Below are 912,272 nucleotides of genomic sequence, written 5' to 3'. Positions count from 1 at the left end.
CGCAGCCAGCGCGCGGCCAGATCGAGGTGGCGGCTGCCCAGTTGTGCGTCGAACACGTCGAGGCACTGCTGGGCCGGGAGGCCACGCAGACGTTCCGTACTCGGCGCGGACGGCTCGTCGAGCGCACCGACGGTCGTGGTGAAGTGGTCGTCGATCGACTCGGCCACGCTGGTGAACCCCTATCGCCTGGTCAGCGGAATGCCTGGGTGCCGGTGAGGGCCTGCCCGATCATCAGCGTGTGCATCTCGACGGTGCCCTCGTAGGTGAGCACCGACTCGAGGTTGTTGGCGTGCCGCATCACCGGGTATTCGCCGGTGATGCCGCTGGCGCCCAGGATGGTGCGCGACGTCCGGGCGATCTCGATGGCCTCGCGCACGTTGTTGAGCTTGCCCAGACTGACCTGTTCGGGCAGCAGACCGTCGGCGTCCTTGGCCCGACCGAGGTGCAGCGCCAGCAGGAAGGCCTTGCCGTATTCGAGCGTCATGTCGGCGAGCTTCTGCTGGGTGAGCTGGAAGCCGCCGATGGGCCGGTCGAACTGGGTGCGCGACTGGCTGTAGGCGAGGGCCGTCTCCAGGCAGTCCCGCGCGGCACCGACGGCGCCGAACACGATGCCGAAGCGCGCCTCGTTGAGGCAGCTGAGCGGTGCCCGCAGGCTCGTCGCCCCCGGCAGCCGGGCACTCTCGGGCAGACGGACGTCCTCGAGGACCAGCTCGCTGGTGACCGACGCGCGCAGCGACATCTTGTTCTTGATGGTGTTGGCGGTGAACCCCGGTGTGTCGGTCGGGACCGCGAAGCCCCGCACGCCGTCGTCGCTGCGCGCCCACACGATGGCGACGTCGGCCACCGAGCCGTTGGTGATCCACATCTTCGAGCCGTTGAGGATCCAGTCGTCGCCGGAGCGGGTGGCACGGGTGCGCATGCCGGCGGGATCGGATCCGAAGTCGGGTTCGGTCAGGCCGAAGCAGCCGATCGTGCGACCCTCGGCCATTCCCGGCAGCCACTGCTGCTTCTGCTCCTCGCTACCGAACGCGTGCAGGGCGAACATCGCGAGCGACCCCTGCACGCTCACCAGCGAGCGGATCCCGGAATCCCCGGCCTCCAGTTCGAGGCAGGCCAGCCCGTAGGCGGTGGCCGACGTCCCCGCGCAGCCGTAGCCCTCGAGGTGCATGCCCAGCAGACCGAGCTGACCGAGTTCGACGGCGAGGTCGCGGACGGGCAGCTCCCCGGCCTCGTACCAGCCGGCGATGTCGGGGGCGATCCGGCTCTTCACCAGCGCACGCACGGTGTCGCGGATCTGCCGTTCCTCGTCGTCGAGCAGGCTGTCCACCCGGAAGAGGACGTCGGGAGTGGTGGGACCGGACTGCGATGGTGCTTGTCGGGACACGGTGGCTCCTAGATCGATGGGACGGGTTTCAGCAGCAGCCGGACGCGTGGGCTCCGACCGGGGCCGGGTGCGGTGTGGCGCGGCGCATGATGGCACCCTGCCACGTGACCGACCGGCTGGGCGGCGGGGTCTGCTCGCTGCGGGTGCTCACCAGCGGCTCACCGTCGACCAGGACGGTGGCGATGCCGGGCAGATCGCCGAGGGCGAACGATTCCAGCGCATCTCTCGCCGTGGACCCGGTGATCGGACCGAGCACCACGAGGTCGGCCGGCCTACCCTCCGCGATGACGCCCGTGTCGAGTCCGTGCGCACGGGCGGTCTGGCCGGTCGCCGCCGCGACGGCGGACACCGGGTCCATGCCACACACGGACGCCAGGTAGCACACGTTGCGCAGCATGCCCCGCGGAATGACACCGGTCCCTCCCGGGGTGTCGGTTCCGAGGGTGAGGCGGTCCAGCCTGCCGCGGCGGGTCAACTCGTCGACGACGACACCGGTTGCGCGGTAGTTGTTCGAGCTGCACACCTCGACGAAGGTGTCGGGCAGGCCCTCGATGATCGCGACGATGTCGGCGTCGGGTGGTGGGATGGGTCCGCCCGAGATGTGCCCCACGACGTCCGGTCCCACCGCGACCACGACGTCTGCACCGGCGACCCTGCTCGAACCCGAACGCGACACCCCGCCGGAATGCAGCTTCACGGTCATGCCCCGCTCGTGGGCCCAGCGCACGTACCGCTGGGCTTCTCCGTCGCCGAGACGGTTCCAGTCGTAGAAGATGAACTTCAGCTGATCGATGCCCTCGCGTGCGGCGCGATCGAAGTGGTCCTCGGTCATGCCGGGAACCAGGAGCACGGTTCCCGCGTCGACCTTGACGCCGGACGGGCGCATCCGCCCGGTCGTGTGCTTCGACGTGATGGCGATGCTCAGCACGAGTTCCGGTGTCAGCGCGTCGAATGCGAGGCCCGGGATGTGCAGTTCGCCGGCGGACACCATCGAGGTGGTGCCGCCGTGCAGGTAGTTGTGGATCCACCCGACCGCGTTCTGCGCAGGCGTCCACTCGCCGAAGGTGGGATGCACGTGGCCGTCGACGAGACCGGGGATGACGGTCAGCCCGCCGGCGGACAGGACCCGGTCCGGGGCGGACGCGGAGCCCCCGATCTCGGCGATGACACCGTCCTCGATGACGAGCGTGGTGTCTCGGACCGGAGCGACGTCGCGGTCGCCGTGAACCAGGAGGCCGATGTCCTCCACGAGCAGTGTCGCCACCTAAAGCCTCCTCGTTTGGATTCTGTATACGATATCCGACGGCGCCTGCGGGTGGTAGCCGCCCCGGCGCCGCGCGGCACCGAGACGCAGCACGAGCGGTGTCCCGAACACCACCGCCACCACGATCGCCGCCCCGACCAGGTTCATCGCGAGCCTGACGCCACCCTCGTACCAGGGGAAGAGCAGCGGATACTCGCTGACGACCAGCAGCACGGGCGGGCCGGTCACCGCCCACCAGGTGTAGTTGACCGGCCGTAGGGCCATGGCCACCGTGAACAACCCGACGGTGACGGCCGCGACCACGGGGACCGACGGGTGCGTCCCCAGCAGTCCGGCGGCGATCACCGCGCCCACGCCGTTGCCCGCCAGGCGCTGAGCCAATCGCAGTCCCGTATCGGCGGCGGTGGGTTGCACGGTGAGCAGCACGCCGGTCACCAACCAGTGCCCTCCCACGAACCCGTCGGGGAGAAGTCCCGCAATCGCCACTGCCGCTGCCACGGCGACTCCGACCCGGACGGCATGCGCCCCGGACTGCCGCCGCGTCCCACGGTCGAACTCCGGGTCCGCACGGCGGGCCGTCGCCCGTCTGCACCAGAACCATGCAGTCCACGCCACCATCACCACGAATGCGCCCACCACGTACGGGACGAGGACCACCGCCGACGGGACCGCGCCGCGGACGTCGACGGCGACGAGGACCACCGCGAGACCGGCGGTCGGCCCCACCCGCTCGAGCAGTGCGCCGCACACCGCCGCGACGACCGTCACTGCGGCGAGCGCCAACGGGTGCCCGACGGCCAGCATGGCGCACGAGGCGCCGACGACCACCGCGACGCCGCGAGCGCCGATCGTGGCGACCGCCGCACGCCAGGTCCGCGGCAACGTGGGTACCGCGGTCAACACGAAGGCGAGCGCCGTCGCCGATGCGAGCCCCGCGTGCCCGACGGCGATCGGCACCACGAGGATCACGGCCAGCCCAGACGCGAGCCAGGCCGCCATCCCCCACCGGCTGCTACCGACCGGACGCAGGAGCGCCGAGTGCCAGCGCGACGGCATCACCGGTGTCGCCGACGCGACGTCACGGGTCCTCTCCATCCTGCGACGCCGCGGCGTCCAGCACGGCGTTCACGATCCCCTGATAACCCGTACAGCGGCAGATGTTGCCCGACAACGTCTCCCGCACGACGTCGGCGGTCAACGGCTTCTCGGCGTCGGTGTCGCGAAGCAGTTCTACCGCGCTCACCAGGAAGCCCGGCGTGCAGAAGCCGCACTGCAGGCCTCCGCGGTCGGAGAAGGCCCGTCGCAGTCGAGCCGTCTCCTCGAACTGGTCAAGACCCTCGACCGTGTCGACCCGCATCTCGTCGACCTGGGCGGCGAGCATCAGACACGCCCGGGCGGACCGCCCGTCCACGAACACGGTGCAGGCACCGCACACCCCGTGCTCGCAGCCCAGATGCGTTCCGGTCAGGCCGAGTTCGTCGCGGAGGAAGTCCGCCAGCGAGAGCCGCGGCGACACCGACCGTCTGACCAGCGTGCCGTTCACCGTGACGGAGACGTACACCGGCTGGGGGTTCTCACTCATCGTCGTCTCCTCCCGTCGCGCGCCGCGACGCATCCATCAACGCTTCGACCAGCGCGACCGCGCACAGTCGGCGCACGTAGTCGGCATCGTCGGCCGCCGGTTCGGTCGCGCGGGACCACGTCTCGGCGAGGTCGCGCCAGAGCGCCTCGGTGGGTCGGGCGCCGGCGACGTCGTCGGCGACGAACAGCAGCGGCCGGTCGGCGACGCTGAGCACGGCGGCCCGAGCCGACTCGACGCACCCGTCGGGTCGCAGGGTGACCATGGCGCCGGCACCCGCGAGCCCGTAGTCGCCGTGCTGACGGGCGTATTCGACGAATCCCCAGCCCTGCTCGGGCCGGATCGCCGGTACCGAGATCCACGTGATCATCTCGTCCGGGGCGAGGGCACTGGTGTAGAACGACACGAACATCTCGTCGGCGGGCACCTGCCGCCGACCCGTCGTCGCGGATTCGACGTGGAAGACGGCGTCCAGAACCAATGTGGCGAGCGGCATCTCGGCCGCCGGGTCGGCGTGCGCGACCGATCCGCCGATGGTGCCGCGGTTGCGGATGCCGACGTGACCGATGTACCGCGCGGCGTCGGCGAGCAGCGGTGCACGCGCTGCGATCAACGGGTCGACCTCGACGGCGCGGTGGGTGACCAGAGCGCCGAGCACCAGGTCGTCGGTGTCGTCGAAGACGCGGTTCAGCTCGGTGAGGCGGCCGATGTCGATCACCGCCGACGGTCGAGCCAGCCGGAGGTTCATCAGAGTCAGCAGCGACTGCCCACCCGCGAGCAGCTTGGCGTCGGGATCCGCCGCCAGCAGGTGCAGTGCCTCAGCCACCGAATCCGGTCGGTGATAGGCGAACTCGGCAGGCTTCATCACGCCACCTCGGCGAGTGCGCGGCACAGGTCCCCGGTGCCGATCGGCGTCGTCGTCACGTGGTATCGACCGCCCAGTGCCGAATCGACGGCGCCTGCCACGGCGGCGTACACCGCAATCGTGCCGCTCTCCCCCGCTCCCCGGACACCGAGCGGATTGCTCGGGGTGTCGACGTGCAGGTGGTCGACGATGACGTCGGGGACGTCGGTGGTCAGCGGGAGGTGATAGGCGGCGAAGGTGGTGGACGTGGGGTCACCGGTGGGCGAGTATCCCCACGCCTCGAACAGCGCGCCGCCGATGCCCTGGGCCACACCACCGACGATCTGCCCCTCGACGATCCGTGGATTGATCTCGCGGCCCCCCTCGTGGGACACCGCATACCGCAGGACCTTGACGATGCCGGTCCGACGGTGCACGCCGAGGATCACCGCGTGGACGCCCATCGTCCACGTGACCGTCGGAACCCGATAGACCGTCGTGACGTCCAGTGCCGCTGCACCCTCGTCACGGCCACCGACGCGCGAGGCCGCCGCCAGTTCCTCCCAGCCGATGGAGCGCTCGGCCGAAGCGAACCGACCGGACGCGTAGTCGACGTGGTCCACCTCGAACAGGCGGGCCGCCCGCACCGATGCCGCGTCGACGAGTTCGTTGGCTGCCTGGTGGACCGCTGACCCCGCGAGGACGGCCGACCGACTGGCGAACGTGCCGACGCCGTCGGGCAGCCGCTCGGTGTCGGACGCGACGTAGCGCACCCGGTCGAGCGGTACCGAAAGGGCTTCGGCGGCAACCTGGGCGAACACCGTCTCGTGCCCCTGCCCCGCCGATGCGGCGCCGGCGGTCACCTCGAACCGGCCGTCGCCCAGCAGCCGGATCCTGGCCGTCTCGTGCGGTCCGCGGCCAGTGGCCTCCAGGTAGGACGCCACTCCGTATCCGATGAGGTGGTCGGGGTTCTCGACCGCGCACACGTCCACCTCGGTGGCGGGGAGGGCGCGGGTCACCGAGTCCAGGCAGGCCAGGTAGTCGCCACCGTCATACGCGACGGGCACACCGTCGCGGTACGGGATCGGGCGTGCGTAGGGCATGTCCGCGGCGGTCAGCAGATTGCGGCGCCGGATCTCGCTGGTCGTGAGCCCGACGTGCGCCGCGGCTGCGTCGAGGCTGCGCTCCAGCGCGAAGGTCGCTTCGGGCCGCCCCGCGCCGCGGTACTGCGCGACGAGCGTCTTGTTGGTGAGCGCCGCGCGACCCCGCACGTGGACGGCGGGCACGCGGTACGGCCCCATGAGGTGAATCGCCGTGTTGGCCACGATGCCGGCGACCCACAGGCTGCCCGCACCGATGTCGACGACGAAGTCGACCTCCCACGCGAGGATCCGCCCCTCGGCATCGACCGCGAGTCGTGCCCGGTGTTCCTGATCGCGTCCCTGTGCGCTCGACACCAGGTGCTCCTGACGATCCTCGACCCAGATCACCCGTCGCCCGGTGTGCCTGGCCAGGACGGCGAGCACCACTTCCTCGCCGTAGACGTTGGCCTTGGTCCCGAAGCCGCCTCCGACGTCGGGAACCGACACCTTCACGTCCTCGCGACCCCAGCCCGTCACGGTGCAGATGGCGTTGCGCACCATGTGCGGCACCTGGGTCGAGGTGGTGACCTCGACGCGCTGCCTGACCCCGTCGACCTCGGCCAGCACACCTCGACACTCGAGCGGCACGGCGCCGTGGCGCTCCATGCGGTACGTGCCCTCGACCACGTGGTCCGCGGCGGCGAAGACCGACCCGGGATCGCCGAACGAATACTCCAGCCGCGCCGCCTCGTTGGTCGCGAGGTGGTCGAACAGCACCGGACCCTCCGGAGCCAGCGCGGCGTGGGCGTCGAGCACCGGCGGCAGCGTCTGGTAGGTCACCTCGACCTGCTCGGCGGCATCCTCGGCGAGGTAGCGGTCATCCGCGACGACGACGGCGATCGGCTGACCGACGTAGTGCACGGTATCCGAGGCGAGAATGGGCAGCCGCTGCTCCGCCAGCACCAGCGACGTCGCGGCCGTGAAGTCCGGATCGGGAATGGTCAGCGACGGGATGTGCACCCCGGCCAAGCCCAGTCGTTCTGCATCGAAGATACCGTGTACGCCGGGCATCCGCTCGGCAGCCGCCGTGTCGATGCCGACGATCCTGGCGTGCGCGCACGACGACCTGACGAAGACGACATGGTGAGCGCCGGCGGCTCGGTCGGCCAGGAAGCTCCCGTTCCCGTCCAGCAGGCGGTCGTCCTCCCGTCGCCGCACCGAACTACCGATGTAGCCCGTGTCAGTCGTGTCGGACATCAATGAATCCGCTTCTCCCACTGCCACAGCGCAATCGAGATGCCGAAGGAGATGGTGATGAGCAGCATGATGGTGGCGACCATCGACGGATAGTCGCCGTGGCTGTACGCCTGGAGGACGACGCGCCCCAGCCCGCGGCGCGTCGCGAAGAACTCGGACAGCACCACGCCGACCACCGCGAGGCTGACGGCCAGCCGGATGCCGGTGAGCAACGGCCGCCGGATGGCCGGAAAGATGATGTGCGTCAACGTCTGCCAAGCGTTCGCCTGAACCGACCGGGCGAGCTTCCAGTAGACCTTGGGGATCTCCTGCACGCCGGTCGAGACGTTGATCAGCACCGGGAACAGCGCGAACAACACGCCCATGACCACCTTCGAACCCGACAGGCTGAAGATCGGAAGGAGTACCGGGTACAGCACGATCTTCGGGATGCCGTTGAGAATGATGAGGAGCGGTTCGAAGACGAGGCGCATCCGGCTGGACAGGCCCAGCACCAGACCGAGACCGCCGCCGATCGCCGTCCCGATCACGAAGGCGAGCAGTACCGCTTGCGCCGTGACCCTCAGGTCGAACAGGTAGGCGGGGTCGGACAGGTTCGCGATGAGCACCGTCACGGTCTGCACCGGTGAGGGGATCACGAACGTGAGACCCGACAGCACCTCCCAGGCGATGACGATGACGACGGCCAACAGGGTGGCGCCCACGAGTTGGCTGTTGAGGATCCCCCGCACGGAGAACCGTCCCCGTGCCGGGGTCGCGCCGTCGACGGGCTTCGGCAGGACGGCGGTCACGTGTTCCTCCCCCGCAGCAGGACTCGCTCGACCGCCGCCAGGGCCACCGTCAACACGCACGACAGCAGCAGCACGACCACGATGTAGGCGAACATCGTCGTGTTGTCGAAGATCTCGTAGAGGTAGCGGATCCGATAGCCGAGACCCGCCTGGGCAGTGGTGAACTCCATGGCGATGGTCCCGATCAGTGCGTATACCACGGCCAGTCGCAGACCGGCGACGATGTACGGGCCGGCGGCGGGGATGGCGATCGCGAAGAGCGTCTGGCGGGGCGAGGCGCGCAGCGAGCGGGCGAGTTTCAGGTAGACGGGCGGCATCTGGTTCAGTCCGACGGCCGTGTTGAGCGCCATGGGTATGGTCGCCATGATCGTGGCCAGGATGATCACGGACATCGCGTTGATCCCGACCAGGACGATCATCACCGGATAGAACAACACCAGCGGAACCGCGTAGAACGACACCAGATACGGCTCGAACACCCGGCCGATCAACGGGATCTTCCAGAACACCAGTCCCGCGCAGAACCCCAGGAGACAGCCGAACAGGATCGACAGGGACACCTCGACTCCGGTGCGTTGCGCGTCGAGCCAGAACTGCGGTTCGGTGAGCAGCGGGCCGAGGGCGCCGAGGACCACGGACGGCGCAGGCAGGACGTTGTCGCTCCACCAACCTGCGCGCGAACCGATCTCGGCGAACACCGTGAACATGACGACGAGGCCGAGCGTCGAGCCCACGCTGATGGCCAGTGAGCCCAGCCGTCGGTTCCTCCTCGCCGGTGTCGGTGAGTCACGAGGGGACGGCACGGTGTCGTGGGGCAGGTCGTCGGTGGCCGCGAAGGAGGTCGTCACGTGTTCACGGCCTCCTTACCGGGCTGCGACGCCGTTTTGCCTGCGGTTTCCTGCTGCTTGAAACCCCGCATCGACTCGGCCTGCAGCGAGCCCCAGATGCGGTTGTGCAATTCGTTGAAGCGTGGCGTGGACACCACGCCCGCGTCTCGCTCGTCCGGCAGATCGATGTCGACGACGTCGATGATCGTCCCCGGCCGGTAGGACATGACCCAGACCTGTTGGGACAGCAGGATCGCCTCGGAGATGTCGTGGGTGACGAACATGATCGTCTGTTTCGTCCTGGCCCAGATCTGGCGCACCTCGGCGCCGAGGAAGAGCCGGGTCTGCTGGTCGAGTGCGGCGAACGGCTCGTCCATCAACACCACCTCTGGCTGCACCGCGAGGGTCCGCGCCAAGGCGACGCGCTGCCGCATGCCGCCGGACAGCTGCGACGGGTAGGACTTCTCGAATCCACCGAGCCCGACGAGTTCGATGGCCTCCCGGGCGCGTTGGCGGCGCGCGTCCTTGGGGGTACCGATCATCTCCATCGCGAAGCTCGTGTTCTCTTCGACGGTGCGCCACGGCAGCGTCGAGTCCTCTTGAAACACGACCCCGATCTTGGGGTCGGGTCCCGTCACCGGCTTGCCGGCGACGCTCACCGTGCCGGTGGTCGACTTCTGCAGGCCGGCCACGACCGCCAGGAGCGTGGACTTACCGCAGCCACTGGGTCCGACGATCGAGACGAAGCTCGATTGCGGCACGGCCTGGTCGATCCCGGTGACCGCCGTGACCTTGCGCGCCGGGGTGTCGAATACGACTGACACCCCTGCCAATTCGATGCCCTGGGATTCCATGACGTCGCCTTTCCGGTAGGTCGGAGGTGCAGACGGTCAGAACGTGGTCCTGGCGTCCTCGGGGAGGTACTGCTGATCCAGGACGGTGGCCCAATCGACGGGCTCGGTGATCTGGCCTGCGGCGACCATCAACTCGGAGAGGTTCGTCAGCCCGGCGGAATCGACCTTCAGCGAGTAGCCCTTGGCGAGGTCGGGGCTGGCGGCGAATGCGGCCTTCATGACCTCCGGCGAGACGCCGACGAGTGGTGCCAGTTCTGCGGCTGCCTCGTCGGGCTTCGACACCACCCACTCGTTCAGCCGGTCGGCCACCTTGAAGAAGGTCTTGAGGTTCTCCGGGTTGGCGTCGGCGTACTCGGTGTTGACGGCCACCAGGTCCGCGGGCAGATCCCCGAGTACCTCTCGGGAGTTGACCACGACTTCGGCATTCTCCGAGGCCTGCTTGTCGGCGATGAACGGTTGCATCGCCCAGCCGGCGGTGATCTGGTTGGCCTTCGCAGCGGTCCAGTTGTCGCCCATCTGTCCGACGGCCTGCGCCTTGACGCCATCACCGAGTTCGCGCTCGAGACCCTTGACCAGGAGTTCGGTGGACGACCCTGCCGAACTGAAGCCGAGGGTGGCGCCCTGGATGGTGCGTCCCGGCGGGCTGATCCAGGAGAAGTCGTTGACCTGGAACCACGGGGCGACGACCTTGAGGTTGGAATTCGGTTGCCGCGCGGCCAGGAGTACCGACGTATTGCCCGCGATGGCCATGTCGGCGTCCCCACTGGTGACGACCCGCAACGTGTTGCCGCCACCGCCACCGGAGAACAGGTCGACCTTGAGTCCCTCGTCCTCGAACCACTTCTTGTCGATGCCGGCCTGCAGGATCGCCATGAACGGGAGGCTGTCGACCCCCGTCGCGGAGATGCTCAGCGTGTCGGCGGCGGCGCCACCGGCCCCGGCGGGTCCGGCCGACTCGTCGGCACACGCCGTGGTGCCGATGAGCAGCGACGTCGTGGCGGCAATTGCACCAAACAGCTTGCGGAACCGTGCCATCGGGAGGCCTCCGAGTAGGTCGATGGATATTGGATACACTATACGAACGGTCGTGACGTGCCGCAACACTTAGCGGCGACGAGATGGCCGGCGTAACAGACCGGCGACCTCGAGACCCACCGCGACGCCCGTCACCACTGCCGCCGCCGTGAAGCGCGCACCCGTGGTCCTCGTCGGTGGGGTCGATTCATTCTGCGCCGCAGCGCGTTCCGGCGCATTCGGAGTGGAGTGCGGCACCGGATCGAGATCGCCGTCCGCTGAGGTCAATCGTCGACGCAACGGCGGCGGAGCCCCTGGCACGGCGCTCCCGGGGGCGGGAAGGAACCTCCGCTCGGACGCGTCGAAGGCGTTCATGCCGGATCGGCCCCGGGCGCCTGCACGGCGCTCGACGGTCCGTCGACGATCTCGGCGAACGCCCGGATCGTGCCCTCGCGACTCTGGCCGGGCCGCACGAACGGGACGATCGACACCTGATCGACGCCGAGTGACTCGATCTCCTTCAGCCGCTGGGCACACTCGTCCCGCGTCCCGGCGAGCGCGAACAGGTCCACCAACTCGTCCGGGACGAGGTCGGCGTGGGCGGCCTCGGTGTTCATGTGCTCGTAGTAGTCGTACTTCTCCCGGATCCGGTCGATCGCCTTCTCCAGCGACGGGTCGACCTTGGCCGGCAGCGGCCGGATGGCGACCCGGGACACGTGCGCGCGCACCAGATCGCGCGCCTCGGTGCTGTCGTCGGCGATCGCCGTCGGCGTCCACAGCACGATGTGCAGGTCGTCGAGCGTGCGCCCACTCTGCGCCGCCCCCTTCTCGATGGTCTGGAGCGCAGCCTCGATGAAGTGCGGTGCCGTGCCGACCAGCACGATGACACCGTCGGCGATGCGACCCGACATCTCGAGGATCCTGGGCGCCGAGGCGGCCACGTAGATCGGGATGTCCATCGGCCCGTCGAGGTAGTTCAAGTGGAACTCGGCGCCACTGGTCGCCTCGGTGACCGCGTCACCACGGAACAACGACCTGAGTTGTCCGATCGACGTCTCGAGTTCGGCGAGCTTCTGCGGCTTGAGGCCCATCGTCCGCAACGAGGAGTCACCCGTTCCGATACCCAGTGCCACTCGCCCGCCGGTGAATTCGGCGAGCGTCGCCCACGTCGACGCCAGCACGGACGGATGTCGCGTGACGGCATTCGTCACCCCGGTACCGAAGACGATGCGCTCGGTCCCCACCGCAGCCGCGCCCATCACGGTCGACGACTCGCGCCAGATGTTCTGGGAGTCACCGAACCACACGTTGTCGTACCCGAGGTCCTCGCACAGACGCACGTACGAACACATGGCCCCCGTCGGCTCGGTCGGGAACAGTCCGACGCCCTTGCTCAGCATGCCGGGAACCTCCTTGCCCATGGCGGGCTCGCGTTGGATAGTGTATCCAATCGTAGTTCTCGTGATTGCGATTCCACAACCGCTAGCACCGAATGGGAGCCCGACAGTGCAACTCGTCAACGAATTCGCCGTCGACGCACCGCTGGACGTCGCATGGTCCGTACTCACCGACATCCCTGCGGTGATCGCCTGCGTACCCGGTGCCGAACTCGACCACCGCGACGGCGACGACTATCACGCGCACGTCGCCATCAAGGTCGGCCCGGTCGGAATGACGTTGTCCGGAAAGGCCTCCGTGGTCAGCCGTGACGATGCGGCCAAGCAGATGGTGGTTCGGGGCAATGCCCGCGACCGCGCGGGCAACGGATCGACCGAGGCGACGGTGCACATGGTGGCGCGCGGCGACGGTGGCCGCTCCGTGATCACGGTGACCACCGACCTCGAATTGAGCGGGCGGATCGCGCAATTCGGTCGGGGCGTGATCGTGCAGGTGAGCAACCGCATCATCGGCCAGTTCACCAAGCGACTGAATGCCGCGATCTCGGGCGACGACGCCACGCCGGCCCCGCACGAGGACACGGGATCTGCGCCCGGGGCCGGGCCGTACGACGCCGGATGGTTCCCGTTGCTGCTCAACGGATTGGCCGGCGTCGCGCTCGGCGTCGCGGTGGGAAGGTGGCTGAACCGTCTCAGTCCCCCGTCGCCACGCTGACCACGAGTTCCAGTTCGACGCACGCGCCGCCGGGCAGCGAAGCCACCCCGACCGCGGTGCGCGCATGCGAGCCGATGGTGTCGCCGAAGACGTCCAGGAGCAGCCGGGAGGCCCCGTCGATGACCGCGGGATGCGCGGCGAAGTCCGGGACCGCCCGCACGTAACCGCGCAGGTGGTTCACGGCGATCACCGCGTCGAGACCGACTGCGCCCTGCACAGCTCCGAGCAGGTTGAGCGCGGCGAGCCGCGCCTGCTCACGCGCCGCGTCCACCGACACGTCGGCACCGACGATCCCACTCAGCGCGGGTATCTCGTCACGGCGCGCCGTCGCTCCGGACACCCAGAGCTGGTCGCCCCAGAGCCGACTCGGGGCGTAGGCGCCCTTCGGCGGCGCCGGCGGCGGCACGTCGAGCGCCAGGCTCGCGAGCCGGTCGGCGACGGTCACTCCGACGCGGCCGCGGTTTCGGCGGCGAACATCTCGTGGATGGGAGCGAGGGCGTGGGCCCGATGCTCGTGGTTGAGCGCCACCATGCGCTCCACGTCGCGATCGGCCATGGCGTCGATCATCAGGACGTGCTCCTTGCACACCTTCGTCATGTCGAGCAGCGACGAGTACAGCGGCCGATAGGCATCCGCGGTGTTCCACAGCTGGGTGACGATGCGCTTCGTGCGGGCCATCCGGCTCTGCTGGAACGTCAGGAAGTGAAAGTGCCTGTTGGACACGCCCACTGCGATGAGGTCACCCGCCTTCAGCGATTCATCCATCTCCGCGTTGCACGCGCGCATCTGGTCGACGACGTCGTCGGTGACGCCGGGCATCGCATCCCGGATGAGCGCCTCCTCCAGGATGGCGCGCAGCGTGAAGACCTCGACGAGATCGTCGAGGCCGAGCTTGGCCACCCGGTATCCGCTGTGCGGAACATAGGTGATGTACTCCTCCGCCTCGAGCGTCTTGAGCGCCTCGCGAACGGGGATGCGCGACATGCCGAACTGCTCGGCAAGGGTTTCCTGCACGATCCAGCTGCCCGGCGCCAGCTTGCCCGTGGTGATGTCGTGACGCAGCGCCTCGGCGACGGCCTGCTGTGCGGTCTTGGGTCGCACGAAGTCGGATCGGGGACCCCGGTCGTCGTTGGGACGAGCGGTGGTGGCGCCCTTTGCAGCACTCTTGGTGCCGGAGCGCGGGCTCGCGGTGCGCGGTGGCATCGTATCTCGCTTTCAGCTGATATTGGATACTCTATGCGATCCGCGACGTCGGACGTCAACACCTCGACCCGGCCATCGGCGGTCGGAGTTCCATGCCCCCAACGGCCCGCCGGCACCGTCGAGAACCGTTCGAAGACACCGTCACCAGCGAGAACAGATTACTAGGGTTTCCCCCGATTCCTGGCCCGCCGCCACTCCGTAACTTCGAATCGAGGCCTCGATGCCTTTCGACGGGGGAACGACGATTTCGAGTTGGACGCGAGCGAACTCGGCGGTTCGCAGGACACCACCTACGCCGACGCACCACGGGGGGCACGCCCGGTACGTCGGGCGGATCGGCGCGCTCGCAGTCGCACTCGGCATCGGCCTCGCATCGGGCGACCCGACCGGGCTCGCGTGGGCCACCCCCGACGAGGACGCGACGACGGCCGAGGTCGGCACGGAGACCCCCGCAGACGACACCGGCTCGACGCCCGGCACGCCATCGGGCGGCACCACGAGCCCCGAGTCGCCGTCGAACGAGGGGTCCTCGCAGGTGACCTCGCAGGTGGGGCCCGACTCGTCGCCGCCGGTGACGGTCAGCAGCACCGGCGGCGCCAACACCTCGATCAACGGCGAGACCAACGCCACCGCAACGCAAACCGCTCCCGCCGCCGCCGACCCGCCCGAACCCGAGCCGGCGGCGGAGCCGCCCGCCCCGGTCCCGACCGAGACACTCGAGACCGTTCCCCCGGCGCCCGTTCCCCCGACGCCCGTTCCGCAGACACTCGTCGCGCCGACGCCGGTGACGCTCGAGACCACGCCGGAGGTCTCGTCCCCCGACGGCGGAGGGTCGACCTCGGTCACCGGCGGGGACCCCCGGACGCCCCGTCCGTCGACGCGCCCTCGGCTCCGTCTCGCCACCAACGATCCGGCCGCCCGGGGACTCGACGCCACCACCGCCGCAGCGCCGGCAGGACCGACGCAGGACGCCTGGACGGCGCTGCTCGACACGCCCGCACCGGCGATCGGCGCCAGCCCGTACCTCGCGGCGGGCACGGTGCTCGGCCTGGTCGCCAAGGCAGGCATCGCCCTGCTTGCCCCGTTCCTGGTGCCCGGCACGGGCAGCCCGGTGGCCCCGCCGCTGGTGTGGACCGTCCTGGCCTGGGTGCGCCGCGAGTTCGACGCCGCGGTGTCGGGCGTCGCCGACGCCAACGCCGACCCACGCCCGAACGCCCAGCTCTCGAATGGCCAGGCACATCGGCGCGGGGTCCTCGGCGACGTCACGGTCGCCGGACACGGCGGCGCCGCGACCGCCTTCGCCGACGGCGGAACGCGCGCCGCGCACACGACCTTCACCGTCGGGGACTCGTCCACGGTGTGGGCCACCACGATCACGGTGGTCGACACCACCACCGGTCGCCAGGTCGGCGACCCGGTCGACGTCGGCGGGCGATGGCACCCCGGCAGCACGCTGGTCACGCCCGACGGCGCCCGGACGCTGCAGATCACCACCATCGGGGACGCCCCGGTACGACTGTCCCGCCTGACGGTGGTCGACAACGTCCTCGGCCGGAAGGCCGGTCAGACGACCGTCGTCGGCGAACGCATCGTCGACCTCGGTGTGGCGTCGTGCCGGGCGGCACTCACCACGGACGTGTTCGACGCGGTCACCGGCGAGACCACCACGCGCCTGCGGATCGTGGACACGGCGACGGGGGCGCGGGTCGGCGACACCATCGACGTCCCCGGCCGTCCGCGGCCGCCGCTCGCGGTCAGCGCCGACGGCACCCGCCTGCTGCTCGGCACCGGCGTGGGCGACGCCGGCGTGGGCGACACCGCCACCACGCACGTCGCACTCGTCGACCTCACCTCGGGCCGGCGCATCGGCGCGGCACTCGACCTGGCCGGTGACGCGGGCAGGGCCGCGGTGAGCGCCGACGGTGCGTGGGCGGTGCGGACGACGTCGGTGTCCGACGGGGGAACCGCCGACGCCCACGTCACGGTGATCGACGCCGCCACGGGCGCCCCGGTCGGCGAGCCGCTGATCCTGGTCGGGCAGACCGTGGACGATGTCGCGTTCACGCCCGACGGATCGCGCATCACGCTGCAGACGCATTCCGCCGACGCGGACGTCACGCGCCTGGCGATCGCCGACTCCGCGACCGGCGATCTGATGGGCGACCCCGTCGAGGTGGACGGCCGGGCGACGGGCGTGGCCCACGCCCTCGACGGCAGCCGGGTGGCGGTCACCACTTACACCCGGGACGTCGCCACGGGTGGCTACGCCAACCGGATGTCGGTGGCCGACACCGCGACCGGCTCGCCGATCGGCGAGGCCGGCACCGTCGACCAGTCGATCGGCCGCGTGTCGTTCGTCGCGGGCGTCGACCGAGCGGTCGTCGTCAGCGATGCCTTCGACGCGGCCACCGGCGCCTTCGGCACCAACGTGACGGTGTTCGACGTGGCGAACGGCTCACGCGTCGCCGACACCCTCGTCATCGCCGGCCTCGAGGAGCGCACCACGGTGGGCCACGGGGGCACGGCCGTGGCGGTCACCACCTACGCAGCGGACCCCGAGACGGGGGCGCCGATCACCACGCTGGTACTGATCGACGCGGTGACGGGCACGCGGATCGGCGACCCGGTGGAGATCGCGGGCCTGCCCGGCGAGGCGACGTTCAGCCCGGGTGGCACCCGCGTCACCCAGACCGCGACGACGGCCGACGGGCACACCACGCGAGCGGTCGTCGTCGACACGTCGGACGGTACCCGGGTGGGTGGGACGCTGGTGCTGGACGGCGAGCCGATCGGCACCCGGTTCAGCGACGACGACGCGCGGCTCACCTACGCCGCCCAGTCGCGGCACGCCGACGACTCGACGACGACCCGCTACGTGATCGTCGGAACCGCCTAGGAGTCAGTCGATCTCGAGGATCGTCGGCACGATCATCGGCTGCCTGCGGTACACCTCGCCGACCCACTTGCCGACGGCGCGACGGACCGACTGTGCGATGCGTGCCGGATCGGTGACGCGTTCGGAGGCCAGCGACTCGAGGGCCTCCTCTACCTTTCGCGTCGCCGGCTCGAGCGCCTTCGGGTCCTCCGAGAAGCCCCGCGAGTGCAGGTGCGGTTGGCCGACGAGCTTGCCGGTCCCCCGCCGCACCGCGACGGTGATGGCGATGAAACCCGATGCGAGCGTAAGGCGTTCACCCAGCGTGGTGTCGCCGACGTCACCGGTGACGAGACCGTCGACGAACATCTTGCCCACCGGAACCGCGCCCGCGATGGAGACGGCGCCGTGGACCAGGTCGACGCTGACGCCGTTCTCGGCCAGCATGACGTTCTTCTCGGGCACGCCGCTGAGGACGGCGAGTTTCGCGTTGGCCCGCAGGTGCCGCCACGTGCCGTGCACCGGCATGACGTTGCTCGGACGGACCCCGTTGTAGAGGAACATCAGTTCGCCGGCGTAGGCGTGGCCCGTGACGTGGACGCGCGCCTGGGCGTTGGTGACCACGCGGGCGCCGATCTTGGACAGCGCGTCGATGACGCCGTACACCGCCTCCTCGTTGCCGGGAATCAGCGAGGACGAGAGGATGATCAGGTCGCCGTCGGTCAGCGTGATGCTGCGGTGCTCACCGCGCGACATGCGCGACAGCGCGGCCATCGGCTCGCCCTGGGTTCCGGTGGTGATCAGCACGATCCGGTCGGCGGGCATCATCTCCGCCGCCGCGATGTCGATGACGTCGTCGGTCGCGACGGTCAGGTAGCCCAGCTCCCGCGCGATGCCCATGTTGCGCACCATGGAGCGGCCGACGAACGACACCTTGCGGCCCAATGCCACTGCGGCGTCGACGATCTGCTGGACCCGGTCGACGTTCGAGGCGAAGCACGCCACGATCACCCGACCGTCGGCACCGCGGATCAACCTGTGCAGCGTGGGGCCGATCTCGCTCTCCGACGGGCTGACGCCGGGGTGCTCGGCGTTGGTGGAGTCGCAGAGGAACAGGTCGACGCCCTCTAGACCGAGGCGGGACATGCCCGGCAGATCGGTGGGTCTGCCGTCGAGCGGCATCTGGTCGAGTTTGATGTCGCCGGTGGCCAGGACCGTGCCTGCGCCGGTGCGCACGGCGATCGCCAGGCAGCCCGGGATGGAGTGGTTGACCGCGAAGTACTCGCACTCGAATACGCCGTGCGTGGTCCGCTGCCCCTCGGCGACCTCGATCATGACCGGCTTGATCCGGTGCTCGCGGCACTTCTCGGCGACCAAGGCCAGCGTGAACTTCGAGCCGACGATCGGCACGTCGCGCCGCAGCTTGAGCAGGTGCGGGATCGCGCCGATGTGGTCTTCGTGCGCGTGGGTGATCACCACGGCCTCGACCTCGTCGAGGCGGTCCTCGACCAGGCGCAGGTCCGGCAGGATCAGGTCGACGCCGGGCTCGTCGTGGTTGGGGAACAGCACGCCGCAGTCCACGATCAGCAGGCGGCCGAGATGCTCGAACACCGTCATGTTGCGGCCGATCTCGCCGATGCCGCCGAGGGCCGTGATCCGCAGACCGCCCGGGGCGAGCGGTCCCGGCGGCGTCAGCGGAGCGGTGGGGGCGGTCACGTCAGCACCGCGGCTGCGCGCATGTCGGCGGCCAGTTCCTCGAGTTGTTCCCCGGTGGCGGGAACCTGCGGTAGCCGGGGTGCGCCGGTGTCGATGCCCAAGAGATGTAGTCCCGCCTTCGCCATGGTCACGCCGCCCAATCGGGTCTGCGCGTCGTTCAATCTGCCCAGTGCGACGTGATATTTCCGCGCGGTGCCCACGTCGCCGGACGCGAACGCCGACCACATGCCCCGCAGCTGGCTCGCCGCGACGTGCCCCCACACACTGATGAACCCCGTCGCCCCCATGGCGAGCCACGGGAGGTTGAGCGCGTCGTCGCCGGAGTAGTAGGCGATGCCGGTCTCGGCCATGATCATCGCACCACCGTGCAGGTCGCCCTTGGCGTCCTTGATCGCGGCGATGTTCGGGTGCGCCGCCAGGACGCGGATGGTGTCCCATTCGATGGGTACCACCGACCGGGGCGGGATGTCGTAGAGCACGTTCGGCAGCGCCGTCGCGTCCGCAACCGCCGTGAAGTGCCCGATCAGGCCCGCCTGCGGCGGCCGCGAGTAATAGGGCGTCACCACCAGCAGCCCGTGCGCACCCTGGCTCTCGCAGGCCTTCGCGAGGTGCACGCTGTGGGCGGTGTCGTAGCTGCCCGCGCCGGCGATGATGCGGGCGCGGTCGCCCACGGCCTCCAGCACGGCCGCGAGCAGTGCGATCTTCTCGTCGTCGCTGGTGGTCGGCGACTCGCCCGTGGTCCCGGAGACCACCAGCCCGTCGCACCCCGCGTCGACCAGGTGCGTTGCGACCTTCTTGGCGGCGGCCAGATCGACGGAGCCGTCCGGGCCGAACGGCGTCACCATGGCAGTAAGCACGGTGCCCAGCCGTGCATGCGCATCGAATCCGCTGGTGGTCACGGGGTCGAGATTACCCGGCGACCGTCGGCGATCAGGTGCGGCGTACCCCGAATCCGGTCAACCCTCGAGCACACCGGCGCGACGCATCGCGGTGGAGATGTTCTCGAAGTCGATCGCGACGTGGGCGCGGGCCAGTGCGTCGGCGTCGTCGCCCCGGCCCGCGGCGATCGCGTCGACGAGTTCGACGTGCTCGTGCAGCGAGCGCAACTCCATCTCGCGCATGGTCGACGGTTCACCCCAGACGTGCGCGGGCGCCCCGATGCTGACCGAGGCCTCGAGGTCCAGCAGCACCCGGGTCAGCACCGGGTTGTGGGCCGCCGCCATGATCGCCAGGTGCAGGCGGCTGTCCGCCTGCTGCGCGTCCAATCCGCTGGCCGCCGCCCGGTATCCCTCGAGCATCGAGCGCAACGCCGACACGTCGTCGTCCGAGCGGGACTCGGCCGCGGCGCGGCACACGGCGCCGTGCATCCGGCAGATCGCGTCGCAGCGGTCGCGCAACTCGTCCAGTCGCATGGTGAGGATCCGACCGACCGCCGCGGTCGACGACTCGGGCCACTGGTCGACGACGTAGGAGCCGCCGCCGCGGCCACGGCGCGTCTCGAGCAGCCCGCGCTCGACCAGTCGTGCCAGCGCGGTGCGCACCGTCATCCGGCCGACCCCGAGCGCAGCGGCGAGGTCGCGTTCGACGGGCAGCCGTGCGCCGGGCAGGTATTCCCCGATCGCGATCGCGGTGACCAGGCGATCGGTGATCTCGTCGGCGCGTGAGGGCATCGCGAGCTGGCGGGTGAGGAGGCCATGCCGAGGGGACGTCGGCGCAGAGCTGGCGTCGGCCATGGTTGATCATCACCCCTTCTCGTCACCAGAATGTTAATTGTCATTTTTGGTCTTGCAAGGAGACCTTTACGGGTCCATGCTGATCGCCATGCAGGTCACCGAGCGCACCGTGCCGTTTCACGATCACGAAACGTGGGTCCGCACCAGCACTCCCGACGTCGTCACCGACGGCGCGCTCCCGCTGATCGTGCTGCACGGCGGACCGGGCATGGCGCACGACTACGTGCGCAACCTCGCCGACCTCGCGGACCAGACCGGTCGGCTGGTCGTGCACTACGACCAGATCGGCTGCGGCAGGAGCACGCACCTGCCGCAGGCGCCGGCCGACTTCTGGACGCCGGAGCTGTTCGTCGAGGAGTTCCACGCCGTCCGTGCCGCCCTCGGCATCGACGAGTACCACGTCCTCGGCCAGTCCTGGGGCGGCATGCTCGGCGCCGAGATCGCGGTCCGCCGGCCGGAGGGGCTCGCCTCGCTGTCCATCTGCAACTCCCCCGCCTCCATGGCGCTGTGGATGGCGGCCGCAGCGGAACTGCGCGCCCAGCTCCCCGAGGACACCCAGCGTGCGCTGGACCGCCACGAGCAGGCCGGCACCATCACCGACCCCGAGTACGTCGCCGCAACGCAGGAGTTCTACGTGCGCCACGTGTGCCGCGTGACGCCCATGCCCCAGGACTTCGTCGACAGTGAACGGCAGATGGAGGCCGAGCCCACCGTCTACCACACGATGAACGGCCCCAACGAGTTCTACGTCCTCGGCACTCTCGGCTCCTGGACCATCGTCGACCGTCTCGATCGGGTGGAGGCGCCGACGCTGGTGGTGGCCGGCGAGTTCGACGAGGCCACCCCCGCGACCTGGGCGCCGTTCGCCGAGCGCATCCCCGGCGCCCGCAGCCACGTCTTCCCGGGCGCCAGCCACTGCACGCACCTCGAACAGCCCGACGAATTCAGGGCGGTCATCGCCGACTTCCTGTCCCAGCACGACACCCCGGCCTCAGCCCACGCCTGATCAGCACCCCACATCGGCACCACCCACGCACGAGACAGGACCCCCGCATGTCTGACTCCGACATCAAGGCCACCGAGGCGATCAAGGCCAACGAGCGCGAACTCGAATCGTTCGGCTACACACAGGAACTCAAACGTTCCGTCTCCACGTTCGACCTCCTGGTCTACGGGCTGGTGTTCATGGTGCCCATCGCGCCGTGGGCGATCTTCGGCACCGTCTACAACAGCGCGTCGGGGATGGTGCCGCTGGTCTACGTGATCGGCCTGGTGGCCATGGTGTTCACCGCGCTGGCCTACGCGCAGATGGCCAAGTCGTTCCCGCTGGCCGGGTCGGTGTTCTCCTACGTCGGCCGCGGCATCCACCCCGGCGTCGGGTTCTTCGCCGGCTGGGCCATCCTGCTCGACTACCTGCTGGTGCCGACGCTGCTCTACGTGTTCGCGGCCGAGTCGATGATCGGGCTCTTCCCCGACACGCCGCGTTGGCTGTGGGCCGACGTGTTCGTGGTGGTGAACACCATCATCAACCTGGCGGGCATCGGCTCCCTGAAGATCGCCAACCGCGTCTTCCTCGCCATCGAGCTGGTGTTCGTCGCCGTGTTCATCGTCATCGCGGTCCGCGCCATCAACGGTCAGTCCCTGCCCAACGTGGGGTGGAGCACCGCCCCGGTCTGGAATCCGGAGACGGTCAGCGCTCCCCTGCTCGCCGCGGCGCTGTCCATCGCGGTGCTGAGCTTCCTCGGCTTCGACGGCATCTCGACGCTCGCCGAGGAGTCGACGGGACGCAAGAATCCGGCCGGCCGGGCCATGATCATCGCGCTGTTCGTGGTCGCGACGCTGTTCGTCACGCAGACCTGGCTGGCCAGCCTGCTCGCCGGTGGCCGGGAGTCGTTCAGCGACGACGAGATGGGCAACGCCTTCTTCACGCTGGTGCAGGCCGCGTCCAGCACCGGTTGGATGAACGCGTTCTTCGCCGTCAACGTGATGGCGGTCGGCTTCGCCAACGCGATGGCCGCGCAGGCCGCCACCAGCCGGCTGCTCTACTCGATGAGCCGCGACCGGCAGCTGCCGAGCTTCCTGTCGAAGATCAGCAGCCGTCAGGTGCCCATGGCCGCGCTGCTGTTCGTCAGTGCGATCAGCCTGGTGCTGGTGCTCTTCTTCGTCGGCCAGATCGGCCTGATCTCGTCGCTCGTGAACTTCGGCGCGCTGTTCGGGTTCTGCCTGCTGCACGTCTCGGTCATCTGGTACTACGTGGTGCGCCAGAAGTCGAAGAACTACCTGCTGCACCTCGTCGTGCCGGTCCTGGGCTTCGTGATCATCGCCTACGTGCTGTTCAACGCCGACGTGCTCGCCAAGATCGGCGGCCTGGTGTGGCTGGTGCTCGGTGCGATCGTCTTCGGGGTGAACGTGGTCCGCGGTCACGGGGTGCCGAAGTTCTCCGACGAGACGACCAAGGCCTAGCCGCCTAGGGTTCGGGCATGAGCCCGTCCCCGACGTCCCGCCTGCTCGACGTCATCGAACACGACGTCCTGCCACTCACCACGCGCGGTGTGGCCGACGGGAACAAGGTGTTCGGCGCGGCGATCCTCCGCAAGTCCGACCTGTCGCTGGTGGTCGCGGGCACCAATGCCGAGACCGAGAACCCGCTGTGGCACGGCGAGATCAGCACGCTCAATGCGTTCTACCGGCTCGCGGAGCGACCGCCTGCGTCGGAGCTGATCTTCCTGACCACGCACGAGCCGTGCACGCTGTGCATGTCGGCCATCACGTGGGCCGGGTTCGACAACTTCTACTACTTCTACAGCCACGAGGACTCCCGGGACAGCTTCGCGATCCCGCACGACCTGGTGATCCTCGAGGAACTCTTCGGCCTCAAACCCGGTGGGTACCGCCGCAGCAACGCGTTCTGGACCGCGTACTCGATCGACGCGCTGATCGACGACGAGGACGAACCGCTGCGCGGCCGGCTGACCGAGCAGGCCGCCCGGCTGCGGTCGCGCTACGACGAGTTGTCGCGGGACTATCAGGACACTAAGGGCGACAACGACATTCCGCTGGCGTGATGACAACAGGCCCTGGCACGACCGCAGAATTCGATGCAGAATCAATGCGGTTCTCCATTGGATGCAGCAGATCAATTATTGAGCAGTGAACCACTTCCAACTCACGTACACGACGATGCGGAGAAGATGACCGACCCATTGAGCCAATCGCGTTCTGAGTGGCGCGAGGACACCACCTCGAGCCCCCATCGGACACCTTTGGTCTTCAGCGAGATCGAGGAGCTGCGCAGGAGAGGCTTCAACCAGAGCGAGATCGCAAAGATGTACGGCGTTTCGCGTCAGGCGGTGTCGTGGCACAAGAAGGTTTATGGCGGGAGCCTGACTCCGCGGCAGATTGTGAATCTAGAGTGGCCCTGGCGCACCACCAATCAACACGGGAAGTCCAAGGTGTACCAACGCCTTCGCGACCACGGCGAGTTCCGAGTCACCGCCGGCCGCGGATGTCGGCAGGCAAGCTGAAGCTCCTTAAATCGTGGTGGCGGGAACTGCACGGCGGAAATGTGGTGATCGAGTTCGACCCTGAGATCGCACCACGCCCTGGAATGGGCGGTGGAGGTTTCGCGTATCGGCGGCGAGCAGCGTCGGACGACAACCTGCTAATCCGTATCAATGAGCACACCACCCTCACCGAGAGCGGACGCGCGATCTGGTGCTGGCCGTCCGATATTGGCGTCCTCTTGCGAGGCTGAGCAACATGGAGCAGCGAGTCAAAGAGTCGCCGTCGCATAGCTCCAACGGTTCTGGCAGGAACGATCGAGCGTCTTGGTGCGAAGGACCGAAAGCGCAGGTAATGCAGATAGCCTCCGGCGATCTTGCGAACGGACCGCTGGCGGCGATCGCGCTACAACGACTCGCCGCTGGCGTTCCAGGTCATACGGGCAAACAGGACATTCCGCAGGCCTGAGACGGAACCGGCGCACACCAGGTATGCAGGGACCATGACTCTTCGACCCGCTCGGCGCCCGTTCGACGGAGATGACGACCCCGCCTTCGGACCGCAGTACGAGACTGCCGACGGGACCGTCATCATCCCGGTGTCGAAACCGGTCGGCATCTTCGTGATCAAGGACGGCAGGTCCACGTGGCGACCCGCCACCGACGACACCCGCGTCGCTCTGGCGGGCATCCTGGTCGGCCTCGTCGCGACTGCGTTCGCCGGCCTCACGCTGGTCCGCCGTCCGCCGTGGCCGGACCTCTACGGCGAGGTGTCCAAGCGGGTGTGAGGTGGACTACCCGTTCGAGTGCCTCGACGCGGACCAGAGCCGCCTCCTGGACGCTGTCGTCCGCCGCAGAAATCCAACACTCGCCGAGCGCCTCGACCGGGACCGGACGCTGTCGCGCACGGACGCCGAGATGATCGTGACGGTCCTCAACGACGAACTCCTGAACTCACTTGGCGAGGACTGGGAGCCCACGACGTACGGACTAGCCGTCAGCCGCGTCCTGACCCGTGTGAACAACGCGCGAATCGACCTGTGGGAGTGACGTTTACAGCGCCGCGCGCAGCGCGTCCACCAGGTCGCCGCGCTCCCCGACCACCACGTCGGACAGTCCGAGCCACGACGCCATCGACCGAAGCTCGACCGCCAGCGCGGCCGCGACGCGCACCGCGCCCTGCCCCGGCTCGGTGAAGGCGCCCACCACGTGCAGTTCGTCCCGCAGGCGCTCGGCCTTGAGATCGACGCGGCCGACGAGCCGTCCGTCGAGGAGGAACGGCCACACGTAGTAGCCGAACTGCCGCTTGGGCGCGGGCGTGTAGATCTCGATGCGGTAGTGGAAGCCGAACAGCCGCTCGACGCGCGGCCGGAAGAAGACCAGCGGGTCGAACGGGCACAGCAGCGCCGTGCCGCGGTCGCGGCGCGCCACCGTCTGGCCCACCCGCAGGTACGCCGGCGCACCCCACCCGTCGACCTCGACGGGCTCGAGTTCGCCCTCGGCGACCAGCGCGGCGATGGCCGGCTTCGCCTGCTTGGCGCCGAGCCGGAAGTAGTCGCGGATGTCGGTCTCGGTGGCGACGCCGAGCGCGGTCGCGGCGCGCAGCGTCAACTCGCGCAGCGCCTCCTCGTCGTCGACCTCGCGCGCGACCACCTCGGCGGGCAGCACCCGCTCCGTCAGGTCGTAGTGCCGGGCGAACCCGACCCGGGTGGCGGTCGTCAGCACGCCCGACGACCACAGCGCCTCGGCGACCCACTTGGTGTCGCTGCGGTCCCACCACGGACCCTTGCGTCCCCGCGGCTCCGACTCCAGGTGCGCCTCGATCTGCCCGGCCGTGGACGGTCCGAGTTCGGTGACGGCGGCGACGACGTCCTCGGCGAGCTTCGCGTTCTTCCGGACGATCTCGGTGCCCCACCGGCCGTGCTCGTACTCCCGCATCCGCCACCGCAGCAGCGGCCAGTCGTCGACCGACATCAGCGCGGCCTCGTGCGCCCAGTACTCGACGAGCAGTCGCGGCGAGCGCGCGCTGTGGCTCCACGCCGCCCGGTCCAGCACGTCGCGGTCGTACGGGCCGAGACGGCTGAACACGGGTGCGTAGTGGGCGCGCACCGACACCGACACGGAGTCCAGCTGCAGCACCTGCAGGCGCGAGACCAGCCGTCGCAGGTGGGCGCGGGTCACCGGTCCGGCGGGCTTCGGCTCGGCGAAGCCCTGGGCGGCGATGGCCGTGCGCCGCGCGGCGTCGGCGGTGAGTCGGGTCATGCCCTGACGTACGTGGAGAACCGGTAGCGCAGGCCGGACTCGCTGATCAGCCAGTCGCCGTCGGTTCGGGCCCACTCCTCGTCCAGGACGGGTGCCACGGCATCGTCGTCCTCGCGGGGCAGGTCGACGTCCACCTCGGTGACCTCGCACCGCGTCGCGACCGGTAGGGCCAGCGCATAGATCTGCGCCCCGCCGATGACCCAGGTCTCGGCGTCCAGCGCGGCGTCGAGGTCCCCCACCACGGTCGCGCCGTCCGCTCGATAGTCCGCATCCCGCGTCACCACGACGTTGCGGCGGCCCGGCAGCGGCCGCACCTTGGCGGGCAGCGACTCCCACGTCAGCCGGCCCATCATCACCGAGTGGCCCACGGTCAGCTCCTTGAAGCGGGCCTGATCCTCGGGCAGTCGCCACGGGATGCCGCCGTCGCGGCCGATGACACCCGAGGTGGATTGCGCCCAGATCAGCCCGACGCTCATACGGCGACGGGTGCCTTGATGCCCGGATGCGGGTCGTAGTTCACGACGGCGATGTCGTCGTAGGCGTAGTCGAAGATCGAATCCCGCTGCGCAAGAACGAGTTCCGGGTAGGGCCGCGGATCGCGACCGAGCTGCAACGTCACCTGGTCGACGTGGTTGTCGTAGACGTGGCAGTCGCCGCCGGTCCACACGAACTCGCCGACCTCCAGGCCCGCCTGCGCGGCCATCATGTGCGTCAGCAGCGCGTAGCTGGCGATGTTGAACGGCACGCCGAGGAACAGGTCGGCGCTGCGCTGGTACAGCTGACACGACAGCTTGCCGTCGGCGACGTAGAACTGGAAGAACGCGTGACACGGCGGCAGCGCCATCTGGGGGATCTCACCGACGTTCCACGCCGAGACGATGTTGCGCCGCGAGTCCGGGTCGCGCTTCAGCAGTTCGAGGGCGGCACTGATCTGGTCGATGTGCTCGCCCGACGGCGTCGGCCAGGAGCGCCACTGGACGCCGTAGACGGGGCCCAGATCGCCGGTCTCGCTGGCCCATTCGTCCCAGATGGTGACGCCGTGCTCGTGCAGCCAGGCGACGTTGGAGTCACCGCGTAGGAACCACAGCAGTTCGTAGATCACCGACTTCAGATGCACCTTCTTGGTGGTGATCAGCGGGAAGCCGGCGGCGAGGTCGTAGCGCAGCTGGTGGCCGAACAGGCTGCGCGTGCCGGTGCCCGTGCGATCGGCCTTCGGTGTTCCGGTCTCCAGGACGAGCCGCAGGAGATCCTCGTACGGGGTCGGAATCGGCACGCGTCCAGTTTAGTGCAGGGCCGAGGAGTAGAACGTAAGGGCGAGCGAAGCGACGGGAGAGTCGCCGGGGCGAGCGAAGCGACGGGAGAAAACCAAGACCATGCCGACGATCAACGACGTCATCACCACAGCCGACGGGGCCTGCCCCGTGACACTCAGTACACCGGACGGCGAGGGTCCCTGGCCCGGCGTCGTCCTGTACCCGGACGCCGGCGGCACCCGACGGACCTTCGTCGACATGGCCGAGAAGCTGGCGGCCCTCGGCTACGCCGTGCTGGTCCCCGACGTCTACTACCGCGACGGCGACTGGGCCCCGTTCGACATGGGGACGGTGTTCAGCGATGCCGACGAGCGCAAGCGCCTGTTCGGGATGATCTCGCAGATCACCCCGCCGATCATGGCGAGCGACGCCGCGGCGTTCTTCGACTACCTCGAGGCTCGACCCGAGGTCGGCGGCACGAGCTTCGGCACCACGGGTTACTGCATGGGCGGCCGGACCTCGCTCGTGGTCGCGGGCCGGCTGCCGGAACGGGTGGCCGCGGCCATGTCGTTCCACGGCGGCGGCCTCGTCACCGATGACTCGGACAGCCCGCACCTGTTCGCCGACGTCATCTCCGCGACGGTCTACGTCGGCGGCGCCACGGACGACGCGTCGTTCACCCCCCAGCAGGCCGAGACGCTGGACAAGGCGCTCACTACGGCCGGTGTCGAGCACACCATCGAGTTCTACGACGCCGCACACGGATTCGCGGTCCCCGACAACGGTCCGTACGACGAGGCGGCCGCCGAACGGCACTGGCAGGCGATGGCGAGCGTGTTCGGCGCCGCGCTGCGCTGAGCGGGTTTCACCGACCTGTTTTGCCACGTCGTGGGCCGGTAGGCGACGATTGGCCGGTGTACGACCAGACGTTCTCCGAATCAGACGACAGCGACGCGGGATTCCGCATCGATCCGGTGCTCGCACGCAGCTGGCTGCTGGTGAACGGCGCGCAGTACGAGCGGTTCGCCCCGGCGGCGCACTCCCGCGCGGACATCGTCGTCCTCGACATCGAGGACGCGGTGGCGCCCAAGGACAAGGCCGCCGCACGGGACAACGTCACCCGGTGGCTGGGCGAGGGTCGGTCCGACTGGGTCCGTATCAACGGCTTCGGCACCCCGTGGTGGGCCGACGACCTCGAGACGCTGGCCGACACGTCCATCGGGGGCATCATGCTGGCGATGGTCGAGTCGGTCGACCACGTGACCGAGACCGCGAAGCGCATCCCCGGCGTGCCGATCGTCGCGCTCGTCGAGACCGCCCGCGGGCTCGAACGCATCACCGAGATCGCCGCGACCAAGGGCACGTTCCGGCTGGCCTTCGGCATCGGCGACTTTCGCCGCGACACGGGATTCGGGGAGAACCCGGCGACGCTGGCCTACGCCCGCTCGCGGTTCACCATCGCCGCCAAGGCCGCACACCTGCCCAGCGCCATCGACGGGCCGACCGTCGGGTCCAGCGCACTGAAGCTCAGCGAGGCCACGGCCGTGTCCGCGGAGTTCGGCATGACCGGCAAGATCTGCCTGACGCCGGATCAGTGCTCGACGGTGAACGAGGGACTCTCCCCGTCTCAGGAGGAGATCAGCTGGGCCAAGGAGTTCTTCGCCGAGTTCCAGCGCGACGGCGGCGAGATCCGCAACGGATCGGACCTGCCCCGCATCGCGCGGGCGACGAAGATCCTGGACCTCGCGAAGTCCTACGGCATCCACGAGTCGCAGTACGGCGACGACGACGGCCACGTGGCCGCGCCGTCGGACACCTACCACTACTGATCGCCGGAGCGCCTCAGAGACCTGACGGCCCGCACGATGCCGCGGGCGGCGTAGATGCCCGCCAGCACCGACGCGATGACCATCACGATGAACATCAGCAGCCAGTTGGTGCGGCCGTGCGGGACGTTCCACCACACGATGGTGAAGAGGATGCCGCAGAGGAACAGCACGATGTCGCGCCAGTTGCCCTGGTAGGACGTCGCGATCTCACGCATCGACCGGCTCTTGTCGATGCCGGCGATGATGTCGTCGATGCGCATGTCGATGACCCGCTGCAGTTCGGCCCGGCGTTCGGTCTGCTCGGGCGGCAGGCTCTCGAGCAGCTCGATGTCCTTCTTGATGGTGCCGCGCAGATCCGGCGGGCGCAGGTTCCCGGCGGCCGCGCCGAGCAGTGCTCCTCCTGCGATCGGTGCACCGGCTAGGGCGAGTTCGGCGAATCCAGGCATGCTTCTCCTCCGTCAGTCCAGCGGGTCTCGACCGTATCGGAGACGGACGCGCGGCACGTACTACTGCGCCAGGAATCCCCCGTCGACGGGCAGCACGGCGCCGGTGACGAACGAGGCGTCGTCCGAGGCGAGGAAGGCGATGGCGCGGGCGACCTCGACCGGCTCGCCGAGACGTCCCATCGGGTGCATGCGCTGGACGTCGTCGAGGTACTCCGCCCCGCCGGGTTCGCCACGCAGCGCGATCACGCGTTCGGTGCGGATCGTCCCGGGCGCAACGGCATTCACCCGGATGCCGCGGTCTGCCCACTCGACCGCGAGGTGCTTGGTCAGACCGGTCGCGACGAACTTCGCGGGACCGTAGGACGCCTGCCGCTTCTGGCCGGCCAGACCGGAGATCGACGAGAGGCACACGATCGCCCCACCACCGGTGGGCACCATCGCCTCGATCGCGAACTTGCAGGTGAGGAACATGCCCCGCCCGTCGACGGCCATCACCTCGTCCCAGTCCGCGGTCGTCGTCTCCGTCGCGTCGCCGAGGGTGATGATGCCCGCATTGGCCACCAGCACGTCGAGCCGTCCGTATCGATCGGTGGCCGCCGCGATCATCCGCCGGGCGTCGGCCTCGACCGAGACGTCGCCGATCACGGTCTCCACGTCGGTGCCCTGCTCCCGGAGCCGGTCGGCGAGCGCGAGCAGCAGTTCGCCTTCGACGTCGGTGACGACAAGCCGGGCGCCCTCGCGGGCGAACAGTTCAGCGGTCGCCCGGCCGATGCCCATCGCCGCCCCGGTGACCAACGCCGATTTGCCGGCCAGCCGCCCGGATCCTTCAGTCCCACCGCTCACGCTCATCCACGTCCTCGTCGGCTCAGTCCATCAGCTGGGCGGCGACCGTCGCGCCCAGGTTCCAACACGCATCGACGTCGGCCTTGCTCGGCTTGCCGGAGACGACGACGTCGTCAGCGGCGCGGGCCCACCCCAGGCCGGCGGTGATGCCGGTGAGGGCGCGCTCGGCGCCTTCGGTGCCCTCGTTGCCGTGCAGGTAGACCCCGAAGGGCCGTCCCCGGCCGGTGTCCAGCAGCTGGTAATACGACTGGTCGAACGCATGCTTGAGCGCGCCGCTGAGGTAGCCGAGGTTGACCGGCGTCCCCAGCACGTACCCGTCGGCGGCGAGCATCTCGACCGGCGACACGGTCAGGGCGGGTCGGCGCATCACCTCGACGCCCTCGATCTCGGGCGCCGTGGCACCTGCGACGACCGCCTCCAACATCTCCTGGCAGTGCGGTGACGGGGTGTGGTGGACGATCAGTAGGAGCGGCACTAGGTGGCCGTGTCGGCGTCGGCTGGCACGAGTGACGGCACGGTCCACGTTCCGTCGAGGTATTCGGCACGCGGTCGGTACAACCGGATCAGGTAGTTCCAACCCGTCGGGGTCACGATGCAGTTGGGCGGTACGTCGCCGTCGGCGTCGGCGCGGAACCGTACGGTCGTCGAGCCGTCGCCGTTGCGCACTCCCGTGACGCTGTTGACGGAGTACAGGTTCCGCGCGTTGGGCTCGAAGAACCCATCTGCGTTGTAGACGGACACCGACCAGAATGCATCGACGGGGACGTTTCCGAGCGTCAGGTCATGGGAGCCTGGCGGCAGACCGGGGTCGACGCCGACGTAGGACGCCTCCGAGGTCGGGAGCCCTCCCCAGCCGGCAGCAGTGGCGATGAGGTGACGTACCGGGTCCACCTCGTCCCGGGCGCCGAACGACCGCTCGAAGCCGGTGAGCCCGCGGGCGAGGTCGAGGAGGGACTGGCGCGTTCGGTCCAGACTCGACTCGTCGTAGGCGGGCGACGCGAACGGTTCCGACGACCCGGTCTCGAGGACGATCCTGTCCTGCAGGGCCCGCACGGCGGCGACGTCGACGGGATCGAGCGGGTCGACGAGTGTCCGCACCCCGACCATGGCGTACCGCGATCCGCAGCGTTCGCGCGTCAACTGATGACGGCCCCGATCGTGCAGGATCTCGTTGATGAAGTGATCCTCGTTCACGACCATGACCGACATGTACCGGTCACCCGCATCGGGCAACGTCAGCCACGCTGGCTCCGCGAGGTCGACGACGGCGAAGCTGTACAGGGTGTCGCGGTTCAGGCGGATGACGGTTTGTTCGTCGATCGCTGCGGGCTCACGGTTGTGCCGGAACACGCCGACCCCGCCGGCATCGGCCTGGATGTCGGCGAACATCCGGTGTGTCTCCGCGCGGGTGAAGTTGTCGGCGTTGACGAGGGCGTCCATGCTCGGGCCTCCGATCCAATGATCCACCGGCTCGACGCGACCGCTGGTCGTGTCAACCTAGCCCGGTATCCGCGATGGCGGGCCCTGCTTGGCAGGTCACGTCACTCGACCGTGCTGCCACCGGTTCGCTCCATCTCGACCGCGGTCTTCATCGTCTCCCTGGCCCGGCCGCGGTCCCCCGCGTAGTCGTAGGCGCGGGCCAGTCGGTACCAGCCGCGCCAGTCGTCGGGATCCGCCTCGACCTCGGCCTTGACGTCCTGGAACAGCGCATCGGCCGCATCCCGTTCGATCCGGCCGGAGGGTCTGCGCGGCAGCGCGCTGACGTCGAGTTCGCGGCCCTGCTCCCGCATCTGGCGTGCCAACCGCTGATGGGTGAACCCGGCACGCAACGTGGCCACCATCGCCCAGAGTCCGATGAACGGCATGATGAAGATCGCGGCGCCCAGACCGATCGCGGCGGGCTTGCCGGACGTGACGAGCAGGACCCCGGCCCGCCCGAGCAGCACGAAGTACACGACCAGCGCCAGACACATGAAGCCGATCAGGATCTGGATGCGCAGTGCGCGGGAGTCATCGGACGTCGCCATGGTCCCAGTCCTCAGAGGTCGAGCAGTGGCTCGATGCCCACCGTCAGGCCGGGCCGCTCCGCGACGTGCCGTACCGCCAGCAGCACCCCGGGTACGAACGAGGTGCGATCCAGGCTGTCGTGCCGGATGACGAGCGTCTCGCCCTGCGTCCCGAACAGCACCTCCTGATGCGCCACCAGACCGGCAAGCCGCACCGAGTGCACCGGCACGCCGTCGACGTCGGCGCCGCGGGCCCCCTCGATCCCGGTGCTGGTGGCATCGGGGTTGGGCGGCAATCCCCTTCGGGCCTCGGCGATCAGCCGGGCCGTCCGCGCCGCCGTTCCCGACGGCGCGTCGGCCTTGTGCGGATGGTGCAGTTCGATGATCTCGACCGACTCGAAGAATCGCGCCGCCTGCTTCGCGAACTGCATGGACAGCACCGCGCCGATCGCGAAGTTCGGCGCGATGAGCACTGCGGTCCCCGGCGAGTCCGAGAGCCACTGCTCGACCTGGGCGATCCGCTCGTCGGTGAACCCGGTGGTTCCGACCACTGCGTGAATGCCGTTGTCGATCAGGAACTTCAGGTTGTCCATCACCACGCTCGGATGGGTGAAGTCCACGACCACGGCCGTCTCGGTGTCGACGAACGTCGAGAGCGCGTCCCCCGCGTCGACGCCCGCGGAGAACACGAGGTCGTCGGCGGCGTCGACGCCCTCGACGATGGTGGCTCCGACCTTGCCCTTGGCGCCCAGCACTCCAACTCGCATGCGCTCACCCTATCGACTGGGCTCAGCGGCGGACCGACGAGCGAATCCTGCACTGTCGAGCAACGTTGTGCCGCCGGTGCCACTACCTAGCCATGGTCCTGTCCGCATCGCGTGGAGACGGTCGATCCGGTGATTGCCGGGTGGTCCGGTGACGCCCCGTCGTGCGATCTCGGTCGACGCCGACGGCCATGGTGGAAATCTTCGCTGAGGTCAATCACAGGCCCCTAACGGCACCCGTGACAACGTATCCGGCTTTGTAGCAGCATGATTGATGCAACGCACCGTCGTGGTGCGTGATCCCGACGGGTCTGCTCGACACGCGTATCGACTTCACCGAAGATTTGCTGGACCCGAACTGAAACACGTGGCAACATACTGCGTGCACGGGCGTCGTTGATTAGCTGCAGACAAACTTGGTCACTGCATTGGCAAATGAGGGGGAGTTCGTTTCATGGCGAAGCACAGCAAGAAGAAGGCCGGCAAGAAGAGGACCATCGCCACCGCCACCCTGGCCGCGGGCGTGCTGGCCGGGGGTGGCGCGGCGGGACTGACCGCCGCGATGACGTCGGGGACCGTGGCGGCGCCGCAGACCCGGTCATACGAGATCCAGCCGGTCTTCCTCGGAAGTTTCCTCAACAGCATCCTCGGGGCCCTGATCAGCAACGGCTCCTCGTCGGCGACGGGCAACGGCGGCAACGCCGGCCTCCTCATCGGCACCGGCGGATCGTCAAGCGCCGCAGGCGGACAGGGCGGAGCCGGCGGTCTGCTGCTCGGCAACGGCGGTTCGTCGCTCACCGGCAACGGCGGCAACGCCGGCCTGATCGGCACCGGCGGCGCGTCCGGCTCCGGCACCGGCGGCAACGGCGGCCTCCTCATCGGTGACGGCGGGCTGACCGCCACCGGTACCGGTGGCACCGGCGGCCTGGTGGCGGGCAACGGCGGCACCGCGTTGACGACCGGCAACGGTGGCAGCGGCGCGCTCGTCCTCGGCAGCGGCGGCTCGTCGCTCGCGGGCAACGGCGGTCAGGGCGGCATCATCGGAAACGGCGGCACGTCGCTCATCGGCGGCGACGGCGGGAACGCCGGCCTGATCGGCACCGGCGGCGCCGGCGGCAGCGGCCTGCCCGGGGTCGGCGGCCAGGCAGGTGGCGACGGCGGCAACGGCGGCGGCCTGCTCGGCAGCGGCGGCAACGGCGGCAACGGCGGGGCCGGGATCGTCGGCGGCGCGGGTGGCGACGGCGGCGCGGGCGGCATCGTGCTCGGCAACGCGGGCAGCGGCGGCAACGGCGGGGCGGGCAACGGCGCCGGCGTTCTCGCGTCCCAGGGCGGCGCCGGCGGCGACGGCGGGCAGGCCGGAGCGCTCGGGGCCGGCGGCAGCGGCGGCACGGGCGGCAACGCGCAGACCGGGATCAACGCCGCCAACGGCGGTGCCGGCGGCAACGGTGGAAACGGTGGCGTCGTCCTCGGCGACGCCGGCAACGGCGGAGCGGGTGGCACCGGCCAGACGTCCAACATCAGCATCTTCCCGGGCGGTCCCGCGACCGGCGGGTCCGGCGGCGACGGCGGCGCGACGGGCGTCCTCGGCAACGGCGGGACCGGCGGCGGCGGAGGCTCCGCGACGACCACCAACGGCTCCACCACCGGTGGCAACGCCGGCGACGGCGGCAGCACGGCGGTGCTGGGCACCGGCGGCAACGGCGGCTCGGGCGGCAATGCCACCAACACCAGCGGCGGCAGCTCGACGGCGGGCTCGGGCGGCGACGCGGGCAGCGGCGGCTCCATCGTGGGCGGCGGCGGCACCGGCGGCACCGGCGGCACCAGCTCGACGAAGGGCGGCAGCGCCAGCACGGGCGGCTCCGGCGGGACCGGCGGCACGGGCGGCGGTCTGGTGAGCAACGGCGGCTCGGGTGGCGGCGGTGGCACCGCGACCACCGGTTCGGGCAAGGCCACCGGTGGCAGCGGCGGTGACGGCGGCCAGGGTGACGTCGGCGGCGCGGGTGGTTCCGGCGGAACGGGCGGCTCCGGTTCGGGTGGCGCCGGCAGCAGCAGCGGCGACAGCGGCTCCGACGGCTAGCAGTATCGATCGACCCAAGGGCGGCGCCTCCACTTCGGTGGGGGCGCCGTCGTCGTCGGCATCCGTGATTCGAGCCATCGCCCGCCACGCGAGCCCTAGCATCGGGCCCATGTTCGGATCCAAGATCTTGATCACGGGGCCCACCGGTCAGGTGGCCACTCCCCTGGCCCTCGCGCTCGCCCGCGACAACGAGGTGTGGGGCATCGCCCGCTTCACCGATCAAGATGCGCGAGAGAGGCTGGAGCGGGCCAACATTCGCTGCGAGACGGTCAACCTCGCGGCGGGCGACTTCAGCGCGCTACCGACGGACTTCGACTACGTGATCAACCTCGCCGTCGCGAAGAGCGGCCGCTGGGACAAGGACCTGGCTGCCAACGCCGAGTCCGTCGGACTCCTGATGGCGCACTGCCGCGAGGCGACGGCGTTCCTGCACTGCTCGTCGGCGGCGGTCTACGACCCACCCGACGACGAACCCCGAACCGAGCGCTCGGCCCTCGGCGACAATCACAAGCCCATGCTCCCCACCTACTCGATCTCGAAAATCGCCGGCGAGGTCGTCGCCCGGACGATGGCGCGGGCACTGGACCTGCCGACCGTCATCGCGCGACTCAACGTGCCCTACGGCGACAACGGCGGCTGGCCGTTCTTCCACATGGAGATGATGCTGGCGGGCACGCCGATTCCAGTGCCGCCCGGTGGCCCCGCCCGCTACAACCCCATCCACGAGGACGACGTGATCGCCACCGTCCCCAAGCTGCTCGCGGCGGCCTCGGTGCCGGCGACCACCGTCAACTGGTGCGGCGAGCAGACCGTCAGCCTGCAGGAGTGGTGCACGTTCATCGGCGAACTCATCGGCAGGGAGCCGAAATTCGTCGAGTCCGACGAGGCGCTACGCGGCGGGCCGACCGACGTGACGCTGATGCGCGACCTCGTCGGCGGCACCACCGTCGACTGGCGCGACGGCATCCGCCGCATGGTCGCCGCCTTCCACCCGGACCTGATCCGCGCCTGACCCCCTCCCCCGGCGAGCGTGCTCCCTTCTCCGGCGAGCGTGCGTGTTTGCGGGCGACACGCCGGGTGAAAACCTGACTGTGCGCACGCTCGCGAATGGCCAGTTGGTGCGCATGCATGCCCGGAAACGGCACGTAACTGGCCACTCAAGAATTCTCCAAAACTCATGCGCCACAACGGTTTCATCCGTCTCACCGACGGCCCAACCTGTCGGACCCTCGTACTAGTGTTCGAACCATGGCAATCGATCTGGTGGACGCGGCGCAGGCCTTGCGCGCCGCGGTGGCCGATCTGTTGGCCGCCGACGTCGACGCCGCCAGCCACTCCGAACTCCTCACCGTCCTCGACGCCATCGAGCACACCCGACGCTCCCTGCCCGCGGTCGATCACCGCGTCCTCAACCGGATCGTCACCGAGATCAACCCGATCGACTACGGCGCCACCTCGCCGACCAAGCTGCTGGCCCACCGACTCCGCATCAGCGCCGGCGAAGCCGCCCGCCGCATCGGCGAAGCAAAGGACCTCGGCCCCCGGCGCACCCTCACCGGGCAACCCCTGCCCCCGGTCCTCGAGCAGACCGCCGCCGCTCAGAGCGCGGGATCGATCACCTCCGAGCACGTCGCCCTCATCCGCAAGTTCTTCGCCAAGCTGCCCGACCGCGTCGACCCGACCACCCGCATCGCCGCCGAGGCCGACCTCGTCCGCATCGCCTGCCACCACGGCCCCGAAGGATTGCGCAAGGCCGTGAACCTACTCAACGCGCTCCTGCATCCCGACGGCGACTTCACCGACGCCGACCGCGAACGCCAGCGCGGTGTCACCCTCTCCCAACAGCGCCCCGACGGGATGAGCACCATCCGCGGCGACCTCACCCCGGAGATGCGGGCGGTCCTCGAAGCGGTCCTGGCCAAGCTCGCCGCCCCCGGCACGAGCAACCCCGACGACGACCAACCCACGATCGACGGGGAACCCGCTGCCGACACCGCCACCCGCGACCATCGCAGCCCCGCACAGCGAAACCACGACGCGCTGCTCGCCATGGGCCGCATGATCCTCGGCTCGAACACCCTGGGTCAGCTCAACGGCCTACCGGTCACCGTCATCGTCTCGACCACCCTGCAGGACCTGGAGTCAGCAGCCGGGCACGCCGTCACCGCCGGCGGAACGCTGCTCCCGATGCGCGACCTCATCCGGATGGCCGCACACGCCCACCACTACCTCTACGTCTACGACGCCCACACCGGGCAGAGCCTCTACCTGGGCCGAACCAAGCGGTGCGCCAACGCCGCTCAACGCATCGTGCTGCATGCCCGCGATCGCGGCTGCACCCGACCCGGCTGTCTCGTCGACGGCTACCACTCCCAGGTCCACCACGCCGCTGCGGACTGGAAGCACGGCGGCCGCACCGACGTCGACGACCTCACCTTCGCGTGCGGGCCCGACAACCGACTCGTCGAACGCACCGACTGGACCACCCGGCGCCGCAACGACGGCCGCACCGAATGGATCCCCCCGCCGGACGCCGACAACGGCCAGGCCCGTGTCAACGACCTGCACCACCCGGAGCGGCTCCTGCAGCCACCCGAGGCGGACGACGCCGCCTGAGTCGCGACTCACCCGTCGAGTGCGGCCTGCGCGGACTCGGCCTCGGCCAGCGCCGAGGTGGCCGCCTCGAGTCGGTCGTTGGCCGCGGACGCCTCGGCCTCGGCGTCCGTCAATCGCGAACTCGCCGTGTCGACTTCGCGCTCGGCCTCGCTCAGCTGCTCGAGCAACCGCTCGTAGCGCCGTCGCGCGGTCGACACGGTGCTGCGCCGCTCGGCGGCCTCCTTGTCCGCGCGCTCCTGGTCCGACCGAGCGGCCTTGGCCTTCTGCGTCGCCCGCTTGACGCGAGCGGCGGCCGCCCGTCGCTCCGCAGCGGTGGGACCCTTGGGCGCGGCAGGTGCGGGCGCGGCAGGCGCGGGCTCGGCGGCCGCGGAGCGCTCCGGACGGGCGGGACGCGAGGACCGCTTTGGCGTGGAGGGCGTGGCCCGCGAGACCGGCTCCACCGCAGACGGGCCGAATCCCCCGAAGCCCGAATACCGTTCGGCCTTCGCCAGCCTGCCCAGCCGCGCGGCGACGTCGGGGTCGGCGATCGCGGCCTGCAGCGTGTCGGTCACCTCGTCGCGCAGCGCGGCCGACGGGTCGTCGAGGTCGGCCGCGGAGAACGCGGTACGAACCAGCTCGTGCACCAGCTTCCGCTGCCCCGCGGTGAGGTCGCGGATGCGGGCGCCGTCCATCTCGGCGTGGGCGGATCGCAGTCCCTCGCTGAGGTCGGCCAGACGCGGCACGGCCGTCGCGTCGGCGCGCACGAGTCGGTTCACCACCCACGCGGCGGTGGTCGGCCGCCGTGCCGCCGCGATCTCCTTGGCCGCATCGGCCTCACCGCGCTTCTTCGCCGCCGCCGACAGCTCCTTGCGGCGGGCCGTGAACTCCTCGGGCCGCACGCCGTACAGCGCGTCGAGGTCGTCGTCGACGCTCACAGCGGCGACGCCCCACGCAGGTGTTCGAAGATCAGCGACGTCTGGGTGCCCGCCACGTCGGCGTCGGCGTTGAGGTTCTGCACCACGAACGACCGCAGGTCGTCGGTGTCGCGCGCCGCGACGTGCAGGATGAAGTCGTCGGCGCCGGCCAGGAAGTAGACGTCCATGACCTGGGGTCGTCGCCGGATGTGTTCGATGAAGCCCTCGATCTTGCCGCGGGCGTTGGACTGCAGACTCACCGAGATCATCGCCTGCAGCGGCAGTCCGATCGCCGACGGGTCGATGTCGGCGTGGAACCCGCGGATCACGCCCACCTCCTGCAGGCGTCGCACCCGCCCGTGACAGGTCGAGGCCGCGACGCCGACGAGGTCGGCGAGCGCGCTGTTGGAGATCCTTGCATCGGCGTGCACGGCGGTCACGATCCGGCGGTCGACGTCGTCGAGGTCGACGGGTCGAACATTCTTCGGCGAGGCCGTCGCGCCTGCCGACGAGATCGATGATCCTTGCGTCATGACATGACTTTATCGAATGATCCGCACATCTATTGCGGCATTACCGCTGTTTCTTCACAATTTAGGGGTCGCATCGCCAACCTAGGAGCCATCGTGCGCGTCGGAGTCCCCGCCGAGATCAAGAACAACGAGTACCGCGTCGCCATCACCCCCGCGGGCGTGGCCGAACTGACCCGCCGCGGCCACGAGGTGCTGATCGAGGCCGGAGCCGGCACCGGTTCCGCGATCTCGGACAACGACTTCAAGGCCGCCGGCGCGACGGTGGTCGACACCGCCGACGAGGTGTGGGCCGAGGCCGAGCTGCTGCTCAAGGTCAAGGAGCCCATCGAGGCCGAGTACGGCCGCATGCGGAAGGGCCAGACGCTCTTCACCTACCTCCACCTCGCGGCGTCCAAGCCGTGCACCGACGCCCTGATGACGTCGGGCACCACCTCGATCGCCTACGAGACCGTGCAGACCGCCGACGGCGCACTGCCGCTGCTGGCCCCCATGAGCGAGGTCGCGGGCCGCCTCGCCGCACAGGTCGGCGCCTACCACCTGATGCGCACGCACGGCGGTCGCGGCGTGCTGATGGGTGGCGTCCCCGGCGTCGCACCGGCGAAGGTGGTCGTCATCGGTGGCGGCATGGCCGGCGACAACGCCGCCGCCGTCGCCAAGGGCATGGGCGCACACGTCACCGTCTTCGACCTGAACGTCAACACGCTGCGCAAGATCGACGCCGAGTACGGCGGCAGCATCGAGACCCGCTACTCGTCGACGCTGGAACTCGAGGAGGCCGTCAAGGCGGCCGACCTGGTGATCGGCGCCGTCCTCGTCCCGGGTGCCAAGGCGCCCAAGCTGGTCACCAATTCCACCGTCTCGCACATGAAGTCGGGTGCGGTGCTGGTCGACATCGCGATCGACCAGGGCGGCTGCTTCGAGGATTCCCGGCCCACCACCCACGACGATCCGACGTTCGCCGTGCACGACACCGTCTTCTACTGCGTCGCCAACATGCCGGGCGCGGTCCCGCGGACCTCGACGTTCGCGCTGACCAACGCCACCATGCCGTACGTGCTCAAGTTGGCCGACAAGGGATGGCAGTCGGCATGCGCGGCCGATCCGGCGCTGGCGAAGGGACTCTCGACGCACGAGGGCGCTCTGCTGTCCGAGCAGGTGGCCGCCGACCTCGAACTCCCCTTCACGGATCCGGCGACCGTCCTCGCCTGATCCGCTGCACGCTTCTCCCCCTCTCGCCCGGTCGGTGCCTCAGTGCGCCGGCCGGGCGATGATTTTCTTGACGGGTGTCAAGTACGGTGGTCGCATGACTCTCGCCGACGTGCTCCCCACCGCGCCGACCACCACCGCGGACGCCCTGGCCCTGTTCGACGCGTCGCCCGCCGCGACGCCCGAGTTCATGATCGGCACCTGGCACGGTGACGAGCTGCCCACCGGCCACCCGCTCGACGGCATGCTCGAGTCCAGCGGATGGTGGGGCAAGCAGTTCGTGGACGCCGAAACCGTGCACCCGCTGCTGTTCCCGACGAGGGACCGCGCCGCGCTGTGGGCGCTCAATCCGCTCCTCGCATTCGGCGGGATGGGCGTGGCCACCAAGATCCCCGCGCTCAAGAAGCAGAACCTGCGCGGCGTGATCAACGTGCTGGATCCCGTCCTGAAGACCCGCGCCCCGAAGGCCCGGCTGCGCACCACGCGCTACCGCGGCGTCGACACCGCGACCATGCTGTACGACCAGCTGCCCATCAACGACGTCTTCCGTCAGCTCGACGAGCAGACCGTGATCGGCGCGATGGACCTACGCGGCCTGCGCAACCCGTACTTCTTCGTGCTGCGCCGCGACGACTCGTTGCGCCTGCGCTAGCCGCCGGTCACGTACGGGACGACGACGGTGGCGAGCTCGCCCACCAGCGGACGCAGCGTCGCGGCGTCCGGATCGTCGGACTGCGTGCGCGTCATGAACGCCAGCAGCAGGCGCTGGCCGTCCGGCCCGTAGGCGATGCCCACGTCGTTGGCGGTGGCGTAGTCGCCGCTGCCGGTCTTGTCGGCGGTGGTCCACCCCGGCGGCAGCCCGGCACGCATGCTGGATGTCTCGTTGCCCCGCAGCCACTCGTCGAGGGTGCGGCGCTGGGGCGCGCCCAACGCCTCCCCGGTCAGCATCGCGCGGAAGCTCGAGCCGATCGCGCGCGGCGTGCTGGTGTCGCGCAGGTCGCCGGGGATCGCCGAGTTCAACTCCGGCTCCCAGCGGTCGAGCCGGGTCCGGTCGTCACCGAGCGTGCGCGCGAAGTCGGTGATCCGCGACGGACCCCCGATGATCCGCAGCAGCCAATTGGCCGCGGCGTTGTCGCTAAGTTGGACCGCGGCCACGCACAGTTCCTCGATCGTCATGGTCTGATCGACCCGCGTCTCGGTGACCGGCGAGTACGGCAGGATGTCGGAGCGGTCGATGGTGACGGCGTCGGTGAGGTTCAGTTCGCCGGCCGCCGCCTTCTGCAGGACGCGGCCCCCGGCGTACGCCTTGAACGTCGAGCACATCGCGAACGGATCGTCCGCGCGGTGCGCCACCGACCGGCCCGTGTCGAGGTTCTCGGCGTACACGCCGACGAACGCCCCGAACCGGTGCTCCAGCGCGGCGAGGCGGTCCTCCACCGGCGGCATCGGCATCACCGGGTCGGCGAGCGTCGGCTTTTCCGCACACGCCGCCAGCGCGGCGAGTACGCCACCGCCGATCAGCAGGCTGCGGCGGCGCATCACACCGCCAGGGACTTCAGCGGCTTCGGCAGCGAGCGCCGCGACCGGTGAGGTCCGAGTACTGCCGCACCGAACGGCTGCGAGAGCAGTTGGCGTGCAATCCCGTTCACCTCCTCGAGCGTGACCGCGTCGATCAGCTGCAGGGTCTCGGCGATGCTGCGGTGGCTGCCGTAGTTCATCTCACTGCGGCCCAGTCGGTGCATCCGCGACGCGGAGTCCTCCAGGCCGAGCACCAGACCGCCCCGCAGCGAGCCCTTCGCGATCCGGCACTCGCCCTCGGTGATCCCGTCGCGCCCGATGTCGGCGAGCACGTCGGTGGTCACGCGGACCACTTCGTCGAACCGCTCCGGCAGGCAGCCCGCGTACACGGACAGCGCGCCCGCGTCGGAGAACGTGTCGATGGTCGAGTACACCGAGTACGCCAGCCCGCGGGTCTCCCGGATCTGTTGGAACAGGCGGGAACTCAATCCGCCACCGAGCGCGCCGTTGAGCACCGCCAGCGCCCAGCGGTGATCCCAGTGCCTGCCCGGCGTGCGCACCCCGAGGAACATGTGGGTCTGCTCGGTGTCCCGGTTGACCAGCTGCAGCGTCGGCTCGGTCGAGATCTTGCCGGTGCCCTTGCGCGGCGGGGTGGGCGTCGCCTCCACGGCCAATTTCGGCCCGAAGTGCTTGCGCGCCAGACGCACCACCTTCGCGTGGTCGACGTTGCCCGCCACCGCCAGGACCATGCGCTCGGGCGTGTACCGCCGCACGTGGAACGAGTGCAGCTGCGTACGCGTCATGTCGGTGACCGACTCGACGCTGCCGATCACCGGACGTCCGACCGGATGGTCGCCGAACATCGCCGACAGGAAGACGTCCCCGAGGGTGTCCTCGGGATCGTCGTCGCGCATGGCGATCTCCTCGAGCACGACGTCGCGTTCGACCTCGACGTCGTCGGCGGCACACCGTCCGCGCAGCACCACGTCGGCCACCAGATCGACCGCGAGTTCCAGGTCGTCGTCGAGCACGTGGGCGTAGTAGCAGGTGTGCTCACGCGCGGTGAACGCGTTCAGCTCACCGCCGACGGCGTCGACCGCCTGGGCGATCTGCACCGCCGACCGCGTCGGGGTCGACTTGAACAGCAGGTGTTCGAGGAAGTGCGCGGCACCTGCCACGCTGCGTCCCTCGTCGCGGGACCCGACGCCGACCCACAGGCCGACCGACGCCGAGTGCACCGACGGGATGAACTCCGTGACGACGCGCAACCCTCCGGGGAGGGTTGTGCGCCGTACCGAGTCAGCTGTCCGCGGTCGCGGCATCGGCAGGTGCAGCAGCCGCGTCCGGGGCGGTGCCGTTGGCCGGGGCCTCGGCTGCCTCGTCCTCGGCGACCAGCACCAACGAGATCTTGCCGCGGTTGTCGATGTCGGCGATCTCCACGCGGAGCTTGTCACCGACCTTCACGACGTCCTCGACCTTGTTGATCCGCTTGCCACGGCCCAGCTTGCTGATGTGCACCAGGCCGTCGCGGCCGGGCAGCAGCGAGACGAACGCACCGAAGTCCGTCGTCTTGACCACGGTTCCGAGGAACCGCTCACCGGTCTTGGGCAGCTGCGGGTTGGCGATGGCGTTGATCTTGTCGATCGCCGCCTGCGCCGCCTCGCCGTTGGACGCACCGACGAACACCGTGCCGTCGTCCTCGATGGAGATCGACGCGCCGGTCTCCTCGGTGATCGAGTTGATCATCTTGCCCTTGGGGCCGATGACCTCGCCGATCTTGTCGATCGGCACCTTGATGGTCGTGATGCGCGGCGCGTAGGGGCTCATCTCGTCGGGCTCGTCGATGGCCTCGGCCATGACCTCGAGAATCGTGATGCGGGCGTCCTTGGCCTGCGACAGCGCACCGGCCAGCACGCTCGACGGGATGCCGTCGAGCTTGGTGTCGAGCTGCAGCGCGGTGACGAAGTCCTTCGTGCCGGCGCACTTGAAGTCCATGTCGCCGAACGCATCCTCGGCGCCGAGGATGTCGGTGAGGGTGACGAAGCGACGCTCGGTCTTGCCGTCCACCTCGACGTCGTCGGACACCAGGCCCATCGCGATGCCCGCGACCGGCGCCTTGAGCGGCACGCCGGCGTTCAGCAGCGACAGCGTCGACGCACACACCGAACCCATGGAGGTCGAACCGTTGGAGCTGAGCGCCTCCGAGACCTGACGGATGGCGTACGGGAACTCCGCGACGCTCGGCAGCACCGGCATCAACGCACGCTCGGCGAGCGCGCCGTGGCCGATCTCGCGACGCTTGGGCGAACCGACGCGACCGGTCTCACCGGTCGAGTACGGCGGGAAGTTGTAGTGGTGCATGTAGCGCTTGGACGTCTCCGGCCCCAGCGAGTCGATCTGCTGGGCCATCTTGACCATGTCGAGGGTGGTGACGCCCATGATCTGGGTCTCGCCGCGCTCGAAGATCGCACTGCCGTGGGCGCGCGGGATGACCGCGACCTCGGCGGACAGCGCGCGGATGTCGGTGATGCCGCGGCCGTCGATGCGGAAGTGATCGGTCAGGATGCGCTGGCGGACCAGCTTCTTGGTCAGCGCGCGGTAGGCGGCGCCGATCTCCTTCTCGCGTCCGGCGTAGGTGTCGGCGAGGCGCTCGAGCACCTCGACCTTGATCTCGTCGGTGCGGTCGTTGCGCTCTTCCTTGCCCGAGATGGTCAGCGCCTTCGACAGCTCGTCGGTGGCGACCGAGGAGACGGCGTAGAACACGTCGTCCTGGTACTCGGGGAACAGCGGGTAGTCGGCGGTCTCCTTGCCTGCGGCCTCGAACAGCTCCTGCTGCGCGGTGCACAGTGCGGCGATGAACGGCTTGGCGGCCTCCAGGCCCTCGGCCACGACGGCCTCGGTGGGAGCACCCGCGCCACCGGCGACGAGTTCGATGACCCGGTCGGTGGCCTCGGCCTCGACCATCATGATGGCGACGTCGTCACCGGCCTTGCGACCCGCGACCACCATGTCGAACACGGCGTCCTCGAGCTGCTCGACGGTGGGGAACGCGACCCACTGGCCGTCGATGAGGGCGACGCGCACGCCGCCGACGGGGCCGGCGAACGGCAGACCCGAGATCTGGGTGGACGCCGACGCGGCGTTGATCGCCAGCACGTCGTACAGATCCTTGGGATCCAGGCTCAGGATCGTGACGACGACCTGGATCTCGTTGCGCAGCCCCGACACGAACGTCGGACGCAGCGGCCGGTCGATCAGGCGGCAGGTCAGGATGGCGTCCGTCGAGGGACGGCCCTCGCGGCGGAAGAACGAGCCGGGGATGCGGCCCGCGGCGTACATGCGCTCTTCGACGTCGATGGTCAGCGGGAAGAAGTCGAAGTGGTCCTTCGGCGACTTGCTGGCCGTGGTGGCCGACAGGAGCATGGTCTCGTCGTCGAGGTAGGCGACGACGGCGCCGGCGGCCTGCTTGGCCAGCCGGCCGGTCTCGAATCGGATGGTGCGGGAACCGAAGCTCCCGTTGTCGATGACTGCGGTGGCTTCGTAGACGCCGTCTTCGATTTCAACTGCTGACATACGTATGTCGTCCTCTTTGATTCTCGTGTTCGTCTGTTTCGCGACATCACGCACGCGGGCCCGCCGAACTTCCTGACGGCCGTCGATCGAAGCGGCCGGATCGCTTGATCCGGCAGCCACTACCGAAGACCGCCCATGCGAGATCGGGCGCTTGCGGTGACGCACTGGAACTCTTCGCGCGGTCGTGCGCGAATCGCACCTCGTGTCCCGAGCCGATCGGATGCCGTACGGCTCAAAACAGGTCCATGTTACATGGCGGCATTTGCTCGAACCGCCAGATGCCTCAGGTCAGCGCACGTCCTCCACGCAGACCGTGAACAGCCGTTGGTCGTACGGATACCCGACCCCGCTCGCGCACTGGTCGGCGCTGGCCACGTCCGAGAGGATCTCGGTGGCCCGCTGCCGGTGCGGCGCGGAGGAGTCGGCACAGTCGACCCGGTAGGGGTCGACGTCGTTCTCGGGGTCGACGTTCATGCAGCCGCCGACCACCCAGTCGACGTCCATGCAGATGGTGTTGCCCTCGCCGCTGAACGAACTCTTCGTCGAGTAGTACGTGTCGGCGTCCGAGGGGCAACCGTCGGTGTTCTCGGCGGTGGCGACCACCCTGAAGTTCGATGCGGTGCTGCCGCAGTCGACCCGGGTGGCCTCCGGGCGGTCGGGTGGACCGCCCACCTTGAGGCAGTCGCCCACCTGCATGTCCGCGGCAGCGGCCGACGAGCACCCGGTGAGGGCGGCGCCGGCCAGTGCCGCGGCGACCAGGGCCGCGCGTAGGCGGCGGGGTACCACCAGCGTCAGCGACGCAGGCCGAGACGCTCGATGAGCGAGCGGTAGCGGGCGACGTCGACTGCGGCGATGTACTTGAGCAGACGACGGCGACGGCCGACGAGCAGCAGCAGACCGCGACGCGAGTGGTGGTCGTGCTTGTGCATCTTCAGGTGCTCGGTGAGGTCGGAGATGCGCTTGGTCAGCATCGCGACCTGCGCCTCCGGGGAGCCCGTGTCGGTGTCGTGCAGGCCGTACTGGCCGAGGATCTCTTTTTTCTGTTCGACGGTGAGCGCCACGAATTACTCCATCTATTGGTCCGCGAGGATGAATGTTTCGGCGCGGCCGCCGCGAACTGCAGCGCGCGCTGGGTCGCCGGGAAGTTTAACAGGACGAGGCCCGGTCACGAATTCGTCGCCTCGCGGCGGCGGCGGAACCGTCGCTACAGCATCTTGGCCAGGATCGCCCTGGCCCGTCCCACGTCACCCTCCATGGCGGTGATCAGCTGGTCGACCGAGTCGAACTTCTCCTGGCCGCGGACGCGGGCGACGAAGTCGACCGCCACGTGCTGGCCGTAGAGGTCGGCCTCGTTGTCGAGGACGAACGCCTCGACGGTGCGGGTCCGCCCGGAGAACGTCGGGTTGGTGCCCACCGAGACGGCGGACTGGTAGCGCTCCCCCGGGGTCACCGTGCCGACCACCGGGCCGTGACCGAGGACCGTGAACCACGCCGCGTAGACGCCGTCGGCGGGGATCGCCGAGTACATCGGCGGCGCGACGTTGGCCGTCGGGAAGCCGAGCACCCTGCCGCGCCCGTCACCGCGGACGACGACGCCCTCGACGCGGTGCGGCCGGCCCAGTGCCTCGCTGGCCGCGCCCATGTCGCCGGCGTCGACGCACGACCGGATGTAGGTCGACGAGAAGGTGACCGACTCGTCGCGATGGTGTTCGGCGACCAGCGAGATGCCCTCGACGGCGAAGCCGAAGCGCTCACCGGCCCTGCGCAGCATGTCGACGTTGCCCGCGGCCTTCTTGCCGAACGTGAAATTCTCGCCGACCACCACCTCGACCACGTGCAACCGCTCCACCAGCAGCTCGTGGATGTAGCGCTCCGGCGTGAGCTTCATGAAGTCGGTGGTGAACGGCATCACCAGGAACACGTCGATGCCGAGTTCCTCGGCCAGTTCGGCGCGCCGGGTGAGCGTCGTGAGCTGCGCGGGGTGGCTGCCCGGGAAGACGACCTCCATCGGGTGGGGGTCGAACGTCATGAGGACGGCGGGGATGTCGCGCGCACGTGCCGCCTTGACGGCATGGCTGATCAGTTCGGCGTGCCCACGGTGTACCCCGTCGAACACTCCGATGGTGACGACACATCGGCCCCAGTCCGTGGGGATCTCGTCTTGACCCCGCCAGCGCTGCACTCCCCCAGCGTACGGCGCGGCGCGTCCCGTGGGCGCGCTGGATCCCCCGGTTGAGGTGTCGATTGCCTAAACTCTGTGATCGTGAGTCCTGACGCGAACCCCCGCGACCTGTCGTCGGTGGCCCAGGACTACCTCAAGGTGATCTGGACCGCCCAGGAGTGGTCGCACGAGAAGGTCAGTACGAAGATGCTGGCCGAGCGCATCGGCGTCTCCGCCAGCACCGCGTCGGAGTCCATCCGCAAGCTCGCCGACCAGGGCCTCGTCGACCACGAGAAGTACGGTGCGGTCACCCTGACCGACGATGGCCGGCGCGCCGCGCTGGGCATGGTCCGCAGACACCGGCTGATGGAGACCTTCCTCGTCAACGAGCTGGGGTACGGCTGGGACGAGGTGCACGACGAGGCCGAGGTGCTTGAGCACGCGGTGTCCGACCGCATGCTGGACCGCATCGACGCCAAGCTCGGCTACCCCACCCGCGATCCGCACGGCGATCCGATCCCCGCCGCCGACGGCAACGTCCCGACGCCGCCGGCGCGCCAGCTGTCGGTGTGCCAGGACGGCGACTCGGGCGTGGTCGCCCGGATCTCCGACGCCGACCCCGAGATGCTGCGGTACTTCGACAGCGTCGGCATCAGCCTCGACTCGCGCCTGCGGGTCCTGGCCCGGCGGGACTTCGCGGGGATGATCTCGGTCGCGGTGGAGAAGCCCGGACCGTCCGACGACGTCACCACGGTCGACCTGGGCAGTCCTGCTGCCGAGGCGATCTGGGTCGTCGGCTGACCTGGCGGTCACGCACCCCCCTACTATCCGGGGATGGCCAAAGTCGAGCTGTCCCGTACGTTGACGCTGTCCCCCGAGGAGGCGTGGTCGCACGTGTCGGACCTGTCGACCCTCGACGAGTGGCTGTCGATGCACGAGGGCTGGCGTTCCGACCTGCCGGAGACCCTTGAGGTCGGCACCACGATCATCGGCGTGGCCGGCGCCAAGGGCATGCGCAACCGCGTCACGTGGACGATCAAGAAGGTCGATCCCCCAAGGCTTCTCGAGATCACCGGCGAGGGCGTGGGCGGCACCAGGTACGCCCTGACCATGAAGGTGTCGCCGACGAAGGAGGGCTGCTCGTTCACCGTCAAGGTCGACCTCGGCGGCGCTCCCCTGTTCGGACCCATCGGGATGGCCGCGGCGCGCGCGGTCAAGGGCGACATCGAGCGGTCGGTCAAGAAGTTCGAGCAGCTGTACGCCTGAGGGCTACAGCGTGGCCGGCCGGATCACCACGACCGACGTGGTGCGGGTCCGGTCGTCGGCGAGCAGCGCGATGACGTCGCCACCGGGGGCGGTCGCGGCGTAGGTCCCGTCGATTCCGGCCGGCGCGAGCGCCCGGCCGTGCCGCGCGGACTCGGCTTCCTCGGCGGTCAGTTCGCGACGCGGGAACGCGAGCAGGCATGCCTCGTCGAGCGACAGGCTGAGCCGCGGCTCGTCGGCCAGCTCGTCGAGGGTTCGGGCCACGTCGAGGCCGAACCCGCCGACCGTGGTCCGTCGCAGCGCGGTCAGGTGGCCCCCGACGCCGAGCGCGACGCCGACGTCGCGCGCCAACGCCCGCACGTACGTTCCCGACGAGCAGTCCACCTCGACGTCGACGTCGACCAGGTCGCCGGTGCGACGGACGGCCCCGACGTCGAAGCGCGAGATCCGGACCCGGCGGGCGGCGAGTTCCACCGACCGGCCCTCCCGTGCCAGCTTGTAGGCGCGCTCGCCGTCCACCTTGATCGCACTGACCGACGACGGCACCTGGTCGAGGTCGCCGCGCAGCGCTGCGACCGCGTCGTCGATCGCGCCGTCCGTGACGTGTCCGGCCGGAACCGACTGCAGCAGTTCGCCTTCCGCGTCCTCGGTCGACGTCGCCTGCCCGAGCCGGATGGTGGCGGCGTAGGACTTGTCGGTGGCGGTCAGCAGGCCCAGGATCTTGGTGGCGCGTTCGATGCCGACGACCAGCACGCCGGTCGCCATCGGATCCAGCGTGCCTGCGTGCCCCACCTTGCGCGTCCCGAAGAGCCGCCGGCAGCGGCCCACGACGTCGTGGCTCGTCATCCCCCCGGGCTTGTCGACGACGACGATGCCGGGCGGTGGCGGTGACCCGCTCACAGCACGATCGCCGTGAGCGCCAACCCGTCGCGTACCGACCAGCGGCCGCGCAGCACCTCCAGCGGCGGGCCCTGCTCGGCGGCGGGGTCGATCAGGATGCGCGAGGTGAACGTGCCCGCCGCGCCCGAGCCGTCGACCTCGAAGGCGATGTGCGCGTCCTCGAAGCCGAGCCAGCGGTGCGTCAGCGGGAACCACGCCTTGTACGTGGCCTCCTTGGCGCAGAACAGGATCCGATCCCAGTGCAGGTCGCCCGGCAGTGCGCCGATCGCCAGCCGTTCGGCGGGCAGGCTGACCGCGTCCAGCACGCCCTTCGGCAGCACGCCGTGCGGTTCGGCGTCGATGCCGACCGACCGGACGTCGCCGGCCCGCCCCACGACCGCACCGCGAAAGCCCTCGCAGTGCGTCAGGCTCCCCACGACGCCGTCGGGCCAGCACGGTTCGCCCTTGTCGCCCTTGAGGATCGGCACCGGGCCCACGCCGATCTCGCCGAGTGCCTGGCGCGCGCAGTACCGCACGGTGACGAACTCGTTGCGCCGCTTGGCCACCGACCTCGCGATCAGCGGCTCCTCCTCGGGCAGCGGCGCGAGGTCATCCGGATCGGAGTACAGCTCGGCCGACGCCACCGTGGTGGGCAGGACCGCCGACAGCAACGAACTCACCTCGACCGCCGATCCTTGATCTTCTGCTCCATCTTCTGCGCGCTCGCCCGCATCTCGGGCGTGATCTCGAAGTGCCCGCCGAAGTCGTTCAGGTAGCCGGGCGGGTACTGCGGGTCGGGCAGGATCTGCCGCAGCCAGCGATACGGCTTGCGGCGCCGCCACTCCCGCGGGTAACCGACCGACACCTCCTCGAACCGGACACCGTCGTACCAGGTGGTCCGCGGGATGTGCAGGTGCCCGTACACCGAGCAGACCGCGTTGTACCGGGTGTGCCAGTCGGCGGTCGCGGTCGTGCCGCACCACATCGCGAACTCCGGATAGAACATCGCATCGCAGGGTTCGCGCACCAGCGGGAAGTGGTTGACCAGGATGGTCGGCGTCATCCAGTCGAGGTCCTCGAGCTTCTTGCGCGTCGTGGCCACCCGGTCCCGGCACCACGCGTCGCGGGTGGCGTACGGCTCGGCGGACAGCAGGAACTCGTCGGTGCCCACGATGTTGCGCTCGCGGGCGACGGCCAGCCCCTCGGCCTTGGTCGCCGTGCCCTCGGGCAGGAAGCTGTAGTCGTAGAGCAGGAACATCGGCACGATCGTGGCCGGCCCGCCCTCCTCGTTCCAAACCGGGAACGGGTGCTCGGGGGTGACGATGCCCATCTCGTCGCACATGTTGACCAGGTAGTCGTACCGGCTGCGCCCGAAGATCTGCATCGGGTCCTTGTTGGTGGTCCACAGCTCGTGGTTGCCGGGCACCCAGATGACCTTCGCGAACCGCTTGCGCAGCAGATCCAGCGACCAGCGGATCTCGTCGGTGCGTTCGGCGACGTCACCGGCGACGATCAGCCAGTCGTCCGGCGTGGCCGGATACAGCGACTCGGTGACCGGCTTGTTGCCCATGTGCCCGATGTGCAGATCGCTGACCGCCCACAGGGTTGGTCGTCGCCGGGCCGACTCCGACGCGGGCTGTCGCTGTTCTCCTGATGGCTCGGACACAACGGTCCAGCGTACTTGCGCGCACGCGTGGTGCAGACCCGGCAACTAGAACCTGTTCTGGTTTACCGCCGTGATCGTGGTCACGGACTTGTACACTCCCCGCAATGGGCCACGACCGCGAGGAGCGCACCGGAATGCGACTGACCGCCAGATTCCGCCTTCTGTCGGCGGCGTGCGCACTGGTCGTCGCCGTCGTCGTGGTCGCCCAGACGAATCCGCTGACCGGTCCCGCCGGCGAACGCGTCGACCTGCGGTCCACGTCCGTGCCGCTCAGCGGGGTGTCGTCGACGATCAAGTGGCCCGTGATCGAGACCGTCGACCCCAAGCCGTTCGATCCGTGCGCCGAGATCCCCCTCGACGTCGTCCAGCGGCTCGGCCTCGGGTTCACGCCGCCCATCCCCGAGGACGGGCTGCGCTGCCACTACGACGCCGGCAACTACCAGATGGCGGTCGAGGCGTTCGTCTGGCGGACCTACGAGCAGACCCTGCCCGCCGACGCCGTCGAACTCGACGTCCAGGGCCACCGCGCCGCCCAGTTCTGGATCATGAAGCCCACCGAGCGCAACAGCCGCTTCTGGATCACCTGCATGATCGCCTTCAAGACCAGCTACGGGGTGCTGCAGCAGTCGCTGTTCTACGCCCCGGTGTACTCGGCCAACGACGTCGACTGCCTGCAGACAAACCTGCAGCGCGCCAACGAACTGGCCCCTTACTACAAGTTCTGACCGTCACCCACCGCCCCCGCGGCGATGCGTAGCCTGCAGACGTGCCCTCCGATTCGAGCGTCGCGCCCAGCCGTCCGCCCCTGACGTCCAGAGTCCTCGCCCGGGCGCTGTCGATCCCGGCCCCGACGACGGGGTTCGAGGTGCACCGCGAGGTCCGCGTCCCGATGCGCGACGGCGTCGACCTGATCGCCGACCACTACGAGCCGCTGACGCCGTCGCCGGCGGGCACCATCCTGGTCCGGGCGCCGTACGGTCGCGGCTTCCCGTTCGCGGCCGTGTTCGGGTCGGTGTACGCCACCCGCGGCTACCACGTGGTGTTCCAGAGCGTGCGCGGCACGTACGGGTCCGGCGGCGTCTTCGCCCCCATGGTCGACGAGGTGGCCGACGGCGCCGACACCGTCGAGTGGTTGCGCCACCAACCCTGGTTCACCGGCACGTTCGCCACGATGGGACTGTCCTACCTCGGGTACACCCAGTGGGCGCTGCTGATGGACCCGCCGCCCGAGTTGACGGCCGCGATCATCAGCGTGGGACCACACGACTTCAGCCGCGCCACCTGGGGCACCGGCGCCTTCACGGTCAACGACTTCCTCGGCTGGAGCGAGATGGTGTCGCACCAGGAGGATTCGGGCCGCCTCCGGCAGGTCGTGCGCCAGGCCCGATCGAACGCGGCCGTGGGACGCACCGCCGGGCAGGTCCCGATGGGCGAGTCGGGCCGCACCCTGCTCGGCACCGGCGCGGCGTGGTGGGAATCCTGGGTCACCGACCCCGAGAGCGACCCCGAGTTCTGGGCGCGGGTGAGCCTCGGCGACGCACTCGACCGGGTGAACGTACCAGTGCTGCTGTTCGGCGGCTGGCAGGACCTGTTCCTCGAGCAGACCCTGTCGCAGTACGCACACCTGCGCGACCGCGGCGTGGCGACCGCGCTCACGGTCGGGTCGTGGACGCACGCCCAGGTGATGACGAAGGGCGCCCCGACCGTGCTGCGCGAATCGCTGAGCTGGCTCGACGAGCACCTCGCCGGCCGTCCCGCGACGCCACGGGCGCGGGTGCGTGCGCACGTGCACCGCGGCGACTGGCTGGACCTGCCCGACTGGCCGCCCGTCACGACCTCGCGCACCCTGTATCTCGCACCCGCACATCGTCTCTCGGACACCCCGCCCGCCGACGATGCGAGCCCGTCGACGTTCACGTTCGACCCGTCCGACCCCACGCCGACCATCGGCGGCCGCCTCCTCTCCCCGCAGGGCGGGTACCGCGACGACAGCGCGCTCGCGCTGCGCAGCGACGTCGCCGAGTTCACCGGAGCCGTGCTCGCCGAGAACCTCGACGTATTGGGCACGCCCTACGTCGAACTCGCGCACTCCTGCGACAACCCGTACAACGACGTCTTCGTCCGCGTCAGCGAGGTCGACGCCCAGGGACGGTCGCACAACGTGACCGACGGCTTCCGGCGTCTGACCGGCGACTCGGCGACGGCGGGCACGGTGCGCCTCGACCTCGACGACGTCGCCCACCGCTTCACGGCCGGGTCGCGGATCCGGTTGCTGGTCGCCGGCGGATCGCACCCGCGCTTCATCCGCAACCTCGGCACCGACGAGCCGGTCGCCACCGGGACGCGGATGGCGACGGCGACGCACACCCTTCACCACGGGACGGGCGGGCAGTCGACGCTCGTCCTGCCGGTGGGTAGTCCGTCAGCCGACTGACGACCGGACCCGCGCGGCGACGTCCGCCAGCAGGGCCGCGTCGTGGACGGGTGCGCCCCACTCGGGCTCGAGCGGCAGGTCCACCCAGCTGGTGCACCCGGCGTAGTCGGGCGTCCGCGTCAACGCCACCGGCGTGATGAGCGGCCGCACCGCGACCACAAGGACGGTGAGCCGGTGCCGTGGCCGGAAGTCGAGCCGGTCGGCGCGCACCGACTCGGCGGTCCAGATGTGGTGATCGGCGATCGCGTCCAGCCCGTCCGGGCGCTCGACGGCAACGGCCGCAACCACTCTCGCGCCCGCGCGGACGACGACGGCGTCCTCGGTGCTGTCCGGCGCGGACGGATCGAGCAGGTCGCGGTGTTCGGAGCGCACGCGTTCGGCGTGACCGTGGGCGATGGTCGGGAAGAAGACGAACTCCGACGCCGTCAGGTCGAAGCGCTTCTCGCCGATGCCGCCCTTGCGCAGCAGCACCGTCTGGCGGCCGTCGAGCATGGCGTGGACCGCGGCGCTCCACTCCTTGAGCGCGGGCGTGCTCACTCCATCCTGGCCGCGCGCGCCTCGATGCGGGCCCGCACCTCGGGGCGACGCAACGGCGGCACGGTCTTGGGCGGCTGACGGCGCGGCGGCAGCGCCGACAGCAGACGCAGGGTGGTCGCAGTGACTTCGGCGACGGCGACCTCGAACGCGTCGGCGTTGGCCGCGGTCGGACGGGTGACGCCGCTGACCTTGCGGACGTACTGCCGTGCGGCCGCCTCGATCTCTTCGTCGGTGGCTGCGGGCTCGAGGCCGCGCAACTCGGTGATGTTCCGGCACATGCCCCAACGATAGGTCGATACGGTGACCCCATGCCCGACATCACCGACGTCCTGCTGATCGACACCACCGACCGCGTGCGCACGCTGACGCTGAACCGCCCGCAGGCGCGCAACGCGCTGTCGTCGGCGCTGCGCACCGAGTTCTACGCCGCGTTGCACGAGGCGGAGGCCGACGACGACGTCGACGTGGTGATCCTGACCGGCGCCGACCCGGTGTTCTGCGCGGGCCTGGACCTCAAGGAACTCGGCGGCAGCACGCAGCTGCCCGACATCTCGCCGCGGTGGCCGTCGATGCACACGCCCGTCATCGGCGCGATCAACGGCGCGGCCGTGACCGGCGGCCTCGAGCTGGCGCTGTACTGCGACATCCTGATCGCCTCGGAGCACGCCCGGTTCGCCGACACGCACGCCCGCGTGGGCCTGCTGCCGACGTGGGGGCTCTCGGTGCGGTTGCCGCAGAAGGTGGGCGTCGGCATGGCCCGCCGGATGAGCCTGACCGGCGACTACCTGTCCGCCGAGGACGCGCTGCGGGCCGGCCTGGTCACCGAGGTGGTCGCGCACGACGACCTGCTGCCGGCCGCGCGCCGGGTCGCCGCGTCGATCGTCGGCAACAACCCGCGCGCGGTGCGGGCGCTGCTCGACTCCTATCACCGCATCGACGACCAGCAGACCAGCGCCGGTCTGTGGATCGAGGCGCAGTCGGCGAATCAGTGGATGCGCGCGACCAGCGGTGACGACGTCGCCGAGAGCCGCGCCGCCGTCTTCGAGCGCGGCCGCGCCCAGGTGCGCTGAGCCCGTCCCGTCCTTCGGCGAGCGTGCTCCCCGCAAGCGGGGTGCCCCAGTCTGCGGGCGACACGCCGCTCGCGAACCCAACTATGCGCACGCTCACCCGCAGGGTCAGGGCCGCAGCGCGGGCAGCACCAGGTCTCGGTAGCGCCGTTTCATGGTCTCGACCACGGCGCGCGCGTCGGTCGCCCAGACGTCCTCGTTGAAGATCTCCACCTCGACGTCGCCGCGGTAGCCGGCCGCGGACACCATCGCGGTGATCGACGCGAAGTCGATGACGCCGTCGCCCATCATCCCCCGCGACATCAGGGGGTCGGCCGCCATCGGCACCAGCCAGTCGCACACCTGGTAGCTGCTGATCCGCTGCTGGGCACCGGCTTCGGCGATCCGGTCGCGCAGGTCGGGGTCCCACCAGACGTGGAAGGTGTCGACGACCACGCCGACGGCCTGCGCGGGATGCGGGGCTGCCAGCGCGAGCGCCTGACCGAGCGTCGAGATGACGGCGCGGTCCGCGCAGTACATCGGGTGCAGGGGCTCCAACGCCATCCGCACACCGCTCGCGAGGGCGTGCGGCACCAGGACCGCCAGCCGCTCGGCCAGCCGCTCGCGCGCCCCGGCCAGGTCGCGGTCCGGGATCCCCCCGGCGACCATCACCAGCTCCGGAGCGCCGAGAGCGGCGGCCTCGTCGATCGCCCGCCGATTGTCGTCGAGGCCCGACGCGTCATGGCCGGTGAGGAACCCGCCGCGACACAGACTGGAGGCGCGAATGCCACTGTCTCGCAAAATTTTCGCGGCCTCGTTCACTCCGCTCTCCGCCACCCGGTCCCGCCACAGCCCCACCGCGGGGATGCCCGCGGCCACGGCGCCGGCCACGGCGTCGGGCAGTGTCCACCCGTTGGTGGTCTTGGTGTTGAGGGACAGCCGGGCGAAGGCCGACTCGACGTCGGGGACCTCGCCGGTCGGCGCGGTGACGGTCACTGCGCGACTCCGTTCACCTCGAGGTAGGTGCGCATGCGGTGCGCGGCCAGTTCGGGGTCGGCGAGCAGACCTGCCCGGTCGGCGAGCACGAACACCTGCGCAAGGTGTGTCACCGACCGGCCGCTGGCCAGGCCTCCTACGAGCGAGAATCCGGGCTGGCGGCCGTTGAGCCAGGACAGGAAGGCGATGCCGGTCTTGTAGTAGTACGTCGGCGCCTCGAACACGAGGCGGCCGAGATCGCGTGTCGAGTCGAGGATCTCGCGGGCGCGGACCGGGTCGCCCGCGTCGATTTCCTGCAGTGCCGTGGACGCCGCGGGGTAGATCGCCGCGAAGATGCCGAGCAACGCATCCGAGTGCTCCCGGCCGTCGCCGACGACCAGCTCGGGATAGTTGAAGTCGTCGCCGGTGTAGAGCCGCACACCCGCGGGCAGGGCCCTGCGCAGCGCGACCTCGTGATTCGCGTCGAGGAGCGACACCTTGACGCCATCCACCGCGTCGGCATTCTCCTCGACGAGACGCAGGAACGTCTCGGTCGCCGCGGCGACGTCGGCGCTCCCCCAGTAACCCCGCAGTGCGGGATCGAACATCTCCCCCAGCCAGTGCAGGATCACCGGTCGGTCCGTCTCGGCCAGCAGCGCGCGGTACACCGTCAGGTAGTTCGCCGGCGACTGCGCAACGGCTGCCAGCGCGCGCGACGCCATGACCACCACGTTCGCGCCGGCGTCGCGCACGACCCCGATCTGCTCGCGGTAGGCGTCGGCGATCATCCGCAGACCCGCCGTGCCGGAGGGGACGTCGAGCAGCTCCAGCTGGTCGGTGCCCGCGCCGCACGCCAGCCGCCCGCCGACGCGGGCGGCCTCCTCGCCGCTGCGCCTGATCAGCTCGGCGGTGGCCGGCCAGCTCATCCCCATGCCGCGTTGGGCGGTGTCCATGGCGTCGGCGACGCCGAGCCCGTAGGACCACAGCTCGTGGCGGTATGCCAGCGTGGCGTCCCAGTCGAGGTCGGCCGGGGCGCCCGGCACGTTCTCCGCCGTGACGCGCGGCACGACGTGTGCTGCCGCGTAGGCGATCCGCGATTCGATCGGACGCTCGGGCCGCCGCCACGGACCCGGAGCCCCGAGCCGATGGGCGCGCAGCTCGCCGTCGACGGGAAGCGTGACGAGAGTCGACGTCGACTCCTGTACGACGCTCACAGCACGATCTCCGGCACCTCGACGCGGGCGCCGCGCGCCGAGCTGGCCAACCCGAGTTCGGCCAGTTGCACCCCCCGCGCGGCGGACAGGAGACCGAAGCGGTGCGGCCGGCCCGCCACGACGTCGCGCAGGTACTCCTCCCACTGCAGCTTGAAGCCGTTGTCGAGGTCGCCGTTGGCGGGCACGTCGAGCCACTGCTCGCGGAACCTCTCGGTGGCGGGAAGGTCCGGGTTCCACACGGGTTTCGGCGTGTGCGCCCGCTGCTGGGCGACGCAGTTGCGCAGCCCGGCGACCGCGGAGCCGTGGGTGCCGTCGATCTGGAACTCGACGAGTTCGTCGCGGTACACGCGGACCGCCCACGACGAGTTGATCTGGGCGATGATGCCGCCCTCGATCTCGAAGATGCCGTACGCGGCGTCGTCGGCCGTCGCGGTGTAGGGCTCGTGCGCCTCGTCCCACCGAGTCGGGACGTGGGTGACGGCCTTCGCGGTGACGGCCTCGACGGTGCCCAGCAGCGCCTCCATCACGTAGTTCCAGTGGCAGAACATGTCGACCGTGATTCCGCCGCCGTCCTCGGCGCGGTAGTTCCAGCTCGGGCGTTGCGCAGCCTGGCCGTCGCCCTCGAACACCCAGTAGCCGAACTCCCCCCGCATGGAGAGGATCCGGCCGAAGAAGCCCTCGTCGACCAGCCGGCGCAGCTTCACCAGTCCGGGCAGGTAGAGCTTGTCGTGCACGACGCCGGCCACCACGCCCGCGTTCTCGGCCATTCTGGCGAGTTCGATTGCCTCGGTGAGGGTCTCGGCGGTGGGCTTCTCCGTGTAGACGTGCTTGCCCCCCTTGATCGCCGCGGTGAGCGCCTCGACGCGGCGGGAGGTGACCTGCGCATCGAAGTAGACGTCGACGCTCGGGTCGGCGATCACGGCGGCGGCGTCGGTGGTCCAGTGCTCGACGTCGTGCTCCTCGGCCATGGCTGCGAGCCGGTCGGCGTTGCGGCCGATCAGGATCGGGTCGACGTCGACGCGGGTGCCGTCGTCGAGCAGCAGACCGGTCTCGCGCAGCGGCAGGATGGACCGCATCAGATGCTGTCGGTGACCCATCCGGCCCGTGACGCCGTTCATGGCGATGCGCAGCGTGCGCCGTGGTCTGCGGGCGCCGGTGGGCGACGCGGAGTTCTGGGATTCGGTCATGGTGTGTGCCCCGTCTGTGGGCGCGGCCGTCGACGACGACCCGCGCAGTGCGGTCGATTGCACTTCGGAATGCGCTTTCCACGGTAAGCTGCCAGAGCGCGAGGGTCAAGCCTCGACTGCGACGGAGGGCAGTGACATGGCGGTGACCTTGCAGGACGTGGCACACCGGGCCGGCGTGTCGCAGGCCACCGCATCCCGCGTCCTCAACGGATCGGCCCGCGTTCCCGGCGAGGGGGTGGCGGACCGCGTCCGCGCCGCCGCCGACGAACTCGGCTACGTGCCCAACGCGCAGGCCCAGGCCCTGGCCCGGTCGTCGACCGGACTGCTGGGCCTCATCGTCCACGACATCGCCGACCCGTACTTCTCATCGATCGCACGCGGCGTGCAGAGTGCCGCGCGAACCGCGAACAAGCTGGTCCTGCTGGCCAGCACCGACCGCGACTTCGACGTCGAACGGGACGCGGTGAGCACCTTCATCTCCCACCGCGCCGACGCCATCGTGCTCGCCGGTTCGCGGCAGAGCGGCCACCTCGACCGCGACCTCGAGACCCGGTTCGGCCGATACGAGACCAATGGTGGACGGGTGGTCGCGATCGGTCAGCCGCTGGCATTCGGCGGCGCCGTCGAGCCGGAGAACCACTTCGCCTCAGGACAATTGGCCGAGGCGCTGATCGACGCGGGGCATCGGCACTTCGCCGTCATCGGCGGCCCCGGCAACATCCGGACCTCGGTCGACCGCCGCAACGGCTTCGTCGACGCGCTCGGCAGACGGGGACTGACCCCGCTGGTCGAGGTGTCCGGCGACTTCACCCGAGACGGAGGACATTCGGCCGCCCGGCGCCTCGCCGCGGCACTGCAGCTCGGTCCCGACTCCGGGGTCGCACCGGTGTGCGTCTTCGCCGTCACCGACGTCATGGCCATCGGGGCGATCGCGGCGTGGCGAGAACTGGGCCTGAGCGTGCCGCGGGACGTGTGCGTCGCCGGGTTCGACGACATCCCGACGCTGCGCGATCACACCCCCAGCCTGTCCACGGTCGCCCTCCCGCTGGAGGAGATCGGTGCGCGCGCAGTCGAACTGGCGCTGCTCGCCGATCCGGAGTCCGTCGACCTCCGCGAGCGGATCGCCGGACGCGTGGTGCTGCGCGACAGCACGAGACTGTGACCAGGGACGACCCGCCGATCGCGGGCTGACCGTTGACAGTGTGCGCTGCATCACGTTAGTGTCGGAATCGCTTCGGAAAGCGCATTCCCACCGGGTGACGTCGATCGCTCGAACCTTCGAACCGAGGACTGTCCATGGCCGTAACCGCTCCGACCGGACTGCGTGACGGCGCGCATTCGGTCTCGCAGCCGGCACCACGACGACCGCGCCGGTCGTTCTCCCCCCGAGCCGCCATCGCCGGACTCTGGCGCCCAGCGGCTCTGATGCTCGCACTGCTCGTCGGGTGGTGGGCCGTCACCGAGGCCGAACTGGTGGCGCCATACATCCTCCCGTCACCCGCCGACACCTGGCGCACCGCCCAGGAGAACGCCGCCTACCTGGCCGAGAACACCTGGGTCACCACGTGGGAGACCGTCATCGGCTTCGCGATCGCCGCGGCCGTCGGAATCCTGGTCGCCGTGGTGATGGTCTACTCCTCCACCGTGGAGAAGACGGTCTACCCGTTGATCCTGTTCGCGCAGGTGGTCCCGAAGATCGCCATTGCACCGCTGTTCATCGTGTGGCTGGGCTTCGGCCCATCGCCCAAGATCCTCGTCGCCGTGCTGATGGCGTTCTTCCCGATCGTCATCTCCTGCCTGGCGGGACTGCGGACCGTCGACCCGGAGATCCTCGAACTGACCTCGACCATGGGCGCGAGCCGCGTCAAGACGTTCGTGAAGATCAGGTTCCCCGCGTCGCTGCCGCAGCTCATGTCGGGCCTCAAGGTCGCGGCGACGCTCGCCGTCACCGGCGCCGTGGTCGGCGAGTTCGTCGGCTCGAACGAGGGACTGGGATACGTCATCCTGCAGGCGAACGGAAACGTCGACACCGCAATGCTGTTCGCGGCGCTCATCATCATGTCGTTCCTGGGCATCGTCCTGTTCGCGATCATCGAGATCGCCGAGAAGCTCCTCATCCCGTGGCACTCCTCGCGGCGTGCCGGCTCGTCCACCACCAGCAACGCCTGACCGCACCCGCACACAGACCAGGAGAGACCGATGACGTTCATCCGACGCCGCGCCGCAGCAGTCGCCGCGGCAGCCACCGCCACATTGCTGACACTGTCCGCCTGCGGTGGTGATGCCACCGAGAACAGCACCGCCGCAGACGGTTCCACGGCACCCGCGACGCTGATGCTGAACTGGTACCCCTACGGTGAGCACGCGCCCTTCTACTACGGGGTCGAGCAGGGCATCTTCGCCAAGCACGGCATCGACCTGTCGATCGACGCCGGACAGGGCTCCACCAAGACCGTCCAGGCCGTCGGCTCTCAGCAGACCGACTTCGGCTGGGCCGATACGCCTGCAGTACTGAGCAACATCGACAAGGGCGTCGAGGTGAAGAGCGCGGGCGTGTTCCTGCAGACGACGCCATCGGCGGTGCAGGTGTTCGCGGACTCGGGCATCGCCACTCCGCAGGACCTCGTCGGCCGCACGATCGCCGTCTCCGCAGGCGACGCACCCACCACTACGTTCCCGATCTACCTCGACAAGACGGGCGTCGCCGACGACCAGGTGAAGCAGCAGAGCCTCGACGCCGCGGGCAAGATGTCCGCGATGCTGTCCGGCCGGGTCGACGGGCTGATCGGCTTCGCGCACGATCAGGGTCCCACCATCGCCTCCAAGAGCGGCCGCGAGGTGCGCTACCTGCGCTACTCCGACGCGGGCCTCAACTTCTACAGCAACGGGCTGATCGCCAACACCGAGACCATCGCCGATTCGCCGGAGATGGTGCAGGCCATGGCCGATGCGACGAGCGAGGCCTACGCCGCGGCCGCGGAGAACCCGGAGGCCGCGGTCGACGCCATGGCCGGTAAGGACCCGCAGATGCCCGCGCGCGACGTCCTGCTCGAGCAGTGGCGTCAGACCATCCCGCTGCTGAGCACCCCGGCGACGGCGGGCAAGGCACCGGGCGTGAACGCCGAGCAGGACTGGCAGGCCACCATCGACACGCTGAACGAGGCGGGCCTGCTGACGACCGCGAAGAGCCCCGCGGACTACTGGGATTCGTCGTTCAGCCCGCGCGGCGAACAGTAGGAGTCGATCGGACATGAGCACAGCCATGATCGACGCGCACTCCGGGGTACGGCCGGCCGCCATCGCGATCGACGACGTGACGGTCACGTTCTCGTCGAAGCGGGGCACCACCACCGCGGTCGAGAACATCGATCTCCGCGTCGCCGACGGCGAATTCGTCACCATCGCGGGCCCGTCGGGATGCGGGAAGTCCACCCTGCTCAAGGTGATCGCCGGTCTGACCGAGTCCACCCACGGGCAGGTCAGGTTGCGCGGCAACGCCGTTCGCGGTCCGCAGCGCGAGATCGGCTACGTGTTCCAGCGGGCCGCGCTACTGGAGTGGCGCAACGTCCGCAAGAACATCCTGCTGCAGGCCGAGATGCGCGGGATGTCACGGCAGGCCGCGACCCGTCGGTGCGATCACCTCATCGAGATGACCGGTCTGAGTGGCTTCGAGAACGCGATGCCCTACGAACTGTCCGGCGGCATGCAGCAGCGCGTCTCGCTCTGCCGTGCCCTCCTGCACGAACCGGACGTCCTCCTGATGGACGAGCCGTTCGGCGCTCTGGACGCGCTGACCCGCGAGAAGATGAACGTCGAACTCCACCGGATCTGGCGCGAGACCGGCACGACCGTGGTGCTGGTGACGCACTCCGTCGCCGAGGCCGTCTACCTCGCCAACCGGGTGGTCGTGATGAGCGCGCGGCCCGGCCGGATCATCGAGACACTCGACGTCGACCTACCGTCCGAACGGGACTACGGCGAGACGATGGAGCGCCCGCAGTTCATCCGCGTGGCCAACCGCGTCCGGGATCTGCTCGGCAGTTCGACCGCCGCGGACTGATCCGAGGGTCGCGCGTCACCGCGAGCGTGCGCAGAGTCCGGTTCGCCCTCGGCGTGTCGCCCGCAGACACGCACGCTCGCCGAAGGACGCATCACCGCCGAAAGCCGCCGCAAGGTCAGCCGGTGCCGGCGACCAACCACCTACCGGAGAGCGCGCGCCAGCCGACGAACACCAGGCGCAGCAGCATGAACGTGGTCAGACCGGACCAGATGCCGAGCAAGCCCCACCCGAACACCAGCGACAGCCAGATCAGCGGCAGGAACCCGACGAGCGCACTGGCCAGCGTCGCGTTGCGCATGAACTTTGCGTCCCCCGCACCGAGCAGCACGCCGTCGAGGGCGAACACGATGCCGGCGATCGGCAACTGCGCCACCAGAAACCACCACGGCACCCCGATCTCGTCGAGGACGGCGCGGTCGCTGGTGAACAACGTCGGTACCGCCGACGAGCCGACCGCGAACGCCGCGGCGAGCAGCACGCCGGCGAGCGCGGAGAACACCGTCACCCGCCACGCCACCGACTTCGCGTGCGCCAGGTGGCCCGCGCCGAGCGCCGCGCCGACCAGCGACTGCGCGGCGATCGCCAGCGAATCGAGCACCAGCGCAAGGAAACTCCACAGCTGCAGCACCACCTGGTGGGCGGCGACGGCGGCCGCACCGAAGCGTGCCGCCACCGCGGCGGCCGAGACGAAGCAGGCCTGGAACGCCAACGTGCGCACCATCAGGTCCCGCCCCATGACCACCTGGGCGCGCAGGATGCCGACGTCGACGCGGCGCGGCACCCGCTCGACGAGCAGCGCGCGGCAGAACAGCAGCGCCGCCCACCACTGGCCGACGAGGTTCGCGACCGCCGACCCCGCCAGTTCCAGGCGGGGCATGCCGAGCCAGCCGTACACCAGCAGCGGGCACAGCACCGCCGACACCGCGAACCCGGTCACCACGTAGCGCAGCGGACGCACCGTGTCCTGGACGCCGCGCATCCAGCCGTTGCCCGCCAACGAGATCAGGATGGCGGGGGCGCCGAAGATCGCGATCCGCAGCCACGGCAGCGCCTCGGCGGCGATGTCACCGCCGTCGGCGATCACCGCGACGATCGGGGCGGCGGCGGCCTGCACGACCGCGACGACGAACACGCCGATCCCGATCGCCAGCCAGGTGGCCTGCACGCCCTCCCGGACGGCGGACGGGCGGTCACCGGCGCCGAAGTGACGCGCCGAGCGGGCGGTCGTCCCGTAGGACAGGAAGTTCAGCTGCGACGACACCAGCGACAGCACCAGTCCGCCGATGGCCAGCCCGGCGATCGCGAGCGCGCCGAGGCGTCCGACCACCGCCAGATCGAACAGCAGGTAGAGGGGTTCGGCGGCCAGCACCCCGAGCGCGGGGAACGCGAGACCGGCGATGCGCCGGCCCGTGGCGGGCGGCAGTGCGGCGGGCTCAGCCAAGTCGGGTGCCGGCGGGGTCAGCCGAGGGCATGGGTGAGGGCCTTCACGACGTCATCGGCCGGTCCGGTGGCCGAGAAGCCGGCGGCCAGCTTGTGCCCGCCCCCGCCGAACCCGCTGGCGACGGCCGCGAGGTCGATCTCGGACTTGGCGCGCATCGACACCGACCACTGCTCGGGCTCGATCTCCTTGAGCACCGCCGCCACCTCGGCCTGCGACGTGGTGCGCACGATGTCGACGATGCTCTCCACTTCCTCGGGCCGCGCATTCGCCAGTTCCCGGTGCGGCACCACGGCGTAGACGAAGCCCAACCCGCCGACGGCGGCCGGTACGAGGCACGCCGTCGCCAGCACCCGCGACAGCAGCGGCAGCCAGGAGAACGGGTGGGTGTCGAGCAGCGTGCGGCTGATCGACGCGTTGTCGACGCCGAGTTCGACCAGGCGTGCGGCGAGGCGGTGCGCCCGCGCCGACGCCCACCGGAAGGAGCCGGTGTCGGTGGTCAGGCCGGCGTACAGGCAGTGCGCGACGGGCCGGTCGATCGGCTCGTCCCACGCGTCGAGCAGCTCGGCGACCATCATCGTCGTCGAATCCGCGGACGGGTCGACGTAGTTGGCGGTGCCGAACAGCCGGTTGGAGGCGTGGTGGTCGATGACCAGCACCTGGCGGTCCTCGTCGGCCAGACCCGCCAGCGCGCCCAGCCGGTTGACGCTGGGGATGTCGACGGTGACGACGAGGTCGGGGTCGCGCCGCATCTCCTCGGGCGACACCAGCAGGTGACCACCCGGCAGGGACTGCAGCGACTCGGGCAGCTCGGCAGGCGCCGCGAACGCCACCTGAACCGACTTGCCGGACCGTTCGAGTACGAGGGCCAACGCCAACCCCGCGCCGATGGTGTCGGCATCGGGGAAGACGTGACAGACCACGGCCACGTCGGTGGCCGCACTCAGGAGGGCAGCAGCTTCGCGCGCGTCGACGCGGTGAGCCGCAGCGGGCGACTCAGTCGTCGGTTCGATCGCGGTCACGGGCGTCCTCGGGGTCGAACTCATCGGACAACTCTCGGTCAAGCACGTCTGGCTCCCCGCCCGATTCCTCTCCCCCGCTCACACGGTACGGGTCGGCCTCACCCGCAGGTGTGGCCCCCTCGCGAATCCGTGCCAGGTCCGCATCCGCGGCCCGCGCCCGGGCCAACAGCTCCTCCATGTGTGCCGAGGTCTCCGGCACCTTGTCGAGCACGAACGCCAGCGTCGGGGTGAACCGGACACCGGTGGCCGCACCGACCTTGCTCCGGAGGATTCCCCTGGCCCGCTCCAACGCCGCCGCCGCACCCGCGTAGTCCGGTTCGTCCTGCAGGGTCTCGCCCCGGACGGTGTAGTACACGGTCGCGTCGTGCAGGTCACCCGTGACCTTCGTGTCCGTGACGGTCACGAAGGCCAACGGGGGATCCTTGATCTCGAACTCGATGGCCGAGGCCACGACCGTGCCGATGCGCTTGGAGAGCCTGCGGGCCCGTCCGACATCGACCATCAGGTCCTGGCTTTCTCGACGAGTTCGTAGGCCTCGATGACGTCGCCTTCCTTGATGTCGTTGTAGGTGAGCGTCAGACCACATTCGTAGCCGTCGCGCACCTCCGTGGCATCGTCCTTCTCGCGCTTGAGCGAGGAGATGGTGACGGTCTCGGCGACCACGATGTTGTCACGCAGCAACCGCGCCTTGGCGTTGCGCCGCATGATGCCCGACGTGACCAGGCAACCCGCGATGTTGCCGACCTTCGAACTGCGGAAGATGGCGCGGATCTCGGCGCGACCGAGTTCCTTCTCCTCGTAGACCGGCTTGAGCATGCCCTTGAGCGCACTCTGGATCTCGTCGATGGCCTGGTAGATGACCGAGTAGTACCGGATGTCGACGCCCTCGCGGTTGGCCAGCTCGGTGGCCTTGCCCTCCGCGCGCACGTTGAACCCGATGATGATCGCGTCCGAGGCCGACGCCAGGTTGACGTTGGTCTCGGTGACGCCACCGACACCGCGGTCGATGACGCGCAGTTCCACCTCGTCGTCGATCTCGATCCCCAGCAGGGCCTCCTCCAGCGCCTCCACGGTGCCGGAGTTGTCGCCCTTGAGGATCAGGTTCAGCTGGCTGGTCTCCTTCAGCGCGGCGTCCAGATCGTCCAGGCTGATGCGCTTGCGCGTCCGTGCGGCGAGCGCGTTGCGCTTGCGTGCACTTCGGCGGTCTGCGATCTGGCGGGCGATCCGGTCCTCGTCGACGACCAGCAGGTTGTCACCCGCGCCGGGCACCGACGTGAAGCCGATGACCTGCACCGGGCGCGACGGGGTCGCCTCGACGACGTCCTCGCCGTGCTCGTCGACCATGCGGCGGACGCGACCGTAGGCGTCGCCCGCGACGATCGAGTCGCCGACCCGCAGGGTGCCGCGCTGGATGAGCACGGTCGCCACGGGACCACGGCCACGGTCGAGGTGAGCCTCGATCGCGACGCCCTGGGCCTCCATGTCCGGGTTGGCCCGGAGGTCCAGTGCGGCGTCGGCGGTCAGCAGGACCGCTTCGAGCAGGGCGTCGATGTTGGTGCCCTGCTTGGCCGAGATGTCGACGAACATGGTGTCGCCACCGAAGTCCTCCGCCACCAGGTTGTACTCGGTGAGCTGCGCCCGGATCTTCGCCGGGTCGGCGCCCTCCTTGTCGATCTTGTTGACCGCGACCACGATCGGCACGTCTGCGGCCTGCGCGTGGTTGATGGCCTCCACCGTCTGGGGCATGACACCGTCGTCGGCCGCGACCACGAGGATCGCGATGTCGGTGGCCTTCGCGCCACGGGCACGCATGGCGGTGAACGCCTCGTGGCCCGGGGTGTCGATGAAGGTGACGAGCCGCTCGTTGCCGTCCAGTTCGGTGAGGACCTGGTAGGCGCCGATGTGCTGGGTGATGCCGCCGGCCTCGCCCTCGCGGACGGTGGCGTTCCGGATCGTGTCCAGCAGGCGGGTCTTGCCGTGGTCGACGTGACCCATGACGGTGACCACCGGCGGACGGAACTCGAGGTCCTCTTCGCCGCCCTCGTCCTCGCCGTAGGTGAGGTCGAACGACTGCAGCAGCTCGCGGTCCTCGTCCTCCGGGGACACGACCTGCACGACGTAGTTCATCTCGCCGCCGAGCAGCTCCAGCGTGGAGTCGTCGACCGACTGCGTGGCGGTGACCATCTCACCGAGGTTGAACAGCGCCTGCACCAGCGAGGCCGGGTTGGCGTTGATCTTGTCGGCGAAGTCCACCAGGGACGCGCCGCGGGCCAGCCGGATGGTCTCGCCGTTGCCGTGCGGCAACCGCACGCCACCGACGACCGGTGCCTGCATGTTCTCGTATTCGGCGCGTTTTGCCCGCTTCGACTTGCGGCCGCGACGGACTGCGCCGCCGGGCCGACCGAACGCACCGGCAGCTCCGCCGCGCTGGCCGGGACGACCACCGCCGCCACCGCCACCGGGCCTGCCGCGGAAACCGCCGCCGGCACCAGCCGGCGCGCCACCGCCACCGCCGGCGCCACCGCCGCGGTAGTTACCGCCACCACCGGCACCGGGAGGACCGCCGGGGCGACCGCCGCCACCGGGTCCACGACCGCCGGGAGCGGGACGCGGGCCACCGGGACGACCCATGGCACCGGGCCGGGCGCCCGGCGGGCGCGGGGGCATGTTGCCGGGCGTCGCGCCGGGACGAGGACCGGGACGCGGGCCGCCGGGGCCCGCTGCGGGCCGCGGCCCACCGGGGCCGGCCGCGCCTGGGCGCGGAGCGGGCCGTTCGACCGGCTGCTGCGACGAGAAGGGGTTGTTGCCGACGCGCGGCGTGCGCGCGGCGGGCTTGGGTGCGCCGGGCCGGGGTCCGGGGGTCGGACCTGCGGGGCGCGCGGCCTCGCCTGCTGCGGGCGGGGTGGTCGCCGCCGCCGCTGCGGGCGCCGCCGGCGGGGCGGCGGGTGCGGCGGGGGCCGCCGGAGCAGCGGGAGCCGCCGGAGGGGCGGGCGGTGCCGGGGGTGCGGCCGCCGCGGGCGGGGCCGGTGCGGCGGGCTTGGGGCCGCCGGGCTTGGGGGCCGTCGACGCGGGAGCCTCAGCCGCGGGGCGCGGGGCTCCGGGCTTGGGTGCGGAGGACGGTGCGGGGGCCGCGGAGCCGTTGCCTGCCGGGGCCTTGGCGGGCTTGCCGCCGCCCAGTGCTTCGCGCAACCGGCGCGCTACGGGGGCCTCCACGGTGGAGGATGCTGATTTGACGAATTCGCCTTGCTCGCTCAGCCGTGCGAGTACTTCCTTGCTGGTGACACCGAGTTCTTTTGCCAACTCATGCACGCGGGCCTTGCCTGCCACTACATCTCCTGTCTGGAGACACGGCGGTGGGTGGCCGCGCCTCGGGTTTAGCTATGACGCATGGTCATCGAGACTTCACGGTGTGCTCATGTTCTTCGCTACCTGTTCTGTTGCCGGGTGGACCCGTTCCGCGTCGACCAGCTGGTCGACGTAGTACTGGACCACCGCGGATGTGTCCGGCGGACCGGTGATGCGCAACGCTCGGGTGAAGGCCCGCCGTCGGATCGCCGCATCGAGGCACTGCCGGTCGGGATGCAACCACGCACCCCGCCCCGGAAGATTACCCGCTGAGTCAACGGTCAGGATGCGTTCTCCGTTCCCGTCCGACTCAACGACGATGCGGAGCAAGTCGACGGCCAACTCTCGTCCTCGGCAGCCGATGCACGTCCGTACCGGGCCCTGGGGCGTATCGGTGCGTTCGCGCGTCGAGGCAGAGGTCTCGCGCTGGATCACGTCTCAGTCTAGCCTCACCGTCGTCCCAGACAGAATCGACGCTCGGGCTATCCCTCGCGGGCGGCGCTGCGAGCCGCTCCCGGGGCCGACCGTCCCTCGTCGGCGGCCGGTGCGTCGCTGCGGATGTCGATGCGCCACCCGGTGAGGCGGGCGGCCAGGCGCGCGTTCTGCCCTTCCTTGCCGATGGCGAGCGACAGCTGGAAGTCGGGCACGATGACCCGGGCCGCGCGCAGCGCCTCGTCGATGACGGTGACCGACACCACCTTGGCCGGTGACAGCGCGTTGGCGACGAAGCGGGACGGATCCTCGTCGTAGTCGATGATGTCGATCTTCTCGCCGGACAGCTCGCTCATCACGTTGCGCACGCGCTGGCCCATGGGTCCGATGCAGGCGCCCTTGGCATTCAGCCCGGACATCCGGGACGCGACGGCGATCTTCGACCGGTGCCCGGCCTCGCGGGCCACGGCGACGATCTCGACCGACGCGTCGGCGATCTCGGGGACCTCCAGCGAGAACAGCTTGCGCACCAGGTTGGGATGGGTGCGCGACAGCTCGATGCGAGGTTCGCGGACGCCGCGCGTCACGCCGATCACGTAGCAGCGCAGCCGTTCCCCGTGCTCGTACCGTTCCCCGGGCACCTGTTCGGCGGGTCGGATCATGCCCTCGGAGCCCTTGGCCTCGGTGCCCAGTCGGACCACGATGTTGCCGCGCGCGTTCTCGCGGGCGTCGCGCTGCACCACGCCGGCGACGATGTCGCCCTCGCGGGCGGCGAACTCGCCGTAGATGCGTTCGTTCTCCGCGTCGCGGAACCGCTGCAGCATCACCTGCCGCGCGGTGGTCGCGGCGACGCGGCCGAAACCCTCGGGTGTGTCGTCCCATTCCTGGATCAACGCGCCCTGGTCGTCGGTCTCGCGCGCCATGACCCGCACGACGCCGGTCTTGCGGTCGATGTCGATGTGGGCGTCGGCCTGGTGACCGTCGGTGTGCCGGTAGGCGGTGAGCAGCGCCGTCTTGATGGTCTCGAGCAACTCGTCGACCGCGATCCCGCGGTCGACCTCGATGGCGTGCAGTGCGGCCATGTCGATGTTCATGGGCCCGGCTCCTCTCCGTACTGGCCGGCCAGTTCGATCTCGCGCCGGTTCGGCGGTGAGAATTCCACTTGGACAACGGCTTTGGATACTTCATCCAGGGACAACCTGCGAATTCCGAGCTGGCCCCGGCCGCCCTCGGGCACCACGACGTCGACGGCGTCGCCGTTCAGCGCGCCGAGCCTCCCGTCGAGGTGCGATCCGTCGGTGAGCGTGAATTCGATCTTGCGGCCCTGGGCCCGCCGGTAGTGGCGGCGAGCGGTCAGCGGGCGGTCGACCCCACGCGAGGTGACCTCGAGGTCGTAGGGCGTCTCGTCCGCCGACGCGGCGTCGTGCTCGTCGAGCAGGGCCGAGGCCGCCCGGGCCAGTTCGGCCACCGAGTCGAGGTCGAGCCCGTCGTGCTCGTCATCCGGGTCGGCGACCACGACGACGCGTGGGGGCCGGGCCGACGCCACCACGGTGACGTCCTCGATGACGTAGCCCGCACGCGCGAACTCCGACTCGAGCAGCTGCGTCACCTCTGCCGGCGACGGCAGACCGGCGGACCGTAGCGGGGCATCCGATGCCACGGCGAGCTCCTCGTGTTGAGTTGTACGGACACGACCCCAGCCAGTGACGGGGTCGGCTGTCCACGATACGCCAGCCGACGAGGCCCGATTGCTGAACGAGTCAGGCGGCGGCCGCCGCCGGGCACCGGTCCTGCGGTGCCGGGATGGCAGGATGGCCGGTGTGCCGAGCGCCCTACCGACCGTCAGCAGGCGGCGCGTCCTGATCGGAGCGGCAGCCCTGGCAGCCCTGGCAGGGACGTCGGCGGCCTGCGGGGCGAAGACACCACCGCCGGACGTCAGCACGCTCTCGGCCGCGCTCGACCGCGCCCGCGCGGACAGTCGACTCGCGGCGGGCGCCGCCGGTGCGGCCGCCCCCGACCTGGCAGCCGCCCTGACCGCGATTGCCGCGGAGCGGACCGCGCACGCCGAGGCGCTGACCGACGAGATCACCCGCATCAGCGGCACCGCACCGGCCACCTCGACGTCCACCTCCCCCACGACGACCGCGCCGCCGCCCCCGCCGCCCACCGCCGCGGCCCTGGTCGCCGCGCTCGAGGAGTCGGCCAGCACCGCCGCCACCGGTGCCGCCGCGCAGACCGGCTACGCCGCGGGTCTGCTCGGGTCGATCGCCGCGTCGTGCACCGCCGCTCGGACCGTCTCGCTGGCCGCGGTGTCGTCATGACCTCGCCGACGCCCACCACCCCGACGACGCCCGCGCCGTCCACCCCGGCCCGCACCACCTCGACCGCGAGCACCACGACGTCGACGACGTCGGTCAGTCGCACGCCCGATCCCGCACGCCCCGAGGACGGGCCGGACGGGGCGCTGTACGACGCCGTCGCCACCGAGCACGGCGTGATCTACGGCTACGGACTGGTGTCGGCGCACTCGACTCCGGACGTCAACGACGTCGTCGCCGGGGCGATGCGCAGGCACCGCGAACTCCGCGAGGAGGGCATCGCCAGACTCAAGGCGCGCTCGGTGACGCCGCCGCTGCCCGCGGCCGGCTACCAGATCCCGACGGTGGTCGACAGCCCCAGTGCCGCAGCGACTCTCGCCGTGCGCATGGAGGAGGACAGCGCGGTGGCGTGGCGGGCGGTGCTCGAACAGTCGGCCACTGCCGAGGACCGCGCGTTCGCCGTCACCGCACTCACCGACGCCGCCGTCACCGCAGCGACCTGGCGACGGGTGCTCGGGATCGAGCCCATCACCGTCGCCTTCCCCGGCGGCAACGAGAAGGTCTAGCGCGCCGCGAGTGCCGCCGCGATCTCGGTCGCGGCGTCGTCCACCGCGATCTCGCGACTCTCGCCGGTGAACCGGTTGCGCAGCTCGACCACGCCGTCACCCCACCCGCGGCCGACGACGACGATCCACGGCACGCCCAGCAGTTCGGCGTCCTTGAACTTCACGCCCGGCGACGACTTGCGGTCGTCGAGGAGAATCTCGCACCCGAGGCGATCCAGGTCGCGGGCCAGACCCGTCGCTCCGGTCCGGGCGTCCTCGTCCTTGTTGGCGATCACCACGTGCGCGTCGAACGGCGACACCTCGGCGGGCCACCGCAGCCCGATGTCGTCGTGCTGCTGCTCGGCGATCACGGCCACCATGCGCGACACGCCCACGCCGTAAGAGCCCATGGTCAGCCGCACGGGCTTGCCGTTCTCGCCCAGGACGTCGGCGCTGAACGCGTCGGTGTACTTGCGGCCCAGCTGGAAGATGTGGCCGATCTCGATGCCGCGCGCCGACACCAGCGGGCCCATGCCGTCCGGCGACGGGTCGCCGTCGCGCACCTCGGCGGCCTCGATGGTGCCGTCGGGCGTGAAGTCGCGGCCGGCGACCAGACCCACGACGTGCTTGCCCTTCTCGTCGGCGCCGGTGATCCACGCCGTGCCGTCGACGATCCGCGGGTCGACCAGGTAGCGGACGCCGTTGGCCAGCAAGCCCTTCGGGCCGATGTAGCCCTTCTGAAGGAACGGGTTCGCGGCGAAGTCCGCATCGTCGAGCAGCACGTACTCGGCCGGCTCCAGCGCGGCGCCGAGGCGCTTGTCGTCGACCTCGCGGTCGCCGGGCACGCCGACGGCCAGCAGCTCCCACTCGCCGCCGGGCTCGCGGACCTTCATCAGCACGTTCTTCAGGGTGTCCGCGGCGGTGACCTCGCGCCCCTCGAATTCGGGCAGACCGGCGCCGTTGGCCCACTCGACCAGCGTGGCGATGGTCGGGGTGTTGCCCGTCTTGTGCACCACGGCGTCCGGCAGACCGTCGACGGGCCGCGCGGCGGGGGCGGGCGTGGTCACGGCCTCGACGTTGGCGGCGTAGCCGGACTCGACGCAGCGCACGAACGTGTCCTCGCCGACCTCGCTCTCGGCGAGGAACTCCTCGGACGCGCTGCCGCCCATGGCTCCCGACACCGCGGACACGATGACGTACCGCACCCCGAGGCGGCCGAAGATCTTCTGGTAGGCCTCGCGGTGCGCGTGATAGGCGTCCTTGAGGCCGCCCTCGTCGACGTCGAACGAGTAGGAGTCCTTCATCACGAACTCACGGCCGCGCAGGATGCCGGCACGCGGCCGCGCCTCGTCGCGGTACTTGGTCTGGATCTGGTAGAGCCGCAGCGGGAAGTCCTTGTAGGAGCTGTACTCCCCCTTCACCGTGAGCGTGAAGATCTCCTCGTGGGTGGGGCCGAGGAGGTAGTCGTTGCCGCGCCGGTCCTGCAGGCGGAAGAGGTTGTCGCCGTACTCTGTCCACCGGTTGGACGTCTCGTAGGGGGCGCGCGGCAGCAGCGCGGGCAGCAGGATCTCCTGACCGCCGATGGCGGCCATCTCCTCGCGGATGACCCGCTCGACGTTGCGCATCACCCGCAGGCCCAGCGGCAACCAGGAGTACAGGCCGGGGCCGATCGGACGGACGTACCCGGCGCGGATCAGCAGCTTGTGGCTGGGGACCTCGGCATCGGCCGGGTCGTCACGGAGGGTGCGGAGGAACAACTCGGACATGCGGGTGATCACAGGCGACCACCTTAGCCATGTACGCGGTCAGTCCCGCCCCTGCCACGTGCAGACGCACGCCTCGTTGCCCTCGGGATCGGCCAGCACCCAGAAGGACGGCGCCGCCCCGTCGTCGAGCAGCGTGCCGCCGGCCGCGAGCGCGGCGTCGATCCGGGTCCGGGCATGCTCGGGCGGCACGTCGACGTCGAGGTGGATCCGGTTGCGTTCGACACGCGGCTCGTCCATCTGCTGAAACCAGATCGTCGGCCCGCGGCGGAGCGGGTCCTGTAGCGCATCGGGCGGCAGGTCCGGCGGGTGCGGTTCGTCGACGTAGCCGGTGACGGCCTGCCAGAAGGGCCGCACGCGCGCGATGTCGAGCGCGTCGATGGCGATCTCGATGGTCTGTGGCGCGACGGCGTCACCGGGGGCGGTGTGCAGGCCTGCGGTGGCCAGCGCGTCGGTGATCCTGGCCGCCAGCGCGAGGTCGAGCGCCGTGACGTTGCCGGCGGCGGCCGTCTGCAGGCGCAGCACCAACCGGTCGGCGAGCAGTTCGGCGGTGAGGTGTCCGGGCCCGTCGGCGCCGGCGGCCTCGATCGCCGCGGTGGCGGCGCGGCCCGCGCCTTTTAGAGAGCCGACCGGAACGTGGGTCGTGACCACGCCCAGGATCAGCCGCCAGCCGAGCGGGTCGACGGCCTCGGCGACCTGCCCGCGGGTGAGCGCCGCGCCGTCGGACGCCGTCACAGCTCGCCTGCCTCCACGGCCTCCTTGGTGTGCTGCGCGCGAGCGATGTCCTTGGCGGAGAACCCGATCCAGAACGCGGCGACGCCCACCAGGATCGAGACGCCCGCCACCCACAGCAGCGAGTACGTGTAACCCTCGCCGAGGGCGTCGAGCTGGGTCGGCGACATGTTCTTCACCGGCCCGGTGGTGCCGCCGAGGTACAGCGTGCGCGACTGCTGGACGGCCATGATGGCGACCAGCACGAGCGGCCCGCCGAGGTTCTGCACCATCAGGGTGATCGCCGAGACCGGCCCGATCTCGCTGGGGCCCACCTTCGCCACCGCGCACAGTGGCAGGACCACCGAGATGATGCCGATGCCGAACCCGCCGATCACGATCGGCAGGAAGAGGTTCGGGAAGTACGGGATGGTGCGGTCCAGCGTCGAGCCGTAGAGCATCGCGGCGAGGACGAACAGGCCGCCACCGATGATCAGCCAGCGCGGTGCGTACATCGGCGCCAGCTTGGTCGCGAGCACGTTGCCGACGCCCACGGCGACCGCGAACGGCAGGAAGCAGATGCCGGCTCGCAGCGCCGAATAGCCGAGCACGTCCTGGGCCAGCAGGCCGACCATGACGGTCACGGTGAGCAGGACGCCGCCGCCGAGGAACCAGGCGGTGAACGTGGCGACCCGGTTGCGGTCGCTGAACACCGAGAACGGCACCAGCGGGTTGTCGGCGGTGCGCTCCACCACGAAGAAGGCGACGAAGAACGCGATCGCCGCGATGGCCGCGCCGATCACCCAGGGGTCGACCCACCCGCGTGGCGGTCCCTGGGTGAACACCAGCACCGCCGACGTGCAGCCGAGTGTCGCGAGCAGCGCGCCGGTGATGTCGAGCTTGAGCCGTTCGTGGTTGGTCTCGGCGATCTTGAGCACGGCGATGGCGATGATCACGATGCCCACCGGGACGTTGATGAGGAACGCGAGCCGCCACGAGACGACGGTGAACAGCCCGCCCAGGACCAGGCCCATCACCGAGCCGATCGCCTGCATGCCCGCCGACACGGCCATCGCCTGGTTGCGGGCGGCGCCGACGGCGTAGGTGGTCGCGATCAGGGCCAACCCGGTCGGGGCCGAGACCGCGGCACCGACGCCCTGCAGCGCCCGCGCCGCGACGAGGGTGTATTCGTCCTGCGCCAGGCCGCAGACCAGTGAGGCGAGCGTGAACACGCCGACGCCGGACAGGAAGGCCCGCTTGTGGCCGATCGCGTCGCCGATCCGCCCGCCCAGCAGCAGCAGGCCGCCGAACGCCAGCACGTAGGCGGTGATGACCCAACTCTTGCCCGCGTCGCTGAGGTCGAGGTCGGCCTGCATCCGGGGCAGCGCGACGATCACGATCGTGCCGTCCAGCGTCGACATCAACTGCATGCCGGTGATGGCGATGATCGCGACGCCGAGCACCGACGAGGACAGCGGCGCGGTACTGCGCTCGGCGGACATGACTCGCACCCTACCGATGGGTAAGGACGCCGGGAACCGCAGTGTGTGCGCGCCTAGCCGATGTCGGCGGTCGCCGCGTTCTCGCGCTGCGGCGTGAGTTCGTCGAGTCGCCCGCGCAGCGCGTCGGTCACCAGCCGCCAGGCATCCGACCCGAGGACGAGCCGCCGGGGCGGGTCCGCGGAGTGGCCGGCGCGGATGATGGCGGCCACGGTCTTCTCCTGGCTGTCGACCATCTCCTCGACCGACGTCGGCGGCCGATCGGCGGGTCCGCCCCGGTAGGGCTCGCTGAGCGGGACGCGGGGTGCCGCGTCGAAGAAGCCGGTGCGGACCACACCGGGCTCGACGAGGGTCGTGCGGATGCCGAACGGCGCGACCTCCTGCGCGAGCGACTCGTAGAAGCCCTCGATCCCCCACTTCGTCACGTGGTACATCGAGAACGCCGGGAACGCGAGGTGCGCGCCCATGCTGGACATTTGCATCAGGTGGCCTCCGCCGAGGGCCCGCAGGTGGGGGACGACGGCGCGCGCCAGCTGGATGGAGCCGGTCAGGTTGGTGGCGATCATCCTGTCGACGTCGTCGTCGGAGAGGTCCTCGGCGGTGCCGAACACCCCGTACCCGGCATTCGCGACGACGACGTCGATGCGCGGGTGCGCCTCGAAGGCCGCGTCGACGGTGGCGCGCAGGCCCGCCGTATCGGTGACGTCGAGCGACCGTCGCCACAGGCGGTCACCGTGCCGTTCGGCGAGATCGTCGAGCGACGCCGCGTCGCGCGCGGTGGCGGCCACGTGGTGTCCCTGGTCGAGCAGTTGCTCCGCGAGTTCGCGTCCCATGCCGCGGGACGCGCCGGCGATGAACCAGGTGAGTGGTGTGTCGTGCCGGGCCGTGTCGGTGGTCATGGGGACTCCTTCGGGTTCGGGTCGGTCATGCCGTTCAACGGCGCGCCCACCCCTGATTGATCCATAAGTGACATGACGGTTGTGGCGCCGAGGCATACGCTTCGCGCATGCCGAATCAGCCGCGCCTGGACGAGGTGACGCTCACCGGACTCCGGGTGTGTCGCGAGATCGCCCTGCTCGGTTCGTTCACGGCGGCCGCACGGTCGCTGGGCTACTCGCAGCCGGCGATCTCGCGGCAGGTGGCCGCGATGGAGGCGGCGACGGGCACGCCGCTGTTCGTCCGGGAGACCCGCGGCGTCCGGCTCAGCGCGGCGGGCGGCGCCGTGATCGCCCATGCGGCCCGCATCATGGCCGACGTGGAATCGCTCGGCCGCGATCTGGACGGCCTGGCCGATCGGCTGGCCGGCACGCTGCGGCTGGGCGTCTTCCCCAGCGCGGCATCGGTGTTGGCGCCGCGGGCGATCGCTCGCCTGGGGGTGGAGCACCCGGGCCTGACGGTCACGCTCGCCGAGGGATCCACGCCGGCACTGCTGCGCGACCTACGACGGGAGCGGCTCGCGGTGGCCGTCATCGGGACCGGCGAGGGCCTGCCGCACTACGACCTCGACGGGCTGGCGACCCGCCGGGTGTCCACCGGCGACCTGTGCGTGGCCGTCCGGGCGGACCATCGGCTCGCCCGGGACCCGGGTGCGGCCCCCGTCGCGGTCGCCGAGCTGGCGGGCGAGCGGTGGGTGGTCGGCGACGGCGCCGCCGGCGGCCCGCAGTTCGAGGCGTGGCCGACGCTGCGCAATCCGATCATCGCGCACCGCGTGAAGGGGTGGCCGTCGCGGCTGGGGATGGTGGCGGCCGGACTCGGCGTCTGCGTCATGCCGGAACTCGCCGCGGCATCGGTGCCGACGGGGGTGACGACGGTCCTGGTCGACGATCCCCGGTGGTTGGGCCGCGTCACGCTGGCGGTCACCCGGCCGGAACCGAGCGCCGAGACGCGTGCCGTGATCGACGCGCTGGAGTCCGTCGCCGACGGCCTCCACGCTCGGGGAGCTACAGCTCCCCGGCGTCGATCGCGTCCTTGACCTCTTGGGCGTGGGCCACCTGCGCGGCGGTGTAGCCGATGAACAGCGCCACGACGCCGACGACGATCGCGACCGCGGCCACCCACAGCAGGCCGTAGGTGTAGCCCTGGTCGAGTGCGTGCAGCTGCGCGGCGTCCATGTTCTTGACCGGTCCCGTCGTGCCGCCGAGATACAGCGTGCGCGAGGTGATGACGGCCTGGATGATCGCCAGCACCACGGGGCCGCCAAGGCTCTGCAGCATCAGCGCGATCGCCGACACCGGTCCGATGTCGTCGAATCCGACGCCCGCGATGGCAGAGATCATCAGCGGCACCACGATCATGCCGATGCCGAAGCCACCGATCGTGATGGGCAGCACCAGGTTCGGGAAGTACGGGATGTCGCCGTTGAGCGTGGAGCCGTAGAGCATCGCGGCGAGCACCAGGACGCCACCGGCGATCACGAGAATGCGCGGCGGGAACCGGGACGCCAGGAACGACGACAGGCCGAGGCCGATGCCCAGGGCGATGACGAACGGGATGAACCCGATGCCGGCCCGAAGTGCGCTGTAGCCCATGATGTCCTGCACGTACAGGCCGATCAGGACCGTCAGCGTGAACATGACGCCGCCCGCGAGGAACACCGCGGCGAACGTGGCGACGCGGTTGCGGTCGCGGAACAGGCTGAACGGCACGACGGGGTTCACCGCGGTGCGTTCGACGTAGACGAACGCGGCGAAGCACACGACCGCGGCGAGCCCGGAGCCGAGCGTCAGCGGTGTCAGCCAGCCCTTCTCGGGTCCCATCGAGAAGCCGAAGACGGCGGCGGTACAGGCCAGCGTGGCGAGGATCGCACCCGTCGCGTCGAGCTTCATCCGCTCGCGGTTGGTCTCGCGCAGCGTCTTGCGGGCCAGGTAGATCATCAGGATGCCGATGGGCACGTTCACCAGGAACGCCCAGCGCCACGACACCTCGGTCAGCGCGCCACCGACCACGAGGCCCATCACGGATCCGACGCCGGTCATCGCCGCGAAGACGGCGGTGGCGGCGTTGCGCGCGGGGCCCTTCGGGAAGGTGGTGGCGATCAGCGCGAGGCCGGTGGGCGACGCGATGGCCGCGCCGACGCCCTGCAGCAAACGGGCGACGACGAGCGAACTCTCGTTCCAGGCAACACCGCACAGGATCGAGGCGAGCGTGAACACCGCGACGCCGACGATGAAGGTGCGCTTGCGGCCGATGGTGTCGCCGAGGCGCCCACCGAGCAGCATGAGACCGCCGAACGTCAGCACGTAGGCCGTGATGACCCAGCTGCGTCCCGCGTCGGAGAGGTTGAGTTCGTCCTGGATCTTGGGCAGCGCCACGATGGCGACGGTGCTGTCCATGGTCGCGAGCAGCTGCATGCCGCCGATCGCGATGACCGCGGCGAGGAAGCGGCGTGACGGCAACCACGTTGGGTACCAACTGCTTCGCGTGATCTGCGTGGGGGTGATCGGCGTGGGTATGGGGGCTGGGAGCACCTCGTCGCCGGCGTCCTGCGACTTACGGCCGGCAACGGCGCGCTCCGCGTCGTTGAGAGCGGGCATGCTCGATTACCTTACAGTAATCTTAGAATTCGTTTAGGCGCCGAAGCCCGCCACGGACCCGATCACGATGATCGCGGGCGGTCTGATGCCCTCCGCGCGGACGTGTTCGGCGGCGTCGACGAGGGTGGTGCGCAGCGTGCGCTGCGCGGGCGTCGAGCCGTGCTGGACCACGATCACCGGCGTTTCCGCTGGTCGGCCGCCCGCCAGCAACACCTTGGCGAACAGTTCGATGCGCTCGACCGCCATCAGCAGCACGATCGTGCCGCTCAGCGCGGCCAGCGCATCCCAATTCACTAACGATTCGGGATGGTCGGGTGCGAGATGGCCGCTGACCACCACGAACTCGTGGTTGACCGCCCGATGCGTGACCGGGACGCCGGCCAGCGCCGGAACCGCTATGGCACTGGTCACACCGGGCACCACGGTCACCGGAATGCCCGCATCGGCGCACGCGATCACCTCTTCGTAGCCGCGCGCGAACACGAACGGATCGCCGCCCTTGAGGCGGACGACGAACTTGCCCTCGCGGGCCCGCTCGACGAGGACGGCGTTGATCGCGTCCTGCGCCATCGCGCGGCCGTACGGGATCTTCGCGGCGTCGATCACCTCGACGTCCGGAGCCAGCTCGGCGAGCAGCTCCGGTGGCGCGAGGCGGTCGGCCACGACGACGTCGGCCTGGGCAAGCAGTCTGCGGCCGCGCACGGTGATCAGTTCTGGGTCACCGGGACCGCCGCCGACCAGTGCCACTCCCCCGCGCAGCGACTCGGTGTTGGTGTCGGCGATCACACCGCTCTGCAGCGCCTCGTTGATGGCGGTGCGGATGGCCGCGGAGCGGCGGTGCTCGCCGCCCGCCAGCACGCCGACCGAGAGCCCGTCGTACTCGAAGGACGCGGGCGTCACGGCCGTGCCCTCCTGTGCGACGTCGGCACGCACGCAGAAGATCCGTCGGCTCTCGGCCTCGGCGACGATGGCGGCGTTGACGTCCGGATCGTCGGTGGCGGCCATCGCGTACCAGGCGCCGTCGAGGTCGCCGTCGCGGTAGTCGCGCAGTTCCAACGTGATTCCGGTGGTGGCCTCGACCGCGGGGGTGGCGGCGCGCGCGATCACGTGGACGTCGGCGCCGTTGGCGAGCAGCAGCGGCAGGCGCCGCTGGGCGACGGTGCCGCCACCGACCACGACGACCTTCCGGCCGGCCAGGCGCAGCCCGACGAGGTAGGCGTTCTCGGTCACCCGGTGAGCTTAGAGGTTGGTGCGATGCCCGGCCCCACGAGGACGACCGGCCCGGCGTTCACCACTCGATGCCGCGCTGACCCTTGCGGCCCGCGTCCATCGGGTGCTTGACCTTCGTCATCTCGGTCACCAGGTCGGCCGCGTCGAGCAGGGCCGCCGGTGCGTCGCGGCCGGTGATGACGACGTGCTGGGTGCCGGGCCGCGTGGCCAGCACCTCGACCACCTCGTCGACGTCCACCCAGCCCCACTTCAACGGGTAGGTGAACTCGTCGAGCACGTAGAAGTCGTGCCGCTCGTCGTGCAGGCGCCGGGCGATCTCGGCCCAGCCGTCGGCGGCCGCCGCGGCGTGGTCCACCTCGTCACCCTGCTTGCGCGACCAGGACCAGCCCGACCCCATCTTGTGCCACTCGACGTGTCCGCCGACGCCGTGCTCGTCGTGCAGGCGGCCAAGCTCCCGGAAGGCGGACTCCTCGCCGACCTTCCACTTGGCGCTCTTCACGAACTGGAACACCCCGACGTCGAAGCGCTGGTTCCAGGCGCGCAGCGCCATCCCGAACGCCGCGGTCGACTTGCCCTTGCCGGGGCCGGTGTGGACGGCCAGCAGCGGAGCGTTGCGGCGCGCCTTCGTGGTCAGTCCGTCGGCCGGTACCGCGACGGGTCGTCCCTGGGGCATGCGTGTCCTCCCGTGCCGTCTCGATCTAGGCGGCCGAGTGCTTGACCAGCTGGGCCAGGCCGTCGGCGCGCAGTTCCGCCAGCCGCACGGCGGGCGCGCCGAGGTGGCGGGCCAGCTCCTCGGCCAGGTCCAGGCGGATGTACGAGGTCTCGCAGTCCACGACCACCGACGCCACCTTCTCGGCGAGCAGCAGTCTGGCGGCGGTCCTGGTGCGGCCCAACGGATCCGGGCCGCCGGTGGCGCGACCGTCGGTCAGGATCACGACGAGGCTGCGGCGGGCCCGGTCGCGCGCCCGTTCGCGCACCACCACGTCGCGCGCCTTGAGCAGACCCATGGCGAGTGGCGTCTTGCCGCCCGTCTCGAACTGGGCCAGCCGGCGGCTCGCGATGTGCACCGACGTCGTCGGGGGCAGCACGACGTCGGCCCGACCGCCGCGGAAGGTGATCACGGCCACCTTGTCGCGCCGCTGGTAGGCATCGCGCAGCAGGGAGAGCGTCGCACCGCCCACGGCGGCCATCCGGTCGCGTGCGGCCATCGAGCCCGAGGCGTCGACGAGGAACACCACGAGGTTGCCCTCGCGGCCCTCGCGTACCGATCGGCGTACGTCGTCGGCCACCACCGAGAGCCGACCGCGCCCGTCCTGATGACCGGCGGCGGCCAGTAGCGTGCCGAACAGGTGCACGCCGTGTCCGGTGTCGGGGTCCTCGGTCGCCGCGACCGTGGTGCCGGTCCGGTTCCGTGCGCGGGACCGACGGCCGGGTGCACCCTCGCCGACGCCGGGCACCACCAGGGCCTTGGCCCGGAACGTCGCCGACGGCGGCGCGTTCTGCCGGGCCTTCGGGGGTGCGGCCGACTTCTGTTGCGCACCATCCCCGTTGGCCGGGTCCGCGGCGCCGCCGCCACCACCGGGCGGATCGGGTTCGGGTTCCGGTTCGGGTCCGTCGTCGGGATCGGCGCCGGCGTCGGGCTCGGGATCGGAGTCGCCGGCGGCGTCCGCCGCGTCCGACAGCGCCTCGTCGAGCCGGTCGGGGTCCAGACCCGGATCGTCGAACGGGTCGCGCCGGCGACGGTGCGGCAGCGCGAGTTCCGCGGCCACGCGGATGTCCTCCTCGGCCACGGTGATCGTCCCCGTCGCTCCGCTCGCCCAGGCCTCCGCGCTGCGCCACGCGGCATGCGCGACGGCCGTGCGTGCGACCACCAGGTCGGCGCGCATGCCGTCGACGTCGAAGGCCGCACACAGCGCGGCGATCCGGCGGAGTTCGCCGTCGGGCAGGGCCACGCCGGCGACCGCGTCGCGCGCCGCGGCGATCCGCCGGGCGAGGTCTTCGTCGTCGGCGACGTAGCGGCCGGCGAAGCCCTCGGGGTCGGCCTCGAAGGCCATCCGGCGCCGGATCACCTCGACGCGCACGTCGACGTCACGCGAGGCACGGACGTCGACGGTCAGCCCGAACCGGTCGAGCAGCTGCGGGCGCAGCTCGCCCTCCTCGGGATTCATCGTGCCGATCAGGATGAAGCGGGCGTCGTGGCTGTGCGAGACGCCGTCGCGCTCGACGTGCACCCGGCCCATCGCGGCGGCGTCCAGCAGGACGTCCACCAGGTGGTCGTGCAGCAGGTTGACCTCGTCGACGTAGAGCACGCCGCCGTGCGCGCGGGCCAGCAACCCCGGCGAGAAGGCGTGCTCGCCGTCGCGCAGAACGCGTTGTAGGTCAAGGGATCCGACCACGCGGTCCTCGGTGGCGCCGATCGGCAACTCCACCAGCCGGGCGTCCTCGTCGATCGCGGAGAGCACGGCGGTGAGTGCGCGGACCGTCGTCGACTTGGCCGTGCCCTTCTCGCCGCGGATCAGCACCCCGCCGATCTCGGGCCGCACCGCGCACAGCACGAGGGCCAGCTTGAGCCGGTCCTGTCCGACGACCGCGCTGAACGGGAAGCCGGCGTCAGCCACCGGTCGATCCGCTCCGCAGCATCGGGACGTGCGGTATGCCGTCGTCGAGGAACTCGTCGCCGCTGCGGACGAAGCCGTGCTTGACGTACATGTCCTCGAGGTAGGTCTGGGCGTCGATCCGGCAGGGGTAGTCGCCGACCTCGGCCAGAGCGGCCTGCATCAACCGGCTGGTGTGGCCGTGCCCGCGTTCGGTGCGCTTGGTGCACACCCGGCCGATGCGGAACACCTTCTCACCGCCGGGATGTTCCTCCATGAGGCGCAGCGTCGAGACCACCACGCCGTCGGAGTCCTCGAGCCAGAAGTGCCGCGTCTCGGCGAGCAGGTCGCGGCCGTCGAGTTCCGGGTACGGCGTCGCCTGTTCGACGACGAACACCTCGACCCGGAGCTTGAGCAGTTCGTAGAGCGTCGTCGCGTCGAGGTCCTTGGCCCAGCTACGTCGTGAAGCAATCGTCACGGTCAGGTGACGGCTTCGGCCGCGGCGACCTGCGCCTCGGGCTTGTCGAGCTTGAGCACCTCGGTGCCGTGGGCCCACACCTCCTCGAACAGCTTGGGCTCCTTGGACAGTTCGACGCCCAGCGAGGGCACCATGTCCTTCAGCTTCGGCTGCCAGGAGGCGTAGCGGTCGGGGAAGCAGCGCTCCATGACGTCGAACATGGCGGGCACGGCGGTCGAGGCGCCGGGCGACGCGCCCAGCAGACCAGCGATCGAGCCGTCCTCGGCGGCGAGCACCGTGGTGCCGAACTCCAGCACGCCACCGGCGCCCTTCTTACGGATCACCTGCACGCGCTGACCCGCGATGTCGAGCTCCCAATCGGAATCCCGTGCGCTGGGCGCGAATTCGCGCAGGGCCTCCACGCGGTCGGCCTCGCTGAGACGCAACTGGCCGACGAGGTACTTCACCAGGCTCATCTCGGTGAGACCGACGCCGAGCATCGATGCGAGGTTGTTCGGCTTGACCGAGAACGGGAGGTCGGTGACCTTGCCCTGCTTGAGGAACTTCGGCGACCAGCCCGCGAACGGCCCGAACAGCAGGTATGAACGGCCGTTGATGACGCGGGTGTCCAAGTGCGGCACCGACATCGGCGGCGCACCCAGCGGCGGCGCGCCATAGACCTTCGCCTGGTGGTCGGCGGCGAGCAGCGGGTTGCCGGTGCGCAGCCACTGCCCGCCGACGGGGAAGCCGCCGAATCCCTTGGCCTCCTTGATGCCCGACTTCTGCAGCAGCGGCAGCGCGCCACCGCCCGCGCCGACGAACACGAACTTCGTGTTGATCTTGCGCTTGAGGCCGGTGCGACGGTTGACGACCTTGAGGGTCCAGGAACCGTCGGATTCCTTCGCGAGATCGCGGACCTCGTGGCCGAACAGGGTGTCCATGCCGCGCTGCGCGGTGAACCCGATGAGCTGGCGCGACAGCGACCCGAAGTCGACGTCGGTTCCGTCCTGCGTCCAGTTCAGCGCGACGGGCTCGGCGAAGTTGCGCCCGGCCGCCATCAGCGGCAGACGACGGGCGAACTCGTCCTCGTCGTCGATGTACTCCATCGTGGCGAACAGCGGGTTCGTGACGAGCGCGTCGTACCGCGCCTTCAGGTAGCCGGTGCTGCCCGCGCCGTGCACGAAGCTGACGTGCGGAATGGGGTTGAGGAAGCTGCGGACGTCGGGCAGCACGCCATTGGACACGGCGTAGGACCAGAACTGCCGCGAGACCTGGAACTGCTCGTTGACGTGGACGGCCTTGCTGATCTCGACCGTGCCGTCACTGCGCTGCGGGGTGTAGTTCAGCTCGCACAGCGCGGAGTGCCCGGTGCCCGCGTTGTTCCACGGGTCGCTGCTCTCGGCGGCGGCACCGTCGAGGCGCTCGATGAGCGTGATGTTCCAGTCGGGCTCCATCAGGCGCAGCAGGGCGCCCAACGTCGCACTCATGATCCCCGCGCCCACCAGGACGACGTCCGTCTTCACTGTCTTCGACTCAGTCACCTGATCTTTGGCCCTTCGTCATCGCGCACCCGATTCACACGGCTTACCGGTCTATCAGGTTATCGGGTACCCACTGCCGCGGTGACGGCGCACATCCCGTGGGCGGTGCCCGCCGGTGGCGGAGGCCACGGGGCGCCCGACCCCGGCTGCTCCGGCGCCCGTTCGCGTCCGTGGCGGCGCGGGCGCGAGCGCCGTGATTCTCGCCGTACGGGCAGGTCAGAGTGCCTGCCGGACCGATGCGTCGGCGGCCGGGTGCGGGGCACCCACCCGGTCGCCTACGGCCCCGCCCGAGCACGGGTGGCATACCGGCCGCGCCGCACGGTGACGAATCACACCCGGTCCGGCGGTCCACGGACCTCGCGGAAGGCCCCCGGCCTAGAGTTGACGACGTGAATGGGTCACCGTCCGCATGGGAGCCCGACGTACTACCCGACTACTGGCAGCACACGCTCCCCCTGGGCCCGGACCCCGACGGCGAGGGCGACCTGGTCGCCACCCTGGTGCGCCGCGGCGGGGGCGGCCGCTCCGATCTCGCGATCCTCGCGCTGCACGGGTACACCGACTACTTCTTCCACACCGAACTCGCCGACCGGTTCGCCGCACGCGGCTTCGCCTTCTACGCCGTCGATCTGCACAAGTGCGGACGCTCGCGGCGCGGGGACCAGACCCCGCACTTCACGACCGACCTCGCGAGCTACGACGCCGAACTGGAGCGCGCGCTCGAGGTGGTGGCCGCCGACACCGGCGGTGCCGAGGTGATCGTCTACGGCCACTCCGCCGGCGGCCTGATCGCCACGCTGTTCCTGGACCGGCTGCGCAGCCGCGGCGCGACGGCCGCGGCCGACGTCTGCGGCCTGGTGCTCAACAGTCCGTTCCTCGACCTGCACGGGCCGGCGATCCTGCGGTCGGCACCGACGTCGGCCGCACTGAAGGCGCTCGGCAGGTGGCGCAAGACGACGGTGGTCCGCAAGCCGACCCCCGGTGGCTACGGCACCTCCCTGCACCGCGACTACGCGGGCGAGTTCGACTACAACCTGGACTGGAAGCCCGTGGGCGGCTTCCCCATCACGTTCGGGTGGATCAACGCGATCCGTCGCGGGCAGGCCGCGCTGCACCGTGGCCTCGACGTCGGCGTGCCCAACCTGGTGCTGCGGTCCGACCACAGCGTGCGCGAGGCGCCCGATTCCGAGGCCATCCAGCGGGGCGACGCCGTCCTGAACGTCGCACAGATCGCGAGATGGGCGGGCTGCGTGGGCAACCACACGACGGTGGCGCCCATCGCCGACGCCAAGCACGACGTCTTCCTCTCCCTCGCCGAGCCCCGTCAGGCCGCGTACCGGGAACTCGACCGCTGGCTGGACCGCTTCGTCCCCGAGGCGGTGGCCGACCCGATGGCCGACCTGCCGTCCACCCCCATCCGACCCGAACGAGGCTGACACACGTGGAGCACTACGACCTGACCATCATCGGCACCGGATCGGGCAACAGCATCCCCGACACGGCGTTCGACCCGCGCTACGGCGACATGCGCATCGCCATCGCCGAGGAGGGGACCTTCGGCGGGACGTGCCTCAACGTGGGCTGCATTCCCACCAAGATGTTCGTCTACGCCGCCGAGGTCGCCCAAACCGTCAGGCACGCTTCGCGATTCGGCGTCGACGCGCACATCGACGGTGTCCGGTGGCGCGACGTCGTCGATCGGGTGTTCGGCCGCATCGACCCGATCGGTCCGAGCGGCGAGGCGTACAAGAGCAGCCAGCCCAACATCGACGTGTACCGCAGCCACACCCGGTTCGGGCCGACCCGGTCCGACGGTCGGTACCTGCTGATCACCGCCGCCGGCGAGGAGTTCACCTCCGATCAGGTCGTCATCGCCGCGGGCTCGCGGATCAACGTGCCGCCGGCCATCCTCGAATGCGGCGTGCACTACGAGACCAGCGACACCGTGATGCGGATGCCCGAACTGCCCGAGCACATGGTGATCGTCGGCGGCGGGTTCGTCGCCGCGGAGTTCGCGCACGTGTTCTCCGCACTCGGCGTGCGCATCACGATCGTCGTCCGCGGGGACGGCCTGCTCACGCACTGCGACGAGACGATCTGCCACACCTACACCAGCCTTGCCACCGAGAAGTGGGACGTGCGGACCCACGAGAACGTCGTCGGCTCGCACCACGACGGCGATCGGATCGTCCTCGAACTCGACGACGGCAAGGAGCTGAGCGCCGACGTCCTCCTCGTCGCCACCGGACGAATCCCCAACGGAGACATGCTCGATGCCCACCTTGCGGGGGTCGAGGTCACCGCTGGCGGCATGGTGGTCGTCGACGATCACCAGCGCACCACGGCACGCGGCATCTACGCGCTGGGCGACGTGTCGTCGGCCTGGCAGCTCAAGCACGTCGCCAACCACGAGATGCGGGTCGTGCGACACAACCTGCTGCGCGACTGGGACGACACCGCCGGCATGGTCCGCAGCGACCACCGGTACGTCCCGTCGGCGGTGTTCACCGACCCGCAGATCGCGATGGTCGGACTCACCGAGGCCGAGGCCCGCGCCCAGGGCTACGACGTGGTCGTCAAGGTGCAGAGGTACGGCGACACCGCCTACGGCTGGGCCATGGAGGATCAGACCGGCATCGCGAAGGTGATCGGCGACCGGGCGACCGGCACGCTGCTCGGCGCGCATCTGCTCGGGTACCAGGCGTCGACGCTCATCCAGCCGCTGATCCAGGGCATGAGCCTCGGGCAGACGGCAGCCGAGATCGCCACGGGGCAGTACTGGATCCATCCCGCGCTGTCGGAGATCGTCGAGAACGCACTGCTCGGCATCGTGTAGCGCCGGTCAGGACGTGGGTGCCGGGCGTTCGTCGAGGTGGCCGAGTCGCCAGATGGCCACGGCGATCAGCCAGGCGAGCAGGAACATGGCGACGATCAGGAAGCCGACGGCGTCGAGGTCGGCGTTGCCGATGGCGGCCAGCGGCCCGGTGTGCAGGTCGAGGCGTTCGGCGATCAGGCCCGCGAGGACCACGACGCCGATGACCAGGGCGACCAGCACCGACAGCACCGTCACGGTCAGGTTGTAGTAGACCTTGCGGATCGGTTGCAGGAACGCCCAGCCGTAGGCGCGGGACATGAGGATGCCGTCGAGGGCGTCGAACAGGCTCATCCCGGCCGCGAACAGCACCGGCAGCACCATGATCGCGTACCAGGGCAGGGTGAACGCGGCGGTCCCGGCGGCCAGTACCAGTAGCGCCACCTGCGTGGCGGTGTCGAAGCCCAGACCCATCAGCAGCCCGACGGGATAGAGATGCCACGGCTCGGCGACCCGGCTGGTGACCCGTCCCAGCAGGCGGGCCAGGAGGCCGCGGTTGTGCAGGTGGTGTTCGAGTTGGGCTTCGTCGAGGTCCCCGGCGCGCATGCGGCGGGCCACCTTGGCGATGCCGACGACCGCGACGAGGTTGGTCAGGCCGATCAGGATGAGGAAGGTGCCGGCGACGACCGAGCCGATCAGGCCCAGGGTCTGCAGCATCGGTGAGCCGTCGTCGGTGACGGGCCCGGCCAGCGCGCGCACGCCCAGGGCGAGGAGCAGCGCCAGGGCGAACACCACGCTGGAATGTCCCAGGGAGAACCAGAATCCGGCCGACACCGATCGTCGGCCCTCGCCGACGAGTTTGCGGGTGGTGTTGTCGATGACGGCGATGTGGTCGGCGTCGAAGGCGTGACGGACGCCCAGCAGATAGGCCGTCACCCCGAGTCCGACGCCGAACACCCCCTCCGACCCCAGCGTGATGTGCTGCGGTGCGACCCCGAAGACCAGCACCCCCCACCCGAAGACGTGCAGCACCAGCACCACCGCCGACATCCCGGCGATCGACCTACCGTCGACACGGTCGAAGGCGGCGGAGCGGATCGTCGGTGACGCCCCCGCGGTGGACTCGACGCTCATCGGTGGAGCGTAGGCGCAGTCCTCGACATCTGTCCAGGTGAACAGATATCGAGCGGGCAGGCCCTACCGGGCGGTCGCGGTCACCACCAGATACTCGGCGTCCCAGGCACCGTCGTCCTGCTGCCAGTCGGTGAGGAACGCCAGGAACTCGCGATCGAGGGCGGCCACCCGGCCTGCGTCGTCGGCGGTGAACCGGTAGGCGGCGATCGTCGGGCCGTAGTTGCGCTTCCAGTACTCCCGGAACTCCAGCGGGTCGGTGCAGTGGTCGAGCCGCACCGTCTGCCGGTGCGTCGTCAGCGCCGTCACCCGATCGCCGAACAACTCCGCCACGTGGTCCTCGTCGCCCCACAGCGGCGGCGGGCTCGCGCCCGGCGGGGGCGGCGGCGCGTACGGCTTGAGCGTGGCGAACAGCCGACCGATGAAGCCCGCGGGCGTCCAGTTGATCATCCCGATGGTGCCGTCCGGCCGGCACACCCGGACCAGCTCGTCGGCGGTCGCCTGGTGGTGCGGGGCGAACATCGCTCCGACACAGGACATCACGACGTCGAACGAGTCGTCGTCGAACGGCAGCGCCTCGGCGTCGGCCTCGGTCCACTCGAGGTCGACGCCGTGCGCGGCCGCGGCGTCACGGCCCGCGGCGAAGAGTTCGGGCGTCAGGTCGCTGGCGGTGACGACGGCGCCCGCGGCCGCGGCCGGGATGGCGGCGTTGCCGGCCCCCGCGGCGACGTCGAGCACCCGGTCACCGGCACTGATTCGGCACGCGCGCACCAGTTCCCGACCGAGTTCGGGGATCAGCTCCGACGCCACGGCCGGATAGTCGCCGGACGCCCACAGCGCGCGGTGCCTGGCCTTCAGCGCCCGGTCGGCGGTCGGATCCTCGGCGGTGCTCATCTCAGCGACTGTTGCGCACACTCGGCGCTCGCGGACGACTTTCGACAAAGGACTTTCGACTGACGACGCGGACTCACCCGTGGCGGGCGCCGATCCAGTGCAGCAGGTCGTGCACGGTCTCGTCGTCCAGCCGGTAGCTCACCGATCTCCCCTGCCGGGTGCTGGTCACCCACCCCTGCTCGCGCAGCACCCGCAGCGCCTGCGACACCGCGTTCTCCGAGCGATTCAGCGCCGCCGCCAGGTCGCCGACGCGGATGCCCGGGGCGCGGTGCAGGCCGAGCAGGATCTCCAGGCGGTGCGGATCGGACAGCAGGTCGAAGCGCTGCGCCCACCCGGCGGTGTCGACGTCGGCGAGCGCCGACGCCGCCCGCTCCACCGCCGACTCGTCCTCCACCAGGTGCAATCTAGTCGGTGACGCCCCCGGCGAGCGTGCGCAAAGTCAGGTCCGCGCTCGGCATGTCGCCCGCAGACACGCACGCTCGCCGGAGGGGTCGTCAGTCCAGGAAGCCGTGCAGCAGCGCCGCCGAACCCCAGACGTGGGCGGCCATCACCTCGGCGGACCCGTCGGCGTCGCCGGCGAGGATCGCCATCACGATGGCCTCGTGCTGTTCGTCGGAGTGCGCGATGTTGAGCGAGAGCAGCGGGATCTGGTCGAGCAGTTCGTTGATGCGCATCCGGTTGTCGGCGACCAGGGGCACCAGCGACGGCGCACCCGCGGCCTCGGCGATCGCCAGGTGCAGCCGCGAGTCGAGGCGTCGGTAGTCCTCCGGGTCCGCGCCGCGCACGTCGCACAGCCTGCTCCACAGCGTCTCGCGCTCGGTGGCGGTCAGCGTGCGACTCGCCGCCATCCGCGCCGCACCGACCTCGAGGATCTCCCGCAGCCGCAGCGCGTCGTCGATGTCGGCACGGTCGAACCGGATCGCGTCGGCGCGCGGCGTCGGCAGGTCGTCGGCGAGGAAGGTGCCGCCGTAGCGACCCCGCCGCGACACCAGGTAGCCCGCGTCGGCGAGTGACTTGATGGCCTCGCGCACCGTGTCGCGGCTGACCCCGAGCCGCGTCGCCAGTTCCCGCTCGGGCGGCAGCGACTCCCCGGGCGCGAGCACTCCGAGGCGGATCGTCTCGAGCAGTCGCGCCACGGTGTCCTCGAACGCGTTGCCCAGCCGCACCGGACGCAGCAGGTCCGATGCCGGCGCCTTGGCGTCGGGGCGCTCGGCCGTCGGCTGCTGCTCTGGTACGGACGTCACGACGGTCGCCCTACAGCGGTGTCACGTAGTGGCCGCTGATGCCGCCGTCGACGAGGAAGCTCGACGCGGTGATGAACGAGGCGTCGTCGCTGGCGAGGAACGCCACCGCGGCGGCCAGTTCCTCGGGCTCGGCGAACCGCCCCACCGGGACGTGCACCAGCCGGCGGGCCGCCCGCTCCGGATCCTTCGCGAACAGCTCCTGCAGCAGGGGCGTGTTCACCGGTCCCGGGCACAGCGCGTTGACGCGGATGCCCTGCCGGGCGTACTGCACGCCGAGTTCCCGCGACATCGCCAGCACGCCGCCCTTGGACGCGGTGTAGGAGATCTGCGAGGTGGCCGACCCCATGACCGCGACGAACGACGCGGTGTTGACGATCGAGCCGCGCTGCTGCGGCACCATGTGGCGCAGTGCGGCCTTGCAGCAGAAGAACACCGACTTGAGGTTGATGTCCTGCACCCGGTCCCACGCGTCGATGCCGGTGTTCTCGATCAGGTCGTCCTCGGGCGGGCTGATGCCCGCGTTGTTGAAGGCGATGTCCACCGAGCCGTGCGTCTCGGCCGCGGTGTCGAACAGCGCGTCGACTGCCGCCTGGTCCGACACGTCGACGGCCACGAAGGTGCCGTTCAGGTCGTCGGCGACCGACTTGCCCGCGGTGGGGTCGATGTCGCCGATGACGATGGTGGCGCCCTCGGCACGCATCCGCTTGGCCGTGGCCAGGCCGATGCCGCTGGCGCCGCCGGTGATGACGGCCACCTTGCCGGCAAGGCGCTGTGTCAGATCCATCATGTCCTTTCTAGGTGTTCTCTGAGATGGCGAAGAAGACGTTCTTGGTCTCCGTGAAGTGCAGTGGCGCATCGGGACCCAGCTCACGACCCAGTCCGGACTGCTTGAACCCGCCGAACGGCGTGGTGTAGCGGACCGAGCTGTGCGAGTTCACGCTGAGGTTGCCCGACTCGATCGCGCGGGACACCCGCATGGCACGCGAGAGGTTCTCGCTCCAGATCGACCCGGACAGCCCGTACGGGGTGTCGTTGGCCATCTCGATGGCGTCGGCCTCGTCGGTGAAGGGCAGCACCGTGACCACCGGGCCGAAGATCTCGTCGGTGACGGTGCGGTCGGTGCGCTGCGGGGTGAGCACCGTCGGCGCGAACCAGTAGCCGGGGCCCGTCGGCGCCGAGCCGCGGAACGCGACCGGCGCGTCGTCGGGCACGTAGGAGGAGACCGACTCCCAGTGCCGCTTGGCCACCAGCGGGCCCATCTCGGTGCCGCGCTCGGTCGGATCGCCGACGACGACGCCCTTGACGGCCGGTTCGAGGAGTTCCATGAACCGGTCGTAGACGTTGCGCTGCACCAGGATCCGGCTGCGGGCGCAGCAGTCCTGGCCGGCGTTGTCGAACACGCCGTAGGGTGCGGTCGCGGCGGCCTTCTCGAGGTCGCAGTCGTCGAAGACGATGTTGGCGCTCTTGCCGCCGAGTTCCAGGGTGACGCGCTTGACCTGCGCCGCCGCCCCGGCCATCACGCGGGTGCCCACTTCGGTGGACCCGGTGAAGACGACCTTGCGGACGTCCGGGTGCGTGACGAACCGGTCGCCGACCACCGACCCGCGGCCCACCAGCACCTGGAACAGGTCCGGGTCCAGGCCCGCCTCGACGGCGAGTTCGCCGAGCCGGACGGTGGTCAGCGGCGTCCACTCGGCCGGCTTGACCACGACGGCGTTGCCCGCCGCGAGCGCCGGGGCGAACCCCCACGCGGCAATGGTCATCGGAAAGTTCCACGGCGTGATGACGCCGACGACGCCGAGCGGCTCGTGGAAGGTCACGTCGAGTCCGCCCGCGACGGGAATCTGCTGACCGGACAGCCGTTCCGGGCTGCCCGAGTAGAACCGAAGGACGTCGCGGACGTGGCCCGCCTCCCACTCCGCGTTGCCGATCGGGTGCCCGGAGTTGGCCACCTCGAGTGCGGCGAGTTCGTCGACGTGGGCGTCGACGGTCTCGGCGAACGCACGCAGCCCCTCGGCGCGTGCGGCGGGAGCCAGCTTGGCCCAGCGCTTCTGGGCGGCCACGGCCCGCGCGACCGCGTCGTCCACGGCCCCGGTGTCGAGGTGCTCGACGGTGCGCAGCACCTCCTCGGTCGCCGGGTTGATCAGCGTGCCGGTGCTGTCCGTCATCGAACCCCTTCTCCTGCGTATGCGGCCGCGGCGTGCACCACGCCGGCGAACAGCCGCAGATCGTCCAATCGTTCCTCGGGGTGCCACTGCACCGCGAGTGCCCAGGTGTCCGGGTGCGCGACGCGGTCGAGTTCGACCGCCTCGATCACGCCGTCGACGCCGTCCTGCGCGGAGATCACCAGCCCGTCGCCGAGCCGGTCGATCGCCTGGTGGTGGTAGCACTGCGCGTCGGACGACTCGCCGATCAGCTCGGCCAGCCTGGTGCCGGGCACCGTGCGCACCGACGACGTCGTGAAGATGGCATTGCCCGCCTGGTGGCGCGAATGGCCCAGTACGTCGGGCAGGTGCTGGTGCAGCGTCCCGCCGAGCGCGACGTTGAGCACCTGTGCGCCACGGCAGATCCCGAGCACCGGCATCCGTCGCGCCAGGGCGCCGCGCAGCAGCGCGAACTCCCACGCGTCGCGGTCGCGCGCCGGGTCGTCGGTGGTGGGGTGCGGGTCGTGCCCGTAGGCGGCGGGGTCGACGTCCTTGCCGCCGGTGATGACCAGGCCGTCCAGGCCGTCGAGGACGCGTTCGGCGATCGACTCGTCGACCGGCTGCGGGGGCAGCAGCGTGGCGATGCCGCCGGCGAGGGTGACGCCCTCGATGTAGATGGCGGGCAGGAAGCTCGCCTTCACGTCCCACACGCCGGTCGTCGCCTGCTGCAGGTAGGTGGTCAGCCCGACGACCGGGCGGACGTGCCGCTCAGAGGCGTTCGAAGCCACGTCGCCTCTCCCAGTCGGTGACGGCCGCGTTGTAGGCCTTGAGTTCGACGCGCGCGTAGTTGAGGTAGTGGTCCACCACCTCGTCGCCGAAGGCCGACCGCGCGACGGTGGACCCGTCGAGCAGCTCGGCCGCCTCGGCGAGCGTGGTCGGAAGACGTTCCGCGCCAGAGGTGTACGCGTTGCCCTCGGTCATGTCCGGCAGCGCGAGGCCCTGGTCGATGCCGTGCAGCCCGCCGGCGATCAGCGCGGCGACGGCAAGGTACTGGTTGACGTCGCCGCCGGGTGCCCGGCACTCCATGCGCATGCCCGGTCCGTGGCCGACGACGCGCAGCGAGCAGGTGCGGTTGTCCATGCCCCACGCGACGGCCGTGGGCGCGAAGCTGCCGTCGGCGAATCGCTTGTAGGAGTTGACGTTCGGCGCGTAGAACAGGCTGAACTCGCGCAGCGTGGCGAGTTGGCCCGCGATGAAGCTGCGGAACATCGCCGACATCCCGAGTTCGTCGTCCTCGTCGGCGAACACCGCACCACCGTCCTCGCCGCGGAACGAGATGTGGATGTGGCAGCTGTTGCCCTCGCGCTCGTCGAACTTGGCCATGAACGTCAGGCTCTTGCCGTGCTTGTCGGCGATCTCCTTGGCACCGTTCTTGTAGATGGTGTGGTTGTCGCAGGTGACCAGCGCCTCGTCGTAGCGGAAGCCGATCTCCTGCTGCCCGAGGTTGCACTCCCCCTTGACGCCCTCGCAGTACATGCCCGCGCCCTCCATGCCGCGGCGGATGTCGCGCAGCAGCGGCTCCATCCGCGTGGACGCCAGCATCGCGTAGTCGATGTTGTAGTCGGTCGCGGGCGTCAGGTGGCGGTAATCGGCCTTCCAGGCGTCGCGGTAGGAGTCGTCGAACACCATGAACTCGAGTTCGGTCGCGGCGATGGCGCCCATGCCGCGCTCGGCGAGCCGGTCGAGCTGCTTGCGCAGGATGGTGCGCGGCGCCTGGTGCACGGGCGTGCCGTCGGTCCACGACAGGTCGGCCATGACCAGCGCCGTCGCGGGCTGCCAGGGCAGTAGCCGCAGCGTGGAGAAGTCCGGCGTCATCACCATGTCCCCGTAGCCGGTCTCCCAGCTCGAGATCGCGTAGCCGTCGACGGTGTTGTTGTCGACGTCGACCGCGAGCAGGTAGTTGCAGCACTCCGCGCCGTGGGCGGCGACGTCGTCCACGAAGAGCCGCGCCGAGATGCGCTTGCCGATCAACCGGCCCTGCATGTCGGTGAAGCCCACGATCACGGTGTCCACGTCGCCGTCGGCGATCAGCCGTTCCAGTTCCGCCTGCGGAAGCATGCCGGGCCGGGGGTTGGTGCTGGGCGTCATGGGCTCTCCCTCATCGGACGTGCCGGAAATTCAACCATTGGCCCGCCGACGTTCCGGCGAATCCCCCTCAGATTTACACGACTGTCACCGCCAAAGGTAGGACAGCCGACCAATGCAGTCCTATTCTGCCTAGGCAGTGAGCCGCGTCAAGGACCGGCCCCGACGAGCTAGCGCTCCGGAGAAGGAGTATCACCGTGCCAGAGGGTCACGAACTACTGGACGACGACGAGAAGCACCTCGCGTCATTGGGCTACACCCAGGAGCTGAACCGCTCCTGGTCGAGCTTCAGCAACTTCGCCATCTCGTTCTCGATCATCTCGATCCTGGCGGGCTGCTTCACCTCGTTCGGCCTCGGCTGGAACAACGGCGGCCCCGCCGCGATCGCCTGGGGCTGGCCGGTCGTCTCGGTCTTCATCCTCATCATCGGGCTGTGCATGTCCGAACTGGTGTCGGCCTTCCCCACCTCGGGCGGCATCTACTGGTGGGCGGCCAGACTCGGCGGGCCCAAGGCCGGCTTCTACACCGGCTGGCTCAACCTGATCGGGCTGATCGCCATCCTGGCGTCGGTCGCCTACGGCGCCGCGACGTTCCTCGACCTGACCCTCGGCACGTTCAGCGAGACGTGGCTCGCGGGCTACAGCCTCACGCGGACGTTCGTCATCTTCGTCGTGATCCTGGCGCTGTCGGCGACGGTCAACATCTTCTCCTCGCACCTGTTGGCCGTCATCAACAACGTGTCGGTGTGGTGGCACGTCGCGGGCGCGTCGGCGGTCATCGTCATCCTGTGGGTCGTCCCCGCGCAGCACGCGAGCTTCGGCGACGTGTTCGCCAAGACCATCAACAACAGCGGCATGTTCGGCGGCACCACGTCGGGCATCGGCTTCCTGTTCCTGGTGCTGCCGATCTCGGCGATCCTGACGCAGTACACGATCACCGGCTACGACGCCTCGGCGCACCTGTCAGAGGAGACCAAGAGCGCGGCCGATGGTGCGGCCAAGGGCATCTGGCGGTCGATCTTCTACTCGGCGATCGGCGGCTGGATCCTGCTGCTGACGTTCCTGTTCGCGGTCAACGACTCCGACGCGGTGTCCGCGGGCGGTGGCGCCGTCGTCGGCATCTTCGCCCAGGCGATGGACCCGCCCTGGGTCGGCGTCGTGCTGCTGATCTCGACGGCCGGCCAGTTGTTCTGCGCGACGGCGTGCCAGACCAGCGCATCGCGCATGCTGTTCGCCTTCAGCCGCGACCGCGCCGTGCCCGGCCACCAGCTCTGGTCGAAGGTCAGCAAGAACAAGATCCCGGCCAACGGCGTGATCGTGACGGCGGTACTGGCGATGATCATCACGCTGCCCGCGCTCGTCGAGGTCGACATCAACGGGGCGCCCGTGCCGGTGGCGTTCTTCGCGGTGGTGTCGATCGGCGTGGTGGGCCTGTACCTGTGCTTCGCCGTGCCCATCTACCTGCGGTGGCGCGCCGGTGACGACTTCCCGGTGGGCAAGTGGAACCTGCGCGGACATCACCGCTGGATGGCGCCGGTCGCCGTGATCGAGATCGTCGTGACGTCGATCATCGCCATGTTCCCGACGTCGTCGGGTGGCGTGCCGTGGGGCGACGCCTTCGAGTGGAAGTTCGTGAACTACACCCCGCTGCTCGTCGGCGGCGTGCTGATCCTGCTGTACGTCTACTGGCACGCATCGGTGAAGAAGTGGTTCACCGGCCCGATCAAGCAGGTCGAGTTAACCGCGACCGGCGACGAGGTGGTGCTCGACAAGCCCTGAGGAGAAGGCGTGGCGGACAACCGATCCCAGATCGAGGGGATCGGTTCCGCCCCGCCCGGCGGTGACTACCAGGTGCTGGTGCGCATCACGATCTCGGCGGCCAGCTGCGCGGTCGACTCGTGGGCGTTGCGGCGGCCCAGCAGTTCCACGAGGCGGTAGTCGCCGTAGACGAAGCGCTGGCTGGCCCGGGCCACGGCCTTCGCGGCAGGCGAGCTGACGAGTGCGGTGACGTTGACCTCGACGGGCGGGCAGTCGGCGTCGCGGATGATGCCGGCCTGGTCGGTGACACACGGGTGTCCCCGGTCGACGACCACCAGGCCGATGAACCGGTCCAGCCGCGTCGCGGCGAGTTCCCACGCCAGCTCCCCGCCGACGCGGTCGCCGACGAGCAGCGCCCAGCGGACGCCCAGGGTGTCGAGGATGCTCACCACCACCTTGGCCGACAGCCGCGGATCGGGTGCGATCACGATGGTCTTGAGCGACGCCGTGTGCAGTCGTTGACAGACGCCCTCGTACGCCGACGGACCCTGGTTGGCCGCACCGAGCAGCACCACCACCGACCCCTGTTCGGGACCGGAGACGTCGACGGTCGCGGAGAACCCGTCGACGGTGAGCACGGACGAAGGCATCAGCCAACGCTACAGGGATTGATCATGTGGGGGGACGATTTCCTCTGCCCGGCATGGCTCTCGCACCCGCCGTTCAGGAGGCTCCCAACCGGTCGGCCTGCTTGACGGCGACGTCCATAAACGTCTGCGGCAATTCGGCTTTGACGCCGATCGCCGGATTCGGGGTCGGGAACGCCACGGCGAACACCGCCGACGATCCGACGTTGCCGAACCAGAAGTAGACGCTGCTCTCGGCGCCACCGAGCCGCATCGTCTGGCGGTAGGTGAGCGTGTCGGGCCGCGGCGCGGGCAGCTCGGTCGTCGTCATCGGTATCCCCGGCGACGACGAGTCGAAGAACGCCTGGAAGGCGCCGCACCGGTCCGCCTCTTCGGCGAGTCCGTCGAGGTCCAACGGCCACGACAGCACCGTGACGAGGATGCGGGCGCCGTCGTAGGCCACGACGTAGCGGATCGCGCTGCCCGGCCCGCGCTCGGCGGACGCGGCGATGACCTCGGTCAGTCCGTTGGCACACCCGCGGGGTTCGGACAGCATCGCCGGCGGCCCGCCGGGACCGTCGGATGCGGCGGGCGCGTTCTCCACGACGTCGTACTCGACGCCGGGCGGGAAGTCGGCCGCGGTGAGGACGGCCCGTTCGAGTCGCGCGCCGGGCCACGTCGCCGTCCCCTCGACGGCGGTACCGCAGCCGGCGCACAGGGCGGCCGCGGCGGCCAGTGCCAGCACGCGGATGCGCAGTCCGCCCACCGGGATCAGTCCGCCAGCGTCAGGACGTCTGCGCCGTCGTCGGTGACCACCAGGGTGTGCTCGAACTGCGCGGTCCACTTCTTGTCCCGCGTGGCGACGGTCCAGCCGTCGTCCCACACCTCGTAGTCGAGCGCGCCGAGGTTGATCATCGGCTCGATGGTGAACGTCATCCCCGGTTGCAGGATGGTGTCCACCTCCGGCTGGTCGTAGTGCAGGACGACGAGTCCGTTGTGGAAGGTGGTGCCGATGCCGTGGCCGGTGAAGTCGCGAACCACGTTGTAGCCGAATCGGTTCGCGTACGACTCGATGACCCGGCCCACCACCGACAGCGCGCGTCCGGGCTTGACGGCCTTGATGGCGCGCATGGTGGCCTCGTGGGTGCGCTCCACGAGTAGACGGTGTTCCTCGGCGACGTCCCCCGCGAGGAACGTCGCGTTGGTGTCGCCGTGGACGCCGTCGATGAACGCTGTGACGTCGATGTTGACGATGTCGCCGTCCTCGATGACCGTCGAGTCGGGGATGCCGTGGCAGATCACCTCGTTGAGCGACGTGCAGCAGGACTTCGGAAAGCCCTTGTAGCCCAACGTCGACGGGTAGGCGCCGTGGTCGACCATGTACTCGTGCGCGATGCGGTCGAGGGCGTCGGTGGTGACGCCGGGTGCGACCGCGCGGCCCGCCTCGGCCAGCGCGTCGGCGGCGATCCGCCCTGCGACGCGCATCCGTTCGATCACGTCGGGTGACTGCACCCAGGGTTCCGAGCCCTCGCGGACGGTCGGCTTCCAGGCGTACTCCGGACGCTCGATGGCGTTGGGGACGGGCAGCGTCGGTGACAACTCACCGGATCGGAGGGCGGTGCGAACGGCCATCGGACCAGCCTAATCAGTCGGGATCGGGCTCCGCCGCCACCATGCCCCAACCAGCGGTAATGGTGTTACCGTCGGGCGGTGAGCGATCAGGAACACCTGCTGAGACGGCTGGGCATGCGCGACGTGGAGCAGTCGCTGGAGAAGGACCGCGAGCGGCTGGTCATCGAGATGGACAACCGGCCCGACCTCGTCAACGTGCGCGGCGCGATCCAGGGTGGGTTGGTGGCGACGCTCATCGACATCGCCGCGGGTCGTCTCGCCGGCGACGTCGCGGGCTGCGACGTGACGACCGCCGACATGAACGTGCACTTCCTCGCCCCGATCGTCGAGGGGCCGGCGCGGGCCGAGGCCACGGTGGTGCGGGCGGGCCGGCGGCTGATCGTCACCGCGGTCGACGTCGTCGACGCCGGCCGTGACCGGCTCGCGGCACGGGCGACGCTGACGTTCGCGGTGCTGGCGCCGCGCTAGCCGCGCCGTAGGCGGCCGAGCCCGGCCCGGCGGGGTCCGCGGATGTCGACCGAGCCGCAGACGCTGCGCCCGGTCAGGATCACGTGCGGCCTGCCCTCGGCGGGCGCGTCCTTGCGGTGGTCGCGGGCGCTGCCGACGATCACCTCGAGGTCGTCGATCGAGGCGCTGGCGCCGTCGGGCAGCCGGAGGTCCAGCGAGCCGAACTTCATGTCGAGTTCGATGACCACGATCGACCCGGCGAACCGTGCCCGGGTCAGGTCGAGGTCGATGGAGCCCATGCGGCGCACCAGCGCGAGCCGGGTCGGCACCACCCACTCCCCCTGCCGCTTCAGCGATCCCAGGACACCGCGGAGTTCGACCCGGTCGGTGGCCGTGGTGACGATCGCGCCGGGACCCGGCAGGTCGCCGACGAGCGCGGCCAGTTCGGACTGCAGCCGGGCACGCGACACCGCCGCCGAGCGCTCCTCGAATTCGTCGATGTCGATGAGGCCCAGCGCGACCGCGTTGTGGAGGCGGCGCAGCGTCCCGTTGCGGTCGGCGTCCGATATGCGCAGCGCGTCGGCGCCGACGGCCACCTGCATGCGCGCGGGGTCGCCGTCCATGCCATTCATGCCGTTCATGCCGTTCGCGTCCATCCCGTTCATGAGGACACCAACGTTACCGCCGGGGTGATCACCGCGGTCGGGTCAGGCGAGGTAGTCCGGCGGCAGGCCGTTGAGCATGTCGCGGGTCATCCGCACGGCGTACTCCGAGCTGCCGCCGCCGACGATGAGCGCCGCGAAGGCGAGGTCGCCCCGGTATCCGGCGAACCAGGCGTGCGAGCCGCCCTCGAACTCCGCCTCGCCGGTCTTGCCGCGCACGTCGCCGACGCCGTTGAGGTCCTTGGCCGTGCCGTTGGTGACCACCAGTCGCATCATCGGCCGGAGTCCGTCGATCATCTTCGGCGAGATGGGTGCGCCGCCGTCGGTGATCGCGGTGTTGCGACCCTCGATCAGCTGCGGCACCGGCGTTCTGCCCGCGGCCACGGTCGCCGCGACCAGCGCCATGCCGAAGGGGCTGACGAGGACCTTGCCCTGGCCGAAGCCGTCCTCGGTGCGCTCGGCGAGGTTGACGGTCGGGGGCACCGAGCCGGTGACCGTCGTGATGCCGTCGACGACGTAGTCGGGGCCGATGCCGTACTGGGCGGCGGCGGCGGTGAGGCCGCGCGGCGGCATCTTGCTCGCCAGTTCGGCGAACGTGGTGTTGCACGAGCTGGCGAAGGCCCGCGACAGCGGCACGGTCCCGAGGTCGAAGCCGCCGTAGTTGGGCACCGTGCGGTGGCCGATGTCGAGCTGGCCGGGGCAGCCGAGAAGCGTGTTGGGCGTGGCCATGTCGCGGTCGATGGCGGCGCCCGCGGTGACGATCTTGAACGTCGATCCCGGCGGGTAGAGGCCCATCGTGGCCGTCGGGCCGTCGGCGTCGGCCGCCGCGTTCTGCGCGACGCCGAGGATCTCCCCCGTCGACGGCTTGATCGCGACGATCATCGCCTTCCTGCCGACCATGTCGACGGCGTCCTGCGCGGCGTTCTGGACGGCCCGATCCAAGCTGATCGTGATCGACGGGGCGGGCGCACCCGGCACCTCGTTGAGCACGTCGACCTCGGCGCCGTTCTGGTTGACGGTGACGATGCGCCAGCCGGCCTCGCCGTCCACCTGATCGGTGACCGACTTCTTGACCTGGTCGATGATGGCCGGCGCGAAGCTGTCGTCGGTGGCGATGAGATCGGGCTGGGGGGTGACCGCCACGCCGGGCCGGTTGCCGATCAGCGCCTGCACGCGGTCGTGGTCGGCCTGGTTGAGGGTGACGAGCGTCAGCGGGCGGGTGGACGAGCTGGCGGTCTCGGCGAGCCGCTGCGCGTCCATGGCCGGGTCGAACGGGCGCAGCGCGTCGGCGACGGCCGTGGCGGTGGCCATCAGGTCGCCGGCCGCGGCGCGCGCGTCCAGGGCGTAGCCGTACCGGTAGCCCGGGACCAGGACGTCGCTGCCGCCGTGCTCGTTGACCGACGCGCGGCGCGGCGGGTCGGAGCGCAGCACGAACTTCTGGTGCTCGCCGAGGCTGGGGTGCAGACCCGCGGCACTCCAGCGGACCTCCCATCGCCCCTCGTCGCGGACCATGTTGAGCTGTCCGTCGTAGCTCCAGGTGCGGTTCTTGGGCAGGTGCCAGGTGTACCGGTAGGTGATGCTGCCGGTGTCCTCGGCCCAGCGCGAGCCCAGCACCTGGGCGTCGAGTTCGGAGGCCTGCAACCCCTTCCACGCTTCGTTCAGCGCGGCGCGGGCGTCGGCGGGCTTGTCGGCGAGGTCGGCGGCACGGGCGGTGTCGCCGGTGGCGAGGGCGGCGAAGAACGCCTCCGCCGTCGGCTCGGGACCCTGCGGCTTGGGCGTGCACGCGCCGAGGGCGCTCGCGGCGAGGACGGTGACCGTCAGCAACGCGGCTGCCCGTGATACGGATGAGGTTAGCGATGCCATTGAGGCTGATGTTAAGAGTATGACTCGCCGATCCGGCGGAGGCGCACCGACGTCGTCGAGATCCGACCGTGATCGTGCGTTGATCCCCGCGAGATCGTGCGTTCCGGGCGTCAGTCGAGCAGGACGGTGGCGAACGTGCCGACCTGGGTGAAGCCGATCCGGTCGTAGGTGGCGCGCGCCACCGCGTTGAACGCGTTGACGTACAGGCTGGCGATGCGTCCGCTGTGGACCACCGCGCCGGCCAGCGTGGCGGTGCCCGCGGACCCGAGGCCGCGACCGCGCCAGTCCGGATGCACCCACACGCCCTGGATCTGGCCGACCGCGGGCGACTGCGAGCCCACCTCGGCCTTGAAGACCACCTCGCCGCGCTCGAACCGGGCCCACGCCCGACCCGCCGCGATCAGTCCGGCGACGCGCCTGCGGTAGCCGCGGCCACCGTCGCCCAGCCGGGGGTCGATGCCGACCTCACCGATGAACATGTCGATGGCGGCGACGAGGTAGGCGTCGAGTTCGTCCATCCGGACCGGTCGCACGTTCCGGTCGATCGCGCACTCCGGATCGTGGTCGAGGGCCATCAGCGGCTGGTCCTCGCGCACGTCGCGTGCGGTCCCCCAGGCACCCTCGAGCCGCTCCCACATCGGCAGCACCAGTTCGGCGTGGCCCACCAGCGACGAGCACCGCCGCGGCGAACTCATCGCCTTGTCCGCGAACGCGGTGACGTCCGACGGCGTGCCGCGCAGCGGGATGAGGTTCGCGCCGGCGAAGCACAGCGACTGCCCCGGCTCGCGTCGCGTCCACAGCTCGCCGCCGATGGCCGTCGGATCCACCCCGTGGTCGGCCACCCGCGACGCCACCATGCAGGAGCCAACCGGGTCGTCGGCGAGCACCCGGCGCACCGCCGCGGCGTCGCGAACCACCGTGACGCGACGCTCGTCGGCGAGGCGGAAGAGCGGAGGAGCCGACATGGGGCTTCTTTCTGGACGTGCGACGTTCAGCGGGGTGCGGTGACCCGGCTCACAGGGTCATCGTCAGCTTACGGTCACGACCGGCGAACCGCTCGCACTTGCGTCCGGGCCCGCGGCCGCGTTGGTCTCCTCGGCGATCCGCATCGCCTCCTCGATCAGCGTCTCGACGATCATCGACTCGGGCACGGTCTTGATCACCTCGCCGCGCACGAAGATCTGACCCTTGCCGTTGCCGGACGCCACGCCGAGGTCGGCCTCGCGCGCCTCGCCCGGTCCGTTGACGACACAGCCCATCACGGCGACGCGCAGCGGGATGTCCATGCCCTCGAGGCCGGCGCTGACCTCGTTGGCGAGGGTGTAGACGTCGACCTGCGCGCGCCCGCAGGACGGGCACGACACGATCTCCAGACCACGCGGCCGCAGGTTCAGCGACTCCAGGATCTGGTTGCCGACCTTGATCTCCTCGACCGGCGGCGCGGACAGCGACACGCGGATGGTGTCGCCGATGCCGCGCGACAGCAGGGCACCGAAGGCGACCGCGGACTTGATCGTGCCCTGGAAGGCGGGGCCGGCCTCGGTGACGCCGAGGTGCAGCGGGTAGTCGCACTTCTCGGCGAGCATCTCGTACGCCGCGACCATGATCACCGGATCGTTGTGCTTGACGCTGATCTTGATGTCGCCGAAACCGTGCTCCTCGAACAGCGACGCCTCCCACAGCGCGGACTCGACGAGCGCCTCCGGGGTGGCCTTGCCGTACTTCTGCATGAGCCGCGGATCCAGCGAGCCGGCGTTGACGCCGATCCGGATCGGGATGCCCGCCGCGCCGGCCGCCTTGGCGACCTCCTTGACCCGGCCGTCGAACTCCTTGATGTTGCCCGGGTTGACGCGGACCGCAGCGCAGCCGGCATCGATCGCGGCGAAGATGTACTTCGGCTGGAAGTGGATGTCGGCGATCACCGGGATGTTCGCCTTCTTGGCGATCGCGGGCAAAGCGTCGGCGTCCTCCTGCCGCGGACACGCGACGCGGACGATGTCGCAGCCCGACGCGGTCAGTTCGGCGATCTGCTGCAGCGTCGAGTTGATGTCGTGGGTCTTGGTGGTGCACATCGACTGCACCGCGATGGGGTGGTCGCTGCCGACGCCGACGTCGCCCACCATGAGCTGGCGGGTCTTGCGTCGCGGGGCGAGGGTGGGGGCCGGCGGTGCCGGCATGCCCAGTCCGATGGAGGTGGTCACGGGGGCTCCTACTGGAAGATCCTGATGGGGTTGACCAGGTCGGCGGTGACCGTCAACAGCATGTACGCGCCCACCACGACCAGGACGACGTAGGTGGCGGGCATCAACTTGAGGTAGTTCACGGGCGCGGCGGCCACCATCCCGCGGGCGCTGCGGAACATGTTCCGCAGCTTCTCGAAGGTGGCGATCGCGATGTGGCCGCCGTCGAACGGCAGCAGCGGCAGCAGGTTGATGGCCCCGAGCACGAAGTTCAGCTGCGCCAGGAAGAACCAGAACATCACCCACAGCCCGTGGTCGACGGTGTCGCCGCCGATGATGCTGGCCCCGACGACGCTGATCGGCGTCTCCTTGTCGCGCTCGCCGCCGCCGATGGCGTCGAACAGCGCCCCGACCTTGGTCGGGATCTTGGCGAGCGACTTGCCGAGTTCCACGGCGAGGTCGCCGGTGAACGCGAAGGTGGCGGGCACCGCCGACAGCGGGTTGTACTGCGTGGGCCCGAACGTCGCGGGCGCGATGCCGACGGCTCCGACCGGGGTGGGCGCCGTCGCGTCGGCGGAGGTGAACCGGTCGGCACGGGTCACGTCGACGGTGGTGGTGAACTCGCGCGTGGCGCCGTCGCGTGCGGGGTCCGGCCGCTCGACGGTGAACGCGGTCGGGCCGTCGAGCTTGCGCACCGTGGCCACCAGCTCGTCGAAGTTGGCCACGTCCGTGTCGCCGACCTTGGTCACGACGTCGCCGGCCTGGATGCCCGCCAGCGCGGCGGGACCCGGGCCGGTGCACTCGCCCACTTCTTCCTTGCTGATCTGCGATGCGACACAGGCGGTTTCGCCGACCATGGCATTGGTGGGCTGATTCAGGTTGGGCAGGCCCCAGACGATGGCGATGCCGTAGACCAGGACGAGGCCGATGACGAAGTTCATGGCGGGTCCGGCGAACAGCACGGCGACGCGCTTCCACACCTTCTGGCGGTACATCGCGTACCGGCTCTCGTCGGGCGTCAGCTCCTCGACGGCGGTCATGCCGGCGATGTCGCAGAACCCGCCGAGCGGAACGGCCTTGACGCCGTACTCCGTCTGGCCCAGGCGGTTGGGCCGCATCGTCGACCACAGCGTCGGGCCGAAGCCGACGAAGTAGCGGCGCACCTTCATGCCGGTGGCGCGCGCCGCCCACATGTGACCGCATTCGTGCAGGGCCACCGAGACGAGAATGGCCAGTGCGAACAGCACGATGCCCGTTGCGAACATCATCGGGTTCCTGCAACCTCCTGTGTGGGCTGACCCAGGGCTCGGCGAGCCCTGTCGCGGGCCCAGTCCTGCGCGTCGAGTACGTCGTCCACGGTAGCCGGTTCCGCGGCCCACTGACCTGCGGCGTGCAACACGTCACCGACGGTCCGCACGATCGCCGGGAAGCCGATCCGCCCCGCGAGGAACGCTGCGGCGGCCTCCTCGTTGGCCGCGTTGTAGACCGCGGTCAGGCAACCGCCGCCGGTGCCCGCCTCCCGGGCCAGGTCGATCGCGGGAAACACGGCCTCGTCGACGGGTTCGAACTCCCAGGTCGAGGCGGTGGTCCAGTCGCAGGCCGCAGCCGCGCCGGGGACGCGCGCCGGCCAGCCGAGCGCCAGCGCGATCGGCAGCCGCATGTCGGGCGGGCTGGCCTGCGCGATGGTCGACCCGTCGCAGAACGTGACCATCGAGTGCACGATCGACTGCGGGTGCACGACGACGTCGATCCGGTCGTACGGGATGCCGAACAGCAGGTTGGTCTCGATCAGTTCGAGACCCTTGTTCACCAGCGACGCCGAGTTGAGCGTGTTCATCGGGCCCATCGCCCAGGTGGGGTGGGCGCCGGCCTGCTCGGGCGTGACGTGCTCGAGGTCGGCGGCCGACCAGCCGCGGAACGGTCCGCCGGACGCCGTCAGCACCAGCCGCGCGACCTCGTCGGGCGTTCCGCTGCGCAGGCACTGCGCGAGCGCGGAGTGTTCGGAGTCGACGGGCACGATCTGGCCGGGCGCCGCGGCCTTGAGCACCAGCGGACCGCCGGCGACGAGCGATTCCTTGTTGGCCAGCGCGAGCCGGGCGCCGGACTCCAGCGCTGCCAGCGTCGGCCGCAGGCCCAGCGCGCCGACGAGCGCGTTCAACACGACGTCGGCCTCGCAGTCCTCGACGAGCCGCGTGGCGGCGTCGGGCCCGGCGAACGTGACGTCGCCGATCCGGGCGGCGGCCTCGGGGTCGGCGACGGCGACCTTGGTGACGCCGGTGGCGGCCCGCTGGCGGGCCAGCAGGTCGGCGTTGCCGCCGCCCGCGGCGAGCCCCACGACCTCGAAGCGGTCGGGATTGGCGGCGATGACGTCGAGCGCCTGGGTGCCGATGGACCCGGTGCTACCAAGCACCAGTACGCGCAGACGATCGGTGCTCACGTGCCCATTGTGCTCCGCTGCGAGCCCAGGCCGGAAATGTGACGCGAATGTGACGCGCGGCGTCGTGACCCATCCGTGTCCTGCATCACCCCGAATCACCCGCGTCACCGACCTTGGGCGACGACCCCGTCGTCCCAGACACATTGGAGTGAAACCGACATGAACAGAGCTCACCGCAGGGCGGCCGCTGCCGCAGGCCTGAGCGCAGTGGCGGTCTTGACCGTCGCCGCGTGTTCGAGCGAGACCGCCAACGAGGTCTCCAGCAGCGCGAGCAGCGCCTCCTCGAGCGTCGTCAGCAGTTCTTCCTCGGCGGCCCCGTCGAGTTCGGCCATGGCGGACCCCGCCGCCGACCTGGTCGGCACCGGCTGCGCCGGCTACGCCGAGCAGGTCCCCAACGGCCCGGGCTCCGTCTCGGGCATGGCGATGGACCCCGTCGCGACCGCCGCCTCGAACAACCCGGTGCTGACCACCCTCACCTCGGCGGTCTCCGGCAAGCTCAACCCGGGCGTCAACCTGGTCGACACCCTCAACGGTGGCGAGTTCACCGTGATCGCGCCGACCGACGACGCCTTCGCCAAGATCGATGCGGCCACGCTCGAGAAGCTGAAGACCGACGCCCCGCTGCTGACCAGCATCCTGACCTACCACGTCATCCCCGGTCAGCTGAGCCCGTCGCAGATCGCCGGCACGCACAAGACCGTCGAGGGTGGCGAAGTGACCGTCACCGGTTCCGGTGAGGGCCTGAAGTTCGACGACGACACCGCCGGACTCGTGTGCGGTGGCGTCAAGACCGCCAACGCCACGGTCTACATGGTCGACACCGTCATGATGCCGCCTGCCTGATAGCGCCCCACCTGCGAGGCCGTTCATGGCCCCGTGATCTCACGGATGGCGCTCCGTCGCCTCATCCCCGTGCTCGCGCCGGGGCGTCATCCGTGACCCCGCACCACACGCTCCACCCGTTCAACGAAAGGCTCCACCCATGAAGATCGGCACCAAGACCAAGAAGGCCGTCACCGGCGCATCGATCGCCGCGCTGGCCACGGCTGGACTCCTGACCGCGACGGGTGTCGCAGGCGCCGAGCCGCCCCCCGGCCCGTTTGGCACGGGCTGCGCCGGCTACGTCGAGACGGTGCCCAACGGACCGGGATCGGTGGCCGGCATGGCCAAGGATCCGGTGGCCACGGCCGCCTCGAACAACCCGGTTCTCACCATGCTGACGAAGGCCGTCTCCGGCAAGCTGAACCCCGACGTCAACCTCGTCGACACCCTCAACGGTGGCGAGTTCACCGTGTTCGCCCCGACCGACGCGGCGTTCGCCAAGCTCCCGGCCGCGACGGTCGAGAAGCTCAAGACCGACGCCCCGCTGCTGACCAAGGTCCTCACCTACCACGTCATCCCGGGCCGCGTGACGCCCGCCGACCTCGACGGCATGAACAAGTCCGTCGAGGGTCAGAACGTCGACGTCACCGGCGTCTACGACGCGCTGAAGGTCAACGACGCGAACCTCGTCTGCGGCAACGTGCAGACCGCGAACGCGAACGTCTACCTCATCGACACGGTTCTCATGCCGCCGATGATGTAAGTACTTCCCGCTCGACGCGAGGCGGTCCGGCCCATTGGCCGGGCCGCCTCGTGTCGTCTCCGGGGTCGGGTGGTGACGGTCCCGCGTCCGTCCGCTGCGGGAGGGTCGAGGCCTGGGTTTCCGCGCGGCCGATACGGGGCAAGATCACTCCCATGCCCACGTTGCTGTGGTTCCGCAGGGACCTGCGTCTGCACGACCTGCCCGCGGCGCTCGACGCCGCCAAGGCCGACGGCGCCGACGGCGACGTCCTCGCCTGCTTCGTCCTCGACCCCCGACTGCACCAGTCCTCCGGTGCGCGCCGCCTGCGCTACCTGTACGACGCGCTGAGCGACCTGCGGGCCGGCCTCGACGGCCGCCTGCTGATCACCACCGGCCGCCCCGAGGAGCGCATCCCCGACCTGGCGAAGCGGGTCGGGGCGACGTCGGTGCACGTGTCGGAGGACTTCACCCCGTTCGGCGTCCGCCGCGACACGGCGGTGCGCGAGGCACTCGCCGGGATCGGCGACGGCGTGCCACTCGAGGCGTCCGGCTCGCCCTACCTGGTGTCACCCGGGCGCGTCACCAAGGACGACGGGACCCCCTACAAGGTGTTCAGCCCGTTCTTCACCGCGTGGCAGCAGCACGGCTGGCGGGGCCCGGCGAAGACCGGCCCGAAGACGGCATCGTGGATCGATCCGTCGTCGGTGACGGGCGTGACCAACGAGGACGTGCCGCAGATCGACGCCGAGATCGACATCGCGGCCGGCGAGACCGCGGCACGCAAGGCGTGGAAGAAGTTCATCGCCGAACGCGTCGCCGACTACGCCGACGACCGCAACCGTCCCGACATCGACGGCATCAGCCGCATGTCGGCGCACCTCAAGTTCGGCGCCATCCACCCGCGCACCATGGCCGCCGACCTCGGCACCGGGCAGGGCGCCCAGGCCTATCTGCGCGAGTTGGCGTTCCGCGACTTCTACGCCACCGTGCTGCACGAGTGGCCGCACAGCGTGTGGTGGAACTGGAACCGGTCCTTCGACGCGATCGAGGTCGACGAGGGCCCGGAGGCGGAGAAGCGCTTCGAGGCGTGGAAGGCGGGCAAGACCGGCTTCCCGATCGTCGACGCCGGGATGCGGCAGCTGTCCGAGAGCGGCTTCATGCACAACCGGGTCCGGATGATCACGGCGTCGTTCCTGGTGAAGGACCTGCACCTGCCGTGGCAGTGGGGCGCCCGCTGGTTCCTCGACCAGCTCGTCGACGGGGACATGGCCAACAATCAGCACGGCTGGCAGTGGACGGCGGGATGCGGCACCGACGCATCGCCGTTCTTCCGGGTGTTCAACCCGACCACCCAGGGCGACAAGTTCGACCCCGAGGGCGCCTACGTGCGGCAGTGGGTGCCCGAGCACGGCACCGACGACTACCCCGAGCCGATCGTCGACCACAAGGCCGAACGCGTGGAGGCGCTGCGCCGCTACGAACAGATCCGCTGACCCCCGAACCCATCTGCTACGACGGACCGTCGTATGTCAGAATTGGCGACAACACCCACCATGAGGAGCAACCGTGGCGAACACCGAGGTCGAGCGACACAACGGCGTCGACATCGAGGACGTGCCCTCGGCCGACTGGGGCTGGTCCAAGGAGAACCCGCGGATCCAGCAGATCGCCGGCATCGTCGTCGGCCTGTTCCTGCTCGCGATGCTGCACGGCAACCACACCGGCAAGGTGGAGGACATCTTCCTGGTCTTCTTCGCCGTCGTCGTGTTCGGCGTCGTGGCCCGCTACCAGTGGCTGCGCAAGCGCGGCATCTCCCGCTAGCCCACCCGGTCGTCAGACCGCGGGCAGCACCGCGTCGAGCGGTGTCAGGCCGCCCGTCATGCCCGCCACCTCCCGCAGTTCGGCGAACGCCCGGAGCATCGCGTCGGTGACCTCGTGCGGGTCGTCGGTCGTCAGGTCGTCGGTGAGCACCGAGACGTTCAACTGGTCGACGTAACTCCACACCGTGACGTTCATGCCGCTGCCCAGGACCAGCGGGCCGACGGAGTAGATCTCGGTGATCGTGGCTCCCTCGATAGAGCCCCGTTCCCGCGGTCCGGGCACGTTGGACACGGTGAGGTTCATGATCGTGCTCGACTCCATCCGCCTGGACTGCCAGCGGAAGGCGCCCGGCGCCACCGACGGCGGCAGGAAGTTCATCCACGACGGCAGCAGGCTGGGGCCGAGCAGTTGGTGGTTCTCCTTGGCGATCCGGGTGGCGGTGGACGTCAGCCGGACCCGCTGCATCGGATCGGCGACGTGGACGGCCAGTGACGGCGTCATGTAGCTGAACTCGTTGCCCACCAGGCGGTCCGGGTTGCCGTAGCTGACCGGGACGCCGGCGATCAACGGCGCGTCGGCGCTCCCGTCGTAGCGCAGCAGCAGTTCCCGCAGCGCACCGGCGACGGCGGCGAGCACCACGTCGTTGATGGTGACGCCGAGCGCCTTCGCGATGCCCTTGACGTCGCTCAGCGCCACGGGGACCGTCGCGAATCGACGCACCGGCGACACCACGTGGTTCAGGAACGACGGTGGCGGCGCGAAGTTCGACGCGAGTTCGGGGTGCCTGCCGCGCTCCCGGGCCCGCCGCCGTACCCGCGCGACGCCCAGGCCGGTCTCGGCGAGCAGCCCCGGCAGGCGGGTGAGCTGGCGGGCGTGGTCGCGGCCCGCGGCCCTCATCAGGCCCGCCCAGGTGCGGTCGGCGTCGGTGGTGTGGATCGGCGGGGTGTTCAGCTCGGGCGGATGCGGCTGGATGGCCCACGCCATCTGGTTGGACGACGCGACGCCGTCGGCGAGGACGTGGTGCACCTTGTGGATGATCGCGATCCGGTCGTCGGCCAGGCCCTCGGCGACGTACATCTCCCAGAGCGGCCTGGTGCGGTCCAGCGGGGTGCTCGCGATCTCGCCGATCAGTTCGTCGAGTTCGCGCCTGCCGCCCGGTGCCGCCACCCTCGCGCTGCGCAGGTGGTAGTCGAAGTCGATGTCGGCGTTCTCGACCCACATCGGGTGGTGCAGCCGGAAGGGGATGTCGACGAGTTGGTAGCGCAGCGGTGTGAGCGCGTGCAGGCGTTCCTCGGCGATGCGGCGGAACGCCTCGAGGCTGAACCCGCCGGCCATCCCGGACACGTCGATGATGCCGATCTTGAGCGTGTGCATGTGGATCTCGGGCGCCTCGCTGTACAGCAGCAGGGCATCCACACCGTTGAGCCGCCGCACCCGATCTCCCGCCGTCGCCGTCGCCGCCGGTGTCTGTGTACCTCATTTCCCCCGCCTTTTCCGGCGAGCGTGCGGGTCTGCGGGCGACACGCCGGTCGGAAGCACGACTTTGCGCACCGTCACCGGCGACGTCGCGCACGCTCAGCCCGCTGCGATGACCTCGCGGCCGAACTGGTCGATCGCCTCGAGGGCGTGGGCGAGGCCGTCGCCGGGCACCGGCACCTGCAGCCACGTGACGCCGAGCGCCGCCAGCTCCTCGACACCGGCCAGGTAGGCGGCGGCGTCGAAGCCGTCGGTACCGGGCGTCCCGCCGAGCGCGTTGGCGAACGTGACGTCAAGGCCGCCGGGGTCGCGGCCGAGCGCCTCGCACCGGCGGCGCAGGTCGTCGACGGCCGCGCCGAGGTCCGCGAGCGTCTCCATCGGCGCGGTGCGGGCGGTCCGCGCCAGGACCGCAGGCGCCGGGAAGGGACACCACCCCGCGCCGAACCGGGCGGCGCGGCGGCGTGCGGCCGCGGTGTTGCCGCCGATCCAGATGGGCGGATGCGGATCGGACACCGGTCGCGGGTGGGCGGTGATGCCGCGGGCGGTGACGTGGCGGCCCTCGACGGTCACGTCGTCGCCGGTCCAGACGGCGCGGATCACCTCCAGCGCCTCCTCGAAGACGGCACCCCGATCGTCGAAGTCGACACCGAGCGCGGCGAATTCGCCCCTGAGGTATCCGACTCCGACGGCGAGGGTGAACCGGCCACCCGACAGCACGTCGAGTGTGGCGCCGGCCTTCGCGACGAGGAAGGGGTTGCGGTACGGCAGCACGACGACGTTCGGGATGAGACGCAGCGTCGTGGTGTGCGCCGCCGCGAAACCCATGGCCACGAACGGATCCAGCGCGTCGTGTCCGCCCGACTCGAGCCAGCGCCGGGTCGGCGCGGGATGGTCGGTGAACCCGAATCCGCCGAAGCCGGCGCGCTCGGCCGCGGTCGCCACCGCGGCGACGCCCGCTCCGGTGACGAGTCCCGGATCGTAGGGGTGCCCGTGCAGGGGGTGGGTGACGGTGTACCGCATCGGCCGGTGCGCTGCCTTCCCGAGACGTCCCCGTCGCGCGTCGCGCGGATGGCACCGCCGTTTGACAGTGACATCGGCGAGCGTGACACTTGGGGCGTGTTTTGTAAAGTAATGCACCCGATCGGCACCCCGTGAACCCCATTCGGCTCGGCGGCGGATTCCGCTTCGGCGAGGGCCCACGCTGGTTCGAGGGCATGCTCTGGTTCTCCGACGTCCTGGGCGAGGCCGTCCACACCGTGGACCTCACCGGCGCCATGACGACGCTGCCGCTGCCCGGGCGGGCACCGTCCGGCCTCGGCTTCCGACCCGACGGCACCCTCCTCATCGTCTCGACGCGGGACCGTCAGGTGCTGCGCTACGACGGCGACGACGTCACGCTCGTCGCCGACCTCTCCGGACTGGTGCCCGCCGACCTCGGCGACATGGTGATCGACGAGCGGGGGCGGGCCTACGTGGGCTCGCAGGCCCGCGCGGGCGGCGTGCTCGTCCGCATCGACCCCGACGACACCGCCACCGTGGTCGCCGACCGGCTCGACCTGCCGAACGGGATGGCCATCACCCCGGACGGCGCCACGCTCGTCGTGGCGGAGTCCACCGGCAGGCGCCTGACCGCGTTCAGCATCGACGACGACGGCGCGCTCTCGGACCGGCGGGTGTTCGCCGACGGCCTCGACGGTCCGCCGGACGGTCTCACCGTCGACAGCGAGGGCGGCCTGTGGGTGGCCATGACGGTGGCCCAGCGGTTCGACCGCATCGTCGACGCAGGCGGCGGCCGGCACGAGGTCACCGACCGCATCGACGTCGCGGGTCGCACGGCGATCGCCTGCACGCTCGGCGGACCGGAGGGCCGGACGCTGTTCCTGCTGTCGTGCGTCGACGCCCGCCCCGAGCGGCTGGCCGCCTCGAGGGACTCCCGCGTCGACGCGCTGCTGGTCGACGTGCCCGCGGCCGGCGTCCTCCACCATCACCACCACTGAGCGTGCCGGTGCGCCCGACCGGCGACGAGGTCGACGCCTCGACCCGTGACCGCATCCTCGCGGCCACCGCCGTGGTCGTGGGCCGCAGCGGCACCAGCAGGTTGAGCCTGTCGGAGGTGGCGTCGCAGGCGGGCGTGTCGCGGCCGACGCTGTACCGCTGGTTCCGTTCCAAGCCCGACCTGCTCGACGCGTTCATCGTGTGGGAGCAGCAGTTCTACGCGCGGGCGATCAGCAGCGCCTGCGCCGGACTACCGCCCGAGGAGCACCTCGACGCGGCGCTGCGCACCATCGTGTCCCATCAGCAGTCCTATCCGGGGCTGCGGATGGTCGACGTCGAACCCGCGCACGTGATGGCCCGCGTCGCGGGCGTCGTCCCGCTGATGCGCCAGTGGCTCGAACGGCTGATCCCCGGCCCCGACGCCGCCGCCGCGGCCGCGACCGTCACCCGCGTGGCGATGGCGCACTACCTGGTGCCCAGCGACGACGGCGACCAGTTCCTGGCGCAGCTGCGCCACGCCGCGGGGGTCAGGCCGCCGCGGCGCTGACTCAGCTCCGTTCGCGGCGGCGTGCGAGTTCGGCGTGGATCTCGTCGGTGTGCTGGCCGAGAGTCGGTGCCCCCGAACGTGGTTCCCACGGGGTGCCGTGGAAGTCCACGGGCGTCGCGACCATCGGCTGGCTGCCGCCGTCCTCGTCGGGGACGTAGACGATGCCGCCCGCGGCGTGGAACTGCTCGTCGGCCAGCACGTCGTCGAGCGAGTTCACCGGGGACCAGAAGAAGTCGGGCTCACCGGCGAACACCTCGGCCCACTCGTCGAGCGGCCGGGTGGCGAAGACGGCGTCGAGTTCGGCGATGAGGTCGACCGCGTTGGCGGCGCGCGCCCTGGCCGTGGCGTACCGCTCGTCGTCGAGCCAGTCGGTCCGCCCCACCGCGCGGCACAGCGCGGGCCAGTGCCGGTCGCCCTGCAGCCCCACGATCCAGAACCGCCGCCCGTCGGCGGTGGCGTAGTTGTTCATGCACGGGTTGCCCATCGTCTCGCGCCGGCCGATCGCGATCTGCTGACCGGTCAGCAGCAGCGTGTTGAGGTCGAAGCTCACCGTGTACGCGCCCTGGCGGTACAGCGACGTGGTGACGAGCTGTCCCTCCCCCGTCCGCTGCCGGGCGACGAGTGCGGCGCAGATGGCCGCCGCGAGCGTCATGCCCGCCGAGTGGTCGCCCATGCCGCCGCGCTGGAACGGCGGCACGTCGCCGGGCCGGGTCAGCAGGTCGGCGATCCCGGAGCGAGCCCAGAAGGCGGCGACGTCGTAGGCCGCGCGGTCGGCGTCGGGCCCCTCGGCGCCGTATCCGGTGATCAGCCCGTAGACCAGTCGCGGATTGCGCTCGGCGAGCGTGCCGAAGTCGAGGCCGAGGCGCGCCAGTGCGCCGGGACGCACGTTGGTGACGAAGACGTCGGCGTCGGCCAGCAACTCCATCGCGACCTGGCGGCCGTCGTCGCTGCCGAGGTCGGCGACGATGCTCCGCTTGGACCGGTTGTCCATCTCGAACGGCGGGTTGACGCCGGACTCGATCTGCAGCATCCGGCCGAACGTGCGGGCGGGATCGCCCTGCGGCGGTTCGATCTTGACGACGTCGGCACCCCAGTCGGCGAGGATGCCGCCTGCCGCGGGCGCTGCCACCCACACGCCGAGTTCGACGACCGTGATGCCGTCGAGCGGTCCGGTCACGTCTGCTCCCCTCCGGTTCGGGATCACACCGTTCGGCCACCGTCGTGACCTCGGGATACCTTACGATCAGCAGTGCGTCCGTAAACGTCCCGACGCTGAAAGCGAGTGCGCAGATGACCGCCGAGCGGGCCACCCCTGACTTCGGTGACGACACGTCGACGCGCCGGCGCATCCTGTCTGCCACCACCGAGGTGCTCGCCCGCAGCGGGCAGACCAAGCTGAGCCTGTCCGACGTCGCCATGCAGGCCGGGGTGTCCCGGCCGACGCTGTACCGCTGGTTCGCGTCGAAGGAGGAACTGCTCGACGCGTTCGGCGCCTACGAGCAGCACGTGTTCGACTCCGGCCTCAGCACGGTCACGGCCGGACTGCGCGGTAACGAGAAGCTCGACGCCGCGCTGCGCTTCATCGTGGAGTTCCAGCACTCGTACTCCGGCGTGCGGGTCATCGACATCGAACCCGAGGTCGTGATCGCCCAGTTGACGCGCGTGATCCCGGTGATGCGAACCCGCCTCGAGAAGCTGCTGCAGGGCCCCAATCGCAGCGTGAAGGCGGCGACGGCCACCCGGGTCGCCGTGTCGCACTACATCGTTCGCGCCGACGACGACGACGAGTTCCTGGCCCAGCTCAGGCATGCGGTCGGGATCAAGGCCCCCGCCCGAGACTGACGGGCTCGCCGAAAGCCCTGACACTTCGTCGTCGATTTGTAAAGCTACCGGCATGACGACAGTGCAGAGTGAATCCGGGATCCTGGCCGGCGAGCAGCGCATGCTCATCGACGGGGAGCTGCAGCACACCGGCAGCGGCGCGACGTTCGACGTCATCCACCCCGCCAGCGAACAGGTCGCGGGCCAGGCCACCGACGGCACCGTCGAGGACATGTCGCGGGCCGTCGCAGCTGCGCGGCGGGCGTTCGACGAGACCGACTGGTCGCGCGACCTCGACTTCCGCCATCACTGCCTCACCCAGTTGCACGACGCGTTCGAGCGCAACAGGGAACGACTGCGCCGCATCCTGATCACCGAGGTCGGGTGTCCGGTGACCGTGAGCGGCTCGCAGATCGAGAGTCCCATCGAGGAGGTCACGCACTGGGCCGAGCACGGCCGGGCGTTCGAGTACCTCGTCGACACCGGCGTGCACCCCACCCAGATGGGCCCCGCGCGGCGCAAGATCCACTACGAGGCGATCGGCGTCGTCGGCGCGATCACGCCGTGGAACGTGCCGTTCTACCTCAACGTCGCCGAGACGGTGCCCGCGCTGATGGCGGGCAACACGGTGGTGCTCAAGCCCGCTCAGCTCACGCCGTGGTCGGGCAGCGAGTACGGCCGGATCGTCGCCGAGGAGACCGACATTCCCGCCGGCGTCTTCAACGTCGTGGTGTCCAACGCCAACGAGGTGGGCGCGGCCCTGGCGGGCGATCCGCGGGTCGACATGATCACGTTCACCGGTTCCACGGCGACCGGCCGGGCCATCCTGGCCGCGGGTGCGCCCACGGTGAAGAAGACGCTGCTGGAGCTGGGCGGCAAGTCGGCGCACATCGTGCTCGACGACGCCGACTTCGGCTCCGCGCTGCCGATGGCCGCGATGATGGCGTGCGTGATGTCGGGCCAATCCTGCATCCTGCCCAGCCGAATCCTGTTGCCGCGCAGCAGGTACGACGAGGGCATCGAGATGCTGAAGAACGGCATGGAGAACTTCCCGTACGGGGACCCGTGGGATCCGGGCAACATGCAGGGCCCGCAGATCAGCGACGGGCAGCGGCGGAAGGTGTTGGGACTCATCGCCTCGGGCATCGAGTCCGGCGCGCGACTCGTCACCGGCGGCGGCATCCCCGAGCACCTGCCGGTCGGGTACTACGTGCAGCCCACCCTGCTCGCCGACGTCGATCCGGATTCGCGGGTGGCGCAGGAGGAGATCTTCGGTCCCGTGCTCACCGTCACGCCGTACGACACCGACGACGAGGCCGTCGCCATCGCGAACAACTCGATCTACGGCCTGTCCGGCGAGGTGTCCGGCGGCGACGTCGACCGCGCGTTCGCCGTGGCCACCCGCATGCGCACCGGCAACGTCACCATCAACGGCAAGAGCCACTTCGGCATCACCAGCCCGTTCGGCGGCACCAAGCAGAGCGGCCTGGGCCGGCGCAACGGCGACGAGGGCTACCGGGAGTACCTGGAGGGCAAGACCATCGGCATGCCGGAGTGAACGGCGTAGCGGATGCGGACCGGGCCCAGATCGCCGCGCTGCTCTACCGCTATGCGCGCGCCGTCGACACCAAGGACTGGGACCTCTACCGGTCGGTGTTCACGGCCGACGCCCACATCGACTACTCCTCGGCGGGCGCCGCGGTGGGAACCCTCGACGAGGTGGTCGACTGGATGGCGGGCAACGTGGGGCTGCTGCCATGGAGCATGCACTACGTCACCAACGTCGAGATAGTGGACGCCGACGGTGACACGGCGACTGTCAGGGCGATGTTCTTCAACCCCATGCAGCTGCCCGGCATGGCCGAGACGTCGTCGTGCGGCGGGTATTACCACCACGAGATGGTGCGGACGTCGGACGGCTGGCGCAGCCGGCGGCTTCGCGAGGAGAACGTCTGGTTCGTCAACCGGCCGGGCCGCTGAGTGCGCGAGATTGAAGCAGCCGTCACGAAGTGCGAGTGGCGAGCACGGTGGCGTCAATCTCGCGGACGCGAGCCCTAGCCCTCCGCGGCGAGTTGCCCACAGGCGGCGGCGATCTCGCGGCCGCGGGTGTCGCGCACCGTGCACGACACGCCTCGCTCGCGGACCCGCCTGACGAACTCGCGCTCCTGGGGCTTGGGGCTGGCGTCCCACTCGCTGCCCGGGGTGGGGTTCAGCGGGATCAGGTTGACGTGCGCGAGCGGTCCGAGCGCGGCGCGCAGCTTCTTGCCCAGCATGTCGGCCCGCCACGACTGGTCGTTGACGTCGCGGATCAGCGCGTACTCGATGGACACGCGGCGTCCGGTGACGTCGGCGTAGTACTTCGCGGCGTCGAGCGCCTCGCCGACCTTCCACCGGTTGTTCACCGGCACCAGCGTGTCGCGCAGTTCGTCGTCGGGCGCGTGCAGCGACAGCGCCAGCGTGACGCCCAGCTGCTCGTCGGCCAGCTTGCGGATGGCGGGCGCGAGTCCCACGGTCGACACGGTCACCGAGCGGGCGGAGATGCCGAACCCGTACGGCGCGGGTGCGATGATGCGCTTGACGGCCGCCAGCACGCGGTTGTAGTTGGCCAGCGGCTCGCCCATCCCCATGAACACGATGTTCGACAGGCGGCCGTCGTGTTCGTCGCGCATGGTGGCCGCGGCGGCGCGCACCTGCTCGAGGATTTCGGCCGTCGACAGGTTGCGCGTCAGCCCGGCCTGCCCCGTCGCGCAGAACGGACAGGCCATGCCGCAGCCCGCCTGCGAGGAGATGCACAGCGTGCTGCGCTGCGGGTAGCGCATCAGCACCGACTCCAGCGTGGTGCCGTCACCCGCCCGCCACAACGTCTTTCGCGTCTCGCCCGCGTCGCACTGGATGGCGCGTACCACGGACAGCAGTTCCGGGAACAGCGCGTCGGCGACCTGCGTGCGCACGGCGGCGGGTAGGTCGGTCATCTGCTGGGGGTCGGCGATGAGCCGGCCGAAGTACTGGTTCGACAGCTGCTTGGCGCGGAACGCCGGCAGCCCGAGGTCGGTGACGGCGGCGGTGTGGCCGTCGGCGTCGAGGTCGGCGAAGTGCCGCGGGGGCATCCCCCGGCGCGGTGCTTCGAAGACGAGGTCCTGTGTCATGTCACTTCCAGTATCAGCGTTGCTCGGTCATGACGTCACGCACCGCGCGCTCCACGGTGGCGAGTACGTCGGGGTCGACGCCGGCGCGCCCGCGGACGAACACCGAGGCGCGGTTGGTCGGGGGCAGGCCCTCGGCGAGGCAGAGGCCGTCGGGCAGCCTGCCGATCATCGGCAGGAGTGCGACGCCCAGCCCGGAACGCACGGCGGCGAACAGTCCGGACAGGTCCGAACTCTCCGCGGCGATGCGATAGGGCACGGTGAGGCGGTCGAGCGCGGCGAAGGTCGGCTCCCGCAACGTGCACGGCTCCGAGAACATCACCACGGGCAGCGGTTCGGCGGCGGGCGCCGAGAACGTGCGCCCGGAGATCCACTTCAGCGCCACCATCCCCGAGGCGTTCGCGGGATCGAGGCCGGAGCCGTCGAGCATGACCGCGAGATCGATGACGCCGTGTTCGATCGCGTCGGCGAGCATGACGTTGCGGTCGAGCCGGAACCGCAGTCGCCAGTCGCCGAGCCGTTCGCCGAGCGTTGCGGTGAGTCCGGGCAGCAGGACGTCGGCACCGTGTTCGGTGGCGCCGATCAGGAGCACCCGCTCTTCGGCCGCGCCGAGGTCGGCGAGCGCCGCGTCGTGCGCGGCGAGGATGGTCCGGGCGTGGGTCAGCACGCGGTGGCCGAGTTCGGTGAACGCGACGCCGCGCCCGGAGCGCTCGACGACGGGGCCGCCGACGACGGCCTCGACCCGGCGGACGTGCTGACTGACGGCTGACTGCGTGACGTGCAGGACCGCCGCGGCGCGGTGAAATCCGCCACAGTCGGCGACCGCGACGACACTGCGCAGCGGCGCGATGTCCAGCACCTGACTCATGCCGCCAAACTACTCCGATCAGTAGAAACGATCAAAGATCCGGCACGTCACGGGTGATCCAGCGCACCTTCCCACGAATCGATCAGAAATCCCGATCGTTCACGATCACCGTTATTCGTTGGACTGCCCACCGCACCGGCGCGGACGATGGCTCGGTGACCCCCACCCGAATGCCGCTGCGGACCGCCGCGGTCGTGACCGTGTTCTACGCGCTGGGCTATCCCATCGGGAACATCGCCGTGCACGCGATGTCGCCGATGGCGGTGCTGGTGTTCCGCTTCGGCCTGGCGGGCCTGATCCTCGGCGCGTGGGCCGTGATCGCCAAGGTCGGGCTGCCGCGGGGCCGGAAGCTCGGGCACGTGGCCGTCACGGGACTCCTGATGCAGGCGGTGCAGTTCTGTGCGCTGTACTTCGCGATCGAACACGGCGCGCCGGCGGTGCTGTGCGCCGTGCTGATCGCCATGAATCCGGTCGCGACCGCACTGCTCGCCGCGGCGTTCCTGCGAGACCGACTGACCCGTGGCCGCATCGTCGCCCTGCTGCTCGGGGTGGCGGCGGTGCTCGCGGCGTCGGCGAGCCGACTGATCGAGGAGGGCGGTCTCGACCCGGCGGTGCTGCTCCTGCTCGTCGCGCTGCTGGGTCTCGCGGCCGGCGGGGTGTACCAGCAGCGGTTCTGCGCCGACGTCGACTTCCGCGCCTCGACCGCGATCCAGAACCTCGTCGCGTTCGTGCCGGCATCGATCCTGGCGCTGACCACCCCGTTCGAGGTGCACGACGTGCACCGGGCGGCATTCGCGGTGGCCGGTGTGGTGCTGCTGAACGCGGTGCTGGGCGTGTCGCTCTACGTGCGGGCCATCAACCTGCACGGGGCGTCGGCGGTGGCCATGCTGTTCTGCGTGATCCCGGCGGTGGCGGGCGTCATGTCGTACGTCATGCTCGGCGAGCGCGTCGACGTGGGCGTCGGGGTGGGACTGGTGCTGGGCGCGCTGGCGTGCTGGCTGAACGCGCGCTCGGGGTCAGGCGAGAAGCGTGAGGACGATCCACGTCGCGACGGCCGAGGGAAGCACGGAGTCGAGCCGGTCCATCAGCCCGCCGTGACCGGGTAGCAGCGTCCCCATGTCCTTGATGCCCAGGTCGCGCTTCACCTGGGATTCGATGAGGTCGCCGAGCGTGCCGGTGATGACGAGCATGATGCCGAGCGGGATGCCGACCCACGCCGGCTTGTCGAGCAGGTAGGTCACGGCGAGCACCGACGCGGCGGTGCCGAAGATCAGCGATCCCGCGAAGCCCTCCCACGACTTCTTGGGGCTGATCGCAGGCACCATCGGGTGCTTGCCGAACAGGACGCCCGCGGCGTAGCCGCCGATGTCGGAGAAGACGACGCCCAGCATCAGGCAGAGCACGCGCCAGCGGCCGTCCTCGGGGTAGACGAGCAGCACCCCGAACGCGCCGAACAGCGGTATCCAGGCGGCCAGGAAGATCGTGGCGGTGAGGTCGCGCAGGTAGTTTTCCGGAGCCGGGGGGCCGGCGACATCAGATTCAGCCGCGGTCTTCAGCCCGCCGGACAGCAGCCGCCAGATCATGCACACCACCACGGTGCCGCCGAAGGCGCCGAGCGCACCCTCCTCGCCGAACGGCCAGGTCAGCCAGACGATGGCCTGTCCCCCGACGATCAGCGGGACGAGCGGGATCGAGTAGCCGGCCTCGCGGAGGCGGCGCACCACCTCGAAGGTGCCGACGGCCATCGCGATCGCGACGACGGGCACCCAGCCCAGCGGCGCCCACACCAGGATCGCGATGACGCCGAAGCCGAGGAACGACCCCACCGCCACGGCGGCGGGGAGGTCGCGGCCGGCGCGCCCGGACTTCTTCGGGGGCGCCGGGGGCGGCACGTCGTCGGACGCGCCGTCGGCGGGAACGGTGTCGGTGGCCACGGTCGGTCGCTGCAGGTCGGCGGCGCGCCTAGACCTCCAGCAGCTCGCCTTCTTTGTGCTTGACCAGGTCGTCGACCTGGGCGGTGTAGGTGGCCGTGCTCTTGTCGAGTTCCTTCTCGGCGCGGCTGACCTCGTCCTCGCCGGCCTCGCCGTCCTTCTTGATGCGGGCCAGCTCCTCCATCGCCTTGCGACGGATGTTGCGCACCGTCACCTTGGCGTCCTCACCCTTGCCCTTGGCCTGCTTGACGAGGTCGCGGCGACGCTCCTCGGTGAGCTGCGGGATGGAGATGCGGATGACGTTGCCGTCGTTGCCGGGGTTCACGCCGAGGTCGGAGTTGCGGATCGCGTCCTCGATGGCGCGCAGCTGGTTGGCCTCGTACGGCTTGATGACGACGAGGCGGGCCTCCGGCACGTTGATGCTGGACAGCTGGGTGATCGGGGTGAGCGAGCCGTAGTACTCGATCTTGATGCGGTTGAACATGCCGGGGTTGGCACGGCCGGTGCGGATGGCGGACAGATCGTCGCGCGCCACCGACACGGCCTTCTCCATCTTCTCCTCGGCCTCGAAGAGGGTCTCGTCGATCACAGTGTGTTCTCCCGCCGTCGCTCGCGCACTTCAGCTCCCGTCGCTCGTGTCACCCCGTCGTCCGAGACGACGTCAGGTGGTGACCAGTGTTCCGATCTTCTCACCCGCGACCGCACGCGCGATGTTTCCGTCCACGAGCAGGTTGAACACCAGGATCGGCATCCGGTTGTCCATGCAGAGGCTGAACGCCGTGGAATCGGCGACCTGCAGCCCACGATCGATGACCTCGCGGTGCGTGATCGCGGTCAGGAGCTGGGCGTCCGGATCGGTGCGGGGATCGGCGGTGAAGACGCCGTCGACGGCCTTGGCCATCAGGACCACGTCGGCGCCGATCTCCAGTGCCCGCTGCGCGGCGGTCGTGTCGGTCGAGAAGTACGGCAGGCCCATGCCCGCGCCGAAGATGACGACGCGGCCCTTCTCGAGGTGCCTGCGGGCTCGACCGGGGATGTAGGGCTCGGCGACCTGGCCCATGGTGATGGCGGTCTGCACGCGGGTGTCGATGCCCTCCTTCTGCAGGAAGTCCTGCAGGGCGAGGCTGTTCATCACGGTGCCGAGCATGCCCATGTAGTCGGAGCGGCTGCGTTCCATGCCGCGCTGCTGCAACTGCGCGCCGCGGAAGAAGTTGCCGCCGCCGATGACCACCGCCACCTGCACGCCGGTGCGCACCACCTCGGCGATCTGCCGGGCGACGAGGGCGACGACGTCGGGGTCGAGCCCCACCTGGCCGCCGCCGAACATCTCCCCGCCGAGCTTGAGCAGCACGCGGGAGTAACCGGATTCGTCGGCCCGGTCGGTTGTCGGGACCGTCTCCGTCATCTGACTCCTTCGGGTCCGCGCCACGTTGCCCACCAGGGCTGCCATCCGCGGCATTCCCCGCGCGACGGCGACCTCAATCCTGCCAAACGGCTGGGCCCCGGGCGCGCAGGGGTCGCGGCGCGTCACTTCTCCGGCGAGCGTGCGGGTCTGCGGGCGACACGCCGGGCGCAGACCCGACCATCCGCACCGTCACTCGTGGTGTGCGGAGAGCAGCGAGACCGCGACCGTCACCGAACGCCTCACGAACCGGCCGGCTACGTCGTCTGATGGAGGTGCCGCGTCCGCGGTGCACAGTCGACGCACGGGAGTGATGACCATGGCGAGAACCTCGTTGAACACGGCGGTGCCCACCGCGTACGAGACGCTGCTGACGATGAACCAGCAGACCGAGGACGCCGCACTGGCCGCCGGCGTGGAACCGCTGACCGTCGAACTGGTCCGCATCCGGACATCGCAGATCAACGGCTGCGGGTTCTGCCTGCGCATGCACGTCCGCGACGCGGTCGCCAAGGGTGAGACCACCGACCGCATCGCCGTCCTCACCGCATGGCGGGACACGCAGTACTTCTCCCCCGCCGAGCGCGCCGCGCTCGGCATCGCCGAGGAGATCGCCCACATCGGTTCCCGCGCCGCGGCGCACGACGACGACGAGTCACTGACCGCCGCGCAGGCCGCGGCGGTGCGGTGGGTCGCGATCGTCATCAACGCGTTCAACCGCGTCGCGATCTCAAGCCACTACACCGTCAAGCCCTGACCCTCAGGACTCCCGGGCCCGCTCGGCCACCGGATGGCCGCCGCCGCGTCCGTGGCACGCCTTGGGCGGTGACGGCGGCAGGTCCAGCGCCGGGTTGCCGTCGAAGAAGCCCACCGGCTTCAGGTGGAAACCCGTGTAGGCACAGGGCATCACGGGCCAGTCCTCGGGCCGGACGACGTGGTGCGCGCCCAGGGTGTACCAGAGCACGACGTCGGTGTCCTCGAGCGGCGCGTCGTCGGCGACGAACTCGGGCAGGCCCTGCGCATCGGCCGACTGGTACATGTAGTCGCCGGAGGCGAACTTCTCCGCCTCGTCGTACTTGGTCACCCACAGGTTGTGCTGCACGAACCGGGCCCGGTCGTAGATGTAGGAGCCCTCCTGCACCATCACCGGGACGATCTCCTTGGGCACCAGCTTGTACGCCACCGGGCTGCCCAGCTCGTTCTTCTTCGTCGGGTTGGCGACCTTCCAGTAGCGTCCGGTCTTCCACTCCCAGTCCCGTGCGCCCTCGGCCTCCGACGCCACCAGCGTGTCGCGCGTGATCCACGCGTTGTGGTGCGGGTTGAGTTCCGGGTCCGGCTCGGGGATCGAATCCACCTCGTAGACACTGTTTCCCGGGCCGTCGACGTTCATGTCGAGCCGGAAGTTGAAGAAGTGCTGATGGTTCGGTCCGTAGATGCCGGGGGCCACCATCTTGCCCCACCGCGGCTCCTCGCCCTCGGCGATCGCACCGGTGGTGAGCACTCCGGACAGCTTCACCTCGACCTCGATCGAGGCGTCGTTGTAGAAGTACCAGAAGAACCCGTACTCGTAGTTGCCCACCGTGCAGATCATCGACACCACCAGCCGGCGCGACCGGCGCACCTCGACCTCCTCGGTGCGGAAGTCGGTGTGCTTCCAGGAGATCCCGAAGTCCTCCTCGTGCATGCAGATGGCGTTGGGGATGGTGACGGCGTTCCCGCTGGAGTCGTTGACCGTGCCGTCGAAGTAGTGGATCTCCCCCAGGCAGTCGCAGCCCAGGGTGAGCGGGTTCGCGGAGAACCCCATCCCCACCTCGCCCATGTCGAACACGTTCTTGTTCCAGTGCGTGGGTGAGGTGTCGCCGTAGGGGACCACCATCTCCGACAGCGATCCGCGGTACAGGATCGGCCGAGTCTCGCCGCGATCGGTGTAGGTGACCTCGTGCAGGGTGATGCCCTCGCGCGGATTGAAGCCGATCCGCAGGGACCACTTCTGCCACTGGACGTTCCAGCCGTCGACGGTGAAGCTCGGGCCGTCGGGCTGGGTGATCTCGATCGGCTTCACGTCAGAGCGGAACTCGGTGAACGCGGGCCGGTTGTCGGGGTGGAACATGAACTGCTCGGAGTAGTTGCCCGCCGTCGGGGGCAGCGGCACCACACCGTGGTCCTCGATGTCGATGACCGCCATCTGGTCGAGGTCGAAGGTGACGATCAATCCCTCCACCGGACGGGCATAGCCGTGCTCGGACGGTGCGGCACGCATGAACGTCAGGGGCCGGCACACCAGTGGCGAGTTGTCGTGGTGGTCCTGCGCGCCGTAGTACCCGGCGGGCCAGGGATCGATCATCGCGAGGTCGAAGTCGGTGACACCGCGCTTGCGCATCGCCTCCTGCCAGCGCGGATCCTCCCGCACCTTCTCCTCCACGCCCGTCATGTGCTCGACGAGGTAGGACGGGAACCGGCCGGGAATCGTCTTCCACGAGTCGATCACGCGGGCGCCGAGGTCCACCACCGCCTCGTAGATCGACTTGGCGTCGGCGTCGTACATCGAGGCGAACGCACACCGCGGCACGTCGACTCCGGCGTAGGTGAGATCCGCGTTCTTCGCCGGCTCGGCGAGGTGGATCATCACGAACTTCAGCGTCGGCGTGGCGTACTCGGACGCCATGATCACCGCTGCGGCCGCCTCGATCTCGGCGCCGTCCAGGGGGTCCAGTGGGTACCGCGACGAGTTCGCGCCGGTGGTACCGAGAACCGTGTCTTCCATCGTCATCGTGCTACACCGCTTCCGTGTCGGACTTCGCGTCCTTGCTGAGATCGAAGACCGCCAGATGTGCCAGCGAGTCCTCTTGGCTTACCTTGTGCGCGGACCGGCGACCGAAGACGTAGACCACCAGGCCGAGCGCGAACATGCCCAGGCTGATGCTGCCCACCCACGTCATCCAGGTGGCCTGCGGGACGTCGATCCACGGGGTGACGAACGAGTAGTAGATGCCGCCGACCGTGCCGATGGACCCGACGACGACGACCAGCCACACGCCGACCATGCCGCCGGGGATCCGCCAGAACGTCTCCGCGGCATAGCGATCGGCGTACTTCTTGCGGGCCACCACCACGGGGATCAGGAAGAAGAAGCCGGACAGCAGCCAGACCGTGCTCAGCCCGCCCTGCAGGTAGATGGTGACGTTCGCCATGCTGCTCTGCGAGTACAGCCCCACCAGGATCAGCGACGAGATGACGCCCTGGATCAGGATGGCCGACACCGGGTTGCGGGTCCGCGGGTTGAGGTGGGTGAAGATGCGCGGCAGGTGGCGCTCCAGCCCGGACACGAAGATGAGCCGCGAGTACGCCACCTGGTAGGTCATCAGCGCGACGATGATGATGCCGGCCAGAACGACGGCGGCGACCTCCATCAGGCCGGGGAAGCCCGCCACGTCCAGCATGCCGATGATGCCGGTCACCGGATCGATCTCGTCGGTGGGCAGGGCCATCATCGTGCCGAGCGTGGTCAGCAGGTAGATCGCCACCAGCGCCACCGAACCCCACAGGATCATCCGCGGGCCGCTGCGGCGCACCGAGAGGAATTCCGCCCCCATGTTGTAGGGCGTCTCCACGCCCAGCAGGTACAGCAGCACGGTGCCGTAGAGGAAGCCGGCGACCGCGAAGTTGGGGATGGTCGCCTCGGCCCAGCTGAACGGCGTGGCCGAGCCGTTCTCGACGGCGAACAGCAGACCGCAGACGAAGATCGTCAGCGTCAGCACGCCGTAGACGACGAACACGACGTTCATGATCTTCTGGTTGGCAGCGAGTTTCGCCAGCGCCAGGCCGATCACCGTCCACAGGATGACCAGCTGCAGGATGATGCTGGTGGTCAGTCCCAGTTCGGTGTGGAAGGCCAGCAGCAGGAACTGCAGGACGACGGCCGGTGAGGATGCGGCGTTGAGGATCACCGGCACCCACGACAGGTAGCCGCCGATGAAGCCCCAGGTCTCGCCCATCGTGCGGTACGCCCAGATGTACACCCCGCCCTGGCCGGGCCACAGGTTACCGAGTTCGACGACGGCCATGCCGGCCGGCACCAGGAACGTGAGGATGCCGAGCACCCACATGGGGATCGCGGTCCAGCCGCCGGCGGCCATGATCGACGATCCGGTGACCCAGCAGATGATGAACACGTAGGCGGCCGTGAGCCCGAAGGTGCTCATGACCTTGGGCAGGATCTGTTCGGGGACCAGCTCGGTGGTCATCAGCTTGTCGCGGTCCGGTGGTGGCGTGGCGGGCGGTGTCGCCTCGATGTTCTGTGTCATGCGTTCTCTTTCAAGAGGGATCGACGAAGGGGGGACGTGCTGGTCAGGTGACGATCTGTCCGTCCTTCATGCGGACGACACGGGTCGCTTCGTCGGCCACCGTGGGATCGTGGGTGCTGGCGACGACCGTGACGCCGAGCGTGGAACACAGGTCGCGAAGCATGCGCACCACCGTCTCGCCGGTGCGGTGGTCGAGGTTGGCGGTCGGTTCGTCGGCCAGCACGAGGGTCGGGTTGCTGATCAGCGACCGCGCGATCGCGGTGCGCTGCTGCTCGCCGCCCGACATCTTCGTCGGTTGATGGTTGATCCGGTGGCCGAGGCCCACCAGCTCGAGCAGTTCGGTGGCGCGCGTGCGCAACGCCTTGCGGTCGTACGGCTCGAACATCAGTGGCAGCTCGACGTTCTCGACCGCGGACAGGAACGGGATCAGGTTGTAGCTCTGGAAGATGAATCCGATGGTGTCGTGCCGAAGCGCCGCGAACTGGCTCTCCGACAGTTGCGCGGTGTCGCGGCCGCCGACCTTCACCACGCCCTTGGTGGGACGGTCGAGTCCGCCGATGATGTTGAGCAGCGTCGACTTCCCGCTGCCGCTGGGCCCCATCAGACAGACGAATTCGCCAGGCATGACGGTCAATTCGGCGGCCACCAGAGCCTTGACGACCTCGTCGCCCAGCTTGTGCAGTTTCCAGACGTCGGAGACCTCGATGACGGGGGCCGCGCCGGGATCCGCCTCGAAGGCCGGTGCCGGAGCGGCGACGTCGGTGATCTCGCCTGCGTCGTCGATGGTGGTCATGTCAGCCTCCCGTGGAGAGTGATCGGATGGGTGGCCGCGACGCTGCGTTCCAGGTGGGCAGGATGCTGGTGGCGAGCGCGGCGGCGATGCTCACCACGACGGCGATGCCGGCGCCCGCGAGCAGGCCCGTCATCGAGACGCCGGTGGCCACCAGACCGAGGGTGCCCAGCGCGACCCCGGTCATCGCAGCGAGTGCCGCGCCCGCGACGGCGCCGAGGACGGCGGCCACCATGGGCTCGACGAGCAGCGCGGCGATCACCGGCTTGCGGGGAATTCCATTGGCGCTCAACACACCGAGTTCCCGGGTGCGGTGCGCGACGGTACGGGTGGTCGCCACCGCGACCTCGACGACGCCGACGAGCAGCACCGTCACGGCGATCAGCATGACCGCGCGACCGATCTCGTCGGCGTGGCCGAGCGACGCCGACTGCGCCCTGATGCCGTCCGCCATGCCGAAGACGATCACGACCAGGAACGCACCCGTCGCGGTCGTGATGACCGGCAGCACCATCTCCCCGAGGCGGCGGCGGGCCGACAGCCAGCCGTAGGCAAGTCCCTTGCTCAGCATCGTGCACGTCCCATCCTCTTCGCGCGAGCGCTCATCGGTGCCTCATTCTCTTCGCGCGAGCGCTCATCGGTGCCTGATCCTCTTCGCGCGAGCGCTCATCGGTCCCCCAGGAGATCGACCGGCTTCTGCTGCAGCAACTTGTGCACCGGCACCAACGCTCCGACGATCGCCATCGCCGGCAGGAACGCAGCCACCATGCCTGCCGCCTGCAACCAGGCGAGCGGCGTCGCGATGCTCGGAATCACCAGCGCCACAGCTGCTCCCGCGCCGAGCACGCCCACCAGATAGGCCACGACGAACGTGATCGCCGATTCCACCAGGAAGAAGTAGAGGACCTCGTCGGCGAGGCCGATGCTCGACATGATGCCGAACTCGCGCTTGCGTTCGGCGACGGCCGCGAGGAACGACGACAGCGCGATGACGAAGCCGAGGGCCAGCCCGATGAGCGAGATCAGCCCCAGCGTCGAACTCGTCACCTTGCCGGAGAACAGCGCCGAGAACTTCTGCTCGAACGTGAGCGGACCCGATCCGCCCACGGTGTCGTAGACCAGGCCGGTCCCGGACGGGTCCGGGAGGACCGCCGGGTCGGCCGTGTGCGGCAGGTCCACCGCGGCGCCGAAGCGCTGCGCGAGGTCACGCCGGTTCTCCTCCCCCGGCGGGGCGAACACCGTCCACCACCCGTTCGCGCCGACGACGTTCTGCGCCAGGCTCGAGGCGACGGTGACGCTGTGCCCGGCCCCGGCGACCTCCGCGGTCAGGGACTGGCCGCCGATCGTGATCGGATCCCCCGCTGCGACGCCGAGCTGCTCGGCGAGCGCGGTGCCGACAACCGCTCGGCCCGAGGGTGTGTCGTCGTCGCCGCGCAGTGACACCTGGGTGCCGTCGACCTCGGAGACGCCGGAGAGGGTCCGTACCGTGCGCCACCCGTCGGGCAGCGTGAACGTGGGTGCGGGACCGTCGGCGACGAGCGCCCCGACCTCCGCGTCGTAGTGGACCCCCGCCGCGGGCACCGCCCACAGTTGCGCGCCGTCGAGGACGTCGGTGACCGAATCCGCCCCCGTGATCGCGAAACTGGCGGAGATGGTGCGGACGATCGTCACGCACGCGATTGCCAGTGCGATGCCCACGACGGACAGCGCGAACCGTTCCGGCCGTCGACGGATGTTCGCCAGCGCGAATCGGACGAGGCACATGACGGTGCTTCCCGATGCCGAGGCGGCGATGTCCGGTGACCGGCCGGTGGTGAGCGTAGGTGTCTCCACACGGGCAATGGTGAAATTGACGTGTTTCGCAGAAAGCCGTTGCCGGTATCCGGGAGGTTAACGACACCCGGCTCCGGTTACCGGATCGTGTCAGCAGGACAACGGATTTCGTCGTCCGGCTGCCGCGCCGACCCCCACCCCGACCGGCTTCGCGGTCCGCCGGGCGGCGTGATCACCACTCCCCCATGTCGACGGAACACCAACGGCCATACCTGATTCGGAGGCGAACGAACCCTAGGTGGCGGCCTGCGGCAGGCGGAACGCGCCGGCCGCCTCGAGTTCGTAGGCCAGTTCGAGCAGCGTGGCCTCCTCCCCCCACCGGGCGGTGAACATCATGCCGATGGGCAGGCCCGCGCCGGACACGCCCAGCGGCAGCGAGATCGCTGGGTCACCGGTGACGTTCTGCAGCGGCGTGAACGCCACCCAGTCCACCAGGCGGTCGATGATCTGGGCGTAGTCCGCGGTGGGGTCGAGGTGGCCGATGCGTGGCGGCGGCTCGGCGAGCGTCGGGGTGAGCAGGACGTCGTAGTCGGCCACCCGCTTGCGCATGCGGCGTCCGAGCGTGGCCAGCCGGGCGATGGTCAGCGGCAACCGGTGCAGGTTGCGGCCCGCGTGACGCTCGAGTCCCAGCGTGAGGTTGTCGAGCCTGCTGCGGTCGAAGGAGGGACCGAACCGCTTGGCGCCTCCACGGACGAGCGCGAACGACAGCAGCGACCAGTAGAGCAGGAAGTCGTCGATGAAGGACTCGGGCACCGGAGGCCGGCCGAGGTGGTCGACGTGATGTCCCATCCGCTCCAGCAGCTCGGCGGTCGCCAGCGTCTGGTCCCGCACCTCGGGGCCGGCCTCGCGGATCACCGACGTCGTGTACACCGCGACGCGCAGTCGGGCGGGTGCCGGCCCGGTGACGTCGCCGATCGGGGCGAGTCGCGGGTTGCGCCAGCCCTTCTCCATCTCGCGGTACAGCGCGGCGGTGTCGCGCACGCTGCGGGTCACCACGCCGTCGGCGACGATGCGGATCGGCATCTCGCGCATCGACGCGTCCTGCGGCAGTCGGCCGCGGGTGGGCTTGAGCCCCACCAGTCCGTTGCACGACGCCGGGATGCGGATCGAGCCGCCGCCGTCGTTGGCGTGGGCGATGGGCACGGCGCCCGCCGCCACGAACGCACCCGACCCGGACGACGACGCGCCCGCGGTGTACTCGGGGTTCCACGGGTTGCGCACCGGGCCCAGCCGGGGATGCTCGGCGGACGCGCTGAACCCGAACTCGGAGAGCTGGGTCTTGCCGAGCGGGACGAGGCCGGTGGCGAGGTAGGCGCGGGCGAAGTCGCCGTCGGCCACTGCGGGACGCGGTGCCCAGGCGTCGGTGCCCTCCATGGTCGGCATGCCGGCGACCGCGACGTTGTCCTTCACGAACGTCGGGACGCCGTCGAAGGCACCGCCGAACGGGTGCGGCGCCGCGGCGCGCACCCGGGCGCGGTCGAACGCCTCGAAGGCCAGGCCGTTCAGGACGGGGTTCACCTTCTCGACACGGGCGATCGCCGCATCGATCACCTCGGTGCGGGACACCGAACCCGCGGCGAGCGCGGCGGCCACTCCCACCGCGTCGAGGTCACCGAGGGCATCGTCGTCGAAGGCGGAGATTCGGGTCACCCGCCGACGGTACCAAGTCGTACCGGGGCGGCAGGCCCCTAGACGCGAGAAGACCCCGCGCCCAAGGTGCGGGCGCGGGGTCCTTCGATGCGCGGCTGGTACGCCGCGCAGACGACGACTAGGCCTGTCCGACCTCGAAGCGGACGAACCGCGTCACGGTCACGCCTGCATCGTCGAGCAGTGCCTTGACCGACTTCTTGTTGTCGGACACCGACGGCTGATCCAGCAGCACGACGTCCTTGTAGAAGCCGGTGAGGCGGCCTTCGATGATCTTCTGCAGCGCCTGCTCGGGCTTGCCCTCGTTGCGGGCAGTCTCCTCGGCGATGCGACGCTCGTTGGCGACCAGATCCTCGGGCACGTCGTCACGCGTCAGGTACTTGGCCTTCAGCGCGGCAATCTGCAGGGCCACCGCGTGTGCGGCGCCCTTGTCGGAACCGGTGTACTCGACGAGCACGCCCACTGCGGGCGGCAGGTCGGCCGAACGCTTGTGCAGGTAGGTCTCGACCTGTCCGTCGAAGTAGACCGCACGGCGCAGTTCGAGCTTCTCGCCGATCTTGGCGCTCAGGTCGGCGATGACCTGCTCGACCGTGGTGTCGCCTGCCTGCGCAGCCTTCAGCGCGTCGACGTCGACCGCCTTGGCAGCCGCGGCCGCCGTGACGATCTGATCGGCGACGGCCTGGAACTCCGCGTTCTTGGCGACGAAGTCGGTCTCCGAGTTCAGCTCGATGAGCGCACCGTCCTTGGCGGCCACCAGACCCTCGGCGGTCGCACGCTCGGCACGCTTGCCGACGTCCTTCGCGCCCTTGATCCGGAGCACCTCGACGGCCTTGTCGTAGTCACCGTCGGACTCGGCCAGCGCGTTCTTGCAGTCCATCATTCCTGCGCCGGTCAGCTCCCGAAGTCGCTTGACGTCGGCAGCGGTGTAGTTCGCCATTCTCGACTCTCCTAGGAGGATTCAGTGGTCGTTTCGGTGGGTGCCGACGCCTCGGCAGCGGCCGGCGCGGCGGGCGCAGATGCGGTGGCACCGGCCAGCAGCTCCTGCTCCCACTCGGCCAGCGGCTCCACGGCCTCGGCGTCGGGCTTGTCGCTCGAGCCGGCGCCGGAACGGGCCTTGAGTCCCTCGGCCACCGCGGACGCGATCACCTTGGTCAGCAGCGCTGCCGACCGGATGGCGTCATCGTTGCCCGGGATCGGGTAGTCGACCTGGTCCGGATCGCAGTTCGTGTCCAGGATGGCGATGACCGGGATGCCCAGCTTGATCGCCTCGCTGACCGCGAGGTGCTCCTTGTTGGTGTCGACGACCCAGATGGCCGACGGGACCTTGGCCATGTCGCGGATACCGCCGAGGCTGCGCTCGAGCTTGGTCTTCTCGCGCGTCAGCATCAGGATTTCCTTCTTGGTGCGACCCTCGAAGCCACCGGTCTGCTCCATGGCCTCGAGCTCCTTCATCCGCTGAAGGCGCTTGTGCACGGTCTGGAAGTTGGTGAGCATGCCGCCCAGCCAGCGCTGGTTCACGTAGGGCATGCCGACGCGGGTCGCCTCGTCGGCGATGGATTCCTGCGCCTGCTTCTTGGTGCCGACGAACATGATGCTTCCGCCGTGGGCGACGGTTTCCTTCACGAACTCGTAGGCCGAGTCGATGTAGGTCAGCGTCTGCTGCAGGTCGATGATGTAGATGCCGTTGCGGTCGGTGAAGATGAACCGCTTCATCTTGGGGTTCCAGCGTCGGGTCTGATGCCCGAAGTGAGCGCCGCTGTCCAGCAGCTGCTTCATGGTTACGACAGCCATGGTGGCTTGGTCCTCTTGTTGATCGGTTGACGTCCGGAATCGGGTGATGCCGGACCCTGGCGCCTGTTGCGTGCCGGACCCGACCTGGGTCGGGACCGTCCGGCATGCTGGGTGCAACCTCGTCGGGTACCGGGGTACTACGGGGCTGCGCACAGGCGCGCGAAGTCAGCCCGCCGAAGCGAACTGCGGCTATGACTTTACACCGTTGACATGCGTGCTTCTGCCACGCGAGGACCGCCCGCCCCCGTCCGGCGGCCCGGCGGATCCATCCCCAGTGCCGATTCGATCCCCAGATGGCGTGCGCACCCCTGGTGCGCCTGCGCCCGGCGCGCTGAACTGGGGTGATGCGTTGGCTGGCGGTGACGGTGCTCATCGGAGTCGTCGTCGCGGCGCCGGCGCGGGCCGACGACGGGCGACTGGAGTGGCCGCTGCGGCCCCGGCCGGCGGTGCTGCGCGCCTTCGACGCGCCGTCCCCGAACTGGCTGCCCGGCCACCGGGGCGTCGACCTGGCGGGTCGGGTCGGCCAGCCCGTCTACTCCCCTGCCGAGGGCACGGTGGTGTTCGCCAGCCGGGTGGCCGGCAAGCCGGTGGTCTCGATCGCCCATTCCGGCGGGCTGCGCACCAGCTACGAACCGGTTCGGGCGGCGGTCCGCGCCGGTGCGACCGTCGGACCCGGCACGCCGCTCGGCCACCTCGAGGCGGGCCATCCCGGCTGCGGGTCGACGGCGTGCCTGCACTGGGGAGCGATGTGGGGACCGTCGTCCCGCGCGGCCTACGTCGACCCGCTCGGCCTGCTCGCGTCGACCCCGATCCGGCTCAAGCCGCTGCAAAGGTGACGGAGGCGGTGATTGACACGCCCGTCATCAGGGGAACACACGGGAGATGGAGAGCCTGGCAGCGCGATCCCACCGCACCCGACCGATGCGCTTCGGGTTGACCACTGCTCTGCCGCGCGGCGGGGAGTTCGCCGACTACGCGCGGGCGGTCGAGGATCTCGGCATCGACGTCATGACGTTCGCCGACCACATCGTCCCGACCCTGTCGCCGATCGCCGGCGCGGCGTCGGCCGCCGTCGCGACCACCCGCATGCACGTCGGCACGCTGGTGCTCAACAACGACTTCCGCCATCCCGTCGAGGTGGCCCGGGAGGCGACCACGCTGGCGGCGGTGTCCGGTGGCCGGTTCGAACTCGGCCTGGGCGCGGGTCACATGAAGTCGGAGTACGACGCCGCGGGCCTGGCGTTCGACTGGAGTGCGACGCGCGTGGACAGGCTCGTCGAGTCGGTGCGGATCATCCGCGCGCTGCTCGCGGGAGAGGCCATCGACGTGGACGGCGAGCACTACCGGGTGCACGCCGACGCCGGCCAGCTGGTCGCGGCACCCAAGACCCCGGTGCCACTCCTGTTGGGCGGCAACGGCGATCGGGTACTGGAGCTGGCGGGTCGGGTGGCCGACATCGCCGGTTTCGCGGGCATCGCGCACAGCCGTGACGCGACCGAGGTGCGGATGAGCCACTTCGACGACCGCGGCCTCATCGATCGGATCGACGTGGTGCGCCAGGCCGCGGGTGACCGGTTCGAGGACGTCGAACTGCAGGCCCTCATCCAGTTCGTGGTGCCGACCATCGACCGCGCCGCCGCGGCCACCGAGCTGGCCTCCACGGTCAGCGGCCTCAGCCCGGCGCAGATCCTGGACTCGCCGTTCGTCCTGCTCGGCACGCACGACGAGATGGCGGAGACGCTGGTCGACCGGCAACGCCGGTTCGGCATCAGCTACTGGACGGTGTTCGACGAGTTGCCGGGCCGTCCGTCGGCGCTGCCCGACATCGCAAAGGTCGTGGCCCTGCTGCGCTCGTGAGCGTCAGGCGCGGGGGTGTGCTTGATCGTGGACGGCGCGCAGTCGCGCCACGGTGACGTGGGTGTAGAGCTGCGTGGTGGCCAGCGTGGAGTGTCCGAGCAGTTCCTGGACGACGCGCAGGTCTGCGCCGCCCTCGAGGAGGTGCGTGGCGGCGCTGTGCCGCAGTCCGTGGGGCCCGATGTCGGGTGCGCCGCCGACGGCCGACATCGTCTGGTGCACCACGGTGCGGGCCTGCCGGGGGTCGATGCGGCCACCGCGCGCGCCGAGCAGCAGCGCCGCTCCGGAGGTCGGCGTCGCGAGCGTCGGCCTGCCGTCGGACAGCCAGGCGGCGAGGGCGCGTTCGGCCGGCTCCCCGAAGGGGACGGTGCGCTGCTTGTCGCCCTTGCCCAGCACCCGCACGAGCCGACGCGAGGTGTCCACGTCGTCGACGTCGAGTCCGCACAGCTCACTGACGCGGATGCCGGTGGCGTAGAGCATCTCGACGATCAGCCGGTCGCGCAGCGCCATCGGATCGCCCTGCTCGGCGCCGAGGGCCGCGGCGTCCATGGCGTCGCGCGCCTGGTCCTGCCGGAGGACCGCGGGCAGCGTGCGGTGCGCCTTGGGCATCTGCAGCCGGGTCGCCGGGTCGACGTCCATCAGCCCCTGCCGCGACGCCCACGCGGTGAAGGTCTTGACCGTCGACGTGCGCCGGGCGAGGGTCGTCCGCGCCGCGCCGGACGTGGCCTGCGTCGACAGCCACGACCGCAGCAGCGGCAGCGTGAGGTCCCGCGGCATCGGGCCCGGGTGGCGCTGCCCGACGAACGCGAACAGCGCCCTCAGGTCGCCGAGGTAAGCGCGCCGGGTGTGCTCCGACCGGCCCCGTTGCAGCGCGAGGTACTCGTCGAACTCCTCGAGGACCGCCTCCATGCCCACCACCTTCTTCGGCGAGCGTGCGTGTCTGCAGGCGACACGCCGGTTCCGATACCGAGTCGATGCACGCTCGCTCGGGGTCAGCGCACCGGCCGCAGCGCCGCCGGCGTCAGGTCCTTGAGCGACGGGTAGCCGTCGATGCCCATCGTCAGGTCCGCCTCGGCGAGCAGCGATCGCAGGACGTGCACCACGCCGTCGGTGCCGCCGAGCGCCATGCCGTAGGCGTAGGGCCGGCCGATCCCGACCGCGGTGGCGCCGAGCGCGAGGGCCTTGACGATGTCCGCGCCGCTGCGGATGCCGGAGTCGAACAGCACGGGCACGCCGTCGGCCGCCTCGACGACGCCGGGCAGGCAGTCGATCGCGGGGATGCCGCCGTTGGCCTGCCTGCCCCCGTGGTTGGAGCAGTAGATGCCGTCGACGCCGCCGTCGATGGCGCGCCGCGCGTCCTCGGGATGGCAGATGCCCTTGACGAGCAGGGGCAGTGTGGTCAGCGACCGCAGCCAAGGCAGGTCGTCCCAGGACAGGGAGTTGCCGAACGTCGACACCCATTGCAGGACAGCGCCTTGCGGGTTCTCCTCCGATGACTGCGCCAGCCGCGAACGGAACACCGGGTCACTGGTGTAGTTCGACAGGGAGTGTCCGCGCAGCTGCGGGAAGTTCGACGTGGACAGGTCGCGCGGCCGCCATCCCGGCACCCAGGTGTCGAGCGTGACGACGATGCCCTTGTAGCCGGCGGCCTCGGCCCGCGACACCAGGCTCGCGGCGAGGTCGCGGTCCTTCGGCGTGTAGAGCTGGAAGAACCCCGGCGTATCGCCGAGTTCAGCGGCGACGTCCTCGAGCGGATCGGACGTCAGCGTCGACACCATCAGCGGCACGCCGGTGCGGGCCGCGGCGCGCGCCGCCGCGAGGTCGCCGTGTCCGTCCTGCGCGCAGATGCCGATGACGCCGATCGGCGCCATGAACACCGGCGACGGCAGCGACAGCCCGAACAGGTCGAGCGTCAGGTCGCGCTCGGTGGCGGCGGCGAACATCCGGGGCATCAGTCCCCAGCGCTCGAAGGCGGTGACGTTGACCCGCTGGGTCCGCTCGTCACCGGCTCCGCCCGCGACGTAGGACCACACCGACGGCGACATCGCCGCCGCCGCCTTGGCTTCGAGGTCCGCGAACGCCATCGGCAGGGACGGCACGACCCCGGACAGGCCCTGCAGGTAGATCTCTAGCTGGTAGTCACCGAACGCCATGGCTCCAGCCTGCCAGCCCGCGCGCCTGCGGTGCCGACGGGTCGGGTCAGTAGCCGGCCTTCTCGTCGACCTTGGCCAGTTCGGCCTTCCACTCCCGGAAGGTCTCCTCGGTGCGGCCGCGCCGCCAGTAGCCCGAGATGGACGCCCACTTCGCGTCGACGCCGCGCTCCTTGCGGATGTAGGGCCGCAGGTTGTGCATGACGGCCTGCGCCTCGCCGTGGATGAACACGTGCGGTTGGCCCTGCAGCCAGACCGCCTCCTTGACCGCTGCGACCAGCGGCGCGTTGTCGCCCGCCTGGTCCTCCGGCACGAGGTCGGCGCGGCCGCCGCGGTAGAGCCAGCGGACCTTGACGCCCTCCGGCGCGCTCAGTTCGACCTCGTCGTCCGGGCCGCTCACCTCGATGAACACCTGACCGCACGCGGTGGGTGCCAGGGATTCCAGCGCGGCGCTGATGGCGGGCAGCGCCGCCTCGTCGCCGGCCATCAGGTGCCAGTCGGCGGCGGCGTCAGGTGCGTACGCTCCGCTCGGTCCCATCAGGAAGGCGCGTTGACCGGGCTTCGCCGACGCCGCCCACGGGCCCGCGACGCCCAGCTCGCCGTGCACGACGAAGTCGATGCTGATCTCGCGTCGCTCGGCGTCGACCTTGCGCACGGTGTAGGTGCGGACCACGGGCCGCCGCTCGGGCGGCAACGCCTCGAAGCTGGCGTTGGTCAACGGCTGCTCGAGCGCCTCGACGTCGACGTCGTCGCGGACGATGACGAGCTTGACGTAGGCATCGGTGTAGGCGTTCGGGGTGAACGTGTCGAACCCGCTACCGCCCAGCACCAACCGGATCATGTGCGGCGTCAGCTGCTCGCTGCGCACCACCTCGAACGTATGGATCGGGCGCCCTGCCACGGTGTCCTCCAGTCTCGTGTCGTCGTTTGCCGACGTCATCGACTATACGAGCGGCCGTGGTTCGGTGGCGGTCTACCGTGCCAGCACCGAGGCCGCGAACTTCGGTCGGAAGTCGGTAGTGAGGAGTGCCCCGAAATTGTCGAGCCACTCCTCGGGGTTGCCCGTGTCCTCGTCGCGGATCGAGTAGATGAAGGCCGGACCGCTGAAACCGGTGGCGGCCACACCCTCCAAGACGTCGACGATCTGCTGGGCCTGCTCCTCCTGGCTGACGCCGCGCGCCGACGGCGAGCTGGTGGGGGCGCCGAGTTCGGTCATCCAGATCAGCTTGTCGCCGTCGCCGTAGATCGTCATCACGTCGTGCATGCCCGCGATGTCGGCCCAGCCGCGCTGCGGGTCGGCGGCGATGCCGTCGGGGAACACGTACGGGTGCATCGCCGTCGCGTCGAAGAAGCCCTTCGCGCCGGCGATGTACATGTCGTTGAGAAAGTTCGGCGGGGCGTCGACGCCGTCGGCCGGGCTGAGGCCCGCGGCTACGACGGTGCTGTTCGGCTGCAGCGCCTTGACCGCCGGGTAGGCGGCCCTCAGCAGCGCGACGTACTGCTCGGGGCGGCGCTCGGCGTAGCCGAAGAACAGCGGGAGGTTCGGCTCGTTCCAGATCTCCCAGTCCGATACGCGGTCCCGGTAGCGCTTCACCACCGCACTGACGAAGTCGGCGTAGTCCGACGCGTTGATCGCGGGGGCGCTGAAGTACGTGCCGGGCTGCCGCGCCCACTCCGGGGTGTTGGTGATCAGCCCGAGGACCTTCAGGCCGCGGATGCGCGCGCCGTCGATCCAGTGATCGACGTACGCCCAGTCGAACTGACCCTTCACCGGTTCGATGAAGTGCCAGTCGATGTGGACGCGTAGCCACCGCGCGTTGGTCAGGGCGGCCGCGTCGAGTTCGCGGTCCGCGTCCTCGGGGCTCATCCACGCCTGCGGGGCGCCGACGGCGAATCCGTAGCCATCGGCCGGGACGACGGGGTCGGCTCCGGCCCTGCGACAGCCCCCGACCGACAGGATCAGGATCAGCAGGAGGGCGGTGAGAATTCGGCCGCCCCTCCCGATGACGAGCCTGTTCACGGCACCAACTTACCGGAGTGCGATTTGCCATCGCCCCTGCCTGCGGGTCAGCAGACCGGCCATCTCGAGGCTGGCGAGCGGTCCGAACAGGCGCTCCACGGGAATGCCGGCGGTGACGGCGATCTGCTCGGCGGTTCGCGCGGCGCGGGCCGGCAGCGCCTCGTAGACCCGGCGTTCCACGTCGGTCAGGTCGTCGAGCGGACTGGTAGGACCCGTCAGTTCGGTGCCCAGTTCGCCGATGTGTCCGACGAACTCGACGATGTCGGAGGCCCGCGTGACGAGGTGGGCCTCGCCGCGGAGCAGCACGTGGCACCCGGCGGACGAGGTCGACGTGATCGGGCCGGGGACCGCGCACACCGGCCGGTTCAGCGACTTCGCCCACGCGGCGGTGCTCGCGGCGCCGCTGCGCAGTCCCGCCTCGACGACGACCGTCGCGCCCGACAGTGCCGCCACCAGACGGTTGCGGGTGAGGAAGCGGAACCGCGCGGGTCGCACGCCCGGCGGGTACTCGGTGACGATGAGCCCCTCCCGGCCGATGCGCTGCAGCATCGAGCGGTGGCCCGCCGGGTACAGCTCGTCGATGCCGCCCGCCAGCACCGCGGCGGTGAGGCCGCCGGCGGCCAGGGTCGCGCGGTGCGCGACGCCGTCGATGCCGTACGCACCGCCCGAGACCACCGCGACGTCGCGCTCGACCAGCCCGGCCGCGAAGTCCGACGCGACGTATTCGCCGTAGGCCGTCGCGGCGCGGGTCCCGACGATCGCGCACGCCCGATCGGTGACGTCCACCAGTCGCTCCGGCCCCAGCATCCACAGCACCAGCGGCGGATGGTTCTGCGGCGTGTCCCGACCCTCGCCGGCCCCGAACGTCGACAGCGCGTAGTGCGGCCACTCGTCGGACTCGGGTGTGAGCAGACGTCCACCCAGTCGCGCGAGCGTCTCCAGATCGTCTGCGGCGCAATCGACGTCGCGGCGCGCGAGGGTCAGGGCCTGCACCTCGTCGGACACCTTGCCGCGGCGTACCCGGTCGGCGGCTTCGACCGGGCCGAACTCCGCGACCAGTGCGGCGAGCGGTGCGCACGGCGGTTCGGCGACCCGCGACAGGTAGGCCCAGGCGCGTGCCTCCTCGTCGGCGCTCACAGCGCACACCCGGCGTCGCGGAAGCTCAGCGCGGTGTTGACCTCGTCGAGGCCCGGCATCTCCAGGCCTGCCAGGTCGGCAAGCGTCCAGGCCACCCGCAGTGTCCTGTCCATTCCCCGGACGCTGAGCCGGCCGCGGTCGAGCGCGCTCACGAGTGGCTTCATCGCCGCGACGGTGGGCTTGTACCGCCGTCGCAGCAGCGATCCGCCCACCTCGGCATTGGTGCGGAAGCCGTGCTCGCGCCACCGGTCGGCCGCCGCCTCCCGAGCGGCCGCGACGCGGGCCCGCACCGCCGTCGTCGGCTCCCCCGCCACCTGCATCGCGATGGCGCCGGACTTGATCGGGTGCATCTGTACCTGCAGGTCCACCCGATCGAGCAGGGGGCCGGACAGCTTGCCGAGGTAGCGCCGCTTGGTCGCCGCCGGACATACGCAGTCCTGCGGATCCGCCGGAGCGCACGGGCACAGGTTCGCTGCCATCGCGAGCTGGAAGCGGGCCGGATACCGAGCGACCCCGTCGCGCCGCGCCAGACGAATCTCGCCGTCCTCCAACGGTGTTCGCAGCGCCTCGAGGACGCTGACGCCGATCTCCGCGCACTCGTCGAGGAAGAGGACGCCCCGGTGCGCCCGGCTCACCGCGCCGGGTCGGGCCATGCCGGAGCCGCCGCCGACCATCGCCGCGACCGACGACGTGTGGTGCGGCGCGATGAACGGCGGACGCGTGATGAGCGGCGACCTGCCCGACAGCAAGCCCGCAACCGAGTGGATCGCCGTCACCTCGAGCGACTCGTCGGACGTCAGATCGGGCAGCAGACCCGGCAGCCGCTGGGCAAGCATCGTCTTCCCGATGCCTGGCGGGCCGGTCATCATCAGGTGGTGGGCACCGGCCGCGGCCACCTCGACGGCGTAGCGGGCATGCGCCTGCCCCACGACGTCGGACAGGTCGGAGGGCACGTCGTCGGTCGCGGGCGACGAAGTGACCCGTCCCTCGAGTTGGGTCTTGCCCTCGACCCAGTCCTGCAGTTGACGGAGGTCGCGGGCGCCGTACACGTCGACACCGTCCACCAGGGACGCCTCGGCGAGGTTGTCCCGCGGCACGACGACCGACTGGATCCCCTCGTTCTTGGCGGCGAGGACCGCCGGCAGCACCCCGGTGATCGGACGGACCCGACCGTCGAGCGCCAATTCGCCCATCAGGACGGTCTTCTCGAGGCGCGCCCACTGCGTCTTGCGTTCGGCGGACAGGACGGCCATGGCGAGTGCGATGTCGTAGACCGACCCCATCTTCGGCAGCGTCGCCGGCGACAGCGCCAGTGTCAGCCGCGCCTGCGGCCACGTGTTGCCGCAGTTGGTCACCGCCGCGCGCACCCGGTCTCGCGACTCCTGCAGCGCCGCATCGGCCAGACCCACCAGGTGCACGCCGGGCAACCCCGAGGTGATGTCGGCCTCGATCTCGACGAGCAGGCCCTCCAGACCGCGGACCGCCACCGAGAAGGCCCTCCCCAGCGCCATCAGCCGACCCCGCGCAGGTGCGTGAGCTGTGGCGTCGTCCCGGGTGCGGCGAGGACGCCGACGACGTCCAGGCGGATCTGCGGCCAGCTGCGCGTCTGACTTGCCAGCCACAGCCCGGCGAGACGCCGCAGCCGCCGTACCTTGGTCGGGGTCACGGCCTGCGCCAGCCCGCCGAACCCGTCGCCGCTGCGGGTCTTCACCTCGACGAACACCACCGCCGACGCCGCGGGCTCGTAGGCGATGACGTCGAGTTCACCCCAGCGGCAGCGCCAGTTGCGGGCCAGCACGCTCCAGCCCAGCGACGTCAGGTGATCGACGGCGAGTTGTTCACCGAGCGCTCCGAGTTGGGCGCGGGTCAGAGGTTGGGTCATGCCACCGACGATGAGCGGTCACCCGGACAGAACCGGGCGGTGCAGGGCCGTTCATCCCCAGACGCGACTTCATCCACAGGGGCGCTTGGCCGCGGCCAATGCGTCCAACCCCCGAGCCCGCCGCGCCGAACGTGCGGCCATGGCGGCGAAACGGCCGAAATCGCGCCGTAATCGCACGTACGGCGGCCAGAAACGACGCGGAGGACCGCAAACGACGAGACCGGACATCCGCCCGACCCCAGCCACCCCGCGAGCGTGCGCAAACTCGGGTTCGCACCCGGCGTGTCGCCCGCAGACACGCACGCTCGCCGAAGGACCACCACCCCCACGCAGAACGCACCCCACACAGAAGCCCGCACGGACGACACCGCCGCCGCAGCCCGAAGGACTGCGGCGGCGGCGTGGCCGATCAGCTAGCTCACAGCGCGTCGAGCAGCCTCGACAGCTGCGCGGGCGACACGGTCACACCGCACTGGCCGCGCAGGTCCTTCAGCGGCTGCACGATCCGCTGCAGGTCGAAGTACTCGTTGGTGTTGTTGGTGAAGTAGGCCCGCACGGACGCCTCCGCCTCGGCGTCCGACTGCGACGCCGCCCGGGTGAGGACGTCGTTCGCGCCGGGGTGCGAGGCGAGGTAGCCGCCGGCGGCGCTCAGCACGCCGCTGGTGGTGTTGGCGTAGCCGGCCGCGTCGCACGGGGCCGCGCTGGCCGCCGGCATGGCGACGGCGCCGACGCCCACGCCCAGCGCGCAGGTGGCCAGGACGCCCGCGAGTCCGCGTCGCACGGTGGTGTTCATCGATGTCATCAGTTGATTCCTTGGTTCGATTGGTTGGGCAGTCCCCCCGCCCGGACGCCAAGGTACCCACGCGACGACCTCCCAATCGGCGGCCTCAAACTGCACATCCACGCATCGGAAATCGTTACGCCGAAGAGCGTGACGTTGGCCGCAATTCGGCCGATGTTCCTAAGCGAGCGATAAGACGATGGCAGGACGATTAAGAATTCGCGCACACTCGCTCAAGGAATCGTGACGAGTCCGTTACCGGCGAATGCGCCGTTGCACGTGAATTCGACCGAGCAACGGACACAGCACGTTTCGCGCTCAGCGTAGACGCGGACGTGTCGGACCCCGGCGCTACGTTCGCCTGACCCACCACCACTCGAGGAGACGTCGATGCACAACCCCATCCGCCACGGCGAGGTCATGCTGCTCCCGGTCCGGTCCGCCCCCGCCGGCATCCGCGAACGGGTGACCACCTGCATCGTCGGCCACAGCGAGTCCGGCCATCATCACGTCCTCGACAGCGACCGCGAGTTCGCCCGGATCGTGGCCGCCAACGGGGACGTCTACGTCGACCTCGACCAGCCCACGCAGCTCTCGCACCGCAAGGACCACGACCAGCACCGCGAACTCGAGGTCCCAGCCGGGGTCTGGCGGGTGCTGCGCAAGACCGAGTTCGACGTCGGCTCCACCGTCGATCCGCACCCCCGCGTCCGGTACGTCCAGGACTGACCCGGCGCCATGGCGTTCGACGGCGCCGCCGCCCTCGAGGCAGTGGCGCGGTTCTGCGACCTCCGCGACCTGACCCCGGCGAAGGTCGGCGTCGTCGCCCGCCTGGACCGGGCGCTGACGACCGCCCGTCACCGCGGCCCGGATCCGCGCTGGCGGACCGCGCCCTTCTGGGTGGCCGACGACGATCCCGGCGACACCCTGTTCGGCTACGAGTTCCGCGCGACCGTCGACGACCGGGCACGCACCGTCCAAGACCGGGTGCTCGCCGCCGAGACCCGGCGCCGCGGCGTGTCCACGGCCCGCCGGCTCGACGGCAACGCGATCCTGTCGACCAGCCGGTGGGCGCGGTTCTCCCGCGCGATGACCGATCTCCACGCGGCGGGCGTCGGGTGGGTGCTGCCCACCGGCGGCGAGCTGCTCCTGGTGCCGATGCCGGCGGTCCGCACCGCCGAGGGCCGGCCCGACGTCCTGCACGACGACACCGGCCGGCCCGCCGTCGAGTGGTGGGACGGCACGGGGTCCTACTACCTGCAGGGCGCCGAGTTCACCCGCGTCGCCTATCTGAAGGTGATCCGCAGCGAATTGCTGATCCAGGAGATCGCGCAACTCGAGAATGCCGATCAGCGGTCGGTCGCCGTCACCTACATGTCGTTCGAGCGGCTCGTCGTCGATTCGGACGCCGAATTGCTCGACGTCGGTGTGCGCGGCACCCGGCTGTACCGATTGCCACTGCCCTTTCGCATCCGTGCCGACCGCGTCCAGGGATACGGCGCATTCGACTACTTCATCCACATGCGCGACGCGAGCCATCCGGAGCGCGAATTCGTGGAATGGGTGAGCCCCGACGTCGGGAGGCGGCGGAACGCGGAACTGTGCCAGGCGCACGCGTTCGGCATCACCCTCGAGCAGTGGTTGTCGGTCGACCTCGAGGGCTGATGACGGAGCCGGGACGCTTCCCGCCGGGCACGCCGAACCTCCCAGGTCGACGGGGTAATGTTCGTTAGGCAATCCTCACCTGGCATAAGAAGGGCTGGTCGTTGTCACCTCGTCGGAATCGCTGGAGTCGCATCACCGCCGTCCTCGCCACGGTCGCACTCGCGGCGGGCCTCACCGCCTGCTCGTCGTCCGAGGAGGAGGACGGCCTGCTGATCTACAACGCGCAGCACGAGTCGCTGACCAAGGAGTGGATCGACTCCTTCACCAAGGAAACCGGCATCAAGGTGACCTACCGCCAGGGCGGTGACACCGAGCTGGGCAACCAGCTGATCGCCGAGGGGGCCTCCTCGCCCGCCGACGTCTTCCTCACCGAGAACTCCCCCGCGATGGCCGCGGTCGAGAAGGCCGGTCTGTTCGCCGACGTCGACCAGGCCACCATCGCGCAGGTCCCGGCTCAGTTCCGTCCCGCGACCAGCAAGTGGACCGGCGTCGCCGCGCGCACCACGGTGTTCGCCTACGACAAGACCAAGCTCACCGAGGCGCAACTGCCGCGGTCGATCATGGATCTGGAGCGGCCGGAGTGGAAGGGCCGCTGGGGCGCCCCGCCGGTCAAGCCCGACTTCCAGGCCATCGTCGCGGCCATGCTCGAACTCACCGGCGAACCCGCCACCGCGCAGTGGCTCGCCGGCATGAAGACGAACGCGGAGATCTACTCCGACAACATCGCCACGCTGCGCGCCGTCAACGACGGCCAGGTGGAGGGTGGCGTGATCTACCACTACTACTGGTTCCGCGATCAGGCGGAGACCAAGGAGATCAGCGGCAACACCGCGCTGCACTACTTCCGCAACCAGGATCCGGGCGCCTTCGTCTCGATCTCGGGCGGCGGCATCCTCGAGTCGAGCAAGAAGAAGGACGACGCGCAGAAGTTCCTGACGTTCATCACCGGCAAGGCCGGCCAGGAGGTGCTCGAGAAGGGCACGTCCTTCGAGTACCCGGTCGCCAGCGGGGTGCCCGCCAACCCGGCACTCGTTCCGCTCGATCAGCTGCAGGCCCCCACCGTGAACCCGTCGAACCTGGACTCGCAGAAGGTCACCGACCTGATGACGAAGGCGGGCCTGCTCTAGATGGCCGACTGAGGTGGTCACCACCGAGGCACTGCCGACCGTAGCGCTGCCGACCGACCCCGCATCGCCGACGGGCCGCGGCGCCCGGAGGCGGCCGGGTCCGTTGGTCGTCGCCGTCGTCGTCCTCCTCGTCGCGGCCACCTTCGTCCCGATCGGCTACGTCGCGTTCTCGGTGGCGTCGCTGGGTCCGGCGCGCGCCTACGAGCTGATCGCCCGGCCCCGGGTCCTCGAACTGCTCGTCAACACCGTCGGGCTGCTCGTCGTGACGGTGCCGATCTGCGTCGCGCTCGGCATCGCCGCGGCGTGGCTCGTCGAACGCTCCGACGTACCCGGGCGGTCCGTCTGGCGGCCGCTGTTCGTCGCCCCGCTCGCCGTGCCCGCCTTCATCAACAGCTATGCGTGGGTCAGCGTGGTCCCCACCCTGCACGGCTTCGGCGCCGGCGTCCTGATCGCCACGCTGTCCTACTTCCCGTTCGTCTACGTGCCCGCGGCGGCGACGCTGCGGCGGCTCGATCCGGCGATCGAGGAGTCCGCCCGCGCGCTGGGGTCCAGCCCCGCCGCGGTGTTCTGGCGCGTGGTGCTCCCCCAGCTGCGGCTCGCGGTCCTCGGCGGCGGCCTGCTGATCGGGGTACACCTGCTGGCCGAGTACGGCGCGTTCGCCATGCTGCGCTTCTCGACGTTCACCACCGCGATCTTCGAGCAGTTCCAGGCCACCTTCAACGGCGCCGCGGGCAGCACGCTCGCCGGCATCCTCATCCTGCTGTGCCTGGTCCTGCTCGTGGGCGAGGCCCGCGTCCGAGGCACCGCGCGCTACGCCCGGCTGGGGTCCGGCGCGCAACGCGCGATGGTGTCGCACCGGTTGGGTGCCATGACGATCCCCGCCCTGGGCGCGCTCGCCGCGCTGACCGTGCTGTCGCTCGGCGTACCGGTGTGGACCGTGCTGCGGTGGCTGTGGATCGGTGGCGCGAAGGTCTGGGCCGTCGACGAGATCGTCCCGTCGGTGCTGCAGACGGTGGCGCTCGCGGCCGCGGCCGCGGCGCTGACGACGGTGCTCGCGTTCCCGTTCGCCTGGGTCGCGGTGCGCTACAGCGGTTTCTTCGCCCGCTTCGTGGAGGGCTCGAACTTCGTCACCAGCTCGATGCCCGGCATCGTCACCGCACTGGCCCTCGTCACCGTCGCGATCCGCTACCTGCCGCCGCTGTACCAGACCGTGTCGCTGGTGCTGGCCGCGTACGTGCTGATGTTCATGCCGCGCGCGATGGTCAACATCCGGTCGGGTCTGGCGCAGGTACCTCCGGGTCTGGAGGAGGCGTCGCGCTCGCTGGGGGTGTCGCCCACGCTCAGCTTCCTGCGGGTCACGTTGCGCCTCACCGCGCCCGCCGCCGCCGCGGGCGCATCGCTGGTCTTCGTGGGCGTCGCCACCGAACTGACCGCCACCCTGCTACTCGCACCCACGGGGACCAACACCCTGGCGATGCGGTTCTGGTCGCTGTCCAGTGAACTGGCCTACGCCGGCGCCGCGCCGTACGCGCTATTGCTCATCGTCCTGGCCATCCCCGTGACGGTGGTCCTGTTTCGCGAGTCGACGCGGGCGGCGGCACTGTGACCGCTCCCCACGCGCTCGAGGTCACCGGCCTGGTCAAGTCGTTCGACGCGCACACCGTGCTGCACGGCGTGGACCTCACCGTGGCGCCGGGCACCATCACCGCCGTCGTCGGCGCCTCGGGCTGCGGCAAGACCACGCTGCTCCGCCTGGTCGCCGGGTTCGAGACACCGGACACCGGCACCATCTCCATCGGCGGCACCCAGGTCGTCGGACCCCACACCAGTACGCCGGCTCACCGCCGCGACGTCGGGTACGTGGCACAGGACGGCGCCCTCTTCCCGCATCTGACGGTCGGCCAGAACATCGCGTACGGCCTCCCCCGGCGCACCCGCGACGTCAAGACCCGCGTCGCGGACCTGCTGGCGACGGTGTCGCTGGACGGGTCCTACGCGGGGCGGCGGCCCCACGAGCTGTCCGGCGGCCAGCAGCAGCGCGTCGCGCTGGCCCGCGCGCTGGCCCGCAGTCCCGTCGTGATGCTGCTCGACGAACCGTTCAGCGCTCTGGACACCGGGCTGCGCGCCTCGACCCGCAAGGCCGTCGCGGCGCTGCTCTCCGACGCGGGCGTGACGACGCTGATCGTCACCCACGACCAGGAGGAGGCGCTGTCGATCGCCGACCAGGTCGCGGTCATGCGCGACGGTCGGTTCACGAAGGTCGGCACCCCGCAGGGCGTCTACCGCGAGCCCAACGACCGCTTCACCGCGGAGTTCCTCGGCGACTGCGTGCTGATGGCCTGCCGCGTCGACGGGGGCGTCGCCGACAGCGCCCTGGGCCGGATCCCCTTGCGCGGCAACCCCTCCGACGGTCCGGGCACGCTGATGCTGCGGCCCGAGCAGCTCGACGCCACGGCGGTGGCCGACGACGATCGCGGGGACGGCATCGCCACGGTCCTGGCGTCGGAGTTCCGCGGTCACGACGTGCTGCTCACCGTCGACCTCGGGGCCGACGCCGAACCCATCACCGTCCGCCAGCACAGCGTCGCACCCCCCGCCGTCGACGCCAAGGTCCGCATCCACGTCATCGGGTCCGCCGTCGTGTTCGACGAGCGACCCCCGCACCGGCCGGGGACGGCCCCGGCGTCGTGATGTTCGAGCGTCTCGTCGACCACCTGTCGTGCCACGGTGACGACCCCGCGGTCCTGACCGAGGACCGGACCGTCACCTACCGGGAGCTGGCCGCCGAGGTCGCCTCGCGCACGGCCGAATTCGGCACGCGCCGGAAACTGGTGCTGCTCGAGACGCGCAACGACCTGCCGACGCTGGTGACCTACCTCGCCGCGCTGGCGGGACACCACGTCGTGCTGCCGGTGCCCGGCGGCGGCGACCACACCGCGGTCGTCGACGCCTACCAGCCGGACGTGACCGTCTGCGACGGGCTGCTCGTCCACCGGCACCGCGGCAGCCACGACCTGCATCCCGATCTGGCGCTATTGCTGTCCACGTCGGGCAGCACGGGGTCGCCGAAGCTGGTGCGGCTGTCGCGGTTCAACCTGGCCGCCAACGCCGAGTCGATCGCCACCTACCTCGACATTCACCGAAGCGACCGCGCCGCAACGACTCTGCCGATGTCGTACTGCTACGGCCTGTCGGTGATCCACAGTCATCTGCTGCGCGGCGCCGCCATCATCCTGACCGAGCGGTCCGTGGTCGACGACGCGTTCTGGGACCTGTTCCGCGAACACCGCGGGACGACGTTCGCCGGGGTGCCGCACACGTTCGACCTGCTCGACCGGATCGGCTTCGACGAGACCTGCCGGTCCGGCGCGCTGCCGGACCTGCGCTACGTGACCCAGGCCGGTGGCCGACTGCCGCCCGACCGCGTTCGCCGCTTCGCCGACCTGGGCCGCGCCACGGGCTTCGACTTCGTCGTCATGTACGGCGCGACCGAGGCCACCGCGCGGATGGCCTACCTGCCACCCGACCTCGCGAGCGACCATCCCGGCTCGATCGGCGTGCCGATTCCCGGCGGGTCGTTCCGCATCGCGCCGGTCGACGGCATGCCCGACGGCACGGGCGAACTCTGCTACCGCGGCCCCAACGTCATGATGAGCTACGCGCACGCCGTCGAGGACCTGGCGCTGCCCGGCGACGTCGACGAGCTGCGCACCGGCGACGTCGCGCGCCTCGGCGCCGACGGGCTCTACGAGGTCGTCGGCCGCAGCGACCGGTTCGTGAAGCTGTACGGACTGCGGATCGACCTGCAGCGGGTCGAGTCGTCCCTGCGCGCCGACGACGTCACGGCGATCTGCACCGACGGCGACGGGCTGCTGCTCGTCGCCGCGGCAGAGCGGCCCGACGGGTGCGACGTGGCGAGTGCGGCGGCCGAGGCGTCCGGGCTCCCGCGCGCGGCGATCCGGGTGGTCGAGGTCGACGAGATCCCCCGGCTGCCCACCGGCAAGCCCGACTACCGCAGCGTCCGCGAGCTGGCCGCCGAGCGCACCCCCGCCGGGGACGCGACGCTCGACCTGCGCGGCCTGTTCGCCGACGTGCTGCAGATCGACCCGGACGACATCGCCCCGGAACAGAGCTTCGTCGACCTCGGCGGCAACTCGCTGTCCTACGTCGCCATGTCGGTCCGGCTGGAGCGGGCACTCGGGCACCTGCCGTCCGACTGGCAGCGGCTGCCGCTGCGTCAGCTGGAGTCCGCGCAGAAGACGCGACGGTGGTGGGGTACGACGGTGGAGACGAGCGTGGCCCTGCGCGCCGCGGCGATCGTCCTGGTGGTGGGATCGCACGCCGAACTGTGGGTGCTGTGGGGTGGCGCGCACATCCTGCTCGGCGTGGCCGGCTACAACTTCGGCCGCTTCTGCCTGACACCGCTGCCGAGGGCCACGCGCATGCGTCATCTACGCAGCACCATCGCGTGGATCGCCGTGCCGTCGATCGTCTGGATCGCCTTCGCGCTCCTGGTCACCGACGACTACACCGCGTCGAACCTGCTGCTGGCCAACAAGTTTCTCGGTCCCGACGACAGCATGACCGCCGGCCGCCTGTGGTTCGTCGAGGTGATCGTCTGGGTGCTCGCGGCACTGGCGCTGATCTGCTGGTCGCCGCTCGGCGACCGCGTGGAACGCCGCTGGCCGTTCGGCTTCGCGGTGGGCTTCCTGGCGGTGGGCATGGCGTTGCGCTGGGACGTGTTCGGTCTGGGCCTCGGCCGCGCCGCGTGGTTCACGGTGCTGGCGTTCTGGTTCTTCGCGATCGGCTGGGCCGCGTCGAAGGCCACCACCGCATGGCAGCGGCTGGCCGTCACCGCGGTCCTGGCGGTGGGCGTCGTCGGATACTTCGGCAATCCCGACCGCGAGGCGCTGGTGTTCGTCGGTCTGGCGCTGCTGATCTGGCTGCCCGCCATCCGGTGCCCGTCCGCCCTGACCGTCGTCGTGGGCCTGGTCGCCGAGGCGTCGCTGTTCACCTATCTCACCCACTACCAGGTGTATCCGCTGTTCGGCGAGCACACGCTGGCGGGCGTCGTCGTCGCCGTCGTGGTCGGCGTCCTGCTGACCCGCCTGGTCACGTGGGCGCGTCGATGGATCCGGCTGCGCCGGACCGCACCGGTCAGGACGGCCGCGGCTCCCGCTCGGCGATGAGTCCCTCCTGAGCGAGGGTCGCCGCGATCGATCCGTCGGCGCCGATCAGGCTTCCGGTGATCACGCCGCGGCCGCGCGCCGCGGCGGGCGACCGGGTCTCCAACAGATTCCACCGATCCGCCAGCACCGGCCGGTGGAACCAGATCGACGAGTCCGTGGTGCCGCTGCGGTGGGTGCGCGCGGCCATCGAGTGGCCGTGCACGGCGAGGGCCGGATCAATCATGTAGACGTCGCAGACATACGCCGCGATGACGGTGTGCAGGGTCTCGTCCGGGGGCACCGGCGCGGTGACGCGCCACCACAGCCGCCGGACGAACTCGCCCGACGACCGGTCGTCGCTCATCCGGATGTCGATCTCGTCGAGCGGCATCGACGGCGCCGGGCCCGCCGGACCGGTGCGCGGCAACGACTCCGGGTCACCCGGCAGGGGCACCGTCCCGTGCTCGGGGCCGGCCATCGGCGCGGCGAACGTGACGCTGGCGGTGGTCAGGAGCCGGCCGGCCTGCGTGGCGTCCACCCGGCGCGCGGCGACGGTCCGCCCCTCGTAGACGTCGGTCACCGCGTAGTCGATGGCGTCGCCCGCCTCGCCGCCGCGCAGGAATTGCAGGTGCATGTTCGTGACCGGCTTCGCGGGGTCGACGGTGCGCGCGGCCACCGCGAGGCTCTGCGCCATGAACTGCCCGCCGAACGCGCGCTTGCCCTCCGGGCCGCTGGCCGGCCCCACCCAGGTGCCGTCGTCGGGCCCGGGCCGCACGTCGAGCAGCGCCAGGAGTCCGGTCACGCGACGGTCCCCGCGTCGATCAGCGCGCGGACGTCGGCGTCGGACATCTCGAGGCGGGTGCGGAGCACGTTCGCGGTGTGGTCGCCCAGTTCGGGAGCGGCCACGGCCGCCGGGTAGTCACCGTCGATCGCCATCGGCAATCCGGGTGCGAGGTAGGTGCCCACCCGGGGCTGATCGAGCGGGGTGAACAGCGGGTTGTCGGTGACCTTGGGGTCGGTGACGACCTCGGCGAACGTCCGGTAGCGCTCCCACAGGATCGACGTCGTCGCCAGCGCGGCCCCGACCTCGTCGGCGGTGCGGTCGACGAACCACGTGGTGAACAGGCCCGTCAGCGCGTCGCGGTGCCGGAACCGGTCACCTTCGGTGCCGAAGTCCGCACCCAGCGAATCGCCCAGCGCCGCAACGGCCTTCGTGGTGCCGGTCAGCTCGGTCAGATCGCGGAAGTGCCGACCGGTGAGCGCGACCACCATGAACGACTGGCCGTCAGCGCTGCTGAACTGCTGCCCGTACTGCCCGTAGATGGAGTTGCCGAGGCGCTGCCGGGACTCACCGGTGACCATGGCCTCGGTCAGGAAGCTCAGGTTGCCCGCGGTCGCCAGCGCGACGTTCTCCAGCGGGATGGCCACGTGCTGGCCCGCCCCGCTGACGTCGCGGTGCCGGACCGCGGTGGCGACCGCGAGCGCGGCGTAGATCCCGCACGCGACGTCCCACGCGGGCAGCACGTGGTTGACCGGGGTGTCGATCGTCGTGGGTCCGGTGACGAGCGGGAAGCCGACGCCGGCGTTGACGGTGTAGTCCACGCCCGTGCCGCCGTCGGCCCGGCCGGACACCTCGACCTGGATCAGGTCGGGCCGCAGCCGTTGCAGCGTCTCGTACGAATGCCACTCGCGCCCGGCCACGTTCGTGATGAAGACGCCCGCGTCGGCGATCAGACGCTGGATCAGGTCCTGCCCGTCGTCGGACCGCACGTCGACGGCGACGGACTGCTTGCCCTTGTTCAGACCCGCCCAGTAGATGCTGACCCCCTCGTCGGTGACGGGCCAGCGGTGGTAGTCGGCCGCACCGCCCACGGGATCGATCCGGACCACCTCGGCGCCCAGCTGGGCGAGCGTCATGCCCGCCAGCGGGACGGCGACGAAGCTGGAGATCTCGACGATCCGCACCCCGGCCAGCGGCCGGGCGGGATCGGGACGGTCGGTCATGCGATCACGATATGGGGCGCGGTGCCACCGGCTCAGACGAGGTCGACGACGTCGGCGATCGACTCGAACACGCGACTGGGCCGGAACGGATAGCGCTCGATGTCGCCGCGGGTCGTGGAGCCGGTGAGCACCAGGATGGTCTCGAGGCCGGCCTCGATGCCGGCGACCACGTCGGTGTCCATGCGGTCGCCGATCATCACGGTGTCCTCGGAATGGGCCTCGATGCGGTTCAGCGCGCTGCGGAACATCATGGGGTTGGGCTTGCCGACGAAGTAGGGTTCGCGGCCCGTGGCCTTGGTGATGAGCGCGGCGACCGACCCGGTGGCGGGCAGCGGCCCCTCGGCCGACGGGCCGCTGACGTCGGGGTTCGTGGCGATGAAGCGGGCGCCGCCGAGTATCAGGCGGATGGCCTTGGTGATGGCCTCGAACGAGTACGTGCGGGTCTCGCCGAGCACCACGAAGTCCGGGCCGACGTCGGTCAGCGTGTAGCCGACGTGATGCAGCGCCGTGGTCAGACCGGCCTCGCCGATCACGTAGGCCGAGCCGCCGGGCAGCTGGTCGTGCAGGAAGGCCGCGGTCGCCAGCGCGGACGTCCAGATCGCCTCCTCGGGGACGATCAGCCCCGAGCGCGCCAGCCGGGCCGCAAGGTCGCGCGGCGTGAAGATCGAGTTGTTGGTGAGCACCAGGAACGGCCGCTGCTTGTCGGTGAGGGTCTGCAGGAACTCGGCGGCCCCGGGCAGGGCGTGGTCCTCGCGGACCAGGACGCCGTCCATGTCGGTCAGCCAGCACTGCGGTGTGGTGCGCATGCGGTCCAGTGTGTCAGGTGGCGCGCCGGGTCAGCGGACGACGACCGTCGACGGTTCGCGCGGCGAGCCGAGTGCGTCGCGGTGCGACGGCGGCGTGCGGCCGCCCTCGTCGGTGATCCCGTACCGGGCGGCGAGCTCGGCGCCGATCAGCGCGCGTCCACTGAGATCGTGCAGGTCGGGATCCCGGTACAGCGCGTCGATGACGTAGCCGGTGAACTCGGGGGTCTCGGCGTGCTCGGCGGTGCGCGCCAGCGCGTCGGGATGGCCGTCGAAGGCGCGGCGGAACTTCTCGGTGAGCAGGATGCCCATCCAGATCGACGCCGTCGCCACCGAGGTCCCCCTGAAGTCGACGGCCATGTCGGCGGCCATCTTGTCGACGCCCGCCTTCTGGGCTCCGTACGCGGGGCCGTGCATGTAGCAGACCGCGCCCGGGGACGACGTGAACGCGACGAGCCCGCGTGCGCTGCCCAGCAGCAGGGGCGCCGCGTGCCAGGACGCCACGTAGGCGGACCGCAGCCCCACGTCCAGTACGTCGCCGAGGTGGCGCGGTTTCTCCCAGAACGGCGCTGCGCCGGTCAGTTCGTCGTCGATCGACGCGACGTTGTTGACCAGTAGATTCAGCGACCCGCACTCGTCGGCGACCCGGGCGAACAGCGCCGCGACCTGGTCGTCGTCGCGGTGGTCCACCGCCACTGGGATGCCACCGGCGCCGTCGTCCGCCGCGGAGCGGCCGGTGCGGTAGACCCGCCACCCCGATCGGAGCAAAGCGGTGGCGATGCCGAGTCCGGCGCCGCGGCTCGCACCGGTCACGACGGCCGTGCGTGGGGGATCGGCGGGCACGTCTACTCCGGCAGGCGGAGTTCGGGCTTCTCGACCTCTTCGATGTTGACGTCCTTGAACGTGATCACCCGGACCTGCTTGACGAAGCGGGCGGGCCGGTACATGTCCCACACCCAGGCGTCGGCGAGTCGCAGTTCGAAGTACACCTCGCCGTCGGCGTTGCGCGGCACCATCTCGACGCTGTTGGCGAGGTAAAACCGTCGCTCCGTCTCGACGACGTAGCTGAACTGCCCCACGATGTCCTTGTATTCGCGGTACAGCGAGAGTTCCATCTCGGTTTCGTACTTCTCGAGATCTTCGGCACTCATCGGTTCAGCGGTCCTCCGGTCGGTGTGCGATCCATCTTCCCTCAGCTCGTCTCGGCGTGCTGCGTCGGCTCCTCGAGGAGCGACGTGTCGTCCCATTCGAGATCACGATCACCCAGCGTGATCTCCGTGAACCCCGTCTTCTCCCCGTCGCTTCGCTCGCCCCAGGCACCCGCCCGGCGCACGTTGATGAACGACCGGCGGTGCTCGCTGCAGGGCCCCAGCTCCGCCATCGCGGCGGTGTGCGTCGGCGTGCTGTACCCCTTGTGCAGGGCGAACCCGTAGCCCGGGTGGGTCTCGTCCATCGCGACCATCAGCCGGTCGCGGCTCACCTTGGCCAGCACGCTCGCCGCGGCGATGCACGCGGCCGCGGCATCGCCGCCGATCACCGGCAGCGATGGCATCGGCAGGCCCGGCACCCGGAACCCGTCGCTCAGCACGTACCCGGGCCGCACCGGCAGGCCGGCCACCGCGCGGCGCATGCCCTCGATGTTGGCGACGTGGACCCCGCGCCGATCCACCTCGGTCGAGGGGATGAACACGACGTGGTAGGCCAGCGCGTAGCGACGGATCAGCGGGAAGAGCCGCTCCCGCTCGCGTTCCGTCAGCTTCTTGGAGTCGTCGAGCGCAGCAAGGCTCTCCAACCGGTTCGGCCCGAGTACGCACGCGGCGACCACCAGCGGTCCGGCGCAGGCGCCGCGGCCGACCTCGTCGACACCCGCGACGGGGCCGAGATTGCCTCGGTACAGCGCGGATTCGAGCGTGCGCAGGCCCGATGACTTGCGGATCACCGTGCGCGGGGGCCAGGTCAGAGCCACGGGACTCTCAGTGCGACGTCTGCGGGTTCACGCTGGAGACCCCGCCCCACCGTCCGGGCGGCCAGGCGATGAATCGCGCCTTGCCGATGACGTTGTCGACGGGGACCGTGCCCGACTCCGGATCGCCGGTGCACAGCAGTCCGCGCTGCGCGTCGGCGGGCAGGTTGGTGCAGTGCGCCCGCGAGTCGGCCGAGTGCGTGCGGTTGTCGCCCATGACCCACAGTCTGCCGTCGGGGACCGTCACCGGACCGAACTCGTTGCCGAGGCAGGGGTAGACGGCGGGGTCGGCCATCATCGTCGTCGGGTCGAGGTAGGGCTCGTCGAGCTTCTTGCCGTCGACCGTGAGACCGGTGTTGGCGCGGCACTCGACGGTCTGACCGCCGGTCGCGATGATCCGCTTCACCAGGTCGTTCTCGTCCGGTGGCACGAATCCGACGAACGACAGCGCGTCCTGGACCACCTTGAGAGCGGGATTGTCGGAGCGGATCGACTTGTAGCCGATGTTCCAGGCCGGCGGCCCCTTGAAGACCACCACGTCGCCGGGCTCCGGCGACGTGAAGCGGTAGGTCATCTTGTCGACCATGATGCGGTCGCCCACGCAGCCCGGGCATCCGTGCAGCGTCGGTTCCATCGACTCCGACGGGATGAGGTACGGCCGCGCGATGAACGTCAGCATCACGTAGTACAGGACGATCGCGATCGTCAGCAGGATCGCCGCTTCGCGGATCGCGCCGCGCTTCTTCTTCGGCGGCTCCGCCTCGGTCGCGTCGTCGGTCTCTGGCGCGTCGGCGGCGTCAGCGGGTCCGGTCACGCCAACAGAGTAATCACGGCGGCGATCACGGCACGGGACGCGAGGCGCTCGTGGGTCAGCGCTTTTCCTTGATCTTGGCCTTCTTGCCGCGCAGCTCGCGCAGGTAGTACAGCTTGGCGCGACGGACGTCACCGCGGGTCACGACGTCGAGGTGATCGATGTTGGGCGAGTGCACCGGGAAGGTGCGCTCGACGCCGACGCCGTAGCTCTCCTTGCGGACGGTGAAGGTCTCGCGGACCCCGCCACCCTGGCGACGCAGCACGACGCCCTTGAAGACCTGGATGCGCTCCTTGGAGCCCTCGATGACCTTGACGTGCACGTTGACGGTGTCACCGGGGCCGAAAGTCGGGATGTCGTCGCGTAGCGACGTCTGGTCGACGAAGTCCAGCGTGTTCATCGGAGACACTTCCTTAGCATGTGGGCGTCGGTGCGGGTCGCTGGTCGCGACTCGGACACCGGGCCGATCTCGTGTGTACGTGTGAGGTGTATCCCGCGGCAGACCATGGCCCGTGAGCGAACCGAGCCCCGCAACCTGCGCGGACAACTGCTCAATTGTGCCAGACCGCCCCCCGCCGAGCGAAATCGCGTCGTCGGGTCCGCCGGACGGCCCTCGGCCGGGACGCGTGCACCGCACCCAAAGGTTAGGCTGGCTGAGCAGAGGTGTCGGGTCGAGGCGCGTCGTTCGCCGACGCCGCACCCCGCTCACCCGATGGTACGAGGAGGGACTGTGTCTCGGCGGCGGTCGACGTCATCACTGATCACCGCGGCGGTGCTGTCCGCCGCGCTGACGGTCGTGTCGGGCTGCGGCGCACGGGACTACGGAGATCCCGGACCCGCCCCCGGCGCACCGCCGCAGCTGACCGTCGTCGCTCCGCTCGGCAGCAAGGCGCCGCTGCCGGAGGCTCCCCCGGATCAACCCGCAGCCACCTTCACCGGACTCGCGGATCGCGAGCGGCAGGCCACCGCCGACGCCTCGGCCGAGGGTGCCGACATCAGCGTCGCCGTGCTGGACCGCAACACCGGACAGCTGGTGACCAACGGGAACGGCTCCGCGATCGCGATCGCGTCGGTGGTGAAGCTCTTCATCGCCGACGACCTGCTGCTGCAGGTGTCCAAGGGCCAGACCCAGCTGTCCCCCGCCGACCGGCAGCTGCTCGACGTCATGCTGCGCTCGTCCGACGACAGTGCGGCCGAGACGTTCTGGAACCGCAGCGGCGGCAGCGCGATCATCAATCGGGTGGTCGCCCGCTACGGCCTCGAGTCCACCCGGCCACCGAACAATGGGCGGTGGTTCAACACGATCAGCACCACCACCGACCTCGTGCGCTACTACGACATGATGCTGGCAGGCACCGGCGGACTGCCGCCCGAGCAGTCCAGCATCATCCTGTCCAACCTCGCGAACTCCACCCCGACGGCCCCGGACGGCATGGTGCCCGGCGGCGTCTATCCGCAGCGCTTCGGCATCCCCGAGGGGCTGCCCGGCGACCGCGTCGCGGTGAAGCAGGGCTGGATGTGCTGCGTCGGCTCGGACTGGATGCACCTGTCCACCGGCGTCATCGGTCCCGACCGGCGGTACGTGATGGCGATCAGTTCGATGGAGCCCGCGGACGCCGACGAGGCGCGCGAGACCATCACCAAGGCCGTCCGGACGATCTTCCCCGAGGGGCGCGTCTAGTCGAGCAGGTCGGGCCTGCGGTGGCGGGTCCGCTCGAGGGACTGTTCGTGTCGCCAGGCCCGCACCTTCGCGTGGTCCCCGGACAGCAGCACGGCGGGCACCTCGAGGTCACGCCAGCGGACCGGCCGCGTGTAGCTCGGCCCCTCGAGCAGACCGTCGTTGTCCACCGAGTGCGAGTCCTCGCGGTGAGACGCCGGGTTGCCGATGACGTCGGGCAGCAGCCGGACGACGGCCTCGATCATCACGAGCGCCGCGGACTCCCCGCCGTTGAGCACGTAGTCGCCGATCGACACCTCCTCGACCCGCATCCGGCGGGCCGCGTCGTCGACGACCCGCTGGTCGATGCCCTCGTAGCGGCCGCACGCGAACACCAGGTGCGGCTCGGTGGTCCACCGCTGCGCGTCGGCCTGCCGGAACGGCCGCCCCGCCGGCGTGGGAACCACCAGAAGCGTCTCGGCAGAACAGATCTCGTCGAGCGCGTCACCCCAGACCGGCGCCTTCATCACCATGCCGGGCCCGCCGCCGTACGGGGAGTCGTCGACGGAGCGGTGCACGTCGTGCGTCCAGCGACGCAGATCGTGGACGCCGAGTTCGATGAGACCCGACTCGATGGCCCGGCCCGGCAGCGCCTGCCGTAGCGGTGCGAGGTAGTCGGGGAAGATGGTGACGACGTCGATCCGCACGTCGCTCCTAGAGGTCTTCGATGTTCAGCAGACCGTCCGGCGGGTCGATGACGACGGTCTGATCCGACAGCGACACCGACGTGACGATGGCGCCGACGAACGGCACCAGGATCTCGGCGCCGGCCTCCGTGGTCACCGACAGCAGCTCCCCCGCGGCCGTGTGCAGCACCTCGGCCACCGTCCCGACGGCGTCACCGGCGACGGTCCGGACCCGCAGCCCCTCGAGCTGGTGGTCGTAGAACTCGTCGGGGTCGTCGATCGGAGGCAGGGTGCCGGAGTCGACGAGGAACAGCGTGCCGCGCAGGGCGTCGGCGGCGTTGCGGTCGGCGACGCCCTCGAGCCGGACGAGGAGACGGCCCGCGTGATCGCGCACCGACTCGATCACGAACTCGCGCTCGGGCCCGGTGCGACCGACTTTGCCGCGCAACGTACTTCCGGCGGTGAAGCGGGAGTCCGGGTCGTCGGTGCGGACGTCGACGACGACCTCACCGGTGACGCCGTGCGCCTTCGCGACCCGCCCGACGACGAGGTCCACAGACGTGCCGAACCTACTGGTCGGTGTCGACCACGTCGACGCGGATGCCGCGGCCACCGATGCCGGCGACCAGCGTGCGCAGCGCCGTGGCGGTCCGGCCGCCGCGACCGATCACCTTGCCCAGATCGTCGGGGTGCACGTGCACCTCGACGGTCCGGCCGCGGCGGTTGGTCACCAGGTCGACGCGGACGTCGTCCGGGTTGTCGACGATTCCGCGCACCAGGTGCTCGACGGCGTCGACGACGACCGTGCTCATTCGGCGGCGGGCGCGTCGGTCTCGGCGGGCGCGATCTCCGCGGCGTCGGCGGCGGCCTCGGGCGTCTCGCCCGCGGTGACCGGGGCGTCGCCCTCGGCGGCGTCGGCCTTCTTGGCGGGCGCCTTCTTCTTCTTCAGCGTGGTGGCGTCACCGGTCGGCGCGTCGTCGGCGGCGGCCAGGGCCGCGTTGAACAGGTCCAGCTTCGACGGCTTGGGCTCCTTGACCCGCAGCGTGCCCTCGGCACCGGGCAGGCCCTTGAACTTCTGCCAGTCGCCGGTGATCTTCAGCAGGGCGAGGACGGGCTCGGTGGGCTGCGCGCCGACGCTCAGCCAGTACTGCGCGCGCTCGGAGTCGATCTCGATGAGGCTCGGCTCTTCCTTCGGCTGGTACTTGCCGATGACCTCGATGGCGCGACCGTCGCGACGGTTGCGCGCATCGGCGACCGAGATGCGGTACTGGGGGTTGCGGATCTTGCCGAAGCGGGCGAGCTTGATCTTGACAGCCATGTCGAACTACTTCTCCTGTGCTTGCCGCGCTTGCAATTCAGCGACTCGAGCAGGTTGCCCGGTCCGGTTTTGCACTGCGCGTGTGACCGCCGCGCGGCTCATCGAGCGATTGGCTCGAACCGTGTCGCGGGGCAGACAGCCGCCCATTGTGCCAGAACGTCGTGGTCGGACGGAAATCGCCGGTCGGTCGGCTAGACGACCTTGTCGAAGCACTTGGTCTCGACGCGACGGGTCATCCGCCAGCCGTCCGCGGTCCGCGCGAACTCGTCGTCGTACCAGAGTCCGCAGAACATGATCTGCCCACCCGCATCCGGTGAGCCACCCAACACCATGGGGTTGAAGCACAGGATCCGCGACGTCGCGGTGTCCCCCGTGATCTTCACGTCGAAGTTGCCGATCAGGTGCGAGTACGCCGGGAAGTTGGGCAGCACGTCGGCCAGCCACTTCTTGACGTCGGGAAACGGGCCGTCGATGCCGCCCATCGCCCGGTAGTCGATGTAGGCGTCCGGGGTGAAGACGCGGTCGAGGTCGTCGAACCGGCGGGTGTCGATCGCCGTCGAGTAGTCGACCAGCAACTGCTGGATTTCGAGGCGGTCGGAGATCTCTTCGAGGCTCAGCACGCCACCAGTTGTACCGCCGGGCCCGCACCCCCGGCAGGTGAATGCGCGAGCGGCTCCGGCGGCCTAGGCCTGCGGCCCCTCGGCAGGCGGCCAGTGCTCGCCGAGCGACGCGTGCCCGGGCTCGGTGTGGTCGCCGCGGGACAGCGGCACCCACTGCTCGCTCGGCGCCGGCTGCCGCGACGACGGGAAGTCGCGCAGCTTGCCGGTGGGCTGGGCGTCCCACTTGGCGAACGTCAGCGGCGTCTGCATCCAGCAGTTCAGCAGGTTGTAGGTGGCCTCGAGCGAGTCCAGGTGCGTCCGCTCCCAGCCGTGGCTGCCGTCGAGCCCGAAGCCGACGAGTGCGGCACGGGTACCGGCACCGGCCTCGATCGCGGCGGCGGCATCGGAGCGGTAGTAGCGGAAGACGTCCCGCGCATACGGGATCTCGTGCTCGTCGGCGATCCGGCAGAGCTTGCGGGTGAGGTGGTAGTCGAACGGGCCGTGCAGGTCGGCCATCGGGATGGTCACGCCGTCCTCGATGGAGTGCTGCCCGGGCGCGCACACCGCGTTGTCGACCGAGATGAGCTCGGCGACGTCGGGCGGCAGGCCGTGGCTCGCACCGTGACCGACCTCCTCGGTGATGGTCACCATGATCGTGGTGCGGTGCGGCAGCACCAACTTCTTCTCGGTGACGCACTTCGCGAGCGCCAACGCGACGGCCACGCCCGCCTTGCCGTCGAGGTGCCGCGAGACGACGAAGCCGTCCTCGGTGAGTTCGGGGCTGGTGATGAACGCGACGAAGTCGCCGACGTGGAGGCCGAGCCTCTCGAGGTCGGCGCGCGAGGACACCTTGCGGTCGACCCGCACCTCGACGTGCTCCCAGTCGGTCGGCTGCGTGTCGATCTCGTCGCCGAACGCATGCCCACTGGCCTTGAGCGGCATGATCGTTCCGGTGATGAACGACTCGGGGTCGTCGGAGAAGATGCGCACGCGTGCGCCTGCGGCGAAGCGGGCGGAGAACGTGCCCACCGGGATCAGCTCGAGGCGGCCGTTGTCCTTCAGCTCGCGCACCATGCAGCCGATCGTGTCGGCGTGCACCACGATCGCCCGGTCGATGGTGTCCGACTCACCGGGCAACTCGGCGTTCAGCGCGCCGCGCCGGGTGAGCGTGAACGGCACGCCCATCTCGTCGAGGATGTCACCGATCAGCTGCATGACGGCGTCGGTGCGTCCCGACGGGCTGGGCGTCTGCAGCAGCGCGAGCAACGTGTCGACCATCCACGCGCGGTCATCCGCGGGCATGGCGGCGATTTCGGGCACAGTGCCTCCCTCTTCTTCTCAGAGAACCGTGACGTTACCCGTGCCCGGTCAGTTCTGATCCACCGGTCCGGGTTGCCACGCCCACGGGGTCGCAGCGGTGCGGGGGAACAGCAGGTCGACGAAAGCCTGTGCGGTGGGCCGAGGTTCGTGGTTGGCCAGGCCGGGTCGCTCGTTGGCCTCGATGAAGACGTACTCCTCCCCCTGCACCGACGGGACCATGAGGTCGATGCCGGTGACGGGGATGCCGATCGCGTCGGCAGCCTCCACCGCCACCTTGGCGAGCACGGGGTGGAGGTCGTCGGTGACGTCCCGGATGGTGCCACCGGTGTGCAGGTTGGCGGTGTGGCGAACCACCAGACGCTCGTTGGTCGGCAGGACGTCGTCGAGTTCCCACCCCCCGTCCCGGACGGTGTCCTCGGTGAGCGCGTCGACCGGGATGACGGACTCGCCGTGGGTGGCCGCGGCCCGTCGTCGACTCTGGGCCTCGACGAGCTGGCGGATGGTGTGCTTGCCGCTGCCCACCACCTCGGGGGGCCGCCGGATGGCGGCGGCGATGACCTTGCCGTTGATGACGACCAAGCGCAGATCCTCACCCTCGCAACGCTCTTCGACGATGACGTCGGGACAGTGCTTGGCGGCCCACGCCAGCGCGCGGTCCAGATCGTCGCGTGCGCTCACGCCGACGGTGATGCCGGCGCCCTGCTCGCCCCTGGCGGGCTTGACCACCACCGAGCCGACCTCGGCCATGAAGGCGTAGTCCTCGTCGTCGAACGTCGCCGTGCGTCCGAGCGGCACCCGGATGCCGGCGTCCGAGACCACCTTGCGGGCGACCCGCTTGTCGTCGCAGCGGCTCATGGCGACCGCATTGGTCAACTCGGACAAGGACTCCCGCGTGACGATGCTGGTACCGCCGTGCGTGAGACGCAGGTAGCCGCCCTTGCCGTCGAGCACCTCGACGGCGATCCCGCGCATGATGGCCTCGTCGGCGATGATGCGGGCGTAGGGGTTGAGTTCGGCGAGCCCCTCCCCCTCCTGGACGGGCGCGAACAGCTTCTCGTTGATCGCGTTCTTGCGCTTGATGCCGAGTGCGGGCACCCGCTCGAATCCCATCCGCTCGTACAGCGCGATGGCGCCCTCGTTGTCATGCAGCACCGACAGGTCCATCTGTGCGCGGCCGCGCTTCACGAACTCCTCGACCAGCGACCGGACGAGCAGGCCGCCGACACCGGGCCGGGAGATCGTCGGGTCGACGGCCAGGCACCACAGGCTCGACCCGTTCTCCTCGTCGGCGAACAGGTCGGCGTGGTCGATCCCGGTGACCGTGCCGACCACGGCACCGGTCTCGTCGTCGGTGGCCACCAGGTAGATCATGTGCGGCTCGGAGTGGCTGTTGTTCCACATCAGGTCCACGTCGGCGGGCACCATCCGGCACTGCACGTAGATGTGGTTGATCGCCGCGCAGTCCTCCTTGCTCTGGACCGTCCGCACGGACAGGCCCGGGACGTCCGGCGGACGGAACTCGCCGGGCCGCTCGAAGGTCAACCGGTAGGTGAAGCTCGGGTCGATGAAGAACTCGTGGGGGTGCAGGGCGACGAAGACGTGCGGGGCATCGAGGTACATCCCTATGTCACGGCGCCCGCTGGCCTCCGCGCGCAAGGCGTTGCCGAACTGGTCGGGGTCGGAGAAGGTCTGCCCGAAGACCAGCCGCCCCCAGCCGAGGTCCTGGACGACGCCCTGTTCGGCGTCGTCGTCGGACCCGCCCCGCGACGCCACGGTCAGGACACCCCGTCGACGTGGCGCGCCAACCACAGCTCCAGGAGGCCCAGCTGCCACAGCGGGTTCCCTCGCAGCGGGGTGAGGTTCCCGTTGGGATCGGCGAGCATGTCGTCGACGGCGCCGGTGGTGAACAGGTCGCGCGACCGCGCCGCGTCGCTGTGCAGGGCGTCGCGGACCAGGTCCAGGTAGGGCCCGGCCAGGTGCTTGAGGGCCGGCACCGGGAAGTAGCCCTTGGGCCGGTCGATCACCTCCGACGGGATCACCTTGCGGGCGGCCTCCTTCAGCACGCCCTTGCCGTCGAAGGCGGTCTTCAGCTCGGGCGGGCAGGTGGCCGCCAACTCGACGAGTTCGTGGTCGAGGAACGGCACGCGGCCCTCCAGGCCCCACGCCATCGTCATGTTGTCGACGCGCTTCACCGGATCGTCGACCAGCATGACGGTGGTGTCCAGGCGCAGCGCCCGGTCGGTCGCGGTTCCCGCGCCGGGGTGCGAGAAGTGCTGCAGCGCATAGTCACCCGATACGTCGTCGTCGAGACGCCACTGCGGCTGCAGCAGCCGGTTGACCGCCGCGTGGTCGCGGTCGAAGAACGCGGTGCGGTAGCGGGACAGGGCGTCCGCGGGATCGTCGTCGCGGGCGTGGGCCATCGGCGGGTACCAGTGGTAGCCGGCGAAGATCTCGTCGGCGCCCTGGCCGGACTGCACCACCTTGACGTGCTTGCTGACCTCTTCGGACAGCAGGTAGAACGCCACGCAGTCGTGGCTGACCATGGGCTCTGCCATCGCGCCGATCGCCCCGGTCAGCGACGGCAGCATGCGCGCGGTGTCGATCCTGATCTGGTGGTGGTCGGTGTCGAAGTGCCGGGCGATCACGTCGGAGTACTTGAACTCGTCGCCCTCCTCGCCGCCGGCGGCCTCGAAGCCGATCGAGAACGTCTGCAGGCCGTGCTGGCCGGCTTCGGCGAGCAGACCGACGATCAGGCTGGAGTCGAGCCCGCCCGACAGCAGACAGCCCACCGGCACGTCGGCGACGAGGCGACGCTCGACGGCCGTGCGCAGCGATGCGAGGATCGCGTCCTGCCAGTCACGCTCGGACCAGCCGGCCCGCTCCTCGGAGCGCTCGAACATCGGCTCCCAGTAGGTCTTCTCGCTGCGCGAGCCGTCGGGCTCGATGCGCATGAGCGTGCCGGGCGGCAGCTTGCGCACGCCCTTGAGGATGGTGTGTGGCGGGGGCACCACCGAGTGGAAGCTCAGATAGTGATGCAGCGCAACGGGATCGAGGTCGGTGTCGACGCCGCCGGCGGCGACCAGCGCGGGCAGTGACGAGGCGAAGCGCAGTGCGCCGGTGCCGTTGCCCTCCGACACCTCCGACCAGTAGAGCGGCTTGATGCCCAGCCGGTCGCGCGCGAGAAGCACCCGGCCGCTGTCGGTCTCGGTGACCGCGAACGCGAACATGCCGAACAGGTGGTCGACGACGCGCTCACCCCACTCCTTATAGCCCTTGAGGACCACCTCGGTGTCGCTGTGGGAGAAGAAGCGGTATCCCTTGCCGAGGAGTTCGCGGCGCAGCTCGGGATAGTTGTAGATGCAGCCGTTGAACGCGACGGTGAGGCCGAGTTCCGGATCGTGCATGGGCTGGTGGCCGTGGCTGGACAGGTCGATGATCGCGAGTCGGCGGTGACCCATCGCGATGCCGTCGTTCGACCACATGCCCGAGCTGTCCGGACCGCGCGGGACCATGGCGTCGGTCATGGCGGCGACGGCCGCGAGATTGGCCGCGCGCCCCCTGGCGATCTCGCCGGCGATGCCGCACATGAACTGGTCCACCTCTCGTCATGGGGCGACGGAGTGCAATGACGTCCTCGATCAAGATCGTCACCCGCGCCGCACGAATAGCCCCTGATTCATGCCACCAAACACGACGGTCGTCACACCCGGGCGGCCGGGATAGGCTCCTGTGCCCATGGGCAAGTATGCGACCGCGCTCCTCGGCTGTCTTGTCGGCGTCGGCCTCGTGCTGGCACCGGTGACGTCCGCCGACGTCGACGTGGCACCCGTCGGAGCCGTCCCGATCGCGGACGGACCGGCACCCGCGTGGATCCTCGCCGACATGGACACCGGACAGATCCTCGCTGGTCGCGACCAGTACGTGACGCATGCACCGGCCAGCACGATCAAGACGCTGCTCGCGCTGGTAGCCCTCGACGAACTGCCGCTCGACGCCACCGTGGTCGCCGATGCCCACGACACCGACGTGGAGTGCAATTGCGCGGGCGTCGAGGCCGGCCGCACCTACACCACCCGGGAACTGCTCGACGGGCTGCTGCTGGTCTCGGGCAACGACGCCGCCAACACCCTGGCGCACATGCTGGGGGGAACCGACGCCGCGGTGGCGAAGATGAACGCGAAGGCCGCGGCGCTGGGGGCAGCGGCGACGCGGGCGGGATCGCCGTCCGGACTCAACGGTCCCGGCATCGACGGCTACACGACACCGCACGACCTGGCGCTGATCTTCCGGTCCGCACTCGCCAACCCCGCGTTCGCCGCGATCACCGGTTCGCCGAACGCGCCGTTCCCCGGCAAGGCCGGCCCCGTCACGCTGGTCAACCAGAACGAGATGCTGTTCCGCTATCCCGGCATGATCGGCGGCAAGACCGGTTTCACCGACGTGGCACGCAAGACCTTCGTCGGCGCGGCTCAGCGGGACGGCCGCCGCCTGGTGGTCGCGATGATGTTCGGCCTGGTGAAGGAGGGCGGACCCACGTACTGGGATCAGGCCACCAGCCTGTTGGACTGGGGCTTCGCGCAGAACCGATCGGCGAGCATCGGCGTCCTCTAGCGACCCGAGACCTGACGGAGACCCGAACGAGTCCTGGGATCCGTAGCGTCGGCGACCGTGCCGGCCCGCGATCGACGAGAGCATCGCGGGCGACTCCTGACGGCGGCGGCGCTCGCGCTGACCCTCACCGTGCTCTGCGCCACCGCCGCCGCATCGGCGCAGCCCGCCGTCGAGCCCGCCGCGGCCATCGCCGACGGTCCCGCCAAGGCCTGGCTGGTCGCCGACCTGGACACCGGCGCCGTGCTGGCGGCCAAGGACCCAAACGGCTCGTACGCACCGGCGAGCACCATCAAGGTGCTGCTCGCGATGGTCGTGGTCGACAATCTCAAGCCCGGCGACTTCGCCCGCGCGAACGCCTCCCACGGCCGGGTCGAGTGCTCGTGCGTCGGCCTCACCCCCGGGCAGCCGTACACCACCCGCCAACTGCTCGAGGCGCTGCTGATGGTCTCGGGCAACGACGCGGCCACGATGCTGGCCGACATGCTCGGCGGCCAGCGGGTCGCGGTCGCGGCGATGAACCGCAAGGCCGCCGCCCTGGGCGCCCGCAGCACGCGCGCGTCGTCGCCCTCGGGCCTCGATGGGCCCGGCTGGGAGTCGGTCACGACACCTCGCGACCTCGCGGCGATGTTTCGCGCGGCGCTGGGCTATCCGTTGATCGCGCAGATCCTGCGTCAGCCGTCGGCCGCGTTTCCCGGCAAGACCATCAGCGCCCAGAACGAACTGCTCAGCCGGTACCCCGGGGACCTCGGCGGCAAGACCGGGTTCACCAACCTGGCCCGCAAGACCTACGTCGGCGCCGCACAGCGCGGGAACCGCCGCCTCGTCGTGGTGCAGATGTACGGGACGGGTGATCTGTACGGCCAGGCGACCGACCTGCTCGACTGGGGATTCGCCCAGGCCTGAGGAGCCCCGGCGGCGGACGCGTCAGCCGCGATCGGTACCGAGTTCGGCGAACGCCCGCACCGGGAAGGTGCCGAACCCCTCGATGGCGGGCGGCGCGGCGGTGAACCGGGCGCCCCGCGGTGGCACGGCGCCGAGATTGGCGAGGTGCTCGACCACGTGGACCCCCGCGCCGAGCAGCAGGGTGTGGGCGGGCCGTTCGCCGCCGGATTCGGTGTCGTCGATGTTCACCGAGTCGATGCCCACCAGGACCGCGCCGGCGTCGATCAGGTACTGGGCGCCCTCTCCCGTCAGGAACGGCGCTCCCCTGCCGTAGTCCTCGGTGCCGAACAGCCGGTCCCATCCGGTGTGCAGGAGCACCGCCGCACCGCGGACGTCGCGGTCCGCGAACGTCTCGGCCGCGATGCCGCGCCGGTCGGCGGTCCAGGCGTCGGTGAGGTGGAAGACCTCGGCGGGCAGGCCGACCAGCGTCGCCAGGTCGAGGCCCGCGAGATCCGGGCCGTCGGCGTACCGGTGGAACGGCGAATCGAGGTACGTGCCGGTGTTGCCGATCATCGTGATGACGTCCATCGCGAACTCGGTGCCGGGCGCGTACCTACTCCTCGAGTCCGCACGGGTCAGATGCGGGGTGATCACCGGCGCGGGCAGACCGGGGTAGGTGATCAGGCCGGCCCGGATCGGGTGGCTGAGGTCGACGACCCGTCGCCCGGTCGCGGCGTCCTCGGGCGGGGTGTGGGCACGTTCGTTCGACATGTCGACGAGCGTAGGGAACCGGTGGCGGCGGAGGGAGGCCACCACGGCAGCCGCGACGCAACTAAGGTCACCCTAAGTTCGAGCACCCAGGAGGCGACCGTGACCGACCAGCGCGACTTCTCACTGATCGTCGCCTACGGCACCGACATGGGGAACTCGGAGGACGCCGCGATGACGCTCGCCGAGGGCGCCACGGCGGCGGGCATCCCGGCCGAGGCCGTCGAACTCAACCAGGTCGACGTCGCCGACCTCGCGACCGCCACCCACTTCGTGGTCGTGTGTTCGACGTTCGGCGAGGGCGAGTTCCCCGACAACGCCCTGCTGTTCTGGGAGGCGCTCGCCGCGGACGACGCCGAACGCCTCGAGCACCTCGGCTTCGCCGTACTGGCCCTGGGTGACACCTCCTACGAGTTGTTCTGCAATGCAGGCAAATTGCTCGACGAGCGGCTCGAGGCGCTGGGCGCCACGCGCCTCGTCGACCGCGTGGACGTCGACGGCTTCTACGAACAACCCGCCGCGGCGTTCACGACCGACGTGGTCAAGCAGCTGCAGGCTGCGCAGTCCGGGCCCTCCCCCGCGGCTGCCGTCGTCGACGCCGGACCGTCGACCCGCGACCGGCACCTCCCCGTCGACGCCCGCCTGTCGGTGAACCGGCTGCTGAACTCCCCGGACTCCGACAAGGAGGTCCGCCACTACGAGGTGGACGTGGCGGGACTCGGAATCGCCTATGAGGCCGGTGATTCGCTCGCCGTCCACGCGACCAACGACCCCGCCCTGGTGGAGCTGCTGCTCGCGGCGCTGGGGGTCGGACGCGACGACACCGTTCCCGGGCACGACGAACCTCTGGGGGTGCTGCTCACCGAGCGGCTGGAGATCCGCACGCCGTCGCGGGCGCTGCAGGACGTGGCGGGCATCGCCGGCTACGGCGAGGACGTCCTCGACCTGGTGCTGCGCGGCGGACTGACGGCGGAGCAGGTCGTCGATTGCCTGCGGCCCCTACAGTTTCGGGACTACTCCATCGCGTCGAGCCCGCTCGCGCACCCCGATCACGTCCACCTGACCGTGGCCACCGTGCGGTACGCGGCCGCCGACCGCAGACACGGTGGCGTGGCGTCCACGTTCCTCGCCGAGCGGGGCGAGACGCTGCGCGTGCACCTGCGGCCCAACCACCAGTTCCGGCTGCCCGCCGACGACGTCCCGATCATCATGATCGGCCCGGGCACCGGCATCGCCCCGTTCCGCGCCTTCCTGCAGCATCGACGGGCCACCGGGGCGCGCGGGCGCTCCTGGTTGTTCTTCGGCGACCGGCGGCGCAGCACCGACTTCCTCTACGGCGAGGAGCTGAAGGCGTTCTCGGCCGCCGGCACGCTCACCCGGCTGGACCTCGCGTTCTCCCGCGACGGCGCCGACGGTGACCCGAAGACGTACGTGCAGCACCGGATGTCCGAGCACGCGGACGAGTTGTTCGGGTGGCTGAGCGACGGCGCACACGTGTACGTGTGCGGGGACGAGAAGCGGATGGCGAAGGACGTCGACGCCACGTTGCGCGACGTCGTCGGCAGGCACGTCGGTGCCGGCGCCGCCCATGCCTACGTCAACGACCTCATCCGGTCGCACCGCTACGTGCGTGACGTGTACTAGCCGAACACCTTGCCGCGCAGCATGATCAGCGCCGGATGGTCGAGGACGCCACCGCGGCGCGGGTCGTCGGCGTAGCACACCAGGTCGGCGGACGCGCCGTGCTCCAGGGCCGGCCTGCCGAGCCACCGCCGGGCGTCCCAGCACGCGGCGCCCAGCGCCTCGGTGGGGGTCAGACCGACGCCGCGCAGCGCCTGGACCTCGTCGGCGATGCGGCCGTGCGCGATCATGCCGCCGGCGTCGGTCCCCGCGAAGACCGGCACGCCGGCGTCGTGCGCGGCGGCCACCCGCTGGTGGCAGGTCGCGTACAGGTCGCGCATGTGCTTCGCGTAGGTCGGGTACTTCGCTGCGCCGTCGGCGATCCCGGGAAAGTTGTCGATGTTGATCAGCGTCGGGACCAGTGCCGTGCCGTGCTCGAGCATCAGCGGGATCACGTCGTCGGTGATGCCGGTACCGTGCTCGATGCAGTCGATGCCCGCCCCGATCAGGCCGGGCAGAGCGTCCTCACCGAACACGTGCGCCGTCACACGCGCGCCCTCCGCGTGGGCCGCGTCGATGGCGGCCTTCAGGACGCCGTCGGACCACAGCGGCGCGAGATCGCCTGCGCTGCGGTCGATCCAGTCACCGACCAGCTTGACCCAGCCGTCCCCGAGCCGGGCCTGCCGGGCGACGGCCTCGGGCAGCAGCGACTCGTCCTCGAGGTCGATCGGCACACCGGGCAGGTAGCGCTTGGGCCGCGCGATGTGTCGGCCGGCGCGGATGATGCGCGGCAGGTCGTCGCGGTCGTCGAGGCTGCGGGTGTCCACGGGTGAGCCGGCGTCGCGCAGCAGGAGTGCGCCGCGGTCGCGTTCGGTCCTGGCCTGGTCGACGGCCTCGTCGAACTCGACGGCGCCGCCGGGACCGAGCCCCACGTGGCAGTGGGCGTCGACCAACCCCGGGATGATCCAGCCGTCGTCCCCGTCGGCGCCGAACACCGTCTCCGCGTGGGCGATCGGGTCGGCGCTCAGGACGCCGTCGTGGATCCACCACTGCACGGGCTCACCGTCGGGGAGACCCCGACCGCGGACGTGCAGCGCAGTCATCGCCTACTTCTGGCCGGGGAACTTCAGCTTCGACAGGTCGAAGTCCGCCAGGCCCGGCGGCAACTCGTCGAGACCCTTGGGCATGTTGGACAGGTCCGGGAATCCGGCGGGCATGCCACCGACGCCCAACGGGTTCTGGACCTTCGGCGGCGTCGGCCCCCGGTTGCCCTTCTTCTTGCCCGCCTGCTTGTTCTTGCCCTTCGCGGCCTTGCGCGTCGATCCCTTGCGGCCGAACGGCATTCCCATCTGGCCGGCCATCTGGGACATCATCTTGCGGGCCTCGAAGAACCGGTCGACCAGCTGGTTGACCTCGGAGACCGCGACACCGGACCCGTTGGCGATGCGCAGCCGGCGCGACGCGTTGATGATCTTCGGATCGGCGCGCTCCTGCGGCGTCATGCCGCGGATGATGGCCTGCACGCGGTCGAGCTGGCTGTCGTCGACGGCGGCCAGCGCGTCCTTCATCTGACCGGCGCCGGGCAGCATGCCCAGCAGGTTGCCGATCGGGCCCATCTTGCGGATGGCCAGCATCTGCTCGAGGAAGTCCTCGAGGGTGAGTTCGCCCGACCCGATCTTCGCGGCGGCGGCCTCGGCCTGATCGGCGTCGAAGACCTGCTCGGCCTGCTCGATGAGCGACAGCACGTCGCCCATGCCGAGGATGCGGCTGGCCATGCGGTCCGGGTGGAAGACGTCGAAGTCCTCGAGCTTCTCACCGCTGGAGGCGAACAGGATCGGTACGCCAGTGACCTCGCGGACCGACAGCGCGGCACCGCCGCGGGCGTCGCCGTCGAGCTTGGTCAGCACGACGCCGGTGAACCCGACGCCCTCGCGGAACGCGTCGGCGGTCGTGACGGCGTCCTGGCCGATCATGGCGTCGAGGACGAACAGCGTCTCGTCGGGGTTGACCGCGTCCCGGATGGCTCCGGCCTGCTTCATCAGCTCTTCGTCGATGCCCAGGCGGCCCGCGGTGTCGACGATGACCACGTCGAAGTGCCGCGCCTTGGCCTCGGCCAGACCGGCGGCGGCGACCTCGACGGGGTTGCCCACCGTCATGTGCTCGATGGTCTCGCCGCCCGGCGACACCCCCGGGTGCGGCGCGAACACCGACACCCCGGCGCGCTCGCCGACGATCTTCAGCTGGGTGACCGCACCCGGGCGCTGCAGGTCACATGCGACCAGCAGCGGGGTGTGACCGTGCGCCTTCAGCCACTTGGCGAGCTTGCCCGCCAGCGTCGTCTTGCCGGAGCCCTGCAGGCCCGCGAGCATGATGACCGTGGGCGGCGTCTTCGCGAATCGCAGCGTTCGGGTCTCGCCACCGAGGATGCCGACGAGTTCCTCGTTGACGATCTTGACGACCTGCTGAGCCGGGTTGAGCGCGCCGGAGACCTCCGCGCCCTTGGCTCGCTCCTTGATGCGGGCGATGAAGTTGCGGACGACGGGCAGCGAGACGTCGGCTTCGAGCAGCGCAAGGCGGATCTCGCGGCCGGTGGCGTCGATGTCGGCGTCGGTGAGACGCCCCTTGCCACGCAGGCCGGAGAGCGCCCCGGTCAACCGGTCGGAGAGGGATTCGAACACCCGACCAGACTAACCTCGTCTCGGCCCTCAGCTGGCCTCGGACACCTTCTTGACGGGCGGCGGCGCAGGCAGCACGGCATACAGGTCTCCCTCGAGCGCCACCCTCGCGTCGGCGTCCCATTCCGAGTCGGCCGGGACGACGAGGCCGAACACGTCGACGACCGACGATCCCAGCGTGGTGACCTTGGCCCACGCGATGTCCAGGCCGTCGCGCTCGATCGCCGCGGTGAGCCGTGCCAGCAGGCCGGCCCGGTCGGTGCTGCGGATCTGCACCACCGGTCGGCTCTCGGCAGAACCCGCCGCCGGATCGTCGACCCAGAGGATCCGCGGCGGCGCGAGCGCCGGATTGCCGGGCACCGCCGCGGGCACGTCGCCGGCCCGCGTGGTGGTGGTCAGGGCGGCGTCCGCATCGCGCTGCTCGAGCGCGCCGATGACGTCGAGGTCGCCCGCCAGCGCCATGATGAACTGCTGGCGCAGCAGGTCCGCCCCGGGCGGCGTGCCGAACCGCGGCGACACCACGAACGTGTTGATGGCGGTCCCGTCGTGGCTGTTGACCGACGCCGAGTGCACGCGCAGCGAGTTGAGCGCCAATATGCCCGCGGCCTTCGATAGCAGCCCGCGCTGGTCGGCGGCGATCATCGTCACCTGGTAGACGTGGGCGTCGGCGGTCACCAGGTCGACGTGCACGCCGCCCTGCGCCGCCAGCTCCAGGTAGCGCGGTTCGATCGGATCCGGGTGCGGCAGCGGCTCCCCCGCCATGACCAGGCGGCACCGCCGCACCAGGTCGCCGATCAGCGAGGCCTTCCACTCACCCCATACCCCCGGGCCGGTGGCCAGGGAGTCGGCTTCGGCGAGCGCGTGCAGCAGTTCCAGGAGCACGGAGTCGCCGCCGAGGGCGTCGACGACGGCCGAGATGGTGACGGGGTCCTGCAGGTCGCGGCGCGTCGCCGTCTCGGGCAGCAGCAGGTGGTAGCGCACCATCTTGGACAGCAGGTCGACGTCGTGGTCCCACAGCCCCAACCGGGTGCCGATCTGGGTGGCGAGGTCGGCGCCGATCACGCTGTGGTCGCCGCCGCGCCCCTTGCCGATGTCGTGACAGAGCGCGCCGAGCACCAGCAGGTCGGGCCGTGACACGCGGGTTGTGAACGCGCTTGCGCGCGAGACGGTTTCGACGAGGTGACGGTCGACGGTCCAGATGTGCACGACGTCGCGGGGCGGCAGGTCGCGAACCGCGCCCCATTCCGGGAACAGCCGGCCCCACAGTCCGGTGCGGTCCAGCGCCTCGACGGTCGACACGGTGGCCGGGCCCGCGGCCAGCAGCACCAGGAGGTCCTTGAGCGCCTGGCGCGGCCACGGGGTGCGCAGTTCGGGGGCGTCCTCCGACAGCCGGCTCAGCGTCGACGACGCCATCGGCAGCCCGGTGATCGCCGACGCGGCGGCCACGCGCAGGATCAGGCCCGGGTCGCGGGCGGGCCGGGCGCCCTTGGCGAGGATCACCTCGCCGTTGAACTCGACGACGCCCTCGTCGAGGGGTCGGCGGATGGGACGGCGCAACGCGGCGAAACCCCGGCGCGGCAACGCGTTCGACGCCGTCCGCAGTCCTGCGTCGACGTAGTAGCTGATGGTGCGTGCGGCGTCGGACAGCGTGCGAGCCAGGTCGAACCGGTCGCCGATGCGCAGCGCGGCGCCGATCTCGTCGGCGTACTGGGCCAGCAGCATCTCGCGTCCGCGGCCAGACGTCCGGTGCAGTTCGGTGCGCACGTTGAGTAGTGCGAGGTGCGCGTCGCCGAGCGTTCCGGTGGGCGACGCGAGCAACGTGCTGGGATACACGTCGGCCAGCTGGGCGATCGCCAGCGCATTCAGCAGCTGGACGTCGCGCAGGCCGCCGCGGCCGTTCTTCAGGTCGGGCTCGGCACGGTGGGCGATCTGACCGCTGCGCTGCCACCGCGCCTCGGCGTGCGAGACCAGTTCCTCGAAGCGCGGGCCGATGCCGGTGCGCCACTGCCTGCGGGCGCCGCCGACGAGCAGCGCGGACAGATCGGCGTCGCCGGCGATGTGCCTGGCGTCGAGCATCGCCAGGCCGGCGGAGATGTCCTCGCCGGCCACCTGCAGCGCCTCGGGAACCGTGCGGACACTGTGGTCGATGTGAATGTTGGCGTCCCACAACGGATACCACAGCAGTTCGGCCACCTGGGTGACGACGTCGCGCGGCATGTCGTCGTGGATCAGGGTGAGATCGAGGTCGGAGTACGGCAGCAGTTCGCCGCGGCCGAGACCACCCGTGGCGACGATCGCGAAGCCACTGGTGGGGGTGATGCCGATCTCGGTGGCCTTGGTGGTGAGCCAGAATTCGTGCAGGTCGAGCAGCGCGTCGCGCAGCGCCGCCGAGTCGAGTCGATGGGCACTGCCGTTCAGCAGTTGCCCGGCCGCCTTGGCGAGATCGTGTGCCGGACGCGACGATCCCGCCGGCGGAGCCTCCCAACGAGAGGCCCCGGCGGCGGGATCTGGTGTCTGCTTGTTCATCTCGGCCCTTCCCCGGACGTGCGGTCAGTTGTCGCTCGGTGCGCGTCCGGGAGACGGCGCGGGAGAATCAGATGGCGTCGGTTCCCCGCTCGCCGGTGCGCACGCGCACCACCGTGTCCACGGAACTGACCCAGACCTTGCCGTCACCGATCTTTCCGGTGCGCGCGGCCTGGACGATGACGTCCACCACCTTGTCGACGGCCGAGTCGTCCACCAGCACCTCGACCCGAACCTTCGGGACGAAGTCGACGGAGTACTCCGCACCGCGGTAGACCTCGGTGTGGCCCTTCTGCCGTCCGTAACCCTGAACTTCGCTGACGGTCATTCCGAGGATGCCGGTCTGCTCCAGACCGGTCTTCACGTCCTCGAGTGTGAACGGCTTGACGATCGCAGTGATCAGCTTCATTTAGTCGATCCCTTCCAAAGACACAGTCGATTGTTCCCGATCAAGCGAGTTCATAAGCAGTTTCCGCGTGCTCGGTCTCATCGATGCCGGTGTCCTCGGACTCCCTGTCGATCCGCCAGCCCAGCGGCTTGACGACGAACGCGATGATCACGGTCATGATGCCGGTGAAGATGACCGCCGACAGCGCGATCACGATCTGCACCACGAGTTGCTTCGCGTCGCCGCCGTAGAGCAGGCCCGGTGACCCGTCGGCGGAGTAGGCCAGGAAGCCGATGCCGATGGTGCCCCACAGTCCGGCGACCAGGTGGACGCCGACGACGTCGAGCGAATCGTCGTAGCCGAACTTGTATTTCAGGCCGATGGCGAGTGCGGAGAGCACACCGGCCACCGCACCGAGGCCCAGCGACCCGATGGGGGTCAGGGCACCGCACGCCGGGGTGATGGCGACCAGGCCGGCGACCACACCGGATGCCGCGCCCACGCTGGTGGCGTGTCCGTCCCGGAGGCGCTCGACGACCAGCCAGGACAGCATGGCCGCCGCGGTGGCCGCGGTGGTGTTCACCCACACCTGACCGGCGATCATGTCGGCCGCACCCTCCGAGCCGACGTTGAAGCCGAACCAGCCGAACCACAGGATGGCGGCGCCCAGCATCACGAAGGGGATGTTGTGCGGACGGAATGCGGTCTTGCCGAAGCCCGCTCGCTTGCCGAGCAGCAGCGCCAGGACCAGACCCGCCATGCCGGCGTTGATGTGCACCACGGTGCCACCGGCGAAGTCGATGGGCGCCACGTTGGCCGCGCCCTCCTCGTCGACGCCGAACAGCTTGGCGGCGATGCCCTTCTCGCTACCCGACAGCAGGCCGCCGCCCCACACCATGTGCGACAGCGGGAAGTACACCAGGGTCACCCAGATGCCGCCGAACAGCATCCACGTCCCGAACTTCATGCGCTCGGCGACCGAACCGCTGATGAGCGCCACCGTGATGACGGCGAAGGTCAACTGGAACGCCACCCACACGATCGCGGGCACGGTGCCGAAGCCGCCGAGCACGTAACCGGTCTGGCCGTCGGCGAGTTCCTTGGTCTCGAGCAGTTGGCTCACGCCGAACAGCGAGAACGGATTGTCGAAGATCCCCGCGATGTCACTCTCGCCGGTGTGCGCCGAGGAGAACGACATCGAGTAGCCCCACAGCACGTAGATGACGCTGACCAGCCCCATCGAGCCGAACGACATCATCATCATGTTCAGGACGGACTTCTGGCGGGACAGGCCGCCGTAGAAGAACGCCAGGCCCGGCGTCATGAACAGCACCAACGCGGCCGAGGTGAGCACCCAGGCCGTATCGCCGGCACTCAGCATGCCGTCGCCCGCACCGAATGGCGCGAACATCTCGTCTGGTAAGGCTAAGAGCACTTTGTGTGAACCTCCTTGGGAAGTGCGCCGACGTGAATCGGCCTCCCGAAGAGACTCCGACGCCGTCGTTTCATCGGTGAATCGCAGGTGTTTCGCCGACGTGAACGGATCGGCCCCACCTGTTACACCTGTGTTTCCCCACGGCGAACGGTGGTAGAAGCGACCGCGCCGGCCCCTAGCCGAGCAACGCGTCGACGAACGCCGCGGGCTCGAACGGGGCAAGGTCGTCGGGGCCCTCGCCGAGCCCGACGAGCTTCACCGGGACGCCGAGTTCCTGCTGCACGCGAAAGACGATTCCGCCCTTGGCCGTACCGTCCAGCTTCGTCAGCACCACGCCCGTGATGTCCACGACCTCGGCGAACACCCGTGCCTGGGGCAGGCCGTTCTGGCCGATCGTCGCGTCGAGCACCAGCAGAACCTCGTCGACCTCGGCCCGCTTGCCGACCACGCGCTTGACCTTGCCGAGTTCGTCCATCAGGCCGGTCTTGGTGTGCAGGCGGCCCGCGGTGTCGATGACGACCACGTCGGCGCCCGAGGCGATGCCGCGGTCGACGGCGTCGAACGCGACCGACGCCGGATCGGCGCCCTCGGGGCCGCGGACGACGTCGGCGCCCACGCGCGACGCCCAACTCTGCAACTGGTCGGCGGCCGCGGCACGGAACGTGTCCGCCGCCCCCAGCACGACGCGCCTGCCGTCGGCGACCAGTACGCGCGCCAGCTTCCCGACGGTGGTCGTCTTACCGGTGCCGTTCACACCGACGACGAGCAGCACCGACGGCTTGTCCTCGTGCGGCAGCGCCCGGATCGACCGGTCCATCTCGGGATACAGCTCGGAGATCAGCACGTCGCGCAGGACGGCACGGGCGTCGGCCTCGGTGCGCACGGTGCTGCTGGCCATCCGCACGCGCAGCGCCGCCACCACGGACTGCGTGACGACGGGGCCGAGGTCGGCGATCAGCAGGACGTCCTCGATGGCCTCCCAGGAGTCCTCGTCGAGATCGCCGCCACCGAGCAGGCCGAGCATGCTGCGGCCGAGGGCTCCCTGGGACTTGGACAGCCGGCCGCGCAGCCGCTCGAGCCGGCCCTCGGCGGGCTCGATGCCCGACAGGTCGACGGTGGGCTCGGCAGGCGGTTCGGGCTCGACGGTCTCGGGCTCTACGGTTTCGGGCTCGAGGACGGGCTCGTCGGTCTCCGGCTCGAGGACGGGTTCGACGGTCTCGGTGGGCTCCGCGGGGGTCGCGGGCGGTTCGGGCTCGACCTCGACGGGGTCGGGCAGCCGCACGTCGGCGATGGGCCGCTTGGGTGCGTCGCGCGGGACGGTGGCGTCGTCGCCCACCGCGGGCAGACCGCTGGTGTCGAGCCGGGGACGCCGCGGCGGTGTGGGGCGCTCCGCGGGGGCCGTCGGCGCCGACTGGCTGAACGTGATCCCCGTCGACGCCGTGTAGCCGCCCGACTTGTCGAGCTGGGTGGTCGTGTCGGGGGCCGACAGGCTGATCCGTCGCCGGCGATAGCGGAGCAGTCCGACGACGAGGGCGACGATGAGCAGGATCGCGACGACCGCGATCGCGATCCACACGCCTAGAGGCAGTATCTCGGTCACGGCGTCATTGTCTCAGGGGGCGGTGATCGTGACGACCACCGGTGACCCCGGCCCGCGTCACCCGGTGGCCGCGGGCAGTTCGTGACCCCGCATCCGCTGCGAGATCACCTGCGTGATGCCGTCGCCCTGCATCGTCACGCCGTAGAGCGCGTCGGCGATCTCCATCGTCGGCTTCTGGTGGGTGATGACGATCAGCTGTGACCGCTCCCGCAGCTGCTCGAAGAGCCCCAGCAGCCGGCGCAGGTTGACGTCGTCGAGCGCGGCCTCGACCTCGTCCATGATGTAGAACGGCGACGGGCGGGCCCGGAAGATCGCCACCAGCATCGCCACCGCGGTCAGCGACTTCTCGCCGCCGGACAGCAGCGAGAGCCGCTTCACCTTCTTGCCGGGCGGGCGGGCCTCGACCTCGATGCCCGTCGTCAGCATGTCGTCGGGGTTGGTCAGCAGCAGCCTGCCCTCGCCGCCCGGGAACAGTGACGCGAACACGCCGGTGAACTCCCGCTCGACGTCGGCGTAGGCCTCGGCGAACACCTGCAGGATGCGGTCGTCGACGTCGGCGATCACGTCGAGCAGGTCCTTGCGGGCGGCCTTCACGTCCTCCAGCTGGGTCGACAGGAAGTTGTAGCGCTCCTCGAGGGCCGCGAACTCCTCGAGCGCCAGCGGGTTCACCCGGCCCAGTTCGGCCAGTTCGCGTTCGGCCTTCTTGGCGCGCCGCTCCTGGGTGGGGCGGTCGAACGGCATGGGCGCCGGTTCGGTCACCTGCTCGCCGCGCTCGCGGGCCTGCTCGTACTCGGCCATCTCGAGTTCCGACGGCGGCAGCGAGGTCTGCGGCCCGTACTCGGCGACCAGGTCGGCGACGGCCATGCCGAACTGCTCGAGCGCCTGGGCCTCGAGCTGTTCGATGCGCAGCGCGGCCTGGGCCTTGGCGACCTCGTCGCGGTGCAGCGCGTCGGTGAGGGCGTTGAGCCGGGTGGTGAGTTCGGTGGTCTCGGCGCGCGACCGGGTCAGCCCCTCGGCGCGGACCTTGCGCTCCTCGGCGAGGTGGTCGCGGGTGCGGGAGGCGACCGCGACGGCCTCGGCGAGCCGCGCCGCGACCAGCCGACCCGACTCCTCGACGGCGGCGGCCACCTTCGACGCCTGCTCGCGGGCCTGCTGGGCGCGTTGGGCCCGCAGCCGCGCCTCCCGCTCGGCGGCCGCGGCGCGCCGTAGCGAATCAGCCCGTCCGCGAACGGCATTCGCGCGTTCCTCGGCGGTGCGCACCGCCAGCCGGGCCTCGACCTCCGCGGCGCGGGCGGCCTCGGCAGCCGCCGTCGACACCTGCCGGTCCGCCGGCGCGGAGTCCATTGTCGGCACCTGCTGGGCGTTGGTGAGCCGCGACTCCAGCTCGGCCAGTTCCTCGACCGTCTGCGACCGGCTGGTCTCGAGTTCGTCGCGCTGGCGGATCAGTCGCTGCCACTCCTCGTCGGCGAGGCGGGCCTCTTGGCCGAGCCTGCCGAGCTGTTCGTAGATCGAGGAGATCGCGGCGTCGGACTCGTTGAGTGCGGCGAGCGCCTGTTCGGCGGCGTCCTGACGTGCCCGCTGCTCGGTCAGCGCGCCGTCCAGGGCGGCGGCCAGCTCGCCCACCTGCCGCTCGTAGCTCTCGAGTTCGCGCGTCGACTTCTCGATGTCGGACGCGATCTCCAGGGTGCTGACCTTGCGGTCGGAGCCGCCGCTGATCCACCCGGCGCCCACCAGGTCGCCGTCGACGGTGACCGCGCGCAGCCGGGGCCGCTCCGCCACGAGCCGTCGGGCGGCATCCAGATCGGTGACCACCGCGACCTGACCGAGCAGCGCCACCAGCGCGCCGCGCAGCCGCGCCGGGGCGTCCACCAGGTCGAGCGCCCACGTCACCCCCTGCGGCAGGTCGCCCGCTGCGCCGCGGTGGGCGTCGAGGTCCGCCGGCCAGTCGCCGAGCACGAGCGCCGCGCGTCCCCCGTCGGCCTCCTTGAGCGCCGCAACGGCGGAGCTGGCCGCCCCGAAGTCCTCGGCGGCCAGCGCGTCGGCGGCCGGGCCGAGCACGGCGGCGACCGCGGCCTCGTAGCCCTCGCGGACCCGGACCAGCTTGGCCACCGAGCCGAACAGCCACGGGCCGCCGCGGTTGTCCTGCAGCCAGGCGGCGCCGTCCCGGCGTTCCAAGCCGACGGACAGGGCGTCGATGCGGGCGCGCAGCGATGCCACCTGGCGTTCCGCGCTCCGCTCGGCGGCCTGCAGCTCGGAGACCCGCTCGTCGGCGAGGCGGAGCGCGGCGACGGTGCGGTCGTGGTGGTCGTCGAGACCGGCCTCGCCGGCATCCAGCTCGCCGACGCGGCTCTGCACGGTCTCGAACTCGGTGCGCGCCAACTCGGTGCGCGCGGCGGCGTCCTCGATGCCCGACGTCAGGCGGGCGACGGTCTCGTCGGTGGACTCGACCCGCGTGCGCATGGTGTCGACCTGGCCGGCGAGGCGGGCCAGGCCCTCGCGCCGGTCGGCCTCGGCGCGGGCCGCCGCCATGTGGGCGCGCTCGGCGTCCGCCGCGGTCTGCTCCCGGTCGGCGAGTTCCTCGCGGGCCGTCTCGAGGCGCAGCCGGCACTCCTCGAGGTCCTCGAGGAGTTGGCGCTCCTCGTCGGCGACCTCCTCGGCCTCCGCGTCGAGTTCGTCGGGATCCCGCCCCTGCGACGTCTGCACGTCCGCGTCGAGGAGTTGTGTGCGGTCGCGGGCGATGCGGACGGTGGCGCTGACCCGTTCGGCGAGCGCGGAGAGCCGGAACCACGTCTGCTGCGCGGCCTCTGCACGCTCGGAGAGCCCGCTGACCGCCGCCTCGTGCGCCGACAGTTCGAGGCTCGCCGTCTCGAGCCGGGTGGTGACCTCGTCGTGCTCGCGACGCAGGGTGGTCTCGGCCTGGTTGGTGTCGTCGAACTCGGTCTGCCGGGTCACGATGTCGTCGGCGGCCAACCGCAGGCGGGCGTCTCGCAGATCGGCCTGGATGGTCTGGGCGCGGCGGGCCATCTCGGCCTGGCGGCCCAGCGGCTTGAGTTGGCGGCGCAGTTCGGTGGTCAGGTCGGTCAGGCGGGCCAGGTTCGCCGACATGGAGTCGAGCTTGCGGACCGCCTTCTCCTTGCGCTTGCGGTGCTTGAGCACGCCCGCGGCCTCCTCGATGAAGGCCCGCCGGTCCTCGGGACGCGACTCGAGGATCTCCGAGAGCTTGCCCTGACCGACGATGACGTGCATCTCGCGGCCGATGCCGGAGTCGCTCAGCAGTTCCTGGACGTCCATCAAACGGCAACTGCTGCCGTTGATCTCGTACTCGCCGGCGCCGTCGCGGAACATTCGGCGGGTGATGGACACCTCGGAGTACTCGATCGGCAGCGCGTTGTCGGAGTTGTCGATCGTCAGCGTCACCTCGGCGCGGCCCAGCGGCGCGCGCGACGACGTGCCGGCGAAGATGACGTCCTCCATCTTGCCGCCGCGCAGGGTCTTGGCGCCCTGCTCGCCCATGACCCACGTCAGCGCGTCGACCACGTTGGACTTACCCGATCCGTTCGGCCCGACGACGCACGTGATTCCCGGCTCGAAGCGCAGAGTCGTCGGCGAGGCGAAGGACTTGAAGCCCTTCAGCGTCAGACTCTTCAGATGCATGACGGGCACCTTACCGTTCGGCACCGTCGCGATCCGGCGCGCGCGAGCTACCGCTCGACGAAGCCGACCATGGGGTCGCCGGCGGGTGCCCAGTCCTCGACGACGCGGTCGACGTGACCGGGTGTCGAATCGCTCCGCAGCAGGTCGAGCAGACTTTCACACGCCGGTCGCGGGCCTTGTGCGACGACGTGCACCCGTCCGTCGGGCTTGTTGGCGGCGAAGCCGGTGAGCCCGAGTTCGAGTGCCCGCGCCCGGGTCCACCAGCGGAAGCCGACGCCCTGCACCCGGCCGTGGACCCAGGCGGTCAGCCGGACCGCGTCGTCGGGGTCAGTCGCGTCCGACATCGGTGATCCCGAACCGCACCTCGGTGCCGCTCTTCAGGGTGCGGCCGACGGTGCAGACCTTGTCGATCGAGCGCTCGACGATGGTCGCGAGCTTCGCGACGTCCTCGGGGCTGAGCGCGGACAGGTCGACTTCGAGGTTCTCCTCGAGCAGCGGGTAGCGCTCCTGATCGCGGTCGGCGTCGCCGGACACGCGGATGGTGGTTTGGTAGTCGTCGCCGAGCCGGGCCCGCAGCGGGTGGTCGCTGGACAGTCCGCTGCACGCGGCGAGAGCGATCTTCAGCAGCTCGCCGGGGGTGAAGACGCCCTCGACGTCCTCGGACCCGACGAGCACCTCGGCGCCCCGCGAGCTGCGCCCGGTGTAGCGCCGCACCCCGGTGCGTTCGACCCACAGTTCGGTCATGACGGTTCCTCTTCTCTGGTCATCCGGCGAACCTCATCCGGCGAGCGGGCGTGTTTGCAGGCGACACGCCGGGCACGAGACGAACAACGCGCACGCTCGGCGGTCTATTCGTCACCGGCTCGGCTTCGGCTGACGCGGCCGCGGCTGGCACCGCGGGCAGTAGAACGACGAGCGGTTCATGAACTTCTCCCGCCGCATCTCCGTCCCGCACCGCCGGCACGGCCGCCCCTCCTGGCCGTAGGCGTCCAGCGACCGGTCGAAGTAGCCCGACTCGCCGTTGACGTTGACGTACAGCGAGTCGAACGACGTGCCGCCCTGGCTGAGCGCGTCGCGCATCACGTCGGCCGCATGGTCCAGGATCTCGGCGAGCTTGGGCTTGGTCAGCGACTCGGCCAGCCGGGCGCCGTTCACCTTGGCGCGCCACAGCGACTCGTCGGCGTAGATGTTGCCGATGCCGGACACCACGGTCTGGTCGAGGAGCTGACGCTTGATCTCGGAGTGCTTGCGCTTCAACACCTTTACCACCGCGTCGCGGTCGAACTCGGGGTCCAGGGGGTCGCGCGCGATGTGCGCCACCGGCGCCGGCAGGTCGGTGCCGTCGACGGTGACGAGGTCGGCGAGCATCCAGCCGCCGAACGTGCGCTGGTCGATGAAGCTGAGCGCGGTCCCGTCGTCGAGGAGCGCCGCGATGCGCAGGTGGTCGGTCTTCGCGATGGGGCCGAGCAGCATCTGGCCGCTCATCCCGAGGTGCACCACCAGTGCCTCCGCGGGACGGTCGGGACCGCCGAGCGCCAGCCACAGGAACTTGCCCCGCCTGCCGGTGCCGAGCACCTCGGCGCCGAGCAGACGTGCGGTGAGGTCGGCGGGGCCGGGTTCGTGGCGCCGGACCGCGCGCAGGTGGTGCACGCGGACCGCGGTGATGGTCCTGCCGGTGACGTGGGCGTCCAGCCCGCGCCGGACCACCTCGACCTCGGGCAGCTCAGGCATCGTCGGTGGGCGGCGGGATCTGCGCGACCTCCGAATCGAGGGTCGTCCACGCCTGCGCGGCCGCCTTGATCTCGGCGTCCTTCTTGGTGCTGCCGATGCCGGTGCCGTACTCCTCGCCGTCGACGAGGACGATCGCGGTGAACACCCGGTCGTGATCGGGGCCGTCGGAGGTGACGACGTACTTGGGGACGCCGAGACCGCGGGCGACGGTGAGTTCCTGCAGGCTCGACTTCCATTCGAGAGCCGCCCCGAGTCCTGGTGCGGCGTCCAGCAGTTCGCCGAAGAGTCGCAGCACCACGCCGCGGGCGGCGTCGAAGCCGTGCTCGGAGTACACCGCCCCGAGGAGCGCCTCGACGCCGTCGGCCAGGATGCTGGCCTTGTCGGCGCCGCCGGTGACGATCTCGCCGCGGCCCAGCAGCAGGAACGCACCGAGACCGACGTCGGCCAGGGTGCGTCCGACGGTGGCCAGCGCCTGGGTGTTGACGATGCTGTTGCGCAGCTTGGCCAGCTCGCCCTCGGGGCTGTCGGGGTGGCGCTGGATGAGGATGTCGGCGATCAGCAGTCCCAGGACGGCGTCGCCGAGGAACTCGAGCCGCTCGTTGGTGGGCAGCCCGCCGTTCTCGAAGGCGTAGCTGCGGTGGGTCAGCGCGATGGTGAGCTTGTCGTCCGGGAGGTCCACCCCGAGGGCGGCGAGCAACTGCGCCCGCTCCACCGTCACGCGCGGTTCCCGTCGACGCCGGGGGCGTCCGAGTCGGTGGGCAGCAGGGCGGTGAGTTTCGCCCAGCGGGGATCGATCACGTCGTGGTGGTGATCGGGCTCGGCGTCGGCGAGGCGGGTGCCGCACTCCGAGCACAGCCCCGCGCAGTCGTCGGTGCACAGCGGCGCGAACGGCAGCGCGAGCCCGACGGCGTCGACGATCGGCTGTTCGAGGTCGACGGTGTCGTCCAGGACGTGGCCGACCTCGTCGGTCTCGGTGGTCGCCTCGGTGGCGCTGTCCGGGTAGGCGTACAGCTCGGTCAGGTCGATCTCGACGTGACCGGTCACCGGCGCCAGGCACCGGGCGCAGTCCCCCGCGGTGTCCGCGGACACCGTCCCCGTCACCAGCACGCCCTCGGACACCGCTTCGAGCCGCAGGTCGAGTTCGACCGGTGCGTCCTTCTGGATCGCGATCAGGTCGAGACCGATGCGGCCCGGCGCGGGCACCGTGTCGTGGAGTTCCTGCATGGATCCGGGTCGCCGGCCGAGTCGCGAGACGTCGATGACGAATGGGGATCGGTGGTTGGGCCGTGCGTGCTGCCCCTTCGTCCCTGCCATGGACGCCATTCTACGACCGTTAGGCGAGGGTCAGTGCCGCGCGTGACGCCGAGGTCAGCGTTGGGCGTAGTCGTGGGTGCCGGCCGCTGTGCGCAGCTGATGACGTCCACGTCCCACCGAGCGCAGCGTCCCGTTGAGGTAGTCCTCGAACTCTGCGAGCTTGCTGTCGACGTAGATGTCGCATTCGCCGCGGAGCCGGTCCGCCTCGGCGTGGGCGGAGTCGATCATCCTGGTCGCCTCCATGGTGGCGGTCTGGACGATCTCGGTCTGGGCGACCAGGCGCTGCTGCTCCTTGATGCCTTCCTGAACGGCCTTCTCGTAGGCCAGGTTTCCGCTTTCGATGAGGCGGTCGGCCTCGGCCTTGGCCCGGCCGGTGCTCGCCTCGTACTCCCGCTTCGCGGTCGCCGCAATGCGTTCGGCCTCGGAGCGGGCGTCGCCGACCATGCGCTCGCTGTGCTGGCGGGCGTCGGCGACCATGCGGTCGGCCTGGGCCTTGGCGTCGGCGAGCAGCCGATCGGCCTCGGCGCGGGAGTGGTTGAGCAGCGAATCCGCTTCTGCGGTCGCATTGCCGACCATCGTGTCGGCGTGCTCCTTGGCGTCGCGCAGCATCGCGTCACGCGCGTCGAGGACGTCCTGCGCGTCGTCCAGCTCGCCCGGGATCGCATCCTTGATGTCGTCGAGGAGTTCGAGCACGTCGCCTCGCGGCACCATGCAGCCTGCCGTCATCGGCACGCCACGGGCCTCTTCCACGATCGCCCCCAGCTCATCGAGCGCTTCGAAAACTCGGTACACGGCGACACCCTCCCAGGCTCAGTTGTTGAGACCAGTGTGCCTGGTGTTACTCCTGTGACTGCGCAACGACGGCGGTGTGTCGCCTCCGCGTGTTCGCCAGGCGGGTGGGCCGGCTACTTCAGCACGTTGTCGATGGCGTCGCGAGCACGGTCGAGGACCGACGCGACGGGCCCGACGAGGAAGTTGCGTTTGGCCGACTCGACGCCGGGATGCGGCCGGGTAGGCGCGATCGCCTGCGCCGCGATCACGGCGGCGGCCATGCGCTGCAGATCGGCCGCGTCGACCTCCCGCACCAGCTTGTCGAACTCCTCGATCTCCTCGCGCTCGGCGTGGTCGATCACCGCGCCGCGGAACAGCACCAGTTCGGCGAGGAACTCGTCGGATCCGACGTCCATCGCGTCGAGGGCCGACAGGTGCTCCTTGGCGTCGTGCTCCTCCTTGACGCGGGCGTCGACGATGAGGTCGCCGCCGTCGACCTCGCGCCGGACCACGGGGTGCACCACCATCTCCTCGGACGTCTCGTGCACGGCCAGCAACTGGCGCAGTTCGGTGAAGGCGGTCTGGCGCGCCTCGGTCGTCGACGCGGAGAACACCTCTTCGAACATGTCTCGGATCAGGTTGTGCTGATCCTTGAGGAACCTGACGACGTCGTCGGTGGACTGGACGAATGTCTCGACCATGGGGAGATCTCCGGTGTGGGTGTGGTGGGGCGCCGGGGGCTGTCGACGCCTGCTCCCGTGATTCCCCGCCGCGCCGATCTCAACCCTTGAGCTTGGCCCGCAGCCTGTCGTTGACGGGCTGCGGGAGCAGGTCGGAGACGTCACCGCCGAGACCGGCGACCTCCTTCGCCAGCGACGACGACACGTACGAGTAGCGGGGGTCGGCGGCGATGAAGAACGTGTCGACGCCAGCGACGTGGGAGTTCATCTGCGCCATCGGCAGTTCGTATTCGAAGTCGGTGCCGCTGCGCAGACCCTTGACGATCGCCGTCATCCCCCGGGCCTTCGCGAAGTCCACGACCAGGCCCTGCCCGGCCTCCACGCGCAGGTTCGGCAGGTGCGTGGTCGATTCCCGGATGAGGTCGATGCGCTCGTCGGCGGTGAACAACCCCTTCTTGTTGGGGTTCACCAGGACCGCGACGACGATCTCGTCGAATTGGGCGCACGCCCGCTCGAACACGTCGACGTGGCCGAGGGTGACCGGATCGAACGAACCTGGGCATACCGCGCCGCTCATGGCAGAAGAGGCTACGGGACGCCGTATTCGCCGAACTCCAACCGGGTGTCGCCGTAGCGCCTCTCCGGCCACGCCGCCCAGCCGCTGGGCCAGGCCAGCGGCGTCGCCGACGTCGGCCGCTCGACGACCGCGACGGCGCCCGCGTCCACCCATCCCCCGGTCGCCAGCGTGGCCAGGACGGTCTCCACCTCGCCCGTGGTGACGGCGTACGGCGGATCGGCGAACACCAGCCCGAACGGGCGCGTGGCGGTGCCGGCGAGGGCGGCGGTGACGGCCATGCGGCGCACCGCTGCGTCGCGGACGCCCAACTCCGCGACGTTGGCCGAGATCGCGTCGGCGGCGCGGCGGTCGGACTCCACGAACGTCACGGTCGCGGCGCCCCGCGACAGTGCCTCGAGGCCCAGTGCGCCCGACCCCGCGTACAGGTCGAGTGCGTGGACGCCGTCGAAGTCGATCCGTGCGGCCAGGACGTTGAACAGCGCTTCCCGGACGCGGTCGGTGGTCGGCCGCGTCCCGGTCCCGGATCGGCTCTGCGGCACGGTGATTCGCCTGCCACCGAACCGGCCGCCGATGATGCGGGTCAGTCCGATCCCCCGCTCGCGTCGCCGGCGCCGCGCTCACGCGGGGATTCCGCCGAACGGACGACCACCAGCAGGTCACCGCCCTCGACCTGTTCGGTCGCCGAGACGGCCACCCGATCGACCGTGCCCGCCCTGGGCGCGGTGATCGCGGCCTCCATCTTCATCGCCTCGATGGTGGCGATGGTCTGCCCCGCCTCGATCCGATCCCCCTCGGCCACACCGACGCTGACGACGCCGGCGAACGGGGCGGCGACGTGGTCGGGGTTGGTCCGGTCGGCCTTCTCGGCGGTGGGGACGGTGTCGGCGACGCTGCGGTCACGCACGACGACGGGCCGGAGCTGTCCGTTGAGGATGCACAGCACAGTGCGCATGCCCCGCTCGTCGGGGTCGGAGATCGCCTCGAGACCGATCAGCAGCTCGACGCCGCGCTCGAGGTGCACGCGGTGCTCGTCGCCGTGGCGCAGGCCGTAGAAGAACTGGTTGGCGCTCAGCGTCGACGTGTCGCCGTACTGCTCGCGGTGCGCCTCGAACTCCTTGGTCGGACCCGGAAACAGCAGGCGGTTGAGCGTCGCCCGGCGGGTGACGCCCGGCTCGCGCAGCAGTGCGTCGTCCTCGACGGAGAACTCCACGACGGGCTTGGCCTCGGCCCGGCCCCGGAGTGCCTTGGTGCGCAACGGTTCCGGCCAGCCGCCGGGCGGGTCGCCCAGCTCGCCGCGCAGGAAGCCGATCACGGAGTCCGGGATGTCGAACCGCGCGGGATCGGCCGCGAACTCGTCGGCGGTGGCACTCGCACCCACCAGCGCCAGCGCGAGGTCGCCGACGACCTTGGAGGACGGGGTCACCTTCACCAGCCGGCCCAGGATGCGATCGGCGCCCGCATAGGCGTTCTCGACGTCCTCGAACCGGTCGCCGAGGCCGAGCGCGACGGCCTGGGTGCGCAGGTTGCTGAGCTGCCCGCCGGGGATCTCGTGGGTGTACACCCGGCCGGTGGGCGCGGGCAGTCCCGACTCGAACGGCGCGTACACCCGCCGCAGCGCCTCCCAGTAGGGCTCGAGGTCGCACACCGCCGCGAGGTCGAGGCCGGTGTCGTACTCGGTGTGCGCGGCGGCCGCGACGATCGACGACAGCGCGGGCTGGCTGGTGGTGCCCGCCAGCGGTGCCGCCGCGCCGTCGACCGCGCTGGCGCCGGCCTGCCAGGCCGCGAGGTAGGTGGCCAGCTGTCCGCCGGGGGTGTCGTGGGTGTGTACGCGCACGGGCAGGTCGAACCTGCTGCGCAGGGCCGACACCAGCGTCGCCGCCGCCGGCGGCCGCAGCAGCCCGGCCATGTCCTTGATGGCGAGCACGTGCGCACCCGCGGCGACGATCTGATCGGCCAGCCGTAGCCAGTAGTCGAGCGTGTAGAGCGTCTCGGCCGGGTTCGACAGGTCGCCGGTGTAGGACATCGCGACTTCGGCCACGGCAGAACCGGTTTCGCGGACGGCGTCGATCGCCGGTCGCATCGAGTCCACGTTGTTCAGCGCGTCGAAGATGCGGAAGACGTCCACCCCGGTGCGTGCCGCCTCCTCGACGAAGGCACTCGTCACCGACTCCGGGTACGGGGTGTAGCCGACGGTGTTGCGGCCGCGCAGCAGCATCTGCAGACAGATGTTGGGGATCGCCTCCCGCAGCGCCGCCAGCCGCTCCCACGGGTCCTCCTTGAGGAACCGCAGCGCCACGTCGTAGGTGGCCCCGCCCCAGCATTCGATCGACAGCAGTTCGGGGGTGAGCCTCGCGACGTACGGCGCCACCATCAGTAGCCCGTTGGACCGCACCCGGGTGGCGAGCAGCGACTGGTGTGCGTCGCGGAAGGTCGTGTCCGTCACGCCCACCGCGGGCGAGTCGCGCAGCCATTCGGCGAAACCCTCGGGACCCAGCGTCGTCAGACGCTGCTTGCTGCCCGGCGGCGGGGTGGCCGTCAGGTCGCAGGCCGGGAGCTTGTCGAAGGGGTACACCGTCGACGGCCGCTCCCCGTGCGGCTTGTTGACGGTGACGTCGGCCAGGTAGTTGATGATCTTCGTGCCGCGGTCGGCCGAGGCGTGTGCGGTGAGCAGCTGGGGCCGGTCGTCGATGAACGACGTGGTGACCCGGCCGGCGCGGAAGTCCGGATCGTCGATCACGGCCTGCAGGAACGGGATGTTGGTCGACACCCCGCGGATGCGGAACTCCGCCAGTGCGCGCTTGGCACGCGCGGCGGCGATCGAGAAGTCGCGGCCGCGGCACGTCAGCTTCACCATCATCGAGTCGAAGTGGGCGCCGATCTCGGCGCCGAGGGTGGTGCCGCCGTCGAGGCGGATGCCCGCACCGCCCGGCGAGCGGTAGCCGGTGATGCGGCCGGTGTCGGGCCGGAAGCCGTTGGCGGGGTCCTCGGTGGTGATCCGGCACTGCAGGGCCGCACCGCGGATCCGGATGGCGTCCTGACTGAGGCCCAGATCGGCCAGCGACTCACCGGCGGCGATCCGCAGCTGTGAGCCGACCAGGTCGACGTCGGTGATCTCCTCGGTCACCGTGTGCTCCACCTGGATTCGCGGGTTGCACTCGATGAAGACGTGGTGCCCGCGCTCGTCGAGCAGGAACTCGACGGTGCCCGCACAGAAGTAGTCGATCTCGCGGGCGAACGCGACGGCGTCGGCGCAGATCCGATCCCGCAGCGCCGCATCGAGATTGGGGGCCGGCGCCAGTTCGATCACCTTCTGGTGGCGGCGCTGCACGCTGCAATCCCGCTCGTAGAGGTGGATCACCTCGCCGCGGCCGTCGGCGAGGATCTGCACCTCGATGTGCCGCGGGTTGATCACCGCCTGCTCGAGGTAGACGTTGCCGTCGCCGAATGCCGACTCGGCCTCCCGCGACGCGGCCTCGATCGCCTCGGCCAGCCCGTCGCGCTCGGCGACGCGCCGCATGCCGCGACCGCCACCGCCGGACACCGCCTTGACGAACAGCGGGAACTCCATCGACTCCGCCGCGGCCACCAGCTCGTCGACCGACGACGACGGTGCCGACGATGCCAGCACGGGCAGACCGGCGTCCCGCGCCGCGGCGATCGCGCGGGACTTGTTGCCGGTCAGTTCCAGGACGTGCGCGCCCGGGCCGACGAACTTGATGCCCGCCTGCTCGCACGCCGAGGCGAGTTCCGGGTTCTCGGAGAGGAACCCGTATCCCGGGTACACGGCGTCCGCACCGGAATGGCGTGCGACGCGGATGATCTCGTCGACGGAGAGGTAGGCCCGCACGGGGTGGCCGAGTTCGCCGATCTGGTAGGACTCGTCGGCCTTCAGCCGGTGCGGCGAGTTGCGGTCCTCGTGGGCGTAGACCGCGACCGTCGCGATGTCCATCTCGTAGGCCGCCCGGAACGCACGGATGGCGATCTCTCCGCGGTTGGCGACGAGCAGCTTGGAAATCACGGGCTACCCTAACCCGCCGCCGCTCGGGCCCGGAACTAGATCAGCGTGGACCAGTAGTTCCAGAACCGCACGAAGATCATCAGGAGCAGCGCGGTGAACCACAGCGCGACCAGCGACCATCGCCACTGGTGGACGATGCGCGCCACCGGGTTGCCCGACAGCGGTCGCAGGGCGATCGACGACACCACCACCAGCAGCGGGATGGTCACCGCCCACACCACCATGCAGTAGGGGCACAGAGCCCCGATGTCGTAGAGGCTCTGCCAGATCAGCCAGTGCACGAACACGGTGCCCAACAGCGTCCCGACGGCGAGCCCGCTCCAATACCACTGCGGCAGCCGCACGTTGGTGACGGCGAGGATGCCGGTCACCACGACGACGGCGAACGACGCGATGCCGATCAGCGGGTTGGGGAATCCGAACAGGGCGGCTTGCGGGGTCACCATCACCGACCCGCAGGACAGCACCGGGTTGATGCTGCACGACGGGACGTAGGCCGGGTTGATCAGCAGTTCGATCTTCTCGACCGTCAGCGTGAACGCCGCGGTGAAGCCGATCGCGCCGGCGATGAGGATCCAGATCGCGCTGGCGCGGGACACGCGCACCGGGCCACCGGTCGCCGAGTCGTCGGCTACCGGGGTGGCGTCGGGCGCGGTGACGGTCACGGTGCGGCCGGTGCCTGGCCGGGCAGGGGGGCGGCGGGGGCCGTGGTGGCACCCGGGATGTCGCCGACGATCTCCTTGACCTTCGCCACCAGGGCGTCGGGCGTCGAGTACTGGAAGTCCTCGCCGTTGATCCGGACCGTCGGGGTGGCGTTGACGCTGGTGGCGGCGGCCAGACCCTCGACCATGCTGGTGTACGTGCCGTTGGTGATGCAGTCCGGCACCGAACCGGCCGCCCCGGCCTGACGGGCCGTCTCGATCAACTGCTTGTTGGTGGGGAAGCTGGTCCCGACCTCGCTGGGCTGCTGGGCGTACAGGGCGGCGTGGAAGCGCGAGAAGATCTCCTTGTTGGGAGTCTTGTCCTCGTCGGCGACGCAGTACGCGGCGGCACCGGCGCGCGACGAGTAGTTGTCGTTGGCGGCCCGGTCGAGGATGGCCACCATGTTGTAGTCGACCGCGATGGCACCGCTCTGCACGAGTGCCGCGATCGTGGGGCCGAACTGTTGCTCGAACCGTCCGCAGACGGGGCAGAGGAAGTCCTCGTAGACGCCCAGCACCACCTTGGGGTCGGTGCTGCCCTCTTTGGTGACGACCTCGCTCGTCGCGACGCGGATCGCCTTCGCCTGGCCGGCATCGGGCTTGTCCTTGGCGTTGGTGACGATCACCAGGACCAGGGCAACCGCGAAGATCACCACGATCGCGGTCAGCCCGACCTGAATCAGCAGGTTGCGCTTCCGGTCCGCTGCCTTCAGGTCGTAGCTGGGTGTCTTCTTGGATTTCTTGGCCACGCCTGACAGGGTACCGGCGGCTTCCCGCCGGTCGGCACGCCTGGTACGGGTTCTCAGCCGCGGCTCAGGTGCGCCCTCAGCGCGGACACCATGTCCGCGGTCGCGGTGGCACTCGCGCCGCCGAGCGGGAAGAAGTTCGCGAAGGCGTGCACCACGGAGCCGTACACCCGGTGGTCGACGGGCACGCCCGCCGCCGCGAGTGCGTCCACGAACTGCTTGCCCTCGTCGCGCAGCGGGTCGAACCCGGCGGTCAGGACCAGCGCGGGGGGCAGGCCGGAGAGGTCGTCGGCCAGCAGCGGCGAGACGCGCCAGTCGTCGCGGTCGATGGTCGCGCCCACCACGTAGTTGTCGCGGAACCAGTCCATGTGCGGCTTGGTGAGGAAGAACCCCTCCGAGAACAGCGTCTTGGACCGGGTCTCGCCGGCGAAGTTCGTGGCGGGGTAGATGAGGAACTGCAGGGCCGGCAGCGGGACGTCGGCGTCGGCGCGCGCCATCAGCGACACGACCGCCGCGAGGTTGCCACCGGCGCTGTCACCGCCGACGGCGATGCGTGCGGGGTCGACGCCCAACTCGGCGGCGTGCTCGACGGCCCACCGGTAGGAGGCGTAGCAGTCCTCCCCCGCCGCGGGCGCCTTGTGCTCCGGGGCCAGCCGGTAGTCGATCGCCAGCACGTGGGTGTCCGCGTCGCGGCAGATCAGCCGGCACAGGCCGTCGTGGGTCTCGAGGTCGCCGACCACGAAGCCGCCGCCGTGGAAGAACACCAGCAGCGGCTTCGGTGCGGAGGTGTCGGCCGGCGCGTAGTGCCGTGCCCGGAGCGGGCCCGTCGGGCCGGGGATCGAGAGGTCGCGCGAGTCGACGGCGACGTGCGCGTCGATCGTGGCCGACAGCCTGCTGAGGTGCTCGCGGGCGACGCCGACGTCGTCGCTGGCGACCAGCCCGCCGGTGCCGGACGCCTTCTGCACGGCCAACACGAACTGCAGCGTGGTGTCGAGGGTGTTGCCGTCCAGCGTCACGCGGCGCCCGCGCAGCAGCGCGCGCTTGACCCGGTCGGGCAGGCGGGCGACGAGCGGCATCGTGACCGCGCTGGCCCGGATGACGGCGGCCAGTTTGCGCCGACTGGGTCGGCCGGCGCCGGGATCGGCGATCAGCCCGGCCTCGACGGCGATCGGGCCGTCGGCTGGCAGACTCTTGGTCATGGCTGATCCCTCCACTCCTACGAGTCACTCGGTACGACTCAACGACGGTAATTCCATCCCCGCGGTGGGGCTGGGGGTGTGGCAGACGCCGCCCGACGAGACCGAGCGCGCCGTGGGCGCCGCACTCGCCGCAGGGTACCGCCACGTCGACACTGCGGCGGCATACGGCAACGAGGAGGGGGTGGGCCGGGCGCTGGCCGCCTCGGACCTCCCCCGCGACGACGTCTACGTGGTGACCAAGCTGTGGAACGCCGACCAGGGCTACGACAAGACGCTGAAGGCCTTCGACGCGAGCATGGCCAAGCTGGGCATCGACCGCCTCGACCTGTACCTGATCCACTGGCCGCTGCCCGAGCTGAACACGTTCGTCGACACGTTCTCGGCGTTCGCCGAGTTGCGGGCCCAAGGTCGCATCACATCGATCGGGGTCAGCAACTTCGAGCCCGAGCACCTGCGAATCCTGGTGGACGCCACCGGGATCGTGCCCGCGGTCAACCAGATCGAGCTGCACCCGCTGCTGCCGCAGCGAGAGTTGCGGGACGTGCACGCGACGCTCGGCGTGGCCACCGAGGCGTGGAGCCCGCTGGGGCAGGGATCGCTGCTGGAACACCCGACCCTGGTGGGCTTGGGCGAGGCGCACGGCAAGACTCCCGCGCAGGTGCTGATCAGGTGGCACATCCAGATCGGTAACATCGTCATTCCGAAATCGGTGAACCCCGAACGGATCGTGAGTAACTTCGACGTGTTCGACTTCGAGTTGAGCCAGCAGGACCTCGAGTCCATCGCGTCGTTGGAAGACGGCACACGACTGGGTCCCGATCCACGTACGTTCAACTTCACAGGGTAGGTGACATGACCTCGGCGGCGGCGATCCCCAACGCGAGCCTCAACGACGACAACACGATGCCGGTACTGGGCATCGGTGTCGGCGAACTATCCGAGAAGGAGGCCGAGCACGCGGTGTCCACCGCGCTCGAGATCGGCATCCGTCTCATCGACACGGCGACCGCGTACGGCAACGACGCGGCCGTCGGACGCGCGATCAACGCGTCCGGCATCCCCCGCGCCGAGATCTTCCTGACCACCAAGCTGGCGACCGAGGACCAGGGCTTCCGGGCCTCGCAGGACGCCATCCAGGCCAGCCTGGAGCGGATCGGCACCGAGTACGTCGACCTGTACCTCATCCACTGGCCCGCCGGTAACCCGGACAAGTACGTGGACAGCTGGGGCGGGTTGATGAAGCAGCGCGACGTCGGCAGCACCAAGTCGATCGGCGTCGCGAACTTCACGGCCGAGGACCTGTCCAACGTCATCGACCTGTCCTACTTCGTGCCCGCGGTCAACCAGGTCGAGCTGCACCCGCTGCTCAACCAGTCGGCGCTGCGCGCGGTGCACGCCGAGCACGGCATCGTCACCGAGGCCTACGGGCCGCTCGGCGTCGGCAGGCTCGTCGAGAACCCGACGGTGGTGTCGGTCGCGCAGGCGTACGGCAAGACGCCCGCCCAGGTGCTGATCCGCTGGAGCGTGCAGCAGGGCAACGTCGTGATCTCCCGGTCGTCGAAGGCCGAGCGGATCGCCGAGAACTTCGACGTCTTCGACTTCGAGCTGACCGACGAGCACGTGGCCGCGCTCGACGCACTCGACGACGGCACCCGGTTCCGTCCCGACCCGGAGACCTACACCGGGACGTAGCCGCCTAGGGCGTGGGCGACTCGTCGTCGAGGTTCTCGCCGCGGCGCTTCCGCGACTGCCAGAACACGATGCCGCCCGCGAGCAGCAGGCCCGCCGCGCCCGCGGTGAGGATCGACGTCCGCGAGTCCGCGCCGAGCGGTCCGCTCGAGTCCTCCGGCTCGGACGCCGGTGGCGCGGCTGCGGCGGTCGTGGTCGCGCCCGGCGCGGCGGCGACCGTGAACCGGACCTCTCCCGTCACGGGGTGGCCGTCGGCGGACACCACCCGGTAGCCGACGGTGTAGTCGCCGCCCGGTAGGTCGGAGTCCACCGGAGCGCTGAGTCGGGGGCCGTCGACCTTGGCGGGCCCGGACACGCGATTGCGGCCGTCGGCGGCGCTGACTGCGATGTTCGCGAACGCGGGGTTGATGGCCTCGCTGAACGTCAGGGTCACCGTGGTCGGCGCGGTCGCCAGGGCTGCGCCGTCGGAGGGGTCGGAACCGGTCAGCGCGGTGTGCGCCGCGGCGCCGGCGGCTCCACCGACTCCCAGCGCGAGCGCCAGCATCGTGGCCGCGATCGTGCGCGCGATGACGTTCACGTGGTCGTTTCCCATCGGTCGAAGGTGTGTTCTCGGTTCCCACGCTAGGTGGTGGCGAACGCCTACCCCACCGGGCAGGTCGCGGCGCCCTCGCGCAGCACCGTCGCCGACCGCTGGTCGATCGGCAGCCCGTAGCCACGCAGCACGTCGGCGAACTGCACCGAGTACTGGCACCAGAACACCCGGTTCGGCGGCATCCAGTCGGCGGGCTCGGAGTCGCCCTTGTCCTGGTTCGCCCTGCCCTGCACCGCGATCAGGTTCGCCGGGTCATTGGCGAACCGGACGCGCAGGTCGTCGGGCCAGTCCCGGGCGCCGAGGTCCCAGGCGAGCGCCAGGGGCACCAGGTGGTCGATCTGCACCGACGCGCCGACCTGGTTGCCGCGGGTGAAGTCGACGATCGCGGAGGTGTACGGGTCGTGCAGGATGCCCGTCGCGACGGCCGTCGGACATCTCGTGATCGACACGTAGGTCTTGTCGACGAGGTCGCGCTCGAGGATGTCGTTGCGGGTGTCGCAGCCGTTGTGGCCGCCGGGCGCGGTGGTGTCGTCGGTCCACGACTCGCCGAACGCGGCGCGGCGGTAGTCGTGCGCGCGCACCCGGAACGGGATCTCGGCGACACCGGCGAGGACGTCGACGCCGGGGGCCACGGTCGGCACGTCCGCGCTGGCGGTGAACGGTGCATCGTCGCGGCCCGACGACGTGACCTGCAACGCCACCAGCACGGCCACCAGCACCGCGGCGGCGAGCCCCCAGGTGCGCGTCACGCCTTGTCCAGGTACGTCACGCGCTCCCCCACGACGAACGGCGCCGCGAGGATCTCCATGCCGGCCCGATCGGAGCGGTCGCCGGCCTCGAAGATGGCCTGGGCGTAGTCGCGGGCCGTCTCGATCACGTCGCGATGGTCCTTGAGCGACAGCAACTTCAGCGTGATGGGCCGACCGCTCTGGGACAGGCCGAGCACGTCGCCCTCGCGCCGCTCCTCGAGGTCGAGGTCGGCGAGCCGGAAGCCGTCGAGCGTGGCGGCCACGGCCTTGAGCCGCACCCCCGCCTTGGATCCCTCCGGGAGGTTGGTGGCCAGCAGGCACAGGCTGGGGTGCTCACCGCGCCCGATCCGCCCGCGCAACTGGTGCAGCTGGCTGATGCCGAACCGGTCGGCGTCCATCACCAGCATTACCGTCGCGTTGGGCACGTCGACGCCGACCTCGATCACGGTGGTGCACACCAGGACGTCGATCTCGCCGGCGCGGAACGCCGTCATGATGGCGTCCTTCTCGTCGCCGGACAACCGGCCGTGCATCAGACCCATGCGCAGCCCGCTCAGTTCTCCGGTGCGCAGCCCCTCGTACATCTCGATGACCGTCACCGGCGGCGGTCCCGCGTCGTCGCCCTTGGCGTCCTTGTCGGACTCGTCGATCCGCGAGGCGACGACGTAGGCCTGTCGACCCGCGGCCACCTCCTCGCGGATGCGCTGCCACGCCCGCGGCAACCACGACTTCTGCTCCTGGATGAAGATGGCGCTGGTCGCGATGGGCTGCCTGCCGCGGGGCAGTTCACGCAACTCGGAGGTCGCGAGGTCGCCGTACACGGTGAGTGCCACGGTCCGCGGGATGGGCGTGGCCGTCATCACCAGCAGGTGTGGCACGTAACCGGTTGCCTTGGCGCGCAACTTGTCCCGCTGGTCGACGCCGAACCGGTGCTGCTCGTCGACGACGACGAGGCCCAGGTTGCGGAACTCGACGGTCTTCTGGATCAGCGCGTGCGTGCCGACGACGATGCCCGCTGCGCCGTTGGCGATCTCGTCGCGCACCAGCCGCTTCTCGCTCGCAGTCATGGACCCGGTGAGCAGCGCCACCCGCGTGGCGTGCTCGACGCCGTCGAACTCGCCCGCGCGGGCCAGCGGACCGAGCACGTCACGGATCGACCGGGCATGCTGTGCGGCAAGCACTTCCGTCGGGGCGAGCAGTGCGCACTGGTAGCCGGCGTCGACCATCTGCGCCATCGCGAGCAGCGACACGATGGTCTTGCCCGAGCCGACCTCGCCCTGCAGCATGCGGTGCATCGGAGTGGTCGCGGCGACCTCGGTCCGCAGCACGTCGAGCAGGGTGCGCTGCCCCTCGGTGAGGTCGAACGGAAGTTGTTCGCGCAGTGCGTCGGCGATGCCGCCCGCGATCGGCGGTGCCGGCGGCGCGGCGACGCTGAGCTCACTGTTGCGGCGCGCCACCAACGCCCACTGCAGGCCCATCGCCTCGTCGAACCGCAGCCGCTCGCGGGCCCGGTCGCGCTCGTCGGCGTTCTCCGCCATGTGGATCGCCCGCAGTGCCTCGTCCTCCGACATCAGGTGGTGCCGTCGAATGATCTCCTCCGGCAGCGTCTCGGCCACTGGGTCGAGGACGGCGAGCACCTGGCGGATGCAGGCGTAGACGTCCCAGCTCTGCACCTTGCTGGTCGCCGGGTAGATGGGGAAGAAGTCGCGGTTGAACACGCCGAGATCGATGCCGCCGTCGGCACTGGTGGCGGCGACCATCGACGACAGCGACGCCGTCCCGCCGACCGGCCGGTTGCCGTCGAGGATGAGGAACGCCGGATGCGTCAGCTGCATCTTGTCCCGGAAATAGCCCACCTCGCCGGACACCATCAGCTCCGTGCCCTCGATCAGCGTGCGCTTGAGGTAGTTGACGTTGAAGAACGTCGCGGTGACCGGCCGGTTGCGGAGCGTGATGACGAGGAACTGCTTGCCCTGCTTGGTGCGCCGCAGGTCCGACTTCTTGATCACGTCGATGAACGTGACGTGCTCGCCCAGCTTGGGTGGATCGACGTCGCGGTCCTCGAGCGCGGTGGCGGCCCGGTTGTAGGTCCGTGGGTAGTGCCGCAGGAGGTCGTCGACCGTGACGATGCCGAGGTGCTCCTCGAGCGGCGTGGCCGACTTCGCACCGATCACGTGGATCAGCGAATCCGTGAGCGCGACCACCTCTACTCCACCCCTATCAGCAGCACGTCACCCCGGTGCCCCGTGTGATAGGTGACGAGTTCGGCGCCGAGGTGCTCGCGGCGCACGTGTTCGCGAAGCGCTTCTCCCACAGCGGGTTCCACCCCTTCGCCGGTCAGCACGGTCACGAGTTCGCCGCCCGACAGCAGCAGCAGGTCGATCAGTCCGGCGCCCGCGGCCGTCACGTCGGCGCCGACGATCAGCACCTCGTCTCCGGCGATGCCCAGACCGTTGCCCGGCCGGCACGGGCCGGCCCACGTCAGCGCCTGATCGGTGGCCACCCGTACCGAGCCGTGCCGCGCCCCACCGGCCGCGCGCGCCATCGTGTAGCCGTCGTCGACGGCGGGCCGGGCGGGGTCGTGCACGGCGAGCGCCGCCAGCCCCTGCACCATCGACGCGGCGGGCACGGGCACGACGTCGATGCCGCGGGCCATGGCCGCGGTGCACCCCGCCACCAGTTCCTCGGCCGCCACGTAGCCGTTGGGCAGCACCATGACGTGGCCCGCGCCGGTCGCGACGACGGCGCCGAGGAGGTGCTGGGCCCGCACCGGTTGGTCGCCGTCGAGACACACCACCGCGGCGCCCTCGCCGGCGAAGAGATCGCGGGCGCCGTCGCCGTCGACGATGGCCACCACCGCGCGGTCCCGGCCGGCGTCGTCGGTACCGCCCACCCGTCCGACGGTCAGGGCCGTGATCTGGATGCGGCGCAGCGTCCCGAGTTCGAGGGCCGCCTCGACGGCCGCACCCGCGTCGTCGGCGTGCACGTGCACCGAGTAGTCGGCCGAGCCGTCGGGCGCGCCGACGCCACCCGCGGCGATCACCACCGAGTCGCCGAGCCGTTCGAGCCGGGCCCGCAGGGTGTCGACCTCGGCGGGGTCGCAGCCCTCGAGCAGGTACATCACCTCGAACTGCGGCGGGGTCGCGGTGTGCACCGGACGGTCCAGCGTCGCGGGGTCGTGGCGGCGGCGCTGCGGCGCGGCACCGGTCAAGACGAGGGTCAGCGCGTCGAGCAGCACGAGCAGCCCGCGGCCGCCCGCGTCGACGACGCCGGCCCGGGTCAGCACGTCGAGCTGCTCGCGGGTGTGGTCCAGCGCGGTCTCCGCCGCGTCCGACGCGGCCGCCACGGTGGCGACCAGGTCGGCGTCGGCGGCCTCGGCGGCGCTCGCCGCGGCCTCGAGCACCGACACGATGGTGCCGGGCACGACGTCGCCGACCGACGCGGCGATCAGGCCCACCGCGTGCCGGAGGGCGGCGCCGAACGACGCGGCGTCGATGACACCCGCCCGCTCCTCGGACGCCCGGGCGGTGACCTCGGCGAGCGCGCGCAGGATCTGGGAGAGGATGACGCCCGAGTTGCCGCGGGCGCCGTTCAGCGCACCCTCGAACAGGGCCGCCGACACCGCTGCGACATCGCCGACGTCCGCGGCGTCGGCGCCCGCCACCGCGGAACGCATCGTGAACAGCATGTTCGTGCCGGTATCGGCGTCGGCGACGGGAAAGACGTTGAGACGGTTGATCTCGTCGGCGTGGGCGGCCAAGCCGTCGACGGCCGCGTGCGCCCAGGTCCGAAGGGTGGTCGCGTCGAGCACAGCAGCCATCCCACCTCCAACCGTTCGCGGTGGCCGCTAGCCTAGCCATCCGCGGTGACAGCGAGCTGCGTCGATCACACCTGGGGACGCCATTTTGGCGATAACCGTGGATGTCGGTATTCTGGTCGGGTTGTCGGGTCACCCGCGCCGCGGTCGCTGGCCCCCAGTACTGATTGAGGAGTTTCACACATGGCTGCCGTCTGCGACGTCTGCGGAAAGGGCCCCGGCTTCGGCAAGTCGGTGTCGCACTCCCATCGCCGGACCAGCCGCCGCTGGAATCCGAACATCCAGATGGTGCGCTCTGCCGACCGCCCGGGTGGCAACAAGAAGCGCGTCAACGCCTGCACGTCCTGCATCAAGGCCGGCAAGGTCGTCCGGGGCTAAGCCCCACACACCTCTCACCGAGACTGCGGTGGGATCGCGTCGGTTCGCCGATCCGCGATCTCCCCGCAGTTTCGGCGTCTCTGGGGCCAGGCGTATCTAGGGCCCGCTAGGGCAGCCGCCAGTCGACGGGCTCGGCGCCCAACTCGGCGAGCAGCTCGTTGGCCCGGCTGAACGGCCGCGAGCCGAAGAATCCCCGCGACGCCGACAGTGGCGACGGGTGCACCGACTCAATGGTCCGGCAGTGGTCGCCGGTGAGCATCGGCTTGAGCGTCGCCGCGTCGCGGCCCCACAGCACCGCCACCAGCGGCTGGGGTCGCTCCACCAGCGCGCGGATGGCGCGTTCGGTCACCGCCTCCCAGCCCTTGCCGCGGTGTGACGCCGGGGTGCCGGGCCGCACCGTCAGCACCCTGTTGAGCAGCATGACGCCGCGTTGCGACCACGGCGTCAGGTCACCGCTGCTGGGCTGCGGGTGACCCAGGTCGGTGGCGTACTCCTTGAAGATGTTGTCCAGGCTGCGGGGTACCGGCCGCACGTCGGGCGCCACCGAGAAGCTGAGGCCGACGGCGTGCCCCGGCGTCGGGTACGGATCCTGCCCGACGATGAGGACGCGCACCTCGTCGAACGGAAACGTGAACGCCCGCAACACGTTCTCCCCGGCGGGCAGGTACCGCTCACCGCCCGCGATCTCGGCGCGCAGGAACTCCCCCATCGCGCCGACCTGCTCGGTGACGGGTTCCAGTGCGCGGGCCCAGCCCGCCTCGACGATCTCGGTCAGTGGGCGCGCGGTCATGGTGGGTCAACCTATCGGCGGACGCCCACGCCCGGCCCCGGAGGGGTCAGTACGACTGCCAGCCCGCACTGCCGCGCCAGGGTTCACCGTCGACGAGCACCCCTGCGGGCCCGTCGACGACCGACCCGATGCGGCGCCATCCCGGCGGTGGCGGTCCGGGGAACGTGGCCACCAGCGCGTGGTCCTCGCCGCCGCCCAGCACCCAGTCCCACGGGTTGCCTCCGGTGGCCTCGGCGGCCGCGGCGACGACGTCGCGATCGGCCAGGAGTGCCGACGTCGACAGTTCGACGGTCACCCCGGATGCGGCGGCCACGTGCCCCAGGTCGGCGACCAGACCGTCGGAGACGTCGGTCATCGCGGTGGCTCCCGCATCGGCGGCGCGGCGCCCGGAGCCGTAGGGCACCTCGGGCACCAGGTGTCTGCGGCGCAGGTCGCCGAACCGCCGAACGTCGTTGAGCCACAACGCGTATCCGGCGGCCGAGGTGCCGAGGTCGCCGATCACGGCGACGACGTCACCGGGCCGGGCACCCGACAGCAGCACCGGCGCGCGGCCGCCGAGATCGCCGAGCACGGTCACCGACACCACCCACTGCGGCGCGGCCACCAGGTCGCCGCCGACGATGCCCGCGCCGGTCCGCGCGGCCTCGGACCACATGCCGTCCGACAGCGCCGTCGCCGCGTCGGCAGCGGTGTCGCCGGGTGCGCCGAAGCCGACCACGTAGGCGGTGGGCGTCGCACCCATGGCCTCGACGTCGGCGGCGTTCTGGGCGATCGCCTTGCGGCCCACGTCGTGCGGGGTCGACCAGTCCAGCCGGAAGTGCCTGCCCTCGACGAGCATGTCCGTGGACACGACCGTCCGGCCATCGGGGGCGATCACCACGGCGGCGTCGTCGCCCGGGCCCACCTCCACGATCCCGGGTTGCGTCCGGCCGGCGACGAGTTCGTCGATGACGGCGAACTCGCCGAGCCCGGCCAGCGTCGGTTGCTCGCGGTCCGCCATCGCCACCGTGCTCCTCGTCCGGGCGCCTGCTCGTCCCCTGAACACCGGCGCGACCTGCGGTACCTTTGTCCCCTGCGGCGCAGGGTCTGTGCAGCGCAGAGTCTATGCAGCGCTCAGTCCGCGCAGCGAGAGGGAGGACACACCGGGTGGTCGAGGCGTTCATGCTGATTCAGACCGAGGTGGGCCGCGCCGAGGTCGTCGCCGAGCACCTCGCGACGCTGCCCGGAGTGCTGTCCGCGGAATACGTCACGGGCCCGTACGACGTCGTCGTCCGCGTCGGGGCCACCAGCCTCGAGGACCTGACGTCCGGCGTGGTCCCCAGCGTGCAGCAAGCGAGCGGGATCACCCGCACGCTGACCTGTCCCGTCGCCGAGGCGGGCCGGCCCTAAAGTCACTCCCGTGACCGATGCCGAACCCGACGGGCCACCCCGCAGTCTCCTGATCGCCGCGCTCGCGGTGGCGGCCCTCGCCGTCGTGGGGCTCCTCGCCGTCGCGGCCGTACGCCACACCCCCGAGCAACCACGTCCCGTCGCCGTCGCCTCGATACCGGCGCCGCAGGCCGAGGGCGACGGGTGCCGGGCGCTGGCCGACGTCCTGCCCGCCGAGCTGGGTGACTTCCGCCGCGCCGAACTCGCCGATCCCGCGCCCGCGGGGGCGGCGGCGTGGCAGGCCGAGGGCCAGCCCGACGCCGTGATCCTGCGCTGCGGTCTCGAGCGGCCGGTGGACTTCGTGGCCGGCGCACCCGTCCAGGTGGTCGATCAGGTCAGCTGGTTCCGGATCGCCGACGTGGGCCGCAGCACGTGGATCACCGTGGACCGGCCGAGCTACGTCGCGCTGACGCTGCCCGACGGGACGGGGCCCACCCCCATTCAATCGATCTCGACGGCCGTCGCGCAGGCGATGCCAGCGGTGCCGCCGAGCCCCGGTCCGCCGCGCTAGCGCAGGCCGGTACCGCGGGCGACCGCCGTCTCGACCATGGTGGCCAGCAGTGCCGGGTACTCGACGCCGCTCGCGGCCCACATCCGGGGATACATCGAGATGGTGGTGAAGCCCGGCATCGTGTTGATCTCGTTGATCACCGGGCCGTCGTCGGTGAGGAAGAAGTCGACGCGGGCGAGGCCCTGACCGTCGATCGCCCGGAACGCGCGGATCGCGAGTCGGCGGATCTCGTCGGCGATCTCGTCGTCCACCTTGGCGGGGACGTCGAGTTCCGCGGCGTCGTCGAGGTACTTGGTCTCGAAGTCGTAGAAGCCGTCCTCGCGGCCCCGGACCCCGGCCACGCGGATCTCGCCGAGCGTGCTGGCCTCGATGGACCCGTCCGGGAACTCCAGGACGCCGCATTCGACCTCGCGTCCGGGGACGGCGGCCTCGACGATCACCTTGGGATCGTGCCTGCGGGCGTTGTCGATCGCCTGCGGCAGCTGGTCCCAGGCCGTGACGCGGCTGACGCCGATCGACGATCCGCCGCGGGCGGGCTTCACGAACACCGGCAGCCCGAGCCGCTCGCGATCGTCGAGCGTCAGGGTGGGCTCGCCGGGACGCAGCACCACCTGGTCGCCGATCGGCAACCCCTCGGCCGCAAGCAGTTTCTTGGTGTACTCCTTGTCCATGCCCGCCGCGCTCGCGAGCACGCCGGCCCCGACGTAGGGCACGCCGGCCAGTTCGAGCAGGCCCTGGATGGTGCCGTCCTCGCCGTACGGGCCGTGCAGCACCGGGAACACGACGTCCACCGAGGCCAACGTCTCCCCCGCGCCGCGGCCCAGGGAGAGCAGCTGGCCGCGCCGCGCGGGATCGGCGGCGAGCGCCAGCGCGGTGCCGGAGTCGGCGCTCACGGTAGGCAGCCGCCCGTCGGTGATGGCGAGGGTCTCGGGCCGTCCGTCGGTGAGCACCCAGGAGCCCTCGGGCGTGATGCCGACGGCCACCACGTCGAAGCGTTCGGGGTCGAGGTTGCGCAGGATGCTGCCTGCGGACACGCAGGAGATCGCGTGCTCTGAGCTGCGTCCGCCGTAGACGACGGCGACGCGGATGCGGGCAGTCACAACCTGCAGAGGCTACCGTCCCCGGTCCGCCCGGGCGTCACCCGGCGAGTGCGCGCTCGATGTCGGTCAGCACGTCGTCGGTGTCCTCGATGCCCATCGACAGGCGCGCGAAGCCCGGCGAGACGGGGTCGCCCCAGCGGGCGCGGCGGTCCACCGAGGTGTGGATGCCACCGAAGCTGGTGGCCGCGACCAGCAGCGCGCTGCGCTCCACGAGGGCGTGCACGGCGGCGGCGTCGGCCAGTTCGATGCTGAGCAGTCCGCCGAACCGGCGCATCTGCGCGGCGGCGAGGTCGTGGGCGGGATCGTCGGGCAGGCCGGGATAGCGCACGGAGAGAACGGCGGGATGGGCGCGCAGCATCAGTGCCGCCGCCATCGCGTTCTGGCACTGCCGTTCGAAGCGCAGTCCGGCACTGCCGATGCTGCGCAGCGCCAGCCACGCCTCGAGGGGGCCGAGGACGGCACCGGACAGCAGGCGCTCGCGCTCGACCGCGGCCATCAGGTCACCGCGGCTGCCCGCGACGTATCCGGCGAGCAGGTCGCTGTGACCGGACAGCGCCTTGGTCGCACTCGCGACCACGAGGTCGGCCCCGAGGGACAGCGGCCGCTGCCCGAACGGCGTCGGGGTCGTGTTGTCGACCACCAGCACGGCGCCACGACGGCGGCACACCGTCCCCAGCCGGTGCAGGTCCACGACGTCGAGCGTGGGGTTGACCGGCGATTCGGCCATTACGACGTCGGCGGTCTCGGCTGCCGCGCACATGTCGCGCGCGTCGGCCTCGATGACCGTGATGCCCAGTGGGGCAAGTCTTTCGGCGGCGTACCGGCGCACCTGGTAGTAGCCGTCGGCGGGCACCAGCAGCGTCGTGCCGGGGCCGACCAGCACCCGCAGCGTCGACGTGATGGCGGCCATGCCGGAGCCGAAGGCGAGCGCCGCGGTGGCGCCCTCGAGGTCGGCCAGCGCCGACTCCAGGTGACGCCACGTCGGATTCGAGGCGCGACCGTAGGTGTCGAGACCGGCGTCCTCGTCGCTCGACAGGTGGTAGGCCGCGGCGGGCACCGGCGGCGGGGTGACCGGTGCACCCGGTTCTGCGGCGGCGCCGGCGGCGGTCACGCTGCGGGTCGAGTCACCGTACTGACCGTCCACGATTCCTCTACTCCGACTTGGTGCTGCGCCCGAGCAGCAGGGCCACGGCGGATTCGACCGACAGTCCCCGGTGGCAGACCCGGTTCACGGCGTCGGTCAGCGGCATCTCGACGTCGTAACTCGATGCGAGCGCGAGCACCGACTGCGACGACGTGACGCCCTCGGCGACGTGGCCGCCCGTCGCGGCGAGCGCGGTGGCCATGTTGCTGCCCTTGCCGAGTCGCTCACCGAAGGCCCGGTTGCGCGAGTGCGGCGAGGTGCAGGTCGCCACCAGGTCCCCCACTCCGGCCAGCCCGGCGAGCGTCGCGCCCTTGGCGCCCAACGCGATCCCCAGCCGCATGATCTCGGCGAGCCCACGCGTGATGATCGCCGCGGCGGTGTTCTCGCCGAGCCCCACACCCGCGGCCATCCCGCAGGCCAGCGCGATGACGTTCTTGCACGCGCCACCGATCTCGGCGCCGACGACGTCGGAGTTGGTGTACGGCCGGAAGTATCCGGTGGAGAACGCGCGCTGCAGTGCGACGGCGCGGCCGGAGTCCGAACACGCCACGACGGTGGCCGCGGGCTGCTCGTCGACGATCTCGCTCGCCAGGTTGGGTCCGGTCAGCACGGCGATGCGCGACGGGTTGACGCCGGTGACCTGTTCGACGACCTGGGTCATCCGCAGCAGCGTGTTCAGCTCGATGCCCTTGGCGACGTTGACCAGGGTCGCGTCGCCGCCGAGGTGCGGTACCCACGTCTCGAGGTTGGTGCGCAATGTCTGCGACGGCACCGCCATCAGCACGGTGCACGCGCCGGACAACGCCTCGGCCGGATCGCTGGTGGCGCGGATCGACGACGGCAGCGCGGCGTCACCCACGTAGCCCACGTTGCGGTGCGTCTCGTTGATCTCGTCTGCCAGGTCCGGTCGACGGGTCCACAGCGTCACGTCGTTGCCCGCGTCGGCGAGCACCTTCGCCAACGCCGTGCCCCAGGCACCGGCACCCATCACGGCCGCATCCACCACGGGAATGAATCTAGCCTGTCGGGGCATTGCTCTACGGGTGACACCGATCGCCGCCGTACTGGCAGGATGGCAGGCATGAGCGGCTCCTCGGCCCGCACGTCGACCGACGTCGGGCTGATCATTGCCGTGAAGCGGCTGTCCGCGGCCAAGACGCGGCTCGCGCCCGCGTTCACGGTTCGGGGCCGGGCGGCACTGGTCCTGGCCATGCTGACCGACACCATCATCGCCGCATCGGCGGTGCCCGCGATCTCGACGATCACGGTGGTGACCCCGGACGAGGTGGCTGCCGAGGCCGCGCGCCGCTTCGGTGCACGCGTGCTCGTCGATCCGACGCCCGCCGGGCACCTCGACCCCCTCAACGCGGCGCTGACGGCCGCCGAGGCTGCGGTAGGTGAACATTCGCTGAACGTCGCGGTGCTCCAGGGGGATCTGCCCGCCCTGCAGTCCCGTGAGCTGGCACAGGCGGTCTCCGCGGCACGGGCGCACCCGCGCAGCTTCGTCGGCGACCGGCACGGCAGCGGCACCGTCGCGCTGTTCGCCTTCGGAGTGCCGCTCGAACCCCGATTCGGCCCGAATTCCGCACGCCGACACAAGGATTCGGGTGCGGTAGCGCTCACGCGCGAGTGGCCGGGGCTGCGGTGCGACATCGACACCCCCGACGACCTGTCGGCCGCCCTGCAGCTCGGCGTCGGCACCACGACCAAGCGGACGGTGGCCGATCTGGAGGTACCCGGCGTCGATCGATGACGTCCACCACCTAGCCCCCGGGTCCGGCGATGAGGGATGATCGTCGGGTGACCGAAGCCGAGACTCGAACGACCGATGCCGAGTGGACGACGTCGAACGCGGCGCCCGAGGCGCCACCGGCCACCACCAGCGACACCGCAGACGAGGGCGCGGACAAGCCCGAACCGCTGCCCGACGACCGGTACCTCAACCGCGAACTGAGCTGGCTGGACTTCAACGCCCGCGTGCTGGCACTGGCCGCCGACCCGTCGCTCCCGCTGCTCGAGCGGGCCAAGTTCCTCGCGATCTTCGCGTCGAACCTCGACGAGTTCTACATGGTCCGCGTCGCCGGTCTGAAGCGCCGCGACGAGATGGGCCTGTCGGTGCGCTCCGCCGACGGACTGTCTCCCCGCGAGCAGCTGCGCCGCATCGGCGAGCGCACCCAGCAGATCGCGACCCGGCACGCCACCGTGTTCGGCGAACTGATCCGCCCGGCGCTCGCCGAGCAGGGCGTCGTCATCGTCACGTGGAGCGAACTCGAGGAGCAGGAGCGCGACCGACTCTCCACCTACTTCCACGAGCAGGTCTTCCCGGTCCTCACTCCGCTGGCCGTGGATCCGGCGCACCCGTTCCCGTTCGTGAGCGGGTTGAGCCTCAACCTCGCGATCACCATCCGGCTGCCCGACGACGGCACGCAGCACTTCGCCCGAATCAAGGTGCCCGACAACGTCGGACGGTTCGTCGAACTGCCGCCCCGCGACGGCGACGGCTCGACCCGCTTCCTCCCCATGGAGGAGTTGATCTCCGCCTTCCTCACCGTGCTCTTCCCCGGCCTCGAGATCGTGGAGCACCACGCCTTCCGGATCACCCGCAACGCCGACTTCGAGGTCGAGGAAGACCGCGACGAGGATCTGCTGCAGGCGCTCGAGCGGGAGTTGGCCCGCCGACGCTTCGGATCACCGGTGCGCCTCGAGATCGCCGGCGACATGACCGAGAACATGCTCGAGCTGCTGCTGCGCGAACTCGACGTGCATCCCGGCGACGTCATCGACGTGCCGGGCCTGCTCGACCTCTCGTCGCTGTGGCAGATCTACGGCGTCGACCGCCCGGAACTCAAGGACCCGCCGTTCGTGCCCGCCACGCCACCGGCTTTCGGCGAGCGCGAGACGCCCAAGAGCATCTTCTCCACCCTGCGCGACGGCGACGTCCTGGTGCACCACCCCTACGACTCGTTCTCGACGACGGTGCAGCGCTTCATCGAACAGGCGGCCGCCGACCCGAACGTGCTGGCCATCAAGCAGACGCTGTACCGCACGTCGGGTGACTCGCCGATCGTCAACGCGCTCATCGACGCCGCCGAGGCGGGCAAGCAGGTCGTGGCCCTCGTCGAGATCAAGGCCCGCTTCGACGAGCAGGCCAACATCAAGTGGGCGCGTGCACTCGAGCAGGCGGGCGTGCACGTGGTGTACGGCCTCATCGGGCTCAAGACGCACTGCAAGACGTGTCTGGTGGTGCGCCGCGAGGGTTCGGCGATCCGCCGCTACTGCCACATCGGCACGGGCAACTACAACCCCAAGACCGCGCGTCTCTACGAGGACGTGGGCCTGCTCACCGCCTCCCCCGACATCGGTGCCGACCTCACCGACCTGTTCAACTCGCTGACGGGTTACTCCCGCAAGGTGTCCTACCGCAACCTGCTGGTGGCGCCGCACGGCGTGCGCCGCGGCATCGTCGAGCGGATCGACCGGGAGATCGCCGCCCACCGCGAGGGCGCGGAGTCCGGCATCCGCGTGAAGGCCAACGCGCTGGTCGACGAGCAGGTCATCGACGCGCTGTACCGGGCGTCGCAGGCGGGCGTGCGGGTCGAGGTCGTGGTCCGCGGGATCTGCGCGCTGCGCCCGGGTGCCCCGGGGTTCAGCGAGAACATCGTGGTGCGTTCGATTCTCGGCCGATTCCTTGAGCACTCGCGAATCATTCACTTCCGCGCCATCGACGAGTTCTGGATCGGCAGTGCCGACATGATGCATCGTAATCTCGACCGCCGTGTCGAGGTGATGGCACAGGTCAAGGATCGACGGCTGGCCGGTCAGCTCAACGACGTGTTCGACTCGGCCCTGGACCCGTCCACGAGGTGTTGGGAGTTGAGCGCCGACGGTCACTGGACGGCGCTGCCACACGCGGGTGAGACGGTTCGCGACCACCAGGTGTCCCTGATGGAGAAGCACCGACACCCCTAGGACACCGTCCTTCCGCCGCGCCCTCGCGGGCCCGACAATGACGTGCAGGAGTAGAGGTGTCGAAGAAGGGTCCGGGTGCGCCCAAGACGGTGCTCGCCGCGGGAGCGGTGCTGTGGCGTGCCGGTGACGGCGGGGCGGTGGAGGTCGCGCTCGTCCATCGACCGCGGTACGACGATTGGTCACTGCCCAAGGGCAAGCTCGATCCCGGTGAGACCGAACCCGTTGCCGCGGTGCGGGAGGTCCAGGAGGAGACCGGCTTCGCCGCCGAACTCGGCAGGCGGCTGACGGCGGTGAGCTACCCGATCGAGCACGGCACCAAGAAGGTGACGTACTGGGCCGCCCGGGCGATCGGCGGGGAGTTCGCGCCGAACTCGGAGGTCGACGAACTGCAGTGGCTGCCGATTCCGGTGGCGATGAAGCGGCTGCAGTACGCGGCAGACCGGAAGGTGCTGCGCCGCTTCGCCAAGTACGAGGCCAAGAACGCGGTCGACACCACGACGGTGCTGGTGGTGCGCCACGCCGTCGCCGGCAGCAAGTCGCGCTACAAGGGCGACGACCGGGCCCGGCCGCTGGACAAGAAGGGCCGTGCGCAGGCCGAGTCACTGGTGGGGCTGCTGCTCGCGTTCGGCGCCACCGATCTCTACGCGGCGCCGCGCGCCCGCTGCCATCAGACCCTCGAACCGTTGGCCGAGGAACTGGGCGTGGCGATCGGCGACGAGCCCACGCTCACCGAGGAGGCCTACGCCGACGATCGCGCCGCGGGTCGCGAGCGCTTCGACGACATCACCCGGTCGGACGGTACGCCCGTGATCTGTACGCAGGGCAAGGTGATTCCCGACCTCATCGCCTGGTGGTGCGACCGTGACGGGGTGAAGCCGGACAAGTCGAGGAACCGCAAGGGCAGCACCTGGGTGCTGTCCGTGGTCGACGGAGTCCTGGTGTCCGCCGATCACATCGGCAGCCCGCTCGCCCTCGACTGACGGGCCGGACCCCTCACACGCAGACGCGCCGCGGATCGAGTGATCCACGGCGCGTCCCCTGCTCGCAGCGAGTGCGGGCAGTACCTCTGATCTAGCGGCGGCCCTTCTTGGCCGGTGCCTTCTTGGCAGCCGGTGCCTTCTTGGCCGGAGCCTTGGTCGCGGCCTTCTTGGCAGCAGGTGCAGCAGCCTTCTTGGCGGCGGGCGCCTTCTTGGCCGGGGTGGCGGCCTTCTTCGCAGGCGTAGCAGCCTTCTTGGCGGGGGTCGCAGCCTTCTTCGCAGGCGTAGCAGCCTTCTTGGCCGGGGTCGCAGCCTTCTTCGCAGGCGTAGCAGCCTTCTTGGCCGGGGTCGCAGCCTTCTTGGCAGGTGCGGCCGCCTTCTTGGCGGGAGCCGCGGCCTTCTTCGCAGGCGCGGCAGCCTTCTTGGCCGGTGCGGCCTTCTTGACGGCGGCCTTCTTGACCGCGGTCTTGCGAGCCGGCGCGGCGGTGGCGCCACGCTTCACGGCGGGGCCGTCGGACGGGAGCTTCTGCGCGCCAGACACAACCGCCTTGAACTGTGCGCCGGGCCGGAACGCCGGAACCGACGTCGGCTTGACCTTGACGGTCTCACCGGTACGCGGGTTGCGGGCGACACGTGCCGCGCGGCGACGCTGTTCGAAGACGCCGAACCCGGTGATCGTGACGCTGTCGCCCTTGTGGACGGCACGCACGATCGTGTCGACGACGTTTTCTACCGCGGCAGTTGCCTGCCGGCGGTCGGTGCCCAACTTGTCCGTGAGGACATCGATGAGCTCTGCCTTGTTCATGCAAAACCTCCGGAGCCAGTGGTCCATCTTGGACCGACTAGTGCCCACGGTAAACCCTCGTGCAGCAGATATCCAAGAGCCACGCCGAATTTCAGACGTAGCTGGCACCCCATTCGGCAATCCGATTGCCCCACATGGGCTGTGGTACGCCAGTCCTAGAACTGGTTGCGGAGAGCCCTTTTCGGCCCCCCGACGACGCCGGCTCAGACCTCTAGCGTGCGTGGTTTCCAGCTCGGACGAGACGCCTCGAAGGTCGAGATCTCCTCCTGTTTGCGCAGCGTAAGGCCTATATCGTCCAGGCCCTCGAGCAGTCGCCACGCGGTGTAGTCGTCAATCGTGAACGGCACCATGACCGTTCCTGCGGTGATCGTCTTATCCCGAAGGTTCACAGTCAGTTCCAGCCCGGGACTCTGCTCGATCAACTTCCACAGCAGTTCCACATCATCGTGATTCACTTCGGCGGCCAACAGGCCCGCCTTGCCCGCGTTGCCGCGGAAGATGTCGGCGAAGCGCGACGAGATGACGACCCGGAAGCCGAAGTCCATCAGCGCCCAGACGGCGTGCTCGCGCGACGATCCGGTACCGAAGTCGGGGCCGGCCACCAACACCGAGCCGGCGTCGAACGGCGGGAGGTTGAGGACGAACGACGGGTCGTTGCGCCACGCGGCGAACAGACCGTCCTCGAAACCCGTTCGGGTGACCCGCTTGAGGTAGACGGCCGGGATGATCTGGTCGGTGTCGACGTTGGACCGTCGCAGCGGCACGCCGATTCCGGTGTGGGTGTGGAACGCATCCATGGGGTACTCCTAGCTGTTCGCGGCGGCGGGAAGATCGGCGGGTGAGGAGAGGGTGCCGCGCACGGCGGTCGCCGCGGCGACCGCGGGCGAGACCAGGTGCGTGCGACCGCCCTTGCCCTGCCTGCCCTCGAAGTTCCGGTTGGAGGTCGAGGCGCACCGCTCCCCGGGGGCCAGTTGGTCGGGGTTCATCCCGAGGCACATCGAGCAGCCGGCCTGCCGCCACTCGGCGCCGGCAGCGGCGAAGATCTCGCCCAGGCCCTCGGATTCGGCCTGCGCGCGCACCCGCATGGATCCGGGGACCACCAGCATGCGGACGCCATCGGCGACCTTGCGGCCGCGGAGGACGTCGGCGACCACCCGCAGGTCCTCGATGCGGCCGTTGGTGCACGACCCGACGAACACCGTGTCGACCGAGACCTCGCGCATCGGCGTCCCGGCGCGAAGATCCATGTAGGTCAACGCCTTCTCGGCCGACTGCTTCTGGTCGTCGTCGAGCAGCGATTCGGGATCGGGCACCGCGCCGGCCAGTGGCACGCCCTGACCGGGGTTCGTCCCCCACGTCACGAAGGGGCTCAGGCTCGCGGCGTCGATGTGGACCTCGGTGTCGAATCGGGCGCCCTCGTCGGTGTTCAGCGCACGCCACGCCTCGACCGCCGCGTCCCAGTCCGCGCCCGTCGGTGCGTGGGGGCGGCCGCGCAGGTACTCGAACGTCGTCTCGTCCGGGCCGACCATGCCCGCGCGCGCACCCGCCTCGATGCTCATGTTGCAGATCGTCATGCGACCTTCCATCGACAGCGATTCGATGGCGCTGCCGCGGTATTCGATGACGTGCCCCTGGCCGCCGCCCGTGCCGATCTTCGCGATGACCGCCAGGATGACGTCCTTGGCGCTGACGCCCTCGGGCAGGACGCCGTCGACGTTGACCGCCATGGTCTTGAACGGGCGCAACGGAAGGGTCTGCGTCGCAAGGACGTGCTCCACCTCGGAGGTGCCGATCCCCATCGCCAGCGCGCCGAACGCACCGTGCGTCGAGGTGTGGCTGTCGCCGCACACCACCGTGGTGCCGGGCTGCGTCAGGCCGAGCTGCGGGCCGATGATGTGCACGATGCCCTGCTCGACGTCGCCCATGGGGTGCAGCCGGATGCCGAATTCCGCGCAGTTGCGCCGCAACGTGTCGACCTGGGTCCGCGACACCAGATCGGCGATCGGCTTGTCGATGTCGATCGTCGGCACGTTGTGGTCCTCGGTGGCGATCGTGAGATCGGGCCTGCGCACGGGACGGCCGGCGAGGCGCAGCCCGTCGAACGCCTGCGGACTGGTCACCTCGTGGACGAGGTGCAGGTCGATGTAGATGAGGTCGGGTTCGCGCGATCCGCCCTCACCGCCGCCTTCGACGACGACGTGGTCGGCCCACACCTTCTCCGCCATCGTGCGTGGCCGGGCATCCGCGTGGGTGGTGCTGGTGACTGTCATGGAATTCGATTCCTCCGAACCGTCCGCAGAGGGCGCTGCGGATATCGAGCTGGTATCTCAGTATGCGGGAAGCTAGTATCTCCCTGTGAGACAGGATAGCGGCATCGGAGTCCTCGACAAAGCCGTGGGGGTCCTGCACTCGGTGGCCGAGTCACCGTGCGGCCTGGCCGAACTGTGCGAGCGCACGGGCCTCCCCCGCGCCACCGCCCACCGCCTCGCCGCGGGTCTCGAGACGCACCGCCTGCTGGCCCGCGACGCCGAGGGACGCTGGCGGTTGGGCCCGGGACTCACCGAGCTGGCCGGGCACGTCAACGACCCGCTGCTGGCCGCGGGGACCGTGGTGCTGCCCAGGCTTCGGGAGATCACCGGCGAGAGCGTCCAGCTCTACCGCCGGGAGGGGACGTCCCGCGTGTGCGTCGCCGCCCTCGAACCGCCTGCGGGCCTTCGCGACACCGTGCCCGTGGGCACCAGGCTGCCGATGACGGCGGGCTCCGGCGCGAAGGTCCTCCTGGCGTTCAGCGACGTCGCCACGCAGCAGGCGGTGCTCCCCCATGCCTCGTTCACCGACCGCACGCTCGCCGAGGTCCGCAAGCGTGGGTGGGCGCAGAGCGCCGCCGAACGCGAAGCGGGTGTGGCGAGTGTCTCGGCGCCGGTGCGCGACGGGCGTGGCGCCGTGATCGCCGCGGTGTCGGTGTCGGGGCCCATCGACCGGATGGGCCGCAGGCCCGGGGCCAGGTGGGCGTCGGATCTGCTGGCGGCCTCCGACGCCCTCACCCGCAGGCTCTGAACCGGGCGGCAGTCGCGCCGACGAGAAAGGCGCCCGCTCCGTCGTCAGGACGGATCAGGCGCCTTCTGTGTTGTACCCCCGATGGGATTCGAACCCACGCTACCGCCGTGAGAGGGCGGCGTCCTAGGCCGCTAGACGACGGGGGCTAGAACATTCTGCGACGGTCAGCATAGCTCAGGCGCGATGGCCGACCTAATCACCACGGTGCCCGGAATTCGTTCACCGCAATGGCTGGGGTACCAGGACTCGAACCTAGAATGGCGGTACCAGAAACCGCTGTGTTGCCAATTACACCATACCCCACTGGCTGCCCATCACCGCTGGTCACGGGCCTGTTCCGCGTCGGGAGCGCTCCGACTTCCGTCGATTCGCGCCGTTCACGGGCCGACGAGCAGACTACCAAACATTCAGCGCACGTTTTTCACACCCCGGGCACGCCACCCGTCACCCGGCCGCCTGGGCGTGGTCACGGCCGGCACGCAGCCTGGTCAGGCTGCGATCGCGGCCCAGCAGTTCGAGCGACTCGAACAGTGGCGGGCTGATGGACGACCCGGTGGCGGCGACCCGGATCGGACCGAACGCCTTCCGCGGCTTCAACTCCAGACCGTCGATCAGCGCGACCTTCAGCGCGTCCTCGATCGCCGGCGTCGCCCACTCCCCCACGGCCTCGAGGGCCGCCACGGCGGCGTCGAGCACCGGCACCGCGTCCGGCTTCAGCTCCTTGCCTGCGGCCTTGTCGTCGAGGGCGAAGGACCGCTCGTCGAAGAACTTGACCAGATCCCACGCGTCACCGAGCACGACGATGCGGGTCTGGACGAGTGCGGCCATCTCGGCGAAGCCGTCGTCGTCGAGTCCGGTGTCGTGTCCGTGCGCGACGAAGTAGTCGCGCAGGCGCGCGGTGAACTCGGGCACCGACAGTCGACGGATGTGCTCGGCGTTGATGGCGTCGGCCTTCTTCTGATCGAAGCGCGCCGGATTGGAATTCACGTCGCGGACGTCGAAGGCGGCCACCATCTCGTCGAGGCTGAACAGGTCGTGATCGTCGGCGATGCCCCAGCCGAGCAGGGCGAGGTAGTTCAGCAGCCCCTCGGGCAGGAAGCCACGATCGCGGTGCAGGAACAGGTTCGACTGCGGATCGCGCTTGGACAGCTTCTTGTTGCCGTCGCCGAGCACGCTGGGCAGGTGCGCGAACTCGGGCACCCGCTCGGCCACCCCGATCCGGATGAGCGCCTGGTACAGCGCGATCTGCCGCGGCGTCGAGGGCATGATGTCCTCGCCGCGCAGCACGTGGGTGATCCGCATCAGCGCGTCGTCGACCGGGTTGACCAGTGTGTAGAGGGGATCACCGGTGGCGCGGGTGATCGCGAAGTCGGGCACCGAGCCCGCGGGGAAGCTGACCGGTCCGCGGACCAGGTCGGTCCAGCCGAGATCCTCGTCGGGCATCCGCAGGCGCAGCACGGGCTTGCGGCCCTCGGCGGCGAACGCGGCCCGCTGCTCGTCGGTGAGGGTGCGGTCGTGATTGTCGTAGCCCAGCTTCGGATTCCGGCCCGCGGCGACGTGGCGCGCCTCCACCTCCTCGGCGGTGGAGTACGCCTCGTAGACCTCGCCGGCCTCGAGCAGGCGGGCGATCACGTCGCGGTAGATCTCGCCGCGCTGCGACTGCCGGTACGGCTCGTAGGGGCCGCCCACCTCGGGCCCCTCGTCCCAGTCGAGACCCAGCCAGCGGAGCGCGTCGAGGATCGCCGCGTAGCTCTCGGCGCTGTCCCGGGCGGCGTCGGTGTCCTCGATGCGGAAGACGAAGCGGCCGCCGGTGTGGCGGGCGTAGGCCCAGTTGAACAGCGCGGTGCGCACCAACCCGACGTGCGGGGTGCCGGTGGGCGACGGGCAGAACCGTACGCGGACGTCCGTGTCGGCCATCACTTGGCCTTGCGCACAACGGGATTGGAGAGGGTGCCAATGCCCTCGACGGTGATGCTCACGGTGTCGCCGTCCTCGATCGGGCCGACGCCCTCGGGGGTTCCGGTCAGGATGAGGTCACCGGGCAGCAGGGTCATCACCGCGGAGGCCCACTCGATGATCGCGCCGACGTCGTGGATCATCAGCGACGTCCGGCTGTGCTGGCGCACCTCGCCGTTGACCTCGGTCCGCAGGTCCAGGTCGAAGGGGTCGACGTCGGTGTCGATCCACGGTCCGACCGGACAGAACGTGTCGTGGCCCTTGGCCCGCATCCACTGGCCGTCCTTCTTCTGCTGATCGCGGGCCGAGACGTCGTTGGCGATCGTGTAGCCCAGGATGTTCTCGGCCGCGCGGGCAGCGGGAACGTCCTTGCAGGGCCGCCCGATCACGATGGCCAGTTCGCCCTCGTGGTGCACGGGATGGGCGTCGGCAGGCAGCTGGATCGGCACGTTGGGGCCGACGATCGCGGTGTTCGGCTTGAGGAAGATCACGGGATCCTCGGGGGCGACGCCGCCCATCTCCGCGGCGTGGGCCGCGTAGTTCTTGCCCATGCAGATCACCTTGCTCGCGAGGATCGGTGCGAGCAGCCGGACGTCGGCGAGCGGCCACGTCCGGCCGGTGAACTCGGGCGTCCCGAAGGGGTGTTCGGCTATCTCGCGGACCGTGGCGCGCGCGGCGCTCTCGGGCGTGGAGACGTCTCCTTCGATGGTGACGAAGGCGACACCGTCGGGGCTGGCGATTCGACCTAGGCGCATTCGACCAGCCTAGTGGCCTCGGCCGCGCCGGGACCGAGGGGCCCGACATGACCGCCATCTCACATGTCGGGACGACTGTTCAGCATCCTGAGACGGGCGTGGAACGATGGCGGAATGGTCACGGTCTCGATCGGCACCGCGCGGCGGTGGTCGATGTTGGCGATCGCGCTGATCGCCACCCTCTTCGCCAACGTGTTCATCAACGGCGTCGCGTTCCTCATCCCGACCCTGCACACAGACCTGGGACTCGACCTGGCCCAGGCGGGTCTGATGTCGTCGCTGCCGAGCTTCGGCATGGTGGTCACGCTCATCGCCTGGGGCTGGATCGTCGACCGCGTCGGCGAGCGGTTCGTGCTGACCGTCGGTTCCGCGCTCACCGCGGCCGCGGGGTTCGCGGCCGCTGCGGCGGACTCGCTGCCCACCATCGGCGTGTTCCTGTTCCTGGGCGGAATGGCCGCCGCCAGTAGCAACGTCGCCAGCGGACGCCTCGTCGTCGGCTGGTTCCCGCCGCATCGGCGCGGTCTGGTGATGGGTATCCGCCAGACCGCACAACCGCTGGGCGTCGGACTCGGCGCCCTCGTCATCCCCCGCCTGGCCGAGCAGCACGGCATCGGTGGCGCACTGCTGTTCCCGGCGGCCGTGTGCGCGGCGGCCGCCGTGGTCAGCCTGGTCGGCGTGCTCGATCCGCCGCGCCCGACCCGCGCCGAGGCACCCGCCGCGGACCTCGCCAATCCGTACCGGGGTTCGTCGGCGCTGTGGCGGATCCATGCCGTCTCCGTGCTCCTCGTCGTCCCGCAGTCGGTGGTGTGGACGTTCGCCCTGGTGTGGCTGATCACCGACGGCGGGTGGTCGGCCGGCTCGGCCGGCGTGATCGTCACGTGCGCACAGGTTCTCGGCGCGGCCGGCCGGATCGCGGCCGGACGGTGGTCGGACGCGGTGGGCTCCCGGCTGCGCCCGGTGCGCATCATCGCCGTCGGCGCCGCCATCGCGATGGCGGCGCTGGCGCTCACCGACGTGGTCGACTCACCGCTGAGCATCGTCGCGCTGGCCGTGGCGTCGATGGTCACGGTGTCCGACAACGGATTGGCCTTCACCGCGATCGCCGAGATCTCGGGCCCGTTCTGGAGTGGGCGCGCACTGGGGATGCAGAACACCAGCCAGCTCTTCACCACCGGTGTCGTGCCACCGGTGTTCGGGGCGCTGATCGCCGCGACGGGTTACCCGGTCGCCTGGGCGGTGTGCGCCGTGCTGCCACTGCTGGCCGCGCCGCTGGTCCCGGTCGACGCCGATCCGTTGCGCGCCGCCGGCGACTAGGAGCGCGCCCCGGGAAGCGGTAGCAGCGCTGCGACGAGGAAGCAGAGTGCGCCGACGAACGTCCCGGCGCCCGCGACGGCGGGGTCGACCGTCGCACCGGCCGCGGTGACGAAGGCGGCGAGCGCGCTCACCCCGAACGCGACGCAGCCCCCCAGGTTGATCCACGCCGCCTGCCAGTCCACCGATCTCGGCGCCCAGCGCCCGGAGGCCACGGTGGTCGCCAGGACCGCCAGGACGCCACTCGCCAGGAACGCGACCGATCCGGTGGCATCCGGAGCCCACACCAGATCGCGCTCGGAGAGGGCGGCACGCGCCCAGACCGACGCCCCGGTGCTGACGTTGAACAGCACGGTCCCACCGAACTGCGTTGCCGCCGAATACCATTCGAGACTGCCCTCGGGACCCGACCGGACCAGCTGGATCCACGCGGCGCAGGTGAACCACCACGATCCGACGAAGCACAGCGCGTTGGCCGCCATCGCCGACGCCGGCAACCCCGGCACCGTCGCCACCGCGAAGAACGTCGAACCCACGACGAACGCCCAGCACTGGTGGCTGAGCGTCACGGCGTCGCGCAGGCGGCTCACTCGCGGTCTGCCTCGAGGTTCTCCGCGCAGCGGGTCAGCAGCTCGGCCAACTGTTCGCGGGCGTCGTCGGTGAGCCCCTCGACCATCGACTCCTCGACGCGCAGCACCGCATCGTGACCGGCAGCGAGACGCGTCCGTCCGGCGGCGGTCAGTGCCAGCGCCGTGGCCCGGCCGCGGGTCGGGGCGGCGTTGCGCACCAGACCCTCCGCGCGGAGTCCCGCGAGGACGTCCTGCAGCGACTGGCGCGTCACGAAGCACAGTCGGGCGAGTTCGGACGCCGACGCGTCGGGGTGGTCGGCGAGCGCCCGAAGCGCGGTGTACTGCGCCATGGAGAGGCCGGTGGGCCGCAGACCGGCGTCGCACCGCCGCCGCAGCGACTGCTGCACGCGCTTGATCAGATAACCGGCACCGGCTTCGACGTCCCCGTTCCGCATGACAGGAACCTTACATTGCGCTACCGTGGCATGTAAGGAACCTGACAAAGGAGATTCATGTCGACCATCACGCCGCACGCCGGGTACGCCACCCTCATCAACGTCTTCACCGTCCGACCGGACCGCGCCCACGAGTTGGCCGCTCTGCTCGTCGAGGCCACCGAGGAGGTGATGCAGCACGTCCCGGGCTTCATCTCGGCCAACATCCACGTCAGCACGGACGGCACGCGGGTGGTCAACTACGCGCAGTGGCAGACCGCGGACGCGTTCGTCGCCATGCAGTCGGACCCTGCCGCACAGGTGCACATGCGTGCCGCCGCGGAGGTGGCCGAGGGATTCGATCCGCACCTCTACACCGTCGAATCGGTGCACGAACGGGCCTGATCAGCTCCCGAGCAGGCCGACGATCCGGTCGCCCACCGCCGACGTCGACAGCGCGTCGTCGCCGCGGGTGGCGAGGTGCTCGGCGACGGCACGGTCCACCCGGGCAGCCGCCTCGTCCTCGCCGACGTGCGCCAGCAGCAGCGCCACCGACATGATCGCGGCGGTCGGATCCGCGATGCCCTGCCCGGCGATGTCGGGCGCACTGCCGTGCACCGGTTCGAACATCGACGGATTGGTACGCGTGGCGTCGATGTTGCCGCTGGCCGCCAGGCCGATGCCACCGGACACCGCCGCGGCGAGGTCGGTGATGATGTCGCCGAACAGGTTGTCGGTGACGATCACGTCGAACCGGCCCGGGTCGGTGACCATGTGGATGGTCGCGGCGTCGATGTGCTGGTAGGCCACCTCGACGTCGGGGTACTCGCGGCCGACCTCGGCCACGATGCGCGACCACAGCGTGCCCGCGAACGTCAGGACGTTGGTCTTGTGCACCAGGGTGAGGTGCTTGCGGCGCTTGTCGGCCCGCGCGAACGCGTCCCGCACCACCCGCTCCACCCCGAAGGCAGTGTTCAGGCTGACCTCGGTGGCCACCTCGTGCGGAGTGTCCTTGCGGATGGCGCCACCGGTGCCGGTGTAGGGCCCCTCGGTGCCCTCGCGCACCACCACGAAGTCGATCGACGGGTTGCCCGACAGCGGGCTCTCGACGCCGGGCTGCAGCCGCGACGGGCGCAGGTTGACGTGGTGGTCGAGCTGGAAGCGCAGCGTCAGCAGCAGTCCGCGCTCGAGCACGCCGCTGGGCACCGACGGGTCGCCGATGGCGCCGAGCAGGATCGCGTCGTGGGTCCTGAGTTCGTCGACCATGCCGTCGGGCAGCGTCTCCCCCGTCGCGTGGTAGCGGCGGGCACCCAGGTCGTACTCGGTGCGCTCGACGCCGGGCAGCACCACGTCGAGCACCTTGAGTGCCTCGGCGATGACCTCCGGACCGATGCCGTCGCCGGCGATGACGGCGAGCTTGCTCAGCGACGCGCTCACGACAGGTCCACCAGTTCCAGCGTCACGGCGTCGACGTCGCGGCCGATCGACTCCTGGACCTCGGGGGGCACCCGGCGGTCCAGCCGCAGCATGATCGTCGCGCCGTCGCCGTCGTGGTCCTGGCTCAGCTGCGCGGCGAGGATGTTCACTCCGGCGGCGCCCAGCAGGGTGCCGATCTTGCCCAGCGCGCCGGGCTGGTCGTTGTAGTTGACGATGAGGTTGTCGCCCTCGGCACGCAGATCGAGGTTGCGGCCGTTGATCTGGACGATCTTCTCGACCTGCTGCGGCCCGGACAGGGTGCCGGCCACGTTCACGGTCGAACCGTCGGCGGCGACCGCGCGCACGTCGACGACGCTGCGGTGGTTGGGGCTCTCCGACTCGGTGTCGATGGTGGCCTCGACGCCACGCTCGGCGGCGAGCGCGGGCGCGTTGACGAACGTGACCTGGTCCTCGATGACGGCCGAGAACAGCCCGCGCAGCGCCGAGAGCCGCAGCACCTCGACCTGCTCGGAGGCCAGCTCGCCGCGCACCTGCACGCAGAGGTTGGTGGGCAGCTCCGCCGACAGCGCGCCGACCAGCAGACCGAGCTTGCGCACCAGGTCGAGCCAGGGCGCGACCTCCTCGCCAACCACGCCGCCGCCCACGTTCACCGCGTCGGGGACGAACTCCCCGGCGAGCGCCAGCCGGACGCTGGCCGCGACGTCGGTGCCCGCGCGGTCCTGCGCCTCGGCCGTCGACGCGCCGAGGTGCGGGGTGACGACGACCTCGGGCAGTTCGAACAGCGGGCTGTCCGTGCAGGGTTCGGTGGAGAAGACGTCGAGACCGGCGCCGCGCACGTGTCCGCTCGTGATCGCGTCCGCGAGGGCCTGCTCGTCGATCAGTCCGCCACGGGCGGCGTTGACGATGATGACGCCCGGCTTGGTCTTCGCGAGCGCCTCGGTGTTGATGAGGCCCGCGGTCTCCTTGGTCTTGGGCAGGTGCACGGAGATGAAGTCGGCGCGGCCCAGCAGTTCGTCGAGCGTCAGCAGCTCGATGCCGAGCTGCGCGGCGCGCGCCTGCGACACGTAGGGGTCGTAGGCGGTGATGTGCGCGCCGAACGCGGCCAGGCGCTGCGCGACGAGCTGTCCGATCCGGCCCAGCCCCACCACGCCGACGGTCTTGCCGAAGATCTCGGTGCCCGAGAAGGACGAGCGCTTCCACGTGTGGGCGCGCAGCGTCGCGTCGGCCGCGGGGATCTGGCGGGCCGTCGACAGCAGCAGCGCCAGCGCATGCTCCGCGGCACTGTGGATGTTCGACGTCGGTGCGTTGACCACCAGCACGCCGCGGGCGGTGGCGGCGTCCACGTCGACGTTGTCCAGGCCGACACCGGCGCGGGCGACGATCTTCAGCTTGGGCGCGGCCGCGAGGACCTCGGCGTCGACGGTCGTCGCCGAACGCACCAGCAGTGCGTCGGCCTCGGGGACGGCGGCCAGCAGCTTGGGCCGGTCCGGGCCGTCCACCCAGCGGACTTCTACCTGGTCACCGAGTGCGGCGACGGTGGATTCGGCCAGTTTGTCGGCGATCAACACCACGGGGAGACTCACGCGGTCAGCCTAGTGGGCTGTAATGGAGGCCCCAAGCCGCCCTACGGACGGAGTGCATGTGGACGTCGACGTCACCGTGGTCGGTAGCGGGCCGAACGGATTGAGTGCCGCGGTGATCCTCGCCCGCGCCGGGCTCTCGGTGCGGGTGCTGGAGGCGCAACCCACCGCGGGCGGTGGCGCCCGCACGCTGCCCGACCCCGAGTTCGGTGGCGTCAGCCACGACATCTGCTCGGCCGTACACCCGCTCGCGCTGGCGTCACCGTTCTTCGCCGAGTTCGACCTGCGTGCCCGGGGCGTCCGGCTGGAGGTCCCCGACATCTCCTACGGCAATCCCCTGCCCGGCCGGTCGGCGGCCATCGGCTACCGCGACATCGAGCGCACGTGCGCCGAACTCGACGACGGCGCTTCTTGGCGCAGGCTGCTCGGCCCGCTGGCGGCGGACTGCGACGGCGTCGTCGGACTGCTGCTCGGTGACAAGCGGTCGATCCCGCCGTCGATCCCGGCGGCCCTGCGCGTCGCTCCCCGACTGCTGGCGCAGGGCACGCCGCTGTGGCGCACCCTGGTCGGCGAGGATGCCCGCGCGCTGTTCAGTGGCGTTGCAGCGCATACGATCTCGCAGATGCCGTCGCTGGTGTCGTCGGGTGCGGGCCTGATGCTGTCGACGCTCGCGCATGCGGTCGGCTGGCCGATCCCCGTCGGCGGTTCGCAGGCCATCCCGGACGCGTTGATCGCCGACCTCCGCGCTCACGGCGGCGAACTGGTCACCGGTGAGGAGGTGACGAGCCCGCCCGGTGGCGTCGTCCTCTACGACACGGCCCCCACCGCGCTGCTGGGGATCTACGGTGACGCGCTGCCCGCGGGTTACGCGAAGGCGTTGCGCCGCTACCGCTTCGGCCCCGGGGTGGCGAAGGTCGACTTCGTGTTGTCCGGTGAGATCCCGTGGCAGGACGAGAGATTGGCGACGGCGCCCACCCTGCACCTCGGCGGCACGCGAACCCAGATGGCGCACGCCGAATCCGAGATCGCACGCGGCAGGCACGCCGAGTGGCCGATGGTGCTCGCCGCCCTGCCGCACCTATCCGATCCGGCTCGCGTCGATGCCGCGGGCCGCCGGCCGCTGTGGACCTACGCCCACGTGCCGGCCGGCTCGACCGTCGACGCCGCCGAGACCGTGATCGGCATCGTGGAGCGGTTCGCACCGGGCTTCCGCGACCTGGTGGTGGGTGTCCGCAGCATCCCCGCCGCCCGGCTGGCCGACCACGACGCGAACCTCGTCGGCGGCGACATCGGCGTCGGCGGCAACAACATGTTCAGCGCGCTCACCGGTCCCACGTTGCGGTTGGATCCGTGGACGACGCCGGTGCGCGGGGCCTATCTGTGTTCGTCGGCGACGCCTCCCGGCGGGGGCGTGCACGGCATGGCCGGGTACTACGCCGCGCGCACGGTGCTGCGCCGCGAATTCGGCATCCGTTCGATGCCGCCGCTCTCGCCCCGGCCGTCGTGAACCGGTGCAGGCGTCGCGGTGCACGGCGACGCCGAGAGCAGGTTCGCGGCGGCACGTCACCGTGCGGTTCGTCACACCCATCCCGGGGGCGTGCCGTTCCGAATGGTGGGTATGTTCCGCGACGTGGCCATCGTGCAACGGCAGTCTCTTGAGTAGGGGAAGCCGGTCCGCGCGGGCGCGCACCTTGACCTCGGCGCCGACCGAGGCGCTCGGCTTGATTCCGGAGTCCGACTTCGAGGCCTGGCGCCTCGGTGTCCGCGACGCCGTCACGCGAGACGTCGGCGACTTCTTCGCCACGCGGTGCGCCCGCGAGCTGGCCGGCACCGACGTGGACGTCACTGGCGACGTGCTCGCCGGCTTCCTGGACAGCGGCAAGTGCGTGCGCTCGACCTTCATGTACATCGGCTGGCTGTGCCGGGCCGACGACGACAGGGCCGCGCTCCATGCCGCGGGCAGCCTCGAATTGCTGCACGTCTTCGCCCTGCTCCAGGACGACGTGATGGACGGGTCGCCCCTGCGGCGGGGCCGGCCGTCGGCGCACGTCCAGTTCGCCGACTGGCACCGCAGTCGCGGACTGTCGGGGTCCCCGGAACGCTTCGGCGACTCGGCGGCCGTGCTGCTCGGCGATCTCTGCCTGGTCTGGGCCGAGCAGATGCTGCGCGACAGCGGCCTCGACCACGCCACGCTCGGCCGCGCCTGGCCCCGATACGACCACATGCGCGCCGAACTCGCGATCGGTCAGTTCGCAGATCTGGTCAACGACGCGGCCGGACTGCCTACGCTCGAACACGTGCTCGAGGTCGCGCGGCGCAAGTCCGGCAACTACACGGTGCGCCGTCCGCTGGAACTCGGCGCCGCGATGTCCGACTGCACTCCACGTGTCCTGAACCGGCTGGGCGCCTACGGCGACGCGATCGGCGAGGCCTTCCAGATGCGTGACGACCTACTCGGTGTCTTCGGCAGCCCCGAGGTCACCGGAAAACCGGCGGGTTCGGACCTGTCGGAGCGGAAGGCGACCAGCGTGGTCGTCGCCGCACACCAGCTCGCCGACACCACCACCCGCGCCGAGATGTCGGCGCTGATGGATGCCGACGAACTCCACGATGGTGACGTCCAGCAGTGGCGCACCCTGATCGCCGCCACCGGCGCGGCCGAATGGATCGAGCAGTTGATCGACGAGAGATTGACCCGCGCACTGGATCGCATCGACACCGATCAGATCCCCGACGCCGCCCGCACCGCCCTGGTGGGCATGGCGGCCATCTGCACCGACCGGGTCGCCTGATGCGCACCCTCCCCGGCGCCACCGACCGCGTCGTCGTCGTCGGCGCGGGCCTGTCCGGCCTGTCGGCGGCCATGCAGCTGGCCGGCCGCGGACGTCAGGTCACGGTCCTCGAACGCGGGTCGCACCCCGGTGGCCGCGTCGGCCGCGCCGACGTCAACGGGTACCGCATCGACACCGGCCCCACGGTGATCACGATGCCCGACATCATCGACGACGCCTTCGCCGCCGTCGGCGAGACGATGGCGCAGCGCCTCGAACTCGAGCAGGTGGATCCGGGCTATCACGCGCGCTTCGCCGACGGCAGCCACCTCGTCGTCCGCAGCGACGCCGACGCCATGGCCGCCGAGATCGAGCGGTTCTCCGACCGGCGCCAGGCCGACGGATACCTCGAGATGCGCGAGTGGCTCACCAAGTTGTACGAGGTCGAGTTCGACGGCTTCATCGGCTCCAACTTCGACTCGCCGCTGTCCCTGCTGACACCCCAGCTCGCGCGGCTCACCGCGATGGGCGGGTTCCGGCGCTGGGAGACCATGGTCGGCAAGTTCGTCTCCGACGAACGCCTCAAGCGCGTCTTCACGTTCCAGGCGCTCTACGCCGGCGTGCCGCCGCAGCGGGCGCTCGCGGTGTACGCCGTGATCGCCTACATGGACACGGTGGCCGGCGTGTACTTCCCGCGCGGTGGCGTCCGCGCCCTCCCCGACGCGATGGCGGCCGCGGCCGCCGCCGCCGGCGTCGAGTTCCGCTACGACACCCCCGTGTCGTCGCTCGACGTGTCGGGCGGCAGGGTCACCGCGGCGGTCACCGACACCGGCGAGCGCGTCACCGGCGACGCCTTCGTGCTGACGACCGAACTGCCCCAGACCTATCAGATGCTGGGCCGCACCCCGCGCCGCGCCGTGAAGCTGCGCCCCGCACCGTCGGCGGTCATCGCACACGTGGGCTGCAAGGCCGTGGACGACCAGACGGCCGGACACCACAACATCCTCTTCGGCAAGGCATGGGACCAGACGTTCCGCGACATCATCGACGAGGGACGCGTCATGGGCGATCCGTCGCTGCTGGTGACCCGGCCGACGGCGAGCGACCCGAGCCTGGCACCCGAGGGCCGCGACCTGCTCTACGTGCTGGCGCCCGCACCGAACACCGCCGTCGGCAAGATCGACTGGGCTGCAACGGGTTCCGAGTACGTCGAGGGGATGCTCGACACGATGCGGGAGCGCCTACCCGGCGTCGGCGAGGACGCCGAGATCCTGCACGTCGTCGATCCGTCGGACTGGGCCGCCCAGGGCATGATCGACGGCACGCCCTTCGCGCTCGCGCACAACTTCGGCCAGACCGGACCGTTCCGGCCCGCGAACACCGTGCGCGGCGTCGACAACGTCGTCCTGGCGGGGTCGTCGACGGTTCCCGGCGTGGGCGTGCCCACCGCGATCATGTCGGGACGCCTTGCGGCCGACCGCATCACCGGGCAACCGGTCCGGCGCCCGACCATCGAGGCGGTCCGGGGATGATCTCGTCCGAGCTGGACGCCGCGGGGGTGCGGGATCCCGAGCTGCGGGACGCGTACCGACGGTGCCGGGAGATCAACGCGCAGCACGGGCGGACGTTCTTCCTCGCCACCCGTCTGCTCGCACCCGAGCAGCGGCCTGCGGTGCACGCGCTCTACGGGTTCGCCCGGCAGGCCGACGACATCCTCGACGACGTCGACTCGCCCCTCACGCTCGCCGAGCGGGGCGACCACCTGCAGTCGCTGGCCACCAAGCTCTTCAACCACCTCGGTCAGGGCGACGGGCAGAGCGACGATCCAGTGCTGACCGCGGTCGTGCACACCGCCCGGCGCCACGACATCCCGTGGGAGTACTTCGACGACTTCCTCGGATCGATGCGCATGGACCTGACGGTGTTCGACTATCCGGACCGCGCGCAGCTCGATCGCTACATGTACGGCTCGGCCGAGGTGATCGGACTGCAGCTGCTCCCCGTGCTGGGCACCGTCGTGCCCCGCGAGGAGGCCGGGAAGTACGCCGCCGCGCTGGGGACGGCGTTCCAGCTCACCAACTTCTTGCGCGACGTCAACGAGGACCTGGGCCGGGGGCGGGTCTACCTGCCCGCCGACGAACTCGCCGCGCACGGCGTGGATCGCGACCTGCTCACCTGGTGCCGGGAGAACCGTCGCACCGACGTCCGGGTGCGCAACGCGCTGGCCGAGCAGCACGCCGCCACCCGCCGCATCTACGCGTTCGCCGGTCGTGGCATCGACACGCTGGCCCCGAGGTCGCGGCCGTGCGTCGCCGCCGCACTCGACCTCTACTCCAAGATCCTGGACCGCATCGAGGAGATCGACTTCGAGGTCTTCACCCAGCGGGCCACCGTGTCCAACCCGCGGCGCCTCGGCGTCGCGGCCACCGGGCTGTCGAAGGCGTGGTGGGCGCGGGCGCGAGGCGGGCGGGCCTGAGCATGGATCGCGGGGGATACTGGATCCGATGGTGACCGAACGGAGTGATGCCACGTGAGTAGAGCGACGAATGACGTCCCGGCCTCCTTCGACGCGGGCGCACGCGCCTACGACGGGCTGGTCGGTGCGAATCCCGGCTACAACGAACACCTTCGGCTGTCCGCCGAGCGGATGAACATCCCCGACCGCGGCCGCGGGCTCCGGCTGCTCGACGCCGGCTGCGGCACCGGGCTGTCGACCGCCGCGCTGCTCGCCGCCGCGCCGGAGGCCGAGATCATCGGCGTCGACGGCTCGGCGGGCATGCTCACCGAGGCGCGCGCCAAGTCGTGGCCGTCGTCGGTGCGCTTCGTGCACAGCTACATCGAGAACCTCGCCGAGGCGGGCGTCGACGGTCGCTTCGACGGCATCTTCGCGGCCTACCTGATCCGCAACGTCGCCGACAAGGACGCGCAACTCGCGGCGTTCCTGCGGCTGCTTCGACCGGGCGCGACGCTCGCGATCCACGAGTACTCGGTGCGCGACGACAAGATCGCCGCCGTGACGTGGAACATCGTCAGCACCGGCATCATCATCCCGTTCGGGCGCATCCGCACCGGCGACGCGGAGCTGTACCGCTACCTCCGCCGCAGCGTCAACCAGTTCGACGGAGCCACGGCGTTCCGGAAGCGGTTGCAGGACACCGGGTTCGTCAACGTCCGGAGCGAGACGATGCCCGGCTGGCAGAAGAACGTGGTGCACACCTTCCTCGCCGAGGCGCCATCGGCATGAGCGCATTCGGTGAGTTCAAGGCCCGCGCCGCGAAGGCCTCGCCGTTCGAGGTGCTCCCCCGACTCCGGTGGGCAGGTCAGCGGCCCACCTACCGCGAGGCGTCCCCGGCACTCATCCGCTCGGCCCTGCGCCGATCGCAGGCCCGCCCCAGCGGCAACTGGTACGTCGTCGGCGCCAGCGAGCAGGTGACCCGGAAACCGTTGAGCGCCGACGTCGCCGGCATCGAACTCGTGGCGTGGCGCGGCGAGGACGGAACGCCGAACATCGGCCCGGCCGCGTGTCCGCACCTGGGCGCGGACCTCTCGACGGGCACCGTCGACTGCGGTGCACTCGTCTGCCCCTGGCATGGACTGCGACTGTCCGGCGGCAGGGAGCACGGCTGGCGCCCGTATCCCGCCCACGACGACGGCGTGCTGGTGTGGGTCCGTCTGGACCGCCTCGGTGGCGAGGAGCCGACCGACGCGCCGATCCTGCCGGAACGCCCAGAGCTGCCACACATGTCGGCCGTCGCGGACCTGGTCGGCGTCTGCGAACCGTCCGACGTGATCGCCAACCGGATGGACCCGTGGCACGGATCCTGGTTCCACCCTTACTCGTTCACCCGGCTCGACGTCCTCAGCAGCCCGCCGGTCGACGACGACGTCCCCGACGCGCTCGATCGCTTCCTCGTCGCCGTGACATTCCGGCTCGGGCGCCTCGGCATCCCCGTGATCGCCGAGTTCACCAGCCCCGAACCCCGCACCATCACCATGCGGATCGTCGAGGGCGAGGGCGTCGGCAGCGTGGTGGAGACCCACGCGACTCCTCTGTCGGCAGGCCCCGACGGACGGCCGCGCACCGCCGTGATCGAGGCGGTCATAGCGCACTCCGACAGGCCGGGCTTCGCCTACGCACTGCGGGCCACCCCGCTGATCAAGCCGCTGATGCGCCATACCGCGGCGCGGCTGTGGAAGGACGACCTGGTCTACGCCGAGCGCGTCTACGCGTTGCGCAGCCAGACGTCCGACCGCTAGCGGACGGCGGCGGGCAGACCGGCGGCGACGAGCAGCGGAATCTGTTCCACCGCCCAGGGACTGATCGCCCACGGCAACGCCGCAGCGGCCGTCAACTCGTCCCAGTCGACCCAGCGATAGTCCATGGTCTCGTCGGCGACCGGCGCTATCGGGCCCTCGACACGGGCCCAGAACACCGGGCAGATCTCGTTCTCTACCGTGCCGTCCGCGGCGACGGCACGGTAGCGGAAGTCGGGCAGCACGCATGCCGGCTCCCCGACGGCGGCTCCCAGTTCCTCGACCGCGCGACGGCGAACGGCATCGGCGGGATCCTCACCGGGCGCGGGGTGACCGCAGAACGAGTTGGTCCACACCCCCGGCCAGGTGCGCTTGCCCAGCGCGCGACGGGTCAGCAGGACGCGGCCGTGATCGTCGAAGAGGTAGCAGGAGAATCCGAGGTGCAACGGGGTGTCCACGTCGTGCACCGTCGACTTGTCCGCACTGCCGATGGACCGCCCCGACTCATCGAGCAGAACCACCAATTCGTCGCGGGTAGCTGTCATCGACACGTCCTCCGCATACCCCATGATCACTACCCCCATGCATCTCGACGACGAGTTCGGCGCGTCCGGCAGCGGTGACCGCTCCCGAACGCGCCGACGTCGAACGTGTGACTACGCCGTCTCGGTGATCGGCCGGTCGACCCAGCTCATCAGGTCGCGCAGCTTCTTGCCCGTGACCTCGATCGGGTGCTCGGCGTTCTGCTTGCGCAGATCCTCGAGTTCCTTGTTGCCGCCCTCGACGTTGGCGACGAGGCGCTTGACGAAGGTGCCGTCCTGAATGTCCTTGAGGATGGCGCGCATCCGGTCCTTGGTGTCGGCGTCGATGACGCGGGGACCGGAGATGTAGCCGCCGAACTCCGCGGTGTCGGACACCGAGTAGTTCATCCGGGCGATGCCGCCCTCGTACATCAGGTCGACGATCAGCTTCAGTTCGTGCAGCACCTCGAAGTAGGCCATCTCGGGGGCGTAACCCGCCTCGACCATGATCTCGAAGCCGGCCTTCACCAGTTCCTCGGTGCCACCGCACAACACGGCCTGCTCACCGAACAGGTCGGTCTCGGTCTCTTCCTTGAACGTCGTCTTGATGACGCCCGCACGGGTGCCGCCGATGCCCTTGGCGTAGGACAGCGCGAGCGCCTCGCCCTCACCCTTGGGGTCCTGGTCGACGGCGATCAGGGCGGGAACGCCCTTGCCGTCGACGAACTGCCGGCGCACCAGGTGCCCGGGCCCCTTCGGCGCGACCATGCCGACGGTCACGTTGGCGGCCGGCTTGATCAGGTCGAAGTGGATGTTCAGGCCGTGGCCGAAGAACAACGCGTTGCCGTCCTCCAGGTGCGGCTCGATCTCCTTGGTGAAGATCTCCGCCTGCGCCGTGTCGGGGGCGAGCAGCATGATGACGTCGGCCCACTTGGCGACCTCTTCGGGGGTGTCGACGGCGAGGCCCTGCTCGGTCACCTTCTCGCGGCTCTTGCTGCCCTCGCGCAGGCCCACCTTCACGTCGACACCGGAGTCGCGCAGGCTCAACGAGTGCGCGTGTCCCTGGCTGCCATAGCCGATCACGCCGACCTTGCGTCCCTGGATGATCGACAGGTCCGCATCGTCGTCGTAGTACATCTCAACTGCCACTTGTTCTTTCCTTCTCTCTTCTCTGGGTCTGGGGTTACTTCGAGGTGACCATGCCGCGCGGGCCGCGGGCCAGCGTCACCATGCCGGACTGGGCGATCTCGCGGATGCCGTACGGCTCCAGCAGGTTCAGCAGCGCCTGCAGCTTCCCCGGCGTCCCGGTGGCCTCGACCACCAGTGACTCCGCGGAGACGTCGACGACCTTGGCGCGGAACAGGTTCACCGTCTCGATGATCTGTCCGCGCGTCGCGGCGTCGGCACGCACCTTGATCAGCGCCAGTTCCCGCGACACCGAGTTGTCCTCGTCCTGCTCGACGATCTTGATCACGTTGACGAGCTTGTTGAGCTGCTTGGTGATCTGCTCGAGCGGAAAGTCCTCGACCGCGACGACGATCGTCATGCGCGACAGGTGCTTCTGCTCGGTGGCCCCGACGGCGAGCGACTGGATGTTGAACCCGCGCCGCGAGAACAGCGACGAGACGCGGGCCAGCACACCGGGCTTGTCCTCGACGAGGACCGAGAGCGTGTGAATGGTCGTCATCACTACACCTGATCCACGTTGTCGAACAGCGGGCGGATGTCCCGCGCCGCCATGATCTCGTCGTTGCCCGTGCCCGCCGCGACCATCGGCCACACCTGCGCGTCGGCACCGACGATGAAGTCGATCACCACCGGGCGGTCGTTGATCGCCCGCGCCTGGTTGATCACGTCCTCCACGTCTTCGGCACGCTCGCACCGCAATCCGACGCAGCCCAGCGCCTCGGCGAGCTTCACGAAGTCCGGGATGCGGTGGCTGTGCGTCGAGAGGTTGGTCTGGCTGTAGCGCTCCTTGTAGAACAGCGTCTGCCACTGGCGGACCATGCCCAGGTTGCCGTTGTTGATCAGCGCGACCTTGATCGGCGCACCCTCGACGGCACACGTGGCGAGTTCCTGATTCGTCATCTGGAAGCAGCCGTCGCCGTCGATCGCCCACACCTCGGCCTCGGGGCGGGCGAACTTCGCGCCCATCGCCGCGGGCACCGCGTAGCCCATGGTGCCCAGACCGCCGGAGTTGAGCCACGTGCGCGGCTTCTCGTACTTGACGAACTGCGCCGCCCACATCTGGTGCTGGCCGACGCCCGCGACGTACACGGCCTCCGGGCCGGCGATGCGGCTCAGCGTCTCGATGACGTACTCGGGGCTGAGGCTGCCGTCGCTCTGCGGGTCGTAGCTCAACGGGTAGGTGTCCCGGACGCCGTTCAGGTACGTCCACCACTCGGCCATGTCGAGCGTCTGACTGTCGACGCCGTCCTTGCGCAACGCCCCCAGCAGATCGTTGATGACGTTCTTCACGTCACCCACGATCGGCACGTCGGCGTTGCGGTTCTTGCCGATCTCCGCGGGGTCGATGTCGGCGTGGATGACCTTGGCCTCGGGCGCGAAGGACGACAGCTGACCGGTGACCCGGTCGTCGAAACGGGTGCCGAGCGCGATGAGCAGATCGCTCTTCTGCAGGGCGCCCACAGCGGCGACGGTGCCGTGCATGCCGGGCATGCCGAGGTTCTGGGCGTGGCTGTCGGGGAACGCGCCGCGGGCCATCAGCGTGGTGACGACCGGGATGCCGGTCAGCTCGGCCAGTTCCAGCAGCTGCTCGCTGGCCTCGCCGCGGATGACACCGCCTCCCACGTACAGCACCGGCTTGCGGGCGGCCGCGATGAGCTTGGCGGCCTCGCGGATCTGACGGCTGTGCGGCTTGGTGTTCGGCTTGTAGCCGGGCAGGTCCATCACCGGCGGCCAGTCGAACGTGCACTCTCCCTGCAGGATGTCCTTGGGGATGTCGACGAGCACGGCGCCGGGGCGGCCCGACCTCGCGATGTGGAACGCCTCGGCGAGCACGCGGGCGATGTCGTCGCCCTCGCGGACGAGGAAGTTGTGCTTGGTGATCGGCATCGTGATGCCCGAGATGTCGGCTTCCTGGAACGCGTCGGTGCCGATCAGCCCACGGCCGACCTGCCCGGTGATCGCGACCACGGGGATCGAGTCCATCTGCGCGTCGGCCAGCGGGGTGACCAGGTTGGTCGCGCCCGGACCGGACGTGGCCATCATCACGCCGACCTTGCCGTTGGCGTGGGCGTAGCCGCTCGCCGCGTGGCCGGCGCCCTGCTCGTGGCGGACCAGCACGTGCCGGAGCTTGACCGAGTCGAACAGCGGGTCGTAGACCGGCAGCACGGCACCGCCAGGGATGCCGAAGATCACGTCGACGTCGAGTTCCTCGAGCGAGCGGATGACGGCTTGCGCGCCGGTCATCCGTTCCGGCCCAAGCGTTGTCGGCAGCGGCGCCGACGACGTGGAGTCGGCCCTCTTCTCGGTCTCGACGACGGCCGCTGTGGGGTTGCTCGCGGGTTGCGATGCCGGCGGCCGCGTGGTTGGTGCGCTCACGGTGTCCTCTTCACTCCGTTGACTACTCATGTTCTGGGGCAACAAAAAACCCCCGTCAGCTTCCGCTGTACGAGGGTGCGCGTCGGTATTTCGTAGAGCCCGACTGTCACTCAGCCTGGTTACGCACCAACGCGCGAACCAATTACTACGAGAAAGCCGATGTCTTGCATGCACGCGACGGTAGTCCTCGCACAGGTGGCAGGTCAAATTCGCCATCGTGCGAGCGCGCGACGGTGCCGGCGCGGCCCAGTGGGAGGATGGACGCATGAAATCGCGGTCGACCGAGCCCACCGACACGCCGACCGTCATCCGCATCTCGCCGATGGCGATGGTGGGCGTCGGGTTCCTCACCCTCGCCCAGATGTCGCTGGTCCTCGCCGAACCCCGGTGGTTCACCCCGACGCTGATCATCCCGCTGATCGCGTCGATCGCGATCTTCCGCTACCGGACCACTGCCGACGCCGAGACGGTGACGGCCCGCGGGTACTTCTCCTCGCGCACGGTGGCGTGGACGGAGATCGACGGCCTGCGGTTCGACCGCAAGTCCTGGGCGCTGGCCCGGCTGCACGACGGCACCGAGTTCCGGCTTCCCGCCGTCACGTTCGCGACGTTGCCCGAACTGACCGAGGTCAGCGGCGGCCGCGTCCCCAACCCCTACGCGTAGGGACCGGTCAGGCCAGCGGGTTGATGCCGTTGAGCAGCGCCCAGATCGCGACGCCGGCGCCGATGCCCAGCAGCAGCGCTGCCAGCGAACCGATGAACGGCCTGCGCGCCCAGCCGCGGCCGGCGTCGAAGCCGTAGCGCCCCGGGCCGGTGAGGCACAGCGCCGCAGCGAGCACGAGCAGCGTGACCTGGTACTCGTGCCCGTCGGGGAGGAAGAAGGGAAACCACCCGGACTCCGGCTGCGCGACGACGGCCGCGAGCAGCGCGTTCACCAGGTAGGCCACCGCGGCGGCGGCCGCCAGCGGCGTGAACAGCCCCAGCACCAGCAGCACGCCCGCGGCGATCTGGCCGCCCGCGGCGACGTAGGTCAGGATGCCGGCGTGCTGGTAGCCGAGGTCGGCGAGCGACTGCTGGAACCCGTCGAGGCCGGTCCCGCCCCACAGCCCGAACGCCTTCTGCAGGCCGTGGGCGATGAGCAGCGCGCCCAGCCCGACCCGCAGCAGCATCAGCCCGAGGTCCTGGGTGCCGCGCTTGCCGGCCGCCCGCACCCGGTCGTCGGTCAGCGGGTCGGTGCCCACCTCGGCGGGCTCGGCCGGATGCGCGGAGTTCCGCCCGTTGGGCTGCACGTACGGCAGGGGCTCGGGATCGCCCAGCAGGCCGTAGGCGGGCTGCGGCGCGGGCTGCGCGTCGTAGCGCGGGATCGCCGTCGTGGCGGCCTCGCCGGTGTAGGTATGGGAGGGAACGTCGTCCTCGGGGTCGACCAGGCGCGCCGACGCCGGCCGCGCGGCGGTGGAGCCATCGCGGTCTTCGGGCCGTTGCCAGGCGCGCGGGTCCTGTGAGGTACTGGTCACGAATCACAGGGTAAGTGCAAGTCACCCGCCAGCCGTGGATTGGCGCGTGTTCACCGGGGCCTCGTTGCAGACCCGTGACATGCCGGATCGTCCCTCCCCGTCGCTCCGCTCGCCCCTGCAAACCCACTCCCCGTCGCTCCGCTCGCCCCTGCAAACCCCCTTCCCGTCGCTCCGCTCGCCCCCGACGTGGCGCGGACCGCGCCGCGATCCGTAACCTGGCTCGCATGAGACTGCGCCGGCCGATGCGGGGTGTGCTGGTGCTGCTGTGCGGCGCGTTGCTGATCGTTCCGGGGTGCGCGCGCTTCGACTCCGCGCAGTCCGAACCCTTCACCACCGAGCCGCAGTTCGAGCCGGGCGCGAGCACGCCGCCGCCCCCGCCACCGCCGCTGCCGGCCCAGCCCTTCCCGAAGGAGTGCCCGGCGCCCGGCGTCATGCAGGGCTGCCTGGAGAGCACCAGCGGTCTGATCATGGGCTCGGACAGCAAGTCCGCGCTGGTGGCCGAACGCCTCACGGGCGCCGTCAAGGAAGTGGCCGTCAACGCCGAGCCGAAGGTCAAGGTCGTGCTCCCCGTCGACCCGACGGGCGACGGCGGGCTGCTCGACATCGTGCTGTCCCCCACCTACCCGCAGGACCGGCTGATGTACGCCTACGTCAGCACCCCGACCGACAACCGGGTGATCCGCATCGCCGACGGCGACGTCCCCAAGCCCATCCTCACCGGCATCCCGAAGGGGCCGACGAACAACGCCGGCGCGCTGAAGTTCGCGAGCCCCACCACGCTGATGGTGCTGACCGGCGATGCGGGCAATCCCGCGGCGTCGTCCGATCCGGCGTCACTGGCCGGGAAGCTGCTGCGCCTCGAGCAGCCCACCACCGTCAACCCCGCGCCGCCGACCACCGCGCTCAGCGGCATCGGTGGTGCCGGCGGACTGTGCACCGACCCCGCCGACGGCTCGATGTACGTCACCGACCGGGCGGCCGACGCCGACCGGCTGCAGCGGATCACCAAGGACTCCACGGTGTCGACGGTCTGGTCCTGGCCGGCCCGGCCGGGCGTCGCGGGCTGCGCCGCCCAGGACGGCACCGTGCTGGTGAACCTCGTGAACACCAAGCAGACCGTCGCCGTGCGGATGGCGCCCGACACCGGTGCGGTGACCGGTGAGCCCGAGGTGTTGCGCCAGGACACCCGCGGCCACGTGTGGGCGCTGCAGATGTCCCCCGACGGCAACGTGTGGGGCGCCACGGTCAACAAGACCTCCGGCGACGCCGAGAAGCTCGACGACGTCGTCTTCCCGCTGTTCCCGCAGGGCGGCTTCCCGCGCAGCAGCGACGAGAAGACCTAGGCCGCAGGCCCCGAACCCGGCAGTCGCAACATCAGCCGGGTGCCACCCATCGGGCTGACCTCCAATACCGCGGTGCCGCCGTGCAATTCGGCCTGCTGCGCCACCAGCGCCAGTCCCAGACCCGATCCCGACCGAGACGCCGTCGTGCCGCGGTGGAACCGGCCGAACACCTCGGTCCGCTCCTCCTCGGGCACGCCGGAACCGTCGTCGTCGACGGTGATCTCGACGCCGGAGGCGGAACTCAGCACGCTGAGCCGGACCTGCGTCGCGTCGCCGTGCTTGACCGCGTTGGCGATCGCGTTGTCGATGACCAGGCGCAGTCCCGCGGGCAGGCCCAGCATCAGCACCGTCGTCGACGACGCCAGCGACACGTCCAGACCCGGGTAGTTGCGCATCGCGTCGTGCGCGGCCCGGTCCAGCAGCTCGGTGACGTCGACGGGGACGAAGTCGTCGGCGGTGGTCAGCTCGCCCTGCGCCAGCCGCTCCAATGCGGTGAGCATCGCCTCGATGCGGCCCTGGGTGCGCATGACGTCGTCGATCACCTCGGTGCGCTGCTCGGGCCCGAGGTCGAGGGTGGACAACACCTCGAGGTTGGTGCGCATCGCCGTCAGCGGGGTGCGCAGTTCGTGGGACGCGACGGCCGCGAAGTCGCGGGCCGACTCCAGCGCCTCCCGGGTGCGCTGCTGCTCCTCACCGATGCGCGCCAGCATCCCCTCGACGGCCTCGGAGATCTCGACCGCCTCCCAGACGCCGCGCACCTGCACCTCGTCCGGGTTGGACTGCGCGTTGATGGCGCGGGCCTGCTGGGCGAGCATGCGGAACGGGTTGACCATGATCAGCGAGATCACCCAGCCGACGAGCAGGGTGCCGAGGATCACGCTCGAACAGATCCAGAACACCCGCCAGTGCAGGGCGTCGATTCTCGCCTGCGTGGCGGCGGTCGACGCCCCGATCGCAATCGAGGCGATTCCGGTGGAGATGGTCCGCACCCGGTACTCGACGCCGTCGATCGTCGTGGTGGCGTAGCCCGGCGCGAGTTCGGGCAGGACGACGTCCGGCGGGATCGACACCGTGGTGGGTCCGATCCGGGCGGTGCGGAAGAAGCCGTCCTCGGCCGACTCGTCGCCGGGGCTGTCCTGCTGGGCGCTGCGGATCAGCGTGTTGACGTCACCGAGGCTGCTCAGCGAGTCCAGCCGCCGGTCCAGCTGGCTGTTCTGGTCGTTGGTGACGCCGGTCCAGACCCAGACGCCGAGCACCAGCACCAGGATGATGACGCCCACCTGGCCGACGATGACGATCGACCGCAGCGACAGCAGCCGCAGGGGTTGCTGAAGCAGGCGGTAGACGAGGTCCTGCGGTCGCAGGGACACGCGCATCCGTCCTAGCTGCAGGCCGCGATGACCATGTCGCGCACCTGCGCGGCATCGGCCTGGCCCCGGGTGGCCTTCATCACCGCGCCGACGATGGCGCCCGCGGCCTGCACCTTGCCGCCGCGGATCTTGTCGGCGACGTCCGGGTTGGCCGCCAGTGCCTCGTCGACGGCGGCCTTGATCACCGAGTCGTCGCGCTCGACGGCGAGGCCGCGGTCCGCCACGACCTGGTCGGGCTCACCCTCGCCTGCGAGCACGCCCTCGATCACCTGGCGGGCCAGCTTCTTGGACAGCGTGCCGCCCTCCACGAGCGCGATCACCGCCGCCACCTGAGCCGGCGTGATGGGCAGCGCGTCGAGTTCGACGCCGGCCTCGTTCGCCTTCTGCACCAGGAAGTTGCCCCACCAGGCGCGGGCGTTCTCGCTCGAGGCGCCGTGGGCGACGGTCGCGGTCACCAGTTCGACGGCACCGGCGTTGACCAGGTCGCGCATCACCTCGTCGGAGATGCCCCAATCCTGCTGGATCCGGTTGCGGATCAACCACGGCAGCTCGGGGATCGTGCCCCGCAGACGTTCGACGAGGTCGGCCTCCGGCGCGACCGGTTCGAGGTCGGGTTCGGGGAAGTACCGGTAGTCCTGCGCGGTCTCCTTGCTGCGGCCGGCGGTGGTGTAGCCGGCCTCGTTGAAGTGCCGCGTCTCCTGGGTGATCCGGCCGCCGGCGTCGAGGATCGCCGCCTGACGGCGCATCTCGTAGCGGACGGCGACCTCGACGCTGCGCAGCGAGTTGACGTTCTTGGTCTCGGTGCGCGTGCCGAACTCGGTCTCGCCCTTGAGCCGCAGCGACAGGTTCGAGTCGCAGCGCATCGAACCCTGATCCATGCGGACGTCGGATACGCCCAAGCCGCGCAACAGGTCTCGCAGCGCCGTGACGTAGGCGCGGGCGATCTCGGGGGCCCGCTCGCCGGTGCCCTCGATGGGGCGGGTGACGATCTCGACCAGCGGCACGCCGGCCCGGTTGAAGTCCAGCAGCGACGTCGTCGCGCCCTCGATGCGACCGGTGTCGCTGCCGAGGTGCGTCAGCTTGCCGGTGTCCTCCTCCATGTGCGCGCGCTCGATCTCCACGCGCCAGGTGGTGCCGTCCTCCAGCGGTACGTCGAGGTAGCCGTCGATGGCGATCGGCTCGTCGTACTGGCTGATCTGGTAGTTCTTCGGCTGGTCGGGGTAGAAGTAGTTCTTCCGCGCGAACCGGCCCCACGGGGCGATGTCGCAGTTCAGCGCCAGCCCGATGCGGATGGCCGACTCGACCGCGGCCTGGTTGAGCACCGGCAGCGAGCCGGGCAGGCCGAGGCAGGTGGGGCACACCTGGGTGTTGGGTTCGGCGCCGAACCGGTTGGCGCAGCCGCAGAACATCTTGGTCGCCGTCGACAGTTCGACGTGAACCTCCATGCCCATCACGGGGTCGTACCGGGCGACGACGTCGTCGTAGTCGAGGAGCTCGGCGGAGGCGACAGTCATGCCCTCGATCCTAGTGATCGGGTCACGATCCCCCGCGACCAGACGTGAACTCCCCTCAATCGACCGCGTTGAGGGGACTTCGCGTCTGCTCGCGCAGAAAACCTAGCCGAAGAACTCCGCGGCGTCGTCGTAGCGGCTCTGCGGCACCAGCTTCAGCTGACGGACCGCGTCGGCGAGTGCCACCCGGCCGATGTCCTGGCCGCGCAGCGCCACCATGGTCCCGTACTCACCGGCGTGCGCGGCGTCGGCGGCGTTGACGCCGAAGCGGGTCGCGAGCACCCGGTCGTAGGCGGTGGGCGTGCCGCCGCGCTGGACGTGTCCGAGCACGGTGGTGCGCACTTCCTTCTTGATCCGCTTCTCGATCTCGACGCCGAGCTGGTGGGCTACACCGGTGAACCGGACGTGCCCGAACTCGTCGATTCCGCCGTCGCGCAGCATCATCGAGCCCTCGGCGGGCCGGGCGCCCTCGGCGACCACGCAGATGAAGTGCGAGTCGCCGCGGACGAACCGCTGCTTGACCAGGCGACAGACCTCTTCGACGTCGAAGGGCTGCTCTGGGATCAGCGTCATGTGGGCACCGGAGGCCAAGCCCGCGTTGAGTGCGATCCAGCCGGCGTGGCGGCCCATCACCTCGACGAGCATCACCCGCTGATGCGATTCCGCGGTGCTGTGCAGGCGGTCGATCGCCTCGCTGGCCACCTGCAGTGCGGTGTCGTGGCCGAACGTGACGTCGGTGCAGTCGATGTCGTTGTCGATGGTCTTCGGGACGCCGACCACCGGCACGTTCTCCTCCGACAGCCAGTGCGCCGCGGTCAGCGTGCCCTCGCCACCGATGGGGATCAGCACGTCGATCCCGTTGTCCTCGAGCGTCTGCTTGATCTGGTCGAGCCCGGCCCGCAGCTTGTCGGGGTTCACCCGGGCGGTGCCCAGGATGGTGCCGCCCTTGCCGAGCAACCGGTCGTTGCGGTCGTCGTTGGCCAGCTGGATGCGGCGGTCCTCGAGCAGACCCCGCCAGCCGTCGAGGAAGCCGACGACGGTCGACCCGTACCTGACGTTGCTGGTCCGGACCACCGCCCGGATCACCGCATTCAGTCCGGGACAGTCGCCGCCACCGGTGAGCACTCCAATCCGCATGCGTCCATCCTCCCCCGTCAGATCGCCGTCGGCAGCGTTCCGCGAGCCGCCTCGTAGGCGGCACCCACGCGGTAGAGCCGATCGTCGGCCAGCGCCGGGGCCATGATCTGCAGGCCGACGGGTAGACCGTCGTCCTCCGAGAGCCCCGACGGGACCGACATCCCGCAGTGGCCGGCGAGGTTCAGCGGCAGCGTGCAGAGGTCGAACAGGTACATCGCGAGCGGGTCGTCGACCTTCTCGCCGATCGGGAACGCCGTGGTCGGCGTCGCCGGCGACACCAGCACGTCGGCCTGCTGGTAGGCCGCCTCGAGGTCCCGGGCGATCAGCGTCCGGACCTTCTGCGCCTGGTTGTAGTACGCGTCGTAGTAGCCGGCCGACAGCGCATACGTGCCGATCATGATGCGCCGCTTGACCTCTGGACCGAATCCGGCCGCGCGGGTCAGCGCCATCACCTCCTCGGCGCTGTGCGTGCCGTCGTCACCCACCCGCAGGCCGAATCGCATCGCGTCGAAGCGCGCCAGGTTGCTCGACACCTCCGACGGCAGGATCAGGTAATAGGCCGCCATCGAGTAGTCGAAGTGCGGGCAGTCGACCTCGACGACCTCGGCGCCGAGCGCGGTCAGCTGGTCGACCGCGGCGGTGAACGACGCCAGGACGCCCGGCTGGTAGCCCTCGCCACTGCGCAACTGCTTGACCACACCCACCCGGATGCCGGTCAGGTCGCCGGAGGCGCCCGCCCGCGCAGCGCCGACGACGTCGGGCACCGCGACGTCCAGCGACGTCGAGTCGCGGGCGTCGTGACCGGCGATCACCTGGTGCAGCAGCGCGGTATCGAGCACCGTGCGGGCGCACGGCCCGCCCTGGTCGAGCGATGACGCGCACGCGATGAGGCCGTAGCGCGACACCGTGCCGTAGGTGGGCTTCACCCCGACCGTCGCGGTGAGCGCCGCGGGCTGGCGGATCGAGCCGCCGGTGTCCGAGCCGATCGCCAGGGGGGCCTGGAACGCGGCGAGTGCTGCGGCGCTGCCACCGCCCGACCCGCCCGGCACCCGGTCGACGTCCCACGGGTTGCGCGTCGGTCCGTACGCCGAGTTCTCCGTCGAGCTGCCCATGGCGAACTCGTCCATGTTGGTCTTGCCGAGGATCGGAATGCCTGCGGCACGCAGCCGGGTGGTCACCGTCGAGTCGTACGGCGAGCGCCAGCCCTCGAGGATCTTCGATCCGCAGGTCGTCGGCATGTCGGTGGTGGTGAACACGTCCTTGAGCGCCAGCGGCACCCCGGCCAGCGGCGACGGAAGCGTCTCGCCCGCGGCCACCGCGGCGTCGACGCGCTCGGCGGCGGCCAGCGCCTCGTCGGACCCGACGTGCAGGAACGCGTGGTAGCGGTCGTCGGTCCCGGCGATCTGGTCGAGATGGGCCTGGGTGACCTCCACCGAGGACAGCTCGCCCGCGGCGATCCGGCCGGCGAGCGTCGCCGCGTCGAGGCGCGTCAGGTCGCTCATTCCGCCTCCCCCAGGATGCGCGGCACCGCGAACCGGCCGTCGACCGCGTTCGGGGCCGCGGCCAGGGCCTCGTCCTGCGCCAGCGAGGGCAGCACCGTGTCCGGCCGGGTGACGTTCAGGTCCTTCAGCGGGTTGTCCGTCGCCTCCACCCCGGTCACGTCGACCGCCTGGATCTGGCCGACGTGGGCCAGGATGGCGTCGAGTTGGCCGGCGAAGCTGTCCAGTTCGCCGTCGGTCAGGGAGAGCCGGGCGAGACGCGCCAGGTGGGCGACGTCGTCCCGGGATATCTGCGACACGTTGAAAAAGACTAGTGGTCGGCCCCGAGCGCCACTCTCCCGAGTCGCTCCGCTCCCATCCTCCGTGAAACAGTGTGCGCGTGCCGTCATACCTGCTCCGCGTGGAACTCGAGGACCGACCCGGTCGTCTCGGTTCGCTCGCGGTGGCGCTGGGATCGGTCGGCGCGGACATCCTGTCGCTCGACGTCGTCGAGCGGGCCGCCGGTTATGCGGTCGACGACCTGGTGGTCGAACTGCCCGCCGGGGCCATGCCGGACACGCTCATCACCGCCGCCGAGCGCATCAGCGGCGTCTACGTCGACAGCGTGCGCCCGCACACCGGGCTGCTCGAGGCGCACCGCGAACTCGAGCTGATCGACCACATCGCCGGAGCCGGGCCCACCGCGGCCAAGTTCCGGGTACTGGCCGACGAGGCGCCGCGGGTGCTGCGGGTGGGCTGGTGCACGGTGCTGCGGCTCGAGGGGTCGGTGCTGCACCACGTCACGAGCAGCGGCGGCGCACCGGAGACCCAGGCGTTGTCGGCGCCCTGGCTGCCGCTGGAACGCGCCGAGGCGCTCGACGGCACCGCCGAGTGGCTGCCCCAGGTGTGGCGTGACATGGACACGACGCTCGCCGCGGCGCCGCTGGGCGATCCGCACACCGCGGTGGTGCTGGGCCGCCCGGGCGGACCGGCGTTCCGTCCGTCCGAGGTCGCGCGCCTGGGCTACCTCGCGGGCATCGTCGCGACGATCCTGCGGTAGCGCTCTACTCCTCCGGGTCGGCGTCCAGGTCGGTCTCGGCCGGCTCCTCGGGGACGGGCGCGGGCCCCTCCGCGAGCAGCGTGCGGAAGCCGTCCTCGTCGAGGACCGGCACGCCGAGTTCGATCGCCTTGTCGTACTTCGATCCCGGCGCGTCGCCGGCGACCACGTACGCCGTCTTCTTCGACACCGATCCCGCCGCCTTGCCGCCGCGGAGCAGGATGGCCTCCTTGGCCTCGTCGCGCGAGAAGCCGGTCAGCGACCCGGTCACGACGATCGAGAGCCCTTCCAGCGTGCGTTCGATGGACGTGTCCCGCTCGTCGGCCATCCGGACCCCCGCCGCACGCCACTTCGCCACGATCGCGCAGTGCCAGTCGACGGTGAACCACTCGACGACGGCGGCGGCGATGGTGGGACCGACGCCCTCGACCCCGGCCAGCCGCGCCTCGGACGCCTCCTCGATGGCCTCGAGACTGCCGAATTCGCCTGCGAGCGCGCGGGCCGCGGTGGGCCCGACGTGCCGGATCGACAGCGCGACGAGCACCCGCCACAGCGCCTGCTGCTTGGCCTTGCCGAGGTTGGCCAGCAGCCGCTTGCCGTTGGCCGACAGCTCGCCCTTCTGGGTGGTGAACAGTTGCGTGCGCAGCAGGTCGTCCTCGGTGAGGGTGAACAGGTCACCCTCGTCGGTGATGACGCCCGCCTGCAGCAGCGCGATGCCCGCCTCGTACCCGAGCCCCTCGATGTCGAACGCCCCACGGCCCGCGACGTGGAAGACGCGCTCCCGCAACTGCGCCGGGCACGACCGGGCGTTGGGGCACCGGATGTCGGCGTCGCCCTCCTTCGCTGGTTTCAGCGTGGTGCCGCACTCGGGGCACTCGGTGGGCATGACGAACTCGCGCTCTGAGCCGTCGCGGGCGTCGACCACGGGACCGAGGACCTCGGGGATGACGTCGCCGGCCTTGCGGATCACCACGGTGTCGCCGATCAGTACGCCCTTGCGCTTGACCTCCGAGGCGTTGTGCAGGGTGGCCAGGCCGACGGTGGAGCCCGCGACCTTGATCGGCTCCATGTAGGCGAACGGGGTGACCCGGCCGGTGCGACCGACGTTGACCCTGATGTCGAGGAGCTTGGTGGTGGCCTCCTCGGGCGGGTACTTGTAGGCGATCGCCCACCGCGGGGCGCGCGAGGTGGCGCCGAGGCGGCGCTGGAGGGTGACGTCGTCGACCTTCACCACCAGCCCGTCGATCTCGTGTTCGACGTCGTGGCGGTGCTCGCCCCAGTAGGTCACCCGCTCGGCGGCCTTGGCGATGCCGGTGACGCGCGTGGTGTGGTCGGACACCGGCAGGCCCCATGCCTTCAGCGCGAGGTAGGCGTCGTGCAGCGTGGTGGGCGTGAACCCCTCGGTGCGCCCGAGACCGTGGCAGATCATGTGGAGTCTGCGGCGCGCCGTGATGGCCGGGTTCTTCTGTCGCAGTGAGCCCGCGGCGCTGTTGCGCGGGTTGGCGAACGGCGCCTTGCCCTCGGCCACCAGGCCGGCGTTGAGTTCCTCGAAGTCGGCGACCCTGAAGAAGACCTCGCCGCGGACCTCGAGGACGCGGGGTACCGGGTACTCCTCGCTGGGCGTGAGCCGCTCGGGGACGTCGGAGATGGTGCGGGCGTTGAGCGTGACGTCCTCGCCCGTGCGGCCGTCGCCGCGGGTGGCAGCCCGCTCGAGCTTGCCGTCGCGGTACACCAGCGCCAGGGCGACGCCGTCGATCTTCAGCTCGCAGAGGAACTCCGGGTCGTCGCCGATCTCACCGGTCAGACGGGCCGCCCAGGCGGTCAGCTCGTCGGAGTCGAACACGTTGTCCAGGCTCAACATTCGCTCGAGATGGTCGGCCGCGCCGAACTCGGTGGCGAAACCCGCGCCGCCCACCAGTTGGGTCGGCGAATCCGGCACGCGCAGTTCGGGGTGGGCCTCCTCGAGCGCGGTCAGTTCACCGAGCAGCGCGTCGAACTCCCCGTCGGAGATGAGCGGCGCGTCCTTGACGTAGTAGCGGAACTGGTGGCCACGCACCTCGTCGGCCAGTTCCTGCCAGGCGCGGCGGACGTCCGGCGGGACGGGGTCACCCTCGGTTGCGCTCACCACGGCAGGCTAACCGAGGCCACCGACGTCAAACCCCTGCCGTGGGCGATCAGCATGGCAGGAGTGGCGGCGGCAAGGGCATCCTGACTCGGGGTGCCGAGTTCTAGACTCTCCCCGTGCCGCATCCGACGATGTTCCGCGACGACGACCCCGATCTCGCGCGGGTGCGGGCCATCGCGCTGGACTTCCCCGACGCGTTCGAGAAGGTGTCCCACGGCCGGCCGGTGTTCTGCGCGCCGAAGATGTTCGCGATCTACGGCGGCAGCACCAGGGAGACCGGCGAGATGGTGTCCGTGCCGTCCTGCCTGCTGGTCAAGACCGACGACGCCGAGCGGCCGGCCCTGCTCGCCGACGAGCGCACGTTCCACCCCGCCTACCTCGGCCCCTACGGCTGGATCGGGCTGGACTTCAGCGTGGCCGACATCGACTGGGACGAAGTGGCCGAGCTGATCGACGCGTCGTTCCGCTTGGTCGCGTCCAGGAAACTCGTCGCCCGACTCGACGAACGGCGACCCGACGACGGCGGCGACGTGGTTCGATCACAGGCGAGATGAGTTTCGCCAGCCCCTTCCCCCAGGTCCAGATCCCGACGAGCAACCTGTACGACTACCTGTTCGGCGACCTCGCCGAGGCCGACGCCGATCGCGTCGCACTCGTCGACGCCAAGACCGGTACCGAGACCACCTATCGCGACATGGTCGCCAAGATCGACGCCTTCGCGGGCGCCCTGGCCGACCGCGGCGTCGGGGTGGGCGACGTGGTCGCGCTGCTGTCACCCAACAGTTCCGCGTTCGCGATCGCCTTCCACGGCATCCTGCGATCGGGTGCCACCGCGACGACCGTCAACGCGCTGTTCACGGCGAAGGACATCGCCAAGCAGCTGGCCGACTCGAAGGCCACGATCCTCGTCACGGTGTCCGCGCTGCTCCCCCAGGCCGCCGAGGCCGCCGCGGCAGAGGGCCTCGACGCGGCCCACCTGTTCGTGCTCGACGGTCCCGGCGCCGCCGCGGACGGCCATCCCAACGCCGAGGACCTCCTCGCCCCTGGCCTCCCCGCACCGGACGTCGACTTCGACCCCCGCACCCACCTCGCGGTCCTGCCGTACAGCTCGGGCACGACGGGAAATCCCAAGGGCGTCATGCTCACCCACGCCAACCTGACCGCGAACGTCGCCCAGATCCGGCCCCTGCAGGGGATGCGGGCCGACGACCTCATCCTCGCGGTGTTGCCGTTCTTCCACATCTACGGCATGACGGTGCTCCTCAACGCCGCCGTGCACGCGCGGGCCCAGCTGGTCATCATGCCCAGCTTCGACCTCGAGGGGTTCCTCCAGCTCATCGCCGACCGCCGGTGCACCCTCGCGTTCATCGCTCCGCCCGTCGCGGTGGCGCTGGCGAAGCATCCGCTGGTCGAGCGCTACGACCTGTCCAGCCTGCGCGGCATCATGTCCGGTGCGGCACCGCTGGACGAGGACCTCGGCCGCAACGTCGCCGACCGGCTGGGGTGCGCGGTCATCCAGGGCTACGGCATGAGCGAGCTGAGCCCCGTCAGCCACGTCCCGCCCTTCGACGGCGGCCGCGAACTGGTGGGCTCGGTGGCACCGCTGAGTTCCTGCGGGTGGACGGTCCCCAACTCGGTCAGCAAGATCGTCGACGGCGAGACCGGAGCCGAGATCGACCCTCCCGCATCGGGACTCAGCGAGACCGGCGAACTGTGGTTCAAGGGCCCGAACGTGATGGCCGGGTATCTGAACAACGAGTCGGCCACCCGGGAGACCATCGACGACGACGGGTTCCTGCACACCGGCGACCTCGCGCGGGTCGACTCGACGGGCTGCGTCTACATCGTCGACCGGCTCAAGGAGCTGATCAAGTACAAGGGCTACCAGGTGCCGCCCGCCGAACTCGAGGCCGTGCTGCTCTCGCATCCGCAGATCGCCGACGCTGCGGTGGTCGGCGTGCGCGACGCCGACTCCGGCGAAGAAGTCCCCAAGGCCTTCGTCGTCGTCCAATCCTCGGAGGGCGCAGACGATCTCACCGCAGAGGCGATCATGGCGTTCGTCGCCGAGAACGTCGCGCCGTACAAGAAGGTGCGCCAGGTGGCCTTCATCGACGCGATCCCGAAGTCGGCCGCGGGCAAGATCCTGCGCAAGGATCTGCGCCAGGCGTGACGGCCCCTAGCCGTCCGCCGGTGCGGGCTCTCCCGCACCGATGAGTTCCTCGCCGCGGTCGTAGTCGTCGTCGGCGTTGTACGTGAGCACGCCGACGGCCTTGCCGCCCGAGGAATACCAGACGGTGAAGCCACCGTCGCGCTCGACCAGTCGGCTGTCGTCGAAGCCGTCGCCCCACGCGTGGTACTTCAGTGCCGCGTCACCGATGTCGGACCAGAAGCCGGGCACGGTGGACCAGCGCGCCCGTTGGCCGGCGGCGGAGGCGCCGGCGACCTCGCCCTGGTCGGCGGCGTCCTGCCAGTGCTCGATGACCAGCGCCCGGCCGGCACCGTCGTTGAAGGTCTTCGCGACGTCACCTGCCGCGTACACGCCGTCGACGTTGGTGCTCGCGTCGGCGTCGGCCACGATCCGCGCGTCCTCCACGGCGATGCCCGCCTTCTCGGCGACCGCACTGTTGGGCGACACCCCCGTCGCGGCGAGAATGAGATCCGCGGTGATGGCGGTGCCGTCCTCCAGGCGCACCGTGTGGCCGTCGATCGACGCGACCCCCGTGCCGCCGCGGTAGGTGGCCCCGGTCGCCTCGACGAGGCCCCGGATCCGTCGGCCGGCCTCGGCGCCCAGTCGCTTCTCCTGCGGCACCTCACTGGGTGCCACCAGCGTGACCGTCACGCCCCGCATCGCGAGCGAGGCCGCCGCCTCGCAGCCGATGAAGCCTGCGCCGATCACCACGGCCGACGTCGCATCTCCGGCCGAGTCGCGCAGCCGGGTGGCGTCCGACAGCGACCGCAGCTGCAGGGCGGCGTCCCCGCCCGGCACGTCGAGCGGGGTGGGACTCGCGCCGGAGGTGATGACGAGCGCGTCGTAGCCGTACTCCTCGCCGCCGGCGGTGACCACGCGTCGGGTGGTGTCGATGTCCGACACCGGGGATGCCAGGGTCAGCTCGATCGACTGCTCGTCGAACCACTTGCGCGGATGCAGCTCGACGTCGTCGGTCTCGCCACGGAGGAACTCCTTGCTCAGCGGCGGGCGCTCGTAGGGTGCGCGGTCGTCGGCGGTGAGGACGCGGATGTGGGCGTCCGGCTGGTGCTTGCGGTAGGTCTCGGCGGCGCCGATGCCTGCGGGGCCACTGCCGATCACGATCAAGCGGGGGGTCGTCATGAGCGGGGCATACCCCGGTCGCGACGAGTCGGAACCCGGCGGTGAGTCAGTGCACGGCGAGCGAGGACGTGAGTTGGGCGGCGGCGTCACTCGCGCGGGCCTGCCGGTGCCCGAGATAGACGCCGAGCAGCGGTGCCAGCACCAGGCCGGCGAGACCCCACAGTGGGCCGATGCCGCCGCCGCTGCCCGCGGGGGCGACCAGGAGTCCCGCGGCGCCCGGGCGGGCGGCGGGGCGGTCGGCCGGACCGGTTTTGGTGGCGGTCAGCGGGGTCACCGGGACCGCGAGGGCCGTGGGTGCGACGACGGGCGGCGCGGGCAGCACGACGATGGGCGGGGGCGGTGGCGCCGTGGCGCGGATCCGGGCGGGGCGCGCTCCGGGCGTCCGGCCATTGCCGACCACCACGCGCGGGCTGACCAGGGGCGTCGCGGTGGTCGCGGCCGCTGCACCACCACCACCGCCGCCACCGCCACCGCCACCGGACGACGTCGTGGCGATGGGTGCCGGTGCGACGGCCGAGGGTTCGGCGGGCGGCGCCGCGACGGCAGCCGGGGCGAGCGCGCTGGGGCGGGCCACCGGGGCCTGCACCGACGGTTCGGGCAGCAGGAGTTCGGGGTCCGAGTCGGGAGCGGAGCCGGGGGCGGGAGCCGGGGCGTCGCCTCGAGGTCCACCACCGCCGGGTCGGTCCCGGTCGGCGGGTCGCGGTCCCCGGCCGTCGCGGTCGCGGTCGCGCTGCTCTTCCCGAGAGTGGGAGTGGCGGGGCCCAGGGTCGCCCGTGGCGACTGCGATGCCCGGTCCGGCCATCGCGACGCCGACCGCCATCAGGACGGCGGCCACCCCGGCGACGGCGTCGATGCCGGGTGTCGTCGGAGCCACGGTCCTCCCCCAGGTCTGCGGCGTACACGGATGGGGCGAACTGATCTTCGCACGCGTCAACCGTCGCGTCGACCCGTGCCGCATCCCCGTGGACGTCACGCCGAGTCGGGATCGACGGCGATGCCGTCGGCGACCTTCTGCGTCAGACCGACGGCCATTCGCGCCCACTCCGACGTGGCCTCCGCGAGGCCGCACGCGGGGGTGATCCCGATCCGGTCGCGCAGCACCGCGCGCGGGAAGCCGAGCCGGTCGGTGATCGACGCGGCGGACGCGGCGATCTCCTCGGGGGCCGGCACGCGGTCGGGTGCGGTGGTCGGCACGACCCCGAGCATCGCGACGCGGCCCGACTCGACCCACTCGCCGATGCCGTCCAGGTCAGCGGCGACCAGTCGCGACGCGTCGAAGGAGACGGCGTGAAAGCGACTCTGCAGCAGCAGCTTCCACGGCACGTCCGACGCGCAGCAGTGCAGCGCGACGTCGCCACCGACGGTCTCGATGCACTCGTCGAACAGGCCCCCGGCGAACGGCACGTCGATGGCGCGCACCGACGACAGACTGGTGACGCCGGTCAGCCGGCCCGCCAGCGCGGCGGGCAGCGTCGGCTCGTCGAACTGCACCACGACGTCGGTCTCGAGCCGCCGGGCGATCTCCGCGCGATGGACCTTGACCCCCTCGGCGAGGGACGCCGCGATGTCGCGCACCGCACCGAGATCGGTGAGCGCGCGGTGGCCGCCGCCGAGTTCGAGCTGCGCGGCGAGCGTGATGGGGCCGGTGGCCTGCACCTTGACCGGACGTCCGCTGCCCCGCAGGCCGGCCCGCTCCCAGGCCTCCTCCAGCGCGTCGACGTCCTCGTCGAGGAGGCTGATCGCGCGCCGCGAGGCGGCACTGCGGCCCGACGCGATGCGGTAGCCGCGCGGCACCGTGTCGACGTGCAGGTCGACCAGCAGTGCGGCCGCCCGGCCGATCATGTCGGCGCCCACCCCGCGGGCGGGCAACTCGACCAGGTGCGTGAGCCCGGTCAGCTCCCCCACCACCACGCCTGCGGCGTCGCGTGCGGACACCCCGGGCCAGGAGCCGATGCCGGTCGCCGTGCTGAACACGCTCATGCGAAAACGTCCACGCTGGCAACACTATTCGATGGGCGGCCGGACGCGTTACTCTCAACCATGCCCGCTGCGCTGCGACGTCGTGCGCTCGGAGCGGCCGCGGCACTGATTCTGGTGTCCACCGCCGCGTGCGCACAGACCGTCTCGGGCAGCGCCGTACGGTCCGTGCCGGGCATCGACGACGACTCCCGCTCGCCGGTCGACGTGGACGCGGTCCTGCTGGAACAGACGCAGATGCGCGCCATCACCGGGGGCGGCGACGATCTGACGGTGATCCCGACGATGGACGGCAAGCAACCGGTCGACATCGTCGTGCTGGCCGACACCGCGCCACCGCCGTGCCGTTGGTACTACGTCGAGACCGACACGTTCGGCCCGGACGTCGAGGAGTTCCACAAGACCACCTACCAGCAGCCACCGAAGGGCGCGCTGATCTCGCAGGGTGCGGCCGCCTACGCCGACCCGGAGACGGCGAGACGGGCGTTCGAGGGCCTCGCCGGCCAGGTGGACCAATGCGGGGCGACGCCGTCGGGGTCGGTGTACGTGGGCGACTGGGACACCTCGGCGGACTCGTTGCAGACCCGCACCGGCGGCTGTGGCCGGGACTACCGCCTGAAGTCGGTCGTGCTGATGGAGGTCACGTTCTGCGGCTATCCGGCGACGGTGCCCGACATCGTGCTGTCCAACCTGGTGGCCAACGTCCCCGGGTGACGCCTGACGGCTACCGCCCGACGCCCGCGATCGTCGCGCTGGCGAGCACCTCGTCACCGGCCGGGTCGGGCCGGTACAGCACCATCGTCTGTCCCGCGGCGACGCCGCGCAGCGGGGTGCGCAGGTCGGCCACCAGCCGTCCGTCGCGGACCTCGACCACGGCCGGTGCCAGGCCGCCGTGGGCGCGCACCTGCACCTCGCACTCGACGGGACCGTCGAGGGGCCGGCCCGAGGTGAAGACCGGCCGCTCCCCGTCGAGACGGCGGACCTCCAGGTCGGCGGCAGCGCCGACGTGCACGGTCTGGGTCTCGGCGTCGATCGCGGTGACGTAGCGCGGCTGCCCGTCGGGGCCCGGTCCGGCGATGCCGAGGCCCCTGCGCTGACCGATGGTGAAGCCGTGCACCCCGTCGTGCTCGGCGAGCACCGTGCCGCCGGCGTCGACGACGGCTCCGCGTCGCACCCCGATCCGGGCGCCGAGGAAGGCCCGGGTGTCCCCCGAGGGAATGAAGCAGATGTCGTGGCTGTCCGGCTTGTCCGCGACCGCCAGCCCGCGGCGGGCCGCCTCGGCGCGGATCTCGGGCTTGCCGGTGTCGCCGATCGGGAACGCCGCCCGCGCGAGCTGAGCGGCCGTCAGCACGCCCAGCACGTAGGACTGGTCCTTGTCGGCGTCGACGGCGCGGCGCAGCCGGCCCTCCGACAGACGCGCGTAGTGGCCGGTGGCCAGCACGTCGAAGCCGAGCGCGACCGCGCGTGCGGCCAGCGCGGAGAACTTGATCTTCTCGTTGCATCGCACGCACGGGTTGGGCGTCTCGCCCCTGGCGTAGGAGTCCACGAAGTCGTCGATGACGTCCTCGGTGAAGCGTTCGGCGAAGTCCCACACGTAGAACGGGATGTCGAGGATGTCGGCGACGCGACGGGCGTCGCCGGCGTCCTCCTTCGAGCAGCAGCCGCGGGAGCCAGTGCGCAGGGTGCCGGGGGCGGTCGACAGCGCGAGGTGCACGCCCACCACCTCGTGGCCGGCGTCGACCATCCGCGCGGCGGCCACCGAGGAGTCCACGCCGCCGCTCATCGCGACCAGGACGCGCATCAGGAGCCGTACCCGGCACTGGCGAGTGCGGCCTGGCGGGCGCGCTCTACGGCCGCGGGCAGCACCGCCAGGGCGGCGGCCACGTCGGACTCGACACTGGTGTGTCCCAGCGACAGTCGCAGCGAGCCCCGCGCGCTGGCCGGGTCGGCGCCCATCGCGGTGAGGACGTGCGACGGTTGCGCGACGCCCGCGGTGCACGCCGAGCCCGTCGAACACTCGATTCCCTTCGCGTCCAACAGCATCAGCAGCGAGTCGCCCTCGCAACCGCGGAAGGTGAAGTGCGTGTTGCCGGGCAGCCGGTCGTCCCCGACCGCACCGTTGACGACCACGTCGTCGATGGCGGCGAGCACTCCGTCGATCAACGCGTCGCGCAGCGCCGACACGCGGGCACGGTAGGCGTCGAGTCCTTCCACGGCGACCTTGGCGGCCGCGGCCATGGAGATGGCGCCGGCGACGTCGGGGGTGCCCGACCGCACGTCGCGTTCCTGACCGCCTCCGTGCAGCAGCGGCACGCACGCGGTGTCGCGGCGCAGCAGGAGCGCGCCGACGGCCATCGGACCGCCGAACTTGTGTGCGGCGATGCTCATGGCCGACAGGCCGCTCGCGGCGAAGTCGACGGGGATCTGACCCACGGCCTGTACGGCGTCGCTGTGCATCGGCACGTCGAACTCGGCCGCGACGGCGGCGAGTTCTGCGATCGGCATCACGGTGCCGACCTCGTTGTTGGCCCACATGACCGACACCAGCGCCACGTCGTCGCGATCGCGCAGGGCGTCCCGCAGCGCGCCGGGCGCCACCGAACCGTCGGCGCCGACGGGCAGCCACGTGACGTCGGCGTCCTCGTGGTCGGCGAGCCACTGCACGGCGTCGAGGACGGCGTGGTGCTCGACGGGGGTGGTGATGATGCGGCGGCGGCGCGGGTCGGCGTCGCGGCGGGCCCAGAAGATGCCCTTGACCGCGAGGTTGTCGCTCTCCGTGCCGCCCGCGGTGAAGACGATCTCCGATGGCCGCGCACCGAGCAGGCCGGCCAGCGCCTCGCGTGCCTCTTCCATCCGGCGTCGCGCCGCGCGACCGGACGTGTGCAGCGACGATGCGTTGCCCACCGTCGCCAGGGCGCCCGCCATGGCCTCGATGGCAGCGGGGTGCATCGGGGTGGTGGCGGCGTGATCGAGGTAGACGGCGGTCATGGCCCACCCAGGATACCGGCAGGCCAGGTGATGCCTAGGCGACCAGTGCGTGGCCCCCCGCGGAGTGCCTGCGCACCGTGCCCCGGCCGTCGGATCCGCGCACCGCCGCCTCGCAGCGGGCGGCGAGGTCGCGGCGGTGCCCGGTGGGCAGCTGCAGGGACTGCACCTGGACGTGGGCGACGGTCCGCTGCGCGGTGATGACCCGGCGGATCGACGTCAGCAGCCCGTCGTCGCCGACGAACGCGGGCACGGTGGACGCCGCGCCGTCGCGATGGCGATAGGTCAGCCGCAGTGGCTGCACCGGGCGTCCCGCGTCGATCGCGCCCTGGAACATCGCGGGCCTGAACGAGCCGTAGCCGACGCCGCACCAGGTGGTGCCCTCCGGGAAGGCGACGACGGTGTGGCCCGCGCGCAGACGGTCGGCAATGGTGCGCACGACGTCCGGCAGCCGGCGCAGGTTCGCCCGGTCGATCGGGATGATCCGCATGAGCCGCGTGACGACCCCCAGTACCGGCCAGTCGATCAGGTCGGCGCGCGCGACGAACGAGCCGGGCAGCACCGACCCGATCACGAACACGTCCACCCAGGACACGTGGCCGCTGACCACGAGGACGCCGCGCAGGTTGCGAATCGGGCCGCCGGACAGGGTGATCCGCACGCCGAGGCACCGCAGCATCAGTCGGCAGTACACCCGCTGCACCCGCGACTTGCCCGGCATCGGCACCGCGAGCAGCGGGACCGCGGTGAAGAGCAGCACGGCGCACAGCACGCGGATGGTCGTGCGCACCGCCACGACGGTGCGGCGCGACGTCCGTGACCCGTCGGCGGCGAGGCAGTGGGTGCCGCAGGACGCGCGCGGCAGCCAGGGCGTGTCGATGGCGCCGTGACTGCTCATCGGGCGACCCCGTCGGCCATGTCGCCCGCGGCCGACACCGATCGCAGCCGCGTGAGGTAGCGGACATCGGCCTCGCGCTTGTCGAGCAGCGCGGGGAAGTCACCGACCCCGAAGTCCGGGTCGTGGGCGGGGTCACCGCACACCTTGGCGCCCAGGCGCAGATAGCCGCGCATCAACGGCGGCACCGTGATCCGTGCGGGGGGATCGATCTCGTCGAGGCCGCGGCCGTCGAGGACGACGGGCCGGTACGGCCGCACGAGGTACGGCGAGGCGTGGCGTCTGCGGACGAAGTCGCGGACGCCGCGGATCTGGGTGCCGGGCCGCTCGTCGGGACTGCCCTGCACCGGAACCGACACGCACCCGGTCACGTAGTCGTAGCCCCGGCGGTCGAGGTAGGCGAGGATGCCCGCCCACATCAGCAGCACGACGCCGCCGTTGCGGTGGTCGCGGCGTACGACCGCGCGGCCCATCTCGACCATGGCCGGCCGGATGGCGTCCAGCGCGCGGACGTCGAATTCCGTTGCGGTGTAGAGCCCGCCGGCGGCGATGGCGCCGGGCGGCGGCAGCATCCGGTAGCACCCGACGATGTCGCCGGAGCCGTCCTCGCGGACCAGCAGGTGGTCGCAGAACTCGTCGAAGCGGTCGGCGTCGCGGCCCTCGGAGTGGCCGTCGTCGGTCAGTGCGAAGCCCGGCTCCGAGGTGAACACCTGGTGGCGCAGCCGTTGGGCCGCGTCGATCAGGGTCTCGTCGGTGGACAGCAGGAGCGTGTAGCGCGGTCCGGACGGGCCGGAGGCGGCGCCCAGAGTCTCGTCGGCGGCGATGAGTACGGATGATGCAGTGCTCATGGCTGCACGGTCGCCGAGCAGTCGGGCGGGATGCCTACGGCCGCGTGACGCGTCGGTGCACGCTGGATGACGAGTGCGTGCGGCGGGTCTCAGGCGTCGAGGAACGTCACGTGATCGTCGAGCGGGTCCCGGGGGACGTCGAGGTGGTTGGCGGCGAACGACGGGTCGGCGTGACCGATCGAGAGGCCGCACAGGACGGCCAGTTCCTCGGGGATGCCGAGTTCCTCGCGCACCACATCGGGATACAGCGCGATCGACACCTGGACACAACTGTCGATGCCCCGCTCGGTGAGCGCGAGCAGCAGAGTCTGCAGGAACATGCCCACTCCCATGGCGTCGACGTGGGCGAAGTCGCGGTGCATGCAGACGACGCCGGCGACGGGCGCCCCGAAGAACTCCCAGTTGCGCCGCTGGGCCACCCATCGGCCGGCCGCGTCGTCGCGGGCAATGCCCATGGCACCGTAGATCTGGGCACCTGCCTCCCGCCGCCGCTCGGCGAACCTCTCCGGTAGACCGGCGGACGGGATCGTCGGCGGCGTCTCGTCGACAGCCGCGAGCAGCGCGGTGGCCAGCCGGTCCCGTCGTGCCCCCGTGGCGAGGTAGACGTGCCACGGCTGGGTGTTGGAGTTCGACGGCGCGTGCATCGCCAGGGCGAGGGCCCCGGCGAGCAGTACACGGTCGACCGGCTCGTCGGCGACGAACTTCCGCGCCGATCGGCGCGCGCGCACGGCGTCATCGAGGTCACTCATCGGGGACGTGGCGCGCGACGCGCCGGTCCTTGCGCGCGTCGAGTTCGTCGTCGTCGACGATCACCAGCATCTGCTGCCCGGGCACGCACAGCATGGTGACCACGAACCGCAACCACGAGTCGGTTCTGTTGTTGGCGTCGGAGTAGTGGATGACGTCGCCGCCGGGTTCCCAGAACGCCTCGCCCGCCGTGATGACGCGGGGCGCCTCGCCTTCGAGTTCGAACAGCATCTCGCCCTCGAGCACGTACCCGAAGGCCGGTCCCGCCGGGTGGCGGTGCGGCGGTGCACCGGGGTCGCCGGGCGGCCATTCGATGATCGCGGTCATCACCTCCGCGTCGGTCGGGATGAAGGGCGGTGTGACGCTCTGGATCACCGACATCGCGTTCATCAGTGCGTCGGTGCGTTCCTGGGACACGGGCATGGTCGCTTCTCCTGCTGTGAATGGTGGGTGGGGGGGTCAGGCCGCTGCGCCGCCGCCGTCGGCGAACAGCGTGGAACCGGTCACGAAGCTGGACCGGGGTGAGGCGAGGAAGAGGATGGCCTCTGCGATCTCGCTTGGCTGCGCGGTGCGACCGAGCGGCAGTGCTCTCCCGAGTTCCTCGTTCTGGTCGCCCCACTCGGCGGCGACGCCCTCGGTGTCCGTCGGACCGGGCGCCACGCTGTTGACGCGTACACCGCTGGGGCCGAACTCCGTTGCCCAGGTTCGCGTGAGCGATTCGAGGGCACCGGGGAAGCTGCCCGCTCACCGCGGGCACCGTCACGACCGGTGACGATCACCGTGGCACCGGCGGCGGCCAGCAGCCGAGCCGCCTCGAAGCCGATGCCCGCCGTCCCGCCGGTGACCAGTGCGGTCTGGCCGGCGAGTTCGGCGCTCATGGCCGTGCGCTCAGCCAGTCGGCGAACGTCGTGGACGCCAGCGCCGCTCCGTCGCCGGTGACCAGGCTGTCCTGCCCCACGGCCGTGCCGAAGTACGTGGCGGACGGGTCGACGACGACGGGAGTGTCGGCGCCCTGGCTGGTGAGCACCGTCCGGGCCATGTCTGCGAACGACATCTTCTCCGGGCCGCCGAAGTCGACGATGCCGTCGACCGACTCGGCGACGGCGACGCGGGCCACCTCTGCGGACACGTCGGCGGCCGCGACCGGCTGGATCCTGGCGTCCGGTGCGTGCACCTCGCCGTCCACCACCAGCGACCCCGTGATCGCCTCGGTGAACTCGTGGAACTGGGTGGCACGCACGATCGTGTGGTGCAACCCGGAGTCGGCGATCGTCCTCTCCTGCACGACCTTCGCCCGCATGTAACCGCTGTCGGGCAGTCCGTCGGCGCCGACGATCGAGAGCGCCACGTAGTGGCCCACTCCGGCCTCCGTCGCGGCGGCGACCAGGTTGGCCGACGAGGCCGTGAAGAACTTCAGCACCGGGTCATCCTCGAACGACGGTGAATTGACGACGTCGATCAGAACCTGGGCGCCGGCCAGCGCCTCGGCGAGCCCGTCACCGGTGACGACGTCGGCCCCCGTGTTGCGGGACGCCGCGACCACGTCGTGCCCTGCGGCGGTGAGCAGTTCGACCACCGCGGAGCCGACGAGGCCCGTGGCCCCGACGACGGTGATCTTCTTCACATCGGTCATGTCAGTGTCTCCTTCATCGTGGTGCTAGCCAGGGTCAACCCCGCCCGCGCAGCGGCGACGGCGCGCGCGGCGGGTTCGAGGTTCACTCCTTCACGGTCGCATTGCGACCCCCGGGTTCGAACCCCGGAGAGTCCGTAGTCCGGTGCGACGGCTACGGCAGCGTCAGACTCCGCAGCTCGCGTCGTGACCGGATCGCCAGCTTGGCGAACACCTTCCGCAGGTGCCACTCCACCGTGTGCGCGCTGATGAACAGCTGCGCGCCGACCTCGGGGTTGGTCAGTCCGGCGGCGACGAGTTCGGCGATCTGACGCTCCTGCGGGGTCAGCGCGTCGCCCGCCCCGGCAACGCGCTTCGCGGCCTTCTCCCCGGTGGCGAGCAGTTCGCGCCGCGCGCGATCGGCGAAGGCGCCGGCGCCCATGCCCGCGAGCATCCGGTGTGCGTCACGCAGGTGACCGCGGGCGTCGCTACGGCGGTTCTGCCGGCGCAGCCATTCGCCGTAGAGCAGCCGCGCCCGGGCCAGGTGCACCGCGATGCGGGTGCGGCCCAACCGGTCGATGGCCTCGAGGTAGTGATCCTCCGCGGCGGTGCCGGCGCTGACCAGCGCCCGCGACCGGGCCAATACGCCGAGCGCCCAGTCGGTGCCGGCGGGGACGGTGCGCGCCTCGAGGAGTCGCAGGCCGTCGACGGCGGCGTCGTCGCGACCGGCCCGCGCGGCGGCTTCGATCAACTCGACGAGCGTCCAGCCGTACAGGCCGAGATCATCGAACTCGACGGCACGGGCGGCCGCGTCGAGCGCGACCTGGTAGCGGCCGAGTCCGTTGTGCAGCACCGCGGAGGTGTACCCGGCAAGACCGACGATGCGGCCCTCGCCGCGGGCCCGGGCGTCGCGTGTCGCCGCCTCGACGAGCGCGGTGGTCGTGGCCTCGTCACCGGTCCAGGCCGACAGCGCCAGCCCGTGGTAGCGGATGGGCGGATTGCCCGTGGCGCGGGCGATCTCGGCGGCGTCGGCCACCAGGGCCGCGGCCGTCGCCAGCTCGCCGGCCTGCAGGTGCAGGCCGGCGCGGCCGACCAGGGCGGCGGGCAGCACGGCCAGGGCGCCGGTCTCGGTGGCGATGCGCACCGCGTCGGTGGCGATGCGGTGCCACGCCTCGTCGTCCCACGTCTCGTGCACGAGCGCCTCGTGCGCGATCGGGAACGCCTGCCACGACCAGCCGGGAGCGCGCAGGACGTCGACCGCTCTCGTCATTGCGCGCTGCGCGACGGGACCCGGTCCGGCGACACGGGTGACGAGCGCGTGGGCGACGAGGTCGACGGGCCGGTCCCCCGGTGTCGAGCGTGCTGCCGCTCCGGCCGTGTCCGAGAGCAGCGTGCCGCCCTCCCGGCCCACGTACATCGCGGCGCTCAGGGCGTCGAGGTGGGTCTCCGTCGCGAGGTCGGCGTCGACCACGCGGACCCTGGCCGCCGTGTCGGCGAACTGGGTCACCGACTCGAGAAGCATTGCCGCACTCCCCATCCCGCGGCTGCGTGCGAACGTCAGCCGGGCCCGCAGGCGCGCCACCCGCGCCCGGTCGATCGCACCGAGCGGCGCGAGCGCGGCCACCGCGAGCAGATCCTCGGCGGCCTCCGGAGCGGCCGCCGCACCCTTGGCCTCGGCGGCCGCGAGTGCCCGCCTGCCGCGTGCGACCGGATCCGGTGTCAGCTCGGTGGCTCGGGCCAGAAACGCTGCGACGGCGGCGATCCCGCCGCGCTCCCGGGCCCGGTCCGCGGAGCGTTCCAGTTCGGCGGCGATCGCCTCGTCGGGTCCGGCTGCCCCGTGGGCGCGGTGCCACGCGCGTCGGTCGGGATCGCGGTCGGCGTCGGTCACCTCTGCCAGCGCCCGGTGCGCCGAGCGTCGCTCATCGGTGGTCGCGGACCGGTAGGCCGCGGCCCGCACCAGCGGGTGCCGGAACCGTACCCAGGTGCCCACGTTCACCAGGCCCGCCGACTGGGCGGGCGCGAGTCCCGCGGCGTCGAGACCGAGTGCGCCCGCTGCACCGAACAGCAGCGTGGGGTCGCCGATCGGTTCGACCGCCGCGACGCCGAGCAACCTGCGGGTGACGTCGGGCAGGGCGCTGATCCTGCGCGCGAAGCGCTCCTCGACCTGGCCCACGACGGCACCGGTGCCCGGTTGGTGATAGCCACCCGCCAGTTCGGCGGCGGTCATGTCGCGGGGAAGTTCCCGCAGCGCCAGCGGATTTCCCCCCGTCTCGGCGACGATCCTGTCGCGCACGCCCTCGTCCGGTCGCACCCGCATGGCGGCGCCGAGCAGGGCGCGGGCGTCGACGTCGGCGAGGCCGCCGATCGTCAGATCGGGCAGGCCCACCAGGTCGGTGACCGGGTCGCGCTGCGCGAACACGACGACGACCCGCTCGGCGAGCAGGCGGCGGGCCACGAAGCTCAGGGTCTGCGCCGAGGCGCGGTCGAGCCACTGCGCGTCGTCGACGACGCACACCACCGGGCGGTCCTCGGACGCCGCGGCCAGCAGACCCAGCACGGCCAGTCCGACGAGGAAGCGGTCGGGCGCGGCACCGGACCGGAGGCCGAAGGCGATCTCGAGGGCGTGGCGCTGCGGCTCGGGCAGCCCGGTCGCCCGGTCGAGCACCGGCGCGCACAGCTGTTGCAGTCCGGCGTAGGCCAGTTCCATGTCGGACTCGACGCCGACGCCACGCAGGACCAGACAGCCGCTCGCAGCACCGATCAGGTACTCGAGCAGCGCGGTCTTTCCGATGCCCGCCTCGCCATGCAGGACGAGGATTCCGCTCGAGCCGGCGCGCGCCGTCGCCAGCAGCCGGTCGATCGCCGCGGTCTCGACGGCCCGGCCGTACAGCCGGGTGGCCATCTGACTCATGCCCACCCGCTCGCATGTCCCCACGACGCACGAAACCCCGGCGTCACGGGGACGCCGGGGCTTCGCACTGTGTCGTGTCGACCGTCAGGTCAGCCCTTGCGGGCCTTCACGGCGTCGGTCAGCTGCGGGGTGACCTTGAACAGGTCGCCCACGATGCCGAGGTCGGCGATCTCGAAGATCGGCGACTCCTCGTCCTTGTTGACCGCGACGATCGTCTTGGACGTCTGCATGCCGGCGCGGTGCTGGATGGCGCCGGAGATGCCCAGGGCGATGTAGAGCTGCGGTGCCACGGTCTTGCCGGTTTGGCCGACCTGGAACTGGCCCTCGTAGAAGCCGGAGTCCACCGCGGCACGCGAGGCGCCCACGGCGCCACCGAGTGCGTCGGCGAGATCTTCGACCACCGAGAAGTTGTCCTTGCTGCCGACGCCACGACCGCCGGCGACGACGACCTTGGCCTCGGTGAGTTCCGGCCGCGCGCTCTTCTGCGCGGGCTGGCGGGACACGATCTTGGTCGCGTTCTCCGGGATCTCGGGGACCTCGACGGTGACCAGTTCGCCGGCACCTGCCTCCGGGGCGGCCTCGACCGCACCGGGGCGCAGGGCGATGATCGGGGTCTCACCCGCGGTCGCCTCGACGGTGTAGGCACCACCGAAGACGGAGTGCACACCGACGCCGCCGTCCTTGACGCCGACGACGTCCCACAGGACGCCGAAGCCGGTCTCGGCGGCGAGCCGTCCGGCAACTTCCTTGCCCTCGGCGGTGGAGGCCACCAAAATGCCTGCCGGACCGGCCGACTCGGCCAGCGCGGCGAGCACGGCGACCTTCGGCACGACCAGGAACTGGTCGGCGGTGTCGGACTCGGCGACGTAGATCTTCGCCGCGCCCGATGCCTTCAGTCCCTCGGCGAGCTTGTCGGCGGTGCCGGGGGCACCGACGACCACTGCCGACGGCTCACCCAGCGAGCGTGCCGCGGTGATCAGCTCATTGGTGATGGTCTTGAGATTTCCTTCGGCGTGCTCGACGAGCACGAGTACTTCAGCCATTGCCTATCTGCCTCTTGTCGAATCGGTGACGTGGATTGGGGGGTGGGGAGCTGCTAGACCAGCTTCTGCGCGACCAGGTACTCGGCGATCTTCTGACCACCCTCGCCCTCGTCGGTGATCTTCTCGCCCGCGGTCTTCGGCGGCTTCGGTGCGACGGTCTGCACCTTGGACTCCGAGACGTCGCCGCCCACGATGCCGTCCTCGACGCCGATGGCCTCGAGGGTCAGCGGGGTCACCGTCTTCTTCTTGGCGGCCATGATGCCCTTGAAGGACGGGAACCTGGCGTCCTCGACGATCTTCTCGCTGACGCTGACCACGGCGGGCAGGGTCGCCTCGAGTTCGAAGACGCCGTCGTCGGTCTCGCGCTCACCGGTGATCTTGCCGTCGGCGATCTCGATGCTGCGCATGTGCGTCAGCTGCGGTACGCCGAGGTAGTAGCTCAGGATCGAGGGCAGCGAACCGCCCACGCCGTCACTGGACTCGTTGCCCGCGACGACGAGCTGGACGTCCTCGATCTGGCCCAGCGCGCTGGCGAGTGCGTACGAGGTCTGCACGATGTCGGAGCCGTGCAGCTTGTCGTCGGCGAGGTGGTACGCCTCGTCGGCACCCATGGAGAGGGCCTTGCGGATCGCCGTCTCGGCGCCCGTGGGGCCGGCGGTCAGCACGACCACGTTGTACCCGGCGTCGGCGTGCTTCTCCTTGAGCTGGAGAGCGACCTCGACGGCCTTCTCGTTGATCTCGTCGAGCACCGCGTCGCTACCCGCACGATCCAACGTGTGGTCGTCGGCGAGCTTGCGATCCTCGTAATCTGGGACCTGCTTGATCAGGACCACGATGTTTCCCATGAGTCTGGTTCGTCCTCCTCGATGAGGCCGGCCTCCGGCCTGCTACCACGTATTTCGCGACTACTAACATATTACTCAGAAGTAAGTTGGGTAGTCGCGTAGCTTCACCATAGCTTGTCGAACTTTGCCGTTGGACCTGCCCCGAGCTGGGCGGACCCTCGTGAACCCGTGACGAACGCCACCACTGGGTTAGCCTGCCTTCCAATGAGCGCGATTTCCCCCCACCAGCCCCCGGCCACGTCGTCCCCCGAGGCGGCGCTGCCGCTGACCGGCGAGCGGACCGTGCCCGGCCTGGCCGAGGAGAACTACTGGTTCCGCCGGCACGAGGTCGTCTACGAGCGGCTCGCCGAACGCTGCGCGGGACTCGACGTCCTCGAGGCGGGCAGCGGCGAGGGCTACGGCGCCGACCTGCTCGCCGGCGTCGCCCGCCGCGTGGTCGGGCTCGACTACGACGACTCGGCCGTCGCGCACGTACGCGCGCGCTACCCGCGGGTGGAGATGGTTCAGGGCAACCTCGCGGACCTTCCGCTGCGCGACGGCGAGGTGGACGTCGTCGTCAACTTCCAGGTGATCGAGCACCTCTGGGATCAGGGGCAGTTCGTCGCGGAGTGCGCGCGGGTGCTGCGGCCCTCGGGAGTCCTGCTGATGTCGACGCCCAACCGCATCACGTTCTCGCCGGGCCGCGACACCCCCATCAACCCGTTCCACACCCGCGAACTCAACGCCGCCGAACTCACCGAGCTGCTGGTGGACAACGGCTTCGACGTCGCGGCGATGCTCGGCGTCTTCCACGGCCCCCGCTTGCGCGACCTCGACGCGCGCCACGGCGGATCGATCATCGACGCGCAGATCGAGCGCGCGCTCGCCGACGCCGCCTGGTCCGACGATCTGCTCGCCGACGTGGCGTCGATCGGCACCGGCGACTTCGACCTCGTCGACGCCGCCGAGCGCGACATCGACGACAGCCTGGACCTGGTGGCGATCGCGGTGCGCCGTGACTAGTCCGACTGCTTCGAACCCCGGGTCGCTGCGCTCCGGCCCGCCGGTACCCGGGATGTTCACCCTGGTCCTGCACACCCATCTGCCGTGGCTCGCCCATCACGGCCGCTGGCCCGTGGGCGAGGAGTGGCTCTACCAGTCGTGGGCGGCGGCGTACCTGCCGCTGCTGCGGGTGTTCCAGACGCTCGCGGCCGAGGACCGCAGCCACCTCGTCACGCTCGGCATGACGCCCGTGGTGACGGCCCAGCTCGATGACCCCTACTGCCTCACCGGCATGCACCACTGGCTGGCCAACTGGGAGCTGCGCGCCCGCGAGGCCACCACCCGCCGGTCCGGCGCCGACAGCGGCTACACCGAACCGGAGGCGTTGCGGGCGTTCGGCATTCGCGAGCAGGCCGAGGCGCGGCGCGCACTCGACGACTTCGAGGTCACGTGGCGGCACGGTGCGAGCCCGCTGCTGCGCGGCCTGATCGACGCCCAGACCATCGAGCTGCTCGGCGGGCCGCTCTCGCACCCCTTCCAGCCGCTGCTCAACCCGCGGCTGCGGGAGTTCGCGCTGCGCGAGGGACTCGCCGACGCCGGCGCCCGGTTCGCGCACGTGCCGCGCGGCATCTGGGCGCCCGAGTGCGCGTACGCCCCCGGCATGGAACGCGACTACGCCGCCGCGGGCGTGACGCACTTCATGGTGGACGGGCCGTCGCTGCACGGCGACACCTCGCTCGGCCGGCCCGTCGGCGACTCCGGTGTCATCGCGTTCGGTCGCGATCTCAAGGTGAGCTACCGCGTCTGGTCGCCGAAGTCGGGCTACCCCGGCCACGCCGCCTACCGCGACTTCCACACCTACGACCACGTCACGGGTCTCAAGCCCGCCCGAGTCACCGGCCGCAACGTCCCGTCCCAGGACAAGGCGCCGTACGACGCCGAGCGCGCCGACCAGGCGATCGACGCGCACGTCGCCGACTTCGTCGAGGTGGTGCGGCGCCGCCTCGTCTCCGAATCCGACCGGATCGGCAGGCCCGCGCACGTCGTCGCCGCGTTCGACACCGAACTGTTCGGGCACTGGTGGTACGAGGGCCCGGTGTGGCTGGAGCGGGTGCTGCGCGCACTGCCCGAGGCGGGCGTGCGGATCGGCACGCTCGCCGACGCCATCGACGACGGCTTCGTCGGCTCCCCCGTCGACCTGCCGCCCAGCTCGTGGGGATCGGGCAAGGACTGGCAGGTGTGGTCGGGTGAGCAGGTCGCCGACCTCGTTGCACTGAACACCGAGGTGGTCGACACCGCGCTCACGACCGTCGACAAGGCCCTGGCGCAGGCCGCCGCGGGATCGGCGTGGGCCCCCCGCGACGCCGTCGCCGACCAGATCCTGCGCGAGACGCTGCTGACGGTGTCGAGCGACTGGCCGTTCATGGTCAGCAAGGACACCGCCGCCGAATACGCCCGCTACCGCGCGCACCTGCACGCCCACGCCACCCGCGAGATCGCCGACGCGCTGGCCTCGGGCCGCCGCGAGCACGCCGAGCGGCTCGCCGACGGCTGGAATCGCGCCGACGGCCTGTTCGGCGCGCTCGACGCTCGGCGGCTCCCCCGATGAGCGTCCCCTTCGGCGAGCGTGCGTGTCTGCGGGCGACACGCCGGTCCCGGACCGAACTCTGCGCACGCTCGCGCCGCCGGATCGAGCGCCGATGAAGATCCTGCTGGTGTCGTGGGAGTACCCGCCCGTCGTCGTCGGCGGCCTGGGCAGGCACGTCCACCACCTCGCCACCGCGCTGGCGGAGGCGGGCCACGACGTCGTCGTCGTGGCGCGGCGTCCCACTGGCACCGATCCGAGCACCCACCCGTCGACCGACGAGGTCGTCGACGGCGTCCGCGTGATCGCCGCGGCGCAGGATCCGCACGAGTTCGACTTCGCCACCGAGATGATGCCGTGGGTGCTCTCCATGGGGCACGCGATGGTGCGCGCTGGCCTCGGCATCAAGGTCGACGGTCGGCGCTGGCATCCCGACGTCGTCCACGCCCACGACTGGCTGGTCGCGCACCCGGCGATCGCGCTGGCCGAGTTCTACGACGTGCCACTGGTGTCGACCATCCACGCCACGGAGGCGGGCCGGCACTCCGGCTGGGTCTCCGGTGCGATCAGCCGGCAGGTGCACGCCGCCGAGTCCTGGCTGGTGCACGAATCCGACTTCCTCATCACGTGTTCGGCGTCGATGAGCGACGAGATCGACGAGTTGTTCGGGCCGGGTCTGGCCGAGACGCGGGTGATCCGCAACGGCATCGACGCCGGCTCGTGGCCGTACGCGCCGCGTCGCCAAGGCAACGGTCCGCCCCGTCTGCTGTATCTCGGCCGGCTCGAATACGAGAAGGGCGTGCACGAGGCGATCGCCGCGCTGCCCCGCATCCGTCGCACCCACCCGGGCACCACGCTGACCATCGCCGGCGACGGCACGCAGCAGGACTGGCTGGTCGAGCTGGCACGAAAGCACAAGGTACTCAAGGCCGTATCGTTCGTCGGCCGGGTCGATCACCGACGGCTGGTGACCCTGCTGCACGACACCGACGCCGCGGTCCTACCCAGCCACTACGAGCCGTTCGGCATCGTTGCGCTCGAGGCCGCCGCGACCGGTGCGCCGCTCGTCGTGGCCAACGTCGGCGGCCTGGGCGAGGCGGTCATCGACGGCCAGACCGGGTTGTCGTTCCCGCCGCGCGACGTCGCGGCGCTGGCGACCGCGGTGCGCAACGTGCTCGACGATCCGGCCGCGGCCCAGCGGCGCGCCGTCGCCGCCCGGGACCGGCTCACCTCCGACTTCGAGTGGCACACGGTGGCCGCCGAGACCGCCCAGGTGTACGAGGCCGCGAAACGTCGTGAGCGCGAACCGCATCGGCGGCGACTGATCGTCGAGCACGCCCTGCCCGACCGCTGAGCCGGGCCCCGCGAGCGTGCGCATTGTCGGGTTTGAGATCGGCGTGTCGCCCGCAGACACGCACGCTCGCCGAAGAAGGTGACCCCGCAGAGAAGGTGCCCCGAAGAAGGTGACCCCGCAGAGAAGGTGCGCCGAAGATGGTGACCCCCCGAAGAAGGCCGGAGAAAAGCTAGCGGGCGGCCTTCTTGCGCTCGATGTCGGCGAGCGCGGCGGCCAGTTCGGCGCGTTCGGCGGCCGAGGTCTCCCACGCCAGCTTGCGGTTCTTGACCACCTTCGCGGGGGCGCCGACGGCGATCGAGAAGTCGGGGATCTCGCCCTTGACCACCGCGTGGGCGCCGAGGACGCAGCCGCGTCCCACCGACGTCCCGCGCAGCACGGTCACCTTCGCCGCGACCCAGGTGTCGGGGCCGATCCGCACCGGGCCCTTGATGATGCCCTGGTCCTTGATCGGCAGCTCGACGCTGTCCATCCGATGGTCGAAGTCGCAGACGTAGCACCAGTCGGCCATCAGCACGGAGTCGCCGAGTTCGATGTCGAGGTAGGTGTTGATCACGTTGTCGCGGCCGAGCACCACCTTGTCGCCGAAGCGCAGCGAGCCCTCGTGGCACCGGATCGTGTTCTTGTCGCCGATGTGCACCCAGCGGCCGATCTCCATGGTCGCCAGTTCGGGCGTGGCCTCGATCTCCACGCCCTTGCCGAGGAACACCATGCCGCGGGTGATGATGTGCGGATTGGCCAGCTTGAACTTCAGCAGCCGCCAGTACCGCACCAGGTACCAGGGCGTGTAGGCCTTGTTCGCGAGCACCCACTTCAGCGACGCCGCGGTGAGGAATCGTGCCTGACGGGGGTCGCGCAACCGCGATCCTCGCCATCGGACGTGAATCGGTGCACCCCACATCGACGTCATGGCCGGACAGCCTACGCGAGCGACGGGGACCGTCCGACTAGTCTCGGATCTCGATGTCCGAACGACGAACGGCCCTGCGCCGGATGGTTGCCGCCTCGGCCGTGGTGATGCTGGCGTGGCTGTCCACCGCGTGCGGGACGGACGACTCCTGGGTCCAGCCCCAGGCCTCCGACGGCTGGCCTGCGCAGTACGGCGACGCCTCCAACAGCAGCTTCAGCAGCGTGGCGGGTGCCGACGCGCTGCGGCTCGAGTGGATCCGCTCGGTGCGCGGCGAGCTGGGCGCACAGGTGGCGCTCGGGTCGTCGGGCTGGCTGGCCGCCAACGGTCAGACCGCGGGCGGTTGCTCGCTGATGGTGTGGGAGTCCGACAACAAGGCGCGGCAGCGCTGGTGCACCCGGCTGTGGCAGGGCGGCGGCGTGTCCAGCGCCCTTTTCGACGGCTTCGACAACCTGTACGCCGGCCAGCCCGGCGCGATGCTGTCGTTCCCGGTGACGCAGTGGATCCGCTGGCGCAAGCCCGTGATCGGTCTGCCGTTGACGCCGCGGTTCGTCGCCCCCGACCAGCTGCTGGTCGTGACGCACCTGGGCCAGGTGCAGGTGTTCGACGCCCACCAGGGCACCATCGCGGGGGCGCCGATCGACCTGGTCGAGGGCGTCGACCCCACCGACGCCGACCGCGGTCTCGCCGACTGCCAGCCGGCGCGGTCGCGCTGCCCGATCTCCGCGGCACCCGGCTACTCGCCCGAGACGGGCATCATCGTCCTCGGGCTGTGGGAGCCCGGCGCGGAGGCCCCCGTCCTGGTGGGCCTGCGCTACCGGGAGGGCCAGACCCCGCTACTGACGCGCGAGTGGACCAGCACCGCCGTCCGCGGCGGCCCGATCGCCAGCCCCGTGGTGTCGGCCGACGGCGGGACCGTCTACGTCAACGGCCGCGACGGCAAGCTGTGGGCGCTCGACACCGCGAACGGCACCGCGAAGTGGTCCACCGACCTCGGCTACCAACCGCAGACGCCCCCGTCGGTCTCCCCCGACGGGCTGCTGGTGGCAGGTGGCGGGCCCGACGCCAAACTGACCGGCATCCGCGACGACGGCGACCGTGGCGAGGTGGTGTGGACCCGCGACGACGTCGAGCCGCTGTCGGCGTCGAGCCGCGCGGGTGACGACGTCGCCTACACCGTCGCGCGTGCGGGCGAGGGGATGTCGCTGCTGGCCTTCGATCCCGCCGACGGCCGCACGCTCAACTCCTATCCGCTACCGAACGCGAGCGGATTCCCGGTCGGGGTCTCGGTGGGTCACGACCGTCGGGTGGTCACGGCGACCAGCGACGGTCGGGTGTACGGGTTCGCTCCCGCATGACGACTCAGGCGAGCATCGCGTCGAGCGGCGCCCGCGGAACGGTGACCTCGACGGCGCCCGCGGACTCGGGCAGCAACTCGCCCTGGCCGAAGTAGAAGGTCAGCGAGTCGTCCTGGATCGCGAAGTTCCGGTACTTCTGCGGGTCGAGTCCGACCCCCGGCGCGATCGACACCGGCTGGCCGGACTGTCGCTGCAACTCGGCCTGCACGAGCGGCAGGAGGACGGGGAACGGCGCGGTGCCCGGCCGGAACAGGCTGTCGATGGTGATGGGCCTGCGGGCGGCCTCGTCCCAGCTGAACGACTGGAAGAAGGTCTGCGGGTGCGCACCGCCGACGTCCTGGAACGTCGTGAGTACCAGGCTCCGCGTCGCGCGGGGCGGCGCGGAACTCGACTCCTTGGCCGTGGTGTCCAGCTCGTAGGGCATCGCGTGGGCCCCCGGCGCCTGGGCGACGTTGACGAACCCGTCGTGGGTCTGTTTGACGTAGTCGACGACCGCCTGCTGGTCGGGGTACTCGACCGGGTAGCTGATCGACAGCGAGTAGGCGGGATCGGTTGCCTGGATGCGGCAGGTCCGTGCGGCGTCGAGGACGCCGGCGAGGTCGGCGCACGTCGGCGCCGCCGCCGATGCGACGGCCGGGGTCGCGACCGAGGCGACGACGAGCGCTGCCAGAGCGAGAGCGGGAACGCGCACGGAGCAACCCTTCGACGGCGTGGGGGGACGGAACCGCCGCCACGATACCCGCGCGGTCAGTGTGTCGGCCTGCACAGGTACGCGACCGCGCGGCTGTCGCGGCCCGCGCCGAGGCGGGTGATGACGACGCTGATGCGGTGGGGCCCGTGCACCTTCAGCCGGCGGCGCAGCGCGTCGGGATCGACGTCGACGCCACGGACGAGGATCTCGACGGCGCCGACCTCGCGCGCCGAGAGTGCCTGGCGCAGACGGCGTTCGTTGAAGTCGATCTGATCGAGCACCTCGAAGCCGCGTACCCCTGCGGGCAGGTGGTCCCCGGAGAGGTAGGCGATCTCGGGGTCGAGCTGCCACAGCCCGTGGCGGGCGGCGTAGTGCCGCACCAGTCCCGCTCGTACGACGGCACCGTCGGGGTCGACGATCCACCGGCCGGCGGGGGCGGTCACGCAGTCGTCGGGTTCGGCGTCGGTGACCGTCTCGGACCGGTCGAGCACGGTGGCGCGGCGGGTGACGCCGGGTTCGGACAGTCCGGCCGCCCACAGGCACGCCTCGCGGACGCCACCCGCCAGCGACGTCACCTCGACCTCGCCGCGGAAGCCGAGACCCGGCAGTGCGGTGAAATCGATTCCGGGCGCGCACTTCACGACGACGTCGCGACCGGCGTACACGTCGAGCAGCGCGTCGAGTGCAGGTGTGTAGTCCCGCGGGTCGAAGCGGCGCCGCCCACCGGCGCGGCGGGCGGGATCGGCGATCACGACGGTGTCGCGGGTGACCGGTCGCAGCGCGTCGGCGATCAGGACGTCGACGCCCTCGACGTTGTGGCGGGCCATCGCGGCGCGCACCGGGTCGAGGTCGCTGCCCACCACCCGCGCCGCCACCGAGCGCAGGGCGGCGAGTTCGGCACCCACCGAACACGTCACGTCGTGCACCACAGCCCCGGCCAGTCGCCGGGCACGATGTGCCGCAACGGGTTCCGGGGTGGCCTGCTGCATGGCCTCGTCGGTGAACAACCACGCGTGCGGATCGGCGAACTTGGCCGCGGCCCGCCGGCGGAGCAGTACGGTCTCGATCAGGACCGGTGCGCGGTCGCCGAACCGCCGGCGCGCGGTGTCCACGTCGGCGATGCGGCTGGCGTCGGACAGCGGCAGTGCCGCCACGACGCTGAGGGCGTCACGCCCGTCGTCGCCGCCGAGATAGGCGACGTCGTCGACGGTGAAGCGCAGTCCCGCGCTCAAGACAGCGGCTTGACCCCGGTCACCATCACGTTGTAGAACCAGCCCTTCGGCACCACGTGGCGCCACACGGTGGAGTCCACCCAGCTCAGCGTCGTCCAGCTCCTGAACGCGAACCTCGCCCAGCCCCAACCCAATCGGCCCGGCGGGACGGACGCCTCGAAGGTCCGCACCGGCCAGCCCAGCATCGCGGCGGTGAATTCCTCACTGGCGGTGCGCACGTCGACGGCCCCGGCATTGGCGGCCATGCGCTCGAGGTCGCTGGGCTCGAAGGTGTGCAGGTCGACGATCGCCTCCAACGCGGCGGCACGCGAGGACTCGTCGAGTTCCTCCTGCGGGCGGCGCCAGCCGTCCAGACCGGGCAGCTTGGTGACGGTGGTCGCCAGCCGCCACGTCAGCGTCGACAGGTTGCGCGCGTAGACGTTGCCGGTGGTGGTGGGCTCCCCCGCGAACACGAACCGGCCGCCGGGCTTCAGTACGCGCATCACCTCGCGCAGCGACAGTTCGACGTCGGGGATGTGGTGCAGCACCGCGTGGCCGACGACCAGGTCGAAGGTGTCGTCGTCGTACGGGATGCCCTCGGCGTCGGCGACCTTGCCGTCGATGTCGAGTCCCAGCGACTGCCCGTTGCGGGTCGCCACCTTCACCATGCCCGGGGACAGGTCGGTCACCGAGCCGCGCCGGGCCACGCCGGACTGAACGAGGTTGAGCAGGAAGAAGCCGGTGCCGCAGCCCAGCTCCAGCGCCCGGTCGTAGGGCAGCTCACGCTGGATCTCGTCGGGGACGATCGCGTCGAACCGGCCGCGGGCGTAGTCGATGCAGCGCTGGTCGTAGCTGATCGACCACTTGTCGTCGTAGCTCTCGGCCTCCCAGTCGTGATAGAGCACCTGGGCGAGCTTGGTGTCGTGGCGCGCGGCCTCGACCTCTTCGGCGGTGGCGTGCGGGTTGGGCACCGGTGCCGTGTGATCAACACTCATGAAGGGCAGCCTAACGGGCCGGGTCAGCCCAGGGCGAACGCCGCCTTTGCGGCGGCCAGCGCCGCCGGTGACGCGTCGGCGAACCGGCCCGCCCACCGCAGCGCGGCGTCGTACACGTGGTCGGGGGCCACCGACTCGTCGACCAGACCTATCGCGCGGGCCTCCTCGGCGTCGACGAAGCGACCGCTGAACACCAGGTCCCTGGCCGTGCTCTGCCCCACCGTGCGAGTCAGCCGCGACGCCGCGTCCGCGGTGGCGGCCAGACCGTCGTGGATCTCGGTGGCGCCGAACCGCGCGTTGTCGCCGCTGATGCGCCAGTCGGCGGCCAGCGCCAGGGTCAGCCCGCCACCCAGCGCGTAGCCGGTGATCGCGGCGACGGTCGGCCGGGCGATCGCGGCGACGGCGTCGACGGCGCGGCGTGCGGCGTCGTCGGCCGCGGCCGCCTCCGCGGCGGTCAGCGTCCGGCGTTCGGGCAGGTCGGCGCCGGCGGAGAAGATCTCGTGGCCGCCGAACACGATGACCGCGGTGACGTCGCCGCGGTCGCCGATCGCGCGGGCACCTGCCTCGATCTCGCGGTTGAGTTGCCTGGTGAGCGCGTTGGTGGGTGGTCGCGACAGCGCCAGCGTGCCGATCCCGTCGCGGACGTGGACGGCGACGAACTCTCCGACGACGTCGGTCATGTCGGGGCGGTGTCGTAGCCCTGCGGGCCGCGGCGGTTGCGCGCCGCGTTGTAGCGCTCGCCGTCGAAGAACTCGATCTCCCAGTTGCCCGTCACCTTGTCGGCGGCGAGGCTGGGTTCGATGGCGACGATCGTGCGCTCGACGGCGAGCACTTCGTCGACGGTCCGGCCGTTGAGCGAGTCGAGCTGCGTCCACGTCGGCGGCAGCAGGAACGAGCGCCCCTCGGCGAACTCGTCGAGTGCGGCCTGCGGGGTCGACCAGAAGGCGCGGTCGGTCTCGGTGTTGTCGCCGTCGGCGCGCTGCCCCTTCGGCATGGCACCGACGAAGAAGTAGGTGTCGTACCGGCGGGTGCGCTCCTCCTTCGGCGTGACCCAGTTGGCCCACGGGCGGAGCAGGTCGGCGCGCAGCACCAGCTTCTCGGCGCGCAGGAAGTCGGCGAACGACAGCGAGTTGTTGGCCAGTGCCGCGCGCTGCTCGCGGTACACCGACGCGTCGTCGACCAGGACGTCGGAGTCGTCGGCCGGGCCGGCGAACAGCACGCCGGACTCCTCGAAGGTCTCGCGTGCGGCCGCGCACACCAGGGCCTGCGCGAGGTCGACGTCGACGCCCAGGCGCTCGGCCCACCAGGCGGGCTCGGGGCCGTACCAGGCGGTCCCGGTGCCGCGGTCGCGTTCGTCGACGCCGCCGCCGGGGAACACCATGACCCCCGCCACGAAGTCCATCGCGGAGTGCCGCCGCATGAGGAAGATCTCGATGGGGCCGTCCGCGGTGCCCGAGGCGGCGTCCCGCAGCAGCATCACCGTCGAGGCGGGCCGCGGTACCAGCGGATCGGGGTCCTGGGTCATGCACGCCTCCTGTGTGCCGCGCGGGTGCGGGTGCGCCGCGCGAAGTAGCGACCGTCGATGACGTCGAGTGCGATGGACTGGCCGAACGCCGCCGACAGGTTCTCCGACGTCAGCACGTCGCTCAGCAGACCGGCCGCGACGATGGCGCCCTCGGACAGCAGCAGGCAGTGGCTGAAGCCCTGCGGGATCTCCTCGACGTGGTGGGTGACCAGCACCATCGCGGGCGCGTCGGGGTCGGCGGCCAGGTCGGCCAGCCGCGCCACCAGTTCCTCGCGGCCGCCGAGGTCCAGTCCGGCCGCGGGCTCGTCGAGCAGCAGCAGTTCGGGGTCGGTCATCATCGACCGGGCGATGAGCACGCGTTTGCGCTCACCCTCGGACAGGGTGCCGTAGGTCCGTTCGGCGAGGTGCTCGGCGCCGATGCTCTCCAGCATGTCGACGGCCTGCTCGTAGTCGACGTCGTCGTACTTCTCCCGCCACCGGCCGAGCACCGCGTACCCGGCCGAGACCACCAGGTCGCGGACCACCTCGTCGTCGGGAACCCGTTGCGACAGTGCGGAACTGCTGAGTCCCACGCGGGACCGGAGTTCGGCCATGTCGGTGCGGCCGAGCCGCTCGCCGAGCACGTAGGCGGTGCCCGACGAGGGATGCTCCATGGCCGCGGCAATCCGCAGCAGCGACGTCTTGCCCGCGCCGTTGGGCCCGACCACGACCCAGCGCTCGTCGAGTTCGACCGCCCAGGTGATCGGGCCGACGAGGGTCTTGCCGCCGCGGCGCAGGCTGACCTTGGCGAAGTCGATCAGCAGGTCTGGGTCGACCGACTCTTCTGGCTCGTCTCCGGCTCTGGGCACTCGCCCATCGTAGTCAGGCGGGACGGCACGAACGCCCAACCGCTGACGGCGAGCCAACGCCGTGGCGTCACCTTCAGCACCACCTGCACGAGTGGGCCGATGCCCAGTGCGTAGATCACGGTGCCCACACCGACGGTGCCGCCGAGCAGCCAGCCCGCCGCCAGCACGGTCGCCTCGATCGACGTCCGGACCAGCCGTACCGACAGCCCGGTCCGTGCGACCAGGCCCGTCATCAACCCGTCGCGGGGGCCCGGCCCGAGGCCCGCGCCGATGTAGAGCACCGTGCTGACCGCGTTGAGGACGACGGCACCGAGCATCATCGACACCCGGATCCACATGGCGTCGGGCGCCGGCAGCAGGGCGATCCCCAGGTCGACGACGACGGCGATCACGACGACGTTGGCCACCGTGCCGATGCCGGGCCGGGTGCGCAGCGGGATCCACGCGAGCAGCACGACGACGCCGACCAGGGCGGTCGCGGTGCCGAGGGTCATTCCGGTGCGCTCGGCCAGTCCCTGGTGGAACACGTCCCACGGGTCGAGACCGAGGTTGGCCTGGACCATGACCGCCATGGAGAAGCCGTAGCCGATGAGCCCCAGGAGCAGGGCGGCCCCGCGTGCGCCGGCGCGCGTCATGCGTGGTCGGGGAAACGGGCGCGCACGGCGTCGAGGTCGGCGCGCGAACGCCGCAGGTCGGCGTCGTCGGCGTAACCCGCCGAGCCGGCCGGACGCGGGACGGTGCGGAACACCCTGCCCATCCTGCGAGCCGATGTCGTCATCCGAGAGGTCCACTGATGTGCCATGCGTCGATAGTGGACCCTGATCGCAGACTTGATCAATATCCAGTTTGGCCGGACTGGCTCCAATTGCGCTCATTTTGGGTCCAGTGGTGGCCTCTCTGGCCCACTGACCCGTCCAGCCCTTGCCGATTCAGGCCAGTTGAGGGAAAGTGGCCTGATGATCGACGATCTGAGTGGCCGCCGGCTCGACGTGGACCTGCTCGTCCGCGAACTCGGCAACTGGCGGACGTCGACCGCCAGTGGTCCCGCGTATCAGGGTCTGTCCGACGGGCTCCGGCTGCTGATCATCGACGGCCGTCTCCCGGTCGGCGCGCAGCTGCCCAGCGAGCGGGCGCTCGCCGACGCGCTGCGGGTGTCGCGCACCACGGTGACCGCCGCGTACGCCCAGATGCGCGACGACGGCTACCTGAACGGCCGGCGGGGTGCGCGCAGCACGACCGCGATACCCGTGAGCCGCGCCGGCACCGTCGTCCCGACGCCGACGACGGTCAACCTCGCGGCCGCGACGATCGCCGCACCCGTGGCGGCCGCCACCCGGGCGTTCGCGCGCGCGGCCGATCAGGTGACGCCCTACCTGCACGACCTGGGCATCGAACTGACGGGGGTCACACCGCTGCGTGAGGCGCTCGCCGAGAGGTATTGCGCGCGTGGCCTTCCCACATCGCCCGACGAGATCCTGGTGACCACGGGCGCGCTGCACGCGATCGGCCTCATCCTGGCGACCTACACCCAGCCCGGTGACCGCGTCCTGGTCGAGCAGCCCACCTATCACGGTGCACTCTCGGCGATGGCGACCCGCGGACTGCGTCCGGTACCGGTGGCGGTCACCAGCGACGGCTGGGACGTCGACGCGATCGAGGCCGCGATGCGCCAGCTGGCGCCCACGCTGGCGTATCTGATCCCGGACAACCACAACCCCACCGGGCTCGCCATGCCCGAGCGCGAGCGGCGCGACGTGGCGCGCGTGATCGCCGAGACCCGCACCCGGACGATCGTCGACGAGACGATCACCGACATGTGGCTCGATCAGCCCGTGCCCGCTCCCCTGGCCGCGTCGATGACGGCGCGCCGCGATCTGGTGCTGACCGTCGGCTCGATGTCGAAGTCGTTCTGGGGCGGCCTGCGGATCGGCTGGATCCGCGCCGAACGCAGCACGCTGGCCACGATCGCGGCACTGCGCCCGTCGATCGACATGGGCACGCCGATCGTCGAGCAGCTCGCCGCCGCCGAACTGCTGGCCGCCGAGCACGAGGTGCTGCCCGAGCGCCGCGACATCCTGCGTCGACGGCGTGCCCTGCTGCTCGCGCTCCTCGACGAGCTGCTGCCGGACTGGCAGCCGCTGCCGGGGACCGGTGGCCTGTCGCTGTGGATCCGGCTCCCCGCGCCGATGAGTTCGGCGCTGTCGGCCGCCGCGTCGCGGATGGGCCTGGAGATCCCGCCCGGGCCGCGGTTCGGCGTCGACGGGACACTCGAGCGGTTCATCCGGGTGCCGTACACGCTGCCCGAGGAGCGGCTCACCGAGGCGGTCGAATTGCTCTCGCGGGCCTGGTATTCCGTGACGGGATCCGGCAGCGCGGACTACGGCGCCGTCGTGGTGTAGCAGCTATTCGGGGATGTCGACGCGGCGGTAGGTGCCGTCGCTGGCGTCGGCGGCCTCGATCTCGCCACGCGTCACGCCGAGCAGGAACAGCACGGTGTCGAGGTAGGGATGGCTGAGCGAGGCGTCGGCCACCTCGCGCAGCGCGGGCTTGGCGTTGAACGCCACACCCAGACCGGCCGCCGCCAGCATGTCGATGTCGTTGGCGCCGTCCCCCACCGCGACGGTCTGCTCCATGGGCACGCCGACCTGCTGGGCGAAGTTGCGCAGTGCCTTGGCCTTGCCGGGCCGGTCGATGACCTCGCCGACCACGCGGCCGGTGAGCTTGCCGTCGACGATCTCGAGTTCGTTGGCGGCCACGAAGTCCATCATCAGTTCGTGGGCCAGCGGTTCGATCACCTGGCGGAAGCCGCCCGACACGATGCCGCAGTGGTAGCCGAGGCGGCGCAGCGTCCGGATGGTGGTGCGCGCGCCCGCGGTCAGTTCGATCTGGTCGGCGACGTCGTCGAGCACCTCGGCGGGCAGGCCGGCCAGGGTGGCGACGCGGCGGTGCAGTGACTCTGCGAAGTCGAGTTCACCGCGCATCGCGGCCTCGGTCACCTCGGCGACGGCGGCCTCGGCCCCGACCCGCGCGGCGAGCATCTCGATGACCTCGCCCTGGATCAGCGTGGAGTCGACGTCGAACACGATGAGCCGCTTGGCCCGCCGCGACAGGCTGTAGTCCTCGAGTGCGATGTCGACGCTCTCGGCGACCGCGACCCGGGCCAGCGCCTGCTGGAGCTGGCCGTAGGCGGCGCCCGGTGGCACCGACACCCTGAGTTCCAGCCCGGTCACCGGGTAGTCGGACACGCCGCGGATGGTGTCGATGTTCACGCCCAGCGCCGCGACCTCACGGGCGACGACACCGAAGCCCTCCGCGGTGATGGGCCTGCCCAGCACCACGATGCTGTGGGTGGACGGCTCGCGCAGCACGGCGAGGTCGTCGCTGCGCTCGATCGTCACGTCCAGTCCGACGCTGCGGATGGCCGTGTTGACCTCGTCGCGCAGCGCCGGCCCGCCGGCGATCTCGTCGGCACCCGCCACGAGGACGGCCAGCGTCAGACGGCCGCGGACGACCACCTGTTCGACGTTGAGCAGCTCGACGTCGTGCCGTGACAGCACCTCGAACAGGGCCGAGGTGACACCCGGCTGATCGACGCCGGTGACGGTGATCAGCACCGACACCTTCGACGAGTTCACCGTCAGCTGCGGACCCTGACGTCGTCGTTCTCGGTGACGTCACCGCCGGACGGGTGCGGTCCGCCGCCGATGTGGGCCTCGGCCCGCATCCGCTCCACCATGTGCGGGTAGTGCAGCTCGAACGCCGGGCGCTCCGAACGGATCCGGGGCAGCTCGGAGAAGTTGTGCCGCGGCGGCGGGCAGCTGGTGGCCCACTCGAGCGAGTTGCCGTAGCCCCAGGGGTCGTCGACCACGACGGGCTCGCCGTAGCGCCAGCTCTTGAAGACGTTCCACACGAACGGCAGCGTCGACAGGCCGAGGATGAACGATCCCGCGGTCGACACGACGTTGAGGGTCGTGAAGCCGTCCGAGGCCAGGTAGTCGGCGTAGCGGCGGGGCATGCCCTCGTCACCGACCCAGTGCTGCACCAGGAAGGTGGTGTGGAAGCCGATGAACGTCAGCCAGAAGTGCAGCTTGCCCAGGCGCTCGTCGAGCAGGCGGCCGGTCATCTTCGGGAACCAGAAGTAGATGCCCGCGTAGGTGGCGAACACGATGGTGCCGAAGAGCACGTAGTGGAAGTGCGCGATGACGAAGTAGCTGTCCGTCACGTGGAAGTCCAGCGGGGGGCTGGCCAGCAGGACGCCGGACAGGCCACCGAGCAGGAACGTGACGAGGAAGCCGACCGAGAACAGCATCGGTGTCTCGAAGGTCAACTGCCCCTTCCACATCGTGCCTATCCAGTTGAAGAACTTGATGCCCGTGGGCACCGCGATCAGGAACGTCATGAAGCTGAAGAACGGCAGCAGCACGGCGCCGGTGGCGTACATGTGGTGCGCCCACACCGCCACGGAGAGTGCGGCGATGGCCAGCGTCGCGTAGATCAGCGTGGTGTAGCCGAAGATCGGCTTGCGGCTGAACACCGGGAAGATCTCGCTGACGATGCCGAAGAACGGCAGCGCGATGATGTACACCTCGGGGTGACCGAAGAACCAGAACAGGTGCTGCCACAGCAGCACACCGCCGTTGGCCGGGTCGTAGACGTGGGCACCGAGGTGGCGGTCGGCGGCGAGGCCGAACAGCGCGGCGGTCAGCAGCGGGAAGGCCAGCAGCACCAGGATCGACGTCACCAGGATGTTCCAGGTGAAGATCGGCATCCGGAACATGGTCATGCCCGGGGCACGCATGCAGACGACGGTGGTGATCATGTTCACGCCACCGAGGATGGTGCCGAGACCACCGACGGCCAGACCCATGATCCAAAGGTCACCGCCCGCGCCGGGCGAGTGGACCGCGTCGGTCAGCGGCGAGTAGGCGGTCCAGCCGAAGTCGGCGGCACCGCCGGGGGTGATGAACCCGCCGATGGCGATCAGCGCACCGAACAGGAACAGCCAGAACGAGAACGCGTTGAGTCGCGGGAAGGCGACGTCGGGGGCGCCGATCTGCAGCGGCAGCACCAGGTTGGCGAAGCCGAACACGATGGGCGTCGCGTAGAAGAGCAGCATCACCGTGCCGTGCATGGTGAACAGCTGGTTGTACTGCTCGTTGCTCAGGAACTGCAGCCCGGGCAGGGCGAGTTCCGTGCGCATGAACAGCGCCATCAAGCCGCCGATGAAGAAGAAGATGAAGCAGGCGACGCAGTACATGATGCCGATCAGCTTGTGATCGGTCGTGGTCACCAGCTTGTAGATCAGGCTGCCCTTGGGGCCCAGTCGCGCCGGGAACGGACGCCGTGCCTCGAGTTCCCCGATCGGGGGCGCTTCGGCTACCAACAGATCCTCCAAGAAAGTCGATCGGGTCACCCCGGGTGCTCCGTTGAATCGTAACCCTCCTCGGGGGGTCTGGCGCCAGGGGTCCTACAAAGTGTCGTATTTCCCACCCACGCGTCGCCGCTGAGGCCCTGACCGCTGGGAAACCGCTGAAAGATCAACTCGGCTGTTACTTTTTACGAGTGCCGTTCCCACGCCCGCGACCGGGTCCCGTCGTCGCCGGCATGGCCGTCCTGGCGGCCACGGTGACCACCGCCCTGGGCGGCTGTGGCGCCGACGCCGAGCAAGGCTCCGCGTCCGCCGCCGACGCCCCCGTGACGAGCACCACCAGGGTGGCGGGTGCCACCGTCCTGGGAAATCAGCGCCGCCCCGACGAGTCGTGCGCACCCGAGCCCGCACCCGTCGACGAGGGCCCCGAGCGCCGGGAGGTCCGGCACGCGGCGGGCACGTCCGAGGTGCCCGCCGATCCGCAGCGCATCGTGGTGCTGTCCGGTGATCAGCTCGACGCGCTGTGCGCGCTCGGTCTGCAGTCCCGCATCGTGGCGGCGGCGACGGCGGACGACACCCGGACCCAGCCGTCCTATCTGGGCCAGGTGGTCCACGACGTGCCGGCGGCCGGCGTACGGACGGATCCGGACCTCGACGCCGTGCGCGCGGCGAAGCCCGACCTGATCCTCGGTTCCGAGGCGTTGTCGGGCCAGGACTACGACCCGCTGTCGGCCATCGCACCGACGGTGTTCACCGGACCGCCGGGCGTCGCCTGGCAGGACACCCTGCGCACCGTGGCCGAGGCGACCGGCCGCGGCGGTGCGGGCACCCGTCTACTGGAGGGGTTCGACGCCGACGCCAAGGCCACCGGGGTCCAGAACGATGCCACCCACTACCAGGCGTCGGTGGTGCGGCTCGGCGAGGACACCATGCGGATCTCCGGCGTCGACGACTTCGCGGGCAGCGTGCTGCGCGCGGTGGGCGTCGAACGTCCCCCGGCGCAGCGCTTCAGCGACGAGCCCTACCTGGAGGTCGGCACGTCCGACCTGGGCGACGCCGACTTCTCGGCCGCCGAGGGCGACATCGTCTACGTGTCGTTCGACTCCTCCGCGGCCAAGGATCGAGCGCCCGACGTCATGGACAGCGACGCCTGGCGCCGGTTGTCCGCCACGCGCGACAACCGGGTGTTCGTGGTCAACGACGAGGTGTGGCAGTCGGGCGAGGGCATCGTCGCGGCGCGCGGCATCCTCGCGGACCTGCGGATGCTGAACTCGCCGATCAACTAGCGGACGCCCCGTGCAGCGCCTGCTGGCCGAACTGGCCCAGGCCCAGCGAGCCCTCGGGCAGGACGAGGTCGCCGCTGTCGAGTCGGCGGCGCAGGTAGGCGAACGACTGCGCGGTCTGGGCGAACAGGTGCTCGCCGGCACGCAGCGGCGCCCGTTGCGGACCGTCGCCGGCGAACTGCGGCAGTGGTCGCACCTCGGTGTAGTAGTCGACGTTGAAGAACAGCGGGAACGAGTACCGCTCCTCGACCACCTTGCGCACCCGGTGACTGGTGGCGACGAAGGCGCCGTTGGTCCACAGCTCGAGCAGGTCGCCGATGTTGACCACGAACGTGCCGGGCACGGGCGGGACGTCGATCCACTCCCCCGCCCCGTTCATCACCTCGAGGCCGGGCGCGGTGGGCTTGAGCAGGGTGAAGCACTCGTAGTCGGTGTGGGCGCCGATGCCGATGGCGTCCTGCGCCTCCGGGTTGAACGGGTAGTGGACGAGCCGCAACTGGCTGGGCGTCTTGGTGGCGTGCCGGGAGAACACGTCGGGGTCCTCGCCGAGCGCGACCGCGAACGCCCACAGCAGCCGCTGACCCACGTCGAGGACGGCGTCGTAGTAGGCGGTGACGGCCTCGGCGAAGCCGGGAAGGTCCGGCCACGCGTTGGGACCGAGCATCGGGTTGCCGGCGAGGTGGTCCGGGTCGTCGGCGGGCAGGTCGAGCGCCGTGTCGAATGCCTCCTTGAGGTCGGGCGTCCCGTTCTCGACGCCCTCCTCGCCCACCGGCACGTAGCCCCGGTGACACGTCGAGTGTCCGATGTAGCTGCGCATCTTCTCCTCCAGCGGGAGGGCGAAGAACGCCGCGGTGGCGTCGAGCATGCGGTCGAACAGCGCCTCGTCGACACCCGAGCCACTGACGTAGAGGAAGCCCACCTCGCGGGCCGCGCGGCCGATCTCCGCGGCGACGCGTTCGCGTTCGGCGCGGTCGGTCGATCGGAGACCGCTGATGTCCACGACCGGTACGGTGGTGAAAGACGTTGCCCCATTCATTGATTCACTGTCCCTTCGTATTCGTCGATGATCCAGCGCACGCCGTTGGCACGGATCTGGTTGCTGCCGAAGCGAAGATCGGCCCAGCGCGGGCCGCCGACCTCGTCGATGACGACCACTCCGCCGCCCGCCCAGCCGAACAGCGGCCCGGACCGCACGACCAGACCGCGACTGCCGTCGGGGCCGCGCACGAACACCGCTCCGCACGGCGAGGTGGGTCCCGGATCCCGGGCCCAGTGCTCGACGTAGTCCTCGTGGACGCCGGTCTCGACGAGGGTGTCGCCGTCCCAGTGCATGGCGCCGGCGTCGGGGAACGGTCCGGGCGGTTCGACCTCGACGTCGCGATGCCACTCGAACACGTCGCCGCGCTGGCGCAGCGTGCCGGCGAACCCGCGCGAGTCGACGTACGCCGTCGGCCCCTGCAGCCAGAGCACGCCCGTGCTGGCGTCCCGCGAGCCGTCCGCGCCGACGAGCAACGTGCGTCGCCAGAGGCCCGTGCAGTCCGCTGCCACGACCGTCGTCACGACGACTCCTCCCATCGTTCGCGCATCCGGATCCATCCGTCGGGGGTCGGGGTGCCGAGCGCGCGCACCCGCGCGATGCCGCCGTCGGGGTAGGCCTGCACGCGCAGGGCGGTGATGCCGCGCGCGTCGACGGTGAACACCTGCCGCGCGTCGGCGGCGAGGCGCGTTCGTGGAAGCACCTCGACGTCGAACGGCACCAGCGCCCAGCCGTGTTCACCGTCGGGGCCGCCCTGGCTGCCGAGGATCGAGACCTCGGGTGAGGCGTTGAACACGAAGTACGACGTGTCGACCTCGACGCGGCGGAGGTCGGCGGCGGCCGCGAAGGAGATCAGCACCGCGTCGTGCGTGTCGGGACCCACGTCACGGCGCCTGCGGGTCTCCCAGCCGTCGCCCATGTTCCTCGGCCGGCCGGGGGCGATGAGGGCACCGGCGTCCGAATAGAAGCCGTCGCTGCACCATTGGACGCGGCCACCCTGCTCCAGACCCGACATCTCCACGGTGACGTCGGACCACGCGTCGGGGTCGGGGATCACCTCGCCGTGGACGCGCAGCCGCGCCACCCCGCCGTCGGAGGACAGGCGCAGTCGCACGTGGGTCCACCGTCTCCGGTCCGTCACGACGATGGCGTTGTGCGCGTCGGCCTTCAGTACGGTCTCGTCGGCCAGCGCGGTCCACGCGACGTCCGGGTCCGTGGCGTCCGCCGTCTGGGTCAGCACGCACGCGTCGATGCGGCAGGCCGTCGGGTGGTTGCCGGAGAAGGATCGGGTGTCCACGTCGACCGAGCGGATGCGGCCCGGCGCACCCAGCCGGACGATCGCCCAGTCGCCGTCGGCACCGGCGTGCCTGCGGGTCTCCCAGCCGTCGACGACCTCGCCGCGCAGGTCGTAGGTCCCGGGCACGAACGCGGGCTCCGCCGGGTCGACGAGACGTTCCTTGACGCCGAAGGATTCGTCGCTCGCGGCGATGACGCTGCCGCCCACGGCACGCGACGCCAGATCCACCTCGGTCACGAGACGCCACGTCCCAGCGCGGCGGAGATGGGCCAGTGGCTGCGCGGGTTGTCCGGTCCGGGCGCGTAGACGCCGACGTTGCTGGTCGACAGGCCCAGGTGCACGACGGCCTGTGCGAGCGCCACGGCCGCGGCGACGCCGTCGACGGCAGGCACTCCGAGTTCGGCCGCGATCGCCGCCGTCACCCCAGCCATCCCCGCGCAGCCGAGGCAGATCACGTCCGCTCCGTCCTCGGTCACCGCGCGGGCCGCCTCCGCGACGATCGCCCGCACGGCACCGTCGGGATCGGCGTCGACCTCGGCAGTGCCCAGCCCGCACGCCCGCACCGACGCGCAATGCGCGGCGAGACCGGCCAATTGGAGCCGGTCCTGGATCGGGGCGATCGAGCGGCCCAGCGTGGTCACCACCGAGAACCGGCGCCCGATCAGGTGGGCGACGTGCGCGGCGCACTCGGCGATGTCGAACACCGGCACCACGAGCATCTCGGCCAGCGCATCCCGGCCGTGCTCGCCGAAGCCGGCCAGCACGACGGCGTCGAAGTCGAACCGGCCGCCGTCGAGCAGGGTCGCGACGACGTCCATGACGGCGACGGCCGACAGGTAGCTCTCCGCGGCCGAGTCGATCGCGGACGCACCGAACGGTGCGGGCAGCGCGACGATCTTGGTGTCCGGTGCCGCGGCAGCCCGCGCCGCGGCGAGGATCTCGGCGGTCATTGACGGCGACGTGTTGGGGTTGAGCACCAGGATCCTCATGCCGGCTCCGGCACCCGGGCGTAGACCGAGGTCCCCGCCACCCAGGTCTGGTGGACCGCACCGCGCAGCGCGATGCCGTCGTAGGGGCTCACCGGGTGCCGGTGGCGCAGGGTCGAGGCGTGCACCACCTCCTCGGCATCCGGGGCGAAGGCGCACAGGTCGGCCCGCAGTCCCACGGCGATCCGGCCGCGGTCGGCGAACCCGGCGAGGGCGGCGGGCCGCTCCGAGGTCCACCGGCTCAGCTCCGGCAGCCCGATTCCGCGCGCCGACGCCTGCGTCCACGCCGCCCGAGGGCTCACCTGCAGTGAGCTGATCCCACCGAACACGCGGCCGAAGTCGCCGTTGCCCTTGAGGTCCGGCGTGCAGGGCGAGTGATCGGACACGATCATGTCGAGGGTGCCGTCGCGCAGGCCTGCCCACAGCAGGTCGCGGTTGGCCGCACCGCGGATGGGTGGGCACGCCGCGTACTCGACGCCGCCGTCGGGCACCGTCTCGGCGTCGAACGTCAGGTAGTGCGGGCAGGTCTCGGCGGTGATCGCGACCCCGGTGCGCTTGGCCGCCGCGATCGCGGGCAGCACGTCCGCGCTCGAGACGTGCACGACGTGTACCCGCGCTCCGGTCGCGCGGGCCGCGTCGATCACCAGGGCGACGGCGTCCTCCTCGGCCGCGTCGGGTCGCGACCGGAGGAACGACGCGTAGTCGGTGCCGCAAGCCGGCGGGCTCGCCTCGATGAGACGGTGGCTCTCGGCGTGGACGAGGAGAACCGCGCCGAGCGCGGCCATCTCGGCCATCGCCGCGCGGAACGCGGCCGGTTCCAGATGGGGGAAGTCGGGGTTGCCGGAGTCGGCGAGGAAGCACTTGAACCCGCGCACCCCCGCGGCGGCCAGCGGCGCGAGCGCACCGACGTTGTCGGGGACGACGCCACCCCAGAACGCGACGTCGACGCGGCAGTTGCCCCGTGCCGACCGGCGTTTCGCCTCGAGCGCGGCGACGGTGGTGGTGACCGGCACGGAGTCCAGCGGCATGTCCACCAGCGTGGTGATGCCCCCGGCCGCCGCGGCGGCAGTCGCCGTCGCGAACCCCTCCCAGTCCGTGCCGGGATCGTCGACGTGCACGTGGGTGTCGACGAACCCCGGCAGCAGCACGGTCTCCGGCGGCAAAGTCACCTCGTGCGTCGCCGTGAACCCGGCGTCGAGGGGACCGACGTCGACCACCATGCCGCCGACGATCCCGACCGAGGCGGGCCTGATCGCACCGTCGAGCAGGACGCGTTCGGCGCGCAGCACCAGGTCCACTCAGGCTCCGAACCGGTCGTGGAAGTGCGTCGTCATCTCCGGCCACACGTGCGGATCGTGGCCCGGGATCAGCGGATAGCCGTTGTCGGCGGCCAACTTCTTGAGCCTGCGGATCGGCTCGACCGTCTCCTCGGGCGCGACGTCGATGAAACCGCCGATCGCCGACTCGTTCTCGATGTTCTCGGTCAGGTCGGCCGCGTCGAACGCGAACACGTAGCCGTCCGGACCGTCACCGCCCGTCACCGATTCGTCGAGCCGGACCACGAAGCTCTGATGGCCCGGCGTGTGCCCGTAGGTGGGCACCGCCGTGATCCCGGGCGCGACCTCCGACTCACCGTCGGCGAGCTGCCAGTCGATGTTCGGATCGTCGAAGTCCACCCGGAAGATGGCGTGCTTCTCCGGTTCCGGGTGGTTCGACAGGCCGTACTCGAGTTCGCGGCGCTGCGCGTGCACCGGCACCTTGCCGGCGAACAGCTTGAGGCCGCCGGCGTGGTCGGTGTGCAGGTGGGACACCGCGACCAGGTGGATGTCGTCGACGTCCACGCCGATCTTCTCGAGCGACTCCTCGATCGGCTCCCCCGGACCCGGCAGCACCGGCTGATACTCCACGCTCGGGTAGTACCGGCGACGCAGGTACGGGTCGCGGATGAGCGCGGTGTTGAAACCGGTGTCGAGCAGCACCCACCCGCCGTCGGTCTCCAGCAGCACACCGGGCACGGGCTCGCGCATGGTCTGGTCCGCGGGCGCGCCGTGCACCGACACCGACTTCGGCAGGTCCTCCCAGCCGAGGGTCAGGAGGACGATCCGGCGCACGCCGCTGCGATGGACCAGCGTCGCCATCAGCCCGCCGACAGTTCGAACAGCCGCAGCGAGTTCGGGTTGGTGACGACGTGCGCCTGCTCGACGCCCTTCAGCCACGGCTGCGCGACCACGAAGTCGTCGACGTCGGCCATGTTGAGCCAGCAGCCGGTCTTGGTCGCCTCCAGGGCGGCGGTCGAGAACGGTTGCGGCTGGCCCGTGTTCAGGCCCTCGGCCAGCGCCGCGGTCACGGGCGGGGCCGAGCAGCCGAGGTAGTTCAGGCCGCCGTCCGGGTCGAACGAGATGTGTCCCCAGGTGTAGGGCGAGGGCGCGTCCGGCCAGGCCGTCGCCGAGAAGATCTCGGGCGCCGTCTGCCCGTCCGTGCCGATCCAGCCGTAGATCTCCGACGTCGGGTAGCTCTGCACCTTGGCGGTGAGACCCGCTGCGGCGAGCTGAGTCTGGATCAGGTTGCTGATCAGCTGGTTGTCGGGGTTGGACGAGTCGTAGCCGATGGTGATCGACTTCTGGTCCGCGGGCAGATTCGCGGCGAGCCCCGAGAGCACCGACGGATCGTGGGTGACGTCCTGCTTGGCGAACTCGGCCGCCATCATGTTCGGCGGGTACACCTGTTCGGCCTTCTTGCCGCGGCCGAAGTAGGTCTGCTTCACCAGTGCGTCGACGTCGATGGCCTGCATCACCGCGTTGCGCGTGGCGACGTCGGTCATCATTCCCTTCCGCGGGTTGAGGTACAGGTAGTTCGACATCATCGTCGGCAGTGAGTAGTGCGCGAACTTGTCGTCGTTCAGGTACTGCTCCACGGCCGAGGACGGCAGGTCGTGCATGATCGCCGCGATCTGCCCGTTGTTGAACTGCAGCTGCTGGGCGGACACGTCGGTGATCACGGGGATCTCGACCGTCTCGAAGTACGGCTTGTCACCCCAGTACTGCGGGTAGGAGGCGAGTGCGTAGCGCGACCCCACCTCGGCCGCGGTCAGCGTGTACGGACCGGTGCCGAGGTCGTGGTTGGTGAGGTATCCCTGCGCGTTGTCGCCGCCGGCGTTCTTCTTCAGTCCCTCCGGACTGACCATCCGCGGGCCGTAGGGCGAGGCCATGTAGTCGAGGAACGCGGAGTTGGGCGCCTTGAGCGTGATCGTCGCGTCATAATCGCCCTGCGTCGTGACCGATTCGACGTCCTTGACCATGTAGGCCGGGCCCTGGTCGACCGCGAGGCGCCGGTCGAAGGAGGCCTTGATCGCCGCGGAGGTGAACGGCGTGCCGTCGTGGAAGGTGACGCCCTGGCGCAACTTGAACGTGAACACCCGGTGGTCGGGAGACTCGGTCCACTCGGTGGCCAGCAGCGGCTCGATCTCGGGCGAGGCGGTTCCGCCCTTGTACTGCAGCAGACCCTCGTACAGGTTGGTCGTGAGGAGCAGGCCCTGGCCGGCGTAGAAGATGTCGGGATCCGGTGGCTGCCCCGGATCCTGCAGGAACGACACGTGCAGCACCTTGTCCGTGGGTGCGGCGTTCGGCGTGCCGCCGCCGGAATCGGAGCCACCGCACGCGGTGAGCGCCAGCACCGTCGTGGCACCCAGCGCGGCGAGGACCTTGAGGCGACGGATCATCGTGCGGCTCCTTGGAGTACGGGGGCGGTGAGCGCGGCGAACGCCTCGAGGATCTCGTCGGTGGTGCGCATGGCACCGCTCTGCAGGTACTCCATCGCGTCGAGCGCCGCGTCGTGCCGGTACTGGGTCGACCCGCCCACGCAGTCGGTCACGACCCGGACGTAGAAGTCACGCTGGTGCGCGTCGGCGAAGGTGTAGTGCACGCACACGTCGGTGAGACCGCCGACGAGGATCAGCGTCGAGGCCTTCAGCCCCGACAGCACGATCTCGAATTCCGTTCCGATGAAACCGGAGTAGCGGCGCTTGACGATGTGGAACTCGTGGTTCGGACCGTCGAACTTCGGCAGCAGCGCCGGGTGCAGCGGCGTGCCGGGCCGCCCGTCCACGCAGTGCTCGCCCTCGACGCCGTCGAGTTCGCGGCCGAAGTCGATGCCGCTGGGCCGGTGTACCTCCTGGAAGAACACGATCGGCAGTTCCGCTGCCCGTGCCGCCTCGATCAGGCTCTGCGCCCGCTCGATCCGTCCGTCGTAGCCCGGCATGTGCTCGATGCCCACCTCCTCGGCGGGCATGTCACCGGCTTCCTGCATGTCGACGACCACCAGAACGGGGTTGCCCACGATGAGCGGTTGTTTCGGCACTTATCCTCCTGTGACTGCGATGCGTGGATCAGCGGCCGCCTGGAGCAGGTCGACCGCCGTGTTGATGAACACGTAGAGGGCGCCGAGCATCAGCGTGACACCGGCGATGGCCGGGAAGTCGGCGACGGGGATGCTCTGCGCGATGTACTGCCCGATGCCCGGCCAGCCGAACACCTGCTCGACGACGAGGACGCCCGAGAACATCAGGCCCACCTGCAGTCCCGTCATCGACAGTGCGGCGCCGACGGAGTTGCGCAGGATGTGGCCGGCCATGATGCGGCCCTCCGACAGGCCCTTGGCCCGTGCGGTGCGGGCGTAGTCGCTGTCCATGTCGCCGATCAGGCTGCTGCGCAGCACCCGGCCGATCGCGACGGCAGGCCCGATCGCGATGACGAATCCCGGCAGCAGCAGGTGGTGGATCGCGTCGGCCATGACGTCGAACCGAAAGTGCAGCAGGCCGTCGACGGTCAGCAGGCCCGTCGGACCATCCGGCAGATCCGTGATCGACGTGCGGCCGTTGGCCGGGACCCAGCCGAGCTGCTGGTAGAAGACGATCAGGCCGAGGATGCCGAGCAGGAACATCGGCGCCGACGACCCGGTGAACAGCACCGCCCGTAGGAGGCCCGCGCCACGCCACCGCAGGGTGGTGCTGAACGCGAGCAGCACGGCCAGCAGGATCGCGATCGCGAGCCCGAACAGCGCGAGTTCCAGGGTGGCGGGTAGGAAGTCGCCGAGATCGCTCAGGACCGAGTGCCGCGTGCGGTAGGACGTGCCCAGGTCTCCGCTGACCGCGCCGGTCAGGTAATTCCAGAACTGCGCGAGCAGCGGTTCGTTGAGCCCGAGGGCTTCTCGGCGTGCCGCGACGGCCTCGGCGGAGGCCTGCGCGCCGAGCTGCGCCTTGACCGGGTCGAGCGGCGAGATGTGCTGGAGCACGAACAGGACGCCGGTCAGTGCGATGAGGATCGCCACCATCGCGCCCACCCGGGTCGCCACGAAGGTCTTCACCGGCCATTCCCCTTCATGAGATTCCGCAGACAGTCCCCCGCCACGTTCCCGATCAGCGCGAGCACCAGCACGCCGAGACCAGGCATCACCGGAATCCACCACTGCTGCAGGAAGTAACTCAGGTTGCGCGCGGAGTCCGCGCCCAGTTCCGGTGCGGGCGCGGCGGCCCCGAGGCCGAGGAACGACAGGGCGGCCAGGGTGAGGATCAGGGTGCCGATGTCGAGGCTGGCCGCCACCACCGCGTTGGGCACCGCGCCGGGCAGCAGGTGCCGTCGCGCGAGCCGGATCGGGCCGACGCCGGCGAGCCGTGCGGCCTCCACGTGGGGACGCGCCGCGAGCCGCACGATCTCGCCGCGCACCAGCCGGGCGTAGAACGGCCACCACACGATCGACACGGCGATGAGGGTGTGCAGGAAGCTCGGTCCGAGTGCGGCCACCACGGCGATCGCGAGAACCGGTGCGGGCAGCGACAGGAACGCGTCGGTGATGCGCATCAGCACCGTGTCGACCCAGCCGCCGAGGGTGCCCGCGACGAGGCCGACGAGACCGCCGAACAGGAGACCGATCGCGACCACCGCGAGTGCGGCGAACCAGCTGGACCGGGCGCCGTAGAGCACCCGGGACAGGATGTCGCGGCCGATGGAGTCCGACCCGAGCAGGAAGCCGTCCTTGCCGGGCGCCTGCAGCGGCATGCCGACGGGCAGCAGCGGGTCGTGCGGGGCGATCAGGGGGACGGCGACGGCGACGAGCGTCACCAGGATCACCAGCGAGAAGCCGACCCAGTTCACGATCGACGACGTCGACTCGGGCAGTGCCAGCAGGCGGCGTCCCTCGCGGCGGCGTGGCAGGGGTGCGGCCGGTAGCGCGATTGCCATCTAGACGGCCCTCCGTTCGATGCAGGCCACCTGGTGCGGATTGCCGGGCACGCCCTCGAGGCGCACGTCGAGGTCCGCGCCGCCGCAGGCGTCGACGGCGATCGGACAGCGCGGGTGGAAGGCACAGCCGTCCGGCGGGGACAGCGGGCTTGCGGGTTCGCCTGCGAGGATCCGGGATTCGCGGCCGATGTCGGGGATGGAGTCGACGAGGGCCTGCGTGTACGGATGGGTGGGGTCGCCGATGACGCGCTCGGCGGGCCCGACCTCCACGATTCGGCCCAGGTACATCACCGCAATCCGATCGGCGACCACGCGGGCCACCGACAGGTCGTGGGTGACGAACACGACCGACATGTCGAGGCTGCGCCGGAGGTCCCCGATCAGGTTGAGCACCGACGCGGCGAGCGAGACGTCGAGTGCGCTGGTGGGCTCGTCGCACAGCAGCACCGAGGGCGGCACCACCGTGGCACGCGCGAGCGAGACCCGTTGCCGCTGACCGCCAGACAGTTGACCGGCGCGTGACTTGGCGACCTCCGCGGGCAGCCCCACCCGCTCGAGCACCTCGATCACGGCGGCCTTGCGCTCGGCTCGCGACATCGACGTGCGGCGCAGGCGTTCGGCGATCAGTTCGCCGACCGACAGCCACGGGGTGAGCGAGGCGCCGGCGTCCTGGAAGACCATCTGTGGGCGCTCACCGCCGGCGAGGTCGACGGTCCCCGACGTCGGCTTCTCGAGTCCGGCCACGACGCGCAGCAGCGTCGACTTGCCCGATCCGCTCTCGCCGACCAGCGCCACCGACTCGCCGTGACCGACGCGCAGCGTCACGCCGCGCAACGCCTGCAGCTTGCCGTGATTGGTTCCCGAGCGGTCCAGCCAGCGCCGGGCCACGGTGAAGGACTTGGTGACGTCCTGCAGTACCACCGAGGGCGGCTGTTCGGTGCGGGTGGTCTCGGCGAAGGGCTCGGCGGTGGTGGTCGACGCCGCGCCGAGTTCCTCGGCGACCGTGTCGAGCGGCCGGATGCAGGCGCTGACGCGGGCGGGTCCGACCGGGACGGGAGCCGGTGGCGCCGTGGCGCAGTCGTCGGTGGCCAGTGCGCAGCGCGGCACGAAGGCACATCCCGGGAGCGGGGTCACCGCACTGGGCACCGACCCCGCGAGGGCGGCGAGCTTGCGGTCCCTGGCTGTGTGCAGCGTCAGCCGCGACCGCAGCAGTCCGTGAGTGTACGGGTGGGCGGGCCGGCCGAGGACGTCCTCGGTGGGGCCGATCTCCGCGATGCGGCCCGCGTAGAGCACGGCGATGCGGTCGGAGATCTGCGCGGCGACTCCGAGGTCGTGGGTGATCAGCACGATGCTGCAGCCGATCTCGTCGCGCAGCCGCTGCAGCAGTCGCAGCACCTGCGCCTGCACCGTGACGTCGAGGGCGGTGGTCGGCTCGTCGGCGATGATCAGCTCCGGGTCGCCGGCGATGGCGATGGCGATCATCACGCGCTGGCGCAGACCGCCGGAGAGTTCGTGCGGGAAGGCCCGCATCCTGCGTTTCGGATCGGGGATGCCGACGGCGGTGAGCAGCCGCAGCGCCTCCACGTCGCTGCCCGCCGCCTCGGCGACCTGCCTGCCGATCCGCATGGTCGGGTTCAGCGACGTCATCGGATCCTGGAACACCGCGCCCAGGTCGAGGCGGCGGACCTTGCGCTGCGCCTTGGCGTCGCCGTCGACCATGTCGGAGCCGACCACCGACACGGTGCCGTCGACCCGGGCGCTCGCGGGCAGCAGGCCCAGCAGCGTGAAGCCCAACACGCTCTTGCCGGATCCGGATTCGCCGACCAGGCCGAGGATCTCCCCCGGCGCCACGGCGAGCGACACTCCCCGCAGCGCGTGGACGTCACGACCGTTGCGGCGGAACGTGACCCGCAGGTCGGCGACGGTCGCGACGGGATCGGGTGTCGACGGTACCGCAGCGGCCGCCACGGCGGGCGGGTCGACTGCGGAAACGGCGATGCCCATCGAGCACTCCCGGGGTGAGTTGGGGTGGCCTGCCTGTGACGACACCGTCGGCTGGCCTGTCACTTGACAGTTTTCCCGGGCCGGCGGCGCGGTGGGTGTCGCTGGCGTAACCAATTGACGACCCAGGTAACCGATGCGTATCGCGCGTTTCTGTCGTGTGACAGAAACCAGGGAGCTTCCGTTACGGGCCGTCGATGGTCCACGATGGGTGCATGCCGATGACCCGCGCCGGGCGTCCCCGACTGCACACCCAGCGGCGCCCGGGCACGACCGCACGCGACGAGATCCTCGACGCCGCAGGGGAATTGTTCACCACGCTGGGCTATACGCGCACCTCGACGAGGTCGATCGCGGAGTCGGTCGGCGTCCGGCAGGCGTCGCTCTACCACTACTTCAAGACCAAGGACGACATCCTCTGCGCGCTGCTGAGCCAGACCGTCGCTCCCACACTGTCGTTCATCCCGACGCTGCTCGGCGCGGAACCCGCCCTGACCGCCGCCGAACACCTGCATGCGCTCGCCATGTTCGACGGCGACCAGCTGATGTCCGGCCAGTGGAACCTCGGTGCGCTGTACTTGCTCCCGGAGCTGCGCGACGCCGGCCTGGAACCGTTCTGGTCGGATCGTGAACGTCTGCGACTGCACTACCTCTCGGTGAGCAGCGCGGTGGTCGATCGGACCGGCGTGCACCTGGCCGCCGCGGACCTGCCCTTCCGGCTGGTCGAGTCGCTGGTCAACATGTGGACGGTGCCCAGCGGTCCGGAGCGTTCGGAGTTGCCCGTCCACGTCGCCGACGCCTGCCTGCGGGTGCTCGGCATCCCCGACGAGGCCACCCCGGCTCTGCGCGAACGCAGCCTTCGCGAGGTCGAGCGCTACACGCGCGAGGCGTCCGACGCCTGATCCGCCAGGTACGCCGGCCAGTTCCCGAAGTGCGAGATGTCGACACCCGCGCGCCACGCGTCGAGCGCGCACCCGAAGCCGACGACCTCCGAGCCGTCGTCGAGCGTCACCCGGCCCAGCGCCATCGGCGCGGGCAGTGCGGCCAGGAACTCACCGAGCATCGCGGTTCCCACCAGCCACAGTTCACCGCCGATCGACGTGCCCTCCTCGGGTCCGACCCGCACCAGCCCCGGCTTGGGTGGCGTCGTGTCGAGTCGGGCGAACCGGTACAGCGGCGCGGTGCGTGCCGGGCCGGCCCATCGGGCGCCGCGGTCGGTGAGCTGCCAGGCGAGCGGCTGACCACGCAGGTGCGCACCGACCACCATGAGCAGCGTCGCGGAATGGCCTGCGCGCGTGGGCCATGGCGCGGACGAGCCCGAGGTGCCCGCCGCCCCCGGCGCCGCCACCGACGGAACGGGTTCGGTGACCAGCCGTGCGACGTCCATCGCCACGGCGTCGGCCCCGGCTCTGGCGACCACCGTCACGCCGAACTGGTCGTCGCCCGCGGTACCTGACGGCACGGCGACCGCACACAGGTCCATCAGGTTGCAGAAGTTGGTGTAGACGCCGAGTCGCGAGTTCACGGCGATCGGATCGGAGTCGACCTCCGCGATCGTCGGGTGCCCGGTGGTGGTCGGTATCAGCAGCGCGTCGCAGCCGTCGAGTCCGGCGAGGGCGATGGCCGCGAGATCGTCGAGCCTGCGGCGGTCGCGCAGCAGGGTCGTCGCCGACACCGCACCGGCGGCGGCGATGATCGACCCCACCGTCGGGTCGACCTCGTCGCGGTGCGCGTCGACGAATTCGCCTACCGCGTCGTGCCTCTCGGCCACCAGGCCGCCGTCGTAGAGCAGTCGCGCGGCCTCGAGGAACGGGGCGAGGTCGACGTCGCGTGGCGTCGCCCCGCGCGCTGCGAGCCGGTCGCGGGCGGCGCCGAACGCGGCGCGCCAGGACTCCGGCAGCGCGGGCAGATCGCGCGGCACGGCGACCACCGGCACGTCGGGCGCGGCCAGCGGCGCGGTCGCCGGGAACGCACGGGTGCCCGGACCGCCGGCCATCGCGCCCATCGCGGCGTCCGCGGTGTCGAGGTCGCGGGCGAACACCGTCACGCAGTCGTAGGACAGGCAGGCAGGGACGACGCCGTCGGTCGACACCACGCCGTAGGTCGGCTTGATCCCGACGATGCCCTGCAGTGCCGCGGGCACGCGGCCGGATCCCGCGGTGTCGGTGCCGAGTGCCACGTCGACGAGGCCGAGTGCGACGGCCACGGCGGACCCCGCACTCGACCCGCCGGAGATGCGATCGGGGCGGCGGGCATCCCGCACGGCGCCGTGCGGGCTGCGCGTCCCCACCAGACCGGTCGCGAACTGGTCGAGGTTCGTGGCGCCGACCACGACGGCGCCGGCCTCCTTCAGCCGGGCAACGGCCGTGGCGTCGGCGGTGGCGGGTGCCGTGGCGTACGACGGACAGCCCGCGGTGGTGGGCACACCTGCCACGTCGACGTTGTTCTTCACCGCCGCGGTCAGCCCGGCCAGCGGCAGCTCCGCGCCGGCGGCCACCGCGGCGTCCACGGCCTCGGCGTCGGCGAGCGCATCGGCCAACGGACGCAGGGTGATCCAGATCTCGGGCCGGTCGGCGGCGACGATCGCAGCGTAGGTGGCGCGCACGCGGTCGACCGCGCTCACGCGGGAATCCCGGTGACCTCGGCGCTCGACGGCCCGACGACCACCAGCGGCGCGCCCGGGTCGACCTGGTTGCCTGCCCGGACGAGCACGCGGGCCACCGTCCCGTCGGCCGGGGCGGTCACGACGGTCTCCATCTTCATGGCCTCCAATGCCAGTAACGCCTGTCCGGCCACCACGTCGTCACCCACTTCGACGTCGACGCGCCACACGCTCGACGCGAACGGGGCGTCCACCCGCTGCTCGCCGTCACCGAGTTCCAGGTCGGACGTCACCGGGATCGCCTGCGCCTGAGCGCGTTCCGCGCGATCGAATTCGCCTGCGGCGGCCCAGGCCGCGCGTTCGGCACCGAAGGCCGCCGACTGCCGGGCGCGGAACTCCGCGATCGACGCCGCGTTCTCGGCAAGGAACCGTTCGTGGTCGGCGAGGGAGAACGTGCCGTCCGTGACGTCCACCGACCCGCGCCCCGCCGCGAGGTCGGCACGCAGGTCGAGCAACTCCTCGGCCGACACGGGATACCAGGAGATGCGGTCGAAGAAGCGCAGCAGCCATGGGGTTCCGGCCTCGAACGGCGCGCTGTGCCGGTACCTGCTCCAGACCTGGGTGGTGCGGCCGACGAACTGGTAGCCGCCCGGTCCCTCCATACCGTAGATGCAGAGGTAGGCGCCGCCGATGCCGACCGAGTTCTCCGCGGTCCACGTGCGCGCCGGGTTGTACTTGGTGGTGACGAGCCGGTGCCGCGGATCGAGCGGCGTGGCCACTGGGGCGCCGAGGTAGACGTCGCCGAGCCCCAGGGTCAGGTACTCGGCGGCGAATACGACGTCCATCACGTCGGCCTGGGACTCCAGACCGTTGACGCGGCGGATGAACTCGATGTTCGACGGACACCACGGGGCGTCGTCCCGCACGCCCGAGACGTAGCGGGCGATGGCCTCGCGCGTGGCCGGATCGTCCCAGGACAGCGGGAGCCGGACCGAACGGCTCGGCACCACCAGCTCGGAGGTGGCGGGCAGCTCGTCCTCCAGGTCGGACAGCAGGCCGAGGAGGCGGTGCATGGGCAGCCGGTCCGGGTCGACGTGCACCTGCAGCGAGCGGATGCCGGGCGTGAGATCCAGGATGCCCGTTACCGTCCCGTCGGCGAGCGCCGACCGCAGTCGCTGGTGCAGGGCGTGCACGCGGGCGCGCAGAGCGAGGTCGAGCACCATGTCTCCGTACTCGACGAGCACGTTGTCGTCGCCGTTGCGCCGGTAGGTGACGGCGGGCGCACCCTCGCTCGAGCGGCGGCCGAGAACGCCGTCATCCCCGTCCCCACCGGTGCGCGGGACGAACGGCCATGCGGCACAGACGTTCTCGACGTGCCCGCGCGACGGCGCGTCGGCCGCCCGGATGGGCACGAACCGGACCGTGTCGCCGGGACGCAGCTGCCCGAGCTTCCACCGGTCGGCCCCGACGACGGTGACCGGGCAGGTGAAGCCGCCGAGGCTCGGTCCGTCGGGTCCGAGCAGGATCGGGGTGTCACCGGTGAAGTCGAGGGCACCCACCGAGTAGGCCGTGTCGTGGATGTTCGACGGGTGCAGCCCCGCCTCTCCGCCGTCGGGTCGGGCCCACTCGGGTCGCGGGCCCTCCAGGCGGACACCGGTGCGCGCCGAGTTGAAGTGCACGCGGTAACGGGCGTCGTAGAGCGTGTCCACGTCGGCGCGGGTGAAGAACTCCGGAGCCCCGTGCGGCCCCTCGGTGACGGCGAGTTCCCAGTCCGACGGCATCGCGGGCCGCGTCTCGACCGGGACGGTGGCGCGCTCCCCCGTCGCCGTCGTCGCCGCGCGGAGGACGTCGCCGACCACAAGCTGGCGGCCGCCGTGCCCGCCGAACCTGCCGAGCGTGAACGTCGACGCGCTGCCGAGATAGGCGGGGACGTCGACGCCGCCGGCGACCAGCACGTAGGTCCGCAGGCCCGCGGTCTCGGCGGCCCCGACGTCGAGCAGCCCACCGGCGGGAACGTCGACGGGCTCCCACATGGGGACGGAGACGCCGTCGACGGTCACGACGCAGTCGGCGCCGGTGATGCAGAACGTGGTCGGATGCGTCACGCGCAGCTGCGGTCCCGACGCCGTGCACTCCAGACCGGGCGCGCCGTCGGGGTTGCCGAGCGCGCGGTTGCCGAGCCGGAACGACAGGTCGTCCATCGGTCCGCTGGGCGGCACGCCGACGTCCCACATGCCGATCCGGCCGGGCAGGTCCTGAACGGTGGTGAGCAACCCGGGACGCTCGACGGTGATCCGCGGGCGAGGGTCGGTCACGTCGGCGAGGGTGGCGGTGCTGTGCGTCGCGGCGCGCACGGCGGGCACGTCGACGGCGGCGCGCAACATGCCGACGTTGACCTCGATGCCGTGCAGCACCGTGTGATCCAGCGCGTCGCCCAGCGCGTCGAGCGCGCCGTCGCGGTCGGCGGCGACGGTGATCACCTTGGCGAGCAGCGGATCGTAGGACGCCGACACCTCGGTGCCCTGCTCCACCCAGGTGTCGACGCGCACCGCGGCACCGGACGGGAACGTGACCGCGGTCAGCGTGCCGGTGCTCGGCCGGTAGTCGCGCGAGGGGTCCTCGGCGTAGATCCGCGCCTCGACGGCGTGGCCGACGACGGGTACCGCGCCATCGGGATGGGCTGCCAGCAGGTCCTTCTCGCCGCGGGCCAGCCGGAGCATCCAGCCCGCCAGGTCGACGCCGGTCACGGCCTCGGTCACCGGGTGCTCGACCTGCAGCCGCGCGTTGACCTCGAGGAACGACGCCTCGCCGCGACGGGCGTCGTAGACGAATTCCACGGTGCCCGCGGAGCGGTAGGAGACCGACTCCGCCAGCGCGCGTGACGACGAATGCAGGTGCGCCCGAACGTCGTCGGGCAGTGCCGGCGCCGGGGCCTCTTCGATCACCTTCTGGTTGCGGCGCTGCAGGGAGCAGTCGCGGTCGCCGAGCGACACGATGCGGCCCGCGCCGTCGCCGAAGATCTGCACCTCGACGTGCCGGGCGTACTCGACGAACCGCTCGACGAACACCCCGGCCGAACCGAAACTGCGCTCCGCGAGGCGTGTCACGCGATCGAACGCGGCGCGCAGCTCGTCGGCGGAGCGACAGACCTGCATGCCGATGCCACCGCCGCCGCCGGTGGCCTTGAGCATCACGGGGTAGCCGATGGTCTGCGCTGCCGCGACGGCGTCGTCGGCGCCGTCGAGCAGGTCCGACCCGGCGAACACCGGGACGCCTGCCGCGATGGCCGCCGCGCGGGCGGTGTGCTTGGTGCCGAACACCCGGAGCTGGTGCGGGGTGGGGCCGACGAAGGTCAGACCGGCGCGCTCGACGGCCTCGGCGAAATCGGCGTCCTCGGAAAGGAATCCGTAGCCGGGATGGATCATGTCGGCGCCGGTCGCGATGGCGGCCTCGACGATGGCGTCGGCGCGCAGGTAGCTTTCGCTGGGTGCGGCAGGGCCCAGCCGCACGGCGTCGTCGGCGAGGCGGACGTGGGGTGCGCCGCGGTCGGCGTCGGAGAACACCGCCACCGTCCGAATTCCGAGCACCCGGGCCGCCCGCACCAGCCGGACGGCGATCTCGCCGCGGTTGGCGACGAGCACCGTCTCGCTCACGAGGCCACGCCCGGCCGGGTCACGATCATGCGCACGGGCGTCGGGTCGAAGGCGTTGCACGGGTTGTTGATCTGCGGGCAGTTGGACACCAGCACCAGCGTGTCGACGTCGGCGCGCAGGGCCACGCGCTTGCCCGGTCCGGACAGTCCGTCCACGATGCCGAGCGCGCCGTCGGGGTCGACCGGCACGTTCATGAACCAGTTGACGTTGCTCGCGAGGTCGCGCGCACCGAGACCCCAGCGCGCGCCCTCGATGAGGAAGTTCTCCATGCAGCCGTGCTGCGCGCGGGTGTGCTGGCCGTAGCGCAACGTGTTCGACTCCTTGGAGCAGGCGCCGCCGAGGGTGTCGTGGATGCCCACCTCGTCGTCGACGACGGTCATCAGTGCGGCACCCGTGTCCGCGCGGAGCACCGATCCCGTGGTGAGGGCGATCCGGCCCTGCCGCGCGATGGTCTCCTGCGCGGAGTAGCGCACCGAGGTGTCGTCGGCCGCGTACAGGAGGCAGTCCACCGCCTGGTTGCCGTGCAGGTCGACGATCGTCAGTACGTCCCCGGCGGTGACGACGGCCGACCACGGTGCGCGGGCGGCGACCGGTTCGTCGAGGACGACGCGGCCGGCGACGAGCGCGCTCACAGGGCACCTCGGGCGGCCAGATCGGCGTCGGTGTTGGCGACGGCCTGAGCGTGTTCGGGCCCGAGCGGTCCGACGAGGGTGCCCGCCGTCAGCCGGTCGAGGTCGGTGGGGGCGGGCCAGGCGTGCACGCGCAGCGGCGAACACGTGAAGTCGGGCCGCGGATCCAAGGGGTGGGCGGTGTTCGCGAGCAGGACGATGGCGTCGACGTGGAGCAGGAGGTCGACCGTGCCGCCCGGGCCGGCCGAACCGGTCCACCGCAGCGACCCGTCGGCGTCGACGCGGACGCCCTTGAAGAACGAGACCGTCCCGGGTAGGTCCCGCGGTCCCAGGCCGTGTTTGAGCGCGCCGAGCAGGAGCAGCTCGCGTCCCGCCGGGGATGGCGATTCGGGCGCCGCGGCGCCGTACCTGGCCTCGTTGCCCGCTCGCGTGGTGGTGCCGGCGAGGGCGTCGTGTGCGGCGGAGGTGTCGGCGACCACGGTCGCCAATACCCGGCCGAAGCCGCTCAGCAGCGGATGTCCCGCGCCGAGGTAGGCCTGCCACGGGACCTTGACGGTGTCGGCGACGTTCAGCCGCTCGTGCGCTCCGTCCGCGCGGTGCAGCATCAGGTGGGCGCAGGCATCGCCGACGGCGTCGGTCAGCCGGATCCGGGTGCCCCGCGCCAGCACTGCGGTCGAGTATCCGCCCGCCGCAACGGTTTCCGACCACGTCAGGGAGCCGGCCGGGACGTCCTGCGGCGCGGTCGGACTGACCGTCGCGGGGACGTGCCGCATCTCGTCGGCCACCAGTCCGTGCTGGGCTCGAGCGTGGGCCTTGGCGCCCGCCGTGGTGGCGGTGGCCGATTGGCTGGTGAGATCGCTGGTCACGACACCTCCGGTTCCCGTGCGATCGATTTCTGTCATCCGACAGTTTTCGGGGTTCTCGGGCTCCGGTGGTTGCCCCCGTGTAACCGATCTCGGCGGACTCGTTAACAACGCGCGACGGGTGTGTCTGTCATGTGACAGGTATTCCGGGCCGTCCACGTCGCGCCCCCGGCCCGCGGCCCTCCCGGCCGTAGCCGTCACCGTGCGCCACCAGCGTGAACGGGCGAGAATGGGATTGCGGGACTAAAACCCCCGCGATCTGCCGTTGAAGCACGTACGGGGCTCGATGCTGCGCCCTTTTTCATTACCTTCGCTAACAGTGTGGCGAAGATCCCGTTTGAAGATGGAAGCGAAGAGGCACGTAGAAGACATGACCACGACCGTTAACGCATATGCCGCCACCGCCCCCTGGGGCTCCGACGCCCCCTTGACGCGCACCACAGTCGAGCGCCGCGACGTCGGACCGGCCGAGGTGGCCATCGACATCAAGTTCGCCGGCATCTGCCACTCCGACCTGCACACCGTCAGCGGCGAGTGGGGCGACGTCACCTACCCGATCGTCCCGGGCCACGAGATCGCCGGTGTCGTCACCGAGGTCGGCTCCGACGTCACCAAGTACGCCGTGGGTGACCACGTCGGCGTCGGCTGCTTCGTCGACTCCTGTCGCGAGTGCGACAACTGCAAGTCCGGCGAGGAGCAGTACTGCACCAACCCCGGCATGATCGGCACCTACAACGGCATCGGCCGCGACGGCAAGCCCACCCAGGGTGGCTACAGCGACGCGATCGTCGTCGACGAGAACTACGTGTTGCGCATCCCGGAGTCGATTCCGCTGGACAAGGCCGCACCGCTGCTGTGCGCCGGCATCACCACCTACTCGCCGCTGCGCCACTGGGGTGCAGGCCCGGGCAAGCGCGTGGCCGTCATCGGACTGGGTGGCCTCGGCCACCTCGCGGTGAAGATCGCCAAGGCGCTCGGCGCCGACGTCGCGGTCCTGAGCCAGTCGCTGAAGAAGATGGAAGACGGGCTCCGCCTGGGTGCCTCCGAGTACTACGCCACCAGCGACACCGACACGTTCAAGAAGCTGCGCGGCTCGTTCGACCTCATCATCAACACCGTGTCGGCCAACCTCGACATGTCCGACTACCTCGGCCTGCTCAAGCTCGACGGCACGCTGGTGGAACTCGGCATGCCCGAGAAGCCGATGCCGGTGCCCGCGGGCGCATTGATCTTCGGGCGCCGGAGCCTCTCGGGTTCGTTGATCGGCGGCATCGCGCAGACCCAGGAGATGCTGGACTTCTGCGCCGAGCACGACGTCGCGCCCGAGATCGAGGTCATCGACGCGTCGTACGTGAACGAGGCCTACGAGCGGATGCTCGCGAGCGACGTGCGCTACCGCTTCGTGATCGACAACTCGACCATTTAGTCCTTCCGACTGCTGCGCGGGCGGGGTTCCTCCGGGGACCCCCCCCGCGTCGTCGTTGGCGGGGGGACGTGTCGGTGGGCGGCGGTAGTATCGAACACATGTTCGACGTGCTGGACTTCGACCCCACCTCGGTGGACGAGGCCGGCCTCATCGAGCACATCGAACGGCTGGAACGCCTCAAGTGCACCGCCGCCGCCGCACAAGCCCGGGCCACCGCCGCCCTCGACGGGATACGTCGCGCCGCCGAGGCCGAGCGCGGCGTCCCGGCGTCCAAGCGCGGCAAGGGCCTGGCCTCAGAAGTCGCGTTGGCCCGCCACGACTCCCCCACCATGGGTGGCCGGCACCTCGGGTTCGCCCGCGCCCTCGTCCACGAGATGCCGTACACGTTGGCCGCGCTGGAGCAGGGTGTCCTCTCCGAATGGCGGGCCACCCTGATCGTGCGCGAGTCGGCCTGCCTGGACGTGGAGGACCGCAGGGCGCTGGACGCCGAACTGTGCAGTGATCTGGCAGCGTTGGCGGGCAAGGGCGACAAGCGCATCGCCGCGGACGCCAAGAAGATCGCCTACCGCCTCGACCCGCACGCCGTCGTCGACCGCGCCACCAAGGCACCCGGCGAACGCGGATTCTGGCTCCGGCCCGCCGCCGACGGCATGGTCTGGGCCACCGCCCTCCTGCCCCTCACCCCGGGCGTCTCGGGCTACGCCGCACTCAAGCGCGAAGCCGACACCTGCGGCGACGGCCGCGGACGCGGACACGTCATGGCCGACACCCTCGTCGAACGCGTCACCGGCCGCCCCGCCGACGTCCCCGTCCCCATCACCGTGGACCTCGTCATCACCGACGAAACCCTGCTCGGTGGCGACACCGAACCCGCCCGGATCCCCGGCCACGGACCCATCCCCGCCGCCGTCGCACGCCACCTCGTCACCGACGCCGTCGCCGACGCCCGCTCCCAGGCGACCCTGCGGCGGCTCTACCGCCACCCCCGCAGCGGGGCACTGGTCGCCATGGAATCCCGAGCGCGGCTGTTTCCCGCCGGGCTCGCGCGGTTCATCGAGCTTCGCGACGACACCTGCCGCACCCCGTACTGCAACGCCCCCATCCGCCACCACGACCACATCACCCCGGCCGCCCGCGGCGGACCCACCACCGCCGACAACGGCCAAGGACTCTGCGAGGCCTGCAACTACGCCAAGGAAGCACCCGGCTGGAACACCACGACCACCGTCGAGAACGGCTGCCATACAACCGAACTCACCACACCCACCGGCGCCACCCACTGCTCCCAAGCACCACCACCACCCGGCCGCCCCACCATCACCGTCCGCTACATGGACATCGCCAGATTCCGCATCGCCACCCGACGCGCCGCCTGAGCGCGCCCGTCAGAGCGCGGTCATGTCCAGACTGAAGCGGAACTCCACGTCGTTGCGCGCCAGCCGGTCGAAGGCTTCGCCTACCGCCGATGCGGGCAGCACCTCGACGTCGGCGGTGATGCCGTGCTTGCCGCAGAACTCCAACATCCGCCGGGTGGCCGGCCTGCCGCCACCGCCCGCGACGGTGAGGTTGCGCCCGAGCATCGCCAGCGGGTTCACCGACGTGGGGTCCAGGGCGCCCACCAGACACAGCGTGCCGCCGAACCTCAGTGCCATCGTGTAGCCGGAGACGTCGTGTGCCACGGCCACCGTGTCGATGATGAAGTCGTAGCGGCCCCGCGCCTCGGCCATCTGCTCCTCGTCGGTGGACACGACCACCCGACGCGCGCCGAGCCGCCGTGCCGCGTCGGCCTTGCCCGGTGACGTCGTGAACAGGTCGACGTCGGCACCGAGGGCCACGGCGAACTTGACGGCGAGATGGCCGAGGCCACCCAGCCCGACGACACCGACGGTCATGCCGGGCCCGATCCCCCACTGCTCCAGCGGTTCCCACACTGTGACGCCTGCACACATGAGCGGCGCGACGCCGGCCGGATCGAGCCCCTCGGGCAGGTGGTAGACGAACCCCTCGGTCACGACGTACTCCGTGGAGTACGCGCCGTGGGTGGGACGACCGTCGCGCCTGTCGACACCGCCGTAGGTGAGGGTGGGGAACTCGACGCAGAACTGCTCGTGCCCGCCGACGCACATGTGGCACACCCCGCAGGAGTCGACGATGTTGCCGACCGCGACCTCGTCACCGACGGCGAAGTCCCGCACCGCGTCGCCGACCGCGGCCACCTGGCCGACGAACTCGTGACCGGCCACCAACGGAAAGGCGTTGCCGTAGGCGGGTTCCCCGTGCCAGGCATGCAGGTCCGTATGACACACGCCGCAGTAGGTGACCCGGACCGCGACGTCGTCGGGGCGCAGATCGCGCCGCTCGAACTCCCATTCCGCCAGCGGCTGGTCGGCCGCGGGGGCGGCCAGTCCTCGTACTCGTCGCGCCATCGTGACTCCTCAAGTAAACCAACTAGTCTGTTTATCGTACGCCAGTTCCGGAGCGCTAGACCAACCAGTCGGTTTACACTCGGCCGATGCAGACGGCACCGACCCCTCGCGGCGAGGCGACCCGTCAGCGGCTGATGGACGCCGCCACCTCCGAGTTCGCCGAACGAGGGATCGCGGGCGCGCGCGTGGACAGGATCGTCGCGGCGGCACAGTCCAACAAGGCGCAGCTCTACCAGTACTTCGGCAGCAAGGATCAGCTCTTCGACGCCGTCTTCGAGAGCCACGTCGAGTGGCTGGTCGACGGGGTCCCGCTGGACGCGCAGGACCTGCCGGGATACGCCGTGGCCCTCTACGACATCTGCCTCGCCCGCCCCGCAATGGTCCGGCTCGCCGCGTGGATGCGACTGGAACGCAACCCCACCGGCACGCTGCTGCCCGACGGCCGGGACACGGAGAAGGTCCTGCTCATCGAGGCGGCTCAGGCGAGCGGCCACGTCGACCCGTCATCCGACCCGGTGGACGTGCTGTCCATGGTCACCGCGCTCGCACTGAGCTGGTCTCCGTCCTCCCTGCAGGTGACGGCATCGCCGCGCGAGCCGCGCAAGGTGCACGATCGCCGCCGGACGGCGCTGGCCGAGGCGGTACACCGCGCCTTCGCCGCGCCGCCTCGCAGCTAGCGGCCCCCTGTCACGTTGACAGGGACTCTCGTGGTCAGAAGACTCATCGGCGTGCCCACCACCCCGGGTGATGCCGGCCCCGCCCCGCTGCCACTGCGCGAGCGGCAACGCATCGCGCTGCGCGCCGAGATCCAGCAGGCTGCGCTACGACTGTTCGCCGCACAGGGTTTCGACAACGTCACCACCGAGGCCATCGCCGAGGAGGTCGGCATCTCGCCGAGTACGTTCTTCCGGCACGTGCCGAGCAAGGAGCACCTGCTCCTGGGAGTGACGCAGCGGGGGCGAGCAAGGATCGTCGCCAACTTTCACGCCCGCCCCCTCGACGAGGACGTCGCCGATTCACTGGCCGCGGCCATCCTCGCCCGCACCTCGCAGTTCGTGGACGACGACGCGACACTCGAATCGTGGCGCCGGGCAATGGCATCCGCGCCGTCCGAAATGCGTCGCGCGTCCCTGCTGAGCCGCGAGGAGTGCGACGAACTGATCGGCGCCGTCGCGGCGCGCATGCCGCACGCGGACGTCGCATCCGACATGCGGGCCGGCGTCCTGGTCCGCAGCGCCGTCGCCGCCGTCGAATACGCCTACGAGTGGTGGCTGAGCTACGGGCAGCGCGAATCCCTGCACGAACTCACCGAGCAGGCCCTCGATCAGGTCGCGCACCGGCGCTGACTCCCGCGACGGCCGGCGTCAGGAACTGGGGCGCAACCGCGGGACGGGCACGTCCATCGCGGGGCGCTCGCAACCACCGTCGACGTGGAGCAGCTTGCCGGTGACCCACGCCGACGCGGGCGAGGCCAGATACAGCGCCGCACAGGCGATGTCACGCGGCGTCCCCGGTCTGCCCATCGGGGTGTTGGCCTCGAACTGGGCCCGCAGTTCGTCGTTGGTCAGCACGACCTCGAGTCCCTGCGTGGCGACGCCGCCGACGATGATCCCGTTCACCCGCACCAGGGGCGCGAACTCCGCCGCCAGGTTCCGGGTCATCTGGTTGAGCGCAGCCTTGCCGGCACCGTAGGCGGTGAACGCGCCGAGGACCATGTCCGACGCACGCGAGGAGATGTTGACGATGGCCCCGCTGCCCGCGGTGTCCACCATCGCCTGCGCGGCCAGCTGGCTCATCAGGAACGGCGAGGTGACGTTGAACTTCATCGCCATGTCGAAGAACCGCTCCGACGTCGCCATCGCCGGCCGCGGGCCCGTGCCGCCGGCGTTGTTGATCAGGACATCGAGGCGGCCGTACTGCTGCACCGCCGAATCCACGAGGCGTCGCCGGTCCTCGTCCACGAGGACGTCCGTCACGACGGCGGTCGCGGTGCCACCCGCCTCCTCGACGCGGGCGACCACCTCGTCGAGATCGGCAGCGGTACGCGCGCCGATCACGACGCTCGCGCCGGCCTCGGCGAGCCCGATCGCGATGCCGCGACCGATGCCCTGCCCGGCACCGGTGACGACCGCGACGCGACCGTCGAGCCGGAAGTCGTCGAGGATCACGACGCCCGACCCCGTCCGAACCGAGGCGCCGCACGGCCGGCCAGCAGCGGCAGGTCGAGGTAGGTCTTGATGCCCGGTTCCGCCGCCACCACGTAGGGGATGGCACTGACGCAGTGATTGGCGGTGACGACGATGCCGGGGTTGCGGATCAGCCCCTCCTCGATGGTGTCGGGTTGCAGGCCCTTGAACGTCACCAATACGTCCGGCTCGCCGCTGATCTCGATCTCGAATCGCTCGCCCTGCGGCCCGAAGTCCCACGCCGGGTCGAAGTGCTCCTCCCCCATGAACCAGTTGACGCTGGCGGTGACCACCGGCGTGCCGTCCACGAGGGCCCGCCAGTGGAACTTTCGCGCGGCCACCTGACCGGGCTCGATGACGCCCACCGGCGTATCGATCGGCTGGGTGGCGACCGCCACCTCCTGCACGGTCTCGAGGTCGGGATCGACGTCGAATCCCATCTCCGTCACGATCATCCGCACCGACGCCTTGAACCCGGCGCCCAGCAGGCCGACGATCGGGCCCGCCATCGCCTCCTCGGGCGGCACGCCGAAGCCCATGATGTGTCGCACGACGTCGGGTGCGTTGTAGGTGCGGATGTCGCTGAACTCCTCCGAGCGCACGTGGGTGACGCCGGCGGTCAGCGCCGACACCATCAGCGGGAACCGCTCGGTGATGCCGCCGGGGTGAATCCCCGTGCCGTGCAGCGTGCTACGCCCCTCGGCGCAGGCCTCGAGGATGGCTCCGCAGTTCTCCAGATCCGGGTACACCCAGCCCACCGGTGTGACCACGTTCTTGCCGGACCGCAGGAGCGCCACCACCTCGTCCTCGTTGGGGAGCAGCGGGCTGTAGACCACGCAGTCGGCGTCGAGGGCGAGTATCTCGTCGGCGCTGGTGGTGGCGGCGATGCCGATCGGCTCCACGCCGACCAGTTCGCCGACGTCCCTGCCGTGCTTCGCGTCGGAGTGCACCCACGCACCCGCCAGTTCGAGGTCGGGATGGGCCAGCACCGCCTCGATGGCCGCCTTGCCGACCCCACCCGTTGCCCACTGCACCACTCGAATCGCCATGGCCCATTCAAAGCTCGTATGAGAGTGACTGTCAAGATCGCTGTTGCTGTCATATCCGGGTGTCGCCTTGGTCACCTGCCCCGGGAATGGTCGCTGGGCCGCACTACCTTGCAGGGTGACCCGCCCGGTCATACCGCCCGACGACGAGGAACGGAGCAATTCGTGTCTCCCACGCCGGCCCGATCGTCGCCGTCGGAGCCGAGGGGACGCGTCCGCTTCGCCGCCCTCGGCTACGGCATCCGCGTGATCAAGGCGCTGCCCGCGCCGGTCCGTGAGCGGGTGCTCGATCGAGTGGTGGATGCGGTGGGCGAGAACCCGCCCCCGCTTCCCGACGTCCTCCGGCTCCTACGGGCCGCCGACGGCGCGCCCGACGGAACGCGATGGCAGGGCCGGCTACTGCGCGAGCGGCCCACGCTGGCGGCGGTGCGCACACGGGACTTCTCGCTCGGGCCGCAGGGGGCCGTGCGGGCCCGGCTGTATTCGCCGGCGACCGGGACCGCCGCCGTCCCCGCGGCCCTCGTCTGGGTCCATGGCGGCGCGTTCGTCGTGGGCAGCCTGGACCAGAGGGAAGCGCACTGGCCCGCCATCGAACTCGCCGCCGCGGGCATCGCCGTGCTGTCGGTCGACTACCGCAAGTGCTACGGCGGCATCCACTACCCGACTCCGCTGGACGACGTGCTCGACGCGTGGCACTGGGCCGTCGAGCACGCCGACGCACTCGGGGTGTCCCCCGCCGATCTGCATCTCGGCGGTGCCAGCGCCGGTGGCTGCCTCACCGTGGGCGCGATCCTCCGCCTCCGCGACGCCGGCGAACCACTGCCCGCCTCGCTCTACCTCGCCTACCCGCAACTGGAGGGCCGACTCCCGCCGGCCCAGCCGCACATGGTCGACGCCCTGGCTCGGACGCAGGAGGTGCCCGAGCAGTGGCTGACCGACGAGTTCGCGAACTGGGCAGGCGAGGCGTCCTGGGACGACCCCCACGTGTCGCCGGCCCTCGCCGACCCGGTCGGGATGCCCGCGACCTACGTGCTCACCTGCGGACGCGACTCGCTGCGCCGGAGCAGCGAACCGTACGTCGCACGGTTGCGCGACGCCGGAATCCCCCTGTGGCACGACGTCTTCGCCGAATCCGAGCACGCGGTGCTGAACCGTCCGGGGACGCCCGACGGTGTTCGGGCGATTCGGCGTCTGCGCGCCTGGTTGACCGGCGGGGTCGCCGCGATGGCCGAGTAGGCCGGGCTGTGCACGCGCACAGACGGCGCTACTCCCACCTGGACGCGTGCCCCTTTCCCCCCGCCGAGCCGCGCGCCACGCTGGAGTGACACCGCAGACTCCACGAGGCGAAGGCAAGGATCCATGACGTCTATTGCAGGCAAGGTCGTTCTCATCACGGGCGGGGCCTCGGGAATCGGCCTCGAGACCGGCCGCAGACTCGCCTCACTGGGCGCGCACGTCGTCCTCGTCGACCGCTCCGAGCTACCCGAGGCGGTCCTGAACGGGCTCGACACCTCCCGGCACGGGCGGCATCTGTCGCTGCGCGCGGACGTCACCGATACGGCGTCGCTCGAACGCGCGGTCGCCGCGGTGCTCGCCGAGTACGGATGCCTCGACGTGGTGGTCGCCAACGCCGGCATCGCGGAGGCCGGAACCGTGGCCATCAGCGACGTCGAGTCGTTGGCGAGGATCGTCGAGATCAACCTCATCGGGGTCATCCGGACGGTCCACGCGACGCTTCCCGCGGTGACGGCTCAGCGCGGCTTCTTCCTGCTGGTGTCCTCGGCGGCCGCGCTGAAGAACGTGCCCGGTCAATCCGCCTATGCCGCAGCCAAGACCGGCGTCGAGGCGTTCGGCGGCGGGTTGCGCCTGGAGGTGGCGCATCGCGGCGTCGGCGTGGGCGTCGCGCATCCCGCGTTCGTCCGCACGCCGATGTTCGACTCGCAGCACTCCATCGAGGCCGTCCGGGCGGGGATCGAACAACTGCCCTGGCCGTTCAACGTCGTCACCGAACTCGAGGACTGCGCCGACGCGTTCGTCGACGCCATCGTGCGCCGTCGTCGCAAGGTCTACGTGCCCGGCGCGCTGCGCGGCGTCGACACCGTGCGGGGCGTCTTCACCGGCCGACTCTGGGATGCGATCCTGCGCCCGAGGGTGAAGAAGACGGTGCCGTCACTCGAGAGCGGGATCCTCGCGAGTCGTGCGCTCGCGCACCAGCAACCACCACGCCAGCACCAGGTCTGACGTCCGGTCGGTGTCGAGTCCGGTCAGTTCGGCGAACCGGGTCACCCGATTGCGAACGGTGTTGCGGTGCAAAAACAGTCCAGCAGCCGTGTCGTCGACGCGGCGATCGTTGTCGAGATAGGTGGCGACGGTGTCCATGATCTCGCGACCGGACGCGCCCCGTTCGAGCAGTGGCGAAAGGTGCGCGGCCACGAGCTGACCGGCGGCATCGTCGCCGAGGGCGAGCAGAGGCAGCGGTCCGAGCGCAGCCAGGTCAAGGACACCGGTCTTCCCGAATGAGGTGGCGAGATCCAGTGCATAACGCGCCCGCCGGTAGGAGGCCATTGCCTCGGCCGGCCGCTCCGCATTCCCCACCCCGACGGCCACCCGTGCGTCCAGACCCATGGGAGACACCGGAAGCAGCGCCACCAGGTGACGGTCGATCACCGCGTCGATCACCGGCAGAGTGGCCGTGCCGCAACGGATCCGCAGCATCGATCGCACGTCGGACGCCGCGGGTGAGTCGTTCCACGCGACGCAGGCCACATGGTAGTCGTGGTCGAGGACGATGCGGTGTTCGCGGGCATCGTCCTCGAGCGCCGCAGGAACGTAGGACCCCTCGATGAGTTGCCGGATCAGATCGGCACGGCGGACCGCGCCGGAGACCGCGCGCTCCTGCATGACCGAACTGACGGCGGCCGAGTACGACGTCGCCCAGTCCCACATCATGTCTTGCATGTCGTCGATCGACTCCGACGACAGATTCCGGTGCGCGGCCTCGTGCCGGACGAGCTTGAACAGTTCACGCGCACCCAGCTGAATGCTGTGCGCGACGAGTTCCAGCGGAATCCGCTGATCGGCCCATGCCCGGACGAGTTCGACGACGTCCTGGGTGTTCACCGACGGTGAGTCGCTTCGCACCCGGGCCACGACGATGTCCAGGACGGCACGGGTGTTGCGTTCGATCTCGTCCCTGGACACCTGATCGTAGACCGGGATGCTGGTGCGGTACAGCGCCGTGAGGTCGGCGGCCACGGCGTCCAGTTCGACGTCGGCGGCGGACATCAGCGACGCGATCCGGCCGGCGATCTCCTTCTCGCGTACGGCATCGCGGTCAGTCATGGTCACCGCCCTCCCGCCGTCGTCTCGCCGTCGATGTCACGAGGGTCGCACATCCAGCGCCGACAGTCGGCGAATCTCCGGTGCGACGGCGCGACTGCGCGCGGTGAACGGCGCCGTGTTGAGGACGGCACGGAAGGCCAGGAGGAGTCGGCCCGCCCGCGGGTACACCATGCGCGACGGCCGGCGTTCCAGTGCGCGGACGAAGTGCGGCGTGATGTCGTCCGCCGGCGTGATCCTCCCGAAGGGGCCCGGTAACGCGGCGAGCAGTGCCGCGAACGCAGGCTGGGCGATCTTGCCCTGGACCATGGCGGTGTCGATCCATCCGGGGTGAAACGTTCCGACCCGAACGCCCGTACCGGACAGTTCCAGACGCAGAGAATTGGCGAACGCCTCGAGCCCAGCCTTGGACGCCGCGTAGGCCGCGTGCCCCGGCTGGTGCGCGAACGACGCCCAGGAGCAGGTAAAGGCGACGTACCCTCGCGACGCGACGACGGCCGGCAGCGCGGCCCGGACGATGTTCTGCGCCCCGATCAAGTTGACGTCGATCGTCCGTTTCCAGGCACCGTCGGGAAGCACGTCGATGGGGCCGAATCGGGAGATGCCGGCATTCGCCCACACGACGTCGATCCTCCCGCGCTCAGCGGTGATTCGATCGACGACGTGCTGGCAGGCGTCCGCGTCGGTGACGTCCAGCACGTGGCTGTCGCACGGACCCGGGACCGAGCGGGCGGCGCTCGCGAGCGCATCGGCGTCGACGTCGAGGAGGACGACTACGGCACCGCGCGCGGAGCACTGGACCGCGGTCGCAAGACCCAGACCGCCTGCGCCCCCGGTGATGACGATGACGCTATCGGTCAAGGACGACGTGTGCATTGCTCAACTCTCCGTGCCGGTTCGTGCGGGAAGGGGAACGACGGCCAGGGCCGACTCGGTGATGCTGCCGAAGACGAGATCCGAACCGCGTCGCACGACGCTGGTGACCATCGAGTATTCGGACGTGTCGGTCTGCAGGTCGCGGACGATCAGACCGTGCGGGTCGACGGCGATGACCCAGCTCGTCGGCACCCCGGCGCGGACGGTCTCGGGCAGCCGGTAGGCCAGTCGCCGGATCACCCCCGGCAACGCGGCCACCCGATCGAACAGCCCACTGCGCGGATTGGCGATCGCCACCCACGTCGTGTCGCCGTCCACCGACACGTTGTCGGGAAAACCGGGCAGGTTGTCGATCACCGTCGTCGGTGCTCCCACGGCGCCGTCGACGAGCGGCCACGTCCGCACCCGGAAGGCACCCGTTTCGGCGACCGTCACGCGATCCTCGTCGTCGGACACCGTCAGCCCGTTCGCGAACTGAAGGCCGTCGACGAGGGTTCGTGCGGTGCCGTCGCACTCGAGCACGGCGAGCCGGCCGGTCCCCGAGTGTTCGATGAGGTCTGCGAGGAAGTCGTGGAACCCGAAGCGACGGGTGGACACCGTGAAGTAGATCCGGCCCGACGCGGCGCGAACGACGTTCGATGCGAATGTGATCGGTTCGCCGTCGAGTCGGTCGAGCAGCACCTCGACGGCGCCGCCGTCGACGTCGACCCGCAGGAGCCCGCGTTCGCCGTCGCAGACCAGCAGGGTGGCGTCGTCGACGACCGTGGTCCCCAGCGGACGCCCACCCGTGTCGGCGAGGGTCTCGACTGAGGCGTCGTCCTCGGTGATGGTGATGCGCAGGATCCGCCCGTCCTCCAGACCCGTCAGCACGCGCCCGCGCGAATCGACGCGCACGTCCTCGGGGCCGCGGCCGGGAAGCTCGATGCGCCTGAGGGCGCCCATCGGTTCCGCGCTGACGGTCTCTCGGGCGCGCGGAGTCGCGCGCGGTGGCGTCCACCGAACCGGTTCGAGACGGGGCACCATCCGCGCTGTCGGGTGCACGGGCGCGGACGGACGCGCGGTGCCGATGATGACGTCGGCGACGGCACCGGCGGAACTCCATGGCGCTCCGTGCCCTTCGCGGTGCAGCGGGAAGGCCGCGACGCCGGGAGCGGACGCCGACCGGGCCATCGCCGCGGGGTCGACGCGGCGGTCGTCCAGTCCGTAGACGACGCTCACCGGGCAGGTCAAAGCCGCCAACCGCTCGTCGAGGGGTCGATCGTCGAGGTAGTCGTCGATCGCCGAGGTCGAGGTCACGAAGCGGCGCAGGCCGGTGTCCCGCAGGTCCCGCACGGCGAAGTCCGGCACGGCGCCGCCAGGCGCGAAGGCCGATCGCAGACCGCGTCGCAAACGGGTGAGCGGCAACGCCTTCCACACCGCTCCGCCCAGCAGGGGCGCCCGCAAGATTCGCTCGGACAGCGAGCGGGCCGTGAGCCGGCTGGCCGCGGTGGGTGGTGTCGACACCAGGACCAACCGCGAGACCAGTGACGGGTACTGCTCGGCGAGCGCCGTTGCGACCAGCCCTCCCCGCGAGTGACCCACCACCGTAGCGGGGACGGTTCCGGCCGCGCGGATGGCGCGTGCCACTTCCAGCGCATCCCGTTCGATCGACGCGCTGCCGGCCACCGCGGGCGCCAGGACCGTCGCGTGCAGGAGTGGGCGCACCCGGTCCCAGGTCGCCGGGGATCCGCCCAGGCCGTGCAGCAGGACCACCGCGTTCGTCATCGCGACACCACGGCGGGCTGGGTCTGGTGTCGTGCACCATCGAATCTGATGGCACGGCTGCGGTATCCGAGGATGCTGCCCGGCCACAGGTTGCTGTTGCGGCCGGCCGGATCGAGGTACCAGCTCGAGCATCCGCCACTGGTCCACACCGTCCCGTCGGTGAGGGCGTCGATGTCGTTCGCGTAGTCGGCCTGCGCCTCGACGGTCGGTTCGACGGTCCCGCCGGATCGGATCGCATGGGCCATGGCGCGTTCGACGTAGTGCAACTGCGATTCGAACATCATGATGACCGAGGTATGACCGAGCGCGATGTTGGGTCCGTGCATCAGGTACAGGTTGGGGAAGCCCGCGACCGTCGTGCCCAGGTAGGCGCGGGGGCTGTCGCCCCAGGTCTCCGCCATCGACCGCCCGCGGGCGTCGAAGACCCGGTCGGTCAGGGGCAGCCGGCTGGTGTCGAAGCCGGTGCCGAAGATGATCGCGTCGACGTCGTGGGCGACGCCGTTCCCGTCGACGACGCCGTCAGCGGTCACCCGCGCGACGCCGACGGTCTCGACGTTCACGTTCGGTTGCGCGAGCGCCGGGTAGTACTCGTCGGAGAGCAGTATTCGCTTGCATCCCATGCGGTAGTCGGGCGTGAGCTTCTCCCGCAACGCGGGGTCGCTCACCGCGTGCGCCAGGTGGGCACGGCCCTCCTTCTCCCCGATCGCCATCAGGACCGGATGACGGAACGCGAGGAGCTTGATCTCCCGCTGGGCGTAGATGAGCGCTCGGAGCGCCCGCTGGTATCCGGGAAGCGCCCGCAGCAGAGCGCGTTTCGTCGACGAGATCGGTTGATCGTTGCGCGGCATGACCCACGGAGCGGTGCGCTGGAACAGCGTCAGCGATCCGACGACCGGCTGAATCCTCGGGACGAACTGGATGGCCGAGGCCCCGGTGCCCACGACGGCCACCCGCTTGCCCGTCAGATCGGTGTCGTGATTCCACTGCGAGGAGTGGAACATCGGTCCGGTGAACGACTCGATCCCGTCGATGGCCGGTAGCGCGGGATTGGCCAGTGATCCGGTGGCGAGAACGACGTGGTCGGCGGTGGAGGTGCCGCGCTCGGTCTCGAGTATCCAGCGCGCCGCCTCGGGGTCCCAAGAAAGCGACGTCACCGCGCAGCCGGTCCGCAGCCGCGGGAGCAACCCGTTCTCACGCGCCACCCGTTCCAGGTACGCGCGGATCTCGGGCTGGCGGGCGAACGTGTGGCGCCACCGGTGGCTGGGGGCGAACGAGAACGAATAGAGCAGGCTCTGCACGTCACAGGCCGCGCCCGGATAGTCGTTGTCTCGCCATACGCCACCGAGCGTCTCGGCGCGCTCATAGATCACCACGCTGCCGCCGTGCAGTTTCTCGAGCCGGATCGCCGCACCGATTCCCGCGAAGCCCGACCCGATGATCGCGAGGGCATGGTGCGCGGGGGTGGTGCCGGCGTCGAGGGCCGTCATGTTCGTCTCGCAATCCGTGTGTCGTGGTGTCGGGAGAATTCAGACCACGCCGCGACGGCGGCCGGGAGGTGATCGGGCAGGGCGAACGTGGCGTCGAGCGCGAGGACGTCCCGGGGCCGCACCGACGCGCCGGACCGCTCCATCAGGCGAACCGACACGAGAGCGGTGGCGTACTCGACGCCGGCGCCATGGAAGGTCTGCTCGAAGTACAGGTTCTTCTCGTCGGTGCCCACCAGGACCGTACGCACCCGGTAACGGCACCCCAATCGAAGGGAACGCCGGTAGGTGATCGTCTGCGCGGTCACCACGGGACTCCAACCTAGCGTGCGGAATTGCCGCCACAGGCCGGTGCGGGCGTAGTAGGAGATGCGGGCGGCGTCGAGGATCGACAGGTACCGCCCGTTGGTCATGTGCAGGAGGACATCCAGATCGACCACCTGAACCCGGAAACCGGTGTCGAGCGGATGGCCCACCACGGCCGGGGCCCCGAACCTGACCATGCGCAACAGCCAGCGGATCATCATGACCATCGCCGAGCCCCGCTTCCCACCGCCGTCGCCAGGCGGTCACCCCATCGTGGGCGACGGCCCGCGACGGCGGCAGGGCTGCGGTGACACGCCAAGCGCGGACGCGATGTGCACGCGCACAGGCAGCCCCATTCGGTCAGGACGTCACCGGGGCCGGCTCCTCGTAGGGCGATGGCTTGTTGTCGCGTGCCCACTGCTTCTCGGCCTCCGACCATGGCGGCGGCGGCTTCATCCCATCGATCACCCAGGTCTCGAAGAGACCCTCCACCACTGCCGACTCCCAGCGAAGATTGCGGTCATCGACGAAGGGCTTGATCACTGCTGCAAAGCCCTCGCGCATGGCACCGTAGATCTGCGCCTCACTCACCTCTCCGTACTTCTCGAACAGATCGTTCATGTTGCGGGCGACGTGAAGGATTTCGATCAACACGAAGTCGACGGCAGGTTCGCCACCGACGATAAAGTTCTCGCCATCGAATTCCGCGAACACGACGCTCGTGTAAAACCTCGGGAAGCCGACCGCCTCGCAGTAGAAGTTCGTGACGCTCTCTGCAAAGGCCTTCTTGTCCTCGGGTGTGTACACGTCTTTCGCCGTGTGAATGCGCCAGAGAGGCATGCCAACTCCTATGTTCGGTTCAGCCGGTCGAAGGCTCGGACGGATGCTCGTGATGAGCAAGATTGCAGCCGAACGCCATACGCGCTGCCGCACTCTCCGATGAGTCTTGAGCACCACCTGGCACCTCGTCGCGAGGCGTGGGCACCGAAGCCCGCCGCCTCCACTGTGCATGTGCCCCTTGCCTGATGGTCGCCGCGTCCCGATTCGCGGGCCTTGGACGTCACTGCGCCATGCGGGCCAGGTCCGCGGCGGGTCAGGGCGACGCGAGGCGTGGCGGGGTGATGTCGCGGTCGGGATGGGCCCCCGGAAACGACATGCCGGAACCCGGCAGCCACGCGGATTCGACGATCAACTCACCGATCTCGGCGATGTTGAGCACGTCCAGCTCGTAGTCGAAGAGCCCGTCGCCCGCATGGTGCAGCAGCGAGAAGGCCGGCGCCTGATAGGGCGAACCGTCGGCGCGGCTCCCGGGCAGGCGGTTCCACCAGTACGTCACCAGACGGTCGCCGTCGACCATCGTCCACTCCTCCGGGAAGGTCCACCCCTCGAAGCCGGCCATCGAGTGGTCGAGATAGCGGGTGATCTCGTCGCGACCCTGGACTCGTCCCCAGGCCGGATCGATGAAGACGGCGTCCTCGGTGAACCAGGCGCCGATGGTCGACCACGGCGCCTCCCCCGTCACGCATCGTTCCCGCTGCAGGACGTATCTGCGGTACGACTCGAGGGCTTGCCGTTCCCGCTCGTTCAACTCGGCCATCAATCGTCTCCCACGCTCCACGCCAATGTGACAGTGACTATCAAGATACAAGTTCAACTCACCATGTCACTCGACGTCGGGATGAAGATTCGGGTACGCAGACTGGCCGAGGACGACCCGAATTGTTCGCTGCGAACAACATGCTGGTGCGACCTTGACCGCCACGAGGGAGATTCGGCGGCCTCCGGTCAGCCATTGTGGAGAAAAGCATGCCGCGGCTACCGGCGGCCGCCTCGGCGGTTTCTCGGAGTCGACGAAACCCGACATCGAAAGAGGCCCCCGCGTGAGCCATTTCCGCAGCAATGTCCGCGACATCGAGTTCGCACTGTTCGAGCACCTCCGGGTCGACCGGGTGTTCGGGTCCGGCCGGTTCGCCGACCTCGACCTGGAGACGGCTCGCGACATGCTCGGTGAGGTGGCACGGCTGGCCGAGGGGCCGATCGCCGCATCGTTCGCCGACGGCGACCGCAACCCGCCGGTCTTCGATCCCGAGACCCATTCGGTGACGCTGCCCGCAGCGTTCAAGAAGTCGGCACGCGTGTTGCTCGACGCGGATTGGCACAAGGCCGGCGTCTCGGCGGAACTCGGCGGAATCCCGTTGCCGCGCACGCTGGTGTGGGCCCTGCAGGAGCAGATCCTGGGCGCCAACCCGGGTGTCACCATGTACTGCATCGGCGCCGGCTTCGCGCAGATCTTCGCCGACGTCGCCACCGACGAGCAGAAGGAATGGGCGAAGATCGCCGTCGAGCGCGGCTGGGGCTCGTCGATGGTGCTCACCGAGCCCGACGCGGGCTCCGACGTCGGGGCGGCACGAACCAAGGCCACCCCCCAGGACGACGGCTCGTGGCACATCGACGGCGTGAAGCGCTTCATCACCTCGGCCGACTCCGACGATCTGTTCGAGAACATCTTCCACCTCGTGCTGGCCCGCCCCGAGGGCGCCGGTCCGGGCACGCGCGGCCTGTCGCTGTTCTTCGTGCCGAAGTTCCACTTCGACTTCCAGACCGGCGATCTGGGCGAGCGCAACGGCGTCTTCGTCACCGGCGTCGAGCACAAGATGGGCCTCAAGGTCTCCGCGACGTGTGAGCTGTCGTTCGGCCAGCACGACGTCCCCGCCAAGGGCTGGCTCGTCGGCGACGTGCACAACGGGATCGCGCAGATGTTCGACGTGATCGAGCAGGCCCGAATGATGGTCGGCACCAAGGCCATTGCGACGCTGTCGACCGGTTACCTCAACGCGCTGGACTACGCCAAGACCCGCGTGCAGGGCGCCGACATGACGCAGATGACCGACAAGGCCGCACCGCGCGTCACCATCACCCACCATCCCGACGTGCGCCGCTCGCTGATGACCCAGAAGTCCTATGCCGAGGGCCTGCGGGCGCTGTACCTGTACACCGCGTCCTTCCAGGACGTGGAGGTCGCGGACACGGTGCACGGCGTGGACGCCGACCTCGCACTCAAGGTCAACGACCTGCTGCTCCCGATCGTCAAGGGCGTCGGCTCCGAGCAGGCCTACGCCAAGCTGACCGAGAGCCTGCAGACCTTCGGCGGGTCCGGCTTCCTGCAGGACTACCCGATCGAGCAGTACATCCGCGACGCCAAGATCGACTCGCTCTACGAGGGCACCACCGCCATCCAGGCGCAGGACTTCTTCTTCCGCAAGATCGTGCGGGACAAGGGCGTTGCACTTGGCTACGTGGCCACCCAGATCGAAACGTTCATCAAGAACGAGTCCGGCAACGGACGCCTCAAGACCGAACGCGAACTGCTCGCCACCGCCTTGGCCGACGTGCAGGGCATGGCCGCCACGCTCACCGGCTACCTGGTGGCGGCCCAGGACGACCGGACCAACCTGTACAAGGTCGGCCTGGGTTCGGTGCGGTTCCTCATGTGCGTCGGCGACCTGATGATCGGATGGCTGCTGGCCGAGCAGGCGACGGTCGCCATCGGACGCCTCGATTCCGGTGTCGCGCAGGACGACCGGTCGTTCTACGAGGGCAAGATCGGTGCCGCGTCGTTCTTCGCGAAGAACTTCCTGCCGCTGCTCACCAGCACCAGGGACGTCATCGAGAACATCGACAACGACGTGATGGAACTCGACGAGGCCGCGTTCTAGGACCCGTCACCGCGGCGGCTTCGGGAGGCCCAACGCCACGATCAACTCGAGGATCGCTCGAGGGTCGTTGAGCCGCTCGCCGAACAACTCCCGCAGCCGACCGACGCGGTAACGCACCGTCTGCGGGTGGACGAACAGTTCCTCGGCGATGCTCTCGCGCCGGCCCTGGTGCAGGAGCCAGGCACGGAGGGTCGCGACCAGGTCGTCGCGGGTGTTCGGCCGTAACTCGTCGAGGGGCTGCAGCACCCGCTCGCGCAGATCGGCGAGCGCATCCATGTCGGCTCCGAGGACCAGCTCGGGCAGCAGTCGTTCGGTGTCGGTCACCGCGTCCCCGTCGAGGTTCATCGCGAGGGTCCGCTCGACGCGGCGCACCGATGCGGCGGCCGACATCCACGGCCGCGGCGGTCCGATCACGCTGCCGGGGAACGAGAACGAGGTGACGAACCGCCCGCGGCCGGCGCCGCCGACGTCGGGAACCAGCAGCAGCGCCACCGGCCGGGCGGACACCGCGATGGCGTCCTCGGGTATCTCCAGGATCCGCGGGTCGATGGTGCGCATCGCACCGACGGCCCGGCCGACCGGCACCGCCACCGCGGTCAACGTCTGCGGCGCCACCCAATCCGCGCGTTCGGCCTCGTGCAGCAACTCGTCCGCACCCGCCGAGGCGAGCAGACGCCGCACCAACGACTCGCGCGCGCGCTGACGGGCCATGCCGGTCCGCGCCGATTCGTCGGCATGCCCGGAGACACTCGTCGCCGACAGTCGGTCCATGTAGGCGAAGATCTCTCCGGCGAACGTCGCCAGCTGGTCGCGCTCCAACCAGTGCTCGACGGCGAGGTCGCTCCAATGCCGCCACACCGTGCGGGCACCGACCCGGTACGCGGCAAGGAGCACCTCCGAGCTGCGTCCGGCACGTGCCTCGCCCTGGCCGAGCGCGTAGGCGGCATCCATCCCGGGATCCTGCGCCGCCGAGACGTCCGAGTCCACCCCGTCGCCTACGAGCCGCACGAACACCGTGACCGTCTGCCGGACAGCGTCCTCGATCAGCCGACGCTGCGGGCCCACCGCCGTCCGGTAGGTGGGCACCTCCGCGATGACCGCCGCGACCGTGCGCTCCGCGAGGGCGGGCAGCCCGGCTTCCAGCGCAGCGATCAGCGGGCTCGGCAGGCGGAGCCTGGGTGGCGGGTCGGTGACTAGAAGTCCCAGTCCTCGTCCTGGGTGACGACGGCCTTGCCGATCACGTAGGACGAACCCGAACCGGAGAAGAAGTCGTGGTTCTCGTCGGCGTTGGGCGACAGCGCCGACAGGATCGCCGGGTTGACGTCGGTCTCGTCCTTCGGGAACAGCGCCTCGTAGCCGAGGTTCATCAGCGCCTTATTGGCGTTGTATCGCAGGAACTTCTTGACGTCCTCGGTGAGACCGACGCCGTCGTAGAGGTCCTGGGTGTACTCGACCTCGTTGTCGTACAGCTCGAACAGCAGCTCGTAGGTGTAGTCCTTGAGTTCCGCCTTGCGGGCGTCGCTCTCGAGGGCGAGGCCCTTCTGGAACTTGTAGCCGATGTAGTAACCGTGCACGGCCTCGTCGCGGATGATCAACCGGATCATGTCGGCGGTGTTGGTGAGCTTGGCGCGGCTGCTCCAGTACATGGGGAGGTAGAAGCCGGAGTAGAACAGGAAGCTCTCGAGCAGCGTCGAGGCGACCTTGCGCTTCAGCGGGTCGTCACCCTTGTAGTAGTTCATGACGATCTCGGCCTTGCGCTGCAGGTTGGGGTTCTCCTCCGACCAGCGGAACGCCTCGTCGATGTCGACGGTGGAGCACAGGGTGGAGAAGATGTTGCTGTAGCTCTTGGCGTGCACCGACTCCATGAAGGCGATGTTGGTGTAGACGGCCTCTTCGTGGGGCGTCAACGCGTCCGGGATCAGGCTGACCGCGCCGACCGTGCCCTGGAGCGTGTCGAGCAGCGTCAGGCCCGTGAACACGCGCATCGTGAGCTGCTTCTCGTGCTCGTTCAGCGTGCCCCAGGACGGGATGTCGTTGGACACGGGGACCTTCTCGGGCAACCAGAAGTTGCCGGTCAACCGCTCCCAGACCTCGGCGTCCTTGTCGTCCTGCAGGCGGTTCCAGTTGATGGCCGAAACGCGGTCGATCAGTTTGATTCCCTCGGACACCACGAACCCCATTTCACCTGCGGATGAGTTGCTTCCGGCCATCTCGGTCGGTCGTTCCCGACACTACCCCTGGTGTCGGACATCGCGGGGCAACACAACAGATTGTGGTGGCGTGTCGCGTCACCGGCCGCTGAAGGTGAACTCCGAACGCCGCAATCTGCGCGTCGCGAGCCAGTACTGCCACGTCATCCCGCCCCACAGCGTGCGGTTCTTGCCGCGCTCGTCCATGTAGTAACTGCTGCAGCCGCCGATGCTCCACACCGACCGGTCGAGGTCGGCGTGCAACCTCCGGTTGAAGTCGTCCTGGGCGCTGCGCGTCGGGGCGAGCGCCGTCGCGCCGGCCGCGTCGACGGCGGCGATGGCCTGGGCGACGTAGCGGATCTGCGACTCGATCATGAACACCACCGAGTTGTGCCCGAGCCCGGTGTTGGGGCCGAGCAGGAAGAACAGGTTCGGCATGCCGGCGACGGCGATCCCACGGTGCGCCTCGACGCCCTCGCGCCGCCAACGGTCGACGAGGTCTTCGCCACCGGGACCGGTGACCTGGACGTAGGTGTAGGAGTCGGTGACGTGGAAGCCGGTGGCGAACACCACCACGTCGACGGGACGCTCGCGGCCGTCCGCGGTGACGATGCCGTCGGCGGTGAACCCCGCGATGCGGTCGGTGATCACCTCGGTCCGCGGGTTGGCGATGGCGGGATAGTAGATGTCGGAGTTGAGGATTCGCTTGCAGCCGGCGCGATAGCTCGGGGTCAGGGCACGACGCAGGGCGCGGTCCTTCACGCTGCGCCGGATGTTCCACTGGCCCAGCAGCCGCCCGATCCGCAGCAGCCCGGGCTGCTTGGTCATGCCGAAGCCAACCACCTCGTGGGCCCAGTAGATGGCGAGCCGCGTCAGCGCCCGGGCACCGGGGACGTCGGTGAACACCTGCCGAAGCCAGTGCGGCAGAGCGTTGTTGGGCCGCGGCATCACCCACGGCGGGGTCCGCTGGTACACCTGCAGCTCCGCGACGTCGTCCACGATGGCCGGTACCAGCTGGATGGCGCTGGCACCCGTGCCGATCACGGCGACGCGCTTGCCGGTGACGTCGACGTCGTGGTCCCACCGGGCGGAGTGGAACGTGACCCCGCCGAAGTCCTCGATCCCCTCGAAATCGGGGGTCAGCGGGACGTGCAGGGCACCGGCTCCCGAGATCAGGAACTGGGCCACGTACTCGTCGCCGTCGGCGGTGACCACGTGCCACGCCGACTCGCCCTCGTCCCACCGGGCCCGCTCGACGTGGGCGCCGAACCGCACGTACCGCCGCAGGCCGTACTTGTCGGCGACGCCCCGGAGGTAGTCGAAGATCTCCGGTTGCAGCGACCACATGTGCTGCCAGTCGGCCTTCGGCTCGAAGGAGAACGAGTACATGTGCGACGGGATGTCGCAGGCGCAGCCCGGGTAGGTGTTGTCGCGCCAGGTGCCGCCGATGTCGTCGGCCTTCTCGAGGATGAGGAAGTCGACGTTCTGCCGCTGCAGGGCGATGGCCATGCCGAGTCCGGAGAAGCCGGTGCCGATGATCAGTGCGCGCGTCCGCACGGGTTCGCTGCGGACGGCTGCGCCGTCAGCCCGTTCGACGGTGTCGGTCATGCGCCGAGAATACCGGGACCCTGGGTACCGGATATCAGGCGACGGATTCGCTCCGCTGCACGCCCTCGTGCAGGGGCAGCTCGGGGTCGATCTTGATGCCGATCAGCTCGCAGGTGCCGTTGATGGACCCGAGCATGATCGTGGTCATGTAGCCGATGAACGACTCGGCGGGCATCCGGCGGGGGCTGTCGACCTGCGGCCCGAGCCACCAGTCCGTGGCCGCCGCCGCGGACCCGAACGTGGTGTAGGCCGCGAGTTCGATGGCGTTTCCGTCGAGTTCCATCTCGCGCAGTTCGTTGTTGAACATGCTGGCCATCGCCAGGGTGACCTCGCGGCCCTCGTTGAGCGCGCGCATGGTCGATTCGGTCTGCTCGGCGAAGCGGCCCTGGATCAGGAAGCGGCACACGTTCGGATGCTCGTCGACGAGCAGCACGTACTGCTCGACACTGCGCCGGATCACCTCGCGCGCAGGGTCGGTCGCGATGTCGATGTGCGGGAAGATCGCCGCCCACAACATGTCCCGCAGCCGTTCGCCGATCGCCTGGAAGAGATCCGACTTGTCGGTGAAGTGGCGGTAGATCTTCGGTTTGGCGGTGCCCGCCTCCTCGGCGATCTCGCGCAGGCTGACCTCCGGACCGAGCCGGTCGATGGCCCGGAATGCGGCGTCGACGATCTCCGCCCGGACCTTCTTGCGGTGCTCACGCCAGCGCTCGCTGCGCGCGTCGACCTTCACCCCCGGCTGGGGCGCCGGACGAGGTATCGACGGTCTGCGCACGGATTTACTGTACCCGCTGGTACCACCTCGACCGGCGGACCGCTGACCTGCGGGTTCCGCCGTGTCGGCGCGGCCACCGGGACCAGGTCGAGGCACACGTGCTCGGCCACCGGCTCGAACCCGATCCTGCGGTACACCCCGGTCGACACCGGATTGGCGGCGTCGGCGAACAGCACCACGTCCCGGGCGCCGCGGTGGAGGGCGTCGTCGACGGCCGCCGCCGTCACCGCGGCGGCGTACCCGTGGCCACGGTGCTCGGGTGGCGTGTAGACCGGACCGATCCGCGACACCCCGACGGCGGGGGCGTGCACGCGCGCCATCGACACCGCGACGCCGTCGACCGTCCACAGCACGACGCGGCCGTTCGCGGCCAGGACGTCACGCAGGTAGTCCGCGCGCGCCGGCGGGTCGGCCGGCTCGCCGAACACGTCGGCGAAGAAGCCGTCGAGCCAGGTGGTGACGAGGCCGTGATCGACCCCGACCAGCGGCCGCGCCTCTCCCGCCACCCCGGTCGGTCGGCGCAGCACGTCCAGTCGGTGCAGCACGTCGACCCGCGTCTCGACGACACGTCGACCCGTCGCTCCCCGCCAGGCGTCGGCGAAGGCCGCGGCCGATGAACGATGCCCACGCACCGAGGCGATCTCGTCGGCGGCCAGCTCGACCGCGACGTCCTCGGCGAGACGGACGCTGAGTCCGCCGACGAACAGACAACCGTCACCGCCCTGCACCGCAGCGCCGACGACGCCGACACGGTGCGCCGACGCGAGGATCCGGCTGCGGGGCCACGGCGACTGACGGAGAGCCGTCAACTCACTGGTGAAGTGGACGGGGTTGCGGCGGTACACCCATCGCACCACCGAGGCGAACTCGGCGGGCGACTCGTACCGGCGGACGTCCATGACGTCGAGCGTGATCCATCCGGCGGTCGATCTCCACCGATTTTCCGCCCGCCCAGCGTGACGTCAGTCCGGGATGGCGGCGCGGGTCCCCGTGGCGACCGTCAACAGCATCACCGAGTCCTCCAGGGCGTCCACGTTGTGTCGCTCGAGCGGCAGGATCAGGAAGTCGTCCTCCTCGCACTCGATGGCCTCGGCGTCGTCCGCCGTGGTCGCGACGCGCACGCGCCCACGGAGCAGCAGCAGGGTCGCCTCGCCCGGGCTCTCGTGATCGTCGAGGCGCTTGCCCTCGACCACCGCGATCAGGGTCTGGCGCAGTTCGTGCTCGTGTCCGCCGTAGACGGTGCGCGCCGAACGCCCGGCGTGGGCGGTTCGGGCGGTCTCCAGTTGATCGTCGGCCAGCACCGTCAGCGACAACGTATCCATGGCCGGTCGCCTACCCGCGCTCGCGGACGCGAAACGGGCCGGTCAGCGTCGGCCGCGCTTGGTCGGACCCGGCGTCCGCGCGACCTTTCCCGCGGCGGCGCGCGCGGCCTGCTTCGCCAGCGTCTTCTCCCGTGCGGTGCGCTTCGGCGCCGGCTCGGCGCGGCCGCGCGACGAACTGGGCTTGCGTCCGCGCACGATGCCGATGAACTCCTCCACCAGTTCCGGTTGCTCGCCGTCGGGAATCGCCAGCGCGACGGGGCAGTTGGGTGCGTCGGCGATCGGGCGGTACACCAGGTCCCTGCGGTGGTGCAGCCGCGCCAGCGACTGCGGGACGATGAGCGCCCCGGTCCCGGCGGCGGCGAGTTCCATTGCCTCCCCCGTGGTCGCGGGCCGGTACTCGACCATCACGCCGGGTGCGGCAGTCCAGGACACGACGTCGTCGAGCGGGAGCAGGACGGGCTGGTCGCGGAGGTCCGCGGCGGCGACCTCGTCGGCGGCGCCGAACAGGTGGTCGGTGGGCACCACGACGACCGTCGTCTCCTCGTACAGTCCGATCACTGCGATCCCCGACACGGCGGCCGGCGGCCGGAGTAGGGCGACGTCGACGGTGCCGTCCCGCACCGCGTCGACCGCGTCCGCGGCGGCCATCGGATGCAGCCGTAGCGGGACCTCGGGATGGCGTTCCGCCCAGGTCCGCGCCCACTTGGCGGGCGTCACGCCGGGGACGTATCCGACGGTGAGGCAGGACGGGGTCACCGCCTCAGGCTACCGATAGGCTCATGCCATGAGCAGGCCGAACGCACAGTCCATGAAACCCGCCACGGCGGCGAAGAAGCTGGACGTGTACCTGCCGGCGACACCGGCGGAGTTCCAGGAGAACGCGATCACCCGCTCCGATCTGGCTGCGCTGCAGGCCGATCCGCCGCAGTGGCTCAAGGACCTCCGCAAGGACGGGCCACACCCCAAGAACCTCGTCGCGGCCAAGCTCAGCATCTCGATCGCCGGCCTCGCGCGCGGCGGCGTCACCGAGGCGCTCACCACCGAGCAGATCGCCCAGCTGCTCGAGGAGATGCCGGAGTGGCTGGTCGCCGAACGCGAGAACTACCAGGCCGTGCTGCGCGAGGAGCGGCGCCTCAAGGCGTTGCACGAGGACCGGGCCCGCGAGGGCTGACCGACCGTGCCCCTCAGCGGAAGAAGATGTCGCTGAGACGGTCGAAGAAACGATCGACGCCGCGCTCCAGCCGACTACCCCGGGCCCACTTCTCCCAGGCGTAGATCGAGCCGAACAGCGCGGCGACGATCCCGAGCACCAGCGCGGTGACGAGGACGACCTCGACGGTTGTAGTCAACTGACTACAACATGCAGCTGACGCAACCCTCCACCTCAGTCCCCTCCAACGCCATCTGGCGCAGGCGGATGTAGTACAGCGTCTTGATGCCCTTGCGCCACGCGTAGATCTGCGCCTTGTTCACGTCGCGCGTGCTGGCGGTGTCCTTGAAGAACAGCGTCAGCGACAGGCCCTGATCCACGTGCTGGGTGGCCGCGGCGTAGGTGTCGATGATCTTCTCGTAGCCGATCTCGTACGCGTCCTGGTAGTACTCCAGGTTGTCGTTGGTGAGGTACGGCGCCGGGTAGTAGACGCGGCCGATCTTGCCTTCCTTGCGGATCTCGATCTTCGACGCGACGGGGTGGATCGACGACGTCGAGTGGTTGATGTAGGAGATCGAGCCGGTGGGCGGGACGGCCTGCAGGTTCTGGTTGTAGATGCCGTGCGTCTGCACCGACTCCTTCAACCGCTTCCAGTCCTCCTGCGTGGGGATGCGAATGTCGGCGTCGGCGAACAGTTCCCGCACGCGCTCGGTCGCCGGCTCCCACACCTGGTCGGTGTACTTGTCGAAGAACTCGCCGGACTTGTACTTGGAGCGCTCGAAGCCGCCGAACGCCGTACCCCGCTCGATCGCGATCCGGTTGCTGGCACGCAGCGCGTGGTACAGCACCGTGTAGAAGTACATGTTGGTGAAGTCGATGCCCTCGTCGGAGCCGTACATGATCCGCTCGCGGGCGAGGTAGCCGTGCAGGTTCATCTGACCCAGGCCGATGGCGTGGGAGTCGTTGTTGCCCTGCTCGATCGACGGCACCGACCAGATGTGCGTCTGATCGCTGACCGCGGTCAACCCGCGGATCGACGTCTCGATGGTCTGCGCGAAGTCCGGTGAGTCCATGGCCTTCGCGATGTTCAGCGAGCCGAGGTTGCAGGAAATGTCCTTGCCCACCTTGGCGTAGCTCAGGTCCTCGTTGAACAGCGACGGCGTGGACACCTGCAGGATCTCCGAGCACAGGTTGCTGTGGGTGATCTTGCCCTCGATCGGGTTCGACCGGTTCACGGTGTCCTCGTACATGATGTACGGGTAGCCCGACTCGAACTGCAGCTCGGCGAGGGTCTGGAAGAACTCGCGCGCCTTGATCTTCGTCTTGCGGATCCGCGCGTCGTCGACCATCTCGTAGTACTTCTCGGTGATGGAGACGTCGGCGAACGGCACGCCGTAGACGCGTTCGACGTCGTACGGCGAGAACAGGTACATGTCCTCGTTGCGCTTGGCCAGCTCGAAGGTGATGTCCGGGATCACGACGCCCAGCGACAGCGTCTTGATGCGGATCTTCTCGTCGGCGTTCTCGCGCTTGGTGTCGAGGAACCGGTAGATGTCGGGGTGGTGCGCCTGCAGGTACACCGCACCGGCACCCTGGCGGGCGCCGAGCTGGTTGGCGTAGGAGAACGAGTCCTCGAGCAGCTTCATGATCGGGATGACGCCCGAACTCTGGTTCTCGATGTTCTTGATCGGCGCGCCGTGCTCACGGATGTTGCTCAGCAGCAACGCAACTCCGCCGCCGCGCTTGGACAGCTGCAGCGCCGAGTTGATGGAGCGTCCGATCGACTCCATGTTGTCCTCGATGCGGAGCAGGAAGCACGACACGGGCTCGCCGCGCTGCTTCTTGCCCGAGTTGAGGAATGTCGGGGTGGCCGGCTGGAACCGGCCGTCGATGATCTCGTCGACGAGTCGCTCGGCGAGCACGGTGTCGCCGGCGGCCAGCGTCAGCGCGACCATGACCACGCGGTCCTCGAAGCGCTCGAGGTAGCGCTTCCCGTCGAACGTCTTCAGCGTGTACGAGGTGTAGTACTTGAACGCGCCGAGGAACGTTGGGAAGCGGAACTTCTTGGCGAAGGCGCGGTCGATCAGCGTCTTGACGAAGTTGCGGCTGTACTGGTCGAGCACCTCGCGCTCGTAGTAGTTCTCCTTGACCAGGTAGTCGAGCTTCTCGTCCTGGTTGTGGAAGAACACCGTGTTCTGGTTGACGTGCTGCAGGAAGTACTGGTTGGCGGCTTCCCGATCCTTGTCGAACTGGATCTTGCCGTCCTTGTCGTACAAGTTCAGCATCGCGTTGAGCGCGTGATAGTCCGTCTCGCCCGGAAGAGCGTGGACTCCGGTGGTTACAGGTTCTGCAGTGACGGTTGGTGACACGTCTGGTCCTTCCAGAAGTCGGCAAGCCCCGCTCGGACGGCGAAGACGTCGTCCGTGGTGCCCATGAGTTCGAAGCGATAGAGGTAGGGGACGCCGCACTTGCGTGAGACGACGTCGCCGGCGTAGCCGAATTCGGCGCCGAAGTTGCTGTTGCCCGCGGCGATGACGCCGCGGATCAGCGATCGGTTGTGTTCGTTGTTGAGGAAGGCGATCACCTGCTTGGGGACGTATCCCCCAGCCTCGGGATCGGGACCGTTCGCGTGCCCGCCGCCGTAGGTGGGCAACACCAGCACGTAGGGCTCGTGGACCTCGATGCGCTCGCGCAACGGGATGCGGATCGCGGGCAGTTCCAGCTTCTCGACGAAGCGGAGCGTGTTCTCCGAGACGCTGGAGAAGTAGACCAGACCGGCCATGGCTTCCCGTTCCCCCTCCGCGCGTCTACCCCGGTCGCTAGGCCGTGACCGCGGCGGCGCCGACGAGGCTCTTGATGCGGTCCGGACGGAAGCCCGACCAGTGCTCGTTGCCCGCCACGACGACCGGTGCCTGCAGGTAGCCCAGGGCCATGACGTAGTCACGGGCATCGGCGTCGACGCTGATGTCGATGACGTCGTACTCGACGCCCGCCTTGTCGAGCGCCTTGTAAGTGGCGTTGCACTGGACGCATGCCGGCTTCGTGTACACGGTGACGCTCATCTTGGTGCAACTCCTTCACGTACGGGATCGACTGGCTACTGCTTCCCACTGTGTTTCAGCGAGCCGATGGCCTCTGAAATTCCTTCGATCCACGGGCGAGCGGAGCGTCTGATCCATCCGGGTCGATGACCCGAGATCGTGCGGATTGGGCGCTCCGGCCGACCTCTGAAGCGGTGGGAACCGTTGGGGCCTGTCGGTTCGCAGAACACTACACCTAGTGGCCGACGATCGATACGGATACAAGATGTTCTGAACGACATTCATGGAATTCCCTGGTGACGAGTGGAACCGACGGCGTTTCCCCGGCGTGTCGCACGTCACACGACGAGCGTGTCGGGCCAACGCGTCGTGTCTACCACCGGCCACCGACACGCTCCGGCACCCGACGGGACAGACAGCAAAGCCGCCGACAGGCCCTGACGTGGGCCCATCGGCGGCTTGGCTCAGACGTGGGTCAGCCGACCTCGGCGACCAGCTTCTCGACCGCCTCGCGCACGTTGGCCGCGACCTCGGCGTTCTCCCGCGGGTGCTTGCCGTCGAACGTCGCCGACGGGATGGAGAGCTTCACGTCCTCGATGACGTTGGGCCCGGCGATGCCGAACGACTTGCGGGTCTCGTCGTGCGCCCAGACCCCGCCGTACTGGCCGAGTGCCGAGCCGATCACGACAGCCGGCTTGCCGTTGAGCGCGCCGTTTCCGTAGGGACGCGAGAGCCAGTCGATGGCGTTCTTGAGCACGCCGGGGATGCTGCCGTTGTACTCGGGCGTGACGACGAGCGCCGCGTCGGCGTCGGCGGCCGCGGAACGCAGCGCACGCACCGGCTCGGCGACGTCACCGTTGTCGTCGTCCTCGTTGTAGAAGGGCAGCTCACCGAGGCGGTCGAACAGCTCGACCGAGACGCCCTCGGGCGCCACCTCCGCGGCCAGCTCGGCCAGCTGCCGGTTCACCGATTCCTTGCGGAGGCTGCCCAGCAGGACCACTACCTTGACGTTCGACATTCTCAAATCCCTTTCCTCGAGTCCCCGTGATGCTTGCACAGTTTAACCGGACCGTGGTCCGAATCATTCCCGCTGAGTTAAAGTACAGGTGTGGCCGGCATCGATGACACAGGCGGGTTCGTCGGGCTTTCGGTCACCGATGCCGGACCGTCGGAACGTGGCGACGCCGCCCGCAACCGCGCGCTGCTGCTCGATGCGGCCCGGCGCCTCATCTCCGAACGCGGGACCACCGCGGTCACCATGGACGACGTCGCCACCGCCGCGGGCGTCGGCAAGGGCACGCTGTTCCGCCGCTTCGGCAGCCGGTCCGGGCTGATGATCGTCCTGCTCGACGAGGACGAGAAGGAACAGCAGCAGGCGTTCATGTTCGGTCCGCCGCCGCTCGGACCGGGCGCCCCGCCGCTCGACCGTCTCATCGCCTACGGCCACGAGCGGCTGAGCTTCGTCTGGAACCACCGGGCGCTGCTCAGCGACGCGGGCCGCGACCCGCAGACGCGCTTCAACGCGCCCTCCACGCTGCACCACGTCCACGTCCGGATGCTGCTCGCCGCGGCGGGCACCACCGGTGACCTCGACGCGCAGACCCATGCGCTGCTCGCACTGCTCGACGCCGAGTACGTCACCCACCAGATCGTCGATCTCGACCGCAGCCTCGAGGACCAGGGCCGAGGGTGGGACGACGTCGTCGGCAAGCTGTGCGGTAGGTGACCTGATGTGGGTCCTGCACGTCGACCTCGACCAGTTCCTGGCGTCGGTCGAACTGCGCAGGCACCCGGAACTGGTGGGGCTCCCGGTCATCGTCGGGGGCAGCGGCGATCCCACCGAACCGCGCAAGGTGGTGACGTGCGCGTCCTACGAGGCCCGTGAGTTCGGCGTGCACGCGGGCATGCCGCTGCGCGCCGCCGCCCGCAAGTGCCCCGACGCCACGTTCCTGCCGTCGGACACCGCTGCCTACGACGAGGCCTCCGACCAGGTGATGACCCTGCTTCGCGACCTCGGCCACCCGGTCGAGGTGTGGGGCTGGGACGAGGCGTACGTCGGTGCCGACGACCCGGACGGCACGGTGGACCCCGTCGCGCTCGCCGAACGGATCCGCGAGGTGATCGCCGCCGAGACCGGGCTGTCGTGTTCGGTGGGGATCAGCGACAACAAGCAGCGCGCCAAGGTGGCGACGGGCTTCGGCAAGCCGGGTGGCGTGTTCACGCTCACCGACGAGAACTGGATGCCGGTGATGGGCGACCGCCCGGTGGACGCGCTGTGGGGCGTCGGCCCGAAGACCACCAAACGTCTTGCCGGACTGGGCATCACCACCGTCGCCGACCTCGCGGCCACCGACGCCACGCTGCTCACCGAGACGTTCGGTCCGTCGACCGGTCTCGGCATCCTGCTGCTGGCCAAGGGTGGCGGCGACGAGACCGTCAGCGCGCAGGAGTGGGTGCCGCGGTCGCGCAGCCACGTCGTCACGTTCCCCACCGACCTGACCGACCGCACGGAGATGGACGAGGCGGTCCGGTTGCTCGCGGTGCGCACGCTCACCGAGGTCGTCGCCCAGGGCCGCGTGGTGACCCGGGTGGCGGTGACGGTGCGCACCACGACGTTCTTCACCCGGACCAAGATCCGCACGCTGCCCGCACCGGGCGTCGCCGAGGACGTGATCGTCGAGACGGCGCTCGCCGTGCTCGACCGCTTCGACCTGGACCGCCCGGTGCGACTGCTGGGCGTCCGGCTCGAACTCGCGATGCCCGACGACGGCGTCGGTACCGGACGTTAGCGTCGGGTCGTGCTGCAGACCATCGCCGTCCGGGGCTACCGCTCGCTGCGCGACCTCGTCATGCCGCTGTCCCGACTGACCGTCGTCACGGGCGCCAACGGCACCGGCAAGTCGTCGGTGTACCGGGCGCTCGGGCTGCTCGCCGACTGCGCGCGCAACGAGGTGATCGGGTCGCTCGCCCGCGAGGGTGGCCTCCAGTCGGTGCTGTGGGCGGGGCCGGAGACCCTGGGCGGCGCACGGCGCACCGGACGGGCCGAGGGCACCACGCGGACGCGGCCCGTGTCACTCGAGATGGGCTTCGCCTCCGACGACTTCGGCTACCTGATCGATCTCGGCCTGCCGAAGGACGCGGGTCCGCGCTCGCTGTTCGCCCGCGATCCGGAGATCAAGCGGGAGGCCGTCTTCGCGGGTCCGCGGCTGCGACCCAGCGCCACGCTGGTGTCGCGCGGCGCCGCGTACGCCGAGGTGGCCGCCGAGTCCGGCCGCGGCTTCGACGAACTCACCCGCTCGCTGCCCGCCTACCGCAGCGTGCTGGCCGAGTACGCGCACGCGAGCGCGCTACCCGAACTCGCCGCGGTGCGAGACCGGTTGCGCGGGTGGCGTTTCTACGACGGCTTCCGGGTCGACGCCCGGGCGCCTGCGCGCCAGCCGCGGGTGGGCACGCGCACGCCCGTCCTCGCCGACGACGGGGCGGACCTGGCCGCGGCAGTCCAGACGATCGTCGAGGTCGGGTTCGAGGACCTGTCCCGCGCCGTGTCCGACGCCTTCGACGGTGCGACGCTGTCGGTGGCGGTCAACGACGGACTCTTCGAGCTGCTGCTGCACCAGAGGGGCATGCTCCGTCCGCTGCGCACCGCCGAGCTGTCGGACGGCACCCTGCGGTTCCTGCTCTGGGGCGCAGCGCTTCTCGGCCCGTCGCCGCCGCCGCTGATGGTGCTCAACGAGCCCGAGACGTCGCTGCATCCCGACCTGATCGCCCCGCTGGCGGCGATGATCCGGTCGGCCGCCGCCACCACCCAGGTGGTGGTGGTCACGCACTCGGCGTCCATGCGCGCTCACCTCGCCGAGGCGGGTGCGGCGGAGATCGAGTTGCACAAGGACTGGGGTGAGACCCGGATCAGCGGCCAGACGACCCTGACGGCGCCGCCGTGGGACTGGGGCAGCCGCTGACCGTCAGGCCGACTTCTTCGACGGTCGCAGCGCACGGGTGAAGATGACGTTGACCTGCCGCATCGCCACGCTGTAGGGCCACCAGGCCACGCGCTTGAACATGTAGAGCGCGCGGATGTCCGGCGAGGTGTAGATCAGGTACCGGTTGCGCGTCACACCGCGCAGGATCCGGTCGGCCACGTGCTCGGGCGACACGGCGTGCCCGCCGAACCGGTCCACCCACTTGCTCACCTGCGGGTGGTCGCGGTCCACGCCGGCGATCTCGACGGTCTGCACCAGCGGCGTCTTGACCGCACCCGGGACCACCAGCGAGACGCCGATGCGGTGGCGGGCCAGGTCGAAGCGCAGGACCTCGCTCACACCGCGGAGGCCGTACTTGCTCGCGCTGTAGGCGGCGTGCCAGGGCAGCGCGACCAGACCGGCCGCCGACGACACGTTGACGAGGTGCCCGCCGCGCTTGGCCGCGACCATCGGCGGGACGAAGCACTCGATGACGTGGATCGGGCCCATCAGGTTGACCGACACCATGGTTTCCCAGTGCCGGTGCTCGAGCGTGCTGACGGTGCCCCAGGCGGAGACGCCGGCGATGTTCATCACGACGTCCATCGCCGGGTGGGCGGCGTGGATGTCGGCAGCGAACGCGGCGACCTGCTCGTAGTCCGAGACGTCGAGCGCGCGGTGGGCGCTGACCTTGGCGCCGAGCGCCTGGGCGTCGGCCACGGTCTCGGCCAGACCTTCGGCGTTCCGGTCGGTGAGGAACAGTTCGGCGCCCTCGGACGCCAACCGCAGCGCCGTCGCGCGTCCGATGCCGCTGGCTGCTCCGGTCAGGAAGCACCGTGTGCCCGCATATCCGTTGCGCTGTGCCATGGAGTGGACCCTACCGGCGGACCTCAGCGGTCCTGGCCGCCCCACAGCGCCCCGCCCCAGAGTGCGTTGAGCCACAGCCGCTCGACCACGTCGACCGCGCGTACCGGGTCGGCGTCGCGGCCGACGAAGCCGGTGTCGTGCGACAGCGTCATCGCGGTCGTCGCGGTGAGCATGCGGACCAGCGCGGGCAGGTCGTCGGTGATGGGCCGGGCTCCGGAGTCCTGTCGGACGAGCCCGACGATCTTCTCGATCACGGTGTCCTCGAAGTCGTTCATGATCTCGCGGATCTGCCCGTCGGTGTTCTGCGCCAGCGTGAAGGCACGCATCACCGGGTCCCGGCTGCCGAACACCGCGGCGGCACTGCCGACCATGCGCTTGGCGAACTCGGCGGGCGTCTCGCCGGCGTCTCGCGGCGCGTAGTCGTGGGTCAGCGTCTCGAGTTCGTCCATGGCCTCGGCAACGATCACCGCGAGCACCGCGTACTTGGAGTCGAAGTAGAAGTAGAAGCCCGACCGCGCGACGCCGGCGCGCTCGCTGATCATGCTCACCGACAGGTCGGCGAAGGACTTGACCTCGAGGAGTTCGCGGACGGCGGTGATGATGGCCTCGCGCTGCCGGTCGCCGCGACTGCGGCGGCTGGCACCGCCGGCGGGGATCGGATCGGCGCTCATGGACGACAACCTTTGCACCGCGGCTCGCCCGGGACAAACTTGACAGGCGTCAAGTCGCATCGGCAGGATGGCCAGCAAGTGAGATCGACCACACGAACTCAGCCCAGGAGAATCATGGCGACCATCAACACCCCGGAGTATCTGCTCGGCGAGGCAAAGCGACGCCTCACCCCCTCGATCAACAACTTCCCGGGGATGGGTGCCATCGAGAAGCGCCTGCGGGCCAAGGAGTGGGACCAGTACGTCCTGGCCGAGCCGCCTCCGGGCAGTGGCCTCAAGCCCGTCCTCGGCGACGCCGGCCTGCCGGTGCTCGGCCACATGATCGAGACGTTCCGCGGTGGCCCCGAGTACGCGCTCGACATCTACCGCAAGCACGGACCGGTGCACTACACGCACTCGGCGGCGCTGCCCGCGGTCACGGCGCTGGGCCCGGACGCCACGCAGACGGTGTTCTCCAACCGCAACAAGGACTACTCGCAGCAGGGCTGGCACCCGGTCATCGGCCCGTTCTTCAACCGCGGCCTCATGATGCTCGACTTCGAGGAACACATGTTCCACCGGCGCATCATGCAGGAGGCGTTCATCCGCAGCCGGCTCACCGGGTACGTCGAGCACATCGACCGGGTGGCATCGGACGTCGTGAGCAACGACTGGGTGGCCAACGACTCGCGCTTCCTCTTCTATCCCGCCGTGAAGGAACTCACCCTCGACATCGCGTCGGTGGTGTTCATGGGCCACGAGCACGGCGGCGACAGGGAGTTGGTCACGAAGGTCAACGACGCCTTCACGATGACCACCCGCGCGGGCGGGGCGATCATCCGCACACCCGTGCCGCCGTTCAAGTGGTGGCGCGGTCTGCAGGCCCGCAAGGTGCTCGACGACTACTTCGTCGCCCGGGTGAAGGAGAAGCGCGGCGCCGACGGCACCGACATGCTCAGCGTGCTGTGCCACACCGAGGACGAGGACGGGAACGCGTTCTCCGACGAGGACATCGTCAACCACATGATCTTCCTGATGATGGCCGCACACGACACCTCCACGTCGACGCTGACGACCATGGCCTACAACCTGGCCGCCAACCCCGAGTGGCAGGACCGGGTACGCGACGAGTCCGACCGCCTCGGCGACGGTCCGCTCGACATCGACGCGCTCGAGAAGCTCGAGACCCTCGACCTCGTCATGAACGAGTCGCTGCGCCTGGTGACGCCGCTGCCGTTCAACGTGCGAATGACGGTGCGCGACACCGATCTCTGCGGCTTCCACATCCCCGCCAACACATCGGTGATCACGTGGCCGTCGATGAACCACCACCTGCCGGAACTGTGGACCGATCCGGAGAAGTTCGACCCGGCGCGCTTCGCCGAGCCGCGCAACGAGCACAAGCAGCACCGGTACGCGTTCGCGCCGTTCGGCGGCGGCGCCCACAAGTGCATCGGCATGGTGTTCGGCCAGCTCGAGATCAAGACCGTCATGCACCGCCTGCTGCGCAAGTACCGCCTCGAACTGGCCCGGCCGGGATACAAGGCGCACTGGGACTACGGCGGCATGCCCATCCCCATGGACGGCATGCCCATCGTCCTGCGCCCGCTGCGCTGACCGTGACACGGGCGGAGAAGCTGGCCGACGCGGGCATCGTCGCCCTGGCGGGCATGCGGATCGGGATCGGCGCACTGGCCTGGGCCAGGCCGGATCTCGCGTCCACGCTGTTCGGCTTCCCGGCGCCCGACGATCAGGGCCGCTACCTGTGGCGGCTGTTCGGCGTCCGCGACGTCGCGGTCGGCCTCGGCACGGTCGCCAGTTCCGGTGAGCGCCGCCGCATCTGGGCGCGGGTCGGGCTGGCGTGCGACGTCGCCGACGGCGCGGCCGGCGCGCTCGGGCGGGCCGGCGTCTCCCGGTCCAGCGCGGCCGCGATGACCGGTGTGCCCGCGGCCGCGGTGGGCTTCGGGGCGTGGGCGCTGCGGCCACGCCGCTGAGTCAGGTCCCGCGCACCACGATGCGGTGGCGCGGCCAGGAGTAGTTGGCGTACCCCTTCGGGTTCCACAGCGCGGCGGCCGATTCCGACTGCAGGGCGCCGGTGTCGTCCCAGGCCCTGGCGACGACGTCGAGGTTCCCGGCCACCGCGTCGACGGTCGACGTCCACAACCGCCAGGCCCAGGGACCGCGACTCGGCGACAGGTCCGCGGCTCGCCAGGTGATCCCGCCGTCGGCGGAGACGTCGACCCGCGCGATCTCGCGATCGTCGCCGGCGAGCGCGTACCCCGTGACCGCGATGGGCCCGGCGGGCAGCACAGCGCCGTCGGCCGGGGACAGGATCGCCGAGTTCAGGCCGATCGACGACAGCGCGATCCCCTCGGCGGCGTCGGCGGGATCGGCGTCGGCAGGCAGCAGCCGATAGGCATGGGCCTGGAAGTAGTTGTCGGACGGCCCGTTTCGCACGGTCACCCGGTTCACCCACTTGACGCTGCGCGCGCCGATGAACCCGGGCACGACGACCCGTACCGGCCCACCGTGCAGACGGGGCAGCGGCTCGCCGTTCATCTCCCACGCCAGCAGGACCTCCCCGGAGAGCGCCTTGCGCAGCGGTATCGAACCGCCGTAGGCCTGCGCGGGAGTCGCATCGGCGGCGACGTCGGGCGCGGTGAACTCCACGTGCAGTCCCGCGCCGTCACCGACACCGGCCGCAGCGAGGACGTCGGCGAGGCGGACGCCGCCCCACCGGGCCGTGGACGTCGCACCCGGGCCCCACGGATCCTCCCCGGGAATCGGCCGGATCGCGACGAACTCCTCGCGCCGGTTGCCCGCGCACTGCAGCGTCGCGGTCACCTCGTACCGGGCGAAGTCGGACACCAGCCGGTCGAACGCGAGGTCGAGGACGTCGGTGACGAGTCCGTCGACGGTGAGCCGCCAGTCGTCCGTCGCGACGTCCGGGACGGGACCGTGGTTGCGGCTGTAGAACGCCTCGATCGGCGTGATCTCGTGCCCGGCGAGCGCGGCCGGTTCCGGTTCGGCGTTGAACGGGGCCGTCTCCCGGACCACCGTGTCGGGCCGCTTGCCCCATTCCTGCGCCGATGCCATAGCCGCCCATTGTGCTGCCCGCCCCCTCCCGGCGACGCATTGCACTCGTGCAGATCGCAATCGGCCACGCCCCGGGTTTGCGATCAGCGCGCGCACAACCCTTGCCCGCGGCGCGGCGGTAGGGCTATGTGGACTGACGTGACCACCACCGACACCTCCGCGGACGCCGGAACGGCGGCCGAGCCGCCGACCAACCTGCGCACCCCCCTGCTCGCGAGCCTCGTCGGCACCACCATCGAGTGGTACGACTTCTTCCTGTACGCGACGGCCGCGAGCCTGGTGTTCAACCGCGCCTTCTTCCCCGACCAGAGTTCACTGGTCGGCACGCTCCTGTCGTTCGCGACGTTCGCGGTGGGCTTCGTCGTCCGCCCGATCGGCGGCTTCGTGTTCGGGCACATCGGCGACCGCATCGGCCGCAAGCGCACGCTGGCCGCCACGATGCTGCTGATGGGCGGCGCCACCGCGCTGATGGGCGTGCTGCCCACCGCCGCGCAGATCGGCGTCCTCGCGCCGATCCTGCTGCTGCTGTTGCGCATCGTGCAGGGCTTCGCGCTCGGCGGCGAATGGGCGGGCGCGGTGCTGCTCGCCGTCGAGCACGCCCCGCCCACACGACGCGGCCTGTTCGGCAGCATCCCGCAGGTCGGCCTGGCGCTGGGGCTGGCGCTGGGCACCGGCGTGTTCGCGCTGCTGCAAGTCGTGATGACCGACGAGGCGTTCCTCGCCTACGGCTGGCGGATCGCGTTCCTGGGCAGCATCGCCCTGGTGATCGTCGGGGTCGTGGTGCGCCTCAAGGCCACCGAGACGCCCGAGTTCGAGAAGGTGCGCCGATCCGGCGAGACGTCGACCGTGCCGGTGCGGGAGGTGTTCCGTCCGCCGGCGCTGCGGTCGACGGTGCTCGGCATGCTGTCGCGCTGGGGCGAGGGCGCGGCGTTCAACACGTGGGGCGTGTTCGCGATCTCGTACGCCACCGGCACCCTGCACCTGGCCAAGGTGCCGACGCTGGTGGTGGTGACGGTGGCGGCGCTGCTGATGGCGGCGCTGCTGCCGGTGTCGGGTCTGCTGGCCGACCGCTTCGGACCGAGACGGGTGTACGCCAGCGGCATCGCGGCCTACGGCCTGCTGGTGTTCCCGGTGTTCGCGCTGTTCTCCGTCGGCAACCTCACCGCGTACGCGATCGGCATGATCCTGGTGTTCGGCGTCGTCCACGCCTGGTTCTACGGTGCGCAGGGCACGCTCTACGCGTCGCTGTTCCCCACCCGCATCCGCTACACCGGGCTGTCGACGGTGTATCAGCTGTCGGGCGTATACGCGTCGGGGCTGACGCCGCTGATCCTGACGGCGCTGATCGCCGCGACGGGCGGTTCACCGTGGCTGGCGTGCGGCTACCTGGTGCTCACCGCCGCGATCAGCGTGGCGGCGACGCTCGCCTTGAAGCCGCTCGACGAGCGTCAGCCGGCGTAGAGCCGGTTGGCGCACGCGATGATCGCGCGCAGTGCGGAGTCGGTCGCGTCGTCGGCGAGTCCCATCGCCCAGCTCTCGTGGAAGCCGTCGGTGCCGCGCACGTAGGTCGCGGTGGCCCCGTCGGCGGGGAGCTGGTGGAACTCGCACAGTTCGACGGCGATCCCGCGCTCGTGCAGCATCGCGGTCAGCGCGCCGATCGGTCCGCCGGCCGATGCCCTCGAGGTGCCGATGCGGTCTCCGACGGCGATCGTGGCCTGGTAGTGGCGGGCCTGCGGGCCGATCCGGCCGCCGGGGCGCTCGGCGTCGGTGCACTCCCAGTTGCCGAGCCGCAGCGGGCCGGACGTGGGTGCGTAGGTCTCGCGGAACGCGTCGAACGTCATCGAGCCGGCCTCCTCGCGAAGGCCTCGCGGCAGCGACCCGGGAATCCGAGCCGCAGTCGTCGGGGCCTCGGTGGATGGTGAGTGGGCGCTGAACGCCGCAGATGTGGAGAGCACGTGCCGGTCTTCTCTGTGAACGAGGAAGCGACCGACGGTGAAGCGACCCACAGCGAGGGGTCGGTCTGGATCAGACCCCGCTGCGGGTGACTACTACGAGTCGCTTCGGCACGTTCGCGACTGTAGGCGCACTCGTGCCGCGGGTGCAACCGATTTCGGCGGGGTCTAGGGTTCATCGCCGATGACGCTGCAGTGGTGGGAGGTGGCGCTGCTCGTCGCGGCGGGCGTCGTCGGCGGCCTCGCCGGCAGCATCGCCGGGCTCGCGTCGGTGGCCACCTATCCCGCGCTGCTCCTGGTGGGTCTCCCGCCCGTCGCGGCGAACGTGACCAACACCGTCGCGCTGGTGTTCAACGGCGTCGGTTCGGTGTGGGGGTCGCGGCCCGAGCTGGTGGGACAGCGGGCCGTCCTGCTGCGGATGCTGCCGATGGCGGCGGTCGGCGGCCTCGCCGGGGCGGTGCTGCTGCTGTCCATCCCCTCGGAGGGCTTCGAGAAGGTCGTCCCGGTGCTGCTGGTGGCGTCGTCGGTGATCATCGCGCTGCCGCGCCGCGCCCGCGCCGCCGGTGCGAGGTCCCCGCACGCCGTGCTGATCGGCGTCGTGGTGTTCGTCGTCTGCGTGTACGGCGGGTTCTTCGGCGCGGCGGCGGGCGTGCTGCTGCTGGCACTGTTCCTACGCACCGGCAGCGCGTCGCTCGCCCACGCCAACGCGGTGAAGAACGTCGTCCTCGGGGTGGCCAACGGCGTTGCGGCACTGGTGTTCGTCGTCTTCGCGCCGGTGCACTGGGCGGCGATGCTCCCCATGGCCGTCGGCTGCCTCGTCGGTGCCCGACTCGGGCCGATCATCGTGCGGCGGGCGCCGGCGACCCCGCTGCGCATGGTCATCGCGGTGGCGGGCATCGCCCTGGCGGTCCGACTCGGTCTCGACGCCTACCGCTGACGGGTCAGCCGAACGGCTCGTCGCCGGCCGCGACCCGCGCACCGAGGTCGATCAGGTGAGCTGCCGACTCGTGCAGCCGCTCCCCCGCGTCCCGGCTCGCGCGGCCGGCGAGGAACCGCGACCACGTGCCCTCGATGACGATGCCGAGCTTGAAGCACGCCAGCGCGACGTACCAGTCGAGGCGGTCCGGACGGCGTCCGCCGGCGGCGACGTAGGCGTCCACCAACTCCGAACGGGTGGCCAGCCCGCCCAGCTTGGCGAGTGCGGAGCCGGCGTCGATGGTGTTGGGCTCGGTCGGCCAGCAGACCAGCATCCAGCCGAGGTCGAGCAGGGGGTCGCCGACCGTGCACATCTCCCAGTCGACGAAGGCCGCGAGTTCGGCCCGGTCGTGCCGCAGCAGGACGTTGTTGAGGTGGGCGTCGCCGTGCATGATGCCGGGCGGGCGATCGTCGGGCTGGTGGTCGCGCAGCCACCCGGCCAGGGCGTCGACGGCGGGCAGGGACGTGGGGTCGTAGTCGTCGTGCCGGTAGCTCTCGAGTAGGCCGAGGAACTGCGGGACCTGGCGGGCCAGAAACGATCCCGGCCGGCGCAGCTCCGCCAGCGGACTCCCCTCCCACGCCACGTTGCCCAGCTCGGCGAGGCCGGCCGCGTAGGACAGGCACACGTCGTGTCGCATCGTCGGGTGGTCGACGTAGGCCCGGGCCACCTCGTTGCCGGGGTTGAAGCCGTCGACCTCCTCCATCACGTAGAAGACGACGCCGAGCACGTCGAGGTCGTCGCAGCCGGCGATGAACTCGGGGTGCGGCACCGACGAACCGGCGAGCGTGCGCAGCACGGCGATCTCGCGCAGCATCGTCTTGTCACTGGTCGGCCGCGGGTGCAGCGGCGGCCTGCGCAGCACCATCGGCCTGTCGTCGATCCGCAGGTGCACCACGATGTTCTGGGTGCCTCCGGTCAGCGGTGCGACGTCGGACACGCTGGTGCCGAGCCCCGTCCGGCGCGCCCAGCGCTCGACCGCGCGGCGGGCGTCCTCGTCGAGCCCGGCCGGTTCGTCGGCCATCACAGACCGAACTGGTCGTCGATCACACCGAGCCAGATCTGCGCCGCGTCGATCGCGATCTTCTCGCTGATGAAGGCGTGCTGCGTGCCGGTGTAGACGTCGCGGAACGCCCGCTCCAGCCGGCTGCCCTCGCGGATCGCACTGGTGCCGGCCACCAGGTGCGCCCACTCCGCGCACTCGCGCGACACGTCGGTGGCGTACACCGCGGCGACGCGCATGTCGGCCCGCAGCGTCGGGGTGAGGTCGTCGCCCGCGGCCACCGCGGCCTCGGCGGTGGTGAACGCGTCGAGCACCAGCAGCCGCGCGGCGCGCCAGGCCGCGACGTGGTGGGCCAGACCCTTCTGGAACGTGGGACGGCTGGCCAGCGAGGCCATGTCGCTCATCCGGAACTTGGTGGCGGCCAGCTCGGTGACGTCGTCGAGCATGCCCTTGGCGACGCCCAGCGCCCAGGATGCGTGGCCCGCCGCGGTCACGGGCATCATCCCCATCCGGGTGGCCGGCGACGTGCCGCGTCGCGGTGCGCGCTCGAAGAGCGCGAACGTCCGGTGCTCGGGCACGAACACGTCGTCGACCGCGTAGTCGTAGGACCCGGTGGCCTTGAGCCCCTGCACGTGCCAGCCGTCCTTGAACTCGATCTCGTCGCGCGGGAGCACGGCGATCCGCATGTCGGGGATGCCGTCTCCGGCGAGGCGGATCTCGCCGTCGTCCATCGGCATGAAACCCGCCGCGACGTACTCGGCGTGACCGGTGCCGGAGCCGAAGCTCCAGGACCCCGTGAGGCGGTAGCCGCCGTCGACCGCAACGCCCTGCCCGTTCGGGAAGAACTGCCCGCCCATGGTGACGCGGTTGTCGTGCGCGGTGAACACCTCGTCGAAGCCGGCGTCGGGCAGGTAGGTCGCCGCCGCGAACGACGACGGCAGGTTGGCGATCCCGACCCAGCCGAACGAGCCGTCCTGCCATGCCATTTCGATCCAGGTCTCGATCATCTCGGCGAAGCCCGGCTCGCGGCCGCCCGCGGGCACCGGATTGAACGCCGACATCAGCCCCGACGACCACATCCCGTCGACGACGGCCGGGGTCAGCGTGCGGAGTCGTTCGCAGTCGGCGGCTTCGGCGCGCACGAGGTCCCGCATCCCGCGGGCCAGGTCGACGACGGGGGTGGGCTCGGCGAGGGTCTGGGCTTCGGTGACCATGCCTGACATGGTCGCCGGGACGGGGGTCGTCGCGCGGGAAAACGCGTCATCCCGCCGCCGCGCGTCAGTCCAGCAACCGCCGCGCCACGTTGGTGGTGACCAGGTCGAGCAGCTCGTCGCCGCGTCCCGCGAGGATCGTCCGAATGGCGTAGAGCGAGAAACCCTTCGCCTGCTCGACGGTGATCGCCGGCGGGATCGACAGCTCCTGACGAGCGGTCACGACGTCGACCACCGCGGGGCCGTCGTGGGCGAACGCGTCGGCGATCGCCTGTTCGAGGTCCTTCGGCTCCTCGACCCGGCGCCCGAACAGCCCCATCGCGCGGGCGACGGCGGCGAAGTCGGGGTTCACCAGGTCGGTGCCGAAGTTCACGATGCCCGCGGCCTTCATCTCCAGCTCGACGAAGTTGAGCGACGAGTTGTTGAACACGATGAGCTTCACGGGAAGTCGGTTCTGCATCAGCGTGATGAGTTCGCCGAAGCTCATCGCCAGACCGCCGTCACCGGCCAGCGCGACGACCTGCCGCTGCGGGTAGGCCGTCTGGGCGCCGATCGCATGGGGCAGCGCACAAGCCATCGTGCCGTGGTTGAACGACCCGACCAGCCGCCGGCGGCCGTTCATCCGCAGGTAGCGCGCCGCCCACACCACGGGCGATCCGACGTCGACGGTGAACACCGCGTCGTCGGTGGCCAACTGATTGACCAGTCCCGCAACGTATTCGGGCCGGATCGGGCTCTTGTCACGGTCGTTGACAGCGAGCGAGTCGAGGCTCGCCCTGGTCTTCGCGTAGTGGCGCAGCGAACGGTCGAGGTGCTCGCGACCGGTCTTCTGGGCCAGCAGCGGCCGCAGTGCGGCGATCGTGTCCGCGACGGTGCCCACCAGGCCGAGGTCGATCGGCGTCCGCCTGCCGAGGTGACTGCCGCGGACGTCGACCTGGATGACGCGGGCGTGGTCGGGGAAGAACTGCTGGTACGGGAAGTCGGTGCCGAGCATCAGCAGGGCGTCGGACTCCTTGATGGCCTTGTACCCCGACGAGAACCCGAGCAGCCCGGTCATGCCGACGTCGTGCGGGTTGTCGTATTCGATGAACTCCTTGCCGCGCAACGCATGAACGACGGGCGCGTTGAGCGTGCCGGCCAGTTCGACCAGGGCGTCATGCGCACCGGCCACCCCGGCGCCACCGAGGATCGTGACGCGCTGCGCGGAGTTGAGGATGTCGGCGGCCCGGCGCAGCGACTCGTCGTCGGGACGGATCACCGAGCGGGTGGCCTCGATCGCGTTCTGCAGCCAGCCGGACTCGCCCGCCTGGGCCAGGAACACCTCGCCGGGGATCACCACGACGGCCACGCCGTTCTCCTCGACGGCGGCACGCATCGCCATCTCGAGGATGCGCGGCGCCATCTCCGGCGTGCTGACCAGCTCGCAGTAGACGCTGCACTCACGGAACAGGTCCTGGGGGTGGGTCTCCTGGAAGTAGCCCGAGCCGATTTCCGAGCGCGGGATGTGCGCGGCGATCGCGAGGACCGGCACGCGGCTGCGCTGGGCGTCGAAGAGTCCGTTGATCAGGTGCAGGTTGCCCGGCCCGCAACTACCCGCGCACACCGCCAGCTTGCCCGTCAGTGCGGCGTCCGACGCCGCGGCGAACGCTGCGGTCTCCTCGTGCCGGACGTGCTCCCAGGACACGTCGTCGGACCGGCGGATCGCGTCGGTGAAGCCGTTCAGACTGTCGCCGGGCAGGCCGTAGACGTGGCGCACGCCGCTGCGCGCCAACGCCTCGATGACTCTGGTGGCGACGGTTGCCATGGACGGCCTCTTCCCCTGCGACGTCGGCGCATTCGTGCGCGCCGCGCGCCGGTCAGCGCGCCGGAGTCACCTTACTGATTTCGGCGCGATCCGCTCGTCGAACTACTTCGGGGCGAAGCGCTGGCCGGCATCGAGGCGGATGCACTGGCCGTTGAGCATGGGGTTGTCCACGATGGCGAGCGCGAGCTTGGCGTACTCCTCCGGCTTGCCGAGACGCTTGGGGAAGGCGGCGTCCTTGGTGAGTGCCTTGGCGAACTCGTCGGGGATGCCCTGCGTGAGTCCGGTGGCGAACAGGCTCGGCGCGATGGCGGTGACGCGGATGCCCAGGCTGCCCAGGTCGCGGGCCATGGTCAGGCACATGCCGGCGATCGCGGCCTTCGACGCCGTGTAGGCGACCTGCCCGATCTGACCCTCGAACGCCGCGATCGAGGCGGTGTTGATGATGACGCCGCGCTCCTCGCCCTCGTCGTCGACGGGTTCCTGCGTGCTCATCTGCCAGGCGGCGAGCCGGCTGATGTTGAAGGTGCCGATCAGGTTGAGGTCGATGCAGGACCGGAAGCTCTCCAGGCTGTGCGGGCCCTCCTTGGTGATCGTGCGTTCGCCGATGCCGCCGCCGGCCGTGGTCACGATCACGTGCAGGGCGCCGAGATCCTCGACGGCGGCCGCGAGGACCTTCTCGGTTCCGTCGAAGTCGGTGACGTCGACCTCGTGGAAGCTCGCCCCGATGGCCGCGGCGACGTCCTTGCCGTTCGACTGGCCACGGTCGAGGATCGCCACGTCGGCGCCGCGTGCGGCCAGCGACTCGGCGGTCGCCTTTCCGAACCCGGATGCGCCCCCGACGACGATCGCCTTCTTCCCCGAGATTTCCATGCGACTCTCCAACGTGTCAGATTGAGGCCAGACTGTAACGCCCCTGGCGAGCGTCACCTTACGGTAAGGCTTTCCGCGCGCCCAGTGGGTACGTTGGCGTGCATGGCCGATGTGGCTTCCCGCCCCCGTGCGATGACGGGCGTGGCCGCTGCGGCGGTCGCGCTCGGCGTCACCCAACTCGTCGCCGTGCCGATCGGCCCAGGTGCCGACGCGCGGACCGCCGTCGGCTCCGCAGTCATCGACCTGACGCCGGGCCCGGTCAAGGAATCGGCGATCCAGCTGTTCGGCACCGCCGACAAATTGGTGCTCACCGTCGCCGTACTGCTGGTCATCGGGGTGATCGCCGGCATCACCGCACGCTTCGAGACCAGTCGCATCCCGCTCTGCAGCATCGCGATCGGGCTGGCGGGCATCGCCGGGGCCGTCGCGGTCATGTCGCGCGCGGGGTCGTCGCCGGTGGACGTGGTGCCCGCGCTGGTGGGCGCCGTGTGCGGCATCGCCGTGCTGCGGCTCCTGGTGTCGGGGCGGTTCACCGATCCCGCACCCGCCAAGCCACCCTCGCCGCGGTCGGCGGGCACCGTCATCCCCGCCGCGGGCCCTGCGCCCGATCCGGGGCGGCGGCTGTCGCTGATCACCTTCGGGTTCCTCACCGCGGGCGCGCTGACGGGCGTCGCCGGTGCGGTGCTCGCGCGCATGCGCTCGTCGGTGGCGGCCGATCGCAATGCGTTCGCCGCACCTCCCCCGCTGTCGATGGCACCGCCGGTGCCCCCGGGCGTGCAGCCCGCGGGCGTCGCGCTGCCCTCCTTCATCACCCCGGCCGCCGACTTCTACCGGATCGACACCGCCCTGACCGTGCCGCAGCTCAGCCGCGAGGAATGGAAGCTGCGCATCCACGGCATGGTCGACGACGTGGTCACGTTCGGCTTCGACGACCTCGCGCAGTTCGAGGTGATCGAGAAGGTCGTCACCCTCACCTGCGTCTCGAACCCGGTCGGCGGCGACTTGATCTCGAACGCCACCTGGACCGGCTACCGGGTGCGGGACCTGCTGGCCAAGGCCGGGGTGCGATCGGACGCCGACATGGTGATGTCGCGGTCGATCGACGGCTTCACCGCCGGGTCGCCCGTCGAGGCCATGACCGACGACCGCGACTCGCTGCTCGCGATCACCATGAACGGCCAGCCGCTGCCCACCGAGCACGGCTACCCCGCGCGGCTGGTCGTGCCCGGGCTGTACGGCTACGTGTCCGCCACCAAGTGGGTGGTCGACCTCGAGCTGACCCGGTTCGACCGCGCCGAGGCGTACTGGACCCGGCTCGGCTGGGGTGCGCGCGGCCCGATCAAGACGCAGTCGCGCATCGACGTGCCCCGCAGCGGGCAGGACGTCCCCCGCGGCGCGGTCACCTTCGGAGGCGTGGCGTGGGCGCAGGGCCGCGGCGTCAAGGCCGTCGAGGTGCGCATCGACGGCCCGGACGGCAGCGAGGGACCGTGGCAGCCGGCCGAACTCGGTGCGGCGTACTCCAAGGACACCTGGCGGCTGTGGAGCTTCGCGTGGCAGGCCGATCAGCCGGGCCGCCACCTGATCTCGGTGCGCGCCACCGACGACACCGGCGCCGTCCAGACGTCCCAGCTCGCCGACGTCCTGCCCGACGGTGCCACCGGCTGGCACAACGTGTCGTTCACGGTCACCTGACCCTGCTCCCGGGCGATGTCGCAGGCGCGTGACAGGCTGGAGCGGTGCTGCTCGTCGACGTCGCCACCGCATCCGCCGACGTGGGCGCCACGTCGAGCAGGCTGGCCAAGACCGCCCGCATCGCAGACCTGCTCGCCGCGACCGACGGCGACCCACGGCGGGCCGCGGTGGTCGTGTCGTGGCTCTCGGGTGACCTGCCGCAACGCCAGATCGGCGTCGGCTGGGCGGCGTTGCGCTCGCTCCCGGCGCCGGCCACCGACCCGACGCTGACCGTCACCGGGGTCGACGCGACCTTCACCGAGATCGGCGGCGTCTCCGGCAAGGGATCGCAGACCCGGCGCGCCGAGTTGGTTCGGGGCGTGTTCGGGGCGGCGACGGCCGTCGAGCAGACCTTCCTGCGCCGCCTGCTCGGTGGTGAGCTGCGCCAAGGCGCCCTCGTCGGCGTGATGGCGGATGCGGTCGCGAAGGCGGCGGGCGCACCGGCCGTCGACGTGCGGCGCGCGGCGATGCTCAGCGGCGACCTCGCGGCCGTCGCCGCGGCCCTGCTCGCCGAGGGTCCGGACGCGCTGTCGCGGTTCACCCTGCACGTCGGCACGCCCGTCGGCCCGATGCTGGCGCAGACCGCCACGGGTGTCGCGGCCGCGCTCGAGAAGCTCGGCGGCACCGCGGTGTTCGAGGCCAAGCTCGACGGCGCCCGCGTGCAGATCCACCGCGACGGCGATCGGGTCTCGATCTACACGCGCACCCTCGACGACGTCACCGACCGGCTGCCCGAGGTCGTCGCCGCGACCCTCGCGCTACCGGTACGCACCCTGATCGCCGACGGCGAGGCCATCGCCCTGCGGCCCGACGGCAGACCCGACCGGTTCCAGGTGACGGCGTCGCGGTTCGGGTCACGCGGCACCCGGGACGCCGCGGCGCAACCGCTGTCGGTGTTCTTCTTCGACGTCCTGCACGTCGACGGCACCGACCTGCTCGACGCGCCCGTCACCGAGCGGCTGGCCGTACTGGACTCAATCGTCCCGGCGACCCAGCGCGTCGACCGGCTGGCCACCACCGATGCCGACGCCGCCGCCGACTTCCTCGCGGCCACCCTCGACGCCGGCCACGAGGGCGTGATGGCGAAGGCGCCGACGTCGCCGTACGAGGCGGGCCGACGTGGCGCGGGATGGCTCAAGGTGAAGCCCGTGCACACGCTCGACCTGGTGGTGCTGGCCGTCGAGTGGGGCTCGGGCCGCCGCACGGGCAAGCTCTCCAACATCCACCTCGGCGCGCGCGACGAGCAGACCGGTCAATTCGTGATGCTGGGCAAGACGTTCAAGGGTATGACCGACGAGATGCTGGCCTGGCAGACCGAGCGGTTCCTCGGCCTGGCCGACGGACCCACCGACGGGTACGTCGTCGCGGTCCGGCCCGAGCAGGTGGTCGAGATCGCCCTCGACGGGGTGCAGGGGTCCACCCGCTACCCCGCCGGAATGGCACTGCGATTCGCCCGCGTGGTCCGCTACCGCGACGACAAGCGCCCGGACGAGGCCGACACCGTCGCGACGGTGCGCGCCCTCTACGAGCGCTGACCTCAGCCGCCGCACCAAAGGGGGGCGTTCTCACCAATCGCCCCCGCCACGATGACAGGATCGGACCATGGCTTCATCTCCATCCGCACCTCCCCCGACACCACCGGCGCCGGCATCCGAGCGCACCGAGGAGACCGTCGGCGACATCACCTACGTCCGCACCGACCCGGTCCTGCCGCCGGTCGCGGTCGTCGACCGGTCCCCCATCACCACCAAGCACAAGGTGATCTTCGGCGTCATCGCCGTCCTGGGCGCCGTCGCCTGGGCCATGATCGCGTTCTTCCGCGGTGAGACGGTCAACGCGGTCTGGTTCGTGATCGCGGCCATCTGCACCTACGTGATCGGCTACCGCTTCTACGCCCGGTTGATCGAGACCAAGATCGTCCAGCCGAAGGACGAGAACGCCACGCCCGCAGAGGTGTTCGAGAACGGCACCGACTACATGCCCACCGACCGGCGGGTGCTGTTCGGTCACCACTTCGCCGCCATCGCCGGCGCGGGACCGCTGGTGGGACCCGTGCTTGCGATGCAGATGGGCTACCTGCCCGGCACGATCTGGATCATCGTCGGCGCCCTCGTCGCCGGCTGCGTGCAGGACTACCTGGTGCTGTCCATCTCGGTGCGCCGCCGCGGCCGCTCACTCGGCCAGATGGCGCGCGACGAACTGGGCACCGTCGGCGGCGTCGCCGCGATCGTCGGCGTGCTCGTCATCATGGTCATCCTGCTCGCCGTGCTCGCGCTGGTCGTGGTCAACGCGCTCGCCGAGAGCCCGTGGGGCGTCTTCTCCATCTCGATGACCATCCCGATCGCACTCTTCATGGGCCTCTACCTCAGATTTTTGCGGCCCGGCCGGGTGTCCGAGGTGTCCCTGATCGGCGTCGTGCTGCTGCTGCTCGCCGTGGTGTCCGGCGGCTGGGTCGCCGAGACCGCCTGGGGCGTCGACTGGTTCACGCTCTCCAAGGTCACGCTGTCGTGGTGCATCATCGCCTACGGCCTGGCCGCGTCGGTGCTGCCGGTGTGGCTGCTGCTGGCCCCGCGCGACTACCTGTCGACGTTCATGAAGGTCGGCACCATCGCGCTGCTCGCCGTCGGCATCCTGCTGGCCCGCCCCATCATGGAGGCACCGGCGGTCTCGTCGTTCGCGTCGAGCGGCACCGGCCCGGTGTTCGCCGGCTCGCTGTTCCCGTTCCTGTTCATCACGATCGCCTGCGGCGCCCTGTCGGGCTTCCACTCCCTCATCTCCTCGGGCACCACGCCCAAGCTGCTGGAGAAGGAGAGCCAGATGCGCCTGATCGGCTACGGCGGCATGCTCACCGAGTCGTTCGTGGCGATCATGGCGCTCATCACCGCGGCGATCCTCAACCAGCACCTGTACTTCACGATGAACGCGCCCGCTGCCTCCACGGGGACGACGGGTGAGACCGCGGCCGCGTACGTCAACGGCCTCGGCCTGTCCGGTCCGCCGATCACCGGCGCGGAGATCGACGCCGCCGCTGCGAGCGTCGGTGAGGAGTCGATCGTCTCGCGCACCGGCGGCGCCCCCACGCTGGCATTCGGCATGTCCGAGGTGCTGCACCAGGTGTTCGGCGGCGAGGGCCTCAAGGCGTTCTGGTACCACTTCGCGATCATGTTCGAGGCGCTGTTCATCCTGACGACCGTCGACGCGGGCACCCGGGTCGCGCGATTCATGCTGTCCGACGGCCTGGCCAACCTCGGCGGCCCCTTCAAGAAGCTGCAGAACCCGAGTTGGCGTGTGGGCGCCTGGATCTGCAGCATCATCGTGGTCGCCGCGTGGGGCAGCATCCTGCTGATGGGCGTCACCGATCCCCTCGGCGGCATCAACACGCTCTTCCCGCTGTTCGGCATCGCCAACCAGTTGCTCGCCGCGATCGCCCTGACCGTGGTGACCGTCGTGATCATCAAACGCGGCCTGCTCAAGTGGGCGTGGATCCCAGGCATTCCGCTCGCCTGGGATCTGATCGTCACGATGACGGCGTCGTGGCAGAAGATCTTCTCCGGCGACCCCAAGGTCGGGTACTGGACGCAGCACTTCCAGTACCGCGACGCCAAGGACGCGGGCAAGACGGCGTTCGGCGCGGCCAAGGACGCCGGTCAGCTCGACGCCGTCATCCGCAACACGTTCATCCAGGGCACCCTGTCGATCCTGTTCGCGGTCCTGGTCGCCATCGTGTTCACCGCCGGCGTCATCGTCGCGCTGCGCGCGATCCGCGGCACCGCCCGGCCGCTCTCCGAGGACGAACCCGTGCCGTCGCGGATCTACGCGCCGTCGGGTCTCCTGACCACCGCAGCCGAGAAGGAGGTGCAGAAGCAATGGGACGCATTACCGGACTCGCAGGCCAGATCGGTTCGTACGTCAGCGCATTGAGTCGGTACTCCGCATCACTGATGGGCGACGACCACTACCGTCGCTACGTCGAGTTCCGCGGTCGCGCGCACCCGGGCGAGCCGGTGCTCACCGAGCGTGAGTACTGGCGGATGCGCCATGCGACCACGGAGGCCAACCCGCAGACCCGCTGCTGCTGACCTCTCAGAGAATCGCCGCGGCGGTGATGAGGCCCATGCCGACGTGCGCGCCCATGACCACGAGTACCTCCGGGGTGTAGCGCTCGGCGGCCAGCACCGCACCGATGTCGATCCCGGTGACCAGCTCGATGATGCGCACCGAGATCGCCTGCGCCACGATGCCCAGCACGCCGAACAACAGCGTCTTGATCAGCCCGTCGAGCAGGTCGCCCGACGAGGTGAAGATCGCCATCACCACGACGAACGACAGCGACACCAACCCCGACGCGGCGATCGCGGCGGCGTTGGGACGCCGCGCCTGGACGAGCGTTCGCAGCGGACCCGGTGTCGTCCAGTCGAGCACGAAGAAGCCGAGCACGATGAGCGCGAGACCGACGATGGCGTACAGCGCGATCGCGGCCACGCCGTGACCGAGGACGGACCAGTAGTCTTCTCCGAGCGCGACGATGGTCATGGGGTGAGTGGGTTCCTCTCGGTCAGGACAGCGGGATGCGGTGCGGAACGAAGGCGGCGCCGTCGTCGGTGACGAGCCCGGAGGTCTCCCGGATGCCCAGGCCCGCGGACTCGTCGCCCACGATCCAGGCCCCGAGTGCGGGGCGCATGTCGTCGAACTGCGGGAGCGGATCGAAGAGTTGGTAGACGAACCCCTCCTCGCCGTACACGCCGCCGGTCTGGGTCTCGTGCCCGTCGGCCACGATGGTGACGTTCGCACCCTCCCGGCCGAGCTTCGGCTTGCGCACGTAGTCCACCAGCTCGTGCGGGTCGTCTACGTAGGCGGGCAGCAGGTTCGGGTGTCCGGGGTGCATCTCCCAGAGCACGGCCAGGATGGCCTTGTTGCTGAGCAGCGTCTTCCACATCGGCTCCACCCACATGGTCTGCGGCAGCGATTCGACTGCGCGACGGCCGAAGTCGTCGTCGATGAGCCACTCCCAGGGGTACAGCTTGAAGATGGAGGCGATGGGCGCCTCCTCGAGGTCGACGAACCGGTTCAGGTCGCGGTCGAAGCCGATGTCCTCGATCGCGAGGCCGACGGTGCTGAGTCCGGCCTCGGCCGCGCACTCCTGGATGTAGGCGAGCGTGACGTTGTCCTCGCCGGTGGGGTCGGCCGACGACCACGTGAAGTGCGTCTCGGCACCGGGCAGCAGGTCGCGGATCTCCGCCCAGCGCTCGACGAGCTTCTCGTGCAGCGAGTTCCACTGGTCGTCCTCGGGGAACACCGCGGTCTTCCAGTGCCACTGCAGGATCGCGGCCTCGAGCAGCGAGGTCGGGGTGTCGGCGTTGTACTCCAGCAGGACCGGCGGGCGGCGCCCGTCGTAGCGGAGGTCGAAGCGGCCGTAGAGGTGCGGATCCCGTCGGCGCCAGGACTTCTCGATGTGCTCCCACGACCACTCGGGGAGCCCGAAGTCGCGGTACCGCTCGGTCAGGACGACGTGCTCGACCGCGTCGAGGCACATCGAGTGCAGCACCTCGACCGACGCCTCGATGGCGAGCACCTCGTCCATGTCGAAGACGTAGTGCACCGACTCGTCCCAGTAGGGCCGCTCGGCGCCGGTGGAGTCGCGGGCGGGCGTGCCGTAGCACATGCCCTGCTCCCCGACGATGCGCTGCCAGTCGGCGCGCGGGGCGTGGCGTTCGCGCCTCACGTCAGCTGCCCGACCCGCCCGCGCTGCTCGACCCGAAGCCGCCGCGCGTGACGGACCCGGAGTCGGCGCCACCGCCGCGGGTGATCGACTGTCCGGCCGACGTCCGTCCGCTGGTCCCCTTGGGCAGTTCCAGGGTGCCGCCCCGCGCGGTGGAGCCGATGCCGCCGTTGTTGCCGCCGTAGTAGTACCGGTAGGGCGAGCCGGCGAAGATGAACAGCCCGCCGCCGCCCCCGCTGGTCCCGGACGAGCAGTACTGCTCGGGGACGACCTCGTTGGTGCCGTCCCGCACGCACGTCGCGGAGACCTCGTCGTCGTCGTTCAGCACGTGGTAACCCAGGGCGACGACGCCGACCAGGCCGATCGCGGCGACCGACCCCATCATCACCTTGCGCCGCGACGCCGAACGCGCCTGCTGCCTGCGCTCCTGATACTCCGCGAACGCCGCGGCGTCCTCCCGGGCCTTCTGCGCCTTGTCGCGCTGACGTGCCTCGGCGAGCGTCGGAGGCCTCGGGCGGGTGGTGGCGGCGTCCTGCCAGCGGATCGATCCGGCGCTGTGCTTCTCCGGAGCCGGCTCCGTACCCTCCGGTCCTTCGCCGGAATCGCTCGTCCCGTCGTCGCGCACGATGCCCTCCCCAATCAGACTCATCCGCCAGCATAGAGAAGGCCGTTCGGCGGGCGGGGCTCACACGTCGGTCGCGCGGTACTCCGCCACGATGGGCTCCAGTTCGTCGGGCGTCGCGCCGTGCATGATCACTGCGTCGGCGCCGTGGTCGAACTCCTGGCGCATCCGCTCGACGCACTGCCGTGCCGACCCGGTCGCGGACGGCTCGAGCCACTCGTCGGGGATCAACGTCGCGATGTGCTCGATCTGCTCGGGCCCGGCCTTGTGGTCGATGCCGCCGGGGATCGAGGTGACGACGGGATCCTCGCGGAACCTCTGGAGCACCGCCGGATCCCAGCCGTTGGTCTTGACCAGCAGGTCGCCGTACCCCTGCAGATAGGTCGCGAGCCGGGCGACGGTCTTCTTCAATCGCAGTTCCTCGGGCAGGTGGTCGCCGACGGTCGCGAAGCACGACCACACGCGCACGCTCGCCGGGTCGCGGCCGGCCTGCTCGGCGGCGTCCTTGACGGTCCTGACGGCGCGCCGCAGCGTCTCGGGGGTGAAGTAGGTGTGCAGGATGACGTCGTCGAACTCCCTGCCGCCGAGGGCGAGGGTCTGCGGCCCGAACGCGACGATGGCGAGCCGGATGTCCTCGTCGAAGTCGCGATCGAGGAACAGCACCGGGTACGTGCCCAGGGGGCCGTCGTGACCGATGATCACCTCGCCGTGCCACAGCCTGCGCATGACGCGCGCGAAGTCCTCCATCTGCGCGGTGGTCACGGCGGGCACCCCGAACGCGTCGTACATCGCCGCGATCCCCCGCCCGATGCCGAGGGTGAAGCGGCCGCCGGAGAGCCGGTGCATCGTGGTGGCGTAGGACCCCGTGATCAGCGGGTGCCGCGTGTTGTGATTCGTTGCGGCCGTGGCGATCCGCATGGTGGAGGTGACGGCGAGCGCCGCGCCCGTCAGCGACGACGCCTCCTTGACGTTCCACCGCTCGGAGATGAACCCGGTGCCGAAGCCGAGTTCCTCGCCGCGGCGGGCCTCGTCCATCAACGCGGCCGGGCCCTCACCGCCTGCGCCCGCCAGCAGGTAGTAGCCCAGCTCGTCCAACACCCTCACGCCCACACTCCCTGCTGGTAGCCACAGTTCCAGACCTCGGTGATCCGGCCGTCGACGACGCGGAACACCTCCATGCTGCCGATGGTGGTCTCCGTCCCGTCCGTCAACGTCATCGGCGATTGATAGACGATCGCCACGTGCTCGCCGTCGTCACCGGCCACCACCAGCCGGAGGTCGAACCGGATCGACGCGAACATCGCCCAGTGGTCGACGATCCGCGCCACCGCCTCGTCGTGCGTCAACGTGTGCGACTCGCCGACGCCGTGGCGGATCACGTGCTCGCCCAGCAGCTCCTCGGCGAGTGCGAACTCGCGCCGGTTCCACACCACCAGGTTGTAGGCCTCCACCACCTCGCGCGCCGACCGCGTCACGGGGACACCGGTGGCGCGTGGCCGGTCGGAGCATGGTCGACGTCGATGCCCGTCAAGTTAATTGTCGAGCGTCTAATATGCAAGGGTGCCCTCCCCCGCCCGCGGGCTGACCCAACCCCAGCGCGTCGAGCTGTCGGCACGCAGACTGGTCGAGGCCGCCGCGGCGTTGATCGTCGAGAAGGGCTGGGAGGCAACGACCGCCGCGGAGATCGGGCGTAGGGCGGGCTACAGCCGCACGATGGTGCACGCGCGGTACGGCGGCAAGGACGCCATCCTCGACACCCTGTTCCGCGACGCCTACGACGCGCGATCGGACGTCACCCCAGGCCCCGATGCCGACGGTTTGACCGTCGCACTCGGCCACCTGGACCGGATCGTGGCGCTGTACGACGCGGACCCGGTGTTCACCCGCGCGGTGTTCGTCCTGGCCTTCGAGTCGGTGCCCGTCGGGTCGCCGCTCCGGCGCCGGATGCAGGCGTGGTTGTCGGGCGGCACGGAGACCGTCGAGGCGGGACTGCGGGCCGGAATCGTCGACGGCTCGGTGCGCGCCGACGTCGACGTGGCGGCGGCCGCGGTCGACGTCGGCACCGCGGGCCTCGGCATCGTCTACCGGTGGATCCTGTCCGACGGCGAGCATCGCCTCGACGCGGACCTGAAAGACCTGCGTGACCGCGTCATTCGCGACTACGGCGCGCGCCGCTGAGCCGGCCAGGGCCCGGCGTTTGCGCCCCGGGGCGCCGGGTACCGGTCCCCTGCCGACGCGTCGCGCACGTCGATCCGTCGGAGGAGGGAGAGTCGTGACCCGAAACGTCGTCGCGCTGGTCGGACGGCCTGCGCTCGCGCAGCCAGGACCCGCACTACCCGAGGCCCGGGACCTCGCCCTCGCGGGCGTCGACGGAGCCTTGCGACTCGTCGCCGAACGCGCCGTCCGGCGGGCCGGGGACGGCTGCGGGGTCATCCTGCTCACCCGGGGCGGTCGACGCATCACCTCGGTGGGCACGGACCCGGTGGCCGAGCGCCTCAACGCGCTCTACGACCACTTCGCCGAGAATCCCTGCCGGTCGGCGTGGGACGGCCGCACGACCATCCGCGCCCAGCACGCGGACGGCGGGCCGGCGGTCCCCGACTGGATGGCGGCGGCGAGCGACCTCGGCGCGCGTTCCATCCTCAGCGGCGCGATGTGCACCGACGATCGGCTGCTGGGCGTCATCACACTGCACTCCGGACGGCCCGGTGCGTTCTCGGTCGCCGACGAGGAGGCGTTGCGTGCGTACGCCCTTCGCGCCGCAGCGCTCGTCGACGAGATCCAGGACATCCGCAGCGCGGCGTTCGCCGCGTCACGCGCCGCTGGGTGAGCGGGCGCCGCAGTCTCGCGTCGTCTCGACCAGACCGGCTGGATACCCGCGGCTGGGGTCCTATGCGAAGGTGCGCATCAGGAGCCCGTCCAGTTGGGCTTGCGCTTCTCGGCGAACGCCGTCGCACCCTCCATCGCGTCCTTCGACGAGAACACGGGCATCACCAGTTCGTTCTGCTTCGCCCACATCTCGTCCTCGCTCCAGCCCGCCGACTTCGCGATGATCTCCTTGGTGACCGCGACCGCGAGCGGACCGTTGGCGGTGATGCGTTCGGCCAGTGCCAACGCCCCGTCGAGCGCGCCACCGGACTCGGTGAGCACGTTGACGAAGCCCCACTGCGAGGCCTCCTCGGCGGTGAAGCTGTCGCCGGTCAGCGCGAGTTCGAGCGCCTTCTGGTACGGGATCCGGTGCGGCAGCCGCAGCAGTCCGCCGCCCGCGGCGACCAGCCCGCGCTTGACCTCGGGGATGCCGAACTTCGCGTCCCGCGCGGCGACCACCAGGTCGGTGGCCAGCACGATCTCGGTTCCGCCGGCCAGTGCGTAGCCCTCGACGGCGGCGATCAGCGGCTTGCGCGGCGGACGCTCGGTGAACCCGATGCCGCGGCCCGGGATGGCGGGCACCTCGCCGGCCATGAACGCCTTGAGGTCCATGCCCGCGCAGAAGTTGCCGCCCGCTCCGGTGACGATCGCGACGGACAGTTCGGGGGTGTCGTCGAGTTCGTCGACCGCATCGGCGAGGCCCTGCGCCACCGCCAGATTGAAGGCGTTGCGGGCCTGCGGCCGGTTGATGGTGATGACGAGGGTGCGACCCTGACGCTCGCGGAGGACTACTTCTGACACGCTGGCCCCTTTGCCCGACTAAATGGTGCCGGACGGCACCCGACTACAGGTTCTCCCGCGAACGTGGGTTACCGCTACACCTCAATGACGACGGCGCCGCCCTGGCCGCCGCCCGCGCACATCGCGGCGACGCCGATGCCACCGCCGCGCCGGCGCAGCTCGTGGACCAGCGTGGTCACCATGCGCGCACCGGAGGCCGCGATCGGGTGTCCGAGGCTGCAGCCGCTACCCGAGTAATTGACCCGCTCCTCGTCGAGGCCGTACTCCTTGCACGCGGCGATCGGCACCGAGGCGAAGGCCTCGTTGATCTCCCACAGCGTCACGTCGGACGCCGACAGGCCGGCGCGCTCGAGCACCTTGCCGATGACCCGGACGCCGCCCAGACCGGTGTCGCGGGGCGCCACGCCGACCGACGCCCACGCCCTGACCGTCGCGAGCACGTCGAGGTTCGCACCCGTGGCGTAGTCCCGCTCGGTCAGCGCGACCGCGGCGCAGGCGTCGTTGGTGCCGCTGGCGTTGCCGGCGGTGATGGAGAAGCCCTCGATCTCGGGGTGCAGCACCTTCAGGCCGGCGAGCTTCTCCACGGTGGTGTCACGGCGCGGGTGCTCGTCGACCGCGAACTCGGTGATCGACCCGTCGAACTGGGTGATCTTCAGCGGCAGGATCTCCTCGTCGAACTTCCCGGCGTCCTGGGCGGCGACGGCGCGCTGGTGCGACCGCGCGGCCCACGCGTCCATGTCCTCGCGGGAGATGCCCGCGGCCTGCGCGGTGTTCCAGCCGACGGTGATCGACATGTCCTTGGCCGGCGCATCCGGGGTCTCGACGTGCGTCGGGGGCATCCAGCGCTCCTCGAACTTCAACTCCGGGCCGGGGATCCGCCAGTTCACCAGCGGAGTCATCGACAGCGACTGGACGCCGCCGGCGATCAGGGCCCGCTCCATGCCGGAGCCGATCTGCGCGGCGGCATTGCCGATCGCGGTGAGGCTGCCGGCGCAGTGCCGGTTCACCGACTGGCCGGGCACGTGCTCCAGGCCGGTGGCGGTGGCGGCGTAGCGGGCGAGATCCCCGCCGCCGTAGTGCGATTCGGCGAAGATCAGGTCGTCGATGTCGGCGGGGTCGATGCCCGAGCGGCGGACGATCTCGGGCAGGATCGCGGTGATCAGGGTCTCCGGAGGAGTGTTGACCAGCGTGCCCTTGAAGGACCGGCCGATGGCGGTCCGGACGGCACCGACGATGACGGGTGTGGACATGTCTTCGGACCTCGCTTCGACAGGGTGAGACGCTGCGGCGTCTAGACGTTACAAAACTAGCAGAAACTGTTGCGCCGTCGTCAAGTGGGCGCGGCCGCGTCCACCGCTGCGTTCGTGTACGAAGGCAGGTGGCCGTCTCGTCCCGGCGGCCGGGAGGAAGTCATGAGCCGTCGTCTCGAGGACAGGGTCGCATTCATTACGGGTGCGGCACGCGGTCAGGGCCGCGCGCACGCGGTGCGCATGGCCGAGGAGGGCGCCGACGTGATCGCCGTCGACCTCGCCGGCCCGCTGCCCCCGAGCGTGCGGTACGACCCCGCGACCCGCGACGACCTCGACGAGACCGTGCGCCTGGTCGAGAAGACCGGCAGGCGCATCCTCGCCTCGGTGGTCGACACGCGTGACCACGACCTGCTGTCGGCGACGGTCGCGGACGGGGTCGCCGAACTCGGGCGACTCGACGTGATCGTCGCGAACGCGGGCATCGCCGTCCCGCAGACGTGGGACGAGATCACCCCCGAGTCGTTCAAGGACGTCCTCGACGTCAACGTCACCGGAACGTGGAACGCCGTGATGGCGGGCGCCCGGCACATCGTCGACGGCGGACGTGGTGGATCGGTGATCCTGATCAGCTCCGCGGCCGGACTCAAGATGCAGCCGTTCATGATTCACTACACCACCAGCAAGCACGCCGTCACGGGCATGGCACGTGGTTTCGCCGCCGAACTCGGCAGGCACGGCATCCGGGTCAACAGCGTGCATCCCGGCCCCGTCGCGACCGACATGGGCTCGGGCGACATGGTGGTCGAGATCGGCCGGACCATGGAGTCGCATCCGCAACTCGGGGGCATGCTGTCCGGGTTCCTCCCGGAGGGCATCTGCGGGCCCCGGGAGATCGCCGACGCGGTGCTGTGGCTCGCGAGCGACGAGTCGACGTTCGTCACCGCCGCGGCGATCGCGGTCGACGGCGGCTCGACGCAGTACTGACCGCTATGACCCGCCGGCCGCCTCGGCCCGCGCGTCGTCGACGATGACGCCCCGTCCGATCAGGTGGTCGGTGAGTGGTTCGACGCCGACGGAGAAGTGTTCTGCCATCGCGGTTCTCGCGCGCGTGGCGTCGCGGCGCTCGAATGCGGCGATCACGGCGCGGTGGTCCTTGATCGACTGCCGCGGCCAGCCCTCCAGCGTCGGGAACACCGACTCCGGCGCGTACCGCGTGATGGCGGACATGACGTGCGTCAGCTTCGGCGAGCCGGCGGCCACGTTGATCGCGCGGTGGAACTCGTGGTTGAGCCGGACGGTCCGCTCGAGGTCGTCGGTGTCGTAGGCCGATTCGAGGTCGTCCTGGATCGCGATCAGCCCGGCCAGCTGCTCGTCGGTGATGGCGACGGCGGCTCGGGCGGCCAGCTCGCCGCCGATGAACGCCTGCACCGACGCCACGTCGGCGATGTCGCGGGCGGTCACCTCGAGCACCATGAAGCCGCGACGGGGATGCTGCACCAGCAGGCCTTCGGCGCGCAGGTTGAGCAGCGCCTCGCGCACCGGCGTGACGCTGATGCCCACGTCCGCCGCCAGCTGCTCCAGTCGCAGGTAGGCACCGGCGGCGAACGTGCCGTCGAGGATCCGCCGCCGGACGTAGCGGGCTACGTCCTCGGAGAGCTGCGGACGCGGCGCGAAGCCGGGCTCAGAGTCGGTACTCATCGATCAGATTCCGGCTGATGATCGTCTTCTGGATCTCGCTGGTGCCCTCGCCGATCAGCAGGAACGGCGCGTCGCGCATCAGCCGTTCGATCTCGTACTCCTTGGAGTAGCCGTACCCGCCGTGGATGCGGAAGCTCTGTTGCGTGACCTCGGCGCAGAACTCGCTGGCCAGATACTTCGCCATGCCCGCCGCCACGTCGTTGCGCTCGCCGGAGTCCTTGAGCCGGGCGGCATTCACCATCATCAGGTGCGCGGCCTCCACCTTGGTCGCCATCTCGGCGAGCTGGAATGCGATCGCCTGGTGGTCGGCGATCGGCTTGCCGAACGTGCTGCGCTGCTGGGCGTACCGCACCGCGAGTTCGAATGCGCGCACCGCGACCCCGCACGCGCGGGCCGCCACGTTCACCCGGCCCACCTCGACGCCGTCCATCATCTGCGCGAAGCCGCGACCCGGGGCGTTGCCCAGGACGTCGTCGTCCGACGCCCGGTACCCATCGAAGATCAGTTCGGTGGTGTCGATGCCCTTGTAGCCGAGCTTGTCGAGCTTGCCCGGAATGGTCAGCCCGGGCGACACCTCGCCGAAGCCGGCCGGCTTCTCGATCAGGAACGCCGTCAGGTTGCGGTGCGGCTTCTCGGCGCCCTCGTCGGTCTTCACCAGCGCCGCAACCAGAGTGGAGCTGCCGCCGTTGGTGAGCCACATCTTCTGGCCCGTGATCGCGTAGCCGCCCTCGGGGACGCGCACGCCGCGCGTGCGGATCGCCGCGACGTCCGAGCCGAGTTCGGGCTCCGACATCGAGAACGCCCCGCGCACGTCGCCGGTGGCCATCCTCGGCAGGAACCGCTGCTTCTGCTCGTCGGTGCCGTGCTGGCGGATCATGTACGCGACGATGAAGTGGGTGTTGATGACGCCGGACACGCTCATCCAGCCGCGGGCCAGTTCCTCGACGCACAACGCGTAGGTGAGCAGCGACTCCCCCAGCCCGCCGTACTCCTCGGGAATCATCAGGCCGAACAGGCCCATGTCCCGCATCGCGTCCACGATCGCCTGGGGGTAGGCGTCGGCGTGCTCCAACTCCTGCGCGGTCGGGATCACCTCGCGGTCGACGAAGTCGCGCACGGTGGCGACGATCTCGGTCTGCACGTCGGTCAGGCCGACCGTCTGCGCGAGTCTGGTCATGCCTGGCCCACCCTCTCGAAGACCGCAGCCAGACCCTGGCCGCCGCCGATGCACATGGTCTCGAGCCCGTATCGCACACCGCGGCGGTGCATCTCGCGGGCGAGCGTGGCCAGCATCCGGCCGCCCGTCGCCCCCACCGGGTGCCCGAGCGAGATGCCGGAGCCCGCCACGTTGGTGCGGTCGAAGTCCGCCGCGCCGAAGCCCCACTCCCGCGTCACCGCCAGCGCCTGCGCGGCGAAGGCCTCGTTCAGCTCGATCAGGTCCATGTCGGCGAGCGTCAGACCCGCCTTGTCCAGCGCGGCCGCGGTGGCGGGCACCGGCCCGATGCCCATGACCTCCGGCGGCACCCCCGCCACTCCCCAGGAGACGAGGCGCACCAGCGGCGTCAACCCCAGGCCGGCGGCCTTCTCCTCGGTGGTCACGATGCACATCGACGCCGCATCGTTCTGACCGCTGGAGTTGCCCGCCGTCACGGTGGCCTCCGGATCCTGCTTCAGCAGCACCGGTTTCAGCGTGGCGAGCGCCTCGACCGACGTGTCGGCGCGCGGATGTTCGTCGGTGTCGATCACGGTGTCACCCGATCGCGAGGACACCGTGACCGGGATGATCTGCTCGGCCATCGACCCGTCCCGCTGCGCGGCGACGGCGCGCCGGTGCGACCGGACCGCGAGTTCGTCCTGCTCGTCGCGGGGAATCCCGTACTGGCGGCGCAGGTTCTCCGCGGTCTCCAGCATGCCGCCGGGGATGGGGTGGTCGCGCCCACCGGCGGTGCTGCGGCCGCGGGACAGGGCGTCGTGTATCGCGACCCCGCCGCGCGCGCCGCCCCACCGCATGTCGGTCGAGTGGAAGACCACGTTGCTCATCGAGTCGGCGCCACCCGCCACCACGAGGTCGTTCTGCCCCGTCGAGACCTGCATCGCCGCCTGGATGACGGCCTGCAGCCCGGATCCGCAGCGCCGGTCGAGTTGCATGCCCGGCACGGTCACCGGCAGCCCCGCGTCGAGTGCGACGACGCGACCGATCGCCGGCGCCTCCATGCTGGGATAGCAGTGCCCGAGGATCACGTCCTCGACGTCGTCGGGCGCGATCCGGGTGCGGCTCAGTAGGCCCCGCAGCGCGGCGACGCCGAGGTCGACGGCGGTCAGGCTGCGGAACATGCCTCCGTAGCGGCCGATGGGGGTGCGGACGGGCTCGCAGATGACGGCCGGACGACTCATCAGATGTGACGCCCCCCGGTCACCTCGAGCACCGTGCCGGTCATGTAGGACGACAGGTCGGAGGCGAGGAACAGTGCCACCGACGCCACCTCGCTGGGTTCACCGGCGCGCGCCATCGGGATCTCGGCCAGCTTGGCGTCCCAGATGCGTTGCGGCATGGCCTCGGTCATCGCGGAACGGATGAGGCCGGGCTGGATCGCGTTGATCCGCACGCCGAGGTGCGCCACCTCCTTGGCGGCGGCCTTGGTGAGTCCGACGATGCCCGCCTTGGCGGCCGAGTAGTTGGTCTGGCCGATCAGCCCCACCTTGCCGGAGATCGAGGAGATGTTGACGATCGCGCCGCTCTTCTGTTCGCGCATGACGTCGGCGGCCTTGCGGGTGCCGTTCCAGGATCCCTTCAGGTGGACCGAGATCACCTGGTCGAACTGGTCTTCGGTCATCTTGCGCATCGTGGCGTCGCGGGTGATGCCCGCGTTGTTGACCATCACGTCGAGGCTGCCGAAGGCGTCGACCGCAGCGGCCACCAGCGCCTCCACCTCGTCGGCGTTCGTGACGTCGCACCGGACCGCGCGCGCGACGTCCGGTCCGCCGAGCCGGGCCACCGCCGCGTCGGTGGCCTCGGGGTCGAGGTCGCCGAGCACGACGCGCGCACCCTCGGCGACGTAGCGCTCGGCGATCGCGAAGCCGATCCCCTGTGCGCCGCCGGTCACCACGGCCGTCCGTCCGTCAAGCAGTCCCATGGGTCGTCCACCCTCTCAGTCGCGTCGTCCGATCAAACATAAAATATGATCCTCGTCGTCCGCGCATCACCCCGAGCAGGAGCCTGGAGACGACATGGCCGACATCGCCACCGACACCGTCAGCGACGAGGACTTCGGCGACATCCTGTCGGCGACGCGCGACTTCGTGCGGACCGTCGTCGTGCCGCGCGAGTCGGAGATCGCAGCCGACGACCGCGTCCCCGACGACGTCCGGGACCAGGCCGCGAAGCTCGGACTCTTCGGCTACGCCATCCCGCAGGACTGGGGTGGGCTCGGCCTGAACATCGCCCAGGACGTCGAGATGGCGATGGAGTTCGGCTACACCACGCTCGCCCTGCGGTCGATGTTCGGCACCAACAACGGCATCGCGGGTCAGGTCCTCGTCGGCTTCGGCACCGACGAGCAGAAGACGCGGTGGCTGGACGGCATCGCCTCGGGCGACGTGGTCGCGTCCTTCGCGCTCACCGAGCCGGGCGCGGGGTCCAACCCGGCGGGACTGCGCACCAAGGCCGTCCGCGACGGGGACGACTGGCTGATCAGCGGGCAGAAGCAGTACATCACCAACGCGCCCACCGCCGACCTGTTCATCGTGTTCGCCCGTACCCGTCCCGCCGACGCCGACGGTCCCGGCATCGCCGTCTTCCTCGTCCCCGCCGACGCGCCCGGGGTCACCGTCGGTCCCAAGGACGCGAAGATGGGCCAGGAGGGCGCCTGGACGGCCGACGTCGGATTCGACGAGGTGCGGGTCGGCGACGACGCGGTGATCGGCGGGGCCGTCGACATCGGTTACCGGGCGGCGATGACGTCGCTCGCGCGCGGGCGCATCCACATCGCAGCCCTGTCGGTCGGCACCGCGCAGCGCGCGCTGGACGAATCCGTGCGCTACGCCGCCACCGCCACCCAGGGCGGCACGCCGATCGGCGAGTTCCAGCTCGTGCAGGCCATGCTCGCCGACCAGCAGGCCGGTGTCATGGCGGGCCGCGCCCTGGTGCGCGAGACCGCCCGGCTGTGGCTCTCCGGCGAGGACCGGCGGATCGCCCCGTCGACGGCGAAGCTGTTCTGCACCGAGATGGTGGGCCGGGTCGCCGACCTCGCCGTGCAGGTCCACGGCGGCGCGGGATACATGCGGGGCGTCCCCGTCGAGCGCATCTACCGCGAGGTCCGGCTGCTGCGCCTCTACGAGGGCACCAGCGAGATCCAGCGGCTCATCATCGGCGGCGGGCTCGTCAAGGCCGCGCAGCGCGACCGCTGACGCCGGAACTCAGGCGATGTAACGGACGATCGACTCCGCGACCGCAGCCGGCTTCTGCGAGTCCTCGATCTCGACGGTGATCGTCGTCGTCGCCTGCACGGCGCCGTCGAGCTGCTTGATCTCGCTCACCTCGCCACGCGCCCGGATCCTCGCGCCCACCTTCACCGGCGTGATGAAGCGGACCTTGTTGTAGCCGTAGTTGACGGCGAGGGTGATGCCCTCCACCCGGTACAGGTCGTGCGAGAAGTGCGGCAGCAGCGACAGCGTGAGCAGCCCGTGCGCGATGGTCCCGCCGAACGGACCGTCGGCAGCCCTGGCCGGATCGACGTGGATCCACTGGTGGTCGTCCGTGGCGTCGGCGAACAGGTTGACGCGATCTTGGCTGATCTCCATCCACTCGGTGGGTCCGAGTTGGCTGCCCTGCGCCGCTGCAAACTCGTTCAGATCCTTGAACACCTTCACGCCTGCTCCTCTCGATGGCCCTGCGGCGCCGAACGCCGCCGCTAATACATGTAGTCGCTACGACTCGTGAACACAATCACCCATTTGCTGATAAATCAGGGAATTGGTTTGTTTCGTCGCCGAATTTTGCCGGGAACGTTCGTACGCTGGGACAACACCCGAAATGGACATTGCAGGGTTTTGACGGTCATGCAAGATTCAGTGACTTAGGCCGTGTGACCTGCGAAGAACCCGTCAGTAACCATGCTCCGTGGGTTGGAAATGGGCCCTCTGCGGCCCAATACTGACTGTGCGATTCGCATTAATTCCGATGCGAATGACGGCAGCCAGAGGCGCCGTAGTTCGGCGCCGGCTGCTCTAAGAATGGGGCAAAGAATGAGCGTTCCGAGCGTGCAATTCGACGACGTCGCCGACTTCCGGATGGCCGAGACCATCAGTTGGTGGGACCCTGACTCGTCGGCCACGATGGTGTTGTCCTCACCCGAACTCGACCCGGGCCTGTGGTCGGACTACCTGCGCGGCGCCGAGCAGAGCTATCAGCGGTACGGCGTGCAGGCCGCTCTCGACGTCGACGCGATCGTCGACGGCGCCGACACGGCGATGTTCTGGGCGATGGTCGACGACGACGGTCACGTGATCGGCGGGGTCAGGGCCAAGGGGCCGCTGACGGGCGCCGACGACTCGCACGCCGTGGTCGAGTGGGCCGGCCACCCCGGTCTGCCCATGGTGCGCAAGATGATCGACGACCGCGTCCCGTTCGGCATCCTGGAGATGAAGTCGGCGTGGACCACGGATGCACGCGATCGAGCCCGCCCGGTGTCGACCGCACTCGCCCGAAGTGGGTTTCACGCGATGGAGTTGATGGGCATCCAGTTCTGCATGGCAACCTCGGCGCCGCACGTCCTGGAGCGCTGGGGCTCGTCGGGCGGCGTCGTCGCCCCGATACCCGCTGCCCCGTATCCGGACGAGCGCTACCGTACCAAGATGATGTGGTGGGACAGGCGCACGTTCGCCAATCACGCGGACCCCGAACAGGTGTCGAAGATCCTCCGGGAGACCTCCATGGTGTCCACGCTGGCGGCGATCGCCCTGTGACCTCACCCCCCGGCGAACTGGGGTTCGGCGCGGTGCTGCTGGACACCTCGAGCGACGCCGACGGCGCCGCCCTGGACCGCCTGCGGTCGGACCCGTCCATCGCGGCACTCGACGCCTTCGAGGCGCAGCGCGCCGCGCTCGCCGAGACGTCGTACGGCGCAGACCTCGCGTCCGAACCGCCCCGCTGGGCCTACTATCCGTGGCGCCGCACGATCGTGAAAGTGCTTGGTCCGCGGTCCTTTCGGCGGCTACGACTGGACCGCAACCGCAACCTCATCACGATCGACGAACAGGACCTGCTGGGCACCCTGGTGGTCGGCGTGGTCGGCCTGAGTTCGGGTCACGTGATCGCCCACACGCTGGCCGCGCAGGGGCTCTGCGGCGAGTTGCGCCTCGCCGACTTCGACGAACTCGAGTTGTCGAACCTGAACCGCGTGCCCGCCAGCATCTTCGATCTGGGCGTCAACAAGGCCGTCGCGACCGCCCGCCGGATCGCCGAACTGGACCCGTATCTGACGGTGCACCCGTGGCCGTCTGGCGTCACCACCGACGGCGTCGACGCGTTCCTCGACGGCGTGGACGTCGTCATCGAGGAATGTGACTCACTCGACATCAAGGCCCTCGTCCGGCAGGAGGCGAGGCGTCGCCGGCTACCGGTGGTCATGGCCACCAGCGACCGCGGACTCATCGACGTCGAGCGCTTCGACCTCGAGCCGGAGCGCCCGCTGTTCCACGGTCTGCTCGGCGACGTCGACGTTGCCGAATTGGCGACCCTGAGCAGCCAGCAAAAGGTGCCTCGGGTCATGCGACTGGTCGACGCGGCGGGTCTCGACGCCCGCGCCGCGGCGTCGCTGCTCGAGGTGGGGCACGCGCTGGCGACGTGGCCGCAGTTGGCCGGGGACGTCACGCTCGGCGCCGGCGGCGTTGCCGAGGCCGTCCGTCGGATCGGACTGGGAGCACCGCTGTCCTCCGGTCGCACCCGCCTCGACGCGGGCGCCGCACTCGACCGGCTCGAGGAGCCCCGCTCCCCCGCCGAAACCGACGTTCGCGATCCCGCCGACCCGCCGGCACCCGGGTCGACGCTCGGCGCCATCGTCGCCGCCGCGCATCGGGCGCCGTCGGGGGGCAACTCCCAGCCGTGGACGATCGAGGCGGCTGGCGACACCGTCGAGATCCTGCTCGCGCCCGACCTATCGTCGACCATGGACGTCGGCTTCCGCGGCAGCGCCGTCGCGATCGGCGCCGCGGTCTTCAACGCCGAGGTCGCCGCAGCCGCGTCCGGTGAGGTGGTGGCACGCGTCCGCTACGCCGAGCCCACCGAGCGCTCGCCGCTGTCGGCGACCGTCACGTTGGCGCCGGGCACCGATCCCGAGCGCGCCCGGCTGTATCCCGCCGTGCTGCGCCGCGAGACCAACCGCCATCGCGGGGAACCGACGACGCTGAGTGGCGCGGTCCTCGCCGCCCTCACCGACGCCGCCGTCCGGGAGGGCGGCGGGCTGCGGGTGCTGTCCGCGGGCGATCAGGTCGCGGCGGCCGCCGAGATCCTCGCGGCCGCGGACCGCATCCGGTATCTGACCCCGCCACTGCACCGGGAGATGACCGCCGAGCTGCGCTGGCCCGGCGCCGACCCGCTGGATTCGGGCATCGACGTCCGCAGCCTCGAGCTGGACGCGGGCACCCTGTTGGCACTCGACATCCTCAAGCGGCCCGAGGTGATGACGGCGCTGGCCTCCTGGGACGGCGGGCGGATACTCGGCGCCGACACCTGGTCGCGGGTGACCGCGAGCAGCGCGCTGGCCGTCGTCACGATCGAGGGCGACACGCTGTCGGACTACGCCCGGGGTGGCGCGGCGGTCGAGGCGGTGTGGGTCACCGCGCAGGAACTGGACCTGTCCGTGCAGCCGATCTCGCCTGCCTTCATCTATGCCCGCTCCGACGCCGACCTGCGCGAGGTCTCGCCGGATCACGCCGACGCGCTCGGCGACCTCCGGAGGCGCTTCGCCGACCTCGCCGGGCTGGCGGACGAGGTGCCCGCGCTGATCCTGCGGCTCGCCGTCACACCTCCGACATCGGTCAAGAGCCGGAGACGCCGCATCAACATCCACGACCAGCGATATTCTTAACCGGATGTCCACGCAGACGCCTCGCGTAAGCCTCGATCGACTGGTGACCAACGTCGCCGTCGACCTGATGGCGTCGAGTGCTGCCACGTCCAAGTCGGTGGCGCAGGGCGTGCTCGGGATGCTCGTCGAGTACTTCGACGTCGACGTGAGCTTCCTGCGGTACAACGACCACGCGATCCGCGCCTCGGTCCTGATCGCCGAGTGGCCGCAGCGTCCCGGTGTCCCCGACCCCGACCCCCTCGGCACGGTGTACTTCGCCGACGCCGACCCGGTCTTCGCGGCGTCCGAGCACGGCAAGAAGCCCCTGGTGTTCCGGCCCGAGAACCAGGACTACCAGCGCCGCATCGAAGAGGGCCGGAACATTCCGCAGACGTCGATGGCGGCGGCTCCGCTGGTCTCGGGTGACGTGACCACCGGCATCATCGGCTTCGTCAAGTTCGGCGACCGCGAGTGGCGGCCGGAGGAGCTGAACGCCCTCGAGGCGATCGGTTCCCTCTTCGCCCAGGTGCAGGCCCGCGTGACGGCCGAGGAGCGGCTGCGCCACCTCGCCGAGCACGACGACCTGACCGGGCTGTACAACCGCCGGGCGCTCCTGGACCACCTCGAGACGCGGCTCGCACCCGGCGCCGCCGGCCCGGTGGCCACCTTGTTCTTCGACCTCGACCGGCTCAAGACGATCAACGACTACCTGGGGCACACCGCGGGCGACTGGTTCCTGCGGGTGCTGGCCGACCGGTTGCAGCAGGGCACCAAGCGGTCGAGCCACATCGCCCGCCTCGGCGGTGACGAGTTCGTGGTGGTGCCCGCCGACCCCACCTCGGCGGACGAGGCCGAGGAACTGGCCAACCGGCTGTTGGGCGTGCTGCGCGAGCGCGTGGCGATCGACGGCGAGATGCTGAACCGGACCGTGAGCATCGGCGTCGCGCTCGGTGAACCCGGGCACGACACCACCAACGAACTCCTGCGCCGTGCGGATCAGGCGGTGATGACCGCGAAGGCCGAGGGCGGCAACCAGGTCGCGATGGCGAACGAGGCGATGGCGCTGGAGTCGGAGTTCCGCAACGACATCGAGTTGCACCTGCAGAACGTCATCGAGAACGGCGCGCTGTTCCTGAGGTACCTGCCCGAGGTGGACATGCGCACCGGCCGGGTGCTCGCCACCGAGGCGCTGGTCCGCTGGGAGCACCCCACCCGCGGGTTGCTCTCCCCCGCCTCGTTCATCGCGGTGGCCGAATCCATCAATCTCGCAGGCGAACTCGGCCGGTGGGTGATGCGGACGGCCTGCGCGGAGTTCGCCCGCTGGCGGGCCACCGGGGCGGGTCGGGACGTCGAGCTGCGGGTCAACGTGTCACCGGTCCAGCTCGTCGCGTCCGGGTTCGTGGAGACGGTGGCCGGGATCCTCAGGGAGTTCGACCTGCCCCCGGGCTCGGTGTGCGTGGAGATCACCGAGAGCGTCGTCGTGCACGACCTGGAGACCACGACGATCACGCTCAACGGCCTGCGCGATGCGGGGGTGCGCGTCGCGATCGACGACTTCGGCACCGGCTACAGCGTCTTCTCGCATCTGAAGTCGCTGCCGGTCGACGTGCTCAAGGTCGACCGGGGGTTCGTCACCGACCTCGGCGAGAACCCCGACGACCTCGCGATCGTCCGCGCGATCATCGCGCTGGCCGACGCGTTCGGACTCCAGTTGGTGGCCGAGGGCGTCGAGACCGAGGCGGCCGCGTTGACGCTGCTGCACCACGGCTGTCACCGGGCACAGGGTTTCCTGCTGTCGGAGCCGCTGTCGGGCGACGACATGCTGGCGCTGCTGGAGCAGGGCCGGGTGTCAGTCCACTTTCCCGCAGCGACCGAGGGCTGACCGCGCCTGACGCGCGTCGTGCAGTCCGACGAGCAGCGACCGCCGGGTGGCGGGGCACGTCGTACGGATGCCCTCCGCGCGGGACGGACGCTCCGCGGCGAGCAGTTCGACCCGACCGAAGCGGCCCGCGGTGCGTCCGACCAGGCAGACGCGGCGTGACTCGCCGTCCGCCGGGCCCTCGGCGCCCGCGGGGGTGATCCAGTCCTGGTCGTCGGGCGCCATGGTGACGCCGCGCCGGGCCCGCACCGCGAACTCGCCATCGGGTGTGGTGAAGACGGCTCCGGTCACCCGGCCGGCCTCGAAGACGAGACGACTCAGCGGCGTGTCGTCGAGCACGTCGATGCCACGGTCGCGCGCCTCGTCGGCCATCCACTCGCGGAGTGCGGCTGCGCCGACGCCCTGGCGGCACGTCATGGTGCCCAGCGGGGCGACCTCGATGGTGCCGCCGTCGGCCGCGCGCATCGTGGTGCGACCCCAGCCGAAGACGTTGGAGTAGAGCATTCCGTACGGCGAGGTGAGGCACGTGGCCGCCCAGTCGGCGAGTCGCGAGCCGAGGAAGGGTTCGGGCTGACCGCCCGCGATCGGGGTGGCGACCCGTACCGGCACCGGCACGTCCCGGGCGACGAACGCCGATTCCGGTACCCATTCGGCGAATCCAGCGAAGAAATCCCGGGTGTCGGGATCGGCGATCGCGGTCGGCAGCCACCCGCCCAGTGAGTGCACCCGGTGACGGGTCGCGACGGCCGTTTCGCCGTGCGGACGCACCGTCGGGGCGCCGGCGACGAGCACGTCACCACCTGCGTCGACGGTGGCGATGGCTCCCGCGAGGCCGCCGATTCCGGCACCGATGGAGATGAGGTCGACTTCGTGATCCCACATGCGCGTCATGTACCTCTGAGTTGCTCTAGATCGACACGGGAGCATCGGCGGGCGGACGACACCGGCCGCTCGACGACGGTGCCGGGCCGCGACCCCGCACGCTGGACTGTGGAGATGTGACGGTCCCCACGGTGCGGCCCACCATCCGGGCCACTGCCGACAACGAATCGAAGATTGTTTGCCGGATGCGACGGACGCCCACCGGGGGTCGGTGCCCCCGCGCATCCGACGGACGGTGACGACGGCGCGAGCCGGACGCGCCCGGCAGGGCTGCCGGAAACCCGGCGACCCGTGCCGCGAGGCATCAGACCAAGAGTCATCACCCCTTCGACTTTACATACTATTGGAATGTTCTGCTGGTCTAGCCATGACTAGAAGTTCGGAGCAAAATTGGCTACGACTGATCCCACAATCGGGGCCGGACGGCGCCGGCCGTAGACGACACGGATCGAGGATCGAGGGCGGCGATGACGGCAGCACGCGATCGACGATCCAGCACGCCGAGCCGGGACCCCGGGCCGCTGACGACGACGGGGGCGCCCGGATGACGGGCCCCGCCGACGAGCGCGAGCAGCCCGACCGACGCCAGGACGGCACCCGGCTGGCGATCCTGCACGCCGCGGCGCGCCAACTCGCCGACAAGGCGTACAGCCAGGTCAACCTCGACGACATCTTGGACGACGCCGACGTCACCAAGGGCGCGCTCTACTTCCACTTCCGGTCCAAGCACGAACTGGCGACCGCGATCGTCGAGTACCGGGCGGAGGTGGCGGGCGAGCTGTTCGATCAGCCGCACTTCCGCTCGCTGCCCGGCCTCGAGTCGATGATCGAGACCTGTTACGCCATCGCGGTCGACGACATCGGGACGCAGATGGCCCGCGCGGGGTTCAACCTGCTCGAGGCGCTGGGCAGGTTCGACGGCCTGCAGTCGAAGCTGCTGGCCGTCTGGGTGGCGTCGTTCGCCGACCTGGTGCGCCGGGCGGCGCAGGAGGGTGACGTGCGCGACGACGTCGACCACGGCGACGTGGCGCGGATGGTCGTGTCGCTCTACATGGGCCTGCGCCAGACGAGCAACCTCGACGATCCGGCAACGTTCCTGCGCGAGCTGGAGGGCACCTGGCTGCTGGCGATACCGGGGTTCGTCGTGCCGGGCAGACTCGACTACCTCACCGCCTTCATCCGACGCCGCACCGCGCTCGCGATCAGGAATGCGGCACCGTTCCGCGCCGACAATCTATGATTGCCGGACCTAATCGAATGACACGTCAATTGCGACAGCTGACCCGACGGAGGTAGCCGAAGGTGGTGCGCCAGGCAAGATCCGAGGCGACCCGACGGAGGATTATCGACTCCGCAATAGATCTGATCAACGAGATCGGTTATCCCGCAGCTGGTTTGGCAGACATCATCGAGCGCGCCGAGTTGACGAAGGGCGCGTTGTACTACCACTTCGAGTCCAAGGAAGCGCTCGCCACCACCATCATCGAAGAGGGGGCCACCACGGTCCTCGAGGCGTTCCGGGCAGCGGGCCGGTCCAGCTCTCCGGCGATGGAGAACATCGTGCACGGCCTGTTCGTGGTGACCGACGTCCTCGGCAACGACCGCGTGGCACAGGCCGCGGGGCGGCTGCTGCGGACGTTCGGCGGCTTCAACCCGGCGGCCAAGCAGACCTACGCCACCCTGCTCGACGAGATGACGCTGCTGACCACCAGCGCGATCGCCGAGGGAGACCTGCTCGCCGATCTCGATCCCGCGGAGGCCAGCAACACCATCATCGGTGCGATGCTCGGCGCGGAGCTGCTCAGCAGCGCTCTCGCGGACAGCAAGGACCTCCGGGCACGGTTCAGCCGGGTCTGGGCCATCATGCTGCCTGCGTTGGTCTCAGCGGACTCCCTGGCCTACTACCGCGAGTTCCTGGCCCGCCAGTCGCTGCGGTATCCCAAGCCGGCGGAGCCCGCGCCTTCCCCACCTGACTAACCAGGTTTACTGTCTCGAGGACATGTTCCGACGGACGGGATGACGCATGGATCTGACCTGGTCGCCGGCCGACCTCGCGTTTCGCGACGAGGTGCGGGAGTTCCTCGACGCGAAGCTGACGCCCGAACTGCGCCGCTCCGGGCGTCTGATGACGAGTGTCTACAGCGACCACGAGGCGAGCCTCGAATGGCAGGCCATCCTGCACGAGCGCGGCTGGGCGGCGCCCGCGTGGCCCGTCGAGCACGGCGGCTGCGACTGGAGCCTCACCCGGCACTACGTGTTCAGCCGCGAGTCGACGCTCGCCGGGGCACCGTCACTGTCGCCCATGGGCATCCGCATGGTCGCCCACGCGATCATCGCCTTCGGCACCCCCGAGCAGAAGGACTTCTTCCTCCCGCGCATCCTGACCGGCGAGGTGTTCTTCTGCCAGGGGTACTCCGAGCCGGAGTCCGGGTCCGATCTGGCCTCGCTGTCCATGGCGGCCGTGCCCGACGGTGACGACCTGGTGTGCACGGGCAGCAAGATCTGGACCACCCATGCCCGCGAGGCGAACTGGATGTTCGCGCTCGTCCGGACGTCCCGCGGCGCCAAGAAGCAGCAGGGCATCACGTTCGTCCTGATCGACATGGCCACCCCGGGCATCGAGATCCGCCCCCTGGTGATGACGTCGGGCGAGGAGATCCAGAACCAGGTCTTCTTCGACGACGTACGCGTCCCGACGTCGAACGTGATCGGCCGGATCAACGACGGCTGGACGGTCGCCAAGTACCTGCTGGAGTTCGAGCGCGGCGGCGGCGCCACCGCACCGGCGCTGCAGGTGATGGCCGAGGAGGTGGCCGCCGCCGCAGCCACCCAGCCGGGCCCCGCGGGCGGCCGGCTCGTCGACGACCCCGGCTTCGCGCGCAAGCTCGCCGACGCCAGGATCCGCACCGACGTCCTGGAGATCCTGGAGTACCGCGTGCTGGCAGCGCTCGAGGGCGGTGGGCACCCGGGCTCCGACTCGTCGATGCTGAAGATCCTCAGCACCGAACTGAGCCAGACGCTCACCGAGCTGTCCATGGAGGCGGCCGGTCCGCGGGGACGCGCCTACCAGCCGCACGCCACCTGCCCGGGTGGCCCGATCGCCGAGTTCACGCCTCCCGCAGACGGCTACGTCAGCGGCGAGCCGTGGCAGGCCGTCGCACCGCTGCGGTACCTCAACGACCGGGCCGGCTCGATCTACGCCGGTAGCAACGAGATTCAGCGCAACATCCTGGCCAAGGCAGCTCTCGGCCTCTAGAGAGGACATCGTGGACTTCACCGTTTCCGACGAACAGGCCATGCTGCGCGATGGGCTGACGCGGTTCCTTGCGACGCGCTACGACCTGGCGGCGAGCCGGACCGCCGCGCGGACCGGGTGGCAGCCGGAGATCTGGCGGGCCTTCGCCGAGGACCTCGGCCTCCTGGGTGCGGCGCTGCCGGAGGCGGTCGGCGGAACGGGCGGCGGACCGGTCGAGGTGATGGTGATCGCCGAGGCGCTGGGCCACGCACTCGTCGTCGAGCCGTACGTCGACACGGCCGTGGTCGCCGCCGGGCTGCTCAGCCGTGCGGGCGGAGCCACGGCCGAGGCACTGCTGGGCCGCATCGCGGCGGGTGACGGCGTGGTCGCGCTGGCCGCCGCCGAGGCCGATACCGGTGACGACTGGCACGCGCCCGCGACGGCCGCCGTGCGCGACGGCGACGAGTGGGTGCTCGACGGCGCCAAGATCATGGTCGTCAGCGCTCCCCTGGCCACCCACCTGATCGTCACCGCGCGGACGGCCGCGGGACCGACGGCGTTCCTGGTCGACGTCGCCGCGGCGGCGGACGCGCTGACCGTGCACGGCTACCGCACCATCGACGACCGCTGGGCCGCCGACGTGGAGTTCGCCGGCGTGCGCGTGCCCGGCGACGCACTGCTCGGCGAGGACGGCGGCGCGTGGCCCTCGATCGAGCGGGCGCGTGACGAGGGCGCCACGGCGGTGTGCGCCGAGGCGGTCGGGGCGATGCGAAAGGTGTTGGCCGACACGGTCGACTACTGCAAGCAGCGTCAGCAGTTCGGGCAGCCGATCGCCGGGTTCCAGGCGCTGCAGCACCGCATGGTCGACATGTACATGGAGGTTCAGCAGGCGGGCGCGGCCGTGCACCTCGCAGTGCTGAATCTCGACGCCGAGGCGAGCGAGCGCGCCCGGGCCGTGTCGGCGGCCAAGGCCACGATCGGGCGCGCGGCGCGCTTCGTCGGTCAGAACGCGGTGCAGTTGCACGGCGGCATGGGCATGACCGAGGAACTCGCGATCGGCCACTACTTCAAACGGCTCACCGCGGTGCAGTACGAGTTCGGCAGCACCGACTACCACGTCGCCCGGTACGCCCGCCTGACCACCGCCTAGGCGTCCCACCCGGCTGGACAGCTGTCCGACGGTGCTGCGCCGCCGACACCCGGCATCGGTGCGTGACGGCCGCGGTCTCGTCCCGGGGCCGCCTATTCACCGAGCGATCAATCGCTTTGACGAGGTCATTGCCACGGCATGCCACCTCGGCTAGCTTGGACACATGTCCAGTTCCCGGGTGGCCCACGTCACCCGGATCCGTGACCCGCACGAGCGGCACGCCTCGACGCACCGGCGCGTGCTCGGGGCCGCGGCGCAGATGCTCGACGAGTCCGTGCGGCCCGAGGTCTCCGTCCCGGAACTGGCGGCCAGGGCGCGGGTCGCACAGACCGCGCTGCGCGCGCACTTCCCCTCGATCGACGCCGTCTTCGCGGAGCTGTACCTGCAGCACGTGACGGCACTGCCGCTGAGCGTCGACACGTCGGCGCCCGTCGCGGAACGGGTCGGCGCCCAACTGACCGCCGTCGCCGTGATCCTCGCGGACCGGCCGGGTCTGGTCCACGCGTGCACCACGGCGCTGCTCTCGACCGGCGATCGGGCCGTCGCCGCGGTCCGGGCCCGGATCGCCGCCGAAGTGCGGCGCCGGCTGTCGGCCTCGCTGGGCACCGGCGCCTGGCCGGAGGTGCTGGACACCTTGGAGACCCTGTTTTGGGGCGCGCTGCTGCAGGCCCAGTCCCGCGAGACCGACTACCGCGACATGACCGATCGGCTGGCCACGATGGTGTCGCTCGTGGTCCCGGAGGCCGATGGCTGACCGCGCCGGGCACGTGATGACCTGCCCCCTGTGCGAGGCGATGTGCGGCCTGACCGTCCACACCGCGGGTGCCGACGTGACGTCGGTGCGGGCCAATCCGGACGACGTGTGGTCGCGGGGGCACTTCTGCCCCAAGGGCGCCTCGATCGGCGCCGTCCATCACGATCCCGACCGACTGCGGGAACCGCTGGTGCGCAACGCCGCCGGCGAGCACGTGCCGGTGTCGTGGGACGACGCGTTCGCCGAATGCGAGCGCGTGCTCCGTCCCGTACTCGACCGGTACGGCGCCGCGGCGCTGACCACCTACGTCGGCAATCCCGTGGCCCACAACATCGGTCTGAGCCTGCACGTGGGGGCGCTGATCGGATTCGGCCAGGCCGCGGGCATGCAGGCGTACTACTCTCCCGGCACCGTGGACCAGTGGCCGCTCAACGTGGTGAGCGCACTGCTCTTCGGCGACATGTGGAACGGACCCATCCCCGACCTCGCCCACACCGACCACCTGATGATCCTGGGCGCCAATCCGGCTGCGTCGCAGGGTTCGATGCTGTCGGCGCCGGACGTCATGGGATCGGTCCGGGCGATCGCGCGGCGCGGCGCGGTGGTGGTCGTCGATCCGCGACGGACGGGGACCGCCGACCGCGCCTCGGAGTGGGTGCCGATCAGGCCCGGCACCGACGCGCTGCTCCTGTTCGCGATCCTGCGGACCCTGGCGGCGAACGGTTGGGTGCGCCGTCCCGACCACCTGCACGACCGGGTCACCGGGCTCGACGAGGTCATCGCACTGTCCCGGCAGTTCACTCCTGAGCGCGTCGCCGACGCGACGGGCATCCCGGCCGACGTGATCCACCGCCTCACCCGCGATCTCGTGCATGCCCGGAACCCGGTGCTGTACAGCCGGATCGGCGCCTGCACGCAGGAGTTCGGCACGCTGTCGACGTGGCTCGTCTTCGTAATCAACACCGCCCTCGGCGCCCTGGACCGCCGCGGCGGCGCGGTGTTCCCACGCCCGGCGGCGTGGTCGCAGATGTTCGGCAAACCTCCTGACCAGACCGGGCCGGGCTGGACGTTCGGCCGCTTCCGCAGCCGGGTGCGCGGCGTCCCCGAGGTGCTGGGCCAGTTCCCGGTGAGCTGCCTCGCCGAGGAGATCGACACCCCCGGCGACGGACGCATCCGCGGGTTGATCACGGTGGCGGGCAACCCGGTGATCTCCGCCCCCGCATCGCGGCGGCTCGAGAACGCCCTGCCCCGCCTCGACGCGATGATCTCGATCGACAACTGGCTCAACGAGACCACCCGCCACGCCCATGTGGTGCTACCCGGGCTGTCGCCGCTGGAACGGCCACACTCCGACGACCTCTACTGGGCGTACTCGACGGCGTCGTGCCTGAAGTGGTCGGACCCGGTGTTCCCGCCGCCGCCCGATCGCCCGGCGGAGTGGGAGATCCTGGTGCGCCTGGCCGGATCGGTGTTCGGCACGCCCGTCCCCGAGGTGGACGTCGGCGCCGTCGACGACCTCTACGTGGGCGGCATGATCGCGATGCTCGCCGCCCGGCCCGACTCGCCCCTGCACGGACGCGATCCTCAGCAGGTGCTCGCCGCGCTGCCCGACCGCGGACCCGAGCGCCTGGTCGACCTCGGCATCCGCCTCGGCCCCTGGGGCGACGGGGTCGGCCTGCGTCCGGACGGCCTGACGCTCGCGGAGGTACGTCGACACCCCAACGGGCTGCGCCTCGCCGAACTCGACGGCGGCCGGCTCGCCGACGTCGTGACCACCCCGTCGGGCCGGGTCGAGCTGTTCCACCCCCACCTCGCCGACGACGTGCCCCGGCTCGCCGCCCGGTTGGACCGGGCCACGCCCGATCTCGTCCTCACCAGCCGACGGCACCTGCGCTCCAACAACTCCTGGTTGCACAACGTGCCCGGCCTGGTGCGCGGCCGGGAGCGCTGCACCCTGCTGATCCACCCGGTCGATGCGGACCGCATCGCACTGCGGACCGGTGACGACGCCGAGATCGCCACCAGCGAGGGCGATCTCACCGTCACCGTCGAGGTGACCGACGAGATGATGCCCGGCGTGGTGAGCCTGCCGCACGGCTGGGGACACGGCCGGACCGGCACGCGGATGGACGTCGCCAACGACCACCCGGGTGTCAACGCGAACCTGCTCAACCCACCCGACCTCGTCGACGTGCCGAGCAACACACAGGTGGTCAACGGCGTGCCCTGCCGGGTCACGCCCGCGGTCGCCGCGATCCGATGACCTGATCCGACGATGAAGGGGACTTCGGCCATGGGCCTACGCGGTGAGGCGGCGATCGTCGGATACACCGAGCTGCCAGCGACCAAGCGTCCCACCGGGCCGCTCGAGTTCAACCTCGAACAGTGGGCCCGGCTCGCGGCCGCGACGCTCGCCGACGCCGGACTCGACGCCGCCGACGTGGACGGCATCTGCACCGGCCATCTGCAGGAGTCGCAGATCTTCGTGCCGTCGACCATCGTCGAATACCTGGGCATCCGGGCCAACTTCGCGGAACTCGTCGACCTCGGCGGCGCCAGTTCGGCGGCCATGGTGTGGCGCGCGGCGGCGGCGATCGAACTGGGCATCTGCAACGCCGTGCTCTGCGTGGTGCCCGCGACCCCGCTGACGCCGGTGAGCGAGGCCAAGCCGGTCGACTTCGGGGACATGTTGTACTTCGGCGCGTCGAGCAACCGGTACGGGTCGCCGCAGGCCGAGTTCGAGATCCCCTACGGCAATCTCGGGCAGAACGGACCCTACGGTCAGGTGGCCACGCTGTACGCCGCCACCTACGGGTACGACGCACGCGCGATGGCCAAGATCAGCGTCGACCAGCGGGTCAACGCCAATCACACACCGAGCGCGATCTTCTCGGACACCCCGCTCACCGTCGAGGACGTCCTCGCCAGCCCCGTCATCGCCTCCCCGCTGCACATGCTCGAGATCGTCATGCCCGTGTTCGGTGGCGCCGCGGTCCTCGTCACCAACGCCGACCTGGCCCGCCGGTCACGCAACCGGCCGGTGTGGGTCAAGGGCTTCGGCGAACGCGTGCCGTACAAGACACCGACGTATGCCGAGAAGCTGCTGGAGACTCCGATGATCGAGGCCGCGGCGTCGGCCTTCGGCATGGCCGGTCTCGCGCCGACGGACATGGACATGGTGTCGATCTACGACTGCTACACCATCACCGCGCTGCTGAGCCTCGAGGACGCCGGCTTCTGCGGCAAGGGCGAGGGCCTGCGGTTCGTCGCCGACCACGACCTCACCTTCCGCGGCGACTTCCCGATGAACACCGCGGGCGGGCAACTCGGATACGGGCAGCCGGGCACCGCGGGCGGCATGCACCACGTGTGCGACGCCACCCGCCAGATCATGGGTCGCGCCGACGAGGCACAGGTGCCGGACTGTCATCGCGCGTTCGTGTCCGGCAACGGCGGCATCCTGTCCGAACAGACGACACTCGTCCTGGAGGGTGACTGAGAAGTGAGCGCCATGCCCCGACCGATGCCGGTCCCGACGCCGACCACCCGCCCCTTCTGGGATGCGCTCGCAGAACACCGGATTCGCATCCAGTACTCACCTTCGTCGGACCGCTACGTCTTCTATCCCCGGGTGCTCGCGCCCGGGACGCTGGCCGACGACCTCGAGTGGCGCGAGATCAGCGGTGCCGGAACGCTCTACACGTTCACGGTCAGCTTCCGTCCGGTGTCACCGCACTTCGTCGACGACGTGCCGCAGATCCTCGCGGTCGTCGAGTGGGACGAGGGTCCGCGCTTCTCGACCGAGATCGTCACCGCCGCACCGGACCGCCTGCGGGTCGGCATGCCGGTACGGCCGGTGTTCACCGATCACCCCGAGGCCGGGGTGACGATGCTGCGGTACGAACCGGCCGAGTGACCCGACGCGGTCAGCGTCCGTGGGCGTCGAAGAACTGCCAGGACGCCTCGGAGGCGTCGAACGCGTTGGTGGTCGCCCCCGCCGCGTCGGGGCCGGCCGGTGCGCCGGGCCAGGTGTGGCCGCCACCGTCGACGCGGTTGAACACGACTGCCGTGCCCGCCGCGCACGGCGCCGACGTCGACCGCTGCACCTGCGTGCCGTACGCGGCGCTGAACAGGGTGTCCTCGACCGGCGGCGGGCACCCGTCGACCTGGCGCCAGCGGTCCACCATGGCCGGGGCGCCGATCACCGTGCTGGTACCGCCGCGGCCGGTCATCCCGCCACCGCCGTAGGGCACGATCGGATCGGCGGAGCCGTGGGTCTCGAACACCGACACCGGTCGCGAGGGGTTGCACGGGACGCCCGCGCCGAGCGTGCCTGCGACGGGAGCCACGGCGGCGAAGAGGTCGGCGCGGTCGCACGCCAGACGGTTGGCCATGAACGCTCCCGCCGACAGCCCGGTGACGAAGACCCGGCCGGGGGCGATGCCGTAGTCGGCGACCAGCTTGCCGACGAGCGCCGAGACGAAGCCGACGTCGTCGACCCGCTGCCGGTCGGGCACCGAGGCGCCGCGGCCGTCGGCCCAACTCGCGTCGATGCCATCGGGATAGACCACTGCGAAGCCGTGCGCGTCGGCGACGGCGTCGTAGTGCGTGAGTGCGGCCTGCGCGCCCCCGTTGGCACCCGCGGCGTGCAGGTTGACGACGAGGGCCGAGGGCCGTTCCACGCCGGCGGGCACGTGCAGCACGTAGGTCCGCGGAGCACCGGCGAAGTCGAATCGGGCGGCCGACGCGACCGAAGGCGCGGCCGCGAGCAACGCCAGTCCGCAGGCCAGGAGGATCGCGGTCCTGGCGCGCAGGCGCGAGATGGGGGTGAGCACCCGCGGATGGTAAGTGCGACAGGGAAACCTACGGCGAACGCGACGTGGCCGGCCGACGTCGCCCGTGATCCCCCGCATTCCGATCGCCCGCGTTGTACTGTGTGTTCGCCCGATCGGGCCCGTGGACCCAGAGCGAAGGCAGTTCACCGTGCGACTGATCCGTGAACTCATCCGCCCCTACGCCTGGCCCGTGGCGGGCATCTTCGCCGTGCTGGTGGTCCAGATCGCGATGAGTCTGGCCGCTCCGTGGCCGTTGAAGATCGTGCTCGACAGCGTCGTGGGCGACCGCCCCCTCCCGCCGTGGCTGCACGGACTGCTGCAGCCGATGCTGGGCGGCGAGGGCCGGATGCACGTCGCGGGATTGGCGGCCATCATGCTGGTGGTCATCGCGGTGATCGCGGCCGTCGCGACCTACATCGCCAACTACCTCACCGAGACCGTCGGTCAGCGCATCGGCAACGATCTGCGCACCCGCGCCTACCACCACATCCAGCAGCTGTCGCTGAACTTCTTCGACACCCACCGGGTCGGGCCGATCCTCAGCACCCTGACCGACGACGTCGACACCATCCAGGACTTCGCGTCGGCCTCGACGCTGGGCATCGCCACCGACCTGCTGACCATCGTCGGCATGCTGTCGCTGATGCTGTGGCTGCAGTGGGACTTCACGCTCGTCGCACTGGCCATCGCCCCGTTGCTGCTGCTGTTCGTCTCGCGCATCCGCAAGGCCGTCAAGGCGGCGACGCACGAGGTGCGAAGGCGCGAGTCGGACATCGTGGCGGTGGCCGAGGAAGGGCTGCAGTCCATCCGCGTCGTCAAGGCGTTCGACCGCGAGGAGCTGCAGGAGCGCCAACTGGCGATCGCCGGCCAGGCCGCCGTGGACGCCGCGCTCAACGCCCGGCGGGTGAAGTCCGTGGTGTCACCCGTGGTGGCCGTCGTGGTGGCCGCGTGTACCGCGCTGGTGCTGTGGCGCGGGTCGGCGCTGATCCTCGCGGGCGTGATGACGGCGGGGACGCTGACGGTGTTCATCAGCTATCTGGCGTCGTTCTTCAAACCCGTGCAGGACCTCGCCAAGCTGACCAACACCATCGCGATGGCGTCGGTGGGCGTCGAGCGGGTGAGCGCGCTGCTCGACGCCGAGACAGGCATCGAGGAGCGGGCCGACGCGGTCGACCCGGCGCAGGTGTCGGGCGCGGTGAGCTTCGAAAAGGTCGCGTTCAGCTACGACGGCGAGAAGCCGGTCCTGCGCGACGTGAGCTTCGACGTCGAACCCGGTCAGCTCGTCGGCATCGTGGGCCACACCGGCAGCGGCAAGTCGAGCCTGGTCAGCCTGATCCCGCGGTTCTACGACCCCAGCATGGGCGCCGTGCGCATCGACGGCGTCGACATCCGCGACTACAAGCTGCACGAGCTGCGCAGGCAGATCGCCTACGTGCTGCAGGACACCGTGCTGTTCCGCGGCACCGTGCGTGACAACATCGCCTTCGGCAGGCCCGACGCCAGCCACGACGAGATCGTGGAGGCGGCGAAGCTCGCCAACGCGCACGAGTTCGTCTCCGACATGCCGAAGGGCTACGACAGCGCCGTCGGCGAGCGCGGGATGACGCTGTCCGGAGGACAGCGACAGCGCATCGGCATCGCCCGCGCCATCCTCCGTGACAGTCCGATCCTGATCCTCGACGAACCCACCGCGGCACTCGACGCCGAATCCGAGCACCTGGTGATGTCGGCGATGCGGCGATTGATGAAGGGGCGCACCGTCATCACCATCGCCCACCGGCTGAGCACCATCCGCGACTCACACAAGATCATCGTGCTCGAGGATGGTCGCGTGGTCGAGGAGGGAACGCACGGCGCGCTGCTGGCACTCGACGGCAGATATGCTGAGCTGCACCGCATCCAATACGAAGGCGAGACCCCGTGAGTCGCTCGCTGATCATCCTGCCGGATGATTCGGCCCGTCCCGTGCTCGACGCCATCCACGCGTCGACCAGGTCGGTGCGCATCAAGATGTTCGCCTTCTCCCACCGCCCCCTGCTCGATGCCGTGGTGGCCGCGCACCGCCGCGGCGTCAGCGTGCAGGTGATGCTCAACCCCGAACGCCGCGACGGCGAGACCGACAACGATGCCGCCCGAGAGGCACTGCAGGACAACGGAATCGACGTCCGGGAGAGCAACCCCGAGTTCGATCTCACCCACGAGAAGTCGATGGTGATCGACGATTCGCACGCCTTCGTCGAGTCGCTGAACTGGACCGACGAGAACTTCAGTGCGACGCGCGACTACGCGGTGGTCACGCCGAGCGCGTCGGAGGTCGCCGAGATCACCGACTGCTTCGAGGCCGACTGGCACCGCGAGACCTTCGATCCCGGCCACGACGCACACCTCATCTGGTGCCCCACCAACGGCCGCACCAGGATCTGCGACTTCATCGACCGCGCCGAGAAGACGCTGTTCGTGCAGAACGAGCGCTATCAGGATCCGGTGGTGATCGAGCGCCTGGTGCGCGCCGCACGCCGCGGCGTGAAGGTGCACGTCATGGCGAGGACAGCACACCACCTCAAGCCCAACAAGTTGCTGGAGGGCGTGAGCGGCCTACGCATCCTCGACGACGTCGGCATCAAGATCCACGAACTCAAGCACCTCAAGTTGCACGCGAAGATGATCCTGGCCGACCAGGAGCGCGCCATCGTGGGATCCATCAACCTCTCGCCGGGCAGCTTCGACCACCGCCGCGAACTGGCGATCGAGGTCAGTGACCGCCACGTCCTCAGGCCGCTGACCGAGGTGGCGCACCACGACTGGAAGCACTCGGCTCCCATGGACCTCACCGACGCCGGCCTGCTCGCCGACCTGGCGAAGACCCCGTCCGACCGGGTGGCCGAACTCGGCCTGCACCCCGACGAGAATTGACGTCGAGCAAACTCAATTTGCCAGACTCGCACGGCGTGGTGCGCATCACGCCAAGACGCTCGAGACCCGCCCGGTCACTGTCCGAGTCTGCCAAAACGGCCGCGGACGTGCGAAGACCGCGAACAATATGAACACTAGTTGACTTCCAGGTGACGCGGACGGACGATGATCGCGTGATCGATTTGAAAGAACAGGCGATCATCGAGCAACTCGCTCAGCGCCTGGCATCCAAGTTCGCCGAGGTGCCACCCAGGACGGTCGAGGACGTCGTGCGGGCGCAGTACGCGCGCTTCGACGGCCGACCGGTGCGGGACTTCGTGCCGCTCTTCGTCGAGCGCCGCGCGACCAATGAACTCACCGGGCGGGGTGCGTAGCGCGCCCCGATCGCGTTCGCACGACGTGTCGGACCCCTCTGAAATAATGGGGTCATGTCCAGCACGGCAACGGCTTTGGCGCCACCGGCCACACCGGCCGAGCGTCTCGACGCGTTGTTCGAGAAGCTGGCCGAGCTGACCGGACAGCGCAACGCCATCGACGGCCAGATCGTCGACATCATCGCCGAGATCGACGGCGACCAACTGTGGGGAGCCACCGGCGTCCGCTCCATCGCCGCGTTGGTCGCGTGGAAGACCGGCGCCGCACCCCGCACCGCCGAAACCTTCGTCGCCGTCGCCCACCGCGCCGAGCAGTTTCCCCGCTGCGTCGCCGGACTCCGCGAGGGCCGACTGTCCCTCGACCAGGTCGGGGTCATCGCCGAACGCGCCGCCGACGGGTCCGACGACCACTACGTCGACCTCGCCGCCGTCGCCACCGTCACCCAACTGCGCAGCGCCGTCAAACTCGAACCCCGCCCCGACCCCACACCCAAACCCGAATCGCAACGCTCGATCACCAAGACAGTGGGACCCAACGAGGACTACGTCACCTGGAAGATCCGCCTGCCCCGCCTCGACGCCGCTAGATTCGAGGCCGCCCACCAGTCCCACCGCGACGCCCTGATCGCCGACTGGAAGGCCGACCACGACACCAGGGCCGACTCCGATGCGGCTCCCCCGTTCCCCGACGGCGTGGACGCGTTCATGTCCCTCATCGAGGCGGGCTGGGACACCGACGTGGCCCGCCGCCCCCACGGACAACGCACCACCGTCGTCGTGCACGTCGACGTCGAGAAACCCGCCGCCGCACTGCACCTCGGTCCGCTGCTCACTGACGACGAACGCCGCTACCTGCTCTGCGACGCCACCTGCGAAGTCTGGTTCGAACGCCAGGGCCGGCCCATCGGCGCCGGACGGACCACCCGCACCATCAACCGACGGCTACGCCGCGCCCTCGAGCACCGCGACCAGTGCTGCGCGGTCCCTGGCTGCGGCGCGACCCGCGGCCTGCACGCCCACCACATCGTGCACTGGGAGGACGGCGGGGCCACCGAACTCGACGACCTCATACTGCTGTGCCCCTACCACCACCGGCTGCACCACAGCGGCGGGCTCGGCATCACCGGCACAGCCCACCAACTCGTCATCACCGACGCCGACGGCCGTCACCTCACCGACGCATCACTGGCCCGACCACCCACGACACCAGCACCGGACGTCCCGCCCTGCCCGGGCCCACTCGGGGAACGCGCTCAATGGTGGTGGTACACACCGTTCGAACCACCACCGACGACCGAGAACTAGACGTCATCCCTACGTCGCGGTGAGCTGCTTCTCCTCGTAGAGCCGCGCCCACTCCTTGCGCGGCCTGATCGAGACGTCGACGTCGGTCGCGGTGGCGCGCAGGGCACCCACCGTCGCCTGATCCTTGGGCGTGAGCTTGAACGGATCCCAGTCGAAGAACCGGCAGGAGTTCTCCCACGTGATCTTGTTGATGTCGGTGTCGTCGGCACCCGCACCGTTGAGTTCGGCCAGCACCTGCTCGGGCGCGTCCGGCCAGAAGCAGTCGGAGTGCGGGTAGTCGCACTCCCACGCGATGATGTCGATGCCGATCTCGTGGCGCAGCCGCAGCGACGTCTTGTCGGTGACGTAGCAGGCCAGCGAGTGCTCACGGAACACGTCGCTGGGGAGCTTGTCGCCGAAGTCGCGACGTAGCCACTTCTGGTTGGTGTAGTGCCGGTCGCTGCGGTCGAGATAGAACGGGATCCAGCCGATGCCACCCTCGGAGAACGCGAACTTGAGGTCCGGGTAGTTGCGCATCGCGGGTCCCCACAGCAGGTCCTGTGCGCACATCGCCGACACCTGCGTGGCGAGGATGATCAGGTTGTCGATCGGGGCGTTGGGGGCCATGCTGATCGCCCCGAATCCGGTGCCGATGTGCAGACACATCACCACGTTGTGCTCCGACAGCGTGCGGAAGACCGGACCCCAGTAGTCCTCGTCGTGATAGCTCGGAAGCCCTTCCAGGTGCGGCAGTTCCGGCATGGTCACCGCGCGGCAGCCCTTGGCGGCGACGCGCCGGATCTCAGCGCACATGGCCTCGGGGTTCCAGGTCGGCAGCACGGCGATCGGGATGAACCGGTCGGGGTAGCTGCCCGCCCACTCGTCGATGTGCCAGTCGTTGTAGGCCGACACCATCACGAGGGTGACGTCCTCACGGTGCATGTTGAGGTGCCGCGCCGAGAAGCCGGTGAAGGTCGGGAAGCACATCGAGGCGAGGATGCCGTTGCGGCTCATGTCCCGCACCCGGGCGTGCACGTCGTAGACGCCGGGCCGCATCTCGGCGAACCCCGCGGGGTCGCGACCCCACTCCTCGGCCGGCCAGGACACCACGGCGTTGAGGCCGCTGACGCCCTGCGGCCTGCCCTGATACATCCATTGATCGACGCCCTTCTCGTCGGTCACGACGATCGGCGCCTCGGACTTGTACTTGGCCGGCACGTGGTTGAGGAACATGTCCGGGGGCTCGACCACGTGGTCGTCGATGCTCACCAGGATCAGGTCGTCGGTCTGCATGATTCAACTAGTACCCTCGGATTCCGTGACCGTCTCTGCACCTTCGGACAAAGGTTTGTCACTTTCGGCCAGCCGCCCGATCATCGAGCTGCGCCGCGGCGGCCGGGCCACGGCGGGCAGCTACCTCTACGAGGGCGACGGGCTGATCACCGGCTGGCACTCGCACGAGGTGCATCAGATCGAGTACGCGCTGCACGGCGTCGTTGAGGTCGAGACCGACTCGGCCCACTATCTGCTGCCGCCGCAGCAGGCGGCGTGGATCCCGGCCGGCCTCGAACACCAGGCGGTGATGAACCCGGACGTCAAGACCGTCGCGGTGATGTTCGCCCCCGACCTCATTCCGGCGCCCGAGGCCCGCGCACGCATCATCGCCGTCTCGCCGCTGATCCGGGAGATGATGGTCTACGCGCTGCGCTGGCCCATCGACCGGTCCGACACCTCCGATGAAGCGACCTCCGACGACTTCTTCCGCACCCTCGCCGCGCTCGTCGTAGAGGCGCTCGATCACGAAGCGCCGCTGAGCCTTCCGACGTCCGACCACCCGATCGTCTCGGCGGCGCTGGCCTACACCAAGCAGCACCTCGACTCCGTCACCGCCGACGACGTCGCACGTGCCGTCGCCGTCTCCGAGCGCACCCTGCGCCGGCTGTTCTCCGACGAGATCGGCCTGTCCTGGCGCACCTATCTGCTGCACGCCCGCATGCTCCGGGCGATGGCGCTGCTCGCGGGGCCGGGTCAGTCCGTGCAAGCGACGTCGTCGGCGGTCGGCTTCGAGAGCATCAGCTCGTTCACGCGGTGCTTCGCGCAGTTCAGCGGTGAGACGCCGTCGTCGTATCGCCGCCGGGTCACGGCGCGCTGACCCGTGCAGGCTCCTCCGACGACGTTCCTGCACGACCTGGTGTCCGCGGCCGCCGCCGACGTGCCCGACCGGCCCGCCGTCATCGCACCCGATGGCGTCGTCAGCACGTTCGCCGAGTTCGACCGGCAGATCGGCGCGGTGGCGCGCTGGGTGGGTGAGCGCACCCGGCCCGGCGACCGGGTCGCGGTGATCGCCGACAACGGCGCGCAGTACGCCCGGCTGTACTACGCCGTGCCGCGCAGCGGACGCCTGCTCGTCCTGATCAACCAGCGGTTGAGCGTCACCGAACAGGTCGGGCAACTGGAGGCCACCGACCCCGCACTGATCGTCGGCGATGCCCGCCATCTCCGGGCACTGCCGGCCGTCGCTCCGCTGGTCGAGTTCGAATCCGCCGAATGGGTTGCGGCCGAACGTGGTTCGCCGGTCGCGCCGGTCGCGTCCTCCCCCGACGACCCGGCCTGGTTGTTGTTCACCAGCGGCTCCACCGGAGCCCCGAAGGGCGTCCTGCACAGCCACCGCTCGATCACCGCGGCGGTGTGGGGCACCGTCGCGGGCCGGTCGGTCCGCGGCGGCGGTGTCTATCTGCTGCCGTTCCCCATGTGCCACGTCGCGGGATACAACATGCTCGTGCAGCACGCCGCGCGGTCGACGGTGCTGCCCGTCCCGGCCTTCCGGCCCGACGCGTTCGTCGAGACGGTCCTCCGGTACGGGGTGACGTCGTGCTCACTGGCCCCGACGATGCTGCACGCGCTGCTGGCCCACCTCGACGAGACCAGTGCCCGGTTGCCGACGCTGCGCGACGTCGCCTACGGCTCGGCCGCGATACCGGCCGACCTGCTGCGCCGTGCGCTCGACCGGCTCGCCGTCGGCTTCCACCAGGGTTACGGGATGACCGAGACCGGTGGCAACGTCACGTTCCTCGGGCCCGACGAGCACCGCGCGGGCGCCGCCGGCGACACCGCCGCACTCGCGAGCGCGGGCCGCCCGCACGACGGGGTCGAGGTCCGCATCGACGGCAGCGACGCCGGGGAGATCCTGGTCCGGGGCGCGCAGGTCGCCGTCGGCTACTGGCCCGATCGTCGACCGATGAGCACCGACGGCTGGTTGCGCACCGGCGACGTCGGCCGCATCGACCCGGCCGGGCGCCTCGTCGTGCTGGACCGCACCAGGGACGTCATCATCACCGGTGGGGAGAACGTGTCCTCCCGCGAGGTCGAGGACGCGCTGTCCACGCATGCCGACGTCGAACAGGTTGCGGTCGTAGGTGTTCCGGACGAGTACTGGGGCGAGGCCATCTGCGCCGTGGTGGTCCCCCGCGCCGGATCCGATCCGGACGTCGACGACCTCGTCGCCCACGTCCGCGCCGCCATCACCGCGTTCAAGCGGCCACGCCACGTGATGTTCGTCGACGCGCTGCCGGTGACCACCAACGGCAAGGTCGCGAAGCAGGCCGTCCGTGATCACGCACGGCAGATCCTGCGACTCGAGGGCTAGCGACTCAGGCGGCGATCGCCTTCTCGATCTTCGCCGAGATCGCCGACGCCTGGGTGATCACCGGGATCGGCGGCCGGCAGGCCTCGACGTCGATGACGACGTTGGAGCGCACGCTCAGGACGTGCTGGCACACCCGGCTCTGAGCGCCCGACCCCCGGGCGATCGGCATCGCCAGTTGATTCTCCGTGCGACTGAGATCCCCACTGAGCCAGCGGGGTAGCGCCCTGTCGTTGAGTGTGATGTTGACGTGGTGGTTGGTGCACTTCGTCCAGCGCTCGGCCGACTCGTCGAAGAAGCGGCGCGCCGCATCCGCCGACGGATACGAGACGACCGACTGGGCGACGGAGGTCGACCAGTCGTCGGAGTCCGGCGCCCGCAGGACCTGCTGGCGGATCGCCCGCCACCCGTCCGCCGTGCCCTGCTCGCCGTAGATGGCGGCCTGGTCCGGCTGCCACACGCCGAGGCAGTTCATGTTGCTCAGAAGATTCCGGTCGTCGTTCATCACCTGGGTCACCGGGTGCGGCGTCAGGGTGGGCACGCCCATCACCGTGCTGATGTCGGCCACGCCGACGAGCAGACTCTCCAGCTCCGTGTCGGGAACCACCGTCGCCGCCGTTGCGGCGCTGGACTTCTCACTCGAGCAGCCCGACAGCACCATCGCCAGACAGAGCAGTCCCGTCACCGCGAGTCGAACGTCAGGCATGCGTTCCCGCTGCGGCGCAGGCCGTCTGTACGGCCTCGGCGTCGGTGTTCATCTCGGTGGCCGTGGTGTTCATGGTGTCGCCGCTGGTCCGCACGGCCATCTTCACCAGCAGCTTCGTCGCGCCCCACGACCAGGACCGCATCGGCGAGGCGATGTCCGGCGACAGGCCGGGGGTGTTCGCGGTCGACAGCGTGACGCTCGCGCCCTGCCGAAGTGCGGTGCGGCCCACCTCGTTGCTGCTGGCGATCGCCGGGTCGTTGTAGTCGGGATTCGAGTACGACTCGATCTCCTCGGCGAAGTCGCCGTAGTAGTACGAGGTGGCGTCGAGGACCTCGGCGAACTGTCCGCACGCCGCGGACGCGACGGGATCGGCGTCGGCCGACGACTGCGACTCGACGGCGACCGGACCCGGCCCGGCGGCATCCGCCGGCTCGGCGGCGGACAGCGGCGCGAAGGCCAGCGCGACCCCGAGGGTGAGCAGCGCTGCGGTCGACACTCGTCCTGCTGCGGTGGGCGTTGCCACTGTTACTCCTCGGGTAGCGACTGCAATCCGACTCTCGGCTCGTCGACGCCCCTACCGTCAGAGGACGAGAAGAACGGAAGGTGAACTGGGACCCACGGTTCGATGGCCCGTCACCGTCCATTGGGATTCGCTGCGCTGTGAACATGCTGTGCACGACTTTTACTCGGACAGAACGTAATTGCCACACGCTCACCTCGCGCACCTTCGATGACAAAGTGGTCACGGGTGTTCGCGCCCCGTTCACCGTCCGGCAACCCGTGCCGTGGAAGCTCCCTCGCGACACATCCGGTGGATTCACCGGTTCGAACCACGAGAGGTGCTCACAGCCCTATGTCCAATCGCTTCGCTACCGTCGCTGCAGTATGCGTGCTGGCTTCGGTCGGCTCTGCACCCCTCGCGCTCGCGGAACCCGCACCGCCGCCGGCGGATCCGGCGATCGTCCCCGTGTCAGCCCCGCTTCCCCCCGAGGGTGCCGTCCCGTCCGCGGCTCCCGGCATCCTCGACACCCCCGACGGCTGGCACCTCGAGGTCGTCGGCAGCAACGAGACGCAGCTGCCCGTCGCACCGCTGACCACCGCCATCTCGTCGCGTGAGTACCTGGTGGCCGGCACCTTCACCGGCAAGGTCACCGGCGGCGGCAAGACCAAGCTGACCGGCGGGACGCTCGAGGCCGGTGAGCAGATCGGCTGCGGCATCATCTCCGACGAGACCGAGATCAACCCGGGCGCCAGCATCACGCCCGGCCTCGGCGCGCTCGGCATCCCCACCCTCAGCGCCGGTGTCAGCCTGCAGGGCAAGGTCTACCTCAAGCCCGGCACCGTCACCAGCGTTGCGCTGGACAAGAAGTCGTTCAAGGGCACCTCGACACGCGTCTCCATCACCGGTGTGCGGGTGAAGACGGATCAGTGCGCCGGCCAGTCGTTCATCCGGTCGTACGCGACCCTGACCGCATCGACCGACAACACCGATGACGTGGTCACGTACATCGGCGTCACCAAAGCCGTTTAGCCACCAGCCGACTTCGAACGAGAGAACATCATGAACCGCTACGCCCTCGCCGCGGCCACCGCATGCATGGCCATCCCCTTCGCCGCCACGTCTCCGCTCGCCCTGGCGGAACCGCCCATCGATCCCGTCGGTGGCGTCGCTCCCCCGCCGGACACCGGCGTCGTCGCCTCGGCGCCTCCCGGCGTCGTCACCAGCCCCGACGGCTGGACGCTGACCGTGGTCGCCAGCAACGAGACCCAGCTGCCCATCGCGCCCCTCACCACGGCGGTGTCGTCGCGGGAGTACCTGGTGGGCGGCACGTTCAGCGGCACCGTCACCGGTGGCGGCAAGACGACGCTGTCCGGCGGCGTCCTCGAGGCCGGCTACCAGATCGGCTGCGGCATCGAACTCGGACAGGTCCGCCTCATCGGCCAGGCCGGCGTCAACGTCGGCGTCGGCATCTCGACTCCCGGCGGATCGCTCGGTGGTCTCGGCCTGGGCAGCGTCCAGTTCCCGATCTCGGGCACCATCGAGATCCACGCCAAGCCGGGCACCGTCACCCAGGTTCCGGTGGACAAGAAGACCTTCAAGGCCGCGCCGGTGCGCGTCACCCTGAAGGACACCCACGTCAAGGTCGACGGCTGCGTCGGACAGTCGTTCCTGCGGTCCTACGCGACGCTGACCAGTTCCACCACCGACACCGACGACATCGTGGCCTACTACGGCGTGACGAAGTCGGTCTGATCCGGGAAGCGACGTCCTGCCCATGAACGCCCCACTGTCACACGGCAGGACCGCGCGAGCGATCGCGTTCGGCGCGTTGGCATTCGGAGCGGCGGTCGCCTTCTCGGCGACCGCCGCTGCGGAGCCACCGCCCGCACCCCTGCCCGTCGTCCCACCCGGCGCCCCCGTGCCGCCGCCTCCGCCGGAGGCGGGTCCCTACATCCCGGGGATGGGCAACGCGTCGGCCAACATGTTCGGCATCCTGGCCCAGAACGGCCAGCCGTCCGTTCCCGGTGCCGTCGGGGCGCCGTCGACCAACGGTCTCGACGCCGCCAGCGTGCTCGGGCTGAACCCGGTCCCCCTCGCTCCCAACGGGCAACCGGGAACCCCGCCGAACCTCAACGTGTTCAACAACGCCTACGGCCTGCCACAGAACGAGGTGCCCGCCGCGCCGGGGCAGGGTCAGCAGTTCGACGTGGCCCCGGGCCAGGAGAACGCGGACGTCGGCAAGCGGGAATGGCTCGGACGGTACGTCGACCTGTACCGCGACGGCCGGCTCAAGGGTGGGCTGCTCGGTCAGATGCCCCAGCAGCAGCTCGGCGAGCCGCTGCCCGGGACGGCGCCGCCTCCCGGCACCGTGATCTCGCCGGGGCTGGTGCAGAACCTGCCACCCGCCCCCGACGACGGCAGCGCACCGGCTCCGCCGGGGCTGATCCTGCCGCCACCGCCGCCGTGATCGTCACGTGTCGGTGACCACGAAGTCATACGGCAAGTCGTGACCCGACGATCACCGTACGGTCGAGCGGCAAGTTGAAGTACCCCACGGCGTCGGCGGTGACGTTCGACGTGGTGACGAACAGCTTCGTCCGCCACCGATACATGGTCGACGTCGTCCCGACGACGAGGTCGAGATTGGACAGGAAGTACGATGCGTCCTCGAACTCGATGAATCCCTCGGTCTTCGTCTCGTCGAGCGACGCGAGGGCTCGAGGCACGTCGGGACGTTCCATGTAGCCATATCGGACCGTGACGTGAATGATCCCGTCGGCATAGCCGAGGTCGTCGACGGACGTGCGGTCGGCCTCCGACACGCTCGGTTGCGGCTCGGTTTCGAGTGCGACGATGACCACGTGTTCATGCAGCACCTTGTTGTGAGCGATGTTGGCACACAGCGATAGTGGAGCCGTATCGCCACCTCGATTGAGGAATACGGCGGTCCCGGGGATCCGCACCAGCGGCGGATCATGGATGGCGAGTTCGTATACCAGCGCCCGCAGCGGGCCCTCGACCCGGGCGCGTTCCGTCATGACGACTCCGAGCGCCCCTACGACCACGGCCAGCCGGACGGTATCCCGCGGGCCGCGAGGTCTGCTCGCGGGAGGAGCTTCGGCCGCGTCGAGGGTCACTGGCGGGCAGCCCGAAGATGCGTCGCCTAGGCGCCCGCGGTCGGCCGACGCTCCTCGCGACGGTTCAAGTAGCGGCATGCGAGCAAGGCAACGGTCGTTGGGCCGAACAACACCAGGACGGGCAACAGATCCGGGAGCGAACCCGCCACTGAACTCGAAGGAAGCCGACGATTCCATCGCACTCGACGTCGACCGTCGACGGCCTTGACGGAATCCTTGCGGGCCTGTGTCGATCGTCACGCGTGTCATGCCGATTTTCGTCAAGAACACGGCCTCTCGCGTAAACAACCCGTCAGCGCACGCATTCCGGCGACGAGCTGCAGGTACGAAGGCACCATGAGGGTCGAGGAACGCCCCTTTCCGGCACGCCCGTCGTGGACCCGGCTGCTGCACGGCGAGGAGTCCTGGGGCACGCTGATCGTGCAGCCTCAGCGCTTGGGCGCCACCCGCTACCAGCTGGTCGTCTACCCGCCCGGCATAGGCGACTCGCAGCGCCGGTGGGTTCGCGCATGGCGAGGCTGGCCTCTGTGGGGCGCCCTCTCGTGGCTGCTCACGATGGTCTGGCTGTCGAACGTCGTCGACTCGTGGACTGCGCTGACGGTTGCGACGACGGCTTACCTGTGATCGGGTGCCGCCACCCGTTGGATGGCGGGACCTGCCCGTGACGACGTCCGCACCGTCTACGCAGAGGTCTCTGCAGGACAACACGATCCGTCCATTCGGACACGCGTACGCGCCATCGAAGTCAGCGCGGCGACCATGAGCCACGCATACGACGGATACCGACGGGGGACCATGTCGGCGGTGGACTACGAGGCGATCTGGTGGCATGTCTACACCCGGGCCGAGTTGGGGCAGAGTGCGGGCAACATACGTCTCTGATCGAGCGGCCGTCAGCGCCAGAGATCCGAATCCCGCTCCATTGTCCGGCAATCCGAGTGAGTGCAGAGTGGCGTGGCGTTGCCCCTCCGCCGACGCACGGCGGCTTGCAGGTGTCCAGGTGCTGACGTGAACATCTCCAACCGGTTGGCGGACTCGGCTGGCAGCACGGGTGCGACGTCAGCTGACGGTGGTCACGCCCCGCACAGCGAGGCCACCTCCAATGGGTTGGTGGACTGCGGTGTATACGTCGATGGTCATCGACTGACCCATGCGTACGGACCGCGAGACGCCGTGGTGAAGGTGCAAGAACTCGGGGAAGGCTTCGGGTGGATTGGGTTGCATGAACCGGACGCACACCAGATGCGCTTGGTCGCGGAAGTCTTCGACCTGCATCCGCTGGCCGTCGAAGACGCGGTTCATGCTCACCAACGCCCAAAGGTAGAGCGCTACGACGACACGTTGTTAATCGTCTTGAAGACCGTGAAGTACATTCCGCACGAATCGATCTCGAGTGCGAGACATCGTCGACACGGGCGAGATCATGGTCTTCGTAGGGCCAAGCTTTGTGGTCACGGTGCGTCACGGAGACTTCAGTGGGCTGGCCGGGGTCAGGAAGGCCGTGGACGGAGATGCCCACCAGTTGCGGCTGGGACCGTTTGCATTCATGCACGCCATCGCAGATCACGTCGTCGATGACTATCGCGACGTCTTCATGCGAGTGGAGACCGACATCGACGCGATCGAAGAGCAGCTCTTCTCACCGCGCAGCACCGAGATCGATCAGATCTACCTGCTCAAGCGGGAGATCACGGAGCTGAAGCGCGCGGTGAACCCCCCTGGCCGAAGCACTTCGGGAGATCGGGACCGAGCACGCAGACCTCGTCTGCAAGGAAGTGCGCCGGTATCTACGCGACGTCATCGACCACCAGACCCTGGCTGCAGAGCGGATAAACAGCTACGACGAACTGCTCACCTCTCTCGTCACGGCCGCGCTCGCTCAGGCCGGTATGCAACAGAACCTCGACCTGCGCAAGAATTCGGCGTGGATCGCCATTGCTGCGGTGCCCACCATGCTGGCCGCCATCTACTGCATGAACTTCGACCACATGCCAGAGCTGCGTTGGACGTGGGGCTACCCCACGCTGCTCACCGTGATGGGCACCATCTGCATCGCTCTGCACCACACCTTTCGCCGTAACCGTTGGCTGTGAGATCGTGGCTACTCGCTGACGTGTCCGCGAACGCTCATCACCGAGCAGCTCGTGTGGTTGAGCACGGACCCGGCAGTCGTGAGCTGGAGAGTGAGGCCGGGGTCGTCGGCGCTGACCACCGCCAGCTGGGCGAGGCTGGCGTTCTTCACGAGGTAGTCCAACACGCCGTGACCGAGCGGCAGGGAACAGATTGCTACCTCAGACGCGTGAGCACGAGCGGGATCTCGGGACATATGGTGCTCAAGACGCATGTGGACCGTTTGCGCGGTATCCGTACGCGCGTCGTCGTGATCTCGTCCCGTGGTGAGTGCGAGCAGCGGGGCATTGCGCAACCGCGCCTCCATCTTCGCCACGTGCAGTACGGCGTCGGAATCCAGCGTGTCGTCGATTCTGGCAATGATCCAACGACCATCGACGGCCGCGTCAGCGTGCGTCTGGATGACGGCTACCGGGCAGTGAGCGGATTGCGATAGGACAGATGCCGTGGACCCGAGGTTTCGCCGGGAGGAGCTGTTGTGGCTCGTCCACCCGACACACACCATTGCTGCCGATCGAGATGCTTCGGCCAGCATCGGGGCCGGCGCCCCGCGGAGGATCTCCATTTCGAGCTTCACCGGCTTGCCGGTGGCTTCGACGGCGTGCCAGGCGCGATGCGCGATGCGTTCGGCTTCCGCGTAGTCCCCGTCGAGGCGGTGGGAGTCCATTTTGGCATCGAGGTCGTGCCCGATGACGTGGACCAAACGCAACGGGATGTCGCGACTGACGGCCTCGTCGATCGCCCAAACCGCGGCACGTACTCCGGCCTTGGAACCATCGATGCCGACGATGATCGATGCGGGAGGGAAGGCGTCGTTCATGGTCCTCCTGAATAGTCGAGTGCTCGCGCTGCGCCAATGTCACGCGTCACTTGCGACGCTATCCGTGCGACGGCGACTTGCCTGGGGTCATTGGTCCTCGAACCGCGGGCTTTGGTCCTGACTGCTAGATGGCGCCCCCGTGGCTGAAGCGTGCAGCGCGGCGCTGGATGCGGTGTTCGCGTCCGCGGGCACGGTGCGGTCGCCCGACGAGGTGCACCGGGTCGGCGTAGAACACCTTCTTGGTGATTTCGACCAGGACGAGGTATGCAGCCGTGAGCAGCACCAGCGCACCAAAGAACTGCAGCGGCAAGGTGGTGAACCCGAGACCGGGGCCGAACGGAGACACGGTCAACAGGGCACCGACCGCTATCACCGCGCACGTGGTCAGCGCCATCGGGCCGCTGGGTCTGCTGCGGAAGAACGGTACCCGCCTGGTGCGGATGGCGAAGATGATCAGCGTTTGGGTGGCAAGGGATTCCACGAACCAACCGGTGCGGAACTCGGCGGGCCCGGCGTGAAGTGCCCCCAGCATCAGGCCGAAGGTCAAGAAATCGAAGAGTGAGCTGATGGGCCCGAAGGTCAGCATGAATCTGCGAATGAACGCGATGTCCCAGTGCGAAGGGGCGTGCAGCTGTTCGGCGTCGACCCGATCGGAGGGAATGGCGAGTTGTGAACTGTCGTAGAGCAGGTTGTTCAGCAGGATCTGGCTCGGCAGCATCGGCAGGAACGGCAGGACGGCCGACGCCGCGGCCGCGCTGAACATATTGCCGAAGTTACTCGACGTGCCCATCAGCACGTACTTGATGGTGTTGGCGAAGATGCGCCGTCCCTCGGCGACGCCGTCTGCGAGCACGCCGAGGTCCTTCTCCAGGAGCATGACGTCGGCGGCGTCCTTCGCTACGTCGGCGGCGGTGTCGACGGAGATCCCGACGTCGGCCGCATGCAGCGCCAAGGCGTCGTTGACGCCGTCGCCCAGGAATCCGACGGACCTTCCCGTGCGTCTGGCCGCCACGATGAGTCGGGCCTTCTGCTCGGGTGAAATTCGCGCGAAGATCGTGTTGTTCTGTGTGGCCGCGTCGAATTCGACGTCGTCGAGCGACTCCAGTTGGGGACCGGTGACGGTGCCCTTGGTGACCAATCCCAAATCAGTACACACTTTTTCGGCCACCTTGGGGTTGTCACCCGTAGCGACCTTGACCTCGATGCCCATCGCCGTCAACCGGGCCAAAGACTTCCGGGCAGCGGACTTCGGTTCGTCCGCGAAGACCAGGAACCCGAGCAACGTGAGCCCGGCTTCATCGGCAGCGGTTATCGCCGTCAAAGGTGTTGCCGACCTGTTCGCGACCGCCACCACCCGGCGACCTTGGTCGAACAGCGCATCCAGGACCGCGTGCGCGCCGATCGGCACCGACACGCAACGCGCCATCACCTGCTCGGGTGCGCCCTTCACCACCAGAACTCGCTCGCCGCCGTCGTCGACCAGTGTCGACGTCGCACGACGGTCGTGATCGAAGGGGAGGGTAGCGACCCGGTGGAACTCGCCGGCGGTCAGGCGTTGCCCGTCGGGGGACTCCCAGAGTGCGTCGTCCATCGCATTGACGCTGACGCCGCCCTTACCTGGATCCGCGTCGGTGGCGAGCATGCCCGCACGAATCGCGGCGTCGGAGTGCGTTCCCTCAACGTCTACCCCGTCCACCAGATGAATTCGACCCTCGGTCAGCGTTCCGGTCTTGTCGGTGAACAGGACGTCGACGTCGCCTAGGTCCTCGATGCATACCAGTCGCTTGACGAGGACCTTCAGCTTCGCCAGGCGGCGCGAGCCGGTCGCGAGGCTGGTGCTGACCACCGCGGGCAGCAGCTGTGGCGTGATGCCGACGGCGATCGCCAGGGCGAACAGCATCGACTGGATCAGCGGCCTGCCCAGCAGGAGGTTGATGACGAGGATGAAGGTCGTCAAGGTGAGCGCCACCCACAGCAGCAGGTAGGAGAACCGCCGCAGCCCTACCTGGAAGCTCGTCTCGGGGTGGCGCTCTCCCAGGCCGGCCGCAATGCGGCCGAACTCGGTGCGGGCTCCTGTCGCGTACACCACACCAACGCCGGTTCCCGCACTGACGATCGTTCCCATGAAGGCCAGATCAGTGGAATCAGCCAGTGCGCCGGCAACTTTGACTTCTCGTGGCCACTTCTCGGCAGCGGCCGACTCGCCTGAGAGAATGCTCTCGTTGCATTCCAGGCCCGTGGCCTCGATTACCCTCACATCCGCGGGTATGGCCTCACCGAGCGAGAGCCGCACCACGTCGCCGACGACCAGATCGGCGACGCTGATCTCCTCGTATCGTCCGTTCCGACGCGCTAGAGCCGTGTGATGAACACTTGAATGCAGTGCAGCGGTCGCACGTTCGGCTCGGTACTCGTTCGTGAAACCGAGCGCGGTGCTTGCCAGCAAGATGGCGCCGATGATGCCGGCCTGGGTGCTGTCGCCGAGGAAGAACGACAACGCTGCAGTGGCCGCGAGCAGGACCAGCAGGGCGCTGCGCAACTGACGGCCGAGGACGGCGATCGCGCTCACCCGATGGGTGCGCAGGGCATTCGGTCCGTCCCGGACCAGACGGGATGCAGCCTCCGCGCTGTTCAGTCCGTCCGTCGAGGTGACGACCCACGTCAGCACTTCCGCAACCGACGCGGTCGAGACTCGGACGGCGCTGAGTTCAGCCACGAGGGGCGGTGAGCAGCACCTTCAAGGCTCCGGTTTCGGACGGATTGCCGAAGACGTCGTAGGCCGTCTCGAACTCGTCCAGCGTGAAGCGGTGGGTGATCATCGGGGAGGTGTCGAGCTGGTGGCTAGCGACCAGCCCGATCAGTGTCGGTGTCGAGTAGGTGTCGACCAGACCGGTGGTGATGGTCACATTCTTGGCCCAGATGTCTTCGAGGTGCAATGTTGCGGACGCTCCGTGAACTCCGATGTTGGCGACGTGCCCGCCTGCGCGTACCAATCTCACGGCCAGCTCGAAGGTGTGTGCAGTTCCGACGGCCTCCATCACGACATCCGCACCGAGACCGCCGGTGAGTTCGGCGATCGCCACCTCGGGATCCTCCGTGCTTCCGTTGATGACGGTGGTCGCGCCGAACTTTCGGGCCGCCTCGACCCGAGCTCCGGCGAGGTCGATCGCGACGATGTGGCTAGGGCTGAATAGTCGGGCGGTCAGAATCGCAGCGAGCCCGATGGGGCCGGCGCCCACGATGACCACGACGTCCGCGGGCCGCACCGTCCCGTTCAGCACGCCCACCTCATAGGAGGTGGGCAGGATGTCGGCCAGCATGAGCATCTGTTCGTCGGTGACCCCTTCGGGTAACGCGTGAGTGGAGTTGTCCGCGAACGGCACCCGGACGTATTCGGCTTGAGTCCCGTCGATCAGGTGACCGAGGATCCAACCACCGCCACCCAGGCACTGCCCGTAAGCACTCTCCCGGCAGTAGCGGCACGTTCCGCAGGACGTGATGCAGGAAACCAGGACTCGGTCACCCACAGAGAGTCGTTGCACCCCCGGTCCGATCGCCGTTACCGTGCCGACGGCTTCGTGGCCGAGGATACGGCCGGGGGTTACTTCCGGTACGTCGCCGCCGAGAATGTGCAGATCGGTCCCGCAGATAGTGACCGCGTCGACCCGCACCACGGCGTCGCCAACGTCCTGGATGATCGGGGCGGGCACTTCCTCCCAGGTCCGCTTGTCTGGGCCGTGATAGACGAGAGCCTTCATGACGTCGATCCCCTTCCTAGTGGCGCACGCGATAGCTGGTCTGTGCAGTCCGGCAAGAGGACCCGGGGCCTGGCGGGGCCGCGGCATCCTTAGGGCTGGCGAGCAACGATTACCGGAGTGATCGCCGACTGCAAAACCGCCGAACTCACTGAACCCAGAAGCATTCCCGCGAACCCGCCGCGGCCATGACTGCCGAGCACGACGAGTTGAGCGTCCCTAGACGCTTCGACGAGCTGACGCGCCGGCTGACCGTGCGCGACGACGTGACGTACCGACACGTCGGGATAGCGCTCCTGCCACCCCGCCAACCGTTCGGCAAGAACTTCTGATTCCTCCTGTTCGAGGACTGGTCGGTTCAGCCCGGGGACTTCGTAACTCCCCCAATCACCCCATGCGTGCAGTGCGACCAGTTCCACACCGCGCCGTGAGGCCTCATCGAACGCGATCGCGGTCGCGAGTTCAGATGTCGGAGAGCCATCGACGCCGACGAGCACGGGTAACGTGCCGAAGTCCGACGTCGTCGCGTCATGTTCGTGGATGACCGCAACCGGGCAATGCGCATGGCGCACCAATGCGGAGCTGACCGAACCCATCAGCGAGCGTCCAAAGGCACCGATTCCGCGGGTCCCCACGACGATCATGTCCGCGTCTTTGGTCAGATCGACCAACGTGGGAATCGTCACCGCAATGAACAACTCCGCGTTGATCGTCAACGTGCCCTCGCTCCCCGCCGCCACCTCGGCAATCTCGATCGCATTGGCGAGGATCTGCCGTCCCTCGGTGGCTTGCCAGACATTCACGTCACTAGGTACGGGGGTCGCCGACCAGTTCACCGAGAAGGCGGGAGCGACGTGCACGACGGTCAACGCGACGTTCCGCATGATGGCCGCGCGGGCCGCCCACCCGATCGCTGAGTCGGAGGTGGGGGAACCGTCGACACCGACGACGATCCCGGGATGGTCGATGTTGCTGCGCACGTGGTGCCCCTTCGCCGAACTGATCGAGTGAACTCCGACGGTACGAGTCCAGTGAGGCAACATCTGGAGGCGATCGTCATCAACGTGAAGGTCCTATGGCCTTCGGTGCTGCGTGGGCAGCGATCCAGCCCACTGGCCAATGGAGGGCTGAGGTCGGCAGACGCGGATTGCGCCGGTGCGTAAGGCGCTGCGGAGTGAGCGATCGACGAGGTTGCCAGCCACTGTTTGCCGCTGCGTCTGGTCCAAGTCATCGAGCCAACCTCCGAAGCCTGAATCTCGAAACCGGTTATTGCGACGCTTTTCTGACGACTATGCGCGCCTCGTTAGCGGCCGGATTCCGGAGAGTGAAGCGATTGTTCTACGCGGAGGCATCATTGTCGTATCGACCGAGGGCAACCGCCATGTGGCAATGATGGAAGAGTTCATTACGAAGGAGAATGCACGTGATCGAAATATTGCCCGACATGCCGGACGGAGTGACGGGGATCCGGGTCTCGGGCCGGCTGGTCGCTAGCGACCTGGTTGATTTCCGGCCGGCAATGGACAGGCTGCTCGCTGCGGGTGAGATCCGGATCGTCGAGGTCATCGCATCCGACTATGAGGGCTTTGGTCCCGGCGGATTACACAAGGACATGAAGCTGGGGTTCGGTGCTGTCCTGATGCGTCATTCTGCCTTCAGGCGGATCTCGGTCGTGTCCGACAAGGAATGGGTCTCACATGCGCTGCACGCCCTGGCCTGGATGATCCCTGGGGAGTTCGCCGTATTCGGTCTTGATGAGATCGAGCGTGCGAAACGGTGGGCCGCCGGCTCGTCTTGACTCGTTGAATCATTCGGCGCGGGGCGCTGGCCCGTCAGCACACGCCACCCACCGCAGTCCGCCAGACGTGGGACCAACGACCGACACCCAGGGACTTTCTGCCCTGCTGCGGTGTACGCCAGCCCGCCTAAAGTCGTAGCGATACCAATCGAACGGGGGACTGTCATGCGTGAGACACACCCGCCGTCGCCATCCGTAGTCGTCGGGATAGATGGTTCGCGGTCCGGCTTGGCCGCCGCGCTATGGGCTGTCGACGAAGCCGTCGCACGACACATCCCGCTGCGGTTGGTCTGCGCGGTCGAGCCCCGCGACGGTGCACGCACCTCCGAGGACGCGACGCGCGCACTGGTGTCCGCCGAGAACGCGGTCGCGGCAAGCGACCAGATAGTCAAGGTCGAAGCTGAGATCGTGCATGGCAGACCGGCCGACAAGCTGCTGGAGGCCAGCCGCGCCGCGGCCATGTTGTGTGTCGGCGCCCAGGGCATCACGCACGCGACCGCCGGGCGGGTCGGATCGACTGCGGCGGCCTTGGCCGCCCGCGCACACTGTCCCGTCGCCATCGTTCGCGGGTTCGATCGGTCGTCGGCCGAGCCGGGTTCGGTCCTGGTCGAAGTCGACCAGTCGTCGGATGGCGACGGCGTGTTGCAACGCGGAATAGACGAAGCGTTGCTCCGCGGCGCGCCGCTGGTCGCCGTATCCGCTTGGCACTCCCAGGTCACCGACTCGCATGACTGCCGAGGCGTCGCCGAGCAGGATCGACGCATTACGGCCGCCCTCAACCGACGCCTCGCTTTCACGACACTCCACCATCCCGGGCTCGACGTTCGAGCCGTTGCCGTGCACGGCAGCTTGCTCGACTACGTCTCACCGCGCGAGCGATCGGTTCAGCTGATCGTCGTCGGTCATCGGCGTGCCCATGGCGTCGCCGAGATGGTTGGGCCACCCAGCTACGTCGCGCTGCACGGCACCGACTGCTCGGTGCTCGTGTGCGAACCGCACGGTTCTCTCTGATGGTTCCACTTCTGCGTCATGGGCCTATCGTTTACTCAGAGCGGGCATCGGCCGGTTCGTACACCGCCAACCCCGAGGGCACGTCATGGTGACCGTCTTTCTCGTCGACGACCACGAGGTCGTCCGTCGTGGTCTCATCGATCTCCTCAGCGCGGATCCCGAACTCGACGTCATCGGCGAAGCCGGAACGGTCAGCCATGCGCTGGCCCAGATTCCGGCGCTGCGTCCCGACGTGGCAGTTCTCGACGTGCGGCTACCCGACGGCAACGGCATCGAGCTGTGCCGTGACCTGCTCTCCCGATTGCCCGACCTGCGCTGTCTGATGTTGACGTCCTTCACCTCCGACGAGGCAATGCTCGATGCAATTCTCGCCGGCGCCAGCGGCTATGTGGTCAAGGACATCAAGGGCATGGAACTCGCCAAGGCCATCAAGGACGTCGGCGCAGGTCGCTCTCTGCTCGACAATCGCGCGGCGGCAGCATTGATGGCAAAATTGCGCGGCGCAGCAGAACGCTCCGACCCCCTCTCGGGCCTCACGGATCAGGAGCGAGTCCTGCTCGATCTCCTCGGGGAGGGTTTGACCAACAAGCAGATCGCCGACCGGATGTTCCTGGCGGAGAAGACCGTGAAGAACTATGTCTCGCGGCTCCTGGCCAAGCTTGGCATGCAACGGCGCACCCAGGCAGCGGTCTTCGCGACGAAGCTCGACCGACCACGCCGCCGCGACTCCTGGGAGTGACCTTCATCGGATCTCCGGGTCACCGTGATATCTCTGAGGGATCAGGTGGGTTCGGATTGGAGCCCCCAGACGAGCTTTGGTATGCATGCGCAACGCGCCACTTCACGTCTACCCGTCCGTGCTCAGGGAATCTGGTGCGCAGCATCGACGCCACGGCTCATGGTTCGTCTCGCTTCAACGTCCCAGTTGTCGCCTGCTCCACGTTCGCCGGTCGCCCCCGGCTGTAAGTCGATCGTCGACGAACTTCAGAGCGCGATGCAGCAGATTTCCTGCGCCTCGACAACCGAGTCGCCAAGGGGCCGAGCGGTGTCGATGCGGTGGGCTCCCACCCAGGTGTGCTGGTCGTGGGCAATGGCCAGGGCGATCTGTGGATCGGCGTCCGACGTCGTTGAGACCCGGCTCTCGATCCGCGCCACGGCCTCGCCAATCCCCACGGTACATGCCAATTCTACTGTGGGACAGTGCTCTTTGTGGGCAATCTCACGGGCGTCCGCGCGATGCTGTGCGTCGCGCCACGTGCCGTCGAGAATCACCGATCGCCCGCGCCCGAGCAACGAGCGCGCGCGGCGCAGCATCGCTTCATAGACTGCGTCCACCTTGTCAGGACTGTAGAGACCGGCGTCGTAGATGCCCGCGACACCGTCGAGTTCTCCGCCGGCCTGCATCTCGCGGCGGACGTCGTCGCTCGAGATCACCGTTGCGCCCATCCGTTCGCCTACCGCGCGGGCCAGCGTGGTCTTGCCGGTCCCTGGGCCGCCGCCGATCAACACCAGTCGTACCGTCCCGGCCTGCAGGTGCTGCAGTGCGAGGTCGAGATGACGCCGGGCATCTCCGGCGGCGCCGAGATCGCCCTGACCGACCCGGATGCAGTCGACCTTCGCACGGACGACGGCTCGATAGGCAATGAAGAAATGCGTCAACGCCTCCGGGGCGGGATCATTCGCAAGATGGCGATATTCGTCGAGGAAGAAGTCGGCGAGGTCGCGTCTGCCGAGGAATTCCAGATCCATGGCCAGGAAGGCAGCATCGTCGAGACCGTCGACATATCGCAGCCGGTCGTCGAATTCAAGACAATCCAACAGGATTGGTCCGTCCGGACGGCAGAAGATGTCATCGGCGATGAGATCGCCGTGACCGTCGACGATGCGCCGCTCGGTGATACGGTCCTCCAGCAGCACGCCCCTGCCGTCGATGAATTGCGTGGCAAGGCGCTCGACCTCGATGACTGAGTTGCGTCCCAGCACGGCACCAACGTGGCCGTGTAGCTCGGTGAGATTCTCGTGCCAGCGCGCGGCGATTGCCGGGACCTTGGCGCAGGCGTCCACGCTTCGCGAACGAGTGGCCTGGGCGTGAAAGTCCGCGATTCTTCGCGCTATCGCCGACAGGTGTCCTTCAACCTGTTCGCCTCGCCGCACCATCGACGCGAGTCGAAGCGCGTCGGGGTAGCGCCGCATGACCACGACGGGTTCCGGCGCACCCGCCACCGGGTCGGACAGGTGGGCCACCCCGAGGTAGCTGTCGGGGGCCAGCCGTCTATTGAGGCGAACCTCGCGCTCACAGGCTTCCTCGCGTCGCGTGACCGTACCGAAGTCGAGGAAGTCGGTGACCACGGGTTTCTTGGCCTTGTACGCGCGGTCTCCCATCAAGACGACCAAGCCAGTGTGCGTTTCGTGAATCTCGGGGGTCGCGAACGCGTCGTCGCCCGCGGCGTCGAGCGATGTGGTCGACACCGAAGCTGAGGTCATGTAGCGATCGTCGCGTAGGGACCCACCCTGCGACAGCGGTCCTGAGGCCCGCAACGCGCGCCGCAGGTCCTCAGAGGTCGGGGTCCAAAGACCCTGGCCAACGGGTGACGGTCGAATCACCATGGTGGCAGGTGGCCGACAGGAAGAGCCAGAATGCTCAAGACCGCGGTGCCCCGAGAGGCCATTGCCGTGGTGACCCATCTGCGGGACGTGTGCCCGAGGATGTTCGGTCCACAGTTCTCCGTGTCACCCCAGTCCAGCGAAGCCCTTCGGCTGTCCAGTTCACTTCGGGCATCCCGCCTCGACCGCAGGCGCGCACTCCCGGTCCGCCGCACCGTCTCTCTGACTCGCGCTGTCGTTCAGATCGGCTCGCAATGAAGCGATTCGGACGCGACACCCGACCCCCTCAAGAAAAGGAAGTACGCCATGACCAACCACTCATCGGAACGACTCGTCGTCGCGATTGACGGATCCGACCATTCGGACGCTGCAATTCGTTGGGCTGTGAAGGAAGCCGAGATGCGCAAGGTCACGCTGACGCTCCTACACGTCGTTCTTCCCGGATTGCCCGCGTGGGCGATGGGTTACTCCATGGCGCCGGTGCCGTTGGAGTACAGCGAGGTGCAGACCAGAGAAGGGCAGAGCGTCCTCGACTCCGGGCGGAGTGTCGCCGAAGAAGCCCTCGCGCCCGGACAGCACGTGGACGTCCATGGCGAAATGGTCAACGCCAGTCCGGTGCCGACCCTGATCGACGTGACCAAGGACGCGCAGATGATCGTGGTTGGTTGTCGCGGTCAAAACGCATGGCACCGCGGCCTGCTCGGATCGGTCAGCACCGCACTGGTGCATCACGCGCACTGCCCGGTAGCCGTCATCCATGACGCGGGTGACGCTCATATCAGCAGCCACGGTCCGGTAGTGGTTGGCGTTGACGGCTCGCCGGCATCGGAGTCGGCGACGGCGATCGCATTCGACGAAGCCAGTTGGCGTGGAGTCGACTTGGTGGCGATACACGCGTGGATCGACGCCGACCCGTCCGGGTATCCCCGCTTGGCATGGCCTGATTTTCGATCGACGGCCGAGGAGACCCTGGCCGAGCGGCTCGCCGGATGGTGCGACCGCTATCCCGACGTCGTCGTTCGACGCCGGGCGGTGTTCGACCAGCCGGCCCGCCACCTTCTCGAGGCTGCCGAGTCGGCGCAGCTCGTAGTCGTCGGCAGCCACGGCCGCGGTGGCTTCGCAGGGATGTTGCTTGGCTCGGTCGGCAACGCCATCGTGCACGCGGTCCATACCCCGGTGATAGTCGCCCGTCAGAGCTGATCTTGGACCTGACAGAGCGCTGGGCTGACCCTCGTTCCGAACCTCCGGTCCGCGAATTGTCCGCGGACCTCTACCGGGTAGTCGCCGTAGTGGTCGTGGTCCTCGGACATTGGCTGCTGGCGGCCGCCACCTTTCGCGACGGTCGCCTCGGCTACGACGAGGTCCTTGCCGACGTGCCGTGGACGCAATGGTTGACCTGGATCTTCCAGGTCGTTCCAGTGTTCTTCGTGGTGGCCGGGTACGCGAACGCGGCGTCCTGGACGCATTGGCAGGACGGTGGCGGCACGCGGCGCGAATGGTTGCGCCGTCGCATCGCGGCGACACTCGGCCCCACCACGGCGTACGTGGCGTTCCTGATCGCCATCGTCGTGATCTCGACTCTGGCCGGGGTGCATGGTTCGACCCTGGCGGTGGCGATGTGGGTGGTCGCCCTGCACCTGTGGTTCCTGCCGGTGTATCTCGTGGTGGTCTCGGCGACTCCCCTTGCGGTCGCGGTCCAGCGGCGGTGGGGGTTGAAGGTGCCAGCCGGGATGGCCGTGGCGGTCGCAATCGTGGACGCGGTCACCCTCGGTGGTCACGTCGTGGTTCTCGGCTTGGTCAACTACGTGCTGTGTTGGGGGGCGATCTATCATCTGGGCGTCGCGTGGTTCGGCGGGGCACTGCGTTCCCGACGGCCCGTTCTGCTGGCCATGGGTGCGGCGGGCGCGCTGGCGACGGCGATCGGGTCCGGGGTCTACCCCGTCAGCATGATCGGGGTGCCCGGCCAGAAGATCGAGAACACCTCTCCCCCCACGGTCGCGTTGCTCGCGTTGGCCTTCCTTCAAGCCGGGGTTTTGCTGACCGCCGCACCGGCAGTGACGACGTGGATACGACGCGCACGCTGGGGACACCTGCTCGCCACCGCGAACCAGAACGCCATGGCGCTTTATCTGTGGCACATGGTGCCCGTCGTCGTGGTCGCGCTTGCGTGCTATCCGACCGGGCTGGCACCTCAGCCCGTGCTGGGTTCGGGAGCGTGGTGGCTGTGGCGTTTGGCGTGGGTCGCGGCGCTGTCGGCGGTAACCGCGGTGGAGTTGGCGCTGCTGTGGCGGGGCCGACCCTTGTTCGCGCGGCCCACCCCGACCGTCGACATCGGCCTTGCACCCCGGTGGGCTGAGCCGCTGCTCCTCGCCGGCGGCGCCGCGGCGGCCTTCGCGTTGTGGCGGTTCGGCGCCGGAGGCTTCGCCCCCGGCGGGAAACTCCCCGTGTCGTACGCGCTGATCTACGCCGCCGGCATCACAATGGTGAGTCTGAGTTCAATCGGCACCCGCGGCACTCCGAGTGGCCCCGGACCGAAGTGCGGTATCACGTCACCGACGGATGGGCCCAACGTCATTCTTGGAAGACGAATAGCGTGGGGGCCGCGCCGCTGGAGAGGATCGCAATGGACACCATGACTGCCTGGACAGTGACCCAGCCCGGCCCGATCGAGACCAACCCACTGAATTACGAACGCAAACCGATCCCGCGACCGGGAGCTGGAGAATTACTCGTTCGGGTGAATGCGTGCGGTGTGTGTCGCACCGACCTGCACGTCAGCGAAGGCGACCTCCCGACTCAGCGCACGCGCGTCACACCCGGTCACGAAATCGTCGGAACCGTAGTCGAACTCGGACCCGAGGTCGGCGGCCGCACGGTCGGTGACAAGGTCGGCGTCGCCTGGCTACGTCAGACGTGCGGTCGGTGCCGCTTCTGCCTACGCGGCGCAGAGAACCTCTGCCCTGACTAGCTGTACACCGGCTAGGACGATGACGGCGGCTATGCCGAATATTGCACGGTTCCTGCTCGTTTCGCATATCGACTGCCGCAAGGCTACAGCGACGTCGAACTTGCGCCGCTGTTGTGTGCGGGCATCATCGGCTACCGCGCCCTGCAACGCGCCGGCCTCCCCAAGGGGGGGCGGCTCGGCATCTACGGCTTCGGTGGCAGCGCTCACCTCACCGCGCAGGTCGCGCTCGCCCAGGGCGCCACAGTCCACGTCATGACACGTGGCGAGCAGGCCCGACGTTTGGCCCTCGACCTTGGTGCTGCGTCGGCGTCGGGAGCCTACGACGCCCCTCCGGAACCGTTGGACAGCGCGATCCTGTTCGCGCCTGTCGGTGACCTCGTACCCGTCGGACTCCGCGCGCTCGACCGTGGCGGTGTCCTGTCGATCGCGGGTATCCACCTCAGCGATGTGCCCGCGCTGAACTATCAGCGGGAACTGTTCTACGAACGTGACGTTCGCAGCGTCACCTCCAATACTCGCGCTGACGGTGAGGCGTTTCTCCGGTTCGCCGCGGATCACCATCTCCAGGTGACCACGCACGAATACCCCCTAGCGGACGCGCAGCGTGCGCTCCGCGATCTCAAGGCCGGCCGCTTCGACGGAGCTGCGGTTCTGACCGTGCGAAGGAGAGGCGGCGATACTCAGACGAAGGCCGCGCCGTCCAGCATCGTCGCCACGTCGGCCACGTCGCGGCGCGGGGTGGCCGGCAGCGGGTCCGCGTTGGCCGGCGCCCAGCCGACTCGGATCAGCATCTGTGGGAAGGCAACCACGCCGAACACCTCGGTTTGGATCGCGTCCCGGGTCGCTGAGATCTCCAAGGGTTCGGTGATCGGGCAGGTGGCCATTCCCAACGCCGTTGCGGTCAACAGCAGCAGGCTAGTCGCTTCACCGGCCCGCAACCGCGCCGCCACGTCGTCTTTGGCGGTCCCAAGCGCTAATAGGACGCCGTTGTCGGCTCCGGCCGTCGCTTCGGGGGGCTGGGCCAATGCCGGCCCGGCGAATATCCGGCCGGGCACTCCCGCACCGGGTACCGAGTTCGGCGAGTTCCGGGCAGGCACTCCTGCAGTGGCGGCGTACCGCCCACTCCACCTGGCCAACTCAACGAGGTAGTCGGCGTCATTGACGTGTTCGTGCACAGCGAGGGCGAGGGTCGCGTTCAGACCGGGCGTCGGCACCACGCGTCGCATGATGACCCCCATGCGGGCCGCCCGGGCACCCATCAGTGCGATGTCGCTGTACGAGACCCGCCACGGGCCGTACAGCCGCCGATCCGTGCGGCGACGCGGAATCGCAGCTGCAAGTGCGACGTCCACGTTGGTGGGGTTCCACGGCTGAAGTTCGACCGACGCAAGGTGGTAGGGGTCGGCAGGGTTGGGGAGTCGGTGAACCTTGCACTGCCATCCGAGGGCGGCCAGGGCGATCGTGCAGTGATTGAGAGCCGCCCCACAGCTGATGATCAAATCGCGGCTGTCCGGGTCGGCGTGCGTCAATCGAAGAGACGGTTCCGCGTACAGCTGCAGGCTGCCTTCCCCCACACGCCAGTGCCAGGGCTGCGTATTGTGCAACGACGGAGCTCGTATCGCCAGGGACAGAACGGTTCGAATGGTCGCCATGTCCGGAAACGTCGAACCCATGCCACACAACCCTTCACCGAAAATCACTCGTCTCAATCCAGCATGCCGTGACCGCCCCGTAGGGACGAGGGCACGAAGGCCCTTGCTCGGGTGACCAAGAGCGCAACGACGGGAACCCCACGGACCGAGAGCCCATGGAATTCCCGCCCCCGAGTGTCGACACGGGACATGGCTGCAGCCAGTAGCATTGGACTTGCCCTCTCCGCAATCCCGCGCAAGCAATACGCCAATGCCCGTCATCGTCTAGGGCGGCGTTCGGAGTGAGGTGTTCGACCCGCGTGACTGCCTTGTCGGGGTTCATCGCTAGCTTGTCGGGGCCATCGCCAGCGAGAATCTTGCAGCCAAGGCCCACGACGGGTCTGCAGCGGACGGCCGCACTCATCCCGAACCAGCCGAGGCTCTCCGCAAACTGGTACGCCATACCTCCCTGCGCCACACCCGTTCCTTCGCTGTCCGGGGGCGACACCGGAGGGCACCAGCTGGACAACCCGTTCGACGTGCCGGTGTGGCGTTGCGGTAGTCATCCTGCGGCCAGGTCGAGCGCCGGGCCGAAGACGAACCGTCGGCCCGTCACGCTCAGCGGGCGAATGCGAATCCAGTGTTGTTTCGCGGTCCCGGTCCACGAAATCACTTGAGCTGACTCTGCTTCATCGAGTTCGTCGGGCGTGCGCAGCGTCCGTGCGGTTCCTTGACGATGACGCTCCAGCCCTCGACTGCATCGTGCTGATCGACCTCGAATAGCACCTGTTCGTTGATTACCGCGCTGACCAATTTGGTGCCCTCAGCCGTGCGGAACAGTAGTCCGCGTCGTTGGACGGCAAAGTTGACGGGGAAGATCTCCGGGTGACCGTCCACGCTGGTGACCAGCCGTCCCAGGGGCACGCCTGACATCAGTTCCCAGCATTCGCGCTCAGACAGGATGGAAACGGGTTGCGGCGCTTTGGTCATCGCCGCAACGATAGCCATCAAGTCCCGCTACCAATGGAGCCTTAAGTCCTCAGAGCGTGATGACGATGGCCTCAACCACACTGACCGACTCGGCAGCGTCACAGACGAATTCAAAGATGACGCTCCGGCGCGTTCACGAACTCCATGGCTGGCCTCGACGCGACGCAACACCACCGGCGGCTCGAGTCAGAGGGTCGAGGCGACGAGATCCGTCAGGTCCACGAGGCGGTGGGAGTAGCCCCACTCGTTGTCGTACCACCCGACGACCTTCACCAGGTCGCCCGTCACCTTGGTCAGCCCGGAGTCGAAGATGCATGACGAGGGATCGGTGACGATGTCGGAGGACACGATGGGGTCGTCGGTATAGGTCAGGAAGCCCTTGAGCTCACCATCCGCAGCGGCTGCGAAAGCAGCGTTGACCGCGTCTGCCGTAGCCGGTTCGCGAACGACCACGGTCAGATCGGTGGCCGAACCAGTGGGAACCGGCACGCGCAGGGCGTACCCATCCAATCGGCCCTCCAGTTGTGGCAGTACGAGGCTGATGGCGCGGGCCGCCCCGGTGGAGGTGGGCACCACGTTGATCGCTGCTGCGCGCGCCCGACGAAGGTCGCGGTGCGGACCGTCCTGCAGGTTTTGATCCGGTGTGTAGGCGTGGATGGTGGTCATCAAGCCGCGCTCGATGCCGAACACCTCGTCGAGCACCTTCGCCATCGGCGCCAGGCAGTTAGTGGTGCACGAGGCGTTCGAGACGATGGTCTGACTGCCGTCGTAGTCGGAGTGGTTGACGCCCATCACGACGGTCAGGTCGGCACCCTTCGACGTCGCAGACACCACCGCCTTCTTTGCGCCGCCGTGCAGGTGGCCACGGGCCTGCTCCGCAGCGGTGAACCTGCCGGTGGACTCTATGACGACGTCCACGCCCTGATCGGCCCACGGCAGCGCTGCGGGCCCGTCGGCGTTGGACCACACGATGATTCGTTGCTCGCCGACGACTATGTCATCGCCCGCGACCGACACCTCCTGCGGTAGTCGTCCGAGCACGGAGTCGTACTTCAGCAGGTGTGCCAGAGTTCGGTTGTCGGTGAGGTCGTTGACCGCCACGATCTCTATATCGGTAGTTCCCAGCGCGCGTTGCGCGGCCACCGCGCGGAAGAAATTGCGGCCCACCCGTCCAAAGCCATTCACGCCCACCCGGATCGCCATGTCACTCTCCCAATCAGTTCGGTCTGTCCGATACGTTCTCGACCGTTCGAATCATGGCTGCATCCGAGGCTGAGCAGCAGAGAACAAAGGCCTCGTTTGAAGTCCACCGCCGCGTCGGTCGGCGGAACCGGTCATGGCGCTTCCCGTTTCGCATCACGTGGCATCTGGCAGGCGGGGCTAAAGAACCGTGGTTGCGACGTCGATTTGGTCCGGTGAATTCGCGAATCGACGCTTCGCAGATGACGCTGGGCACAAGACAACGGGCGCCGGCGAGTGGTGCAGCAGAGCAAGGCCGGTCGAGCCAAGCAGGGCGCCGACCATCTCACTGCGGCCACGTGAACCCACCACGATGAGCTGGGCGTCGACGGCGTGGTCGAGGATTACGCGGCTGGCCCTCTCCCGGCCAACGGCGTATCGGATGTCGACGTGCGGCCACCGTCGCGCGAACGGTGCAACGATGCCCGGAAGTCGTTTCAGCGCATCGTCTTCGAGAGCCTCCCAGTCGACCATAGCGGCGATGCTGACGTCACCGGGTGCTCGCCGGGGAGACAGCGCGGTGACCACCGCGAGTGCTGCCCCCAGACCATCCGCCAGTCCGAAAGCCGCGGCCAATGCAGAGCGAGATGTACGACTCTCGTCGACGCCGATGACGATGGGTTGCTTCGTGGGGGCGAGGACCTCGCCACGCCACGCGACTACCGGGCATGCCGAATGCGCAGCCAACCCGAGTGTGGTTGAGCCCACCAGCAACGCGCCGGCGCGCGATACGTCCGCACAGGAGAGTACGACCAGCCGGGCGCCCCGGCTCGATTCGGCCAGCGCCTCGACCCGGTTGAGGTGGCTGAGGGTGCGCTGGATGTGGAGGTCAGGAAAGTCATTGCGAACGGCGTCGCAACCACGTCGGAGTACTGCCAGACCTAGTTGGCGCGGGTACGCACCGGCATCTTCGCGTCGTGGTGATGTCAGCTCCAGCAGCGCATCGTCCACGCTGCGCATGACGTGCACGAGGTGCAGCGACTCTCCCAACCGTGCCGCAACCGCCGCAGCCCAGCGGGCAGCGTTCAGCGCATCGTCCGTGCCGTCGATTCCGACGACCACCGGATTCCCCGTTCCTTCCACTGGCTTCACGCTCCTTTCGGGTGGGGTCCGCTGGTTCACCGGCCCAAATGGACTCGGTGCGGAACGCTGTCCTCGGCACCGATGCAGTGATGATGGCCCGCGGAGCCGCCCCACGACTAGTGCCAAAGGGCCCCGACGGCGCGCCAATCGGACCACGCCGCGTCCACGTGGCCAATTGCCCTGGCAAGCGGTGACTTCCGCCCCTAGAGGCATTAGGGGACATGCCAAGAGCCTGAACCTGCGCACCCGCACCACCTTGGAGGGCACGATGAAGCACGCAGAGTCGCCGGTATCGGTCGTCGTGGGCATCGACGGATCCGCCTCAGCCCGACAGGCAGCTGAGTGGGCCGTCGACGAGGCCGTCAGCCGCGGCGTCCCACTGCGCCTGATCCACGTCATCCAGTCCACCTCCAGCGACATCGGCCTGGAGACGGCCGCAGCAACGGCGGCATTGGGCACGGCAAGAGACGCAGTCAGCAGGAGTTGCCAACCCGTGAGGGTCGAGACCGTCATTGCCCATGGACCCGTCGCCGCGACACTGGTGGCCGAATCCATCAACGCGGTTGTGTTGTGCATCGGATCGGCGGGCAGTGGACCGCGCGCCACCAAGTTCGTCGGCGCCACCGGCACCGCCGTCGCACAGTCGTCCCGCTGTCCGGTGGCGATAGTCCGCCACTACGACGATGACCGGTGGTCAGAGTCAGACGACATCGCTGTCTTGGTAGATGAATGCGATTCGGAGGCCGTCCTTCAGGTCGGGCTGGAGGAGGCACGTCTGCGCAATGCGACGCTCCTCGTCCTCACCTCGGCGCAGACTCGCGGCAGCGACATCCTGGCCGACCGCCTGCGCCGCTACCCGGATGTCCAGACTCACACTCTGGTCGTGCGCGAGGACATTCTGGACTTCCTCTCTCAGCGCGAGCCTCCCGTTCAATTGATAGTCATGGGCAACGACGGGGGCACCGCGGTCTCGCGGTCGATAGGCCCATACGGCCGATTCGTCCTCCGCGACACTGACTGCTCAGTCCTACTTACGACTAGGTGACGACGTTCCCGAACCTACGTAGGGCGACCCCGCGCCTCGGCTGTTGCCTGAGCCCATCGCGGACATCCACTCACCATCCACGACACTACGTCTGAACGGTCCGCCATCCTGCTGGCACCTCTACCTGGCAGACATCCCGAGAGCGTGCGGCCGTCGCCTATTCTCACCACGTGGATCATGGAGCAAGATCAAACCCATCCCACCAAAGCCGATGGCCCGAATTGCAGCGGCACCGACTTGAACGCCCTCCGGGGCCGTTTGTGTCAGCGCGACGGCCACCACTCCGAGCGTCAAAAGGACCCCTGCCCACGCCGGCAGTACGCCAGCCCTGACCACCGCGGCTCCGAAGCCAAGTCCGGCGGCAACCATGATGCCCCCGTGCACCGTCATGACAGCGCCTAGCTTGGCCGTCAGCACGGCATAGTTTTCCGTCGAGTAGACGATGGCGTACACGACCGTGGCGGTGAAGAACACGTAGCTGTACGCGTAGGCGAGAGCGCTGACGAGTCCCAGCCGGCCGATCTTGGGACGCTGCACCAGGTACAGGCCGACGACGAAGAAGGGGACGGCTGCTTCTCCGACCAGCGTCAACGCGAGCTGCGGTTTCGAAAAGCCTCCCTGCAGTGACTCGATGACGTCCGACAACAGGTACAGAGCCGAGAACAGCAGCGCGGCAAAGCCAACCCCCTTCGCCCCGCCAGGGCCGTTCTCACCTAGATGTGCAACGGCCCTACTCCGCAGACTCACAGAGATCTGCTCTTCTGCTTCCCGGTCACGAGCGGCGGGCGACGATCACGGGCACGAAGGCAGACTGAGCCACCGCCGAACTGACCGAGCCCAGCAACATCCCGCTGAATCCACCCCGTCCACGGCTGCCGACGACGACGAGCTGGGCTCGCTGCGACTCCTCGACCAGCCAACGCGCTGGCTGGTCGCAGTGCAGGTGGCGCTCCACCTTCACGTCGGGGTACTTCTCCTGCCACGCGGCGACACTCTTCGCTAGGACTTGATCGCCCTCAGCTCGGTTCACCTTCCAGTCCATCCCGAGTATCGGAAACACTCCGACATCGCTCCACGCGTGCAGTGCGATAACCCCAACGCCGCGACGCGCGGCCATGTCGAATGCCATGGACGTCGCCAACTCGGAGGCAGAAGAGCCGTCCACGCCGAGAAGGATCGGGGCCCCAGGATCGCCGGCCGGCTGTGCTGCTCCATCATCGTGAATCACCACGACTGGGCAATGAGCGTGATGTACGAGACCTGCACTGACCGAGCCCAGCAGCCGCCGACCGAACAGACTCGTCCCACGGTTCCCGACGACGACCATCGCAGCGTCCTTCGTCGCGTCGACGAGGGCGGGCACGATGCCGTGCGTGTACAGCTTCGTCTCCACGTCGAGGACGTCGACGCCGTTGACACTTTCTGCAAGGATGGCTCGCGCCGCGTCTAAGATCTTCGATGCTTGCAACTTCTGCCACCGATCGATGCGCAACTTCAGACGATGGTCGTTCACGCCCTGAAAAACTGGTGCGACGGCATGCGCCATCGTGATTGGGCAGCCGCCCATCACGTATTCGCGCGCCACCCAGCGAACGGCGGCATCCGATGCCGGCGACCCGTCCACACCGACCCAGACCCTATCTGCATCGAGCTTCTTCGACATCGTTCGTCCCGTCTTCGACAACCACGAGTATTCGTGCATCTCGTTTCAGTGCCACGCTATTCGAGAGGACAATGACTCGACGGAGGCTTTGGACCCTGCCGGTCTGCCATTGGTCCTCGTGTCGAGCGGGCTCAGGGCTTCTCGTCACAGAGGGTCTTCCGGCCCGTGGCGCCCGTCGCCCATGAAGCAGACCGCCGGGTGCGAGGCAGGTGAAGGAGCGGGCGGCTGCCGCAACTTCGCTGCAGAAACGCCAGCGAATCGTCCCCGACTCCTACAACGCCGGGATTGCCTATCAGAGTGAGCATTTCGTCCTCTTCGGTGACATCAATCGAGTTGCGGCACGACGTGGGGCACCGCTCCCCCGTGCGGACACGAGTGTGGCGGATGAATTGACCGTAGGATTCCCAAGCCAGTTCATCGAGAGCCGTTGGCCTTTGACCGCGCGGCCAAAGGGCCTCGTTCGCCCGTGTTCCTCGGGCGGAATTTCGCATGGGCGTTCCCGTCGCTGGTCGTTCCTCATCCCGCGAGCACCACGAGGTGGGTAGCTGGTGGTGCGAACGCCGGACCAGCAAGACGCTGGTTGGCGCTTACGGCTCTTTGTTGACACGGGTATGGAGTGAGTTCTTTTGACGGGGGAGCGTAAACATGGATGCTCGCGTCCAGCGGCAGCACTATGGCTGGCGCGCGATGACGACTGGGGCGCGGGCTAATTGGAGCACCGCCGAACTGACGGAGCCCAACAGCATTCCGGCGAAGCCCCCGTGGCCGTGGCTACCCACAACCACCAGTTGAGCCTCGCCCGATGCGTCGACGAGATGGCGCGCTGGCTTGCCACACACGACGACGCGACGCACCGACACGTCGGGGTAGCGCTCCTGCCACCCGGCCAATCGCTCAGCCAAGACTTCTGATGCCTCTTGCTCCAGACCCGGCAAGTCAAGACCGGGGATGTCCAAGCGTCCCCAATCGCTCCACGCGTGCAGTGCCATGAGCTCGACGCCGCGGCGCGACGCTTCCTCGAAAGCGATAGCCGTCGCGTGTTCAGACGTTGGTGAGCCATCGATACCCACCAGCACGGGTCTTGTTTGGGCTGCCCACGGTCTGATCGGATCGCGGACCACCGTTACCGGGCAGTGCGCGTGGCGAACCAGCCCCGAACTGACCGAGCCCATCAGTGTGCGGCCGAAGGCGCCGATTCCGCGGCTACCCACGACGATCATCGCGGCCTCCTTGGTCAGGTCGACGAGGGTCGGAACCGTCACTGCGATGAACAACTGCGTGTCGATCTGTAGCCTGCCGTCATCCTCGGCCGCGGCCTCGGCGATCGTGACCGCATCGCCGAGGATCTGTTTCCCCTGGGTTGCCTGCCAGGTGGTGAGCTCAGCAGGGGCCGGGTCCAGTGACCAGTTCGTGGACAGCGCGGGAGCGACGTGCACGACGGTCAACGAGACGTTGCGCATCGAGGCGTCACGGGCTGCCCAATCGACTGCCGCATCGGAGGCGGGAGAACCGTCAACGCCGACGACTATTGTGGGATATGTTCTGGCACTATGCACTTCGGGCTCCTCCACTGAAATCACTGAATGACACTTTGACGATGAGCGGTTCAACCGCAATCATCAGGAGGCGATGGTCGTCAGCTCGACGGTCTCAAGGCCTTCGTCGGCCGCATGCGGGTGCATCTGCAGAATCCTCTGGCATCGATTAACCGTCAGGGGTATCAAGTGAGCAGTCACCCTGGCCTCGGACAACAGCCTGCTGTAGACGCCGTCGACGAGCGACGCGATGTCGCTCTCGATGTGGTCGGGGTATTTCGCACACAACATCCGCGATATGGAGTCGAGTTCATCGGTGGTGGTCTTCGTGCTCACGCGGGCCACCTCTGCAGCCACTCGACGACCTCGGCAAGTTCACGTCGTGGGGTCCAATGAAAGCCCCTTCGCATCGTGGGCTCGTCTGGGAATTCTGCACTCATCTCGACCGTCCCCTTCCGTGGGAGCGGAGTCATCACACTTCCCTCCAACGTCACAACGTTAGGGCGCGGTCGATAGAGTCCAAAGCCCTCAGCCCCAACGGACTTGCTGCCCGGAGGCATTGATGAGTGCCAAAAGGCACTGTGTCTGAACGCAGTCGACTCAAGTGGCACATCCGGCTCCTAGGAATGATGAGTCCATGCCACGACGTCCTGTTCAATCGATGAGCACCATCTTCGGCGCTGTGAGCGCTACAGCTCTGCTCGCAGCTCTCGGCGGTGTCATGCGCAATTGGGACGCGTCAGAGAACTCCAGGGACGTGACGCCGAACGCGACTTCATTCACGCAGTCGCTGGACACGGCCCCCTTCCGTGAATCCGCCAGCCCGGACACGCGGGGTGGATATACGACGGATGTCGAGCAAGTCGGAGAGGTCGTTTCCATATCCGACTCGAGCCTCACCGTCGCTAGCATTGACGGGACGATCAAGGCATACGTGGTAACGCCGGAGACCGCGGCAGTGACGCTGATCCCACGGCAACAGCCGCCGTTCAGCGTGGGTGAGGTCGTGGCCGTCGTCGGCACCGTTGCGGACGGGACCGCGATCGCCACCGTAGTGGCCGAACAGTCCATGGCGAACGGCAACGGACCCCCGATGGACGGCATTCGAGCAATCAGTCGAAGCGGCTGAGTGTCGCTATTGATCACGCATGCGACGTTGCTCCGTCGCACTGTTGAAGCGAACGCGATTCATCCTGACCCAGGAGCAGGGCCGAGGTATACGACCAACGCACCATCGAGCCCTACTCCTCGTCCCTCCGCTCCCAGCTACGATCGCCAACCATGCACCTCACGCGGGGTGTAGCGTCGACAGTGTTGAGACTTTCAACATGTTCGGAACGAGTGCGGCCGTCCGCCGCCGCTTCTCGCAGGGCATCTCGCCCGTGACCGAACGCTTCGGTGACCACGACGTACCGGGATCACCATGCTCACCTCCGCTGAGGCGCCGCACCACGCCGACGCTTTCACGCTCGACTCGGCCAACGACGACGGCGCTTCCGACATCGCCACCATGTCCGTGCCTGGCCACCCAACGGTGGCGGGGAACTGAGCCCACGACATGCCCAGCAGGATCACAGACGGCCTGGACGCCATTCGCGGGTTGGCCGACGACCTTGGGTCGCAACGTGACGGGGATGGTCCGCCGGCGCACCCCGAGTTCTCCCAATCGCGCCTGACCGAGCTGCTGCTCGACGTCCAGAACCGGGTCGATCAGATCGTGCAGGGCCGTGACCGCCTCGACGGTCTGATCGAGGCGATGCTGGTGGTCACCTCGGGCTTGGACCTCGCTACCACGCTGCGCGCGATCGTGCACACTGCGATCGAACTGGTGCACGCGCGGTACGGGGCACTGGGAGTGCGCGGGGACGACCACGAACTCACCGAATTCATCTCCGAGGGCATCGACGAGGACGCCCGTGACCTCATCGGCCCCCTGCCGGAAGGACACGGGGTACTCGGGGTGCTCATCGACGACCCCATCCCGATCCGTTTGGACGACATCGCCCACCACCCGGCATCGGTGGGATTTCCGGCCAACCACCCGCCCATGGGGAGCTTTCTTGGCGTGCCCGTCCGGATCCGCGAGGAGGTATACGGGAATCTGTACCTCACCGAGAAGGTCGACGGGCAACCGTTCAGCGAGGACGACGAGGTGCTGGTGCGGGCGCTCGCCGCAGCGGCAGGCATCGCCATCGACAACGCAAGGCTCTACGAGCAGTCCCAGGCTCGACGGGCCTGGATCGAGGCGACGCGCGACATCGGCACCGAATTACTGTCGGGGACCGATCCTGCCCGTGTCCACAGGCTGATCGCCGAGGAGGCGCTGAAACTCACCGGAGCAGCGGCCATTCTGGTCGCGATACCGTTCGACGGTGACACGCCGACCGCGGAGGTGGTCGAACTCCTGATCGTCGAAAACATAGGTACAGCAGCAGATTCGGGGACACCTCAAACCATCCTGGTCGTTGATACCACAATCGGGCACGTCTTTTGCCAACGCAGCCCGAGACGCCTGAAAACCATGGCCACGGCCGTCGACGGCGTGGACAGCGCCGGCCCGGCGCTCGTCCTGCCGCTGCGCACCACCGACACCGTCGCCGGTGTCGTCATTGCACTGCGACCCCGAGGGGCTCTCGCATTCAGCGAGGCCGAACTCGACGCAATGGCAGCCTTCACAGACCAGGCCGCATTGGCATGGCAACTGGCCACCACGCAACGGCGGATGCATGAACTCGACGTTCTCAGCGACCGGGACAGGATCGCCAGAGACCTCCACGACCATGTCATTCAGCGACTCTTCGCCGTCGGGCTGACGCTTCAGGGAACCATCCCGCGGGCGCGGACACACGAGATTCGACAACGCCTCTCGGACAGCGTCGACGATCTCCAGGGCGTCATTCAGGACATCCGCACCGCCATCTTCGACTTGCACGGGGGCGCTCCCGGCACGACCCGGCTCCGGCAACGCCTCGACGAAGCCATTGCTCAGTTCGCCAGCGCGGACATCCGCACGACGGTTCAAGTCGTGGGCCCGCTATCGGTCGTCGAAGCCCCGCTCGCCGATCACGCCGAAGCCGTGATGCGCGAAGCGATGAGCAACGCCACCCGCCACGCCCACGCGAGCACGCTGGCGATCACCGTCACCGTGGACGACGACTTCTGCATCGAAGTCGTCGACGACGGCGATGGCATCACCGGCGACGTCACGGGCAGCGGGCTACGCAACCTCCGTGACCGCGCCCGGCAAGCAGATGGCGAATTGACCCTCGCTGACGCCCCAGGTGGTGGCACCGTACTGCGCTGGTCGGCCCCGCTATTCTGAGTCCTTCGAATGTGCCCGCTCGAGTGGCCGAGGATCTGCCAATGGCTGCGCCGACGAGATGCCCTACGATTTGGGTGAAGGGACGACAGGCCGCGGCTCACCGGACCGTTGCCCTTAGTAGTGCCACGGCCTTACCGCCGTCATGACACGACGTGCGTTCGGGCATGTGCCACGGCGTCGTCGAGCGAATCCATCAGGTGGTTTTCGTGCCGGAGGGCCTCGATCACGCCAACGTTGGTCAACAAGGCCAAGTGCTGGGGCTGAACGCCCTTGATGATGACCGTGATGCCGCGCGCCTCGAGCTCGTCTGCGATCTCAGCCAAAGTGTGAGCGCCCGTGGCATCGAGCATGCCCAGCTGTGACATCCGGATGACGACCACCTTCACGTCCGGATGCTCGGAATCGGTGATGGCGTTCGAGATGCGTTCGGCGGCACCGAAGAACATCGCACCATCGAGTCGGAGCAACGCAATTCGGTCGTCACCCAGTTGGCGCGGTCCTGGCAACTCCTCCCGAGTGACGCTGCTGCGTCGGGCCACGCTGCGCAGCGCGAAGAACGCGGCGGCGAGCACCCCGATCTCGACGGCCTCGATAAGGTCGAAGCAGATGGTCACGATGGCGGTGAGGACGAAGATCAGAGCGTCGGATCTCGTGGATCGCAGCATGTTTCGCACCGTGCTGGTCGATATCATCCGGAACGAGGTGACGACGAGAACCCCAGCCAGGGCGGCGAGCGGTATCGCCGACACCGGGCCGGTGGCGAGGTAGACCACTCCGAGCAACAGAATCGAATGGACGATCGCCGAAAGCCGGGTCCGGGCGCCGGAACGCACGTTGACCGCGGTGCGCGCGATCGCGCCGGTCGCGGGTATACCGCCGAACACGCCGGATGCCACCGAAGCCAGCCCCTGCCCGACGAGTTCGCGGTCTGGATCATAGGGACCGGTGGGTGCCATCGTCGCGGCTACACGTGCCGACAAGAGTGACTCGATGGCCGCCAGCGCTGCGATCGCCAGGGCCGCCCCCAGCAGTGGCCGAGCCGCGTCGAGGTCCGCGTGCGGGAGCAGTGGTGCAGCCAGGCGGGAGGGCAATTCCCCGATGCGAGCCACGGGAACGTCCAGCACGTGAACGACGACGGTCGCCGCGATCACTGCCAACAACGACCCTGGGACGCTGCGATGGAGCCGGGGCAAGCCCAACATGAGAATCGCGACGAACGCCACGATGCCAAGGCTTTTGAACGCTGCCGACGCGTCAGCCTGAGCGATGACGTGCCAGGCGGTCACCAGGGTCCGCTCACCGGCGGGGGCTGCTGCGCCGACCGCGGACGGCACCTGCTGCAAGAAGATGATGGCAGCGATGCCCAGGGTGAACCCCTCGATGACCGGCCAGGGAATGAACGTGACGGCGCGCCCGAGCCCACATACGCCACCGACGACCACGATGACGCCGGCGAGCACCGTGACGAGCGCGATGCTGCCCAGTCCGTGCGCTGCGACGACCGGCGCCAAGACGACGGCCATGGCACCCGTGGGGCCGGACACCTGCACGGACGAACCGCCGAAGACCGCCGCGACGATGCCTGCCACCACAGCGGTGACAAGACCGGCAGCGGCACCCACGCCGGAACTGACCCCGAAGGCCAACGCAAGGGGCAAGGCCACGACGCCGACGGTGAGGCCCGCCAGCACGTCGCGTCGCCACGATCGTGGCACTTCGGCGTAGTCAGCGCGGCCGGGCAGTAGTCGTGCCAATCGGCTCGAGGTCGTCACGTGATGCCGCTGTATGAGTTCGCTAGCGCCTCGTTGAACGTCCGACTGGGGCGCATCACCGCGGCGGTCTTCTCTACGTCGGGGTAGTAGTAACCGCCGAGGTCCACCGCACTGCCCTGCGCCTCCCCTAGCTCGGCAACGATGGTGTCCTCGTCGCCGGCCAATGACGTGGCAAGCGGCGCGAAGTGCCCCGCCAACTCCTGATCCTCGACTTGGTCGGCAAGCTCCCGGGCCCAGTACAACGCCAAGTAGAACTGACTGCCCCGGTTGTCGAGCTCACCCGTCTTGCGCGAGGGGATCTTGTCGTCGTCCAACAGCTTTCCGGTCGCGGCGTCCAGCGTCTTGGCCAGGAGGGTGGCCTTCTTGTTGTCTCCCTTAATACCGAGATCGTCCAAGCTGGCCGCCAGAGCGAGAAATTCGCCGAGGGAATCCCACTGCAGGTGGTTCTCCTCGACGAGCTGGCTGACGAGGTTGGGAGCCGTGCCGCCCGCACCGGTCTCGTACAGGCCGCCGCCCGCCATCAACGGCACGATCGAGAGCACCTTCGCGCTGGTACCCAACTCCAAGATTGGAAACAGATCGGTCAAGTAGTCGCGCAGGATGTTGCCGGTCGCGGCGATGGTGTCCTGACCACGCATCACGCGTTCGATCGTGTGCCGCATCGCGCGCACCTGCGACATGATCGAGATGTCGAGACCGTCGGTGTCGTGATCCTTCAGGTAGGCCTCGACCTTCGTGCGCAGCTCGTTCTCGTGGGGACGTTCCTGGTCGAGCCAAAACACCACCGGCATGCCGGACCCACGGGCCCGGGTGACCGCCAGCTTCACCCAGTCGCGGATCGGGCCGTCCTTCACCACCGGCATGCGCCAGATGTCCCCCACTTTCACGTCCTGGGTCAGCAGCACCTCTCCGGTATCGACGTCGACGATGGCGGCGACGCCGCCCATCGGGATCTCGAAGGTCTTGTCATTGCTGCCGTACTCCTCGGCCTGTTGGGCCATCAGCCCGACGTTGGGGACGGTGCCCATCGTCGCCGGGTCGAACTGGCCGTTGGTCTTACAGAAGTTGATGATCTCCTGGTACATCCGAGAGAACGTGGAGTCGGGGTTGACGGCCTTCGTGTCCTTGAGCTTTCCGTCGGCGCCGTACATCTTGCCGCCAAGCCGGATCATGGCGGGCATCGAGGCGTCCACGATCACGTCACTGGGCGAGTGGAAGTTGGTGATGCCCTTGGCCGAGTCCACCATGGCCAGTTCTGGGCGGTGCTCGTAACAGGCGTGTAGGTCGCGGATGATCTCCTCGTGCCGCGACGCAGGCAGCGACTCGATCTTCGTGTAGAGGTCGATCAGGCCGTTGTCGACGTTCACGCCGAGTTCGTCGAACAGCGCCTGGTGCTTCGCGAACGCGTCCTTGTAGAACACCTTCACCGCATGCCCGAAGACGATGGGATGGCTGACCTTCAACATCGTCGCCTTGACGTGCAGCGAGAACATCACGCCCGTCTCGTAGGCGTCCTGCATCTCCTGCTCGTAGAAGTCGCAGAGGGCCTTCTTGCTCATGAACGCGCTGTCGATGACGTCGCCGGCATCGAGCTTCACCTCGGGCTTGAGCACGATCGTCTCGCCGCCCGTGACGGCAAGCTCCATCCGCACCGTGTGTACCTTGCGCAGCGTCACCGACTTCTCACCGTGATAGAAGTCGCCGTGCCGCATCGTCGCCACGTGGGTGCGCGAGGCCTGCGACCACGAGCCCATGCTGTGCGGGTGCCTGCGCGCGTACTCCTTCACCGCCTTGGTAGCGCGCCGATCGGAGTTACCTTCGCGCAGAATGGGATTCACCGCACTTCCCAGACACGTACCGTAGCGCCGCTTGGTCTCCCTTTCGGCGTCGGTGTTCGCCTGCGCCGGATAGTCCGGCAAGTGGTAACCGTTGCCCTGAAGCTCCTTGACGGCCGCCAGCAGCTGCGGCACCGAGGCACTCACGTTGGGCAGCTTGATGATGTTGGTGTCCGGTAACTGCGTCAGCTCACCCAGCTCGGACAGGACATCTGGCACCCGCTGATCCTCGGTCAGATGATCCCCGAACTCCGCCAGGATGCGGGCCGTCACGGATATGTCCACGGTCTCGACCGTGATGCCCTCTCGCTCGACGAAAGCACGAACGATCGGGAGGAACGCGTACGTCGCCAGCAACGGCGCCTCATCGGTCAGGGTATAGATGATGGTCGGCTGCTTGGCGCTCACTTCTGTGTCTTCCTTTATCGGTTTCGAGATCATTGGCGGTCTACCACGGTCAGGAGTGCGCCGACATCATTGCGTGCGTGCGTATCCGCGTACCTGCAGTGCCACCGACTATTCGAGCGATGTCATCGAGCGATCCGATCACGGCGTCATGGCCGGTCAGGCGCACGAAATGCTGTGCAGCCTCGACTTTGGGGCCCATGGAGCCGGCGGGCAGGATCAATCCGGCGAGATCGTTCGGCGTGACGACCCCCAGCCTGGCCTGTCGCGTCGTCCCCCAGTCGGTGTAGACACCGTCGACATCGGTGGCGATGATGAGCAGGTCGGCTTCCAGCAGTAAGGCAAGCAGCGCCGAAGCGTGATCCTTGTCGATGACGGCTTCGACGCCGTGCAACGTGCCTAATTCGTCGTACATCGTGGGAATACCGCCGCCACCGGCGCAGATGACGATCGTGCCCTGCTCGACCAAAGCACGGATGGGTCCGATCTCGACGATGCGCTTGGGTTTTGGGCTGGCGACAACGCGCCGAAGTTCGTCTCCCTCGACAGCGAACGTCCACCCGTTCGCGGAGGTGAGGCATTCGGCCGTCTCGCGGTCGTAGAACGGCCCTATCGGTTTGGTGGGGTTGCTGAATGCCGGGTCGTCAGGATCGACTTCGACCATCGTCAACACGGTGGCGATCGACTGCTCAGCCGGTAGCAGGTTGCCCAGTTCCTGTTCGATGACGTATCCGATCATCGCCTCGGTCTGGGCGCCGAGCACGTCCAGCGGATAGGGCGCCACCTCGTGGTACGCCGCGGCCTGGAGTGCGAGCAATCCCACCTGAGGGCCGTTGCCGTGGGCGACGACGATTTCGTTCCCGGGGACCACGGCTGCGATCGCCTCGGCAGCCACCCGGATGTTGGCCCGCTGATTGTCAGCGGTCATGGGTTGCCCACGCCGCAGAAGCGCGTTGCCGCCCAACGCGATCACGATCCGCACGCGGGTCAGCCGAGCGCGGCCACGAGGACCGCCTTGATGGTGTGCATACGGTTCTCGGCCTGTTCGAAGGCGATGTTCGCCGGACTCTCGAACACGTCCTCGGTGACTTCGACTCCGTTGGCCAAGAAGGGGTACTGCGCGGCGATCTGTGCGCCAACCTCGGTCTCGGAATTGTGGTAGGCGGGCAGGCAGTGCATGAACTTCACTCGTGGGCTTCCTGCGGCAGCCATCAGCTCACGGTTGACCTGGAAGGGCAGCATTACTTCAATCCGGTCACCCCAGGTCTCCATCGGCTCGCCCATCGACACCCACACGTCGGTGTAGACGAAGTCGACACCGCTGACCGCTTTGTGTGGGTCGTCAGTGACAGTGATTCTTGCCCCTGAGTCCTTTGCGAAGCCACGACACATCGTCAGGTGGTCTTCGCTCGGCCACAGCTCTTGAGGTGCACCGATCCGCACGTCCATGCCCAGCTTGGCCGCCACCAACAGTAGTGAGTTCCCGACGTTGTTGCGGCCATCGCCGACGAACGCAAACGAGATGTCGATCAAGGGTTTTGAACAATGCTCGGTCATGGTCAGCACGTCGGCGAGCATCTGCGTCGGGTGGAATTCGTCGGTAAGCCCGTTGAACACCGGCACCCCCGCGTACTCGGCCAACTCGTCGACCGTCTGCTGGGCGCTGCCACGGTACTCGATCGCGTCATACATCCGGCCGAGCACCCGGGCGGTGTCCTTCATCGACTCCTTGTGACCGATCTGCGAGGAAGTGGGATCGATGAACGTGACGTGGGCGCCTTCGTCGTACGCCGCCACCTCGAACGCGCAGCGGGTGCGAGTGGACGTCTTCTCGAAGATCAGGGCGATGTTCTTTCCCGTCAGGCGGGGACGACCGACGCCGGAGTATTTCGCGTGCTTGAGTTCTCGGGACAGTTGAAGCAGATCGAGCAGGTCTTGCTCGCTGTGGTGGACCAGGCTGAGCAGACTGCGGTTTCGGTTGTTGGATGCCATGTCTGGCCTTCCTTCGGGTGGGGTCAGGTGTAGAGCGGGTCGCGCAGGATGGGGCAGGTCATGCATCGGCCGCCGCCACGGCCGCGGCCCAATTCGCTGGCGTCGATGGTCACGACCTCCACGCCCGCCTTGCGCAGCGCGGTGTTGGTCAGGGTGTTGCGGTCGTAGCCGATGACGACACCGGGTTCGAGCGCGACGACGTTGTTGCCGTCGTCCCACTGCTCGCGCTGAACTCCGTACACGTCGCCGGCCGTCGTGACGACCCGGAACGCCACTCCGACCGCCTCCCCGATCGTGTCGATCAGGCCCTTGGGTTCGCGGCGGACGTCCAGACCGGACGCCGACCTGTCGTCTGGGCGCAGGCTGATCGGCACGATGCCGTCGACCACCGGGGCGAACGCCGTCACCAGGTCGCGGTCGCAGAAGGTGAACACGGTGTCGAGGTGCATCGCGGCGCGGGTCTTCGGCAGGCGGGCGACGATGACCCGTTCGGCCGCGCCGGCGGCGAACAGGTTGCGCGCCACCTGGGTGATCGCCTGATGCGACGACCGCTCCCCCATCCCGATGACGACGAGTCCCTTGCCGATCGGCATCACGTCGCCGCCTTCGAGGGTGGCCATGCCGTGGTCGGCGGGCGACCCGTCGGTGTTGCCCAGCCACACGTCGTACTTCTCGTCGGCGAAGGCGGGATGAAACTTGTAGACGGCAGTGGCGAGCAAGGTTTCTTGACGCCGGGCCGGCCAGTACATGGGGTTGAGGGTGACGCCGCCGAAGATCCACGCGGAGTTGTCGCGCATGAACTGCGTGTTGGGCAACGGTCGGATGACGAACCCCGCGGGGTCCAATGAGTTGAGCAGTGTCAAGAAGCTGCTGTCGACTTCGTCGACCACGTCTTGGTAGGCAACGCCACCGATGAGCAACTCCGCCAACCGATCCGGAGACCGCTCGGTCAGCCATTCCCGGATCTCGTGCGTGAGTCCCGGGCCGACCAGATCGTCGGTCACCGTGCGGTCCAGTAGCCACTCGCGAGAGTCGGGTTTCGCCACGACGTCGGCGAGCAGATCTTGAAGCTCGAGGACCTCGACCCCGCGGTCGACCATCTTGGCGACGAAGTCGAAGTGGTCGCGGCGCGCCTGCTGCAGCCAGATGACGTCGTCGAACAGTAGGTCGTGGCAGTTGTCGGGGGTGAGCCGTTGGTGGGCCAGGCCGGGAGCGCACACCATGACCCGTCGCAACTTGCCATCCTCGGACCAGACGCCGAGCCGGGCATTGGTGGCGTTCACAGGACGGCCAGGTTCCCGGTCGTCATCAGCACGACGGCCAGCACCGACGTCAACACCACGCCGGAGAACACGGCCAACTCTGGCCTGGTGAATGCGGTCAGGTGACTCTCCCGGCGGGCCCAGACGTAGAGCCCGGTACCGACGAGGTAGAACACCGCGGCGACGAGGAGGTACTGCCAGCCACCGGCGTACACCAGCCACACCGCATAGCCCAGGGCGACGACGCCGATGGCGAGGTCTCGGGTGCGTCCGTGGCCCGACTCGTAGGTCTCACCGCGCACCGCCAGCAGCACCTGGTAGGCCGCTGACCATAGGTAGGGCAGCAGGATCAACGAGGTCGCCAGGTAGACCAGGTTGGTGTAGGTGCTCGAGTTGGCGAGCGTCCACAGCAGTAGGGCCTGGACGCAGATATTGGTCAGCCACAACGCATTCGCGGGAGCGCCGTGGGAGTTCTCCTGGGCGAGCGCCTTGGGCATGACGTGTTCGAGGGCGGGCAGACGCAGGATCTCCACGCACAGCATCACCCACGCGATCAGGGCGCCGAGCAGGGAGACGACCAGTCCGATCGAGATGAATGCGGCACCCCAGCTGCCGACCTCGCTCTCCAGCACGCCGGCCATCGAGGGATCGGGCACCCCGGCGAGCGTCGCCTGCGTCATCAGGCCATACGACACCAGGTTGACCATGAGCAGCAGCGCCAGCACCCCGACGAAGCCGAGTACGGTGGCCCGGCCGACGTCCTTGCGTCTGGCGGCGCGCTGCGAGTACACCGACGCACCCTCGATGCCGATGAACACCCAGACGGTGACCAGCATCATGGCCTTGACCTGAGTCATCGTGTCGCCGAGCGATGCTCCGTCGATCTGCACGGCCTTGCCCCAGAAGTCGGCGGTGAACAGTCCTGCCTTGAAGCCAACCGCGGCGACGGCGATGAATACCAGGATGGGCACCACCTTGGCGATGGTCACCACGACGTTGACGACGGCGGCGGTCTGAACGCCACGAAGGGCCATCGCGTGCACCACCCATAGTACGACTGAGGCGCCGATGATCGCGGGAACCGTTGCGCCGCCGGAGAATGCGGGAAAGAAGTAGCCCAGCGTCGAGAACAACAGGACGAGGTAGGCCACATTGCCGACCCAGGCCGACACCCAGTAGCCGAAGGCAGACGTGAACCCGATGTAGTTGCCGAAACCCGCTCGGGCATAACCGTAGACGCCACCATCGACGTCGGGCTTGCGTGTCGCCAGGGTTTGGAAGACGAACGCCAACGTCAGCATGCCGATACCGGTGATCACCCAGCCGATGAAAAGGGGGCCGGGAGCCGCGCTGCCAGCCATCTGTGAGGGCAAGGCGAAGATCCCGCTGCCGATCATCGACCCGACGACGATCGCGGTCAGCGACGCCAACCCGAGTCGGGCTTTGCGGCCTGTCGGGCGGGTCGCCGGTGGCGGAGAAATCAGGGTATTGGACATCGCAGTCCCATCTCTTGTCGTGAAGCGCGTTTGGACCGCGCACGTTCACGCTATGGGCGCGGTCCGCAGGGGTGAGGAGGCTTTAGTCCTCGATCCGGGTGCGTACGTCCCCGACATTCCTCGCATTCCATGCCAGGTCCAGTGCCCCTCGGCCGAGGTGCTACTCACTGGCCCTGATCGCCTCGAACTCACTGGGGTCCAGCAGGGTCGACGTATCGCCCAGTTCACGGCCTTCGGCGACGTCACGCAACAGTCGCCGCATGATCTTGCCGCTGCGGGTCTTGGGCAACTCCGGCACCACGTGGATTTCCCGCGGCCGCGCGATCGGTGAGATCTCGCGTGCCACCTCGGCCCGTAGCTCGTCGATCATCTGCTCGCGCGGGGTGTCGCCGTGGTGGCTCATCAGGATGACGAACGCCACGATCGCCTGCCCCGTGGTGTCGTCGGTGGCGCCGACGACGGCAGCCTCTGCCACGCCTGAGTGCCCGACCAGGGCGGACTCCACCTCGGCGGTGGAGATTCGATGCCCGGACACGTTCATCACGTCGTCGACGCGGCCCAGTAACCAGATGTTGCCGTCCAGGTCGTAGCGTGCGCCGTCGCCGGCGAAGTACCAGCCCTGTTCGGCGAACCGGGACCAGTAGGTCTGCCTGTACCGTTCCGGATCCCCCCAGATGCCACGCAGCATCGATGGCCACGGCTTGTCGAGCACCAGGTAACCGGACGCGTGCTCACCTAGTTCGGGGCTTGGCTCGACCAGATTGCCGTGGTCGTCGACGACGCGCGCCGAGATACCGGGTAGCGGTGTCATCGCCGAACCCGGTTTCGTCGCGGTAACCCCGGGCAGGGGCGAGATCATCGCCGCTCCGGTCTCGGTCTGCCACCAGGTGTCGACGATCGGGGTTCGATTGGCGCCGATCGCGTCCCTGTACCACCGCCACGCCTCGGGGTTGATGTTCTCGCCGACGGTGCCCAACAACCGCAGGCTGGACAGGTCATGGGCGTCGGGAATCTCGCGCCCCCACTTCATGAATGTGCGAATCAACGTGGGCGCCGTGTAATAGACCGAGACGCCGTGCTTTTCGATGATGTCGAAATGCCGGTGCTCGTCCGGAGACATGGGGGTGCCCTCGTAGACCACCTGGGTCACGCCATTGGATAGCGGCCCATAGACGGTGTAGGTGTGCCCGGTGATCCAGCCGATGTCAGCGGTGCACCAGTACACGTCGCTTTCCGGCTTGACGTCGAACACGTTGAAATGGGTGTACGACGACTGGGTGAGGTAGCCGCCCGAGGTGTGCACGATGCCCTTCGGGGCGCCGGTGGTTCCCGAGGTGTACAGCAGGAACAACGGCTGCTCGGCGTCGAAGGCCTCTGGGGCGTGCGTGGGTGACGCGTTCCCGACGGTGTCGTGCCACCACAGATCGTGGCTGTCGGTCCACGAGACGTCGATGCCGGTGCGACGAACCACTAGAACGTGCTCGACGCTGGCGGACCCCTTGACCGCCTCGTCGACGGACTCCTTCAGCGACACCGCCTTGCCGCGGCGGTACTGCCCGTCGGTGGTGATGACGAGTTTGGCCTTCGCATCGTCGATCCGTACTCGCAGCGCGGGGGCCGAGTAACCGGCGAACACCACCGAGTGCATGGCCCCGAGCCGCGCGCATGCCAGCATCGCCACTATGGCCTCGGGGATCATCGGCATGTAGATGGCGACCCGGTCACCCGCGACCACCCCGAGGTCGGTGAGCGCGTTGGCGGCCCGTGACACCTCGGCCAACAGATCGGAGTACGTCAGGTCGCGGCTCTCGCCCACCGGTTCGCCCACCCACCGGATGGCCACCCGATCACCGTTGCCGGCCTCGACGTGACGGTCCACGCAGTTGTACGCAACGTTCAATCTTCCGCCCACGAACCACTTCGCGAACGGCGCCTGCGACCAGTCGAGCACCTCGTCGAACGGCGTCTCCCACGACAGCCTGTTTGCTTGCTTAGCCCAGAACGCCAGCCGGTCTTCCTCTGCCTCGCGGTACAGCTCGGCGGTCGCGTTGGCGTTCTCGGCGAACTCCGGTGAGGGCGGATACGTCGACGGGACTTCGGTGGGCGTCAGGGTCATGAGAATCTCTCCTAATCATGGAGGTATGGGACGTACCGGGCTGTTATCACGGTCGGAACAGGGGCGGGTTGGGTAGGAGCGGCCGTCCGAACGTCGAGGCAGCCACTGCGGCGACGCAGAGGTACCAGGCCAGTGCGGCGGTGACGAGGCCGAGCACTCCACCAGCCACCGTCAGGCCGGCGCTGCCGAAGAGCGCGCCCAGCCCGAGCAGCACGAACGTCACGTCCAGTACGGCGAAGAGCACCGCAAGCACGACGGTCGTTCGCATGGCGGCGATCAGCATGAGGCTGGTGAAGATGGCCCAGCCGATCAGGTACCAACCGGCCGCGATCCCATGGTGCTCAACCGGAACGTCCTGGGCATAGAAGGCGATGTACGCCCAGAACGACAGCCAGAAGGCGCCATACGACGAGAACACCGTGGCCCCGAAGACGTTGCCCTTGCGGAATTCCCACATCCCGGCGAGTAGTTGGGCGATCCCGCCGAAGGCCAGGGCGACACCAAGCACGACCGGTTCGGTGTCCTTGGGCATGACGCCCGCGTTGACCAGGCTGAGTAAGAAGGTGGTCAGGGCGAAGGCAGCGAGACCCAACGGTGCCGGATCCGCGATCATCCGGACCTGCTCGGATGCCAGCTCCCGGGACATTGCGACCGAGCCAGCCGTTGGGTCGCCGATGTCGGGGAGCAACTCGTGTGTCGCGCTCGTTGGGCCGGGTTGATCTTCGATGACAGTCATGTCTACTTCCTTCGTGCGCTTGCGGATGAATGGTTTCCTGATTGATCAGGCTGGTATCTGCGGACGAAGAATCGGGCGCAGGGCGTGCAGTGAGGCCGGATCCTCGATGGTCGAGGGAACTGGATCGTCCTTACCATGTGCGATGCCGCGCATGGCCTTTCGCAGGATCTTGCCCGATCGCGTCTTGGGCAGGGCGGCGACCACGTCGACCATTTTGAAGCACGCGACGGCGCCGATCTCGTTGCGCACGGCAGCGACGAGCTCCGCCGCGACCCCGTCTGCCGACGCGCCGGCCTTCAGTACGACCAGACCCCGTGGCACTTGTCCCTTGATCTCGTCGGCGACACCGATCACGGCACACTCTGCGACCGCGGGATGCGCCCCCAGCACGGCCTCCAGTTCTCCCGTCGACATACGATGCCCCGCAACGTTTATGACGTCGTCGATCCTGCCCATCACGAACAGGTATCCCTCGTCGTCGAGGTATCCGCCATCGCCGGTGAGGTAATACCCGGGATGCTCGGTGAGATAGGAGGCGGTGAACTGCAGATCGTCGTTCCACAGGGTCGCGAGCGTGCCGGGTGGCATGGGGAGTTTGAGGCAGATGACGCCCTCCTCGCCGGAATCGCAGACCGACCCGTCTTCACGGAGGACCCGGACGTCGTAGCCCGGCATGGGCACGGTCGGGGATCCCGCCTTGAACGCCAGGGGTTCCAGACCCATCGGGTTGGCGGCGATCGCCCAGCCCGTCTCGGTCTGCCACCAGTGATCGACCACGGGAATGCCGAGCTTCTCCGACGCCCACCGGTACGTATCGGGATCCAGCCGTTCCCCGGCAAGGAACAGGTACTTCAAAGTGGACATGTCGTGTTCGGCGAGACAGGCACCGGTCGGGTCCTCCTTGCGGATCGCCCGAATTGCCGTCGGCGCGGTGAACAGAACCTTGACATCGTGTTCGGAGACCACCCGCCAGAACGCACCCGGATCCGGCGTCCCGACCGGCTTGCCCTCGTAGAGCACCGTCGTCGCCCCCGCCAAGAGCGGCGCATAGACAATGTAGGAGTGGCCGACGACCCAGCCGACGTCTGACGCGGCCCAGAACACGTCGCTAGGACCGACGTCGTAGATGTACCGCATGCTCCACAGCAACGCCACCGCGTGACCGCCGTTGTCGCGCACGACGCCCTTGGGCTTACCCGTCGTGCCGGAGGTGTAGAGGACGTACAGGGGGTCGGTTGCCGCAACGGGTACGGGTCCGACGGGAACCGCATCGACCATCAGCAGGTGCCAGTCGAGGTCACGTCCCGCGGTCAGCTCGCACCGCAGCCGGTCCCGCTGCACGATGACGCAGTGGTGCGGTGGATGCTCCGCGGCGTCCATCGCCGCGTCGAGCATCGGCTTGTACTCCACGACGCGGGACGGCTCGATCCCGCAGGATGCCGACACCACGACCTTGGGGCGGGCATCGTCGATCCTGATGGCCAGTTCGTGCGGGGCGAAGCCACCGAACACCACCGAGTGCACGGCACCCAGCCGGGCACACGCCAGCATCGCGATCACGGCCTCCGGAATCATCGGCATGTACACGACGACCCGGTCACCCTTGCCGACGCCCAGTCCGCGGAGCACTCCGGCGAACCGAGCTGTCTCGTCGAGGAGTTCGCCATAGCTGTAGGTGCGCTGGCTACCCGTGACCGGGGAGTCGTACATGAGGGCCGGCTGCGTAGCGCGGCCGGAGGCAACATGACGATCGAGCGCGTTCGCGCAGGTGTTCAGCTCCCCGCCCGCGAACCAGCGGTAGAACGGTGGACTGGAGTCGTCGAGCACACGTGTCGGCTCGACCAACCAGGACACCTCCTCGGCGGCGCGCTCCCAGAACGTCACGGGGTCGTCGATGCTCGACGCCATGGCGCTTCGGTACGCACCTCCGGCATCGCTGCTGCACGTCGACGACTGTCCGGGGTGAGCTGTACTGGCGTCCACTTCGTCGTCCTCGCCTTGATGGGCAACCTTGCCGTCGCTGGGATCCATTGAAATGTAGACAAATAACCGCAGAAGCACCGGAGGCTTTAGACCCTCCCTTGGCACTAAAAGGTCACCGGGTCTGCCTCACGCCACGCGCGCGAACAGGAGCGCGGGTGGGAAGAAGGGCCTCTCGACTCCATCGGCGTCCCTCGTGGTCGATGAAGCTTCAAGAAAAGAGGTTCTCCAATCGGTCTGCCGTACGACTGCCATGCCGTGCACCGTCGTTGCACGACAGCCGGCCGCCGATCGGCGGTTGGGGCAGTCGGCCGAACGTCACGACGACCTCAGCGAAATGGCGGCCGCTTGGATCCCGCCGCGTGTGAGTGTCCCCCGGCGTCCAAGAAGGGCCTTAGTGCCCCTACGTAGTGAGCTCGCAGTCAATAACGTGAGAACGACTAGGGCGCTCAACCATGGAATCTCGACGTTGGAGCACAGAATGCACCAGGAATCACCGGCCACGGTCGTCGTCGGCATCGACGGTTCGGATTCGGCGCTTCACGCCGCCGAGTGGGCGGTCGACGAGGCAGTCAGCCGGTGTTTGCCGTTGCGTCTCATCCATGTCATCGAGCCAGGATCGGAAGCCAAGCGTCTCGAGAGTGAGTATGCCGAATTGTCCTTGAGCGCAGCGCGTGCAGTCGTCGACGTCGGACGACGGCGCATCCAGTGTGACACGGTCGTCCTACGTGGAGACATCATCGCCGTTCTGCTGGAACAATCTCGCCATTCGGCGATGATGTGCGTCGGATCGTCCGGCGTCGACTACCCGCACGGGAAGTCACTCGGCTCGGTGGCCGACGCGATCGCATCGTCGGCGCACTGCTCGGCCGCCGTAATCCGCACCCCGGACGTTCGGAGTGGGACGTCCCGTTGCATCGCAGCAGTCGTGGGCGACCCGAACACTGCAGACGCCGTCCTGCGAGTGGCAATGAACGAAGCCCGGTTACGGTCAGCTTCGTTACAGGTTGTACGGGTATGGCCAGCTACTCGGGGAAATGCCTGCGACGACCACTTGGAGCGGCGAATTACCCTGTTAACAGGTCGCTTTTCTGACGTGCAGGTCCACCCCGTCATCGGTCACACGCGTCTCGCGGAGTTCCTCACCCGGACCGGTCGAAGCGTCATTCTGGCGATCGTCGACACGGTAAGCGGCGATGCGGCCATCCGGTTCGTTGGTCCCTCTGCGTTCTCCCGGGCCCCTTACTCGGTGATCGTCGTGGATCCTGGCCGCAGGAGCCGGTCGTCACAGCAGCTTTGGCCCGTGAACGCCTCTGCGTTGAGGCCCCTGACAACGGCATCGACCATTCCGGACGATCTCATTGCACTCTCGACTTAACGGGAGACGATTCATGTGAATCCGCAGAGTTCGTTACATCAAGAAGCCGGCGGGACACTGCCCCCGTTGCCGCGCGACCAGCAGAAGGCCGGCGCTCTAGGACTGACCTCATCCACCGGACTCGTGGTCGGAAGCGTCGTGGGTACGGGCGTCTTCACGATGCCTGCGGTCCTCGCCGGCGCGGGTACGATGGGCATTCTCGTACTGATCGTAGTCGCCGTGGGCGCAACGCTTCTCGCAGTGCTGTTCGGCCAGTTGACCGCGCGGGTGCCGAACGGTGACGGCGGCCTCTACGCGTACGCCCGACACGAGTTCGGAGATCCGGCCGGCTACCTCGTGGGCTGGAGTTACTGGGTCTCGTCCTGGGCTGGCAACGCCGCCATCGTGGCATCCTGGGTCTTCTACGTCGACGCCCTCCTTGGCCTCGACGATCCGAGTGGGATGACGCACTGGGCTTTAGCCGTGGTAGGTCTGTGGGTTCCGGCGATCGTGAACTTAATCGGGGTTCGCCAGATGGCATGGTTCCAGAACGTCACCGTGGTCCTGAAATTCCTTCCGCTCCTCTTCGTCGGTGTCATCGGGTGGTTGTTCGTCGACACCGGGAACTTCGGCCCGTTCAATGCCTCCGGTGGCAGCGTCTACACCGGCATCGGGATCGCGGCCGGCGTTGCGTTGTTCTCGTTCATCGGGGTCGAGGCGGCGTCGATCACGGCCAAGAGGGTGGTGAACCCGCGTGTCAACGTCGGCCGTGCGTCAATGATCGGAACCGGCGCGAGCGCATTGTTGTACGTGTTGGTCACGGCAGCCGTAATGGGTCTGGTGCCCCACGACACGCTCGCCGACACTGGCGCACCGTTCGTCGACGCCTTCAAGGCGATCTTCCCCGGAAGTGCCTGGGCAGGAACGTTCATCGCGGCGATCGCAGTCATCTCGGGAATCGGTGCGTTGAACGGGTGGACCCTCATCGTGACGGAGACATCACGGGCCATTGCAGAGGATGGCCTGTTCCCCCGACCATTCAGCTGGACCGATCGCAACGGCACGGCGTGGTTCGGCATAGTGGTCGGAACCGCCCTGCCCTCGTTGCTCATGCTGTGGCGGTATATGTCCGGATCAGGCCTTACCGTCTTCACGTATCTGGTCAACCTCACGGTCATGACCGTCGCCATCGCGTACTTCTTCTCGGCCCTTGCCCAACTCACCTACCTGGTCTCTCGGCGCCGTCGGGTTCAAGGCTGGTCCCTGACACGCGACCTCGCGGTCGCCGGAACGGGTGTCGTCTTCTCGATGTGGGTGACATTCGCCGCCGGATACCAAGTGGTGTATCAGGGTCTCGCCGTCATCCTGACCGGCCTCGTTCTATACGCCTTCTTGAACGCCCGGCGGCAACGTCTCGGCGAGGTCGGCGAGCCAGTGGAGTTGTCATCTGCGGGCGTCGCGTCGCCGCCGCCGCTGAAAACGATCCACATATGATCGTCCCGCCAGTCTCTGCGACCGACGTCGCCCTTGCCGCAGTCGTACGATCCGCTACAACGAGCCTGTGACCCCACGGAAGAACTTCGCAAGAGCGCCAGTACACGTGCATCCGCTACAGCAGTGAAGGTTCCAACGTCTTGCTACTCGACTTCGCCGCGACGATGGGCATGGCACGTCCTCGCGCTCCACCCGGTAACGCCGTTGTCGGTCGCGTCCGCCGCCGTCTGTGTCGCGTCCACCAGCAATCTGGTGAGCTGGAGATCGTCCATCGCCGTCCAGGTGCTTCGGCCGACCCGCCACTGATCGGGGGCTTCTTCGATTCCCGGAGACGTCGTTTCCTGGGTGGTGCTGCGCTCGGGCGTTGCCACGATCTCCGTACCTTGAGACAACCGCACGCTGCGGCACAGCACCCGGTAGCTCCTTCACACGAGCACCAGAATCACCAGTGCGGCAATCATCATGGCCGACTCCCCTCGGCGGGAGATCCGTTCGACGCCGCTGCGGGTACTGCGATGGGCGGCTGCGGCTCCGGTTGAACGGCGGCGCCGGATGCCCGAGCCAGGAAGGCTCCAAGTTCGGCGATGGTCGACATCAACGGAGCCGGGAACACGACGGTCGTGTTCTTGTCGACACCGAGTTCGACCAGTGTCTGAAGGTTTCGTAGCTGCAGCGCCAACGGGTGAGCCATCATGGTGTCCGAGGCATCACCCAACGCCGCAGCGGCCAGAGATTCGCCCTCGGCGGCAATGATCTTCGCGCGCTTCTCCCGCTCCGCCTCGGCCTGGCGGGCCATCGCCCGCTTCATGGTCTCAGGCAGTTGGATGTCCTTGAGTTCCACCAGGGTGACCTGCACCCCCCATTCGACGGTGGTGACGTCGAGGATCGCCCGGATGTCACGGTTGATCGTGTCGGTCTCCGAGAGCGTTTCGTCGAGCGTGTGCTGACCGACCACCTTTCGCAACGTGGTTTGGGTAATCTGGTCGATCGCGGCACCGACGTTCTCGATCGCCACGACGGACTTCACGGCGTCGACGACCTTGAAGTAGGCCACCGCAGAGACGTCGACACTGACGTTGTCACGTGTGATGATCCCCTGGGACTGAATGGGCACCGTCACGATCCGTAACGAGATCCGTTGCAGCACATCAGCGAAGGGGATGATCAAGCGCAAACCGGGTTTGCGTTCACCGATCACCCGGCCAAGCCGGAAGAGCACACCGTCTTCGTACTGTCTGACGATCCGAACCGACATAGCAACCAGCAAGAGACCCAGGATGAGGAGAACGAGGCCAGCGACTGGGAGGGAACTCATATTCGGGAAGCTGTCATGGCGATCCTGGAGGCAGGCGATCACCGACATGTGGGGGGCCTCGGAGCAGATGCTCCCGGAGCTCGGCGGCGGACAGCCGAACTCATCCCGAACCAGCTGAGATTCTCAGCGCCTCCGACGTTACACCTGATCGCGTCCGGCCCCGTTCCCAAGCCGACCGACGCCCCTGCACCAGACGATTCACGTTTGCGAAAGCCAACACCCGGTCAGCTCGGCTTCACCGATCGACGACTGCAGTCGCCGCATCGAGTTTCGTGGTCGGGCCGGCGGTACGCTTGGCGTGACGATCCACCTCGTGGCCGCTGGGCTGCATGGATCTGTCGTCGCTCTTTCTCCAACCACGGCTGGACCCTGAGCGGGAGTTCATCGAGTGCAGGCGGCAACGGATGACGGATTCCACCGAGGGCGCCAAAGGCGTCCCCTTCGTACCGCCGACCTCCGACCGGGATGACGCCGCTGACCTTCGTGCTGGGCTCGAGAATTTGGCGGGCTTGGTAGCCGGCACTCTCGGACTACCCGAGTTGCTCGGAGAGGTGGCGACCTTCGCAGTGCGGGCTATCCCGGGCGCCGATGGCGCAGGCGTGACCCTGCTGCAGTTGGACCGAATCGACAACATCGTCGCGGCGCTGGCAGCCAGCGCACCATTCGTCAAAGAAATCGACCACATCCAGTACGTCACCCTGCAGGAGGGGCCTTGCATCACTGCGGCCCGAGAGCGTCGGACGGTGCGTTCTGGCTCCCTGGGCGGGGAAAGCATGTGGCCGCGGTTCGGTCCCCGTGTCGGCAGGATGGGGGTGCACAGCGCACTGTCACTCCCATTGATGCTTTCTGACCAGGTGGTAGGCGCAATCAACGTGTACGCGCATGGCAAGGACGTCTTCGACGGGCACGCCGCCGAGCTTGGTGAACTGTTCGCCAGGCCCGCGGCGGTAGCGGTGCACAACGCGCACGTTCTTTCCCAGGCGATGACGCTGGCCTCCCAACTTCAGACGGCGTTGTCCACGCGCCCGGTGATCGACCAGGCAATCGGACTGCTTCGTGGACGCAGTGGCCGCAGCGCCGAGGAGGCGTTCGCTCAGCTACGGGCCATGAGCCAAGCCGAGCATCGCAAGCTGTCGGACGTGGCGCAGCGGATCGTCGACGAAGCCGTCCGCCGAGCCCGCGCCCGCCACAACCCGACCTGAACCCCATCCGCTCGGCTGGGGTTGTGAGCGAGCCGTGCATTCCGCGTACCGTCGGAAGCGGAGACATCAGTTTCGGATACGGGTCCTGACCCATGTCCTCGGTCTCCACCGTGCAAGGCGACTCGCCCTGCCCGGCCTCGGAAGGCTCGATCGGCGCTCGGGAGCGCTCAGCGGAGCGCTTACCTCATGACCGTGCCCGCGGCGATGGCCGTCGCTCTGACCGTCCTGAGCGACGCGCTAGATGACCCAGAAGTCGATATCGCAGAAAGCCTCGACCTGTTGACCATCCACGCGGCAGCAGCTGTATCGAGCTATCGTGGATTGACTGTTGTTGTGCCGCATAGTGACCCGGCTTTCACCATTACCACCTTGACCGACGACACCAGTAGCAGCCCTATTGGCACCTCTCTGCACATGGCCCTGCCGGGACTCGCGGAACCGCGGGCCACGTCGACGGTGGCGATCATTCTGTACGCAGGGTCACCGGGGGCGTTCGTCGACCTCGCAGCGGACCTGGCGTGGCTTACCACGCGCCCCCTGGGCGACTTCGTGCTCGACCAGCACATCACATCCTTCTCGGGGCCACGCTCGGGAGAAGAGCTGCACCAGGCATCAGCGATCAATCAGGCCATCGGTGTTCTCATGGGCCGCGGCTACACCCCGCAACAAGCCGACGGGGAACTCGACGCCCGCGCCGCCTACATCCAATCCGACCGATATGCGGCCGCCCTACGAACTCTCGCCGAGATCCCACCGAGCGACGACGACGGCTACATCGAAGTGCACTGACACCGGATATCGCTCGATTCGCGTCGCTGCAGCCTCATCTGACGAGGTGTAGCGTTCGGGCTGTTGAGCCTTCAACGAGTTCGGCAGAGGGCAGCCGTCCGCCGCCACCCTCACAGAGCAAACGCTCACGGCCGAACGCTTCGGTGACCGCAACACCGGGAACCGCCATGAACGTTTCCTCGACCCTCAACTCAGGCGTCGAACAGCACGTCGCGTTTGTCTCCTCATCGAAACCGGTCGTCGTCTGCGTGGACGATTCGTCCGCCGCGCGAGGAGCAACGGCGTGGGCCGTCGCCGAGGCCCAAGACCGTGGCGTACCCCTACGCCTGATCTCGGTGATCGACGGCGAACACCACAGGTGCCGAGCTGAGGTCGCCATGCGACGCGCCCGTGGCGCGGTCGACAGCCAGGCCGTGACCGTCGAGGTGAACGAGGTGATTCGGTCCGGCCCGAAGTTACAAGTGCTGCTGCAGGAAAGTTCGACGGCGTCCATGCTCTGCTTGGGCAGTTCCCACCGCATCGGCACCGCACTCGGCGGCACCGCCACCAGACTGGCTCAGGAGGCACAGTGCAGCGTCGCCATCATTCGTGCCGGCGGCAACGGTGTGCCCTCGTTCGGGGGAATCATCAGCGTCGTTCTCGATGACGAGCCGGGCAACGACGCCATCGTGCACCAAGCAATGAGAGAAGGGCGGCTCCGCCGCGCTACCGTCCGCCAGGTCGACCGCCGGCTCAGCAGCTGGGTTCGCCGATTTCCCGACGTCCACGTCGAAGTCGTCGCCGCCGGGACCGGCCGGGACGAGAATCAGTCGGGTCATCGGGATCGAGCCCAGTTGGCCGTCGTCGGCCACGCCGAGGCTGCCTGCCTCGCCGGCTCGGCGACCCCAAACTGCCATCCCATTCTCGGATATCCGGATATTTCGATGCTATTCGTTTGCGACGATGGCGCCGATATCTGAACAGTGTCCGAAGTCGTGATAGAAGACGGCACCACGGGAATCTCCCCGTCTTCCAGCGCGTGGACCCACCCATGACCTTGCACCTCAGTAGTCATCGGGGACCGCCACCCGAGAGCACGAGCATCCAACCGGCAGCAACGTCGAGCGGCGCGCGCACCCTGTCCTTGCTCGAGAATCGTGCAGTCTGTCCCGAAGAACGCGAGGGCACGGTGCTGACTGGACCGAGGGTGCCGACGTCCCCGTCCTTCTCGATCCAACGTGCTGAGCAGCTCGCGGAAATGCAAGCGTGCCTAGGGGCGTCAGGGCTGGGCGTTCTCCAGGCTGCGCCGGACCTCGAGCCGGCGCAGCTTCCCCGACGACGTGCGGGGTAGCGATCCGGGTCGGACGAACGTCACGTGCGCGGGCACCACGCCGCACTCGGAGGCCACCCGCGAGGTGAGGGCGACGCGCGCGCCGTCCTCGTCGGGCCCGCGGAATTCCGCCACCACGGCGAGCCCGGGGCGGATGGAGCGTTCACCGATCCCGACGGCGACCACGGCACCCTCCCGGACGCCGGGGACGGTCGCGGCGACGCGCTCGACCTCGGCGGGGAAGACGTTGCGTCCGGCGATGGTGATGATCTCCTTCGCGCGTCCGCACACCACCAGCCCACCGTCGACGAGATATCCGAGATCGCCGGTGGCGAACCACGAGTCGGGATCGCGCGCAGTATCGCCGACGTAGCCGGACATCATCGAGGTGCCGCGAATCCACACCTCGCCGATCTCTCGCTCGCGGTCGCCCGAGGTGACGGCGTCGGTGGGTTCGATGCGCACACTGGTGCCGGCGATGGCCTCGCCGAGCACCGCCTGCCGACGCGTGGTGATGCCGTCCTCGGTGTGCACCACGGCCTCGTCGACCAGCAGACCGGTTCCGGGTCGGGGCACGGTGACCGCGCACGTCGACTCGGCCAGACCGTAGGACGGTGCCAGAGCGCCCGCGGAGAAGCCGAAGCGCGCCATCTCGCTGGCGAATCGTTCGGTCAGCTCGCAGTCCACGGGTTCGCCGCCGTTGAGCGCGAAAACCAGCGCGCCGAGGTCGACGTCGGTGACGCGACGGGAGTACTTGCCGATCAGCCCGTAGGCCATGTTCGGCGCCGCGGTGATGGTGGCGCGACTCTCGGTCAGCCAGTTCAGCCAGCGGAACGGCGACGCCTGGAACGCCGCGGTCGGCGCCTGCCAGACGTCGGTGCCGCCGACGGCCCCCGACAGCAGGAAGCTCAGACCCATGTCGTGATACAGCGGCAACCAGGAGCATCCGACGGTGGACGTACCGACGCCGATGCGGGAGTTCAACCCCGTGAGGTTGGCGAGCACCGCCGCCGGCGAGAGCCGCACGGTGCGCGGGCTCCCGGTCGATCCGGCGGTGCCCTGCAGGATGGCGACGGCCGCGTCGACCGGCGGGGCGGTGAACGTCGTGGCGCGCTGCGCGGAGGCGACGCCGGTCAACGCGGCCACCGGCGGCCGTGCGTCGACGACCGACAGCTTCTCCAGGTATGCCCCGTTGCTGAACACGCGCTGGATGCCGATGCCGTCGAAGCGCGCCAGCGTGGCGTGCGCCCACTGCTGCGCGTCGGCGCCCCGGATCGGGCCCGGCAGGATCGACAGCGCGGAGCCCGCGAGGAACGTGCCCACGATGGCGGCGACGAACTCGACGGTCGGCTCTCCGACCAGTCCCACGCCGGTGACACCGTCGTCGAGCAGTCGCTCCGCGACGTTCTGGGCGCGGGCGAGCACCTCCGGCCACGGATGGTGCTGCCACGCACCGTCGGTCAGGACGACGAGGTGGTTGGCACTACCACCGAGGGCGTCGGTGAGCGCCGCCGCGAGAGGGTTCACCGTCGTTAGGGTAGCCTAAGATCAATGTCCTTCTCGATGGCCACCGTGATCGACACGGCGATGATCGGTCCGCGGATCCGTCGCATCACGCTCCACGTCGACGAGCCCGACCTCCTCGACGTCCGGGTCGCCGGGGACTCCGCCGTCGGCGTCTACTTCCCCACCACCGGGCCGGACGGATCGCTCGTCGTCGACCCCTCGGGCGAGGGGCGCAACTACTCGGTACGTCGCCACCGGGACGATCACGTCGACCTCGACGTCGTCCTGCACGCCCGAGGCCCCGGGACGTCGTGGGCCGCCGCCGCGCGCTCCGGCGACCGGGTGGGCCTCGACCACGCCCGGTCGTGGCACCGGCCGACGCCCGGCAGCGCGTGGCAACTCCTGGTGACGGACCTGTCCGGACTGCCCGCCACGGCCCGGATCGTCGAGGAGTTGCCGACCGATGCGACGGCCGTTGCCGTCGTCGAGGTGGCCGACGCCGCCGATCTCGACTACCTGCCCCGGCACCCCGGCGTCACCGTCGTGCCCAGCGTCGGCACCGGCAACGGGCACGCCCCGAGCCGGCTGGCCGAACTCGTCACCGGGCTGGCGCTCCCCGACGGACGCGGCTACTGCTGGTTCGCCGGCGAGGCCGCGGAGTCGCGCGCGGTGCGCAAGCACTTCCGCGGGCTCGGCTGGACGGTCGACCAGCTCGACGTCACCGGCTACTGGCGCTTCGACAGCGAGAGTTGGGACGCCCGGTTCGCCGCCGTGGAGGACGAGGTGGTCGCCGTGTACACCCGCGCGCTCGCCGACGGCAAGGGCGACAAGGTGGCCTCCGAGGAGTTCGACGAGGCTCTCGAGCGAGCCGGCCTCTAGGCCGTGGCGATCCGCGCCCCCGCCCCACCGCACGCCACCCCCCGCCACCCGACCGGGCGGGGGCGGATCACCGGCCTGCTCGTCGGCGCAGTCCTGCTGGCGCTGGCATGCGTGGCCAGCCTCGCGCTCGGCACCGAGACGGTGCCGCTCACCACCGTCTGGCAGGCGGTCACGGACTACCGCGACGTGGGCGACCAGTGGATCGTGCACGACCTGCGCATCCCGCGGACCGTGCTCGCACTGCTCGTCGGAGTCGCGCTGGGACTGTCGGGCACCCTCATCCAGGCGGTGGGACGCAACCCGCTCGCCGACTCCGAGATCCTCGGGATCAACTCCGGCGCAGCGCTGTTCGTGGTGTGCGCGATCGCATTCCTGGGACTCACCGGGATCTGGACCTACATCTGGTTTGCCTTCGCAGGCGCACTGTTCGCGATGGTGCTCGTCTACCTCGTCGGCATGACCGGCCGGGCCATGGTGACGCCGGTCCGGGTGCTGCTGGCTGGCGTCGCCGTCGGCGCGGTGATGGACGGCATCGGCTTCGCGGTGCGACTGCGCAACCCGCGGGCGTTCGACGACATGCGGTTCTGGGACGCGGGTGCGCTCGACGAGCGGTCCCTCGAGGTGGCCGGGGCGATCGCGCCGTTCATCCTGATGGGCGCGATCCTGTGCCTCGTGGTGGGCCGCTCCCTCAACGTGACGGCCCTGGGCGACGACCTGGCGAAGAGCATGGGCGGGAACGTCGCCCGCACGCAGGCGATCAGCCTGGTCGCGGTCACCCTGCTGGCGGGCGCGGCGACCGCCGGCGCGGGCCCGATCGGCTTCGTCGGGTTGATGGTGCCGCACGCGGTGCGCCGCTTCACCGGTCCGGACTGGCGCTGGATCCTGGCCTACGCCACCGTCTTCGCCCCCGCCCTGCTGCTGGCCGCCGACATCGCCGGACGGCTGGTGATCCGGCCGTCCGAGCTGCCCGCGGGCATCGTCACGGCGTTCATCGGCGCACCCGTCCTCATCTGGCTGATCCGCAAGCGCGGGGCGGACCGGTCATGAGCGCGCCCACTCCCGTCGACTTCAGCAGGCGGCAGTGCGTGGTCCGGGTCGGTGGGCTGTCGGCCCGGGCGTCGTGGCGCGCCATCCTCGTCGTCGCGGGGCTGCTCGTCGTCGCCGTCGTGGTCGCCGTACTCGCCATCGGCGGTGGCACCTACACCGTCGCACCCGGCGACGTCCTCGGGGTGCTCCTCGGCACCAACACCTCGTTCGATCGGGTGGTCGTCATGGAGTGGCGCATGCCGCGGATGCTGATGGCGCTGCTCATCGGCGCCGCCCTCGGCGTATCCGGGGCGATCTTCCAGGCCCTCACGCGAAATGCTTTGGGCAGCCCCGACATCATCGGCATCAACTCGGGTGCCTACACCGGTGCGCTCGTCGTGATCGCGGGCGTGGGAGGCGGGTACTACGCGGTGGCGGCGGGCGCACTCGCCGGTGGTCTGATCGCCTCGGTCGTCGTCTACGCGCTGTCCTACCGCAACGGCATCGCCGGCTTCCGTCTCATCGTCGTCGGCATCGCCGTCGGCGCCGTCCTCAACTCGGTCAATCAGTGGGTGGTCATCAAGCTCGACGTCCACACCGCGGTCACCGCGGCCATCTGGCAGCAGGGCACGCTCAACGGTCTGAGTTGGGCGCAGGTCCTCCCGATGACGGTGTGCCTGGGGGTGGCGACGGTGCTGCTGCTCGCGCTGGGCCCGCTGCTGCCGGTGCTGCAGCTGGGTGACGACGCCGCCGGGGCGCTGGGCGTGCACCCCGACCGGGCGCGGCTGGGGTACCTGGTGATCGGCGTCGGGTTGGTCGCGCTGGCCTGCGCCGCGGCCGGCCCGATCACCTTCGTCGCGCTGGCCGCACCCCAGATCGCACGGCGGCTGACGGCGAGCCCCGGCGTCGGCCTCGTCCCGTCGGCCGCGATGGGCGCGGTGCTGCTGCTCGTGAGTGACCTGCTGGCGCAGCGACTCTTCGGGGGCAGTGAACTGCCGGTCGGCGCGGTCACCGTGTCGCTGGGCGGGATGTACCTCGTCTACCTGCTCATCTCGCAATCGAGGAAACGATGACCGACTCCCGGCTGCGCGCCGACCACCTCGCCATCGGCTACGACGATCAGGCGGTCATCGCGGATCTCTCCGTCGACGTCCCCGACGGCAGGATCACCGCCATCGTCGGACCCAACGCATGCGGCAAGTCGACGCTGCTGCGCGGCCTGGCCCGATTGCTCAAACCATCTGCGGGACAGGTGATCCTGGACGGCCGCGACATCGGTACGCTGCACACCAAGGAGGTCGCCCGCCGCCTCGGCCTACTCCCCCAGACCTCGATCGCACCCGAGGGCATCAGCGTCGCCGACCTGGTGTCCCGTGGGCGGTTCCCGCACCAGAAGGTGCTGCGACAGTGGTCGAGGGACGATTCCGACGCCGTCGCCGAGGCGATGCGCTTCGTCGGGGTGACCGACCTCGCGGGCCGCCTCGTCGACGAATTGTCGGGCGGTCAGCGACAACGCGTCTGGGTCGCCGTCGTCCTCGCGCAGCAGACCCCGCTCGTCCTGCTCGACGAACCGACGACCTACCTCGACATCGCCCACCAGGTCGAGCTGCTCGACCTGTTCGCGATGCTCAACCGCGAGCGGGACCGTACGGTGGTGGCCGTACTGCACGACCTGAACCACGCCTGCCGCTACGCCGACCACGTGATCGTGATGAAGTCGGGTGACGTTGTCGCCCAGGGTGATCCGACGACGGTGGTCACCGAAGACCTGGTCGAATCCGTCTACGGCCTGAGGTGCCAGATCATCGACGATCCCCAGACCGGTACCCCGCTGATCGTGCCGCGCGCCTCACCGCATCTGACCGCGCGGAGGTAGGTCAGGAGTTCGAGAGGTCGGCCACCGGCCGGCCGTTCAGTGCGTTGCCGAGCTGCGGCACGAGCACGTCGAGTGCGTACCGGAGCGAGTCCGGGCCGCCGTAGGTCAGCGCGTCGCTGAGCGTGGAGTCGAACGACGTGTACAGCGTGCGATCGTCGCGCACGACGCCGAGGCGGGAGAAGGCGGGAGACCCGCACATCTGGTCCTTGGTGGCGCCGTTGACGAACAACACGTCGCGGTCGAGCAGGCCGAGCTTCTCCTCGCTGACGTCGCCCACCACGTCCTGGGTGGCGAACCCCAGTGACGTGAAGAGCGCACGGCGCGGGTCCTTCTCACCGAGCAGGTAGTGGCCGCCGCTCTCCGGCCCGAAGTCGACGACGAGGGTCTTGCCCGCGAAGTCGGGGTTGTTCCGCTTGGCCTCGTCGATGCGACCCTGGACCTCGCCGACGATGTCCTTGGCCTCCGACTCCTTGCCGAGAGCGGTGCCCGTCGTCAGCAGTTGCACGTCCCACGGCGTCTCCTCGTCCGCGTAGTCGGCCGACTGGATCACCGTCGGGGCGATCTGGGACAACCTGTCGTAGGTCTCCTGGTCGATCGTCTCGTAGATCGCGAAGATGACGTCGGGCTGCTGCGCGGCGATCGCCTCGAAGTCGATCTCGTCCGACCCCCAGGTCGGCAGCCCCTTGCCGTCGGTCGCCGCCGTCACCCAGGGCAGGTCGTCGTAGTTCTCCGAGAACTCCCGGGTGCTCACGGGCACGACGCCGAAGGGCAGGACGAAGTCCTGATCGGTCCATCCCACCGTGACGACGCGCTTCGGATCGACCGGCACCTTCGTCTCGCCGAACTTGTGGGCGATCGTGACGGTCTGCGCCTGCGACGACCCGGCGTCCGGCTGCGACGACGAACCACACGCCACCAGCGCGCCCGCCGTGATCACCACGGCCGCACACGACGTGACGATGCGGCGCCACCCCTTCGATGTCGACGTCACGCGCACGTTCCCCTCCCCATCGTCCGGCCGGACCCGACCAAGCTCAGCCCAGGTTAACTTAGCCTCACTTAACCCACGCCGGGTCCTCACGTCATCCCGTGAAAGGCCCTCTCGGACGGATCCTCGTGCGCTAGCGTCGGCGCGAGAGGTCGGCGACCGGGGGGTCCCGACCCGGTACCAGGGGGTTTGCACCATGATCAAGGTCGTCTTCGGCGTGGCCGCACTCGCGGCGTTCCTGGCATTCGGCCCGGAGACCCGCGCCGACTCCACGCTCACCGTCGAGCACGTCGACGTGGAGATCGCCGACCCGACGGACTGAACACCCGCCGCCGCCCGGCGTACCGTCGACCCGGTGAGCAGCGGCCTGAGGATCGTCGTGATCGGCAGCGGTGTCAGTGGACTCGCGACTGCCGTCACCCTCCTCGAGGCGGGACACTCGGTTCGCGTGGTGGCCGCGGAGCCCAGCGCGTCGACCACGTCCGCGCTCGCCGCAGCGGTGTGGTTCCCCACCCACGTGGGCCCCGCCGACAGGGTCCGGCGGTGGGGCTCGGACACGTTCGACGTGCTCGCCGACCAGGCCGCCCGGCGCGTCCCCGGCGTGGTGATGCGGGAGTCGTTGACGCTCTACCGGCGCCCGCCCGGCGAACCCGACTGGGTGGCCGCCGTCGGTGACGTACGCCCCGCCCGCGCCGACGAGCTACCGCCGGGCTACACGCACGGCCTGCGCTTCGCGGTTCCCCTCGCCGAGATGCCCGTGTACCTCCCCTGGTTGGAGGCGCGGGTGCGCGACCTCGGCGGTGTGTTCACCAGGCGACGGTTGCGTGCGGTCGACGACGTCGCCGACGAGTGCGACGTCGTCGTGAACTGCTCGGGTCTCGGCGCCCGCGACCTGGCGCCCGATCCCGCGATGCACCCGGTGCGCGGCCAGGTGGTGCGCGTCGCCAATCCCGGTCTCTCGCTGTCGGTCCGGGACGAGGACCACCCCGGCGGTCGCGCCTACGTACATCCTCGGACCGAGGACTGCATCCTCGGCGGCACCCTCGACGAGGACGAGTGGGACACGGACGTCGACGAGGCCGTTGGCGCGGCGATCCTCGAACGCTGCTGCGACATCGTGCCCGAACTGCGCGGCGCGACGGTGCTCGGCCAGGTGGTCGGCCTCCGGCCCGGACGCGCCGCCGTCCGCCTCGAGGAGGACGCCCGACTGCCGTCCGGGGCACGGCTGATCCACGACTACGGCCACGGTGGATCCGGCATCACGCTCAGCTGGGGCTGCGCCCGCGAGGTGGCGGAACTCGTCGGCGCCTGACACGACCGGTTTACGGTGAGGCCATGATCGCCGATCCCGCGCTGCAGGAGATGCTCGACGAGTTCCACCTGCGGCGGCTCGTCCACCGGTACTGCCGGCTCGTCGATCGCGGCGACTTCGTGGGGCTGGCGGACCTCTACCACCACGACGCCACGGACGCCCACGGCGGCTTCTCCACCGGATCCGCCGCCGAGTTCGTCGACCACCTCGCCGCCGCGCTGCCGTTCATCCGGCAGATGCACCACAACGTCACGACCACGAACTTCGCCGTCGCCGGCGACCGTGCCGAGGGCGAGGTGTACACGATCGCCGTGCACACGTTCGCGGCCCGCGATCGCGACGTCGACGTCGTGGTCGGCGGCCGCTACCTGGACCGCTACGAGAAGCGCTCCGGCACATGGGGTTTCGTGGAGCGATCCATCGTCACCGACTGGGCGCGCGTCACCGACCCGTCCACCATGGACCACGGCCACCCGATCACCCGGGACACCGCCCGCGGAACGCCCGACGACGGCGACCCCGCGCACCGGTTCTTCACGCTGTTCGCCTGACCGGGCGGTCTACTCCTCGGCCACCTCGGGCTCGGCGACCTCGACCAGCAGCGACATCCCGTGGTGCGCGGGCATCTCGACGGCGAAGCTGTTCAGGTCGTCGACGGTGGCGACCGGGTGACCGGTGAACATGTCGGTGACCTGCGCCCCCGCTGGGATCGCCTCCGAGCGCACCGTTCCCGCGATGTCCTCGTTGGCGAAGTTCAGCACCGTCAGCTGGTAGCGACCCTCGTCGGCGAGTTGGTGCACGAGCACCAGCATGCCGCGGTGCGACACCTCGGGGATGTCGAGCTGGCGGCTCGTCGCGATCCCGAAGTGCGATCGGACCTTGAGGATCGCCTGCAGCTGCCGCGCGAAGCTGGTGTCGTCGGCGAGCTGCTCGGGCAGTGAGCCGTACAGGCTTCGGCCGCGCGGCATTCCGGCCGCCGAGCGGGTGGCGTCCGGGTTGGTGCCCATCAGGTCGTGTGCGGCACGGTGGATCCAGCGAGTGTCGCCGCCGCTGAGCAGTTGTGACACGTCGGCGGGATCGAGCGTGAGCATGCCGCACAGGTCCCACCCCGACAGCGCGAACACACCGGGCTGCAAGGCGTTGAACATCACCAGCAGCAGGTGCGCGCGACGGATCCGGTCGAGATCGTCTTCGGTGATGGAGTCGAGGTCGCTGAACCCCAGCGTCGCGGCGATCACCGTCGCGGTCGTGCACGCGATGCCGTTGGTGGTGAACACCAGGTTGTACGGGGCGTTCTCACCGGTCAGCTTCTCGGTGAGGTCGCTGCGGACGGTCTCGCCGAGCACCTCCCCGGTGATCTCCTGGCCGTGATAGGTGTACACGTCGTCGCGGTGCCCGTTGGACCAGTGCACCAGTTCGTAGGTCAACTCGTCGTGGTTCTGCATGGCGTGCACCAGCGAGGCCGGATCCACACCGCACTCCAGCGTCGTGCGCAGCGTCAGGCGGAGGAACTCGGTGTCGGCGGTGGCCAGCGCGTGCTGGTAGGCGGGCCGGTTGATGAAGTCGTAGGACAGGTCCGCCCCGGCCTCGCCGATCTCGCGAATGTCGTCGATCGTCAGGTTGAGTTCCTGAAAGGTGAACCCGCCGACCTTGCGCACCATGCTGGCGATCAGGTGGTTCGCGGCCTCCGAGAGCGGGTGCCCCTCCGACCAGCCGACGCTGTCCTCCGCCGCGGTCTTCTCGGCACCCAGGAAACCGTTGGCGTCCAGGCGAAGTCCGCCGGTGCCGAGGTCGGCCAGCGAGTGCAGGGCGTCGCCGATCACCAGGCGCATGCCCGCGAAGGAGGGGTCGAGCCAGTTGATCGAGGGCTGGCCGTCCTTGAAGTAGTGCAGGTACACCCAGCGGCGCTCGACGCCGTCGACGCCGACCACGGCGCGGGTCACGCTCCAGTTGGTCTCCTTGATGCCCTCGGCGTAGAAGATCACGCGCTGCAGGCGGCCGATGATGTAGCCGGCCTTGTCCAGCCACTCCTCGGTGGCGGGGTCAATGTTGACCGAGTCGCTGCCCGGTGGCACGTCGGGCAGGTGATCCCAGTCGAGCGGGTCGATCTCCACCATGTGGTAGATGCCCGGGTAGTCGGCGTACTTCATCTCCGCCAGGCGGAAGTCGGCGCCCTTGCCGGTGTGGCCGGGCACGATGTCGTCGATGATCGTGCCGCCGTACCAGTTGGCCGTCCCGCACATCTGGCGGAACTCCTCCTCGGTGCCGAACGCGGGGTCGATCTGGGTGCTGATCCGGTCGAAGTGCCCGTCGACGCTCGGGGTCATGTCCCAGCCGGAGATGCCGCCGGCCCGCTTGACCGGGCCGGTGTGCACGCCGTCGATCCCGATGTCCGAGAACGCCTTCCACATCGCCTCGTCGGCCATCGCCTTGAGGAACGAGTCGTTGGACGGCGTGATCAGCGACAGCGGGTAGGCGGTGAACCACACCGACGCCGTCTCCACCGCGCCGCGGGGACTTGGCGTCGCGTACGGGTTCTGCCACATCGAGCCCTGCCCGGAGAACTGGGAACTGATCTCGTTGGCGTCGGCAAGCATCGACTGCGACAGCAGCCAGGACACGTAGGCCGCGTTCTCCGCGGTCGCCGGGCCGTTCTGCTCGAGGGACCGGCGACTGAACGGCGCCTTGACGCGCGGCCGGTACCGCAACGACCTCGGGCGGGCCGGGTGCAGGTGTTCGTCGTAGGTGATGTCCGTCGGCTCGTTCGACTGATCACCCGAGACGGAATCCTCCGCCGCCTGAGACATGAATCTCCTTCATCGTTCGATGCGCGAGTGGTGCTTCGGACGCGTGCCAGACCACGGTATTGCCAGATCAGTCCGAGAGTAACCACCGGAACCGGGTGCCCGCGTCCCGAGCGGCCCGCCCTGCGCGGTGGCCCCCTTGTACCGGCGGCGACGCTCCGTAAGCTGACCGTGTGGAACAACGCTCCTCACTCGACCTGGCCCGGGTCCTCGGCGACCTCGCCGTTCAGATGCAGGCGGACGGTGCCGACACGGCGACGCTGCTGCGGACCGTCGTCACCGCCAGCGTGGACATCCTCAACGGGATCAGCTGGGCCGGCGTCGCGTTGATCCGCGGGGCGAACGTGACCTCGGCGGCGCCCACCGACGACGTCGCGAGGTCGCTCGACGAACTGCAGAGCCGCCTCGGCGAGGGGCCCGCGATCAGCGCGGTCGGGGACGACGCGTCGCTGATCATCCCCGACCTCGGCCAGGAACTGCGGTGGCCCGGCTTCGTCGAGGAGGCCGTCCGGCTCGGCGTGCAGTGCCTGATGTCGTTCCGGTTGTTCGTCGAGGCCGGCGACGTGGGGGTCCTGACGCTCTACGGGCCCCACCCCAACTACTTCACCGACGACGACCTGGCCGTCGGCGAGATCCTGGCCCGGCACGCCGCCGTCGCGATGGCCGGTGCCGCCGCGCAGGAGCAACTCCAGCGGGCCGTCGCCAGCCGTGACCTCATCGGTCAGGCCAAGGGCATCCTCATGCACCGCGACCGGCTCACCGGGCTGCAGGCCTTCGGTGCACTCGTCCGGGCGTCACAGGAAACCAACATCAAGCTCACCGAGGTGGCGAACGTGCTCGTCACCGACTTCGAGGCCTCCCTCACCACGTAAGCACGACCGCATGACCGACATCCGGATCACTCTGTTCGGACCCGTGACCGTGCGCGTCGGCGGACGCGGCGTCGACCTCCGCGGCCCGCAGTCCCGCGCCGTCCTGTCGCGGCTGGCGCTCGCCGGCGGCCAGGTCGTGTCGACCGACCGGCTCATCGACGACATCTGGGCCGGTGAACCGCCGCCCAAGGCGCTCGGCGGTCTCCAGGCCCACGTCTCGCACCTGCGCCGCGCGCTGGAGCCCGGCCGAGCCCGCCGCACCCCGGCCGAGGTGCTGATCAGCTCCCCACCCGGATACGCGCTGCGGCTGCCCACCGACGCGGTCGACGCGTGGCGGTTCGAGTCCCTGCTGCGCGAGGCCGACGACGTCTCGGACCCGGTGGCGCGCACCGAGGTGCTGCGGCGGGCCCTCGACTGCTTCACCGGTCCCGCCCTGCCCGAGTTCGCCGACGATGCCTGGGCGCGAACCGAATCCGACCGTCTGGACGCGCTGCGGTCCACCGCCCTCGAGCAGTGGGCGGACGTCGCGCTTCGTCTGGGCACGCACGCCGCCCTCATCCCCGAACTGGAACGCCACCTCGCGGCCGACCCGCTGCGCGAGGAGGCGGTGCGCCTGCTCGCGATCGCGCTGTACCGGGTGGGCAGGCAGGGCGACGCGTTGGCCCGGCTGCGCGAGATCCGCCGCCGCCTCGCCGACGAGCTGGGCATCGAACCCGGTCCGGCGTTGCGCGCGGTGGAGTCCGACATCCTGGCGCACTCCGAGGACCTGCTGCACCGCGACCCGCCTCCCACGGTGCGGCACGCGACGCCGGCCGCGCCACGAACGCCGCTGTCGGATCCGGACATCCGCCACCACGCCACGCTGATCGGCCGCGCCGACGAACTCCGGCTCGTCGACCGGGTGGCGGAGTCGGTCGCCGCGCACGGCCTTCGGACGGTGTGGATCGGCGCCGAGGCCGGCGGGGGCAAGACGACGCTGGCCGACGTGGTGGCGCACCGGCTGGCCGGTCGGAACTGGACGGTCGCGCGCGGCCGGTGTCCTGAGGTGGACGGCGCTCCCCCGGCCTGGGCGTGGACCGAGGTGCTGCGGTCGCTCGGCGCCGACGCCCCGGCGCGCGCAACGGCGTTCGACCTCGCGGCGGAGGTGCGGGACCGGATGCGTGCGGCCACCGCCGACGGGCCACTGGTGGTGGTGCTCGACGACCTGCACCGCGGCGACGGCGCGACGTTGCAAGTGCTGCGCAGCCTCGCCCACGACCTCGCCGACCGGCCCGTCCTCCTCGTCGCGGCGTACCGCAGCACCGAGGCCGGTCCCGACCTCGCCGCGACGTGGGCCGCGCTGGCGTCCGTCACCGCGGGACGCCTCGACCTGGGCGGGTTGAACCGCGACGGCGTGGTTCGACTGATCGCCGAACACGCCCCGGGCGCCGGATTCGACCGCGACCCGGGTGTCGTCGACCGGCTCGTCGAGCGGACGGACGGCAACCCGCTGTTCGTCACCGAGTTCGCCCGGCTGATCGCCTCGGAGGGGCGCGCGGCCGCAGCTGCCGAGGTACCGGCCGGGGTGCGGGACGTGTTGCGCCGCAGACTGTCCCGACTTCCCGCACCGGCCCGCACCGTGCTCCAGCAGGCCGCCGTGCTGGGACGTGAACTCGACGTCGACCTGCTGCTGCGCATGGTCCGGCGCGACGAGGACGAGGTGCTCGACGGCCTGGAGGCGGCGGTCCTGGCCGGTCTGCTGAACGAGCCGGGGCCGGGCCGCGTGCGGTTCACCCACGCCCTCGTCCGCGACACCCTGTACGACGACACGCCGGTGCTGCGGCGGGCGCGGTGGCATGCGGCCGCGCTCGGCGAGCTGCGGGCGGCCCCGTCGCCCGACGTCGCCGCCCTGGCCCACCACGCCCTGTCCGCGGCGACTCCCGCGACCGCGGCGGAGGCCGCCGGGCTGGCGTCGGCCGCGGCGCGTCGGGCGCTCGAGTCGAACGCACCCGCGGAGGCCATGTACCTGGCCGGGTCCGCCGTGCGGATGGCCGACCTCGCCACCGAGGGGGTGCCGGCCGCCGACCTGGTGGGGATGCTGGTCCAGCTGACGCGGGCGGCGGCCCAGTCGGGCGCGGCGGCCCACGCGCGGCCGGCGCGCGCCAGAGCCGTCGACGTGGCCCGCGCATCGGGGGACGACGAGCTGCTGCTGGCGGCACTGACCGCCTACCGGGCGCCGATCTCGTGGACCGTGTCCGGGATCGGACGCGACGGCACCGGCGTCGAGCAGGCGCTGCGGGCCGCGCTCGTCGAGCATCCCGACGTCGATGCCGTCACCCGGGTGTGGCTGCTGGTCGCGCTGATCTTCGAGACCGAGAACGACGCCGCCGCCTACGGGATGTCGGAGGTGCTGGCCTGGTCGGAGGAGGCGGTCGCCACGGCCCGCCGATCCGGCGATCCCACTGCCGTCTGCGCAGCGCTCAACGCCCGGGTCTACCTGTCCCTCGGGCCGGATCTGGTCGACGAGCGGGAACCGCTGAGCGCCGAGCTGCTGTCGGTCGCCCGGGAGCACGGCCTGGTGGGCTACGAGGCGCTCGCCCACTGGCTGCTGTTCCTGTGCGCATCGGCCCGCACCGACCTGACGGAGGCGATCCGCCAGGCCGACCTCGCCGTCGAGCGGTCCACCAGCGGCCAGTTGGCGGCGCTGGTCCAGGTGGTCGAGCTCTATCGCGCGGTGCTGTGCGTCCTCGCCGGCCGGCTCGACGAGGCCGCCGCGGAGTACCGCCGTGTGGCCCGACGGATGGCCGAGACCGGGATGGCGAGCGCCGCGGAGGCGGCGCTGGTGTTCGAGTTGGTGCTGGCCTTCGCCCGCGGCGACACGTCGCCCCTGGCCGACGTCATGGTCGGCCTCCACGAGGTGCATCCCGACGCGATGAACGAGGCCCTGGTCCTGTGCCTGCTCGACGCGGGCCGCGTCGAGGAGGCCCGGACGCGGTGGGCGACGCGAACGCCCGTGCGCCGCAACTACTACTGGCTCGCGCGCACGGCGCTGCACGCGCGCGCCGCCGCGCGCCTCCGCGATCTCGACGAGTGTGCGACCACCTATGCGGAGCTGCTGCCGTGGGCGGGACGGGTCGCCGGGATCGACTCCGGCTCGGTGGCGTTCGGCGTCGTCGACGATGCGCTGGCGTCCCTCGCCGACGTACTCGGCCGCGGCGACGCCGCCGCCCGGCACCGGCGTGACGCCGACGCCGTGCGGGCGGCCGTGCACGGGCACCTGGAGGCGGCCGGGTTCACCCCCAGATCGCCCGCTCCATCCGGCGGTACCTCGGCGTGACGAGGAACAGCAGGACGTCGATGACGGGCCCCGCGCCGTCCTTGAGGCGGGCGAGTTCGGCGGGTGTGACCGCGGCGGCGATGCGGGGCAACTCGAAGGTCATCCGGGCGGCCTTGCGGATCCGGTCCTCGACGTCCCGCCAATCGTCGACCGACAGGTAGCGCTCGATCACCGGGAACGTGTCGCGTTCCTCCTCCGCGATGTGCTCGACCAGCATGGTGCGCACCTCGACCAGGCGGGCAGCCACGAGCGCGGCGGTGCGCTGTGACGGGTCGGCGCCGAACCGGCCGACGGCGGCCGCGAGACCGTCGAGCTTCGGGTCCAGCGCGGCGTGGTCCTCGGTCAGGGCGGTGAGGTCGATCGCCGCCCCGGCCCGCTGCTCGATCACCGGCCACAGGATGTCGTCCTCCGCGCGGTGGTGGTGGTGGATCGACTCGGCCATCAGCGACAGGTACCGCACCAGGGCGCGGGTACGGCGACGGGTCACGGGCACTCCGCCGTCGGCCATCGCCATGGCGATCCCGGTGGTGCGGTCCAGGTCGCGCAGCATCACCCGGTGCGCGATCCGCATCCCGAGCACGTCCGGAACGGCGGCGGGGGTCGTGGGGCTGGTGGTCACGGTCGAACTCCTCGATCGGTGTGGTGGCTGTCGATCGGCAGCCTGCTCGGGCCCACTTGCGACGGACTCGTGCGCGACTTGGCGAGCCGGCCGAACACACGAAGTGACGGAGGCGTAAGTCGGCCGTCACGCGGGTAGGCAGCGGAGGAAATCGTTCACCGCACCGACGCGAGGAATCACCGAACATGCCCGAATGCACAGGCAGCCACCACGAACTCGCCACCGACCCACCGCCGAACACCGCCGCCACCTGCCCCGAGTGCGGGCGTGCGGTCGGCGTCGAGGCCCGCCACTCGTCACACGGCCTGACGTTCGCCGTCGCGCGCCACCAGACCGTCGGCGCTCCCCGCTAGGGGCTACCGCACCCGGATCGCGCGTCGGCACGCACAATCGTGCGGTGCGCAGACGTAGACGAGTGCCGGTGACGGGGTTCGACCCCGTCGCCGCCCGCTGGATCCCGACGCCGCGGGCCGACCCCGCCGCCGTCGTCGATCACCTGACGCTCACCACCTACAACGTCTGGTTCGACGACTCGCACGCGGAACGCCGCTTCGAGGCGATCGCCGACGTCCTCCGTCGGCACCGGCCGGACGTCATGGTCTTCCAAGAGGTGACGCCGCTGGCGCTGGCGACGTTCCTGGCCCAGGACTGGATCCGGCACGACTACCGGAGCGCCTCCGTCGTCGGCGGGGACGCCGGAAACTACGGGATGCTGCTGCTCACCCGGATCCCGGTCGCCGAGGTCACCTACGTCCCGCTGCCCACCGAGTTGTCGCGCGCACTCCTGGTGGCCGACCTCGTGATCGGCGAGTCGACGCTGCGGGTCTGCTCGGCCCACCTCGACAGCGGCAAGGCGCGCAGCCGTCTGCGCGCCCGCCAGTTGCGCCGCATCCTCGGCGTCGTGCGCCCCGCCGCGGATGCCGTCGTCCTGGGTGACTTCAACATGCGCGACGCCGAGAACGGGCGCATCACCGCACCCTTCCGCGACGTGTGGCCGGCGCTGCGGCCGGACGAGCCGGGCTACACCGAGGACACGACGATCAACCACATGCGCTACGACATGAAGGACAAGCACCGGCACGTCCGGTTCGACCGCGTGCTCCTCGTGGGCGACGGGTGGTCGGCGTCGGCCATCGACCTGCTCGGCACCGAACCGGTGTCACCCGAGCTGCCGCGCGTGTTCCCGTCGGATCACTTCGGCCTGCGGTGCGACCTGCGCCGCACCCCCGCCGAGGACCGCTGTCGGCGGCGCCGCTGGTACGACCGCCGGCGGTGACCGTCAGTCGTCGTGGTCGGGTTCGGTGAGTTCGGGCGCGTTCTCCCGGGTCGCCATCCCGCCCTCGCGGCCGTGGTCGACCGGTCCTGGTCGCCCGCCCTTGGGCTCGTCGTCGCGTGACTCGTCGGGTGTGCTCATGGTGGCCGTGTACCCGCGTTCGGCTACGTCGTCACCCGGGCGGCGGCTCGGGTGATCAGCCGGTTCAGCCGATCGGACACGTAGACGCTCACCAGGCCGTTGAAGAAGTCCATCCGTAGGCGCGTCAGGGTGGAGGTGGCGATCCGCCAGGAGCCGTCCACCACCTCGTAGGTCTCGGTGTAGTGGCCGTAGCCGCGCAGGTTGAGGCCGGGCCCGAGTCGGACGACGTCCTCCATCGCCCACACCCCGCGCGCGGTGGTCGGCGAGGTCACCTCGATCTCGGGCGCGTGCACCTGGTGGACGGTCGGTCGGGACCCGAGACTCCCGCGGGTGAATGCCACGAACTCGTCCGCGCCCCTGACCACCTTGCCGCCGGACCCCGAGGTGTCGCTGACGAAGTCGTCGGTGAAGAGGTCGCGCCAGCCGGCCCAGTCCTTGGTGTCCAACAGCCGGCAGTAGCGGGCCTTCAGGTGCGCGATCGCCTCGATGGCGAGCAGTCGGGCATGGTCGTCCATGCCGATCACCGTGACACTCTTCGTGGGAAACGTAAAGATGCGCCGGCGGCCGACCGCGTGTAACCCGGCTCACAGCAGCGCCCGACAGTGGCCAGGATCATGGACGGAGGGATTGCGCTCGCACTGTTTAGTCGTACTATTTAAAAAGCCGAGCAGCGCCAGACGGTCGCACGCCACCTCCGCGCGATGCCGACGCCGTTCTGAGCCGGCTCACGCCGGCATCGCCGGTGCCAACGCGACGAACGGTGACACAGTGACACGCGGCTTCATGCCACGCGGCCTCGACCGGGGACGTTCCATCCCCACCCTCCGACCGATCCCGGCCGTCCGCGCCGTGACCGCCTCGTGAGCGCACACGCCAAGGACGTCGACACCGACCGCTTCGCGGCGACGCGCGACACCCCGCGGCCCTTCATCCCCCGGACCATCCGATCTTTCGCGATCGTGGTCATCCTCGCGTGGATCGCGATCATCGCCGTCCTGAACACCGCGGTGCCGCAGCTCGAAGAGGTCGGCAAGATGCGGTCGGTCTCGATGACCCCTGAGTCGGCCCCGTCGATGATCGCCATGAAGCACGTCGGCGAGGTCTTCGGAGAGTTCGACTCGAACAGCTCGGCGATGGTCGTGCTGGAGGGCGAGGATGCGCTCGGCGACTCCGCGCACCAGTACTACGACCAGATCGTCGCGAAGCTGCAGGCCGACGACGCGCACGTCGAGCACGTGCAGGACATGTGGAGCGACCCGCTGACCGCGTCGGGCTCGCAGAGTTCGGACGGCAAGGCCGCCTACGTCCAGATCTACCTGCGCGGCAACCAGGGTGAGACGCTCGCCAACGAGTCCGTGGAGGCCGTTGGAAAGATCGTCGACAGTGTGCCCGCGCCGGACGGCGTCACCGCGTACGTCACCGGCGCCGGTGCGCTCGCGGCCGACCAGATCGCCGCGGGCGACCAGAGCATGCGGACCATCGAGGCCGTCACGTTCACGGTCATCATCGTGATGCTCCTGCTCGTCTACCGGTCGATCGTGACCACGGTGATCGTGCTCGTCATGGTCGTGCTCGAACTGCTCGCGACGCGCGGCGTCGTCGCGTTCCTCGGCTTCCACGAGATCATCGGACTCTCGACGTTCGCCACCAACCTGCTGGTGACCCTCGCGATCGCGGCAGCCACCGACTACGCGATCTTCCTGATCGGGCGATATCAGGAGGCCCGCAGCGCCGGCGAGGACCGGGAGTCCGCGTACTACACGATGTTCCACGGCACCGCGCACGTCGTGCTCGGGTCCGGCCTGACGATCGCGGGCGCCACCTTCTGTCTGCACTTCACGAACCTGCCCTACTTCAACACCATGGGCATCCCGCTCGCGATCGGCATGGTGACGTGCGTGCTGGCCGCCCTGTCGCTGGGCCCGGCCGTCGTGACAGTGGCGAGCCGGTTCGGCAAGATCCTGGAACCGAAGCGTGCGCTGAAGGTCCGCGGCTGGCGCAAGGTCGGCGCGGCCGTCACCCGCTGGCCCGGACCGATCCTGGTCGCCACCATCGGGCTCGCGCTGATCGGCCTGATCGTGCTGCCCGGGTACCGGACCAACTACAACGACCGCAACTACCTGCCCGCGGAGATGCCCGCCAACGCCGGCTACGCGGCGGCCGAGCGGCACTTCTCCCCCGCCCGGATGAACCCCGAACTGCTGCTCATCGAGAGCGACCACGACCTGCGGAATTCGGCGGACTTCCTGGTGATCGACAAGATCGCCAAGGCCGTGGTGAAGACGCCCGGCATCAGTCAGGTCCAGGCGATCACGCGGCCCGAGGGCAAGCCGCTCGAGCACTCGACGATCCCGTTCCAGATCTCGATGCAGGGCACCACGCAGAAGCTCAACGAGAAGTACAACTCCGATCGCGCGGCCGACATGCTCAAGCAGGCCGCCGACATGGACACCACCATCGGCACGCTGACCAAGATGTCGGCGCTCACCGAGCAGATGGCCGCGGTCACCCACGAGATGGTCGCCAAGACCAAGGGCATGGCCGTCGACATCGGCGAGTTGCGCGACAGCATCGCCAACTTCGACGACTTCTTCCGCCCCATCCGCAGCTACTTCTATTGGGAACCGCACTGCTACGACATCCCGGTGTGCTGGTCGATCCGGTCGGTGTTCGACACCCTGGACGGCATCAACACCACCTCGGACGACGTGCAGGAGCTGGTGCCCGAGCTGGAGAAGCTCGACGCGCTGATGCCGCAGCTGACGGCGCTCATGCCCCAGCAGATCGCCACGATGAAGTCGATGAAGCAGATGATGCTGACGCAGTACGCCACCCAGAAGGGTCAGCAGGATCAGCAGCAGGCCGCGTCGGAGAACTCGACGGCCATGGGCGAGGCGTTCGACGACGCCCGCAACGACGACTCGTTCTACCTGCCGCCGGAGATCTTCGACAACGAGGACTTCAAGCGCGGCATGAAGAACTTCATCTCCCCCGACGGGAAGTCGGTGCGCTTCATCGTCTCCCATGAGGGGGATCCGCTCACACCCGAGGGCATCGAGCGCATCGACGCGATCAAGACCGCGGCCAAGGAGGCCGTGAAGGGCACCCCGCTGGAGGGTTCCCGCATCTACCTCGCCGGTAGTGCGGCCACGTTCAAGGACATGTCGGACGGCGCGAATTACGACCTGATCATCGCGGGCATCGCGGCGATGGCGTTGATCTTCATCATCATGCTGATCATCACCCGCGCCGTCGTCGCGGCGGCGGTGATCGTCGCGACCGTGGCGATCTCGCTGGGCGCGTCGCTGGGGTTGTCCGTGCTGATCTGGCAGCACCTCATCGGGATCGAACTGCACTGGATGGTGCTGCCGATGTCGCTGATCATCCTGCTGGCGGTGGGCGCCGACTACAACCTGTTGCTGGTCGCCCGGTTCAAGGAGGAGATCCACGCCGGCCTGCACACGGGGATCATCCGATCGATGGGTGGCACGGGTTCGGTCGTCACGTCGGCCGGTCTGGTGTTCGCCTTCACGATGATGTCGATGGCCGTGAGCGACCTGACGGTGATCGGTCAGGTGGGCACCACCATCGGCCTCGGTCTGCTGTTCGACACACTGGTGGTCCGGTCGCTGATGATGCCGTCCATCGCTGCGCTGCTGGGCAAGTGGTTCTGGTGGCCGCAGATCGTGCGTCCCCGGCCGCTGCCCTCGAAGTGGCCGACCCCGCCGCCGAGGGAACCCGAGCCCGCACCGGCCGGGTGAGCCGTTTCGATCGGGTGGCACGGGGCAATACCTGCCTCGTGGAATCAAGTGGACGAGCGTCGACGACCCGGACCGTTGCCATCGTCGCGCTCGCGGGCGGCGCACTGGCGGCCCTGGCGTTCGTCTTCGCGTGGCGCAGTGACGTGCGTCAGTTGGTCAGGGAGACCGAGGATTATCTGGCGGAGCAGCAGCTCCCGAGCAGGTAGGGATCCCACTCAGGTCCAGTACAGCGTGCGCGCTGCGGGCAGCGTCGACGCGAGTTCTGCGTCGAACCACGACCGCAACTCGGCCATGGTGTCCTTCGGATAGACGTACTTGGTCCCGCCGTACTTGCCGAACTTCCGGGTCCGCGCGTCCTCGTCCATCTCGAGCTTCGTCCGCGGGTACCAGCCCAGGAGCACGTCCTTGCTGCCCGGCGTGAAGCGATGGGTGATGCACTCGACGGTCAGGTCCAGGTCGGGGACGTCTGCCAGCGCGTCGGCGACGTCGCGCAACAGCTGGCCGTAGCCCTCCTGCCACAGCGGAATCGGCATGATCGGGGCGATCGTCAGCCCGACCCGGTAGCCGGCGAGCGCCAGCCTCCGCAGGGCGTCGATCCGCCGCCCCAGGCGAGCGGTACCGCCCTCGAACCGGGACGCCACCTCGTCGGCGTTGACGGACACGCGAACCCGGGTGCGACCGCCGTGCGGGAGGTCGAGCAGGGGGGCGACGCCGTCGTACTTGGTGGTGAAGCGCAGCCCGACCGGCAAACTCCAGTCGTGGGTGCCGACGTGGCTGATCGTGGTCGACAGCGAGCCGGTGAGGTGCTCGAGCGCCAGCGGGTCGGTGTAGCAGGACGCCTCGAACGTCGTTCCCTCGTCCGACCTCTCGGCCGAACCGGAGGTGATGGTGCCCTTGCCCACGTGCTGGTCCATCTCGGCCAGGATCTCCGGCAGGTTGGCGTAGACCCGCGTGATGGGCGGGCCGCTCAGCGAGCCGGCCAGGTAGCAGTACTGACAGTGCCCGGGACAGCCCTGGGCCAAGTCGATCCGCCAGTCGGCGCTGGGCGGGATGGGCTGCAGACGACGCTTGCTGGGCGGCGCCACGACCACCGCCAGCGTGCGCTTGGCGAGCGCGTAGGCGGCGCGGTCGTTCTCGGCGCGCAGCGGCGGCAGTCGGTCGCCGGAGAGGATCTCGATGTCGGTCACGCCGGCTGCCTCGCAGCGGGCGACGATGCCGGCGCCGTGCGGGAGTTCGGCGGCCGATCGGGTCACCAGGACCCGGGCGGGGGTCCACAGGGTGGCGGAGTCGGCGTCGGGAGGAGTGGGTGTCGTCGCTGAAGTCATCCTGCCGTCTTCAACGCCCACCGCGGGGTCGCCATTCCACGAGTTCCGACTCGGACGGGCGTCCACCGTCTTCACCTTGAGTGCTACTATCTAGTGCGCTATGCAATCACGCGCTGGAGATCCACCCACGGATCCGCGCACCCACACAGAAGGTGCCACGATGACGAACAAGCCTGGTGACGTTCACTTCCCGTCGAGGGTCGGCGTGTTCTGGAACAGCGAGCCCTGGCCGATCCGCGATGCGCAGAACATGGCCCGCGAGATCGAGGCGCTGGGGTACGGGTCGCTGTTCATGCCCGAGGGCAACGGCAAGGACGTGCTCGTCGAATCATCGGCACTCCTCGGTGCCACCGACCGATTGGTGGTCGGCACCGGCATCGCCAACATCCATGTCCGGTTGCCCACGGCGGCAGAAAGTGGCGCCCGGATGCTCACGGCCCTGCACCCGGGACGTTTCGTCCTCGGCCTCGGCGTCAGCCACGCTCCGTTCGTCGAGGGCTCGCTCGGCGGTGCCTACCGCAAACCGCTGGCCATGATGCGCACGTATCTGGACGGGATGAACTCCGTGCCTGCCGAACTCGAGCCCGGCTCGAGGCCGACGCGCCTACTGGCCGCCCTCGGCCCGAAGATGATCGAACTCTCCGGCGAGCGCGCCGACGGCGCCCATCCGTACCTGGTGCTACCCGAGCAGACGCGTAACACGCGCGCCATTCTCGGCGACGACCGGTGGATCGTCACCGAGCAAGCGGTCGCCATCGGCGGCAGCGTCGACGATCAACTGCGGCGCGCGCACAGCCACCTGGATCTCTACTCGCGGCTCGACAACTACCGGAACTCCTGGCTGCGGCAGGGATTCGACGAGACCGACCTCGTGATCGGCGGATCCGACCGACTGGCACGCGCACTGGTCGGCATGGGATCGGCCGAGCAGGCGGCCGCCTCGGTCACCGCACAACTCGACGCCGGCGCAGACCACGTGGTGGTGCAGGTCGCCGTCGACAACCCGACCGACGACCCGCTGCCCGATCTGCGGGCGCTCGCAGCGGCTTTGGGCCTCTGATGTCGGACAGCACGACGTCATTCGTCGACGTCATCCGATCGCGGCGGTCCGCCCGTAGGTTCCTGCCGGCTCCGCTGGCGGCCTCGGACATCCGCGCCGTGCTCGAGGATGCCCAGACCTCGCCCTCGAACAGCAACACCCAGCCCTGGGAGGTGCACGTCGCCTCGGGTGCCGTCCGGGATGCCATCAGCGACGAGTTGCTGCGGGCCCTCGACGACGGGCGCGGGTCCCCCGACTTCACGTTCGACTACGGTGACGGAACGCACCTGGAACGGTCACGCGCCCACGGGGCAACCCTGTACGGGGCGTTGGGCATCGGCCGCTCGGACGCAGACGGTCGACGCGAGGTGATCCGGGACAATCTGCGTTTCTACGGCGCTCCCCATGTCGCGTTCCTGTTCATGCCCCAGCTCGGTGACGGTGTGCGCACCGCCGGCGACATCGGCATGTACGCACAGACGTTCCTGCTCTCGCTGACGGCTCGCGGATTCCACGGCATCCCGCAGACCATCCTCGGCATGTACGCCGACGTCGTACGGGAGGCCCTCGGCCTGTCCGACGACCTCAAGTTGTTGTTCGGGATCTCCTTCGGCATGGCCGATCCGGAGGCGTCGGTGAACGAACTCCGAATGCATCGCCTGCCCCTCGGCGACAGCGTCGTGTTGCACGGAACGCCGCTCACCTAGGGCGATACCCGCAGGTCAGGACCCTGAGCAAGATCTCAACCTCAAAACCTACTATTTCCCCGGTTTCCGGTGGACATGCATACCCAAGGTCCGCTAACGTCCTTGCCATGGCGCGCCCCACGCAGCAGGCTCACGACTTCACGCTCGACGACGACCTCCTCGACGTCGAGCTGGAATCGGTGTGCGAGTGCGGGCACCGCAACCCCGAGCACAGCCTCTCGGGGCAGTGCCACGGCTGCCACGACTGCGACGTCGACGACGCCCACGACGACGCGCACGCCTACGAGCGGTGCCGTTGCACCGCCTTCCGGCTGGCCGAGGATCCCTGCCCGGAGCGCATCATCTCGCTGGCCTGCTAGCCCGACGCGGCGGTCCGGAACCTGTCCCGGTAGGCCTTGGGCGACACTCCGAGGTTCGCGACGAACACCCGGCGGAACGTCTCGGCGCTGCCGAACCCCGCCAGCCGGGCGCTCTCCCCCACGCCGTGACCGGCATCCAACGCGGCGCGACCGAGATCCACACGGACGCTCTCGACGTAGCGCGCCGGCGTGGTCCCCATCTCGGCGTGGAACAGCCGGGTCAACTGCCGGGTGCTGAGCGCGGCGTGGGCCGCCAGCGCCTTCACTCCGTGGTCGCCCGCCGGATCCGCGGTGATCGCGTCGGTCACCCTGGTCAGCACCGACTGCGGCGGCGGACTGGTCTCGACGAGCACCGAGAACTGCGACTGCCCGCCCGCCCGCTTCAGGTAGACCACCAGTGACCGTGCGACGTCGCGGACCAGCGGGCTGCCGTGGTCGATCTCCACCAGTGCCAGCGCGAGGTCGATGCCCGCCGACACCCCGGCCGAGGTGAACACGTCACCGTCCCGCACGAAGATCGCATCCGGATCGACCGTGACGTCCGGAAACGCCTTGGCCAGCAGGCGGGTATGCCGCCAGTGGGTGGTGGCCCGGCGACCGGACAGCAGCCCCGCCTGGGCCAGCACGAACGCGCCCGTGCAGATGGAGGCGAGCCGCCGCGTCGCCGGCGCAACGGACCGGACCGCGTCGACGAGGTCGGAGTCGATGGGCCGCCCCACCAGCCCGTCGCCACCGGCGACGAGCACCGTGTCTACGTCCTCGATGTCCGAGATCCGTTCGGTCACCGCGAATTTCGCGCCGATCGACGTGGTCACGTCCGCACCGTCCACCGACGCGAAGCGGAGCCGGTAATGGGCGCCGAACCTGTTGGCTTCCGCGAACACCTCGGCGGGGCCGACCGCGTCCAGGAGTTTGACGCCGTCGAACACCACGACGACGACCTCGCGCCACGCCTGATCCGGTGCCATCCGTCCATTGTGTCCGAATCCGAGGGAAAGGTGGCAGATCCGCCACCGCACCGCGCGGGCGCGAGGGCGCAGGCTCGACGTATCACCCCGTCAGACCGAAGGAGCCCCACGTGACCGCCACGCTTCCGACCCGCATCGCCGGCATCGAGATCCCCGACACACCACTGGTGCGCGCGACCACCGAGTTCATCCGCGACGCCGAGGACGACCTGCTGTTCCACCACTCCCGCCGGGTGTTCCTGTTCGGCGCGCTGCAGGGCCGACGCCGCGGAATGGACCCCGACCTCGAACTGCTCTACGTCGGCGCGATGTTCCACGACCTGGGGCTGACCGAGCGGTTCCGCACCTCGTCGACACTCCGCTTCGAGGTCGACGGCGCCGATGCCGCCCGGGACTTCCTGCTGGCGCACGACGTGCCCGAGGCCGACGCCCGCAAGGTGTGGCTGGGCATCGCGCTGCACACCACCCCGGGCGTTCCCGAGTTCCTCGACCCGGAGACGGCCCTGGTCACCGCCGGCGTCGAGACCGACGTCCTGGGCATCGGACGCGACGACCTGCCGGCGGACGCACTGGCCGCGGTCACCGCGGCACACCCACGACCCGACTTCAAGAGCCGGATCCTGCACGCCTTCACCGAGGGGGTGCGACACCGCCCGGAGAGCACGTTCGGCACCGTGAACGCCGACGTCCTCGCCCGGTACGACGACTCGTTCGCCCGAACGGACTTCGTCGACGTCATCCTCTCGAACGACTGGCCGGAGTAACCCCGAGGGCCGCAGATCTCGGTTCCCGAGACGAAGCCCCGCCGGTGTTCACGCCGCGCACGTGGCTGAACGCACGTGACGACGGGGCTTCGTTGCGTCCGCCGGCCGACGTATCGTCGTCGGCGGCCGCCTCCGTCGTGATGCCCGTTCCGCGGATCGGCAAACTCCACCGCGTCAGGCCAGGCCCTTGAGGATGAGGTTCCAGTACGTCACCGGCAACGCGAATCGGTCGAGCGCCCAAGCGAATCGGTGCGGAGCCACCGGGTCGATGAACGACGGCAGGGACGACGAGAGCGCACCCGTTCGGTCGTACTCGCCGAAGATCAGATGGCGGGTGTCGGTCGTGACGGGCGCCACCGTGTAGCCGTCGTACTCGGTGAGCGTCGTGGCACCCCGCCGCGCCGCGAGCAGGTTGTCGACGAGGATCGAGGTCTGCCGTCGCAGCGCGCCGCCGGAGGGGTCGGTGTCGACCGTCGCGCAATCTCCCACCGCCCACACGTCCGGATGCGTCCGGTGGCGGAACGTGCGCGAGTCGACGTCCACCAGGCCGTGGCTGCCCGCGGCGGCCAGACCCGACTCGGCCACCCACGTCGGCCCACGGAACGGCGGCACCAGGTGCAGCATGTCGTAGCGGATCCGGCGCTCGTCGCCGTCCGCACCGTTCGCGGTGATCTCCTGGTGACCGGGATCGATCGCCGTGACCGCCGTGTCGTGGGACACCTGGACGTCCAGTTCGGCGAGATGGTGGAGCAGCGCGTCGTCGAGAGCGGGGACGCCGAGCAGGGCGGGCCGGTCGATCAGCAACGTCATCGTGACGCCGGGCAGGAGGCCCGCGCGCTTCCAGTGCGCGGCCGCGAGGAACACCGGTTTGACCGTGGTGCCCGTGCAACTCACCGGCGGCCGCGGCACCGTGAACACGGCGTGGCCACCGCGCGGCATCGCCCGGACCAGATCCCAGGTCTTCTCCGCGCGGTCGACGTAGTTGCTCGCAACCGCGGGACTGTCCAGGGCGTCGCCGAGACCCGGCAGGGCGTCCTCGTCGGTGACCAGCCCGACGCCGAGCACGAGATCGCGGTAGCCGTAGGTGGCGCCGCCCGCGCACCGGACGATCTTCGCGTCGGCATCGACCTCCACCGCCGGGTCACGCAGCCAGGTGCACCCGCGCGGCGTCACGGACCGCTGGGTCCGTTCGGCGCTGCCCATCGACGCCTCGCCACCGCCGACGTACGACAGCAGCGGCCGGTACACGTGGACGGTCTGCGACTCGATGACGGCGACGTCGGTGACGCCGCGACGGAGGAGTCGTGCCGCCGCGGCGATCCCGGCGTTGCCCCCACCGATGACGAGGACGTCGAAGGTTCGGACGGCGGGACGGGTCGAGGAGTTCACCTCGCAGTGCTACCCCCTCTGCCGAAGCGGAATCGGCCCCCGGCGAACCACGGGCGCCGCCGCCGCCGCACATCGGTCGGTGACCATCAAGGCCGACGGCACCGTGGTGCGCGGATCGCGATAGTAGGTTCATGGTGTGAGCGGTATGCGCGCTGCCGGGGAGGGCCGCGATGAGCAGTGACAGAGCGTCCCTCGGAGATGTCGTGGGAACCGCGATGGCCGATCTGGTGGCGAGTTTCGCCGCGCCCACCGACCTGACGGCCATCCTCACGGCCGTCACGACCGGTGCCGTGGACCTCATTCACGAGATCGACTTCGCGGACGTCCTACTCGTCGACGAACAGGCGTTCCGGTCGGTGGCGTCCACGGCGCCGCTGGCCCACGAACTCGACGCCCTCCAGCAGGAACTCGCCGAGGGTCCGTGTCTGGCGGCGGCCGCCGAGGACGCCACGATCGTCTGTTCGGACCTCGCGTCGGACCAGCGGTGGCCTCGTTTCGCCGCCGCCGCTCTGGACGCCGGCGTGCAGAGCATGATGTCGTTCCAGCTGTACAGCTACCCCACCGAGTCCGACGGCGGCAGAGGCGGTCGTGGCGCCCTGAACCTGTTCAGCCGCAGCCGATGTGACTTCAGCTTCGAGGACCGCGCCCTCGGCGCGATGCTGGCGACCCACGCGGCGATCGCACTGATCGCCGCCGACCGCCAGAACCAGTTCGAGTCCGCGTTGGCGAGCCGGGACGTCATCGGTCAGGCCAAGGGCATCGTCATGGAGCGCTTCAAGGTCGATGCCACGCACGCGTTCAGCCTCATGACCCGACTGTCGCAGAACACCAACACGACGGTCCGGGCCATCGCGCAGGGCATCGTCGACACCACCTAGCGCACCCGGCCGCGGTCCGCGGGGGTACCTCGCAGGTCCGCGGCATATCATCGACACGTCGGGGTCACACCGCGGTCACGCGGCGCCCACCTCGGCCGGCTGGGTGCAGAAGGCTGCCCGACGACCCTGTCTCCACGAATGATGGAGGGTGGCCTCATGGCCTTCACCCGCCGCTCGGATACGAGCGGGCTGGACGTCTCGACGTCGGTGACCGACGGAGTGGTCGTGCTGTCCGTCGCAGGAACCATCGACCTCCTGACGGCACCCGCCTTCGCACAGCACATCGACACCGCTCTCGACGACGCCTCCGCCGCGCTCGTCGTGCGCCTCGACGAGGTGGACCTACTGGCGTCCTCGGGACTGCGCGTGCTCATCCAGGCGCACCGCAAGGCCGGCGACACGCGTTTCCTGGTGGTTGCCGACGGTCCGGCGACGAGCCGGCCGATGGAGATCACCGGCGTGCACCGCATCGTGCCGCTGTACGCGACGCTCGACGACGCCCTCCTCGCCCTGCAGGAGTAGCAGCCGGGCCGTCTGGGTAACCGACGGGCATCATGCAGACGAACACGTTGGGTGCCGACACCACGCTCACGGTCCGCGGGACCGCCGAGCCCAGCACGGTGGCCCGGTTTCGCGTGGCCGTGAGCGACTGGGTGGACGACGTAATTCCCGCCACCGCCGAGCGTCGCGCGGACATCCTGCTGGCCACCGACGAGGCGATGTCCAACTGCGCCGACCACGCCTACCGCGGCAGGTCCGATCCCGGGTCGATGAGCGTCGAGGTGACCTACCACGACGACTCCGCACGTCTCGACGTGTGCGTGACCGACGACGGCGCCTGGGTGGATCCGGCACCGCAGCAGACGAACGCCCTGCGCGGACGCGGCATACGGCTGATGAATGCGCTCGCCGATCACGTCACGATCGACGGTCGGGGCGACGGCACCACCGTCTGTCTCCGGTTCACCGAGTGCGGCGCAGGGCGCCTCGCGTCCTAGCTCATCGGCAGTCGGGCACGCCCAGGGCCGACCGGGGATTTCGGCGCGTCGGCCGGCGTCCACCCTGGCGGTCCGAACACGTAGCCCAGCCCGTCCCGCACACGCGCCGACCGCCGCACGTCGCCCACGATCCTGGCGTACTCGCCGTACTGCAGGTGCAGCATCCGGTCCGATTCCAGCGAGTCACCGGCCACTCCGTAGTCGAACACGCCGTCGTCGGCGGTGAACGTCCCGAACAGCCGGTCCCAGACGATGAGCATGCCACCGTAGTTACTGTCGAGGTGGGCTCGGTGACGGCTGTGGTGGACGCGATGATGGGCCGGCGTGTTGAACACGAACTCGACGGGCCGGGGCAGCCGATCGACGAGTTCGGTGTGCAGGAAGAATTGGTAGATCATGTTGAAGCCGTAGGCGACGTAGATGGTCCACGGCGCAAAACCCAAAAGCGGCAACGGTAGCCAGAAGATCGCCTCCGACCACGGGTTCCACTTCAGGCGAAGTGCGCTGCCCAGGTTGAAGCCCTCGCTCGAGTGGTGGGCACGGTGGCCGGCCCACCCGACCCGGACCCGGTGCGAGAAGCGGTGGTTGCAGTACCAGGTCAGGTCGACCGCCACCAGGAGCACCGCCCACGTCCACCATTCTTCGGTGGGAAGGTGCCAGGGCGCCCACTCCACCCAGACGACGGTGAACAGCACCAGCGTCAGGAGCTTGAAGACGAACATGAACGCGAGGGACACCGCGCCGCTGATCATGCTCGTCCGCGTCTCGCCACGGACGTAACCGGTCAGCCCACGTCCGTCGCCGGCGTTCAGGGCGACGGCTTCGACGGCGATGAACACGAGGAAGACCGGCACCGCATACAGCACCGGGTTCTGCATGTGCTGCCACACCAGTGACATGGTCGGCTACCTGCTGACGTAGGTCTCATCGAACGCCAGCGGAGGATCGAATTCATTTCCGCCGGCAAATCGACGCTATCGTTCATCTCCGGCAATTCCAGGCGAGCCGGGTGTCGAATTCCTGACGAATTCGACGGCGGGCCGGGAGTAACGGACATCGCGCTCTGCGGTGCCATTCTTCATACTCATCGACGGTGACCGGCACGCGTTCCCACCCACGTCCCCGCACCGGGACAACGGCCGTTGTCGGAAGCCGAATCGAAGTGCTACCCGCGGTATGAGATATTTGACCCCGCAGGGTGCAGACGGTCGCCTTCGCGACAGTCCCCGAGCAACGAGAACGCAGGTGTCGCACGATGGCTTCCGAGGACCCCACCGAGGTTCGCGGCGCACACGTCGAGGTGTCCGCCTCGAACGGGGTGACCGTCGTCGCCGTGACCGGTGTCGTGGACATGCTGTCGGCGCCCAATCTCACCGACATCGTGACCGCCGCACTGGAGGACCATCCGTCCGCCCTGCTCATCGACCTGACCGGCGTCGACTTTCTCGCCTCGGCAGGCCTCGAAGTGCTGGTCAAGGCCCATCGGCTGGCGCAACCGCACACCAGAATCGCCGTCGCGGCCGATGGGCCGGCGACCAGCAGACCGATCAAGATCACGCAGGTGGATCAGTTCGTCCCCCTGTACGCCACCACCTCGGATGCGATCGCCGCACTGTCCGCGCCGGCCGCCGACTGATCGTTCCGGCGCGTCCGCGTTCTGCGGCCAACCGTCGAGACGAAACCCCCGACGCGTTCTTCAACTGCGCTCTGGTCTGAACGCACGCGCCGAGGGCCTCGCCGGACCCACCACTCGATCACGCTTCGGTGGGACCCACCGCCGACTATCCGCAAAGTGCCGAGGCGAAACCGACGATGGCGGATCCGATTCGCGAACAGTCGTCACTTCGGCGTTTGATGACACGACACGACGATCATGACTTTCGGCGGCATCGACGCCGTAATGGTTCACGAGTCACGAGCGGTGGTCGTTTGATCTTGAATGGGCGAGCGAGAGACGTGCCGATCCCCTCGGCAAATCGTCAGCCGTGCCGATCCGCTACGGAATACGGCTTGTCCGGCTCGGGCTCCGAGGGCTCGGACGTGTAGGCCGTCACCTTCAGGAACGGTTCGATCAACGCGTCGAACAGGGCCGGCAGGAACCGGTAGCCGGCAATCGCCGGCCGGTTGAACCACCCGACCTGCCGCTCGCTGGAACGCCGCCGACCGGTCGCTCGGACGATGGCCGTCGCGATCGTCGCGCCGGAGACCGAACTGGGGGGGACCCGCGGGGTCTGCTCGAGATAGTTGTCGGCCGTGCCGTAGACGGGCGTGTCCACCGGACCCGGGTAGATGCCGTGCACCCGCACCCCCGGGAGGTCCCGGTTCTCCTGGCGTAACGCGCGCACGAGGCCGTTGATCGCGAACTTGCTTGCCACGTAGGCGGATTGATTCGGGACCGCGACGGTGCCCAGCAGCGAGCCGACGAGGACCAGGTGTCCCGATCCGCTCGCGCGGAACAGCGCGAGTGCCGACCGCGCGACGTTCGCCGACCCGAGGAGATTCGTGCGAATGATCTTCTCGAACACGTCGGCGGGAAGGTCCTCGAACCTGCCGAAGGCCGTGTTCGCGGCAGACTGGACGGCCACGTCCACCCGGCCGTAGGTCCGGACGGCGAGGTCGAACAGGCGCTGCACCTCGTCCGCATCGCCGATGTCGGTGGACTGGAACACGACGTCGGCCGCACCGGCCTCACGGCACTCCTGGGCGACCTCGCGCAGCGGGCCCTCGGACCGCGCCGCGATGACGACGCAGGCGTGGTCACGAGCGAAGCGGAGCGCCGTCTCCCGACCGATGCCGCTGGAGGCACCGGTCACCACGACGACGCGCGGACGGTTTTGTGCCGTAGGTGAATTCACTGGTGGCCTTCCTGGGCGGTGCGGCGGATCTCGGTCGCGCGGAGCCCCCCGAGGACGGCGGTGGCCGCCACCGGCGCCCACCCGCCCCGCAGGGTCGCGAGGATGCTGGCGCCGACGGCTGCCGGTGCCAGGAGTGCTGCAGGGTCGCGTCGCTTGTGCCGCACACGTTCCAGGGCAGCGGGCGTGCCCGCGACGAGGTTTCCGGCCACGGCTGCGGCCGTGAGCGCGCCGGGACGGCGGCGACGCCTGGCGGCCACCAGCACCGAGGCACCCCACAGCGCCAGGGTCGCGTCGTGCACCCAGTCGAACGCGGTTCGCGTGGTCACCGTGTCCTCCTCCTTCCATCCCATGGCCGCGCTGGTGCCGACGGCACCGTCCGCGAGTCCGTCGATCAGTTCCGAGGCCGCCTGCTCCGAGGAGCGCGCGGCGGTCCAGCCGAGTTCCCGCTTCGCCTTGGTGGTGTCCATCAGCGGCGACTTGGTGGCCACGTCGTACCAGCCGGGCGTCACGGCGATCACCCGAAGCCGGTGCAGCGCAACCACCGCACGTCGGAAGAACCCCGGGTCGACGCCGATGGGACGTCCGCCGACCAGTCCGGCGAGGGCATGGGAGTCCAGCGGATCGGCCGCCACGTTGAACGAGCCCCGTGCGCGCTGCGTCATCATCCGCATCACGGCGTCACCCACGTCGTCGGAGTGCACGAACTGCAGGCTGAGCCCAGTCGGGAGGGGCAGGATCGGAAGCGCCTTGCGCCGCAGCAGCTTCAGTGCCGCCCGCGGGATCACCGGACCGAGGTACAGCGACTGGATCTCCGACGCAGCCTCCCGCTGGACCACCACGGTCGGACGGAAGCGGGACACGGCCGTGTCGGGATGGTCGGCCTCGAATCGGTCGAGCATGTCCTCGACCAGCACCTTGTGCCTGCTGTAGGTCGACGAGGATTGTCCTGCGGTCGACCAGGATTCGTCCACGGGACCGGTGGCACCGGCCGCGTAGATCCCGAGGCTCGACGCGTACACCAGCTGTGTCACGCCGGCGGCCGCCATGGCGTCGAACACGGCCTGCGAGCCGAGCACGTTCGCGCGGTAGAGGTAGTCCTCGTCGTGCAGGGGCTGGATCGCCAGCGCCAGGTGGATGACGACGTCGGCATCGCGCATGGCCGGCGCCAGCTCTGCGGTGGCCGTCGGCGACGACAGATCGACGGCGTGCCAGCGGATTCCCTCGTAGGTGCGTCCCGATGCCGGCGGGCGGCGGCACACGCCCACCACCTCGGCGTCGGGCACGGTGCGCGCGAGCGCGCGGAGGACGCCGGAGCCGACGTTGCCCGAGGCTCCGGTGACGACGATCCGCCGGGGGTCGGTCATGACCGGAGACCGTGCGGATGCGAACCGATGGGTGCTGTCGAGGACATGGTGACCTGATACACCGTCGCTCAGATCTGAAACCCGATCGGTCGGACGCGTTCGTCATCCGTCACGACCTCCCGTCCCCGACCTTGACATCGCCGCGGGAAATTGCGACCGTTTTGATCGATCGATCAAACAATTGCGCCCGGTCGCCGGGCGCCCGAGGTGAGGTGGTTCGAATGGGCGGTCGGGTCGAGGGCAAGGTTGCGTTCATCACCGGTGCGGCGCGCGGACAGGGCCGCAGTCACGCCGTGCGCCTGGCCGAGGAGGGCGCCGACATCATCGCGATCGACGTGTGCGCGCCGGTCAGCAGCAGCAGCGCCATCCCGGCGGCGACCCCCGACGATCTCGCCGAGACCGCCGGGCTGGTCAAGAACCTGGGCCGGCGCATCGTCACCGCGGAGGTCGACGTCCGCGACTATGCCGCGCTCGAGGCGGCCGTGGCCGGCGGCGTCGAGGAACTCGGACGTCTCGACGTCATCGTGGCGAACGCGGGCATCGGCAATGGCGGCAACACGCTCGACAAGACCAGCGAACGGGACTGGCAGGAGATGATCGACGTCAACCTGTCCGGCGTGTGGAAGACCGTGAAGGCGGGCGTGCCGCACCTGCTGGCCGGCGGTCGCGGCGGCTCGATCGTGCTGACCAGCTCGGTGGGCGGCCTCAAGGCCTACCCGCACACCGGGCACTACATCGCCGCGAAGCACGGCGTCGTGGGCCTCATGCGAACCTTCGCCGTCGAGCTGGGGCAGCACTCGATCCGGGTCAACTCGGTGCACCCCACCAACGTGAACACGCCCATGTTCATGAACGAGGGCACGATGAAGCTGTTCCGTCCCGACCTGGAGAACCCGGGGCCCGACGACCTGGCACCCGTCGCCCAGATGATGCACGTCCTGCCGGTCGGCTGGGTCGAGCCGGTGGACATCAGCAACGCGGTGCTGTTCCTGGCCTCCGACGAGGCGCGATACGTGACCGGCCTACCCGTCACGGTCGACGCCGGGAGCATGCTGAAGTAGCCGTCAGTGGCGGCGGCGCTCCTTGGGCGCCGCCGCATCGGGGGCGGCGCTCGACTCGCCGCCCAGCAGACGGTCCAGGACGGCGAGCATCTGATCATGCCCCTCGGTGACGCCGATGGCGGCCTCGGCGCACAGGCTGCGGGACATCTGCGCGAGCACCATCGACACGACCACGGGCGGGTAGTCCGCCAGGTCGATCCCGCGGGCGCGCAGTCCCACCGTCGCGGCGGCGACCTCGATGTCGCGGACCCGCTCGGCGTAGGCCCGCAACTCCGCGCCGATCGGCTTGCGGTGGTTGGCCAGCGCCGCGAACTCGGTGTTGAGCGCCGTCAGCCGCGCATCGGCGTTGATCTCCCACAGCGCGCGCAGCGGGTCCTCGGCGGTCAGCGCCTCACGCATCCGGGCGAGCGACGCGTCGGCGCCCGCGCGCAGCACCGAGACGAACAGGTCGTCCATGGTGTCGAAGTAGTAGTACACCAGCGCCGAGCGGACGCCCGCGCGCTCCGCCACGCGCCGGGAGGTCGCGGCCGCGTACCCCTCCTCCCGCATGAGCTGCGCGGTCGCCTCGATCAGACGCGTACGCGTGTCGACGTCCTTCACGCGCGTCTTCCGAGGGGCGACCATCCGGTCATTCTCCATGTCGTCGTCGGTCCGGCTCGACGTACAGGCTCTGCGCCGGCGGGGGTTTCTTGACCGCGTTCGCACCGCGTGATAGATCTGTGGCCGTCAGGTTTTGATCGATCGATCAAACATTACCCGTATCGGAGCCACGATGACGGACCTCGCCCAGGTCGACTACTTCTCTGACGCCGCGGTGTCACAGGATCCCTACGAGTACTACGAGCACCTGCGTAGCCAGGGCCCCGTCGTCAGGGAGCCGCACCACGGGGTCGTCGCGGTGACGGGTTACGCGGAGGTCATGGCGGCGTTCAAGGACGTCGAGTCGTTCTCTGCCGTCAATGCGATCGGCGGCCCCTTCCCCCCGCTGCCCTTCGAGCCCGAGGGCGACGACATCAGCGCCCAGATCGAGGCACACCGACACCTCTTCCCCATCTTCGAGCACATGGTGGTGATGGACCCGCCCCGCCACGAGCGGGCCCGGTCACTGCTGAGCAAGCTGCTGACGCCACGCCGGCTGAAGGAGAACGAGGACTTCATGTGGGAGCTGGCCGACGGTCAGCTCGACGAGTTCATCGCCAACGGCACGTGTGAGTTCCTGTCGGAGTACGCGAAGCCCTTTGCCACGCTGGCGATCACCGACCTGCTCGGCGTTCCGGCCGACGACCGCGCGGAGTTCCGCCGCGCGCTGGGCGCCGACAAGCCGGCAGGCAACCAGGTGGGCGCACTCGACGGCGCACCGGTCGGACTCAATCCGCTGCAGTACCTCGACGACAAGTTCAGCGGTTACATCTCTGAGCGCCGGCGGGAGCCGCGCGGCGACGTCCTGAGCGCGATGGCGTCGGCCACCTACCCCGACGGCTCGACACCCGAGCTGCTGGAGGTGGTGCGGCCGGCGACGTTCCTGTTCGCCGCCGGACAGGAGACCGTCACGAAGCTGCTGAGCGCGGCGGTGCAGACGCTCGGCGACCGGCCGGAGTTCCAGCGGATGCTGCGCGAGAACCGCGACCTGATCCCCGCGTTCATCGAGGAATCGCTGCGGATGCAGAGCCCCACCAAGATCGACTTCCGGCTGGCGCGCAGGACCACCACGCTGGGTGGCGTGCACATTCCCGCCGGCACGGTCCTCATGCTGTGCCTCGGGGCGGCCAACCGCGACCCGGCCAAGTTCGACGACCCGCACGAGTTCCACATCGACCGTCGCAACGTCCGCGAGCACATCGCGTTCGGCCGCGGCATCCACACCTGCGCCGGCGCACCGCTGGCCCGCGTCGAGGGACGCATCACGGTCAACCGGCTCCTCGACCGGATGCGCGAGATCACCATCAGCGAGCGGTCACACGGGCCGATCGAGGCGCGCCGGTACGCCTACGAGCCCACCTTCCTGCTGCGCGGACTGACCGAGTTGTTCATCGACTTCGAGGCGTCGTAGCCGGCGGTCATCCAGTAGATCGCCCGCTCCAGGCTGGGCACGATGTCGGTGATCGCGATCTCGCCCGCCGCGAACCGGCCGAGCAGTCCGTACACCAGGCTCGCGATGACGGCGTCGAGGTCGGCGATGAAGCTCTCGTCGACGCCCGCCAGCGCGTCCATCGCGGCGGGTACCACCACGTCGAGGCCGCGGTGCAGCAGCGCGCTGCCCTTGGTCGACGACCGGGCGCGGTGGTAGGCCACCAGCATCTCGGGATGCTGCTCCCACGGTTCGAAGATCGTCCGGAACAGCCGGACCATCGCGTCGTACACCGTCTCGTCCGGGGGCCGCACCCGCCGGGAGACCTTGGCGTAGCGGTTCTCGTCCATCCACGCCTGCAGCGCCGCGAGGATCAGGTCGTCGCGGGTGGCGTAGCGCTTGTAGATGGTCGCCAGCGAGGTACGGGAGCGCTTCGCCACCTCGCGGAGCTGGACGGCGTCGTAGCCGTCGGTCTCGAGCATCGCGACGACGATGCCGAGGATGCGGTCGTCGGACGATCGCGAGTCACTCTCGCGGTCAATCGAATTCATTGACGCCCCACCCTTGCCGGTCACGGATAACCAGGTTACTGTACCGACAGTAACCGTGTTACTCAGATCACTCCACGACGGTGACGGGGCACGACGACGAAGCGAGGAACGATGGGTTCACTAGAGGGCAAGGTCGCCTTCATCACCGGCGTCGCCCGCGGTCAGGGCCGCAGCCACGCCGTCCGACTGGCCGCCGACGGCGCCAACGTCATCGGCGTCGACATCTGCGCCGACATCGACTCCAACGGATATCCGATGGCGTCGCGCGCCGAACTCGACGAGACGATCGAACTCGTCGAGGCCCAGGGCGGCAAGATGCTCGGCTCGGTGGCCGACGTGCGCGACTACCACGCGCTGAAGGCGGCCCTCGATGCCGGCGTGGAGCACTTCGGCCGCCTCGACATCGTGCTCGCGAATGCCGGCATCGCCACCATGGCCTTCCGCGAGCTGACCATCGAAGAGGAACTCGAGCAGTGGACCGACGTCCTGGACGTCAACCTGGTCGGGGCCTTCCACACGGCGAAGGCCGCGGTCCCCCACCTGCTCGCGGGTAACCGCGGCGGGTCGATCGTCTTCACCAGTTCGACGGCGGGACTCAAGGGCTTCGGCGGCACCCAGGGCGGCGGCCTGGCCTACGCCGCGTCCAAGCACGGCATCGTCGGCCTGATGCGGACCTTCGCCAACGCGCTTGCCGCCCAGAGCATCCGGGTCAACACCGTGCATCCCACCGCGGTCAACACGATGATGGCGATGAATCCGCAGATGCAGGACTTCCTCAAGAACTTCCCCGACGGCGGCGGACCTCACCTGCAGAACCCGATGCCGGTCGGGATGCTGGAACCCGAGGACGTCAGCGCCGCGATCGCCTACCTGGTCTCCGACGAGGGCCGGTACGTCTCGGGCGTGACGTTCCCCGTCGACGCCGGCTTCTGCAACAAGCTGTGACCGGCCGCGTCGAGGGCAAGCGCGTCGTCGTCACCGGCGCGGCCCGGGGCATGGGCCGCAGTCACGCGGTGCGTCTCGCGCAGGAGGGCGCAGACGTCATCCTGCTCGACGTCTGCGCCTCGATGCCCGAGTTGGAGTACCCGCTGGCCGAGGTGGCGGATCTCGAGGAGACCGCGGACCTCGTCCGTGCGCAGGGGCGGCGAGCCGTCACCACGGTGGTCGACGTCCGCGACGAGATCGCGATGAAGGAGGCCGTCGCCGCGGGCGCCGCCGAACTCGGCGGCCTCGACGCGGCGGTCGCCAACGCGGGCGTGCTGACGGCGGGCACCTGGGACGCGACCACCGCCGCACAGTGGCGACTCGTGCTGGACGTCAACCTGATCGGCGCGTGGAACACCTGCGCCGCCGCGCTGCCGTTCCTGCTCGAGCAGGGCGGCGGCAGCCTGGTCAACATCAGCTCGGCGGCGGCGATCAAGGGCAATCCGCTGCACATCCCCTACACCGCGTCCAAGCAGGGCATCGTCGGGATGAGCGTGGCGCTGGCCAACGAGCTTGCCGCGCAGAGCATCCGGGTGAACACCGTCCACCCCACCGGCGTCATGACCGGCATGGCGCCGGTGACCATGCACACCCTGCTCGCCGAGACCAGAACCGATCTCGCTCCCCTGTTCGGCAACGCGCTGCCCACGCAGCTCATCGACCCGATCGACGTCAGCAACGCCGTGCTCTACCTCGTCTCCGACGAATCCCGCTATGTGACTGGCCTGCAGTTCAAGGTCGACGCGGGCGTCACCATCAGATAGGAGTTCACGTGACCACCATCGAGGACCGGCGTCAGACCGGGCTGCGGCAGTACGCCGAGGTGATGACCGTCGACGCTCCACCGGACACCGATCCGGTGTTCGCCGACGGGCTGATCGACTTCGTCTTCGCCGAGATCTGGTCCCGGCCCGGGCTCAGCCGCCGGGACCGCCGCTTCGTCACGCTCGCCTGCGTCGCCGCCGCAGACGCCGACGGCCCGCTCGAGGACCACGTCTACGCCTCGCTCAACAGCGGCGACGTCAGCATCACCGAGATGCGGGAGACGGTGCTGCACTTCGCGGTCTACGCCGGATGGCCCAAGGCGTCGCGGTTCAACATCGTCGTCGATCAACAGTGGGCACGGATCACGACCGAACGCGGCACCACGGCACCGGCACCCGCACCGCTGCTGCCGTTGGCAACCGCGAGCGATCCGGAACTGCGCCTGCAGGGCGGCGAGAAGTCGTTCAAGGAGATCAACTGCATCCCGTTCGCGCCGGTGCGCGACAACCCGTATTCCGGTGCGGGCATCCTCAACTTCGTGTTCGGCGAGATGTGGCTGCGGCCCGACCTCGGCATGAAGGAACGCCGCCTCGTCACCGTGGCATGCGTCGCGTTCCAGGACGCCGACCTGCCGATTCAGTCGCACGTCTACGCCGCACTGAAGAGCGGCGACGTCTCGTTCGACGAGATGGACGAACTCGCACTGCACTTCGCCGCCTACTACGGCTGGCCCAAGGCGTCGCACCTCAACCAGGCCATCGGTGCCCAGAAGCAGCGGGTCCTGGCCGAGGCTTCGACCGACGCCGAGGCGGCGTCATGACCGCCGCTACGTCCGTCCGGCCCGCCGCACCCGTCGGTCCGGTCGGACTGCTGATCGGCGGCGACCGGATCACGACCACGTCCGCCGGCCGCGCCCACGACCACGTGTATCCGGCGACGGGGCAGACGAATACGAGCGTCGCCCTCGCCGCCGCCGCGGAGATCGACCTCGCGGTGCGGGCCGCGTGGACCGCGCAGCGGGAGTGGGTCTCCCTGACCGTCGACCGACGTCGTGATGCGCTCATCGATCTCGCCGACCTGGTGCACGACCACCTCGACGAATTCGCCGCCCTCAACGTGCACGACTACGCCGTGCCGCTGTCCTATGCCGGCACCGCCGTTCTGCTGGAACGGTTCCTGCGCCACTTCGCCGGATACGTCGACAAGCCGCACGGGTCCAGCACTCCGGTCAACGGCTCGTTCGATCTCAACCTCGTCGAGCGTGAACCCTTCGGCGTGGTGGCCGTCATCGCGCCGTGGAACGGTGCCCTGGCCGTGGCGGGCAGCTGCGTGGCCCCCGCCCTCGCCGCGGGCAACGCCGTCGTGTTCAAGCCGTCCGAACTGGCACCACTGGCGGCGCTGCGGTTCGGCGAACTGTGCCTCGAGGCCGGTCTGCCGCCCGGCCTGGTCAACGTGGTGCCCGCGGGCGCCGACGGCGGCGACGCCCTGGTGCGCCACCCCGGCATCCGCAAGATTCACTTCACCGGGGGCGGTGCGACCGCCCGCAGCGTGGTGCGGGCCGCCGCCACCAATCTGGTCCCCGTGGTCGCCGAACTCGGCGGCAAGTCGGCGAACCTGGTGTTCGGCGACGCCGACCTCGACGCCGCGGCGATGCTGTCGGCGCATCAGGGGCCGCTGATGCAGTCGGGCCAGAGTTGCGCGTGTGCGAGCCGGCTGCTCGTGCACGACTCGGTGTACGACGCGTTCGTCGAGAAGTTCGTCGCCGTCGTGGAATCCGCGGTGATCGGCGATCCGTTCGACCCCGGCGTCGGGTTCGGACCGGTGATCAGCCAGGGCGCGGTCGATCGCATCCTGCACACCGTGGACGACGCCGTCGCGAACGGCACCGGCAGGTTGCTGACCGGCGGTCGCCGCATCGGTGGCGACCTCGCGGCGGGCTTCTACGTCGAGCCGACCGTGCTCTACGACGTGGACAACTCGTCGGACCTGGCGCAGATCGAGACGTTCGGCCCGGTGGTCTCGATCATCCGGTTCCGCGACGACGCCGAGGCGGTCCGCCTCGCCAACGACACGCCCTACGGACTCAACGCCTTCGTGCACACCCGGGACCTGCGCCGCGCGCACGGCGTCGCGCGGGCGCTCGAGGCCGGGTCGGTGTGGGTGAACACGTTCAGCGACATCTCGCCGCAAGGCCCCTACGGCGGCTACAAGCAGAGCGGCTTCGGCCGCACCGGCGGGGTCGACGGACTCCTCGAGTTCCTGCAGATCAAGAACATTCGCATCGCGATGGGGTGAGGCGTCAGATTTCCCGCACCCGCGCGCGGCACTCGGCCGCGAGCCGCTCCTCGCGGGCGTAGAGCAGGCCGAAGGTGAAACCGTTCTCGCGCGGCGCGGTCCCGGCCGTGGCCCCCAGCCGGCGCAGTACCTCCCTGGCGACCACGGTGTCCTGGTGGTCGCCGAGGATCGACTGAACGGCCTCGTGCCGAGCCATCGTTCGGTCAGCGGACGAGTCGATCGGCGTGATGGCCTCCGCGGCGTACCGCGCCCGCTTCGCCGCCTTGCGAGCGCGGTGCAGCAGGTCCGGGTCGTCACCCTCGAGCGCCGTCGCCAGCCGCCGATCGGCCTTGCGGCTCGCCTTCCGCGCCAGCGTCCGGACCGCCGAGGTCGACAGGTCGGGGGGAACGGGCGACTCGTCGCGCCACCCGCGCAGGGTCGAGACGATCCCGGCGTACCGGTCCGACGCCATGGCATCGTCGACCGCCCTGCGGGCCGGCAATTCCAGGCCGCGGAGGTCACTGCGGATACGCGACCGCACCGGTCCGAGCACCAACTCGTCGGGGATGGCGTCCACCGCCTCGACGAAGCGCTCCTGCTGCACCTGCGGATCACGCACTTCGCCGAGAAGCCCTGCGAACCACTTCAGCTCGGGTTCGAGGTCGGCGGCGGCCGGATCGAGGACGTCGGCGAACACCCGGATGACGCTGCGCAACCGGCGGATCGCGACGCGCGTGTCGTGGATCGGATCCTGCCCCCGCCGCAGCGCGACGTCCCCGAGCATCACCTCGTCGATCTGCCGGCTCGTGTAATCGGCGAGCGCGGCGCTCGCATCCGACCGCGACACCGACGGGCGGTTCCCGACCGCACGCGCCAGCTTGGACGGGTACGCCGACCGGACCGCCCCGGCGGCGCGCAGTCGCCTCCGCAGCTTCCTCGGCACCGCGGCGACGTCGGGGCCGAGTTCGACCTCGATCTCGCGCCACGCCAGCAGTGTGTCGCCTACCGACGCGCGAACGTGGTCGTCGGCGATCTCGAACAGCACCGCCCCGCGGGAGGACACGGTGTGCCGGTCCCGCCGGGTGCGGATCGTCGCGGTCGGCACCAGGTCCCCGCCGAGCGCGACGCCTCGAAGCGCCCGCACCATCTCCTCGGGTGGCTCGTCGGCCAACGGCCAGTGCAGTTCCAGCCGCCCGTCCCCCGTCGGGAGCTTGACCTGCCATCCGGTGTCGTCGTCACCGTCGCGCCGACGCACCACGATGCCGTGTGCCCGGAGGTCGCCGTCGGCCGTGTCGACGTACGCACTCACCAGCTCGACGGTGTCCACCGACACCTCGGCGTCGGGAGCCAGGTCGGCGACGTCGGGCAACCGAAAGTCCGCGTCGACGCTCCACTTCCGCTCGCGTTCCAGGTGCTCGCCCATGCCACGGGCATTGCCCGGCAGACGTCCGCCAAACCCGGCGGGCGGGTCACCTAGCATCGGGCGCATGGGCATACCCGAGGTCGATCCGACGGCCGGCTCCCCGATGCTGCGCCACGGCGCGCGCCTCACCGGCAACAAGCCCGGACGTTGGCTGGCCCGCCGGGTGGCGCCGCGCATCGACCGCCGGCTGCTGAAGCTCAGCAACGGCCGGTTCTCCTCGGCGATGGTGACGCCCGAACTGTTGCTCGTCACGACCGGCGCCAGGACCGGCCAGCGGCGGACCACGCCGCTCACCTACTTCACCGACGACGGGCGCGCCGTGGTCGTCGCCTCCAACTACGGCAGCTCTCGGCATCCCGCCTGGTACTACAACGTCCTCGCGCACCCGACGGTCACGATCTCCGCAGCCGGCTACACGGGGACCTTCGTCGGCCGGGAAGTGTCCGGGGCCGAGCGCGACCGGCTGTGGGACCTCGCCACCACCTTCATCCCGTCCTACGCCCAGTACGAGGAGCTGGCGGGTGGCCGCACCATCCCGGTCGTGGTCTTCACCGAGTCCGACTGAGCCTTACCGTGGCGCCCGGCGCACGGGTAGGCGATGATGCCGCCCATGCGCAATGAACTCCGGTGCCTGCTGGCCGCGATCACCCTGACCGCGGCGGGCTGCGCCCCCGCGGACGAACCGGCGTCGAGCAGTCCGTCGCAGCCCGCCTCGGCCGCGGACTGCGCGAAGGACTCGCTGGCCACCCTCAACCCCGGGAAGCTCGTGTTCGGCACCGATCAGCCCGCCTACCCGCCCTGGTTCGTGGACGACGACCCGGCCAACGGCAAGGGTTTCGAGTCGGCGGTGGCCTACGCCGTCGCAGACCGGCTCGGGTACGCGCGCGAGGACGTCGCGTGGGTGCGGGTGCCGTTCAACGCCGCGATCGCGCCGGGCCCGAAGACGTTCGACGCCAACCTCAACGAGTTCTCGATCACCGACGAGCGCAAGCAGGCCGTCGACTTCTCCTCGCCCTACTTCGACGTCACCCAGGCGGTCGTGGCCATCAAGAGTTCGCCCGCAGCGGGGGTGACGACGCTCGACGGCCTGCGTGGCCTCAAGCTCGGCGCGCAGGTGGGCACCACCAGCTATACCGCCGCGCAGGCCATCGATCCCGGGGTCGCGGTGTTCAACAACAACGACGACGGCAAGGCGGCGCTGTCCAACGGGCAGATCGACGGGCTGGTGGTCGACCTGCCGACCGCCTTCGCCGTGCAGTCGGAACTGACCGACGGGGCCATCGTGGGCCAGTTGCCGGTGGGCACCGAGAAGGCCGAGCAGTTCGGCATCGTCCTGGACAAGGGCAGCGCACTGACGCCGTGCGTGTCCAAGGCCGTCGACGAACTCGGCGACGACGGCGAACTCGTCAAGCTGCAGAAGGTGTGGCTCACCGGCGCGGGCAACGCTCCGGTCCTGTCGTGACGACGGTCGACCCGAGCGCGAACCCGCACTCCGTACCCCTCGACCGGGTCGCCTACCGACAGTCGCGGGCACGCCGGTCGACGCTCATCGCGTTGCTCTCGACGGTCGTCTTCGCGGCGGTGCTGCTGATCGGGGTGACGTCCGCGCCCGGGTGGTCGCGCGTCCGGGACTCCTTCTTCAACCTGCAGGTCGGCTGGGCCAGCCTCCCCGCACTGCTCGACGGTCTGTGGCTCAACGTCCGCGTGCTGGTGGTGTGTCAGGTGCTGGTCCTGATCGTCGGACTGGCGCTCGCCGCGATCCGGACGCTGCGCGGGCCGGTGTGGTTCCCGCTGCGCGCGCTGGCCACCGGATACGTCGACCTCTTCCGCGGCCTGCCGTTGCTGATCTGCCTCTACCTCGTCGGCTTCGGCCTGCCCGGCCTGCGCCTGACCGGCCTGCCGACCAGCCCGGTGCTGCTGGGTGGCCTCGCCCTGGTGCTGATCTACTCCGCCTACGTCGCCGAGGTCTTCCGGGCGGGCATCGAGTCGGTGCACCCGAGCCAGTTGGCCGCGGCGAAGTCCCTCGGCCTGAACTACCGGCGCACCATGCGGCTGGTGGTGCTGCCCCAGGCGACCCGTCGGGTGACGCCCGCGTTGCTCAACGACTTCGTCGCCCTGCAGAAGGACTGTGGACTCATCTCCGTGCTCGGCGCCGTCGACGCCGTCCGGGCCGCACAGATCCAGTCCGCGACCACCTACAACTTCACGCCCTACGTCGTGGCCGGCCTGCTGTTCGTTGCGCTCGCGGTGCCCTCGGCGCGGCTCGCGGACTGGGCGGCGCGCCGCTCGGCGGTCCGTCAGGGGGCGATGTGACGCCCATCCTGTCGGTGCGTGGCCTGACCAAGGCGTACCACGGCACGCCGGTACTGGCCGGCGTCGACCTCGACGTCGACGAGCACCAGGTGGTGGTCCTGATCGGCGCCTCGGGATCGGGCAAGTCGACGCTGCTGCGGTGCATCGACCTGCTCGAGGAGATCGACGACGGCCAGATCCTGCTCGACGGTCGCGACATCAGCGACCCGCGTATCGACGCCGACGCGGCGAGGCAGGCGATGGGCATGGTCTTCCAGTCGTTCAACCTCTTCCCGCACCTGACCGCGCTGGCCAACGTCGCCCTGGCACCCCGGGTGGTGCACGGGTCGTCGCGCAGGAGCGCCGACGAGCGTGGCCGCGAACTGCTGGCCCGGGTCGGGCTCGCCGACCTCGCCGGCGCCTACCCGGACAAGCTGTCGGGCGGGCAGCAGCAGCGCGTCGCCATCGCCCGCGCCCTAGCCTATGAGCCCCGGTTGTTGCTGCTCGACGAGATCACCAGCGCGCTGGACCCCGAATTGGTCGGCGAGGTCCTCACCCTCGTCGGCGAACTCGCGGCGGGTGGGGCCACCATCGTGATGGCGACCCACGAGATGGCATTCGCACGCGACGTCGCCGACACGGTCTGCTTCCTCGACGGCGGACGGATCGTCGAATCCGGGTCGGCCGCCCAGGTACTGACCGATCCCACCGAGGAGCGGACCCGACAATTCCTCAGGCGGTTCACCGCCGGGCGTTGACGGATGCGTCAACACCTGTCGCCCACGGTTTGCTGCAGGACGTAGTGTGAGTGACGTCGCTCGATTTCACCGTCGTCACGGGCGCCGTGCAACGAGCTGGGGGACGTGATGTCGCGATCGAGGTTGTGCCTCGTCTGCGGCCTCTGCGGTGTGGCCGTCGTCGTGTTCGCCGCCTGGCTGATCGGCGGGTGGGGCGGCCCCTGGACCGTCCTGGCCGTCAGTGACGTCGGTTCGGTGCTCGCCGGCGTGACCGCCGTGACGTGCGCCGCCGTCACCGCGCGGCGCTGCCGCGGCCGCCAGCGCAGGGCCTGGACCGCGCTCACCGTAGCGCTCGCGAGCTGGCTCTTCGGCGACGCGGTCTGGGCCTACTACGAACTGGTGCTCCGGATCGGCACCGCGCCGTTCCCGTCACCGGCGGACGCCGGGTACCTGCTCTTCACGGTGGCAGCCTGCGTGGCCCTGGTCCTGCTCCCGATCGGGAGTGTCGGTCAGTCACAGCCCCGCCTCCTCCTCGACGGCCTGATGGTCGGCGTCTCACTGTTCGTGATCTTCTGGACGGTGGGTCTCGACGACGTCTTCCACAGGGGCGACGAGTCACCGTTCGCATTCGCCGTGTCCGTCGCCTACCCGATCGGCGATCTCGTGCTGCTCACGGTGGCGCTGCTGATCCTGACCCGGGCGCGGCCCGGTCAACGCGCGGTGGTCACCGTCTTCACCGTCGCCATGGGCGTGATGGCGGTCGCGGACGGCACCTTCGTGCTCGTCAACGCCCAGGACGACTACGTCAGTGGCGGTCTCATCGATCTGGGGTGGGTGGCCGGCCTGCTGCTGCTCGGCGTCGCGGCGTTGCTCGGATCGCGGGCCAGCCACATCGAGTTCGGCTTGGCGAGGGCCCCGTCCCGGGTGGCCTTCTGGCTGCCGTATCTGCCGTTGCCGTTCGCCACCCTGTGCATCGTGATGAGCGAGGGATCAGCCACGCTCGTGGTCGCGTCCATGCTGCTGCTCACCGGTGTGGTGATCCGCCAGTTCCTGATGGCCGACGAGAACCGGCGCCTGCTGGAGACGGTGGCCGACCAGGCCTTCCGGGATCCGTTGACCAAACTGGCGAACCGGGCGCTGTTCCAGGACCGTCTCGGCCACGCGGTGGCCCTCCAGATCCGGGACGGCCGACCCGTCGCCGTGCTGTCGGTGGACCTCGACGACTTCAAACTGGTCAACGACTCCCTGGGGCACCCGGCCGGCGACGCTCTGCTCAACGCCGTCGCCGAGCGCATCGTCGCCTGCGTGCGGGCCGGCGACACGGTGGCCCGGGTCGGCGGCGACGAGTTCGCGATCCTCCTCGAGGACGGGCCCGACAGCCCACTCGTCGTGGCGCACCGCATCTTCGACGCGTTCGACGACCCGTTCCCGGTCGACGGGCACGACGTGTTCATGCGCCCGAGCGTGGGGGTGGCGACGGGCCACGCCGACGGGACCGACGACGCGACCGCGGCGGCGCTGCTGAAGCAGGCGGATCAGGCGATGTACGCGGCGAAGCGCAGCCAGCACGGCGGCGTCATGACCTTCACCGCGGACATGCAGCTGATCGATCAGGCGGAGGTGGATCCGCCGACCGACCGCGGCTTCACCACCCGCCGTAGCGGTTCCGCGGGGCTGCAGCTCTTCGCCCAACTCCGCCGGGCGATCGACCGTGGTGAGTTGAGCGTCCTCTACCAACCGAAGTTCACCGTGTCGACCGGACGCGTCGAGGGCGTGGAGGCGCTCGTGCGGTGGGAGCATCCAGACCGCGGGATGATGCTGCCGGGCGAATTCCTCCCGCTGGCACGGCAGAACGGCCTGATGGGCGCGCTCACCGAGGCCGTGATCGACCGAGCGGTGCGCGACGCCGCGGGGTGGCGCGCCGACGGCACCGACGTGCCGTTCGCGGTCAACCTGTTTCCGCCGTCGCTCACCGATCTGGAACTGCCGAACCGCATCGTGCGAATCCTCGAGGCCGGCGGCGTTGCTACCGACCGGCTGACCGTCGAGATCACCGAGGACTTCCTGCTCGGCAACACCCGACGGGCCCGCACGGTCCTGGAGACGTTGCGCGAGCGGAAGATCCGGGTGTCGATCGACGACTTCGGCAGCGGCTACTCCGCACTGTCCTATCTGCGTGAGCTGCCCATCGACGAGGTGAAGCTCGACCGCGAGTTCATCGCGCCGATGCTGACCGACGATCGCGCGGAGGCGATCGTCAGCGCGATGATCGACCTCGCCCACCGACTCGACATGACGTGCGTCGCCGAGGGAGTCGAGGACTCGGCCACCGCGGTGCGGCTCGCCGAGCACGGCTGCGACATCGTCCAGGGCTTCTACTGCAGTCCGCCGGTCACCGCCGCACGCGTGCTCGCCGTGCGACCCCTGTGGCCGGACGGTCGACCGCTCGAGGCGTATCAACCGACGGACGCTCGACGGCGGTGACGTCGCGGCACCTGACTACGCTCGTGCGGTGTCCCTCCCCCAGCCGTCGCCCACGCCCGCGGTCCGCGAGGCCGGCGATCCCAGCACGTCGGTGCTGGCCGCGCTGCGCTCACCCCGACGTCTGAAGACCGAGGTGCTGGCCGGCCTGGTCGTGGCGCTGGCGCTCATCCCCGAGGCCATCTCGTTCTCGATCATCGCGGGGGTCGATCCGCGGGTCGGCCTGTTCGCGTCCTTCACGATGGCCGTGACGATCGCGTTCACGGGCGGGCGGCCCGCGATGATCTCGGCGGCCACCGGCGCCGTCGCCCTGGTGATCGCGCCGCTGGTCCGCGAGCACGGCCTGGACTACCTCGTCGCGACGGTGCTGCTGGCCGGCGTGCTGCAGATCGTATTGAGCGCGCTGGGCGTCGCCCGTCTGATGCGCTTCGTCCCTCGCAGCGTGATGGTTGGCTTCGTCAACGCCCTGGCCATCCTCATCTTCACCTCACAGCTGCCGTACCTGATCGGCGTTCCCGCGCTGGTGTATCCGCTGGTGATCGCGGCCCTACTCGTCATGGTGCTGCTGCCGAAGCTGACCACGGCGATACCGGCGCCGCTGATCGCCATCGTCATCCTCACCTCGGTGGTGCTGATCTTCGGCCTGCACGTGCCCAACGTCGGCGACGAGGGCGAACTGCCGTCGAGCCTTCCCGCGCTGCTGATCCCGCAGGTGCCGCTCACGTGGGAGACGCTGTCGATCATCGCGCCGTACGCGCTGGCGGTGGCGCTGGTGGGTCTGCTCGAGTCGTTGATGACCGCCAAGCTGGTCGACGACATCACCGACACGCACAGCAACAAGACCCGCGAGGGCTGGGGTCAGGGCGTCGCCAACGTCGTCACCGGCTTCTTCGGCGGCATGGGCGGGTGCGCGATGATCGGCCAGACCATGATCAACGTGAAGGTGTCGGGGGCGCGAACCCGGATCTCCACGTTCCTGGCGGGACTCTTCCTGCTGGGGCTGGTGGTCGGGCTCGGCGACGTCGTCGGCACCATCCCGATGGCGGCCCTCGTCGCCGTCATGATCATGGTGTCGGTGGGCACCTTCGACTGGCACAGCATCCACCCGTCGACGCTGCGCCGGATGCCGCGCAGCGAGACGCTGGTCATGGTCGCGACCGTCGCGATCACCGTCGCGACGAGCAACCTCGCGTACGGCGTCATCGTCGGATCGGTGACCGCGATGGTGCTCTTCGCCCGTCGGGTCGCGCACCTGGTCACCGTCCAGAAACTGCCCGCCACACCGGATTCCGACCCCGACACCGTCGTCTACCGCGTGAGCGGCGCGCTGTTCTTCGCCTCGAGCAACGACCTGGTCTACCAGTTCGACTACACGGCGGATCCGCACCGCGTGGTGATCGACATGACCGACTCGCACATCTGGGACGCCTCGACCGTGGCCGCACTCGACGCCGTCACCACGAAGTACCGGGCCCGCGGCAAGCACGTGGAGATCGTCGGACTGAACACCGACTCCGCGGACCGGCGGGACCGCCTCTCCGGTCGACTCGGCGCGGCCGAGTGAGTCACTCCTCGTCGGGAGTCTCGAGCGTCATCAGGTAGTGGTCGATGGGACTGCGGGCGCCGTTCGGCACGACCAGCAGCTTGGGCAGCTCGGCCACCAGTTTCTCCGCGATCACCTGCAGCTTGACGTTGGTGTCCTGCGACCGCCACCGGAGCACGCCGAACGCGGCGTCGGCGTCCAGGTCGTAGAGCAGCTGGAGCATCCCCTTGGCCTGGTCGATCACCTCGCGGTGGGCGACGATGACCGACAACTCGTCGCTCACGGTCGCCTGGACCTCGGCGTCCACGCTCGCGGTGATGTCGATGTAGAAGCCGCGCGTCGCCGCGGTCTGCCCGTCCGGCCCGGCGACGGCCTCACCGACGACGACGACGCTGCGGGTCTCCCCCGTCGTGGTGATGATGCGGTGCCGGCTGCTGAACGGGGCCGCGGACTGCGCCAGCAGACCCTTCACCTTGGCCACGTCGTCGGGGTGCTTGTGGCTCAGGATCAGTTCCGTCGTGGGCGTGACGTCGTCGGGTTCGTACCCGTGCATCCGGGCGACGGTGTCCGACCACGTCCACGTGTCCGTGCCGTAGTGATAGGCAAAGCGGCCGACGCGCTCGGGTGCGCCGCCGAGCAGCGCCTGATCGATCGGCTGGACGGCGACGCCGTCGGTCGAGGGCAGATCGTCGTCGACCACGATCCGCGCCGAGACGTCGTCGTCCTCGGGACGTGACGAGGATTGTCGGAGAACCACGGGCAAAGATTATCGCTGCCGTCAGCCGCAGACACCCCGATACCCGAGTGACGTTCGTTCTCCGGAGTTCACCGACGTCCGATTCATCGACCGACTACGGTCGATCGCCCGGTCAGGTGACCGGGCCGAGATCCTCGGGGCGTTCCGGCGTACCGGTGCTGACCTGCCGAGACAGCCGTCGATGCCGGATCAGCAGCCAGGTGATGCCCGCGACCATCGCGACCGCCGCGACCGAGAGCGCCCCGGCCGCCGGTCCGCCGTGGCCGGTGGCGAGCGCCGTCAGGCCCGATGCGAGCGCGAACAGGCTGAGGACGATCAGGGCGTAACCCGGCCAGCTGGTCCGGTCCTTGAGCGTCTCACCGGCGACGGGCCCCGCGCCCACGAGGGATCCTGCCGCGTCGTGTCCGTTGATGTTCGTCATGGTGGTTGGACGCGGCCGAACGGCCGAAACGCACGCCCGCCGACCTGTACCCTCCGTCACACCGACGGAAAGCCCTGGTCAGTCGAGGGGTCGGCCAGCACGGTCAGCGCGGGATCGATGGCGTCCCGGGTCTGGTTCCCCCCGGCCCTGCGCGCCTCGAACATGGCGGAGATGGCGATGTTGACCAATTCCTCGACGACGTCGTAGGTGGGCACCGTGGCCAGCGGTTCGAGCGGCGTACACACCACGCCGACGCTCGCGCTCAGACCCGATCGCGAACCGGCGACGGCCCCGCGGATGCGTTCGGCCAACGGGTGGGGGTCGAGGGTGGTGAACAGATCGGCGATCCAGAACTCGGCGTCGCCGGGGTGGGCGATGATCGCGTCCCGGCGGGCGGTCTCGCGCAACGCCCGGGCGACGCCCACGCGGGCGCCGTCGGCCTCGGCGCGCCCCCGCACGTCGGCCATCAGCGAGTAGCCGTCGAGGTTGACCACGACCACCACGAGACGACGGTCGTCGTCGCGGGTGCGGGCCCCGATCAACGTGGAGACCTTCTCGAAGAAGGCGTCCCGGCCGGGCAGACCGGTGACGGGCTCGAGGTCGCCGTAGGGCGTGTCGTTGGCGATCAGCCGGACCACCATCCGGCACGCGAAGACGGCGAACACGTTGACCAGGACGATCAACAGCACCGTCGCCACGGCCATCGACACGTCGTCCTCGGCCAGCAGCACCGCCAGGTAGATCAGCGCGCTCGCCCCGACGGTCCATGTGAAGACCAGCAGTCGCAGCGAGTGGAACACCACGACGAAGGAGCCGAGGACCGCGTAGGTCGTGGTGCCGAGGATGCCCAGGGAGTGCGACGGGACCACGATCGACGACGCCGCGATGCACACGGTGCCCACCACCACGCACGCCCACGAGACGCGCCGGCTCGGCCAGCCCGGACGCAGCCACAGAAGCGTCATCACCACGCAGCAGCACGTCACCGTGGCCATGACCACCATGCCCGCCGTGCTGCCGGGGCCGAGCATCCCGAGGGACAGGATCGGACCGATCGCACCGAGACCGAAGATGCTCGCCGCGACGGTGCGGCAGGTGCGCCGCTGCAAATCGTGCGCGGCGAGGAAGGCGGTCAGCCAGTAGTAGTGGTCGCCGCCGCGCCGCCACCCGCTAGCGCTCATCACCCGTCACCGTTCGTCCCTCGTCCGACGTCTGCCGTCCCGACCCGCCTGGGTCCGTCAGCCATACAGTGTCACCCCGTCGCGCCCCCGGGTGCCGGCTACCCCCGCGGGACGGCCTCGGATGCCGGTGGGCGTCGGCGGGTTTCAACGACGGTCTTCGGTGGCATCCCGGCCCTCAGGCGCGCACCGGGGAGGTCGGGATGGCATCTGGAGTGGAACTCGGTCGGATCGACACCGACATACCCGCCCGCATGGACCGACTGCCCTGGGCGCGATGGCACTGGCTCGTCGTCATCGGCCTCGGCACGGTGTGGATCCTCGACGGCCTCGAGGTCACGATCGTGGGATCGATGTCGGATGCGTTGAAGTCGACCGACACCGGACTCGGGTTGAGCAGCAGCCAGATCGGCCTCGCCGGCGCGGTGTACGTCGCCGGTGCGTGCGTGGGCGCGCTGTTCTTCGGCCAGCTCACCGACCGGTTCGGCCGCAAGAAGCTGTTCCTGATCACCCTCGGCGTCTACATCTTCGCCACCGTGCTCACGGCCTTCTCGATGAACCCCATGTGGTACTTCGCCGCTCGTTTCCTCACGGGCGCGGGCATCGGCGGCGAGTATGCGGCGATCAACTCCGCCATCGACGAACTCATCCCCGCCGAGTACCGGGGCCGCGTCGACGTCGTCATCAACGGGTCCTTCTGGGTCGGCGCGGCGGGCGGTGCGCTGCTGACCATTCCGCTGCTCGACCCGACCATCGTCGATGCCGAGTGGGGCTGGCGATTGGCGTTCGGACTCGGCGCGATCCTCGGCATCGGCGTACTGCTCGTGCGTCGTCACGTGCCAGAGAGTCCGCGGTGGCTGTTCATCCACGGCCGCGAGGACGAGGGCGAACGCATCGTCGCCGGCATCGAGGACGACATCGCGCGGGAGACGGGTCGGGCGCTGCCCGAGGTGTCGGAGACCATCACCATCCGGCAGCGCAAGACGATCGGCATCGGGCTGATCGCCCGGACGGTGTTCACCATGTATCCGCGGCGGACGGTGCTGTGCTTCGCGTTGTTCGTCGGGCAGGCATTCCTCTACAACGCCTTCTACTTCACCTACGGCGACACCCTGTCGACCTTCTTCGGGGTCGAGCGAACCGGCTACTACATCGCGGTCTTCGCGATCAGCAACTTCATCGGCGCCCTGGTGCTCAGTCCGCTGTTCGACACCGTGGGCAGGGTCAGGATGATCGCGGGCACGTACATCGTGTCGGGCGTCATGCTCGCCGTCGTCGGGTTCTTCCTCGGCTCGGTCACCGCCGTCACGCTGACGATCTTCGGCGCGATCATCTTCTTCTTCGCCTCGGCGGGCGCCAGCTCGGCGTATCTGACGGCCAGCGAGGTCTTCCCGATGGAGACACGGGCGCTGTGCATCGCGTTCTTCTACGCGATCGGCACCGCGGTCGGCGGGATCACCGGTCCGCTACTGTTCGGCGTGCTCATCGAGAACGCGTCGAGCAGCGGCGACATCACCGGAATCGCGCCCGGATACTTCCTCGGAGGCGCTTTGATGGTGATCGCCGGAGTCGTCGAGATCTTCCTGGGCGTCCGGGCCGAGGGGCGAAGCCTGGAGTCCATCGCCCGACCCCTGACCGCCGACGACGACGCACCCGCACCGGCCTGACGGCCTCGACACCCACCTGGAGACACCGCCATGGCCGACGCCGACGCCGCCGCCATCCGAGCCGAAGTCGGCGACTGGACCGAGCAGCACCGGGCCACCTACCTGAAATCGGGTGGCGCCGAAGGACACATCGTCGACATCAGCTCGGTGGGCGGTCACGCGATGACCACCCACTGCCTGATCAGGTGCGCCGGCCGCTCGTCCGGCCGGGAGTACGTGACGCCGCTGATCTACGGCAACGTCGCCGGGGAGATCGTCATCGTCGCGTCGAAGGGCGGTGCCGACGAGCACCCGCAGTGGTACCTCAACATCCTCGAGAGCGAGACCATCGGCGTGCAGATCGCCACCCAGGCGTTCGAGGCCACTTGGCGCGAGCCCGTCGACGACGAACGGCACGCGGTGTGGTCTTACATGACGCACCTGTACCCGCCGTATCTCGCCTACCAGACCTCGACGACGCGCCACATCCCCATCGTCATGTTGAAGACGGTGCGGCCCATCGACGTGTTCGGCGCGCGCGCCGAGGCGTGAGCGCATAGCCTTTCCCCGCGACCGGACGAGGCCGCACCACTCGACGGGGAAAGGTGCCCGACCCATGACTTCCACCCACCGCGTACGCAACACCGCGTGCGTCGTCCTGTTCGCCGCGCTGTCAACGACGTTCGCCGCCTGCGCGAGCGAGGAGAGCGACACCCCGTCGACCACGACGACCACCACGACGACGAGCGTCGAGTCGTCCGCGCCGGCGCCGTCGCCGACCGAGAAGAGCATCAACCCCACCGGCGGCAACCTCTTCACGCCGTCGATTACGGCTCCCGGCCCGCCGACCCCGGCGCCCGGCAACCTCCCCGGCAACTCACCGAAGTAGCCGCTCCTCGAGGGCGATCGCCGCCGTCCGGCGGCGATCACCTTCGATCTCGGGAACGGCGGCCGTCCGGTGAATACGATGGACCCATGGCCGAGGACCTCGCGATCTCAGACGTTCCCTTCACCAACGACCCCTGGGTGGCGGCCCGGGACCGGTACGACTCGATGCCCTACCGACGGGTGGGTACGTCCGGGCTGCTGCTGCCCGCGATGTCGCTGGGCCTCTGGTACAACTTCGGCGACAATCGGCCGTTCGACGGGCAGCGCGAGATCCTGCGCTACGCGTTCGACCACGGCATCACGCACTTCGACCTGGCCAACAACTACGGCCCGCCCTACGGCTCCGCCGAGGAGAACTTCGGCCGGATGCTGCGACGGGACTTCAAGCCGTACCGCAACGAGCTGATCATCTCGACCAAGGCCGGGTGGGACATGTGGCCCGGACCCTACGGCCAGCTCGGCGGGCGAACGTATCTGCTTGCCAGCCTGGATGATTCGCTGGAGCGACTCGGACTGGACCACGTCGACGTCTTCTACTCCCACCGCATCGACCCGGTGACGCCGCTCGAGGAGACCATCGGCGCACTCGACACCGCGGTGCGGTCGGGCAAGGCGCGCTACGTGGGCATCTCGTCCTACTCGGCGGCCAAGACCGCCGAGGCGGCGGCCATCGCGAGCCGGCTGGGCACCCCGCTCGTGATCCACCAGCCGTCGTACTCGCTGCTGAACCGGTGGATCGAGGGCGGGCTCACCGCCGAACTGGGCAAGGCCGGCATGGGGGCCATCGCGTTCACGGCACTCGCGCAGGGTCTGCTGACCAACCGCTACCTCGAGCAGCCCGCCGGCGACGTCGACCGCGCGACGGCCCGGCCGACCTTCGACGACGAACTCGTCACCGACGAGGTACTCGGGCGGCTGCGGGGGCTCGCGGGCATCGCCGAGCGCCGTGGCCAGTCGCTCGCCCAGCTCGCACTGGCGTGGGTGCTGCGCGATCCCGCGGTCACCTCCACGCTGATCGGCGCGTCGAGCGTCGCTCAGCTGAAGGAGAACCTGGCCGCGCTCGACAACCTGGACTTCTCACCGGAGGAACTGACCGAGATCGACGGCTACGCCTCCGACTCCGGCATCGACCTGTGGCGGGAGAGTTCCGACGTCTAGCCGCCCGCGAAATACCCGGCGCCCGGCCGTGGTTGCGCACGGGGAAGGAGGACGACGGTGAAGGTACTGGTGCCCGACGACCTCGGGCTGACGGAGCTGGCGGACGCCACGGGCATCGAGGCGGTGTACTACACCCCGGGCGATCCTTGGCCCGCCGAACACCTCGACGCTCCGGTGGTGGTGGTCGGCTTCGAGAAGGCCGACGCCATCGGGGCGCGGTTCGGCGACCTGCCCGGCCTGCGCCTGGTGCAGACGCTCAACGCCGGGTACGAGCAGTGGCTGCCGCACCTGCCGGAGGGGGTCATGCTGTCGAACGGCCGTGGCGCCCATGGCGGTTCGACCGCAGAGTGGACGGTCGCCGTGCTACTGGCGATCTACCGCGAGCTGCCGGAATTCGTCGCACACCAGGCTGCGGGGGCATGGCGGCCGCGCACCACCGAGACCCTGATCGGCAAGCGGGTCGTCGTCCTCGGCGCCGGGGACCTGGGCACCAACCTGGCGTCGCGGCTCGAGCCGTTCGAGGTGGAGGTGACGCTGGTCGGCCGCAGCGCACGGCCGGGTGTCGTCGCGCTCGACGACGTCGACGCGCTGCTGCCCCGGGCGGACGCCGTGGTCGCGATGCTCCCCGGCAACGACGCCACCCACCACCTGATCGACGCCGCCTTCCTCGCGAAACTGCCCGACGGTGCCATCGTCGTCAACGCCGGCCGCGGCGGCGCCGTCGACCCCGACGCCCTCCTCGCGGAACTGAACTCCGGGCGCCTGCGCGCCGCACTCGACGTCACCGAGCCCGAGCCGCTGCCCGCCGGCCATCCGCTGTGGTCGGCACCCGGACTGATCCTCACCCCGCACGTCGCGGGCAGCACCGCGGGCGCCTGGGAACGGGCCTGGAAGGTGGCCCGCCGCCAGATCGACACCTACGCCTCGGGTGAGAACCCGCCCAATCTGGTTGCCGGACAACCGCGCTGAAGGGAACGACGATGACGATCACCGACCACGCCGATCAGACCGGCTTCGACGCCGAGTGGAGGCAGTGGCACGAGCAGCGCGAGCGCTACTTCCGCGACCCACTGGGGTGGGTCGCCATCACCGGCCTGCACTGGCTCTCCGATGAATTCGAGACCGTGGCCGATCTGCCGGGCCGGTGGCGCGCCGACGCCGACGCCGCCTACGTCGACGGCATCGAGGGGACCTCGCGGCTCGAACCCGTCGAGGGTGCGCCCGGGCTGTTGGTCGAGGACGGGGATCGACGCATCGAGGTCATCCGCCGCACGGGCTCCGTCGCACTGCGCGTGCACGACCCCGAGTCGCCGGATCTGGCCGCCTTCCAGGGCATTCCGACGTACGAACCGGACGAGCGGTGGCGCGTCGACGGCAGGTTCACCCCCTACGGCCAGCCGTCCACGGTGACCACCGGCGCCGTCGTGGCGGGCCTCGAGCACCACCACAGTGCGGTCGGGGAGATCGAGTTCGAGATCGACGGCTCGGACCACCGGCTGATCGCGTTCGCCGGAAAGACCGACGGCCTGCACGTGCTCTTCACCGACGAGACGAGCGGTGTCACCACCTACCCGGCGGCACGGTCACTCGCGATCGACGCCCCGGCCGCCGACGGCACCGTGGTGCTGGACTTCAACCGGGCCGCCAACCTGCCGTGCTCGTTCACCGACTACGCCACCTGCCCGGTGGCGCCGCCGGAGAACAGGCTCGGCGTCGCCGTCGAGGCAGGCGAGAAGAACCCGCGCTGAGGGACGGGCTATCCGTTCGCTCGGCGCACGTGCGCGGCGATGCGCAGGTCACGCATGCGCGTCAGGTGGCCGGCCATCGCCGCACTCGCGGCATCAGCGTCGCCGTCGCGGATCGCCTGCATGATGTCGAGGTGCTCGCGGTAGCCGCGTTCGGTCTTGGCCGTCGCCGACCGGTCCGGCCGGTAGTCGGCGAGCATGTCGTCGAAGTGGGCCAGCGAGGAGGCGATGACCGCACTGCGGGCGGCGTCGCGCATTGCGACGTGGAAGTCGGAGTTCCACTCCGGATGCCGGGACCGGTCGGGTTCGTCACGACGCCGGTCGAGCAGGTGTTCCAGCCGTTCGACGTCGATGCCACTACGACGCTGAGCAGCGAGGGCTGCGGCCGAGGCCTCGAGCGGGATGCGCGCCTCGTAGATGGCCTCGATCTCCTCCGCCGAACGCTCGCGAACGACGAATCCGCGCTCCGTGCGGTCGATGAGCCGGTCGTGGGACAACCGCGCCAGCGCTTCGCGCATGGGTGTGCGTGACACGCCGTACAGCTGTCCCAATGTGGTCTCCAGTAGGACGGTGCCGGGCTCGAAGCGGCCGGCCAGCAGGTCCTGCTTCACTCTGAGATAGTGCGCGTCGGCACGGGATGCGCCGGTGAACACGATGCTGCCCATGATCTTTCGCCGTTCCTTCCCGCGGCACCCCGAGTTGACGGTGCCGAGTTGCAGTGTATACGCTCGTATACGTGAATCGATGGCTGCAGCATGCCGCTCTGGCAGGCAACCGTCGTGACACGTGCGCCCAGCCTCCGCGACGGTTCTTCGCCGACGCCTCGAGCCTGGTACGCCGCCGCTACGTCGACCTCCTCTTGGTCAACAGCTGCCTCTGTCGCCGCTGACGTTCGTCACCGCCCGACACTCACCGCCCTCACCGCCATAGGCGAATTCTCCGCCGAGCCACTCTCGCGGCCGATGGTCGATGGGTCCTTCACATCCCCCGATCGGGGCGAAAGGCGTTCTTGCACATGTCTGATGACCGTCGTATGCATCTCGGATTGACCATCTGGCCCACGGGCTTCCACCCCGCCGCGTGGCGTCTTCCCGGCTCGCACCCGGACGGCAATTCGAACCCGGCCCTGCTCAGAGGCGCCGCCCAGACCGCCGAACGGGGCGTTTTCGACTTCTTCTTCATCGGCGACCGACTCGTCGGTCTCACCAATTCGCAGTTCGCGAACCCCAACGAGGTACTACGCCCCGAAGCGCTGACACTGGCGTCCCACATCGCAGCGGTTACGACGCGCATCGGATTGATCACCACCGTCAACACGACGTACTCCGATCCGTACAACGTGGCGCGAGCGACCGCGACCATCGACCACCTGAGCGCCGGTCGCGTGGGTCTCAACATCGTCACCGGCAAGAACGTCGAGGCGGCTCGCAACTTCGGCCGAGACCAGCACTGGGACAACGACCGTCGATACGACTGGGCGGCCGAATACATCCAGGTGTTGCAATTGCTCTGGGACAGTTGGGAAGACGAGGCGCGAGTCGCCGACCCGGAAACGGGACAGTTCGTCGAATCCGATCGGGTGCATTCGATCGATTTCACCGGCGAGTTCTTCTCGGTCGAGGGCCCGCTCAACGTGCAACGCCCCGTCCAGGGCCGACTCCCCATCATCAATGCCGGAGCGTCGGAACGGTCGCGGGAACTCGGGGCACGCTTCTCGGATCTGCGGTTCACCAACTCGTCCACCCTGGGCCTCGACGGAGCCCGTGCCTACTATGCGGACCTGAAGTCGCGGCTCCCGGAGTACGGGCGCGCCGCTGACGATCAGCTGATCATCCCCGGTGTCGCGGTGTACGTCGAGGACTCGGACGCGTCTGCACGCGAACGCTATTCGGAACTCCAGCATCTGCTGCGGACCGGTCCGTCGGGACGCGTCAAGCTGACCGAGGCATTGGGGGTGGACCTCTCGGCCCATCCGGACGACGCGCGAATCGCAGACGTCGTCGACCTGTCCACGCTGTCGGCCCAGGCAGGAGCTGCCCTGACGTCTGCGACCGACCTCTATGGCCATGCCGACCTGACGCTGGCCGAGGTCACCGCCGCGGTGGTCCGCGGCGGCATGTTCAAGGAGGTTGTCGGCTCGCCCACCCGGGTCGCCGACGTCCTCGAGGAGTGGTTCGTCAGCGGCGCCGCGGATGGCTTCATGATCTTCCCTCCGCAAGTGCCCTACGGCATCGATCGATTCGTCGACCTCGTCGTCCCGGAACTGCAGCGACGGGGACTGCACCGGCGGGAGTACACCGGCAGCACGTTGCGCGACCACCTCGGCCTGGAGCGACCTGCCAACCACTTCGTCACCTCGGCCGCGAGGGCGGGACTCTCGTGACCGCCTCGGTGTTCGTCGGAGCAGACGAGTTGGCGAGCCGGCTGTCGGAGGCACCGGACACGCTGCGCGTCATCGAGGTTCGGCGTTCGACCGTCGACGCTCCCGACCAGCACGTCGACGGGGCCGTCGTGGCGACCCTCACCGCGGACCTGTCTCGCGACGGAGCCGAAGCCACCGAGGGGAAGCGTCCGTTGCCGGAGGTGGCGACGCTGCAGGCGGCGCTGCGACGCTGGGGCGTGAACGACGGCGACACGGTGGTCGTCTACGACCACGACGGCAGCTTCGTCGCCGCGCGCGCCTGGTGGGTTTTGCGGTGGGCCGGGGTGGGCGACGTCCGGATCCTCGACGGCGGCCTGCCGGCATGGGTGGCGGCCGGACACCCGGTCGGCAACGTCGCGCCCGACGTCCGGCACGGCACCGTCACCGTGACCGGCGGACACCTCGAACAGCTCGACGCCGACAGTGCCGCCGACCTCGCCGCCGACGGTCGGTTGATCGACGCACGCTCGGCGGACTCCTTCCGCGCCGGGCACATTCCCGGCGCACGCAACGTGGGATCCGGTGACACGGTGTCCGTGGACGGCACTCTGCTCGACGCGGACGCCCTCCGCGCGCTCTACCTGGCCGAGGGCGACGCCCCGGGGTTGTACTGCGGCGGCGGCGTCGCGGCCGCGCACGGTGTCGCCGTGCTCGCACATCTGGGCATCTCGGCGCCGTTGTTCGTCGGCTCCTTCTCGGCCTGGAGCGCCGACCCGTCCAGGCCGGTCGCGGCGGAGACGTCCGTGGAAGGTGGACTGTCATGAGCCGCTCGCTGAGCCGCGAAGGACGGCCGCAGGCCGCCGTCGAACCGGCCCCCGCTCCGTCGTCCTCGGCCGAGCTGGTGCGCTCGGATCGACGCGCCGAGCGCACGCGCCGCATCGTCATCCTCGGTGGGCGGGTGGCGATCGCCGTGATCGTCGTCGGCGCGTGGCAACTGTCCTCCGATCGGATCTTTCCGTCGTTCTACGTGTCCTCACCGCTGGCCATCGCTCGGCGGTTGATCGATCTCGTGACCACGGGCGAGCTGTGGCCGCACCTGACCCAGACGCTCATCGAGGTGGCACTCGGCATGTCGATCGGGGTGCCGCTGGGTGCCGTGCTGGGCATCGCGCTGGGCTCGTCGGTACTGCTCGGCGGATGGCTGCTCCCGTACATGATGGCCCTCTACAGCCTTCCACGGGTGGTCCTGGCTCCGCTGTTCATCATCTGGTTCGGCGTCGGCTTGCTGTCGAAGGTGACCATGGTCGTCACGATGGTGGTGTTCGTCGTGTTCTACAACGTCTATCAGGGCGTTCAGCAGCTCGACCGCGACCTGCTCGACGTGACGCGATCCCTGCGGGCATCCCGCATCCAGACGCTGCGGTGGGTCGTCCTCCCCTCCCTGGTGCCGTGGTTGATCACCGGCATCAGGTTGTCCATCGGCATCGCGCTCATCGGTGCCGTCATCGCCGAATTGATCGCGGCCAGCCAGGGTCTCGGCTACTACATCAAGTACTCGTCGAACCTCCTCGACGTCACCGGCGTGTTCGCCGGCCTGGCCGTGATCACAGCGGTCGCCATCGCGCTCGACCAGCTGCTCAAGACCCTGGAACGCCGGATCGCTCCACGCTGATCGATCCCTCGACGACACATCAACCCTGGAGATCACCATGCCCCGTAGAACGCTCGCGGTCATCGCCGCCGCAACAACCGCGACCGCGCTCACCCTCGTCGGCTGCTCCAGCCAGGGGCAGAGCGAAGGCTTGAGGGTCGGGATCGTCTGCGGCGGGCTCAGTCTCGCCGCCCTGGCGATCGACGAGGACGGCTCGAGCACCAAGCCGGAGAAGATCTGCTTCGACAGCGGGTCGGACGCGGTGCAGGCACTCAGCGGCGGCAGCATCGACGCCTTCGTCGGGGCGGGCGAGCACATCGTGCGCAACCGGATCAAGAATCTCGACGTGAAGGGCTATGCGGTCACGAGCCAGGTGCCGCCCTACGCCTTGGTCACCGCGTCCTCGTCCGACGTCCGGCAGGTGTCCGATCTCGCCGGCAAGTCGGTGGCGGTCACGGCACCGGGCAGCCTGTCGGACACCGAACTGCAGCGCGCGGCAGCCGATGCCGGCGTCGACTACAAGGGATTGCGCGTCGTCGGCAGCGGCACCGGCGCGACCATGCAGGCGACCATCGAGAAGGGCGGCGCCGCTGCGGGCATGGTGACCGACCCGCTCCTGACCACGATGGTCCGGTCCGGGAAGTTCCGCGAGGTGTGGAAGCCAGACTTTCGTTACGTAGCCTTGACCGTCATCGCGAAGGAGTCCTGGGCGCAGTCCCATCGGGACGTACTCGCCGCGTTCGTCAACGGCGTGAACGCCACCCTGCAGCGCGGCACGTCCGACCTCCAAGCCAGCCTGGACGCCGCGAAGAAGCAAGCGCCGGAACTTGATCCGGCGATCCTCGAGTCCGTACTCGCGACCACCCTCGCGCAAGCCCCTGCCGGGCTGGCGGTCGACCCGGCGGTCTACCGGGACACCACGAGCCTGCTCGAGGAGGTCGGCCAGATCGAGCCCGGCTCGGCGCCGTCGTTCGAGGATGCGTTCGACTTCAGCCTGCTGGGCGCGAAGTGACCGCGGTCGAGTTCGCCGCGGTCAACCTCGCGTATCGGACGCCGGGCGGCAGGCGACTCGCCCTCGACACGGTGGATTTGACGGTCAAGTCGGGGGAGTTCGTCGCCCTGGTCGGTCCCAGCGGGTGTGGGAAGTCGACGCTGCTCAAGGTCGCCGCCGGCCTGGTCACCCCGACCTCGGGACAGGTGCGGCTCGACGGCGTCGCGGTGACGGCGCCGCCCGTCGGGGTCGGAATGCTGTTCCAGAACGACGCGCTGCTGCCCTGGCGCTCGGCTCACGAGAACGTGCGACTACCGCTGCAGATCGCCGAACGACCCCGGGCAGAACAGGATCGACGCGTCGCCGAACTGCTGGGCCGGGTCGGTCTGGCCGACTTCGCCGACTACACGCCGAGCCAGTTGTCCGGCGGGATGCGCAAGCGGGTGGCGCTCGCGCGCACGCTCGCCGCCGACCCGAAGGTGTTCCTGATGGACGAGCCGTTCGGACCGCTCGACGCGCTCACCCGCCGGGAGATCGGCCGGGACTTCCTGCGGCTCTGGGAGGAACTTCGCACGACGGTGATCTTCGTGACCCACGACGTGGACGAAGCGCTCCTGCTCGCCGACCGCGTGGTGGTGATGTCGTCGGCACCGGGCCGCATCGTCGAGGACTTCACGGTGTCCCTCCCCCGTCCGCGCGAACCACGCGAACTCAGATTCACATCCGACTACCACGACCTCTACGACGCGGTATCGAACACCCTCGGACTCACGGCCTGAGAATCCGGGCGAGTCCTACTCTGGTGCGCCGGTCGGGGACGTGATCGACTCGGAGCATGAGCGACCACACCTACCGCGTCATCGAGATCGTCGGCACGTCTCCCGACGGGATCGACACCGCCATCCGCAACGGCATCAGCCGCGCCGCCCAGACCACCAGGAACCTCGACTGGTTCGAGGTCGCGTCGGTGCGCGGCGAGATCGAGGACGGCGCGGTGGCGCACTTCCAGGTCTCGCTCAAGGTCGGCTTCCGCATCGACGACTGACGCCCGCCCGGGCGCTCAGCAGTTGGTGCGGATCTCGAACTTCGCGGTCCCCGTGTCCCGGTACTTGCCGTCGAAGGAGCCGTCCGCGGTGCCGGTGATGGTGAAGTCGCCGTCGCGCATCGTGGCCTCCGCGTCGCCCGTCGTCGCGGTGGAGAAGCCGCCGGTGAACCCGCCGAGGTCGGTGAACTGAACGGCCAGGGGCTTCACCTCGCCGCCGGTGCTCACCTGGGCGGTGAAGCCCGGCGACTTCTGCTCGGTCTCGATGGCCCACGTCCACCCCGACTGGACGCAGGTGATGATGGGCTGCTCGGCCTGCACGGTCCCGTCGATCGTCACGCGCGCCGTGCGCACGCCGAGCGCCGACGCGCTGGCGGAGCAACCGGTGGCGACGAGTCCGACGGCGAGCAGACCGATGAGGACGGGCTTCGGCGTGGATGCCGGCCGGCCGTCGCGACGGAGATGCGCGCCGTTGCGCGTCGAACTTCTCGGGATGTGCATACAGGGGGTTACCCAATTTCAGCAAAAGCTACTGCTGCGTTGAAGTCGAAGTATGTCTCCGTTCTGATAGGTTTTGATCGCGTCGGTTTCCGCGGGCATTCCTTGCCCGCGGATCGCAAGAGGGAATCCGGTGAGAATCCGGAGCTGCCCCGCAGCGGTGATCGGAAACGAACGCGACAACACGCACTGGTTCGCCGGGAAGCGGTCGCACAGTAGGTGGCACCGAGGTGCCGAGTCCGAGAGTCCGAAGACCTGCCGTCGCACCACATCCGGGGATGTGGTGGCTCGATCGCCTCGTGGGACATGGCGATCGCGGCAACCGTCGTGGGCACCGCCTGCCCGCGCAGACCCGTGTGTGACAACGGGCTGTCGACGAATGGTGGTGGCGGTGCTCAGGCACAGACTGTGGTCGTTGACCACGCTTGGTCTGGTGGCTCTCGTCGCAGTCGCAATCATGGGTCTGCTGTTCGGCAGCGCCCACATCCCGCCGGCTACCGCACTGCGGGCGGTCTGGGCCGAGATCGTCGGCGGGCGCGTCACCGCCGATCAACTGCCCGACTACCGGATCGTGGTGGAGTCGCGTCTGCCGCGGGTGTTGACCGGCATCGTCGTGGGCGCAGGGCTCGGCGTCGTCGGCCTCCTCGTCCAGGCGATGGTGCGCAATCCCCTGGCCGATCCGTACGTCCTGGGAATCTCGTCCGGGGCTTCCGTGGGCGCCACCGCCGTCGTCTTGTTCGGCGTACTCGGCGGCCTCGGCCTCTACGCGATGCCCACCGCGGCGTTTCTGGGCGCCCTGGTCGCCACCGCCGCGGTGTACTTCCTGGCTCGAGACGGCAGCGGGCTGGCACCGCTTCGCCTGGTGTTGATGGGAACTGCGCTTGCCTACGGGTTCTCGGCTCTCACCACGGCGCTCGTCTTCCTGGCACCCACCGGTGACGCCGCACGCAACGTGATGTTCTGGTTGCTCGGCAGCCTTGCCGCATCGAGTTGGCACACCTTCTGGGTGGTGCTCGCCGCCACGGCGGCCGGGGTGGTGATCACCGCGGCGTGCGCGGAGCGGCTGAACGCGTTGGCGATGGGTGACGACGTGGCCGCGAGCCTCGGCATCGACGCGGCCCGGTTCAGGCTGGCCCTGTTCGTGCTGACCGCGTTCGTCACCGGCTTGATCGTGTCCGTCTGCGGAGCAATCGGATTCGTGGGTCTGGTGCTGCCACACGTCGCCCGGCTGCTCGTCGGTGCCGATCACCGCGGCCTGGTCGTCCTCGTGCCGGTGCTGGGCGCGTTGTTCCTCGTGCTCGCCGACCTGATCGCGCGCACACTCGTTCCGCCGTATGAGTTGCCGATCGGCGCCATCACCGCCGCGGTGGGCGCCCCGGTGTTCCTGCTGTTGATGCGCGGCCGGGTCAGGGAATGACCCGATGACCCCTCTTGGCGACATCAACTACCACGACGTCGACGTACACCTCGCAGGTCGACGGATCCTGCACGGCATCAGTCTGTCGGCGCACGGCGGCTCGTTCGTCGGAGTCATCGGACCGAACGGCAGCGGGAAGTCGACCATCCTGCGCTGCCTATACCGAGCGCTCGACCCCGATGCCGGGACCGTCCACGTCGAGGGCCGCGACGTCCGGGCGGTCAGCATGCGCGAGAACGCCCGTCAGGTCGCAGCACTGACGCAGACCACCAGTTCGCACCTCGACTTCACCGTCATGGACGTGGTTCGCGCCGGCCGACTCCCGCACCGTCCCGCACTGGCGCTTGGCTACTCGTCGCACGACGCGCGCGTGTGTGCCGACGCGGTGGCCGACGCCGGCGTCGGCCACCTCGAGGGTAGGCAGTTCGGCTCGCTGTCGGGCGGCGAGGCACAGCGGGTGCTGATCGCGAGGGCCTTCGCACAGGAACCACGGGTACTGGTGCTCGACGAACCCACGAACCACCTCGACGTCCGTCACCAGTACGGCGTGCTGACGGCCGCCCGGGCGCGCGGCGTCACGGTGCTCGCAGCCCTACACGACCTCAACCTGGCCGCGCAGTTCTGCGACCACCTGGTGCTCGTTTCCGACGGCGAGGTCGTCTGCGCGGGAACTCCGGGAGCCGTACTCCGGGTCGAGAACATCGTCGAATGGTTCGGGATCGATTGTCACGTCTACCCGCATCCCCGGCTCGGCGTTCCGCAGATCATCTTCGACGAAAGGCTGACGCCATGACAGCACGACTACTCGCCTTCGGCGCCACCGCGCTCCTCCTCGCCGGCTGCGGTGCACGGGTCGACGAGCGCCCGACGGCGGAGACAACCGAAGGCGCCGTGACGGTCTCGAACTGCTCGGTCCCGCTCCACGTTCCCACCACGCCGACTCGGGTGTTCGCGAACGACACCGGCATCACCGAAATACTCTTCGCCCTGGGCCTAAGCGACCGGATCGTCGGCTACACCACGTCGGGCGGTGCAGACCGCGACATCGCCAGCTCGCCGTGGCGCCAGGACTTCGAGTCGGCGCCGTACCTCGGCGAGGCATTCACCCGCGAGGTGATCCAGAAGGCCGACCCCGACTTCGTGTTCGCGGGGTGGAACTACGGGTTCCGGGAGTCGACCGGCGTCACACCGGATTGGGTGTCGTCGATCGGTGCCACTCCCTACCAGCTCACCGAAGCGTGTCGCCAAGCCGGGACCACGAAGCGCGGGATCATGCCGCCCCTCGACGCGCTCTACGAGGACCTCACCAACCTCGGCGACCTGTTCGGCGTTCGAGACCATGCCGACGAGCTGGTCGACGACTACCGCGCCCAGATCGCCCGGGTGGCTGCGCAGGCGCCGGCCCCAGCCCGCCGGGCCAGGGTCTTCCTCTTCGACAGCGCCGACCCGTCGCCCTTCACCTCGGGGCGTAATGCCGCCCCGCAGCAGATCATCGCCGAGGCCGGCGGGACGAACGTCTTCGACGACCTCGACGACTCGTGGACCACGGTGTCGTGGGAGGCTGCGGCGCAACGCAATCCGCAGGTCATCGTGATCGTCGACTACGGCGCCGGCCCGGCGAACACGGTGGCTGCGAAGACCCGGCAGCTGCAGACGCACCCGCTGATGGCGAATACGGAGGCGGTTCGGAAGGACAACGTCATCTCGTTCCCCTATGCCGCGATGGTGGAGGGTCCGCGCAACCCGACGACGATCGTCGAACTGGCGTCGTTCCTGCGCAGTAGGGGGTTCTGAGTCGCGAGCCGAGGCGCCCTCAGAAGAAGGAGAGCGGGTTGGCGTTCATCACGCCGTGCACGATCAACAGCGGCCACATCGAGCGGTGGCGCGCCCACAGCAGCCCCAGGAACAAGCCGGTGACGCCCTGGTTCGCAACGACGTTCGCGAGGTCGGCGACGACGTCACCGCTGCCCTGGATCGCGACGTGCCATGACGTCCACGCCAGCGACGAGACGATGATTGCGGGCCAGACCCCACCGAGTAGCCGAGACCACGGGCTCTGCAACCACTTCCGGTAGAACAGCTCCTCGACGACGGCGTTGACCAGGAACCCGATGGCGATTGTCGACACCAGCACGAACGGATCGGTGTCGGCAACGACGGTGGCAGCGGGAATGGTGGTCGACAGGGCGAGGTGGGCGGCCACCCACCCCGCCGCGGGCATCAGCGGCCACCACCGGCCCGTCGGCGCGGCCGCTACTGCCTCAACCTCGGCGCGACGACGCCGCGTCGCTGCGAACAGCACGAGCGGTCCGACCACCAAGAGGATCGACTTGAGCACCAGATAGCGCGGCTCGCCGGGACCCAACACGTCGAGCAGCACGGCGAACGCCACGGCCAGCCCGAGCAGGACGAGCGCCTGGAACTTCACCGCAGAGGATGACGCGCCGCCGCGGCCGGACGCCGTCCGCACCACCAGACACAGCGCGATGCCCAGGATCACCGGCAGCCACGGATGCCACATCGGGATCGTGTCGGTGCTGTCGGCCGTGTAGCGGATCCGACCGCCGTTGACCACGGCGACGAACGTCAGCGCGACGACGTAGATCGTCACGCCCGCGATCAGGACGGCGGTCCCCGCGGTGCCTCGGGCACCGACCCCGGCGCCGTCGCGGGCGTTGCTGAGCACGAGGCCAACCTAGCGCGACGCGGACCCGCCGATCCCCGGTGCCCGACGCAGAACCGGCCCAGGCGTGCCGACGGTTCCGTATCCTTCCGCGAATGACCGATGCGACTGAACGGCCCCTCGCGCCCGGTGGTCCGACTCGCGCGCCGACGAGTACGCGCAGAGCGGTCCTCAACACCATCCGGGGATCCGCAGGCAACCTGGTCGAGTGGTACGACGTCTACGTCTACACCGTCTTCGCCATGTACTTCGAGGCGCAGTTCTTCGATCCGGACGACGAGAACTCGACGCTGTACATCTACGCGATCTTCGCGGTCACGTTCCTCATGCGCCCGGTCGGCTCGTGGTTCTTCGGCCGCTACGCCGATCGGCGCGGCCGCAAGTCCGCCCTGATGCTGAGCATCTCGATCATGTCGGCGTGCTCGTTCGTCGTGGCAATCATGCCGACGCGCGACGTCATCGGATACTGGGCGGCCGTCGTCCTGATCCTCGCCCGGCTCGTGCAGGGCTTCGCGACCGGCGGCGAGTACGGCACCTCGGCGACCTACATGTCCGAGGCCGCGACCGCGAACCGACGGGGCTTCCTGTCCTCGTTCCAATACGTCACGCTCGTCGGCGGGCACGTGCTCGCGCAGTTCACGCTCCTGATCGCGCTCGGCGTCCTCGGCGGAGACGTCGTCACCGACTGGGGGTGGCGCATCGGCTTCTTCATCGGTGGCATCGCCGCGCTCGTCGTGCTCTGGTTGCGTCGCTCGATGGACGAGTCCCTGAGCGAGTCGCACCTCGAGGCCATCCGCGAGGGCAAGGACCAGTCCGCCGGGTCACTCAAGGCGCTGTTCACCGTCCACTGGCGGCCGCTGCTGCTGGTCTTCCTGATCACCGCCGGCGGCACGGTGGCGTTCTACACGTACACGATCAACGCGCCGCGGATCGTGAAGACGATCTTCACGGAGGACCAGGCGCTGACCGGCACCTGGATCAACCTGCTGGGGTTGATCTTCCTGATGCTGCTGCAACCCCTGGGCGGGCTGCTGAGCGACCGGATCGGTCGCAAGCCGCTGCTGGTCTTCTTCGGCATCGGCGGCGTGCTCTACACCTACGTCCTGCTGACCTATCTGCCGCAGACCCATTCGCCGCTGGTGGCCTTCGCGCTGACCGCCGTCGGGTACGTCATCCTCACCGGCTACACGTCGGTCAACGCGATCGTGAAGGCGGAGCTGTTCCCCGCCGAGATCCGCGCTCTCGGTGTCGGACTGGGTTACGCGCTGGCCAACTCCGCGTTCGGCGGCACCGCCCCGCTGCTCTACGAGGGCGCCAAGTCCGGTGACAACGTCGGCTGGTTCATCGTCTACGTCACGGTCGTGATCGCGGTCAGCCTGTCGGTGTACGTGTTCGCCCTCAAGAACAAGGGCCTGACCGTGCTGGACCGCGAGCAGGGCAGCGCCTGGGCGGTACCACCCTCGCGGACCGGGTAGCACCACGACGCACGCCGGCCCGCCGCGACGGATCGCTGGCGGGCCGGGTGCCGTGCTCGGAACGGGTCTAGCGGTGGTTCCGATGGATGATGATGAACTGCGGGTAGATCTGCACGTGCGGGGCGACGGCGGTGAGTTGGCTGTTGCCCGGTGAGATGCACTGGGTGGCCGAACCTACGTCGGTACACGAGAGCGGTGTGGCGGCGGCCGCGGGGGCCGCGACGATCGCTGCCGCGGCAGCTCCCGCCGCGATCAGCGGGGCCAGGTGTCGAGCTGTGGCGCGCATGGTGGAACGGGTCCTTCGTGTCGTGGAGCGCAGCGATCTGCTGGTGCTACACGGTGATCAACATCGGACTCGGTCAGCGCATTCCGCGCTACGCCGAGGCGGCCTCGAAGTCGGCGAGCTTCACGGCCAGGTAGGCGTTGAACGCCTCGGAGCCGTCGCTCAGACGGGACTTCACGTCGCGGGAGTCCTCGTCGGCGAGCACCTCGAACGCCCCGGTCGCCACGCCGTCGTAAGCCTGGCTCACGACGCTCTCGGCGCTCACCTTCGGCACGTCCCAACGCGCCGCCATCGGCGTGTCGATCATGCCGACGATCACTCCGGTGACGACGGTCCCGGCGGGCGCGAGTTCGCCGCGCAGTGCGTTGGTCGCCGACCACATCGCGGCCTTGGACGCCGCGTACGCCGTCGGCAGGGGCAGCCACGCGGCCAGGGACAAGACGTTGAGCAGTCCCCCACCGCCGTGTGCGGCCAGCACCGGCGCGAAGGCCTTCGCCACGCGCACGGTCCCGAAGTAGTTGGTCTCGAAGATGCGTCGCGCGACGTCCTCGTCCCCGGTGACGACCGAACCGTCATCGGCCGGGGCGATCCCGGCGTTGTTGACGACGAGGTCCACGTCGGTCGCGGTCTGCGCGACGGCTGCCACGGAGGCCGGATCGGTCAGGTCGAGCGCGATCGGGACGATGCGCTCGTCGTCCCAGGGCCTGGGGTTTCGGGCGGTCGCGTAGACCTTGCGCGCCCCGCGCTCGAGCGCCTGCCGTACGAACTGCTCGCCGAGTCCGCCGTTGGCACCGGTCACCAGCACCGTCCGCCCATCGAGTCGCTCTGCCATCGTCACTCCTGAGGTAAGGTCACGCATAAGTGGGGTAATTCCCCAGTTCGAGTATGTGGGGACATTCCCCACTTTGTCGACGAGTGGAGGTGTGATGGTGGCCACACAGGCGACGCGACCCCTTCGCGCGGATGCTCGCCGCAACCGGGACGCGATCCTCGGCGCCGCCATCTCGATCTTCGAGACCGACGGCATCTACGCGCCCATCGATGGCATAGCGACTGCCGCCGGCGTCGGCAATGCCACGCTCTACCGGAACTTCCCCACCCGGAACGATCTGCTGGCGGCGGTGATCGAGACGACCATCGCCGAATTGCTTTCGGACTCCGAGGAATTGATGCGAGGGATGCCCGCCGACGACGCACTGCGCGAATGGCTTAGGCGGCTCGCGTGGCAATTGCGCATCTGGAACGACCTGCCCACCTGCATCGCGACGTCCATCGACGACACCGGCTCACCGGTGCAGAGCGTCGCGACGCGCCTCACCGCCCGCACGGCCGAGTTCCTGGACCGCGCCCGGGAGGACGGGTCCGCGCGGGACGCCGTCACGGCCGACGAACTCTTCGAACTCGTCACCGCGATCTCGTGGGGCATCGACCGCTTCGGCGACGATCGGGAACGTGCCTGCCGGCGAGTGGCGTTGGCCACCGCCGGCGTGTTCGAGAAGCCCTGAGCCTCAGCGGGATTCGGTGCCGATTGCCGCTGCCAGATCGGCCTGCGTCTTGCCCAGGAACGCCTGGAACTCCTCGCCCGTCATGAAGGTGGTCGTGAACCGGCTGCGCTGCGCGATGTCCTGCCACGTGCGCGTCCGGACCATCTCGCCCAGCACACGCTGCCAGTAGGCGACGGCGGCCTCCGGCATCCCGGGCGGGCCGTAGATGCCGCGCCAGTTCGACAGGGTGACGTCCAGCCCCTGTTCCCGGGCCGTGGGCGCATCGAGACCGGGGAGCCGATCCTCCGCCAGCACGCCGAGCGCCCGGAGGTCACCGGCCTCGAGCGGGGCCGCGAATTCACTGAGACCCGAGATCGCCACGGCGGCAACCCCGTCGCGGACGGCGGCGGTCTGATCGCCACCACCCTCGAAGTCGACGTAGTCGACCGACGCCGGGTCACCGCCCGCAGCGGACACCAGGAGGTCGAACGGGGCGTGATCGTCGTCGGCGGCCGCGACCGGGACGCGTGCCGGGTCCGCCTTGACGGCCGCCATCAGGTCGGCCAGGTTCGCGAACGGGGTGCCCGCGGGTGCCACCACCACGAAGTACTCCGTCATCAGGCGGGCGATCATGGTGACGTCGCGAAAGCCGTAGGGAGACACGCCGCGCAGCTGATTGAGCATCATCGACAGCGACGTCACGGACAGCTGATCGTCGGCGCCCCGGTAGTCGTCCACCATGGTGGCGAGGAAGTCCGCGCCGGTGGCTCCGGGCCGATTCTGAACGGGCAGTGGGACGTCGACGAGCCCCTCCTTCTGCAGCGTCTCGACCACCGAGCGGATCGTCAGGTCGAAGCCGCTGCCCGGGTTGGCTCCGGCCGTCATGGTCACCGGCCCCGCGGGATACGGCTCCGCCCCGGCGCCGGGTGCGACGCCCAGGCAGCCCATCGTCAGGACGAGCAGTGCCGCCAGTCCGGTCCCGATGGCAGTCTTGATCGTCACGCGTGTGCTCCTTCGTCGTCGGTACGGCCGCCTGCGCCCAACGCGCCGCGAGCAACACCCACCGAATCTCTACCCGAGTCGGCGACCGCTGTCTGGCCGTTGGGCAGACCGACGGGTGACGGACTTGTTGGGATCGGTAGCCGCCTCGCCCCGATGTACTCGTGTGGTGCCGATGCCACCGGGGCTCGCACGATGAAGGGAAGCCACCGATGAACACCGTTCTCACCCGCGTCCAGGCTCAGGTCAACCGCGTCGACCGCTCGCGCAGCCTGGCGATCGGCATCGCCGCCGGCGTCACCGCCCTGTGGTCGCTCTACCGCGTCTTCTGGCTGTTCTACTCGATGTCCATGCTGTCGGGTGTGGGCTACTCGTCCGGCTCGCTGTTGGTCTCGGCCGTGTTCTGGAGCGTCTTCGGGCTCGTCGCGGCAGCGGTGTCGGCGGCCTTCGTGATCCGCTACCTCAAGACGAGCTGACGTCCGGCCGGGACGGGCCGCTGCGTGCAGCGGCCCGTCAGCGCCGAGAATTGATCGTGTCCAGCAGGGCCTGGAGATCGTCGGGCCCGCCGCCGCCGCCGCCGAAGCTGCGCACGGCCCTGCCGATGGGGATCGACGCGGCCATGCGGACCATGTCGACGCCGAGTGCCTGGCCGCCGTCGTCGCCGAGTGAGCCGAACGACGCGAGCACCTCCTCGAGCACCTTCGCCCCGGCCGGGTCGGACATCAGTTCGCCGATGGTGGACTCCGCGTCGAAGTCCTGGCGCACCGAGTCGCCCGCCACGTCGACGTCGCCCTCGAGACGGATGTCGCGGCTGGACGCACCCGCGGCGATGCGGTAGGTGCCGCCTTCGACCACCCACCGGTCCAGCCGGTCGTGCCAGTAGGCGAGGTCGCGGCGCTCGACGCGCACCGACACCGTCGCACTCTCGCCCGCGCCGAGATCCACCGATCCGAAGCCGACCAGTTCGCGGGGCGCGCGGGTCACGGCGGACTCCGGCACGGAGGCGTACAGCTGCACGACCTCCCGGCCCGCGCGCTCACCGGCGTTCCGCACCCCGACGGACACGGCCACGCCGTCCGGATCCGCGGACAGCACGAGGTCCGAGTACTCGAAGGCCGTGTAGGACAACCCGTGTCCGAACGGGTACAGCACGTCCTGCTCGCGGACGTCGTAGCCGCGGTAGCCGACGAAGATGCCCTCGCCGTACCGCACGCGCGAGTGCTCGCCCGGGAAGTGCGGATAACTCGGGGCGTCCTGGAGCCGCAGGGGCACGGTCTCGGCGAGCCGGCCCGACGGGTTCACCGTGCCCACCAGGACGTCCGCGATGCCGCCGCCCGCCGCCTGGCCGAGGAGCGCGCCGCCCAGGATTGCGCGGGCCGCCGCGTGGACCGGGGCGAGGCGCAGCACCCCGCCGGCCGACAGCACGACGACGGTGTTCGATTGCGCCGCAGACACTTCCGCGATGAGCGCGAGCTGGTCGGCGGGCAGGTCGATGTCGTCGCGGTCGAAGCCCTCGGATTCCTGGCTGGCCGCGAGGCCGGCGAACACCACCGCCACGTCGGCGTCCCGGGCGGTCCGCACCGCCTCGGCGCGCAGTGCGGCGCCGTCGACACTGCCATCGAGGGCGAACCCCGGTGCGAACGAGAACCGGCCGTCGATCGCCGCCCGGATCTCGTCGAGCGGCGAATCGACCCGCGTCGGGGTGACGTGGGAACTGCCGCCGCCCTGGAAGCGCGGCGACTCGGCGAAGGCACCGATGACGGCGACGTCCCGGCCCGGGTCCAGCGGCAGCAGGTCGTAGTCGTTCTTCAGCAGCACGACGCTGCGGCCCGCCGCCTCGCGGGCGAGCGCGTGGTGGGCGTCGACGTCGACGGTCACCTCGCGCCGGCCCTCGGCGACCCGCGCCGACAGCTGGGCGACGGCATCGGCCGCGCGGTCGACTGCCGATTCGGCCAGTCGGCGATCGGACACGGCGGCCACGACCGCGGCGTCGTCGTCCGCGGTGTCACCGGGCATCTGCAGGTCCAGGCCCGCCTCGACGGCGGCCACCCGGTCGGCGACGGCACCCCAGTCGCTGACCACCAGGCCGTCGAACCCCCACGTGTCGCGCAGTACGTCGGTGAGCAGCCACCGGTTCTGCGATGCGTAGACGCCGTTGATCCGGTTGTAGGAACACATCACCGTCCACGGCCGGGCGTCGCGGACCACCCGTTCGAACGCACGGAGGTAGATCTCGCGGAGCGTGCGCGCATCCACCTCGGCGCTGGTGCGCATGCGGTCGTGCTCCTGGTTGTTCACCGCGAAGTGCTTGAGCGATGCCCCGACACCACCCGACTGCAGGCCACGCACCCACGCCGTGGCGAGCACGCCGGACAGGTGCGGGTCCTCGCTGAAGTACTCGAAGTTGCGTCCGCAGCGCAGATCCCGCTTGACGTTGATGCCGGGGCCGAGCAGCACGCCCAACCCGGCGGCCTGCGCCTCGACGGCGAGCGCCGACCCGACGCGGCGGGCCAGCTCGGGATCCCAGCTCTGCGCCAACCCGACGGCCGGCGGGAAGCAGGTGGCCGGGTCGCTCGCGCCGAATCCGAGGTGGTCCCCCGCGCCCGACTGGTACCGGACGCCGTGCGGTCCGTCCGACATCGCCACCGCCTCGACACCCGGCGCTGACTTCGTCCGCCAGAAGGACGCGCCGCCCCCCAGGGCCGCCCTCCGATCGAGGTCGAGGCGTGACGTGTCGGCGGCAGCGGCTGAGTGAGTCATCGCCATCCGGTGTACCACCGGATTCGTCACACGGCTCCCCTGCTTCGAACGGCCCGCGGCGGGGCACTCTGCCGCGATGTCCACGAATTCCGAAGAACAGACCTCCTCGCCCCTGACGGACGACGCCAAGGCGATGCTGTCGAAGCCCAACCCCGCGGTCATCAGCACCGTCCGCAAGGACGGCCATCCCGTGTCGGCCGCCACCTGGTACCTGCTGCGCGGCGACCAGCTGCTGGTCAACATGGACGTCGGGCGCAAGCGGCTCGACCACATGCGCAGGGACCCGCGCATCTCGCTGACGGTGATCGACGGTGACGACTGGTACACCCACGTGACCGTCATCGGGCACGTCACCGAGATCTACGACGACGAGGGCCTCGCCGACATCGACGCGCTGTCGCGGCACTACCAGGGCAAGGAGTACCCCGACCGGGACCGGCCCCGGGTCAGCGCCCTGATCGCCGTCGACCGGGTCCACGGGTGGGGCGCGCAGAAGAACAACGATCAGCCCGATGGCCGGGGCTAGCCGGCGGTGACGTCGACCTCGACCGCGGCGGTCGGATTCCGGTCCGAACGCGGACCGGTCCTCATCTCGGTCATGCTGAGCACCGGGCTGGTGGCGATCGATGCGACGGTGCTCGCCACCGCGGTGCCCTCCATCGTCGGCGAACTCGGTGGCTTCAACCAGTTTCCGTGGCTGTTCTCGGCCTACCTGCTGGGCCAGGCCGTGACGACGCCCATCTACGCGAAGCTGTCGGACGTCTTCGGCCGCAAGTCGATCCTGCTGGTGGGCATCGGCGTGTTCCTCCTCGGCTCGATCCTGTGTGCGGTCGCGTGGAACATGCTCGCGCTGATCGTCTTCCGCGCCATCCAGGGCATCGGCGCCGGAGCCGTGCAGCCCACGGCGATGACCATCGTCGGCGACATCTACACGGTGGCGGAACGCGCGAGGGTGCAGGGGTATCTGGCGAGCGTGTGGGCCGTGTCGTCGGTCGTCGGGCCGATGCTGGGCGGCACGTTCTCGCAGCTGGGCATCTGGCGCGGGGTGTTCCTGATCAACATCCCGCTGTGCCTCGTCGCGGCGTGGATGTTCAACCGGCACTTCACCGAGAACGTCACGCGGGCGGATCGCAGCGTCGACGTCCTGGGCGCGCTGCTGCTGGCCACCGCCATGACGTCGCTGGTGCTGGCCATCCTCGGCGGCGGTCAGACCTGGGCGTGGACGTCCGCGCCGAGCATCACCGCGTTCGTGGTCGGCGCGGTCCTGCTCGGAGCCTTCTTCGTCGTCGAACGGCGGGCCCGCGAACCGATCCTGCCGATGTGGGTGTTCTCTCGGCGACTGCTGTGCGCGACCACGGTGGTCGCGCTCGGCGTGGGCGCCATCCTGATGGGCCTCACGTCGTACGTGCCGACGTACCTGGAGGGCGCGCTGCAGGTCACGCCGATCGTGGCCGGTCTCGCGCTCGCCGCGTTGACGCTGGGCTGGCCCGCGACGGCGGCGATCGCCGGAAGGTTCTACCTGCGATGGGGGTTCAAGCGGACCTCGATGCTGGGCGCCGTGCTGGTGATCGCGGGCGCCTCGGTGCTGGCCGCGACGGCGCACCGGCCGAACGTGGCGACGGTGGCGGTCGCGTGCTTCGTGATCGGCGGCGGCATGGGCCTGCTCGCCGTGCCGACGCTGATCGCCGCCCAGGCGAGCGTGGGCTGGAACGAGCGCGGCATCGTCACGGGTACCAACATGTTCGCCCGTTCGCTCGGAAGTGCGGTGGGCGTGGCCATCTTCGGCGCCATCGCCAACTCGATCTTCGGCTCCGGGGACGTCACGTCGCTGGGCCCGGCGCTGATCGAGGCGGGTTCGGCGGCGGTGTTCCTCGGCGTCCTGGTGGCGGCCGTCGCGACCGCGGCGGCCGTAGTCGCGATGCCGCGTACCCCACCCGCACCCGTCGCGGTGCCGCCCGAGCCGAACGCCGTCTGACGCCCAACGCACGCCACCCAGTCGCGAATCGCGACTGGGTGGCGGTGTTCTCGGTGCGGTGGCGGCTATGCCGCGGCGGTGGCGTGCTGCCGCTGCGGCTCACTGCGGTAGCGGCTCGGCGGGCCGCCGATCTTGCAGAGCCGCCAGATGAACTTGGCGACGGGATTCATGAGTCCGGTGTCGTGGCACAGCATCCGCACGTCGGCGAACATGTCACGCAGCATCGACTTCGACTCGGTCGATCCGAAGAAGAGATCCTTCTTCACCGACTTCGGGATGTCGTACTCCTTCCAGAAACTCCTGGGCGGCACCACGATCGCCTGGCACAGCAGACGCATGATCAGCGGCACGTAGAGCGACAGCGCGAACTTCTTCACCCGCCCCATTCCGGGCACCCGCTTGTGCAGGTACTCGTGGGCGAACGAGATGTGCCGGGCCTCCTCGGCCACGTGGATGGCCATCACCCGTTCCATGATGGGGTGCAGGTTCTTCCCCTCGCGCAACACGTTCTTCTGCGTGTGGTCGATCGGCTCCTCGCCGGCCAGCACCCCGAAGAAGAACGGGATGGGCAGCGGTCCCGCGACGAGCGGGATGAACGGCGCCACCCACTTCAGTACGCGCGGCATGCCGGGGACGTCCATGCCGATGGCGTTCACCATCTCCTGGAACATCATGGTGTGGTTGCACTCCTCCACCGACTCGTGGAGGCAGTAGCGGTACTCCGGTGAGCCGTTGGGCACCCAGAACGCGTAGTTGGTGAGGCCGCGGATCAGGATGATCTCGAACTGCAGGCCTACCTTGGCCACGTTCGCCTGACGCCACATCCCGATCTCGATCTGCCGCTGCACGGGCTGGGCCTGATACCAGGGGTGCCTGCCCAGCGGATCGGTGGACGGGAGGATCCACCGCGGGTCGTCCCCGGTGACGGCAAGCTCGATGGCGTGCCAGTCGATGTCCGTGTAGGGGTCGAAGTTCCGTCGCACCGAGCCCTCGGACAGCGTCGTCAACTTCTCGACGTACTCGGTGTCGTCGCCGACGTCCATGTTGCGACGCCAGCTCGTCATCCAGTTGAACAACTTCATGGGTACCTCCTTCGCATTCGACGATCGGCGTGTCCCGACCCCCAAACGGTACCGCAGGTACTGGATACTTGGACCGCGATCCAGCGAGGTGGCGAACGGCGCCCTCAGGCGTCCGCGCGGAAGATCTCCCGGATCCGGTCCGCGAGCGCGCTGCCGAGGTCGCGGTTGTTCTGCTCGGTGAAGTGGACCCCGTCGACGCCGTCGGTGGTGATCACCGACCCGGCGTCGACGAAGGGCACGCCCATGAAGGACGCGAGCGACTCGTAGACGTGGGCGAGCCGGGCCGACTTCTCCTGGGCACCCTCGAAGATGAGCTGGAACCACGGATGCGGCGTCTCCCCCAGCGCAGGCGGGGCGACGAGCAGGACGCCGGGTGCGGGGTACGACGTGCCCACCCCGCCGGCACTCGCGAGCACCTGCCCGATCAGGACGCTCGCACCGAGTCCGATGTCGGTGGGCGTGCGCCGGAAGTACGCCTTGGTGTCGTTGGTGCCCAGCATGAGGACCACCAGGTCGAGCGGCAGATGACTCGCCAGGCACGACGGGAGGTAGCTCGACCCGTTGAGCCGGGGATCGGCGGGATCGTCGAGGGTGGTGGTGCGGGCGCTGAGCCCCTCCTCGATCACCTCGAAGCCCTCGCCCAGGGTCGCGGCGAGGACGCCCGTCCACCGGACGTCGGGCGCGAACCGCTCGGTGGGCGCGCCGTCGGCGGACGGGATCCAACCCCAGGTCAGCGAGTCACCGAAGCACAGGATGCGGCGGACGGTCACGGGGACTCCTCAGACGTGGTCGGGGTTCATCGCTGACCCATTCATACGCCTCCGCGACGCCGCTGACGACTCCGCGGCCGCGACTCCGGATACATCTATGTGCTATGCATATTCGATGCCGCACTCCCCCTTCGATCGCCTCGTCGGGCGGTCAGGTGGCGCATCGTGCAGGTGACCACGGGGGCCGTCTCACCGCCGCGGGCGCGTAACGCGCTCGGGCTGATGTTCGACCCCGTGTTCGGTGCGCTGTTCTGGGGCAAGATGTTCGCCGTCGTCGCCGTGTGGACGCACGGCATCGTCGCGGCGATCGTCATGTACGACGCGACGCACTCGGCTCTCATGGTCGGCCTCGTCGGCGTCGTCCAGTTCGGGCCGCAGCTGGTCCTCACCCCGACCAGCGGCAAGTGGGCCGACACCGGCAATCCCGCGCGGCAGATCCTCCTCGGCAGAGTGCTGTGCATCCTGGGTTCGGGTCTGGTCGCGGCGTGGCTGTTCGTCGACCCGGATCTCGAGGGACTCGCGACCGCCGTTCCCATCCTCACCGGCTCGCTGTTCGTCGGCCTCGGCTTCGTGGTCGGCGGACCGGCCATGCAGTCGATCGTGCCGAACCTGATCCGCGACGGCGAGCTGTCGACGGCCATGGCGCTCAACAGCATTCCGATCACCATCGGACGCATCGTCGGACCGGCCGCGGGCGCGTACCTCGCCTCGCACCTCGGGCCCGCCGCCGCGTTCGCCACCGCAGCCGGTCTGCACCTGATCTTCGCGTTCTTCCTCGTCGCCGTGCGCTTCCCCGCACCGCCCGCGCGGCTCGCCACCACGGACTACCGCGTGCGCACCGCCGTCCTCTACGTCTGGCGCGACCGGCCGCTGCTGCTGGCACTCCTGGCCGTCGCGACGGTCGGCATCGCCTCGGACCCGTCGATCACCCTGGCACCGTCGCTCGCCGACTCGCTGGGCGGTGACAGCCGCCTGGTGGGCATGCTGTCGGCGGTGTTCGGCGTCGGGGCCGCCGTCGGGATGGGCACGCTGGCCCTGATGCGCGGACGGATGGCCTCGGCCAAGGTGTCGTGGATTGGGCTGGTTGGGCTCGCCGCCGGCAGCGCCGTGCTGGTCGCCGGGGTCACGCCCGCCATCGCCCTGACCGGCTTCGGGATCGCCGGCCTCGGCTTCGGCTGGGCCATGACCGGGCTGAGCACGGTGGTGCAGGAGCGCGCCCCCGAGGAGTTGCGCGGCCGCATCATGGCGCTCTGGCTGGTCGGCTTCGTCGGATCACGGCCGATCGCCGCCGCGGTGCTCGGCGGCGCCGCCGACCTCTTCAATGTCCAGGTGGCGTTCGCCGTGGCCGCCGTGCTGACCGTCGTGGTGGCGGTGATTTGCCGACCGTCCACGCTGACGGGGCCGCTGCCGGCGACGGCGGGCTGACGGACCGGAGTCAGTCCCCGGTGTCGGGGCCGGCGTCGAAACTCAGTGCGTGGGAGGAACTGCGGGTTCGGTCTCGAGTACGCGGCGGTTGAACAGGTACATGTATCCGAAGTACACCCCGCCGGCGACCACCAGGCCGATGACGATGAGCACCGAGACGGAGGCGTCCCCGGGTGTCACGAGGGCCACCAGCGCGATGATCACCCACACCAGAGCCGCGACGGCGACGGGTACCTCGAAGCGGCCGAGGCTGAACCCACCCTCCCTGCGCTCCAGGTTCTTTCGCACCGCCAGGTAGAGGATGACGATGCCGCCGTAGATCAGCGCCGGCAGGATCGTGGACCCGATGATGAGCTGTAGCAGCGCCTCACCCGGCAGCACGACCATCAGGATCAGACCGACCGCCAGGATCAGGACCGTGGCCGCCACCGGCGTCTGCGTCTTCGGGTTCACCCGCCGCATCAACGCATGCGCCGGGAACCGCTCGTCGCGCGCCATCGCGAACACCTGCCGGGAGCACGCGGCCATCACCACCATGCCGGCGCCGAACATCGCAAAGGCGAGTCCTGCCAGCAGGATCCGCTCGGCCACGGGTCCGAGCTGACTGCGGATGATCGCGGCCACAGGCGAGCCGCTGTTGGTCACCGCGGGCACGTCCTCGATGGCGACGGTGAGGGCGATCAGGAAGAGCAGGCCGAGCGCGCCGGCGGCGACCACCGACGCCACGATCGCGCGCGGCACGCTGCGGAACGGGTCCTTGGCCTCCTCGGCGAGGTTGGCCGCGGAGTCGAATCCGACCAGCGTGGTCAGCCCCATGATCATGCCGGCCATCAGCCCGCCACCGATCGCGAAGTAGTTCGGCTCGCCGGCGGCCAGGCCGCGCGACGTCAGGTTGTCGAGGTGTCCGCTGCCCGTGACGACGACGACGCCCAGCAGTCCGACGACGAGGATCACCACGATGGCGAGTTCGACGCCCACCGCGCTGGAGGTGAAGATGCCCAGCAGTCGGGTCGAGGCGATCACCAGCGCCGCCTGCACGACGAGGATCGCCACGGTCAGGAGCCGCGCCACGTCCTCGTCCTGCTGCATGCCCATCAGCGGCATGAACGCCTGGCTCGCCAGGGCGTTGTCCATCGCCACGACGGCGATCGCGAGGTACCAGAAGGTCAGCCACCCGAACAGCCAGCCGACCTTGGGGTTGGCGAGCCGCGACGCCCACTGGTAGGACGACCCGCTCAGCGCGATGCGGGCCGCGAACTGCGCCACCACCAGCGCCACCAGGGTCTGTCCGATCGAGGCGAGGATCCACAGCCAGATGCCGACAGGTCCCGCCGTCCCGAGGACCGCGTCGTACGTCGCGAAGATGCCCACGGCCACCGAGATGAACGCGAAGGACACCGCGAACACCTGGAACGACCCGAGCGTCCGCTTCAGCTCCGGTTCACCGCCGCCGCCGTCGTCCGCGATGGCGGGATCCGCCACGTTCTCCGCTGTCATCGCGCCGTCCGATCATCCGTACGAGGGTGACCGAAACCGGCCGTCAGTGATTGTGAGCCCTGCGACCGGGTGCGCGTTCCGTAATCGACTACTGCGATGTGCCCTCAACGCCGTCGCGCGCGCAGCACGAGGTCGTGCGTGTGCCCGCTGCCCGCACCTGCGGGGACGTCGCGTGGACGTCGCTCGTCCACCTCGACCACCCAGCCGTCGTCGAGCAGGGCGGCCACGTCGGCCGGCATCACGTAGTCGGCGGGGTCGAAGCCGTGCGCCTTTGCCGCCTCGACGTCGACGTCGGCGTGATGCACCACCAGCAGCGTCCCGCCGGGCGCCACGGCGCCGAGCAGGGCGCGTTCCGCGTCGTGGCCGGGGGTGGCGGCCAGCGCCGGGTACTGCGCCGAGACAAGGTCGAAGGCACCGGCGGTCAACTCGGCCTCCAGCAGACCCGCGTGGACGAAGTCGATCACCGTCGACAGGTCGCCCGCGCGACGTGCCGCACGTACGAGCGCCACCTGGGAGACGTCTAGGGCGGTCACGGTCCAGCCGCGGCCGGCCAGCCACACCGCGTCGGCTCCCTCACCGCATCCGACGTCGACGGCACGGCCCGGCGTCAGGTCGGCCACCTCGGCGACGAGCGCACCGTTGGGCCGGCCGCTGAACAACTGTTCCTCGCCGGAGTACCGCTCGTCCCATTCGGCGGCGTGATCCGGACGCGCAGATGAATTCGTCATGTCCGCAACACTTCCCGCCTACGGCGAGATGCGCAAAGCATATTGCCGATCTGGCAACCCGTCAGGGGGTGACGAGGAACTTCTCCCCCGTCGCGGCCTTCACGTAGGCCGTGAACGCCTCGGGCGCGAGCATCTCGGTCAGCGAGACCTCGCGGGTATAGCTGCTCGCGAACGTCGTGGTGAGTTCGTCGGCCACCCGCGTCCGGAGCCGGCCGATGGTCTCGGCGCCCGCGGTCTGCAGGAAGGGCGTCAGCAGCCACCCGCCGATGCCCCACGCCATGCCGAACCGCCTGTGCAGCACCGTCGGTCCGGTGTCGAGACCGCCGTACACGTACACCTGCTTGTGCACGGTCGATCCGTACCTCGAGTACTCCGCCGCCGTCTCGTTGGCGGCCTCCTCCATGCCGTTCAGGATCTGGCCCGCCAGCGTCCCACCGCCGATGGCGTCGAACGCGAGCGTCGCCGACGTCGCGACGAGCGCCTCCCGGAGGTCGGCTTGGAACGACGGCGCAGACGAATCGCAGACGTGGACCGCACCCAGTCCGCGCAGCAACTCCGCCTGCTCCGGCTTGCGGACGACGTTGACCAGCGGCACGCCGTCCGCGAGGCAGATCTTGACGAGCATCTGACCGAGATTGGACGCGGCGGCGGTGTGCACCAGTGCCGAATGTCCTTCGCGGCGCATGGTTTCGACCATGCCGAGCGCCGTCAGGGGGTTGACGAACGACGACGCGCCCTCCCGCGCCGTCGCGCCGTCGCGCAGCGGCAGGCAGGCCGCCGCGGCGACCACCCGGTACTGCGAGTACATCGCGCCGCCCGCGACGCCCACGGTCGTGCCGAGCAGCGCCTGCGCAGCGGCCGACGTACCCGCGGCCACCACGGTGCCCGCACCCTCGTTGCCCACGGGCAGCGACTGGTCGAGACGCGCCCGCAGGCCCGCGACTGCACCGTCGGGCAGCGGCGCGGTCACGACGGGCCGCTCCGGCGTGCCGGCTACCGTCGCGGCGGCCATGTCCGCGCCGGCGGTCAGCAGGCCCAGGTCCGAGGGGTTGATCGGTGCCGCCTCCACGCGCACCAGCACCTCGTCGGGTCCTGGGGCGGGTACCGGCACGTCGTGCAGTGAGAGTTCGAGCATTCCGTCCGACGTCACCAGTGACCGGAGTTCGAGCGCGGTATCGGGCAGGTCTGCGGTCATGGGCGATGCCTCGTTCCGTATCGGGGACTCACCATGACAGTGTGAACCCGCACCGTCGACCTGGAGGACATGCCCGTGCCCGCAGAGATCGCCATCCACTTCTTCCTGGAACTGGCCGTCATCCTCGCGGCGTGCCGCGTGGTGGGTCTGCTGGCACGCCGGGTCGGGCAACCGCAGGTGGTCGGCGAGATGATCGCCGGCGTCGTCCTCGGCCCGTCCCTGTTCGGCCTGTTCGCCCCCGAGGCGCAGCAGTGGATGTTCCCGGCGGGTCCGGCCAACACGGTGCTGTACACGATCGCCCAGATCGGCCTGGTCCTCTACATGTTCCTGATCGGGCTGAACTTCGACGTCAACCTGATCAGGCACCGCGTGGGCACCGCGGCCGCGGTGTCGTCCGCGGGCATCCTGGTGCCGCTCGCCCTGGGTGCCCTGATCGCCGCGCCGCTGCTGGCCGGCGGGATCTTCTTCGGCGAGAACGTCACGCTGGTCATGGCCATGCTGTTCCTCGGCGCCTCGATCGCGACCACCGCGTTCCCCATGCTCGCCCGCATCATCTTCGAGAAGCGGCTCACCGGAACGTCGTTGGGCACGCTCGCCCTGGCGTGCGGCGCCACCGACGACGCCATCTCCTGGTGCATCCTCGCCATCGTCCTGGCGCTCAACCGCAACGACCCGTCCACCGCCGTCCTCGCGATCGCCGGCGGCATCGCCTACACCCTCGTGGTCCTGACCATCGGCCGTCGTGCGCTGCGCGTGCTTGGCCCGATGACCGAGCGTCAGAACACCATCAGCGCACCGGTTCTCAGCACCGTCCTGCTGATCCTGATGCTGTGCGCCTGGTTCACCGACGTCATCGGCATCTACGCGATCTTCGGCGCATTCATCCTGGGCGTCGCCATGCCGTCGGGGTTCTTCGCCGAACGCTTCACCGCCACCGTCGAACCCATGACCACCACGTTCCTACTGCCCCTGTTCTTCGTCTACTCGGGACTCAACACCCAGATCGGCCTCGTCGACACCCCGGGACTCTGGGCACTGACGCTGGGACTGCTCGTCGTGTCGATCGCCGGCAAGGGCATCGCCTGCGCGGTGGCGGCGCGCCTGAACAAGGTCCCCACCCGCGAATCCATCGCACTCGGCGCCCTGATGAACGCCCGCGGTCTCATCGAACTCATCCTGCTCAACATCGGCCTGCAGGCGGGCATCATCACTCCCACGCTCTTCACCATCCTCGTCATCGTCGCGATCGTGACCACGCTGATGGCTTCGCCCATCTTCGAGTTCGTCTACGGACGCCACCGTCCTCCGGTGCCCCCGTCGGTTCCCGAGGCGGTGGACGCCGCGCCCGCGCCCCGGCCGTCCGACGTCGGTACCGCGGAGACGTAAGGAATCGGTCACACAATTGACGTCGACGGCACGTTCGGACGGATGCCGATCGGCGGACGTGCGAACTTGCCCGCCGGAGGACTCGCGGGTGGCCGTCGACGGGCGCTCGGCGCCCTCGTCTCCCCTGGCAGAGGCCCCGTGACGTGTTACTTTCGATTCTTAAGGACTTTTCGACCCGACTCGAGGGAAGGTGTCGCGTGGACGTGCACTCGCAACTGTCTCAGCTGAGCGTGGAGGCCCGCGAAGCCCTTGCGCGACGGATCAAGGACCGGCTCGCCACGGCCCCCGCCGCAGGCACCGCCGCGGGGACCGAGAACCCCGCCACGGACCACGACGTGAGCATCATCGGCGGTGGCGCCGCCGCCCTCACCCTCGCGCTCGAACTGCGGTCGGCACGTCCGCACACCCGGGTGCTGATCGTCGAACCGACCCCGCACCCCGTCGCCGAGATCACCCACACCGTCGGCGAGTCCACCGTCGAGGTGTCCGCGCACTACCTGCGCGACCGGCTGGGGATGGCCGATCACCTCCGCGACTCGCAGATCCGCAAGATGGGGCTGCGGATGTTCTTCTCCCGCGAGGGCAACACCGACATCACCCGACGCGTGGAACTCGGCAGCTCGACGTTCACCTCGCAGACCACGTATCAGATCGACCGCGGCAGGCTGGAGAACGAACTCCACCGGCGGTGCGTCGCAGCGGGTGTCGACATGATCGTCGGCAGGGTGCGGTCCATCGACGTCGGCGCAGGCGACACCCCGCACGGCCTGTCCATCCAGGGCGATGACGGCGTGACGCACACGACGGCGCGCTGGGTGGTCGACGCGTCCGGCCGGAACCGCACGCTGCCACGCGAACTCGACCTCAAGCGCGACAACGGCCACGCCTGCAATGCGGCGTGGTTCCGCGTCGGCGCCGAGATCAACGTCGGCGAGTGGAGCGACGACCCGGACTGGCACTCCCGCCTGGCCGAGGGCGACCGCTCCTTCTCCACCAATCACCTGATGGGCGAGGGTTACTGGGTGTGGCTCATCCGGCTCGCGTCCGGCGCCACCAGCGTCGGCATCGTCGCCGATCCCGCCTTCCACGCGTTCGACGGCTTCAACACCCTCGCCAAGGCGAAGGCGTGGCTCGCCGAGCACGAACCGCAGTGCGCGTCCGAGGTGGGGAGGTTCGACGACCTCATCATGGACTTCCGCGTGATGAAGCACTACAGCCACACCGTGACCAAGGCCTTCGACGGCGCCGACCGTTGGTGCGTGACCGGCGACGCCGGCGTGTTCCTGGACCCGCTGTACTCCTCGGGCCTGGACCTCGTCGCGATCGGCAACGGTCTGATCACCGACATGGTGGGCCGCGACCTCGACGGCCAGGACGTCGTCGCGCGAGCCGCGATCAGCGACTCGCTCTTCCGGTCGCTGACCGACATGTGGCTCAACATCTACCGCGACCAGTACGTGCTGATGGGCTCGCCGACGGTGATGTCGGCGAAGGTCATCTGGGACATCGCGTTCTACTGGGGCTTCGTCGGCTTCCTGTACAGCAACGACCGCTTCACCCGCGTCGCCGACGACCCGGCGTTCGTGCCGCACCTGCAGGGACTGATCGACCTCAGCAACCGCATGCAGGCGTTCTTCCGCGAGTGGGCCGCGGTCGAGGGCGCCGACACGTCGCCCGACTTCGTCGACCTGTACTCCCCTCTCGACTTCATGTACACGCTGCACCACGCCATGATCGGGACCTCCGAGGACTTCGACGACCAGTTCGACGCGAACGCCCGCCTGCTCCGGCAGGTCGCCGGGCAGATCATCGACGACGTGCTCGCCGACAAGTCCTCGAACTTCGCCGACGACGGCGCGATGGCGCGGGTGCAGGCCTGGCAGCGCGACACCCTAGTGGGAGAACTCCGCTCGATCTACCGTCGCGAGCAGTCGACCAACCCGATCAGCACGGAGTGGGTCCTCAGCGCCGCACCCGCCGTGTGACCGGTGACCCACCGTACGACCCGTGCCCCGGACCGTGGCCCGTCGCCGCCCGGGCACCCACTGACTCATCGGTGGATCGCGCGACGGATCATCGCCGAGTGCCGCACTATTGAGACGACGCCGTGAAGAAGAGGATGAAGGTGCCCGATAAGCAGGACCACGCAGGCCGCGAGCCGTTGGCGATCGTGGGAATCGGATGCCGCCTGCCCGGCGACGTGAGTTCGCCCGACGACTTCTGGGACCTGCTGCGCAGCGGGACCGATGCCACCCGCGTCGTCCCCGAGAGCCGCTGGAACTCCGCACGCTTCTACGATCCGAGCCCGAAGAAGGCCGGCAAGATGGTGACCCGTCGGGGCGGGTACCTGGCTGAGATCGACCAGTTCGACGCACAGTTCTTCGGGGTGTCGCCGCGCGAGGCCAACCTGCTCGACCCCCAGCAGCGTCTTCTGCTGCAGACCACGTGGGAAGCGTTGGAGGACGGCGGAATTCCCGCGTCGGCGCTGGAGGGCACCGAGGTGGGCGTCTTCATCGGCGGGTTCACCCTCGACTACCAGCTGCTGCAGAACCAGGGCACCACCAGTCGCTACCGCTTCAAGACCCATTCCGCCACCGGGATGATGATGACGATGCTGGCGAATCGCATCTCGTATGCGTTCGACCTCCGCGGACCGTCCATGTCGATCGACACGGCGTGCTCCAGTTCCCTCGTCGCGGTTCACCTCGCGGCGCAGAGCATCTGGAACGGGGAGTGCGATCTCGCTCTCGCCGGCGGCGTCAACGTCATCGTCGGGCCGAACACCGCCATCGCGGAGTCCAAGAGCGGGTTCCTCAGTCCCGACGGGCGGTGCAAGGCATTCGACGAGTCCGCCGACGGCTACGCGCGCGGCGAGGGCGGCGCGATCGTCGTCATCAAGCCCCTGGCCGCGGCGGTGGCCGACGGCGACCGCATCTACGCCCAGGTGCTGGGCTCGGCGGTCACGCAGGACGGTCACACCGACGGCATCACCGTGCCCAGTGAGGACGCGCAGCGGTCGGCCATCACCACGGCACTGCGGCGCGCCGCCGTCCAGCCGAACGAGGTCGGCTACGTGGAGGCGCACGGCACGGGCACCCCGGTCGGCGATCCGATCGAGATGCGTGCGCTGGCAGGCGCACTCGCGTCGGACCGCCCGACGTCCGAGCCGCTGCTCATCGGGTCGGTGAAGACCAACATCGGCCACCTCGAGGCGGGTGCCGGCGTCGCCGGACTCATCAAGACGGCGCTGGTGCTCAAGCACGGCTACGTCCCGGCCAACCTGCACTTCGACAATCCGACCGCCGTGTTCGCCGACCTCAACGTCGACGTCCCACGCACCGGACGTCCGTTCCCCGCCGGCCCGCGGCGGATCGCGGGGGTCAACTCGTTCGGCTTCGGCGGCACCAATGCCCACGTCGTCCTGGCCGAGCCGCCCGCGCCGGTCGAGTCGCGGGCGCGCGACCAGGCGCCGCCGGCGACGCCCACGGTGCTGCCGATCTCGGCGCGCAGCGAGGACGCGCTGCTCGCGGTGGCCCACGACCTGGCGGAGCACGTCCGGGCACACCCCGAGACGACGCTGGCCGACCTCGGCTACAACCTCGGTCAGCGCCGGTCGCACCTCTCCTACCGCCGGGCGTTCGTCGTCGACGACCTCGACGACGCCAGGGAGCAGCTCGAGGCACTCGCCGCCGGCGGCGGTCAGGTGTCCGCGGGCCGGACGTCCGCGACCGCGCCCAAGCTGGCCTTCGTGTGCACCGGCATGGGCCCGCAGTGGTGGCGGATGTGCCGCGACCTGCTCGACGTCTACCCCACCTTCGCCGAGACGATCACCGCCTGCGACCGCGAACTCTCCCGCTACGCCGACTGGTCGCTGCTCGAGGAACTCCGCCGCGACGAGTCCGACTCCCGCATGGGCGACACCGAGATCGCGCAACCCGCCAACTTCGCCGTGCAGGTGGCGCTCGCGGCGCAGCTGCGCGAATTTGGCATCACCCCCGACGCGGTGGTCGGGCACAGCGCGGGCGAGGTCGCCGCGCACCATCTCGCCGGCCTGCTGACCTTCGAGCAGGCCGTCCACGTCATCTACCACCGGAGCCGGCTGCAACAGCGGACGACCGGTCTGGGCCGCATGCTCGCCGTGGGCGTCAGCGCCGAAAGGCTGATGCAGACGGTCGATTCGGCGGTGCTGGCCGAATTCGGCCGACGGGTGTCGGTGGCCGCCATCAACAGCCCGTCCGCCGTGACGGTCGCGGGCGACGGCGAGGTCCTCGACGAGATCGCCCGCCAGCTCACCGAGGCCGACGTCTTCACCCGGTTCCTCTCCGTCGCGGTGCCGTACCACACCCACTACATGGACGCCGTGAAGGACGATCTCCTCGCCGCGTTCGAGGGGCTGTCGTCGGCGACGGCCACCATCCCGCTGTACTCGACCGTGACCGGCGAGCAGCTGTCCGCATACTCCGCCGGTGCGGCCTACTGGTGGCAGAACACCCGCGCCACAGTGCTCTTCGAGCCCGCGGCCCGCCGGATGCTCGACGACGGCTACACCCACTTCGTCGAACTGGGCCCGCACCCGGTGTTGGCGTCGTCGCTGCTGGAGGTCGCCGGCACCCGGGCGGTGTCGGTGCTCGCCACCCAGCGCCGCAGCGAGGACGACGTCCGCACCCTGCTCGAATGCGTCGGTGCGCTGCACGGCAACGGGATCGACGTGTCGTGGGAGGGCCTCACTCCCCGACGCGGGGCCGTTCCGGTCCGGCTGCCCTCCTACCCGTGGCAGGCCAAGCGCTTCTGGAACGAGCCGCCCGAGGCCGCCGAGGACCTGCACTACGACCCGGTGCACCCGCTGCTGGGGCAGCCGGTCAGCGCCGTACACCCCACGTGGGAGGGCGAACTCAGTGTCGCCACCAGCCCGTTCCTGGCCGATCACCAGGTGCAGGGCGCGGTCGTGGTGCCCGGCGCGGTGTTCGTCGAGATGGCGATGGCGGCGGCCACCGAACACTACGGAACACCCTGCAGCGTCGACGATCTGGTGCTGCATCGCGCACTGATCATCGACGACGCCTGCGATCCCCTGGTACGGACCACGCTCGACGAGGAGCGCGGGACGCTGGAGTTCGCCGCGTTCACCGCGACCGGCGACGGCGACTTCCGGTGGACGCTGACCGCGACGGCCGAACTCAACACCCTGCCGCCGGTGCCCGCGCACCGCCACGGCGCACGGGATGCGGCGTCCGCCACCGTGCTGCCCGGCGACGACTTCTACGCCCGCACGACAGAGATCGGCTTCGGCTACGGCGACGCCTTCCGAGCCGTCACAAGCATCGCCGCGGACGGCGAGTCGGCGGTCGCCGAGATCACCGTCCCCGCAGCGATAGTCGACGAACTCGACGGCTACCACTTCCATCCGGCGCTGGTGGACAGCGCGTTCCAGACGTTGTTCGGCACGCGCTTCGCCGGCGACGACGGGGACGCGACGTATCTGCCGACGAAGATCCGGCACTGCGCCGTCTACGGTCCGCCCGAGAAGACCATGACCGTGCACGTACGCGTCGTCTCCACCACCGCCGAGGAGATCGAGAGCGACATCGCCGTCGTCAACGCCCTCGGCGAACCGCTGGCCGTGTTCGACGGCTTCACCGTGCAGTCCCTGCGCGCCTCGTCGGCCATGTCGACCGAACGCATCGACAAGGGCCTCTACGAGATGCAGTGGATCGCCGCGCCCGCCGGTCCGAACGGCGAGACCGCCGACGCCACGACAGATCGCGTCTGGCTCGTGCTCGCCGACGACACCGGCATCGGCGCACGCGTCGCCGAAGAGCTGCGCGGCCGGGGCCACCGCGCCCACGAGGTGGCCCACGGTGCGGTCGACGCGCTCGTCGAGACAGCGTCGGGCTACACCATCGACGCCGCCCGGCCCGAGCAGTTCCGCGGGCTCCTCGAGGCGCACGTCGCCCGCGAGGGTGACCTCGCCGGCATCGTCGACTGCTGGCCCCTCGACATCCCCGCCGACGGCGCGGACAACGCCACCGGTCACCGGCTGGGGGTCTTCGCGATCCTGCACCTCGCCAACGCAATCGCCGAACTCGACACCGCCACTCCGCGATTGCATCTGGTCACGGCGAACGCACAACCGGCGCTCGGCACCGAGCGCCTCGCCGTCGACCAGTCCGCCATCTGGGGACTGGGGCGCGTCATCGGTCACCAGGAGTTCGCCGCCAACTGGGGCGGTCTGATCGACGTCGACGCCGCGGAGGATCACGCGTCCGCCGCCGCGCGCATCCGTGCACACCTCCTCGACGGTGACGCCGAGGACCAGGTGGCGTTCCGCGGCGACGCGTCGCTGGTACCGCGGCTGCGCCCGTGCGAGGGTCTGACGAAGCCCTTCCCGACGAAGCTGTCGCCCAGCGCGACCTACGTCGTGACGGGCGGCGCGGGCGCGCTGGGCAACACCGTGGCCGCCTATCTGGCCGATCGCGGGGCGCGCCACATCACGCTGCTGAGCCGCCGCGAGATGCCACCCCGGGCGCAGTGGCCGGACCTCGACGCCGAGCACCCCCACTTCCGCACGGTCGAGACGATCCGGCGGATCGAGCGTTCCGGCGCCGAGATCGCCTGTGTGAGCGTCGACGTCACCGATGCCGGTCGGGTGCGGGCATGGCTGGACGACCACGAGCGCTCCGGCGGTCGGCCGATCCGCGGCATCGTGCACTCGGCGGGCTCCGTCGACGACCGACTGCTGGTGAACACGAGCGAAGCGGCGTTCGCGGCGGTCATGGCCCCCAAGGTCACCGGCACCCGGGTTCTGCACGAGGCGTTCCTGGGACACGACCTGCAGTTCTTCGTGATGTTCGGATCCGCGGGTTCGGTGGTCGCGTCGCCCGGCCAGGGCAACTACGCGGCCGCCAACGCCTTCCTCGACGCGTTCGCGCACCATCGCCGCTCCCAGGGGCTGCCCGCCCTCACGATCGGGTGGGGTCCGTGGTCGGTCGGGATGGTCGAGGAACTCAAGCTCGAGCGGATCTACGCCCAGCGCGGCATCGAGTTGATCACGCCGTCGGCGGGGTCACGCATCCTCGACCGGCTCATCGCCCAGAAGAAGGCGACGGTCGTCGCGATCACCGCCGACTGGGGGCGGGCCCGGCAGATGGGGCTCGCGGGCCAACTGCCACCGATGTTCTCCGACCTCGAGGAACTCGAGAGTTCGGTCAGCGGAACGGAATCCGGTTCGTCGGTGCTCGACGTGCTCGCCGAGACCCCGGAAGCCGACCGGCTCGCCGTGGTCACCGACCGGGTGCGGCGGAGCGTGGCGGCGATCTTCGACTGCGTCGTCGACGACGTCGCCACCGACGAGACCCTCGACGCGATCGGTCTCGACTCCCTGATGGCCATGGAGTTCCGGGTGCGCATCAACGCCACCTTCGCCATCGACATCCCGGTGCTGGAGATCCTCAAGGGCGTGAGCGTCGACTCCCTGTCCGACCGGGTACTGGCCGACCTCCGGCTCCCCCGGGCGGACGGGACGGTGGTGGACACGCCCGTCGAGACCGTCGAGGACGCCGGTCCGACCGACGACGTCGACCGGTTGGTGGCGGACATGTCGGACGACGAATTGCGGGCGCTCCTGGCCGAACTCGAGGCAGACGGGTCTTGACGAACGGAGTCCCGAAGCCCGCCGTGCACGTGCGCGGGCTGTCGAAGGCGTACGGCCGGCTGCAGGCCGTCCGCGAACTGGACCTCGACGTCGACTACGGCGAGGTGGTGGCGATCCTCGGGCCCAACGGCGCAGGCAAGTCGACCACGATCGAGATCCTCGAGGGGCACCGCAAGCGCGACTCGGGACACGTCCGCGTGCTGGGTGACGATCCCGGCACCGCGGGCAGGACGTGGCGCGCCAAGATCGGCATCGTGCTGCAGGAGGCCAGCGACTTCGGGATGCTCACGGTCAGCGAGACCGTGCGGATGTTCGCCGAGTGCTACGCCGAGTCGCGCGCGCCCGCGGACGTCCTCGAGATGGTCGGCCTGGGCCTCACGTCCGGGTCGAAGGTGCGGACGCTGTCCGGTGGGCAGCGACGCCGGCTCGACGTCGCCCTCGGCATCATCGCCATGCCGGAACTGCTGTTCCTGGACGAGCCCACCACGGGATTCGATCCCGAGGCGAGGCGGCAGTTCTGGGACCTGATCCGGCTGCTGGCCCGCGACGGCACCACCATCGTGCTGACCACGCACTACCTGGAGGAGGCGGCGGCGCTGGCCGACCGCGTCGCCGTCATCGCCAAGGGCCGGGTGGTGGCGGTGGACTCGCCGGGACGCCTGACGGCGCACGCCACGTCGGCGGCCACGGTCCGGTGGGTCGAGGACGGCCGGGTGCACGTCGAGATGACCGAGCATCCCACCGAGCTGATCCGCCGGCGGTCGATGGACGGGGTGGAGCTGACCGAACTCACCGTCACCCGGCCCACGCTGGAAGACGCCTACCTGCAGTTGATCGGGATCGCCTGATGGCGACCGAGCCCGTCGACCGCGCCGCGCGGCCCCGGCACCGCGCGCCCTCGACCACCAGGGCGCTGCCGTCGCCGCTGCGCATCGGATTGTCGCGCGTGGTGCCGGAACTCAAGATGTTCTACCGGCGGCCCGAGCAGCTGGTGCTCACGTTCTCGATGCCGGCGATCATCTGCATCCTGCTGGGGTCGATCTTCTCGGCGAAGCTGCCGAACACCGACACCAGCACCGGCGCGGTGATCGCGGCGAGCATGCTCGCCTACGGCGTCCTCTCCACGTCGTTCATCAATCTCGGTATCAGCGTCGCCGCAGACCGCGACACCGGTGCTCTCCGGCGACTGCGCGGGACGCCGGCGACCGCGACGTCGTACTTCGTCGGGAAGATCGCCCTGGTCGCGATCGCGAGCCTGGCCGAGGCGATCATCCTGCTCGTGGTCGGGGTGTCGATCTTCGACCTGCGGCTCCCCACCGGCGGCGAATGGTGGACTCTCGCATGGGTCTTCGCACTCGGGATCACGAGTTGCTCGCTGCTGGGCATCTTCATCAGCAACTTCGCCGCCAACGCGGTGTCCGCGGCCGTCATGACCAACGGTCCGGCGGTGGGTCTGCAGTTCGTGTCCGGCACGTACGTGCCGCTGATGGTGCTGCCGGCGTGGATGCTCGCCATCGGGTCGGTCTTCCCGGTGAAGTGGATGGCGCAGGGCTTCCGGTCGGTGCTGCTGCCACCGGAGATGGTGGTGTTCGAACCGGCGGGCTCGTGGGAACACGGTCGGATCTTCCTGGTCCTTGCCGCCTGGAGCATCGTCGGGCTCGTCTGTTGTCTGAGGGTGTTCCGCTGGTCGGACAAGCGGTGACCGCGACGAGCATCGCCGTCGCCGAGTTCAAAGTGGCCGATCCCGCCGATGCCTGGGCGGCGGCCGGCTTCACGGTCGGTCCCGACGACGTCTGCCGGGTCGGCCGCGTCGGCATCCGGCTCGTCGGCCGCGACCGGGGTGTCGGCATCGTGGGATGGTCGCTGCGCGGGCTGCCCGACGGTTGGGGCGACGACCTCGACGGCATCCCGACGGCGACGACGGACGCCGTCGTCGGGACACCGGCGCCGGCGCACGCCAACGGCATCGTCGCGATCGACCACGTCGTCCTGCTGACCCCCGACCTCGGCCGGACGGTGGCCGCACTGGCCGCGGCCGGTGCGGTACCGCGCCGCGAACGGGACGGTCGGCTCGGCGGGCGGCCGATGCGGCAGGTCTTCTTCCGGTTCGGCGAGGTGATCGTCGAGGTGGTCGGCTCGCCCGAGGAGTCGAACCCTGGCCCGGCCACGCTGTGGGGCCTCACCTACGTGGTCGACGACGTCGACGCCTCCGCGGCGCTGTTCGGCGACCGCGCGTCGCCGGTCAAGGACGCGGTGCAACCGGGACGCCGGATCACCACCCTGCGGCATCGGGACCTCGGGCTGTCGGTGCGGACGGCACTGATCTCGCCCCACCCGCGGTCCTCCACCGCACCCGCGAGTCGGTGAGCCGGACGGCTCGCAAGCGGGCCTATCCTCGTCGGTCATGAGCGATTCCATCGACGACGTGGTGGTGATCCACACCGACGGTGGCTGCAGGCCCAATCCCGGTCCCGGCGGCTGGGGTGCGGTGCTGCGCATGCGCGAGCACGTACGCGAGATGTCCGGCGGCGAGCCCACCTCGACGAGCAACAACCGGATGGAGTTGACCGCGCCCATCATGGCGCTGGAGGCGCTCACCCGACCGGTGACCGTGCACCTATACACCGACAGCACCTACGTCCGGAACGGCATCACCAAGTGGGTGCTCGGCTGGGAGCGCAACGGTTGGATGACCTCCGCGAAGCAACCCGTCAAGAACGTCGACCTGTGGCAGCGGCTCCAGGCCGCGTGCGTCCGGCACCAGGTGGAGTGGTTCTGGGTCAAGGGTCACGCCGGCGTCCCCGACAACGAGCTGGCCGACGAGTTGGCCACCCGCGGCCTCCAGGAAGCGGTCCTCGCAGCGCGTCTGCCCTAGTCAGACCGTTGTGTGACCGAGGGCACAGCCGTCGTCGGTTCGGTTTCTCCGCCCGGCACCGTCAACATTTCCATGCGCGCAATGGACGGCGAGTCTCTCGACTCCGAAGCGACCTTGCTCGAGTACCTGGACGTCATCCCCGCCCGCATGCTGCTCGACCGGTTGCACCTGCCGGTCCTCGCGGTCGGGCCCGGGGGCGACATCCTGTACGTGAACGCCGCCTTCGCCGAGATGGTGGGCACCCTCTCCGGCCTCGAGGGCAGGCAGGTGAGCAGCCTGTTCGCCTCGTCGGACGACGGGCAACCGAACGGCGCCACCGTGCTGCGGGACATGGCGGGACGGATCACCACCTGGCGCCACCGCGACGGCTACGAGGTCTACGCGGCGGTGTCCCGGCCCCTGACGGACGGACGCGGTGGCGAGGAACTCCTGCTCGTCCTCGACGACGTCACCGAGTCGGAGTGGCTGCACGGCATGTGACGGTCACTCGTCGCCGCGTCGCTCGACCTCGGCGAGGATGTGCTGCGCGACGTCGCGCAACTTGACGTTCTCGCGCTGCGACCGATCGACCATCCGCGCGAACGCCTCGTCCGCGGTGCCCCCGTAGAGCGTGCGCAGCACGCCCTTGGCCTGATCGATGTCCGTGCGGGAGACCAGCGCGACCTCGAGCTGCCCCACCGTGTCCCGCAGCCGCTGCCAGCGCCGCGCCTCGGCGATGGCCCGTGCGGCCGCCCCGGTGTACAGGCCCATGATCTTCTCGTCGAACACGTCGAAGGCCTCCGTGGAGCGACTGTAGGCGTTGAGCGAACCCACGAGTTCGTCGTCGTCGCCCGTCGTGGACGGGATGATCAGCGGTATCGACAGGGTCGCCTGCACGCCGGCCGCGCGGGCGGCCTCGACGAACTCCGGCCACCGCTGACCGTCCGACCCCATCGTCACCCGAACCGGCAGGCGGGTCGTGGCAGCCTCGAGGCAGGGACCGCGACCGGAGTCGTACTGCTCCTGGTCGAGGGCGACGACCTCGTCGCTCGTGGATGCGGCCGTGCGTACGGGCGCGTCACGGAGTTCGGTGACCGACACCGCATCCGCGTCGGCTACCGCGCGCACGGCGTTGAGGGCCACCTTCTGGAGCACGTCATCCAGTGACTCCTCCGCGGTGAGAAGCGTGTTCAGAGATCTGATCGCCTCCGCCGCAGCATCCAAGCGGACCAAGAGGTCCGGCCGTTCGACGCTCAAGCGCAAGTCCTTCCGCACAGCACTGAAGACGAGGATATCGACCGACTGATCGGATCGACGAAGGAAACGGGCGCGTGTGACTAGACGCCGAGTTGTTATTTTTATATCCACTACTGGACGATCTGTCCACTTCCCCTTTGGGTCACACCGTCGCGGCCACGAGGTGCGAACGGGCCAGCCGCACGAAGTCGGCGACGAGCGGATTCGCATCGCCGACCCGGGCTGCGACCAGGACCCGGCTGGGCGGGAACCCCTCCACCGGCACCGCCGTCAGATCGGCCCGCAGGGAACTGCGCCGATCACCGGCCGGCAGCACCGCCAGCGCCTGACCGCTCGCGACCAGTTCGAGCCTGTCCTCGAAGCTCTCGCCCGTCGGACCCGCCGAACCGGCATCGAGGTCACCGCCGTCGACCGGGTACATCGCGCGCGCACCGCCGTGCGGGCACACGAAGTCCTCGCCCGCGAAGTCCGCGGGTGACACCGAGGCGCGGCGGGACAGCCGATGGTCGACCGGCATGACCAGCACGCGCGGTTCCTCGTAGAGGACGGTCACGCCGACACCGTCCGCCGGCTCGGGGAGCGGATCCCGGGCGACCAGGACGTCCACCGTGTTCGCAGCAAAGGCCGACGCGTCGAGGCAGTCGAGGTGTCGCGTGCCGATCCGGGCCCCGGGATGCCGACGGCGCAGCTCGAGCACGGCCGGGGTGACGACGAGATCCTCGACGTAGCCGATGACGATGCTGCCGGCCGGTGCGTGCGCGCGGGCGGTCTGCGCCGCGCGCCGCGCCGCCCGCAGCAGCGCCTGCGCCTCGGGAAGGAATGCCGCGCCCGCCGCGGTGAGCCAGGTGCCCTGCGGGGTGCGGTCCAGCAGGCGGACGCCGAGCCTGCCCTCGAGGCGCTGGATCTGGCGGCTCAGCGAGGGTTGCGCGACGTGGAGTTCGGCCGCCGCCCGCCCGAAGTTCCCGTGCTCGGCCACCGCCGTGAAGTACCGCACCAGCCGAAGCTCCAGGTCGGTTCCGAGGTCGTTCACCCCGGGTCCAACCCGACCCGCGACCGACGGTATTCCGTGGCGCGCGTCGTCATGCCGTTTCGGCATGACGGGGTGCCGAACGGGTCTTGGACAGCCGGGCCGCGGCGTCGAAGACTCGGGGCATGGACCTAGACGACGAAAAGCGTAGGTACGCAGACAAGAACGTGGTGATCACCGGTGGCAGCAGCGGGCTCGGGCTCGCCGCGGCGCGGTTCCTGGCCGACCGCGGCGCGCGGGTGATGGTGACCGGCCGGACGCGCGAGACGCTCGATGACGCCGCGCGGCTGCTCGGCGAGCGCGGCCTCGCGGTCCGAAGCGACGCGAGTTCGCTCTCGGACGTCGACGCACTGGCCGAGCGGGTCCGGGCCGAGTTCGGCACCGTGCACGCGCTGGTGGTCAATGCGGGCATCGGGAGCTTCGATCCCTTCGACGAGGTGACCGAGGAGACCTTCGACCGGGTGTTCGCCATCAACGTCAAGGGCCCGTTCTTCACCGTCCAGCGGTTGGCGCCGCTGCTCGCCGACGGCGGCGGCGTGGTGCTGACGACGTCGACCGCGAACCGGACGGGCTGGGAGCGGCTCAGCGTCTACTCGGCCAGCAAGGCGGCCCTGCGGTCGATGGCCCGCACCCTCAGCCGCGAGCTGCTGCCCCGCGGCATCCGGGTCAACGCGATCAGTCCGGGCTCCATCGACACCGGCAAGTTGGAGAAGGAGGTGCCCGAGCGGGCAGCCCAGCTGAAGGCCGACTTCACGGCGAGCAACCCGATGCACCGCTTCGGACGCCCCGAGGAATTCGCGCCCGCCGTGGCGTTCCTCGCCTTCGACGCGACGTTCGTCGCCGGCATCGAGATGGTGGTGGACGGTGGCGACTCCCAACTCTGATCAGCAACGGCGAGAGGACGATTCGATGATGCGCTACGAGGGCAAGCGGGCCGTCGTGACCGGCGGGACGAGCGGCATCGGCCTCGCCACCGCGAAGCTCCTCGCCGACGGCGGGGCCCGCGTCATGGTCACCGGACGGACTCCCAGGTCGCTGGACGCGGCGCGCGCCACGCTCGGTGCGGGTGCGCTCGTCGAGCACAGCGACGCCGTCTCCGGCATCGACGCACTCGTCGACCGGGCGTCCGCCGAACTCGGCGGTGTCGATTTGCTCGTGCTCAACGCGGGCGGCACCCTGGCGACAGCCATCGAGGACACCACCGAGACGCAGTACGACGAGTTGTTCGCACTGAACACCAGGGCGCCCTTCTTCACGCTGCAGAAGTTCCTGCCCCTGATGCCGCCCGGCAGTTCGGCGGTGCTCGTCACCTCCGTGTCCGGCGTCAAGGGCATCGCGTCGACCAGCGTCTACTCTGCGACCAAGGCCGCCCTGCGATCGCTGACGCGCACCTTCGCGCGCGAGCTGATCGACCGGGGCATCCGGGTGAACGCCGTCTCCCCCGGACCCGTCGACACCGGCATCCTCGAACGGACGATGCCGCCCGACGCGGCCCGCGAGTTCCTCGACCGGATGAAGGCCGATAATCCGATGCACCGGCTGGGCGACCCGGCGGAGATCGCCCCGGCCATCGCCTTTCTCGGCTTCGACGCGACGTACACCACGGGCGCCGAACTCAGCGTCGACGGCGGGGCGTCGCAGTTGTGAGCACAGGTTTCGCGCGAACCGTTGAACCGAGCAGGGTGATTGGCTTACTCTCCGAAATGAGAACGCCGTTCTCCACGGGTTGAGCCGACGTTCGGCGATCTCCACTCCACGTCGTCCGAGGGAACCGATGAACACGTTGCGCGTCATTCAGTGGACCACCGGCAAGGTCGGAAAGCTCAGCCTGCGCGGCATTCTCGACGACCCACGTCTCGAACTCGTCGGCGTCTTCGCGTACTCGGCGGACAAGGCGGGTACCGATGCGGGCTCCCTGTGCGGCAGACCCGCCACCGGTGTCCTCGCGACGACCGACGTCGACGAACTCATCGCCCTGGGTGCCGACACCGTGCTGTACACACCGTTCCTGGCCGACGTGGACCATGTCGTGCGGTTGCTCGAGAGCGGGCTCGACGTCATCAGCACGAACCTCTTCCTGAACGTGGGCGGCATCCAGGGCGACACGGCGGAGAGGCTGGCCACCGCATGTCGGCAGGGCAACAGCTCGCTCTACGTCACGGGCATCAACCCGGGCTGGATCAACACGGTGGTGACGGCGTTGACCGCCGTCTGTCGCGACGTCCAGAAGATCTCCATCGTCGAGTCGGCGGACGTCTCGGTGTACGAGTCGGCCGAGACCTGGCAGGCGCTGGGGATGGGGCTGCCCGAGGCGACACCCGAGGTCGCCGACCTGGCGAAGTTCGGGTTCGGCACCTTCGCCGACTCCGTGCAGCGCATGGCCGTGGCCATGGGCTACGAGGTCGACGAGATGGAGTTCGTCATCGACCACCAGACCACCTCGGAGAGAGTCGATCTCGGGTGGTTCTGCATGGAGAAGGACACCATCGCGGCCATCCGCGGCGGGTGGAATGCCAAGGTGCGGGGCCACACGGTGATCGAATCCCGCGTCGCGTGGTACCTCACGAAGAAGCTCAACGGTGACTGGGTGTTCGACGACGATCACTACAACGTGGTGATCACGGGCGAGCCCGACGTCCACACCCGCATCCGCTTCATTCCGCCGGAGCACTGGGGCAACCACGAGTGGGACACGATGACGGCCATGCCCGCGGTCAGCGCGGCCCTCGACGTCGCCCGCGCCCCCGCCGGCATACTCACGCTCGGCGACGTCGGCCTGCCGCGCGCGCCGGCAGGCCTCTGGCGATCGAACCGCGCCGGTACGACCGCGTCGTAGTTAGGCGCCGACCCCTGCCGGGTAGACCCACGGCATGTCAGAAGCGACCTGGAACGTACAGATCGGCGAGTCGGACGACCCCACCACCGAGGGCGTCCCGCCGGTCCCGACGACCGTCTATCAGGGCGACGAAGCGGGTGCCCGGACCGCGTACGCCGATCAGACGTCGACGGCGTCGGACCGGAACCTCCGGTACGTGATGCTCCGCAACGTCGGCGAGGTGGTCGAGTGCTGGGGTACGCCGCCCGCGGTCGCCTGACCTCGGTCGCCACCATCACCTGACTTGCGTCCACTATACTCAGGTGCCTAGTGTCTGGGTACAGGCAAACACGGCCGGACGGCCGTGACACGGGCTCAGGAGATGGCGTGACCGCTGACATGCAGGCTGGCCACGCTCGTCGCCCGACGAGCGAGAGGCCGGGCGCGGTCCTGGTGATTACGTCGTCGGCGGCGTTCCTGGCGACCCTCGACCTGTTCATCGTCAACATCGCCTTCCCCGCCATCAGCGCCGACTTCCCGACGTCCGACTTCGGCCAGATGTCCTGGGTGCTCAACGGTTACACCGTCGTCTTCGCCGCGGTCCTCGCTCTGGCCGGCCGCCTCGCCGACCGCTACGGCCACCGCAGGGTGTTCCTCATCGGGCTGGCGGTCTTCACCGCCGCATCGGCGGCTTGCGCGCTGGCGCCCAGCCTGTGGGCACTGGTGGCCGCCAGGACCGTGCAGGGCGTCGGGGCGGCGCTCATCACCCCCACCTCGCTGTCGCTGCTCCTGAACGCCTGGCCGGCGGAACGGCGCGCCAAGGCCGTCGGCACGTGGGCGTCGGTGGGCGCCGTCGCAGCGGCACTCGGACCGCCGCTGGGCGGTCTGCTGGTCGCCGCGGGTTGGCAATGGGTGTTCCTGGTCAACGTTCCGATCGGCATCGTCACCATGGTCGCGGCGGTCCGCATCCTCCGCGAATCCGACGCCACGCCGATCGGACGACCCGACCTGCTCGGTGCCGGGTTCCTGGTGCTCGGAGTCGGTGCGCTGGCCTACGCACTCGTCGAGGTTCCCGAGCGAGGCTGGGACGCAACGGTGGTGGCCGTCTCGCTGGCCGTGTCCGCGGTGGGCCTGACCGCGGTCGTCATCCGCTCGCGCCGCCACCCGGTGCCCGCGCTGGACCTCGAGGTGCTGCGCGTGCCGGAGTTCGCACTGGCCACCGTCATGATGCTGACGTTCTCGTGCGGCTTCGCCGGCATGCTCCTGGTGAACGTGCTGTACCTGACCTCCACCTGGGGTTGGTCGGCTCAGGCGGCCGGCCTCGGCCTCGCTGCCGGTCCCGCCGTCGTCGTGGTCGTCGCCCGACTGGCCAATCGCGTGTCGGCCCGGCTGGGCATCGGAGCCGTCGCCACCCTGGGCGCGCTGAGCTTCATGGCCGGCGCGCTCTGGTGGCTGTGGCGGCTGGGACCGTCGGAGAACTATGTCGGCGGCCTGCTGCCCGGCCAGCTGCTGACCGGCCTGGGCGTCGGGCTGATCCTGCCCACCCTTTCCTCGGTCGTCGGTTCCGCGCTGCCGGGACCCCGCTGGGGTTCGGGATCGTCACTCATCAACACCGCCCGACAGGTCGGATCCGTATTGGGCATCGCGCTGATCGTCACGGTGGTCGGCACGCACATCGCGAGCACCCCCACCGAGTTCACCGCCATTCGCTCCGGCTGGACGCTGCTGGCCGCGGCCGGCGCCACCAGCGCCGTCGTCGGCCTCGCCCTGACGGCCGTGGAGTCCCTCGCACACCGGCGCGCCCGAAACCCTCGGCACGACATCCCGCTCCGCACACCATGACCACCGCACCGCACCCGACGTCAGGAACCGATCACATGCCCTCATCCACACCGGTCGCACTCGTCACCGGCGCCAACGCCGGTCTGGGGAGGTTCGCCGCCCAGGGTCTCGTCGAGGCCGGCTACCACGTCATCGGCACCAGCCGCAACACCACGGGACTGGAACCCCGTCCGGGCGTGACGCTGCGCGACCTCGACGTCACCAGCGACGAGTCGGTCGCCGTACTCGTCGAGGGCGTGATCGCCGAGTTCGGACGCATCGACGTCCTGGTGAACAACGCGGGCATGGGACTCGCCGGCGCGATCGAGGAGAACTCGATCGCGCAGCAGCAGAAGCTGTTCGACATCAACGTCTTCGGCGTCGTCCGGATGATGAACGCCGTCCTGCCGCACATGCGTTCCCGGGGAAGCGGACGGATCGTCAACATCTCCTCGATCTTCGGCTTCATGCCCGCCCCGTACATGGCCGCCTACAGCGCCACGAAGTACGCCGTCGAGGGCTACTCCGAGTCCGTCGACCACGAGGTCCGTAACCTCGGGATCCGGGTCCTGCTCGTCGAGCCCGGTGGCACCAGAACGGGTTTCGACGACAACACCACGGCGCCGGACAACCCGCTGGACGAGTACGCGCGACAGCGCAGCACCGCCAATCGCGTGGTGGCCGAGCAGGTGAACGGCGGCGATGATCCCCGGACCGTCGCCAAGGCCATCGTCGCCGCCGCCACCGACGCGAACCCCAAAGCGCGCTACCCCGCCGGCGTCAAGGCACGCCAGCTCAGCGTGATGCGCCGCATCGCGCCCGCCCGCATCTTCGACAAGCAGCTGCGCAAGACGTTCGAACTCGCGGACTGACCGGAGCGTCCGCGTCCCGGACGGCCGTCAGCGGGCCCCGCGCACCAGCCGTCCCGGACGCGCGCCGGTGTCCACGTCGCCGCGTCGCGTGACCACGCCGCTGACGATCGTCGCGTCGTAGCCGGAGGCACCCTGGACCAGTCGCTTGCCGCCGGCGGGCAGGTCGTGGGCCATGCGCGGTGCGTGCAGCGTCAGACGATCGAGGTCGATCACGTTGAGATCGGCCTTCTTTCCGACCTGGACGACACCCCGGTCGGTCAGGCCGAACAGTTCGGCGGTGTCGCGCGCCTGCTTGCGGACGACGTACTCGAGGGGCAGCTTGTCGCCGCGGTGCCGGTCGCGCGCCCAATGCGTCAGCAGGAACGTGGGATACGAGGCGTCACAGATCATGCTGCAGTGCGCGCCGCCGTCGGACAGACCGAGGACGCCGGCAGGATGGGTCATCATCTCGCGGATGGCGTCGTGATTGCCGTTGGAGTAATTGAACATCGGCAGCATGAGCATCGCGCCCGCGTCGCCCTCCAGCATCAGGTCGTACATCGTGGCCAGCGGATCCTGACCGCGTTCGCGCGCGATGGCCGACACGGTGCGTTCCGCGGTGGGCTCGTAGTCGGGCGGATCACCCATGGCGTAGAGCCGGTCCGCGGAGTACTGCGCCAGCGCGAACATGCCGTCGAACAACACGTTCGGGTCGACCGGCAGGTCGTCCTCGGCGAGGATCGCGGCGCGGACGGCGGGCTCGGCGAGCCGGGCGCCCAACTCCTCACCTGTGCACTCGGCGACCAGTCGCCGGTAGGTCGGGCGGTGCGTGAAGGCGTGATGGCCCGGGAAGCCGAGCAGCATGCCGAACGGGCGCGCGGCGACCTGCGGGTGCAGCCGACTGCCCGCCTGATGCGCGGCCGCCGACATCTCCAGCTGTTCGCGCCACAGGTTGGGATCGGCGTCGACCTGGATGAGCGCGAAGCTCAGCGCGCAGTCGATCTCCCCGCCGAGGCGGCGCATCCACTCGAGTTCCTTCTTGGGCGCTACGATGTCCTCGCCTGCCGCGCCCTGAGGGGCCAGCTCGAAGACGCCGGCGCCGCCGGCCGCCATGGCGCGGCCGAGGGCGAACAGCTCGTCCTCGGCGGCGAACGTCCCGGGGACGGGTTCGCCGTCCATCGCGCGGTGGGCGAGGGTGCGCGACGACGAGAAGCCCAGCGCCCCAGCCTCTGCGGCCTCCCGGACCAGTCGGCTCATCGCCTCGATGTCCTCGGGTGTGGCCGGTTCGTTGCGCGCACCGCGCTCGCCCATCGCGTAGGCCCGCACCGTGCCGTGGGCGATCTGGCTGCCGAAGTCGACCGCGAGTTCGCGTGCGCCGATGACGTCGAGGTACTGCGCGTAGCTCTCCCAGCCCCACGTGATGCCCTCGGTCAGAGCGGTTCCCGGGATGTCCTCGACGCCCTCCATCAGTTCGATCAACCACTGCTCGCTGCCGGGGCGCACGGGCGCGAAGCCGACGCCGCAGTTGCCGGCGACCACGGTGGTCACGCCGTGGTTGCTCGACGGTTCGAGCACGCTGTCCCAGCTGACCTGACCGTCGTAGTGGGTGTGGATGTCGACGAAGCCGGGTGCGACGATGCGACCCGTCGCGTCGATCGTCTCCGCCGCGTCGCCCTCGAGGGCCGGGTCGCCCGGTCCGCGCCGGCGTATCTCGACGATCTTGCCGTCCTTGACGGCGACGTCGGCGGCGAAGCGGTCGCCTCCCGTGCCGTCGACGACGGTCCCGCCGGTGATCTTGAGGTCGAACACGGATGCTCCCTTGCAGTCGAGCCCGAAAGGCCGATGTAACACCGTTACAGGGAGCACTGTAATAGCGTTACAGACCGCACGGACGCGATTGGAGAGGGTGGATGGCCGAACCCGAGCCGGGAACCGCCGGACCCTCGCGCGCCCGCATCAGCGCCGACGTGGTCCTCGAGACGGCCGCGCGCCTCGTCGATCGGGAGGGGGTCGACGCCTTCTCCATGCGCAGACTGGCCGAGGAACTGGGCGTCGCCGTCACGTCCATTTACTGGCACGTCGGGGGCCGGGACGCCCTCTTCGACGCACTCGTCGAGCGACTCCTGCACGAGATGGCCACCCTGCCGACCGAGGGCGACGATCCGATCGGTCGCATCGCGGCCCTCGCCCGCTCGCAGCGCCGGATGCTCATCGACAAGCAGCACGTGCTGAGCATCGCCCACGAGCGGGACCGCACGCCGCAGCTGTTCCTTCCGGTGCAGCGGGCGCTCGCGGCTCATCTGGCCGATCTGGGCGTCACCGGGACGCGCGCGGCGCTGGCGCTGCGCGCGGTGCAGGTGCACGTCATCTCGTCGGCGGTGATGCAATTTTCGGCGGTGCGCGGCGCCAAGCACGATGAGGAGGACCCGTCACTGTGGGCGCACGCCTGGCCGGATAGGGCGCTCGTCGAGGCCCTGCAGTCCCCGACCGACTACGACGCGGTCTTCGAGTACGGACTCGCGGCGCTGCTGACGTCGCTACGCGGCGACGCCTAGCTGCCTGGCCACTCCCCCGTCGCACGCTCGAACATCCGGGCCCCCTGCCGGTCGATGATGGTCTTCACCACCGAGTAGATGGCGCCCTGAACCGCGGCGGCGATCAGGATCTGGCGCAGCGGATACTCCGTCTCGAGCGGGCCCGGGGGGTCCGACTTCGGTCCGGGTGCCGCCTGCTTCCACACCTGCTTGAAGATCGCCCCGGCCACCAGGCCGCCCAAGATCGAGCCGGCCAGACCGAAGGGCCGGTACAGCATCTTGGCTGACGTACTGGACTGCTTGGACATCGGAACCCCTTCTCGATTGCACGCGGCGCGGGTCCGAACCACGCGACCGTCGTCGGCGAGGTGCCCCGAACCGCCGCCCACCAAACCCGTCCGGACCGACGGTCAGCGCTCTCGCCAGAAGACGTAGAACACCCCACCGGCGCCGATCACCACGGCCACGACGACACCGATCCACATTCCTGCGCTCATGCCAGGCAGTGTAGGAAGGTCGGCGATCGCGCGCACCGCGCCCGGCGCTGCAGTAGTCGGCGCGTGAACTCCCCGAAAATGCAGTAGTCCGTTACCGAACGGAATGGCCCCCGGGGTCCCACAATGGTCGAGCGGTGCTCACGGGGATCACCGCCGTTCGTGATGGGATCTTCATGCTCGCACTGTTGGCGGCGGCGGTACTCGTAGCGGTGGTGACGGCCGCGGTCGTCGTGAAACTGTGGGCACGGCGCCGGGCACCCGATCCCGGGTGGTTCCTCGATAGCACCCGCGCCGCAGGCGCTCTCACGGTGATCGGCACGATGTTCTCGGTGCTGCTCGCCTTCACCATCTTCTACGCGCTGCAGAACTACCAGCGCGCCCGCGACGGCGGCACCATGGAGGCCATCTCCGTGACCGAGTTGCACAACGTCGCCGACGTCCTCGAGGGCCACAATGGGACCCGCTTGCACGGTGACCTGATCTGCTACTCGCGCGCCGTCGTCTACGACGAGTGGCCCGCCATGGCGCGCGGTCAGTCGTCCGTCGCGGTGCAGGGTTGGGTCGACCAGATGGTGACCGACTTCGAGAACACCGATCCGACGAATCCGAAGCAGGAGGCGGCGTACAGCCAGTGGTTCGACCAGCAGGCGCAACGCCGCGACGGCCGCCGCGCCCGCGCCGCGGAGGCCGCGCCGTCGGTGCCGATGCCGCTCTGGATCGTCCTCGGCATCGGGGCCACGGCGATCCTCTCCTACATGTGCGTGCAGGCCGATCGCCGCGAGGGTCCGGTCGTCCAGGCGGTCCCCATCGCATTCGTGTCCGCGCTCGTCACGTCGGCACTGCTGGTGGTGGCCTTCCTCGACAGTCCCTACGACGACTGGTCGGGCAGCATCCAGCCGGATCAGATGCGGGTGACGTTGCACCTGATCGACGACGGCCACGACGCGCCGTGCGACCAGAACGGCTTGCCGACGTAGGCGGCTCATTCCCTTCGCCGCCAAGCGCTATGGCAAGCCTTGGTTTCCTGGAACTTCGACGTTCCGCTGTCTACCGTGCACGTCATGTACCCGACCCAACACCCCGCTGAGCCGCACGTCGGATCGTTGGCGTCGAGGCTGAACTGGCTGCGCGCAGGCGTTCTGGGCGCCAACGACGGCATCGTGTCGACCGCGGGCATCGTCGTGGGCGTCGCAGCCGCGTCGGCATCGACGGAGCCGATCCTGATGGCGGGAATCGCCGGCCTGGTCGCAGGAGCCGTATCCATGGCACTGGGCGAGTACGTCTCCGTCAGCACCCAGCGCGACACCGAACGGGCGCTTCTGGTCAAGGAGGAAGCAGAACTCGAGGAGTTTCCCGCAGCGGAACTCGACGAACTCGCCGCGCTCTACGAAGCCAAGGGACTCTCGCCGGCGACCGCTCGGACGGTGGCGGAGGAACTCACCGACCACGACGCGTTCGCGGCCCACGTCGACGTAGAACTCGGATTCGACCCTGGTGACCTGACCAACCCGTGGCAGGCGGCACTGTCGTCGGCGCTGTCGTTCACCGTTGGCGCGACGCTTCCCCTGGTGGCGATCCTGCTGCCGTCCCACGGCCTGCGCGTCCCGATCACCATTGCCGCGGTGCTTCTCGCGCTCGCGATCACCGGCGTCGTGTCGGCGACCCTGGGCAACGCTCCGAGGGGACGGGCGATCGCCCGCAACGTGATCGGCGGTGCGCTCGCCCTCACCGTCACCTACGTCGTCGGACACCTGGTCGGTGGCGTCATCGGTTGACGTGGCCTGACGATGGCGCCGTCAGGCGGTCACCAGGGTGTCTGCCGCACCGGCCATGTGATCGAGCACCGACTGTGCCGCCATCGCGGTGTCCCCCGACTCGATCGCGTCCACGATGTCGTGGTGCCGCTTCGCGTCCATGTTCTTGATGGCGCGGTCGACGCCGGCGAACATGATCGACATCCGGATGCTGCCCTCCAGCGACGTCCACTGGTGCAGGAGAGTCAGATTGCCGGTCAGCCGGCACATCGTGCGATGGAAGCGAAGGTCCGCTTCGATGCGGTCCTCGAGGTTCGACGCCGCCCACTTGTCCATGTCGTCCACGGCGCTGCGCAACGCGGCGACCGCCTCGGCCCGGTCGGACCGCCCGGCCAATTCGCGTGCGGCCAGCGACTCCAGCGCTGCCCGGACGTGGAAGACATCGCGGATCTCCTTGGTGTCCAGGTGGCGCACCGAGAGCCGCCCACGTGGTCCGGCGGAGATCAGCCCCTCCTGCTGAAGTTGACGCATGGCCTCCCGCAGCGTCCCGCGACTGATCTGAAGTGCCTCGGACAGTTCGGTTTCCACCAGGTGCGTACTGGGCGGAATCTGTCCCGAGGTGATCGCCTTGCGCAGGGCGGTCAGCGCCTGCTCGCGCAGACTGGTCTTCTCTAGCCGCAATAGCGAGGTCGGTTCGACCGACATTCGGGCTCCTTCGACTGTTGACAAACAGCTGTCAACAGCTGACTCTACAGCTGAGCGAGCACCGTCGCGACGATCCGCGGCGTCGACAAGCCGTACCGCTCGTGCAACGTCGGCAGGGCGCCTGCGGCGAGGAACTCGTCGGGTAGGCCGACCGGGGTGATCTGCTTGGCGATCCCGCGTCGCACCGCCGCCGACGCCACGGTTTCGAACAAGCCACCGACGATGGTGTGGTTCTCCAGCGTCAGCACCAGCCGATCCGAATCCACCTGCCCCAGCACGGTTTCGGCGTCGAACGGTTTGATCGTCGGCGTGTGGACGACGGCGACGTCGACGTTGTGCGCGCTCAGGGCCTCGGCGGCCTGCAGCGCACGCATCGTCATCAACCCGGAGGAGATCATCACCACGTCGGCGCCGTCGCGCAACACCTTCGCCCTCCCGAGTTCGAAGGTGTAGTCGTACTCGTCGAGCACCGTCGGCACGTTGCCACGCAGCAGCCGTAAATAGGTGGGCCCGGCATGCTCGGCCAGCTGCGGCACCGCCTGCTCGATGTCGACCGAATCACATGGATCGACGATGGTCAGGTTGGGCATGCCGCGGAAGATCGCCATGTCCTCGGTGGCCTGGTGCGACGGTCCGTACCCGGTGGTCAGGCCGGGGAGTCCGCCGACGACGTTGACGTTGAGGTTCGGCTCGGCGATGTCGAGGCAGATGAAGTCGTAGGCCCGTCGGGCGGCGAAGACCGAATAGGTGGATGCGAATGGCACCAGACCCGTCTCGGCCATGCCCGCGGCGGCGCCGAAGAGCAACTGCTCGGCCATCCCCATCTGGAAGAACCGTTCCGGGAACTCCCGGGCGAACACGTGCATGTCGGTGTACTTGCCGAGGTCCGCGGTCAGCCCGACGATGCGATCGTCGGCCTGCGCCGCCTTGACCAGAGCATGCCCGAAGGGGGCTGGTGCCGTCTTCTGTCCGGGATCGGCGAACGACGCGATCATCGCCGACGTCTTCAGCGGGTCAACGGATGTCATGCGGGTACTCCTTCGTAGCCGGCGGTGAGCTGGTCGCGGCAGATCTGCCACTCATCGGCGTCGATGCGCATGAAATGCGCCTTCTCACGGTTCTCGAGCAGCGGTACGCCGCGTCCCACCCGCGTGTCGCAGAGGATCACCGAGGGAGCGCCGACGGATTCGGACGTCACGTCGTCGAATGCCGCCAGCAGCGCCTCGACGTCGTTGCCGTCGACGCGTTGGGTGTGCCATCCGCACGCGGCCCACTTGTCGGCCACGGGTTCGGTGCGCAAGATTCCCGCGGTGGGTCCGTCGGCCTGCAGTGCGTTGATGTCGACCATGGCGATGAGGTGCCCCAACTGGTGGTGGGACGCACCCATCGCCGCCTCCCACGTGGAGCCCTCGTCGAGTTCGCCGTCGGAGAGGAAGTTGATGACGCGCGATTTCGATCCTTGGTGGCGAAGCCCCAGCGCCATGCCGACGGCCACGGTCAGACCGTGGCCGAGCGACCCGCCGGAGATCTCCATTCCCGGTGTGTAGCTGGCCATCCCGGACATCGGCAGGCGTGATCCGTCGGACCCGTAGCTGTCCAGTTCGGCGACGTCGACGATGCCCGCTTCGGCCAGCGCCGCGTAGAGCCCGATGGCGTAGTGACCGGTCGAGAGCAGGAACCTGTCCCGTTCCGCCCAGTGCGGGTCGTCGGCGCGGTAGCGCAACTGGTCGGCGTAGACGGCCGCCAGCATGTCGGCTGCGCCGAGCGCCTGGCCCACGTACCCCTGCCCCTGCGCCTCGCCCATGTTCAGCGCATGGTGGCGCATGCGGTACGCGGCATCGGTGACTCGTCGGCTCCGCGTACGCGTCGTCGTGTCGGTGGTCATGGACATCAGGCGGCCACCTCGTGGGTCGTCACGGTGTTCTCGGTGGCCTGGTCGGCCAGTAGTCGCTCCCGCGGACCCCAGGTCTCACGGGTGAGGATCGCCGCCACGAGGCCGATCGCCATGTAGCCGCTGAACAGCAGCGCGGGGCCCCACCAGCCGTATGCCTCGAAGAGCAAGGTGGTGATGAACGGCGTGAAACCCGATGCGATGGCCGAGATCTGGTACGCCAGGGAGGCACCCGACGAGCGGGTATTGGCGTTGAACAGTTCGGGGAACCACCCGCCCTGGGAGCCGGCGAGGGCGTTCTGGAAGATGCCGTACGCGATGACGAACGTCGCGAGGATGAGGATGAACATGCCGGTGTTCACCGCCACGAACATCAGGATGCCGAACGGGATCCCGAGCGCACACACCCACAGGTACAGGGGGCGGCGGCCGATCCGGTCGGTGAGCCGGGCCCACCCGAAGGTGGCGAAGATCCCGATGGCTGCCGCGACGCAGAGGGCACCGATGGTCTGCGACCTGGTCGCGAGCTCCGCGTTCTTCAGGTAGGACAGCATGTACGTGATGGACACCGCGTAACCGGCCGTTTCGGCGATGCGAAGGCCGATGCCGCGCAGGATGTTTCGCCAGTCGGTCTTCACCACCTCGACGATCGGCGACTTGATGATGTCGCCCGAGGCCTTGACGTCCTCGAACACCGGCGACTCCGGCACCTTTGCCCGGATGATCAGGCCGACGATGACCAGCACGGCGCTCGCCAGGAACGGCACCCGCCACGCCCAGTCGCCACCGAGGTGGATGCTGAAGAAGAAGACCATGTTGGCGATGAGGAGTCCGACCGGGAAGCCGGCCTGGACGATGCCGGTGTAGCGGCCCTTCTTCTTCCACGGGGCGTGCTCGTAACTCATGAGGATGGCGCCACCCCACTCGGCGCCGAAGGCCAGCCCCTGGATGATGCGGACGGTCACCAACAGGATCGGAGCGAGCACGCCGACGGCGGCGTAGGTCGGGAGAAGGCCGATGGCGAAGGTGGCCAGACCCATCAGGATCAGCGACGCCACCAGAACCGGCTTGCGGCCGACCTTGTCGCCGAGGTGTCCTCCGATGATGCCGCCGAGCGGACGGGCGACGAACCCGACCCCGAGCGTCGCGAACGACAGCAGGGTGCCCGCCAGCGGACTGGAGTTCGGGAAGAACGCGGTGCCGAAGTACAGCGCGGCGGCCGTGCCGAAACCGATGAAGTCATACGTCTCGATGACGGCCCCCACACCGGAGCCGATCGCAACCCGCTTGGCGTCCTTGGTGCCGTGCACCGGACCCCGCATCGTCAGAGCGTCGTCGCTCATGATGGTCATCCCTTCGCGGTCATCTAACTGAGTCTGTCACTCACTGTCGACGGTCAACAGTGCGCTGCGTCACTCAGTGTGAGCGCGCACACAATCATTGTCAACAGTCGACATCAGGTAATCGTCATCGGTTGACTGTCAACAGTTGATCGGCCTAGGGTGGGCTGCATCACACGCTTTCTGGGAGACGAGCCGATGACGCACTTCGACGGCCGATTGGGCTGCTCCACCATCAGCTTTCGGCACCAGACCCTGGTGGATGCACTCGAGACGATCGCCGGACTGGGTTTCGCCGAGATCGACCTCGGCGCCCTACCCGGGGTGTGCGACCACGTGCCCTACGTCCTCGACGAGGACGCCGTCGCCGCCGTCTCGGCGACCGTGCGCGCGTCCGGCCTCGCGGTCCGCTCGATCAACGCAGACGTCGGCGACCTCAATCAACCGCTCTCCGAATCCGAACGTCGGGCCCGCCGACGGCATCTCGACATGCTGATCGCGCTGGCGGTCGCCGTAAGATCACCGGCGGTGGTCCTCCCCTGCGGGGCTCTGGATCACGAGCCCCGTGCCACTCTCGACGCCGACCTCGACCTCGTCGCCACTGAACTCTCGGCGGCCGCCGCCATCGCCGGCGAGTCCGGTGTCGACGTGTGGACCGAATCGCTGCACTTTCATCGGCTCTGCTGGAACCTCGACCGTGCGAAGTCGCTGTCCTCGCGTCTCACGGGCACACCCGTACGCCAGGTCATGGACTTCAGTCACGTCGTCGCCTCGGGCGGCGACCCCGCCGAGTTCGTCGACGAACTCGGGCCCCACATCGCTCACGTCCACATCCGGGACGCCGTGCCCGGGAACATCAATCTCTCCGTCGGCAACGGCGACGTCGACTTCGCTCAGGGGCTCAAGACCCTCAAGCATGCCGGCTACACCGGGCACTTCTCCCTCGAGCTGGAGACCCGTGACATCACCGACGACCAACGACCCGCCGCGACGGCACGTGCCGCGCGGCTCATCTCTCACCTGATCTGACGACCCGAAGGAGCACGACCATGTCCACCACGCAACGCACCGCCGTCATCACCGGAGCCACCTCCGATCGCGGCATCGGCATGACCCTGGCGCAGCGGTATGCGCGCGAGGGCTGGGCCGTCGTCATCCTCGACCTCGACGGCGAGAAGTCCGCCAAGGTCGCCTCCGACATCGGCAACCAGTACGCGGTGCCCGCGTTCGGCCATGCGGTCGACGTCACCTCCGAGGACTCGGTGACCGCCGCGCAGTCGGCCGTCGCCGCCGAGGTGGCGTCGGGCAACCTGCCGCCGGTCGGCGCCTTGGCCAACATCGCCGGCATCACCTCCCCCGTCCCGTTCCTCGAGACGACGCTCGACATCTGGAACAAGGTCATGGCCGTCAACGCCACCGGCACCTACCTGGTGACCAAGGCCTTCCTGCCCGACATGATCGACAACGGCTGGGGACGAATCGTCAACATGTCGTCGGTCTCCGCACAGCGCGGGGGTGGCGTGTTCGGCAAGGTGCCCTACTCCTCCGCCAAGGCCGCCATCCTGGGTTTCACCAAGGCACTGGCCCGGGAGATCGCCGACACGGGCGTCACCGTCAACGCCGTCACGCCCGGTGCGGTCGACACCAACATCCGCGTCGGCGCCACCGATGAGTCCGAGGCCGCCCTGGCCGCGGGCATCCCCGTCGGACGCACCGCCACCACCGAGGAAGTGGCTGCCGTCATGACCTTCCTCTCCAGCGAGGACGCCAGCTACCTGACCGGCACCACCGTGGACATCAACGGCGGCAGCCACATGCACTGAGGCGCGGCGAGCGATCGTGCGCCACAGGGGTTTCCCAGCACGCGCCAGTACTGTCGGCATGCCCTGCGCATATACCGACACTCGAGGAGGCGACGTCGATGGCGGCCGGCCGAATACTCGAAGACGACACCGAACTCGTCGTGGCGGCGCAGCGCGGCGACGTACGGGCGCTGGCCCGACTGCTGGCCCGCCACGAATCGAGCATGCGGGCCGTGGCATTGAGCATTCTGGGCTACGGTCCCGAGTCCGAGGACGCCGTTCAGGACGCCACGCTGACGGCCCTGCAACGCATCGGCGACCTCCGCCGGCCCGACTCTGCGGCACCCTGGCTGCGGGCGATAGTGCGCAACGCCTGCCGAATGCAGCTGCGATCGAAGGTTCCCACGCCCGCCTCCGACGACCCGTCGGTGCTCGCGGCGGTCGACCGGATGGATCCCGCGGCGCTGGTGGAACGGCGTGAAACGCGGGACTGGGTGTGGCACGCCATCGACGAGCTGTCCCCCGACCTCCGGTTGATCCTCATCCTGCGCTACTTCACCGACGTCACCACCTACGGCGAGATGGCGCAGCTGTGCGGGGTGCCGATCGGGACGGTGCGCAGCCGGCTCAGTCAGGCGCGGACGAAACTGCATGCCGCGCTGACGGATACGGCAGAGCTGTCCCACGACGACGTCTCGACCCGCGCCCATGCGAAGCGCGACGCCCAGGAGGTCATGGACGCCGCGCTGCACGGCTCGTTCCGTGGCGAGCTGACCGCCCGGTGGGCGCCCACCGTGGACATCACCTGGCCGACCGGCACCCGCACCCGCGGGTTCGACTTCGCCGTCGCCGCGATGGACCGCGACCTGTCCGCGGGAGTCCGCCACCGGATCGCCAACGTCGTGGCCGGCCGCGACGTCATGATCTGGGAGTCCGACCTGATCAGCCCCCCGGAGGACCCCTTTCACTGTCCACCCGGTGTGGTCTGGGCGCTGTTCTCCGACCAGGGCAGGGTCAGCCGGATCCGGCTCTTCCATCCACGCCGGCCAGCCCCGCTCCGACAGGCAGTGTGACGCAGATCGCACCACGAGATCGGTGCGGAATCGAACCATTCGCCCGTCCCGCGCATCGTGCAGGGAGAGGACCGCCACCAGAGGCGGACCACGTCGCACAGTGAGGTTCGAGATGCTCGTCGATCAGATCAGCCCGTTGGCCGAGACCGCCGAAGCGGAGTTCATGTACCGGTACGAGTCGTCGGCCCCGCCGGCCACGAAGGAGACGCTCGGCATCACCACCGCACGGATCGGAGGTGGCGTGGCGCTGGCGATGCGCCACGACGTCACCGGGTACTGGAACAAGGCCTTGGGCTTCGGAATCAGCGAGCCGGTCACCGCGGAACTCGTCGACGAGGTCGTCGCGTTCTATCTCGCCGAGCACGCCCCCGGGGCGGTCATCCAGATCGCGCCCCACCTGCTCCCCCAGGACTGGCCCGAGATCGCAGGCCGGCACGGTCTCACCCCGACGTCGCCCTGGATCAAGCTGGCCAGTGCGATGGACGACGTCGAGACGAGTCACACCACCGACCTGTCCATCCGTGCCGTGGACCCACTCGACCTCCCGCGGTGGGCGTCGACGACTCTGCGCGGCTTCGGCATGCCGACGGTCGGCCTGGCGGACATGATGGCCGAAGCCGCGACCCAGCCGGGGTTTCGTCCCTTCGCCGCCTGGGACGGTGACGACATGGTGGCCACTGCGAACCTCTTCGTCCACGGTTCCGTCGGCTCGTTGAACTCGACGGCCACGCTCCCCACCCATCGCAATCGCGGTGCACAGTCGGCGTTGATCGCCGTGCGCGCCACGGCCGCTGCGGACGCGGGTTGTCAGTGGCTGGCCGCCGAAACCGGCCGGCCCGCCGACGGAGAGGTCAACCCGTCGCTGAACAACCTCCGCCGACACGGCCTGCGACCGATCTACGAGCGGGAGAACTGGGCGTGGGCGCCCGCCTGAGGCACCGCCTCGTCACTGCCCGTCTGCACCCTCGGCGACGGCCTCCGAATGCGCGCGCCGTGCCTCCGACTCGTCGTCGTCCGCCGCGGACCGATGCCGGTCGGCCGCGGCACGGTGCGCCACCAGGTCGCCGACGCCGTCATCGGCGGCGCGATCGTGGATCAGGGCAGCGTCTCGATGCGTCGACGCGGCTTGTTCGTGGCCCACGGCCGCTTGGTCGTGGGCCCGCGCGGCGCGACTCCTGGACGACTGCGCGTGGTCGCGGGCGCGCTGCACGTCCTGTTCGGTGACCGTCTCCCCGGCGGTGAGTTCGGCATTGCGCGTCCGCAGTTCCTGGGCCCGCCGGCCCGCATCGGAATTCGCGTCGGTGGGCACGGTTCAGTCGACCGTGGTGTCGACGACGCGCGCCGCGATGCGGGACAGCTTCTCGTTGCCGTCCTGGGACAACTTCCGGAGCATCTCGAACGCGCTGACGGCGTCGACCTTGAACCGCTCCATGATGATCCCCTTGGCCTGGCCGATCAGGTCACGGCCGGCCAGCGCGGACTGGAATTGCGTCTGCCGCTCGCCGGCGATGATCGCCATGGCCGCCTGGGTCGCCAACATGGCGCCGATCGACTCGGAATTCTCGTCGAAACGGTGCGTGTCCCGGCCGAAGAGGTTGAGCGCGCCGGCCCCGTTGTCGTGGGTGTACAGCTGATAGGACAGCATGCTGTTGATGCCGTGCCCGACCGCGCCCTTGGCGAACCGCGGCCACCGGTCGTCGCCGGCGAGATCGGGGCACCGCACGATCGACTCCCCTGCGGCGGCGTCCAGACAGGGCCCCTCGCCGAACTGCTTCTGCAGCTGATCCAACTCGGCGAGCACCGGCACCGTGGGACTCAACGATTCGAAGTCGTCGCCGGTGATGATCAGGATGTCCGCGAAGTCGATGCCGTCGATGAGGTCGACGGCCGCCGCGGTCACCGCCGCCAGCGTGGCGTGGAGGTCCGGCTGACCGACGAGCGAGTCGGCCACGTCGTGCATCGCCGCGCGCATCGCGGCATCGTGTTGTTCTCGGGTCGCCATCACGACTACTTCCCTCTGCCACAGTCGGGAGGGTTTTCGTACGGGCAGTACCTCAGTATGCCCCCTCTGGCAGGCCGGCGGGATGCGGCGACCGATTCACCGGACGCCGCGGTCGGGCGCGCCCATGTCCCCCGTCCCGGGTGTTCCGTCGGCCAGGCGGTACCGCAGCTGGACCACGCCCGTGGGGCTGACGGCCGGCGGTTCGAGGAGCGTGACGTTGGTCGGTACCGCGCCGCCGTCGAAGACCTTCTTGCCCGAGCCGAGCACGATCGGGTGCAGCCACAGGTGGAGACGGTCGAAGAGCCTCTCGTGCAGCAGGGTCTGCACGAAGTTCAGGCTCCCGACGACCTTCACCTTCTGGTGGCGGTCCCGGAGGTCCCGGACCTCGCGCGCCAGATCGGGACCTAGCAGCGTGGACCCCGCCCAGGAGAGTTCCGGCCGCCCGCGCGACGCCACGTACTTCGGTATCCCGTTGAAGAGCGACGCGATCGCGTGGTCGTCGCCGTCCTCCTGGTGGGGCCAATAGGCGGCGAAGATGTCGTAGGTCCGCCGCCCGAGCAGCAGCGCGTCGGTGCCCTCGTACGACGCGTCGATCTGGGCGCCGACGACGTCGTCCACCAGCGGTGCCTGCCACCCGCCGAAGTCGAATCCGTCCGGGTCCTCGTCCGGTCCGCCGGGGGCCTGCGCGACGAGGTCGAGGGTCGCGAAGATCTCGATGTCGATGAATCCCATGGTGGGTGGACCGGCGGTGCCGGCAGAACTCATCGAGGCTGTGTGTCCGCTTACGGCTAGCTGGTAGTGCGGAGTGACGCCAGCGTCGATGTGCCGGCGCGCCGATCACGCGAATCTGGGTGCAGCCGATTGAGCCACGCCGAGAGGAACCACCATGACCCGCACCGCCGCATCCACCGCCACGACGCGATCGCGGATGCTGCGCCCGCTCGCGGCCGCCGCACTGTCCGCCGTGGCCCTGATGGGACCGCAGGCCGTGGGGCTCGCCTCCGCGGCGCCGGACCCCGAGGCCGCGCCGGGCGCATCCTGCTCGGACGTCGACGTCGTGTTCGCCCGCGGCACCTTCGAGGCACCGGGCGTCGGCGTCACCGGGCAGGCGTTCGTCGACGCGCTGACCGCCAAGCTGCCGGGAAAGTCGATCAACGCCTATGGCGTGAACTACCCCGCCTCACTGGACTTCGGTGACGCCATCGACGGTGTCGCCGACGCGTCTAGCCAGATCCAGGCGACCGCCGCCAGCTGCCCCAACACCAAGATCGTCCTCGGCGGCTACTCGCAGGGTGCGGCGGTGGCCGCGTTCACGACCGCGGACAGCGTCCCCGCCGGCGTGACGCTGCCCGCCGGGCTCACCGGTCCGATGCCACCCGCGATCGCCGATCACGTGGCGGCGGTGGTGCTGTTCGGACTGCCGGACCCATGGTTCCTCAACCTCGTCGATCACAGCGCGCCGCCGATCGCGATCGGGAACGCGTACGCGGCGAAGACGCTGCAGCTGTGCAACCCGGGCGACCCGGTCTGCTTCCCCGGCGGCCTCAACCGGTCGGCGCACAGCGCATACAAGGACAACGGTGCGACCGATCAGGCGGCCCAGTACGCCGCCGACGCGGTGTCGCCGTCGACCGGCGCGCCGGTCTGACTCGAGGGTTCGGTCTCGCCACCCACACGGGGATGCGGGTGGCGAGACCTGGGTTGCCCGGGAAGAGACGTATACCCGACCACCGTGGCGACGGCGGTACCCGACCGGCGGCCGATCATGCGTCTCCGGCGCGGCGTCGTCAGCGGTTCGGCGGGCCGGTCGTCCCGCGGACGATCAGGGTGGGGTCGAGCACGACGTCGCCGACGGGTGCGTCGCCCTCCAACATCCGAACAGCCCGATCCACCGCGTGCCGCGCGATGTCCGGCGCATCCTGGTGGACCGTCGTCAGGTCGATCCGCGGGTTGTCCGACAGCCGGCTGTCGTCGTATCCGATCAGCGACAGCTCACCCGGCACGTCGATCCCGGCCCGAGTGAAGACGTCCAGAAGCCCGAGCGCACAGCGGTCGTTGCCGGCGAGCACGGCGGTCGGTAACTCGGGTCGATCCAGCATGGTCCGCGCGGCCGCCGCTCCGGCCGTCTCGTTGTGTTCACCGGGAATCACCTTGGCGCAGTGCGCCAGTCCGTTCTTGCGCATCGCCGCCAGGTACGCCCGGCGCCGGTCCGCGGACACCGGGTCCTTGCCGCCGTCGACGTGGTGGATCTCCCGGTGACCGAGCCGGACCAGATACTCGACCGCCTGGCGCATCCCCTTGGCGTCGTCGGTGCGCACGGTGGCGAGTGCGGTGTCCGCGCCGACGCCGGCCAACCTGCGCCCGACCACGACCACCGGCACCCGTGCGGCGAGGGACTGGAAGTAGCCGGCATCCGCGGTGGGTCCGAGCAGGATGAGCCCTTCGCAGCGGTGGCTGAGCAGCGCCTCCACGGGGATCGCCTCGTCCCGGTCCCGAAGGCTCGCCGACAGCAGCACCTCGTAACCCAATTCCTCTGCGCTGGGATAGATCTGGGTGACGAGTTCGCCCTGGAACAGCTGCCGTACGTCCATCAGGACGCCGAGCGTGCGACTGCGACCACGCGCCAGCAGCCGTGCCGCCGAATCGGGCCGGTACCCGAGTTCCGCTGCGACGGCGAGCACTCGCTCGGCGGTCTGCTTGCTGGCGCCCGGCTTGCCGTCGAGGATGAACGAGACCAGGGTGCGGGACACTCCCGCCTTGGCGGCGACGTCGGCCATCGTGGGCCGTCGCGGAGCACCCGCGGACGGGGGCGTTGACGTCATCGGCCCATCGTAGGGCTAACGCGCGTCATGGCGGCCCGGGTCAGCGCGCAATCTCGGTGAGGGGCGCGAGGATCCGGCCGGACAGCTCCAGCAGCGCCCGGTGCAGGTCGTCGTCGTCGATGTCGGACAGTTCGGGATCGGCGGCCGCCCTGCCCACCCCGGACAGGAACACCGCACAGTTGATCCGCTCGGCGACGTTCCGCTCCGGCCCTTCGACGATCTCACGGAGTCCGTCGGCCACCGCCTTGAAGTCGGGCTCGTCGTGCATGATCTGGTCGATGGCGGGATCGCCGTGGAAGATGACGGCCAGCTGCCGGTTGCGCACCACCATCTCGACCATCCCGCTCACGGCGACCACGCGGCGCTGCTCCGGATCGGGTAGCGCACCGGCAGTCCTGATCACCCTGGCCATCTCCTCGATGGTGGGCCGGATGGCCTCCAGGACGATGTCCTCCTTGGAGCGGAACTGGTAGTAGACCGCAGCCTTGCCGACCCCGACGCGGTCGGCGATCATCTGCAACGAGGTGCCGTGGACCCCGTGTTCGGCGAAGAGCGCGAGCGCGGCCTCCAGGACCCGTCCACGCGCCAAGCCCCGCGGTGCTGCGGGTTTCGCCACGTCGTTCGCCTCCTCCGGGTGCCGCGTGAGCACAGGGTAGCCGCGCCCACGGCGCCGCAGTCGACTTTCCAAACGATCGACTTGGCCAAGTTAGCCGTTTGGCTTGCCGAACGGGAGTCAACACCTTAAAGTTCGCTCAGCTAATCAAAGAACGGTGCGGATCCGTACCGGCGGCTGCGGAACGGCGGGTCACCTCGGGGTGGGCGGTCGAACAGGAAGGGCCTCAGTGGTCGGGATCGTCAAGCGGGCCTGGATACCGCTGCTCATCGTGGTGGTGGTCGTGCTCGCCGGCGTCGTCGTGTACCGGATGCACGGTCTGTTCGGGTCCGACAACGAGATCACCCGTCCGGGTGCCGGTCTGGCCGATGACGCCGAACCGTTCAATCCCAAGGTCGTGACCTATGAAATCTTCGGAATGGCAGGCGCCGTGGCGACCATCAACTATCTCGACCTCGACGCGACCCCCCAGCGGGTCGACGACGCATCCCTGCCGTGGACCATCACGCTGCGGACCACCAAGCCGTCGGCCAGCGCCACCATCATCGCCCAGGGCGACGGTGACAGCATCGGCTGCCGCGTGGTCGTCGACGACGAAGTGCGCGACGAACAGTCGTCGACCGGCATCAACGCTCAGGTGTCGTGCCTGGTGAAGTCGGCATGAGCGACCTCGAGACGGGCCGGCGCGCCCGGGTCCCCCGCTTCCTGCGGCTGTTCTGCGTGCCGGTGCTGCTGGGCTGGCTGGCGCTGACGGCGATCGTGAACGTCGTGGTGCCGCAACTGGAGGTCGTCGGAGCCGCCAACTCCACGTCGCTGACCCCCAACGACGCGCCGTCGCTGCAGGCCACCCAGCTGGCGGGCAAGCTGTTCGACGAATACGACTCCAACAGCTCGGCGATGATCGTCCTGGAAAGCGACAAACCCCTTGGCGCCCAAGACCACGAGTACTACGACGGCCTGGTCGCGGACCTGCGCAAGGACACGACCCACATCCAGCACATCCAGGATCTGTGGGGCGATCCGCTGACGTCGTCGGGGTCGCAGAGTGCGGACAACCTGTCGGCCTACGTCCAGCTCTACATCGCCGGCAACCAGGGTGAGACGCTGGCCAACGAGTCCGTGGAAGCCGTGCGCGACATCGTCGACGCTCACCCGCCGCCACCGGGCCTGACGGTCTACGTCACCGGTTCGGGCCCGTTGAACTCCGACCAGCAGCACGCCGGCGACAAGAGCCTGCAACTCGTCACGGCGTTGACCTTCGTGGTCATCGTGACGATGCTGCTGCTGGTCTACCGGTCCATCGTGACCGTGGTGATCGTGCTGCTGACGGTGGTGCTCGAGCTGGCCGCCGCCCGCGGCGTGGTCGCGTTCCTGGGCTACCACTCGATCATCGAGCTGTCGACGTTCGCCGTGAACCTGTTGACGCTGTTGGCGATTGCCGCGGCCACCGACTACGCCATCTTCCTGGTCGGTCGCTATCACGAGGCACGCAACCTCGGCGACAGCCGAGAAGACGCGTTCTACGTGATGTACCACGGCACCGGCCACGTGATCATGGGGTCCGGTCTGACGATCGCCGGCGCCACGCTGTGCCTGCACTTCACCCGACTTCCCTACTTCCAGACCATGGGCATCCCACTGGCGATCGGCATGTTCGTGGTGACGATCGCGGCACTGACGCTGGCACCCGCGCTGATGACGGTCGCCTCCCGGTTCGGTCTATTGGAACCCAAACGGGCGACCCGCAATCGGGGGTGGCGGCGCATCGGTACGGCGGTCGTCCGCTGGCCCGGACCCATTCTGGTGGCCTCGATCGCGGTGACCCTGGTCGGGCTGCTCGCGCTGCCGTCGTACACGACGAGCTACGACGACAAGAAGTACCTGCCGGCCGACGTCGAGGCGAACATCGGTTACGCCGCTGCGGCCAAGCACTTTCCGCAGGCGCGACTCAACCCCGAGATTCTCATGCTGGTGGCCGACCACGACCTGCGGAACTCGACGGACATGCTCATCGTCGACCGGGTCGCCAAGGACGTCTTCCACCTCCCCGGCATCGCCCGCGTGCAGACGATCACCAGACCGCTGGGCACGCCGATCGAGGGCAGCTCCATCCCCTACATCGTCGGCCAGCAAGGCGTGAACCAGAAGCTCGGCCAGTCCTACGCCCAGCAGCGGACGGCCGACCTGCTGACCCAGGCCGCCGACATCTCCAACTCGATCGACATCCTGCGTCAGCAACTCACCCTGCAGACGCAGAGCGCCTCCGCCCAGCAGGAGCAGACCGACCTGCTGAAGCAGACGGTGGCGGTGACCAACGACCTGCGGGACAAGATCGCCAACTTCGACGACTTCTTCCGGCCCATCCGGAGCTACTTCTACTTCGAGCCGCACTGCTACGACATCCCGGTCTGCTACACGATCCGGTCGCTGTTCGACGCGCTCGACGGCATCAGCGAGCTGTCCGATCTGCTCGGTCAGACAACGGCCAGTCTCGACAAGATCAATGCGTTGCAGCCCAAACTGCTTGCGCTGCTGCCGCCGCAGATCCAGACCCAGGAACGCAACCGCGATCAGATCATGACGAACTACGCGACGCAGGAGGGTCAGCAGAGCCTGCAGGACCGCCAGCAGTCCGACCCGAACGCGATCGGCAGGGCCTTCGACGACTCCAAGATCGACGACTCGTTCTATCTGCCGCCCGAGGTGTTCGACAACCCCGACTTCAAGCGGGGCCTCAAGCAGTTCGTCTCCCCCGACGGGAAAGCGGTGCGGTTCATCATCTCCCATCAGGGTGATCCCGCCACGCCGGAGGGCATCTCGCACATCAACGGCATCAAGAACGCCGCGTTCGAGGCCATCAAGGGCACGCCGCTCGAGACGTCGAAGATCTACCTGGGTGGTACCGCCGCGACGTTCAAGGACATGCGCGACGGCTCCAACTACGACCTCGTCATCGCCGCCGTCTCGGCGATCTGCCTGATCTTCATCATCATGCTGATCATCACCCGGGCAGCGATCGCCTCGCTGGTGATCGTCGGGACGGTGGTGCTGTCGCTTGCCGCGTCGTTCGGCTTGGCAGTTCTCCTGTGGCAACACGTCATCGGCCTCGAGCTGCACTGGCTGGTGCTGGCCATGTCGGTGATCATCCTGTTGGCGGTGGGATCGGACTACAACCTGCTGCTCGTGTCGAGGTTCAAGGAGGAACGCGACGCCGGGTTGAACACCGGCATCATCCGCGCGATCGCGGGCAGTGGCAGCGTCGTGACGTCGGCGGGTCTGGTGTTCGCGTTCACGATGATGTCGTTCGCGATCAGTGACCTGAAGGTGATGGCGCAGGTGGGCACCACGATCGGCCTCGGCCTGCTGGTCGACACCCTGGTGATCCGGTCGTTCATGACCCCCTCGATCGCGGCGCTCATGGGCCGCTGGTTCTGGTGGCCGCTGAACGTGCGCCAGCGACCCGACCGCCGCACCCGCGAACTGGCGCTGGCCGGTGCGGGGGGCGGGACGGGTGGACGACACACCGCCGAGGACGTTCCCGAGGATCCGCCGACGGAGCCGAACCGCACGACCTGAGGTGGGCGCCGGGGCCGTTCACCCTGCGGGGCGGGCGACCGCCTCGAGAAGCGCCAGTGAGCGCTCCATGCCGTCCATCAGAGTGGCGACGTCGGGCATCTGCCTGCGGTCGGCGATGATGCCGACGTCGAGGTGCCCGTCGTCACCTCGACGTGATTGTCACCGGCCTTCCCGGTGACGGGGCCGTCGAAACGGTCATGACCGGTCGGTTCCGTGGCGGCGGCTCGTCACGGCCGGGCTCCGCCGGTGTCGTTGCGCCGCAACGCCTCCGCGGTGCGGATCGCCTGCGTCACGCCGGGATTGTGTGCGAGCACGTCGTCCATCACCGCGGTGGTGATGCTGCGGGCGGCCAGCATCGGGCCGACCCACGCCGGCGCCCGGACGCGCGCCGCACGCCGCTCCACGCCGGTCAGTACCGCCTCCGCGGCCGCCGCCACCGTCATGGGCCGGGTGATGAACGCCGGTATGGCCCGCCGCACCGCGGCCACGTGGTCGTCGGCGAACACCTCGGTGGCCAGATCCGTGTCGATGAACCCCAGGTAGGCGAAGCCGGTGGTGACGCCGTGCTGCGCCAGTTCGACGCGCATCGTGCGCGCCAGCTGCTCGACACCGGCCTTGCTCACGGCGTAGGACGCGGCGAGCACCCCATTGAAGAACGCGTACATCGACCCGACCAGCATGATGTGGCCCTGCCGTTCGGTGACGGCGGGCAGCGTCGCGCGCACCGTTCGCCACTGGCCCAGGAGGTCCACGTCCACCGTTCGTTCGAACTCCGCCGGGTCGATCGTCGCGACGGTGTCCGAAGGCGGCGCGATGCCGGCGTTGGCGATCACGACGTCGATGCCGCCGAAGTGCGCGACGGTGTCTGCGGCGGCCCGTCCGAGCGCGTCCGCGTCGGTGACGTCGGCCTCGAATGCCGCTGCGCGCGAACCGAGTTCGTCGGCCAACGCCTGCAGCGGGGGCAGTCGCCGGCCGACGAGTGCGACGTGGGCGCCGCGGGCGTGCGCCCGGCGCGCGATCTCCGCGCCGAGCCCGCGGGCCGCGCCGGTGACGAACACGACCCGGCCGTCGAGATCCAGGTGGGGCGACCGACCCATCATGCGGCCGAGCACCGGTGTGCCTCGGGCGGCGCGCATGGCAGCGCGGGTGAGCAGACCGACGGCGTCGTTGATCAAGGTGGGCCTTCCGGCACTGGAGCGGGTCGACGGAATTCCCGGGTGGCGCGGCACCAAACATCGACGCTCAGCCGGCGGAGACGCGGATGGCGCCTCCGCCGGACGCGCTACACCGATGCGGCGTCGAGCGTGGGGTAGTCGATGTATCCGTGCGCATCGCCGCCATAGAAGGTGGCCCGGTCCGGCTCGTTGAACGGGCCCCCTGCGGCGAGGCGGCGCGGCAGGTCGGGATTGGCGAGGAACAGCGCGCCGAACGACAAGAGATCGGCGGTGCCGTCCTCGACGAGACCCAGTTCGGTCACACCGGTGATTCCGCCAGGGGTGGCGGGGTTGAGGATCAGGGTGCCGCCGAATGCGACACGCAATTCGGTGGTGAACGCCCGATCGCCAGACTCCATCACGTGCAGGTAGGCCAAGCCTCTCGGAGCCAGCTCGTGGATCAGTGCGCGGTATGTCTCCTTCTCGTCGTCCTCGCGAATGTCGTTGTAGCGGTTGCCCGGCGACACACGGAGCCCGACGCGGTCGGCGCCGATCGATGCGGCCACGGCGTCGACGACGCGCAGCACGAACCGGAGACGGCCCTCGATCGACCCGCCCCAACGATCGGTGCGCAGGTTCGCGTTGGTCGACAGGAACTGGTGCAGCAGATACCCGTTCGCGCCGTGCAGTTCGACGCCGTCGAAGCCCGCGGCGATGGCGTTCCGCGCGGCCGCGGCGAAGTCGTACACCGTCTCGATGATCTCGTCCTCACTGAGTTCCCACGGGACGACGTACGGCACGGGACCGGCCTGGGTGTGCACCTCGCCGGCCGGGGCGACTGCCGACGGCCCGACGGGCATCAGGCCGGGCGGAAGGAAGCTGGGATGACCGATGCGGCCGGTGTGCATGAGCTGCGCGAAGATGACGCCGCCACGGGCGTGCACCGCATCGGTGACGGTCCGCCACCCTGCGATCTGCCCTTCGGAGTAGAGGCCGGGCGTGTTCATGTAGCCCTGGCCCACCGCGGACGGTTGCGTGCCCTCGGTGATGATGAGCCCTGCGCCGGCGCGTTGCGCGTAGTACTCGGCCATCTCGGCGGTCGGCGACGTGCCCGGGCCGTAGGCCCGGTTGCGCGTCATGGGCGACATCACGATCCGGTTGTTCAAGGCGATGTCGCCGACGGTCGCGGGGTCGAAGGCTGTGGTCATGTCTGCTCCTGTTGTCGTGTGGCAATGCGCTGCCGCGGGGCCGGCGCCTGTGTTCCGCATCCGGTTACCTGTTCGAACAGGTAAATGACCCGAGGCATTCCCGGTCGGCTCGAAAGTCTGCTGCGCAGGCGTGTTCGGGTCCCACCACACCCTCGATGAGTGCCTTAGGCTGCCCGAACATGAAGCCTTCTCGCGATCCGCGCGCGCGGCCGCCGGACGCCGCCGCCGTCGCGACGGCGGCGGACATCGGGCCCGTCAGCCTCGGAATCTTTCGCGTCGCCCGTCTGCACCGGATGATCGCGGGACACCTGCTGCGCGAGGTGGGCCTGCACACCGGTCAGGAACTCGTCATGATGGAACTCTGGCAGACCGGACCGCAGCGTCAGGCGGACCTGATCCGCGCGCTGGACTCGGACGCAGCCACGATGACGCGCACGATCAAGCGGCTCGAGAACGCCGGCTTCGTCCGCCGGGTGCCGACTCCGACGGACCGTCGCGCCTCGCTCATCGAACCGACACCGGCAAGCCTTCCCCTGCGGCAGAAGGTCGAAGGCATCTGGGCCGCACTGGAAGACGCGACCATTGGGGGCCTGGCGGCCACGGAGCGCGATCGCGTCGCGGCGAGTTTGTCGATCCTCGAAGAGCGGCTTCGCACGACGGCGATGGGTTACGAATCCGAGCGGCCCAGTTCGGCGCCGTAGCATCCGCCACATTCTTATGTGGCGGATGTAACCTCGGCAGATGAGTCCCACCTCGGCGGGCAAGACGCCGCGCAGATCACCCGGCCGGCCCCGAGCCGAGGACTCCCCCGCGACTCTGGACGAGATCTTCCGAGTGTCGTTGCAGCACTTCGCCACACTCGGCTACGACGGCGTCTCGCTGCGCACGCTGAACCGCGAACTCGGAGGCAGCCACAACCTGCTGAACGGCCGTTTCGGATCCAAGGAAGCGCTGTGGTTCGCGACCGTCGACTGGGCGTTCGCTCCCTTGAGTCGCAAGATGACCGGCGCGTTCGACCCGACGCTCACCGATCCCCTGGATCAGGTCCGCGCGTTCGTGCGCGTGTTCCTCGAGTACTCGGCGGAACACCCGGAACTGGTGGGCCTGATGAACATCGAGGGCCGCCAGGACACCGAGCGTCTCGCCTACGTCTTCGACACCTACATCGCGCCCACGATGGGACCGTTGCGACGATTACTCGATCACCTCGCCGCCGAGGGCCGCATCCGCCCGATCCCCGTGAGCCTGTTCCACTTCATTCTCACCCACGGTGCGGCAGCCCCGTTCACGCTGCGGCCCCTGACCCGGATGTTCGCCGAACTCGACCCGGACCCGCCCCTCGACGTCGCCGCGCAGGCCGAACTGAGCGCCGACTTCATCGTTCGCGGCCTGCAGCCGGACTCCACACCGCCCGCCGGGGCGAAGAAGTCACGAACCCGACGGACCTGACGGCACCGGGGGCGTCAGAAGGCGTACGGACCGAAGCGACCCCACGCGACGACGACGGCGGCGACGAGCAGCACGGCGTTCACCGCGACGTTCGGGAACTCTCGACGACGAGCGTGGACCACGATGGCGCCGAACATCACCAGCGCCGTCCCCACGGCCGCCAACGGCGTCAGCACCGGTGCGACGTTCACGAGTGGCGGCACGACGAGACCGACGGCACCGGCGACTTCGACGGCACCCAGCAGCTTGACGGCCGGCCCGGGGATTCCGTCGATCCAGTCGCCCAGACTCGAGCTGAGCTTCGCGGGAGACAGCGCCAGCTTCGCCCCACCCGCACCGGCGAAGACCACCGCCAGCAGGACTTGAGCCACCCATAGCGCAACGTTCACGTCGATCGTCCTCTGTTCAATGGATACGCACTCGTGACCCGACAAGGCCTTTCGCGTTCACCCCCCGTGGGTACGCTCGCCTTCGATGTCGATTGTCAAATTGTTTACTGTCGGTCGGCACATTGGATCGCATCGGAATAATCTTGTCAGTCGACACATTACTTTGGGGGTCGTGTTCACGACGAACACGACCGCCACAGGACGCACCGCCCACCCACGGATTGGACCTACGACCATGTCCCAGACAGCACAGTTCGCCGAATACGGCGAGCCCGAGGTATTGCATGTCGTCGACGCCCCCGCCCCCGTTCCCGGGCCCGGCCAGGTGCGGATCGCCGTCCACGCGGCAGCGGTCAATCCCATCGAGTGGAAGATCCTGGCCGGCTTCATGCGCGACGCAGCACCGCTGACCCTGCCCGCGGGACTCGGTACCGACGTAGCCGGAGTCGTCGACGAGGTGGGCCCGGGCGTCGACGGCTGGGAGGTCGGCGCACCGGTGCTGGGTCGCGCGACCACCGGATCCTTCGCCGAATACGCCCTCGCCGAGGCGACCGACATCGTGCGCAAACCGGACGACGTGAGCTGGGAAGCCGCAGGATCCCTCGCCGGAGCGGGCGGCACGGCCTTCGTCGTCCTGGATCGCCTGGGCGTCACCGCCGGTGAGACGCTCCTCGTCCACGCAGCAGCCGGCGGCGTCGGCAGCGTCGCCGTCCAGCTCGCGGTGGCCCGCGGCGCGACGGTGATCGGCACCGCGAGCGCAGACAATCACGAGTACATACGGTCACTCGGCGCGATACCCGTCACCTATGGCGACGGACTGCTCGAACGGGTGCGCGCGATCGCCCCCGACGGCGTGGACGCCGTCCTCGACGCCTCCGGACGCGGCGAGATCCCGATGTCCATCGAACTGACCGGCGATCCGGGGCGGGTCCTCACCCTCGTCGCGTTCGACGCCGCCGCCAGCGGGATCGTCGTGCACGTGGGTGGCGTCGGCAGCCGGCTCGGCGATGCACTACGCGAACTCGTCGCCCTCACCGAGAGCGGACGCCTCGTCACCACCGTGTCGCGGACCTACCCCCTGGCCGAGGTGGCACAGGCCTTGCGTGCGAGCCAGGAGGGACACCTGCGCGGCAAGATCGTGGTGGTGCCGACGCAGCGCTAGGTCCCGGCGGGGGACCGCAGGTGAGAGGACTCACGTTCGGATCCGGTGGGCACGGGGAATCACAACCCGGCGAGCATTTGCGGGACGGCCTTCAGCGACATCAGCCGTCGGGCACCTGGCCAGGTCGGCCAGCACCGGTGCTGTGCGCTAGGAGACACGACGTGAGTACCGAACCCTTGACCTGCCTGGTGACCGGATCCACCGGTTACGTCGGTGGCCGCCTGATTCCGCGGCTGCTGTCGGCGGGTCACCGCGTGCGCGCCATGGCACGGAACCCCGACGACCTCGCCTCGACGCCGTGGGTGGACGACGTCGAGGTGGTGGGCGCCGACCTCGCGGATCCCGAGTCCCTGGTGGCGGCGTGCGAGGGCGTCGACGTCCTCTTCTATCTGGTGCACTCGATGGGGACGTCCTCGGACTTCGAGGCCGAGGAGGCGAAGTCGGCGGACAACGCCGTCACCGCGGCGCGTGCAGCGGGCGTCCGGCGGATCGTCTACCTGGGCGGTCTGCACCCGTCCGGCGAACGGCTGTCGGAGCACCTCGAGTCCCGCTCCACCGTCGGTGACACTCTCCTGGAATCGGGGATCGAGACCGTCGCGCTGCAGGCGGGCGTCGTCATCGGTGCGGGTTCGGCCTCGTTCGAGATGATTCGGCATCTCGTCCAAGCGTTGCGGGTGCTTCCGGTGCCCAGGTGGTCGCGGCACCTCGTCCAGCCGATCGCCGTCGACGACGTGCTGCACTACCTCGTGGAGGCGGCGTCGGCCGCGGTCCCGGCGTCGCGAACGTGGGATGTGGGGGGCCCCAACGTGTTGCGCTACGAGGACGTGCTGCGCGAGTTCGCCGACGTTGCCGGACTGCCCACGCGGCGCATCGTGACCATCCCCCTGCTGCCCCCGGCGCTGGTCGGACGAGGCATCGCGATACTCACCCCGATGCCCGCCGGGCTGGTGGGACCGCTGGTCGAGTCCCTCAAGTCGGACTCGGTGATGAGTGATCGCGACGTCGACACGATCATCCCGCCGCCCGCAGGGGGTTTGACGACCTACCGCGATGCGGTGGCGCGTGCACTGGAGCAGCCGCAATCGGTGCCGACGGGCGTCCAGGACACGGAGCCGTCGTCGGCCGCGGTGCTGCCCACCGACCCGGACTGGGCGCGAGCCCGGACCGCGCGTTCGGCCTGACGCGCCGCGCCGGACCGACCACCCTAAGGCCTCGGCCCCCACGGGTCCTTGCCCGCCACGGCCGCACCCGCGGGCGTGAAGTCGAGGATCTCGTCCGTGGCGGCGGCATAGCGGGGCCACGTGGGCAGACCTTGCCCGTTCGGATCGCCGGTACGCGCGAAGTTCACGACGTACGCGCTGGCCATCCGTCCCACGTCCTCGTCGCGTGCCGTGGTGTCGTCGCCGTAGCGGATCCGCTCGGTGCCGAGGAAGAACGGGATGTCGGTGGCGTGCTCTGCGCCGGTGCCGGGGTCGATGGAGCCCGGCACGTAGGAGAAGCGGTAGGAGTACACCGGGACGCCCTGTCCGGCAAGCACTGTCGCGACCTCGCGGGCGCCGGCGATCATGAAGCCGTCCCGCCCGCCGAGGTCGGCACTGGTCGCGCCGATCATGACGGGCACCCGGGTGAACGCGCCCGCCCGATAGGCTGCGCGCTGGTCGACGACCACGGTGCCGTCGACGTAGGGGCTGGCGAAGTCGCGGGGTGAACCATCGAAGAGTCGCTCCATGCTGAGGTCGCCGCGGACCCGATCGGCGCTCAACGCGCGAAGTTCGGCCAACGCCTCGGGATCATCCTTCGAGATGCCCTGTCGTTCCGCGAAGCTGGTGCCCATCCGCTCGACGTCGCCGGGGGTGGTCGGTTCCAGCTGGGTACCGTCGCCGCCGGACATGATGATGGCCCGCTGTACGAGCCCGCGCGCCTCGGGCGACGTGAGCAGCATGTTGATCGACATACCGCCGGCGCTCTCCCCCATGACGGTGACGTTGTTCGGATCGCCGCCGAACGCCGCGATGTTGCGTTTGACCCATTGCAGTCCGGCGATCTGGTCCATGATCCCGTAGTTGCCGAGCCGCCCGCCGTCGGCGTTCTCCGCCGTCAGGCGGGGATGCGCGAAGGTACCGAAGCGCCCGAGCCGGTAGTTGAAGCTCGCGACCACGACACCCTGGCGTGCCAGTTCGGCACCGGTGTAGGTGGGCGGTGAGGATCCGCCGTTGACGAAGCCGCCACCGTAGATCCACACGACGACCGGTCGCGGCTGGGCACTGTCACCGGCCGGCCGCCACACGTTGGAGTAGAGACAGTCCTCGGACGGTTCGGTCCCCGGCGGTGCCGCATCGCTGGGCGCCGGCTGCTGCATGCAGTCGCTGCCGTAGGCGTCTGCGTCCCGCGTCCCCTCCCATCGCGCCGCAGGTCGAGGCGCCCGCCACCGCAGCTCACCCACGGGAGGTGCCGCGAACGGAATGCCCTTCCAGCTCTCCACGTCCCCGTCGACACTGCCGCGCAGGGCCCCGGTGTCGACGTCGACGACGGGCCCCTCCGCCGCCGGCGCCGACGGCACCAGCAGCGCCGCCGCGATCACGACAGCGCCCGCCAGGCCACCGAGGGCCAGGTACGACTTCCGCACGGCTGCACTCCTTCCGACGTTGGTCACGACACTGCATCACGGTGATTGATGCGGCACACCGTTGGGTAACTGACTAGCAACGTACTAGCGACCCGAATGGAGTGACTTCGTGAACGAGGACTACGCAACCAGCTGTCCCGACTGCGCGGCACCGTTCGACTATCGCCTCGATGCCGAACCGGGCCGAGGGCTCCGCTACGACGTCGTGTGCTCGCAGTGCGATCTCGTCTACTTCTCGATGGTGCCGCCCGCGGCGTACGCGCTGCCCGTCGCTGCGTAGCGACCCGCTTCCCCGCTTCCAGCTAGCAGGCACCCGAGTTGGGTGTCACCACTGACGACATCGGAGGCTCCCGCGCCGAGAGTGGAGTCATGCCCGAATCCCGGGCGGACACCACGAAGGAGTCATCATGTCCCGTCGCACGCTCGTCGCATCCGTCACCGCAGCACTCGTCGCCGGCGCCGTCGCGCTGGCGCCCATCGCCGGCGCCGACCCCGATCCGCTGCTGCCCTACGGCCCCGATCCGCAGGTGCCCAGTTCGATCGGTTCGCACGTCGACAACCACGACGAGGTGAACACCACGAACGGACACGTGGACCTGCCGTTCTGACGCCTTTCCGGGGATGCGATTCGGCCCGAGAACCGGTTCAGGACAGCGCTTCTCTGAGTTGAGCATCGTCCGCCAGCATCCGGTCGACCAGGTACCTGCTGCCGGCGTCGTTGAGGTGGTTGGCGTCGCGGTAGATCAGGTGATCGCCGTCGGTCATCCTGCAGTAGTCCGCGTCGCAGAAGTACCGAGCCGTCGCGATCACGTGCGTTCCCGGCACCTGCGCGACGATCTCGCGAAGGTGGTCGGCGTACGTCGCGTACTCCTCGTCGAAGAGCGACCGCTCGAGGGTGCATCTGGTGAACGGCAGGATGGGCGCGGGCCGGTACTTGCAGTCCATTGCGTCGAATCCGTAGTTCGGGATGTCGTCGGTGACGAAGACGGCCTTGCCCGCCGCCGCGAGGGTCTCGAGGACGTGGCGCAGGTCGTCGGCCTGCAGGCCGCGCTTGGACCACCCGATGTTGACGATCACCGTCCGTACCGAGGGCGTCGCCACGACGTAGTCGACCATCCGCGTCATGTCCGCGCTGTCGAGCCGCCCCCCGGGAAGCGGGCCCGGCACGGAGTAGAGGACGTTCCGGCGCGGTAGGGCCTCGGCCAACCCGACGAAGAGGTGTTCGGCGTGGCTGTCGCCGAAGACGACGGCGTCGACCCGCGGTCCCGGCCGGGACTGCCGACACCGCGCGTGGCCACTCCACTGCAGGGCGCCACTGCGGACGGCCGGATCGGCACAGGGGTAGTAGGTCTCGTCCAGTGACCGGAAGTAACTCGCCCAGTCGCCGACGTCGCCCTGGTGTGCGATGGGAATGACCCCGGATTCGTAGCGCGGCAGCCAGAAGTCGTCGGCCGCCACGTTCAGGGTTGCCGCCAGGACGATCGGGGGTAGGACGACGCCAGCCACGAGCGCGGCCGTTCGCGGACGGGTCCGCGTCGGGAGGCGGCGGATGGGTTGCTCCACCCACCGGTAGGACGCCACGGCGGGGATGAGCGACAGCAGGGCGGCCAGCGGTGCGGCGTAGGACACCGTGGGCCAGAGGTGGTTGGCGAACACGATCATCGGCCAGTGCCACAGGTAGATCGAATAGGACCAGTTGCCGAGCGCCACCATCGGCGGCGTCGACAGCGCCCGGCTGGCCCAGGTGTCGTGTCCGGTGCCGGAGGCGATCAGCAGGAGCGTCCCGGCGACCGGAAGCAGCGTCCACGCGCTCGGATAGGCGGTGTCGGCGGTGATCACCCAGGGCGCCGACAGGAGCAGTGCGGCGCCGAGCACTGCGAGGTGGCGCGCCCGTCGAGCCGAGCCGACCGTACGGTTGCGGGTCAGCAGGGCCAGCAGTCCGCCGGCCGCGAACTCCCACGCGCGGCTCACGGGACCGTAGTAGCCGAGCAGGTAGTGCGCGTACGGCGCGAGCGGGCCGGTCGTGGGCGGCGGCGCGAGGGCCAGCGACAACGACACCAGGACCACCGCTCCGACCAGGATCGTCGTCCACGGCAGCCGTCGCGCATGCCTCCCCAGCACCCAGCCGAGCATCAGGATCGCCGGGAACACGACGTAGAACTGCTCTTCGACCGACAGCGACCAGGTGTGCAGCAGGGCGTTCGACTCGGCGGTCGGCCCGAAGTAGTCGCCGGTGTTGGTGATGATGACGAAGTTGGCGCCCAGCAGCATCGCGCCGAGACCGGTCTCCGCCGCCAGCTGTTGCGGTCCGAAGGGTGACAGGAGGAAGAACGCCGCGATCATCGTGACGCCGACGGTCAGCGCCAGCGCCGGGGTGAGCCGCTTGAACCGCCGGAGGTAGAACTGGCCGAAGCGGAAGCGCCCTGTCGACGACCATTCGCGGTCGATCATGTTGGCGATCACGAAGCCCGAGACGACGAAGAAGACGTCCAGGCCGACGAACCCGCCGGGCGGTGCCAGTCCGGCGTGGAACGGCACGCCGATCAGAATGGCGAATCCACGCAGCCCCTGGACGTCGAGCCGGTGAAAGGCGCTGTCCGACATGCCCTTCGCGGACGTTCGTACGGTCACGTCCGCCATGGGATCCCTTCATGGCCACGCCTGGTCGTTCTCGTCGACGAAGGGTCGACGATCCGCTTCGTAGCGTAGGAGAAGATATTGACCGCCGAGGCAATTTCGGCGGCAGAATCGGTCGCCCGTATCGATCCGTATAGATGCCTGTGAGTATTCGGATTGATACGAACAACCCTGCTGTCAGGTCATCGACTGTTTCACGGCGACGGGGTGCGGCGACCTCTGGTCAGCGTATGAATCGCGCGAGCGCGGCGGCCACCGCGGTCGGGTCGTCCTCCTGCACGTAGTGGCCGGCGCCGGGGATCGCGACCTCGGTGACGTCACCCGCGACCCGGCGAAGTCCGTCCGCACTTTGCGCCACTCCCCCGGGACCCGACAGCGCCATCGTCGGCGCGTCGAGTTCGGGTGCGGCGTCGCGTCGGTTGTTCGCGGCGTCGTCGTAGATCGCTCGATATTGGCCGAGCGCGGCGCTGAGCCGGTCGGGGCGCGCGTAGGCCCGGGCGTAGACGTCGATCACGCCGGACTCGTGCATGGCGGCGCTGGTGACGAACTCGCCGAAGTACTCCCGTTCCCGGCCGCCGATCAGCATCTCGGGCACGTCGGGCTGCTGGAACAACGCCAGGTGCGGCAGGCCCCGGCCGGGCGTCCGGAAGTCGAGCAGCTCCTCGAGACCGAAGCCGGGAATCGCCGCACCCGAGAGGACGAGATGGCTGATCTGCTCGCGGTACTGGCGGGCGTACGAGTAGGCCACCCACCCGCCGGTGTCGTGCCCCACCACCGCGACACGGGCCAGACCCTCGGAGCGGACGACGTCGTGTACCGCGCGTGCCATGGTGTCGGCGTCGTAGCGCGGGGCGAGCGTCGAGCATCCGACGCCGAGGAGGTCGGGCGCGATGACGCGATGAGTCTTCCCCAGTGCCGCCATGACGCCACGCCAGGTGAACCAGGTCTCGGGAAAACCGTGCAGCAGGACCACCGCGGGACCGGCGCCGCCGACCACGGCGTGCATGACGGCATCGCCGACGTCGACGTTCTTCGCGGTGAAACCTGCAGGCAGCACACCACAATCGTCGTCCGCGACGTCACTCGCCCGAGCGCAGGCGCCGAGCAGGACGACGGCGAGCACGGCGGCGGTCAGTCGCGTGAGCATCGCGGCATCACTCGGTCGTCAGGTGAGGCCCCGGTGAATGGCGCGCAGATCCTTCGCAGCCCTCGCCCATCGTCGCTCCGACTCTGCGTCGGTGGTCGGCGCGTCGACGCCCCACAGCATCCGCGCGAAGAACCCGGCTCTCGGGACGTCCGGCGGTGACTCGTCGGTGCCGTCGTCGTCTCGTGACTCCCCCGTGGCCATGATTCATGGAACCATGCGGTCGTCGATTGCGCGGGAATCTAGGACCGTCGGACCACTGGGTCAGATCTGACCCAGCGGCCGGCACACGTTCGACAGGGCGTTCCAGTACTGACCGGGCGCACAGTCGTCCGCGGGCCGCGGCGTCTGGCAGGTGTTGGTGATGGGATCCCAGAACTGCCCGTTCACGCAGTTGAGCGGCTCCGCCGAACCGTTCCCCGCGCCAAGCAGCGCCATCGCGATGACAGGAGTGGCGACGATCGTCGACCGAAGGAAGAGGTTTCGCATGCCTGGGGTTTGCCCGACGCCGGGCGAGGCCAAACGCGCTTGAAGTGCCGTGTCAGACGACCGGCGCCGCGCGTACGGTCGGGCACCAATCGCAGCATGCTGAAGGGGGATGGCGCCTACTCGACTTAGAGCGGTCGACCATCAGCGTTTAGCCGCGACGCAGGAATTCAGCCGTCGATGGGCGACGGCGTCGTCACGCCGCCACTCCCTCATCCGCTCGTGAAGGTGTCGCACCCGTGATGCGCTGCGCAATCGGGCCCTCGCGCACGCCTCCGCCGGTGAACTGAAGACGCGACGGGTGATGGGTTGCGGTTCAGCGCTCCCAACGGGCAAGTCCCGGACCAGCACGACCGTTTACAGGATCACAGGTTTCCGACTCATCTACGTTGCCGAGGACCGTGGTGCTCATAGCTTGCCCCGCCAAGCCAGGCTCTGCGTGTTGAGCCGCCGCAGCAGAGAATCACCCTCGCGCACGATGCGCTCGGCGAGCGCAACCGCAGCGGCAAGTCGTTCGTCATCGAGTTGGTCGAATGCCGGGGAGCGACGCCGATCGAGCACCTCGTACCAGCAGCCCCCGACAGCGTGATCGAGCAGAATCCGTCCGAAACAGTGGTCCTTGGTCACCACCCATCGGCCGGCCTGGCCGAGCTGCGGCAAGTCATGGCGAACCAGCTGCCTGTAGCGCGCGCATAGCTCCTGACGCTTCATGGGACGAGGCGTACCCGACCACGCGGGCCGTCACGCAGCTTGGCCGGTCCTGAATCCGGACCCAATCATTGCGATGGCTGGCGGGACCATCGCAGTTTCACGGATGATCCCGACAATCGCTCGCGGACAACCAAGCCGGCCACGCGTCAACGCTCCGCGGGACCGACGGGCGAGGCTCCAAGGGTCGAGTAGGAACGACTGCGGCGGATCACGGGGAGGACTTCGCTGGTGACCCAGCGGCGGAACTGACTCAAACACCACCCCGAGGACCAGTGGCTCTGGATTCCCTGACCGACCTCGATACCGCGACCTCGACCTCGAGCAGGAGTGGTGGCTGACCGCTGGCAAGAAGAAGGACGCAATTCACGACCTCGTTGGATGACCCCGACTCGCTACTATCAACGGCTCACACGCCTGTGCACACCGTGGCAGCGGTCGCGTACGGCCCGGGATCATTCACCGGCTAGAGCGGCTGAGTTCTGCGAAACCACGCAAACGCTCACGGCTCATCCCTTAGCATCTCCTCAATGGGGAGAACAGCTTTCACGTTGATGATGATCATGCTCGGTGTCGCAGGATGCGGGGGATCTGACTCGAGTGCACCGGCCACGGTGACGGTGACTCAGCCGCCATCCAGCACGTACGCGGTGCCCGCGCCGACTACGTCAGCGCCTCCGCCGGTCATCACACAGTCGCAGGTTCCCGCGACGCCGCAGAGTTTTGTCATGCCCAACTACATCGGGCAAACGCTGCAAGCGGCGCAAGACGGTCTGCAGGCCCTTACCGGCAATCCGGCGTTCTTCAGCACCTCGTCGGACGCGACAGGCCAGGGCCGCATGCAGGTCCTGGATCGCGGCTGGCAGGTATGCAACTCGAATCCTGCACCCGGAGAGTCGTTCACCGATTCCACGCCCGTCGACTTCGGCGTGGCGCGCGCCGGTACCGAGTCTTGCCCCTAGCTTCAATCCCCGGCATTCACCACAGTCCGCGAACCGACAGCGAGCGTCCGACTGAGTGGATACGATTCGAATCATGCGATTCCTGGGGGCGATGCTGGTGGCAGCGGGCTCATTGAGTCTTGCGCCAACTGCTTCGGCTGAGCCGGGCATCTGGCCAGACTGCAACCCGCGCTCCCCTGAAGCAATGTCCGAATGCTCGATGCCACCGCCCGGCTCCTGCGCGCAGCCCGCCGTCGACGACTTCTCTGGCCTGAACGGCGGCGCTTTCGTGTGCGCGGCATCGGGTCAGTGGGCATGGCGCGCAATGACATATACGGAGTGGCAAGCGATTTCAGGTCGATGAAGACTCGGCGAGTGCGATGACCTGGCCGCCGCCTGGCTGGTACCCGGATCACGGTGGAGGTCCGTCGTTGCGATATTGGGACGGGCGTCAGTGGACTGACCATGTCGCCGTACGGAAACCTTCACTTGGCAAGCCGGTGTCGCCGGAGAGGTTCGTCCTGATTCCGTTCGCGGTGGTGTTTGGCGGGTTGGCGGGTGTCATGGCGCTGACGGGCGAATGGAAAGCCGCTGCCGGCGTGGCCCTGCTGGCTGTGCTGGTAAGTGCGCCCCTGGCACTGTTCCTTCTCGTCACGCGGAGGGCAAGGCAGGCCCGCCATCGCCGCGCGCAACGACGAAAGTACGAGGCGGGCCTGCTGGCTCGGTTCGACCGAGCCGCGACCGACGACGCCAACCAGTTCGGCGCAGCGCCCCCACACTTCGACTCAGTCGATCTAGCCGATGCCGAGCAGATGCGCCAGCGGGCATGGCAACCGGACATTGCGGGGTCGCCGGCTGTGCGGCCGCGGAATCCCGCACCGTGGCATGTCGTGACCCAGCACCCGACGCAGCACTTCGAGGCTCAGGACGGCGAACGTCCCGAACGCTGATTGTTTTCTGAGCATGGCATCGATGGCGTCGGCGTTGCCCTGTCCGGACGCACGGTCGAGTGCCGATGTCGTCGCGCACATAGGACCGGTAGCGCGCCAGGGTGCCCTGCGCGAGCCGGTGAGGTGGCCGATGGGATTGACGACAGGCGGGTCTGGGCCGTCTGGCCGGTCTCGTGATTGCGCTCGCGGCAGTAGACGCAGAGGTAAAGGCTGCCGTCCTTGCGGGCGTTCGGCTTCACCCGTGCCATCAGGCGGCGTCCGCCTCGCACGAGCACGTCATGTCGTACGGCGCCTCCCACGACCCGGTGAACTGCCCGAAGCAACCGATCGTGCAGACCTGCTTACCGTCGCCGTCCACGAACGTGATGAGGTGCCAGTCCTCCCACACGCGTCACGACCAAGACCACAGCTTGTACGAGAGCCACTGACTGGACTTGATGATCAGAGCAGATGCCATAACGCATTCGATCAGGGGCTACCGACATCGTGATGACGTGCCATTGATGACGTCGAACGCGATCAGCGTGTCCGAATCATCTACCTGCGGTTTCCTGCTCTATCTAAGTGGAGCTAAGGGGATTCGAACCCCTGACCCCCACACTGCCAGTGTGGTGCGCTACCAACTGCGCCATAGCCCCTCGTCGTGCCTGTCGAAGTTACACCACTGGCCGCCTGGGGCTCAAAACAGCTGGTCAGGGCACCTCGCCGCCGGCGTCCGGACCGAGCGGCCGGGCTTCGGTGTGCTCAGCACCGGGCGTGGGGCGGGTCTCGGGAGCGAAGATCCAGAAGATCGCGGCGGACAGCAGGATGGCGCCGCTGAAGGCGAAGGCCGCCCCGTAGGAGAGGTGCTGGGCGATCTGGCCGACCGCGAGTGACCCGAGGATGGCGCCGAAGTCCGACGTCATCTGGAACGTCGCCACGGCCGTCCCGCCGCGCGCCTTGCTGCCGACGATGTCGGCGACCGCCGCCTGCTGTGGCGCGATGAAGATGCCCGTCGCGGCGCCCGTGACGAAGGCCGCGGCCAGAAAGATCGGCAGCGACGTCGTGAAGCCGACGGCCACGGTGGTCGCCGCCGCGATCGGCAGGCCGATCAACAGCGGTATCCGCCGGCCCACCCGATCGGACAGGTACCCGCTGAGGATCACCACGGACACGTTGCCGATCGCGAACGTCGCGAGCGCCAACCCGGCTATCCCGGCGCCGCGGTGCAGCACCTCGACCACGAACAGCGGCACCAGCGCGACGCGCAGGCCGAACGCCGACCAGCCGGTGGCGAAGTTCGACGCCAGCGCAGCCCGGTAGGCGCGGTTGCGCAGCGCCGCGCGCACGCTGAGCGCCGTCTCGGTCTGCTCGTCGGGGGTCGCCAGCGACGACGTCCGCAGCATGATCAGCACCACGCCGGCCGCGATCAGCAGCGCGACGCCGTAGATGACGAACGGCATCGACAGGCCCAGGCCGGCGGTCAGGCTGCCCAGCACCGGACCGAGCACCGACCCGACCAGGAACGCCGAGGTGAACATGCCTGCCACCCGACCGCGGGCGTTCGGCGGCGCGATCCGGATCATCAGGCCCAGCGACGACACCGTGAACATCGCCGACCCCAACCCGCCGAGCGAGCGGAACAGCAGCAACTGCCAGTAGGTCTGCGCGAACGCGCACGCACCGGTCGACAGCGCCACGATCAGCAGCCCCGAGACGTAGACCCGACGTTCGCCGAACCGTTGGACGAACAGTCCCGCGGGCGGCGCGCCCACCAGCCGCATCAGCGCGAATGCGGTGATGACGAACGTCGCGGCGCTGATGCTGACGCCGAAGTTGCGCGCGTACTGGGGTAGCACCGGCGCCACCACGCCGTAGCCGAGCGCGACCACCACGTTGCAGAAGAGCAGGACCCAGACTTCGCCGGGCAACTTGTCCTTCGGTGGAGCCGGACAGTCGGTCTCCGCGTCAGAACTCACCCTTGCGACCTTACGAGATGACGGAATTCACCACCTCACGGGCGGCCTCCTGCACCTCGGCCAGATGTTCGGGCCCCTTGAACGACTCGGCGTAGATCTTGTAGACGTCCTCGGTGCCCGACGGCCGCGCCGCGAACCACGCGTTCTCCGTCGTCACCTTCAGCCCACCCAGCGCCGCACCGTTGCCGGGCGCCGAGGTCAGCTTGGCCGTGATCCGCTCGCCGGCCAGTTCGGTGGCGCTCACCTGCTCGGCCGACAGCTTGGCCAGCCGGGCCTTCTGCTCCCGGTTCGCGGGGGCGTCGACGCGGGCGTAGGTGGGCGAGCCGTACTTCTCGGCCAGCTCGGCGTAGCGCTGCGACGGGGTCGATCCCGTCTTGGCGAGGATCTCCGAGGCCAGCAGGGCCAGGATGATGCCGTCCTTGTCGGTGGTCCACACCGACCCGTCGGTGCGCAGGAACGACGCCCCCGCGCTCTCCTCGCCGCCGAAACCGATGGTGCCGCCGATCAATCCGTCGACGAACCACTTGAAGCCGACCGGCACCTCGACCAGCTCGCGGCCCAGGCCCGCGACGACGCGGTCGATGATCGAGCTGCTGACGGCGGTCTTGCCGACGGCCGTCGAGCCGGGCCAGCCGGGCCGGTTCGCGTACAGGTAGTCGATGGCGACGGCGAGGTAGTGGTTGGGGTTCATCAGGCCGCCGTCGGGCGTGACGATGCCGTGGCGGTCGGAGTCGGCGTCGTTGCCGGTGGCGATCTGGTACTCGCCGATCTTGTGGATCAGCGAGGCCATCGCGTTCGGCGAGCTGCAGTCCATCCGGATCTTGCCGTCGGTGTCGAGCGTCATGAACCGCCACGTCGCGTCGACGAGCGGGTTCACCACCGTCAGGTCCAACTGGTGGGTCTCGGCGATCGCGGCCCAGTAGTCGACGCTCGCGCCGCCGAGCGGATCGGCGCCGATGCGCACGCCCTCGGCGCGGATCGCGTGGATGTCGACGACGTTCGGCAGGTCGGCGACGTAGGCGTTCATGTAGTCGTGGCGCTCGGCGGTGTTGAGCGCACGCGCGAGCGGGATGCGCTTCACGTCCGCGAGGCCGCCGCGCAGGATCTCGTTCGCGCGCTTCGCGATGACGCCCGTGGCGTCGGTGTCGGCCGGGCCGCCGTTGGGCGGGTTGTACTTGAACCCACCGTCGCGGGGCGGATTGTGCGACGGGGTGACCACGATCCCGTCGGCGAGGTCGCTGTCCCTCCCCCGGTTGAACGTCAGGATGGCGTGGCTCACCGCGGGGGTGGGCGTGTAGCGGTCGGCGGCTTCGATCATCGCGACGACGTCGTTGGCGGCGAGCACCTCCAGGGCCGACGCCCATGCGGGTTCGGACAGCGCGTGGGTGTCCCGGCCGATGAACAGCGGCCCCGTGGTGCCCTGCGACGCCCGGTACTCGACGATCGCCTGCGTGGTCGCCACGATGTGCGCCTCGTTGAACGCCGCGTCGAGACTCGACCCGCGGTGTCCCGACGTCCCGAACGTCACCTGCTGATCGACGTTCTCGGGATCGGGCACCACCGTGTAGTAGGCGGTCACCACCCGGGCCACGTCGATGAGGTCGTCTGGTTGAGCCGGTTGCCCGGCGCGAGGATTAACCATGGAGTCGATTCTGCTCCGGTTCGACCGCCCGCACCGTCCGGTCGCCGAGAATTCGATCGAGCGACGGCGGATGGTGGCCCCGACGACGCCCGACGGGCCGCGACGCCGCCGTTGGTAGCGTGTCGGGTAGCCGTCCCGTTCGACGGAGTCGGAACGGATGAAGGCGGTCAGAAGCCATGGGCTGCAATGAGTACTGACGACGTCGACGTCCTGGTCATCGGCGCCGGCCTGGCCGGCCTGCGGTGCGCGGGCGTACTCGCGGCGGCCGGCCGTGACGTCCGGGTGTGGGAGGCCGCCGACGACGTCGGTGGCCGGGTCCGCACCGACGTGGTCGACGGCTTCCGCTGCGACCGCGGTTTCCAGGTGCTCAATCCCGCCTACCCGGAGCTGAGCCGTGCCGTCGACGTCGACGCGCTGCGGCTGCAGGGGTTCGGGCCGGGCGTCGGCGTGCGGCGCGACGGCGGGTCGACGGTGTGGGTGCACCCGCTGCGCTCCCCGACGCGGGTCCCGGCGATGCTGGCCCGCCGCGGGCTCGGACCGCGCAACCTGCTGTCGGTGGCCCGCTGGGCGGCGCCCGCCCTGCGGCCCCGCGCGCTGAAGTCCACGGCCGCCGACACCTCGATGCGCGCCGCACTGGACGACGCGGGCGTGCGCGGCGAACTGCGGCGGGTGATCGACCGCTTCCTGGCGGGCGTCCTCCTCGAGGACTCCGGCGAGACCTCGAACGCGTTCGTGCTGCTGTTGCTGCGCATGTTCGTCCTCGGTGTCCCCGCGCTGCCGGCCGAGGGCATGCACGCCCTGCCCCGCCTGCTCGCCGAACCGCTCGGCGGTCGAATCGACCTGCAGCACAACGCCGTCGAGACCTCACGCGACGGCGACGGGTGGCGCGTGACCGGCCCCGGCGGGTCCATCCGCGCCCGGCACGTCGTGATCGCGACCGACCCGGCGACCGCCGCTGGCCTGGCGGGGCTGCCCAAGCGACGCATGCGCGGGGTGGTGACGGACTGGTGGGCCGCCGACGAGGCGCCGACCGACTCGCCGATGCTGTGGGTCGACGGTCGCCCCCGCGCGACCGGACCGGTGCTCAACACCGCCGTCATCAGCGCGGCGGCGCCCACCTACGCCCCCGCGGGGCGCCATCTGATCGCCGCCTCCGCGCTGATCGGCGCGGACGGCAGCGAACCCGAGGAGTCCGTGGTCCGCCGGCACGCGGCCGAGATCCTCGGCTCCGACGGCACGCGGTGGACGCGGCTGACCCGGCACGTGGTTCCGGGTGCGCTTCCCGCGCAACCTCCGCCGCTGACGGTGCGGCGACCGATCCGCCTCGCCGACGGCCGGTGGGTCTGCGGCGACCACCGCGACACCGCCTCCATCCAGGGCGCTCTCGTCAGTGGCCGACGCACCGCCGAGGCACTGCTGCTCGTGCGCCGCTGACGGTCAGAGGGCCCACGCGAGCGCGAGGCCGGCCGCGCACGCCGCGACGGCGAGCAGCAGCGATACGGACGCGTTGAGCAGGGCCAGGACCCGCTTGCCCTGTTGGATCAGCCGGACGGTCTCGAAGCTGGCGGTGCTGAACGTCGTGTATCCGCCGCAGAATCCGGTCCCGAGCACCGTCTGCCAGGCAGGCGACCCGCCGTCGAACAGCACGATGCCGGCGAGGACGCCCAACAGCAGTGACCCGGAGACGTTGATGATCACCGTGGCCCACGGGAACGGCGATCGCCACCGTTGCTTGATCGCGAAATCGAGCCCGAAGCGAGTGACCGCACCGGCGGCGCCGGCGAGGAACGTCAGGAGCGCGATCACGACTGCTGCGCCCTGATCCGCGCCGCCAGCACGATGCCGCACCACGCGGCGAGGACGCCACCGACCACGCTGCCGAGGCCGTATCCGATCGCGGTCCACGGGTGACCATGGCGAGCGAGCTGCACGACTTCGAGCGCGAAGGTGCTGTAGGTGGTGAACGCACCGCACAGTCCGGTGCCCGCGCAGAGCCGGCTGCGTTGCCGCCACCCCGAGTCGTCGCCGAGCCGCGCCAGTCCCTCGAGAAGTCCGCCGAGCACGAACGCGCCACTCAGGTTGATCAGGAACGTCGCCCACGGCCATGCGCTCGGGTCGTGTGGCAGCAGCTCTTCGACGAGGTATCTCACCGCGGTGCCCACCACGCCGCCGGCGAACACCAGCGCCCACGTCGACGGCCGGCGATGCAGCGGCCGCGAGACGTCGGCGTCGGGGTCTGACGGGAGTTCGGCGTGCTTGTCGACGCCGTCCCGCTCGCCGCTGGGTCTGCCGCTCACGGTCACCTCGTCTCGAGCGGTTCCGTCACCACGTCGCGAGGACTCTACCGATGTTTCGGACCGCACCCGAGGTCGCCAGGGGAGCCGTTTGTAAGCCTAGCCTCACTTAACTCGTCGGTGTACTGTCCCCCGCCATGGAGAGGTCACAATCGGAGTCGGTCAGCGCTGCGCTGAGCGAGATCCTGCGCGAGGACATGAACGTCGACATCAGCCGCGTGACGCGAGAATCCCGTCTCATCGACGACGTCGGGCTCGACTCGGTCGCGTTCGCCGTCGGCATGGTCGCCATCGAGGACAAGCTCGGTGTCGCGCTCACCGAGGAAGACCTGCTCAGCTGCGACACCGTGGGTGAACTCGAGGACGCGATCCTCGCGAAGGTGCCTGCGGCGCCCAGCAACTCGTGAACGTCCTCGCGTCCGCTCTGTCGGAGGCGATGACGGCGTCACCCAACGTCCTGGCCGTTCTCGACGCCGACCGCAGCGCGTGGCACCGCCATCCGTGGGCGGAGGTGCATGCCCGCGCGGAGAACGTCGCCGAACGCATCGCCGACGACGGCGCCCGCGCCGTCGGGCTGGTGGGTGAACCGACCGTCGAGTTCCTCGCCGCCATCCCCGGGACGTTCTTCGCCGGCGCCGCGCTGTCCATCCTGCCGAGCGCCGTGCGCGGTGCCGACGCCGACCAGTGGGCGCAGACCACGCTCGCCCGGCTGCGCGCCCTCGACGTGCGCACGGTGTTCAGCCACGGCCCGCAACTCGACCTGCTGCGCGACCGCGACGCGTCGATCACCGTGCACGACGTCACCGAGGTCGCCCACGACCGCCGCTCCACCACCTTTCACGGCCCCGACGGCGGCGACGTGGCCATCCTGCAGGGCACCGCCGGCTCGACCGGAACCCCCAAGGCCGCCCGCATCTCACCTGTCGCGGCGCTCGCGAATTACCAAGGGCTGGTTCGGCACGTCGACGTCGACCACAACAGCCGTGCGCACAGCTGGCTGCCGATCTACCACGACATGGGGCTGGCCTTCCTGATGACGAGCGCCCTCGCCGGTGCCGACCTTTGGCAGGCACCGACCTCCGCGTTCGCGGGCAACCCGTTCGGCTGGCTCACCTGGCTCACCGAGAGCCGCGCCACGATGACAGCGGCCCCGAACATGGCCTACAACGTCATCGGCAAGTACGCGAAGATCGTCGGCGACGACGTCGACCTGAGCCACCTCGGGTTCGCCCTCAACGGCGGCGAGCCCGTCGACTGCGACGGCACCCGGCGCTTCGCCACCGAGATGGCCCGCGTCGGCTTCGACGCGAAGGCCCTCGCCGCGTCCTACGGTCTGGCCGAATCTACTTGTGCGGTCACCATTCCCGCGCCATTCTCCGGCCTGGAGGTCGACGAGCCGTCGGTGCGCACCGACGGCGGCGACTCGACCCGCCGGTTCGCCGTCCTCGGCGACGCCATCCCCGGCATGGAGGTCCGGATCAACCCCGATGCCGCACGCGAGACCGAGGTGCTGGGCCGTGACGTCGGCGACGTCGAGGTGCGGGGCACGTCGCTGATGACCGGTTACGTCGGCGAGGCGCCCATCGACCCGACGCAGTGGCTCCCGACCGGCGACATCGGCTACCTCGTCGACGGCCGTCTGGTGGTGTGCGGTCGCGCCAAGGAACTGATCACCGTCGCGGGCCGCAACGTCTTCCCCACCGAGATCGAGCGGATCGCCGCGCGGGTGGACGGCGTCCGCGAGGGTGCGGTGGTCGCGATCGGCACCGGTGAGTCGTCGGCCCGCCCAGGCCTGCTGATCGCCGCCGAGTTCAAGGGCACCGACCAGCCCGCCGCGCGCAGCGAGGTGGTGCAGTTGATCGCGTCGGAGTGCGGCGTGGTCCCCGCCGACGTCGTGTTCCTCGAACCGGGCACGCTGCCGCGCACGTCGTCGGGCAAGTTGCGCCGCCTGGAGGTCAAACGAAATCTGGAGGGAGCACCGCGATGACGGCCACCCAGACACCGTCGGTGCAGGACTACGCCGAGCTGCTCGAGCACGTCTTCGACGACCGCGTCACCAAGTGGACGGCGCGCGCCGAGGAGATCGAGCACTTCCCCCGCGAACTCATCGAGTACCTCGGCAGCAGCGGCGTCTTCGCCGCCAAGTGGCCGGCGGGGCAGCAGAACTCGGACGTGGCGAAGGTCATCGCGCTGGCTCGCAAGCTCGGCCACCTGGGGTCCGCGGGCATCGGAGTCGGTGTCGGACTGCACGACTCGGCGATCGCGATCCTGCGCCGCTTCGGCAAGTCCGACTACCTCAAGGAGATCGCCGAGCAGGCCATCCGCGGCGAGGCCGTGCTGTGCATCGGCGCCTCCGAGCAGTCCGGCGGATCCGACCTGCAGATCGTCGGCACGGAGGTCCGGACCGAGGGTGACGGCTTCCGCGTCACCGGGATCAAGAAGTACGTCTCGCTGTCCCCCATCGCCGATCACGTCATGGCCGTGGCCCGCAGCGTCGACCACGACCCGAACAGCAAGCACGGCAGCGTCGTCGTCATCGCCGTGCCCCTCGCGCAGTGCGAGGTGCAGACGCCCTACCGCAAGGTCGGCGCCGGACCGCTCGACACCGCCGCGGTGCACATCGACACGTGGGTGCCCGCCGATGCACTGGTCGCCCGTGCCGGCATCGGGCTGGCCGCCATCTCGTGGGGCCTTGCCCAGGAGCGGATGTCGGTGGCCGGGCTGGTGTCGTCGTCGGCCCAGCGCGTACTCGGAATCACGTTGGCGCGGATGATGACCCGTCGCCAGTTCGGCCACACCCTCTACGAGCACCAGGCGCTTCGATTGCGGATGGCCGACCTGCAGGCGCGCGTCGACATGCTCCGCTACGCGCTCGACGGCATCGCCGCGACCGGCAAGCTCGACCTGCGCGCCGCCGCGGCGATGAAGGTCAGTGCCGCCCGCCTCGGCGAGGAGGTGGTCAACGAGTGCATGCACATCTTCGGCGGCTCCGGCTATCTGGTCGACGAGACGCCACTCGGACGCTGGTGGCGTGACATGAAGCTGGCCCGCGTGGGCGGCGGCACCGACGAGGTGCTCTGGGAGTTGGTCGCCGCGGCGATGAAGCCCGACTACGACGGCTACGCCGAGTTCGACCAGCTCCCCTGACACCTCGTTTTTCTCCCGCGAGCAGACGTGAACTCCCCTCTTCCGGCACGAATGAGGGGAGTTCACTGGAGCCGCTTGCGGACTGCTCGCGCGAAGAACGTAACGCCGTGGAACGCTCTAGCCGAGGGGCTTGGGGGCGTCCTCGGGCGTGCGGGGCAGCGCGTAGAGCGCCATCCGACGGTTGGCCATGTCGTGCTCGCCGAGGAACGTACAGCCGGCCCACTCGCACACCGCGCGGGCACCGGCGTTGCGGTGGTCGGGGTCGAACATGATGCGGCGGCAACGGGGTTCGAGTTCGAACAGGCTCGCCATCACGCGCGGCAGCAGGATGGGCGCGAAGCCCTTGTTGACGAACTTCAGGTCGGCGATCGCGGCGTGCACGCCCAGGTCGTGCGGGTCGCAGTCATACCGCGGCGCGATCGAGTCCTTGGCGGCGCGATACACCTCCAGGTATGCGATCTGCTGGCCCTTGAAGCTCCCGACGAACGGCCGCGAGTACTCACCGGCGAGTTGCGCGCGCAGGAAGTTCCGCCACCAGCTCGGCGGGTTGTCGTACTCCCACGCCTCGGCCAGGTGCGGGCGGTTCATCCACTCGGAGATCAACTCGGCGTCGGCGTCCGGGTCCGCGGGCCGGAAGTGATACGGCTCCGCCAGCACGGGCGTCATCGGCGCGGGGACGGCGCGCACCTCGTCGGTCAGCGTCGTCAGCTCACGCGGCAGGACGGGGACGGGGTCATCGATTTCGGTCATCTCGACGCCGAAGCCTACCGGACCAGATAAGGGTAGGTTTGCCTACCTTGGGCTCAGCGGCTGCGAAGGAACATCCGCGCGTCCCACGCCGCGAGGTCCAGCGCCGGCGAGTCGAGCACGTCGGGCGTGCCCGCCAGATTGCCCAGCACCAGCCGGGCCCCGAGCCACTCCGTGCCGACGTCCACCGACCGCGGTCGGCGCCCGCAGTTGACGATCACCAGCAGCGCCTCGTCATCGGTGGCGCGGACGTAGGCCCATACGTGGGGGTCGTCCTGAAGCAGCGGCGTGAAGTCGCCGTCCGCCAGCACGGGCACCTCGTGCCGCAGGGCGATCAGCGACCGGTAGTGGGCGAACACCGAGTCCGGTGCACGGACCTGCGCCGCGGCGTTCAGCCAGACGTGGTTGGGGTTCACCGGCAACCACGGGTCACCGGTGCTGAAGCCGGCGGCGGGTCCCGCGTCCCACTGCATGGGCGTGCGCGCGTTGTCGCGGCCGAATCGCGCGAGACCGGTCAGCGCGGCCGCGGTGTCGCCGCCGTCGTCGGTGACGGTGCGGTAGAAGTTGCGCGCCTCGAGGTCGGCGAAGTCCTGTTCGGAGCCGAACGGATAGTTCGTCATTCCCAGTTCCTCGCCCTGGTAGACGAACGGCGTCCCCCGCATGCCGTGCAGCACGGTGCCCAGCGCCATCGCCGACGCGGCCCAGAACTCCGGATCGTCGTCGCCGAACCGGGACACGACGCGCGGCTGGTCGTGGTTGTTCCAGTAGAGGCTGTTCCACCCGACGTCGGCCAGGGCGGCCTGCCACCGGTGCAGCGATCGCTTGAGCACCACCAGGTCCAGGCCCGCGTCGACGTACTTGTCCGCCGGGTCCTGGTCGACCGACATGTGCTCGAACTGGAACACCATGTTCAACTCGGCGCGCGCGGGATCGGTGTAGAGGCGGGCCTGTTCGGTGGTGACGCCGGGCATCTCGCCCACCGTGACGAAGTCGCCGTCGCGCCCGCCGAAGACCGTCGCGGTCATCTCGGCGAGGTACTCGTGGACGCGTGGCCCGTCGGCGAACTGCTCCAATGCGCCCACGAACCGCTTGCCGGGCACCGGTGTGGCGTCGGGCAGCCCGTCGCGCTTGGAGATGAAGTTGACGACGTCCATGCGGAAGCCGTCGACGCCGCGGTCGAGCCACCAGGACATGGTGTCGTGCACCGCGTTCCGGACCTCGGGGTTCTCCCAGTTCAGGTCGGGCTGCTTGGGGTCGAACAGATGCAGGTAGTACTGGCCGGTCGCCTCGTCCCAGGTCCACGCCGACCCCGAGAACATCGACGCCCAGTTGTTGGGCTCCGCGCCGTCCCTCGCGTCGCGCCAGAGGTACCAGTCCCGCTTGGGTGACTCGCGGGACGACCGCGACTCGACGAACCAGGGATGTTCGTCGGAGGTGTGGTTGACCACCAGGTCCATCACCAGCTTCATGCCCCGCCGGTGCACCTCGGCGAGCAGGTCGTCGAGCTGGGCCAGCGTGCCGAACATCGGGTCGACGTCGCGGTAATCGCTGATGTCGTAACCGTTGTCGACCTGCGGCGAGGGATAGACCGGCGACAGCCAGATCACGTCGACACCAAGGGCGCTCAGGTGGTCCAGCCGGGCAATGATGCCGCCGAGGTCGCCGATGCCGTCGCCGTCGGAGTCCGCGAAGCTGCGGGGATAGATCTGGTAGACGACGGCCGTCTTCCACCATGCGTCGTTCACGGTCGCCCCTCTATCACGTTGCGGTACACGGAGACATAGCGATCCACCATCGTACCGACGGCGAAGCGGCTCGCCGCATGGTCGGCGATCGCGCGGCGGTCGAGGCCGGCGGCGGCGTCGACCGCCGACACCGCCCCGTCGACGTCGTCCACCAGGAAGCCGGTGACCTGGTCGGTGACGAGTTCGGGCATCGACCCTCGCGGGAAGGCGATCACGGGTGTCCCACAGGCCATCGCCTCGACGACGCTGTAGCCGAAGGGTTCCTCGAAGTCGATCAGGTGGAGCAGTGCCCGCGCCCCGCCCAGCACCTCGGCGCGGTGCGCGGCATCGACGGAACCGAGGTAGCGCACCCGCTCGCCATCGACGTGCGGTTCGACCTCGGCGTGGAAGTAATCCTCGTCCTGGATTATCCCCGCGATGTCGAGGCGACGACCGCATCGTCGTGCGACCTCGATGGCGTCGGCGGTGCCCTTGTCGGGGTGTATCCGGCCGAAGTACAGCAGGTGCTCACCGGGGCTGGGGTGCACGGCGAAGCCGTCGAGGTCGATGCCGTGGTGAATCGTCGCGGCGTAGTGCAGCTTTGGATGACGGTCGGCGTCGCTGATCGACACGTAGGCCGTGGTGGCGTCGTATCGTTCGTAGACGGGCACGATGCGCTCCGAGGAGAAGCCGTGAATGGTGGTGACCACCGGCGTCGTGACCAGATCGCCGTACGTCAGAGGCAGGAAGTCGAAGCCGTTGTGGATCACGTCGAAGTCCGCGGCCCGCTCGAACACCGAGGCGACGTGCAGGCATTCGGCCACCTTGGCGTCGATCGACGGATCCTCGGACCACCCGCACGGCGACGTCGACCGAAGTTCGGCCGTCGTGACCGAATCCGCGGTGGCGAACAACGTGACGTGATGGCCCGCCGCCACCAGACCCTCGGTCAGCAATGACGCGAACTGTTCCCATGGCCCGTAGTGACGCGGCGGCGTCCGCCAGGCGATCGGAGACAGTACGGCGACGCGGAGCGGGTCGCGGGTCGGGCCGGTGGAGGGGATGGGGTCAGCGTACGCGGGGGACCCGGTGTGCCCGGCCTACGTCCCCAGCAACATGATCCCCGCGGTGATCAGCGCCGCCACCTTCGCCACCTCGAACCCGACGTACGCGAGGTGCGCAATCGAGCGGGCCCGCTCCTCACCCGCCAGCACCGACGCCGTCCGCTTGGCGAGCATCGGCCGAATGAGCACCGTCTGGATCAGCAGCGCCGCCACGGCCGCGGTGATCGACACGCTGATCCCCGTGGAGGTGTCATGGGTGAACAGCGTCGCGGCGATCACGACCGCGAGCACCAGTTCGCAGAAGTTCAGCGCGCGGAACACCAGCCGTCCGATCCCGAGACCGAGCTGCGTCGTCACCCCCGGCGCTCGGAACTTCAACGGCGCCTCCAGGAACGAGATGGCCAGGACCATTCCCAGCCACACGAACACCGCGCCGACCGCCACGCGCGAACTCAGGTCCACCGCGGCAGCCTACGGCAGGCGACGGTCCTCGCGGGTGTGCAATCCTGGACCCGTGGCCGACGTCGGTGACCGCGATCGCGTCGCGGAACTCGTTCGATGGGAGGACGCGGGCGCCACCTGGCAGGTGGTCGCACGGACCCGTCACGGCGTGACGATCGCCCTGCTGCGCTGCGACGGCGCCGAGGAGGTCGACCGGTTCACCTCGGACGATCCCCGCCTGCTCGCCTACGTCGACCGCTAGGGCGTCGTCACAGCCCGCGCTTGCGGCCGAACGACGTGGTGCCGTTGCGGCGCACCATCGCCACGGTGGTGGCGATCCTGCCGCGGTCCAGGTCCGGTTCGAGGCCGGCGCCCACGCGGTGCAACTGGTCGGTGTGCCAGCTCAGTTCGAGGATCCCGTCGAGCGACTTGAGATCCACGAACTTGCCGAGGACGCCGCGCAGTCCCGCCCGGACCCGGTGCACCGTCAGCTGGTCGGATCGTCCGGTCAGGATGGCGTCGGCGGCGTCGGTGGTGGTCACGGTCGGTCGGCCCAGTCCGATGACGTCGCACTCGCCTGCGGCCACCGCCTCCGCCATCGCGGCGCGGGACCGGAAGCCGCCGGTCACCGCGATCGGGACGTCGCCGACGACGGCGCGCACCGTGTGGGCGTACTCCAGGAAGTACGCCTCGCGCGCCTTGGTGCTGTCCGCGGCGGCACCCATCATCGCGGGTGTCTCGTAGCTCCCGCCGCTGACCTCGATGAGGTCGAGTCCTTCTCCGGCGAGGGCGGCGAGCACGCCGCGGGACTCGTCCTCCGTGAAACCGCCGCGCTGGAAGTCCGCCGAGTTCAGCTTCAGGCCCACGGCGAAGCCCGGCGAGACGCGAGCCCTGACGCGGCGCACCACCTCGAGCAGGAAGCGCATCCGGCGCTCGGGGTCGCCGCCCCATTCGTCGTCCCGTTGATTGGACAGGGGCGAGAGGAACTGCGCCACCAGATACCCGTGGGCACCGTGGATCTGGACGCCGTCGAAGCCTGCCGTCTCGCACACCGCCGCGGCCGTCGCGAAGCGCTCGATGACGTCCTCGATCTCCGCCGACGTCAGTTCACGGGGTGTCGGCGAGCCCGGCAGGGTGAGCGGGATCGCGCTCGGCGCCACCGGCCGGTGCCCCAGCGCCAGCGGGTTCGACTGCCGCCCCGGATGATTCAGCTGCACCCAGATCGGCACGCCGCCGTCCTTGGTGGCCTTCGCCCAGCGGGACAGCGCGTCGAGGTCGCGCTCGTCCTCGATGACGACGTTCCCGGGTTCGCCCAGCTGGGTGCGGTCCACCATGACGTTGCCGGTGACCACCAGGCCGTAGCCGCCGTCGCTCCACGTCGAGTAGAGGCGTTCCAGCCGGTGGTCGGGAGCGTGGGCCGAGTTCCCCAGCGCCTCGCTGAGCGCGGCCTTCATGATCCGGTTGGGCAGCACCTGCCCGCAGGGCAGTGTCAGCGGCTCGTGCAGGGATGTGTGCTGGGCTGGGGTGGTCATGTCGCCTTTCGAACGTGCGGACGCCGGTGGCGGGCGTCTCGGTATACCGACTGGTATAGCGGTCCCGGCCACCGTAGTAAACCGATTGGTATATTGCAAACATGCGCGTACGGGAACGACTGACCACTGCCACCGCCGCCCTGATGCAGCGCCACGGGGTGGCCGGGACCGGCATCGCCCAGATCCTCGACACCAGCGGCGTGACCCGTCGATCGATCTACCTGAACTTCCCCGGCGGCAAGGCCGAGTTGGTCGCCGCGGCAACACGGTCCGCAGGCGAGGAGATGACCACGACGGTGCGGGAGTACGTCGACGAGCCGAACCCCGTCGCCGCCTTCGCCCACATGTGGAGCGACGTGCTGATCGGCAGCGACTTCGAGGGCGGCTGCCCCATCACCGCCGCTGCGTGCAGCGGCGACGAGTCCCCGGACGCGCGGGTGGCGGCCGCCGACGTGTTCGCCGACTGGGGCCGGCTGATCGCGGAACGACTGGCGCGCGACGGGATCGCCCAGGACGTGGCGCAATCGCTGGCGACGACGGTCGTCGCCGCGCTCGAGGGATCGGTGATCCTGTGCCGCGCCGCCCACTCGACCGCTCCCCTCACCCAGGTGGCCCACCACCTCGAGGAGCTGATCGCCGCGAACCGGCCCCCGGCGGTGTAGCGTCCACGTACACCAATCGGTTTACCACGCGCACCACGGCGAAAGAAGGAACGCATGCCCTCCGTACTGGTCACCGGCGCAGGACGAGGCATCGGCCTCGCGATCACCGAACACCTCAGCAGCCACGGCTTCGAGGTGTACGCCGCCGCACGTTCCGAGGACACGCTCGCGACCCTCGACCGGCTGCCGCACGTGCACGCCGTACCCCTCGACGTCACCGACCGCGCCGCCGTCGCCGCGCTCCCCGGCCACCTCCCCGCGACGCTCGATGGCGTAGTCAACAACGCGGGCATCATCGTCAACGGACCGGTCGAGGGATTGCACCTCGACGATCTGTCGCGCCAGTTCGAGGTCAACGTGACCGCGCAGATCGCGGTGACGCAGGCCGTCCTGCCGCTGATCCGCGCCGCGCGCGGCCGGGTGCTGTTCATCTCCTCGGTCAGCGGGTTGATCACCACCCCCGGCACGGGCGCCTACTGCGCGTCGAAGTACGCCGTCGAGTCGCTGGCGGACGCCCTGCGAATGGAACTGCGACCGTGGAAGATCCGCGTGTCGCTCATCGAGCCCGGGCCCATCCGCACCGACATGTGGGGCGACATCCTGACCGAGCACGACCGCATGGTGGACGGGCTCGACCCCACGCACCGGGACCTCTACGCCGCCCACCTCGCGGGGTCGCGCAAGCTCCTCGGCAGGATGCAGAAGCTGGCCGCCGACCCGAAGAAGGTGGTCGACGCCGTCGAGCACGCGTTGTCGTCGAGGCGTCCGAAGCGCCGCTACCTGCTCGACACCACGAGCCGCGTGCAGAAGCTCGTCGTGGGCCTGACGCCGACCGCCGTCAACGACGCCGTCCTCGCCGCGGCGACCACGTCACGCTCCGCGTAGCCACCGCGTATGCCACGCTGGACGGCGTGATCGTCGCCTTCAGCCTCACCCCGTCCAGTGCCGACGACGACGGTGGAGTCCACCGGGCCGTCGCCGAGGCGGTGCGCATCGTGCGCGCCTCGGGCCTCCCCAACGAGACCAACGCGATGTTCACCAACATCGAGGGCGAGTGGGACGAGGTGATGGCCGTCGTCAAGCAGGCCGTCGACGCCGTCGCGGCGGTCTCACCGCGGGTGGGCCTGGTGCTCAAGGCCGACATCCGCGCCGGCTACACCGGGCAACTCAGCGCCAAGGTGCAGCGGGTCGAGGACGCACTCGGCGGGTAGTGCGGTCAGTTCGAGAACGCCTGCCGCAGTAGGTCGTGCGGCACCGCGTGCACGGTCATCCCGTTGCGGCCGGTGATCGTCGCGGCGGCGACCATCGCGTTGACGATGGCCTCCTCGGTGGCCTCGATCGTCAGGTCGAAGAGCCGGGTCATCAGTTGCGGCGCCACCATGCGCAGCGGAATCTCGGGCCTTCCGGCATCCGGGTCCTCGTCCCAGGCGTAGGCCGGGATTCCGCGGTTGCCCGTCGAGAACGCGAGCATCAGGTCGCCGCTGTACTGCTCTCCCCTGCCGCCCACGTTGGCCACCCCGAGGGCGGCGCGCTGGGCCAGGCGGGTGCACTGGTGCGGTAGCAGCGGCGCGTCGGTGGCGACGATCACGATGATCGAACCCGAACCCCGCTCGTAGCGCGCGGGAACGCCGGGCAGCGGCACCCGATCGGGGCCGATCATCTCTCCCACCGGTCTGCCGTTTATCCGAAGGTGTTCGCGGCGGCCGTGATTGGCCTGCACCAGCACCCCGACGGTGTAGCGGCCGGCCGCGGTCTCGGCCACCCGCGACGACGTGCCGATCCCGCCCTTGAACTCGTGGCAGATCATGCCGGTGCCGCCGCCAACGCCGCCCTCCGCCACCGGCCCCCCGGTGGCGGCGGCCAACGCGTCCTGCACGTGGTCGGCCGTCACGTGGTGGCCGTTGATGTCGTTGAGCAGCCCGTCGTAGGTCTCGCCGACGACGGGTAGCGACCAGTAGACGCCGTCCCCGCGGGCGCGGATCTGGGCGTCCACCAGCGCATCCCGGACGACACCCACGCTGTGGGTGTTGGTCAGTCCGATCGCGGTGGTCAGTTCACCCGACTCGCGGATCCACTCCAGACCGGTGAGTTCGCCACTGCCGTTGAGGCGGTGGGCGCCGGCGAAGACCGGTTCGCTCCAGATGTCGGCGTGCGGGACGACGACCGTGACCCCGGTGTGCACCGCGGGCGGACCGTCGCGGTGCAGCGTGACGTGTCCGACGCGCACGCCGTCCACGTCGGTGATGGCATTGTGCGGGCCGGTCGGGTGCTGCCCGACGACGATGCCCAGATCTCGAGCGCGCATGTCATTCCTCCGGTCACTGGTGGTGCACGAACGTCACGGCACGACCACCCACTCGCCGCGGCGCAGCACGCCGGTCACGGTGAGGTCGTCGTCCAGGACCACCAGGTCCGCACGGGCCCCGGAGTCCAGCGTGGCCTGCGGAAGGCCAAGGGCGCGAGCCGGGTTGACCGACGCCTGGCGGGCGGCCAGCAGCAGGGCGTCGTCCCGCGGCAGGCCGCAGTGCTCGACGGCGAACCGGAACACCCGGTCCATGGTCGCGGTGCTCCCGGCGATCGTGTCGGTTCCCGACACCCGGGCGACGCCGGCGACGACGTCGACGGCCAGGGGCCCGAGGTGGTACACCCCGTCCGACATCCCCGTCGCGGCCATCGCGTCGGTGATCAACGAGACGCGATCCGGTCCCGCGCTGCGGGTGACGTGCCGGTAGATCGCCGGATCGACGTGGACGCCGTCGGTGATCAGCTCGACGGTGACCCGCGGGTCCTCGAGCAGGGCCACCACCGGACCCGGCTCGCGCCGGTCGATCGGCCGCATCGCGTTGAACAGGTGCGTCCCGACGGTGGCGCCGGCCTCGATGGCGTCCCGCGTCTGGGCGTAGGTCGCCTCGGTGTGGCCCACGGCGACAACCACTCCCGCGTCGACGAGCCGGCCGATGGCGGGGCGCGCGCCGTCGCGCTCGGGCGCGATCGTCACCATCCGGACCGCACCGCCGGCGGCGTCGAGGATGCGGTCGATCTCGTCGCGGTCGGGGTCGCGCATCAGGGCCGGCTGGTGGGCTCCGCAGCGCAGCGTCGACAGCCAGGGACCCTCGAGGTGGACGCCGTCGATCCCGTCGGCGCGGGCCAGGTGGGCGACCTGGCGCAGCAACTCGTCGGGTGCGGCGGTGACGAGCGAGGCGACGATCGAGGTGGTCCCGTGTGCGCGGTGCAGCGCGACCGCCGACGCCGTCTCCGCCTCCGACGCGGCCGAGAAGTTCCCGCCAGCACCGCCGTGGACGTGGGTGTCGACGAAGCCGGGCACCACCGTCGCCGTACCCAGGTCACGATCCGCGGGCCGGGGCGGCGCTCCCCCGCCGACCGCCTGGACCGTGCCGTCGCGCACCTCGATCCAGCCGGGCCGCAACACCTCTGCGCCCGTGACGACGGTGCCTGCCGCGAGCAGCACTCAGATGCCCTGCCACTCGGGCTTGGAGAGGTAGGTCTCCCGGTAGTAGTCGACGAGCTGGAGCCGCCGGGCCGCAGCGTCGTCGAGCAGCACCGTGACGTGTGGGTGGTGCTGCAGAATCGTGGCGGGCCACATGGCGCTGACCGGTCCCTCGACGAGCTGGTGCACGGCCTCTGCCTTGCTGCGCCCGGTGGCGACGAGGACGACGTGGCGCGCCGCCATGATGGTCGCCAAACCCTGGGTGAGGCAGTGGGTGGGCACCGCGTCGACGTCGTCGCCGAAGAAGCGGGCGTTGTCCATCCGGGTCTGCCGCGTCAGTGTCTTGATCCGGGTCCGCGACGCCAGCGACGAGCCGGGTTCGTTGAACGCGATGTGCCCGTCGGTGCCGATCCCGAGGATCTGCAGGTCGACGCCGCCGGCTCGGTCGATCGCGTCCTCGTAGGCGGCGCACGCCGCGGGGATGTCGGCGGCCAGCCCGTCCGGGCTCTGGACGGCCCCCGGCGCGAAGTCCACCTTGGCGACGAAGACGGCGTCGATGACGGTGCGGTACCGCTCGGGATGGTCGGCGGGCAGGCCGACGTACTCGTCGAGGGTGAATCCGCGGGCGCGGGCGAACGACAGTTCTCCCGCGCGGCACCGGGCCGCCAGCTCGTCGTAGATCGCCAGCGGCGACGACCCGGTGGCCAGGCCGAGTACGGCGTCGGGCGTGCGGGTCAGCAGCGCGCCGATCGCGTCGGCGGCCACCTCACCGATCCGCCCGGCGTCGGGCAGGACGACGACCTCCACTACTTGGCGGCCGTGAACAGCGTTGCGCCGGAGGCGACGTCGGCACCCTCGAGGACCACCTCGGCGGCGACCACGTTGTCGGCCTCCCGTTCGTCCATGACCACCACGGGGACGATCGGGTTGAGTCCCTTCGCGACGATCGCCGGGACGTCGTAGGTGATGATCGGCTGCCCGGCCTCGACGGCGTCACCCTGCGTGACGTGGGTGGTGAACCCCTCGCCCTCGAGTGCGACGGTGTCGAGACCGAGGTGCACCAGGACGCCCACGTTGTCCGGGGTCAGGATCACGAACGCGTGCGGCATCAGCTTGAGCAGCGTGCCCGAGACGGGGGCGACGGCCTCCACCACCTCGTGGGGCGGATCGACCGCCGCGCCGTACCCCACCATGCCCTGACTGAAGACGGGATCGGGCACGTCCTGCAGTGCGACCGCACGCCCCGCGATCGGGGAGAGGACTGGCGTGATGCTCACTCGGGGCTCCTTCGTCGGGTGCCTCAACCATACGAGTGCGCCGCCAAGTCGGTCCGGGTTCGTGGGTTCTCGTCTAAGCTTCCGCAGAGTTCGGCGGCTGCCGACGGCTGCGGCGAAGGAGGGTCCGAGGACATGGGCGACACCGTGAAACCCCCGCAGGCACAGAAGAAGTCGGGAGTTCGCATCCCCGGTTTCGCCCAGTTGCAGCGGCTGGGCAAGAGCCTCATGCTGCCCATCGCCGTGCTGCCCGCCGCGGGCATCCTGCTCCGGCTCGGACAGCCCGACCTGCTGGGTCGCATCGAATCGCCCGTGATCGGGCCCTTCTTCAAGGCCATGAGCGCCGCTGGTGACGCGCTCTTCGCGAACCTGCCCCTGCTGTTCGCCGTGGGCGTCGCAATCGGGTTCGCCCGCAAGGCCGACGGGTCGACGGCGCTGTCCGCGGTCGTCGGCTACCTGGTGGTCGAGGCGGTGTTCAAGACCATGTCGCCGATCGTGCTGGCCGGCGAGGTGGACAAGGCCGGCGACCAGGCGCAGATCAACTACAGCGTGTTCGCCGGCATCGTCGTCGGCCTGCTCACCGCCTGGCTCTACGACCGGTATCACACCATCGAATTGCCCTCGTATCTCGGCTTCTTCGGCGGTAGACGGTTCGTGCCGATCGTCGTGTCGCTGTCGTGTCTGTTCCTCGCGTTCGCGATGAGCTACTTCTATCCGATCTTCGATGCGGGTCTGACCGGCCTCGGCCAGTTCATCGGTGGCGCGGGCGCACTCGGCGCGTTCGTGTACGGCTTCGCCAACCGCATGCTGATCCCGCTGGGCCTGCACCACATCCCGAACTCCTACGTGTGGTTCATCTACGGCGACTACCAGACCCCGGACGGCAACGTCGTCACCGGTGAACTCACCCGGTTCGCTGCGGGCGACCCCTCGGCCGGACTGCTGACGTCGGGCTTCTATCCGATCCTCATGTTCGGTTTGCCCGCCGCCGCGCTGGCGATGATCCACGTCGCCAACAAGAAGCAGCGCAAGGTGGCCGTGGGCATCCTGTCGGCGGCGGCGCTCACGGCGTTCCTGACCGGCATCACCGAACCGCTCGAGTTCGCGTTCATGTTCGTGGCCTTCCCGCTCTACGTGGTCCACGCGGTCCTGACCGGGCTGTCCATGTCGATCGCCTACCTGCTCGACATCCACCTCGGGTTCTCGTTCTCGGCGGGCCTGATCGACCTACTTCTCTATGGCACGGCGCCCGCCGCCAAGAACATCCCCCTGCTGATCGGGATGGGCGTCGTGTTCTTCGTCGTCTACTACCTGCTGTTCCGCTTCGCGATCACGAGGTGGAACATGCGGACGCCGGGACGCGAGCCCGAGGAAGAGTTCGTCGCCGAGGAGCAGGCCAACCTCGGCGAGGGCACCGAGTCCGCAACCGCTGTCGCGCCCGACGGCGACGGTGCCACGCCCGCCGGATCGGTCGCCGTCGCCAGCAAGGCCGAGCAGCTGATCGCCGCGTTCGGCGGGCGGGAGAACCTGGTCAACGTCGACGCCTGCATCACGCGGCTGCGCATGGAGGTCGCCGACAAGGACAAGGTGGACCAGGCGGAGCTGAAGCGCCTCGGTGCCGCCGGGGTCGTCGAGGTGGGCAACAGCGTGCAGGCCGTGTTCGGTACTCAGGCCGAGGCCTTGAAGAACGACATCACCGACATCCTGTAGGCCAGATCACACACAGCGGGCGCGCAGTTTCGGCCGCGCGAAGGTTTTGGTCGTGTAACGGGGTGGTAACCCCCTGCCATGATCTTCAACGGCGATTTCTCCAAGCGATTTGTCATTGCAGGTGTGTCGGCGGCCGCGCTGGCGATCTCCCCGCTCGGCGTGCCGATGGCCCTGGCCGAGCCGGCCCCGCCGGCCTGCGTCGAGGGCAGTGGCCCCGCGTGTGCGACGGCTGGACCCGAGGGTGCGGGCGCGTCGGCTCCCGGTGTCGGCGCCGAGGCCGGACCGGGCGGGGCGGGTGCCGTGGTCCCGGGTGCGGGCGCCGCAGCAGGTCCCGAGGGTGCGCAGGCGACGGTGCCCGGCGCCGGTGCGGTGGCCGGTCCCGAGGGTGCCGCTGCGACGGTGCCCGGCGCGGGCGCGACCGCCAATCCCGACGGTGCGCAGGCCAACGTCCCCGGCGCGAACGCCGAGGCCGACGGTGGCGGCGCCTCCGCAGTGGTCCCGGGAGCCGGCGTGGCCGCCGGACCCGACGGTGCGCAGGCCAACGTCCCCGGCGCGAACGTCGAAGCCGACCGTGGCGGCGCCTCCGCTGCCGTCCCGGGTGCCAGCGCAGGCGCTGACGGCGGCGGCGCGCAGGCCACCGTCCCCGGCGCCAACGCCGAGGCGGGCCCCGGCGGCGCGAGCTTCTGCATCGCCAACGTGGGCTGCGCGAACGCAGGCTGACCACACGCTGATCCATCCACGACGGCAGGCCAGGGCTTCCCTGGCCTGTCGTCGTGCGTTCGGGGCGTCAGCGACCGTGCGTGGCGAAGAACAGTGCCGACGCCTGAGCGGCGTCGAACGGGTATCCCGTCGGCCAGACGTGTCCCCCGCCGTCGATCTGGACGAAGGACACCTCGGTGCCGTCGGCACAGCCGAATGCCGTGACCCGTTGCACGCCAGGGCCGGCCACGTCAGTGTTGTCCGGGACGAGATCGGCCGGGCATCGGTCGATCGTGCGCCACCGCTCGGCGAGTCCACGGGCGGCGACGACGTCGCTGACGCCGCCGCGGCCCACCATCGTGCCACCGGTGAACGGCACCACCGGATCCGCGGTCCCGTGCACCTCCAACACCGACACCGGTCGTGACGGCGCGCACGGGACTCCGCTGCCCAGCGTGCCGCCGACGGGGGCGATCGCCGAGAAGACGTCGGCGCGCTCGCACCCGAGACGCGTCGCCATGAAGCCGCCCGCCGACATGCCCGTCGCGAACACCCGGCCGGGGTCGATGCCGTAGTCGCGGGTGATCTTCTCGGCGAGCGCGACGAGGAAGCCGACGTCGTCGACGCCTTGGCGGTCCGGGATGGAGGCGCCCCGCCCGTCCGCCCAGCTGAAGTCGACGCCGTCGGGATGCACGACCGCGAATCCGTGCTGACCGCCCACGGCGTCGTAGTTCGTCGCCCTGGCCTGGTCGCCGCCCGTCATCCCCGCGCCGTGCAGGTTGATCACCAGCCCTGCGGGGTTCGCGGTCGGGACGTGCAGTAGGTAGGTGCGTTGGAGTCCACCGACGTCGAGCCCGCCCGGCACGATTCCGATCGGATTGGCCGACGCGGTCGCCCCACCGAGCCCCACGCCCGTGCCGAGGACGATCGCCGCCGTCGCTCGGGCTAGCAGTCGTCTGACGTCTGGGCGCACCATCGACCCGACACTAGGGGCCGGATCGCGACCGCACCCCGTGTTTCGGCCGGTAGCGTCCTGAGCGACTCGAGGAGGGGGCCCGCGTGAACGGTCTGGACGGCAAGGGAGTTCTGGTCACCGGCGTGGCCTCGGGCATCGGACGGGCCACCGCGCAGCGCCTGCTCGCCGAGGGCGCCACCGTGGTCGGCGTCGACCTGGCCTCCGACGCGCCGGCGGGACTCGACGGTGACCGGTTCGCCTACCGCAGCGCCGACGTGCTCGACGGCGACGCGATGGGCGCCGCGGTGGCGGCGGTCGTCGACGCGGTCGGCCGACTCGACGGGGTGGTGCACTCGGCGGGCGTGGCGGGCGGCGGCCCGATCCACCTGCTGCCCGACGACGAGTGGGACCGGGTGGTGCGCGTGAACCTGACGGGCACGTTCGTCGTGACACGCGCTGCGCTCCAGCAGATGACCACTCAGGACCGAGTGGCGGGCGAGCGGGGTGCCATCGTCACCCTCTCGAGCGTGGAGGGCCTCGAGGGGACGGCCGGCGGCAGTTCGTACAACGCCGCCAAGGGTGGCGTCGTCCTGCTCGCGAAGAACACGGCGATCGACTACGGCCCGAGCGGGATCCGCGCCAACACCATCTGCCCCGGGTTCATCGAGACGCCGCTGTTCGAGTCCGTCGTCGGCATCCCCGGCATGGGCGACGCCCGCGAGGGGCTCCGTCACGAACACGCACTGCGGCGGTTCGGTCGCGCGGAGGAGGTCGCGGCCGTGGCGGCGTTCCTGCTGTCGGCCGACGCCAGCTTCGTCAGCGGACAGGCGATCGCCGTCGACGGCGGGTACACCGCCGGCCGCGACCACGGAGTGACGGACATGATGGGCCTCGGCGAGCAATAGCGCTGCCGACGATCGGTGCCGTCCCACCTCGCGCTCTGTCCGAAATCGACGGGCATGTGCAGTTTTGGCAAAGTGTGCGAGGCACTCCGGAGTAATCCGGTTAGAGGTGCGACAGGGTTCTGAAGAGCTGTTTCCATCGCCGTCTCATCTTTATTCGACGTTTGGGATGCGTTTTGGCAACGATTCGGGATAAGGTGGCCGTGTCGCCATCCCCCCGGGAGTCAATTCATGAGCGAGTACCTGAACGTCGAACACGACGCGAGCGCCAGGGACGTGGCGCTCATGACCGCGGTCCGCATCGCGGTCGGAGCATTCAGCGCGCTGCCGCGGCAGGACGCCACCGCAGCACCCACCGACACCTGAGTCGTCGCTGCACCGGTCGCGACAGCGGCGCGTGCATCGGCCTGTCGGAGGACCGACCACAGCCGGTTCCCCGCTCGACCATCAGCTCTAGCCCGTAGCGGGTGTCACACGGCGGCTCGCCGGGCGCGCATCGCCACCAGCCCGCCGCCGATGACGAGGGCCATGCCGACGTAGGTGCCGAGGGTGGGCGCGTGATCCCACACGAGCCAGTCGATGAGCGCGGTGAAGACGATGACCGAGTAGATGAACGGGCCCACCTTCTCCGCCGACGCGTAGCGGTACGCCACCACGATCAGCGCCTGCGAGAGCATCTGCGCCACCCCGAGACCGACGAGCCAGACGTATCCCCCGCCCGCGATCGGCTGCCAGTCGAGGACCGCGATGGGCACCGACATCACCGTCGACAGCAGGAAGTAGTAGAAGAGGATGCGCAGGGTGGGCTCGGTGGCCCCGAGCCAGCGCACCGACATCATCGCGACGGCGAGGAACAGCGCGCCGGACAGGGCGACCAGCTCGCCCACCTCGAAGGAGTGTCCCTGGGGCTGCAGCACGAACACCACGCCGACGAAGCCGATCAGCGCGCCCACCCACGTCGGCGTCGGCACCCGCTGCCGGGTGACCACCCACGCGATCAACGGCATCCAGAGCGGTGCGCTGTAGGTCAGCAGGGTGGCATTGGCCAGGGGGATCTGAGTGATGGCGAAGAACAGTGCGTACCAGCAGGCCGTGCCCGTCGCGGCGCGCAGGACGTGCATCCCGATCCGGGCGGTCCGCAGCGACGACCACCCGTCGCGTACCGCGACCGGCGTGATGACCAGCAGGCAGATCGCGTTCTGGAACAGCAGCAGGACGCCGGTCGAGGTGTACTGGCCCGAGACCTTCGCCAGTGTGCCGACCAGTGCCACGCAGAAGAATGCCGCGGTGGTCAGAAGCGCTGCCAGCGGCAGGTTCTCGGGACGGTGACCGGACGATAGGGGCACCGTTCCCGGCTCATCCACGCGACAGCACCGAGACCACCTCGCTCAGCGGGTCCGACGACGTCGCCACCGCGCCGACGTATGGGTGGGCCAGCGCGAGAATCAGGAAGAGGTTGGTCGCGACGATCACGCCGACGATCGCCACCATCGAATAGTGCTGGGCGGCCCGCTCGACGCCGTAGATCACCACCGTGCCCAGGACCATGGCGCTCGTCAGGAAGATGACCGCCCAGATCGGCCATGGCGGCCCGGTGTCCTCGCGGGCCGTCAGCACCCGGACGGTGCGTGCCTGACTGATCTGGTCGAGGTTCGACATCGACGTCGCGAGGACGGCCTTCTGCACGTCGGTCGACGGCCGCACCTGCCGGTAGGTCCCGTACAGGGTGGCCAGCGCGGCCTCGGCGTCCGGTGACGGGGTGCCGGCGGTCGGCCATTCGGCGACGGCGGCCGACTCGTAGGCGAGCAGGCCCGCGCGGATGCGCTCGCTGTCGGGAACGTCGAATACGTCCGCCGCCCTTGTCATCTGGACCCCGATGGCCCCCTCGGCGCGGGCGTTGGCGTCGGCGGAGTTGACCTGGCTCCACATCGAGGACACGACGAACCCGATGAAGAACGCGTAGATGAAGCCGATGAACCCGTAGGTGAACTTGGTGACGTCGTTGTGGTCGCCCGTGGCCAGCCCGGGCAGGCGGCGCCGGACGACGGTCTGCATCAGGACGGCCCCGCCGGCGACGACCACCACCAGGCCGATCAGCAGCACCCACGCCGGGATGGCGGTCACCAGCCACCGGCTCACCGGGACACCGCCGAGGCAGTCGCGGCACGGGCGTTCATGCGTGCGGTCTCCCGTTCGAGGACGGCGTTGAGCGCGCGCGGGGCGACGACGTCGAGTGCGCGCAGCGCCAGCGCCTTGCGCGGTGCGATCCGGATGGGCCGGGTGCGCACGGCGGTGACCATCCAGTCGGCGGCCTCGTCGACGCCCAGTGCGGGCACGCCGTCGTAGGCCCGGGTGGGCGCGATCATCGGCGTCGCCACCAACGGGTAGTACACGGTCGTCGAGTGCACGCCCGCGCCGCCCCACTCGGTGTCGATGACGCGGCTGACGGCGCTCAGGGCGGCCTTGGATGCGTTGTAGGCGGCGAACATCGGGGACGACTCCGGCAGTACCCGCCAGGTCGCGACGTTCACGATGTGTCCGTCGCCGCGCTCGATCATCCCGGGCGCCATGCCCCGGATCAGACGCAGCGGCGCGAAGTAGTTGAGTTGCATGACGCGCTCGACGTCGTGCCACCGGTCCAGCGAGTCCAGCAGCGGCCTGCGGATGGACCTCGCGGCGTTGTTGATGAGCACGTCCACCGGACCCACCGCCTCGACGAGGTCGTCGATCCGGTCCAGATCGGTGAGATCGGCCGGCACGGCCGTCGCAGTGCCCCCGGCGGCGGTGATCCTCTCGACCACCTCGGCGAGCAGGTCGGCCCGGCGGGCCACCAGGATCAGCGACGCGCCCTGGGCCGCCAGTTTCTCCGCGGCCACCGCGCCGATCCCCGACGAGCCCCCGGTCAGCAGGATGCGTTTGCCGCTCAGGTCCACGTGCGTCCGGGCGGGCAGCCGGGGCAGGGGCCGCATCCCCGCCAGCCGCATTGACCTCTTGACGTTCGCGATCACGGCAGCCACCTCGGGTCGGTCGGCACAGGGGCGGCCGTCCGGGTCAATGTATCCCCCGGGCTCAGCCGTCGCTACGCCCGTGATGGTCGAGGACCACGGTCACCCGGTAGCCGCACAGCACCAGGATGTGGATGAGGAAGAGCCACAGCGCGAGCGCCGACACGGCACCCACGATGGGCAGGCCACCGAACGGCGCCGACCACTCGATCGGGATCGCGAGGAAGACCAGGAACCCCTGCAGGAAGCCGGCCAGGATGGCACCGGTGCCGAATGAACCCCACAGCAAGGCCTTCCGGCCGATCCGTCCGGGCGCGATCAGACCGAAGACGCCCAGCAGCGCGAGCGACACCGCGATCCACACCACGTGGAAGCCGACGACGACGCCCCACACCAGCGACCAGCCCTGACCGGCGTAGAGCGGGCCCACGTAGGGCGCGGAGGCCAACACCGCCAGCACCAGGAACGGGGCGACCGCCGCCACCCCGAGCAGGCCGGCGCGACCACGCCAGCCGGTGAGGGTGTCGGTGCCCGCGGACATCTGCACGAAAGCCCGCCGCAGGCCCTCGCCGTAGAGGCTCGCGGGGAACAGCACGACGAGCGCCTGCACCCACGACATCGACAGCGCGACGGTGAAGAGGGTGCGCAGCGCTTCGGGGGTGCCGTGGCCGGCGGGCAGTCCCTGGATCGCCGCGTCGAGCGCGGCCATCACGGTGTCGTGCCCGACGAGGGCGCCGGCCGCCCACAGCGACACCAGCGCCAGGGGCACCAGCCCGATGACGCCGAAGTACGTTGCGCCCGCAGCCCACAGCGCGAGGTCGCTGCCGGGGAAGGTCTTCTGCAGCTCCGAGGCGAGCCGTCGTGTGCGGCTCACCGGCGCGCTCTGGAGCCGCCGCGGCCGCCCTGGCAGGCTGGCCTGATGACGACGCAGGGTCCGGGTCGCGACGCGGAGGACGACGCGTGGTCGTCGCTGCACGGCGGGGTGCGGCCGTCCCGCGTCGTCCGCGGCTGGCTGCGGATGGTCCGGGTGCTGTCGTCGGGACCGGTGGCCCGGATCCCGCCCGACGTGCTGTCGGCGTGCGGTGTGCTGGTCCTGGTGGGCGCGTGGGCCGCCGTGGCGGGACCGGGCTGGCCCGCACTCGCCGCGCCGCTGATCCTGGTGGCCGGCGTGCTGGACGGCCTGGACGGCGCGGTGGCGCTCCGTACTGGCCGGGCGCGGCCACTGGGTTCGGTGGTCGACGCCGTGGCCGACCGTCTCGGCGACCTGCTGCTGGCAGCGATCCTGTGGGAACTCGGAGCCCCGCTGCCGTGGGTGCTCGCCGCGCTGACGCTGATGTGGCTCCTCGAGTACGTCCGTGCCCGCGCACAGGGTGTCGGCATGCCCGGGGTGGGCGCGGTGACGGTGGCCGAACGCCCGACGCGGCTGATCGTGGTCATCATGGCAGCAGGGGGCGCCGCGGCGTTCCCCGCCGGGCTGCCGGTGGCCGGATGGGGCTGGGGCGTCACGTTCGCGATCACCTGGACCGCCATCGGGATCGTCGGGTTGGCGCAGCTGATCGTCGGGGTGCGGCGGTCGATGCCGACGGAGTTCCCCCGGAGCGAGTTCCCGCCGGACCGATGAGACCGGCGACGATCTCGGCGGACATCAGGACCAGCGGGATGCCGCCACCGGGGTGGGCGGATCCACCGACGAGGTAGAGGCCCGGCAGCGGACTGCGGTTGCCCGGCCGCAGCAGTGCCGCCCGCGGTCCGTGCGAAGCGGTTCCGTAGATGGCGCCGCCGGGCGCCCCCGCGCGGCGTTCCAGATCGGCCGGAGTGACGGTCTCGACGAATCGGATGCGGTCGCGGACGTCGAGCCCGCGGGCGGCGAGCACGTCGAGCACGTGCTGCGTGTACCGCTCGCGCAGCCCCGGCTCGTCCCAGTCGACGCCGTTGCTGGGGTCGTGGGCGGGCGCGTTGACCATCACGAACCAGCCCTCCGAGTCGTCGTCGGGACGCAGCGTCGGGTCGTCGGGGGCGTTCACGTAGACGGTGGGATCCGCGACGGGCATCGGTGTGCGGCCGAATATCGCATCGAACTCGGCGTCGTAGTCGTTCGGGAAGTACACCCGGTGTGCCACGCCCGGGCGACGTCCGTCCAGGCCGAGGAGCAGGACGAAACCGGCCATCGACCGTGGTGTCCGCCGCGCCCGGCGCTGTACGGCTCCCGCGCTGCCCGCCGGCAGCAGCCGGTCGTAGAGGACCGCGGCGTCGGCGTTGCTCACCACGACGTCGGCGTCGATGCGCCGCCCGTCGACCCGTACGCCGCAGGCCCGACCGCCGGAGGTCAGCACCGCCTCGACCGGCGCGTCGACGTGGATCTCGACGCCGAGTTCGCGGCACCTGGCGGCGACGGCCTCGACGATGCGGCGCATCCCACCCGGGACGTACCAGGCGCCGAACTCCAACTCCACGAACGACGTCACCGAGAGCACGGCGGGCGTGCGGCGCGGATCGGACCCGGAGTAGGTGGCGTACCGGTTGAGCCACGTCCGCAGCCGCGGGTCGGACAGCATCTTCCGGCCGAGCCGGTCGAGGGTCTGCCACGGCGCCACGACGCGCAGGTCGGCGGGCCGGGTACTCATGCGCGCCATGCCCGCCAGCGAGACCGGGTTGCGCAGGATGGGCTCGGCGACCAGGTCCCACAGCCGTCGCGACCGGTCGTGGAGACGCTGCCACGCCGCACCGGCACCGCCGCCGAGCGCGTCGTCGAGTACGGCAGGCACCCGCGCGGGATCGTGCGGCAGCACCATCCTCGTGTCGTCGGCGAAGACGTACTCGCAGGCGGGGTCGACGGGGGTGATCGACAGGTCGACGGCCCCGCCGGTGTCGGCGAACAACTGCTCGAGGACGTCGGGCAGGGTCAGCAGCGACGGTCCGGTGTCGAAGCTGAAGCCGTCGCGTTCGAGGACGCCGAGCTTTCCGCCGACGGTGGATGCGCTCTCGAAGACGGTGACCCGGTGGCCGGCCGCGGCGAGGCGGGCCGCGGTGGCGAGCCCGCCCAGGCCCGCGCCGATGACGATCGCGTGGCTCACAGCGCGCGGCCCTTCCAGTGCAGGGAGCGGTTGACCCGGCCGCGCCACGACGACGCGAGCAACCCCAGCAGGACGAGCACCGACAGCGGATGCGCGGCGGCGTCGCCGACGGGGGTGCGCCCGCCGGGCAGCCCGGACCACCGGGCCGCGGACATCCGGCCGGCGACGGCCGCGGCGTAGCCGAGCGCGCCTATGCGGGAACCGGTCAGAGCGGCGGCCGCGGGCAGCACGTAGACCACGGCGAGCACCGCTCCCACGGCGACGGCCCCGACCGGCGACCCGAAGGCCGCCCACAGCGACTTGCGGTAACCGTCGCGCAGCTCCGCGCCGCTGCTGTACATCCGGCAGGTGGCGATGCCCGAACCGTCGGCGACACCCGTCCGGCCACCCGACGCGCGGATCGCACGGGCCAGCGAGATGTCGTCGAGCACCTCCCCGGCCACCGACTCCCAGCCGCCGGCACGGGCGAGCGCGTGGGCGTCCATCACCAGGAACTGCCCGTTGGCCACCGCCATCGACGGGCGCGTACTCCGCTCGGCGATCCGCAGCGGCAGCGTGGTCATCCACGACCACGCCAGCAGCGGCTGGACCAGCCGGCCCGAGAGCCCGGTCGCGACCTGCCGCGGCCACGGGCTGACCAGGTCCAGTGGACGGGGGCCGCGGAGCACCGCGATCGCGGCGGCGACGGCGTGCGGCGCCAGGACCACGTCGGCGTCGACGAACACCAGCACCTCCCCGCGGGCGGCGGCGGCCAGCTGGGCGCACGCGTGCGGCTTGCCGAGCGTTCCGGGCGGCGGGTCGGTGCCCACCAGCACCCGCAGCCGTGGGTCACCGGCCGCCGCCTCGCGCACGACGTCGGCGGTGCCGTCGGTGGACCCGTCGTCGAGGACCAGGACCTCCGCGTCGGCCAGTCCACGCTGGGCGAGCAGCGACCGGATCGTCGGGGCGATGCGGTGCGCCTCGTCGCGGGCCGGGACCAGCAGCGACACCGACGCGCCGACGTCGGACGGGTCGCTGGGCGGGCGCCGCAGTAGCCTCGAGTTGGCCAGTTGATGTGCGGCGCCGAGGCAGGCGAGCGCGGAACCGGTGACGACGAACGCGCGCGAGGTTTCGGCGAAGCGCGGTGCGGGCACCTGCAAACTCTACGGAGCCCCCACCCCGGATGCCACGAGCCACCGGTGCAGACCGACGGTCATCCGGCTCTTGGACAGTGGAGGTGTGTGCGTGGCGTTGGCGGTCCCAGTCGTGTCGATCCGCACCATCCAGCCCGCGTGGCTGCTCGTCGCGGCGGCCATCGCCGTGCAGATCGCCTACCCGCTGATGCCCGAGGGGCTGCGCACCGAGATCACCGTCGGCAGCGTGATCGTCTTCTTCCTCGCCGCCGTCGCCGACATCCTGCGCGTGCACGGCGTGCTGGGCGCGGTGCTCCTGGTGGCCGTCGCGGGTGGCGGCGGGCTGATCGCCGAGTCGGTCGGCGTGGCGACGGGGTGGCCCTTCGGCCAGTACGCCTACACCGGCTCGTTGGGCGCCGAGGTGCTCGGCGTGCCGTTCGTGGTGCCACTGGCCTGGGTGATGATGGCGTGGCCGGCGCTGGTGGTCGCCCGCACGCTCGCCACGCGGCGACTGACGGTCGTCGTGCTGGCCGCGGTGGCGCTGACTGCGTGGGACGTCTTCCTCGACCCGCAGATGGTGGCGGCAGGTCACTGGACGTGGTTCCACCCGTCCCCGGGCCTTCCGCTCATCCCCGGCATCCCGCTGACGAACTACGCCGGCTGGCTGCTGGTGTCGCTGGTGATGATGGCGATCCTGCACGCCGCGCTTCCCCGCGAGGACGGGCCGTCGGCGCCCGCCGCGACGCTGTACCTGTGGGTGTACTTCTCCTCGGTGATGGCGCACCTGGTCTTCTTCGGGCTGCCGGGGTCGGCAGTGACCGGCGGAATCCTGATGGGGGCGGTCGCGATACCGTTTGCCATCACTCTTCTACGCCGCCGCCACCGCGATCCCTCCGTGGACCGCCCGTGAGCGACTCACTCCTCAGCCGGGCCGCACCGTTCCGGATGCGCCCCCGCCAACTCGTCACCCCCGATCCGCTGCTGCCCCGTGACGTCGCGCCGGGCGCGGAGGCCGTCGTCGTCGGTGGCGGCATCGCCGGGGTCAGCGCCGCGGTGATCCTCGCCGAACGCGGCGTGCACGTGACGCTGCTCGAGGCCAACGACTACCTCGGCGGTCGGCTCGGCGCGTGGCCCGAGCGGCTGCCCGACGGTTCCGAGCAGCTCATCGAGCACGGCTTCCACGCGTTCTTCCGGCACTACTACACGTGGCGGGCCATCCTGCGCCGCGCCGATCCGGAGCTGTCGTTCCTCGAGCCGGTGGCGAGCTACCCCGTCATCTCGACGACCTGGCCGCCCGAGGACCTGTCCGGTCTGCCCGCCGCACCGCCGCTGAACCTGCTCGCGCTGGCGTTGCGGTCCAAGAGCCTGGGCCGTGCCGACTTCGTCAACGCCAACCCCGACGCTGGACAAGCGCTGCTGGCCTACGACCGCAAGACGACGGTCGCCCAGCTCGACCACGTCGACGCCGCAACGTTTCTCGACGACCTCGGGATGTCGCAGCGCACCCGCACCATGCTGTTCGAGGCGTTCGCGCGGTCGTTCTTCTGCAACCAGGGTGAACTGTCCGCGGCCGAACTGGTGGCGATGTTCCACTACTACTTCCTCGGCAATCCCGAGGGCATCGGCTTCGACGTGCCGTCCACCGACCACGCAACCGCCGTGTGGAATCCGTTGCAGCGTCACCTCGACGCGCTCGGCGCCGACGTCCGCCTCGGCGCTCGGGTGTCCGACGTGTCACCCGACGGCCACGGCTGGCGCATCACCACCGACGGTGGTGACGTCACCGCCCGCGACGTCGTCGTCGCGCTGGATCCCGGAGCGCTGCGCAGTCTGATGGCGAACTCCCCGGCACTGGCCGCGTCCGCACCCCAGTTGGCCGCGAGCTGCGAATCACTGCGCGTGGCACCGCCGTTCGCGGTGAGCAGGTACTGGTTCGATCGCGACGTCGCGCCGGAGCGCGCACCGTTCAGCGCGGTCAGCGGACAGCCCAACCTCGACTCGATCGCGATCTACTCGCGGCTCGAGCAGCCCAGCGCGGAGTGGGCGCGGACCACCGGCGGGTCGGTGATCGAACTGCACTCCTACTCGTGCCGGCTCCCCGACAAGGACCAGGCCACCGAGGCCATGCGCCGTGAACTCGCCGAGTTGTGGCCCGAGACCGCCGACGCCACCGTGCTGCACGTCGCCGACCGACTGGAGGCGACCGCCCCGGCGTTCCCGCCCGGTTCGTCGGGCACGCGGCCCGGCGTCCGCACCGACGCCCGCGGCCTGCGGGTGGCCGGTGACTACGTCGAATTGCCCTATCTCGCAGGCCTGATGGAGCGATCGTCGATGTCGGGCGTGCTCGCAGCCAATGACGTGCTCGCCGAACTCGGCGCGGCCGCGGAGCCGATCATGGGCGTCCCGCAGCGCGGTCTGCTCGCCGGCGTGCCGCCGATTCCCCGGCGGGGACGGGCCAACTCCCGCTAGGTGTCACGGATCGGGTCGCCGTCCGGTCCATTGGATATGCACCCGACATCCCCCGGAACTCCGAATCGAATACCCGAACGCACCATGCAGGTCGGTGTGGTGTTTCCACAGACCGAGATGGGCGGCGACGTCGGTGCAATCCGCGCTTACGCCACCGCCGTCCAGGAACTGGGATTCCAGCACGTGATGACCTACGACCACGTGGTCGGCGCCGACCCCGCCGTTCATCTCGACTGGCCCGCGCCCTACGACGTCCACACTACGTTCCACGAACCGTTCGTGCTGTTCGGCTACCTCGCTGCCGTCACCGACCTGGAACTCGTCACCGGCATCGTCATCCTGCCTCAGCGTCAGACCGTGCTGGTGGCGAAGCAGGCCGCCGAGGTAGACCTGCTGACCAATGGGAAGCTGCGTCTTGGCGTCGGAATCGGTTGGAACTGGGTGGAATACGAGGCGCTGGGCAAAGACTTCGGAAACCGCGGCGTCCGGAGTGAGGAGCAGGTTGCACTGCTGCGGAGGCTATGGACCGAGGGGTCCGTCACCCACGACGGAGCAAGTGAGCGCGTCACCGGCGCAGGCTTGTCCCCGCTACCCGTCCAGCGCCCGATCCCGATCTGGTTCGGCGGCTCCTCGACCCGCGCCTACCGGCGCGCAGGACGACTCGGTGACGGCTGGTTCCCTCAGATGGGTCCCGGCGCCGAACTCGAGGCCGCGAAGCAGATCGTCGACGCGGCCGCGATCGGGGCCGGCCGCGATCCCGCCACCATCGGAATGGACGGCCGATCGGGCTGGGCCAAGAAAGGCCTGGACGGAGTCCTCGCTGAAGCAGATCTCTGGCAAGCGGCCGGCGCTACCCACCTGTCCGTCAACACGATGGACGCCGGGCTCGGATCGATCGACGAGCACGTGGCCGCACTCGCGGCGGTCGCGAGTGGTCTCGGACTGACGCGACGATTGGCATGATCGGACGAATCGCCCTCGTCACCGGGGCGAGCAGGGGCATCGGGGCGGCAACGGCGCGACTGTTGGCGTCCCGCGGCGCCCGAGTCGGCGTCAACTATCTCAGCAACGCCGAGGCCGCCGACTCTGTGGTCGCCGAAATTCTCGCTCGCGGGGGCGAGGCGATCGCAGTTCAGGCCGACGTCCGAGACGAGACTGCGGTGCAGCGCATGACCGGACGGATCGCCGCCGAGTGGGGCCCCGTCGACGTTCTCGTCCACAACGCGCTGATCCCCTACGCCAGCAAGACGTTCGCCGACATGACCTGGGATGAACTTGGGACCAAGATCGATGAGGAGATGCGAGCGGCATTCTTCGTGACGAAGGCCGTGCTGCCCGGGATGACGGCTCGGCAGTACGGTCGAATCGTCTTTCTCGGAACGGGTTTGAGTCAACGTCCCCGCGAGAAGATGATGGCCCTCGGGACCGCGAAGGCCGCCCTCGTACAGTTCGCACGATTCGTCGCGCAGGAGGTCGGGTCGGACGGCATCACCGTGAACGTGGTGTCCCCAGGGCCGGTCGACGACACCCGTCACGCCGACGTGTTCGGACCGGCGCACCGTCAGCAGCAGGCAGCACTCGCTCCGCTGGGCCGCATCGCGACTCCAGACGATGTCGCACACGTCGTGGCGTTCTACGCCGGGGACGACAGTGCATTCGTCACCGGGGTGAGCGCGGCAGTCAACGGTGGCGCCGCCATGGATTGAGTGTGCCGAAGTAGGTGGCGTCACTAGGTCGTGGCGCCACCTACTCCGTGCACGTCACTCGTTTGCGGCGATCTCCACCTCGGCGGTCGCCTGGATGAGCGCGAGCAGGTCCTTGTCCAGACCCGGCGCGAACTCCTCGCGACGCTCCGGTGCGATCGTCATCGGGAATCCCTCGGGCATGACGGCCGTGCTCAGTTCAGTGCCGTCGTTCGACGGCGAGGCGCCGCGGTACAGCTTGGCGGCCTGGCTCTGGTCGTCGGCGCTGAAGGTGTACTGGATGCTCTGCAGACCCTTGTCGATGAGCTTCTTGACCTCGGGGAACTGCTCCGCATTGGTCTTCGGGATTGGCAGCGCCGCGCCCCAGTTCACGCCCAGGCTCTCCAGCGCCTTGGCGAAGGCGTTCTCGTGCGCCTGGTCGCGGACGATCAGGTACGCGATCGTCGAACGGGCGGTCTTGTTGTCCGTCATCTCGTAGATGCGGCACTTCTGCAGTCGGCCGGTGGACTCGAGCATGAGGTTGTACAGCAGGTCCAGGACGAGGTTGCCGCTGTTGTACACGTAGGAACCCGACCACGGATTGCCGGCGGAGTCGACGGGCAGCGCACCCTGCGCTCCGACCAGGTAGTGGTGAATGTTGCTGGTGTCCAGGGCGATCTTGAGCGGGGTAGCGCCCTTGGCACCCGGCTGATCGACCGGATCGGTCTTCTTGCCGTTGTACTCGGGCGAGCCGTCGAGCAGCCGGGAGATGGTGGTGCCGATCAGTTCGACGTGGCTGATCTCCTCGGTGCCGACGCCTTGGATCAGGTCCTTGTACGGCTTCGACGTGGTGTCGCCGCGGAAGTTCATGCTCTGGAACAGGTACTGCATCATGGTGCGCATCTCACCGAACTGACCACCCAGACCCTCCTGCAGCGCGTTGGCAGCGGCGGGATCCGGCTCGTCGACGGCGATTTCGTTGATGAATTGCTGTGTGTGCAGGTACATGAATCTCCTGAGATGCAGTTTGGTGTGCGGACCCCGCCGCGGGCCGATTCCGGCAAACGGGTTCGGTTCTCGAGCGGACGGTCGCACGCTTCGGCATGGTGCAGGGCTCGCGAGGTCTGGAAGCCGCTGGCCTGTCCGTGATACCCCGCGTCAATTCGGACAAACGGATCCGACCTCACGTGTTCTTCAAGATCGTTGCACCGCAACGGAACAGCGGACCCCCGGTTTGGATGTGGGGAAAGCGTGTATCCCGCCAGTGGGGCGAGTCCGCCCGTTCGTCAACTGCTTTCGACTTCGAGGAATTTCATGCCGTCACGCAATACCGTCTCCCGGTCCCTGCACGATCTCGGCGCCGCGGCGTGGTTCGGCGGGACGCTGATGGGCGCCGTCGGCGTCAACGGTGCGGCCGCCGCCGTGCGCGATCCTCGGGACCGCGCCCGGGTGGCGGCGACCGGCTGGGGCAAGTGGGCACCGGTGAACGCCGCCGCGATCGGCGCGCACCTGATCGGCGGCGGCATGATCCTGGCAGCCAACCGCGACCGCGCCAGGAATCAGGCCGGCGTCAGGTCGAACACCGTCGCCAAGTTGATCGTCACCGGCGCCGCCCTGGGCGCCACGGCGCTCAGCGGGGCCCTCGGCGCGAAGTCGGCGCAGGGCGACGGCCATCCGATCGAGGGTGCCACCGATCCGGCGCCGTCGACGCCCAGTGACGTCGCGGCCGCGCAGAAGAACCTGCGCTACCTGCAGTGGGCGCTACCGGTGCTGACGGGCACGATCGTCGTGCTCGGCGCGCAGCAGGGCGAGCAGCAGCGGCCCAGCCAGATCCTCGCCGGCTTCGGCGAGACGCTGGCCCGCCGCGTCGGCGCCTGACACTCGACGGTGGGACCCCCTGATTGGGGTCCCATCGGTCTGTCGCGGGTAAGAAGGTCCCATGCGTGCGATCGTCGTCGACGAGTTCGGTGGGCCGGTTGGCGTTCGGTCCGTCGCCGATCCGCGGCCGTCGCGGCGCGGCGTGGTGGTGGAGGTGCACGCCACCGGCCTGTGCCGCAGCGACTGGCACGCGTGGGCTGGCCACGACGACGGGGTGGCCCTCCCCCACGTGCCGGGTCACGAACTCGTCGGCGTGGTCGCCGCCGTCGGAGCCGAGGTGGCGCGCTGGTCGGTCGGTGACCGCGTCACGACACCGTTCGTCTGCGGTTGCGGCACGTGCGAGTGGTGCCATGCGGGTCAGGCGCAGGTCTGCCCGAATCAGACGCAGCCGGGCTTCACCCACTGGGGATCCTTCGCGGAATACGTTGCACTGCACGATGCCGACGTCAACCTGGTGGCGGTTCCGGCCGAGGTGAACGATGCGGCGGCGACGAGCCTCGGCTGTCGATTCGCCACGGCCTTTCGCGCGCTGACGGCGCGCACCCGCGTCCAACCCGGCGAGTGGGTGACCGTCGTCGGGGTCGGCGGGGTCGGGCTCAGCGCCGTGCAGGTCGCGGTGGCCGCGGGCGCCAGGGTGGTCGCGGTGGACCGGACACCGGAAGCGCTCGCGCTGGCACGGCGCCTCGGCGCGGAACACACGGTGCTCAGCGACGGGTCCGACGTCGAAGCCCGCGTGCACGACCTCACCGGGGGCGGCAGTCACGTCGCCGTCGACGCCGTCGGTTCGCCGGCCACCTGCGCCGACGCCATTCATGCCCTGCGCCGCCACGGACGACACGTACAGGTGGGGTTGCTCCCCAACGTGGACGGCAATCCTCCCGTGCCGATGGATCGCGTGATCGCCTGGGAGCTGGACGTTCTCGGCAGTCACGGCATGGCGCGGGCGGACTATCCGGCGATGCTCGACCTGGTGGTGGCGGGCACGCTGCGCCCGGACGCACTGGTCGAGCGTGTCGTCGGACTCGAGGAGGGCGCGCGACTGCTGCCGACGTTCGGCTCCGCGTCGCCGGTGGGTGTCACGTTGATCGACCCGCGGGTGCCGTGACCCATCGGAGCGTGTTCACCACCGCGACTTGACGTCGTCGGCGATGAGGCGGGAGATCTTCGGCGCGGAGTCGGCGGGGTTGGCGCTGCAGGTGTTGACGTCGACGATGACGTTGTTCTCCAGTGTGAGTGCGCGGCCGCACGCCCAACCGGGGGTTCCCGCGTCGTGCATCGTCGTGATCGCGCTCAGCGTCGGTTTGGCGTTCGAGACGGGGCCGACCGACCACTCGGACCCACTTTGCGTGTGGGTGTAGTCGTGGCACAGCGACCAGCGCTCCGCCGACGCGTCGAAGAACGCGCTCGCACTCTCCGGGGTGCCGAACAGCACCACCGCCTGCTTGAGGTAGTGGGTGAAACCGTCCCCGTTGTTGAGGCTCTGGTCGCGCTCGGCCCAGAAGCCGCTGTCCGCGTAGACGGCCGCCTCGGCCGCGCCGTCGATCGGAAGGCACTCCGGCGGCGCCATGATCGCCGAGCTGTCCGTCATGGTCGAGCGGCTTTCGACCGGTGCCATTCCCACCGTCCCCATCGCCGCGTCGATCTTCTCGGGGGTGAGCAGCAGACTGCTCAATTCCCGCTCGACGAGGGGTCGCGGGATCAGGGTGCGGCTGGGTGAGGTCGAATCGGCGTGGCCGGTGCTCACGCATCCGGTGGCGAGGAGACAGGTGAGTAGTGCGAGAACTGATCGATGCATGTGGTGCTCCTCAAGCCGGCCGAACCCTTCAGCGGTCGCCAACTGCTCAAGCGGGCCGCTGAGGAAATGGTGCGACACGAGGCGCGTCACCCGAGCCGTGCCGCGCGCGTTTCGTGGTCACGATGCGCGGCGGATTCGGTAACGATTCACGAGTCCCTCGCCACACGGGTTCGACGTTCAGCCGTCGTCGGACGCGTCGCCCACCCGCCGAGCCCACGACGCCACGTAATCGAAGCTGTCCTGCTGAACGGGCTCGTAATCGAATTCGACGTCGCCCTTCGTCGCCGCCTCAGCTGTTGACAGCACGCGGAAGTCTGACCGACGCAGTTTGCACTGCTCGAGGTCGGGCATTACCAAGCCTCCAACGTCATAGAGGAGCTACATGAGTCCCGCCCTTCCCCGCTCGATCTCACGCGCTGCTGCGTGCGTCGCCGTTCTTGCCGTTGCCGGTTCGATGACCGCGTGCGGCGATGAGGGCTCAGGCGACAGCACGTCGACGTCGACGTCGACGACTGTTTCGTCCGCCCCGTCGAGTACGTCACGCCCGAGCCCCGTTCCGACGACCGCGACTCAGGCGCCCGCCCCGACGTCTGGCGGATCAGGTGGTGGCCAGTCCGAGGCACCCAGTGGAGAGCAGTCGCAAGCACCATCCAGCAGCAGGCAGGTTCCGGGCGCGACCACCCGCGGCCCTGACGTCAGCGTCTCGCCGAGTGTCAGCGCGCCCGGCCCCGGGAATCCGAACCAGAGCGGGATCGGCGGCGATGTTGATGGTCCGGACAGCCCGGGGAACGAGAGCGGATCTGGATAGACGAAGTGGCCCCCGCTAAGGCCTGACGCTCTAGCGGGGGCTCGCAGAGCTCCGGCTGCGATCTACGGTGACTCAGTAATGGTCGTCGTCGAAATCGAAGTCGTCGTTGCCATTACCGATCTTGTCATCGTCCTGGTCATTGTCATTCCAGAGGTCGACGCTCGAATTGCTGGAGTCTCGAACCCCCTGCTCGATGTCAATCATGCTTGGACCGGTCGATCCGCAGAGATTGGCGCGTGCGGCCATCTGGTAGTCCGCTGCGCCTGCCGGTGGCGGGACGTTGTTCGCGTCGGCGGCGCACAGTAGGTAACCCAAGTCGAGCGCGAGTTTGACATGCTCTTCGTCGAGTGTCATGCCGTTGGTGTTGTGCACCTGCTGCAAATAATTGATCTCGTTCGCTTGGCCGGCTGGCCCGGCAGCGGCGCCTGCGGCGGTAGCCACCGAAATGCCGATGGCTCCGACGCCGAGTAGTGCGGCAGCCACGGCCGCCCTGAATCCCCCCATTTTGCTCCCCCTCAGTAGCAAGCACGATGTGTGCCAGCGAATAGTCCCAGGCAGAGCAACAAGATCGCAACCGTGCGCCGTTGCTAGAACGGACGTCGCCGACGGGGTCGGGTGGCACCCGCACAGCCGCGCAGTGCGCTACTCCCCACTCCCCCTAGGACTTGAACGCAACCGGATGCGTCGCGTCAGCCATGACGGTCCGCGAGCCCCGCATCCAGTGCTCAGCTGAGCGGAAACGGTGAACCCTGGCTCGCATCAACGATGATGATGTGAACATGCGTGAGACCTGGGGGATTGCCAATCACACTTTCGCGATGTGGATCGTGGTGGCCGCGACATTCGTCATGGCCATTTCCATGGCATACCGGTTCGTCGCATTCCGTGGGCGCCCCGTGTTCAGCGATGCTGTCGACGCTCACCAAGCGGCCTTCCTTGCAGGGGGTCCTCAGTTAGCCGTGTACTCCGCCCTCGGGGAGCTGCGCCGCACCGGCGCGGTCGACGTCAACCCCGACCGCGTCCTGTGCCGGGTTGCGCCGCTGCTGGAGGACGCGACTGGGCTGGAACGGGCGGTTTACGAGGCAACGGCGAGCGGCCCCACTGCAGTCCAACTACCTGGCGACCCTTCGGTCAGCGCAACACTTACACGAATCCGTGAAGATCTCGAAGAGTCCGGGCTCTTGTTGTCACCCTCCCTGCGAGCAAGTACCCGTTGGTTCGTGTACGCGGGGCTGGTGGTGGCGGGAACCGTCATGGCGCGGCTCGCGGCGGGCCTCGTCGATGACGCACCGATCAGCGATCTCTTGGCGGCCATTGTTCTCACCGGCCTCTTCCTCGTGTTCATGGTGACAGTGCCGAGGCGCACCCGAGCCGGAACCGCCGTGCTCGCTGAACTGCGTCGACGGCACGCGCGTCTCACACCACCGAGGCCGGTAATCGAGACCGGCGCCGCCGTGTTCTTCGCGGAACGGCGACGACGGCGAGCACCACAGAAGCCGTCCCTTGACTCGCGCGGCGCAGCAGCTTTCGCGATTGGCCTGTTCGGTCTCGAGTCGCTGTACGCGCTCGACCCGGTATTCGCCTCGAACGTCGGCGCCCCACGACACCGCCCCACCTTTGATGCGGTGAGTCTCGGCGGCCCGTGAGTCAAAGCACGTTGCCCTGACCGATGATCGGTCGAGGCGTCCGTCGATGTCGACGTCGTGCACGGACAGCGAGCGCTTGAAGAACAAGCAAGAAGGGCCCCCATTGCTGGGGGCCCTTCCTGTTGGTGGAGCTGCCGGGAATCGAACCCGGGCGTATTCGGGTGTTTCCCCAGGTCGCTGGCTCTCTGACCTGCCCTAGTTCGCATGAGATTGCACGAAGTCACCTGGGCTTTCGCCGGGTGGCATTGACCGTGTCAAAGAAGCCGCGGTGATCTTGTCGGACCTCCCGATAGTCTCTTCTGCAAGGGGTTGGTTCGATCGCAGGGGGAATTGGTATGTCCGCGCCAGGTTGGTATCCGGATCCGCACACCGGTCAGCAGCGTTACTTCGATGGCACGAACTGGGGACCGACTGCGCCCCCTCCGCCGCCGCCGCCAGGTGCGCCAGCCGGGCCACCGCCGAAAAAGCCCGCGAGCCTGAAGAAGGTGCTCATCGTCATCGCCGCGTTCGCTGCGTTCGCGACGATCATCTCGGTCAGCAGCAACGACGAGAAGCCGCGCACGACGGCGTCGACGCCGTCGTACAGCTCGACGTATCGGACGCCGACGAGCACCGTTCCTCCCGGCCCGTCACCGAGGGATCTTGATCCCGCCAGCTACACCCCGATGGATGAGCGGGAGTTCGCGATCTTGGCGAAGAACCCTGACGGCGCGATCGGCCGGAAGGTCATCGTCTTCGGGGAGGTCACCCAGTTCGACGCGGCGACCGGCCTGTCGGACTTCCGCGCCAACACCGGGCCCGACACCTACGTCGAGGCGAACCAGTACAGCCAGAACACGATGGTGCACGTGGAAGACCCGGCAATCGTCGCGAACGTCGTGAAGGGCGACATCGTGGAGATGCACGTCGAGGTGGCGGGGTCGATGTCCTACGACACGACCATGGGAGGCAACATGACGGTCCCGAAGTTCACCGCGTACATCGTGCGGGTGCTCCAGTGAGCCGCACCGTCGACGTCATCGACTCCGAGTTAGCGCTGCTGGCGTGCGTGCGCTGCGGTTGGAGGGTTCGGTGCGCGGCCGTCGATTCAGCCAGTCGACGAGCTGCTCGACGAGCGGAACGGTGAATGAGCGAAAGCATGTGGGACAGCCGCGATCGGCACGACGGCGGTGGTAGCGACGAACCACCGGTGGACTTTCCGCGGGCCGGGTTCTTCGCTCGGTTGCTGTGGGGTGTCGACGCGCCGGTTACTGACGCCGAAAAACAGAGGCGATGGGCGAAGGCGGCGAGGGACTTACGCGACATCAGCGAGGCCCTCGACTGAACACGGCATGAGAGACGGTCTCGCCGACTCAAAGGGGGATATGAGCCAGCGAGACCTGGGCGAGTGGGCACGTGGGGGGACGGCCGTGCTCGCCTGACCAACACAGTACGGGCGTAGCCAGTCGCAGTTGCTCGACGACGTGAACTGTCCATTAGTGACAGGCGTGGTGCACGCGTGAGGCATCATCGAGCAATGCCTGAGAACGCATCAACTATCCGCGGCTGGCCGTGGCGAGACGTGCTCCTGGCGGTTGTGGGCATCCTCGCTGGCTGCTACATCGGACTGCAGGTGCTCCCCTACGACGCCGTTTCCAATAGGGCACTCATCGGCATCTACGCGATCTGCGCGGTCATCCTGCTCGGGTTCGCAAAACTTCGCGCCAGCTACCGCACGATGTTCCTTGGTGCCTACGTTGGCATGACTGGCGCGGTCTTAGCCATGGTGCTGTTCGTTACAGGATGATGCCTGGCCCGAACCCCATGTCAGACGTTCCGCACACCCGCGGGCCCATGTAGTACCCGGCACGCCGACCCGAGCGCCGGGACGTACCGGACGTGGCCGCACTGCTTGCAGTAGTAGGTGCGGTGCTGGCCGGGGTGCGGTTCCCCCGCACGCCTGTGTGCCGACCTGCACCTGGTCCGGCCCGAGCGGATGGCCGTTGGCGCACTTCGTCGGCGCGGTCTCGGCCCACCCCTTCGGTGTCTTACGGAGTCGCCCAGTCACGTCGCCTTTTTCCGGCGCGGTGGTGGTGGCCGTAACTGCATGAGTTCGAGCTTTAGTGCGTCGATACGACGAATGAAGTCGTCGATCCAGTCGTCGCTGATGAAGTAGGTGTCGGGTGGGCGCCATCGGTAGAGCCGCTGCTTGCGGTCGTCGTCCGTTGCTGGGCGAGCGTGCAGCATTGAGTTGCGGTCGTCAGATATCTCGACCAACGCCTCACCGCCCCGCGCGAGGTAGTCGGAGAATCTCGGGTCAGTGCAGCGAGGAGCATGCTTGATCAGCAGCCTGCCGACGGTTCTGGTGGTCTCGGCAGCGAGCCTGTTCACTGACAACTCTGAGGGCAAGTCTTCCTCCCACTGGGGCAGGTCGGAGATGAGCAAGCCTTCGAGCGATGACACAAGGTAAGCGGCGAGGCCGATGCGTCTCAGATAGGCGTCGTCCGGCTCGAGGATTGAGCGGACATGCACGTCATAGTCGGTCACGGCAGTGGGAGCGGGAGTGTCTCGACTTCGGCGCCGAACTCTGCCGCGTACAGCTCCGCGTCGGCGCGCTCCGCGTCGGTGTACGCCTGGATCGCCTGCGGGCGGCCAGGCGGTCGAACGATCATCGTCAGGTCGGAGGTCTTGTCGACCTGGGGTCGGGTGGGCTTGTTGCGGCTGGCCATGTCGGACACGAGCGGAACGTAACACCCGCCTACGACGAGGTTGCCTCCGCAGCGCCAGCCGGAGATCGCGCTATTTGCCCAACCAGTCAGCTTCGCAAAGTTCACCAATTAATGAGACTTCGCTCGAAGTACCGGGGTCCGTCCACACGGCGCGGTCGTTGACGATGCGGGGATCGAGTGGGCGCCGTCCAGCCGAAGGCCACTGCACAAATTCGTAACCTGTCAACGCGTACTGAACGTCGTCGGCTAGCCAAACCGCAGCCTGAACTTCCGAGGTCTCTAGTCGATAGCCTAGGCAACGCTGGTAAGAGCCGACGGTGGCCTCGGAGGCGTTTGCGGGCGCCTCAAAGCCTACGGCGAGCCACTCATCCGACAGGTGAAAGGACCACTTCACTCCATCAAATGTGACAGCCCGGCCGTAGCGAAGGCACTCGAGATCTCGTGTGACCGCTTTGGAAGCGGCAGCCCATGCGGCGGGTAAGTCGCCAGGTGCGTCGCCACCGATGGCGAATGACCAACGCCGATCTGGCTCGTCCCAGGACACGGGCAATACCGTCGCACACTTAGCCCATTGGGGCAACGGAATTGAGGTGCCCGCCCGGCGCGAATCGCTAATCGCTTCGTCCCCCGCCAGCATGAGTTAGCTAGGGTGAAAGCATGTGGCGCGTCGCGGCAGTCTTGATGGCTCTGGCCTTGACCTCAGCCTGCGCTTCGCAGACGACACCGCGGCTTGACTCGCCGTCAGCCACTTTTCCGGCGCCGCCTCTGGGGCCGCCGCGAACCGCCCTTGGTTGTCGGGTGACTGATGAGGTCACAGGAGGTCGAGGCGTGTTCTACCTCGAAATACACTCTGCAGCATTTGATTTCAGTCCTTGCAATCAAGGCATCGCCCGTACCATTGTCCGAGTTGCGAGCTTCGCCAACCTCGGCGGAATTCCGGAGGATTTGCGTCAACGCTGCATGTACAGCGCGAGCACTGATCGCAGCGTGAACGGATACGTTTATGTCTCCAGCACCGGTGACCCAAACAACGTCGCAGCCGCAAATGCGGTCTGCGAAGTCCACCACGGAGTTCGCTCGTAGCGGGGTTTGGGTAACTCAGGTAGGGGATCGAGTCTGTCATGGGCTTGGCCGCGTTCCGGAATCACCAGGCCGCGGTTGATCGGGTCGCCAACCATCGCGAAATCTGCGCTCGAACTCCGCGTGAGGCAGGCGCGGCGCTGGCTTACACTCTGGGCGGCCAACTGCGGCCATCTCGTCGTCGAAGTGCCAGTCGGCGTCGTAGCGGATGAACGCCTCGTTGACCTCGTTCGACTGCTCGAGGATCTTCAACCGGACGTCCATGCGGGCGAGTCGGCGCTCCATCTCGGCGTAGTCGGGTGAGAGTCGCCGCGCCTCGGCGAGCGCCACCTCCGCGCGCTCCTTCTCGAGGCGCGCGGAACGCTCCCGCCACCGCCGCGAGAGTGGCTTCAGCAGCTTCGCGATGATCGGCAGCCGCTCGGCCCAGTCGGGGAGCTTCAGCCAGATGATCGCCAGGATGAGTATCCAAAGCGGAGCCTGATCGAGTAGATCGGTGATCACCTTGTCCATGCGCTATCCGATCCGCCGCACGAACTGCGCGTTCAGCCAAGCGAATCCGAACCACAACGCCGGTGTGCGCCACCCGTAGGTGCCGCCATCGTTGTCGCGGGTCAGGACGTCCCACATCGAACTCCATGCGAGCGCGAAGTAGATGCCGAACAGCAGCGTGTGCGCGCCGTTGGTCACCCAGCCCCATCGGCCGCGGGGCAGGGTGCTGGGGTAGATCGGGTCGTCGCCGAGCACCAGCTCGGCGACGAGCCCGGCCAGGCCGGCGCCGATGAGCAGCGCGCCCCACAGCTGGAGCGGCATGGCGCCCTCGAGCGTGGTCAGCAGCGATGACGAGCCGCTCGGAACGAACATGTAGTCGGTGCCCCACGCGATCGCGATCGCGAAGATGACGAGCTGGGCGCGACGCCACGTCCTCGGGTCGACCTGGCGCCACGTCACGGCCGGGCGTGCCGACCGGTGGACTGCACGTTGGCCGCGGCGACGCCGCCACCGAACAGGACCGGTGCCAGTCCGACCCAGACCGACCGCGATCGCGCCATCCTCGACCTCGAGACGAAGTGGTGGGCAACCGCCGGCGGGAAAGAACAGGCCATCCGCGACCAGCTCGCGACGACACCGGTGCGCTACTACCAGCGGCTCAACGAGTTGCTTGACACCGAAGCGGCGTTGGCCGCGTACCCGCTCGCAATAAACCGTCTCCACAGGATCCGAGCCAGGAAGCACCTTGTCAACAGAAACTTGACATATTACGTATTGTCAAGAAATTATTGACGCATGGCCGCCACCTTCACCGCTACCGCCCAACAGCTCCACCGCCAACTAGGACAAACCTTGGCGGCGCCCATCTTGCGTCTCAAGGACGCACCGCTCGACCTGGTTCGCGCCGCCCAGGACATTCAAGGCCGGGCCGAAACACTGATGGCCGCCGCCGTAACTGAGGCGCGGGAAGCGGGACGAACGTGGCAGGAGATCGGCGAGGTACTCGGCGTATCGCGGCAAGCCGCCTTTCAGCGGTACGGCAAACCAATCGATCCGAGAACAGGCGAACCGCTGAACACCACGCCCATCCCCGACGCCGGCGACTTGGCTGGCGCAATCATCGACGACCTCGCCCACGGCCGATGGACTGATGTCACCGTTCGATTCGACGCAACGATGCGCGACCAACTCACTGAAGAAGCGCTAACCGAGGCGTGGGCCCATATCGCCGGGCTCGCTGGAGCCTATGAAAGTCACGGCGAAACCGAGGCTGCACGCACCGGTATCTTCACAACCACCAACACGCCCCTGAGTTTCGAGGCCGGAGACTTCGTGGCTCGTCTCACCTTCCGCGACGACCGGACGTTGGCTGGCCTCTACATTCTCAACCCAGACATTGCGGGCGTTGCCGAGGTGCCGGAGGAGTGACTGCCCACCAAGTGAGCGTCACTGGCAAGCGTTCGGAGACGAGCCTTCAGAGCTTGTGGGCGTCTGTTATTCGCCATGCGGCTGTTGCGACGAAGTCGAAGCTGTCCTGGACACCGGAACGGTATTCGAACTCGACTTCATCTCCCGCATCGAACGATCGGGATCCCGACTGCCCGCGGATGTTGCCAAAGATGATGAATGCGTCTTTTCCGGGCGGCAGGTCGGGCGATGAGATGGCACCCCACCCCTTTTCCGCCTTGAAGAACTTGACAGTTCCGAACGCCATCGCGTTCCTCCTGAACTAAGCGTCAGGCCCTACGGGCCGGGGCTGTGGTAGACGTTGAATCCGTACTGCTCAAGCGGTTGCAAAACTATTGTGATGTCCATGTTTTCGGCCGATCCGGCGATGGCGTACGCCAACAGGCTGCCCTGGTCGTAGGCGAAGGCATACAGCTCGTACCCGTTGTTCTGCAGGTCGACCTGCATTTGCAGCTCGTTGCGGAAGCGCGCGAGGGTGACGTCGAAGTACTCGCCGCCTGGTGCAATCTTGGCTTCACACGCACCCCGCCGAAGTGCATGCGGCAACTCCGGGTGCGGAGCCTTCAGCCAGTACACCGGAGACTTGCACACGGCCGCCGTCCAGTCCGGAGGCCAATCGGAGACGCGGTTGATCTGGGCCCAGGCGTCGCCAGGGGGCACTGCGTGGCGCAACGCGGCGACCCCGCGTTCAGCGGGATGCTGATTGACCGTTTGGGCCGCGACGATCAGGCCGGCGCAAAGTAAGACTCCAACCACAGATGCGGCGATAGCCCTGCGAATTGGCGACCCGTTGCTAGTAATCAGTTTCATTGGCTCCTCCCCCACAGCAAATCTATCAAGCCCCACCTGCTGCTCATGAGCGTCATGACGGAGGCCGTCGGTAATCGACGTCGACCGATCGCGACACGCTCCGTGAGGAGCGCGACCGTCTAGTACTAGGCGGCAGCCGCATTCCGCATGGGACCATCGCCGCGTGGAAGATGAGAACTACCTGACCGAGGCACGATGGGACCAGGTCCAGAAGGAGATGCCAATCGCCGGTGTCGACTTCGTGCCCGTCAGGCGGGGGCCGGACGGGTCGATCGTCGAAGTTGGGCTGATCCGACGCGACGACAATCCACTCGGAGACAAGCCGCTGTGGTGTCACCTCGGTGGACGGATCTTCGTCGGCGAAACGATCGCCGACGCACTCGCACGGCACGCGACGGAATCGCTAGAGGGGAACTTAAGCTTCCCGAACGCGAGCCGGCGCCCCCTGGGTGTCGTGGAGTGGTTCCCTACGGATCGCAACGTTCCCGAGGGGTCGGCGTTGCAGTACGGATTCGACCCGCGCAAGCACGCGGTGACGGGCTGCTACGCCGCCGAGGTCGAGGGCAACATCGTTCATCGCACGGACAGCAGTGAGGCGAAGGATTTTCGATGGTTCACGCCGAGCCAGGTCAAGCAGCTTCCCGACCTCTGGCCAGGCGCCAACCTCGTGGTCGAGCACATCGTCTCCAGGGGCGCACCGGACGACGAAAGTCGGCGCACCGCATACGAAGTGCTGTCGGATCGTGTACAGAATCACAACACGCTTGTGTGGCAGACACCCTCACTCGCGTTGACCGCCGAGGCGTTCCTGCTAACCATCGCCCTCGGCTCGGACTATTCGACGTCAGCGCGATTAATCGCCTCGGGTCTCAACTTCATGCTGTCTCTGCTCTGCCTGCAGTCCATGGCGAAGCACAAGGGGATGATGAACCTCGACCGCGACAACATGATGGCACTCGAGGCCGCTCTGCAACTACCGCAGTTTCACCGGCCGATCGGCAAGGGCGAACTTTCCTGGCTCGCGGACATGAAGGCAAGCGTCCTATGGATGTACGGATTCGGCATCCTGACCATCATCGCCGCCGGCATCTTTGTGTCTGCCCTACTAAGCCTGTAGCGCGCAATCGGTGAGGCGAGCCGAGACCAGCTCGCAACGACACCCGTGTGCTACCTGGAAAGGACCGACGCGATGACCAAAGTGCCACGCTGTCGAAACAACCGAGGGAGCCCGCACACAACAGCGAGCGCTTGAAGAACAAGCAAGAAGGGCCCCCATTGCTGGGGGCCCTTCCTGTTGGTGGAGCTGCCGGGAATCGAACCCGGGTCCTACGGCATTCCCTCGAGGCTTCTCCGTGCGCAGTTCGCTATGTCTCTACTTGGATCTCTCGTTCACGCGAACAAGACGAGATGACGATCCCAGTCGCTGTTTGGTGTCCCCATGGGTTCCGCGACCGAACCCGTGGGTTTGTCCCTCTAGCTGATGCCAGGGTCCGGGTCGAGGGCGCTCCCGGTCTGACAGACACACCGTCGCTTAGGCAGCGAGGGCGTAGTCGCGCTGATTTGAATCGGCGCTTAATTGGTTGCAACGACGCTTACGGTGGTCGATTGCCTGCACCGGCACGCTTCCCTCGAATCGATGCGCGAAGTCGAAACCGTTCAGCCCCTCGCGCCCCGCCGACGTTCGGCGAGAAGTCCATTGTAGCGATGAGTACGACAAGATTCCGCGATTAGATATTCCCAGCTAGATCACGTAGTTGAGGTTGGCGACCACGCGCTCGCCCAGCTCGACGTCGCCGCCGTAGACCACGTCGGCCGGACCGCGGAGCCGTCCACCGCACAGCCGGGTGAATGCGAACCCGTCGAGGGTGATCGTCGCGGTGGGTTCGGCGCCGCCGAAGTCGTCCACCACCGCCGCGCGGGCGTCGACGGCCACCCGGATGGTGCGCGCGAGCGGACCGGTCAGCACCAGCGCCACCCGCGACCCGTCCGGCGCCTGGGCCCGTTTGCCGACCACGAAGCCCATGCTGACCGCCACCTCGTCGAGCGCGAACCGGCTCGCTGCACCGTCGAGTTCCGCGGCGGACGCCGGCAGCGACAGCGCGTCGCGGACGTCGTGCTCGTGCATCCAGCAGTCGAAGATCCGGATCCGCATGAACCGGCCGTAGGTGTCCTGGCCGGCCGGCGTGGCCGTCGGCGCGTCCCACTCCTCCCGACTCATCGCCTCGAGGGCCGCGCGGCGCTGGGCCGTCACGTCGCGGAACCGGGTCAGCACGTCCGCACCGGCGTCGGCGGACAGGTGGCGGACCCAGCACTCGTTGAGTTCGCCGATCGGGTTGCGCACGTGGTCCAGGCCCGACACGTCGACGTCCGGTGTCGGCAGGCCGGCCAGCATGCACTCGGTGCCCACCACGTGCGCCACCACGTCGCGGACGCACCACCCGGGCAGCGCGGTCGCCGTCTGCCAGCCGTCCTCGGGCACGTCGGCCATCAGGGCGTCGATGGTGCGCCAGACGTCGACGAGGCCGGCGGTCACCTCGTCCTTGTCGAGCAGGGTCAGCGGGCGCGACGGGCTGTTCACGTCAAGCACCGTAACGCCGGGCAGCGCAGGGGGGTCAGCCAACCGCGATCATCGCGACGGCGGCGAGCGCGAGCACCATGCCGCCCGCTTGCCAGCGCGTCACCCGCTCCTTGAGCACGAACATGGCCAGGGCGACCGTCGCGGCGGGATAGAGCGAGATCAGCACGCCGGTCAGCGACAGCAGCGACGCCTGCAACGCCAGGAGCATCGCCACGTTGGCGATGGTGTCGAGCACACCGGCGGCGAGCGCCAGCTTCAGCGGGACGCCTCGCGGCGCGACCAGGTTGGCGCTCGCCAGCGCGATACCGATGACCAGCAGGCTCGCGGCGACCCGCGCGAACACCAGCGGCCACAGCTTCGCCTCGACCGGCGCCTGGTCGATCAACACGAAGTTCAGCCCGAACGCCAGACCGGCGCCGACGGTCAGCCACGCGACCTTCCTGGTGAACCGGTGCGGTCGATCTTCCGCGCCCTCCGCCTCGCGGCTGACCAGTGCCACGGCGATCAGCGCGACGCCGATGCCCGCGTAGGCGATGCCGCTGGGTCGCTCCCCCAACGCCAGACCGACGCCGACGGGCACGCCGGCGACGAGGATCGCGGTCAGCGGGGAGACCACCGAGATCGGGCCGGACCCCAAGGCGGCGTAGAACCACCAGACGCCGAACGCCTGGCTGATCCCGCACAGCGCACCCCACACCACCGCGGGCGTCGTCACCGTGCCGCCGAAGCCGGCCGCCAGCATGATCAGCAGCACCATCGCCACCGGGTAGGACACGATCACGACGCGCAGCGCAGCCACCCGCCGGGAGGCGATCCCGCCCACGAAGTCGCTCACCCCGTAGCCGGCGGCCGACAGGAGGGCGAACAGGATTCCGGTCAGCGTCGGAGCCGCTCCGGCGGCGACATCAGCGCATGCCCTTGACGCGGCGGCCCAGCTCGCGGGTGACCTCACGCTCGGCGTCGCGCTTGGCCATGTCCTGGCGCTTGTCGTGGGCCTGCTTGCCGCGGGCCAGCGCCAGTTCGACCTTCACCTTGCCGTTGGTGAAGTACAGCGACAGCGGTACCAGCGTGAGGTTGCCGTCGCGGATCTTGCCGATCAGGTTGTCGATCTCACCGCGGTGCAGCAGCAGCTTTCGGTTGCGCCGCGGGGCGTGGTTGGTCCAGCTGCCGTGGTGATACTCCGGGATGTGCAGGTTGCGCAGCCAGATCTCGCCGTCGTCCACGGTGGCGAACGCGTCGGCCAGGGACGCGGTGCCGTCGCGCAGCGCCTTCACCTCGGTGCCCACCAGCGCGACGCCCGCCTCGAACGTCTCGAGGATCGTGTAGTTGTGCCGCGCCTTGCGGTTGGTCGCGACGACCTGGTTGTTGCGCCGGGTCTGCTCGTCGACCTTCTTCTTGTTGACCACGCTAACGCCGTACGTAGAAGCGCAATGTCGCGTACGCGGTGGCGCCGGACATCACGACGCCGACGAACAGCAGGATGGGCGCAATGTAGAGGATGTCCGCGTAGTCGATCCTGGCGATCAGGTTCGCTTGATAGAACTGGTCGAGCGCCTTCTCGAGGAACAGCGCCCGGACGATCACCAGCCCCACGATCGATATGACCACGCCGATGAACGCCGCCAGCATCGCCTCGACCAGGAACGGCAGCTGCGTGTACCAGCGACTGGCACCCACCAGTCGCATGATGCCCACCTCGGTTCTTCGGGTATACGCCGCGACTTGGACCATGTTGGCGATCAACAGGATCGCGCCGATCGCCTGCACCAGCGCCACCGCGAACGCCGCGCTGCTCAGGCCGTCCAGGACGGCGAACAGCCGGTCGATGAGTTCCTTCTGGTTGAGCACGTTCAAGACCCCGGGCTGCCCGACGAGTGCCTCGTCGAAACCCTTGTGCTGCTCCGGGTCGTCGAGCTTCACGATGAACGACGCCGGGAACGCGTCCTTGCCCGCGACGTCCTTGTACTGCGGGAACTTCGTGATCGCGTCGTCGTACGCCTCGTCGCGGTTCAGGAAGCGCACCGACCGGACGTCGTCGCGGTCCTCGATCTGCTTGCGGAGGGCGAGGCAGGGGTCGGAGTCACAGGTCGGGTCGTTGGCGGAGACGTCGTTGGTGAGGAAGACCTGGCTCTCCACGCGGTCCAGGTAGATGGTGCGGGAGCTGTCCGCCAGGCGGACCACGAGCAGCCCTCCGCCGAACAGGCCGATCGAGATGGCGGTCGTCAAGATCATGGCGACCGTCATCGTGACGTTGCGACGAAGCCCGGTGAAGACCTCGTTCAGGAGAAAGCCGAAGCGCACTTAGCGATCCATTCCGTAGACACCGCGTTGTTCGTCGCGGATCAGGCGTCCCAGCTCGAGTTCGATGACTCGCTGGCGCATCGAGTCGACGATGTGATGGTCGTGTGTCGCCATCAGGACCGTCGTCCCCGTGCGGTTGATCCGTTCGAGCAGATCCATGATGTCCTTGCTGGTCTCCGGGTCGAGGTTTCCCGTCGGCTCGTCGGCCAGCAACACGAGTGGGCGGTTCACGAACGCGCGGGCGATCGCCACGCGCTGCTGCTCGCCGCCGGAGAGTTCGTTGGGGAGCCGGTTGGCCTTGCCCGACAGTCCGACCATCTCGAGGACGTCGGGCACCACGCGGTTGATGACGTCCGACCGCTTGCCGATGACCTCGAGGGCGAACGCCACGTTCTCGAAGACCGTCTTCTGCTGTAGCAGCCGGAAGTCCTGGAACACGCACCCGAGCACCTGGCGCAGGCTGGGTATGTGCCGGTTGGCCAGCTTGTTGACGTGGAACTTCGAGACCCGGATGTCCCCCTGGCTCGGATGGTCCTCGGCGAGCAGGAGTCGCATGAACGTCGACTTGCCCGACCCGGAGGGTCCGATCAGGAACACGAACTCACCCTTGTCGATCTTGAGCGAGACGTTGTCGAGAGCCGGACGGGCCGAGGACTTGTACTGCTTGCTCACGTGGTCGAGGGTGATCATCACGGCACGCCAGTGTAGCCGGACGCCACGAGTGGCCCCGCCTACCGCGGGGGTTGGGTGGTCGGCGGCGCGATGCCGGGCAACGGGAACGGCAGCCCCGGGGCGTTCGGCGGCGTGGTGCTCGACGGTCCGAGGGTGCTCGGTGGCAAAGGTCCCGGACCGTCGGGATCGACGACCGTGGTGGGCGCGCCATCCGACGTCGGCGAGGTGGGCGAGGTCGGCGTCGACGACGTGGTGTCGCCGGGACTGGTCTCCGTCGTCGGCGTCGTGGTGGTGGTGGGCGTCTGCGTCGTCGTGGTCGGGGTGCGCGACGTGGTGGTGCGCGGCCGCTCCTGCACCTGTGTGCGGGGCACCCAGGTGTACTCGGGATCGGGCACGAACCCTGGCGGCACGACGGCCGTCTCCGGTGCGGTGGGCGTCTGCGCGGCGGGCTGGTAGGTGTTGTGCAGCCAGGACAGGACGAAGAACGCGACGATCAGCCCGGCCGTCGACGTCCGGATCCGCCCGTTGATGATGTAGCCCGGCCAGCCGCGGTCGGAACGCTTGCGGGTCAGCCAGTTCCAAAACCTCACGGCAGGTTCTCCAGCCTCTGCTGCTGTTCCTTGGACTGCGGGACGTTGGCGGGGCTCGGGATCGTGTTGACCACCGGTGACGCCTCGGCCGAGGTGACGATGCCCGCACGGATGAGCGACGCAATCACCAGTAGGCGCAGCCGGCGGCCGACCTCGAACTGCTTGCCGGGCAGCGTGCGCGCGACCATGCGCAGATTCACCGTGTCGACCTCGATGCTCTCGACGCCCATCACCTGCGGCGCGTCGAGTAGCAGCTTGCTCATGCTCTCGTCCTTCATCGCCTTCTCGCTGACGCCGTGCAGCAGCTCGTCGACCGTGGTGAGGTCGGCGCTGGTGGGCACCGGGATGTCGATGACCGCGCGTGCCCAGTCCTTCGAGAGGTTCATGGTCTTGACGATCTGGCCGTTCGGGATGGTGAACACCTCCCCCTCGGTCGACCGGAGCTTGGTGACGCGGAGCGTGACGTCCTCGACGGTGCCCTCCGCGGGGGCGGCGATGCCGGCGACGGTCAGCGCGACGAGGTCACCGAAGCCGTACTGCTTCTCGGTGATGATGAAGAAGCCCGACAGCAGGTCCTGAACGACGCGCTGGGCACCGAAGCCCAGCGCCGCGCCGAGCACTGCGGCGGGCGCGACCAGCGATCCGACCGGGACGGCCAGCACGTCGGTGACCTCGACCGCGACGACCACGAAGAGCACCGCGATCGACACCCAGGAGATGACCGACGCGACGGCCTGCCGGTGCTTGGCACTCTCGGTGCGCACCAGCTGGTCGGTCTCCTGGAAGTCCGCGTCGATGCGACGGGTGATCTTCTGGGCGGCCCAGTTGATGAAACGTGCAGCCAGCACGGCGAAGATCACCAGCATGGCGATCTTCAGCCCCCGCGTGATGATCCATTCGCCGATGCCGCCGCGCCAGAAGTCGTGCCAGCGCTGAGCGAAGGAGAACGCCAGGTACGTCGTGTTATTCGTCATCTTTCCTATTACGCCAACGGATTCCAGCTTCGATGAAACCGTCGATGTCGCCGTCGAGCACCGCGGACGGATTGCCGACTTCGTAGTCGGTACGGAGGTCCTTCACCATCTGATAGGGCTGCAGGACGTAGGAACGCATCTGGTTGCCCCAGGAACTGCCGCCGTCCCCCTTGAGGGCGTCCATCTCGGCACGCTCCTCTAAACGCTTGCGCTCCAACAACTTCGCCTGCAGAACGCGCATCGCCGAGACCTTGTTCTGCAACTGCGACTTCTCGTTCTGACAGGTGACGACGATACCCGTGGGGACGTGGGTCAAACGGACCGCCGAGTCGGTCGTGTTGACCGACTGCCCACCCGGGCCGCTCGACCGGTAGACGTCCACGCGCAGGTCGCCCTCGGGGATCTCGATGTGATCGGTCGTCTCGACGACGGGCAGTACCTCGACGTCGGCGAAGGACGTCTGCCGTCGACTCTGGTTGTCGAACGGACTGATCCGCACCAGCCGGTGCGTCCCCTGCTCCACCGAGAGGGTCCCGTACGCGAACGGCGCGTGCACCGCGAAGGTCGCGCTCTTGATGCCGGCCTCCTCGGCGTACGACGTGTCGAAGACCTCGACCCCGTAGTCGTGCTTCTCCGCCCAGCGGATGTACATCCGCATCAGCATCTCGGCCCAGTCGGCGGCATCGACGCCACCGGCTCCCGAGCGGATGGTGACGACGGCTTCGCGCTCGTCGTACTCACCCGACAGCAGCGTCCGCACCTCGAGGCCCTCGATGTCCTCGCGGAGCGAACGGAGTTCCTCGTCGGCCTCCGCGAACGCCTCGGGGCCGCCGGCTCCCTCCTCCTCCGATGCCATCTCGTAGAGCACCGGGAGATCGTCGAGGCGCTGCCGCAGAGCCTCCACGCGGCGCAGTTCGCTCTGCGCGTGGGACAGCTCGCTGGTCACCTTCTGGGCCCGGGACTGGTCGTCCCAGAGCTTCGGATCGGACGCTTCCTGCTCGAGCTTGTCGATGCGGCCGCGGAGAGCGTCGACGTCGAGCACCCGCTCCACCGTGGTGAGCGTGGTGTCGAGAGCTGCGATGTCTGTCTGGCGGTCGGGATCCACGGTGGTTCAGCGTACCGACCGACGCGTCGAAACCCCTCGCTCCTGCCCCCGGGACGCCGGATGCGGGGATAGAGTCGGCGATGCAACCAGCTCGGCGACGACGCGACAGCCCCCTTGCGCGCCGCCCGGCGCCGGGGCTACAGAAAGCTGATCAATGCGGCCGTTTCACGTGGCAATCGTCGGCTCGGGACCTTCGGGTTACTTCGCGGCGGCCTCGCTGTTGAAGTACGCGGACTCCCCCGCCGATCCCGAGGGACCCGAACGGCGCGACGTGCGCATCGACATGGTGGAGATGCTGCCCACGCCGTGGGGCCTGGTTCGCTCGGGGGTGGCGCCCGACCATCCGAAGATCAAGACGATCAGCAAGCAGTTCGAGAAGATCTCGGCCGATCCGCGGTTCCGCTTCTTCGGCAACGTCCAGATCGGCAACCACGTCACGGCCGACGAGCTGGCCGAACGCTACGACGCCGTGGTCTACGCGATCGGCGCGCAGGCCGACCGTGCGCTGGGGATTCCCGGGGAGGAGCTGACCGGCAGCGTCGCCGCGGTCGACTTCGTGGGCTGGTACAACGCACATCCGCACTTCGGCGAGATGCTGCCCGACGTGTCGTCCGGCCGGGCGGTGGTCATCGGGAACGGCAACGTCGCGCTCGACGTCGCCCGCATCCTGGTGAGCGATCCCGACCTGCTCGCCGCCACCGACATCGCCGACCACGCGCTCGACTCGCTGCACTCCAAGGGCATCGAGGAGGTGGTCGTGGTCGGTCGGCGTGGACCGCTGCAGGCGCCGTTCACCACGCTGGAGTTGCGTGAACTCGGCGACCTCGAGGCCATGGCGGACGTGGACGTCGTGGTCGATCCCGCGGACGTCGCCGACATCACCGACGAGGAGATCGAGGCCGCGGGCAAGACCGTCCGGCAGAACGTGAAGGTGCTGCGCGGATACGCCGAGCGCGGCCCACGCGGCGCCACGCGACGGATCGTGTTCCGCTTCCGGACGTCGCCGATCGAGATCAAGGGCGACGGACGGGTCGAATCCATCGTCCTGGGCCGCAACGAACTGGTCGACGACGGCGGGCGCGTCGTGGCGAAGGACAGCGGCGAACGCGAGGAGTTGCCGGCCCAGTTGGTGGTCCGCGCGGTCGGTTATCGCGGCGTCGCGACGCCCGGGGTGCCGTTCGACGAGCGGTCGGGCACCATCCCGCACACCGACGGCCGCGTCGAGGGCACCCGCAACGCCTACGTCGTGGGGTGGATCAAGCGCGGCCCGTCGGGGGTCATCGGCAGCAACAAGCGGGATTCGCAGGACACGGTCGACACGCTGATCGCCGACCTGCACTCACGGGAGCTGGCCGACCTCGGGGCGGACCACGACCGGAAGATCGCCGAGTGGCTCCTCGAGCGACAGCCGCACGTCGTGACCGGCGACCACTGGAAACTGATCGACGACCACGAGCGGATGGCGGGCGAACAACTCGGGAGGCCGCGGGTCAAGCTGACCAGCCTCGCCGAGCTGTTGCGCATCGGGCACGGCTGATCGCGTCGGCGCCTAGCCGCGCGCCGGTGGCGTCACCTTGTCGGCCTCGATGGTGACGATGATGCGGGTCTCGTCGGGATTGCCGCTGAAGTTCGGATACGGCGTGCCCAGGTACTTCTGCGAGATCTCGTCGATGCTCTCCCTGCCACCTTCCGAGGTCATCGAGACGACCCGCCCGCGGACCGCGTAGAAGCGGTAGACGTTCGCGGGGTCGACCACGTTGACGGCGACGCGCGGGTCGCGCTCGAGGTTCTTCTGCTTCTGCATGCCGCCGACGATGTTGAGGACGACGTTCTCACCGTCGGTGGTCACCCACGTCTCGGTGAGCTGGGGTGAGCCGTCGGGCATCAGGGTGGCGACGAAGCACGGGCTGGGCTTGCGGAGGAGGTCGACGAGACCTTCGGGAAGCGGAGCGGGCATCGTTCGGTCATACCCGTTGTCGGTGCGAGTCAGTACAATCGAACACATGTTCGACGTGCTGGACTTCCACCCCGCCTCGGTGGACGAGGCCGGCCTCATCGAGCACATCGAAGCCCTCGAGAAGTTCAAGTGCACCGCCGCCGCCGCCCAAGCCCGAGCCACCGCCGCCCTCGACGGGATGCGCCGCGCCGCCGAGGCCGAGCGCGGCGTCCCGGCGTCCAAGCGGGGCAAGGGCCTGGCCTCAGAAGTCGCGTTGGCCCGCCACGACTCCCCCACCATGGGCGGCCGGCACCTCGGCTTCGCCCGCGCCCTGGTCCACGAAATGCCGTGCACATTGGCAGCGCTCGAGCAGGGGGTCCTCTCCGAATGGCGGGCCACCCTCATCGTCCGCGAATCCGCCTGCCTGGACGTCGAGGACCGCAGGGCGCTGGACGCCGAACTCTGCGGCGACCTCACCGCGCTGGCCGGCAAGGGCGACAAGCGGATCGCCGCCGACGCCAAGAAGATCGCCTACCGCCTCGACCCGCACGCCGTCGTCGACCGCGCCACCAAAGCCCCCGGCGAACGCGGATTCTGGCTCCGGCCCGCCGCCGACGGCATGGTCTGGGCCACCGCCCTGCTCCCCCTCACCCAGGGCGTCTCGGTCTACGCGTCGTTGAAGCGCGAAGCCGACGTCTGCGGCGACGGCCGAGGACGTGGCCAGGTCATGGCCGACACCCTCGTCGAACGGGTCACCGGCCGACCCGCCGACGTCCCCATCCCCATCACCGTGGACCTGGTCATCACCGACGAAACCCTGCTCGGTGGCGATACCGAACCCGCGCGGATCCCCGGCCACGGACCCATCCCGGCCGCCGTCGCCCGCCACCTCATCACCGACGCCGTCGCCGACCCCCGCTCTGAAGCGACGCTGCGGCGGCTCTACCGCCACCCCCGTAGCGGAGCGTTGGTCGCCATGGAGTCCCGGGCGCGGCTGTTCCCCGCCGGGCTGGCGCGGTTCATCGAGTTGCGCGACGACACCTGCCGCACCCCGTACTGCAACGCCCCCATCCGCCACCACGACCACATCATCCCGGCCGCCCGCGGCGGGCCCACCACCGCCGACAACGGCCAAGGGCTGTGCGAGGCGTGCAACTACGCCAAGGAAGCACCCGGCTGGCACACCACGACCACCGTCGAGAACGGCTGCCCCACAACCGAACTCACCACCCCCACCGGCGCCACCCACTGCTCCCAGGCACCACCACCACCCGGCCGCCCCACCATCACCGTCCGCTACCTGGACATCGCCAGATTCCGCATCGCCACCCGACGCGCCGCCTAGGTGTATGGCGACGGCGGCGGTGGTGGCGGTGGTTCGAGGGGTTCGGGCTGTTCGGGCGGCGCGAAGTTCCATTTGTCGGGGTTCTTCGGCGAGTACACGATCGGGATCAGCTGGCCCATCGTCGGCCAGTTGTTCACGTCGACCGCCATGCGTTGGTAGACGACGTGCTCGTTGACCGTCGGTCCGTTGATCACGCCGGTGATGGTGACGAAGTGCTCGCCGACGTCCTCGTTGGGGCGCGGGCTCAGCCCCGTGACCAGCAGCGTGCCGTGCACACCGCCGCCACCGCGTCCACCGCCGCGCGCGCCCCCGCCGCCACCCATGGCACCGCCGGGTCCGCGATTGCGCAGTCGAGGCACGATGATCATGGCGAGCACGCCGAGGATCACCACTATCGCGAGGAATTCCAGCACACCGCCATGGTAGGACTGCTTGCCATGAGCACGGTTGCGGATGACTACTCGGACGATCTCACCCTCGCAATGCACCTCGCCGACGCGGCCGACGCGCTGACGCTCGACCGCTTCGGCGCTCTGGATCTGCGCATCGAGACCAAGCCCGACCTGACGCCGGTCACCGACGCCGACCGCGGCGCGGAGGAGGCGCTGCGCGAGCTGATCAGCCAGCACCGTCCCGGCGACGCGCTCCTCGGCGAGGAGTACGGCGGCACACCGGTTTTCGAGGGTCGCCAGTGGGTGCTCGATCCGATCGACGGAACCAAGAACTTCGTCCGCGGGGTACCCGTGTGGTCGACGCTGATCGCCCTGCTGCAGGACGGCGTCCCGACGGTCGGCGTGGTCAGCGCACCCGCACTCGCCCGGCGCTGGTGGGCCGCCGACGGCGCGGGCGCGTTCTCGTCGTTCCGGGGCGAGACACGACCCATCTCGGTCTCGGCGGTCGCCGACGTCGAGTCGGCCAGCCTGTCCTACTCCGACCTGATCGGATGGGAGGGACGCCGCTCGCGCTTCCTCGACCTGACCGACGAAGTGTGGCGGGTCCGCGGGTACGGCGACTTCTGGTCGTACTGCCTGCTCGCCGAGGGCGCCGTCGACGTGGTCGCCGAGCCCGAGGTGAAGCTGTGGGACCTTGCGGCGATCGACGTGCTGGTGCGAGAGGCCGGCGGGACGTTCACCAACCTCGACGGGGCGCCCGGGCCGCACGGTGGAAGTGCCGTCGCCAGCAACGGATTGCTGCACGACGCCGTGCTGGAGAGGCTGCGCGACCGCTGACGTCCCTGTGACGCGGCTAACACGCACCGCCTATCTTACTCTGGAGTAAGATACGGTCAGATTGCACTGCCCCAACGACGCGAGGCTGCGACATGACCAAACCTTCTCCGTCCAACCCGTCTGCACAGTCGGCTGGAACCAAGCAACGCCCCAAGCGCGCAGGACACGAGAGCGCCGTGGGCCTGCAACGACCCAAGCGCACCGCGACGTCCGTGGGACTCGCACTCGTCACGCCGCTGGTCGGCCAGGAGTTCCTGGACCGCCACGGACTGCGCAAGCCCCTCAACAGCGGCCTGCGCTACGGCGTCAAGACCGCGTTCTCGGCGATCGGCGCATCGACCCGCCAGTTCAATCAGATCAAGTCCGGCGGCAAGGCCCCGACGCGGCTCAAGCCCAGCGGCGCCGACTACTTCGACCTGACCCCCGACGACGACCAGAAGATGATCGTCCAGACCGTCGAGGAGTTCGCCGAGGAGATCCTGCGCCCGGCGGCGCACGACGCCGACGCGGCCATCGCCTACCCGCCCGATCTGATCGCCAAGGCCACCGAACTCGGCATCACCGCCATCCACGTGCCGGAGGACTTCGACGGCATCGCCGAGAACCGCAGCACGATCACCAACGCCCTGGTGGCGGAGGCACTCGCCTACGGCGACATGGGTCTTGCCCTGCCGATCCTGGCCCCCGCGGGTGTCGCGTCGGCGTTGACGCACTGGGGCAGCGCCGACCAGCAAGCCACTTATCTCGCCGACTTCGCCGGTGAGAACGTGCCGCAGGCGTGCGTCGTCGTCTCCGAACCGCACGCCCTGTTCGACCCCACCAACCTCAAGACCACCGCGGTGCGGACCCCGGGCGGCTACCGCCTGACCGGCGTCAAGTCGCTTGTGCCCGCGGCCGCCGACGCCGAATTGTTCGTCGTCGCCGCGCAACTCAACGGCAAGCCCGCACTGTTCATCGTCGAGTCCAGCTCCGAGGGCCTGACCGTCACGCCGGACCCCAGCATGGGTCTGCGCGCGGCGGCGCTCGGCCGCATCGAACTCAAGGACGTCGCCGTGCCGCTGCACAACCGGCTCGGCGAGGACGAGGCCACCGAGTCCGACTACTCGGAGGCCATCGCACTGTCCCGATTGGGTTGGGCCGCACTGGCGGTCGGCACGTCGCACGCGGTCCTGGACTACGTGGTGCCCTACGTGAAGGAGCGCGAGGCGTTCGGCGAGCCCATCGCCCGCAGGCAAGCCGTCGCCTTCACCTGCGCCAACATCGCCATCGAACTCGACGGCCTGCGCCTGATCACCTGGCGCGGCGCCTCGCGCGCCGAGCAGGGTCTGTCGTTCGCGCGGGAGGCCGCGCTGGCCAAGCGGATCGGCACCGACAAGGGCATGCAGATCGGCCTCGACGGCGTCCAGCTGCTGGGTGGCCACGGCTTCACCAAGGAGCACCCGGTCGAGCGCTGGTACCGGGACCTTCGAGCCATCGGCGTCGCCGAGGGCGTCGTCGTCCTCTAGGTCGTCTCCAAGTCCACTCACCGGCCGAACTCATAAACCAGGAACGGAACCCGTCATGGCAATCAATCTCGAAATGCCGAAGAAGCTGCAGGCCGTCATCGACATGGCCCACGAGGGCGCCGCCGAGATGCTGCGACCCATCTCGCGCAAGTACGACCAGACCGAGCACGCATACCCGATCGAACTCGACACCCTCGCCGAACTCTTCCAGGGCATGACCGACGCGAACACGATCTCGTTCGCGGGCGCAGACGCCTTCCGCGGGCTCGAGGGCCCCAAGGAGAACGTCAACGGCGCCAACATGTCCGCACTCGTCAACGCGCTCGAGATCAGCTGGGGCGACGTCGCCCTGCTGCTGTCGGTGCCGTTCCAGGGCCTGGGCAACGCCGCGATCTCCGGTGTGGCCACCGACGAGCAGCTCGCCCGGCTCGGCAAGGTGTGGGCCGCGATGGCGATCACCGAGCCGGGCTTCGGCTCCGACTCGGCCGCCGTGTCGACCACCGCCAAGCTCGACGGCGACGAGTACGTGATCAACGGCGAGAAGATCTACGTCACCGCCGGGTCGCGTGCCACGCACATCGTGGTGTGGGCGACGCTCGACAAGTCGGTCGGCCGCGCGGCGATCAAGTCGTTCATCGTGCCGCGCGAACATCCGGGCGTCACCGTCGAGCGGCTCGAGCACAAGCTCGGCATCAAGGCCTCCGACACCGCTGCCATCCGCTTCGACAACGCGCGCATCCCCAAGGAGAACCTGCTGGGGAGCCCGGAGATCAACGTGGACAAGGGTTTCGGCGGCGTCATGGAGACGTTCGACAACACCCGGCCCATCGTCGCCGCGATGGCCGTCGGCATCGCCCGGGCATCGCTCGAGGAACTGCGCAAGATCCTCACCGAGGCCGGCGTCGAGATCTCCTACGACAAGCCCGCCCACGCGCAGAGCGCCGCCGCCGCGGAGTTCATCCGCATGGAGGCCGACTGGGAGTCCGGTTACCTGCTGACGCTGCGGTCGGCGTGGCAGGCCGACAACAAGATCCCGAACTCCAAGGAGGCGTCGATGGGCAAGGCCAAGGCCGCCCGCGTCGCCAGCGACGTCACGCTGAAGACCGTGGAACTCGCCGGCACGGCCGGGTACTCGGAGGAGGCCCTGCTCGAGAAGTGGGCGCGCGATTCGAAGATCCTCGACATCTTCGAGGGCACCCAGCAGATCCAGCAGCTCGTCGTCGCCCGTCGCCTGCTCGGCCTGTCCTCGGCTGAACTGAAGTAGCTCGATGCCATGGGCCGACGCGCTAGCGTCGGTCCATGGACTCCTTCAACGCACTCGTCGCCCGCCAGGACGGCGACCGGATCACCACGTCGGTCGAGACCCTGAGCGAGTCGGACCTCCCGCCCGGTGACGTCACGATCCAGGTGGCGTACTCCAGCGTCAACTTCAAGGACGCCCTCGCGGTGACGCCCAGGGGCGGCGTCGTGCGCGACTACCCGATCGTCCCCGGCATCGATCTGGCCGGCGAGGTCGTCGAGTCGCGGTCCCCCGACTTCAACGTCGGCGACCTGGTGCTGGCGCACGGCTACGACATCGGCACCGGCAAGCACGGTGGTTACGCCGAGTACGCCCGCCTCCCCGCCGACCAGCTGGTGCCGCTCGGCGACCTGAGTGCCGCCGACGCCATGGCCATCGGCACCGCGGGCTTCACGGCCGCGCTCAGCGTCCAGGCACTCATCGACAGGGGCATCACACCGGACGACGGCCAGATCGTCGTCACGGGCGCCACGGGCGGTGTCGGCTCGGTGTCGGTGGACCTGCTCGCGGCGGCGGGCTACACCGTCGTCGCATCGACCGGCAAGGCCGAGGCAGCAGACCACCTCCGGGCGCTCGGCGCGGCCGACGTCATCGGCCGGCTCCCCGAGGACCCCGACGCCAAGCCGCGCCCGCTCGGCAAGACGAAGTGGGCGGGTGCGGTCGACTGCGTCGGAAGCGCGACGCTGGCGGACGTACTCAGCACGGTCGCGTACGGCGGTGCGGTGGCCGCCAGCGGTCTCACCGGTGGAGTCGCACTCAACACGACGGTGATGCCGTTCATCCTGCGCAACGTGGCGCTGCTGGGAATCGACTCGGTGCTGCTGCCGATCGCGGCCCGCCGGGAGATGTGGCGCCGGCTGGGCTCGGAGCTGCGGCCCCGGCACCTGGAAAACGTAACGCACCCCGTCGATGTCAAGGACGTGGTGTCCGTGATCGACGAGGTGCGTGACGGTAAGTATTCGGGTCGAGCAGTGGTGCGGGTGACGGGCGGCTTCTGAGCCGCCCGTCACCTCACCGGTGAAACTCGATCAGCCGAGCAGAACGCGCTGCATGTCGGGCTTCATCTGCTGCAGCTGCTGGCCCCAGTAGGACCAGGTGTGCGTGCCGGCGTCCGGGAAGTTGAACACGCCGTTCTTGCCACCAGCGGCGATGTAGTTCTCCTGGAACGTCCGGTTGGTGCGGATGGTCAGGCCCTCGAGGAACTTGGCGGGCAGGTCCGCGCCACCGAGCTCGTTGGGCTGGCCGTTACCGCAGTAGATCCAGATCCGGGTGCCGTTGGCGACCAGCTGGCCCATGTTGACCATCGGGTCGTTGCGCTTCCAACCGCTGTTCGGGTCTTCCGTCTTGCCCCACATGTCCTCGGACTTGAAGCCGCCCGCGTCACCCATGGAGATGTTGATCAGGAAGGGCCACCAGCCCTCGGAGGGGTTCAGGAACCCGGACATCGAGCTGGCGTAGACGAACTGCTGCGGGTGGTAGATCGACAGGGTCAGCGCTGCGGAACCGGCCATCGACAGACCGACCGCGGCACCACCGGTGGACCGGACCTCCTTGTTGGCGGCCAGGTACGCGGGGAGTTCCTGGGTCAGGAAGGTCTCCCACTTGTAGGTGACCGGCGGGCCGGCCTTGTTGCGTGCCGGGGCGTACCAGTCGGCGTAGAAGCTCGACTGGCCACCGACGGGCATGACCATCGAGATGCCGGAGTCGTTGTACCACTCGAAGGCCTGGGTCTCGATGTCCCAGCCATTGAAGTCGTCACGCGCGCGGAGCCCGTCCAGCATGTAGACGGCGGGCGAGTTGGGTCCACCACTCTGGAACTGGACCTTGATGTCGCGGCCCATACCGGCCGACGGCACCATCAGATACTCGACAGGCAGACCGGGACGCGAGAACGCCCCCGCGGTCGCGCTGCTACCCGTCAGGCCGACCAGACCTGGCAGCACCATTGCCGCCATGGCCGACACAAACAAGCGGCGAGCCCATCGGCCGCCAATTCTGTCAACGAACATCAAATAATTTCCATTCAGTTCCTGGTTACGACGTAACCCTTTACTCTGCGATCCGTTGACCGCACCAGCACCGCGGCGGCACCTGACCCCGCGATATGCCCACCCGACGAACCCCCGGTTGGTCGGGCAGACCTCGAGCATGCAGTTGTGTCCATGGCAGTAAAACATGTGGCGCGTACTACTAGAAAGTCCAACGCGGGTGACGAACACGTCAGATCGGCATCATTTCGGCGACACCGACCGCCCGTAGGCTGCCGTTCATGGCCACTTCGCGCAGCGGCGCCGGCGACGCGCCGACGATACGCCTGGGGGTCGACGACTGGCTCCGCGCGGGCTACGCGATCCTCGCTGAGCAGGGCATCAAGGCACTCAAGGTCGACACCCTGTGCGCCCGCCTCGGTGTCACCAAGGGCAGCTTCTACTGGCACTTCGACGGCATGCCGAGTTATCGCGCGGCGCTGATCGGGGCCTGGGGCGCGCTGCGCGACGAAGACCGGCGTGACTTCGACGACACGACGGGCGTGGCGCCTCGAGAGCAACTGTCGAACATGATGGCAGCGCTGCTGAACCCCCGGCACTGGACGCTGGAGCGCGCCATGCGCGAATGGGCCCGATCGGACGAGACGGTGGCCGCCAGCGTGCGCGAGGCCGATCGACGCGTGCTGCGTGCCGTCCGCCGGGCCTACGTCGAGTACGGCTTCGATGCCGACGAGGCCGATCTGCGCGCCAACGCGACGTTCGCGGCGGGCATCGGCTTCCTCCACCTGTCCGGCCCGGTTCCCGCCGGTCAGGATGCCGCTCGCGTCGGCCGCTTCCTGGATCTGATGCTCGCCCGCTGACTCCATACTAAAAAGTATGTAAGCTTTCGGGCATGAGCAGCGTCATCACCGATGAGTTCGTCGACCGCCTCGCCGACCGTGCGCGGCACGCCGAGGACCTTCGGCACCTGCCCGACGCCACCGTCGCGGACCTGGGGGCGACGGGGTTCACCGAACTCCTGGTGCCGAAGCGCTTCGGCGGCGAGCAGGCCGCCTTCCCCGAGTTGCTCGACCCCGTCCGCCGCATGGCGCACGGATGCACCTCGAGCGCGTGGACCATCGGCTTCTACGCACTGCACAACTGGATGCTCGCGCTGTTCGGCGAACGGGCCCAGGAGGAGGCGTTCGGGACCCGGCCGTTCCTCGCCCCGGCCCCGCTGGCACCGACCGGCCGCGGCCTGCCCGCCGACGGCGGCATCCGCCTGACGGGACGGTGGTCGTGGGCCACCGGCGTGACGCACGGCAACTGGCTGATCGTCGGCGCGCTGTGCGGGCCCGACGACGCCTTATGGCCAGCCCTGGTGCTCCTGCCGGCTTCCGAGGCGGTGATCGACGACGTCTGGCACACCGACGGCATGCGTGCCACGGGATCCCACGACGTGTCCGTCACCGACGCCTTCGTGCCCGAGTACCGACTGGTGAAGGTCGCCGACATCTACGGCGGCACCGCACCCGGCGCCGGACTGCACGACTCCCCCACCTACCGCTGGCCGATGGTGCCCGCACTGGCGCTGCTCGCCGCCATGCCCGCACTCGGCAGCGCCGAGCGGGTCACCGAGCTGTACGCCGAGCGGGTGGCCCAGCGCGTCCTGGCCTACGGGGGCCGGATGCAGAAGGACAAGCCGATCGCCCAGGCCCGGCTCGCCGAGGCGCGGGTGCGGCTGCGCGCACTGCAGGGCCTGCTCGACGCGACGGTCGGCGAGATCGAGACCATCGTCGCCACGGGCGACGCCGTGTCCCGCCAGGTGCGCGGTGACGCCCGCCTGGCCGCCGCACACATCGTCCACGAGTCCCGCGCGGTGATCGCGATGCTCTTCGAGGCGTCGGGGGCGAGCGTGCACTTCCTCGACAGCCCGCTGCAGCGGTTCAAGCGCGACGTCGACGTGCTCTCGGGACACGTGGTGTTCGACTACGACACCAGCCGGGAGTTGGCGGGCGCGTTGACGCTCGGCATGAAGATCCCCCGGACCTCGATGGTGTGACGGCCTGCGGCAGGGCGAATCGTTGACAGCCGTCAAGAAGTGAAACTAATGTCACTTTCAGTTTCGAGCACGAGGGAGATTGTCATGGAGTCGTTCGTCCACCTGCGCAAGGGCGTCACCCCGAAGCGCTTGCACGCCGACCTCGGCGGCCTCAAGGACGACGAGTTGGGCCGCTCCGGCTTCGTCGGCCGTACCGCGAACATGTACCGGCGCAACGACCCCACCGCGTACCGCTCGGTCGGCCCCCTGCGACCCGTCGACGTGCTGTCCTCCGAGCTGAAGCCCAGCGACGGCACCGACGCCCACGGCGGCCCGCTGCTGATGTTCTCCAACGCCGACTGCCAGGTCCTCCTGTCGCGGCGCAGCGCGCCCATGCCGTTCTTCGTCCGCTACGTCGACGGTGACCTGCTGTCGTTCGTACACAGCGGATCCGGAACCCTGGAGACCGAATTGGGCCCGCTCCGCTATCGCGAGGGCGACTGGGTGTACATCCCGAAGGCGTGCACGTGGCGCCAGATCCCCGACGACGGTCCGTCCACGTGGCTCGTGGTGCAGGCCACCGACGAGTTCCGCGTTCCGCCCGCCGGCACGCTCGGTCGGCACTTCCCGTTCGACCCGTCTCAGGTCGAGGTGCCCGAGCCGCAGCCCATCGACGACGGCGAGGGGCCAATGGTCGACGGCGAGTACGAGGTGCGGTTGATCCACGACGGCGGCCCGACATCGCTCTTCTACCAACACCATCCGCTCGACGTGGAGGGCTGGCGCGGCGACAACTTCCCGTTCACGTTCAACATCGCCGACTACAACGTCGTCACCTCCGACAGCGTGCACCTGCCCCCCACGGTGCACCTCTTCATGCAGGCGACCGGCGTCTACATCATGAACTTCCTGCCCAAGCGCGCCGAGAGCGTGCCGGGCACCGAGCGCACGCCCTGGTACCACCGCAACGTCGACTTCGACGAGATCGCGTTCTTCCACAGTGGCGCGCTGTACGGCATCCCGATGCCACCCGGCCTGGTCTCCCATGCGCCGCAGGGGGTCCACCACGGCGCACCGGAGAAGGCGCGGGAGCGGGCGCGGCGCAAGTTCGACGAGTACGACCGCGTCGACTGGACGGTCATCGCCGTCGACACCCGGCGCCGGTTGATCCCGTCGGCCGAGATCCTGGCCAACGACCTCGGGCAGCACTCGTGACGACTCCGACGAAGCATGCCTACGAGCGCATCCCGTATCTCGTTGCCTACCAGAACACCTCGGGCGTGCGCGACGTCTATGGCGGCGTCGCCGAACTCGTCGTCCTGGAGAGCTACCTGCTCAAGCCGGACAGGCCGAGCGATACCGTCCTGGTGTTCATGCACCCGATCGGCGGCGGCGCCTACCTGCCGATGATCAACGGTCTCGCCCGCGCGGGACACCACGTCATCTACTGCAACAGCCGATTCCGCGGCACCGACTCCGCGCTGCTGATGGAGAAGGTCGTCGAGGACCTCGGCGAGTGCATCAAGGACGCCAAGAACCGGCTCGGCTACACGAAGGTGGTGCTGGCGGGATGGAGCGGGGGCGGGTCGCTGTCGGTGTTCTATCAGCAGCAGGCGCAGCACCCGACCGTCACGTCCAGCCCGTCCGGCGACGGTCCCGACCTCACCACGCTGGGGCTCATCCCGGCCGACGCCATCATGCTGCTCGCCGCACACGTCAGCAGGCACGGCACCATGACCGAATGGCTGGACGCGTCCATCCTCGACGAGGCCGACCCGTCCCGCCGCGACCCCGAACTGGACCTGTACGACCCCGCCAACCCGAACCAGCCGCCGTACACGGCCGAGTTCCTCGAGCGGTACCGGACGGCGCAGATCGCCCGTAACCGCCGCATCACCGCGTGGGTGAAGGACAAGCTGGCCGCCCTCAAGGCCGCGGGCCGACCCGACGAGGAGTTCGCGTTCGTCGTGCACGGCACCATGGCCGACCCGCGATGGCTCGATCCGACGGTCGATCCCAACGAACGCACCCCGGGCACCTGCTATCTGGGCGATCCTGCAGTGGTGAACAACTCGCCCGTCGGGCTGGCCCGGTTCTGCACGCTGCGCAGCTGGCTCTCGCAGTGGAGTTACGACGACGCCCACGGTGACGCCGTCGACTGCGGGCCGGACATCGCGGTGCCCACCCTGGTGATCGGCAACCTTGCCGACGATGCCTGCACGCCCAGCCACACCCGCCGACTGTTCGAGGCGATCGGGCACCCCGACAAGGAGCTGCACGAGATTCCCGGCGCGAACCACTACTACGCCGGCTCCGACCAGCGGGACACCCTGCGCCGGGCGGTCGGGGTGTGCACGGACTGGTTGCACCGGCACGGGCTGTCGGTGTGACGGTCACCGGTCCGCTCGACGGGATCCGGGTCATCGAGGTCGGCACGCTGATCTCGGGGCCGTTCGCCGGCCGGCTGCTGGGCGACATGGGCGCCGAGGTCGTCAAGATCGAGCCGCCCGGCGCGCCCGACCCGCTGCGCACCTGGGGGCAGGCCGAACTCGACGGCCACCACTTCTTCTGGACCGTGCACGCCCGCAACAAGAAGGCCGTCACGCTGAACCTGCGCGAGGCACGCGGCCGCGAACTGTTCCTCGACCTCGTCGAGCAGTCCGACGTGATCGTCGAGAACTTCCGGCCCGGCACGCTGGAGAAGTGGGACCTCGGTTACGACGTTCTGCGCGAACGCAACCGGGGCATCATCCTGGTGCGGGTGTCGGGCTACGGGCAGACCGGGCCCGACGCGGGCAAGGCCGGCTATGCGTCGGTGGCCGAGGCCGCCAGCGGGCTGCGGCACATGAACGGCTTCCCCGGCGGCCCACCGCCGCGGCTGGCATTGTCACTGGGCGACAGCCTGGCCGGCATGTTCGCCGCGCAGGGCGCACTGGCCGCGCTGTACCGGCGCAGCGTCACCGGCGAGGGGCAGGTCGTCGACGCCGCACTGACCGAAGCCTGTCTGGCCGTGCAGGAGTCGACCATCCCCGACTACGACGTCGGCGGCGTGGTGCGCGGCCCGTCCGGCACGCGTCTCGAGGGCATCGCGCCGTCCAACATCTACCAGACCGCCGACGGCAGCTGGGTGGTGATCGCCGCCAACCAGGACACCGTGTTCCGCAGGTTGTGTGCCGCGATGGACCGTCCCGAACTGGCGACCGATCCGCGCTTCGTCGACCACGTCAACCGCGGCCGCAACCAGGACGAGCTGGACCGGATCATCGGCGAGTGGGCTGCCGCCCGACAGCCCGACGACGTGATCGCGACGCTGTCCGCCGCGGGCGTCATCAGCGGTCCGATCAACACCGTCGCCGAGGTCGTCACCGACCCGCAGCTGCTGTCGCGCGGCATGATCGCCGACCACTGGGACGAGCGCATCGGACGCAACGTCAAGGGCCCCGGCGTCATCCCGGTGCTGTCCGAGACGCCCGGCACCATCCGGTACGCCGGGTCGAGCACACCCGGACAGCACAACGCCGAGGTCTACGGCGAGCTGCTCGGCAGGTCCGCCGACGAGTTGGCCGAACTGCGAGCGGAGGGGGTGCTGTGACAGCCGAACACGTCACGATCCGCGAGGTGTCGCTGCGCGACGGCCTGCAGATCGAGGCGCCGATCACGTTGGCCGCCAAGCTCGAACTGCTCGACGCCGTGCTCGCGACCGGTGTCCGCGAGGTCGAGGTCACCGCGTTCGTGTCGCCGTCCAAGGTGCCCGCGCTGGCCGATGCGGCGGCACTGGCCGCCGAACTCCCCCGGCTGCGGCAGTCGCACGACGTCGAGTTCTCCGCCCTGGTCGCCGGCCCCGGGGGCGCGGGTCGTGCCATCGCGGCCGGACTCACCTCACTGGAATACGTGGTGTCCGCCGCCGACGGGCACAGCCAGGCGAACGTGGGCCGGTCCACCGCGGACTCCACCCACCTGATCGCCGACATCGCCCGCATCGCGCACGAGGGCGACGCCACGATCGAGGTGATCATCGCGACCGCGTGGGACTGCCCGTTCGACGGTCCCACCGATCCCGGCCGGGTGATCGACATCGCCACCGCTGCAGCCGAGATCGGCGCCGACCGGATCGCCATCGCCGACACAATCGGCACCACCACCCCGCGCCGGGTCACCCGGCTGGTGGAGGCGCTGCGGCCCGTCGTGGGCGACCTGCCCCTCGGCGCGCACTTCCACGACACCCGCGGCGCCGGACTGGCCAGTGCGTGGGCCGCGGTGAGCGCCGGCGTCACCCGGTTGGACGCGTCGGTCGGCGGCCTCGGCGGCTGTCCGTTCGCACCGGGCGCCAGCGGCAACATCGCCACCGAGGACCTCGTCTACCTGTTGCGCGACTCCGACGTCCGCACCGACGTCGACCTCGAGGCCGCCATTCGCGCCGCGGGCGTCGCCCGGTCCGTCGTCGGCCACGACCTGCCCAGCGCACTCCTGCGCGCGGGCGACCGGATCCTGGGCTGAGCCTCGGTGACATCCCCCGCACTGACCGCGAAGGGTCGCCAGACCCGCGAGGGCATCGAACGGGCCGCGCGAAAGCTGTTCGCCGAGCGCGGCTTCCACGGCACCACGCTCGCCGACATCACGTCCGCTGCCGGCAAGTCGTCGGCCGCGTTCTACCGCTACTACGCCGACAAGGAAGACCTGCTGTACGCCCTGGCCGAGTCGTTCCTGCACGACGTCGTGATGCCGTCGGGCCTCACCGTGCACCTGCCCGAGTCACCGGAGGACACCGGGTTCTTCACCGCCGTGGTGACCGGGTACTGGAACATGTTCTCCCAGAACATCGGCATCATGATCGCCGTCAACCAGCTCGCCGACACCAAGCCCCGATTCGCCGACGTCCAGAACGAGTTCCGGCGGTTCGGCATCGACATGGTGGCCGCCACGGTGCGCCGGGCCCGCGAGCAGGGCTACGCCGCCGACGTCGACCCCCTGCTCACCGGCGCCGCGATAGCGCTGCTGTTCGAGAACTTCACCGTCGTGTCCCTGCGCCCGTCCGGGCTGGGCCTGAACGTCGGCGACGCCGACGCCATCACCACGCTGTCGACCATCTGGCGCAAGACCCTGTACGGCAACTGAGGAGAGAATCACCGTGGACTTCGCTCTGCCCGAACACCTTCCCGGCCTGCTCGAGGAGATGGACGCGTTCATCGAGGCGGAGATCAAGCCGCTCGAGGCCGAGCACATGCAGTACTTCGACAAACGCCGCGAGTACGCGCGCACCGACTGGGAGAACGACGGCATCCCGCAGCGCGCGTGGGAGGACCTGCTCGACGAGATGCGCCGCCGCGCCGACGCGGCAGGCTGGTTGCGGTACGGGCTGCCCGCGCGGTTCGGCGGCCGGGACGGCACCAACCTCGACATGGCCGTCATCCGGGAACACCTGGCGCACAGGGGCCTCGGGCTGCACAACGACCTGCAGGACGAGTCGTCGATCGTCGGCAACTTCCCGCAGGTCATCATGATGGACCGGTTCGGCACGGACGCCCAGAAGAAGGAGTGGGGCGAGGCCCTCCTCACCGGCGAACGCTCGATGGCCTTCGGCCTGTCCGAACCCGCGCACGGGTCCGACGCCACGTGGCTCGAGACCACCGCCGTCGCCGACGGCGACGGCTGGGTGATCAACGGCACCAAGCGCTGGAACACCGGCGTCCACCGCGCCACCCACGACCTCGTCTTCGCACGCACCTCCGGCGAGGCGGGTCAGGCCCGCGGCATCACCGCGTTCCTGGTGCCCACCGACACGCCGGGCTTCACCGTCCCGTACTACTGGTGGACCTTCAACATGCCCACCGACCACGCCGAGGTCGAACTCACCGACGTCCGGGTCCCGGCCGACGCCGTCCTCGGCGAGGTGGACCACGGCCTCGACGTCGGGCAGACCTTCCTGCACGAGAACAGGATTCGCCAGGCGGCGAGCAGCCTCGGCGCCGCGCAGTACTGCATCGACCGGGCCGCCCAGTACGCGAGCGAGCGGGTGGTGTTCGGCAAGCCGCTCTCGGTGAACCAGGCCGTACAGTGGCCGCTCGTCGAGTTGCAGACCGAGGCGCAGATGGTGCGGCTGCTCGTCTACTACGCCGCGTGGCATCTGGATCGCAACCACCACATGGAGGTCAGCGACAAGGTGTCCATGGCGAATTACCGCGCCAACCGCCTGGTGTGCGAGGCCGCCGACCGCGCCATGCAGATCCACGGCGGTCTCGGCTACAGCAGGCACGAACCGTTCGAGCACATCTACCGGCACCACCGCCGCTACCGGATCACCGAGGGCGCCGAGGAGATCCAGATCCGCAGGGTCGCCCAGCGGATGCTGAAGTTCGGCGGCACGCGTCCGTGACCGAGGACCACGGGCCCGCGCTGGTCCGGCTGCTCGAACCGACGCTCGGCGACCTGCGGGTCGAGAACCTGCGCGTGCTGACCGGCGGGGCGAGCCGCGCCACGTGGGCGTTCGACGCCGTGACCGACAGCGGGGTCCGGCCCCTGATCCTCCGCATCGGTCCGCCCGACGAGATCCACGCCGGCATGGAACTCGAGGCCGCCGCGCTGACCCGCGCCGCGGCGACGGGCGCCCCGGTGCCGCACGTCCTCGTTGCCCGGAATTCGGCTGCGGCGCTGGGCAATCCGTTCCTCGTCTGCGACTTCGTCGTCGGCGAGACCATCGTGCGCAGGATCCAGCGGGCCATCGACGATGCATCCCGGGCCGCCCTGCTCGACCAGTGCGCCCGGGCGATGGCCGCGATCCACCGCGCCGACCCGTCCGGCATCGGCCTGACCGCCCCCGATCCGCTCGAGGAGTCGCATGCCCAACTCGACGAGATGGGCGACACCACCGCGACGTTCGAGTGGGCCTTCCGCTGGCTCGCCGCGAACCGACCGCCCGCCGCACAGCACGTCCTGGTGCACGGCGACTTCCGGATGGGCAACCTGATCATCGACACCGACGCGCGGCCCGCCCGCCTCGCGGCGGTCCTGGACTGGGAGCTGACCCACGCCGGCGAGGTGTACGAGGATCTCGCCTGGTTCTGCATCCGGGCCTGGCGCTTCGGGGCACCCCGGTCGCTCGGCGCGGGCGGCCTCGGCAGCGTCGACGAGCTGCTCCGCGCCTACGAGTCCGCCGCGGGCGTCGACCTCGACCGTGCCGCCATGCACTGGTGGCTGGTGCTGTCGACGCTGCGCTGGGGCGTCATCTGTCGCTACCAGGCCGAGCGGCACCTGTCGGGCCAGACGCGGTCGGTGGAACTCGCCGCGGTCGGCCGTCGAGTGTGCGAGACCGAGTACGACCTGTTGACCCTGCTGGAGGAGACCCCGTGACGACCCCGCACGGTAGACCCACCGCCGCCGAACTCATCGCCGCGGTCGCGGAGTTCCTCGACACCGACGTCCGCGAGGCGACGACCGGCGCCGTCAACTTCCACGCCCGCGTCGCGGTCAACGTGCTGCGGACCGTCGAACGCGAACTGGCCGACGTCGGTGCGCCACCCGACCTGCTCGGCTTCGCCGACGAGGCGGACCTCGCCGCCGCCATCCGGCGCGGCGACCTCGACGACCGCGGTGCCGACGTCGGACCGGTGCTGCGCGCGCTCGTCGCCCGCCGCCTCGCCGTCGCGCATCCCGGCTACGACGACCCGGAGGTTCCCCTGTGACCGGTAGCGATCCACTGGCCGTGGCCGACCGCATGTTCTCGGCGATCGAGGCGGGCGATTATCCAGCCGTCGCCGCGACGTGGGCCCACGACGTCGCCGTGTGGCACAGCGGCGACGCGGCCGACAACGATCGGGTCCGGGCACTCGAGGTGATCCGCTGGTTCCTCGACGTCACCACCACGCGTCGCTACGAGATCCTCGACCGCCAGGTGTTCGACGGCGGCCTCGTACAGCAGCACGTCCTGCATGCCGACGGCACCGGCGGAGGGTCGATCGCGCTGCGGGTGTGCATCGTGATCAAGGTGACGGCCGACGGCGCGATCACGCGGATCGACGAGTACTTCGACCCCGCCGACATGGCACCCCTGATGCAGCGGCGCTGAACCGCCGCGGCACGGGTGCGGCAGTCGTAGCATCGGCGACGTGCCCACCAGCATCCGCATCCTGGTCTACAGCGACAACGCACTCGTCCGCGATCAGGTGCGGTCCGCCCTCGGCACGCGGGTGCATCCCGACCTGCCCGAGCTGACCTACCTCGACGTGGCCACCGCGCCCGTCGTGGTCAGCACCATCGACGGCGGCGGGATCGACCTCGCGATCCTCGACGGCGAGGCCACCCCCGCGGGCGGCATGGGACTGGCGAAGCAACTCAAGGACGAGGTGGCGGTGTGCCCGCCGATCCTGGTGCTGACCGGCAGGCCGGACGACGCCTGGCTGGCCAACTGGTCGCGCGCGGAGGCGGCGGTGCCCCATCCGATCGACCCGATCCGGCTCGGTGAGGCCGTCGCCGCACTGCTGCGCACGCTGACCACCTGACGGGCGGCCAATTGGCCTGCTGCCGTTGACTCTTCGCAGTACGGCTCCAGCGGGGCACGCCGTGCGACTCGCCGATTTTCACTCTAACGAAAACACGTCGGGCACTCCGTTAACGTGACTAAGCTGTGTCGTAGCTCACATCGACGGCCCAACGTAGGGAGCGACGCGGCGGTATGAATGCATACGTACCCATCCTGGTGATCGGGGCGATCGCTGCCCTCTTCGCGGTCGGATCGGTCGGCATCGCGGTCCTGATCGGGCCCCGCCGCTACAACCGCGCGAAGCTCGAGGCCTACGAGTGCGGCATCGAGCCGATGGAGCCCGGCGGGGTGAACAGCGAGGCCACCGGCCAGCGAATGCCGGTCAAGTACTACCTGACGGCCATGCTGTTCATCGTCTTCGACATCGAGATCGTGTTCCTCTACCCGTGGGCCGTGTCGTTCGACTCGCTCGGGCTGTTCGCCGTGATCGAAATGCTGCTGTTCATGCTCACGGTGTTCGTTGCCTACGCCTACGTGTGGCGACGTGGAGGGTTGGCATGGGACTAGAGGAGAAACTGCCCGGCGGCATCCTGCTGTCGACGGTGGAGAAGGTCGCGGGCTACGCTCGCAAGGGCTCACTGTGGCCCGCCACCTTCGGGCTGGCCTGCTGCGCGATCGAGATGATGGCAACGGCAGGACCACGATTCGACATCGCCCGATTCGGCATGGAACGGTTCTCGGCCACCCCGCGGCAGGCCGATCTGATGATCGTCGCCGGCCGGGTCAGCCAGAAGATGGCGCCGGTGCTGCGCCAGGTGTACGACCAGATGGCCGAGCCCAAGTGGGTGCTGGCGATGGGCGTCTGCGCCTCGTCGGGCGGCATGTTCAACAACTACGCCGTGGTGCAGGGCGTCGATCACGTGGTGCCCGTCGACATCTACCTGCCCGGATGCCCGCCGCGGCCGGAGATGCTGCTCAACGCGATCTTGAAGCTGCACGCCAAGATTCAGGAGATGCCGCTGGGCGTGAACCGCGTCGAGGCCATCGCCGCCGCGGAGCAGGCCGCCCTCGCGTCCCGTCCCACCATCGAGTTCACCGGATTGCTGCGCCCATGACCGACGGTTCCCACGGCAGAGGCGGGCACGAGGTGATCGGTACGCGGCGCGGCATGTTCGGGGTCACCGGTACCGGCGACACCTCCGGCTACGGCCGACTGGTCCGCGAGGTGACGCTCCCCGGAAGTTCGCCACGCCCCTACGGCGGCTACTTCGACGAGGTGGTCGACGTCCTCGCCGGCGTCCTGGGCGACGACGTCTTCGATGCCGCCGTCGAACGCGTGGTGGTGTTCCGCGACGAACTGACCATCGACGTCCGCCGCGAGCACCTCGTCGCCCTCGCCCGCGCACTGCGCGACCACCCGGCGCTGCGCTTCGAGCTGTGCCTCGGCGTGTCCGGGGTGCACTACCCCGCCGACCTGGGCCGCGAACTGCACGCCGTCTACGCGCTCAACTCGATCACGCACAATCGCCGGATCAGAGTCGAGGTGGCGGTGCCGGACGCGGATCCGCATGTGCCGTCGCTCTATTCGGTCTATCCGACGACGGACTGGCACGAACGCGAGACCTACGACTTCTTCGGCATCCTGTTCGACGGCCACCCGGCCCTCACCAGGATCGAGATGCCCGACGACTGGGTCGGTCACCCGCAGCGCAAGGACTACCCGCTGGGCGGCATCCCCGTCGAGTACCACGGCGCGTCGATTCCACCGCCCGACGAGCGGAGGTCCTACAACTGATGAGCGACTTCGACACGGACCGCGACGTCCTCGTCACGGTCGGCGGCGAGGACTGGGACGACGTGGTCGCCGCGGCGCGCGCAGCGTCGGTCAACGGTGACCGCATCGTCGTCAACATGGGCCCGCAGCACCCGTCGACGCACGGCGTGCTCCGCCTGATCCTCGAGATCGAGGGCGAGACCATCACCGAGGCCCGCTGCGGAATCGGCTACCTGCACACCGGGATCGAGAAGAACCTCGAATACCGGACGTGGACGCAGGGCGTCACGTTCGTGACCCGCATGGATTACCTGTCGCCGTTCTTCAACGAGACGGTGTACTGCCTCGGGGTGGAGAAACTGCTCGGCGTCACCGACGACGTTCCCGAGCGCGCCAGCGTCATCCGGGTGCTGCTGATGGAACTCAACCGGATCTCCAGCCATCTGGTGGCGCTGGCCACCGGCGGCATGGAACTCGGGTCGATGTCGGCGATGTTCTTCGGCTTCCGCGAACGCGAACTGATCCTGTCGGTGTTCGAGACGATCACCGGCCTGCGCATGAACCACGCGTTCATCCGCCCCGGCGGGCTGGCCGCGGACCTGCCCGACGAGGCCCTCCCCCAGCTGCGCGAACTGCTGGATCTGCTGCCGATCCGGTTGCGGGACATGGAGAACCTGCTCAACGAGAACTACATCTGGAAGGCCCGCACGGTCGGGGTCGGCTACCTCGACCTCACCGGTTGCATGGCGCTCGGCATCACCGGACCCGTCCTGCGGTCCACCGGACTTCCCCACGACCTGCGGCGCGCCCAGCCGTACTGCGGATACGAGGACTACGAGTTCGACGTCATCACCACCGACGAGTGCGACGCCTACGGCCGCTACATGATCCGCGTCCGCGAGATGCGGGAGTCGATCAAGATCGCCGAGCAGTGCCTCGAGAAGCTCCGGCCCGGACCGGTGATGATCACCGACAAGAAGCTGGCCTGGCCGGCGGACCTGAAGATCGGCCCCGACGGCCTGGGCAACTCCCCCGAGCACATCGCCAAGATCATGGGCGGCTCGATGGAGGCGCTGATCCACCACTTCAAGCTGGTGACGGAGGGCATCCGGGTGCCCGCCGGCCAGGTGTATGCCGCGGTGGAGTCGCCCCGCGGCGAACTGGGCGTGCACATGGTGAGCGACGGCGGCACCCGGCCCTTCCGGGTGCACTACCGCGACCCGTCCTTCACGAATCTGCAGGCGGTGGCGGCGATGTGCGAGGGCGGCATGGTGGCCGACGCGATCGCGGCGGTCGCGTCGATCGATCCGGTGATGGGCGGTGTGGACAGATGACACTGGTCGAGCTGCAGTTGGGTCAACGGCCCGACGAACCGGGACCGCCGATAGCCCGGGGTGAGCACGCCTACCCGCCGGAGGTCGCGACGCGGCTCGCCGCGGACGCCGCCGTCGCAGTCGCGAAGTACCCCGAGACGCGTTCGGCGCTGCTGCCGCTGCTGCACCTGGTCCAGTCCCAGGACGGCTACCTGACCCCGGCCGGGATCGCGTTCTGCGCAGAAGTCCTACGGCTCAGCGCCGCCGAGGTCACCGCCGTCGCGACGTTCTACTCGATGTACCGGCGCACCCCCACCGGCGACTACCTGGTGGGCGTCTGCACCAACACGCTGTGTGCGGTGATGGGCGGCGACGCGATCCTCGAGGTCCTCGAGGACCACCTCGGCGTCCACGCCGGCGAGACCACCGCGGACGGCAAAGTCACCCTCGAGCACCTCGAGTGCAACGCGGCCTGCGACTACGCGCCCGTCGTGATGGTCAACTGGGAGTTCTTCGACAACCAGACCCCCGGCTCGGCAAGGACACTCGTCGACGACCTCCGCGCCGGCGAGTCCGTGACGCCCACCCGCGGCGCCACGCTGTGCACGTTCCGCGAGACCGCCCGCATCCTGGCCGGCTTCTCCGACGAGCGCCCCGGTGCCAACGACGGCGCCCCCGGCGATGCCACCCTCGCGGGCCTGCGGGTGGCACGCGAGCGCGGCATGAGCGCCCCCACACCCGGGCAGACCGGAGCCACCGCGGACGGACCCGACGACGAGAAGATGACAGAGGAGGCGCGGCGCAACGAGCCCGCGCCCGCACCGTCGGCCGACGTGCCGCCGACGAACGGGGCGGCCACGTGACCCTCGCGCCCGTCCTCAGCAGCTATTGGGACCAGCCGTCGTCGTGGACGCTGGACTCCTACCGGGATCATGACGGCTACCGGGCGCTCGACACGGCGCTGGCCATGGCACCGGACGACCTGATCGCGCTCGTCAAGGAGTCCGGACTGCGGGGACGCGGCGGTGCGGGGTTCCCCACCGGGCAGAAGTGGTCGTTCATCCCGCAGGGCGCCGACGGCCCGGGCGCCAAGCCCAAGTACCTGGTGATCAACGCCGACGAGTCCGAACCCGGTACGTGCAAGGACATGCCGCTGATGATGGCGACGCCGCACGTGCTCGTGGAGGGCGCGATCATCGCCGCGTACGCGATCCGGGCGCGGCACGCGTTCATCTACGTGCGCGGCGAGGTGGTGCCGGTACTGCGCCGCCTGCAGGCCGCCGTCTCCGAGGCCTACGCGGCCGGATACCTCGGCACCGACATCCTGGGCTCCGGCTTCGACCTCGACCTGGTGGTGCACGCCGGCGCGGGCGCCTACATCTGCGGCGAGGAGACCGCGCTGCTCGACTCGCTGGAGGGCCGGCGCGGCCAGCCCCGGCTGCGGCCGCCGTTCCCCGCCGTCGCAGGGCTCTACGCGTGCCCCACGGTGGTCAACAACGTCGAGTCGATCGCCAGCGTGCCCGCCGTGATCCGCGGCGGCGTCGACTGGTTCAAGTCGATGGGCACCGAGAAGTCACCCGGCTTCACGCTCTACTCGCTGTCCGGCCACGTCACCCGGCCCGGCCAGTACGAGGCGCCGCTGGGTGTCACGCTGCGCGAACTGCTGGAGTACGCCGGCGGCGTCCGCGCCGGACACGAGCTGAAGTTCTGGACGCCGGGCGGCTCGTCGACGCCGCTGCTGACCGCCGAACACCTCGACGTGCCACTCGATTACGAAGGCGTCGGCAAGGCGGGCTCGATGCTCGGCACCAAGGCACTGCAGATCTTCGACGAGACCACCTGCGTGGTGCGGGCCGTGCGACGCTGGACGCAGTTCTACGCCCACGAGTCGTGCGGCAAGTGCACGCCGTGCCGCGAGGGCACCTACTGGCTCACGCAGATCTACGCCCGCATCGAGGCCGGGCAGGCCGACGAGGCCGACATCGACAAGCTGCTCGACGTGTCCGACGCGATCCTGGGCAAGTCGTTCTGCGCGCTCGGCGACGGTGCGGCCAGCCCGATCCTGTCGTCGGTCAAGTACTTCCGCGACGAGTACGTCGCCCACCTCGACGGCGGGTGCCCGTTCGACCCGTACGCGTCGATGCTGGCCGCACCGGAGGGGGCCCTGTCATGAGCGTGCTCAGTTCTCCGGCGAGCAGTCGCAAAAGTGCGCGACATGCCGGTCAAATGTGCACATTTGCGTCTGCTCGCGGAGAGGGGTGAGGGAAGCACGATGACGACCGCCGAGAACACGGCCGGCGCGCAGTCGGCGCCCACCGACGTCGAGATGGTGTCGCTGGTGATCGACGACCACCGGATCAGCGTCCCCAAGGGCACGCTGGTGATCCGCGCCGCGGAGCTGATGGGCATTCAGATCCCCCGCTTCTGCGATCACCCGCTCCTCGAGCCGGTCGGCGCGTGCCGGCAGTGCCTGGTCGACGTGGAGGGGCAGCGCAAGCCGCTGGCCTCGTGCACCACGACCGTCACCCCCGACATGGTGGTCCGCACGCAGCTCACCTCGGAGGTCGCCGACAAGGCGCAGCACGGGGTGATGGAGCTGCTGCTGATCAACCACCCGCTGGACTGCCCGGTGTGCGACAAGGGCGGTGAGTGCCCGCTGCAGAACCAGGCGATGTCCAACGGCCGGGCTGACACCCGCTTCACCGACGTCAAGCGCACCTTCCCCAAGCCGATCAACCTGTCGACCCAGGTGCTGCTCGACCGCGAACGCTGCGTGCTGTGCGCCCGCTGCACCCGGTTCTCCAACCAGATCGCCGGCGACCCGTTCATCGAGCTGCTGGAACGTGGTGCGCTGCAACAGGTCGGCATCGCCACCGACACGCCGTTCGACTCCTACTTCTCCGGCAACACCGTCCAGATCTGCCCGGTCGGCGCGCTCACCGGCACGGCGTACCGCTTCCGTGCGCGGCCGTTCGACCTGGTGTCGTCGCCCAGCGTGTGCGAGCACTGCTCGTCCGGTTGCGCGCAGCGCACCGACCACCGGCGCGGAAAGGTGTTGCGCCGCCTCGCCGGTGACGATCCCGAGGTCAACGAGGAGTGGAACTGCGACAAAGGTCGCTGGGCGTTCACCTATGCGCGGCAGGGCGACCGGATCGCGACGCCGCTGGTGCGCGACGCCGACGGCAACCAGCGGCCCGCCTCGTGGTCGGAGGCCGTCGCGATCGCGGTGCGCGGCCTCACCGCGGCAGGCGCCCGCACCGGCGTCCTCGTCGGCGGCCGCAGCACGCTCGAGGACGCCTACGCGTATGCCAAGTTCGCGCGGATCGTGCTCGGCACCAACGACGTCGACTTCCGCAGCCGGGCCCACTCCGACGAGGAGGCCCGCTTCCTCGCCGCCGCCGTCGCCGGACGCACCATGGCCGTCACCTACGCCGACCTGGAGGCCGCACCCGCCGTCCTGCTCGTCGGGATCGAGCCCGAGGAGGAGTCGCCGATCGTCTTCCTGCGACTCCGCAAGGCCGCACGCAAGCGAGGACTGCGGGTCACGTCCATCGCGCCGTTCGCCACCCGCGGTCTGGAGAAGATGAGCGGCACGCTCGTCGCCACCCCGCCCGGCGGTGAGGCCGCCGCGCTCGACGCCATGACCGCCGACGTCGTACCGGGCACCGTGATCCTGGTCGGCGAGCGCCTCGCCACCTCCCCGGGCGCCTACTCCGCGGTGCTCCGGCTGGCCGACGCGACCGGTGCCCGCGTGGGCTGGATCCCGCGCCGCGCAGGCGATCGCGGCGCACTCGAGGCCGGCGCCATGCCGAACCTGCTGCCCGGCGGCAGGCCGCTCGACGACGCCGCCGCCCGCGCCGAGGTCGCCGCCGGCTGGCACGTCGACGACCTGCCGGAGACCCCGGGCCGTGACACGGCGGGCATCGTCGCGGGCGCAGCCGACGGCAGCCTCACCGCCCTGCTGATCGGCGGCGTCGAACTCGCCGACCTGCCGGACCCCGCCGCCGCGCTCGCCGCCGTCGACGCCGCACCGTTCGTGGTGAGCCTGGAGGTGCGGCACAGCGCCGTCACCGAGCGGGCCGACGTCGTGTTCCCCGTCGCGCCGGTCGCGGAGAAGGCCGGCTCCTTCCTGACGTGGGAGGGTCGGCTGCGGCCCTTCGAGCCCGCGCTGCCACCCGAGGCCACCGCCGACATGCGCGTCCTCGCCGCACTGGCCGACGAGGTGGGCGTGGACCTCGCGCTCCCCGACGCGGCCGCCGCGCGCGCCGAGATCACCGGCCTGGGCGCGTGGCAGGGCGCCCCGGCGACGGCGCCCGACGTCGCCGCCCCCGCCGTCGAGCCGCCCGCCGCGGGCACCGCGGTGCTCACCGGCTGGCGGCTGCTGCTCAACCAGGGATCGCTGCGCGGCCGACTGCAGGACGGCGAACCGCATCTGGAGGGAACCGCACGGCCCGCCGTCGTCCGGCTGTCCGCGTCGACCGCCGCCGGGATCGGCGTCGCCGACGGGGGTCTCGTCACCGTGGGCGACGGCGCGACGCTGCCGCTGGCCGTCACCGACATGCCCGACGGCGTGGTGTGGGCGCCGCTGGGTGCCGTCCCCGCCGCGGCAGGCACCACCGTCGCCCTCGCACGGGCGGGTGACGTGACGTGACGTACCCGGACCTCAGCTCGTTCGGCCACGACCCGTGGTGGCTGGTGCTCGGCAAGTCGCTGGGCATCTTCGTGTTTTGCCTGCTGACGGTCCTGGTCGCGATTCTCGTCGAACGGAAGGTGCTGGGCCGCATGCAGATGCGGTACGGCCCCAACCGCGTCGGCCCGTTCGGCCTGCTGCAGAGCCTCGTCGACGGCGTGAAGCTGGCGCTCAAGGAGGGCCTCGTCCCGGCGGGCGTCGACAAGCCGATCTACCTGCTGGCGCCCGTCATCGCCGTGGTCCCGGCGATCATGGCGTTCGCGGTCATCCCGCTCGGCGGCATGGTGAGCGTCTTCGGCCACCAGACCCCGCTGCAGCTCACCGACCTGCCGGTCGCCGTGCTCTACGTGCTGGCCGTGACGTCGATCGGCGTCTACGGAATCGTGCTGGCGGGCTGGGCATCCGGCTCCACCTACCCGCTGCTGGGCGGACTGCGGTCGAGCGCCCAGGTGGTCTCCTACGAGATCGCGATGGCACTGTCGTTCGCCGCGGTGTTCCTGTACTCGGGCACCATGTCGACCTCGGAGATCGTCGCCAAGCAGCAGCACCTCTGGTACGTCTTCCTGCTGCTGCCGTCGTTCCTGATCTACGTAACCGCGATGGTCGGCGAGACCAACCGCGCCCCGTTCGATCTCCCCGAGGCCGAGGGCGAACTCGTCGGCGGGTTCCACACCGAGTACTCGTCGCTGAAGTTCGCCATGTTCATGCTGGCGGAGTACGTCAACATGGCGACGGTCTCGGCGCTGGCCACCACGCTGTTCCTCGGCGGCTGGCAGGCGCCCTGGCCATTCAGCCTGATCGACGGCGCCAACACCGGTTGGTGGCCGCTGCTCTGGTTCATCGGCAAGGTCTGGGCGTTCCTCTTCCTGTTCATGTGGCTGCGCGCCACGCTGCCCCGTATGCGCTACGACCAGTTCATGGCATTGGGGTGGAAGGTCCTCATCCCGATCTCGCTGGCGTGGATCATGACCGTCGCCGTCGTCCGGACCCTGCGCACCGAGGGCTACGGCGCGATCGCCGTAACCCTGGTGATCGCGAGCGCCGTCGTCGGCGTCGGGCTGCTTGTCTATCTGTCGACAACGTTGCGCCGCAGACGGATCCGGCTCGACCCGGGACCCGCCCCCGACTCGGGCGCGTTCCCGACTCCCCCGATGCCCGTGAAGGAGGCCATTCGGAATGCCTAAGTTCATCGATGCGATCGCAGGGTTCGGTGTCACGTTCAAGGCGATGTTCCGCAAGCCGATCACCGAGCAGTATCCGGAGGAACCCGGCCCCACCGCGCAGCGCTATCACGGACGGCACCAACTCAACCGGTACGAAGATGGACTGGAGAAGTGCATCGGGTGCGAGTTGTGCGCCTGGGCCTGCCCGGCCGACGCGATCTTCGTCGAGGGCGCGAGCAACACCGACGCGGAGCGGTTCTCCCCCGGTGAGCGCTATGGTCGCGTCTACCAGATCAACTATCTGCGTTGCATCGGCTGCGGGCTGTGCATCGAGGCCTGCCCCACCCGGGCGCTGACCATGACGAACGACTACGACCTCGCCGACGACAACCGCTCGGACCTGATCTACGGCAAGGACAAACTGCTCGCGCCCCTCACATCGGAGATGACGGCGCCGCCGCACGCCATGCTCGTGGGCAGCACCGACGAGGACTACTACCGCGGCAACGTCGGCGCCGACCGGCTGAAGATCGCACCCAAGGAATCGCTGCTGTGACGGCGGACCTCGCGGTGCTCGCGGCCGACGCGGCGTTCCGCACGTCGACCGGTGAGGCCGTGCTGTTCTGGACCCTCGGCACCCTCGCGGTCGTCGCCGCCGTGGGCGTGGTCGCGGCGCCGAAGGCCGTCTACTCCGCGATCTTCCTGGCCTGCACCATGATCATCCTCGCCGTGCTGTACATCGCCCAGGACGCGGTGTTCCTCGGCGTCGTGCAGATCGTCGTCTACACGGGCGCGGTGATGATGCTGTTCCTGTTCGTGCTGATGCTGATCGGCGTCGACTCGTCGGACTCGCTGGTGGAAACCATTCGCGGACAACGCTTCGCCGCGGTGGCGGCGGGCAGCGCGTTCGGGCTGCTGCTGATCGCCGGGGTCGGCAACGTCTCCGCGAACGGGTTCACCGGACTCGAGCAGGCCAATGCCGGCGGCAACGTCGAGGGGCTCGCCGCGCTGATCTTCGTCCGCTACGTGTGGGCGTTCGAACTGACCAGCGCACTGCTGATCACCGCGGCGCTGGGCGCGATGGTCCTCGCGCACCGCGAGCGGATCGACCGCCGCAAGACCCAGCGCGAACTGGCCATCGAGCGCTTCGCCGAGGGCGGTCACCCGACGCCCATGCCAAACCCGGGTGTCTTCGCGCGGCACAACGCGGTCGACGTCCCCGCCCGCCTGCCGGACGGGTCGGATTCCGAGCTGTCGATCAGCGCGATCCTGACGCCGCGGCGGGGTGACCGGTGAACCCCGACAACTACCTGTACCTGTCCGCGCTGCTGTTCACGATCGGCGCTGCGGGGGTCCTGCTGCGGCGCAACGCGATCGTCATGTTCATGTGTGTCGAGCTGATGCTCAACGCCGCCAACCTCGCGTTCGTCACGTTCTCCCGCATGCACGGTCATCTCGACGGACAGGTGGTCGCCTTCTTCACGATGGTCGTCGCCGCGTGCGAGGTGGTGGTCGGGCTGGCGATCATCATGACCATCTTCCGGGCCAGGCGGTCGGCGTCGGTCGACGGCGCGAACCTGCTGAGGCACTAGGCCCCATGACGCTTCCGGTGTGGCTGCTCATCGCACTTCCGTTGGCAGGCGCCACGATCCTGCTGCTCGGCGGACGCGCGACGAACGCGTGGGGTCATCTGCTCGGGACCGCCACCGCGGTGGGATCGTTCGCCGTCGGCGTCGTGCTGTGGCTCGACCTGCTCGGCCGGACCGCCGAGGACCGGGTGGTCGGCGAGACGCTGTTCTCCTGGGTGCCGGTGGCGTCGCTGCGGGTGGACTTCGGCCTGCAACTCGACCAACTGTCGGTGTGCTTCGTCCTGCTGATCACCGGCGTCGGCTCCCTGATCCACGTGTACTCGATCGGGTACATGGCGCACGACCCCGAGCGCAGGCGCTTCTTCGCCTACCTCAACCTGTTCGTCGCGGCGATGCTGCTGCTGGTGCTCGCCGACAACTACCTCGGCCTCTACGTCGGGTGGGAGGGCGTCGGCCTGGCGTCCTACCTGCTGATCGGCTTCTGGTCGTACAAGCCGTCCGCGGCGACGGCCGCCAAGAAGGCGTTCGTGGTCAACCGGGTCGGTGACATCGGCCTGGCCGTCGCGCTGATGGTGATGTTCGCCCAGACCGGAACCGTCTCCTACACCGGCGTGTTCGACGCGGCCGACCAGATGTCGCCGGGTGCGCTCAACGCGCTGGGCCTGCTGCTGCTGCTGGCGGCCTGCGGCAAGTCCGCCCAGGTGCCGCTGCAGTCGTGGCTCGGCGACGCGATGGAGGGTCCGACGCCGGTGTCGGCGCTGATCCACGCCGCGACCATGGTGACCGCCGGGGTGTACCTGATCGTGCGGTCCGGGCCCGTCTACGACCTCGCCCCGGAGGCGCGGACCGGTGTCGTGGTGGTCGGCGCCGTCACCCTGCTCTTCGGCGCCGTGATCGGCTGCGCCAAGGACGACATCAAGAAGGCCCTCGCGGCGTCGACGATGTCGCAGATCGGCTACATGGTGCTTGCGGCCGGGCTCGGCCCCGCCGGCTACGCCATCGCGATCATGCACCTGCTCACCCACGGCTTCTTCAAGGCCGGCCTGTTCCTCGGCGCCGGATCGGTCATGCACGGTATGGACGACGAGACCGACATGCGCCGCTACGGCGGGCTGCGCAGGTACATGCCGCTGACGTTCGTCACGTTCGGCCTCGGTTACCTCGCCATCATCGGCGTCCCCCCGCTGTCGGGCTTCTTCTCCAAGGACCCGATCATCGAGACCGCCTTCGCCGCAGGCGGTGTCAGGGGCATCCTGCTCGGCGGGGCCGCGCTGCTCGGCGCGGGCATCACCGCGTTCTACATGACCCGGGTGATGATCCTGACGTTCTTCGGGGAGAAGCGCTGGAGGGAGCACGTGCACCCGCACGAGTCGCCGGCGATCATGACCGGACCGATGATCGTGCTGGCCATCGGATCGGTGGGCGCGGGTGCACTGCTGGCCATCGGCGGCACGCTCGAGCACTGGTTGGAACCGGTGGTGGGCGCCTACGAGGCCCACCACGTCGTCCCGGCCTGGGTCATGACCACCATCACGATGGCCGTGATCGCCGTCGGCGTGGCGGTCGCCTGTCGGATGTACGCCACCCGCGCGGTCCCGGAGACCGCGCCGCTCGACGTCTCGGCGCTGACCGTCGCCGCCCGCCGCGACCTCTACGGTGACGCCGCCAACGAGGAGTTCCTGATGCGGCCGGGCCAGCGCGTCACCTCCGGGCTGGTCGAGATCGACGACGACGGCATCGACGGCGTCTCCCGCGGACTCGGCACCCTGGTCGGCGGGACGTCGGAACGCCTGCGGCAGTTCCAGACCGGCTTCGCCCGCAGCTACGCGCTGTCGATGCTCGGCGGGGCCGCACTCGTCGTCGCCGCGATCCTGGCGGTGCGGGTGTGGTGACCCCCTGGCTGACCATACTGTGGGCCGTGCCGATGCTGGGCGCGGTCGTCGTGATCCTGCTGCCCTCGGCCGCCGGACGTCTCGCGAAGTACGCGGCCCTGGCGGTGTCGCTGGTCGTGCTGGCCGTCACGGTGCTGCTCGCCGTCCAATTCGACCCCGCCGGTGAGCAGTACCAGTTCGTCGAGGACCACGCCTGGATCCCCTCGTTCGGCACCGGGTACATCCTCGGCGTCGACGGCATAGCGCTGGCCCTGGTCGTCCTGACAGCGGTACTGGTGCCGCTGCTGATCGTCGCCGGGTGGAACGACGCGGGTGACCGGGCGCGGTCGGCACACACCTACTTCGCGCTGATCCTCGCCGTCGAGGGCATGGTACTGATCTCGCTGACGGCACTGGACGTCCTGCTCTTCTACGTCTTCTTCGAGGCGATGCTCATCCCGATGTACTTCCTGATCGGCGGGTTCGGCGGCGGCACAGCGCCGGGCCGCTCGGGGTCGAAGGTCGCCGCCGGGGCGGCTCCGAAAGCAGCGGTGAAGTTCCTGCTGTACAACCTGTTCGGCGGACTCATCATGCTGGCCGCCGTCATCGGCCTCTACGTCGCGACCGCGGGCAGCGACGCGTTCGACGCGGGCACGTTCGACTTCCGCGCCATCGTCGACGCGGTCGCGAGCGGCCGCCTCGACGTCGACCCCGCCGTGCTGAACCTGCTGTTCCTGGGCTTCATGTTCGCCTTCGCGGTCAAGGCCCCGCTGTGGCCGTTCCACCGCTGGCTGCCCGACGCCGCGGTCGAGTCGACGCCCGCCACCGCGGTGCTGATGATGGCGGTGGTCGACAAGGTCGGCACGTTCGGCATGCTCCGCTACTGCCTGCAGTTGTTCCCCGACGCGTCGATGACGTTCCGCCCGTTGGTGATCACGCTGGCGGTGATCGGCATCGTCTACGGCGCGGTGGTCGCGATCGGACAGACCGACGTGATGCGGCTGATCGCGTACACGTCGATCTCGCACTTCGGCTTCATCATCCTCGGCATCTTCGTGATGACCAGTCAGGGGCAGTCGGGCTCGACCCTGTACATGGTCAACCACGGCATCTCGACCGCGGCGCTGTTCCTGATCGCGGGATTCCTGGTGTCGCGCCGCGGAACCCGGGCAATCGCCGCCTACGGCGGGGTGCAGAAGGTGGCGCCGGTGCTGGCGGGCACGTTCCTGGTCGCCGGCCTGGCCACCCTCTCACTACCCGGCCTCGCGCCGTTCGTCAGCGAGTTCCTGGTGCTCATCGGGACGTTCACCGTCTACCCCGTGTTCGCGGTCCTCGCCGCACTGGCACTCGTGCTGTCGGCGGTCTACATCCTGTGGGCCTATCAGCGGATGATGACCGGGCCGGTGACCGACGGCAACGAGAAACTCCGCGACCTGGTGCCGCGGGAACTCGTCGTCGTCACACCGTTGATCGCGCTGCTGCTGGTGCTGGGCGTGTACCCGAAGCCGGTCCTCGACGTCATCGACCCGGCGGTGGGGCACACCCTCACGACCATCGGCCAGCAGGATCCCGCACCCCGCGTCGTGCAGGAAGGACCCAGCCGGTGAACCTCGTCCCACCCGTCGTCGAGTACGGCCTCGTCTCCCCGATGCTCATCGTGCTCGGCGCCGCGATCCTCGGCGTGCTCGTCGAGGCGTTCCTCCCCCGCCGCACCCGGTATCCCGTCCAACTCGTCGTGGCGCTCGGCGCCCAGCTCGCCGCACTGGTGGCCGTCGTCGTGCAGTGGCGCGACCTCGGGGCGTCGGCGGGCCGTACCGCGGTGATGGGGTCGGTCGCGGTCGACCGGCCGGCACTGTTCCTGCAGGCCACGATCCTGGTGATCGGCGTCCTCGGCACACTTCTGATGGCGGAGCGTCGGATCGCCTCCGAGGTGGGCGCCGAGGAGGGGGCGAGCGGCCTCGACGCCTTCACCCCGCAGGCGTCAGCCGTACCGGGCAGCGTCGCCGAGAAGCTCGCCACCAAGGCCGGCATCGCGCAGACCGAGGTGTTCCCGCTGACGATGTTCGCGATCGCGGGCATGATGCTGTTCGGCGCCTCCGAGGACCTGCTCACGATGTTCATTGCGCTGGAGGTGTTCTCGCTCCCGCTGTACCTGATGTGCGGGCTGGCGCGGCACCGTCGGCTGATGTCGCAGGAGGCCGCGCTCAAGTACTTCCTGCTCGGGGCGTTCTCGTCGGCGTTCTTCCTCTACGGCATGGCGCTGCTGTACGGCTACTCGGGCGGCCTGACGCTCGGCGGCATCAATGACGCGGTCGCCCGCGGCGCCGGCAACACCACGATGGCGCTCGTCGGCGTCGGGCTCCTGTCGGTGGGCGTGCTGTTCAAGGTCGGCGCGGTGCCGTTCCACTCCTGGATCCCCGACGTCTACCAGGGTGCACCGACTCCCGTCACCGCGTTCATGGCCGCCGCCACCAAGATCGCCGCGTTCGGCGCCACCCTGCGGATCTTCTACGTCGCGCTGCCCGGCCTCGAAGACGACTGGCGACCGCTGATGTGGGCCATCGCAATCCTGACGATGGTGGTCGGGACCATCACCGCGGTGTCGCAGACCGACGTGAAGCGCATGCTGGCGTACTCGTCGGTGGCTCACGCCGGCTTCATCCTCACCGGTGTCATCGCGCTCAACGAGACGGGACTGTCGGCGACGCTGTTCTACCTGGCCGCCTACGGCTTCAGCACGCTCGGCGCCTTCGCGGTCGTCAGCGTCGTGCGCACCGCCGACGGCGTCGAGGAGACCGACATGTCCCGCTGGGCCGGACTCGGTCGGCGGCATCCGCTGGTGGGCGTCGTGTTCTCGCTGTTCCTGCTCGCCTTCGCCGGAATCCCGCTCACCAGTGGCTTCGTCAGCAAGTTCGCGGTGTTCAAGGCCGCCGCCGAGGGTGGCGCCGCGCCGCTGGTTATCGTCGGCGTGTGCGCCAGCGCCGTCGCGGCGTACTTTTACGTGCGGGTGATCGTGCTGATGTTTTTCACCGATCCGCCCGACGACGCACCCACCGTCGTGGTGCCGAGTTCGCTGAGCATGGCGACCGTGACGCTGTCGGCGGCGATCACCCTCGCTCTCGGTGCGCTACCCCAACCGCTCCTCGACCTGGCCAACGGGGCAAGTCAGTTCGTGCGCTAACGTGCCCGCCATGAGCGATCTGGTGGTCGTGGCCGATCACGATGCCGTCCGGGTACTGACCCTCAACCGCCCGGAGTCCCGGAACGCGTTGAATCGCAACCTGATCCGCGCGCTCTACGACGCGCTGGTCACGGCCGACGCCGACGACGCCGTGCGTGCAGTGGTCCTCACCGGCACCGACCCGGCATTCTGCGCGGGGGTCGACCTCAAGGAGGCCGCCCGCGACGGGCTCGACTACTTCGCGGAGTTCAAGAGCCAGAGCTGCATCACCGCCGTCGCCGAGATGCGCACCCCCGTCGTCGGCGCCATCAACGGGGCCACCTTCACCGGCGGCCTCGAGATGGCACTCGGCTGCGACTTCCTGATCGCCTCGGAACGCGCCGTGTTCGCTGACACCCATGCGCGCGTGGGGATCCTGCCCGGCGGCGGCATGACCGCCCGGCTGCCGCAGGTGGTCGGCTCGGCGATGGCCCGCCGGTTGTCGATGACCGGCGAAGTGATCGACGCCGCGCGTGCCGAACGGATCGGCCTCGTCACCGAGGTGGTGCCGCACGGCCGGCTCCTGGACCGCGCACTCGAACTCGCCGGCCGCGTCGCCGACGTGCCCGGTGCCACCATGGCGGGTCTCAAGGAAATCTACGTCCGCGGTGCGGCCACCGTGACGGGGCCCGCACTCGCCGCCGAAGGTGAGATCGCCGGAACGCACGACACCGACTTCGCGGGATTGGACCAGCGCCGTCGCGACGTTGCTTCGAGCAACAGGGCCCAGATCAACCCGGAGGTAGCGCTGTGACCAGCATCGAGGCCGACCTCGTCGTCATCGGATTCGGCAAGGGCGGCAAGACCCTCGCCGCCACGCTGGGCAAGCAGGGCAGGCGCGTGGTGATGATCGAGCGCTCGGCCCAGATGTACGGCGGCACCTGCATCAACATCGGGTGCGTGCCCACCAAGTCGATGGTGTTCGCCGCCGAGGAACTGTCGGCGGCATCGGCCGACCCGGCCGCGTACACCGCAGCGGTTCGGGCCACCGCGACGCTCACTTCGGATCTGCGGGCGCAGAACTTTGCGATGCTCGACACCATCCCCGGCGTCGACGTCCTCACCGGCACCGCGTCGTTCGTCGACCCGCACACCGTCACCGTGCGCACCGACGACGGCGAGGTGACGGTCACCGGGCAGACCTTCGTCGTCGGCACCGGCTCGGAACCGATATGGCCGGACGTGCCTGGGCTACAGGGCAATCCGCGCGCGGTGACGAGCACCGACCTGCTCTCGACCGAGGAGCTGCCGCGACGCCTGGTGGTCCTGGGCGGCGGATACGTGGGACTCGAGTTCGCGGCCATGTACGCCGGCTACGGCGCCCAGGTGACGATGCTCGAGCGCCACCACGCCATCCTCGGCCGCGAGGACGACGACGTCGCCGCGTGCGCGGCAGACCTGATCACCGAGGCCGGCGTCACGCTGATCACGTCGGCGGAGGTGACCGCCGTCGACGGCGCCACCGTGCACTACGCGGTGGACGGCGCGGCCGCCACGGTCGACGGCGACCTGATCCTGGTGGCGCTCGGCAGGCACCCCGTCACGACCGACCTCGCGCTGTCGGCCGCCGGGATCGCCACGGGCGCAGACGGTTCGATCGAGGTCGACGAGCACCTGCGCACCAGCGTGCCGCACGTGTACGCGGTCGGCGACGTCAACGGCGGCCCCCAGTTCACCTACATCTCGCTCGACGACTACCGCATCGTGCTCGACCAGCTGACCGGCAGCGGGTCGCGCAGCACGGCGGACCGGCGCGCGGTGCCGTACACGTTGTTCATGACGCCACCGCTGTCACGGGTGGGCCTGACCGAACGCGAGGCACGCGCGGCGGGGCACGCCGTGCGGGTGGCGGCCCTGCCGGTGGCGAAGATGGCCACGGTGCCACGTGCCCGGATCGTCCATCAGCCCAGGGGGATGATGAAGGCCGTCGTCGACGCCGAGACCGACGAGATCCTGGGTGCCGCGCTGCTCTCCTACGACTCGCACGAGGTGATCAACACCGTCGCGCTGGCGATGCGCCACGGCATCACGGCGTCGGCGTTGCGCGACGAGATCTACACCCACCCGTCGATGACGGAGGCGTTCAACCAGCTGCTCGGCGCCCTGGCCTAATCGGTCGCGGGGTCGTCGTCCGAGCCGGCCATCAGCACGTTCCAGGCCTCGCGACGCTTGCGGTCCTGCACCTCGCGGCGCCACTGCGTCCCGCGTCTGCTGAACTGGCCCTCGGCCGCCTGCTCGGCGACCTCCACGATCCGGCGGCCCAGCACGAGGGCCTCGCCGATCGTCATGGTCAGCAGGACCCCTGCCCGGTCGCCGTCGGGCCTGCCCACGGGGTCGACCACCACCCGCGCGGTCTCGGCGCGGCCGTCGGCGTCGTCGGTCCAGGGCGGAGTGGAGTACACCTCGGGCACCCCGTCTTCGTCGTTCACGGTCAGCTGCACGTACATGCCGTCAACGGTACTGGTCACGCCTTGACGCCGTGGGTGATGATCGCCGCGGCCTGGTCGACCCAGGCGTCGTCGAGCGGGCCACCCGGGTCGAGCAGGATGCGAAGAAGCGTTGCGCCGCCCACGATCTCGATCAGCCGGGCCGGGTCGACGCCGGGATGCACCTCGCCGTGCGCGATCGCGTGCTCGAGGCGCTCCCGTACCAGGTCGAAGAGGCCGACGAAGCGGCTCACCACGCGGGCATTCAGGTCGGCGTCCGCGGCCATGTCGGCGATCAGCCCCGGCAACGCCGCCCGCACGACCGGGGTCACGAAGACGTCCCGGGTGGCCGCGATCATCGCCCGCACGTCGCCCTCGATGTCGCCCTCCGGCTCACCCAGCGCCGTCGGCGCGGCGGGGAACGCCGCCTCGTGCACCAGCTCGGCCTTGCTCGACCAGCGGCGGTACAGCGCGGTCTTGGTGGTGCCGGCTCGCTCCGCCACGGCGGCCATCGTCACGGCGGCATAACCGATCTCGACGAGTAGGTCCGCGGTGGCCTCGAGTATGGCAACGTCGATGCGCGGGTCGCGTGGCCTGCCCGCGCCCGGGGTCTCGACAACCGTGGACGGGTCTGCTTTCATAACGCTACTCACCGTATCGTATTGATCGAGAGGGCGTCTTCCGTGGCGAACGAACCGGCTGTCGAAGACGTCAGCCGCCTGCAGCACTCCTCCCGCGACACCACCACGCTGCCCGCTCTGCTGTCGACGTGGCTGTCGACCGTCATGCCCGGCGGGGTGGCCCCGGACGTCACCGTGGAGAGCGGCGTCGACTCGAACGGGATGTCGTCGGAGACGATCATCCTGACCGGCCGCTGGCAGGACGGCGGCCGAACCGTCGAGCAGCGGTGGGTGGCACGCGTCGCCCCGACCCCCGAGGACGTCCCCGTCTTCCCCACCTACCGGCTGGACCACCAGTTCGAGGTGATGCGGCAGGTGGGTGAGCTGACCGACGTCCCGGTCCCCCGCGTCCGGTGGATCGACGACGCGGGCACCGTGCTGGGCACACCGTTCTTCCTGATGGACCTCGTCGACGGCCAGGTGCCACCCGACGTCATGCCCTACACGTTCGGCGACAACTGGTTCGCCGACGCGACGCCCGACCGGCAGCGCGAACTGCAGGACTCGACCGTCGAGGTGCTCGCCAAGCTGCACTCGATCCCCGACGCCGCCACGCGATTCGGCTTCCTCACCGACGTCGACCCGCCCGGGGACACCGCGCTGCGCCGACACTTCGGCTGGCTGAAGGACTGGTACGAATTCGCGGTCCCCAACATCGGCCGGGCGCCCACCGTCGAGAAGGCGCTCGCGTGGCTCGAGGACAACTTCCCCGACGACGTCGCCGCGTCGACGCCCGTGCTCGCCTGGGGCGACTCGCGGATCGGCAACGTGCTCTACCAGGACTTCCGGCCCGTGGCCGTCCTCGACTGGGAGATGGCCACCGTCGGTCCGCGCGAACTCGACGTCGCCTGGATCGTGTTCGCCCACATGGTGTTCCAGGAGCTGGCCGGACTCGCCGGACTGCCCGGCCTGCCCGACGTGCTACGCGAGGACGACGTCCGCGCCACCTACGAGTCGATGACCGGCCAGACGCTGGGCGACCTGACGTGGCAGCAGGAAGTAGGACAGTACGGAGAACGCGGCGTTGCGGGCGCGCACCACCCGGTGGGCGAGCCCGTCGGGTAGGAATCTCCGGATGGCCTGCACCATCGGGTCGACCCGCGCCATTGACATCATGTAGGTCGGCGAGCGCTGCAGCCCGGTAGAGCTTCTCCGTGCCGTCCGGCGACGAGGTGCGCAGCGTCCAGGTGTCGGTGGTGGAGTCCCACTCGGCGGACGCGACGCGGGTGTCGAACCGGATGTTCCGGTCGATACCGTGGTGGCGCGCCGCCGCGGTGAGGTAATCGCGGATGTCGCCGCCGTCGGCGACGTTCTCCGGCCTGGTCCAGGGCTCGAAGGGCAGGCTCAACGTGAAGATGTCGCTGTCCGAGCGGATGCCCGGGTAGCGGAACAGGTCCCACGTGCCGCCGATGCGCTCGCGGCGTTCGAGGATCGTGTACGTGAGCTTCGGGTTCTTCTCGTGAATGCGGTAGGCCGCTCCGATGCCCGAGATGCCCGCGCCGATGATCAGGACGTCTGAGTAGTCCGCGTCGCCAATGACACCCACGGCGAACCTCCTTTGGTGAGCCGATGGACCAGACCTCTGGTCCCGCTGCGTACCACCACCCTAGGTGGTCGGTCCGCGCCCCGGGGAGATCGGCGCGAAAAGGAGCGGTACGCGCTCCGGGACGCGCCGGAGTCGCCACACTGGACGTGTGGCGGACGTGGTGGTGGTCGGGGCGGGATTCGCGGGATTGACGGCGGCACGGGTGCTCGACCGGCGCGGACTGGACGTCGTCGTCCTGGAGGGTCGCGACCGCGTGGGCGGCCGCTCGCACACCACCACGATCGCCGGCGTACCGATCGACCTGGGCGGCACCTTCGTCGGCCCCACCCAGGACGCCGTGCTCGCGCTGGCCGCCGAACTGGGCTGCCCGACCACGCCGACCTACAGCCGGGGCAAGAACCTCATCCTGTGGCGCGGGCGGGTGCGGTCCTACCGCAGCACGATCCCCAAGCTGTCGATCCTCGAACTGCTCGACGTCTCCCGCATCCAGTGGCGGTTCGAGCGGCTCAGCCGCCAGGTGCCGGTGGACCGCCCGTGGGACTCACCGATCGCCGAGCGGCTGGACGCGACGACGCTGGAGGCGTGGCTGCGGTCGGTGCACGCGGGGGCCTCCACCCGCGACCTGATGGCGCTCGTGTCCCGCGTGACGTGGGGATGCGAGCCCGACGCGGTGTCGATGCTGCACGCCGTGCGCTACGTGAAGGCCGCGGGCGGCATCGGGCCGATGCTCGACGTGCAGGGCGGCGCGCAGCAGGACCACTTCCCCGACGGCACCCAGTCGATCGCGCTGCGGATGGCCGAGCAACTCGGCGACCGGGTCCGGCTCAACGCGACCGTGACCCGCATCGAACGGACCGGCGACGGCGTGGTGGTGCACACCGGCGCCGGGGCGACGCCCGCACGCGCCGTCGTGGTGACCGTTCCGCCGCAGCACCGCGCCGCGATCGCATTCGACCCGCCGCTGCCCGACGAGCACGCACGGCTGGCCGAGCACTGGCCGCAGGGCAATCTCAGCAAGGCGTATGCGGCGTACGAGACGCCGTTCTGGCGCGCCGACGGGCACTCGGGCCAGGCGCTGTCCGACGACGGGCCGGTGTTCATCACCTTCGACGTCAGCCCGGCCGACGGCCCGGGCGTGCTGCTCGGCTTCACCGACGCCCGCACCTTCGACCCGCTGACCACCGAGCAGCGCCGCGAGCGGGCGCTGTCGTGCTTCGTCGACCTGTTCGGCGATCGGGCGGCGATGCCCATCGACTTCGTCGAGCACTGCTGGGGCACCGAGAAATTCGCGCCAGGCGGGCCCACCGCGGCGGTGCCGCCGGGGTCGTGGACGCGGTACGGCCGGGCGCTGCGCGCGCCGGTCGACGGGGTCTTCTGGGCGGGCACGGAGACGGCCGACACGTGGACCGGGTTCCTCGACGGCGCCGTCCGTTCGGGGCGACGCGCGGCGGGAGAGGTCGGCGCGTACCTGACGGCGAGTACCTGACGGCTAGGAGCTGAGCCGCTCTTCGCGGATCGACTCGACCAGGCCGCGCAGTTGGGCGTTGACGGCGTTGGGACGTTCGAGGATGGCGCAGTGCCCGCCGCTCAACTCCACGAACGACGCGAGGTTGGGGGCATTGGCGGCGATGCGGCGTGCGGCCGCGATGGGCAGCAGCCGGTCGCCCCGGCTGCCGATCACCAGCGTCGGCACGGTCAGGTTGGTCAGGCCGATGTGGTTCTCGCCCACCGCATCCACCAGCACGCGGGCCCAGCCACCACGGCCGGCGGGCGGGGTCTTGGCGAAGAGGTCGAACACGAAGTCGGCGATCGCGGGGTCGGCGTCCCGGCCGACGGCCAGCGTCGACACGAACCGGCGGGTCTGCGCGATCGACCCGGGCAGAAGCGGCGCCGAACCCAGCCGCTTGAGCAGCAGACCGCCCGCGCGTACCCGGCCCGCCGCGAACCGCTCCGGCACCGGGAGGAGCTGCACGTTACGCAGCAGTTCGCCGGAGGTGGTGTTGATCAGTGCGACGGCGTCGGCGTACTGCCGCACCCGCGCCGGATACCGCTGGGACCACGCCTGAATGGCGATGCCGCCCATCGAGTGTCCGGCGATGAGCGCCTTCTCGCCGGGTTTGAGCGTCGCGTCGAGCACGGCGTCGAGGTCGGCGGCCAGGAAGTCGAGGCCGTAGCCGCGCCGCTTGGGCACGCCGCTGCGGCCGTGCCCGCGGTGGTCGTAGGCGATCACCCGGTAGTCGCGGGACAGGTCGGTGATCTGGTTGGCCCACACGCGGATGGCGCAGGTGATGCCGTGTGCCAGCACGATCGGGTAGCCGTCGGAGGGTCCGAACACCTCGGTGTGGATGCGGGTGTCGTCCGTGGAGTGCACCATCAGGGTCTTGCCCTTGGGCATGTCGGCGACCGGCGCGTAGTGCCGCAGTCGTGGACTCACCGGACCTCCCTCCGCCACGGCACCCTTGTCGCGGCTCGGAAGAGTCAACTACGCCGACTTGACGCGTGTCAACAGTTGGCGTTCGTCAGCGTGGCATGACCAGGACCGGCTTGACCGCGGTCCCGGACTTCGCCGCGTCCCAGGCGGCGTCGAACCGGTCGAAGTCGAATCGGGTCACCATCTCGCCCAGCGGCAGGTCACCGCTGCGGACCAGGTCGGCCAGCCGCGGGATGAACGCGTGCGGATCGCTGTCGCCCTCCACCACGCCGCGCAGCCGCAGACCACGGGCCATGATCAGGCCGACGGGCAGCGGCGCCGTCAGCGCGCCGAGCCCGACGAGCGCGAGGGTGCCCTGGGCGCGCAGTGCCGCGCACGCGCCGGTGATCACGTCCGGTACCGCCGTCGTGTCGATCGCCAGCGTCGCGCCGCCACCGGTGGCCTCGACCACCGCCGCGACGACGTCGCCGTCGGCCGGGTCGAGGACGGCCGTGGCGCCCAACGTCGTTGCCAGGGAACGACGCTCGGCCACCGGGTCCACCGCGACGACCGTGCGGCACCCCGCGATCCGCCCGCCCATCACCGCCGACAGACCCACGCCGCCGGCCCCGAACACCACCAGCGCGTCGTCGGCGCCGGCCGCCAGGGCGTTGAGCACGGTGCCGACACCGGTCTGAACGCTGCAGCCCAGCGGGGCCGCGAGCGCGGGATCGATCGCCTCCCCCAGCGGAATGGCGTTGGCCGACCTCGCGAGGGCGTGGGTCGCGAAGCTCGACTGACCGAAGAAGCCGCCGCGGATGGGCACGCCATCGAGCCGCAGCGCGCTCAAGTCGTCGCCACGGTCGCCGCGCATGTTGCGCGTGGTCGCATGCTCGCAGTAGGCGGGCGCGCCGGACGCGCAGCTCGCGCATCCACCGCAGCTGTCGAAGGTGAGCACCACCTGCTCGCCCGCGCGGACCCTGGCGTCGGGCCCGGCGTCGACGACGGTGCCCGAGCCCTCGTGCCCGAACGTCATGGGCAACCGCTTGGCGGGCCACCTCGCGGCGAGGCTCACGTCGGTGTGGCAGATGCCCACCGCGTCGAGCCGCACCAGCACCTCGTCGCCGACCGGTGGCCGGATCTGGACGTCGGTCAGTCGTGGGTCGGATCCCTCGTCGTGCAGGACGGCGGCGCGTGCGTCGATCACCGGGGGATGTTAAATGGTCTGGATGCGAGCCATACGAGTAGCCCGACTGGACGGTCCGCACGCCGCAGAACTGGCGGAGGTCGACGAGCCGACGGGAGACGGCGTCGTCATCGACGTCCACGCCGCGGGCGTCGCATTCCCCGACGCCCTGCAGACGCGCGGAAAGTACCAGCACGCGCCGGAATTGCCGTACACGCCGGGCGCCGAGATCGCCGGAGTGGTGCGCAGCGCCCCCGCGGGTGCGCACGTCTCGACCGGTGACCGCGTCGCCGGGCTCACCATGCTGTCCGGCGGGATGGCCGAAGTCGTTGTGCTGCCCGCTGATCGGGTGTTCCGGTTGCCCACGTCGGTGTCGTTCGAAGCCGGCGCGGGGCTGCTGTTCAATGATCTGACCGTGCATTGCGCGCTGCGCACCCGCGGGCGCCTGGCCCCCGGCGAGACGCTGCTGGTGCACGGCGCGGCCGGCGGCATCGGCACCTCGACGCTGCGCCTGGCCGCCGCCTGGGGAGCGTCGCGCACCATCGCCGTCGTGAGCACCGAGGACAAGGTCGCGATCGCGCGCGCCGCGGGGGCGACGGACGTCGTTCTCGCCGAGCACTTCAAGGACGGGGTCAAGGACCTGACCGGCGGGCGCGGGGTGGACGTCGTCGTCGATCCCGTCGGCGGCGACCGGTTCACCGACTCGCTGCGCTCGCTGGCACCGGGCGGCCGTCTGCTGGTGATCGGCTTCACCGGCGGCGACATCCCGACCGTCAAGGTGAACCGGCTGCTGCTCAACAACGTCGACACCGTCGGCGTCGGCTGGGGAGCCTGGGCCGCAACGCATCCCGGATACCTGCAGGAGCAGTGGGCCGAACTCGAGCCGCTGCTGGCCGCCGGCCTGGTGACCGCGCCGGAGCCGGTCGTCTACCCGATGGAGCGCGCGGGCGACGCCATCGCCTCGCTCGAGGACCGTTCCGCGAGGGGCAAGGTCGTCGTCAAGGTGCGCTAGGCGGTCGGCAGCACCAGCCGGGTGCCCGCCCCGAGGGTGAGGACGTGTTCGCACGGCGTCATCGCGGTGCCGGAGGCCGCGGGATCCCCGGTACCGAGGTTGCGGGCGTAACGGGGGAAGGCGCCACCCGCGACCGTCAGTCGGATCCGGTGGCCGGCCGCGAATCGGTGTGCGATGCCGTCCAATTCGAGGTGGATCGACGACGGCCGGTCCCGGCCGAGGCGCACATAGCCGTCGGCGACGTTGCGCGACACGCCCTTCGAGTCGACCTCGCTGATCCGGACCGCCAGATCGGCCCAGTCCAGGTCGGTGGCGTGGTCGAGTTCGACGCGGGGGTGGCCGATCACCTCGAGGTCGCGATCCAGGACGGCTCCGGTGTAGGCGAGCACGTCGGGCCGGGATGCGAGGACCCCGTCGTCGCGGAATCCGGCTGCCCCGACCGCCAGTCGCCTGCCGCCGATGCTGGGCGTGGGGTCGGCGGGATCGTAGGTGAAGCGGTCCGTCGACGGATCGGGCGCGACGGCGGCCAGTCCCGCGCCCGCCGTCGGATGCAGGACGTGGTCGGTCGCCGTCGGCGGCCAGTCCGGCAGGTCGCGCCACTCGTCGGCGCCCGTCACGAAGATGCGGACCGGGGTCGGATGCCGATGACCGGCAAGCCAATTCAGTGACTCGCGGATCTGTGCTCCCCCGCCCTCGCCGTGGGTCCAGGGACCGATCACCATCGCGACGTCGGCGCCGCGGGCACGCAGTGCGCGGTACTGCTGCAGGGTCTGCTCCAGGAACACGTCCTGCCAGCCGCCGGTGAGCAGCAGCGGGCGGCGCAGTTCGCCGAACGCCTTCGACAGGTTCAGGCGGGCCCAGTACTCGCCGTCGGGGCCCTCGTGCTCGAGCCACGACTCGTACCAGGACGCCTCGGGTCCCAGTACGTCGAGTGCGGCGCGATTGAGCGGCAGCGCCTCCTCCACGGGCCGCAGCCGGCGGGGCGCCTTCGTCGACCGGATGAGCTGGCGGATCCAGCCGCCGTGGGTCTGCCCGGCGATCTGATCGGCCCACGCGAGGAAGTCGCCGAGGGCGAACGATCCGGTGCTCCACGCGGACCGGCCGAGGTCGTGCGGTCCCATCGTGATGACGGCGGTGTCGAAGTCCGGTGGCGGGTCGGTCAGCATCGCCCACTGCGCGTAGCCGAGGTAGGACCCGCCGACGGTGGAGAACGTCCCGGTGAACCACGGTTGCGCGCGCAGCCAGGCGACGGTGTCGGCGCCGTCGGGGATCTCGGCGTGGCCCGGGTCGAAGAACCCCTCCGAGCCGTACGTCCCGCGACTGCTGACGACGGCGACGTGGTAGCCCCGGCGGGCGTAGACGCCGGCCATCACCCGGGCCGGCGGCGCGGTGCGTCCGTAGGGGCCGCGCAGCAGCAGCGTGCCGATCGCCGGGGAGGTCGGTGCGTAGTGGTCGGCGAGCAGCGTCACGCCGTCGCGCATCGGGACGGGGAGGTCGGAGACGACCTGGTAGGACGTGGTCGCGGGCGGCAGCCCGGCGCGGATCGACACGGCGCGTTCGCCGAGCCGTTCGAGCACACCACGTCGCGCGGGCGGGTGGGGTGATGGCGTGGGCGTGGACGTCACGTGCGCCATGATCCCCTAGCCGGTCCGCCGATCGTCGCGCAGCACCACGGCGGCGATGGCGGCTGCGACCGCGGTGAGCCCCAGGATGGTCAGCGCCACCGCCGTCCAGCCGCGGGCGTCGAACGCGACCCCGCCGACCCAGCCGATGGCGCTCGATCCGCCGTAGTAGAACAGGTTGTAGAGCGACGACGCCTGGGCCTTGCCCGCCGGCGCCGACTGCCCGGTCCAGCCCGCAGCGATGGAGTGCGCGCCGAAGAACCCGGCCGTGGCGATCACCAGTCCGACGAGGACGGCGACGAGGTTGTCGCTCAACGTGATCGAGACGCCGGCGGCCATCGTGGCGATCGACGCGAGCAGGATCCGCTTGCGTCCGAACCGCGACGCCTCCGCACCGGCGCGCGACGACGCCCACGTGCCCGCCAGGTAGGCGAGGAACACCAGGCTGATCACCGACGGCGCCAACCCGAACGGCGCGCCCGCGAGCCGGAAGCCGAGGAAGTTGTAGAGCGCGACGAAGCCGCCCATGAGCAGGAACGCCTGCGCGAACAGCGCGAGTTGGCGGGGCGAGCGCAGGTTCGCGGCCAATCGGTGCGCGAGGCTGCCCTCCGGGTTCTCGGCGTGCCTGCTGCGGGGCGTGAAGCCGTGCGGCTCCGGGGCGAGCCTGACGAAGCTGAGCGCGGCGACACCGCACACCACCGCGACGGTGAAGACGCCGATGCGCCAGCCCGCGAACTCGGCGACCGGGCTGGCGACCAGGCGGCCGAGCAGTCCGCCGATCGTGGTGCCCGCCACGAACGTTCCCGCCGCCCGCGCCGCGTGCACGGGATCGACCTCCTCGGTGAGGTAGGCCACGGCGATCGCGGGGACGCCGCCGACGAGGAGTCCCTCGACGAAGCGGCCGGCCAGCAGCAGCTCGTAGGTGGGCGCGAACGGGATGAGCAGGCCCACGGCCGTCGCCATCGTGACCGACGTCGAGATCGCGCGCACCCGGCCGACACGGTCGGCGATCATCGACCACGGGATGACTCCGACCGCGAGTCCGACGGTCGACGCGGAGATCATCAGCGCGGCACTCGCGGCGCCGACGCCGAGGTCGGCGGAAATCAGCGGGAGGACGGCCTGCGGCGAGTACAGCTGCGCGAAGGTGGCGACGCCCGCGCAGAACAGCGCCGCCAGCAGCCGGGAGTACGCGCTCGAGCCCCGGGCATGTCCGGTCCAGGACTGGTCGAGGGAGTTGTCGATGGACACCGGGTCGAGGTTAGGAACGCCTCGTCGATGTGTCCAATGCATGACCGACGCCGACCTCATGTCGGCGGCGCATCACCGGTGGTGACGGCGGGTCAGGACTCCCGCAGGAACGTCGTGAACCGGTGCGCGGGCGGCGACGGCACGCGGTCTGCGTCCCACACCAGCCCGACCTCACGTCGGGCGCCGACGTTGGTCAGCGGAACGTGCACCACCTTTGCCGACGCCGTGTCGTCGTCCTCCCGCGGGACCGGCACCACCGCGACGCCGAAACCCGCGGCCACCAGCCCCTCCATGGTCGGGATCTCGGTGGCCTCGAAGACGATCTCCGGGTCGATCCCGTCCTCGGCCCAGAGGGCGTCGGTGAGCTGCCGCAGACCGAACGGCTGCTCGAGGGCGACGAACGGTTCGCCCGCCGCGGCGCTCATCCGCACCCGCGCGCGGGACGCCAGCCGGTGGCCGCGCGGCACGGCGAGGCACAACCGTTCCGCGTAGAGCCGGTGCCAGGTGAAGCCCGGCGCGGTGGGTCGCGGCGAGGTGATCGCGACGTCGGATCGGCCGGTCAGCACGCGTTCGGTGATCTCGTGCGCCGGGCCCTGGAACAGGTCGAAGCCGATGCCGGGCGCGGACTCCCGGAAGCGGCGGAGCCGGTCGGGCACGTACCAGTTGGCGAGCGAGTGCAGGAACGCCAGCCGCACCCGTCCGGTGTCGGGGTCGCGCAGGGCGGCGATGCGTTCGGTGGCGGACTGCATCTCGGCGAGACTGCGCCGCGCGTGCTCGAGCATGATCCGGCCGTAGGGGTTGAGCCGCAACCTCCGGTTGACCCGGTCGAACAGCGGCGTACCCGCCTGGTCCTCGAACCGGGCCAGCGCACGCGACAGCGTCGGTTGGCTGATCCCGAGTTCGGCGGCGGCCTCGGTGACGTGCTCGGTCTCGGCGAGGACGACGAACCACTGCAGTTCCTCGAGGTGCACGGTTCGACCATAGCCAGCCACGTTTTTGGCGGGGTGTGACCGGGAACTACGTCGCCATGTCACTGACCGTCGCCGTCACCGGCCCCACCGGGGAGATCGGCATCTCCACGATCGAGGCGCTCGAGCAGCACCCCGACGTCACCCGGATCATCGGAATGGCCCGGCGGCCGTTCGATCCCGGCGAGCACGGCTGGACGAAGACCGTCTACCGGCAGGGCGACATCCTCGACCGGGAGGCCGTCGACGGCCTCGTCGTCGAGGCCGACGTCGTGGTGCACCTGGCGTTCATCATCATGGGCACGCGGGAGGAGAGCGCCCGCATCAACCTGGCGGGCACCCGCAACGTCTTCGAGGCCACCGTCGCGGCGCAGCGTCCGCGCCGGCTGGTCTACACCTCGTCGGTCGCCGCCTACGGGTATCACCCCGACAATCCGTCGCCGATCACCGAGGACGTCCCGCCGCGCGGATCCGCCGAGCACTACTACTCGGAGCAGAAGGCGGCCTGCGAGGCGACGCTGGCGGACGCCACTGCAGGCTCGTCGCTGGAGGTGTTCATCCTGCGCCCGTGCATCGTCGCCGGGCCGAAGGCGCCCGCGCTCGCCGACGCCATGCCGTGGAACCAGCTGCCCGACGCCGTCCGGCGAATCACCCGGTCGCTACCGCTGCCGAAGCCGCCCTTCCCCGACCCCGGTACGCCGATGCAGCTCGTCCACCACGACGACGTCGCCGCGGCCATCGCCCTCGCGGTCACCACGACGTCGGCACCCGCGGGCGCCTACAACCTCGCCGGGGACGGCCTGCTGTCGATGTCGGACGTCGGCCGGGCCCTCGGCGCACGGCCGGTGCGGGTGCCGCACGTCGCGGCCGTCGCCACCTCCGAGGTGCTCGCCCGGCTCCCGTTCGTGCCGTCGGCGCTGGAATGGCTGCACGCGGGCCGCGCGTCGGTCGTGATGGACACCAGCAGGGCCAAGGACCAACTGGGCTGGCGCCCCGAGCATTCGGCCGCGGACACGCTCGCTGCGCTGGCCGACGCCGTGAGCCGGACCTGACTCAGGCGCCCACCGACATCTGCGTGATCTGTTTGCACGCCGCGCACATGCCGGCGCTCGGGTAGCCGCACGCGGGGCAGATCGACGACCTGGACGGATCGAGAAGTGACGCGAACGACAGTGCCGACGGTTCAAGATCACGTCGCCACGGACGGGAGGCCGTCGTCACCATTCCGCCGCGGGTTTGCTCGTCAACCGTGTGAATCATGGCAATCTTCCTCTGTTGCAGCCCCGACCAGGCAGTGCAGTCGCCGATCCGGCCAGATGCATGTTGCCACCTCCGCCACTCGACGTGCACGGTGCGGTTACCCAACCGTGATGTGCGAAAACCTAGCCGAGCTAGCGGTTTATCGATGATCACCCTCGACGCGCTGGGGGCGTGGGTGATCAAGTGCAACCCGGCGCGGACGCCGCTCGAGCCCATGCTCGCCGCCGGCGAGACGAAGCCGTCGTGGTGCGTCGCCGACAACTACCGGTCCCGGCTGCTGCGCCCCGGCCAGCGGGTTCTGTTCTGGGTGTCGGCGCATCCGCGGCGCGGCATCTGGGGATTCGGTCACGTCACCGGTGAGCCGGCCAGGGGCGACGACGGTCGCCTGCACGTCCCGGTTCGCATCCCGCTGTTCGCCGATCCGGTGCCCGCCGCGGAACTGACGGCGGTGCCGGGGCTGGCCGCCATGGAGGTGTTCCGCTCCCCGCAGCAGGCCAACCCGTCCTGGGTGAGCTGCGCGGAGTGGGCGCTGCTCCACCCGCTACTGCCCGGCTGAGCGTCCCACCCGGTTGAACCGCTTGCCGCGCGCGATCCTGCGCATCTCCGCGTCCTGGTCGATCAGACTGCTCAACTCGCGGTGCAGTGCGGTCCCCACGCGTTCGCAGAACCGTCGGGGCTCGTCCGCGGCGTCGGGTGATTCGGGGATGATCAGGTCGACGATCCCGTCGCGACGCAGGTCGAGTGACCGGATCCCCTGCCGCTCGGCCATGTCCGGGGCGTGATCGACGTCGCGGTGGACGATCGCACTCGCTCCCTCCGGCGGCAGCGGCGAGAGCCACGCGTGCTGCGCGGCGAGGACGCGGTCGGCCGGGACCAGCGCCAGTGCGCCGCCTCCGGTCCCCTGCCCCAGCAGCACCGACACCGTCGGGGTGTCGAGGTCGACCATGTCGGCGATGCAGCGGGCGATCTCGCCGGCCAGTCCGCCCTCCTCGGCGTCCTTCGACAGTGCCGCACCGGCGGTGTCGATGACGGTGACCAGCGGCAGCCGCAGGTCTTCGGCCAGTCGCATACCGCGCCGTGCCTCGCGCAGCGCCGCGGGGCCGAGCGGTGTACGCGGCGTCTGACCGTGCCGGTCCTGTCCGAGCAGCACGCACGGCATGTCGCCGAAGCGGACCAGCGCCAGGATCAGACCGGGATCGGACTCGCCCTGACCGGTTCCGTTGAGCGGCAACACGTCTGAGGCGGCGTTGAACAGCAGCTCGCGTACGCCGGGCCGGTCGGGGCGGCGCGACGCCAGCACCGAGGTCCACGCCGGGAGGTCTTCGATCACCCGGTCCTGGGTGTCGGCGGGCAATCCGCAGCGCCGGGGCTGATCGGTCATGATCCGCAAGGCACGGTCGACGATCTCGCCGAGCTGTTCCGGCGGTCGGACCGCGTCGATCAGCCCGTGCGCCTGCAGGTTCTCCGACGTCTGCACCCCGGCGGGGAAGCGATCGTCGTACAGCGCCTCGTACACGCGCGGGCCGAGGAACCCGACGAGCGCCTCGGGTTCGGCGACGGTGAGGTGCCCGAGCGATCCCCACGACGCGAACACCCCACCGGTCGTGGGGTGCCGGAGGTAGACGATGTAGGGCAGGTGGGCGGCCTTGTGCAGGGTGATGGCGGCGGTGATCCTGACCATCTGGAGGAACGCGACCGTTCCCTCCTGCATCCGCGTTCCCCCAGACGTCGGCAGGGCCAGCAGTGGCAGCCCCTCGGCGGTCGCCCTGTGGATCGCCGTGACCAGCCGCTCCCCCGCCGCGACGCCGATCGAGCCTGCGAGGAAGGCGAATTCGCTCAGCAGGATCGCGACCTTGCGCCCGCGGATCGTGATGGCACCCGTGATCACCGACTCGTCGAGGCCGGTCTTGGCGCGCGCCGCCGCCAGCTCGCCGGCGTACGCGTCGTCGACCGCGAACTCGTCGGCCGGCGCGTCCCAGCTGACGAAGCTGTCGACGTCGGCCAGCACGTCGAGCAGGTCGCGCGCGGACAGCCGGCGCATCAGACGGCTTCCTTCAGCCAGGCGCGGACGAGATCCTCGTCCGCGCCGAGGACGGGCGGGGCCAGGTGCGCGGTCTCGGTGACCTCGGTGCCGTCGGCGTCGAAGAAGCGCAGCGGCGGGCCGGGCAGCGTGACTGTCCCCAGCGTCTCGTGGTCGACGTCGATCAGCAGGCCCTGAGAGCGGGTCTGCTCCCACTCGTAGACCTCTTGGACGTTGCGGACCTTGCCCGCGGGAACGCCGATCTCGTCGAGCAGCGTCAGCAGCGACGCCGTGTCGTGGGCGGCGAACAGTTCGGTGACGAGCGCGATGACGCCGGCCTGATTGGCGACCCGCTGCGGGTTCGTGGCCATGCCCTCGGTGTCGGGATCGATGCCGAAGCCCTCGCAGAACCGGTGCCAGAGTCCCTCGCTGCCCACCGAGATCTGGACGGCGCCATCGGCGGTCGGGAACAGTCCGTACGGGCAGATCGACGGGTGGTGGTTGCCCTGGGCCTCGCCGACCTCGCCGGCCACGGTCCACTTCGTGCCCTGGAACGCGTGCACGCCGACGACGCTGGCGAGCAGGGAGGTCCGCACCACGGTGCCGCGCCCCGTGCGATCGCGGTCGCGTAGTGCCGCGAGCACGCCGAACGCCCCGTACATGCCGGCGAGCAGGTCGGCGATCGGGACGCCGACGCGCTGTACGTCGTCGGGACCGGACCCGGTGAACGACATCAGGCCGGCCTCGCCCTGGGCGATCTGGTCGTAACCGGACCGGCCACCCTCCGGGCCGTCGTGGCCGAAGCCGCTGATCGACAGGATCACCAGGCGGGGGTTCAACTCGGACAGTCGCTCCGGCGAGAAGCCGAGCCGGTCGAGGACGCCGGTGCGGAAGTTCTCGAGCAGGACGTCGGCCTTCCGGACCATGTCCTCGAGAGCCTGGCGCCCGTCGTCGGTCTTGAGGTCCAGCGCGATCGACCGCTTGTTGCGGTTCGCCGACAGGAAGTAGGTGGATTCGCGGTCGGCGCCGACGGGCTCGACGAACGGCGGACCCCAGGCGCGGGTGTCGTCGCCACCCTTGGGGCTCTCCACCTTGATCACGTCGGCTCCGAGGTCGCCGAGCATCATCGCCGCGTGCGGGCCGGCGAGGGCGCGGGTCAGGTCGACCACCACGGTGCCGCGCAGCGGACCGGTCCTGCCCGTCGTGTTGAGTTCCAGCGACATCGTGCGCCTCCCGTGGATTGGTGACCTAGTGGCCTAGCCAATTCATTGGACCACGGCGGCCGGAACCCTGTCAACGGGTGTCAGCGCAGGTCAGCATGGGTCGCCGGAACGCACGACGACGCCGGGAAGCAGCGATGCGCCGACCTCGCGCACCGCCGCCTCCCGGCGTTCCTCAGATCGTCAGAGCCAGCCGGGCACCACGAGGACGGCCCAGGCGATGAGCGGTCCGATCGCCACCACCAGCGCGCTGTACTTGAGGATCTGCTTGTAGAACACGTCCCGGTCGATGCCCTGGGCATTGGCCAGCACCAGTGCGCCGTTGGTCGAGAACGGGCTTACGTCGACGATCGTGGAGGCGATCGCCAGTGCGACGATCACGCCGACGGCACCGACCTCGCCGGCCATCAGGAACGGGACCGCGAGCGGGATGGTGGCGCCCAGGATCGCCGTCGAGGACGCGAACGCGGACACGATGGCACCGATGTAGCAGAGCAGCAGTGCGACGAGCATCGGCGCACCCAGTGCTGCGACGCCGTTGCCGACCCACTCGACGGTGCCGGCCTCCTGCAGGACGCCGACGAAGGTCAGCACGCCACCGATGAGAAGCACCGTCGACCAACTGATCTGGTTGATCGCACCCTTCTGCGCCTTCGGCGAGGCGAGCGCCAGGATCACCGCGATCGTCATCGACACGAAGCCGACGTCCAGGTCGAGGATCAGCGAGAACACGGCCAGCGAGGCGAGGCCGACGAGGGTGAGGATCTGCTCGAAGGTGATGGCCTTGACTGCGACGGCCAGCGGCGGCGCCTTCTCCGCGGTCACGGCCTGCGAGCGGGCCTTGGTGGTGGTCGTGCCGAAGCCGCGCATGACCGTCGCCGGGGACTTGCCGCCACCCACCGCGCCGGTGTCGTCCTCGGGACGGACGTCGTCGTGGTCGTGCACGCTGCGGCCGATGAGGTCGCGCCCACCGAGGAACGTGAAGAGCAGGACGCCGATCGCGGCGTTGAAGAAGAGGCTGCCCAGGAAGAGGGTCAGCGGGCTGTTCTCGAGCCCGGCGCCGGAGGCGATGTTGTTGACGGTGACGCCGTAGATGCTGATCGGCGAGAAGCCGCCGGCCTGCGCGCCGTGCACCACCATCATGCCCATCAGCAGGGGCTTGATGTCGTACCGCGCGGCGAAGCCGAGGGCGATCGGTGCGACGATGGCGACCGCGGCGGGGCCCAGCGCGCCGATCGACGTCAGGACGCCGGTGACGCCGAACATCACCCACGGGATGAGGGCGACGCGGCCGCGGACCAGCCGGACCGCCCCTCGCACCAGCAGGTCGACGGTCCCGTTGTTCTGGGCGATCGCGAAGAGGTACGTGATACCGACCAGCGTGAGGAACAGGCTGCTCGGGAATCCGCCGATGATCTGGTCGGAGTCCATGCCGACCCAGATCGTGCCGACGAAGAACGCCGCGACGAATCCGAGGGCACCCATGTTGACGGGCAACACCGTCGCGGCGACGAACATGACGACCAGCGCCAGGATCGGGATCACTTCAACGGGCATCGTCTTCTCCAACCTGTGGTGTGGATGTGGCCAATTGGCCTAGCCACTGAGTCACTAGGAGTGAAACAGTGAACCCGGTCACTGTCAACCCTCGACTGTGTCTTCTGTCATGTTCCTGGGAACGGCTATTCTCGGTCCGAAGGCAAAGAGAGTGAGTGACTCAGTGGCTGAGCAAATTCGCCCGGTGGCTCGACCCCGGCTGTACGAGGTGATCGTCGAGCAGCTGTGCAAGCACATGGCCGACCGCGACATGCAGGCCGGCGAACGGCTGCCTCCGGAGCGTGAACTGGCCGCCCAGCTGGGTGTGAGCCGCGCGTCGCTGAGCCAGGCGCTGGTGGCGCTCGAAGTGCAGGGCATCCTGTCGGTGCGCCACGGCGACGGCGCGGTCCTGATCCGTCGACCCGTCGGCGACGCCGCGATCCGGGCGCTGCGCGAGCACGCCGATCGACTGCCCGAGGTCATCGAGGCACGCGAGGCCCTCGAGGTGAAGCTCGCCGAACTCGCCGCCGCCCGCCGCAGCGACGCCGAGATGGCCGCGATCGACGACGCGCTGGCGATCATGGAACTCGAGATCACCGGCGGCGAGCGCGGGGTATCGGGTGACGAGCACTTCCACGCCGCCATCACCGCCGCCGCACACTCCCCTCTGCTGGCACGGCTGATGGGCGAGATCGCAGAATTGGTGCGCGAGACGCGCATCGAATCGCTGTCGCAGTCCGAGCGGCCGAAGGCCTCCCTGGAGGGACACCGCCGCATCGCCGAGGCCGTACGCCGGCAGGACCCCGTCGAGGCGGGTCGCGCGATGGCCGACCACATCCGGATGGTGTCGGACGTCGCGCTGCTCCGCGCCGGGAACTGACCCACGTGCCGGCTCGACCGGTCTTCGTCCTGCACGAGCACCGGAAACCGCGGCTGCACTTCGACCTTCGGCTCGAGGAGGACGGCGTCCTGCGGTCGTGGGCGGTGCCCAAGGGACTGCCCGTCGATCCCCGGCACGACCGGCTCGCGGTGGCCGTCGACGACCACGACCTCGAGCACGCGACGTACACCGACGCCGACAAGGACATCGCGGACCACGGCTGGTGGCGGCTCGTCGACCGCACCGAGCGCCGCTTCGTCTTCGACCTGCACGGCGAGCGGGACGTGGTGCGCTACGCGCTCATTCGTACCGACCGCGACTGGCTGCTGCACCTGACGAAGGAGCAACCGGTGGCCGCCGAAGACCCAGGGCCAGCGTGAGCTCCAGAACGGTGTCCGGGTCGTCGAGACGCTTCCCATAGACCTCGCGAAGCCGGCCCAGCCGATAGCGGACCGTCTGCGGGTGGACGAACAGTTCGGCGGCGACCTCGTCGCGACTCCCCCGGTGCAGCAGCCAGGCGCGCAGTGTCTCGATCAGGTTGTCCCGCACGAGTGGTCGCATCCCGTCCAACGGCGCCAGGGCGCGGGCCCGCAGATCCGCCAGCGCCTCGGGGTCTGCGCCCAACACCAGTTCGGGCAAGTGACACTCGGTGTCGGTCACGGCGTCGTCGTCGTGCACGCGCATGGCGAGTGCCCGCTCCACCCGGCGCACCGACGACGCCGCCTGCATCCACGGTCGCGCGGGCCCGATCACGCTGCCCTGCAGCGGAAACGACGTCACGTAGGCGGCGCGGCTCGAGCCACCGACGTCCGGCACCAGCAGGAGCGACATCGGCCTGCGGTGCGGCGCGACGGCGTCCTCGGGTACCTCCAGCGTGCGCTGGTCCACCACCCTGGCCTGGCCGGCCCGCCACCCGCTCGGCACGGCGAGGGCCGTCAGCGTCCGCGGCGGCGCCCAGTCCGCCCGCTCGGCGGCGGCCGTCAGGTCATCCGCAGCCGCGGATCGAAGGAGACTGCGCACCAGCACTTCTCGCGCGCGTTGCCGTGCACGGCCCGTCCTCGCCTCCTCGTCGGCGTGGCCCGACACCGACGCCGCCGACAACCGATCCATGTAGGCGAAGATCTGCTCGGCGAACACCGCCAGCTGATCACCCGGGACGCGGTGACCCACGGCCAGCGCGCTCCACTGCCGCCACACCGTACGAGCGCCGATCCGGTAGGCGGCGAGCAGCACGTCGGATCCGCGTCCCGCACGCGCCTCACCCTGCCCGAGGGTGAAGGCTCCCGCCAGCGCCGGGTCGCGACCAGGCGAGACGTCCGGGTCGACGCCGTCGGCGACCAGGGTGACGAATACCGTCACGGTCCGCCGCACCGAGTCCTCGATCATGCGGCGCTCCACCCCGACCGTGGTGCGGTAGGCCGGCACCTCGGCGACGACGGCCGCCACGGTCGTCTCCGCCAGCGCCGGCAGACCGTCCCGGAGTGCGTCGAGCAGCGCGGCGGGCAGGCGCAGCCGCGGCGCGTGACCCGTCTCGACGGTGTGCTCGGTCGACGGTGACATGTCCCCCCGTCCTCGAGCACCCAGGATACGAACCGCGGCTCGCTCCGCAGGCGTTTCAGACGGTTCGGGTCCCTAGGCCACGAATTCGTCGAGCCGCGCCGCCGACACGGCCGCGGCGGTCGGCAGCGCCACGGACACGTCGGAGACGTTCATGACTCCCAGCGTGCCGAGGTTGGCGTAGGCGACCGACGAACCGGTGATCTGCAGGGTGAGCGACTGGCCCGGCGCGAGCGTGTGCGCGACGTGTTCCATCGCGACGGTCACCGTGTGACTCCCGCCGTCCAGGGTGATCGGCACGGGCGTCACCAGGTTGCCCAGGACGAGCCCGGTCTGGTCGTCGACGAGCTGCGCGTACACGAAGCGGCTGGTGCCGACGCCCGAGTAGGTGAAGGTGAGCGCAGGCGCGCCGACCAGCTGGACCGTCGTCGCGGGTGCCGGGATCGGCACGTCGATCGCGGTGTCGGCTCGCGACGCCAGCGCCAGGGACAGCGGCAACGGCACGATGTCCTGCGGTCCGGATCCACCGATGGGCAGGAGCGGCAGCACTCCCCCGGCCCCCGAGACGGTCAGCGGCGCAACGTAGAAGGCGGGATCGGACGGCAGGACGTCCGACGAGAAGTTCTGGCCGTACTGGTTCACCCATTCGAACGTCGCGCCGGTGTCGGCGTCCTCGTTGCCCTTCACGTACCGGTCGAGCCACGCCATCGTGCGGTCGGCGATCAGCGCGCCGTCGTTGAGGCTCGTCAGGCAGGCGCCGTGGCCGCCGCAGAACCAGATCATCTTGACCGGAACGCCGTTCGCCTCGAGCAGCTGGGCGTTGACGACGGCCTGTCGGAGCGGGAACAGCGGGTCGACGGTGCCCTGGATCAGCAGGGTGGGTGCGGTGATGTCGCCGACCAGCAGGCCCGGGCCGCTGCTCGCGAGCACTGCCTGCTGCTCCGGCGTGAGCACGCCCAGCAGGCTGCCGGTGACGGTGCCGGCATAGATGTCCGGTATGGCCCGGACGCCCGAGGTCAGCAGGTCGAGGGTCAGCAGCAGTGAGTACGCCGTCTTGAACGCCTGATTCGGGTACAGCGAGTCCAGCAGGGAGTTCCACGTGATCGACGGCGCTATCGCGTCGACGCGCTGGTCGATCGCGGCGGTGATCAGCTGGATGCCGCCGCCGTAGGAGCCGCCCACCATGCCGAGCCGTGGGTCACCGGCAGCGTCGAGCACAGCCTCCGGACGCGACGCCACCCAGTCGACGATCGCCTTGGCATCCAGACCCTCGAACAGCGGATTGTTCAGGTGCAGAACGCCTCCCGACGCTCCCACGCCGCGTGGGTCCCACGTGACGACGTTGTAGCCGTCGGCTCGCAGCGGCGCGATGCCGGGCACCCCGTACTGGTTACTCCACGACGAGGTGGGATTGGTGTCGCCGGGGTCGGCGAAGCCCGGGCCGAGCAGCAGGGTGGGCGCGGTGATTCCGGCCGGAAGCCCGAGCGCGGGAAAGAAGTTGGTGCTGATCGAGGTGCCGTCGAACGAGACGATCCGCGTGGTGAACGCGATCGGTGCCCCGCCCGGTGCCAGGGCGGCGACGTCGACCTCGATGGGCACCACCACCGCGTAGCCGATGAGCGGTTGCAGGGCGGTGCCCAGGATCGGGATCTGGCGGAGCAGCGCGACGATCGGCTGCACGATCGAACTCGCCAGCGGCACCTGCTCGAGCGCGGCGATCAGCGCGGTGCGCTCGGCGACCTGGATCGAGAACCGCTCGACGCCGCGGGTCGTAACGATGCTCCCGTCGGGTAGGAACGTGAAGTTGCCCGCGGCGTCCAGGGTGAGCTTGCCGCCTGCGCTCGGAGCCCCGATCGGGGAGTAGGTCAGCGGGTTGCCTCCGCCCGTCGCGTTGACGCTGCCGGTGACCACCCCGTCGACGAGGCCGACTACGGGGTCGACGGTGATGGGGGCATCGGCCAGTTCCCGACGCGCCGCGCCGGCCAGCATCCAGTCGACGGGTGAGTCCGGTGGCGCCGTCGGGTGCTCGACGGCGTCGGAGTCCTGCTCCTGGGGCGCCGGCGCCGACATCAGCCGCATCGGCGCGGCGGAGTCCTGTGGTTCGTCGTCCCGGGGCGAGGTCGGCTCGGTGTCCGCGGGCTCCTGCTCCTTGGTGTCCTGCTCCTCGTCGTCGTGCACGGTGTCCCAAGCGGACGACGGCGTGCGACCGTTCCCCACGGTCGTGACGTTGCCCTCGGTCGTGGGCCGACGCTTCGGCGACGAGTCGGGGTCCGATCCGGGTTCGACGTTCGGTTCGGCCTTCGGGTCTTGGCTCCGGTCCTGGCTCGGGTCGGACGCCGGCCCGGTGTTCGGACCCGGCGACGACGACGTCGACTCCGACGACTCCGACTGCTCCGATGCGGGTTCGGCCGACGCCACCCCCGGAAGGGCTGCGACGGCCGCCCCGACGCCCAGGGCCACCGCTAATCCCGCGACCCGACCTACGTATGCCCCAGCGTTCATGGCTTCCCCTGACGAATGATGCCGTCGCCGAACGCAATCGGTGACGGACGTGAGCGTCGCCACGGGCCGGGATCCATTATTGACGGTTGCGGCTAATGGCAGGACGGCTCATTATTGCGCCGCCGAACGGGAGCATTCTTGACTCGAACGGGTGAAGATTCGGACGGTTTTTGTTCTGTGGTGACAACGGCGCAGGGCGTGGACTACCCGATTCTCCTGCGGGGAGCCGCGGAGCGGGGCGGACGCGCCCGCATGTGATCGCGGGCGCGACCCATCATGTCGCCGAGAGTGCGCACGTCACGGTCGGAGAGCGCGTCGAAGAGCATGTCGCGGACGACGTCCACGTGGCCGGGAAGCACGTCGGCGACACGTGTGCGACCCGCCTCGGTGATCTGAACGACGGTGGCACGCTGATCGTCGGGGCTCGGGTGGCGGCTGATCAACCCGTCCCTCTCCAGCAGTCCGGCCTGGTGGGTTAGACCGGAACGGCTGTAGACCACCCCATCGGCGAGATCGGTCATGGTGAGCGACTGGCCTTGCGCGTCAGCAAGTTTCGCGAGGATCTCGAACTGCACGTAGCTCAGCCCGCCCTCGGCCTGCAGCTGCCGGCGCACCGCGTACTGCAGCAGACTGACCGCCTCCGTCAGGGCGAAGTAGGTTCGCATCTGCTGGGCATCGAGCGCGGGGGCCATGTCGGGAGCCTAGTGCTTCGGCGTCGAAGCACCAGGCTCACGACCCTTGGCGTCGGCTACTCGACCACGGGGACGAGCACGGTCTTGCCGTGCAGGCGACCGGCATCGGATGCCTCGTGCACGGCCGCTGCCCGATCGATCGGGAGGCGCTCGGCCACGTCGACGTCCAACTCCCCGTCGTCCACGCGACGGACGAGTTCGGCGAGCTGCGCGGCGTCACTCCGGACGAAGATCCGTTGCGAGCGGACCCCGCGGCCCGGCTCCGTCGGCCCGAAGGCCATGGTGCCGACGTGAATGCCGCCGTCGGCGACGAGCCCGATGAGCGCCTCGGTGTCCCCGTCGGTGGTGACGACCAGGTTGAGGACGACGTCGAACGGCGCGCCCTCCACCGCGAGCGGCCTCGTGTCGAAGTCGACGTAGTCGACCACCCGGTCGGCACCGTATCGCCGCAGCCGGTCGACGTCACGCGACTTCGCCGTCGCCGTGACGACGGCGCCCGCCCGCGCGGCCAGCTGGACGGCGTATCCACCGACGGCGCCCCCGGCGCCGTTGACGAAGACCCTCTTCCCGGCGGTCACGTCGGCGATCTCGAACAGGGACTGCCAGGCCGTGAGTCCCACCACCGGCAGCGCGGCGGCATCGCCCAGGTCCAGCGACCGCGGTGCGGACGCGAGCGACCCGGCCGGCGCGAGTGCGAATTCCGCGGCGGCGCCGTCGGCGTCGAGCGGCAGCATCGCGATCACCGGATCACCGACCTGCCACCCGCGAACGCCATCGCCCAGTTCGGCGATCGTGCCGGCGACGTCGACGCCCGGAACGTGCGGGAACGAGATCGAGTACACCTCGGCCAGGTAGCCGCCGCGGATTCCCGCGTCCACCGGGTTGAACGAGGTGGCCGCCACCTCGATCAGGACCTCTCCCGGACCGGGAGCCGGTCGCGGTGCGTCGCCGTACGCCAGGACATCGGCGTCGCCGTAGCGGTGGTAGTAGAGAGCCTTCATGATCGTCCTCCTTCGTCAATTGCTTCGATGTCGAAGCGATAGTCTCCACAACCCGCTTCGATGTCGAAGCATTCCCCGAGCCGCCGTCGGCGCCTGCCGATAGGCTTCCCCGGTCGTCCGACGCGGAAGGGGCCGCAGTGTCCAGGCAGAACAGCGAGCGGCCGCCAGCGCCCACCACGATCGAGGTGCGTGGCGCGTGCGTGCACAACCTCGCGCACGTCGACGTCGACGTGCCGCTGAACCAGATGGTCGCCATCGCAGGGGTTTCCGGCTCGGGCAAGTCGTCGCTGGCGATGGGTGTCCTCTACGCGGAGGGGTCCCGCCGCTACGTCGAGGCACTGTCCACCTACACCCGCCGCAGGATGTCGCACGCCACCAAGGCCACCGTCGACAGCGTCCGGCACGTGCCCGCCGCCCTGGCCCTGCGGCAGCGGCCGGGCGTCCCCGGCGCGCGCAGCACCTTCGGCACCTCGACCGAACTCCTCAACGTCCTGCGCCTGCTGTTCTCCCGCCTGTCCGAACACGTCTGTCCCAACGGGCACCGCCAGGAACCGACCATCGACGTCGCCGCCGGCCTGGACCTCACCTGTCCGGTCTGCGGAGTCACGTTCACCCCGCCGGGCGCCGAGGCACTCGCCTTCAATTCCGACGGCGCGTGCCCGACCTGCGGCGGCCTGGGGGTCGTGCGGGAGATCGACGACGCACTGCTGGTCCCCGACCCCTCCCGCACGATCGCCGACGGCGCGGTGGCCCCGTGGAAGATGATGGGCCTCACCGTGATGCCGCAGATGGTCGGCGAACTCGGCGTGCGCACCGACGTGCCCTACCGCGATCTCACCGACGACGAGCGGAACGTCGTCCTGCACGGCCCCGCCGAGAAGCACCGCATCACGGTGCCGTCCAAGAGCGGGAAGCTGTTCGAGGTCAACTTCACGTACCGCAACGCCCGCCTCGCCGTGCAGGAGGCGCTCGACAAGGCCGCCAGCGAAGGCGGCCTCACCCGGGTCAACAAGTTCATCCACACCGCCACCTGCCCGACGTGTGACGGCACCCGGTTGAGCGATCGTGCGCTCGCGCCGCGGGTCACCGGCATCAACCTGGCCGAGGCGACCGCGAAGACGCTCGACGACGTGATCACCTGGGCGCCAACGGTGGTCGGCACCCTGCCCGCCGACATGCGGTCGATGGCCACCGCGATCGTCACGCAACTGCTCGAGATGGCGGAGCGGCTCGTCGAACTCGGCCTCGGGTACCTCGGGCTGGACCGGCCCGGTTCCACCCTCTCCACCGGAGAGCGGCAACGAGTGGCGCTCTCCCGGGCCGTCCGCAACCAGACCACCGGGGTCCTCTATGTCCTCGACGAACCGTCCATCGGCCTGCACCCGTCCAACATCGACGGCCTCAACGGCGTCATCCGCGACCTGCTGCGCGACGGGAACTCCGTCGTGCTGGTCGACCACGACGTGCAGGTGCTCCGCGAGTCCGACTGGTTCATCGAGATCGGCCCGGGCTCGGGCAGCGAGGGCGGCACCGTGCTCGCCGAGGGCACCCTCGACGACCTGGTGGGCAATCCGTCGTCACTGATCGCCGGGTTCCTCGACGGCACCGAACCGATCCGCGTGCGCGACACCGTCTCGTCGCCAACGGTGTTCGACCACGGCACGATTCGCCTCGTGACGCACCCGCTGCACACCGTGCACGCGCTCGACGTCGACATCCCGAAGGGCCGGCTCACCGCGGTCACCGGGGTGTCCGGGTCCGGCAAGACCACCCTGGTGCTGGAGAGCCTGGTGCCGGCACTGCAGGCCACCGCCGCGGGTGACCCGCTGCCGGCGCACGTCGCGTCGGTCGAGCCGTCGGGAATCGAGCGGGTCAACGTCGTCGACGCCACGCCGATCGGCACCAACGTGCGATCCACCGTCGCCACCTACAGCGGCATTCTCGACGACCTCCGCCGCGTCTACGCGGACCTCGACGATTCGCGGCGCCACGGCCTCACCGCCTCGGACTTCTCCTACAACACCGGCTCGCTGCGGTGTCCGCGCTGCGAGGGCACCGGGCAGATCTCGCTCGACGTCCAGTTCCTCCCCGACGTCGACATCCCCTGCCCCGACTGCGACGGCAGCCGCTATGCCCCTGCAGCCCAAGCGTTCCGACGCGAGGCCGACGGCGGGCTCGCGCTGCCCGAACTCCTCGCGCTCACGGTGAAGCAGGCCATGGAGGTCACCGCCGATCTGCCCAAGGTGCACCGGAAGTTGCAGACCCTGATCGACCTCGGGCTGGGATACCTGACGCTGGGCGAGGACACCCCGGCGCTGTCGGGCGGCGAGGCCCAACGGCTCAAGCTCGCAACCGAACTCGGCCGCAAGCAGTCCGACGCACTGTTCGTCCTCGACGAGCCCAGCGTCGGGCTGCACCCCCTCGACGTCCGCGTGCTGCTCGGCGTCATCGACCGACTCGGCGCGAAGGGCGCGACCGTCGTGGTCATCGAGCACGACCTCGACATGATCGCCAACGCGGACTTCGTCGTGGACATGGGTCCCGGTGGCGGCGCGGCGGGCGGGACGATCGTCGCGACCGGTACGCCGGAGGAGATCGCCCAGTCGCCGGACAGCGTGACGGGGCGGTACCTCGGGTAGGTGGGTCGTTGACGGGCAGTCGATCGATCGTGATGACGACCTTTCCTGCCGTGGCCTCACCGCTCTCGGTTGCCCGTGAAGCACGTCGATCTCGAGGTAGCGCGCCCGACTAGACTTCCTGACCCATGGCCTACCTCCTCCAGTTGGACTCGTCCGCCAACCTCAGCTCGTCGGCAACGCGTCGGCTGACCGCGGAAGCCGCCGAGCGGTGGGCCCTGGTGGGTCCGGACCGCGAGATCCGTCGGCGAGATCTGCATACCGATCCACTGCCGCACTTGCCCACGAATGCGCTGCACTTCATCGCTTCTCGTCGTCCGGAGGACTCGGTCGCGCCGTCGGCGGAGGCCCAGCGGTTGCAGGACGAGCTGCTCGACGAGTTGGCGGGCGCCGCAGGGGTACTGATCGGCTCCCCGATGTACAACTTCTCGATGCCGTCGACGCTCAAGACCTGGCTCGACTACGTGCACGTCATCGGCGCCAACTCACCCGTCGGCGAAGGCATCGACCCGCTGCGGTCCAAACCCGTGACCGTGGTGTCCGCGCGCGCCACTCCGACGGGGGCGGACCCGCGGACCGACTTCGTCCTTGGCCCGTTCTTCGAGATCCTTGGCGGCTTCATGAGCATGGACGTTCAGGGGTTCGTCGTGCACACCGAGCCGTCTGCGGCCCCGGGAGACTTTCACCGGCCCTACGACGCCGTCCGCGCCGAGGTGCTCGCCAGCATCGTTCGCTGACCGACACCACCGAGGCTGGAGGCCACTCGATACCGGCCTCCACTCAGGACGGCTTGCGCCGACCCCCTCCCGGCAGCCGGTCGACGAACCGACCGAGGCGGACGACCGTGGTGTCCAGCGGGTCGACGATCTCGGTGAGTCGCTTCAGCGTCGGCAGGATGGCCATGAGTTCGTCGATGCCCGTCGCCAACTTCTCGGCGTGATCGTCGATACCCTGTGCCGCGGTGCTGAGACCGGCGATCTTCTCGGCGTTTCGATTGATGCCGGCCGCGCTGCTGCCCAACTCGGACAGGCTGCTCGCGATGATCTCCGCCGCCCGTCGAAGCTCGGCGATGTCGTCCAGCGTCGAACCGGCACGATCGACAAGCGCCGCCAACGCCATCGCGCGACTCGCAGTCCGGCGCACGGTGGTCTCGGTCCAACGGAGCACGTCGAGGACACCGGGACTGACGTCCACCTGCGGCGCCCCATAGCCAGTGAGCTGCATGCGTCGATTGTGCCTCTTCGAGATTCACGCCGTGGCGCCCTCCACCGATCTCTGGCAACACCGGTGCAGTCTCCGACGCAGCGCCGAGGCGGATGGTGCTGCGATTGCTGGACTTTGGACCGCGCGTACGCGGAGTCGACGTCAGTTTCGCGACCGAGCCCATGCAGGGAGCACCCATCGATGAGAAACGGCCCCCGGAGCATCTCCGGGGGCCGTTCCACCTAGTAGCGGGGACAGGATTCGAACCTGCGACCTCTGGGTTATGAGCCCAGCGAGCTACCGAGCTGCTCCACCCCGCGTCGGGTAAACGAAAGGTTACCGAAGGCCTTGGGGTAACACCAAATCGGCTGCTCAGGCCAGGATGCCGGCCGGATCGTGCCGTGCCGCCAACTCCTCCAGGCGGTGCAGGGTGTCCTCGTCGTAGCACTTGGCGAGCCGCCCGGGGTCGCGTGACGGCGCGAAATTGGGCAGCTGACCACCGGTGGAGCAGAACCGCAGAGCCGATACGAGTGCCGCCGCGTGCGGGGCCACCGCCTCGGCCACGGGCGGGGCGGGCACGCCGATCGTGGACAGCGAGTAGGCCGCCTTGCGATGGCAGAACGCGCTGGGGTGACGAGCATCACGCGCGAGGGCACCACCGAGCAGACGCAACTCCACGATCGCCTGCGGCGAGCACGAATCCGGACCCGCGGCGGCAAGGATCACGTCGACGGCCTCCACCGGCAGATCGGCGAGCAGCGCGTGGTCCTCGTGCACCGGCATCGGGTCCACGGGATCGGCGTGCACCGCGCCGATCGCGGAGTACGGATACACCCCGACGTGTCGAGGATCGGCGTGGCGGCCTCGCGCATCGGCGCCAGCGTCGACGCGCCGGTCGCGAGATCGCCGACGGCGACGTAGCGCACAGCCACCGTCATGCGGCCCGCCAGCGGCTCGGGCACACCCGGCAGGGGCGGCAGCTGCAAGATCGCGACCGACGTGGTGACGGACTCGGGCAGACCACCACTCCATGCACGCCACGCCCGCACCACCGCCTCGGCGTCACGCCCGTCGAAGTACAGTGCGCCACCGTAGAACTCGGCGATCGGCAGCAGATCGAACTCCACGGAGACCACGATGCCCAACATCGACTTGCCGCCCCGCAGACCCCAGAACAGGTCGGCGTGCTCGTCGGGGGTCACCCGCAACACCTCCCCTCGCGCAGTGACGAGGTCGAATGCCCGCACGTGGTCCGACGACAGACCCGTCGTACGCACGAGCGGGCCGATGCCGCCGCCCGTCAGGTAGCCGACCACCCCGACGCCCGGCGCGGACCCGCACGGCGGCGCCAGGCCCTGCGGTGCGGCGGCGTCGAGCACCTGCTGCCACGCGACGCCCGCCCCCACCCGCGCGGTGCGGTTCACGACGTCGATCAGGCAGCCCGACAGTCCGGCCGTCAGCACCAGGATCGTGTCACCATCGACGCCGACCGCCCCGTGTCCGGTGGCCTGCACGGCCACGCGCAGGCCGCGTTCGGTCGCGAAACGCGTCACGGCCGCGACGTCGGCCGCCGAGGTCGCGAACACCACCGCCGCCGGCTCCGTGGGGACCGCGAGGTTCCACGGCGTCGCCCGCTGGTACACGCGCTCCCCCGGTAGCGCGACCGGGCCGGCGACGACGTCGCGCAGGCCGCTGATGGTGTCCAGATCGTGGGTCGCGGACATGGATGGTCTCCTCTCGTCGAGTGGTCGACGGAAGGATCGATCAGAGCACTTGGCATCCACTTGGCGAGACGACGATGCCCCCGATCCGTGGGACCGGGGGCATCGTCGTCGCTCAGGCCCTAGTTGGCGTCGCGGTATCTCGCCATCGCATCGTCCAGACGTTGCAGCGCCTCGCCGTACTCGGCGAAGTTACCGCTCTGCTGAGCCGACTGGATGGTGTCGAGCGCGGAGTTGACCTCCTGCAGCGCCGCGGCCTTCGCCTGCGACAGCTGCACGGGACCACCCGGCGGGATCGCTGCCGGGGTGGGAACCTCCGGCGCACGGCCCTGAGCCGGTGGCGGCGACGCCGGCGGGGTGACGCTGCCCTGCTGGGGCTGCGCCGCCGGGGGTGCCGCGTTGCCCGACTGGCCCACGGTGGGCGCAGGTCCGGTGGCGGTGGCTCCGGCACCCGGCCCGAACAACTCGTCGAGCGCATCGCGGACCGTCGGCCCGTAACCCACCCTGTCGTTGTAGAGCATCGCGACGCGGATCAGACGCGGGTAGGACGACGCGGCGTCACTGGCGCCCGGCGACGCATACACCGGTGCCACGTAGAGCAGACCGCCGTTGCTGACCGGCAGCGTCAGCAGGTTGCCCCACCTGATCCGGTTCTGGTTGTCGCGGCCGATGACGCCGAGGTCCTGACTGACCGCGGTGTCGGTACTGATCGCGTTGAACGCCAGCTTCGGTCCGTTCACCTGACCAGGGATGGTCAGCACGGTGATCCTGCCGTACGTCTCAGGGTCCGAACTGGCACTGATGTACGCCGCCAGGAAGTCTCGCCGGAACCGGTTCATCGCACTGGTCAGCTGGAACGACGCCGAATCGTCGTTCTGCGCAATGTCCTTCGCGACGATGTAGTACGGCGGCTGGTAGCTGCTGGCCGTCGGGTTCGGGTCGAGCGGCACGTCCCAGAAGTCCGACGTCGAGAAGAACGTCACCGGGTCGTTGACGTGGTACTTGGCGAGCAGTGCACGCTGCACCTTGAACAGGTCCTCGGGGTAGCGCAGGTGCTCCTGCAGCTCCGGGCTGATCTCGCTCTTCGGCTTCACGGTGCCGGGGAAGACCGACATCCAGGCCTTGAGCACCGGGTCGTTCTCGTCCTGCGCGTACAGCGTGACGGTGCCGTCGTAGGCGTCGACGGTGGCCTTCACCGAGTTGCGGATGTAGGACACCTGCTTGTCCGGCGCGAGGCGGTTGAGCGCCACCTCGTTGGAGTCGGCGGTCGCCGACGACAGCGACGTCAGCTCGGAGTACGGGTAGTTGTCGAGCGTGGTGTAACCGTCGACGATCCACACGATGCGCTTGTTCACGATCGCCGGGTAGGCGCCGTTGTCGGTGGTGAGCCACGGCGCGACCGCGCTCACCCGGTCGGCGGGATCGCGGTTGAACAGGATCTTGCTGTTCTCGCCGATGGCCGTGTTGTTGAACAGGAAGTTGCGCTCGGCGTACTTCGCCGCGAACACGCTGCGGGACAACCAGTTGCTGAGCGGAACGCCGCCCGTGCCCGCGTAGGTGTAGTTCTTGGTCTCGGTGTTGGTCTCGACGTCGTACTCGCGGTCCTCGCCGTTGCGACCGACGATCGCGTAGTCCTCGGCCGTGTTCGCGATGACCGGGCCGTAGTAGATGCGCGGCTGGTCCAGCGGCGCCGGTCCCGGCGACACCACCTCGCCGTTGGCACCGACCACGCTGGCCAGGAACTCGGGGTAGCCGCCGTTCTGGTTCGGGTCGTTGGCGACGCCGCGGACCGTGTTGGCCGGCGAGGCGATGAACCCGTTGCCGTGGGTGTAGACGGTGTGCCGGTTGATCCAGTCGCGCTGGTTGTCGATCAGGCGGTCGGGGTTGAGTTCGCGCGCGGCGACCACGTAGTCGCGCAGGCGTCCATCAGGCCCGTTGTAGCGGTCGATCGACAGCTGGTCGGGGAAGAAGTAGAAGTTCTTGCCCTGCTGGAACTGCGTGAAGGCGGGCCCGACGATGGTCGGATCGAGCAGCCGGATGTTGGACGTGGTGGCCCGGTCGGCCGCCACCTGCTGGGCCGTCGCCTGGGAGTTGCCGCTGTAGTCGCGGTACGTCACCGTCTGGTCGGTCAGGCCGTACGCCTGCCGGGTGGCGGTGATGCTCCGGCTGATGTACTCCGATTCCTTCTGCGCGGCGTTGGGCTTGACGCTGAACTGCTCGACGATCAGCGGCCAGCCGGCGCCGATGATGAGCGACGACAGCAGGAGCAGCACGACGCCGATCGCGGGGATCCGCAGGTCGCGCAGGAAGATCGCGGAGAAGACGGCCGCGGCGCAGATGACCGCGATGGCCAGCATGATCAGCTTGGCGGGCAGCACCGCGTTGATGTCGGTGAAGCCGGCGCCGGTGAACGGCTTGCCGCCGCGGGTGTTGCTGAGCAGTTCGTAGCGGTCGAGCCAGTAGGCGAACGCCTTCAGCAGGATCAGCGTGCCGCCCAGTGCGATCAGCTGGATGCGTGCGGCCTTGCTCAGCGCGCCGGTGCGCCCGGCCAGCCGGATCCCACCAAACAGGTAGTGGCCCAGCAGGTTCGCGATGAACGCGAGGAACACGGCCACGAAGAGGTAGCTCAGTACCAGCCGGTAGAACGGCAGGTCGAATGCGTAGAAGCCGAGGTCCATGCCGAACTGCGGGTCGGCCACGCCGAACTCGCCGCCGTTGAGGAACAGCTGCACGCGCACCCAGTAGGTCTGGGCGACGATGCCGGCCAGCAGGCCGATGAACGCGGGCACGCCGATGGTGAACAGCTTCATCCGCGACATCACGGCGGTGCGGTAGCGCGCCACCGGGTCGTTCGGGCCGACCGACGGGACGAAGACCGGCCGGGTGCGGTAGGCCAGCGTCAGCGCCCCGAACACGACGGCGCCGATCACCAGCGCGGCCACCAGGAAGACGACGAGGCGCGTGGTGAGGACGGTGGTGAACACCGAGCGGTAACCCAGTTCGCCGAACCACAACCAGTCGACGTAGGTGTCGACGAACCGTGGGCCGATCAACAACAGCAGGACGAAGGTCAGCGCGATGCCGACCAGGATCCGGTTACGTCGCGTCAGCTTCGGCATTCTTGCCGCAGGCCGCATCCCCACTCGTCAACTCCACTCTCGGGTGCCAGTGCACTGGCAGATCGGTCGCGCGACCTCCGGGGAGAGCACGCGGCGTGACCCAACCTTACGCAAAGGCTGCGAAGGGAGTTCTCAGCAAGTGGGAGCTTCGCCACCGGCGGAATACGACTTCAGCGACTCCACGGCGTCGGTGAGGGTGTTCACCTTGATCATCCGCAGATCGTCGTCCTCGGCGGTCTTCGCCTCGGCGCAGTTCTCGGCGGGCACCATGAACACCGTCGCGCCCGCCTCCTGCGCCGCGTACATCTTGTGGGTGATGCCGCCGATCGGGCCGACCTTGCCGTCCGCGGTGATGGTGCCGGTGCCCGCGACGAACTTGCCGCCGTTGAGATCGCCGGTGGACAGCTTGTCGACGACGGCGAGGCTGAACATCAGCCCGGCGGACGGGCCGCCGATGTTGGCCAGGTTGAAGTCGATGGTGAAGTCGACCCACGGGGCGTCCCGCACGCCGACGCCGAGGAACCCGTAGTCGCGGTCCGGGTTGTCGCCGAGGGTGACCGTCGTCGTCCCGAGGTCGCCGCCCTTGCGGCGGTAGTCGATGACGATCCGGTCGCCCGGCTTGGTGGCCTTGAGCAGCCCGGTGAACTCGTCGAGGGTGGCGACCGGCTTGTCGTTCACCATGTCGATGGCGTCGCCGACCTCGAGCTTGCCCGCCGACGGACCCGGCTCGGTGACCGATTCGACGGTGACCGCCACCGGGTACTTCAGGTAGGACAGCGCGGCGTACTCGGCGTTGTCCTCCGAACTCTGGAAGTCCTTGGTGTTGCCCTCGTCGATCTCGTCCTTGGACTTGTCGGGCGGATACACCAGCGCGCGGGGCACCAGCTGGTCGCGACCGGAGAGCCACAGCAGCATCGCCTGACCCAGCGAGATGCCGTCGCTCTGCGACACCGTCGTCATGTTCAGGTGGCCCGACGTCTTCTGCACCTCGGTGCCCTCGATGTCGACGACCTGCTTGCCCTCGACCTCGCCGAGGGTGTCGAAGGTGGGGCCCGGTCCGAGCGCGACGAACGGCACGGGGACCGCCGACAGCAGCAAGCCGAACGCCACGATGGGCACCAACGCCACCAGAACGGTCACTAGCCGCCTGTTCAACCCGCCATTCACGCTGCCCACACTAGGGCTCGCCGGGACCGGACCCTCGCCGCACGGCCTCGGAGTTCACTGTCGGCGTGACCCGCGAGCCCGCGCCGAGCCGCCATGGTGGGTACCGTTGACGTCATGTCTGACCTGCCGTTCGGCTTCAACTCGGGTGACGACCCCGACCCCGACAAGCGCAAGAAGGATCGCGACCCGAACAGCCCGCAGGATCCGTTCGGTTTCGGCGGCGCGGGATTCGACATGGGCGACCTCGGTCAGATCTTCTCCAAGCTCGGCGAGATGTTCAGCGGCGCAGGCAACGTCATGGGCAGCGGCGCGCAGTCCGGCCCGGTGAACTACGACCTGGCCCGCCAGCTCGCGTCCAACTCGATCGGCTTCGTCAAGCCCATCCCCGAGCAGACCAGCACCGCGATCTCCGACGCGGTCCGGCTCGCCGAGACCTGGCTCGACGGAGTCACCCCGCTGCCCGCGGGCACCACGAAGTCGGTGGCCTGGACGCCGAGCGACTGGATCGACAACACCCTCGGCACGTGGAAGCGGCTGTGCGACCCGGTCGCCGAGCAGATCTCGGCGGTCTGGACCCAGACCCTGCCCGAGGAGGCCAGGGCCATGGCCGGGCCCCTGCTGGCGATGATGTCCCAGATGGGCGGCATGGCGTTCGGCTCGCAGCTCGGGCAGGCCCTCGGCACGCTGTCCAAGGAGGTCCTGACGTCCACCGACATCGGGCTGCCGCTGGGCCCCAAGGGCGTTGCCGCTCTGATGCCCGACGCCATCGAGGCGCTCGCCGAGGGACTCGAGCAGCCCCGCAGCGAGATCATGACCTTCCTCGCCGCACGCGAGGCCGCCCACCACCGGCTGTTCAGTCACGTGCCGTGGCTGTCGAGCCAGCTGCTCAGCGCCGTCGAGGCGTTCGCGAAGGGCATGAAGGTCGACACCACCGGCATCGAGGACCTCGCCCGCGGGATCGACCCCTCCGCGCTGACCGACCCCTCGAAGATGGAGGAGCTGCTCAGCCAGGGCATGTTCGAGCCCAAGGCCTCCCCCGAGCAGGTCGTCGCGCTCGAACGCCTCGAGACGCTGCTCGCGCTCATCGAGGGCTGGGTGCAGACCGTGGTCACCGCGGCGCTGGGCGACCGGATCCCGGGCACCTCCGCGCTCAGCGAGACGCTGCGCCGCCGGCGCGCCACCGGCGGTCCCGCCGAGCAGACCTTCGCCACCCTCGTCGGCCTCGAGCTGCGGCCCCGCAAACTGCGGGAGGCCGCCGCGCTGTGGGAGAAGCTCACCGAGGCCGTGGGCGCCGACGCCCGCGACGGCGTGTGGCAGCACCCCGACCTGCTGCCCGGCGCCGACGACCTCGACGAGCCCGCCGGGTTCATCGACCGCGTCCTCGGCGGCGACACCAGCGGGATCGACCAGGCGATCGCCGACCTCGAGAAGGACTTCCAGGGCACCGACGGCGACACCGAGCCGCCCGCCGACCCGCCTGTGGATCCCCCTGTGGACAAGTAAAGCGGACCGACCGCCGACCGTGATTGAGTCGGCTGGTGCTGCGCTACACGCTGGACCCGGCGATGCCGGTCCTCATGCGACCCGACCACACCGTGCAGGTGGGATGGGATCCGCGCCGGGCGATCCTGGTGCGACCACCCGCCGGGCTCACGGCCGCCGCGCTGGCCGACGTGCTCCGTGAGATGCAGTCCGGCATCACCTTCGCCGACCTCGTGTCGCTGGCCCTCAACCGCGGCGCCGACGACGCCGACGACGTGGCCGACCTGCTCGCGTCGCTCACCCGCGCCAAGGTGGTCGGCGCCGCCGCACCGCACGTCCGGTCGGCGTCGGTGCGCATCCACGGCCGCGGGCCGCTGTCGGACCTACTGGCCGGCGCGCTGCGCTGCTCCGGAACCCGCGTGCGGCACAGCAGCTTCAGCCACGCGGGCGTCCGGTCGGACAGCACCGACCTCGTCGTTCTCACCGACTACCTGGCCACCGATCCGCAAGTACGTCGAGACCTGCACGACGCCAAGGTGCCCCACCTCGCGGTGCGGGTGCGCGACGGCACCGGCCTGATCGGCCCGCTCGTCCTGCCGGGGCGCACCAGCTGCCTGCGGTGTGCCGACCTGCACCGCAGCGACCGCGACGAGGCCTGGCCCGCCGTCGCCGCCCAGCTACGTCACGCGGTCGGCACCGCGGACCGCGCGACGGTGCTCGCCACCGCCGCGCTGGCGCTGCACCAGGTGGACCGCGTCGTCAAGGCCGTGCGCGACACCGGCGAGGTGGGTCCGGCGGACGCACCGCCGCCGACGCTCGACACCACCCTCGAGTTCGACGTCGCCACCGGCTCGACGACCAGCAGGCGGTGGACGCGGCATCCCCGCTGCGACTGCTGAGCACCGGTGTTCCAGACGTCACAGAGGCGCTGCCAGGTGAGTCGTGGACAATGGTGGGGTGGCAGACATCAAGCGCGGCCGCGCCGCGCGCAACGTCAAGCTCGCGTCGCTTCCCGCAGGGATCGCGGGGCGCGCCGCACTGGGTCTGGGCAAACGGCTCACCGGCTCGTCGAGGGACGAAGTCAACGCCGAGTTGATGGAGAAGGCTGCCCAGCAGCTGTTCACCGTCCTCGGTGAACTCAAGGGCGGCGCGATGAAGGTCGGCCAGGCCCTGTCGGTGATGGAGGCCGCCGTCCCCGAGCAGTTCGGCGAGCCCTACCGCGAAGCCCTCACCAAACTGCAGAAGGACGCGCCGCCGCTGCCCGCCGAGAAGGTGCACAAGGTGCTCGCCGCGCAGCTCGGCACCAAGTGGCGCAGCCGGTTCACCTCGTTCGGCGACGAACCCGTCGCCTCGGCCAGCATCGGCCAGGTGCACAAGGCCGTGTGGTCCGACGGCCGCGAGGTCGCCGTCAAGATCCAGTACCCCGGCGCCGACGAGGCGCTGCGCGCCGACCTGAAGACCATGAAGCGGATGGTGTCGGTGTTCCGGCAGCTGTCGCCCGGCGCCGACGTGCAGGGCGTGGTCGACGAACTCATCGAGCGCACCGAGATGGAGCTGGACTACCGCCTGGAGGCGGACAACCAGCGCGCCTTCGCCAAGGCCTACCGCGACCACCCGCACTTCGTGGTTCCCGCGATCGTCGCGAGTGCACCCAAGGTCGTCATCGCCGAGTGGATGGAAGGCATCCCGATGGCGAAGATCATCCGCGAGGGCACCGAGGACGAGCGCGACCTGATGGGTACCCGCCTGTTCGAGCTGACCTACGACGCCCCGCGCCGGCTCGAGATGATGCACGGCGACGCGCATCCCGGGAACTTCATGCTGCTGCCCGAGGGGAAGATGGGCGTCCTCGACTTCGGCGCCGTCGCACCGCTGCCGGGCGGCATCCCCGTCGAACTCGGCCACGTCGTGCGGTACGCGATGGAGAAGGACTACGACAAGCTGCTGCCCGCGATGGAGAAGGTCGGCTTCATCCAGCGCGGCGAGAAGGTCTCCGCGCGGGAAGTCGACGACATGCTGCGCCAGTACGTCGAGCCCCTCGAGGTCGACGTCTTCCACTACTCACGCAAGTGGTTGCAGAAGATGGCCGCCCGCAACATGGACCTCTCGGTCGATCAGATCAAGGCCGCGCGGCAGATGGACATCCCCGCGCGGCTCGCGATACCCATGCGCGTCATCGCCTCGAACGTCGCGATCTCCTGCCAGCTCGACGCGCACATCCCCACCAAAGCGCTTGCCACCGAACTGATCCCGGGCTTCGCGCCCGAGGGCTAGCGCCGAACGCACGACATGCCGCCCGACGCGACGTCGGGCGGCATCTCGCTCATGCGGCCGCAGGACTGGCCTGCGGGTTCTTCCTCGGGCGACCACGGGGACGCTTGCGGGCGACCACGGTTCCGCGGTCGAGGATCTCGCCGCCCCAAACACCCCACGGCTCTTCGCGTTCCAGAGCCGACTCCAGGCACTCACGCCTGATGGGGCAGTCCGCGCACAGCGCCTTGGCCTGCTCCAGGTCGTTGGGGCTCTCGGCGAACCACAGGTCGGGTTCTCCGTGACATGGCACCGTCAGCCTCTCGCGGCATGTCCGGTCCGACATGACTCTCCTGCTTCCTGGTCGTAGTTCTCGAATCATCTGTCTCAGATGGATCCTTCGACCAGTCGTCTTCGGGTCTGCCGAAAACTATGGCCACGGATCCGGTCTCGGGTCCGTGGCCATCAGGCATGTCGTGGGCTTCCTAGCTGGAGCCCCGATTCACGGACGCGGGAGCCGCCGTAGCGGCGCGGCGCTTGCGCATGGACGCGGGCGCGGCGACGGCGTGGGCCGACGCGGCGGCATGGGCGGTGACGGGGGTTGCCCAGGACGCGCCGAGGACGCCGACGGGAATGACTACGCCGTTGAACGGATTGCTGATCATCTCGCGACCTCCTCTCGATGTACGTGTGCCCCTGCGGGCGGTTATGAGGCTAGACGCTAACACGAAAACGCCACAAGCGATTTTCTGACCTGCGGTTTTGGCGCGATCTTGACGGAAGTTGGCAGTCCCTAGGACCGGTTGCGGACGAGTTCGAGGACGTCCGGCCCGAACTGCTCCAACTTGCGGGCACCGATGCCGGGGATCGCGACGAGCGCGGCGTCGTCGGTGGGCAGCGTCTCGGCGATCGCGATCAGCGTGTTGTCGGTGAACACGACGTAGGCCGGCACGCTCATCTCCTTGGCGATCCGCAGCCGCCACTCCTTGAGGTTCCCCAGCAGATCCTCGTCGAGATCGGACGGGCAGGTCTCGCAGCGCCGCAGCATGATCGACGCCGGGGTGGTCAACGGACCGTTGCAGACCCGGCAGCGCGGTGCGGGACCGCGCTGCTTGCGGGACTTGCCCGGACCGGCATCCGCGGGCGCCTGCGGGGCGACGCCGTTGAGGAACCGTGACGGCCGCCGGCCCTGCCTGCCGCCGGGTGCGCGCGCCAGCGCCCAGCTCAGGCTGAGATGCATTCTGGCGCGGGTGATCCCGACGTAGAACAGTCGGCGCTCCTCCTCGACCGCCTCGCTCTCGGCGCCCTTGTTGATGGCGTGCGAGATCGGCAGCGTGCCGTCGGCCAGGCCGACCAGGAACACCGCGTCCCACTCCAGGCCCTTCGCCGCGTGCAGCGAGGCCAGCGTGACGCCCTGCACCACCGGTGGGTGGCGGGAGTCGGCGCGCTGACGCAGTTCGGCGACCAGCGTGCGCAGGTCGAGTTCCGGACGCTGCGCGACGTCCTCGTCGACGAGTTCGGCGAGCGCCGTCAGGGCCTCCCAGCGCTCGCGGGCCTTGGTGCCCGTCGGCGCCTCGGGGGTCAGGCCCAGCGGCTCGAGGAGGTCGCGGACCCCGGCGGCCAGCTCGGCGCCGCTGACCTCCGCGCCGCGCTCCGCGGCACGCTGCAGGGCCAGCAGTGCCTGCCGGACCTCCTGCCTGCTGAAGAAGCCCTCGCCGCCGCGGACCTGGAAGGCCACGCCTGCCTCGGTGAGCGCCTCCTCGTACACCTCGGACTGCGCGTTGATGCGGTAGAGCACGGCGATCTCCGACGGCGCCGTGCCCGCCTGGATCAGCTTCTTGACCTGCTTGGCCACCGCGGTGGCCTCGGCGACCTCGTCGGTGTGCTCGGTGAACGTCGGCTCGGGACCCGGCGGGCGCTGACCGACGAGGTGCAGGCGGCTGCCCGCCATGCGGCCGCGCGCGGCGCCGATGACCCGGTTCGCCAGCGACACCACCTGCGGGGTGGACCGGTAGTCACGCTCGAGCCGCACCACGGTGGCGTCGGGGAAGCGCCGGGAGAAGTCGAGCAGGTGGTTGGGCGTGGCCCCGGTGAACGAGTAGATGGTCTGGTTGGCGTCGCCCACCACCGTCAGGTCGTCGCGCTCCCCCAGCCACGCGTCGAGCACGCGCTGCTGCAGCGGCGTGACGTCCTGGTACTCGTCGACGACGAAGCAGCGGTAGCGGTCCCGGAACTCACTGGCGACCGCCGCGTCGTTCTCGATGGCGGCGGCGGTGTGCAGCAGCAGGTCGTCGAAGTCGAGCAGCGTGGTGCCCTCGCGGCGCGCCTTGAGCGTCTCGTATCCCGCGTACACCGCGGCGACCTTGGCCGCGTCCAGGGGGATGTCGCGGCCCACCCGGGCGACCTCGGCGGGGTAGGCCTCCGGGCTGATCAGCGACGCCTTGGCCCATTCGATCTCGCCGGCCAGGTCGCGTACGTCGTCGGTGCTGGCCTTGATCGACGCCCGGTTGGCGGCCTGGGCGACCACCGCGAACTTGCTGTCGAGCAGTTCCCAACCGGTGTCGCCGACCAGCCGCGGCCAGAAGTACTGGAGCTGACGGCGGGCGGCGGCGTGGAACGTCATGGCCTGGACGTTGCCGGTGCCGACCCCGTCGGCCTGCTGGTCGAGCGAACGCAGCCGGACGCGCATCTCACCCGCCGCGCGCGAGGTGAACGTGACCGCGAGGACCTGACTCGGCGCGACGTGCCCACTGGCCACCAGGTGGGCGATGCGCCGGGTGATGGTTCGGGTCTTGCCGGTGCCCGCTCCCGCGAGTACGCAGACGGGACCGCGCGGCGCCTGAACGGCTTCACGCTGCTCGGAGTCCAGGTCGTCCAGCGTCGCGCCAGGGGGCGCCGCGGAACCTTGGCTTCCCATGCCGACCATCTTGTCAGTGCCTCGTGACATCGGCGACCGTGCGGCATGTTCGGGGCGTCCGCTACGTTGCAGTACTCATGAGCGCTTCGACTGGTCTGACGATGTACACGACGTCCTGGTGCGGGTTCTGCTCGCGACTCAAGACGGCACTGAAGTCCGAGGGGATCTCCTGGACCGAGGTAGACATCGAGGCCGATCCCGCCGCCGCCGAGTTCGTCGGATCGGTGAACAACGGCAACCACGTCGTGCCGACGGTGAAGTTCGCCGACGGGTCGACGATGACGAACCCGAGTGCCAAGCAGGTCAAGGCGAAGCTCGGCGCCTAGTTCGGACGCCGCAGCCGCTAGTCCAGCGCGGCCCAGGACTCGATGATCTCCCGGGCGATCGAGATGGACCCCGGCAGCAGCAGCCGCGACGGCGAGTCGCTGCTCCAATCACCGTGCTCGAGCGCATCGCGCACCTCGGCGCGGGTGAACCACGCAGCCTCGGCGATCTCGCCGTCGTTGAACGAGAACGGCTGCTCGGGATCGGCGACCGCGTGGAACCCGACCATGAGCGAGCGCGGGAACGGCCACGGCTGACTACCCAGGTAGTGCACGTCGCTGACGGCGAGCCCGACCTCCTCGGCGATCTCGCGCACCACGCAGGCCTCGAACGACTCCCCCGCCTCGACGAAACCGGCGAGCAGCGAGAACAGCCGCTCCGGCCAGACGGTCTGTCGCGCCAGCACCGCGCGGTCGTGGCCGTCGTGCACCAGGCAGATGATCGCCGGGTCGATCCGCGGGTACTCCTCCTGCCCGTTGACCGGGTTGACCCGCGCCCACCCGCTCTTGATCGCCTTCGTGGGCGACCCGTCGCCGGGACTGAAGCGCGCGTGGTCGTGCCAGTTCAGCAGCGCCGTCGCCGTCGACACCAGCTGCGCGCTGACGTCGTCGAACACCTCGCCGGCGCGGCGCAGGTCGAGCACCTCGGTCTCGGCGGTCGGGTCCTCGGGGGCCTCGAGTGCGGCGCGGACGCCCCAGACGTGCCTGCCGTCGTCGAGTCGGCCGAGGAACACGGAGTTCTCGTCCGGGCCGTCGGCGTACTTCGCGGCGGCGGACAGCACGACCCGTCCCCCCGAGATGAGGACCTGGTTGCGCCGGTCGACCCGCAGCAGCAGCGCCTCGGGCCAGGCGGCGACGGCAGCGTCGACGTCGGTGCGGAGCAGGTCGGCGCGATCGGCCCCGACCCGGGACAGCAGCGGGACGTTGCGCAGGGTGAAGTCGGTCATCGCGGGGTCAGTCCTCCGTGTCCGCGGCGGTCTTGACGATCAGGAGCTTGTCGCCGAGTTCGACGGCGTCGGCCGACGGCTTGTCGATGCGCAGCAGCTCACCATTGCGCACCACGCCCAGCACGATGTCCTTCATGTGCCGCGGCGACGACCCGACCTCCTTGGCCGTGACGGGCCGCTCGGCGATCGCGTAGCCCGCGTCGGGGGTCAGCAGGTCCTCCATCACCTCGACGACGCTCGGGGTGCGCTTCGCGACGCCCAGCAGGCGGCCCGCCGTCTCGGAGGTGACCACCGTGGTGTTGGCGCCGGACTGGTGCAGCAGGTGCTTGTTCTCGGACTCGCGGACCGCGGCGATGATCTTCGCGTTGGGAGCGAGTTCGCGGGCGGTGAGCGTGACCAGCACGGCGTCGGAGTCGTCATTGGCCGCGACGATGATCGTGTCCGCGTGCTGCACGCTGGCCAGTCGGAGGAACTCGGCCTTGGTGGCGTTACCTCGCACGGTGACCAGACCCGCGGACTTGGCGCGTTCCAGCGCGAAGTCGTTCTGCTCGACCACGACGATGCTGCCCGGGGCCACCCCGTCGCTGATCATCGCGTTGACGGCTGTCCTCCCCTTGGTGCCGTAGCCGACGACGACGGTGTGATTGCGCACGCTCTTCCTCCAACGCTGGATCTTCAACGCCTGGCGCGACTGCGTGGTCAGCGTCTCGACGGTCGTGCCGATCAGCACGATCAGGAACGCGACGCGCAGTGGCGTGATCACCAGGACGTTGACGAGCCGGGCCGATTCGGTGACCGGGGTGATGTCGCCGTAGCCGGTGGTCGACAGCGACACCGTGGCGTAGTACAGGCAGTCCAGGAAGGACAGCGGGTTGTTCGCGTCCGGCGCGGACTCGATGTCGCGGTAGCCATGCCGGTCGAAGTACACGATCATGACCGCTGCGAACAGCGCGCCGAGCGCATAGGCAACCCGCATCGCGATCCTGCGCGCCGGGCTGACGAACTCCTCGGGGATGGCGATGACCTCGCCGAGCGCCGCATCGTGGCGGGCGGTCAGATTCTCCTGCTCGAGCCTCTGCAGGCGGCGACGCAATTTACCCCTGGCCACGAGGGCCGATCATTGGGCGAGGGAGCGGCACAGCACAATGTAACCATGACCTCTCTCACGCCATCAGTCGGCGACTCCTCCAGCCAGGCCACCGCGCAGCGAATGGGCGCGATGCTGATCGGGATGGGCGCGCTGCACTTCGTGGCGCCCAAGCCGTTCGACACCATCGTCCCGGCCGAACTCCCGGGCGACGCGCGGTTCTACACGCACGCGTCCGGGGTCGCGGAGGTCGCCACCGGCGCCCTGCTGCTGGTACCGCGTACCCGGCGACTCGGTGCGCTGGCCGCGATCGCGCTGTACGTCGCCGTCTTCCCGGCCAACGTCAACTCGGTCCGGGTGCTGTGGAACAAGGGCTGGCCCGCGCGCATCGGCGCGATCGCCCGGCTGCCCTTCCAGGTGCCGATGATCACGCGGGCGCTGAAGGTCTACCGCACCGCGCCGCGCTAGGCCCCGCAGCGGTCAGCCGTCGACGACGTCCATCTCGCCGGGACTGGCGCCGCCGATGGGCTGCGAGATCAGACTGAGCGTGGTCAACGGACCGCCGAACTGCTGCAGCAGCCCGCCGGTGTCGTTGCGGCCCAGGTCGATCGCGGCGAACCCGAGGGTCTCGATCAGCGCCGCCACGTCGGCGTTGGCGTCCGGATGGTTGCCCGAGACGAACAGCACGCGCCGGCCACCGTCGACGCCGGGGTCGCGCGCGAGCACCTTGGCCCAGGTGGACCCGAACGACTTGACCACCCGTGCAGTGGCAGCCCACTCCCCGACGAGGTCGGAGGACGGGCGCCCGCCGAGGTCCGCGGGCGAGAAGTCGCGGTAGTCGATCGCGTTGGTGGCGTCGACGACGATGCGTCCGCCCCAATCCGCGACCTGCTCGACGAGCCCGCGGACGGCCTCGAACGGTACGGCGAGGATCACGACGTCGGCGGCGAGCGCGTCGCTCACCTCCGTCGGCGTGACGAGCGGGCCGAGTTCGTCGGCCAGTGGTGCCACCGCGGCGGGCCCACGACCGGCGGCGACGGCCACCGGCAGGTCTGCGGCGACGAACCTGCGGGCCACGGCGGACCCGATGTTGCCGGCACCGATGATCGCGTACTTCACGGACACTCCATTCTTCGCCAAGACAGTTTTGTTACGGTCGTTATGAAACCCCGATCGAACCCTAACAGGACGCTCGACGACCCGCCGGGAACCGTACGATGGGGCATGGCCAGACCCCGGGAGTTCGACCGAGCGACGGCGCTGGACAAGGCGATGGACCTGTTCTGGGAGCGCGGCGGCTACGACCGCACGTCGGTCAGCGACCTCACCGCCGCCATGGGCATCTCCTCCCCCAGCCTCTACGGCACGTTCGGTGGCAAGCGCGAACTCTTCGACGAGGCCGTGGCGCAGTATGCACAGCGGCCCAATGCGCCGGTGGTGCAGGCGATCTCGGCGCCGACCGCCTACGAGGTGGTCGCCCAGATGCTCGAGAAGGCCGTCGTCGAGTACACCGATCCGAGCCATCCCCTCGGCTGCCTGATCAACAGCGACCCCCTGCTCGGCGACCGGCGGGACGAGGGACGCGCCCTGATCGCCGACCGGTTGGGCCGTGCGGCCGACGACGGCGACCTGCCCGCCGACGTCGCTCCCGACGACCTCGCCGAGTTCCTCGTGGTCGTACTCAACGGTTTGGCCGCCCGCGCGCGCGACGGTGTCCCGCGGGAGCGACTGCTCGCGGTCACCGAGGTTGCGCGGCGCACGCTGGCCGACTCACGGCACGTGGAGTAGCGAGGCGAGATCCTCGGCGTCCGGCAGCCCGGACGGCGTGACGGTGCGCCCGCTGCGCACGAAGTGGAACGCCGCCCGCACCGACGACGGGTCCACGCCGTGCGTGGCCGCCCAGGCGAGCCGGTACACCGCGAGCTGAACGGCGTTGTGCGCCAGATCCTCGTCGTTTCCCGGCGCGTCGCCGGTCTTCCAGTCGACGACCGTGAAACCACCGTCGTCGTCGGCGAACACGGCATCGATGCGACCGCGGACGACGGTGCCGCCGAGCACCATGTCGAAGGGCACCTCGACGTCGATCGGGGTGCGCGACGCCCACGTCGACACCGCGAACGCGGCCTGCAGTTCGGCCAACTGCTCCGCCTCCACGAGGCCCAACTCGCCGTCGACGGCGCCGGGCAGGTCCTCGAGATCGAACAGGCGCTCCGCGTGGAAGAACCGCTGCACCCAGTCGTGGAACGCGGTGCCCAGCAGCGCGTGCGGGTCGGGGCGGGACGGCAGCCGGCGCTGCAACCGTCGCGCGGCGGCCTCGGGATCCCGGCCGACGTCGACCAGTGCGCTGACCGACAGCTGGGCGGGCAGCGTGACCGGCGGGCGGCGGGCGGCTCGCTCCTTCTCGGCGAGCAGCGCGTCGACGTCGGCCTCCCAGCCCGCCATGTCCGCGGCGAGTTCCGCATCTGTCGTGGCACTTTCGGGCCGTGCGGAGTCGGGTACGTCGCCGGCCAGCGCCCGCCCGACCAGCTCGGCGCCGAGGTCGATGGCGTCGGCTCCCACGCGGGCCACCGGCCACTGCCGTTCGACCACCTCGTCGCGCAGCGGGTTCGGATCACCGTCGGCGGGCTCGGGCGCCCACGTCTCGACGACGCCGCACGGCCGCCCCTCGGCCGCGGCCCGGTCGATGACGTCCTTGATCTCGAGCAGGAAGTCCGACGGGCCGCGCGGCTTGGACTCCGTGGCACCCCAGTGGTGTCCGGAGAGCAGCAGCGTGTCCTCGGCGCGGGTGAGCGCCACGTACAGCAGTCGCCGCTCCTCGTCCCTGCGACGCTGGTCGAGCGTCCGCTTGTGCCGGTCGATCGTCTCGGACAGCGCCTTGCGGTCGTAGACGTCCGAGGTGTCGAGTACCGGCACGCCGTGCTCGGACAGTGTGGCCCGGTCGCCGCGCAGCAGCGGCGGCAGGTCACCGGCGTCGCTGAGCCACGTGCGCGCCATCGCGGTCGACGGGAACACCCGGCTGCTGAGGTGCGGCACGGCGACCACCTGCCACTCGAGGCCCTTCGCGGCGTGCACGGTCAGGATCTGCACCCGCTCCCGGGATACCGCGACGTCGGCGGGCGCCAGGCCGTTCTCCCGTTCCACGGCGGCGTCCAGGTAGGCCAGCAGCGCGGTGGCCGTCCCCGAGGGTCGCGCGGCGAAGTCGGCCACCACGTCGGCGAACGCGTCGAGGTGCTCGGCACCGGTCCAGCCCGCCGAGACCGGTTGTGCCGCACGCACCTCGGCGTCGACGCCCATCACCCGGCGCACCTCGGCGAGCAGATCGGGCAGCGGATGGTGCAGCTGCGCGCGCAGGTGCATCAGCTCCCGGCCCAGCGCGGCGATGCGGCGGGCACCCTCGGCGGAGTAGCGGGCCGGTGCACCCGGGTCGGAGACGGCGTCGGCGAGGCACGCGGCGTCGGCGTCCGGCGCGGCCGACGCGGCGATCTCCGGCAGGGAGCCGCGGTCGGCCGGGCGGTCCGGCCGGTCCAGCTCCCGGGCGCGGCGCCACAGCGCGGTCAGGTCCGCCGCACCGAGTCGCCAGCGTGGCCCGGTGAGCACCCGCACCGCCGCTGCGCCGGCGGCGGGGTCGGCCGCCAACCGCAGCATGGCCACCACGTCGGCCACCTCGGGGATCGCCAGCAGACCTGCAAGGCCGACGACCTCCACCGGTACGCCGCGACCGGTCAGGGCCTCGGCCATGGGGACCGCATCGGCGTTGCGCCGCACCAGGACTGCGGCCGTGGGGATGTCCTCGCCGGCCTCGCGCGCGGCGTGATAAACCTCCGCCACCTGGTCGGCCACCCAGTCGCGTTCGATCGTCACGTCCGGGTGCAGCGCACACCGGATGGTCCCCGGCTGGGCACCGGGGCGCGGCAGGAGTTCGCGCACCTCGACCGAGCGGCGACGGGCCTCGGCCGACACCGCGTTGGCCAGGTGCAGTGCGCTCGGCGGGTTGCGCCAACTGGTCCGCAACTCGAGCGTGGGCGCGGGCGTCCCGTCGGCGTGCGGGAAGTCGGTGGTGAACCGCGGCAGGTTGGTGGCCGACGCACCGCGCCACCCGTAGATCGACTGGATCGGGTCGCCGACGGCGGTCAGCGCGAGGTCGTCGTCGACGCCTCCGCCGAAGAGCGAGGACAGGGCGACGCGCTGCGCGTGACCGGTGTCCTGGTACTCGTCGAGCAACACCACGCGGTACCTGCCGCGCAGCTCGGCGCCCACCGACGGGAACCGCGCGGCGAGGCGTGCGGCCGCCGACATCTGCATCCCGAAGTCCATGACGTTCTCGGCGCGCATCCGGGCGTGCAGCGCGTCGATGAGCGGGATCAGGTCGGTGCGCTCGTTCTGCGTCGCGATCATCTTGAGCAGCGACTGATTCGGCCCCGTGTCGCGTTGGCGCGGGCCCGGCGGCAGCGTCATCACGAGCTGCTCGAGTTCGAGGTGGGTGTCGCGCAACTGGCCGGTGTCGACGAGGTGCTCGGCGAGCTGGCCCGACAGCCGCAGCACCATGTCGGTGATCGCGGCGGGTGTCTTCTCGGTGTCCAGCCTGCCGGGATGCTCGCACACCACCCGAAAGGCCAACTGCCACAGCTCCGTCTCGCTGATCAGCCGGGTCGTGGGCTCCACGGGCAGCAGCAGGCCGTGCTCGCGCAGCAGCGTTCCCGCGAACGCGTGGTAGGTGCCGACCGTGGCGTGCTCGTCGACCCCGTCGGACACCAGGCCGACGCCGGCCAGCCTGGCAAGCCGCGTGCGCACCCGTCGCAGCAGCTGACCGGCGGCCTTGCGCGTGAACGTCAGACCCAGCACCTGGCCGGGCGTCGCGTAGCCGTTGGCGACGAGCCACACCACCCGCGCGGCCATCGTCTCGGTCTTGCCGGCTCCGGCGCCCGCGATCACGACGAGCGGGCCCGGCGGTGCGGCGATCACCGCCGCCTGCTCGTCGGTGGGGGCGAAGACGCCCAGCGCCTCGGAGAGTTCTGCGGGGCTGTAACGCGGCATCACTGCCGTCCCTCCATCGCAGCCCTCGCCGGGCACATCCCGCGTACCGGGCAGTGCGCGCACCCGTCGTTGACGCGGGCGGCGAAGTGCGGGCCACGCGTGGCGGCCGCCGCCTCCCGGACCGACTGCTGCCACTGCACCTGGCCATCCTCGGTCATCGGGCCCTGCTCGCGCTCCGTCGGGCCCGCGGTGCCGATCTTGCCGAGATAGACCAGGCGGCCGCCACCGGCCTGATCACCTTGCGGGAGAACACCTTCCGAGACGGCGAGCTGGTAGGCCGCGAGCTGCGCGTGGCGCTGCGCGTCGTCCTTGCTCACCGGACTCTTGCCGGTCTTCACGTCGACCACCACCAGGCGATCCTCCGCGTCGCGCTCCAGCCGGTCGACACGACCGCGGATCCGCACGCCGGGGCCGTCCCCGTCGGCGGCGGCAACCACGCCGTCGACGTCGATCTCGGTGCCGACCTCGGTGAGTTCGCCGCGCGTCCGGTCCCGCCACTGGGCGAATGCCGACAGCATCGTCTGGTGCCGGACCAGCTCGTTCGCCGAATACCACTCGGCGTCGAACGGCAACGACGACCACAGCGTGCCGAGTTCGGCCAGCATCTGCTCCTCGGTCCTGGTCGAGTCCGAGACCAGCGCATGCACCACCGTGCCGAGCGCCGAGCGCACGTCGCGGCCGTCCTGACCGCCGTGCCGTTCGAGCAACCAGCGCAGCGGGCAGTCCGACAGCGTCTGCAACGTCGACGGCGACAGCGTGACGACGTGATCGTCGGCCTCCCACAGCGGCGCGGTCGTCGACGTCGCGGTGGTGGCGTGCCACTGGCCGGGGTCCGCGCCGGGCACCCCCGCGGCCGCCAGGCGTGCCAGCTGAGCGGCGGCCCGCGCGCGGGACTCCGGATCGACGGCCTCCGCGGGTGCGCACACCACCGCACGCAGCCGGCCGACCAGCGCAGCCGGCGACAGCACGCGGGGTGCCCGCACCGGCGGGGCGTCGGCGTCGGGCCGCTCGGTCGCCAGCGCGGCCACCTCGTCGCAGAACGTCGACGGCAGCATCGCCTCGTCACCCTCGTCACTGTCGACCGCCGTCACCAGGACGTGGCTGCGCGCGCGGCCCAGCGCCGCCACCAGCAGCCGGCGCTCCTCGGCCAGCAGCGGCGCCGTGGTCGACACGGGCGCGTCCGGGCCGTCGATCACGCCGTCGAGGACGTCGACGAGACGCTGCGTGCCCAGGATGCCGCCACGCGGAACGGTGTTGGGCCACAGGCCCTCCTGCAGACCTGCGACGACCACGAACTCCCACTCCCGGCCGAGCGCGGCGTGGGCGCTCAACACGCTGACGGTCTCCGTCGCACCGGCCTCGCCCCGCGGCACCGGGGGCAGCGTGATGGCGCGGACGTGATCGACGAGGCCCGCGACCGACGCGCCGGTGGTCCGCGTGACGTACTGCTCGGCCACGTCGAACAGCGCCGTGACGGCGTCGAGGTCGCGGCCCGCCTGCGTGCCGCCCGAGCCACCGCGCTCGACGGCGGTGGTCCACCGGCGCTGCAGCCCGCAGTTGTGCCAGGCCTGCCACAGCACGAACCGCGGATCCTGGCCGTCGCGGTGGCTGCGCCGCGCCGCGGTCAGCACCGAACGCACCCGACGGACGGGACGGCCGAGGTGGTCGGGCAGGTCCGGCCCGCCACCGTCGAGGACCTCGAGCAGGAGTTCGGCGAACTCGCGCGGCGGTGCAGCGCCGTCGGCGCGGCGCAGCGTGCGGCGCAACTGGCGCAGCGACACCGGGTCCACCCCGCCGATCGGACCGGTCAGCAGCGCGACCGCGGTGTCGCCGTCGAGCCCGCCCGCCACGGCGTCGAGGACGCCGAGCAGCGCCGCGGCCACCGGGTGCTCGGCGAGCGGCGCCGGCGACGGTGGCTGGTCGACCGGCACGCCCGCGGCCGTCAGCGCCCGCGCCAGCGCCGTCCCCGCCCGGGGCACCGACCGCACGATGACCGCCATCTGCGACCACGGCACCCCGTCGACCAGGTGCGCGCGCCGCAGCGCGTCGGCGATGAGGCCCGACTCGGCGTGCGCCGTCGCCGCGATGCGGACCGCCACCGATCCCGGCCGGTCCTGCGCCGCGGCCAGGTCGCGGCCGACGTCGGCGCCCGGCAGCCGGCCCGCGATCCCGGCGACCGCGCGGGCGACCGCCGGCGCACAGCGGTGCGACTCGGTCAGCACCACGGCCGGGTCGGAGCCGATCTCCAGCAGCACCGGGTCCGCGCCGCGGTACCCGAACACCGACTGGTTGGGATCGCCTGCGATGACGGTCAGTTCGGCCCCGGCGGCGAGGACGCGGACGAGCAGGGCCGCCTGCGGGTCGAGGTGCTGCGCGTCGTCGACGAGCAACAGCTTGATGCGGCTGCGTTCGGCCGCCAGCAGGTCGGGATCGCCGGCGAAGGCGTCGAGCGCCGCGCCGACCAGTTCGGCGGCGCCCAGCGCGGGGACGGTGGCCTGCGGTGCCGCCATTCCGACGGCGGAGCGCAGCAGCATGATCTGCTCGTAGGACTGGGCGAACTGCCCGGCGGCCAACCACTCGGGGCGGCCCAGCCGGCGTCCGAGACGCTGCAGCGCAACGGGATCGATGCCGCGCTCGGTACAACGGGCCAGCAGGTCGCGCAGCTCGGTGGCGAAGCCGACGGTGCCGAGTGCGGGCCGCAGTGACGGCGGCCAGTCGACCGATGCCGCGTCGCCGTCCTCGACGTCGCCGGCGAGCATCTCGCGGATGATGCCGTCCTGCTCGGCGCTGGTCACCAGCCGCGGCGGCGGGTCGCCGTTGCGCTGCGCCGCGAGCCGCAGCACCGCGAAGGCGTAGGAGTGGACCGTGCGGACCAGCGGCTCGCGGACCGCGACCGGCCCGGCACCACCGAGCAGGGCGGCCGTGACCGCGGCCCGGGCGCGGCTGCCGAGCGTGGCGGAACCCGTCAGCAGCAGAACCGATTCCGGGTCGGTGCCCGCGCCGACGTGCGCGACGGCGGTGCGCACCAGCAGCGAACTCTTGCCGACGCCGGGACCGCCGAGCACGCGGACCGTGCCGCGCAGACCGGGATCGGTCAGCGACTCGGGTGACATCGCGGTGTGGGAAGCGGGCACACGACGATGACACCACGGGGGTCCGACAAGTCCCCGGCGGCGAAGCTGGCAGCATCGAGGCGTGACCTCCCCGCTGCACGTCCACCGCTACGGCCCGGACGGGCCCGCCCGCATCCTGCTCGTCCACGGCCTCACCGGGCACGGCCGCCGCTGGGCGACGCTCGCGGACGACCATCTCGCCGAGTTCCCGATCGCCGCCCCCGACCTGCTCGGGCACGGACGGTCGTCGTGGGACGCGCCGTGGACGATCGAGGCGAACGTCGCCGCGCTCGCCGGGCTCCTCGACGCCGACGGTGGCGCACCGGTCGTGGTGGTCGGACACTCCTTCGGTGGGGCGGTCGCGCTGAATCTCGCTGCGGCGCGGCCAGATCTGATCGACGGCCTCGTGCTGCTCGACCCGGCAGTCGGGCTGGTTGGCGGGTGGATGCGCGAGATCGCCGACGACATGTACGGCTCGCCCGACTACACCGACCGTGAGGAGGCCCGTCAGGAGAAGGTCAACGGATCCTGGGGCGAGGTCGATCCGGCCGAGGTGGAACGCGAACTCGACGACCACCTCGTCGAGCAGCCGAACGGCCGGGTGGGCTGGCGCCTGGAGATCCCCGCCATGCTGTCGTACTGGAGCGAGCTGACCCGGCCCGTCCCGGTGCCCCGCGACGGCACGCGGACCACGCTGGTGCGCGCCACCCGCACGTCCCCGCCCTATGCGTCCGACGAACTGGTGGAGTCGCTGCGCGCCGGTCTCGGGTCGGACTTCGCACTGCTGGAATGGGATTGCGACCACATGGTGCCGCTCGCCAAGCCCGCCGAGACCGCCGCGCTGATCCGCGACCACGCGTCCTGACCGTGGCGCCCATCTCCGACGAGCAGGTCGAGGCGGTGCGCGCGCTGGTGTCCCGGATTCCCGCGGGCAGGGTCTCGACCTACGGCGACATCGCCGCTGCCGCAGGACTGTCGAGTCCGCGGATCGTCGCGTGGATCATGCGCACCGACTCGTCGGACCTGCCCTGGCACCGGGTGATCACCGCGTCGGGCAAGCCCGCACCGCACCTGGCCACCCGGCAACTCGAGCGGTTGCGCGCCGAGGGCGTCCTGGCGGTCGACGGCCGGGTGTCGCTGCGCGACGTCCGGCACGCGTTCTAGCTACAGGACCAGCCGGACCAGCGCAGCCGTCCGGGCCAGCCCGGGGAACACCGCCGCCGTCGACCGCGGGTGCAGGGCGTGTACGGCGAGCCGGAACATCAACGCGCGCAACAGCATCTGCGGCCACTCCGGCAGCGACGACCAGCGCTCGACCAGACCGTCGTCGGCCTCGCCCCACGCCAGCGCGTCGACCACCACCACGCCGGCCGCCCACGTCGCGGGCCGCCAGTAGGGCGTGATGTCGGTGATGCCGGGCGCGGCGGTCCCCGCGAAGAGCACGGTGCCGTAGAGGTCGCCGTTGACGAGCTGGCTGGGCGCGCGGGTCGGCTTGCGCAGCCCCGCAAGCTGGTTGACGAGGTCGATGGACCGCTGACCGTCGGCCGATCCGGGCGCCACCCGCGCACCCGGCGGCAGTGAGTGCAGCGGCCGGTCCTCCCACGCCGCGCGGTCGGCGGCGACGAACACGTCGACCTCCGTCCACGGCACCGCGGGAGGCTGGGTCAGGAAGCGCGGCCGCTCGAGCTTCGCGGTCGCCTCGTGCAGGCGCACCGCGGCCGAGACCACCTCGTCGTGACGCGGTTCGGGCGATCCGGCGACGAACGTGTCGGCCCGCCATCCCGCGACGACGTAGCGACCGTCGGTGGAGCGGACCGGCCGCGCCAGGCGCACCCCGTCGACGAACAGCGTCTCGCGCACCTTGGCCGACCAGGCGGCCCGGGCGGGGTCGGCGACCACCGACAGCACGACCTCACCGCAGCGCCAGCCACCGTCGGCGCCCCAACCGAGTTCCACCGGTCGGAGCCCGGTCAGGCCGAACGCCGCCAGGACGTGATCAGGCGGGCCGTCGACAGTCACGGCCACAGCCTAAGCCGTGGACCGGCCCAGAAGCGGTCAGTACATCACCATGTCGGGTTCGAGTTGCCGAGCCCAGGCCACGATGCCGCCCTGCAGGTGCAGTGCATCGGAGAAGCCGGCCTTCTTCACCGCGGCCAGCGCCTCGGCGGATCGAACACCCGTCTTGCAGTAGAGCACTGGCACCCGGTCCTGCGGGAGCCGCGCCAGACCGTCGCCGGCCTCGAGCGTCGACTTGGGGATCAGCTCCGCGCCGTCGATGTGGTTGATCTCCCACTCGACGGGTTCGCGCACGTCGATCAGTGCGACCTTCTTGCCCGAGTCCAGCATGTCGCGCAGCTCGCGCGGCGTCACGGTCGCGTCGACGGCGGCCTCCGCGGCGGCCTCGGAAACCACGCCGCAGAACGCCTCGTAGTCGATCAGCTCGGTGATCTTCGGCGTCGCGGGATCCTTGCGGATCTTGATGGTGCGGTAGGTCATGTCGAGCGCGTCGTAGACCATGAGGCGGCCGAGCAGCGGGTCACCGATGCCGGTCAGCAGCTTGATGGCCTCGGTGCCCATCACCGACGCGATCGACGCACACAGGATGCCGAGCACGCCACCCTCGGCGCACGACGGCACCATTCCCGGCGGCGGCGGCTCCGGGTAGAGGTCGCGGTAGTTGAGGCCCAGCCCGTCGGGGGCGTCCTCCCAGAACACCGAGACCTGGCCCTCGAAGCGGTAGATCGAGCCCCACACGTAGGGCTTGCCCGCCAGCACGGCCGCGTCGTTGACCAGGTAGCGGGTCGCGAAGTTGTCGGTGCCGTCGAGGATGAGGTCGTACTGCTCGAAGATCTCGACCGCGTTCTCCGGCTCGAGGCGCACCTCGTGCAGGATTACCTCGACCAGCGGGTTGACCTCCTTGACGGAGTCCCGCGCGCTCTGGGCCTTGGACCGGCCGATGTCGGACTGGCCATGGATGATCTGGCGCTGCAGGTTGGACTCGTCGACCACGTCGAACTCGACGATGCCGATCGTGCCCACGCCCGCGGCGGCCAGGTACAGCAGCGTCGGCGATCCGAGGCCGCCGGCCCCGATCACCAGGACGCGGGCGTTCTTGAGCCGCTTCTGCCCGTCCACCCCGAGGTCCGGGATGATCAGGTGACGGCTGTAGCGCGCGACCTCGTCACGCGTCAGGCTCGTGGCTGGTTCCACCAGCGGGGGTAACGGCGACACCGGCACGCTCCTCGACTCGACGGCTGGGCGACTGAATCGGGCTGCTCAGTCACACCGGGCACTCATTCAACGGTAATCCCGGCGGGAAGCTTCCCGCGGGCCGGTGTGAGGTGGCCGGGGCTATCGCGAGTGTTCCGCGAGCGTGCGCGAACTCCGGATCGGGCTCGGCGTGTCGCCCGCAGACTCGCACGCTCGCCGGAGAAGGGAACCCCGGGAGCTAGGCGATCGGGTAGGGCCAGGGGTTGAAGCGGCAGGTCTTGCCGTCGGCCTGCACCGACTCCGGGTCGAACTTCGCGTCGTCGTCGTTGTTGGTCGAGAACGTCTGCTGCATCATGATCGGCGCGAGCGCCCCGTTCTCGGCGCACGGCTCGTGGCGCTGATAGCCGATGGCGTGGCCGACCTCGTGGTTGATCAGGTACTGCCGGTAGGACCCGATGTCGCCCTGGAACGGCACGGCGCCGCGCACCCACCGCGCCTCGTTGACGAAGACGCGGGGCTGATCGGTCAGGTACGCCGGGTTGTAGCAGGACGCCTCGAGCTGGATGTCGTAGCCGCAGCCCTCGCGGACGGTGAACGGCGAGGTCAGCGACACCCGGAAGTCGGCGACCGCCGCTGGGTCGTCGGTGCGCTGGAAGGCGAACTGCGGGTTGTGCGTCCAACTCTTCGGGTTCGCCAGCGTCTCGCTGACCATCCGGGCGAACGCCTCGTCCCCGCCGATCGCGGCAGTGTCGATCCCGTCCTCCACCTCGACGGTGTAGGTGAACGTCTTGGTGGTGCCCTCGCCGACCTTCGGTGACGTGCCGGGGACGACGTGCCACGTCTTGGCGCCCGCCTCGGTGAACGCCCCGCCGTCCGGCAGGATCCCGGTCGGCAGGTTCGCGTCGAACTGCGTGAGGCCCTTGGGCGGCGCGCCGATGATGGCCGTGCTCGCGGCGTTGAACGTGGGCGGGCCCTGGATGGGTCCCCCGGCGTCGGCGTTCTCGACCGGCATCGGGGAGGTGATGGTCTGCACGACCACGACGGTGGTCAGGACGGCGAGGATCGGGATGGCGTACGCGCGCCAGCCGTAGGTGGAGACGAACCGGCCGAGCCAGGTCTGCTTGCGCAGGTGCTGATGCTCGTCGCGGTTGGAACGCGGCCGACCCGTATCGCCCGCGACCGGGTCGCGTTGCGCACGGAGGGGCTCACGCCACTCGTTGCGCAGGACGGGCACGCGACCGCCGCCTCGCTGTTCCCGGTCGTGTCGCTCGCCCCCGTGGCTGCGGTCGCCGGCGTGCCATCCCCCGTCGCTGCGCTCGCCCGCGCGACGCCCCGGGTCGTAGGTCACGGAACCAGGATGGCACAGAGCGACGCCGGGGCGGCTCCGGCGCGCCACCGCGCGGCGCACGGGCTGCACATCACGCAGGCGTCCGATAGTGGGTAGTAGTGTCGGTTCGATGACATGCCGGGCGACACACCGGCAGTACAACCACCACCGGGCGCGTCTCGGACGAGCCGGATTGAGGACCTGATGAGCGATCTCGCCGCCGAGAGGAGAGGCGCACAAGCGAGCAGCGGTGACGGCGCCTCTGCACGGCCGGCCGGCGGGAATCGGCGCGGCAACCGGCTCCCCCGCGACGAACGCCGGGGCCAGCTGCTGATCGCCGCCAGCGAGATCTTCGTCGACCGCGGCTACCACGCCGCGGGCATGGACGAGATCGCCGAACGCGCCGGTGTCAGCAAACCCGTTCTCTACCAACACTTCTCGTCGAAGCTGGAGCTGTACCTCGCGGTGCTGCAGCGCCACGTGGACAACCTGGTCTCCGGGGTGCGGCAGGCGCTGCGCACCACCACCGACAACCGGCTGCGCCTGCACGCCGCCGTCGGCGCGTTCTTCGACTTCATCGAGCACGACGGCCAGGGCTACCGGCTGATCTTCGAGAACGACTACGTGACCGAGCCGCAGGTGTCCTCGCAGGTCCGGCTCGCCACCGAATCGTGCACCGACGCCGTGTTCGAGCTGATCAGCAGCGACTCGGGCCTGGAGGCGCACCGCGCCCGCATGATCGCCGTCGGCCTGGTGGCCGTCAGCGTGGACAGCGCCCGGTACTGGCTCAACGCCAACCGGCCGATCTCCAAGGAGGCCGCGGTCGCAGGCACCGTGCAGTTCGCCTGGGGCGGCCTCTCACACGTGCCGCTTACGCGTTCTTGACCGCCTCGGCACCGACCGTGCCGACACCGAAGCCGACGCGCCGCGAATCCGAGGCACCGATCTCGACGTAGGTGATCCGCGCGGACTGGACGAGGAAGCGACGGCCCTTCTCGTCGGTCAGCGCCAACACCTTCGACTCCTGGCTCAGCGCGTCGGCGACTGCCTGCTCCACCTCACTGGGCACCTGCGCGCTGCTGAAGACCAACTCGCGCGGGCTGTCGGCAACACCGATCTTGACCTCCACCGCTGAACTCCTTCGTCGAAATGCTCGAAATGCTCGAAATGCTTCGTCCTCACCGAAGGCTAGTGGACGCGGGGTCCGCCCGGCGCGCCGGTCACTACGCGCAGCGCGAACAGCCGCGCCCCGCCGCACCGAAGTGACTGCGCCGCAAGGCGGCCGACGGCGACGCGCCTCGGCCCGGGTCCGGTGACGGGCCGCAGCCGCGCCGTTGCCCGACCGAGTCCCGACCGTGACCCGACGCGCTGCGCGGCAGCCTCAGGCGTCACATCAGTCTCGATAGCATCAGGTCGAGCCAGATTTCATCGATCACGGGAAGCGACATGAGCAGGGATTACCGTCCGTATTCGTCCGCGTCGTCACGTCCGCCCCGCGCGGAGTCGTGGCAGCCCGACCGTCCCCACGGTGGCGGTCGCGGTGACCGCGGCGGCGACTACGGCGACCTGGGCGACTACGGCGATCACCAGACCGGATACGACCAGGACGCGTCCCGTGCGCGGCGCTACGCGGGGTCCTACGCGGCCGGCCGATCGAGCCACCAGGTGCTCGACGACCCGCCGCGCACCACGAACCGCTACGCCACCTACGACCACGCTCCCTACGACCACGGCCGCTACGACGAGAGCCGCTACGACGACCGGGACGAGGCCGTCGACTACCCCCAGTCCGACGACGAGGACCGCGACGACGACGAGATCTACGAGTACTACGAGCCGATCGACCGCCGGTGGGTCTGGGTCGCCGGCGTCGCGGCCGCCATCCTGCTCATCGCCGTGCTGTGCACCGTCGTCATCCTCGGCGGCGGCGACAGCGGCTCGGTGTCGGCCACGGTGAACCCGCCGCTGACCAGCGAGCCCGCCGCGACCAGGACGCCGCCCCCGAGCACGTCGGCGCGGCCCGCTCCGCCCGTCGCGTCACTGCCCGCCGAGACCGTCACGACCGTCGCCCCCACGCCGACGGCCACCCTGGCGCCGCCGCCACCGCCCGTCGCCGCGGCACCGGTCGCCCCGGCGCCCGCCGCCAACACGGTGACCTACACGATCTCGGGCACGCGCTCCCTGATCGACCTGGTGACCGTCATCTACACCGACGCGCAGGGCGCGCTGCAGACCGACCTGAACGTCGCGCTGCCGTGGCGCAAGACCATCGTGCTCGATCCGGGCGTGTCGCTCAGCTCCGTGACCGCGACCAGCGTCACCGGTCAGCTGAACTGCTCGATCAGCGACGCAGCGGGCGTCGCCCTGGCCGCGCAGAACTCCAACTCGATCATCACGACCTGCACCCGGTAGGGGTCAGTCGAGGCCGAGTTCCGCGACACGCCGGGCGTGGGTGCGCTGCAACCGGTCGAAGAACTCGGTGAGCTGCCCGATCCCCTCACCGCTCGACATCACCAGGTCGACCAGTTCGTCGTGGTCGGCGAGGACGAACTGGGCCTGGGTGATGGCCTCGCCCAGCAGGCGCCGTGACCACAGCGCCAACCGGTGGCGCTGCTTGTCGCTGGCCGTCACCGCGGCCCGGACCTCGGCGACGACGAACTGCGAGTGGCCGGTCTCGGACAGCACCGCGCGCACCACGTCGGCCGCCTCGGCCGGCAGCGCGTCGGCGATCTCCAGGTAGAAGTCCGCGGCGAGCGCATCGCCGATGTAGGTCTTGACCAGCGCCTCCAGCCAGGTGCTCGGCGTGGTCAGGCGGTGGTAGTTCTCCAGCGCGGGCGCGTACCGGCTCATCGCGCGCACCACGTCGACGCCGCGACGCTCGAGCGCCTCGCGCAGCACCTCGTAGTGGTTCATCTCGGCGGCGGCCATGCTCGCCATGTTGATGCGGCCGGCCAGGTTGGGCGCCATCCGCGCCTCGTCGGTCAGCCGGTAGAAGGCGGCCACCTCGCCGTACGCGAGCAGCGCGAACAGCTCGCCGACCCCAGGATGGACCGCCGACACACCCTGGGCTGCCGGGTCTGCGGCCTGCTGTGAGGTGGCCGCCGGTTGGGTCGGTGTCATGGCGTCGACTCTAGACTCCGAGCCACGGCCGGACCGTCCGCGAACCCCGGCGGGGTAGCATGGCAGCTGGTTTACCTGCTTCGTCGTTCCTGAGGCAGCCGTAACCAGAGACAATGTGCGTGCACGCAGTCGGCCTGCCTTACCTATGAGGCCTGGGCCCCGGTGCTTCTTCGTCGAAACTCGTGCGCGCGTGACCATCCGCGATGACGAAGATCGACCCCGAAAGGCACCTGACTCGAGCATGACTGAATCCCACGACACCACCGAGACCGTCGAGACCACCGAGACCGTCGACCCCGCCACCGGGATCACGGAGATCACGGCGATCGTCGAACCCGAGCCCGCCAAGATCTCCTTCGCCGACCTGGGCGTGCGCGACGAGATCGTCCGGGCCCTGGCCGAGGACGGCAAGGAACATCCCTTCGCCATCCAGGAACTGACGATGCCGATGGCGCTGGCCGGCGACGACCTCATCGGTCAGGCCCGCACCGGCATGGGCAAGACGCTGGCCTTCGGCGTCCCCATGCTGCAGCGCATCACCACCGACTCCGAGCGCGAACTGAGCGGCATCCCCCGCGCACTGGTCGTCGTCCCCACCCGCGAACTGTGTCTGCAGGTCTACGAGGACATCGCCGGCGCCGCGAAGTATCTGCGCGCGGGCGACCGCAAGCTCTCCGTCACCTCCATCTACGGTGGCCGCCCCTACGAGGCGCAGATCGAGGCCCTGCAGAAGGGCGTCGACGTCGTCATCGGCACCCCCGGCCGTCTGCTCGACCTGGCCCAGCAGGGCCATCTGCAACTCGGCGGGCTGAGCATGCTGGTTCTCGACGAGGCCGACGAGATGCTCGACCTGGGCTTCCTGCCCGACATCGAGCGCATCCTGCGCCAGATCCCCGACGTCCGTCAGGCGATGCTGTTCTCGGCCACCATGCCGGACCCGATCATCACCCTGGCCCGCACGTTCATGACGCAGCCGACGCACATCCGCGCCGAGTCCGCGGCGTCGTCGCAGACCCACGACACCACCGAGCAGTTCGCCTACCGCGCCCACGCGCTCGACAAGGTCGAGATGGTGAGCCGGATCCTGCAGGCCGACGGCCGCGGCGCCACGATGATCTTCACCCGCACCAAGCGGACCGCCCAGAAGGTCGCCGACGAACTCGCCGAGCGCGGCTTCAAGGTCGGCGCCGTACACGGTGACCTCGGCCAGGGGGCGCGCGAGAAGGCGCTCAAGTCGTTCCGCAACGGCGACGTCGACGTGCTGGTCGCCACCGACGTGGCCGCCCGCGGCATCGACATCGACGACATCACCCACGTGATCAACTACCAGATCCCCGAGGACGAGCAGGCCTACGTGCACCGCATCGGCCGCACCGGCCGCGCGGGCAAGACCGGCATCGCCGTCACCCTGGTGGACTGGGACGAGCTGCCCCGCTGGACCATGATCGACAAGGCGCTGGGGCTGAACAACCCCGACCCCGTCGAGACCTACTCCAGCTCGGACCATCTCTACGAGGAGATGAAGATCCCGGCAGGCACCACCGGTTCCGTGGGTACGGCGACGCGGACCACCGACAAGCCCAAGCGCGAGTCCCGCGACCGCGACCGTGACCGCGGCCCCCGCAACACCGAGGCCGACGGCGGCGAGCGCCCCGCCCGCACCCGCAACCGCACCCGTCAGCGCACCCGCGGCGGCGGTCAGGGCGGCGGCGGACACGTCGAGTCCACCGATGCGCCCTCGCAGGACGCCCCGGCCACGGAGACCTCCGACGGCGACACCGCCGCGCGGTCCGGTGGCCGTCGCCGCCGTCGCCGTCGCAGCAACGCCTCGGCGCCGACCACCAGCAGCTAGAGCGGCCGACGCGGCTCCATGATCCAGCCCGAACGCCGCACCCGCGGCGACGTGATGGTCGCCGTCGCGATCGCGGCGATCATCGCCGTGGCCGCGGCGTTGATCTGGTGGACCAGTGACGCCAGGGCGACCATCAGCCGACCGGCCGCCACCCCGGTGCCCGCGCTCGAATCGGCCAAGACCGTGCCCGGCGCCCTCCGCCAGCTGTGGGCGGCGCCGAGCCCGGTGACCACCCGCCCGGTGCTCGCCGGCGGCAGCGTGGTGACCGGTGACGGCGCCGTCGTCGACGGACGGGACCCGGCGACGGGCGACGTGCTGTGGACGTACTCGCGGGACGTGGACCTCTGCGGCGTGACGTCGGTGTACCAGAGTGCGGTGGCCGTCTATCCCGACGCCCGCGGCTGCGGGCAGGTCACCACCATCGACGGCAAGACCGGCAGGCGCGACGCCACCCGCAGCGCGTACGCCGATGCCCGGGTGCGGTTGTCCGGGGACGGCGCGACGGTGCTCTCGGCCGGCCCGAACCGGCTGGAGCTGTGGCGCTCGGACATGGTCCGGATGATCAGCTACGGCGCACTCGACGCGCGGATCAAGCCCGGCGTGCCGGCCCAGCCGCTGTGCACGTTCACCTCGGCGGCGTCGAGCACCGCGATGGTGGCGGTCATGGAGTCCTGCCCCGACGAGCCGGACCTGCGGCTCGCGCTGCTCAAGCCCGCCGACGAGGAGGACCAGCCGGAGACGAAGTTCGTCGACCTGCCGGGTGTGTCCGCCAACTCGGACGCCCGCGTGATCGCCGTGGCCGACACGATGACCGCGGTGTACCTGCCCACCCCGAAGCCGACGGTGAACGTCATCGACGACACCGGCACCACCGTCTCGAGCACGCCGCTGACCAGCGGCCCGGCCCCCGATGCGACCGCGACGGCCTCCGGTGACCTGGTGACGTGGTGGACCGGTTCCGGCCTGATGGTGTTCGACGCCAACGAGCTGCGGTACCGGTTCACGGTCAACGCGGTGGACGGCCAGTCCCCGGTCGGTCCCGGCGTCGTGATGGCGGGCAAGCTCCTGGTGCCCGTCACCAACGGCTACGACGTGTTCGACACCCGCTCGGGCACCGGCGAACGCCACATCACTTTGAACCGGACTCCCGAGCAGGGCGCGGTCGTGCCCGCGGTCGCGGGTTCCATGATCGTCGAGCAGCGTGCGGGCACGCTCGTCGCGCTGGGTCCGTAGCCCCCGGCGTCAGACCTCGGGGGTGAACGTGGGCAGGGCCTTGCCCGACTTCCAGTGCTTGAGCAACCCCTCCGCCAGTTCGCGATAGGCGTTGGCGCCCTTGTTCTTCCGGCCCGCGAGCACCGACGATCCCGATGCGCTCGCCTCGGCGAACCGGACGGTGCGGGGAATCGGCGGGGCCAGCACGGGCAGCTGGTAGCGGTCGGCGACGTCGAAGACGACGTCGCGGCTGTGCGTGGTGCGCGCGTCGTAGAGCGTGGGCAGCGCGCCGAGGAGGACGAGATCGGCGTTCGTGATCTGCTGCACGTCGTTGACGGTGCGCAGGAACTGGCCGACGCCGCGGTGGGCGAGCGTCTCGCACTGCAGGGGCACGATCACCTCGTCGGCGGCGGTCAGGCCGTTGAGGGTCAGCACGCCCAGCGAGGGCGGGCAGTCGATGACGACCACGTCGAAGTCGTCCGAGATCTTCGCGAGCGCACGCTTGAGCGCGTACTCGCGGCCCGCGCGCATCAGCAGCATCGCCTCGGCGCCGGCGAGGTCGATGTTCGCGGGCAGCAGCGTCATGCCCTCGGGCGTGGTCACCAGCGCCGCGTCGGGTTCGACGTCACCGAGCAGCACCTCGTGGATCGACACCGCCAACGTGTCCGGGTCGTGTCCGAGCGAGAACGTCAGGGATCCCTGCGGGTCGAGATCGACGAGCAGCACCCGCCGACCCTGCTCCGTCATCGCAGCGCCCAGCGACGCCACCGTCGTCGTCTTGGCAACGCCACCCTTTTGGTTGGCGACTGCGAGTACCCGAGTCATTTACCGCCGCTTCGCGCGCCTTGCGTCACGCCACCATCCAAGCACGCGGGCCCGAACTCCGGGCGTGCGGCACAATCGCGGTGTGACTGTGGAACGGCACCGCCTGTTGCTCCTGCGGCACGGGGAGACCGAATGGTCGCGCACGGGGCGGCACACCGGGCGCACCGACGTCGAACTCACCGACGTCGGCCGCGAACAGGCCACCCTGGCCGCGGACGCCGTCGCCGAACTGCAGCTGAACGACCCGCTGGTGATCAGCAGCCCGCGGCACCGCGCGCTGGCCACCGCGGAACTGGCCGGGCTCCGCGTCGACGAGGTCACGCCACTGCTCGCCGAGTGGGACTACGGCGACTACGAGGGCCTCACCACCCCGGAGATCCGCGAGCAGGTGCCCGACTGGCTGGTGTGGACGCACGGCTGCCCGAACGGCGAGGACGTCGACGCGGTGGGCGTGCGCGCCGACCGCGCCGTCGAGACCGCGCTGTCGCACATGGCGACCCGCGACGTGGTGTTCGTCGGCCACGGCCACTTCTCCCGCGCGATGCTCACCCGGTGGATCCAGCTGCCCGTGCCCGAGGGCATCCGGGTGTCGATGGCGGCGGCCTCCATCGCGGTGTGCGGCTTCGAGCACGGCATCCGCCAGATCACCGCGCTGGGTCTCGCCGGCCACTCCAACCCCTGCCTGCCGGCCTGATGGGTGAACCGTCGTTCGTCCTGGCCGGACCCGACGGGGCCGTCATCGCCGACGGCGTGCACACCGCCTACCCGTCGCTGACCGACGCGCGCGCCGCCCTCGCGTCGGGCGCGGTCCCGATCCTGGTGGGCGCGTTGCCCTTCGACCTCACCCGTCCCGCGGCGCTGATGCACCCGCGCGAGGTGCGCTTCACCGACGGCCTGCCCGCCGACGCCGGACGAACGCTGCCGACCGTCCGGGTGGACCGCGAGATCCCCCCGCCCGACGTGCACCGCGCCAGGATCGCCCAGGCGCTGCGCACGCTCAACGATCCGCACTCGGGACTGCGCAAGGTGGTGCTGGCCCGCGCCCTCCGACTGGTCGCCGACGAGCCGCTCGACGTGGCCACCGTCCTGCGGCGGCTCGCCGAAGACCCCACGGCCAGCGCCTATCTCGTCGACCTGACCCCCGCGGGCGGACAGTACGTCGGCACCGCGCTGATCGGTGCCAGCCCCGAGCTGCTGGTGGCCCGCAGCGGTGACGTGGTGACGTGTCGGCCCTTCGCCGGATCGGCCCCGCGGTCCGCGGACCCCGACGTCGACCGCGCGAACGGCCTGGCACTCGCGGCCTCCGCCAAGAACCGCCACGAACACCAGCTGGTCGTGGACCAGATGCGCGACGCACTGGAACCGCTGTGCACCGACCTGCGGATCGCGGCCGAGCCCGAACTGAGCAGCACCTCGGCGGTATGGCACCTCAGCACGACCATCAGCGGGCGGGTGCGCGACACTGCCACCAGCGCACTGGATCTCGCGGTGTCGCTGCACCCGACGCCCGCGGTGGGCGGAGTGCCCGCCGCGGCGGCCACCGAGTTGATCACGGAGGTCGAGGGCGACCGCGGCTTCTACGCGGGCGCCGTCGGCTGGTGCGACGCCCGCGGCGACGGCACGTGGGTGGTGTCGATCCGGTGCGCCGAGCTGTCCGCGGACCGGCGCACCGCCGACGCGCGTGCGGGCGGCGGCATCGTCGCGGAGTCCGACGCCGACGACGAGGTCGCCGAGACCAGCACCAAGTTCAGGACGATCGAGAGCGCACTGGGAGTGCGGCGATGACGAGTCCGACGATGACGAAATCGACGACGGGAGCACGACCATGACCACCAGCATCCGACCGGCACGCCCCGGCGACGAGGTCGAACTCGTCTCGATGATCCGCGAGCTGGCCGACTTCGAGCACGCCGCCGACCAGTGCACGGTCACCGAAGGCCAGCTGACCACGGCGCTGTTCGGCCCGGAGCCGGCCGCGTGGGCGCACGTCGCGGAGGTCGGCGGCCGGCCCGCGGCGTGTGCGCTCTGGTACCGCACCTTCTCCACCTGGGACGGGGTGGCGGGGCTGTACCTGGAGGACCTGTTCGTGCGTCCGGCGTTCCGGCGGCACGGCCTGGCCCGCGGACTGCTGGCGACGCTGGCGCGGGAGTGCGCCGCCGCCGGCTACACCCGGTTGGAGTGGGCCGTGCTCGACTGGAACGTCGACGCCATCGCGCTCTACGACGCCGTGGGCGGCAAGCAGCAGAGCGAGTGGATCACCTACCGCGTGTCGGGCTCGGAGTTGTCGGCGCTCGCCGGGTCGTAGGACAGCCACTCGATCGCCGACCGGCTGAACAGCAGCACCAGCGTCGTCACCGCCACCAGGGCGACGGGCACGCCGAGCGACCACTGGCCCGAGCCGATCGCCATGTAGTACGCCACCGGCAGCAGCAGCAGCTGGGCGAACACGGCCAGACCGCGACCCCAGCGGCGACCGGTCCACAGCGCCCACGCCGCGGCGAGCACGGCCGAGCCCATCACGGCGAACCACAGCGCCGTGCCCAGCCCGTTGAAACCCGCGATCGATCCGGAGCCGCGGAAGTACAGGACGACCTCCGCCACGGCCATGCCGACCAGCGCGACACCCTCGAGCGCGACGAGTGCGCCGGCCTGCCGCACGGTCGCCGGAGACGGAACGATCACGAGACCACCACGACGGCCAGCGTAGAGGTCGCGGCGAGCCGATTAGGCTGGCGACCCGTGCGTGCCGTGCTGATCGTCAATCCGAATGCCACCTCGACCACGGCGGCCGGGCGTGACCTCCTGGCCCACGCTCTGGAGAGCCGGGTCGCCCTCACCGTCGCCCACACCGACCACCGGGGTCACGCGATCGAGATCGCCCGCGACGCCACCCGGGACGGCTTCGACGTCGTGATCGTCCACGGCGGCGACGGCACCGTGAACGAGGTGGTCAACGGCATCCTCGGCGAGTGCGGGCCCCACCGTGCCGAGCCCGACCGCAATGCGCCTGCGGTGGCGATCGTGCCGGGCGGGGCCGCCAACGTCTTCGCGCGCGCCCTGGGCATCAGCCCCGATCCCGTCGAGGCAACCAACCAGCTCGTCGACCTGCTCGGCGCGCGGCGCAGCGGTGCGCCGTGGCGGCGCATCGGGCTGATGGACTGCGGCGAGCGCTGGGCCGTGTTCACCGCCGGCATGGGCGTCGACGGTGCCGTCGTCGCGGCCGTGGAGGAGCAGCGCGACCGTGGCCGGAAGGTGACTGCCAGCCGCTACATCCGCGTCGCGGTCCGGGAGATGCTCGCCAGCGCCCGCCGGGAGCCGACGCTGACGCTGCACCTGCCCGACCGCGAGCCGGTGTCCGACGTGCACTTCGCGTTCGTCTCGAACTCGAGTCCGTGGACCTACGCCAACACCCGGCCGATCTGGACCAACCCGGACACCACCTTCGAGACGGGGCTCGGCGTCTTCGCGATCACCAGCATGAACGTGTGGGCGAATCTGGGTCTGGTGCGACGGATGTGGTCGAAGAAGCCGCGCATCGAGGGCAAGCATCTGGTGCGCGACGACGACCTCGGCTGGATCCGCGTGACCGCCGACACACCGGTGGCCTGCCAGATCGACGGGGATTACGCCGGGCTGCGCGAAACGATGACGTTCACGTCCGTGCCGGATGCGTTGGGAGTGGTGGCGCCGCCACCGAAAACCCCTGAGCTGTGACTTTGCTATCAAAGCCCCAGAATGAGGGCGCAAGTAGGTTGAGTGTAGTACACATGGTTGAGGGGTCCGGTAACCCGGTCCACCAGTGACATTGCACACGTGTTAACGCAGTTCTATTGACATCTGTTCAGCCTGTGGAAGCATCGTTGGCAACAGTGCAGAAACATTCGTGTGCACGCGTTAACAGCCGAAGAAAAGCTAGTGCGTCTTTGTGGCGCACACTGCAAATGACTTGACTAGGAGTGGAAGCCATGGATTGGCGGCACAAGGCAATCTGTCGTGACGAGGATCCCGAACTGTTCTTCCCCGTGGGGAACAGCGGACCGGCGCTTGCGCAGATCGCCGACGCGAAGCTCGTATGCAACCGCTGCCCCGTGACCACCGAGTGCCTCACGTGGGCACTGGATTCCGGCCAGGACGCCGGCGTGTGGGGCGGCATGAGCGAGGACGAGCGTCGCGCACTGAAGCGTCGGAACGCTCGGACGAAGGCCCGCACCGGCGTATAGCTCGCAACGACACGACATTACGGCCCCGGTGAATACCGGGGCCGTAATCGTGTGTGGAGCAACTCGTTTCGACGCGGACGTCAGTATGTGGTGTGCCTACTGCGCCAACCGGCGTCGGCCGATCGGCACCCGGAGCACCACTTCGGTTCCGCCCCCGGCACCGTCGTGCATGCCCAGCGATCCGTCGAGTTCGGCGGCCACCAGGGTGCGGACGATCTGCAGGCCCAACCGGTCTGACTTCTCCAGGCTGAATCCCGGTGGCAGACCTCGTCCGTCGTCGGAGATCACCACGTCGAGCCACCGCGCGGACCGTTCGGCGCGGATCGTCACGCAGCCCTGCTTGCTGGTGCCGTCGAAGGCGTGCTCGATGGCGTTCTGCACCAGTTCGGTGACGACCATCACGAGTGCGGTGGCGCGGTCGGCGTCCAGTACGCCGAGATCGCCGTCGCGGACGATGCGGATCGGCGAATCGACGGACGCGACGTCGTTCATGATGGGCACGATGCGGTCGACGACGGCGTCGAGGTTGACCTCCTCGTCGACCGACATCGACAGCGCGTCGTGCACCAGCGCGATCGACGACACGCGCCGCACCGACTCGATGAGCGCCTCGCGCCCCTCGGCGTTGTTGGTCCGCCGGGCCTGCAGCCGCAGCAGCGCCGCCACGGTCTGCAGGTTGTTCTTCACCCGGTGATGGATCTCGCGGATGGTCGCGTCCTTGGACAGCAGCGCGCGGTCGCGGCGCTTGACCTCGGTGACGTCGCGGATCAGCACCGCGGCACCGGCCGCGGCCCCGTGCACGACGAGCGGCAGGGTCCGCAGCAGCACCGCGGCGCCACCGGCGTCCACCTCCATCCGCATGCTCGACCCGCCGTCGAGGGAGTCGCGCACGTGGGTGGTGAGTTCCTGGGCCTCGAACGGGTCCGAGATCAGCGGCCGGGTGACGCTGACCAGGTTGTGCCCCTCGAGTTCGGCGGCCAGGCCCATGCGGTGATACGCCGAGATCGCGTTCGGGCTCGCGAACGCGACCACGCCCTCGCCGTCGAGCCGGATGAAGCCGTCGCCGACGCGCGGACTGGATCGCGACATCGCGACGTCCCCGACGTTGGGGAACGTGCCCTCCGACAGCATGTGCAGCAGGTTGCGGGCGCAGTCCAGGTAGGCCCGTTCCAGGGGGCTGGCCTTGCGCTGGTCGGCGAGGGCGGTCTGATGGGTCAGGACGGCCACGACGTGGTTGCCCTGCCGTACCGGCACCGCCTCGACGTTGAGCCAGCTCCCGTCGGCCGAGGGCGGGGTCGTGACACCGGTCGCGTGACGCTCCGCGGCGTCGCTCTCCCTGCCGATGTGGCCGGACAGGAACGCCTCGGTCACCACGGGCATCTCGTCGGCCTCGTTCTTGGTGCCGACCGCGTCGGCGAGCAGGACCGTCGGCGCGGTGTTCGGCCGGACCTGGGCGACGCACACCAGTCCGGCGTCGTCGCGGCGCACCCACATCAGGTAGTCGGCGAACGACAGGTCCGCGAGCAGCTGCCACTCCCCGACCACGGCGTGCAGGTGGTCGACGGCCGTGCCGGGCAGCATCGTGTGCTCGGCGAGCAGGTCACCGAGAGTCGACACGGTCTGGCACTCCTGAGCTGGGCGGCCTAGCTGATGACGGCGATGAGGTCGCCGGCCTGGATGACGTCGCCGACCGACACGTTCACCGAGGACACGGTTCCCGCCACCTCGGCGATCACCGGGATCTCCATCTTCATCGACTCGAGCAGGACGAGGGTGTCGCCTTCGCCGATCTGATCGCCCTCGCTCACCACGACCTCGAGCACACTGGCCACGATCTCGGCGCGAACGTCCTCGGCCATCTTCACTCCGCTCGTCTCAGAACCACCCTGGTGTTCCATCGAACCACACGGGTCGCATCCCCTCGCATTGGAACTCGCCGGTGTGATCATGAGACACTGGTGCGAGCAACCCATACACGAGACGTCGACGGAGGACCCCCATGGCCAAGCGTGGCCGCAAGAAGCGTGACCGCAAGCACTCGAAGGCCAATCACGGCAAGCGACCCAACGCCTGATCTTCGCGTGACCCCGACGGCGGCCCGATGGGCCGCCGTCTTCGTGTCTCTAGCCCCGGATGATCGTGGTGCGGCTGATCTCGATGCGCAGCCGCTGGCGTAGCGACTCGGGCACCTTGTCACCGCTGCACTTGGTGGCGACGAGCCGCTTGACCCGCTCCTCCACCCCGTACTGACGCAGGCAGGTGGGGCACTCCTCGAGATGCTGGCGCAGCTTGTCGCGAGTCTCGACGGTGCACTCACCGTCCAGCAGCGTCCAGACCTCGGCGATCACCGACGCGCACTCGGGGTGCTCGGGATCGACCGGACCCAGCGGGGGCTCGAAATCGTGACCCTCGGGCCGCTCGAACTGACTGCTCATGACGTGACTCCCTCCGGCGCATCGAGTTGGACGCCTCGCATGAAACCACGCTCACGGGCCACGTCGGCGAGCAGTTCGCGCAATTGCTTGCGTCCGCGGTGCAGACGCGACATGACGGTCCCGATCGGGGTGTCCATGATCTCGGCGATCTCCTTGTAGGGGAATCCCTCGACGTCGGCGTAGTAGACCGCCATCCGGAAGTCCTCGGGCAGCGCCTGCAGCGCGGCCTTGATCTCGGTGTCCGGCAGCGACTCCATGGCCTCCACCTCGGCCGACCGCAGACCGGTCGACGTGTGCTCGGCGTTGGCCGCGAGCTGCCAGTCGGTGATCTCCTCGGTCGGGTACTCCGCCGGCTGACGCTGCTTCTTGCGATAGCTGTTGATGTAGGTGTTGGTGAGGATGCGGTACAGCCAGGCCTTGAGGTTGGTGCCCTCGCGGAACGACCGGAAGCCGGCGTACGCCTTGACCATGGTCTCCTGCAGCAGGTCCTCGGCGTCCGCGGGATTGCGGGTCATCCGCAGCGCGCCGCCGTACAGCTGGTCGAGCAGCGGGATGGCGTCGCGTTCGAACCGCTGCGTCAGTTGGGCGTCGCTCTCCTCGGACTTCGCGGGCGCTTCCTCCGCTGACACGCTCGAGTCGGTCATCTCGGTGGACACCGTCCCTTCTGTCGCGGCGCCGAACGGATCCAGTACATCGACTGGACGTTCCAAGCAGACCGTCGGCACCAGGGTCCCCTTTCGTTCGATCCTAGTTGCTGAACCCGACACCGGGGCCATGGCGCTGGCACCGGCGACCTCGGTGTTCCTCATCGCACCCAACAACAGCGGGTCCCCGGACGTTGTTCCCACCCGCCGCTAGGCTCTCCCGCGTGCCCCGCGCAGCCACACCGGCGATCGCCGCACTGGTCACCGCCGGTATTCCGCACGAAGTGCTCCAGTACCACCACGACCCGCGTGCCGAGTCATTCGGCGCCGAGGCGGTCGCCGAACTGGCCTCGACCGTCGGCGTCGACCCCGAGCAGATCCTCAAGACCCTGGTGGTCGCCCTGCCGTCCGGGCTCGGCGTGGCCGTGCTCCCGGTGCCGTCCCGGCTCTCGCTGAAGGCCGCCGCCGCGGCACTCGGGGCGCCGCGGGCCGAGATGGCCGATCCCGCGGCCGCGCAGCGCTCCAGCGGATACGTCGTGGGCGGCATCTCGCCGCTGGGTCAGCGCAAGCGCCTGCCCACGGTCGTCGACGCCTCGGCGCTGCGGTGGGACCGCGTGCTGTGCAGCGCCGGCCGGCGCGGACTCGACGTCGCGCTGGCCCCCGGGGACCTGGTCCGCGCCACGGATGCGGTGATCGCCGACATCCGCTCGATCCCGGCGTCCTAGGGTGGCGGCATGTCGCTCACCGGGAAGACCATGTTCATCTCCGGCGCCAGTCGCGGAATCGGCTTGGCCATCGCCAAGCGCGCCGCCGCCGACGGCGCCAACATCGCACTGGTCGCGAAGACCGCCGAACCCCACCCCAAGCTCGAGGGCACCGTCTACACGGCCGCCAAGGAGATCGAGGAGGCCGGCGGTCAGGCACTGCCCATCGTCGGGGACATCCGCGACGAGAACTCCGTCGCCGATGCCGTGGCCAAGGCCGTCGACGCGTTCGGCGGCATCGACATCTGCGTCAACAACGCCTCGGCGATCAACCTCGGGTCCATCGAAGAGGTTCCGCTCAAGCGCTTCGACCTGATGAACGGCATCCAGGTCCGCGGCACGTACACCGTGTCGCAGGCCTGCATCCCGCACATGAAGGGCCGCGAGAACCCGCACGTGCTGACGCTGTCGCCGCCGATCCGGCTCGAGTCGGAATGGCTCAAGCCCACCGCCTACATGATGGCCAAGTTCGGGATGACGTTGTGCGCGTTGGGCATCGCCGAGGAGCTGCGCGAGGCCGGCATCGCGTCGAACACGCTGTGGCCGCGCACCCTGGTGGCCACCGCCGCGGTGCAGAACCTGCTCGGCGGCGACGAGGCGATGGGCCGCGCCCGCAAGCCCTCGGTGTACTCCGACGCCGCGTACGCCATCCTCACCAAGCCCTCGTCCTACACCGGGCACAGCCTGCTCTGCGAGGACGTGCTGCTCGAGTCCGGCGTCACCGACCTGTCGGTGTACGACTGCGTCCCCGGCTCCGACCTGGGCGTCGACCTCTGGGTGGACACCCCCAACCCGCCCGGGTACCAGGGCTGAACCGGTGTCCGAGCCGACGGTGTGGGCCGGCGGCCGTTACGAGTCGGTGGCGCAACGCATCTCGGGCATCGCCGTCGAGACGGTCGAGCGCGCCGGGCGTCGCGCCGCCCTCGACGGCGCGGCGGTGGTCGACCTGGCCTGCGGTACGGGGAGTGCCGCGCTCGCGGCGGCCGAGCGCGGCGCGCGGGTCACTGGCGTCGACCTGACGCCCGAACTCCTCGCACAGGCACGCGGCAAGGCCGACGCCGCGGGGCTGCCCGTGACGTGGGTGGCAGCGGACGCCGGCGATACCGGCCTGCCCGGGGCGGCCTTCGACGTCGCGGTGTCCAACATGGGCATCATCTTCGTCGAACCCGAACGCCTGCTCGCCGAGGCGGTCCGAATCCTCGCGCCGGGTGCGACGTTCGCCTTCTCGGCGTGGGTGCGCAACGAACGCAATCCGCTGTTCGACCCGATCGTCGCGGTCCTCGGCGCACCGCCACCGAGCGACTTCACCCCCGACCAGTGGGGCGACCGGGCGACGGCGTCCCGGCGGCTGGCGGCGCACTTCGACGACGTCGAGGTGGACGACGGCTCGCTCACGTGGCGCTTCGACTCGATGGACGACGCGCTGCGCTTCCTCACCGACGAGTCACCGATGCACGTCAGCGTCTTCCGACGTCTGGACGACACCCGCCGCGACGAACTGCTCGAGGCGTTCCGTGCGGCCCTGCTCCCCCACGACGCAGACGGCCCCGTCTCGTTCGACGCGCCCTACGTGATCGTGTCCGCGACGCGGCGACGGTGAATCACCGGGCCTCGTAGAGGATTCCGCGGCCGATGGCCTCGCGCACCACCGGCAGCGCCGCGGTGGCCAGCGCCGCCGCATCCACGTCGTGGACGCCCGCCAGCAGGTCGATCAGCATGCCCAGCGGCACCTCGCCCCGGCAGCCGGCCAGCAGCGCACGGGACACCTCGTCGACGCCGAGGACCGCCGCGGGCCCGCCGGGACGGCGCACGGCCGCACCGATCGTCTGCCATCCGTCGGGGCCGGGGAGGAACTGCTCCTCGAGGAACACCGGTGCCGTGGACAACCGGGCAGCCAGCAGGTGGTCGTCGTCGGTGTCGTGCAGGTACTCGCGGCGGGCGAAGAACGCCTCGACCTCGGGGCCGGTGAGTGCCTCACCCGCGCCGGTGATCTCCTCGAGCACCTGGTCACTGTCGCGGGTCTCGCCGACCCGTGGCGCGCGGACCGTGATCATGCCCATCCCGACGCCCGCGATGTCCTCGGCGTCGAACCAGTCCAGCCACTGTCCGCCGCGGCGCGCGGCCTCCTCGGGCGGCTCCCCCGCGTCCGACGTCCACAGCGAGACGTAGCTGATCGGGTCGGCGAATTCACGCTGCACCACCCAGGCGTGCAGGCCGGTGCCAGCCAGCCACTCCTGAACGCGCAGCCGCCAGTCCTGTCCGTCGCGGACGATCCAGTTGGCCATGACCTGCGCGGTGCCGCCGGGCTCCAGGTGGTCACCCGCCTGTTCGATCAGGCTGCGGCACAACGCGTCTCCCGCCATACCGGAATCCCGGTACTGGTAGTCCAGCGCTCCGACGCCCACCACGAACGGCGGGTTCGACACGATCAGGTCGAAGCGCTCGCCGGCCACCGGCTCGAACATGCTGCCGTGGCGCAGATCCCACGACATGCCGTTGAGCCGCGCGGTGGCCGCGGCGACCCGCAACGCCCGCTCGTTGGTGTCGGTGGCGACGATCTCGTCGCAGTGCCCGTCGAGGTGCAGGGCCTGAATGCCGCAGCCGGTGCCGAGGTCCAGCGCCCGGCGCACCGGCGTGCGGACGACGGCGTGCGCCAGGGTCACCGACGCGCCACCGATGCCGAGGACGTGATCGTGGCGGACCGCGCCGGGCCGCACCGCGGCGTCCAGGTCGGACACCACCAAGAAGTCGCGGGCACCGCCGTGCGGCCGGACGTCGAGCGCGGCGCGCAGCGTGCCGGGGGCACTGGCCTCCACGACACCGCCGTGGAGGAGGGCGTCGACGCCCGCCGTCGGCATGGCGCTCTCGACGCGGTCGGTCGGCACGTCGGCGCCGAGCAGGAACAGGCGCACCAGCGTGGCGAGCCGCTGTCGGTCCGGCTCGGCGGACCCGGTGGCGCGCAACGCCGACCACCACAGGCCGCGGCTGAACGCCGCGTTGGCGTCGGCGCCGAGCAGGCCGGCGACCCCGTCGGTGGTGTAGTCCGCGCTCCGCAGGTCGGCGGCCAGGGCGTCGACGACGGCGGCCGAATCGAGCGGACCCGGCGCCGTCACAGCAGGGTGCCCTGCTGCGGCTGGGGCTCCGCCGGTTCGACGAGTTCGGGGCCGTTGTTGCGGACGCTGTTGACCAGGCGGGACACCTCCCGGATCTCGATGCGGTCGAGGTCGCCGTGCCCGCGCAGCAGCCCCTCGTCGACCGGCGCGTCGGGATCGAGCCAGCGGTCCCAGTCGGCCGCGCTGATGGTCAGCGGCATCCGGTCGTGGATCGGCGTCAGCGGGCCCGCGGAATCGGTCGTGATGATGGTGCAGCTGAGCAGCGGCGGACTGTCCTTCGGTGCGTCCTTCGGTCGCCACGTCGACCACAGCCCCGCCATGAACAGCGGCTCGCCGTCCCCGGCGTACATGAAGAACGGTGTCTTGGCCGCCTTCTTGCCGTCCGCGGCGTCCGGGTTGGGCTTCCACTCATACCAGCCGTCCATCGGCACCAGGCACCGCTTCGCCTTGGCCGACGACCGGAACGCGGGCGAGCTGGTGACGTTCTCCGAGCGCGCGTTGATGAGCAGCGGCCCCTTGGTGTCCGGGGTGCCGTCGGCGGTGGCCTTCGCCCACGGCGGGACCAGACCCCAGCGCATCGACCGGATCCGGCGGGTCGACTCGTCGTCCGGGTCGGTGTGCCGCTTGACCACGGTGCTGATGGTGGTCGTCGGGGCGACGTTGTAGTTGGGGCCGGTCAGATCCTTCGCCGCCGACGCCCCGGTGGTCTCGTCGATCGCCTTGATCTTCTCCGCGAGAAGCGCCGGATCGGTGGTCACCGCGAATCGCCCGCACATGCACTCCATGGTGGCAGAGAACGCGGACAGGGCAGGATGGTGGCCGTGACGAACTGGCCCGCACCGACGGCATCCGCTCCCGTTGCGGCGACCGTCACCGTGCCGGGGTCCAAGTCTCAGACCAACCGGGCACTGGTCCTCGCCGCACTCGCCACCGATCAGGGCACCTCGACCGTGTCGGGCGCCCTGCGCAGCCGTGACACCGACCTGATGATCGGCGCCCTGACCACCCTCGGCGTCACCGTCGACGGCGCGGGCACCGACCTGACCGTCAGCGGCCGCATCGACCCGGCACCCGGCGCCACCATCGACTGCGGACTGGCGGGCACGGTGCTCCGATTCGTGCCGCCGGTGGCCGCTCTCGGCGGCCGGTCGGTGACGTTCGACGGCGACGAGCAGGCCCGGTCGCGTCCCATCGCACCGCTGCTCGACGCGCTGCGCCAGATCGGGGTGGCCGTCGACGGCGACGGCCTGCCGTTCGACGTCAGCGGCGGCGGCTCGGTCGCGGGCGGCACGGTGGAGATCGACGCGTCGGCGTCATCGCAGTTCGTGTCCGGGCTGCTGCTGTCCGGTGCGACGTTCCGCGACGGCCTGACCGTGGTGCACACCGGCGAGGCGGTCCCGTCGGCGCCGCACGTCGCGATGACCGTGTCGATGTTGCGCTCGGCGGGCGTCGACGTCGACGACGAGCGCGGCAACCGCTGGCACGTCAGCCCGGGCCCGATCGCGGCGCGGGACTGGGCCATCGAACCGGACGTCTCCAACGCGGTGCCGTTCCTGGCGGCCGCGCTGGTGACCGGCGGCCGCGTGCGGATCACCGGGTGGCCCGCCCGGAGCGTGCAACCCGTCGCCGCGGTGATCGGCCTGCTCGAGACGATCGGCGCTCGCGTCACGCGCGGCGAGGCCCACCTCGAGGTGGCCGGGCCGGACGGCTTCGACGGCTTCGACGCCGATCTGCGCGAGATCGGTGAGCTGGCACCGTCGGTCGCGGCGATCGCCGCGCTGGCCCGCCCGGGCTCGACGTCGCGGCTGCGCGGCATCGCCCACCTGCGCGGGCACGAGACCGACCGGCTGGCCGCACTGACCGCCGAGATCAACCGCCTCGGCGGCCGCTGCGAGGAGACCGAGGACGGGCTGTCGATCGTCGCCGCGCCACTGCACGGCGGCGAGTGGCTGTCCTACGCCGACCACCGGATGGCGACCGCGGGCGCGATCATCGGCCTGCGCACCCCGGGCGTCGAGGTCCACGACATCGGCACGACGGCCAAGACCCTGCCCGACTTCCCCGGCATGTGGGCCGACATGCTGGGCGAGAGGTGACCGAAACACCTTGAGCGGACGGGAGTTGGACGAGTCGGACGTCCGGGTGCGCTCGGGCCGCGGTTCGCGGCCGCGCACCAAGACCCGGCCGCGGCACGCCGACGCCGAGCAGGCCATGGTGGTCACCGTCGACCGCGGCCGGTGGGGTTGCGCGCTGGGCGGTGACCCGGACCGCGTCGTCACCACGATGCGCGCCCGCGAACTGGGCCGCACCCCGATCGTCGTCGGCGACGAGGTCGAGATCGTCGGCGACCTGTCCGGCAAGCCCGACACGCTCGCCCGCATCGTGCGACGCGGTGACCGGCGAACGGTGTTGCGCCGCACCGCAGACGACACCGATCCCACCGAGCGGGTGGTGGTCGCCAACGCCGATCAACTGCTCGTCGTGGTGGCGCTGGCCGATCCCCCGCCGCGCACCGGTTTCGTCGAGCGGGCGCTGATCGCCGCGTACGCCGGCGGGCTGACGCCGATCCTCTGCCTGACCAAGACCGACCTCGCCCCGCCGGAGCCCTTCGCCGAGCAGTTCGCCGGACTGGACCTGACCGTCGTCGCGACGGGCCACGGCGGCGCGCTCGACGCCGTCGCCGACGTCCTGGCGGGCCGGGTCACCGTGCTGCTGGGGCACTCCGGCGTCGGCAAGTCGACGCTGGTGAACCGGCTGCTGCCCGATCAGCATCGCGCGGTCGGGGTGGTGTCGGGCGTCGGCAAGGGCAAGCACACGTCGACCCAGTCGGTGGCACTGCCGCTGGCGGGGTCCGGCTGGGTGATCGACACGCCCGGCGTCCGTTCGTTCGGCCTGGCGCACATCGCACCCGACGACGTCATGCTCGCGTTCTCCGACCTGGCCGAGACCATTCAGGACTGCCCGCGGGGATGCGGCCACCTGGGACCGCCGGCGGATCCGGAGTGCGCGCTGGACACGCTGACCGGCCCGGCGGCGGACCGCGTGCTCGCGACCCGGCGCCTGCTGACGGCGATGCGCGCGGGCTAGCGGCGTTCCTCCTGGCCAGGCGGGTCGACACCGTCACCGGCTGATCCGTTTGCACCGGCGTCGCACCGGGCACGCTGCGGCGGTGAGCACAGTACCTAGCATCAACCTCAACGACGGCGCCACCATCCCGCAGCTCGGATTCGGCGTCTACCAAATCGACCCCGACGAGACCGCCGGCGCGGTGAAGACCGCGCTCGACATCGGCTACCGGCACATCGACACCGCGCAGATGTACGGCAACGAGGCCGGCGTCGGACAGGGCATCCGCGATGCGGGCGTCGACCGCGCCGACGTCTTCATCACCAGCAAGCTGAACAACGGCTTCCACGAACCGGACAAGGCGCGCAAGTCCTTCGACGAGACGCTGTCGAAGCTGGGCTTCGACTACGTCGACCTGTTCCTGATCCACTGGCCGCTGCCCACCAAGTACGACGGCGACTTCGTGTCGACGTGGAAGGCGCTGGAGGGATTCAAGGCCGACGGCCGGGCCCGCAGCATCGGCGTCTCCAACTTCCAGGTGCCGCACCTCGAGCGGCTGGCCGCCGAGACCGACACGGTGCCCGCGGTCAACCAGATCGAGGTGCACCCGTACTTCGTCAACGCCGACGTCCGCGCCTACGGTGCGGCCCACGGCATCGTGACCGAGGCGTGGTCGCCGATCGCGCAGGGCAAGGTGCTCGACGATCAGGTGGTCGAGGGCATCGCGAAGGCCACCGGCAAGTCACCCGCGCAGGTGGTGCTGCGGTGGCACATCCAGCGCGGCGACGTCATCTTCCCGAAGTCGGTGACGCCGAAGCGCATTCAGGACAACTTCGAGATCTTCGACTTCGAGTTGAGCCCCGACGACGTCGACGCGCTGACCGAACTCGACAAGGGCGAGGACGGCCGCACCGGCCCCAACCCCGACACGTTCGACATGATCCCCGACTGACCGAAACCCCTCCAACGCCGAAACTGCGGGGAGATCGACGATTCGATACGAATCGCGATCTCCCCGCAGTTTCGCGTTGAGTCGTTCAGTCGTGCAGCGGGTCAGGCAGCGCGCAGGCTACGGGCCACCGCACGCTTGTCGCGACGGCGGGCACGGACTGCGGCGATCGAGGACTTGAGTCCGCGACGCTCGCTGGGGTCCAGTTCGTCGAACATCCGCTCGCTGCGCGTCTCGGGCGCATCGTCGCGGGTGTCGGTGAGGAACTTGTCCGGCAGCGACAGCTTGGCGATCGTGCGCCACGTCTTGCCGTACTGCACCAGGAAGTTTCCGGTGGTGTAGGGCAGGTCGTACTTGTCGCAGATCTCCCGCACGCGAATCGAGATCTCGTGCAGCCGGTTGCTGGGCAGGTCCGGGTACAGGTGATGCTCGATCTGGTTGCTCAGGTTGCCGCTCATGAAGCGCAGCGCAGGTCCGCCGTCGAAGTTGGCGCTACCCAGCATCTGACGCAGGTACCACTGACCCTTGGACTCGCCCACCATGTCGGTCTTGGTGAACTTCTCCGCGCCGTCCGGGAAGTGGCCGCAGAAGATCACGGCGTTGGCCCACACGTTGCGGATCACGTTGGCGATCGCGTTGGCCCTCACGGTCGACCAGAATCGCGCTCCGGGCGACAGCGAGGTCAGCGCGGGCCACAGCACGTAGTCCTTGGCGACCTGGTGGCCGGCCTTGACGCCGAACTCCTTGACGCGGTCGACGGTGTCCTGGCGGTCGTCGCGACCCATGAAGATCTTGCCGAGTTCCAGGTGCTGCAGTCCGACGCCCCACTCGAAGCCGATGGCCAGCAGGGTGTTGAAGAGCAGGTTGCCGTACAGGTTGAACGGCTTCCACTTGGCGTCGCGGGTCACGCGGATGACGCCGTAGCCCACGTCGTCGTCCATCCCGAGGATGTTCGTGTACTTGTGATGCATGAAGTTGTGGGTGAAGCGCCAGTGCTTCGACGCCCCGCTCATGTCCCACTCCCACGTCGAGGAGTGGATCTCGGGATCGTTCATCCAATCCCACTGGCCGTGCATGACGTTGTGGCCGATCTCCATGTTCTCGATGATCTTGGCCACGCCCAGCGTCGCGGTGCCTGCCCACCATGCGGAGCGGCGCGAGCCGGCGGTCAGCATGATGCGGCCCGCCACCTCCAGCGCGCGCTGAGCGGCGATCGTGCGGCGGATGTAGCGCGCGTCGCGCTCACCTCGGGAGTCCTCGATGTCCTGTCGGATTGCATCGAGTTCACGTCCAAGGTTCTCGATGTCCGCCTCGGTCAAGTGCGTGAATTCCGGTACGTCCGTAATAGCCATCGTCAGGCCTCCTTCCTCTACCTACGCTAGCGTAACCTACGATCCCGTAGGTTACCAGTCAGTAAACCTTAAACGTCGAGCGTACAGTCGCCCGACGCCGCCGAGATACAGGTCTGGATGCGGCTGCCCGGCTCGTGTTCGACGCCCGTGCGCAGGTCGCGCACGTAGCCGTCGACGAGGCCGACCACGCACGACTGGCAGATCCCCATCCGGCAGCCGAACGGCATCTGGATCCCGACGCTCTCACCGGCGTCCATCAGCGACGTGGCGGCGTCGACGCCGACCGTCTTGCCTGCCCGCTCGAAGGTCACGGTGCCGCCGGTGCCGTGTGCGGCCGCCTTCGACACCGCGAAGCGCTCGAGGTGCAACCGGTCGGCGGCGCCGGCCGCCTTCCACACCCGTTCGGCGTCGTCGAGCATGGCCTCGGGACCGCACGCCCAGGTCTGGCGCTCCCGCCAGTCGGGCACCAGGTCGGCCAGCCGGGACAGGTCGAGGCGGCCGTCGGTCCGCGTGGCGCGCAGCGTCAGCGAGTACCCCTCGTGGGCGTCGGACAGCGCGGCGAGTTCCCGGCCGAACATCGTGTCGGCCTCCGTCGGTGCGGAGTGCACGTGGACGACGTCGCCGATCTGATCGCGCCGGGCGAGCGTGCGCAGCATCGACATCACCGGGGTGATGCCGGAGCCGGCGGTCAGGAACAGCACCGAGGCCGGCGCGGGATCGGGCATCGTGAAGTTGCCCTGCGGCGCGGCCAGCCGGACGACGGTGCCGGGTGCGACGCCGCCGACGAGGTGCGTCGACAGGAAGCCCTCGGGCATCGCCTTGACGGTGATCGTGATGGTCCGCGGTCCGCGGCCGGTCCGGGTGGCCGCCCGCACCGGCGTCGACGTCAGCGAGTAGGAGCGCCAGCGCCACCGACCGTCGACCAGCACGCCGATGCCGACGTACTGGCCCGGTTCGTAGTCGAAGGAGAAGCCCCAGCCCGGCTTGATGACGAGCGTCGCGGAGTCGACGGTCTCGCGCCGGACCTCGACGATGCGGCCGCGCAGCTCGCGTGCCGACCACAGCGGGTTGGCCAGCTTGAGGTAGTCGTCGGGCAGCAGCGGCGTGGTGATCTTCCCGGCGATCGTGCGCAGCGCGTGCCAGCCCGGCCGCTCCTTGGCGCCCGCGATCTGCGGCTTGACGGTGTCGGCGACCTGGGCCGAGACCTTGATCGTGTTCTTGGCCACGAGAGGCTCCCGCTCGACTGTGGGGATGGTGCGACGAGCGCACCACGGAATCAACCTACGGTACCGTAACCTACGGTCGCGTAGCCAGTGCTGAGCGCGATGCCGCAGGTCAGAGCAGGTCGATCAGGAACGGCAGCTCCTGCGTCGCGTACCAGGCGAGGTCGTGGTCCTGGGCGTCGCCCACCGTCAGCTCGGCGTCCTCGTCACCCAGGTCCGCGTCGTCGATCACGTCCATCGCCGCGGCGACGGCGGCCTCGGCGGCGGCGTTGTCCACGTACGCGGCCACCACGTCCGCCATCGTGACCGGTCCCGCCAACCGCACCACCGCGTCGTCGAGGTCCGGCCGCAGCGTGACGTCCTCGACGTCGGCCACCAGGACCGCGCGACGGGTCGGCTGTCCCGTGTCCGGCCCCTCGGCGGCGAGCAGGCGCACCGACGCCATCGCGGCCTCGCGCAGCGCCACCTCGGCCAGTTCGTCGTCGTCGCCCTCGGCGTAGGACTCGCGCAGCGTCGGCGTCACCGCGAACGCCGTGCCGCTGCGTGCATGCAGCATCTGGTCGGCGACGAGTGCTCCGAGCATGGTCAGGGTCACCGGGATGTAGACGCGCACCCCGCGAGGGTAGCTGGCGTCGGGACCCGACCCTCGCGGTGCACGACGGGTTGGGGATTCGCCCTCCCCCGCGGATCGAGCGGCCTACTGTTCACCCGTACGACTCCGGTAGTTCAGTCCCCGCTACCTGGGCACATAGCGGAATCTCCGAGGAGAATCGCATGAATTCCACGCCCACCCTGCAGAAGGCACTGTCACAGCGCCAGCTGACGATGATCGCCATCGGCGGCGTGATCGGCGCCGGGCTCTTCGTCGGTTCCGGAGTCGTCATCGGCGACACCGGACCGGGCGCGTTCATCACCTATGCGCTGGCCGGCGTGCTGATCATCATGGTGATGCGCATGCTCGCCGAGATGGCGGTCGCCAATCCGTCGACCGGCTCGTTCGCCGACTACGCGCGCACCGCGCTGGGCAACTGGGCGGGGTTCTCGGTCGGCTGGCTGTACTGGTACTTCTGGGTCATCGTCGTCGGCTTCGAGGCGATCGCCGGGGCGAAGATCATCCAGTACTGGGTCGACGTGCCGCTGTGGATGTCGGCACTGATCCTCATGGTGCTGATGACGGCCACCAACCTCTTCTCGGTGTCGTCGTTCGGCGAGTTCGAGTTCTGGTTCGCAGGCATCAAGGTCGCCGCCATCGTCGCCTTCATCGGCCTCGGCGCGCTGTTCGTCCTGGGTCTCTGGCCCGACAAGGCGATGGACTTCTCCAACCTGACCGACCACGGCGGGTTCTTCCCCTTCGGCGCCATGGCGATCACCGTGGGGGTGGTGACCGTCATCTTCTCGATGGTGGGCGCCGAGATCGCCACCATCGCCGCGGCGGAGTCATCGGATCCGGAACGGGCGGTCGCCAAGGCGGCCAACTCGGTCATCGTCCGCATCGCGGTGTTCTTCGTCGGCTCCGCGTTCCTGCTGGTGACGATCCTGCCGTGGAACGACGACGCGGTGGCGGCGTCACCGTTCGTCGCCGCGTTCACCGAGATGGGGATCCCCTACGCCGACGACATCATGAACGCCGTCGTACTGACGGCGGTGCTGAGCTGCCTGAACTCCGGCATGTACACCGCGTCGCGCATGCTGTTCGTCCTCGCCGCGCGTCGCGAGGCACCGGCCCGCCTGGTCAACGTCACCCGGCGCGGCGTGCCCGCCGCCGCGATCCTGACGTCGTCGGTGATCGGCTTCCTGTGCGTCATCGCCGCAGCGGTCTCGCCCGACACGATCTTCGCGTTCCTGCTGAACTCCAGCGGCGCGATCATCCTGTTCGTCTACCTGCTCATCGCCATCTCCCAGATCGTGCTGCGCTTCCGCGCCGACGACTCGCAGCTCAAGGTGAAGATGTGGCTGTTCCCGGCGCTGTCGATCCTCACCGCCGTCGCGATCCTGGCGATCCTGGTGCAGATGGGCATCCAGGCCGACGTCCGGTCGCAGCTTCTGCTGAGCCTGCTGTCGTGGGCCGTCGTCATCCTGGTGTACCTGGCCAACCGCTGGTTCATCAACCGCAAGCCCGAGGCCGAGGGCGCCACCGCGACCGACGCCCCGCACCGGGTGCTCGTCCTGGCCAACCAGACCGTCGAGTCCCAGGAACTGCTCGACGAGCTGCGGCGCATCGACGCCGACAGGTCCGCCACATACTTCGTGGTGGTGCCCGCGAGCCCCATCGAGGCCGGCACCGCCGCGCGGGGCCCGCTGGACCTGCTCGAGGCCACCCGAAAGGTCGCCCAGGACCGGCTCGACAGCACGCTGCGCACGCTGCGGTCGGACGACCTCGAGGCGAACGGCGAGATCGGTGACGCGCGCCCGTTGCGCGCGCTGGCCGGTGCCGTGCACGACTTCCATCCCGACCAGATCGTGATCGCCACGCTGCCGCCGGAGGAATCCGTCTGGCAGCGCTTCGACGTCGTGGACCGCGCCCGCGCGGAGTACGACGTGCCGGTCACCCACGTCGTCGCCACGCCCGCGACCCGCTGAGGATCCGACCATGGCCATCATCGCCGGATTCAGTTCGAGCCGACAGGGCAGCGCCCCGCTGAACCTGGCCGCTCAAATCGCGCGCGGCACGGGCGAGAAGATCATCGCCACCGCCATCGTCGAACGGTCGCCCGCACGGCAGGACGACCCGGTCGAGAACGAATACCTGGGCTACGTGTCGCAGAGGGCGCGCACGTCACTGGAGCAGGTGGTCGCCCGACTCCCCGCCGGACTCGACGTCAGTGTCGTCGTGCACCACTCCACGTCGATCCCCACGGGGCTCATGGAACTGGTCGCCGCCCACGACGCCAACCTGGTGGTCGTGGGATCGTCGTCGTCGGGTCTCCTGGGCCGCGTCGGGCTGGGCAGCGTCACCGAGCGGCTCGTCCACACCGCCTCGGTGCCCGTGGCGATCGCCCCCCGCGGGTACGCGCCGGCCGAGGGTCCGATCCGCCGACTCACCGCCGCCTACGGCGACGAGGCGGACGTCAACGGTCTGATCCCCGCCGCCGCGGAACTCGCGAAGGAGTGGTCGGCGGCGCTGCGGATCACGTCGTTCACGGTGCGGCCGGTGCGGATGTTCGCCGGAACCATCGAGCGCACCGCCGAGGACCTCGTCGTGCAGCAGTGGTCGCGCCGGACCTTCGACGACATCGTCGCTCAGCTCGACGCCGTCCGCGAGCGGATCGCGGTCCCCGACGTCGACGTCGTCGTCGGCAGCGGCCACGACTGGCGAGAGGCCGTCGAGTCGGTCACCTGGCAGGAAGGTGACGTGCTGCTGCTCGGGTCGGGCGCGGCCGGACCGGTGGCACGGGTGTTCCTCGGCTCCGCCGCGTCGAAGATCCTCCGGCACGCCCCGGTGCCGGTCATGATCGTGCCGCGGCACCCCCCGGCGACGTAGCGTCGCGGCGGGCGATCAGCGCGCGGAGTCCAGCAGTTCGTCGAGCGATTCGCGGAGCAGGCCCGGCAGGACGTCGACGTCGCTCATCGCGTCGCGGTCGGCGTTGATGCCGAAGTACAGCATCCCGTTGTACGACGTCACCCCGACGGCCATCGTCTGATTCTGCAGCAGCGGCGGCACCGCGTAGGTCTCCAGCAGCTTGGTGCCCGCGACGTACATCTGCTTCTGCGCGCCCGGCACGTTGGTGATGAGCAGGTTGAACAGCCGCGCGGAGAAACTGGTCGCCACGCGAATTCCCATGGCGTGCAACGTCGGTGGCGCGAACCCCGACAGCGTGACGATGGTCCTCGCGTCGACCAGGCTCGCGGCGGTGGACGCCGACTCGGTGGCGTGCGCGATCTGGGACAGGCGCACGACGGCGTTGCCCTCCCCCACCGGCAGGTCCACCAGGAACGGCGACACCTCGCTGATCGCCTGCCCCGGCCCCGTCACGTCGAGTTCGGCGTCCGGGTACACCGACATGGGCGCCATCGCGCGGACCGTCGACGTGGAGGTGACGGGTTCGCCGCGCGACATCAGCCAGTTGCGCAGCGCGCCCGCGACCACCGCGAGCACGACGTCGTTGACGTCGCAGTCGTAGCGGGCACGTAGCTTGCGGTAGTCGTCGAGGTCGTGGCACGCCACCGTGATCCGGCGGTTGCGCGACACCGTGGTGTTGAGCGGACTGTTCGGCGCCGTCCCCCGCGCCACCGTGCGGGCCACGTCGGCCATCCGCCGCGCCACGTCGGCGAGCTGACCGGTGTTGGTGACCGCGTCGGTCAGCGTCGAGCGGACGGCGGCCAGCTGCGCGGTCGGGCGGGTGACCCACTCGCCGAGCGCACCGAGCAGCAACTGGGCGTCGCCGGGCTCGCGGCCGGGGATCCAGATGTCCTCGCCGAACTCCGGCGGCTTCTGCGTCCGGTCGGCGATGACGTGCCCGATCTCGAGCGCGGTCATGCCGTTGACCAGCGCCTGGTGGGACTTGGTGTAGATCGCGATGCGGTTCTTGGTCAGTCCCTCGACGAGGTACATCTCCCAGAGCGGTCGCGACTTGTCCAGGGGGCGCGAACCGAGCCGGGCGACCAGGTCGTGCAGCTGGGCGTCACTGCCCGGGGACGGCAGCGCGGACCGGCGGATGTGGTAGGTGATGTCGAACTCGCGGTCGTCCACCCACACCGGCCTGGCCAGGCCGAACGACACTTCGCGCACCTTCTGCCGGTAGCGCGGGATCTGCGGCAGCCGCTGCTCGACGGCGGCCAGCAGCGTCTCGTAGCTCAGCCCGTTGCGCGGCCTGCGCAGGATCGACAGCGTGCCGACGTACATGGGGGTCGACGTGTTCTCCAGGTGGTAGAACGACGCGTCGGCCGCCGACAACCTGGTCACCATGACGTCGCCACCCTTTTCCCCAACCCTGCACGGACCCCGTCACGGTAGCCGCCGAATCTTCGGGTCCGCATAACGGGTGCATGGAGGTGTCTCCGCACCGTGCGATCATGAATCGTCTGCACCTCTCCAGCAGGCGTCCGCACGTCGCACCCACCGCTGGAGAACGTCATGACCCGCACCGCGACCGACCGTCCGTCGCTCACCTCGCCCGTCGTCGACTACGAGCCGCCGCCCATCGGCGCGGCCGTCGCACCGTGTCCGCCGCCGGCGTCCGCCGCGCTGCACCGGCACACTCCCCGGCCGTTGACGCCGGCCGACCGGCCACTGCGCGAGCCACCCGTCCCCCGCGCCGCCGCGATCTTCGCCGACACGGCGCTGCGGCGCGTACTCGAGGTGATCGACCGGCGCCGACCCGTCCCGCAGCTACGAAACCTGGTGCGACCCGGCCTGATCGACGCGATTGCGGCGCTCACCCGGGCGCCGAACGCCGAGGGCGCCGCCGTGCTCAAGCGGGTACGCCTGCGCACGCTCGAGGCGTCCGCCGAGGAACCCGCCGCCGCGGAGGTGTTCGCCACCTACACCCGCGGCAAGCGGGTCCGCGCCATCGCCGCTCGGGTGGAGGTGGTCGGCGGCCGCTGGCAGCTGGTGGCACTACACGTCGGCTGACCGACGCGGGGTGCACGGCTCAGCCGCGACGCGCCTTCGGGCCGCCGCGGTTCTGCTTGCGCGCAGCCTCGCGACGCTCCTTGCGGGTGCCGTTGCCCGACCCCGCCGAGTGGCGTCCGCCGCCCTGGCGCTGCACCTCGGCCGACCCGTCCTCCGACGGGCCCACGTAGGTCATCGGCCGCGACGTGTCCTCGTCGATGCCCTTCACCTTCAGCGCGGGAGCCTCCTGCGGCGGCTCCTCGGTCGCGACGGCGCCGCCGCCGGACTGCTGCGCCTGCGCCGCGGCGTTGGCGGCGAACTGCGCCAGGCCTGCGGGTGCCGCCACCGGGGCGACCTGACTCGACGGCTCCTGGGCGGCCTGGACCTGCGCGTTGAACAGCAGACCCACCGACTCCTCCTTGAGGCCGTCGAGCATCGCCATGAACATGTCGTAGCCCTCGCGCTGGTACTCGACGAGCGGGTCGCGCTGGGCCATCGCGCGCAGCCCGATGCCCTCCTTGAGGTAGTCCATCTCGTAGAGGTGCTCGCGCCACTTGCGGTCGATCGTGGACAGCAGCACGCTGCGCTCCAGGTAGCGCATCGCGGTCTCGCCGCCGATCTCCTGCAGCGCCTTCTCACGCTCGTCGTACGCGCGCTTCGCGTCGGCCTGCAGCGCCTCGCGCAGTTCCTCGCGGGTCAGCTCGCCGGGCTCGCCGACGGCGTCGCCGTCGATGAGGTCGTGGTGGTCGATGCCGACCGGGTAGAGCAGCTTGAGGCCCTCCCACAGCTTCTCGAGGTCCCAGTCCTCGGAGTAGCCCTCCTCGGTGGCCCCGTCGACGTAGGCGTTGATGACGTCGACGAGCATCTTCTGCGCCTGCTCCTGGACGTTCTCGCCCTCGAGGAGCAGACGGCGCTCGGCGTAGACGACCTTGCGCTGCTGGTTCATCACCTCGTCGTACTTGAGCACCTGCTTGCGGATCTCGAAGTTCTGCTGCTCGACCTGGGTCTGCGCGCTCTTGATCGCGCGGGACACCATCTTGGCCTCGATGGGCACGTCGTCGGGCAGGTTGAGCCGGTTGAGCAGCGACTCGAGCGTCTCGCCGTTGAACCGGCGCATCAACTCGTCGCCCAGCGAGAGGTAGAAGCGGGACTCGCCCGGGTCGCCCTGACGACCGGACCGGCCGCGCAGCTGGTTGTCGATGCGTCGCGACTCGTGACGCTCGGTACCCAGCACGTAGAGGCCGCCGGCGGCGATGACCTCTTCGGCCTCCTTGCTGGACTCGTCCTTCACCTGTGCGACGACGTCGTCCCAGGCGGCTTCGTAGTCCTCGGGGGTCTCGATGGGGTCCAGGCCGCGGTCACGCAGGCGCTTGTCGGCGAGGAAGTCGACGTTGCCGCCGAGCACGATGTCGGTACCGCGGCCGGCCATGTTGGTGGCGACCGTGATCGCGGCGCGTCGGCCCGCCTCGGCGATGATGTTCGCCTCCTGCTCGTGGAACTTGGCGTTCAGCACGTTGTGCGGGATGCGGCGCTTGGTGAACTGCTTCGACAGGTACTCGGAGCGCTCGACGCTGGTGGTGCCGATCAGGACCGGCTGGCCCTTCTCGTAGCGCTCGCTGACGTCGTCGACGACGGCGATGTACTTCGCTTCCTCGGTCTTGTAGATGAGGTCGGACTGGTCGGTGCGGATCATCGGCCGGTTGGTGGGGATGCTCACCACGCCCAGGCCGTAGATCTCGTGCAGCTCGGCGGCCTCGGTCTGCGCGGTACCGGTCATGCCGGACAGCCGGTCGTAGAGCCGGAAGTAGTTCTGCAGCGTGATGGTGGCGAGCGTCTGGTTCTCGGCCTTGATCTCGACGTGCTCCTTGGCCTCGATCGCCTGGTGCATGCCCTCGTTGTAGCGGCGGCCCAGCAGCACGCGACCGGTGAACTCGTCGACGATCAGCACCTCGCCGTCGCGGACGATGTAGTCCTTGTCGCGCAGGAACAGTTCCTTGGCCTTGATGGCGTTGTTCAGGTAGCTGACCAGCGGCGAGTTGGCGGCCTCGTAGAGGTTGTCGATGCCGAGCTGGTCCTCGACGAGTTCGACGCCCGCCTCGTGCACGCCGATGGTGCGCTTGCGGATGTCGACCTCGTAGTGCTCGTCCTTCTTGAGCATCGGCGCGAGCCGCGCGAACTCGAGGTACCAGTTCGAGGCGCCGTCGGCGGGCCCGGAGATGATGAGCGGCGTACGGGCCTCGTCGATCAGGATCGAGTCGACCTCGTCGACGACGGCGAAGTTGTGGCCGCGCTGCACCATGTCCTCGGTGGCGTGCGCCATGTTGTCGCGCAGGTAGTCGAAGCCGAATTCGTTGTTGGTGCCGTAGGTGATGTCGGCGGCGTAGGCCGTGCGGCGCTCGTCGGGCGTCATCTGCGACAGGATCACGCCGACCTCGAGACCGAGGAAGCGGTGCACGCGGCCCATGGACTCGCGGTCGCGCTTGGCGAGGTAGTCGTTGACCGTGACGATGTGCACGCCCTTGCCGCTCAGCGCGTTGAGGTAGGCGGGCAGGACGCTGGTCAGGGTCTTGCCCTCACCGGTCTTCATCTCGGCGACGTTGCCGAAGTGCAGCGCGGCGCCACCCATGATCTGCACGTCGAAGGGCCGCTGGCCCAGCACTCGCCATGCGGCCTCGCGGGCCACGGCGAACGCCTCGGGCAGCAGGTCGTCCAGTTCCTCGCCGTCGGCCAGGCGCTTGCGGAACTCGTCGGTCTTGCCCCGCAGTTCGGCGTCGGAGAGCTTCTCCACGTCGTCGGCCAACGTGTTGACGTATTCGGCGACCTTCTTGAGGCGCTTGACCATGCGGCCTTCGCCGATTCGGAGCAACTTCGTCAGCACAGAACTATCCCCTGCGGGTTGATGGACCTTCAAGCGTCATCCATCGTAGGCGACTCGCCCGATGGTCCGGTGTCACCGCGCGCCGTGACGAAAGCCCCCCATCCGCGCGGATGGGGGGCTTTGCGCGTGGTCGGGGGCTCAGGACAGGCGGATGAGCCCGTAGTCGTAGGCGTGCCGCCGGTAGACGACGGTCGGCTTGTCGCTGTCGGAGTCGTGGAAGAGGAAGAAGTCGTGGCCGACCAGTTCCATCTCGTAGAGCGCGTCGTCGACGCTCATGGGATTGGCGGGGTGTTCCTTGGTGCGGACGATGTGGCCCGGCTCGTGCTCCTGCACAGCGGCCTCGCCGTCACCCGACGAGGGTTCGGACGGCAGGGGCGGGAGGAAGGCATCGGCTGCCACGGTCTTGGTCGCCTCGGCGACGGACACGGGCGTCTTCTCGCCGTAGTGGATCTTGCGTCGGTCCTTGCTGCGACGGAGGCGGTTCTCGAGTTTGCTTACGGCGGCCTCGAGCGCGGCGTAGAAACTGTCGGCGCACGCCTCGCCGCGGGCGACGGGCCCGCGACCGCGGGCGGTGATCTCCACGTGCTGGCAGTTCTTCTTCTGGCGGCGGTTGCGCTCGTGGTCGAGTTCGACGTCGAAGAGGTAGATGGTGCGGTCGAAGCGCTCGAGTCGAGCGAGCTTCTCCGAGACGTAGGTGCGGAAGTGGTCGGGAACTTCGACGTTGCGGCCCTTCACGACCACCTCGGCGCCGGGCGTGGGTGCGGGATGGTCGTCCTCGACGACCATCGTCGATGATGAGGCTTGTACGGAATTACTTGACATACTTGGCATCTCGTTTCTCTTCGCATCGCACGCTCTGACGCGTGCCGGCTAGTCGAAAAACGCACCGAGGGGTCGTGGAAATCTCCGCCCACCGGCGCAAGGTGTCGAGAACTCACCTCCTACCGCGATCAGGCGATGTGGCGTCGGTTCAGATCGGCGCCGCCGTGAGGCACTCACGGGTGGTTGGCACCGACGGTAGTCCGCGTTCACCTACTCGTGCCACAAAATTCGCATACGTGTTTCGACATCTTCACGTGGACTTGACGCAGCCGTGACGCCCCGGCTCGCGTCAGGCGTGGGCGAGCACCACGACCGCGACGACGTGGGCGCCCGCTGTTTGCAGAACCGCGACGGATTCGGTGACCGTCGCGCCGGTCGTCACGACGTCGTCGACCACCACCACGTCCCCGTCGACGGGGCGTCGCAGCCGCACCCGGCCGGCGACGTTGCGCTGCCGCGCATCGGCCGACAGCCCCACCGAATCGCGGGTGAAGGGGCGCATGCGCAGCGCCTCGACGACGGTCACGCCGGGGCGACCGGCCACCCGCGCGATCCTGGTCACCGGGTCGCCGCCGCGGCGGCGCGCCGCACTCGCCCTGGTCGGCGCGGGCACCACGGTGAGCGGCGCCGCGACGACACCCCACGCGAGCAGCCGGGTCAGCGCGGCCTCGAGGGCGGCGCCCAGCGGCGCGACCAGGTCGCCCCGGCCGCGCTCCTTGACCGCGACGATGGCCTGCCGCCGGGCGCCGGCGTAGCGGCCCAGGGAGAACACCGGCACGCCGGGGTCGAGCCGCGGGGTGACCAGGACCGGCTCCTCGGCCCGCGCGGCGATCAGCTCCGCGCACGCCTCGCACCACCGGGTGCCCGGGGCGCCGCAGCCGCCGCACTCCAGCGGCAGGACGAGATCGGCGAGCATGACCCCGAGTGTGTCGCAGGGGTCCGACGGCCGGCGGCCGGCGCTACAGGCCGAGGTCGCGCCCGATGAGTTCCTTCATGATCTCGTTCGAGCCCGCCCAGATCTTGGTCACGCGGGCGTCCTTCCAGGCCCGCGCGACCCGGTACTCGTTCATGTAGCCGTAGCCGCCGTGCAGCTGCACGCAGTGGTCGAGGATTTCGTTCTGCACCTGCGAACTCCACCACTTGGCCTTCGCCGCGTCGATGGCCGACAGCTCACCGTGCGTGTGCGCGACCACGCAGTTGTCGATGAACGCCTGCGCGACGTCCAGTTTGGTGACCAGTTCGGCGAGCAGGAACTTGTTCCACTGCAGCGAGCCGATCTGCTGACCGAAGGCCTTGCGCTCCTGGGCGTACTGCAGCGTGTCGTCGAGCGACCGGCGGGCGTGCGCCAGGTTCTGCACCGCACCGCTGATCCGCTCCTGCGGCAGCAGCTTCATCATGTGGATGAACCCGCCGTCGAGTTCGCCGATCATCCGCGACGACGGCACCCGCAGGTCCTCGAAGAACAGCTCCGCGGTGTCGGCCTCCGGCTGCCCCACCTTGTCGAGCTTGCGGCCGCGGCTGAAGCCCTCGTCGTCGGCCTCGACGGCGAACAGCGTGATGCCCCTGGCCTTCTTCTCCGGCGACGTCCGGGTGGCCACGACGACGAGGTCGGCCTGGGTCCCGTTGGTGATGAACGTCTTCGAGCCGTTGATCACGTAGTCGTCGCCGTCCCTGACGGCGGTGGTCTTCAGCGCCGCGAGGTCCGATCCGCCGGAGGGTTCGGTCATCGCGATCGCGGTGATCAGTTCCCCCGAGCAGAACTTGGGCAGCCACCGCTCGCGCTGCTCCTCGGTGGTGAGCGTGACCAGGTAGGGCGCGACGATGTCGAACTGGATGCTGAACGCCGACGCGACGGCCGCGCTGGAGTGCGCGAGTTCCTCGTTGAGGATCGCGTTGAAACGGTAGTCGTCGGCCCCGCTGCCGCCGTACTCCTCGGGCACCTCGAGGCCCAGGTAGCCGTTGCGGCCCGCCTCGAGCCAGCTGTCGCGATCGACGTAGCGCTGCTCGATCATCTTCTCCTCGGCGGGCTCGATCGTGCGGGTGACGAACCCGCGGACCGACTCGCGAAAGGCGTCGTGATCCTCTTCGAACAGGGTGCGCTTCATGACCTGACTCCTCGCCGACTCGTGCTTCCGACACCCAATCTACTGACGAGTAGGTTCGTGCTCACCGACCGACTCCAGCGACGGCGTGGTGTGGCACGCTGACGGACGTGTCCGACGCACCCCTTTCGGTCGAGCGTTCCGACGACGGCTCCGGCGTCGCGGTCCTCACCTTCCACCACGGTCCCCTGAACCTCTTCGACCAGTCGATGTTCGACGCGCTGATCGCACACGTCGCGGAGTTGGCGGCCGACCCGCCGCGGGCGCTGCTGCTGCGCGCCGAGGGCAAGGTCAACTCCGCGGGCGTCGACGTCCACGTGTTCCAGGGGCTGACCGCCCAGCAGGGCGCCGACCTGTGGCGTGATCTGTTCGCCGGCATCATCGACCCGATCGAGGCACTGCCCTGCCCGGTGGTGTTCGCAGCCCACGGGCTCACCTTGACCGCAGCGTTCGAGATCGCGCTGGCCTGCGACATCATCCTGGCCGGCCCGCGGGCCAAGTTCGGTCTGGTCGAGACGGTCGTGGGGCTGACGCCGTCGATGGGCGGCCCGCAGCGCCTCGCCGAGCGAGCGGGCTCGGGCCGGGCGCGCGAACTCGTCATGACCGGCGATCTGTACGACGCGGCGACGCTGGCGGACTGGGGCGTGGTGAACGCCGTCCACGACGACGTCGACGCCGCGGCCCGCGCACTGGTGACGCGCCTGGCCGCCGGACCCACCAGGGCGCACGCCGCGACCAAGGAGATCATCGCGGCGTGGCGGTCCGGCGGGGTGCGGCATGCCGACACGGTCACCGCCGACGTCTCGGGCGCCTTGTTCGAGACCGACGACCTGCGCCGTGCCGTGGTCAGCTTCCTCGAGGTGGGCCCCGGGAAGGCCACCTACACCGGTACCTGAGCGTCTTACAGTGGGTGACCCGATCACCAGGAGGCACTGTGACTGACCCTCGGACCGCGCTCGTCATCGGCGGCGCATCGGGCATCGGGTGGGCCTCGGCGCGAGCGCTCGCGGCCGACGGCTACCGGATCGTGCTCGCCGACCTCGACCGCGACGGCGCCGCCGCGCGTGCCGAGGAACTGGGCACCCCGCACGAGTCCGCGGCGGTCGACGTCACCGACGAGGAGTCGGTGGTCGCGGTGTTCGAGGCGGCCGGCCCGCTCGACGTCGTCGTCACCACGGCCGGCTTCAGCAACCTGAGCCCGATCGTCGACATGCCGGTGGACCAGTTCCGCGCGGTGGTGGACGTGTGCCTGACGGGATCGCTGATCGTCGCCAAGTACGCCGGGCGGCACCTGCGCGACGGCGGTGCGCTCCTGTGGATCTCGTCGCTCAACGGTCGCCAGCCCGCCGCGGGCATGAGCGCCTACTGCTCGGCGAAGGCCGGCCTGTCGATGCTGACCCAGGTGGCCGCGATGGAACTGGCCGCACGCGGCATCCGCGTCAACGCGGTGGCCCCGGGCTTCGTCCACACCCCGCTCACCGAGGGTGCGGCCCTCGTACCCGGCGTCGTCGACGACTACGTCGAGAACACCGCACTGGGCCGGGCCGGCACCCCCGAGGACATCGCCGACGCCGTGTCGTTCCTGGTGTCCGACAAGGCGTCCTGGATCACCGGCGAGGTGCTCGACATCAACGGCGGCGCCCACATGAAGCGCTACCCCGATCTGGTGGGCCACGTGAACCGCCTGATGGGCGCGTGAGCCTCGCCGCGGTCGGGCCGAGTCAGCCGGGCAGGACCGGCATCGCGCCCGCCACCATCAGCGGCCGCACCTCGGCCCACACCGGGTCGCCCTCGGCGGCGGCGCCCGACAGCTGCAGCACGCCACGCTGATCCGAGACGTAGACCGTCGACGGGTTGGCCGCCACCGTCGACACCGGGGCCAGCAGGTTGCGGCTCGGGCCGTCGGAGTTGACGCCGTCGAGGTTGACGTAGGACACCGGATGTTGGGTGTCGGTGCGCGACACCACGATGTCGTCGCCGGTGCGCCAGGCCAGTGACACGGCGGTGTCACCGAGGCCGAAGCCGATGCGGCGCGGATAGGTCAGCGCGTACTGCCCACCCTGGGTCTGGTCGACGCTCGCGAGGATCACCCTGCCCTCGATCACCATCGCCGCGCGGGTGCCGTCCCGGGACAGCTGCAGATCGGCGATCGGGCCGGGGAAGCGTGCCGCCACCGCCGCGGTGTCGACGGGGATGCGTGCGGGCTGCCCCGACGCCGCCTCCTGGATGACCCGCACCACGTTGTTGCCGTCGACCACGACCCAGATCGCGTCGTCGAGCGACCAGCTGGGCCGGGTCAGGGTGCGCCCGTCGATCGCCTGCGAGGCCTCCGCGCCGAGCGGCCCCACCCACAGCGAGGACGCCATGTCCGGCGCGCCGGGACGTAGCGTGACGATCGACGCGACCTCCTGGCCGCTGCGCGACAACGCCGCCGACGTCTGCCCGGGCATCTGCCCGAACGCACCGGACACCCGCGGCGCACGCTGCCCGTCGAGTGACACCAGGGAACCGCCCACCAGCGCGTGCAGGCCGGCCGCGGCGCCCGGATCGGCGCCCGGGTCGGTGGCCGCCACGTCGGAGGTGCTCCACCCGTCGGCGAAGCGGTCGTCGAGTGCGGCGCCATCGGCGTTGATCACGTAGGGGCCGTTGACCCCCGCCCGCGACAGCGTCCAGATGATCTGTGCCGCAAGCAGGGTGCGGCTGTGCGGATCGGTGGTCGACAGGTTCTCCAGGTCGACGCGCGCACCGCCGTAGCCGCGGCCCACGCCGGTCTTGCCGCCGTCGGCGCGCGTCACCGGGTTGCGCAGCCGCAGCGGCGGGCCCAGCAGGTTGCGGACGGTGTTCGCCATCTCCGGACGCGGCCCGGACACCAGCTTGGTGACGAGTTCGGTGGCCAGCAGGTCGGGATCGGACACCGCCACGTAGCGCGGGTCGGGCACGACGGTCTTGCCGGTCGGGTCGACGAAGTAGAGGGTGTTGCGCTTGTAGGTGGCCTGGAACTGCTGCCAGTCCAGGAACACCCCGTTGGGCAGCTTGTCGATGCGCCAGCCGCCGGGCGTCTTGACCAGTTCGATGGGGCCGGGATCGGGCAGAGCCCCCTCACCGGTCTCGAAGACGCCCATGTCCGACAGCGAGCCGAGGATGTCGGCCTTCATCGTCACCGTCACCCGTTCGGGCCCGCGCGTCTCGACGAACACCACGCGGTCGATCAGCAGCGCGCTGCCCGCGTCGTCCCACGAACCGGACGCGGACTCGGTGAGGAACTGCCGGGCGGCCAGGTGGCGATTCGCCGGATCGGCGGTCGCCTTGAGGAATTCACGCAGCAGGATGTCGGGATCCATGCCGGGGGTGGGCGTCGGCAGGCTCGGCGGAGCGGGGCGGTCGACGGTGCCGATCGCTTGCGGCGCAGACGAACTCGGCACCCCGGCACACCCGGCGAGCGTGGCGGCGAGCACCAGCGCCGCCAGCAGCGCGACGAGTCGCGTCACGTGCGCTCCCCCGCCGACTGCGTTTCGCGGGCGGGGAGGCGTGGCGGACGGTCGGGGCCGGCGGGCTTGAGGGGCAGCGGGCTGGCGGTCACCTTGTGCCCGCGCACCAGCGGCAGCGTCATGCGGAAGCAGGCCCCCTTGCCCGGCTCGCCCCACGCCTCGAGGCGGCCCTGGTGCAGACGGGCGTCCTCGATGCTGATCGCCAGGCCCAGCCCGGTGCCACCGGAACGGCGCACCCGCGACGGGTCGGAGCGCCAGAACCGGCTGAACACCAGCTTCTCCTCGCCGGGACGCAGGCCCACCCCGTAGTCACGCACGGTGACGGCGACGGTGTCGTCGTCGGCGGCCATCCGGATGCGGACCGGCTTGTGCTCGGCGTGGTCGATGGCGTTGGCGATCAGGTTGCGCAGAATGCGCTCGACCCGTCGGGGATCGACCTCGCCGATCACCTGCTCGCCGGGCAGGTCGACGATCAGATCGACGTCGGCGTCCTTCGTCAGGTGCCCGACGTCCTCGAGTGCGCTCTCGACGGTCGACCGCAGGTCCACCGACTCGACGGACAGTTCCGCGACGCCCGCATCGTGGCGGGAGATCTCCAGCAGGTCGCTCAGCAGCGACTCGAAGCGGTCGAGTTCGCTGACCATCAGTTCGGTGGAGCGGCGCAGCGCGGGCTCCAGGTCGTCGCTGTGGTCGTAGATCAGGTCGGCGGCCATGCGGACCGTCGTGAGCGGCGTCCGCAGTTCGTGGCTGACGTCGGAGGTGAAGCGGCGCTGCAGGTTTCCGAATTCCTCAAGCTGGGTGATCTGGCGGGACAGGCTCTCGGCCATGTCGTTGAACGACACCGCCAGGCGCGCCATGTCGTCCTCGCCGCGCACCGGCATCCGCTCGGTGAGGTGGCCCTCGGCGAACCGCTCGGCGATCCGCGACGCCGACCGCACCGGCAGGACGATCTGCCGCGCGACGAGCAGCGCGATGGCCGCCAGCAGACCCAGCAGCACGATGCCGCCGGTGGCCATGGTGCCGCGCACCAACGCGATGGTGCTCTCCTCGTTGTTCAACGGGAAGATCAGGTACAGCTCGAGATTGGTGACCGACGACGACGTCGGACTGCCCACCACCAGCGCGGGGCCGGAGAAGCCGTCGGCGCGCACGGTCGCGTACTGGTAGCTCACCTGGCCGGCCTTGACGAAGTCGCGCAGGGTGTCGGGCACCTGCCCGATCGGACCCGCGGCCGTCGCCGCGCGGGGGCCGTCACCGGGGACGACGAGGACCGCGTCGAACGCGCCCGCCAGACCCGCGCCGGAGTCGGCCTTGCGGTCGATCAGCGTGTTGCGGGCCAACTGCAGGCTGCTGTCGAGCGAGCGGGTCTCCTCGCCACCGACGATGCCGCTCACCGTGGTGCGGGCCCGGTCGATCTCCTCGGTGGCGGCGCGCACCTTGACGTCGAGGATGCGATCGGTGATCTGGCTGGTCAGCACGAAGCCGAGCACCATGATGACGGCCAGTGACAGACCGAGGGTGAGCGTCACCACCCGCAGCTGCAGGGAGCGGCGCCACGCGAATCCGAGCGCCCGACTCAGCGCACCCATTCCGCGCAACAGCGGGCCCGAAGGCCCCCAGCGGCCGCGGATGCGCCGTCTCGAGCCCCAGATCACGGAGGTCCGGCCTTGTATCCCACTCCTCGAACGGTGAGCACCACCTGCGGGTTCTCCGGATCCTGCTCGACCTTCGCGCGCAATCTCTGCACGTGGACGTTCACCAGCCGGGTGTCAGCGGGATGCCGGTAGCCCCAAACCTGCTCGAGCAGCACGTCTCGAGTAAACACCTGTCGCGGTTTGCGCGCCAAGGCCACCAGCAGGTCGAACTCCAGCGGGGTGAGCGAGATCTGCTCACCGGCGCGGGTGACCTTGTGGGCGGGCACGTCGATCTCGATGTCGGCGATCGACAGCATCTCGGCAGGACCGTCGTCGTTGCGGCGCAGCCGGGCCCGCACGCGCGCGACCAGTTCCTTCTGCTTGAACGGCTTCATGACGTAGTCGTCGGCGCCGGACTCGAGTCCGAGCACCACGTCGACGGTGTCGGTCTTCGCGGTCAGCATCACGATCGGCACGCCGGAGTCGGCGCGCAGCACGCGGCAGACGTCGATGCCGTTCATGCCGGGCAGCATGAGGTCGAGCAGCACCAGATCCGGCCGCAGTTCGCGCACCGCGGTGAGCGCCTGGCTGCCGTCACCGATCACCGCGGTGTCGAATCCCTCGCCCCGCAGGACGATGGTCAGCATCTCGGCGAGCGATGGATCGTCATCGACGACCAGAATCCTTTGCCTCATGGTGACCATGGTGACACCAGGAAGCGATAAACCCCGGTTACCACACCGGAGTTTTTCCCGACTGTCAGTTCATGATCACGGCGGCGAGATCGGCCGCCACCACCTCGGGACCCACCCGGAGCCACCGCCCGGACCAGTCCCGTTCGGCCAGAGCGGCATACGCGGCACTCGTCCGGCGCTGCAGATCGTCGTCGCGTTCGTAGGCGTCGCGGGCCCGGTCGGCCTCGATCTCGGCACGCCGCGTGGCACGCTCGGCGGCCAGCTCGGTCGGCACCGCCAGCAGCACCTGCCAGTCCGGGGTGGGCATCGCGAACCGGTCGAATTCGAGGGCCCGCACCCACTCGACCACGGATCCTCCCCCCGTCGCTCCGCTCGCCCCGACACCGTCGACGTCCTGGTGCAGGCGCGCCGCGCTGTAGGCCGCGTTGGAGGCGACGTAGCGGTCGAGGACCACGACGTCGTAGTCGTGGCGGAGGCGGGCGATGTCGTCGCGGGCACCGGCGCGGTCCAACGCGAACAACATCGCCATCGCGTACACCGAGTCGGCAAGGTCGCCGTGGCCGCCGTGCAGCGCCTCGGAGGCGACGTCGGCGTGGACCGATTGGTGGTAGCGCGGGAACGCGAGGGTAGTGACGGTCTTGCCGTCGGCCTCGAACGACGCCCGGAGTCCGTCGGTCAGCGTGCGCTTGCCCGCGCCGTCGACCCCTTCGATCGCGATGAGCACGCCGTCGACAGTAACTGGTGCGCCGAGCCCCCTCCGGTCGCCGTTACGCTCGATCGGAAGCTGATTCTCTTTCAACGCGGGGGTTCGTCGGGTGGGCCAATCGGTCGAGGTCGTGGTCTCGGAGTTGCATTCGGCGGCGACCCGACTGGAGGACGCCGCGCAGCGCCTCAAGGACGGTCTGTCGAGCGTGAACGACGAGACCACCCAGCTTCTGGGGTCGGGATGGAAGGGCGGCGCCGCGTCCGCGTACGCGCCGGCCTGGGAGACGTGGCACGGCGGCGCCGAGCAGGTCATCACCGGTCTGCAGCGGATGTCGGAGCTGCTGACCATCGCCGGCAAGGAGTACGCCAAGACCGACGAGTCGGCGTCGGGTGCGCTGAGCTCGGCGATGCAGGCGTCCGGCGGGTCGTCCGGCGGCGGTGCTTCGGGCGGTGGCGCGGGTGCTGGTGGCGCTTCCGCGGGCGGCGCTTCGGCGGGTGGCGCCGGTGCTGCTTCCCCGGGCGCGGCTGCGGGTGAGGCGGCCGTCGGAGCCGCCGGTGGTGGCGTGGGTGGCGGCGGGGGCCAGCCCGCGGGTGCGGCAGGCGGGTCGCAACAGGCCATGTCGGCCGTCGGCCAGGTCGGTCAGCTTGCGGCGCAGCCGCTTTCGCAGGTCGGCCAGGTGACGGCGGGTCTCGCGCAGACGATCGCCGGGCTCGCACAGCAGGTCACGGAGTTGGCCACCGCCGCGGCCGAGCAGGCGCAGGAGGGCCAGGACGAGGGCGAGGATTCGCCGGCGGACACCGCCGCCGGTGAGGGCACGGCGGGGGCCGCGCCGATCGATCCCGCCGCGATGAACCTCGGCGAGACGCCCCACGCCGTCGAGCGACCCCGCGACTAGGAGGCGATGACGATGTTGCTCGTCGAATTCGAGCAGTTGCAGGCCGCCATCGACCACATGGCGAGATTCAAGCAGGAGGTCGCCGAGGTCCTCGACGACGTCGACGCCGCCATGGCCGCCCTGCGGTCGACGTGGCACGGCGAGGCGTCGGATTCCCAGGCTCAGGCGCAGGAGCAGTGGGACACCGGCGCCGAGCAGATGAACACGGCCCTGGAACAGCTGCGCGCGATCGCGGCGAAGGCACACGCGAACTACTCGGACGCCGTCGCAAAGAACGGCCAGATGTGGGGGTAGTGAGCGCGTGCGCATAGAGGTCGAGCCGAACGTCCTGGTGCAGTCCGGCAAGCAACTCGGCTCGATCGGATCGCAACTGGGGCAGCTGTCGGACGCCCTGGCCGCGGCGCTGGGCAGCGGCATCGCCTCCGGATTCGACCCGGCCGGTGCCAACTTCGGCATGAAGTACGGCCGCCAGGCCCAGGAGTACGCCGACGCGCTGGCCAAGGCCACCGACGCGCACAACATCGTCGGCTACATGTTGGAGGCGACGGGCTACAACTACCAGAACGCCGACGCCGCGTCGACCATCGGCGGGTCTGCACCGGCGGGAAGCGTTGGCCCGCAACCGACTCCGACGACCGCCGGGGACGCGCCGATGGGCCCGAGCGGAGCCGTGGTGCCGCCGCCCGCGAAGTGGTCGATCATCCAGACGTTCCTGGGGCCGTTCGCGGCGTGGCCGTCGGGCAACCCGTCGCTGCTGCGGGTCACCGCTGCCCAGTGGCGCAACCTCGCCGACGGCATGTCCGCCTTCGACGGGGACATGGCGGCGCTCAAGGGTGCCGTCTCGGCGCAGGACATCCCCGAGGGCGGCAAGATCATCCAGGCCCTCTCGGATCTCGCCGAGGGCCTGACCACGCTGTCGGACACGGCGAAGACCATGGCGCAGTCGATCGAGGACTTCGCAGGGACCGTGCAGGACACCCAAGACGCCATCCGTGACCTCATGGATCGGTTGTCGCTCGACGGGCTCTGGGACGCGGTGACGGGTCTGTTCACCGGCGAGGCCGACGACATGCTGCGCGACATCGCCGACGACATCGGCCAGCTGTTGGAGAACTTTCAGAGCCAGGTGAAGGGCGTCGTCGGGCTGCTCGAAGAACTGACCATCGCCCTCGGCGCCGCCGCCGACGCGTTCCAGAACTGGATACGGCCCGTCCTCGTCGCGACGTTCGGCGAGGAGGCGGGCAACGCCATGGCCGACTACGTGAAGCTGCGGACCGACTTCTCGGTCGGTCTACTGACGGGCGCCATCAACACCGTGTCCGGCATCGTGTCGCTGGCCGACGCGGACACCTGGAAGGGCATGGCGGAACTCGCGGCGTCGGTGGCGGAAGACCCGTCGACGCTGCCCGGCGTGCTCGAGAACATGGGCAAGGAGTTCGTCGCCTGGGACAAGTGGTCGGGCGATCATCCGGGCCGAGCCGCGGGCGAGGCGGCGTTCAACATCGGGTCGCTGTTCGTACCCGGTGGCGCACTGTCGAAATCGGGCAGCGTGGCCAAGGGCCTGAGCTACACCAGCCGCCTTCTGGAGGAGGGACGACTCCCCCGGTTCTCGGACCTGCCCGGCCTCGGCGGCAGGAATGGGGGCGCGCCCGATCTGCCCGGTGCGATGCCCGGCACGCCGAACGTCCCTGGGATCACGCCGGGAACGGTGCCCGGATCGCTCGTCGGCCCGTCCGCCCCCGGCGGCATCACTGCGCCGACCAGTCCGGCGGGCCCGGGTGGGTCCGGTTCGTCGGGCGGCGGTGCTGGGCCGGGCGGGGGTGCCGGTGCGGGTGCCGGTTCGGGGTCCGGCGGTGGTGCGTCCGGTGGCGGTTCGGGTGGTGCCGCGCCCGGTGGTTCGAGTGGTGCTGCACCCGGTGGTTCGGCTGGCGCAGCACCCGGAGGCGGCTCTGACGGTGCGGCGCCCGGTGGAGGTTCTGGCGATGCAGCGCCCGGTGGTTCGAATGGTGCCGCACCCGGTGGAGGTTCGAACGGTGCGGCGCCGGGCGCAGGAGCGGGCGCTGGCGGCGGAAGCGGAGCAGTACCGGACTCTGGCGCGTCCGGAAATGGGACGAATTCTGGAGACGGTCCGACGGATCCGTCGACCAAGCCTGCGTCCGTCGACCCGGGTTCGTCTGCGACACCGGGAGGTTCGGAGCCGTCGCCGTCGGGCGGGGGTTCCTCGTCCGGTGAGTCGAGCGGGTCCGGTGGGCAGGGGACGCCCGACTCCGGCTCGGAAAGTGACAGTGGCGTCGGCGGCTCGGCGGAGCCAGATACGTCGTCCGGTGGCGAGGGGTCCGCATCGTCAGAGCCGGAATCTCAGGCTGCACCACGTGACAGTGGCGGCTCGAGTGACGGTTCGGGGCAAACAGCACCGAGTGATGCGACCGGCGCCAGCGACCAGTCGGGTTCCGGTAGTGGTCTCAACGATCCACCGCATTCACCGTCTAACGGCGACCACGAGCCACCCGCATCCGATGGCAATCACAGCGGTCCTGACGACCCGTCCGACAACTCGCGCACGTACTCCCTGATGGATGAGACGTCGCACGAGACCCACTTCGCACCTGAGCAATTGGGTGACAACCAGCGGATCGTCGACGCACTCGACAGACATGGTGTCAGCAGGAGCGACTTCATCGACTTGGTCAACACCCCGACTGATCAGCTGACGCCGGATCAGCGAGACCTCGTCAACGCCGTTCGCGATGACCTGCCCCCGCCGAACAGGGACACCGTGATGCAGAAGGTCATTCCCCCGGGCTATTTCGACGGCGACACCTTCCACCCCAGCCGAGCAGACGACTACATCATGGAGACCAACCCGAGGACGACGCCCGATCGGGTGGGCGGCTCCGTCACCGTAGCGGACGACACGTCCCATTTGACGACGCCGCAGCAGATCCACGATGGGCTGAGGCTGGACTACTCCGGGACGACGTTTGCGCCGCACGATCCTGGGACCCACATCATTCGGTTCCAAGCGGACCAAGTAGTTCCCTTTGCCTACGACGTGCCGAGGAACTCTGACATGGGCGGAACGAGCAACAGGTACGACACTTGGGCGGACCCGTTCACAGGCAACGGATTCACGAAGGCAGGAGACGATGTCGTTCCGGAATACTTCGCGCAGGACGTGACGATGCGAGAAGGTGCTGAGATGTGGGAGGTCCTGGATGACGGAAGTCAACGGCTCGTCGCGGTACTCAAGGACGAACACTGGATTCCGCAGGGCAATTGATGGATGAGATCCCAGTAAGTGGCGCTTACGCCGACTATCACGGCCAACGTTTCCTCATTCTGTTCGGCGGCCCGGACTGGGCGGCACTGCGTGATGACTCCAGCGCCGACATTCCCGATGGCTTCGATCGCGGCAAGTCACAGTCGACTCATGGGCGCGACGAATCGTGGGTCAAGGTGCCTCTGGCGGCGCTCGGCGCTGTGATCGACGTCGACGTGTCCGGGACCGTGGCCGGGCACACGGTGTCACTTCGTCAGCACACTGCGAACGGTCAGATCAGGGTGTGGTTCGTCGGCCCACCCGACGTAGCCGAGGAACTCGGCTTGGACGGCGATCAATACATGGGATGGACCGGCTTGTTCAAACCCGAGGACTTCGACGACATCCACGTGGAGGAGACGCGCCGTGCCTGAGCCGCTGGTGTTGCAGAAGCTTCTGACCGCACCGGTGGCGGCGGCCATCGTGGAGAGCGGCGCCGACCACACCGGCGGCTACGTCACAGCGGCCTCCGAAGTATCGGGCCTACGAACGCCATCGGATATCCTTGCTGCATACGGTCTTTCGGCGGCGCCCGAATTCGTCGACGTTGTACGGTTCGTGCAACCCCGGTTGGCGACGCTCACTTCCCCGGGCACTGCAGAGCGGCCGTGGCAGACGTTTCCGAGCGGCTTCCTCCTGGGCGACTCACTCGCCCGTGTGTGGACCATGAGCCGGACTCGCTACTCCCCCGGGGCCGAGTACTGGAGGATCCGCTACGACGGCGAGCAGAAGTGTCTGTCGAACTATCGAGGCGTAGCTCGCGGGTGGGCCGGTGCTCGGCAATGGCGTCCACCGAGCCCGATCGTCGGGACAATGGCGCGATGGCGTGGCAACGAGTTCTTCGCCGATGTCGGTGAAGAATCCGTCGCGCTGACGATGCTGGCGAACGAGGGCCTTCCCGGTTTCGAGCAGGTCCGCCCCGGTGCGTGGTCGACGACCATCGCACTTACCGAGTGCGAAGTATTCGAAAGAGTCTTCACGGCCGCACTCGACGGCGTCCCAGTGCGGCTGCTGCGCCGCACCGGGGCTGAGGCGCATGTACTCCTCCTCTCGGATGAACCCGCTGCAGCCGAGCGGCTGGGGGCGAGCTTCATCGAGCCCGGCGTGTTCGAGGTGACTGTCGATGCCAGTCTCCTGACCGACGTACGAGGTCTCGAAAACACATTGGTGTCGCAAGATCGATGACTTCCTGGAGCACGGCGCCGAACCACCGCTCAGGCGACGTCCGCCACCATGCCCCGGTGCATCACGCGGTCTCCCACGACGCCCGAGTGGTCGGCCTGGTGCATCACGCAGCGGTTGTCCCACATCACGACGTCGCCGGGAGCCCAGGCGTGCCGGGTCACGTTGTCCTCGCGGGTGGAGTGCTCGAAGAGCCAGCGCACCAGTTCCTCCGCCTGCTCCGACGACATCCCGCTCACCGACGCGCAGCGCTTCGGCGTGGTGAGGAACAGCGCGGTGCGTCCGGTGACGGGGTGCGTGCGGAACAGCGGGTGCACGGCCGACGTCTCGTCGTCGTCGCCGAGGTCCAGTCCGGTCACGATGTGTTCCACGGTCCGGTCCGCCAGGTCGAGGCGCATGTCCTCGGGCAGCGTGTCGTAGGCCCGGTACTGGTTGGAGAACAGGGTCTGCCCGCCGCTCGCAGGCACCTCGACCGCGCGTAACGCCGTGTAGGCGGGCGGGATTCGCACGTAGCTGGTGTCGACGTGGAACGTCGACTTCGGCGGGGTGGTGCGCCCGACGTTGCTGATCACGTTCAGGTCGTCGAAGCCGGGCACCGGCGTCTCGCCGGTCGTGAACATCAGCTCGCCGAAGCTGCGTAGGAAGCGCAGGAATCGGGTGTCGTCGGCGTGCTGGTCACGCAGGATCACGACACCGTGTTCGCCGAGCACTTGCTGCATGTGCTGGACGGTTCCGCCGTCGAGTTCGTCGACGCGGACGTCGTCGACGAGTGCGCCGACGGGCGTCAGTGCGGTCACGTTCATGGCTGAGTCCCTTCGAGGTGTAGTTCCGCGACGGCGTCGGCGAACAGCTCGGCGACGGGCACCCCTGCGGCAGCGGCCATCACGGCGATCACGGAGGTCGGTGCAAACGAGCAGTACGGTCCGGCCTCGAGGAACCAGGGGTTGCCGTCGGAGTCGATCCGGAAGTCGAACAGGCTGTAGTGCCGGCAGCCGAGCGCATCGTGGCTCCGGCGGGCCGCTGCCCAGACGCGTTCGGTGATCGGGTCGTCGGTGGGGACGATCCACGCCCGCGTCGTCTCCTTCGCCACCAGGTAGAGGTCGCCGTCGTCCGTGCGGGCCAGCTTGTCGTCGCGGCCGCGGATCGGCTTCGACTCGGCGTCGACGGCGTACTCCTCGAGCGGCAGGCACACCAGGTCACCGTCGCGAACGACGATGCCGCAGCGCACTTCCCGGCCCAGCTCGACGTAGGACTCCACCAGCGCCGCGCCGCCGTGCTCGAGCGCCGCCCGAACCGCCTCGGCGTACTCCGCGGCATCGCGCACCAGCGAGACGCCCACCGAGTTGTCCGACCCGACGGGCTTGACCACCACCGGCAGCGGAACCTCGACCGGCGCGTCGTCGTGCACCACCCGGCCCTCGGGTACGGCGACGCCCGCCGCGGCGACGATCGCCCGCGTCTTGGCCTTGTCGGCCGCGGTCGCCATGACCTCGGCGGTGTTGCCCACGTACGGCACGCCGAGGACGTCGAACAGCGATCGGTAGGCCGTCATCCCCGGCAGGCAGAACATCTGGGGCACCATCACGTCGACCCCGAGCGTCGCGACGTGGGCGATGGCGTCGGCCGCCGACATCTCGGGCGCGGCGGCGACGGCGGCCTCGGTGAGGTCGACGGGGAATCGCCAGCCGCCCCCCGGCGCGACGTACGCCACGTGGGAGTCGTAGTCGGTCAATGCATTCAGGCACCCGGCGGCGTAGAGCCGGGACAGTTCGGCGTGGAAGTCGTCGACGGGGGATCCGACCAGGTGCAGGAGGGTGAGTGCCACGGTCAGTCCCCGCCCGGCTCGACGAGCTTGCCGATGTTGAAGTCGATGCGCGTCCACGTGCCGCCGCGGCGCAGGTTCTTCCACAGCAGCGACGGGATCTGCAGGTGGTGAACGACGAAGAACGGCAACGGATCCCACCGCGTGAAGATGGCGTCCGTGCCCGAGGCGATGGTCGCGAGGCGGTGCCGGCGGTTCGGTTGGGTGACCAGCCGCCACAGTTCGTGGTACAGCCAGTAGGTCGGCCGGGACGACGGCGTCGGCACGATCATGGGGTGGCCGTCGTCGAGGTAGGCCGCCGATACGCCGGGGTGGTCGTAGAACATCGTGATCGCCGAGTGCGTGCGCGGATTGCATTCGATGGCGTAGGCGTGACCGTCGGCCGCCTCGATGAAGTCGAACGACGCCTGCCCGGTGACGCCCAGGGCGTCGACGAAACGTCGCACCCACTCCTCGATCTCGGGCTTGTCGACGCTGGCGTAGTTGATCTGGAAGGCCGACGACTCGCAGCACGCGTACACCTGAAGCTTGCCGTCGCGCACCGTGCCGTGCGTGCAGTACTCCTGCCCCTCGACGAACTCCTGGAGGATCCACGGATCGTCCTCGGTGATGTGCAGGCTGCGGGCGAAGGCAATATTCCGCTCGGGGGTGTTCCGTGCGAGCGGGGTCAGGTCCATCCGGCCGACGGGGTTGTAGGCGACGCGCTTGAGGATGTAGGTCCGTCCATCGGGGAAGTCAAACTCCTCGATCTGACGGACGTCGGTGATGCGGCGCGAGTCGGGCACTCGGAGCCCGAGTGACTCTGCGGCCCGGGAGAATTCGGTCTTGTCGTCGAGTGTGCGGACCATGTCCGGGCCGACGTGGACGGTCTCGCAGACACCGTCGAGGAGGGTGCGCGCCTCTGCCTCGGGCACGCTCGACGCGGGGCTGGACACCGGTACGAACACGTCGACGCGTTCGCGGCGGACGACGTCGAGCAGCGCCTCGGCGTACCCGGGAGCAGTGGGCTCGGGCACCACGTGAAAGCTGTCGACCGCCCGGGAGAACCGGTGCCCGGTGAGCCGGTACTTCGCCGACTCGACCAGCACCACCCGGTGTCCCGCGGTGTGGAAGGACCGCGCCAGCTGCAGCGCCTTGGTCATCTTGCCGCCGCTGATCAGGATCGTCTTGGGCGTCGCGGCGACCGTGGCGTGCGCCGGCCTACGGGGACCGGTGGCGAGGGTGGCCGCGACGACCGCCAGGTTCAGCGGTGCCGTCGCGGCCAACCCCGCCAAGGCGAGCAGCGTTCTCGCGCTCACGCCACGACGCGCCGGATCAGCGTGAGGCCGTCGCGCAGTGGCATCATCACCTGCTCGACGCGGGCATCGGCAGCGACGGCGTCGTTGAACGAGGCGATCGCCGCGCCGTTCGTCGTCACCCCCACCCCGGTGTAGGGCTGCCCCTGCATCAACGTGTTGTCGACGGCGATGACGGCGCCGTCGCTCAGCAACGGACCGTCCAGCAGCAGGTCGAGGTAGCTCAGGTACCCGGCCTTGTCCGCGTCGACGAAGACGAAGTCGAACGGGTCGACTCCGTCGGCGGCCAGGCGGTGCAGGGTGTCCGACGCGGGACCGATTTCGATCGAGATCCGGTCGCCCGCCGGCGAGTCGTCGAAGCAGGCCCGGGCGAACTCCGCGACGTCACGATCGAGTTCGAGCGCCACCACCGTGCCACCCTCGGGCAGCGCCTCCGCCATCGCCAGCGCGGAGTAGCCGGTGAACATGCCCACCTCGAGCACGCGCCGCGCGCCCGACATGCGGATCAGGAAGTCGAGCACCCGACCCTCGACGTGTCCGGACAGCATCTCCTGCTCGAGCGTGCCGGACGACGTCGTGGCCCAGTCGGTCTCACGCGTCCGCTGGGCGAGCCTCGCCAGGGCGGGCGATTCCCCGGTGGTGCTGCGCTCGACGTAGGGGTCGAGACCACCGGCGAGGTCGCGTGCGCGCCGCATCCGGTCCAGCAGACCGGCGGGTGCGCCGCCCCACGCCTCGAGTTCTGCGCACACGTCGGTCAGTTCGGCGGCCAGGATGGTCGTCGGCGTGACCGCGCGCGGCAGCGAGGGCAGCGTCTGTTGCGGCGCCTCGTCAGTCATGGGCGGCGACGGGGGTGAACATGTCGATTCCCTCGCCGCCCCGGTCGAAGTCGAGGCACAGCTTCTTGTGCAGCGTCAGGGTGTCGGCGAGTTCGTCAACGGTGACGTCGTTCAGGAAGCGGCACTTGCCGATCGGGTCCGGGACCGCCGCCCGCAACATCCCGTCCCGGGTCTTCAGGATCGACTCGGTGGCGTTGGCGAGTAGATCCGCCGTGAGGTGATCGCTGTCCAGCGCGAGGCCGAGCGCACTCATCGTGTTGAGCACCCGGTCGCGGTCGGACGCCGACAGCAGCCCGCGCTGCTCGGCCAGCGTCGTCGACAGCGCCATGTCGATGTTGATGGCGTGGCCGTGGAAGAACGGGGCCGGCGGCGAGAGTTCCAGTGTGGGACTCCAGGTGTGACCGAACGCGATCACGCGATCGAGGTCGATCTCGTGCAGGTTCGGCGCCTCCAGGTCCAGCATGGTGGCGATGGCCTGATAGGTGAGCCGGTGCGCGACCTCGCGCAGTTCCTCGGAGCCGTCCAGGTGACCGAAGCGGGTGCGCAGCAGATCCGGGCCGTGCGACTCGAGGAGGTTGAAGATCTCCTCGTTGCCGACCACCGAGATCTTGATCAGTTCGGCCATGCCGTTGCGGACCTGGTCCTCGGGCAGCGTGCCGAGGAACGAGAAGTCCAGGAACACCTTCTGCGACGCGTGGTACGCACCCAGCCGGTTCTTGTGCTTGCCGTAGTTGACGGCGACCTTGATCGACACACTGGCGTCGATCAGGCCGATCAGCGTGGTCGGGATGCGGATGTAGGGCGTGTTCCTCCGGTAGCTGGCGCAGGCGAAACCTGCGACGTCGGTGGTCAATCCGCCACCGACGACCAGAACCGGCTCCGTCCGCACCAGACCGTAGGCGTCGAACTCGCCGACGATGCGCTCGAACGTCTCCAACGACTTGGCGGTCTCCCGGATCTGTACGGGGACCACCGTCAGGGTGATGCCGTGATGGTCGAAGTAGCCGTGGATCTTCTCGCCGTAGATCTCGTAGACGCTCTCGTCGACGACCATCAGCGCGCGTCCGTACGGGCGGTAACTGTCGGCGAGTTCGGTCTGGCTCGTCTCGAAGATGCCGTCGACGTAGATCAGGTCGTACTCGATCTTCTCGTAGCCCTCGACGTGGAACGCCCGGTCCTCACTGGTGACCTGGGCCTGCATGTTGCTCATCGTGTCTCCTCGTTGCTCGGTGTGATCAGGACCGGGTCAGTCCGACGATGCGGTCGGCATCGAGCGAGTCGACGGTCTCGGCCGCTGCACTGAAGTCGCCGCCCGAGGTGTTCTGGTTGGGGAACGCCACGCAGGTGATGCCGGCGTCGACGGCCGCCTTGACGCCACCGACGTTGTCCTCGATGGCGACGGCGCTTCCGGCGTCCTCACCCAGCTGCTCCAGGGCGTAGAGGTAGGAGGCCGGTGAGGGCTTGGACTCCTGGACCGTCGAGAGGTCGACGACGATGTCGAACGCATCGACGTTCATCTGGCGCTGCAGGGCGGCGAGCAACGACGAGACGTTCGTGGGAAGGGTCGTCGTGACGAGTCCGAGCTTGTGCCCGTCCTGCTTGGCCCGCTCCATGGTCTGAACGACGCCGGGACGGGGGCTCAGCTCCTCCTCGGCGCAGATCTTCTGGAAGATCTCGGACTTGGTGGCGTGCACTGCCTTGGCGTCGACGTCCTCGCCGCGCCCGGAGGCGAAGTCGGCCACGCGCTGGGCGCCACCGTTGGAGCCGAGCATGGAGACGTAGTCCTCGCGTGACCACTCCCAGTCCAGCCCGTGTGAGGCGAACGCTTCGTTGAACGCGCGACGCTGCAGTTCAGAGGTGTCGGCGATGGTGCTGATGGAGCCGAAGAGTACTGCGGACATGAGGGGCCTTCCGGTGATTCCGACGGATGTGGCGACGCGGGCCGGAACGACGTGGCCCCCATCTCGCGCCATGAATCCCCCGTCCAATACCGGGCCAAACGTCCATTTCTGAACTTATCTGTCATAATTGAACGACGCGTTCATTAGATAACTTCTTTGCGCTTGGTGCACACGACGGCGAGGAGGTGATCTCGTGACACCTTCCAATCGACGAGAGCCTGCCGAGAACGTGCAGGACGCCCGGGTGGCCCGGACCCGCGGCGACGTGTCACGCGCCGCCCTCCAGGTGCTGACCACCGAGGGCGCCGACGCGCTCACCCACGCCCACGTCGCCGAGATCGCCGGCTACTCGAAGACGACCCTGTACACGCACTGGCCCGCGCGGGTGGAATTGATCACGCTGGCCCTCGACGCGCTCGGCGAGTTCCCGCATCAGGAGCCCACCGGCGACCTCCGCACCGACCTCGTCGGCGAACTGCGCATCTTCCGGCAGGCCGTGACCGACTTCCGGCTCGACCAGATCCTGTCGGTGATGGCCCAGTGGGCGTCGGTCGACGAGATGGCGCAGATCCGCGACCGCATCAACGGCGGTGGGCAGCGGCCCATCCGCGAGATGCTGGGCACGGTCTTCTCCGGGCCCGGGCTCGAGGCGGCGATCTCCATGCTGTCGGGAGTCGTCGCCTGCCCGACGATGATGTTCGGCAATCTCCCCGACGACGAGGTCATCGAGGCCGCCGTCGACCTGATCCTGCGGAGCGCCGCGGCCTAGAACTGGCCGCAGTTGGGCGTCGTCGGCAGGCCGTTGAACCGGTCGGCGATCCACTGCATGGCGCGCTCGCCGTCGACCAGCATCGGCAGCGCGTGGTTGATCGCCGCCTTGTTCAGGAACGGCGGCTGCTCGTTGGTCCAGAACTGGACGTCCGCTCCCTGCGCGCACCAGTCCCGCCCGAGTTGATTGGCCGCGGTCCACGGCACCAGCGAGTCGAACCGGTTGCTCAGGATCAGCGCCGGCGCATCGGGTCTGAACTTGCCGAGCCGCTGCATGTCGAACAGCGACTTGAACGGCTCCTCCTCCACGGTCGCGACGATGTCGACGTTGAAGTACGGCTGCAGATGCCGAAAGGTGAACTTGGCCAGCGTCTCCGCGATGCACTGATCCTGAACCTTGTTGAGCATGTCCAGGCCGCGCGGGGTCATCTTCGACCGGATCACGTCGGCGAACTCGGGATAGCTCGCCATTACCGAGTTCAGCGCGTACCCGACGACGCCCACCAGTGCGCTGCCGTCGGCGTACGGAAACAGTTCCTTGAGGTCGGCCGGTGGCGCACCCGCGTAGGTGCCGACGACGTCGAGGTCCGGAGCCTGCGACGGCGCGAGTTCGGCGGCCGACGCCGCGGCTCCACCACCCTGCGAATAGCCCCAGAAGGCCACCGGCCCATGTGGATCCAGCGACGTGTCGGGCAACCGCATCGCGGCCCTGCCCGCGTCGATCATCGCGTTGCCCTGCGCCACCCGGTTGACGTAGGTGTGCAGTCCGGGTGTCCCGAGGCCCTGGTAGTCGGTCATCACGATGGCGAATCCGCGCGCCACCATCGTCGCGACGAACAGCTCCTCGTAGTTGAACGCGATGTCGAGATACGGCGAGAAGTGGATGCCCTGGTTGAACTGGCGCGACGGCGCGCACTGGTCGCCCTGGCCCTGCGTGCCGGGGCCGTAGACGATCAGCGGGCGCGGGCCCCGTCCCGGCCAGTCGTTGTCCGGCTCGAAGTACGTCCCGGTGACGGCCATCGGGTTCCCGCGAGCGTCGGTGCTGCGGTACATGATTCGCGTGCCGGTGGCGACGATCGCACCGAGCTGACCGGACGGTTCGAGCACCAGTCGGGACGGCTCGGTGCGGATCAGATCCCCCGGCGCCGCCGGCGGCAGCGGGTCCGGCGGCGTGTAGAACGCGACGTACTCGTCCTCGTTGTACTTCGGGTCGCGTACGTCGTTGGTGGGGTCGGGCTCGGCATGCACGGCCGGTGCGACACCGAGTGCCCCCACCAGCAGCGCCGTCAGCAAGAACCCCATTACCCGGACCATGATGCGGACCATAACACTTGGTACGGAATCCGTAGGCCCTAACCGATCCGCTTAGGGTTCGATCACCAATCCCGTTGTCCGACAGCCGAGTATGCCGGTGTTTGCCACGACTGATTCCGTCGTCACCGACGGCCGCGGTGGCAAAGCCCCGAGACGGGAACAGCCCCCGGCGCGCAGTGCGCGCCGGGGGCTGTCACGTGCAGCGGATCAGTAGCGGTAGTGCTCCGGCTTGTACGGGCCGTCGACGTCGACGCCGATGTACTCGGCCTGCTCCTTGGTGAGCTTGGTCAGCGAGCCGCCGAGTGCCTCGACGTGGATCTTCGCGACCTTCTCGTCGAGGTGCTTGGCGAGGCGGTAGACCTCGTTGTCGTACTCGTCGTTCTTGGTCCACAGCTCGATCTGGGCGATGACCTGGTTCGAGAAGCTGTTGCTCATCACGAACGACGGGTGTCCGGTCGCGTTGCCCAGGTTCAGCAGACGGCCCTCGGACAGCACGATGATCGAGTGGCCATCGGGGAAGATGAACTCGTCGACCTGCGGCTTGATGTTGATGCGACGGATGTCCTTGTCGCGCTCCAAGCGGGCCATCTCGATCTCGTCGTCGAAGTGACCGATGTTGCCCAGGATGGCCTGGTGCTTCATCTTCCGCATGTGGTCGAGGGTGATGATGCCCTGGTTGCCGGTCGCGGTGATGACGATGTCGGCCCAGCCGATGGCCTCTTCGACGGTCTTGACCTCGAAGCCGTCCATGAGCGCCTGCAGGGCGTTGATCGGGTCGATCTCGGTGACCGCGACGCGCGCGCCCTGGGCCTTGAGCGCCTCGGCGCAGCCCTTGCCGACGTCGCCGTAGCCACACACCAGCGCCGCCTTGCCGCCGATGAGGACGTCGGTGCCGCGGTTGATGCCGTCGATCAGCGAGTGACGGGTGCCGTACTTGTTGTCGAACTTGCTCTTGGTGACCGAGTCGTTGACGTTGATGGCCGGGAACGCGAGTTCGCCGGCAGCGGCGAACTGGTACAGGCGCAGGACACCGGTGGTGGTCTCCTCGGTGACGCCCTTGACCGCTTCGGCGACCTTGGTCCACTTGGTGTTGTCGGCCTCGATCGAGCGACGCAGCAGATTCAGGAACACCTTGTACTCGTCGGAGTGCTCGTCGTCCTCGGGCGGCACGACGCCGGCCTTCTCGAACTCGGCGCCGCGCAGCACCAGCATGGTGGCGTCGCCACCGTCGTCGAGGATCATGTTCGTGGGCTCACCCGGCCACGTCAGCATCTGCTCGGCGGCCCACCAGTACTCCTCGAGGCTCTCGCCCTTCCACGCGAAGACCGGAACGCCCTTGGGCTCCTCGACGGTGCCGTGCGGCCCGACGACGGTCGCGGCGGCGGCGTGGTCCTGGGTGGAGAAGATGTTGCACGAGGCCCAGCGGACCTCGGCGCCCAGGCTCACCAGGGTCTCGATCAGCACGGCCGTCTGCACGGTCATGTGCAGCGAGCCGGACACCCGGGCGCCCTTGAGCGGTGCGACGTCGGCGTATTCGCGACGCAGCGCCATCAGGCCGGGCATCTCGTGCTCGGCCAGGCGGATCTCCTTGCGGCCGAATTCGGCGAGCGAGAGGTCGGCCACCTTGTAGTCGATGCCGTTGCGGACGTCGACGGTCAATTCTGGTGCAGTCATGTATTTCGTCCCTTGTATTCGTGAGTCGTGCCGTGGGCGCGCGGAAGCGTGCAACGGCGACAGCCGGTAGACACCCTCGGCCTGCGGGCTCGCGGGACAGGCGACTGAAGCGCTCTGCCGGCTAAGGGGTATCTATGACACCGTAGCGCTCGGCGAAGGGCGTCATCAATCTGGCCAGATCCCGGGCCACGTCATGATCGGCCTCCGGCGGCATCGACACGTAGCTCATCGCCAGCCGCACGATGGCCCGTGCGAGCACGCCGGAGTCCTCGTCGCTGGCCCGCACCCAGCTCTGCGTGAACGTCCGCGTGAGCCGTTCCGAGCACCTCGTGATGATCGGCGCGCTGTCGGTGGTGATGATCTGCAGCAGGTCGGGCTTGGCCGCGCCGGTCAGCAACGAGATCACCAGCGGGTCGGACGCCGACTCGAGGAAGAAGGCGCGGAAACCCTCGAGGAAGGCCGCGTGGATGTTCCCGACGTTCCCCTCGATCGCCCTGTCCACCGCGTCGACCAGGCGATCCGACAGCCGCAGCGCGTATCCCTCGGCCAGGCCCTGGCGCGATCCGAACTCGTTGTAGATCGTCTGCCTGCTGATGCCGGCGGCCTTGGCGACGTCCGACAGCGTGATCGACGACCAGTCGCGCGTCATCAGCAGATCCCGCATCCCGTCGAGGATCGAGTCGCGCAGCAGCACCCGCGACGCCTCGGCGTACGAGACGCGCTTGGCGTCCGCACGGGGCTCCCGGGGCTGACTCACAGGCGCGACACTATCGAGTTCCCGACGCCACGGGCGGACCAACCCGCGGTCGGCGCCCGTGGCCAGGGTCACGGCCGGTCGACCTCGACCATCTCGAAGTCCGACTTGGCGGCGCCGCAGTCGGGGCAGCTCCAGTCGTCGGGGATGTCGTCCCAGCGGGTGCCCGGGGCGATGCCGTCCTCCGGCCACCCCTTCTCCTCGTCGTACTCGAAGCCGCACTGCACGCACACGAACAGCTTGTAGTCACTCATGCCGGTGATCCCGTCTTCTCAAAGTCGACCTTCTCGCGCACCGCACAGTCCGGGCATGCCCAGTCGTCGGGCACCTGGTCCCACGACGTCCCTGCCGGAAAACCCTCGCGCGGAGCGCCTTCGGCCTCGTCGTACACGTAGTCGCAGCCGGGGCAGCGGTAGGTGCTCACCGCTGGCCGCCGTACGTGGCGAGCACCTTGTCGCGCACCCGCGGATGCACGTTGACCCGACTGATGTCGCCGTCGTAGTGGGCCAGCACCCGGTGGTCCATCACCTTGCGCCACAGCGGCGGGAAGTAGGTCAGCCCGATCATCGATGCGTACCCGCTGGGGAGGTTCGGAGCGCCCTCCATGCTGCGCAGCGTCTGGTAGCGACGGGTCGGATTCGCGTGGTGATCGCTGTGCCGCTGCAGGTGATAGAGGAACAGGTTGGTCACCAGGTGGTCCGAGTTCCAGCTGTGCTGGGGCGCGCACCGCTCATAGCGCCCGCTGGCGGTCTTTTGCCGCAGCAGGCCGTAGTGCTCGAGGTAGTTGACGGTCTCCAGCAGGGCGAAGCCGAAGACGGCCGAGATCACCACGTACGGGATCAGCGCGAGACCGAACACCGCGATCAGCGAGCCGTAGAGCACCACCGACATCGCCCAGGCGTTCAGCACGTCGTTCGACCAGTGCCACGGGCTCTTGTCGAGCCGGCGCAACCGCTGCGCCTCCAGTTCCCACGACGACGTCAGGCTGCCCCACACGCTGCGCGGCAGGAACTCCCAGAACGTCTCGCCGAAGCGGGCGGACGCCGGGTCCTCCGGTGTGGCGACGCGGACGTGGTGGCCGCGGTTGTGCTCGATGAAGAAGTGGCCGTAGCAGGTCTGGGCGAGCGTGATCTTGCTCAGCCAGCGCTCGAGCGAGTCCTTCTTGTGGCCGAGTTCGTGGGCGGTGTTGATGCCGACGCCGCCCATCATGCCCACCGACAGCGCGAGCCCGATCTTCGCCGGCCAGGCCAGTGAGCCGTCGAAGCCCAGCCAGCCCAGGTCCGAGGCCGTGAAGAGGTAGGCGCCGATGACGACGGTGAGGTATTGGAACGGGATGAAGCTGTAGGTGCACCAGCGGTAGTACTTGTCGTTCTCCAGCCGCGCGACCACCTCGTCGGGCGGGTTCTCGCCGTCGGGTCCGAACTTCCGGTCCAGCAGCGGGAGCACGACGTAGACGAGGATCGGGCCGATCCAGAACGGCACCTGCGCCGCCGCGTGCCAGCCGAGCTGATTGAGCGCCCACACGATCGGCAGCATCACCAGGACCGCCGTCGGCACGATCAGCCCCATCAGCCACAGGTAGCGCTTCTTGTCGCGCCACTGGTCGACCGGGATCGAAGCCTCGGAATGCGTCGTCATAGCCAGTTCACCTCCATGTGAGTGCCATCACCATCTGGAGTTGACTATACGATGCACTTTGTCCGTTGTCTAGACACCAATGCGTATTTTGTAAACAAGGCCGACCCCTCACCAACGCGAAACTGCGGGGAGATCGCGTTCCGGCGGGCGGATGCGATCTCCCCGCAGTCTCGACGGGGTCGTTCTTGGAGAGGGCTACTTCTCGGCGGCCGCACGCCGGGCCAGCATCGAATGCCTGCGTCCGTAGATCAGGTAGATCGCGACGCCGATCAGCATCCAGACGGCGAAGCGGATCCAGGTCAGGCCGGTCAGGTTCAACATCAGCCAGACGCACGCGATGATCGACACGATCGGCAGCAACGGGACCAGCGGCGCCCGGAACCCACGCGGGAGGTCGGGGCGGGTACGACGCAGGACGATCACGCCTGCCGACACGAGGACGAAGGCGAACAGCGTGCCGACGTTGACCATCTCCTCGAGACGGTCGATCGGGAACACCGAGGCGGCTAGCGCCACCACGACGCCGACGACGACGGTGATGCGCACCGGCGTGCCGCGCTCGCTGGTCTTGGCGAGCCGGCGCGGCATCAGGCCGTCCCGCGACATCGCGAACAACACGCGGATCTGGCCGAGCAGCAGCACCATCACGACCGTGGTCAGGCCGGCGAGCGCGCCGATCGAGATCACGGTGGCCGCCCAGTCGACGCCGTTCGCGGCGAACGCCGACGCGAGGTTGGCCTGGCCGTCGGGGCCGGTCTTCAACTCGGTGTAGGACACCATGCCCGACAGCACGACGGTCACCGCGACGTAGAGCACCGTGACGATGCCCAGCGAATAGAGGATGCCGCGCGGCACGTCGCGCTGCGGGTTCTTGGTCTCCTCGGCGGTGGTGGCGACGATGTCGAACCCGATGAACGCGAAGAACACGATCGATGCGCCGGCCAGCAGGCCGTACCAGCCGTAGGTACTGCCCTCGGCGCCGGTGATCAGTGAGAACACCGACTGCTCGACGCCCGAGGCGGTGTCCTCGCCGGCCTCGGCGGGCGGGATGAACGGTGAGTAGTTGGCCGCCTTGACGTAGAACGCGCCGACGACGATGACGAGCAGGACCACCGTCACCTTGATGGCGGTGATCACGGCGCTGACGTTGGACGACAGCTTGGTGCCGCGGGCGAGCAGCAGGCTCAGCACGCCGATGATCAGCAGCGCACCCCAGTCCAGCGTGACCGGGCCGAGGTCGACGGTGCCGCCGGAGAACCCGAAGACGGTGCCCAGGTACGACGACCACCCCTTGGCGACGACGGCGCCGGCCACCGCGAACTCCAGGATCAGGTCCCAGCCGATGATCCAGGCGGTGAACTCGCCGAAGGTCGCATAGGAGAACGTGTACGCGCTGCCGGCGACGGGCACGGTCGAGGCGAACTCGGCATAGCAGATGGCCGCGAGGCCGCACGTGATGGCGGCGATGACGAACGAGATCGAGATCGCGGGTCCGGTGAGGTTGCCTGCCGTCGACGCGGTGATCGTGAAGATGCCGGCGCCGATCACCACCGATACGCCGAAGACCGTCAGGTCACGCCACGTGAGGTCCTTGCGAAGGCGAGTATCCGGTTCGTCGGTGTCGGCGATCGACTGTTCCACCGACTTGATACGCCATCGATCCGTCATCTCTTGGGGCCTCCGCAGGTTCGTGTGAGCGGGACCATACCTAGTAGCGTCCCCACCATGGGCCAACACGCGATAGTCATCGGCGCGAGCCTCGCAGGGCTGTGCGCCGCCCGCATCCTGTCCGATCACTACGACCGGGTGACCGTCTACGAGCGCGACGAGTTGCCCGACGGGCCGGCCAACCGCACCGCCGTACCGCAGGGCAGGCACGTCCACCTGCTCATGGCTCGAGGTGCCGCCGAGTTCGAGGGGCTGTTCCCCGGGTTGCTCGACGACATGGTCGCGGCCGGTGTGCCGAAGCTCGAGAACCGGCCGGACTGCATCCACTTCGGTGCGGCGGGCCACGTGCTCGGCACCAAGACGACCCTCAAGCGCGAGTTCACCGCCTACGTGCCGAGCCGACCGCACCTCGAATGGCAGATCCGCACGCGCGCCCTCGCCATCCCGAACGTCGAACTGGTCCGCACCAGCGTGGCGGAGCCCGTCTACGACGCGGCCCGGCAGCGCGTGACCGGGGTGCTGCTCGACGCGGGTGACCCGTCCAGCGCGGTGCCCGCCGACCTCGTCGTCGACGCCACCGGCCGCGGCACCCGCCTGCCCGTGTGGCTCGAGCAGTGGGGCTACGACCGCCCGACCGAGGACACCGTGGACGTCGGCATCGACTACGCCACGCACCAGGTGAACATCCCCGAGGACGTGATCAAGGAGAAGGTCGTCGTCGCCGGAGCGTCCCACGACCATCCCGTCGGCCTCGGCATGCTGCTCTACGAAGACGGCAACTGGAGCGTCACGACGTTCGGCACCGGCAAGGTGACGCCGCCGCAGAACCTCGACGAGATCTACGCCGTCGCCGACACGCTTCTGCCCGAGCACCTCAGCGCCGCCCTGCGCGCCGGCACGCCCGTCGGTGGGATGGCCTTCCACAAGTACCCCACCAGCCGCTGGCGTCGGTACGACAAGATGACGCGCTTCCCCGCCGGCATCATCCCGTTCGGCGACGCCGTGGTGAGCTTCAACCCCACCTACGGCCAGGGCATGACCATGACGTCGATTCAGGCCGGCAACCTGCGGGCGGTGCTCGAGGCGGGCCACGACGACATCGCGGGCAGGCTGTCGAAGGCCACCAAGAAGACGACGTGGCCGGTGTGGACGATGAACGCCGTCGGCGACCTCGCGCTGCACAACGCCACCGCCGACAAGGTGCCGTGGTGGTACGTCCGGGTGGGCAACCTGTTCGACCAGTTCCTCGGTGCGGCGGAGACCGAGGCCGATCTGGCCGAGTGGTTCCTGCGCCGCTTCAGCCTGCTCGACAGCCTCTACATGGTCCCGGATGCGCGGACGCTGGGCCGGACCGTGAAGCACAACATGGGTCTGCTGATCGCCGAGAAGCGACGGGCCCGGCGCGCGGCACCCGACCGCGAGAAGGTGTCAGCCCTCTAGATGCCGACGGTGGCGCGGAACAGCTGACTGGGCTGGTCGGCCACCAGCCGGATGGGGCCGTCGTCGGCCGCGACCCAGGCCGCGGCACCGCGGTCGAGGGTGAGCACGTTGGCCTTAGCGTGCACCTGCACCGACCCCTCTGTGCACAGCAGCACCTGAGGTCCGTCGTGGCGGGCCGGCGCGTCGACCTGGTGGCCCAGGTGCGGACCGTCCAGGCACAGCACCGACACCGCGAATTCCGGTGCGGGCGTGTCGTATACGAGTTCGAGGCCGTCGCCGACGGTGCGCGGGGCGATCGTCGCGTCGGCAGTCGGGGTGAAGTCGAGTACGCGCAGCAGTTCCGGCACGTCGACGTGCTTGGGGGTGAGCCCGCCGCGAAGCACGTTGTCGGAGTTGGCCATCACCTCGAAACCCATCCCGTGCAGGTACGCGTGCAGGTTCCCGGCGGGCAGGTAGATGCCCTGACCGGGGGCCAGGCTGATCCGGTTGAGCAGCATCGCGGCGAGCACGCCGGCGTCGCCGGGGTACAGCTCGCCGAGTTCCAGCAGCGTCCTGGCCTCCGCCGCGAACGTCTTCTCCCCTGACCGGATGTAGGCGATCGCACCGTCGAGGACGGCGGGCACCAACACGTCGAGATCCGGCTGCGGCGCGGTGATCCACGTGGTGAACAGCGCGCGCAGACCGTCGGCGTCGGCGGTGCCGGACAGCAGCGCGATGAAGTGCTCCAGCGCCGGAACCTCCAACGCGCGCATGAATTCCACGCTGCGCGCCGCGGGACGGAATCCCGCCAGCGCCTCGAACGGTCCGAGCGCGACGATCAGCTCCGGCTTGTGGCTGCGGTCGCGGTAGTTGCGAGTGTGGGCGTTGACGGGGATGCCGAGACGGTCCTCGCGGGCGAACCCCTCCTCCGCCTGGGCCTGGCTCGGATGCGCCTGCAGCGACAGCGGTTCGTCGGCGGCGAGCACCTTCGCCAGGAAGGGCAGGGCATCGCCGAACCGGCCGCGCGCGGCGGCACCCAGCTGCCCCTCGGGATCGGCGGAGATCTCGTCGAGCAGGGAACGGTGTCCGTCGCCGACGAGGTGGGCGGGGTCGCCCGGGTGCGCGCCGAACCACAGTTCGGCCTCGGGGTGGTCGGTGGGGCTCGGCCTGCCGGTGAACTCGGCGATCGCGGTGCGCGATCCCCAGGCGTAGGTGCGCACGGCGCCCCGAAGCAGTTCCACGTGCCTACCCCCGGACCAATTTGAGGTACACCGCTGCCATCTCGAGCCGGACCGCGAGCATCGCCAGCTGCTGTTCCAGCCGGCCGCCCGGCGTGGGCACCGCGACCTCGCCGACGTCGCCCGCACTGATCGTGCTGACGTCGTCGTAGCCGCTGAGTCGGTTGACGACCGCCGGCCGGTCCTGATCGGTGGTCAACACGAGGGTGCGCACGCGTCCGGGCAGCGGTCCGTCGAGTTCCTCGTCGTGGAAGATCGACGACTCCAGATCGGCTCCCACGCGGGTCAATCCGCGCCGCAGCGCCACCATGGTGTCGGCGAGGGTGACGCCCGCGGCGGGCTTCTGGGCCACCCGCAGCAGGACCGACGCGACGTGGCGGGCCAGTGCGGCGGTGGCGGCGTCGTGGCCGGCGATCACCACCGACGGCGCCGAGAGGCGGTCGGCGAGCACCTTGGCGGGGTTGGTGACCAGGTCGCGCGAGGCGCTGTTGCGCAGCGCCTCGGCGTCGAGTTCGTCGGCCAGTGCGGCGACGTCGACCACCATGCCGGGGTCGACGACGTGCAGGACGAGCAGGCCGGCGGCCAGGTAGCGCACCAGCCCGAAGTCGTCGGGCACCCGCAGGCGCGGCGGGAGCGTCACGGCGCGGCCCGCGGCGGCGTCGCGCAGCGGTCCCTCCTCTGGAGCGGCCACCAGCACGCGGGCACCGCGACGCACGCCCGACGCGACCGCGGCCACCAGGGCCGGGTCGGCGGCGTCGTCACCGGCCACCACGAGGACGTCGAGCGCCCCGATCCACGGAGGCACCTCGGACGCGGTCACGATGGGCGCCACGGTCGATCCGCCGAGCGCGGCGACGAGCAGCGATCCCGCGGCCTCCGCGGTGCCGTTCCCGGCGACCCACACGACGGTGCGAGGCGGCTGACCCGACCGCAGCGGTTCGAAGACGCCTTCGTCGAAAGCGGCTGCGGTCGCCCGCATCTGAGCGCCCGCCATGGACGCGCCGCGCAACAGTCCCTCGCGGTCGGCGTCCAGCAGACCCTCGGCGTCGTCGAGGTCGACCGTCGCCGCGCCCGCACGTGGATCGAGGCTCACGGGACCGGCTCACTCGCGCCCGTGGGCGACGCGATCCGGGCTCCGACGTGTTCGACGATCTCGGCGACCTCGGCGGCGGTCCGCGCCTCGACGTTGAGTCGCAGCAGCGGCTCGGTGTTCGAGGTGCGCAGGTTGAACCAGGCGCCGTCACCGAGGTCGACGGTGACGCCGTCGAGGTGGTCGAGCGAGGCGATCCGGCCGTCGAAGGACTTGAGCACCGCGTCGACGCACGCGCTCGCATCGGAGACGGTGAAGTTGATCTCGCCGGACTCCTCGTAACGCTGGTAGTCGGCCATCACCGCCGACAGCGTCCGCTCCTGCTCGCCGAGCGCCGCGAGCACGTGCAGCGCGGCCAGCATCCCCGAGTCGGCACCCCAGAAGTCGCGGAAGTAGTAGTGCGCCGAATGCTCGCCACCGAAGATCGCGCCCGTCTCCGCCATCAGCGCCTTGATGTAGGAGTGCCCGACGCGCGACCGCAGCGCGGTGCCGCCGCGCTCGACGATCAGCTCGGGGACCGCGCGCGACGTGATCAGGTTGTGGATCACCGTCGCGCCGATCTCGCGGCCGAGTTCGCGACCGGCCACCAGCGCAGTGACGGCAGACGGTGTCACGGGCTTGCCGCGCTCGTCGACGACGAAGCAGCGGTCCGCGTCGCCGTCGAACGCGAGCCCGATGTCGGCGCCGGTGGAGAGCACGTAGGCCTGCAGGTCGACGAGGTTCGCCGGGTCGAGTGGGTTGGCCTCGTGGTTGGGGAAGGTGCCGTCGAGTTCGAAGAACAGCGGCAGCAGCGTGATGCCGGGGATCGCGCCCAGCACCGCGGGCGACGTGTGCCCGCCCATCCCGTTGCCCGCGTCCACCGCGACGCGCAGCGGCCGGGACGCGTCGAGGTTGACCAGCGAACGCAGGAACTCGCCGTACTCGGCCAGGACGTCGCGGTCGGTGACCGATCCCGGTGCGCCGTCGAACGCGGGCACGCCGTCGATGACCTCGTCGCTGATGGTGCTCAGCCCGGTGTCCTTGCCGACCGGCTTGGCCCCGGCCCGGCACAGCTTGATGCCGTTGTAGGCGGCCGGGTTGTGGCTCGCGGTGAACATCGCGCCCGGGCAGTCGAGCAACCCGGAGGCGAAGTACAGCTGGTCGGTCGACGCCAGCCCGATCCGGACCACGTCGAGCCCCTGGGCCACCACGCCGTCGGCGAAAGCCGCTGCCAGCGAGGGGGAACTGGCCCTCATGTCGTATCCGATGACCACCTGGGTCGCACCGGGTGAGGTCTCGTCACGGACCAGGCGGGCGAACGCGCCGCCGACGTCGGCGACGAATGCCTCGTCGATCTGTTCACCGACGAGCCCCCGCACGTCGTAGGCCTTAATCACCCGATGGACAGCCGCTGCGGGCCGAGACATGGCGACTCCTAATTTCCCGTGCCGGCGTCGCATCCCCTACCGGGAATGCTGGTGACCCCAGCCTATCGGCTCGCGATTGCTCGTGCGGCCGGTCACACCGGCTAGTCGCAGATCCGGGCCACGGCTAACGCCGGACGGGGGTGCCGACCAGCGCAGGACTAGTCCGACGGGTCGGGTAGGACGCGCAGGTGTCCGCGGCGCCGGCCGTTCTGGTCGGGTCTGCGGGCGGGCGGCGCCATCAGCGTCGCGCTCTGGAGTCCGGGACCGGGATCGGAGAAGCCCGCGGGCACGGCCGCCGACGGGCGCACACCGTCCCTGCCCTCACGTACGGCGTCGGCGAGCGCCACCAGATCGTCGTCGTCGGTGTGCGTGGGCAGCGGACCGGCGTGCCGGACCAGCTCCCATCCGCGCGGCGCGGTGATCCGGCCGGCATGCAGGACGCACAGATCCCACGAGTGCGGCTCGGACACGGTGGCGAGCGGACCCACGACCGCGGTGGAGTCCGAGTAGACGAAGGTCAGCGTCGCCACGGCGTAGTGCGGGCACCCGGGCCTGCAGCAGCGTCGGGGAACGTTCACGCTGCGAAGGTTATCGCGCAGGAACCACTCGGGGGGCCGACACGCGCGGTAGGTGGTCGGCCGATCCCATACCGTTACGATCGACCGATGCCCGAGCAGCGTCAATGGGGGTCACGTCGAGGTCGCGGCATGCGTGGACCGCTGCTCCCGCCGACCGTGCCGGGCTGGCGCAGCCGGGCCGAGCGGTTCGACATGGCGGTGCTCGAGGCCTACGAGCCGATCGAGCGGCGATGGCAGGAACGCCTGTCCACCCTGGACGTCGCGGTCGACGAGATCCCGCGGATATCGCCGAAGGATCCCGACAGCGTCCAGTGGCCACCCGAGGTGGTGGCCGACGGTCCCATCGCGCTCGCCAGGCTCATCCCGGCAGGCGTCGATGTCCGCGGTAATGCCACTCGGGCGCGAATCGTGTTGTTTCGCAAGCCACTCGAGAGGCGGGCCAAGGACGGCGACGACCTGGCCGATTTGTTGCACGAGGTCTTGGTGGCTCAGGTGGCGACGTTCCTGGGCGTCGAACCCTCCGTCATCGACCCCGCGATCGACGACGACTGAGCACTGCGGCGAATGCCGCGAAGGATCAGATGATTCCGCGCTTGAGGCGCCGGCGCTCACGTTCGGAGAGCCCGCCCCAGATACCGAAGCGCTCGTCGTTGGCCAGCGCGTACTCGAGGCAGCGGTCACGCACCTCGCAGCCCTGGCAGATGCGCTTGGCCTCGCGGGTCGAGCCGCCCTTCTCGGGGAAGAACGCCTCGGGGTCGGTCTGAGCGCACAAACCGCGCTCCTGCCACTGGTCCTCGTCCTCGAAGGACGCGTCGAGGGCATTTCGCTCTGGCACCAAACTCAACTGCGGGCGCCCCGCCGCGACGGACTGGGCCGGTCCCGTGTTGGTGTGCGGTGCGCTGCCCACTGAGCCGAGCATCCGCCCGTCGTACTGCACGGCGTCATCGAAATCGACACGCTCATAAGACATCTTCCGCCTCCTCACCTGGTCTCGTAGATAGATCACTGAGGCCCCACCCCTGATCGTGCGGCCGATTCAATTCGAACAAGTGATCGAATCTCGGTCTGCGACACCGGAACCGGCCGGCCAACCGCGAAATGACACTGATGTGATTAGACACGGGTTAGCTGCACCGGTCAAGCGCTAGGGCCAGATTTCATATCATCCCGTTACCGAAATACGGCGCGTCGGTCATCCGGCGTGTCGGTCACACACCCCCCACGGACGACACCGACGGGGCCCGACAGCCTAGTGTCGGTCGATGTGAAGGTGACAGTTCTGGTCGGCGGAGTGGGCGGTGCCCGATTCCTGCTCGGGGTGCAACGGTTGCTGGGGCTCGGTCAGTTCACCGGAGATCCCCTGGCGTCTTTGCCAGGTGAGCACGAGTTGACGGCCGTGGTGAACGTCGGCGACGACGCCTGGATGCACGGAGTGCGCATCTGCCCGGACCTCGACACGTGCATGTACACCCTAGGCGGTGGCATCGATCCCGAGCGCGGCTGGGGGCACCGCGACGAGACGTGGAACGCGAAGGAAGAGCTGGCCGCGTACGGCGTGCAACCCGACTGGTTCGGCCTCGGCGACCGGGATCTCGCCACCCACCTCGTGCGCAGTCAGATGCTGCGCGCCGGCTACCCGCTCTCCGCGGTGACCGAGGCGCTGTGCGCTCGCTGGCAACCCGGGGCGCGCTTGCTGCCCGCCAGCGACGACCGCAGCGAGACCCACGTGGTGGTGACGGTTCCTGACGAGGGTGACCGCCGGGCCATCCACTTCCAGGAGTGGTGGGTGCGCTACCGCGCCAAGATCCCCACGCACGGCTTCGCATTCGTCGGCGCGGAGAAGGCCACCGTCGCGCCCGGCGTGGCCGAGGCCATCGCCGACGCCGACGTCGTGCTGCTCGCCCCGTCCAACCCCGTGGTGAGCATCGGCGCGATCCTCGCCGTCCCGGGCGTCCGCTCCGCGCTGCGGTCGACCGCCGCACCCGTGATCGGCTACTCCCCCATCGTCGCGGGCCGTGCGCTGCGCGGCATGGCCGACGAGTGCCTCTCGGTGATCGGCGTGGAGACCAGTTCCCAGGCGGTGGGCGCCCACTACGGCGCGCGCAGCGGCGTCGGACTCCTCGACGGCTGGCTGATCGACGAGGGTGACGAGGCCGAGATCGACGGGCTGACCGTGCGATCCATCCCGCTGCTGATGACCGATCCCACGGCGACCGCCGAGATGGTGCGCGCCGGCCTCGATCTCGCGGGTCTGCCGTCGTGAACGTCGAACACGGCGCGGCGGGCGCGATCGAGATCCTGCCCGTACCCGGGCTTCCCGAATTCCGTCCCGGTGACGACGTCGCGGCCGCCATCGCCGCGGCCGCGCCCTGGCTGCGCGACGACGACGTCGTGGTGGTCACCAGCAAGGTGCTGTCCAAGAGCGAAGGCCGCATCGTCACCGCGCCCACCGATCCCGAGGAGCGGGATGCATTGCGGCGCAGACTCATCGACGACGAGGCCGTGCGCGTGCTCGCACGCAAGGGCCGCACGTTCATCACCGAGAACGCCATCGGCCTGGTGCAGGCCGCCGCGGGCGTCGACGGTTCCAACGTCGACTCCGGCGAACTGGCGCTGCTGCCGGTCGATCCCGATGGCAGCGCGGCCCTGCTGCGCACCCGGCTGCGCGAGCTGCTGGGCGTCACGGTCGCAATCGTCGTCACCGACACCATGGGACGGGCCTGGCGCACCGGACAGACCGACGTGACCATCGGCGCCGCGGGACTGGCGGTGCTGCACGGCTACGCAGGCGCCCACGACGCGCACGGCAACGAGCTGATCGTCACCGAGGTGGCCGTCGCCGACGAGATCGCCGCCGCCGCGGACCTCGTCAAGGGCAAGCTCACCGCGATCCCGGTCGCGGTCGTCCGCGGCCTCAGCCCGGTCGACGACGGGTCCAACGGCCGCACGCTGGTCCGTGCCGGCGAGGAGGACCTGTTCTGGCTCGGTACGGCCGAGGCGATCGCGCTGGGCCGCTCGCAGGCCCAGCTGCTGCGCCGGTCGGTGCGACGCTTCACCGCCGACCCGGTGGACCCCGCGGTGATCGAGGCCGCGGTCGGCGAGGCGCTGACCGCGCCCGCCCCACACCACACCCGGCCCGTGCGATTCGTGTGGGTGCGCGACCACGACCGCAGGCGGCGACTGCTCGACGCGATGCAGCAGAAGTGGCGGACCGACCTGGCGGGCGACGGCCGCTCCGACGAGTCGGTCGACCGGCGCGTCGCGCGCGGCCGGATCCTCTACGACGCCCCCGAACTCGTCGTCCCCATCATGGTTCCCGACGGCGCGCACGCCTATCCCGACGCCGCCCGCACCGCCGCCGAGCACACCATGTTCACCGTCGCCGCCGGCGCCGCGGTGCAGGCGATGCTGGTGGCGCTCGCGGTCCGCGACGTCGGCAGCTGCTGGATCGGGTCCACGATCTTCGCGCCGGATCTGGTGCGGGCCGAACTCGATCTGCCCGCCGACTGGGAACCGTTGGGTGCCATCGCGATCGGGCACCCCGAGGAGCCTGCCGCGCCGCGGCCGCCGGTCCCGACCGACGACCTGCTGGTGATCCGGTGACGCTGCGCGACTCCGTCGTCGACGTCCTGCGCGGCTGGACGCCGGCCGATCCCGCGCAGGACTCACTGCGGTACGCGGTGCTCGCGTTCGTCCTCGCCCGCCCGGACGCGTGCCTGCGGTCGTGCGAACCCGGCCACGTCACGGCGTCGGCGCTGGTGCTGGATCACACCGGGACCAGGACGCTGCTGACGCTGCACCCGCGCGTCGGCCGATGGCTGCAACTCGGCGGGCACTGCGAGGACGGCGATCCCGACATCGCGGCGGCCGCGCTGCGCGAGGCGACGGAGGAGTCCGGGATTACCGGTCTGACCGTCGATCCGGTGCCCGCGGCGCTGCACGTGCACGCGCTCACCTGCTCCGGGGGCGCCGCCACGCACCACCTCGACGTCCAGTTCGTCGCCCGCGCAGCGGCGGACGCCGAGATCGCGGTCAGCGACGAGTCACTGGACCTGCGCTGGTGGCCGCTCGACGCACTGCCCGACGACGCCGACTTCGGGCTGCGCCAACTGGTCGGCGCGGCGCGTCAGACGTCGGTCGAGTAGCGGATTCCGCCGTCGGGGATCGTCACGCCCGGCCACACCCGCGCACCGCGCAGGAGTTCGCACCGCGCACCGATGTTCGCGCCGTCGCCGATGACGCCGTCGCGGATCAGCGCCCGCGGCCCGATGCGCGCACCGAATCCGATGATGGACCGTTCGATCACCGCGCCGGCCTCGATCCGGGCGCCGTCGAAGATGACCGCGCCGTCGAGCCGTGCGCCGGGGCCGATCTCGGCGCCGCGCCCGATCACGGTGCCGCCGATCAGCAGTGAACCCGGTGCGACCGACGCGCCCTCGTGGACGAGTTCCTCGCCGCGGTGACCCTTGAGCGCCGGCGACGGGGCGATCCCGCGGACCAGGTCCGCCGAGCCGCGCACGAAGTCGTCGGGGGTGCCCATGTCGCGCCAGTACGTGGCGTCGACGTACCCGCACACCTTGAGCCCGTCGGACAGCAGGGCGGGGAACACCTCGCGCTCGACGGAGACCTCGCGGCCGGTGGGGATGCGATCGATGACCTCGCGCTTGAACACGTAGCAGCCGGCGTTGATCTGGTCGGTCGGCGGATCCTGGGTCTTCTCCAGGAACGCCGTCACGCCACCGTCGGCATCGGTGGGGACGCACCCGAAGGCGCGCGGGTCGCCGACGCGTACCAGGTGCAGCGTGACGTCGGCGTCGCGCTCGTGGTGGCTGGTCAGCAGCGCGCCGAGGTCGGCGCCGGACAGCACGTCACCGTTGAACACCAGCGCCGTGTCGTAGCGCAGCTTCGGCGCCACGTTCGCGATGCCGCCACCGGTGCCGCGAGCCTCCTCCTCGAAGACGTACTCGATCTCGAGGCCGAGCGCGGACCCGTCGCCGAACTCCGCCTCGAACACGCCGGCCTTGTACGAGGTGCCGAGGATCACGTGCCGGATGCCGGCGGCCGCGATGCGGCTCAGCAGGTGCGTGAGGAACGGCAGTCCCGCGGTCGGCAGCATGGGCTTGGGTGCCGACAGGGTCAGCGGCCGCAGCCGGGTGCCCTGGCCACCGACCAGGATGACCGCATCGGTCCGAGCGGGATCCACCTCAGGTGCCACGATCAGCGCCGTCCTTTCGCCTGTGTGCGTCGAGAGTTGCCCACCACCAGCCCGGCCCGAACGGCCAGGGCCGACTTGATGCTCCACCGCAGCGGCGCGTGCCACCACCGGGGATGCCGATCGGCGAGGAAAGTGTAGGTGCTCACGTGATGGGCGGCCAAGTTGCGGGCCGGATCGCGACCCGTGGCGTGACCCTTGTCGTGCAATATCTCCGCGGTCGGCACGTAGACGTTCAGCCAGCCCGCCCGGCCGAGCCGATCTCCCAGGTCGACGTCCTCCATGTACATGAAGTAGCGGTCGTCGAAGCCGTTCACCTCATCGAACGCGGAGCGCCGTAGCAAAAGGCACGATCCCGAGAGCCAGCCGACGGGGCGTTCGCTGGGCTCCAGTCGCTCCTGCCGGTAGGCCGCCGTCCACGGGTTGTTCTTCCAGAACGGTCCGACGACGGCGTGCATGCCGCCGCGGACCAGGCTGGGCTGGTGGCGCGCCGACGGGTACACCGACCCGTCGGGATCCCGGATCAGCGGGCCGAGCGACCCGGCGCGGGGCCACCGGCCCGCGGCCTCGAGCATCGCGTCGATGCTGTCGGGCCCCCACTGGACGTCCGGATTGGCCACGACGAAGTACTCGGCGTCACCGGAGTACGACGGGTCGTGCAGGTAGTGCGCGACGGCCCGGTTGACCGCACCGCCGTAGCCGAGGTTGGCGCCGGTGCGCAGCAGGTGGACGTTCTCGTGGGTCTCGGCCGCCGCCTCGGGCGAACCGTCGGTGGATCCGTTGTCGGCCATCACGACCGTGACGGGACGGTTCGTGGCGTGCGGCAGCGTCGCGAGGAACCGGTCGAGGTGCGCCCCGGGCGAGTAGGTGACCGTGACGATCACCAGTTCGTCGCTCACCGGGGCACGTCGCATTCGCCGTTCACGGCGTAGAGGGTAGCGAGCCGTCGGGCTCGCGTGCCGCACCGCCGCTCAGCGCGGCCGCCAGCGCGTCGCGCCAGGGCCGCAGCGGTGTCAGACCGGCCGCCGTCGACCGCTGCGACGACAGCGCCGAATACGGCGGTCGCGGCGCGGGTCTGGGGTGCTTGTCGGTGCCCACCGGGTGGACGAGTTCCGGGTCGGCGCCGACGAGTTCGTACACCGCACGCGCCTGGTCGAAGCGGCTGGCCTCGCCCGCGTTGGCGGCGTGCAGCACGGGCCCCGCGACGCCACCGCCCACCACCTCGAGCAGGGCGTCCACCAGATCGCCGACGTAGGTGGGACTCCCGGCCTGATCGGCCACCACCTCGACCGTCGCGCCCTCGGCGGCCTTGCGGCGCATCACCGCAACGAAGTCGCTGCCGTCCCCGCCCTCGTAGATCCACGCGGTCCGGACCACGTGGGCTTCGGGCAGCGCGTCGAGCACGGCCTGCTCGCCGCCGAGCTTCGACCTGCCGTAGACCGACAGCGGCGCGGTCGCGTCGTCGACGTCGTAGGGCCGCGGGTCGCCGCCGCCGAAGTCGCCGTCGAACACGTAGTCGGTCGAGACGTGGATCAGCCGGGCGCCGGCCTCGGCGCACGCCCGCGCGACGTTCCCCGCGCCGGTGGCGTTGACGGCGTGGGCGCGATCGGGCTCGCGTTCGGCGTCGTCCACCCGCGTGTACGCCGCGCAGTTCACCACGACGTCACCGGCGGAAATGTGACGAACCGGCGCAGCGGGGTCCGTGATGTCGCACTGCGACGAGGTCAGCGGCAGCACGTCGAGGTCTCGGAGACGGGCCTGAGCAGCCAGGACCGTCCCGACCAGCCCTCCACCGCCCAGGATCACGATTCGGTCGGACATGTGTCGAGTCTGGCACGCCGACGCGCGCTACCCGGTCCGAGGGCGTATCGCCAGTAGCCTGGGCTGATGCCCGCTCGCCTCACCCGGTCCGTCGCCGTCATCGCGGCGCTGCTGGTCGTCGTCGGTACCGGGGTCGCGTGGGGCAAGATCCGGTCGTTCGAATCCGGCATCAACCACATCAGCGCCGAGTCGCTCGGCGGCGGCGGCGAGGACGGCGCGATCGACGTCCTGCTCGTCGGCATGGACAGCCGCACCGACGCCCACGGCAATCCGCTCTCGGCCGAGGAACTCGCGACGCTGCGTGCGGGCGACGACGTCGCCACCAACACCGACACGATCATCCTGGTCCGCATCCCCAACAACGGGAAGTCCGCGACCGCCATCTCGATCCCCCGCGATTCGTACGTCGCGGCGCCGGGCTTCGGCAAGACGAAGATCAACGGCGTCTTCGGCGCGGTCAAGCTCGAGGAGATGAAACAGCTCGTCGAGGTCGAGGGCGAGGACCCGGCGACCGCCGAGCCCAAGGCGGTGGAGAAGGGACGCGAGGCGCTGATCCAGACGGTCGCCGACCTCACCGGCGTCACCGTCGACCACTACGCCGAGATCGGCCTGCTCGGCTTCTCGCTGATCACCGACGCCCTCGGCGGCGTCGACGTGTGCCTCAAGGAACCCGTCTACGAACCGCTGTCGGGCGCCGACTTCCCCGCCGGCTGGCAGAAACTCGACGGCCCGCAGGCGCTGAGCTTCGTCCGGCAGCGCCACGACCTCCCCCGCGGCGACCTCGACCGCGTGGTGCGCCAGCAGTCGGTGATGGCTTCGCTTGCCCACCAGGTGATCTCGAGCAAGACGCTGTCGAGCCCGGCGACGCTCAACCGGCTGCAGCAGGCCGTGCAGCGGTCGGTGGTGCTCTCCGACGGCTGGGACATCATGGACTTCGTCAACCAGCTGCAGAACCTCGCGGCGGGCAACGTGGCCTTCGCCACCATCCCCGTGCTGGCGGAGGACGGCTGGAGCGACGACGGCATGCAGAGCGTCGTGCGCGTCGACCCACCGCAGGTGCAGGAGTGGGTCGCCGGGCTGCTGCAGGACCAGGACGAGGGCAAGACCGAACAGCTCGCCTACTCCCCGGACAAGACCATCGCCGACGTCGTCAACGACACCGACATCAACGGCCTCGCCGCCTCGGTCTCGGACGTGCTGACCGGCAAGGGCTACACGCCGGGAGAGATCGGCAACAGCGATGCCACGCACGTGGACAAGACCCAGGTGCAGGCCGCCACGCCCGACGATCTCGGTGCCCAGGCCATCGCGCGCGAACTCGGCAATCTGCCCGTGGTGCAGGAGGCGTCGCTGGCGCCGGGCACCGTGCGCGTGGTCCTCGGCGCCGACTACACCGGACCCGGCTCGGGCCTCGGCAGCGAGGATCCGTCGACGATCGGCCTCGACACCGACGTCACCGCCGGCGACGTGGTCGATCCGGCATCGGTCGACGCGGACGCCGCGGCGCCGCTGCTCTCCCCCATCATCACGGCCGGCTCGGACGATCCCAAGTGCGTGAGCTGATCACGGTCAGCGGGGCCCTGCTGGAGCCGCGGCTGAGGACCAGCCCGACCGCGCCCGCGATCACCTACTACGACGACGCCACCGGCGAACGCATCGAACTGTCCGCGGTGACGCTGGCCAACTGGGCCGCCAAGACCGGCAACCTGCTGCGCGACGAGCTGGGCGCCGGTCCCGGCAGCCGGGTCGCCGTGCTGCTGCCCGCGCACTGGCAGACCGCAGGCGTCCTGCTCGGCATCTGGTACATCGGCGCCGAAGCCGTTGTCCAGCACTCGGATTGGCAGGGCGACTGCGACATCGCCTGCACCACGATGGACCGCCTCGACGAGGCCGACACCGCGGTGGTGCCGATGGGCGAGGTGGTCGCACTGTCACTGGATCCGTTCGGCAAGCCCGTCCCCGACCTGCCGGTGGGCATCACCGACTACGCCACCTCGGTGCGCGTGCACGGCGACCAGATCGCCGCGGAGGCGGCACCCGGGCCCGCTCTGGCCGGACGCACCGCCGCCGAGGTCCTGGCCGCGGCCGAGACCTCAGCGGCCACAAGGGGATTCACGACCGGTGACCGGGTGCTGTCGACCTCGGGCTGGGACACCGCCGAGGCCGTCGTCGACAACCTGCTGGCGGTGTTCCGCGCCGGAGCGTCGCTGGTGCAGGTGACCAACCCGGACCCGGCCGCTCAGGAGCGGCGCAGGGTGACCGAGAAGATCAGCGCGGACCTGCCGACTACTTGAGCAGCGCGCGCGACATGACGACGCGCTGGATCTGGTTGGTGCCCTCGTAGATCTGCGTGATCTTGGCGTCGCGCATGTAGCGCTCGACCGGGAAGTCGACCGTGTAGCCGTAGCCGCCGAAGAGCTGCACCGCGTTGGTGGTGACCTCCATGGCGACGTCGGAGGCGAAGCACTTCGACGCCGACGAGATGAAGCCGAGGTTCGGCTCACCGCGCTCGGCCCGCGCCGCTGCGCTGTAGACCATCAGCCGGGCGGCCTCGATCTTCATCGCCATCTCGGCGAGCATGAACTGGGTGTTCTGGAAGTCGCTGATCGACTTGCCGAACTGCTTGCGTTCCTTGGTGTAGGCGATCGCGGCGTCCAGGGCACCCTGCGCGATGCCGACGGCCTGCGCGCCGATGGTCGGGCGGGTGTGGTCGAGCGTCGCCAGCGCGGTCTTGAAGCCCGTGCCGGGGTCGCCGATGATCCGGTCGCCCGGGATGCGGCAGTCCTCGAAGTACAGGTCGGTGGTCGGCGAGCCCTTGATGCCCATCTTGCGTTCCTTGGGCCCCACGCTGAAGCCGGGATCGTCGGCGTGCACCACGAACGCCGAGATGCCGTTGGCGCCCTTGTCGGGATCGGTCACGGCCATCACGGTGTACCAGGTCGACTTGCCGCCGTTGGAGATCCAGCACTTGGAGCCGTTGAGAATCCAGCCGTCGCCGTCGGCCTTGGCGCGGGTCCGCATGGCGGCCGCGTCGCTGCCGGCCTCGCGCTCGCTCAGCGCGTAGGAGGCGGTGGCCTCGCCGGCGCCGATCGACGGGAGGACCTGCTTCTTGATGTCCTCGGATCCGCGCAGCAGCATGCCCATGGTGCCGAGCTTGTTGCAGATCGGGATCAGTGAGGACGACGCACAGACGCGCGCGACCTCTTCGATCACGATGCAGGCTGCGATCGAGTCGCCGCCCTGGCCGCCGTATTCCTCGGGAACGTGGATGGCGGAGAAGCCCGACGAGTTGAGCGCCTTCAGCGCCTCGTCGGTGTATCGCGCCTTCTCGTCGACGTCGGCCGCGTACGGCGCGATCTCCTTCTCGCACAGATCGCGCAGCACCGTGCGCAGTTCGTTGTGCTCGTCGGACAACTGGAAGACGTCAAAGGACGGGTTACCGATCGACATGGGGAGACTCCTCGCTACTCGTCGGTAACTTTACCCGCGCGCCGGGGGTGATCGGTACCGGGCTCTTACTTGCCCTTGCCCGACACCAGGTTCAGGCCGCGCACCATCCCGTTGTACGTGCCGTGGTAGATCGACCGGGCAGTCTGGCTCTTGCGCAGGACGTCGACCGCGGTCTGCGGCGCCACGTACTCGACCGGATGACCGGCGAACACCGTGCCCTCCGACTGCAGGCGCACGTTGTCCCGCACGCCCGCCGACAGCTCCGACCGATAGAAGTCGGCGTAGTCGGGATGCGTGAACAGCGTCTTGTTGAAGCCGATCGCGAACGGCACCAGCGTCGCGCCGTCGTCGAGGTACTTGAGGGTGCCGACCGCGACACCGGGCCACTGCTGGTTGAAGACGTCGTCGGCGACGACGATGCCGCCCGGCGCCAACGTGGCCTCGGCGAGCTTCATGTCGCTGAACACGATCTCCTCGGTGTGGCCGCCGTCGACGCTGAAGAAGCGGATCGGGCCGCCGGCCTTGGCCAGCAACACCTCGGGGGTCAACTGCGTCGAGTCGCCCTGGTGCAGCACGACGCCGTCCATCGACGACCACAGCTCGACGTTCTCGGTGAACTTGTCGAGGTTGCCGTTGCCGGACTTGTCGATGTTGAGTGCCTGGTCGCCGAACAGGTCGATCGCCACCGACGTGCCCGTCCCGCGCTGCAGCAGGTGCAGCGGGATGAACAGCCGGCCGTGGTGGACGCCGATCTCGGCGACCGCGCCGGTGACCTGACGTGCCCGCTGCGCGGCGTCGAGGATCTCCAGTACGGGGAGGTTTCCGGGCTCGAGGAATCCGGTCACGAACCGGTACCCGACGTTGCGGTACATCTCGAATGTGCGCTTCATCGCCCGTGAGCTTACTTGCCGAGCAACCGGTCCCGCAGCGCCGCGTCCTTCTGCAGAACCATCGCCTCGAGGTCGTTCTGGAACCGTTCCATCCGGGCCCGCAGCCCGGCGTCCGCCGAACCCAGGATCCGCACCGCCAGCAGTCCCGCGTTGCGCGCACCGCCGATCGACACCGTCGCGACCGGGACGCCCGCGGGCATCTGCACGATCGACAGCAACGAGTCGAGCCCGTCCAGTCGCGCGAGCGGCACCGGCACGCCGATGACCGGCAGCGGGGTGGCCGACGCCACCATGCCCGGCAGGTGCGCCGCGCCGCCCGCACCGGCGATGATCACCTCGATGCCACGGCCCGCGGCGTCGCGTGCGTAGTCGAGCATGCGACCGGGCGTGCGGTGCGCCGAGACGACACCCACCTCGAACGGCACCTCGAACTCGACGAGCGCGGTCACGGCATCCTCCATGACCGACCAGTCGCTGTCGCTGCCCATGATCACCCCGACGCGGGGGCGCGGGGTCCCTTCTCCGCTAGTCATGTCCCGACCATCCATCCGTCCATTCCGCAGTGGCCAACCAGTGTGCCGCCCGTACCGCCCGCTCCCGGACGTCCGCCACGTACGCGTCGTCGGCGAGCGAGCCGCCCGGCGCGCCGAGGACGTTGACGTGTCCGATCTTGCGGCCCGGCCGTTCGCCCTTGCCGTACAGGTGGACCCGCGCCTCGGGGATGCGGCCGAACAGGTGGTGCAGGCGCTCGTCCATCGACATGTCCGGCGTGGTCGGGCCGCCGAGCACGTTGGCCATCACGGTCACCGGCGCGATCGGCCCGGTGGCGCCGAGCGGGTAGTCGAGCACGGCCCGCAGGTGCTGTTCGAACTGGCTGGTGCCGGCGCCGTCCATGGTCCAGTGGCCGGAGTTGTGCGGACGCATCGCCAGCTCGTTGACGAGCAGTTCACCCGTCGCGGTCTCGAACAGCTCGACCGCCAGCACCCCGACCACGCCGAGTTCCTGCGCGAGCCGCAGCCCCAGCCGCTCGGCGGCGATGCCGAGGTCCGGGTGCAGGCCGGGGGCCGGCGCGAGCACCTCGACGCAGATGCCGTCGCGCTGCACGGTCTGCACGATGGGCCAGGCTGCGCCCTGACCGAACGGCGAGCGCGCGACGAGCGCCGACAGCTCGCGCACCATGTCGACGCGTTCCTCGATCAGCACGGGTGCGCCGTCGGCGAGGTAGCGCTCGGCGACCGCGCGGGCCGCCGCCACGTCCTTGGCGAGCGTGACCCCGCGGCCGTCGTAGCCGCCGCGCGCGGCCTTGACGACGACCGGCCCGCCCACGGCGGCGGCGAAGTCGTCGACGTCGCCGGGCACCGTCACCTCCGCGAACCTCGGGATGGGCGCGCCCAGCGCCTGCAACCGCCGGCGCATCACCAGCTTGTCCTGCGCGTGCACCAGGGCCTCGGGCGGCGGGGCGACGTTCACGCCCTCGCGGACCAGTTCGTCGAGCAGAGCGGTGGGCACGTGCTCGTGGTCGAAGGTGAGCGCCGAGGCGCCCTCGGCGGCGCGGCGCAGCGCGTCGATGTCGGTGTGCTCGCCGATCACGACGTCCGGGGTGACCTGAGCGGCCGGGTCCTCGGGCGACGCGGCCAGCACGCGCAGCGTCTGGCCGAGTTCGATCGCCGCCTGGTGCGTCATCCTGGCCAGTTGCCCACCGCCGACCATCGCCACCACCGGAGGCCGGAACCCATCGCCGCTCATGACGTCATCGTGTCACGCCCGCGGCACCCGCCCGCACCCGCTGCGACCTGCACGGGTACGCGTCGGCTGCCCTGTTTCCGTAGACTCGTCTCTCGTGTCTTTCGCTGATGCCACCATCGCGCGGCTTCCCCGCGCGGTTCGGCCCTTCGCTGAGCGGCATCACGAACTGATCAAGTTCGCGATCGTCGGCGCCTCCACGTTCGTCATCGATTCGTCGATCTTCTTCACGCTCAAGCTCACGATCCTCGAGCCCAAGCCCGTCACCGCCAAGATCATCGCCGGCATCGTCGCCGTCATCGCGTCGTACATCCTCAATCGCGAGTGGAGCTTCCGCGACCGCGGCGGCCGCGAGCGACACCACGAGGCGCTGCTGTTCTTCGGCGTCAGCGGCGTGGGAGTGCTGCTCAGCATGGCTCCGCTGTGGGTGTCGAGCTACGTGCTCGGCCTGCGGGTGCCCGAGGTGTCATTGACGATGGAGAACATCGCCGACTTCGTCTCGGCGTACATCATCGGCAACCTGCTGCAGATGGCGTTCCGGTTCTGGGCGTTCCGGCGCTGGGTCTTCCCCGACGAGTTCGGCCGCAACCCGGACAAGGCCGTCGAGGCGACCATGACCGCCGGCGGCATCGCCGAGGTGCTCGAGGACGACTACGAGGCCCACCACGGCGTCGGCCGCAGCGCAGGCCGGCCCATGACATCCGGCACCGCGCCGGCCCCCGAGCCGGACGCCCCCGATGCGGGCACCATCACCCCGATCGCGTCACGGCGGCGCAACCCTCAGCTCGGCGACTCCTCGGATCCGAGGGTGTCGAAGACTTCGTGATAGAGCAGGGAGTGCACCTGCTCGACGCGCGGAATGTCGTGGAACTCGAGCGGATCCTGCGCCGCTGACTCGATGATCAGCGTGCCGGTCCGCACCATCCGGTCGAGCAGTCCGTGCCGGAATTCGACGCTGTTGATCCGGGCCAGCGGGATGTCGATGCCCTGCCGGGTCAACAGGCCGTGCCGGAACATCACCCGACGGTCGGTGATCACGAAGTGCGTGGTCCGCCAGTTCAGGAACGGCCAGAGCACCAGCCAGCCCACGATGATCAGCCACACGACGCCGATCACGATAATCACGACGTTGATGGCGGTGCGCTCCCAGTCGGTCTGATCGACCACCGCCGCGCCGAACGCCGCCAGCGCGGTGGCCACCAGCAGCACGAGGATCGGGCCGATCAACCGCTTCCAGTGCGGGTGTCGGTGCAGCACCACGCGCTCGTCGGCCGCCAGCACGTTGTCCGGGTAGGGCATGGTGACAGACCATAACCGCCGGGCCCGGCGCTCGGAGCGTTCCGACCGTCAGGTGGCGAGGCGCAGATGCACGACGTCGCCCGCCGACACCAGGACCGCCTCGCCGTCGCGGTCGATGCGGAGCCTGCCGTGGGAGTCGACGTCGATCGCCATGCCCACGACCTCGTTGCCGTCGGGCAGGATCGCACGGACCCGGCTGCCGAGCGTCAGACAGCGGGACCGGTAGTCGTCCATCAGGTCCGCCGACCCCCTGCGCTGCCACGCCGCGATGCGCGCCCCGAGGTGCCCGAGCAGTTCGGCGACGATGACGCCGCGATCGGCGGTGTCGACGCCGAGGTCCGCGAGCGCGGTCGCCTCCGGGGCGTCCACCTCGTCGGGGCGCAGCGTCACGTTCAGGCCGACGCCCACGACCACGACGCGCTGCGGCGCGGCGACCTCGGCGAGGATGCCCGCGAGCTTGCGTCCGGAGACCAGGACGTCGTTCGGCCACTTCAGGCCTGCGCCCGCACCGCCCAGGGCCGTCACGGTGTCGACGATCGCGATACCGGTGGCCAGCGGCAGCCAGCCCCAGTCGTCGGCAGGCACCGCGGTCGCGTCGACCCCGACCGACATCGTGATCAGTGCGCCCGGGCTGTCGTGCCACGTGCGGCCCTGTCGGCCGCGGCCCGCCGTCTGATGCTCCGCGATCAGAACGGAGCCGCCGACGTCCTCGCTGGCGGCCGCGCGCGCGATGAGATCGGCATTGGTGGACCCGGTCTCGGCGACGACGTCGACCCGGCGCCACTCGCCCTGCCCCCCGAGCACCCGCTCGCAGAGCGCCGCCTCGTCGATCGGGTCACGGCCCTCAGCAGTCATTGCGCTCCGGCCTTCCTGCAAACCGATCGTCCAGCCACGTGACGAGCCGTTCCGCGTTCGGCGGGTTGTGGCCACCCTCGGGATCGAACACGATCTCGATGACGCCGCCCATCGCACACGCGCGCTGGAGGGCGGCCCGCGTCCAGTCGGCCTCGATGAACGGGTCGCGTCCGCCGTAGTAGACGTACATCGGGCCGGACAGCGGCCGCTGCGGCAGCGCCCAGTCGGTCAGGTACTCACGCAACCGGGCCGCGGCCTCGGGCGTCTTCGGCGTCAGGTCCTTGGGGCCGACGCGTTGCAGCGCGTCGACGCGACGGATCAGCGCCGGCGTCGAGCAGTCCCCGGACAGGATGTTCCAGTAGGAGGCGGCGGCCCGCTGCCGGAAGTCGTCGCGGTTCAGGTCCGGGTGCAGGCGGGCCAGCGACTCGACGGCCGCCTGCAGCACCGCGCGCTCCTCGGGGGTCAGGGTGCCGTTCTCGGCCTTGTCGACGAGGCCCACCATGTCCGGCCCCGGTGATGCGGCGAAGGCGCCGAGGAACGTCAGCTCCGGCGCGTACGGCGTCGCCCGCTCGTTCGCCGCCCACGCGGCGCCGCCGCCCTGCGAGTCGCCGATCGCCACCCAGCGGTCGGACACGTCGGGGAACGTCCGCTTCAGCGCGCGGACGGCGTCGATCATGTTGAGCCCTGCGGTGTGCGAGTCGAGGTACGGGTGCACGCCCTTGACGCCGAGGCCCTGGAAGTCGGCGAGCGCTACGGCGTAGCCGAGCTGGGTGAGCACCTTGACGTACTTGAGGTGCATGAACAGATCGGGTGACAGCGAGGGCCCGCAACTGTTGTCGATGCCGATCGTGCCGTGCCCGAAGGAGACCACCGGCCAGCCGCCGTCGGGGGCGGCGCCGGCCGGGACGAACACCGACCCCGAGACGATCGTCGGCGCGCCGTCGTCACCGGAGGTCGAGCGGTAGACCACGCGGGCCGCGACGATGCCGTCGGCGTCCCACTTGCGTTCCACCAGCGGCATGTTCGTGGCCTCGAGCAGCGTGCCCGGTCCCGTCCCGGACAGGTCCGCGTCGGCGATCGGCTGCAGCGGTCCGGGCCCGGGCGCGACGGCGTCGTAGACGAACGCACCGATGATCGGCGTCAGCGGCCGCAGCTTCACGAACACCGCGATCTGCACCAGGACGAACAGGCCGACGAGCGCGAACAGCAGGATCCGCTTGGCCATGCCGGGCTTCGTCACGGGCACTGCGCCGTCACCGGTTCGCCGGCGAAACGCCGTGCGAGCCAATCGAACCGGGATGCGACGTCCACGTCGCCGTGGCCCCGGTCGACCTGGAGGTCCGAGGAGACACTGCCACCCAGCGCGCAGGCGCGGGCGATGGCGTCGGTGGTCCACTGTGCGTCGATGAACTCATCGCGGCCACCGTAGACCACCGCCAGCGGGGCCGTCAGCGGCTTCTGCGGAAGTGCCCACGCCTGCAGGAGGTCCCGGAGGCGTTGCGCGGCCTGCGGACTGGTCGGCACGGTGGCGGCGGGGGTGAGCCGGGCGGCCGCGGGGCCGCGCTCGGCGGCCTTGGGGCCCGAGCAGGCGGTGAGCGCATCCCAGTCGGTCGCGGCCGACCCGCTCCGGTAGTCGTCGCGGTTCAGGCCGTGGACGCGCGCCAGCGATTCGACGATGCCGATGAACGCGAGCTGCTGGTCGGCGGTCATGGTCCCGGTGGCGGCCTTGTCGACGATTCCCACGACGTTCGCGGGCGGCACGTAGGCGACGGCGCCGACGAGGTCGAGACCCGTTCCGTAGGTGCCGGCCTGCTCGTCGGCGGACCACGCGGCCGCGGCGCCCTGCGATCCCCCGACGGCGGCCCAGCGGTCGGACACGTCGGGGAACGTCTTCTGCAGCGCCCGCACGGCGTCGATCATGTTGAAACCCGCGGTACGCGCGTCGAGGTACGGGTGTACCCCGGGCGCGCCGAGTCCCTGGTAGTCGGGAAGGGCGACCGCGTAGCCGAGGTGGGTGTAGCCGCCGATGATGGTGGCCGCGCCCAGCAGGGTGTCCGACAGCGACGGGGCACACGGCTCGTCGATGCCGGTGGTGCCGTGCCCGAACGAGATGACCGGCCACCCACCGGGCGGCGGCGGGCCGTCCGGCGTGAACACCGAGCCCGTCACGACGGTCGGCTGGTCGGAGTCACCCGAGGTGGAGCGGTAGGTCACCCGCGCCGAGCGCACCTTGGCGCCGTCCTGGGTCCGCGCGAAGCCCGGCATCGTCATCGCGCTGACGAGCGTCCCCGGTCCCGATCCGGACAGGTCGGCTCCCTCGACGGGCACCGCTCCGCCCTGAGCATCCGGTGGGGAGGTGTCGGTCTGACGCGCGATCAGCACGCCCGCGATCGCGAGCACCACCACGACCACGGCCGCCAATCCGACCAGCCACCTACGACGCGTCATCCGCACTCAGGACGTGCGCTGGGCGTCGGCGTCCTCGACGACCCGGGCCAGTTGGCGACGGCCGAGCACCCTGCCGTGCAGCAGCGCCCACCCGATGACGGCCACGATCGACAGGATCAGGCCGAGTACCGCTGCCTGGCCCACCCGCGACCACATCGAGCCCATCCGCTGGGCGGGTCCGGCCGAATCCACCTGGATGAGTTCGGTGGCCGCGGTGTCGACAGTCGCCATCTGGCGGGACAGCGCGATCAGGTTGGTGGTGACGGCCTCGGTGACGGCCTGCGTCTCGTCCGGATCGTCGCCCGTCACCGCGATGTCGAACACCGGCGTGGACGACGGCAGCACGACGATCCGCTTCGACAGGTCGGCCGGGGTGTCGGACAGCCCGAGCTGTTCGATGGTCCGCGACGCCACCTGATTGCTGTGTGACAGGAGCAGATAGGACAGGATCCGCGACCGGGAGTTCAGCAGGCCGTAGAAGGAGTCGAACGTGGTCGCCGCGCCCGGTGTGGCGACCATGACCCTGCTGGTGGACTGATACGTGGGCTTCGCGAACTGCCAGGACAGCCAGCCCACGCCGGCGGAGAGGACCGTCGCGCACAGGATGACGATCCACCCCCGCGACAGCATCAGCAGATAGTCGGTGCCCTTCGGTGCGTCACTCGGCGGCCTCACGAGCAATCCCCTTACGAAGTCGCACTGTCCGGTCAGTCACATCGGGGCGGGCGTCTCGGGGTCGTCAGCGAACCGACACGACACGGTTGCACCCGCCGGTTGAGCTTAGCTCACCAAGCTGTCACGATGATCCTCGTGAACACCCGTTCAGACCAGATTCGCAATTCCCTGGTGTCCATTGCCGCCATCGCCGCAATTCTGGGAATCGTGTGGGGCGGGTCGTCTTACGGAAAGATCGGCCTGCTCGCCGTCGTCGGCCTCGTCGGGCTGACCGTGGGAATTTACGTCGGACTGCGCCATCCGCTCTGGTATTTCTGGGGCCTCGCGGCGATCATGGCCGGTTTGCAATTCGGCCGGATTCCCGGCATTTCCGTGCCCATTTATCTGCCCTTGGCCTTCGGGGCAATCGTGGCGGCGTTCTTTCACCCTCGATTTGCCAAGTCGATGCACCCGCTCGAGACGGCCGTCCTGATTCTGTTCTTCGCATCGGGCGTCTCGATGGCCATCACCAGCTTCACGCTGCCCGACGTGTCGATCTACGCCCGGTGGGGCATCGCGACGCTCGTCATGGTCGCGCTGGTGCGCCTGGCGCCCCACGATCTCGCGACGTTCGGCAGGATCTTCGCCGTCGTCGCCGGGGTGAACGGGTTGTACGGCATCTTCCTGATCACTCTCAACCCGAGCAACAGCACCCTGAGCGTCTTCCGGGTGTTCGGGTACCTGCCCGAGTACACGACGGCCCGCATCGCCTACTCGGGTGCGGCCGCCCCGACGTCGCTGCGCCTCGGCGGGACCTGGGTCGACCCGAACGGCGCGGGCCTGAACCTCGCGCTCGCGCTGGCACTGACGATGCTGCTGTTCGTCGGATGGCAGCGGGTGGTGCTCGCGGTGGCGATCACCGCGGCGCTGGTGATGACGCTGAGCCGCGCGTCGCTGTTCACGATCGTCGCCGGCGTACTGCTCCTCATCGTCTTCCACCCCATGCGCTCGCGGGCCCGCATCTCGGTCATCGCGATCACCGTCCTCGGTGCGGCGGGGGCGCTCGCCGCCGAACCCGTGCGCCGAAGACTGCTGTCCTCGTTCGGGTCCGGTGACGCGGGTGCCGACGCCCGCGCGGACGCGCTGCGCGTCTTCCCCGACCAGATGTCGGGGCACTGGCTGGTCGGCTGGGGATGGGCGCGCCGCGAATTCCTCGATCCCGCCTACGCGTACGTGTTCAACCTGCCGTCCAACGCCCCGCTGGTGACGCTCTACCGCGGCGGCCTGCTGGCGTTCATCCCGTTCGTCGTCGTCGCCGTGATCGGCTGCATCTACGGCTACAAGGCGCTGCGGGGCACGTCGTTCCCGCTGGCCTTCTACGGTGCGGCCTTCATCGGGCTGTGCGTCGTGCAGATGCAGCTCGACCACCCGCTGGCGGGCACGCCGCAGGGCGCGGCGACCTACTCGATCTTCCTCGCGTTCATGGTCTACACCGACCGCGAGCGACGGCAACTGCGGTACGCCGAACGCCAGGCCGAACCCGTCCGCGCCGGCTTCACGCCCGCGCCGACGCAGTACGCCGTCCCGCGCTAGCGGTCACCGCCGCACCGGTCCGCGCAGCCGCGCCCACGTTCCGGGCTCGATGAACGCGTCGTAGCACTCGGTCAGCTCGATGCGATGGTGGTCGACCAGGCCCGTCGCATACGTGTCGAGCAGGTCGGCGTTCATGAGCGTCGTCGGACAGGTGGGGTAGAGCACCAGATCCGTCATGGCCACCGCACGCTGCTCCGCGGAGCCTGGCGTCGGGACCGTGCGCATCGGATCGGCGGCGATGGGCAGCGCCCGTGGAGCAGACCTGTCCAGGAGCCACGGGAACGGGTTGTAGTTGTTGAGCGACCAGATGGTGTCGAACCGCACCCCGTGCTCGATCTCCAAGCGGCGGATCGCGCCAACCGCATGATCGACGGCCAACAGGTAGGTGGCCTGAAAGTCCGGGTCGGAGAACAGCAGTGGCGTCGGCAGATTGCGTGACTCGACCAGGTCGGAGTACGCGTCGCGGTGCCCGGGGTAGAACCGCAGCATGTCTTCTGCACGCGCCGCGACCTCCGGCCTCGTACTCACGGCACCAAGCGTCCCGAGATGCTCGCCAGGGAGGGGCACCGCGACCGCGGACCCGGCGAACGCGCGTGCGGCCCTGTCCCCCACCGTCGCCGCCGGCGGGATCATCGCGAAGGCGACGAGCAGTACCGTCGCGCCGGTGATGACGTCACGTCCGCCGCTGCGGCGCACGTCCCGAAGAACCCGCACGCACACCGGCCACAGGAAGATGAGCGCCTGACTGCCGAGGTTCTGCGTCTCGGAGAAGACGCCCACGGCCAGGACCGCCAGCAGCCAGGCGGCGGGCCGATCGAGCAACGCCGCCGCTCGGGCACGGCTCCTCGTCCGCACCACGTCGCGCACTCGTGCGGCCGGCGACAACCGGTCCGACCAGAGCAGAAGAACCGCCAGCGCGCCGACCGGCAGCAGGATGCCGACGTTCAGCGACGCCGCCTGCAGGAAGCGGGGGGCCAGGATCGCGCTGTTGATGCCGATCAGTGCGATGACGTCGGACAGGTAGTGCCCGACGAGTCCGCTCGACCACTCGACGGCGACGAGTGATCCTGCCACGCCGAGGGCTACGACCAGGCCGTCGCGTGGCCTGACCCGACCGGCGAGCACGGCGTACAGGCCCACGCCGACACCGGCCAGGAAGCCGGTGATCTTCAGGAAGAAGAGGGCTGTCAGGCTCGCCCATGCGAGCGCCGCGCGTAACCGTCGGTCGTGCACGAACAGGAGCGCTGCGACCAACACGTACAGCAGGTGGCAGACGTGACGGTTGTAGATCCCGAACCCGTCGGCGCCGGGAAACGGGTAGTAGGCGACGGTGTTGAACGGCAGCAGCGCGAAGAGGAGGAATGGCACCACGAGCACCCATCCGAGTGCCCGTGATCGTCGCGACACGTCCCAGGTCACCACGGCCATCAGTGGGGCGGTGATCAGCAGTGCCGACCACTGCGCCAGCAACAGAGGTTGGCCCTCCGGGAAGACGGCCGCGAGACCGGTGAAGAGGTAGTACCCGAGCGGACCCACGGGAGTGAAGAAGTCGGCGCCCGGCACCTGCCCGTCCAGGATGCGATTCGCGCCGTCGAAGTACTGGTATAGGTCCCAGTACATCGGGCCCAGCACCAATCGGACCGGGGTCAGCAGGACGAGGCTCGTCACCACCACGGCGACGGCGAGCCACGTGGTCGGCGCGGCGACCACGTTCCGTGCCCGGCGCATCGGGTCGATGGCGTGTGTCCGCGCGTCCATGACGGTCATCGGCCCCCCGGTCGCCGCGGCTAACTCGTCGCCGATCACCCGGCCCCCCTGGTGACGGCGACGGACATCGGGCGTCGATGTCCTGACGTGGACGATAGAGGCCCATCCCATCGCTCGCCGGGGAATGGCACGCGAAGGTATCCACTTCTCGCAAATCGACGGCAGGGTCCGCATCTTGTCCGTCCCTGCAGCCAGTCGGCATTGCCGTACACCGCCGGCCGTCCACCGATGACGTTGCAAAGGGTTGGTTAGGCTAAGTTTGGCCGCATCCGCAAAGGCACTCGTGGCGACGGGCCGACGCTGCTCTCGGCGCCGCCGCCTCAGCGCCGACCAGCAAAGACACCGTCTGAGCGGTGACCTGGGTCGCCGCGTGGGCCATACCGGGTACCATTGCCTCAGCAACGCACAGCGTAGTAACGAAAATGACAACGCCCGAAGACATCTCGTCCGGAAGTGAGCGCATGCCAACCGAACAACTGGTGCAAACCGTGAGAGACAATCGCGGTGACGTCGTCTACACCGACATCGAAGACCTGTGGCAGAGCTACGAGGACGTCCTCCTGCGGCTCGCCCACGAGATCAACGCCCAGGACATCGGCGAACTCGGTGGCGGCGCCAACCCGATCGTCGCCGATTCCGAGCGCTGGGGCTTCGCGCGGCAGCGGACGGTGCTCGACATCTCCGCCGTCGAACTCGAGAAGGCCCAGACGTCGGTCGAGACGCGCGTCGCCGATCTGTGCAAGCCGATCACCGACGATCTGAGCGCCTACGACCTGGTGTTCTCCCAGATGCTGTGCGAGCACCTGCCGAAGCCGCAGCAGTTCCACCAGAACTGCTTCAACCTGCTGCGGCCGGGCGGGCTCGCGGTGCACTTCTTCCCGACCCTCTACACGCTCCCCTACGTGCTGAACAAGATCATCCCGGAGGAGACCGCGCGGTCGATCCTGCGGAAGGTCCAGCCGGGCCGCCTCGACGACCCCAAGCGCGAGAAGTTCCCGGCGTTCTACCGCTGGACCACCGGCCCGACCGCCAAGGCCACCAAGCGATTCGAGAGCGTGGGCTTCGAGGTCGCCGGCTGGGAGGCGTGCTTCGGCCACCGCTACTACGAGGTGCTGCCCCCGCTGCACGCCGTCGAGGTCTCGAAGTCGAACTTCCTCCTGAAGCACCCGGTTCCGGCGCTGACCAGCTTCGCGGTGGTCATCCTGCGCAAGCCCGAGTAGACACCACCCCGAACGCACCGAAGCCCGGCATCACGAGAGATGCCGGGCTTCGTCGGTGTCGGAGGACCGCGCCGCGGTAGCGCGATGGCCGGCGCCGAGGATCAGTAGGCGCCGGAACCGCTCGCGACGGTGCGGACGGTCTTGGCGGCGATCAGGAGATCGTTGGTGATCGACCAGTTCTCGACGTAGGAGAGGTCCAGGCGGACCGAGTCCTCCCAGGACAGATCGGACCGGCCGCTCACCTGCCACAGTCCCGTGATGCCGGGCAGCACCAGAAGCCGGCGGCGGACCTGGTCGTTGTACGTGTCGACCTCGCGGCGCAGCGGCGGCCGCGGCCCGACGACGCTCATGTCGCGGCCGAGCACGTTGAAGAACTGCGGCAGCTCGTCGATGCTGTACTTCCGGAGGATGCGGCCGACGCTGGTGATCCGCGGATCGTCCTTGATCTTGAACAGCACACCGCCGTTGCTCTCGTTGACGTCGAGCAGGTTGGTGACCTGCTTGTCGGCGCCGTCGACCATGGTGCGGAACTTGACCATCTGGAACGGCTGACCCTCGAGGCCGATGCGCTCGGAGCGGTAGAACACCGGACCGCGGCTGGTGAGCTTGATCGCGACCGCGGCGACGAGCATCACCGGCAGCGCGCAGAGCAGCACCGACAGCGAGACGAAGTAGTCGAACGCCAGCTTTTGGATCTTCTTGGTGCCGCTGTACTGCGGCTTCTCGACGTGGATCAGGGGCAGTCCGGCGACGGGGCGGATGGTCAGGCGCGGACCCGCGACGTCGACGACACCGGGGGTGACCACCAGGTCGACGCCCAGCTTGTGCAGGTCCCAGGACAGCTCGCGCACGCCCTCGGGGCCGAGGTGGTCGGTGGTGGTCAGCGCGACGGTGTCGACGTTCGTCTTGAGGATGGCGTCGTGCACCTTGCCCTCGTCGCCCAGCACGGGAAGCGTTCCGACGCCGGGGATGTCGATGGTGCCGCCCGAGTTGCGACCGGTCAGACACACGCCGATCACGGCGTAGCCGTAGCCCCAGCCGCGCGTCAGTGACTGCACCAGGCTGCGGACCGCCCGCGCGTCGCCGACTGCGAGCACGGTCTGGACGCACCGTCCGCGCCGCCGCTGCCGGGCGAGGTAGAGGCGGCACAGGTTGCGACTCAGCAGGAGTCCGGCGAGTCCCAGCGGGAAGGCGACCGCGAGGTATCCGCGGGCGTACTCGGGCCGGAAGATCATGAGTGCGACCGCGACCACGCCGACGGTGGCGAGCGTGGCGGAGACCAGGCGGCGGTACTCCTCGACGCCGGCGCCGACGATGCGGGGCGAGCGCGTGCGGTACGCCGCGAGCAGCGACAGCCAGATGCCGGCGACGAACGTGGACAGGATGGAGAAGTAGATCTGCAGCGGGTCGAGGGCGGTGATCGGCGTGCCGAGCTTGATCATCTGGGCGCACGCCATGGCCACGACGACCACGATCACGTCGGTCAGCACCAGCGCACGCACGTAGCGGCGCTGCCAGTCCGGACCGCCACCCGAACCGAACGCGCTACGAGTCGCTCCTGCTGGAGCCAACACCTCTTCAGCCAACGACACGGCGAATCCTGTCTCTTAGTTTGCTGGCAGCTAACCAGAAACCCGTACTTCCCAGCCCCGCGTAACACTATGACATCGTTTGCCAGTGATCGCTACTCGTTTGGGAAACACCCAGGTTACCTGCATTCACCTTGAATGACGGCCTTCGCGAGGCCCCCCCACTGATACGCATATACGTACTCCCAGAACAGTGGCGAATAGTGGTAGCGCCGTGGCACCGCAAACATCGTCACCGCCCCCGGTTCGTCCGAAAAACATTGGCGAAAGATCATCCGGGCGCGCCGCAGGTGGTACTGCCAGCTCACCACGATGATCCGTTTCCACCCCCGCTGATCCGCCAACTCTCGCATCATCAGCGCCTCGCCGCGCGTCGTCAATGGATCGGGAACCGGACACAGGACCTGGATCGGGCCGCGGGTTCCCACGGTGTCGCGGCACTCGCGCTGCATGATGGGATCCGGTACCAGGTAGGGGTTCGACAGCACCACCGTCGGCGCCCACCCCTCCTTGGCCAGGGTGATGCCGAACTGCTCGCGACCATCGTGTTCGCCCCCGAGGACCACGATCGCGTCGACGGGCTGGAGCGGATCGTTGGCGGCCTTGGTGAACAGGAAGTACCCGCTGATGCCGACGTCGACCACGACCACCAGGACGACGACGAGCAGGGCCTTGACCGGCGTCCGCAGACGTCTAGCCGCGGGCATACCCCGCCAGCTCGTCCACGCTCATCTCCCGGTAGCTCTCCCACATCGCGAGGCCCATGTGCCGCAGGCCCGCCGCGTTGTAGTGCCTGTCGTCGACACCGTTCACGCATCCCGGCAGTCCCGGGACGAACGCCGTCCGCAACCGTCGACGCGGCGTATCGGCGTGAATGGCGTCGATGACGGAATAGTCCTTGTTGCTCAGTTCCATTTCGTCGGGGACCATTCCCCCGAGAATGAATGGCACCTGCTCGCCATATCGCCCGCGGAGATCGTCGATGACGAGATCGAGTTTCTCCCGGTACACCTTTCCCGACGTGAGCGGGACGTCGGATTCACCCTGGTGCCACAGAATGGCGGCGACGGTGCTGCCCGGCGTGACCGCGAGCGCGGCGTCGATGGCGGCCACGCCGTTGCGGTAGAGGTTCACCCGCGTCGAGGTGTTCAGCGGATCCCAGGTGTAGCCGTTCTTCGGGGCGAACGAGGTGTCGCCGCGGGCGCCGGGGACAAGCAGGACGTGTCGGCCGGTCTCCTCGGCGAGCTGCCTCCCGAAGGTCGTCCCGAACCCGACCCCGCCGCCGGGGATCTCGTGCATCAGCGGATCCACCGCGAGGATGACGCGGTGCTTGTCCGGCCCGCTCAGCGCGTACTGGTGCACCCGCGGGTGCGGGCGGTCGAGGCGCTCGAGGTCGAGGCCCTTGCCCATGCCGAACGCGTTGGACTGGCCGAGGATGGGCACCACCAGGTACGGGCGGTCCGGCGTGTCCACGGGGACGCCCCGGCGGGCGATGCGCCGCTTGACCTCGCTCTTGGCCTGGAAGGCGAACAGCTTCCACTTGGCGACGTCGCCGTCGGCGTTCCTAAGTGCAGTCATTCGGTGCCGGCTTCCCTGCGAATCGGTCGGCGAGCCACTGGAACTGGCTCTCGATGTCGATGTCACCGTGGCCCTTGTGGGGCTGCAGCTCCCAGTCGATGACGCCGCCGAGGGCGCAGGCCCGCGCGATGGCGTCCGTCGTCCACCGGGCGTCGATGTAGGTGTCGTCGGCGCCGTAGATCACCGACATCGGCGCAGACAGCCTGGTCTGCGGCAGTGCCCAGGCGGCGAGCAGTTGGCGGATCCGGTCGGCGGCGGCGGGGGTGGCCGGCGCGAGGTCCTTCGACGTGACGAGCTTGAGCGCCGCCTCCCGGTCGTGCACCTCCATGCCGGCGCACGTCGACAGGAAGTCCCAGTACTGCGCGGCGGGGCCGCGTCGGAAGTCGTCCCGGTTCACGTCGGGGTGCAGTCGGGCGAGTGATTCGACGACGGCCTGGTAGCCGGGCAGCTGGTCATCGGTCAGCGTGCCCGCCACCGCCTTGTCGACCAGTCCCGTGACGTCCGCCGCCGGTGAGTTGGCGATCGCGCCGACGAGGTCGAGTTCGGGCGCGTGGCCGGCGGCCTGCTCGTCGGCCGCCCACGACGCGCCGCCACCCTGCGATCCGCCGAACGCCAACCAGCGGTCGGAGACGTTGGTGAACGTGTGCCGCAGCGCGCGGACGGCGTCGATCATGTTCAGGCCGGCGGTCTTGCCGTCGGTGTAGGGATGCACGCCGTCGGCGCCGAGTCCCTGGAAGTCGGACATGGCCACCGCGTAGCCGCCCTTGACGAATCCCGAGATCGGTTCGGCGAGCCCGAGCAGCGAATCCGACAGGGACGGAGCGCATTCGCGGTCGATGCCGGTGGTGCCGTGCCCGAGCGAGATCACCGGCCAGCCACCCTCGGGTGGTTCGCCGAACGGGGTGAACACGGTTCCGGACACGACGGTCTCCCGTCCGGTGTCACCGCTGGTCGACCGGTACTCGACCCGCGCGGACTGCATTCCCCTGCCGTACCCGGACCGCGCGAACCCCGGCATGGTGGTCGCACTGACCAGGGACCCGGGACCGGTGTCGCTCAGGTCGGCGGTCCTGATCGGCTCCGGCGCGGCGCTGCTGGTGTCCTCGCCGCGCAGCGCCTCGATCACCCTGGCGCCCAACGCCCGGCCCGCGGGCAGTGCGACGCCGACCGCAGCGACCGCGACCACGCACGTCAGGACGACGAGCGTCCACAGCAGGCCCCGCCGCATCACGCCCACCGGTGCCGGTAGCGCCTGGCCAACTTCATCACGGGTTCCTCGACGAGGTAGTAGGTGGCGACGGACAGCACCGTGGTGACGACGAGCACGACCACGGTGTTCTGCAGCATGCCGGTCAGGGTGTCGTCGGCCATCAGGCCCCATCGCCCCAGCACCAGCATCACCGGGTAGTGCCACAGGTAGACGGACAGCGAGATCGTGCCGATGAACCGTACCGGCCGGACGTCCAGCCACCGGGCGATCGCGGAGTCCTCACCGCGGGCGAGCGGCGCCACGATGATCAGGATCGCCACCCCGCAGGCCATGCCGAGCGCGCTGGTGCCGTACGGGCTGCGCAGCCCGATCAGCAGCAGGGTCAGGAACAGCAGCGGGAACAGCGCGATGATGCTGAGCCGTCGCACGTTGCGGCTCAGCGCCTCACTCGGGGACCGCTGTTCCATCGCCACGAACGCGACGGCGGCGAGCATGCCCGCGGCGAAGTTGTCGGCGTTGGTCAGCAGCGTGCGGGAGTACACCGCACCCCAGTTGGGTCCCCAGTCGAGCGCGGCGGGGTCCAGGATGCCGGTCCGTGCGTTGACCAGCGGGATGAAGAAGCGGCCGACGAGGCCGAGCACCACGAGCGACGTGGCGCCGATGAACGCGATGGTGAACGGGCCGAGCCCGGTGCGCCTGCGCATCGCGAACAGCACCATGCACAGCAGCGGCAGGATCGCGTAGAACGCGTACTCCAGCGTGAGCGACCAGGACGTGTTGATGCCGGTCTGGAAGTACTGCGGGACGTAGGACTGCGTCAGGGTCAGGTTGGCGAGCAGCTGCCACGGATCGGTGATCATCCCGGTGCCCTGCTCGGTGCGCGGCGGCTGCAGCACGGGGTTGGACACGAACGCCGCCTGCAGCACGAAGTTCACCAGCAGGAAGATGACGACGTAACCGGGCAGGATGCGGGCGATGCGGTGGACCGCGAAGTTGGCGGTGCCCGGCATCGCGGCCCCGTCGCGGCGCTCGGTGAGGCCGCGGACGTACGGCAGGAACAGCAGGAAGCCGCTCAGCACGTAGAAGAAGATCAGCGACATCCCGACGACGTTGGTCTTGTACGCCGCCGCCGTGTCCGGGGTGTAGTGCGCGGTGACGTGCATGACGGCGACGCCGAGGCAGGACAGTCCGCGAGCACCGTCGAGGCCGATGATGCGCGCCCGCGTGGTCCCGGCGGGGGTGGCGGTCGCCGCCACCGTCCGCCGCTTCATCGTGGTCATTCGCCCTCGTTCGCCGGTACGTCTTCTGCGGGACCGACCACGGGTGCCTCGGCGACCGCCGGCGCGATGAACGACTCACAGCTGTTCGGCGCGGGCACGCCTGCGAAGCGATCCGCGATCCAGGGCAGGGTGCTGCTGACGTCGATGTCGCCGTGCCCCTTGTCGGGTTGCAGGTTGATGTCCACGACGTCACCCATCTCGCAGGCTCGCTGCAACGCTGCGTCGGTCCACGCCGGCGGTATGAGCGCGTCCTGACCACCATAGATGACGAGCGCCGGTGCATCCAGGGGACTTCTTGGCAAACTCGACTCGGCCAGGTGGTCGCGCATCGCGGTGGTCGCTTCCGGGCTGGCCGGACGCAGATCGTCGGGCGTGATCTGCTCGATCGCCTGATCGCGCTCCTGCGACGTGGCGAACTCGCACTGCAGCAGCAGGTCCCAGTTCTCCTGAACCGCGCCACGCCGGTACTGGTCGAGGTCGACGCCCGGGTTCTCCCGCGAGTACACCTCCAGCAGCGCCTGGTAGGCCGGCTGCTGCTCCTTGCCCAGCGTGCCGGCGGCCGCGGAATCGGCGAAACCGCTGATGTCGAGCGGCGGGGACAGGCTGACCGAGCCCACGAGGTTCAGGCCGCGCCCGTAGGAGATGTTCAGTTCGTTGGCCGCCCAGGAACCCTGCGCACCCTGCGACATCCCGAAGGCGAGCCACCGGTCGGACGTGTCGGGTACGACCTTCCGGGCGGCGCGCACCGAGTCGATGATGTTGAAGGCGGCCGTCGTGGCGTCCAGGTACGGGTGGTAGGTCGAGTCGTCGCCGAGACCCTGGAAGTCCGTCATCGCCACGACGTAGCCGGCCTTGACCAACGTCAGGATGGTCGTCGACAGGTTCATCAGCGTCGGTGACAGCGACGGCGCGCACTCCGACAGGATTCCCGTGGTCGGGTGCCCGAAGGCCACGACGGGCCAGCCGCCCTCCGGCGCCTTGCCCGTGGGCGAGAAGACCGTGCCGGTGACCGTGGTCTTCTCGTCGGTGATGCCCGAGACCGATTCGTAGGCGATCCGTGCCGCCACCGAACTCACGGACTTGAGTCGCATGTCGATCAGCGGGATCGTCGTCGCCGAGGTCAACGTGCCCGGACCGGACCCGCTGAAGTCGCCGGGCAGGTCCACGCCGGCGTCGGCGGACGACGGCGGCGGGGGCGGGGTGGTGTCCTTGGCGCAGGCACCCGCCAGCGCGGTGACGGTCAGCGCGGCGCAGATGGCAGCGGCGACGCGCCGACGGCCACGCGGTCGGATCGACCTCACGTGAGACCCACGCAGACGTTGGCGAGGCGCTGGCCGTCGAATCGCTCCTGCAGCCATCCGAGCGCCGACTGCGTCACCAGGTCGTTGCTGGTGTTGGTGTCGCCGATGCGTCGGTCCACCTGCACGGGATTGCCCCTTCCGCAGGCGGTGCGGGCGGCGTCGTCGATCCACTGGCCCTGCACGGAGGGGTCGTCGGTGGCGTAGACGACCAGCACGGGCGCGGCGGGACCGCTCGATTCCAGCGGCACGGCGGCGGCGGCGATGTCGTCGCGCAGGCGGGCCGCGGCGGCGGCGTCGCGCGGCCGGATGTCGTCCGGGCCCAGCGGCGCGACGGCCTCGACGAGTGAACCGGGATCCAGCGGCGCGCACCGCGCGGTCACGTCGACGAGGTCCCGTGCGCGCTGCGAGGTGTACTCACCGATGTCGAGCTGGGCGGGCGAGTTGGCCAGGCTCTCGAGCACCAGGAGGTAGAGGTAGTACTGCTCACGCGGGAGCGCGCCCTGTGCGGCCAGATCGGCCATCCGGGACATGTTGGCCAGCGGCGCGAGCGCGACGGCGCCGACCATCTCGAGATCCGATCCGTAGGTCGACGCGCGGTCGGCGGCCGCCCACGCGGCGAGTCCGCCCTGGCCGATGCCGTAGGCGGCCCACTTGGTGCTGGTGTCGGGCGCGATGCGGCGGGCGGCGCGCACCGAGTCGATCAGGTTGTTGCCGAGCGTCGCCGCCTGCAACGGCAGGTGCTGTAGGCCCTCGCGGCCGAGGCCCTCGTAGTCCGACATCACGACGGCGTAGCCGTTGGAGATGAACACGGCGAGGATCGACGAGTAGCCGCCCAGTTCGTCGGCGAGCGACGGGCCGCACTGCGGGATGATCCCGGTGAGCAGGTGTCCGACGGCCAGGACGGGCCAACCGCCGCGCGGCGGTTGCCCCGGTGGGACGACGACGACGCCGGACACCTCGGTGGGCCGGTCGTCCAGGCCCGACGTCGACCGGTAGGTCATCTTGACCGCGGTCGCGTTGACCTGATCGAGGCCGATCGTGCGCTGCAGCGGCGCGACGTCGACGAGCGTGCCCGGCCCCTCCCCCGACATGTCCGCGGGCGGGAGGACCGGCGCACCGACGAAACCAGGTTCGAGGGTCCGCGGCGGTCGCTCGCCACGCGGCGGTGGCGGCACCTCGTGGGCGCAGCCGACCAGCAGCGTCAGGAGCCCTGCGAACAGCAGGGCCAGGGTGCGGCGAACCACCTCGTCAGTGGCCTTCGCCGGAACCGGGAGCCGTCTGTGCGCTCGGCTTGACCAGCTGCGGCGTGTCGACGCGCGTGGTGGGTGCGTCGTCGTCCCGGTCTGCGGGCCTGTTGCCGTTCTCCCCCGCGCCGCGCGGCTTGCCGTGCCTGCGCCGTGCGGCGGAACTCACCGGGTCGAACGTGGCGACGGTGCCGATGACGTTGACGCGGGCCCCGCGCAGCGCGGTGAGCGCCCGCTTGAGCGTGGTCGCCCTGGTGGATCGGATGCGCGCCAACAGGATTGCGCCGTCGCCGAGTGCGGCGATGTTCGCGGCGTCGCTGTACTCGTTGACCGGCGGGGTGTCGATGATGACGTAGTCGAAGTTGCGGCCCAGTTCGGCAATCACGGCACCGGCCCGGTCCTGCGCCCACAGCTGGCCCGGGCGCGGCGGCACCGGACCCGCGGGCAGGACGGCGATCACGTTCTCGCCCACCTGCACCCCGGAGAGCACGCCCTCGGCGAGCTGGTGCTCACCGGACAGCACGGTGCTGATGCCGACCCGATCCGCGCGGTCGCGGGCGGCGCCGTCCAACGGCAGCGCGTCGGCGACGTGCGGTGCGTACAGGTCGCCGTCGACCAGCACGACCGACCGGCCCGCCTCGGCCAGCACCAGCGCGAGGTCGATGGCGACGCTGGTGCGCCCCTCCTCCTTCGACGGGCTGGTCACGGCGATCACCTTCGGCGGCGTGCCGTCGGTGGCGCCGGCGAACCGCAGGTTGTTGCGGAGTTCGCGCAGCCATTCGGCGTAGATGCCGTTGCCCTCGAGGTCGACGAAGTCGGCGGAGCGTCGCATCGGGTCGGCGGGCAGCGATCCGAGCAGCGTCGACGCGGTGGCCTCCTCGATCGGCTCGCGGCCGCGCAGCCGCTTGTCGAGCACGCCGGCGAGGATCGCCAGCAGGAATCCGATGACGAGGCCGGCGACGGCGCCGATCGCGGTCTTGATGGGCCAGGACATCCCGGCGGCCTTGGTCGGGTAGTCCGCGTCGTCGACGACGACGGCGCCCGCGGCGGGCGTGCCACCGCGGCGCGAGGTCTCGAGTTCGCCGATCAGGTTCACCAGCTGGTCGGAGATGGCACCCGCGTAGGCCTGGGCCTGCGCCGGGTCGGGATCGGTGACGCCGATGGTCAGCATGACCGTCTTCTCCAGCGGCAGGGCGGTGATCTTCGACCGGAGTTCGCCGGCCGAGATGGGCGCCTTCAGCTGGTCGACGGCACGCGCGGCGACCTGCTCGCTGGTCGCGAGGCGGGCGTAGGAGATCACCCGCTCCTGGGAGAACAGGTTGTTCTGATACGCCTCGGCGACCGACGTGCCGTTCTGCGTCGCCACGAACAGCGTCGCGGTGGACTGGTATTCGGGTGTGGAGAAGTAGCTCCAGGCGTAACCCGATGCGGCACCGATCAGTGTCGCGACGACGACGACCGGCCAGTACCTACGCAGAATGCGTAGATATTCCATGACAGACAAGGTCAGGTCCTCCTCGGTAGCGCCGTCGCAAACAGGTCACACAGTAGCGGTCGTGGTCGTTCTCGCGCGCCGTCGGGCACGGGTTTCCGTCTTTGCCGGCAGGCGTCGGGGGCCGGTCGTCCGGCCGCGCAGCCACGGCCGCGAAATGGCGTCGGTGCCATTGCATCGAGGGGATTGTCCTGCCGTGGCAAGACGATTCCCGACATTCGTCGACCGGTGAGTTGCGCGTTGCCCTTCGCCTTCTCCGCAAACACGACACACCGGATAAACGGCGCGCGAGTGCAGCTTGAAGCGTTTCGGACTATACCCGGCGAATCGTGGGAAACCGTTCTTCTGGCAGGAGACGGTTGCCATTCCCCGATACTCGTCGCGAACGGCGTGCCGTGGCGCGGATTCGAATTCGGCGACCGCCGGATTTCTCCGACTCCGTCCCGGCGACCGTGATTCGGGGGCGCGAAAGCCGTCATGATTCCGTCGCTTCCCGACGGGCGTCGACCGGTGTCCCGGCGGTTCCCGTCGCGCGGTGGCGCGAGCGTTCCGCAAACCCGGTCAGGACGAGCCACCGTGGCCCCGGCCCAGGACGAGCGCGACCACTGCCTGCCGCCCCCGGCCCGCGGTCCAGTAGTCCTGGTTCGCGGCGAAGAGCGCCCGCCCCGCGGCGGCCGCGGCGGCGGAGTCGGTGAGCATCAGGCGGCACGCGGCGACGAAGGCGTCGTCGTCGTCGTGGACCGGGAGGTCGAGCACCCGGTTCAGCGAGCCGACCGCCGCGGTGGTGCCGACGACGGGCAGGCCCATCCGGATGGAGTCGAGGAGTTTCACCCGGACGCCGCCGCCGGTCCGGATCGGCGCGATCATGGCCCGGCAGGTGGCGAGGAAGCCGTGCAGATCGTCGACGAACCCGAGGTCGCGGACGCCGGCCGGGTAGGCGACCTCGGGCGCGCCGGTCTTCTTCGCACCGATCACGCACAGTTCGGCGCCCTCGATGCCGTCGGCGATGCGCGGCCACAGTCGAAGCGCGTGCTCGAAGGCCTCCTGGTTGGGCGCCCAGTCGCGGGTGCCCATCAGCACCAGCCGGCGCGGCGTGGCGGCGACGTCGACCTGGGCGATCGGCGGCAGCCGCAGGTCCAGCCACTGCGCCCCGGCGATGCCCTGGGCGCGGAACGCCTCGGCCTCGTCGGCGTCGAACGTCGCGACCGCGTCGGCGGCCCGTGCCACCCGCAGCTCGTCGCGGACCAGCCGGGGCGCCTCGATGCGGCCGAGCGTGCCCCGCGTCGCCCGCCACACCAGGGCCTCGGGCACGTGGGTGTTGACGACGAGCCGGGTGACACCGGCATGGCGGCTGCGCAGGAAGGACTCGGCCATGTAGCTGTGCTCGGCGACGAAGACGTCGGGGTCGGCCGCGTCGATCGCGGCCACCAGGTCGTCACCGTCGAACCGGACGTGCACCAGGCTGCGGCGGGTGCGGAGCGCGTCGACGAGCAGACGGGCGGGGTTGATCGCCGGTTTGCGCACCCGGGTCAGCGGGACGGCGCGGCCGTCGAGGTCGATGACCGCGGTGCCGGCGTCGGGCGAGTAGCAGATCGCGGAGACGTCGAAGTCCTCGGCGGCCAGGCCGAGGATGAGGCGGAACATCTCGACGTCGCCGCCGTGCTCGAGGAGCGGGTCCTTCGACAGCAGGAACGTCACCGAGGTCGCGGTCACGGTGTCGGAGCCTTGCGCTTCCAGAAGTAGATCGCGTAGGCGAACGCCGCGAGCAGGGCGACGTCGGCGGTGGTCGTCGCGATCGCCGCGCCGACCGCGCCGAGCCCGAGCCATACCAGTACCGCGAGGAACGCGAACTTGAACGGGATCAGGGTCACCGCGGCCACGAAGCGGAGCCGGTCGCGGTGCTGGGCGTAGAGGATCACCTGGAAGACGGCGATCACCGTTCGCACCCCGGCGAACCCGGCCATGATCAGCATGACGACGCCGACCACCTGCGGTGCGGGCGAGAGCAGGATGCCCACCCCGACGACGAGCACCACCAGGCCGACGATGCCGCCCAGCATCAGGGTGGTCTTCAGTTTGGGTCCGGTGGCCAGGTCGCCGCCGCTCTTGCGCAGCGGTTCGTGGTAGGTCATCACGAACGACTGCCCCACCGCGGCGAGTGCGCTGCCCAGCATGAGGGCGATGTTGTAGTAGCCGACGATGGTGGTGTCGGTGAGCCAGCCGAGCAGCAGCACGTCGCCCTGCAGGTAGAGCGTGGTGCCGAAGCACATCTCGCCCATCAGGATGGCCATCAGCCGCGGGTTGCCCGGCAGCCCGGGTCGGTGGCCGCGGACGGCGAACGCGGCCAGCACCAGGAACACCGCGTACGGCGCGCAGTAGAGCAGGCAGGCGCCGAGCAGCGTCGGGGCGTCGAACGCGAAGAGGTACACCAGGGCGAGGCCGACCCCGGCGACCTGGCGGCCCGCGCCCCAGCGGTACACCCGGTCGGGGTGTCCGTCGCGGGCGTCCCGGCTGATGTAGCAGTTCACGGTGATCTCGCCGCCCGCGACCATCAGGCCCAGGAATCCGATGAACGAGAACGGGATCAGTGCCGCGCCGGCCGCCATCAGGGTGACGCCGACGAGGAACCGGCTGGTCCGCTCGCGGTTGAACCGCTCCTCGGACTCGCGCATGGCGCGCACCGTCCACGGGTTGTCCAGGGTGGGCCCGACGATGGTCGCCGCGGCGAACGCCATGGCGTAGAGGCCGTAGTCGGCGATGCCGAGCTTGCCGATGAGCGCGAAGGTCCACAGCAGGCCGACGCCGCGGGCGCCGTACATCCAGGCGATGCCCACCAGCGTCTTGAACAGGTTGCGGGGCTTCTCGTCACCCGGATCGCCCGTGGGCGGTTGCAGGTCCTTCTCCGGTGACGTGGCACCGAGCGGATCGACCGGGTGCAGCGGCTGGTTGGGCTCAGCCATCGAGGCCCAGGACCTCGGACCACGCGGCGGCGAACGCCTCGCCGGTGCGCGGGGCCGACCGTTCCGAGCGGGTGCGGGCGGAGTTCTCGCCGAGCCTGCGGACCCGGTCGTCGTCGGCGAGCAGGCCAGAGATCGCCGTGGCGAGTTCGCGGGTCACGGTGTCCGGGTCCGCGGGTTCGCCGATCCGGTTGACGCGCACCACGATCGCGCCGACGTTCTCGTCGAGTTCGGCGAGTGAGCCGTAGTCGGTGCAGATCTGCGGCGTGCAGTAGGCGTTCGAGTGCGCGACCACGCCGGACGCGGCGAAGCTCTCGGCGTAGAAGTGGCGCTTGCCGTAGGGCACGACGATCGCGCGGACCGAGTCGAAGAAGGCGTCCTCCGCCGGCCCGTCGACGGGTCCGAGGACGTCGACGCCGGGGATGGTGGGCAGATCCTCGGTGCCGCGTCCTGCGACGCGGATCCCGACGTCGGCGGGCAGCAGCTTGCGCAGACCCTCGATCTGCTCGAATCCCTTGCCGCGGTAGACGTGTCCGAAGAATCCCACGGCCCGTGGACGTTCGTGGGCGGGCCGGATCTCGGGACGGTCGCGCACGACGTGCGGGATGTACCGGGCGGTGGTCTCGGGGTAGGTCCGCTCGATCGACTGCCGCCCGGTCTCGGTGAGCGCGAACAGCGTGCGGCCGCGGTACACCGCACCCTCGAGCCGCCGGCTCAGCGGGCGCGCCGGGTAGTGGATGCCGTGGTTGAGCAGGCGGGACCGGGCCACGAATCGGGTGCGCGCGGGCATCCAGACGCCCTGCGGCGGATCGTGCACGGTGGCCGTGACGGGGACGCCCCGCAGGCCTGCCGTCGACCAGAACGGGGACAGCGCCGCGGTCGACAGCTCGGCGTGGACGAGGACGCGGCCGTGCGGCGCGGACGCGACGTACGACTCGACGGCCCTGCGGTGCCTGCGGATGTCGGACAGGGTGTTCTCCCCTGGCCCGCCGGTGCGGACCTGGACGACGTTGCCGAGGTGCGGGCGCACCGCCTCCACCACGTCCTCGGCGTAGTCGCCGACGGCGGTCCGGCCGAGCATGGGGCCGACGAAGACGAGTCGAAAGTCCTTGAGCGTCAGGCTCATCAGCAGAACAACGGGCGGTATCCGCCCTTGTACTTCAGTGCGTCGGGGTTGCGCTTGCCGATCACCTTGGCCGGCACGCCGCCCACGATCTCGCACTCGCCGATGTCCTTGGTGACCACGGCCTGCGCGGCGACCACGGCGCCACGGCGGACGTGCGCGGGCAGCACCATGGCGCGGCTCGCGATCCACACGTAGTCCTCGACGACGGTCGGATCGGGCACCGGCAGGAAGTCCGGATGGTTGACGTCGTGGCCACCACCGATGAACTGCACGTCGCTGGCGATGGTGACGTCGTTGCCGATGTAGAGGCCGGCACGGGCGTCGAGCAGGCACCGCGACCCGATCGAGGTGTTGTCCCCGACGGTGAGGAACTCGATGTCGAGGATCGTGGTGCCCAGCATGATGCACGAGTTGGTGCCGAGAGTGGCGCCGAACGCCTTGAGGAAGCCCTGCCGGATGAAGTGGAACGGGATGTGGGTGATGATCAGGTTGAAGACCACCTGCCCCACCCGGTTGCGCAGCTTCTGACGCAGTCCCATGTTCTGCATCCGGTAATTGGCCACCCTGCCGTCGGGCAGCAGGTCGTAGGTCGGCTCCGGGGGCAGCTTCAGGCCAGGTGCCGCGGCCTTCTTCTGCGCGACCTTCTGGGGGTCTGCCTTCGCGGGTTCCAAGGTCACCGCTGACGCTCCTGACGTAAACCGTTGTGGGACGTGTAGTTTCCGCGCGCCAGCCTAGCCGGTGGCGTCGACGTCACCGTGCAGCCACGAAGAGTTCGTCGACCGCTTCGTGCAACTTGTCGGCGAAGGCTTCCTGGCTGAACTGGTTGACGTGGCTGCGCACCTTGTCGGCGTCGAACCTGTTCGCCTCGAAGTGATCCAGCGCGTTGCCGATCGCCTGGGCGGTCGGCTCGTTGAAGTACATGCCGCTGACGCCCTCGTGAATGGTGTCGAGGAACCCGCCGAAGCGCAGGGCGATGGCCGGCCGTCCCCATGCGCCGGCCTCGAGTGGCGTGAGGCCGTAGTCCTCGTAGCTCGCCGCGATGATCGCCCGGCAGTGCTTGTACAGCCACGCCAGCTGGCCGTCGGTGAGGTCGGACAGCATCGTGACGTTGGGCGTCTTCGACGCGCGCAGGCGGTCGGCCTCGGGGCCGCGGCCGACGACGACGAGACGCCGCGACGAGCCGGCGAAGGACCGGATGATCTTGTCGACGTTCTTGTACGGCAGCAAACGTGAGACGACGAGGTAGAACTCCTCGTCGACCTGGTCCTCACGGTCCGGGGCGGCGGCGTCGACGCCCAGCCAGTCGAGCACCTCGGGCAGCGGCTCGACCCCGTCGGCGGGCATCATGGCCACGGGTGGGAAGACGATGTCGGCGTGGATTCCGTAGGCGTCGCCGATGCGGCCCTTGATCTCCGTGGAGTTGGCCAGGTAGCGGTCGCTGGACAGCGCCGCCGAACGGTCCCAGGACCGGAGGTAGCCGGAGGAGGCCCGCAGCCCCCACCGGGCGACCTTGCCGCCCTTGTCACCCAGGTACGTCTCCGCCTGGTACAGCCACCGCGCAGGCGAATGGCAGTAGACGAGTTTGCGCCCGTTCGTGCGGAATCCGTGTGCCCACCCGCTACTGCTGGTCAGGACCACGTCCGCGTCGACGAACACCGAGCGCGCGACCAGCGGCAGCACCGGCAGTGCCAGCCGGTGGTTGCGGCGCAGCGGCCGGATGCGGTTGAACGCCGGCACCCGCACGTCCAGGTCCTTGAACTCCGGGAACGTGGCGTCCGGGTCGTACAGCATCGTGTAGATGGGCGCGTCGGGAAAGGCCCTGCTCATCGCGAGGACGGTCTTCTCCGCGCCGCCGAGCTGCGTCAGATAGTCGTGCGCGATCGCTACGCGCGGTCCCCCGAAGCGAGTCTGCGTGCACTCTGGCAACACGTGTCCTACCTCGTCTAACGGTGTCTGCTGCTGAATGAGCGGCAAGTCCTGGGACGTCACACCGCCATGGTGCTCTCGTCCGCAATGATCGTACACGGAGCGGCGGCGTGGGTCGTGCCAGTTGAGACGTTGCTATGGCAAATGTTCAGCAAGTCCTCAGCAAAGAACCAATGGCCTGCTCAGAGGGCTGGTGACACCCGTCTCGCGCGGGTTGGGGCACCTTTGCCACCGGGTCGTGCGCGTCGTCGCGGCGGATCGGCGAATCATTGACGCCGCGGCAAGGCGGATTCCGCACCGCGGCGTCCGCCGCGCGCACGGGCGGGCTGCAGAAGGCGGCGTGTCGGCCGGCGGCGGCACGTTCGTCGGGTGGCCGCACGCGGATCCGCACGCGCCGTCCTGGAGATCTGCGTCACCGGTGCCGGTGCGCACCCCGGCTCAGAAGAACGGGATCTTGTACTTCCCGCTGTACTGCAACGCGTCCGGGTTGCGCTGGCCGATCAGCTTGCCGGGGACGCCGCCCACGATGCCGAGCGGCGGCACCTCCTTGTTGACCACCGTGTGCGCGGCGACCACCGCGCCCTTGCCCAGCAGGCACGGCAGGATCATCGCCCTGGTGCCGATCCACACGTGGTCGTCGATGACGATCGGGTCGGGCGGGTTGGGCGCAGGCACGAAGTTGGGGTGGTTGATGTCGTGCCCGCCGGCGATGATGTGCGTGTCGCTGGCAATCACCACGTCGTTGCCGATCGCGATGCCGGCCCGCGCGTCGAGCAGGCAGCGGAACCCGATCGAGACCCGGTCGCCGATCACGATGTAGGGGATCGACCAGACGCTGGTGCCACGGTTGATGGCCGAGCCCTTGCCGATCTTGGCGCCGCACAGCCGCAGGAAGCCGAGCCGGATGAAGTGGAACGGCACGTGCGTGAGGATCGAGTTGTAGAACAGCGCCAGGTAGAGGTGCAGGACCCGCTTGAGGAACGTCTCGCCCTCGAGCTTGTAGTCGAGGATGTTGCCGTCGTCGTCGGTCACCCACTCCATCCGGGGCGGAATGCGGACGTTCGGGTTGACCTCGCGCTTGCGCGCGATCATCTCCGGGTCTGATGCGAGGGGTTCGACGAACATGGGGCAGGGCTCCTGTCACGAATTCGGGATCACCATAACGTCGCTTGGCTAACGATCCCCGCTCGGACGCGCCTTCGGTGCGGCGGACGGTCGGGGACGCGACGCGAAAGAGCGATTAAGGGCTGCTTAAGAGCGAAGCCGTCGGCGGCGTTACGATCCCAGGCATGACGAGTGTTGCAGGCGAGCACGAGATCGACATCCACACCACGGCGGGCAAGCTCGCCGATCTGCGCAAGCGCGCCGAGGAGGCCGTGCATCCCGTCGGCGAAGAGGCCGTGGAGAAGACGCACGCCAAGGGCAAGCTGACCGCCCGCGAGCGCATCCTCGCCCTGCTCGACGAGGGCTCGTTCGTCGAACTCGACGCGCTGGCCCGCCACCGCAGCACGAACTTCGGACTGCAGCAGAACCGACCGGTCGGCGACGGCGTGGTCACCGGCTACGGCACGATCGACGGCCGCGACGTCTGCATCTTCAGCCAGGACGCCACGGTCTTCGGCGGCAGCCTCGGCGAGGTCTACGGCGAGAAGATCGTCAAGGTCCAGCAGCTCGCGATCAAGACCGGCCGTCCGCTGATCGGCATCAACGACGGCGCGGGCGCGCGCATCCAGGAGGGCGTCGTCTCGCTCGGCCTGTACAGCCAGATCTTCCGCAACAACATCCTGGCTTCCGGTGTGGTGCCGCAGATCTCGCTGATCATGGGTGCCGCCGCGGGTGGCCACGTCTACTCCCCCGCCCTCACCGACTTCGTCATCATGGTCGACAAGACCAGCCAGATGTTCATCACCGGCCCCGACGTCATCAAGACCGTCACCGGCGAGGACGTCACGATGGAGGAGCTGGGCGGCGCGCACACCCACATGGCGAAGTCGGGCACCGCGCACTACGTCGCCTCCGGCGAGCAGGACGCCTTCGATTACGTCCGCGACCTGCTGTCCTTCCTGCCGAGCAACAACTACGCCGACCCGCCGCGGTACCCGGCCCCGCCGCATCCCGGCGCGATCGAGGACAACCTGAACGACGAGGACCTCGAACTCGACACGCTGATCCCGGACTCCCCGAACCAGCCGTACGACATGCACGAGGTCATCTCGCGCATCCTCGACGACGACGAGTTCCTCGAGGTGCAGGAGGGCTACGCGCAGAACATCATCGTCGGCTTCGGGCGCGTCGACGGTCGCCCGGTGGGCATCGTCGCCAACCAGCCGACCCAGTTCGCCGGCTGCCTCGACATCAACGCCTCCGAGAAGGCCGCGCGGTTCATCCGCACGTGCGACTGCTTCAACATCCCGATCGTGCTGCTGGTCGACGTGCCGGGCTTCCTGCCGGGCACCGACCAGGAGTTCAACGGCATCATCCGCCGCGGCGCGAAGCTGCTCTACGCCTACGGCGAGGCGACGGTCGCGAAGGTCACCGTCATCACCCGCAAGTCCTACGGCGGCGCGTACTGCGTGATGGGGTCCAAGGACATGGGCGCCGACGTGGTGGTCGCGTGGCCGTCGGCGCAGATCGCGGTCATGGGCGCCTCCGGTGCCGTCGGCTTCGTCTACCGCCAGCAGCTCAAGCAGGCTGCGGCCGAGGGCCAGGACGTCGACGCGCTGCGCCTGCAGTTGCAGCAGGAGTACGAGGACACCCTGGTGAACCCGTACATCGCCGCCGAGCGCGGCTACGTCGACGCGGTGATCCCGCCGTCGCACACCCGCGGGTACGTGGCCACCTCACTTCGCCTGCTGGAGCGCAAGATTCAGCAGCTGCCCCCGAAGAAGCACGGGAACATCCCGCTGTGACCGCGGCATCCGATCCGAGCGAGGAGTCGACCGTGAGCGACGACGCCACCGCAGCCGATGCACCGGCGCCCGAGGCCGCGCGCGAGCCCGTGATCCAGGTGGTCAAGGGCAACCCCACCGACGCCGAGGTCGCCGCCCTGGTGACGGTCCTGGCGGGGGCGACCAACGGGGTCAGTTCCGCGGATCTCGAACCGCAGGAGCGCGACCTGTGGGGCCACCCCGTCGACAAGCTGCGCTACTCGGTGTTCAGCTGGCAGCGGGTCACCAAGGTGGAACGCACACACATGCGTCGATGACGCGGGTCGTCCTCGCGTCGGCCTCGTCGGGGCGGCGCAAGGTGCTGCGCAGCGCCGGCATCGATCCCGTGGTGATCGTGTCCGGTGTCGACGAGGACGCCGTGACCGCGGCCATGCCGCCGGATTCCGGCCCCCGGGACGTGACGGTCGCGCTGGCGGCCGCGAAGGCCGACGCGGTGCTCGGCGATCTGCCCCCGGACCTTCGGGCCGACGCCGTGGTGATCGGGTGCGACTCGATGCTCTTCCGCGACGGACGGCTGTGGGGCAAGCCCGCGACCCCCGACGCTGCCCTCGAGGGGTGGCGTGCCATGGCGGGCCGCTCCGGCGACCTGCACACGGGCCACTGCCTGATCCGCCTCCGGGACGGCGACGTGGCGCACCGGCTGACCGCGAGCGCCGTCACCCGCGTGCACTTCGGCTCGCCCACCGACGAGGACCTCGCCGCTTACGTCCGCAGTGGTGAACCCACCGCCGTCGCGGGTGGCTTCACGCTCGACGGGCTCGGGGGCTGGTTCGTCGAAGGCGTCGACGGCGACCCGTCGGCGGTGATCGGGATCGGCCTGCCCCTGGTGCGCGGATTGATCGAACGCAGCGGGCTGTCGATGGCCCGGCTGTGGGCCGCCAATCCCGTGGCCTGACGCCGACCCGAGGCACGACCTGCCCCCGCACGGGTGCGGCAAAGAATCCCTCGACGCCGCCACGTGTACTGCACGCCCCGAACCGGCATGGCCCAACGTCGCGAATCGAGTGACGTAGACCACGACCGCGCCGGTGTACTGGGGATACCACGACGATCCATGGCATGATCACGACGCCGTCGGATTATTTGCCATAATTCACGGTAGTGGAATACTGGCAAACCGTTGTGCGCGCGAGGCGCCATCGGACTAGCGAAGGGTCGGGCCGGTCATGAAGAAGGCGCTCATCACGGGGGTCACAGGGCAGGACGGCTCGTATCTGGCCGAACTCCTGCTGGCCAAGGGCTACGAGGTGCACGGTCTCATCCGGCGCTCGTCGACCTTCAACACCCACCGCATCGAGCACCTCTACGTCGATCCGCACGAGTCGGGCGCCCGCTTCTTCCTGCACTACGGCGATCTCAGCGACGGTGCGCGACTGGTCACGCTCGTTGCCTCCATCAACCCCGACGAGGTCTACAACCTCGCCGCGCAGTCGCACGTGCGGGTCAGCTTCGACGAGCCCGAGCACACCGCCGACACCACCGGGTCGGGCAGCGTCCGGCTCCTGGAGGCCCTGCGGATCGCGAACGTCGACTGCCGCTTCTATCAGGCGTCGAGTTCGGAGATGTTCGGCGCGTCGCCCCCGCCGCAGGACGAGAACACGCCGTTCTACCCGCGTTCGCCCTACGGTGCTGCGAAGGTGTACTCGTACTGGATCACCCGCAACTACCGGGAGGCCTACGGCATGTTCGCGTGCAACGGCATCCTGTTCAACCACGAGTCGCCGCGCCGTGGTGAGACGTTCGTGACCCGCAAGATCACCCGCGCGGCCGCGCGCATCAAGGCCGGCGTCGAGCAGTACGTCTACCTGGGCAATCTGGACGCCATCCGCGACTGGGGCTACGCGCCGGAGTACGTCGAGGGCATGTGGCGCATGCTGCAGGCCGACGAGCCCGACGACTTCGTGCTGGCCACCGGCGGCAACTACACGGTGCGCGACTTCCTCGACGCCGCCTTCACCCACGCCGGTCTGGACTGGCGCGAGTACGTCCGCTTCGACGACCGGTACCTGCGCCCCACCGAGGTCGACGCGCTCGTCGGCGACGCCGGCAAGGCCGAGGCCAAGCTGGGCTGGAAGGCCGCGGTGCACACCCCCGAGTTGGCCCGCATCATGGTCGAGGCCGACATCGCCGCGTTCGAGTGCCAGGGCAAGCCCTGGATCGACACGCCTCTGGTCAGCACCTGGGCGTAGCGCGATGACGAGTACGCACGTGACCATGCCGCTGGACCCGTCGGCGCCGACGTTCATCGCCGGGCACCGCGGCATGGTGGGGTCGGCGATCCTGCGCAGGCTCACCGACGACGGCTTCACCAACCTGCTGACGCGTGGGCGCGCGGACCTCGACCTCACCGACCGGGCGGCGACGTTCGCGTTCTTCGAGCAGACCCGCCCCGAGGTGGTGGTCCTCGCGGCCGCCCGGGTTGGCGGCATCCTGGCCAACAGCACTCGACCGGTGGACTTCCTGTCGGAGAACCTGCAGATCCAGGTCAACGTCCTCGACGCCGCGCTCGGCGTCGGCGTCCGACGGTTGCTGTTCCTCGGCTCGTCGTGCATCTACCCGAAGTTCGCGCCGCAGCCGATCACCGAGGACGCCCTGCTGACCGGCCCGCTGGAACCCACCAACGACGCGTACGCCATCGCGAAGATCGCGGGCATCCTGCAGGTGCAGGCCGTCCGCCGCCAGTACGGTCTGCCGTGGATCTCCGCGATGCCCACCAACCTCTACGGCCCGGGCGACAACTTCTCCCCGACGTCGTCGCACGTGCTGCCCGCCATGATCCGGCGCTACGACGAGGCGCGTGCCGCGGGTGACCCGTCGGTGACGAACTGGGGCAGCGGTCGGCCGCGGCGGGAGTTCCTCCACGTCGACGACCTGGCGGGCGCCTGCGTGCACCTGCTCGAGCACTTCGACGGGCCGCAACAGGTCAACGTGGGCACCGGCGAGGACCACACCATCGCCGAGATCGCGGGCATGGTCGCCGCGGCGACGGGCTACCAGGGCGAAACCCGTTGGGACACGACCAAACCCGACGGCACGCCCCGCAAGCTGCTGGACGTCGGCACGCTGCGCGGCACCGGCTGGCAGCCGACCGTCACGCTGGCCGACGGCATCGCGGCGACCGTCGACTGGTTCCGCTCCCACCAGGGGTCCCTGCGCAGCTGAGCAATCGGCACGCACCCCCCGGCGTCTGAGTAGGGTTGTGCACGTGCCGTTGCCTGCAGACACCCACCCCTCCCTCGCCGAGTACGCCCACCCCGAACGGCTGGTCACCTCCGACTGGCTGGCCGGCAACCTCGGTCGGCCGGGTCTGTCGATCGTGGAGTCCGACGAGGACGTCCTGCTCTACGACACCGGTCACATCCCGGGCGCGGTGAAGATCGACTGGCACGTCGACCTCAACGATCCGAACGTGCGCGACTACATCGACGGCGCCCAGTTCGCGGCGCTGATGGACCGCAAGGGCATCAGCCGCGACGACACGGTCGTCATCTACGGCGACAAGAGCAACTGGTGGGCCGCCTACGCGCTGTGGGTGTTCACGTTGTTCGGCCACCCCGACGTCCGGCTTCTCGACGGCGGCCGCAACCTCTGGGTGACCGACGGCCGCGACACAACGCTCGACGTGCCGTCCAAGACCACCTCGGGCTACCCGGTCGTCGAGCGCGACGACTCCGCGATCCGCGCCTACAAGGACGACGTCCTCGGCGCGCTCGGTCGCCAGCCGCTGATCGACGTCCGCTCCCCCATGGAGTACACCGGCGAGCGCACCCACATGCCCGACTACCCCGAGGAGGGCGCGCTGCGCGGTGGCCACATCCCCACCGCCCGCTCCATCCCCTGGGCCAAGGCCGCGAACGACGACGGCAGGTTCCGCACGCGCGCCGAACTCGACGAGCTGTACGGCTTCCTCACCCCCGAGGACGAGACGGTGGTGTACTGCCGCATCGGCGAGCGCTCCAGCCACACGTGGTTCGTGCTCACCCACCTGCTCGGCCTGCCCGGTGTCCGCAACTACGACGGCTCGTGGACCGAGTGGGGCAACGCGGTGCGCGTCCCGGTCGCGGTCGGTGACGAGCCCGGCGAGGCGCCGTGACCGCGCCTTCCCCCATGCCCCCGGCCCTGGCCGAGGTCGTCTCGGAGTTCGCCGAGATGCAGGGCCAGGACAAGCTGACGCTGCTGCTCGAGTTCGCCAACGAATTGCCGTCGCTCCCAGACGATCTCGAAGAAGCGGCGATGGAGCCGGTGCCGGAGTGCCAGTCGCCGCTGTTCCTGCACGTCGACGCCGCTGACCGCGACCACGTGCGGCTGTACTTCAGCGCTCCTGCCGAAGCGCCCACCACCCGCGGGTTCGCCTCGATCCTGGCCACCGGCCTCGACGAGAGTTCCGCCGACGAGATCCTCGCCGTGCCCGACGACTTCTACTCCGACCTCGGGCTCGGGGCTCTGATCAGCCCGCTCCGGCTGCGCGGGATGTCGGCGATGCTGACCCGCATCAAGCGTCGCCTGCGCGACGGCTGACGGCTCGCCGCCGGGCGCCCGCGCGGGTCGCGGCGCCACGATTTCTCCCTACCCGCGAGTAACCACCACCGGCTCGCCGGGGCAGATGTCGCGCCGCATAAACTGCGCCAGATACATTCTTAAAGACGTTTCTTAGAGATGCCATTACCAGGAGGCGCAGTGCCCAGTCACGCCAGCTCGAAGATCTCCAAGGTGCTCGTTGCCAACCGCGGGGAGATCGCCGTCCGGGTCATCCGGGCGGCCAAGGACGCCGGGCTGGCCAGCGTGGCCGTGTACGCCGATCCCGACGCCGACGCACCGCACGTGCGGCTCGCCGACGAGGCCTTCGCCCTCGGCGGTCAGACCTCGGCCGAGTCCTACCTGGTGTTCGAGAAGCTGCTCGACGCCGCCGAGAAGTCCGGCGCCAACGCCGTCCACCCCGGCTACGGCTTCCTCAGCGAGAACGCCGACTTCGCGCAGGCCGTGATCGACGCCGGTCTCATCTGGATCGGACCGAGCCCGCAGTCGATCCGCGACCTCGGCGACAAGGTCACCGCGCGGCACATCGCCGCCCGTGCCGACGCCCCGCTGGTCCCGGGCACGTCGGATCCGGTGAAGGACGCCGACGAGATCCTGGCCTTCGCCAACGAGTACGGCCTGCCGATCGCCATCAAGGCGGCCTTCGGCGGCGGCGGCCGCGGCATGAAGGTGGCCCGCACCCTCGAGGAGATCCCCGAGCTGTTCGACTCGGCCACCCGTGAGGCCGTCTCGGCCTTCGGCCGCGGCGAGTGCTTCGTCGAGCGCTACCTGGACAAGCCCCGTCACGTCGAGGCCCAGGTGATCGCCGACACCCACGGCAACGTCATCGTCGCCGGCACGCGCGACTGCTCGCTGCAGCGCCGCTTTCAGAAGCTCGTCGAGGAGGCGCCCGCGCCGTTCCTGACCGACGCGCAGCGCAAGGAGATCCACGAGTCCGCCAAGCGGATCTGCAAGGAGGCCGGTTACTACGGCGCGGGCACCGTCGAGTACCTCGTCGGCCAGGACGGCCTCATCTCGTTCCTCGAGGTGAACACCCGCCTGCAGGTGGAACACCCCGTCACCGAGGAGACCGCGGGCATCGACCTGGTGCTGCAGCAGTTCAAGATCGCCAACGGCGAGGCGCTCGACATCACCGAGGACCCGACTCCGCGCGGCCACTCGTTCGAGTTCCGCATCAACGGCGAGGACGCCGGCCGCGGCTTCCTGCCCGCCCCCGGCCCGGTCACCAACTTCGTGCCGCCCACCGGCCCAGGCGTGCGCCTGGACTCCGGCGTCGAGACGGGCTCCGTCATCGGCGGCCAGTTCGACTCGATGCTGGCCAAGCTGATCGTCAGCGGAGCCACCCGCGAGGAGGCCCTCGCCCGGTCGCGGCGTGCGCTCGACGAGTTCACCGTCGAGGGCCTGGCCACGGTCATCCCGTTCCACCGCGCCGTGGTGTCCGATCCGGCCTTCATCGGCGACGAGAACGGCTTCACGGTCCACACCCGCTGGATCGAGACCGAGTGGGACAACACCGTCGAGCCCTTCACCGGCGGCGAGGCCATCGACGGAGAGGACAACCTCCCACGCCAGAAGGTCGTCGTCGAGATCGGCGGACGCCGCGTCGAGGTGTCCCTGCCCGGTGACCTCGCGCTCGGCGGTGGCGGCGCGGCCGTCCCCGGCGGCGCCACCCGCAAGAAGCCCAAGCCCCGCAAGCGCGGCGCCGGCGGCAACAAGGCCGCATCCGGTGACTCGGTCACCGCGCCCATGCAGGGCACCGTGGTCAAGGTCGCCGTCGAGGAGGGCCAGCAGGTCGCCGCGGGCGACCTCGTCGTGGTGCTCGAGGCCATGAAGATGGAGAACCCCGTCACCGCCCACAAGGACGGCACCATCACCGGGCTGTCCGTCGAGCCCGGCGCGGCCGTCACGCAGGGCACGGTGCTCGCCGAGATCAAGGACTGACGTCCGGCACGACCATTCCCGAGACTGCGGGGAGATCGCGAATTCCTCGAGTTCTGCGATCTCCCCGCAGTTTCGGCGTTTCCGGGAAGGGATGAGGGGCTGATGGATCCCGTCGAGATCAACAACGGCACGTGGTATCTGCGGGGCCTGCGCTACGACGAGCGGGTCGACGACAGGCCGGCGCTGGCCGACCTCGGCGAGACCGACCTCGACTACGTCCACGACGCCGAGGACGGCTGGGCCGACGACACCATGTACACGTGGGCCGTCTGCGAGCCCAGCACCGGCGAACTGCTCGCCGAGGTGACGCTGGACCCTAGGACCGCCCAAATGCAGAGTCGCGCGCGGCCGGGCCACGAGGACGCCGCCGCGATGAGCGAGGACACCGTGCGCCGCTACGCCTCCGAGGTGCTCAACCTGCGGGTGTGGACGTGACCGGCACCGCCCGCCCGACCGCCAACCCACCCAGCTCCGCCCGCCCGAAAGTCGTCACCGTCACCGGCGCCGCCGGCCAGATCGGCTACGCCGCACTGTTCCGCATCGGCGCAGGCGCCCTCCTCGGTCGCGGCGTACCGGTCACGCTGCGCCTGCTCGAGCTGCCGTCCGCGGTGCGCGCCGCCGAGGGCGTCGTGATGGAACTCGTCGACAGCGCCTTCGACCTGCTGGCCGGCGTCGAGATCCACGACGACCCGGTGTCCGCGTTCGACGGTGTCGACGTCGCCCTGCTGGTCGGCGCCAAGCCGCGCAGCAAGGGCATGGAGCGCGCCGACCTCCTCGCGGCCAACGCCGCGATCTTCGCCGACGCGGGCAGGGCGCTCAACGCGGGCGCGGGCGACGACGTCCGCATCGTCGTCGTCGGCAACCCGGCCAACACCAATGCGCTCGTCGCGTCCGCGCATGCCCCCGACATCCCGGCCGAGCGGTTCACCGCCCTCACCCGCCTCGACCACAACCGGGCAGTCGCCGCACTGGCCGCACACTCGGGCGTCCACGTCACCGACGTCTCGCGAGTGACGGTGTGGGGCAACCACTCCCCCACCATGTACCCCGACGTCTTCCACGCCGTCGTGGCCGGCCGGCCGGGCGCGGAGATCGCCGCCGACACCGAGTGGTTGACCACCGACTTCATTCCCACGGTCGCCCGCCGCGGCACCGCGATCATCGAGGCCCGCGGCACCTCGTCGGCGGCGTCGGCCGCCAACGCCGCCATCGATCACGTCCGCGACTGGGTCGACGGCACCGACGCCGACGACTGGACGTCGGTGGCGCTGCCGTCACCCGGGGTCTACGGCATCCCCGAGGGCGTCGTGACGTCGCTACCGGTGCGCGCGGTCGACGGCCGGTGGGAGGTCGTCGAGGGCCTCGAGATCAACGAGTTCTCCCGCACCCGCATCGACGCGTCGGTGAACGAACTGCTCGACGAGCGCGCGGCCGTCGCGGCCCTCGGTCTGCTCTAGCGCTCGTCGACATCCCCGCCGGTCGCCAGGTCCCCGCACTCGACCGTCACCAGATCGTCGCGGGCCGCGAGGAATTCGCGCGCCCCCTCGTCGCCGTGCAGCGTCGCCACCAAAGTCGGCCAGTGCGCGGCGGCGACGGCCACCGGGTGACCGGGCCTGCCGCCGTACGTCGCACGGGCCAGACCGCCATCGGCGTGGGCGAGCACCCGCGCCACGACGTCGGCTCCGACGTCCGGGGTGTCGACGGTGTGCAGTACCGCCGTGGTCGAGCCTTCTGCGGCGGCCAGGCCGGCCCGCACCGACGCACTCGCGCCGTCCGCCCAGTCGGCGGCGAAGACGGCGCGGGCGGGCGCGGGGACCTCGACCACCGCGGCGCCGAGAACGACGAGCACGTCATCGCATCCGCCGTCGGCGAGCGCGGTCACCGCGCGCTGCAACCAGTCGTCGACGAGGACCTTGGGCATGCCGTAGCGCGAGCCCGCACCGGCGGCCAGCACGATGCCGGCGACCCGCGGCGTCACTCCATCTGATCGCGCAACTGCGCCAGTGACTTGGCGAGCAGTCGCGAGACGTGCATCTGCGAGATCCCGACGCGCTCCGCGATCTGAGTCTGCGTCAGCGACTCGAAGAACCGGAGCACCAGCACCGTGCGCTCGCGCTCGGGGAGCGATTCGAGCAAGGGCCGCAAGGCTTCCCGGTTCTCGATGCGATCGAGGTTGGCGTCGGCGTCACCCAGGGTGTCGGCGATCGCGGGCGCCTCCTCGGAGCCGCTGCCACCGCCGTCGATCGACATGGTGTTGTACGAGCTGCCGGCGATCAGACCCTCGACGATCTCCTCGCGGTCCATCTCCAGCTCGGCCGCCAGTTCGCTGGGAGTCGGTGCGCGGCCCAGGGTTTGGGACAGTTCCGCGGTTGCGGCGCCCAGCCGCAGGTGCAGCTCCTTGAGCCTGCGCGGCACCTTGACCGACCAGCTGTTGTCGCGGAAGTGCCGCCGCACCTCGCCCATGATCGTGGGCACGGCGAAGGACACGAAGTCGGAGCCGGCGTCGACGTTGAAGCGGATGACGGCGTTCACCAGTCCGACGCGCGCCACCTGGACGAGATCGTCGCGGGGTTCGCCGCGGCCGTCGAAGCGACGGGCGATGTGGTCGGCCAGGGGTAGGCAGCGTTCGACGATGCGATCGCGCTGCCGGACGAAGGCTCGCTCACCCTCGGGGAGCGTGGCCAGTTCGCGGAACATGTCGATGACGTCCGCGTACTCAGAGTTCGACCGTGCCGGCGAACCCTGGGATGGGGGCGTCGTCACCGCAGAGAACTCACTCGTCTCGTCGACATGGAGATGCCGACGACCTGCCCGTCGCCGGCCCCCTGACCGTCCTGATAGGTCTTCACGTCATCGGTCAGCGAGCTGAGGACGTGCCAGCTGAAGCTTCCGGGTTCCATGATCTCGGCGGTGGTGCACGACGTGGAGGCGTCGATGACGACCTCGTCGAGCAGCGGCCGCACGATCACCGTCAGGCTGGCGCCGGGCACCGACGACCGGATGAGGCGCGTGCACGCCTCGTCGACGGCCAGGCGGAGATCCGCCACGGTGTCGGAGTCCAGGTCCTCGAAGGTGCCCACGGCGGAGACGAGCGTGCGCACCACCGCCAGGTTCTCCAACTTGGCAGCCACCTTGAATTCGACCTGGTCATCCACGTCCGTCACGCGCCCTCCTGCTGATCTCCAGGCGAGACTACCCCCGGCCGAACTCCAGCTAACCATCAACTCTCCCATTGGCTGCTGACCGCCCGGGGTGACGACGGTGGCCTCTGATTCGCGGGTTCCGCGCCTCGTCGGTGGGTTCCGGCGTCATCTGTCATCGACCACATCCGCGGCCGTATGCCCAGTCCGCCCCTACTCAAACCCGCTGGCGCCGACGGGTGTCGAGCATCACCGCGGCTCAGTCCATGCCCTCCGCGATTCGCTTGATGGCCGACAGTCGCTGATCCCACTGTCGCCCAAGGGACTCCAGGTCGCGCGCGACTGCGCTGAGCCGCGCCCCCAGCGCCCGGAACCGCACTTCCCGGCCCGACCGGACGGACTCGACGAGCCCGGCCTCCGACAGGACTACGAGGTGCTTCGCGATGGCCTGCCTGCTGACCGGCAGGAGCTCCGCGAGAGCGCTGGCGGAGAGGTCGGCGCGACCGACCTCGGTGAGGATCCGCCAGCGGGTCTCGTCGGCGAGCACCGCGAGGACGGCCGGGATCTCGCCGACCCGGCCGCCGCTCATCGGGACTCGACGAACGCGACCAGCTCGGCGAGTTCGGCGTCCCACCCGCCGGTGTTGTCGGCGAGCTTGCCGGCGGGATCCTCGAGATCGTCGAAGCCGGTCTCGAGGAGCGTCAGGCGGGTGCCGGTCGCGGTCTCGGCGAGGTCGAAGCGGACGACGGTGGAGTTGCCCGGCGCGGGATCGGCCCCTGGCACGTGCGCCCACCGGTAGACGAGGGTCTTGGGGCGGTCGACGTGCTCGACGACGACGCGGCTCTCGACGCCGTGCTCGGTCCAGCCGAACACGCCGGTCCCACCGGGCGTCGCGTCGAATTCGCAGCGGTCGCCGAACCACTGCGCGATGAGCGCCGGCTCGGTCAGCGTGGCCCAGACCTTCTCGACGGATGCGTCGATGTCGATGGTCTTGGTGATCTCGAGTGCCGTCACGATGGTGCCCTTCGTCGAAGTGATGTGCAACTCTATGGTTGCACATGACCTGAGCGTCGCGCAACCCCGGGGTTGCACTGTCCGACCGTCGGCCTACGATGCGTGCGTGACACGATCCACGCGGCTGAAGTGCTATGCCGCAACGGGAGTCGTCGCCGCGATCGCCGCCTGGTGCTACGGACTCGGCCCGGGGTGGACCCTCGCGGCGGGCCTCCTCGCACCAGCGCTGCCCGCCTTCCTGCGCGGACTGCTGCGCGGCGTGGCGACCCCGAGCGCGCGCGAGCACCCCGCCGCCGACAAGGCCGAGATGAGCGGAACCGAGTTCGAGGACCACGTCGCCCGCCTCGCACGCACCTGCGGCGTGCCCGTGATCATGACACCGCTGTCGGGCGACTGGGGCGTGGACCTGATCGTCGGGACGCGGCCGCACCGCCTGGCCATCCAGTGCAAGCGCCAGGGCCGTCCCGTCGGCGCAGGCGCGGTGCAGCAGGTGGTCGCCGGCGCCCCGATGCAGGAGTGCACGCGGACCATGGTGGTCACCAACAACGGATTCACGCCCGCCGCGCGACGGCTCGCCGAGTTACACGGCTGCGTGCTCGTCGGCGGCGACGACCTCCCCCGGCTGGCATCCACCATCCGGGGGCTGACCGTCGGGGATCAGCGCATTTGAGCCAGTGCGTCGCGGACCGCGTCGACGGCGGCGTCGAGGTCGTCCCGACCGACGGTCAGCGCCGGCCGGAAGCGGACGCTGTCGGTGCCGCTGGCCAGCATGATGACGTGCGCGTCCCAGAGCCGTCCCACCAACTCGTCGCGCTGCGCGGCCGTCGGCATGCTGAACGCGCACATCAGCCCGCGGCCACGTGGCGCCAGCACCAGCTCGGGGAACTCGGCCGCCAACTGCTCGATCCGGCGCAACAGGTGGGCCCCCGCCTGCGTCGCATGGGCCAGCAGGCCGTCGGCCTCGATCACCTCGAGGATGCGGCGGGCTCGCACCATGTCGGTCAGGTTGCCGCCCCAGGTGGAGTTGATCCGGGAGCTGACGGCGAACACGTTGTCGGTCACCTCGTCGACGCGACCGCCGGCCATGACACCGCACACCTGCGTCTTCTTGCCGAAGGCGACGACGTCGGGGCGTGCGCCCAATTGCTGGTAGGCCCAGGGGGTTCCGGTCATGCCGCAGCCCGTCTGCACCTCGTCGAGGATCAGCAGCGCGTCGAACTCGTCGCACAGGTCGCGCATGGCGGCGAAGAACTCGGGACGGAAGTGGCGGTCGCCGCCCTCGCCCTGGATGGGCTCGGCGAGGAAGCAGGCGATGTCGTGCGGGTGCGCCTCGAAGGCCGCCCGCGCCTGCCGGAGCGATTCGGCCTCGAGTGCCGCCATGCCGTCGTCGTCCAGACCGGGCCGTAGATACGGCGCGTCGATCCGGGGCCAGTCGAACTTGGGGAACCGCGCCACCTTGTTGGGGTCGGTGTTGGTGAGCGACAGCGTGTAACCGCTGCGGCCGTGGAACGCGCCGCGCAGGTGCAGCACCTTCGTGCCGAGTTCGCCGCTGCGGCCCGCGGACTCGTTGAGCCGGCTCTTCCAGTCGAACGCGACCTTGAGCGCGTTCTCCACCGCGAGGGCTCCGCCGTCGACGAAGAACAGGTGCGGCAGCGCCGGGTCGCCCAGCACCCGGCGGAAGGTGTCGACGAAGCGGGCCATCGGCACGCTGTAGACGTCGGAGTTGCTGGGCTTGTTGACGGCGGCCGCGGCCAGTTCGGCGCGGAAGTCGGCGTCGTCGGCCAGTGCCGGGTGGTTCATCCCCAGCGCCGACGACGCGAAGAACGTGAACATGTCGAGGAAGCGTTCACCGGTGCGGGCGTCGACGAGGTGCGATCCGGCGGACTGCTCGACGTCGAGGACGAAGTCGAGGCCGTCGGCCAGGATGCTGCGGCGCAGCACGTCGTGCACCTGATCGGGGCGCAGATCGTCGCCGGCCGAATGGATGCGGGAGGGAAGGACAGCGGTCATGCCGCCATGCTAACGCAATATTTACGGGTGAACGCACCTCGGGCAGGAATTACTACGGTACGAAGTCGCGTCCGTCGTAAAAAGTTTGTAAGATGATGGTGCTCCGGGTGCGGACGTTCGCCGCCGTGCGGATCTGTTGCAGCAGATCCTCCAGCGCGCGTGCGGTCGGGACGCGTACCAGCAGGACGTAGCTCTCGTCCCCCGCCACGGAGTGGCACGACTCGATCGCAGAGATGTGTTCGAGGCGTGCCGGCGCGTCATCGGGTTGCGACGGATCGAGAGGGGTGATGGCGACGAACGCCGACAGCATGTTGCCCACGGCCTCGGGATCGATCCGTGCGCGGTACCCGGTCACCACCCCGCGGGCCTCGAGCCGGCGCACGCGTGACTGCACCGCCGACACCGACAGGCCGGCGCAGGCCGCCAGCTGCGCCAGCGTGGCCCGGCCGTCCGCCACGAGCGCGCGCGCCAGGATCCGGTCGATCTCGTCGAGGTCGTCGGCCGCATCCGTCATGGCCGGAGACTATCGCGGCACCCGGTCCGACCGAGACCTGAAGACCCGACGGACCCGAACAACTCCCACTGCCCACGACATCACCGAGAAGGCGACACCATGACGAGCATGCACACCAGCACCCTCCCCACCGCGGACGAGCTGCGGGACCGGGTCCGCGCCGCGCTGCAGGCGATCGGCGCGCACACCGCACTCGGCGAGCCGGGCGGTCCTGGCGTTCCGGCGAGCACCCCGGTCACCGGGGACGTGCTGTTCGGCGTCCCGGAGTCGACCCGCGAGGACGCCGACGCGGCGATCGCGGACGCGGCGCGCGCCTTCCAGAGCTGGCGTGTGACACCGGCGCCCGTCCGCGGCGCACTGGTGGCACGGCTGGGCGAACTGCTGGTGGAGCACAAGGCTGATCTGGCGACGCTCGTCACGGTCGAGGCGGGAAAGATCACCTCCGAGGCGCTCGGTGAGGTGCAGGAGATGATCGACATCTGCCAGTTCGCCGTCGGGCTGTCGCGTCAGCTGTACGGCAAGACCATCGCCTCCGAGCGGCCCGGTCACCGTCTCATGGAGACGTGGCACCCCCTCGGCGTGGTCGGGGTCATCACCGCGTTCAACTTCCCCGTCGCCGTGTGGGCGTGGAACACCGCGATCGCGCTGGTGTGCGGCAACACCGTCGTGTGGAAGCCCTCGGAGTTGACCCCCCTGACCGCCGTCGCGTGCCAGGCGCTCCTCGACCGGGCGGCCGACGACGTCGGCGCCCCCCGCGACGTCGCCCGGCTGATCCAGGGCGCCCGCGAGATCGGCGAACTGCTCGTCGACGACCCGCGGGTCGCGCTGGTGAGTGCCACCGGTTCGGTGCGGATGGGCCAGCAGGTCGGACCGCGCGTCGCCGCGCGGTTCGGCAAGGCGCTGCTCGAACTGGGCGGCAACAACGCCGCGATCGTCACGCCGTCGGCCGACCTCGACCTGGCCGTGCGCGGCATCGTGTTCTCCGCCGCGGGCACCGCGGGGCAGCGCTGCACCACCATGCGACGGGTGATCGCCCACCGCTCGGTGGTCGATACGGTGATCGAGCGGGTCGCCACCGCCTACCGCAGCCTGCCGGTCGGCGATCCCTCCGCCGACGGCACGCTGGTGGGGCCCCTGATCCACGAGCGGTCCTACCGCGACATGGTGGCCGCCCTCGACCGCGCCCGTGCCGACGGTGGTGAGGTGACCGGCGGCGAGCGGGTCGACCTCGGTGACGGCGCCTACTACGTCCAGCCGGCGGTCGTCCGGATGCCGACCCAGACCGAAGTGGTCCACGACGAGACCTTCGCGCCGATCCTGTACGTGCTCACCTACGACGACCTCGACGAGGCGATCGCGCTCAACAACGCGGTACCGCAGGGACTCTCGTCGTCGATCTTCACCACCGACATGCGCGAGGCGGAGCGCTTCATGGCCGCCGACGGCTCGGACTGCGGCATCGCGAACGTCAACATCGGCACCTCGGGCGCCGAGATCGGTGGGGCGTTCGGCGGGGAGAAGCAGACCGGTGGCGGGCGCGAATCGGGCTCGGACTCGTGGCGGGCCTACATGCGGCGCGCCACCAACACCGTCAACTACTCATCGGAGCTGCCGCTCGCCCAGGGCGTGACGTTCGGCTGAGCGCCGAAGGATTATCATCGGCGCCGTGAGCGAGCAGGTCGAAACACGCGAATTCCAGGCCGAGGCCCGTCAGCTGCTGCAGCTGATGATCCATTCCATCTACTCCAACAAGGACTCGTTCCTGCGGGAGTTGATCTCGAACGCCTCCGACGCCCTGGACAAGCTTCGCCTCGAGGCGTTCCGCGACAAGGACCTCGACGTCGACACGTCGGACCTGCACGTCGAGATCGCCATCGATGTCGAAGCCCGCACGCTGACCGTCCGGGACAACGGCATCGGCATGAGCCGCGACGAGGTGGTCGACCTGATCGGCACCCTCGCCAAGTCGGGCACCGCAGAGCTGCGCCAGAAGCTGGCCGCGCAGCCCGGTGACGCCGAACAGCTGATCGGTCAGTTCGGCATCGGCTTCTACTCGACGTTCATGGTCGCCGACGCGGTCGAACTCCTGACCCGCAAGGCGGGCGAGACCTCGGGCACTCGTTGGGAATCCAGTGGTGACGGCACCTACACCATCGCCGAGATCGACGACGCGCCGCAGGGCACCTCGGTGACGCTGCATCTCAAGCCCGCAGACGCCGACGACGAACTGCACGACTACACCTCGCAGTGGAAGATCCGCGAGCTGATCAAGAAGTACTCGGACTTCATCTCCTGGCCCATCCGGATGGACGTCGAGAAGACCGTCCCGGCGGAGGAGGAGGGCGGCGACCCGACCATCAGCACCGAGACCGAGACCATCAACTCGCGGACGGCGCTGTGGGCAAAGCCCAAGAGCGAGGTCTCCGACGAGGAGTACGCGCAGTTCTACAAGCACGTGGCGCACGCCTGGGACGAGCCGCTCGAGGTCATCGCGATGCGCGCCGAGGGCACGTTCGAGTACCAGGCGCTGCTATTCATCCCGTCGCAGGCGCCGTTCGACCTGTTCAACCGCGACGGCCGCGCCGGCGTCCAGCTGTACGTCAAGCGCGTGTTCATCATGGGCGACTGCGACGAGCTGGTGCCCGACTACCTGCGGTTCGTCAAGGGCGTCGTGGACGCACAGGACATGTCGCTCAACGTGTCCCGCGAGATCCTCCAGCAAGACCGCCAGATCAAGGTGATCCGCCGCAGCCTCACCAAGAAGGTGCTGTCCACGCTGAAGGACCTGCAGGCGAACCGCCCGGACGACTACACCACGTTCTGGACCCAGTTCGGCCGCGTGTTCAAGGAGGGCCTGATCTCCGACGGCGACAACCGCGACGCCGTGCTGCGGCTGTCGTCGTTCGCGTCGACGGCAAGCGAGACCGCGTCCACCACGCTGGCCGACTACGTCACGCGGATGAAGGACGGCCAGGAGCAGATCTTCTACGCGACGGGCGAGTCGCGCCAGCTGCTCGAACGCTCACCGCACCTGGAGGCGTTCAAGGCCAAGGGGTACGAGGTGCTCCTGCTGACCGATCCGGTCGACGAGGTGTGGGTCGAGTCGGTCCCGGAGTTCGACGGTCACGCACTGCAGTCGGTGGCCAAGGGCGAGGTCGATCTCGGCGCCGCCGAGGACGACACCGCCGACCAGGGCGACTTCGCCGACCTGCTGACGTGGCTGAAGGAGACGCTCGACGAGCACGTCAAGGAGGTGCGGCTGTCGACGCGGCTGACGTCGTCGCCGGCGTGCCTGATCACCGACACCTTCGGCATCACCCCGCAGCTGGCGCGGATGTATCGCGCGTCCGGACAGGAGGTGCCGGTCGGCAAGCGCATCCTCGAACTCAATCCCGACCATGCCCTCGTCACCGGTCTGCAGCAGGCACTGACCGACTCCGAGGACAAGGACGGACTCTCCGAGACCGCCGAGTTGCTCTACGGCACGGCACTTCTCGCCGAGGGCGGTGCGCTGGACGATCCGGCCCGGTTCGCCGCGCTGCTGGCCGACCGGTTGGCGCGGACCGTCTAGGGGGTCACGGGCCGGCGGCGGGCCGACCCTCGGGCGGGGCGTCCCGGACGTTCCCGACCACGGCACCGCGCTGCCGGTCACTCAGCGCGTCGACCTCGGCGAGCACCTCGGCGGTGTCGGCGCCGAGTTCGGGTGCGGGCCCGGCCACGTGGCCCGGCGTCCGCGAGAACCAGGTCGGCACACCGGGAAAGCGGATCGGGCCGTAAGGGCTCTCGACGGTCTCGAACAGGCCGACCGCCTCGAGGTGCGGATCGTCGAACAGTTCGTCGGGCGTCTGGATGGGCGCGGCCGGTATCTGCAGCTCGCGGAACAGCTCGAGCCACTCGGCGGTCGTGCGTTGCAGGAGTGTCTCGGCGATCAGGGCGTACATGACGTCGATCTGCTTGGCCCGCTGCTCCAGGGTCGAGAACGCCTCGCCGTATTCGGCGATCCACGCGGGCTTGACGCTGTCGACGAACGCCTTCCAGTGCTTGTCGTTGTAGATCAGCACCGCGACGTGACCGTCCTTGGTGGGGTACGGCTTTCGGTTGCGCGCGACCGTGCGCGGGTAGACCGCCGGGCTCAGCGGAGGCGTGAACATGGCGCCGTTGGCGTGCTCGACGAGCATGAACGACGCCATCGTCTCGTACATGCTCACCTCCACCTCCTGCCCCTCGCCGGTGCGTTCGCGGTGGAACAGCGCCATCATCGTGGCGTACAGCGCGGTCAGTCCGGCGACCTTGTCCGCCACGATCGTGCCGACGTAGGTCGTCTCGCCGGTGAGCATCTGCTGGACGGCCGCGACGCCGGACTGCGCCTGGATCACGTCGTCGTAGGCGGGGCGGTCGGCCTCCGGCCCGCGCCGGCTGTAGCCGTAGCAGTTGGTGTAGACGACGTTCGGGTTGATGGCGGCCACCTCGTCGTAGCCGAACCCCAGCTTGGCGATCGCCCGGGCCCGCATCGAGTGGATGAAGACGTCGGCCCCCGCGATGAGCCCGCGCAGGGCGGCCCGGCCCTCGTCGGTGACGAGATCGAGGACGATACTGCGCTTTCCGCGGTTGACGTTGACGAACACGCCGCTCATGCCGGGCGCGGGCCCCACCGAGATGTAGCGCGCGTTGTCGCCGTCGGGCGGCTCGACCTTGACGACGTCGGCACCCATGTCGGCCATGATCTGCGTGCAGTACGGTCCCATCACCACGGCGGTGAGGTCGATGACGCGGATGCCCGCCAGCGGACCCGTCACGGCTCGGCCGTCTGCGAGGCGCCGAAGCTGTACCGGATGTGGTCGGTGTGCCCGTCGGGGACGGGGGCGAACACCAGCGGCACCGTGTCGTCGCGGATCGCGTCGGCGGCCTCGGCGACGTCCTCGATCGACCACGACGGACGGTAGACGCCGGGCGTCTCCGCGACGAACGCACGCGCCACCCTGCCCGCGATGGCCACGAACATCTCGCCGGTGACGGTGCACGACTCGTGGGCCAGCCACCCGACGGTCGGCGCGACGAGCGCGGGGTCCATCGGCGGGTAGGTCGAGGTGTCCAGTCCGGCAGCCATTCTCGTCACGGCGCCGGGCACGATGGCATTGCAGGTGACGCCCTCGGCGGCGCCTTCGAGGGCCACCACGTTGGTGAGCCCGATGATCCCGGCCTTGGCGGCGGCGTAGTTGGCGACGCCCTGGTTGCCGTACAGGCCCCCGATCGACGACGTCAGCACCACCCGACCGTAGCCCGCGGCGCACATCACCGGGAACGCGGGACGCACCACGTGGAACGCGCCGCGCAGGTGCACGTCGAGCACGGCGTCGAAGTCGGCGTAGGACATGTCCTTCAGCGAGCCGCGGCGGACGTTGCCCGCGTTGTGGATCAGGACGTCGATGCGGCCGTAGCGGTCGAGTGCGGCGCCGACGATCGCCTCTCCCCCGTCGGCCGTGGCGACCGAGTCCGCCGAGGCGACGGCATCGCCACCCGCGGCGAGAATCTCGTCGACCACCTGCTGAGCGGGACCGTCGTCGGCGCCCTCGCCCGTGAGGCTGCCGCCGACGTCGTTGACCACGACCTTGGCTCCGCGGGACGCCAGCAGCAGCGCGTATTCGCGGCCGAGGCCGCGCCCGCCGCCCGTGACGACGGCGACGCGACCGTCGAATCTGAGATCTGCCATGTCAGGCGAAGGGTTCCTCACCGGCGAGCTTGGTGCGCTGCAGCAGTCGGCCCGACGCCGCGTCGTAGGGGGTGGCGCGATGCATGGTGCCGGTGTTGTCCCAGATCACCATGTCCCCGACCGACCAGGTGTGCCGGTAGGTGAACCGGGGCTGGGTGGCCCACTCCCGAAGCCGCACCAGCAGTTCCGTGCTCGCGCGGCGGTCCAGACCGACGACGTGGCCCGCCGTGCAGCCCAGCACCAACGACTTGCGGCCCGACCGGTGCGTCCACACCAGCGGCAGGTCGCGTTCGCCGATGGACATCATCTGCTGGAGCACCTTGAGCGGGGGTTCGGGTTCGTAGTACATCAACGTCGTCCACGTCGAGTGGGTCACCGACAGGCCCTCGAGTTCGGCCTTCTCGTCGTCGGCCAGATCGTCGTAGGCGGCGTAGGTGTTGCAGAACTCCGTGTCGCCCTCGCCCTCGTTGCCCAGCGCCTTGCTCGTCAGCAGCGACGCGAGGATGGGCACCTCGTTCATCGTGCCGTCGAGGTGCCAGTAGAGCGACCCCTTGAGGTAGTCCGCCTGCTTGTTGATGGTGGTGTCGAGCGTGACGTTGAAGAGCTTCTCGCCCTTGCGTTCGGTGGCCAGCGTGCCGAGCGTCTCGGTGAAGGCCACCTGTTCGTCGTCGGTGAACCCGATCTTCGGGAACACCAGGACGCCGCGCTGCTCGAGCAGCTCGCGGATCTCGCCCGCGTGCGCGCCGGAGAGCAGGGTCGCCTTGTCGGCGCCGATCTCGCTGCCGATCCGGGGATGGATCTCGCTGGCGCGCAACGCCTCCATCGACATGGTCACGTGAGTTCCAGCCCCTCCAGGTCGCCCGTGCCGCGCCACGCCTCGAGCAGCTCGTCGAACGCATAGAAGCCCGGCGAGTAGAAGTCGCCGAGGAACGAGCCGTTGCCCTCCGCGCCACCGCGGCCCTCGTTGTTGTAGTAGCCCGGGGTGCAGGACAGTTCGAACGCGGAGTTGTCGATCGACAGTTCGCGCACGGTCGACACCCAGGTGTCCTGACCCCCCTGGGTGGGTTCCACCGTGGCGGCACCCCGGCTCTGCGCCTCGGCGAGGATGTACGCGATGTGCTTGGCCTGCTGCTCGAACATGGCCGTGGTGTTCGCGGACACCCCGCCCTGGATGAATCCCATGTGGAACTGGTTCGGGAATCCGCGGCTGGTCATGCCGTGCAGCGTCTTGTAGTCGTCCTTCCAGTGGTCGAAGAGCGACACGCCGTCCCGGCCGGTGATGGAGTCGATGGCGTACCTGCGGCTGATCTCGGTGGAGATCTCGAAGCCGCTCGCGAAGATCACGCAGTCGACCTCGTACTCGACGCCGTCGGCGACGATGCCCTTCGCGGTGAGCCGTTCCACGCCCTTGGTCGCCGACACGTCGACGAGCGTCACGTTGGGTCGGTTGAACGAGGCCAGGTACTGCTCGCTGGACGTCGGCCGCTTGCACATGAAGCGGTAGTAGGGCTTCAGCGCCTCGGCGGTGTCGGGGTCGGTGACGATCTCGGCGACGCGGCGTCGGAGCCGCTCCATGATCTTGTAGTCCTCTTCCTCGCGGAAGGCCATGATCTGCTCGATCGTCACCGTGGCGGGGTCGTCGAGGCCGGCGATCCGGTGGGTCAGGTTGCGGCCGAGCTCGGTCCAGAAGTCGCACACCAGGTCCGGTTCACCGAACACGACGCCGACGAACGGCGACCAATTGTGGAAGTTCCGCTTGCGCTCCTCCTGCCAGCCCGGCTGGAGCGAGGCGGCCCACTCGGGATCGGTGGCCGGGTTGGTGCGCTGATCCACCGACGACGGTGTCCGCTGGAACACGAGGAGCTGCTGGGCGTCCCGGGCGAGGTGCGGCACCAGCTGGATGCCGGTGGCGCCGGTGCCGACGAGTGCCACCCGCTTGTCGGCGAGCTTGACCAGTCCCCCGTCGGCGTCCCCGCCGGTGTAGTCGTAGTCCCACCGGGCGGAGTGGAACACGTGGCCCGCGAAGTCCTTGATCCCCGGGATGCCGGGCAGCTTCGGGCGGTTGTAGGAGCCCTGCGCCATCACCACGAAGCGGGCCCGGATCCGGTCGCCACGGTCGGTGCCGATCTCCCAGCGCTCGGCGGAGTCGTCCCAGCGCAGGTCGCGTACCTGCGTCGAGAACAGCGCACCGTCGTACAGCCCGAAGTGCTTCCCGATGTTGCGGCAGTGCTGGAAGATCTCGGCGCCGTCGGCGAACTTCTTCGACGGCATGAAGCCGAGTTCTTCGAGAAGCGGTACGTAGCAGTAGGCGTCGTTGTCGCACTGGACGCCGGGGAAGCGATTCCAGTACCAGACGCCGCCGAAGTCACCCGCCATCTCGACGACGCGGATCCCGGTCACACCGGCCTTCTTCAGGTAGGCGCCGGCGAGCAGGCCCGCGAAGCCGCCGCCGAGGATGACGACCTCGGCGTCTTCGATGATCGGGTCGCGCTCGGTCACCGTCGCGTAGGGATCGACCTCGTAGAAGTCGGCGAAGTCGCCGTCGAGTTCCAGGTACTGCGAGGCGCCCTCGGGTCGCACGCGCTTGGCCCGCTCGGCGGCGTACTTCTCGCGCAGGGCGGTGATGTCGACGTCGGTCGGGACGTCGGTCGGCCCACAGATCGTCACGCGTCTCCTTCGAGTTCTCGGGGGGCACCGGTGCCCATGTACGTCGCCAGCTGGGTGTGCAGGTTGACGGTGCTGCGCTCTCGGTAGGGGTTGGGCATCGTGCCGGGGAAGCCCGCCGACTTCATGCCCTGCTGCACCGCGGCCATGTTGGAGAAGTCCTGGGGAAGCACCGACAGCCAGTTGGGCGAATCCTTCGGCGTGTACTGCCATTCCGTCCGAGGCTCTTCGCCCTTCGGGTACAGCTCGAACACCGCGACCTCGAAGATGCACTTGTTCGGGTCGTAGCTCGGGTCGGGACGCGCGCTGTAGCAGAGCGCGCTGGTGAGGCCCTGGCCGATCTGCAGGTTCGGGAAGAGCTGCCAGGCCGTGCCGCTCTGGCCGAGGATGTCCGGCGGGATGGTCGGCCAGATGACGCCGCGCTCCTCGTCGTCACGACGCGCCGAGGCGAGCCAGTGTGCGAGCACCTTGTCGGCGGGCGTGCCCTCGGGCAGTTCGTCGACGAGCCGCTTCGCCGCGTTCACCAGCGTGTTGGTGGTGGTCGCGTTGGTCTGCTCCCACGTGTACATCTGCATCTCGGCGGTGGAGACGCGCGGGTCGTCGCCCGTGCCGAGGCGGATCTTGGACTTGGTCTCCTCGAGGCCCTTCGGCGCGTCGTAGCCGATGTTGCTGTGTCGCCCTTGCGCTTTCGCCCAACCCTTGAACTCGCCGAATTTGTTGAACTCCGGGTGCGTGGTGAACACGTGGTAGGTCTCGTTGAAGGCCTCCATCGCGACCTTCCAGTTGCAGTCGAAGTAGAGCCACTTGCGCCACTTGTAGCGCATGTTCTCCAGACCGAACGGGTCGAGGATCTTCGCGGCGGGCATCAGGTAGTCCGCGAGCGATTCGCAGTCGGGGTCCATGTTGACGAACAGCCAACCGCCCCAGGTGTCCACCTGGACGGGGGCCAGGTGCGTGTTGCGCGCCGACAGCGCGCCCTTCCAGTCGTCCTGCTCGCGGATGTGGGTGCAGGTGCCGTCGAGACCGTACGTCCAGCCGTGGAATCCGCACACGAACGACTTCCGGGCCCGGCCGACGGCGTTCTTCGCTCCGTCGGGGGTGTCGACGAGTTGGCGGCCGCGGTGCATGCAGACGTTGTGGTGTGCAGCGAATTCGTTCGGCCCCGTCCGCACGACGATGATCGAGTCGTCGAGGATGTCGTAGGTGAGGTAGCCCCCCACCTCGGGGATCTCCTCGACGCGGCCGACCTGCTGCCACACCCTGCGCCACAGCTTGTCTCGCTCGGCGCGGGCGTAGTCCGGCGAGACGTAGGCCTCGACGGGGATGGTCATCGCGTCCGACAGGTCCTCGGCGACGTCGCCGGTCGACTCGTCGGGTTCTGCCTCGACCTCGATGGTGGCGTCGAGGTCTGCTTCGGTGTGGGTCACGCTGTGCCTTTCGGAATCGGGGGCGGTGTCAGGGCCGACGGATCGCGTCGCGGAAGGACTGGTCCTTCAGGAACAGCGAGGTGTTGTCGGCGTCGAGGTGCGTCCACTTGAGGTTCAGTCCGCCGTCGACGAGCAGGGTCTGACCCGTCACGTATCCGGCGAGGTCGGAGAGCAGGAAAAGGATGGCGCCGGCCTGTTCCTCGGGGGTGCCCCGTCGGCCCATCGCGATCGCCGTGCGGTCGCGGTCGGGGTCTGCGTCGACGTAGGTGGCCGATGCGGCGGTCTCGGTGACCCCGGGTGCCACGGCGTTGACCCGGATGCCGGACGTGGCGAGTTCGACGGCCATGGTCCTGGTCATCGCGACGATGGCGGCCTTGGCGGTGCCGTATGCGATGTGGAACGGCGCGGTGTTCATGCCGCTGATCGAGGAGACCGACACGATGGAACCCGGTGTGCCGGCCGCGATCAGCTCCGCCGCGACGGCCTGGCTGATGAAGAACGTGGTCTCGAGGTTGGCGGCGAACAGCGCCCGCCAGTCCTCGCGGGTGACCCGGGTGGACGGCATCCAGGTGGCGGGTCCGGCGCCGCCGGCGACGTTCACCAGTCCGTAGAGCCGACCGTCCGTGCTGCGGACCCGGTCGAGCACCGTGGCGATGCCGTCGTCGGTGGACGCGTCGGCGGCGACGGGGATCACGTCGAGGCCCTGCTCGGCGAGCGGTGCGACGTGCTCGTCGAGGTTGTCCTGGCGCCTGCTCACCGCGATGACGGTGGCGCCCGCGCGCGCGGTCAGCGCCGTCACCGCGGTGCCGATGCCGCCGCCTCCGGCACCGGAGACGACGACGATGCGACCGCTGAGGTCGATCAGGTCCGTCACCGCTACTGGGCCGCCGCGGGAATCATGATCGACTTGGTCTCCAGGTATTCGTGGAAGCCGATGTCGCCCCACTCGCGGCCGTTGCCGCTCTGCTTGTAGCCGCCGAAGGCCGACCGGAAGTCGAAGCCGCCGTTGATGGCGACCCAGCCGGCGCGGATGCGGCCCGCCACGGACGTCGCGGTGTCGAGGTCCTCTCCCGAGACGTAACCGGCCAGACCGTAGTCGGTGTCGTTGGCGATCTCGATCGCATGGTCGAGGTCGTCGTAGCCGAGGATCACCAGGACGGGCCCGAAGATCTCCTCGCGGGCGATCGTCATGTCGGGGGTGACGTCGGCGAACACAGTCGGCTTCACGTAGTGGCCGGTGTCGAGTCCGTCGGGCCTGCCGGTGCCGCCGGCCACCAGCGTGGCGCCCTCCTCGATGCCCTTGCGGATCAGCGATTGGATCTTCTCGAACTGGGTGCCCGAGACGACGGGCCCGAGGTCGAATCCGCCGTTGGGGTCGCCGACGGTGATGCCGGCGGCGGCCGCCGCGGCGATCTCCTTGGCCTCGGCCATGCGGGCGGCGGGCACCAGCATCCGTGACGGCGCACTGCAGGTCTGCCCCGAGTTGCCCATCATGGTGACCACGCCCGACGTGACGCCGTCGGTGAACGCGTCGTCGTCGAGCACGACGTTCGGGCTCTTGCCGCCGAGTTCCTGGGCCACCCGCTTGACGGTCGGGGCCGCGTTGCGCGCGACCTCGATGCCGGCCCGGGTGGACCCGGTGAACGACACCATGTCGACGCCGGGGTGGCTGGACAGCGGGATGCCGACGCCGGGCCCGTCGCCCTGGATCATGTTGAAGACGCCGGCGGGAACGCCCGCGGCGTGCAGGATCTCGGCGAACACCTGCGCCGAGAACGGGGCCACCTCTGACGGCTTGAGGATGGCGGTGCAGCCCGTGGCGAGTGCGGGGAACACCTTGACCGCGATCTGGTTGAGCGGCCAGTTCCACGGTGTGATGAGCCCGCAGACGCCGATGGCCTCCTTGACGATCCGCAGGCCGCCACGGTCCTCGGTGAACGGGAACGCGGTCAGTGAGTCGATCGCGGTGGTCAGGTGTCCCAGGCCCAGACCGACCTGCGGACCGGCCGCGAGTCCCGCGGGCGCACCCATCTCCTCGGTGACGGCCTCGGCCAGATCGGCTGCGCGCGCCTGGTATTCGGCGAGAATGGCGTTGAGCACCTCGAGGCGCTCCTCGCGGGTCGTGACCGACCACGTCGTGAAGGCGCGCCGGGCGGCGGTGACGGCCCGGTCGACGTCGGCGGCCGATCCGAGCGAGATGCGACCGGCGACCTCCTCGGTGGCGGGGTTCTCCACGTCGACGGTGTGGGGCTCGACGGGGTCGACCCACTGGCCGTCGACGTAGAACCGGAGATATTCGCGCATGTCCTATTGCGTCCCTTCCGCGTACCAGGTTCGGAACTCGTCGTAGCTCGGCATCTCCTCCGAGTTGACCTTCGGGTCGATCGGCACGTGGATCACCGTGACCTTGCCGCTGGCGAAGGCACGCTCGATGGCGGGTCCCAGATCCTCGGCCTTGTCCACGTACTCGCCGCGGCAGCCGAAGCCCTCGGCGATCTTGTCGAAGCGCACGTCCTTGCTCCAGTGCACGCCGGTCTCGAGCGACCCCTGACCGAACGTCCGCTTGTAGACGCCGACCTCGAGGCCCCACTGGTGGTCCACACCGACCACGCATACCAGCGGGAGGTTCAGCCGCGCAGCGGTTTCGAGTTCCGCGATCGCGAACATGAACGACGAGTCGCTGGTGAGCAGCATGACCGGGCGCTTGCGCCCCTCGGCCACCGAGGCGCCCACCGCGTAGGGCAGGCCGGTGCCGATGTGGCCGAAGTTCTGGTTCCACACCACGTCGTGCGGCTTGGCCTGGGAGTACGTCCACTGAAAGATCACCGTGGCGCCGCCGTCGCGGACCATGATGCCGTCCTCGGGGAACGCCTTGGTGGCCTCGACGACGAACCGGGCGGTGTGCAGCGGCGTTCCGCCGGGCGCGCTCTCCGCGAGGTCGGCGATGCGGGCGGCGTCGTCGGAGATCCAGCCCGCCAGTTCCGCGGACGGCTGGCGCGGGGAGTCCTTCAGCGCGTCGACGAGCTGCGGCACGATCGCGCGCAGGTCGCCGACGAGCGGGACGTCGATGCGGCGGTTGACGCCGATGGCCGTCGGGTCGAGTTCGATGCTGATCCACTTGCGGTTGGCCTCGTTGTCGAGCCAGTGCCTGCCGCGACCGTAGTGGACGGGTTCGCCGAGCTCGGTGCCGATGGCGATCACCAGGTCGGACTTCACGACGGCGTCGACGGCCGACGGCGAGAAGCCGTAGGGGAAGGTGCGGTCCTCCAGGCCCTTGATGAACGACGTGCCGCCGGAGGTCTGGATCACCGGGCAGTTCATCAGCTTCGCCAGCGCCTCGACGGACTCGCCCGCGCGGTTCGTGTGCACCGCGTGGCCGACGAGGAGGATCGGCTGCTGGGCCTTGCGGACCAGCTCGACGGCCTTCTCGATGGACTGGGCGCTGGCGCCCTGGTTCACCAGTCGGTAGGCGTCGGGCGCCAGGGGCTCGGGCACGTCGAGTTCTTCGAGGATGACGTGCGACGGGTACTCGATGTAGGCCGGTCCGGGCGTGCCGGTCTGCGAGACGCGCAGGGCGTGCCGCACGATCTCGTCGGTCTGGTCGGCGTACTCGATGCTGGCGGAGTACTTCACCGACGGCGCGAGAAGAGGTGCCTGCGAGACGAACTGGATGCGCCCGCGGCGGACGCGCTGCTCGGTGATGCGCGCGCGCTGGCCGCCCAGGAAGATCACCGGGGAGTTCTCGACCTTGGCGCACATGATGGCGCCCGCGAGGTTGGCCAGGCCGGGGCCGAGCGTGCCGATGGCGAGGCCGGGCCGGCCCGTCATCCGCGAGACCGCCTCGGCCATGAAGCCGGCGTTCTCCTCGTGGTGCGGGGCGACGACCGTCCAGCCCCGTTCCTCCGCGGCGTGGAACATGTGCACGAAGTTCGGGTCCGGGATGCCGAACAGGGTGTTGATGCCCTCGGCCTCGAACAACTGCAGGATTCGCTCGTACACCTTCACGGCCACGGTCGGCTTTCTCCCATTCCTCGGTTGCGGCGGACCGGAGCCCCGGCCACCCACGCGGCGCGCAATTGTCCGGACAAGGTAGTCCTGTGCACCATTTGGAGAGCATGATTCTCCTATGTTGAGCCGCACGTCAAGGGCCATGCACCAATCCGCCGACGTTATTGTCTGGACCAGTCCTGCTTGCTAAGGTCCGAGCGATGACGACCACCGGCACCCCCTCCGATCGACGGGAATCCCCGAGTCGCCACTGGTCGGCGGCACCGCCCGACGTGGCCGTCGGATGGCGGCTGGACCGGCTGACCGCGCCCAGCCGCCTGTTCGGGGCCAATGGACTGCGCACCGGGCCCGACGGCCGCGTCTACGTCGCCCAGGTCACCGGCAGCCAGATCAGCGCGCTCGACGTCACGACGGGCACCATCGAGACCATCAGCGCCAAGGGCGGCGACATCGTGGCACCCGACGACGTCGCGTTCGACTCCCGCGGCAACCTCGTCGCCACCGAGGTGATGGACGGTCGGGTCAGCCTGCGCGACACCTCCGGCGTCACCCGCGTCCTGCGCGATGACGTGCCGTCGGCGAACGGCATCACGTTCCATCAGGACCGGCTGTTCATCGGCGAGTGCCGCGAGGGCGGTCGTCTGATGGAGTTCGACCTCGCCGGCGGCCCACCGCGCATCCTGCTGGAGGACGTGCCGTCGCCGAACGCGATGGAGGTCGGACCGGACGGCCTGCTCTACTTCCCGGTGATGGGCGCCAACGAGATCTGGCGCATCGACCCGTTCGCCGACGGCGCCCGGCCGCAGACCGTGGCGAGCGGCCTCGGCGTCCCCGACTCGGTGAAGTTCGACGCCGACGGCTTCATCGTCTCGACACAGGTCGCCAGCGGGCAGGTCCTGCGCATCGATCCGCGCTCCGGAGATCAGACCGTCCTGGCCCAGCTCTCCCCCGGCCTGGACAACTGCACCCTGGTGGACGGCAGGCTGTTCGTCTCGAACTTCACCGGCGAGATCACCGAGGTCCTCGGCGGCGGCGACACCCGCACGACGCTGCCCGGCGGGCTGAACTGGCCGCTGGACCTCGCCGTCGGCGGTGACGGCCGGGTCTACGTGGCCGACGGCACCTACTTCTACGCCGTCGAGCCGGACGGTTCGCTCCAGACGGTGGGCATGCTGTTCTCCCCGGGCTATCCCGGCTTCCTACGCGGCCTGGTGCCGTCGGGTCCCGGGGAGTTCGTGGTCACCACCTCCGGCGGTCAGATCGGGCGCTACCGGCCCGCCGGCGACGAGACCGAGTTCCTGGCAGACGGTTTCGACCAGCTGTACGGGGTCGCCCTGCGCGGTGACGACGTCCTGGCGGTCGAGCAGGGCACCGGCCGACTGCTGTCGGTCGACGGCTCGGGCGCGGTCGACGTGCTGGCCTCCGGTTTGACCGAGCCGGTCGGCGTCGTCGTCACCGCGACGGGGGACGTGCTGGTCGGCGAGACCGGACGGGTCGTGGCGGTCACCGCATCCGGCACCGAGACCGTCGTCGACGGACTGGTCCGCCCGCACGGCCTACTCGCGGCGGGTCGCACGCTCTACGTCGTCGACGCCGGCCAGAAGGCGGTCATCGCCGTCGATCTCGAGACCGGCGACCGCACGACGATCGCCGCGGGGCTGCCGATCGGAGCACCTCCCGGCGTCGACCCCAAGCCGCTCAAGGGCATGCCCCCGTTCTCCGGCCCGCAGGGCCCGTTCGCCGGGATCGCCGCGGGACCCGATGGCACGCTGTACGTCTCGGCCGACGGCGAGGGCAGCGTGTTGACGCTGCGCCGCACGTGAGCACCGACGTCGGCACCTCCGCCGACCACCGCTACCTGCAGGTGGCGCGCGCGCTGCGCAAGGACATCGTCGACGGGGTGTACCCGGTCGGCACGCAACTGCCCACCGAGCACGAACTCTGCGAGCGCTTCGAGGTCAGCCGATACACCGTGCGCGAGGCGCTGCGCCGGCTGCGGGACGACAACCTGGTGTCGTCGCGACCGCGCGCAGGCACGATGGTGGTGGCCCGTGCCGCATCCAATTCCTATGCGCAAGAGGTCATGTCGATCAACGACCTGCTGGCGTTCGCCGCCGGTGCGCGGTTCGACATCGAGTCCAACGCGATGGTGACGCTCGACGACGAGCTCGCCGCCCACACCGGCCTGCCCGTCGGCACGCAGTGGCTCGCGGTGTGCGGGACGCGCCAGTCCGAGGACGGCGACGTGCCGGTCTGCCGCACGGAGTACTACGTCCACCGCTCGTTCGCCGCGGTGGGCAGGCTGCTGCAGCGCCACACCGGCCCGATCTTCCCGCTCATCGAGGACCTCTTCGGCGTCAGCGTCGTCGAGGTGCACCAGGAGATCGCAGCCGTGACGGCCTCCGCCCGGTTGGCCGAGCAGTTGCGGGTCGACGTGGACACCGCCGCACTCGAGATGCGCCGTACCTACACGACGTCGGACGGCGAGATCGCCCAGGTGACGGTCAACACGCACCCGTCGTCGCGGTTCCGGTATTCGATGACCATGCGCCGCGTGAAGGGCTGAGGACCGACCATGGGCACCACTCGCAAGACCAAGGACGGACGGTCCATCCGCTGGGACGAGACGCGCGCCGAGCAGGCCAGGGACGCGGGCCTCTGGGTGACGACCACCCTGGGCGACGCCCTGCGCGAGGCGGTCCGCGAGACGCCCGACCGGGTGGTGCTCGTCGACGGCGACGTCCGGCTCACCTGCGCGGACCTCCACCGGCGCGCGAGCGCCCTCGCCGTCGCCATGGTCGGCCGGATGCCGACGGGCAGTGTCGTGTCGTTCATGCTGCCGAACTGGTCCGAGGCCGCCGTGGTCTACCTCGGGGCCACCTTGGCCGGCATGGTGGTCAACCCGATCCTGCCGTCGCTGCGCGACCACGAGTTGCGCTTCATCCTCGGCGACGCCGACACCCGGATGATCTTCGTGCCGGAGACGTTCCGCGGGTACGACTACGCGGCGATGCTGACCCGAGTGGTGGATGAGATCGACACGCCGCCGGTGGTCGTCGTGGTGCGGGGCGACGCCGGGCCGCACGTCTCCTACGACTCGCTGCTGACCGCCGACGCCGCCGATCCCGCCGTCCCGGTCGATCCCGACGCGGTGCGGATGATCATGTACACGTCGGGCACCACCGGACGTCCGAAGGGCGTTCTGCACACGCACAATTCGATTCATGCGCTGATCTCGCAGATCCGCGAGCACTGGCTCGTCGAGCCCGGCAGCCGCTTCCTGGTGCCGTCGCCGATCGCCCACATCGGCGGGTCGATCTACGCGTTCGAGTGCCCGCTGCTCGTGGGTGCCACGGCGGTGCTCATGCAGCAGTGGGACCCCGACGCCGCGGTCGCGCTGATGCTGGAGCACGGGTGTACGCACATGGCGGGCGCCACGCCGTTCCTCGAGCAGCTGCTCGCCGCCGCCGAGCGCGCGGACACCCGGCTGCCCGATCTCGCGGTGTTCATCTGCGGGGGCGCCTCGGTGCCGCCGTCGCTGATCCGCAGGGCGACGTCGTACTTCGACCGGGCGAGGGTGTCGCGCGTGTACGGCTCCACCGAGGTGCCCGTGACCACCGTCGGCGCGCTCACCGACCCCGACGCCGCCGCTGGTACCGACGGCCGGCCGGGCATCGCCGACGTGTGGCTGGTGGCCCGCGATCCCGGCGGGATGGGCGGCCAGACCGGCGAGATCTGCGTCCGCGGTCCCCAGATGCTGGTCGGTTACCTGCATCCCGAGGACGAGGCCGACGCGTTCGACGCCGACGGGTACTTCCGCACCGGCGACATCGGCCGGTGGGCCGACGACGCACTGGTGGTCACCGGCCGCGCCAAGGACCTGATCATCCGCAACGGCGAGAACATCTCGCCCAAGGAGGTCGAGGACGTCCTGATCGGCCACCTCGGCATCGCCGAGGTCGCGGTGGTCGGGATGCCCCACGAGCGCACCGGCGAGCAGGCATGCGCGGTGATCGTGCCCGTGGGCAGCGCCGCACCCTGCGTCGAGGACCTCGGCGCCTTCCTGCTGCAGCAGGGGCTCGCGCGGTTCAAGGTCCCCGAGCGGGTGGCGATCTGGGAATCGCTGCCGAAGAACGACGCGGGCAAGGTTCTGAAGCACCGGATACGGGCCGCACTCGGTGGCACGCCGACGGATGGGGAGAGCGAAGTCCAGTGAGTGACACACAGGTCGCCATCGTGACCGGGGCCAGCAGCGGGATCGGCTTCGGGACCGCCGTCAAGCTCGCCGAGGCGGGCATGGCGGTGGTGGGCACCGGCCGTGACGAGGCCCGGTTGGCCGAGTGGTCGGCGGCGGCACGCGAGGCGGGTGCCGATCCGGACCTCGTCACGACCGTGGCCGTCGACCTCACCGCCGACGACGGACCCGCGCGCGTCGTCGACGCCGCCGTCGAACGCTGGGGGCGGATCGACTTCCTGGTCAACAACGCGGGCGTCGGCAGCCCGAAACCGTTGCACGAGACCGACGACGAGTCGCTAGACCAGTTCCTCGGCATCATGCTGCGCGCACCGTTCCGGCTGGCGCGCGACGTCATCCCGCACATGCGCGACGGGTCCGGCATCGTCAACGTCACGTCCACGTTCGCGGTCGTCGGCGGTCTGCGCGGCGGCGCGTACTCGGCCGCCAAGGGCGGCCTGACGGCGCTCTCGTCGCACATCGCCTGCCAGTACGGACCGCAGGGGATCCGGTGCAACGCCGTCGCACCCGGCGTGACGGTCACCCCGATGGTGGAGCACCGTCTCACCGACGAGCGGTTCCGCAAGATCAACACCGAGATGACGCCGTTCCCGCGACTGGGCCGCATCGAGGACATCGCGAGCACCATCGCCTTCCTGTGCTCTCCCGGAGCCGGTTTCATCAACGGCCAGACGATCGTCGTGGACGGCGGCTGGAGTTCGACGAAGTACCTGTCCGACTTCGCCCTGTCGTCGGAATGGGTGGCTCGTTGAACCTGTTCGGCGTCCTCGACCAGACCGCCGCTCGGTACGGCGACCGCGGCGCGGTATTCGTCGGCACCCGGCAGGTGCACACGTGGGCCGAGTTGCGCGATCGCGCACTGCGTCTCGCGGCGTCGCTGCGGGCCGATCTGCCCGCGGGATCGCGGATCGCCGTGGCCAGCGAGAACCGTCCGGAGATCGTGGAGCTGATGTTCGCGGCGTGGGCCGCCGAGTGCGTCGTCGTCCCGATCAACTTCAAGCTGCACGCGCTGGAGATGGCGGACATCCTCGAGGACGCCGGCGCGGCGATCGTGTTCGCGTCGCCGAAGATCGCCGCGTCCCTCGCGCCGGCCACCGGCGTCACCGTGGAGGTGGTCGACGGTGCGGCGTACCGCGGACGGTTGGCCGTCGGACCGCTCGCACCGCCGCGTCACACCGACCCCGCCGAACTGGCCTGGCTGTTCTACACCAGCGGCACCACCGGGCGCTCCAAGGGCGCGATGCTCTCGCACCGCAACCTGCTGGCGATGACGGTGTCGCACCTCGCCGACTTCGACGACCCCGACGCCGATTGCAGCCTGGTCCACGGCGCGCCCATGTCGCACGGCTCCGGTCTCTACATCGCGCCGTACGTCCTGCGCGGCGCACGGCAGGTGGTCCCCGAGTCGGCGGCCTTCGAGCCCGACGAGTTCCTCGACCTCTGCGAGCGGCACCCGGGCGCCAGCAGCTTCCTCGCGCCGACCATGGTGGCGCGTCTGGTCGCTACGGGCCGGGCGTGCCCGGCAAACCTGCGGACGATCGTCTACGGCGGCGGCCCGATGTACGTCGACAGCCTCAAGAAGGCGATGGCCGCGTTCGGCCCGGCCTTCGTCCAGCTGTACGGCCAGGGCGAGGCGCCGATGACCATCACCGGTCTGCGGCGCGCCGACCACGTCGACGCCGACGACGCGACGCTCGGCTCCGTCGGGTATGCGCGCTCCGGGGTGGACGTCGCCGTGGTCGACGACGACGGCTCGCCCGTCGGCGTGGGCGAGATCGGCGAGATCGTCTGTCGCGGGGACGTCGTCATGTCCGGCTACTGGAACAACCCCGATGCGACGGCGGCGACGCTGCGCGGCGGGTGGCTGCGCACCGGCGACATGGGTTCGTTCGACGATCGCGGCTACCTGACACTGCGGGACCGCTCGAAGGACGTGGTGATCAGCGGCGGCAGCAACATCTATCCGCGTGAGGTCGAGGAGGTGCTCATCACCCACCCCGGCGTCGCGGAGGCGTGCGTCGTCGGCGCCCCCGACGAGGACTGGGGCGAGGTGGTGGTGGCGTTCATCGTGGGCGACGTCGAGCCCGCGGACCTCGACGCCCACCTGCTGGCGCGGATCGCCCGCTTCAAGCGGCCCAAGCGCTACGAGTTCGTCGACGAGCTGCCGAAGAACAGTTACGGAAAGATTCTCAAGCGGGCCCTGCGGGAGCAGCTCGCCGGTCGGTAACAATGGCCTCGTGCAGATCGAGGGCAGTGTCACCGTCATCACCGGCGCAGGCTCCGGCATCGGCCGGGCGCTGGCCCGCGAGTTCGCCGCCGCGGGCGCCTCGGTGGTCGTCGGCGACCTCTCGGCGGACGGTGCCGCCGCCACCGTCGAGGCCATCACCACCGACGGCGGCGCGGCCGTGGCGGTGGTGGCGGATGCCGCCGCCACCGACGGCATCGCCCAGCTGATCGACGCGGCGCGCGACGCCTTCGGACCGGTCGACGCCTACGTCGCCAATGCCGGCATCATCGGCGCCTCCGGTCTCGGTGACGACGAGTCCGACTGGGATCTGATCCTCGACGTCAACCTGCGCGCGCACATCCGCGCGGCGAAGGCACTCGTCCCGGAGTGGGAGGCCCGGGGCAGCGGGTACTTCGTCGGCGTCGCGTCGGCGGCAGGGCTGCTCACCCAGGTCGGCGCGGCCGGGTACTCGGTGACCAAGCACGCCGCCGTCGGCTTCGCCGAGTGGCTCTCGATCACGTATGGCGACAAGGGAATCGGCGTGTCGTGCGTGTGCCCGATGGGTGTCGAGACGCCGTTGCTGTCTGGCATCACCGACTCCGCCGACCCGCAGGCCCGGATGGCCGCCGCGGCGGTGCGCAACGCCGGCGAGGTGATGGGCCCCGAGCGCGTCGCGGAGTTGACCGTGGCGGCGGTCCGCGACGGGACGTTCCTGGTGCTGCCGCATCCGGCGGTGCTCGACATGTACCGCCAGAAGGGCGCCGACTACGACCGCTGGCTGTCCGGGATGCGGCGCTACCAGGCGGGCCTCGGGGGCTGACCCTGCGCCGAGTGTGGGCGTTCTGAATGCACCCGCCGAGAACGCCGTCGCACGACCCACACACTCGGCGCGCACGGGTCGAGGACGTCGGGGATCAGCCCGGCATGCCGGTCTGTGCGGTGTTGCGGGGCGGGCCGTCGATGGCGCCGAACAGCGCCTGTTTGAGTCCGTCGGAGTTGAGCAGCACGCCCTGGTTGCCGTAGCTCCACGGGTTGGCGCCGACGTCGGCGACCAGGAACGGCGGCCGCTTGTTGTTCGGCACGATGGGCAGCATCTGGTCCTTGCAGGACGGCCCACTCTTCGCCGCCACCTTGGGCAGGTCCTGCGGGTAGCGGTACCGCTCGACCCCGAGCGTGAAGCCTGCCGTGATGTCGACGCCGGGCTTCGGAGCCGGCACGGTCCTGGCGAACGGAGCGAGGCCCTGGATGCCGCAGCGCAGGTTCTCCTGGTATTGGCTCGCCGTCGACAGCGTCGGCACCAGCATCCGCAGCAGATCGGTCAGCGGCTGGCGGCTCTCCCCCACGACGTCGTTGCCCACGTCGGCCAAACCGATGGCGCTCAACAGGAATCCGTCGAGGTTCTGCTCCTGATCGACCACCGTCTCGCTGATCCGGGTGGTGCTGTCGAGCACGTTCAGCAGCTCGGGCGCGGTGTCGGCGTAGCCGCTGATCGCCACCGGCACCACCTCGAGATCTCGGTTGATGTTGCCCAGGCTGGGATTGAGCTCGTCGAGCAACTGGGAGAAGTCGCTGACTGTCTGGCCCAGTTTCTCGCCGCGGCCCTTCAGCGCCCCCGACAGCGCACCCAGGGTCTCGTTGAGCTTCACCGGATCGACGGCCTTCAGCACCGACGTCAACTGCTGGAACAGGGTGTTGGTCTCCACCGTCACCCGCTGGGCGTCGAGCTGCTGGCCCTTCACCAACGGCGTCGACGACGGGGCCGCCGGCGCCACCAGCTCCACCGACTTCGCCCCGAACACCGTCGAGGACGAGATGTCCACGGTCACGTTGCCCGGAATGTCGCTCAGCTGTTCGGGATCCATCGCCAGGTGCAGGACCGCCGTGCCGTCGGACCGGGTCTCGATCGACTCCACCTGACCGACCTGCACGCCCCGCATCTTCACCTTCGCCTCGGGGTTCATCACCAGACCGGCGCGGTCGGCGACCACCGTCACCGGAACCGTCGTCCCGAAGCCACCTCGAAACAGTCCGATCGCGACCGCCACCACGGTCACCAACGCCAGCACCGTTGCCAGACCGGCGAGCGGCCGGATCACGCAGCCCCCCAGTAGAAGCCGAGAAGGAGGGCGAAGATCGCGACGGTCCAGGTGCCCGTGCACGCCTGCAACCATCGCGGCGCCGATCGCACCTCCATGAAATGCCAGATCACCAGATGCGCCTTGACCGCGGCGATCGCCAACACGACGACGGTGAGCACGGGGTTGACCACGTGCTCGGACCCGCCGCCTCGAGCGGTCAGCCACGATGCGGCGGTGATCACCACGAGCACCGCCCACACGATCGTCGGCCGACAGCGGACGTAGGTGGACACCGAGATCACCTCATCACGTAGAGGAGCGCGAACAGGACGAGCCACAGGACGTCGACCATGTGCCAGTACGTGGCCGCCGTCTCGACGAAGGAGGTCTTCGGGGTGGCCGACGTCCGCAGGTGCCGGACGACGAAGGAGAGGATGACGAGGCCCAGGAGCACGTGGCACAGGTGCAGGCCCGTCATCACGAAGTAGAACGTGAAGAACAGATTCGTACCCGGGGTCACACCGGCGACGATCTCCGGGACGTATTCGAACGCCTTGAGCATCGGGAAGGCGGCGCCACACGCCAGAGCGGCGACGACGAGACGCAAGGCATCTGCGGTCCTGCCGGCGCGAACGGCCGTCACGCCGAGGGCGACCAGGAGCGAGCTGGTGAGCAGCACGAGCGTGTTGACCACCCCGATGTCGAGGTTCAGCCGTGCCTGACTCCGAAGGAAGAGGTCGGTGTCCTGTCCGCGGTAGTACACGTACGCCACGAAGTAGACGCCGAAGATGATCAGGTCGCCGATGACGAAGAACCACATGCTCGTCTCACCGGGGACGTGGTCACGGATGCCGGCCCGTCGATCCGCCCGAACGTCCTCGGTGGCAGCGTCCGCCGCGAGCCCGGTCACGGTCGCACCGCCGATCCTTCGACGGGCCGATGGTTCTCGAGTTCGTCGTCGGGCTGGTTCCTGATGGACCGGAAGATGCAGACGTAGACGATCACCTGCCACGATCCATAGAGCGCGATCGCGAACCAGAAGGTCAGCAGCCCGTCCCAGGCGAACGGGCCCGTCTTCGAGATCCAGACGGGTGCGGCCATGAGTTCGGTGACGTACTGCCAGACGGTGTAGTAGCCAAGCCATTTCGGCAGGACGCCGTTGTCGTCGAGGATGATGGCGAGCCCGAAGGCCATCCACATCACGCAGAAGCACCCGAGCGAGCCGATGAACGCCAGATACCCGAAGTCGTAGAGCATCGCGAGCGTCGAGGCGCTGTATCCGGGCCGGAATGCGCCGAGGCCGAAACAGAACATCGGGAACAACATGCCCACGATCGCGCCGGTGATGGCGCCGACCATGATCGAGTACCGAAGAACGGGGCTCACCGACATCCGTTTGACGTGAATGAGATAGACGGCGTTCGACAGCGGCGCCAAGCCGAAGGTGAGCACGAGGAGCGCGCACGCGATCAGGAGGTCGCGCGAGTGCATGAAGTCGAGGATCTGCCAGGAGGAGGCGTTCGGCGACCGCGGCGGCATCATCCCACTCAACGGAATGAACACGATTCCGAAGACGGTGAAGAAGAACGGAACCGTCCAGAAGGCGATCCACTGATCGAGTTTGCGGTTCCTGCGTGTCGGCTCGGGATCCGCGGCCGATGGGGCCGTGACGAGGCCCTCGCTCACGCCAGGGCCGCCGGCTCGTCGCCCTGGCGGTCGACCACGCGCAGGAGCACCAGGAAGGTCACCACCAGATAGCTCGCCAGCACGACCATCCGCAGGGTGAAGGACACGCCGCCGTCCCACGCGAGGGGCCCGGAAGTGACCAGGATCGAGAAGGCGCTCGGAATCAGCAGGACGGCGGTGACTACGTTGAAGTGCGCATACCAGCGCGGAAAGACGGGATCCGGCCGCTCGTCGAGGTAGGCGCTGACGGCGAGGCACAGGTTCTGCACGACGATGGTGCCGACCGGAGCGACGAAGAAGAACCAGGCCATGTCATTGAGCAGACTGATGAGTTCCGGATCTCGATCGGGCCTGAACGCGGCGACACCCCAGCAGTAGTCGGCGAGGATGAACGCGGTGGTGCCGACACCGACGCACATGACGTAGGCGTAGGTGAAGACGCTGCTCGACGTGCGGATGCGGGACATCTGCACCGCCGCGACGGCGAACAAGGGGACCAGCGATCCGGCCAGCAGGTTGGCCAGGACGACCACGCCCAGGATTCCCGTGTTGTGCTCCGCGAAGAACGCTGCGACCTCGACCGGGGTCATACTCGGCGACAGCGGCGGTGTGAACACCGGGAACACGACGTAGCCGAGGGCCAACAGCGCCATGGCGGGCGGCGCGGTCCACAGCAGGATCCGCTGCCCCCTGGTGCGCATCGGCGTCGACCGGTCCTGCTGGGTCACCCCCATCTGCCGCCTCCCTCTCGTGGTCGCCATCGCGCCGTCGTCGACGCCGTCTAGGTCTAACACTTTCACTGACAGATGACAATGAATCGGCCAACCAGTCTCTGGCGGAGCACGCGGGATTGCTTGAAACGAGTCTGTGGAACCAAGTTCGGAGTCGTCATGCAGCAGGTGATGCGGCGCGTCGCTGCTCACTCGATGACATCTGACAGCCGAATCGGCAGATGAGGCACAATGAGACGGTGCGAGAGAAAGCCCAGGGACGGGAGGCGCAGCGGCTTCGTACCCGCGCCCGCGTCCTGGACGCGGCGGTCGTGGAGTTCCAGCGGACCGGATCCCATTCGGCCGACATCAATGCGATCGTCGAGGCGGCGGGCGTCTCCCGCAGCACCTTCTACTTCCACTTCCCGACGAAGGAGCACGTGCTCCTGGAACTGCTGCGGATCGACGAGGCCCGGCTCGCGGCGGAACTCAGCGGCTTCCTCGATCGTCGCCGTGACCTGCCGGCCGTGCTGCACGAGATCGTCACGCTCGTCCTCGCACTCGAGGAGCGCTGGGGTGCAACGCTGTTTCGCGACGTCGTCGGACTCTTCCTCTCCCCCAACCGGCCCGAAGAGGAGCAGTGGGCCCAACATCCGACGTTCGTGCTCCTGGCCGCGGAGATCGAACGTGCGCGGCACCGCGGCGAACTCTATGACGACGTCGACTGCTACGAGGGCGCGGCGTTCTTCCTCGTCGGCCTCTACGCCCTGCTCACCTCGTATCGGGACATCGGCCCGGAACGAGAATCACTCCTGCGGAAGTTCGTCGCGAGCACCGTGCGCAGCTTGCACCCGCCGAGCAGCGGTGCACGCTAGCGCCGTCGCACCGACAACCGGAAACCCCTGGGCATCATGGTGAGTCGCTCGGTGATGGCCAACTCGTAGTCCGGATCGGCGATCAAGTCATACCGGCGCACCAGGCTCCCGAGGACGAGGACGGCCTCGTGCAACGCGAATTGCCGTCCTATGCACGATCGTGCGCCCGTACCGAACGGCTTGTACAGCCCGGCGGGACGGGCGCGCACCTGGTCGGGCGCGAACCTGTCCGGATCGAACCGGTCCGGGTCGGCGCCCCAGCGCGGGTCGCGGTGCAGAGTGGAGGTCAGTGCCAGCGCCCAGTCCCCTCGGCGCATCGGGTAGACCCCGGCGAGCATCGTGTCCTCGCGCGCCGCGCGGTAGTACCCCGGCACGGTGGGCTGCAGCCGCAGCGACTCGTCCAAGACGCGGCGCACGTAGCGGAGTTTGGCCACCTGCTCGAACTGCGGTTCGGCCGTACCCCACACCTCGTCGACCTCCGCGCGGGCGCGGGCGAACGCCTCGGGTTCGCGCGACAGGTGGTACAGCGCGAAAGACAGTGCACCCGAGGTGGTTTCGTGGCCCGCCACCAGGAAGTTGATCAGCTGGTAGCGGACGTTGGCGACGTCGAGGTCGGAGTCGAGCATGAGGTCGAGCAGGTCGTCGGGAGCCTCGCGGCCACGGGCCCGGTCGGCGCGCCGGGCGGCGATGACGTCGTCGGCGACGGCTGCCATGGCCTCGGCGTGCTTACGTACCCGGCGCTCGACCAGGTCGGCCAGCGCTGCCGGCAGGAAGCTCGCGCGCAGGGCGCCGAGGCGGTCCGCGCCCTTGAGACCCGCGACCATGTGGGTCACGAAGGGATGCGTCGTCGACGTCGACGCGTCGTCCAGCACGCCGAACGAATAGCCCGCCGCACACCTCCCGATCGTCTCCAGTGTCACGTTGGTGGTGTCGACCGATACGTCGACGCTGGTGCTCGCGTCCCACCGCGCGATCATCCGGCCGGTGATCTCGACCATGGTCGCGTGGTAGCGCCGCATGGCCGCCTGACTGAACGCCGGCATCAGAAGGTCATGCGCAGCTTGCCAATTGGGCTCGTGGTTGTACGCCGTGAACAGACCGTCACCGCCGATGACCCGCAGCGCCTCCATGTCGGGTCCGAGGTGCTTGCAGAACCGTGCCTCGTCGTTGAGGTCCATGACGTAGTCGGCGCCGGCGGCGACCACGTAGCGCGAGCCGAGCACCCGCATCTCGTAGAGCGGGCCCAGTTCTGCCGCGAGTGCGGCGGCCGACTGGGACGGGGTGTCCATGTCGAAGGCCAGGACGTCGCCGAGGATGGGCACCCTGCGCCGCGGATGGGGCAGCTTCGACGTCCGGCGTGGGGCCGCCGTGGAGTCGGTCAGCGTCGTCATGTGACCAGGATCCGCCGCTATTACACATGTGTCAACTAGCGCGGCCCAGCGGTGATCACTCGATCGGCGGCGCACCGGTCGCCGCGAGCGACGACTCCCATAGTCGAGCCGCCGATTCGGGATCAGTGGCGTAGGCACGGACACCGCCCTCGTCGACCGGCACGGAGGGCTCGGCGACCATGGCGATGTCGCAGTCCTCCAGATAGCGACCGCCGTGTCCGTCGAGCAGATCCGACGTGGCAGCCCACAGCCCGGTGGCGGCGCCCTGGGCAGTGCGCTTGAAGTCGGCCCCGACCACGGTGCCCTGCTCGTCGACCCACCCGCGCTCGACTTGCTCGCGGCGGGACATCTCGCGTTGGAGGCCGGTGATGATCTTGCCGGGGTGCAGGGAGAAGGCCCGGACACCACTGGTCGCTCCGAGGACGTCGAGGTGCACCGCGAACAACGCGTTGGCGGTCTTGGCCTGACCGTAGGCCAGCCACTTGTCGTAGCCGGTACGGAAGTGCGGATCATGCCAGCGGATGTCGGACAGCGCATGTCCCGCTGACGAATTGACCACCACACGTGCACCGCCCGCCGCGGCGAGGAGCGGATACAGCTCGCACACCAGCGCGAAGTGGCCGAGGTGATTGACCGCGAACTGCCACTCCCAGCCAGGGTCGACACGGCGCTCCGGAGTCGCCATCACCCCGGCGATCGCCATGACGAGGTCCAGCGTGCCGCCGACGTCCTTGATCTGCGCAACCGCTGCCCTGACGCTGCCGAGGTTCGCGAGGTCCATGCCGATGACGTCGCAACCATCGACGTGCCGCAGGGCGAAGCGCGCGACGTCGGGGCGGCGGGCCGGCACGATGACCCGTGCGCCCGCGGCCACGAGACTGCGGGTCGTCTCCAGACCGAGTCCGGAGTACCCGCCCGTCACCACCGCCGTGGCGCCGGCGAGGTCGACGTCGGCCATCACCTCGTCGGCGGTGCTGGTGGCGGAGAACCGTGGATCCAGTGGTGTCCGATTGCTGATCATGGCGGTGACGGTAGGACCTAGAGCGAGGTCTAGATCAAGTCGACAGAATGGTCACCATGACTGATGACTCGGGTGCCGGTGGCATCGGCATCGGCGCCGTCGCAGCGCAGACGGGACTGAGTGTGCATGCGCTGCGGTTCTACGAGCGCGAGGGGCTCCTGGTCGGACCGGTACGACGGACCGCGGGTGGCCGACGGCAATACACCCCGGTCGACGTCGAGTGGTTGTCGATCTGCGTGAAGCTCCGGGAGTCGGCGATGCCGCTGGCGGATCTCAAGCGGTTCGCCGAACTGGTGCGTGAGGGTCCGGGCAACGAACCCGAGAGGCTCGAACTCCTCGACGTGCACCGGCGGCGCGTGGAGACTCGGATTCAGGCTCTGCAGGAGTGTCACTCGGTGATTTCGTGGAAGGTCGGCGTGTACTCCGAGCACGTGACGCGCGGAGCCGCCGGCGGTCTGTGGGATCCGACGGGCTGACCGTCACCGGCCCCGGGCCGTCGACGGTCAGTGCCGCTGTTCCCGCACCGGGGGCGCCTGACCCGCCGGCGGTGGGCCCGGGAACCACTCCTCGGGCTCGGGCCACACGAATCCCGGTGGGATCGAATACGTCTCGAACGTCGTGCCGGTGGCGGACTCGGTGTCGAAGAACGCGAACGCGTTGGCGTCCATGAACCGACCCGACTGCACCAGCGGGAAGCCCCGGCGCTCGAAGTCGCCCGTCCGCTGGGCCCATGGCACCTCGTCGCAGTCGAAGGCGACGTGCTGGATTCCCTCGCCACGGGTGTCGAGGAACTCCTGGAAGATCGAGGGGCCGTACAGCGGTTGCATGATCTCGACGGCCAGGTCGCCGACGTCGGCGAAGCAGACCTTGATGGCGTAGTCCGCGTCCTCGCCCCGGTAGGTGCGTCCGGTGACGGTGGCCGAGTCGAACGTGTACACCCGCCACGGTCCGATTCCGAGTCGCACCAGGCCCTCCATCGTCCGACGGTGGTCGGCGGTGACGAAGCAGATCTCGATCAGCTTGCCGAGAAAGCCGTTGGACAGCGTGGTGGCGCTGAACACCGTGGGCAGGGAGGTTTCGTCGTTCACGACCGTGCCGCCCGTCGGGTCAGCAGGAAGTACAGGCCACCGGCGACCAGACTGCCGGAGAGCCAAGAGAAGTCGGTGTTGCCGAGCGCCCGCGCCAGCGGACCCTGCATGGCGGGCACCAGTCCGTACTGCCACGACCAGGCGGCGAGCAGACCCGCTGCCAGACTGACCAATCCGTGGACGTTGAACGCACGCCCGGGCGCCGCCCCGCCGCCCGGATACAGCGTGGCGACGTCGAGCGCGCCGCGCCGAACCGCGAAGTAGTCGACGAGCACGATCGCCGCCCACGGGCTGATCCACACCAGGATCGACACCATCCACTGGTCGAAGGCGTGGGCGAAGCTGTCGGCGTTCACGAAGACGGACAGCACACCCGCCGCCACCAGGCCCGCGACCGCGGTCACCTTCCAGCGGGCCGCCCGCACGCCGATCGACAGCGCGGCCAGCGAGCAGGAGTACAGGTTCAGGATGTTGGTGGCGATCGGACCGTGCACCAGGAGCAGCAGCACCGGGACCGCCATGACGCCGAAGGTGCTCACCACCAGGGTCGACGGGTCACTACCCGCTCCTGCGCTGGCGAGACACGCCCCCAGGGCGGCGAGCCAGACCGTCGGGACGTACATGCCCAGCGACGACGACCAGAACACCGCCCGGGTGGACGCGGTGACCCGGACGAACCGGCTGTAGTCCGACGCGTAGGGAATCCACGTCAGACCCCAGCCGATGCCGATGGCCGTCAGGAGCTGGGTTACCGCCGTCACCTTGTCGCTGCCGTCCATCGGGACCCCGGTCAGGGTCCAGTTCACGTCGGTGGTCGCGATGGCCGTCACGGTCATGACCGCCATCACCACGACGGTCGCCGGCACGGTGTACTTCTCGAAACTCCGGATGGCGTAGAACCCGTAGAGGGCCAGGCCGAGCTGAATCGCCATGATGCCGCCGGCGACCGCGACCTCCAGCCACACGCCGCCCGTCACGCCGAGTTCCGCCAGCATCGCGAGTGCGAGGTCGAGGACCACCCAGGTGTTGACCCCCACCCAGCCCACCGTCAGGGCGAGCTGTACGACACCCGGCACGATGGCGCCCTTGGTCCCGAACGGCGCACGGCCCAGGACCATCTGGTTGACGGCCGTGCGATGGCCGATGACGTTGAAGACGCCGAACACGGCGCACCCCACGAGGTTGCCGAACACCACCACCAGCAGCGTCTCCGTCAGGCTGAGGCCCAGGGTGATGCCGAGCGCCCCCAGCACCCAGTTGATGGGGGCGATGTTGGCACCCGCCCAGATCCAGAACAACTCCCACGGCGAACAGTCGCGACTGTCGTCGGGGATCGGATCGATCCCGTGGGCGTCGAAGGGCACCGCGGCATCGGCGGTCGGGGCGTTCGTGATCGGTACGTCGAGCGGACTGGTCGACATCGTGTGCTCCTGTCGTTGCGGGCATCCTGATCGAAACACCGGCGGAGCCACTCGGTGAATGGAGAAACGTCCACCATCGCCGTCGTTGACTGGATGATGAGACACGTGCTCACGCTTCGCGCCCTGCTCGACGACGCCACGCTGGAACTCGACCTCCTGGTGCCGGGCGCGCCGGGCGACACCGATCGGGAGGTGTTGTGGCTGCACAACACGGAACTGCCCGACCCCTCGCCCTACATCCGCGTCACCGAACTGGTGCTCACCAACGGATTGTGGCGCGACGCCGCCGATGCCACCGGGTTCGTGACGGCGTTGCAGCGCGCACGCGCCTCCGGCCTCGTGTTCGGACTCACCGACACGACGCCGACCGTTCCCGGCGACCTCGTCGACGCCTGCACCGCGGCAGGGCTCCCGCTGGCATCGGTGTCGATCGCCGTGCCCTTCACGGCGATCACCGAGGCGGCGTCCCGCATCCAGGGCGCCGCTCGCCACGAGGCGCTCGCCGGCCTGGTGCGTCGCGGGAATGCGCTGGCGACGGCGATCTCGCGAGGCGGAGGCGCCCAGGGCGTGCTCGACGTGCTCCGCCGCGACCACGACCTGCCGCTGGTGGTGGTGGACAGGACGGGTCGACGGTTGGCGGGCGCTCCCCCGTCCGGCGACTTCGACCACTCTGCGGCCACGGCTCTCGCGCGCAGGCCACCGCCGCTCGAAGTCGACCTGCCCGACGGTGGCCGGGCGTCGGTGTTCCTGGTCGAAGGGGCGATGGGCGAGGTGGACGCCGGGGTCTTCTGCCTGCGACCTCTGGAAGACCTCACCCCCGAGGAGCAGGCTGCGATCGACCAGGCGGCGCGGTTCCTCAGTCTGGAGGTCACCAAACAGCAGGCGCTGCAGGCGATCGAGTCGCGGTTCTCCAGCGAGCTACTGGAGATGATCCTGTCGGGCGCGGCCCGGGCCGGCGAGGTCCAGGACCGGTTGCGGGCGTTCGGCATCGATCCGGCCGCCCAGCTCGCTGTGATCACCCTCGTCGTCGGCGACGGTCCACGACGACCCGCCGGATCGACCGACGAGGTCGAGGACTTCTTCACTCGTCGAGGCGTCCCGGCAGTGGTCGTGGCGGGCAGCCAGGACACCGTCGTCGTCCTGCCGTGGCGTGGCGACGTCCCCGCGGTCGTGGCCCTCGCCGAGGAACTCGTGACCACCATGGCCACCCGCTTCCCCGACGACCGAGCGGTGGCCGGGATCGGTTCCCTGGCAGCCGACTTCGCGGCGCTGCGGGAGCCGCTGATCGGGTCGCGGGAGGTGTGCCAGGTGCTGCGACGGCGCAGCGCCGGTGCACGGGTGGGTACGTCCGCCGACGTCGGAACGCACCGGATGCTGCTCGGTTTGCACGACCGAACGGTGTTGCGCCGCTTCGCCGATGACGTCCTGCGGCCGCTGCGCGGCCACGACGAGCAGCACGGGACGGAACTCGAACGCACGTTGCGGACGTTCCTCGGCAACGACGGTCAGTGGTCGACCACGGCGGGTGCGCTCTACGTCCACGTGAATACGTTGCGCAACCGCGTCGCCAAGATCGGCGAACTCACCGGCCGGGACGTCAATCGCCTCGAGGACCGCGTCGACCTCTTTCTCGCGCTGGAGGCCGACGCCCTGAGCTGAGGATCACCGCGGGTACACCTCCTCCGACACCGGGGGCGGGGTGAGGGTCCTGGGCGCGATCTCGGGGTCGGCGCACACGGCGTCGGCGACGTCGCGACACCGCTCGAAGGTGACGTCGCCCGACTCCAGCGCGTACTCGATCAGCCCCCGCAGCGCCAGGAGCCGTCCCGGCCGGCCCGACAGGAACGGGTGCACGCACAGGTTGAACAGACATCGATAGCGGCGCATGCCGTCGAGTTCGGCCCGCCACGTCTCCGCCACCTTGACCGGCGACTCGATCACCGAACCCACGTGCGGCTCGGGCAGATAGGCGTACTGCTCCCAGTCGTCGAGCGACCAGTGGACCGGCAGCTCGACCACCGGCTCCGAGGCGGTGGTGATGCGGTAGGGACGGTCGTCGCCCATCAGCGACGAGTCGTAGGCGAGCCCGTACTCGGCGATCAGGTCCGGGGTCTGCCAGCTCGCACCCCAGAGCGCCGCGCGGTGGCCGCGGATCTCGATGCGCTGATGGGCGAAGACGTCGAGTGCCCGTTCGAAGTCGGTGCGCTCCTCGGCCGCCGACATCGTGACGGGTGATCGATGCGCGTACGAGTGGTGTGCCACCTCGTGCCCGCGGTCGACGATCGACGCCGCCAGGCCGACCCGGTGTTCGGCGACCCAGCCGGGGATGAAGAAGGTGGCGGGCACACCCAGGTCGTCGAGCATGTCCAGGATGCGCGGCACTCCCACGTCGGGGCCGTAGGACTGGTGCGACATCGTCATCATGTGATCCGCGTAGCGGCCGCCCGCAGCGAGAATCGGCGTCTCGGCGTCCACGTCGAAGGTCAACGTCGCGACGGCGGCGGCGCCGCCGTGCCACGGTGCGGTCACCGGCGTGCTCTCGGATGTCATCGGACGCTGCGCGCGGTCGACCACGAGCGTGTGTTGGCGATGGTGGCCATCGGCTGGATCATCGCGTGGTCGAAGGGGGTCAGCTCGGTACCCGAGGCGAGCCGCTCGGGCAGGTCCGGATTGGCGAGCGCGCCGCGTGCGACGGACAGCAGGTCGGCGTGCCCGCCGTCGAGGACGTCGGCCGCCTGCCGCGGGTCGTGCATCCCACCGTTGGCCATCACCGGTACGCCGCCGACCTCCCGGGCCAGCGCCGTGATGGTGCGGCCGTCCGACAGGCGCGCGGTGTCGATGAAGTCGCGACCCTCGCTGGCGACGTGCAGGTAGTCGACGCCGGCTCGAGCGAGCGCGGCGAAGACGACCTCGGCGTCGGCGGCGCCGCCCGGCCAGCGGTAGGCGAAGTCGTTGACCTTGGTCTGCGACGACCGCACCCCGATCGGCACGTCGGCGCCGACGCGATCGCGGATGGCGGCGACGACCTCCGCCGTCAGCCGGATGCGGTCGGCCACGTCACCGCCGTGGGCGTCGACGCGGTGATTGGTGTAGACGGTGAGGAACTGGTCCAGCAGGTAGCCGTTGGCGGCGTGGACTTCCACGCCGTCGAAGCCCGCGGCGACGGCCCGTGCGGCGGCGTCGGCGAAACCGGCGGTGACGCTGCGGATGTCGTCGTCATCCATGGCCCGTGGGGTGGGCCAGTGATCGTGGCCGCCGTATTCACCGAGCGGCCGTCCGAGCGGTGGTATTGCCGACGGTGCGATGGTTCCGACGCCGTAGGAGTTGCCCTGGGACAGCGCGCCGGCGTGCATCAGCTGGGCGATGAGCGGCACGCCGTGGGCGTGCACGGCATCGGTGACGGCGCGCCACGCCTCGACGTGCGCCTCGGTCGCCAGGCCGGGCTGGTTCGGGTAGCCCTGACTGTGCGTGGTGTCGGTGTAGATGCCCTCGGTGATGATCATGCCGAATCCACCGCGCGCGAATTCGGCGTAGTAGTCGGCCATCTCGGCGGTCGCCATGCCGTCCGGCGTCGCCGAGACACGGGTCATCGGGGCGACGGCCAACCGGTTTCGCAGCGCCAGGGCGCCGATGCGGTGGGGACTCAGGGCGGGGTGTGCGTACTGCATGGTGTTCTCCTGGTGGGGTTGCTAGGTACGGGGTGCGAGGAGTTCGACGGCGAGGGAGGTGGGTCGGTCGCCGTTGATGGGGTTGAGGTCCATCGGGCAGGCCGAGACGGCGACCACGCAGTCCATGTCTGCGGAGAAGGTCACTGCGTCGCCGGGTCGGCTCGGCGCGGGGAGCCAACTCAACCGGCCGTCATCGCTGACCGGGATGTTCATGAAGACGTTGACCGGTTGCGGGACGACCTGCGCGGCCATGCCCATTCGCGCCAGGGCGATTCGCAGGTTGTCCGCGCACGAGGCGTGGCCGGCCGCCCCGAGCGCGTCGTAGCGGGCGGGGTCGCAGGCGGCGATGAGCATGTCGTGCGCGCCCGGTGATGTGTCGGCGGCCAGGGTGAGGATCGGCCGCCGTCGGTTGGTCAGGAAGGGCTCCCCGATGTGCGGGAACAGTCTCTCCACCGAGGTTCGGGTGTGCGCGGCGGACAGGTACTCGTCGGGGTCGGTCGCCGCGAACGCGAACAGGTCGCCGACCTGGCCGCCCTCGAGGTCCACCAACCGGAATCGGTGACCCGCGGGGACGCGAAGTGCCAGGCCTCGGCCTGCGGGGATCACCGTGGTCGTGGTGTCGTGCGTCAACTCCATGTCCACAGTCAACGCCGCGGCCGCGTCGACTGATCATGTCGTTTCGCTCAGTGGTCACGGCGTCGGGATGTGCGATCCTCCATGGCCCGCACGGGTCCAGGTGAATAGCCTCGGTGCGATGAAGGCGCTCGACGGCACGGCCCGCGATGCGTGCGAACGTGCCCTCGCCCGCACCGCGGACACCGCGGCGCGGGCGACGATGATCACCGTCACCGACGAGCGGGCCCGGCGGGAAGCCGACCACAGTGACCGCCGACGGCGTGACGATTCACTGTTCGGTCCGCTCGACGGCGTTACGGTCGCGTGGAAGGACCTGTTCGACGTCTCGGACACGGTCACCACGTGCGGCTCGGCCTCGCTCGCCGACCGTCCACCCGCCCGGGCCGACGACACGTTGGTGCGACGGTGCGCTGCGCTCGGCATGGTGACCGTAGGCAAGACGAACCTCAGCGAGTTCGCGTTCTCGGGGCTCGGACTCAACCGGCACTTCGGCACGCCGGTCAACCCCGTCGATCCTGCCCGGGTGCCGGGCGGCTCCTCGTCGGGATCGGCCGTCGCCGTCGCGACCGGCATCGCGTCCTTCGCACTCGGGACCGACACCTCCGGATCGGTGCGCGTGCCCGCCGCGTTCAGTGGCTGCGTGGGGTATCGCGCCAGCCATCACCGATACGGGCGCAACGACTTCCGTGCGCTGTCGCCGACCCTCGACAGCGTCGGCCTGCTCGCGCGGTCGGTGGAGGACGTACGGTTGCTGGACCGGCTACTGGCCGAATCCGGCGGTGCGGCAGTCCCGGCCGTTCGTCGAGCCGTCGTTCCGTCGGGCGAATGGCTCGAGGACTGCACCCCTGGGATACGGGCATCGTTCGAGGCCGCCGTCGACGCGCTCCGCGTCGAGGGCGTCGAGATCGGCGTCCGACGCATCGATGCGATGGAGCGCGCGCAACACCTGATGGACGTCCACGGCACCATCGTCGGCGCCGAGGCGTACGCGGCTTACGGCGCGCTGCCGCTGGGTTCGGACGTCGAGCCCGCGACCGTCCGGCGTCTGGCGAGCAACGCCGACGCGCCACGGGCCGTCGCTCCGGTGCGCACCGCCATGGGCGCGCTGCGGGAGCACTTCGCCGCCGAGTTGGCCGGGGCCGTACTGCTGTGCCCGACTGTTCGTCACGAGCCACCACGCATCGACGACCTTCGGAGTGACGCGGCCTATGACGCGATCAACGCCAGCACGCTGCGTACCACGATGGTGTTGAGTTACCTGGGCGCCTGCGGGGTCTCACTTCCGATGCCGGGAGGCGGCGGGATGCTGGTGTCGGCGCCGGAGGGCGACGACGAGGCGGTGCTGGCGTTCGCCGCGGTGACCGAGCGGCTCACCACGTAAGCGGGAACTCGCGAATCGCGTTGGCCGATCTACGCATTCGAGATCACGCATGCGCCCTCAGACGAACGGGTAGGGGCCGTCGAAGGTGCCGATCTGGCTGGTGTGACTCACCAGACCGTGCCGCTCGTCCCACAGGTGCAGCATGCAACCCCGCGGTGCGGCGTGGCTGGAAGGCGGGGCGGATGCGACTAGCCGCAGGTCGATCGCCGTCGCGGTGCTGGGACAGGAGCAGACGACGGTGTTAGCCCATCGGGTCACCATCGACCGGTGCACGTGCCCGCACAGGACGATCTCGACGTTGGTCGCGCGCTCGACGACGGCACGCAGCTGGGCGCCCTCGACGTACCGGTACTGGTCCATGACGTCGATGCCGCTCGTGAACGGCGGGTGGTGGAGCACGAGCAGCGTGGGCTTGACCCTGTTCGACGCCAACGTGTCGGCGAGCCAGGCCAGCCCGTCTGCATCGATGTGTCCGTGGTGGCTGCCCGGAACCGTGGAGTCCAGTCCGATGATGCGCACCGGATGGTCGTCCACGCAGTAGTGCAGCGGCCCGCGTCGCGGGAGGTACCGGTGATCGGCGAACGCGGTCCTGAGGTTCTCCCGGTCGTCATGGTTGCCGGGGATCACCAGGAGCGGAATGCTCAACCGCGACAACATGTCCCGAAGATGTTCATACTCCTCCGGCAGACCTTCGTCGACGAGGTCTCCGCTGATCAAGACGAGGTCCGGCCTGCGGTCCATCGCGTGCACGTGATCGATCGCGTCCTCCAGGCCTTGGTTCGAGTCCACCACGCCCTGATACAGCACTCCGGGCGGGCGGACGTGCAGGTCCGACAGTTGCGCGATCAGCATCGGGCAACCCTCACACGACCGTCGTCAGCGCGCCACACGATGCCGATCAGCGCCACTGGCGACGAATTGCACGCCCATGCGTAAAGGCACGCGTATCGGTGTTCATCGAAAGCCTGGGCCGTGCGAAAGGCTCTGCGCCCTCAGGACTTCAACTCCACCTCGACGAAGACCGCCGTGGTGGCCGAGGAACTCGCGACGTCGTGACGGGTTCCCGCGCTGCCACGGTACGGCGACCCGGCGCGCTGGGTCATCTCCCGTGACGACCCGTCGGCGTCGGTCACCGTGAAGGTTCCCCCGGTCACCGGGACGACGACGTAGTCGTACTCGTGCACGTGCGGGCCGGTGGCGTCGCCGGCCCGCTCGAAGGACCAGGTGGTGACGCGAACGTCCGTGTCGTCGATCTCGACCTGCGCGCGAGCTGTGGTCATGCCTCGGTCCTCCCGTCGTCGACGGCCCCGTCGGTCGTCGATGTGTGCCACCGTGCTGGGTCAACAACAACAGATCCCGAACCGCCACGGCTGGGTAGCCGATCGACTATCTTGTCGAACGTGTCGACTCGATCATCATCCCAGCGGTGGCTACGTGGACTGACGCTCGCCGCAGGCGTCGGCGCTGCCGTGGTCGTGGGCGGTCAGTGTCCCGTGGCGGCCGCCGAACCGTCGTCCGCGTCCGATGGCGGATCGTCGTCGTCCGACGGCGCGTCATCCCGATCCGATTCCAATACGTCCTCGTCGGCGACCGGCGAGACGTCCGCGTCGTCCGGTACCGACTCGTCGGCGCCCGAGTCGCCCACCAAGGTCACCAAGGTCGACAGCGCGACCACGGTCGGGGCCACGCCGACGCGAGCGGGGGGCACGCGGCGCGCCTCCGACTCGGAGGCCGACACGTCAGAGAGCTCCGACGAGCGCGAATCGAGCACGAAGGACGACGACGCGGGCACCGTCCAACCGGACGCAGAGGCTGCCGAACCGACACCCGTGGACGTCGTGGATGTGGTGGACGTCGACGAGCCCACGGTGGAACCGGCGCCGAAACCCGTTGACCCCGAGTCGAACACGACCCCGCCGAGCAGCTCGCCGGTCACGGTCCACACCATCACGCAGTCCATCGCCGACGTCCCGGAGACGCCGAGGGACACCACCCCCGACGCGCCACTCGCCACGTCGGCGGTGTGGACGCTGGCGGCGTCGACCCGACGCGGCGTCGACGAATCGGCACCCGCAGCCACGCCGGCGGGATCGCTCACCACCGTCACGGCACTGCCCGCCGCCGATCAGAGCCTCTACGTCGGCGAACCGACGGTGGTCGCCCGCGTCGTCGAACTCGGGCTTCGGATCGTCGACGTCGTGCTCAAGCCGTTCGGCGGATTGCTCGCCTTCACCAGCCTGAAAATCCCCATCTTCACCGACGGGGTGCCGCCGTTCTTCCTCACCGGCGGGCTCGACGTCCGGCGGGACGAGTACGACGGGATGCCGGTATGGACGCTCGCTCCGCAACGGCCGACCGGGCAGTACGTCGTCGCGCTGCACGGCGGCGCCTACACCGCCCAGGCATCACTGTTCCACTGGTCCACGTACACCGATCTCGCGCGCGACACAGGTGCGACGGTGCTCGTGCCGCTTTATCCGCTCATCTCCGAGGGCGGGACGGCAGGTGCCGTCGTCCCTCAGACCGCCGACTTCCTCGCGGACACCATCACTCGGTACGGCGCCGAGAACGTCAGCGTGCTCGGCGATTCGGCAGGCGCCGGACTCGCGGTGGCCGCGGTGCAGACGCTGGTCCGGCGCGGTTCGCCCGTACCGGCGCGCATGGTCCTGCTCGCGCCCTGGCTCGACGTGACGACGAGCGACCCCCGAAGCGCGTCGATCGATCCGGACGATCCGCTCCTCGACGTGCCGAGCCTGCAGGGCAACGGCAGGGATTGGGCGGGTGACCTGGACCCAAGCGACCCGCTGGTCAGCCCGATCAACGGATCGTTCGCGGGCCTGCCGCCGACCGCGGTCTTCTCCGGATCACTCGACCTGCTGACGCCGGATTCGTTGCGGCTGCGGGAGATCGCCCTGTCGCAGGGCCTGACCAACTTCTCGTTCGACTTCCGCAATGGCCTCGTCCACGACTGGCCCATCTTCGGGTTCCTGCCGGACGCCATCGCGATCCGTCCCGCCATCTATGGCGCGCTGCTGAACCGGACCTCCGACGCGGCGCTCGCGTGATCGACCCCGCCGACTAGCGAGCGGCGCGCCGTGCGCCGTGCTGCTCGACGACGAGGACGACGTCGTCCCCGACGTCGACGGTGACGACGTCCCCGTCTCGCTGCTCGAAGAACGGGAGGTCGAGCAGCCCGTGGAAGTCGGCGGTGTCGACGAAGGTGTGCGCGCGGGCGAACAGTGGCTGTACGTCGAAGACCCGTACCCGAAGCTTCTCGCGGCTGAGCCGGCCCAGCTGCCTGCCGGATTCGGGGTCGGTGATCACGTCACCGTCGCCTGATTGCACGGCGAAGACCATGCCCGCGACGACCCCGGCCTCGGCTCCACGGTTGATGACGAGGGTGTAGTCGTCCTCGACGAGCGCGACCTGCCCGGCGACCGCCTGCGGAGTCACGATGCGGCCACCGAATCGACGTCCGAGGACACCGCTCTCGGGCCCGCCTGGATCCGCGGCCGAAGCCGGTAGGCGTCGACGTGGACGGGCGCGTCGTCATGGTCGTCGCCGTCCAGCTCGGTGCCGAGTGCGAGTTCGACGGCCGTCTTCGCCTGGAAGAGCGCGATGACGGCCTGCTGGTGCCGTTCGGAGCCCAACGAGTTCAGCGCCAGCGTCAGCTTCTTGTCGACGTAGGTGACCGACCGCTCGAGTTCGGCGACTCCGGCACCGGGTGCGACGGTGCCCTGGGTCGGTGCCGCCGTCCCGGCGGGCGCGCCGAACCTGCGGTGGCCGACCGCGCCGAGCGCGATGCAGCACACCGGGATGACGACGACGGTGCAGACGAGCGCGGTGGTCCCGGCCAGCGCGATCGCGCCCGCGACGCCGAGGAGGGCGGACAGCGCGAGCACGGACAGCAGTCGGACGTCGGCGGGCACCGCCTCGATCGCGCGCCACGTACGGGCGGCGGACCGTGCGCCGACGCGGGCGACGGATGCCACGGCCGTCGCGATGGCCGCGATCGCGCTGACCAGCCACCGGCCGGTCATCCGTCCGAAGTCGTCGACCTGCTTGCGCGTGACGGGGGCCGTGGGCCGCGACCGGGTCGGGGGCCGCTCGGTGGTCACGGGCTCGGCGGACTCGTCGGCCGTCGCGGTCGGCCCAGTCACATTTGCATCAGCAGTCACAGGAGCATCTTCTCTCGCCCGGCGTCCGATCCGGCCCTGACGCGCCGAGGCGGGGCACGGCGGGGTGGACGAAAGAGCACCGCCCACTCCGGCACCGAACACACCCGGTAGCTGAACACCGCCATCGACCACGCTCGCACCGGCGGCGAGTCGAGCCGTAGTCCCAGCACACGACCACGACCAGCAATCGTGAACGGCCCCGGAAGCCGGAGGCCACCGACTCCCCTGCCTTTGCCCAACCGCGCTCCACCGGCTAGGTTTCAGCCATGTCCCGGAGCGCCGTTGGGTGCCTGAGGTAACCGCCACCGCTGAACCGTTCCGGAGTGGAGCGCGATGACAGGTGATCGGGGAGGCGCGTGACGAAGAGATCGCCACACTGGCCGCACCACACCAAGCGCATAGATCCCATGACGCTGGTGGCGGTTCCGGAGCGCACGATCCGCCTCACGACCGCGGCTCTGGTGCTGAGCTTCGGCGCCATCGGGCTGGTGGCCACGCTGTCGACGGCCGGTCCGCCGCCCGGGTGGCAGCGCATCGCCGTCACCACGGTCTGCGCCACCACGATTCCGGTGGCCGTCTTCCTCGCGACCACGCGGCTCAACCTGAGTTGGCGCCGGCAACTGACGCGGCACGGTCGCCTCATGACCATCGCGTTCGTCGGCTACGCCGACGTCGGGCTCAGCGCCGTCCTGCTGACGTTGTCCGATCGCGAGGGCGCGCTGTACGGGACCGCGTTGTTCGCGGTCGTCGGCGTCTACGCCGGCTACTTCGCACCTCGGCGAATGGTCACCGCGCACGTGGTCTACACCAGCGTCTTCATCACGGTGATGGCGTGGCTGACGTGGTTGTCGGGCGGTCACGATGCGGCGGCCGTGGCAGCACGCTGGATGGTGTCGCTGCTCAGCGCCAACTGTGCGCTGGTGATCCTGAAGGGCTTCACCAGTGGTGTGCAGCGGGCCCTGGACGCCCAGTTCACCAACGCCACGCATGATCCGTTGACGGGGTCGCTCAACCGGCGGGGGCTCGACACGTGGGCGGTCAGGTCGCTGGGTGACCGATCACATGCCGTGGGCTTCGTCATCCTCGACGTCGACGGCTTCAAGTCCGTCAACGACCGGTACGGGCACCACGCGGGCGACGACGTCCTCGAACTCGTGGCGTCCCGGTTGCGAGGACTGCTCGGCAATCGCGCGATCATCGCCCGCATCGGCGGCGAGGAGTTCGCGTTGGTGTTGGAAGCAGATGTCGATGCCGCCGAGGACGTCGCCAGGACGGTGCTCGCGGCACTGCACGACACCGACGACCCCGTGCCCATCACCGTCAGCATCGGGGTGTCGTCGATACCGGCGTCCGAGATCCAGCGCTCCGACGCCCGGGACGTGCTGGCCGAAGGGCTCCGTCGCGCCGACCTCGCGATGTTCCAGGCCAAGCACCAGGGCCGCAACCGGGTATGCGTCAACGACGGTTCGGCCACACCTCGAGCCTGACGCCGACGGGTCGGCGAGACGGTGACGGTGCATACCGCGCGGTTGAGCCGATTAGGCTGGGGTAATCCGGTGGTTCAGCGTCGACCCCACTTCCCAGGTTCTTTCGAGGAGACCAATGCGTCAGCGACTGCCGAGACGGGCGATGAGGACGATGGCGATCGCGTGCGCGGCGGCGCTGCTCGTCAACGGGTGTGAGGCGCAGGTGTGGGGCGCGCCGCCGGCCGAGACCGTCCCGCAGGCACCCGTCGTCGCCCCGCAGGCCCCACCTCCGCCGGTGCCGGTGCCGCAGGCCCCGCCCGCGGAGCAACCGGCGCCGTTCGAGGGACTCGACGCCCGCGTCCGTCAGGCCACCGCCGACGCCGCCGCGTCCGGTGACGACCTCGAGATCGCGGTCATGGATCGCGACACCGGCCAGCTCGTCACCAATGGTTCGAACAAGCCGTTTCCCATCGCCTCGGTGGTGAAGCTGTTCATCGCCGACGATCTGCTGCTGCAGGAGTCGGAGGGCAAGACGACGCTGTCGCCGGCCGACCGCAAGTCGCTCGACGCCATGCTGCGGTCCTCCGATGACAGTGCAGCACAGAACTTCTGGGACCGCAGCGGGGGCAACGCCATCATCGCGCGGGTCAAGGCGCGGTACGGCCTGGCCGGTACGACGGCGCCCTCGAACGGACACTGGGACGTGACCACCAGCACCGCAAGCGATCTCGTCCGCTACTACGACATGCTGCTGGACGGCACCGGCGGACTGCCTCCCGCACAGGCCAACGTCATCATCGGCAACCTCGCGCAGTCCACGCCCAACGGCAACGACGGCTACCCGCAGCGGTTCGGCATCCCCGAAGGCCTGTACGCCGAGCAGGTGGCGGTCAAGCAGGGCTGGTTCTGCTGCTGGAACGGCGGCAACCAGTTGCACGTCACCACCGGCGCCATCGGACCGGAGCGCCGCTACGTGATGGCGATCGGTTCGCTCGACCCCACCGGCGCGGCAGCCGCCCGCGCCAACATGACGGAGGCCGTCAAGACGATGTTCCCGGGCGGCAAGATCTGAGTCCGGCCGCTAGCCGCCCGCGGACGCCGCGATGTCGGCGGCGCTGATGCCCGAGAGGTCCGGCACGTTCTGCATGAGTTCGATGCGGGTGCCGTCGGGATCGGTCAGGTAGACGAACCGGCCCGACGCCGGGTCGTCGACGTCGCCGAGCACGGTGCGCGTCGACTCCAGGAACGTCCCACCCGCGGCGAGGATCGCGTCGGTGAGGCCATCGACGTCCTCGACTCGGAACGACAGATGAGTGAACCCGAGTTCGGTCATCGGCTTGCGCTCCCCCGACCCGGTGATCGGGACGTCGACCCACTGCAGCAGCTCGATCCGGATGTCGTCGCGGATGAGCATCGCGGAGCGGAAACGTCCCTTCTGCTCCATGGTCGCGGCGACCTCGTCGTTGTCGAAGTCGAGCTGGTACAGCTGCGCGAACCCGAACACGTCGGTGTAGAAGCGGATCGAGCGGTCGAGATCGGTCACACCGATGCCGATGTGCGAGAAGCCCTGGATCATGGCTGGAGTCTGACAGATTCGGTGCTGGAGATGGTGCGAGTGCCGGATCCGGTCAGGACAAGCTGGGCGCAGGCTGTGGCAGCGGATTCGCGCCGTCGGGCCGTAGCCCGTCGAAGATCAGGCCGAGATACCGGCGCCACAGATCCGGTGGCGGATCCGGCAGGCTCTCGACCGCATGGATCGGCGCGCACATCAGCAGATAGACGTCGGCCTCGGTGACGTCTGGCCGAATGGCCCCGTCCTCCTGGGCTTTTCGGACGAGCACCGCGAGGTGCCGCCACAGTTCGTCGCGGACGTCGGCCACCCGCGTGTCGTCCCCGGTCACCGACTGCAGGAACGTCAGGTCGTGCCGCCGACGTTGGTCGGCGGCCACGGTCAGGAACTCCAGGAGAGCCGCCCCGGGGTCCACGGCATCGACCAGGTCGCGCGCTGCCGCGGCGAGCGCGGCGATGTGGCCGACGACGATCGACGCGATCAAGTCTTCCTTGGTGGCGAAGTGGCGGAACACCGTCGCCTTCGCAACGCCCGCCCGGCGCGCGATGTCGGCGATGGAGGCGGAGTGACCGCGTTCGGCGAACTCCTCCTCGGCCGCGGCGAGGAGTGACTCGTAGTTGCGCGTCGCGTCCGCCCGACGGGGCTGCTGGGAAGACGACACGCCTCAGCCTACCAAGTTGACCGATCGGTCACGTCGTGCCACGCTGGAGATCGAACGTGACCGCACGGTCACTTTGAGGCCACGCACTGGAGGACGAATGGAACTCGACGGCTCGACGGCGCTCGTCACCGGCACCAATCGCGGTATGGGCCACCACTTCGCGACGCAACTGATCGAACGCGGGGCGACGGTCTATGCCACGGCGCGGCGGCCCGAACTCGTCGACGTGCCCGGGGCGAAGGTCCTGCGCCTCGACATCACCGACCAAGCGTCGGTCGACGAGGTGGCGCGGTCCGCCGGCGACGTCGACGTCCTGATCAACAACGCCGCGTTCACCGCGGGAGGCAACCTCGTCACCGGTGACATGGACGCGATCCGGGCGGTGATGGACTCCAACTACTACGGCACCCTCGCGATGATCCGGGCCTTCGCCCCCATCCTCGCCCGCAACGGCGGCGGCGCGATCCTGAACGTCCTGTCGGTCGCGGCGTGGAACACCGTCGCCGGCAACAGCGCCTACGCCGCCGCGAAGTCCGCCGAATGGGGCCTGACCAACGGGGTGCGCGTCGAATTGGCCGACCAGGGAACGCTCGTGGCTGCGTTGGTGCCAGGACTGGTGGGGACCGAGACGCTGCTCGAGTACGCCGAGCGCAACGGCGCCACGCTTCCCGACGGTGCCGTCCAAGACCCCGCGGACGTGGTGCGCCTGGCCCTCGACGGGCTCGAAGCCGGCGACCTCGAGATCCTGGACGACATGGCCGTCACCGCGAAGGCGGGCCTCTCCGGGCCTCCCCGCGCCTTCGGTTGGTGAGTACGTGAGAACGGGCGGCCGGCGCTCGCGGGCACACTGGTGGCGTGCCCACACCGCGTAGCCCCGGTCGCTCGCTGCGCATCGGCGTGGTGGTGGCGATGACACTCGGCGGGTGCTCGACCGACGGTCTGGGCCTGGATCGCCAGCGGACGGAACGGTCGGTCACGCAGGGATTCGCCGACGTCCTCGAGCCCACCGTGTTCGACTGTCCGGCGGTACCGGATGCACGGGACGCCCCGGTGGGCCGGATCACCTCCAGCGACGGGCGGACGTGGACCACTCCCACGGACGTGCGGTTCAGTGACGGGCCCCGTCTCGACGACCTCTACAACGAGTGCACTGGCGTCCGGCCGGCCGGCCCGTCGGACGTCGACGTGGCCGCCTTGCCGATCACGGAAATCGACACGGACGGTGACGTGATCACCGGATACCTGTTCGGCGACAACTACTTCGAGCTTTTCGTCAACGGCACGCTGGTCGGCGTCGACCCGGTCCCGTACACGCCCTTCAACTCCACCGTGGTCCGCTTCCGCGCCAAGCGACCAATCAGTTATGCCGTGAAGCTGGTCGATTGGGAGGAGAACGCGGGGCTGGGGACCGAGCGGCTGGGCCCGGATCCGTGGCATGCGGGGGATGCGGGTTTCGTCGCGAGCTTCAGCGACGGCACCGTCACCGACGACAGCTGGCGCGCGCAGACGTTCTCGATCGCACCGCTGTCGGATCCGGCGGACGTCGTCGAACGTGGGAACGTGCACGACAGCTCTGCCGCGGGCCCGTCGGGATGCACCGATCGCTGCTTCGCCGTGCACTATCCGGTCCCCACCGACTGGGCCGCTGCCGCATTCGACGACTCGGACTGGCCCACCGCGAAGCTCTTCGGCGAGGCCCAGGTGGGGGTGTCCTATCCCGCGTATCAGAACTTCCGTGGGCAGTTCGTCGGTGCCGGAGCGCAATTCATCTGGACCTCGAACCTGGTGAAGGACAACGTGGTCCTGGCGCGCACGACCAGTCCCTGACCGCTCGGCGACGCCTTGACGTCAGTCAGCGACCCAGCCCGAGAACCTCAAGTCCGCAGTCCAGCGGCGGGGTGACCGATGCCCGCGTGATCACACTGGCCACCACCCACAGGAACAGGGCGACGCCTGCCGCGCCGGGGTCCGGTTCACCCTTGGCCCGCTCGCCGAGGTAACTGGCCCGGCCCATCCGCGCCCGCATGGACGCGGTCGCACGCGAGCCCTCCGCCGCAGCATCGGCCGCGGCGATGAAGTCGCCTGTGGCAGAGAGTGATTCGACTGCGGGTGACAGTGCGTCGACCATCGTCCGGTCGCCGATGGCCGCCTCCCCCACCCGTACGATGGCGGACAGACCGGCGCCGAGTCCGTCGGACCACGCCTCAGCCGACTCGGGACCGTCCGCGACCGCCACGGCGACCTCGGTGAACAGCAGACCGAGCAGCGGACCCGAGGTGCCGCCGACGTCGTCGAGGAACACCTCGCCGAGGACGGACAGCGGGGACTCCGACGCACCCTCGAGTCGCCGTACCGCGATGGCGACACCGCCCCGAAGGTTGTCGCCGAAGTCGCCGTCGCCGCTGTGCTGGTCGAACCGCGTGAGGCAGTCGTAGGCCGCCCCGACCGCGTCGGCGAACCCGGTGACGACGTCGCGTTCGACGTCGGAGGTGCCGGTGCCAGTGCCGTTCATCGCCGATCTCCCTCTGCCGTCGCGCCGACCGATCGGTTCGGGAACGACGGCGTGAACGCCGGTGCGTCCCAGAGCGACAGGAGTTCCCCGTCGGTGCGTGTCATCGTGACCGAGAACCCGCGCATGTCGAGCGCGGGAACGTAGGTGCCCACCAGATCCCCCACCACCCGGCCGCCGCGGGCCTCGACGCCCCGGGCCGCGTATTCGAAGATCACGTTGAGTTCCAGCAGCGTGACGGCGCCGAGTCCGTTCACGAGAAGGATCACGTCCTCGCCGGGCGGCAACGCGTCGAGAACTTGATCGGTCATGCGGCGCACCAACTCCGGCGTGGTCGGCCGGTGCACCGTGGACGGTGCGCGCTCACCGTGGATCCCGACGCCGTACTCCACCTCGTGGGGCTCGATCTCGAATGCGGGCGTCCCGCCGTGTGCCGTGGTCTGTGCCCGGGATGCGACCGCGATGCTCCTGCTGGCCGCGGCGACGCGGGTGCCGAGTTCCGTCAGTTCGTCGATGCCCGCACCGCCGTCGGCCGCGGCGCCGAGCATCTTCTCCACGACGACCGTCGCCGCAGTCCCGCGCCGGCCCGTCGCGGTGTCGGCGCTCTCGGTGGCCAGGTCGTCGTCGACGAGGACGCGCCGCACCTCGACCCCGTCGAGCCGGAGGCGTTCCGCGGCGATGCCGAAGTTGATCCGGTCACCGGTGTAGTTCTTGACGACGTGCACGACGCCACCGCTCCCCGCGGCGTGCCTACTGGCCTCCAGGACCTGCCGGTTGTGCGGCGAGGCGAAGACCTTGCCGGGCGCCACCGCGTCGAGCATCCCCTCGCCGAGGAACCCGGCGTGCAACGGCTCGTGTCCCGAACCGCCACCGGAGACCAGTCCGACGACGCGCCGCGGGTTGCGGTGCCGCGCGGTGAAGAAGGCGGGCGACTCGTGCAGTTCGACGAAATGCCGGTTGGCGCGGGCGAAACCGGCCAGCGCCACCGGTACCGGGTCGCCGTCGTCGGGATGGAAGTGGCCCGTCGGCGCCTCGGGTGCGGGTGACATGGTCCCGATCCTCCTCTCGTCGCGGCGATCAGTAGCCGAAGTAGACCGCGGCCATGTCCTCGTCGCCGTGGCCGGCCTCGCTGGCTGCGTCGAAGGCGGCGAGAACGCCGTCGACCAGGACCGTCGACAGTCCCGACGAGGCGATCGCGTCCCTGATCAGTCCCGTGTCCTTGCGGACACCGTCGACGCTGAACTGCGGTGCGTACGACGACTCGATGATCGCCGTGCCCTTCGCCTGCAGGTACGGGGAACCGGCTGCGGATCCATCGAACGCGTCGAGCATCAACTGCTGGTCCACGCCAAGGCCTTTCGCCAGCGCGAACGACTGGCCGATGGCTGCGGCGAGCGCGCCGATCCATGCGTTGCACACCAGTTTGAGCTTCGATCCGAGACCGAGTTCGGTACCCACCCAGATCGTCTTGGACCCCATCGCGTCGAACGCCGGCTGCACGCGGTCGCGCAGCGCGGGGTCACCCGATGCGAGCATCACCAGCTTGCCCTGCTCGGCGGGCGCCTTGGTGCCCAGCACCGGGCAGTCGAGGAACGCGACGCCGTGCTCCTCGGCGAGCGACGCGGTCCGAGCGGCACCGTCGAGTCCCACGGTGGCGCACTGCACGAAGACGGCGCCCTCCTTCATGGCAGGCAGCACCGTCGCCATGACGTCGAGCGTGGCCGCCGTGTCGAACAGCATCGCGACGACCACATCGGCGTCGGCCACCGCCGCGGTCGGGTCGAGGGCGACGAACGCACCGTCGTCGGCCAGCGGCTCGGACCGCTCGGCCGTGCGGTTCCAGGCGGTGACCTCGATCCCCTCCCGCAGCAGTGATCGCGCCATCCCCGCGCCCATGGCGCCCGTGCCCAGAACCGTTACGTGCATGGTCGTCATTCTGCCCGGCCGTGCCGGTCCGCGTTCGCGTGGATGGCGTCGCGGCAGTAGGCCGCCAGTCCCGGGAGCCCGAAGGTGTCGTCGTAGGTGGCGACGTACCTGGGGTCGCTGACGTACATGTCGCCGAGGGTGCGGTGGAACTCCGGCGGGCAGTCGTAGAACCACCGGTTCACGTGGAGCCGATGGTGCTCCGCCGCGTTCGTGGCCTCGTCGGAGTCGGCGGGGAGACCGGTGCGGAAGGCGTCGGACAGCGCCTTCTCGACGGCTTCTCCCTCGGCCTTGATCCGGATCCAGTCCTCCTTGCCGTAGGTCTTCGCGCGCCGCTGCGATTCCTTCCACTCCGCGGTCTCGCCCCACTTCTGCGCGGCCTCGGCCTGGTAGTCGTCGAAGCTCTCGCCGAAGAGTTCTCGCATGTCGTCGTCGGTCATGGGGGTGTTCGTCATCGCTCTCTCCAATGCCTGATCGATTGCCTCGACGAGGTCCTTCATCTCGTCGAGCCGGGACACGACGCGTTCGCGCTGGCGAATCAGGTGGCTGACCTCGTCGCCCTCGTCCAGGAGGCGTGCGATCTCGTCGAGAGACAGCTGGAGGCGGCGGTACACGATGACCTGCGACAGCCGCGTCAGGTCCGCCGACGTGTAGACCCGGTACCCCGAGGCCGAACGCCGGCACGGGGTCAGCAACCCGATTGCGTCGTAGTGGTGGAGCGTGCGGACCGTGATGCCGAACCGCTCGGCGACCTCGCCCACCGTCAGTTCGTCCATCTGCCGCTCCTCCATCACGTCGATCAGACTGATGCCTCACGTTGCGTGAGGGTCAAGTCAACCCGCCCCCACGCGTCCGGGCGCCGAGATCGGTCGTAGCGGCGGGGAGGCTGCGAGAATGCCCCGGTGTCATCAGAGCAGCGGCGCGGTCCGGGCAGACCCCGCGACGCCGACATGGAGGCCCGTGTCTTCGACGCCGTTCTCGAGGTCTACTGGGAGACCAGCTGGCGGGGGTTCACCTTCGACGCCGTCGCCCGGCGGGCCAAGGTGGGCCGGGCAGCCCTGTACCGACGGTGGGACACCAAGGAGGCGCTCCTCGTCGCCGCGCTCGAGGAGCGGACGCCGCTGTCGACGCCGATCGACACCGGCTCGGTGCGCACCGACCTGATCGAACTCTCCAATGAACTGGCCCGCGGCTACACCGAACTGGCCGGACTGGTGTCGCTGCGCGTCACCCTCGACGCGATGGTCAATCCCGACCTCCTCGCCCACCTCACCGACACGCTCAACCAGAGTCGGCTGGTCACCACCCGTCAGATCGTTCGCCGTGCCGTCGCGCGAGGAGAACTCCCGCAGTCGACCTCGACGACCCTGCTGCTGGAGTTGGTGACCGGCGCGGTCCTCTCCCATGCGCTGTTCGCCCAGGCGCACGACGGCTCGCCGGTGCCCGATCGGGTGACGCACTCGACGACGGTCGTGGACGCCGTCCTGCGGGCGCTTTCGGGCGACTGACGGCTGAGGACTAGGGCACGTCAGCGCGGTCCTCATTTACAGACATATTTTGTCTGTATTACTGTCGAACCCATGGACCCTCGTACCGTCCCGGTGATCATCGGCGTGGCCGACGTGCGGTGGGGCCGGGCCGGCGCCCCCGAGACACCACGCGAGCCCCTCGACCTCATCTCCGACGCCACCGCGCAGGCCCTCGCCGACACCGGCGTCGCGGACATCGGCCGACGCGTCGACACCATCTACGCGGTGAAGACCGCGAGTTGGGCCTACGACGACCTCCCGGCCCTCATCGGGAAGCAGATCGGAGCGCCGTCGCCGCGAACCGCGACCAGCACGATCGGCGGGCACTGGCCGACCGCGCTGATCGACGACATCGGCTCCGAGATCGCCGACGGTAACTCGACGGTGGCACTGCTGGTCGGCGGTGAGGCGCAGGCATCGGTGAAGGCGCTGACCAAGGCCGGCACCGACCCCGCGGAGCTGGGCTGGGTCGCCGCGCCCGGCGGCCCACCGACCTTCTCGGGAGACGATCTCGGCAGCACCGACATGCAACGCACGGGCATTCTCACCCCCACCCGCGTCTACCCCCTGTTCGAGAACCGCCTGGCACACGACCTCGGCCAGACCCCCGCCGAGTCGCTCGACCAGTCGGCACGGATGTACTCGACGTTCTCCGAAGTCGCTGCGAGACATCCGGTGTCGTGGTCACCCACCGCACGCACGGCCGACGACATCGCCACCGTCGGCCCCCGCAACCGGCTCGTCAGCGACACCTACCCGCTGTCGATGAACGCGATGCCGTTCGTCGACCAGGCTGCCGCCGTGGTGCTGTGCTCACTGAACTCGGCGATCGAGTTCGGCGTACCCGACGATCGCATCGTCTACCTGTGGGGTGGGGCCGGCGCCTCGGACACCGTCGACGTGGTTGCCCGCGCGGACTTCGGCGCCTCCCCCGCCCTCCGATCCGCAATCGATCGGACGCTCGACCGGGCCGGGATCAGCGGCGCCGACCTGTCGATCGTCGACTCCTACAGCTGTTTTCCGGTCGTGCCCAAGCTGCTGGTGCGCGCGCTGGACCTCCCGCCGGAGACGGTGCCGAGCGTGCTCGGCGGTCACTCGTTCTTCGGGGGGCCGCTCAACAGCTACACCCTCCATGCGATCGCCGAGGTGACCCGTCTGCTGCGCGACGGCGCTCCCGACGACGTCGCGCTGGTGCACGCCAACGGTGGCTACCTCACCCATCAGCACGTCGTCTTACTGGCTCGACGGGCGCACCGCGACGGGTACATCGGCGACCCCGTCCCCGTGGTGATCCCGTCGGACGCCCCGCCGCTGGTGCACGACTACGACGGCGATGCGGGGATCGTCACCGCCACGGTCGAGTACGACCGGGGCGGGCTGCCCGGCGTCGGCCTGATCGTGGCCGAGACGCCGGACGGTCGCCGCGTGGCCGGACACACCGATTCCGAGGGCGCCGCCGCCTTGATCGCACACACGGCCGAGGGCACCCGCTCGCTGGTCGGCACCACCGTGCACCTCACCGATCGCGGCGGTCAGCTCACCGTGTCGCTGAGCGACGACTCGATGGGCCTGTGACGCCGATGATCTCGATGCCGTCCACCGTCATCGCGCACGTCCGCTCGCTCGCCGAGACGGTGCGCGGTGTCGACGTCCTGCGCGCCCGCGGACTGTTCAGCCCGCTGCGGCTCGACCGGGCACTCGCGGCAGGTCGAGCGGTCTCGACACTGGGTCCGGTCGCCGGCGCCATCGCCCACGGGGCGGCGCTGCATCCGCTCACAACCGCGATCGTCGACGACCGTGGCGCGCTGTCGTACGGAGACCTCGACCGACGTTCCACCTCACTCGCGCGGGGACTCGCGGCCCGCAACGTCGGCCCGGGCAGCGTGGTGGCGGTCCTCGCCCGCGACCATCGCGGACTCGTGCTCGCCATCGTCGCCGCAGCGAAGGTGGGCGCACGCCTCGTCCTGATGAACACCGGCTTCGCCACCCCGCAGTTCGCCGACGTCGCCGCGCGCGAGGGTGTCCGAGTGGTGCTGCACGACGCCGAGTTCGGCGATCTGCTGGCCGGACTGCCGCCGGAGATCGACCGGATCCTCACCGACGCCGCCGGATCCGCCGGCGCACCGGGCGTCGACGACCTGATCGCCGAGCACTCCGGCGAGCCACTCCCGCGCCCCGACCGTCCCGGCGGCCTGGTGCTGTTGACCAGCGGCACCACCGGGACGCCGAAGGGCGCGCCCCGCGACCGCGTCTCGCTACTGCAGTCGGCGGCGTTTCTCGATCGAATACCGCTGTCGCGCAACCAGACGATGGTGATGGTGGCGCCGATCTTCCACGGGACGGGTCTGTCGCAGTTCATCCTCGGGCTGGCGCTGGGTGGGACGGTCGTCCTGCACCGCAAGTTCGACGCCGAGGCCACGCTGGCGTCCGTCGAGCGGCATCGGGCCCACACGCTGGTGCTCGTACCGACCATGCTGCGACGGATCATGGACCTCGGGCCCGACGTGCTCGACCGGTACGACACCTCCAGCCTGCGCATCGTCTTCTCCGCGGGCTCGGCCCTACCCACCGAGCTGTGCGCCCGGGCAGCCGCCCACTTCGGCGACGTCCTCTACAACCTCTACGGCTCCACCGAGGTGGCCGTGGCACTCGTCGCCACACCGCAGGACCTCGCCACGGCGCCGGGAACGGTCGGGCGTCCGCCGGTCGGGTGCCGCGTCGCGCTGGTCGACGACCGCGGCGCGATCATCGACCGCCCGCACGTGATCGGCCGCATCTTCGCGCGCAGCACCCTGAGCTTCGGCGGCTACACCGACGGCCGCCACAAGGAGATCATCGACGGCATGCTCTCGAGTGGCGACGTCGGCCACGTCGACGAGAACGGACTGTGGTTCGTCGACGGCCGCGACGACGACATGATCGTTTCCGGCGGGGAGAACGTCTATCCCCTCGAGGTGGAGAACCTCCTGTCCGAACACGCGGGGATCGTCGAGGCCGCGGTGGTCGGCGTCGACGACCCCGAGTTCGGAAAGCGCCTGCGGGCGTACGTGGTTGCGTCGGAGGAGCTGAGCGCAGCCGACGTCAAGGCACACGTCCGCGACAATCTGGCCCGGTTCAAGGTGCCCAGGGACGTCGTCTTCGTCGCCGCCCTGCCTCGCAACCCGACCGGCAAGGTGGTCCGTCGCGAACTGGCCGACATGTCCGACGTCCGGGGTACCGACTCAGGCTGAGCGCGTGCCGCGACCCCTCAGTGGTCGTGCAGCGCCCGCGTGGTGTCGAACGGGTCGAAGTCGGCGTCCCAGGCCGATAGTGCCGAGCCGTCCGCGATCCGTCGTCCACCGCGGATGTCGGCGAGCAGGTCTCGTCCGACGATGGTGCCGGCGGCATGCACTCCGCTGATCATGGACCCGACGGTCCCGGGGCCCCACGCGGTGCTGGTGCCGACGGTGAAGAGTCCGGGGATCGGCGTCGTGTCGCCCGGCCGTAGGGGACCCGCCTGCGACAGCTTGGTCTGGAGCCCGAACGGAGCACCCCCGGTGTTGTTGACGAAGCGGGTTTGCGTTGCCGGGCTGCCCAGTTCGCTGAGCTTCACCTTCGACGACGATCCTGGAAACGCCTGTTCCATCCGTTCGAGCATGCCGTCGACGATGATCTTCTTGACGTCCCGGTAATGCTGATCCTGGCTGTATCCGCCCGAGGCGACGTCGTAGCCGTCGAACCCCCACAGTCGCGGATCCGCGGGGGTGATGGTCTGGACTTCGATCGTGGCGTGTCCCGACGGGGCGGCGCGGTGATTCGACGGGTCTCGCCGCGAGGACGACTGCACGAACATCGGCTGCCGCTGCGCCATCTCCCGCGCCCACGCCTCGCCGGAGTCGTACCCACTGCCACCCATCACCGTCCTGCCGAAGCTCGCCAACGAGCGAAGTGAATCCGCGGCGCTCCAGTCGGGGATGGCGAAGTAATTGCTGTTCGGACTGTCGGCGAGGTCGATCTCCACGCCGAAGAAGCCGTTGATCAGCGGTTGGGACATCGTCCACTTCCGCACCCGCCGTTGGAAGCGCTTCGGAAGCTGCTCGAAGCCAACGAGATCCGTGTAGGTCTTGATGATGTCGGCGTCCGAGACCACCGTGTTCGAGGACAGGAAATCGCCGTCGGTCAATCGCACGCCCGTCACCCTGCCGTCGCCGAGGACGATCTCAGCCACCTCGGCGCCGGTGCGGATGGACCCGCCGTGGGCGGTCACCACCTCGGCGAACCCAGCGGCCAGCATCTGCCCACCACCCTTCGGGTAGTAGGAGCCACGCCCAACGTAGTCCTGGAAGAACGCGCCCATGGCGGCGGTCGGCAGCACCATGGGACTGCACGCCAGCGCGCCGGTCTGCGCCGAGAGGACGTAGGTCGCCCGCGCCGACAGCCCGCAGGCCGCGAGTGCCGCCGCATACGGCACCGCCATGAACGGCGCCGCCCTGCCCGCACGCGCGGCCCACCGCGCCATCCCGAGGGCCGTGTCCATGTCGGTACGGTCGTGCGCTTCACCGATGCGGCGCATGAGGCCGTGGAAGCGACGCACCGCCCGCTTCTCGTCGGGGAAGGTGTCGAGCAGGTTGACCAGGTACGCGTCCCAGCCGACCGGTGTCGCCAGTTCCAGACCCGGGCCGATGATGCGATCGAAACCGCTCTGATCCATGGGCAGCCACGTGATTCGATCGCCGAGGCCCACCCCGTGCATCATCGCGGTCACGATGCCGTCCGGCCCGCAATCACCGACGTAGTGGACGCCGCAGTCGAACTCCCACTGCCCGCGCCGCGCGAAGACGTGCGACGAGCCGCCCAGCGTCGTGTATTGCTCCAGCAACAGGACGCGTCGGCCCGCGGCCGACAGATACGCCGCCGCGGACAGCCCGCCGAGTCCGGAACCGACCACGATCGCGTCCCACCGAGTCCGTGCGTTCACTGAGCCATCCTTCGCGTCGGGAGGTTCTGACGTACGGTAGACCGATTGATCTAACGACGATCGAACCGTACTATCCCGACCGGTCTACTCGCAAGGTGACCGTCCGACGGGCTCGCGGCGCCTACGGGAATTCGGTCGACCGACCGACGGTGGCGCCCCACTCGGGGAGTCCACCGGCCTCGACCTGGCGGCCGGCACGAGATGCCATGTGGCGCAGCCAAATGTGGGCGGGGTCGCGTTCGTGGGTGGGATGCCACCACAGCGACTCCACCAGGTACCCCATCTCGAAGGGCAGGTCGACCACGGACACCGTCGGCCCGGAATGCAACCGTGCCACCTGTTCGGGAACCAACCCGATGCGGTCGGTACCGGCGACGAGGTACGGCACCGCGAGGAAGTCCTCGGTGGTGATCGCCGGACGGATGGTCACGTCCTCGGCCAGGAGGCGAGGCATGGGCGACAACGTGGAGAAGGGATGCTCGTAGGCCACCACCCACGGCCTGCCGGCCAGCTCTGCACGCGTCAAGGCCTCGGGAGTGCCGTCGCGCGCCGAGACGATGCACACCCAGCGGTCCCGGTAGAGGTTCATCGACGGCATGTTCGCCAGCACGCCCTGCGGGAGCACCACGGCATCCACCGTGCGCATGTTCTCCTCCGCCCCCTGAACGAAGGCATTGGTGCTGTGCTGGAAGTCCAGCCGCACACCGGGAGCGTGCTCGGCGAACAGGTCGGCGAGCACGCGGCCGAACACCGGTAGGTGGCAATCGGTTACGACGAGCGTGAACCGACGCTCCGACTGCAGGGGATCGAAGCCCGAGCGCGTTCCGAACACCCGGTCCGACCAGCTGAGGGCCTCGCCGGTCTGCTGAACCAGGCGCTCCCCCAGCGGCGTGAGGACGTACGCGTTGCCCACCCTGGTGAGCAGTTCGTCGCCGAAGTGCCGGCGCAGTCGCGCCAGAGCCGCGCTCAGCGTCGGCTGACTCAACCCCAAGCGCTGCGCCGCCCGGGTGACGCTGCGCTCCTGCAGGAGCGCATCCAGCGACACCATGAGGTTCAGATCGATCGCCACGCACCCTCCCCTGAGGTATCGACACCGTCTATACCCACCATAGCCAAGTTCGCCTTCACCAATGCTTCCGGACGCCGCAGACTTGATCGTGTTCAGCCCCTCACCTCGACGGGCCGTCCGACATCCGAGGAGAAGAATGTCATCGCTGCGCGTCGTGATCGCCGGAGCCGGGATCGGCGGATTGTGCCTGGCCCAGGGACTCCGGAAGGCCGGAATCGATTGCAGCGTGTACGAAGTCGCGCCGGGAATCGTCTCCACCGGATACCGATTGCACATGAATGCCGCGGGCGGGGACGCCCTCCGGCAGTGCCTACCCGGGAACCTGTACGAGCTGTACGCGCAGACGTCGCGGGTCAACGCCCGCCGGGAAGCGTTCGTGATGCTCGACGACCAGGGTCGTGAACTGGGCGCTCGACCGCACATCGGCCCGCTGAACGATCCGGTCCGTCCGCACACCGCCGTCAACCGGCGCACCCTGCGTCAGATCATGGCCGTCGGACTCGACGACACCGTCGAATTCGGCAGGACCGTCACCGGATTCGAGTCGGACGACCACGAGGTCCGGCTCCTGCTCGCCGACGGCAGCGTGGCACGCGGCGACGTCCTGGTCGCCGCGGACGGCATCAACTCGGTGGTCCGCCGCCAGTTGCTTCCGGACGTCGACGTCGTCGACACCGGTGGTCGTGGACTGTCGGCCCGCGCACCGCTGACGGACGCGCTGATCGCACGACTCCCCGAGGCGCTCTTCGACGGCTTCGCGTCCGCCGCCAGTCCCGAGGGGGTCCGATTCGTCTTCGGCGCATACCAACCGCGACGGCCCATCGCCGAGGCCGCAGCTGAACTCGCCCCGGGCGCCGACGTCGACGCCGTCGACCCGTACATGATGGTGAACTTCACCTTCCCGCGGCACAGCCCACTCGTCGCCGGCATACCGGATCTCTGGCGGGCCGCCCCCGAACGGTTGCACGACGTGATGCGCCGCGCGGTACGCGGCTGGCACCCGGGACTGGTCGACCTCGTCGACCAGGTCGACGTCACCACCTTGTTCCCGCTGTCGGTGCGACATCTGCAACCGGCGCCGCCCTGGGCCGCGAGCAGGGTCACGTTGATCGGCGACGCCATTCATGCCATGCCACCCACCTTCGGCGCCGGCGCAAACAGCGCCCTGCGCGACGCGGCGGCCTTGGTGGGACGACTGCAGCACGCCGACGAACACGGCACCGACGTGGTCGAGGCCATTGCCGGGTACGAGCGCGACATGCGCGCCGAGGTCTTCCCGATCCTGCGGGCATCGATCGACCCCCAGGCCTCCGACGCCGCCTTCCGCCCCGCGCACCTGTACGCCACGACGCGGTGACCACCACACCGACCAAGGAGACAACCATGCCGATAGATCACGACGTCGAGTTCACCGTGTCCGGGCTGACCCTGCGCGGCAGATTGTCACTGCCCGACGACGCCGAGCGCCCGGCACCGCTGGTGATTCTGCAACCCGGACTCGGCGGACCCGCCGAGTCCAACTACGCACTGGCGCCGGCCTTCACCGCCGCCGGGCTGGCCTGCCTCAGCTACGACCACCGCTGCACCGGCTACAGCGACGGTGAACCACGACAACTGTTCGACCCGTGGCAGCAATGCCGCGACATGCGGGACGTCATCACACACCTGACGCTTCGCGACGACATCGATGCCGATCGAATCGCGCTGTGGGGCATCAGTATCGGCGGCGCAAACGCGATGTTCGTCGCGGCGACCGACCGGCGCGTCAAGGCGGTCACGGCCGTGATCCCACCCGTCAGCGGCTGGAGTGCGCGGGCCCTGCAGCCCACCGACACCCTCGCCGAACTCGAGGCCCGCATCCCCGTCGACCGGCGAGCCCGGCTCCTCGGCGAGCCCGCCGCGATGATCCGACTGCACGGAGCCCCGGAACCGGGCCGACCGGTGATGTTCAGCGACCACGAGGGAATCGAGTTCGTGGAGAACATGATCCACCATCTGCCGAGCTTCCGGAACGAGATCGCCGTCGCGACCCTGGACCGCCTCTACGAGATGGAGGTTCGCGCGTACGCCGAACGCATCACCCAGCCCACCCTGATGATCCTCGCCGCCCAGGACACGGTCGCCCCCGTCGAGGAGGCCCGCGAGATGTTCGATCGCATCCCCGAACCCAAGGAACTCGTCGAGTACCCCGGCCAGCACTACGAGATCCTCTCGAACCACTTCGCCGAGATCGTCGCACGGTCCGCGACCTGGCTGGCGGGCGCGCTCGCCGCCGGATGACCCGTCCGGCCCCCGCACCGCGCCCTGATCACACGCAACCAACTGCAGCCACGCGAGGTCTTCGTCGTGCGGCGTTTGGCGCTCACTCAGATGTGGAGAACTTCTTGCTGCACGTTCAAACGGTATGCGTTGTTACCGCCTTGCGACATCACATCCGTTGCAGTTGCAGCGGGTACGTATAGTCGCCGGCCGGTTCGCCATTGCAGCCCACCGGGAACGATGAGGTCACCGTTCCCGTCAAGGTCGCCGCGTCCCAGGAATACGTGTCATGCGTGAGGATGGTTCGTCCGTAATACACGTTGTCGCAACGGAGCCCGAAGGGGTCATCCACGATCATCGTGTAGCGGCCATCACGCAACGAAGCGTCCACGTCGGCGCTGAACGCTTTGGCGACGGGCCGCGGGATGGTAACGACGTGGACGCAGTCGTCGTCTACGGGACAGGCTGCCACTGCCCACACCCACTTGTGGAAGTCATAGCGGCCGACGATATTCGCCTCATAATTCCCGATGGGCATACTGACTGCAGCGGAGGCTGTTTGGTGCGCGGGAAGAAGTGTGATCAACGCGGCCAGGCCGACCGCAACTCTCAAGGATTTCATCGA

General features: G+C 69.7%; 879 protein-coding genes, 4 tRNA genes, 1 other RNA gene, 10 pseudogenes and 1 riboswitch (1 of these 895 cut by a window edge). Of the genes and pseudogenes, 377 read left to right on the top strand and 517 right to left on the bottom strand.

What is annotated here, in order from left to right; all coding sequences use genetic code 11:
- The 12 genes from AC1MEY_RS06370 to AC1MEY_RS06315 all read right to left on the bottom strand — a co-directional run.
- A protein-coding gene (locus AC1MEY_RS06370) for a thiamine pyrophosphate-dependent enzyme (protein WP_480231332.1) crosses the window boundary here: on the bottom strand, positions 1-89 show its 5' end (the start). It extends 1,996 nt beyond the left edge of the window; only the first 89 of its 2,085 coding nucleotides appear in the window; it begins with the start codon at positions 87-89; the stop codon falls past the left edge of the window.
- Between the two features lie 101 nt (positions 90-190).
- On the bottom strand, positions 191-1,384 hold the full coding sequence (locus AC1MEY_RS06365; RefSeq protein WP_480229853.1) for an acyl-CoA dehydrogenase family protein: 1,194 nt from the start codon (positions 1,382-1,384) through the stop codon (positions 191-193).
- 28 nt (positions 1,385-1,412) lie between these two features.
- Complete coding sequence (locus AC1MEY_RS06360; RefSeq protein ID WP_480229852.1) at positions 1,413-2,648, bottom strand: amidohydrolase family protein; 1,236 nt, start codon at positions 2,646-2,648, stop codon at positions 1,413-1,415.
- Positions 2,649-3,743, bottom strand: a complete 1,095-nt coding sequence (locus tag AC1MEY_RS06355; protein WP_480229851.1) for an FUSC family protein — start codon at positions 3,741-3,743, stop codon at positions 2,649-2,651. It lies immediately after the preceding gene.
- Positions 3,727-4,230 carry a (2Fe-2S)-binding protein gene (locus tag AC1MEY_RS06350; RefSeq protein ID WP_480229850.1) on the bottom strand — a complete coding sequence of 168 codons (504 nt, stop codon included), beginning with the start codon at positions 4,228-4,230 and terminating at the stop codon, positions 3,727-3,729. The genes AC1MEY_RS06355 and AC1MEY_RS06350 overlap by 17 nt, the downstream gene beginning before the upstream one ends.
- On the bottom strand, positions 4,223-5,092 hold the full coding sequence (locus AC1MEY_RS06345) for an FAD binding domain-containing protein (protein ID WP_480229849.1): 870 nt from the start codon (positions 5,090-5,092) through the stop codon (positions 4,223-4,225). Before AC1MEY_RS06345 ends, AC1MEY_RS06350 begins: the two co-directional genes overlap by 8 nt.
- Positions 5,092-7,410, bottom strand: a complete 2,319-nt coding sequence (locus AC1MEY_RS06340) for a xanthine dehydrogenase family protein molybdopterin-binding subunit (RefSeq protein ID WP_480229848.1) — start codon at positions 7,408-7,410, stop codon at positions 5,092-5,094. Before AC1MEY_RS06340 ends, AC1MEY_RS06345 begins: the two co-directional genes overlap by 1 nt.
- Positions 7,410-8,201 (bottom strand): ABC transporter permease, encoded by a 792-nt coding sequence (locus tag AC1MEY_RS06335; RefSeq protein WP_480229847.1) that lies wholly within the window; start codon positions 8,199-8,201, stop codon positions 7,410-7,412. Before AC1MEY_RS06335 ends, AC1MEY_RS06340 begins: the two co-directional genes overlap by 1 nt.
- Complete coding sequence (locus AC1MEY_RS06330) at positions 8,198-9,049, bottom strand: ABC transporter permease (RefSeq protein WP_480229846.1); 852 nt, start codon at positions 9,047-9,049, stop codon at positions 8,198-8,200. Before AC1MEY_RS06330 ends, AC1MEY_RS06335 begins: the two co-directional genes overlap by 4 nt.
- A complete protein-coding gene (locus AC1MEY_RS06325) occupies positions 9,046-9,882 on the bottom strand; it encodes an ABC transporter ATP-binding protein (RefSeq protein WP_480229845.1) in 837 nt (278 codons plus the stop codon). Before AC1MEY_RS06325 ends, AC1MEY_RS06330 begins: the two co-directional genes overlap by 4 nt.
- Before the next feature lie 36 nt (positions 9,883-9,918).
- Positions 9,919-10,917, bottom strand: a complete 999-nt coding sequence (locus AC1MEY_RS06320) for an ABC transporter substrate-binding protein (protein ID WP_480229844.1) — start codon at positions 10,915-10,917, stop codon at positions 9,919-9,921.
- A 350-nt stretch (positions 10,918-11,267) separates the two neighbouring features.
- A complete protein-coding gene (locus AC1MEY_RS06315) occupies positions 11,268-12,317 on the bottom strand; it encodes an LLM class flavin-dependent oxidoreductase (RefSeq protein ID WP_480229843.1) in 1,050 nt (349 codons plus the stop codon).
- An 85-nt stretch (positions 12,318-12,402) separates the two neighbouring features.
- Between AC1MEY_RS06315 and AC1MEY_RS06310 the strand changes: the two genes are divergently transcribed.
- Positions 12,403-13,008, top strand: coding sequence for an SRPBCC family protein (locus AC1MEY_RS06310; RefSeq protein WP_480229842.1), 606 nt, complete (start codon positions 12,403-12,405; stop codon positions 13,006-13,008).
- Here AC1MEY_RS06310 and AC1MEY_RS06305 read toward each other — a convergent pair.
- Positions 12,986-13,453 (bottom strand): RidA family protein, encoded by a 468-nt coding sequence (locus tag AC1MEY_RS06305; RefSeq protein ID WP_480229841.1) that lies wholly within the window; start codon positions 13,451-13,453, stop codon positions 12,986-12,988. The genes AC1MEY_RS06310 and AC1MEY_RS06305 overlap by 23 nt on opposite strands.
- On the bottom strand, positions 13,450-14,211 hold the full coding sequence (locus AC1MEY_RS06300) for a GntR family transcriptional regulator (protein WP_480229840.1): 762 nt from the start codon (positions 14,209-14,211) through the stop codon (positions 13,450-13,452). Before AC1MEY_RS06300 ends, AC1MEY_RS06305 begins: the two co-directional genes overlap by 4 nt.
- Positions 14,212-14,431: 220 nt before the next feature.
- Here AC1MEY_RS06300 and AC1MEY_RS06295 point away from each other — a divergent pair, with 220 nt between their 5' ends.
- On the top strand, positions 14,432-17,107 hold the full coding sequence (locus AC1MEY_RS06295) for a hypothetical protein (protein WP_480229839.1): 2,676 nt from the start codon (positions 14,432-14,434) through the stop codon (positions 17,105-17,107).
- A gap of 3 nt (positions 17,108-17,110) precedes the next feature.
- Here the strand turns inward: AC1MEY_RS06295 and AC1MEY_RS06290 are convergent, their stop codons facing one another.
- The 3 genes from AC1MEY_RS06290 to AC1MEY_RS06280 form a co-directional block, all read right to left on the bottom strand.
- Positions 17,111-18,778 (bottom strand): ribonuclease J, encoded by a 1,668-nt coding sequence (locus AC1MEY_RS06290; RefSeq protein WP_480231331.1) that lies wholly within the window; start codon positions 18,776-18,778, stop codon positions 17,111-17,113.
- Positions 18,779-18,795: 17 nt separating this feature from the next.
- On the bottom strand, positions 18,796-19,644 hold the full coding sequence (dapA, locus tag AC1MEY_RS06285) for a 4-hydroxy-tetrahydrodipicolinate synthase (protein ID WP_480231330.1): 849 nt from the start codon (positions 19,642-19,644) through the stop codon (positions 18,796-18,798).
- A gap of 111 nt (positions 19,645-19,755) precedes the next feature.
- Positions 19,756-20,532, bottom strand: coding sequence for a FadR/GntR family transcriptional regulator (locus AC1MEY_RS06280; RefSeq protein ID WP_480229838.1), 777 nt, complete (start codon positions 20,530-20,532; stop codon positions 19,756-19,758).
- Between the two features lie 76 nt (positions 20,533-20,608).
- On the opposite strand from AC1MEY_RS06280, the gene AC1MEY_RS06275 reads away from it, so the two are divergent.
- The 6 genes from AC1MEY_RS06275 to AC1MEY_RS06250 all read left to right on the top strand — a co-directional run bounded on the left by AC1MEY_RS06275 (position 20,609) and on the right by AC1MEY_RS06250 (position 25,082).
- Entirely contained in the window at positions 20,609-21,538 is a 930-nt protein-coding gene (locus tag AC1MEY_RS06275) for a proline iminopeptidase-family hydrolase (RefSeq protein ID WP_480229837.1), read from the top strand.
- Between the two features lie 47 nt (positions 21,539-21,585).
- Entirely contained in the window at positions 21,586-22,995 is a 1,410-nt protein-coding gene (locus AC1MEY_RS06270; RefSeq protein WP_480229836.1) for an APC family permease, read from the top strand.
- 17 nt (positions 22,996-23,012) lie between these two features.
- Complete coding sequence (locus tag AC1MEY_RS06265; RefSeq protein WP_480229835.1) at positions 23,013-23,597, top strand: tRNA-specific adenosine deaminase; 585 nt, start codon at positions 23,013-23,015, stop codon at positions 23,595-23,597.
- Between the two features lie 126 nt (positions 23,598-23,723).
- Positions 23,724-24,056, top strand: coding sequence for a hypothetical protein (locus AC1MEY_RS06260; RefSeq protein WP_480229834.1), 333 nt, complete (start codon positions 23,724-23,726; stop codon positions 24,054-24,056).
- 479 nt (positions 24,057-24,535) lie between these two features.
- Positions 24,536-24,820, top strand: a complete 285-nt coding sequence (locus tag AC1MEY_RS06255; RefSeq protein ID WP_480229833.1) for a hypothetical protein — start codon at positions 24,536-24,538, stop codon at positions 24,818-24,820.
- Position 24,821: 1 nt separating this feature from the next.
- Positions 24,822-25,082 carry a hypothetical protein gene (locus AC1MEY_RS06250; RefSeq protein ID WP_480229832.1) on the top strand — a complete coding sequence of 87 codons (261 nt, stop codon included), beginning with the start codon at positions 24,822-24,824 and terminating at the stop codon, positions 25,080-25,082.
- Between the two features lie 3 nt (positions 25,083-25,085).
- Here AC1MEY_RS06250 and AC1MEY_RS06245 read toward each other — a convergent pair whose 3' ends face one another.
- The 3 genes from AC1MEY_RS06245 to AC1MEY_RS06235 are packed head-to-tail and all read right to left on the bottom strand — an operon-like array spanning position 25,086 to position 27,567.
- Positions 25,086-26,294, bottom strand: a complete 1,209-nt coding sequence (locus AC1MEY_RS06245) for a winged helix-turn-helix domain-containing protein (RefSeq protein WP_480229831.1) — start codon at positions 26,292-26,294, stop codon at positions 25,086-25,088.
- Entirely contained in the window at positions 26,291-26,770 is a 480-nt protein-coding gene (locus AC1MEY_RS06240; RefSeq protein WP_480229830.1) for a dihydrofolate reductase, read from the bottom strand. The genes AC1MEY_RS06245 and AC1MEY_RS06240 overlap by 4 nt, the downstream gene beginning before the upstream one ends.
- A complete protein-coding gene (locus AC1MEY_RS06235; RefSeq protein WP_480229829.1) occupies positions 26,767-27,567 on the bottom strand; it encodes a thymidylate synthase in 801 nt (266 codons plus the stop codon). Before AC1MEY_RS06235 ends, AC1MEY_RS06240 begins: the two co-directional genes overlap by 4 nt.
- Before the next feature lie 100 nt (positions 27,568-27,667).
- On the opposite strand from AC1MEY_RS06235, the gene AC1MEY_RS06230 reads away from it, so the two are divergent.
- Positions 27,668-28,405 (top strand): dienelactone hydrolase family protein, encoded by a 738-nt coding sequence (locus AC1MEY_RS06230; RefSeq protein ID WP_480229828.1) that lies wholly within the window; start codon positions 27,668-27,670, stop codon positions 28,403-28,405.
- A gap of 56 nt (positions 28,406-28,461) precedes the next feature.
- Positions 28,462-29,376, top strand: coding sequence for an HpcH/HpaI aldolase/citrate lyase family protein (locus AC1MEY_RS06225; protein ID WP_480229827.1), 915 nt, complete (start codon positions 28,462-28,464; stop codon positions 29,374-29,376).
- Here AC1MEY_RS06225 and AC1MEY_RS06220 read toward each other — a convergent pair.
- From AC1MEY_RS06220 to dapB, 6 genes are all read right to left on the bottom strand, one after another.
- On the bottom strand, positions 29,370-29,822 hold the full coding sequence (locus tag AC1MEY_RS06220) for a hypothetical protein (protein ID WP_480229826.1): 453 nt from the start codon (positions 29,820-29,822) through the stop codon (positions 29,370-29,372). The genes AC1MEY_RS06225 and AC1MEY_RS06220 overlap by 7 nt on opposite strands.
- 60 nt (positions 29,823-29,882) lie before the next feature.
- Complete coding sequence (locus tag AC1MEY_RS06215; protein WP_480229825.1) at positions 29,883-30,671, bottom strand: SDR family NAD(P)-dependent oxidoreductase; 789 nt, start codon at positions 30,669-30,671, stop codon at positions 29,883-29,885.
- 16 nt (positions 30,672-30,687) lie between these two features.
- Positions 30,688-31,089 carry a flavodoxin family protein gene (locus AC1MEY_RS06210; protein WP_480231329.1) on the bottom strand — a complete coding sequence of 134 codons (402 nt, stop codon included), beginning with the start codon at positions 31,087-31,089 and terminating at the stop codon, positions 30,688-30,690.
- Positions 31,090-31,139: 50 nt separating this feature from the next.
- Positions 31,140-32,105, bottom strand: a complete 966-nt coding sequence (locus tag AC1MEY_RS06205) for a DUF1214 domain-containing protein (protein ID WP_480229824.1) — start codon at positions 32,103-32,105, stop codon at positions 31,140-31,142.
- Between the two features lie 101 nt (positions 32,106-32,206).
- Entirely contained in the window at positions 32,207-32,692 is a 486-nt protein-coding gene (locus AC1MEY_RS06200) for a tetratricopeptide repeat protein (protein ID WP_480229823.1), read from the bottom strand.
- Between the two features lie 11 nt (positions 32,693-32,703).
- On the bottom strand, positions 32,704-33,438 hold the full coding sequence (gene dapB, locus AC1MEY_RS06195; protein ID WP_480229822.1) for a 4-hydroxy-tetrahydrodipicolinate reductase: 735 nt from the start codon (positions 33,436-33,438) through the stop codon (positions 32,704-32,706).
- Between the two features lie 451 nt (positions 33,439-33,889).
- On the opposite strand from dapB, the gene AC1MEY_RS06190 reads away from it, so the two are divergent.
- The 3 genes from AC1MEY_RS06190 (at position 33,890) to AC1MEY_RS06180 (ending at position 38,128) form a co-directional block, all read left to right on the top strand.
- Positions 33,890-35,512, top strand: coding sequence for a hypothetical protein (locus tag AC1MEY_RS06190; protein ID WP_480229821.1), 1,623 nt, complete (start codon positions 33,890-33,892; stop codon positions 35,510-35,512).
- A gap of 109 nt (positions 35,513-35,621) precedes the next feature.
- Positions 35,622-36,524 (top strand): NAD-dependent epimerase/dehydratase family protein, encoded by a 903-nt coding sequence (locus AC1MEY_RS06185; RefSeq protein WP_480229820.1) that lies wholly within the window; start codon positions 35,622-35,624, stop codon positions 36,522-36,524.
- A 236-nt stretch (positions 36,525-36,760) separates the two neighbouring features.
- Complete coding sequence (locus tag AC1MEY_RS06180; RefSeq protein ID WP_480229819.1) at positions 36,761-38,128, top strand: HNH endonuclease signature motif containing protein; 1,368 nt, start codon at positions 36,761-36,763, stop codon at positions 38,126-38,128.
- Between the two features lie 8 nt (positions 38,129-38,136).
- Here AC1MEY_RS06180 and AC1MEY_RS06175 read toward each other — a convergent pair whose 3' ends face one another.
- A complete protein-coding gene (locus AC1MEY_RS06175) occupies positions 38,137-39,042 on the bottom strand; it encodes a hypothetical protein (RefSeq protein ID WP_480229818.1) in 906 nt (301 codons plus the stop codon).
- On the bottom strand, positions 39,039-39,554 hold the full coding sequence (gene aldR / locus AC1MEY_RS06170; RefSeq protein WP_480229817.1) for an HTH-type transcriptional regulator AldR: 516 nt from the start codon (positions 39,552-39,554) through the stop codon (positions 39,039-39,041). The genes AC1MEY_RS06175 and aldR overlap by 4 nt, the downstream gene beginning before the upstream one ends.
- 93 nt (positions 39,555-39,647) lie before the next feature.
- On the opposite strand from aldR, the gene ald reads away from it, so the two are divergent.
- Both ald and AC1MEY_RS06160 read left to right on the top strand, forming a co-directional pair.
- Positions 39,648-40,763, top strand: a complete 1,116-nt coding sequence (ald, locus tag AC1MEY_RS06165) for an alanine dehydrogenase (RefSeq protein WP_480229816.1) — start codon at positions 39,648-39,650, stop codon at positions 40,761-40,763.
- A 94-nt stretch (positions 40,764-40,857) separates the two neighbouring features.
- Positions 40,858-41,412, top strand: coding sequence for a DUF4334 domain-containing protein (locus tag AC1MEY_RS06160; RefSeq protein ID WP_480229815.1), 555 nt, complete (start codon positions 40,858-40,860; stop codon positions 41,410-41,412).
- On the opposite strand, the gene bla is transcribed toward AC1MEY_RS06160, so the two are convergent.
- From bla to AC1MEY_RS06130, 6 genes are all read right to left on the bottom strand, one after another.
- Positions 41,409-42,299, bottom strand: coding sequence for a class A beta-lactamase (gene bla, locus AC1MEY_RS06155; protein ID WP_480229814.1), 891 nt, complete (start codon positions 42,297-42,299; stop codon positions 41,409-41,411). The two genes, AC1MEY_RS06160 and bla, sit on opposite strands and share 4 nt — an antisense overlap.
- Positions 42,299-43,600 (bottom strand): M16 family metallopeptidase, encoded by a 1,302-nt coding sequence (locus tag AC1MEY_RS06150; RefSeq protein ID WP_480229813.1) that lies wholly within the window; start codon positions 43,598-43,600, stop codon positions 42,299-42,301. The genes bla and AC1MEY_RS06150 overlap by 1 nt, the downstream gene beginning before the upstream one ends.
- Complete coding sequence (locus tag AC1MEY_RS06145; RefSeq protein ID WP_480229812.1) at positions 43,578-45,851, bottom strand: polyribonucleotide nucleotidyltransferase; 2,274 nt, start codon at positions 45,849-45,851, stop codon at positions 43,578-43,580. Before AC1MEY_RS06145 ends, AC1MEY_RS06150 begins: the two co-directional genes overlap by 23 nt.
- Before the next feature lie 288 nt (positions 45,852-46,139).
- Positions 46,140-46,637, bottom strand: a complete 498-nt coding sequence (gene lppU / locus AC1MEY_RS06140) for an LppU family putative lipoprotein (RefSeq protein WP_480229811.1) — start codon at positions 46,635-46,637, stop codon at positions 46,140-46,142.
- 5 nt (positions 46,638-46,642) lie between these two features.
- Positions 46,643-46,912 carry a 30S ribosomal protein S15 gene (rpsO, locus tag AC1MEY_RS06135; protein ID WP_480229810.1) on the bottom strand — a complete coding sequence of 90 codons (270 nt, stop codon included), beginning with the start codon at positions 46,910-46,912 and terminating at the stop codon, positions 46,643-46,645.
- Between the two features lie 143 nt (positions 46,913-47,055).
- Positions 47,056-48,033 carry a bifunctional riboflavin kinase/FAD synthetase gene (locus AC1MEY_RS06130; protein ID WP_480229809.1) on the bottom strand — a complete coding sequence of 326 codons (978 nt, stop codon included), beginning with the start codon at positions 48,031-48,033 and terminating at the stop codon, positions 47,056-47,058.
- 81 nt (positions 48,034-48,114) lie between these two features.
- Between AC1MEY_RS06130 and mntR the strand changes: the two genes are divergently transcribed.
- Both mntR and AC1MEY_RS06120 read left to right on the top strand, forming a co-directional pair.
- The gene (mntR, locus tag AC1MEY_RS06125; RefSeq protein ID WP_480229808.1) at positions 48,115-48,813 is read left to right on the top strand and encodes a manganese-binding transcriptional regulator MntR; all 699 of its coding nucleotides are present in this window, start codon (positions 48,115-48,117) and stop codon (positions 48,811-48,813) included.
- Between the two features lie 33 nt (positions 48,814-48,846).
- Positions 48,847-49,278, top strand: coding sequence for a type II toxin-antitoxin system Rv0910 family toxin (locus AC1MEY_RS06120; RefSeq protein WP_480229807.1), 432 nt, complete (start codon positions 48,847-48,849; stop codon positions 49,276-49,278).
- Between the two features lie 3 nt (positions 49,279-49,281).
- On the opposite strand, the gene truB is transcribed toward AC1MEY_RS06120, so the two are convergent.
- The 3 genes from truB to AC1MEY_RS06105 are packed head-to-tail and all read right to left on the bottom strand — an operon-like array spanning position 49,282 to position 51,724.
- Positions 49,282-50,121 (bottom strand): tRNA pseudouridine(55) synthase TruB, encoded by an 840-nt coding sequence (truB, locus tag AC1MEY_RS06115; RefSeq protein WP_480231328.1) that lies wholly within the window; start codon positions 50,119-50,121, stop codon positions 49,282-49,284.
- Between the two features lie 50 nt (positions 50,122-50,171).
- Positions 50,172-50,834, bottom strand: coding sequence for a 4'-phosphopantetheinyl transferase PptT (pptT, locus tag AC1MEY_RS06110; protein ID WP_480229806.1), 663 nt, complete (start codon positions 50,832-50,834; stop codon positions 50,172-50,174).
- Positions 50,831-51,724 carry a metallophosphoesterase family protein gene (locus AC1MEY_RS06105; RefSeq protein ID WP_480231327.1) on the bottom strand — a complete coding sequence of 298 codons (894 nt, stop codon included), beginning with the start codon at positions 51,722-51,724 and terminating at the stop codon, positions 50,831-50,833. The genes pptT and AC1MEY_RS06105 overlap by 4 nt, the downstream gene beginning before the upstream one ends.
- 236 nt (positions 51,725-51,960) lie before the next feature.
- On the opposite strand from AC1MEY_RS06105, the gene AC1MEY_RS06100 reads away from it, so the two are divergent.
- Positions 51,961-52,545 (top strand): DUF3558 domain-containing protein, encoded by a 585-nt coding sequence (locus tag AC1MEY_RS06100; RefSeq protein ID WP_480231326.1) that lies wholly within the window; start codon positions 51,961-51,963, stop codon positions 52,543-52,545.
- Between the two features lie 41 nt (positions 52,546-52,586).
- On the top strand, positions 52,587-54,254 hold the full coding sequence (locus tag AC1MEY_RS06095; protein ID WP_480229805.1) for a CocE/NonD family hydrolase: 1,668 nt from the start codon (positions 52,587-52,589) through the stop codon (positions 54,252-54,254).
- On the opposite strand, the gene AC1MEY_RS06090 is transcribed toward AC1MEY_RS06095, so the two are convergent.
- Both AC1MEY_RS06090 and AC1MEY_RS06085 read right to left on the bottom strand, forming a co-directional pair.
- Positions 54,243-54,746 (bottom strand): DUF1802 family protein, encoded by a 504-nt coding sequence (locus tag AC1MEY_RS06090; RefSeq protein WP_480231325.1) that lies wholly within the window; start codon positions 54,744-54,746, stop codon positions 54,243-54,245. The two genes, AC1MEY_RS06095 and AC1MEY_RS06090, sit on opposite strands and share 12 nt — an antisense overlap.
- Before the next feature lie 41 nt (positions 54,747-54,787).
- Positions 54,788-55,069 carry a DUF2277 domain-containing protein gene (locus AC1MEY_RS06085; protein ID WP_480229804.1) on the bottom strand — a complete coding sequence of 94 codons (282 nt, stop codon included), beginning with the start codon at positions 55,067-55,069 and terminating at the stop codon, positions 54,788-54,790.
- A 30-nt stretch (positions 55,070-55,099) separates the two neighbouring features.
- Here AC1MEY_RS06085 and AC1MEY_RS06080 point away from each other — a divergent pair, with 30 nt between their 5' ends.
- Positions 55,100-55,861: an enoyl-CoA hydratase gene (locus AC1MEY_RS06080; RefSeq protein ID WP_480229803.1), complete on the top strand. Its 762-nt coding sequence runs from the start codon at positions 55,100-55,102 to the stop codon at positions 55,859-55,861.
- 105 nt (positions 55,862-55,966) lie between these two features.
- Here the strand turns inward: AC1MEY_RS06080 and AC1MEY_RS06075 are convergent, their stop codons facing one another.
- The 3 genes from AC1MEY_RS06075 to AC1MEY_RS06065 are packed head-to-tail and all read right to left on the bottom strand — an operon-like array spanning position 55,967 to position 59,213.
- Positions 55,967-56,833: a sugar phosphate isomerase/epimerase family protein gene (locus AC1MEY_RS06075; RefSeq protein WP_480229802.1), complete on the bottom strand. Its 867-nt coding sequence runs from the start codon at positions 56,831-56,833 to the stop codon at positions 55,967-55,969.
- Positions 56,830-58,026, bottom strand: coding sequence for a dihydrodipicolinate synthase family protein (locus AC1MEY_RS06070; protein WP_480229801.1), 1,197 nt, complete (start codon positions 58,024-58,026; stop codon positions 56,830-56,832). Before AC1MEY_RS06070 ends, AC1MEY_RS06075 begins: the two co-directional genes overlap by 4 nt.
- Positions 58,023-59,213, bottom strand: coding sequence for a Gfo/Idh/MocA family protein (locus tag AC1MEY_RS06065; RefSeq protein WP_480229800.1), 1,191 nt, complete (start codon positions 59,211-59,213; stop codon positions 58,023-58,025). The genes AC1MEY_RS06070 and AC1MEY_RS06065 overlap by 4 nt, the downstream gene beginning before the upstream one ends.
- Positions 59,214-59,349: 136 nt before the next feature.
- Between AC1MEY_RS06065 and AC1MEY_RS06060 the strand changes: the two genes are divergently transcribed.
- The 4 genes from AC1MEY_RS06060 to AC1MEY_RS06045 all read left to right on the top strand — a co-directional run bounded on the left by AC1MEY_RS06060 (position 59,350) and on the right by AC1MEY_RS06045 (position 63,273).
- Complete coding sequence (locus AC1MEY_RS06060; RefSeq protein ID WP_480229799.1) at positions 59,350-60,375, top strand: LacI family DNA-binding transcriptional regulator; 1,026 nt, start codon at positions 59,350-59,352, stop codon at positions 60,373-60,375.
- 134 nt (positions 60,376-60,509) lie between these two features.
- Positions 60,510-61,382 (top strand): ABC transporter permease, encoded by an 873-nt coding sequence (locus AC1MEY_RS06055; protein WP_480229798.1) that lies wholly within the window; start codon positions 60,510-60,512, stop codon positions 61,380-61,382.
- Between the two features lie 30 nt (positions 61,383-61,412).
- Positions 61,413-62,450 carry an ABC transporter substrate-binding protein gene (locus AC1MEY_RS06050; RefSeq protein WP_480229797.1) on the top strand — a complete coding sequence of 346 codons (1,038 nt, stop codon included), beginning with the start codon at positions 61,413-61,415 and terminating at the stop codon, positions 62,448-62,450.
- 13 nt (positions 62,451-62,463) lie between these two features.
- Entirely contained in the window at positions 62,464-63,273 is an 810-nt protein-coding gene (locus tag AC1MEY_RS06045) for an ABC transporter ATP-binding protein (RefSeq protein WP_480229796.1), read from the top strand.
- Positions 63,274-63,388: 115 nt separating this feature from the next.
- Here the strand turns inward: AC1MEY_RS06045 and AC1MEY_RS06040 are convergent, their stop codons facing one another.
- The 7 genes from AC1MEY_RS06040 to rimP form a co-directional block, all read right to left on the bottom strand.
- Positions 63,389-64,696 carry an MATE family efflux transporter gene (locus tag AC1MEY_RS06040; RefSeq protein WP_480231324.1) on the bottom strand — a complete coding sequence of 436 codons (1,308 nt, stop codon included), beginning with the start codon at positions 64,694-64,696 and terminating at the stop codon, positions 63,389-63,391.
- Between the two features lie 35 nt (positions 64,697-64,731).
- On the bottom strand, positions 64,732-65,733 hold the full coding sequence (locus tag AC1MEY_RS06035; RefSeq protein WP_480229795.1) for a DHH family phosphoesterase: 1,002 nt from the start codon (positions 65,731-65,733) through the stop codon (positions 64,732-64,734).
- On the bottom strand, positions 65,708-66,235 hold the full coding sequence (rbfA, locus tag AC1MEY_RS06030) for a 30S ribosome-binding factor RbfA (RefSeq protein ID WP_480229794.1): 528 nt from the start codon (positions 66,233-66,235) through the stop codon (positions 65,708-65,710). Before rbfA ends, AC1MEY_RS06035 begins: the two co-directional genes overlap by 26 nt.
- The gene (gene infB, locus AC1MEY_RS06025; protein WP_480229793.1) at positions 66,235-69,060 is read right to left on the bottom strand and encodes a translation initiation factor IF-2; all 2,826 of its coding nucleotides are present in this window, start codon (positions 69,058-69,060) and stop codon (positions 66,235-66,237) included. The genes rbfA and infB overlap by 1 nt, the downstream gene beginning before the upstream one ends.
- A gap of 75 nt (positions 69,061-69,135) precedes the next feature.
- On the bottom strand, positions 69,136-69,513 hold the full coding sequence (locus AC1MEY_RS06020; protein ID WP_480229792.1) for a YlxR family protein: 378 nt from the start codon (positions 69,511-69,513) through the stop codon (positions 69,136-69,138).
- Between the two features lie 47 nt (positions 69,514-69,560).
- On the bottom strand, positions 69,561-70,604 hold the full coding sequence (nusA, locus tag AC1MEY_RS06015) for a transcription termination factor NusA (protein ID WP_480229791.1): 1,044 nt from the start codon (positions 70,602-70,604) through the stop codon (positions 69,561-69,563).
- On the bottom strand, positions 70,601-71,170 hold the full coding sequence (rimP, locus tag AC1MEY_RS06010) for a ribosome maturation factor RimP (protein WP_480229790.1): 570 nt from the start codon (positions 71,168-71,170) through the stop codon (positions 70,601-70,603). Before rimP ends, nusA begins: the two co-directional genes overlap by 4 nt.
- Before the next feature lie 151 nt (positions 71,171-71,321).
- On the opposite strand from rimP, the gene AC1MEY_RS06005 reads away from it, so the two are divergent.
- Positions 71,322-71,831, top strand: a complete 510-nt coding sequence (locus tag AC1MEY_RS06005; protein WP_480229789.1) for a hypothetical protein — start codon at positions 71,322-71,324, stop codon at positions 71,829-71,831.
- On the top strand, positions 71,828-72,394 hold the full coding sequence (locus tag AC1MEY_RS06000; protein WP_480229788.1) for a ferritin-like domain-containing protein: 567 nt from the start codon (positions 71,828-71,830) through the stop codon (positions 72,392-72,394). The genes AC1MEY_RS06005 and AC1MEY_RS06000 overlap by 4 nt, the downstream gene beginning before the upstream one ends.
- Here AC1MEY_RS06000 and AC1MEY_RS05995 read toward each other — a convergent pair.
- Genes AC1MEY_RS05995 through AC1MEY_RS05980 form a run of 4 tightly spaced genes read right to left on the bottom strand, consistent with a single transcriptional unit; the run spans position 72,391 to position 77,245 of the window.
- The gene (locus AC1MEY_RS05995) at positions 72,391-74,151 is read right to left on the bottom strand and encodes a proline--tRNA ligase (RefSeq protein WP_480229787.1); all 1,761 of its coding nucleotides are present in this window, start codon (positions 74,149-74,151) and stop codon (positions 72,391-72,393) included. The two genes, AC1MEY_RS06000 and AC1MEY_RS05995, sit on opposite strands and share 4 nt — an antisense overlap.
- Before the next feature lie 27 nt (positions 74,152-74,178).
- Entirely contained in the window at positions 74,179-74,871 is a 693-nt protein-coding gene (locus AC1MEY_RS05990) for a VOC family protein (protein WP_480229786.1), read from the bottom strand.
- Positions 74,868-76,349, bottom strand: a complete 1,482-nt coding sequence (locus AC1MEY_RS05985) for an MFS transporter (RefSeq protein WP_480229785.1) — start codon at positions 76,347-76,349, stop codon at positions 74,868-74,870. The genes AC1MEY_RS05990 and AC1MEY_RS05985 overlap by 4 nt, the downstream gene beginning before the upstream one ends.
- Before the next feature lie 53 nt (positions 76,350-76,402).
- Complete coding sequence (locus tag AC1MEY_RS05980) at positions 76,403-77,245, bottom strand: SDR family oxidoreductase (RefSeq protein WP_480229784.1); 843 nt, start codon at positions 77,243-77,245, stop codon at positions 76,403-76,405.
- Positions 77,246-77,352: 107 nt separating this feature from the next.
- Between AC1MEY_RS05980 and AC1MEY_RS05975 the strand changes: the two genes are divergently transcribed.
- Positions 77,353-78,318: a LysR family transcriptional regulator gene (locus AC1MEY_RS05975; protein ID WP_480229783.1), complete on the top strand. Its 966-nt coding sequence runs from the start codon at positions 77,353-77,355 to the stop codon at positions 78,316-78,318.
- Here AC1MEY_RS05975 and AC1MEY_RS05970 read toward each other — a convergent pair.
- The 6 genes from AC1MEY_RS05970 to mqo are packed head-to-tail and all read right to left on the bottom strand — an operon-like array spanning position 78,287 to position 85,647.
- Positions 78,287-79,879: an MFS transporter gene (locus AC1MEY_RS05970; RefSeq protein ID WP_480229782.1), complete on the bottom strand. Its 1,593-nt coding sequence runs from the start codon at positions 79,877-79,879 to the stop codon at positions 78,287-78,289. The two genes, AC1MEY_RS05975 and AC1MEY_RS05970, sit on opposite strands and share 32 nt — an antisense overlap.
- A 33-nt stretch (positions 79,880-79,912) precedes the next feature.
- Positions 79,913-81,109 carry a uroporphyrinogen-III C-methyltransferase gene (gene cobA, locus AC1MEY_RS05965; protein ID WP_480229781.1) on the bottom strand — a complete coding sequence of 399 codons (1,197 nt, stop codon included), beginning with the start codon at positions 81,107-81,109 and terminating at the stop codon, positions 79,913-79,915.
- A 58-nt stretch (positions 81,110-81,167) separates the two neighbouring features.
- On the bottom strand, positions 81,168-81,782 hold the full coding sequence (cobO, locus tag AC1MEY_RS05960) for a cob(I)yrinic acid a,c-diamide adenosyltransferase (protein WP_480229780.1): 615 nt from the start codon (positions 81,780-81,782) through the stop codon (positions 81,168-81,170).
- 25 nt (positions 81,783-81,807) lie between these two features.
- Positions 81,808-83,727, bottom strand: a complete 1,920-nt coding sequence (locus tag AC1MEY_RS05955) for a magnesium chelatase subunit D family protein (protein ID WP_480229779.1) — start codon at positions 83,725-83,727, stop codon at positions 81,808-81,810.
- Entirely contained in the window at positions 83,720-84,181 is a 462-nt protein-coding gene (locus AC1MEY_RS05950; protein WP_480229778.1) for a GNAT family N-acetyltransferase, read from the bottom strand. Before AC1MEY_RS05950 ends, AC1MEY_RS05955 begins: the two co-directional genes overlap by 8 nt.
- A gap of 2 nt (positions 84,182-84,183) precedes the next feature.
- Positions 84,184-85,647: a malate dehydrogenase (quinone) gene (gene mqo, locus AC1MEY_RS05945; RefSeq protein WP_480231323.1), complete on the bottom strand. Its 1,464-nt coding sequence runs from the start codon at positions 85,645-85,647 to the stop codon at positions 84,184-84,186.
- Positions 85,648-86,090: 443 nt separating this feature from the next.
- Here mqo and AC1MEY_RS05940 point away from each other — a divergent pair, with 443 nt between their 5' ends.
- Positions 86,091-87,137 carry an alpha/beta hydrolase gene (locus AC1MEY_RS05940; RefSeq protein ID WP_480229777.1) on the top strand — a complete coding sequence of 349 codons (1,047 nt, stop codon included), beginning with the start codon at positions 86,091-86,093 and terminating at the stop codon, positions 87,135-87,137.
- Between the two features lie 5 nt (positions 87,138-87,142).
- Positions 87,143-88,537 (top strand): mycothione reductase, encoded by a 1,395-nt coding sequence (gene mtr / locus AC1MEY_RS05935; protein WP_480229776.1) that lies wholly within the window; start codon positions 87,143-87,145, stop codon positions 88,535-88,537.
- A 6-nt stretch (positions 88,538-88,543) separates the two neighbouring features.
- Here the strand turns inward: mtr and nicT are convergent, their stop codons facing one another.
- The 8 genes from nicT to AC1MEY_RS05895 form a co-directional block, all read right to left on the bottom strand.
- Positions 88,544-89,563 (bottom strand): Nickel transporter NicT, encoded by a 1,020-nt coding sequence (gene nicT, locus AC1MEY_RS05930; RefSeq protein ID WP_480231322.1) that lies wholly within the window; start codon positions 89,561-89,563, stop codon positions 88,544-88,546.
- A gap of 147 nt (positions 89,564-89,710) precedes the next feature.
- Positions 89,711-90,538 carry a class I SAM-dependent methyltransferase gene (locus tag AC1MEY_RS05925; RefSeq protein ID WP_480229775.1) on the bottom strand — a complete coding sequence of 276 codons (828 nt, stop codon included), beginning with the start codon at positions 90,536-90,538 and terminating at the stop codon, positions 89,711-89,713.
- 73 nt (positions 90,539-90,611) lie between these two features.
- A complete protein-coding gene (locus AC1MEY_RS05920) occupies positions 90,612-90,932 on the bottom strand; it encodes an ArsR/SmtB family transcription factor (protein WP_480229774.1) in 321 nt (106 codons plus the stop codon).
- Positions 90,933-91,032: 100 nt separating this feature from the next.
- Positions 91,033-91,716: a FadR/GntR family transcriptional regulator gene (locus tag AC1MEY_RS05915; RefSeq protein WP_480231321.1), complete on the bottom strand. Its 684-nt coding sequence runs from the start codon at positions 91,714-91,716 to the stop codon at positions 91,033-91,035.
- Positions 91,717-91,792: 76 nt separating this feature from the next.
- Positions 91,793-92,569 carry a 3-oxoacyl-ACP reductase gene (locus AC1MEY_RS05910; protein ID WP_480229773.1) on the bottom strand — a complete coding sequence of 259 codons (777 nt, stop codon included), beginning with the start codon at positions 92,567-92,569 and terminating at the stop codon, positions 91,793-91,795.
- 7 nt (positions 92,570-92,576) lie between these two features.
- Complete coding sequence (locus tag AC1MEY_RS05905) at positions 92,577-93,950, bottom strand: aldehyde dehydrogenase family protein (RefSeq protein ID WP_480229772.1); 1,374 nt, start codon at positions 93,948-93,950, stop codon at positions 92,577-92,579.
- On the bottom strand, positions 93,947-94,714 hold the full coding sequence (locus AC1MEY_RS05900) for a gamma-glutamyl-gamma-aminobutyrate hydrolase family protein (protein ID WP_480229771.1): 768 nt from the start codon (positions 94,712-94,714) through the stop codon (positions 93,947-93,949). The genes AC1MEY_RS05905 and AC1MEY_RS05900 overlap by 4 nt, the downstream gene beginning before the upstream one ends.
- Positions 94,695-96,074 carry a glutamine synthetase family protein gene (locus tag AC1MEY_RS05895; protein ID WP_480229770.1) on the bottom strand — a complete coding sequence of 460 codons (1,380 nt, stop codon included), beginning with the start codon at positions 96,072-96,074 and terminating at the stop codon, positions 94,695-94,697. The genes AC1MEY_RS05900 and AC1MEY_RS05895 overlap by 20 nt, the downstream gene beginning before the upstream one ends.
- Positions 96,075-96,268: 194 nt before the next feature.
- Here AC1MEY_RS05895 and AC1MEY_RS05890 point away from each other — a divergent pair, with 194 nt between their 5' ends.
- Positions 96,269-97,849, top strand: a complete 1,581-nt coding sequence (locus AC1MEY_RS05890) for an amino acid permease (RefSeq protein ID WP_480229769.1) — start codon at positions 96,269-96,271, stop codon at positions 97,847-97,849.
- Positions 97,850-97,914: 65 nt separating this feature from the next.
- On the opposite strand, the gene AC1MEY_RS05885 is transcribed toward AC1MEY_RS05890, so the two are convergent.
- The 3 genes from AC1MEY_RS05885 to map form a co-directional block, all read right to left on the bottom strand.
- Positions 97,915-98,478 carry an alpha/beta fold hydrolase gene (locus AC1MEY_RS05885; protein WP_480229768.1) on the bottom strand — a complete coding sequence of 188 codons (564 nt, stop codon included), beginning with the start codon at positions 98,476-98,478 and terminating at the stop codon, positions 97,915-97,917.
- Between the two features lie 73 nt (positions 98,479-98,551).
- Positions 98,552-99,220: a hypothetical protein gene (locus AC1MEY_RS05880; RefSeq protein ID WP_480229767.1), complete on the bottom strand. Its 669-nt coding sequence runs from the start codon at positions 99,218-99,220 to the stop codon at positions 98,552-98,554.
- A 5-nt stretch (positions 99,221-99,225) separates the two neighbouring features.
- Positions 99,226-100,086 (bottom strand): type I methionyl aminopeptidase, encoded by an 861-nt coding sequence (map, locus tag AC1MEY_RS05875; RefSeq protein WP_480229766.1) that lies wholly within the window; start codon positions 100,084-100,086, stop codon positions 99,226-99,228.
- A gap of 114 nt (positions 100,087-100,200) precedes the next feature.
- Between map and AC1MEY_RS05870 the strand changes: the two genes are divergently transcribed.
- The gene (locus tag AC1MEY_RS05870) at positions 100,201-100,554 is read left to right on the top strand and encodes a PaaI family thioesterase (RefSeq protein WP_480231320.1); all 354 of its coding nucleotides are present in this window, start codon (positions 100,201-100,203) and stop codon (positions 100,552-100,554) included.
- Here the strand turns inward: AC1MEY_RS05870 and AC1MEY_RS05865 are convergent.
- The 6 genes from AC1MEY_RS05865 to dxr all read right to left on the bottom strand — a co-directional run bounded on the left by AC1MEY_RS05865 (position 100,551) and on the right by dxr (position 107,675).
- A complete protein-coding gene (locus AC1MEY_RS05865) occupies positions 100,551-101,135 on the bottom strand; it encodes a DUF1707 SHOCT-like domain-containing protein (RefSeq protein WP_480231319.1) in 585 nt (194 codons plus the stop codon). The genes AC1MEY_RS05870 and AC1MEY_RS05865 overlap by 4 nt on opposite strands.
- Before the next feature lie 105 nt (positions 101,136-101,240).
- Complete coding sequence (locus tag AC1MEY_RS05860) at positions 101,241-103,058, bottom strand: penicillin-binding transpeptidase domain-containing protein (protein ID WP_480229765.1); 1,818 nt, start codon at positions 103,056-103,058, stop codon at positions 101,241-101,243.
- 110 nt (positions 103,059-103,168) lie between these two features.
- Positions 103,169-104,023, bottom strand: coding sequence for a GNAT family N-acetyltransferase (locus AC1MEY_RS05855; protein WP_480229764.1), 855 nt, complete (start codon positions 104,021-104,023; stop codon positions 103,169-103,171).
- A 63-nt stretch (positions 104,024-104,086) separates the two neighbouring features.
- Positions 104,087-105,235, bottom strand: coding sequence for a flavodoxin-dependent (E)-4-hydroxy-3-methylbut-2-enyl-diphosphate synthase (gene ispG, locus AC1MEY_RS05850; protein ID WP_480231318.1), 1,149 nt, complete (start codon positions 105,233-105,235; stop codon positions 104,087-104,089).
- Between the two features lie 32 nt (positions 105,236-105,267).
- Entirely contained in the window at positions 105,268-106,506 is a 1,239-nt protein-coding gene (locus tag AC1MEY_RS05845; protein ID WP_480229763.1) for a M50 family metallopeptidase, read from the bottom strand.
- The gene (gene dxr / locus AC1MEY_RS05840; RefSeq protein WP_480229762.1) at positions 106,503-107,675 is read right to left on the bottom strand and encodes a 1-deoxy-D-xylulose-5-phosphate reductoisomerase; all 1,173 of its coding nucleotides are present in this window, start codon (positions 107,673-107,675) and stop codon (positions 106,503-106,505) included. Before dxr ends, AC1MEY_RS05845 begins: the two co-directional genes overlap by 4 nt.
- Before the next feature lie 159 nt (positions 107,676-107,834).
- Here dxr and AC1MEY_RS05835 point away from each other — a divergent pair, with 159 nt between their 5' ends.
- The 4 genes from AC1MEY_RS05835 to AC1MEY_RS05820 all read left to right on the top strand — a co-directional run bounded on the left by AC1MEY_RS05835 (position 107,835) and on the right by AC1MEY_RS05820 (position 111,060).
- Entirely contained in the window at positions 107,835-108,518 is a 684-nt protein-coding gene (locus AC1MEY_RS05835; protein WP_480229761.1) for a fasciclin domain-containing protein, read from the top strand.
- A gap of 139 nt (positions 108,519-108,657) precedes the next feature.
- Complete coding sequence (locus AC1MEY_RS05830; RefSeq protein WP_480229760.1) at positions 108,658-109,260, top strand: fasciclin domain-containing protein; 603 nt, start codon at positions 108,658-108,660, stop codon at positions 109,258-109,260.
- Positions 109,261-109,412: 152 nt separating this feature from the next.
- On the top strand, positions 109,413-110,732 hold the full coding sequence (locus AC1MEY_RS05825; RefSeq protein ID WP_480229759.1) for a cryptochrome/photolyase family protein: 1,320 nt from the start codon (positions 109,413-109,415) through the stop codon (positions 110,730-110,732).
- A 73-nt stretch (positions 110,733-110,805) separates the two neighbouring features.
- Entirely contained in the window at positions 110,806-111,060 is a 255-nt protein-coding gene (locus tag AC1MEY_RS05820; protein ID WP_480229758.1) for a DUF2631 domain-containing protein, read from the top strand.
- Between the two features lie 12 nt (positions 111,061-111,072).
- Here AC1MEY_RS05820 and AC1MEY_RS05815 read toward each other — a convergent pair whose 3' ends face one another.
- Together AC1MEY_RS05815 and AC1MEY_RS05810 are read right to left on the bottom strand one after the other, a co-directional pair.
- Positions 111,073-112,494, bottom strand: coding sequence for a WS/DGAT/MGAT family O-acyltransferase (locus tag AC1MEY_RS05815; protein WP_480229757.1), 1,422 nt, complete (start codon positions 112,492-112,494; stop codon positions 111,073-111,075).
- 141 nt (positions 112,495-112,635) lie between these two features.
- Positions 112,636-113,556 carry an LLM class F420-dependent oxidoreductase gene (locus AC1MEY_RS05810; RefSeq protein ID WP_480229756.1) on the bottom strand — a complete coding sequence of 307 codons (921 nt, stop codon included), beginning with the start codon at positions 113,554-113,556 and terminating at the stop codon, positions 112,636-112,638.
- A 131-nt stretch (positions 113,557-113,687) separates the two neighbouring features.
- Between AC1MEY_RS05810 and AC1MEY_RS05805 the strand changes: the two genes are divergently transcribed.
- Positions 113,688-114,533, top strand: a complete 846-nt coding sequence (locus AC1MEY_RS05805; protein ID WP_480229755.1) for an SMP-30/gluconolactonase/LRE family protein — start codon at positions 113,688-113,690, stop codon at positions 114,531-114,533.
- 2 nt (positions 114,534-114,535) lie between these two features.
- On the top strand, positions 114,536-115,078 hold the full coding sequence (locus tag AC1MEY_RS05800) for a TetR/AcrR family transcriptional regulator (RefSeq protein ID WP_480229754.1): 543 nt from the start codon (positions 114,536-114,538) through the stop codon (positions 115,076-115,078).
- A gap of 1 nt (position 115,079) precedes the next feature.
- Here the strand turns inward: AC1MEY_RS05800 and AC1MEY_RS05795 are convergent, their stop codons facing one another.
- A complete protein-coding gene (locus AC1MEY_RS05795) occupies positions 115,080-116,255 on the bottom strand; it encodes a CaiB/BaiF CoA transferase family protein (protein WP_480229753.1) in 1,176 nt (391 codons plus the stop codon).
- A gap of 113 nt (positions 116,256-116,368) precedes the next feature.
- Here AC1MEY_RS05795 and AC1MEY_RS05790 point away from each other — a divergent pair, with 113 nt between their 5' ends.
- From AC1MEY_RS05790 to AC1MEY_RS05780, 3 genes are read left to right on the top strand one after another with little or no spacing between them, the layout of a single operon-like run.
- Entirely contained in the window at positions 116,369-116,920 is a 552-nt protein-coding gene (locus tag AC1MEY_RS05790; RefSeq protein ID WP_480229752.1) for a TetR/AcrR family transcriptional regulator, read from the top strand.
- A gap of 52 nt (positions 116,921-116,972) precedes the next feature.
- On the top strand, positions 116,973-118,457 hold the full coding sequence (locus AC1MEY_RS05785) for an aldehyde dehydrogenase family protein (RefSeq protein WP_480229751.1): 1,485 nt from the start codon (positions 116,973-116,975) through the stop codon (positions 118,455-118,457).
- Entirely contained in the window at positions 118,454-118,879 is a 426-nt protein-coding gene (locus tag AC1MEY_RS05780; RefSeq protein WP_480229750.1) for a nuclear transport factor 2 family protein, read from the top strand. The genes AC1MEY_RS05785 and AC1MEY_RS05780 overlap by 4 nt, the downstream gene beginning before the upstream one ends.
- Before the next feature lie 74 nt (positions 118,880-118,953).
- On the opposite strand, the gene rlmN is transcribed toward AC1MEY_RS05780, so the two are convergent.
- Positions 118,954-120,045, bottom strand: a complete 1,092-nt coding sequence (rlmN, locus tag AC1MEY_RS05775) for a dual-specificity RNA methyltransferase RlmN (RefSeq protein WP_480229749.1) — start codon at positions 120,043-120,045, stop codon at positions 118,954-118,956.
- A gap of 13 nt (positions 120,046-120,058) precedes the next feature.
- Positions 120,059-120,910, bottom strand: coding sequence for a LysR family transcriptional regulator (locus AC1MEY_RS05770; protein ID WP_480229748.1), 852 nt, complete (start codon positions 120,908-120,910; stop codon positions 120,059-120,061).
- 170 nt (positions 120,911-121,080) lie between these two features.
- Here AC1MEY_RS05770 and AC1MEY_RS05765 point away from each other — a divergent pair, with 170 nt between their 5' ends.
- The gene (locus AC1MEY_RS05765) at positions 121,081-122,016 is read left to right on the top strand and encodes a DMT family transporter (protein WP_480231317.1); all 936 of its coding nucleotides are present in this window, start codon (positions 121,081-121,083) and stop codon (positions 122,014-122,016) included.
- Here the strand turns inward: AC1MEY_RS05765 and AC1MEY_RS05760 are convergent.
- The 3 genes from AC1MEY_RS05760 to pyrH form a co-directional block, all read right to left on the bottom strand.
- A complete protein-coding gene (locus tag AC1MEY_RS05760) occupies positions 121,927-122,844 on the bottom strand; it encodes a phosphatidate cytidylyltransferase (protein ID WP_480229747.1) in 918 nt (305 codons plus the stop codon). The genes AC1MEY_RS05765 and AC1MEY_RS05760 overlap by 90 nt on opposite strands.
- A 28-nt stretch (positions 122,845-122,872) precedes the next feature.
- Complete coding sequence (frr, locus tag AC1MEY_RS05755) at positions 122,873-123,430, bottom strand: ribosome recycling factor (protein WP_480229746.1); 558 nt, start codon at positions 123,428-123,430, stop codon at positions 122,873-122,875.
- Positions 123,431-123,502: 72 nt separating this feature from the next.
- Entirely contained in the window at positions 123,503-124,246 is a 744-nt protein-coding gene (gene pyrH / locus AC1MEY_RS05750; protein WP_480229745.1) for a UMP kinase, read from the bottom strand.
- 316 nt (positions 124,247-124,562) lie between these two features.
- Here pyrH and AC1MEY_RS05745 point away from each other — a divergent pair, with 316 nt between their 5' ends.
- Positions 124,563-125,000 (top strand): carboxymuconolactone decarboxylase family protein, encoded by a 438-nt coding sequence (locus AC1MEY_RS05745; RefSeq protein WP_480229744.1) that lies wholly within the window; start codon positions 124,563-124,565, stop codon positions 124,998-125,000.
- Positions 125,001-125,003: 3 nt separating this feature from the next.
- Here AC1MEY_RS05745 and AC1MEY_RS05740 read toward each other — a convergent pair whose 3' ends face one another.
- The 8 genes from AC1MEY_RS05740 to rpsB all read right to left on the bottom strand — a co-directional run bounded on the left by AC1MEY_RS05740 (position 125,004) and on the right by rpsB (position 134,608).
- Positions 125,004-127,013 carry a primary-amine oxidase gene (locus tag AC1MEY_RS05740; protein WP_480229743.1) on the bottom strand — a complete coding sequence of 670 codons (2,010 nt, stop codon included), beginning with the start codon at positions 127,011-127,013 and terminating at the stop codon, positions 125,004-125,006.
- 4 nt (positions 127,014-127,017) lie between these two features.
- Positions 127,018-128,547 (bottom strand): APC family permease, encoded by a 1,530-nt coding sequence (locus AC1MEY_RS05735; RefSeq protein WP_480229742.1) that lies wholly within the window; start codon positions 128,545-128,547, stop codon positions 127,018-127,020.
- A 43-nt stretch (positions 128,548-128,590) separates the two neighbouring features.
- Complete coding sequence (locus tag AC1MEY_RS05730) at positions 128,591-129,340, bottom strand: ABC transporter ATP-binding protein (RefSeq protein WP_480229741.1); 750 nt, start codon at positions 129,338-129,340, stop codon at positions 128,591-128,593.
- A gap of 1 nt (position 129,341) precedes the next feature.
- The gene (locus AC1MEY_RS05725; RefSeq protein ID WP_480229740.1) at positions 129,342-129,908 is read right to left on the bottom strand and encodes an FtsX-like permease family protein; all 567 of its coding nucleotides are present in this window, start codon (positions 129,906-129,908) and stop codon (positions 129,342-129,344) included.
- Between the two features lie 95 nt (positions 129,909-130,003).
- Positions 130,004-131,101, bottom strand: coding sequence for an ABC transporter permease (locus AC1MEY_RS05720; RefSeq protein ID WP_480231316.1), 1,098 nt, complete (start codon positions 131,099-131,101; stop codon positions 130,004-130,006).
- Between the two features lie 303 nt (positions 131,102-131,404).
- A complete protein-coding gene (locus tag AC1MEY_RS05715) occupies positions 131,405-132,820 on the bottom strand; it encodes an amidase (RefSeq protein WP_480229739.1) in 1,416 nt (471 codons plus the stop codon).
- A gap of 118 nt (positions 132,821-132,938) precedes the next feature.
- Entirely contained in the window at positions 132,939-133,754 is an 816-nt protein-coding gene (gene tsf / locus AC1MEY_RS05710; protein ID WP_480229738.1) for a translation elongation factor Ts, read from the bottom strand.
- Between the two features lie 11 nt (positions 133,755-133,765).
- Complete coding sequence (gene rpsB / locus AC1MEY_RS05705) at positions 133,766-134,608, bottom strand: 30S ribosomal protein S2 (protein WP_480229737.1); 843 nt, start codon at positions 134,606-134,608, stop codon at positions 133,766-133,768.
- 344 nt (positions 134,609-134,952) lie between these two features.
- Between rpsB and AC1MEY_RS05700 the strand changes: the two genes are divergently transcribed.
- Both AC1MEY_RS05700 and AC1MEY_RS05695 read left to right on the top strand, forming a co-directional pair.
- Positions 134,953-135,444, top strand: coding sequence for a M23 family metallopeptidase (locus tag AC1MEY_RS05700; RefSeq protein WP_480229736.1), 492 nt, complete (start codon positions 134,953-134,955; stop codon positions 135,442-135,444).
- 46 nt (positions 135,445-135,490) lie between these two features.
- The gene (locus AC1MEY_RS05695) at positions 135,491-136,465 is read left to right on the top strand and encodes a TIGR03621 family F420-dependent LLM class oxidoreductase (protein WP_480229735.1); all 975 of its coding nucleotides are present in this window, start codon (positions 135,491-135,493) and stop codon (positions 136,463-136,465) included.
- A 3-nt stretch (positions 136,466-136,468) separates the two neighbouring features.
- On the opposite strand, the gene AC1MEY_RS05690 is transcribed toward AC1MEY_RS05695, so the two are convergent.
- The 8 genes from AC1MEY_RS05690 to AC1MEY_RS05655 all read right to left on the bottom strand — a co-directional run bounded on the left by AC1MEY_RS05690 (position 136,469) and on the right by AC1MEY_RS05655 (position 144,453).
- Positions 136,469-137,371, bottom strand: a complete 903-nt coding sequence (locus AC1MEY_RS05690; RefSeq protein ID WP_480229734.1) for a tyrosine recombinase XerC — start codon at positions 137,369-137,371, stop codon at positions 136,469-136,471.
- Positions 137,372-137,454: 83 nt separating this feature from the next.
- Positions 137,455-138,615 carry an alpha-hydroxy-acid oxidizing protein gene (locus tag AC1MEY_RS05685; protein WP_480229733.1) on the bottom strand — a complete coding sequence of 387 codons (1,161 nt, stop codon included), beginning with the start codon at positions 138,613-138,615 and terminating at the stop codon, positions 137,455-137,457.
- 46 nt (positions 138,616-138,661) lie between these two features.
- A complete protein-coding gene (locus AC1MEY_RS05680; protein ID WP_480229732.1) occupies positions 138,662-139,513 on the bottom strand; it encodes a siderophore-interacting protein in 852 nt (283 codons plus the stop codon).
- 72 nt (positions 139,514-139,585) lie between these two features.
- Positions 139,586-140,632, bottom strand: a complete 1,047-nt coding sequence (locus AC1MEY_RS05675) for a glycoside hydrolase 5 family protein (protein ID WP_480229731.1) — start codon at positions 140,630-140,632, stop codon at positions 139,586-139,588.
- A 9-nt stretch (positions 140,633-140,641) separates the two neighbouring features.
- On the bottom strand, positions 140,642-141,769 hold the full coding sequence (gene dprA / locus AC1MEY_RS05670; RefSeq protein ID WP_480229730.1) for a DNA-processing protein DprA: 1,128 nt from the start codon (positions 141,767-141,769) through the stop codon (positions 140,642-140,644).
- Entirely contained in the window at positions 141,766-143,280 is a 1,515-nt protein-coding gene (locus AC1MEY_RS05665) for a YifB family Mg chelatase-like AAA ATPase (protein ID WP_480229729.1), read from the bottom strand. The genes dprA and AC1MEY_RS05665 overlap by 4 nt, the downstream gene beginning before the upstream one ends.
- A complete protein-coding gene (locus AC1MEY_RS05660) occupies positions 143,280-143,651 on the bottom strand; it encodes a YraN family protein (protein ID WP_480229728.1) in 372 nt (123 codons plus the stop codon). The genes AC1MEY_RS05665 and AC1MEY_RS05660 overlap by 1 nt, the downstream gene beginning before the upstream one ends.
- A gap of 418 nt (positions 143,652-144,069) precedes the next feature.
- Positions 144,070-144,453: a hemophore-related protein gene (locus AC1MEY_RS05655; protein ID WP_480229727.1), complete on the bottom strand. Its 384-nt coding sequence runs from the start codon at positions 144,451-144,453 to the stop codon at positions 144,070-144,072.
- A gap of 369 nt (positions 144,454-144,822) precedes the next feature.
- Between AC1MEY_RS05655 and AC1MEY_RS05650 the strand changes: the two genes are divergently transcribed.
- The 6 genes from AC1MEY_RS05650 to AC1MEY_RS05625 all read left to right on the top strand — a co-directional run bounded on the left by AC1MEY_RS05650 (position 144,823) and on the right by AC1MEY_RS05625 (position 152,413).
- Complete coding sequence (locus AC1MEY_RS05650) at positions 144,823-145,161, top strand: hypothetical protein (protein WP_480229726.1); 339 nt, start codon at positions 144,823-144,825, stop codon at positions 145,159-145,161.
- 9 nt (positions 145,162-145,170) lie between these two features.
- The gene (locus AC1MEY_RS05645) at positions 145,171-146,097 is read left to right on the top strand and encodes a hypothetical protein (RefSeq protein WP_480229725.1); all 927 of its coding nucleotides are present in this window, start codon (positions 145,171-145,173) and stop codon (positions 146,095-146,097) included.
- A gap of 101 nt (positions 146,098-146,198) precedes the next feature.
- A complete protein-coding gene (locus AC1MEY_RS05640) occupies positions 146,199-147,224 on the top strand; it encodes an iron ABC transporter substrate-binding protein (protein WP_480229724.1) in 1,026 nt (341 codons plus the stop codon).
- Between the two features lie 13 nt (positions 147,225-147,237).
- On the top strand, positions 147,238-148,830 hold the full coding sequence (locus AC1MEY_RS05635; RefSeq protein WP_480229723.1) for an ABC transporter permease: 1,593 nt from the start codon (positions 147,238-147,240) through the stop codon (positions 148,828-148,830).
- On the top strand, positions 148,827-149,915 hold the full coding sequence (locus AC1MEY_RS05630) for an ABC transporter ATP-binding protein (RefSeq protein WP_480229722.1): 1,089 nt from the start codon (positions 148,827-148,829) through the stop codon (positions 149,913-149,915). Before AC1MEY_RS05635 ends, AC1MEY_RS05630 begins: the two co-directional genes overlap by 4 nt.
- Positions 149,915-152,413: an AMP-binding protein gene (locus AC1MEY_RS05625; RefSeq protein WP_480229721.1), complete on the top strand. Its 2,499-nt coding sequence runs from the start codon at positions 149,915-149,917 to the stop codon at positions 152,411-152,413. Before AC1MEY_RS05630 ends, AC1MEY_RS05625 begins: the two co-directional genes overlap by 1 nt.
- Here the strand turns inward: AC1MEY_RS05625 and AC1MEY_RS05620 are convergent.
- From AC1MEY_RS05620 to rplS, 8 genes are read right to left on the bottom strand one after another with little or no spacing between them, the layout of a single operon-like run.
- Entirely contained in the window at positions 152,382-153,194 is an 813-nt protein-coding gene (locus AC1MEY_RS05620; RefSeq protein ID WP_480229720.1) for an acyl-CoA thioesterase, read from the bottom strand. The genes AC1MEY_RS05625 and AC1MEY_RS05620 overlap by 32 nt on opposite strands.
- Positions 153,191-154,396, bottom strand: a complete 1,206-nt coding sequence (locus tag AC1MEY_RS05615; protein ID WP_480229719.1) for a CoA transferase — start codon at positions 154,394-154,396, stop codon at positions 153,191-153,193. Before AC1MEY_RS05615 ends, AC1MEY_RS05620 begins: the two co-directional genes overlap by 4 nt.
- A gap of 32 nt (positions 154,397-154,428) precedes the next feature.
- Positions 154,429-155,202 (bottom strand): HAD-IIA family hydrolase, encoded by a 774-nt coding sequence (locus AC1MEY_RS05610; protein WP_480229718.1) that lies wholly within the window; start codon positions 155,200-155,202, stop codon positions 154,429-154,431.
- 30 nt (positions 155,203-155,232) lie between these two features.
- On the bottom strand, positions 155,233-156,042 hold the full coding sequence (locus AC1MEY_RS05605) for an SDR family NAD(P)-dependent oxidoreductase (RefSeq protein ID WP_480229717.1): 810 nt from the start codon (positions 156,040-156,042) through the stop codon (positions 155,233-155,235).
- A 2-nt stretch (positions 156,043-156,044) separates the two neighbouring features.
- Positions 156,045-156,350 (bottom strand): DUF2469 domain-containing protein, encoded by a 306-nt coding sequence (locus tag AC1MEY_RS05600; RefSeq protein WP_066983311.1) that lies wholly within the window; start codon positions 156,348-156,350, stop codon positions 156,045-156,047.
- A gap of 41 nt (positions 156,351-156,391) precedes the next feature.
- Positions 156,392-157,165, bottom strand: a complete 774-nt coding sequence (locus AC1MEY_RS05595; protein WP_480229716.1) for a ribonuclease HII — start codon at positions 157,163-157,165, stop codon at positions 156,392-156,394.
- Between the two features lie 7 nt (positions 157,166-157,172).
- On the bottom strand, positions 157,173-157,976 hold the full coding sequence (lepB, locus tag AC1MEY_RS05590; protein ID WP_480229715.1) for a signal peptidase I: 804 nt from the start codon (positions 157,974-157,976) through the stop codon (positions 157,173-157,175).
- Positions 157,977-158,031: 55 nt separating this feature from the next.
- The gene (gene rplS / locus AC1MEY_RS05585) at positions 158,032-158,373 is read right to left on the bottom strand and encodes a 50S ribosomal protein L19 (RefSeq protein ID WP_163798073.1); all 342 of its coding nucleotides are present in this window, start codon (positions 158,371-158,373) and stop codon (positions 158,032-158,034) included.
- Between the two features lie 312 nt (positions 158,374-158,685).
- Between rplS and AC1MEY_RS05580 the strand changes: the two genes are divergently transcribed.
- Positions 158,686-159,654, top strand: a complete 969-nt coding sequence (locus tag AC1MEY_RS05580) for a serine hydrolase (protein ID WP_480229714.1) — start codon at positions 158,686-158,688, stop codon at positions 159,652-159,654.
- On the opposite strand, the gene trmD is transcribed toward AC1MEY_RS05580, so the two are convergent.
- The 8 genes from trmD to AC1MEY_RS05540 form a co-directional block, all read right to left on the bottom strand.
- A complete protein-coding gene (gene trmD / locus AC1MEY_RS05575) occupies positions 159,651-160,337 on the bottom strand; it encodes a tRNA (guanosine(37)-N1)-methyltransferase TrmD (protein ID WP_480229713.1) in 687 nt (228 codons plus the stop codon). The genes AC1MEY_RS05580 and trmD overlap by 4 nt on opposite strands.
- Before the next feature lie 7 nt (positions 160,338-160,344).
- Positions 160,345-160,872 carry a ribosome maturation factor RimM gene (gene rimM / locus AC1MEY_RS05570; protein WP_480229712.1) on the bottom strand — a complete coding sequence of 176 codons (528 nt, stop codon included), beginning with the start codon at positions 160,870-160,872 and terminating at the stop codon, positions 160,345-160,347.
- 13 nt (positions 160,873-160,885) lie between these two features.
- Positions 160,886-161,128 carry an RNA-binding protein gene (locus AC1MEY_RS05565; RefSeq protein WP_056548932.1) on the bottom strand — a complete coding sequence of 81 codons (243 nt, stop codon included), beginning with the start codon at positions 161,126-161,128 and terminating at the stop codon, positions 160,886-160,888.
- Positions 161,125-161,634 carry a 30S ribosomal protein S16 gene (gene rpsP / locus AC1MEY_RS05560; RefSeq protein WP_480229711.1) on the bottom strand — a complete coding sequence of 170 codons (510 nt, stop codon included), beginning with the start codon at positions 161,632-161,634 and terminating at the stop codon, positions 161,125-161,127. The genes AC1MEY_RS05565 and rpsP overlap by 4 nt, the downstream gene beginning before the upstream one ends.
- 191 nt (positions 161,635-161,825) lie before the next feature.
- The gene (locus AC1MEY_RS05555; protein ID WP_480229710.1) at positions 161,826-162,254 is read right to left on the bottom strand and encodes a nuclear transport factor 2 family protein; all 429 of its coding nucleotides are present in this window, start codon (positions 162,252-162,254) and stop codon (positions 161,826-161,828) included.
- A 63-nt stretch (positions 162,255-162,317) separates the two neighbouring features.
- Positions 162,318-163,553, bottom strand: a complete 1,236-nt coding sequence (locus tag AC1MEY_RS05550) for an osmoprotectant NAGGN system M42 family peptidase (protein WP_480229709.1) — start codon at positions 163,551-163,553, stop codon at positions 162,318-162,320.
- 48 nt (positions 163,554-163,601) lie between these two features.
- A complete protein-coding gene (gene ngg / locus AC1MEY_RS05545; RefSeq protein ID WP_480229708.1) occupies positions 163,602-165,326 on the bottom strand; it encodes an N-acetylglutaminylglutamine synthetase in 1,725 nt (574 codons plus the stop codon).
- Positions 165,327-165,328: 2 nt separating this feature from the next.
- On the bottom strand, positions 165,329-167,140 hold the full coding sequence (locus AC1MEY_RS05540; RefSeq protein ID WP_480231315.1) for an N-acetylglutaminylglutamine amidotransferase: 1,812 nt from the start codon (positions 167,138-167,140) through the stop codon (positions 165,329-165,331).
- Between the two features lie 148 nt (positions 167,141-167,288).
- Here AC1MEY_RS05540 and AC1MEY_RS05535 point away from each other — a divergent pair, with 148 nt between their 5' ends.
- Positions 167,289-168,164, top strand: a complete 876-nt coding sequence (locus AC1MEY_RS05535) for a D-alanyl-D-alanine carboxypeptidase family protein (RefSeq protein WP_480229707.1) — start codon at positions 167,289-167,291, stop codon at positions 168,162-168,164.
- Between the two features lie 57 nt (positions 168,165-168,221).
- Entirely contained in the window at positions 168,222-169,067 is an 846-nt protein-coding gene (locus AC1MEY_RS05530) for a D-alanyl-D-alanine carboxypeptidase family protein (RefSeq protein WP_480229706.1), read from the top strand.
- A 21-nt stretch (positions 169,068-169,088) separates the two neighbouring features.
- Here the strand turns inward: AC1MEY_RS05530 and AC1MEY_RS05525 are convergent, their stop codons facing one another.
- Positions 169,089-169,817, bottom strand: coding sequence for a cyclase family protein (locus AC1MEY_RS05525; protein WP_480229705.1), 729 nt, complete (start codon positions 169,815-169,817; stop codon positions 169,089-169,091).
- A gap of 99 nt (positions 169,818-169,916) precedes the next feature.
- Here AC1MEY_RS05525 and AC1MEY_RS05520 point away from each other — a divergent pair, with 99 nt between their 5' ends.
- Positions 169,917-171,458, top strand: a complete 1,542-nt coding sequence (locus AC1MEY_RS05520; RefSeq protein WP_480229704.1) for a diflavin oxidoreductase — start codon at positions 169,917-169,919, stop codon at positions 171,456-171,458.
- Here the strand turns inward: AC1MEY_RS05520 and AC1MEY_RS05515 are convergent.
- The 20 genes from AC1MEY_RS05515 to AC1MEY_RS05420 all read right to left on the bottom strand — a co-directional run bounded on the left by AC1MEY_RS05515 (position 171,455) and on the right by AC1MEY_RS05420 (position 195,446).
- Positions 171,455-172,537 carry an amidohydrolase family protein gene (locus AC1MEY_RS05515; protein ID WP_480229703.1) on the bottom strand — a complete coding sequence of 361 codons (1,083 nt, stop codon included), beginning with the start codon at positions 172,535-172,537 and terminating at the stop codon, positions 171,455-171,457. The two genes, AC1MEY_RS05520 and AC1MEY_RS05515, sit on opposite strands and share 4 nt — an antisense overlap.
- A gap of 3 nt (positions 172,538-172,540) precedes the next feature.
- Positions 172,541-174,112 carry a signal recognition particle protein gene (ffh, locus tag AC1MEY_RS05510; RefSeq protein ID WP_480229702.1) on the bottom strand — a complete coding sequence of 524 codons (1,572 nt, stop codon included), beginning with the start codon at positions 174,110-174,112 and terminating at the stop codon, positions 172,541-172,543.
- A 27-nt stretch (positions 174,113-174,139) separates the two neighbouring features.
- Complete coding sequence (locus AC1MEY_RS05505; RefSeq protein WP_480229701.1) at positions 174,140-176,635, bottom strand: [protein-PII] uridylyltransferase; 2,496 nt, start codon at positions 176,633-176,635, stop codon at positions 174,140-174,142.
- 67 nt (positions 176,636-176,702) lie between these two features.
- Positions 176,703-177,041: a P-II family nitrogen regulator gene (locus AC1MEY_RS05500; protein ID WP_163798060.1), complete on the bottom strand. Its 339-nt coding sequence runs from the start codon at positions 177,039-177,041 to the stop codon at positions 176,703-176,705.
- Positions 177,042-177,081: 40 nt separating this feature from the next.
- Positions 177,082-178,455 carry an ammonium transporter gene (locus tag AC1MEY_RS05495; protein WP_480229700.1) on the bottom strand — a complete coding sequence of 458 codons (1,374 nt, stop codon included), beginning with the start codon at positions 178,453-178,455 and terminating at the stop codon, positions 177,082-177,084.
- Between the two features lie 175 nt (positions 178,456-178,630).
- A complete protein-coding gene (ftsY, locus tag AC1MEY_RS05490) occupies positions 178,631-180,043 on the bottom strand; it encodes a signal recognition particle-docking protein FtsY (RefSeq protein WP_480231314.1) in 1,413 nt (470 codons plus the stop codon).
- A 69-nt stretch (positions 180,044-180,112) separates the two neighbouring features.
- Positions 180,113-183,709 carry a chromosome segregation protein SMC gene (smc, locus tag AC1MEY_RS05485; protein ID WP_480229699.1) on the bottom strand — a complete coding sequence of 1,199 codons (3,597 nt, stop codon included), beginning with the start codon at positions 183,707-183,709 and terminating at the stop codon, positions 180,113-180,115.
- Positions 183,710-183,756: 47 nt separating this feature from the next.
- Entirely contained in the window at positions 183,757-184,053 is a 297-nt protein-coding gene (locus AC1MEY_RS05480) for an acylphosphatase (RefSeq protein ID WP_480229698.1), read from the bottom strand.
- On the bottom strand, positions 184,037-184,453 hold the full coding sequence (locus tag AC1MEY_RS05475) for an OsmC family protein (RefSeq protein ID WP_480229697.1): 417 nt from the start codon (positions 184,451-184,453) through the stop codon (positions 184,037-184,039). The genes AC1MEY_RS05480 and AC1MEY_RS05475 overlap by 17 nt, the downstream gene beginning before the upstream one ends.
- Positions 184,454-184,564: 111 nt before the next feature.
- Positions 184,565-185,440, bottom strand: coding sequence for a bifunctional DNA-formamidopyrimidine glycosylase/DNA-(apurinic or apyrimidinic site) lyase (gene mutM / locus AC1MEY_RS05470; RefSeq protein ID WP_480229696.1), 876 nt, complete (start codon positions 185,438-185,440; stop codon positions 184,565-184,567).
- On the bottom strand, positions 185,433-186,158 hold the full coding sequence (rnc, locus tag AC1MEY_RS05465; RefSeq protein WP_480229695.1) for a ribonuclease III: 726 nt from the start codon (positions 186,156-186,158) through the stop codon (positions 185,433-185,435). The genes mutM and rnc overlap by 8 nt, the downstream gene beginning before the upstream one ends.
- Positions 186,155-186,763: a YceD family protein gene (locus AC1MEY_RS05460; protein ID WP_480229694.1), complete on the bottom strand. Its 609-nt coding sequence runs from the start codon at positions 186,761-186,763 to the stop codon at positions 186,155-186,157. Before AC1MEY_RS05460 ends, rnc begins: the two co-directional genes overlap by 4 nt.
- 45 nt (positions 186,764-186,808) lie before the next feature.
- Positions 186,809-187,546, bottom strand: a complete 738-nt coding sequence (gene sepIVA / locus AC1MEY_RS05455; RefSeq protein WP_480229693.1) for a cell division protein SepIVA — start codon at positions 187,544-187,546, stop codon at positions 186,809-186,811.
- A gap of 113 nt (positions 187,547-187,659) precedes the next feature.
- The gene (locus tag AC1MEY_RS05450; protein WP_480229692.1) at positions 187,660-188,226 is read right to left on the bottom strand and encodes a hemerythrin domain-containing protein; all 567 of its coding nucleotides are present in this window, start codon (positions 188,224-188,226) and stop codon (positions 187,660-187,662) included.
- 79 nt (positions 188,227-188,305) lie between these two features.
- Positions 188,306-188,782 (bottom strand): pantetheine-phosphate adenylyltransferase, encoded by a 477-nt coding sequence (gene coaD / locus AC1MEY_RS05445; protein WP_480229691.1) that lies wholly within the window; start codon positions 188,780-188,782, stop codon positions 188,306-188,308.
- 11 nt (positions 188,783-188,793) lie between these two features.
- Complete coding sequence (rsmD, locus tag AC1MEY_RS05440) at positions 188,794-189,366, bottom strand: 16S rRNA (guanine(966)-N(2))-methyltransferase RsmD (protein WP_480231313.1); 573 nt, start codon at positions 189,364-189,366, stop codon at positions 188,794-188,796.
- On the bottom strand, positions 189,363-192,800 hold the full coding sequence (locus AC1MEY_RS05435) for a pyruvate carboxylase (RefSeq protein ID WP_480229690.1): 3,438 nt from the start codon (positions 192,798-192,800) through the stop codon (positions 189,363-189,365). The genes rsmD and AC1MEY_RS05435 overlap by 4 nt, the downstream gene beginning before the upstream one ends.
- A gap of 35 nt (positions 192,801-192,835) precedes the next feature.
- On the bottom strand, positions 192,836-193,465 hold the full coding sequence (locus tag AC1MEY_RS05430) for a vitamin K epoxide reductase family protein (protein WP_480229689.1): 630 nt from the start codon (positions 193,463-193,465) through the stop codon (positions 192,836-192,838).
- Complete coding sequence (locus AC1MEY_RS05425; RefSeq protein WP_480229688.1) at positions 193,462-194,250, bottom strand: DsbA family protein; 789 nt, start codon at positions 194,248-194,250, stop codon at positions 193,462-193,464. Before AC1MEY_RS05425 ends, AC1MEY_RS05430 begins: the two co-directional genes overlap by 4 nt.
- A 53-nt stretch (positions 194,251-194,303) precedes the next feature.
- Positions 194,304-195,446 (bottom strand): alpha/beta hydrolase, encoded by a 1,143-nt coding sequence (locus AC1MEY_RS05420; protein WP_480229687.1) that lies wholly within the window; start codon positions 195,444-195,446, stop codon positions 194,304-194,306.
- Here AC1MEY_RS05420 and AC1MEY_RS05415 point away from each other — a divergent pair.
- Positions 195,445-196,293 carry an aldo/keto reductase gene (locus AC1MEY_RS05415; protein WP_480229686.1) on the top strand — a complete coding sequence of 283 codons (849 nt, stop codon included), beginning with the start codon at positions 195,445-195,447 and terminating at the stop codon, positions 196,291-196,293. The two genes, AC1MEY_RS05420 and AC1MEY_RS05415, sit on opposite strands and share 2 nt — an antisense overlap.
- A gap of 5 nt (positions 196,294-196,298) precedes the next feature.
- Positions 196,299-197,138 (top strand): aldo/keto reductase, encoded by an 840-nt coding sequence (locus tag AC1MEY_RS05410; protein WP_480229685.1) that lies wholly within the window; start codon positions 196,299-196,301, stop codon positions 197,136-197,138.
- Between the two features lie 4 nt (positions 197,139-197,142).
- Here AC1MEY_RS05410 and AC1MEY_RS05405 read toward each other — a convergent pair whose 3' ends face one another.
- The 4 genes from AC1MEY_RS05405 to AC1MEY_RS05390 are packed head-to-tail and all read right to left on the bottom strand — an operon-like array spanning position 197,143 to position 202,296.
- A complete protein-coding gene (locus tag AC1MEY_RS05405) occupies positions 197,143-197,727 on the bottom strand; it encodes a copper resistance CopC family protein (RefSeq protein ID WP_480229684.1) in 585 nt (194 codons plus the stop codon).
- Between the two features lie 47 nt (positions 197,728-197,774).
- Positions 197,775-198,476 carry an HNH endonuclease family protein gene (locus tag AC1MEY_RS05400; protein WP_480229683.1) on the bottom strand — a complete coding sequence of 234 codons (702 nt, stop codon included), beginning with the start codon at positions 198,474-198,476 and terminating at the stop codon, positions 197,775-197,777.
- The gene (gene recG / locus AC1MEY_RS05395) at positions 198,473-200,680 is read right to left on the bottom strand and encodes an ATP-dependent DNA helicase RecG (RefSeq protein WP_480229682.1); all 2,208 of its coding nucleotides are present in this window, start codon (positions 200,678-200,680) and stop codon (positions 198,473-198,475) included. The genes AC1MEY_RS05400 and recG overlap by 4 nt, the downstream gene beginning before the upstream one ends.
- Before the next feature lie 2 nt (positions 200,681-200,682).
- Positions 200,683-202,296 carry a DAK2 domain-containing protein gene (locus tag AC1MEY_RS05390; protein WP_480229681.1) on the bottom strand — a complete coding sequence of 538 codons (1,614 nt, stop codon included), beginning with the start codon at positions 202,294-202,296 and terminating at the stop codon, positions 200,683-200,685.
- Positions 202,297-202,476: 180 nt separating this feature from the next.
- Here AC1MEY_RS05390 and rpmB point away from each other — a divergent pair, with 180 nt between their 5' ends.
- Positions 202,477-202,671 carry a 50S ribosomal protein L28 gene (gene rpmB, locus AC1MEY_RS05385; RefSeq protein WP_480229680.1) on the top strand — a complete coding sequence of 65 codons (195 nt, stop codon included), beginning with the start codon at positions 202,477-202,479 and terminating at the stop codon, positions 202,669-202,671.
- Positions 202,672-202,777: 106 nt separating this feature from the next.
- Here the strand turns inward: rpmB and AC1MEY_RS05380 are convergent, their stop codons facing one another.
- Both AC1MEY_RS05380 and AC1MEY_RS05375 read right to left on the bottom strand, forming a co-directional pair.
- Entirely contained in the window at positions 202,778-203,461 is a 684-nt protein-coding gene (locus AC1MEY_RS05380) for a uracil-DNA glycosylase (protein ID WP_480229679.1), read from the bottom strand.
- Between the two features lie 46 nt (positions 203,462-203,507).
- Positions 203,508-204,461 carry a thiamine-phosphate kinase gene (locus AC1MEY_RS05375; RefSeq protein ID WP_480229678.1) on the bottom strand — a complete coding sequence of 318 codons (954 nt, stop codon included), beginning with the start codon at positions 204,459-204,461 and terminating at the stop codon, positions 203,508-203,510.
- A gap of 146 nt (positions 204,462-204,607) precedes the next feature.
- Here AC1MEY_RS05375 and AC1MEY_RS05370 point away from each other — a divergent pair, with 146 nt between their 5' ends.
- Together AC1MEY_RS05370 and AC1MEY_RS05365 are read left to right on the top strand one after the other, a co-directional pair.
- Positions 204,608-204,850: an Lrp/AsnC ligand binding domain-containing protein gene (locus tag AC1MEY_RS05370; RefSeq protein ID WP_480229677.1), complete on the top strand. Its 243-nt coding sequence runs from the start codon at positions 204,608-204,610 to the stop codon at positions 204,848-204,850.
- A gap of 10 nt (positions 204,851-204,860) precedes the next feature.
- Positions 204,861-205,400, top strand: a complete 540-nt coding sequence (locus AC1MEY_RS05365; protein WP_480229676.1) for a DUF3515 domain-containing protein — start codon at positions 204,861-204,863, stop codon at positions 205,398-205,400.
- Here the strand turns inward: AC1MEY_RS05365 and AC1MEY_RS05360 are convergent.
- Genes AC1MEY_RS05360 through AC1MEY_RS05350 form a run of 3 tightly spaced genes read right to left on the bottom strand, consistent with a single transcriptional unit; the run spans position 205,397 to position 208,632 of the window.
- On the bottom strand, positions 205,397-206,500 hold the full coding sequence (locus AC1MEY_RS05360) for a D-alanine--D-alanine ligase family protein (protein WP_480229675.1): 1,104 nt from the start codon (positions 206,498-206,500) through the stop codon (positions 205,397-205,399). The two genes, AC1MEY_RS05365 and AC1MEY_RS05360, sit on opposite strands and share 4 nt — an antisense overlap.
- Positions 206,501-206,537: 37 nt before the next feature.
- A complete protein-coding gene (locus AC1MEY_RS05355; RefSeq protein WP_480229674.1) occupies positions 206,538-207,644 on the bottom strand; it encodes a cystathionine gamma-lyase in 1,107 nt (368 codons plus the stop codon).
- 7 nt (positions 207,645-207,651) lie between these two features.
- On the bottom strand, positions 207,652-208,632 hold the full coding sequence (locus AC1MEY_RS05350) for an NAD(P)H-dependent glycerol-3-phosphate dehydrogenase (protein WP_480231312.1): 981 nt from the start codon (positions 208,630-208,632) through the stop codon (positions 207,652-207,654).
- A 93-nt stretch (positions 208,633-208,725) separates the two neighbouring features.
- Between AC1MEY_RS05350 and cofC the strand changes: the two genes are divergently transcribed.
- The 3 genes from cofC to mutT1 are packed head-to-tail and all read left to right on the top strand — an operon-like array spanning position 208,726 to position 212,593.
- Positions 208,726-209,397, top strand: coding sequence for a 2-phospho-L-lactate guanylyltransferase (gene cofC, locus AC1MEY_RS05345; protein ID WP_480229673.1), 672 nt, complete (start codon positions 208,726-208,728; stop codon positions 209,395-209,397).
- A 29-nt stretch (positions 209,398-209,426) separates the two neighbouring features.
- Positions 209,427-211,613 (top strand): RNA degradosome polyphosphate kinase, encoded by a 2,187-nt coding sequence (locus AC1MEY_RS05340; protein ID WP_480229672.1) that lies wholly within the window; start codon positions 209,427-209,429, stop codon positions 211,611-211,613.
- Between the two features lie 56 nt (positions 211,614-211,669).
- On the top strand, positions 211,670-212,593 hold the full coding sequence (gene mutT1, locus AC1MEY_RS05335) for an 8-oxo-(d)GTP phosphatase MutT1 (RefSeq protein WP_480229671.1): 924 nt from the start codon (positions 211,670-211,672) through the stop codon (positions 212,591-212,593).
- A 91-nt stretch (positions 212,594-212,684) separates the two neighbouring features.
- Here mutT1 and AC1MEY_RS05330 read toward each other — a convergent pair whose 3' ends face one another.
- From AC1MEY_RS05330 to leuC, 3 genes are all read right to left on the bottom strand, one after another.
- Entirely contained in the window at positions 212,685-213,395 is a 711-nt protein-coding gene (locus AC1MEY_RS05330) for an HU family DNA-binding protein (protein WP_480229670.1), read from the bottom strand.
- A gap of 203 nt (positions 213,396-213,598) precedes the next feature.
- Positions 213,599-214,192 (bottom strand): 3-isopropylmalate dehydratase small subunit, encoded by a 594-nt coding sequence (gene leuD / locus AC1MEY_RS05325; RefSeq protein ID WP_480229669.1) that lies wholly within the window; start codon positions 214,190-214,192, stop codon positions 213,599-213,601.
- A 9-nt stretch (positions 214,193-214,201) separates the two neighbouring features.
- Positions 214,202-215,665 (bottom strand): 3-isopropylmalate dehydratase large subunit, encoded by a 1,464-nt coding sequence (gene leuC, locus AC1MEY_RS05320; RefSeq protein ID WP_480229668.1) that lies wholly within the window; start codon positions 215,663-215,665, stop codon positions 214,202-214,204.
- 85 nt (positions 215,666-215,750) lie between these two features.
- Here leuC and AC1MEY_RS05315 point away from each other — a divergent pair, with 85 nt between their 5' ends.
- On the top strand, positions 215,751-216,452 hold the full coding sequence (locus AC1MEY_RS05315) for an IclR family transcriptional regulator (protein ID WP_480229667.1): 702 nt from the start codon (positions 215,751-215,753) through the stop codon (positions 216,450-216,452).
- A 73-nt stretch (positions 216,453-216,525) separates the two neighbouring features.
- Here AC1MEY_RS05315 and AC1MEY_RS05310 read toward each other — a convergent pair.
- The 4 genes from AC1MEY_RS05310 to AC1MEY_RS05295 all read right to left on the bottom strand — a co-directional run bounded on the left by AC1MEY_RS05310 (position 216,526) and on the right by AC1MEY_RS05295 (position 219,163).
- Positions 216,526-216,598, bottom strand: a tRNA-Glu gene (locus AC1MEY_RS05310).
- A gap of 82 nt (positions 216,599-216,680) precedes the next feature.
- Positions 216,681-216,755: transfer RNA gene (locus AC1MEY_RS05305), tRNA-Gln, on the bottom strand.
- 141 nt (positions 216,756-216,896) lie between these two features.
- Positions 216,897-218,369, bottom strand: a complete 1,473-nt coding sequence (gltX, locus tag AC1MEY_RS05300; RefSeq protein ID WP_480229666.1) for a glutamate--tRNA ligase — start codon at positions 218,367-218,369, stop codon at positions 216,897-216,899.
- Positions 218,369-219,163 carry a fumarylacetoacetate hydrolase family protein gene (locus AC1MEY_RS05295; protein ID WP_480229665.1) on the bottom strand — a complete coding sequence of 265 codons (795 nt, stop codon included), beginning with the start codon at positions 219,161-219,163 and terminating at the stop codon, positions 218,369-218,371. The genes gltX and AC1MEY_RS05295 overlap by 1 nt, the downstream gene beginning before the upstream one ends.
- Before the next feature lie 114 nt (positions 219,164-219,277).
- Between AC1MEY_RS05295 and AC1MEY_RS05290 the strand changes: the two genes are divergently transcribed.
- Positions 219,278-220,477 (top strand): MFS transporter, encoded by a 1,200-nt coding sequence (locus AC1MEY_RS05290; protein ID WP_480229664.1) that lies wholly within the window; start codon positions 219,278-219,280, stop codon positions 220,475-220,477.
- Here the strand turns inward: AC1MEY_RS05290 and AC1MEY_RS05285 are convergent.
- On the bottom strand, positions 220,474-221,055 hold the full coding sequence (locus tag AC1MEY_RS05285) for a hypothetical protein (protein ID WP_480231311.1): 582 nt from the start codon (positions 221,053-221,055) through the stop codon (positions 220,474-220,476). The two genes, AC1MEY_RS05290 and AC1MEY_RS05285, sit on opposite strands and share 4 nt — an antisense overlap.
- Positions 221,056-221,060: 5 nt before the next feature.
- A complete protein-coding gene (locus AC1MEY_RS05280; protein ID WP_480229663.1) occupies positions 221,061-221,498 on the bottom strand; it encodes a MarR family winged helix-turn-helix transcriptional regulator in 438 nt (145 codons plus the stop codon).
- A 57-nt stretch (positions 221,499-221,555) separates the two neighbouring features.
- Here AC1MEY_RS05280 and AC1MEY_RS05275 point away from each other — a divergent pair, with 57 nt between their 5' ends.
- Positions 221,556-221,882: an antibiotic biosynthesis monooxygenase family protein gene (locus tag AC1MEY_RS05275; RefSeq protein ID WP_480229662.1), complete on the top strand. Its 327-nt coding sequence runs from the start codon at positions 221,556-221,558 to the stop codon at positions 221,880-221,882.
- Here AC1MEY_RS05275 and AC1MEY_RS05270 read toward each other — a convergent pair whose 3' ends face one another.
- Positions 221,883-222,902: a 3-isopropylmalate dehydrogenase gene (locus AC1MEY_RS05270; protein WP_480231310.1), complete on the bottom strand. Its 1,020-nt coding sequence runs from the start codon at positions 222,900-222,902 to the stop codon at positions 221,883-221,885. It abuts the gene before it with no gap.
- Positions 222,903-222,910: 8 nt separating this feature from the next.
- Positions 222,911-224,497 (bottom strand): phosphoglycerate dehydrogenase, encoded by a 1,587-nt coding sequence (gene serA / locus AC1MEY_RS05265; RefSeq protein WP_480229661.1) that lies wholly within the window; start codon positions 224,495-224,497, stop codon positions 222,911-222,913.
- Between the two features lie 58 nt (positions 224,498-224,555).
- Between serA and AC1MEY_RS05260 the strand changes: the two genes are divergently transcribed.
- The 6 genes from AC1MEY_RS05260 to AC1MEY_RS05235 all read left to right on the top strand — a co-directional run bounded on the left by AC1MEY_RS05260 (position 224,556) and on the right by AC1MEY_RS05235 (position 231,522).
- On the top strand, positions 224,556-226,001 hold the full coding sequence (locus AC1MEY_RS05260; protein ID WP_480229660.1) for a phytoene desaturase family protein: 1,446 nt from the start codon (positions 224,556-224,558) through the stop codon (positions 225,999-226,001).
- A 184-nt stretch (positions 226,002-226,185) separates the two neighbouring features.
- Positions 226,186-227,286: a polyprenyl synthetase family protein gene (locus tag AC1MEY_RS05255; protein WP_480229659.1), complete on the top strand. Its 1,101-nt coding sequence runs from the start codon at positions 226,186-226,188 to the stop codon at positions 227,284-227,286.
- Positions 227,286-228,797, top strand: a complete 1,512-nt coding sequence (gene crtI / locus AC1MEY_RS05250) for a phytoene desaturase family protein (protein ID WP_480229658.1) — start codon at positions 227,286-227,288, stop codon at positions 228,795-228,797. Before AC1MEY_RS05255 ends, crtI begins: the two co-directional genes overlap by 1 nt.
- Positions 228,794-229,741 (top strand): phytoene/squalene synthase family protein, encoded by a 948-nt coding sequence (locus AC1MEY_RS05245; protein WP_480229657.1) that lies wholly within the window; start codon positions 228,794-228,796, stop codon positions 229,739-229,741. Before crtI ends, AC1MEY_RS05245 begins: the two co-directional genes overlap by 4 nt.
- 54 nt (positions 229,742-229,795) lie before the next feature.
- The gene (locus AC1MEY_RS05240) at positions 229,796-230,509 is read left to right on the top strand and encodes a class I SAM-dependent methyltransferase (protein ID WP_480229656.1); all 714 of its coding nucleotides are present in this window, start codon (positions 229,796-229,798) and stop codon (positions 230,507-230,509) included.
- The gene (locus AC1MEY_RS05235) at positions 230,506-231,522 is read left to right on the top strand and encodes a DUF5914 domain-containing protein (protein WP_480229655.1); all 1,017 of its coding nucleotides are present in this window, start codon (positions 230,506-230,508) and stop codon (positions 231,520-231,522) included. The genes AC1MEY_RS05240 and AC1MEY_RS05235 overlap by 4 nt, the downstream gene beginning before the upstream one ends.
- Here AC1MEY_RS05235 and idi read toward each other — a convergent pair.
- The 4 genes from idi to AC1MEY_RS05215 all read right to left on the bottom strand — a co-directional run bounded on the left by idi (position 231,519) and on the right by AC1MEY_RS05215 (position 235,604).
- A complete protein-coding gene (gene idi, locus AC1MEY_RS05230; protein ID WP_480229654.1) occupies positions 231,519-232,064 on the bottom strand; it encodes an isopentenyl-diphosphate Delta-isomerase in 546 nt (181 codons plus the stop codon). The genes AC1MEY_RS05235 and idi overlap by 4 nt on opposite strands.
- A 111-nt stretch (positions 232,065-232,175) precedes the next feature.
- Entirely contained in the window at positions 232,176-233,177 is a 1,002-nt protein-coding gene (ilvC, locus tag AC1MEY_RS05225) for a ketol-acid reductoisomerase (RefSeq protein WP_480231309.1), read from the bottom strand.
- A 46-nt stretch (positions 233,178-233,223) separates the two neighbouring features.
- Positions 233,224-233,727, bottom strand: a complete 504-nt coding sequence (gene ilvN / locus AC1MEY_RS05220) for an acetolactate synthase small subunit (protein WP_480229653.1) — start codon at positions 233,725-233,727, stop codon at positions 233,224-233,226.
- A 2-nt stretch (positions 233,728-233,729) separates the two neighbouring features.
- The gene (locus AC1MEY_RS05215; protein WP_480229652.1) at positions 233,730-235,604 is read right to left on the bottom strand and encodes an acetolactate synthase large subunit; all 1,875 of its coding nucleotides are present in this window, start codon (positions 235,602-235,604) and stop codon (positions 233,730-233,732) included.
- 265 nt (positions 235,605-235,869) lie between these two features.
- Here AC1MEY_RS05215 and AC1MEY_RS05210 point away from each other — a divergent pair, with 265 nt between their 5' ends.
- Entirely contained in the window at positions 235,870-236,268 is a 399-nt protein-coding gene (locus AC1MEY_RS05210) for a PH domain-containing protein (RefSeq protein ID WP_480229651.1), read from the top strand.
- A gap of 7 nt (positions 236,269-236,275) precedes the next feature.
- On the opposite strand, the gene AC1MEY_RS05205 is transcribed toward AC1MEY_RS05210, so the two are convergent.
- On the bottom strand, positions 236,276-237,118 hold the full coding sequence (locus AC1MEY_RS05205) for a DoxX family protein (RefSeq protein WP_480229650.1): 843 nt from the start codon (positions 237,116-237,118) through the stop codon (positions 236,276-236,278).
- A gap of 224 nt (positions 237,119-237,342) precedes the next feature.
- Between AC1MEY_RS05205 and AC1MEY_RS05200 the strand changes: the two genes are divergently transcribed.
- A complete protein-coding gene (locus AC1MEY_RS05200; protein ID WP_480229649.1) occupies positions 237,343-238,461 on the top strand; it encodes a PQQ-dependent sugar dehydrogenase in 1,119 nt (372 codons plus the stop codon).
- On the opposite strand, the gene AC1MEY_RS05195 is transcribed toward AC1MEY_RS05200, so the two are convergent.
- The 5 genes from AC1MEY_RS05195 to gatC form a co-directional block, all read right to left on the bottom strand.
- Entirely contained in the window at positions 238,458-239,831 is a 1,374-nt protein-coding gene (locus AC1MEY_RS05195; protein WP_480229648.1) for a sensor histidine kinase, read from the bottom strand. The genes AC1MEY_RS05200 and AC1MEY_RS05195 overlap by 4 nt on opposite strands.
- 11 nt (positions 239,832-239,842) lie before the next feature.
- Positions 239,843-241,345 carry an Asp-tRNA(Asn)/Glu-tRNA(Gln) amidotransferase subunit GatB gene (gene gatB, locus AC1MEY_RS05190; protein ID WP_480229647.1) on the bottom strand — a complete coding sequence of 501 codons (1,503 nt, stop codon included), beginning with the start codon at positions 241,343-241,345 and terminating at the stop codon, positions 239,843-239,845.
- 102 nt (positions 241,346-241,447) lie between these two features.
- On the bottom strand, positions 241,448-242,479 hold the full coding sequence (locus AC1MEY_RS05185; protein WP_480229646.1) for an ATP-dependent 6-phosphofructokinase: 1,032 nt from the start codon (positions 242,477-242,479) through the stop codon (positions 241,448-241,450).
- Between the two features lie 17 nt (positions 242,480-242,496).
- Entirely contained in the window at positions 242,497-243,981 is a 1,485-nt protein-coding gene (gene gatA / locus AC1MEY_RS05180) for an Asp-tRNA(Asn)/Glu-tRNA(Gln) amidotransferase subunit GatA (protein ID WP_480229645.1), read from the bottom strand.
- Positions 243,978-244,277 carry an Asp-tRNA(Asn)/Glu-tRNA(Gln) amidotransferase subunit GatC gene (gene gatC, locus AC1MEY_RS05175; RefSeq protein WP_480229644.1) on the bottom strand — a complete coding sequence of 100 codons (300 nt, stop codon included), beginning with the start codon at positions 244,275-244,277 and terminating at the stop codon, positions 243,978-243,980. The genes gatA and gatC overlap by 4 nt, the downstream gene beginning before the upstream one ends.
- An 80-nt stretch (positions 244,278-244,357) precedes the next feature.
- Here gatC and AC1MEY_RS05170 point away from each other — a divergent pair, with 80 nt between their 5' ends.
- Positions 244,358-245,017 carry an ACT domain-containing protein gene (locus tag AC1MEY_RS05170; protein ID WP_480229643.1) on the top strand — a complete coding sequence of 220 codons (660 nt, stop codon included), beginning with the start codon at positions 244,358-244,360 and terminating at the stop codon, positions 245,015-245,017.
- Positions 245,018-245,021: 4 nt separating this feature from the next.
- Here the strand turns inward: AC1MEY_RS05170 and ligA are convergent, their stop codons facing one another.
- Positions 245,022-247,139 (bottom strand): NAD-dependent DNA ligase LigA, encoded by a 2,118-nt coding sequence (gene ligA / locus AC1MEY_RS05165; RefSeq protein ID WP_480229642.1) that lies wholly within the window; start codon positions 247,137-247,139, stop codon positions 245,022-245,024.
- Between the two features lie 116 nt (positions 247,140-247,255).
- On the opposite strand from ligA, the gene AC1MEY_RS05160 reads away from it, so the two are divergent.
- Both AC1MEY_RS05160 and AC1MEY_RS05155 read left to right on the top strand, forming a co-directional pair.
- Positions 247,256-247,693, top strand: coding sequence for an MmcQ/YjbR family DNA-binding protein (locus AC1MEY_RS05160; RefSeq protein WP_480229641.1), 438 nt, complete (start codon positions 247,256-247,258; stop codon positions 247,691-247,693).
- On the top strand, positions 247,690-249,309 hold the full coding sequence (locus AC1MEY_RS05155) for an AMP-binding protein (protein ID WP_480229640.1): 1,620 nt from the start codon (positions 247,690-247,692) through the stop codon (positions 249,307-249,309). The genes AC1MEY_RS05160 and AC1MEY_RS05155 overlap by 4 nt, the downstream gene beginning before the upstream one ends.
- Positions 249,310-249,315: 6 nt before the next feature.
- Here AC1MEY_RS05155 and AC1MEY_RS05150 read toward each other — a convergent pair whose 3' ends face one another.
- The 3 genes from AC1MEY_RS05150 to AC1MEY_RS05140 all read right to left on the bottom strand — a co-directional run bounded on the left by AC1MEY_RS05150 (position 249,316) and on the right by AC1MEY_RS05140 (position 252,447).
- Entirely contained in the window at positions 249,316-250,467 is a 1,152-nt protein-coding gene (locus tag AC1MEY_RS05150) for an NAD(P)/FAD-dependent oxidoreductase (RefSeq protein WP_480229639.1), read from the bottom strand.
- Positions 250,468-250,513: 46 nt separating this feature from the next.
- A complete protein-coding gene (locus AC1MEY_RS05145) occupies positions 250,514-251,341 on the bottom strand; it encodes a hypothetical protein (RefSeq protein ID WP_480229638.1) in 828 nt (275 codons plus the stop codon).
- A 95-nt stretch (positions 251,342-251,436) separates the two neighbouring features.
- Complete coding sequence (locus tag AC1MEY_RS05140; protein ID WP_480229637.1) at positions 251,437-252,447, bottom strand: uroporphyrinogen decarboxylase/cobalamine-independent methonine synthase family protein; 1,011 nt, start codon at positions 252,445-252,447, stop codon at positions 251,437-251,439.
- Positions 252,448-252,507: 60 nt separating this feature from the next.
- Between AC1MEY_RS05140 and AC1MEY_RS05135 the strand changes: the two genes are divergently transcribed.
- Positions 252,508-253,158 carry a sensor domain-containing protein gene (locus AC1MEY_RS05135; protein WP_480231308.1) on the top strand — a complete coding sequence of 217 codons (651 nt, stop codon included), beginning with the start codon at positions 252,508-252,510 and terminating at the stop codon, positions 253,156-253,158.
- On the opposite strand, the pseudogene mnmA reads toward AC1MEY_RS05135, so the two are convergent.
- The 11 genes and pseudogenes from mnmA to AC1MEY_RS05080 form a co-directional block, all read right to left on the bottom strand.
- Positions 253,147-254,245 (bottom strand): annotated as a pseudogene (mnmA, locus tag AC1MEY_RS05130) (tRNA 2-thiouridine(34) synthase MnmA); the annotation flags it as partial. The gene AC1MEY_RS05135 and the pseudogene mnmA sit on opposite strands and share 12 nt — an antisense overlap.
- Positions 254,245-255,432 carry a cysteine desulfurase family protein gene (locus AC1MEY_RS05125; RefSeq protein WP_480229636.1) on the bottom strand — a complete coding sequence of 396 codons (1,188 nt, stop codon included), beginning with the start codon at positions 255,430-255,432 and terminating at the stop codon, positions 254,245-254,247. The pseudogene mnmA and the gene AC1MEY_RS05125, both read right to left, overlap by 1 nt.
- A 34-nt stretch (positions 255,433-255,466) precedes the next feature.
- A complete protein-coding gene (locus AC1MEY_RS05120; RefSeq protein ID WP_480229635.1) occupies positions 255,467-256,327 on the bottom strand; it encodes a lysophospholipid acyltransferase family protein in 861 nt (286 codons plus the stop codon).
- Positions 256,324-257,172 carry a GNAT family N-acetyltransferase gene (locus AC1MEY_RS05115; protein ID WP_480229634.1) on the bottom strand — a complete coding sequence of 283 codons (849 nt, stop codon included), beginning with the start codon at positions 257,170-257,172 and terminating at the stop codon, positions 256,324-256,326. Before AC1MEY_RS05115 ends, AC1MEY_RS05120 begins: the two co-directional genes overlap by 4 nt.
- Before the next feature lie 89 nt (positions 257,173-257,261).
- Complete coding sequence (locus AC1MEY_RS05110; protein WP_480229633.1) at positions 257,262-257,921, bottom strand: nitroreductase; 660 nt, start codon at positions 257,919-257,921, stop codon at positions 257,262-257,264.
- On the bottom strand, positions 257,914-258,342 hold the full coding sequence (locus AC1MEY_RS05105; protein ID WP_480229632.1) for a cupin domain-containing protein: 429 nt from the start codon (positions 258,340-258,342) through the stop codon (positions 257,914-257,916). Before AC1MEY_RS05105 ends, AC1MEY_RS05110 begins: the two co-directional genes overlap by 8 nt.
- Positions 258,343-258,378: 36 nt before the next feature.
- Positions 258,379-258,797 (bottom strand): annotated as a pseudogene (locus AC1MEY_RS05100) (SDR family oxidoreductase).
- On the bottom strand, positions 258,794-259,552 hold the full coding sequence (locus AC1MEY_RS05095; RefSeq protein ID WP_480229631.1) for an SDR family oxidoreductase: 759 nt from the start codon (positions 259,550-259,552) through the stop codon (positions 258,794-258,796). Before AC1MEY_RS05095 ends, AC1MEY_RS05100 begins: the two are co-directional and overlap by 4 nt.
- Positions 259,553-259,703: 151 nt before the next feature.
- Positions 259,704-262,439, bottom strand: a complete 2,736-nt coding sequence (locus AC1MEY_RS05090) for an ATP-binding protein (protein WP_480229630.1) — start codon at positions 262,437-262,439, stop codon at positions 259,704-259,706.
- Between the two features lie 89 nt (positions 262,440-262,528).
- Complete coding sequence (locus AC1MEY_RS05085; protein ID WP_480229629.1) at positions 262,529-263,482, bottom strand: electron transfer flavoprotein subunit alpha/FixB family protein; 954 nt, start codon at positions 263,480-263,482, stop codon at positions 262,529-262,531.
- Positions 263,483-263,535: 53 nt separating this feature from the next.
- Entirely contained in the window at positions 263,536-264,327 is a 792-nt protein-coding gene (locus AC1MEY_RS05080; RefSeq protein WP_480229628.1) for an electron transfer flavoprotein subunit beta/FixA family protein, read from the bottom strand.
- A 204-nt stretch (positions 264,328-264,531) separates the two neighbouring features.
- On the opposite strand from AC1MEY_RS05080, the gene AC1MEY_RS05075 reads away from it, so the two are divergent.
- The 3 genes from AC1MEY_RS05075 to AC1MEY_RS05065 all read left to right on the top strand — a co-directional run bounded on the left by AC1MEY_RS05075 (position 264,532) and on the right by AC1MEY_RS05065 (position 268,247).
- Positions 264,532-265,329: a class I SAM-dependent methyltransferase gene (locus AC1MEY_RS05075; RefSeq protein ID WP_480229627.1), complete on the top strand. Its 798-nt coding sequence runs from the start codon at positions 264,532-264,534 to the stop codon at positions 265,327-265,329.
- 52 nt (positions 265,330-265,381) lie between these two features.
- Positions 265,382-266,917, top strand: a complete 1,536-nt coding sequence (locus AC1MEY_RS05070; RefSeq protein WP_480231307.1) for a 1,4-alpha-glucan branching protein domain-containing protein — start codon at positions 265,382-265,384, stop codon at positions 266,915-266,917.
- A 91-nt stretch (positions 266,918-267,008) separates the two neighbouring features.
- Entirely contained in the window at positions 267,009-268,247 is a 1,239-nt protein-coding gene (locus tag AC1MEY_RS05065; protein WP_480231306.1) for a glycosyltransferase family 4 protein, read from the top strand.
- Positions 268,248-268,416: 169 nt separating this feature from the next.
- On the opposite strand, the gene AC1MEY_RS05060 is transcribed toward AC1MEY_RS05065, so the two are convergent.
- Entirely contained in the window at positions 268,417-269,154 is a 738-nt protein-coding gene (locus AC1MEY_RS05060; RefSeq protein WP_480229626.1) for an acyltransferase, read from the bottom strand.
- A gap of 83 nt (positions 269,155-269,237) precedes the next feature.
- Here AC1MEY_RS05060 and AC1MEY_RS05055 point away from each other — a divergent pair, with 83 nt between their 5' ends.
- Positions 269,238-270,509, top strand: coding sequence for an outer membrane protein assembly factor BamB family protein (locus tag AC1MEY_RS05055; protein ID WP_480231305.1), 1,272 nt, complete (start codon positions 269,238-269,240; stop codon positions 270,507-270,509).
- A 4-nt stretch (positions 270,510-270,513) separates the two neighbouring features.
- Here the strand turns inward: AC1MEY_RS05055 and AC1MEY_RS05050 are convergent, their stop codons facing one another.
- From AC1MEY_RS05050 to AC1MEY_RS05015, 8 genes are read right to left on the bottom strand one after another with little or no spacing between them, the layout of a single operon-like run.
- Positions 270,514-271,200 (bottom strand): esterase, encoded by a 687-nt coding sequence (locus tag AC1MEY_RS05050; protein ID WP_480229625.1) that lies wholly within the window; start codon positions 271,198-271,200, stop codon positions 270,514-270,516.
- 56 nt (positions 271,201-271,256) lie between these two features.
- A complete protein-coding gene (locus AC1MEY_RS05045) occupies positions 271,257-272,474 on the bottom strand; it encodes a THUMP-like domain-containing protein (RefSeq protein ID WP_480231304.1) in 1,218 nt (405 codons plus the stop codon).
- Complete coding sequence (locus tag AC1MEY_RS05040; protein ID WP_480229624.1) at positions 272,429-273,406, bottom strand: class I SAM-dependent methyltransferase; 978 nt, start codon at positions 273,404-273,406, stop codon at positions 272,429-272,431. Before AC1MEY_RS05040 ends, AC1MEY_RS05045 begins: the two co-directional genes overlap by 46 nt.
- A gap of 23 nt (positions 273,407-273,429) precedes the next feature.
- Positions 273,430-274,086: an enoyl-CoA hydratase-related protein gene (locus AC1MEY_RS05035; RefSeq protein WP_480229623.1), complete on the bottom strand. Its 657-nt coding sequence runs from the start codon at positions 274,084-274,086 to the stop codon at positions 273,430-273,432.
- A complete protein-coding gene (locus tag AC1MEY_RS05030; RefSeq protein WP_480229622.1) occupies positions 274,083-274,931 on the bottom strand; it encodes an NUDIX hydrolase in 849 nt (282 codons plus the stop codon). Before AC1MEY_RS05030 ends, AC1MEY_RS05035 begins: the two co-directional genes overlap by 4 nt.
- Entirely contained in the window at positions 274,928-275,818 is an 891-nt protein-coding gene (locus AC1MEY_RS05025) for an ABC transporter ATP-binding protein (RefSeq protein WP_480229621.1), read from the bottom strand. Before AC1MEY_RS05025 ends, AC1MEY_RS05030 begins: the two co-directional genes overlap by 4 nt.
- Complete coding sequence (yczE, locus tag AC1MEY_RS05020) at positions 275,728-276,414, bottom strand: membrane protein YczE (protein ID WP_480229620.1); 687 nt, start codon at positions 276,412-276,414, stop codon at positions 275,728-275,730. Before yczE ends, AC1MEY_RS05025 begins: the two co-directional genes overlap by 91 nt.
- Positions 276,411-276,557 (bottom strand): hypothetical protein, encoded by a 147-nt coding sequence (locus tag AC1MEY_RS05015; protein ID WP_480229619.1) that lies wholly within the window; start codon positions 276,555-276,557, stop codon positions 276,411-276,413. Before AC1MEY_RS05015 ends, yczE begins: the two co-directional genes overlap by 4 nt.
- A gap of 178 nt (positions 276,558-276,735) precedes the next feature.
- On the opposite strand from AC1MEY_RS05015, the gene yczR reads away from it, so the two are divergent.
- Positions 276,736-278,178, top strand: coding sequence for a MocR-like transcription factor YczR (yczR, locus tag AC1MEY_RS05010; protein WP_480229618.1), 1,443 nt, complete (start codon positions 276,736-276,738; stop codon positions 278,176-278,178).
- A 3-nt stretch (positions 278,179-278,181) separates the two neighbouring features.
- Here yczR and serB read toward each other — a convergent pair whose 3' ends face one another.
- Positions 278,182-279,414, bottom strand: coding sequence for a phosphoserine phosphatase SerB (serB, locus tag AC1MEY_RS05005; RefSeq protein WP_480229617.1), 1,233 nt, complete (start codon positions 279,412-279,414; stop codon positions 278,182-278,184).
- A gap of 2 nt (positions 279,415-279,416) precedes the next feature.
- A complete protein-coding gene (ctaD, locus tag AC1MEY_RS05000) occupies positions 279,417-281,162 on the bottom strand; it encodes an aa3-type cytochrome oxidase subunit I (RefSeq protein WP_480229616.1) in 1,746 nt (581 codons plus the stop codon).
- Positions 281,163-281,383: 221 nt separating this feature from the next.
- Between ctaD and AC1MEY_RS04995 the strand changes: the two genes are divergently transcribed.
- Positions 281,384-282,433 carry an iron-siderophore ABC transporter substrate-binding protein gene (locus tag AC1MEY_RS04995; RefSeq protein WP_480231303.1) on the top strand — a complete coding sequence of 350 codons (1,050 nt, stop codon included), beginning with the start codon at positions 281,384-281,386 and terminating at the stop codon, positions 282,431-282,433.
- On the opposite strand, the gene AC1MEY_RS04990 is transcribed toward AC1MEY_RS04995, so the two are convergent.
- Genes AC1MEY_RS04990 through AC1MEY_RS04940 form a run of 11 tightly spaced genes read right to left on the bottom strand, consistent with a single transcriptional unit; the run spans position 282,426 to position 293,989 of the window.
- Entirely contained in the window at positions 282,426-283,466 is a 1,041-nt protein-coding gene (locus AC1MEY_RS04990; RefSeq protein ID WP_480229615.1) for an isopenicillin N synthase family dioxygenase, read from the bottom strand. The genes AC1MEY_RS04995 and AC1MEY_RS04990 overlap by 8 nt on opposite strands.
- Positions 283,463-283,990, bottom strand: a complete 528-nt coding sequence (locus AC1MEY_RS04985; RefSeq protein ID WP_480229614.1) for a hypothetical protein — start codon at positions 283,988-283,990, stop codon at positions 283,463-283,465. The genes AC1MEY_RS04990 and AC1MEY_RS04985 overlap by 4 nt, the downstream gene beginning before the upstream one ends.
- The gene (alc, locus tag AC1MEY_RS04980) at positions 283,987-285,000 is read right to left on the bottom strand and encodes an allantoicase (RefSeq protein ID WP_480229613.1); all 1,014 of its coding nucleotides are present in this window, start codon (positions 284,998-285,000) and stop codon (positions 283,987-283,989) included. The genes AC1MEY_RS04985 and alc overlap by 4 nt, the downstream gene beginning before the upstream one ends.
- Positions 284,997-285,752: an aspartate/glutamate racemase family protein gene (locus AC1MEY_RS04975; protein ID WP_480229612.1), complete on the bottom strand. Its 756-nt coding sequence runs from the start codon at positions 285,750-285,752 to the stop codon at positions 284,997-284,999. Before AC1MEY_RS04975 ends, alc begins: the two co-directional genes overlap by 4 nt.
- Positions 285,749-287,047, bottom strand: coding sequence for an allantoinase AllB (gene allB / locus AC1MEY_RS04970; RefSeq protein WP_480229611.1), 1,299 nt, complete (start codon positions 287,045-287,047; stop codon positions 285,749-285,751). Before allB ends, AC1MEY_RS04975 begins: the two co-directional genes overlap by 4 nt.
- A complete protein-coding gene (locus AC1MEY_RS04965; RefSeq protein ID WP_480229610.1) occupies positions 287,048-287,887 on the bottom strand; it encodes an N-acyl homoserine lactonase family protein in 840 nt (279 codons plus the stop codon). It abuts the gene before it with no gap.
- Positions 287,887-289,467: an ABC transporter substrate-binding protein gene (locus AC1MEY_RS04960; RefSeq protein ID WP_480229609.1), complete on the bottom strand. Its 1,581-nt coding sequence runs from the start codon at positions 289,465-289,467 to the stop codon at positions 287,887-287,889. The genes AC1MEY_RS04965 and AC1MEY_RS04960 overlap by 1 nt, the downstream gene beginning before the upstream one ends.
- Positions 289,464-290,105, bottom strand: coding sequence for a cysteine hydrolase family protein (locus tag AC1MEY_RS04955; protein WP_480229608.1), 642 nt, complete (start codon positions 290,103-290,105; stop codon positions 289,464-289,466). The genes AC1MEY_RS04960 and AC1MEY_RS04955 overlap by 4 nt, the downstream gene beginning before the upstream one ends.
- The gene (locus tag AC1MEY_RS04950) at positions 290,106-291,110 is read right to left on the bottom strand and encodes an ABC transporter permease (protein WP_480229607.1); all 1,005 of its coding nucleotides are present in this window, start codon (positions 291,108-291,110) and stop codon (positions 290,106-290,108) included.
- A complete protein-coding gene (locus AC1MEY_RS04945; protein ID WP_480229606.1) occupies positions 291,107-291,985 on the bottom strand; it encodes an ABC transporter permease in 879 nt (292 codons plus the stop codon). Before AC1MEY_RS04945 ends, AC1MEY_RS04950 begins: the two co-directional genes overlap by 4 nt.
- A complete protein-coding gene (locus AC1MEY_RS04940; RefSeq protein WP_480229605.1) occupies positions 291,986-293,989 on the bottom strand; it encodes a dipeptide ABC transporter ATP-binding protein in 2,004 nt (667 codons plus the stop codon). It abuts the gene before it with no gap.
- 212 nt (positions 293,990-294,201) lie between these two features.
- Between AC1MEY_RS04940 and AC1MEY_RS04935 the strand changes: the two genes are divergently transcribed.
- Positions 294,202-294,888, top strand: a complete 687-nt coding sequence (locus tag AC1MEY_RS04935) for a TetR/AcrR family transcriptional regulator (RefSeq protein WP_480229604.1) — start codon at positions 294,202-294,204, stop codon at positions 294,886-294,888.
- Here the strand turns inward: AC1MEY_RS04935 and atzF are convergent.
- Genes atzF through AC1MEY_RS04915 form a run of 4 tightly spaced genes read right to left on the bottom strand, consistent with a single transcriptional unit; the run spans position 294,861 to position 301,772 of the window.
- Positions 294,861-296,570 carry an allophanate hydrolase gene (atzF, locus tag AC1MEY_RS04930; protein WP_480231302.1) on the bottom strand — a complete coding sequence of 570 codons (1,710 nt, stop codon included), beginning with the start codon at positions 296,568-296,570 and terminating at the stop codon, positions 294,861-294,863. The two genes, AC1MEY_RS04935 and atzF, sit on opposite strands and share 28 nt — an antisense overlap.
- 35 nt (positions 296,571-296,605) lie before the next feature.
- Positions 296,606-300,241 carry an urea carboxylase gene (gene uca, locus AC1MEY_RS04925; RefSeq protein ID WP_480229603.1) on the bottom strand — a complete coding sequence of 1,212 codons (3,636 nt, stop codon included), beginning with the start codon at positions 300,239-300,241 and terminating at the stop codon, positions 296,606-296,608.
- Positions 300,238-300,873 carry an urea amidolyase associated protein UAAP2 gene (locus tag AC1MEY_RS04920; protein ID WP_480229602.1) on the bottom strand — a complete coding sequence of 212 codons (636 nt, stop codon included), beginning with the start codon at positions 300,871-300,873 and terminating at the stop codon, positions 300,238-300,240. Before AC1MEY_RS04920 ends, uca begins: the two co-directional genes overlap by 4 nt.
- Complete coding sequence (locus AC1MEY_RS04915; protein WP_480229601.1) at positions 300,870-301,772, bottom strand: urea amidolyase associated protein UAAP1; 903 nt, start codon at positions 301,770-301,772, stop codon at positions 300,870-300,872. Before AC1MEY_RS04915 ends, AC1MEY_RS04920 begins: the two co-directional genes overlap by 4 nt.
- Positions 301,773-302,103: 331 nt before the next feature.
- Between AC1MEY_RS04915 and AC1MEY_RS04910 the strand changes: the two genes are divergently transcribed.
- Positions 302,104-303,159, top strand: a complete 1,056-nt coding sequence (locus AC1MEY_RS04910) for an NAD(P)-dependent alcohol dehydrogenase (protein ID WP_480229600.1) — start codon at positions 302,104-302,106, stop codon at positions 303,157-303,159.
- Between the two features lie 98 nt (positions 303,160-303,257).
- Positions 303,258-304,535, top strand: coding sequence for an HNH endonuclease (locus tag AC1MEY_RS04905; protein ID WP_480229599.1), 1,278 nt, complete (start codon positions 303,258-303,260; stop codon positions 304,533-304,535).
- A gap of 9 nt (positions 304,536-304,544) precedes the next feature.
- Here the strand turns inward: AC1MEY_RS04905 and AC1MEY_RS04900 are convergent, their stop codons facing one another.
- Positions 304,545-305,585 (bottom strand): NAD(P)-dependent alcohol dehydrogenase, encoded by a 1,041-nt coding sequence (locus AC1MEY_RS04900; protein WP_480229598.1) that lies wholly within the window; start codon positions 305,583-305,585, stop codon positions 304,545-304,547.
- Between the two features lie 86 nt (positions 305,586-305,671).
- On the opposite strand from AC1MEY_RS04900, the gene AC1MEY_RS04895 reads away from it, so the two are divergent.
- Both AC1MEY_RS04895 and AC1MEY_RS04890 read left to right on the top strand, forming a co-directional pair.
- On the top strand, positions 305,672-306,262 hold the full coding sequence (locus AC1MEY_RS04895; RefSeq protein ID WP_480229597.1) for a TetR/AcrR family transcriptional regulator: 591 nt from the start codon (positions 305,672-305,674) through the stop codon (positions 306,260-306,262).
- Positions 306,263-306,313: 51 nt separating this feature from the next.
- The gene (locus AC1MEY_RS04890) at positions 306,314-306,931 is read left to right on the top strand and encodes a TetR/AcrR family transcriptional regulator (RefSeq protein WP_480229596.1); all 618 of its coding nucleotides are present in this window, start codon (positions 306,314-306,316) and stop codon (positions 306,929-306,931) included.
- A gap of 18 nt (positions 306,932-306,949) precedes the next feature.
- Here AC1MEY_RS04890 and AC1MEY_RS04885 read toward each other — a convergent pair whose 3' ends face one another.
- Together AC1MEY_RS04885 and AC1MEY_RS04880 are read right to left on the bottom strand one after the other, a co-directional pair.
- Positions 306,950-307,753, bottom strand: a complete 804-nt coding sequence (locus AC1MEY_RS04885) for a glucose 1-dehydrogenase (protein ID WP_480229595.1) — start codon at positions 307,751-307,753, stop codon at positions 306,950-306,952.
- A complete protein-coding gene (locus tag AC1MEY_RS04880; protein ID WP_480229594.1) occupies positions 307,750-308,820 on the bottom strand; it encodes an NAD(P)H-dependent amine dehydrogenase family protein in 1,071 nt (356 codons plus the stop codon). Before AC1MEY_RS04880 ends, AC1MEY_RS04885 begins: the two co-directional genes overlap by 4 nt.
- Before the next feature lie 162 nt (positions 308,821-308,982).
- Between AC1MEY_RS04880 and AC1MEY_RS04875 the strand changes: the two genes are divergently transcribed.
- Positions 308,983-310,053 carry an alpha/beta hydrolase gene (locus AC1MEY_RS04875; protein ID WP_480229593.1) on the top strand — a complete coding sequence of 357 codons (1,071 nt, stop codon included), beginning with the start codon at positions 308,983-308,985 and terminating at the stop codon, positions 310,051-310,053.
- A gap of 123 nt (positions 310,054-310,176) precedes the next feature.
- Entirely contained in the window at positions 310,177-311,058 is an 882-nt protein-coding gene (locus AC1MEY_RS04870) for a short-chain dehydrogenase/reductase (protein ID WP_480229592.1), read from the top strand.
- Here the strand turns inward: AC1MEY_RS04870 and AC1MEY_RS04865 are convergent.
- The 7 genes from AC1MEY_RS04865 to AC1MEY_RS04835 all read right to left on the bottom strand — a co-directional run bounded on the left by AC1MEY_RS04865 (position 310,987) and on the right by AC1MEY_RS04835 (position 318,183).
- On the bottom strand, positions 310,987-312,159 hold the full coding sequence (locus AC1MEY_RS04865; RefSeq protein ID WP_480229591.1) for a PucR family transcriptional regulator: 1,173 nt from the start codon (positions 312,157-312,159) through the stop codon (positions 310,987-310,989). The genes AC1MEY_RS04870 and AC1MEY_RS04865 overlap by 72 nt on opposite strands.
- 36 nt (positions 312,160-312,195) lie before the next feature.
- Positions 312,196-313,017 carry an SDR family NAD(P)-dependent oxidoreductase gene (locus tag AC1MEY_RS04860; protein WP_480229590.1) on the bottom strand — a complete coding sequence of 274 codons (822 nt, stop codon included), beginning with the start codon at positions 313,015-313,017 and terminating at the stop codon, positions 312,196-312,198.
- Between the two features lie 18 nt (positions 313,018-313,035).
- On the bottom strand, positions 313,036-314,796 hold the full coding sequence (locus AC1MEY_RS04855; RefSeq protein WP_480229589.1) for an alpha/beta fold hydrolase: 1,761 nt from the start codon (positions 314,794-314,796) through the stop codon (positions 313,036-313,038).
- Positions 314,793-316,283 carry a flavin-containing monooxygenase gene (locus tag AC1MEY_RS04850; protein ID WP_480229588.1) on the bottom strand — a complete coding sequence of 497 codons (1,491 nt, stop codon included), beginning with the start codon at positions 316,281-316,283 and terminating at the stop codon, positions 314,793-314,795. Before AC1MEY_RS04850 ends, AC1MEY_RS04855 begins: the two co-directional genes overlap by 4 nt.
- Positions 316,280-316,807 (bottom strand): thioesterase family protein, encoded by a 528-nt coding sequence (locus AC1MEY_RS04845; RefSeq protein ID WP_480229587.1) that lies wholly within the window; start codon positions 316,805-316,807, stop codon positions 316,280-316,282. Before AC1MEY_RS04845 ends, AC1MEY_RS04850 begins: the two co-directional genes overlap by 4 nt.
- Before the next feature lie 139 nt (positions 316,808-316,946).
- Positions 316,947-317,426 carry a tautomerase family protein gene (locus AC1MEY_RS04840; RefSeq protein ID WP_480229586.1) on the bottom strand — a complete coding sequence of 160 codons (480 nt, stop codon included), beginning with the start codon at positions 317,424-317,426 and terminating at the stop codon, positions 316,947-316,949.
- A 253-nt stretch (positions 317,427-317,679) separates the two neighbouring features.
- Positions 317,680-318,183: a nuclear transport factor 2 family protein gene (locus tag AC1MEY_RS04835; RefSeq protein WP_480229585.1), complete on the bottom strand. Its 504-nt coding sequence runs from the start codon at positions 318,181-318,183 to the stop codon at positions 317,680-317,682.
- Positions 318,184-318,466: 283 nt separating this feature from the next.
- Here AC1MEY_RS04835 and AC1MEY_RS04830 point away from each other — a divergent pair, with 283 nt between their 5' ends.
- Positions 318,467-320,302, top strand: a complete 1,836-nt coding sequence (locus tag AC1MEY_RS04830) for an acyl-CoA dehydrogenase (RefSeq protein ID WP_480229584.1) — start codon at positions 318,467-318,469, stop codon at positions 320,300-320,302.
- A 6-nt stretch (positions 320,303-320,308) separates the two neighbouring features.
- Here the strand turns inward: AC1MEY_RS04830 and AC1MEY_RS04825 are convergent, their stop codons facing one another.
- The 7 genes from AC1MEY_RS04825 to AC1MEY_RS04795 form a co-directional block, all read right to left on the bottom strand.
- Positions 320,309-321,433 (bottom strand): PucR family transcriptional regulator, encoded by a 1,125-nt coding sequence (locus tag AC1MEY_RS04825; protein ID WP_480231301.1) that lies wholly within the window; start codon positions 321,431-321,433, stop codon positions 320,309-320,311.
- Positions 321,434-321,495: 62 nt separating this feature from the next.
- Positions 321,496-322,482, bottom strand: coding sequence for a class 1b ribonucleoside-diphosphate reductase subunit beta (gene nrdF / locus AC1MEY_RS04820; RefSeq protein WP_480229583.1), 987 nt, complete (start codon positions 322,480-322,482; stop codon positions 321,496-321,498).
- Between the two features lie 108 nt (positions 322,483-322,590).
- Positions 322,591-324,099, bottom strand: a complete 1,509-nt coding sequence (locus AC1MEY_RS04815) for a flavin-containing monooxygenase (protein WP_480229582.1) — start codon at positions 324,097-324,099, stop codon at positions 322,591-322,593.
- A 34-nt stretch (positions 324,100-324,133) separates the two neighbouring features.
- Positions 324,134-324,874: a TetR/AcrR family transcriptional regulator gene (locus AC1MEY_RS04810; RefSeq protein ID WP_480229581.1), complete on the bottom strand. Its 741-nt coding sequence runs from the start codon at positions 324,872-324,874 to the stop codon at positions 324,134-324,136.
- Entirely contained in the window at positions 324,829-325,773 is a 945-nt protein-coding gene (locus tag AC1MEY_RS04805) for a GNAT family N-acetyltransferase (protein ID WP_480229580.1), read from the bottom strand. The genes AC1MEY_RS04810 and AC1MEY_RS04805 overlap by 46 nt, the downstream gene beginning before the upstream one ends.
- Positions 325,774-325,836: 63 nt before the next feature.
- Positions 325,837-326,196 carry a cupin domain-containing protein gene (locus AC1MEY_RS04800; protein WP_480229579.1) on the bottom strand — a complete coding sequence of 120 codons (360 nt, stop codon included), beginning with the start codon at positions 326,194-326,196 and terminating at the stop codon, positions 325,837-325,839.
- A gap of 42 nt (positions 326,197-326,238) precedes the next feature.
- The gene (locus AC1MEY_RS04795) at positions 326,239-326,952 is read right to left on the bottom strand and encodes a LysR family substrate-binding domain-containing protein (protein WP_480229578.1); all 714 of its coding nucleotides are present in this window, start codon (positions 326,950-326,952) and stop codon (positions 326,239-326,241) included.
- Positions 326,953-326,980: 28 nt separating this feature from the next.
- On the opposite strand from AC1MEY_RS04795, the gene AC1MEY_RS04790 reads away from it, so the two are divergent.
- A complete protein-coding gene (locus AC1MEY_RS04790) occupies positions 326,981-327,367 on the top strand; it encodes a DUF5997 family protein (protein WP_480229577.1) in 387 nt (128 codons plus the stop codon).
- A 13-nt stretch (positions 327,368-327,380) separates the two neighbouring features.
- Here the strand turns inward: AC1MEY_RS04790 and AC1MEY_RS04785 are convergent, their stop codons facing one another.
- The 5 genes from AC1MEY_RS04785 to AC1MEY_RS04765 all read right to left on the bottom strand — a co-directional run bounded on the left by AC1MEY_RS04785 (position 327,381) and on the right by AC1MEY_RS04765 (position 331,405).
- Complete coding sequence (locus AC1MEY_RS04785) at positions 327,381-327,545, bottom strand: hypothetical protein (protein WP_480229576.1); 165 nt, start codon at positions 327,543-327,545, stop codon at positions 327,381-327,383.
- Positions 327,546-327,549: 4 nt separating this feature from the next.
- On the bottom strand, positions 327,550-329,715 hold the full coding sequence (gene nrdE / locus AC1MEY_RS04780) for a class 1b ribonucleoside-diphosphate reductase subunit alpha (protein WP_480229575.1): 2,166 nt from the start codon (positions 329,713-329,715) through the stop codon (positions 327,550-327,552).
- A complete protein-coding gene (gene nrdI / locus AC1MEY_RS04775; protein WP_480229574.1) occupies positions 329,685-330,128 on the bottom strand; it encodes a class Ib ribonucleoside-diphosphate reductase assembly flavoprotein NrdI in 444 nt (147 codons plus the stop codon). The genes nrdE and nrdI overlap by 31 nt, the downstream gene beginning before the upstream one ends.
- Positions 330,129-330,165: 37 nt before the next feature.
- Positions 330,166-330,408, bottom strand: coding sequence for a glutaredoxin-like protein NrdH (nrdH, locus tag AC1MEY_RS04770; protein ID WP_480229573.1), 243 nt, complete (start codon positions 330,406-330,408; stop codon positions 330,166-330,168).
- Positions 330,409-330,862: 454 nt separating this feature from the next.
- Positions 330,863-331,405, bottom strand: coding sequence for an NAD(P)H-dependent oxidoreductase (locus AC1MEY_RS04765; protein WP_480229572.1), 543 nt, complete (start codon positions 331,403-331,405; stop codon positions 330,863-330,865).
- A gap of 99 nt (positions 331,406-331,504) precedes the next feature.
- Between AC1MEY_RS04765 and AC1MEY_RS04760 the strand changes: the two genes are divergently transcribed.
- The 3 genes from AC1MEY_RS04760 to AC1MEY_RS04750 are packed head-to-tail and all read left to right on the top strand — an operon-like array spanning position 331,505 to position 334,346.
- The gene (locus tag AC1MEY_RS04760) at positions 331,505-332,113 is read left to right on the top strand and encodes a TetR/AcrR family transcriptional regulator (RefSeq protein WP_480231300.1); all 609 of its coding nucleotides are present in this window, start codon (positions 331,505-331,507) and stop codon (positions 332,111-332,113) included.
- Between the two features lie 4 nt (positions 332,114-332,117).
- Positions 332,118-333,176 carry a DNA polymerase IV gene (locus AC1MEY_RS04755; protein ID WP_480229571.1) on the top strand — a complete coding sequence of 353 codons (1,059 nt, stop codon included), beginning with the start codon at positions 332,118-332,120 and terminating at the stop codon, positions 333,174-333,176.
- 9 nt (positions 333,177-333,185) lie between these two features.
- A complete protein-coding gene (locus AC1MEY_RS04750) occupies positions 333,186-334,346 on the top strand; it encodes an AAA family ATPase (RefSeq protein WP_480229570.1) in 1,161 nt (386 codons plus the stop codon).
- A 3-nt stretch (positions 334,347-334,349) separates the two neighbouring features.
- Here the strand turns inward: AC1MEY_RS04750 and AC1MEY_RS04745 are convergent, their stop codons facing one another.
- Together AC1MEY_RS04745 and AC1MEY_RS04740 are read right to left on the bottom strand one after the other, a co-directional pair.
- A complete protein-coding gene (locus AC1MEY_RS04745) occupies positions 334,350-335,213 on the bottom strand; it encodes an SDR family oxidoreductase (RefSeq protein ID WP_480229569.1) in 864 nt (287 codons plus the stop codon).
- Positions 335,214-335,236: 23 nt separating this feature from the next.
- Positions 335,237-335,884, bottom strand: a complete 648-nt coding sequence (locus tag AC1MEY_RS04740) for a TetR/AcrR family transcriptional regulator (protein ID WP_480229568.1) — start codon at positions 335,882-335,884, stop codon at positions 335,237-335,239.
- 111 nt (positions 335,885-335,995) lie between these two features.
- Between AC1MEY_RS04740 and AC1MEY_RS04735 the strand changes: the two genes are divergently transcribed.
- Positions 335,996-337,480 carry a cytochrome P450 gene (locus tag AC1MEY_RS04735; RefSeq protein WP_480231299.1) on the top strand — a complete coding sequence of 495 codons (1,485 nt, stop codon included), beginning with the start codon at positions 335,996-335,998 and terminating at the stop codon, positions 337,478-337,480.
- Positions 337,481-337,482: 2 nt separating this feature from the next.
- On the top strand, positions 337,483-337,857 hold the full coding sequence (locus AC1MEY_RS04730) for a hypothetical protein (protein ID WP_480229567.1): 375 nt from the start codon (positions 337,483-337,485) through the stop codon (positions 337,855-337,857).
- A gap of 1 nt (position 337,858) precedes the next feature.
- On the opposite strand, the gene AC1MEY_RS04725 is transcribed toward AC1MEY_RS04730, so the two are convergent.
- The gene (locus AC1MEY_RS04725; protein ID WP_480229566.1) at positions 337,859-338,959 is read right to left on the bottom strand and encodes a sulfite oxidase; all 1,101 of its coding nucleotides are present in this window, start codon (positions 338,957-338,959) and stop codon (positions 337,859-337,861) included.
- Between the two features lie 138 nt (positions 338,960-339,097).
- Here AC1MEY_RS04725 and AC1MEY_RS04720 point away from each other — a divergent pair, with 138 nt between their 5' ends.
- On the top strand, positions 339,098-340,420 hold the full coding sequence (locus tag AC1MEY_RS04720; RefSeq protein ID WP_480229565.1) for an MFS transporter: 1,323 nt from the start codon (positions 339,098-339,100) through the stop codon (positions 340,418-340,420).
- On the opposite strand, the gene AC1MEY_RS04715 is transcribed toward AC1MEY_RS04720, so the two are convergent.
- Positions 340,408-340,845: a homocitrate synthase gene (locus tag AC1MEY_RS04715; protein ID WP_480231298.1), complete on the bottom strand. Its 438-nt coding sequence runs from the start codon at positions 340,843-340,845 to the stop codon at positions 340,408-340,410. The two genes, AC1MEY_RS04720 and AC1MEY_RS04715, sit on opposite strands and share 13 nt — an antisense overlap.
- A 250-nt stretch (positions 340,846-341,095) precedes the next feature.
- Here AC1MEY_RS04715 and AC1MEY_RS04710 point away from each other — a divergent pair, with 250 nt between their 5' ends.
- Positions 341,096-341,848 (top strand): sulfite exporter TauE/SafE family protein, encoded by a 753-nt coding sequence (locus AC1MEY_RS04710; protein WP_480229564.1) that lies wholly within the window; start codon positions 341,096-341,098, stop codon positions 341,846-341,848.
- Between the two features lie 4 nt (positions 341,849-341,852).
- Here AC1MEY_RS04710 and AC1MEY_RS04705 read toward each other — a convergent pair whose 3' ends face one another.
- The 4 genes from AC1MEY_RS04705 to AC1MEY_RS04690 form a co-directional block, all read right to left on the bottom strand.
- Complete coding sequence (locus AC1MEY_RS04705) at positions 341,853-342,908, bottom strand: phosphotransferase family protein (protein WP_480229563.1); 1,056 nt, start codon at positions 342,906-342,908, stop codon at positions 341,853-341,855.
- A complete protein-coding gene (locus AC1MEY_RS04700; protein ID WP_480229562.1) occupies positions 342,908-344,101 on the bottom strand; it encodes an acyl-CoA dehydrogenase family protein in 1,194 nt (397 codons plus the stop codon). The genes AC1MEY_RS04705 and AC1MEY_RS04700 overlap by 1 nt, the downstream gene beginning before the upstream one ends.
- A 64-nt stretch (positions 344,102-344,165) precedes the next feature.
- Entirely contained in the window at positions 344,166-345,902 is a 1,737-nt protein-coding gene (gene poxB / locus AC1MEY_RS04695; RefSeq protein WP_480229561.1) for a ubiquinone-dependent pyruvate dehydrogenase, read from the bottom strand.
- A 102-nt stretch (positions 345,903-346,004) separates the two neighbouring features.
- The gene (locus AC1MEY_RS04690) at positions 346,005-346,772 is read right to left on the bottom strand and encodes an SDR family NAD(P)-dependent oxidoreductase (RefSeq protein WP_480229560.1); all 768 of its coding nucleotides are present in this window, start codon (positions 346,770-346,772) and stop codon (positions 346,005-346,007) included.
- Between the two features lie 102 nt (positions 346,773-346,874).
- On the opposite strand from AC1MEY_RS04690, the gene AC1MEY_RS04685 reads away from it, so the two are divergent.
- The 4 genes from AC1MEY_RS04685 to AC1MEY_RS04670 all read left to right on the top strand — a co-directional run bounded on the left by AC1MEY_RS04685 (position 346,875) and on the right by AC1MEY_RS04670 (position 352,582).
- Complete coding sequence (locus AC1MEY_RS04685; RefSeq protein ID WP_480229559.1) at positions 346,875-348,464, top strand: molybdopterin-dependent oxidoreductase; 1,590 nt, start codon at positions 346,875-346,877, stop codon at positions 348,462-348,464.
- Positions 348,465-348,508: 44 nt separating this feature from the next.
- Positions 348,509-350,038: an ATP-dependent DNA ligase gene (locus AC1MEY_RS04680; protein ID WP_480229558.1), complete on the top strand. Its 1,530-nt coding sequence runs from the start codon at positions 348,509-348,511 to the stop codon at positions 350,036-350,038.
- A gap of 67 nt (positions 350,039-350,105) precedes the next feature.
- The gene (locus tag AC1MEY_RS04675) at positions 350,106-352,424 is read left to right on the top strand and encodes a carbon starvation CstA family protein (protein WP_480229557.1); all 2,319 of its coding nucleotides are present in this window, start codon (positions 350,106-350,108) and stop codon (positions 352,422-352,424) included.
- Positions 352,425-352,444: 20 nt separating this feature from the next.
- The gene (locus AC1MEY_RS04670) at positions 352,445-352,582 is read left to right on the top strand and encodes a CstA-like transporter-associated (seleno)protein (protein ID WP_480229556.1); all 138 of its coding nucleotides are present in this window, start codon (positions 352,445-352,447) and stop codon (positions 352,580-352,582) included.
- Between the two features lie 4 nt (positions 352,583-352,586).
- On the opposite strand, the gene AC1MEY_RS04665 is transcribed toward AC1MEY_RS04670, so the two are convergent.
- From AC1MEY_RS04665 to AC1MEY_RS04645, 5 genes are all read right to left on the bottom strand, one after another.
- Positions 352,587-353,036, bottom strand: coding sequence for a DUF350 domain-containing protein (locus tag AC1MEY_RS04665; protein ID WP_480229555.1), 450 nt, complete (start codon positions 353,034-353,036; stop codon positions 352,587-352,589).
- A 22-nt stretch (positions 353,037-353,058) separates the two neighbouring features.
- Positions 353,059-354,225, bottom strand: a complete 1,167-nt coding sequence (locus tag AC1MEY_RS04660; RefSeq protein ID WP_480229554.1) for a glutathionylspermidine synthase family protein — start codon at positions 354,223-354,225, stop codon at positions 353,059-353,061.
- Position 354,226: 1 nt separating this feature from the next.
- Positions 354,227-354,766, bottom strand: a complete 540-nt coding sequence (locus tag AC1MEY_RS04655; RefSeq protein ID WP_480231297.1) for a hypothetical protein — start codon at positions 354,764-354,766, stop codon at positions 354,227-354,229.
- Between the two features lie 141 nt (positions 354,767-354,907).
- Entirely contained in the window at positions 354,908-355,981 is a 1,074-nt protein-coding gene (locus tag AC1MEY_RS04650; protein WP_480231296.1) for a TIGR03857 family LLM class F420-dependent oxidoreductase, read from the bottom strand.
- Positions 355,945-356,319 carry a nuclear transport factor 2 family protein gene (locus tag AC1MEY_RS04645; RefSeq protein ID WP_480229553.1) on the bottom strand — a complete coding sequence of 125 codons (375 nt, stop codon included), beginning with the start codon at positions 356,317-356,319 and terminating at the stop codon, positions 355,945-355,947. The genes AC1MEY_RS04650 and AC1MEY_RS04645 overlap by 37 nt, the downstream gene beginning before the upstream one ends.
- 85 nt (positions 356,320-356,404) lie before the next feature.
- Here AC1MEY_RS04645 and AC1MEY_RS04640 point away from each other — a divergent pair, with 85 nt between their 5' ends.
- Together AC1MEY_RS04640 and AC1MEY_RS04635 are read left to right on the top strand one after the other, a co-directional pair.
- A complete protein-coding gene (locus AC1MEY_RS04640; RefSeq protein WP_480229552.1) occupies positions 356,405-357,022 on the top strand; it encodes a TetR/AcrR family transcriptional regulator in 618 nt (205 codons plus the stop codon).
- Positions 357,023-357,116: 94 nt separating this feature from the next.
- Positions 357,117-357,674, top strand: coding sequence for a GAF domain-containing protein (locus tag AC1MEY_RS04635; protein ID WP_480229551.1), 558 nt, complete (start codon positions 357,117-357,119; stop codon positions 357,672-357,674).
- Positions 357,675-357,751: 77 nt separating this feature from the next.
- Here the strand turns inward: AC1MEY_RS04635 and AC1MEY_RS04630 are convergent, their stop codons facing one another.
- Positions 357,752-358,513, bottom strand: a complete 762-nt coding sequence (locus AC1MEY_RS04630; RefSeq protein ID WP_480229550.1) for a crotonase/enoyl-CoA hydratase family protein — start codon at positions 358,511-358,513, stop codon at positions 357,752-357,754.
- Positions 358,514-358,587: 74 nt separating this feature from the next.
- Positions 358,588-359,763, bottom strand: coding sequence for a thiolase family protein (locus AC1MEY_RS04625; protein ID WP_480229549.1), 1,176 nt, complete (start codon positions 359,761-359,763; stop codon positions 358,588-358,590).
- Between the two features lie 162 nt (positions 359,764-359,925).
- On the opposite strand from AC1MEY_RS04625, the gene AC1MEY_RS04620 reads away from it, so the two are divergent.
- Entirely contained in the window at positions 359,926-360,747 is an 822-nt protein-coding gene (locus tag AC1MEY_RS04620) for a mycofactocin-coupled SDR family oxidoreductase (protein WP_480229548.1), read from the top strand.
- A 3-nt stretch (positions 360,748-360,750) separates the two neighbouring features.
- On the opposite strand, the gene AC1MEY_RS04615 is transcribed toward AC1MEY_RS04620, so the two are convergent.
- The 4 genes from AC1MEY_RS04615 to fabG are packed head-to-tail and all read right to left on the bottom strand — an operon-like array spanning position 360,751 to position 364,595.
- Positions 360,751-361,461: a GntR family transcriptional regulator gene (locus AC1MEY_RS04615; RefSeq protein ID WP_480229547.1), complete on the bottom strand. Its 711-nt coding sequence runs from the start codon at positions 361,459-361,461 to the stop codon at positions 360,751-360,753.
- Positions 361,445-362,638: an acyl-CoA dehydrogenase family protein gene (locus AC1MEY_RS04610; RefSeq protein WP_480229546.1), complete on the bottom strand. Its 1,194-nt coding sequence runs from the start codon at positions 362,636-362,638 to the stop codon at positions 361,445-361,447. Before AC1MEY_RS04610 ends, AC1MEY_RS04615 begins: the two co-directional genes overlap by 17 nt.
- The gene (locus AC1MEY_RS04605) at positions 362,635-363,855 is read right to left on the bottom strand and encodes an acetyl-CoA C-acetyltransferase (RefSeq protein ID WP_480229545.1); all 1,221 of its coding nucleotides are present in this window, start codon (positions 363,853-363,855) and stop codon (positions 362,635-362,637) included. Before AC1MEY_RS04605 ends, AC1MEY_RS04610 begins: the two co-directional genes overlap by 4 nt.
- Positions 363,855-364,595: a 3-oxoacyl-ACP reductase FabG gene (gene fabG / locus AC1MEY_RS04600; protein ID WP_480229544.1), complete on the bottom strand. Its 741-nt coding sequence runs from the start codon at positions 364,593-364,595 to the stop codon at positions 363,855-363,857. The genes AC1MEY_RS04605 and fabG overlap by 1 nt, the downstream gene beginning before the upstream one ends.
- A gap of 94 nt (positions 364,596-364,689) precedes the next feature.
- Here fabG and AC1MEY_RS04595 point away from each other — a divergent pair, with 94 nt between their 5' ends.
- Positions 364,690-365,868, top strand: a complete 1,179-nt coding sequence (locus AC1MEY_RS04595; RefSeq protein ID WP_480229543.1) for an acyl-CoA dehydrogenase family protein — start codon at positions 364,690-364,692, stop codon at positions 365,866-365,868.
- A 9-nt stretch (positions 365,869-365,877) separates the two neighbouring features.
- Here the strand turns inward: AC1MEY_RS04595 and AC1MEY_RS04590 are convergent, their stop codons facing one another.
- On the bottom strand, positions 365,878-366,330 hold the full coding sequence (locus AC1MEY_RS04590; RefSeq protein ID WP_480229542.1) for a MaoC family dehydratase: 453 nt from the start codon (positions 366,328-366,330) through the stop codon (positions 365,878-365,880).
- Between the two features lie 375 nt (positions 366,331-366,705).
- Here AC1MEY_RS04590 and AC1MEY_RS04585 point away from each other — a divergent pair, with 375 nt between their 5' ends.
- Genes AC1MEY_RS04585 through AC1MEY_RS04575 form a run of 3 tightly spaced genes read left to right on the top strand, consistent with a single transcriptional unit; the run spans position 366,706 to position 371,409 of the window.
- Positions 366,706-367,425, top strand: coding sequence for a hypothetical protein (locus AC1MEY_RS04585; protein WP_480229541.1), 720 nt, complete (start codon positions 366,706-366,708; stop codon positions 367,423-367,425).
- Positions 367,422-369,548, top strand: coding sequence for an Rv1355c family protein (locus AC1MEY_RS04580; protein WP_480229540.1), 2,127 nt, complete (start codon positions 367,422-367,424; stop codon positions 369,546-369,548). The genes AC1MEY_RS04585 and AC1MEY_RS04580 overlap by 4 nt, the downstream gene beginning before the upstream one ends.
- A gap of 4 nt (positions 369,549-369,552) precedes the next feature.
- Positions 369,553-371,409 carry a bifunctional diguanylate cyclase/phosphodiesterase gene (locus AC1MEY_RS04575; protein ID WP_480229539.1) on the top strand — a complete coding sequence of 619 codons (1,857 nt, stop codon included), beginning with the start codon at positions 369,553-369,555 and terminating at the stop codon, positions 371,407-371,409.
- On the opposite strand, the gene AC1MEY_RS04570 is transcribed toward AC1MEY_RS04575, so the two are convergent.
- Positions 371,377-372,288, bottom strand: a complete 912-nt coding sequence (locus AC1MEY_RS04570; protein WP_480229538.1) for an FAD-binding protein — start codon at positions 372,286-372,288, stop codon at positions 371,377-371,379. The two genes, AC1MEY_RS04575 and AC1MEY_RS04570, sit on opposite strands and share 33 nt — an antisense overlap.
- Before the next feature lie 544 nt (positions 372,289-372,832).
- On the opposite strand from AC1MEY_RS04570, the gene AC1MEY_RS04565 reads away from it, so the two are divergent.
- The 8 genes from AC1MEY_RS04565 to AC1MEY_RS04530 all read left to right on the top strand — a co-directional run bounded on the left by AC1MEY_RS04565 (position 372,833) and on the right by AC1MEY_RS04530 (position 381,343).
- Positions 372,833-373,528, top strand: a complete 696-nt coding sequence (locus AC1MEY_RS04565; RefSeq protein WP_480229537.1) for a TetR family transcriptional regulator — start codon at positions 372,833-372,835, stop codon at positions 373,526-373,528.
- Positions 373,529-373,590: 62 nt separating this feature from the next.
- Positions 373,591-374,265, top strand: coding sequence for a ScbR family autoregulator-binding transcription factor (locus tag AC1MEY_RS04560; protein WP_480229536.1), 675 nt, complete (start codon positions 373,591-373,593; stop codon positions 374,263-374,265).
- Between the two features lie 46 nt (positions 374,266-374,311).
- A complete protein-coding gene (locus AC1MEY_RS04555; RefSeq protein ID WP_480229535.1) occupies positions 374,312-375,544 on the top strand; it encodes an acyl-CoA dehydrogenase family protein in 1,233 nt (410 codons plus the stop codon).
- 10 nt (positions 375,545-375,554) lie between these two features.
- Entirely contained in the window at positions 375,555-376,673 is a 1,119-nt protein-coding gene (locus tag AC1MEY_RS04550; protein ID WP_480229534.1) for an acyl-CoA dehydrogenase family protein, read from the top strand.
- A 163-nt stretch (positions 376,674-376,836) separates the two neighbouring features.
- Entirely contained in the window at positions 376,837-377,427 is a 591-nt protein-coding gene (locus tag AC1MEY_RS04545; protein ID WP_480229533.1) for a TetR/AcrR family transcriptional regulator, read from the top strand.
- Positions 377,420-379,690 (top strand): molybdopterin-dependent oxidoreductase, encoded by a 2,271-nt coding sequence (locus AC1MEY_RS04540; protein ID WP_480229532.1) that lies wholly within the window; start codon positions 377,420-377,422, stop codon positions 379,688-379,690. The genes AC1MEY_RS04545 and AC1MEY_RS04540 overlap by 8 nt, the downstream gene beginning before the upstream one ends.
- Positions 379,691-379,720: 30 nt before the next feature.
- Positions 379,721-380,926: a thiolase family protein gene (locus AC1MEY_RS04535; RefSeq protein WP_480231295.1), complete on the top strand. Its 1,206-nt coding sequence runs from the start codon at positions 379,721-379,723 to the stop codon at positions 380,924-380,926.
- Between the two features lie 12 nt (positions 380,927-380,938).
- A complete protein-coding gene (locus tag AC1MEY_RS04530; RefSeq protein ID WP_480229531.1) occupies positions 380,939-381,343 on the top strand; it encodes a Zn-ribbon domain-containing OB-fold protein in 405 nt (134 codons plus the stop codon).
- A gap of 10 nt (positions 381,344-381,353) precedes the next feature.
- Here AC1MEY_RS04530 and AC1MEY_RS04525 read toward each other — a convergent pair whose 3' ends face one another.
- Positions 381,354-382,262: a CE1 family esterase gene (locus AC1MEY_RS04525; RefSeq protein ID WP_480229530.1), complete on the bottom strand. Its 909-nt coding sequence runs from the start codon at positions 382,260-382,262 to the stop codon at positions 381,354-381,356.
- 148 nt (positions 382,263-382,410) lie between these two features.
- On the opposite strand from AC1MEY_RS04525, the gene AC1MEY_RS04520 reads away from it, so the two are divergent.
- From AC1MEY_RS04520 to AC1MEY_RS04505, 4 genes are all read left to right on the top strand, one after another.
- Complete coding sequence (locus AC1MEY_RS04520) at positions 382,411-384,186, top strand: ABC transporter ATP-binding protein (RefSeq protein ID WP_480229529.1); 1,776 nt, start codon at positions 382,411-382,413, stop codon at positions 384,184-384,186.
- A complete protein-coding gene (locus tag AC1MEY_RS04515; RefSeq protein WP_480229528.1) occupies positions 384,183-385,175 on the top strand; it encodes a phospholipase D-like domain-containing protein in 993 nt (330 codons plus the stop codon). Before AC1MEY_RS04520 ends, AC1MEY_RS04515 begins: the two co-directional genes overlap by 4 nt.
- 173 nt (positions 385,176-385,348) lie before the next feature.
- A complete protein-coding gene (locus AC1MEY_RS04510; protein WP_480229527.1) occupies positions 385,349-385,549 on the top strand; it encodes a three-helix bundle dimerization domain-containing protein in 201 nt (66 codons plus the stop codon).
- 54 nt (positions 385,550-385,603) lie between these two features.
- Positions 385,604-386,854 carry an HNH endonuclease signature motif containing protein gene (locus AC1MEY_RS04505; RefSeq protein WP_480229526.1) on the top strand — a complete coding sequence of 417 codons (1,251 nt, stop codon included), beginning with the start codon at positions 385,604-385,606 and terminating at the stop codon, positions 386,852-386,854.
- A gap of 9 nt (positions 386,855-386,863) precedes the next feature.
- On the opposite strand, the gene AC1MEY_RS04500 is transcribed toward AC1MEY_RS04505, so the two are convergent.
- Complete coding sequence (locus tag AC1MEY_RS04500) at positions 386,864-388,126, bottom strand: amidohydrolase family protein (protein WP_480229525.1); 1,263 nt, start codon at positions 388,124-388,126, stop codon at positions 386,864-386,866.
- 25 nt (positions 388,127-388,151) lie between these two features.
- Between AC1MEY_RS04500 and AC1MEY_RS04495 the strand changes: the two genes are divergently transcribed.
- Positions 388,152-388,985 (top strand): AraC family transcriptional regulator, encoded by an 834-nt coding sequence (locus tag AC1MEY_RS04495; RefSeq protein WP_480229524.1) that lies wholly within the window; start codon positions 388,152-388,154, stop codon positions 388,983-388,985.
- Between the two features lie 3 nt (positions 388,986-388,988).
- The gene (locus AC1MEY_RS04490) at positions 388,989-390,479 is read left to right on the top strand and encodes an AMP-binding protein (protein ID WP_480229523.1); all 1,491 of its coding nucleotides are present in this window, start codon (positions 388,989-388,991) and stop codon (positions 390,477-390,479) included.
- Positions 390,480-390,483: 4 nt separating this feature from the next.
- Here AC1MEY_RS04490 and AC1MEY_RS04485 read toward each other — a convergent pair whose 3' ends face one another.
- Together AC1MEY_RS04485 and AC1MEY_RS04480 are read right to left on the bottom strand one after the other, a co-directional pair.
- The gene (locus tag AC1MEY_RS04485; RefSeq protein ID WP_480229522.1) at positions 390,484-391,182 is read right to left on the bottom strand and encodes a sensor domain-containing protein; all 699 of its coding nucleotides are present in this window, start codon (positions 391,180-391,182) and stop codon (positions 390,484-390,486) included.
- The gene (locus AC1MEY_RS04480; RefSeq protein ID WP_480229521.1) at positions 391,175-391,705 is read right to left on the bottom strand and encodes a hypothetical protein; all 531 of its coding nucleotides are present in this window, start codon (positions 391,703-391,705) and stop codon (positions 391,175-391,177) included. The genes AC1MEY_RS04485 and AC1MEY_RS04480 overlap by 8 nt, the downstream gene beginning before the upstream one ends.
- A 330-nt stretch (positions 391,706-392,035) precedes the next feature.
- On the opposite strand from AC1MEY_RS04480, the gene AC1MEY_RS04475 reads away from it, so the two are divergent.
- Genes AC1MEY_RS04475 through AC1MEY_RS04465 form a run of 3 tightly spaced genes read left to right on the top strand, consistent with a single transcriptional unit; the run spans position 392,036 to position 394,151 of the window.
- The gene (locus AC1MEY_RS04475; protein WP_480229520.1) at positions 392,036-392,713 is read left to right on the top strand and encodes an MspA family porin; all 678 of its coding nucleotides are present in this window, start codon (positions 392,036-392,038) and stop codon (positions 392,711-392,713) included.
- 30 nt (positions 392,714-392,743) lie between these two features.
- Positions 392,744-393,436, top strand: a complete 693-nt coding sequence (locus AC1MEY_RS04470; protein ID WP_480229519.1) for an MspA family porin — start codon at positions 392,744-392,746, stop codon at positions 393,434-393,436.
- Between the two features lie 22 nt (positions 393,437-393,458).
- Complete coding sequence (locus AC1MEY_RS04465; protein WP_480229518.1) at positions 393,459-394,151, top strand: hypothetical protein; 693 nt, start codon at positions 393,459-393,461, stop codon at positions 394,149-394,151.
- A 25-nt stretch (positions 394,152-394,176) separates the two neighbouring features.
- On the opposite strand, the gene AC1MEY_RS04460 is transcribed toward AC1MEY_RS04465, so the two are convergent.
- Positions 394,177-395,061, bottom strand: coding sequence for a KUP/HAK/KT family potassium transporter (locus AC1MEY_RS04460; protein WP_480229517.1), 885 nt, complete (start codon positions 395,059-395,061; stop codon positions 394,177-394,179).
- 96 nt (positions 395,062-395,157) lie between these two features.
- Between AC1MEY_RS04460 and AC1MEY_RS04455 the strand changes: the two are divergent.
- A pseudogene (locus AC1MEY_RS04455) lies at positions 395,158-395,703 on the top strand (DUF6611 family protein).
- Positions 395,704-395,847: 144 nt separating this feature from the next.
- A pseudogene (locus tag AC1MEY_RS04450) lies at positions 395,848-396,914 on the top strand (magnesium and cobalt transport protein CorA).
- A gap of 8 nt (positions 396,915-396,922) precedes the next feature.
- Here AC1MEY_RS04450 and AC1MEY_RS04445 read toward each other — a convergent pair.
- The 4 genes from AC1MEY_RS04445 to AC1MEY_RS04430 form a co-directional block, all read right to left on the bottom strand.
- Entirely contained in the window at positions 396,923-397,771 is an 849-nt protein-coding gene (locus tag AC1MEY_RS04445; protein ID WP_480229516.1) for a universal stress protein, read from the bottom strand.
- 124 nt (positions 397,772-397,895) lie between these two features.
- The gene (mgtA, locus tag AC1MEY_RS04440) at positions 397,896-400,487 is read right to left on the bottom strand and encodes a magnesium-translocating P-type ATPase (RefSeq protein ID WP_480229515.1); all 2,592 of its coding nucleotides are present in this window, start codon (positions 400,485-400,487) and stop codon (positions 397,896-397,898) included.
- Positions 400,480-401,529, bottom strand: coding sequence for a zinc-dependent alcohol dehydrogenase family protein (locus tag AC1MEY_RS04435; protein WP_480229514.1), 1,050 nt, complete (start codon positions 401,527-401,529; stop codon positions 400,480-400,482). The genes mgtA and AC1MEY_RS04435 overlap by 8 nt, the downstream gene beginning before the upstream one ends.
- Positions 401,530-401,618: 89 nt before the next feature.
- Positions 401,619-402,506, bottom strand: a complete 888-nt coding sequence (locus tag AC1MEY_RS04430) for a universal stress protein (protein WP_480229513.1) — start codon at positions 402,504-402,506, stop codon at positions 401,619-401,621.
- A gap of 443 nt (positions 402,507-402,949) precedes the next feature.
- Here AC1MEY_RS04430 and AC1MEY_RS04425 point away from each other — a divergent pair, with 443 nt between their 5' ends.
- The 3 genes from AC1MEY_RS04425 (at position 402,950) to dosR (ending at position 405,074) form a co-directional block, all read left to right on the top strand.
- A complete protein-coding gene (locus AC1MEY_RS04425) occupies positions 402,950-403,324 on the top strand; it encodes a SpoIIAA family protein (protein ID WP_480229512.1) in 375 nt (124 codons plus the stop codon).
- A gap of 228 nt (positions 403,325-403,552) precedes the next feature.
- Positions 403,553-404,335, top strand: coding sequence for a universal stress protein (locus AC1MEY_RS04420; RefSeq protein WP_480229511.1), 783 nt, complete (start codon positions 403,553-403,555; stop codon positions 404,333-404,335).
- A gap of 85 nt (positions 404,336-404,420) precedes the next feature.
- Positions 404,421-405,074, top strand: a complete 654-nt coding sequence (gene dosR / locus AC1MEY_RS04415; protein ID WP_480229510.1) for a hypoxia response regulator transcription factor DosR/DevR — start codon at positions 404,421-404,423, stop codon at positions 405,072-405,074.
- Positions 405,075-405,319: 245 nt separating this feature from the next.
- Here the strand turns inward: dosR and AC1MEY_RS04410 are convergent, their stop codons facing one another.
- Complete coding sequence (locus AC1MEY_RS04410) at positions 405,320-406,819, bottom strand: bifunctional aminoglycoside phosphotransferase/ATP-binding protein (protein ID WP_480229509.1); 1,500 nt, start codon at positions 406,817-406,819, stop codon at positions 405,320-405,322.
- A 426-nt stretch (positions 406,820-407,245) separates the two neighbouring features.
- Between AC1MEY_RS04410 and AC1MEY_RS04405 the strand changes: the two genes are divergently transcribed.
- The 3 genes and pseudogenes from AC1MEY_RS04405 to AC1MEY_RS04395 all read left to right on the top strand — a co-directional run.
- The gene (locus tag AC1MEY_RS04405; RefSeq protein ID WP_480229508.1) at positions 407,246-408,139 is read left to right on the top strand and encodes a universal stress protein; all 894 of its coding nucleotides are present in this window, start codon (positions 407,246-407,248) and stop codon (positions 408,137-408,139) included.
- A gap of 56 nt (positions 408,140-408,195) precedes the next feature.
- Positions 408,196-409,575 carry an acyltransferase family protein gene (locus AC1MEY_RS04400; protein WP_480229507.1) on the top strand — a complete coding sequence of 460 codons (1,380 nt, stop codon included), beginning with the start codon at positions 408,196-408,198 and terminating at the stop codon, positions 409,573-409,575.
- Positions 409,572-410,567 (top strand): annotated as a pseudogene (locus AC1MEY_RS04395) (zinc-binding alcohol dehydrogenase family protein); the annotation flags it as partial. The gene AC1MEY_RS04400 and the pseudogene AC1MEY_RS04395, both read left to right, overlap by 4 nt.
- A 20-nt stretch (positions 410,568-410,587) precedes the next feature.
- Here AC1MEY_RS04395 and AC1MEY_RS04390 read toward each other — a convergent pair.
- From AC1MEY_RS04390 to AC1MEY_RS04375, 4 genes and pseudogenes are all read right to left on the bottom strand, one after another.
- The gene (locus AC1MEY_RS04390; protein WP_480229506.1) at positions 410,588-411,580 is read right to left on the bottom strand and encodes an Acg family FMN-binding oxidoreductase; all 993 of its coding nucleotides are present in this window, start codon (positions 411,578-411,580) and stop codon (positions 410,588-410,590) included.
- A 520-nt stretch (positions 411,581-412,100) separates the two neighbouring features.
- Positions 412,101-412,528, bottom strand: a pseudogene (locus tag AC1MEY_RS04385) (pyridoxamine 5'-phosphate oxidase family protein).
- A 186-nt stretch (positions 412,529-412,714) separates the two neighbouring features.
- Positions 412,715-413,731, bottom strand: coding sequence for a type I glyceraldehyde-3-phosphate dehydrogenase (gene gap, locus AC1MEY_RS04380; protein WP_480229505.1), 1,017 nt, complete (start codon positions 413,729-413,731; stop codon positions 412,715-412,717).
- A gap of 177 nt (positions 413,732-413,908) precedes the next feature.
- Positions 413,909-414,829 carry a universal stress protein gene (locus AC1MEY_RS04375; protein WP_480229504.1) on the bottom strand — a complete coding sequence of 307 codons (921 nt, stop codon included), beginning with the start codon at positions 414,827-414,829 and terminating at the stop codon, positions 413,909-413,911.
- A 289-nt stretch (positions 414,830-415,118) separates the two neighbouring features.
- On the opposite strand from AC1MEY_RS04375, the gene AC1MEY_RS04370 reads away from it, so the two are divergent.
- Positions 415,119-415,895, top strand: a complete 777-nt coding sequence (locus AC1MEY_RS04370; protein WP_480229503.1) for a universal stress protein — start codon at positions 415,119-415,121, stop codon at positions 415,893-415,895.
- A gap of 120 nt (positions 415,896-416,015) precedes the next feature.
- On the opposite strand, the gene AC1MEY_RS04365 is transcribed toward AC1MEY_RS04370, so the two are convergent.
- The 4 genes from AC1MEY_RS04365 to AC1MEY_RS04350 all read right to left on the bottom strand — a co-directional run bounded on the left by AC1MEY_RS04365 (position 416,016) and on the right by AC1MEY_RS04350 (position 419,429).
- Positions 416,016-416,642 (bottom strand): hypothetical protein, encoded by a 627-nt coding sequence (locus tag AC1MEY_RS04365; protein WP_480229502.1) that lies wholly within the window; start codon positions 416,640-416,642, stop codon positions 416,016-416,018.
- A gap of 25 nt (positions 416,643-416,667) precedes the next feature.
- Positions 416,668-417,558, bottom strand: coding sequence for a universal stress protein (locus AC1MEY_RS04360; protein ID WP_480229501.1), 891 nt, complete (start codon positions 417,556-417,558; stop codon positions 416,668-416,670).
- A 671-nt stretch (positions 417,559-418,229) separates the two neighbouring features.
- Complete coding sequence (locus AC1MEY_RS04355; protein ID WP_480231294.1) at positions 418,230-419,114, bottom strand: universal stress protein; 885 nt, start codon at positions 419,112-419,114, stop codon at positions 418,230-418,232.
- Positions 419,115-419,177: 63 nt separating this feature from the next.
- Positions 419,178-419,429: a three-helix bundle dimerization domain-containing protein gene (locus AC1MEY_RS04350; RefSeq protein ID WP_480229500.1), complete on the bottom strand. Its 252-nt coding sequence runs from the start codon at positions 419,427-419,429 to the stop codon at positions 419,178-419,180.
- Between the two features lie 325 nt (positions 419,430-419,754).
- Here AC1MEY_RS04350 and AC1MEY_RS04345 point away from each other — a divergent pair, with 325 nt between their 5' ends.
- Together AC1MEY_RS04345 and AC1MEY_RS04340 are read left to right on the top strand one after the other, a co-directional pair.
- A complete protein-coding gene (locus AC1MEY_RS04345) occupies positions 419,755-420,222 on the top strand; it encodes a hypothetical protein (RefSeq protein ID WP_480229499.1) in 468 nt (155 codons plus the stop codon).
- Between the two features lie 429 nt (positions 420,223-420,651).
- On the top strand, positions 420,652-422,415 hold the full coding sequence (locus tag AC1MEY_RS04340) for a sensor histidine kinase (protein WP_480229498.1): 1,764 nt from the start codon (positions 420,652-420,654) through the stop codon (positions 422,413-422,415).
- Positions 422,416-422,555: 140 nt separating this feature from the next.
- Here AC1MEY_RS04340 and AC1MEY_RS04335 read toward each other — a convergent pair whose 3' ends face one another.
- The 9 genes from AC1MEY_RS04335 to AC1MEY_RS04295 all read right to left on the bottom strand — a co-directional run bounded on the left by AC1MEY_RS04335 (position 422,556) and on the right by AC1MEY_RS04295 (position 435,937).
- Positions 422,556-424,187 carry a SulP family inorganic anion transporter gene (locus AC1MEY_RS04335; RefSeq protein WP_480229497.1) on the bottom strand — a complete coding sequence of 544 codons (1,632 nt, stop codon included), beginning with the start codon at positions 424,185-424,187 and terminating at the stop codon, positions 422,556-422,558.
- Entirely contained in the window at positions 424,184-426,430 is a 2,247-nt protein-coding gene (locus tag AC1MEY_RS04330; protein WP_480229496.1) for an NADP-dependent isocitrate dehydrogenase, read from the bottom strand. The genes AC1MEY_RS04335 and AC1MEY_RS04330 overlap by 4 nt, the downstream gene beginning before the upstream one ends.
- A gap of 49 nt (positions 426,431-426,479) precedes the next feature.
- Entirely contained in the window at positions 426,480-427,409 is a 930-nt protein-coding gene (arcC, locus tag AC1MEY_RS04325; RefSeq protein WP_480229495.1) for a carbamate kinase, read from the bottom strand.
- Positions 427,410-427,414: 5 nt separating this feature from the next.
- Positions 427,415-428,419, bottom strand: a complete 1,005-nt coding sequence (locus tag AC1MEY_RS04320) for an ornithine carbamoyltransferase (RefSeq protein ID WP_480229494.1) — start codon at positions 428,417-428,419, stop codon at positions 427,415-427,417.
- Positions 428,420-428,442: 23 nt separating this feature from the next.
- A complete protein-coding gene (locus AC1MEY_RS04315; RefSeq protein WP_480229493.1) occupies positions 428,443-429,702 on the bottom strand; it encodes an arginine deiminase in 1,260 nt (419 codons plus the stop codon).
- Positions 429,699-431,177, bottom strand: a complete 1,479-nt coding sequence (gene arcD / locus AC1MEY_RS04310) for an arginine-ornithine antiporter (RefSeq protein ID WP_480229492.1) — start codon at positions 431,175-431,177, stop codon at positions 429,699-429,701. The genes AC1MEY_RS04315 and arcD overlap by 4 nt, the downstream gene beginning before the upstream one ends.
- 160 nt (positions 431,178-431,337) lie before the next feature.
- On the bottom strand, positions 431,338-433,293 hold the full coding sequence (acs, locus tag AC1MEY_RS04305) for an acetate--CoA ligase (RefSeq protein WP_480229491.1): 1,956 nt from the start codon (positions 433,291-433,293) through the stop codon (positions 431,338-431,340).
- A 46-nt stretch (positions 433,294-433,339) separates the two neighbouring features.
- Positions 433,340-433,939, bottom strand: coding sequence for an acetate uptake transporter (locus AC1MEY_RS04300; RefSeq protein WP_480229490.1), 600 nt, complete (start codon positions 433,937-433,939; stop codon positions 433,340-433,342).
- A 135-nt stretch (positions 433,940-434,074) separates the two neighbouring features.
- Positions 434,075-435,937, bottom strand: coding sequence for a propionyl-CoA synthetase (locus tag AC1MEY_RS04295; protein WP_480229489.1), 1,863 nt, complete (start codon positions 435,935-435,937; stop codon positions 434,075-434,077).
- A 553-nt stretch (positions 435,938-436,490) separates the two neighbouring features.
- Here AC1MEY_RS04295 and AC1MEY_RS04290 point away from each other — a divergent pair.
- On the top strand, positions 436,491-437,387 hold the full coding sequence (locus AC1MEY_RS04290) for a universal stress protein (protein ID WP_480229488.1): 897 nt from the start codon (positions 436,491-436,493) through the stop codon (positions 437,385-437,387).
- Between the two features lie 66 nt (positions 437,388-437,453).
- Complete coding sequence (locus AC1MEY_RS04285; RefSeq protein WP_480229487.1) at positions 437,454-438,860, top strand: APC family permease; 1,407 nt, start codon at positions 437,454-437,456, stop codon at positions 438,858-438,860.
- Positions 438,861-439,003: 143 nt separating this feature from the next.
- On the opposite strand, the gene AC1MEY_RS04280 is transcribed toward AC1MEY_RS04285, so the two are convergent.
- The gene (locus AC1MEY_RS04280; RefSeq protein WP_480229486.1) at positions 439,004-439,231 is read right to left on the bottom strand and encodes a hypothetical protein; all 228 of its coding nucleotides are present in this window, start codon (positions 439,229-439,231) and stop codon (positions 439,004-439,006) included.
- Positions 439,232-439,320: 89 nt separating this feature from the next.
- Positions 439,321-440,175, bottom strand: a complete 855-nt coding sequence (locus tag AC1MEY_RS04275; RefSeq protein ID WP_480231293.1) for a slipin family protein — start codon at positions 440,173-440,175, stop codon at positions 439,321-439,323.
- Between the two features lie 329 nt (positions 440,176-440,504).
- Here AC1MEY_RS04275 and AC1MEY_RS04270 point away from each other — a divergent pair, with 329 nt between their 5' ends.
- The 3 genes from AC1MEY_RS04270 to AC1MEY_RS04260 all read left to right on the top strand — a co-directional run bounded on the left by AC1MEY_RS04270 (position 440,505) and on the right by AC1MEY_RS04260 (position 443,125).
- A complete protein-coding gene (locus AC1MEY_RS04270; protein WP_480229485.1) occupies positions 440,505-441,377 on the top strand; it encodes a GAF and ANTAR domain-containing protein in 873 nt (290 codons plus the stop codon).
- Between the two features lie 186 nt (positions 441,378-441,563).
- Positions 441,564-442,166, top strand: a complete 603-nt coding sequence (locus tag AC1MEY_RS04265) for a hypothetical protein (protein ID WP_480229484.1) — start codon at positions 441,564-441,566, stop codon at positions 442,164-442,166.
- 167 nt (positions 442,167-442,333) lie between these two features.
- Entirely contained in the window at positions 442,334-443,125 is a 792-nt protein-coding gene (locus tag AC1MEY_RS04260) for a universal stress protein (protein WP_480229483.1), read from the top strand.
- 299 nt (positions 443,126-443,424) lie between these two features.
- On the opposite strand, the gene mbtM (AC1MEY_RS04255) is transcribed toward AC1MEY_RS04260, so the two are convergent.
- A complete protein-coding gene (mbtM, locus tag AC1MEY_RS04255; protein WP_480229482.1) occupies positions 443,425-445,002 on the bottom strand; it encodes a long-chain-fatty acid--ACP ligase MbtM in 1,578 nt (525 codons plus the stop codon).
- A 24-nt stretch (positions 445,003-445,026) separates the two neighbouring features.
- Between mbtM (AC1MEY_RS04255) and AC1MEY_RS04250 the strand changes: the two genes are divergently transcribed.
- Genes AC1MEY_RS04250 through AC1MEY_RS04235 form a run of 4 tightly spaced genes read left to right on the top strand, consistent with a single transcriptional unit; the run spans position 445,027 to position 448,762 of the window.
- Positions 445,027-445,860 (top strand): siderophore-interacting protein, encoded by an 834-nt coding sequence (locus tag AC1MEY_RS04250; RefSeq protein ID WP_480229481.1) that lies wholly within the window; start codon positions 445,027-445,029, stop codon positions 445,858-445,860.
- Between the two features lie 3 nt (positions 445,861-445,863).
- A complete protein-coding gene (locus AC1MEY_RS04245; RefSeq protein ID WP_480229480.1) occupies positions 445,864-446,907 on the top strand; it encodes a FecCD family ABC transporter permease in 1,044 nt (347 codons plus the stop codon).
- Positions 446,904-447,959, top strand: a complete 1,056-nt coding sequence (locus AC1MEY_RS04240; protein ID WP_480229479.1) for a FecCD family ABC transporter permease — start codon at positions 446,904-446,906, stop codon at positions 447,957-447,959. Before AC1MEY_RS04245 ends, AC1MEY_RS04240 begins: the two co-directional genes overlap by 4 nt.
- Entirely contained in the window at positions 447,956-448,762 is an 807-nt protein-coding gene (locus AC1MEY_RS04235) for an ABC transporter ATP-binding protein (protein WP_480229478.1), read from the top strand. Before AC1MEY_RS04240 ends, AC1MEY_RS04235 begins: the two co-directional genes overlap by 4 nt.
- Position 448,763: 1 nt before the next feature.
- Here AC1MEY_RS04235 and AC1MEY_RS04230 read toward each other — a convergent pair whose 3' ends face one another.
- Positions 448,764-449,681, bottom strand: a complete 918-nt coding sequence (locus tag AC1MEY_RS04230) for an ABC transporter substrate-binding protein (protein WP_480231292.1) — start codon at positions 449,679-449,681, stop codon at positions 448,764-448,766.
- A 265-nt stretch (positions 449,682-449,946) separates the two neighbouring features.
- On the opposite strand from AC1MEY_RS04230, the gene AC1MEY_RS04225 reads away from it, so the two are divergent.
- From AC1MEY_RS04225 to AC1MEY_RS04215, 3 genes are read left to right on the top strand one after another with little or no spacing between them, the layout of a single operon-like run.
- The gene (locus AC1MEY_RS04225) at positions 449,947-450,072 is read left to right on the top strand and encodes a hypothetical protein (RefSeq protein ID WP_480229477.1); all 126 of its coding nucleotides are present in this window, start codon (positions 449,947-449,949) and stop codon (positions 450,070-450,072) included.
- A 33-nt stretch (positions 450,073-450,105) separates the two neighbouring features.
- Positions 450,106-451,062, top strand: a complete 957-nt coding sequence (locus tag AC1MEY_RS04220; protein WP_480229476.1) for an FAD-dependent oxidoreductase — start codon at positions 450,106-450,108, stop codon at positions 451,060-451,062.
- Between the two features lie 23 nt (positions 451,063-451,085).
- Positions 451,086-451,613: a nuclear transport factor 2 family protein gene (locus tag AC1MEY_RS04215; protein ID WP_480229475.1), complete on the top strand. Its 528-nt coding sequence runs from the start codon at positions 451,086-451,088 to the stop codon at positions 451,611-451,613.
- Between the two features lie 9 nt (positions 451,614-451,622).
- On the opposite strand, the gene treS is transcribed toward AC1MEY_RS04215, so the two are convergent.
- Complete coding sequence (treS, locus tag AC1MEY_RS04210; protein ID WP_480229474.1) at positions 451,623-453,869, bottom strand: maltose alpha-D-glucosyltransferase; 2,247 nt, start codon at positions 453,867-453,869, stop codon at positions 451,623-451,625.
- 170 nt (positions 453,870-454,039) lie between these two features.
- On the opposite strand from treS, the gene AC1MEY_RS04205 reads away from it, so the two are divergent.
- Both AC1MEY_RS04205 and AC1MEY_RS04200 read left to right on the top strand, forming a co-directional pair.
- A complete protein-coding gene (locus AC1MEY_RS04205) occupies positions 454,040-454,738 on the top strand; it encodes a GAF and ANTAR domain-containing protein (RefSeq protein ID WP_480229473.1) in 699 nt (232 codons plus the stop codon).
- A 10-nt stretch (positions 454,739-454,748) separates the two neighbouring features.
- Positions 454,749-458,054: an ATP-binding protein gene (locus AC1MEY_RS04200; RefSeq protein ID WP_480229472.1), complete on the top strand. Its 3,306-nt coding sequence runs from the start codon at positions 454,749-454,751 to the stop codon at positions 458,052-458,054.
- Here AC1MEY_RS04200 and AC1MEY_RS04195 read toward each other — a convergent pair.
- A complete protein-coding gene (locus AC1MEY_RS04195; protein ID WP_480229471.1) occupies positions 458,011-458,673 on the bottom strand; it encodes a hemerythrin domain-containing protein in 663 nt (220 codons plus the stop codon). The genes AC1MEY_RS04200 and AC1MEY_RS04195 overlap by 44 nt on opposite strands.
- Positions 458,674-458,858: 185 nt before the next feature.
- Here AC1MEY_RS04195 and AC1MEY_RS04190 point away from each other — a divergent pair, with 185 nt between their 5' ends.
- Entirely contained in the window at positions 458,859-459,026 is a 168-nt protein-coding gene (locus tag AC1MEY_RS04190) for a hypothetical protein (protein WP_480229470.1), read from the top strand.
- A 68-nt stretch (positions 459,027-459,094) separates the two neighbouring features.
- A complete protein-coding gene (locus AC1MEY_RS04185; protein WP_480229469.1) occupies positions 459,095-459,949 on the top strand; it encodes an endonuclease/exonuclease/phosphatase family protein in 855 nt (284 codons plus the stop codon).
- A gap of 3 nt (positions 459,950-459,952) precedes the next feature.
- On the opposite strand, the gene AC1MEY_RS04180 is transcribed toward AC1MEY_RS04185, so the two are convergent.
- Together AC1MEY_RS04180 and AC1MEY_RS04175 are read right to left on the bottom strand one after the other, a co-directional pair.
- Positions 459,953-460,087 (bottom strand): hypothetical protein, encoded by a 135-nt coding sequence (locus AC1MEY_RS04180; protein WP_480229468.1) that lies wholly within the window; start codon positions 460,085-460,087, stop codon positions 459,953-459,955.
- Positions 460,088-460,110: 23 nt separating this feature from the next.
- Positions 460,111-460,602, bottom strand: coding sequence for a nuclear transport factor 2 family protein (locus AC1MEY_RS04175; protein WP_480229467.1), 492 nt, complete (start codon positions 460,600-460,602; stop codon positions 460,111-460,113).
- 345 nt (positions 460,603-460,947) lie between these two features.
- Here AC1MEY_RS04175 and AC1MEY_RS04170 point away from each other — a divergent pair, with 345 nt between their 5' ends.
- Entirely contained in the window at positions 460,948-463,848 is a 2,901-nt protein-coding gene (locus tag AC1MEY_RS04170; protein ID WP_480229466.1) for an MMPL/RND family transporter, read from the top strand.
- 38 nt (positions 463,849-463,886) lie between these two features.
- On the top strand, positions 463,887-464,054 hold the full coding sequence (locus AC1MEY_RS04165; protein WP_480229465.1) for a hypothetical protein: 168 nt from the start codon (positions 463,887-463,889) through the stop codon (positions 464,052-464,054).
- 9 nt (positions 464,055-464,063) lie between these two features.
- Here AC1MEY_RS04165 and AC1MEY_RS04160 read toward each other — a convergent pair whose 3' ends face one another.
- Entirely contained in the window at positions 464,064-465,173 is a 1,110-nt protein-coding gene (locus tag AC1MEY_RS04160; protein ID WP_480229464.1) for a spore photoproduct lyase family protein, read from the bottom strand.
- Positions 465,174-465,333: 160 nt separating this feature from the next.
- Between AC1MEY_RS04160 and AC1MEY_RS04155 the strand changes: the two genes are divergently transcribed.
- The 3 genes from AC1MEY_RS04155 to AC1MEY_RS04145 all read left to right on the top strand — a co-directional run bounded on the left by AC1MEY_RS04155 (position 465,334) and on the right by AC1MEY_RS04145 (position 467,278).
- Positions 465,334-466,233, top strand: coding sequence for a TIGR03620 family F420-dependent LLM class oxidoreductase (locus tag AC1MEY_RS04155; RefSeq protein WP_480229463.1), 900 nt, complete (start codon positions 465,334-465,336; stop codon positions 466,231-466,233).
- Positions 466,233-466,919: a nitroreductase gene (locus AC1MEY_RS04150; protein WP_480229462.1), complete on the top strand. Its 687-nt coding sequence runs from the start codon at positions 466,233-466,235 to the stop codon at positions 466,917-466,919. The genes AC1MEY_RS04155 and AC1MEY_RS04150 overlap by 1 nt, the downstream gene beginning before the upstream one ends.
- A gap of 107 nt (positions 466,920-467,026) precedes the next feature.
- Positions 467,027-467,278, top strand: coding sequence for a hypothetical protein (locus tag AC1MEY_RS04145; protein ID WP_480229461.1), 252 nt, complete (start codon positions 467,027-467,029; stop codon positions 467,276-467,278).
- Here AC1MEY_RS04145 and AC1MEY_RS04140 read toward each other — a convergent pair.
- Positions 467,275-468,246, bottom strand: coding sequence for a GlxA family transcriptional regulator (locus AC1MEY_RS04140; protein ID WP_480229460.1), 972 nt, complete (start codon positions 468,244-468,246; stop codon positions 467,275-467,277). The genes AC1MEY_RS04145 and AC1MEY_RS04140 overlap by 4 nt on opposite strands.
- A gap of 110 nt (positions 468,247-468,356) precedes the next feature.
- On the opposite strand from AC1MEY_RS04140, the gene AC1MEY_RS04135 reads away from it, so the two are divergent.
- Positions 468,357-469,010: an HD domain-containing protein gene (locus AC1MEY_RS04135; RefSeq protein ID WP_480229459.1), complete on the top strand. Its 654-nt coding sequence runs from the start codon at positions 468,357-468,359 to the stop codon at positions 469,008-469,010.
- A gap of 174 nt (positions 469,011-469,184) precedes the next feature.
- On the opposite strand, the gene AC1MEY_RS04130 is transcribed toward AC1MEY_RS04135, so the two are convergent.
- Complete coding sequence (locus tag AC1MEY_RS04130) at positions 469,185-470,399, bottom strand: NAD(P)/FAD-dependent oxidoreductase (protein WP_480229458.1); 1,215 nt, start codon at positions 470,397-470,399, stop codon at positions 469,185-469,187.
- A gap of 170 nt (positions 470,400-470,569) precedes the next feature.
- Here AC1MEY_RS04130 and AC1MEY_RS04125 point away from each other — a divergent pair, with 170 nt between their 5' ends.
- The 3 genes from AC1MEY_RS04125 (at position 470,570) to AC1MEY_RS04115 (ending at position 472,275) form a co-directional block, all read left to right on the top strand.
- Positions 470,570-471,277 (top strand): GAF and ANTAR domain-containing protein, encoded by a 708-nt coding sequence (locus AC1MEY_RS04125; protein ID WP_480229457.1) that lies wholly within the window; start codon positions 470,570-470,572, stop codon positions 471,275-471,277.
- A gap of 156 nt (positions 471,278-471,433) precedes the next feature.
- The gene (locus AC1MEY_RS04120) at positions 471,434-471,799 is read left to right on the top strand and encodes an STAS domain-containing protein (RefSeq protein WP_480229456.1); all 366 of its coding nucleotides are present in this window, start codon (positions 471,434-471,436) and stop codon (positions 471,797-471,799) included.
- A gap of 32 nt (positions 471,800-471,831) precedes the next feature.
- A complete protein-coding gene (locus AC1MEY_RS04115; protein ID WP_480229455.1) occupies positions 471,832-472,275 on the top strand; it encodes an ATP-binding protein in 444 nt (147 codons plus the stop codon).
- Here AC1MEY_RS04115 and AC1MEY_RS04110 read toward each other — a convergent pair.
- Complete coding sequence (locus tag AC1MEY_RS04110; protein ID WP_480229454.1) at positions 472,272-473,174, bottom strand: sterol desaturase family protein; 903 nt, start codon at positions 473,172-473,174, stop codon at positions 472,272-472,274. The two genes, AC1MEY_RS04115 and AC1MEY_RS04110, sit on opposite strands and share 4 nt — an antisense overlap.
- Positions 473,175-473,530: 356 nt before the next feature.
- On the opposite strand from AC1MEY_RS04110, the gene AC1MEY_RS04105 reads away from it, so the two are divergent.
- Positions 473,531-473,911 (top strand): STAS domain-containing protein, encoded by a 381-nt coding sequence (locus AC1MEY_RS04105; RefSeq protein ID WP_480229453.1) that lies wholly within the window; start codon positions 473,531-473,533, stop codon positions 473,909-473,911.
- A 343-nt stretch (positions 473,912-474,254) separates the two neighbouring features.
- Here AC1MEY_RS04105 and AC1MEY_RS04100 read toward each other — a convergent pair whose 3' ends face one another.
- On the bottom strand, positions 474,255-475,130 hold the full coding sequence (locus AC1MEY_RS04100) for an SDR family NAD(P)-dependent oxidoreductase (protein WP_480229452.1): 876 nt from the start codon (positions 475,128-475,130) through the stop codon (positions 474,255-474,257).
- Entirely contained in the window at positions 475,127-476,494 is a 1,368-nt protein-coding gene (locus AC1MEY_RS04095) for an NAD-dependent epimerase/dehydratase family protein (protein WP_480229451.1), read from the bottom strand. Before AC1MEY_RS04095 ends, AC1MEY_RS04100 begins: the two co-directional genes overlap by 4 nt.
- Before the next feature lie 221 nt (positions 476,495-476,715).
- Between AC1MEY_RS04095 and AC1MEY_RS04090 the strand changes: the two genes are divergently transcribed.
- Entirely contained in the window at positions 476,716-477,555 is an 840-nt protein-coding gene (locus AC1MEY_RS04090) for a mycofactocin-coupled SDR family oxidoreductase (RefSeq protein WP_480229450.1), read from the top strand.
- A 3-nt stretch (positions 477,556-477,558) separates the two neighbouring features.
- On the opposite strand, the gene AC1MEY_RS04085 is transcribed toward AC1MEY_RS04090, so the two are convergent.
- A complete protein-coding gene (locus AC1MEY_RS04085) occupies positions 477,559-478,179 on the bottom strand; it encodes a TetR/AcrR family transcriptional regulator (protein WP_480229449.1) in 621 nt (206 codons plus the stop codon).
- Positions 478,180-478,327: 148 nt separating this feature from the next.
- On the opposite strand from AC1MEY_RS04085, the gene AC1MEY_RS04080 reads away from it, so the two are divergent.
- On the top strand, positions 478,328-479,605 hold the full coding sequence (locus AC1MEY_RS04080; protein ID WP_480229448.1) for a cytochrome P450: 1,278 nt from the start codon (positions 478,328-478,330) through the stop codon (positions 479,603-479,605).
- Here the strand turns inward: AC1MEY_RS04080 and AC1MEY_RS04075 are convergent.
- Positions 479,542-480,174, bottom strand: a complete 633-nt coding sequence (locus tag AC1MEY_RS04075; protein WP_480229447.1) for a TetR/AcrR family transcriptional regulator — start codon at positions 480,172-480,174, stop codon at positions 479,542-479,544. The two genes, AC1MEY_RS04080 and AC1MEY_RS04075, sit on opposite strands and share 64 nt — an antisense overlap.
- A 111-nt stretch (positions 480,175-480,285) precedes the next feature.
- On the opposite strand from AC1MEY_RS04075, the gene AC1MEY_RS04070 reads away from it, so the two are divergent.
- From AC1MEY_RS04070 to AC1MEY_RS04055, 4 genes are all read left to right on the top strand, one after another.
- On the top strand, positions 480,286-481,119 hold the full coding sequence (locus AC1MEY_RS04070) for a mycofactocin-coupled SDR family oxidoreductase (RefSeq protein WP_480229446.1): 834 nt from the start codon (positions 480,286-480,288) through the stop codon (positions 481,117-481,119).
- 50 nt (positions 481,120-481,169) lie between these two features.
- Positions 481,170-481,922, top strand: coding sequence for a mycofactocin-coupled SDR family oxidoreductase (locus AC1MEY_RS04065; protein WP_480231291.1), 753 nt, complete (start codon positions 481,170-481,172; stop codon positions 481,920-481,922).
- Between the two features lie 62 nt (positions 481,923-481,984).
- Positions 481,985-482,743 (top strand): carboxymuconolactone decarboxylase family protein, encoded by a 759-nt coding sequence (locus AC1MEY_RS04060; RefSeq protein ID WP_480231290.1) that lies wholly within the window; start codon positions 481,985-481,987, stop codon positions 482,741-482,743.
- On the top strand, positions 482,740-484,218 hold the full coding sequence (locus AC1MEY_RS04055) for an aldehyde dehydrogenase family protein (RefSeq protein WP_480229445.1): 1,479 nt from the start codon (positions 482,740-482,742) through the stop codon (positions 484,216-484,218). Before AC1MEY_RS04060 ends, AC1MEY_RS04055 begins: the two co-directional genes overlap by 4 nt.
- 4 nt (positions 484,219-484,222) lie before the next feature.
- On the opposite strand, the gene AC1MEY_RS04050 is transcribed toward AC1MEY_RS04055, so the two are convergent.
- Positions 484,223-485,686 (bottom strand): CYTH and CHAD domain-containing protein, encoded by a 1,464-nt coding sequence (locus AC1MEY_RS04050; protein ID WP_480229444.1) that lies wholly within the window; start codon positions 485,684-485,686, stop codon positions 484,223-484,225.
- Between AC1MEY_RS04050 and AC1MEY_RS04045 the strand changes: the two genes are divergently transcribed.
- The 6 genes from AC1MEY_RS04045 to AC1MEY_RS04020 all read left to right on the top strand — a co-directional run bounded on the left by AC1MEY_RS04045 (position 485,685) and on the right by AC1MEY_RS04020 (position 492,694).
- Positions 485,685-486,185, top strand: a complete 501-nt coding sequence (locus AC1MEY_RS04045) for a nitroreductase/quinone reductase family protein (RefSeq protein WP_480229443.1) — start codon at positions 485,685-485,687, stop codon at positions 486,183-486,185. The genes AC1MEY_RS04050 and AC1MEY_RS04045 overlap by 2 nt on opposite strands.
- 45 nt (positions 486,186-486,230) lie before the next feature.
- Positions 486,231-487,082: an ABC transporter substrate-binding protein gene (locus AC1MEY_RS04040; protein ID WP_480229442.1), complete on the top strand. Its 852-nt coding sequence runs from the start codon at positions 486,231-486,233 to the stop codon at positions 487,080-487,082.
- Positions 487,079-487,933, top strand: coding sequence for an amino acid ABC transporter permease (locus AC1MEY_RS04035; RefSeq protein ID WP_480229441.1), 855 nt, complete (start codon positions 487,079-487,081; stop codon positions 487,931-487,933). Before AC1MEY_RS04040 ends, AC1MEY_RS04035 begins: the two co-directional genes overlap by 4 nt.
- Entirely contained in the window at positions 487,930-488,670 is a 741-nt protein-coding gene (locus AC1MEY_RS04030; RefSeq protein ID WP_480229440.1) for an amino acid ABC transporter ATP-binding protein, read from the top strand. Before AC1MEY_RS04035 ends, AC1MEY_RS04030 begins: the two co-directional genes overlap by 4 nt.
- Positions 488,671-488,778: 108 nt before the next feature.
- Entirely contained in the window at positions 488,779-491,133 is a 2,355-nt protein-coding gene (locus tag AC1MEY_RS04025; protein WP_480231289.1) for a putative bifunctional diguanylate cyclase/phosphodiesterase, read from the top strand.
- 28 nt (positions 491,134-491,161) lie between these two features.
- Positions 491,162-492,694, top strand: coding sequence for a SulP family inorganic anion transporter (locus AC1MEY_RS04020; RefSeq protein WP_480229439.1), 1,533 nt, complete (start codon positions 491,162-491,164; stop codon positions 492,692-492,694).
- A gap of 1 nt (position 492,695) precedes the next feature.
- Here AC1MEY_RS04020 and AC1MEY_RS04015 read toward each other — a convergent pair whose 3' ends face one another.
- From AC1MEY_RS04015 to AC1MEY_RS04005, 3 genes are all read right to left on the bottom strand, one after another.
- Entirely contained in the window at positions 492,696-493,430 is a 735-nt protein-coding gene (locus tag AC1MEY_RS04015; RefSeq protein ID WP_480229438.1) for a PAS and ANTAR domain-containing protein, read from the bottom strand.
- A gap of 112 nt (positions 493,431-493,542) precedes the next feature.
- Positions 493,543-493,851, bottom strand: coding sequence for a protein UsfY (locus AC1MEY_RS04010; protein WP_480229437.1), 309 nt, complete (start codon positions 493,849-493,851; stop codon positions 493,543-493,545).
- Positions 493,852-493,907: 56 nt separating this feature from the next.
- On the bottom strand, positions 493,908-495,032 hold the full coding sequence (locus AC1MEY_RS04005; RefSeq protein WP_480229436.1) for a diguanylate cyclase domain-containing protein: 1,125 nt from the start codon (positions 495,030-495,032) through the stop codon (positions 493,908-493,910).
- Positions 495,033-495,232: 200 nt separating this feature from the next.
- Here AC1MEY_RS04005 and AC1MEY_RS04000 point away from each other — a divergent pair, with 200 nt between their 5' ends.
- The 6 genes from AC1MEY_RS04000 to AC1MEY_RS03975 all read left to right on the top strand — a co-directional run bounded on the left by AC1MEY_RS04000 (position 495,233) and on the right by AC1MEY_RS03975 (position 500,469).
- Positions 495,233-496,696, top strand: coding sequence for an MFS transporter (locus AC1MEY_RS04000; protein ID WP_480229435.1), 1,464 nt, complete (start codon positions 495,233-495,235; stop codon positions 496,694-496,696).
- A gap of 30 nt (positions 496,697-496,726) precedes the next feature.
- Entirely contained in the window at positions 496,727-497,227 is a 501-nt protein-coding gene (locus AC1MEY_RS03995; protein ID WP_480229434.1) for a nitroreductase/quinone reductase family protein, read from the top strand.
- A gap of 64 nt (positions 497,228-497,291) precedes the next feature.
- Positions 497,292-497,564 (top strand): hypothetical protein, encoded by a 273-nt coding sequence (locus AC1MEY_RS03990; protein WP_480229433.1) that lies wholly within the window; start codon positions 497,292-497,294, stop codon positions 497,562-497,564.
- A gap of 86 nt (positions 497,565-497,650) precedes the next feature.
- Entirely contained in the window at positions 497,651-498,721 is a 1,071-nt protein-coding gene (locus tag AC1MEY_RS03985; RefSeq protein WP_480229432.1) for an aldo/keto reductase, read from the top strand.
- A 57-nt stretch (positions 498,722-498,778) separates the two neighbouring features.
- Positions 498,779-499,690, top strand: a complete 912-nt coding sequence (locus AC1MEY_RS03980) for a 2-hydroxyacid dehydrogenase (RefSeq protein ID WP_480229431.1) — start codon at positions 498,779-498,781, stop codon at positions 499,688-499,690.
- A gap of 11 nt (positions 499,691-499,701) precedes the next feature.
- Positions 499,702-500,469, top strand: a complete 768-nt coding sequence (locus tag AC1MEY_RS03975; RefSeq protein WP_480229430.1) for a DUF1684 domain-containing protein — start codon at positions 499,702-499,704, stop codon at positions 500,467-500,469.
- A gap of 8 nt (positions 500,470-500,477) precedes the next feature.
- Here the strand turns inward: AC1MEY_RS03975 and AC1MEY_RS03970 are convergent, their stop codons facing one another.
- Positions 500,478-501,131 carry a GntR family transcriptional regulator gene (locus AC1MEY_RS03970; protein WP_480229429.1) on the bottom strand — a complete coding sequence of 218 codons (654 nt, stop codon included), beginning with the start codon at positions 501,129-501,131 and terminating at the stop codon, positions 500,478-500,480.
- A gap of 380 nt (positions 501,132-501,511) precedes the next feature.
- Here AC1MEY_RS03970 and AC1MEY_RS03965 point away from each other — a divergent pair, with 380 nt between their 5' ends.
- Genes AC1MEY_RS03965 through AC1MEY_RS03940 form a run of 6 tightly spaced genes read left to right on the top strand, consistent with a single transcriptional unit; the run spans position 501,512 to position 506,515 of the window.
- Entirely contained in the window at positions 501,512-502,849 is a 1,338-nt protein-coding gene (locus AC1MEY_RS03965) for an NtaA/DmoA family FMN-dependent monooxygenase (protein WP_480229428.1), read from the top strand.
- Positions 502,846-503,652: a sulfurtransferase gene (locus AC1MEY_RS03960; protein ID WP_480229427.1), complete on the top strand. Its 807-nt coding sequence runs from the start codon at positions 502,846-502,848 to the stop codon at positions 503,650-503,652. Before AC1MEY_RS03965 ends, AC1MEY_RS03960 begins: the two co-directional genes overlap by 4 nt.
- Entirely contained in the window at positions 503,649-504,500 is an 852-nt protein-coding gene (locus AC1MEY_RS03955) for an ABC transporter permease (protein WP_480229426.1), read from the top strand. Before AC1MEY_RS03960 ends, AC1MEY_RS03955 begins: the two co-directional genes overlap by 4 nt.
- A gap of 37 nt (positions 504,501-504,537) precedes the next feature.
- Complete coding sequence (locus AC1MEY_RS03950; RefSeq protein ID WP_480229425.1) at positions 504,538-505,491, top strand: ABC transporter substrate-binding protein; 954 nt, start codon at positions 504,538-504,540, stop codon at positions 505,489-505,491.
- Complete coding sequence (locus AC1MEY_RS03945) at positions 505,488-506,249, top strand: ABC transporter ATP-binding protein (protein WP_480229424.1); 762 nt, start codon at positions 505,488-505,490, stop codon at positions 506,247-506,249. Before AC1MEY_RS03950 ends, AC1MEY_RS03945 begins: the two co-directional genes overlap by 4 nt.
- A gap of 56 nt (positions 506,250-506,305) precedes the next feature.
- Positions 506,306-506,515, top strand: a complete 210-nt coding sequence (locus AC1MEY_RS03940; RefSeq protein WP_480229423.1) for a dodecin — start codon at positions 506,306-506,308, stop codon at positions 506,513-506,515.
- 15 nt (positions 506,516-506,530) lie between these two features.
- Here AC1MEY_RS03940 and AC1MEY_RS03935 read toward each other — a convergent pair whose 3' ends face one another.
- Positions 506,531-507,013, bottom strand: coding sequence for a lipoprotein LpqH (locus AC1MEY_RS03935; protein WP_480229422.1), 483 nt, complete (start codon positions 507,011-507,013; stop codon positions 506,531-506,533).
- Between the two features lie 66 nt (positions 507,014-507,079).
- Positions 507,080-507,287, top strand: a riboswitch (cobalamin riboswitch).
- Between the two features lie 102 nt (positions 507,288-507,389).
- On the opposite strand from AC1MEY_RS03935, the gene AC1MEY_RS03930 reads away from it, so the two are divergent.
- From AC1MEY_RS03930 to AC1MEY_RS03920, 3 genes are read left to right on the top strand one after another with little or no spacing between them, the layout of a single operon-like run.
- Positions 507,390-508,427 (top strand): FecCD family ABC transporter permease, encoded by a 1,038-nt coding sequence (locus AC1MEY_RS03930; protein ID WP_480231288.1) that lies wholly within the window; start codon positions 507,390-507,392, stop codon positions 508,425-508,427.
- Positions 508,428-508,431: 4 nt separating this feature from the next.
- The gene (locus tag AC1MEY_RS03925; protein ID WP_480229421.1) at positions 508,432-509,220 is read left to right on the top strand and encodes an ABC transporter ATP-binding protein; all 789 of its coding nucleotides are present in this window, start codon (positions 508,432-508,434) and stop codon (positions 509,218-509,220) included.
- Positions 509,217-510,221 (top strand): ABC transporter substrate-binding protein, encoded by a 1,005-nt coding sequence (locus tag AC1MEY_RS03920; protein ID WP_480229420.1) that lies wholly within the window; start codon positions 509,217-509,219, stop codon positions 510,219-510,221. Before AC1MEY_RS03925 ends, AC1MEY_RS03920 begins: the two co-directional genes overlap by 4 nt.
- 19 nt (positions 510,222-510,240) lie before the next feature.
- Here AC1MEY_RS03920 and AC1MEY_RS03915 read toward each other — a convergent pair whose 3' ends face one another.
- Complete coding sequence (locus tag AC1MEY_RS03915; RefSeq protein ID WP_480229419.1) at positions 510,241-511,113, bottom strand: CPBP family intramembrane glutamic endopeptidase; 873 nt, start codon at positions 511,111-511,113, stop codon at positions 510,241-510,243.
- Positions 511,114-511,205: 92 nt separating this feature from the next.
- Here AC1MEY_RS03915 and AC1MEY_RS03910 point away from each other — a divergent pair, with 92 nt between their 5' ends.
- Positions 511,206-512,585, top strand: a complete 1,380-nt coding sequence (locus AC1MEY_RS03910) for an MFS transporter (protein ID WP_480229418.1) — start codon at positions 511,206-511,208, stop codon at positions 512,583-512,585.
- Between the two features lie 67 nt (positions 512,586-512,652).
- Here the strand turns inward: AC1MEY_RS03910 and AC1MEY_RS03905 are convergent, their stop codons facing one another.
- Positions 512,653-512,871, bottom strand: a complete 219-nt coding sequence (locus AC1MEY_RS03905) for a hypothetical protein (protein ID WP_480229417.1) — start codon at positions 512,869-512,871, stop codon at positions 512,653-512,655.
- Positions 512,872-512,959: 88 nt separating this feature from the next.
- Positions 512,960-513,700: an SDR family oxidoreductase gene (locus AC1MEY_RS03900; protein WP_480229416.1), complete on the bottom strand. Its 741-nt coding sequence runs from the start codon at positions 513,698-513,700 to the stop codon at positions 512,960-512,962.
- A gap of 94 nt (positions 513,701-513,794) precedes the next feature.
- On the opposite strand from AC1MEY_RS03900, the gene AC1MEY_RS03895 reads away from it, so the two are divergent.
- Positions 513,795-514,373 carry a TetR/AcrR family transcriptional regulator gene (locus AC1MEY_RS03895; protein WP_480229415.1) on the top strand — a complete coding sequence of 193 codons (579 nt, stop codon included), beginning with the start codon at positions 513,795-513,797 and terminating at the stop codon, positions 514,371-514,373.
- Between the two features lie 3 nt (positions 514,374-514,376).
- On the opposite strand, the gene AC1MEY_RS03890 is transcribed toward AC1MEY_RS03895, so the two are convergent.
- Positions 514,377-515,354 (bottom strand): tripartite tricarboxylate transporter substrate binding protein, encoded by a 978-nt coding sequence (locus AC1MEY_RS03890; protein ID WP_480229414.1) that lies wholly within the window; start codon positions 515,352-515,354, stop codon positions 514,377-514,379.
- A 209-nt stretch (positions 515,355-515,563) separates the two neighbouring features.
- On the opposite strand from AC1MEY_RS03890, the gene AC1MEY_RS03885 reads away from it, so the two are divergent.
- A complete protein-coding gene (locus AC1MEY_RS03885) occupies positions 515,564-515,827 on the top strand; it encodes a hypothetical protein (protein ID WP_480229413.1) in 264 nt (87 codons plus the stop codon).
- Between the two features lie 37 nt (positions 515,828-515,864).
- On the opposite strand, the gene AC1MEY_RS03880 is transcribed toward AC1MEY_RS03885, so the two are convergent.
- Positions 515,865-518,111 carry a glycoside hydrolase family 3 C-terminal domain-containing protein gene (locus AC1MEY_RS03880; RefSeq protein ID WP_480229412.1) on the bottom strand — a complete coding sequence of 749 codons (2,247 nt, stop codon included), beginning with the start codon at positions 518,109-518,111 and terminating at the stop codon, positions 515,865-515,867.
- A 76-nt stretch (positions 518,112-518,187) separates the two neighbouring features.
- Between AC1MEY_RS03880 and AC1MEY_RS03875 the strand changes: the two genes are divergently transcribed.
- Together AC1MEY_RS03875 and AC1MEY_RS03870 are read left to right on the top strand one after the other, a co-directional pair.
- A complete protein-coding gene (locus AC1MEY_RS03875; RefSeq protein ID WP_480229411.1) occupies positions 518,188-518,637 on the top strand; it encodes a PPOX class F420-dependent oxidoreductase in 450 nt (149 codons plus the stop codon).
- 6 nt (positions 518,638-518,643) lie between these two features.
- Entirely contained in the window at positions 518,644-520,086 is a 1,443-nt protein-coding gene (locus AC1MEY_RS03870; RefSeq protein ID WP_480229410.1) for an MFS transporter, read from the top strand.
- A gap of 65 nt (positions 520,087-520,151) precedes the next feature.
- Here AC1MEY_RS03870 and AC1MEY_RS03865 read toward each other — a convergent pair whose 3' ends face one another.
- Together AC1MEY_RS03865 and AC1MEY_RS03860 are read right to left on the bottom strand one after the other, a co-directional pair.
- Entirely contained in the window at positions 520,152-521,168 is a 1,017-nt protein-coding gene (locus AC1MEY_RS03865) for an AurF N-oxygenase family protein (protein WP_480229409.1), read from the bottom strand.
- A 104-nt stretch (positions 521,169-521,272) separates the two neighbouring features.
- Entirely contained in the window at positions 521,273-521,938 is a 666-nt protein-coding gene (locus AC1MEY_RS03860; RefSeq protein WP_480229408.1) for an SGNH/GDSL hydrolase family protein, read from the bottom strand.
- A 222-nt stretch (positions 521,939-522,160) separates the two neighbouring features.
- Here AC1MEY_RS03860 and AC1MEY_RS03855 point away from each other — a divergent pair, with 222 nt between their 5' ends.
- Entirely contained in the window at positions 522,161-523,363 is a 1,203-nt protein-coding gene (locus AC1MEY_RS03855; RefSeq protein ID WP_480231287.1) for an MFS transporter, read from the top strand.
- Positions 523,364-523,405: 42 nt separating this feature from the next.
- Here AC1MEY_RS03855 and AC1MEY_RS03850 read toward each other — a convergent pair whose 3' ends face one another.
- The 3 genes from AC1MEY_RS03850 to AC1MEY_RS03840 form a co-directional block, all read right to left on the bottom strand.
- Complete coding sequence (locus AC1MEY_RS03850; protein ID WP_480229407.1) at positions 523,406-524,860, bottom strand: APC family permease; 1,455 nt, start codon at positions 524,858-524,860, stop codon at positions 523,406-523,408.
- Between the two features lie 104 nt (positions 524,861-524,964).
- On the bottom strand, positions 524,965-525,588 hold the full coding sequence (locus AC1MEY_RS03845) for a class I SAM-dependent methyltransferase (RefSeq protein WP_480229406.1): 624 nt from the start codon (positions 525,586-525,588) through the stop codon (positions 524,965-524,967).
- A 61-nt stretch (positions 525,589-525,649) separates the two neighbouring features.
- On the bottom strand, positions 525,650-526,783 hold the full coding sequence (locus AC1MEY_RS03840; RefSeq protein WP_480229405.1) for a zinc-binding dehydrogenase: 1,134 nt from the start codon (positions 526,781-526,783) through the stop codon (positions 525,650-525,652).
- 75 nt (positions 526,784-526,858) lie between these two features.
- Here AC1MEY_RS03840 and AC1MEY_RS03835 point away from each other — a divergent pair, with 75 nt between their 5' ends.
- From AC1MEY_RS03835 to AC1MEY_RS03800, 8 genes are all read left to right on the top strand, one after another.
- A complete protein-coding gene (locus tag AC1MEY_RS03835) occupies positions 526,859-528,169 on the top strand; it encodes a cation:proton antiporter (RefSeq protein ID WP_480229404.1) in 1,311 nt (436 codons plus the stop codon).
- Between the two features lie 197 nt (positions 528,170-528,366).
- Positions 528,367-530,154, top strand: a complete 1,788-nt coding sequence (locus AC1MEY_RS03830; RefSeq protein ID WP_480229403.1) for an NAD(P)/FAD-dependent oxidoreductase — start codon at positions 528,367-528,369, stop codon at positions 530,152-530,154.
- A 134-nt stretch (positions 530,155-530,288) separates the two neighbouring features.
- Positions 530,289-535,820 carry a type I polyketide synthase gene (locus tag AC1MEY_RS03825; RefSeq protein WP_480229402.1) on the top strand — a complete coding sequence of 1,844 codons (5,532 nt, stop codon included), beginning with the start codon at positions 530,289-530,291 and terminating at the stop codon, positions 535,818-535,820.
- Positions 535,817-536,668 (top strand): ABC transporter ATP-binding protein, encoded by an 852-nt coding sequence (locus AC1MEY_RS03820; protein WP_480229401.1) that lies wholly within the window; start codon positions 535,817-535,819, stop codon positions 536,666-536,668. The genes AC1MEY_RS03825 and AC1MEY_RS03820 overlap by 4 nt, the downstream gene beginning before the upstream one ends.
- A complete protein-coding gene (locus AC1MEY_RS03815) occupies positions 536,668-537,522 on the top strand; it encodes an ABC transporter permease (protein WP_480229400.1) in 855 nt (284 codons plus the stop codon). Before AC1MEY_RS03820 ends, AC1MEY_RS03815 begins: the two co-directional genes overlap by 1 nt.
- The gene (locus AC1MEY_RS03810; protein ID WP_480229399.1) at positions 537,519-538,187 is read left to right on the top strand and encodes a glyoxalase; all 669 of its coding nucleotides are present in this window, start codon (positions 537,519-537,521) and stop codon (positions 538,185-538,187) included. Before AC1MEY_RS03815 ends, AC1MEY_RS03810 begins: the two co-directional genes overlap by 4 nt.
- A 37-nt stretch (positions 538,188-538,224) precedes the next feature.
- A complete protein-coding gene (gene rnhA / locus AC1MEY_RS03805; RefSeq protein ID WP_480229398.1) occupies positions 538,225-538,695 on the top strand; it encodes a ribonuclease HI in 471 nt (156 codons plus the stop codon).
- A gap of 81 nt (positions 538,696-538,776) precedes the next feature.
- Entirely contained in the window at positions 538,777-539,175 is a 399-nt protein-coding gene (locus tag AC1MEY_RS03800) for a PAS domain S-box protein (protein ID WP_480229397.1), read from the top strand.
- Between the two features lie 3 nt (positions 539,176-539,178).
- Here AC1MEY_RS03800 and AC1MEY_RS03795 read toward each other — a convergent pair whose 3' ends face one another.
- Both AC1MEY_RS03795 and AC1MEY_RS03790 read right to left on the bottom strand, forming a co-directional pair.
- Positions 539,179-539,931 carry a GAF and ANTAR domain-containing protein gene (locus tag AC1MEY_RS03795; protein WP_480229396.1) on the bottom strand — a complete coding sequence of 251 codons (753 nt, stop codon included), beginning with the start codon at positions 539,929-539,931 and terminating at the stop codon, positions 539,179-539,181.
- A 142-nt stretch (positions 539,932-540,073) separates the two neighbouring features.
- A complete protein-coding gene (locus AC1MEY_RS03790; protein WP_480229395.1) occupies positions 540,074-540,961 on the bottom strand; it encodes a LysR family transcriptional regulator in 888 nt (295 codons plus the stop codon).
- Between the two features lie 122 nt (positions 540,962-541,083).
- Here AC1MEY_RS03790 and AC1MEY_RS03785 point away from each other — a divergent pair, with 122 nt between their 5' ends.
- From AC1MEY_RS03785 to AC1MEY_RS03760, 6 genes are all read left to right on the top strand, one after another.
- A complete protein-coding gene (locus AC1MEY_RS03785; protein ID WP_480229394.1) occupies positions 541,084-541,842 on the top strand; it encodes a glucose 1-dehydrogenase in 759 nt (252 codons plus the stop codon).
- A 25-nt stretch (positions 541,843-541,867) separates the two neighbouring features.
- Positions 541,868-542,605, top strand: a complete 738-nt coding sequence (locus AC1MEY_RS03780; protein WP_480229393.1) for an SDR family oxidoreductase — start codon at positions 541,868-541,870, stop codon at positions 542,603-542,605.
- 127 nt (positions 542,606-542,732) lie between these two features.
- Positions 542,733-543,794 (top strand): NAD(P)H-dependent amine dehydrogenase family protein, encoded by a 1,062-nt coding sequence (locus AC1MEY_RS03775; protein ID WP_480229392.1) that lies wholly within the window; start codon positions 542,733-542,735, stop codon positions 543,792-543,794.
- A gap of 34 nt (positions 543,795-543,828) precedes the next feature.
- Positions 543,829-544,053 (top strand): hypothetical protein, encoded by a 225-nt coding sequence (locus AC1MEY_RS03770; protein ID WP_480229391.1) that lies wholly within the window; start codon positions 543,829-543,831, stop codon positions 544,051-544,053.
- Positions 544,054-544,160: 107 nt separating this feature from the next.
- Complete coding sequence (locus tag AC1MEY_RS03765) at positions 544,161-545,615, top strand: DHA2 family efflux MFS transporter permease subunit (protein WP_480229390.1); 1,455 nt, start codon at positions 544,161-544,163, stop codon at positions 545,613-545,615.
- Positions 545,616-545,650: 35 nt separating this feature from the next.
- Positions 545,651-546,466 carry an oxidoreductase gene (locus AC1MEY_RS03760; protein WP_480229389.1) on the top strand — a complete coding sequence of 272 codons (816 nt, stop codon included), beginning with the start codon at positions 545,651-545,653 and terminating at the stop codon, positions 546,464-546,466.
- Positions 546,467-546,493: 27 nt separating this feature from the next.
- On the opposite strand, the gene AC1MEY_RS03755 is transcribed toward AC1MEY_RS03760, so the two are convergent.
- Entirely contained in the window at positions 546,494-548,254 is a 1,761-nt protein-coding gene (locus tag AC1MEY_RS03755) for an N-acyl-D-amino-acid deacylase family protein (RefSeq protein WP_480229388.1), read from the bottom strand.
- 101 nt (positions 548,255-548,355) lie between these two features.
- On the opposite strand from AC1MEY_RS03755, the gene AC1MEY_RS03750 reads away from it, so the two are divergent.
- Positions 548,356-549,000 (top strand): TetR/AcrR family transcriptional regulator, encoded by a 645-nt coding sequence (locus tag AC1MEY_RS03750; RefSeq protein ID WP_480229387.1) that lies wholly within the window; start codon positions 548,356-548,358, stop codon positions 548,998-549,000.
- Here AC1MEY_RS03750 and AC1MEY_RS03745 read toward each other — a convergent pair.
- Positions 548,997-549,287, bottom strand: a complete 291-nt coding sequence (locus AC1MEY_RS03745) for a DUF4235 domain-containing protein (RefSeq protein WP_480229386.1) — start codon at positions 549,285-549,287, stop codon at positions 548,997-548,999. The two genes, AC1MEY_RS03750 and AC1MEY_RS03745, sit on opposite strands and share 4 nt — an antisense overlap.
- Positions 549,288-549,649: 362 nt before the next feature.
- Here AC1MEY_RS03745 and AC1MEY_RS03740 point away from each other — a divergent pair, with 362 nt between their 5' ends.
- Together AC1MEY_RS03740 and AC1MEY_RS03735 are read left to right on the top strand one after the other, a co-directional pair.
- The gene (locus tag AC1MEY_RS03740) at positions 549,650-550,453 is read left to right on the top strand and encodes a bestrophin-like domain (RefSeq protein ID WP_480229385.1); all 804 of its coding nucleotides are present in this window, start codon (positions 549,650-549,652) and stop codon (positions 550,451-550,453) included.
- Between the two features lie 84 nt (positions 550,454-550,537).
- Positions 550,538-551,251, top strand: coding sequence for a VIT1/CCC1 transporter family protein (locus AC1MEY_RS03735; RefSeq protein WP_480229384.1), 714 nt, complete (start codon positions 550,538-550,540; stop codon positions 551,249-551,251).
- A gap of 21 nt (positions 551,252-551,272) precedes the next feature.
- Here AC1MEY_RS03735 and AC1MEY_RS03730 read toward each other — a convergent pair whose 3' ends face one another.
- Genes AC1MEY_RS03730 through AC1MEY_RS03715 form a run of 4 tightly spaced genes read right to left on the bottom strand, consistent with a single transcriptional unit; the run spans position 551,273 to position 555,169 of the window.
- Complete coding sequence (locus tag AC1MEY_RS03730; RefSeq protein ID WP_480229383.1) at positions 551,273-551,935, bottom strand: GntR family transcriptional regulator; 663 nt, start codon at positions 551,933-551,935, stop codon at positions 551,273-551,275.
- Positions 551,936-551,979: 44 nt separating this feature from the next.
- Positions 551,980-552,963, bottom strand: coding sequence for a transketolase family protein (locus tag AC1MEY_RS03725; protein WP_480229382.1), 984 nt, complete (start codon positions 552,961-552,963; stop codon positions 551,980-551,982).
- A complete protein-coding gene (locus AC1MEY_RS03720; RefSeq protein WP_480231286.1) occupies positions 552,960-553,820 on the bottom strand; it encodes a transketolase in 861 nt (286 codons plus the stop codon). Before AC1MEY_RS03720 ends, AC1MEY_RS03725 begins: the two co-directional genes overlap by 4 nt.
- Positions 553,821-553,825: 5 nt before the next feature.
- Complete coding sequence (locus AC1MEY_RS03715) at positions 553,826-555,169, bottom strand: MFS transporter (protein ID WP_480229381.1); 1,344 nt, start codon at positions 555,167-555,169, stop codon at positions 553,826-553,828.
- Between the two features lie 195 nt (positions 555,170-555,364).
- Between AC1MEY_RS03715 and AC1MEY_RS03710 the strand changes: the two genes are divergently transcribed.
- The 4 genes from AC1MEY_RS03710 to AC1MEY_RS03695 all read left to right on the top strand — a co-directional run bounded on the left by AC1MEY_RS03710 (position 555,365) and on the right by AC1MEY_RS03695 (position 558,975).
- A complete protein-coding gene (locus AC1MEY_RS03710; protein ID WP_480229380.1) occupies positions 555,365-556,195 on the top strand; it encodes a sugar phosphate isomerase/epimerase family protein in 831 nt (276 codons plus the stop codon).
- 20 nt (positions 556,196-556,215) lie between these two features.
- On the top strand, positions 556,216-556,989 hold the full coding sequence (locus AC1MEY_RS03705; protein WP_480229379.1) for an SDR family NAD(P)-dependent oxidoreductase: 774 nt from the start codon (positions 556,216-556,218) through the stop codon (positions 556,987-556,989).
- Between the two features lie 98 nt (positions 556,990-557,087).
- Positions 557,088-558,041, top strand: a complete 954-nt coding sequence (locus tag AC1MEY_RS03700) for an RNA polymerase sigma factor (RefSeq protein ID WP_480229378.1) — start codon at positions 557,088-557,090, stop codon at positions 558,039-558,041.
- A 112-nt stretch (positions 558,042-558,153) separates the two neighbouring features.
- A complete protein-coding gene (locus AC1MEY_RS03695) occupies positions 558,154-558,975 on the top strand; it encodes a hypothetical protein (RefSeq protein ID WP_480229377.1) in 822 nt (273 codons plus the stop codon).
- Between the two features lie 12 nt (positions 558,976-558,987).
- Here the strand turns inward: AC1MEY_RS03695 and AC1MEY_RS03690 are convergent, their stop codons facing one another.
- From AC1MEY_RS03690 to AC1MEY_RS03680, 3 genes are all read right to left on the bottom strand, one after another.
- Positions 558,988-559,350, bottom strand: coding sequence for a hypothetical protein (locus AC1MEY_RS03690; RefSeq protein ID WP_480229376.1), 363 nt, complete (start codon positions 559,348-559,350; stop codon positions 558,988-558,990).
- Positions 559,351-559,353: 3 nt separating this feature from the next.
- Positions 559,354-560,043, bottom strand: coding sequence for a GAF and ANTAR domain-containing protein (locus tag AC1MEY_RS03685; RefSeq protein WP_480229375.1), 690 nt, complete (start codon positions 560,041-560,043; stop codon positions 559,354-559,356).
- 96 nt (positions 560,044-560,139) lie between these two features.
- Positions 560,140-560,775 carry a dihydrofolate reductase family protein gene (locus AC1MEY_RS03680; RefSeq protein ID WP_480231285.1) on the bottom strand — a complete coding sequence of 212 codons (636 nt, stop codon included), beginning with the start codon at positions 560,773-560,775 and terminating at the stop codon, positions 560,140-560,142.
- 154 nt (positions 560,776-560,929) lie between these two features.
- On the opposite strand from AC1MEY_RS03680, the gene AC1MEY_RS03675 reads away from it, so the two are divergent.
- A complete protein-coding gene (locus tag AC1MEY_RS03675) occupies positions 560,930-561,691 on the top strand; it encodes a cutinase family protein (RefSeq protein ID WP_480229374.1) in 762 nt (253 codons plus the stop codon).
- 139 nt (positions 561,692-561,830) lie between these two features.
- Here the strand turns inward: AC1MEY_RS03675 and AC1MEY_RS03670 are convergent, their stop codons facing one another.
- Together AC1MEY_RS03670 and AC1MEY_RS03665 are read right to left on the bottom strand one after the other, a co-directional pair.
- Complete coding sequence (locus AC1MEY_RS03670) at positions 561,831-562,865, bottom strand: LacI family DNA-binding transcriptional regulator (protein WP_480229373.1); 1,035 nt, start codon at positions 562,863-562,865, stop codon at positions 561,831-561,833.
- 40 nt (positions 562,866-562,905) lie between these two features.
- Positions 562,906-563,481: a TetR/AcrR family transcriptional regulator gene (locus AC1MEY_RS03665; protein ID WP_480229372.1), complete on the bottom strand. Its 576-nt coding sequence runs from the start codon at positions 563,479-563,481 to the stop codon at positions 562,906-562,908.
- A gap of 226 nt (positions 563,482-563,707) precedes the next feature.
- On the opposite strand from AC1MEY_RS03665, the gene AC1MEY_RS03660 reads away from it, so the two are divergent.
- Positions 563,708-564,142, top strand: a complete 435-nt coding sequence (locus AC1MEY_RS03660; protein WP_480229371.1) for an MmpS family transport accessory protein — start codon at positions 563,708-563,710, stop codon at positions 564,140-564,142.
- Positions 564,139-567,054 (top strand): MMPL/RND family transporter, encoded by a 2,916-nt coding sequence (locus AC1MEY_RS03655; RefSeq protein ID WP_480229370.1) that lies wholly within the window; start codon positions 564,139-564,141, stop codon positions 567,052-567,054. The genes AC1MEY_RS03660 and AC1MEY_RS03655 overlap by 4 nt, the downstream gene beginning before the upstream one ends.
- A gap of 18 nt (positions 567,055-567,072) precedes the next feature.
- Here AC1MEY_RS03655 and AC1MEY_RS03650 read toward each other — a convergent pair whose 3' ends face one another.
- From AC1MEY_RS03650 to AC1MEY_RS03640, 3 genes are all read right to left on the bottom strand, one after another.
- On the bottom strand, positions 567,073-567,153 hold the full coding sequence (locus AC1MEY_RS03650) for a hypothetical protein (RefSeq protein ID WP_480231284.1): 81 nt from the start codon (positions 567,151-567,153) through the stop codon (positions 567,073-567,075).
- A 128-nt stretch (positions 567,154-567,281) separates the two neighbouring features.
- Positions 567,282-568,229 carry a short-chain dehydrogenase/reductase gene (locus AC1MEY_RS03645; protein ID WP_480229369.1) on the bottom strand — a complete coding sequence of 316 codons (948 nt, stop codon included), beginning with the start codon at positions 568,227-568,229 and terminating at the stop codon, positions 567,282-567,284.
- Between the two features lie 107 nt (positions 568,230-568,336).
- On the bottom strand, positions 568,337-569,416 hold the full coding sequence (locus AC1MEY_RS03640; protein WP_480229368.1) for an alkene reductase: 1,080 nt from the start codon (positions 569,414-569,416) through the stop codon (positions 568,337-568,339).
- Positions 569,417-569,595: 179 nt separating this feature from the next.
- Here AC1MEY_RS03640 and AC1MEY_RS03635 point away from each other — a divergent pair, with 179 nt between their 5' ends.
- Both AC1MEY_RS03635 and AC1MEY_RS03630 read left to right on the top strand, forming a co-directional pair.
- Positions 569,596-570,117, top strand: coding sequence for a MarR family winged helix-turn-helix transcriptional regulator (locus AC1MEY_RS03635; protein ID WP_480229367.1), 522 nt, complete (start codon positions 569,596-569,598; stop codon positions 570,115-570,117).
- Between the two features lie 40 nt (positions 570,118-570,157).
- On the top strand, positions 570,158-570,865 hold the full coding sequence (locus tag AC1MEY_RS03630) for a TetR/AcrR family transcriptional regulator (RefSeq protein WP_480229366.1): 708 nt from the start codon (positions 570,158-570,160) through the stop codon (positions 570,863-570,865).
- A 14-nt stretch (positions 570,866-570,879) separates the two neighbouring features.
- Here AC1MEY_RS03630 and AC1MEY_RS03625 read toward each other — a convergent pair whose 3' ends face one another.
- Positions 570,880-571,254, bottom strand: coding sequence for a DoxX family protein (locus AC1MEY_RS03625; protein ID WP_480229365.1), 375 nt, complete (start codon positions 571,252-571,254; stop codon positions 570,880-570,882).
- Positions 571,255-571,489: 235 nt separating this feature from the next.
- Here AC1MEY_RS03625 and AC1MEY_RS03620 point away from each other — a divergent pair, with 235 nt between their 5' ends.
- Both AC1MEY_RS03620 and AC1MEY_RS03615 read left to right on the top strand, forming a co-directional pair.
- A complete protein-coding gene (locus AC1MEY_RS03620) occupies positions 571,490-572,416 on the top strand; it encodes an NADP-dependent oxidoreductase (RefSeq protein ID WP_480229364.1) in 927 nt (308 codons plus the stop codon).
- A 161-nt stretch (positions 572,417-572,577) separates the two neighbouring features.
- Positions 572,578-573,597 (top strand): NAD(P)H-binding protein, encoded by a 1,020-nt coding sequence (locus tag AC1MEY_RS03615; protein WP_480229363.1) that lies wholly within the window; start codon positions 572,578-572,580, stop codon positions 573,595-573,597.
- 23 nt (positions 573,598-573,620) lie between these two features.
- On the opposite strand, the gene AC1MEY_RS03610 is transcribed toward AC1MEY_RS03615, so the two are convergent.
- Entirely contained in the window at positions 573,621-575,042 is a 1,422-nt protein-coding gene (locus AC1MEY_RS03610; RefSeq protein ID WP_480229362.1) for a carboxylesterase/lipase family protein, read from the bottom strand.
- A 109-nt stretch (positions 575,043-575,151) separates the two neighbouring features.
- On the opposite strand from AC1MEY_RS03610, the gene AC1MEY_RS03605 reads away from it, so the two are divergent.
- Both AC1MEY_RS03605 and AC1MEY_RS03600 read left to right on the top strand, forming a co-directional pair.
- Positions 575,152-575,322: a hypothetical protein gene (locus AC1MEY_RS03605; RefSeq protein WP_480229361.1), complete on the top strand. Its 171-nt coding sequence runs from the start codon at positions 575,152-575,154 to the stop codon at positions 575,320-575,322.
- Positions 575,323-575,449: 127 nt separating this feature from the next.
- A complete protein-coding gene (locus AC1MEY_RS03600; protein WP_480229360.1) occupies positions 575,450-575,650 on the top strand; it encodes a hypothetical protein in 201 nt (66 codons plus the stop codon).
- Between the two features lie 37 nt (positions 575,651-575,687).
- On the opposite strand, the gene AC1MEY_RS03595 is transcribed toward AC1MEY_RS03600, so the two are convergent.
- From AC1MEY_RS03595 to AC1MEY_RS03575, 5 genes are all read right to left on the bottom strand, one after another.
- Entirely contained in the window at positions 575,688-577,673 is a 1,986-nt protein-coding gene (locus AC1MEY_RS03595; RefSeq protein ID WP_480229359.1) for an acyltransferase family protein, read from the bottom strand.
- Positions 577,674-577,902: 229 nt separating this feature from the next.
- Positions 577,903-578,826 carry an alpha/beta fold hydrolase gene (locus AC1MEY_RS03590; RefSeq protein ID WP_480229358.1) on the bottom strand — a complete coding sequence of 308 codons (924 nt, stop codon included), beginning with the start codon at positions 578,824-578,826 and terminating at the stop codon, positions 577,903-577,905.
- 18 nt (positions 578,827-578,844) lie between these two features.
- Positions 578,845-579,027 (bottom strand): hypothetical protein, encoded by a 183-nt coding sequence (locus AC1MEY_RS03585; RefSeq protein WP_480229357.1) that lies wholly within the window; start codon positions 579,025-579,027, stop codon positions 578,845-578,847.
- A gap of 60 nt (positions 579,028-579,087) precedes the next feature.
- On the bottom strand, positions 579,088-579,312 hold the full coding sequence (locus tag AC1MEY_RS03580; RefSeq protein ID WP_480229356.1) for a hypothetical protein: 225 nt from the start codon (positions 579,310-579,312) through the stop codon (positions 579,088-579,090).
- Between the two features lie 405 nt (positions 579,313-579,717).
- On the bottom strand, positions 579,718-580,020 hold the full coding sequence (locus AC1MEY_RS03575) for a hypothetical protein (RefSeq protein ID WP_480229355.1): 303 nt from the start codon (positions 580,018-580,020) through the stop codon (positions 579,718-579,720).
- 725 nt (positions 580,021-580,745) lie between these two features.
- On the opposite strand from AC1MEY_RS03575, the gene AC1MEY_RS03570 reads away from it, so the two are divergent.
- Both AC1MEY_RS03570 and AC1MEY_RS03565 read left to right on the top strand, forming a co-directional pair.
- The gene (locus AC1MEY_RS03570) at positions 580,746-580,979 is read left to right on the top strand and encodes a PASTA domain-containing protein (protein ID WP_480229354.1); all 234 of its coding nucleotides are present in this window, start codon (positions 580,746-580,748) and stop codon (positions 580,977-580,979) included.
- A 359-nt stretch (positions 580,980-581,338) separates the two neighbouring features.
- Positions 581,339-581,908, top strand: coding sequence for a DUF2510 domain-containing protein (locus AC1MEY_RS03565; protein ID WP_480229353.1), 570 nt, complete (start codon positions 581,339-581,341; stop codon positions 581,906-581,908).
- A 247-nt stretch (positions 581,909-582,155) separates the two neighbouring features.
- Here the strand turns inward: AC1MEY_RS03565 and AC1MEY_RS03560 are convergent, their stop codons facing one another.
- The 4 genes from AC1MEY_RS03560 to pgm all read right to left on the bottom strand — a co-directional run bounded on the left by AC1MEY_RS03560 (position 582,156) and on the right by pgm (position 585,508).
- The gene (locus AC1MEY_RS03560) at positions 582,156-582,296 is read right to left on the bottom strand and encodes a hypothetical protein (RefSeq protein WP_480229352.1); all 141 of its coding nucleotides are present in this window, start codon (positions 582,294-582,296) and stop codon (positions 582,156-582,158) included.
- Positions 582,297-582,473: 177 nt separating this feature from the next.
- Positions 582,474-582,546 (bottom strand) — tRNA-Ala (locus tag AC1MEY_RS03555).
- Positions 582,547-582,600: 54 nt separating this feature from the next.
- Complete coding sequence (locus AC1MEY_RS03550; protein ID WP_480229351.1) at positions 582,601-583,866, bottom strand: MFS transporter; 1,266 nt, start codon at positions 583,864-583,866, stop codon at positions 582,601-582,603.
- 10 nt (positions 583,867-583,876) lie between these two features.
- Positions 583,877-585,508 carry a phosphoglucomutase (alpha-D-glucose-1,6-bisphosphate-dependent) gene (pgm, locus tag AC1MEY_RS03545; protein WP_480229350.1) on the bottom strand — a complete coding sequence of 544 codons (1,632 nt, stop codon included), beginning with the start codon at positions 585,506-585,508 and terminating at the stop codon, positions 583,877-583,879.
- A gap of 186 nt (positions 585,509-585,694) precedes the next feature.
- Here pgm and AC1MEY_RS03540 point away from each other — a divergent pair, with 186 nt between their 5' ends.
- Positions 585,695-586,942 carry a flavin monoamine oxidase family protein gene (locus tag AC1MEY_RS03540; protein WP_480229349.1) on the top strand — a complete coding sequence of 416 codons (1,248 nt, stop codon included), beginning with the start codon at positions 585,695-585,697 and terminating at the stop codon, positions 586,940-586,942.
- A 3-nt stretch (positions 586,943-586,945) separates the two neighbouring features.
- Here AC1MEY_RS03540 and AC1MEY_RS03535 read toward each other — a convergent pair whose 3' ends face one another.
- Positions 586,946-587,314, bottom strand: coding sequence for a fluoride efflux transporter FluC (locus AC1MEY_RS03535; RefSeq protein WP_480229348.1), 369 nt, complete (start codon positions 587,312-587,314; stop codon positions 586,946-586,948).
- Complete coding sequence (gene crcB, locus AC1MEY_RS03530; RefSeq protein WP_480229347.1) at positions 587,311-587,805, bottom strand: fluoride efflux transporter CrcB; 495 nt, start codon at positions 587,803-587,805, stop codon at positions 587,311-587,313. The genes AC1MEY_RS03535 and crcB overlap by 4 nt, the downstream gene beginning before the upstream one ends.
- Positions 587,806-587,939: 134 nt before the next feature.
- On the opposite strand from crcB, the gene AC1MEY_RS03525 reads away from it, so the two are divergent.
- Genes AC1MEY_RS03525 through mbtN form a run of 3 tightly spaced genes read left to right on the top strand, consistent with a single transcriptional unit; the run spans position 587,940 to position 590,949 of the window.
- On the top strand, positions 587,940-588,209 hold the full coding sequence (locus tag AC1MEY_RS03525; RefSeq protein ID WP_480229346.1) for an acyl carrier protein: 270 nt from the start codon (positions 587,940-587,942) through the stop codon (positions 588,207-588,209).
- A 29-nt stretch (positions 588,210-588,238) separates the two neighbouring features.
- Complete coding sequence (gene mbtM / locus AC1MEY_RS03520) at positions 588,239-589,789, top strand: long-chain-fatty acid--ACP ligase MbtM (protein ID WP_480229345.1); 1,551 nt, start codon at positions 588,239-588,241, stop codon at positions 589,787-589,789.
- Complete coding sequence (gene mbtN, locus AC1MEY_RS03515) at positions 589,786-590,949, top strand: mycobactin biosynthesis acyl-ACP dehydrogenase MbtN (RefSeq protein WP_480229344.1); 1,164 nt, start codon at positions 589,786-589,788, stop codon at positions 590,947-590,949. The genes mbtM (AC1MEY_RS03520) and mbtN overlap by 4 nt, the downstream gene beginning before the upstream one ends.
- A 117-nt stretch (positions 590,950-591,066) precedes the next feature.
- Here the strand turns inward: mbtN and AC1MEY_RS03510 are convergent, their stop codons facing one another.
- The 4 genes from AC1MEY_RS03510 to AC1MEY_RS03495 all read right to left on the bottom strand — a co-directional run bounded on the left by AC1MEY_RS03510 (position 591,067) and on the right by AC1MEY_RS03495 (position 594,946).
- Entirely contained in the window at positions 591,067-591,699 is a 633-nt protein-coding gene (locus tag AC1MEY_RS03510) for a GNAT family N-acetyltransferase (protein WP_480229343.1), read from the bottom strand.
- A 53-nt stretch (positions 591,700-591,752) separates the two neighbouring features.
- On the bottom strand, positions 591,753-593,441 hold the full coding sequence (locus AC1MEY_RS03505) for a glycoside hydrolase family 13 protein (RefSeq protein WP_480229342.1): 1,689 nt from the start codon (positions 593,439-593,441) through the stop codon (positions 591,753-591,755).
- Positions 593,438-594,376, bottom strand: coding sequence for a glycosyltransferase family 4 protein (locus tag AC1MEY_RS03500; protein ID WP_480229341.1), 939 nt, complete (start codon positions 594,374-594,376; stop codon positions 593,438-593,440). The genes AC1MEY_RS03505 and AC1MEY_RS03500 overlap by 4 nt, the downstream gene beginning before the upstream one ends.
- Before the next feature lie 144 nt (positions 594,377-594,520).
- Complete coding sequence (locus AC1MEY_RS03495; protein ID WP_480229340.1) at positions 594,521-594,946, bottom strand: hypothetical protein; 426 nt, start codon at positions 594,944-594,946, stop codon at positions 594,521-594,523.
- A gap of 52 nt (positions 594,947-594,998) precedes the next feature.
- Between AC1MEY_RS03495 and AC1MEY_RS03490 the strand changes: the two genes are divergently transcribed.
- Positions 594,999-595,187 (top strand): hypothetical protein, encoded by a 189-nt coding sequence (locus tag AC1MEY_RS03490; protein WP_480229339.1) that lies wholly within the window; start codon positions 594,999-595,001, stop codon positions 595,185-595,187.
- Positions 595,188-595,194: 7 nt separating this feature from the next.
- Here the strand turns inward: AC1MEY_RS03490 and AC1MEY_RS03485 are convergent, their stop codons facing one another.
- Complete coding sequence (locus AC1MEY_RS03485) at positions 595,195-596,457, bottom strand: NADH:flavin oxidoreductase/NADH oxidase family protein (RefSeq protein ID WP_480229338.1); 1,263 nt, start codon at positions 596,455-596,457, stop codon at positions 595,195-595,197.
- Between the two features lie 101 nt (positions 596,458-596,558).
- Here AC1MEY_RS03485 and AC1MEY_RS03480 point away from each other — a divergent pair, with 101 nt between their 5' ends.
- Genes AC1MEY_RS03480 through AC1MEY_RS03470 form a run of 3 tightly spaced genes read left to right on the top strand, consistent with a single transcriptional unit; the run spans position 596,559 to position 598,330 of the window.
- Complete coding sequence (locus AC1MEY_RS03480) at positions 596,559-597,119, top strand: TetR/AcrR family transcriptional regulator (protein WP_480229337.1); 561 nt, start codon at positions 596,559-596,561, stop codon at positions 597,117-597,119.
- Between the two features lie 54 nt (positions 597,120-597,173).
- Positions 597,174-598,004: an SDR family oxidoreductase gene (locus tag AC1MEY_RS03475; protein ID WP_480229336.1), complete on the top strand. Its 831-nt coding sequence runs from the start codon at positions 597,174-597,176 to the stop codon at positions 598,002-598,004.
- A gap of 26 nt (positions 598,005-598,030) precedes the next feature.
- Positions 598,031-598,330 (top strand): thiamine-binding protein, encoded by a 300-nt coding sequence (locus tag AC1MEY_RS03470; protein WP_480229335.1) that lies wholly within the window; start codon positions 598,031-598,033, stop codon positions 598,328-598,330.
- A 5-nt stretch (positions 598,331-598,335) separates the two neighbouring features.
- Here the strand turns inward: AC1MEY_RS03470 and AC1MEY_RS03465 are convergent, their stop codons facing one another.
- From AC1MEY_RS03465 to AC1MEY_RS03450, 4 genes are read right to left on the bottom strand one after another with little or no spacing between them, the layout of a single operon-like run.
- Positions 598,336-599,424 carry a DmpA family aminopeptidase gene (locus AC1MEY_RS03465; RefSeq protein WP_480229334.1) on the bottom strand — a complete coding sequence of 363 codons (1,089 nt, stop codon included), beginning with the start codon at positions 599,422-599,424 and terminating at the stop codon, positions 598,336-598,338.
- Between the two features lie 33 nt (positions 599,425-599,457).
- Positions 599,458-600,588, bottom strand: a complete 1,131-nt coding sequence (nagA, locus tag AC1MEY_RS03460) for an N-acetylglucosamine-6-phosphate deacetylase (RefSeq protein ID WP_480229333.1) — start codon at positions 600,586-600,588, stop codon at positions 599,458-599,460.
- Positions 600,589-601,374 carry a glucosamine-6-phosphate deaminase gene (gene nagB, locus AC1MEY_RS03455; protein WP_480229332.1) on the bottom strand — a complete coding sequence of 262 codons (786 nt, stop codon included), beginning with the start codon at positions 601,372-601,374 and terminating at the stop codon, positions 600,589-600,591. It abuts the gene before it with no gap.
- On the bottom strand, positions 601,374-601,844 hold the full coding sequence (locus AC1MEY_RS03450) for a PTS sugar transporter subunit IIA (protein WP_480229331.1): 471 nt from the start codon (positions 601,842-601,844) through the stop codon (positions 601,374-601,376). The genes nagB and AC1MEY_RS03450 overlap by 1 nt, the downstream gene beginning before the upstream one ends.
- Before the next feature lie 132 nt (positions 601,845-601,976).
- On the opposite strand from AC1MEY_RS03450, the gene AC1MEY_RS03445 reads away from it, so the two are divergent.
- Together AC1MEY_RS03445 and AC1MEY_RS03440 are read left to right on the top strand one after the other, a co-directional pair.
- On the top strand, positions 601,977-603,551 hold the full coding sequence (locus AC1MEY_RS03445) for a PTS transporter subunit EIIC (protein ID WP_480229330.1): 1,575 nt from the start codon (positions 601,977-601,979) through the stop codon (positions 603,549-603,551).
- Between the two features lie 78 nt (positions 603,552-603,629).
- Entirely contained in the window at positions 603,630-604,271 is a 642-nt protein-coding gene (locus AC1MEY_RS03440) for a hypothetical protein (protein ID WP_480229329.1), read from the top strand.
- Positions 604,272-604,338: 67 nt separating this feature from the next.
- On the opposite strand, the gene AC1MEY_RS03435 is transcribed toward AC1MEY_RS03440, so the two are convergent.
- Positions 604,339-605,226: a CE1 family esterase gene (locus AC1MEY_RS03435; protein ID WP_480229328.1), complete on the bottom strand. Its 888-nt coding sequence runs from the start codon at positions 605,224-605,226 to the stop codon at positions 604,339-604,341.
- Positions 605,227-605,309: 83 nt separating this feature from the next.
- On the opposite strand from AC1MEY_RS03435, the gene AC1MEY_RS03430 reads away from it, so the two are divergent.
- Together AC1MEY_RS03430 and AC1MEY_RS03425 are read left to right on the top strand one after the other, a co-directional pair.
- A complete protein-coding gene (locus AC1MEY_RS03430; RefSeq protein WP_480229327.1) occupies positions 605,310-606,110 on the top strand; it encodes an SDR family NAD(P)-dependent oxidoreductase in 801 nt (266 codons plus the stop codon).
- Positions 606,111-606,338: 228 nt separating this feature from the next.
- Positions 606,339-606,473, top strand: coding sequence for a hypothetical protein (locus tag AC1MEY_RS03425; RefSeq protein WP_480229326.1), 135 nt, complete (start codon positions 606,339-606,341; stop codon positions 606,471-606,473).
- A 104-nt stretch (positions 606,474-606,577) separates the two neighbouring features.
- On the opposite strand, the gene AC1MEY_RS03420 is transcribed toward AC1MEY_RS03425, so the two are convergent.
- The 4 genes from AC1MEY_RS03420 to AC1MEY_RS03405 all read right to left on the bottom strand — a co-directional run bounded on the left by AC1MEY_RS03420 (position 606,578) and on the right by AC1MEY_RS03405 (position 609,986).
- A complete protein-coding gene (locus tag AC1MEY_RS03420; RefSeq protein WP_480229325.1) occupies positions 606,578-607,453 on the bottom strand; it encodes a DMT family transporter in 876 nt (291 codons plus the stop codon).
- A gap of 10 nt (positions 607,454-607,463) precedes the next feature.
- Complete coding sequence (locus AC1MEY_RS03415) at positions 607,464-608,246, bottom strand: bestrophin-like domain (protein WP_480229324.1); 783 nt, start codon at positions 608,244-608,246, stop codon at positions 607,464-607,466.
- Positions 608,243-609,091, bottom strand: a complete 849-nt coding sequence (locus AC1MEY_RS03410) for an SDR family oxidoreductase (protein WP_480231283.1) — start codon at positions 609,089-609,091, stop codon at positions 608,243-608,245. Before AC1MEY_RS03410 ends, AC1MEY_RS03415 begins: the two co-directional genes overlap by 4 nt.
- 85 nt (positions 609,092-609,176) lie before the next feature.
- Positions 609,177-609,986 carry a YhjD/YihY/BrkB family envelope integrity protein gene (locus AC1MEY_RS03405; RefSeq protein WP_480229323.1) on the bottom strand — a complete coding sequence of 270 codons (810 nt, stop codon included), beginning with the start codon at positions 609,984-609,986 and terminating at the stop codon, positions 609,177-609,179.
- Between the two features lie 45 nt (positions 609,987-610,031).
- On the opposite strand from AC1MEY_RS03405, the gene AC1MEY_RS03400 reads away from it, so the two are divergent.
- Positions 610,032-610,733 carry a CDP-alcohol phosphatidyltransferase family protein gene (locus tag AC1MEY_RS03400; protein ID WP_480229322.1) on the top strand — a complete coding sequence of 234 codons (702 nt, stop codon included), beginning with the start codon at positions 610,032-610,034 and terminating at the stop codon, positions 610,731-610,733.
- Here AC1MEY_RS03400 and AC1MEY_RS03395 read toward each other — a convergent pair.
- Complete coding sequence (locus AC1MEY_RS03395) at positions 610,627-612,186, bottom strand: phytoene desaturase family protein (protein WP_480229321.1); 1,560 nt, start codon at positions 612,184-612,186, stop codon at positions 610,627-610,629. The genes AC1MEY_RS03400 and AC1MEY_RS03395 overlap by 107 nt on opposite strands.
- A gap of 416 nt (positions 612,187-612,602) precedes the next feature.
- Positions 612,603-613,175 (bottom strand): annotated as a pseudogene (locus AC1MEY_RS03390) (glycosyltransferase family 2 protein); the annotation flags it as partial.
- Between the two features lie 235 nt (positions 613,176-613,410).
- Between AC1MEY_RS03390 and AC1MEY_RS03385 the strand changes: the two are divergent.
- The 4 genes from AC1MEY_RS03385 to AC1MEY_RS03370 all read left to right on the top strand — a co-directional run bounded on the left by AC1MEY_RS03385 (position 613,411) and on the right by AC1MEY_RS03370 (position 617,473).
- The gene (locus tag AC1MEY_RS03385) at positions 613,411-614,208 is read left to right on the top strand and encodes a carotenoid biosynthesis protein (protein ID WP_480229320.1); all 798 of its coding nucleotides are present in this window, start codon (positions 613,411-613,413) and stop codon (positions 614,206-614,208) included.
- Positions 614,205-615,767 (top strand): FAD-dependent oxidoreductase, encoded by a 1,563-nt coding sequence (locus AC1MEY_RS03380; protein ID WP_480229319.1) that lies wholly within the window; start codon positions 614,205-614,207, stop codon positions 615,765-615,767. Before AC1MEY_RS03385 ends, AC1MEY_RS03380 begins: the two co-directional genes overlap by 4 nt.
- An 84-nt stretch (positions 615,768-615,851) precedes the next feature.
- The gene (locus AC1MEY_RS03375) at positions 615,852-616,730 is read left to right on the top strand and encodes an LLM class F420-dependent oxidoreductase (RefSeq protein WP_480229318.1); all 879 of its coding nucleotides are present in this window, start codon (positions 615,852-615,854) and stop codon (positions 616,728-616,730) included.
- On the top strand, positions 616,727-617,473 hold the full coding sequence (locus AC1MEY_RS03370; RefSeq protein ID WP_480229317.1) for an SDR family NAD(P)-dependent oxidoreductase: 747 nt from the start codon (positions 616,727-616,729) through the stop codon (positions 617,471-617,473). The genes AC1MEY_RS03375 and AC1MEY_RS03370 overlap by 4 nt, the downstream gene beginning before the upstream one ends.
- 54 nt (positions 617,474-617,527) lie before the next feature.
- Here AC1MEY_RS03370 and AC1MEY_RS03365 read toward each other — a convergent pair whose 3' ends face one another.
- On the bottom strand, positions 617,528-618,457 hold the full coding sequence (locus AC1MEY_RS03365; protein ID WP_480229316.1) for a manganese catalase family protein: 930 nt from the start codon (positions 618,455-618,457) through the stop codon (positions 617,528-617,530).
- A gap of 306 nt (positions 618,458-618,763) precedes the next feature.
- On the opposite strand from AC1MEY_RS03365, the gene AC1MEY_RS03360 reads away from it, so the two are divergent.
- A complete protein-coding gene (locus tag AC1MEY_RS03360; protein ID WP_480229315.1) occupies positions 618,764-619,327 on the top strand; it encodes a hypothetical protein in 564 nt (187 codons plus the stop codon).
- A gap of 61 nt (positions 619,328-619,388) precedes the next feature.
- Positions 619,389-620,432 carry a zinc-binding dehydrogenase gene (locus AC1MEY_RS03355; protein WP_480229314.1) on the top strand — a complete coding sequence of 348 codons (1,044 nt, stop codon included), beginning with the start codon at positions 619,389-619,391 and terminating at the stop codon, positions 620,430-620,432.
- 15 nt (positions 620,433-620,447) lie between these two features.
- Here the strand turns inward: AC1MEY_RS03355 and AC1MEY_RS03350 are convergent, their stop codons facing one another.
- From AC1MEY_RS03350 to AC1MEY_RS03340, 3 genes are all read right to left on the bottom strand, one after another.
- Positions 620,448-621,122 (bottom strand): sensor domain-containing protein, encoded by a 675-nt coding sequence (locus AC1MEY_RS03350; protein ID WP_480229313.1) that lies wholly within the window; start codon positions 621,120-621,122, stop codon positions 620,448-620,450.
- 177 nt (positions 621,123-621,299) lie between these two features.
- The gene (locus AC1MEY_RS03345; RefSeq protein WP_480229312.1) at positions 621,300-621,473 is read right to left on the bottom strand and encodes a hypothetical protein; all 174 of its coding nucleotides are present in this window, start codon (positions 621,471-621,473) and stop codon (positions 621,300-621,302) included.
- A gap of 529 nt (positions 621,474-622,002) precedes the next feature.
- Complete coding sequence (locus AC1MEY_RS03340; protein ID WP_480229311.1) at positions 622,003-622,413, bottom strand: hypothetical protein; 411 nt, start codon at positions 622,411-622,413, stop codon at positions 622,003-622,005.
- Positions 622,414-622,709: 296 nt separating this feature from the next.
- Here AC1MEY_RS03340 and AC1MEY_RS03335 point away from each other — a divergent pair, with 296 nt between their 5' ends.
- Positions 622,710-623,576: a TIGR04222 domain-containing membrane protein gene (locus AC1MEY_RS03335; RefSeq protein WP_480229310.1), complete on the top strand. Its 867-nt coding sequence runs from the start codon at positions 622,710-622,712 to the stop codon at positions 623,574-623,576.
- Positions 623,577-623,911: 335 nt separating this feature from the next.
- Positions 623,912-623,971 (top strand): annotated as a pseudogene (locus tag AC1MEY_RS03330) (DUF2510 domain-containing protein); the annotation flags it as partial.
- Here AC1MEY_RS03330 and AC1MEY_RS03325 read toward each other — a convergent pair.
- Complete coding sequence (locus AC1MEY_RS03325) at positions 623,959-624,189, bottom strand: hypothetical protein (protein ID WP_480231744.1); 231 nt, start codon at positions 624,187-624,189, stop codon at positions 623,959-623,961. The pseudogene AC1MEY_RS03330 and the gene AC1MEY_RS03325 sit on opposite strands and share 13 nt — an antisense overlap.
- 52 nt (positions 624,190-624,241) lie before the next feature.
- Between AC1MEY_RS03325 and AC1MEY_RS03320 the strand changes: the two genes are divergently transcribed.
- The 3 genes from AC1MEY_RS03320 to AC1MEY_RS03310 all read left to right on the top strand — a co-directional run bounded on the left by AC1MEY_RS03320 (position 624,242) and on the right by AC1MEY_RS03310 (position 625,362).
- Positions 624,242-624,577, top strand: coding sequence for a hypothetical protein (locus tag AC1MEY_RS03320; protein ID WP_480231743.1), 336 nt, complete (start codon positions 624,242-624,244; stop codon positions 624,575-624,577).
- 125 nt (positions 624,578-624,702) lie between these two features.
- Positions 624,703-624,900 carry a hypothetical protein gene (locus AC1MEY_RS03315; protein ID WP_480229309.1) on the top strand — a complete coding sequence of 66 codons (198 nt, stop codon included), beginning with the start codon at positions 624,703-624,705 and terminating at the stop codon, positions 624,898-624,900.
- A 192-nt stretch (positions 624,901-625,092) separates the two neighbouring features.
- On the top strand, positions 625,093-625,362 hold the full coding sequence (locus AC1MEY_RS03310) for a hypothetical protein (protein ID WP_480229308.1): 270 nt from the start codon (positions 625,093-625,095) through the stop codon (positions 625,360-625,362).
- Positions 625,363-625,619: 257 nt separating this feature from the next.
- Here AC1MEY_RS03310 and AC1MEY_RS03305 read toward each other — a convergent pair whose 3' ends face one another.
- The 4 genes from AC1MEY_RS03305 to AC1MEY_RS03290 form a co-directional block, all read right to left on the bottom strand.
- Positions 625,620-626,102 (bottom strand): hypothetical protein, encoded by a 483-nt coding sequence (locus AC1MEY_RS03305; protein ID WP_480229307.1) that lies wholly within the window; start codon positions 626,100-626,102, stop codon positions 625,620-625,622.
- On the bottom strand, positions 626,099-626,284 hold the full coding sequence (locus tag AC1MEY_RS03300) for a hypothetical protein (protein WP_480231282.1): 186 nt from the start codon (positions 626,282-626,284) through the stop codon (positions 626,099-626,101). The genes AC1MEY_RS03305 and AC1MEY_RS03300 overlap by 4 nt, the downstream gene beginning before the upstream one ends.
- Before the next feature lie 1,119 nt (positions 626,285-627,403).
- Positions 627,404-627,874, bottom strand: a complete 471-nt coding sequence (locus AC1MEY_RS03295; protein WP_480229306.1) for a hypothetical protein — start codon at positions 627,872-627,874, stop codon at positions 627,404-627,406.
- A gap of 3 nt (positions 627,875-627,877) precedes the next feature.
- Complete coding sequence (locus AC1MEY_RS03290) at positions 627,878-628,312, bottom strand: hypothetical protein (protein ID WP_480229305.1); 435 nt, start codon at positions 628,310-628,312, stop codon at positions 627,878-627,880.
- Between the two features lie 99 nt (positions 628,313-628,411).
- Between AC1MEY_RS03290 and AC1MEY_RS03285 the strand changes: the two genes are divergently transcribed.
- Both AC1MEY_RS03285 and AC1MEY_RS03280 read left to right on the top strand, forming a co-directional pair.
- Complete coding sequence (locus AC1MEY_RS03285; RefSeq protein ID WP_480231281.1) at positions 628,412-628,645, top strand: DUF3263 domain-containing protein; 234 nt, start codon at positions 628,412-628,414, stop codon at positions 628,643-628,645.
- 3 nt (positions 628,646-628,648) lie between these two features.
- The gene (locus tag AC1MEY_RS03280; protein ID WP_480229304.1) at positions 628,649-629,281 is read left to right on the top strand and encodes a DUF3887 domain-containing protein; all 633 of its coding nucleotides are present in this window, start codon (positions 628,649-628,651) and stop codon (positions 629,279-629,281) included.
- A 46-nt stretch (positions 629,282-629,327) separates the two neighbouring features.
- On the opposite strand, the gene AC1MEY_RS03275 is transcribed toward AC1MEY_RS03280, so the two are convergent.
- Both AC1MEY_RS03275 and AC1MEY_RS03270 read right to left on the bottom strand, forming a co-directional pair.
- Positions 629,328-629,567, bottom strand: a complete 240-nt coding sequence (locus AC1MEY_RS03275) for a cold-shock protein (protein ID WP_480229303.1) — start codon at positions 629,565-629,567, stop codon at positions 629,328-629,330.
- Between the two features lie 29 nt (positions 629,568-629,596).
- Entirely contained in the window at positions 629,597-630,130 is a 534-nt protein-coding gene (locus AC1MEY_RS03270; RefSeq protein WP_480229302.1) for a hypothetical protein, read from the bottom strand.
- A gap of 163 nt (positions 630,131-630,293) precedes the next feature.
- Here AC1MEY_RS03270 and AC1MEY_RS03265 point away from each other — a divergent pair, with 163 nt between their 5' ends.
- Positions 630,294-631,247, top strand: a complete 954-nt coding sequence (locus AC1MEY_RS03265; RefSeq protein WP_480229301.1) for a DUF4916 domain-containing protein — start codon at positions 630,294-630,296, stop codon at positions 631,245-631,247.
- A gap of 178 nt (positions 631,248-631,425) precedes the next feature.
- Here the strand turns inward: AC1MEY_RS03265 and ssrA are convergent.
- The 9 genes from ssrA to prfB all read right to left on the bottom strand — a co-directional run bounded on the left by ssrA (position 631,426) and on the right by prfB (position 638,350).
- Positions 631,426-631,794, bottom strand: a transfer-messenger RNA (tmRNA) gene (gene ssrA, locus AC1MEY_RS03260).
- Between the two features lie 77 nt (positions 631,795-631,871).
- Positions 631,872-632,708, bottom strand: coding sequence for a maleylpyruvate isomerase family mycothiol-dependent enzyme (locus tag AC1MEY_RS03255; protein WP_480229300.1), 837 nt, complete (start codon positions 632,706-632,708; stop codon positions 631,872-631,874).
- Positions 632,709-632,742: 34 nt separating this feature from the next.
- Complete coding sequence (locus tag AC1MEY_RS03250) at positions 632,743-633,588, bottom strand: DMT family transporter (protein ID WP_480231280.1); 846 nt, start codon at positions 633,586-633,588, stop codon at positions 632,743-632,745.
- A 25-nt stretch (positions 633,589-633,613) separates the two neighbouring features.
- Positions 633,614-634,114, bottom strand: a complete 501-nt coding sequence (gene smpB / locus AC1MEY_RS03245; protein ID WP_480229299.1) for an SsrA-binding protein SmpB — start codon at positions 634,112-634,114, stop codon at positions 633,614-633,616.
- A gap of 1 nt (position 634,115) precedes the next feature.
- Positions 634,116-635,009, bottom strand: a complete 894-nt coding sequence (ftsX, locus tag AC1MEY_RS03240) for a permease-like cell division protein FtsX (protein WP_480229298.1) — start codon at positions 635,007-635,009, stop codon at positions 634,116-634,118.
- Positions 635,010-635,699 carry a cell division ATP-binding protein FtsE gene (ftsE, locus tag AC1MEY_RS03235; protein ID WP_480231279.1) on the bottom strand — a complete coding sequence of 230 codons (690 nt, stop codon included), beginning with the start codon at positions 635,697-635,699 and terminating at the stop codon, positions 635,010-635,012.
- A gap of 41 nt (positions 635,700-635,740) precedes the next feature.
- On the bottom strand, positions 635,741-636,271 hold the full coding sequence (locus AC1MEY_RS03230) for an Rv3103c family proline-rich protein (protein WP_480229297.1): 531 nt from the start codon (positions 636,269-636,271) through the stop codon (positions 635,741-635,743).
- On the bottom strand, positions 636,268-637,245 hold the full coding sequence (locus AC1MEY_RS03225; protein WP_480229296.1) for a mechanosensitive ion channel family protein: 978 nt from the start codon (positions 637,243-637,245) through the stop codon (positions 636,268-636,270). The genes AC1MEY_RS03230 and AC1MEY_RS03225 overlap by 4 nt, the downstream gene beginning before the upstream one ends.
- Positions 637,235-638,350 carry a peptide chain release factor 2 gene (gene prfB / locus AC1MEY_RS03220; RefSeq protein WP_480229295.1) on the bottom strand — a complete coding sequence of 372 codons (1,116 nt, stop codon included), beginning with the start codon at positions 638,348-638,350 and terminating at the stop codon, positions 637,235-637,237. The genes AC1MEY_RS03225 and prfB overlap by 11 nt, the downstream gene beginning before the upstream one ends.
- 154 nt (positions 638,351-638,504) lie before the next feature.
- Between prfB and AC1MEY_RS03215 the strand changes: the two genes are divergently transcribed.
- A complete protein-coding gene (locus AC1MEY_RS03215; RefSeq protein WP_480229294.1) occupies positions 638,505-639,887 on the top strand; it encodes an FAD-dependent oxidoreductase in 1,383 nt (460 codons plus the stop codon).
- A 12-nt stretch (positions 639,888-639,899) separates the two neighbouring features.
- Here AC1MEY_RS03215 and AC1MEY_RS03210 read toward each other — a convergent pair whose 3' ends face one another.
- Positions 639,900-640,307, bottom strand: a complete 408-nt coding sequence (locus tag AC1MEY_RS03210) for a PPOX class F420-dependent oxidoreductase (protein WP_480229293.1) — start codon at positions 640,305-640,307, stop codon at positions 639,900-639,902.
- Between the two features lie 46 nt (positions 640,308-640,353).
- Here AC1MEY_RS03210 and AC1MEY_RS03205 point away from each other — a divergent pair, with 46 nt between their 5' ends.
- Positions 640,354-641,631, top strand: coding sequence for an HNH endonuclease (locus AC1MEY_RS03205; RefSeq protein ID WP_480229292.1), 1,278 nt, complete (start codon positions 640,354-640,356; stop codon positions 641,629-641,631).
- On the opposite strand, the gene AC1MEY_RS03200 is transcribed toward AC1MEY_RS03205, so the two are convergent.
- Positions 641,628-641,999 (bottom strand): hypothetical protein, encoded by a 372-nt coding sequence (locus AC1MEY_RS03200; protein ID WP_480231278.1) that lies wholly within the window; start codon positions 641,997-641,999, stop codon positions 641,628-641,630. The genes AC1MEY_RS03205 and AC1MEY_RS03200 overlap by 4 nt on opposite strands.
- 69 nt (positions 642,000-642,068) lie before the next feature.
- On the opposite strand from AC1MEY_RS03200, the gene hisN reads away from it, so the two are divergent.
- The 4 genes from hisN to AC1MEY_RS03180 all read left to right on the top strand — a co-directional run bounded on the left by hisN (position 642,069) and on the right by AC1MEY_RS03180 (position 646,663).
- Positions 642,069-642,860, top strand: coding sequence for a histidinol-phosphatase (gene hisN / locus AC1MEY_RS03195; protein ID WP_480229291.1), 792 nt, complete (start codon positions 642,069-642,071; stop codon positions 642,858-642,860).
- A gap of 92 nt (positions 642,861-642,952) precedes the next feature.
- On the top strand, positions 642,953-644,365 hold the full coding sequence (locus AC1MEY_RS03190) for an acyl-CoA dehydrogenase family protein (RefSeq protein WP_480229290.1): 1,413 nt from the start codon (positions 642,953-642,955) through the stop codon (positions 644,363-644,365).
- A 55-nt stretch (positions 644,366-644,420) separates the two neighbouring features.
- Positions 644,421-645,629 carry an acyl-CoA dehydrogenase family protein gene (locus tag AC1MEY_RS03185; protein WP_480229289.1) on the top strand — a complete coding sequence of 403 codons (1,209 nt, stop codon included), beginning with the start codon at positions 644,421-644,423 and terminating at the stop codon, positions 645,627-645,629.
- Positions 645,630-645,664: 35 nt separating this feature from the next.
- Positions 645,665-646,663 carry an oxidoreductase gene (locus tag AC1MEY_RS03180; protein WP_480229288.1) on the top strand — a complete coding sequence of 333 codons (999 nt, stop codon included), beginning with the start codon at positions 645,665-645,667 and terminating at the stop codon, positions 646,661-646,663.
- Between the two features lie 30 nt (positions 646,664-646,693).
- On the opposite strand, the gene AC1MEY_RS03175 is transcribed toward AC1MEY_RS03180, so the two are convergent.
- Entirely contained in the window at positions 646,694-647,677 is a 984-nt protein-coding gene (locus tag AC1MEY_RS03175) for an esterase family protein (RefSeq protein ID WP_480229287.1), read from the bottom strand.
- Positions 647,678-647,934: 257 nt separating this feature from the next.
- On the opposite strand from AC1MEY_RS03175, the gene AC1MEY_RS03170 reads away from it, so the two are divergent.
- The 28 genes from AC1MEY_RS03170 to AC1MEY_RS03035 all read left to right on the top strand — a co-directional run bounded on the left by AC1MEY_RS03170 (position 647,935) and on the right by AC1MEY_RS03035 (position 675,881).
- Positions 647,935-648,513, top strand: coding sequence for a TetR/AcrR family transcriptional regulator (locus AC1MEY_RS03170; RefSeq protein ID WP_480229286.1), 579 nt, complete (start codon positions 647,935-647,937; stop codon positions 648,511-648,513).
- A 32-nt stretch (positions 648,514-648,545) separates the two neighbouring features.
- Positions 648,546-649,694 carry an acyl-CoA dehydrogenase family protein gene (locus tag AC1MEY_RS03165; RefSeq protein WP_480229285.1) on the top strand — a complete coding sequence of 383 codons (1,149 nt, stop codon included), beginning with the start codon at positions 648,546-648,548 and terminating at the stop codon, positions 649,692-649,694.
- A gap of 84 nt (positions 649,695-649,778) precedes the next feature.
- The gene (locus AC1MEY_RS03160; protein ID WP_480229284.1) at positions 649,779-650,888 is read left to right on the top strand and encodes a homogentisate 1,2-dioxygenase; all 1,110 of its coding nucleotides are present in this window, start codon (positions 649,779-649,781) and stop codon (positions 650,886-650,888) included.
- Positions 650,885-652,063 carry an alpha/beta hydrolase family protein gene (locus tag AC1MEY_RS03155; protein ID WP_480229283.1) on the top strand — a complete coding sequence of 393 codons (1,179 nt, stop codon included), beginning with the start codon at positions 650,885-650,887 and terminating at the stop codon, positions 652,061-652,063. The genes AC1MEY_RS03160 and AC1MEY_RS03155 overlap by 4 nt, the downstream gene beginning before the upstream one ends.
- A complete protein-coding gene (locus tag AC1MEY_RS03150) occupies positions 652,060-653,265 on the top strand; it encodes a CaiB/BaiF CoA transferase family protein (RefSeq protein WP_480229282.1) in 1,206 nt (401 codons plus the stop codon). Before AC1MEY_RS03155 ends, AC1MEY_RS03150 begins: the two co-directional genes overlap by 4 nt.
- The gene (locus AC1MEY_RS03145; protein WP_480229281.1) at positions 653,262-654,170 is read left to right on the top strand and encodes a hydroxymethylglutaryl-CoA lyase; all 909 of its coding nucleotides are present in this window, start codon (positions 653,262-653,264) and stop codon (positions 654,168-654,170) included. Before AC1MEY_RS03150 ends, AC1MEY_RS03145 begins: the two co-directional genes overlap by 4 nt.
- A 6-nt stretch (positions 654,171-654,176) precedes the next feature.
- Entirely contained in the window at positions 654,177-654,788 is a 612-nt protein-coding gene (locus tag AC1MEY_RS03140; protein WP_480229280.1) for a TetR/AcrR family transcriptional regulator, read from the top strand.
- Positions 654,789-654,801: 13 nt separating this feature from the next.
- On the top strand, positions 654,802-656,046 hold the full coding sequence (locus AC1MEY_RS03135) for an acyl-CoA dehydrogenase family protein (RefSeq protein WP_480229279.1): 1,245 nt from the start codon (positions 654,802-654,804) through the stop codon (positions 656,044-656,046).
- Entirely contained in the window at positions 656,043-657,020 is a 978-nt protein-coding gene (locus tag AC1MEY_RS03130) for a phosphotransferase family protein (RefSeq protein WP_480229278.1), read from the top strand. The genes AC1MEY_RS03135 and AC1MEY_RS03130 overlap by 4 nt, the downstream gene beginning before the upstream one ends.
- Complete coding sequence (locus AC1MEY_RS03125) at positions 657,017-657,352, top strand: DUF6285 domain-containing protein (protein WP_480229277.1); 336 nt, start codon at positions 657,017-657,019, stop codon at positions 657,350-657,352. The genes AC1MEY_RS03130 and AC1MEY_RS03125 overlap by 4 nt, the downstream gene beginning before the upstream one ends.
- A gap of 32 nt (positions 657,353-657,384) precedes the next feature.
- Positions 657,385-657,735: a nuclear transport factor 2 family protein gene (locus AC1MEY_RS03120; protein WP_480231277.1), complete on the top strand. Its 351-nt coding sequence runs from the start codon at positions 657,385-657,387 to the stop codon at positions 657,733-657,735.
- A gap of 40 nt (positions 657,736-657,775) precedes the next feature.
- Positions 657,776-658,168: an Rv3143 family two-component system response regulator gene (locus tag AC1MEY_RS03115; RefSeq protein ID WP_480229276.1), complete on the top strand. Its 393-nt coding sequence runs from the start codon at positions 657,776-657,778 to the stop codon at positions 658,166-658,168.
- A gap of 173 nt (positions 658,169-658,341) precedes the next feature.
- Complete coding sequence (locus tag AC1MEY_RS03110) at positions 658,342-658,716, top strand: NADH-quinone oxidoreductase subunit A (RefSeq protein ID WP_480229275.1); 375 nt, start codon at positions 658,342-658,344, stop codon at positions 658,714-658,716.
- A complete protein-coding gene (locus tag AC1MEY_RS03105; RefSeq protein WP_480229274.1) occupies positions 658,707-659,264 on the top strand; it encodes a NuoB/complex I 20 kDa subunit family protein in 558 nt (185 codons plus the stop codon). The genes AC1MEY_RS03110 and AC1MEY_RS03105 overlap by 10 nt, the downstream gene beginning before the upstream one ends.
- Complete coding sequence (locus AC1MEY_RS03100; RefSeq protein WP_480229273.1) at positions 659,261-659,944, top strand: NADH-quinone oxidoreductase subunit C; 684 nt, start codon at positions 659,261-659,263, stop codon at positions 659,942-659,944. The genes AC1MEY_RS03105 and AC1MEY_RS03100 overlap by 4 nt, the downstream gene beginning before the upstream one ends.
- Positions 659,944-661,257, top strand: coding sequence for an NADH dehydrogenase (quinone) subunit D (nuoD, locus tag AC1MEY_RS03095; RefSeq protein ID WP_480229272.1), 1,314 nt, complete (start codon positions 659,944-659,946; stop codon positions 661,255-661,257). Before AC1MEY_RS03100 ends, nuoD begins: the two co-directional genes overlap by 1 nt.
- On the top strand, positions 661,254-662,099 hold the full coding sequence (gene nuoE, locus AC1MEY_RS03090; RefSeq protein ID WP_480229271.1) for an NADH-quinone oxidoreductase subunit NuoE: 846 nt from the start codon (positions 661,254-661,256) through the stop codon (positions 662,097-662,099). Before nuoD ends, nuoE begins: the two co-directional genes overlap by 4 nt.
- Positions 662,096-663,409: an NADH-quinone oxidoreductase subunit NuoF gene (gene nuoF, locus AC1MEY_RS03085; RefSeq protein WP_480229270.1), complete on the top strand. Its 1,314-nt coding sequence runs from the start codon at positions 662,096-662,098 to the stop codon at positions 663,407-663,409. The genes nuoE and nuoF overlap by 4 nt, the downstream gene beginning before the upstream one ends.
- Before the next feature lie 99 nt (positions 663,410-663,508).
- Positions 663,509-665,887 carry an NADH-quinone oxidoreductase subunit G gene (locus tag AC1MEY_RS03080; protein WP_480229269.1) on the top strand — a complete coding sequence of 793 codons (2,379 nt, stop codon included), beginning with the start codon at positions 663,509-663,511 and terminating at the stop codon, positions 665,885-665,887.
- Entirely contained in the window at positions 665,884-667,110 is a 1,227-nt protein-coding gene (nuoH, locus tag AC1MEY_RS03075; protein ID WP_480229268.1) for an NADH-quinone oxidoreductase subunit NuoH, read from the top strand. Before AC1MEY_RS03080 ends, nuoH begins: the two co-directional genes overlap by 4 nt.
- On the top strand, positions 667,103-667,645 hold the full coding sequence (nuoI, locus tag AC1MEY_RS03070; RefSeq protein WP_480229267.1) for an NADH-quinone oxidoreductase subunit NuoI: 543 nt from the start codon (positions 667,103-667,105) through the stop codon (positions 667,643-667,645). Before nuoH ends, nuoI begins: the two co-directional genes overlap by 8 nt.
- Positions 667,642-668,385: an NADH-quinone oxidoreductase subunit J gene (locus AC1MEY_RS03065; RefSeq protein WP_480229266.1), complete on the top strand. Its 744-nt coding sequence runs from the start codon at positions 667,642-667,644 to the stop codon at positions 668,383-668,385. Before nuoI ends, AC1MEY_RS03065 begins: the two co-directional genes overlap by 4 nt.
- Positions 668,382-668,681, top strand: a complete 300-nt coding sequence (gene nuoK / locus AC1MEY_RS03060) for an NADH-quinone oxidoreductase subunit NuoK (RefSeq protein WP_163797680.1) — start codon at positions 668,382-668,384, stop codon at positions 668,679-668,681. The genes AC1MEY_RS03065 and nuoK overlap by 4 nt, the downstream gene beginning before the upstream one ends.
- 5 nt (positions 668,682-668,686) lie before the next feature.
- Positions 668,687-670,570, top strand: coding sequence for an NADH-quinone oxidoreductase subunit L (gene nuoL / locus AC1MEY_RS03055; protein ID WP_480229265.1), 1,884 nt, complete (start codon positions 668,687-668,689; stop codon positions 670,568-670,570).
- On the top strand, positions 670,564-672,156 hold the full coding sequence (locus AC1MEY_RS03050) for an NADH-quinone oxidoreductase subunit M (protein ID WP_480229264.1): 1,593 nt from the start codon (positions 670,564-670,566) through the stop codon (positions 672,154-672,156). Before nuoL ends, AC1MEY_RS03050 begins: the two co-directional genes overlap by 7 nt.
- A 41-nt stretch (positions 672,157-672,197) precedes the next feature.
- Positions 672,198-673,730: an NADH-quinone oxidoreductase subunit NuoN gene (gene nuoN, locus AC1MEY_RS03045; protein ID WP_480231276.1), complete on the top strand. Its 1,533-nt coding sequence runs from the start codon at positions 672,198-672,200 to the stop codon at positions 673,728-673,730.
- Between the two features lie 10 nt (positions 673,731-673,740).
- Positions 673,741-674,523, top strand: coding sequence for an enoyl-CoA hydratase (locus AC1MEY_RS03040; RefSeq protein WP_480229263.1), 783 nt, complete (start codon positions 673,741-673,743; stop codon positions 674,521-674,523).
- Positions 674,520-675,881 (top strand): FAD-dependent oxidoreductase, encoded by a 1,362-nt coding sequence (locus AC1MEY_RS03035; protein WP_480229262.1) that lies wholly within the window; start codon positions 674,520-674,522, stop codon positions 675,879-675,881. Before AC1MEY_RS03040 ends, AC1MEY_RS03035 begins: the two co-directional genes overlap by 4 nt.
- On the opposite strand, the gene AC1MEY_RS03030 is transcribed toward AC1MEY_RS03035, so the two are convergent.
- Both AC1MEY_RS03030 and AC1MEY_RS03025 read right to left on the bottom strand, forming a co-directional pair.
- Positions 675,878-676,237, bottom strand: a complete 360-nt coding sequence (locus AC1MEY_RS03030) for a hypothetical protein (RefSeq protein ID WP_480229261.1) — start codon at positions 676,235-676,237, stop codon at positions 675,878-675,880. The genes AC1MEY_RS03035 and AC1MEY_RS03030 overlap by 4 nt on opposite strands.
- Positions 676,234-676,836, bottom strand: a complete 603-nt coding sequence (locus tag AC1MEY_RS03025) for a TetR/AcrR family transcriptional regulator C-terminal ligand-binding domain-containing protein (protein ID WP_480229260.1) — start codon at positions 676,834-676,836, stop codon at positions 676,234-676,236. Before AC1MEY_RS03025 ends, AC1MEY_RS03030 begins: the two co-directional genes overlap by 4 nt.
- A 42-nt stretch (positions 676,837-676,878) precedes the next feature.
- Between AC1MEY_RS03025 and AC1MEY_RS03020 the strand changes: the two genes are divergently transcribed.
- The gene (locus AC1MEY_RS03020) at positions 676,879-677,940 is read left to right on the top strand and encodes a phosphotransferase family protein (RefSeq protein WP_480229259.1); all 1,062 of its coding nucleotides are present in this window, start codon (positions 676,879-676,881) and stop codon (positions 677,938-677,940) included.
- Here the strand turns inward: AC1MEY_RS03020 and AC1MEY_RS03015 are convergent.
- A pseudogene (locus AC1MEY_RS03015) lies at positions 677,869-678,421 on the bottom strand (NAD(P)-binding protein); the annotation flags it as partial. The gene AC1MEY_RS03020 and the pseudogene AC1MEY_RS03015 sit on opposite strands and share 72 nt — an antisense overlap.
- 148 nt (positions 678,422-678,569) lie before the next feature.
- Between AC1MEY_RS03015 and AC1MEY_RS03010 the strand changes: the two are divergent.
- The gene (locus tag AC1MEY_RS03010; RefSeq protein ID WP_480229258.1) at positions 678,570-679,907 is read left to right on the top strand and encodes a flavin monoamine oxidase family protein; all 1,338 of its coding nucleotides are present in this window, start codon (positions 678,570-678,572) and stop codon (positions 679,905-679,907) included.
- A 3-nt stretch (positions 679,908-679,910) separates the two neighbouring features.
- Here the strand turns inward: AC1MEY_RS03010 and AC1MEY_RS03005 are convergent, their stop codons facing one another.
- Complete coding sequence (locus AC1MEY_RS03005; RefSeq protein WP_480231275.1) at positions 679,911-680,816, bottom strand: alpha/beta fold hydrolase; 906 nt, start codon at positions 680,814-680,816, stop codon at positions 679,911-679,913.
- A gap of 124 nt (positions 680,817-680,940) precedes the next feature.
- Positions 680,941-682,038 (bottom strand): NAD(P)-dependent alcohol dehydrogenase, encoded by a 1,098-nt coding sequence (locus AC1MEY_RS03000; RefSeq protein ID WP_480229257.1) that lies wholly within the window; start codon positions 682,036-682,038, stop codon positions 680,941-680,943.
- A 22-nt stretch (positions 682,039-682,060) separates the two neighbouring features.
- Between AC1MEY_RS03000 and AC1MEY_RS02995 the strand changes: the two genes are divergently transcribed.
- Positions 682,061-683,029: an NADPH:quinone oxidoreductase family protein gene (locus AC1MEY_RS02995; RefSeq protein WP_480229256.1), complete on the top strand. Its 969-nt coding sequence runs from the start codon at positions 682,061-682,063 to the stop codon at positions 683,027-683,029.
- Here AC1MEY_RS02995 and AC1MEY_RS02990 read toward each other — a convergent pair.
- From AC1MEY_RS02990 to AC1MEY_RS02980, 3 genes are all read right to left on the bottom strand, one after another.
- Entirely contained in the window at positions 683,026-684,663 is a 1,638-nt protein-coding gene (locus tag AC1MEY_RS02990) for a CocE/NonD family hydrolase (protein WP_480229255.1), read from the bottom strand. The two genes, AC1MEY_RS02995 and AC1MEY_RS02990, sit on opposite strands and share 4 nt — an antisense overlap.
- 6 nt (positions 684,664-684,669) lie before the next feature.
- Positions 684,670-685,902: an MFS transporter gene (locus tag AC1MEY_RS02985; RefSeq protein ID WP_480229254.1), complete on the bottom strand. Its 1,233-nt coding sequence runs from the start codon at positions 685,900-685,902 to the stop codon at positions 684,670-684,672.
- Positions 685,903-685,994: 92 nt separating this feature from the next.
- Positions 685,995-686,873, bottom strand: coding sequence for a LysR family transcriptional regulator (locus tag AC1MEY_RS02980; RefSeq protein ID WP_480229253.1), 879 nt, complete (start codon positions 686,871-686,873; stop codon positions 685,995-685,997).
- A 56-nt stretch (positions 686,874-686,929) separates the two neighbouring features.
- On the opposite strand from AC1MEY_RS02980, the gene AC1MEY_RS02975 reads away from it, so the two are divergent.
- Together AC1MEY_RS02975 and AC1MEY_RS02970 are read left to right on the top strand one after the other, a co-directional pair.
- A complete protein-coding gene (locus tag AC1MEY_RS02975; protein ID WP_480229252.1) occupies positions 686,930-687,922 on the top strand; it encodes an NAD-dependent epimerase/dehydratase family protein in 993 nt (330 codons plus the stop codon).
- 353 nt (positions 687,923-688,275) lie between these two features.
- The gene (locus AC1MEY_RS02970) at positions 688,276-688,686 is read left to right on the top strand and encodes an EVE domain-containing protein (protein ID WP_480229251.1); all 411 of its coding nucleotides are present in this window, start codon (positions 688,276-688,278) and stop codon (positions 688,684-688,686) included.
- Here the strand turns inward: AC1MEY_RS02970 and AC1MEY_RS02965 are convergent.
- The 3 genes from AC1MEY_RS02965 to AC1MEY_RS02955 all read right to left on the bottom strand — a co-directional run bounded on the left by AC1MEY_RS02965 (position 688,672) and on the right by AC1MEY_RS02955 (position 692,927).
- Positions 688,672-690,171, bottom strand: a complete 1,500-nt coding sequence (locus AC1MEY_RS02965; RefSeq protein ID WP_480229250.1) for a carboxyl transferase domain-containing protein — start codon at positions 690,169-690,171, stop codon at positions 688,672-688,674. The two genes, AC1MEY_RS02970 and AC1MEY_RS02965, sit on opposite strands and share 15 nt — an antisense overlap.
- The gene (locus AC1MEY_RS02960; RefSeq protein ID WP_480229249.1) at positions 690,171-691,373 is read right to left on the bottom strand and encodes a CaiB/BaiF CoA transferase family protein; all 1,203 of its coding nucleotides are present in this window, start codon (positions 691,371-691,373) and stop codon (positions 690,171-690,173) included. The genes AC1MEY_RS02965 and AC1MEY_RS02960 overlap by 1 nt, the downstream gene beginning before the upstream one ends.
- Before the next feature lie 180 nt (positions 691,374-691,553).
- A complete protein-coding gene (locus AC1MEY_RS02955; RefSeq protein ID WP_480229248.1) occupies positions 691,554-692,927 on the bottom strand; it encodes an SLC13 family permease in 1,374 nt (457 codons plus the stop codon).
- A gap of 163 nt (positions 692,928-693,090) precedes the next feature.
- Between AC1MEY_RS02955 and AC1MEY_RS02950 the strand changes: the two genes are divergently transcribed.
- Positions 693,091-693,786 carry a FadR/GntR family transcriptional regulator gene (locus AC1MEY_RS02950; protein ID WP_480231274.1) on the top strand — a complete coding sequence of 232 codons (696 nt, stop codon included), beginning with the start codon at positions 693,091-693,093 and terminating at the stop codon, positions 693,784-693,786.
- A gap of 5 nt (positions 693,787-693,791) precedes the next feature.
- Positions 693,792-694,166, top strand: coding sequence for a DNA polymerase ligase N-terminal domain-containing protein (locus AC1MEY_RS02945; protein WP_480229247.1), 375 nt, complete (start codon positions 693,792-693,794; stop codon positions 694,164-694,166).
- On the opposite strand, the gene AC1MEY_RS02940 is transcribed toward AC1MEY_RS02945, so the two are convergent.
- The 4 genes from AC1MEY_RS02940 to AC1MEY_RS02925 form a co-directional block, all read right to left on the bottom strand.
- Positions 694,087-695,346, bottom strand: a complete 1,260-nt coding sequence (locus tag AC1MEY_RS02940; RefSeq protein WP_480229246.1) for a PucR family transcriptional regulator — start codon at positions 695,344-695,346, stop codon at positions 694,087-694,089. The genes AC1MEY_RS02945 and AC1MEY_RS02940 overlap by 80 nt on opposite strands.
- Positions 695,347-695,418: 72 nt before the next feature.
- Complete coding sequence (locus AC1MEY_RS02935; RefSeq protein ID WP_480229245.1) at positions 695,419-697,803, bottom strand: alpha/beta fold hydrolase; 2,385 nt, start codon at positions 697,801-697,803, stop codon at positions 695,419-695,421.
- 245 nt (positions 697,804-698,048) lie between these two features.
- Positions 698,049-698,537: a MarR family winged helix-turn-helix transcriptional regulator gene (locus AC1MEY_RS02930; RefSeq protein ID WP_480229244.1), complete on the bottom strand. Its 489-nt coding sequence runs from the start codon at positions 698,535-698,537 to the stop codon at positions 698,049-698,051.
- 56 nt (positions 698,538-698,593) lie between these two features.
- Complete coding sequence (locus AC1MEY_RS02925; protein ID WP_480229243.1) at positions 698,594-699,538, bottom strand: NADP-dependent oxidoreductase; 945 nt, start codon at positions 699,536-699,538, stop codon at positions 698,594-698,596.
- 245 nt (positions 699,539-699,783) lie between these two features.
- Here AC1MEY_RS02925 and AC1MEY_RS02920 point away from each other — a divergent pair, with 245 nt between their 5' ends.
- Positions 699,784-702,177, top strand: a complete 2,394-nt coding sequence (locus AC1MEY_RS02920; protein WP_480231273.1) for an excinuclease ABC subunit UvrA — start codon at positions 699,784-699,786, stop codon at positions 702,175-702,177.
- Between the two features lie 125 nt (positions 702,178-702,302).
- On the top strand, positions 702,303-702,911 hold the full coding sequence (locus tag AC1MEY_RS02915) for an NAD(P)H-dependent oxidoreductase (RefSeq protein WP_480229242.1): 609 nt from the start codon (positions 702,303-702,305) through the stop codon (positions 702,909-702,911).
- 43 nt (positions 702,912-702,954) lie between these two features.
- Here AC1MEY_RS02915 and AC1MEY_RS02910 read toward each other — a convergent pair whose 3' ends face one another.
- The 5 genes and pseudogenes from AC1MEY_RS02910 to AC1MEY_RS02890 all read right to left on the bottom strand — a co-directional run bounded on the left by AC1MEY_RS02910 (position 702,955) and on the right by AC1MEY_RS02890 (position 709,372).
- Positions 702,955-703,398 carry a hypothetical protein gene (locus AC1MEY_RS02910; protein ID WP_480229241.1) on the bottom strand — a complete coding sequence of 148 codons (444 nt, stop codon included), beginning with the start codon at positions 703,396-703,398 and terminating at the stop codon, positions 702,955-702,957.
- A gap of 225 nt (positions 703,399-703,623) precedes the next feature.
- Positions 703,624-703,697 (bottom strand) — tRNA-Met (locus AC1MEY_RS02905).
- Positions 703,698-703,749: 52 nt separating this feature from the next.
- Positions 703,750-705,101 (bottom strand): annotated as a pseudogene (locus AC1MEY_RS02900) (FAD-binding oxidoreductase).
- A gap of 119 nt (positions 705,102-705,220) precedes the next feature.
- Positions 705,221-708,241 (bottom strand): UPF0182 family protein, encoded by a 3,021-nt coding sequence (locus AC1MEY_RS02895; protein ID WP_480229240.1) that lies wholly within the window; start codon positions 708,239-708,241, stop codon positions 705,221-705,223.
- A gap of 108 nt (positions 708,242-708,349) precedes the next feature.
- Positions 708,350-709,372 carry a YlbL family protein gene (locus AC1MEY_RS02890; RefSeq protein ID WP_480229239.1) on the bottom strand — a complete coding sequence of 341 codons (1,023 nt, stop codon included), beginning with the start codon at positions 709,370-709,372 and terminating at the stop codon, positions 708,350-708,352.
- Between the two features lie 126 nt (positions 709,373-709,498).
- Here AC1MEY_RS02890 and AC1MEY_RS02885 point away from each other — a divergent pair, with 126 nt between their 5' ends.
- From AC1MEY_RS02885 to AC1MEY_RS02875, 3 genes are read left to right on the top strand one after another with little or no spacing between them, the layout of a single operon-like run.
- Complete coding sequence (locus AC1MEY_RS02885; RefSeq protein WP_480229238.1) at positions 709,499-710,887, top strand: zinc-dependent metalloprotease; 1,389 nt, start codon at positions 709,499-709,501, stop codon at positions 710,885-710,887.
- 35 nt (positions 710,888-710,922) lie between these two features.
- On the top strand, positions 710,923-711,765 hold the full coding sequence (locus AC1MEY_RS02880) for a TOMM precursor leader peptide-binding protein (RefSeq protein ID WP_480229237.1): 843 nt from the start codon (positions 710,923-710,925) through the stop codon (positions 711,763-711,765).
- 43 nt (positions 711,766-711,808) lie between these two features.
- The gene (locus AC1MEY_RS02875) at positions 711,809-713,140 is read left to right on the top strand and encodes a macrolide-binding ATPase MABP-1 (RefSeq protein WP_480229236.1); all 1,332 of its coding nucleotides are present in this window, start codon (positions 711,809-711,811) and stop codon (positions 713,138-713,140) included.
- Positions 713,141-713,189: 49 nt separating this feature from the next.
- Here AC1MEY_RS02875 and AC1MEY_RS02870 read toward each other — a convergent pair whose 3' ends face one another.
- The 3 genes from AC1MEY_RS02870 to AC1MEY_RS02860 all read right to left on the bottom strand — a co-directional run bounded on the left by AC1MEY_RS02870 (position 713,190) and on the right by AC1MEY_RS02860 (position 716,033).
- Complete coding sequence (locus AC1MEY_RS02870; protein WP_480229235.1) at positions 713,190-713,462, bottom strand: WhiB family transcriptional regulator; 273 nt, start codon at positions 713,460-713,462, stop codon at positions 713,190-713,192.
- 139 nt (positions 713,463-713,601) lie between these two features.
- Complete coding sequence (locus tag AC1MEY_RS02865; RefSeq protein WP_480229234.1) at positions 713,602-713,781, bottom strand: hypothetical protein; 180 nt, start codon at positions 713,779-713,781, stop codon at positions 713,602-713,604.
- 128 nt (positions 713,782-713,909) lie between these two features.
- Complete coding sequence (locus AC1MEY_RS02860; protein WP_480229233.1) at positions 713,910-716,033, bottom strand: ATP-dependent DNA helicase UvrD2; 2,124 nt, start codon at positions 716,031-716,033, stop codon at positions 713,910-713,912.
- Between the two features lie 77 nt (positions 716,034-716,110).
- Here AC1MEY_RS02860 and mrx1 point away from each other — a divergent pair, with 77 nt between their 5' ends.
- Positions 716,111-716,359 (top strand): mycoredoxin Mrx1, encoded by a 249-nt coding sequence (mrx1, locus tag AC1MEY_RS02855; RefSeq protein ID WP_480229232.1) that lies wholly within the window; start codon positions 716,111-716,113, stop codon positions 716,357-716,359.
- A 17-nt stretch (positions 716,360-716,376) separates the two neighbouring features.
- Here mrx1 and nudC read toward each other — a convergent pair whose 3' ends face one another.
- Both nudC and AC1MEY_RS02845 read right to left on the bottom strand, forming a co-directional pair.
- On the bottom strand, positions 716,377-717,303 hold the full coding sequence (gene nudC / locus AC1MEY_RS02850) for an NAD(+) diphosphatase (protein ID WP_480229231.1): 927 nt from the start codon (positions 717,301-717,303) through the stop codon (positions 716,377-716,379).
- A gap of 7 nt (positions 717,304-717,310) precedes the next feature.
- Positions 717,311-718,411 carry a potassium channel family protein gene (locus AC1MEY_RS02845; protein WP_480229230.1) on the bottom strand — a complete coding sequence of 367 codons (1,101 nt, stop codon included), beginning with the start codon at positions 718,409-718,411 and terminating at the stop codon, positions 717,311-717,313.
- A gap of 45 nt (positions 718,412-718,456) precedes the next feature.
- Here AC1MEY_RS02845 and AC1MEY_RS02840 point away from each other — a divergent pair, with 45 nt between their 5' ends.
- Positions 718,457-718,858, top strand: coding sequence for a DoxX family protein (locus tag AC1MEY_RS02840; RefSeq protein ID WP_480229229.1), 402 nt, complete (start codon positions 718,457-718,459; stop codon positions 718,856-718,858).
- Between the two features lie 12 nt (positions 718,859-718,870).
- On the opposite strand, the gene AC1MEY_RS02835 is transcribed toward AC1MEY_RS02840, so the two are convergent.
- A complete protein-coding gene (locus AC1MEY_RS02835) occupies positions 718,871-719,509 on the bottom strand; it encodes an NADPH-dependent F420 reductase (protein ID WP_480229228.1) in 639 nt (212 codons plus the stop codon).
- A gap of 105 nt (positions 719,510-719,614) precedes the next feature.
- On the opposite strand from AC1MEY_RS02835, the gene AC1MEY_RS02830 reads away from it, so the two are divergent.
- Positions 719,615-720,178 (top strand): TetR/AcrR family transcriptional regulator, encoded by a 564-nt coding sequence (locus AC1MEY_RS02830; RefSeq protein ID WP_480229227.1) that lies wholly within the window; start codon positions 719,615-719,617, stop codon positions 720,176-720,178.
- Here the strand turns inward: AC1MEY_RS02830 and AC1MEY_RS02825 are convergent.
- Together AC1MEY_RS02825 and AC1MEY_RS02820 are read right to left on the bottom strand one after the other, a co-directional pair.
- A complete protein-coding gene (locus AC1MEY_RS02825; RefSeq protein WP_480229226.1) occupies positions 720,161-723,427 on the bottom strand; it encodes an ATP-dependent helicase in 3,267 nt (1,088 codons plus the stop codon). The two genes, AC1MEY_RS02830 and AC1MEY_RS02825, sit on opposite strands and share 18 nt — an antisense overlap.
- Positions 723,424-726,558 carry a PD-(D/E)XK nuclease family protein gene (locus AC1MEY_RS02820; protein ID WP_480229225.1) on the bottom strand — a complete coding sequence of 1,045 codons (3,135 nt, stop codon included), beginning with the start codon at positions 726,556-726,558 and terminating at the stop codon, positions 723,424-723,426. Before AC1MEY_RS02820 ends, AC1MEY_RS02825 begins: the two co-directional genes overlap by 4 nt.
- A gap of 61 nt (positions 726,559-726,619) precedes the next feature.
- On the opposite strand from AC1MEY_RS02820, the gene AC1MEY_RS02815 reads away from it, so the two are divergent.
- Positions 726,620-727,402, top strand: a complete 783-nt coding sequence (locus AC1MEY_RS02815; RefSeq protein WP_480229224.1) for an alpha/beta fold hydrolase — start codon at positions 726,620-726,622, stop codon at positions 727,400-727,402.
- 2 nt (positions 727,403-727,404) lie between these two features.
- Positions 727,405-727,701 carry an MGMT family protein gene (locus AC1MEY_RS02810; RefSeq protein WP_480229223.1) on the top strand — a complete coding sequence of 99 codons (297 nt, stop codon included), beginning with the start codon at positions 727,405-727,407 and terminating at the stop codon, positions 727,699-727,701.
- Here AC1MEY_RS02810 and AC1MEY_RS02805 read toward each other — a convergent pair whose 3' ends face one another.
- From AC1MEY_RS02805 to AC1MEY_RS02795, 3 genes are all read right to left on the bottom strand, one after another.
- Positions 727,702-728,556 carry a TIGR02569 family protein gene (locus AC1MEY_RS02805; RefSeq protein ID WP_480229222.1) on the bottom strand — a complete coding sequence of 285 codons (855 nt, stop codon included), beginning with the start codon at positions 728,554-728,556 and terminating at the stop codon, positions 727,702-727,704.
- Between the two features lie 36 nt (positions 728,557-728,592).
- Entirely contained in the window at positions 728,593-729,768 is a 1,176-nt protein-coding gene (gene moeZ, locus AC1MEY_RS02800) for an adenylyltransferase/sulfurtransferase MoeZ (protein WP_480229221.1), read from the bottom strand.
- Positions 729,769-729,985: 217 nt separating this feature from the next.
- A complete protein-coding gene (locus AC1MEY_RS02795) occupies positions 729,986-730,981 on the bottom strand; it encodes a DUF3152 domain-containing protein (RefSeq protein WP_480231272.1) in 996 nt (331 codons plus the stop codon).
- Between the two features lie 297 nt (positions 730,982-731,278).
- On the opposite strand from AC1MEY_RS02795, the gene fasR reads away from it, so the two are divergent.
- Positions 731,279-731,959, top strand: coding sequence for an HTH-type transcriptional activator FasR (fasR, locus tag AC1MEY_RS02790; protein WP_480229220.1), 681 nt, complete (start codon positions 731,279-731,281; stop codon positions 731,957-731,959).
- Here the strand turns inward: fasR and AC1MEY_RS02785 are convergent.
- Entirely contained in the window at positions 731,946-732,203 is a 258-nt protein-coding gene (locus tag AC1MEY_RS02785; protein WP_480229219.1) for a DUF3107 domain-containing protein, read from the bottom strand. The genes fasR and AC1MEY_RS02785 overlap by 14 nt on opposite strands.
- A gap of 317 nt (positions 732,204-732,520) precedes the next feature.
- On the opposite strand from AC1MEY_RS02785, the gene AC1MEY_RS02780 reads away from it, so the two are divergent.
- A complete protein-coding gene (locus AC1MEY_RS02780; protein ID WP_480229218.1) occupies positions 732,521-733,486 on the top strand; it encodes a hypothetical protein in 966 nt (321 codons plus the stop codon).
- Between the two features lie 3 nt (positions 733,487-733,489).
- Here the strand turns inward: AC1MEY_RS02780 and AC1MEY_RS02775 are convergent, their stop codons facing one another.
- Positions 733,490-734,194 carry a ferritin-like fold-containing protein gene (locus AC1MEY_RS02775; RefSeq protein ID WP_480229217.1) on the bottom strand — a complete coding sequence of 235 codons (705 nt, stop codon included), beginning with the start codon at positions 734,192-734,194 and terminating at the stop codon, positions 733,490-733,492.
- A 241-nt stretch (positions 734,195-734,435) separates the two neighbouring features.
- Between AC1MEY_RS02775 and AC1MEY_RS02770 the strand changes: the two genes are divergently transcribed.
- Together AC1MEY_RS02770 and AC1MEY_RS02765 are read left to right on the top strand one after the other, a co-directional pair.
- Positions 734,436-736,046, top strand: a complete 1,611-nt coding sequence (locus tag AC1MEY_RS02770) for a DEAD/DEAH box helicase (protein WP_480229216.1) — start codon at positions 734,436-734,438, stop codon at positions 736,044-736,046.
- An 18-nt stretch (positions 736,047-736,064) separates the two neighbouring features.
- The gene (locus tag AC1MEY_RS02765; RefSeq protein WP_480229215.1) at positions 736,065-737,279 is read left to right on the top strand and encodes an Rv3212 family protein; all 1,215 of its coding nucleotides are present in this window, start codon (positions 736,065-736,067) and stop codon (positions 737,277-737,279) included.
- Positions 737,280-737,288: 9 nt separating this feature from the next.
- Here AC1MEY_RS02765 and AC1MEY_RS02760 read toward each other — a convergent pair whose 3' ends face one another.
- Entirely contained in the window at positions 737,289-738,083 is a 795-nt protein-coding gene (locus AC1MEY_RS02760; RefSeq protein WP_480229214.1) for a ParA family protein, read from the bottom strand.
- 82 nt (positions 738,084-738,165) lie between these two features.
- On the opposite strand from AC1MEY_RS02760, the gene AC1MEY_RS02755 reads away from it, so the two are divergent.
- From AC1MEY_RS02755 to AC1MEY_RS02745, 3 genes are read left to right on the top strand one after another with little or no spacing between them, the layout of a single operon-like run.
- Positions 738,166-738,777: an acid phosphatase gene (locus tag AC1MEY_RS02755; protein ID WP_480229213.1), complete on the top strand. Its 612-nt coding sequence runs from the start codon at positions 738,166-738,168 to the stop codon at positions 738,775-738,777.
- Positions 738,777-739,868 (top strand): isochorismate synthase, encoded by a 1,092-nt coding sequence (locus AC1MEY_RS02750; protein WP_480229212.1) that lies wholly within the window; start codon positions 738,777-738,779, stop codon positions 739,866-739,868. The genes AC1MEY_RS02755 and AC1MEY_RS02750 overlap by 1 nt, the downstream gene beginning before the upstream one ends.
- A 40-nt stretch (positions 739,869-739,908) precedes the next feature.
- On the top strand, positions 739,909-740,388 hold the full coding sequence (locus AC1MEY_RS02745; protein ID WP_480229211.1) for an N-acetyltransferase family protein: 480 nt from the start codon (positions 739,909-739,911) through the stop codon (positions 740,386-740,388).
- Here the strand turns inward: AC1MEY_RS02745 and AC1MEY_RS02740 are convergent.
- On the bottom strand, positions 740,343-740,765 hold the full coding sequence (locus AC1MEY_RS02740; protein ID WP_480229210.1) for a hypothetical protein: 423 nt from the start codon (positions 740,763-740,765) through the stop codon (positions 740,343-740,345). The two genes, AC1MEY_RS02745 and AC1MEY_RS02740, sit on opposite strands and share 46 nt — an antisense overlap.
- A gap of 57 nt (positions 740,766-740,822) precedes the next feature.
- Here AC1MEY_RS02740 and AC1MEY_RS02735 point away from each other — a divergent pair, with 57 nt between their 5' ends.
- A complete protein-coding gene (locus AC1MEY_RS02735) occupies positions 740,823-741,797 on the top strand; it encodes a diacylglycerol/lipid kinase family protein (RefSeq protein WP_480229209.1) in 975 nt (324 codons plus the stop codon).
- A 251-nt stretch (positions 741,798-742,048) separates the two neighbouring features.
- Positions 742,049-742,303: a transcriptional regulator WhiB1 gene (whiB1, locus tag AC1MEY_RS02730; protein WP_163797573.1), complete on the top strand. Its 255-nt coding sequence runs from the start codon at positions 742,049-742,051 to the stop codon at positions 742,301-742,303.
- 96 nt (positions 742,304-742,399) lie between these two features.
- Here the strand turns inward: whiB1 and AC1MEY_RS02725 are convergent, their stop codons facing one another.
- Both AC1MEY_RS02725 and AC1MEY_RS02720 read right to left on the bottom strand, forming a co-directional pair.
- On the bottom strand, positions 742,400-743,920 hold the full coding sequence (locus tag AC1MEY_RS02725; RefSeq protein WP_480229208.1) for a sensor histidine kinase: 1,521 nt from the start codon (positions 743,918-743,920) through the stop codon (positions 742,400-742,402).
- A gap of 26 nt (positions 743,921-743,946) precedes the next feature.
- Positions 743,947-744,162 (bottom strand): biotin/lipoyl-binding carrier protein, encoded by a 216-nt coding sequence (locus tag AC1MEY_RS02720; protein WP_163797571.1) that lies wholly within the window; start codon positions 744,160-744,162, stop codon positions 743,947-743,949.
- A gap of 140 nt (positions 744,163-744,302) precedes the next feature.
- Here AC1MEY_RS02720 and AC1MEY_RS02715 point away from each other — a divergent pair, with 140 nt between their 5' ends.
- Positions 744,303-744,377, top strand: coding sequence for a 50S ribosomal protein bL37 (locus AC1MEY_RS02715; RefSeq protein WP_011728008.1), 75 nt, complete (start codon positions 744,303-744,305; stop codon positions 744,375-744,377).
- A gap of 49 nt (positions 744,378-744,426) precedes the next feature.
- Here AC1MEY_RS02715 and rsrA read toward each other — a convergent pair whose 3' ends face one another.
- On the bottom strand, positions 744,427-744,738 hold the full coding sequence (rsrA, locus tag AC1MEY_RS02710) for a mycothiol system anti-sigma-R factor (RefSeq protein WP_480229207.1): 312 nt from the start codon (positions 744,736-744,738) through the stop codon (positions 744,427-744,429).
- On the bottom strand, positions 744,735-745,382 hold the full coding sequence (locus AC1MEY_RS02705) for a sigma-70 family RNA polymerase sigma factor (protein ID WP_480231271.1): 648 nt from the start codon (positions 745,380-745,382) through the stop codon (positions 744,735-744,737). Before AC1MEY_RS02705 ends, rsrA begins: the two co-directional genes overlap by 4 nt.
- Before the next feature lie 224 nt (positions 745,383-745,606).
- Between AC1MEY_RS02705 and AC1MEY_RS02700 the strand changes: the two genes are divergently transcribed.
- From AC1MEY_RS02700 to AC1MEY_RS02690, 3 genes are read left to right on the top strand one after another with little or no spacing between them, the layout of a single operon-like run.
- Positions 745,607-746,107: an aminoacyl-tRNA deacylase gene (locus AC1MEY_RS02700; RefSeq protein WP_480229206.1), complete on the top strand. Its 501-nt coding sequence runs from the start codon at positions 745,607-745,609 to the stop codon at positions 746,105-746,107.
- A gap of 9 nt (positions 746,108-746,116) precedes the next feature.
- Positions 746,117-746,959, top strand: a complete 843-nt coding sequence (locus AC1MEY_RS02695) for an SDR family oxidoreductase (protein WP_480229205.1) — start codon at positions 746,117-746,119, stop codon at positions 746,957-746,959.
- 4 nt (positions 746,960-746,963) lie between these two features.
- Positions 746,964-747,746 (top strand): class I SAM-dependent methyltransferase, encoded by a 783-nt coding sequence (locus AC1MEY_RS02690; RefSeq protein WP_480229204.1) that lies wholly within the window; start codon positions 746,964-746,966, stop codon positions 747,744-747,746.
- A 1-nt stretch (position 747,747) separates the two neighbouring features.
- Here the strand turns inward: AC1MEY_RS02690 and AC1MEY_RS02685 are convergent, their stop codons facing one another.
- Together AC1MEY_RS02685 and AC1MEY_RS02680 are read right to left on the bottom strand one after the other, a co-directional pair.
- Entirely contained in the window at positions 747,748-749,259 is a 1,512-nt protein-coding gene (locus AC1MEY_RS02685) for a DUF7782 domain-containing protein (RefSeq protein WP_480229203.1), read from the bottom strand.
- Positions 749,256-750,035 (bottom strand): SOS response-associated peptidase, encoded by a 780-nt coding sequence (locus AC1MEY_RS02680; RefSeq protein ID WP_480229202.1) that lies wholly within the window; start codon positions 750,033-750,035, stop codon positions 749,256-749,258. Before AC1MEY_RS02680 ends, AC1MEY_RS02685 begins: the two co-directional genes overlap by 4 nt.
- A 36-nt stretch (positions 750,036-750,071) precedes the next feature.
- On the opposite strand from AC1MEY_RS02680, the gene aroA reads away from it, so the two are divergent.
- The 3 genes from aroA to AC1MEY_RS02665 all read left to right on the top strand — a co-directional run bounded on the left by aroA (position 750,072) and on the right by AC1MEY_RS02665 (position 753,277).
- Entirely contained in the window at positions 750,072-751,355 is a 1,284-nt protein-coding gene (gene aroA, locus AC1MEY_RS02675) for a 3-phosphoshikimate 1-carboxyvinyltransferase (protein WP_480229201.1), read from the top strand.
- 10 nt (positions 751,356-751,365) lie between these two features.
- Positions 751,366-752,346: a ribosome small subunit-dependent GTPase A gene (gene rsgA, locus AC1MEY_RS02670; RefSeq protein WP_480229200.1), complete on the top strand. Its 981-nt coding sequence runs from the start codon at positions 751,366-751,368 to the stop codon at positions 752,344-752,346.
- An 82-nt stretch (positions 752,347-752,428) separates the two neighbouring features.
- Positions 752,429-753,277, top strand: a complete 849-nt coding sequence (locus AC1MEY_RS02665) for an aldo/keto reductase (RefSeq protein ID WP_480229199.1) — start codon at positions 752,429-752,431, stop codon at positions 753,275-753,277.
- 101 nt (positions 753,278-753,378) lie between these two features.
- Here the strand turns inward: AC1MEY_RS02665 and AC1MEY_RS02660 are convergent, their stop codons facing one another.
- The 3 genes from AC1MEY_RS02660 to AC1MEY_RS02650 form a co-directional block, all read right to left on the bottom strand.
- Positions 753,379-754,626, bottom strand: coding sequence for a fatty acid desaturase family protein (locus AC1MEY_RS02660; protein ID WP_480229198.1), 1,248 nt, complete (start codon positions 754,624-754,626; stop codon positions 753,379-753,381).
- Between the two features lie 68 nt (positions 754,627-754,694).
- Positions 754,695-755,852, bottom strand: coding sequence for a ferredoxin reductase (locus AC1MEY_RS02655; protein ID WP_480229197.1), 1,158 nt, complete (start codon positions 755,850-755,852; stop codon positions 754,695-754,697).
- 109 nt (positions 755,853-755,961) lie between these two features.
- On the bottom strand, positions 755,962-756,432 hold the full coding sequence (locus tag AC1MEY_RS02650) for a DUF6912 family protein (protein WP_480231270.1): 471 nt from the start codon (positions 756,430-756,432) through the stop codon (positions 755,962-755,964).
- A gap of 191 nt (positions 756,433-756,623) precedes the next feature.
- On the opposite strand from AC1MEY_RS02650, the gene AC1MEY_RS02645 reads away from it, so the two are divergent.
- Positions 756,624-758,429, top strand: a complete 1,806-nt coding sequence (locus AC1MEY_RS02645; protein WP_480229196.1) for an amino acid permease — start codon at positions 756,624-756,626, stop codon at positions 758,427-758,429.
- A 10-nt stretch (positions 758,430-758,439) separates the two neighbouring features.
- Positions 758,440-759,330 carry a universal stress protein gene (locus AC1MEY_RS02640; protein WP_480229195.1) on the top strand — a complete coding sequence of 297 codons (891 nt, stop codon included), beginning with the start codon at positions 758,440-758,442 and terminating at the stop codon, positions 759,328-759,330.
- 15 nt (positions 759,331-759,345) lie between these two features.
- On the opposite strand, the gene AC1MEY_RS02635 is transcribed toward AC1MEY_RS02640, so the two are convergent.
- Complete coding sequence (locus AC1MEY_RS02635; protein ID WP_480229194.1) at positions 759,346-760,755, bottom strand: WS/DGAT/MGAT family O-acyltransferase; 1,410 nt, start codon at positions 760,753-760,755, stop codon at positions 759,346-759,348.
- 168 nt (positions 760,756-760,923) lie between these two features.
- Between AC1MEY_RS02635 and AC1MEY_RS02630 the strand changes: the two genes are divergently transcribed.
- A complete protein-coding gene (locus AC1MEY_RS02630; protein ID WP_480229193.1) occupies positions 760,924-761,421 on the top strand; it encodes an Rv3235 family protein in 498 nt (165 codons plus the stop codon).
- A 19-nt stretch (positions 761,422-761,440) separates the two neighbouring features.
- On the opposite strand, the gene secA is transcribed toward AC1MEY_RS02630, so the two are convergent.
- The 4 genes from secA to AC1MEY_RS02610 form a co-directional block, all read right to left on the bottom strand.
- A complete protein-coding gene (secA, locus tag AC1MEY_RS02625; RefSeq protein ID WP_480229192.1) occupies positions 761,441-764,278 on the bottom strand; it encodes a preprotein translocase subunit SecA in 2,838 nt (945 codons plus the stop codon).
- A 138-nt stretch (positions 764,279-764,416) separates the two neighbouring features.
- On the bottom strand, positions 764,417-765,064 hold the full coding sequence (gene hpf, locus AC1MEY_RS02620; protein ID WP_480229191.1) for a ribosome hibernation-promoting factor, HPF/YfiA family: 648 nt from the start codon (positions 765,062-765,064) through the stop codon (positions 764,417-764,419).
- A gap of 325 nt (positions 765,065-765,389) precedes the next feature.
- Positions 765,390-766,016 carry a ComF family protein gene (locus AC1MEY_RS02615; RefSeq protein ID WP_480229190.1) on the bottom strand — a complete coding sequence of 209 codons (627 nt, stop codon included), beginning with the start codon at positions 766,014-766,016 and terminating at the stop codon, positions 765,390-765,392.
- A gap of 43 nt (positions 766,017-766,059) precedes the next feature.
- Entirely contained in the window at positions 766,060-767,205 is a 1,146-nt protein-coding gene (locus AC1MEY_RS02610; RefSeq protein ID WP_480229189.1) for an acyl-CoA dehydrogenase family protein, read from the bottom strand.
- A gap of 98 nt (positions 767,206-767,303) precedes the next feature.
- On the opposite strand from AC1MEY_RS02610, the gene AC1MEY_RS02605 reads away from it, so the two are divergent.
- Both AC1MEY_RS02605 and AC1MEY_RS02600 read left to right on the top strand, forming a co-directional pair.
- Positions 767,304-768,098: an enoyl-CoA hydratase/isomerase family protein gene (locus tag AC1MEY_RS02605; protein WP_480231269.1), complete on the top strand. Its 795-nt coding sequence runs from the start codon at positions 767,304-767,306 to the stop codon at positions 768,096-768,098.
- A gap of 38 nt (positions 768,099-768,136) precedes the next feature.
- A complete protein-coding gene (locus AC1MEY_RS02600; protein ID WP_480229188.1) occupies positions 768,137-768,901 on the top strand; it encodes an SDR family NAD(P)-dependent oxidoreductase in 765 nt (254 codons plus the stop codon).
- A gap of 22 nt (positions 768,902-768,923) precedes the next feature.
- On the opposite strand, the gene lpqB is transcribed toward AC1MEY_RS02600, so the two are convergent.
- The 4 genes from lpqB to AC1MEY_RS02580 are packed head-to-tail and all read right to left on the bottom strand — an operon-like array spanning position 768,924 to position 773,743.
- Positions 768,924-770,672, bottom strand: coding sequence for an MtrAB system accessory lipoprotein LpqB (gene lpqB, locus AC1MEY_RS02595; RefSeq protein WP_480231268.1), 1,749 nt, complete (start codon positions 770,670-770,672; stop codon positions 768,924-768,926).
- 14 nt (positions 770,673-770,686) lie between these two features.
- On the bottom strand, positions 770,687-772,345 hold the full coding sequence (gene mtrB, locus AC1MEY_RS02590; protein WP_480229187.1) for an MtrAB system histidine kinase MtrB: 1,659 nt from the start codon (positions 772,343-772,345) through the stop codon (positions 770,687-770,689).
- Positions 772,342-773,028 (bottom strand): two-component system response regulator MtrA, encoded by a 687-nt coding sequence (gene mtrA / locus AC1MEY_RS02585; RefSeq protein WP_163797547.1) that lies wholly within the window; start codon positions 773,026-773,028, stop codon positions 772,342-772,344. The genes mtrB and mtrA overlap by 4 nt, the downstream gene beginning before the upstream one ends.
- A gap of 55 nt (positions 773,029-773,083) precedes the next feature.
- Entirely contained in the window at positions 773,084-773,743 is a 660-nt protein-coding gene (locus AC1MEY_RS02580; protein ID WP_480229186.1) for a dTMP kinase, read from the bottom strand.
- A gap of 91 nt (positions 773,744-773,834) precedes the next feature.
- Between AC1MEY_RS02580 and AC1MEY_RS02575 the strand changes: the two genes are divergently transcribed.
- From AC1MEY_RS02575 to AC1MEY_RS02555, 5 genes are read left to right on the top strand one after another with little or no spacing between them, the layout of a single operon-like run.
- Complete coding sequence (locus AC1MEY_RS02575; RefSeq protein WP_480229185.1) at positions 773,835-774,620, top strand: WXG100 family type VII secretion target; 786 nt, start codon at positions 773,835-773,837, stop codon at positions 774,618-774,620.
- Between the two features lie 6 nt (positions 774,621-774,626).
- A complete protein-coding gene (locus AC1MEY_RS02570) occupies positions 774,627-774,914 on the top strand; it encodes a WXG100 family type VII secretion target (RefSeq protein ID WP_480229184.1) in 288 nt (95 codons plus the stop codon).
- Positions 774,915-774,921: 7 nt separating this feature from the next.
- A complete protein-coding gene (locus AC1MEY_RS02565) occupies positions 774,922-777,900 on the top strand; it encodes a WXG100-like domain-containing protein (protein ID WP_480229183.1) in 2,979 nt (992 codons plus the stop codon).
- Positions 777,900-778,313: a hypothetical protein gene (locus tag AC1MEY_RS02560; RefSeq protein WP_480229182.1), complete on the top strand. Its 414-nt coding sequence runs from the start codon at positions 777,900-777,902 to the stop codon at positions 778,311-778,313. The genes AC1MEY_RS02565 and AC1MEY_RS02560 overlap by 1 nt, the downstream gene beginning before the upstream one ends.
- Positions 778,306-779,124 (top strand): hypothetical protein, encoded by an 819-nt coding sequence (locus AC1MEY_RS02555; protein ID WP_480229181.1) that lies wholly within the window; start codon positions 778,306-778,308, stop codon positions 779,122-779,124. Before AC1MEY_RS02560 ends, AC1MEY_RS02555 begins: the two co-directional genes overlap by 8 nt.
- Positions 779,125-779,153: 29 nt before the next feature.
- Here the strand turns inward: AC1MEY_RS02555 and AC1MEY_RS02550 are convergent, their stop codons facing one another.
- Genes AC1MEY_RS02550 through AC1MEY_RS02525 form a run of 6 tightly spaced genes read right to left on the bottom strand, consistent with a single transcriptional unit; the run spans position 779,154 to position 784,975 of the window.
- The gene (locus AC1MEY_RS02550) at positions 779,154-779,924 is read right to left on the bottom strand and encodes a TauD/TfdA dioxygenase family protein (protein ID WP_480229180.1); all 771 of its coding nucleotides are present in this window, start codon (positions 779,922-779,924) and stop codon (positions 779,154-779,156) included.
- The gene (locus tag AC1MEY_RS02545; protein WP_480229179.1) at positions 779,921-780,946 is read right to left on the bottom strand and encodes a D-alanine--D-alanine ligase family protein; all 1,026 of its coding nucleotides are present in this window, start codon (positions 780,944-780,946) and stop codon (positions 779,921-779,923) included. The genes AC1MEY_RS02550 and AC1MEY_RS02545 overlap by 4 nt, the downstream gene beginning before the upstream one ends.
- A gap of 2 nt (positions 780,947-780,948) precedes the next feature.
- A complete protein-coding gene (locus AC1MEY_RS02540) occupies positions 780,949-782,241 on the bottom strand; it encodes an ATP-grasp domain-containing protein (protein ID WP_480229178.1) in 1,293 nt (430 codons plus the stop codon).
- Positions 782,238-783,074: an O-methyltransferase gene (locus AC1MEY_RS02535; RefSeq protein WP_480229177.1), complete on the bottom strand. Its 837-nt coding sequence runs from the start codon at positions 783,072-783,074 to the stop codon at positions 782,238-782,240. The genes AC1MEY_RS02540 and AC1MEY_RS02535 overlap by 4 nt, the downstream gene beginning before the upstream one ends.
- Positions 783,067-784,284 carry a sedoheptulose 7-phosphate cyclase gene (locus AC1MEY_RS02530; RefSeq protein WP_480229176.1) on the bottom strand — a complete coding sequence of 406 codons (1,218 nt, stop codon included), beginning with the start codon at positions 784,282-784,284 and terminating at the stop codon, positions 783,067-783,069. Before AC1MEY_RS02530 ends, AC1MEY_RS02535 begins: the two co-directional genes overlap by 8 nt.
- 25 nt (positions 784,285-784,309) lie before the next feature.
- Complete coding sequence (locus AC1MEY_RS02525; protein WP_480229175.1) at positions 784,310-784,975, bottom strand: HAD family hydrolase; 666 nt, start codon at positions 784,973-784,975, stop codon at positions 784,310-784,312.
- A gap of 193 nt (positions 784,976-785,168) precedes the next feature.
- Between AC1MEY_RS02525 and AC1MEY_RS02520 the strand changes: the two genes are divergently transcribed.
- Positions 785,169-785,744, top strand: a complete 576-nt coding sequence (locus tag AC1MEY_RS02520) for a TetR/AcrR family transcriptional regulator (RefSeq protein ID WP_480229174.1) — start codon at positions 785,169-785,171, stop codon at positions 785,742-785,744.
- Here AC1MEY_RS02520 and AC1MEY_RS02515 read toward each other — a convergent pair.
- The 7 genes from AC1MEY_RS02515 to AC1MEY_RS02485 form a co-directional block, all read right to left on the bottom strand.
- Positions 785,741-787,057, bottom strand: a complete 1,317-nt coding sequence (locus AC1MEY_RS02515; protein WP_480229173.1) for a lipase family protein — start codon at positions 787,055-787,057, stop codon at positions 785,741-785,743. The two genes, AC1MEY_RS02520 and AC1MEY_RS02515, sit on opposite strands and share 4 nt — an antisense overlap.
- A gap of 207 nt (positions 787,058-787,264) precedes the next feature.
- Positions 787,265-788,731 carry an adenosylhomocysteinase gene (ahcY, locus tag AC1MEY_RS02510; RefSeq protein ID WP_480229172.1) on the bottom strand — a complete coding sequence of 489 codons (1,467 nt, stop codon included), beginning with the start codon at positions 788,729-788,731 and terminating at the stop codon, positions 787,265-787,267.
- A 121-nt stretch (positions 788,732-788,852) separates the two neighbouring features.
- Positions 788,853-789,488, bottom strand: a complete 636-nt coding sequence (gene alkX, locus AC1MEY_RS02505; RefSeq protein WP_480229171.1) for a TetR family transcriptional regulator AlkX — start codon at positions 789,486-789,488, stop codon at positions 788,853-788,855.
- A 68-nt stretch (positions 789,489-789,556) separates the two neighbouring features.
- The gene (locus AC1MEY_RS02500) at positions 789,557-789,739 is read right to left on the bottom strand and encodes a rubredoxin (protein WP_480229170.1); all 183 of its coding nucleotides are present in this window, start codon (positions 789,737-789,739) and stop codon (positions 789,557-789,559) included.
- Entirely contained in the window at positions 789,736-789,909 is a 174-nt protein-coding gene (locus tag AC1MEY_RS02495) for a rubredoxin (protein WP_480229169.1), read from the bottom strand. The genes AC1MEY_RS02500 and AC1MEY_RS02495 overlap by 4 nt, the downstream gene beginning before the upstream one ends.
- A complete protein-coding gene (locus tag AC1MEY_RS02490; protein WP_480229168.1) occupies positions 789,906-791,123 on the bottom strand; it encodes an alkane 1-monooxygenase in 1,218 nt (405 codons plus the stop codon). The genes AC1MEY_RS02495 and AC1MEY_RS02490 overlap by 4 nt, the downstream gene beginning before the upstream one ends.
- A 195-nt stretch (positions 791,124-791,318) precedes the next feature.
- Entirely contained in the window at positions 791,319-792,791 is a 1,473-nt protein-coding gene (locus AC1MEY_RS02485; RefSeq protein WP_480229167.1) for an APC family permease, read from the bottom strand.
- Between the two features lie 57 nt (positions 792,792-792,848).
- On the opposite strand from AC1MEY_RS02485, the gene AC1MEY_RS02480 reads away from it, so the two are divergent.
- Complete coding sequence (locus AC1MEY_RS02480) at positions 792,849-794,231, top strand: FAD-dependent oxidoreductase (RefSeq protein ID WP_480229166.1); 1,383 nt, start codon at positions 792,849-792,851, stop codon at positions 794,229-794,231.
- Here the strand turns inward: AC1MEY_RS02480 and manA are convergent.
- From manA to AC1MEY_RS02460, 4 genes are all read right to left on the bottom strand, one after another.
- Positions 794,228-795,451 (bottom strand): mannose-6-phosphate isomerase, class I, encoded by a 1,224-nt coding sequence (manA, locus tag AC1MEY_RS02475; RefSeq protein WP_480229165.1) that lies wholly within the window; start codon positions 795,449-795,451, stop codon positions 794,228-794,230. The two genes, AC1MEY_RS02480 and manA, sit on opposite strands and share 4 nt — an antisense overlap.
- A gap of 4 nt (positions 795,452-795,455) precedes the next feature.
- The gene (locus AC1MEY_RS02470; RefSeq protein WP_480229164.1) at positions 795,456-796,541 is read right to left on the bottom strand and encodes a TobH protein; all 1,086 of its coding nucleotides are present in this window, start codon (positions 796,539-796,541) and stop codon (positions 795,456-795,458) included.
- On the bottom strand, positions 796,538-797,944 hold the full coding sequence (locus tag AC1MEY_RS02465) for a phosphomannomutase/phosphoglucomutase (RefSeq protein ID WP_480229163.1): 1,407 nt from the start codon (positions 797,942-797,944) through the stop codon (positions 796,538-796,540). Before AC1MEY_RS02465 ends, AC1MEY_RS02470 begins: the two co-directional genes overlap by 4 nt.
- Before the next feature lie 158 nt (positions 797,945-798,102).
- Positions 798,103-798,522: a DUF3499 domain-containing protein gene (locus AC1MEY_RS02460; protein ID WP_480229162.1), complete on the bottom strand. Its 420-nt coding sequence runs from the start codon at positions 798,520-798,522 to the stop codon at positions 798,103-798,105.
- Positions 798,523-798,651: 129 nt separating this feature from the next.
- On the opposite strand from AC1MEY_RS02460, the gene AC1MEY_RS02455 reads away from it, so the two are divergent.
- Positions 798,652-799,074, top strand: coding sequence for a metallopeptidase family protein (locus AC1MEY_RS02455; protein ID WP_480229161.1), 423 nt, complete (start codon positions 798,652-798,654; stop codon positions 799,072-799,074).
- Positions 799,075-799,099: 25 nt separating this feature from the next.
- Here AC1MEY_RS02455 and AC1MEY_RS02450 read toward each other — a convergent pair whose 3' ends face one another.
- Positions 799,100-799,366 (bottom strand): WhiB family transcriptional regulator, encoded by a 267-nt coding sequence (locus tag AC1MEY_RS02450; RefSeq protein WP_480231267.1) that lies wholly within the window; start codon positions 799,364-799,366, stop codon positions 799,100-799,102.
- A gap of 420 nt (positions 799,367-799,786) precedes the next feature.
- On the opposite strand from AC1MEY_RS02450, the gene cofD reads away from it, so the two are divergent.
- The 3 genes from cofD to AC1MEY_RS02435 are packed head-to-tail and all read left to right on the top strand — an operon-like array spanning position 799,787 to position 802,667.
- The gene (gene cofD, locus AC1MEY_RS02445; RefSeq protein ID WP_480229160.1) at positions 799,787-800,785 is read left to right on the top strand and encodes a 2-phospho-L-lactate transferase; all 999 of its coding nucleotides are present in this window, start codon (positions 799,787-799,789) and stop codon (positions 800,783-800,785) included.
- Entirely contained in the window at positions 800,782-802,125 is a 1,344-nt protein-coding gene (locus AC1MEY_RS02440) for a coenzyme F420-0:L-glutamate ligase (RefSeq protein ID WP_480229159.1), read from the top strand. The genes cofD and AC1MEY_RS02440 overlap by 4 nt, the downstream gene beginning before the upstream one ends.
- Entirely contained in the window at positions 802,122-802,667 is a 546-nt protein-coding gene (locus tag AC1MEY_RS02435) for an NUDIX hydrolase (RefSeq protein WP_480229158.1), read from the top strand. The genes AC1MEY_RS02440 and AC1MEY_RS02435 overlap by 4 nt, the downstream gene beginning before the upstream one ends.
- Here AC1MEY_RS02435 and manB read toward each other — a convergent pair.
- The 3 genes from manB to rfbD are packed head-to-tail and all read right to left on the bottom strand — an operon-like array spanning position 802,649 to position 805,555.
- Positions 802,649-803,725: a mannose-1-phosphate guanylyltransferase gene (gene manB, locus AC1MEY_RS02430; RefSeq protein WP_480231266.1), complete on the bottom strand. Its 1,077-nt coding sequence runs from the start codon at positions 803,723-803,725 to the stop codon at positions 802,649-802,651. The genes AC1MEY_RS02435 and manB overlap by 19 nt on opposite strands.
- A gap of 14 nt (positions 803,726-803,739) precedes the next feature.
- On the bottom strand, positions 803,740-804,633 hold the full coding sequence (locus AC1MEY_RS02425; RefSeq protein ID WP_480229157.1) for a glycosyltransferase family 2 protein: 894 nt from the start codon (positions 804,631-804,633) through the stop codon (positions 803,740-803,742).
- Between the two features lie 22 nt (positions 804,634-804,655).
- Positions 804,656-805,555: a dTDP-4-dehydrorhamnose reductase gene (rfbD, locus tag AC1MEY_RS02420; RefSeq protein ID WP_480229156.1), complete on the bottom strand. Its 900-nt coding sequence runs from the start codon at positions 805,553-805,555 to the stop codon at positions 804,656-804,658.
- A 66-nt stretch (positions 805,556-805,621) separates the two neighbouring features.
- Here rfbD and AC1MEY_RS02415 point away from each other — a divergent pair, with 66 nt between their 5' ends.
- Entirely contained in the window at positions 805,622-807,118 is a 1,497-nt protein-coding gene (locus AC1MEY_RS02415) for an LCP family protein (RefSeq protein ID WP_480229155.1), read from the top strand.
- Positions 807,115-807,849 (top strand): TIGR03089 family protein, encoded by a 735-nt coding sequence (locus AC1MEY_RS02410; protein ID WP_480231265.1) that lies wholly within the window; start codon positions 807,115-807,117, stop codon positions 807,847-807,849. Before AC1MEY_RS02415 ends, AC1MEY_RS02410 begins: the two co-directional genes overlap by 4 nt.
- On the opposite strand, the gene AC1MEY_RS02405 is transcribed toward AC1MEY_RS02410, so the two are convergent.
- The 4 genes from AC1MEY_RS02405 to AC1MEY_RS02390 all read right to left on the bottom strand — a co-directional run bounded on the left by AC1MEY_RS02405 (position 807,842) and on the right by AC1MEY_RS02390 (position 811,605).
- On the bottom strand, positions 807,842-809,005 hold the full coding sequence (locus AC1MEY_RS02405; protein WP_480229154.1) for an acyl-CoA dehydrogenase: 1,164 nt from the start codon (positions 809,003-809,005) through the stop codon (positions 807,842-807,844). The genes AC1MEY_RS02410 and AC1MEY_RS02405 overlap by 8 nt on opposite strands.
- A 65-nt stretch (positions 809,006-809,070) precedes the next feature.
- Positions 809,071-809,895 carry a class I SAM-dependent methyltransferase gene (locus tag AC1MEY_RS02400; RefSeq protein ID WP_480229153.1) on the bottom strand — a complete coding sequence of 275 codons (825 nt, stop codon included), beginning with the start codon at positions 809,893-809,895 and terminating at the stop codon, positions 809,071-809,073.
- A gap of 11 nt (positions 809,896-809,906) precedes the next feature.
- Positions 809,907-810,428 carry a 5-(carboxyamino)imidazole ribonucleotide mutase gene (gene purE, locus AC1MEY_RS02395; RefSeq protein ID WP_480229152.1) on the bottom strand — a complete coding sequence of 174 codons (522 nt, stop codon included), beginning with the start codon at positions 810,426-810,428 and terminating at the stop codon, positions 809,907-809,909.
- A complete protein-coding gene (locus AC1MEY_RS02390) occupies positions 810,421-811,605 on the bottom strand; it encodes a 5-(carboxyamino)imidazole ribonucleotide synthase (RefSeq protein WP_480231264.1) in 1,185 nt (394 codons plus the stop codon). Before AC1MEY_RS02390 ends, purE begins: the two co-directional genes overlap by 8 nt.
- Positions 811,606-811,735: 130 nt before the next feature.
- Here AC1MEY_RS02390 and AC1MEY_RS02385 point away from each other — a divergent pair, with 130 nt between their 5' ends.
- On the top strand, positions 811,736-812,464 hold the full coding sequence (locus tag AC1MEY_RS02385; protein ID WP_480229151.1) for a GtrA family protein: 729 nt from the start codon (positions 811,736-811,738) through the stop codon (positions 812,462-812,464).
- Here AC1MEY_RS02385 and AC1MEY_RS02380 read toward each other — a convergent pair.
- From AC1MEY_RS02380 to AC1MEY_RS02360, 5 genes are read right to left on the bottom strand one after another with little or no spacing between them, the layout of a single operon-like run.
- Positions 812,419-812,937, bottom strand: coding sequence for a PH domain-containing protein (locus AC1MEY_RS02380; RefSeq protein ID WP_480229150.1), 519 nt, complete (start codon positions 812,935-812,937; stop codon positions 812,419-812,421). The two genes, AC1MEY_RS02385 and AC1MEY_RS02380, sit on opposite strands and share 46 nt — an antisense overlap.
- Positions 812,938-812,985: 48 nt before the next feature.
- Entirely contained in the window at positions 812,986-813,792 is an 807-nt protein-coding gene (locus tag AC1MEY_RS02375) for a biotin--[acetyl-CoA-carboxylase] ligase (RefSeq protein ID WP_480229149.1), read from the bottom strand.
- Complete coding sequence (locus tag AC1MEY_RS02370) at positions 813,782-815,032, bottom strand: lipase family protein (RefSeq protein ID WP_480229148.1); 1,251 nt, start codon at positions 815,030-815,032, stop codon at positions 813,782-813,784. Before AC1MEY_RS02370 ends, AC1MEY_RS02375 begins: the two co-directional genes overlap by 11 nt.
- Positions 815,029-816,240 carry a lipase family protein gene (locus AC1MEY_RS02365; protein ID WP_480229147.1) on the bottom strand — a complete coding sequence of 404 codons (1,212 nt, stop codon included), beginning with the start codon at positions 816,238-816,240 and terminating at the stop codon, positions 815,029-815,031. Before AC1MEY_RS02365 ends, AC1MEY_RS02370 begins: the two co-directional genes overlap by 4 nt.
- A gap of 6 nt (positions 816,241-816,246) precedes the next feature.
- Positions 816,247-816,915: a YveK family protein gene (locus AC1MEY_RS02360; RefSeq protein WP_480229146.1), complete on the bottom strand. Its 669-nt coding sequence runs from the start codon at positions 816,913-816,915 to the stop codon at positions 816,247-816,249.
- Positions 816,916-817,050: 135 nt separating this feature from the next.
- Between AC1MEY_RS02360 and AC1MEY_RS02355 the strand changes: the two genes are divergently transcribed.
- On the top strand, positions 817,051-818,487 hold the full coding sequence (locus tag AC1MEY_RS02355; RefSeq protein WP_480229145.1) for an O-antigen ligase family protein: 1,437 nt from the start codon (positions 817,051-817,053) through the stop codon (positions 818,485-818,487).
- 3 nt (positions 818,488-818,490) lie between these two features.
- Here the strand turns inward: AC1MEY_RS02355 and AC1MEY_RS02350 are convergent, their stop codons facing one another.
- Entirely contained in the window at positions 818,491-820,254 is a 1,764-nt protein-coding gene (locus tag AC1MEY_RS02350) for a hypothetical protein (RefSeq protein ID WP_480229144.1), read from the bottom strand.
- Between the two features lie 488 nt (positions 820,255-820,742).
- Here AC1MEY_RS02350 and AC1MEY_RS02345 point away from each other — a divergent pair, with 488 nt between their 5' ends.
- The gene (locus AC1MEY_RS02345; protein WP_480229143.1) at positions 820,743-821,474 is read left to right on the top strand and encodes a class I SAM-dependent methyltransferase; all 732 of its coding nucleotides are present in this window, start codon (positions 820,743-820,745) and stop codon (positions 821,472-821,474) included.
- Between the two features lie 101 nt (positions 821,475-821,575).
- Here AC1MEY_RS02345 and AC1MEY_RS02340 read toward each other — a convergent pair whose 3' ends face one another.
- From AC1MEY_RS02340 to AC1MEY_RS02275, 14 genes are all read right to left on the bottom strand, one after another.
- Positions 821,576-823,066 carry a sugar transferase gene (locus tag AC1MEY_RS02340; RefSeq protein WP_480229142.1) on the bottom strand — a complete coding sequence of 497 codons (1,491 nt, stop codon included), beginning with the start codon at positions 823,064-823,066 and terminating at the stop codon, positions 821,576-821,578.
- A gap of 116 nt (positions 823,067-823,182) precedes the next feature.
- A complete protein-coding gene (locus AC1MEY_RS02335) occupies positions 823,183-823,713 on the bottom strand; it encodes a YdcF family protein (RefSeq protein WP_480229141.1) in 531 nt (176 codons plus the stop codon).
- A 43-nt stretch (positions 823,714-823,756) separates the two neighbouring features.
- The gene (locus AC1MEY_RS02330) at positions 823,757-824,641 is read right to left on the bottom strand and encodes a sialate O-acetylesterase (RefSeq protein ID WP_480229140.1); all 885 of its coding nucleotides are present in this window, start codon (positions 824,639-824,641) and stop codon (positions 823,757-823,759) included.
- The gene (locus AC1MEY_RS02325) at positions 824,628-825,869 is read right to left on the bottom strand and encodes a lipase family protein (protein WP_480229139.1); all 1,242 of its coding nucleotides are present in this window, start codon (positions 825,867-825,869) and stop codon (positions 824,628-824,630) included. The genes AC1MEY_RS02330 and AC1MEY_RS02325 overlap by 14 nt, the downstream gene beginning before the upstream one ends.
- On the bottom strand, positions 825,869-827,131 hold the full coding sequence (locus AC1MEY_RS02320) for an acyltransferase family protein (RefSeq protein WP_480229138.1): 1,263 nt from the start codon (positions 827,129-827,131) through the stop codon (positions 825,869-825,871). The genes AC1MEY_RS02325 and AC1MEY_RS02320 overlap by 1 nt, the downstream gene beginning before the upstream one ends.
- The gene (locus AC1MEY_RS02315; RefSeq protein ID WP_480229137.1) at positions 827,128-828,432 is read right to left on the bottom strand and encodes a lipase family protein; all 1,305 of its coding nucleotides are present in this window, start codon (positions 828,430-828,432) and stop codon (positions 827,128-827,130) included. The genes AC1MEY_RS02320 and AC1MEY_RS02315 overlap by 4 nt, the downstream gene beginning before the upstream one ends.
- Positions 828,429-829,676, bottom strand: a complete 1,248-nt coding sequence (locus AC1MEY_RS02310; protein ID WP_480229136.1) for a lipase family protein — start codon at positions 829,674-829,676, stop codon at positions 828,429-828,431. The genes AC1MEY_RS02315 and AC1MEY_RS02310 overlap by 4 nt, the downstream gene beginning before the upstream one ends.
- 4 nt (positions 829,677-829,680) lie before the next feature.
- Complete coding sequence (locus tag AC1MEY_RS02305) at positions 829,681-831,171, bottom strand: tyrosine-protein kinase domain-containing protein (protein WP_480229135.1); 1,491 nt, start codon at positions 831,169-831,171, stop codon at positions 829,681-829,683.
- A 558-nt stretch (positions 831,172-831,729) separates the two neighbouring features.
- Positions 831,730-832,881: a glycosyltransferase gene (locus AC1MEY_RS02300; protein WP_480229134.1), complete on the bottom strand. Its 1,152-nt coding sequence runs from the start codon at positions 832,879-832,881 to the stop codon at positions 831,730-831,732.
- Entirely contained in the window at positions 832,878-834,128 is a 1,251-nt protein-coding gene (locus AC1MEY_RS02295) for a lipopolysaccharide biosynthesis protein (RefSeq protein ID WP_480229133.1), read from the bottom strand. The genes AC1MEY_RS02300 and AC1MEY_RS02295 overlap by 4 nt, the downstream gene beginning before the upstream one ends.
- Positions 834,121-835,251, bottom strand: coding sequence for a glycosyltransferase family protein (locus AC1MEY_RS02290; RefSeq protein ID WP_480229132.1), 1,131 nt, complete (start codon positions 835,249-835,251; stop codon positions 834,121-834,123). Before AC1MEY_RS02290 ends, AC1MEY_RS02295 begins: the two co-directional genes overlap by 8 nt.
- Positions 835,251-835,928: an acyltransferase gene (locus tag AC1MEY_RS02285; protein ID WP_480229131.1), complete on the bottom strand. Its 678-nt coding sequence runs from the start codon at positions 835,926-835,928 to the stop codon at positions 835,251-835,253. Before AC1MEY_RS02285 ends, AC1MEY_RS02290 begins: the two co-directional genes overlap by 1 nt.
- Positions 835,929-836,001: 73 nt before the next feature.
- Complete coding sequence (locus AC1MEY_RS02280) at positions 836,002-837,078, bottom strand: glycosyltransferase (RefSeq protein WP_480229130.1); 1,077 nt, start codon at positions 837,076-837,078, stop codon at positions 836,002-836,004.
- A 537-nt stretch (positions 837,079-837,615) separates the two neighbouring features.
- Positions 837,616-838,302: an acyltransferase gene (locus tag AC1MEY_RS02275; RefSeq protein ID WP_480229129.1), complete on the bottom strand. Its 687-nt coding sequence runs from the start codon at positions 838,300-838,302 to the stop codon at positions 837,616-837,618.
- Positions 838,303-838,466: 164 nt separating this feature from the next.
- On the opposite strand from AC1MEY_RS02275, the gene AC1MEY_RS02270 reads away from it, so the two are divergent.
- From AC1MEY_RS02270 to AC1MEY_RS02225, 10 genes are all read left to right on the top strand, one after another.
- Positions 838,467-840,086 (top strand): acyl-CoA carboxylase subunit beta, encoded by a 1,620-nt coding sequence (locus AC1MEY_RS02270; protein WP_480229128.1) that lies wholly within the window; start codon positions 838,467-838,469, stop codon positions 840,084-840,086.
- A 32-nt stretch (positions 840,087-840,118) separates the two neighbouring features.
- Positions 840,119-840,382, top strand: a complete 264-nt coding sequence (locus AC1MEY_RS02265; protein WP_480229127.1) for an acyl-CoA carboxylase subunit epsilon — start codon at positions 840,119-840,121, stop codon at positions 840,380-840,382.
- Entirely contained in the window at positions 840,379-841,020 is a 642-nt protein-coding gene (locus AC1MEY_RS02260) for a Maf family protein (RefSeq protein WP_480229126.1), read from the top strand. Before AC1MEY_RS02265 ends, AC1MEY_RS02260 begins: the two co-directional genes overlap by 4 nt.
- Before the next feature lie 271 nt (positions 841,021-841,291).
- A complete protein-coding gene (gene gmd / locus AC1MEY_RS02255; RefSeq protein ID WP_480229125.1) occupies positions 841,292-842,314 on the top strand; it encodes a GDP-mannose 4,6-dehydratase in 1,023 nt (340 codons plus the stop codon).
- Between the two features lie 4 nt (positions 842,315-842,318).
- Positions 842,319-843,287, top strand: a complete 969-nt coding sequence (locus AC1MEY_RS02250) for a GDP-L-fucose synthase family protein (protein WP_480229124.1) — start codon at positions 842,319-842,321, stop codon at positions 843,285-843,287.
- 43 nt (positions 843,288-843,330) lie between these two features.
- Entirely contained in the window at positions 843,331-844,218 is an 888-nt protein-coding gene (locus tag AC1MEY_RS02245) for a sulfurtransferase (RefSeq protein WP_480229123.1), read from the top strand.
- A 14-nt stretch (positions 844,219-844,232) separates the two neighbouring features.
- Positions 844,233-844,643 carry a SufE family protein gene (locus tag AC1MEY_RS02240; protein ID WP_480231263.1) on the top strand — a complete coding sequence of 137 codons (411 nt, stop codon included), beginning with the start codon at positions 844,233-844,235 and terminating at the stop codon, positions 844,641-844,643.
- Between the two features lie 159 nt (positions 844,644-844,802).
- The gene (locus tag AC1MEY_RS02235; protein WP_480229122.1) at positions 844,803-846,602 is read left to right on the top strand and encodes an acetyl/propionyl/methylcrotonyl-CoA carboxylase subunit alpha; all 1,800 of its coding nucleotides are present in this window, start codon (positions 844,803-844,805) and stop codon (positions 846,600-846,602) included.
- 102 nt (positions 846,603-846,704) lie between these two features.
- A complete protein-coding gene (locus AC1MEY_RS02230; protein WP_480229121.1) occupies positions 846,705-847,037 on the top strand; it encodes a hypothetical protein in 333 nt (110 codons plus the stop codon).
- Complete coding sequence (locus AC1MEY_RS02225) at positions 847,028-848,059, top strand: malate dehydrogenase (RefSeq protein WP_480229120.1); 1,032 nt, start codon at positions 847,028-847,030, stop codon at positions 848,057-848,059. Before AC1MEY_RS02230 ends, AC1MEY_RS02225 begins: the two co-directional genes overlap by 10 nt.
- Here the strand turns inward: AC1MEY_RS02225 and AC1MEY_RS02220 are convergent.
- From AC1MEY_RS02220 to AC1MEY_RS02200, 5 genes are all read right to left on the bottom strand, one after another.
- Positions 848,056-848,523, bottom strand: coding sequence for a nucleotidyltransferase family protein (locus tag AC1MEY_RS02220; RefSeq protein ID WP_480231262.1), 468 nt, complete (start codon positions 848,521-848,523; stop codon positions 848,056-848,058). The two genes, AC1MEY_RS02225 and AC1MEY_RS02220, sit on opposite strands and share 4 nt — an antisense overlap.
- 53 nt (positions 848,524-848,576) lie before the next feature.
- Positions 848,577-849,299: an RNA polymerase sigma factor SigF gene (locus AC1MEY_RS02215; RefSeq protein ID WP_276017484.1), complete on the bottom strand. Its 723-nt coding sequence runs from the start codon at positions 849,297-849,299 to the stop codon at positions 848,577-848,579.
- A 62-nt stretch (positions 849,300-849,361) separates the two neighbouring features.
- The gene (locus AC1MEY_RS02210) at positions 849,362-849,766 is read right to left on the bottom strand and encodes an ATP-binding protein (RefSeq protein ID WP_480229119.1); all 405 of its coding nucleotides are present in this window, start codon (positions 849,764-849,766) and stop codon (positions 849,362-849,364) included.
- Between the two features lie 235 nt (positions 849,767-850,001).
- On the bottom strand, positions 850,002-850,331 hold the full coding sequence (locus AC1MEY_RS02205; protein WP_480229118.1) for an ArsR/SmtB family transcription factor: 330 nt from the start codon (positions 850,329-850,331) through the stop codon (positions 850,002-850,004).
- The gene (locus tag AC1MEY_RS02200; RefSeq protein WP_480229117.1) at positions 850,328-850,756 is read right to left on the bottom strand and encodes an SRPBCC domain-containing protein; all 429 of its coding nucleotides are present in this window, start codon (positions 850,754-850,756) and stop codon (positions 850,328-850,330) included. The genes AC1MEY_RS02205 and AC1MEY_RS02200 overlap by 4 nt, the downstream gene beginning before the upstream one ends.
- A 106-nt stretch (positions 850,757-850,862) precedes the next feature.
- Here AC1MEY_RS02200 and AC1MEY_RS02195 point away from each other — a divergent pair, with 106 nt between their 5' ends.
- Positions 850,863-851,426, top strand: a complete 564-nt coding sequence (locus tag AC1MEY_RS02195; protein WP_480229116.1) for a restriction endonuclease — start codon at positions 850,863-850,865, stop codon at positions 851,424-851,426.
- Here the strand turns inward: AC1MEY_RS02195 and lat are convergent.
- Both lat and AC1MEY_RS02185 read right to left on the bottom strand, forming a co-directional pair.
- Positions 851,414-852,766: an L-lysine 6-transaminase gene (lat, locus tag AC1MEY_RS02190; RefSeq protein WP_480229115.1), complete on the bottom strand. Its 1,353-nt coding sequence runs from the start codon at positions 852,764-852,766 to the stop codon at positions 851,414-851,416. The two genes, AC1MEY_RS02195 and lat, sit on opposite strands and share 13 nt — an antisense overlap.
- Before the next feature lie 52 nt (positions 852,767-852,818).
- Positions 852,819-853,280 (bottom strand): Lrp/AsnC family transcriptional regulator, encoded by a 462-nt coding sequence (locus tag AC1MEY_RS02185; RefSeq protein WP_480229114.1) that lies wholly within the window; start codon positions 853,278-853,280, stop codon positions 852,819-852,821.
- Positions 853,281-853,379: 99 nt separating this feature from the next.
- On the opposite strand from AC1MEY_RS02185, the gene amaB reads away from it, so the two are divergent.
- Together amaB and htpG are read left to right on the top strand one after the other, a co-directional pair.
- Complete coding sequence (gene amaB, locus AC1MEY_RS02180) at positions 853,380-854,921, top strand: L-piperidine-6-carboxylate dehydrogenase (RefSeq protein WP_480229113.1); 1,542 nt, start codon at positions 853,380-853,382, stop codon at positions 854,919-854,921.
- Positions 854,922-854,946: 25 nt separating this feature from the next.
- Positions 854,947-856,851 (top strand): molecular chaperone HtpG, encoded by a 1,905-nt coding sequence (htpG, locus tag AC1MEY_RS02175; protein ID WP_480229112.1) that lies wholly within the window; start codon positions 854,947-854,949, stop codon positions 856,849-856,851.
- Positions 856,852-856,855: 4 nt separating this feature from the next.
- Here the strand turns inward: htpG and AC1MEY_RS02170 are convergent, their stop codons facing one another.
- Genes AC1MEY_RS02170 through AC1MEY_RS02135 form a run of 8 tightly spaced genes read right to left on the bottom strand, consistent with a single transcriptional unit; the run spans position 856,856 to position 867,092 of the window.
- Entirely contained in the window at positions 856,856-858,025 is a 1,170-nt protein-coding gene (locus tag AC1MEY_RS02170; RefSeq protein WP_480231261.1) for a CaiB/BaiF CoA transferase family protein, read from the bottom strand.
- A 47-nt stretch (positions 858,026-858,072) separates the two neighbouring features.
- Positions 858,073-858,990 (bottom strand): SDR family NAD(P)-dependent oxidoreductase, encoded by a 918-nt coding sequence (locus tag AC1MEY_RS02165; RefSeq protein ID WP_480229111.1) that lies wholly within the window; start codon positions 858,988-858,990, stop codon positions 858,073-858,075.
- A gap of 1 nt (position 858,991) precedes the next feature.
- Positions 858,992-859,819, bottom strand: coding sequence for a TauD/TfdA dioxygenase family protein (locus AC1MEY_RS02160; protein ID WP_480231260.1), 828 nt, complete (start codon positions 859,817-859,819; stop codon positions 858,992-858,994).
- A gap of 2 nt (positions 859,820-859,821) precedes the next feature.
- The gene (locus AC1MEY_RS02155; RefSeq protein ID WP_480229110.1) at positions 859,822-861,657 is read right to left on the bottom strand and encodes a flavin-containing monooxygenase; all 1,836 of its coding nucleotides are present in this window, start codon (positions 861,655-861,657) and stop codon (positions 859,822-859,824) included.
- Positions 861,654-863,081 carry an aromatic ring-hydroxylating oxygenase subunit alpha gene (locus AC1MEY_RS02150; RefSeq protein ID WP_480229109.1) on the bottom strand — a complete coding sequence of 476 codons (1,428 nt, stop codon included), beginning with the start codon at positions 863,079-863,081 and terminating at the stop codon, positions 861,654-861,656. Before AC1MEY_RS02150 ends, AC1MEY_RS02155 begins: the two co-directional genes overlap by 4 nt.
- 28 nt (positions 863,082-863,109) lie before the next feature.
- Positions 863,110-863,955, bottom strand: a complete 846-nt coding sequence (locus tag AC1MEY_RS02145) for an SDR family NAD(P)-dependent oxidoreductase (protein WP_480229108.1) — start codon at positions 863,953-863,955, stop codon at positions 863,110-863,112.
- Between the two features lie 2 nt (positions 863,956-863,957).
- Positions 863,958-865,385: an aldehyde dehydrogenase family protein gene (locus AC1MEY_RS02140; RefSeq protein WP_480229107.1), complete on the bottom strand. Its 1,428-nt coding sequence runs from the start codon at positions 865,383-865,385 to the stop codon at positions 863,958-863,960.
- Between the two features lie 3 nt (positions 865,386-865,388).
- Positions 865,389-867,092 (bottom strand): thiamine pyrophosphate-binding protein, encoded by a 1,704-nt coding sequence (locus tag AC1MEY_RS02135; RefSeq protein WP_480229106.1) that lies wholly within the window; start codon positions 867,090-867,092, stop codon positions 865,389-865,391.
- A gap of 197 nt (positions 867,093-867,289) precedes the next feature.
- On the opposite strand from AC1MEY_RS02135, the gene AC1MEY_RS02130 reads away from it, so the two are divergent.
- Genes AC1MEY_RS02130 through AC1MEY_RS02105 form a run of 6 tightly spaced genes read left to right on the top strand, consistent with a single transcriptional unit; the run spans position 867,290 to position 874,391 of the window.
- Positions 867,290-868,912 (top strand): SMP-30/gluconolactonase/LRE family protein, encoded by a 1,623-nt coding sequence (locus tag AC1MEY_RS02130; RefSeq protein ID WP_480229105.1) that lies wholly within the window; start codon positions 867,290-867,292, stop codon positions 868,910-868,912.
- Positions 868,909-869,655: a GntR family transcriptional regulator gene (locus tag AC1MEY_RS02125; RefSeq protein ID WP_480229104.1), complete on the top strand. Its 747-nt coding sequence runs from the start codon at positions 868,909-868,911 to the stop codon at positions 869,653-869,655. Before AC1MEY_RS02130 ends, AC1MEY_RS02125 begins: the two co-directional genes overlap by 4 nt.
- A gap of 9 nt (positions 869,656-869,664) precedes the next feature.
- A complete protein-coding gene (locus AC1MEY_RS02120) occupies positions 869,665-871,305 on the top strand; it encodes an AMP-binding protein (protein ID WP_480229103.1) in 1,641 nt (546 codons plus the stop codon).
- Positions 871,302-872,096 (top strand): SDR family NAD(P)-dependent oxidoreductase, encoded by a 795-nt coding sequence (locus tag AC1MEY_RS02115; protein ID WP_480229102.1) that lies wholly within the window; start codon positions 871,302-871,304, stop codon positions 872,094-872,096. Before AC1MEY_RS02120 ends, AC1MEY_RS02115 begins: the two co-directional genes overlap by 4 nt.
- A complete protein-coding gene (locus tag AC1MEY_RS02110) occupies positions 872,093-873,571 on the top strand; it encodes an AMP-binding protein (RefSeq protein ID WP_480231259.1) in 1,479 nt (492 codons plus the stop codon). The genes AC1MEY_RS02115 and AC1MEY_RS02110 overlap by 4 nt, the downstream gene beginning before the upstream one ends.
- Positions 873,572-873,581: 10 nt before the next feature.
- Positions 873,582-874,391: an SDR family oxidoreductase gene (locus AC1MEY_RS02105; protein ID WP_480229101.1), complete on the top strand. Its 810-nt coding sequence runs from the start codon at positions 873,582-873,584 to the stop codon at positions 874,389-874,391.
- 94 nt (positions 874,392-874,485) lie between these two features.
- Here the strand turns inward: AC1MEY_RS02105 and AC1MEY_RS02100 are convergent, their stop codons facing one another.
- From AC1MEY_RS02100 to AC1MEY_RS02080, 5 genes are read right to left on the bottom strand one after another with little or no spacing between them, the layout of a single operon-like run.
- The gene (locus tag AC1MEY_RS02100; protein WP_480229100.1) at positions 874,486-875,742 is read right to left on the bottom strand and encodes an MCE family protein; all 1,257 of its coding nucleotides are present in this window, start codon (positions 875,740-875,742) and stop codon (positions 874,486-874,488) included.
- Complete coding sequence (locus AC1MEY_RS02095) at positions 875,664-875,942, bottom strand: cytochrome C oxidase subunit IV family protein (RefSeq protein WP_480229099.1); 279 nt, start codon at positions 875,940-875,942, stop codon at positions 875,664-875,666. The genes AC1MEY_RS02100 and AC1MEY_RS02095 overlap by 79 nt, the downstream gene beginning before the upstream one ends.
- A gap of 5 nt (positions 875,943-875,947) precedes the next feature.
- Positions 875,948-876,559, bottom strand: coding sequence for a cytochrome c oxidase subunit 3 (locus AC1MEY_RS02090; protein WP_480229098.1), 612 nt, complete (start codon positions 876,557-876,559; stop codon positions 875,948-875,950).
- Complete coding sequence (locus AC1MEY_RS02085; RefSeq protein WP_480229097.1) at positions 876,556-877,335, bottom strand: hypothetical protein; 780 nt, start codon at positions 877,333-877,335, stop codon at positions 876,556-876,558. The genes AC1MEY_RS02090 and AC1MEY_RS02085 overlap by 4 nt, the downstream gene beginning before the upstream one ends.
- A complete protein-coding gene (locus AC1MEY_RS02080) occupies positions 877,332-878,069 on the bottom strand; it encodes a hypothetical protein (RefSeq protein ID WP_480229096.1) in 738 nt (245 codons plus the stop codon). Before AC1MEY_RS02080 ends, AC1MEY_RS02085 begins: the two co-directional genes overlap by 4 nt.
- Before the next feature lie 218 nt (positions 878,070-878,287).
- Between AC1MEY_RS02080 and AC1MEY_RS02075 the strand changes: the two genes are divergently transcribed.
- Complete coding sequence (locus AC1MEY_RS02075) at positions 878,288-878,920, top strand: TetR/AcrR family transcriptional regulator (RefSeq protein WP_480229095.1); 633 nt, start codon at positions 878,288-878,290, stop codon at positions 878,918-878,920.
- Here the strand turns inward: AC1MEY_RS02075 and AC1MEY_RS02070 are convergent.
- A complete protein-coding gene (locus AC1MEY_RS02070) occupies positions 878,917-880,311 on the bottom strand; it encodes a cytochrome P450 (protein WP_480229094.1) in 1,395 nt (464 codons plus the stop codon). The two genes, AC1MEY_RS02075 and AC1MEY_RS02070, sit on opposite strands and share 4 nt — an antisense overlap.
- Positions 880,312-880,366: 55 nt before the next feature.
- Positions 880,367-881,332, bottom strand: coding sequence for an oxidoreductase (locus AC1MEY_RS02065; RefSeq protein ID WP_480229093.1), 966 nt, complete (start codon positions 881,330-881,332; stop codon positions 880,367-880,369).
- Positions 881,333-881,388: 56 nt separating this feature from the next.
- Here AC1MEY_RS02065 and AC1MEY_RS02060 point away from each other — a divergent pair, with 56 nt between their 5' ends.
- Positions 881,389-881,808: a MerR family transcriptional regulator gene (locus tag AC1MEY_RS02060; protein WP_480229092.1), complete on the top strand. Its 420-nt coding sequence runs from the start codon at positions 881,389-881,391 to the stop codon at positions 881,806-881,808.
- Positions 881,809-881,835: 27 nt separating this feature from the next.
- Here the strand turns inward: AC1MEY_RS02060 and AC1MEY_RS02055 are convergent, their stop codons facing one another.
- Entirely contained in the window at positions 881,836-882,420 is a 585-nt protein-coding gene (locus AC1MEY_RS02055) for a VOC family protein (protein ID WP_480229091.1), read from the bottom strand.
- Positions 882,417-883,841 carry a cytosine permease gene (locus AC1MEY_RS02050; protein ID WP_480229090.1) on the bottom strand — a complete coding sequence of 475 codons (1,425 nt, stop codon included), beginning with the start codon at positions 883,839-883,841 and terminating at the stop codon, positions 882,417-882,419. The genes AC1MEY_RS02055 and AC1MEY_RS02050 overlap by 4 nt, the downstream gene beginning before the upstream one ends.
- Before the next feature lie 105 nt (positions 883,842-883,946).
- Here AC1MEY_RS02050 and AC1MEY_RS02045 point away from each other — a divergent pair, with 105 nt between their 5' ends.
- Positions 883,947-885,500, top strand: coding sequence for a PucR family transcriptional regulator (locus tag AC1MEY_RS02045; protein ID WP_480229089.1), 1,554 nt, complete (start codon positions 883,947-883,949; stop codon positions 885,498-885,500).
- Positions 885,501-885,503: 3 nt separating this feature from the next.
- On the opposite strand, the gene AC1MEY_RS02040 is transcribed toward AC1MEY_RS02045, so the two are convergent.
- From AC1MEY_RS02040 to AC1MEY_RS02030, 3 genes are read right to left on the bottom strand one after another with little or no spacing between them, the layout of a single operon-like run.
- The gene (locus tag AC1MEY_RS02040) at positions 885,504-886,391 is read right to left on the bottom strand and encodes a polysaccharide deacetylase family protein (RefSeq protein ID WP_480229088.1); all 888 of its coding nucleotides are present in this window, start codon (positions 886,389-886,391) and stop codon (positions 885,504-885,506) included.
- Positions 886,388-887,509, bottom strand: coding sequence for an oxidoreductase (locus tag AC1MEY_RS02035; RefSeq protein WP_480229087.1), 1,122 nt, complete (start codon positions 887,507-887,509; stop codon positions 886,388-886,390). The genes AC1MEY_RS02040 and AC1MEY_RS02035 overlap by 4 nt, the downstream gene beginning before the upstream one ends.
- A 21-nt stretch (positions 887,510-887,530) precedes the next feature.
- Positions 887,531-888,145, bottom strand: a complete 615-nt coding sequence (locus AC1MEY_RS02030) for a DUF1989 domain-containing protein (RefSeq protein WP_480229086.1) — start codon at positions 888,143-888,145, stop codon at positions 887,531-887,533.
- Between the two features lie 118 nt (positions 888,146-888,263).
- Here AC1MEY_RS02030 and AC1MEY_RS02025 point away from each other — a divergent pair, with 118 nt between their 5' ends.
- Positions 888,264-889,526, top strand: coding sequence for an amidase family protein (locus AC1MEY_RS02025; RefSeq protein WP_480229085.1), 1,263 nt, complete (start codon positions 888,264-888,266; stop codon positions 889,524-889,526).
- Between the two features lie 57 nt (positions 889,527-889,583).
- Here the strand turns inward: AC1MEY_RS02025 and AC1MEY_RS02020 are convergent, their stop codons facing one another.
- The 3 genes from AC1MEY_RS02020 to AC1MEY_RS02010 form a co-directional block, all read right to left on the bottom strand.
- On the bottom strand, positions 889,584-890,378 hold the full coding sequence (locus AC1MEY_RS02020; RefSeq protein ID WP_480229084.1) for a phosphodiesterase: 795 nt from the start codon (positions 890,376-890,378) through the stop codon (positions 889,584-889,586).
- A 140-nt stretch (positions 890,379-890,518) separates the two neighbouring features.
- A complete protein-coding gene (locus tag AC1MEY_RS02015; protein WP_480229083.1) occupies positions 890,519-890,806 on the bottom strand; it encodes a cupin domain-containing protein in 288 nt (95 codons plus the stop codon).
- A 203-nt stretch (positions 890,807-891,009) separates the two neighbouring features.
- A complete protein-coding gene (locus tag AC1MEY_RS02010) occupies positions 891,010-891,234 on the bottom strand; it encodes a hypothetical protein (RefSeq protein ID WP_480229082.1) in 225 nt (74 codons plus the stop codon).
- 121 nt (positions 891,235-891,355) lie between these two features.
- Between AC1MEY_RS02010 and AC1MEY_RS02005 the strand changes: the two genes are divergently transcribed.
- On the top strand, positions 891,356-892,591 hold the full coding sequence (locus AC1MEY_RS02005; RefSeq protein ID WP_480229081.1) for an alpha/beta hydrolase fold domain-containing protein: 1,236 nt from the start codon (positions 891,356-891,358) through the stop codon (positions 892,589-892,591).
- Between the two features lie 13 nt (positions 892,592-892,604).
- On the opposite strand, the gene AC1MEY_RS02000 is transcribed toward AC1MEY_RS02005, so the two are convergent.
- Both AC1MEY_RS02000 and AC1MEY_RS01995 read right to left on the bottom strand, forming a co-directional pair.
- On the bottom strand, positions 892,605-892,979 hold the full coding sequence (locus AC1MEY_RS02000) for a hypothetical protein (RefSeq protein ID WP_480229080.1): 375 nt from the start codon (positions 892,977-892,979) through the stop codon (positions 892,605-892,607).
- Entirely contained in the window at positions 892,976-893,686 is a 711-nt protein-coding gene (locus tag AC1MEY_RS01995; protein WP_480229079.1) for a hypothetical protein, read from the bottom strand. The genes AC1MEY_RS02000 and AC1MEY_RS01995 overlap by 4 nt, the downstream gene beginning before the upstream one ends.
- Positions 893,687-894,060: 374 nt before the next feature.
- Here AC1MEY_RS01995 and AC1MEY_RS01990 point away from each other — a divergent pair, with 374 nt between their 5' ends.
- Positions 894,061-895,191 carry a GGDEF domain-containing protein gene (locus AC1MEY_RS01990; protein ID WP_480229078.1) on the top strand — a complete coding sequence of 377 codons (1,131 nt, stop codon included), beginning with the start codon at positions 894,061-894,063 and terminating at the stop codon, positions 895,189-895,191.
- Between the two features lie 115 nt (positions 895,192-895,306).
- Entirely contained in the window at positions 895,307-896,242 is a 936-nt protein-coding gene (locus tag AC1MEY_RS01985) for a serine hydrolase (RefSeq protein ID WP_480229077.1), read from the top strand.
- A 9-nt stretch (positions 896,243-896,251) separates the two neighbouring features.
- Here the strand turns inward: AC1MEY_RS01985 and AC1MEY_RS01980 are convergent, their stop codons facing one another.
- Positions 896,252-896,746 carry a VOC family protein gene (locus AC1MEY_RS01980; RefSeq protein WP_480229076.1) on the bottom strand — a complete coding sequence of 165 codons (495 nt, stop codon included), beginning with the start codon at positions 896,744-896,746 and terminating at the stop codon, positions 896,252-896,254.
- Positions 896,747-896,798: 52 nt separating this feature from the next.
- The gene (locus AC1MEY_RS01975; RefSeq protein WP_480229075.1) at positions 896,799-897,401 is read right to left on the bottom strand and encodes a TetR/AcrR family transcriptional regulator; all 603 of its coding nucleotides are present in this window, start codon (positions 897,399-897,401) and stop codon (positions 896,799-896,801) included.
- A gap of 97 nt (positions 897,402-897,498) precedes the next feature.
- On the opposite strand from AC1MEY_RS01975, the gene AC1MEY_RS01970 reads away from it, so the two are divergent.
- Together AC1MEY_RS01970 and AC1MEY_RS01965 are read left to right on the top strand one after the other, a co-directional pair.
- Positions 897,499-898,212 (top strand): SDR family NAD(P)-dependent oxidoreductase, encoded by a 714-nt coding sequence (locus AC1MEY_RS01970; RefSeq protein WP_480229074.1) that lies wholly within the window; start codon positions 897,499-897,501, stop codon positions 898,210-898,212.
- Positions 898,213-898,256: 44 nt separating this feature from the next.
- A complete protein-coding gene (locus AC1MEY_RS01965) occupies positions 898,257-899,228 on the top strand; it encodes a hypothetical protein (protein WP_480229073.1) in 972 nt (323 codons plus the stop codon).
- Between the two features lie 25 nt (positions 899,229-899,253).
- Here the strand turns inward: AC1MEY_RS01965 and AC1MEY_RS01960 are convergent, their stop codons facing one another.
- From AC1MEY_RS01960 to AC1MEY_RS01945, 4 genes are read right to left on the bottom strand one after another with little or no spacing between them, the layout of a single operon-like run.
- The gene (locus tag AC1MEY_RS01960; RefSeq protein ID WP_480229072.1) at positions 899,254-899,913 is read right to left on the bottom strand and encodes a DAK2 domain-containing protein; all 660 of its coding nucleotides are present in this window, start codon (positions 899,911-899,913) and stop codon (positions 899,254-899,256) included.
- On the bottom strand, positions 899,910-900,959 hold the full coding sequence (locus AC1MEY_RS01955) for a dihydroxyacetone kinase subunit DhaK (protein WP_480229071.1): 1,050 nt from the start codon (positions 900,957-900,959) through the stop codon (positions 899,910-899,912). Before AC1MEY_RS01955 ends, AC1MEY_RS01960 begins: the two co-directional genes overlap by 4 nt.
- A 28-nt stretch (positions 900,960-900,987) precedes the next feature.
- On the bottom strand, positions 900,988-901,836 hold the full coding sequence (locus AC1MEY_RS01950) for an NAD(P)-dependent oxidoreductase (protein WP_480229070.1): 849 nt from the start codon (positions 901,834-901,836) through the stop codon (positions 900,988-900,990).
- Positions 901,837-901,841: 5 nt separating this feature from the next.
- Positions 901,842-902,609: a MerR family transcriptional regulator gene (locus AC1MEY_RS01945; RefSeq protein WP_480229069.1), complete on the bottom strand. Its 768-nt coding sequence runs from the start codon at positions 902,607-902,609 to the stop codon at positions 901,842-901,844.
- 174 nt (positions 902,610-902,783) lie between these two features.
- Here AC1MEY_RS01945 and AC1MEY_RS01940 point away from each other — a divergent pair, with 174 nt between their 5' ends.
- The 3 genes from AC1MEY_RS01940 to AC1MEY_RS01930 all read left to right on the top strand — a co-directional run bounded on the left by AC1MEY_RS01940 (position 902,784) and on the right by AC1MEY_RS01930 (position 906,592).
- On the top strand, positions 902,784-903,341 hold the full coding sequence (locus AC1MEY_RS01940) for a TetR/AcrR family transcriptional regulator (protein WP_480231258.1): 558 nt from the start codon (positions 902,784-902,786) through the stop codon (positions 903,339-903,341).
- A 72-nt stretch (positions 903,342-903,413) separates the two neighbouring features.
- Entirely contained in the window at positions 903,414-904,937 is a 1,524-nt protein-coding gene (locus AC1MEY_RS01935; protein ID WP_480229068.1) for an acetyl-CoA acetyltransferase, read from the top strand.
- Between the two features lie 14 nt (positions 904,938-904,951).
- A complete protein-coding gene (locus AC1MEY_RS01930; RefSeq protein ID WP_480229067.1) occupies positions 904,952-906,592 on the top strand; it encodes an acyl-CoA synthetase in 1,641 nt (546 codons plus the stop codon).
- A gap of 17 nt (positions 906,593-906,609) precedes the next feature.
- Here AC1MEY_RS01930 and AC1MEY_RS01925 read toward each other — a convergent pair whose 3' ends face one another.
- Both AC1MEY_RS01925 and AC1MEY_RS01920 read right to left on the bottom strand, forming a co-directional pair.
- Positions 906,610-908,319: a phytoene desaturase family protein gene (locus AC1MEY_RS01925; RefSeq protein ID WP_480229066.1), complete on the bottom strand. Its 1,710-nt coding sequence runs from the start codon at positions 908,317-908,319 to the stop codon at positions 906,610-906,612.
- Positions 908,320-908,440: 121 nt separating this feature from the next.
- A complete protein-coding gene (locus tag AC1MEY_RS01920; protein WP_480229065.1) occupies positions 908,441-909,388 on the bottom strand; it encodes a LysR family transcriptional regulator in 948 nt (315 codons plus the stop codon).
- Between the two features lie 136 nt (positions 909,389-909,524).
- On the opposite strand from AC1MEY_RS01920, the gene AC1MEY_RS01915 reads away from it, so the two are divergent.
- The gene (locus tag AC1MEY_RS01915; RefSeq protein ID WP_480229064.1) at positions 909,525-910,745 is read left to right on the top strand and encodes an FAD-dependent oxidoreductase; all 1,221 of its coding nucleotides are present in this window, start codon (positions 909,525-909,527) and stop codon (positions 910,743-910,745) included.
- Positions 910,746-910,771: 26 nt separating this feature from the next.
- Positions 910,772-911,668 carry an alpha/beta hydrolase gene (locus AC1MEY_RS01910; protein ID WP_480229063.1) on the top strand — a complete coding sequence of 299 codons (897 nt, stop codon included), beginning with the start codon at positions 910,772-910,774 and terminating at the stop codon, positions 911,666-911,668.
- A gap of 148 nt (positions 911,669-911,816) precedes the next feature.
- Here the strand turns inward: AC1MEY_RS01910 and AC1MEY_RS01905 are convergent, their stop codons facing one another.
- Positions 911,817-912,185: a hypothetical protein gene (locus AC1MEY_RS01905; protein ID WP_480231257.1), complete on the bottom strand. Its 369-nt coding sequence runs from the start codon at positions 912,183-912,185 to the stop codon at positions 911,817-911,819.
- Between the last annotated feature and the right edge of the window lie 87 nt (positions 912,186-912,272).

It is taken from the genome of Mycobacterium sp. PTI7, from assembly GCF_056679845.1.
The sequence above is the reverse complement of the archived record's forward strand: the minus strand, read 5'-3'. Positions and strand labels throughout refer to the sequence as shown.

Bases quoted from the DNA above. Each gene is read 5' to 3' on its own strand.
- AC1MEY_RS04410 (WP_480229509.1), bottom strand. From the start codon at position 406,819: ATGACCTCAGCTTCGGTGTCGACCACATCGCTCGACGCCGCGGGCGAC.
- AC1MEY_RS06185 (WP_480229820.1), top strand. From the start codon at position 35,622: ATGTTCGGATCCAAGATCTTGATCACGGGGCCCACCGGTCAGGTGGCC.
- AC1MEY_RS04575 (WP_480229539.1), top strand. From the start codon at position 369,553: ATGTCCACGCAGACGCCTCGCGTAAGCCTCGATCGACTGGTGACCAAC.
- AC1MEY_RS02280 (WP_480229130.1), bottom strand. From the start codon at position 837,078: ATGAGCAGGGCCTTTCCCGACGCGCCCATCTACACGATGCTGTACGAC.
- AC1MEY_RS02455 (WP_480229161.1), top strand. From the start codon at position 798,652: ATGCGTGGACCGCTGCTCCCGCCGACCGTGCCGGGCTGGCGCAGCCGG.
- AC1MEY_RS03590 (WP_480229358.1), bottom strand. From the start codon at position 578,826: ATGCTCACGCGACTGACCGCCGCCGTGCTCGCCGTCGTCCTGCTCGGC.
- fabG (WP_480229544.1), bottom strand. From the start codon at position 364,595: ATGGGACTGCTTGACGGACGGACGGCCGTGGTGACCGGCGGCGCACAG.
- cofC (WP_480229673.1), top strand. From the start codon at position 208,726: ATGAGCGGCTCCTCGGCCCGCACGTCGACCGACGTCGGGCTGATCATT.
- AC1MEY_RS03510 (WP_480229343.1), bottom strand. From the start codon at position 591,699: ATGACCGAAATCGATGACCCCGTCCCCGTCCTGCCGCGTGAGCTGACG.
- AC1MEY_RS02990 (WP_480229255.1), bottom strand. From the start codon at position 684,663: ATGGCGCACGTGACGTCCACGCCCACGCCATCACCCCACCCGCCCGCG.
- AC1MEY_RS02160 (WP_480231260.1), bottom strand. From the start codon at position 859,819: ATGTCGATGGAGGCGTTGCGCGCCAGCGAGATCCATCCCCGGATCGGC.
- mbtN (WP_480229344.1), top strand. From the start codon at position 589,786: ATGACGGCCACCCAGACACCGTCGGTGCAGGACTACGCCGAGCTGCTC.
- AC1MEY_RS03825 (WP_480229402.1), top strand. From the start codon at position 530,289: ATGAAGGTGCCCGATAAGCAGGACCACGCAGGCCGCGAGCCGTTGGCG.
- whiB1 (WP_163797573.1), top strand. From the start codon at position 742,049: ATGGATTGGCGGCACAAGGCAATCTGTCGTGACGAGGATCCCGAACTG.
- AC1MEY_RS02615 (WP_480229190.1), bottom strand. From the start codon at position 766,016: ATGCTCGCCGATCTCGTCCTGCCGCTGGAGTGCGGCGGCTGCGGCGCC.
- AC1MEY_RS05350 (WP_480231312.1), bottom strand. From the start codon at position 208,632: ATGGGTGCCGGTGCCTGGGGCACGGCGTTGGCGAAGGTGCTCGCCGAC.
- AC1MEY_RS03310 (WP_480229308.1), top strand. From the start codon at position 625,093: ATGCCTGAGAACGCATCAACTATCCGCGGCTGGCCGTGGCGAGACGTG.
- AC1MEY_RS01955 (WP_480229071.1), bottom strand. From the start codon at position 900,959: ATGTCACCCGCACCCGAGGCGCCGACGGGCCACTTCCATCCCGACGAC.
- AC1MEY_RS03750 (WP_480229387.1), top strand. From the start codon at position 548,356: ATGGCCGAACCCGAGCCGGGAACCGCCGGACCCTCGCGCGCCCGCATC.
- AC1MEY_RS05235 (WP_480229655.1), top strand. From the start codon at position 230,506: ATGAGCGCATTCGGTGAGTTCAAGGCCCGCGCCGCGAAGGCCTCGCCG.
- AC1MEY_RS05155 (WP_480229640.1), top strand. From the start codon at position 247,690: ATGAGTTTCGCCAGCCCCTTCCCCCAGGTCCAGATCCCGACGAGCAAC.
- ahcY (WP_480229172.1), bottom strand. From the start codon at position 788,731: ATGACTGCACCAGAATTGACCGTCGACGTCCGCAACGGCATCGACTAC.
- AC1MEY_RS04320 (WP_480229494.1), bottom strand. From the start codon at position 428,419: ATGGCATCCAACAACCGAAACCGCAGTCTGCTCAGCCTGGTCCACCAC.
- AC1MEY_RS03355 (WP_480229314.1), top strand. From the start codon at position 619,389: ATGCGTGCGATCGTCGTCGACGAGTTCGGTGGGCCGGTTGGCGTTCGG.
- AC1MEY_RS03975 (WP_480229430.1), top strand. From the start codon at position 499,702: ATGACGATCACCGACCACGCCGATCAGACCGGCTTCGACGCCGAGTGG.
- AC1MEY_RS05135 (WP_480231308.1), top strand. From the start codon at position 252,508: ATGCCCGCTGCGCTGCGACGTCGTGCGCTCGGAGCGGCCGCGGCACTG.
- AC1MEY_RS05790 (WP_480229752.1), top strand. From the start codon at position 116,369: ATGACCGCCGAGCGGGCCACCCCTGACTTCGGTGACGACACGTCGACG.
- AC1MEY_RS04690 (WP_480229560.1), bottom strand. From the start codon at position 346,772: ATGGAAATCTCGGGGAAGAAGGCGATCGTCGTCGGGGGCGCATCCGGG.
- AC1MEY_RS05515 (WP_480229703.1), bottom strand. From the start codon at position 172,537: ATGACTGCGCTGCACGTCCGCGGTCGGGGTCTCCCCGACGGTGAGCCC.
- AC1MEY_RS05845 (WP_480229763.1), bottom strand. From the start codon at position 106,506: ATGATGTTCGCAACGGGCATCGTGCTGTTCGCACTGGCCATTCTCGTC.
- AC1MEY_RS04845 (WP_480229587.1), bottom strand. From the start codon at position 316,807: ATGATGATCCGCTGGCTGTTGCGCATGGTCAGGTTCGGGGCCCCGGCC.
- AC1MEY_RS05830 (WP_480229760.1), top strand. From the start codon at position 108,658: ATGAAGATCGGCACCAAGACCAAGAAGGCCGTCACCGGCGCATCGATC.
- AC1MEY_RS06045 (WP_480229796.1), top strand. From the start codon at position 62,464: ATGAGCACAGCCATGATCGACGCGCACTCCGGGGTACGGCCGGCCGCC.
- AC1MEY_RS05770 (WP_480229748.1), bottom strand. From the start codon at position 120,910: ATGAGTCAGGTGCTGGACATCGCGCCGCTGCGCAGTGTCGTCGCGGTC.
- AC1MEY_RS06060 (WP_480229799.1), top strand. From the start codon at position 59,350: ATGGCGGTGACCTTGCAGGACGTGGCACACCGGGCCGGCGTGTCGCAG.
- AC1MEY_RS03540 (WP_480229349.1), top strand. From the start codon at position 585,695: ATGAGTACTGACGACGTCGACGTCCTGGTCATCGGCGCCGGCCTGGCC.
- AC1MEY_RS06295 (WP_480229839.1), top strand. From the start codon at position 14,432: ATGCCTTTCGACGGGGGAACGACGATTTCGAGTTGGACGCGAGCGAAC.
- AC1MEY_RS04620 (WP_480229548.1), top strand. From the start codon at position 359,926: ATGAGCCGTCGTCTCGAGGACAGGGTCGCATTCATTACGGGTGCGGCA.
- AC1MEY_RS05765 (WP_480231317.1), top strand. From the start codon at position 121,081: ATGCCGCTGCGGACCGCCGCGGTCGTGACCGTGTTCTACGCGCTGGGC.
- AC1MEY_RS04150 (WP_480229462.1), top strand. From the start codon at position 466,233: ATGTCGGACAGCACGACGTCATTCGTCGACGTCATCCGATCGCGGCGG.
- AC1MEY_RS06240 (WP_480229830.1), bottom strand. From the start codon at position 26,770: ATGAGCGTCGGGCTGATCTGGGCGCAATCCACCTCGGGTGTCATCGGC.
- AC1MEY_RS04840 (WP_480229586.1), bottom strand. From the start codon at position 317,426: ATGCCTCTCTGGCGCATTCACACGGCGAAAGACGTGTACACACCCGAG.
- AC1MEY_RS05565 (WP_056548932.1), bottom strand. From the start codon at position 161,128: ATGAGCACGGTCGTCGTCGACGCCGTCGAGCACCTGGTGCGCGGAATC.
- AC1MEY_RS05405 (WP_480229684.1), bottom strand. From the start codon at position 197,727: ATGGGAAACGACCACGTGAACGTCATCGCGCGCACGATCGCGGCCACG.
- AC1MEY_RS03730 (WP_480229383.1), bottom strand. From the start codon at position 551,935: ATGTCGGTCGAACCGACCTCGCTATTGCGGCTAGAGAAGACCAGTCTG.
- nuoI (WP_480229267.1), top strand. From the start codon at position 667,103: ATGCCTAAGTTCATCGATGCGATCGCAGGGTTCGGTGTCACGTTCAAG.
- AC1MEY_RS04555 (WP_480229535.1), top strand. From the start codon at position 374,312: ATGGATCTGACCTGGTCGCCGGCCGACCTCGCGTTTCGCGACGAGGTG.
- AC1MEY_RS03110 (WP_480229275.1), top strand. From the start codon at position 658,342: ATGAATGCATACGTACCCATCCTGGTGATCGGGGCGATCGCTGCCCTC.
- AC1MEY_RS05245 (WP_480229657.1), top strand. From the start codon at position 228,794: ATGATCTCGTCCGAGCTGGACGCCGCGGGGGTGCGGGATCCCGAGCTG.
- nusA (WP_480229791.1), bottom strand. From the start codon at position 70,604: ATGAACATCGACATGGCCGCACTGCACGCCATCGAGGTCGACCGCGGG.
- AC1MEY_RS01945 (WP_480229069.1), bottom strand. From the start codon at position 902,609: ATGGACGAACTGACGGTGGGCGAGGTCGCCGAGCGGTTCGGCATCACG.
- AC1MEY_RS06055 (WP_480229798.1), top strand. From the start codon at position 60,510: ATGGCCGTAACCGCTCCGACCGGACTGCGTGACGGCGCGCATTCGGTC.
- AC1MEY_RS05885 (WP_480229768.1), bottom strand. From the start codon at position 98,478: ATGCCTTCGTCCGTGCTCACCGTCGACGGGTTCTCCGCGACCGTCGAC.
- AC1MEY_RS04080 (WP_480229448.1), top strand. From the start codon at position 478,328: ATGACGGACCTCGCCCAGGTCGACTACTTCTCTGACGCCGCGGTGTCA.
- AC1MEY_RS05460 (WP_480229694.1), bottom strand. From the start codon at position 186,763: ATGGCGTCCATGGCAGGGACGAAGGGGCAGCACGCACGGCCCAACCAC.
- AC1MEY_RS03040 (WP_480229263.1), top strand. From the start codon at position 673,741: ATGAGCGATCTGGTGGTCGTGGCCGATCACGATGCCGTCCGGGTACTG.
- AC1MEY_RS06340 (WP_480229848.1), bottom strand. From the start codon at position 7,410: ATGTCCGACACGACTGACACGGGCTACATCGGTAGTTCGGTGCGGCGA.
- AC1MEY_RS04755 (WP_480229571.1), top strand. From the start codon at position 332,118: ATGTGGGTCCTGCACGTCGACCTCGACCAGTTCCTGGCGTCGGTCGAA.
- AC1MEY_RS03410 (WP_480231283.1), bottom strand. From the start codon at position 609,091: ATGCGGCTGGCGGGGATGCGGCCCCTGCCCCGGCTGCCCGCCCGGACG.
- AC1MEY_RS04085 (WP_480229449.1), bottom strand. From the start codon at position 478,179: ATGGTCGCCCCTCGGAAGACGCGCGTGAAGGACGTCGACACGCGTACG.
- AC1MEY_RS02330 (WP_480229140.1), bottom strand. From the start codon at position 824,641: ATGACTGCACTTAGGAACGCCGACGGCGACGTCGCCAAGTGGAAGCTG.
- gltX (WP_480229666.1), bottom strand. From the start codon at position 218,369: ATGGCCGACACGGACGTCCGCGTACGGTTCTGCCCGTCGCCCACCGGC.
- AC1MEY_RS03885 (WP_480229413.1), top strand. From the start codon at position 515,564: ATGAACACCGTTCTCACCCGCGTCCAGGCTCAGGTCAACCGCGTCGAC.
- AC1MEY_RS05055 (WP_480231305.1), top strand. From the start codon at position 269,238: ATGGTTGCCGCCTCGGCCGTGGTGATGCTGGCGTGGCTGTCCACCGCG.
- tsf (WP_480229738.1), bottom strand. From the start codon at position 133,754: ATGGCGAACTACACCGCTGCCGACGTCAAGCGACTTCGGGAGCTGACC.
- AC1MEY_RS04155 (WP_480229463.1), top strand. From the start codon at position 465,334: ATGACGAACAAGCCTGGTGACGTTCACTTCCCGTCGAGGGTCGGCGTG.
- AC1MEY_RS02915 (WP_480229242.1), top strand. From the start codon at position 702,303: ATGGCCTACCTCCTCCAGTTGGACTCGTCCGCCAACCTCAGCTCGTCG.
- rplS (WP_163798073.1), bottom strand. From the start codon at position 158,373: ATGAACACGCTGGACTTCGTCGACCAGACGTCGCTACGCGACGACATC.
- AC1MEY_RS05105 (WP_480229632.1), bottom strand. From the start codon at position 258,342: ATGCCCGTGTCCCAGGAACGCACCGACGCACTGATGAACGCGATGTCG.
- AC1MEY_RS03585 (WP_480229357.1), bottom strand. From the start codon at position 579,027: ATGGCCACGGGGGAGTCACGAGACGACGACGGCACCGACGAGTCACCG.
- AC1MEY_RS03940 (WP_480229423.1), top strand. From the start codon at position 506,306: ATGAGCGACCACACCTACCGCGTCATCGAGATCGTCGGCACGTCTCCC.
- AC1MEY_RS05095 (WP_480229631.1), bottom strand. From the start codon at position 259,552: ATGACCGATGTGAAGAAGATCACCGTCGTCGGGGCCACGGGCCTCGTC.
- AC1MEY_RS02260 (WP_480229126.1), top strand. From the start codon at position 840,379: ATGACGCGGGTCGTCCTCGCGTCGGCCTCGTCGGGGCGGCGCAAGGTG.
- AC1MEY_RS04240 (WP_480229479.1), top strand. From the start codon at position 446,904: ATGAGCGCGCCCACTCCCGTCGACTTCAGCAGGCGGCAGTGCGTGGTC.
- AC1MEY_RS03360 (WP_480229315.1), top strand. From the start codon at position 618,764: ATGCCGTCACGCAATACCGTCTCCCGGTCCCTGCACGATCTCGGCGCC.
- AC1MEY_RS06245 (WP_480229831.1), bottom strand. From the start codon at position 26,294: ATGACCCGACTCACCGCCGACGCCGCGCGGCGCACGGCCATCGCCGCC.
- dapB (WP_480229822.1), bottom strand. From the start codon at position 33,438: ATGCGAGTTGGAGTGCTGGGCGCCAAGGGCAAGGTCGGAGCCACCATC.
- AC1MEY_RS04090 (WP_480229450.1), top strand. From the start codon at position 476,716: ATGGGCGGTCGGGTCGAGGGCAAGGTTGCGTTCATCACCGGTGCGGCG.
- ilvC (WP_480231309.1), bottom strand. From the start codon at position 233,177: ATGTACTACGACGACGATGCGGACCTGTCGATCATCCAGGGACGCAAG.
- AC1MEY_RS03930 (WP_480231288.1), top strand. From the start codon at position 507,390: ATGGTGGTGGCGGTGCTCAGGCACAGACTGTGGTCGTTGACCACGCTT.
- AC1MEY_RS01950 (WP_480229070.1), bottom strand. From the start codon at position 901,836: ATGCACGTAACGGTTCTGGGCACGGGCGCCATGGGCGCGGGGATGGCG.
- AC1MEY_RS05150 (WP_480229639.1), bottom strand. From the start codon at position 250,467: ATGACGACCCCCCGCTTGATCGTGATCGGCAGTGGCCCCGCAGGCATC.
- AC1MEY_RS06315 (WP_480229843.1), bottom strand. From the start codon at position 12,317: ATGGGCAAGGAGGTTCCCGGCATGCTGAGCAAGGGCGTCGGACTGTTC.
- AC1MEY_RS05870 (WP_480231320.1), top strand. From the start codon at position 100,201: ATGCGCGACGTGGAGCAGTCGCTGGAGAAGGACCGCGAGCGGCTGGTC.
- AC1MEY_RS02390 (WP_480231264.1), bottom strand. From the start codon at position 811,605: ATGGTCGGCGGTGGGCAACTGGCCAGGATGACGCACCAGGCGGCGATC.
- AC1MEY_RS03995 (WP_480229434.1), top strand. From the start codon at position 496,727: ATGGCCGACGCCGACGCCGCCGCCATCCGAGCCGAAGTCGGCGACTGG.
- AC1MEY_RS04685 (WP_480229559.1), top strand. From the start codon at position 346,875: ATGGCCGATGTGGCTTCCCGCCCCCGTGCGATGACGGGCGTGGCCGCT.
- AC1MEY_RS03650 (WP_480231284.1), bottom strand. From the start codon at position 567,153: ATGCCCGACGTCGCCACTCTGATGGACGGCATGGAGCGCTCACTGGCG.
- AC1MEY_RS05065 (WP_480231306.1), top strand. From the start codon at position 267,009: ATGAAGATCCTGCTGGTGTCGTGGGAGTACCCGCCCGTCGTCGTCGGC.
- purE (WP_480229152.1), bottom strand. From the start codon at position 810,428: ATGACTAGCGGAGAAGGGACCCCGCGCCCCCGCGTCGGGGTGATCATG.
- nuoN (WP_480231276.1), top strand. From the start codon at position 672,198: ATGCTCATCGTGCTCGGCGCCGCGATCCTCGGCGTGCTCGTCGAGGCG.
- AC1MEY_RS05480 (WP_480229698.1), bottom strand. From the start codon at position 184,053: ATGTCGGACGCGACTGACCCCGACGACGCGGTCCGGCTGACCGCCTGG.
- nuoL (WP_480229265.1), top strand. From the start codon at position 668,687: ATGACGCTTCCGGTGTGGCTGCTCATCGCACTTCCGTTGGCAGGCGCC.
- AC1MEY_RS06190 (WP_480229821.1), top strand. From the start codon at position 33,890: ATGGCGAAGCACAGCAAGAAGAAGGCCGGCAAGAAGAGGACCATCGCC.
- AC1MEY_RS02485 (WP_480229167.1), bottom strand. From the start codon at position 792,791: ATGACGGATCGATGGCGTATCAAGTCGGTGGAACAGTCGATCGCCGAC.
- gap (WP_480229505.1), bottom strand. From the start codon at position 413,731: ATGGCGATCCGGGTGGGCGTGAATGGCTTTGGACGGGTGGGCCGCAAT.
- AC1MEY_RS04910 (WP_480229600.1), top strand. From the start codon at position 302,104: ATGACCACGACCGTTAACGCATATGCCGCCACCGCCCCCTGGGGCTCC.
- AC1MEY_RS02140 (WP_480229107.1), bottom strand. From the start codon at position 865,385: ATGCGCGAATATCTCCGGTTCTACGTCGACGGCCAGTGGGTCGACCCC.
- AC1MEY_RS05110 (WP_480229633.1), bottom strand. From the start codon at position 257,921: ATGAGTGACCTCGATGACGCCGTGCGCGCGCGCCGATCGGCGCGGAAG.
- AC1MEY_RS04975 (WP_480229612.1), bottom strand. From the start codon at position 285,752: ATGAGGATCCTGGTGCTCAACCCCAACACGTCGCCGTCAATGACCGCC.
- AC1MEY_RS06120 (WP_480229807.1), top strand. From the start codon at position 48,847: ATGGCCAAAGTCGAGCTGTCCCGTACGTTGACGCTGTCCCCCGAGGAG.
- AC1MEY_RS03735 (WP_480229384.1), top strand. From the start codon at position 550,538: ATGTACCCGACCCAACACCCCGCTGAGCCGCACGTCGGATCGTTGGCG.
- AC1MEY_RS05970 (WP_480229782.1), bottom strand. From the start codon at position 79,879: ATGCCCGCTCTCAACGACGCGGAGCGCGCCGTTGCCGGCCGTAAGTCG.
- AC1MEY_RS05910 (WP_480229773.1), bottom strand. From the start codon at position 92,569: ATGATGGATCTGACACAGCGCCTTGCCGGCAAGGTGGCCGTCATCACC.
- rpsP (WP_480229711.1), bottom strand. From the start codon at position 161,634: ATGGCTGTCAAGATCAAGCTCGCCCGCTTCGGCAAGATCCGCAACCCC.
- AC1MEY_RS05835 (WP_480229761.1), top strand. From the start codon at position 107,835: ATGAACAGAGCTCACCGCAGGGCGGCCGCTGCCGCAGGCCTGAGCGCA.
- truB (WP_480231328.1), bottom strand. From the start codon at position 50,121: ATGACGAGCCACGACGTCGTGGGCCGCTGCCGGCGGCTCTTCGGGACG.
- poxB (WP_480229561.1), bottom strand. From the start codon at position 345,902: ATGGCAACCGTCGCCACCAGAGTCATCGAGGCGTTGGCGCGCAGCGGC.
- fasR (WP_480229220.1), top strand. From the start codon at position 731,279: ATGAGCGATCTCGCCGCCGAGAGGAGAGGCGCACAAGCGAGCAGCGGT.
- AC1MEY_RS03180 (WP_480229288.1), top strand. From the start codon at position 645,665: ATGGACTCCTTCAACGCACTCGTCGCCCGCCAGGACGGCGACCGGATC.
- AC1MEY_RS03435 (WP_480229328.1), bottom strand. From the start codon at position 605,226: ATGGTGCGCCCAGACGTCAGACGACTGCTAGCCCGAGCGACGGCGGCG.
- AC1MEY_RS04610 (WP_480229546.1), bottom strand. From the start codon at position 362,638: ATGACCAGACTCGCGCAGACGGTCGGCCTGACCGACGTGCAGACCGAG.
- AC1MEY_RS04800 (WP_480229579.1), bottom strand. From the start codon at position 326,196: ATGGATACGTTGTCGCTGACGGTGCTGGCCGACGATCAACTGGAGACC.
- AC1MEY_RS03165 (WP_480229285.1), top strand. From the start codon at position 648,546: ATGAGCAGCGTCATCACCGATGAGTTCGTCGACCGCCTCGCCGACCGT.
- AC1MEY_RS04360 (WP_480229501.1), bottom strand. From the start codon at position 417,558: ATGTCGAAGAAGCTCGATGCAGATAGGGTCTGGGTCGGTGTGGACGGG.
- AC1MEY_RS02065 (WP_480229093.1), bottom strand. From the start codon at position 881,332: ATGATCAGCAATCGGACACCACTGGATCCACGGTTCTCCGCCACCAGC.
- AC1MEY_RS03925 (WP_480229421.1), top strand. From the start codon at position 508,432: ATGACCCCTCTTGGCGACATCAACTACCACGACGTCGACGTACACCTC.
- AC1MEY_RS02305 (WP_480229135.1), bottom strand. From the start codon at position 831,171: ATGGAATATCTACGCATTCTGCGTAGGTACTGGCCGGTCGTCGTCGTC.
- AC1MEY_RS04625 (WP_480229549.1), bottom strand. From the start codon at position 359,763: ATGTCCACACCCGTCATCGTCGGTGCCGTCCGGACCGCCATCGGCCGG.
- dosR (WP_480229510.1), top strand. From the start codon at position 404,421: ATGGTGACCGTCTTTCTCGTCGACGACCACGAGGTCGTCCGTCGTGGT.
- AC1MEY_RS02220 (WP_480231262.1), bottom strand. From the start codon at position 848,523: ATGCCCAAGGTCCTCGTCGACGACTGGTTGCAGCGCGCGGTGACCGCG.
- AC1MEY_RS06270 (WP_480229836.1), top strand. From the start codon at position 21,586: ATGTCTGACTCCGACATCAAGGCCACCGAGGCGATCAAGGCCAACGAG.
- AC1MEY_RS05665 (WP_480229729.1), bottom strand. From the start codon at position 143,280: ATGGCGCTGGGGAGGGCCTTCTCGGTGGCGGTCCGCGGTCTGGAGGGC.
- AC1MEY_RS04990 (WP_480229615.1), bottom strand. From the start codon at position 283,466: ATGAATGGGGCAACGTCTTTCACCACCGTACCGGTCGTGGACATCAGC.
- AC1MEY_RS04055 (WP_480229445.1), top strand. From the start codon at position 482,740: ATGACCGCCGCTACGTCCGTCCGGCCCGCCGCACCCGTCGGTCCGGTC.
- AC1MEY_RS04500 (WP_480229525.1), bottom strand. From the start codon at position 388,126: ATGCAGACCGACGACCTGATCCTGGTGAGCATCGACGACCACGTGGTC.
- AC1MEY_RS06205 (WP_480229824.1), bottom strand. From the start codon at position 32,105: ATGGACGCCCTCGTCAACGCCGACAACTTCACCCGCGCGGAGACACAC.
- AC1MEY_RS03655 (WP_480229370.1), top strand. From the start codon at position 564,139: ATGAGCGACCTCGAGACGGGCCGGCGCGCCCGGGTCCCCCGCTTCCTG.
- AC1MEY_RS05860 (WP_480229765.1), bottom strand. From the start codon at position 103,058: ATGGCATCGCTAACCTCATCCGTATCACGGGCAGCCGCGTTGCTGACG.
- AC1MEY_RS03300 (WP_480231282.1), bottom strand. From the start codon at position 626,284: ATGGCCAGCCGCAACAAGCCCACCCGACCCCAGGTCGACAAGACCTCC.
- AC1MEY_RS06260 (WP_480229834.1), top strand. From the start codon at position 23,724: ATGACCGACCCATTGAGCCAATCGCGTTCTGAGTGGCGCGAGGACACC.
- AC1MEY_RS03740 (WP_480229385.1), top strand. From the start codon at position 549,650: ATGCTCGCACTGTTGGCGGCGGCGGTACTCGTAGCGGTGGTGACGGCC.
- bla (WP_480229814.1), bottom strand. From the start codon at position 42,299: ATGCGCCGCCGCAGCCTGCTGATCGGCGGTGGCGTACTCGCCGCGCTG.
- AC1MEY_RS02940 (WP_480229246.1), bottom strand. From the start codon at position 695,346: ATGTCACCGTCGACCGAGCACACCGTCGAGACGGGTCACGCGCCGCGG.
- AC1MEY_RS03985 (WP_480229432.1), top strand. From the start codon at position 497,651: ATGGCCGAGGACCTCGCGATCTCAGACGTTCCCTTCACCAACGACCCC.
- AC1MEY_RS03270 (WP_480229302.1), bottom strand. From the start codon at position 630,130: ATGAAACTGATTACTAGCAACGGGTCGCCAATTCGCAGGGCTATCGCC.
- ftsE (WP_480231279.1), bottom strand. From the start codon at position 635,699: ATGATCACCCTCGACCACGTGAGCAAGCAGTACAAGTCCTCGGCCCGT.
- AC1MEY_RS03895 (WP_480229415.1), top strand. From the start codon at position 513,795: ATGGTGGCCACACAGGCGACGCGACCCCTTCGCGCGGATGCTCGCCGC.
- AC1MEY_RS02885 (WP_480229238.1), top strand. From the start codon at position 709,499: ATGTCTGACCTGCCGTTCGGCTTCAACTCGGGTGACGACCCCGACCCC.
- AC1MEY_RS05390 (WP_480229681.1), bottom strand. From the start codon at position 202,296: ATGGCTGCTGTGCTCGACGCGACCACCCTTCGGACCTGGGCGCACGCG.
- AC1MEY_RS03685 (WP_480229375.1), bottom strand. From the start codon at position 560,043: ATGGCGACCCGAGAACAACACGATGCCGCGATGCGCGCGGCGATGCAC.
- AC1MEY_RS05855 (WP_480229764.1), bottom strand. From the start codon at position 104,023: ATGTCGGCTCCTCCGCTCTTCCGCCTCGCCGACGAGCGTCGCGTCACG.
- map (WP_480229766.1), bottom strand. From the start codon at position 100,086: ATGGCCGTTCGCACCGCCCTCCGATCCGGTGAGTTGTCACCGACGCTG.
- AC1MEY_RS03705 (WP_480229379.1), top strand. From the start codon at position 556,216: ATGTCCACCACGCAACGCACCGCCGTCATCACCGGAGCCACCTCCGAT.
- AC1MEY_RS04960 (WP_480229609.1), bottom strand. From the start codon at position 289,467: ATGATCCGTCGCCTCAAGGTCCTCGCCGCGCTGGGTGCCACGACGGTG.
- AC1MEY_RS04095 (WP_480229451.1), bottom strand. From the start codon at position 476,494: ATGACCGACCCCCGGCGGATCGTCGTCACCGGAGCCTCGGGCAACGTC.
- AC1MEY_RS02515 (WP_480229173.1), bottom strand. From the start codon at position 787,057: ATGGTCCGGGTAATGGGGTTCTTGCTGACGGCGCTGCTGGTGGGGGCA.
- arcD (WP_480229492.1), bottom strand. From the start codon at position 431,177: ATGTCCAATACCCTGATTTCTCCGCCACCGGCGACCCGCCCGACAGGC.
- AC1MEY_RS04140 (WP_480229460.1), bottom strand. From the start codon at position 468,246: ATGGCACCGGATCAGGCGTGGCGCGAGGTCGTCGTCGTGGTGTTCGAC.
- AC1MEY_RS06080 (WP_480229803.1), top strand. From the start codon at position 55,100: ATGCCCGACATCACCGACGTCCTGCTGATCGACACCACCGACCGCGTG.
- AC1MEY_RS03480 (WP_480229337.1), top strand. From the start codon at position 596,559: ATGCGCGTACGGGAACGACTGACCACTGCCACCGCCGCCCTGATGCAG.
- AC1MEY_RS05070 (WP_480231307.1), top strand. From the start codon at position 265,382: ATGTTCACCCTGGTCCTGCACACCCATCTGCCGTGGCTCGCCCATCAC.
- AC1MEY_RS06220 (WP_480229826.1), bottom strand. From the start codon at position 29,822: ATGCCTGGATTCGCCGAACTCGCCCTAGCCGGTGCACCGATCGCAGGA.
- AC1MEY_RS05980 (WP_480229784.1), bottom strand. From the start codon at position 77,245: ATGACCACCGACACGGCCCGGCACGACACACCACTCACCTGGTTCATC.
- AC1MEY_RS04045 (WP_480229443.1), top strand. From the start codon at position 485,685: ATGGGCATACCCGAGGTCGATCCGACGGCCGGCTCCCCGATGCTGCGC.
- AC1MEY_RS03935 (WP_480229422.1), bottom strand. From the start codon at position 507,013: ATGCACATCCCGAGAAGTTCGACGCGCAACGGCGCGCATCTCCGTCGC.
- AC1MEY_RS03855 (WP_480231287.1), top strand. From the start codon at position 522,161: ATGTTCGACCCCGTGTTCGGTGCGCTGTTCTGGGGCAAGATGTTCGCC.
- AC1MEY_RS02745 (WP_480229211.1), top strand. From the start codon at position 739,909: ATGACCACCAGCATCCGACCGGCACGCCCCGGCGACGAGGTCGAACTC.
- AC1MEY_RS02030 (WP_480229086.1), bottom strand. From the start codon at position 888,145: ATGGAGTTGACGCACGACACCACGACCACGGTGATCCCCGCAGGCCGA.
- AC1MEY_RS04505 (WP_480229526.1), top strand. From the start codon at position 385,604: ATGTCCAGCACGGCAACGGCTTTGGCGCCACCGGCCACACCGGCCGAG.
- AC1MEY_RS04340 (WP_480229498.1), top strand. From the start codon at position 420,652: ATGCCCAGCAGGATCACAGACGGCCTGGACGCCATTCGCGGGTTGGCC.
- AC1MEY_RS04060 (WP_480231290.1), top strand. From the start codon at position 481,985: ATGACCGTCGACGCTCCACCGGACACCGATCCGGTGTTCGCCGACGGG.
- AC1MEY_RS02650 (WP_480231270.1), bottom strand. From the start codon at position 756,432: ATGCTCGGAGCACTCGTCGCCGACCAGATGCTGCATGCACGCAGCGGC.
- AC1MEY_RS03620 (WP_480229364.1), top strand. From the start codon at position 571,490: ATGTCCCAGACAGCACAGTTCGCCGAATACGGCGAGCCCGAGGTATTG.
- AC1MEY_RS02035 (WP_480229087.1), bottom strand. From the start codon at position 887,509: ATGCAGTACGCACACCCCGCCCTGAGTCCCCACCGCATCGGCGCCCTG.
- AC1MEY_RS04995 (WP_480231303.1), top strand. From the start codon at position 281,384: ATGGCCGTCCTGGCGGCCACGGTGACCACCGCCCTGGGCGGCTGTGGC.
- AC1MEY_RS02465 (WP_480229163.1), bottom strand. From the start codon at position 797,944: ATGTCTCGGCCCGCAGCGGCTGTCCATCGGGTGATTAAGGCCTACGAC.
- AC1MEY_RS04175 (WP_480229467.1), bottom strand. From the start codon at position 460,602: ATGGACGACCATGCCCGACTGCTCGCCATCGAGGCGATCGCGCACCTG.
- AC1MEY_RS03445 (WP_480229330.1), top strand. From the start codon at position 601,977: ATGGGCGACACCGTGAAACCCCCGCAGGCACAGAAGAAGTCGGGAGTT.
- AC1MEY_RS05140 (WP_480229637.1), bottom strand. From the start codon at position 252,447: ATGAGCGTGTTCAGCACGGCGACCGGCATCGGCTCCTGGCCCGGGGTG.
- AC1MEY_RS02970 (WP_480229251.1), top strand. From the start codon at position 688,276: ATGATCACCCTCGACGCGCTGGGGGCGTGGGTGATCAAGTGCAACCCG.
- AC1MEY_RS03875 (WP_480229411.1), top strand. From the start codon at position 518,188: ATGTCCACGAATTCCGAAGAACAGACCTCCTCGCCCCTGACGGACGAC.
- AC1MEY_RS04290 (WP_480229488.1), top strand. From the start codon at position 436,491: ATGCACCAGGAATCACCGGCCACGGTCGTCGTCGGCATCGACGGTTCG.
- AC1MEY_RS05075 (WP_480229627.1), top strand. From the start codon at position 264,532: ATGAGCGCGATTTCCCCCCACCAGCCCCCGGCCACGTCGTCCCCCGAG.
- AC1MEY_RS04125 (WP_480229457.1), top strand. From the start codon at position 470,570: ATGAGCAGTGACAGAGCGTCCCTCGGAGATGTCGTGGGAACCGCGATG.
- AC1MEY_RS04260 (WP_480229483.1), top strand. From the start codon at position 442,334: ATGAACGTTTCCTCGACCCTCAACTCAGGCGTCGAACAGCACGTCGCG.
- AC1MEY_RS06345 (WP_480229849.1), bottom strand. From the start codon at position 5,092: ATGAAGCCTGCCGAGTTCGCCTATCACCGACCGGATTCGGTGGCTGAG.
- AC1MEY_RS02415 (WP_480229155.1), top strand. From the start codon at position 805,622: ATGCCCGCTCGCCTCACCCGGTCCGTCGCCGTCATCGCGGCGCTGCTG.
- AC1MEY_RS02910 (WP_480229241.1), bottom strand. From the start codon at position 703,398: ATGCAGCTCACTGGCTATGGGGCGCCGCAGGTGGACGTCAGTCCCGGT.
- AC1MEY_RS04110 (WP_480229454.1), bottom strand. From the start codon at position 473,174: ATGTCACTGGTGTGGCAGCACATGCAGAACCCGGTGCTGTATGCGGTG.
- AC1MEY_RS06150 (WP_480229813.1), bottom strand. From the start codon at position 43,600: ATGCCGCGACCGCGGACAGCTGACTCGGTACGGCGCACAACCCTCCCC.
- AC1MEY_RS02480 (WP_480229166.1), top strand. From the start codon at position 792,849: ATGGGCCAACACGCGATAGTCATCGGCGCGAGCCTCGCAGGGCTGTGC.
- AC1MEY_RS02025 (WP_480229085.1), top strand. From the start codon at position 888,264: ATGAAGGCGCTCGACGGCACGGCCCGCGATGCGTGCGAACGTGCCCTC.
- AC1MEY_RS04865 (WP_480229591.1), bottom strand. From the start codon at position 312,159: ATGACTGACCGCGATGCCGTACGCGAGAAGGAGATCGCCGGCCGGATC.
- AC1MEY_RS05580 (WP_480229714.1), top strand. From the start codon at position 158,686: ATGGTACGAGGAGGGACTGTGTCTCGGCGGCGGTCGACGTCATCACTG.
- AC1MEY_RS05825 (WP_480229759.1), top strand. From the start codon at position 109,413: ATGCCCACGTTGCTGTGGTTCCGCAGGGACCTGCGTCTGCACGACCTG.
- AC1MEY_RS03485 (WP_480229338.1), bottom strand. From the start codon at position 596,457: ATGACCACCCCAGCCCAGCACACATCCCTGCACGAGCCGCTGACACTG.
- AC1MEY_RS03100 (WP_480229273.1), top strand. From the start codon at position 659,261: ATGACCGACGGTTCCCACGGCAGAGGCGGGCACGAGGTGATCGGTACG.
- AC1MEY_RS03475 (WP_480229336.1), top strand. From the start codon at position 597,174: ATGCCCTCCGTACTGGTCACCGGCGCAGGACGAGGCATCGGCCTCGCG.
- AC1MEY_RS01940 (WP_480231258.1), top strand. From the start codon at position 902,784: ATGGAGGCCCGTGTCTTCGACGCCGTTCTCGAGGTCTACTGGGAGACC.
- AC1MEY_RS03205 (WP_480229292.1), top strand. From the start codon at position 640,354: ATGTTCGACGTGCTGGACTTCCACCCCGCCTCGGTGGACGAGGCCGGC.
- AC1MEY_RS01930 (WP_480229067.1), top strand. From the start codon at position 904,952: ATGCCGTCCACCGTCATCGCGCACGTCCGCTCGCTCGCCGAGACGGTG.
- AC1MEY_RS04025 (WP_480231289.1), top strand. From the start codon at position 488,779: ATGTCGCGATCGAGGTTGTGCCTCGTCTGCGGCCTCTGCGGTGTGGCC.
- AC1MEY_RS03700 (WP_480229378.1), top strand. From the start codon at position 557,088: ATGGCGGCCGGCCGAATACTCGAAGACGACACCGAACTCGTCGTGGCG.
- AC1MEY_RS03785 (WP_480229394.1), top strand. From the start codon at position 541,084: ATGGACCTAGACGACGAAAAGCGTAGGTACGCAGACAAGAACGTGGTG.
- AC1MEY_RS04595 (WP_480229543.1), top strand. From the start codon at position 364,690: ATGGCCGACATCGCCACCGACACCGTCAGCGACGAGGACTTCGGCGAC.
- AC1MEY_RS03080 (WP_480229269.1), top strand. From the start codon at position 663,509: ATGACGACCGCCGAGAACACGGCCGGCGCGCAGTCGGCGCCCACCGAC.
- AC1MEY_RS01910 (WP_480229063.1), top strand. From the start codon at position 910,772: ATGCCGATAGATCACGACGTCGAGTTCACCGTGTCCGGGCTGACCCTG.
- AC1MEY_RS02720 (WP_163797571.1), bottom strand. From the start codon at position 744,162: ATGGCCGAGGACGTTCGCGCCGAGATCGTGGCCAGTGTGCTCGAGGTC.
- AC1MEY_RS06085 (WP_480229804.1), bottom strand. From the start codon at position 55,069: ATGTGCCGGAACATCACCGAGTTGCGCGGCCTCGAGCCCGCAGCCACC.
- AC1MEY_RS03725 (WP_480229382.1), bottom strand. From the start codon at position 552,963: ATGACATCCGTTGACCCGCTGAAGACGTCGGCGATGATCGCGTCGTTC.
- AC1MEY_RS06255 (WP_480229833.1), top strand. From the start codon at position 24,536: ATGACTCTTCGACCCGCTCGGCGCCCGTTCGACGGAGATGACGACCCC.
- AC1MEY_RS05810 (WP_480229756.1), bottom strand. From the start codon at position 113,556: ATGCGGTACACCGTCACCCACCCCCTGCACGGGCACCCCTACGATCCG.
- AC1MEY_RS04900 (WP_480229598.1), bottom strand. From the start codon at position 305,585: ATGGCGCGACGAGTACGAGGACTGGCCGCCCCCGCGGCCGACCAGCCG.
- nuoD (WP_480229272.1), top strand. From the start codon at position 659,944: ATGAGCGACTTCGACACGGACCGCGACGTCCTCGTCACGGTCGGCGGC.
- AC1MEY_RS04300 (WP_480229490.1), bottom strand. From the start codon at position 433,939: ATGTCCCGGGAGCTGGCATCCGAGCAGGTCCGGATGATCGCGGATCCG.
- AC1MEY_RS05720 (WP_480231316.1), bottom strand. From the start codon at position 131,101: ATGTGCCTCGTCCGATTCGCGCTGGCGAACATCCGTCGACGGCCGGAA.
- AC1MEY_RS04265 (WP_480229484.1), top strand. From the start codon at position 441,564: ATGACCGTGCCCGCGGCGATGGCCGTCGCTCTGACCGTCCTGAGCGAC.
- AC1MEY_RS02350 (WP_480229144.1), bottom strand. From the start codon at position 820,254: ATGACCGTCATGGACGCGCGGACACACGCCATCGACCCGATGCGCCGG.
- AC1MEY_RS03600 (WP_480229360.1), top strand. From the start codon at position 575,450: ATGTCCCGTCGCACGCTCGTCGCATCCGTCACCGCAGCACTCGTCGCC.
- AC1MEY_RS03160 (WP_480229284.1), top strand. From the start codon at position 649,779: ATGGAGTCGTTCGTCCACCTGCGCAAGGGCGTCACCCCGAAGCGCTTG.
- AC1MEY_RS04935 (WP_480229604.1), top strand. From the start codon at position 294,202: ATGCCGATGACCCGCGCCGGGCGTCCCCGACTGCACACCCAGCGGCGC.
- AC1MEY_RS04470 (WP_480229519.1), top strand. From the start codon at position 392,744: ATGAACCGCTACGCCCTCGCCGCGGCCACCGCATGCATGGCCATCCCC.
- AC1MEY_RS06280 (WP_480229838.1), bottom strand. From the start codon at position 20,532: ATGGCCGACGCCAGCTCTGCGCCGACGTCCCCTCGGCATGGCCTCCTC.
- AC1MEY_RS03990 (WP_480229433.1), top strand. From the start codon at position 497,292: ATGACTTCCACCCACCGCGTACGCAACACCGCGTGCGTCGTCCTGTTC.
- AC1MEY_RS01985 (WP_480229077.1), top strand. From the start codon at position 895,307: ATGCGTCAGCGACTGCCGAGACGGGCGATGAGGACGATGGCGATCGCG.
- AC1MEY_RS05985 (WP_480229785.1), bottom strand. From the start codon at position 76,349: ATGTCCGCCGAGCGCAGTACCGCGCCGCTGTCCTCGTCGGTGCTCGGC.
- AC1MEY_RS03375 (WP_480229318.1), top strand. From the start codon at position 615,852: ATGCAGGTCGGTGTGGTGTTTCCACAGACCGAGATGGGCGGCGACGTC.
- AC1MEY_RS05660 (WP_480229728.1), bottom strand. From the start codon at position 143,651: ATGACCCAACCTCTGACCCGCGCCCAACTCGGAGCGCTCGGTGAACAA.
- AC1MEY_RS02660 (WP_480229198.1), bottom strand. From the start codon at position 754,626: ATGGCTATTACGGACGTACCGGAATTCACGCACTTGACCGAGGCGGAC.
- AC1MEY_RS02830 (WP_480229227.1), top strand. From the start codon at position 719,615: ATGGCCAGACCCCGGGAGTTCGACCGAGCGACGGCGCTGGACAAGGCG.
- AC1MEY_RS02380 (WP_480229150.1), bottom strand. From the start codon at position 812,937: ATGCCCTACCCGGACAACGTGCTGGCGGCCGACGAGCGCGTGGTGCTG.
- AC1MEY_RS05690 (WP_480229734.1), bottom strand. From the start codon at position 137,371: ATGGAGGCGGTCCTCGAGGAGTTCGACGAGTACCTCGCGCTGCAACGG.
- pgm (WP_480229350.1), bottom strand. From the start codon at position 585,508: ATGGTTAATCCTCGCGCCGGGCAACCGGCTCAACCAGACGACCTCATC.
- AC1MEY_RS04725 (WP_480229566.1), bottom strand. From the start codon at position 338,959: ATGGCATCGGCGCAGGAATGGGGCAAGCGGCCCGACACGGTGGTCCGG.
- AC1MEY_RS02230 (WP_480229121.1), top strand. From the start codon at position 846,705: ATGGATCCCGTCGAGATCAACAACGGCACGTGGTATCTGCGGGGCCTG.
- AC1MEY_RS02050 (WP_480229090.1), bottom strand. From the start codon at position 883,841: ATGTCGACCAGTCCGCTCGACGTACCGATCACGAACGCCCCGACCGCC.
- AC1MEY_RS03630 (WP_480229366.1), top strand. From the start codon at position 570,158: ATGAGTCCCACCTCGGCGGGCAAGACGCCGCGCAGATCACCCGGCCGG.
- AC1MEY_RS02930 (WP_480229244.1), bottom strand. From the start codon at position 698,537: ATGGCCCCCGCGCTCGATGCCCAGCAGATGCGAACCTACTTCGCCCTG.
- AC1MEY_RS04945 (WP_480229606.1), bottom strand. From the start codon at position 291,985: ATGGCAATCGCGCTACCGGCCGCACCCCTGCCACGCCGCCGCGAGGGA.
- AC1MEY_RS02170 (WP_480231261.1), bottom strand. From the start codon at position 858,025: ATGGGACCGTACTGCACGCAGATCATGGCCGACATGGGTGCCGACGTC.
- AC1MEY_RS03320 (WP_480231743.1), top strand. From the start codon at position 624,242: ATGGATGAGCGGGAGTTCGCGATCTTGGCGAAGAACCCTGACGGCGCG.
- AC1MEY_RS05500 (WP_163798060.1), bottom strand. From the start codon at position 177,041: ATGAAGCTGATCACTGCGATCGTCAAGCCGTTCACACTCGAGGACGTG.
- AC1MEY_RS03200 (WP_480231278.1), bottom strand. From the start codon at position 641,999: ATGATCATCGTGCCTCGACTGCGCAATCGCGGACCCGGCGGTGCCATG.
- rfbD (WP_480229156.1), bottom strand. From the start codon at position 805,555: ATGTCCGACCGAATCGTGATCCTGGGCGGTGGAGGGCTGGTCGGGACG.
- AC1MEY_RS04675 (WP_480229557.1), top strand. From the start codon at position 350,106: ATGGCTTCATCTCCATCCGCACCTCCCCCGACACCACCGGCGCCGGCA.
- AC1MEY_RS03670 (WP_480229373.1), bottom strand. From the start codon at position 562,865: ATGACGTCAACGCCCCCGTCCGCGGGTGCTCCGCGACGGCCCACGATG.
- AC1MEY_RS02250 (WP_480229124.1), top strand. From the start codon at position 842,319: ATGACGAGTACGCACGTGACCATGCCGCTGGACCCGTCGGCGCCGACG.
- AC1MEY_RS05645 (WP_480229725.1), top strand. From the start codon at position 145,171: ATGGCGTTCGACGGCGCCGCCGCCCTCGAGGCAGTGGCGCGGTTCTGC.
- AC1MEY_RS04570 (WP_480229538.1), bottom strand. From the start codon at position 372,288: ATGTGGGATCACGAAGTCGACCTCATCTCCATCGGTGCCGGAATCGGC.
- AC1MEY_RS02640 (WP_480229195.1), top strand. From the start codon at position 758,440: ATGGCCATCATCGCCGGATTCAGTTCGAGCCGACAGGGCAGCGCCCCG.
- aldR (WP_480229817.1), bottom strand. From the start codon at position 39,554: ATGACGCAAGGATCATCGATCTCGTCGGCAGGCGCGACGGCCTCGCCG.
- ispG (WP_480231318.1), bottom strand. From the start codon at position 105,235: ATGCCGGCACCGCCGGCCCCCACCCTCGCCCCGCGACGCAAGACCCGC.
- AC1MEY_RS03170 (WP_480229286.1), top strand. From the start codon at position 647,935: ATGGCCACTTCGCGCAGCGGCGCCGGCGACGCGCCGACGATACGCCTG.
- AC1MEY_RS04605 (WP_480229545.1), bottom strand. From the start codon at position 363,855: ATGAGTCGTCCGGCCGTCATCTGCGAGCCCGTCCGCACCCCCATCGGC.
- AC1MEY_RS02295 (WP_480229133.1), bottom strand. From the start codon at position 834,128: ATGGCTGAGCCCAACCAGCCGCTGCACCCGGTCGATCCGCTCGGTGCC.
- yczR (WP_480229618.1), top strand. From the start codon at position 276,736: ATGATCGACGATCTGAGTGGCCGCCGGCTCGACGTGGACCTGCTCGTC.
- AC1MEY_RS04790 (WP_480229577.1), top strand. From the start codon at position 326,981: ATGAGCAGGCCGAACGCACAGTCCATGAAACCCGCCACGGCGGCGAAG.
- AC1MEY_RS05410 (WP_480229685.1), top strand. From the start codon at position 196,299: ATGACCTCGGCGGCGGCGATCCCCAACGCGAGCCTCAACGACGACAAC.
- acs (WP_480229491.1), bottom strand. From the start codon at position 433,293: ATGACCCTGACGCCCACCGAAGTCCCGTCGACGTATCCGCCCTCACCG.
- AC1MEY_RS02325 (WP_480229139.1), bottom strand. From the start codon at position 825,869: ATGCGGCGGGGCCTGCTGTGGACGCTCGTCGTCCTGACGTGCGTGGTC.
- AC1MEY_RS03190 (WP_480229290.1), top strand. From the start codon at position 642,953: ATGACCAAACCTTCTCCGTCCAACCCGTCTGCACAGTCGGCTGGAACC.
- AC1MEY_RS03365 (WP_480229316.1), bottom strand. From the start codon at position 618,457: ATGTACCTGCACACACAGCAATTCATCAACGAAATCGCCGTCGACGAG.
- AC1MEY_RS02015 (WP_480229083.1), bottom strand. From the start codon at position 890,806: ATGACCACAGCTCGCGCGCAGGTCGAGATCGACGACACGGACGTTCGC.
- AC1MEY_RS05115 (WP_480229634.1), bottom strand. From the start codon at position 257,172: ATGAGCACTGCATCATCCGTACTCATCGCCGCCGACGAGACTCTGGGC.
- AC1MEY_RS05735 (WP_480229742.1), bottom strand. From the start codon at position 128,547: ATGACACAGAACATCGAGGCGACACCGCCCGCCACGCCACCACCGGAC.
- AC1MEY_RS05035 (WP_480229623.1), bottom strand. From the start codon at position 274,086: ATGACCGACGTCGTCGGAGAGTTCGTCGCCGTCCACGTCCGCGACGGG.
- AC1MEY_RS02680 (WP_480229202.1), bottom strand. From the start codon at position 750,035: ATGTGCGGGCGATTCGCGGTGACCACCGATCCGGCGCTTCTCGCGGAG.
- AC1MEY_RS04815 (WP_480229582.1), bottom strand. From the start codon at position 324,099: ATGACCGACACCGTCGAACGGGCTGACGGCGCAGCCGTCCGCAGCGAA.
- AC1MEY_RS02185 (WP_480229114.1), bottom strand. From the start codon at position 853,280: ATGACGGATGCGGCCGACGACCTCGACGAGATCGACCGGATCCTGGCG.
- AC1MEY_RS02645 (WP_480229196.1), top strand. From the start codon at position 756,624: ATGAATTCCACGCCCACCCTGCAGAAGGCACTGTCACAGCGCCAGCTG.
- AC1MEY_RS04615 (WP_480229547.1), bottom strand. From the start codon at position 361,461: ATGAGTACCGACTCTGAGCCCGGCTTCGCGCCGCGTCCGCAGCTCTCC.
- AC1MEY_RS02215 (WP_276017484.1), bottom strand. From the start codon at position 849,299: ATGTTCCGCGAACTGGCCACGCTCCCCGAGGGTGAGCGAGCCTTCGTC.
- AC1MEY_RS04745 (WP_480229569.1), bottom strand. From the start codon at position 335,213: ATGGCACAGCGCAACGGATATGCGGGCACACGGTGCTTCCTGACCGGA.
- AC1MEY_RS03345 (WP_480229312.1), bottom strand. From the start codon at position 621,473: ATGCCCGACCTCGAGCAGTGCAAACTGCGTCGGTCAGACTTCCGCGTG.
- AC1MEY_RS05290 (WP_480229664.1), top strand. From the start codon at position 219,278: ATGGTCACGGTCTCGATCGGCACCGCGCGGCGGTGGTCGATGTTGGCG.
- AC1MEY_RS02570 (WP_480229184.1), top strand. From the start codon at position 774,627: ATGACGATGTTGCTCGTCGAATTCGAGCAGTTGCAGGCCGCCATCGAC.
- AC1MEY_RS04160 (WP_480229464.1), bottom strand. From the start codon at position 465,173: ATGACTTCAGCGACGACACCCACTCCTCCCGACGCCGACTCCGCCACC.
- AC1MEY_RS03845 (WP_480229406.1), bottom strand. From the start codon at position 525,588: ATGACGAATTCATCTGCGCGTCCGGATCACGCCGCCGAATGGGACGAG.
- AC1MEY_RS05685 (WP_480229733.1), bottom strand. From the start codon at position 138,615: ATGGCGTTCGGTGACTACCAGCTAGAGATCTACCTGCAGGGCCTGTCC.
- AC1MEY_RS04915 (WP_480229601.1), bottom strand. From the start codon at position 301,772: ATGACAGAAATCGATCGCACGGGAACCGGAGGTGTCGTGACCAGCGAT.
- AC1MEY_RS04870 (WP_480229592.1), top strand. From the start codon at position 310,177: ATGACGTCTATTGCAGGCAAGGTCGTTCTCATCACGGGCGGGGCCTCG.
- AC1MEY_RS01905 (WP_480231257.1), bottom strand. From the start codon at position 912,185: ATGCCCATCGGGAATTATGAGGCGAATATCGTCGGCCGCTATGACTTC.
- AC1MEY_RS02040 (WP_480229088.1), bottom strand. From the start codon at position 886,391: ATGACATCCGAGAGCACGCCGGTGACCGCACCGTGGCACGGCGGCGCC.
- AC1MEY_RS03565 (WP_480229353.1), top strand. From the start codon at position 581,339: ATGACCTGGCCGCCGCCTGGCTGGTACCCGGATCACGGTGGAGGTCCG.
- AC1MEY_RS06005 (WP_480229789.1), top strand. From the start codon at position 71,322: ATGGCCGGTGTGCCGAGCGCCCTACCGACCGTCAGCAGGCGGCGCGTC.
- AC1MEY_RS02695 (WP_480229205.1), top strand. From the start codon at position 746,117: ATGTCGCTCACCGGGAAGACCATGTTCATCTCCGGCGCCAGTCGCGGA.
- AC1MEY_RS04710 (WP_480229564.1), top strand. From the start codon at position 341,096: ATGACGCTGCAGTGGTGGGAGGTGGCGCTGCTCGTCGCGGCGGGCGTC.
- AC1MEY_RS05090 (WP_480229630.1), bottom strand. From the start codon at position 262,439: ATGAGTCAGATGGCCACCCGGCTGTACGGCCGGGCCGTCGAGACCGCG.
- AC1MEY_RS05200 (WP_480229649.1), top strand. From the start codon at position 237,343: ATGAGACTGCGCCGGCCGATGCGGGGTGTGCTGGTGCTGCTGTGCGGC.
- AC1MEY_RS01960 (WP_480229072.1), bottom strand. From the start codon at position 899,913: ATGAACGGCACTGGCACCGGCACCTCCGACGTCGAACGCGACGTCGTC.
- AC1MEY_RS02610 (WP_480229189.1), bottom strand. From the start codon at position 767,205: ATGAAGCGCACCCTGTTCGAAGAGGATCACGACGCCTTTCGCGAGTCG.
- AC1MEY_RS03570 (WP_480229354.1), top strand. From the start codon at position 580,746: ATGCCCAACTACATCGGGCAAACGCTGCAAGCGGCGCAAGACGGTCTG.
- AC1MEY_RS06160 (WP_480229815.1), top strand. From the start codon at position 40,858: ATGACTCTCGCCGACGTGCTCCCCACCGCGCCGACCACCACCGCGGAC.
- AC1MEY_RS05375 (WP_480229678.1), bottom strand. From the start codon at position 204,461: ATGGCGGACCGCGAGCAACCGACGCTGGCCGGGCTCGGCGAGTTCGCC.
- AC1MEY_RS05625 (WP_480229721.1), top strand. From the start codon at position 149,915: ATGTTCGAGCGTCTCGTCGACCACCTGTCGTGCCACGGTGACGACCCC.
- AC1MEY_RS03715 (WP_480229381.1), bottom strand. From the start codon at position 555,169: ATGAGCGACGACGCTCTGACGATGCGGGGTCCGGTGCACGGCACCAAG.
- AC1MEY_RS04765 (WP_480229572.1), bottom strand. From the start codon at position 331,405: ATGTCGAACGTCAAGGTAGTGGTCCTGCTGGGCAGCCTCCGCAAGGAA.
- AC1MEY_RS05340 (WP_480229672.1), top strand. From the start codon at position 209,427: ATGAGGGATGATCGTCGGGTGACCGAAGCCGAGACTCGAACGACCGAT.
- AC1MEY_RS05415 (WP_480229686.1), top strand. From the start codon at position 195,445: ATGGCTGATCCCTCCACTCCTACGAGTCACTCGGTACGACTCAACGAC.
- AC1MEY_RS04665 (WP_480229555.1), bottom strand. From the start codon at position 353,036: ATGACCATCGTCGCGCTCGGAGAAGACTACTGGTCCGTCCTCGGTCAC.
- AC1MEY_RS06145 (WP_480229812.1), bottom strand. From the start codon at position 45,851: ATGTCAGCAGTTGAAATCGAAGACGGCGTCTACGAAGCCACCGCAGTC.
- AC1MEY_RS04940 (WP_480229605.1), bottom strand. From the start codon at position 293,989: ATGGGCATCGCCGTTTCCGCAGTCGACCCGCCCGCCGTGGCGGCCGCT.
- AC1MEY_RS04065 (WP_480231291.1), top strand. From the start codon at position 481,170: ATGGGCCGCAGTCACGCGGTGCGTCTCGCGCAGGAGGGCGCAGACGTC.
- nicT (WP_480231322.1), bottom strand. From the start codon at position 89,563: ATGTCGGCGGTGGTGCTGGTGCTGCACGTCTTCGGGTGGGGGGTGCTG.
- AC1MEY_RS04670 (WP_480229556.1), top strand. From the start codon at position 352,445: ATGGGCGACGACCACTACCGTCGCTACGTCGAGTTCCGCGGTCGCGCG.
- AC1MEY_RS02060 (WP_480229092.1), top strand. From the start codon at position 881,389: ATGACTGATGACTCGGGTGCCGGTGGCATCGGCATCGGCGCCGTCGCA.
- AC1MEY_RS03680 (WP_480231285.1), bottom strand. From the start codon at position 560,775: ATGGGATTCATCGACATCGAGATCTTCGCGACCCTCGACCTCGTCGCG.
- AC1MEY_RS03440 (WP_480229329.1), top strand. From the start codon at position 603,630: ATGATCTTCAACGGCGATTTCTCCAAGCGATTTGTCATTGCAGGTGTG.
- AC1MEY_RS03695 (WP_480229377.1), top strand. From the start codon at position 558,154: ATGCTCGTCGATCAGATCAGCCCGTTGGCCGAGACCGCCGAAGCGGAG.
- AC1MEY_RS05450 (WP_480229692.1), bottom strand. From the start codon at position 188,226: ATGGTCGAGACATTCGTCCAGTCCACCGACGACGTCGTCAGGTTCCTC.
- AC1MEY_RS03920 (WP_480229420.1), top strand. From the start codon at position 509,217: ATGACAGCACGACTACTCGCCTTCGGCGCCACCGCGCTCCTCCTCGCC.
- AC1MEY_RS03780 (WP_480229393.1), top strand. From the start codon at position 541,868: ATGATGCGCTACGAGGGCAAGCGGGCCGTCGTGACCGGCGGGACGAGC.
- AC1MEY_RS05540 (WP_480231315.1), bottom strand. From the start codon at position 167,140: ATGTGCGGCATCGCCGGCGAGATCGCCAGGGGGCGCGCGGCCAATCTC.
- nrdH (WP_480229573.1), bottom strand. From the start codon at position 330,408: ATGAGCGTCACCGTGTACACGAAGCCGGCATGCGTCCAGTGCAACGCC.
- AC1MEY_RS04905 (WP_480229599.1), top strand. From the start codon at position 303,258: ATGTTCGACGTGCTGGACTTCGACCCCACCTCGGTGGACGAGGCCGGC.
- ilvN (WP_480229653.1), bottom strand. From the start codon at position 233,727: ATGACGACCATTCACACGCTCTCGGTCCTCGTCGAGGACAAGCCCGGT.
- AC1MEY_RS06000 (WP_480229788.1), top strand. From the start codon at position 71,828: ATGACCTCGCCGACGCCCACCACCCCGACGACGCCCGCGCCGTCCACC.
- AC1MEY_RS04050 (WP_480229444.1), bottom strand. From the start codon at position 485,686: ATGCGCCCGATGCTAGGTGACCCGCCCGCCGGGTTTGGCGGACGTCTG.
- AC1MEY_RS05420 (WP_480229687.1), bottom strand. From the start codon at position 195,446: ATGACCAAGAGTCTGCCAGCCGACGGCCCGATCGCCGTCGAGGCCGGG.
- rlmN (WP_480229749.1), bottom strand. From the start codon at position 120,045: ATGACACAGGACCTCGTCTTCGAAGCACCGCGCCGGGGGATGCCCCCG.
- AC1MEY_RS02550 (WP_480229180.1), bottom strand. From the start codon at position 779,924: ATGAACGTGACCGCACTGACGCCCGTCGGCGCACTCGTCGACGACGTC.
- AC1MEY_RS03900 (WP_480229416.1), bottom strand. From the start codon at position 513,700: ATGGCAGAGCGACTCGATGGGCGGACGGTGCTGGTGACCGGTGCCAAC.
- AC1MEY_RS02130 (WP_480229105.1), top strand. From the start codon at position 867,290: ATGACGACCACCGGCACCCCCTCCGATCGACGGGAATCCCCGAGTCGC.
- AC1MEY_RS02070 (WP_480229094.1), bottom strand. From the start codon at position 880,311: ATGACGACGCTGACCGACTCCACGGCGGCCCCACGCCGGACGTCGAAG.
- rbfA (WP_480229794.1), bottom strand. From the start codon at position 66,235: ATGGTCGATGTCGGACGGGCCCGCAGGCTCTCCAAGCGCATCGGCACG.
- AC1MEY_RS03580 (WP_480229356.1), bottom strand. From the start codon at position 579,312: ATGCGAAACCTCTTCCTTCGGTCGACGATCGTCGCCACTCCTGTCATC.
- AC1MEY_RS05330 (WP_480229670.1), bottom strand. From the start codon at position 213,395: ATGAACAAGGCAGAGCTCATCGATGTCCTCACGGACAAGTTGGGCACC.
- AC1MEY_RS05700 (WP_480229736.1), top strand. From the start codon at position 134,953: ATGCGTTGGCTGGCGGTGACGGTGCTCATCGGAGTCGTCGTCGCGGCG.
- AC1MEY_RS02270 (WP_480229128.1), top strand. From the start codon at position 838,467: ATGACGAGTGTTGCAGGCGAGCACGAGATCGACATCCACACCACGGCG.
- AC1MEY_RS04010 (WP_480229437.1), bottom strand. From the start codon at position 493,851: ATGACGAACATCAACGGACACGACGCGGCAGGATCCCTCGTGGGCGCG.
- AC1MEY_RS04895 (WP_480229597.1), top strand. From the start codon at position 305,672: ATGCAGACGGCACCGACCCCTCGCGGCGAGGCGACCCGTCAGCGGCTG.
- AC1MEY_RS03955 (WP_480229426.1), top strand. From the start codon at position 503,649: ATGAGCCGCTCGCTGAGCCGCGAAGGACGGCCGCAGGCCGCCGTCGAA.
- AC1MEY_RS03675 (WP_480229374.1), top strand. From the start codon at position 560,930: ATGACCCGCACCGCCGCATCCACCGCCACGACGCGATCGCGGATGCTG.
- AC1MEY_RS04475 (WP_480229520.1), top strand. From the start codon at position 392,036: ATGTCCAATCGCTTCGCTACCGTCGCTGCAGTATGCGTGCTGGCTTCG.
- AC1MEY_RS03865 (WP_480229409.1), bottom strand. From the start codon at position 521,168: ATGAAGTTGTTCAACTGGATGACGAGCTGGCGTCGCAACATGGACGTC.
- idi (WP_480229654.1), bottom strand. From the start codon at position 232,064: ATGACAGCTACCCGCGACGAATTGGTGGTTCTGCTCGATGAGTCGGGG.
- AC1MEY_RS04370 (WP_480229503.1), top strand. From the start codon at position 415,119: ATGAAGCACGCAGAGTCGCCGGTATCGGTCGTCGTGGGCATCGACGGA.
- AC1MEY_RS04405 (WP_480229508.1), top strand. From the start codon at position 407,246: ATGACCAACCACTCATCGGAACGACTCGTCGTCGCGATTGACGGATCC.
- AC1MEY_RS03370 (WP_480229317.1), top strand. From the start codon at position 616,727: ATGATCGGACGAATCGCCCTCGTCACCGGGGCGAGCAGGGGCATCGGG.
- amaB (WP_480229113.1), top strand. From the start codon at position 853,380: ATGACGAGCATGCACACCAGCACCCTCCCCACCGCGGACGAGCTGCGG.
- AC1MEY_RS04270 (WP_480229485.1), top strand. From the start codon at position 440,505: ATGGATCTGTCGTCGCTCTTTCTCCAACCACGGCTGGACCCTGAGCGG.
- leuC (WP_480229668.1), bottom strand. From the start codon at position 215,665: ATGACAGTCACCAGCACCACCCACGCGGATGCCCGGCCACGCACGATG.
- nuoE (WP_480229271.1), top strand. From the start codon at position 661,254: ATGACACTGGTCGAGCTGCAGTTGGGTCAACGGCCCGACGAACCGGGA.
- AC1MEY_RS03005 (WP_480231275.1), bottom strand. From the start codon at position 680,816: ATGCCCAAGGGCAAGACCCTGATGGTGCACTCCACGGACGACACCCGC.
- AC1MEY_RS04275 (WP_480231293.1), bottom strand. From the start codon at position 440,175: ATGAGTTCCCTCCCAGTCGCTGGCCTCGTTCTCCTCATCCTGGGTCTC.
- AC1MEY_RS04120 (WP_480229456.1), top strand. From the start codon at position 471,434: ATGGCCTTCACCCGCCGCTCGGATACGAGCGGGCTGGACGTCTCGACG.
- AC1MEY_RS05120 (WP_480229635.1), bottom strand. From the start codon at position 256,327: ATGAGCAGTCACGGCGCCATCGACACGCCCTGGCTGCCGCGCGCGTCC.
- AC1MEY_RS02365 (WP_480229147.1), bottom strand. From the start codon at position 816,240: ATGACGCGTCGTAGGTGGCTGGTCGGATTGGCGGCCGTGGTCGTGGTG.
- AC1MEY_RS05745 (WP_480229744.1), top strand. From the start codon at position 124,563: ATGGCGAGAACCTCGTTGAACACGGCGGTGCCCACCGCGTACGAGACG.
- AC1MEY_RS04200 (WP_480229472.1), top strand. From the start codon at position 454,749: ATGACCGACATCCGGATCACTCTGTTCGGACCCGTGACCGTGCGCGTC.
- AC1MEY_RS05740 (WP_480229743.1), bottom strand. From the start codon at position 127,013: ATGACGATGGAAGACACGGTTCTCGGTACCACCGGCGCGAACTCGTCG.
- AC1MEY_RS02400 (WP_480229153.1), bottom strand. From the start codon at position 809,895: ATGAAGCGCACATTCGAGATGTACCGCAACGTCGGGTACCGGTTCGTG.
- AC1MEY_RS02375 (WP_480229149.1), bottom strand. From the start codon at position 813,792: ATGACTGCTGAGGGCCGTGACCCGATCGACGAGGCGGCGCTCTGCGAG.
- AC1MEY_RS05650 (WP_480229726.1), top strand. From the start codon at position 144,823: ATGCACAACCCCATCCGCCACGGCGAGGTCATGCTGCTCCCGGTCCGG.
- dapA (WP_480231330.1), bottom strand. From the start codon at position 19,644: ATGGTGACGCCGTTCGGCCCGGACGGCTCCGTCGATCTGGCCGCCGCC.
- AC1MEY_RS04850 (WP_480229588.1), bottom strand. From the start codon at position 316,283: ATGACGGCCCTCGACGCCGGCACCACCCCCGCGCACCATGCCCTCGCG.
- AC1MEY_RS03315 (WP_480229309.1), top strand. From the start codon at position 624,703: ATGAGCGAAAGCATGTGGGACAGCCGCGATCGGCACGACGGCGGTGGT.
- AC1MEY_RS03850 (WP_480229407.1), bottom strand. From the start codon at position 524,860: ATGACAGCGGAGAACGTGGCGGATCCCGCCATCGCGGACGACGGCGGC.
- AC1MEY_RS02320 (WP_480229138.1), bottom strand. From the start codon at position 827,131: ATGACCACGATGAAGCGGCGGACGGTGGCGGCGACCGCCACCCCCGCC.
- AC1MEY_RS02560 (WP_480229182.1), top strand. From the start codon at position 777,900: ATGGATGAGATCCCAGTAAGTGGCGCTTACGCCGACTATCACGGCCAA.
- AC1MEY_RS04115 (WP_480229455.1), top strand. From the start codon at position 471,832: ATGCAGACGAACACGTTGGGTGCCGACACCACGCTCACGGTCCGCGGG.
- AC1MEY_RS02080 (WP_480229096.1), bottom strand. From the start codon at position 878,069: ATGGGGGTGACCCAGCAGGACCGGTCGACGCCGATGCGCACCAGGGGG.
- gatA (WP_480229645.1), bottom strand. From the start codon at position 243,981: ATGAGCGACCTGACGCGCCTCGACGCGGCGACGCTCGCCGGCCGGATC.
- AC1MEY_RS04855 (WP_480229589.1), bottom strand. From the start codon at position 314,796: ATGACGAACGCGGTGGTCCTGCTGCACGGCCTGGGCGGATCCCCGGCG.
- AC1MEY_RS04565 (WP_480229537.1), top strand. From the start codon at position 372,833: ATGACGGGCCCCGCCGACGAGCGCGAGCAGCCCGACCGACGCCAGGAC.
- leuD (WP_480229669.1), bottom strand. From the start codon at position 214,192: ATGGATGCGTTCCACACCCACACCGGAATCGGCGTGCCGCTGCGACGG.
- AC1MEY_RS03840 (WP_480229405.1), bottom strand. From the start codon at position 526,783: ATGACCGCAGACCTGCCCGATACCGCGCTCGAACTCCGGTCACTGGTG.
- AC1MEY_RS02405 (WP_480229154.1), bottom strand. From the start codon at position 809,005: ATGTCGATCGGTAACCCGTCCTTTGACGTCTTCCAGTTGTCCGACGAG.
- AC1MEY_RS05655 (WP_480229727.1), bottom strand. From the start codon at position 144,453: ATGACATCGATGAACACCACCGTGCGACGCGGACTCGCGGGCGTCCTG.
- lat (WP_480229115.1), bottom strand. From the start codon at position 852,766: ATGACCGCTGTCCTTCCCTCCCGCATCCATTCGGCCGGCGACGATCTG.
- AC1MEY_RS02240 (WP_480231263.1), top strand. From the start codon at position 844,233: ATGCCCCCGGCCCTGGCCGAGGTCGTCTCGGAGTTCGCCGAGATGCAG.
- AC1MEY_RS03640 (WP_480229368.1), bottom strand. From the start codon at position 569,416: ATGACCACAGCCTTCGACCCCGCGACCGTCGGCGACATCGCCTTGAAC.
- AC1MEY_RS05125 (WP_480229636.1), bottom strand. From the start codon at position 255,432: ATGACCGCCGTCTACCTCGATCACGCCGCCACCACCCCGATGCACCCC.
- AC1MEY_RS05905 (WP_480229772.1), bottom strand. From the start codon at position 93,950: ATGACGGACAGCACCGGCACGCTGATCAACCCGGCGACCGAGGAGGTG.
- AC1MEY_RS02960 (WP_480229249.1), bottom strand. From the start codon at position 691,373: ATGTCGCTGGAACTCAACACGACGGGCAGGACCGGTCCGCTGCGCGGC.
- AC1MEY_RS05615 (WP_480229719.1), bottom strand. From the start codon at position 154,396: ATGACCGACCGTCCCGATCCCGCCCGGCCGCTGGCCGGGGTGCGGATC.
- AC1MEY_RS05280 (WP_480229663.1), bottom strand. From the start codon at position 221,498: ATGCGGAACGGGGACGTCGAAGCCGGTGCCGGTTATCTGATCAAGCGC.
- AC1MEY_RS04465 (WP_480229518.1), top strand. From the start codon at position 393,459: ATGAACGCCCCACTGTCACACGGCAGGACCGCGCGAGCGATCGCGTTC.
- AC1MEY_RS02860 (WP_480229233.1), bottom strand. From the start codon at position 716,033: ATGGGAAGCCAAGGTTCCGCGGCGCCCCCTGGCGCGACGCTGGACGAC.
- cobO (WP_480229780.1), bottom strand. From the start codon at position 81,782: ATGCCCCAGGGACGACCCGTCGCGGTACCGGCCGACGGACTGACCACG.
- hpf (WP_480229191.1), bottom strand. From the start codon at position 765,064: ATGGTCGTCGAGGACGACCATCCCGCACCCACGCCCGGCGCCGAGGTG.
- AC1MEY_RS05785 (WP_480229751.1), top strand. From the start codon at position 116,973: ATGACGACAGTGCAGAGTGAATCCGGGATCCTGGCCGGCGAGCAGCGC.
- AC1MEY_RS02630 (WP_480229193.1), top strand. From the start codon at position 760,924: ATGACCCGCACCGCGACCGACCGTCCGTCGCTCACCTCGCCCGTCGTC.
- mrx1 (WP_480229232.1), top strand. From the start codon at position 716,111: ATGAGCGCTTCGACTGGTCTGACGATGTACACGACGTCCTGGTGCGGG.
- AC1MEY_RS05040 (WP_480229624.1), bottom strand. From the start codon at position 273,406: ATGAGTGTTGATCACACGGCACCGGTGCCCAACCCGCACGCCACCGCC.
- AC1MEY_RS04965 (WP_480229610.1), bottom strand. From the start codon at position 287,887: ATGGCGACGCTGGTCCATCGCAGCGGCGTGCGCCGGATCGTCCTCCTG.
- AC1MEY_RS03800 (WP_480229397.1), top strand. From the start codon at position 538,777: ATGGACGGCGAGTCTCTCGACTCCGAAGCGACCTTGCTCGAGTACCTG.
- AC1MEY_RS04215 (WP_480229475.1), top strand. From the start codon at position 451,086: ATGATCGCCGATCCCGCGCTGCAGGAGATGCTCGACGAGTTCCACCTG.
- AC1MEY_RS02840 (WP_480229229.1), top strand. From the start codon at position 718,457: ATGACCTCTCTCACGCCATCAGTCGGCGACTCCTCCAGCCAGGCCACC.
- AC1MEY_RS02525 (WP_480229175.1), bottom strand. From the start codon at position 784,975: ATGTCCGCAGTACTCTTCGGCTCCATCAGCACCATCGCCGACACCTCT.
- AC1MEY_RS06215 (WP_480229825.1), bottom strand. From the start codon at position 30,671: ATGAGCGTGAGCGGTGGGACTGAAGGATCCGGGCGGCTGGCCGGCAAA.
- AC1MEY_RS03525 (WP_480229346.1), top strand. From the start codon at position 587,940: ATGGAGAGGTCACAATCGGAGTCGGTCAGCGCTGCGCTGAGCGAGATC.
- AC1MEY_RS02920 (WP_480231273.1), top strand. From the start codon at position 699,784: ATGGTCGCCATCGCAGGGGTTTCCGGCTCGGGCAAGTCGTCGCTGGCG.
- AC1MEY_RS01935 (WP_480229068.1), top strand. From the start codon at position 903,414: ATGGACCCTCGTACCGTCCCGGTGATCATCGGCGTGGCCGACGTGCGG.
- AC1MEY_RS05210 (WP_480229651.1), top strand. From the start codon at position 235,870: ATGAAATCGCGGTCGACCGAGCCCACCGACACGCCGACCGTCATCCGC.
- AC1MEY_RS06065 (WP_480229800.1), bottom strand. From the start codon at position 59,213: ATGACCGAATCCCAGAACTCCGCGTCGCCCACCGGCGCCCGCAGACCA.
- AC1MEY_RS05015 (WP_480229619.1), bottom strand. From the start codon at position 276,557: ATGACGACATCGGCTCGCAGGATGGGCAGGGTGTTCCGCACCGTCCCG.
- AC1MEY_RS01970 (WP_480229074.1), top strand. From the start codon at position 897,499: ATGGAACTCGACGGCTCGACGGCGCTCGTCACCGGCACCAATCGCGGT.
- AC1MEY_RS04180 (WP_480229468.1), bottom strand. From the start codon at position 460,087: ATGAGCACACCCGACGAGTCACGCGACGACGAGCCCAAGGGCGGGCGA.
- gmd (WP_480229125.1), top strand. From the start codon at position 841,292: ATGAAGAAGGCGCTCATCACGGGGGTCACAGGGCAGGACGGCTCGTAT.
- nudC (WP_480229231.1), bottom strand. From the start codon at position 717,303: ATGACCGACTTCACCCTGCGCAACGTCCCGCTGCTGTCCCGGGTCGGG.
- gatB (WP_480229647.1), bottom strand. From the start codon at position 241,345: ATGACTGTCGCCTCCGCCGAGCTCCTCGACTACGACGACGTCGTCGCC.
- AC1MEY_RS04075 (WP_480229447.1), bottom strand. From the start codon at position 480,174: ATGAATTCGATTGACCGCGAGAGTGACTCGCGATCGTCCGACGACCGC.
- AC1MEY_RS05535 (WP_480229707.1), top strand. From the start codon at position 167,289: ATGGGCAAGTATGCGACCGCGCTCCTCGGCTGTCTTGTCGGCGTCGGC.
- AC1MEY_RS02205 (WP_480229118.1), bottom strand. From the start codon at position 850,331: ATGAGCGGCGGCCGGGTCGGCGAGATCCCGGCCGTCCTCGCGGTGCTC.
- AC1MEY_RS05080 (WP_480229628.1), bottom strand. From the start codon at position 264,327: ATGGGAAACATCGTGGTCCTGATCAAGCAGGTCCCAGATTACGAGGAT.
- AC1MEY_RS05730 (WP_480229741.1), bottom strand. From the start codon at position 129,340: ATGACCACCATCGACGACGCAGGCGAGATCACCGACGTCGCCGCTCCG.
- mutM (WP_480229696.1), bottom strand. From the start codon at position 185,440: ATGCCTGAGCTGCCCGAGGTCGAGGTGGTCCGGCGCGGGCTGGACGCC.
- AC1MEY_RS03770 (WP_480229391.1), top strand. From the start codon at position 543,829: ATGTCAGAAGCGACCTGGAACGTACAGATCGGCGAGTCGGACGACCCC.
- AC1MEY_RS05610 (WP_480229718.1), bottom strand. From the start codon at position 155,202: ATGCGCACCACACCGCAGTGCTGGCTGACCGACATGGACGGCGTCCTG.
- AC1MEY_RS06210 (WP_480231329.1), bottom strand. From the start codon at position 31,089: ATGTTGGAGGCGGTCGTCGCAGGTGCCACGGCGCCCGAGATCGAGGGC.
- rpmB (WP_480229680.1), top strand. From the start codon at position 202,477: ATGGCTGCCGTCTGCGACGTCTGCGGAAAGGGCCCCGGCTTCGGCAAG.
- AC1MEY_RS06355 (WP_480229851.1), bottom strand. From the start codon at position 3,743: ATGGAGAGGACCCGTGACGTCGCGTCGGCGACACCGGTGATGCCGTCG.
- AC1MEY_RS02165 (WP_480229111.1), bottom strand. From the start codon at position 858,990: ATGGCAGATCTCAGATTCGACGGTCGCGTCGCCGTCGTCACGGGCGGC.
- yczE (WP_480229620.1), bottom strand. From the start codon at position 276,414: ATGACGCGCGCCGGCGCACGCGGGGCCGCCCTGCTCCTGGGGCTCATC.
- AC1MEY_RS02020 (WP_480229084.1), bottom strand. From the start codon at position 890,378: ATGCTGATCGCGCAACTGTCGGACCTGCACGTCCGCCCGCCCGGAGTG.
- AC1MEY_RS03425 (WP_480229326.1), top strand. From the start codon at position 606,339: ATGAGCGAGTACCTGAACGTCGAACACGACGCGAGCGCCAGGGACGTG.
- AC1MEY_RS02925 (WP_480229243.1), bottom strand. From the start codon at position 699,538: ATGAAGGCTCTCTACTACCACCGCTACGGCGACGCCGATGTCCTGGCG.
- AC1MEY_RS04225 (WP_480229477.1), top strand. From the start codon at position 449,947: ATGATCAAGGTCGTCTTCGGCGTGGCCGCACTCGCGGCGTTCCTGGCA.
- pyrH (WP_480229745.1), bottom strand. From the start codon at position 124,246: ATGACGGAGACGGTCCCGACAACCGACCGGGCCGACGAATCCGGTTAC.
- AC1MEY_RS02635 (WP_480229194.1), bottom strand. From the start codon at position 760,755: ATGGTGACCAGGTTGTCGGCGGCCGACGCGTCGTTCTACCACCTGGAG.
- AC1MEY_RS04700 (WP_480229562.1), bottom strand. From the start codon at position 344,101: ATGGTCACCGAAGCCCAGACCCTCGCCGAGCCCACCCCCGTCGTCGAC.
- rpsB (WP_480229737.1), bottom strand. From the start codon at position 134,608: ATGGCTGTCGTAACCATGAAGCAGCTGCTGGACAGCGGCGCTCACTTC.
- AC1MEY_RS06265 (WP_480229835.1), top strand. From the start codon at position 23,013: ATGAGCCCGTCCCCGACGTCCCGCCTGCTCGACGTCATCGAACACGAC.
- smc (WP_480229699.1), bottom strand. From the start codon at position 183,709: ATGCATCTGAAGAGTCTGACGCTGAAGGGCTTCAAGTCCTTCGCCTCG.
- AC1MEY_RS03635 (WP_480229367.1), top strand. From the start codon at position 569,596: ATGAAGCCTTCTCGCGATCCGCGCGCGCGGCCGCCGGACGCCGCCGCC.
- AC1MEY_RS05185 (WP_480229646.1), bottom strand. From the start codon at position 242,479: ATGCGGATTGGAGTGCTCACCGGTGGCGGCGACTGTCCCGGACTGAAT.
- AC1MEY_RS04835 (WP_480229585.1), bottom strand. From the start codon at position 318,183: ATGGCCGAGTTGAACGAGCGGGAACGGCAAGCCCTCGAGTCGTACCGC.
- AC1MEY_RS02955 (WP_480229248.1), bottom strand. From the start codon at position 692,927: ATGCCCGTTGAAGTGATCCCGATCCTGGCGCTGGTCGTCATGTTCGTC.
- AC1MEY_RS05295 (WP_480229665.1), bottom strand. From the start codon at position 219,163: ATGCGCCTAGGTCGAATCGCCAGCCCCGACGGTGTCGCCTTCGTCACC.
- AC1MEY_RS03710 (WP_480229380.1), top strand. From the start codon at position 555,365: ATGACGCACTTCGACGGCCGATTGGGCTGCTCCACCATCAGCTTTCGG.
- mqo (WP_480231323.1), bottom strand. From the start codon at position 85,647: ATGAGTGCGACGTTGGGCGCCCTGCTGCGCCTGATGGAGCCCGACTGG.
- nrdF (WP_480229583.1), bottom strand. From the start codon at position 322,482: ATGGGGTTCGTGGTGTCCGAGGGAATCAAACTGATCGACCGCGTTTCG.
- AC1MEY_RS04435 (WP_480229514.1), bottom strand. From the start codon at position 401,529: ATGAAGGCTCTCGTCTATCACGGCCCAGACAAGCGGACCTGGGAGGAA.
- AC1MEY_RS03295 (WP_480229306.1), bottom strand. From the start codon at position 627,874: ATGGACAAGGTGATCACCGATCTACTCGATCAGGCTCCGCTTTGGATA.
- AC1MEY_RS04805 (WP_480229580.1), bottom strand. From the start codon at position 325,773: ATGGACGTCCGCCGGTACGAGTCGCCCGCCGAGTTCGCCTCGGTGGTG.
- AC1MEY_RS02965 (WP_480229250.1), bottom strand. From the start codon at position 690,171: ATGCGCCGGCTGTCCGCGCGCGACCTGCTCGACGTGCTGGCCGACGTC.
- AC1MEY_RS02535 (WP_480229177.1), bottom strand. From the start codon at position 783,074: ATGACTGACGAGGCGCCGCAACAGACGCTGCCCTCGCTGCCGCGCGCG.
- AC1MEY_RS02865 (WP_480229234.1), bottom strand. From the start codon at position 713,781: ATGATCAGCAATCCGTTCAACGGCGTAGTCATTCCCGTCGGCGTCCTC.
- mbtM (WP_480229345.1), top strand. From the start codon at position 588,239: ATGACGGCGTCACCCAACGTCCTGGCCGTTCTCGACGCCGACCGCAGC.
- AC1MEY_RS06090 (WP_480231325.1), bottom strand. From the start codon at position 54,746: ATGCTCGACGGCCGCCAGACGGTGCTGCTGCGCAAGGGCGGCATCGGC.
- AC1MEY_RS03275 (WP_480229303.1), bottom strand. From the start codon at position 629,567: ATGGCGTTCGGAACTGTCAAGTTCTTCAAGGCGGAAAAGGGGTGGGGT.
- AC1MEY_RS06350 (WP_480229850.1), bottom strand. From the start codon at position 4,230: ATGAGTGAGAACCCCCAGCCGGTGTACGTCTCCGTCACGGTGAACGGC.
- AC1MEY_RS03970 (WP_480229429.1), bottom strand. From the start codon at position 501,131: ATGGGCAGCATCGTGTTCACCGGCGCATCCCGTGCCGACGCGCACTAT.
- AC1MEY_RS04540 (WP_480229532.1), top strand. From the start codon at position 377,420: ATGGCTGACCGCGCCGGGCACGTGATGACCTGCCCCCTGTGCGAGGCG.
- AC1MEY_RS06325 (WP_480229845.1), bottom strand. From the start codon at position 9,882: ATGGAATCCCAGGGCATCGAATTGGCAGGGGTGTCAGTCGTATTCGAC.
- AC1MEY_RS04105 (WP_480229453.1), top strand. From the start codon at position 473,531: ATGGCTTCCGAGGACCCCACCGAGGTTCGCGGCGCACACGTCGAGGTG.
- AC1MEY_RS02765 (WP_480229215.1), top strand. From the start codon at position 736,065: ATGATCCAGCCCGAACGCCGCACCCGCGGCGACGTGATGGTCGCCGTC.
- nrdI (WP_480229574.1), bottom strand. From the start codon at position 330,128: ATGGCCGGTCTGGTCTACTTCTCCAGCGTCTCGGAGAACACGCTCCGC.
- AC1MEY_RS02705 (WP_480231271.1), bottom strand. From the start codon at position 745,382: ATGACCGACTCGAGCGTGTCAGCGGAGGAAGCGCCCGCGAAGTCCGAG.
- AC1MEY_RS03400 (WP_480229322.1), top strand. From the start codon at position 610,032: ATGACGACGCAGGGTCCGGGTCGCGACGCGGAGGACGACGCGTGGTCG.
- AC1MEY_RS03335 (WP_480229310.1), top strand. From the start codon at position 622,710: ATGCGTGAGACCTGGGGGATTGCCAATCACACTTTCGCGATGTGGATC.
- AC1MEY_RS02780 (WP_480229218.1), top strand. From the start codon at position 732,521: ATGAGCAGGGATTACCGTCCGTATTCGTCCGCGTCGTCACGTCCGCCC.
- AC1MEY_RS04705 (WP_480229563.1), bottom strand. From the start codon at position 342,908: ATGGCCGACGAACCGGCCGGGCTCGACGAGGACGCCCGCCGCGCGGTC.
- AC1MEY_RS02775 (WP_480229217.1), bottom strand. From the start codon at position 734,194: ATGACACCGACCCAACCGGCGGCCACCTCACAGCAGGCCGCAGACCCG.
- AC1MEY_RS03760 (WP_480229389.1), top strand. From the start codon at position 545,651: ATGCCCTCATCCACACCGGTCGCACTCGTCACCGGCGCCAACGCCGGT.
- AC1MEY_RS05695 (WP_480229735.1), top strand. From the start codon at position 135,491: ATGGAGAGCCTGGCAGCGCGATCCCACCGCACCCGACCGATGCGCTTC.
- AC1MEY_RS02870 (WP_480229235.1), bottom strand. From the start codon at position 713,462: ATGTCGGACCGGACATGCCGCGAGAGGCTGACGGTGCCATGTCACGGA.
- AC1MEY_RS02500 (WP_480229170.1), bottom strand. From the start codon at position 789,739: ATGAGTGACTACAAGCTGTTCGTGTGCGTGCAGTGCGGCTTCGAGTAC.
- AC1MEY_RS03185 (WP_480229289.1), top strand. From the start codon at position 644,421: ATGGCAATCAATCTCGAAATGCCGAAGAAGCTGCAGGCCGTCATCGAC.
- AC1MEY_RS02770 (WP_480229216.1), top strand. From the start codon at position 734,436: ATGACTGAATCCCACGACACCACCGAGACCGTCGAGACCACCGAGACC.
- AC1MEY_RS02075 (WP_480229095.1), top strand. From the start codon at position 878,288: ATGAGGCACAATGAGACGGTGCGAGAGAAAGCCCAGGGACGGGAGGCG.
- AC1MEY_RS03815 (WP_480229400.1), top strand. From the start codon at position 536,668: ATGGCGACCGAGCCCGTCGACCGCGCCGCGCGGCCCCGGCACCGCGCG.
- AC1MEY_RS04390 (WP_480229506.1), bottom strand. From the start codon at position 411,580: ATGGGTTCGACGTTTCCGGACATGGCGACCATTCGAACCGTTCTGTCC.
- AC1MEY_RS05865 (WP_480231319.1), bottom strand. From the start codon at position 101,135: ATGCAGGTGGCCGTCGGCGCCGACGCGCTGCGCATATCGGACGCCGAC.
- AC1MEY_RS05600 (WP_066983311.1), bottom strand. From the start codon at position 156,350: ATGAGTGCCGAAGATCTCGAGAAGTACGAAACCGAGATGGAACTCTCG.
- AC1MEY_RS04535 (WP_480231295.1), top strand. From the start codon at position 379,721: ATGGGCCTACGCGGTGAGGCGGCGATCGTCGGATACACCGAGCTGCCA.
- AC1MEY_RS02120 (WP_480229103.1), top strand. From the start codon at position 869,665: ATGGGCACCACTCGCAAGACCAAGGACGGACGGTCCATCCGCTGGGAC.
- AC1MEY_RS03720 (WP_480231286.1), bottom strand. From the start codon at position 553,820: ATGACCACCGACACGACGACGCGTACGCGGAGCCGACGAGTCACCGAT.
- AC1MEY_RS03905 (WP_480229417.1), bottom strand. From the start codon at position 512,871: ATGCGCGCCACAGCTCGACACCTGGCCCCGCTGATCGCGGCGGGAGCT.
- AC1MEY_RS05505 (WP_480229701.1), bottom strand. From the start codon at position 176,635: ATGAACAAGCAGACACCAGATCCCGCCGCCGGGGCCTCTCGTTGGGAG.
- AC1MEY_RS03950 (WP_480229425.1), top strand. From the start codon at position 504,538: ATGCCCCGTAGAACGCTCGCGGTCATCGCCGCCGCAACAACCGCGACC.
- AC1MEY_RS04545 (WP_480229533.1), top strand. From the start codon at position 376,837: ATGTCCAGTTCCCGGGTGGCCCACGTCACCCGGATCCGTGACCCGCAC.
- AC1MEY_RS06300 (WP_480229840.1), bottom strand. From the start codon at position 14,211: ATGCCACCGCGCACCGCGAGCCCGCGCTCCGGCACCAAGAGTGCTGCA.
- AC1MEY_RS03775 (WP_480229392.1), top strand. From the start codon at position 542,733: ATGAACACGTTGCGCGTCATTCAGTGGACCACCGGCAAGGTCGGAAAG.
- AC1MEY_RS02995 (WP_480229256.1), top strand. From the start codon at position 682,061: ATGCGAGCCATACGAGTAGCCCGACTGGACGGTCCGCACGCCGCAGAA.
- AC1MEY_RS03215 (WP_480229294.1), top strand. From the start codon at position 638,505: ATGCGGCCGTTTCACGTGGCAATCGTCGGCTCGGGACCTTCGGGTTAC.
- AC1MEY_RS04740 (WP_480229568.1), bottom strand. From the start codon at position 335,884: ATGAGCGCCGATCCGATCCCCGCCGGCGGTGCCAGCCGCCGCAGTCGC.
- AC1MEY_RS05525 (WP_480229705.1), bottom strand. From the start codon at position 169,817: ATGTCGAACGAACGTGCCCACACCCCGCCCGAGGACGCCGCGACCGGG.
- AC1MEY_RS03120 (WP_480231277.1), top strand. From the start codon at position 657,385: ATGTTCTCGGCGATCGAGGCGGGCGATTATCCAGCCGTCGCCGCGACG.
- AC1MEY_RS04000 (WP_480229435.1), top strand. From the start codon at position 495,233: ATGGCATCTGGAGTGGAACTCGGTCGGATCGACACCGACATACCCGCC.
- hisN (WP_480229291.1), top strand. From the start codon at position 642,069: ATGAGCACGGTTGCGGATGACTACTCGGACGATCTCACCCTCGCAATG.
- treS (WP_480229474.1), bottom strand. From the start codon at position 453,869: ATGTCTCAGGCGGCGGAGGATTCCGTCTCGGGTGATCAGTCGAACGAG.
- AC1MEY_RS04190 (WP_480229470.1), top strand. From the start codon at position 458,859: ATGCCCGAATGCACAGGCAGCCACCACGAACTCGCCACCGACCCACCG.
- AC1MEY_RS06105 (WP_480231327.1), bottom strand. From the start codon at position 51,724: ATGGGCAACAAGCCGGTCACCGAGTCGCTGTATCCGGCCACGCCGGAC.
- AC1MEY_RS02750 (WP_480229212.1), top strand. From the start codon at position 738,777: ATGGGTGAACCGTCGTTCGTCCTGGCCGGACCCGACGGGGCCGTCATC.
- AC1MEY_RS03880 (WP_480229412.1), bottom strand. From the start codon at position 518,111: ATGACTCACTCAGCCGCTGCCGCCGACACGTCACGCCTCGACCTCGAT.
- AC1MEY_RS05725 (WP_480229740.1), bottom strand. From the start codon at position 129,908: ATGCTGAGCAAGGGACTTGCCTACGGCTGGCTGTCGGCCCGCCGCCGC.
- AC1MEY_RS03350 (WP_480229313.1), bottom strand. From the start codon at position 621,122: ATGCATCGATCAGTTCTCGCACTACTCACCTGTCTCCTCGCCACCGGA.
- AC1MEY_RS02490 (WP_480229168.1), bottom strand. From the start codon at position 791,123: ATGACGACGCATTCCGAGGCTTCGATCCCGGTCGACCAGTGGCGCGAC.
- AC1MEY_RS05975 (WP_480229783.1), top strand. From the start codon at position 77,353: ATGCCGAATCAGCCGCGCCTGGACGAGGTGACGCTCACCGGACTCCGG.
- AC1MEY_RS02290 (WP_480229132.1), bottom strand. From the start codon at position 835,251: ATGAGCCTGACGCTCAAGGACTTTCGACTCGTCTTCGTCGGCCCCATG.
- AC1MEY_RS06320 (WP_480229844.1), bottom strand. From the start codon at position 10,917: ATGGCACGGTTCCGCAAGCTGTTTGGTGCAATTGCCGCCACGACGTCG.
- AC1MEY_RS04295 (WP_480229489.1), bottom strand. From the start codon at position 435,937: ATGGCGTCGAGCATCGACGACCCCGTGACGTTCTGGGAGCGCGCCGCC.
- AC1MEY_RS04530 (WP_480229531.1), top strand. From the start codon at position 380,939: ATGCCCCGACCGATGCCGGTCCCGACGCCGACCACCCGCCCCTTCTGG.
- AC1MEY_RS03465 (WP_480229334.1), bottom strand. From the start codon at position 599,424: ATGCGCGCTCGAGATCTGGGCATCGTCGTCGGGCAGCACCCGACCGGC.
- AC1MEY_RS01915 (WP_480229064.1), top strand. From the start codon at position 909,525: ATGTCATCGCTGCGCGTCGTGATCGCCGGAGCCGGGATCGGCGGATTG.
- AC1MEY_RS03575 (WP_480229355.1), bottom strand. From the start codon at position 580,020: ATGAAGCGTCAGGAGCTATGCGCGCGCTACAGGCAGCTGGTTCGCCAT.
- AC1MEY_RS01980 (WP_480229076.1), bottom strand. From the start codon at position 896,746: ATGATCCAGGGCTTCTCGCACATCGGCATCGGTGTGACCGATCTCGAC.
- AC1MEY_RS02760 (WP_480229214.1), bottom strand. From the start codon at position 738,083: ATGACTCGGGTACTCGCAGTCGCCAACCAAAAGGGTGGCGTTGCCAAG.
- AC1MEY_RS02100 (WP_480229100.1), bottom strand. From the start codon at position 875,742: ATGGTTGCAGGCGTGCACGGGCACCTGGACCGTCGCGATCTTCGCCCT.
- aroA (WP_480229201.1), top strand. From the start codon at position 750,072: ATGGTGGCCGTGACGAACTGGCCCGCACCGACGGCATCCGCTCCCGTT.
- AC1MEY_RS03225 (WP_480229296.1), bottom strand. From the start codon at position 637,245: ATGACGAATAACACGACGTACCTGGCGTTCTCCTTCGCTCAGCGCTGG.
- AC1MEY_RS03910 (WP_480229418.1), top strand. From the start codon at position 511,206: ATGACCGATGCGACTGAACGGCCCCTCGCGCCCGGTGGTCCGACTCGC.
- AC1MEY_RS04445 (WP_480229516.1), bottom strand. From the start codon at position 397,771: ATGAACGACGCCTTCCCTCCCGCATCGATCATCGTCGGCATCGATGGT.
- AC1MEY_RS06200 (WP_480229823.1), bottom strand. From the start codon at position 32,692: ATGGCGACGTCCGATGACTCCCGCGCACTGCGCATCCAGATCCTGATC.
- rnhA (WP_480229398.1), top strand. From the start codon at position 538,225: ATGAGCGATTCCATCGACGACGTGGTGGTGATCCACACCGACGGTGGC.
- AC1MEY_RS04880 (WP_480229594.1), bottom strand. From the start codon at position 308,820: ATGGCGATTCGAGTGGTGCAGTGGGCAACGGGTGGGGTCGGCAAGGCG.
- AC1MEY_RS03210 (WP_480229293.1), bottom strand. From the start codon at position 640,307: ATGCCCGCTCCGCTTCCCGAAGGTCTCGTCGACCTCCTCCGCAAGCCC.
- AC1MEY_RS04040 (WP_480229442.1), top strand. From the start codon at position 486,231: ATGCGCAATGAACTCCGGTGCCTGCTGGCCGCGATCACCCTGACCGCG.
- AC1MEY_RS05925 (WP_480229775.1), bottom strand. From the start codon at position 90,538: ATGAGCACCGCCGAGGATCCGACCGCCGACCGGGCGCTGAAGGCCAGG.
- AC1MEY_RS02975 (WP_480229252.1), top strand. From the start codon at position 686,930: ATGTCACTGACCGTCGCCGTCACCGGCCCCACCGGGGAGATCGGCATC.
- AC1MEY_RS06230 (WP_480229828.1), top strand. From the start codon at position 27,668: ATGCCGACGATCAACGACGTCATCACCACAGCCGACGGGGCCTGCCCC.
- AC1MEY_RS04585 (WP_480229541.1), top strand. From the start codon at position 366,706: ATGAGCGTTCCGAGCGTGCAATTCGACGACGTCGCCGACTTCCGGATG.
- AC1MEY_RS02275 (WP_480229129.1), bottom strand. From the start codon at position 838,302: ATGTTCGTCGAACCCCTCGCATCAGACCCGGAGATGATCGCGCGCAAG.
- AC1MEY_RS03105 (WP_480229274.1), top strand. From the start codon at position 658,707: ATGGGACTAGAGGAGAAACTGCCCGGCGGCATCCTGCTGTCGACGGTG.
- AC1MEY_RS03745 (WP_480229386.1), bottom strand. From the start codon at position 549,287: ATGTCCAAGCAGTCCAGTACGTCAGCCAAGATGCTGTACCGGCCCTTC.
- AC1MEY_RS05085 (WP_480229629.1), bottom strand. From the start codon at position 263,482: ATGGCTGAAGTACTCGTGCTCGTCGAGCACGCCGAAGGAAATCTCAAG.
- AC1MEY_RS03025 (WP_480229260.1), bottom strand. From the start codon at position 676,836: ATGAAAGCAGACCCGTCCACGGTTGTCGAGACCCCGGGCGCGGGCAGG.
- AC1MEY_RS04145 (WP_480229461.1), top strand. From the start codon at position 467,027: ATGGCGCGCCCCACGCAGCAGGCTCACGACTTCACGCTCGACGACGAC.
- AC1MEY_RS06050 (WP_480229797.1), top strand. From the start codon at position 61,413: ATGACGTTCATCCGACGCCGCGCCGCAGCAGTCGCCGCGGCAGCCACC.
- AC1MEY_RS05030 (WP_480229622.1), bottom strand. From the start codon at position 274,931: ATGACCCAGGACCCCGATCCGCTGGTACCGCGGCCCGCCTCGACGGTG.
- AC1MEY_RS04235 (WP_480229478.1), top strand. From the start codon at position 447,956: ATGACCGACTCCCGGCTGCGCGCCGACCACCTCGCCATCGGCTACGAC.
- AC1MEY_RS05060 (WP_480229626.1), bottom strand. From the start codon at position 269,154: ATGACGTCGATGTGGGGTGCACCGATTCACGTCCGATGGCGAGGATCG.
- AC1MEY_RS04345 (WP_480229499.1), top strand. From the start codon at position 419,755: ATGAGCACCATCTTCGGCGCTGTGAGCGCTACAGCTCTGCTCGCAGCT.
- AC1MEY_RS04070 (WP_480229446.1), top strand. From the start codon at position 480,286: ATGGGTTCACTAGAGGGCAAGGTCGCCTTCATCACCGGCGTCGCCCGC.
- AC1MEY_RS05275 (WP_480229662.1), top strand. From the start codon at position 221,556: ATGTCGACCATCACGCCGCACGCCGGGTACGCCACCCTCATCAACGTC.
- AC1MEY_RS04250 (WP_480229481.1), top strand. From the start codon at position 445,027: ATGTCCTTCTCGATGGCCACCGTGATCGACACGGCGATGATCGGTCCG.
- crtI (WP_480229658.1), top strand. From the start codon at position 227,286: ATGCGCACCCTCCCCGGCGCCACCGACCGCGTCGTCGTCGTCGGCGCG.
- AC1MEY_RS04005 (WP_480229436.1), bottom strand. From the start codon at position 495,032: ATGAGCGCTAGCGGGTGGCGGCGCGGCGGCGACCACTACTACTGGCTG.
- coaD (WP_480229691.1), bottom strand. From the start codon at position 188,782: ATGAGCGGCGCGGTATGCCCAGGTTCGTTCGATCCGGTCACCCTCGGC.
- AC1MEY_RS06275 (WP_480229837.1), top strand. From the start codon at position 20,609: ATGCTGATCGCCATGCAGGTCACCGAGCGCACCGTGCCGTTTCACGAT.
- AC1MEY_RS03280 (WP_480229304.1), top strand. From the start codon at position 628,649: ATGGCCGCCACCTTCACCGCTACCGCCCAACAGCTCCACCGCCAACTA.
- AC1MEY_RS05380 (WP_480229679.1), bottom strand. From the start codon at position 203,461: ATGACCGCGCGCCCACTGACCGAGATCGTCGAGGCGGGCTGGGCCCGC.
- AC1MEY_RS05895 (WP_480229770.1), bottom strand. From the start codon at position 96,074: ATGACGCCCAGCACCAACCCCCGGCCCGGCATGCTTCCGCAGGCGGAA.
- AC1MEY_RS02530 (WP_480229176.1), bottom strand. From the start codon at position 784,284: ATGAGCAACATGCAGGCCCAGGTCACCAGTGAGGACCGGGCGTTCCAC.
- rsrA (WP_480229207.1), bottom strand. From the start codon at position 744,738: ATGAGCAGTCAGTTCGAGCGGCCCGAGGGTCACGATTTCGAGCCCCCG.
- AC1MEY_RS05475 (WP_480229697.1), bottom strand. From the start codon at position 184,453: ATGACCGAACTGTGGGTCGAACGCACCGGGGTGCGGCGCTACACCGGG.
- AC1MEY_RS04485 (WP_480229522.1), bottom strand. From the start codon at position 391,182: ATGCCTGACGTTCGACTCGCGGTGACGGGACTGCTCTGTCTGGCGATG.
- AC1MEY_RS06180 (WP_480229819.1), top strand. From the start codon at position 36,761: ATGGCAATCGATCTGGTGGACGCGGCGCAGGCCTTGCGCGCCGCGGTG.
- mtrA (WP_163797547.1), bottom strand. From the start codon at position 773,028: ATGGTCACCATGAGGCAAAGGATTCTGGTCGTCGATGACGATCCATCG.